813 protein-coding genes, 3 tRNA genes, 1 other RNA gene, 8 pseudogenes and 1 riboswitch (1 of these 826 cut by a window edge) are annotated in these 922,746 nt (G+C 62.8%); of the genes and pseudogenes, 380 read left to right on the top strand and 445 right to left on the bottom strand.

The features are described 5' to 3' along the window. The 3 genes in view from AACH55_RS06710 to rsgA are tightly spaced (at most 59 nt apart) and all read left to right on the top strand, a layout consistent with a single transcriptional unit that may run on beyond the window. Positions 1-1,093, top strand: partial view of a M48 family metallopeptidase gene (locus AACH55_RS06710; RefSeq protein WP_338718651.1) — the 3' portion only. Its footprint begins 200 nt before the window's first position; only the last 1,093 of its 1,293 coding nucleotides appear in the window; its start codon lies beyond the left edge, outside the window; its stop codon occupies positions 1,091-1,093. 59 nt (positions 1,094-1,152) lie between these two features. Continuing rightward, positions 1,153-1,509, top strand: coding sequence for a 4a-hydroxytetrahydrobiopterin dehydratase (locus AACH55_RS06705; protein ID WP_338718650.1), 357 nt, complete (start codon positions 1,153-1,155; stop codon positions 1,507-1,509). Beyond that, positions 1,509-2,456, top strand: coding sequence for a ribosome small subunit-dependent GTPase A (gene rsgA / locus AACH55_RS06700; protein WP_338718649.1), 948 nt, complete (start codon positions 1,509-1,511; stop codon positions 2,454-2,456). Before AACH55_RS06705 ends, rsgA begins: the two co-directional genes overlap by 1 nt. A gap of 36 nt (positions 2,457-2,492) precedes the next feature. On the opposite strand, the gene AACH55_RS06695 is transcribed toward rsgA, so the two are convergent. Beyond that, on the bottom strand, positions 2,493-4,697 hold the full coding sequence (locus AACH55_RS06695; protein WP_338718648.1) for a TonB-dependent siderophore receptor: 2,205 nt from the start codon (positions 4,695-4,697) through the stop codon (positions 2,493-2,495). Positions 4,698-5,037: 340 nt separating this feature from the next. Between AACH55_RS06695 and argF the strand changes: the two genes are divergently transcribed. The 3 genes from argF to AACH55_RS06680 all read left to right on the top strand — a co-directional run bounded on the left by argF (position 5,038) and on the right by AACH55_RS06680 (position 7,720). Further along, a complete protein-coding gene (gene argF / locus AACH55_RS06690) occupies positions 5,038-5,952 on the top strand; it encodes an ornithine carbamoyltransferase (RefSeq protein ID WP_338718647.1) in 915 nt (304 codons plus the stop codon). Between the two features lie 69 nt (positions 5,953-6,021). After that, on the top strand, positions 6,022-7,356 hold the full coding sequence (argG, locus tag AACH55_RS06685) for an argininosuccinate synthase (RefSeq protein ID WP_338718646.1): 1,335 nt from the start codon (positions 6,022-6,024) through the stop codon (positions 7,354-7,356). A gap of 49 nt (positions 7,357-7,405) precedes the next feature. Beyond that, positions 7,406-7,720 (top strand): pyrimidine/purine nucleoside phosphorylase, encoded by a 315-nt coding sequence (locus AACH55_RS06680; RefSeq protein ID WP_145606412.1) that lies wholly within the window; start codon positions 7,406-7,408, stop codon positions 7,718-7,720. Between the two features lie 84 nt (positions 7,721-7,804). Here the strand turns inward: AACH55_RS06680 and murB are convergent, their stop codons facing one another. Then, positions 7,805-8,836 carry a UDP-N-acetylmuramate dehydrogenase gene (gene murB, locus AACH55_RS06675; RefSeq protein WP_338718645.1) on the bottom strand — a complete coding sequence of 344 codons (1,032 nt, stop codon included), beginning with the start codon at positions 8,834-8,836 and terminating at the stop codon, positions 7,805-7,807. 135 nt (positions 8,837-8,971) lie between these two features. Here murB and AACH55_RS06670 point away from each other — a divergent pair, with 135 nt between their 5' ends. Beyond that, positions 8,972-9,457 (top strand): YajQ family cyclic di-GMP-binding protein, encoded by a 486-nt coding sequence (locus AACH55_RS06670; RefSeq protein ID WP_338718644.1) that lies wholly within the window; start codon positions 8,972-8,974, stop codon positions 9,455-9,457. 82 nt (positions 9,458-9,539) lie between these two features. Here the strand turns inward: AACH55_RS06670 and aroG are convergent, their stop codons facing one another. From aroG to AACH55_RS06650, 4 genes are all read right to left on the bottom strand, one after another. Then, positions 9,540-10,613, bottom strand: a complete 1,074-nt coding sequence (gene aroG / locus AACH55_RS06665) for a 3-deoxy-7-phosphoheptulonate synthase AroG (RefSeq protein WP_338718642.1) — start codon at positions 10,611-10,613, stop codon at positions 9,540-9,542. A gap of 552 nt (positions 10,614-11,165) precedes the next feature. Then, entirely contained in the window at positions 11,166-12,626 is a 1,461-nt protein-coding gene (gene tldD, locus AACH55_RS06660) for a metalloprotease TldD (RefSeq protein WP_338718641.1), read from the bottom strand. Between the two features lie 25 nt (positions 12,627-12,651). Further along, the gene (locus tag AACH55_RS06655; protein WP_338718640.1) at positions 12,652-13,458 is read right to left on the bottom strand and encodes a carbon-nitrogen hydrolase family protein; all 807 of its coding nucleotides are present in this window, start codon (positions 13,456-13,458) and stop codon (positions 12,652-12,654) included. An 88-nt stretch (positions 13,459-13,546) separates the two neighbouring features. Next, positions 13,547-17,845 carry a YhdP family protein gene (locus AACH55_RS06650; RefSeq protein ID WP_338718638.1) on the bottom strand — a complete coding sequence of 1,433 codons (4,299 nt, stop codon included), beginning with the start codon at positions 17,843-17,845 and terminating at the stop codon, positions 13,547-13,549. Between the two features lie 299 nt (positions 17,846-18,144). On the opposite strand from AACH55_RS06650, the gene glnE reads away from it, so the two are divergent. Beyond that, on the top strand, positions 18,145-20,859 hold the full coding sequence (gene glnE, locus AACH55_RS06645; RefSeq protein ID WP_338718636.1) for a bifunctional [glutamate--ammonia ligase]-adenylyl-L-tyrosine phosphorylase/[glutamate--ammonia-ligase] adenylyltransferase: 2,715 nt from the start codon (positions 18,145-18,147) through the stop codon (positions 20,857-20,859). Positions 20,860-20,988: 129 nt separating this feature from the next. Here glnE and AACH55_RS06640 read toward each other — a convergent pair whose 3' ends face one another. From AACH55_RS06640 to tkt, 4 genes are all read right to left on the bottom strand, one after another. Beyond that, positions 20,989-21,498, bottom strand: coding sequence for a hypothetical protein (locus AACH55_RS06640; RefSeq protein WP_338718635.1), 510 nt, complete (start codon positions 21,496-21,498; stop codon positions 20,989-20,991). Between the two features lie 225 nt (positions 21,499-21,723). Further along, entirely contained in the window at positions 21,724-22,737 is a 1,014-nt protein-coding gene (gene gap, locus AACH55_RS06635; protein ID WP_338718633.1) for a type I glyceraldehyde-3-phosphate dehydrogenase, read from the bottom strand. A 191-nt stretch (positions 22,738-22,928) separates the two neighbouring features. Continuing rightward, entirely contained in the window at positions 22,929-23,456 is a 528-nt protein-coding gene (locus tag AACH55_RS06630; RefSeq protein WP_175343114.1) for a GNAT family N-acetyltransferase, read from the bottom strand. A gap of 14 nt (positions 23,457-23,470) precedes the next feature. After that, complete coding sequence (gene tkt / locus AACH55_RS06625; RefSeq protein WP_338720207.1) at positions 23,471-25,513, bottom strand: transketolase; 2,043 nt, start codon at positions 25,511-25,513, stop codon at positions 23,471-23,473. A gap of 161 nt (positions 25,514-25,674) precedes the next feature. Between tkt and AACH55_RS06620 the strand changes: the two genes are divergently transcribed. From AACH55_RS06620 to AACH55_RS06520, 21 genes and pseudogenes are all read left to right on the top strand, one after another. After that, positions 25,675-26,400, top strand: coding sequence for a 16S rRNA (uracil(1498)-N(3))-methyltransferase (locus AACH55_RS06620; RefSeq protein ID WP_338718631.1), 726 nt, complete (start codon positions 25,675-25,677; stop codon positions 26,398-26,400). Positions 26,401-26,444: 44 nt separating this feature from the next. Next, positions 26,445-26,582, top strand: a pseudogene (locus AACH55_RS06615) (type II toxin-antitoxin system RelE/ParE family toxin); the annotation flags it as partial. Further along, entirely contained in the window at positions 26,579-26,860 is a 282-nt protein-coding gene (locus tag AACH55_RS06610) for a helix-turn-helix domain-containing protein (protein ID WP_088755968.1), read from the top strand. The pseudogene AACH55_RS06615 and the gene AACH55_RS06610, both read left to right, overlap by 4 nt. 326 nt (positions 26,861-27,186) lie before the next feature. Further along, positions 27,187-29,004 carry an allophanate hydrolase gene (gene atzF, locus AACH55_RS06605; protein WP_338718629.1) on the top strand — a complete coding sequence of 606 codons (1,818 nt, stop codon included), beginning with the start codon at positions 27,187-27,189 and terminating at the stop codon, positions 29,002-29,004. Positions 29,005-29,029: 25 nt separating this feature from the next. Continuing rightward, positions 29,030-30,046, top strand: a complete 1,017-nt coding sequence (locus tag AACH55_RS06600) for an ABC transporter substrate-binding protein (RefSeq protein ID WP_338720206.1) — start codon at positions 29,030-29,032, stop codon at positions 30,044-30,046. A gap of 7 nt (positions 30,047-30,053) precedes the next feature. Then, positions 30,054-30,905 carry an ABC transporter permease gene (locus AACH55_RS06595; RefSeq protein ID WP_338718628.1) on the top strand — a complete coding sequence of 284 codons (852 nt, stop codon included), beginning with the start codon at positions 30,054-30,056 and terminating at the stop codon, positions 30,903-30,905. Further along, entirely contained in the window at positions 30,902-31,759 is an 858-nt protein-coding gene (locus AACH55_RS06590) for an ABC transporter ATP-binding protein (protein WP_338718627.1), read from the top strand. The genes AACH55_RS06595 and AACH55_RS06590 overlap by 4 nt, the downstream gene beginning before the upstream one ends. A gap of 62 nt (positions 31,760-31,821) precedes the next feature. Next, on the top strand, positions 31,822-32,919 hold the full coding sequence (locus AACH55_RS06585; protein WP_338718626.1) for a BMP family ABC transporter substrate-binding protein: 1,098 nt from the start codon (positions 31,822-31,824) through the stop codon (positions 32,917-32,919). A gap of 21 nt (positions 32,920-32,940) precedes the next feature. Then, the gene (locus AACH55_RS06580) at positions 32,941-34,089 is read left to right on the top strand and encodes an ABC transporter permease (RefSeq protein ID WP_338718625.1); all 1,149 of its coding nucleotides are present in this window, start codon (positions 32,941-32,943) and stop codon (positions 34,087-34,089) included. Beyond that, positions 34,082-35,002: an ABC transporter permease gene (locus tag AACH55_RS06575; RefSeq protein WP_338718624.1), complete on the top strand. Its 921-nt coding sequence runs from the start codon at positions 34,082-34,084 to the stop codon at positions 35,000-35,002. Before AACH55_RS06580 ends, AACH55_RS06575 begins: the two co-directional genes overlap by 8 nt. A 24-nt stretch (positions 35,003-35,026) precedes the next feature. Then, the gene (locus AACH55_RS06570; RefSeq protein WP_338718623.1) at positions 35,027-35,722 is read left to right on the top strand and encodes an isochorismatase family cysteine hydrolase; all 696 of its coding nucleotides are present in this window, start codon (positions 35,027-35,029) and stop codon (positions 35,720-35,722) included. Between the two features lie 2 nt (positions 35,723-35,724). Then, positions 35,725-37,293: an ABC transporter ATP-binding protein gene (locus AACH55_RS06565; RefSeq protein WP_338718622.1), complete on the top strand. Its 1,569-nt coding sequence runs from the start codon at positions 35,725-35,727 to the stop codon at positions 37,291-37,293. After that, entirely contained in the window at positions 37,290-37,973 is a 684-nt protein-coding gene (locus AACH55_RS06560) for an isochorismatase family cysteine hydrolase (RefSeq protein WP_338718621.1), read from the top strand. The genes AACH55_RS06565 and AACH55_RS06560 overlap by 4 nt, the downstream gene beginning before the upstream one ends. Continuing rightward, the gene (gene hpxZ, locus AACH55_RS06555) at positions 37,970-38,347 is read left to right on the top strand and encodes an oxalurate catabolism protein HpxZ (protein WP_338718620.1); all 378 of its coding nucleotides are present in this window, start codon (positions 37,970-37,972) and stop codon (positions 38,345-38,347) included. Before AACH55_RS06560 ends, hpxZ begins: the two co-directional genes overlap by 4 nt. Before the next feature lie 32 nt (positions 38,348-38,379). Continuing rightward, positions 38,380-39,081, top strand: coding sequence for a GntR family transcriptional regulator (locus AACH55_RS06550; RefSeq protein WP_338720204.1), 702 nt, complete (start codon positions 38,380-38,382; stop codon positions 39,079-39,081). A 184-nt stretch (positions 39,082-39,265) separates the two neighbouring features. Next, positions 39,266-40,243: a bifunctional riboflavin kinase/FAD synthetase gene (locus AACH55_RS06545; RefSeq protein WP_338718619.1), complete on the top strand. Its 978-nt coding sequence runs from the start codon at positions 39,266-39,268 to the stop codon at positions 40,241-40,243. A gap of 121 nt (positions 40,244-40,364) precedes the next feature. Then, positions 40,365-43,259 (top strand): isoleucine--tRNA ligase, encoded by a 2,895-nt coding sequence (ileS, locus tag AACH55_RS06540; RefSeq protein WP_338718618.1) that lies wholly within the window; start codon positions 40,365-40,367, stop codon positions 43,257-43,259. 74 nt (positions 43,260-43,333) lie between these two features. Then, positions 43,334-43,849, top strand: a complete 516-nt coding sequence (gene lspA, locus AACH55_RS06535; protein ID WP_338718617.1) for a signal peptidase II — start codon at positions 43,334-43,336, stop codon at positions 43,847-43,849. Positions 43,850-43,896: 47 nt separating this feature from the next. Next, a complete protein-coding gene (gene coaBC / locus AACH55_RS06530; protein ID WP_338718616.1) occupies positions 43,897-45,093 on the top strand; it encodes a bifunctional phosphopantothenoylcysteine decarboxylase/phosphopantothenate--cysteine ligase CoaBC in 1,197 nt (398 codons plus the stop codon). A gap of 83 nt (positions 45,094-45,176) precedes the next feature. Further along, positions 45,177-45,626 carry a dUTP diphosphatase gene (dut, locus tag AACH55_RS06525; RefSeq protein WP_034330145.1) on the top strand — a complete coding sequence of 150 codons (450 nt, stop codon included), beginning with the start codon at positions 45,177-45,179 and terminating at the stop codon, positions 45,624-45,626. A gap of 11 nt (positions 45,627-45,637) precedes the next feature. Next, positions 45,638-46,729 (top strand): M48 family metallopeptidase, encoded by a 1,092-nt coding sequence (locus tag AACH55_RS06520; RefSeq protein WP_338718615.1) that lies wholly within the window; start codon positions 45,638-45,640, stop codon positions 46,727-46,729. A gap of 294 nt (positions 46,730-47,023) precedes the next feature. Here the strand turns inward: AACH55_RS06520 and clpA are convergent, their stop codons facing one another. Together clpA and clpS are read right to left on the bottom strand one after the other, a co-directional pair. After that, the gene (clpA, locus tag AACH55_RS06515; RefSeq protein WP_338718614.1) at positions 47,024-49,327 is read right to left on the bottom strand and encodes an ATP-dependent Clp protease ATP-binding subunit ClpA; all 2,304 of its coding nucleotides are present in this window, start codon (positions 49,325-49,327) and stop codon (positions 47,024-47,026) included. Next, positions 49,324-49,638 (bottom strand): ATP-dependent Clp protease adapter ClpS, encoded by a 315-nt coding sequence (gene clpS / locus AACH55_RS06510; protein ID WP_034330154.1) that lies wholly within the window; start codon positions 49,636-49,638, stop codon positions 49,324-49,326. Before clpS ends, clpA begins: the two co-directional genes overlap by 4 nt. Positions 49,639-49,976: 338 nt before the next feature. On the opposite strand from clpS, the gene AACH55_RS06505 reads away from it, so the two are divergent. Continuing rightward, entirely contained in the window at positions 49,977-50,183 is a 207-nt protein-coding gene (locus tag AACH55_RS06505) for a cold-shock protein (protein WP_006463169.1), read from the top strand. Between the two features lie 176 nt (positions 50,184-50,359). Here AACH55_RS06505 and icd read toward each other — a convergent pair whose 3' ends face one another. Next, a complete protein-coding gene (gene icd, locus AACH55_RS06500) occupies positions 50,360-51,616 on the bottom strand; it encodes an NADP-dependent isocitrate dehydrogenase (protein WP_338718613.1) in 1,257 nt (418 codons plus the stop codon). A 237-nt stretch (positions 51,617-51,853) separates the two neighbouring features. Here icd and AACH55_RS06495 point away from each other — a divergent pair, with 237 nt between their 5' ends. The 3 genes from AACH55_RS06495 to AACH55_RS06485 all read left to right on the top strand — a co-directional run bounded on the left by AACH55_RS06495 (position 51,854) and on the right by AACH55_RS06485 (position 53,418). After that, entirely contained in the window at positions 51,854-52,414 is a 561-nt protein-coding gene (locus AACH55_RS06495; protein ID WP_338718612.1) for a pseudouridine synthase, read from the top strand. Between the two features lie 187 nt (positions 52,415-52,601). Beyond that, positions 52,602-52,772 (top strand): hypothetical protein, encoded by a 171-nt coding sequence (locus tag AACH55_RS06490; protein ID WP_006463172.1) that lies wholly within the window; start codon positions 52,602-52,604, stop codon positions 52,770-52,772. A 163-nt stretch (positions 52,773-52,935) separates the two neighbouring features. Then, complete coding sequence (locus AACH55_RS06485) at positions 52,936-53,418, top strand: DUF192 domain-containing protein (protein WP_338718611.1); 483 nt, start codon at positions 52,936-52,938, stop codon at positions 53,416-53,418. A gap of 156 nt (positions 53,419-53,574) precedes the next feature. Here the strand turns inward: AACH55_RS06485 and rpsT are convergent, their stop codons facing one another. Beyond that, positions 53,575-53,841 (bottom strand): 30S ribosomal protein S20, encoded by a 267-nt coding sequence (gene rpsT / locus AACH55_RS06480; protein ID WP_006463174.1) that lies wholly within the window; start codon positions 53,839-53,841, stop codon positions 53,575-53,577. Between the two features lie 375 nt (positions 53,842-54,216). On the opposite strand from rpsT, the gene murJ reads away from it, so the two are divergent. Beyond that, positions 54,217-55,770: a murein biosynthesis integral membrane protein MurJ gene (murJ, locus tag AACH55_RS06475; RefSeq protein WP_338718609.1), complete on the top strand. Its 1,554-nt coding sequence runs from the start codon at positions 54,217-54,219 to the stop codon at positions 55,768-55,770. A gap of 117 nt (positions 55,771-55,887) precedes the next feature. After that, positions 55,888-56,736 (top strand): tetratricopeptide repeat protein, encoded by an 849-nt coding sequence (locus AACH55_RS06470; RefSeq protein WP_338718608.1) that lies wholly within the window; start codon positions 55,888-55,890, stop codon positions 56,734-56,736. Positions 56,737-56,751: 15 nt separating this feature from the next. Here AACH55_RS06470 and AACH55_RS06465 read toward each other — a convergent pair whose 3' ends face one another. Continuing rightward, on the bottom strand, positions 56,752-58,674 hold the full coding sequence (locus tag AACH55_RS06465) for an ATP-binding cassette domain-containing protein (RefSeq protein WP_338718607.1): 1,923 nt from the start codon (positions 58,672-58,674) through the stop codon (positions 56,752-56,754). 327 nt (positions 58,675-59,001) lie between these two features. Between AACH55_RS06465 and AACH55_RS06460 the strand changes: the two genes are divergently transcribed. The 3 genes from AACH55_RS06460 to AACH55_RS06450 all read left to right on the top strand — a co-directional run bounded on the left by AACH55_RS06460 (position 59,002) and on the right by AACH55_RS06450 (position 63,998). Beyond that, positions 59,002-61,467: a PBP1A family penicillin-binding protein gene (locus tag AACH55_RS06460; protein WP_338718606.1), complete on the top strand. Its 2,466-nt coding sequence runs from the start codon at positions 59,002-59,004 to the stop codon at positions 61,465-61,467. A gap of 528 nt (positions 61,468-61,995) precedes the next feature. Continuing rightward, on the top strand, positions 61,996-62,700 hold the full coding sequence (locus AACH55_RS06455) for a c-type cytochrome (protein ID WP_338718605.1): 705 nt from the start codon (positions 61,996-61,998) through the stop codon (positions 62,698-62,700). Then, positions 62,697-63,998: a c-type cytochrome gene (locus AACH55_RS06450; RefSeq protein ID WP_338718604.1), complete on the top strand. Its 1,302-nt coding sequence runs from the start codon at positions 62,697-62,699 to the stop codon at positions 63,996-63,998. The genes AACH55_RS06455 and AACH55_RS06450 overlap by 4 nt, the downstream gene beginning before the upstream one ends. 75 nt (positions 63,999-64,073) lie before the next feature. Here the strand turns inward: AACH55_RS06450 and AACH55_RS06445 are convergent, their stop codons facing one another. The 4 genes from AACH55_RS06445 to ftsH all read right to left on the bottom strand — a co-directional run bounded on the left by AACH55_RS06445 (position 64,074) and on the right by ftsH (position 69,233). After that, a complete protein-coding gene (locus tag AACH55_RS06445; protein WP_338718603.1) occupies positions 64,074-64,766 on the bottom strand; it encodes a response regulator in 693 nt (230 codons plus the stop codon). Positions 64,767-64,793: 27 nt separating this feature from the next. Next, positions 64,794-66,128 carry a phosphoglucosamine mutase gene (gene glmM, locus AACH55_RS06440; RefSeq protein WP_338718602.1) on the bottom strand — a complete coding sequence of 445 codons (1,335 nt, stop codon included), beginning with the start codon at positions 66,126-66,128 and terminating at the stop codon, positions 64,794-64,796. 115 nt (positions 66,129-66,243) lie between these two features. Then, on the bottom strand, positions 66,244-67,092 hold the full coding sequence (folP, locus tag AACH55_RS06435; protein ID WP_338718601.1) for a dihydropteroate synthase: 849 nt from the start codon (positions 67,090-67,092) through the stop codon (positions 66,244-66,246). 251 nt (positions 67,093-67,343) lie between these two features. Further along, positions 67,344-69,233: an ATP-dependent zinc metalloprotease FtsH gene (gene ftsH, locus AACH55_RS06430; protein WP_338718600.1), complete on the bottom strand. Its 1,890-nt coding sequence runs from the start codon at positions 69,231-69,233 to the stop codon at positions 67,344-67,346. Between the two features lie 208 nt (positions 69,234-69,441). Here ftsH and AACH55_RS06425 point away from each other — a divergent pair, with 208 nt between their 5' ends. Further along, complete coding sequence (locus tag AACH55_RS06425) at positions 69,442-69,597, top strand: hypothetical protein (RefSeq protein WP_338718599.1); 156 nt, start codon at positions 69,442-69,444, stop codon at positions 69,595-69,597. A 5-nt stretch (positions 69,598-69,602) separates the two neighbouring features. Here AACH55_RS06425 and AACH55_RS06420 read toward each other — a convergent pair whose 3' ends face one another. Beyond that, a complete protein-coding gene (locus AACH55_RS06420) occupies positions 69,603-70,250 on the bottom strand; it encodes an RlmE family RNA methyltransferase (RefSeq protein ID WP_013233403.1) in 648 nt (215 codons plus the stop codon). 76 nt (positions 70,251-70,326) lie between these two features. Between AACH55_RS06420 and yhbY the strand changes: the two genes are divergently transcribed. Further along, entirely contained in the window at positions 70,327-70,785 is a 459-nt protein-coding gene (gene yhbY / locus AACH55_RS06415; RefSeq protein ID WP_338718598.1) for a ribosome assembly RNA-binding protein YhbY, read from the top strand. 137 nt (positions 70,786-70,922) lie between these two features. On the opposite strand, the gene greA is transcribed toward yhbY, so the two are convergent. From greA to AACH55_RS06395, 4 genes are all read right to left on the bottom strand, one after another. Next, positions 70,923-71,399 carry a transcription elongation factor GreA gene (gene greA, locus AACH55_RS06410; protein ID WP_013233401.1) on the bottom strand — a complete coding sequence of 159 codons (477 nt, stop codon included), beginning with the start codon at positions 71,397-71,399 and terminating at the stop codon, positions 70,923-70,925. Positions 71,400-71,801: 402 nt separating this feature from the next. Further along, the gene (carB, locus tag AACH55_RS06405; RefSeq protein WP_338718597.1) at positions 71,802-75,035 is read right to left on the bottom strand and encodes a carbamoyl-phosphate synthase large subunit; all 3,234 of its coding nucleotides are present in this window, start codon (positions 75,033-75,035) and stop codon (positions 71,802-71,804) included. Then, the gene (carA, locus tag AACH55_RS06400) at positions 75,028-76,191 is read right to left on the bottom strand and encodes a glutamine-hydrolyzing carbamoyl-phosphate synthase small subunit (RefSeq protein WP_338718596.1); all 1,164 of its coding nucleotides are present in this window, start codon (positions 76,189-76,191) and stop codon (positions 75,028-75,030) included. Before carA ends, carB begins: the two co-directional genes overlap by 8 nt. Positions 76,192-76,491: 300 nt before the next feature. Continuing rightward, positions 76,492-76,899: a heme-binding protein gene (locus AACH55_RS06395; RefSeq protein WP_008326828.1), complete on the bottom strand. Its 408-nt coding sequence runs from the start codon at positions 76,897-76,899 to the stop codon at positions 76,492-76,494. 352 nt (positions 76,900-77,251) lie between these two features. On the opposite strand from AACH55_RS06395, the gene AACH55_RS06390 reads away from it, so the two are divergent. Continuing rightward, positions 77,252-77,857 carry a C40 family peptidase gene (locus AACH55_RS06390; RefSeq protein WP_338718595.1) on the top strand — a complete coding sequence of 202 codons (606 nt, stop codon included), beginning with the start codon at positions 77,252-77,254 and terminating at the stop codon, positions 77,855-77,857. Between the two features lie 91 nt (positions 77,858-77,948). Here the strand turns inward: AACH55_RS06390 and AACH55_RS06385 are convergent, their stop codons facing one another. Next, entirely contained in the window at positions 77,949-78,965 is a 1,017-nt protein-coding gene (locus tag AACH55_RS06385; protein ID WP_338718594.1) for a patatin-like phospholipase family protein, read from the bottom strand. Positions 78,966-79,099: 134 nt separating this feature from the next. Between AACH55_RS06385 and AACH55_RS06380 the strand changes: the two genes are divergently transcribed. The 3 genes from AACH55_RS06380 to AACH55_RS06370 all read left to right on the top strand — a co-directional run bounded on the left by AACH55_RS06380 (position 79,100) and on the right by AACH55_RS06370 (position 81,568). Continuing rightward, complete coding sequence (locus AACH55_RS06380; RefSeq protein WP_338718593.1) at positions 79,100-79,999, top strand: hypothetical protein; 900 nt, start codon at positions 79,100-79,102, stop codon at positions 79,997-79,999. Positions 80,000-80,010: 11 nt separating this feature from the next. Then, positions 80,011-80,601 (top strand): YigZ family protein, encoded by a 591-nt coding sequence (locus AACH55_RS06375; protein ID WP_338718592.1) that lies wholly within the window; start codon positions 80,011-80,013, stop codon positions 80,599-80,601. A gap of 109 nt (positions 80,602-80,710) precedes the next feature. Next, a complete protein-coding gene (locus tag AACH55_RS06370) occupies positions 80,711-81,568 on the top strand; it encodes a hypothetical protein (protein WP_338718591.1) in 858 nt (285 codons plus the stop codon). A gap of 21 nt (positions 81,569-81,589) precedes the next feature. Here the strand turns inward: AACH55_RS06370 and AACH55_RS06365 are convergent, their stop codons facing one another. Together AACH55_RS06365 and AACH55_RS06360 are read right to left on the bottom strand one after the other, a co-directional pair. Next, complete coding sequence (locus tag AACH55_RS06365; protein ID WP_338718590.1) at positions 81,590-82,297, bottom strand: transcriptional regulator NanR; 708 nt, start codon at positions 82,295-82,297, stop codon at positions 81,590-81,592. Between the two features lie 149 nt (positions 82,298-82,446). Next, positions 82,447-83,397 (bottom strand): LysR family transcriptional regulator, encoded by a 951-nt coding sequence (locus tag AACH55_RS06360; RefSeq protein WP_338718589.1) that lies wholly within the window; start codon positions 83,395-83,397, stop codon positions 82,447-82,449. A gap of 129 nt (positions 83,398-83,526) precedes the next feature. Between AACH55_RS06360 and AACH55_RS06355 the strand changes: the two genes are divergently transcribed. Together AACH55_RS06355 and AACH55_RS06350 are read left to right on the top strand one after the other, a co-directional pair. Continuing rightward, positions 83,527-84,447: a dihydrodipicolinate synthase family protein gene (locus tag AACH55_RS06355; protein WP_338718588.1), complete on the top strand. Its 921-nt coding sequence runs from the start codon at positions 83,527-83,529 to the stop codon at positions 84,445-84,447. A gap of 134 nt (positions 84,448-84,581) precedes the next feature. Beyond that, positions 84,582-85,166, top strand: coding sequence for a flavin reductase family protein (locus tag AACH55_RS06350; RefSeq protein WP_338718587.1), 585 nt, complete (start codon positions 84,582-84,584; stop codon positions 85,164-85,166). Positions 85,167-85,195: 29 nt separating this feature from the next. On the opposite strand, the gene AACH55_RS06345 is transcribed toward AACH55_RS06350, so the two are convergent. The 3 genes from AACH55_RS06345 to AACH55_RS06335 all read right to left on the bottom strand — a co-directional run bounded on the left by AACH55_RS06345 (position 85,196) and on the right by AACH55_RS06335 (position 86,816). Beyond that, entirely contained in the window at positions 85,196-85,840 is a 645-nt protein-coding gene (locus AACH55_RS06345; RefSeq protein ID WP_338718586.1) for a winged helix-turn-helix domain-containing protein, read from the bottom strand. A 326-nt stretch (positions 85,841-86,166) separates the two neighbouring features. After that, positions 86,167-86,499: a hypothetical protein gene (locus AACH55_RS06340; protein ID WP_338718585.1), complete on the bottom strand. Its 333-nt coding sequence runs from the start codon at positions 86,497-86,499 to the stop codon at positions 86,167-86,169. 44 nt (positions 86,500-86,543) lie between these two features. Further along, positions 86,544-86,816: a hypothetical protein gene (locus AACH55_RS06335; protein WP_338718584.1), complete on the bottom strand. Its 273-nt coding sequence runs from the start codon at positions 86,814-86,816 to the stop codon at positions 86,544-86,546. A gap of 573 nt (positions 86,817-87,389) precedes the next feature. On the opposite strand from AACH55_RS06335, the gene AACH55_RS06330 reads away from it, so the two are divergent. From AACH55_RS06330 to AACH55_RS06315, 4 genes are all read left to right on the top strand, one after another. Further along, positions 87,390-88,175, top strand: a complete 786-nt coding sequence (locus AACH55_RS06330) for a response regulator (protein WP_338718583.1) — start codon at positions 87,390-87,392, stop codon at positions 88,173-88,175. Between the two features lie 9 nt (positions 88,176-88,184). Next, a complete protein-coding gene (locus AACH55_RS06325; protein ID WP_338718581.1) occupies positions 88,185-90,890 on the top strand; it encodes a hybrid sensor histidine kinase/response regulator in 2,706 nt (901 codons plus the stop codon). Between the two features lie 83 nt (positions 90,891-90,973). Then, positions 90,974-91,255 carry a type II toxin-antitoxin system HicA family toxin gene (locus AACH55_RS06320; RefSeq protein WP_338718580.1) on the top strand — a complete coding sequence of 94 codons (282 nt, stop codon included), beginning with the start codon at positions 90,974-90,976 and terminating at the stop codon, positions 91,253-91,255. Beyond that, the gene (locus AACH55_RS06315; protein WP_338718579.1) at positions 91,243-91,569 is read left to right on the top strand and encodes a type II toxin-antitoxin system HicB family antitoxin; all 327 of its coding nucleotides are present in this window, start codon (positions 91,243-91,245) and stop codon (positions 91,567-91,569) included. Before AACH55_RS06320 ends, AACH55_RS06315 begins: the two co-directional genes overlap by 13 nt. Positions 91,570-91,587: 18 nt before the next feature. Here the strand turns inward: AACH55_RS06315 and AACH55_RS06310 are convergent, their stop codons facing one another. Both AACH55_RS06310 and AACH55_RS06305 read right to left on the bottom strand, forming a co-directional pair. After that, complete coding sequence (locus AACH55_RS06310; protein WP_338718578.1) at positions 91,588-91,806, bottom strand: hypothetical protein; 219 nt, start codon at positions 91,804-91,806, stop codon at positions 91,588-91,590. Positions 91,807-91,892: 86 nt separating this feature from the next. Then, complete coding sequence (locus AACH55_RS06305) at positions 91,893-92,315, bottom strand: DUF4260 domain-containing protein (RefSeq protein ID WP_338718576.1); 423 nt, start codon at positions 92,313-92,315, stop codon at positions 91,893-91,895. A 108-nt stretch (positions 92,316-92,423) separates the two neighbouring features. Between AACH55_RS06305 and AACH55_RS06300 the strand changes: the two genes are divergently transcribed. Beyond that, positions 92,424-93,329: a LysR family transcriptional regulator gene (locus tag AACH55_RS06300; RefSeq protein ID WP_338718575.1), complete on the top strand. Its 906-nt coding sequence runs from the start codon at positions 92,424-92,426 to the stop codon at positions 93,327-93,329. 7 nt (positions 93,330-93,336) lie between these two features. Here AACH55_RS06300 and AACH55_RS06295 read toward each other — a convergent pair whose 3' ends face one another. Together AACH55_RS06295 and AACH55_RS06290 are read right to left on the bottom strand one after the other, a co-directional pair. Beyond that, complete coding sequence (locus AACH55_RS06295; RefSeq protein WP_338718574.1) at positions 93,337-95,130, bottom strand: GGDEF and EAL domain-containing protein; 1,794 nt, start codon at positions 95,128-95,130, stop codon at positions 93,337-93,339. Positions 95,131-95,143: 13 nt separating this feature from the next. Continuing rightward, on the bottom strand, positions 95,144-96,880 hold the full coding sequence (locus AACH55_RS06290) for a methyl-accepting chemotaxis protein (RefSeq protein WP_338718573.1): 1,737 nt from the start codon (positions 96,878-96,880) through the stop codon (positions 95,144-95,146). Positions 96,881-97,123: 243 nt separating this feature from the next. Here AACH55_RS06290 and AACH55_RS06285 point away from each other — a divergent pair, with 243 nt between their 5' ends. Then, entirely contained in the window at positions 97,124-98,149 is a 1,026-nt protein-coding gene (locus tag AACH55_RS06285; RefSeq protein WP_338718572.1) for a MerR family transcriptional regulator, read from the top strand. Positions 98,150-98,244: 95 nt separating this feature from the next. On the opposite strand, the gene AACH55_RS06280 is transcribed toward AACH55_RS06285, so the two are convergent. After that, positions 98,245-99,966, bottom strand: coding sequence for a methyl-accepting chemotaxis protein (locus tag AACH55_RS06280; RefSeq protein ID WP_338718570.1), 1,722 nt, complete (start codon positions 99,964-99,966; stop codon positions 98,245-98,247). A 431-nt stretch (positions 99,967-100,397) separates the two neighbouring features. Here AACH55_RS06280 and AACH55_RS06275 point away from each other — a divergent pair, with 431 nt between their 5' ends. From AACH55_RS06275 to flgE, 8 genes are all read left to right on the top strand, one after another. Then, complete coding sequence (locus tag AACH55_RS06275; RefSeq protein ID WP_338718568.1) at positions 100,398-101,996, top strand: diguanylate cyclase; 1,599 nt, start codon at positions 100,398-100,400, stop codon at positions 101,994-101,996. 62 nt (positions 101,997-102,058) lie between these two features. After that, a complete protein-coding gene (locus AACH55_RS06270; RefSeq protein WP_338718567.1) occupies positions 102,059-102,916 on the top strand; it encodes a MetQ/NlpA family ABC transporter substrate-binding protein in 858 nt (285 codons plus the stop codon). A gap of 380 nt (positions 102,917-103,296) precedes the next feature. Next, positions 103,297-103,830: a sigma-70 family RNA polymerase sigma factor gene (locus AACH55_RS06265; RefSeq protein WP_338718566.1), complete on the top strand. Its 534-nt coding sequence runs from the start codon at positions 103,297-103,299 to the stop codon at positions 103,828-103,830. 8 nt (positions 103,831-103,838) lie between these two features. Beyond that, positions 103,839-104,792, top strand: a complete 954-nt coding sequence (locus tag AACH55_RS06260; RefSeq protein ID WP_338718565.1) for a FecR domain-containing protein — start codon at positions 103,839-103,841, stop codon at positions 104,790-104,792. A gap of 13 nt (positions 104,793-104,805) precedes the next feature. Beyond that, entirely contained in the window at positions 104,806-107,319 is a 2,514-nt protein-coding gene (locus AACH55_RS06255) for a TonB-dependent receptor (protein WP_338718564.1), read from the top strand. 141 nt (positions 107,320-107,460) lie between these two features. Next, positions 107,461-108,576 carry a VirK/YbjX family protein gene (locus tag AACH55_RS06250; RefSeq protein WP_338718563.1) on the top strand — a complete coding sequence of 372 codons (1,116 nt, stop codon included), beginning with the start codon at positions 107,461-107,463 and terminating at the stop codon, positions 108,574-108,576. A 26-nt stretch (positions 108,577-108,602) separates the two neighbouring features. After that, positions 108,603-110,642 (top strand): flagellar filament capping protein FliD, encoded by a 2,040-nt coding sequence (fliD, locus tag AACH55_RS06245; protein WP_338718562.1) that lies wholly within the window; start codon positions 108,603-108,605, stop codon positions 110,640-110,642. A gap of 35 nt (positions 110,643-110,677) precedes the next feature. Next, positions 110,678-111,940, top strand: coding sequence for a flagellar hook protein FlgE (flgE, locus tag AACH55_RS06240; RefSeq protein ID WP_338718561.1), 1,263 nt, complete (start codon positions 110,678-110,680; stop codon positions 111,938-111,940). Between the two features lie 768 nt (positions 111,941-112,708). Here flgE and AACH55_RS06235 read toward each other — a convergent pair. The 4 genes from AACH55_RS06235 to AACH55_RS06220 form a co-directional block, all read right to left on the bottom strand. Next, the gene (locus tag AACH55_RS06235; RefSeq protein ID WP_338718560.1) at positions 112,709-113,848 is read right to left on the bottom strand and encodes an FAD-dependent oxidoreductase; all 1,140 of its coding nucleotides are present in this window, start codon (positions 113,846-113,848) and stop codon (positions 112,709-112,711) included. Between the two features lie 21 nt (positions 113,849-113,869). Beyond that, the gene (locus tag AACH55_RS06230; RefSeq protein ID WP_338718559.1) at positions 113,870-114,220 is read right to left on the bottom strand and encodes a RidA family protein; all 351 of its coding nucleotides are present in this window, start codon (positions 114,218-114,220) and stop codon (positions 113,870-113,872) included. 65 nt (positions 114,221-114,285) lie between these two features. Next, entirely contained in the window at positions 114,286-115,815 is a 1,530-nt protein-coding gene (locus AACH55_RS06225; RefSeq protein WP_338718557.1) for an amidase family protein, read from the bottom strand. A gap of 19 nt (positions 115,816-115,834) precedes the next feature. Continuing rightward, a complete protein-coding gene (locus tag AACH55_RS06220; RefSeq protein ID WP_338718555.1) occupies positions 115,835-117,049 on the bottom strand; it encodes an MFS transporter in 1,215 nt (404 codons plus the stop codon). A gap of 163 nt (positions 117,050-117,212) precedes the next feature. On the opposite strand from AACH55_RS06220, the gene AACH55_RS06215 reads away from it, so the two are divergent. Continuing rightward, complete coding sequence (locus AACH55_RS06215) at positions 117,213-118,133, top strand: LysR family transcriptional regulator (RefSeq protein ID WP_338718554.1); 921 nt, start codon at positions 117,213-117,215, stop codon at positions 118,131-118,133. Positions 118,134-118,140: 7 nt separating this feature from the next. Here AACH55_RS06215 and AACH55_RS06210 read toward each other — a convergent pair whose 3' ends face one another. From AACH55_RS06210 to AACH55_RS06195, 4 genes are read right to left on the bottom strand one after another with little or no spacing between them, the layout of a single operon-like run. Further along, positions 118,141-118,764 (bottom strand): TetR family transcriptional regulator, encoded by a 624-nt coding sequence (locus tag AACH55_RS06210; protein WP_338718553.1) that lies wholly within the window; start codon positions 118,762-118,764, stop codon positions 118,141-118,143. Next, on the bottom strand, positions 118,761-120,263 hold the full coding sequence (gene adeC / locus AACH55_RS06205) for an AdeC/AdeK/OprM family multidrug efflux complex outer membrane factor (RefSeq protein WP_338718552.1): 1,503 nt from the start codon (positions 120,261-120,263) through the stop codon (positions 118,761-118,763). Before adeC ends, AACH55_RS06210 begins: the two co-directional genes overlap by 4 nt. Before the next feature lies 1 nt (position 120,264). Continuing rightward, on the bottom strand, positions 120,265-123,414 hold the full coding sequence (locus AACH55_RS06200) for an efflux RND transporter permease subunit (RefSeq protein ID WP_338718551.1): 3,150 nt from the start codon (positions 123,412-123,414) through the stop codon (positions 120,265-120,267). 16 nt (positions 123,415-123,430) lie between these two features. Further along, positions 123,431-124,615 (bottom strand): efflux RND transporter periplasmic adaptor subunit, encoded by a 1,185-nt coding sequence (locus AACH55_RS06195; protein WP_338718550.1) that lies wholly within the window; start codon positions 124,613-124,615, stop codon positions 123,431-123,433. Positions 124,616-124,757: 142 nt separating this feature from the next. On the opposite strand from AACH55_RS06195, the gene AACH55_RS06190 reads away from it, so the two are divergent. Then, positions 124,758-125,363: a TetR/AcrR family transcriptional regulator gene (locus tag AACH55_RS06190; protein WP_338718549.1), complete on the top strand. Its 606-nt coding sequence runs from the start codon at positions 124,758-124,760 to the stop codon at positions 125,361-125,363. An 18-nt stretch (positions 125,364-125,381) separates the two neighbouring features. On the opposite strand, the gene AACH55_RS06185 is transcribed toward AACH55_RS06190, so the two are convergent. From AACH55_RS06185 to AACH55_RS06170, 4 genes are all read right to left on the bottom strand, one after another. Further along, entirely contained in the window at positions 125,382-126,503 is a 1,122-nt protein-coding gene (locus tag AACH55_RS06185; RefSeq protein ID WP_338718548.1) for a porin, read from the bottom strand. 136 nt (positions 126,504-126,639) lie between these two features. Next, a complete protein-coding gene (gene ligK, locus AACH55_RS06180) occupies positions 126,640-127,323 on the bottom strand; it encodes a 4-carboxy-4-hydroxy-2-oxoadipate aldolase/oxaloacetate decarboxylase (protein ID WP_338720202.1) in 684 nt (227 codons plus the stop codon). Positions 127,324-127,334: 11 nt separating this feature from the next. Then, on the bottom strand, positions 127,335-128,378 hold the full coding sequence (locus tag AACH55_RS06175; RefSeq protein WP_338718547.1) for an amidohydrolase family protein: 1,044 nt from the start codon (positions 128,376-128,378) through the stop codon (positions 127,335-127,337). Between the two features lie 5 nt (positions 128,379-128,383). Then, positions 128,384-129,544: a 4-oxalomesaconate tautomerase gene (locus AACH55_RS06170; RefSeq protein ID WP_338718546.1), complete on the bottom strand. Its 1,161-nt coding sequence runs from the start codon at positions 129,542-129,544 to the stop codon at positions 128,384-128,386. Between the two features lie 131 nt (positions 129,545-129,675). On the opposite strand from AACH55_RS06170, the gene AACH55_RS06165 reads away from it, so the two are divergent. From AACH55_RS06165 to AACH55_RS06155, 3 genes are all read left to right on the top strand, one after another. Next, on the top strand, positions 129,676-130,881 hold the full coding sequence (locus tag AACH55_RS06165; protein ID WP_338718545.1) for a LysR family transcriptional regulator: 1,206 nt from the start codon (positions 129,676-129,678) through the stop codon (positions 130,879-130,881). 212 nt (positions 130,882-131,093) lie between these two features. Further along, positions 131,094-132,425: an aromatic acid/H+ symport family MFS transporter gene (locus AACH55_RS06160; protein WP_338718544.1), complete on the top strand. Its 1,332-nt coding sequence runs from the start codon at positions 131,094-131,096 to the stop codon at positions 132,423-132,425. Between the two features lie 53 nt (positions 132,426-132,478). Further along, complete coding sequence (locus tag AACH55_RS06155) at positions 132,479-133,786, top strand: gallate dioxygenase (protein WP_338718543.1); 1,308 nt, start codon at positions 132,479-132,481, stop codon at positions 133,784-133,786. A gap of 95 nt (positions 133,787-133,881) precedes the next feature. On the opposite strand, the gene AACH55_RS06150 is transcribed toward AACH55_RS06155, so the two are convergent. The 9 genes from AACH55_RS06150 to AACH55_RS06110 form a co-directional block, all read right to left on the bottom strand. Beyond that, positions 133,882-134,658 (bottom strand): class II aldolase/adducin family protein, encoded by a 777-nt coding sequence (locus AACH55_RS06150; protein ID WP_338718542.1) that lies wholly within the window; start codon positions 134,656-134,658, stop codon positions 133,882-133,884. 39 nt (positions 134,659-134,697) lie between these two features. Then, positions 134,698-135,768 carry a 2-dehydropantoate 2-reductase gene (locus AACH55_RS06145; RefSeq protein WP_338718541.1) on the bottom strand — a complete coding sequence of 357 codons (1,071 nt, stop codon included), beginning with the start codon at positions 135,766-135,768 and terminating at the stop codon, positions 134,698-134,700. Between the two features lie 22 nt (positions 135,769-135,790). After that, a complete protein-coding gene (locus tag AACH55_RS06140; protein WP_338718540.1) occupies positions 135,791-136,540 on the bottom strand; it encodes an ABC transporter ATP-binding protein in 750 nt (249 codons plus the stop codon). Beyond that, on the bottom strand, positions 136,530-138,422 hold the full coding sequence (locus tag AACH55_RS06135) for a branched-chain amino acid ABC transporter ATP-binding protein/permease (protein WP_338718539.1): 1,893 nt from the start codon (positions 138,420-138,422) through the stop codon (positions 136,530-136,532). Before AACH55_RS06135 ends, AACH55_RS06140 begins: the two co-directional genes overlap by 11 nt. After that, positions 138,419-139,453, bottom strand: coding sequence for a branched-chain amino acid ABC transporter permease (locus AACH55_RS06130; protein ID WP_338718538.1), 1,035 nt, complete (start codon positions 139,451-139,453; stop codon positions 138,419-138,421). Before AACH55_RS06130 ends, AACH55_RS06135 begins: the two co-directional genes overlap by 4 nt. 133 nt (positions 139,454-139,586) lie before the next feature. Beyond that, the gene (locus AACH55_RS06125; protein WP_338718537.1) at positions 139,587-140,753 is read right to left on the bottom strand and encodes an ABC transporter substrate-binding protein; all 1,167 of its coding nucleotides are present in this window, start codon (positions 140,751-140,753) and stop codon (positions 139,587-139,589) included. Positions 140,754-140,848: 95 nt separating this feature from the next. After that, complete coding sequence (locus AACH55_RS06120) at positions 140,849-141,592, bottom strand: SDR family NAD(P)-dependent oxidoreductase (protein WP_338718536.1); 744 nt, start codon at positions 141,590-141,592, stop codon at positions 140,849-140,851. 2 nt (positions 141,593-141,594) lie between these two features. Then, a complete protein-coding gene (locus tag AACH55_RS06115) occupies positions 141,595-141,966 on the bottom strand; it encodes a hypothetical protein (RefSeq protein WP_034334415.1) in 372 nt (123 codons plus the stop codon). Between the two features lie 52 nt (positions 141,967-142,018). Next, complete coding sequence (locus AACH55_RS06110; RefSeq protein WP_338718535.1) at positions 142,019-143,179, bottom strand: acyl-CoA dehydrogenase family protein; 1,161 nt, start codon at positions 143,177-143,179, stop codon at positions 142,019-142,021. A 163-nt stretch (positions 143,180-143,342) separates the two neighbouring features. Between AACH55_RS06110 and AACH55_RS06105 the strand changes: the two genes are divergently transcribed. Together AACH55_RS06105 and AACH55_RS06100 are read left to right on the top strand one after the other, a co-directional pair. Further along, positions 143,343-144,920 carry an ATP-binding protein gene (locus tag AACH55_RS06105; protein ID WP_338718534.1) on the top strand — a complete coding sequence of 526 codons (1,578 nt, stop codon included), beginning with the start codon at positions 143,343-143,345 and terminating at the stop codon, positions 144,918-144,920. Positions 144,921-145,258: 338 nt separating this feature from the next. Continuing rightward, entirely contained in the window at positions 145,259-146,317 is a 1,059-nt protein-coding gene (locus AACH55_RS06100; protein ID WP_338718533.1) for a porin, read from the top strand. A gap of 118 nt (positions 146,318-146,435) precedes the next feature. On the opposite strand, the gene AACH55_RS06095 is transcribed toward AACH55_RS06100, so the two are convergent. Next, the gene (locus AACH55_RS06095) at positions 146,436-147,365 is read right to left on the bottom strand and encodes a LysR family transcriptional regulator (RefSeq protein ID WP_338718532.1); all 930 of its coding nucleotides are present in this window, start codon (positions 147,363-147,365) and stop codon (positions 146,436-146,438) included. 210 nt (positions 147,366-147,575) lie between these two features. Here AACH55_RS06095 and AACH55_RS06090 point away from each other — a divergent pair, with 210 nt between their 5' ends. From AACH55_RS06090 to AACH55_RS06070, 5 genes are all read left to right on the top strand, one after another. Beyond that, on the top strand, positions 147,576-147,698 hold the full coding sequence (locus tag AACH55_RS06090; RefSeq protein ID WP_338718531.1) for a hypothetical protein: 123 nt from the start codon (positions 147,576-147,578) through the stop codon (positions 147,696-147,698). After that, positions 147,695-148,858 (top strand): amidase, encoded by a 1,164-nt coding sequence (locus AACH55_RS06085; protein ID WP_338718530.1) that lies wholly within the window; start codon positions 147,695-147,697, stop codon positions 148,856-148,858. Before AACH55_RS06090 ends, AACH55_RS06085 begins: the two co-directional genes overlap by 4 nt. A gap of 71 nt (positions 148,859-148,929) precedes the next feature. Beyond that, positions 148,930-150,216 carry an aromatic ring-hydroxylating dioxygenase subunit alpha gene (locus tag AACH55_RS06080; protein WP_338718529.1) on the top strand — a complete coding sequence of 429 codons (1,287 nt, stop codon included), beginning with the start codon at positions 148,930-148,932 and terminating at the stop codon, positions 150,214-150,216. 4 nt (positions 150,217-150,220) lie between these two features. Continuing rightward, the gene (locus AACH55_RS06075; RefSeq protein ID WP_338718528.1) at positions 150,221-150,721 is read left to right on the top strand and encodes an aromatic-ring-hydroxylating dioxygenase subunit beta; all 501 of its coding nucleotides are present in this window, start codon (positions 150,221-150,223) and stop codon (positions 150,719-150,721) included. A 46-nt stretch (positions 150,722-150,767) separates the two neighbouring features. Next, positions 150,768-151,736 carry a PDR/VanB family oxidoreductase gene (locus tag AACH55_RS06070; RefSeq protein ID WP_338718527.1) on the top strand — a complete coding sequence of 323 codons (969 nt, stop codon included), beginning with the start codon at positions 150,768-150,770 and terminating at the stop codon, positions 151,734-151,736. Between the two features lie 183 nt (positions 151,737-151,919). Here AACH55_RS06070 and hpaC read toward each other — a convergent pair whose 3' ends face one another. Next, complete coding sequence (hpaC, locus tag AACH55_RS06065; protein ID WP_338718526.1) at positions 151,920-152,483, bottom strand: 4-hydroxyphenylacetate 3-monooxygenase, reductase component; 564 nt, start codon at positions 152,481-152,483, stop codon at positions 151,920-151,922. 316 nt (positions 152,484-152,799) lie between these two features. Between hpaC and AACH55_RS06060 the strand changes: the two genes are divergently transcribed. After that, entirely contained in the window at positions 152,800-153,432 is a 633-nt protein-coding gene (locus tag AACH55_RS06060) for a response regulator (protein WP_338718524.1), read from the top strand. 81 nt (positions 153,433-153,513) lie between these two features. On the opposite strand, the gene AACH55_RS06055 is transcribed toward AACH55_RS06060, so the two are convergent. Then, complete coding sequence (locus AACH55_RS06055; protein ID WP_338718523.1) at positions 153,514-155,061, bottom strand: methyl-accepting chemotaxis protein; 1,548 nt, start codon at positions 155,059-155,061, stop codon at positions 153,514-153,516. Positions 155,062-155,481: 420 nt separating this feature from the next. On the opposite strand from AACH55_RS06055, the gene AACH55_RS06050 reads away from it, so the two are divergent. Beyond that, positions 155,482-156,087 carry a nucleotidyltransferase family protein gene (locus AACH55_RS06050; RefSeq protein ID WP_338720200.1) on the top strand — a complete coding sequence of 202 codons (606 nt, stop codon included), beginning with the start codon at positions 155,482-155,484 and terminating at the stop codon, positions 156,085-156,087. A gap of 36 nt (positions 156,088-156,123) precedes the next feature. Here AACH55_RS06050 and AACH55_RS06045 read toward each other — a convergent pair whose 3' ends face one another. The 15 genes from AACH55_RS06045 to AACH55_RS05975 all read right to left on the bottom strand — a co-directional run bounded on the left by AACH55_RS06045 (position 156,124) and on the right by AACH55_RS05975 (position 171,273). Next, positions 156,124-156,900, bottom strand: coding sequence for a molybdopterin-dependent oxidoreductase (locus AACH55_RS06045; protein WP_338718522.1), 777 nt, complete (start codon positions 156,898-156,900; stop codon positions 156,124-156,126). Then, entirely contained in the window at positions 156,897-157,511 is a 615-nt protein-coding gene (locus AACH55_RS06040) for a cytochrome b/b6 domain-containing protein (protein ID WP_338718521.1), read from the bottom strand. Before AACH55_RS06040 ends, AACH55_RS06045 begins: the two co-directional genes overlap by 4 nt. Positions 157,512-157,523: 12 nt before the next feature. Next, positions 157,524-158,156, bottom strand: a complete 633-nt coding sequence (locus AACH55_RS06035; protein WP_338718520.1) for a DUF5666 domain-containing protein — start codon at positions 158,154-158,156, stop codon at positions 157,524-157,526. A 534-nt stretch (positions 158,157-158,690) separates the two neighbouring features. Beyond that, positions 158,691-159,104 (bottom strand): hypothetical protein, encoded by a 414-nt coding sequence (locus AACH55_RS06030; RefSeq protein WP_338718519.1) that lies wholly within the window; start codon positions 159,102-159,104, stop codon positions 158,691-158,693. Positions 159,105-159,283: 179 nt separating this feature from the next. Continuing rightward, positions 159,284-160,834, bottom strand: a complete 1,551-nt coding sequence (locus tag AACH55_RS06025) for a dynamin family protein (protein WP_338718518.1) — start codon at positions 160,832-160,834, stop codon at positions 159,284-159,286. After that, positions 160,831-162,102 (bottom strand): GTPase, encoded by a 1,272-nt coding sequence (locus AACH55_RS06020; protein WP_338718517.1) that lies wholly within the window; start codon positions 162,100-162,102, stop codon positions 160,831-160,833. Before AACH55_RS06020 ends, AACH55_RS06025 begins: the two co-directional genes overlap by 4 nt. An 18-nt stretch (positions 162,103-162,120) precedes the next feature. Continuing rightward, the gene (locus AACH55_RS06015; protein WP_338720198.1) at positions 162,121-163,290 is read right to left on the bottom strand and encodes a benzoate/H(+) symporter BenE family transporter; all 1,170 of its coding nucleotides are present in this window, start codon (positions 163,288-163,290) and stop codon (positions 162,121-162,123) included. A 100-nt stretch (positions 163,291-163,390) separates the two neighbouring features. Next, complete coding sequence (locus tag AACH55_RS06010) at positions 163,391-164,752, bottom strand: aromatic acid/H+ symport family MFS transporter (RefSeq protein ID WP_338718516.1); 1,362 nt, start codon at positions 164,750-164,752, stop codon at positions 163,391-163,393. A 98-nt stretch (positions 164,753-164,850) separates the two neighbouring features. Continuing rightward, complete coding sequence (locus AACH55_RS06005) at positions 164,851-165,267, bottom strand: RidA family protein (protein ID WP_338718515.1); 417 nt, start codon at positions 165,265-165,267, stop codon at positions 164,851-164,853. 27 nt (positions 165,268-165,294) lie between these two features. After that, complete coding sequence (gene benD / locus AACH55_RS06000) at positions 165,295-166,068, bottom strand: benzoate diol dehydrogenase BenD (RefSeq protein WP_338718513.1); 774 nt, start codon at positions 166,066-166,068, stop codon at positions 165,295-165,297. Then, positions 166,065-167,090, bottom strand: coding sequence for a benzoate 1,2-dioxygenase electron transfer component BenC (gene benC, locus AACH55_RS05995; RefSeq protein WP_338718512.1), 1,026 nt, complete (start codon positions 167,088-167,090; stop codon positions 166,065-166,067). Before benC ends, benD begins: the two co-directional genes overlap by 4 nt. 21 nt (positions 167,091-167,111) lie before the next feature. Continuing rightward, positions 167,112-167,606, bottom strand: a complete 495-nt coding sequence (gene benB / locus AACH55_RS05990) for a benzoate 1,2-dioxygenase small subunit (protein ID WP_338718511.1) — start codon at positions 167,604-167,606, stop codon at positions 167,112-167,114. Further along, the gene (locus AACH55_RS05985) at positions 167,603-168,976 is read right to left on the bottom strand and encodes a Rieske 2Fe-2S domain-containing protein (protein WP_338718509.1); all 1,374 of its coding nucleotides are present in this window, start codon (positions 168,974-168,976) and stop codon (positions 167,603-167,605) included. The genes benB and AACH55_RS05985 overlap by 4 nt, the downstream gene beginning before the upstream one ends. A gap of 117 nt (positions 168,977-169,093) precedes the next feature. Then, positions 169,094-170,029: a catechol 1,2-dioxygenase gene (gene catA / locus AACH55_RS05980; RefSeq protein WP_338718507.1), complete on the bottom strand. Its 936-nt coding sequence runs from the start codon at positions 170,027-170,029 to the stop codon at positions 169,094-169,096. 50 nt (positions 170,030-170,079) lie between these two features. Then, positions 170,080-171,273 carry a muconate/chloromuconate family cycloisomerase gene (locus AACH55_RS05975; RefSeq protein WP_338718506.1) on the bottom strand — a complete coding sequence of 398 codons (1,194 nt, stop codon included), beginning with the start codon at positions 171,271-171,273 and terminating at the stop codon, positions 170,080-170,082. A 144-nt stretch (positions 171,274-171,417) separates the two neighbouring features. On the opposite strand from AACH55_RS05975, the gene AACH55_RS05970 reads away from it, so the two are divergent. The 3 genes from AACH55_RS05970 (at position 171,418) to pcaD (ending at position 173,653) form a co-directional block, all read left to right on the top strand. Continuing rightward, a complete protein-coding gene (locus tag AACH55_RS05970; RefSeq protein ID WP_338718505.1) occupies positions 171,418-172,371 on the top strand; it encodes a LysR family transcriptional regulator in 954 nt (317 codons plus the stop codon). A gap of 131 nt (positions 172,372-172,502) precedes the next feature. Continuing rightward, positions 172,503-172,793, top strand: a complete 291-nt coding sequence (catC, locus tag AACH55_RS05965) for a muconolactone Delta-isomerase (protein ID WP_338718504.1) — start codon at positions 172,503-172,505, stop codon at positions 172,791-172,793. Positions 172,794-172,867: 74 nt separating this feature from the next. Further along, the gene (gene pcaD, locus AACH55_RS05960; protein WP_338718503.1) at positions 172,868-173,653 is read left to right on the top strand and encodes a 3-oxoadipate enol-lactonase; all 786 of its coding nucleotides are present in this window, start codon (positions 172,868-172,870) and stop codon (positions 173,651-173,653) included. Positions 173,654-174,638: 985 nt separating this feature from the next. Here the strand turns inward: pcaD and AACH55_RS05955 are convergent. From AACH55_RS05955 to AACH55_RS05880, 16 genes and pseudogenes are all read right to left on the bottom strand, one after another. Further along, complete coding sequence (locus AACH55_RS05955; RefSeq protein ID WP_338718501.1) at positions 174,639-174,794, bottom strand: hypothetical protein; 156 nt, start codon at positions 174,792-174,794, stop codon at positions 174,639-174,641. 11 nt (positions 174,795-174,805) lie between these two features. Continuing rightward, positions 174,806-177,619 (bottom strand): ATP-binding protein, encoded by a 2,814-nt coding sequence (locus AACH55_RS05950; RefSeq protein WP_338718500.1) that lies wholly within the window; start codon positions 177,617-177,619, stop codon positions 174,806-174,808. Next, positions 177,619-178,341 carry a hypothetical protein gene (locus AACH55_RS05945; protein WP_338718498.1) on the bottom strand — a complete coding sequence of 241 codons (723 nt, stop codon included), beginning with the start codon at positions 178,339-178,341 and terminating at the stop codon, positions 177,619-177,621. Before AACH55_RS05945 ends, AACH55_RS05950 begins: the two co-directional genes overlap by 1 nt. After that, on the bottom strand, positions 178,334-179,671 hold the full coding sequence (locus tag AACH55_RS05940) for a hypothetical protein (RefSeq protein WP_338718497.1): 1,338 nt from the start codon (positions 179,669-179,671) through the stop codon (positions 178,334-178,336). The genes AACH55_RS05945 and AACH55_RS05940 overlap by 8 nt, the downstream gene beginning before the upstream one ends. A gap of 201 nt (positions 179,672-179,872) precedes the next feature. Further along, positions 179,873-181,054, bottom strand: coding sequence for a cell division protein FtsQ (locus AACH55_RS05935; RefSeq protein ID WP_338718496.1), 1,182 nt, complete (start codon positions 181,052-181,054; stop codon positions 179,873-179,875). A 7-nt stretch (positions 181,055-181,061) separates the two neighbouring features. Further along, positions 181,062-182,480 (bottom strand): MBOAT family O-acyltransferase, encoded by a 1,419-nt coding sequence (locus AACH55_RS05930; RefSeq protein ID WP_338718495.1) that lies wholly within the window; start codon positions 182,478-182,480, stop codon positions 181,062-181,064. Positions 182,481-182,504: 24 nt separating this feature from the next. Next, the gene (locus AACH55_RS05925) at positions 182,505-183,173 is read right to left on the bottom strand and encodes an alginate O-acetyltransferase AlgF (protein WP_338718494.1); all 669 of its coding nucleotides are present in this window, start codon (positions 183,171-183,173) and stop codon (positions 182,505-182,507) included. Next, positions 183,173-183,841 (bottom strand): SGNH/GDSL hydrolase family protein, encoded by a 669-nt coding sequence (locus AACH55_RS05920; RefSeq protein ID WP_338718493.1) that lies wholly within the window; start codon positions 183,839-183,841, stop codon positions 183,173-183,175. Before AACH55_RS05920 ends, AACH55_RS05925 begins: the two co-directional genes overlap by 1 nt. Before the next feature lie 44 nt (positions 183,842-183,885). After that, positions 183,886-187,908: a cellulose synthase subunit BcsC-related outer membrane protein gene (locus tag AACH55_RS05915; RefSeq protein ID WP_338718492.1), complete on the bottom strand. Its 4,023-nt coding sequence runs from the start codon at positions 187,906-187,908 to the stop codon at positions 183,886-183,888. Continuing rightward, entirely contained in the window at positions 187,884-189,053 is a 1,170-nt protein-coding gene (gene bcsZ / locus AACH55_RS05910; RefSeq protein ID WP_338718491.1) for a cellulose synthase complex periplasmic endoglucanase BcsZ, read from the bottom strand. The genes AACH55_RS05915 and bcsZ overlap by 25 nt, the downstream gene beginning before the upstream one ends. Positions 189,054-189,105: 52 nt before the next feature. Then, on the bottom strand, positions 189,106-191,367 hold the full coding sequence (gene bcsB / locus AACH55_RS05905) for a cellulose biosynthesis cyclic di-GMP-binding regulatory protein BcsB (RefSeq protein ID WP_338718490.1): 2,262 nt from the start codon (positions 191,365-191,367) through the stop codon (positions 189,106-189,108). 5 nt (positions 191,368-191,372) lie between these two features. Next, on the bottom strand, positions 191,373-193,721 hold the full coding sequence (gene bcsA / locus AACH55_RS05900) for a UDP-forming cellulose synthase catalytic subunit (protein ID WP_338718489.1): 2,349 nt from the start codon (positions 193,719-193,721) through the stop codon (positions 191,373-191,375). Positions 193,722-193,735: 14 nt separating this feature from the next. Further along, complete coding sequence (gene bcsQ / locus AACH55_RS05895; protein ID WP_338718488.1) at positions 193,736-195,103, bottom strand: cellulose biosynthesis protein BcsQ; 1,368 nt, start codon at positions 195,101-195,103, stop codon at positions 193,736-193,738. Between the two features lie 560 nt (positions 195,104-195,663). Then, complete coding sequence (locus AACH55_RS05890) at positions 195,664-197,940, bottom strand: ATP-dependent DNA helicase (protein WP_338718487.1); 2,277 nt, start codon at positions 197,938-197,940, stop codon at positions 195,664-195,666. Further along, positions 197,937-199,589 carry a VRR-NUC domain-containing protein gene (locus tag AACH55_RS05885; RefSeq protein ID WP_338718486.1) on the bottom strand — a complete coding sequence of 551 codons (1,653 nt, stop codon included), beginning with the start codon at positions 199,587-199,589 and terminating at the stop codon, positions 197,937-197,939. Before AACH55_RS05885 ends, AACH55_RS05890 begins: the two co-directional genes overlap by 4 nt. A gap of 130 nt (positions 199,590-199,719) precedes the next feature. Beyond that, a pseudogene (locus AACH55_RS05880) lies at positions 199,720-199,929 on the bottom strand (LysR substrate-binding domain-containing protein); the annotation flags it as partial. Between the two features lie 150 nt (positions 199,930-200,079). Between AACH55_RS05880 and AACH55_RS05875 the strand changes: the two are divergent. Next, positions 200,080-201,594: a lyase family protein gene (locus tag AACH55_RS05875; RefSeq protein ID WP_338720196.1), complete on the top strand. Its 1,515-nt coding sequence runs from the start codon at positions 200,080-200,082 to the stop codon at positions 201,592-201,594. Positions 201,595-201,647: 53 nt separating this feature from the next. Here AACH55_RS05875 and AACH55_RS05870 read toward each other — a convergent pair whose 3' ends face one another. Then, complete coding sequence (locus AACH55_RS05870) at positions 201,648-202,658, bottom strand: alpha/beta hydrolase (protein WP_338718485.1); 1,011 nt, start codon at positions 202,656-202,658, stop codon at positions 201,648-201,650. 279 nt (positions 202,659-202,937) lie between these two features. On the opposite strand from AACH55_RS05870, the gene AACH55_RS05865 reads away from it, so the two are divergent. Then, complete coding sequence (locus AACH55_RS05865) at positions 202,938-203,330, top strand: acyl-CoA thioesterase (RefSeq protein WP_338718484.1); 393 nt, start codon at positions 202,938-202,940, stop codon at positions 203,328-203,330. Positions 203,331-203,442: 112 nt separating this feature from the next. Here the strand turns inward: AACH55_RS05865 and AACH55_RS05860 are convergent, their stop codons facing one another. The 3 genes from AACH55_RS05860 to AACH55_RS05850 form a co-directional block, all read right to left on the bottom strand. Then, the gene (locus tag AACH55_RS05860; RefSeq protein WP_338718483.1) at positions 203,443-205,032 is read right to left on the bottom strand and encodes a methyl-accepting chemotaxis protein; all 1,590 of its coding nucleotides are present in this window, start codon (positions 205,030-205,032) and stop codon (positions 203,443-203,445) included. A gap of 69 nt (positions 205,033-205,101) precedes the next feature. After that, positions 205,102-205,299: a hypothetical protein gene (locus tag AACH55_RS05855; RefSeq protein WP_338718482.1), complete on the bottom strand. Its 198-nt coding sequence runs from the start codon at positions 205,297-205,299 to the stop codon at positions 205,102-205,104. A 131-nt stretch (positions 205,300-205,430) separates the two neighbouring features. Further along, positions 205,431-206,984 carry a methyl-accepting chemotaxis protein gene (locus tag AACH55_RS05850; protein ID WP_338718481.1) on the bottom strand — a complete coding sequence of 518 codons (1,554 nt, stop codon included), beginning with the start codon at positions 206,982-206,984 and terminating at the stop codon, positions 205,431-205,433. Positions 206,985-207,668: 684 nt separating this feature from the next. Between AACH55_RS05850 and AACH55_RS05845 the strand changes: the two genes are divergently transcribed. The 9 genes from AACH55_RS05845 to AACH55_RS05805 all read left to right on the top strand — a co-directional run bounded on the left by AACH55_RS05845 (position 207,669) and on the right by AACH55_RS05805 (position 218,373). Next, positions 207,669-208,271 carry a TetR/AcrR family transcriptional regulator gene (locus tag AACH55_RS05845; RefSeq protein WP_338718480.1) on the top strand — a complete coding sequence of 201 codons (603 nt, stop codon included), beginning with the start codon at positions 207,669-207,671 and terminating at the stop codon, positions 208,269-208,271. Between the two features lie 901 nt (positions 208,272-209,172). After that, the gene (locus tag AACH55_RS05840; RefSeq protein ID WP_338718479.1) at positions 209,173-210,210 is read left to right on the top strand and encodes a diguanylate cyclase; all 1,038 of its coding nucleotides are present in this window, start codon (positions 209,173-209,175) and stop codon (positions 210,208-210,210) included. Positions 210,211-210,263: 53 nt separating this feature from the next. Then, positions 210,264-210,908, top strand: a complete 645-nt coding sequence (locus tag AACH55_RS05835; protein ID WP_338718478.1) for a TetR/AcrR family transcriptional regulator — start codon at positions 210,264-210,266, stop codon at positions 210,906-210,908. Positions 210,909-210,932: 24 nt separating this feature from the next. Continuing rightward, complete coding sequence (locus AACH55_RS05830) at positions 210,933-211,163, top strand: EAL domain-containing protein (RefSeq protein ID WP_338718476.1); 231 nt, start codon at positions 210,933-210,935, stop codon at positions 211,161-211,163. A 218-nt stretch (positions 211,164-211,381) separates the two neighbouring features. Beyond that, positions 211,382-212,392 carry a TonB-dependent receptor gene (locus AACH55_RS05825; protein WP_338718474.1) on the top strand — a complete coding sequence of 337 codons (1,011 nt, stop codon included), beginning with the start codon at positions 211,382-211,384 and terminating at the stop codon, positions 212,390-212,392. Positions 212,393-212,538: 146 nt separating this feature from the next. Continuing rightward, positions 212,539-213,042 carry a sigma-70 family RNA polymerase sigma factor gene (locus tag AACH55_RS05820; RefSeq protein WP_338718473.1) on the top strand — a complete coding sequence of 168 codons (504 nt, stop codon included), beginning with the start codon at positions 212,539-212,541 and terminating at the stop codon, positions 213,040-213,042. Further along, complete coding sequence (locus AACH55_RS05815) at positions 213,042-214,040, top strand: FecR family protein (protein ID WP_338718471.1); 999 nt, start codon at positions 213,042-213,044, stop codon at positions 214,038-214,040. The genes AACH55_RS05820 and AACH55_RS05815 overlap by 1 nt, the downstream gene beginning before the upstream one ends. 135 nt (positions 214,041-214,175) lie before the next feature. Beyond that, positions 214,176-216,593, top strand: a complete 2,418-nt coding sequence (locus tag AACH55_RS05810; protein ID WP_338718470.1) for a TonB-dependent siderophore receptor — start codon at positions 214,176-214,178, stop codon at positions 216,591-216,593. An 868-nt stretch (positions 216,594-217,461) separates the two neighbouring features. After that, positions 217,462-218,373, top strand: coding sequence for a LysR family transcriptional regulator (locus AACH55_RS05805; protein WP_338718469.1), 912 nt, complete (start codon positions 217,462-217,464; stop codon positions 218,371-218,373). 19 nt (positions 218,374-218,392) lie between these two features. On the opposite strand, the gene AACH55_RS05800 is transcribed toward AACH55_RS05805, so the two are convergent. The 12 genes from AACH55_RS05800 to AACH55_RS05745 form a co-directional block, all read right to left on the bottom strand. Then, positions 218,393-219,271, bottom strand: coding sequence for an NAD(P)-dependent oxidoreductase (locus tag AACH55_RS05800; RefSeq protein WP_338718468.1), 879 nt, complete (start codon positions 219,269-219,271; stop codon positions 218,393-218,395). 482 nt (positions 219,272-219,753) lie between these two features. Then, positions 219,754-220,014, bottom strand: coding sequence for a hypothetical protein (locus tag AACH55_RS05795; protein ID WP_338718467.1), 261 nt, complete (start codon positions 220,012-220,014; stop codon positions 219,754-219,756). Next, positions 220,011-220,415 carry a hypothetical protein gene (locus AACH55_RS05790; RefSeq protein WP_338718466.1) on the bottom strand — a complete coding sequence of 135 codons (405 nt, stop codon included), beginning with the start codon at positions 220,413-220,415 and terminating at the stop codon, positions 220,011-220,013. Before AACH55_RS05790 ends, AACH55_RS05795 begins: the two co-directional genes overlap by 4 nt. A gap of 73 nt (positions 220,416-220,488) precedes the next feature. Continuing rightward, positions 220,489-221,055, bottom strand: coding sequence for an SRPBCC domain-containing protein (locus AACH55_RS05785; protein ID WP_338720194.1), 567 nt, complete (start codon positions 221,053-221,055; stop codon positions 220,489-220,491). A gap of 65 nt (positions 221,056-221,120) precedes the next feature. Next, entirely contained in the window at positions 221,121-222,134 is a 1,014-nt protein-coding gene (locus AACH55_RS05780; protein ID WP_338718465.1) for an NAD(P)-dependent alcohol dehydrogenase, read from the bottom strand. Next, a complete protein-coding gene (locus AACH55_RS05775; protein WP_338720192.1) occupies positions 222,134-222,655 on the bottom strand; it encodes an SRPBCC domain-containing protein in 522 nt (173 codons plus the stop codon). Before AACH55_RS05775 ends, AACH55_RS05780 begins: the two co-directional genes overlap by 1 nt. Positions 222,656-222,863: 208 nt before the next feature. After that, complete coding sequence (locus AACH55_RS05770) at positions 222,864-223,310, bottom strand: dienelactone hydrolase family protein (RefSeq protein WP_338718464.1); 447 nt, start codon at positions 223,308-223,310, stop codon at positions 222,864-222,866. 307 nt (positions 223,311-223,617) lie between these two features. Beyond that, entirely contained in the window at positions 223,618-224,931 is a 1,314-nt protein-coding gene (locus AACH55_RS05765) for a hypothetical protein (protein ID WP_338718463.1), read from the bottom strand. Further along, positions 224,928-225,245, bottom strand: a complete 318-nt coding sequence (locus AACH55_RS05760) for a hypothetical protein (protein WP_338718462.1) — start codon at positions 225,243-225,245, stop codon at positions 224,928-224,930. The genes AACH55_RS05765 and AACH55_RS05760 overlap by 4 nt, the downstream gene beginning before the upstream one ends. A gap of 84 nt (positions 225,246-225,329) precedes the next feature. Further along, positions 225,330-225,947 carry a class I SAM-dependent methyltransferase gene (locus AACH55_RS05755; protein WP_338718461.1) on the bottom strand — a complete coding sequence of 206 codons (618 nt, stop codon included), beginning with the start codon at positions 225,945-225,947 and terminating at the stop codon, positions 225,330-225,332. 22 nt (positions 225,948-225,969) lie between these two features. After that, positions 225,970-226,974 (bottom strand): zinc-binding dehydrogenase, encoded by a 1,005-nt coding sequence (locus tag AACH55_RS05750; RefSeq protein WP_338718460.1) that lies wholly within the window; start codon positions 226,972-226,974, stop codon positions 225,970-225,972. Between the two features lie 15 nt (positions 226,975-226,989). After that, entirely contained in the window at positions 226,990-227,490 is a 501-nt protein-coding gene (locus tag AACH55_RS05745; RefSeq protein WP_338718459.1) for a lactoylglutathione lyase family protein, read from the bottom strand. 97 nt (positions 227,491-227,587) lie between these two features. Between AACH55_RS05745 and AACH55_RS05740 the strand changes: the two genes are divergently transcribed. Next, the gene (locus AACH55_RS05740; RefSeq protein WP_338718458.1) at positions 227,588-228,496 is read left to right on the top strand and encodes a LysR family transcriptional regulator; all 909 of its coding nucleotides are present in this window, start codon (positions 227,588-227,590) and stop codon (positions 228,494-228,496) included. A 20-nt stretch (positions 228,497-228,516) separates the two neighbouring features. Here AACH55_RS05740 and AACH55_RS05735 read toward each other — a convergent pair whose 3' ends face one another. From AACH55_RS05735 to AACH55_RS05710, 6 genes are all read right to left on the bottom strand, one after another. Further along, complete coding sequence (locus AACH55_RS05735) at positions 228,517-228,711, bottom strand: DUF3363 domain-containing protein (RefSeq protein ID WP_338718457.1); 195 nt, start codon at positions 228,709-228,711, stop codon at positions 228,517-228,519. Positions 228,712-228,973: 262 nt separating this feature from the next. After that, a protein-coding gene (locus AACH55_RS05730; protein ID WP_338718456.1) for an IS5 family transposase occupies positions 228,974-229,731 on the bottom strand; the annotation gives its coding sequence in 2 pieces (ribosomal slippage) (positions 228,974-229,410 and positions 229,410-229,731; 759 coding nt in all). A gap of 242 nt (positions 229,732-229,973) precedes the next feature. After that, positions 229,974-230,330 (bottom strand): RidA family protein, encoded by a 357-nt coding sequence (locus AACH55_RS05725; RefSeq protein ID WP_198984910.1) that lies wholly within the window; start codon positions 230,328-230,330, stop codon positions 229,974-229,976. Between the two features lie 51 nt (positions 230,331-230,381). Then, positions 230,382-231,743, bottom strand: coding sequence for an MFS transporter (locus AACH55_RS05720; RefSeq protein WP_198984911.1), 1,362 nt, complete (start codon positions 231,741-231,743; stop codon positions 230,382-230,384). A 38-nt stretch (positions 231,744-231,781) separates the two neighbouring features. Beyond that, positions 231,782-232,792 (bottom strand): succinylglutamate desuccinylase/aspartoacylase family protein, encoded by a 1,011-nt coding sequence (locus AACH55_RS05715; protein ID WP_338718455.1) that lies wholly within the window; start codon positions 232,790-232,792, stop codon positions 231,782-231,784. Between the two features lie 124 nt (positions 232,793-232,916). Further along, positions 232,917-233,816, bottom strand: a complete 900-nt coding sequence (locus tag AACH55_RS05710) for a LysR family transcriptional regulator (protein WP_338718454.1) — start codon at positions 233,814-233,816, stop codon at positions 232,917-232,919. A gap of 143 nt (positions 233,817-233,959) precedes the next feature. Here AACH55_RS05710 and AACH55_RS05705 point away from each other — a divergent pair, with 143 nt between their 5' ends. From AACH55_RS05705 to AACH55_RS05695, 3 genes are all read left to right on the top strand, one after another. Next, positions 233,960-234,826 carry an MBL fold metallo-hydrolase gene (locus tag AACH55_RS05705; protein WP_198984914.1) on the top strand — a complete coding sequence of 289 codons (867 nt, stop codon included), beginning with the start codon at positions 233,960-233,962 and terminating at the stop codon, positions 234,824-234,826. 432 nt (positions 234,827-235,258) lie between these two features. Then, positions 235,259-235,546 carry a DUF4158 domain-containing protein gene (locus tag AACH55_RS05700; RefSeq protein ID WP_338718453.1) on the top strand — a complete coding sequence of 96 codons (288 nt, stop codon included), beginning with the start codon at positions 235,259-235,261 and terminating at the stop codon, positions 235,544-235,546. A gap of 19 nt (positions 235,547-235,565) precedes the next feature. After that, positions 235,566-235,817 carry a hypothetical protein gene (locus AACH55_RS05695; protein ID WP_338718452.1) on the top strand — a complete coding sequence of 84 codons (252 nt, stop codon included), beginning with the start codon at positions 235,566-235,568 and terminating at the stop codon, positions 235,815-235,817. Here the strand turns inward: AACH55_RS05695 and AACH55_RS05690 are convergent. Further along, positions 235,789-237,023 (bottom strand): IS3 family transposase gene (locus AACH55_RS05690; protein WP_338715475.1). Its coding sequence is split into 2 segments (ribosomal slippage): positions 235,789-236,663 and positions 236,663-237,023, totalling 1,236 coding nucleotides; the frame shifts between segments, so codons are not numbered across the junction. The genes AACH55_RS05695 and AACH55_RS05690 overlap by 29 nt on opposite strands. A 525-nt stretch (positions 237,024-237,548) precedes the next feature. Here AACH55_RS05690 and AACH55_RS05685 point away from each other — a divergent pair. Together AACH55_RS05685 and AACH55_RS05680 are read left to right on the top strand one after the other, a co-directional pair. After that, positions 237,549-238,898 carry a hypothetical protein gene (locus AACH55_RS05685; RefSeq protein WP_338718451.1) on the top strand — a complete coding sequence of 450 codons (1,350 nt, stop codon included), beginning with the start codon at positions 237,549-237,551 and terminating at the stop codon, positions 238,896-238,898. Further along, positions 238,895-239,230: a hypothetical protein gene (locus tag AACH55_RS05680; protein ID WP_338718450.1), complete on the top strand. Its 336-nt coding sequence runs from the start codon at positions 238,895-238,897 to the stop codon at positions 239,228-239,230. The genes AACH55_RS05685 and AACH55_RS05680 overlap by 4 nt, the downstream gene beginning before the upstream one ends. Before the next feature lie 45 nt (positions 239,231-239,275). On the opposite strand, the pseudogene AACH55_RS05675 reads toward AACH55_RS05680, so the two are convergent. The 7 genes and pseudogenes from AACH55_RS05675 to AACH55_RS05645 form a co-directional block, all read right to left on the bottom strand. Next, positions 239,276-239,546: pseudogene (locus AACH55_RS05675) on the bottom strand (IS3 family transposase); the annotation flags it as partial. A gap of 202 nt (positions 239,547-239,748) precedes the next feature. Further along, positions 239,749-240,591 carry a hypothetical protein gene (locus tag AACH55_RS05670; protein WP_338718449.1) on the bottom strand — a complete coding sequence of 281 codons (843 nt, stop codon included), beginning with the start codon at positions 240,589-240,591 and terminating at the stop codon, positions 239,749-239,751. A gap of 456 nt (positions 240,592-241,047) precedes the next feature. Next, positions 241,048-241,947, bottom strand: a complete 900-nt coding sequence (locus AACH55_RS05665; protein WP_338718448.1) for a plasmid partitioning protein RepB C-terminal domain-containing protein — start codon at positions 241,945-241,947, stop codon at positions 241,048-241,050. Beyond that, positions 241,944-242,861: a plasmid partitioning protein RepB C-terminal domain-containing protein gene (locus AACH55_RS05660; protein WP_338718447.1), complete on the bottom strand. Its 918-nt coding sequence runs from the start codon at positions 242,859-242,861 to the stop codon at positions 241,944-241,946. The genes AACH55_RS05665 and AACH55_RS05660 overlap by 4 nt, the downstream gene beginning before the upstream one ends. A gap of 9 nt (positions 242,862-242,870) precedes the next feature. Next, positions 242,871-244,022, bottom strand: a pseudogene (locus AACH55_RS05655) (recombinase family protein); the annotation flags it as partial. Positions 244,023-244,029: 7 nt separating this feature from the next. Beyond that, positions 244,030-244,817, bottom strand: a pseudogene (locus tag AACH55_RS05650) (IS5 family transposase). Between the two features lie 59 nt (positions 244,818-244,876). Further along, a pseudogene (locus AACH55_RS05645) lies at positions 244,877-245,281 on the bottom strand (recombinase family protein); the annotation flags it as partial. Between the two features lie 1,155 nt (positions 245,282-246,436). Here AACH55_RS05645 and AACH55_RS05640 point away from each other — a divergent pair. Then, positions 246,437-246,658, top strand: a pseudogene (locus AACH55_RS05640) (IS3 family transposase); the annotation flags it as partial. Positions 246,659-246,891: 233 nt separating this feature from the next. Continuing rightward, positions 246,892-247,083 (top strand): hypothetical protein, encoded by a 192-nt coding sequence (locus tag AACH55_RS05635; protein ID WP_017455467.1) that lies wholly within the window; start codon positions 246,892-246,894, stop codon positions 247,081-247,083. Positions 247,084-247,413: 330 nt separating this feature from the next. Here the strand turns inward: AACH55_RS05635 and AACH55_RS05630 are convergent, their stop codons facing one another. After that, positions 247,414-248,796, bottom strand: a complete 1,383-nt coding sequence (locus AACH55_RS05630) for a TniQ family protein (RefSeq protein WP_338718446.1) — start codon at positions 248,794-248,796, stop codon at positions 247,414-247,416. A 14-nt stretch (positions 248,797-248,810) separates the two neighbouring features. On the opposite strand from AACH55_RS05630, the gene AACH55_RS05625 reads away from it, so the two are divergent. Then, positions 248,811-250,124, top strand: coding sequence for a TniQ family protein (locus tag AACH55_RS05625; RefSeq protein WP_338718444.1), 1,314 nt, complete (start codon positions 248,811-248,813; stop codon positions 250,122-250,124). A 2-nt stretch (positions 250,125-250,126) separates the two neighbouring features. Here AACH55_RS05625 and AACH55_RS05620 read toward each other — a convergent pair whose 3' ends face one another. From AACH55_RS05620 to AACH55_RS05610, 3 genes are read right to left on the bottom strand one after another with little or no spacing between them, the layout of a single operon-like run. After that, entirely contained in the window at positions 250,127-251,446 is a 1,320-nt protein-coding gene (locus AACH55_RS05620; protein ID WP_112069819.1) for an AAA family ATPase, read from the bottom strand. Next, positions 251,440-253,635, bottom strand: a complete 2,196-nt coding sequence (locus AACH55_RS05615) for a hypothetical protein (RefSeq protein ID WP_338718443.1) — start codon at positions 253,633-253,635, stop codon at positions 251,440-251,442. Before AACH55_RS05615 ends, AACH55_RS05620 begins: the two co-directional genes overlap by 7 nt. 2 nt (positions 253,636-253,637) lie before the next feature. Further along, positions 253,638-254,585 carry a hypothetical protein gene (locus tag AACH55_RS05610; protein WP_338718442.1) on the bottom strand — a complete coding sequence of 316 codons (948 nt, stop codon included), beginning with the start codon at positions 254,583-254,585 and terminating at the stop codon, positions 253,638-253,640. Between the two features lie 1,113 nt (positions 254,586-255,698). Between AACH55_RS05610 and AACH55_RS05605 the strand changes: the two genes are divergently transcribed. Together AACH55_RS05605 and AACH55_RS05600 are read left to right on the top strand one after the other, a co-directional pair. Further along, entirely contained in the window at positions 255,699-256,544 is an 846-nt protein-coding gene (locus tag AACH55_RS05605) for an ureidoglycolate lyase (RefSeq protein WP_338718441.1), read from the top strand. Positions 256,545-256,681: 137 nt separating this feature from the next. Further along, the gene (locus AACH55_RS05600; RefSeq protein ID WP_338718440.1) at positions 256,682-257,434 is read left to right on the top strand and encodes an SDR family NAD(P)-dependent oxidoreductase; all 753 of its coding nucleotides are present in this window, start codon (positions 256,682-256,684) and stop codon (positions 257,432-257,434) included. Between the two features lie 118 nt (positions 257,435-257,552). On the opposite strand, the gene AACH55_RS05595 is transcribed toward AACH55_RS05600, so the two are convergent. From AACH55_RS05595 to pstS, 8 genes are all read right to left on the bottom strand, one after another. Continuing rightward, positions 257,553-259,193, bottom strand: coding sequence for a methyl-accepting chemotaxis protein (locus AACH55_RS05595; protein ID WP_338718439.1), 1,641 nt, complete (start codon positions 259,191-259,193; stop codon positions 257,553-257,555). 278 nt (positions 259,194-259,471) lie between these two features. Further along, positions 259,472-260,782, bottom strand: coding sequence for a phosphate regulon sensor histidine kinase PhoR (gene phoR / locus AACH55_RS05590; RefSeq protein WP_338718438.1), 1,311 nt, complete (start codon positions 260,780-260,782; stop codon positions 259,472-259,474). A 90-nt stretch (positions 260,783-260,872) separates the two neighbouring features. Then, positions 260,873-261,550, bottom strand: a complete 678-nt coding sequence (locus AACH55_RS05585) for a response regulator (protein WP_338718437.1) — start codon at positions 261,548-261,550, stop codon at positions 260,873-260,875. A gap of 89 nt (positions 261,551-261,639) precedes the next feature. After that, positions 261,640-262,347 carry a phosphate signaling complex protein PhoU gene (gene phoU, locus AACH55_RS05580; protein ID WP_338718436.1) on the bottom strand — a complete coding sequence of 236 codons (708 nt, stop codon included), beginning with the start codon at positions 262,345-262,347 and terminating at the stop codon, positions 261,640-261,642. A gap of 180 nt (positions 262,348-262,527) precedes the next feature. Beyond that, positions 262,528-263,328 carry a phosphate ABC transporter ATP-binding protein PstB gene (gene pstB, locus AACH55_RS05575; protein WP_338720190.1) on the bottom strand — a complete coding sequence of 267 codons (801 nt, stop codon included), beginning with the start codon at positions 263,326-263,328 and terminating at the stop codon, positions 262,528-262,530. Positions 263,329-263,363: 35 nt separating this feature from the next. Beyond that, complete coding sequence (gene pstA, locus AACH55_RS05570) at positions 263,364-264,260, bottom strand: phosphate ABC transporter permease PstA (protein WP_338718435.1); 897 nt, start codon at positions 264,258-264,260, stop codon at positions 263,364-263,366. Further along, positions 264,260-265,270: a phosphate ABC transporter permease subunit PstC gene (pstC, locus tag AACH55_RS05565; protein ID WP_338720188.1), complete on the bottom strand. Its 1,011-nt coding sequence runs from the start codon at positions 265,268-265,270 to the stop codon at positions 264,260-264,262. Before pstC ends, pstA begins: the two co-directional genes overlap by 1 nt. 171 nt (positions 265,271-265,441) lie before the next feature. Then, the gene (gene pstS, locus AACH55_RS05560; RefSeq protein WP_338718434.1) at positions 265,442-266,491 is read right to left on the bottom strand and encodes a phosphate ABC transporter substrate-binding protein PstS; all 1,050 of its coding nucleotides are present in this window, start codon (positions 266,489-266,491) and stop codon (positions 265,442-265,444) included. Between the two features lie 419 nt (positions 266,492-266,910). Here pstS and ppk1 point away from each other — a divergent pair, with 419 nt between their 5' ends. Next, the gene (gene ppk1, locus AACH55_RS05555) at positions 266,911-269,031 is read left to right on the top strand and encodes a polyphosphate kinase 1 (RefSeq protein WP_338718433.1); all 2,121 of its coding nucleotides are present in this window, start codon (positions 266,911-266,913) and stop codon (positions 269,029-269,031) included. 40 nt (positions 269,032-269,071) lie between these two features. Then, on the top strand, positions 269,072-269,551 hold the full coding sequence (gene sixA, locus AACH55_RS05550) for a phosphohistidine phosphatase SixA (RefSeq protein ID WP_338718432.1): 480 nt from the start codon (positions 269,072-269,074) through the stop codon (positions 269,549-269,551). A 131-nt stretch (positions 269,552-269,682) separates the two neighbouring features. Here the strand turns inward: sixA and AACH55_RS05545 are convergent, their stop codons facing one another. The 6 genes from AACH55_RS05545 to AACH55_RS05520 all read right to left on the bottom strand — a co-directional run bounded on the left by AACH55_RS05545 (position 269,683) and on the right by AACH55_RS05520 (position 278,787). After that, positions 269,683-271,422, bottom strand: coding sequence for a methyl-accepting chemotaxis protein (locus AACH55_RS05545; protein ID WP_338718431.1), 1,740 nt, complete (start codon positions 271,420-271,422; stop codon positions 269,683-269,685). 316 nt (positions 271,423-271,738) lie between these two features. After that, positions 271,739-273,448: a methyl-accepting chemotaxis protein gene (locus tag AACH55_RS05540; RefSeq protein ID WP_338718430.1), complete on the bottom strand. Its 1,710-nt coding sequence runs from the start codon at positions 273,446-273,448 to the stop codon at positions 271,739-271,741. A gap of 347 nt (positions 273,449-273,795) precedes the next feature. Beyond that, a complete protein-coding gene (locus AACH55_RS05535; protein WP_338718429.1) occupies positions 273,796-275,778 on the bottom strand; it encodes a methyl-accepting chemotaxis protein in 1,983 nt (660 codons plus the stop codon). A gap of 259 nt (positions 275,779-276,037) precedes the next feature. Further along, on the bottom strand, positions 276,038-277,090 hold the full coding sequence (locus AACH55_RS05530; protein ID WP_338718428.1) for a glycosyltransferase family 1 protein: 1,053 nt from the start codon (positions 277,088-277,090) through the stop codon (positions 276,038-276,040). 42 nt (positions 277,091-277,132) lie between these two features. Then, on the bottom strand, positions 277,133-278,023 hold the full coding sequence (locus AACH55_RS05525; protein ID WP_338718426.1) for a UDP-2,3-diacylglucosamine diphosphatase: 891 nt from the start codon (positions 278,021-278,023) through the stop codon (positions 277,133-277,135). Beyond that, positions 278,020-278,787 (bottom strand): GNAT family N-acyltransferase, encoded by a 768-nt coding sequence (locus AACH55_RS05520; protein ID WP_338718425.1) that lies wholly within the window; start codon positions 278,785-278,787, stop codon positions 278,020-278,022. The genes AACH55_RS05525 and AACH55_RS05520 overlap by 4 nt, the downstream gene beginning before the upstream one ends. Positions 278,788-279,285: 498 nt before the next feature. On the opposite strand from AACH55_RS05520, the gene AACH55_RS05515 reads away from it, so the two are divergent. The 3 genes from AACH55_RS05515 to AACH55_RS05505 all read left to right on the top strand — a co-directional run bounded on the left by AACH55_RS05515 (position 279,286) and on the right by AACH55_RS05505 (position 283,127). Then, positions 279,286-280,068: a 3-hydroxybutyrate dehydrogenase gene (locus tag AACH55_RS05515; RefSeq protein WP_338718424.1), complete on the top strand. Its 783-nt coding sequence runs from the start codon at positions 279,286-279,288 to the stop codon at positions 280,066-280,068. Positions 280,069-280,233: 165 nt separating this feature from the next. Further along, the gene (locus tag AACH55_RS05510; RefSeq protein WP_338718423.1) at positions 280,234-282,318 is read left to right on the top strand and encodes a DNA/RNA non-specific endonuclease; all 2,085 of its coding nucleotides are present in this window, start codon (positions 280,234-280,236) and stop codon (positions 282,316-282,318) included. Between the two features lie 41 nt (positions 282,319-282,359). Next, positions 282,360-283,127 (top strand): AraC family transcriptional regulator, encoded by a 768-nt coding sequence (locus AACH55_RS05505; RefSeq protein ID WP_338718422.1) that lies wholly within the window; start codon positions 282,360-282,362, stop codon positions 283,125-283,127. Here AACH55_RS05505 and AACH55_RS05500 read toward each other — a convergent pair. Further along, a complete protein-coding gene (locus AACH55_RS05500) occupies positions 283,115-283,693 on the bottom strand; it encodes a phosphonate degradation HD-domain oxygenase (protein WP_338720186.1) in 579 nt (192 codons plus the stop codon). The two genes, AACH55_RS05505 and AACH55_RS05500, sit on opposite strands and share 13 nt — an antisense overlap. 150 nt (positions 283,694-283,843) lie before the next feature. Beyond that, positions 283,844-286,093, bottom strand: coding sequence for a catalase/peroxidase HPI (katG, locus tag AACH55_RS05495; protein ID WP_338718421.1), 2,250 nt, complete (start codon positions 286,091-286,093; stop codon positions 283,844-283,846). A gap of 558 nt (positions 286,094-286,651) precedes the next feature. Here katG and AACH55_RS05490 point away from each other — a divergent pair. Both AACH55_RS05490 and AACH55_RS05485 read left to right on the top strand, forming a co-directional pair. After that, positions 286,652-287,212, top strand: a complete 561-nt coding sequence (locus tag AACH55_RS05490) for a DUF4337 domain-containing protein (protein ID WP_338718420.1) — start codon at positions 286,652-286,654, stop codon at positions 287,210-287,212. Positions 287,213-287,376: 164 nt separating this feature from the next. Beyond that, positions 287,377-288,315, top strand: a complete 939-nt coding sequence (locus AACH55_RS05485) for a DMT family transporter (RefSeq protein ID WP_338718419.1) — start codon at positions 287,377-287,379, stop codon at positions 288,313-288,315. Positions 288,316-288,325: 10 nt separating this feature from the next. On the opposite strand, the gene tcdA is transcribed toward AACH55_RS05485, so the two are convergent. The 4 genes from tcdA to yajC form a co-directional block, all read right to left on the bottom strand. Next, positions 288,326-289,186: a tRNA cyclic N6-threonylcarbamoyladenosine(37) synthase TcdA gene (tcdA, locus tag AACH55_RS05480; RefSeq protein WP_338718418.1), complete on the bottom strand. Its 861-nt coding sequence runs from the start codon at positions 289,184-289,186 to the stop codon at positions 288,326-288,328. 105 nt (positions 289,187-289,291) lie between these two features. Beyond that, positions 289,292-290,236 carry a protein translocase subunit SecF gene (gene secF / locus AACH55_RS05475; RefSeq protein ID WP_338718416.1) on the bottom strand — a complete coding sequence of 315 codons (945 nt, stop codon included), beginning with the start codon at positions 290,234-290,236 and terminating at the stop codon, positions 289,292-289,294. 84 nt (positions 290,237-290,320) lie between these two features. Then, on the bottom strand, positions 290,321-292,225 hold the full coding sequence (gene secD, locus AACH55_RS05470) for a protein translocase subunit SecD (RefSeq protein WP_338718415.1): 1,905 nt from the start codon (positions 292,223-292,225) through the stop codon (positions 290,321-290,323). A 166-nt stretch (positions 292,226-292,391) separates the two neighbouring features. Then, a complete protein-coding gene (gene yajC, locus AACH55_RS05465) occupies positions 292,392-292,670 on the bottom strand; it encodes a preprotein translocase subunit YajC (protein WP_338720184.1) in 279 nt (92 codons plus the stop codon). 318 nt (positions 292,671-292,988) lie between these two features. Here yajC and chrA point away from each other — a divergent pair, with 318 nt between their 5' ends. From chrA to AACH55_RS05430, 7 genes are all read left to right on the top strand, one after another. Beyond that, entirely contained in the window at positions 292,989-294,203 is a 1,215-nt protein-coding gene (chrA, locus tag AACH55_RS05460; protein WP_338718414.1) for a chromate efflux transporter, read from the top strand. Between the two features lie 288 nt (positions 294,204-294,491). After that, a complete protein-coding gene (locus AACH55_RS05455) occupies positions 294,492-296,678 on the top strand; it encodes an ATP-binding protein (RefSeq protein WP_338718412.1) in 2,187 nt (728 codons plus the stop codon). Beyond that, a complete protein-coding gene (locus AACH55_RS05450; RefSeq protein WP_338718411.1) occupies positions 296,675-297,712 on the top strand; it encodes an HD domain-containing phosphohydrolase in 1,038 nt (345 codons plus the stop codon). The genes AACH55_RS05455 and AACH55_RS05450 overlap by 4 nt, the downstream gene beginning before the upstream one ends. Then, on the top strand, positions 297,709-298,677 hold the full coding sequence (locus AACH55_RS05445) for an HDOD domain-containing protein (RefSeq protein ID WP_338718409.1): 969 nt from the start codon (positions 297,709-297,711) through the stop codon (positions 298,675-298,677). The genes AACH55_RS05450 and AACH55_RS05445 overlap by 4 nt, the downstream gene beginning before the upstream one ends. Further along, the gene (locus AACH55_RS05440) at positions 298,664-300,145 is read left to right on the top strand and encodes a PAS domain S-box protein (protein ID WP_338718408.1); all 1,482 of its coding nucleotides are present in this window, start codon (positions 298,664-298,666) and stop codon (positions 300,143-300,145) included. The genes AACH55_RS05445 and AACH55_RS05440 overlap by 14 nt, the downstream gene beginning before the upstream one ends. Before the next feature lie 127 nt (positions 300,146-300,272). Continuing rightward, the gene (locus tag AACH55_RS05435; RefSeq protein WP_338718407.1) at positions 300,273-300,884 is read left to right on the top strand and encodes a response regulator transcription factor; all 612 of its coding nucleotides are present in this window, start codon (positions 300,273-300,275) and stop codon (positions 300,882-300,884) included. A gap of 1 nt (position 300,885) precedes the next feature. Then, a complete protein-coding gene (locus AACH55_RS05430; protein WP_338718406.1) occupies positions 300,886-302,733 on the top strand; it encodes an ATP-binding protein in 1,848 nt (615 codons plus the stop codon). A 23-nt stretch (positions 302,734-302,756) separates the two neighbouring features. Here the strand turns inward: AACH55_RS05430 and tgt are convergent, their stop codons facing one another. Then, on the bottom strand, positions 302,757-303,887 hold the full coding sequence (gene tgt / locus AACH55_RS05425; protein WP_338718405.1) for a tRNA guanosine(34) transglycosylase Tgt: 1,131 nt from the start codon (positions 303,885-303,887) through the stop codon (positions 302,757-302,759). Positions 303,888-303,916: 29 nt separating this feature from the next. Continuing rightward, complete coding sequence (gene queA / locus AACH55_RS05420) at positions 303,917-304,933, bottom strand: tRNA preQ1(34) S-adenosylmethionine ribosyltransferase-isomerase QueA (protein WP_338718404.1); 1,017 nt, start codon at positions 304,931-304,933, stop codon at positions 303,917-303,919. A gap of 213 nt (positions 304,934-305,146) precedes the next feature. Here queA and recG point away from each other — a divergent pair, with 213 nt between their 5' ends. From recG to ssrS, 5 genes are all read left to right on the top strand, one after another. After that, positions 305,147-307,255 carry an ATP-dependent DNA helicase RecG gene (gene recG, locus AACH55_RS05415; protein ID WP_338720182.1) on the top strand — a complete coding sequence of 703 codons (2,109 nt, stop codon included), beginning with the start codon at positions 305,147-305,149 and terminating at the stop codon, positions 307,253-307,255. Positions 307,256-307,550: 295 nt separating this feature from the next. Beyond that, a complete protein-coding gene (locus AACH55_RS05410) occupies positions 307,551-308,237 on the top strand; it encodes a tRNA-uridine aminocarboxypropyltransferase (RefSeq protein WP_338718403.1) in 687 nt (228 codons plus the stop codon). 196 nt (positions 308,238-308,433) lie between these two features. After that, positions 308,434-308,667, top strand: coding sequence for a DUF904 domain-containing protein (locus tag AACH55_RS05405; RefSeq protein ID WP_338718402.1), 234 nt, complete (start codon positions 308,434-308,436; stop codon positions 308,665-308,667). Beyond that, positions 308,664-308,981 carry a cell division protein ZapA gene (locus tag AACH55_RS05400; protein ID WP_034330349.1) on the top strand — a complete coding sequence of 106 codons (318 nt, stop codon included), beginning with the start codon at positions 308,664-308,666 and terminating at the stop codon, positions 308,979-308,981. Before AACH55_RS05405 ends, AACH55_RS05400 begins: the two co-directional genes overlap by 4 nt. A 184-nt stretch (positions 308,982-309,165) precedes the next feature. Then, a non-coding RNA gene (gene ssrS, locus AACH55_RS05395) (6S RNA) lies at positions 309,166-309,342 on the top strand. Positions 309,343-309,443: 101 nt separating this feature from the next. Here the strand turns inward: ssrS and nrdR are convergent. Next, positions 309,444-309,923, bottom strand: coding sequence for a transcriptional regulator NrdR (nrdR, locus tag AACH55_RS05390; protein ID WP_338718401.1), 480 nt, complete (start codon positions 309,921-309,923; stop codon positions 309,444-309,446). Positions 309,924-310,179: 256 nt separating this feature from the next. Next, positions 310,180-311,424 (bottom strand): serine hydroxymethyltransferase, encoded by a 1,245-nt coding sequence (gene glyA / locus AACH55_RS05385; RefSeq protein ID WP_338718400.1) that lies wholly within the window; start codon positions 311,422-311,424, stop codon positions 310,180-310,182. A gap of 140 nt (positions 311,425-311,564) precedes the next feature. Further along, a riboswitch (ZMP/ZTP riboswitch) is annotated at positions 311,565-311,664 on the bottom strand. 230 nt (positions 311,665-311,894) lie between these two features. Between glyA and AACH55_RS05380 the strand changes: the two genes are divergently transcribed. The 12 genes from AACH55_RS05380 (at position 311,895) to AACH55_RS05325 (ending at position 320,243) form a co-directional block, all read left to right on the top strand. Then, positions 311,895-312,647 carry an SDR family oxidoreductase gene (locus tag AACH55_RS05380; RefSeq protein WP_338718398.1) on the top strand — a complete coding sequence of 251 codons (753 nt, stop codon included), beginning with the start codon at positions 311,895-311,897 and terminating at the stop codon, positions 312,645-312,647. Positions 312,648-312,858: 211 nt separating this feature from the next. Further along, the gene (gene ybgC / locus AACH55_RS05375) at positions 312,859-313,293 is read left to right on the top strand and encodes a tol-pal system-associated acyl-CoA thioesterase (RefSeq protein WP_338718396.1); all 435 of its coding nucleotides are present in this window, start codon (positions 312,859-312,861) and stop codon (positions 313,291-313,293) included. Between the two features lie 213 nt (positions 313,294-313,506). Further along, complete coding sequence (tolQ, locus tag AACH55_RS05370; protein WP_008326550.1) at positions 313,507-314,211, top strand: protein TolQ; 705 nt, start codon at positions 313,507-313,509, stop codon at positions 314,209-314,211. Further along, positions 314,211-314,645 (top strand): ExbD/TolR family protein, encoded by a 435-nt coding sequence (locus tag AACH55_RS05365; RefSeq protein WP_338718395.1) that lies wholly within the window; start codon positions 314,211-314,213, stop codon positions 314,643-314,645. The genes tolQ and AACH55_RS05365 overlap by 1 nt, the downstream gene beginning before the upstream one ends. A 17-nt stretch (positions 314,646-314,662) precedes the next feature. Continuing rightward, positions 314,663-315,625: a cell envelope integrity protein TolA gene (gene tolA / locus AACH55_RS05360; RefSeq protein WP_338718393.1), complete on the top strand. Its 963-nt coding sequence runs from the start codon at positions 314,663-314,665 to the stop codon at positions 315,623-315,625. Positions 315,626-315,628: 3 nt separating this feature from the next. Further along, positions 315,629-316,927 (top strand): Tol-Pal system beta propeller repeat protein TolB, encoded by a 1,299-nt coding sequence (gene tolB / locus AACH55_RS05355; RefSeq protein WP_338718392.1) that lies wholly within the window; start codon positions 315,629-315,631, stop codon positions 316,925-316,927. A 43-nt stretch (positions 316,928-316,970) separates the two neighbouring features. Further along, a complete protein-coding gene (gene pal / locus AACH55_RS05350) occupies positions 316,971-317,489 on the top strand; it encodes a peptidoglycan-associated lipoprotein Pal (protein ID WP_338718391.1) in 519 nt (172 codons plus the stop codon). A 5-nt stretch (positions 317,490-317,494) separates the two neighbouring features. Then, complete coding sequence (gene ybgF / locus AACH55_RS05345; protein WP_338718390.1) at positions 317,495-318,250, top strand: tol-pal system protein YbgF; 756 nt, start codon at positions 317,495-317,497, stop codon at positions 318,248-318,250. Positions 318,251-318,352: 102 nt separating this feature from the next. Further along, positions 318,353-318,428: transfer RNA gene (locus tag AACH55_RS05340), tRNA-Lys, on the top strand. Between the two features lie 160 nt (positions 318,429-318,588). Further along, the gene (locus tag AACH55_RS05335) at positions 318,589-319,614 is read left to right on the top strand and encodes a site-specific integrase (protein WP_338718389.1); all 1,026 of its coding nucleotides are present in this window, start codon (positions 318,589-318,591) and stop codon (positions 319,612-319,614) included. Between the two features lie 42 nt (positions 319,615-319,656). Then, entirely contained in the window at positions 319,657-319,848 is a 192-nt protein-coding gene (locus AACH55_RS05330) for a hypothetical protein (RefSeq protein WP_338718387.1), read from the top strand. 32 nt (positions 319,849-319,880) lie between these two features. Further along, a complete protein-coding gene (locus tag AACH55_RS05325) occupies positions 319,881-320,243 on the top strand; it encodes a hypothetical protein (RefSeq protein WP_338718386.1) in 363 nt (120 codons plus the stop codon). On the opposite strand, the gene AACH55_RS05320 is transcribed toward AACH55_RS05325, so the two are convergent. Then, positions 320,232-321,466, bottom strand: a protein-coding gene (locus AACH55_RS05320; protein WP_338715475.1) for an IS3 family transposase whose coding sequence is annotated in 2 segments (ribosomal slippage) — positions 320,232-321,106 and positions 321,106-321,466 — 1,236 coding nt in all. Because the reading frame shifts where the segments join, the coding sequence is not laid out codon by codon here. The two genes, AACH55_RS05325 and AACH55_RS05320, sit on opposite strands and share 12 nt — an antisense overlap. Positions 321,467-321,987: 521 nt before the next feature. Here AACH55_RS05320 and AACH55_RS05315 point away from each other — a divergent pair. The 4 genes from AACH55_RS05315 (at position 321,988) to AACH55_RS05300 (ending at position 327,732) form a co-directional block, all read left to right on the top strand. Next, entirely contained in the window at positions 321,988-323,298 is a 1,311-nt protein-coding gene (locus AACH55_RS05315) for a hypothetical protein (protein WP_338718385.1), read from the top strand. A 157-nt stretch (positions 323,299-323,455) separates the two neighbouring features. Continuing rightward, positions 323,456-324,243, top strand: a protein-coding gene (locus AACH55_RS05310; protein WP_338716885.1) for an IS5 family transposase whose coding sequence is annotated in 2 segments (ribosomal slippage) — positions 323,456-323,807 and positions 323,807-324,243 — 789 coding nt in all. Because the reading frame shifts where the segments join, the coding sequence is not laid out codon by codon here. Positions 324,244-324,930: 687 nt separating this feature from the next. Then, entirely contained in the window at positions 324,931-327,024 is a 2,094-nt protein-coding gene (locus AACH55_RS05305; RefSeq protein ID WP_338718384.1) for a hypothetical protein, read from the top strand. A 210-nt stretch (positions 327,025-327,234) separates the two neighbouring features. Beyond that, a complete protein-coding gene (locus AACH55_RS05300; protein ID WP_338718383.1) occupies positions 327,235-327,732 on the top strand; it encodes a CesT family type III secretion system chaperone in 498 nt (165 codons plus the stop codon). Here AACH55_RS05300 and AACH55_RS05295 read toward each other — a convergent pair. Further along, positions 327,722-328,069 (bottom strand): hypothetical protein, encoded by a 348-nt coding sequence (locus tag AACH55_RS05295; protein WP_338718382.1) that lies wholly within the window; start codon positions 328,067-328,069, stop codon positions 327,722-327,724. The two genes, AACH55_RS05300 and AACH55_RS05295, sit on opposite strands and share 11 nt — an antisense overlap. Between AACH55_RS05295 and AACH55_RS05290 the strand changes: the two genes are divergently transcribed. After that, positions 328,068-330,203, top strand: coding sequence for a hypothetical protein (locus AACH55_RS05290; RefSeq protein ID WP_338718381.1), 2,136 nt, complete (start codon positions 328,068-328,070; stop codon positions 330,201-330,203). The genes AACH55_RS05295 and AACH55_RS05290 overlap by 2 nt on opposite strands. A 52-nt stretch (positions 330,204-330,255) precedes the next feature. On the opposite strand, the gene AACH55_RS05285 is transcribed toward AACH55_RS05290, so the two are convergent. Next, positions 330,256-331,569, bottom strand: a complete 1,314-nt coding sequence (locus AACH55_RS05285) for an MFS transporter (RefSeq protein WP_338718380.1) — start codon at positions 331,567-331,569, stop codon at positions 330,256-330,258. Positions 331,570-331,668: 99 nt separating this feature from the next. Next, complete coding sequence (lhgO, locus tag AACH55_RS05280; RefSeq protein ID WP_338718379.1) at positions 331,669-332,874, bottom strand: L-2-hydroxyglutarate oxidase; 1,206 nt, start codon at positions 332,872-332,874, stop codon at positions 331,669-331,671. 362 nt (positions 332,875-333,236) lie between these two features. Between lhgO and AACH55_RS05275 the strand changes: the two genes are divergently transcribed. Further along, positions 333,237-334,160 carry a LysR family transcriptional regulator gene (locus AACH55_RS05275; protein ID WP_338718377.1) on the top strand — a complete coding sequence of 308 codons (924 nt, stop codon included), beginning with the start codon at positions 333,237-333,239 and terminating at the stop codon, positions 334,158-334,160. A gap of 140 nt (positions 334,161-334,300) precedes the next feature. Here AACH55_RS05275 and AACH55_RS05270 read toward each other — a convergent pair whose 3' ends face one another. From AACH55_RS05270 to AACH55_RS05255, 4 genes are all read right to left on the bottom strand, one after another. After that, entirely contained in the window at positions 334,301-336,472 is a 2,172-nt protein-coding gene (locus AACH55_RS05270) for a TonB-dependent receptor (protein ID WP_338718376.1), read from the bottom strand. Positions 336,473-336,548: 76 nt separating this feature from the next. After that, positions 336,549-336,890 (bottom strand): hypothetical protein, encoded by a 342-nt coding sequence (locus AACH55_RS05265; RefSeq protein ID WP_338718375.1) that lies wholly within the window; start codon positions 336,888-336,890, stop codon positions 336,549-336,551. Between the two features lie 167 nt (positions 336,891-337,057). Beyond that, on the bottom strand, positions 337,058-338,209 hold the full coding sequence (gene lldD, locus AACH55_RS05260; protein WP_338718373.1) for an FMN-dependent L-lactate dehydrogenase LldD: 1,152 nt from the start codon (positions 338,207-338,209) through the stop codon (positions 337,058-337,060). 26 nt (positions 338,210-338,235) lie between these two features. Further along, positions 338,236-338,973, bottom strand: a complete 738-nt coding sequence (locus AACH55_RS05255) for an FCD domain-containing protein (protein WP_338718372.1) — start codon at positions 338,971-338,973, stop codon at positions 338,236-338,238. Between the two features lie 129 nt (positions 338,974-339,102). Between AACH55_RS05255 and AACH55_RS05250 the strand changes: the two genes are divergently transcribed. Then, positions 339,103-339,642 carry a hypothetical protein gene (locus AACH55_RS05250; protein ID WP_338718371.1) on the top strand — a complete coding sequence of 180 codons (540 nt, stop codon included), beginning with the start codon at positions 339,103-339,105 and terminating at the stop codon, positions 339,640-339,642. 16 nt (positions 339,643-339,658) lie between these two features. Here AACH55_RS05250 and AACH55_RS05245 read toward each other — a convergent pair whose 3' ends face one another. Continuing rightward, positions 339,659-339,916 carry a hypothetical protein gene (locus AACH55_RS05245; RefSeq protein ID WP_338718370.1) on the bottom strand — a complete coding sequence of 86 codons (258 nt, stop codon included), beginning with the start codon at positions 339,914-339,916 and terminating at the stop codon, positions 339,659-339,661. Between AACH55_RS05245 and AACH55_RS05240 the strand changes: the two genes are divergently transcribed. Beyond that, positions 339,915-342,128: a SulP family inorganic anion transporter gene (locus AACH55_RS05240; protein WP_338718369.1), complete on the top strand. Its 2,214-nt coding sequence runs from the start codon at positions 339,915-339,917 to the stop codon at positions 342,126-342,128. The genes AACH55_RS05245 and AACH55_RS05240 overlap by 2 nt on opposite strands. Positions 342,129-342,154: 26 nt before the next feature. Here the strand turns inward: AACH55_RS05240 and AACH55_RS05235 are convergent, their stop codons facing one another. Further along, on the bottom strand, positions 342,155-343,069 hold the full coding sequence (locus AACH55_RS05235) for an alpha/beta fold hydrolase (RefSeq protein WP_338718368.1): 915 nt from the start codon (positions 343,067-343,069) through the stop codon (positions 342,155-342,157). A 150-nt stretch (positions 343,070-343,219) separates the two neighbouring features. Between AACH55_RS05235 and AACH55_RS05230 the strand changes: the two genes are divergently transcribed. Together AACH55_RS05230 and AACH55_RS05225 are read left to right on the top strand one after the other, a co-directional pair. Further along, positions 343,220-343,681 (top strand): hypothetical protein, encoded by a 462-nt coding sequence (locus AACH55_RS05230; protein WP_338718367.1) that lies wholly within the window; start codon positions 343,220-343,222, stop codon positions 343,679-343,681. 27 nt (positions 343,682-343,708) lie between these two features. After that, positions 343,709-344,083, top strand: coding sequence for a DUF423 domain-containing protein (locus tag AACH55_RS05225; protein ID WP_338718366.1), 375 nt, complete (start codon positions 343,709-343,711; stop codon positions 344,081-344,083). 93 nt (positions 344,084-344,176) lie between these two features. Here AACH55_RS05225 and AACH55_RS05220 read toward each other — a convergent pair whose 3' ends face one another. The 4 genes from AACH55_RS05220 to AACH55_RS05205 are packed head-to-tail and all read right to left on the bottom strand — an operon-like array spanning position 344,177 to position 347,913. Continuing rightward, positions 344,177-344,866 (bottom strand): type IV pili methyl-accepting chemotaxis transducer N-terminal domain-containing protein, encoded by a 690-nt coding sequence (locus AACH55_RS05220; RefSeq protein WP_338718365.1) that lies wholly within the window; start codon positions 344,864-344,866, stop codon positions 344,177-344,179. Between the two features lie 33 nt (positions 344,867-344,899). Continuing rightward, positions 344,900-345,712, bottom strand: a complete 813-nt coding sequence (locus tag AACH55_RS05215) for an ABC transporter ATP-binding protein (protein WP_338718364.1) — start codon at positions 345,710-345,712, stop codon at positions 344,900-344,902. Positions 345,713-345,724: 12 nt separating this feature from the next. Then, the gene (gene ntrB, locus AACH55_RS05210) at positions 345,725-346,681 is read right to left on the bottom strand and encodes a nitrate ABC transporter permease (protein ID WP_338718363.1); all 957 of its coding nucleotides are present in this window, start codon (positions 346,679-346,681) and stop codon (positions 345,725-345,727) included. 59 nt (positions 346,682-346,740) lie between these two features. Further along, positions 346,741-347,913, bottom strand: a complete 1,173-nt coding sequence (locus AACH55_RS05205) for a CmpA/NrtA family ABC transporter substrate-binding protein (RefSeq protein WP_338720180.1) — start codon at positions 347,911-347,913, stop codon at positions 346,741-346,743. A gap of 666 nt (positions 347,914-348,579) precedes the next feature. On the opposite strand from AACH55_RS05205, the gene AACH55_RS05200 reads away from it, so the two are divergent. Further along, positions 348,580-348,738, top strand: a complete 159-nt coding sequence (locus AACH55_RS05200; protein ID WP_338718362.1) for a DUF3309 family protein — start codon at positions 348,580-348,582, stop codon at positions 348,736-348,738. A 229-nt stretch (positions 348,739-348,967) separates the two neighbouring features. Further along, positions 348,968-349,345 (top strand): hypothetical protein, encoded by a 378-nt coding sequence (locus tag AACH55_RS05195; protein WP_338718361.1) that lies wholly within the window; start codon positions 348,968-348,970, stop codon positions 349,343-349,345. Positions 349,346-349,494: 149 nt separating this feature from the next. On the opposite strand, the gene osmB is transcribed toward AACH55_RS05195, so the two are convergent. From osmB to AACH55_RS05135, 12 genes are all read right to left on the bottom strand, one after another. Further along, complete coding sequence (gene osmB / locus AACH55_RS05190) at positions 349,495-349,710, bottom strand: osmotically-inducible lipoprotein OsmB (RefSeq protein WP_338718360.1); 216 nt, start codon at positions 349,708-349,710, stop codon at positions 349,495-349,497. 51 nt (positions 349,711-349,761) lie between these two features. Then, positions 349,762-350,223 carry a hypothetical protein gene (locus AACH55_RS05185; protein ID WP_338718359.1) on the bottom strand — a complete coding sequence of 154 codons (462 nt, stop codon included), beginning with the start codon at positions 350,221-350,223 and terminating at the stop codon, positions 349,762-349,764. Positions 350,224-350,356: 133 nt separating this feature from the next. Further along, entirely contained in the window at positions 350,357-350,527 is a 171-nt protein-coding gene (locus AACH55_RS05180; RefSeq protein ID WP_338718358.1) for a CsbD family protein, read from the bottom strand. A gap of 278 nt (positions 350,528-350,805) precedes the next feature. After that, positions 350,806-352,839, bottom strand: a complete 2,034-nt coding sequence (locus tag AACH55_RS05175; protein ID WP_338718357.1) for a PAS domain-containing protein — start codon at positions 352,837-352,839, stop codon at positions 350,806-350,808. Between the two features lie 169 nt (positions 352,840-353,008). Continuing rightward, positions 353,009-353,503: a response regulator gene (locus AACH55_RS05170; protein ID WP_338718356.1), complete on the bottom strand. Its 495-nt coding sequence runs from the start codon at positions 353,501-353,503 to the stop codon at positions 353,009-353,011. Between the two features lie 46 nt (positions 353,504-353,549). Beyond that, a complete protein-coding gene (locus AACH55_RS05165; RefSeq protein ID WP_006464715.1) occupies positions 353,550-354,179 on the bottom strand; it encodes a response regulator transcription factor in 630 nt (209 codons plus the stop codon). A gap of 340 nt (positions 354,180-354,519) precedes the next feature. Further along, complete coding sequence (locus tag AACH55_RS05160; RefSeq protein WP_338718355.1) at positions 354,520-354,849, bottom strand: BON domain-containing protein; 330 nt, start codon at positions 354,847-354,849, stop codon at positions 354,520-354,522. Between the two features lie 145 nt (positions 354,850-354,994). After that, complete coding sequence (locus tag AACH55_RS05155; RefSeq protein WP_338718354.1) at positions 354,995-355,372, bottom strand: cell envelope biogenesis protein TolA; 378 nt, start codon at positions 355,370-355,372, stop codon at positions 354,995-354,997. 177 nt (positions 355,373-355,549) lie between these two features. Next, positions 355,550-355,762: a CsbD family protein gene (locus tag AACH55_RS05150; RefSeq protein WP_338718353.1), complete on the bottom strand. Its 213-nt coding sequence runs from the start codon at positions 355,760-355,762 to the stop codon at positions 355,550-355,552. 45 nt (positions 355,763-355,807) lie between these two features. Continuing rightward, the gene (locus tag AACH55_RS05145; protein WP_338718352.1) at positions 355,808-356,368 is read right to left on the bottom strand and encodes a ferritin-like domain-containing protein; all 561 of its coding nucleotides are present in this window, start codon (positions 356,366-356,368) and stop codon (positions 355,808-355,810) included. 112 nt (positions 356,369-356,480) lie between these two features. Further along, positions 356,481-356,795: a DUF883 family protein gene (locus tag AACH55_RS05140; protein ID WP_338718351.1), complete on the bottom strand. Its 315-nt coding sequence runs from the start codon at positions 356,793-356,795 to the stop codon at positions 356,481-356,483. A gap of 376 nt (positions 356,796-357,171) precedes the next feature. Beyond that, positions 357,172-357,369, bottom strand: coding sequence for a CsbD family protein (locus tag AACH55_RS05135; protein WP_338718350.1), 198 nt, complete (start codon positions 357,367-357,369; stop codon positions 357,172-357,174). Positions 357,370-357,769: 400 nt separating this feature from the next. Between AACH55_RS05135 and AACH55_RS05130 the strand changes: the two genes are divergently transcribed. Beyond that, positions 357,770-358,234, top strand: coding sequence for a PA2169 family four-helix-bundle protein (locus tag AACH55_RS05130; RefSeq protein ID WP_338718349.1), 465 nt, complete (start codon positions 357,770-357,772; stop codon positions 358,232-358,234). Between the two features lie 133 nt (positions 358,235-358,367). Here AACH55_RS05130 and AACH55_RS05125 read toward each other — a convergent pair whose 3' ends face one another. The 6 genes from AACH55_RS05125 to AACH55_RS05100 form a co-directional block, all read right to left on the bottom strand. Next, positions 358,368-359,093: an ABC transporter ATP-binding protein gene (locus AACH55_RS05125; RefSeq protein ID WP_338718348.1), complete on the bottom strand. Its 726-nt coding sequence runs from the start codon at positions 359,091-359,093 to the stop codon at positions 358,368-358,370. A gap of 15 nt (positions 359,094-359,108) precedes the next feature. Next, positions 359,109-359,876: an ABC transporter ATP-binding protein gene (locus AACH55_RS05120; protein ID WP_338717519.1), complete on the bottom strand. Its 768-nt coding sequence runs from the start codon at positions 359,874-359,876 to the stop codon at positions 359,109-359,111. A gap of 21 nt (positions 359,877-359,897) precedes the next feature. Then, entirely contained in the window at positions 359,898-361,112 is a 1,215-nt protein-coding gene (locus tag AACH55_RS05115) for an ABC transporter ATP-binding protein (protein ID WP_338717518.1), read from the bottom strand. A gap of 72 nt (positions 361,113-361,184) precedes the next feature. Then, the gene (locus tag AACH55_RS05110; protein ID WP_338718347.1) at positions 361,185-362,114 is read right to left on the bottom strand and encodes a branched-chain amino acid ABC transporter permease; all 930 of its coding nucleotides are present in this window, start codon (positions 362,112-362,114) and stop codon (positions 361,185-361,187) included. Positions 362,115-362,730: 616 nt separating this feature from the next. Further along, positions 362,731-363,699, bottom strand: a complete 969-nt coding sequence (gene ispH, locus AACH55_RS05105; protein WP_338718346.1) for a 4-hydroxy-3-methylbut-2-enyl diphosphate reductase — start codon at positions 363,697-363,699, stop codon at positions 362,731-362,733. A 59-nt stretch (positions 363,700-363,758) separates the two neighbouring features. Next, complete coding sequence (locus tag AACH55_RS05100) at positions 363,759-364,214, bottom strand: FKBP-type peptidyl-prolyl cis-trans isomerase (RefSeq protein ID WP_338718345.1); 456 nt, start codon at positions 364,212-364,214, stop codon at positions 363,759-363,761. A 233-nt stretch (positions 364,215-364,447) separates the two neighbouring features. On the opposite strand from AACH55_RS05100, the gene radC reads away from it, so the two are divergent. From radC to rpmG, 3 genes are all read left to right on the top strand, one after another. Further along, a complete protein-coding gene (radC, locus tag AACH55_RS05095; RefSeq protein ID WP_338720178.1) occupies positions 364,448-365,122 on the top strand; it encodes a DNA repair protein RadC in 675 nt (224 codons plus the stop codon). 206 nt (positions 365,123-365,328) lie between these two features. Continuing rightward, on the top strand, positions 365,329-365,565 hold the full coding sequence (rpmB, locus tag AACH55_RS05090; RefSeq protein WP_006463730.1) for a 50S ribosomal protein L28: 237 nt from the start codon (positions 365,329-365,331) through the stop codon (positions 365,563-365,565). A 24-nt stretch (positions 365,566-365,589) separates the two neighbouring features. Then, positions 365,590-365,757 carry a 50S ribosomal protein L33 gene (gene rpmG / locus AACH55_RS05085; protein WP_006463731.1) on the top strand — a complete coding sequence of 56 codons (168 nt, stop codon included), beginning with the start codon at positions 365,590-365,592 and terminating at the stop codon, positions 365,755-365,757. Positions 365,758-366,047: 290 nt separating this feature from the next. Here rpmG and AACH55_RS05080 read toward each other — a convergent pair whose 3' ends face one another. The 16 genes from AACH55_RS05080 to AACH55_RS05005 all read right to left on the bottom strand — a co-directional run bounded on the left by AACH55_RS05080 (position 366,048) and on the right by AACH55_RS05005 (position 381,076). After that, complete coding sequence (locus tag AACH55_RS05080; protein ID WP_338718343.1) at positions 366,048-367,244, bottom strand: fatty acid desaturase; 1,197 nt, start codon at positions 367,242-367,244, stop codon at positions 366,048-366,050. A gap of 82 nt (positions 367,245-367,326) precedes the next feature. Then, on the bottom strand, positions 367,327-368,685 hold the full coding sequence (locus AACH55_RS05075) for a mechanosensitive ion channel domain-containing protein (RefSeq protein WP_338718342.1): 1,359 nt from the start codon (positions 368,683-368,685) through the stop codon (positions 367,327-367,329). A 3-nt stretch (positions 368,686-368,688) separates the two neighbouring features. Continuing rightward, a complete protein-coding gene (locus AACH55_RS05070) occupies positions 368,689-369,264 on the bottom strand; it encodes a phospholipase D family protein (RefSeq protein ID WP_338718341.1) in 576 nt (191 codons plus the stop codon). Next, on the bottom strand, positions 369,261-370,523 hold the full coding sequence (locus AACH55_RS05065) for an RsmB/NOP family class I SAM-dependent RNA methyltransferase (RefSeq protein ID WP_338718340.1): 1,263 nt from the start codon (positions 370,521-370,523) through the stop codon (positions 369,261-369,263). The genes AACH55_RS05070 and AACH55_RS05065 overlap by 4 nt, the downstream gene beginning before the upstream one ends. A 70-nt stretch (positions 370,524-370,593) precedes the next feature. Next, a complete protein-coding gene (gene purN, locus AACH55_RS05060; protein WP_338718339.1) occupies positions 370,594-371,205 on the bottom strand; it encodes a phosphoribosylglycinamide formyltransferase in 612 nt (203 codons plus the stop codon). A gap of 100 nt (positions 371,206-371,305) precedes the next feature. After that, positions 371,306-371,860 (bottom strand): barstar family protein, encoded by a 555-nt coding sequence (locus AACH55_RS05055; protein ID WP_338720176.1) that lies wholly within the window; start codon positions 371,858-371,860, stop codon positions 371,306-371,308. Beyond that, positions 371,829-372,224, bottom strand: a complete 396-nt coding sequence (locus AACH55_RS05050) for a ribonuclease (RefSeq protein WP_338720174.1) — start codon at positions 372,222-372,224, stop codon at positions 371,829-371,831. Before AACH55_RS05050 ends, AACH55_RS05055 begins: the two co-directional genes overlap by 32 nt. Positions 372,225-372,349: 125 nt before the next feature. Further along, positions 372,350-373,555, bottom strand: coding sequence for a patatin-like phospholipase family protein (locus AACH55_RS05045; protein WP_338718338.1), 1,206 nt, complete (start codon positions 373,553-373,555; stop codon positions 372,350-372,352). A gap of 60 nt (positions 373,556-373,615) precedes the next feature. After that, positions 373,616-374,374, bottom strand: a complete 759-nt coding sequence (locus tag AACH55_RS05040) for an SDR family NAD(P)-dependent oxidoreductase (protein WP_338718337.1) — start codon at positions 374,372-374,374, stop codon at positions 373,616-373,618. 207 nt (positions 374,375-374,581) lie between these two features. Then, positions 374,582-376,621, bottom strand: a complete 2,040-nt coding sequence (locus AACH55_RS05035; protein WP_338718336.1) for a sodium-translocating pyrophosphatase — start codon at positions 376,619-376,621, stop codon at positions 374,582-374,584. A gap of 272 nt (positions 376,622-376,893) precedes the next feature. Continuing rightward, positions 376,894-377,550 carry an adenylate kinase gene (gene adk / locus AACH55_RS05030; RefSeq protein WP_338718335.1) on the bottom strand — a complete coding sequence of 219 codons (657 nt, stop codon included), beginning with the start codon at positions 377,548-377,550 and terminating at the stop codon, positions 376,894-376,896. Positions 377,551-377,830: 280 nt separating this feature from the next. After that, positions 377,831-378,646, bottom strand: coding sequence for a 3-deoxy-manno-octulosonate cytidylyltransferase (gene kdsB, locus AACH55_RS05025; protein WP_338718334.1), 816 nt, complete (start codon positions 378,644-378,646; stop codon positions 377,831-377,833). Between the two features lie 55 nt (positions 378,647-378,701). Continuing rightward, entirely contained in the window at positions 378,702-378,890 is a 189-nt protein-coding gene (locus AACH55_RS05020; protein WP_338718333.1) for a Trm112 family protein, read from the bottom strand. Beyond that, the gene (gene lpxK, locus AACH55_RS05015) at positions 378,871-379,899 is read right to left on the bottom strand and encodes a tetraacyldisaccharide 4'-kinase (RefSeq protein WP_338718332.1); all 1,029 of its coding nucleotides are present in this window, start codon (positions 379,897-379,899) and stop codon (positions 378,871-378,873) included. Before lpxK ends, AACH55_RS05020 begins: the two co-directional genes overlap by 20 nt. A gap of 121 nt (positions 379,900-380,020) precedes the next feature. Next, entirely contained in the window at positions 380,021-380,449 is a 429-nt protein-coding gene (locus AACH55_RS05010) for a biopolymer transporter ExbD (protein WP_338718331.1), read from the bottom strand. A gap of 21 nt (positions 380,450-380,470) precedes the next feature. Next, positions 380,471-381,076, bottom strand: a complete 606-nt coding sequence (locus AACH55_RS05005) for a MotA/TolQ/ExbB proton channel family protein (RefSeq protein ID WP_338718330.1) — start codon at positions 381,074-381,076, stop codon at positions 380,471-380,473. 205 nt (positions 381,077-381,281) lie between these two features. On the opposite strand from AACH55_RS05005, the gene xseA reads away from it, so the two are divergent. The 3 genes from xseA to AACH55_RS04990 all read left to right on the top strand — a co-directional run bounded on the left by xseA (position 381,282) and on the right by AACH55_RS04990 (position 384,163). Further along, positions 381,282-382,682, top strand: coding sequence for an exodeoxyribonuclease VII large subunit (xseA, locus tag AACH55_RS05000; protein ID WP_338718329.1), 1,401 nt, complete (start codon positions 381,282-381,284; stop codon positions 382,680-382,682). 338 nt (positions 382,683-383,020) lie between these two features. Continuing rightward, positions 383,021-383,599, top strand: a complete 579-nt coding sequence (gene sodB / locus AACH55_RS04995) for a superoxide dismutase [Fe] (protein ID WP_338718328.1) — start codon at positions 383,021-383,023, stop codon at positions 383,597-383,599. Positions 383,600-383,776: 177 nt separating this feature from the next. Further along, a complete protein-coding gene (locus AACH55_RS04990; RefSeq protein WP_008326374.1) occupies positions 383,777-384,163 on the top strand; it encodes an OsmC family protein in 387 nt (128 codons plus the stop codon). Here AACH55_RS04990 and AACH55_RS04985 read toward each other — a convergent pair. The 11 genes from AACH55_RS04985 to AACH55_RS04935 form a co-directional block, all read right to left on the bottom strand. After that, a complete protein-coding gene (locus AACH55_RS04985; RefSeq protein WP_338718327.1) occupies positions 384,145-385,068 on the bottom strand; it encodes a DedA family protein/thiosulfate sulfurtransferase GlpE in 924 nt (307 codons plus the stop codon). The two genes, AACH55_RS04990 and AACH55_RS04985, sit on opposite strands and share 19 nt — an antisense overlap. 212 nt (positions 385,069-385,280) lie before the next feature. Then, positions 385,281-386,636 carry an MFS transporter gene (locus AACH55_RS04980; protein ID WP_338718326.1) on the bottom strand — a complete coding sequence of 452 codons (1,356 nt, stop codon included), beginning with the start codon at positions 386,634-386,636 and terminating at the stop codon, positions 385,281-385,283. 113 nt (positions 386,637-386,749) lie between these two features. After that, the gene (gudD, locus tag AACH55_RS04975) at positions 386,750-388,126 is read right to left on the bottom strand and encodes a glucarate dehydratase (protein WP_338718325.1); all 1,377 of its coding nucleotides are present in this window, start codon (positions 388,124-388,126) and stop codon (positions 386,750-386,752) included. Positions 388,127-388,276: 150 nt separating this feature from the next. Continuing rightward, positions 388,277-389,389 carry a LacI family DNA-binding transcriptional regulator gene (locus AACH55_RS04970; RefSeq protein WP_338718324.1) on the bottom strand — a complete coding sequence of 371 codons (1,113 nt, stop codon included), beginning with the start codon at positions 389,387-389,389 and terminating at the stop codon, positions 388,277-388,279. Between the two features lie 98 nt (positions 389,390-389,487). After that, complete coding sequence (locus AACH55_RS04965; protein WP_338718323.1) at positions 389,488-390,885, bottom strand: serine protease; 1,398 nt, start codon at positions 390,883-390,885, stop codon at positions 389,488-389,490. Positions 390,886-391,061: 176 nt separating this feature from the next. After that, positions 391,062-392,354 carry an MFS transporter gene (locus AACH55_RS04960; RefSeq protein WP_338718322.1) on the bottom strand — a complete coding sequence of 431 codons (1,293 nt, stop codon included), beginning with the start codon at positions 392,352-392,354 and terminating at the stop codon, positions 391,062-391,064. Positions 392,355-392,457: 103 nt separating this feature from the next. After that, complete coding sequence (locus tag AACH55_RS04955; protein ID WP_338718321.1) at positions 392,458-392,895, bottom strand: MarR family transcriptional regulator; 438 nt, start codon at positions 392,893-392,895, stop codon at positions 392,458-392,460. A gap of 267 nt (positions 392,896-393,162) precedes the next feature. Further along, on the bottom strand, positions 393,163-395,265 hold the full coding sequence (locus AACH55_RS04950) for a TonB-dependent siderophore receptor (RefSeq protein ID WP_338718320.1): 2,103 nt from the start codon (positions 395,263-395,265) through the stop codon (positions 393,163-393,165). 96 nt (positions 395,266-395,361) lie between these two features. Beyond that, the gene (locus AACH55_RS04945) at positions 395,362-396,591 is read right to left on the bottom strand and encodes an MFS transporter (RefSeq protein WP_338718319.1); all 1,230 of its coding nucleotides are present in this window, start codon (positions 396,589-396,591) and stop codon (positions 395,362-395,364) included. Further along, positions 396,588-398,420 (bottom strand): IucA/IucC family protein, encoded by a 1,833-nt coding sequence (locus AACH55_RS04940; RefSeq protein WP_338718318.1) that lies wholly within the window; start codon positions 398,418-398,420, stop codon positions 396,588-396,590. Before AACH55_RS04940 ends, AACH55_RS04945 begins: the two co-directional genes overlap by 4 nt. 694 nt (positions 398,421-399,114) lie before the next feature. Beyond that, complete coding sequence (locus AACH55_RS04935; protein ID WP_338718317.1) at positions 399,115-399,876, bottom strand: DUF2076 domain-containing protein; 762 nt, start codon at positions 399,874-399,876, stop codon at positions 399,115-399,117. Between the two features lie 515 nt (positions 399,877-400,391). Between AACH55_RS04935 and AACH55_RS04930 the strand changes: the two genes are divergently transcribed. Next, entirely contained in the window at positions 400,392-402,668 is a 2,277-nt protein-coding gene (locus AACH55_RS04930) for an NADP-dependent malic enzyme (RefSeq protein WP_338718316.1), read from the top strand. A 132-nt stretch (positions 402,669-402,800) separates the two neighbouring features. Here AACH55_RS04930 and AACH55_RS04925 read toward each other — a convergent pair whose 3' ends face one another. The 6 genes from AACH55_RS04925 to AACH55_RS04900 all read right to left on the bottom strand — a co-directional run bounded on the left by AACH55_RS04925 (position 402,801) and on the right by AACH55_RS04900 (position 408,365). Then, positions 402,801-403,502, bottom strand: a complete 702-nt coding sequence (locus tag AACH55_RS04925; RefSeq protein WP_338718315.1) for an ABC transporter ATP-binding protein — start codon at positions 403,500-403,502, stop codon at positions 402,801-402,803. Beyond that, positions 403,503-404,207: an ABC transporter ATP-binding protein gene (locus tag AACH55_RS04920; protein WP_338718314.1), complete on the bottom strand. Its 705-nt coding sequence runs from the start codon at positions 404,205-404,207 to the stop codon at positions 403,503-403,505. After that, positions 404,200-405,174 (bottom strand): branched-chain amino acid ABC transporter permease, encoded by a 975-nt coding sequence (locus tag AACH55_RS04915; RefSeq protein ID WP_338718313.1) that lies wholly within the window; start codon positions 405,172-405,174, stop codon positions 404,200-404,202. The genes AACH55_RS04920 and AACH55_RS04915 overlap by 8 nt, the downstream gene beginning before the upstream one ends. Positions 405,175-405,178: 4 nt before the next feature. Then, on the bottom strand, positions 405,179-406,051 hold the full coding sequence (locus AACH55_RS04910; RefSeq protein ID WP_338718312.1) for a branched-chain amino acid ABC transporter permease: 873 nt from the start codon (positions 406,049-406,051) through the stop codon (positions 405,179-405,181). A 35-nt stretch (positions 406,052-406,086) separates the two neighbouring features. Continuing rightward, entirely contained in the window at positions 406,087-407,271 is a 1,185-nt protein-coding gene (locus tag AACH55_RS04905) for an ABC transporter substrate-binding protein (RefSeq protein ID WP_338718311.1), read from the bottom strand. Positions 407,272-407,564: 293 nt separating this feature from the next. Further along, positions 407,565-408,365, bottom strand: coding sequence for an IclR family transcriptional regulator (locus AACH55_RS04900; protein ID WP_338718310.1), 801 nt, complete (start codon positions 408,363-408,365; stop codon positions 407,565-407,567). A gap of 360 nt (positions 408,366-408,725) precedes the next feature. Between AACH55_RS04900 and AACH55_RS04895 the strand changes: the two genes are divergently transcribed. The 6 genes from AACH55_RS04895 to AACH55_RS04870 all read left to right on the top strand — a co-directional run bounded on the left by AACH55_RS04895 (position 408,726) and on the right by AACH55_RS04870 (position 416,606). Next, on the top strand, positions 408,726-410,867 hold the full coding sequence (locus AACH55_RS04895) for a 3-hydroxyacyl-CoA dehydrogenase NAD-binding domain-containing protein (RefSeq protein ID WP_338718309.1): 2,142 nt from the start codon (positions 408,726-408,728) through the stop codon (positions 410,865-410,867). Positions 410,868-410,944: 77 nt separating this feature from the next. Beyond that, entirely contained in the window at positions 410,945-412,135 is a 1,191-nt protein-coding gene (locus AACH55_RS04890) for an acetyl-CoA C-acyltransferase (protein WP_338720172.1), read from the top strand. A gap of 39 nt (positions 412,136-412,174) precedes the next feature. Continuing rightward, positions 412,175-413,371, top strand: coding sequence for an acyl-CoA dehydrogenase family protein (locus AACH55_RS04885; protein WP_338718308.1), 1,197 nt, complete (start codon positions 412,175-412,177; stop codon positions 413,369-413,371). 10 nt (positions 413,372-413,381) lie between these two features. Beyond that, entirely contained in the window at positions 413,382-414,527 is a 1,146-nt protein-coding gene (locus AACH55_RS04880; RefSeq protein WP_338718307.1) for an acyl-CoA dehydrogenase family protein, read from the top strand. Next, on the top strand, positions 414,524-415,324 hold the full coding sequence (locus AACH55_RS04875; RefSeq protein WP_338718306.1) for an enoyl-CoA hydratase: 801 nt from the start codon (positions 414,524-414,526) through the stop codon (positions 415,322-415,324). Before AACH55_RS04880 ends, AACH55_RS04875 begins: the two co-directional genes overlap by 4 nt. 73 nt (positions 415,325-415,397) lie before the next feature. Further along, positions 415,398-416,606: a CaiB/BaiF CoA-transferase family protein gene (locus AACH55_RS04870; RefSeq protein WP_338718305.1), complete on the top strand. Its 1,209-nt coding sequence runs from the start codon at positions 415,398-415,400 to the stop codon at positions 416,604-416,606. A gap of 71 nt (positions 416,607-416,677) precedes the next feature. Here the strand turns inward: AACH55_RS04870 and AACH55_RS04865 are convergent, their stop codons facing one another. Together AACH55_RS04865 and AACH55_RS04860 are read right to left on the bottom strand one after the other, a co-directional pair. Then, positions 416,678-417,871, bottom strand: coding sequence for an acyl-CoA dehydrogenase (locus AACH55_RS04865; protein ID WP_338718304.1), 1,194 nt, complete (start codon positions 417,869-417,871; stop codon positions 416,678-416,680). A gap of 182 nt (positions 417,872-418,053) precedes the next feature. Further along, entirely contained in the window at positions 418,054-418,965 is a 912-nt protein-coding gene (locus AACH55_RS04860; RefSeq protein WP_338718303.1) for a LysR family transcriptional regulator, read from the bottom strand. Positions 418,966-419,422: 457 nt separating this feature from the next. On the opposite strand from AACH55_RS04860, the gene AACH55_RS04855 reads away from it, so the two are divergent. After that, entirely contained in the window at positions 419,423-420,970 is a 1,548-nt protein-coding gene (locus AACH55_RS04855; protein WP_338718302.1) for a methyl-accepting chemotaxis protein, read from the top strand. A 74-nt stretch (positions 420,971-421,044) separates the two neighbouring features. Here the strand turns inward: AACH55_RS04855 and AACH55_RS04850 are convergent, their stop codons facing one another. Continuing rightward, positions 421,045-421,683, bottom strand: coding sequence for a LysE family translocator (locus tag AACH55_RS04850; RefSeq protein ID WP_338718301.1), 639 nt, complete (start codon positions 421,681-421,683; stop codon positions 421,045-421,047). Beyond that, positions 421,667-421,879 (bottom strand): hypothetical protein, encoded by a 213-nt coding sequence (locus tag AACH55_RS04845; RefSeq protein WP_338718300.1) that lies wholly within the window; start codon positions 421,877-421,879, stop codon positions 421,667-421,669. Before AACH55_RS04845 ends, AACH55_RS04850 begins: the two co-directional genes overlap by 17 nt. A gap of 90 nt (positions 421,880-421,969) precedes the next feature. Between AACH55_RS04845 and AACH55_RS04840 the strand changes: the two genes are divergently transcribed. Together AACH55_RS04840 and AACH55_RS04835 are read left to right on the top strand one after the other, a co-directional pair. Further along, positions 421,970-422,866 carry a LysR family transcriptional regulator gene (locus AACH55_RS04840; protein WP_338718299.1) on the top strand — a complete coding sequence of 299 codons (897 nt, stop codon included), beginning with the start codon at positions 421,970-421,972 and terminating at the stop codon, positions 422,864-422,866. Positions 422,867-422,995: 129 nt separating this feature from the next. Then, positions 422,996-424,126: a DSD1 family PLP-dependent enzyme gene (locus AACH55_RS04835; RefSeq protein WP_338718298.1), complete on the top strand. Its 1,131-nt coding sequence runs from the start codon at positions 422,996-422,998 to the stop codon at positions 424,124-424,126. 13 nt (positions 424,127-424,139) lie between these two features. Here AACH55_RS04835 and AACH55_RS04830 read toward each other — a convergent pair whose 3' ends face one another. From AACH55_RS04830 to AACH55_RS04820, 3 genes are read right to left on the bottom strand one after another with little or no spacing between them, the layout of a single operon-like run. After that, a complete protein-coding gene (locus tag AACH55_RS04830; RefSeq protein WP_338718297.1) occupies positions 424,140-425,333 on the bottom strand; it encodes a M20 aminoacylase family protein in 1,194 nt (397 codons plus the stop codon). Between the two features lie 45 nt (positions 425,334-425,378). Continuing rightward, complete coding sequence (locus AACH55_RS04825; RefSeq protein WP_338718296.1) at positions 425,379-426,872, bottom strand: aldehyde dehydrogenase family protein; 1,494 nt, start codon at positions 426,870-426,872, stop codon at positions 425,379-425,381. Between the two features lie 52 nt (positions 426,873-426,924). After that, positions 426,925-427,341: a RidA family protein gene (locus tag AACH55_RS04820; RefSeq protein WP_338718295.1), complete on the bottom strand. Its 417-nt coding sequence runs from the start codon at positions 427,339-427,341 to the stop codon at positions 426,925-426,927. Between the two features lie 124 nt (positions 427,342-427,465). On the opposite strand from AACH55_RS04820, the gene AACH55_RS04815 reads away from it, so the two are divergent. Beyond that, a complete protein-coding gene (locus tag AACH55_RS04815; protein WP_338718294.1) occupies positions 427,466-428,410 on the top strand; it encodes a LysR substrate-binding domain-containing protein in 945 nt (314 codons plus the stop codon). A gap of 6 nt (positions 428,411-428,416) precedes the next feature. On the opposite strand, the gene AACH55_RS04810 is transcribed toward AACH55_RS04815, so the two are convergent. The 7 genes from AACH55_RS04810 to AACH55_RS04780 all read right to left on the bottom strand — a co-directional run bounded on the left by AACH55_RS04810 (position 428,417) and on the right by AACH55_RS04780 (position 437,250). Further along, positions 428,417-429,742: an FAD-binding oxidoreductase gene (locus AACH55_RS04810; protein WP_338718293.1), complete on the bottom strand. Its 1,326-nt coding sequence runs from the start codon at positions 429,740-429,742 to the stop codon at positions 428,417-428,419. 1 nt (position 429,743) lies between these two features. Further along, positions 429,744-430,478 carry a cupin domain-containing protein gene (locus tag AACH55_RS04805; protein ID WP_338718292.1) on the bottom strand — a complete coding sequence of 245 codons (735 nt, stop codon included), beginning with the start codon at positions 430,476-430,478 and terminating at the stop codon, positions 429,744-429,746. Positions 430,479-430,738: 260 nt separating this feature from the next. Next, positions 430,739-432,679 carry an ABC transporter ATP-binding protein gene (locus AACH55_RS04800; RefSeq protein WP_338718291.1) on the bottom strand — a complete coding sequence of 647 codons (1,941 nt, stop codon included), beginning with the start codon at positions 432,677-432,679 and terminating at the stop codon, positions 430,739-430,741. Between the two features lie 4 nt (positions 432,680-432,683). Next, a complete protein-coding gene (locus AACH55_RS04795) occupies positions 432,684-433,589 on the bottom strand; it encodes an ABC transporter permease (protein WP_338718290.1) in 906 nt (301 codons plus the stop codon). Continuing rightward, positions 433,586-434,542 (bottom strand): ABC transporter permease, encoded by a 957-nt coding sequence (locus AACH55_RS04790; RefSeq protein ID WP_338718289.1) that lies wholly within the window; start codon positions 434,540-434,542, stop codon positions 433,586-433,588. Before AACH55_RS04790 ends, AACH55_RS04795 begins: the two co-directional genes overlap by 4 nt. A 218-nt stretch (positions 434,543-434,760) precedes the next feature. Then, positions 434,761-436,383: an ABC transporter substrate-binding protein gene (locus AACH55_RS04785; protein WP_338718288.1), complete on the bottom strand. Its 1,623-nt coding sequence runs from the start codon at positions 436,381-436,383 to the stop codon at positions 434,761-434,763. Between the two features lie 198 nt (positions 436,384-436,581). Next, positions 436,582-437,250, bottom strand: a complete 669-nt coding sequence (locus AACH55_RS04780; RefSeq protein WP_338718287.1) for a haloacid dehalogenase type II — start codon at positions 437,248-437,250, stop codon at positions 436,582-436,584. 624 nt (positions 437,251-437,874) lie between these two features. Here AACH55_RS04780 and AACH55_RS04775 point away from each other — a divergent pair. The 9 genes from AACH55_RS04775 to AACH55_RS04735 all read left to right on the top strand — a co-directional run bounded on the left by AACH55_RS04775 (position 437,875) and on the right by AACH55_RS04735 (position 448,838). Continuing rightward, the gene (locus AACH55_RS04775; protein WP_338718286.1) at positions 437,875-438,756 is read left to right on the top strand and encodes a GNAT family N-acetyltransferase; all 882 of its coding nucleotides are present in this window, start codon (positions 437,875-437,877) and stop codon (positions 438,754-438,756) included. A 31-nt stretch (positions 438,757-438,787) separates the two neighbouring features. Next, positions 438,788-439,714 (top strand): glyoxylate/hydroxypyruvate reductase A, encoded by a 927-nt coding sequence (locus tag AACH55_RS04770; protein WP_338718285.1) that lies wholly within the window; start codon positions 438,788-438,790, stop codon positions 439,712-439,714. 187 nt (positions 439,715-439,901) lie between these two features. Further along, entirely contained in the window at positions 439,902-441,194 is a 1,293-nt protein-coding gene (locus AACH55_RS04765; RefSeq protein WP_338718284.1) for an FAD-binding oxidoreductase, read from the top strand. A gap of 75 nt (positions 441,195-441,269) precedes the next feature. Continuing rightward, positions 441,270-442,751, top strand: a complete 1,482-nt coding sequence (locus AACH55_RS04760) for an NAD-dependent succinate-semialdehyde dehydrogenase (protein ID WP_338718283.1) — start codon at positions 441,270-441,272, stop codon at positions 442,749-442,751. 48 nt (positions 442,752-442,799) lie between these two features. Beyond that, positions 442,800-443,702 (top strand): GNAT family N-acetyltransferase, encoded by a 903-nt coding sequence (locus tag AACH55_RS04755; protein WP_338718282.1) that lies wholly within the window; start codon positions 442,800-442,802, stop codon positions 443,700-443,702. Positions 443,703-443,887: 185 nt separating this feature from the next. After that, entirely contained in the window at positions 443,888-445,264 is a 1,377-nt protein-coding gene (locus AACH55_RS04750) for an aspartate aminotransferase family protein (RefSeq protein WP_338718281.1), read from the top strand. A 140-nt stretch (positions 445,265-445,404) separates the two neighbouring features. Beyond that, the gene (locus tag AACH55_RS04745) at positions 445,405-445,899 is read left to right on the top strand and encodes an Lrp/AsnC family transcriptional regulator (protein WP_081486017.1); all 495 of its coding nucleotides are present in this window, start codon (positions 445,405-445,407) and stop codon (positions 445,897-445,899) included. A gap of 316 nt (positions 445,900-446,215) precedes the next feature. Further along, positions 446,216-448,237: a flagellar filament capping protein FliD gene (fliD, locus tag AACH55_RS04740; RefSeq protein WP_338718280.1), complete on the top strand. Its 2,022-nt coding sequence runs from the start codon at positions 446,216-446,218 to the stop codon at positions 448,235-448,237. Positions 448,238-448,382: 145 nt separating this feature from the next. Beyond that, complete coding sequence (locus tag AACH55_RS04735) at positions 448,383-448,838, top strand: MaoC family dehydratase (protein ID WP_338718279.1); 456 nt, start codon at positions 448,383-448,385, stop codon at positions 448,836-448,838. A 6-nt stretch (positions 448,839-448,844) separates the two neighbouring features. On the opposite strand, the gene maiA is transcribed toward AACH55_RS04735, so the two are convergent. The 4 genes from maiA to AACH55_RS04715 are packed head-to-tail and all read right to left on the bottom strand — an operon-like array spanning position 448,845 to position 453,552. After that, the gene (gene maiA, locus AACH55_RS04730) at positions 448,845-449,492 is read right to left on the bottom strand and encodes a maleylacetoacetate isomerase (RefSeq protein ID WP_338718278.1); all 648 of its coding nucleotides are present in this window, start codon (positions 449,490-449,492) and stop codon (positions 448,845-448,847) included. 39 nt (positions 449,493-449,531) lie between these two features. Further along, complete coding sequence (gene fahA, locus AACH55_RS04725) at positions 449,532-450,878, bottom strand: fumarylacetoacetase (protein WP_338718277.1); 1,347 nt, start codon at positions 450,876-450,878, stop codon at positions 449,532-449,534. Further along, positions 450,875-452,212, bottom strand: a complete 1,338-nt coding sequence (gene hmgA, locus AACH55_RS04720) for a homogentisate 1,2-dioxygenase (RefSeq protein WP_338718276.1) — start codon at positions 452,210-452,212, stop codon at positions 450,875-450,877. Before hmgA ends, fahA begins: the two co-directional genes overlap by 4 nt. Beyond that, complete coding sequence (locus AACH55_RS04715) at positions 452,209-453,552, bottom strand: MFS transporter (protein WP_338718275.1); 1,344 nt, start codon at positions 453,550-453,552, stop codon at positions 452,209-452,211. The genes hmgA and AACH55_RS04715 overlap by 4 nt, the downstream gene beginning before the upstream one ends. A gap of 235 nt (positions 453,553-453,787) precedes the next feature. Here AACH55_RS04715 and AACH55_RS04710 point away from each other — a divergent pair, with 235 nt between their 5' ends. Then, positions 453,788-454,702, top strand: coding sequence for a LysR family transcriptional regulator (locus AACH55_RS04710; protein WP_338718274.1), 915 nt, complete (start codon positions 453,788-453,790; stop codon positions 454,700-454,702). A gap of 32 nt (positions 454,703-454,734) precedes the next feature. Then, positions 454,735-455,568: an alpha/beta hydrolase gene (locus AACH55_RS04705; RefSeq protein ID WP_338718273.1), complete on the top strand. Its 834-nt coding sequence runs from the start codon at positions 454,735-454,737 to the stop codon at positions 455,566-455,568. Here the strand turns inward: AACH55_RS04705 and AACH55_RS04700 are convergent, their stop codons facing one another. Further along, a complete protein-coding gene (locus AACH55_RS04700; RefSeq protein WP_338718272.1) occupies positions 455,569-455,946 on the bottom strand; it encodes an XRE family transcriptional regulator in 378 nt (125 codons plus the stop codon). Beyond that, on the bottom strand, positions 455,930-456,304 hold the full coding sequence (locus AACH55_RS04695) for a type II toxin-antitoxin system RelE/ParE family toxin (protein WP_338718271.1): 375 nt from the start codon (positions 456,302-456,304) through the stop codon (positions 455,930-455,932). Before AACH55_RS04695 ends, AACH55_RS04700 begins: the two co-directional genes overlap by 17 nt. Positions 456,305-456,617: 313 nt before the next feature. On the opposite strand from AACH55_RS04695, the gene AACH55_RS04690 reads away from it, so the two are divergent. The 3 genes from AACH55_RS04690 (at position 456,618) to AACH55_RS04680 (ending at position 461,782) form a co-directional block, all read left to right on the top strand. After that, positions 456,618-459,167, top strand: a complete 2,550-nt coding sequence (locus AACH55_RS04690; RefSeq protein WP_338718270.1) for a sulfite reductase flavoprotein subunit alpha — start codon at positions 456,618-456,620, stop codon at positions 459,165-459,167. A 219-nt stretch (positions 459,168-459,386) separates the two neighbouring features. Continuing rightward, positions 459,387-460,805, top strand: coding sequence for a cardiolipin synthase (cls, locus tag AACH55_RS04685; protein ID WP_338718269.1), 1,419 nt, complete (start codon positions 459,387-459,389; stop codon positions 460,803-460,805). Positions 460,806-460,918: 113 nt separating this feature from the next. Continuing rightward, a complete protein-coding gene (locus AACH55_RS04680) occupies positions 460,919-461,782 on the top strand; it encodes a hypothetical protein (RefSeq protein WP_338718268.1) in 864 nt (287 codons plus the stop codon). Positions 461,783-461,912: 130 nt separating this feature from the next. Here AACH55_RS04680 and AACH55_RS04675 read toward each other — a convergent pair whose 3' ends face one another. Then, complete coding sequence (locus tag AACH55_RS04675; RefSeq protein ID WP_338718267.1) at positions 461,913-462,227, bottom strand: c-type cytochrome; 315 nt, start codon at positions 462,225-462,227, stop codon at positions 461,913-461,915. Between the two features lie 228 nt (positions 462,228-462,455). Between AACH55_RS04675 and AACH55_RS04670 the strand changes: the two genes are divergently transcribed. The 4 genes from AACH55_RS04670 to AACH55_RS04655 all read left to right on the top strand — a co-directional run bounded on the left by AACH55_RS04670 (position 462,456) and on the right by AACH55_RS04655 (position 465,903). Then, on the top strand, positions 462,456-463,358 hold the full coding sequence (locus AACH55_RS04670) for a LysR family transcriptional regulator (protein WP_338718266.1): 903 nt from the start codon (positions 462,456-462,458) through the stop codon (positions 463,356-463,358). 88 nt (positions 463,359-463,446) lie between these two features. Further along, positions 463,447-464,283 (top strand): prolipoprotein diacylglyceryl transferase, encoded by an 837-nt coding sequence (gene lgt, locus AACH55_RS04665; RefSeq protein WP_338718265.1) that lies wholly within the window; start codon positions 463,447-463,449, stop codon positions 464,281-464,283. Between the two features lie 274 nt (positions 464,284-464,557). Next, positions 464,558-465,127 carry a PAAR domain-containing protein gene (locus AACH55_RS04660; protein ID WP_338718264.1) on the top strand — a complete coding sequence of 190 codons (570 nt, stop codon included), beginning with the start codon at positions 464,558-464,560 and terminating at the stop codon, positions 465,125-465,127. After that, the gene (locus tag AACH55_RS04655) at positions 465,124-465,903 is read left to right on the top strand and encodes a peptidoglycan recognition family protein (RefSeq protein WP_338718263.1); all 780 of its coding nucleotides are present in this window, start codon (positions 465,124-465,126) and stop codon (positions 465,901-465,903) included. Before AACH55_RS04660 ends, AACH55_RS04655 begins: the two co-directional genes overlap by 4 nt. Before the next feature lie 424 nt (positions 465,904-466,327). Here AACH55_RS04655 and AACH55_RS04650 read toward each other — a convergent pair whose 3' ends face one another. Both AACH55_RS04650 and edd read right to left on the bottom strand, forming a co-directional pair. Next, complete coding sequence (locus tag AACH55_RS04650) at positions 466,328-466,957, bottom strand: bifunctional 4-hydroxy-2-oxoglutarate aldolase/2-dehydro-3-deoxy-phosphogluconate aldolase (protein ID WP_338718262.1); 630 nt, start codon at positions 466,955-466,957, stop codon at positions 466,328-466,330. Further along, a complete protein-coding gene (gene edd / locus AACH55_RS04645; protein WP_338718261.1) occupies positions 466,954-468,825 on the bottom strand; it encodes a phosphogluconate dehydratase in 1,872 nt (623 codons plus the stop codon). The genes AACH55_RS04650 and edd overlap by 4 nt, the downstream gene beginning before the upstream one ends. Positions 468,826-469,147: 322 nt before the next feature. On the opposite strand from edd, the gene pgi reads away from it, so the two are divergent. The 4 genes from pgi to tal all read left to right on the top strand — a co-directional run bounded on the left by pgi (position 469,148) and on the right by tal (position 474,269). Continuing rightward, positions 469,148-470,812, top strand: a complete 1,665-nt coding sequence (gene pgi, locus AACH55_RS04640; RefSeq protein ID WP_338718260.1) for a glucose-6-phosphate isomerase — start codon at positions 469,148-469,150, stop codon at positions 470,810-470,812. A 57-nt stretch (positions 470,813-470,869) separates the two neighbouring features. After that, entirely contained in the window at positions 470,870-472,336 is a 1,467-nt protein-coding gene (zwf, locus tag AACH55_RS04635) for a glucose-6-phosphate dehydrogenase (RefSeq protein WP_338718259.1), read from the top strand. 38 nt (positions 472,337-472,374) lie between these two features. Beyond that, positions 472,375-473,229, top strand: coding sequence for an SIS domain-containing protein (locus AACH55_RS04630; RefSeq protein WP_034310514.1), 855 nt, complete (start codon positions 472,375-472,377; stop codon positions 473,227-473,229). A gap of 104 nt (positions 473,230-473,333) precedes the next feature. Then, entirely contained in the window at positions 473,334-474,269 is a 936-nt protein-coding gene (tal, locus tag AACH55_RS04625; RefSeq protein WP_338718258.1) for a transaldolase, read from the top strand. 130 nt (positions 474,270-474,399) lie between these two features. Here tal and AACH55_RS04620 read toward each other — a convergent pair whose 3' ends face one another. Together AACH55_RS04620 and rpiB are read right to left on the bottom strand one after the other, a co-directional pair. Next, the gene (locus tag AACH55_RS04620; protein ID WP_338718257.1) at positions 474,400-475,359 is read right to left on the bottom strand and encodes a sugar-binding transcriptional regulator; all 960 of its coding nucleotides are present in this window, start codon (positions 475,357-475,359) and stop codon (positions 474,400-474,402) included. Positions 475,360-475,424: 65 nt separating this feature from the next. Next, positions 475,425-475,886 (bottom strand): ribose 5-phosphate isomerase B, encoded by a 462-nt coding sequence (rpiB, locus tag AACH55_RS04615; RefSeq protein ID WP_338718256.1) that lies wholly within the window; start codon positions 475,884-475,886, stop codon positions 475,425-475,427. A gap of 297 nt (positions 475,887-476,183) precedes the next feature. Here rpiB and AACH55_RS04610 point away from each other — a divergent pair, with 297 nt between their 5' ends. The 7 genes from AACH55_RS04610 (at position 476,184) to AACH55_RS04580 (ending at position 483,375) form a co-directional block, all read left to right on the top strand. Further along, positions 476,184-477,662: a sugar ABC transporter ATP-binding protein gene (locus AACH55_RS04610; RefSeq protein WP_338718255.1), complete on the top strand. Its 1,479-nt coding sequence runs from the start codon at positions 476,184-476,186 to the stop codon at positions 477,660-477,662. A gap of 107 nt (positions 477,663-477,769) precedes the next feature. Beyond that, positions 477,770-478,756, top strand: a complete 987-nt coding sequence (locus AACH55_RS04605) for an ABC transporter permease (protein ID WP_338718254.1) — start codon at positions 477,770-477,772, stop codon at positions 478,754-478,756. A 31-nt stretch (positions 478,757-478,787) separates the two neighbouring features. Further along, the gene (locus AACH55_RS04600) at positions 478,788-479,780 is read left to right on the top strand and encodes a substrate-binding domain-containing protein (protein ID WP_338718253.1); all 993 of its coding nucleotides are present in this window, start codon (positions 478,788-478,790) and stop codon (positions 479,778-479,780) included. Beyond that, positions 479,777-480,556 carry a GolD/DthD family dehydrogenase gene (locus tag AACH55_RS04595; RefSeq protein ID WP_338718252.1) on the top strand — a complete coding sequence of 260 codons (780 nt, stop codon included), beginning with the start codon at positions 479,777-479,779 and terminating at the stop codon, positions 480,554-480,556. The genes AACH55_RS04600 and AACH55_RS04595 overlap by 4 nt, the downstream gene beginning before the upstream one ends. A 45-nt stretch (positions 480,557-480,601) precedes the next feature. Continuing rightward, positions 480,602-481,615, top strand: a complete 1,014-nt coding sequence (locus AACH55_RS04590) for a dihydroxyacetone kinase subunit DhaK (protein WP_338718251.1) — start codon at positions 480,602-480,604, stop codon at positions 481,613-481,615. Further along, positions 481,612-482,274: a dihydroxyacetone kinase subunit DhaL gene (gene dhaL / locus AACH55_RS04585; protein WP_338718250.1), complete on the top strand. Its 663-nt coding sequence runs from the start codon at positions 481,612-481,614 to the stop codon at positions 482,272-482,274. Before AACH55_RS04590 ends, dhaL begins: the two co-directional genes overlap by 4 nt. Before the next feature lie 12 nt (positions 482,275-482,286). Then, entirely contained in the window at positions 482,287-483,375 is a 1,089-nt protein-coding gene (locus AACH55_RS04580; RefSeq protein ID WP_338718249.1) for an alcohol dehydrogenase catalytic domain-containing protein, read from the top strand. On the opposite strand, the gene AACH55_RS04575 is transcribed toward AACH55_RS04580, so the two are convergent. The 4 genes from AACH55_RS04575 to gntK form a co-directional block, all read right to left on the bottom strand. Next, a complete protein-coding gene (locus AACH55_RS04575) occupies positions 483,372-484,925 on the bottom strand; it encodes a methyl-accepting chemotaxis protein (RefSeq protein WP_338718248.1) in 1,554 nt (517 codons plus the stop codon). The genes AACH55_RS04580 and AACH55_RS04575 overlap by 4 nt on opposite strands. Before the next feature lie 225 nt (positions 484,926-485,150). Further along, positions 485,151-486,188: an L-idonate 5-dehydrogenase gene (locus AACH55_RS04570; RefSeq protein ID WP_338718247.1), complete on the bottom strand. Its 1,038-nt coding sequence runs from the start codon at positions 486,186-486,188 to the stop codon at positions 485,151-485,153. A gap of 21 nt (positions 486,189-486,209) precedes the next feature. Further along, positions 486,210-487,004 carry an SDR family NAD(P)-dependent oxidoreductase gene (locus AACH55_RS04565; RefSeq protein ID WP_338718246.1) on the bottom strand — a complete coding sequence of 265 codons (795 nt, stop codon included), beginning with the start codon at positions 487,002-487,004 and terminating at the stop codon, positions 486,210-486,212. A 73-nt stretch (positions 487,005-487,077) separates the two neighbouring features. After that, complete coding sequence (gntK, locus tag AACH55_RS04560; RefSeq protein WP_338718245.1) at positions 487,078-488,631, bottom strand: gluconokinase; 1,554 nt, start codon at positions 488,629-488,631, stop codon at positions 487,078-487,080. Between the two features lie 570 nt (positions 488,632-489,201). Here gntK and AACH55_RS04555 point away from each other — a divergent pair. From AACH55_RS04555 to AACH55_RS04535, 5 genes are all read left to right on the top strand, one after another. Beyond that, positions 489,202-490,260 (top strand): LacI family DNA-binding transcriptional regulator, encoded by a 1,059-nt coding sequence (locus AACH55_RS04555; RefSeq protein ID WP_338718244.1) that lies wholly within the window; start codon positions 489,202-489,204, stop codon positions 490,258-490,260. 243 nt (positions 490,261-490,503) lie between these two features. Then, positions 490,504-492,264 carry a gamma-glutamyltransferase gene (ggt, locus tag AACH55_RS04550; RefSeq protein WP_338718243.1) on the top strand — a complete coding sequence of 587 codons (1,761 nt, stop codon included), beginning with the start codon at positions 490,504-490,506 and terminating at the stop codon, positions 492,262-492,264. Between the two features lie 627 nt (positions 492,265-492,891). Then, positions 492,892-494,040 (top strand): hypothetical protein, encoded by a 1,149-nt coding sequence (locus AACH55_RS04545; RefSeq protein ID WP_338718242.1) that lies wholly within the window; start codon positions 492,892-492,894, stop codon positions 494,038-494,040. 83 nt (positions 494,041-494,123) lie between these two features. Next, positions 494,124-494,402, top strand: a complete 279-nt coding sequence (locus tag AACH55_RS04540; protein ID WP_338718241.1) for a hypothetical protein — start codon at positions 494,124-494,126, stop codon at positions 494,400-494,402. A 53-nt stretch (positions 494,403-494,455) separates the two neighbouring features. Next, positions 494,456-494,842 carry a helix-turn-helix transcriptional regulator gene (locus AACH55_RS04535; protein ID WP_338718240.1) on the top strand — a complete coding sequence of 129 codons (387 nt, stop codon included), beginning with the start codon at positions 494,456-494,458 and terminating at the stop codon, positions 494,840-494,842. 116 nt (positions 494,843-494,958) lie between these two features. On the opposite strand, the gene AACH55_RS04530 is transcribed toward AACH55_RS04535, so the two are convergent. Next, entirely contained in the window at positions 494,959-496,281 is a 1,323-nt protein-coding gene (locus AACH55_RS04530; RefSeq protein ID WP_338718239.1) for a hemolysin family protein, read from the bottom strand. Between the two features lie 418 nt (positions 496,282-496,699). On the opposite strand from AACH55_RS04530, the gene AACH55_RS04525 reads away from it, so the two are divergent. Both AACH55_RS04525 and AACH55_RS04520 read left to right on the top strand, forming a co-directional pair. Continuing rightward, positions 496,700-497,650 (top strand): reverse transcriptase family protein, encoded by a 951-nt coding sequence (locus AACH55_RS04525; protein WP_338718238.1) that lies wholly within the window; start codon positions 496,700-496,702, stop codon positions 497,648-497,650. Next, on the top strand, positions 497,647-498,726 hold the full coding sequence (locus AACH55_RS04520) for an AAA family ATPase (RefSeq protein ID WP_338718237.1): 1,080 nt from the start codon (positions 497,647-497,649) through the stop codon (positions 498,724-498,726). Before AACH55_RS04525 ends, AACH55_RS04520 begins: the two co-directional genes overlap by 4 nt. Before the next feature lie 52 nt (positions 498,727-498,778). Here the strand turns inward: AACH55_RS04520 and AACH55_RS04515 are convergent, their stop codons facing one another. Then, complete coding sequence (locus tag AACH55_RS04515) at positions 498,779-499,780, bottom strand: zinc-binding alcohol dehydrogenase family protein (protein WP_338718236.1); 1,002 nt, start codon at positions 499,778-499,780, stop codon at positions 498,779-498,781. 15 nt (positions 499,781-499,795) lie between these two features. On the opposite strand from AACH55_RS04515, the gene AACH55_RS04510 reads away from it, so the two are divergent. Then, complete coding sequence (locus AACH55_RS04510; protein WP_338718235.1) at positions 499,796-500,035, top strand: hypothetical protein; 240 nt, start codon at positions 499,796-499,798, stop codon at positions 500,033-500,035. Beyond that, a complete protein-coding gene (locus tag AACH55_RS04505; protein WP_338718234.1) occupies positions 500,032-501,348 on the top strand; it encodes an aspartate carbamoyltransferase in 1,317 nt (438 codons plus the stop codon). Before AACH55_RS04510 ends, AACH55_RS04505 begins: the two co-directional genes overlap by 4 nt. A gap of 12 nt (positions 501,349-501,360) precedes the next feature. Here AACH55_RS04505 and AACH55_RS04500 read toward each other — a convergent pair whose 3' ends face one another. Beyond that, positions 501,361-502,941: a PLP-dependent aminotransferase family protein gene (locus AACH55_RS04500; RefSeq protein WP_338718233.1), complete on the bottom strand. Its 1,581-nt coding sequence runs from the start codon at positions 502,939-502,941 to the stop codon at positions 501,361-501,363. A 135-nt stretch (positions 502,942-503,076) separates the two neighbouring features. Between AACH55_RS04500 and AACH55_RS04495 the strand changes: the two genes are divergently transcribed. The 12 genes from AACH55_RS04495 to AACH55_RS04440 all read left to right on the top strand — a co-directional run bounded on the left by AACH55_RS04495 (position 503,077) and on the right by AACH55_RS04440 (position 517,331). Continuing rightward, positions 503,077-504,357, top strand: coding sequence for a 4-aminobutyrate--2-oxoglutarate transaminase (locus AACH55_RS04495; protein ID WP_338718232.1), 1,281 nt, complete (start codon positions 503,077-503,079; stop codon positions 504,355-504,357). A gap of 347 nt (positions 504,358-504,704) precedes the next feature. After that, positions 504,705-505,847 (top strand): ABC transporter ATP-binding protein, encoded by a 1,143-nt coding sequence (locus AACH55_RS04490; protein ID WP_338718231.1) that lies wholly within the window; start codon positions 504,705-504,707, stop codon positions 505,845-505,847. A 167-nt stretch (positions 505,848-506,014) separates the two neighbouring features. Beyond that, on the top strand, positions 506,015-507,058 hold the full coding sequence (locus AACH55_RS04485; protein ID WP_338718230.1) for an extracellular solute-binding protein: 1,044 nt from the start codon (positions 506,015-506,017) through the stop codon (positions 507,056-507,058). 249 nt (positions 507,059-507,307) lie between these two features. Next, positions 507,308-508,591, top strand: a complete 1,284-nt coding sequence (locus tag AACH55_RS04480) for an ABC transporter permease (RefSeq protein WP_338718229.1) — start codon at positions 507,308-507,310, stop codon at positions 508,589-508,591. Between the two features lie 28 nt (positions 508,592-508,619). After that, the gene (locus AACH55_RS04475) at positions 508,620-509,453 is read left to right on the top strand and encodes an ABC transporter permease (RefSeq protein ID WP_338718228.1); all 834 of its coding nucleotides are present in this window, start codon (positions 508,620-508,622) and stop codon (positions 509,451-509,453) included. 29 nt (positions 509,454-509,482) lie between these two features. Then, positions 509,483-510,940 (top strand): NADP-dependent succinate-semialdehyde dehydrogenase, encoded by a 1,458-nt coding sequence (gene gabD / locus AACH55_RS04470; protein ID WP_338718227.1) that lies wholly within the window; start codon positions 509,483-509,485, stop codon positions 510,938-510,940. Positions 510,941-511,214: 274 nt separating this feature from the next. Further along, complete coding sequence (locus tag AACH55_RS04465; protein WP_338718226.1) at positions 511,215-511,490, top strand: hypothetical protein; 276 nt, start codon at positions 511,215-511,217, stop codon at positions 511,488-511,490. Beyond that, positions 511,487-512,791, top strand: coding sequence for a HipA domain-containing protein (locus AACH55_RS04460; RefSeq protein WP_338718225.1), 1,305 nt, complete (start codon positions 511,487-511,489; stop codon positions 512,789-512,791). The genes AACH55_RS04465 and AACH55_RS04460 overlap by 4 nt, the downstream gene beginning before the upstream one ends. A gap of 271 nt (positions 512,792-513,062) precedes the next feature. Then, the gene (locus AACH55_RS04455; RefSeq protein WP_338718224.1) at positions 513,063-514,397 is read left to right on the top strand and encodes an MFS transporter; all 1,335 of its coding nucleotides are present in this window, start codon (positions 513,063-513,065) and stop codon (positions 514,395-514,397) included. Next, positions 514,394-515,413, top strand: coding sequence for a histone deacetylase family protein (locus tag AACH55_RS04450; protein WP_338718223.1), 1,020 nt, complete (start codon positions 514,394-514,396; stop codon positions 515,411-515,413). The genes AACH55_RS04455 and AACH55_RS04450 overlap by 4 nt, the downstream gene beginning before the upstream one ends. 31 nt (positions 515,414-515,444) lie before the next feature. Continuing rightward, on the top strand, positions 515,445-516,419 hold the full coding sequence (locus tag AACH55_RS04445) for a LysR family transcriptional regulator (RefSeq protein WP_338718222.1): 975 nt from the start codon (positions 515,445-515,447) through the stop codon (positions 516,417-516,419). 174 nt (positions 516,420-516,593) lie between these two features. Further along, on the top strand, positions 516,594-517,331 hold the full coding sequence (locus tag AACH55_RS04440) for a type 1 glutamine amidotransferase (protein WP_338718221.1): 738 nt from the start codon (positions 516,594-516,596) through the stop codon (positions 517,329-517,331). A 20-nt stretch (positions 517,332-517,351) separates the two neighbouring features. Here AACH55_RS04440 and AACH55_RS04435 read toward each other — a convergent pair whose 3' ends face one another. Next, a complete protein-coding gene (locus AACH55_RS04435; RefSeq protein WP_338718220.1) occupies positions 517,352-518,086 on the bottom strand; it encodes a hypothetical protein in 735 nt (244 codons plus the stop codon). A 14-nt stretch (positions 518,087-518,100) separates the two neighbouring features. Next, positions 518,101-519,180, bottom strand: a complete 1,080-nt coding sequence (locus AACH55_RS04430) for an alpha/beta fold hydrolase (RefSeq protein WP_338718219.1) — start codon at positions 519,178-519,180, stop codon at positions 518,101-518,103. Between the two features lie 260 nt (positions 519,181-519,440). Here AACH55_RS04430 and AACH55_RS04425 point away from each other — a divergent pair, with 260 nt between their 5' ends. Then, a complete protein-coding gene (locus tag AACH55_RS04425) occupies positions 519,441-519,656 on the top strand; it encodes a glycine zipper 2TM domain-containing protein (protein WP_338718218.1) in 216 nt (71 codons plus the stop codon). Positions 519,657-519,740: 84 nt separating this feature from the next. On the opposite strand, the gene AACH55_RS04420 is transcribed toward AACH55_RS04425, so the two are convergent. From AACH55_RS04420 to AACH55_RS04385, 8 genes are all read right to left on the bottom strand, one after another. Beyond that, on the bottom strand, positions 519,741-520,466 hold the full coding sequence (locus tag AACH55_RS04420; protein ID WP_338718217.1) for an SDR family oxidoreductase: 726 nt from the start codon (positions 520,464-520,466) through the stop codon (positions 519,741-519,743). Between the two features lie 14 nt (positions 520,467-520,480). Then, positions 520,481-522,127, bottom strand: coding sequence for an FGGY-family carbohydrate kinase (locus AACH55_RS04415; protein ID WP_338718216.1), 1,647 nt, complete (start codon positions 522,125-522,127; stop codon positions 520,481-520,483). Between the two features lie 46 nt (positions 522,128-522,173). Continuing rightward, positions 522,174-522,905, bottom strand: coding sequence for an SDR family oxidoreductase (locus AACH55_RS04410; protein ID WP_338718215.1), 732 nt, complete (start codon positions 522,903-522,905; stop codon positions 522,174-522,176). Positions 522,906-522,957: 52 nt separating this feature from the next. Beyond that, positions 522,958-523,944 (bottom strand): ribose ABC transporter permease, encoded by a 987-nt coding sequence (locus AACH55_RS04405; protein ID WP_338718214.1) that lies wholly within the window; start codon positions 523,942-523,944, stop codon positions 522,958-522,960. Beyond that, positions 523,934-525,436: a sugar ABC transporter ATP-binding protein gene (locus AACH55_RS04400; RefSeq protein WP_338718213.1), complete on the bottom strand. Its 1,503-nt coding sequence runs from the start codon at positions 525,434-525,436 to the stop codon at positions 523,934-523,936. Before AACH55_RS04400 ends, AACH55_RS04405 begins: the two co-directional genes overlap by 11 nt. A 58-nt stretch (positions 525,437-525,494) precedes the next feature. Beyond that, on the bottom strand, positions 525,495-526,418 hold the full coding sequence (locus AACH55_RS04395; RefSeq protein WP_338718212.1) for an ABC transporter substrate-binding protein: 924 nt from the start codon (positions 526,416-526,418) through the stop codon (positions 525,495-525,497). 158 nt (positions 526,419-526,576) lie between these two features. Continuing rightward, positions 526,577-527,461 (bottom strand): AraC family transcriptional regulator, encoded by an 885-nt coding sequence (locus AACH55_RS04390; protein WP_338718211.1) that lies wholly within the window; start codon positions 527,459-527,461, stop codon positions 526,577-526,579. A gap of 237 nt (positions 527,462-527,698) precedes the next feature. Then, a complete protein-coding gene (locus AACH55_RS04385; RefSeq protein WP_338718210.1) occupies positions 527,699-528,400 on the bottom strand; it encodes an SDR family oxidoreductase in 702 nt (233 codons plus the stop codon). Positions 528,401-528,612: 212 nt separating this feature from the next. Between AACH55_RS04385 and AACH55_RS04380 the strand changes: the two genes are divergently transcribed. After that, on the top strand, positions 528,613-529,329 hold the full coding sequence (locus AACH55_RS04380; protein ID WP_338718209.1) for an MgtC/SapB family protein: 717 nt from the start codon (positions 528,613-528,615) through the stop codon (positions 529,327-529,329). A gap of 14 nt (positions 529,330-529,343) precedes the next feature. Here AACH55_RS04380 and AACH55_RS04375 read toward each other — a convergent pair whose 3' ends face one another. The 6 genes from AACH55_RS04375 to AACH55_RS04350 are packed head-to-tail and all read right to left on the bottom strand — an operon-like array spanning position 529,344 to position 534,580. Beyond that, positions 529,344-529,763, bottom strand: a complete 420-nt coding sequence (locus tag AACH55_RS04375) for a nuclear transport factor 2 family protein (protein ID WP_338718208.1) — start codon at positions 529,761-529,763, stop codon at positions 529,344-529,346. 2 nt (positions 529,764-529,765) lie between these two features. After that, positions 529,766-530,635, bottom strand: coding sequence for an SDR family NAD(P)-dependent oxidoreductase (locus AACH55_RS04370; protein ID WP_338718206.1), 870 nt, complete (start codon positions 530,633-530,635; stop codon positions 529,766-529,768). Beyond that, positions 530,632-531,201, bottom strand: coding sequence for a DUF3833 domain-containing protein (locus AACH55_RS04365; RefSeq protein ID WP_338718205.1), 570 nt, complete (start codon positions 531,199-531,201; stop codon positions 530,632-530,634). The genes AACH55_RS04370 and AACH55_RS04365 overlap by 4 nt, the downstream gene beginning before the upstream one ends. Positions 531,202-531,204: 3 nt before the next feature. Further along, positions 531,205-532,416: a cyclopropane-fatty-acyl-phospholipid synthase family protein gene (locus AACH55_RS04360; protein WP_338718204.1), complete on the bottom strand. Its 1,212-nt coding sequence runs from the start codon at positions 532,414-532,416 to the stop codon at positions 531,205-531,207. After that, complete coding sequence (locus AACH55_RS04355) at positions 532,413-533,273, bottom strand: DUF1365 domain-containing protein (protein WP_338718202.1); 861 nt, start codon at positions 533,271-533,273, stop codon at positions 532,413-532,415. Before AACH55_RS04355 ends, AACH55_RS04360 begins: the two co-directional genes overlap by 4 nt. Continuing rightward, entirely contained in the window at positions 533,270-534,580 is a 1,311-nt protein-coding gene (locus AACH55_RS04350; RefSeq protein ID WP_338718201.1) for an FAD-dependent oxidoreductase, read from the bottom strand. The genes AACH55_RS04355 and AACH55_RS04350 overlap by 4 nt, the downstream gene beginning before the upstream one ends. 224 nt (positions 534,581-534,804) lie before the next feature. Between AACH55_RS04350 and AACH55_RS04345 the strand changes: the two genes are divergently transcribed. Beyond that, positions 534,805-535,413, top strand: coding sequence for a TetR/AcrR family transcriptional regulator (locus AACH55_RS04345; RefSeq protein ID WP_338718199.1), 609 nt, complete (start codon positions 534,805-534,807; stop codon positions 535,411-535,413). A 48-nt stretch (positions 535,414-535,461) separates the two neighbouring features. Here the strand turns inward: AACH55_RS04345 and AACH55_RS04340 are convergent, their stop codons facing one another. From AACH55_RS04340 to AACH55_RS04310, 7 genes are all read right to left on the bottom strand, one after another. Beyond that, positions 535,462-536,331 carry an amidohydrolase family protein gene (locus AACH55_RS04340; protein ID WP_338718198.1) on the bottom strand — a complete coding sequence of 290 codons (870 nt, stop codon included), beginning with the start codon at positions 536,329-536,331 and terminating at the stop codon, positions 535,462-535,464. Positions 536,332-536,436: 105 nt separating this feature from the next. Next, complete coding sequence (locus AACH55_RS04335) at positions 536,437-537,375, bottom strand: ABC transporter substrate-binding protein (protein WP_338718197.1); 939 nt, start codon at positions 537,373-537,375, stop codon at positions 536,437-536,439. 98 nt (positions 537,376-537,473) lie between these two features. Then, a complete protein-coding gene (locus AACH55_RS04330; protein ID WP_338720168.1) occupies positions 537,474-538,475 on the bottom strand; it encodes an ABC transporter permease in 1,002 nt (333 codons plus the stop codon). Positions 538,476-538,557: 82 nt separating this feature from the next. After that, positions 538,558-540,126 carry a sugar ABC transporter ATP-binding protein gene (locus AACH55_RS04325; RefSeq protein ID WP_338718196.1) on the bottom strand — a complete coding sequence of 523 codons (1,569 nt, stop codon included), beginning with the start codon at positions 540,124-540,126 and terminating at the stop codon, positions 538,558-538,560. Positions 540,127-540,278: 152 nt separating this feature from the next. Next, positions 540,279-540,623: an L-rhamnose mutarotase gene (locus tag AACH55_RS04320; protein WP_338718195.1), complete on the bottom strand. Its 345-nt coding sequence runs from the start codon at positions 540,621-540,623 to the stop codon at positions 540,279-540,281. Positions 540,624-540,630: 7 nt separating this feature from the next. Next, positions 540,631-541,407: an SDR family oxidoreductase gene (locus AACH55_RS04315; protein ID WP_338718194.1), complete on the bottom strand. Its 777-nt coding sequence runs from the start codon at positions 541,405-541,407 to the stop codon at positions 540,631-540,633. Between the two features lie 43 nt (positions 541,408-541,450). Next, positions 541,451-542,728 carry an L-fuconate dehydratase gene (locus AACH55_RS04310; RefSeq protein ID WP_338718193.1) on the bottom strand — a complete coding sequence of 426 codons (1,278 nt, stop codon included), beginning with the start codon at positions 542,726-542,728 and terminating at the stop codon, positions 541,451-541,453. 360 nt (positions 542,729-543,088) lie between these two features. Here AACH55_RS04310 and AACH55_RS04305 point away from each other — a divergent pair, with 360 nt between their 5' ends. Further along, positions 543,089-543,940, top strand: a complete 852-nt coding sequence (locus AACH55_RS04305; RefSeq protein WP_338718192.1) for an IclR family transcriptional regulator — start codon at positions 543,089-543,091, stop codon at positions 543,938-543,940. A gap of 55 nt (positions 543,941-543,995) precedes the next feature. Here AACH55_RS04305 and AACH55_RS04300 read toward each other — a convergent pair whose 3' ends face one another. Next, positions 543,996-544,877 (bottom strand): SMP-30/gluconolactonase/LRE family protein, encoded by an 882-nt coding sequence (locus AACH55_RS04300; RefSeq protein WP_338718191.1) that lies wholly within the window; start codon positions 544,875-544,877, stop codon positions 543,996-543,998. A gap of 186 nt (positions 544,878-545,063) precedes the next feature. After that, positions 545,064-546,203: a porin gene (locus AACH55_RS04295; protein WP_338718190.1), complete on the bottom strand. Its 1,140-nt coding sequence runs from the start codon at positions 546,201-546,203 to the stop codon at positions 545,064-545,066. Positions 546,204-546,524: 321 nt separating this feature from the next. On the opposite strand from AACH55_RS04295, the gene AACH55_RS04290 reads away from it, so the two are divergent. After that, a complete protein-coding gene (locus tag AACH55_RS04290; RefSeq protein ID WP_338718189.1) occupies positions 546,525-547,466 on the top strand; it encodes a LysR family transcriptional regulator in 942 nt (313 codons plus the stop codon). Between the two features lie 369 nt (positions 547,467-547,835). Here the strand turns inward: AACH55_RS04290 and AACH55_RS04285 are convergent, their stop codons facing one another. The 9 genes from AACH55_RS04285 to AACH55_RS04245 form a co-directional block, all read right to left on the bottom strand. Further along, entirely contained in the window at positions 547,836-548,621 is a 786-nt protein-coding gene (locus tag AACH55_RS04285) for an SDR family oxidoreductase (protein WP_338718188.1), read from the bottom strand. 66 nt (positions 548,622-548,687) lie between these two features. After that, entirely contained in the window at positions 548,688-550,445 is a 1,758-nt protein-coding gene (locus tag AACH55_RS04280; RefSeq protein ID WP_338718187.1) for an IlvD/Edd family dehydratase, read from the bottom strand. Positions 550,446-550,530: 85 nt separating this feature from the next. After that, positions 550,531-551,742 carry a multiple monosaccharide ABC transporter permease gene (mmsB, locus tag AACH55_RS04275; protein WP_338718186.1) on the bottom strand — a complete coding sequence of 404 codons (1,212 nt, stop codon included), beginning with the start codon at positions 551,740-551,742 and terminating at the stop codon, positions 550,531-550,533. Positions 551,743-551,824: 82 nt separating this feature from the next. Then, positions 551,825-553,381: a multiple monosaccharide ABC transporter ATP-binding protein gene (gene mmsA / locus AACH55_RS04270; protein ID WP_338718185.1), complete on the bottom strand. Its 1,557-nt coding sequence runs from the start codon at positions 553,379-553,381 to the stop codon at positions 551,825-551,827. A gap of 288 nt (positions 553,382-553,669) precedes the next feature. Next, complete coding sequence (gene chvE / locus AACH55_RS04265) at positions 553,670-554,743, bottom strand: multiple monosaccharide ABC transporter substrate-binding protein (RefSeq protein WP_338718184.1); 1,074 nt, start codon at positions 554,741-554,743, stop codon at positions 553,670-553,672. A gap of 218 nt (positions 554,744-554,961) precedes the next feature. After that, complete coding sequence (yjfF, locus tag AACH55_RS04260; protein ID WP_338718183.1) at positions 554,962-555,984, bottom strand: galactofuranose ABC transporter, permease protein YjfF; 1,023 nt, start codon at positions 555,982-555,984, stop codon at positions 554,962-554,964. After that, the gene (locus AACH55_RS04255) at positions 555,981-557,060 is read right to left on the bottom strand and encodes an ABC transporter permease (protein WP_338718182.1); all 1,080 of its coding nucleotides are present in this window, start codon (positions 557,058-557,060) and stop codon (positions 555,981-555,983) included. Before AACH55_RS04255 ends, yjfF begins: the two co-directional genes overlap by 4 nt. Then, complete coding sequence (locus AACH55_RS04250; protein WP_338718181.1) at positions 557,057-558,607, bottom strand: sugar ABC transporter ATP-binding protein; 1,551 nt, start codon at positions 558,605-558,607, stop codon at positions 557,057-557,059. Before AACH55_RS04250 ends, AACH55_RS04255 begins: the two co-directional genes overlap by 4 nt. 138 nt (positions 558,608-558,745) lie before the next feature. Further along, complete coding sequence (locus AACH55_RS04245; RefSeq protein WP_338718180.1) at positions 558,746-559,720, bottom strand: ABC transporter substrate-binding protein; 975 nt, start codon at positions 559,718-559,720, stop codon at positions 558,746-558,748. A 195-nt stretch (positions 559,721-559,915) separates the two neighbouring features. Between AACH55_RS04245 and AACH55_RS04240 the strand changes: the two genes are divergently transcribed. The 8 genes from AACH55_RS04240 to map all read left to right on the top strand — a co-directional run bounded on the left by AACH55_RS04240 (position 559,916) and on the right by map (position 566,593). Beyond that, positions 559,916-560,089 (top strand): hypothetical protein, encoded by a 174-nt coding sequence (locus tag AACH55_RS04240; protein WP_338718179.1) that lies wholly within the window; start codon positions 559,916-559,918, stop codon positions 560,087-560,089. Between the two features lie 151 nt (positions 560,090-560,240). After that, positions 560,241-561,215 (top strand): aldose 1-epimerase, encoded by a 975-nt coding sequence (locus AACH55_RS04235; RefSeq protein ID WP_338718178.1) that lies wholly within the window; start codon positions 560,241-560,243, stop codon positions 561,213-561,215. 18 nt (positions 561,216-561,233) lie between these two features. Further along, positions 561,234-562,196 carry a 2-dehydro-3-deoxygalactonokinase gene (locus AACH55_RS04230; protein WP_338718177.1) on the top strand — a complete coding sequence of 321 codons (963 nt, stop codon included), beginning with the start codon at positions 561,234-561,236 and terminating at the stop codon, positions 562,194-562,196. A gap of 37 nt (positions 562,197-562,233) precedes the next feature. Further along, positions 562,234-562,872 (top strand): 2-dehydro-3-deoxy-6-phosphogalactonate aldolase, encoded by a 639-nt coding sequence (locus AACH55_RS04225; protein WP_088755357.1) that lies wholly within the window; start codon positions 562,234-562,236, stop codon positions 562,870-562,872. A gap of 98 nt (positions 562,873-562,970) precedes the next feature. Next, complete coding sequence (gene dgoD, locus AACH55_RS04220; RefSeq protein ID WP_088755358.1) at positions 562,971-564,119, top strand: galactonate dehydratase; 1,149 nt, start codon at positions 562,971-562,973, stop codon at positions 564,117-564,119. Between the two features lie 123 nt (positions 564,120-564,242). Then, a complete protein-coding gene (locus AACH55_RS04215; protein ID WP_338718176.1) occupies positions 564,243-564,422 on the top strand; it encodes a hypothetical protein in 180 nt (59 codons plus the stop codon). Between the two features lie 19 nt (positions 564,423-564,441). Continuing rightward, positions 564,442-565,614: an MFS transporter gene (locus AACH55_RS04210; RefSeq protein WP_338718175.1), complete on the top strand. Its 1,173-nt coding sequence runs from the start codon at positions 564,442-564,444 to the stop codon at positions 565,612-565,614. Between the two features lie 181 nt (positions 565,615-565,795). After that, positions 565,796-566,593 (top strand): type I methionyl aminopeptidase, encoded by a 798-nt coding sequence (map, locus tag AACH55_RS04205; RefSeq protein WP_338718174.1) that lies wholly within the window; start codon positions 565,796-565,798, stop codon positions 566,591-566,593. Positions 566,594-566,623: 30 nt separating this feature from the next. Here the strand turns inward: map and AACH55_RS04200 are convergent, their stop codons facing one another. Together AACH55_RS04200 and AACH55_RS04195 are read right to left on the bottom strand one after the other, a co-directional pair. Then, complete coding sequence (locus tag AACH55_RS04200) at positions 566,624-566,773, bottom strand: hypothetical protein (protein WP_338718173.1); 150 nt, start codon at positions 566,771-566,773, stop codon at positions 566,624-566,626. Between the two features lie 202 nt (positions 566,774-566,975). Next, on the bottom strand, positions 566,976-567,218 hold the full coding sequence (locus AACH55_RS04195) for a hypothetical protein (protein ID WP_338718172.1): 243 nt from the start codon (positions 567,216-567,218) through the stop codon (positions 566,976-566,978). On the opposite strand from AACH55_RS04195, the gene AACH55_RS04190 reads away from it, so the two are divergent. Then, positions 567,217-568,710, top strand: a complete 1,494-nt coding sequence (locus AACH55_RS04190; protein ID WP_338718171.1) for an EAL domain-containing protein — start codon at positions 567,217-567,219, stop codon at positions 568,708-568,710. The genes AACH55_RS04195 and AACH55_RS04190 overlap by 2 nt on opposite strands. Before the next feature lie 51 nt (positions 568,711-568,761). On the opposite strand, the gene AACH55_RS04185 is transcribed toward AACH55_RS04190, so the two are convergent. The 13 genes from AACH55_RS04185 to AACH55_RS04125 all read right to left on the bottom strand — a co-directional run bounded on the left by AACH55_RS04185 (position 568,762) and on the right by AACH55_RS04125 (position 579,534). Continuing rightward, positions 568,762-569,211, bottom strand: a complete 450-nt coding sequence (locus AACH55_RS04185) for a hypothetical protein (protein WP_338718170.1) — start codon at positions 569,209-569,211, stop codon at positions 568,762-568,764. A 58-nt stretch (positions 569,212-569,269) separates the two neighbouring features. Then, a complete protein-coding gene (locus AACH55_RS04180; RefSeq protein ID WP_338718169.1) occupies positions 569,270-569,725 on the bottom strand; it encodes a hypothetical protein in 456 nt (151 codons plus the stop codon). A 46-nt stretch (positions 569,726-569,771) separates the two neighbouring features. After that, positions 569,772-569,981, bottom strand: coding sequence for a hypothetical protein (locus AACH55_RS04175; protein ID WP_338718168.1), 210 nt, complete (start codon positions 569,979-569,981; stop codon positions 569,772-569,774). A 347-nt stretch (positions 569,982-570,328) separates the two neighbouring features. After that, positions 570,329-571,294: an NAD-dependent epimerase/dehydratase family protein gene (locus AACH55_RS04170; RefSeq protein ID WP_338718167.1), complete on the bottom strand. Its 966-nt coding sequence runs from the start codon at positions 571,292-571,294 to the stop codon at positions 570,329-570,331. Then, a complete protein-coding gene (locus AACH55_RS04165) occupies positions 571,291-572,274 on the bottom strand; it encodes a fumarylacetoacetate hydrolase family protein (RefSeq protein WP_338718166.1) in 984 nt (327 codons plus the stop codon). The genes AACH55_RS04170 and AACH55_RS04165 overlap by 4 nt, the downstream gene beginning before the upstream one ends. Beyond that, positions 572,271-572,858, bottom strand: a complete 588-nt coding sequence (locus AACH55_RS04160) for a cupin domain-containing protein (protein WP_338718164.1) — start codon at positions 572,856-572,858, stop codon at positions 572,271-572,273. The genes AACH55_RS04165 and AACH55_RS04160 overlap by 4 nt, the downstream gene beginning before the upstream one ends. Positions 572,859-572,914: 56 nt before the next feature. Further along, complete coding sequence (locus AACH55_RS04155; RefSeq protein WP_338718162.1) at positions 572,915-573,730, bottom strand: cyclase family protein; 816 nt, start codon at positions 573,728-573,730, stop codon at positions 572,915-572,917. After that, positions 573,727-574,881: an MFS transporter gene (locus AACH55_RS04150; RefSeq protein ID WP_338718161.1), complete on the bottom strand. Its 1,155-nt coding sequence runs from the start codon at positions 574,879-574,881 to the stop codon at positions 573,727-573,729. The genes AACH55_RS04155 and AACH55_RS04150 overlap by 4 nt, the downstream gene beginning before the upstream one ends. 68 nt (positions 574,882-574,949) lie before the next feature. Continuing rightward, a complete protein-coding gene (locus tag AACH55_RS04145) occupies positions 574,950-576,080 on the bottom strand; it encodes an FAD-dependent oxidoreductase (RefSeq protein WP_338718160.1) in 1,131 nt (376 codons plus the stop codon). Between the two features lie 43 nt (positions 576,081-576,123). Further along, positions 576,124-576,462 (bottom strand): Rieske (2Fe-2S) protein, encoded by a 339-nt coding sequence (locus AACH55_RS04140; RefSeq protein WP_338718159.1) that lies wholly within the window; start codon positions 576,460-576,462, stop codon positions 576,124-576,126. Between the two features lie 27 nt (positions 576,463-576,489). Beyond that, positions 576,490-577,413: a VOC family protein gene (locus tag AACH55_RS04135; protein ID WP_338718158.1), complete on the bottom strand. Its 924-nt coding sequence runs from the start codon at positions 577,411-577,413 to the stop codon at positions 576,490-576,492. 51 nt (positions 577,414-577,464) lie between these two features. Further along, complete coding sequence (locus AACH55_RS04130; RefSeq protein ID WP_338718157.1) at positions 577,465-578,625, bottom strand: prolyl oligopeptidase family serine peptidase; 1,161 nt, start codon at positions 578,623-578,625, stop codon at positions 577,465-577,467. 54 nt (positions 578,626-578,679) lie between these two features. Next, entirely contained in the window at positions 578,680-579,534 is an 855-nt protein-coding gene (locus AACH55_RS04125) for a transporter (RefSeq protein WP_338718155.1), read from the bottom strand. A 352-nt stretch (positions 579,535-579,886) separates the two neighbouring features. Here AACH55_RS04125 and AACH55_RS04120 point away from each other — a divergent pair, with 352 nt between their 5' ends. After that, a complete protein-coding gene (locus AACH55_RS04120) occupies positions 579,887-580,810 on the top strand; it encodes a LysR family transcriptional regulator (protein WP_338718153.1) in 924 nt (307 codons plus the stop codon). 117 nt (positions 580,811-580,927) lie between these two features. Here AACH55_RS04120 and AACH55_RS04115 read toward each other — a convergent pair. Both AACH55_RS04115 and AACH55_RS04110 read right to left on the bottom strand, forming a co-directional pair. Next, positions 580,928-581,083 (bottom strand): annotated as a pseudogene (locus AACH55_RS04115) (sigma factor-like helix-turn-helix DNA-binding protein); the annotation flags it as partial. A 103-nt stretch (positions 581,084-581,186) separates the two neighbouring features. Next, positions 581,187-582,332: a branched-chain amino acid ABC transporter substrate-binding protein gene (locus AACH55_RS04110; RefSeq protein ID WP_338718151.1), complete on the bottom strand. Its 1,146-nt coding sequence runs from the start codon at positions 582,330-582,332 to the stop codon at positions 581,187-581,189. 702 nt (positions 582,333-583,034) lie between these two features. Here AACH55_RS04110 and AACH55_RS04105 point away from each other — a divergent pair. From AACH55_RS04105 to groL, 3 genes are all read left to right on the top strand, one after another. Further along, complete coding sequence (locus AACH55_RS04105; protein ID WP_338718150.1) at positions 583,035-583,760, top strand: EthD domain-containing protein; 726 nt, start codon at positions 583,035-583,037, stop codon at positions 583,758-583,760. A 324-nt stretch (positions 583,761-584,084) separates the two neighbouring features. After that, on the top strand, positions 584,085-584,375 hold the full coding sequence (gene groES, locus AACH55_RS04100) for a co-chaperone GroES (protein ID WP_008115200.1): 291 nt from the start codon (positions 584,085-584,087) through the stop codon (positions 584,373-584,375). A gap of 142 nt (positions 584,376-584,517) precedes the next feature. Beyond that, on the top strand, positions 584,518-586,167 hold the full coding sequence (gene groL, locus AACH55_RS04095) for a chaperonin GroEL (RefSeq protein ID WP_017451309.1): 1,650 nt from the start codon (positions 584,518-584,520) through the stop codon (positions 586,165-586,167). Between the two features lie 277 nt (positions 586,168-586,444). On the opposite strand, the gene AACH55_RS04090 is transcribed toward groL, so the two are convergent. From AACH55_RS04090 to AACH55_RS04080, 3 genes are all read right to left on the bottom strand, one after another. Further along, positions 586,445-587,698 (bottom strand): porin, encoded by a 1,254-nt coding sequence (locus AACH55_RS04090; RefSeq protein ID WP_338718149.1) that lies wholly within the window; start codon positions 587,696-587,698, stop codon positions 586,445-586,447. A 227-nt stretch (positions 587,699-587,925) separates the two neighbouring features. Further along, entirely contained in the window at positions 587,926-588,183 is a 258-nt protein-coding gene (locus tag AACH55_RS04085; RefSeq protein ID WP_338718148.1) for a type II toxin-antitoxin system YoeB family toxin, read from the bottom strand. Then, positions 588,180-588,422, bottom strand: coding sequence for a type II toxin-antitoxin system Phd/YefM family antitoxin (locus AACH55_RS04080; RefSeq protein WP_338718147.1), 243 nt, complete (start codon positions 588,420-588,422; stop codon positions 588,180-588,182). The genes AACH55_RS04085 and AACH55_RS04080 overlap by 4 nt, the downstream gene beginning before the upstream one ends. A gap of 410 nt (positions 588,423-588,832) precedes the next feature. Here AACH55_RS04080 and AACH55_RS04075 point away from each other — a divergent pair, with 410 nt between their 5' ends. The 3 genes from AACH55_RS04075 to AACH55_RS04065 all read left to right on the top strand — a co-directional run bounded on the left by AACH55_RS04075 (position 588,833) and on the right by AACH55_RS04065 (position 591,373). Further along, the gene (locus AACH55_RS04075) at positions 588,833-589,870 is read left to right on the top strand and encodes a methionine ABC transporter ATP-binding protein (RefSeq protein WP_338718146.1); all 1,038 of its coding nucleotides are present in this window, start codon (positions 588,833-588,835) and stop codon (positions 589,868-589,870) included. Further along, positions 589,860-590,513 carry a methionine ABC transporter permease gene (locus AACH55_RS04070; RefSeq protein ID WP_058894348.1) on the top strand — a complete coding sequence of 218 codons (654 nt, stop codon included), beginning with the start codon at positions 589,860-589,862 and terminating at the stop codon, positions 590,511-590,513. Before AACH55_RS04075 ends, AACH55_RS04070 begins: the two co-directional genes overlap by 11 nt. Before the next feature lie 62 nt (positions 590,514-590,575). Continuing rightward, positions 590,576-591,373 (top strand): MetQ/NlpA family ABC transporter substrate-binding protein, encoded by a 798-nt coding sequence (locus AACH55_RS04065; protein WP_338718144.1) that lies wholly within the window; start codon positions 590,576-590,578, stop codon positions 591,371-591,373. 124 nt (positions 591,374-591,497) lie between these two features. On the opposite strand, the gene ylqF is transcribed toward AACH55_RS04065, so the two are convergent. Next, the gene (ylqF, locus tag AACH55_RS04060; protein WP_338718143.1) at positions 591,498-592,460 is read right to left on the bottom strand and encodes a ribosome biogenesis GTPase YlqF; all 963 of its coding nucleotides are present in this window, start codon (positions 592,458-592,460) and stop codon (positions 591,498-591,500) included. Between the two features lie 137 nt (positions 592,461-592,597). Beyond that, positions 592,598-594,046, bottom strand: coding sequence for an MFS transporter (locus AACH55_RS04055; protein ID WP_338718141.1), 1,449 nt, complete (start codon positions 594,044-594,046; stop codon positions 592,598-592,600). A gap of 198 nt (positions 594,047-594,244) precedes the next feature. Between AACH55_RS04055 and AACH55_RS04050 the strand changes: the two genes are divergently transcribed. Continuing rightward, positions 594,245-595,117 (top strand): LysR family transcriptional regulator, encoded by an 873-nt coding sequence (locus AACH55_RS04050; protein WP_338718140.1) that lies wholly within the window; start codon positions 594,245-594,247, stop codon positions 595,115-595,117. A gap of 59 nt (positions 595,118-595,176) precedes the next feature. Here the strand turns inward: AACH55_RS04050 and AACH55_RS04045 are convergent, their stop codons facing one another. Continuing rightward, positions 595,177-596,118: a histone deacetylase family protein gene (locus tag AACH55_RS04045; protein WP_338718139.1), complete on the bottom strand. Its 942-nt coding sequence runs from the start codon at positions 596,116-596,118 to the stop codon at positions 595,177-595,179. Positions 596,119-596,335: 217 nt separating this feature from the next. Here AACH55_RS04045 and mltB point away from each other — a divergent pair, with 217 nt between their 5' ends. From mltB to AACH55_RS04030, 3 genes are all read left to right on the top strand, one after another. After that, entirely contained in the window at positions 596,336-597,490 is a 1,155-nt protein-coding gene (gene mltB / locus AACH55_RS04040) for a lytic murein transglycosylase B (protein WP_338718138.1), read from the top strand. A 73-nt stretch (positions 597,491-597,563) separates the two neighbouring features. Beyond that, the gene (locus tag AACH55_RS04035) at positions 597,564-599,726 is read left to right on the top strand and encodes a TonB-dependent siderophore receptor (protein WP_338718137.1); all 2,163 of its coding nucleotides are present in this window, start codon (positions 597,564-597,566) and stop codon (positions 599,724-599,726) included. 23 nt (positions 599,727-599,749) lie between these two features. Beyond that, complete coding sequence (locus AACH55_RS04030; protein WP_338718136.1) at positions 599,750-600,922, top strand: phosphotransferase; 1,173 nt, start codon at positions 599,750-599,752, stop codon at positions 600,920-600,922. A gap of 94 nt (positions 600,923-601,016) precedes the next feature. On the opposite strand, the gene AACH55_RS04025 is transcribed toward AACH55_RS04030, so the two are convergent. After that, positions 601,017-601,559: a YaeQ family protein gene (locus AACH55_RS04025; RefSeq protein ID WP_338718135.1), complete on the bottom strand. Its 543-nt coding sequence runs from the start codon at positions 601,557-601,559 to the stop codon at positions 601,017-601,019. 142 nt (positions 601,560-601,701) lie between these two features. Between AACH55_RS04025 and AACH55_RS04020 the strand changes: the two genes are divergently transcribed. Both AACH55_RS04020 and AACH55_RS04015 read left to right on the top strand, forming a co-directional pair. Beyond that, positions 601,702-602,301 (top strand): DUF1415 domain-containing protein, encoded by a 600-nt coding sequence (locus AACH55_RS04020; protein ID WP_338718134.1) that lies wholly within the window; start codon positions 601,702-601,704, stop codon positions 602,299-602,301. A 338-nt stretch (positions 602,302-602,639) separates the two neighbouring features. Beyond that, entirely contained in the window at positions 602,640-602,990 is a 351-nt protein-coding gene (locus AACH55_RS04015; RefSeq protein ID WP_338718133.1) for a hypothetical protein, read from the top strand. Between the two features lie 159 nt (positions 602,991-603,149). Here the strand turns inward: AACH55_RS04015 and cysM are convergent, their stop codons facing one another. Continuing rightward, on the bottom strand, positions 603,150-604,052 hold the full coding sequence (cysM, locus tag AACH55_RS04010) for a cysteine synthase CysM (RefSeq protein WP_088754772.1): 903 nt from the start codon (positions 604,050-604,052) through the stop codon (positions 603,150-603,152). Positions 604,053-604,307: 255 nt separating this feature from the next. On the opposite strand from cysM, the gene AACH55_RS04005 reads away from it, so the two are divergent. Beyond that, complete coding sequence (locus AACH55_RS04005) at positions 604,308-605,960, top strand: isovaleryl-CoA dehydrogenase (RefSeq protein ID WP_338718131.1); 1,653 nt, start codon at positions 604,308-604,310, stop codon at positions 605,958-605,960. A gap of 10 nt (positions 605,961-605,970) precedes the next feature. Here AACH55_RS04005 and AACH55_RS04000 read toward each other — a convergent pair whose 3' ends face one another. From AACH55_RS04000 to AACH55_RS03990, 3 genes are all read right to left on the bottom strand, one after another. Further along, on the bottom strand, positions 605,971-607,827 hold the full coding sequence (locus tag AACH55_RS04000; RefSeq protein ID WP_338718130.1) for a hypothetical protein: 1,857 nt from the start codon (positions 607,825-607,827) through the stop codon (positions 605,971-605,973). A 108-nt stretch (positions 607,828-607,935) separates the two neighbouring features. Then, positions 607,936-608,520: a carboxymuconolactone decarboxylase family protein gene (locus AACH55_RS03995; RefSeq protein ID WP_338718129.1), complete on the bottom strand. Its 585-nt coding sequence runs from the start codon at positions 608,518-608,520 to the stop codon at positions 607,936-607,938. An 85-nt stretch (positions 608,521-608,605) separates the two neighbouring features. After that, positions 608,606-609,427: a helix-turn-helix transcriptional regulator gene (locus AACH55_RS03990; protein ID WP_338718128.1), complete on the bottom strand. Its 822-nt coding sequence runs from the start codon at positions 609,425-609,427 to the stop codon at positions 608,606-608,608. A gap of 88 nt (positions 609,428-609,515) precedes the next feature. Here AACH55_RS03990 and AACH55_RS03985 point away from each other — a divergent pair, with 88 nt between their 5' ends. Then, positions 609,516-610,775, top strand: a complete 1,260-nt coding sequence (locus AACH55_RS03985) for an MFS transporter (RefSeq protein ID WP_338718127.1) — start codon at positions 609,516-609,518, stop codon at positions 610,773-610,775. 140 nt (positions 610,776-610,915) lie between these two features. Here the strand turns inward: AACH55_RS03985 and AACH55_RS03980 are convergent, their stop codons facing one another. After that, positions 610,916-612,736 (bottom strand): methyl-accepting chemotaxis protein, encoded by a 1,821-nt coding sequence (locus AACH55_RS03980; protein WP_338718126.1) that lies wholly within the window; start codon positions 612,734-612,736, stop codon positions 610,916-610,918. A 608-nt stretch (positions 612,737-613,344) separates the two neighbouring features. Between AACH55_RS03980 and AACH55_RS03975 the strand changes: the two genes are divergently transcribed. Continuing rightward, positions 613,345-614,577 carry an HD-GYP domain-containing protein gene (locus AACH55_RS03975; protein ID WP_338718125.1) on the top strand — a complete coding sequence of 411 codons (1,233 nt, stop codon included), beginning with the start codon at positions 613,345-613,347 and terminating at the stop codon, positions 614,575-614,577. A gap of 30 nt (positions 614,578-614,607) precedes the next feature. On the opposite strand, the gene glpK is transcribed toward AACH55_RS03975, so the two are convergent. The 8 genes from glpK to glpD form a co-directional block, all read right to left on the bottom strand. Next, entirely contained in the window at positions 614,608-616,089 is a 1,482-nt protein-coding gene (gene glpK, locus AACH55_RS03970; protein WP_338718124.1) for a glycerol kinase GlpK, read from the bottom strand. 165 nt (positions 616,090-616,254) lie between these two features. Continuing rightward, on the bottom strand, positions 616,255-618,003 hold the full coding sequence (locus AACH55_RS03965; RefSeq protein WP_338718123.1) for an ABC transporter substrate-binding protein: 1,749 nt from the start codon (positions 618,001-618,003) through the stop codon (positions 616,255-616,257). A 263-nt stretch (positions 618,004-618,266) separates the two neighbouring features. Further along, on the bottom strand, positions 618,267-618,551 hold the full coding sequence (locus AACH55_RS03960; protein ID WP_338718122.1) for a DUF2160 domain-containing protein: 285 nt from the start codon (positions 618,549-618,551) through the stop codon (positions 618,267-618,269). A gap of 2 nt (positions 618,552-618,553) precedes the next feature. Next, the gene (locus tag AACH55_RS03955; RefSeq protein WP_338718120.1) at positions 618,554-619,372 is read right to left on the bottom strand and encodes a carbohydrate ABC transporter permease; all 819 of its coding nucleotides are present in this window, start codon (positions 619,370-619,372) and stop codon (positions 618,554-618,556) included. Next, a complete protein-coding gene (locus AACH55_RS03950) occupies positions 619,365-620,255 on the bottom strand; it encodes a sugar ABC transporter permease (RefSeq protein WP_338718119.1) in 891 nt (296 codons plus the stop codon). Before AACH55_RS03950 ends, AACH55_RS03955 begins: the two co-directional genes overlap by 8 nt. A gap of 3 nt (positions 620,256-620,258) precedes the next feature. Beyond that, a complete protein-coding gene (locus AACH55_RS03945; protein WP_338718118.1) occupies positions 620,259-621,347 on the bottom strand; it encodes an ABC transporter ATP-binding protein in 1,089 nt (362 codons plus the stop codon). A gap of 1 nt (position 621,348) precedes the next feature. Beyond that, a complete protein-coding gene (locus AACH55_RS03940) occupies positions 621,349-622,449 on the bottom strand; it encodes an ABC transporter ATP-binding protein (protein WP_338718117.1) in 1,101 nt (366 codons plus the stop codon). 49 nt (positions 622,450-622,498) lie between these two features. After that, positions 622,499-624,040: a glycerol-3-phosphate dehydrogenase gene (gene glpD, locus AACH55_RS03935; protein WP_338718116.1), complete on the bottom strand. Its 1,542-nt coding sequence runs from the start codon at positions 624,038-624,040 to the stop codon at positions 622,499-622,501. A 321-nt stretch (positions 624,041-624,361) separates the two neighbouring features. Between glpD and AACH55_RS03930 the strand changes: the two genes are divergently transcribed. Both AACH55_RS03930 and adhP read left to right on the top strand, forming a co-directional pair. After that, positions 624,362-625,120, top strand: a complete 759-nt coding sequence (locus tag AACH55_RS03930) for a DeoR/GlpR family DNA-binding transcription regulator (RefSeq protein WP_338720166.1) — start codon at positions 624,362-624,364, stop codon at positions 625,118-625,120. Between the two features lie 314 nt (positions 625,121-625,434). Next, positions 625,435-626,460, top strand: coding sequence for an alcohol dehydrogenase AdhP (adhP, locus tag AACH55_RS03925; RefSeq protein ID WP_338718115.1), 1,026 nt, complete (start codon positions 625,435-625,437; stop codon positions 626,458-626,460). An 87-nt stretch (positions 626,461-626,547) separates the two neighbouring features. On the opposite strand, the gene AACH55_RS03920 is transcribed toward adhP, so the two are convergent. The 10 genes from AACH55_RS03920 to msuE form a co-directional block, all read right to left on the bottom strand. Further along, the gene (locus AACH55_RS03920; protein WP_338718114.1) at positions 626,548-626,856 is read right to left on the bottom strand and encodes a HigA family addiction module antitoxin; all 309 of its coding nucleotides are present in this window, start codon (positions 626,854-626,856) and stop codon (positions 626,548-626,550) included. 119 nt (positions 626,857-626,975) lie between these two features. Continuing rightward, on the bottom strand, positions 626,976-628,481 hold the full coding sequence (locus AACH55_RS03915) for a DASS family sodium-coupled anion symporter (protein ID WP_338718113.1): 1,506 nt from the start codon (positions 628,479-628,481) through the stop codon (positions 626,976-626,978). 205 nt (positions 628,482-628,686) lie between these two features. Further along, on the bottom strand, positions 628,687-629,451 hold the full coding sequence (locus tag AACH55_RS03910) for an ABC transporter ATP-binding protein (RefSeq protein ID WP_338718112.1): 765 nt from the start codon (positions 629,449-629,451) through the stop codon (positions 628,687-628,689). A 1-nt stretch (position 629,452) separates the two neighbouring features. After that, the gene (locus AACH55_RS03905) at positions 629,453-630,712 is read right to left on the bottom strand and encodes an SfnB family sulfur acquisition oxidoreductase (protein ID WP_338718111.1); all 1,260 of its coding nucleotides are present in this window, start codon (positions 630,710-630,712) and stop codon (positions 629,453-629,455) included. 80 nt (positions 630,713-630,792) lie between these two features. Continuing rightward, positions 630,793-632,064 (bottom strand): ABC transporter substrate-binding protein, encoded by a 1,272-nt coding sequence (locus tag AACH55_RS03900; RefSeq protein ID WP_338718110.1) that lies wholly within the window; start codon positions 632,062-632,064, stop codon positions 630,793-630,795. 91 nt (positions 632,065-632,155) lie between these two features. Beyond that, positions 632,156-633,229: a branched-chain amino acid ABC transporter permease gene (locus AACH55_RS03895; protein ID WP_338718109.1), complete on the bottom strand. Its 1,074-nt coding sequence runs from the start codon at positions 633,227-633,229 to the stop codon at positions 632,156-632,158. A gap of 1 nt (position 633,230) precedes the next feature. Continuing rightward, positions 633,231-634,127 (bottom strand): branched-chain amino acid ABC transporter permease, encoded by an 897-nt coding sequence (locus AACH55_RS03890; RefSeq protein WP_338718108.1) that lies wholly within the window; start codon positions 634,125-634,127, stop codon positions 633,231-633,233. Further along, positions 634,127-635,020, bottom strand: a complete 894-nt coding sequence (locus AACH55_RS03885) for an ABC transporter ATP-binding protein (protein ID WP_338718107.1) — start codon at positions 635,018-635,020, stop codon at positions 634,127-634,129. The genes AACH55_RS03890 and AACH55_RS03885 overlap by 1 nt, the downstream gene beginning before the upstream one ends. Then, entirely contained in the window at positions 635,017-636,174 is a 1,158-nt protein-coding gene (gene sfnG / locus AACH55_RS03880; RefSeq protein WP_338718106.1) for a dimethylsulfone monooxygenase SfnG, read from the bottom strand. The genes AACH55_RS03885 and sfnG overlap by 4 nt, the downstream gene beginning before the upstream one ends. 216 nt (positions 636,175-636,390) lie before the next feature. Further along, a complete protein-coding gene (msuE, locus tag AACH55_RS03875) occupies positions 636,391-636,951 on the bottom strand; it encodes an FMN reductase (RefSeq protein WP_338718105.1) in 561 nt (186 codons plus the stop codon). A gap of 422 nt (positions 636,952-637,373) precedes the next feature. On the opposite strand from msuE, the gene AACH55_RS03870 reads away from it, so the two are divergent. Together AACH55_RS03870 and nikR are read left to right on the top strand one after the other, a co-directional pair. Next, positions 637,374-638,516 carry a sigma-54 dependent transcriptional regulator gene (locus AACH55_RS03870; RefSeq protein ID WP_338718104.1) on the top strand — a complete coding sequence of 381 codons (1,143 nt, stop codon included), beginning with the start codon at positions 637,374-637,376 and terminating at the stop codon, positions 638,514-638,516. A gap of 76 nt (positions 638,517-638,592) precedes the next feature. Further along, the gene (gene nikR, locus AACH55_RS03865) at positions 638,593-639,060 is read left to right on the top strand and encodes a nickel-responsive transcriptional regulator NikR (RefSeq protein WP_338718103.1); all 468 of its coding nucleotides are present in this window, start codon (positions 638,593-638,595) and stop codon (positions 639,058-639,060) included. 19 nt (positions 639,061-639,079) lie between these two features. On the opposite strand, the gene AACH55_RS03860 is transcribed toward nikR, so the two are convergent. From AACH55_RS03860 to AACH55_RS03825, 8 genes are all read right to left on the bottom strand, one after another. Next, on the bottom strand, positions 639,080-640,150 hold the full coding sequence (locus tag AACH55_RS03860; RefSeq protein WP_338718102.1) for a HoxN/HupN/NixA family nickel/cobalt transporter: 1,071 nt from the start codon (positions 640,148-640,150) through the stop codon (positions 639,080-639,082). A gap of 194 nt (positions 640,151-640,344) precedes the next feature. Then, on the bottom strand, positions 640,345-641,559 hold the full coding sequence (locus AACH55_RS03855; protein ID WP_338718101.1) for a PLP-dependent aminotransferase family protein: 1,215 nt from the start codon (positions 641,557-641,559) through the stop codon (positions 640,345-640,347). Between the two features lie 13 nt (positions 641,560-641,572). Continuing rightward, entirely contained in the window at positions 641,573-642,610 is a 1,038-nt protein-coding gene (locus AACH55_RS03850; RefSeq protein WP_338720164.1) for an ABC transporter substrate-binding protein, read from the bottom strand. A gap of 154 nt (positions 642,611-642,764) precedes the next feature. Further along, entirely contained in the window at positions 642,765-644,279 is a 1,515-nt protein-coding gene (locus tag AACH55_RS03845; protein ID WP_338718100.1) for an aldehyde dehydrogenase family protein, read from the bottom strand. Between the two features lie 360 nt (positions 644,280-644,639). After that, on the bottom strand, positions 644,640-645,524 hold the full coding sequence (gcvA, locus tag AACH55_RS03840; RefSeq protein WP_338718099.1) for a transcriptional regulator GcvA: 885 nt from the start codon (positions 645,522-645,524) through the stop codon (positions 644,640-644,642). A 98-nt stretch (positions 645,525-645,622) separates the two neighbouring features. Beyond that, positions 645,623-647,029 (bottom strand): FAD-binding oxidoreductase, encoded by a 1,407-nt coding sequence (locus AACH55_RS03835; RefSeq protein ID WP_338718098.1) that lies wholly within the window; start codon positions 647,027-647,029, stop codon positions 645,623-645,625. Beyond that, positions 647,019-648,092, bottom strand: a complete 1,074-nt coding sequence (locus tag AACH55_RS03830) for a DUF1338 domain-containing protein (RefSeq protein WP_338718097.1) — start codon at positions 648,090-648,092, stop codon at positions 647,019-647,021. The genes AACH55_RS03835 and AACH55_RS03830 overlap by 11 nt, the downstream gene beginning before the upstream one ends. A gap of 476 nt (positions 648,093-648,568) precedes the next feature. Next, complete coding sequence (locus AACH55_RS03825) at positions 648,569-649,483, bottom strand: LysR family transcriptional regulator (RefSeq protein WP_338718096.1); 915 nt, start codon at positions 649,481-649,483, stop codon at positions 648,569-648,571. 350 nt (positions 649,484-649,833) lie between these two features. Between AACH55_RS03825 and AACH55_RS03820 the strand changes: the two genes are divergently transcribed. Together AACH55_RS03820 and AACH55_RS03815 are read left to right on the top strand one after the other, a co-directional pair. Next, on the top strand, positions 649,834-650,169 hold the full coding sequence (locus tag AACH55_RS03820; RefSeq protein ID WP_338718095.1) for a helix-turn-helix transcriptional regulator: 336 nt from the start codon (positions 649,834-649,836) through the stop codon (positions 650,167-650,169). Further along, entirely contained in the window at positions 650,156-651,415 is a 1,260-nt protein-coding gene (locus AACH55_RS03815; RefSeq protein ID WP_338718094.1) for a HipA domain-containing protein, read from the top strand. The genes AACH55_RS03820 and AACH55_RS03815 overlap by 14 nt, the downstream gene beginning before the upstream one ends. Positions 651,416-651,633: 218 nt before the next feature. Here the strand turns inward: AACH55_RS03815 and AACH55_RS03810 are convergent. Together AACH55_RS03810 and rpoD are read right to left on the bottom strand one after the other, a co-directional pair. Then, positions 651,634-651,712 (bottom strand) — tRNA-Ile (locus tag AACH55_RS03810). Positions 651,713-651,769: 57 nt separating this feature from the next. After that, the gene (gene rpoD / locus AACH55_RS03805) at positions 651,770-653,995 is read right to left on the bottom strand and encodes an RNA polymerase sigma factor RpoD (RefSeq protein ID WP_338718092.1); all 2,226 of its coding nucleotides are present in this window, start codon (positions 653,993-653,995) and stop codon (positions 651,770-651,772) included. Between the two features lie 115 nt (positions 653,996-654,110). Between rpoD and AACH55_RS03800 the strand changes: the two genes are divergently transcribed. After that, a complete protein-coding gene (locus AACH55_RS03800) occupies positions 654,111-654,344 on the top strand; it encodes a hypothetical protein (RefSeq protein WP_338718091.1) in 234 nt (77 codons plus the stop codon). Positions 654,345-654,831: 487 nt separating this feature from the next. On the opposite strand, the gene dnaG is transcribed toward AACH55_RS03800, so the two are convergent. The 8 genes from dnaG to AACH55_RS03760 form a co-directional block, all read right to left on the bottom strand. Next, positions 654,832-656,628 carry a DNA primase gene (gene dnaG / locus AACH55_RS03795; protein WP_338718089.1) on the bottom strand — a complete coding sequence of 599 codons (1,797 nt, stop codon included), beginning with the start codon at positions 656,626-656,628 and terminating at the stop codon, positions 654,832-654,834. Between the two features lie 40 nt (positions 656,629-656,668). Beyond that, positions 656,669-657,115: a GatB/YqeY domain-containing protein gene (locus tag AACH55_RS03790; protein ID WP_338718088.1), complete on the bottom strand. Its 447-nt coding sequence runs from the start codon at positions 657,113-657,115 to the stop codon at positions 656,669-656,671. Between the two features lie 296 nt (positions 657,116-657,411). After that, complete coding sequence (rpsU, locus tag AACH55_RS03785; protein ID WP_006462949.1) at positions 657,412-657,624, bottom strand: 30S ribosomal protein S21; 213 nt, start codon at positions 657,622-657,624, stop codon at positions 657,412-657,414. A gap of 212 nt (positions 657,625-657,836) precedes the next feature. Beyond that, entirely contained in the window at positions 657,837-659,045 is a 1,209-nt protein-coding gene (locus AACH55_RS03780; protein ID WP_338718087.1) for an NAD(P)/FAD-dependent oxidoreductase, read from the bottom strand. A 233-nt stretch (positions 659,046-659,278) separates the two neighbouring features. Continuing rightward, on the bottom strand, positions 659,279-660,508 hold the full coding sequence (locus AACH55_RS03775) for a YbdK family carboxylate-amine ligase (protein WP_338718086.1): 1,230 nt from the start codon (positions 660,506-660,508) through the stop codon (positions 659,279-659,281). Next, entirely contained in the window at positions 660,505-661,713 is a 1,209-nt protein-coding gene (locus AACH55_RS03770; RefSeq protein ID WP_338718084.1) for a cation:proton antiporter, read from the bottom strand. Before AACH55_RS03770 ends, AACH55_RS03775 begins: the two co-directional genes overlap by 4 nt. Positions 661,714-662,037: 324 nt before the next feature. Then, a complete protein-coding gene (locus AACH55_RS03765) occupies positions 662,038-665,511 on the bottom strand; it encodes a UvrD-helicase domain-containing protein (RefSeq protein ID WP_338718083.1) in 3,474 nt (1,157 codons plus the stop codon). Then, a complete protein-coding gene (locus AACH55_RS03760) occupies positions 665,508-668,267 on the bottom strand; it encodes a PD-(D/E)XK nuclease family protein (protein ID WP_338718082.1) in 2,760 nt (919 codons plus the stop codon). The genes AACH55_RS03765 and AACH55_RS03760 overlap by 4 nt, the downstream gene beginning before the upstream one ends. A 498-nt stretch (positions 668,268-668,765) precedes the next feature. Between AACH55_RS03760 and trxA the strand changes: the two genes are divergently transcribed. The 5 genes from trxA to AACH55_RS03735 all read left to right on the top strand — a co-directional run bounded on the left by trxA (position 668,766) and on the right by AACH55_RS03735 (position 674,393). After that, positions 668,766-669,092, top strand: coding sequence for a thioredoxin TrxA (gene trxA, locus AACH55_RS03755; RefSeq protein ID WP_338718081.1), 327 nt, complete (start codon positions 668,766-668,768; stop codon positions 669,090-669,092). 130 nt (positions 669,093-669,222) lie between these two features. After that, a complete protein-coding gene (rho, locus tag AACH55_RS03750) occupies positions 669,223-670,485 on the top strand; it encodes a transcription termination factor Rho (RefSeq protein WP_008325783.1) in 1,263 nt (420 codons plus the stop codon). A 267-nt stretch (positions 670,486-670,752) separates the two neighbouring features. Continuing rightward, entirely contained in the window at positions 670,753-671,022 is a 270-nt protein-coding gene (locus AACH55_RS03745) for a type B 50S ribosomal protein L31 (RefSeq protein ID WP_017451417.1), read from the top strand. A gap of 238 nt (positions 671,023-671,260) precedes the next feature. Next, positions 671,261-672,985, top strand: coding sequence for a glycosyltransferase (locus AACH55_RS03740; RefSeq protein WP_338718079.1), 1,725 nt, complete (start codon positions 671,261-671,263; stop codon positions 672,983-672,985). Between the two features lie 16 nt (positions 672,986-673,001). Continuing rightward, positions 673,002-674,393, top strand: coding sequence for an MATE family efflux transporter (locus AACH55_RS03735; RefSeq protein WP_338718078.1), 1,392 nt, complete (start codon positions 673,002-673,004; stop codon positions 674,391-674,393). Here AACH55_RS03735 and AACH55_RS03730 read toward each other — a convergent pair. Then, complete coding sequence (locus AACH55_RS03730) at positions 674,383-676,485, bottom strand: EAL domain-containing protein (protein WP_338718077.1); 2,103 nt, start codon at positions 676,483-676,485, stop codon at positions 674,383-674,385. The two genes, AACH55_RS03735 and AACH55_RS03730, sit on opposite strands and share 11 nt — an antisense overlap. Before the next feature lie 987 nt (positions 676,486-677,472). Here AACH55_RS03730 and AACH55_RS03725 point away from each other — a divergent pair. Continuing rightward, positions 677,473-677,931, top strand: coding sequence for an XRE family transcriptional regulator (locus AACH55_RS03725; RefSeq protein WP_338718076.1), 459 nt, complete (start codon positions 677,473-677,475; stop codon positions 677,929-677,931). 226 nt (positions 677,932-678,157) lie between these two features. On the opposite strand, the gene ybiB is transcribed toward AACH55_RS03725, so the two are convergent. Then, a complete protein-coding gene (gene ybiB / locus AACH55_RS03720) occupies positions 678,158-679,156 on the bottom strand; it encodes a DNA-binding protein YbiB (RefSeq protein ID WP_338718075.1) in 999 nt (332 codons plus the stop codon). 131 nt (positions 679,157-679,287) lie between these two features. Between ybiB and tsaD the strand changes: the two genes are divergently transcribed. Beyond that, on the top strand, positions 679,288-680,352 hold the full coding sequence (gene tsaD, locus AACH55_RS03715; RefSeq protein ID WP_338718074.1) for a tRNA (adenosine(37)-N6)-threonylcarbamoyltransferase complex transferase subunit TsaD: 1,065 nt from the start codon (positions 679,288-679,290) through the stop codon (positions 680,350-680,352). Positions 680,353-680,425: 73 nt separating this feature from the next. Here tsaD and plsY read toward each other — a convergent pair whose 3' ends face one another. From plsY to AACH55_RS03695, 4 genes are all read right to left on the bottom strand, one after another. Then, positions 680,426-681,043 (bottom strand): glycerol-3-phosphate 1-O-acyltransferase PlsY, encoded by a 618-nt coding sequence (plsY, locus tag AACH55_RS03710; protein WP_338718073.1) that lies wholly within the window; start codon positions 681,041-681,043, stop codon positions 680,426-680,428. 99 nt (positions 681,044-681,142) lie between these two features. Further along, entirely contained in the window at positions 681,143-681,643 is a 501-nt protein-coding gene (locus AACH55_RS03705; protein WP_338718072.1) for an aminoacyl-tRNA deacylase, read from the bottom strand. Between the two features lie 77 nt (positions 681,644-681,720). Then, positions 681,721-682,644 (bottom strand): site-specific tyrosine recombinase XerD, encoded by a 924-nt coding sequence (xerD, locus tag AACH55_RS03700; RefSeq protein WP_338718070.1) that lies wholly within the window; start codon positions 682,642-682,644, stop codon positions 681,721-681,723. 9 nt (positions 682,645-682,653) lie between these two features. Beyond that, positions 682,654-683,157 (bottom strand): methylated-DNA--[protein]-cysteine S-methyltransferase, encoded by a 504-nt coding sequence (locus AACH55_RS03695; RefSeq protein WP_338718069.1) that lies wholly within the window; start codon positions 683,155-683,157, stop codon positions 682,654-682,656. Positions 683,158-683,252: 95 nt separating this feature from the next. Between AACH55_RS03695 and AACH55_RS03690 the strand changes: the two genes are divergently transcribed. Both AACH55_RS03690 and AACH55_RS03685 read left to right on the top strand, forming a co-directional pair. Further along, positions 683,253-683,903: a VOC family protein gene (locus AACH55_RS03690; RefSeq protein WP_338718068.1), complete on the top strand. Its 651-nt coding sequence runs from the start codon at positions 683,253-683,255 to the stop codon at positions 683,901-683,903. A gap of 65 nt (positions 683,904-683,968) precedes the next feature. Then, a complete protein-coding gene (locus AACH55_RS03685; protein WP_338718067.1) occupies positions 683,969-684,331 on the top strand; it encodes a hypothetical protein in 363 nt (120 codons plus the stop codon). An 83-nt stretch (positions 684,332-684,414) separates the two neighbouring features. Here AACH55_RS03685 and AACH55_RS03680 read toward each other — a convergent pair whose 3' ends face one another. The 3 genes from AACH55_RS03680 to AACH55_RS03670 all read right to left on the bottom strand — a co-directional run bounded on the left by AACH55_RS03680 (position 684,415) and on the right by AACH55_RS03670 (position 687,421). After that, entirely contained in the window at positions 684,415-685,695 is a 1,281-nt protein-coding gene (locus AACH55_RS03680; RefSeq protein ID WP_338718066.1) for a TRAP transporter large permease subunit, read from the bottom strand. Next, positions 685,692-686,252 (bottom strand): TRAP transporter small permease, encoded by a 561-nt coding sequence (locus AACH55_RS03675; RefSeq protein WP_338718065.1) that lies wholly within the window; start codon positions 686,250-686,252, stop codon positions 685,692-685,694. Before AACH55_RS03675 ends, AACH55_RS03680 begins: the two co-directional genes overlap by 4 nt. A gap of 152 nt (positions 686,253-686,404) precedes the next feature. Next, positions 686,405-687,421, bottom strand: coding sequence for a TRAP transporter substrate-binding protein (locus tag AACH55_RS03670; protein ID WP_338718064.1), 1,017 nt, complete (start codon positions 687,419-687,421; stop codon positions 686,405-686,407). A gap of 210 nt (positions 687,422-687,631) precedes the next feature. On the opposite strand from AACH55_RS03670, the gene AACH55_RS03665 reads away from it, so the two are divergent. The 3 genes from AACH55_RS03665 to AACH55_RS03655 are packed head-to-tail and all read left to right on the top strand — an operon-like array spanning position 687,632 to position 691,187. Beyond that, positions 687,632-689,659: a PAS domain S-box protein gene (locus AACH55_RS03665; protein WP_338718063.1), complete on the top strand. Its 2,028-nt coding sequence runs from the start codon at positions 687,632-687,634 to the stop codon at positions 689,657-689,659. A 42-nt stretch (positions 689,660-689,701) separates the two neighbouring features. Continuing rightward, on the top strand, positions 689,702-690,292 hold the full coding sequence (locus AACH55_RS03660) for a response regulator (protein ID WP_338718062.1): 591 nt from the start codon (positions 689,702-689,704) through the stop codon (positions 690,290-690,292). Positions 690,293-690,296: 4 nt separating this feature from the next. Then, positions 690,297-691,187: an AEC family transporter gene (locus AACH55_RS03655; protein ID WP_338718061.1), complete on the top strand. Its 891-nt coding sequence runs from the start codon at positions 690,297-690,299 to the stop codon at positions 691,185-691,187. A 25-nt stretch (positions 691,188-691,212) separates the two neighbouring features. On the opposite strand, the gene AACH55_RS03650 is transcribed toward AACH55_RS03655, so the two are convergent. Beyond that, positions 691,213-693,627, bottom strand: coding sequence for a penicillin acylase family protein (locus AACH55_RS03650; RefSeq protein ID WP_338718060.1), 2,415 nt, complete (start codon positions 693,625-693,627; stop codon positions 691,213-691,215). A gap of 26 nt (positions 693,628-693,653) precedes the next feature. Further along, positions 693,654-694,811, bottom strand: coding sequence for a tRNA epoxyqueuosine(34) reductase QueG (queG, locus tag AACH55_RS03645; RefSeq protein WP_338718059.1), 1,158 nt, complete (start codon positions 694,809-694,811; stop codon positions 693,654-693,656). A gap of 46 nt (positions 694,812-694,857) precedes the next feature. Here queG and tsaE point away from each other — a divergent pair, with 46 nt between their 5' ends. Together tsaE and AACH55_RS03635 are read left to right on the top strand one after the other, a co-directional pair. Continuing rightward, positions 694,858-695,364 (top strand): tRNA (adenosine(37)-N6)-threonylcarbamoyltransferase complex ATPase subunit type 1 TsaE, encoded by a 507-nt coding sequence (tsaE, locus tag AACH55_RS03640; RefSeq protein WP_338718058.1) that lies wholly within the window; start codon positions 694,858-694,860, stop codon positions 695,362-695,364. Next, positions 695,328-696,689, top strand: a complete 1,362-nt coding sequence (locus tag AACH55_RS03635; protein ID WP_338718057.1) for an N-acetylmuramoyl-L-alanine amidase — start codon at positions 695,328-695,330, stop codon at positions 696,687-696,689. The genes tsaE and AACH55_RS03635 overlap by 37 nt, the downstream gene beginning before the upstream one ends. A gap of 93 nt (positions 696,690-696,782) precedes the next feature. Here the strand turns inward: AACH55_RS03635 and AACH55_RS03630 are convergent, their stop codons facing one another. Continuing rightward, positions 696,783-697,445, bottom strand: coding sequence for a VTT domain-containing protein (locus AACH55_RS03630; protein WP_338720162.1), 663 nt, complete (start codon positions 697,443-697,445; stop codon positions 696,783-696,785). A gap of 500 nt (positions 697,446-697,945) precedes the next feature. Between AACH55_RS03630 and AACH55_RS03625 the strand changes: the two genes are divergently transcribed. The 6 genes from AACH55_RS03625 to AACH55_RS03600 all read left to right on the top strand — a co-directional run bounded on the left by AACH55_RS03625 (position 697,946) and on the right by AACH55_RS03600 (position 707,737). Beyond that, a complete protein-coding gene (locus AACH55_RS03625) occupies positions 697,946-700,963 on the top strand; it encodes a bifunctional diguanylate cyclase/phosphodiesterase (RefSeq protein WP_338718056.1) in 3,018 nt (1,005 codons plus the stop codon). A gap of 443 nt (positions 700,964-701,406) precedes the next feature. Further along, a complete protein-coding gene (locus tag AACH55_RS03620; RefSeq protein ID WP_338718055.1) occupies positions 701,407-703,380 on the top strand; it encodes a Cache 3/Cache 2 fusion domain-containing protein in 1,974 nt (657 codons plus the stop codon). Positions 703,381-703,512: 132 nt separating this feature from the next. Further along, positions 703,513-705,471 carry a DNA mismatch repair endonuclease MutL gene (gene mutL, locus AACH55_RS03615; protein ID WP_338718054.1) on the top strand — a complete coding sequence of 653 codons (1,959 nt, stop codon included), beginning with the start codon at positions 703,513-703,515 and terminating at the stop codon, positions 705,469-705,471. Positions 705,472-705,481: 10 nt separating this feature from the next. Beyond that, positions 705,482-706,438 (top strand): tRNA (adenosine(37)-N6)-dimethylallyltransferase MiaA, encoded by a 957-nt coding sequence (miaA, locus tag AACH55_RS03610; RefSeq protein ID WP_338718053.1) that lies wholly within the window; start codon positions 705,482-705,484, stop codon positions 706,436-706,438. Between the two features lie 91 nt (positions 706,439-706,529). After that, positions 706,530-706,606 (top strand) — tRNA-Met (locus AACH55_RS03605). Then, positions 706,580-707,737, top strand: coding sequence for an HNH endonuclease (locus AACH55_RS03600; RefSeq protein ID WP_338718052.1), 1,158 nt, complete (start codon positions 706,580-706,582; stop codon positions 707,735-707,737). Before AACH55_RS03605 ends, AACH55_RS03600 begins: the two co-directional genes overlap by 27 nt. 90 nt (positions 707,738-707,827) lie before the next feature. Here AACH55_RS03600 and AACH55_RS03595 read toward each other — a convergent pair whose 3' ends face one another. From AACH55_RS03595 to AACH55_RS03570, 6 genes are all read right to left on the bottom strand, one after another. Beyond that, positions 707,828-709,018 carry an AGE family epimerase/isomerase gene (locus tag AACH55_RS03595; protein ID WP_338720160.1) on the bottom strand — a complete coding sequence of 397 codons (1,191 nt, stop codon included), beginning with the start codon at positions 709,016-709,018 and terminating at the stop codon, positions 707,828-707,830. 26 nt (positions 709,019-709,044) lie between these two features. Next, the gene (locus AACH55_RS03590; protein WP_338718051.1) at positions 709,045-710,061 is read right to left on the bottom strand and encodes a ribose ABC transporter permease; all 1,017 of its coding nucleotides are present in this window, start codon (positions 710,059-710,061) and stop codon (positions 709,045-709,047) included. A 2-nt stretch (positions 710,062-710,063) separates the two neighbouring features. Next, complete coding sequence (locus AACH55_RS03585; RefSeq protein ID WP_338718050.1) at positions 710,064-711,656, bottom strand: sugar ABC transporter ATP-binding protein; 1,593 nt, start codon at positions 711,654-711,656, stop codon at positions 710,064-710,066. Between the two features lie 124 nt (positions 711,657-711,780). Then, on the bottom strand, positions 711,781-712,731 hold the full coding sequence (locus AACH55_RS03580; RefSeq protein ID WP_338718049.1) for an ABC transporter substrate-binding protein: 951 nt from the start codon (positions 712,729-712,731) through the stop codon (positions 711,781-711,783). Between the two features lie 73 nt (positions 712,732-712,804). After that, a complete protein-coding gene (locus AACH55_RS03575; RefSeq protein WP_338718048.1) occupies positions 712,805-713,434 on the bottom strand; it encodes a nucleoside/nucleotide kinase family protein in 630 nt (209 codons plus the stop codon). Positions 713,435-713,831: 397 nt separating this feature from the next. Beyond that, positions 713,832-714,440 carry an isochorismatase family protein gene (locus AACH55_RS03570; protein ID WP_338718047.1) on the bottom strand — a complete coding sequence of 203 codons (609 nt, stop codon included), beginning with the start codon at positions 714,438-714,440 and terminating at the stop codon, positions 713,832-713,834. Between the two features lie 197 nt (positions 714,441-714,637). Here AACH55_RS03570 and AACH55_RS03565 point away from each other — a divergent pair, with 197 nt between their 5' ends. The 4 genes from AACH55_RS03565 to ybeY all read left to right on the top strand — a co-directional run bounded on the left by AACH55_RS03565 (position 714,638) and on the right by ybeY (position 718,612). Further along, positions 714,638-715,489: a LysR family transcriptional regulator gene (locus AACH55_RS03565; protein ID WP_338720158.1), complete on the top strand. Its 852-nt coding sequence runs from the start codon at positions 714,638-714,640 to the stop codon at positions 715,487-715,489. Positions 715,490-715,681: 192 nt separating this feature from the next. Next, a complete protein-coding gene (gene miaB, locus AACH55_RS03560) occupies positions 715,682-717,022 on the top strand; it encodes a tRNA (N6-isopentenyl adenosine(37)-C2)-methylthiotransferase MiaB (protein ID WP_338718046.1) in 1,341 nt (446 codons plus the stop codon). Positions 717,023-717,051: 29 nt separating this feature from the next. Beyond that, positions 717,052-718,170: a PhoH family protein gene (locus AACH55_RS03555; protein WP_338718045.1), complete on the top strand. Its 1,119-nt coding sequence runs from the start codon at positions 717,052-717,054 to the stop codon at positions 718,168-718,170. Further along, positions 718,157-718,612: an rRNA maturation RNase YbeY gene (gene ybeY / locus AACH55_RS03550; protein WP_338718044.1), complete on the top strand. Its 456-nt coding sequence runs from the start codon at positions 718,157-718,159 to the stop codon at positions 718,610-718,612. The genes AACH55_RS03555 and ybeY overlap by 14 nt, the downstream gene beginning before the upstream one ends. On the opposite strand, the gene AACH55_RS03545 is transcribed toward ybeY, so the two are convergent. After that, positions 718,604-718,954: a hypothetical protein gene (locus AACH55_RS03545; RefSeq protein WP_338718043.1), complete on the bottom strand. Its 351-nt coding sequence runs from the start codon at positions 718,952-718,954 to the stop codon at positions 718,604-718,606. The genes ybeY and AACH55_RS03545 overlap by 9 nt on opposite strands. Here AACH55_RS03545 and AACH55_RS03540 point away from each other — a divergent pair. From AACH55_RS03540 to AACH55_RS03505, 8 genes are all read left to right on the top strand, one after another. Beyond that, complete coding sequence (locus AACH55_RS03540; protein WP_338718042.1) at positions 718,931-720,574, top strand: methyl-accepting chemotaxis protein; 1,644 nt, start codon at positions 718,931-718,933, stop codon at positions 720,572-720,574. The genes AACH55_RS03545 and AACH55_RS03540 overlap by 24 nt on opposite strands. Positions 720,575-720,785: 211 nt before the next feature. Further along, the gene (locus AACH55_RS03535; RefSeq protein ID WP_338718041.1) at positions 720,786-721,664 is read left to right on the top strand and encodes a transporter associated domain-containing protein; all 879 of its coding nucleotides are present in this window, start codon (positions 720,786-720,788) and stop codon (positions 721,662-721,664) included. A gap of 27 nt (positions 721,665-721,691) precedes the next feature. Then, the gene (gene lnt / locus AACH55_RS03530; protein ID WP_338718039.1) at positions 721,692-723,317 is read left to right on the top strand and encodes an apolipoprotein N-acyltransferase; all 1,626 of its coding nucleotides are present in this window, start codon (positions 721,692-721,694) and stop codon (positions 723,315-723,317) included. Between the two features lie 121 nt (positions 723,318-723,438). Beyond that, positions 723,439-724,356 (top strand): glycine--tRNA ligase subunit alpha, encoded by a 918-nt coding sequence (gene glyQ / locus AACH55_RS03525; protein WP_338718038.1) that lies wholly within the window; start codon positions 723,439-723,441, stop codon positions 724,354-724,356. Between the two features lie 81 nt (positions 724,357-724,437). Beyond that, the gene (gene glyS / locus AACH55_RS03520) at positions 724,438-726,558 is read left to right on the top strand and encodes a glycine--tRNA ligase subunit beta (RefSeq protein WP_338718037.1); all 2,121 of its coding nucleotides are present in this window, start codon (positions 724,438-724,440) and stop codon (positions 726,556-726,558) included. A 91-nt stretch (positions 726,559-726,649) separates the two neighbouring features. Further along, positions 726,650-727,207: a D-glycero-beta-D-manno-heptose 1,7-bisphosphate 7-phosphatase gene (gene gmhB, locus AACH55_RS03515; RefSeq protein ID WP_088754633.1), complete on the top strand. Its 558-nt coding sequence runs from the start codon at positions 726,650-726,652 to the stop codon at positions 727,205-727,207. A gap of 73 nt (positions 727,208-727,280) precedes the next feature. Then, entirely contained in the window at positions 727,281-728,063 is a 783-nt protein-coding gene (locus AACH55_RS03510; RefSeq protein WP_338718036.1) for a 1-acyl-sn-glycerol-3-phosphate acyltransferase, read from the top strand. A gap of 67 nt (positions 728,064-728,130) precedes the next feature. Beyond that, entirely contained in the window at positions 728,131-729,123 is a 993-nt protein-coding gene (locus AACH55_RS03505) for a SprT family zinc-dependent metalloprotease (protein ID WP_338718035.1), read from the top strand. Positions 729,124-729,150: 27 nt separating this feature from the next. On the opposite strand, the gene AACH55_RS03500 is transcribed toward AACH55_RS03505, so the two are convergent. The 8 genes from AACH55_RS03500 to AACH55_RS03465 all read right to left on the bottom strand — a co-directional run bounded on the left by AACH55_RS03500 (position 729,151) and on the right by AACH55_RS03465 (position 739,811). Then, entirely contained in the window at positions 729,151-731,274 is a 2,124-nt protein-coding gene (locus AACH55_RS03500) for a TonB-dependent receptor (RefSeq protein ID WP_338718034.1), read from the bottom strand. A 204-nt stretch (positions 731,275-731,478) separates the two neighbouring features. Further along, positions 731,479-732,762, bottom strand: coding sequence for a chloride channel protein (locus tag AACH55_RS03495; RefSeq protein ID WP_338718033.1), 1,284 nt, complete (start codon positions 732,760-732,762; stop codon positions 731,479-731,481). Positions 732,763-732,921: 159 nt separating this feature from the next. Then, positions 732,922-733,326 (bottom strand): lactoylglutathione lyase, encoded by a 405-nt coding sequence (gloA, locus tag AACH55_RS03490; protein WP_338718032.1) that lies wholly within the window; start codon positions 733,324-733,326, stop codon positions 732,922-732,924. Between the two features lie 184 nt (positions 733,327-733,510). Next, the gene (locus AACH55_RS03485) at positions 733,511-733,882 is read right to left on the bottom strand and encodes a hypothetical protein (RefSeq protein ID WP_338718031.1); all 372 of its coding nucleotides are present in this window, start codon (positions 733,880-733,882) and stop codon (positions 733,511-733,513) included. Positions 733,883-734,054: 172 nt separating this feature from the next. Further along, a complete protein-coding gene (gene rsmA / locus AACH55_RS03480; RefSeq protein ID WP_338718029.1) occupies positions 734,055-734,837 on the bottom strand; it encodes a 16S rRNA (adenine(1518)-N(6)/adenine(1519)-N(6))-dimethyltransferase RsmA in 783 nt (260 codons plus the stop codon). A gap of 26 nt (positions 734,838-734,863) precedes the next feature. Beyond that, a complete protein-coding gene (gene pdxA / locus AACH55_RS03475) occupies positions 734,864-735,886 on the bottom strand; it encodes a 4-hydroxythreonine-4-phosphate dehydrogenase PdxA (RefSeq protein ID WP_338718028.1) in 1,023 nt (340 codons plus the stop codon). 120 nt (positions 735,887-736,006) lie between these two features. Beyond that, positions 736,007-737,503 (bottom strand): peptidylprolyl isomerase, encoded by a 1,497-nt coding sequence (locus tag AACH55_RS03470; RefSeq protein WP_338718027.1) that lies wholly within the window; start codon positions 737,501-737,503, stop codon positions 736,007-736,009. A 25-nt stretch (positions 737,504-737,528) separates the two neighbouring features. Next, the gene (locus AACH55_RS03465) at positions 737,529-739,811 is read right to left on the bottom strand and encodes an LPS-assembly protein LptD (protein ID WP_338718026.1); all 2,283 of its coding nucleotides are present in this window, start codon (positions 739,809-739,811) and stop codon (positions 737,529-737,531) included. Between the two features lie 97 nt (positions 739,812-739,908). On the opposite strand from AACH55_RS03465, the gene AACH55_RS03460 reads away from it, so the two are divergent. From AACH55_RS03460 to upp, 5 genes are all read left to right on the top strand, one after another. Continuing rightward, positions 739,909-740,940, top strand: a complete 1,032-nt coding sequence (locus AACH55_RS03460) for a phosphotransferase (protein ID WP_338718025.1) — start codon at positions 739,909-739,911, stop codon at positions 740,938-740,940. Positions 740,941-740,950: 10 nt separating this feature from the next. Beyond that, positions 740,951-741,661, top strand: coding sequence for an N-acetylmuramate alpha-1-phosphate uridylyltransferase MurU (gene murU / locus AACH55_RS03455; protein ID WP_338718024.1), 711 nt, complete (start codon positions 740,951-740,953; stop codon positions 741,659-741,661). 2 nt (positions 741,662-741,663) lie between these two features. Further along, a complete protein-coding gene (pepP, locus tag AACH55_RS03450; RefSeq protein WP_338718023.1) occupies positions 741,664-743,010 on the top strand; it encodes a Xaa-Pro aminopeptidase in 1,347 nt (448 codons plus the stop codon). 107 nt (positions 743,011-743,117) lie between these two features. Further along, positions 743,118-744,266, top strand: a complete 1,149-nt coding sequence (locus tag AACH55_RS03445) for an FAD-dependent monooxygenase (RefSeq protein ID WP_338718022.1) — start codon at positions 743,118-743,120, stop codon at positions 744,264-744,266. Between the two features lie 111 nt (positions 744,267-744,377). Beyond that, positions 744,378-745,025: a uracil phosphoribosyltransferase gene (gene upp, locus AACH55_RS03440; RefSeq protein WP_008325656.1), complete on the top strand. Its 648-nt coding sequence runs from the start codon at positions 744,378-744,380 to the stop codon at positions 745,023-745,025. Between the two features lie 90 nt (positions 745,026-745,115). Here upp and AACH55_RS03435 read toward each other — a convergent pair whose 3' ends face one another. The 4 genes from AACH55_RS03435 to AACH55_RS03420 all read right to left on the bottom strand — a co-directional run bounded on the left by AACH55_RS03435 (position 745,116) and on the right by AACH55_RS03420 (position 748,490). Continuing rightward, entirely contained in the window at positions 745,116-746,555 is a 1,440-nt protein-coding gene (locus AACH55_RS03435) for an NAD(P)(+) transhydrogenase (Re/Si-specific) subunit beta (RefSeq protein WP_338718020.1), read from the bottom strand. Next, on the bottom strand, positions 746,552-746,866 hold the full coding sequence (locus AACH55_RS03430) for an NAD(P) transhydrogenase subunit alpha (protein WP_034335569.1): 315 nt from the start codon (positions 746,864-746,866) through the stop codon (positions 746,552-746,554). Before AACH55_RS03430 ends, AACH55_RS03435 begins: the two co-directional genes overlap by 4 nt. 60 nt (positions 746,867-746,926) lie before the next feature. After that, positions 746,927-747,289, bottom strand: a complete 363-nt coding sequence (gene panD, locus AACH55_RS03425) for an aspartate 1-decarboxylase (RefSeq protein ID WP_006461708.1) — start codon at positions 747,287-747,289, stop codon at positions 746,927-746,929. Between the two features lie 85 nt (positions 747,290-747,374). Then, the gene (locus tag AACH55_RS03420; RefSeq protein ID WP_338718019.1) at positions 747,375-748,490 is read right to left on the bottom strand and encodes a Re/Si-specific NAD(P)(+) transhydrogenase subunit alpha; all 1,116 of its coding nucleotides are present in this window, start codon (positions 748,488-748,490) and stop codon (positions 747,375-747,377) included. A gap of 178 nt (positions 748,491-748,668) precedes the next feature. Here AACH55_RS03420 and AACH55_RS03415 point away from each other — a divergent pair, with 178 nt between their 5' ends. The 10 genes from AACH55_RS03415 (at position 748,669) to AACH55_RS03370 (ending at position 755,719) form a co-directional block, all read left to right on the top strand. Beyond that, the gene (locus AACH55_RS03415) at positions 748,669-749,157 is read left to right on the top strand and encodes an NUDIX hydrolase (RefSeq protein WP_338718017.1); all 489 of its coding nucleotides are present in this window, start codon (positions 748,669-748,671) and stop codon (positions 749,155-749,157) included. 57 nt (positions 749,158-749,214) lie between these two features. Continuing rightward, a complete protein-coding gene (gene mnmA / locus AACH55_RS03410) occupies positions 749,215-750,321 on the top strand; it encodes a tRNA 2-thiouridine(34) synthase MnmA (RefSeq protein WP_338718016.1) in 1,107 nt (368 codons plus the stop codon). Positions 750,322-750,541: 220 nt separating this feature from the next. Beyond that, positions 750,542-750,730 (top strand): hemin uptake protein HemP, encoded by a 189-nt coding sequence (locus AACH55_RS03405; protein WP_008325641.1) that lies wholly within the window; start codon positions 750,542-750,544, stop codon positions 750,728-750,730. 97 nt (positions 750,731-750,827) lie between these two features. Beyond that, positions 750,828-751,148: a hypothetical protein gene (locus tag AACH55_RS03400; RefSeq protein WP_338718015.1), complete on the top strand. Its 321-nt coding sequence runs from the start codon at positions 750,828-750,830 to the stop codon at positions 751,146-751,148. Positions 751,149-751,189: 41 nt separating this feature from the next. Then, a complete protein-coding gene (locus AACH55_RS03395) occupies positions 751,190-751,417 on the top strand; it encodes a (2Fe-2S)-binding protein (RefSeq protein ID WP_338718014.1) in 228 nt (75 codons plus the stop codon). Between the two features lie 9 nt (positions 751,418-751,426). Further along, entirely contained in the window at positions 751,427-752,125 is a 699-nt protein-coding gene (locus AACH55_RS03390) for an energy transducer TonB (RefSeq protein ID WP_338718013.1), read from the top strand. A gap of 106 nt (positions 752,126-752,231) precedes the next feature. Continuing rightward, positions 752,232-752,963 carry a MotA/TolQ/ExbB proton channel family protein gene (locus tag AACH55_RS03385; RefSeq protein WP_338718012.1) on the top strand — a complete coding sequence of 244 codons (732 nt, stop codon included), beginning with the start codon at positions 752,232-752,234 and terminating at the stop codon, positions 752,961-752,963. After that, a complete protein-coding gene (locus AACH55_RS03380; RefSeq protein WP_338718011.1) occupies positions 752,963-753,379 on the top strand; it encodes a biopolymer transporter ExbD in 417 nt (138 codons plus the stop codon). The genes AACH55_RS03385 and AACH55_RS03380 overlap by 1 nt, the downstream gene beginning before the upstream one ends. A 275-nt stretch (positions 753,380-753,654) precedes the next feature. Then, complete coding sequence (bfr, locus tag AACH55_RS03375; RefSeq protein WP_338718010.1) at positions 753,655-754,134, top strand: bacterioferritin; 480 nt, start codon at positions 753,655-753,657, stop codon at positions 754,132-754,134. Positions 754,135-754,252: 118 nt separating this feature from the next. Continuing rightward, positions 754,253-755,719: an IS1182 family transposase gene (locus AACH55_RS03370; protein WP_338714814.1), complete on the top strand. Its 1,467-nt coding sequence runs from the start codon at positions 754,253-754,255 to the stop codon at positions 755,717-755,719. 103 nt (positions 755,720-755,822) lie between these two features. Here AACH55_RS03370 and AACH55_RS03365 read toward each other — a convergent pair whose 3' ends face one another. Then, the gene (locus AACH55_RS03365) at positions 755,823-756,437 is read right to left on the bottom strand and encodes a glutathione S-transferase N-terminal domain-containing protein (protein ID WP_338718009.1); all 615 of its coding nucleotides are present in this window, start codon (positions 756,435-756,437) and stop codon (positions 755,823-755,825) included. Positions 756,438-756,743: 306 nt separating this feature from the next. Here AACH55_RS03365 and purB point away from each other — a divergent pair, with 306 nt between their 5' ends. The 6 genes from purB to AACH55_RS03335 all read left to right on the top strand — a co-directional run bounded on the left by purB (position 756,744) and on the right by AACH55_RS03335 (position 762,353). After that, positions 756,744-758,111, top strand: a complete 1,368-nt coding sequence (purB, locus tag AACH55_RS03360) for an adenylosuccinate lyase (RefSeq protein WP_338718008.1) — start codon at positions 756,744-756,746, stop codon at positions 758,109-758,111. Positions 758,112-758,416: 305 nt separating this feature from the next. Beyond that, positions 758,417-758,941, top strand: a complete 525-nt coding sequence (locus AACH55_RS03355; RefSeq protein ID WP_338718007.1) for a cytochrome b — start codon at positions 758,417-758,419, stop codon at positions 758,939-758,941. A gap of 63 nt (positions 758,942-759,004) precedes the next feature. Then, complete coding sequence (locus AACH55_RS03350; protein ID WP_338718006.1) at positions 759,005-759,568, top strand: YceI family protein; 564 nt, start codon at positions 759,005-759,007, stop codon at positions 759,566-759,568. A 98-nt stretch (positions 759,569-759,666) separates the two neighbouring features. Continuing rightward, complete coding sequence (locus AACH55_RS03345) at positions 759,667-760,239, top strand: YceI family protein (RefSeq protein ID WP_338718005.1); 573 nt, start codon at positions 759,667-759,669, stop codon at positions 760,237-760,239. A gap of 220 nt (positions 760,240-760,459) precedes the next feature. Next, the gene (gene pdxH / locus AACH55_RS03340) at positions 760,460-761,095 is read left to right on the top strand and encodes a pyridoxamine 5'-phosphate oxidase (protein ID WP_338718004.1); all 636 of its coding nucleotides are present in this window, start codon (positions 760,460-760,462) and stop codon (positions 761,093-761,095) included. Positions 761,096-761,150: 55 nt separating this feature from the next. Next, complete coding sequence (locus tag AACH55_RS03335; protein WP_338718003.1) at positions 761,151-762,353, top strand: cyclopropane-fatty-acyl-phospholipid synthase family protein; 1,203 nt, start codon at positions 761,151-761,153, stop codon at positions 762,351-762,353. Positions 762,354-762,434: 81 nt separating this feature from the next. Here the strand turns inward: AACH55_RS03335 and msrA are convergent, their stop codons facing one another. Continuing rightward, complete coding sequence (gene msrA / locus AACH55_RS03330; RefSeq protein WP_338718002.1) at positions 762,435-762,968, bottom strand: peptide-methionine (S)-S-oxide reductase MsrA; 534 nt, start codon at positions 762,966-762,968, stop codon at positions 762,435-762,437. A gap of 205 nt (positions 762,969-763,173) precedes the next feature. On the opposite strand from msrA, the gene AACH55_RS03325 reads away from it, so the two are divergent. Further along, positions 763,174-763,683 carry a flavin reductase family protein gene (locus AACH55_RS03325; protein ID WP_338718001.1) on the top strand — a complete coding sequence of 170 codons (510 nt, stop codon included), beginning with the start codon at positions 763,174-763,176 and terminating at the stop codon, positions 763,681-763,683. Positions 763,684-763,759: 76 nt separating this feature from the next. On the opposite strand, the gene AACH55_RS03320 is transcribed toward AACH55_RS03325, so the two are convergent. From AACH55_RS03320 to AACH55_RS03275, 10 genes are all read right to left on the bottom strand, one after another. After that, positions 763,760-764,509 (bottom strand): OmpW family outer membrane protein, encoded by a 750-nt coding sequence (locus tag AACH55_RS03320; protein ID WP_338718000.1) that lies wholly within the window; start codon positions 764,507-764,509, stop codon positions 763,760-763,762. Between the two features lie 365 nt (positions 764,510-764,874). Further along, positions 764,875-765,924, bottom strand: coding sequence for an L-threonylcarbamoyladenylate synthase (locus AACH55_RS03315; protein WP_338717999.1), 1,050 nt, complete (start codon positions 765,922-765,924; stop codon positions 764,875-764,877). 12 nt (positions 765,925-765,936) lie between these two features. Beyond that, the gene (locus tag AACH55_RS03310) at positions 765,937-767,142 is read right to left on the bottom strand and encodes a 5-(carboxyamino)imidazole ribonucleotide synthase (protein ID WP_338717998.1); all 1,206 of its coding nucleotides are present in this window, start codon (positions 767,140-767,142) and stop codon (positions 765,937-765,939) included. After that, entirely contained in the window at positions 767,139-767,636 is a 498-nt protein-coding gene (purE, locus tag AACH55_RS03305) for a 5-(carboxyamino)imidazole ribonucleotide mutase (protein WP_008325593.1), read from the bottom strand. Before purE ends, AACH55_RS03310 begins: the two co-directional genes overlap by 4 nt. A 12-nt stretch (positions 767,637-767,648) precedes the next feature. Beyond that, the gene (locus tag AACH55_RS03300) at positions 767,649-768,545 is read right to left on the bottom strand and encodes a phosphoribosylaminoimidazolesuccinocarboxamide synthase (RefSeq protein ID WP_338717997.1); all 897 of its coding nucleotides are present in this window, start codon (positions 768,543-768,545) and stop codon (positions 767,649-767,651) included. A 102-nt stretch (positions 768,546-768,647) separates the two neighbouring features. Further along, the gene (gene fba / locus AACH55_RS03295; RefSeq protein WP_013232709.1) at positions 768,648-769,712 is read right to left on the bottom strand and encodes a class II fructose-bisphosphate aldolase; all 1,065 of its coding nucleotides are present in this window, start codon (positions 769,710-769,712) and stop codon (positions 768,648-768,650) included. A 26-nt stretch (positions 769,713-769,738) separates the two neighbouring features. Next, a complete protein-coding gene (gene pyk, locus AACH55_RS03290; protein WP_338717996.1) occupies positions 769,739-771,172 on the bottom strand; it encodes a pyruvate kinase in 1,434 nt (477 codons plus the stop codon). 189 nt (positions 771,173-771,361) lie between these two features. Beyond that, the gene (locus tag AACH55_RS03285; protein ID WP_338717995.1) at positions 771,362-772,552 is read right to left on the bottom strand and encodes a phosphoglycerate kinase; all 1,191 of its coding nucleotides are present in this window, start codon (positions 772,550-772,552) and stop codon (positions 771,362-771,364) included. Positions 772,553-772,674: 122 nt separating this feature from the next. Further along, positions 772,675-772,998 (bottom strand): AzlD domain-containing protein, encoded by a 324-nt coding sequence (locus tag AACH55_RS03280; protein WP_338717994.1) that lies wholly within the window; start codon positions 772,996-772,998, stop codon positions 772,675-772,677. Continuing rightward, complete coding sequence (locus AACH55_RS03275) at positions 772,995-773,789, bottom strand: AzlC family ABC transporter permease (RefSeq protein WP_338717993.1); 795 nt, start codon at positions 773,787-773,789, stop codon at positions 772,995-772,997. Before AACH55_RS03275 ends, AACH55_RS03280 begins: the two co-directional genes overlap by 4 nt. Before the next feature lie 217 nt (positions 773,790-774,006). Here AACH55_RS03275 and AACH55_RS03270 point away from each other — a divergent pair, with 217 nt between their 5' ends. The 5 genes from AACH55_RS03270 (at position 774,007) to AACH55_RS03250 (ending at position 777,363) form a co-directional block, all read left to right on the top strand. Next, a complete protein-coding gene (locus AACH55_RS03270; protein WP_338717992.1) occupies positions 774,007-774,927 on the top strand; it encodes a branched-chain amino acid transaminase in 921 nt (306 codons plus the stop codon). A gap of 83 nt (positions 774,928-775,010) precedes the next feature. Then, positions 775,011-775,211, top strand: coding sequence for a zinc-finger domain-containing protein (locus AACH55_RS03265; protein WP_338717991.1), 201 nt, complete (start codon positions 775,011-775,013; stop codon positions 775,209-775,211). Positions 775,212-775,277: 66 nt separating this feature from the next. Then, the gene (locus AACH55_RS03260) at positions 775,278-775,709 is read left to right on the top strand and encodes a nuclear transport factor 2 family protein (RefSeq protein WP_338717990.1); all 432 of its coding nucleotides are present in this window, start codon (positions 775,278-775,280) and stop codon (positions 775,707-775,709) included. A 60-nt stretch (positions 775,710-775,769) separates the two neighbouring features. After that, positions 775,770-776,762: an alpha/beta fold hydrolase gene (locus AACH55_RS03255; protein WP_338717989.1), complete on the top strand. Its 993-nt coding sequence runs from the start codon at positions 775,770-775,772 to the stop codon at positions 776,760-776,762. Beyond that, entirely contained in the window at positions 776,755-777,363 is a 609-nt protein-coding gene (locus AACH55_RS03250; RefSeq protein ID WP_338717988.1) for a DUF2946 family protein, read from the top strand. Before AACH55_RS03255 ends, AACH55_RS03250 begins: the two co-directional genes overlap by 8 nt. A 16-nt stretch (positions 777,364-777,379) precedes the next feature. Here the strand turns inward: AACH55_RS03250 and AACH55_RS03245 are convergent, their stop codons facing one another. Further along, the gene (locus AACH55_RS03245; protein ID WP_338717987.1) at positions 777,380-778,927 is read right to left on the bottom strand and encodes a M48 family metalloprotease; all 1,548 of its coding nucleotides are present in this window, start codon (positions 778,925-778,927) and stop codon (positions 777,380-777,382) included. A 107-nt stretch (positions 778,928-779,034) separates the two neighbouring features. On the opposite strand from AACH55_RS03245, the gene moaC reads away from it, so the two are divergent. Further along, on the top strand, positions 779,035-779,541 hold the full coding sequence (gene moaC / locus AACH55_RS03240) for a cyclic pyranopterin monophosphate synthase MoaC (protein WP_338717986.1): 507 nt from the start codon (positions 779,035-779,037) through the stop codon (positions 779,539-779,541). Positions 779,542-779,633: 92 nt separating this feature from the next. Here the strand turns inward: moaC and AACH55_RS03235 are convergent, their stop codons facing one another. The 6 genes from AACH55_RS03235 to recA form a co-directional block, all read right to left on the bottom strand. Then, entirely contained in the window at positions 779,634-780,140 is a 507-nt protein-coding gene (locus AACH55_RS03235; protein ID WP_338717984.1) for a pilin, read from the bottom strand. A 186-nt stretch (positions 780,141-780,326) separates the two neighbouring features. Next, positions 780,327-781,061 (bottom strand): TerC family protein, encoded by a 735-nt coding sequence (locus tag AACH55_RS03230; RefSeq protein ID WP_338717983.1) that lies wholly within the window; start codon positions 781,059-781,061, stop codon positions 780,327-780,329. Between the two features lie 222 nt (positions 781,062-781,283). Next, positions 781,284-782,165, bottom strand: a complete 882-nt coding sequence (gene sucD / locus AACH55_RS03225; protein WP_013232695.1) for a succinate--CoA ligase subunit alpha — start codon at positions 782,163-782,165, stop codon at positions 781,284-781,286. 101 nt (positions 782,166-782,266) lie between these two features. Next, entirely contained in the window at positions 782,267-783,427 is a 1,161-nt protein-coding gene (gene sucC, locus AACH55_RS03220) for an ADP-forming succinate--CoA ligase subunit beta (RefSeq protein ID WP_338717979.1), read from the bottom strand. Between the two features lie 665 nt (positions 783,428-784,092). Then, entirely contained in the window at positions 784,093-784,557 is a 465-nt protein-coding gene (gene recX, locus AACH55_RS03215; protein ID WP_338717978.1) for a recombination regulator RecX, read from the bottom strand. A gap of 451 nt (positions 784,558-785,008) precedes the next feature. Then, positions 785,009-786,058, bottom strand: coding sequence for a recombinase RecA (gene recA, locus AACH55_RS03210; protein ID WP_008325554.1), 1,050 nt, complete (start codon positions 786,056-786,058; stop codon positions 785,009-785,011). A gap of 443 nt (positions 786,059-786,501) precedes the next feature. Here recA and AACH55_RS03205 point away from each other — a divergent pair, with 443 nt between their 5' ends. From AACH55_RS03205 to AACH55_RS03180, 6 genes are all read left to right on the top strand, one after another. Beyond that, positions 786,502-788,130, top strand: a complete 1,629-nt coding sequence (locus AACH55_RS03205) for a tetratricopeptide repeat protein (RefSeq protein ID WP_338717976.1) — start codon at positions 786,502-786,504, stop codon at positions 788,128-788,130. Positions 788,131-788,132: 2 nt separating this feature from the next. Next, positions 788,133-788,738 (top strand): HAMP domain-containing sensor histidine kinase, encoded by a 606-nt coding sequence (locus tag AACH55_RS03200; protein ID WP_338717975.1) that lies wholly within the window; start codon positions 788,133-788,135, stop codon positions 788,736-788,738. Positions 788,739-789,074: 336 nt separating this feature from the next. Continuing rightward, positions 789,075-790,061, top strand: a complete 987-nt coding sequence (locus tag AACH55_RS03195) for an aliphatic sulfonate ABC transporter substrate-binding protein (RefSeq protein ID WP_338717974.1) — start codon at positions 789,075-789,077, stop codon at positions 790,059-790,061. A 112-nt stretch (positions 790,062-790,173) separates the two neighbouring features. Then, positions 790,174-790,983, top strand: coding sequence for an ABC transporter permease (locus tag AACH55_RS03190; protein WP_338720156.1), 810 nt, complete (start codon positions 790,174-790,176; stop codon positions 790,981-790,983). A 24-nt stretch (positions 790,984-791,007) separates the two neighbouring features. Further along, positions 791,008-791,991, top strand: a complete 984-nt coding sequence (locus tag AACH55_RS03185; protein WP_338717973.1) for an aliphatic sulfonate ABC transporter substrate-binding protein — start codon at positions 791,008-791,010, stop codon at positions 791,989-791,991. Positions 791,992-791,993: 2 nt separating this feature from the next. After that, positions 791,994-792,143, top strand: a complete 150-nt coding sequence (locus AACH55_RS03180) for a hypothetical protein (RefSeq protein WP_338717972.1) — start codon at positions 791,994-791,996, stop codon at positions 792,141-792,143. Between the two features lie 260 nt (positions 792,144-792,403). On the opposite strand, the gene AACH55_RS03175 is transcribed toward AACH55_RS03180, so the two are convergent. Together AACH55_RS03175 and AACH55_RS03170 are read right to left on the bottom strand one after the other, a co-directional pair. Then, positions 792,404-793,366, bottom strand: coding sequence for a Tim44-like domain-containing protein (locus AACH55_RS03175; RefSeq protein ID WP_338717971.1), 963 nt, complete (start codon positions 793,364-793,366; stop codon positions 792,404-792,406). Positions 793,367-793,579: 213 nt separating this feature from the next. Continuing rightward, positions 793,580-793,999, bottom strand: coding sequence for a hypothetical protein (locus tag AACH55_RS03170; RefSeq protein ID WP_338717970.1), 420 nt, complete (start codon positions 793,997-793,999; stop codon positions 793,580-793,582). A 287-nt stretch (positions 794,000-794,286) separates the two neighbouring features. Between AACH55_RS03170 and AACH55_RS03165 the strand changes: the two genes are divergently transcribed. The 5 genes from AACH55_RS03165 (at position 794,287) to AACH55_RS03145 (ending at position 800,589) form a co-directional block, all read left to right on the top strand. Further along, positions 794,287-794,997, top strand: coding sequence for a response regulator transcription factor (locus AACH55_RS03165; protein ID WP_338717968.1), 711 nt, complete (start codon positions 794,287-794,289; stop codon positions 794,995-794,997). A gap of 49 nt (positions 794,998-795,046) precedes the next feature. Beyond that, a complete protein-coding gene (locus tag AACH55_RS03160; RefSeq protein WP_338717967.1) occupies positions 795,047-796,639 on the top strand; it encodes a sensor histidine kinase N-terminal domain-containing protein in 1,593 nt (530 codons plus the stop codon). A gap of 1 nt (position 796,640) precedes the next feature. Beyond that, the gene (locus AACH55_RS03155) at positions 796,641-796,925 is read left to right on the top strand and encodes a DUF4212 domain-containing protein (RefSeq protein ID WP_338717966.1); all 285 of its coding nucleotides are present in this window, start codon (positions 796,641-796,643) and stop codon (positions 796,923-796,925) included. Continuing rightward, entirely contained in the window at positions 796,915-798,966 is a 2,052-nt protein-coding gene (locus AACH55_RS03150; protein ID WP_338717965.1) for a sodium:solute symporter family protein, read from the top strand. The genes AACH55_RS03155 and AACH55_RS03150 overlap by 11 nt, the downstream gene beginning before the upstream one ends. 243 nt (positions 798,967-799,209) lie before the next feature. After that, positions 799,210-800,589 (top strand): aromatic acid/H+ symport family MFS transporter, encoded by a 1,380-nt coding sequence (locus AACH55_RS03145; RefSeq protein WP_338717963.1) that lies wholly within the window; start codon positions 799,210-799,212, stop codon positions 800,587-800,589. 203 nt (positions 800,590-800,792) lie between these two features. On the opposite strand, the gene AACH55_RS03140 is transcribed toward AACH55_RS03145, so the two are convergent. From AACH55_RS03140 to phaZ, 6 genes are all read right to left on the bottom strand, one after another. Then, positions 800,793-803,063, bottom strand: a complete 2,271-nt coding sequence (locus AACH55_RS03140) for a DUF2235 domain-containing protein (protein WP_338717962.1) — start codon at positions 803,061-803,063, stop codon at positions 800,793-800,795. Continuing rightward, the gene (locus AACH55_RS03135) at positions 803,056-803,856 is read right to left on the bottom strand and encodes a hypothetical protein (protein WP_338717961.1); all 801 of its coding nucleotides are present in this window, start codon (positions 803,854-803,856) and stop codon (positions 803,056-803,058) included. Before AACH55_RS03135 ends, AACH55_RS03140 begins: the two co-directional genes overlap by 8 nt. A gap of 277 nt (positions 803,857-804,133) precedes the next feature. Beyond that, positions 804,134-805,069, bottom strand: a complete 936-nt coding sequence (locus AACH55_RS03130; protein ID WP_338717960.1) for a transglutaminase family protein — start codon at positions 805,067-805,069, stop codon at positions 804,134-804,136. Position 805,070: 1 nt separating this feature from the next. After that, the gene (locus AACH55_RS03125; RefSeq protein WP_338717959.1) at positions 805,071-807,572 is read right to left on the bottom strand and encodes a circularly permuted type 2 ATP-grasp protein; all 2,502 of its coding nucleotides are present in this window, start codon (positions 807,570-807,572) and stop codon (positions 805,071-805,073) included. Between the two features lie 55 nt (positions 807,573-807,627). Further along, complete coding sequence (locus AACH55_RS03120; RefSeq protein WP_338717958.1) at positions 807,628-811,017, bottom strand: transglutaminase family protein; 3,390 nt, start codon at positions 811,015-811,017, stop codon at positions 807,628-807,630. A 254-nt stretch (positions 811,018-811,271) separates the two neighbouring features. Further along, a complete protein-coding gene (phaZ, locus tag AACH55_RS03115) occupies positions 811,272-812,498 on the bottom strand; it encodes a polyhydroxyalkanoate depolymerase (RefSeq protein ID WP_338717957.1) in 1,227 nt (408 codons plus the stop codon). A 343-nt stretch (positions 812,499-812,841) separates the two neighbouring features. On the opposite strand from phaZ, the gene AACH55_RS03110 reads away from it, so the two are divergent. From AACH55_RS03110 to AACH55_RS03085, 6 genes are all read left to right on the top strand, one after another. Then, complete coding sequence (locus AACH55_RS03110; protein WP_338717956.1) at positions 812,842-813,498, top strand: glutathione S-transferase family protein; 657 nt, start codon at positions 812,842-812,844, stop codon at positions 813,496-813,498. Between the two features lie 105 nt (positions 813,499-813,603). Then, entirely contained in the window at positions 813,604-814,047 is a 444-nt protein-coding gene (locus AACH55_RS03105) for a cupin domain-containing protein (protein ID WP_338717954.1), read from the top strand. A 258-nt stretch (positions 814,048-814,305) separates the two neighbouring features. After that, complete coding sequence (locus AACH55_RS03100; protein WP_338717953.1) at positions 814,306-815,733, top strand: circularly permuted type 2 ATP-grasp protein; 1,428 nt, start codon at positions 814,306-814,308, stop codon at positions 815,731-815,733. 1 nt (position 815,734) lies between these two features. Beyond that, a complete protein-coding gene (locus tag AACH55_RS03095) occupies positions 815,735-816,733 on the top strand; it encodes an alpha-E domain-containing protein (RefSeq protein ID WP_338717952.1) in 999 nt (332 codons plus the stop codon). Positions 816,734-816,905: 172 nt separating this feature from the next. Next, on the top strand, positions 816,906-817,784 hold the full coding sequence (locus AACH55_RS03090; RefSeq protein WP_338717951.1) for a peptidase: 879 nt from the start codon (positions 816,906-816,908) through the stop codon (positions 817,782-817,784). A 179-nt stretch (positions 817,785-817,963) separates the two neighbouring features. Next, positions 817,964-819,430 (top strand): IS1182 family transposase, encoded by a 1,467-nt coding sequence (locus tag AACH55_RS03085; RefSeq protein ID WP_338715542.1) that lies wholly within the window; start codon positions 817,964-817,966, stop codon positions 819,428-819,430. 106 nt (positions 819,431-819,536) lie between these two features. Here the strand turns inward: AACH55_RS03085 and purM are convergent, their stop codons facing one another. Next, positions 819,537-820,580 carry a phosphoribosylformylglycinamidine cyclo-ligase gene (purM, locus tag AACH55_RS03080; protein ID WP_338717950.1) on the bottom strand — a complete coding sequence of 348 codons (1,044 nt, stop codon included), beginning with the start codon at positions 820,578-820,580 and terminating at the stop codon, positions 819,537-819,539. Between the two features lie 104 nt (positions 820,581-820,684). On the opposite strand from purM, the gene AACH55_RS03075 reads away from it, so the two are divergent. The 5 genes from AACH55_RS03075 to folK all read left to right on the top strand — a co-directional run bounded on the left by AACH55_RS03075 (position 820,685) and on the right by folK (position 825,376). Next, positions 820,685-821,767 (top strand): AI-2E family transporter, encoded by a 1,083-nt coding sequence (locus AACH55_RS03075; protein WP_338717949.1) that lies wholly within the window; start codon positions 820,685-820,687, stop codon positions 821,765-821,767. Positions 821,768-821,890: 123 nt separating this feature from the next. Then, a complete protein-coding gene (gene hda, locus AACH55_RS03070; protein WP_338717948.1) occupies positions 821,891-822,607 on the top strand; it encodes a DnaA regulatory inactivator Hda in 717 nt (238 codons plus the stop codon). Beyond that, positions 822,604-823,287, top strand: coding sequence for an HAD-IB family hydrolase (locus tag AACH55_RS03065; protein ID WP_338717947.1), 684 nt, complete (start codon positions 822,604-822,606; stop codon positions 823,285-823,287). Before hda ends, AACH55_RS03065 begins: the two co-directional genes overlap by 4 nt. Beyond that, on the top strand, positions 823,284-824,885 hold the full coding sequence (pcnB, locus tag AACH55_RS03060; RefSeq protein ID WP_338717946.1) for a polynucleotide adenylyltransferase PcnB: 1,602 nt from the start codon (positions 823,284-823,286) through the stop codon (positions 824,883-824,885). The genes AACH55_RS03065 and pcnB overlap by 4 nt, the downstream gene beginning before the upstream one ends. Before the next feature lie 5 nt (positions 824,886-824,890). Then, a complete protein-coding gene (gene folK / locus AACH55_RS03055) occupies positions 824,891-825,376 on the top strand; it encodes a 2-amino-4-hydroxy-6-hydroxymethyldihydropteridine diphosphokinase (RefSeq protein ID WP_338717945.1) in 486 nt (161 codons plus the stop codon). A gap of 22 nt (positions 825,377-825,398) precedes the next feature. Here folK and AACH55_RS03050 read toward each other — a convergent pair whose 3' ends face one another. The 9 genes from AACH55_RS03050 to AACH55_RS03010 form a co-directional block, all read right to left on the bottom strand. Then, entirely contained in the window at positions 825,399-826,661 is a 1,263-nt protein-coding gene (locus tag AACH55_RS03050; protein WP_338717944.1) for an EAL domain-containing response regulator, read from the bottom strand. Next, positions 826,639-827,805: a chemotaxis response regulator protein-glutamate methylesterase gene (locus AACH55_RS03045; RefSeq protein ID WP_338717943.1), complete on the bottom strand. Its 1,167-nt coding sequence runs from the start codon at positions 827,803-827,805 to the stop codon at positions 826,639-826,641. Before AACH55_RS03045 ends, AACH55_RS03050 begins: the two co-directional genes overlap by 23 nt. Next, positions 827,802-828,584 carry a CheR family methyltransferase gene (locus AACH55_RS03040; protein ID WP_338720154.1) on the bottom strand — a complete coding sequence of 261 codons (783 nt, stop codon included), beginning with the start codon at positions 828,582-828,584 and terminating at the stop codon, positions 827,802-827,804. Before AACH55_RS03040 ends, AACH55_RS03045 begins: the two co-directional genes overlap by 4 nt. 148 nt (positions 828,585-828,732) lie before the next feature. Beyond that, entirely contained in the window at positions 828,733-829,308 is a 576-nt protein-coding gene (locus AACH55_RS03035) for a chemotaxis protein CheW (protein WP_338717942.1), read from the bottom strand. 114 nt (positions 829,309-829,422) lie between these two features. Then, positions 829,423-831,243, bottom strand: coding sequence for a methyl-accepting chemotaxis protein (locus AACH55_RS03030; protein ID WP_338717941.1), 1,821 nt, complete (start codon positions 831,241-831,243; stop codon positions 829,423-829,425). A 41-nt stretch (positions 831,244-831,284) separates the two neighbouring features. Then, entirely contained in the window at positions 831,285-833,492 is a 2,208-nt protein-coding gene (locus AACH55_RS03025) for a chemotaxis protein CheA (RefSeq protein WP_338717940.1), read from the bottom strand. After that, positions 833,489-833,803: an STAS domain-containing protein gene (locus AACH55_RS03020; protein ID WP_338717939.1), complete on the bottom strand. Its 315-nt coding sequence runs from the start codon at positions 833,801-833,803 to the stop codon at positions 833,489-833,491. Before AACH55_RS03020 ends, AACH55_RS03025 begins: the two co-directional genes overlap by 4 nt. Before the next feature lie 45 nt (positions 833,804-833,848). Further along, complete coding sequence (locus AACH55_RS03015; protein WP_338717938.1) at positions 833,849-834,217, bottom strand: response regulator; 369 nt, start codon at positions 834,215-834,217, stop codon at positions 833,849-833,851. 25 nt (positions 834,218-834,242) lie between these two features. Beyond that, complete coding sequence (locus tag AACH55_RS03010) at positions 834,243-835,352, bottom strand: chemotaxis protein (RefSeq protein ID WP_338717937.1); 1,110 nt, start codon at positions 835,350-835,352, stop codon at positions 834,243-834,245. Positions 835,353-835,766: 414 nt separating this feature from the next. Here AACH55_RS03010 and AACH55_RS03005 point away from each other — a divergent pair, with 414 nt between their 5' ends. Both AACH55_RS03005 and panB read left to right on the top strand, forming a co-directional pair. Further along, a complete protein-coding gene (locus AACH55_RS03005; protein WP_338717936.1) occupies positions 835,767-836,408 on the top strand; it encodes a deoxynucleoside kinase in 642 nt (213 codons plus the stop codon). A gap of 7 nt (positions 836,409-836,415) precedes the next feature. Beyond that, on the top strand, positions 836,416-837,243 hold the full coding sequence (panB, locus tag AACH55_RS03000) for a 3-methyl-2-oxobutanoate hydroxymethyltransferase (RefSeq protein WP_338717935.1): 828 nt from the start codon (positions 836,416-836,418) through the stop codon (positions 837,241-837,243). Positions 837,244-837,356: 113 nt separating this feature from the next. Here the strand turns inward: panB and dnaJ are convergent, their stop codons facing one another. The 6 genes from dnaJ to AACH55_RS02970 all read right to left on the bottom strand — a co-directional run bounded on the left by dnaJ (position 837,357) and on the right by AACH55_RS02970 (position 845,803). After that, entirely contained in the window at positions 837,357-838,484 is a 1,128-nt protein-coding gene (gene dnaJ / locus AACH55_RS02995) for a molecular chaperone DnaJ (RefSeq protein WP_338717934.1), read from the bottom strand. A gap of 263 nt (positions 838,485-838,747) precedes the next feature. Then, on the bottom strand, positions 838,748-840,691 hold the full coding sequence (gene dnaK, locus AACH55_RS02990; RefSeq protein ID WP_338717933.1) for a molecular chaperone DnaK: 1,944 nt from the start codon (positions 840,689-840,691) through the stop codon (positions 838,748-838,750). A gap of 155 nt (positions 840,692-840,846) precedes the next feature. Next, positions 840,847-841,428, bottom strand: a complete 582-nt coding sequence (grpE, locus tag AACH55_RS02985) for a nucleotide exchange factor GrpE (RefSeq protein ID WP_338717932.1) — start codon at positions 841,426-841,428, stop codon at positions 840,847-840,849. A 578-nt stretch (positions 841,429-842,006) separates the two neighbouring features. Next, a complete protein-coding gene (gene hemH, locus AACH55_RS02980; protein ID WP_338717930.1) occupies positions 842,007-843,116 on the bottom strand; it encodes a ferrochelatase in 1,110 nt (369 codons plus the stop codon). Positions 843,117-843,157: 41 nt separating this feature from the next. Then, positions 843,158-844,804 carry a DNA repair protein RecN gene (recN, locus tag AACH55_RS02975; RefSeq protein WP_338717929.1) on the bottom strand — a complete coding sequence of 549 codons (1,647 nt, stop codon included), beginning with the start codon at positions 844,802-844,804 and terminating at the stop codon, positions 843,158-843,160. An 81-nt stretch (positions 844,805-844,885) separates the two neighbouring features. Beyond that, the gene (locus AACH55_RS02970; protein WP_338717927.1) at positions 844,886-845,803 is read right to left on the bottom strand and encodes an NAD kinase; all 918 of its coding nucleotides are present in this window, start codon (positions 845,801-845,803) and stop codon (positions 844,886-844,888) included. A 36-nt stretch (positions 845,804-845,839) separates the two neighbouring features. On the opposite strand from AACH55_RS02970, the gene AACH55_RS02965 reads away from it, so the two are divergent. Together AACH55_RS02965 and hrcA are read left to right on the top strand one after the other, a co-directional pair. Beyond that, entirely contained in the window at positions 845,840-846,568 is a 729-nt protein-coding gene (locus AACH55_RS02965; protein WP_338717925.1) for an HAD family hydrolase, read from the top strand. A gap of 71 nt (positions 846,569-846,639) precedes the next feature. Beyond that, entirely contained in the window at positions 846,640-847,668 is a 1,029-nt protein-coding gene (gene hrcA / locus AACH55_RS02960; protein ID WP_338717924.1) for a heat-inducible transcriptional repressor HrcA, read from the top strand. Between the two features lie 99 nt (positions 847,669-847,767). Here the strand turns inward: hrcA and fur are convergent, their stop codons facing one another. Beyond that, the gene (gene fur / locus AACH55_RS02955) at positions 847,768-848,193 is read right to left on the bottom strand and encodes a ferric iron uptake transcriptional regulator (RefSeq protein WP_034341048.1); all 426 of its coding nucleotides are present in this window, start codon (positions 848,191-848,193) and stop codon (positions 847,768-847,770) included. Between the two features lie 211 nt (positions 848,194-848,404). On the opposite strand from fur, the gene AACH55_RS02950 reads away from it, so the two are divergent. The 5 genes from AACH55_RS02950 (at position 848,405) to AACH55_RS02930 (ending at position 851,466) form a co-directional block, all read left to right on the top strand. Further along, positions 848,405-848,953 carry an outer membrane protein assembly factor BamE gene (locus AACH55_RS02950; RefSeq protein WP_338717923.1) on the top strand — a complete coding sequence of 183 codons (549 nt, stop codon included), beginning with the start codon at positions 848,405-848,407 and terminating at the stop codon, positions 848,951-848,953. 36 nt (positions 848,954-848,989) lie between these two features. After that, a complete protein-coding gene (gene dapB / locus AACH55_RS02945) occupies positions 848,990-849,796 on the top strand; it encodes a 4-hydroxy-tetrahydrodipicolinate reductase (protein WP_338717922.1) in 807 nt (268 codons plus the stop codon). A gap of 158 nt (positions 849,797-849,954) precedes the next feature. After that, positions 849,955-850,650: a MotA/TolQ/ExbB proton channel family protein gene (locus AACH55_RS02940; RefSeq protein ID WP_145607086.1), complete on the top strand. Its 696-nt coding sequence runs from the start codon at positions 849,955-849,957 to the stop codon at positions 850,648-850,650. A gap of 33 nt (positions 850,651-850,683) precedes the next feature. Beyond that, entirely contained in the window at positions 850,684-851,118 is a 435-nt protein-coding gene (locus tag AACH55_RS02935) for a biopolymer transporter ExbD (RefSeq protein ID WP_338717921.1), read from the top strand. Between the two features lie 21 nt (positions 851,119-851,139). After that, positions 851,140-851,466, top strand: a complete 327-nt coding sequence (locus tag AACH55_RS02930; RefSeq protein WP_338717920.1) for a barstar family protein — start codon at positions 851,140-851,142, stop codon at positions 851,464-851,466. Positions 851,467-851,529: 63 nt separating this feature from the next. Here the strand turns inward: AACH55_RS02930 and AACH55_RS02925 are convergent, their stop codons facing one another. From AACH55_RS02925 to AACH55_RS02900, 6 genes are all read right to left on the bottom strand, one after another. Then, positions 851,530-852,351, bottom strand: coding sequence for a phosphodiesterase (locus AACH55_RS02925; RefSeq protein ID WP_338717919.1), 822 nt, complete (start codon positions 852,349-852,351; stop codon positions 851,530-851,532). Continuing rightward, the gene (locus AACH55_RS02920) at positions 852,348-853,442 is read right to left on the bottom strand and encodes an ABC transporter ATP-binding protein (RefSeq protein ID WP_338717918.1); all 1,095 of its coding nucleotides are present in this window, start codon (positions 853,440-853,442) and stop codon (positions 852,348-852,350) included. Before AACH55_RS02920 ends, AACH55_RS02925 begins: the two co-directional genes overlap by 4 nt. Then, entirely contained in the window at positions 853,439-854,242 is an 804-nt protein-coding gene (locus tag AACH55_RS02915; protein ID WP_338717917.1) for an ABC transporter permease subunit, read from the bottom strand. Before AACH55_RS02915 ends, AACH55_RS02920 begins: the two co-directional genes overlap by 4 nt. A 10-nt stretch (positions 854,243-854,252) precedes the next feature. Beyond that, entirely contained in the window at positions 854,253-855,143 is an 891-nt protein-coding gene (locus AACH55_RS02910) for an ABC transporter permease (protein WP_338717916.1), read from the bottom strand. 21 nt (positions 855,144-855,164) lie between these two features. Beyond that, positions 855,165-856,172, bottom strand: a complete 1,008-nt coding sequence (locus AACH55_RS02905; RefSeq protein WP_338717915.1) for an ABC transporter substrate-binding protein — start codon at positions 856,170-856,172, stop codon at positions 855,165-855,167. 62 nt (positions 856,173-856,234) lie between these two features. Next, positions 856,235-857,326 carry a LacI family DNA-binding transcriptional regulator gene (locus AACH55_RS02900; RefSeq protein WP_338717914.1) on the bottom strand — a complete coding sequence of 364 codons (1,092 nt, stop codon included), beginning with the start codon at positions 857,324-857,326 and terminating at the stop codon, positions 856,235-856,237. 543 nt (positions 857,327-857,869) lie between these two features. On the opposite strand from AACH55_RS02900, the gene leuS reads away from it, so the two are divergent. The 11 genes from leuS to AACH55_RS02845 all read left to right on the top strand — a co-directional run bounded on the left by leuS (position 857,870) and on the right by AACH55_RS02845 (position 869,188). Continuing rightward, positions 857,870-860,518 carry a leucine--tRNA ligase gene (gene leuS, locus AACH55_RS02895; protein WP_338717913.1) on the top strand — a complete coding sequence of 883 codons (2,649 nt, stop codon included), beginning with the start codon at positions 857,870-857,872 and terminating at the stop codon, positions 860,516-860,518. Between the two features lie 28 nt (positions 860,519-860,546). Then, a complete protein-coding gene (gene lptE / locus AACH55_RS02890) occupies positions 860,547-861,095 on the top strand; it encodes an LPS assembly lipoprotein LptE (RefSeq protein ID WP_338717912.1) in 549 nt (182 codons plus the stop codon). Between the two features lie 18 nt (positions 861,096-861,113). Beyond that, a complete protein-coding gene (holA, locus tag AACH55_RS02885; protein WP_338717911.1) occupies positions 861,114-862,133 on the top strand; it encodes a DNA polymerase III subunit delta in 1,020 nt (339 codons plus the stop codon). A 52-nt stretch (positions 862,134-862,185) separates the two neighbouring features. Continuing rightward, positions 862,186-863,454: a glutamate-5-semialdehyde dehydrogenase gene (locus AACH55_RS02880; protein WP_338717910.1), complete on the top strand. Its 1,269-nt coding sequence runs from the start codon at positions 862,186-862,188 to the stop codon at positions 863,452-863,454. A 35-nt stretch (positions 863,455-863,489) separates the two neighbouring features. Continuing rightward, positions 863,490-863,915 carry a CopD family protein gene (locus AACH55_RS02875; protein ID WP_338717909.1) on the top strand — a complete coding sequence of 142 codons (426 nt, stop codon included), beginning with the start codon at positions 863,490-863,492 and terminating at the stop codon, positions 863,913-863,915. Positions 863,916-863,981: 66 nt separating this feature from the next. Next, the gene (locus tag AACH55_RS02870; RefSeq protein ID WP_338717908.1) at positions 863,982-864,587 is read left to right on the top strand and encodes a 2-hydroxychromene-2-carboxylate isomerase; all 606 of its coding nucleotides are present in this window, start codon (positions 863,982-863,984) and stop codon (positions 864,585-864,587) included. Between the two features lie 92 nt (positions 864,588-864,679). Continuing rightward, on the top strand, positions 864,680-865,936 hold the full coding sequence (locus tag AACH55_RS02865) for a class I SAM-dependent RNA methyltransferase (RefSeq protein WP_338717907.1): 1,257 nt from the start codon (positions 864,680-864,682) through the stop codon (positions 865,934-865,936). Between the two features lie 181 nt (positions 865,937-866,117). Further along, complete coding sequence (locus tag AACH55_RS02860; RefSeq protein WP_338717906.1) at positions 866,118-866,531, top strand: DoxX family protein; 414 nt, start codon at positions 866,118-866,120, stop codon at positions 866,529-866,531. Between the two features lie 130 nt (positions 866,532-866,661). Continuing rightward, positions 866,662-867,510, top strand: coding sequence for a class III extradiol ring-cleavage dioxygenase (locus AACH55_RS02855; protein WP_338717905.1), 849 nt, complete (start codon positions 866,662-866,664; stop codon positions 867,508-867,510). 53 nt (positions 867,511-867,563) lie between these two features. After that, positions 867,564-868,463, top strand: coding sequence for a LysR family transcriptional regulator (locus AACH55_RS02850; RefSeq protein ID WP_338717904.1), 900 nt, complete (start codon positions 867,564-867,566; stop codon positions 868,461-868,463). A gap of 128 nt (positions 868,464-868,591) precedes the next feature. Further along, the gene (locus AACH55_RS02845) at positions 868,592-869,188 is read left to right on the top strand and encodes a hypothetical protein (RefSeq protein WP_338717903.1); all 597 of its coding nucleotides are present in this window, start codon (positions 868,592-868,594) and stop codon (positions 869,186-869,188) included. A gap of 22 nt (positions 869,189-869,210) precedes the next feature. On the opposite strand, the gene AACH55_RS02840 is transcribed toward AACH55_RS02845, so the two are convergent. Next, complete coding sequence (locus AACH55_RS02840; RefSeq protein WP_338717902.1) at positions 869,211-870,845, bottom strand: alkaline phosphatase D family protein; 1,635 nt, start codon at positions 870,843-870,845, stop codon at positions 869,211-869,213. A gap of 361 nt (positions 870,846-871,206) precedes the next feature. Here AACH55_RS02840 and AACH55_RS02835 point away from each other — a divergent pair, with 361 nt between their 5' ends. Continuing rightward, on the top strand, positions 871,207-872,409 hold the full coding sequence (locus AACH55_RS02835; RefSeq protein ID WP_338717901.1) for an ammonium transporter: 1,203 nt from the start codon (positions 871,207-871,209) through the stop codon (positions 872,407-872,409). 143 nt (positions 872,410-872,552) lie between these two features. On the opposite strand, the gene AACH55_RS02830 is transcribed toward AACH55_RS02835, so the two are convergent. From AACH55_RS02830 to AACH55_RS02815, 4 genes are all read right to left on the bottom strand, one after another. Beyond that, complete coding sequence (locus AACH55_RS02830; RefSeq protein WP_338717899.1) at positions 872,553-873,581, bottom strand: methionine synthase; 1,029 nt, start codon at positions 873,579-873,581, stop codon at positions 872,553-872,555. Between the two features lie 25 nt (positions 873,582-873,606). After that, positions 873,607-874,590 carry a DUF1852 domain-containing protein gene (locus AACH55_RS02825; protein WP_338717898.1) on the bottom strand — a complete coding sequence of 328 codons (984 nt, stop codon included), beginning with the start codon at positions 874,588-874,590 and terminating at the stop codon, positions 873,607-873,609. A 228-nt stretch (positions 874,591-874,818) separates the two neighbouring features. Then, the gene (locus AACH55_RS02820; protein ID WP_338717897.1) at positions 874,819-875,979 is read right to left on the bottom strand and encodes a zinc-dependent alcohol dehydrogenase; all 1,161 of its coding nucleotides are present in this window, start codon (positions 875,977-875,979) and stop codon (positions 874,819-874,821) included. 77 nt (positions 875,980-876,056) lie between these two features. Beyond that, on the bottom strand, positions 876,057-876,245 hold the full coding sequence (locus AACH55_RS02815; protein WP_338717896.1) for a hypothetical protein: 189 nt from the start codon (positions 876,243-876,245) through the stop codon (positions 876,057-876,059). Positions 876,246-876,548: 303 nt separating this feature from the next. On the opposite strand from AACH55_RS02815, the gene AACH55_RS02810 reads away from it, so the two are divergent. After that, positions 876,549-876,770, top strand: a complete 222-nt coding sequence (locus tag AACH55_RS02810; protein ID WP_338717895.1) for a hypothetical protein — start codon at positions 876,549-876,551, stop codon at positions 876,768-876,770. Positions 876,771-876,843: 73 nt separating this feature from the next. Here the strand turns inward: AACH55_RS02810 and AACH55_RS02805 are convergent, their stop codons facing one another. After that, positions 876,844-877,074, bottom strand: a complete 231-nt coding sequence (locus AACH55_RS02805) for a hypothetical protein (protein ID WP_338717894.1) — start codon at positions 877,072-877,074, stop codon at positions 876,844-876,846. A 263-nt stretch (positions 877,075-877,337) separates the two neighbouring features. Here AACH55_RS02805 and AACH55_RS02800 point away from each other — a divergent pair, with 263 nt between their 5' ends. Further along, positions 877,338-877,544: a KGG domain-containing protein gene (locus AACH55_RS02800; protein WP_338717893.1), complete on the top strand. Its 207-nt coding sequence runs from the start codon at positions 877,338-877,340 to the stop codon at positions 877,542-877,544. 113 nt (positions 877,545-877,657) lie between these two features. Then, the gene (locus AACH55_RS02795) at positions 877,658-878,149 is read left to right on the top strand and encodes a ferritin-like domain-containing protein (protein WP_338717892.1); all 492 of its coding nucleotides are present in this window, start codon (positions 877,658-877,660) and stop codon (positions 878,147-878,149) included. A gap of 65 nt (positions 878,150-878,214) precedes the next feature. Here the strand turns inward: AACH55_RS02795 and AACH55_RS02790 are convergent, their stop codons facing one another. The 3 genes from AACH55_RS02790 to AACH55_RS02780 form a co-directional block, all read right to left on the bottom strand. Further along, positions 878,215-878,640, bottom strand: coding sequence for a DUF4399 domain-containing protein (locus AACH55_RS02790; protein ID WP_338717891.1), 426 nt, complete (start codon positions 878,638-878,640; stop codon positions 878,215-878,217). An 87-nt stretch (positions 878,641-878,727) separates the two neighbouring features. After that, on the bottom strand, positions 878,728-879,306 hold the full coding sequence (locus AACH55_RS02785) for a hypothetical protein (RefSeq protein WP_338717890.1): 579 nt from the start codon (positions 879,304-879,306) through the stop codon (positions 878,728-878,730). Between the two features lie 14 nt (positions 879,307-879,320). Continuing rightward, positions 879,321-880,268, bottom strand: coding sequence for a ZIP family metal transporter (locus AACH55_RS02780; RefSeq protein ID WP_338717889.1), 948 nt, complete (start codon positions 880,266-880,268; stop codon positions 879,321-879,323). 376 nt (positions 880,269-880,644) lie between these two features. Between AACH55_RS02780 and AACH55_RS02775 the strand changes: the two genes are divergently transcribed. The 3 genes from AACH55_RS02775 to AACH55_RS02765 all read left to right on the top strand — a co-directional run bounded on the left by AACH55_RS02775 (position 880,645) and on the right by AACH55_RS02765 (position 882,617). Then, positions 880,645-881,547, top strand: coding sequence for a manganese catalase family protein (locus AACH55_RS02775; protein WP_338717888.1), 903 nt, complete (start codon positions 880,645-880,647; stop codon positions 881,545-881,547). A gap of 89 nt (positions 881,548-881,636) precedes the next feature. Next, positions 881,637-882,149, top strand: coding sequence for a DUF892 family protein (locus AACH55_RS02770; RefSeq protein ID WP_338717887.1), 513 nt, complete (start codon positions 881,637-881,639; stop codon positions 882,147-882,149). Positions 882,150-882,224: 75 nt separating this feature from the next. Further along, entirely contained in the window at positions 882,225-882,617 is a 393-nt protein-coding gene (locus tag AACH55_RS02765; RefSeq protein ID WP_338717886.1) for a hypothetical protein, read from the top strand. Here AACH55_RS02765 and AACH55_RS02760 read toward each other — a convergent pair. Further along, complete coding sequence (locus tag AACH55_RS02760; RefSeq protein ID WP_338717885.1) at positions 882,590-884,560, bottom strand: EAL domain-containing protein; 1,971 nt, start codon at positions 884,558-884,560, stop codon at positions 882,590-882,592. The two genes, AACH55_RS02765 and AACH55_RS02760, sit on opposite strands and share 28 nt — an antisense overlap. A gap of 331 nt (positions 884,561-884,891) precedes the next feature. Between AACH55_RS02760 and AACH55_RS02755 the strand changes: the two genes are divergently transcribed. After that, on the top strand, positions 884,892-887,456 hold the full coding sequence (locus tag AACH55_RS02755; RefSeq protein WP_338717884.1) for an ATP-binding protein: 2,565 nt from the start codon (positions 884,892-884,894) through the stop codon (positions 887,454-887,456). A 285-nt stretch (positions 887,457-887,741) separates the two neighbouring features. Here AACH55_RS02755 and AACH55_RS02750 read toward each other — a convergent pair whose 3' ends face one another. Beyond that, positions 887,742-888,608 carry an IclR family transcriptional regulator gene (locus tag AACH55_RS02750; protein WP_338717883.1) on the bottom strand — a complete coding sequence of 289 codons (867 nt, stop codon included), beginning with the start codon at positions 888,606-888,608 and terminating at the stop codon, positions 887,742-887,744. After that, on the bottom strand, positions 888,605-889,387 hold the full coding sequence (locus AACH55_RS02745) for a helix-turn-helix domain-containing protein (protein WP_338717881.1): 783 nt from the start codon (positions 889,385-889,387) through the stop codon (positions 888,605-888,607). Before AACH55_RS02745 ends, AACH55_RS02750 begins: the two co-directional genes overlap by 4 nt. Before the next feature lie 348 nt (positions 889,388-889,735). Here AACH55_RS02745 and AACH55_RS02740 point away from each other — a divergent pair, with 348 nt between their 5' ends. The 6 genes from AACH55_RS02740 to AACH55_RS02715 all read left to right on the top strand — a co-directional run bounded on the left by AACH55_RS02740 (position 889,736) and on the right by AACH55_RS02715 (position 897,653). Then, positions 889,736-890,695: an MBL fold metallo-hydrolase gene (locus tag AACH55_RS02740; RefSeq protein ID WP_338720153.1), complete on the top strand. Its 960-nt coding sequence runs from the start codon at positions 889,736-889,738 to the stop codon at positions 890,693-890,695. Between the two features lie 42 nt (positions 890,696-890,737). After that, positions 890,738-892,483 carry an FAD-dependent oxidoreductase gene (locus tag AACH55_RS02735; protein ID WP_338717880.1) on the top strand — a complete coding sequence of 582 codons (1,746 nt, stop codon included), beginning with the start codon at positions 890,738-890,740 and terminating at the stop codon, positions 892,481-892,483. A gap of 37 nt (positions 892,484-892,520) precedes the next feature. Further along, complete coding sequence (locus AACH55_RS02730; protein WP_338717879.1) at positions 892,521-892,745, top strand: DUF2783 domain-containing protein; 225 nt, start codon at positions 892,521-892,523, stop codon at positions 892,743-892,745. Between the two features lie 78 nt (positions 892,746-892,823). Next, positions 892,824-894,191 (top strand): MFS transporter, encoded by a 1,368-nt coding sequence (locus AACH55_RS02725; RefSeq protein WP_338717878.1) that lies wholly within the window; start codon positions 892,824-892,826, stop codon positions 894,189-894,191. Between the two features lie 361 nt (positions 894,192-894,552). Beyond that, positions 894,553-896,301 (top strand): ABC transporter permease subunit, encoded by a 1,749-nt coding sequence (locus AACH55_RS02720; RefSeq protein ID WP_338717877.1) that lies wholly within the window; start codon positions 894,553-894,555, stop codon positions 896,299-896,301. A gap of 14 nt (positions 896,302-896,315) precedes the next feature. Continuing rightward, the gene (locus AACH55_RS02715; RefSeq protein ID WP_338717876.1) at positions 896,316-897,653 is read left to right on the top strand and encodes a nitrate/sulfonate/bicarbonate ABC transporter ATP-binding protein; all 1,338 of its coding nucleotides are present in this window, start codon (positions 896,316-896,318) and stop codon (positions 897,651-897,653) included. Positions 897,654-897,696: 43 nt separating this feature from the next. On the opposite strand, the gene AACH55_RS02710 is transcribed toward AACH55_RS02715, so the two are convergent. Continuing rightward, positions 897,697-899,343, bottom strand: coding sequence for a methyl-accepting chemotaxis protein (locus tag AACH55_RS02710; protein ID WP_338717875.1), 1,647 nt, complete (start codon positions 899,341-899,343; stop codon positions 897,697-897,699). Between the two features lie 82 nt (positions 899,344-899,425). On the opposite strand from AACH55_RS02710, the gene AACH55_RS02705 reads away from it, so the two are divergent. Continuing rightward, positions 899,426-899,593: a hypothetical protein gene (locus tag AACH55_RS02705; protein WP_338717873.1), complete on the top strand. Its 168-nt coding sequence runs from the start codon at positions 899,426-899,428 to the stop codon at positions 899,591-899,593. A gap of 84 nt (positions 899,594-899,677) precedes the next feature. Here the strand turns inward: AACH55_RS02705 and AACH55_RS02700 are convergent, their stop codons facing one another. Continuing rightward, positions 899,678-901,132, bottom strand: coding sequence for an MFS transporter (locus AACH55_RS02700; RefSeq protein ID WP_338717871.1), 1,455 nt, complete (start codon positions 901,130-901,132; stop codon positions 899,678-899,680). 128 nt (positions 901,133-901,260) lie between these two features. On the opposite strand from AACH55_RS02700, the gene AACH55_RS02695 reads away from it, so the two are divergent. The 3 genes from AACH55_RS02695 (at position 901,261) to AACH55_RS02685 (ending at position 904,649) form a co-directional block, all read left to right on the top strand. Beyond that, positions 901,261-902,211, top strand: coding sequence for a LysR family transcriptional regulator (locus AACH55_RS02695; RefSeq protein ID WP_338717870.1), 951 nt, complete (start codon positions 901,261-901,263; stop codon positions 902,209-902,211). A 21-nt stretch (positions 902,212-902,232) separates the two neighbouring features. After that, positions 902,233-902,625, top strand: a complete 393-nt coding sequence (locus tag AACH55_RS02690; RefSeq protein ID WP_338717868.1) for a VOC family protein — start codon at positions 902,233-902,235, stop codon at positions 902,623-902,625. Between the two features lie 140 nt (positions 902,626-902,765). After that, positions 902,766-904,649 carry an AI-2E family transporter gene (locus AACH55_RS02685; protein WP_338717867.1) on the top strand — a complete coding sequence of 628 codons (1,884 nt, stop codon included), beginning with the start codon at positions 902,766-902,768 and terminating at the stop codon, positions 904,647-904,649. Positions 904,650-904,750: 101 nt separating this feature from the next. Here the strand turns inward: AACH55_RS02685 and ilvD are convergent, their stop codons facing one another. Then, complete coding sequence (ilvD, locus tag AACH55_RS02680; RefSeq protein ID WP_338717866.1) at positions 904,751-906,613, bottom strand: dihydroxy-acid dehydratase; 1,863 nt, start codon at positions 906,611-906,613, stop codon at positions 904,751-904,753. Positions 906,614-906,793: 180 nt separating this feature from the next. Further along, the gene (mntP, locus tag AACH55_RS02675) at positions 906,794-907,375 is read right to left on the bottom strand and encodes a manganese efflux pump MntP (protein WP_338717865.1); all 582 of its coding nucleotides are present in this window, start codon (positions 907,373-907,375) and stop codon (positions 906,794-906,796) included. On the opposite strand from mntP, the gene AACH55_RS02670 reads away from it, so the two are divergent. Beyond that, complete coding sequence (locus tag AACH55_RS02670; RefSeq protein ID WP_338717864.1) at positions 907,374-907,526, top strand: hypothetical protein; 153 nt, start codon at positions 907,374-907,376, stop codon at positions 907,524-907,526. The two genes, mntP and AACH55_RS02670, sit on opposite strands and share 2 nt — an antisense overlap. Before the next feature lie 138 nt (positions 907,527-907,664). On the opposite strand, the gene AACH55_RS02665 is transcribed toward AACH55_RS02670, so the two are convergent. Beyond that, entirely contained in the window at positions 907,665-908,603 is a 939-nt protein-coding gene (locus tag AACH55_RS02665; RefSeq protein WP_338717863.1) for a cation diffusion facilitator family transporter, read from the bottom strand. A 267-nt stretch (positions 908,604-908,870) separates the two neighbouring features. On the opposite strand from AACH55_RS02665, the gene AACH55_RS02660 reads away from it, so the two are divergent. Further along, positions 908,871-910,508 (top strand): FapA family protein, encoded by a 1,638-nt coding sequence (locus tag AACH55_RS02660; protein WP_338717862.1) that lies wholly within the window; start codon positions 908,871-908,873, stop codon positions 910,506-910,508. A gap of 106 nt (positions 910,509-910,614) precedes the next feature. After that, positions 910,615-911,013, top strand: a complete 399-nt coding sequence (locus AACH55_RS02655) for a hypothetical protein (protein WP_338717861.1) — start codon at positions 910,615-910,617, stop codon at positions 911,011-911,013. 21 nt (positions 911,014-911,034) lie between these two features. Here the strand turns inward: AACH55_RS02655 and AACH55_RS02650 are convergent, their stop codons facing one another. After that, positions 911,035-911,883, bottom strand: coding sequence for a LysR family transcriptional regulator (locus AACH55_RS02650; protein ID WP_338717860.1), 849 nt, complete (start codon positions 911,881-911,883; stop codon positions 911,035-911,037). A gap of 137 nt (positions 911,884-912,020) precedes the next feature. Here AACH55_RS02650 and AACH55_RS02645 point away from each other — a divergent pair, with 137 nt between their 5' ends. From AACH55_RS02645 to AACH55_RS02625, 5 genes are all read left to right on the top strand, one after another. After that, positions 912,021-913,034 carry a bile acid:sodium symporter family protein gene (locus tag AACH55_RS02645; protein WP_338717859.1) on the top strand — a complete coding sequence of 338 codons (1,014 nt, stop codon included), beginning with the start codon at positions 912,021-912,023 and terminating at the stop codon, positions 913,032-913,034. Between the two features lie 126 nt (positions 913,035-913,160). Then, positions 913,161-913,532, top strand: coding sequence for a VOC family protein (locus tag AACH55_RS02640; RefSeq protein WP_338717858.1), 372 nt, complete (start codon positions 913,161-913,163; stop codon positions 913,530-913,532). Between the two features lie 116 nt (positions 913,533-913,648). Beyond that, a complete protein-coding gene (locus AACH55_RS02635; protein ID WP_338717857.1) occupies positions 913,649-914,383 on the top strand; it encodes a YafY family protein in 735 nt (244 codons plus the stop codon). A gap of 116 nt (positions 914,384-914,499) precedes the next feature. Beyond that, positions 914,500-914,916 (top strand): DUF2325 domain-containing protein, encoded by a 417-nt coding sequence (locus tag AACH55_RS02630; protein WP_338717856.1) that lies wholly within the window; start codon positions 914,500-914,502, stop codon positions 914,914-914,916. Positions 914,917-915,103: 187 nt separating this feature from the next. Further along, positions 915,104-915,565 (top strand): hypothetical protein, encoded by a 462-nt coding sequence (locus tag AACH55_RS02625; protein WP_338720151.1) that lies wholly within the window; start codon positions 915,104-915,106, stop codon positions 915,563-915,565. Between the two features lie 60 nt (positions 915,566-915,625). Here AACH55_RS02625 and AACH55_RS02620 read toward each other — a convergent pair whose 3' ends face one another. Next, the gene (locus tag AACH55_RS02620) at positions 915,626-917,194 is read right to left on the bottom strand and encodes a methyltransferase regulatory domain-containing protein (RefSeq protein ID WP_338717855.1); all 1,569 of its coding nucleotides are present in this window, start codon (positions 917,192-917,194) and stop codon (positions 915,626-915,628) included. 54 nt (positions 917,195-917,248) lie between these two features. Further along, a complete protein-coding gene (locus AACH55_RS02615; RefSeq protein ID WP_338717854.1) occupies positions 917,249-917,722 on the bottom strand; it encodes a nucleotide pyrophosphohydrolase in 474 nt (157 codons plus the stop codon). 203 nt (positions 917,723-917,925) lie between these two features. Between AACH55_RS02615 and AACH55_RS02610 the strand changes: the two genes are divergently transcribed. The 5 genes from AACH55_RS02610 (at position 917,926) to AACH55_RS02590 (ending at position 921,904) form a co-directional block, all read left to right on the top strand. Then, positions 917,926-918,474, top strand: a complete 549-nt coding sequence (locus AACH55_RS02610; RefSeq protein ID WP_338717853.1) for an attG domain containing protein — start codon at positions 917,926-917,928, stop codon at positions 918,472-918,474. A gap of 384 nt (positions 918,475-918,858) precedes the next feature. Then, a complete protein-coding gene (locus tag AACH55_RS02605; protein WP_338717851.1) occupies positions 918,859-920,511 on the top strand; it encodes a methyl-accepting chemotaxis protein in 1,653 nt (550 codons plus the stop codon). A gap of 196 nt (positions 920,512-920,707) precedes the next feature. Further along, complete coding sequence (locus AACH55_RS02600; protein WP_338717849.1) at positions 920,708-920,920, top strand: hypothetical protein; 213 nt, start codon at positions 920,708-920,710, stop codon at positions 920,918-920,920. An 83-nt stretch (positions 920,921-921,003) separates the two neighbouring features. After that, positions 921,004-921,630, top strand: a complete 627-nt coding sequence (locus tag AACH55_RS02595) for a trimeric intracellular cation channel family protein (RefSeq protein ID WP_338717848.1) — start codon at positions 921,004-921,006, stop codon at positions 921,628-921,630. 112 nt (positions 921,631-921,742) lie between these two features. Continuing rightward, positions 921,743-921,904, top strand: coding sequence for a hypothetical protein (locus AACH55_RS02590; RefSeq protein WP_338717847.1), 162 nt, complete (start codon positions 921,743-921,745; stop codon positions 921,902-921,904). Positions 921,905-922,746 lie beyond the last annotated feature (842 nt).

Below are 922,746 nucleotides of genomic sequence, written 5' to 3'. Positions count from 1 at the left end.
GGTGACGCTGCTGATCAACGCCGTGGTCCTGATCGGCTTTACCCTGCTGGGCGGACTGCACTGGCTCTCCAGTGTGCTGCTGGGCTGGACCGGCGGCCCGGGCATGCTTTACCAGATCGCGCTGGTGGCGGGCTTCGGGATCATCTCGGGGGCGGTCGATCTGCCTCTGGACTATTACCGCCAGTTCAGGCTGGAAGCCGGTTTCGGCTTCAACAAGATGAGCCGCGCGCTGTTCTTCACCGACATGATCAAGCAAACCCTGCTGGGTGCGGTGATCGGCCTGCCGCTGCTGTGGGTGGTGCTGACGCTGATGGAAAAGGCCGGCGCACTCTGGTGGTTCTATACCTGGATCGTGCTGTGCGCCTTCCAGCTGCTGATGCTGGTGATCTATCCCAGCTTCATCGCGCCGCTGTTCAACAAGTTCACCGCGCTGGAGGATGACAGCCTGCGCAGCCGCATCGAGGGTCTGATGCAGCGCGTCGGCTTCGCTTCCAAGGGCTTGTTCGTGATGGATGGGTCCAAGCGCAGCGCGCATGGCAATGCCTATTTCTCGGGCTTCGGCGCGGGCAAGCGCATCGTCTTCTTCGATACCCTGCTGGCGCGCCTGGCACCGCATGAGATCGAAGCCGTGCTGGCCCATGAGCTGGGCCACTTCAAGCTCAAGCACATCGTCAAGCGGGTGGTGGTGATGTTCGGTCTGTCGCTGGCTTTCCTGGCGCTGCTGGGCTATCTGAAGGGCCAGACGTGGTTCTATACCGGGCTGGGCGTGGAGCCGCTGCTCATGGGCAGCAACGATGCGATGGCGCTGATCCTGTTCATGCTGGTGCTGCCGATCTTCACCTTCCTGTTCTCGCCGCTGTCCTCGCTGTCTTCGCGCAAGCACGAGTTCGAGGCCGACGCCTTCGCTGCCCAGCACACCCGTGCCCAGGATCTGGTCTCGGCGCTGGTCAAGCTGTATGAAGACAATGCCTCCACCCTGACGCCCGATCCGCTGCACTCGGCCTTCTACGATTCGCACCCGCCGGCGTCGCTGCGCATCCAGCACCTGCAGGGTGCGATGGCCGCTACGCCCGCAGCGGTCGGCACTCACTGATATTTTTCATCGCATTCAGGGCGGGATACATGAACTATCCCGCCTCTCAGGAGAACCCCATGAGCATCACCGCAAGCACTCTCGCCGCTGCCCGCTGCATCCAGCCCATCGAAGCCTTGGATGAGGCCGCCATCGCCGGCCACCTGGCCGCCCTGCCCGACTGGAAGATCGACGGCGGCAAGCTGGCACGCACGTTTGCCTTCGCCGATTATTACCAGACCCTGGCCTTCGTCAACGCAATCGCCTGGATCATCCACGCCGAAGACCATCACCCGGAACTGACCGTCACCTACAACCGCTGCAGCGTGAAGTTCGACACCCACAGCGTCAATGCAGGCCGTGGCGGGTTGTCGGCCAATGACTTCATCTGCGCGGCCAAGGTCGACGCCATTTTCGCCCAGCGCGCCCCGGCCTGATGGGAGTCCGCAAGCAAGGCGCGCGCGGCGCGGCGGCAGGACCGGCGGCCAGCAAGGCCGCGCTGGAACCAGGCCTGGTGATTGCCGCCCACGGGCGTCACTATCTGGTGCAGGCAGCTGAACAAAAACTCAATTGCGTCACCCGTGGCAAGAAGAGCGACGTGGCCGTGGGCGACCAGATCCGTCTGGCGCGCACCTCGGCCGACCAGGGCGTGATCGAATCCATCGATGAGCGCCGCACCCTGCTCTATCGCTCGGACCAGTACAAGTCCAAGCTGCTGGCGGCCAATGTGGATCAACTCTTCATCGTGGTGGCGACCGAACCGAGCTTTTCGGATGATCTGGTCTCGCGCTCGCTGGTGGCAGCCGAGTCGGCCGGCGTGGCGGCGCACCTGATCCTGAACAAGACCGACATCACCGAAGCCCTGCCGAAGACGCGCGAACGCCTGCAGGTCTATGCGCGCCTGGGGTATCCGGTCCACGAAGTCTCGGCCAAGGCCCAGCCGGACGAAACGCGCGCCGCTTTCATGCCGCTGTTGGCCGGCAAGAGCACCATCCTGATCGGCCAGTCGGGCATGGGCAAGTCGTCCATCATCAACCTGATCGTGCCGGACGCCGACATCGCCACCCGCGAAATCTCGGCCGCGCTCGATACCGGCAAGCACACCACCACCTTCACCCGGCTGTACCAGATGGAGCAGCAGGCCAGCATCATCGATTCGCCGGGCTTCCAGGAGTTCGGCCTGTACCAGCTCTCCGAAGGCATGCTGGAACGCGCCTTCCGCGACTTCACGCCGTATCTGGGCAAATGCCGCTTCTACAACTGCCACCATCTCAACGAGCCGGGCTGCGCGGTGCTGGAGGCGGTGCAGGCCGGCCAGATCGCGGCCATGCGGCACCAGCTGTATGCGCAGCTGGTGCATGAATCTTCGCAGACCTTGTACTGAACCGGAAGGCCGTTTCCTGCCGGCCACCGCGCCCGGTCAGAATTTGTAGGCCGCCGTCAACACCAGCGCACGCGGCGCACCCGGCACGATCTGCGAGACACCGGTGGCGCTGACATAGTAGCGGCGGTTGGCCAGGTTGGTGGCCGCCAGCGTATATTCGGCGCGCGCCAGGCGATAGCCCAGCAAAGCGTCCCAGCGGGCATAGCCGGGCAGTTCGAGCAGGTTTTCGCGATCGGCAAAGCGCGCGCCTTCATAGACCACGCCGGTCTGGCCGAACCAGCCTTGCGGTTGCGCATAGGAGATGAACAAGCTGCCGTTACGCGCCGAAACACCCGAGGGGCGCTTGCCCGCCAGTTGTGCCTCGGCCCGCACGACCCGGGAATTCTGCTGGGTCCAGCCGCCGCGCACGAACCAGTGGCGCGCCAGTTCCCCTGCCACGCTCAACTCGATGCCGCGATTGCGCTCCAGCCCGGTCTGGCTGAATACCTCCTGCTGCACCGGATCGCGCACGAGGCGGTTGTAGAGTTCCAGTTCGAACCAGGCCAGGGTGGTGCTGATCCGGTGCTGGAACCAGTCGCTCTTGACCCCGGCTTCCAGCTGACGGCTGAATTGCGGACCCAGGTCGTTGACGTTGCCCTTTGCCGCTGGCGTGATACCGATCACATCGCCGCCGACCGGCGCGTAGTTCTTGCTCCATGACGCATAGAGGTGATGATCCGGCAGCGCTTCCCACACCGCGCCGATGCGCGGACTCAGCGCATTGATGGAGCGCTCGCTGTGCAGCCTGAGCAGGCCGTTGCGCGAGTCCACCTCGAAGTGATCCCAGCGCAATCCCACCAGGCCCTTTACACGCCCGCCCAGGTCGATCTGGTCTTGCGCATACAAACCGGTGGTCTTGACCTTGTGATAGTTCATCTGCCAGGGCTCGGGACGGGAGCCTGCATTGTCGTGCTGGTCAGGATCAGTCAGGGATACCGTGCGCGCCGAACCCATCCACAGGCGCGGCTCGCGCTTTTGCCAGCCGTATTCGGCACCGGCCAGCAGCTGGTGCCCTATCCCGCCCGTGGCGAGCTTGCCCAGCACTTCCAGGTTGGCCTGCACGTTGCGCTGCTGCAGGTTCTGCTGGAAGCGGCTGCGCTGCACGCGGCGCAGATCGCGCCCGGCGCTCACGAAGGGCTGGCCGACGAAGGTATTGTCGAAGTCGCTGTTGAGGTCGAACACGCTGACCATCTGACGGATGCTCCAGTCCGGCCCGATGGTGCGCGTGAAGGTGGAGCGCAGGCTGAGGCTGGTATCGCGGATGAAGTCCCGTCCGGCTGCGCCGAAGAACGTGCGATCCGAGGCCACCGGCAAGGCATAGCCGCTGGCCGCCCCGTTGCGCGTGAGGGCCGTCACCCGCGCCGGTACGCCGCGATCGGGCACGCGGTCGAATTCATCGTAATCGGCTTGCAGCAACCAGCTGTCGCGGCCCGATTCCCACTTCAGCGCAGGCGCGAAATATTGGCGCGTGCCCCGCACCTCTTCTCGGAAGTGCGGTTCATGTTCACGTCCGGCATTCATGCGCAGGGCCCATTGCTCGCCCAATGGCCGGTTCCAGTCCAGCGCCGCGCCCTGCTGACCCCGGCTGCCCCAGGTGGCCGACGCCTGGCCGAAGACTTCCCGCGTGGGTTGCTTGCTGATGCGGTTGATCACGCCGCCGCCACTGCCGCGTCCATACAGCACGGCGGCCGGTCCCTTGAGGATCTCGATGCGCTCGATGTTGCCCAGGCTGCGCACGTATTGGGCATCATCGCGCATGCCATCCAGCAAGGTGTCGCCGGCATTGGAGAAGCCGCGAATCCGGAACGCATCGAAGCGCGTATCGGAAACATTGGAAATGCCCGGCACCCCCGAGAGCGCCGCCGCCAGGCCACGTCCGCCATATGCCCTGACCTGTTCGGCATCGACTGCCTGCACCGTCTGCGGCACCTCGCGCACATCGGTGGCAGTGCGGGTGGCGCTGCCCAGCGGACCGGGACGGGGATCGTGCGTGCTGCGCTGGCTGCGCACTTCGATCACTGGCAGACGCGCGGATTCATTTTCCTCGCGCTCGCCGGCAGCATCGGCGGCTGACGCGGGCACCGGCAGCGAGAACAAGGCGGCGATCAGCGCCGCCGGCAGTGTGCGCAGCCTGGGAGAGGCAGCGACGGTTTGAGTACGCCAACCGTGCGGCTGGCGCGAAAATGAGGATGAATACGACATGACGAGCATTCCTTTCAGGCAACAGAAAGGCGCCGATTCTAGTCGCGCAAATGACAATAATTCTCATTTATATCGTGACATTGGCTGACCTGCCCAAATCAGTCAGCGTTTCTCGATAAAGATCGAGCCGAGTTTCGAAATATTTCTTCACGTGATTCGAATGAATTCGAAACGAACACTTGGTCACTCGCGCAGTTCTTCCTATTTGGCCCAAAGCCACGCCTGTCGAGGGGTTTCTTTTGAGCAAGTACTGCGGGTATCTTTTTAAGCCGAATCCCTTATAATCTAAGGAGTTAACGACTATCGGCGGCAGGCGCCACACTGGCCGCCGTTTTTATTTATGGCAATCAAACACTACCTTCAGTTTTCCGACTTTACGCTTGATGAATACGAGTACGTGATCGAACGTTCCCGTGTGATCAAACGTAAGTTCAAGAATTACGAGCCCCATCACACGCTGGCCGATCGTACCCTGGTGATGGTGTTCGAAAAGAACTCGACCCGTACCCGCCTCTCCTTCGAGGCCGGCATGCACCAGATGGGCGGTGCGGCGATCTACCTCAACACCCGCGACAGCCAGCTTGGCCGTGGCGAACCGGTAGAGGATGCGGCGCAGGTGATGTCGCGCATGTGCGATGTCATCATGATCCGCACCTACGGTCAGGAGATCATCGAGCGCTTTGCCAAGCATTCGCGCGTGCCGGTCATCAACGGCCTGACCAACGAGCAGCATCCCTGCCAGGTGCTGGCCGATGTGTTCACCTACATCGAGCATCGCGGCAGCATCCGGGGCAAGATCGTGGCCTGGGTCGGTGACGCCAATAACATGCTCTATTCGTGGCTGCAGGCAGCCGAGGTGTTCGGCTTCCATGTCAACGTCTCCACCCCCAAGGGTTACGACATCGACCCGGCACAGGTCTCGCCGGGCAACAAGAACTACACCTTCTTCGCCGATCCGGCCGATGCCTGCCAGGATGCCGATCTGGTCACCACCGACGTGTGGACCAGCATGGGCTACGAGGCCGAGAACAATGCCCGTCTGAAAGCCTTCGATGGCTGGATCGTGGACCAGGCCAAGATGGCGCGTGCCAAGAAGGATGCACTCTTCATGCACTGCCTGCCCGCCCATCGCGGCGAGGAAGTGGCCGCCGAAGTGATCGACGGCCCGCAATCGGTGGTCTGGGACGAGGCGGAAAACCGCCTGCACGTGCAGAAGGCCCTGCTCGAATACCTGGTGCACGGCCGCTTCGATTAAGCCACGCCGCCGCCCTGCTCTACTGCAAGAATCACGCTCAACACTTCACTTCATCGCAACGTCAAGATCATGTCCAACATCCTGCAATCCGTCCCGGTCAATCAAAAAGTCGGCATCGCCTTCTCCGGCGGCCTCGATACCAGCGCCGCGCTGACCTGGATGCGCCAGAAGGGCGCCATTCCCTACGCCTACACCGCCAACCTGGGCCAGCCGGATGAGCCGGACTATGACGCCATCCCCAAGAAGGCCATGCAATACGGTGCCGAACTGGCGCGCCTGATCGACTGCCGCGAACAGCTGGCCAACGAAGGCATCGCCGCCCTGCAAAGCGGCGCCTTCCACATCTCCACCGCCGGCATCACCTACTTCAACACCACCCCGCTGGGCCGCGCCGTGACCGGTACCATGCTGGTGGCTGCCATGCGTGAAGACAACGTGGACATCTGGGGCGACGGCAGCACCTACAAGGGCAACGACATCGAGCGCTTCTATCGCTACGGCCTGCTGGTGAACCCCAACCTGAAGATCTACAAGCCCTGGCTGGACAGCACCTTCATCAACGAACTGGGCGGCCGCAAGGAAATGTCCGAGTTCATGATCAAGTCCGGCTTCGACTACAAGATGTCGGTGGAAAAGGCCTACTCGACCGACTCCAACATGCTGGGCGCAACCCACGAAGCCAAGGATCTGGAATACCTCAACAGCGGCATCAAGATCGTGCAGCCCATCATGGGCGTGGCGTTCTGGCGCGATGACGTGGAAGTGAAGGCCGAGACCGTCACCGTGCGTTTCGAAGAAGGCCGTCCGGTCGCCATCAACGGCAAGACCTTCGCCAGCATGACCGAGCTGATCCTGGAAGCCAACCGCATCGGTGGCCGCCACGGCCTGGGCATGAGCGACCAGATCGAGAACCGCATCATCGAAGCCAAGAGCCGCGGCATCTACGAAGCCCCGGGCCTGGCCCTGCTGTTCATCGCCTACGAGCGCCTGGTTACCGGTATCCACAACGAAGACACCATCGAACAGTACCGCGACAACGGCCGCAAGCTGGGCCGCCTGCTGTACCAGGGCCGCTGGTTCGATTCGCAGGCCATCATGCTGCGCGAAACCGCCCAGCGCTGGGTGGCGCGTGCCATCACCGGCGAAGTGACCGTGGAACTGCGTCGCGGCAATGACTACTCGATCCTCAACACCGAGTCGCCCAACCTGACCTACCACCCGGAACGCCTGACCATGGAAAAGGGCGAAGGCAGCTTCTCGGCCATCGACCGTATCGGCCAGCTGACCATGCGCAACCTGGACATCGCCGATACCCGCCAGAAGCTGTCCATCTACCAGAACACCGGCCTGCTGGACACCAGCACTGCGGTGTCGCTGCCGCTCTTGGGCAAGGACGAGAAGTAATCTCCGCTGGATTCCTATTCACTGTTCACTGTTTAATGGAAGCGATTCGATGAGCACCCAATTCGACAACGTTACCGTCCTGAAAAAGGGCAACGTCTACTTCGACGGCAAGTGTGTCTCGCACACCGTGCTGCTGGCCGATGGCAGCAAGAAGACCCTGGGCGTGATCCTGCCCTCGACGCTGAACTTCAGCACCGGCGCGCCGGAGATCATGGAAATCAACGGCGGCAGCTGCCGCGTGCGCTTGAAGGGCGAAGAAGCCTGGAACACCTATGCTGCAGGCACCACCTTCAGCGTGCCGGGCAATTCCAGCTTCGACATCGAAGTGACCGAGACCCTGGATTACGTCTGCCACTTCGGCTGATCTGACCAGCGCCAGCGCCTCAACGAAAAAGCCGTCCGGTAGCGATACTGGACGGCTTTTTTACCTCTTCATACGGGAGCTTGGCTAGATGAAGACCGGTTCCGGCTCCAGCTGCACGCCGAATTTTTCCTTCACATCCTCCTGGATCGCCCTGGCCAGCCTGGCGACTTCCGCCCCCGTGGCACCGCCCCGGTTGACCAGCACCAGGGCCTGTTGTTCATATACGCCTGCACGCCCCATGCTCTTGCCCTTCCAGCCGCAGCGGTCGATCAGCCAGCCGGCGGCGAGCTTGTAGTGATCGTCATCCACACGATAGCTGACCAGGTTGTTGTATTGCGCCAGCAAGGTATCGCGCAGGCGGGCCGGCACGATGGGGTTCTTGAAGAAGCTGCCGGCGTTGCCGATCTTCGCGGGATCGGGCAGCTTGCGGGTGCGGATGGCGATGACGGCCTCGGCGATTTCAGCGGGCGTCGGCTGGTTAATGCCGCGCTCCTGCAGGGCCTGGGCCACATCGGCGTAGTTGACACTGGCTTGCCAGCGCCTGGGCAGGGCGAAGCTGACGTCCAGCACCACGGCGCGGTCGCGCAAGTCCTGCTTGAAGATGCTGTCGCGGTAGCCGAACCGGCAGGCCTCGCGGTCCAGCGTCAGCAGTTCGCCGCTGATCAGGTCGAAGGCACGCAGACTGTGGAAACGGTCCTTGATCTCGATGCCGTAGGCGCCGATGTTCTGAATCGGCGCGGCACCGACGCTGCCGGGGATGAGTGAAAGATTCTCCAGTCCGCCCAGGCCCTGTTGCAGCGTCCACTGGACGAAGGCGTGCCAGTTCTCCCCGGCGGCGGCGCGCACGTAGATGAAGTTATCGTCCTCGCCGGTGATGTCTATTCCCCGGTTCTGCATATGCAGCACCAGTCCGCTGAAGTCTTGCGTCAAGAGCAGGTTGCTGCCGCCGCCCAGCACCAGGCGCGGCAGGGCCATCAGCGTGGCATCCTGACGCAGCGCGTGGAGGGAGTCGATGCCCTCGACGGGCAGGTAGGCATGGGCCAGCGCCTCGATACCGAAGGTATTGAGGGTGCGCAGGGAAACGTCGTACTGGACGGGAAGTGAAGAAGTGCTCATAGGGCTGGGATTATAGCGCCCGCGCGCGGCCGGTCCGCTGTCAGTGCAGCGGCGATGGCGGCGGGCACGCCACTCCGTTAGAATCACGGCTTGGACGCCGGCCTTCGCCGGCTGCAAGAACATAAGGAACAAGCCATGCCCTCATTCGATACCGTCTGCGAAGCCAATCTGGTGGAAGTCAAGAACGCCGTGGACCAGGCCAACAAGGAAATCTCCACCCGCTTCGACTTCAAGGGCACTGACGCCCGCGTCGAGCAAAAAGAGCGCGAGCTGACCGCCTATGCCGACTCCGATTTCCAGTTGAGCCAGGTGCGCGACGTGCTGACCAACAAGATGACCAAGCGCAACGTCGATGTGCGTTTCCTGGACGAAGGCAAGATCGAGAAGATCGGCGGCGACAAGGTGAAGCAGGTCATCAAGGTGAAGAATGGCATCGAAAGCGATGATGCCAAGAAGATCGTGCGTGTCATCAAGGACAGCAAGATGAAGGTACAAGCCAGCATCCAGGGCGACGCCGTGCGCGTGACCGGCGCCAAGCGCGACGACCTGCAGGCGGCCATTGCGCTGCTGCGCAAGGAGATCAAGGATATTCCGCTGGAGTTCAACAACTTCCGCGACTGATAGCCTGATCCCTGCTACGGAGCCCACAAAAAACGCCGGCAATCGCCGGCGTTTTTCATGGTCGTTCGTGATCTACTGAACTTCAGGCGGCATCGCGCTCATCGCCCACCAGACGCCGCTGCTTGACCGAATCGGCCAGACCCTGCAGCACTTGCAGGCTTTCTTCCCAGTTGATGCAACCATCGGTGATGGACTGGCCATAGGTCAGTTCCTTGCCCGGCACCAGGTCCTGGCGGCCAGCGACCAGGTGCGACTCCACCATCACGCCGACGATGCGGGTGTCGCCACCGGCAACCTGGCGGCCGATGTCGGCGCAGACCGGGATCTGGTTTTCCGGTTTCTTGGAACTGTTGGCATGCGACGCGTCGATCATCAGGCGCGCGGCCAGGCCGCTCTTGGCGATGTCCTGGCAGGCGGCTTCCACGCTGGCGGCATCATAGTTGGGCTGCTTGCCGCCGCGCAGGATGATGTGGCAATCCTCGTTGCCTGCGGTGGAGACGATGGCCGAGTGGCCGCCCTTGGTCACCGACAGGAAATGGTGCGGCTGCGAAGCGGCCTTGATGGCGTCCACGGCGATCTTGACGTTGCCGTCGGTGCCGTTCTTGAAGCCCACCGGGCAGGACAGGCCAGAGGCCAGCTCGCGGTGCACCTGCGACTCGGTGGTGCGGGCGCCGATGGCGCCCCAGCTGATCAGGTCGGCGATGTATTGCGGGCTGATCACGTCCAGGAATTCGGTACCGGCCGGCAGGCCCAGCTCGTTGATGTTCAACAGCAGCTCACGGGCCGCGCGCAGGCCGTCGTTGATGCGGAAGCTGTTGTCCATATAGGGGTCGTTGATCAAGCCCTTCCAGCCGACCGTGGTGCGCGGCTTCTCGAAGTAGACGCGCATGACGATTTCCAGTTCGTTCTTGTGGCGCTCGCGCTCCACCACCAGGCGGCGTGCATATTCCATAGCGGCCTTGGTATCGTGGATGGAGCAAGGGCCGATGACGACCATCAGGCGGTCATCCTGGCCGTGCAGGATGCGATGCAGCGCGGTGCGGGCTTCGGCGGTGGTGCGCTCGACCTTTTCGGTGCAGGCGAATTCGCGGATGAGATGCGAGGGGGGGACCAGTTCTTTCATTTCTCGGATGCGAAGATCGTCAGTGCGCGGCATTTTTTTCTCCTGGAGTGCTGCAATTATTCAGCTGGGAACTTGACCAAAAAAAAAACCGCCATCACTGGCGGTTTTTTAGGAAATCGGTTTTGTCTTTTTACGAACGCTTACCGCTTTTCACCGCCGTGGGGCTGGAATAGCTAAAGTAAAAATAAAAGTAAGCGCGGGCGAAAGACATATCTGGCGTCATGGGTTAAGTGAAGCAGGCATTCATAGTGCTACAAATCAGGGGCTTTGGCAAGCAACAAGACGAAATCGACATGCTGCGCTGCAAATGCAAATTTTATTCATCAAAGAACAGTTTGATGAATAATTATTTCTAAAATTGCAGAACAATAACGCCGAAACACAATAAAAAATCTACCCCCACGCAAGCCTTGCCCGCCCTGCATCCCCCTTCCACCTGTAGCATTCCTGCAAAAAAAGTGAATATTTGATCTGACCGCGTTGTTTCACCCCGCCTCCGGACGTCATATTCCCGCCCCCTAAATGAAAAAACCGCCGGTCAATGAGACCGGCGGTTTTCACAAGAAACGATACAGAGATGAACGATCAGGCAGTACCGCCCACCGTCACCCCATCCAGGCGCAAGGTCGGTTGCCCCACCCCCACCGGCACGCTCTGGCCTTCCTTGCCGCACACGCCGACACCGGAATCCAGGCGCATGTCATTGCCGATCATGGAGACGCGGTTGAGCACATCCGGACCGTTGCCGATCAAGGTCGCGCCCTTGACCGGATAGGTGATCTTGCCATCCTCGATCATGTAGGCCTCGCTGGCCGAGAAGACGAACTTGCCATTGGTGATATCCACCTGGCCACCGCCGAAGTTGACGGCATACAGGCCATTCTTGACCGAGGCCAGGATCTCGCCCGGGTCCTTGTCACCGCCCAGCATGTAGGTATTGGTCATGCGCGGCATGGGCAGGTGGGCGAAGGATTCGCGGCGGGCGTTGCCGGTGACGTCCATCTTCATCAGGCGGGCATTCATGGTGTCCTGGATGTAGCCCTTCAAGATGCCGTCTTCGATCAGCGTGGTGCACTGGGTCGGGTTGCCTTCATCATCGATGTTGAGCGAACCGCGGCGGTCAGCGATGGTGCCGTCATCGACCACCGTCACGCCCTTGGCGGCGACGCGCTCGCCGATGCGGCCCGAGAAGGTGGACGAGCCCTTGCGGTTGAAGTCGCCTTCCAGGCCGTGGCCGATGGCTTCGTGCAGCAGGATGCCGGGCCAGCCGGGGCCGAGCACCACGGTCATGGGGCCAGCCGGGGCCGGGCGCGAATCCAGGTTGACCAGCGCGGTGGCGACCGCTTCGGAGGCATACTTTTCCAGCAGGGTCTCGGAGAAATAACCGTAGTCATAACGTCCACCGCCACCGCTGCTGCCCATCTCGCGACGGCCGTTCTGTTCGGCGATCACGGTCACCGACACCCGCACCAGCGGACGGATGTCAGCCGCCAGCACGCCATCGGCGCGTGCCACCAGCACCACGTCATATTCACCGGAAAGGCTGGCCATGACCTGCTTGACGCGCGGGTCCTTGGCGCGGGCGATGCGTTCGATGCGTTCCAGCAGCTGCACCTTGGCCGTGGCATCCAGCGAAGTCAGCGGATCATGCGGCAGGTACAGCGCACGACCGCCGGCCGGGGTCATGGCGCCGGCCACCTTGATCTTGCCACTGCCCTGGCGGGCGATGGTGCGGGTAGCGGCAGCGGCGTCCAGCAGGGCCGATTCGGAAATCTCGTCCGAATAGGAGAATGCCGTCTTGTCGCCCGACACGGCGCGCACGCCCACGCCCTGGTCGATGGAGAAGCTGCCGGTCTTGACGATGCCCTCTTCCAGGCTCCAGCCTTCGCTCTTGGTGAACTGGAAGTAAAGGTCGGCGTAATCCACCTTGTGCGTGAACATGCTGCCCAGAGCCTTGAGCAGCTTGGATTCGTCCAGGCCGAAGGGAGTCAGCAGCACGTCGCGCGCCACTTGCAGGGCGCCCATGTTGGGTTCAAATAATTTCATAGCGTCTTGTCGGAAGGCAAAAAGGTCAAAGCTTGCGATGGCGTAGCGCCGGCAAACTTTCTCGAACGTATTGTAGACGATGGGGATCAATGTCGCCGATCACAAGCCCTTCTCCCTCGGGCAGCACCGAGACGATCTCGCCCCAGGGATCGACCAGCATGCTGTGGCCCCAGGTACGGCGGCCATTGACGTGCTGTCCGCCCTGGGCCGAGGCCAGCACGTAGCACTGGTTTTCGACGGCGCGGGCGCGCAGCAGCAGCTCCCAGTGGGCGCGGCCGGTGGTATAGGTGAAGGCGGCGGGCATGACGATCAGGGCGCACTCGCCCAGGGCGCGGTAAAGCTCCGGGAAGCGCAGGTCGTAGCACACCGACAGCCCGACCCGTCCGAACGGCGCCTCGAAGCTGCGAACCTCGCTGCCGTATTCGATGGTGCGGGCTTCGTCGTAATTTTCTTCACCTCGCACGAAATTGAACAAGTGAATCTTGTCGTAACGCGCCACCCGCTGGCCATCCGGTCCATAGACCAGTGAAGTATTGAGCACCTTGCCGGAAACCGCCGACTGTAGCGGCAGTGTGCCCCCCACCAGCCAAAGCCGGTGCTCGCGCGCCAGGGCGCTCATGTGTTCCTGAATCGGGCCGCTGCCATCGGCTTCGGCATGGGCCAGCTTGTCGCGCTCGTGGCGGCCGAGGATGGGCCAGTATTCGGGCAGTAGGGCCAGTTGCGCGCCCTGCCGGGCCGCCTGCGCGACCAGGCGCGCGGCCGCATCGAAGTTCTCCTGCAGTTCGGGGGTGGAGACCATCTGGATCGCCGCCACCTTGAATGAATCGCTCATATCTGCCTCTGGCAAGGGTCGGGAAGAAGGAAACAATGCCGCCAGTATGGCCCATCCGGGCCAGGCGCGCAGGACGCGCAGAACACCATCAGGCGCCCGAATTGACGGCCGGTCCCGGTTCGGGCACGCGGCGCCGCTGCATCGGGGCTGCGGCCGGGGGCGGAGCCAGCTCATCGCCCGGCTTGTTGTCACCCTTGCCGCCATTGTCGCCCTTGCCCTTTTGCAGCACTTCCTTGGCGCGCTCGGCATCCACCGGCGAGACCTGGCCCTGCTTGACCACGATAGGATCGCTCCAGGGGCCGGTCACCTTGTATTCGAAGCTGAGCGACTTCATCACCGGATTGCGCAGGAACAGCTGTGCCAGCAAGGTGCTCACCCCCACCACCGGATTGACCGCCATGGCCACCACCGAGGCCGTCCCCAGGTTGATCTCGGGGATCACCACCACATGCAGATCCTGCGTCTCGCGCGCAATGTCGGCCGAACCGCTCATGAGCACCGAGGCCGTCACCCCGGTCATCTTGAGATTGTCGGTACTGGCGATGCCCTTGGCGATGCTGGCCGTGCCGGCCACGGTGTCGAAGGCAAAGCCTTCCGAGAACACGTCGCGGAAGTCCAGCGTCAGCCGCCGCGGCAGCGCCTGCAGATTGAGCACGCCCAGCAGCTTGGCCGCCCCCGGATCGACCTTCAGGAACTGTCCCGAATGCACGTCCATGTGCACCTGCCCGGCCAGGCTGGCCATGTCCATGGCATAGGGCGGCGCCTTCCAGCTGAGATCGCCATCGAGCTTGCCGCGCCCGCCCCGGATGGTCCCCGGATAGCCGAAGCGCTCCAGCAGCTTGCCGGCATCCTCGATATCGAGGGCGTAGGTGAAGTTGGAGGTGTGATTGCGGCCAAAGGCCAGCCAGTTGCCGGCAGCCCGGAACTGCGCATCGGGATTGGCCAGCAGCAGGCGGCTGATGCGCCATTCCCGGCCCACCGAGGTGAGCATGTTGTTGGCATCCAGTTCCAGTCGGCCCAGCTTCTTGCCACCCAGTTCGAAGTCCTCGGCGCGGATGTCCAGGGCCGGCATCTGCACGTCGTCCTCCCCCTTGTCGGCGCCGGCCGGCTGGGCATTGTCCGCCCCCGGACTGGTCTTGGGGATGACCAGCGAGGACAGGCGCGCCGTCACCTTGCCTGCGCCCCGCCCGCTGCCGGGTTCGTCCCAGGTCACAGTACCGGCCGCTTGCTGCGACTCCAGGTTGATCTGCCAGGCATTGCGGCGATGACTCGCTTCCAGGATCAGCTTGTTGAGCGTCTTGCCCATCAGGGTCAGCTCGCCCACGCGGGCCGATACGCTGTCCGGCTCCAGGTACTGGGTCACGTCACTGCTGCCCAGCCGGTTGCCGGCAGGCGCTGCGCCGGTGTCGGTGCCGGTGTTCTTGCCGGCCAGCTCCTTCTTCAGTGCCAGCCAGGCATCCGCATCCAGGCTATCGGTGGCCAGGGCCAGCTTGAGACCGTTGGCCGGGGTCGGCGCCGGCTGGTTCCAGCCGATGCCGCCGCTGATGACCCGCCACTCGTTGCCCTTGGCCGCCACCCGCTCGCGCAGGTAGCGCGAAGCCACATTGGCGCCCAGCGACAGGCGCATTTCCTCGCGTTCGATCAGCGGGTCCGACGAGGCCACCGGCAGCACGTCGAAGCGCATCGGCAGGCTGTCCTGCACGCCCTTGCGCAGCGGCACAGGCAGGTCCACGCCCAGGCCGGCCAGGCTGGATTCGACGCTGATCTCGGGCTGGCGCTGGCGTACCAGCACATTGGCGGTGTAGCGGGTGCCGCCGGAGAAGCGCGCCAGCAGGCGCTGCAGCGACGGATCCGGATATTGCTTGCGCAGGTTCTCGATGTTGATGGCGCCGTCCAGGCGCACCTGGCTGCTGCCGTCCTTCTGAGTGCCGCCGCTGATGGCCAGGGTGTCGCCCAGGAACTGGCCGCGCACGCCGTCGAGCGTAAATCCGCGCTCGTTGAATTCGACCTTGCCACTGGTGCGATAGAGCGGCGGCAGCTCCGGCAGCAGGTCCACGTCATTGTTGGCGAAGTGGAAGGCGCCCTGCGCGCGGGTATCGATGGCGTGATGCAAGGGCATCTGGAACTTCAGGTCCAGGCGCGCTTCACCGGTGGCCGTGCTGTGTTCCATGATGTTGCCGGTCCAGCGCGCCACCGGGCTCTGGTTCACGTATTGCAGGAACACCGGCATGGGACCGCTGGCCGCACCATCGATTTCCAGCACGGCATCATGGGAATCGACATCGGCCACCCGCGCCGTCACCGGACCCAGCCGGGCGCCCAGCGTACGGGCGCTGTCGGCCCTGATCTCCAGCCGGGTGCGGTCCATGCTGATGCGTCCACGACCCTCTTCCAGCAAGGGCCACTCGGGTTCCTTGCCGTCGCGGCCAACGTGGCCTGGCGTGTAGTTCAGCTTGAGGCCCTCGAAGTCACCGGCGAACTGGAATTGTCCCTTGGGCGGCTCGCCCGGCCTGGTCGTATGGAAGGGGAAATCGGCCAACGCGCCCTTGAGCTTGAAATGCACGTCCTTGAGATTGCCTGCCAACAGGCCCTCGGTGAGCCAGCGGTGCAACGGTTCACTCAAGTGCTGCGGCAGATAGCGGTGGATCGCCTTCACATCGAAGCTGGTCAGCTCGCCGTGCACGTCCAGACTGCCGGCCGAGCCGCCCTGCAGCGGCATGAGATGACGGCCACTCAGGCTGCCGGCCACGCCGGGCTGGGCAAATTCCATCTGGTCCAGGTCCACCTGCAGGGTCTGGTCCTTCATATATTGCCAGCGCGCCTGCAGCTTGAGGCTGTCAAAGGGCAGGCTGGGCTCGCGCAACAGATGGGCCGGCAACTCCACCGCCAGTTGCCGGGCATCCACCTTGAGCGCCCCGCCCTTCTCGGTCGCATCGATCTCGCCGGAAAGGTTGGTAAAGCCCGGGAAGGCGGCCCACTGGGCGCCGTTCTTGCGCGCTTCCACATGGGCCGGCAAGCCCTTCAGTCCCAAACCGGTGAACTGACCGCTGACCCGATAGGAACTCAGTTCCGGATAGGTGCCCTGCCATTGCACGGTGAAGTCACGCAGTTCCCCGCGCGGCGCCAGGTCTTCCAGCAGCTTGCGCTGCGAGGGCGCCAGCGGCAGCCGGGCCGCCAGTTGCGACAAGGTTTCCAGGTTCAGGTAGGTGGCCTTGACGCTGGTGCGCTCAGCCTTCAGCGGCGTGGCCGGTTCATAGCTCTCGGCCACCGAGGTCGGCGGCAGCACGAATCCGTCCGGGGTCTCGATGGAGAAATCCGTCAGGGTCACCTGATGACCATTGGTACCAAAGGTGGGCACACCATCCTCGGGATTGGCGCCCAGGGCTTCGCTGGCGGCGATGCGGCCATTGACGCGTTTGAGCGAAAGCGGCTCGAGCTGGCGCGACAGGCGGGCATTGAAATCGGTCAGGCTGAGATCGGCGGTGAAATTGGCGACCTTGGCATGGTCCAGTGTCAGCCAGGCCCGCACCGAGCCGCGGCCGCTGTTGATGGCGATGGGGTAGTCGAACCAGGCGCGCCAGACCGACAGGTCGGTATTGCGCAGGTCGGTGTAGAGCACGCCTTTCCAGCGGGTGATGTCGGAACTGCGCGAGAAGGCCGGATGACTGAAGTCGGCCCGTACATCCAGGGGTGCGGCCATGTCCTGCGGCGGGATCGCACGCAGCGACACACGATGGTGCAGCCAGCGGTTGTACAGCACCAGGTTGACGTCTTCCAGCACCAGTTCAGGCGCACGGCGCAATTCGTCATCCCAGCGCAGCTTGCTATGACGGATCACGATCTCGCGCTGCGACAGCAGCCAGTCCAGGCTGCTGCCATCGCCGCCGGACGGCACCGGAATGCCGGCCACGAAGAACTTGCCGGCGGCATCGCGCCGGATCGCCAGATCGGCGCCTTCGATGCTGAGGTTTTGCATCTGCAAGCCGGCCACCAGCACGCTGCTCCAGGACAAGGTGGCAGAGACGCGCGGCAGGCTCAGGGCCGGCTCGCCTTGCTGGTCGTGGACGGTGAGATTGGTCAGGGAGAGCTGCGGACGCAGGCCGCTCCAGGACGCATCGATGGCCTCGATGCTGACGGCGCGCCCGATCTGGTGCGACACCAGGGCTTCGATACGCGGCTTGTAGTGGCCGATTTCGGGCAGCACCGCATAGCGCAGCACCAGGAACAGCGCGCAAAAGACGAAATAAGCTGCCAGCAGCAGCTTCAGCGTAAAGCCCAGTACGTGGTGGGTGGCCCGGTTCAGGCGCCGATAGCTGCCCCGTGCAAGTCGCCAGCACAGCGCCCAACGGCCAGGCTTGGGTGCGGCGTTATGTTGTTCTTGGGACATCAGGTTGCAAGGCGGCTCGGCGGAAAAATGGAATCGGGCAGGTAACATGATCGCATGGAAAACCAGCCCATGCCATCTTGGCAAAGGGGCTATGAGGGGCAAAACCGGCGATAAGTTTAAAAAGGGAGGCTAGAATCCTCGGATTCGCTTCTCTTCAGGCAGATCGTCAGTTCAACGTCAGCTGCCATTGCGGTGGATGGCAGCCTTGCCTCGTTTGTCGGCATCGCCCGGGCCGCCCTGAAGCAGGGGCAGCCGTGGTTTTCTTCCTTTTACATTGTCGTGGAGCATTGCGGTTTCTTATGCCTGTTCATCATCCTTCCCTGGTCGGCGCCGCCACCTCCCGCTATTACACCCGCTGGACCCAGGCCGATCCGGCCCGTCCGGCACTGGTGGCCGAAGCCGCTGCGCAGCCGATGGACCGCGCCGCCATGCAACATTACCTGGCGCGCAGCCTGGAGGCCGGTCTGCCCTTGCCGGCGGCGATGCGGCGCCTGCGCAACCTCATCATCTGCAGCCTCATCACGCGCGACCTGGATGGCCGTGCCGACCTGGACGAAGTGGTCGCCACCATGACCCGTTTTGCCGACTTCGCCGTGCAAACCCATCTGGCTGCCCTGATGCAGGAGCAGGTCGCCCTGTATGGCATGCCGATCGGAGAAGAATCCGCACGCCCGCAAGAAATGATCGTGCTGGGCATGGGCAAGCTGGGCGGGGGCGAACTGAACGTTTCTTCCGACATCGACCTCATCTTCGTCTACCCGGAAGATGGCGATACCCGGGCCGAGGCCGGCCAGAAGTCCTTGTCCAACCATGAATTCTTCGTGCGCCTGGGCAAGAAGCTCATCGGCGCGCTGGCCGAGATCACCGAAGACGGCTTCACCTTCCGGGTCGACATGGCGCTGCGCCCCAATGGCAACTCCGGCCCGCTGGTGGCCAGCTTCAACATGGTCGAGGAATACCTGGTGCGCCAGGGCCGTGAATGGGAGCGCTATGCCTGGACCAAGGCACGCGCCCTGACCGGCACGGCCGAGGACATCGCCACGCTGGAAGCGATCAGCCGGCCCTTCATCTTCCGCCGCTATCTGGACTTCGGCTCCATCGATGCGCTGCGCTCGATGCACGGCCAGATTCGCGCCGAGGTCAAGCGCCAGGAAGCCCTGCACCCGGACCGCAGCAACAACGTCAAGCTGGGACGCGGCGGCATCCGCGAGATCGAATTCACCAGCCAGGTATTCCAGCTCATTCGCGGCGGCCGCGATCCCGACCTGCGCGACCGTTCCACCCGCACCACCCTGCGCACCCTGGCCGCCAAGGACCTGCTGGCAGCCGAAGTGGTGGACCAGTTGCTGGAGGCCTATACCTTCCTGCGCGACCTGGAGCACCGCCTGCAATATCTGGAAGACGCGCAGACCCACACCCTGCCCGTCAATCCCGACGACCTGATGCTGGTGGCCAACATGATGGGCTATGCCGACAGCGCCGCCCTGCTGCATGAACTGGAACGCCAGCGCGCCATCGTGGCCACGCAATTCGACGCCATCTTTGCCGACAAGCAGTCCGAGGGCGACGGCGATGGCCCCACGGTGATGGTCAGCGACAACGACAGCCTCGAAGGCCTGGCCGATGCCCTGCGCCTGGTCGGTTTCCCCGAGGAAGACATCGAGGATGGCGCACGCCGCCTGCACCTGACCTGGCAGTCGCCGCGCATGCAAAGCCTGCCCGAGGCCAGCCGCAACCGCCTCAATACCGTCATCAACAACGGCCTGCCGCTACTGGCGGCACTGCATTACGACCAGTTGCCGGCGCTGGGCCGGCTGCTCGACTTCCTCGAAGCGATCGCCCGGCGCGCGGCCTATCTGGCCCTGCTCACCGAATATCCCTATGCCCTGCAGCGCCTGGTGCGCATGATCGGGGCCAGCGGCTGGGCCGCCACCTACCTCACGCGCCATCCGCTGCTGCTGGACGAACTGCTGGACGACCGCAACCTCAAGGTCGCCTCCGACTGGAACGCCTTTGCCGACACCTGCCGCCGCCAGCTGGCCACGGCCGAAGGCGATACCGAACGCCAGCTCGACATCCTGCGCGAACTGCACCATGCCGAACTGTTCCGCCTGCTGGCCCAGGATCTGGAGGGCGACCTGTCGGTGGAAAAGCTGGCCGACGAACTCTCGGCCCTGGCTGACGTGCTGGTGCAGGTCACCGTCGAGGCGGTCTGGCAGACCATCGCCCAGCGCCACCGCGAGGTGCCACGCTTTGCCGTGATCGCCTACGGCAAGCTGGGCGGCAAGGAACTGGGCTATGCCTCGGACCTGGATGTGGTCTTCCTCTACGATGACGACGACCAGGAAGCCCCCGCCCTCTACGCCAAGCTGGCGCAGCGCTTCATCACCTGGATGACCAGCCATACCCCGGCCGGCACCCTGTTCGACATCGACGTCGCCCTGCGCCCGGATGGCGCCAGCGGCTTGCTGGTCTCGCCGGTCTCGTCGTTTGAAAAATACCAGTTGAATGCCGCCTGGATCTGGGAACACCAGGCGCTCACCCGTGCCCGCTTCTGCGCCGGCGACACCGCCATCGGCGAGCGCTTCGAGGCGCTGCGCGAACGGGTGCTGCGCCAGCCGCGCGATGTGAACAAGCTGGAAGAAGAGGTCATGTCCATGCGCCGCCGCATGCGCGACGCTCACCCCAACCGCAGCCAGATGTTCGACCTCAAGCACGATGAAGGCGGCATGATCGACATCGAGTTCATGGTGCAATACCTGGTGCTGCGCCACGCCTGCGACCATCCGCAACTGACCGGCGACATCGGCAACATCGCCCTGCTCAAGCTGGCTGGCCAGCTCGGGCTGATTGACGCGCTGCTGGCGGCCGAAGCGGCCAATGCCTACCGCATCTTCCGCAAGCTGCAGCACCAGATCCGCCTGCAGGGCTCGGAACGTGCCCATATCGATGCGATCCGGGTGGAACATGAACGGGCTTGCGTGATCCGGCTGTGGCAGCAGGTATTCGACTGACACACCGGCTGGAGCATGAATGAAAAAGCGGGATGGACCTCATTGGGGTCCATCCCGCTTTCGTTTGCGGGCTTGCCTGCGAGCGCGCTGGGGGGAGGGGAGCGCAAAGCTTGCGCCTTGCGTCCCGGCTCAATACTTGGGCGGGGTCTTCTCTTCGCGGCTGGCACGGCGGTCGCTGGTGCTGCTGTCGCGCGTGGAGGACGAACTCTCGCGGTCGCGCGAACGGGCGTTGTCGCGAGTGGAATCGCGGTCGCGGTCACGGGCACGGCTGCTGCGGTCGCTGTCCTTGTCCTTGCCATCCTTGGCCTTGGCGTCATCCTTGGGCGCGTCGGCGGCCGGCGCAGGCGGCGTCACGGTCTGGATGCCCTTGGCGGCCATGTATTCGTGCATATCCTTCCAGCCGGCGAAAATGCCCGCCTTCAGGGCATCGGGATTGCGCTGGTAGCAGTCTTCCAGGCTCTGGCCGGCCTGGCGGCAGCCGGCGCCCAGGGCGATGCCTTCGGCCTTGGCCTCTTCCGGGGTCTGCTTGGGCTTGGAGAAGCTGCTGATGTAGTCGCACGCGGACAGCGAGAAGCTGACGGCGGAAATCAGGGCCAGGTTGGCCAACAGGCGGCGGGCCTGGGAGGAGCTTGCTGACATGCGTTCCCTCATTGGGTCGGTTGCTCTTGTTGTGGACAGGCCATGCGCAAATGGACAAAAGGCCATTGCAAGCAGCGCTCGCAACAGCCTTCTGATCCTTTTGCAGGCTGATCCGTGTATTTTCACCGCGGCAAGCAGGCTTGCATACGATGAAAAGAAGCCGAAACAGCCCTGAAATTGACGCTCCCGGCCGGGAACTCCGGCCGGTGCGCCAGTTCACGCGTCTTACTTGGCGTTGGCCAGGGCGACGGTGGTGTCGAGCATGCGGTTGGAGAAGCCCCACTCGTTGTCATACCAGGACGACACCTTCACCAGACGGCCGGACACCTTGGTCAGGGTAGCGTCGAAGTTGGACGATGCCGGGTTGTGGTTGAAGTCCACCGAAACCAGCGGGTCGGTGTTGTAGGTCAGGATGCCCTTCAACGGAGCGGATTCGGAAGCGGCCTTCAGGATGGCGTTGACTTCATCCACGGTGGTGTCGCGCGAAGCCACGAAGGACAGGTCGACGATGGACACGTTGATCGTCGGCACGCGGATGGCGTAGCCGTCCAGCTTGCCGTTCAGTTCCGGCAGCACCAGGCCGACCGCGGCAGCGGCGCCGGTCTTGGTCGGGATCATGGACTGGGTGGCCGAACGGGCACGGCGCAAGTCTTCGTGATAGACGTCGGTGAGCACCTGATCGTTGGTGTAGGCGTGGACGGTGGTCATCAGGCCGTTTTCCAGACCGATCTTGTCGTTCAGCGGCTGCACCAGCGGGGCCAGGCAGTTGGTGGTGCAAGAGGCGTTGGAGATCACGGTGTCCGAAGCCTTCAGCACGCCGTGGTTGACGCCGAAGACGACGGTGGCATCCACATCCTTGCCGCCCGGCGCGGAGATGATGACCTTCTTGGCGCCGCCCTTGATGTGGGCGCTGGCCTTTTCCTTGGTGGTGAAGAAGCCGGTGCATTCCAGCACCACGTCCACACCCAGCTCGCCCCAGGGCAGCTCGGCGGGGTTGCGCTGGGCCAGCACCTTGATGCGGTCGCCGTTGACGACGATGGAGTCGCCATCCACGGCCACGGTGCCGGGGAACTTGCCGTGGGCGGTGTCGTACTGGGTCAGGTGGGCATTGGTCTTCGGATCGCCCAGGTCGTTGATGGCGACGATCTCGATGTCGTGCTTCTTGCCGCCTTCGTAGTGAGCGCGCAGGATATTGCGGCCGATGCGGCCATAACCGTTGATTGCTACGCGAATTGCCATGCTCTTCTCCTCAAGTAGTAAAAATCAATGCAAACCGGTAGTCGGGAAAGCGACCTGCCCGACAGCTTGCACCCGCTGGGCGCCGCTGGTCGGACATGAATCCTTCTTTTCCGGCCTTTTTGTTCAGTTGTTCTTGCCGTCCCTCTTTGCCTGCTGATCCTGCCGATCAATCCGGCACCGCCCTCACCCGCTCAGGAGTGGAGCTTGCGCCAGACGAAACCGATCTCGTCGAGTTCACTGCCATCATCCCAGGTGAACGTTTGTTCATAAAGCCTTTCGGCCCCGAGCGACTCGAAAAATTCCCCGGCGCCTTCGTTCTTGCTCAGCACCCATGCCATCAGGCCGGTCGCGCCGGCACTGATGAGGGTGGCCGCCACATTGGCCAAGAGGCGTTTGCCCAGTCCCTTGCGCTGCTCATCGGGCAGCACGCAGATGGCGGTCAGCTCGGCATCGCAGCCGAAGCGCGATTCGGCCAGGGTCATGCCGGAGGCGAAGCCGATGATCTCGCCGCCGCTCTCGGCCACGAAGGTGCAGGCGGCGTCAGAGGACGCTTCCAGCACCTGCTCCCACAGCTTGACGCTTTCCTCGGGCTTGAGGTGATCGAGATAGCTGTCGGGCACCAGGCCGCGATAGGCGGCGCGCCAGGCATCGATGCGCACCCCGGCGATGGAGGCCGCATCGCCCTTTCTGGCGCGACGGAACAGGACTTCTTCAGTCATGGACGACACACTGCTCAAGCCAGCACTGCCTTGGCCTTGGCCACCACGTTCTCGACGGTAAAGCCGAAGTGCTTGAACAGCACGCCAGCCGGGGCCGATTCACCGAAGGTGTCGATACCGACCACGGCGCCTTCCAGACCCACGTACTTGTGCCAGAAGGCGGTCACGCCGGCTTCGATGGCCACGCGCGGGATGCCGCGCGGCAACACCGAGGCCTTGTAGGCCGAATCCTGGCGGTCGAACACGTCGGTGCAGGGCATCGACACCACGCGTACGGCGATGCCTTCGGCAGTCAGCGCATCAGCGGCCTTGGTGGCCAGTTCGATTTCGGAGCCGGTAGCGATCAGCACCACCTTGGCATCGGCCGCATCGCGCAGCACGTAGCCGCCACGGGCGATGTCCTTGACCTGGGCGTCGGTACGCTCCTGGAACGGCAGGTTCTGGCGCGAGAAGATCAGGGTGCTCGGACCATCGTGGCGCTTGATCGCTTCAGCCCAGGCCACGGCGGTCTCGGTGGTGTCGCACGGACGCCAGTTGTCCAGGTTGGGGATCAGGCGCAGGCTGGAGACGTGTTCCACCGACTGGTGGGTCGGGCCGTCTTCGCCCAGGCCGATGGAGTCGTGGGTGAACACGAACAGCGAACGGATCTTCATCAGCGCAGCCATGCGCAGGGCATTGCGGCTGTAGTCGGAGAAGGTCAGGAAGGTCGCGCCGAAGGGCAGATAGCCGCCATGCAGGGCGATGCCGTTCATGATGGCGCTCATGCCGAATTCGCGCACACCGTAGTTGATGTGGTTGCCGCGCTGGTCGGCGCGCACGGCCACCGATTCCTTCCAGTTGGTCAGGTTCGAGCCGGTCAGGTCGGCCGAGCCGCCCAGGAATTCCGGCAGCGCCTGCGCATAAGCCTGGATGGCGTTCTGGCTGGCCTTGCGGGTGGCGATGGTTTCCTTCTTTTCCAGCGTGGAATTGATGTAGGCGGTCACGGTCGATGCGAACGCAGCCGGCAGCTCGCCCTTGAGGCGACGCAGCAGTTCGGCGGCTTCGGCCGGGTATTGGGCGGCGTAGGTGTCGAAGGTCTGCTTCCAGCTGGCTTCGAAGTCGGCGCCGGTGGCCTTGGCATCCCAGGCGGCGTAGACGTCAGCGGGAATCTCGAAGGGCGCGGAAGTCCAGCCCAGCGCTTCGCGCACGGCGGCGATTTCCTTGTCGCCCAGGGCGGCGCCGTGCACCTTGTCGGTGCCGGCCAGGTTGGGCGAACCCTTGCCGATGACGGTACGGCAGCAGATCAGGGTCGGCTTGTCGGCCAGCTTGGCTTGGTGGATGGCGGCGCTCACCGCCTCGACGTTGTGGCCGTCGACGGCCGGGATGACGTTCCAGCCGTAGGCTTCGAAGCGCTTCGGGGTGTCGTCCTTGAACCAGCCTTCGACGTGGCCGTCAATCGAGATGCCATTGTCGTCATACAGCACGATCAGCTTGGACAGGTTCAAGACGCCCGCCAGCGAGCAGGCTTCGTGCGAGATGCCTTCCATCAGGCAGCCGTCGCCGACGAAGGCGTAGGTGTAGTGATCGACCACGGACAGGCCGGGCTTGTTGAATTCGGCGGCCAGCAGCTTTTCAGCCAGCGCCATGCCCACCGCATTGGTGATGCCCTGGCCCAGCGGACCGGTGGTGGTTTCCACGCCCGGGGTGATGTGCACTTCCGGGTGGCCGGCGGTCTTGGAATGCAGCTGGCGGAAGGACTTGATGTCTTCCATCGACAGGTCGTAGCCGGTCAGGTGCAGCAGCGCGTACTGCAGCATCGAGCCGTGGCCGTTGGAGAGCACAAAGCGGTCACGGTTGGCCCAGTGCGGGTTGGACGGATTGTGGCGATAGTGCTTGGCCCACAGGGCCACTGCGATTTCGGCCATCCCCATCGGCATGCCCGGGTGTCCGGAATTGGCTTTTTGAACTGCATCCATCGCCAGCGCGCGGATCGCGTTGGCCATCTTGTCGGTGGGGAGAGTGGAAATCATGTCGAGGTCTGAGTTTGCTGTGCGGGAGGCGCTGTCAGGCGCACCAATCGGGTTTTGTAGCCAAAGCGCCGCCCCGGAAGGCCAAGTGCAGCGCGGGGCCGTATTTTACCAGAGTGCGCCGGGGGGATTAAAATTCGGGACCAGTGCCTGACCGGACTGATAACATTTTTTCATGCTTTTTTTGATCTCAATCGCCCAGGATCCGCCTCATGCCCCGCTTTTACTTCCCGCAACCCCTCGGCATCGGTTCGGCCCTGGTCCTGCCCGAGCAGATTGCCCATCACATCCAGGTACTGCGCCTGCAGCCGGGCGATACCGTGACCCTGTTCAACGGTGAAGGGGGCGAATATACCGCCAGCCTGACGGCCATTGAAAAGAAGCGCGCCCACGCCGAAGTGAAGACTTTTTCACCCCGCGAGGCCGAACTGCCCTATGCGCTGACCCTGGCCCAGGCCCTGCCTGAAGGATCGAAGATGGACTGGATCGTCGAGAAGGCCGTGGAGCTGGGCGCCACCGCCCTGCAGCCGCTGGCCGCGCAGCGCTGCGTGGTGCGCCTGTCGGGCGAACGGGCCGAGAAGAAGCAGGCGCACTGGCAAGGCATCGTGCATGCTGCGGCCGAGCAATGCGGCCGCAACCGCCTGCCGCACCTGGGCGAGGTGACCGACTTCAAGCGCTGGATCGCCCAGAGCGACCTGCACCGCCGCATCCTGCTCTCCCCGCGCGGCACCGAGCCGCTGTCGGGCTGGGCGCGCCATCATCCGCCCCAGGCCGTGACCGTCATGGTCGGTCCCGAAGGCGGCTTCAGCGAGGAAGAAGAAGACCTGGCCTGCGCCCAGGGGGCGCTGATGCTGTCCATGGGCAGCCGCGTGCTGCGCACCGAGACTGCGGGGCTGGCGGCTCTGGCCGCATTGAATGCGGTGTGGGGCGAGCTTTGAAGAAAGCTTCATACCGCTGATTTCCGGGCAGCTTGGCCGATTTCCTGTATTACGTTGCCAAGTTCGCCGATGCCGTCTATGTACTTCACTGCTTCCAGAAGAAGACAGCGAAGACCAGCAGGACCGATCTGGACCTGGCCGCGAAACGTTACCGCGATTTGTTGAAGGAGTTAGGGCCATGAGCAAGCAACGATTTTCCAGCATCTGGGATGCCATCGAAGACACCCCGGAAGAAGCGGAAAACATGAAGCTGCGTTCCGTCCTCATGACGGCACTTAAGAACCACCTCACCCGCACGGAAATGAGCCAGGCACAAGCCGCCAAGCTCTTCGGGGTGACTCAGCCGCGTGTCTCCGACCTGATGCGAGGCAAGATCAACCTGTTCGGGCTCGATGCGCTGGTGAACATGGCCACCGCCGCCGGCCTGCACATTGAAATGCGTGTGATCGAATCTGCTTGAGGTTCTCTACCCTCGTCGCTTGAAAAAAGAACAGGCAACTGTCCGTGTCTCGGACTGGTTGCCACGGCGGACGCATGGGCAGCGACGAGAAACTGCCTGATTCCCGTGCATCCCCGTCCCTGCTGACGTCCAAGTTCGGCGCACGGCTCCCCATTTTGTCTCACTGACAAAACCTTCATTTCCCCTCGCGCAACTTGCCTTGCAGCACTTCACCTCGCAAACCCGCTTGGTGAAGCCTTTTGCTATTTTCCAGCGGCTTGACCGGCGAGCTGGCACGCCTCCTGCTTAAAGATATTCAATCTTGTATTCAAGTTTGAATATCCAAAATGACTGCCACCCACGCCCTGCAGCAAACCGCCCCCACCACCATTGCCGCCACCCTGGCGGCCTACCGCGAAGGCCGCAGCACGCCCGGCAAGGTGGTGGCCGAGCTGTTGGCGCGCATCGACGGCGCTGGGCGCGATGAAGTCTGGATCAGCCGCGTCCCGGCCAGGCAACTGAAGCAGCAGGCGGCGGCGCTGGACCTGATGTTGCAGATCAAGGGAGAAGCCGTGCTGGAGAGCATGCCGCTGTTCGGCATCCCCTTCGCCGTGAAGGACAACATCGACGTGGCCGAGATGTCCACCACCGGTGCCTGCCCGGAGTTCGGCCGGCTGGCCAGCGAGAGCGCCACCGTGGTGCAGCGCCTGCAGGCGGCGGGCGCGCTGCTGGTGGGCAAGACCAATCTGGACCAGTTCGCCACCGGGCTGGTGGGCGTGCGCTCACCTTATGGGGCGGTGCGCAATGCGATCAAGCCGGAATATGTCTCAGGGGGCTCCAGTTCGGGGTCGGCGGTTGCGGTCGCACTGGGTCAAGTCCTGTTCTCGCTGGGAACGGATACCGCCGGCTCGGGCCGCGTCCCCGCTGCCTTCAATCATCTGGTCGGTCTGAAACCGACCAGGGGCTTGATCAGCGCACGCGGCCTGGTACCGGCCTGCCGCACCCTGGATTGCATCTCCATCTTCGCCCATGACGTGGCCGATGCCTGGCGCGTGCTGCACAGCGCGGCCGGCTTCGATGCCGAGGATGGCTATTCGCGCCGTCCCGCCATGCTGGGCGTGAAGCGCCGTGGTTATCGCATCGCCATTCCCGAGCAATGTGAATTTTTTGGCGACAGCATCGCCCAGGAAGCCTGGGAACGCAGCCTGGCGCAGATCGCCGCCCTGCCCGGCGTGAGCCTGGCGAAGATTCCTTTCGCGCCGTTCAGCGATGCGGCCCGCATGCTCTACCAGGGGCCCTGGGTGGCCGAACGCCGCGCCGCGCTGGGCGATTTCTTCCTGGAGAACCCGGAAGCCATCCATCCGGTCGTGCGCCAGATCACCGCGCAAGCCGATGACTACGATGCGGTCGACAGCTTCAACGCCCAGTATCGCCTGGCCGACCTGCGCCGCCAGGCCGAAAACCTGCTCGAAGGCAGCGACCTGATGCTGGTGCCCACCACTACCACCTTCCCCACCATCGCCGAAGTCGAGGCCGATCCGGTGGTGCGCAATGCGCAGTTGGGCCATTACACCAACTTCGTCAATCTGATGGACATGTCGGCCCTGGCCATCCCCGGCGTGTGGCGCCGCGATGGCTTGCCTGCCGGCGTCACCCTGATCGGCCCGGCCGGTGCGGACCATCTGCTGGCCGAAGCCGGAGCGCGCCTGATGCAGCAACTGGGCGGCCCGCCGCAAGCCGATGCGATTGCCGCCGCGCCGCTGCCCTTCAACGAAAGCACCATCAAGGTCTGCGTGGTCGGCGCCCATCTGGCTGGCCAGCCCCTGAACTGGCAATTGCTGGAAGCCGGCGCACGCCGCGTGGCCGTCACCCGCACCGCCGCGCACTACCGCCTGTATGCGCTGGCCGGCACCACGCCGCCCAAGCCCGGTCTGGCGCGCACCGATGGCGACGGCGCGGCCATCGCGGTGGAAGTGTGGGAAATGCCGCTGCGCCAGTTCGGCGGCTTCGTCGCCGCCATCCCGGCACCGCTGGGCATCGGCACGGTGGAGCTGGCCGATGGCAGCAGCGTCAAGGGCTTCATCTGCGAGCCGGCCGGCATTGCCGGCGCTACCGACATCACCCACCACGGCGGCTGGGTCAATTATCTGAATTCGTTGAACTGACACCCTCACCACGGAGCTGCTCATGATGAAGAAAAAGACCACCTTATCCGCCGCGCACGATGCTTCCCGCCGCCGCTTCATGGCCAAGGCCGGAGCGCTCGCCACCACCGCCGCCATCACGGGCGCGCCTGCCATCCTGCGCGCGCAGAGCCTGCCCATCCGCATCGGCTACTGGCCGGTGGCAGCCGGCCTGCCCTTCTATGCCGCCGTGGAAGCGGGCTATTTCAAGCAGGCCGGGCTGGAGGTGCAAGCCATCAAGTTTGCCGGCGCCCAGCAGGTGATGGAAGCCATGCTCTCCGGCCGTGCCGATGGTTCGGCCAATGGCACCGGAGCGGGCAACCTGGCCATCGGCGAGATCGCCCAGCCGGGTCTGTTCAAGATCTTTGCCACCAATCCCAGCAATGCCAAGTACGTGCTCGATGAATTCCTGGTGCCCAAGGACAGTCCGGTCAAATCGATTGCCGATCTCAAGGGCAAGAAGGTCGCCTCCGGCCCCGGCATCCAGAACGTGACCCTGGCCAAGACCGTGCTGGAACGCGCCGGCGCCACCAGTGCCACGGTAGTGGAATTGCCCATCGGCCAGCACGTCGCTTCGCTGGCCGCCGGTCAGGTGGATGCGGCCTACACGCTGGAACCCACCGGCACCGTGGGCCGTATGAACAACAGCACCCGCGTGCTGGAAGCCGGCGTGATCGCCAAGTACATCCTGGGCGATCCGATGGCCCCATGGCACGGCGGCGCTGCCGCTCTGACCACCGAGTTCATCAAGAAGAATCCGGAACTGGCGCGCAAGTACATCGCCGCCTATGCGCGCGGCATCGAGCTGGTGCGTAGCCATCCGGACCAGGCCCGCACCTATCTGAAGGGCTATACCGCCATCGAAGGTTCGCTCACCAGTGAAGTGCCGCTGGCGGCCTACATGCTCTACAACGAATTCAAGCCCAGCGATATCGCCTACTTCCAGAAGTTCTACGACCTGTTCGTCGAGAAGGGTGTGTTCTCGCAACGCATCGTGGTCGACAACCTGATCTACAAGGGCTGAGGCCATCATGAACGAGACCATCGCGCCTGTCGTGTCCGTGGCGCCCAAGCCCGCGACTACAGCGGCTTCTGCAGCCACTGCGGCCACCGTTGCACGGCGCAAGCGTCCCACGCTGGGCCGCCTGCTGCCCATCGTCGGCCCCGTCGCGCTGTTCGTGATCTGGGACCTGGTGGTGCGCGCCGGCTGGATCAAGGCGATCCTGCTGCCACCTCCGGAAGCCACGCTCATGGCCATGTTCAAGGGCCTGGCAGGAGGACCGCTGCTGCTGGATTTCACGGTGACCGTGATCCGCACGCTTGAGGCCTTTGCCATTGCCGCCGTGCTGGGGCTGCCCATCGGCGTGCTTCTGGGCAGCAACGAGCGCGCCTATCGCAGCGTGGAATTCCTGATCGATTTCTTCCGCTCGACGCCATCTTCGGCACTGATCCCGCTGTTCCTGCTGATCTTCGGTGTCTCCGACATCAACAAGGTGGCCATCGCGGCTTTCGGTGCCTTCCTGATCGTGCTCTTCAACAGCGCTTACGGCGTGCTCAACGCACGCAAGCAGCGGGTGATGGCGGCCAAGGTGATGGGCGCGTCGCGTTGGCGCATCTTCTGCGACGTGCTGATCTGGGAAAGCCTGCAAGCCAGTTTCGTCGGCCTGCGCAGCGCGGTCTCGATGGCGCTGGTGATCGTGATCGTCGCCGAGATGTTCATCGGTTCCGAAAACGGCCTGGGCCACCGCATCATCGATACCCAGCAGGTCTTGAACGTACGCGAGATGTATGCCGCCATCCTCTCGGCGGGCGCGCTGGGCTATGCCCTGAACGTGGTCTTCATCGTCATTGAAAAACGCATCGTGCACTGGAGCGGAAGATGAGCGTCGTGATCAGCCCAAGAGTGGACCTGCCCCCGGAAACGCCCTTCGTTCCCGGGCCGCCAGGCACCCATATCACCATTCGCGGTCTGACGAAGTATTTCGCCGGCTGGCCGTTGTATGAAAACTTCGACCTGGACATCCCCAAGCAGCAGATCGTCTCGGTCTTCGGCCCCAATGGCTGCGGCAAGTCCACGCTGATCAACATGATCGCGGGCCTGATCCCGATCGATGCCGGACAGATCCTGTTCGACGGAAAATCGCTGGCCCAGACCAAGATCGGCTACGTCTTCCAGAACTACCGCGATGCCATGTTCCCGTGGCTGCGCACCATCGACAACATCGCCTATCCCCTGAAGCTGGAAGGCAAGTCCAAGGCCGAGATCAAGCGCCGCGTCGATGAACTGGTGGCGTCCTTCGACGTGAAGTTCGACCTGATGCGCTATCCCTACGAACTCTCGGGCGGCCAGCAGCAGACCGCCTCCATCATGCGCGCCCTGGCGCCGGGGCCGGAAGTGCTGTTCCTGGATGAACCCTTCTCGGCGCTGGACTTCGAGATGACGCTCTTCATCCGCGAGAAGCTGCAACAGGTCTTCCTGCAGACCGGCACCACCATGGTGCTGGTCTCGCACGATCTGGAGGAAGCGGTCTACCTGGCCGACCAGATCCTGCTCCTGACCAAGCGCCCGACAGCGGTGGCAGACATCTTGCATTACCAGGATCCGCGGCCACGCACGGTGGAAACGCTGTCGCAGGCGGGCTTCATCGCGGCCAAGAAACTGTCCATGGAAATCTTCCAGCGCGAAGTGCGCAAGCCGGCGCGCATGCAGGCGCCGGGCTCGCTGGCGCTGTCCTGACCCGTAACGAATCATTGAGCTGATCACCCCCACCACCCACGTTCTCATTGGAGCGCAACAACATGAAAAACCGCCGCGATTTTCTGAAACTGTCCGGAGCCGCCGCCCTGGGTGCCGCCTTCCCGCTGGAGCTGCTGGCTGCCGGTCCCTTGACCGTGGGCTTCATCTACGTCGGCGCGCGCGATGACTTCGGCTACAACCAGTCGCATGCGCAAGCTGCCGCCATCATCAAGAAGATGCCCGGCGTGAAGGTGATCGAGGAAGAAAAAGTGCCCGAGACCGTGGCCGTGCAAAAGACCATGGAAGCCATGATCCAGCAGGATGGCGCCACCCTGCTCTTCCCCACCTCCTTCGGCTACTTCGATCCGCATGTGCTCAAGATCGCCGAGAAATATCCCAAGGTACGCATCGCCCACTGTGGCGGCCTGTGGACGGCCGGCAAGCATCCCATGAACGTGGGCAGCTTCTTCGGCTACATCGAAGAGTGCGAATACCTCTCCGGCGTCGTCGCCGGCTACATGAGCAAGAGCAAGAAGCTGGCCTTCATCGCCGCCAAGCCGATTCCGCAGGTGCTGCGCAACATCAACGCCTTCACCCTGGGCGCGCAGTCGGTCGATCCGTCCATCACCTGCCACGTCATCTTCACCGGCGACTGGTCGCTGCCGGTCAAGGAAGCCGAAGCCGCCAACAGCCTGATCGACCAGGGCTGCGACGTCATCACCTGCCACGTCGATGGCCCCAAGGTGATCGTCGAGACCGCAGAAAAACGCGGCATCATGACCACCGGCTACCACGCCAGCCAGGCCTCGCTGGCCCCCAAGGGCTACCTCACCGGCGCCGAGTGGAACTGGGCCACGCCCTATACCGAGATCGTCAAGGCCACGCTGGAAGGCAAGCCGATGATCAACTTCCTGCGCGGCGGCCTGAAGGATGATTTCGTCAAGATGTCGCCCTATGGCGCAGCCGTCAGCGCAGCGGCCAAGAAGAAGGCCGACGAGATCAAGGCGCAGATGCTGGCCGGCAAGTTCCAGATCTTCAAGGGCCCCATCAAGGACAACAAGGGCAATACCGTGATCCCGGCCGGCACCACCCAGGTCCAGACCGACGTGGTGCTGGAGAAGATGAATTACCTGGTGGCCGGCGTGGTCGGCCAGGTCTGATCCACGCTGCAGGATGGCCTCATGACTTCCCTCCCCGCTCCCGGCGTGGCCGCTGCCGCCAGCCCGCCCTTGCTGCGCGTACGTGCGGCCCTGCTCAATGGCGCCGCACCGGCCTTGCCCACGCTGTGCGCACTGGCCGGCACGCTGCTCTTGTTCGTGCTGTTCCTGCTGGTGCAGGGCAAGCCGGCGGGTGAGGCTTGCCTGCTGATCTTCCAGGGGGCGTTCGGCACGCTCTTCGCGTGGCAGAACACCCTGCAGCGCGCCGCGCCCCTGCTGTTGACGGCGCTGTGCGTGGCATTGCCGGCGCGCGTGGGGCTCATCGTCATCGGCGGGGAAGGTGCGCTGGCGCTGGGTGGACTGGCTGCGGCGGTGATGCCGCAAATGCTGCCGGCCTTGCCCTCGCTGGTGATGCTGGTGGTCATGGCGCTGGCCGCGATGCTGGCCGGCGGGCTGTGGATCGCGCTGTGCGGCGGTCTGCGCCAATGGCGCGGGGTCAACGAGACCATCTCCAGCCTGCTGCTGTCCTATCTCGCCGTGGCCGTCTTCAAGCATCTGGTGGAAGGGCCCTTGCGTGACCCGGCCAGTCTCAACAAGCCGTCTACCTTGCCCCTGCCCGATCCTTATCTGGTGGGTTCGCTGCCAGGCATGGAAGTGCATTGGGGACTGGTATGGGGAGCCGTGTCCTGTGTGGCGGCGTGGGTCTTCCTGCGCCACAGCGTTTCCGGTTTCGCCATGGGCGTGGTCGGCGGCAATGTCCGTACGGCGCGGCTGGTGGGCTTGCCGGTCAATCGCCTCATCCTGACGGCCTGCGCGCTCGGCGGTGCTGCAGCCGGACTGGCGGGCATGTTCGAAGTCAGCGCCGTGCAAGGCAGCGCCACCAGTGCGCTGCTGGCCGGTTACGGTTTCTCCGGCATCCTGGTGGCCTTTGCGGCGCGCCAGAATCCCTTGGCCATCATCGTCTGCGCCATCGTCATCGGTGGCGTGGAAGCCAGCGGCAGCCTGCTGCAACGGCGACTGGACTTGCCGGACGCCACCACGCTGGTGCTGCAGGGTCTGCTGTTCTGCAATCTGCTGGCCTGGGAAGCCATCACCGGCCGCCTGTCCGCGCTCAAGCTGCGCTGGCAGCAACAGGCACAAGTCATCCCCGCCAAGGAGACCGGCCATGCATGACATCGATCTGACCACCCTCTTGCTGGCGCTCTTTGCCGGCGCGATCCGGGTCGGTACGCCCTTTCTCTTCGTCAGCCTGGGCGAGTGCATGACCGAAAAAGGCGGCCGCGTGAACCTGGGGCTGGAAGGCATCCTGGTCTGCGGTGCCATGACGGGCTACGCGGCTTCCTTCCATACCGGCTCGGCCTGGCTGGGCGTGCTCGCGGCCGGTTGCGCGGGCCTCTTGCTGGGCGTGCTGCACGGCGTGGTGTGTTCGCTGCCGCGTGTCAACGACATCGCCTTCGGCATCGCGGTCATGCTGCTGGGCACGGGCCTGGCCTTCTTCCTCGGCAAACCCTTCATCCAGCCGCAGGCGCCGATGCTGCCCTCCATCGATCTGGGTGCGTGGAGCAGCAATGACCGCCTGCACCATGCGCTGCAGATCAATGCGCTCTTCTTCATCGGCGTGGCGCTCGCGCTGGTGCTGCAATGGGGCCTGTCCACCACGCGCTGGGGGCTGGCCTTGCGGCTGGTGGGCGATCATGCCGAAACGGCGCGGGCGCTCGGTTATCGCATCACCGCCACGCGCATCGCCGCCACCGCTGCGGGCGGTTTTTTGGCGGCCATCGGCGGTGCCTATCTGTCGCTGTACTACCCCGGCAGCTGGAACGAAGGACTCTCCAGCGGCCAGGGCCTGATGGCCGTGGCGCTGGTGATCTTCGCGCGCTGGCAGCCGTGGCGCTGCCTGCTGGCCGCGCTCCTGTTCGGTGCTGCCGGAGCGCTCGGGCCGGCCTTGCAGGCGGTGGGCGTCACCTCCGGCTACTACCTCTTCAACGCGGCACCGTATGCGCTGACGCTGTTCATCATGATCCTCACCTGCCGCCCCGACCGCACGCTCTCCAGCGCGCCGGGCGAACTGAGCCTGACCCGATAAACCCTTCGTTCCCAAGGAGACACCATGTCCGAACGCTTCATCCAGGCCGATCCCTATCCCTGGCCCTATGACGGTGCCCTGACCCCGGCCAATACCGCGCTCATCGTCATCGACATGCAGACCGACTTCTGCGGCATCGGCGGCTACGTCGACAAGATGGGCTACGACCTCTCGCTCACGCGCGCGCCCATCGAACCGATCAAGAAAGTGCTGGCCGCCATGCGCGCCGGGGGCTACACCATCATCCATACCCGCGAAGGCCATCGCCCTGACCTGTCGGACCTGCCGGCCAACAAGCGCTGGCGCTCGCGCCAGATCGGCACCAATGGCGTGGGCATCGGGGATGCCGGTCCGTGCGGGCGCATCCTGGTGCGCGGCGAACCGGGCTGGGAAATCATCCCGGAACTGGCGCCCATCGAGGGCGAGATCATCATCGACAAACCCGGCAAGGGTTCCTTCTGCGCTACCGACCTGGAAATGATCTTGCACACGCGCGGCATCCGCAACATCGTGCTGACCGGCATCACCACCGACGTCTGCGTCCACACCACCATGCGCGAGGCCAATGACCGCGGCTTCGAATGCGTGATGCTCGCGGACTGCTGCGGTGCGACCGACTACAACAATCATCTGGCGGCGCTGTCGATGATCAAGATGCAGGGCGGCGTCTTCGGCGCGGTCTCGGATTCGGCGGCGCTGATCGACGTGATCGGGGCCTGATCATGCATGCGCTCGAGCTGGAGATCATCAATGTCGGCAAGTCCTTCGGCAGCTTTCGCGCGCTCGATGAGGTGTCGCTGAAGATCCGCGCCGGCACCATCCACGCACTGCTGGGCGAGAACGGCGCCGGCAAGAGCACGCTGGTCAAGGGCCTGGTCGGCTATAGCCCGCTGGACCAGGGCAGCATCCTGGCCGACCGCCGCGAGGTGGACATCCGCAGTGCGCGCGTACCCAACCAGCTCGGCATCGGCATGGTGTATCAACACTTCACGCTGGCCCCCAGCCTGACGGTGGCCGAGAACCTGCTGCTGGCGCGCGGCGACCTGCCCTGGCGCATCCGCTGGGGCAGCGAACGCGCGGCGCTGGAAGAATTCATGGCGCGCATGCCCTTCAGGCTGGCCACCGAGCGGGCGGTGAGTAGTCTCTCCGCCGGCGAAAAGCAGAAGCTGGAAATCTTGAAGCAGCTTTATCTGCGCCGCCGCTTCCTGATCCTCGACGAACCGACTTCCGTGCTCACACCGCAGGAAGCCGACGAAGTGCTCGGCCTCATGCATGCGCTCACGCGCCAGCAGGAACTGACAGTGCTGATGATCACGCACAAGTTCCACGAAGTGACCGCCTATGCCGACGACGTGACCGTGCTGCGCAAGGGGCGGCTGGTCGGCAGTGCGCAGGTGGCCGCCACCACCCCGGATGAACTGGCGAACTGGATGATGGGCCACGCCCGCGCGGAAAAGACCCAGGTGGCGCGCGCCGCAGTGCCCGGGGAGGCGCGTGTCGGGCTGGAAGTGAAGGATCTGACCGTCAACAACGATCGCGGTGTGGCTGCCGTACGGGCGCTGTCGCTGCAAGTGAAGCGCGGTGAAATCGTGGGCCTGGCCGGCATCTCCGGCAATGGTCAGAAAGAACTGGTGGAAGCGCTGCTGGGCCAGCGCCGCCATTTGCTGGGAGAGATCCGCGTGGAAGGCGCCCCCTATGGCGCCACCCGCGAGGAGATGCGCCGCCTGCGTGTCTTCGCACTGCCCGAAGAACCGCTGCGCAATGCCTGCATCGCCGGCATGAGCGTGGCCGAGAACATGGCCTTGCGGCATTTCGATGTCGCCCCCTTCAGGCGCGGCGGCTGGCGCGTGGACCGCAGCGCCATGAAGCGCCAGGCGCAAGCGCTGATCGCCGCCTTCAACGTCAAGCCACCGGTGCCGGAACGCCCCATCGGCACGCTCTCCGGCGGCAACGTGCAGCGCGCCGTGCTGGCGCGCGAACTGGGCGAAGAGGGCGATACGGGCGCGGCCAACGTGCTCATCGTCGCCAATCCGGTCTTCGGGCTGGACTTCGCCTCGGTGGCCGACATTCACGCCCGCCTGCTGCAAGCGCGCGCACGCGGCGCGGCCGTGCTGCTGGTGAGCGAAGACCTGGATGAACTGCTGGAACTGTCCGACCGCATCCTGGTGATGACCGAGGGCCGCATCGTCCACGTGGCGCAGGACGTGGCCACGCAAGGTGCGGACCGCGCCGCCCTGGGCCGCTGGATGGCGGGCCACCCTGAACAATCCACCCACGCCGAGGCCGCATGATCCGCATCGACGCATTCCCCTATCCCTATCAGTTCCACCCGCGCAGCACGGCGCTGGTGGTCATCGACATGCAGCGCGACTTCGTGGAAGAAGGCGGCTTCGGCAGTGCCCTGGGCAACGATGTGCGGCCGCTGGCTGCCATCGTGCCGACCGTGGCCGCCTTGCTGGCACTGGCGCGCGCGCATCAGATGCTGGTAGTCCATACGCGTGAATCGCACCTGCCGGACCTCTCCGACTGCCCGCGCGCCAAGCGCCTGCGCGGCAACCCGACGCTGGGCATCGGCGATGTCGGACCGATGGGCCGCATCCTGGTGCGTGGCGAACCGGGCAACCAGATCCTGCCGCAACTGGCGCCCATTGAGGGCGAGATCGTCATCGACAAACCCGGCAAGGGCGCCTTCTACGCCACCGACCTGCACGCGCAATTGCAGGAACGCGGCATCACGCACCTGCTGATCGCTGGCGTCACCACGGAAGTCTGCGTGCAGACCTCGATGCGCGAAGCCAATGACCGCGGCTATGAATGCCTGGTGGTGGAAGATGCCTGCGCCAGTTACTTCCCGCAATTCCATCGCGCCACCCTGGAGATGCTGACCGCCCAGGGCGGCATCGTCGGCTGGCGTGCGCCGCTGGCGCAGTTGCAGGGCGCCATGGCCGCCTACGCCGGAGCAAACCCATGATGCACGTGAACCTGCCCCACGTCGTGGCCGAGGTCGAACAAGCCTTTGCCGATTACGAATACGCCCTGCTCATCAATGACATCCCCGCGCTGGACCGCTGGTTCTGGTATGCGCCCGAGACCGTGCGCTACGGCGTGGGTGAAGTACTGCTGGGCGGCGAGGCGATCCGCCAGTACCGCAAGACCTGCACCCCGGTGCCGGCCTCGCGCAGGCTGCATCGTACCGTTGTCACCACCTTTGGCAACGACTATGCTACGGTCTCCACCGAATTCACCGACCATACGTCTGATCGTATCGGCCGCCAGATGCAGACCTGGGTGCGCATGGACGAAGGCTGGCGCATCGTCGCCGCCCATGTCAGCCTGATGGCATGAGTCCGCCCCCCTCGAACACGAATGCCCGCACCATGACCGTCACCGTCGCCAACCCGCTCGCCGAACAGGTCTATCACCGGATCAAGGACGACATCTTCAGCTTCCGCCTGCTGCCGGGCGACAATTTCACCGAGACCGAGATGGCCCAGCGCCAGGGTGTTTCGCGCACGCCCTTGCGCGATGCGCTGTTCCGCCTGCAGCGTGAAGGCTATCTCGAAGTGGGATTCCGGCGCGGCTGGAAGGTCTGCCCGATCGACTTCGACCGGCTCGACAATCTCTACGACCTGCGCATCGTGCTGGAAATGGCCGCGCTGGAAAAACTCTGCAGCCAGCAGGAGCCAACCGCCGAACTGGAGCAGCTGAACGCCATCTGGCTGGCCGAACCCGAGGCGCGCCATACCGATGCGGTCAAGGTGGCGGCCCTGGACGAGGCCTTCCACACCAACCTGGTGGCGGCGGCCGGCAATGTCGAGATGACACGGGTGCATACCGAGGTCACGGAAAAGATCCGCATCGTGCGCCGGCTGGACTTCCTCAAGAAGAAGCGCATCGACGCCACCTACGAGGAACACGGCAAGATCCTGCAGCTGATCGCCAAGCGCAAGGCCACCGAGGCCCAGATCCTGCTGCGTGCCCATATCACGCAGAGCAAGCTGGAGGTCAGGAAGATCACCATCTGGATGCTGGCAGAGGCGCGCCAGCTCCAGGAGCCGGAAGCGGCGCTGGCCCGCTGAAGGGGCATGGAATCATCTTTCACATGAAAGATTACCAACTTTTCCTGCTGGAAATATGAAAATCTGCGCTGAATAGCCGCATCAGGCAGCTTGATCGGCGCCGAGCCGCCACCAAATCAAGGAAAGCCTCCGAAACCATTTATAATGGAAGGCTTTTGCAACAGCGCATCTTTCCAGCGGCTCAATGAAGGTATTTCGCGGACTTCCCACAGCCGAATCGCGCGCCCCGTGCGCGCTGACCATCGGCAATTTCGACGGCGTGCATCTGGGCCACCAGGCCCTCTTGGCGCGCGTGCGCGAGGCCGCCGCCAAGCTGGGGCTGGACGCGGCGGTGATGACCTTCGAGCCGCATCCGCGCGAGTTCTTCGCCCAGCTGGCCGGCACGCCCGAACGCGCCCCGGCGCGCATCGCCAACCTGCGTGACAAGCTCGAAGCACTCTCCAACTCCGGCATCGACCGGGTGGTGGTGGAGCATTTCGGCAGCCATTTCGCGGCCCTCTCGCCGCAGGATTTCATCGAGAAGATCCTGGTGCAGGGCCTGCACGTGCGCTGGCTGATGGTCGGTGACGACTTCTGCTTCGGCGCCCGCCGCGCCGGCACCCTCGACACCCTGATCGCCGCCGGCAAGCAGTATGGCTTCGAGGTACATGCCCTGCCCACGGTCACCAACGCCGGTGTGCGCATCTCCTCGTCGGCCGTGCGCGCTGCGCTGGCCGATGCGGACTTCGCCTTGTCGCAACAGTTGCTGGGTCATCCCTACGCCATCAGCGGCCGGGTCGTGCACGGCAAGAAGCTGGGCCGCACCATCGGATTCCCGACGCTGAACATGCGCGTGGGCCACAAGCGTCCGGCGCTCTCGGGCATCTTCGTGGTGCAGGTGCATGGCCTGGCCGCGCAGCCCTTGCCGGCCGTGGCCAGCCTGGGCGTGCGCCCGACGGTGGACAACAGCGGCCGGGTGCTGCTGGAAACCCATCTGCTGGATTTCCAGGGCGATTGCTACGGCAAGCTGGTGCGGGTGGAATTCCTCAAGAAGCTGCGCGATGAAGAAAAGTATGTGGACCTGCCCACGCTGACCACGGCCATCGCCCGCGACGTCGACCATGCCCGCGCCTGGTTCCGCGAAAACGCCGGCTTCGCCGTCTCGGCCACCGACCGAATTTGAACGCTGGGCGGTTGCCGGAGCCCCGCTCCCGCAGCCGCCCAGCCGCCCCATCCTGCATCTTGCCAGCGTGCATCTTGCCGCGCGGCTCCTGAATCAACCCGCATTCAACGAAAGTCCCGTCATGTCCAACAACGAATCCTCCGCCAAACCCGGCAAACCGGAAAAAGCCGGCAAGGCGCCCTCCAAATACCCGGTCAACATGACCGAGACGGCCTTTCCCATGCGCGGCGACCTCGCCAAGCGCGAGCCGCAGTGGGTCAAGGAATGGCAGGAAAAGAAGATCTACCAGCGCATCCGCAAGGCCTCGGCCGGCCGTCCCAAGTTCATCCTGCATGACGGCCCGCCCTATGCCAATGGCGACATCCACATCGGCCACGCCGTCAACAAGATCCTCAAGGACACCATCGTCAAGGCCCGCAACATGGCCGGCTTCGACGCGCAATACGTGCCGGGCTGGGATTGCCACGGCATGCCCATCGAGATCCAGATCGAGAAGCAGTTCGGCAAGAACCTGCCGGTGGCCGAAGTACAGGCCAAGGCGCGCACCTATGCGGGCGAGCAGATCGAGCGCCAGAAGGCCGACTTCATCCGCCTGGGCGTCCTGGGTGAATGGGACAACCCTTACAAGACCATGAACTTCTCCAACGAAGCCGACGAGCTGCGCGCCCTCGGCAAGATCCTGGAGAAGGGTTACGTCTATCGCGGCCTGAAGCCCGTGAACTGGTGCTTCGACTGCGGCTCCGCCCTGGCCGAAGCCGAGGTGGAATATCAGGACAAGCGCGACCCGGCCATCGACGTCGGCTTCCCCTTTGCCGAACACGACAAGGTGGCCACCGCCTTCGGCCTGACCGAACTGCCGACCCGCAACGGCTACATCGTCATCTGGACCACCACGCCCTGGACCATCCCGGCCAACCAGGCGCTGAACGTGCATCCGGAATTCGAATACGCGCTGGTCGAGACCACCCGCAATGGTGAAGCCACCCTGCTGGTCCTGGCCAAGGATCTGGTGGCCTCCTGCCTGGAACGCTTCGGCCTGGAAGGCCGGGTCATCGCCACCACCACCGGCGAGAAGCTCTCGCTGATCCGCTTCCACCACCCGCTGGCCAAGGCCGATGCCGGTTATGACCGACTCTCGCCGGTCTATCTGGGCGAGTACGTGACGGCCGACAGCGGCACCGGCATCGTGCACTCCTCGCCGGCCTACGGTATCGAAGATTTCATCTCCTGCAAGGCGCACGGGATGAAGGATGACGACATCCTCAACCCGGTCATGGGCGATGGCCGCTATGCCTCCTGGCTGCCGCTGTTTGCCGGACTGACCATCTGGGAAGCCTCCAAGCCCATCTGCGACAAGCTCGATGAAATGGGTTCGCTGTTCAAGCTGGTCATGTTCAGCCACAGCTACATGCACTGCTGGCGCCACAAGAGCCCCATCATCTATCGCGCCACCTCGCAATGGTTCGCCAGCATGGACAACACGCCCAAGGATGGCGGCCCCAGCCTGCGCCAGACCGCGCTGCAAGGCATCGAGGACACCGCCTTCTTCCCCGGCTGGGGCAAGGCGCGCCTGCACGGCATGATCGCCAACCGTCCGGACTGGACCCTCTCGCGCCAGCGCCAGTGGGGCGTGCCGATGGCCTTCTTCGTGCACAAGGAAACGGGCGAACTGCATCCGCGCACGCCGGAACTGATCGAACAGGTTGCCCAGCGCATCGAGAAAAGCGGCATCGAAGCCTGGCAGGCACTGGACCCCAAAGAATTGCTGGGCGAAGACGCCGAGCACTACATCAAGAACCGTGACACGCTGGACGTCTGGTTCGATTCCGGCAGCACCCACCAGACCGTGCTGCGCGGCTCGCACGCACAGCAGTTGCAGTTCCCGGCCGACCTCTACCTGGAAGGTTCGGACCAGCATCGCGGCTGGTTCCACTCGTCGCTGCTGACTTCCTCGATGCTCAATGGCCGCGCGCCCTACAAGGCACTGCTCACGCACGGCTTCGTGGTCGATGGCGAAGGCAAGAAGATGTCCAAGTCCAAGGGCAACGTGGTGGCCCCGCAGAAGGTCTCGGACTCGCTGGGCGCGGAAATCCTGCGCCTGTGGGTGGCCTCGACCGACTACTCGGGCGAGCTGTCGATCTCGGATGAAATCCTCAAGCGCGTGGTGGAAGCCTATCGCCGCATCCGCAATACCCTGCGCTTCCTGCTGGCCAACACCTCCGATTTCGATCCGGCGCAACATGCCGTGCCGGTGGCGCAGATGCTGGAAATCGACCGCTATGCGATCGCCAACATGGCGCGCCTGCAAGCGGAGGTACTGGCGCACTTCGAGACTTACGAATTCCACCCGGTGGTGGCCAAGCTGCAGATGTACTGCTCGGAAGACCTGGGCGGTTTCTACCTGGACATCCTCAAGGACCGCCTCTACACCAGCGGCGTGGAGTCCGCTGCACGCCGCTCGGCCCAGACCGCCGTGTGGCACATCACGCAGTCGCTCTTGCGCCTGATGGCACCGATCCTCTCCTTCACCGCCGAAGAAGCCTGGCGCTACTTCGCCAGCAAGGAAGCCTTCGAGGCCAGCGGCGAAACCATCTTCTCGCAGGTCTATTACACCCTGCCCGAAGTGGCCGATGCCGATGCCCTGCTGTCCAAGTTCGCGGTGCTGCATGAAGTGCGCGCCGCCGTGACCAAGCAGCTGGAAGAAGTGCGTATCGCCGGCAGCATCGGTTCGTCCCTGCAGGCCGAGGTGGAACTGAAGGTGTCGGGCGAGAAGGCGGCCCTGCTGGAGAGCCTGGGCGATGACCTGAAGTTCGTCCTCATCACCTCGGCAGCCCGCGTCACCCCGGTGGCCACGGTGGAAGAGGAAACGGTGGTGGTCACGCCCTCGGCGCACCAGAAATGTGAACGCTGCTGGCACTATCGCGCCGATGTCGGGTCTCATGCCGATCATCCGGGCCTGTGCGGTCGCTGCACCAGCAATCTGTTCGGCCAGGGCGAAAAGCGTCAGTTCGCCTGATCCGGACGGGACGGCCTTGCAAGCGCCCCGCTGCACTTGATCGCAGCCGGGCGCCCACTCCAACAAGAACATCCATGGCAACCAAAAAGCGCTCCTCTTCTTCCGGTTCTTCGTCCTCCACACAAGGGCTCTTGCCCTGGCTGGGCATCGCCACCATCGTGCTGCTGCTGGACCAGCTCAGCAAAATCACCATCCTCAAACTGTTCCACTACGGCGAGTCGCTGCCGGTGACCGGTTTCTTCAATCTGGTGCTGGTCTACAACAAGGGCGCGGCCTTCAGCTTCCTGGCCGCCAGCGGCGGCTGGCAGCGTTACCTGTTCACTGCCATCGGCATCGGTGCGGCGGTCTTCATCATCCATCTGCTGCGCAAGCATCCCGGCCAGCGCATGTTCTGCTGGGCGCTGGCACTGATCCTGGGCGGTGCAATCGGCAACGTGATCGACCGTGTGGTCTATGGTCATGTGATCGACTTTCTGGACGTCTATGTGGGCAACTGGCACTGGCCGGCCTTCAACCTGGCCGATAGTGCGATCTGCCTGGGTGCGGTATTGTTCGTCGTGGACGAACTGCGCCGCGTCTCGAAGAAGTAAGGCAACACCCAACACGCCTGCGGCGCGCCGCATTCCGGGAGCAAACAATGGATCTGGCTGGCAAGAAAATCGTACTGGGCCTGACCGGCGGCGTGGCCTGCTACAAGGCCGCCATGCTGGCGCGCGAACTGGGCCGCGCCGGTGCCTCGGTGCACGTGGTGATGACCGAAGGGGCCACCCACTTCATGACGGCGGTGACCATGCAGGCCCTCACCGGCAACCCGGTCTACACCGACCAGTGGGATGCGCGCATGGACAACAACATGCCGCACATCAACCTCACCCGCGATGCCGATGCGGTGGTGATCGTGCCCTGTTCGACCGACTTCATCGCCAAGCTGGCCCACGGAACCTGCGACGATCTGCTCTCGACCCTGTGCGTAGCCCGTCCGGCACGCGTGCCGCTGCTGGTGGCCCCGGCCATGAACGTGGAGATGTGGCAGAACCCGGCGACCCAGCGCAACGTGCGCCAGATCCGCGAAGACGGCATCCAGCTGCTGGGCCCGGATGCGGGCGCGCAAGCCTGCGGCGAGGTCGGCGAAGGCCGCATGCTGGAGCCGGCGCAACTGCTGGAAGACATCATCGCCGCCTTCCAGCCCAAGCTGCTGGCAGGCCGCCGCGTGCTGCTGACGGCCGGCCCGACCTTCGAGCCTATCGACCCGGTGCGCGGCATCACCAATCTCTCCTCGGGCAAGATGGGCTATGCGATTGCCCGTGCTGCGCGCGAGGCCGGCGCCGAGGTCACCCTGGTCTCCGGCCCGACGGCCCTGCAGACGCCCTATGGCGTGCGCCGGGTGGACGTGCAGACGGCACGGCAGATGTACGAGGCGGTTTTGGCCGATGTGAAGGAAAAAGACCTGTTCGTGGCCGTTGCGGCCGTCGCTGACTGGCGCGTGGCCAATGCCAGTTCACAGAAACTGAAGAAACAGGACGAAAACGATACCCCTCACCTGGAGTTCGTGCAGAACCCCGACATCCTGGCGGCCGTGGCCGCCCTGCCCCAGCGACCGTACTGCGTCGGCTTTGCCGCCGAATCGGAGAACCTGGAGCAATACGGTGCGGCCAAGCGGATCAGGAAGAACATTCCGCTGCTGGTAGGCAATATCGGCCATCAGACCTTTGGCCGTGATGACAATGCCCTCATGCTGTTCGACGCCGACGGCCATACGGCCCTGCCCCGCGCGGACAAGCAGACCCTGGCCCGCCAGCTGATCCGCGAGATCGCGCGCCGCATGGCGGCCTGACGCTGCGCGGCCCGCCTCTGCGGGCCGTGTCTTTTGTACACCTTGTACGCTTTGTAGTTTTTTTCGTATCCGATTACGCATCCATGAAGACCATCGACATCAAGATCCTCGACCCCCGCATGAAAGACCAGCTGCCCGCCTACGCCACCCCCGGCAGCGCCGGCCTGGACCTGCGGGCCTGCATCGATGCGCCGCTGACCCTGGCGCCGGGTTCCACGCATCTGATCCCGACCGGCCTGGCGATCCACCTGGCCGATCCCAACTATGCGGCCGTGATCCTGCCGCGCAGCGGCATGGGCCACAAACACGGTATCGTGCTGGGCAACCTGGTGGGGCTGATCGATTCGGATTACCAGGGCCAGTTGATGATTTCGACGTGGAACCGCGGCAGTACCGAGTTTGTCCTAAACCCCATGGAACGCCTGGCGCAGCTGGTGATCGTGCCGGTGCTGCAGGTCGGGTTCAATGTGGTGGATGAATTCGACAGCAGCGAACGCGGCGCTGGTGGTTTCGGCAGCACAGGCAAACACTGATGGAGAATCGCATGCTCGTATCCCCCCTGCCCGCGTGGCAGAAGCTGAAAACCCTTGCAGTCCTGGCGCCGCTGGCCTTCCTGGCCGCCTGCGCCACCCAGGAACCCGGCCCCGTGCCGGCCACGCCGTCCAAGCCGGTGACGGTCGCGCCCCAGGCACCGCGCCCGGTGACCGCCAATCCCCAGCAGCAGCAATTGCGCGAGCTGATCGACCAGCAAGACCGTCTCTACCGGGTGGCCGCGCCGCTGTTGACCAGCAACGCCCAGCTGTGCCGGGGCAATGCCCGCAACCTGCTTGGCTTTACCGCCAAGAACCGCTATTCCTTCCCCATCGAATTTGCCGATACCGCGCGCAGCCTGGGCTATGACGACCGCCTGCAGGTGACCGGCGTGCTGCCCGGCAGCGGCGCCGAGCAGGCCGGCATCCAGCGTGGCGACATCCTGATGTCGGTAGCAGGCAAGCCCATGCCGCAAGGTACCGATGCCGAACGCCAGGCCGCCGTGCTGCTGAGCCCGCTGGTGATCAAGAAGGCGCCGATTGCACTGGGCGTGCAGCGCAACGGCCAGAACTCCACCGTCAACGTCCCGCTGACCTACGCCTGCGCCTTCAGCATCGAGCTGGGCAATGCCGATAACGTCAACACCTATGCCGATGGACGCCGGGTGCTCATCACCCGGGGCATGCTCAAGTTCACTCAGTCCGACGATGAACTGGCCTACCTGATCGCCAAGGACATGGCGCACAACATCCTCGGTCACGCCATCCGCCAGCGCATGGTCTCGACCATCGCCGAAGTGATCGACAACCTGCTGCTGCCGCATCCGGACCCGACCACCACGGCCGGCACGGCCGGTATCCGCGTCTATCCGCAGGATCTCGATGCGGCTGCCGATACGCTCTCGCTGTACCTGCTGGCGCGCGCCGGCTACAACATCGACAACGTGCCGGCCTTCTGGAAGCGCCTGGCCGACCAGTATCCGGCCAGCGTCCCCAATGGCTATACGGCACTGCATCCCTCCACCGCTTATCGCCTGGCGATGATCGAGAAGGTGACGCAGATCGTGAAGGCCAAGCAGGAGGCGGGCAAGCCGCTGGTGCCGTAAATGCGGTGAGTTGAAGTGTTTGACGTGAAGACGGCGCGGTGAAGACCGCGCCGTTTTTCTTTTGTGGATCGCTTGCTTGGGCCCGCCTTCGATACGCGGCCTTGCCGCTACTCAGGTCGAACGGTAATCAGGTCGCCAATATGCTTCGTTGCCCACCCATTACCGTTCGACCTGAGTAGCCGCGCAGCGGCGTATCGAAGGCGCACCAATCAGCGAATCAGCAAATCAGCAAATCAGCAAAACAAAAGGCCACGCCGGTTTCCCGACGTGGCCTTGATGGCTTGCTTGATGCGCTTACTCGACTTCGAGCTTCTCTTGCGGCTCTTCCGGCGGAGACGAATCGTCGCCTTCGGGGAAGTCCAGCTTGATCTGCTCCTTGTCGTCCATCTCCACCGTCACCCGGCCACCGCTGACCAGCTTGCCGAACAGCAGTTCGTCGGCCAGCGCCTTGCGGATCAGGTCCTGGATCAGGCGCGACATCGGACGGGCACCCATCAACGGATCGAAGCCCTTCTTGCCCAGGAACTTGCGCAGGCTGTCGGAGAAGACGGCTTCCACCTTCTTCTCGTGCAGTTGCTCTTCCAGCTGCATGAGGAACTTGTCGACCACGCGCAGGATGATTTCCTCGTCCAGTGGGCGGAAGCTGATGATGGCATCCAGACGGTTGCGGAACTCCGGGGTGAACATGCGCTTGATGTCCGCCATTTCGTCGCCGGCTTCCTTCTTCTCGGTGAAGCCGATGGTGCGCTTCTGCAGGCTCTCGGCACCCGCGTTGGTGGTCATGATGATGATCACGTTGCGGAAGTCGGTCTTGCGGCCGTTGTTGTCGGTCAGCGTGCCGTGGTCCATCACCTGCAACAGGATGTTGAAGATGTCGGGGTGCGCCTTTTCGATTTCATCCAGCAGCAGCACGGCGTGCGGCTTCTTGTTGACGGCTTCGGTCAACAGGCCACCCTGGTCGAAACCGACATAGCCCGGAGGCGCGCCGATCAGGCGGCTCACCGCGTGGCGCTCCATGTACTCGGACATGTCGAAACGCACCAGCTCGATACCGAGGATGAAGGCCAGCTGCTTGGCCACTTCGGTCTTGCCCACGCCGGTCGGACCGGAGAACAGGAAGGAGCCGATCGGCTTGTCGGTCTTGCCCAGGCCGGCACGGGCCATCTTGATGGCCGAGGCCAGCGCTTCGATGGCCGGATCCTGGCCGAACACCACGTTCTTCAGATCGCGTTCGATGGTCTGCAGCTTGGCGCGATCATCCTGGTTGACGGACTGCGGCGGGATGCGGGCGATCTTGGAGATGATTTCCTCGATTTCCGGCTTGCCGATGGTCTTCTTCTGCTTGGACTTGGGCAGGATGCGCTGGGCCGCACCGGCTTCGTCGATCACGTCGATGGCCTTGTCGGGCAGGTGACGGTCGTTGATGAAGCGGGCAGCCAGTTCTGCCGCCGAAGTCAGCGCCGAAGCAGAATACTTCACACCGTGGTGTTCCTCGAACTTGGACTTCAGGCCACGCAGGATCTGCACGGTCTGCTCGACTGTCGGTTCGTTCACATCGATCTTCTGGAAGCGGCGCGACAGCGCGTGATCCTTCTCGAAGACGCCACGGAATTCGGTGTAGGTGGTCGCGCCGATGCACTTCAACTGTCCGCTCGACAGAGCAGGCTTCAACAGGTTGGACGCATCCAGCGTGCCGCCCGAAGCCGAACCCGCACCGATGATGGTGTGGATTTCATCGATGAAGAGGATGCCGTTGGGGCTGTCCTTCAGTTGCTTCAAGACGGCCTTCAGGCGCTGCTCGAAATCGCCGCGGTACTTGGTACCGGCCAGCAGCGCGCCCATGTCCAGCGAATACACGACGGCATTCTTCAGGATCTCGGGCACGTCGCCCTGCGTCACGCGCCAGGCCAGGCCTTCGGCAATGGCGGTCTTGCCTACGCCGGCTTCGCCCACCAGCAGCGGATTATTCTTGCGGCGGCGGCACAGGGTCTGGATGACGCGCTCGACTTCGGACTCGCGCCCGATCAGCGGATCGATCTTGCCTTCGGCAGCGGCCTTGTTCAGGTTCTGGGTGAACTGGTCCAGCGGGCTTTCCTTCTGCTGGCCTTCGGCTTGCACGTCTTCGGCGCCTTCCGGAGCCTTCTGCGGATCGGTCTGCTGATCCTTGCGTACGCCGTGCGAGATGAAGTTGACCACATCCAGGCGGGTCACGCCCTGCTGGTGCAGGTAGTAGACCGCGTGTGAATCCTTTTCACCAAAGATGGCCACCAGCACGTTGGCGCCGGTGACTTCCTTCTTGCCGTTGGAGGCCGACTGCACGTGCATGATGGCGCGCTGGATCACGCGCTGGAAGCCCAGCGTGGGCTGCGTGTCCACCTCATTGGTGCCGGGCACCGTGGGCGTGTTGTCGGTGATGAAATTGGTCAGCGTCTTGCGCAGATCGTCAATGTTCACCGAGCAGGCGCGCAGCACTTCGGCGGCGGAGGGATTATCCAGCAGCGCCAGCAGCAAGTGTTCCACGGTAATGAATTCATGACGGGATTGTCTGGCTTCGACAAAGGCCATGTGCAAACTGACTTCGAGTTCCTGCGCAATCATGCTTCCTCCATCACGCATTGCAGGGGATGCCCTGCTTTTCGAGCGTGGGTTAAAACGAGTTCCACTTTTGTGGATGCGATATCTTTGGGATACACACCACACATTCCCTTCCCATCGCGGTGAACCTTGAGCATGATCTGCGTCGCGGTTTCACGGTCCTTGTTGAAGTACTGCTGGATGACGGCGACGACGAACTCCATCGGCGTATAGTCATCGTTCAACAATAAAACCTGGTACATCGGGGGCGGCTTGAGTTTGGCCTCTTGCCGTTCCAGGACTGTACCGCCATCATTTTCGTGCTTGGTTGCCATGCGTTTATTGGACCATCAAAAGCTGTGCAACGCACAATGATCTCGTAACCTCTAGATGAGATAGATATTACTTGTTTTCCGGACCTTGCGCAGATGACGATGATTTATCCTAAATCAAGGGTTTCTTTCCCCATCGCTCAAACAGGGCCACAAAGCCAAAGATGAAAACTGCTTGACTTTTGGATTTCGACCGAGAACAATGGAATTCATTGACTAGTAGTTACTAAATGTAACAGCTCGTCGATACGATAGGGGGCACGGTGTAAGGGGGGCTGCGTGACGCGCGATGCTTCTTGCTTTGTCGGCTCGTGTGATACTTAATTTTGAAAGATGCTTTTATGGCAACAGGTACTGTCAAGTGGTTCAATGATTCCAAAGGCTTTGGCTTTATCACTCCGGATGATGGCGGCGAAGATCTGTTCGCTCACTTCTCCGCAATCCAGATGAACGGCTTCAAGACCCTGAAAGAAGGTCAAAAAGTCCAGTTTGACGTTACGCAAGGCCCCAAAGGCAAGCAAGCTTCGAACATCCAGAACGCCGCTTAAACCCCGGTTTCTCTAAAAGCCCCGCTGATGCGGGGCTTTTTTCATTGGCGCACAGCAACTGATGCACCCGAAATCCACGTAACCAAAAATCAAACAGCCGGGTAAAAACCCGGCTGAGTGTTGTTTTTTCGTCATTACTTTTCAGCAATTTCACAGCCCGAAGCAGTCAGTCCGGCTTACATGTTTTCGATCATGACCTCACCGAAGCCGGAGCAGGACACCTGGGTCGCCCCTTCCAGCAAGCGCGCAAAATCATAGGTCACACGCTTGGACGACACCGACTTCTGCATGGCCGTCACGATCAGGTCGGCGGCCTCGATCCAGCCCATGTGGCGCAGCATCATTTCGGCCGAGAGAATGCTGGAACCGGGGTTCACATAATCCTTGCCGGCATACTTGGGCGCGGTACCGTGGGTGGCTTCGAAGACCGCCACCGAGTCGGACATATTGGCCCCCGGCGCGATGCCGATGCCGCCCACCTGCGCAGCCACGGCGTCGGAGATGTAGTCGCCGTTCAGGTTCATGGTGGCGATCACGCTATATTCGGCCGGACGCATCAGCACCTGCTGGAAGAAGGCATCGGTGATGGCATCCTTGATGACGATCGGGCGCCCGGTCTTGGGATTCTTCAGGCGCATCCACGGACCATCATCGATCAGCTCGGCGCCGAACTCGCGGCCGGCCAGGGCATAACCCCAGTCACGGAAGGCGCCTTCGGTGTACTTCATGATGTTGCCCTTGTGGACCAGCGTCACCGACGGCTTGTCATGGTCGATGGCGTACTGAATGGCCTTGCGCACCAGCCGCTCGGTGCCTTCGCGCGACACCGGCTTGATGCCCAGCGCCGAGGTCTCGGGGAAGCGCAGCTTCTTGACGCCCATCTCGCGTGTCAGCAGCTCGATCAGTTTCTTCACTTCGGGCGTACCAGCCTGCCATTCGATGCCGGCATAGATATCTTCGGAGTTCTCGCGGAAGATCACCATGTCGGTCTTCTCCGGCTCCTTCAGCGGCGAGGGCACGCCCTTGAAGTAACGCACCGGGCGCAGGCAGACATACAGGTCCAGCTGCTGGCGCATGGTCACGTTGAGCGAGCGGATGCCGCCGCCTACCGGGGTCGACAGGGGGCCCTTGATCGAGACCAGGTACTCCTTGAGCACAGCCAGAGTTTCCTCGGGCAGCCAGACGTCGGGGCCATAGAGCCTGGTCGCCTTCTCGCCCGCATAGATTTCCATCCAGTGGATCTTGCGCGCACCGCCGTAGGCCTTTTCCACCGCGGCATCGACCACCTTGAGCATCACCGGCGTGACGTCCACGCCCACGCCATCGCCCATGATGAAGGGAATGATGGGGTTGTTGGGGACATTGAGGGTGTCATCGGCATTGGCGGTGATCTTGCGCCCTTCTGCAGGCACTTGGATATGTTGGTACGACATCGTGGTCTCCGACGGTTGAGGCAGTGGCGTTAGGAAGCAATCAGCGGCAATGGGCAAGCAAGACCTGGACGGCCTTGCATGAATTGCCATACAAGCGGGGAATTTTAAGAGATTTCCGGCATTTGAGCCGGGGAAATTCCGAATGGCAATCACCAAGTCTTATATAAGACATAGGACATGTGCAATCGATTATGCATCAGGATTTTACTCAAGGCCATCTTTTTGCGACACTAGCGCATGCCTCTGATCCTATTCAACAAGCCCTTCGGCGTGATGAGCCAGTTCTCGGCCCATCCGCAGCGCCAGACCCTGGCTGATTACCTCGACATCCCCAACATCTACCCCGCCGGCCGTCTCGATGCCGACAGCGAGGGCCTGCTGCTGCTCACCGATGACGGCAAGCTGCAGCACGCTATCGCCCACCCGCGCCGCAAGCAGGCCAAGACCTATCTGGCCCAGGTGGAAGGTCTGGCCTCCCCCGAGGCCTTGCAGCGCCTGCGCAATCCGCTGGACCTGGGCGACTTCGTGACCCAGCCCAGCGATGCCCGGCTGATCCAGGAACCGGCCTGGCTGTGGCCGCGCACGCCGCCGATCCGCCAGCGCGCCCACCAGCCGACCAGTTGGGTGGCGCTCACCATCAGCGAGGGCAAGAACCGCCAGGTGCGCCGCATGACCGCCGCCGTCGGCCTGCCGACCCTGCGCCTGGTGCGCATCGCCATCGGGCCGTATGCGCTGGCGACCCATCCGGTGATGCCGGGGGAATGGCGCGAAGTCGATCCGCAGGAAATGGAGCGCTGAGCCCGGGCCGTCGCCTCTTGATGGCCGGAAACTATTTACTGAAGGCAGTTGCGCGTTTCTTGCAGACTCCCTTTGAAAAAGATCAAAAAAGGTGTCAACCTTCATACGCGCGCGCCGTTATTGGCATTGATTCGCACGAATCATCGTTTGCCTCACATCCCTAACATGTTGAATTGAAGGACGCAAAATGAAAAAATTGATCGCCGCTCTGATCGCTGGTCTGTTCGCAACTGCTGCTTTCGCACAAGCTCCGGCCGCGCCTGAAGCGCCGAAGGCTGAAGCCGCTGCTCCGAAGGCAAAGAAGGCCAAGAAGGCAAAGAAGGCCAAGAAGGCAAAGAAGGCAGCTGAAGCTAAGTAATTAGCGTCCGCACACAGAAAAGGCAGGCTAGTCCTGCCTTTTTTCATGTCCGTACGGTTTGTAGCCGGCGCAAAGGCCACCCACGCCCGCCTGCGCCCCGCTGCTGCTATCCTGCAAGTCTTCCGCAGTCTCCGCCCGATCCGAATCACGATTGATAATGACCATGCGCCAATCTTCACTTTTTTCATTTTCCCCGGTTTCCCGCCTCTTCCTGCGCAGCGCAGCCGCCCTGCTGGCGCTGGGCTGCCTCTCCAGCGCCGGCGCTCAGACGCCCCAGGTGAGCAAGTTTCCGACCATCCAGCTCAATATCGGCATTCACCTGATCAAGGCCGAAGTGGCCCAGACCGAAGCCCAGCGCGAACAAGGGCTGATGTTCCGCGAAAAGATGGCCGACAACGAAGGCATGGTGTTCCTCTTCGGCCAGCCGGCCGGGGTGTGCATGTGGATGAAAAATACCCTGATCCCGCTGTCGGTGGCCTTCATGGATGAAAAAGGCGTCATCATCAACATCGAAGAAATGAAGGAACAGACCCTGGATTCGCACTGTGCCAAGCGCCCGGCGGTCTATGCGCTGGAAATGAACAAGGGCTGGTTCAAGCAGAAGAACATCAAGCCCGGCACCCGGATCGAAGGCTTGCCGCAGTAAGGCAGCCGGGCCGCAGCAGTCGCGGCGGCCTGCCATTGGGAAAACGGCCCCGCAGAAAGGCCGTAGAAACGCAAAAAACCGCTTGGCAACAAGCGGTTTTCTTGTACTGCAGTCTGAAGCGGGCGGTGCCGCGCTTCAACTCAAGCCCGGATGCAATTAAGCAGCCAGAGCCTTCAGGGCAGCAGCCAGGCGGCTCTTGTGGCGAGCGGCCTTGTTCTTGTGGATGATCTTCTTGTCGGCGATGCTGTCGATGGTCGACACGGAAGATTGGAACACGGAGGTTGCTGCAGCCTTGTCGCCGGCCGCGATCGCCTTGCGAACTGCCTTGATTGCGGTGCGCAGGGTCGAGCGCTGGCTCGAGTTGTGAGCGTTTTGCTTGACTGCTTGACGAGCACGCTTACGTGCCTGTGCGGTATTTGCCATGAAAATTATCCTAAATCGAGAGTCGTTTGCGCCGCAAACCCCGAGGACTCGCGATGCCAAATTCTGTAAAGCATCGGATTATAACGAGATTCCCGTGACAAGGCAATCAACTTGTCCGCTTCTACCGTAAACAGGATGCCATCCGTTGCGATGCCACCGCACTCATCCGGATTTCCGCGAAGAAATTCACGCCTGCCGCCGAACCTGCAGCCAGACGGCCGACTCTATTGCGCCTGATGGCCAGGCTTTGTCTTTTCCTTCATATCGGCCCCAGACCACCCAGACCACCCATTCCCGGGCTCCCGGCCTGCCACCGCTGGCCAATCACCACCGTTGCCACAAAAGCACCGCTGCCCACCGCTATAATGCCGCTCCATGAATCTGCATAAAACCCTCGCCGCCATCTCGGGCATGACGATGCTCTCGCGCATCACCGGGCTGGCCCGGGAAATCCTGTTCGCCCGCGCCTTCGGCGCCTCCGCCTACACCGACGCCTTCAACATCGCCTTCCGCATTCCCAACCTGCTGCGCCGGCTCTTTGCCGAGGGCGCCTTCTCGCAGGCCTTCGTGCCCATCCTGGCCGAATACAAGAACCGGCGCGGCGAGGACGAAACCAAACACCTGGTCGATCACGTCGCCACGGCGCTGATGTGGGTCATGCTCATCACCTGCGTGGCGGGCATCGTCGCCACCCCCTTCGTGGTCTATTTCATCGCCACCGGCCTGCAATACAACCCGGAAGCCTTCAACGCCTCGGTGCTGATGACGCGCATCATGTTCCCCTACATCGGCTTCATGGCCTTCGTGGCGCTGGCCGGGGGCATCCTGAACACCTGGAAGGAATTCAAGATCCCGGCGTTCACCTCGGTGCTGCTGAACATCTCCTTCATCGTCGCCTCGCTGTTCGTGGCGCCTTTCATGGCGCAGCCGATCTATGCGATGGCCTTCGCCGTGCTGGTGGGCGGCGTGCTGCAGGTGGCCATCCAGATTCCGGCCCTCATCAAGATCGGCATGCTGCCGCGCCTGTACTGGAACCCCATGCTGGGCCTGCGCGACGAAGGCGTCAAACGGGTGCTCAAGAAGATGGGCCCGGCCGTCTTCGCGGTTTCGGCCGCGCAGATCAGCCTGATGATCAATACCAACATCGCCTCACGCCTGGAACACGGCAGCGTCTCCTGGCTCAGCTATGCGGACCGCCTGATGGAATTCCCGACCGCGCTGCTGGGCGTGGCGCTGGGCACCATCCTGCTGCCCAGCCTGGCCAACGCCCATTCCGCCGACGACATGGAAGAATATTCCGCCCTGCTGGACTGGGGCCTGCGCCTGACCTTCATGCTGGCCATGCCGGCCGCGGTGGGCCTGGCCACGCTCTCTGAGCCGCTGACGGCGACCCTGTTCCACTATGGCCGCTTCGACGCGCTCTCGGTCACCATGGTCGGCCATGCCCTGGTGGCCTACGGGGTCGGCCTGATCGGGCTGATCGTGGTGAAGATCCTGGCCCCCGGCTTCTACGCCAAGCAGGATATCCGTACGCCCGTCATGATCGCCGTGGGCGTGCTGATCGCCACCCAGCTGATGAACAGCGTCTTCGTGCCGCTCTTCGCACACGCCGGCCTGGCGCTGTCCATCGGCCTGGGCGCCTGCCTGAATGCGCTGTGCCTGTTCATCGGTCTGCGCCGCCGCCAGATCTACGTGCCGCGTCCTGGCTGGGGCCTGTTCCTGGTGCGCCTGACCGGCGCGCTGCTGGTGATGGCGGGCGTGGCGCTGTGGATCGCCGACAAGTTCGACTGGGTAGCCCTGCGCGCCCATCCAGTCTTGCGCATCGGTGCACTGCTGCTGGTGCTGGTCGTGTGCGCAGTGGCGTATTTTGGGCCCATGTTTGCCATGGGCTTGCGCCTGCGGGAATTCAAGCGTATCGCACGCCGTTGAGGCTCTTGCAGGCGGCTTCATTGCTTCATTTCCAGCCGGAGCGGCCTGAAACAGGAAATTTCACTCCTTTCCGAGCAGGACTGACGCAGCGCGCAATATTTTGATAGCATGGGTGTCATGACGCTGACCTCCCTCGATTATTTCGCTTCGCTGGTGCGCCAGGACGATTCGATTCCATTGTTCGAATCCGCCTTGACGCTGGGACAGGATTTCTATCCCGAAATGGATTTCGCCGAGGAAGAGATGGCGCTCGATACGCTGGCGCTCAAGCTCAGGCAGCGCCTGCCCTCGGATGCCTCGCAGATCCAGAAGCTGCGCATGCTGAACCATTTCTTCTTCCAGGAAATGGCCTTCGCTGGCAACGTCAACAATTACTACGATCCCGACAACAGCTACATCCACCGCGTCATCTCGACGCGGCGCGGCATTCCCATTTCGCTGGCGGTGGTCTACATCGAACTGGCCCAGCACATCGGGCTGGACATGAAGGGGGTTTCATTCCCCGGCCATTTCCTGATGAAGCTGTCGGTGCAATCGGGCGAGATCGTGCTCGATCCCATGAATGGCGCCAGCCTGTCGCGGCAGGAACTGGAAGAGCGGCTGGAGCCCTATCTGGCGCACCAGCCGGAAGAAGATTTCGGTGATGAGCTGCCATTGGCGGCCTACCTGCGCGCGGCCCATCCGCGCGAGATCCTGGCGCGCATGCTGCGCAACCTCAAGGCCATCTTCATGGAAAGCCAGCGCTGGCAGCAGGTGCTGGATGTGCAGGAGAGACTGGTGATCCTGCTGCCCGAGGAAATCACCGAAAAGCGCGACCGTGGCCTCGCCTACGCCAACCTCGGCCAGGCCCAGGCAGCGCTGGAAGACCTGGAAGCCTACCTGGCCCTGCGCCCACATGCCGAGGATGCGCCTAACCTGCGCGAGATGCTGCCCGACCTGCGCGAAGCGCTGCGCAAGCCGAGCTGATCTGCCCGTGCGGGCTTACTGTTTCCCTTCGATTTCTTCCCAACGCTCCAGGCTCACCAACAGTTCTTCGTCGATCTCGGCGAAGCGCTGGTTCAGCTTGACGGCTTCATCAGCGCCCTTCTTGTACAGGTCCGGATCAGCCAGTTTGGCCGACAGTTCCTTCTGTTCCGCTTCCAGCGCGGCGATGCGCTTGGGCAGTTCTTCCAGCTCACGCTGTTCCTTGTAGCTCAGCTTCTTCTTGGCCGGCGCGGGGGCGGCGGCAGGGGCAGCCATCGTCGATTCAGCCTTGACCTCGTTCTTGTCGGCCGCCTTGGCAGCCGCCTTCGAGGACGCGGCGGACTGGACCGGACGCTGGCGCTCCCAGTCGGAATAGCCGCCCACGTATTCACGCCAGACGCCATTGCCTTCGGAAGCGATCACCTGCGTGACCACATTGTCCAGGAACATGCGATCGTGGCTGACCAGGAAGACCGTACCTTCGTACTCTTCCAGCAGTTCTTCCAGCAGTTCGAGCGTATCGATGTCGAGGTCGTTGGTAGGTTCGTCCAGCACCAGCACGTTGGCCGGCTTGGCGAACAGGCGCGCCAGCAGCAGGCGGTTGCGCTCGCCGCCGGAGAGCGTGCGCACCGGCGAGCGGGCGCGTTCGGGCGCGAACAGGAAGTCCGACAGATAGGTCATCACGTGCTTGCGCTGGCCGTTGACTTCCACCCAGTCGCTGCCCGGGGCGATGGTATCGGCCAGGGTCGTTTCTTCATTCAACTGCGCGCGCATCTGATCGAAATATGCGACCTGCATCTTGGTACCCTGCTTGACGGTGCCGCTGTCGGGGGTTTCCTCGCCGAGGATGAGCTTGAGCAAGGTGGTCTTGCCGGCACCGTTCTGGCCGATCAGGCCCACCTTGTCGCCGCGCATGAGGATGGTGCTGAAGTCGCGCACGATGGTCTTGGGGCCATAAGCCTTGTTGACGTTTTCCAGTTCCGCCACGATCTTGCCGGAACGCTCGCCGGTGCCCACTTCCAGCTTGACCTGCCCCTGCCGCTCGCGGCGCTCGCTGCGCTGCACGCGCAGGGCTTCCAGACGGCGCACGCGGCCTTCGTCGCGGGTGCGGCGGGCTTGCACGCCCTTGCGGATCCAGACTTCTTCCTGGGCCAGGAATTTGTCGAACTTGGCGTTTTCCACTTCTTCATTGGCCAGCAGCTCGGCCTTGCGGGTCTGGTAGGTCGTGAAGTTGCCGGGGAAGGAGAGGATCTTGCCGCGATCCAGTTCGATGATGCGGGTGGAGACGTTATCGAGGAAGCTGCGATCATGGGTGATGAAGAGGATGCTGCCCTTGAAGTCGCGCAGCAGCCCTTCCAGCCACAGGATGGAGCCGAAATCGAGGTGGTTGGTCGGTTCGTCCAGCAGCAGCACGTCGGGGTTGCCCACCAGCCCGCAGGCCAGGGCCACACGCTTCTTCATGCCGCCGGAAAGCTCGCCGATGCGCGCCTCGCGGTTCAGGTTCAGCTTGTCCAGCGTGGTCTCGACCTTGTTGCCGATGGACCAGGCATCGGCCGCATCCAGCACGGTCTGGATCTGGTGCATGCGTTCCAGCAGGGCGTCGTCATTGTCGCCGCCGAACTGGCCGGTGATGGCTTCATATTCGGCCAGGAGCGCCGGCAGCTCGCCCAGGCCCGAGGCCACGGCGTCGAAGACGGTCATCTCTTCCGGGAAATGCGGTTCCTGGTCGACGTAGGCGATCTTGAGGTTCTGCTGCATCACCAGCAAGCCATCATCCAGCTTGGAACGCCCGGCGATGATCTTCAGCAGCGAGGACTTGCCGGTGCCGTTGCGGCCGATCAGGCCGATGCGTTCGCCGGTCTCCAGCGAGAATTCGGCGTGATCCAGGAGGGCAACGTGGCCGAAGGCCAGTTGTGCGTCGGAAAGGGAAATGACTGCCATAGCGTGCGTGATCTGCGTGAATGCGACGGCCAGGGCCGCGCAGGATGAATGCGAAAGGCGCCTGATGCGGGAAAAAGCGCAAGAGCGGCATTGTACCGACTGCGCCGCCGAAATGCTGATTTAAGCGCAGTCCCGCCTCGTCGCGGCGGCCATGCACTGCGCCAGCTTGCACTTTGGCAACGGGATTGATGAAAAATAACGACAAATCCTCGAATTTCCTCGTCGTCCGGGAGCGATGTTACAACTCGTTAACCATTGCCCGCGCCCGGCGCGCCGGCCCGGCAGCGCGATGCGGTAAGATAGCGCATTCCGATTCGCGCTCATCCCATGCCTTTTCCCTCCTTGCCGAACCTGCGCCGCCAGCGCGGCTTCCTCACTTTTAACGTTGCCAAGTTCATCGGTCTGTCCATCCTCGGTCTTGGCGTTGCCGCCGGACTGCTGGTGGTATATGCCCTGATCTTCATCAACCCGCGCCTGCCCTCGCTGGACCTGATCACCGACTACCGTCCCAAGGTGCCACTGCGCATCTGGTCCGCCGACAAGGTGCTGCTGGGCGAGTTCGGTGAAGAAAAACGCAGCCTGGTCAAGCTCGACGACATCCCGGCCGACATGAAGAACGCCGTGCTGGCCATCGAAGACTATCGCTTCTATGAACACGGCGGCATCGACTGGATCGGCATCGCCCGCGCGCTGGTGACCGACGTGCTGCGCGGCACCGCCTCGCAGGGCGCCAGTACCATCACCATGCAGGTGGCCCGCAACGTCTTCCTGACCAAGGAAAAGACCTTCTCGCGCAAGCTCTACGAAGTGCTGCTGGCCAACAAGATCGAACATGCCCTGACCAAGGACCAGATCCTGGAGGTCTACATGAACCAGATCTACCTGGGCCAGCGCGCCTTCGGCTTCGCCGCCGCCGCGCGCACCTACTTCGGCAAGGACCTCAAGGACATCACCCTGGCCGAAGCCGCCATGCTGGCCGGCCTGCCCAAGGCACCGTCGGCCTACAACCCCATCGTCAATCCCAAGCGCGCCCACATCCGTCAGCAATACATCCTGCAGCGCATGCTGGACGTGGGCTTCATCACCCAGGCGCAGTACGACAAGGCTTCCAAGGAAGAACTGAAGGTGCGCGCACCGGGCAGCCAGTACAGCATCCACGCTGAATACGTGAATGAAATGGTGCGCCAGATGGTGTATGCGCAGTACAAGGAAGATACCTACACCCAGGGCTTCAACGTCTACACCACCGTCAATGCAGCCGACCAGCAGGCCGCCTACGACGCCGTGCGCAAGGGCGTGATGGATTACGACCGCCGCCACGGCTATCGCGGCCCGGAAGAAACCATCGAGCTGCCCGCCAACGCCGAAGACCGCGCCGCCGCCATCGACGACGTGATGGACGACCATCCCGACAACGACGACATCCTGGCCGCCGTGGTGGTGGCCGCCAGCCCCAAACAGATCGATGCGGTATTGCGCAGCGGCGACAAGATCAGCATCAAGGGCGAAGCCCTGCGCTTCGTGGCGTCGGCCCTGTCGGAGAAGGCCAGGAAGGACATTCGCATCGCCCCCGGCGCCCTGATCCGCGTGATGCAGGACGCCAAGCAGAACTGGCAGGTGGTGCAGCTGCCGCAGGTGGAAGCGGCGCTGGTCTCGGTGGTGCCGCAGGATGGCGCCATCCGCGCCCTGGTGGGTGGTTTCGACTTCACCCAGAACAATTTCAACCACGTCACGCAAGCCTGGCGCCAGCCCGGCTCGACCTTCAAACCCTTCATCTATTCGGCTGCATTGGAGAAGGGTTTTGCACCGGCTTCCATCGTCAACGACGCCCCGGTCTCCTATCCGGCCGGCCCCGGCCAGCCGAACTGGGAACCCAAGGATGACGAAACCCCGGCCGGTCCCATCACCGTGCGCACTGCCCTGCAGAAGTCGGTGAACCTGGTGGCCATCCGCACGCTGGATTACATCGGCGTGCCCTATGCGCGCGACTTCATCACCGGCACCTATGGCTTCGATGCCGACAAGGTACCGCCCTACCTGCCCATGGCGCTGGGGGCGGGCCAGACCAATCCGCTGCAGCTCTCGGCGGCGTATTCGGTGTTTGCCAACGGCGGCTACAAGATCCAGCCCTACCTGATCTCGCAGATCACCGACGCGCGCGGCAAGGTGCTCTCCAAGGCGGACCCGCTGATCGTGGGCAATGGCGCGCCGCGCGTGGTGGCCGAGCGCAACAGCTACATGATGACCAACATGCTCAAGTCGGTGGCCCAGGCCGGTACCGGCGCACGCAGCAACAGCATCGGCCGCACCGACCTGGCCGGCAAGACCGGTACCACCAATGATGCCGTCGATGGCTGGTTCGCCGGCTACCAGCGCACCCTGGCCACCGTCGCCTGGATGGGTTACGACCAGCCCAAGAGCCTGGGCAGCAAGGAATTCGGTGCACAGCTGGCGCTGCCGATCTGGGTCGATTACATGGCCAAGGCCTTGAAGGGCGTGCCGCAGTTCGACCTTCCGGTGCCGGACGGCATCCGCTTCATCGATGGCGAGCCGTATTACGACAACTTCACACCCAACAACGGTCTGGTGACCAATGTGGGCGTGACGGCGGGCGATGCGCTGGCGAACTTCTTCGGCTGGACGCCCAGCCAGACCCCGGCGGCGCCGGGCAATCCACAGCCGGCACCGAACGTGCCGGGTACGTCCCAGGGCGCGGCGCCTGCTGCTTCCGGGACGCGCCCCCAGAGTGAGAGCGCAAGACGCTTCATGGACAATACCAATCAAGGTCACTGAGGCAGGGCTTGAAGGCCGGGCGCAATGCGCCACGGCCGGCACGAAAAAAAACGGGCACTTCCGAAGAAGTGCCCGTTTCCTTTTGTCTGGCGCCCCCGACACGGATCGAACGTGTGACCTATCCCTTCATACCACTATGGCTTTCGCCACCATCAGATACGTGTGACCGGATGTTTGTAGTCTGGACTATACCTTGGCCGTGGACCCTGCCCGGGAGGGCGGATCGGAAGGCCGGAGCCGTCTAGTCTCTACACCTTCCGGCTTCCGAGGAAGCCGGCTTGGCTCGGTATTGCCAGCAGCCGCTTTGCATGAATGCATGCAGGCGCTGTCAGGGTTCACCGACTTTGACTCCATTCAGGCGGCGCCTTTCGGCATCCGCTGCCCAATTTGACTTAGGAGGGGATCGCTCTATCCACTGAGCTACGGGGGCAACAAGGCCGCTATTGTATCCGCTGCGCCCGCCCTTGCAAAGCCGCCCTGGGCAGGCGCATGGACTACAATAGGCCGATGCGCTTGCCAACAACAACGATGAAGAAGCTTGCAGCCGCCGCCCTGGGGAGCCTGATGGCAGGCGGCATGGTCATGGCCCAGCAGACCGTGCCGGGCATGGCCGACCGCTTGGCCGCATGCATCGCCTGCCACGGCAAGGAGGGCCGCGCCACCGCCGATGGTTACTATCCGCGTATTGCCGGCAAGCCGGCAGGCTATCTGCTGAACCAGCTGCAGAGCTTTCGCGATGGCCGGCGCCGCTATCCGATGATGAATTACCTGCTGGCCAATCTCTCGGATGATTATCTCCAGCAGATCGCCACCTTCTTCGCCGCCCAGCATCCGCCCTACCCGCCTGCGGTCCCCTCGGACGCCGGCGCGGCGGTGCTGGAACGCGGCCGCCTGCTGGTCAGCCAGGGCAAGCCGGCGCAGGCCATCCCGGCCTGTGCCAGTTGCCACGGCGCCGGACTGGCCGGTGTGCAACCCGGCATCCCGGGATTGCTGGGCCTGCCTCGCGACTATCTCAATGCGCAGCTGGGTGCCTGGCGCAATGGCGAGCGCACGGCCAGGGCGCCGGATTGCATGGGCGAGATCGCCAGGGCGCTCAGTCCAGAAGAAATCAATGCCGCCAGCAGCTGGCTCTCCGCCCAGCCGGTGCCGGCCGATTATGCGCCGGCGAGCGCCCCGTCCACACCGCTGCCGGTGGCGTGCGGCAGCATGCCGGGCACGGGAGCGGCGCGATGAACAAGACCGTGCGCCTGGGCATGGTGATTCTGCTGGGCGCGCTGCTGGCCGTGGCGGCGCTGGCCGGCGGCATCATCGCCTGGCAGAGCCTGCGCCGCGAAGATCCCGGCGTATCCGTCCCGGTCACCGATGCCCGGGCCCAGCGCATCAAGGGTGAATACCTGGCCCGCGCCGGCAACTGCATGGCCTGCCACACGGCACGCGGCGGCGCGGCCTACGCCGGTGGACGCCCCATCGCCACGCCCTTCGGCACGCTCTACACCACCAACATCACGCCCGACAAGGCCAGCGGCATCGGCGACTGGAGCGCCGACGACTTCTGGCGCGCCCTGCATCACGGACGCGGACGCGATGGCCGCTTCCTCTACCCGGCCTTCCCCTATCCCAGCTACACCCTGCTACAGCGCGAGGACAGCGATGCGCTGTGGGCCTACCTGCGCAGCCTGCCTCCTGTTTTTCAGCAAAATCGTTCACACGATTTGCGCTTTCCCTATGACCAGCGCCCGTTGCTGGGACTATGGCGCGCATTTTTCTTCACACCGGCCGTATACCAGCCAGAATCGGGCCGCTCCGCGCAATGGAACCGGGGCGCCTACCTGGTCCGGGGAGCCGGGCATTGCAGCGCCTGCCACAGCGCGCGCAACCGCCTGGGCAGCAGCATGGCGCCGCTGGCGCTGGAAGGCGGCATGATCGCCGGACTGGACTGGTATGCGCCGCCCCTGCACAGCGGCGAACACGGACTGGGCAGCTGGAGCGAAGCCGAGATCGCCAGCCTGCTCAAGACCGGCGTCTCGCCGCGCGGCGCCTCGCTGGGACCGATGTCGGAAGTGGTCGGACGCAGCCTGCAATATCTCGACGATGACGACATCAGCGCCATGGCGGCCTATCTGAAATCGCTGCCGGCGCAGCCTCTTGCCGACACTGCCCCGGTCGCACGACCTGAGCCTGCCGACGCTGAGCGCATCCTCAAGCAGGGCAAGAAACTCTACGGAGAACTGTGCGTGGACTGCCACGGCAGCAAAGGCCAGGGCAGCGCGCCGGATTATCCGCCGCTGGCGGACAACCATGCCATTGCCGGGCCGCAGGCGGTCAATGCCATCCGCGCCGTGCTCAATGGCGGCTTCCCGCCGTCCACGGCGGGCAACCCCTACCCCTTCGGCATGCCGCCCTTCGGGCCGCAACTGAGCGATCAGGAAGTGGCGGCGCTGGTCTCCTACGTGCGCAACAGCTGGGGCAACCAGGGCGGCTTCGTTTCGGCCTCGGAGGTGAACCGCTATCGCAGCGTGCCGCTGGATTGATCCTGCGCGGCAGCGATCAGGAAAAAAGGCGATCCGCGGATCGCCTTTTTCATTCCTATCACGAATGGGGGAACGTCACTGCTCGGTACTGAGCTTGTAGCCCATGCCGCGCACCGTCTGCACGTAGTGCGCCAGATCGCCCAGCGACTTGCGCAGCCGCATGATGTGGACATCCACGGTGCGCTCTTCGATGAAGGTGTGGTCACCCCACACCTTGTCGAGCAGCTGGGCGCGCGAAAAGATGCGTTCGGGATGCGCCACCAGGTAGCGCAAGAGCTTGAACTCGGCCTGGTCCAGCGTCACCGACCGGCCCGCCACGGCCACCTGGCGGCGTTCGACGTCGATGCTGATGTCACCGTAGCGCAGTGCCTGGCTGCCGATCTCCGGGGCCTTGCGGCGCAGCAGGGCCTGCACCCGCGCCACCAGTTCCTTGGGGGAGAACGGCTTGGTCACGTAGTCGTCCGCACCCTCGTTGAGCCCTTTTACCTTGTCTTCTTCCATGCCCTTGGCGGTCAGCATGATGACCGGCAGCGCGGCAGTACGCTGGTCGCGCCGCAGTTCCGACAGCAACACCAGGCCGGAGCTGTCGGGCAGCATCCAGTCCAGCAGTACCACGTGGGGCAGCGATTCGGCGATCAGCTTGCGGGCCTGGGCCACGTCGGTGGCGATCGTGGTGGCAAAGCCGGCTCCTTGCATCGTGAAGCGCAACAGCTCCGCGATGCTGGGTTCGTCTTCGACCATCAGGATGTGGGCTAGCTCTTTTGACATTGTGCTGGGATCCGCAACAGGCTGAACTCAGAGCACCCTGGCCGCGATGCGCTGGGCCATGGTGCGCGCCAGTTCGGCGTCTTCGGCCTCCACCATCACGCGGATCAGCGGTTCGGTACCGGACGGGCGCAGCAATACGCGGCCACGTTCGCCCAGCTCTTCTTCCACGGCAGCCTGTTCGGCTTGCAGGGCGGTGTTGGATTTCCAGTCGTAACCGGCAGGAATCTTCACATTGATGAGCGACTGCGGATACAGCGTGATGTCGCCGGTCATCTGCGCCAGGGTCTGGCCGGCGCGCTTCAGGGCGCACAGCACCTGCAGCGCCGAGACGATGCCGTCGCCGGTAGTGTGCTTGTCCAGCGCCAGCAGGTGGCCGGAGCCTTCGCCGCCGAGCAGCCAGCCCTTTTCCAGCAGCACTTCCAGCACGTAGCGGTCGCCCACCTTGGCGCGCGCAAAGGGCACGCCCATTTTCTTGAAGGCCACTTCCAGGGCCATGTTGGTCATGAGGGTGCCGACTGCGCCGTCGACCGGGCCGGTGGCCAGGCGATCCTTGACCATCAGGTAGAGCAGTTCATCGCCGTTGTAGATGCGGCCGCTGCCATCGACCATGATGAGGCGGTCGGCATCGCCGTCCAGCGCAATGCCCAGGTCGGCACGGTATTCGCGCACCGACGCCACCAGCGACTTGGGGGCGGTGGCGCCGCAATCCTCGTTGATGTTCAGGCCATCGGGCTGGTTGCCGATGGTGATGACTTCCGCGCCCAGCTCGTGGAACACGTGCGGGGCGATGTTGTAGGCCGCACCGTTGGCACAGTCCACCACCAGGCGCATTCCGCGCAGGTCCATGGCGCTGGGGAAGGTGCTCTTGCAGAATTCGATATAGCGGCCGGCGGCATCGGACAGGCGGCGGGCCTTGCCCAGCTTTTCGGAGGGCACGCACTCCATGGGCTGTTCCAGCGCGGCTTCGATGTCGGCCTCGACCTGATCCGGCAGCTTGTTGCCCTTGGCCGAGAAGAACTTGATGCCATTGTCCTGGTAGGGATTGTGCGAGGCCGAGATCACCACGCCCGCCGACAGGCGCTGCGCCCGCGTCAGGTAGGCCACGGCCGGGGTCGGCAGCGGGCCGGCCAGCCAGACATCCACGCCGGCAGCGGCGAAACCGGCTTCCAGCGCGGCTTCCAGCATGTAGCCGGAAATACGGGTGTCCTTGCCGATCAGCACCGTCGGACGGGCTACGCCATCCTTGGACTTGGCCAGCACCTTGCCGGCCGCATAGCCCAGACGCATGACGAAATCAGGCGTAATCGGCGCCACGCCGACGCGACCGCGCACGCCATCGGTGCCGAAGTATTTTCCTGCCATGTTGATCCTTTATTGATGTCGTGCAGGCCGGGGCGAGCGCGCCAGCCTGTCTCCCATGAAATGATGTGTTGATGCCTGATGTTCTGTCACGTCCCTGCGTTCATCGCCGCGTCCGTCAGATGTCGCCGCGCCCGGCCTGCCACATGGACAGCGCATCGACCGTTTCGGCCACATCGTGCACCCGGATGATCATCGCGCCCTGCTGTGCTGCCGCCAGCGCCGCGCCGATGCTGCCTGCCATGCGGCGCTCCAGCGGCTTGCCGGTGACTGCGCCGATCATGGACTTGCGCGACATGCCGGCCAGCAGCGGCAGGTCCAGTGTGTCGATCAGGCGACGCGTGCTTTTGAGCAAAGCCAGATTATGCTCCACAGTCTTGCCAAAACCAAAACCTGGATCAATGCAGATGCGTTCACGTCCGATCCCGGCCGCGCGCATCAGCTCGACCTGGGTCTGCAGGAACCGGGCGACCTCGGTGACCACATCTTCATAGACCGGATCTTGCTGCATGGTCTGCGGCTGGCCTTGCATGTGCATCACGCACAGGCCGGCCTCGCTGTCCTTGACGGCATCGATGGCGCCCTCGGCGCGAAAACCGTTGATGTCATTGATCATGTCCACCTCGGCCGCCAGGGCTTCGCGCATGACGGCCGGCTTGTAGGTGTCCAGCGAGAGCGGCTTGCCGCAGTCGCGCAGGGCGTAGATCACCGGCATGACGCGCTCCAGCTCTTCCTGCAGGGACAGCGGGGCAATGCCGGGACGGGTGGATTCGCCACCGATGTCGATGATGTCCACGCCATCGGCGATCATCTGTTCAGCATGGGTCAGGGCCAGGTCCAGCGAGTGATGGCGGCCGCCATCGGAGAAGGAATCGGGCGTCACGTTGAGGATGCCCATGACCAGCGGCCGACGGCCAGGCTGGACCGGCAGGCGGAACCTGCCGCATTTGAGAAAAGCTTGCGTCATCTTGCTTCTGTGGGTGAGATGGCTGCGGCGGTCACGGCAAGCGCACCGCCGGGTGGCGGCAGCATGATACACCGCCGATTGACGGTCTTTACACTTTTGTCCGGCAAGAACGCCCTTCCCTGCAAGGTTTTTCACATTCCGCGTGATTCTGCGGCATTTTCGCCGCACCAAAAGAAAAAGGTGAGGATCGCTCCTCACCTTCATCGGGACTGCTGCCTCAGGCGTTCGCCTCGCGTCTGGCTCTGGTGCCCTCAGGCAGGAGCCGTGGCGTTGGGCGAGACGTCGCCGGAACGGTTGCCATCCGAGGGCGACTTCTTGACCGGCGTACCGTTGCGCGGGGGACGCGGTTCGTCGCCATTCATGATGTCGTTGACCTGATCGGCGTCCAGGGTTTCCCATTCCAGCAGGGCCTTGGCCATGACGTCGACCTTCTCGCGGTTTTCTTCCAGCAGGCGGCGCGCCAGGGCGTATTGCTCGTCCAGGATGCTGCGGATTTCAGCATCCACCTTTTGCTGGGTGGCCTCGGAGACGGTCTTGGAGGACATGCGGCCGAAGTAGGCGTCCTGTTCCGAATCTTCATACACCATGGTGCCCAGGGTCACGGACATGCCGTAGCGGGTGACCATGGCGCGGGCCAGCTTGGTGGCACGCTCGAAGTCGTTGGACGCGCCGGTGGACATCTGGTGCATGAAGATTTCTTCAGCGATACGGCCACCGAAGAGGATCGAGATCTCTTCCAGCATCTTGTCCTTGTACATGTTCACGCGGTCATGTTCCGGCAACTGCCAGGTCAGGCCCAGGGCATAGCCACGCGGCATGATGGTGACCTTGTGGACCGGATCGGCCTTGGGCAGCAGCTTGGCGACCACGGCGTGGCCGGACTCGTGGTAGGCGGTGTTGCGGCGTTCTTCTTCGCGCATCACGGCCGACTTGCGTTCCGGGCCCATGACGATCTTGTCCTTGGCATCTTCGAAGTCCTGCATTTCCACCAGGCGCTTGTTGCGGCGCGCAGCGAACAGGGCAGCTTCGTTGACCAGGTTGGCCAGGTCGGCACCGGAGAAACCGGGGGTGCCACGGGCCAGGATGTCGGCCTTGACGTCAGGCGCGATGGGCACCTTGCGCATGTGGACGTAGAGGATCTGTTCGCGGCCACGGATGTCGGGCAGGCCGACCATCACCTGGCGGTCGAAGCGGCCCGGACGCAGCAGCGCCTTGTCCAGCACGTCGGCGCGGTTGGTGGCGGCGATGACGATGACGCCGGAGTTGGCTTCGAAGCCGTCCATCTCCACCAGCATCTGGTTCAGGGTCTGTTCACGTTCGTCGTTGCCGCCGCCCATGCCGGCGCCACGATGGCGGCCAACGGCGTCGATTTCGTCGATGAAGATGATGCAGGGAGCGTGCTTCTTGGCGTTCTCGAACATGTCGCGCACACGGGAGGCGCCAACACCGACGAACATTTCCACGAAGTCCGAACCCGAAATGGTGAAGAACGGTACCTTGGCTTCACCAGCAATCGCGCGGGCCAGCAGCGTCTTGCCGGTACCCGGGGGGCCGACCATCAGCACGCCGTGGGGAATGCGGCCGCCCAGCTTCTGGAACTTGGTCGGATCGCGCAGGAACTCGACCAGTTCCTGCACTTCTTCCTTGGCTTCGTCGCAACCGGCGACGTCGGCGAAGGTGACCGAATTGCTGTTTTCATCCAGCATGCGCGCCTTGGACTTGCCGAAGGAGAACGCGCCGCCCTTGCCGCCGCCCTGCATCTGGCGCATGAAGAAGATCCAGACGCCGATCAGCAGCAGCATCGGGAACCAGGAAATGAAGATTTGCGACAGGAAGGATTGCTCTTCCGGCTGGCGCACGTCGAACTTCACGCCATTGTTGAGCAGATCGCCCACCAGGCCACGGTCCAGAATGGTGGTCGCGGTCTTGACCTTGGTGCCGTCCTGGGTGGTGGCGACGATGTTGCGATCCTCGATGGTCGCATCCTTGATGTGTCCGGCCTTGACCTCGGAGATGAAGTCCGAATACGCGATCGGCTTGGCGTTGGTCGCCAGGCTGCGGTTGTCGAACTGTTTAAAGACCATAAACAGCACGAGCGCGATGACCACCCAGATGGCAGCCTTGGAAAACATATTGTTCACTGGAACTCCTCCGACGCCTGGGCGCCACGTTGCCTTTGTATTGCCCGATTTTACCCGGATTCAACCACCCTTACACGGAAAACCGCCGTCCGCCCCGCCTCGCCCTGCCGTACTGTGCCGCGACGCAACGCACAACAACGCGTCACGTCGGCTGCAACCGGACTTGCTTGCCAATCCGACATCAGCATTGTGACGGGCGGAGACGACATTGGCGTTTGCCGATTCAGGCAATCTACCGATTTTCAAAAATCGATATAAGGCTGAAATCAGGCAAAACAAGGCAGGAAAATTCACTAAATTGCCGGGTTTCCAGCAGATTTTGCGCCTGATTGCGGAGAAAGGAACGGCTCTGCGTCAACTTTAACCGAATTAACTGCGAGGATTTTTCAGGATTTTCCCTAGCAGAAAGATTTCGGAGGACTTGTCACGGCTGGCCTTGGGCTTCTTGGACATCACCGTCTTGAATTCCGCCCGGAATTTGTGCACCAGTTCGTTGTAGCCGGTCCCGTTGAAACACTTGACCAGCAAAGAGCCGCCAGGTTTCATGTGCAGTTGCGCAAAATCGATGGCAAGGTCGATCAAATACTCCACCCGCGCGGCATCGGCGATGGCCACGCCCGACAGGTTGGGCGCCATGTCCGACAGCACCAGGTCGGCCTTGCGGCCGTCCAGCACGGCTTCGAGCTGGCGCACCGGCTCGTCTTCGCGGAAGTCGCCCTGGATGTAGTGGACGTCCGCAATCGGGTCCATGGGCAGGATGTCCAGCCCGATGATGGTGCCGTGAATGCCACCGCCCTCGGCGCCGGCCAGCTTATTGCGCACGTACTGGCACCAGCTGCCGGGGGTGCAGCCGAGGTCGACGATCACCTGGCCGGGCTTGATGAGACGCTCTTCCTCGTCGATTTCCTTGAGCTTGTAGGCGGCGCGCGCACGATAGCCCTCCTTCTGTGCCAGCTTCACATAAGGGTCATTGATATGGTCATGCAACCAGTTTTTGTTCAGTTTGTTCTTTGCCATTCGCGTAGAATATTGGTTTTATCTCATTGAGGGACAACTTGGCGCCGCCGAGAACATCGTCCCGAACCGCACTCCCATGTTGAATTTGACTCCCGCCGAGCGCAGCGAACTGCGCGCCCAGGCCCATGCCTTGAACCCTGTCGTGATGGTTGGCGAAAGTGGCCTGTCCGAATCCGTGATGAAGGAAATCGACAAGAGCCTCAACGCCCACGGCCTGATCAAGGTCCGCGTCTTCGGCGACGACCGCGAAGCCCGCATCGCGATCTACGAAACCATCTGCGCCGAGCTCAAGGCCGCGCCGGTACAACACATCGGCAAGCTGCTGGTGCTATATCGCCCGCAAAAGGAAGAAGGCAAGAAAGCCGCTGCCGGCGCCAAGGGCGGCCTGCGCGAAGTGACCATCGTCAAGTCGCATGCCACCAAGCGTCCTTCGGTGAGCAAGGTCATGCTCAAGGGCAACGAACGCATCACCGCCGGCGGCCTGGTCAAGAAGGCCAAGCCACGCCAGCGCAGCACCAAGAAGAGCGCTGGCTGATCACCGCCCGGGGCCGACGGCCCATAAAACAGAATGCCCGCTGATGCGGGCATTTTCATTTCCGGCTCGTCGGTGTTGCAGCTGGATCACCGCAGCGGCCGCCCAACATCCTGCCCGGGCGGCCACGGCAGGCCACGTCAGACGTAGCGCACTTCCAGGATTTCGTATTCCTTCAGGCCCGAGGGGGCTTCCACGGCCACCACGTCACCGGCGCTCTTGCCGATCAGGGCACGGGCGATGGGCGAGGTCACGGAGACCTTGGATTCCTTGATGTCGGCTTCGTCCAGGCCGACGATCTGGTAGGTCACCTTCTCGCCGCTGTCCAGGTTTTCCAGGTCCACGGTGGAGGCGAAAACTACGCGGCCTTCGGCGTTCAGTTCGGCCGGATCGACGATCTGGGCCGCGCCCAGCTTGCCTTCCAGGTCGGCGATACGGCCTTCGATGAAGGCCTGGCGCTCCTTGGCGGACTCGTATTCAGCGTTTTCGGACAAGTCGCCCTGCGCGCGCGCTTCAGCGATCGCATTGATGACTTCCGGGCGGTCTTTGGTTTTCAAACGGTGCAATTCTTCCTTCAGAAGTTCGGCGCCACGCTTGGTAAGGGGAACTGTGCTCATAAGTCTCTTGCTCAAGGTTAGGGTTACACGGAAGACGCATCCAAAGTCCGCCGGCCGCTGAACACGCAAAAGGAGAACCTCGCCGCCAACCTGGCGGACAAGCATCGTCATTACGGGAACAGTCTGGCTGGTGAACGGACCGTTGCTGCAGGTTTCCGTCAGCTCTTCAACAACACGCGCTCTGACCCAGAGCCGCTAAGGACATGACACCACGCCAGACTGCACGATGGCGTGGCATGGCGGCGTCATGTCCTTAGCGTCCCCGGACGCATCTGCCCTGCAACATTGGAGATGTTGTGGCCGCAGGGTGTCGTCCAAAAGTCAGAGAGGGCATCGATTGCTCAGATGCCCTCTTTGCCTGCCGGCGTCAACTAAAGCCGACAAAAATCACGTGTTGTGGGTTTAGTGTATAGCTTTATGCAGGCCTTGTAAATCGTAGACGTCCAGGGCGTCAAGATGGCGCATGCCTTCCACTGCGGCTTCGGCACCGGCGATGGTGGTGAAGGTGGTCACGCGGGCGGCCAGAGCCGAGGTACGGATCGCTCCGGAGTCGGCAATGGCGTTGCGCTTTTCTTCAACGGTGTTCACCACCAGGGCGATCTCGTTGTTCTTGACCATATCCACGATGTGCGGACGGCCTTCCACGACCTTGTTGACGGTGGCCACGGGGATGCCGGCAGCGCTGATGGCGGCAGCCGTACCCTTGGTGGCGACGATGGAGAAGCCCAGGGCGACCAGGTCGCGCGCCACTTGCACGGCACGCGGCTTGTCGCTGTTCTTCACCGACAGGAAGACCTTGCCCGACTTCGGCAGCTTCACGCCGGCGCCCATCTGCGACTTCACGAAGGCTTCGCCGAAGGTCTTGCCCACGCCCATGACTTCGCCGGTGGACTTCATTTCAGGGCCGAGGATGGTATCCACGCCCGGGAACTTCACGAACGGGAACACGGCTTCCTTGACGCTGTAGTAAGGCGGCACGACTTCGTTCCTGATGCCCTGGCTGTCCAGCGACTGGCCGACCATGCAGCGTGCGGCGATCTTGGCCAGCTGCAGACCGGTGGCCTTGGAGACGAAGGGCACGGTGCGCGATGCACGCGGGTTCACTTCCAGCACGAAGACGGTATCGACGGTCTTGCCATCGACTTCATTTTGCTGGATGGCGAACTGCACGTTCATCAGGCCGACCACGTTCAGGCCCTTGGCCATCAGCGCGGTCTGGCGCTTCAGTTCTTCGATGGTGTCCTTGGACAGCGAATACGGCGGCAGCGAGCAGGCCGAGTCGCCCGAGTGCACGCCAGCCTGTTCGATGTGCTCCATCACGCCGCCGATGAAGGTACGTTCACCGTCGGAGAGGCAATCCACGTCCACTTCGATGGCGTCGTTCAGGAAGCGGTCCAGCAGCACCGGCGAATCATGCGAGACCTTGACGGCTTCGCGCATGTAGCGCTCCAGGTCACGCTGCTCGTGGACGATTTCCATGGCGCGGCCACCCAGCACGTAGGACGGGCGCACCACCAGCGGGTAACCGATTTCCTGCGCCAGTTGCAGCGCGTCGGCTTCGGTACGGGCGGTACGGTTGGGCGGCTGGCGCAGGCCCAAGTCCTGCAGCAGCTTCTGGAAACGCTCGCGGTCTTCGGCGGCGTCGATCATGTCGGGCGAGGTGCCGACGATGGGCACACCATTGGCTTCCAGATCCAGCGCCAGCTTCAGCGGGGTCTGGCCGCCGTACTGGACGATCACGCCGACCGGCTTTTCCTTGTCGACGATTTCCAGCACGTCTTCCAGCGTCACCGGCTCGAAGTACAGGCGGTCGGAGGTGTCGTAATCGGTCGAGACGGTTTCCGGGTTGCAGTTGACCATGATGGTTTCGTAACCGTCATCGCGCATCGCCAGTGCCGCGTGCACGCAGCAGTAGTCGAACTCGATGCCTTGGCCGATACGGTTCGGGCCACCGCCCAGCACCATGATCTTCTTCTTGTCGGTCGGGTTGGATTCGCACTCTTCGTCGTAGGTCGAATACATGTAGGCGGTATCGGTAGAGAACTCGCCCGCACAGGTATCGACACGCTTGAAGACCGGACGCACACCCAACTTCTTGCGCTGTTCGCGCACGGCGGTGTCGGTGGTCTTCAACAACTTGGCCAGGCGGCGATCCGAGAAGCCCTTCTGCTTCAGCTGGAACAGGGTCGCCTTGTCCAGCGACTCCAGCGCCACATCCTTTTCCAGCCACAGTTCGATGTCGACGATCTCCTTGATCTGCGACAGGAACCACGGATCGATGTGGGTCAGATTGTGCACTTCTTCCAGCGAGAAGCCCTGGGCGAAGGCATCGCCCACGTACCAGATGCGGTCCGGACCGGGTTCGCCCAGTTCCTTCTCGATGATTTCGCGGTCGGTGGTCTTTTCGTTCATACCGTCCACACCCACCTCCAGGCCGCGCAGGGCCTTCTGGAAGGATTCCTGGAAGGTACGGCCGATGGCCATCACTTCACCCACGGACTTCATCTGGGTGGTCAGGTGCTTGTCGGCCTGCGGGAATTTCTCGAAGGTGAAACGCGGGATCTTGGTCACCACGTAGTCGATGGACGGCTCGAAGGAGGCCGGGGTCGCACCACCCGTGATCTCGTTGCGCAGTTCGTCGAGCGTGAAGCCCACGGCCAGCTTGGCGGCGATCTTGGCGATCGGGAAGCCCGTGGCCTTGGAGGCCAGTGCCGAGGAACGCGAGACGCGCGGATTCATCTCGATGACGATCATGCGGCCATCAGCCGGATTGACCGAGAACTGCACGTTGGAGCCACCGGTATCCACGCCGATTTCACGCAGCACCGCCAGCGAGGCGTTACGCATGATCTGGTATTCCTTGTCGGTCAGCGTCTGTGCCGGGGCCACGGTGATGGAGTCGCCGGTGTGCACGCCCATCGGGTCCAGGTTTTCGATGGAGCAGACGATGATGCAGTTGTCCGCCTTGTCGCGGACCACTTCCATTTCGTATTCCTTCCAGCCGATCAGGGATTCTTCGATCAGCAGTTCGGAGGTCGGCGAAGCCTCCAGGCCGCGCTTGCAGATGGTCTCGAATTCTTCGGCGTTGTAGGCGATGCCGCCACCGGTGCCGCCCATGGTGAAGGACGGACGGATGATGACCGGGAAGCCGATGGTCTTCTGCACCGCCCACGATTCTTCCATCGTGTGCGACACGCCGGAGCGGGCCGAACCCAGGCCGATCTTGGTCATCGCTTCCTTGAACTTGGAGCGGTCCTCGGCCTTGTCGATGGCTTCCGGGGTGGCGCCGATCAGTTCTACCTTGTACTTCTCCAGCACGCCGTTGCGGTGCAGGTCCAGCGCGCAGTTCAGCGCGGTCTGGCCGCCCATGGTCGGCAGGATGGCGTCCGGCTTTTCCTTGGCGATGATGCGTTCCACCGCTTGCCAGGTGATCGGCTCGATGTAGGTGGCATCGGCCATTTCCGGGTCGGTCATGATGGTGGCCGGATTGCTGTTGACCAGGATGACCTTGAAACCTTCTTCACGCAGGGCCTTGCAGGCCTGGGCGCCGGAATAGTCGAATTCGCAGGCCTGGCCGATGATGATCGGGCCAGCGCCAATGATCAGGATGCTTTTGATGTCAGTACGCTTAGGCATTTTGTTTCTTCTCCATCATCGCCACGAACTTGTCGAACAGGGGAGCGATGTCATGCGGTCCAGGGGATGCTTCGGGGTGGCCCTGGAAGCAGAAAGCAGGTTTGTCGGTACGCTCGAAGCCTTGCAGCGAACCGTCGAAGAGCGACACGTGGGTCACGCGGCAGTTAGCCGGCAGGGTCGCCTGGTCCACGGCGAAACCGTGGTTCTGGGAGGTGATCATCACCTGCCTGGAATCCAGGTCCTGCACCGGGTGGTTGGCGCCGTGGTGGCCGAACTTCATCTTCAGGGTCTTGGCGCCGGAGGCCAGGGCCATGATCTGGTGACCCAGGCAGATGCCGAAGGTCGGGATGCCGCGCTCGATCAGTTCCTTGGACGCGGCGATGGCGTAATCACAGGGCTCCGGATCGCCAGGACCGTTGGAGAGGAAGATGCCGTCCGGATTCAGGGCCAGCGCTTCGGCCGCAGTGGCTTGCGCCGGCAGCACGGTGACCTTGCAGCCGCGCTCGGCCAGCATGCGCAGGATGTTGTACTTCACGCCGTAGTCGAAGGCGACCACGTGGAATTTCGGGGTGATCTGCTGGCCATAGCCGCGGCCCAGGCGCCATTCGGTCTCGGTCCAGTTGTAGGCCTTCTTGGTGGAGACCACCTTGGCCAGGTCCATGCCGGCCAGGCCCGGGAAGGCGCGCGCCAGCTCCAGTGCCTTGGCGGTAGCGGCCGCGATGTCGGCCTCACCGGCCACGATGGCGCCGTTCTGCGCGCCCTTTTCGCGCAGGATGCGGGTCAGCTTGCGGGTATCGATGCCGGCGATGGCGACGATATTGCCTTCCTTCAGGTAATCCGACAGGGATTGCTGGCTGCGGAAGTTCGACAGCAGGCGCGGCAGGTCCTTGATGATGAGGCCGGCGGCGTGGATCTGCGAAGCTTCGACGTCTTCACGGTTCACGCCCGTGTTGCCGATGTGCGGATAGGTAAGAGTGACGATCTGGCGGCTGTAGCTGGGGTCGGTCAGGATTTCCTGGTAGCCGGTCATCGCGGTATTGAAGACCACCTCACCGGTGGTATTGCCTGCGGCGCCGATGGAAAAACCTTGGAAGACAGACCCGTCTGCGAGCGCGAGGACGGCCGGAATCGCGGGACCGGAAAGAAGAGGCAGCAAGGGTAACTCCTGAGATTGTTACCGCCGCGGCTGGATGACCGGAAGACCTTTGCGCGCCAAACCGACCGGCGCGAACACCCCGACTCATTCAGTACGGAAGCGTGGCAGGGCCTGTTGGGAACGAGGAAGAGGAATGGGTATGCGCTACGGCGGATAAAATTGGCTAAACCGCTCGATTATAGCGCAAAAGCCACCCTCCGGCAAATCGCAGATTGCCGAAAGTTGACGTAAAGATGCACCGAAATGGGGTGCAACAAGGAGGGGAAACGCCGGCAGGCAAGGCTGCCGGCGTAGAAGGAATTACAGACCCAGGGCAGCGATACCGGCCTTGGCGATCTGCACGTCTTCCGAGGATTTCACGCCGGAAACGCCCACGGCGCCCACGTAATGGCCATCGACCACCACCGGCACGCCGCCTTCGAGCAGGCCATCCAGGCCGGGGGCGCTCAGGAAGGAAACGCGACCGTTATTGATCATGTCTTCATAGATCTTGCTTTCGCGGCGGCCCAGCGCGGCGGTGCGGGCCTTGGCCGGAGCGATCTGGGACGAGATCGGAGCGGCGCCGTCCATGCGCTGCAGCCACAGCAGGTGACCGCCGTCATCGACCACCGAGATGGCCACGTTCCAGTTGTTGGCACGGGCTTCGGCTTCAGCGCCGGCAGCGATCTTCTTGACGTCATCCAGCGACAGGAACGGTTTGGTTTGCATGTTTGCTCCGATAGGCAGAAAAAAATGAACGCTGATTGTACGGCCAGAAAGTCTTTTTTGACATCCTGCCCGCCAAACTCATCTTTAGGCCAAATGTGAAGTTTCTTGCATGAAACCTGCCCTGCCCGCCCACTTTCCCCTATAGCAAGGAAACTTTTTTCCAAAACGCCGATCTTTTCCCCGAATTATTTTTCCGGTCCTGCGTAGGAGGAACCCCTACGGGGAGAAGCCGTCGAAAACGCCGCTTTTGCCCCGGAAATGAGCCCGGCCAGCCAGGCTGGCATGAATGCAGCTTTTGACAAGCCGTAAGATTTACCTTACAGTCCCGCAATCCTATTTTGAGAGGATCCCGATGACCCTACGCCGATCTGACCGAATCCGACGACAAACCGCTCGCGCGTGCGCGCTGGCGGCCGGCCTCTGGATCAGTGCATCGGCCTATTCCGCTGACCTTTCCCTGGCAGCGCAGGATCTTCCCCCTCCCCAGGCAACATCGCCGCAAGCCCAGCAGCTGATCAGCAAGACCAATCTGGCCATTGCCCGCCTGCAAGACATCACCAACCGCGCATCCGAACTGGCCACCCAGGCCCTGGCCATGCTGGGCATCAATTACCGCTACGGCGGCAATTCGCCCGATACCGGCCTCGATTGCAGCGGACTGGTGCGTTACGTCTTCAAGGAAGCGTGGGGCACCGACCTGCCGCGCACTTCGCTGGAAATCAGCCGCGTCGGCGAAAAGATCGGCAGTGACAACCTGCAGCCGGGCGACCTGGTGTTCTACAACACCCTGCGCCGTGGCTTCTCCCACGTAGGCATCTACCTGGGCGACGGCAAGTTCATCCACTCCCCCTCGGCCGGCGGCCAGGTGCGCATCGAGAGCATGGACGAGTCCTACTGGAAGAAGCGCTTCAATGGTGCACGCCGCATCATCGCCGGTGACGACGATCAGCAGAAATGATCACCATCACGGTGCATACCCCATAGCAAAAGGCCGCTGGATCAGCGGCCTTTTCGTTTCCTTCATATCTCCTTGAAAAACGGCTGAACCATCAGTTTCCGGTGGCCATCAGCTTGAGCTTGCGCCTGATCTCCGGCATGGCGGCCATCGCTGCCTGTTCACCGGCCAGGATAGCCACGTTGCGGTTGGCGAAGTCACTGCCCTTCATCGCGCCCAGGCCCGGCTGCAGCACGATGTCGGCATTCTTCAACTCATACTGGTTGATGGTCTGGCCCATGATGGCGAAGGTCTGCAGCAAGACGTCGATGGAGCTGCTGGAGGCCGCCTGCGCCTCCGGATTGGACGAGATGTTGACCGCAATCACGAAGTCCGCCCCCATCTGCCGGGCAAAGCGCACCGGCACCGGCGACACCAGCCCGCCATCCACATAGGTGTGGTCACCGATCCTGACCGGCTGGAACACCCCCGGCACCGCCGACGAAGCCCGCACCGCGATGCCGGCATTGCCGCGCTGGAACAGGATGGGCTGGCCGGTGCGCAGGTCGGTCGCCACGGCGCCGAAGGGAATCTTGAATTTCTCGATGGGAACGTTATGCACCGCCTTGTTGACGTAGTTCTGCACGCCCTCCCCCTTGATGACGCCACTGACCTTGGCAAACAGCGGCACCGACCAGTCCGAGATGGCCGCCTCATCCATGGCCAGCGCCAGCTTCTGCAAGGCGAAGCCATCGTTGCCGGCCGCATAGAGTGCGCCCACGAGGCTGCCGGCACTGGTCCCGGCCACCACGTCCACGGTGATGCCCTGGGCTTCCAGCGCCTTGATCACGCCGATATGCGCAAAGCCACGCGCCGCGCCGCCGCCCAAGGCCAGGCCGATCTTGATCTTGCGCGGGGTGGGCGCGGCCGCAGCGCTGGGTGCAACCGGGACCACGGGAGCCACCGCGCCATTAGTAACATTTGTTACGTTCGTACCGGCCGTGACCGTCGCGCCGCTGGTCTCGGATGGCCTGGAGGCTACACCGGCCGGCAACAAGGACGAGGTACCGCAGGCAGAAAGAAGCAAGGAAGAAGCGATGGCCGCAGCCATCAGACGGAAGGAGAAGCGCATGACACGAAGAGTCAGTGACGAAGCCCGACATTGTACTGCAAGCGCCATTGCCGCCCGCAGAGCGCGGCAGGCGGTGGTGTAGAATGCGACCCCGGCTTTTCGATTCAGTCCAGGCGCCGCGGCGTCACAGTCCCATGAATATCGTCATCAACGAAGAACTGAAACAGTACATCGATCCCCTCACCCCCAACGAATACGCCGCGCTGGAGCGCAGCCTGCTGGCCGAAGGCTGCCGCGATGCGCTGGTGCTGTGGGGGGATGTGCTCATCGATGGTCACAACCGTTACGAAATCTGCAGCAAATACGACCTGCCCTTCAAGACCATCCAGAACGACAGTTTCCAATCGCTGGAAGATGTGCTGCTGTGGATGATCGATAACCAGCTCGGCCGCCGCAGCGTCTCCGACTTCCAGCGCGGCATGCTGGCCCTGCGCAAGCGCGACATCATCGCCGCGCGCACCAAGGCCGAGGCCAAACCGGCCAGGTCCGCGGCCGACGAGACCGCCCCCACCGAAGGCGCGGCCGCAAGCGAACCCGCTGAGGCCGGCGACGATCCCTGGCACGCCGACGACAACACCGGCCGCATCAAGACCCGCGAAGACATCGCCCGCGCCGCCGGCATCAGCAGCGCCACCATCGGCCAGATCGACCGCATCCGCAAGACCGCCGCACCTGAACTGGTGGAGGCCGTGCGCAGCGGTGCCATTTCCATCAATGCCGCTGCCGCCGTGGCGACCCTGCCCAGCGAAGTGCAGGTCAGCGCCGTGGCGGGCGGCAAGAAGGAATTGCGCGAAGCCGCCAAGAAGGTACGCGAACAGAAAGCCGCCACCCGCACCCCGCGCGCGCCCAAGGTCGACGATGGTGCAAGCGAAACAGCCATCCCGCTGGTGGAAGGTCAGGAAAACGAACTGACGGCCACCCTGCGCCGCGAGATCGCTACGCTACAGGCCCGCGTGGCGCGCCTGTCCGAAGAAAACCAGGGCCTGCGCGCCGAGCTGGCGCTGCTCAAGAGCGCCGCTGCGCAGCAGGACTGAGGCCGCACCGCATGGCCACCTTCACCCTCGCCCAGCGCGCCGAGATCGAACTGGAGATCCGCAAGAGCCGCTTCATCGGCATCGTCATGCCGGTGCCCGGCCGCGAGGCGGCCATGCAGGAGATCGCCAGGATGCGTGAGGCCCATCGCAGCGCCACGCACGTCTGCTGGGCGCTGATGGCCGGTGGCCAGTCGGGCATGTCCGACGATGGCGAACCGTCCGGCACGGCCGGACGCCCGATGCTGGAAGTGTTGCGCCATCACGAACTCGATGGTGTGCTGGCCATGGTGGTGCGCTATTACGGTGGCGTGAAACTGGGCGCGGGCGGCCTGGTACGGGCCTATACCGATGCCATCGCCACCGCCCTCAAGAGTACGGAACGCACCGAACGCGTGGCCCAGGCCGAGATCGAAATCGGCGTGGTCTATTCCGCCGAACCACAGCTGCGCCACTGGCTGGCCCAGCAGAAATACGAACTGCTGGCCAGCCGCCACGACACCCTGGCCCACCTTCATCTGCGCCTGCCCGAAGCGGCGCTGGGGCAGGCGGAAGAAGCCATCCGCCGGCTCTCGTCGAACGCAGAGATCAAGCGCCTGCTCTGATTGCGCGGCAGGGCTGCTACGCGCAGCCGAACTGTGCGAAGATCGCGTGCGCCGCGCAGCCTCGGGGAAGGCCTGGCGGCCATCACCACGCCACCAATCAGGGGAAGCCATGCCACCAGACCAGAGTGATTTCGATCCCGTTCTCTTCATCAAGGACGGCCCGTCAACGCCTTTGCTCGACACCACCCGGTATCCGTACATGCTCAACGAGGACGGCAAAGGCCGTCAGAGCGCCACCGTCGTCGGCGAACTCATCGCGCTGGCACCGGAAGCACCGGCGCTGGAACGCGGCGTGACCTATCGTGACATTGCGCACTGGCAACGCACGGTTACGCCCAAGGACTGGCCCGCCTACGAGATTACCGAATTTGATTTTCGCGTCCCCGAGGTACGCTACGAGCCGCTGCCTGCCACGCCGGAGAACGCCCAGGCATTCGGCGCCACCCTGCTGCGCAGCGGCCAGTGCCTGCGCTTTGCCTATGACGGCCTGGTCATGGCCGAGTACACCTATGGCAAATGGGCCGGCTATGAATCGCCCTACCTGGGCGATGGCCGCAGTCGCGAGCTGCTGACCTGGAATGCCACCGACCTCGAGTATCACGACTTCGCCCACATCTTCTTTTCACGCGGGCCGGAACCGCTGGTGATCACGGTGGCGCGCTGGCGGCCCTACGTCAATGAAATCAGCCTGGCCGACCTGTGGGTCGAACCGGGTGATGCCCTGGTCATCCCACCCAAGCGCATGGCGCCGCCGCCCACGCCGGGTATGAGCGAAGAAGAGAAGCGCCTGCTGGTGGTGGACATGCACAACAACCGCAATTCAGCCCAGGCCTGCCGCCGCTATGACGGCCCGCCCGGCCTGTTGACGGTCACGGTGCTGGGTGATGAACAGGTGATGTCGGCGCCCCTGACCCGTCCTTACTATCACGAAGAAAAACAGCCTACCTGGCACGGCATGTTGCGCTAAGGCCGAGCGGCGCGGGCCGGCTTACTGCTGGCCCAGCTCCCGATACAGATCATTGGCGCGCATCAAATGCGCACGCATCGCTTCGGCTGCGGCGTCGCCATCATGGGCGGCAATCGCATCGACGATGCGCTGGTGTTCGGTCAGGGTAAGTTCCTCCGCGCCCGGGGCGCGCACCAGCGTGATGTAGAACTCGCTGGCCCAGCGGAACATCGATTCGACGATGGAAGGAAAGATGGGATTGCCGCTGATGTCGGCAATCTCGCGATGGAAGGCCATATCCCGCTCGATGAAGTCGTCCAGGTTGACCATCGAAGCCCGGTGCGCGGCGATGGCCTCGCGCAGGCGCGCGATCTGCTCTTCGGTGGCACGCTCGGCAGCCATGCGGGCGGTACTGGTTTCCAGGAAAACGCGCGCTTGCTTCATATGTTTCAGCATGTCCGGCTTGGTACGCAGCAGGTGCTGCGCACCGGCGGTGATCTGCGCGATCAGCCGGTCGGCCGTCAGATCGACCACGCGCGCCCGTTCACCGTGGGCAATTTCCACGAAGCCGGAGCGCTCCATGGCCTGCAACGCTTCGCGCACGGCCGGACGGCCCACACCGTACTGCTCCATCAGGTCACGTTCGGAGGGCAACTGCGAACCGGGCGGAAATTCTCCCTGATGGATGCGCGCCATCAGGCGCTCAAGTACTTCCTGGTATAGCTTGCGTCGCTGTATCGGTTCCCGCATGGCTGGCTGGTCTCAGAGGCTAGGTTTCGTTGGAGGCGCACTCTACCACAATCCCGCGCCAGCACTGTGATTGCGGCCGTTGAGCGCAGGTAGCGCCGCAGTGGTACGTACCACTGAATGGCGCCCAACAATGCCGCCCACTCCACACCTCAGCAGCGCACCGGCCGCTCCCGCAACAGGCGCACGAATGCCTCGCCCGCGCGCGACAACTGACCTCCCTTGCGCGTGACGATGCCGATGGTCTGCGACATCGAGCGCAGCTTCACCGGCAGGATGCGCAGCATACCGCGCTTAACGAACATCTCCGCCACCGCCGTGGGCAGGATAGCCACCATGTCGGTGCCCTGCTGCAACAGTGCCACCGTCACGAAGGTCGAGGCGGTGGAAATCGCATTGCCCGGCATGCTCACCCCGGCCAGGTCCATCTCCCGTTCCAGCACCGCGTGCAGCGGCATGTGGCTGGGATAGGTGACCCAGCGATAGCCCGCCAGCGCGGCCAGACTCATCTGCCGGCCGCGCACACGCGCATGGTCGGCCGACACCACCACCGACAGCGGCTCTTCGGAGAGCGGCTGGTAGTGGTACTTGCCGGGATTGTCCGAGACACTGGCGCGCGCCACCAGCAGATCCAGATGGCCTTCGTCCAGCAGGCTCAGCAATTGCACACTGGTCTCTTCGACGATCTCGATGGACAGCTCCGGATGACGCCGCTGCATCGCATCCACCGCCGGCACCACCAGCGCTGGCAGCGCCCCCATGACCGCGCCGATGGCCAGCCGTCCGCCGCGTCCGGAGCGGATCTGCGCCATCTCCTCACACAGCGAACCGAGGTCGGTTGCCATCAGCCGCGCATAGCGGATCACGCAATGGCCGAACTGATTGGGGATCAGGCCGGACCTGGTGCGTTCGAACAATTGCGCATCCAGCATCGATTCCAGCTCGGCCAGCGACTTGCTGGCCGCCGATTGCGTCATGGCCAGGGCGCTGGAGGCCTTGTGCAGGGACTGATGATCGTCCAGGGCGATGAGCAATTGCAGCTGCTTCATGCGCAGGCGGGACAGGAGACTGTTCAGGCTTTGCTGACTGGGCGCGGGTTTCATGGGCGATTCCAAAAAGCGATCACATGATGGAAAGTCTTCACTATACAGCCCATCGGCCCGCACGTATATTGAGCTCCATTGCAAGCCGCCATCCCTTGATGGCCCACGACAACCACGACGGAGACTCCCATGAGCACCCCCATCTACCGCGGCGTATTCCCGGTCGCCCCGACCATCTTTGACGAAAACGGCAAGCTGGACCTGGAAGGCCAGAAGCGCGCCATCGACTTCATGATCGATGCCGGCTCCAACGGCATCTGCATCCTGGCCAACTTCTCCGAACAGTTCGTGCTCTCCGACGAAGAGCGCGTGCTGGTGCAGGACACCGTGCTCAAGCACGTGGCCGGCCGCGTGCCGGTGATCGTCACCACCACCCACTTCGGCAGCCAGATCTGTGCCGAGCGCAGCCGCGCTGCGCAGGATGCCGGTGCGGCCATGGTGATGGTGATGCCGCCGTATCATGGCGCCACCTTCCGCGTCTCGGAAAAACAGATCTACGAATTCTATGGCCGCGTCTCCGACGCCATCGACATCCCCATCATGATCCAGGATGCGCCGGTGGCCGGCACGCCCCTGTCGGCCCCCTTCCTGGCGCGCATGGCCAAGGAAATCGAGAACGTCTCCTACTTCAAGATCGAGACTGCCGGTGCCGCTTCCAAGCTGCGTGAGCTGATCGAACTGGGCGGCGACGCCGTGGTCGGCCCGTGGGATGGCGAAGAAGCCATCACCCTGATCCCCGACCTGGACGGCGGTGCGACCGGCGCCATGACCGGCGGCGGTTATCCGGACGGTATCCGCAAGATCGTCGATGCCTATTTCGCCGGCGACACCGAAAAGGCCGCCGAGCTTTACATGCAATGGCTGCCGCTGATCAACTATGAAAACCGCCAGTGCGGTCTGTCCGCATGCAAGGCGCTCATGCTCGAAGGCGGCGTGATCAAGTCCGACATGCTGCGTCATCCGCAGGCACCGCTGCACCCCAAGGTGCGCGAAGGCCTGCTGCGCGTGGCACGCCGCCTGGACCCGATGGTCCTGAGCTGGGGCAAATAAGCCTGCCGACAGTACAGGATGCCATCCACAACGGGAGCTTCGGCTCCCGTTTTTCATTGCGCAGGTGTGGCTGTCCCAACGACGGCACGCGGCGTTCTGTGTCATCCTTGGCTCTTTTTCCGCAGGAGCCCCTCATGCACCAATCCAGCCATTTCCGTCCTGTCGCACTGGAACACGCCAGCCGCCTCATCAACCACGGACCGACGGTGCTTGTGAGCAGCGCCCACGGCGCACACCGCAACATCATGGCGGCGGCCTGGTCGATGCCGGTGGAATTCACGCCACCGCGCATTGCCGTGGTGATCGACAAGAGCACCTACACGCGCGAGCTGATCACGCAATCGGGCAGCTTCGGCATCATCGTTCCCGGTGCGGCACAGATGGACCTGACCTATGCGGTAGGCAGCGCGAGCGGACGCGATGAGGACAAGTTCGCCCGCCACCGGATCGCCGCGCTGGCCGGTCCGGTGCTGGGCATGCCGGTCCTGCAGCAAGGCTGTGCGGCGTGGATGGAATGCCGCTGGCTGCCGCAGGGCCAGACCGAAGACGCCTATGACACCTTGTTCGGCGAAGTCGTCAGCGCGGCGGCCGATGTGCGCATCTTCGAGAATGGCCACTGGAACTTCACCGCTGACAATGCCGACCTGCACACCCTGCATCATCTGGGCGCGGGCAAGTTCGTGGTGGCCGGCAACCAGGTCCAGGCGCGCCTGGACTGAGGCGGCCAGCCACGCAGGCCGCGCCGGTCTCAGCAGGTCTGGATCGATTCCGTGAAGCAGTAACCCACGCCGTGCAGGGTTCGCAGTGGCAGCTCGTACATGGTGCTGTCGCGCCATTTGCGGCGCAGGCGACTGACGGTCTTCTCCAGCACGCGCTCGTCGAAGCCGACCCAATCCGCGCCAAACGCACGGGCGATGGCCATGCGGTCGGCCGCGTGACGCGTATTCTCGGCCAGCAGCTTGAGCAAGGCGGCTTCGCGGGAATTGATTTCTACCGCATCGTGCTGGGGCGCGCGCAAGGTACGGGCGGCCAGGTCGAGCGACCAGGCTTGCGGCGCCATCCGGCGCAGCATGACTTCGATGTAGGCATTGAGCAATTCCAGCCGGTGCGGCATGGCTTCGCAGAAATCGGCACCGCGCTCCAGACCGGCGATGCGCACGACCTTGCTCTCATGCTCTGCGGCCATCAGCAGGATACCCATGCGCGCATTGGCCGCGCGCAACTGCCTGGTCAGCGCATAACCGGCTGCGCTGGCCTGCCCCACATGGACGATGGCGATCTCGCCCAACTGGGCTGGCATCAACAACTCCTCGCCATCGGCCACCACGCGGCTGACCTCATGACCCTGGTCTTTCAAAAATCTGCACAAGCTGCTGTTGCGATAGTTTTTCAAGACATCTTCTATCAACAAAATGCTGGCCATACGGACTGACCTCCCCTGATCTTGTAGCGGTTCTTGTTCCCTGGTGGACCGTCCCTGACAGTCCGTTCTGGTTGTGTCGTGGCAGCATCACGCTGGCGGAGCGGCGGGCGATGGCCTGGTGACGAAGAGGAAATTTAGCGCAAGAATTCCGGCGCTGGTCCGGTCGGGTTTTGCAACTCGGATGCATGTTTCTGGAACAGCGAAAAATATTTCGCAGTGCCAAGATCGGGCAGGACAGCAGGTCCGACGCGCGTCGGAAATATAAGGTTCACCGATAAAAACCGGGAGGCCGATGGTTATGAGTCCGGGCGACCCACATCCGTGCAAGCCTTTAGGCATGCGGATTTTCCAGCCCTCTTCCGCTTGTTGATCCACAGTTCCAGCAGCAGGCAAAGATAGATCGCCGCTGTCAGCGCCAGGCATATCCGTGCGAGCCCGCCCGCAACTTCGCTGACCGGGCGCGGCCCCGGAAAAATGTATTCACATGCGATCAGTACAAGGCAGGTCATTACCCCGCACCCGATCGAGAGCAAAAGACGTCTTGTGTGGGAGAACGGAGAACCGGCTTGCGGACGAGTGGAGAGGGCCCCTTCCCACAGGAACTGGAGCAATAACCAGATGAGTTCCATACCTCACATTCCTTCATCCACTGAAAAAAAGAAGATGATCTCCATCACGCTGTCGCAAATACTGAGATGGTGAGCACGATGGCGAGCAAAGAGACGTTAGAGATCCCTGAATAGGCAGACCATGGGATTCTGCTTTTCACGGCATCACGATCAATTTCCCGCGACCACTGAACATTTCCTCTGACCCAAATCTGAAACGAGGCATGAAATACAAGCAGTCCTCCGACAATTAAAAGGTGCAAGGCTGAGACACCGCCCGCCCAAAGCGCACTGATCAAGCCAACCGCACTCATAGAATAGAGGTACAACAATCTCATCCATTTCTCCACCAACTAGCCGGAAAAATCCCCGGCCGATATCCATCGGCTTACCAGTCCAGACGTACTGCTGCAACACCACCAAAGAACGCCACACAAGGAACGGGCAGATCGCTGAAAAAATCATCTCCAGCTCAAGCGATAACTGAGTGAGCAAGACCACTCCTTCATCGCCAACCACAACCGGGCGCATGCTGCCACAGGCACTCTCATCAGCTATCGTTCGAGACGGAATCCCCTCGTAATCTCGAAATTATTCGCACTTTGTCTAGTTTTACTTTTCCTGAATTGACAAATTGTTTTTACAGATAACCTGAGCTTCGTCTCAAGAGGAAAAGCGGCGAGTCCGTCTCCACGCCTGGCTCATCCGGAAACTCCATGACAGACACATCCACTGCACTCAGACAGCCCTTCGCATAGGGATATAGAAATTTTTCGACGATTTACTCATCAATGTTTTGCCTCTCCATCGCATAGTTTTGATGGCCGGAAAAATATTTTCCACCCGGCCCTTTTCGCTTCGTCTCATCCCCATTTCGCGGTAACGTCGCACAGATTTCTGATGAGGCAAACATGGTCTACAAATCGTTCCACCCGGCCTACGCCGGGCCTTTGGCGGGGCAGCGCATCCTGGTCGTCGACGACGCCGAGGACGACCGCACGCTGCTGTCGGATTTCCTGCTGCGCCACGGCGCGCGGCTGTATGTGGCAAGGGATGGGCAAGACGGTTATCGCAAGGCGCAGACCGTGCGGCCGGACCTGATCCTGATGGACATCCGCATGCCGGTCTATGACGGGCTCACCAGCTGCCGGCTGCTCAAGGCCAATTCCACCACGCGCAACATTCCGCTGATCTTCCTCTCGGCGGCCGCGTCCACCGAAGAAAAAGTCAACGGCCTCACCGTGGGCGCCGTCGATTACATCACCAAGCCCTTCGATTTCGAGGAAGTACGGCTGCGCCTGTGCGTGCATCTGCGCTCGCCCGTGCATGCGGATCTGCCGCCGATCAACCAGTCGCCCGGCGTACACGGTGGTTCCAGCACCTTCGACATGGTGCTGTTCCAGGCGGCGCGCCGGCTCATGCTGGACAAGCTGGACCAGCCGCTGGGCCTCAATGCCCTGGCCGCCGCCGTGGGCACCAATGCGCGCCGCCTGTCGAGCGCCTTCAAGCATTGCGCCGGGGTGACCGTGTTCGATTTCCTGCGCGAGGAACGGATGAAGGAAGCGCGCCGCCTGCTCTCCGAAAGCACCCTCGAGATTGGCGCCATCGCGCTGGCCCTGGGTTACAGCAATACGGCCAATTTTTCCACGGCCTTCCGCGATCGCTTCGGGATGCCGCCCAGTCAGTTCCGCCGCTGATCCGTTGCGATGGGATGTCTGCGCGCAGCACTGCTGTTTCCCTGGCTGTTGCTGTGTGCTCTGCTGAGCGCGCCGGCCCTGGCCGTGCCGCTGCCCCCGACCATCGAACTGGCGGGCATCCCGACGCGCCTGGTCATCACGCCACAAGTGCACATCCTGCGCGACCAAACCGGTAGCGAGCAACTGGCCACCGCACTGCACAGCACACAGTGGCAGGACATCGACGTCCCCATGCTGCAGGAGGGCTACAGCACCGGCGCCTTCTGGCTGCGCGGCCAGGTCCGCAATGACAGCGACGAGCATGTCACCCGCTGGCTGGCGCTGGGCTCGGCGCGGCTGCAGGATGTGCGGCTGTACTGGCTGCCACCCGAAGAGTCCTCCGGCCAAGGCAGCCAGGTCACGCCGCGCTACGCCGGCACCCTGCATCCGCTCTCCGAACGCGAGATCGTCAGCCGCACTCCGATGTTCCCGCTGACGCTGGCACCGGGCGAGCAACGCCAGTGGGTGCTGCGCATCGCCGGTGACTCGGCCATCGATCTCAACGTCACCCTCTGGGAACCGGCCGCATTCCGCCAGGAAGAAGGACGCGAACTGGCGATCCAGGCCTTCGTGCTGGGCGTGTCGCTGTTGCTGGTGGCCTATGCGCTGATCCAGGGCATTGCCTGGCGTGACCGCGGCTTCGTGCTGATGGCCGCGTGGATCGTCACGGCGCTGGCCTACATCTGCGCCTTCCAGGGCTATCTCCAGCTGTACCTGTTTGCGCAGGGCGCTGCATGGATCGTGCGCGCGCCGGCCACCCTCGGCTGCCTGGCCACCCTGCTCTACGTGCGCATGAGTTACGTGCTGGTCGGGCTGCACCGGCTGCACGTCTGGAAAATCGTTTATACGGCGATGCAGGCGCTGCTGCTGGCTGTGATCGCCTGGACGGCGCTGGGCGATTACCGCATCACCGCACCGCTGGCCAATGCCGCAGGTGGACTGGCCTATCTGATCTGGCTGGCATCGATGCTGCATGGCTGGCGCCGTGGACTGGCGCATGCGCGGCTGCTGACGCTATCGTTTGCGCTGGCCTGGCTGGGCATGTCGCTCAAGCTGTTGGAACTCAACGGGCTGGTGGATCGCAGCCTGCTGCCGGACTGGCATTTTGCGGCGCTGTTCCAGATGGGTCTGCTGTGCCTGACCACGGTGGTCGTCATCGGCCGCGCGCTGGAACTGCACCGCAAGCATGACCAGATGCAATGGGCCATGCTCTATATGCGGGTGCGCGAGCAGCTGAAGCTGGAACAAGCCGTGGCGACCCGCACCCGCGAACTGCGCGAAGCGCTGGAAGCGGCCGATCAGGCCAACCGTGCCAAGACCGGTTTCCTGACCCGCATCAGCCATGACCTGCGTACCCCGTTGACGTCCATCCTCGGCTTTGCCGACATGCTGCAGACCGGTGGCGACGAACGCGCGCGGCATGGCCGCATCATCGTGCGCAGTGCGCGCCACATGCTGGCCATGGTCAACGACCTGATCGACTACGCACGCGGTGATCGTCCCGATCTGCCGCAACCGGCACCGGTCTATGTCCACGCGCTGTTGCAGGAGATCAGCCAGGAAGCCGCGCTGCTGGCGCAACGCCAGCACAATGCCTTCGGCCTGCAGGTCGCGCCCACGCTGCCGCCGGTGCTCACGCTGGATGCCCGGCGCGTGCGGCGCATCCTCGGCAATCTGCTCGACAACGCTGCCAAGTACACCCGTGACGGCCGCATCGTGTTGCAGGTGCTGTGGCACCCGGCCTCGGCGCAGTCCGGTATGGGTGTGATGGAAATGCAGGTGCGCGATACCGGCTGCGGCATCCCGCTGCATTTCCAGAGGCGCGTGTTCGAGCCCTTCGAACGCGCCCATGCGGATCGCTCGCAGCCGGGCATCGGGATGGGCCTGACCATCGTGCGCCAGTGGATCCAGCAGATGGGCGGCCAGGTGGCCCTGTCCAGCCAGCCCGGCCAGGGCACCACGATGACGCTGCGGCTGCCGGCGGCCATTGGCAGCGAACACGACATCGCCCGCCATGACGCCCCGGAAGACGCCGGCGGGCGCCTCCTGATCGACGGCGAGGGACGTCTGGTGCTGGTGGTGGAAGACCACGCCGACATCGCCCATCTGCTGGGCGACCAGCTCGGCAGCGTCGGCTTCGCGGTGGAACTCTATGCCGATGGCGAGAGTGCCATCGCCCGCATCGCCGCGCAGGATGCCCCCGTGGTGGCGCTGGTGCTGACCGATTACCAGTTGCCGGGTCTGCATGGCGACGCCGTGCTGCAGGCTGCGCGCCAGCATCTGCCGGGCGTGCCGGTACTGCTGTTGTCGGCCACGCTGCAACCGGAACGGGGCGAGGATGAAGGAGAACAATTCGATGCCTGCCTGCTCAAGCCGGTCAATTTCCTGGAACTGCAGGAGACCATCGGCCGGCTGCTGGCGCTGGAAAAACAGCCGGTCCCAGGCAGCGATGATGCCGCCGCACCACCGCTGCAGCGCCCGCCGCCAGACGATCTGCGGCAAGCGCTGGCGCTCATCGAGATCGGCGCGGTGTCGGATTTGCTGGACTGGTGCGAGCGCCTGTTGCAGCGGCACCCGCAATGTGCAGGCTTTGAGGCAATCGCCAGGCAACTGGTGCTCAGAGCCGACCTGTCGGCACTGGAAGCCTTGTGCCAGCCGCCTCATCGAAAAAATTGAAAACCGGATGATGAGTTGCGGTGCCTGCCTTGTTTGGAAACACTACGCAGGCATGATATCATTTTTTGATATCAACACGCGCCATGAAAAGCATTCACCGGAGAACTCTTCTGGCCATCTTCAGCGACCCGCTGCCGCGCTCGCTCGAGTGGCGCCAGATCGAAGCGCTTTTCATGGCAATTGGTGCGCAGCTTATCGAGGGTCGCGGATCCCGTGTCCGCTTCATGATTGGAGAGGTCGTGGGAACATTTCACCGACCGCACCCCGCCAAAGATGCAAAGCCGTATCAGATCCGCGATGCACGTACCTTCCTGCTCAATGCAGGATACGGCCCCGAGAAAGGAATGAGCGAATGGGAACAATGACCTACAAGGGCTATGCAGCCCGTATCGAATACAGCGACGAAGACGAAAGCTTCATCGGTCGCATCGCCGGCATCCAGGATGTCGTCGGATTCCACGGCGATTCCGTGGCTGCGCTGAGGGCCGCTTTCGAAGAGGCGGTCGATGATTATCTGGAGGCCTGCGCCAAGGTAGGCCGGGCACCGCAAAAGCCGTTTTCAGGCAAGTTCATGCTGCGCGTCTCACCCGAAATCCATGCCCATGCAGCGACGATGGCCGAGGCACGCGGCATGAGCCTGAACGCATGGGCCGCGCAAGCCCTCGCGCTCTATCGCTGATGAACTTGCTGTTCGGGATCAGTACCGCTCCCGGCTACGTCCATCGTCCCGCGCCGCCTCACCTTCAGGCCGGCTGCGTTCCAGTTCGGCATGGCGCTGGTTGATCTGGTACTGCTCCTCGGCATGCTGGAACGCCAGTTGCTCCTTGGGCGAGCGGCTGCACGCACCCAGAGTCAGGGGAAGCAAGACCAGCATGGCGATCGAAGCCAACGGGAGGGGGGCCGGTCGGATTGTCACGGATAATCTCCAAAATTATATTTCTGCCCGGCAATATACCCCTCGCCAATTCGCAGTGCAAGCCTCTCCGCCAGTCCGCAGGCGGCTCAGCGGGGCTTGCCGGGTCGGCCGATGCGGCCCAGATGGGTCGCACCAAAACCTTCGCTGCGCTTGAGGCCGTACCCCAGGGAACGGTCAAATCCGATATGCGCCAGCCAGATCAAGGCCAGCGGCAGCAGCACAGGCGGACCGCCTGCCCCTGCCAGCAACAGGCACCCCAACGGGCCCAGCGTGCTGTGCGAAGCGTTGTAGGCCAGCGCCCCGGCACGCGGTCCGGCCAGGTAGCCGAGCAGGGCGAGGTCCGGCAGCAGGAAAGTGGCGCAAAACCAGGACCATCCCTCGCCCCAGCGGGCATAGGCGAGCACCGCCACCACCAGCAGCAGCGCGCCCTCCGCCCGCAGTACCCGGCGCACGCCGCCATTGACGGCGCCAACGTCGGCGTTGTGGGTGATTGAATCTGCTTTCAGCATGTCCGTGCTCCGATGCGATTGACGAGCCGTCATCATCGGTTAATATCCCGGAAAACAAAATTGCATGGAGTTGCCTGGCAGCCATGCAAAAATGCATAGGCGGACCATATGGAAAATCTCGACTGGACGCTCCTGCGCTCCTTCCTCCACGTGATGAACGAAGGCTCGCTCTCGGCGGCGGCGCGGGTGCTGGATCTGGCCCAACCGACGCTGGGACGGCAAATCCAGGCGCTGGAAGCCGCGCTGGGAACTCGCCTGTTCACCCGCTCGCAGACCGGCCTGCTGCCCACCGATGCCGCGCGCGAGCTGCTGCCGCATGCCCGGGCCATGGCCAGCATCGCCGCAGCGGCACAGCGCAGTGCACAGGATCATGGCAAGGAAATCAGCGGCACCGTCCGGATCACGGCCAGTGAAGTGATGGGCATGGAAGTGCTGCCGGCCATGCTGACCAGCTTGCGGCATCGCCATCCCGAACTGAAGATCGAACTGGTCCTCAGCAACAGCCTGCAGGACCTGCTGCACCGCCAGGCCGACATCGCCGTGCGCATGGTGCAGCCGCGCCAGGAGCGGCTGATCGCGCGCCGCATCGGCTCGGTCGAGTGCGGCCTGCATGCCGCGCGCGACTACATCAAACGTTATGGCCTGCCACGCTCGCTGGAGGATCTACAGCACCATGCCCTGATCGGCCCGGACAGCATGAGCCCGGCACTGCGGTCCCTGGTGCAGCGCTGGCCGCAACTGGACCCGGCGAGGCTATCCCTGCGCACCGACAGCGACCTGGCCCAGCTGAACCTGATCCGCGCAGGGGCCGGCATCGGCATCTGCCAGGCGCCGCTGGCGGCGCGCACCCCGCAGCTCACCCGCCTGCTGCCGCGCCAGTTCAGCGTCCCGCTGGAAACCTGGGTGGTGATGCACGAAGACCTGCGCCATCATCCTCGCTGCAGCAAGGTGTTCGAAGCGCTGGTGCGCGGCCTGTCCGGCTATCTGGGCATACCGCCACGGGCATGTCGATGAACGCGGCTCAGTCGCGTGCCGCGATCCAGTCCCAGGTATCAGCCGCCGACATCGGCCGCGCAATGCCATAACCCTGGCCGTACTCGCAACCGAGGTGATGCAGGATGCGTCGGCACTTCTCGGTTTCCACGCCTTCGGCCACCACCGCAAATCCCAGCTTCTGGCCGAGATGGATCATCGAGGGCACGATCTGCTGGTCGGAATAATTGCTTTCCATGGTGCGGATGAAGGATTGGTCGATCTTGAGGTAATCGGCCGGGATGTTCTTGAGATAGCTGAGATTGCTGAATCCCGCCCCGAAGTCATCGATGGCCACCTTCACACCCAGGCGTTTGATCTCCTGGATCTTGCCGTAGAGTTTCTCGGGATTCTTGCTCATCGCGCTTTCGGTGAACTCGATCTCGATCAGGCTGGCCGGAATGCGATGCCGCCGCAACTGCGCCGCCAGCGTCTGCACCAGATCGTCGTTGTCGAAGTCGCGTGCCGATACGTTGATGGCCACCGGAATGGCCCGCCCCTGGCCTGCCCAGGCGGCCGCCTGTTCGATGCCATGTTGCAGCACCCACAGGCTCACCTGGCGAATCAATGCCGTCTTCTCGGCCAGGGGAATGAAGAGTGCCGGCGAAATCACGCCATGCACCGGATGGCGCCAGCGCAGCAAAGCCTCCACCCCGGCGCACTGGCCCGAGGCCAGCGCCACCTTGGGCTGGTACTCCAGCCACAACTGGTCCACCGATTGCAATGCGGCCGGAATGGCCCAGAGCAGTTCGAAGGAATGCTTCTGCAGACGTCCCAGCGGCTGCTCGTAGCAGCACTGCAGGGAGCCGGACTCACGCGCCATGTCGGCCGCCGTCAGCAGGGACGGCACCAGTTCGTCGAGATCGGCGCATTGCGCCAGCGGCACGATGCCCACGGAGATTTCCAGACGGTGCGGGATGCCCTGATACTCCAGCGTCTCTGCAAAACTGCGCTCGACCTGCTCCGCCTGCTGCTGCCAGAGGTCGCGCCGCTCCAGGTAGGCAAAGGCCGTGGTGCCGATGCGATAGAGCGCGATCTCGCCCAGCGCCTGGCGCAGGCGCTCCTTGGCCTGCAGCAGGAAGCCCTCGGCGTAATCCCATCCCAGTGCCTTGATCATGTCGGCCAGATAGCCCCTGTCACAGACATCGACCACCACCGCCGTGAGCCGCTGCGGCAGGGATTCGGCACCGCACCCCACGGACTGCAAGGCCTGCAGGTCGGCCAGCAGGCGGCTGCGGTTGGGCAAGGAAGTGAGACTGTCGATGTAACTGGAAACACGCAGAATCTCCAGCCGCGCCATCACGATGGCGGCCAGCTGCGCCAGCGTGGCGCGGTCCGCCGCGCTGAACTGCACGCGCGGCGACTTGCCGATCACGCACAGCGTTCCCAGCCGCACGCCATCGGCCGCCTGCAGCGGCGCACCGGCGTAGAAGCGGATGCCCGGTTCACCGGTGACCAGGGGATTGCCGGCGAAGCGCTCGTCCCGGGTGGCATCGAGCACCACCATGACCTGCTCCTGCTCGATCACGTGGCTGCAGAAGGATTGCGAACGGGGCGTGCCGGCCGCCTTCAGCCCGCGCCGGGATTTGAACCACTGGCGGTTCTCGGCCACCAGCGATACCAACGCAATCTCGGTATCGAAAAGCCTGGCGGCAAGTTCGGTCACCAGATCGCACAGCACGTCGGGCTGGGTATCGAGTACGCAATAGGTATCGAGTACGCTCAGGCGCTGGTGCTCCTGTTCGGCCAGCGGGGCGGTCAATGGGAGGAGGTCTGCATGCATGACGTGGTGGCGCTCAGAAAGTAACCCATTCATCGGAGGCGCCCGCCATGGTCCGGCTGGGCAGAGGCGCCACCAGACGCGGTTCGCGAGGCGCCAGGCGCGACTTGACCGAGGCTGGTGCAACGGCAACGGGCGTGATTGGTTCGGCCAGTGGCACCGCAGCGGCGACCTCGATGGCGGCATCCTGCGCGCACTGCCCGTCGAGGCGGAAAACGCTGACCGCCTGCGCCAGCTCCTGCGCCTGTTCCTGCAGCGCCTGGGAGGCCGCAGCGGCTTGTTCCACCAGGGCCGCATTCTGCTGCGTCACCTGGTCCATCTGGCCTACCGCCTGGCTGACCTGCTCGATGCCGGAGCGCTGTTCTTCTCCGGCGGCGCTGATCTCGTTGATCATGCCAGTGACCCGTTGCACGCTCTCGACGATCTCGCGCATGGTGGCGCCGGCTTCGTTGACCAGCACGCTACCGGATTCGACCTTGGCGACCGAATCGCTGATCAAGGCCTTGATTTCCTTGGCGGCGGCCGCCGAGCGCTGTGCCAGGCTGCGCACCTCGGTGGCCACCACTGCAAAGCCGCGTCCCTGCTCACCGGCGCGGGCCGCCTCCACGGCGGCATTCAAGGCCAGGATGTTGGTCTGGAAGGCGATACCGTCGATGACGCTGATGATGTCCACGATCTTGCGCGCGGAGGCATTGATCTCTTCCATCGTGTCGACCACGCGGCTGACCACACCGCCGCCGCTGCTGGCGATGTCGGAGGCCACCTGCGCCATGCGGTTGGCCTCGCGCGCATTGGCGCTGTTCTGCTGCACGGTGGAGGTCAGTTCTTCCATCGAGGAGGCAGTTTCTTCGAGCGAACTGGCCTGCTGCTCGGTGCGCGAGGACAAGTCCAGGTTGCCGCTGGCGATCTGCGAAGAGGCCGTGGCGATCATGTCGGTGCCCCGGCGCACGCCGGCCACGATGCGTACCAGGCTGGCATTCATGTCCTTGAGCGCGCTCAGCAGTTCGCCGGTCTCATCGCGCGAACGCACCTCGATGCGCGCGCTCAGATCGCCCCCGGCCACCTGGCGCGCCAGCTTCACGGCCACCGCCAGCGGACGGGTGATGTTGTTGGCCAGCCACCAGGCCAGCAGCAGGGACAGCAGCACCGAAACCATGCCGCCCAGGATGAGGATCTTGCCGGTCAGCGCTTCGAGCGCATCGGCCTCTTCGTTGCGCTGTTGCAGCAATACGCTTTCGGTGCGATCCATCTCGGCGAAGATGGCCCGCATGTTGTCCATCTCTGCCTTGCCCCGGCCGGCTTGAATGAACGCCACCAGCTTGCCCATGTCTTCGCGGCCATCACGCACAGCGCGGCGCAGGGCCAGGGCCGGTTCGATGGCGCTGCTCACCCAGCGCTGCTCGGCCTCGGCCACCTGCTGCAGGCGCTGCTGCTGGGCGGGATTGTCGCGGGTCAGCTGTCGGGCTTTGTCCAGGTGCTCCTTGAAACTGGTCAGGCCCTGCTGCATGGGTTCAAGCGATGCCTCATTACCGGTCAGGGCGAAGCCGCGTGCCCCGGTCTCCATGTTGACCAGGCTCTCCAGCATGGCCTGCATCTCCGCACGCACCTGGTAGCTGTGGTCACTCATGTCGTTGGCGACACCGAGCCGTGCAAAATTGGAATAGGCCACACTGACCAGGATGACCAGGATGGCAGAGACCAATCCGAAGCCGATATACAGGCGGGTGCCGATTTTCAGGTCCGATATTTTCATGACGATTCTTTCCGGTGGAGCAGCAAGGTTTCTCGGGAGGGCGACGCTTTCCTTCACAGATCGCGCCGATTCTTGTTTTGATAAGGAGTTCTCACTTTGCACAAAAGCGTGACATACTGCCAAAAATCACCAAAACTGCCGGCAATATTTCGCTTAAAGCGTGCAGAAATTTAATTTGCAACGACTCTGAGCGGGTATATTCAAAAAATATCCGTACATTACAAAAAAATTTTCATTGGAAACGTGACAATAACAATCAAGCAAACCTCCTCTTCCACCGTGGCCCCTACCGAGCCAGAGGAACTCTCCGACCTGCCGCTGCTGCGGCCCGGTGCGGTCGCCCGCCAGTTGGGGATGTCGGTCGAGACGCTGCGTGCCTGGGAGCATCGTTATGGCATCACGTCGTCGCAGCACAGCGGCGGCGGCCAGCGCCTGTATTCGCAGGAAGACCTGCAGCGGCTGGTGTGGATCAAGACCCTGGTGGATGCCGGGCACCGTATCGGCAAACTGGCCGCACTCGCTCCGCAGGACTTGCAGGCCCTGGCGCAGGGCCTCTCAGCAGAGGGCGGCGCGGCCGCTGCAGCAGGCGCCGGCGCACTGGAGCGCCATCCCGCACCGCCCGCACGGCTGGCCCTGGCCGGACCGTGGATCGCCACCAAGGCGCTCGGCCAGGCGCTGGCCGAGCGGCAACTGCGCGTCACCACTGCGGTGGAAACGCTGGACGAACTCGATCCCAACCACTTCGAAGGCGACCTGCTGGTGCTGGAGAGCACCGTCTTGAAAAGCGACCTCGATGTCCGGCTGGAGCGCCTGCGCAGCGACCTCATCCAGGTGCCGGTGCTGATCCTGTATCGCTTCGGCGCGCCGGACATGGTGGCGCGCCTGACCGAGGCCGGGCACCGCGTGGTGCGCAAGACGGTGGAGGGAATCGACGTGGAATGGCTGTGCGAACTGGTCAGGCGCATGGAACCCGCAGCCAGCCAGAGCGCCAGCGAGGAAGAGTGGCTACCGGCACCGCGCTTCAGCGACAGTGCCCTGGCTTCGGTGTCGGACCAGTCTGATCGCGTGCAATGCGAATGCCCGCGTCACCTGGCCGAACTGCTGACGGCACTGGCCGGCTTCGAGCGCTACAGTCGCCAGTGCGAGGACGACTCCGAAGAAGAAGCCGCGCTGCACCGCGCATTGCGCATCGCCGCCGGACAAGCGCGCCTGCCGCTGGAAGAGGCCTTGCAAAAGCTGGCGCGCCTCAAAGGGATCACGCTGAGCTGAGCCCGCCATCTTCCTTCGAGGCGCGCAAAAAAAAACAGCGCGCCCGGTGGACGCGCTGTTTGCTCACGCTTGCCCTTGCGGGGAGATCGAGCGGGTCAGAACTGCTCCCAATCTCCATCGGCTACTGCCGGCTTCAGGGCTGGCTGAGCGGGCGGCAAAACCTTGGCCGGCGCGCTGACCTTCGGGGCCGGCTTGCGCGGCAGGGCCGCCGCACGCGGGGTGACGTCCACGGTACGCGGGGCGGCACTGGCCACGGCCGGACGCACTTCATGGCGATGGAGCTTGAAGATGCTGACCGTCTCCACCAGGCGGCCCGACTGGTCCTGCAGTGATCGGGCTGCGGCGGCGGCCTCTTCCACCAGTGCGGCGTTCTGCTGGGTCACTTCATCCATCTGCACGATGGCCTGGTTGATCTGCTCGATGCCATCGCTCTGTTCGCCGCTGGCCGCAGTGATCTCTGCTACCACATCGGTCACGCGCTTGACGCTGGCCACCACTTCATCCATGGTGGTGCCGGCCTGCGCCACCAAACGGCTGCCGCTATCCACACGCTCCACCGAGGCGTCGATCAGGGTCTTGATTTCCTTGGCGGCAGCGGCACTGCGCTGCGCCAGGGTGCGCACCTCGGAAGCCACCACCGCAAAGCCGCGGCCCTGTTCGCCAGCCCGTGCCGCTTCCACGGCAGCGTTCAACGCCAGGATGTTGGTCTGGAAGGCGATGCCATCGATGACGCTGATGATGTCGACGATCTTGCGGGAAGCATCGTTGATCTGACTCATGGTCTGTACCACTTCACCGACCACGCTGCCACCCTGGAGCGCTACCTGCGAGGCGCTGGCGGCGAGGGTATTGGCCTGGCGGGCATTGTCGGCATTCTGCCTGACGGTGGAGGTCAGTTCCTCCATGGCCGAAGCGGTTTCTTCCAGTGCACCGGCCTGCTGCTCGGTGCGCGAGGACAGATCCAGGTTGCCGGTGGCGATCTCAGCGGACGCGGTATTGATGGTGTCGCTACCCTGGCGCACTTCGCTGACGATGCGATGCAGGTTGGCATTCATGGCCTTGAGCGATGCCAGCAGCGCGCCGGTTTCATCCTTGGAGGAATCGTCGATCTGTACCGTCAGGTCGCCCTCTGCCACGGCCGAAGCCACGTTCACGGCCTGGTTGAGCGGACGGGTGATGGAGCGCGTGATCAACACGGCGGCCAGCACCGAGAGCAGCACGGCGACACCGGAAAGCACGATCACGGTGTTGACAGCGTTAGAAGAAACTTCATTGCCCTTGACAACGCTTTGATCCATTAGCGAGACCTGGTAGCCGACAAACTCCTTGAGCGCAGCAAGATACTTGTCCTGAGCCGGAATCGCTTCCTTGAAGAGCAAATCTGCTGCTTCTGTTTTTTTCTGCTGGCGCAGCAGTTCGAGTATCTTGTTACGCGGCTTGGCATATTCGGCGCGCGCCTCCTTGAGTTTCTCAAACAGTTCCCGGGCGCGCGGCATATTGAGGCGCTTCTCCAGGTCGGCCATCTGCTCGGTGACATCACGTGTGCTATTGGCTGCGCGCTCCAGGTACTTTTCAGTGGTCGCCTGGTCGGGGGCGATGATCGCATTGCGCAACGCCCGCGCAGCCGTATTGACCTTATCGGTGATCTGATTGCCCAGCGCCACCTTGGCATAGCGATCATTGACGATTTCATCCGTGACGGCGCTGACCGTCCCCAGATTCTTGACCGCAACCATCGCGATCACACACATGACTGCAATGAGTGCCGCGAAGCACGCGCCGAGCCGAACGCTGATTTTGATATCCGTGATTTTCATACTGCCCCCCTTGATCGTTTTATACCTGAGTCATCCCCAGAACCCGTCGTCCTGCACCCGCCCTCCAGCACCGGAACCAACTGACTATAAACGATTTATTTAATGCATTCGACAAAAATGATTTTTTAATCGCTTTGCCGTTGCATTTCCGCGCCACAGTTAGCAAAGTCATCATCCAGCGGGGAGCAATGGTGAGCATTGATGCCCGGAAACAGCCATTCCACGAGGAAAAAGCTCTGTGCAGCAACTGTTCCCGACTCACGCAAAAGCAACAGCGGGCTTAACCCATATCAAACATCACGCGCTTTCACCCGGAGATTTACCTTGCAAAAAAGGAAATCAAAAGCGATTTGCATTAAAATACAAATGGTGAATCTGATTAATTTGATTTCAGGTTAACACGACTCGCCAGAAGTCACCCGGAGTAGGCCATGCCCCTCAAACGTCTCAACAACAAGGTCAGGATCACCTCGCTGGTTCTGGTCATCCTCGGTAGCGCGCTGTTCGGCTATGCGCTGCTCAGTGGCAGTCTCAGCAGCCGTGAAGCGGCGCTCAAAAGCGGCGAGACCGCCACCCTCAACATTGCCACCGGTCTGGCGACACAGGTCAATCTGAGCTTTCGCGCCGCCGACCTGCTGCTCCAGGGCATCGCCGAACTCGACGGCAATTCGGCCCTGCCGGCCGCCGAGCAGCAGCGCCTGGTGCAGGACATGCTCACGCGGCAGAGCCAGCTCCTCCCCGAACTGGACAGCCTGTTGATCATCGATGATCAGGGTCGCACGCTGCAGCGCTGGCCGGACAAGCCTGAACCGTCCGGCGTACCGGGCACCGAGGCGGTGACGGCCATGGCACGCATGCAACCGCGCAGCGCGGGCAAGGCCACCGGTCTGCAGATCGGCTCGCCCGTCATCAGCAACGTCACCGGCCGCTGGATCATTCCGCTCACGTACCAGCGCCTGCATAGGGGCCAGCCGGCCGGCGTCATCCGCGTGGGGGTGAGCCTGGACCATTTCATGCGCCTGTTCAACGAAATCAACATCGGCAAGCAAGGCTCGCTGGTGCTGGCCAGCACCGACGGCACCATGCTGCTGCGCCGTCCCTACAACCCGGACACCCTGGGCCAGAGCATGGCCGCGCTGCCGCTCTACCGCGACCACGCCCAGCAGCGCCAGTCCGGCTGGGCCATGATCCAGTCGGCCCAGGATGGCGTGCTGCGCCTGAACTACTTCACGCGCGTGCCCGACTATCCGCTCTTCGTGACGGCCGCCCTGGCGCACGAGGAGATACTGGCCGACTGGCACGAGGCGCAGCGTGCGCAATTGCTGCTGATCGTCTCGGCGGTGCTGCTGGTGAGTCTGTTGACGGCCTACCTGCTGCGCGCCGTGCGCATGCGTGACCGCGCCGAGGAAGAAATCGAAAAGAAGAACCTGTCCCTGAAACTGCTCACCGAGAACCTGCGGGCGCAAGCCATGCTCGATGGCATGACCGGCATCCCCAACCGGCGCTATCTGGATGAGCAGCTGCAACTGGCCATGCAAAACGCCAGCCGCAGCAAGAGTCCGCTATCGCTGGTGATGTTCGATGTCGATTACTTCAAGAAGTACAACGATCTGTATGGCCATATCCAGGGCGACTACTGCCTGCAGGACATCGCCCGCGTCCTGCGCGGCGCGCAGCGCCGCCACGGCGATCTGGCAGCGCGTTACGGCGGCGAGGAATTCGCGCTGCTGCTCCCCGACACCGACCTGGACAACGCCCATCGCATCGCGCAGAAGGTGCTCGATGGCGTACGCGCCCTGGCCATCCCGCACCAGGGCAATGCCGCCGGCGTGGTCACCATCAGTGCCGGTGTGATGAGCTGTGTGCCGCGCAACGGCATGCGCATCGACGATCTCTTCGGCGGGGCCGACCGCGCCCTGTATCGCGCCAAGGAGAGGGGCCGCGACCGGGTGGAAGATTGCCAGCTGCCGCGCGCGGTGAGGACATCGACAGAGCACGCACCCGATGCCTCCGCCGGAAATCAGCGCTGAGGCTGCGCCGCGCATAAGCAAATCGCCAAAAGATGGTTGGCACGGCGCGCAGGATGACTATCATGGCGGCTTTGCCCTCGTCGCTCACCATGCATTCCCCTTCGCGCTTACGCAACACGCTGTGCCAGTTCGCCCTCGCCTTGTCCACATGGTCGCTGCTGCACAGCGGCGCCCTGGCCGCCGATCCCGCCCACACCACCCTGCGCCTGGGCGCCACCTCCGGCCCCTACAGCGATCAGCTGCGCTACGGCGTCGTGCCGGTGTTGGAAAAGCAGGGCTACAAGGTCAAGATCGTGGAATTTTCCGATTACGTACGACCCAACATGGCGCTGGCCGATGGTGATATCGATGCCAACCTGTTCCAGCACGAGATCTACCTCAAACGTTTCGCGCAGGATCATCAACTGAAGTTATCGGAAGTGATCAAGGTACCGACCGCCCCCATCGGCATCTACAGCAAGCGTCATCGCTCGCTGGCCGAGGTCAGGCCGGGTGCCACGGTGGCCCTGCCCAATGACGCCACCAACATGGCGCGCGCGCTGGGGGTGTTGCAGGAGATCGGCTGGATCAAACTCAATGAACAAGCCAATCCGACCCGCGTCTCGGAACGGGATATCGTCAGCAACATCAAGCAGGTCAAGCTCATCGCCCTGGAAGCCGCGCAAATGCCGCGCGCGCTGGAGGATGTGGATTTTGCTTTTGTGAATGGCGCCTTCGCCATTGCCTCCGGCCTGAAACTGACCCAGGCGCTGCATCTGGCCAGCGTGCCGGACTCCTTCCTGATGGTGGTGGCGGTACGCAGCGCCGATCTGGACAAGCCCTTCGTCAAGGATCTGCGCGACGCCTTCCGCTCACCCACCTATCGCAAGGCGCTGGATGAGCGATTTGAAGGTTACGTGCGACCGGACTACCTGAAATAGACAGGGACAGCAGGTCTGAAAAAAATTTACTCGCAATAAAATGAGCACCCTGGAGGCCTCTGCGGCACCTCCAGGGGAGGCCGGGAAACTGACAAATCGCTGAATAACCAGCATCAACCCGAGCCCAAGCTCCATCGAAACTTTACAGTTTATCCATACTTCCTCCACACTCCACCGGCCGCAAATCCAAACCCAGACTGGACAAAAAGGCCCACCCATCCCGCTTTTGGCGCAGCGGCGTGGAGTTTTTTTTCACCAATGTGAATTTCTCTTATAATCTGCCGCACATCCGGCGATTCCTGGATATCGTACTGACAACGAGACCAGCACGGCCGATGCAGCCTCCCCATCAATATTGACTCGCATTTTTACAGCCATCCATGAGTTCAAACTTCATGTCCGATCCGCACGGCACCATGAACAAGATCGAAGCCATGTTCATCGAACATCATGGCTGGCTGCGCATGCGCCTGCGGCGCAGCGTGGGTGATGTCTTTGCCGCCGAGGACGTGGCTGCCGAAACCTTTACCCAGTTACTCAGTGCGCCGCCACAGGAAGTGCGCGAGCCACGTGCGCTGCTGACCACGATTTCGCGCCGCATCGTCTACGAACTGTGGCGCCGCCGCGATCTCGAGCAAGCCTGCCTGCAGGCGCTGGAACATGCCAAGGGCGAGGCGCAGGCCGTCTCCCCCGAAGACCAGATGCAACTGCTGCAGGCCCTGCGCGCGATAGACCAGGCGCTGGCCGGGCTGACCGCCACGGAATGCGCGGCCTTCCTGCTCTACAAGCTCGATGGTCTGACCTACCAGGCCATCGGCGACCAGTTGCGCATCACGCCCAGCGTGGCGCGCCGCTATGTCGCCAAGGGTCTGCTGCAGTGCTACAAGGCTGCGGGCTTCGCGCCGCTGGGGTAACTCCGTCCATGAAGAACGAGGACAAGATCGTGGCGCAGGCCATCGAATGGATGCTGCAGATCGAACAGGGAGAACTGAGTGCAAGCGACCAGGCCGCCTTCGAACGCTGGAAAGCGTCCGATGTACGGCACGCCACCGCGTATGCCAACCTGACCCAATCGGTGCAGCAGTTCGATATCCCACGCCAGGTCGGCGCCGCCCCGCACATCCTGCGCACCACCCTGCAGCAAAAGAGCCGACGCCGCAAAGCCCTCAAGCAGATCGCCGTGCTGGCCGGCCTGACCGCAGGCGCCGGCCTGCTGCTGGACCGCGTGACACCGCTGCAGGGACTGCGCGCCGACCTGCACACCGGCACCGGCCAGCGGCGGCGCGCGACGCTGGCCGATGGCAGCATCGTCATCCTCAACGCGCGCAGTGCCATCGACCATCAGATCCTGCCCGGCTTGCGGCAGATCAGCCTGCTGTCCGGCGAGATGCAGATTGAAGTGGCCGCGCGCGCCGATCTGCCCTTTGCCATCGATACCGTCCATGGCAGTGTCAAGCTGCTGGCGGGCACGCTGATGATGGCCTTGCAACCGCTGCGTACCGACGTGGTGGCCATGCAGACCGCGCAGGTGGCCGTGATCACCCGCAACAACACCCGTGGAGCGCTTGCCGGCGGCCAGCACGTCTGGTTCGACACGGACAGCATCGGCAGCGCGCGTGCCAACGTTGGCGGAGAGGCTTCGTGGATCGAGGGTTACTACACCGCCTCCAACAGCACGCTGGCCGAGGTGGTGGCGGCACTGCGCCCATACCGCAAGGGCGTCCTGCGGCTCGACCCGGCCGTGGCCGATCTGCGCATCAGCGGCGCCTTCCCGCTGGACGATACCGAGCGTGCATTGTCGGCCCTGGCCAGCGCCCTGCCCATCTCGGTCACCCGGGTCAGTCCCTTCTGGGTCACCATCAGCGCCAGCGCCTGACCCTGCCCGCTTCATGTCGCCGCGACGCCTCACCCTCCTGCTGGCGCACTGCCTGGCTGCCACCGCCCTGGGGACGCTGACGTCCTCCTCGGCAGCCCAGGCGGTCTCTGCTGCGCCCCCGCTACCTCAGCCTGCTCAGCCTGCGCAGTTGGCCCAGTTCGACTTCCACTTGCCTGCCAACAGCATGGATGCCACCCTGGCCGCCATCGCCCGCGTTGCCGGCGGCATCGTACTGTTCGATCCGGCCGTGACGGCCGGGCTTGGCAGTGCCGGCGTGCAGGGCAGGTATACCCTGCCCCAGGCGCTGCAAGTGGCGCTGGCCGACAGCCCGCTGCAACTGGTCACGCACGCCGACGGGTCCTTCGGCGTACGCCGCATACCGGTTCTGCAGCCCCACTACAATCCGCCGCTGCCGCCGGTCATGCAGACCGGTACCGGCCAGGAGCGCGACACCGGCCACGGTTATCAGGACAGCGGATTCCTGGCCAGCACCAGCCGGCTGGCCTCGCGACAGGAAGAAAAGCTGTCGGCTTTGCCGGCCTCACTGCAAGAGATCACCAGCTCCGTGCTCGAAAGCCAGCAATCGCGCTCGGTCGTGGACAGCCTGCAAAACATCAGTGCCGTGGTCCATGGCCGTGGCGATGGCATCGACCAGGCCGGCACGCTCTATGTGCGCAGCTTCATTGCCCCGGTGATGCGTGACGGCTGGGGCGACCTGATCTCGCTGTCCAACGTGACCAATGGCCGGGTCGCGGGCTCGCGCAGCATCACTTCGCTGGACGTGCCGATAGCCGCCATCGAGCGCGTAGAGGTACTGGGCGGCGCCGACTCCATCGTCGTGGGCGGACCGATGGAACCAGGAGGATCCGTCAACATCGTCACCAAGCAGCCGGTGGCCGACACGCTGCGCGAATGGACCGTGGAGATCGACAACCGCGGCCATCGCCGCACAGCCCTCGACCTCGGCGGCAGCCTCACGCAAGACCGCGCCTGGACCTATCGCACCATCCTCTCGGCCACGCACGACAAACGCACGCTGGACGGCTACGACGGCGCCCGCGAGTTCTACCTGGCCTCCTCCGTCGGCTACAAGGATAGTGATACCGCCGTGGTAGCGGGCCTGAGTCATCAGGTCATGCGTTCGCCGTTTGGCGGCTACCAGAGCGCCATGCTCACCGACAGCGGCCCCGGACCGAACCTGCGCACCGCGCCCTGGGGTCGCGCCGACGACCACAGCCAGGCGACCAAGAGCGAACTGTTCTACCGCTGGGAACAAACGCTCGGAGAGGGCTGGCGCCTCAACAGCAAAGCCCGCTTCACGCGCCTGCGCTACAGCGCCGCCGGTTACACCAAATGCGCTGCGGTAGACGAGGATGCCGGCACCGGCGTCTGCGTGAGCGACCAGTCGTTATTGCATTCGGACGGCATCGGGTTCGACAACAGTCTGTCCCGCCAGATCGTCAGCGGCGAGTGGAATCATACGGTGATGGCCGGCGGCAGCTTCACCCGCACGCGCCTGCTCAGCTACAGCGATGGCAACAACAGCAATCTCGTCGGCGTGCGCTGGCCACCTTCGTCGGCCGACTTCGCCCCCATCACCGGGCCGCGCAGCGTCATCAGCGAAGGCCATGCCATCTACACCTCCAACGTCTATCTGCAGGATCAGGTCCGCTGGCGGCGCTGGTATCTGCTGGCCAACCTCGGCTACGAACAGGAACGCAACAACTTCTCTCGGGATATCGACATGAACGGGGTGGAGCATGACACCTCTCCTCCGCGTCACGGACCGGTCTACAACCTGGGCATCGCCTATCGGCTCAGCAAGTCGGCCACGCTCTACGCCAACGCCTTCCGCAGTTTCACACCCGGCCAGCTGCTGCTGGACTCCAGCCTCAATGGCGGCAAGCCCGGCATCAACAGCGCCCCGGCCACCACCGGAAAATCGGCTGAAGTAGGTCTCAAGCTCGAATTGCTGGAGCGCCGCGCCATCTTCACCGCCGCGCTCTACCGCGCCAGTCATACCAATGTGGTGCAGTTCGTCTTTCCCGCAAACAATTCTCTAGTCAACAACTACGTGTTGCTGCCCTCTGCCGTCAGCCAAGGAGTGGAGCTGAACCTGTCGGGCCGCCTGGCGCGCGGCTGGAACATCATCGCCAGCTACAGCTACAGCCTGTTCCGTCCGGCTGCCGATAGCGACGAGAACCGCCGGACTGCGCAATTTGCCCATCACCGGGCCAGTCTCTGGAGTACCTACGACTTGCCCTGGGAAGCCTGGCGTGGCTGGGGCATCGGCCTTGGACTGACGGCGCGCAGCAGCTACATGGCCTCCAGCGATGCCGACTCGCAGGCCCGCATTCCCGGCCAGACCCGCGTGGACGGCAGCCTCTACTATCGGGTTAATGGCAGCCGCACCACCCTGGGTATCCGCAATCTGTTCGACCGGCGCCTCTACAGCGACTTCGCCACCTCCACCATCGGCGTGGAGCCATCCCGCACCCTTACCCTGACCCATATCGTGGAGTTCTGAGCAGGCCGCTGACGGCGCCGCCATGCCGATACGGCATCGCTGAAAAAAAATTTGTAACAGACCGTCATTTTTGCGCAGCTCGTTGCACATGCAAGACAGAGAGATCCCCTTCTCTGTGTTCACCGTGCAAGGAGTTGTGCCATGTCATTGCCTGTCGTTTCGAATTACCCGGGCCCTTACGGTCTGTCGCCGGATATCCATGAGCCCCTGCTGGCCGGCCTGTGCCTGTTGCTGATGGCCCTGGGCCTTTACCTGGTCTTGCCCGGCGTATCGCGCTGCTACCATCTGGTACGTACCAGAGCCGGCGCGGGCGGTCGCGCCGGTCGCAGGCCCCAGCGCGCGCCGGTGCGCTCGCCGGCGCGCTCGCCCGCCCCGCTTAACCTGCTGAGCGCGCCGGACCAGACGCGCCCGCTGCTCTCGCGCCTGGCACGCCAGTGCAAACTGCGCGCCCGGGCACTGCTGTATCCGCGCCAGACCCGCCGTTGGCTGGCCTTCTGGAACAAGACCTCGACCCATGCGGCGCTGGCCCTGGCCACGCCGCGCCTGCTGCACAAGATCTACCGTCCCTACCAGTCACTGCGTCTGCGCCAGCCGCAGCGGCTGGACATCCTGACCAGTCACTACGACTTCATCATCGGCCACAGCCTGGCGCCGCTGGTGCTGCAAGCTTCGCGCCGACCGATTCCCCTGGGCCGGTTCCAGGGCAAGTCAGGTCAGGACTACGAAGTCCGCCTCGCGGCCATCAGCAGCCTGGACCACGAAGGCGAACTGGCCCTGCACCTCTATTGCGGTCAGGAGCATCTGTTCTCGACGGCCTTCACCCTCTGTCGCCAGGGCGCTGGCTGGATCGTGCGTATCGGCTGTCTGCAAGGTGCGGGGAGCGCCAACAGCCGTGAACAGATCCGCCGCGCCACGCGCGACCTGTTTGGCCTGCGTCCCAAGGCACTGATGGTCCGGCTGGTGCGGGCCATCGGCGCCGGCTTCGGCTGCGCGCGCGTGGTTCTGGTCAGCAATGGCAATCGTGTATCCAACCGGCGCAGCAAGAAGGGACGGGTCCACGCCGACTATGACGCTTTCTGGCAAGAGCTGGGCGCAGCGCGGCGTAGCGATGGGGACTACGAACTGCCCTGTGAAGAAGCGGCCCCGAATCTTCAGGACCTGCCCTCGCGCAAACGTGCGGAAGGCCGGCAACGTCAGGCGCTCACGCAGGCGGTCACGCAACAGGTGCGCGGCGCGCTGGCACACGCTGGCGCCTGAACAACGATTGCTCGGACGAAGACACCATGGCAAGCTCTACCGGATCCATCTCTACCTCAGCCGGCCCGCTGGACGTGGCCAAGATTGTCACCCAGATGATCGCGGTGGAAAGCGAATCGCGTCTGACACCGCTGGCCAACAGGGCCGACGGCTTGAAAGCGGTGCTGGCTGCCTATGCCAACCTGAACACCGCGCTCGGTACGTACCAGAGCGCGCTGGCCGGACTGACGGCGGCCAAATTCAGCGCCCAGAAAGCCGTGGTCAGCAACAGCGCCAGCGGCAGCCAGAACAAGACCGGGGCCGACGCCATCAGCGCCGAGATCAACGTCGACGAATCGACCCGGGCAGTGGCCCAGAAAATCCAGTCGACCGGCTTTGCCAGCGGCCATTTGTTTCGCGCCGGCGATTCGCTGGCCATCAAGACCGGGAGCAAGCCGCCGACCTTCATCACCCTCAAGGCCGACGCTACCGTGACCGGCCTGCGCGATACCATCAACGCCGCCAACGCCGGTGTGACCGCCAGCGTGGTGCGCGACGACGCCGGTGAACACCTGGTATTGGAATCCAATACCGGCGGCGTCGCCAATACGCTCACCGTCCACTCCAACAACAGCCTGTCGCCGATCAGTTTCGATCCACAGCGACAGCGCAGCGGCATGACCCAGACCCAGGCTGCACGCGACGCCACCAGCGCAGCGGCCGGCAGCTATGTCGTCAGCGTCGAGCAACTGGCCCAGGCGCACAAGCTGAGTTCGGCCGGCATCAACCCGGGCAGCACCTTCGACGTGGGCGTACTGGCGATCAAGACCGGGCAGGGATCGACCGCGCTCATCAAGCCGGCCAACCATACCCTCTCCGGCGTGCGCGATGCCATCAACGCCGCTGATGCCGGTGTGAATGCCTCCATCGTCAGCGATGGCAAACAGGAACATCTGGTCCTGACCGCCAAGGAAAGCGGTGCGCAAAACACGATCCGGGTCTCGGGCACGGGGGACTTTGCGGTCTTTGCCTCGGACCCTTCCGGCAATCTCAGTACGGCCACCGTGGCACCGGAGAAGCGCTTCACTACCGGCACCGTGACGCTGGCGGTCGGCGCCCGCAACATCAGCCTGAATCCCGGCGCCAGCGGTGGCGCAGCGGCACCGGGCCTGGCCGACGTGGCACGCGCCATCAACGAGGCCAAAGCCGGCGTGACGGCCACCGTGCAGCGCGAAGCCCAAGGCACCGGGACCGTCGAACGGCTGGTGTTGAGCAATGGCGGCAGCGACCCCGTGAGCCTGCGTGGCAGCGGCGATTACGCCCTCCTGAGCGCCAGTAGCATGGGACAGCTGCAACGCCCGCAGGATGCGCGACTGAGCATCGATGGCGTAGCCATTACCGCCACCAGCAACAAGATCCGCGACGCCATCTCCGGCGTGACGCTGAACCTGAACCGCACCACCAGCGCCGGCGACCGCTTCACGCTGGCCGTCAGCAATGACAACAGCGGTGCCAGCAGCGCGGTCAACAGCTTCGTCGATGCCTTCAATGCTCTCTCGAAATCGCTGGCAGGTCTGACCCGGCAAGCCCCCTCCAAGGTACGCGGCCAGGCCGGCGAACATGGTCCGCTGGCCAGCGAGACGATGGTGCTGGCACTGATGGGCCAGTTGCGTCATGCCGTGCTGGGCGAAGTGAGCGGCAATGCGCATGGCTCGCTGGCGGCCATCGGCGTGAGCTTCAAGAAGGATGGCACGCTGGCACTGGACAGCGCACGCCTGACCAAGGCCGGCAACAGCAGTTTCGATGCACTGGCGCGCCTGTTCACCGACAAGGGCGGCGTAGTCACCCGCAGCCAGGCACTGCTGGACAAGGTGCTGGGTGAGAACGGCCTGCTGGCCGGCAAGATCCGCGGACTGCAGAACAGTCTGAAGACCGTCTCCGACCAGCAGGCGGCGGCCCGCGAACGCCTTGCCAATCTGCGCGACAGCTACACCAACCAGTTCAATCGCCTCAACGTCACGCTGGCGAAGATGCAAACCTCGCAAAACTACCTGCTGCAGCAACTGGCGCGTCTGCGCAAGAGCTGACGCGCCCCTCCACCTCACTGAACGGATACACCACCATGAGCTTTCAACAGGGACTCAGCGGCCTGCAGGGCGCGAGCAAACATCTGGAAGTCGTCGGCAACAACGTCGCCAATGCCAGCACCGTCGGCTTCAAGCAGGGCCAGGTCCAGTTCGCCGATGCCTATGCCAACTCCATGAACCGCTCCGGCAACTCTGCGGTGGGTATCGGCACGACGGTGGCCAACGTCAGCCAGGCCTTCACCCAGGGCAACATCGCCACCACCAATAACGCACTCGATGTGGCCATCAATGGCGACGGCTTCTTCCGCATGACTCCCAGCCTGAGCGATCAGTCTGCCCGTTACGGACGCAATGGCCAGTTCCAGCTGAACAAGGACGGCTATCTGATCAACCCCAGCATGAACGGCGCCTACCTGACCGGCTACCCCGCCGGCGCCACCGGCGGTGATCCGGTGCCGCTGAAGATCGATACGGCTACCCTGCCGGCCACACCGACTTCGCGCGTCAGCAGCAAGATCAACCTCGATTCGCGCAAGAGCGTGCCCACGGTCACCCCCTTTGCACCGACCAACCCCAACAGCTACAACAACGCCACCGGCGCCACCGTCTATGACAGTCTGGGCAATCCGTATTCGCTGCAGACCTACTACGTCAAGACACCGCCCAGCGGCAGCCCGCCCGGCACCACCTGGTCGGTCTATGGCACCCTGGACGGCAAGCTGATCAGCGCCGCGCCACCGGCGACAGGCCCGCAGTTGCTGGGCACGCTGCGCTTCGATGCCAGCGGCACGCTCACTGCCAGCACCGGCATGTCGCTGGACCTGAGCAGCATGGTCAAAGGCGGCGCCAGTTTCCCCACACCGATCGCCTTGAGCTACACCGGTTCAACCCAGACCGGCTCGGCCTTTGCCAATCTCGCACAGTCCCAGGACGGTGCACCGCCCGGCACGCTCTCCAGTTTTTCCATCGGCAAGGATGGCAGCCTGGTGGGCAGCTACAGCAACCAGCAGACCAGGGTGCTGGGGCAGATCGTGCTGGTCAACTTTGCCAACCCGAACGGCTTGCAACCCGTGGGCAACAATCTGTACCAGGCCAGTGCGGCGGCAGGCAGCCCGCTGGTCGGCACGCCCACCAGCGCGACCTTCGGTAGCCTGCAAGGGCGCGCCGTCGAACAATCCAATGTCGATCTGACCGCCGAACTGGTCAACATGATCGTGGCGCAGCGCATCTATCAGGCCAACTCGCAATCCATCAAGGTGCAGGATACGGTGTTGCAGTCGCTCATCAGCCTGCGTTGAGGGAGCGTCGATGTCCACCGCTGCACCGCTTTCCTGCGTTCCAGCCGGCCAGGGCGCCGTACTGGGCTTTCCGGTCGAGCCGGCCATGCGCCACCTGATCGATGCCGCACTCAATGCAGTCATGGAAGACGCCGCCGCCCAGGCACGCCTGACCATGGGCACGCTGGGCCGCTGCGCCGATTACGCCCTGGTCGGCGCCCGCGTGCTGCGCCTGCTGCTCAATCGCCCCTACACCGCCCTGTCGGGCGGCGAGATCATCGACTGTGGCGGCGGTCTCTACGTCGCCCTGCATCCGGGGCGCAAGGCGCGGCGCAGCGCACGCAAGCTGTCCGAACTCAAGGATTACCATTGCTGGATCGAAGCCCTGCATCCCATGCCCGACGGTACGGTGCGGCGCGAGGTGATCGATTTCACTGCGCGCCACGATCCGCTGGTGGCCAGCGTCTGTGGCCTGCCCTTCGCGCGGGAGCACGTGAGCAACTACCTGTGGGCCTGGCATGAAGATATTGCGCCGCTGCCGCTGGCGGCGCGCGCGCAGCTCCCGCCACAGAGCCGCAGCGGAGACTGGATGTGGACAGACCGGGATTGTCTGCGCCTGCTGAAGAGGTACGAGCAGGATCACGATGGCCTGCTCGATCACCTGACCGGGCAAGTGCTGCACAAGCTGGTCGAGGCCATGCAGGCGCATGAGGATGCTGCCTCGGGACACCGCACGAGCCCGCCGGAAAGCAGCCTGGGCACGCCCGACAGCGTGCCCCTCGCAGTCGCTCAGCCCAGTCGCGCCGGACTCAAGGCTGCCGCATCAACGCCAAAGCGCGCGATATGCGAAGGCACCGCTTCACCGCGGATCAGGGCAGCATATGTTTCCCCTGCAGCCGGCGCGGATTGGATGCCATAACCGCCCTGCCCGGCGGCCCAGAAGAAGGCCGGCAACCGGGTATCGTAACCACCGACGAAACTGCCATCCTCTACGAAGGAACGCAGCCCGGCCCAGACGTGCGCGGGGCGGCGGATCTCCAGCGTGGTGCCGTTCTGGATGTGGTCGATGGCAATGGCGATATCCAGTTCCTCGGCCTGCACGTCGTGCGGTACAACCGCGTCGGCATTGGCGGGCGAGCCCAGCAGCAGACCGGCATCCGGCTTGATGTAGAAAGATTCATCGACCGGCATGAACATGGGCCAGTGCGCGCTGTCGGGCGGCGCGGCAAAGGTGAAGGCCGAGCGCCGCTTCGGCACCAGCCCGATGGGCGCGGCCCCGGCCAGCCGGCCGATCTCGTCGGCCCAGGCACCGGCGGCGTTGATGACCACGCCCGCCAGCATCTCACCCTGCGTGGTCTGCACGCGCCAGGTACCCTGCCCTGGCTCATCCGCATACTGCAGAGACTGCACCTCGGCGCCACACACCACGCGCGCGCCAGCGGCCCGTGCGCCGCGCAGGAAGCCCTGGTGCAAGGCATGCACATCGATGTCGGCGGCATCTTCCTCGTAGACCGCACCGATCAGATCGTCCTCCCGCAGCACCGGCACCATGGCGCGGGTCTGCGCGGCGTCCAGCCGCTGCACCTGGTCGGACACGGAACGCACCAGCGCTTCGTGGGCATCGAGTTCCGCGCGCAACGCAGAGGTCGCGTAGAACAAGGCGCCGCGCGGCGTGAGCAAGGCATGTTCGGCGAAACCTTCAGGCGGATGATCGAAGAAGGCGCGGCTGGCACAGGTCAGCGCCCGCACCTGCGGCGGACCGTAGCTTGCCATGTAGAGCGCGGCCGAACGGCCGGTGCTGTGATAGCCCGGCTGCGATTCGCGCTCGGCCAGCATGACGCTGCCATGGCGCGCCAGCCAGTAGGCGATGGAAGCGCCGGCAATGCCGGCACCGATGATGAGATAGTCGACGCGGCCGTGCTGGCTCATGGGCATGCTCCTGACGCGATTTCAGAGAGCGGCGATGACGGCCACTTCCACATCCAGCCCCGGCGCCATCAGCAAGGCCTGCACGCAGGCCCGCGTGGGCGCATGACCCGCCGGCACCCAGGCATCCCAGACGGCATTGAACTCGGCGAAATGCGCCGGGCTGGAGAGCCAGACATTGGCGCTGACGATGCGTTCGCGGCCGATGCCCTGCGCCTGCAACTGCGCATCGATCTTGGCCAGTACCTCGCTGGCCTGCTGTGCGATGGGCGCACCCGCCTGATTAGGCACCTGACCGGCGACGAAGGCGAAACCATTGGCGAGCACCAGCTGGCTCATGCGGGCGTTGGTATTGAAACGTTGGATAGGGCTCATGAGTTTGACAATCAGTGAATCAGTGAATCGGTTTATCGATGCATCGATGAACTGAACTAAATAATTTATACCGCAGCTTGCGCAGCCGCCGCCGTTGCCACGCCATCGAGGATGGGCGGATGGGTGACGATGGAGGTCAGCGGTGCATGAACAGTCTTCAACTGCGCCAGGTCCGGACGCGGCCGGCGCAATGCCGCGTCGCCCGCGAACGCCGCTTCCAGCGCGCCAGCCCAGGCCAGCAGGCGGGCATCGTCGCGGAAGGCGCCGGTGATCTGCAGGCCGAACGGCATGCCGCGATGATCGCGTCCGCACGGCAGCGAGATGGAGGGATTGGTGGCCAGCGTGACCACATAGGTCAGGGCCAGCCAGCGATAATAATTTTCCAGCGCCACGCCGTTGACTTCCTTCAGGTACAGCTCGCTCCAGGGGAAGGGCGAGACCGGCGTGGTCGGCGAAATGATCAGGTCATAGCGCGCATAGAGCTGCTGGAAGCGGCGGAACAGCCGGGTCTGCTCGCCCTGCGCCCAGGCGCAGTCGGACAGGCTCATGGCCGCACCCATCTCGTAGTTGGCGCGGGTATTGGGCCCCAGCGAAGCGGGATCGCGCCGGTAGGCCGCTTCGAAACCGGCCACGAAGGCCTCGGCGCGGATCACGTCGAAGGCGCGATGGGCCTCGCCCATGTCCACCCCGACCGGTTCGCAGACCTGCACGAAGCTGCCGATGGCGGCCATCTTCTGGCGGAATACCTCACGGATGCCGTTATCCACCTCGCACACGCCAAAGTCTTCGGTATAGCCGATGCGCAGGCGCGACAGGTCCACCGGTGGCAAGGCCGCAAAGGCAGCGTCATCGACGGCGTAGCTCAGGGGATCGCTGGCATGCAGGCCCAGGGTGGCGCGCAATTGCAGCACGGTATCGGCCACGTCGCGGCCCATCGGGCCGACCACCGAGATGGGCGTCCAGCCCAGCAGCTTGCGCTCGCTCGGCACCAGGCCCGGCGACGGGCGAAAGCCGACCACGCCGCACTTGGCCGCCGGAATGCGCAACGAGCCACCGGTATCGGACCCCGAGCACATCGGCAGCAGGTCCACCGCCAGCGCCGCGGCCGATCCGCCGGAAGAACCGCCGGCGTTCAACCAGGGATTGAAGGGATTGCCGGTGGCACCCCATACGGTATTGCGACTGTTGGCGCCCGCGCCCATCTCGGGCACGTTGGTCTTGCCGGCGACAATCGCACCGGCCGCACGCAGCCGCGCCACCAGTGCGTTGTCACGCGCGGGGACATTGCCGCGATAGATCGGCGAACCGTAGGTGGTGAGCAGCCCCTCGGTCTCCTCAAGATCCTTGATCCCGATGGGCAGGCCGTGCAGCAGGCCCAGCGGGCCACCGGCCATGACCGCCTGCTCGGCTGCGCGCGCCTCCTGACGGGCGCGCTCGAAGCAGGTGGCGGTCACGGCATTGATGTGGGGATTGATCTCTTCGATGCGGGTGATGCAGGCCTCCAGCAATTCCACCGGGGAGAGCTGTTTGCTGCCGATCAGCTGGCGCAGTTCGACGGCACTTTTTTCGACGAGTGTGTCGGAGGTGACGGACATGAAATTCCTTTTGGTTGAATCAGACGGGCTGCATCCGGCCGGTGGTCTTGCTGGTGTGGATGAACAGGCTCACCAGCACCGAGAACAAGGCCGCCCCGATCAGGAAGGCAAAGGCGTAATCGTAATTGGCGAAGGCGCTGACCAGGAAACCGATCACCAGCGGCGAAATGAAACCGGCCAGTTGTCCGCCCAGGTTGACCATGCCCACGCCGCTGCCCACCAGTTGCGCCTGCAGCAGCTTGGTCGGCAGCGCGATGCAGGTGGCCAGCACGAAGGACTTGAAGAAGTAGGCCAGGCATTGCCAGGCGATCACCCCCTCGACGGTGTGGGCAGTGTACATGCAGTAGACGAAGACGGCGGTCAGCAGCGAGGAGACGATCAGCAGCAGCTTTTCGCGGCCATCGAAGAAGCGCACCATGATCCAGCCGCCGATGGCGGTGGACAGGCCGGCCATGATGTAGGGCAGCGGCAGCAACAGGCCGACGGCTTTCAAGTTCAGGCCGCGCACGGTCATCAGATAGGTCGGCATCCAGGAGTCCAGGCCCTTGTTGATGATGGAGAGACCAAACCACACCGCCACGATCTTCCACATCAGCGGCATCTTCAGCAGCGCCGCGAACGCCTCCTTGTTGATGGCCTTGGGACCGTCCTTGCCCGGCATCACCGGCCGCACGCAGAACCAGTACACCAGCGCGAACACCAGTCCGGCAATGCCGATGGTATGGAACACCGCACGCCAGCCGAAGTGCACGATCAGCGGCGCAATCAGCAGGGGAGCCAGCATGCTGCCGATGTAGTTGGAGGACATCAGCAAAGACGACATCTTGGGGCGGTCGGCGCGGCTGAAGTTTTCCGCCACGCCCTTGACGCTGGCGGCCGGAAACGCGCCCTCGCCCAGCCCGAAGATGAAGCGGATCACCACCAGGCTGGTGATCGACCAGGCCATGCCGGTCACGCCCGTGAAGACCGACCACAGCAGGATGGAAATGACGATCACCGGCCGCGAGCCGTAGCGGTCGGCCAGCCAGCCGCCCGGCAGTTGCAGCAGCGAATAGCCGAGGAAGAAGCTGGACAGCAGGATGCCCAGGTCCGAGGGTTTCAGGTGGAATTCGCTGGCGATCTGGGTTGCCGCAAAGGTGATGGCGGCACGGTCGATGTAGGACACGCACCAGCCCAGATAAAGCAGGACCAGGACCAGGTATTGGTAGCGGCTCCCGCCCTTCGCGTTCGTCATTGCAGCCTTTGCAGCATCCATGAAGCATCCCTCGCGGCGCGACGGCGGGCACCTTGCCGCCGGTTCGTGAAGCCATCCTAAGCCGCGCAGTGGTTTGCCACAAGTACAAGTTTTCGAATTAGTGATTGCCGAATCGGCAAACCATTCCTAGAATACCTGCATCATGTCCATCATCCATACCCGCGTCCTGCAAGAGACGGCCGTGCGTTACTTCCTCGAAGTCGTGCGGCGCGGTTCCATTACCGAAGCGGCCAATACGCTCAACGTGGCGTCCTCGGCCATCAGCCGCCAGATCGCCCGGCTCGAGGCCGAGCTTGACACGCCCTTGTTCGAGCGCGTCTCGCGCGGCATGCGGCCCAATGCCGCCGGCGAGCTGCTGGCTGCGCATGCGCTGCGCCAGCAACTGGAAGCCGAACGCATCGGCAATGAACTGGCGGCCCTGAAGGGCTTGCGCCGTGGCGAGGTGAAACTGGCCACCACCGAGGGCTTCGCGCTGGAATTCGTACCGGCTGCCATCGAACAGTTCTGCCGCCAGCACAAGGGCATCCGCTTCCAGCTTTCCGTAGGCAATGCCGTGCATGTGGCGCAGCAGATCCGCGAAGGTGCGGTAGACCTGGGCCTGACCTTCACGATGGCGCCCGATCCTGACATCAAGGTTGAATTCGCCCAGCGCGCGCCCATCATGGCGGTGATGCGGCCGGACCATGCGCTGGCCCATCGCAGGCAGGTCAGTCTGTCGGAACTGGCGCCCTTTCCGCTGGCCATGCCGCAGAAGAACATCACCATGCGGCGCTTGATCGACGCCTGCTGCAGCCGCCGCAACGTGCTGCTGGAGCCGACCCTGGCGGCCGACTCCATCAGCGCCTTGCTGTGCTTCGTGATGGCCGGCGACGGCATCGGCTTCTCGGCCGCCCTGCCGATCCGCAAGCTGGTGCGCGAAGGACAGCTGGCGGCGCTGCCCATCCGCGACAAGGACATGAATACCCTGCAGCTGGAAATCCAGTCCCTGGCCGGCCGCACCTTGCCCAACGCCGCGCGCGCCTTCCTCAATACCCTGATTGCGCGCGCCGGCGCACGTCAGTAGGGGTTGTTCAGACTTCTTCCGGTTCAGCTTCGCGCGCGCTGGCGCCTTGCAGCACCAGCAGCGGCGTCAGGTGGAAGGAGTTTTCCAGACGCGCCTGCGGATCTTCCATGTGTTCGGCAATCACCCCCATGCAGGCCGCCACCAGGCAGCGCGCCACGTCGATGGGCGTGAGGCCGCGCCGCAGCTCGCCGCGCTCGTAGGCGATGTTGAGCGCGGCGGTGAGATGCTTCAGGGCGCGCAGGCTGAGCGACCCGATGCGCTCGCCCAGTTCCTCGGGCAGCTCGGGCGTGCCGCGATAACGCAGCACCACTTCCATGCGGCGGCGCTGCTGCACGTTGCGCAGGAAATCGAGCATCTTCAGCCACAGCACCTCGCGCAACAGCAGCAGCGGCTGCTCGCTCTGGCGGTACACCGCCAGTTCGGGACCGATGTCGAAGGGCCAGACCAGATCATCGAAGACCGCATTGACCAGCGCCACCTTGTCCGGAAAGTGCCAGTACACCGCACCGCGCGTGAAGGCGGCGCTGGCCGCCACGTGCTCCAGCGTGGTGGCCCGCACGCCGCGCCTGGCAAAGGCGGCCAGCGCGGCGTCGAGCAGCACGGCGCGGGTCTTGTCGGCGCGCGCGCTCATGGTTCGGCAGTGGCCATGTCATCGGCCACGGGAGTACCGGTGCGCTCGACCCAGCCGCCACCCAGCGTCTTGTAGAAGGTCACCAGATTGGTCCAGCGCGACAGGCGCGTACCGATCAGGGTCTTTTGCGCCGAGTAGAGCGTGCGCTGCGAATCGAGCACCGTCAGGTAACTGTCCACGCCACTGTTGAAGCGCGCCTGCGAGAGCCGGTATGAAGCGTCGCTGGCTTCCACCAGGTCTTCCTGCGCCTTCAACTGGCGGCCCAGGGTATTGCGCTGGGCCAGCGCATCCGAGACTTCCTGGAAGGCGGTCTGGATGGCCTTCTCGTACTGGGCCACATTGATGTCGCGACTGATGGTGGCGATATCCAGATTGGCCTGGTTGGCCCCGCCATCAAAGATCGGCAGCGAGATCTGCGGTACGAAGCTCCACGAACCCGAACCGCCCTTGAACAATCCCGCCAGCCGCGAGCTGGCCGTCCCGGCATCGGCAGTCAGGCTGATGCTGGGATAGAAGGCCGCGCGTGCTGCGCCGATGTTGGCATTGGCCGCGCGCAGGTTGCGTTCGGCCTCGACGATATCGGGACGACGCTGCAGCAGTTCCGAGGGCAGGCCCGGCGGAATGGTCGCCAGCGGACTGGCCGCGGCCAGCGCGGTATCGGGCAGTCCATGGGGCAGCAGCTCGTCGGGCAGATCCTTGCCCACCAGCAGCACCAGGGCATTGCGGTCCTGGTCGACCTGGGCGGTATAGCTCTCCACATCCACGCGCGCGCTTTCCACGCTGGTCTGCGCCTGACGCAGGGTCAGCGCCGACGACGAACCGAGTTCAAAGCTGCGTCTGGTGAGTTCATAGCTGCTGCTCTGGCTGGCCAGGGTATCCCTGGCCAGGCGCAGGCGGTCCTGGTCCGAGGCCAGCGTCAGCCACGCCGTGGCCACTTCGGCGATCAGGCTGATCTGGCTGCTGCGACGGGCCTCGGCGGTGGAGAGGAAGGATTGCAGGGCCTGCTCCTTGAGACTGCGGACCTTGCCGAACATATCCAGTTCATAGGCGCTGAAGCCCAGCGTGGCCGTGTAGCTGCGCGAAGTCAGCGCACGGCCGGTGGTGGACAGATCGGCTGGCGTACGGCTGGCGGACTCGCTGGTGGAGGCATTGACGGTCGGGAACAGCGCCGCACGCTGCACCCCATACTGGGCGCGCGCCTTCTCGATATTGAGCACGGCCACGCGCAGGTCACGGTTGTTGGCCAGACTCAGAGCGATCACTTTTTGCAATACCGGATCGGTGAAGACATCACGCCAGCCGATATCTGCCACCGCCTGGGCGGGCGTGCCGGCCGGCGGCGCTGCGCTGTGGTCGCCCGCGAAGTGCGCCGCCACCGGCGCTTCCGGACGATGGTAATCCGGCATCAGGGTGCAGCCACCCAGCAGCATGGCCAGCAGCAGCGGCGTCATCAGCGCCCGCGGGCGAAGCGCGGCGCGCTTGGTCAGGGAAGGATTCATGTCAGTGCTCCGGGGTAATCGCGGGTTGGCCTTGCGGCGCGGAATGGGGCTTGCGGGCGAACAGCTTCATGATGATCACGAAGAACAGCGGCACGAAGAAGATCGCCAGGATCGTGCCCGAGAACATGCCGCCGATCACCGCCGTACCCAGCGCGTGCTGCGCACCGGCGCCGGCACCACTGCCCAGCACCATCGGCAGCACCCCGAGGATGAAGGCCATCGAGGTCATCAGGATCGGACGCAGACGCATGCGCACCGCTTCCATGGTGGCTTCCACCAGGCTGTTGCCGTGCTCGTAGAGCTCCTTGGCGAATTCCACGATCAGGATGGCGTTCTTGCTGGCCAGGCCGATGGTGGTCAACAGGCCCACCTGGAAGTACACGTCATTCATCTTCCAGGTCAGGATCGCGCCCAGCAGTGCACCGAACACGCCCAGCGGCACCACCATGATCACCGAGAACGGAACCGCCCAGCTTTCATAGAGCGCGGCCAGCGCCAGGAACACGATCAGGATCGAGATCGAATACAGCAGACCGGTCTGGCCGCTGGAGGCCTTTTCCTGCATCGACAGGCCGGTCCATTCATAGCCGATGCCAGGCGGCATCTTGGCCATGGCGGCTTCGACGATGGCCATGGCCTCGCCGCTGGAGGCAGCGCCCGGCAGGGCCATCCCGAGGATTTCCATCGAGGGCACGCCGTTGTAGCGCTCCAGGCGCGGCGAACCGGAGGCCCACACAGCCGAGGAGAAGGCGCTGAACGGAACCATGGTGCCGGCCGTATTGCGCACGTACCAGCGCTCGAGGTCGGAAGGCAGCATGCGATATTGCGCATCGCCCTGCAGCATCACCTTCTTGACCCGGCCCTTGTCGATGAAGTCGTTGACGTAGCTGCTGCCCCAGGCGGTGGCGATGGTGTCATTGATGTCGGACATGGACACGCCCAGCGCACCGGCCTTTTCGGTATCGACCAGCAGGCGGAACTCCGGCGTATCTTCCAGACCGTTGGGACGCACCGCCACCAGACGCTTGTCCTGCGACAGGATGCCCAGCAACTGGTTGCGCGCCTGCATCAGGGCAGCGTGGCCGAGGTTGGCTTCATCCTTGATCATCAGGTCGAAGCCGGTCGCATTGCCCAGTTCGGACACGGCCGGCGGGGCAAAGGCAAACACCCGGGCATCGCGGATCTTGGCGAAGGCCGCACTGGCGCGGTTGGCCACGTCGGTCACCGTCATCCCCGCACCCTTGCGCTCATCCCAGGGCTTGAGCTTGATGAAGGCAAAGCCCATGTTCTGGCCGCTACCGGCGAAGCTGTAGCCCGAGACCGAGAAGATCCCCGAGACCGTATCCTTCTCGTCCACCAGGAAGTGGTGTTCGACCTGCTCGATCACCTGGTCGGTACGTACCTTGGTGGCGCCCGAGGGCAGCTGGATGATGCCAAACAGCGTGCCCTGGTCTTCGTCCGGCAGGAAGCCCACCGGCAGCTTCATGAAGCCCACCACCACCAGCGCCAGCAGCACCGCATAGGCGGCCATGTAGCGCCAGCCGCGGCCCAGCATGTGGCGCACGATGCCCTGGTAGCGCAGGTTGCTGCGATCGAACTGGCGGTTGAACCAGCCGAAGAAACCGGTGGTGGCCAGCGCGTGGCCCTTGGCGGCCGGCTTGAGCAGGGTCGCGCACAGGGCCGGGGTCAGGATCATCGCCACCAGCACCGAGAGGGTCATGGCCGAGACGATGGTGATGGAGAACTGGCGATAGATCACGCCGGTAGAACCACTGAAGAAAGCCATCGGCACGAACACCGCCGCCAGCACCAGGGCCACGCCGACCAGCGCGCCGCTGATCTGCCCCATGGACTTGCGGGTGGCTTCCTTGGGCGGCAAGCCCTCTTCGGACATCACCCGCTCGACGTTTTCCACCACCACGATGGCATCGTCCACCAGCAGGCCGATGGCCAGCACCATCGCAAACATGGTCAGCGTGTTGATGGTGAAGCCGAACACCGCCAGCACGCCGAAGGTTCCCAGCAGCACCACCGGCACGGCGATGGTCGGGATCAGAGTGGCACGGAAATTCTGCAGGAACAGGTACATCACCAGGAACACCAGCACCACCGCTTCGACCAAGGTACGTACCACTTCTTCGATGGAGATGCGCACGAAGGGCGTGGTGTCATACGGCTTCTGCACCTTCATGCCGGCCGGGAAGAGTTTCTCCAGCTGGGCCATGCGGGCATCGATGGCCTTGACGGTATCGAGCGCATTGGCACCGGTGGCCAGCTTGATGGCCAGACCTGCTGCGGGCTTGCCGTTGTAGCGGCCCACCGAGTTGTAGCTCTCGCTGCCCAGTTCGATGCGGGCGACGTCGCGCAGCTTGACGCGGGCACCGCCCTGCAGGGTGCGCAGCACGATGTTCTGGAACTGCTCGGCCGTGCGCAGGCGCGTCTGCGCCGTGATGGTGGCGTTGATCTGCTGGTTCTCGGCCGCCGGCAAGCCACCCAGCTGGCCCGAAGACACCTGGACGTTCTGCGCCTGGATGGCGTTCTTCACGTCCAGCGGGGTCAGGGAGTAGCTGTTGAGTTTGTCGGGATCGAGCCAGATCCGCATCGCATACTGCGAACCAAAGAGCGTGGTGTCACCCACGCCGGGGACGCGGCTGATGGCATCCTGAACGTTGGCGGCCACGTAGTCCGACAGGTCGGAGCCGTTCATGCTGCCATCTTCCGAAGTAAAGGCCAGCACGTTGAGGAAGTTGGTGGCCGACTTGGTGACCGTGATGCCCTGCTGCTGCACTTCGCTGGGCAGCAGGGGCGTGGCCAGCGAGAGCTTGTTCTGCACCTGCACCTGGGCGGTGTCAGGATTGGTCCCGTTCTCGAAGGTCAGCGTGATGGTCACCGAACCGGAAGATTCGCTGGTGGAGGCCATGTAGCTGAGGCGATCCAGACCCTTCATCTTCTGTTCGATGATCTGGGTCACGGTGTCTTCCAGGGTCTTGGCCGAGGCTCCCGGATAGTTGGCGGTGATGGCGATGGCCGGTGGCGCGATGGCCGGGTATTGCGCGATCGGCAGGGTCAGCACCGAGATGGCGCCGGCCAGCATGACGATGATGGCAATCACCCAGGCGAAGATGGGGCGGTCAATGAAGAAGCGAGCCATGATCTGTTCCCGCCTTTCAGTTGGTGCCGGCGCCGTTGCCGGCAGCTGCGCTGGTGGCGGCCGTCTTGGGCGTCCACGGCACCACCTTCACCCTGGCACCGGGCCGGGCGGACTGCTGGCCGTCGACCACCAGCTGGTCGCCTTCCTTGAGGCCACTGCTGACCAGCCACTTGTCACCGATGGCGCGATCGGTCACCAGGGCGCGCTGCTCCACCACACCCTGCGCATTGACCACGAAGGCCACCGGCTTGCCGGCGCCGTCACGGCTGACCGCCTGCTGCGGCACCAGCAGACCCTGCTGGCGCACGCCTTCTTCCAGGACGGCACGCACATACATGCCGGGCAGCAGGTCAGTCTTGGGATTGGGGAAGACGGCCCGCAGCGTGATGGCGCCGGTGTCCTGATTGACCGTGACATCGGAGAACTGCAGCGTGCCTTCCTGCGCATAGGTGCGGCCGTTTTCCAGAATCAGCCTGACCTTGGCGCCATTGCCCGCCTTCTGCAACTCGCCATTGGCCAGCGCTTCCTTCAGAGAGAGCCAGGTGCTGCTGGACTGGGTGACGTCGACGTAGATCGGATCGAGCTGCTGGATGGTGGTCATCGCGGTGGTCTGGTTGGCCGTCACCAGGGCACCCGGCGTCACGCTGGACTTGCTGATGCGGCCGGAGATGGGCGCGTCCACCTTGGCGTAATCGAGGTTGATGCGGCTGGTCTGCAGATTGGCGCGCGCCGTACCGACATCGGCCTCAGCCTCGCCCAGCGAGGCCACCGCATCGTCGTAATCCTGCTGGCTGACCGCCTTGATGGCCACCAGCTCCTTGTAGCGGCTGGCCTTCAGGCGCGCCGTCTTCACACTCGCCTCGGCCTTGGCCAGGGCCGCCACGCTGCTGTCATAGGCGGCCTGATAGCTGGCCGGGTTGATCTGGTACAGCACCTGGCCGACCTTGACATCACTACCCTCGCGGAAATTGCGCGACTTGATGATGCCACTGACCTGCGGACGCACCTCGGCGATCTGGAACGGCGAGGTGCGGCCCGGCAGTTCGGTGTGCAGTTCCACCGGCTGCTGATGCACCGTGATCACTCCCAGCAAGGGCGTGCCGGCGGCCGGTGGCGGACCGCCCGGCGGCTTGCCGCAGGCGCTGAGAACACTGAGGATGGCCAGTGCAGCGACGGGCCGTAGAAGGGGTGTGGTGCGCATGAAGGACTCTCCGGAAAGGAAGAAGATTTATAACAATACCGAACTGTACGGTATTATTCATTGACATTCGTTTCCCGGTCAAGCAATACTGAACACATCTGTACGAAAATGACACGTGCAAAAAAACCACGGAGACTTGCAAATGAGAGTAAAGACCCCGGCCCGGCGCGAGGCGATCCTGGCCGCAGCGGCGGAGGTATTCAAGGAAATGGGCTTCGAAGGTGCGTCCATGGCCGAGATATCGGCCCGCATCGGTGGCTCCAAGGCCACGCTGTACAGCTATTTCAAATCGAAGGAGGAGCTGTTCGTGGAGGTCACCCACGGCGAAGCGAAGAAGCAGATGGAGCCCGCACTGGCCGCGCTGGACCAGGAGGTGGACGATCTGGAACTGACCCTGCGGGTGTTTGGTGAAAAGGCCGCCGCCTTCCTGTGCCAGGAGAGCACGCTGCAGACGCACCGCATGATCGTGGCCGAATCCGGACGCAGTGACATCGGCCGCCGCTTCCATGAGCAAGGGCCGAAGATGGGGCTGGAGCGCGTCGCCGCCTTCCTGCAAAAACAGATGGCGGCAGGACGCCTGCGGCCAGCCGACCCCATGCTGGCGACGCTGCAACTATGCGCCCTGCTGGACTGCGAGACGGTCAAGCCGATGATGCTGGGACTGGAGAAATCCATCTCCCGCCCGCGCCTCAAGCGCATGGTAGCCCGCGCAGTGGAGACCTTCCTGGCGGCCTACGCAGTGCGCTGAGGCGGCTTGCCGCCGTGCTCAGAAGGTGTGGCGGATGCCCAGTTGGACACCGGTCTCGCTGGCCCCGGCATCCGGGCTCAGGGCCTGGCTGGCGGTGAAGCTGGCACCGGTCATGCGATAGGCGGCGGTGTTCTGGTTGATCAGCCGTGAGGCCACCGCATACAGCCGTGTGCGCCTGGACAAGTCATAGTTCACGATCAGGCTGAACTGGCGCGCATTGTTGTTGTAGCGCGAGCTGTCCTTGACGTAGCCGCCACCGGCACCCACGGTGGTCTGCGCATTGATGCGGTAGTCCGCCGAGAGGCTGTAGGTGTTGTGATAATTGCCCGGCGTATTGCCCACCACAGCACCGCTCGGATCGTATTTGCCGGCCGGGTTGGTAAAGACGTTGCCGGTGGTGGCCGAGATCACTTCATTGGTACGGAAGAAGGCCAGGTAGACCTTGCCGCTGCCATAGTCATAATTCCCGCCCAGCATGAACTGCTTCACGCTGTTGGTGTTGGTGGTGTTGTTGGCGTTGAGGTAGGCACTACCCACATAGAGCGGCCCCTGCTGGGTCTGCATGCCGATCTGGTAGACCGCATTGCCGGCCGTGCTGCCGGCGCGCTCGCCGACGGAGTAATGCAATTCCAGCGTGGTATTGGAAAACCTGGGCGAGATGTAGCTGATGTCGTTGTCCACCCGTGCCAGCCAGTTGGCGAAGTTGTTGTAGGCCGAGCCATACGTGGCCGCGCCAAAGGCATCCATGTTGCCCGAGTAGAGGAACATGACGCTGTTCTGCCGCCCCACCCTCACCTCACCGAAGCCACCGCCCAGGCCCACCCAGGACTGACGGTCAAACAGGCGATAGCTGTTCTGCAGCGCGCCGGTGCTGGGGTCGAAGCCGCTCTCCAGGTTGAAGGTGGCGCGATAGCCTCCGCCCAGATCTTCCACGCCCTTGAAGCCGAGCCGGCTGGTCATCTGGCCATTGTTGCCCATGGCCCAGAGCGAGGTGTCCTTGCCGCTGACGGTGCTCTTCTGGTAGGCGGTATAGACGTCGAGCACGCCATAAATGGTGACCGAGCCCTGCGCGAAAGCAGCAGGGGCGGCGGCCAGCAGCACGGCGGCCGGCAGTGAACGGATAGTGTGACGCAACTGCATGGGCAATCTCCTCCTCTTGATAAATCGGTCTGGCTGAACCAGTGTTGTTCTCAGTGGCGCGCGATGACGGCAACAAGGCGGGTGCGCCTCTTATGGATGGACGCTCTGTTCTTCCCCCTCACTGCTCCCACCGGGTTCAGTCGATGTATTTCAGTCCGGCTGCTTCCAGCGGACCGCGCATCTTGTACATGTCCAGCCCCAGCACGCCGGCAGCCAGTTGCGCGCGCTTCTCGCCTTCGAGGTCTTCGCGCTGTTGCGCCACCCCGGCCACGCGTAACGCATCGGCTGCGGGCACGGCGACCACGCCGTCATCGTCGGCCACGATCACGTCGCCCGGATGGACCAGCGCACCGGCACAGACCACCGGTACGTTGACCGAGCCCAGCGTGGCCTTGATGGTGCCCTTGGCACTGATGGCGCGGCTCCATACCGGGAAGCCCATTTCCTTCAAGACCTTCACGTCGCGCACGCCGGCATCGATGATGAGTCCCCGCGCGCCGCGTGCCATGAAGCTGGTGGCCAGCAGATCACCAAAATAGCCATCGGTGCATTCGGCCGTGATGGCCGCCACCACGATGTCGCCGGGCTGGATCTGCTCGGCCGCCACGTGCATCATCCAGTTGTCGCCGGGGTGCAGCAGCACGGTCACGGCCGTGCCCGACACTGCGGCGCCGGGATAGATGGGACGCAGATAGGGTTTCAGCAGGCCGGTACGACCCTGCGCCTCATGCACGGTGGCCACGCCCAGTTTGCCCAGATGCGCCACGGCAGCGGCGTCGGCGCGCTCGATATGGCGCTTGACCACGCCAAGCTGGTTGATCAGGGGAGTGCTCATGCTGTCAGTCCTTTCGCGTTCAGGGCGGCATCCAGTCGCGGATAGACGCGGCGGGCATTGCCTTCGTAAATCTGGTGGCGCTCTGCGGGGCTCAGTGCGGCGGCCTCGATGTAGCGTTTGGTGTCGTCGTAGTAATGGCCGGTCTCGGGGTCGATGCCGCGCACCGCCCCGATCATCTCGGAGGCGAACAGCACGTTGTCCACGGGAATGACGCGGGTGAGCAGGTCGATGCCCGGCTGGTGATAGACGCAGGTATCGAAGAAGATGTTGTTGAGCAGGTGATCCTCGAGCAGCGGCTTCTTCATCTCCTGGGCCAGGCCACGGAAGCGACCCCAGTGGTAGGGCACGGCACCGCCGCCGTGCGGGATCAGGAACTTCAGCGTGGGGAAGTCCTTGAACAGGTCCGAGGTCAGGCACTGCATGAAGGCGGTGGTATCGGCGTTCAGGTAGTGCGAACCGGTCGTGTGGAAGCAGGCATTGCAGCTGGTGCTCACGTGGATCATGGCCGGCACTTCCAGCTCCACCATCTTTTCGTAGAGCGGATACCAGGACCGGTCGGACAGCGGCGGCGAAGTCCAATGGCCGCCCGAGGGATCCGGATTGAGGTTGATGCCGACGAAACCATATTCCTTGACGCACTTTTCCATCTCGGCAATCGAGGTGCGGATGTCTGCGCCCGGCGACTGCGGCAGCATGGCCGCACCGATGAAGTGATCGGGGAACAGCTGCGCTACGCGATGGCACAGTTCGTTGCAGATGGCCGCCCAGGTCTGGCTGGTGTTGAGATCACCGATGTGATGCGCCATGAAGGAGGCGCGCGGCGAGAAGATGGTGAGATCGGCACCGCGCTCCTTCATCAGGCGCAACTGGTTGCTCTCGATGGACTCGCGCAGTTCGTCGTCGCTGATCTTCAGCTCGGCCACCCTGGGGCCCAGTTCGGGGGTATTCAGGTTGGCGATCTGCCGGTTGCGCCAGTCTTCCAGCGCCTTGGGCGCCGTGGTGTAGTGACCATGACAGTCGATGATGAGAGAGTCTCGCATGGGATTTACGGATGAGGGTTCAAGAGTTCGGCAGGGATCAGGACTTCCCCGCGCAGGATGGGACGCGCCGTGCGCAGCAGCGCCGCGCGCCGGATCTGTTGCGCATCGCGCGGGTCCAGCTCCAGCGCGACGCTGAATTCCCCGGTGGGATGCTCCACCGAGACGGTGCGCAGCAAGCCGCTGCCAGCCACCGCCAGCCCTTGCGCCACCGAGCCTTCCAGCACGCAGGCGGTAGCCACCGTGACGGCGGCCAGCACACCGATGGCTTCGTGGCAGACGTGCGGGATGAAGCAGCGGGTCGAGACCGTGCCGCCTGCCGTGGGGGCCGACAGCAGGCACATCTTGGGATAGTTCTTGCCGGCCACGTCGCCCAGGCCCATCAACGGTCCGCAGGCCAGGCGCAGGGCTTCCAGCCTTTCCTTCAAGACGGTATCGGCATTGAGGTCGGCCACACTTTCATCACCGGCCAAGCCAAAGTCTGCCGCCCGCACCAGCACCATGGGCATGCCATTGTCGATGAGGGTGGCGGCGATCTCGCGCTGCCCGCCATCGGCCGTGGCATGGCGCACCCGGTCCAGCACGCGGCCCGTGGGCAACATCGCCGGGCACACTGAACCGGCTGTATCGAGGAAGTTGATGCGCACCGGTGCGGCCGTGCCCGGCACGCCATCAATGCGGGTATCGCCCCGGTAGCGCAGGCGGCCGCCCGGGGTCTCTACCGTTACCTCGCATTGCATGCCGGTGTTGAGCGTGAGAATGCGCGCCGTGGTGGTCTCAGGGCCGGTTGCGATGAGACCGCGTTCAATGGCAAAGGGCAGCACGGCGGCCAGCATGTTGCCGCAATTGGGCGTGGTATCGACGCGATCCGATTCGGGCTGCAACTGCGCGAACAGGAACTCCAGGTCCACCCCGGCCACCTGGCTGCGGCGGACGATGCCGGCCTTGCTGGTCAGCGGATGGGCGCCGCCCAGGCCATCGATCTGGCGCCGGTCGGGCGAGCCGAGCGCGGCCAGCAGCACGCGGTCGCGCGCGGCCGTCTCCTGCGGCAGGTCATCGGCCAGGAAGAACGGGCCGCGCGAGGTACCGCCGCGCATCAGAGTGCAGGGGATGGCCAGCAGGTCGGCACCATCAGGATCGGCAGGAGAATGGAGGTCGAGGTCGGACACCGGTCTTTACCTTTGAAAACAATGGCGCCGAGTATGCGTGAGCCCCCTGCCCGCTTGGTTGCGTTGTGGGCCTTCCTCTGTTCTAATTTTCTAATCGCCCTCAGAATCCGGAATCCCTCCGCCGACCCGCCATGTCTCTGCTCAACCTGCGCCATCTCCACGTCTTCAACGTCGTCGCCACCACCGGCGGGGTGCGCCGCTCTTCCGACACGCTGCTGCGCGCCTCCTCGGCCGTGGCCCGCTCGGTGGCCGCGTTGGAGCAGAGCCTGCAGACGCAGCTGTTCGAGCGCAAGGGTCGCGGCATGCTGCTCACCACGGCCGGGGAAGCGGTCAGGCTGCGGGTCGAGCGCATCGAGGCGGAACTGCGCGAAGTGCGCGACGACGCGCTGCGCCTGCGCGAGCGCAGCGGCAAGCCGGTCGCCAGTCTGGATGCGCTGTTCAACGAACGCCGCCTGCAGGCCGCTGCACTGCTGGCCGAAACGCATCACATGCCCAGCGTGGCGCGGCTGATGGAGGTCTCGCCCTCGGCAGTGAGCCAGGCACTGTCGCTGCTGGAGGGCATCCTCGGCCAGGCGCTGTTCTTCCGCACCGCGCACGGCATGCTGCCCACCGATGCCGGACGGCGCTGGACCGAACGCTTCGGCCGCGCCCTCGCCGAACTGCGCCATATTCCTGAAGACCTTGCCGCGCTCGATGGCGTGGTGCAAGGGACGGTGACGGTCGGCGCGCTGCCGCTGGCGCGCTCGCAGCTGCTGCCCACGGCCATGACGCGGGTGCTGGCGCGCCATCCGCGTCTGCAGATCCGCTCGCTGGAAAGCCCCTATGAAGAGCTGGCGGCGGGCCTCATGAGCGGGCGCATCGACTTCATCGTCGGCGCCCTGCGCGCCTTTTCCGGCGACACCTTCGACATGCGCGCGCTGGTGGAGGACGGTGCCGCCCTGATCGCGCGCGCCGGCCATCCGCTGGCAGGCCGCCGGAGGCTGGCCCTGCGCGACCTCGACGGCTACCCCTGGGTACTCTCGCGGGCGGGCACGCCGCTGCGCGATTCCATCGATCAGTTCTTCCGCGAGAGCGGCTGGCCGGCGCCGCGTCCGGCCGTGGAAACGGGCGACCTGGCGCTGCTGCGCGGCCTGCTGGTGGGCAGCGACATGCTCACCGTGATCTCGGCCCATCAGTTGCAGCATGAGATTGCCACCGGCCAGCTCACCACCCTGCCGTTCGTCCTGCGCGGCACGGAGCGCCGCATCGGCCTCATGCAGCGCAAGGGCGCCCACCTCTCGCCGGGCGCGCGCGCCCTGCAGGAAGAGATCGAGGCGGCTGCGGCGCACTGGCACTGAGCGGCGGCCAGCCCTTCTCCCGGCCCTCCGTAAATCCACTCCAATTAGCAAATGGCAACACTCAGGTAGCCGAAAGCAATACTCGCCCGCCCGCCCCGCCCTACACTTTGTGCCAAGTCAAGGCGCGCTGGCCGCGCCATGACCAGCCAACCTCAAGCCGCGTGCAGACAAGCCGGCAGATTCCGACAAATCGATACCATCACGGAGACTTAATGAATACAGCACAATCGCTGGACGTGCGTTCGTACATCAACGGGCGCAAGATGTCCGGCTATCAATGGTTACTGCTGATCCTGTGCTTCCTCATCGTGGCCACCGACGGCATGGACGTGGCCATCATGGGCTTCCTCGCCCCCGCCATCACCAGGGAATGGGGCATTTCGCGCGCCGCCTTCGGCGTGGTCATGAGCGCCGCGCCCATCGGCCTGGCCATCGGCGCGCTGCTGGTCGGTCCGCTGTCGGACCGCTACGGCCGCAAGAAACTGCTGATGACGGCAGTGGCCTGGTTCGGCCTGTGCAGCCTGGCCTGTGCCGCCGCGCAGGACGTGGTGATGCTCTCGGGCCTGCGCTTCCTGACCGGTCTGGGGCTGGGTGCGGCCATGCCCAATGCCACCACGCTGCTCTCGGAGTATGTACCCGAGCGTTCGCGCAGCACCTTGCTGGCCATCATGTTCACCGGCTTCAACCTGGGTTCGGCGCTGGTGGGCTTTCTCGCAGCGGCCCTGCTGCCGGATTACGGCTGGCGTACGGTCCTGATGGTGGGCGGCGCCATTCCGCTGGTCTGCCTGCCCTTCTACCTGTGGCTGGTGCCGGAGTCGGCGCGCTTCATGGTGGTGCGCAACTATCCCGTGCAACGCATTGCCCGCACCCTGGCGCGCGTGTGTGGCGGCAGCTTCGCCGAGGGCCAGCGCTTTGGCGTCAGCGAACCGCCGGTCAAGGGCAGCCAGCCGGCCAGGGTGCTGCTCTCGGACAGCTATCGCAAGACCACGCTGTCGCTGTGGGGCACTTACTTCATGGGCCTGCTGGTGATCTACCTGCTCTCGGGCTGGCTGCCCACGCTCATCAAGGATGCCGGCCTGCCCATCGAGAAGGCGGCCAGCATCACTGCCCTGTTCCAGCTCGGCGGCACGGTCGGCGCGCTGGTGGTGGGCTTCCTGATGGACCGCTGGTCGCCCAGCCGCGCCATCGCCGCCGCCTACGTCGCGGGGGCCGTCTTCATCCTGCTGCTGGCCTCCGGCAGCGTGCAGTCGGGCATGTTCGCGGCCTACGTGCTGCTGGCGGGTTTCTGCATGAGCGGTGCGCAGACCGGGCTGAACGCCTTTGCCCCCTCCTGCTACCCGACCGTGGTGCGCGCCACAGGCGTATCGTGGATGCTGGGCGTGGGCCGCTTCGGCAGCATCCTCGGCTCCTTCGCTGGCGGCCTGCTGCTGTCGATGGGCTGGGGCTTTGGTGCTGTCATCGCCATTCTCGCGGTCCCGGCTACGCTGGCGGCGCTGATCATCGTCTTCATCCAGATGGGGCAGCGTCCGGCCGCTGCGGTCTGATCAAGCCGCTGCATCAATCACATCGGATTCATCTGTTACAGGAATAAATCGTCATGGCCAACATCGTCGGCGCCATCGCCACTTCGCATACACCCACCATCGGCTTCGCGCTGGATGCCAACAAGCAGCACGATGCCGTCTGGGCACCCATCTTCAAGGCTTACGAACCGGTGCAGCAATGGCTGCAACAGAAGCAGCCGGACGTGCTGCTGGTGGTCTACAACGACCACGTGACCTCCTTCTTCTTCGACCATTACTCCGCCTTTGCGCTGGGCGTGGGCAGCGAGTACCAGGTTGCCGACGAGGGCGGCGGCGCCCGCAAGCTGCCCGCCGTGGGCGGACATGCGGCGCTGGCGCGCCATATCGGCAGCTCGCTCATGGCTGACGAATTCGACATGGCCTTCTTCCAGAACAAGCCGCTGGACCACGGCTGCTTCTCGCCCTTGTCGATGCTGTGGGAACACCAGCATGGCTGGCCCGGCCAGATCATCCCGCTGCAGGTGGGCGTGCTGCAGTTCCCGATCCCCACGGCGCGGCGCTGCTACAAGCTGGGCCAGGGCCTGCGCCGCGCCATCGAAAGCTATCCCGAAGACCTCGATGTGGTCATCGTCGCCACCGGTGGCCTGTCGCATCAGGTGCATGGCGAACGCGCCGGCTTCAACAATACGCCGTGGGACCACCAGTTCCTGAACCTGCTGCAGGATGATCCGGAAGCCCTGACCCGCCTGACCCATGCCGAACTGGCGACGCTGGGCGGGCTGGAAAGCGCCGAGGTCGTCATGTGGCTCATCATGCGCGGCGCCATGCCGGCCGGCGTGAACTGCCTGCACCGCGAGTATTACCTGCCTTCCATGACCGGCATCGCGGTGGCGCTCTATGAACCGGCCGTGGCGGCCGATGCGACCTTGCAGGCGGCCGAGGCGGCGCGTCATCGCGAGCACGTGGCGCAGCAGCTCAAGGGCATCGAGCAGCTGGAAGGCACATATCCTTTCACGCTGGAAACCGCCAATACGCGCTACCGCATCAACCGCTACCTGTACCAGCTGATCCAGCCGGCGTTCCGCGAGCGCTTCCTGGCCGATCCGCAGGCGACCTATGAAGAAGCCGGCCTCTCCGCGGAGGAACGCGAGATGATCAGCCGGCGCGACTGGCAGGGCATGATCCGTTATGGCGTGATCTTCTTCCTGCTGGAAAAACTGGGAGCGGTGGTGGGCGTATCGAACCTGCACATCTACGCGGCCATGCGCGGCCAGTCACTGGAAGAATTCCAGAAGACGCGCAATGCGCCGGGCGCGCTGTATTCGGTGGCCGGCGCGGCGGCGGACAAGGCAGCGGAGTGGGGCAAGACGAGGGCAAACTGAGTCCGGGCGTCCCTGTCTGAAGAAAAAATCGCGCCGTCCTGCGGGACTGGCGCGATGTACTTATCTGTTTGAGTGATCGATGCAGGCTTCGGCAATCAGCTCGCCTGATAACTCGCCTTCAACATCTTGCGCACAATCGCCTCAAAAAAAATCACCGCAAACCCGTCATTACGAATGAGCTGCTGCGTCAGATCCGCGCACTTCTGCCGCACTTCATCCGGCAGGAGCTGATCCTCGCCCGCCATCGACCGTCCCGCCACCTGGATCTCGGCGGCCCGCTGCACCGTCCACAGCAAGAAGAAGGCGCGCTGGATATCACTCTCGCACACCGCCACCCCGTGATTGCGCAAGACCAGAATGTGCTTGTCACCGAGGCTCTGCAGCATGCGCTCCTTCTCCTCCGCAAACAGGGTGATCCCCTCGAACTCGTGATAGCCGATGCGCCCGAACAATTGCGCACCATAGAAATCGTTGTGCTCGAAACCGCTCTTCTTCATGGTCACCGCCGAGATCGGCGTGGTGTGCGTGTGGATCACGCAGCGCAGATCGTCGCGCGCGCCGTGGATGGCGCTGTGCAGCGCAAAACCGGCCGGGTTGGCCTTGTAATCCGAGGGCTCGGCCAGTTGCCCGTCCAGGCCCACCTTGAGCAGGTTGGCCGGGGTGACTTCGTTGTAGTTCAGCGCAAACGGATTAACCAGGTAATGATGCTCCGGCCCCGGCACGCGCACCGAGATGTGATTGAAGATCATCTCGGTCCAGCCCAGGTAATCGACCAGGCGATAACAATGGGCCAGCTGGATGCGCAGCGCCCATTCTTGGTCGCTGCAGTGGGATGGCTTCTCTGCGCCATAGCTGAATTGCATGATGTTCATGGATGGGGCTCCTGATCGTGTAGGGTGAGTGGATCGCGCTCAGGCGGCCTGTGCCGCCGGCTGCGGTGCTTGTGGGTGCGACTCTCTCTGTTGTTCTCTCTGTTGCCGTGCCGCCTCGCCACGAAAGCGGGCCAGCGAGACCACGGCGCGCGTGATCGGCATCGGAATGGCATAGTGATCGGCCATCTCCAGCACCGCATCGCCGATGGCCGCCAGCTCCAGCGGCCGGCCACGTTCCAGGTCTTGCAGCATGGAGGTGCGGAAAGCCCCCATGGCCTCGCCCAGCTGCACGAACGTCAGCGGATCGATATCCACCCGCGCACCATGGCTGGAGGCCACCAGCAAGGTTTCGCGCATGATCTGGGTGACCACCTCGCGTAGTTCGGGCAAGCCGTACAGCTGCTGCAGCGTGCCCTGCGTGATGACCGACAAGGGATTGGTGCTGATGTTGGCGATGATCTTGGTCCACAGCTTGTCGCGGATGCGGTCGGTGGCGCGGGCTTCGATGCCGGCTGCTTCCACCGCTGCACGCACGCGCAAAAGGCGCTCGCTCATCTCGCCCGAAGGCTCGCCCAATACCATCAGGTGCGGATTGACCGAGCGGATCACGCCAGGGCTCTCCACCTCGGCCGTGATGAACAGCACGCTGCCGATCAGCTGCGCCAGCGGCACGGCGCGCGTCAGGGTGCCATCGGGATCGACGGCCTTGACGGTCTGGCCATCGAAGCGCCCGCCCTCGCGATGGAAATACCACCAGGGCACGCCATTGCTGGTCGGGATCACCACCGTGTCCTCCCCGACCATGGGGGCGACCTGGGGCAACAAGGCTGACATGTCCTGACTTTTTGCACACAGAAAAATCACGTCCTGGATACCGAACTCGGGCGACTGGCTGGCAACCGGACGCGCATGAGTGGTGCCGTGCAGATCATGCAGAGTAAGGCCGCGTTCGCGGATGGCCTGCAGGGTCTGGCCGCGCGCCAGGACGCTGACCTGATGGCCGGCCGCCGTCAGGCGCACCGCCAGGGTGCCGCCGATGGCACCGGCTCCGGCGATGCAGATGCGCAGCGGCGCAACGGCTGAGGTGGTGCTAGATGCTGGCTGACTCATGGCAATCACTCAAAAGGGAAATTCAACCGGCCAGCTTGTCCTGATGCTTGCCGGACAAACCCAGATAGGCTTCGATCACGCGGCGGTCATGGGCCAGCTGGCTGGCCGGTCCGTGCATGCGGATCTCGCCGTTTTCCAGCACGTAGCCGTAGTCGGCCACCTGCAGCGCGGCGCGTGCGTTCTGCTCCACCAGCAGGATGGAGACGCCACGGCGGCGCAGCTCGGCGATGATGCGGAAGATCTCGCGCACGATCAGCGGCGCCAGGCCCAGGCTCGGCTCATCCAGCATCAGGAGGCGCGGTTTGGCCATCAGCGCACGGCCCACCGCCAGCATCTGACGCTCGCCGCCGGAGAGCGTGCCGGCCTGCTGCGTGCGGCGCTCGCGCAGACGCGGAAAGAGCGTATAGACCTCTTCCAGTGTGGCGGCGTGATCGCGCTGGCCGGTGCGATAGCGCTGGAAGGCGCCCAGCATCAGGTTGTCCTCGATGTTCATCTCGGCGAACAACTCGCGCTTCTCCGGCACCAGGGTCATGCCGGCGGCGACCATCTCTTCCACTTCGGGCGAGTGGCGGATGGTGCCATCGAAGGCCATCGCCCCGCGCGAGGGCAGCACGCCCATGATGGCCGAGAGCAGCGTGGTCTTGCCCGCGCCATTGGGGCCGATGACGGTGACGATCTTGCCCTGCTCCACCGACAGGTCGATGCCCGAGAGCACCTGCACGCGGCCATAGGCTGCCGACAGGTCGCGCACTTCCAATACCTTATTGCCCATGATGTGCTCCTGCTGCGATGGCATTGCCCGCGGATTCTTCTACCGCTGCGCCCTCTTCCTCGTCGGCCACGCCCAGATAGGCTTCCAGCACGGCGCGATTGTTCTGGATCTCTTCGGGCAAGCCCTCGGCGATCTTCTGGCCGAAGTCCATCACCACGATACGGTCCACCAGTTCCATGACGAAATCCATGTCGTGTTCCACCAGCAGGATGGCCATACCCTCGCCGCGCAGCTTGCGCAACAGGTCGCCCAGCGCCTGCTTCTCGCCCAGACGCAGACCGGCAGCAGGTTCATCGAGCAACAGCAGGCAGGGATCGGCAGCCAGCGCGCGGGCGATTTCCAGGATGCGCTGCTGGCCCAGCGAGAGTGCGCCGGCCTGCTCGAACATCTGCGCCTTCAGGCCGACGCGTTCGATCTGGCGCGCAGCTTCGGCCAGAATTCGGGCTTCTTCCTGCCGGTCCAGACGCAGCATCGAGGCCAGCACGCCACGCTGTCCGCGCAGGTAGGCACCGATGGCGACGTTCTCCAGCACCGTCATGCGCGGCATCAGGCGCACATGCTGGAAGCTGCGGCTCATGCCCAGCCCGGCGATATGACGCGAACCACGGCCGGTCACTTCATAGCCACGGAATTGCACGCTGCCCGAGGTCGGCGTATCGACACCGGAAATCTGGTTGAAGAGCGTGGACTTGCCCGCCCCATTGGGACCGATCAGGGCCAGCACTTCACCGGCCATCACCTTCAGGTTCATGTCGTTGTTGGCCACCAGCCCGCCGAACTTGCGCGTGACGTTACGCACATCCAGCACCACTTCGTGCGGAGCCGGCATGGGACGGCGCGGTAGCGCCTGGGCCTGCGGATCGATCTGCAGCCGGCGGCTGCGCACCGGCATCAGGCGCGCCAGATAAGGCCAGAGGCCATCGCGCGAACGCTGCAGCAGCACCACGATCAGGAGCCCGAAGACGATGGTCTCGAAATTGCCCGAGCGTCCCAGCACCACCGGCAGGATGCCCTGCAGCCATTCCTTGAGCACCACGATCAAGGTGGAACCCAGCACCGCCCCCCACACATGGCTGGCCCCGCCCAGCACCGCCATGAACAGGTAGTCGATGCCGAAACCCAAACCGAAGGGCGAGGGATTGACGAAGCGCTGCATGTGGACATACAACCAGCCCGACAGCGCAGCCAGCACGGCGGCGATGACGAACACCACGATGCGCATGCGCGCGGTATTGATGCCCATGGCCTCGGCCATCACGATGCCGCCCTTGAGGGCACGGATGGCGCGGCCTTCGCGCGAATCCAGCAGGTTGCTCAGGGCCGCCACGCCCAGCAGCACAGCGATCCAGATCAGGCCGAACATGGCACGGTCGGAACTGAGCGCCACCCCGAAGAACGTGATGGAGGGAATGCCCGACATGCCGGTCTGCCCGCCCATGCTCTCCAACGTGCCGAAGATGAAATACAGGCTGATGCCCCAGGCGATGGTGCCCAGCGGCAGGTAATGCCCGGAGAGCTTGAGCGTGACGCTGCCCACGGCATAGGCCAGCAAGGCGGTGAGGAGCAGTGCCGCCACCAGCGCAGGCCAGGGTGACTGCAGCCACAACAGGGCCTCCGGCAGCGGCAATACCTTGGCCGAGAGCGCTGCCGAGAAATAGGCACCCAGGCCCACGAAGGCCGCCTGTCCGAAACTGGTCAGGCCGGCCACGCCGGTCAGCAGCACCAGCCCCAGCACCACCAGCGAGGCCAGGCCGATGTTGTTGAGCAGGGTCATGTAGAACGGCGGCAGGACCAGCGGTGCGGCCGCGAGCAACACGACGAAGATGGCCAGCGCCGTGCGCGCCGGGAGACGTGAAGGCCGGGGGGAGGAAGCGGGTTTCATTCTTCTTCCTCCACGTGACGGGTCGAGAGGGAACGCCATAGCAGGATGGGAATGATCAGTACGAAGACGATGATTTCCTTGTAGGCACTGGCCCAGAAGGTGGAGAAGGATTCGATCAGGCCAATGGTGAGCGCACCGATGGCCGCCACCGGATAGCTGACCAGCCCGCCGATGATGGAACCGACGAAGCCCTTCAGGCTGATCAGGAAACCCGAGTCATAGTAGATCGTGGTGATGGGCGCGATCAGCACACCGGACATCACCCCGATCAATGAAGCCAGCAGGAACATGGCCTTGCCCGCAAACACCGGCGAGATGCCCATCAGACGCGCGCCCATGCGGTTCAACGCAGCAGCGCGCAAGGCCTTGCCATACAGCGTGCGCTCGAACATCAGGAACAGGCCCACGATCAGCAACAGCGATACGCAGATCACCCATAGCGCCTGGCTGGAAAAGCGCAGGCTGCCCAGTTCCAGACTGGCATCGGTGAACGGTGCGGTACGCGCGCCTTCCGGGCCGAACACCAGCAGCGCCACACCGACCAGGGCCACGTGCACGGCAATGGAGACGATCAGCAGCACCAGTGGCGAGGCCGAGGCGATAGGCTGGAAGGCCATGCGGTACATCAGTGGTCCCATCGGCACCAGCAGCAGCAGGGTCATGACGATCTGCGCCAGCATCGGCATGGTGGAGAAGTTGAGGTTCAGGGCCACGCCCGCCACCACCGCCGCATAGACCAGCTTGGCCGGCAGCCACAGGCTGGGCCGGCGCCGGCTGGTGCGCCACATGTCGTAGAGGTCGAAGGCACAGGCGCCCAGGCACAGGGCCACCAGCAGCCAGGCGACCGTGAGCGGCTGGCCGTTCTGCATCATGCCCATGGTCAGCGCGCCGAAGGAGACGAACTCGCCCTGCGGGATCAGGAGGATACGGGTGACGGTGAAGACCAGGACGATGGACAGCGCCAGCAGCGCATAGATGGCGCCGTTGGTGATGCCGTCCTGTCCCAGGAGCGCCACGATTTGGAGATTCATTGCGACTTCCTTGTGGAGCCGGCGCGCGCTGCCATCCAGCCGGGAACGACGCGCCAGGTTCGGGATGCGTGTGGAGGTAGAGCACTGCGCCGGCCCGGCGTGGAGGCCATGACCGGCGCAGCAGACCAGCGCCTTACGGTTTGAGCAGGGCCCAGTTGCCACCCTTGACGGTGATGAGTTCGCGTCCGCGTTCATCGAAGCCGCTGTGGTCGGCTGCGCTCATGTTGTAGACGCCCTGGGTGCCCACCACTTCCTTGGTGTTCTCCAGTGCATCGCGCAGGGCCGCGCGGAATTCCTTGCTGCCCGGCTTGGCCTTCTTCGCCGCCACCGGAATGGCTTTCTCCAGCAGCAGACCGGCGTCATAGACGTTGGCGCCGAAGGTGGCGGGCACGGCGTTGTAGAGCTTCTTGTAGGCTTCGATGTAGTCGATGGCGACCTTCTTGGAAGGATTGCTGTCGGGGATTTCAGGCAGCACCAGCATCAGGCTGGCCGCCAGGATGGTGCCCTCCACCTTGTTCTTGCCCAGTTGCAGGAAGGCCGGCAAGGCGGCGCCGTGGGTCTGGTACATCTTGCCCTTGTAGCCCTGGTCATACAGCGTAGTCTGCGGCAGCACGGGGGCGGCGCCGGGCGCGGCCACCAGTACCGCATCCGGATTGGCGGCGAGGATCTTCAGGGTCTGCGCGGTGACCGAGGTATCGGTGCGCTGGTAGCGCTCGTTGGCGACGATCTTGATGTTGTTCCTGGCGGCCAGCTCGCCAAAGACCTTGGCCCAGTTCTCGCCGAAGGGATCGTTGATGGTGATGAAGCCGACCGTCTTGACCTTGGTCTTGACCATCTGCGCCACCAGCGCGCCGGCAATGAGGTCATCGTTCTGGGTGGTCTTGAAGACCCACTTCTTCTGCTCCGTCATCGGCAGCACCACCGCGGCGGTGCCCACCGGTGCCAGCATCGGCACGCCGGCTTCGGCAACGAAGGAGATCACGCCCATGGCATTGGGCGAACCGCTGGGGCCGATGATGGCATCGACGTTATATTCGGAGATCAGCTTCTTGACTTCGGTGACCGACTTGGTGGGATCGCTGGCATCGTCCAGCGAGATGTATTCGATCTTCAGGTCACCGGCCTTGGCCGGCAGCAGCGGCACGGTGTTCTTTTGCGGAATGCCCACCAGCGAGACGGGGCCCGTGGAAGAGGTCACGACCCCGATCTTGACCTGGGCGAAGGCGGGATTGCCGGCGAGGGTGGCGATGGTACCGAGAGCGGCCAGCGCGGCGGTGGCAATCAGGCGTTTGTGCAGCATGTATTTCTCCCTTGTTGGTTGAGATGATGGCGGGCTTCCCCACGCCGCCACCGATCCGGGACAGCAATCTCGCATCGGCGCAGAACCGGTCCCGGTCAACGCACGTAGAGCCCGCCATTGATGTCGAGGCAGGCGCCGGTCGCCGAACCCGCCTCGGGCGAAGCCAGCAGCAGCACGGCATCGGCGATGAAATCGGGATCGCCCAGCGTCTTGACCGGAATGGTGGCAATGGTCGCGGCCAGCTTGTCGGCCGGCACGATCTCGCGCACGATGGGCAAATCCAGCGGGCCCGGCGAAATCGCATTGACGGTCACCCCTGCGCCTGCCAGCTCGCGGGCGAAGACCTTGGTCAGCGTCAGCACCGCGCCCTTGGCCGCAGCATAGTGGGCACCGGTGGCGGTGCCGCCGTTCTGCCCGGCCAGCGAAGCGATGTTGATGATGCGGCCGTAACCGCGATCGGCGAAGCGTTTGCCGAACACCTGGCATGCAAGAAATGTGCCCTTCATGTTGATGGCGGTGACCTCATCCCACTCCTCGGGCGTGATCTCCATCAGCGCGGCCACACGCGAACGGCCGGCATTGTTGACCAGCACCGCAGCACCGCCCCAGCGCAATTCGATGGCGTCGCAGGCAGCGATGAAGTCGGGCTTGCGGCGCACGTCCAGCGCCAGCGGCATGGCCGTGGCGCCGCTGGCGTCGAGGCTGGCGGCCACGGCCGACACCTGTTCCAGATCGATGTCAGAGAGCGCTACCTTGTAGCCGGCCGCATGCATCTTGCGCGCGATGCTTTCACCGAGGCCGCGTGCGGCGCCGGTGACCAGGGCAATTTTCTTGTCCATGATCAGCCGCCCTGGATGATGAGGGCGCGGCCCACACGGGCTTCGATCTTGCCGTACTTCCACAGGCGGTGTTCACCCACCATGGTGGTGCGGAACAGGTTGCAGGCCGCCACCACCGTATCGAGGTCGGCCACATCGGCCATGATGTAGAAGGTCCAGGGGGCATCGTCGGACTTGCCCACCATCAGGCGGTCATCATCCATGGTGCCCAGTACCTTGATGCCGTCCATGGTGGCCAACGCCGTCATCATCTGACCATAGGCCTGCCACACCGGGCCGGTCTCGGTGGCGGGCAGGTCGAAGAAGTTTTGCGTCACGCCGACGCAGAAGAGGACGCGCAGCGGTTCTTTATCGTTGCTTGGGACTTGGCTCATGAGGGCTCCGGACTGAAAACTTGGAAATCAAAAATGGAAAGAACGCGACGGCTTACAGGAAACCCGGCATCGGCGGCACGCCCAGCGTGACCGCACCGGCACCGTCGTAGATGCCCTCACCCAGGAAGGCGTGCTGCTTGACCACGGCGGCGTCCCGCAGGTAACGCTGCAAGGGATGGTTGCTGTAGATGGCCGTGGTACCGGCCAGGCCGAACATGGCCTGCGTGACTTCATTGCCGACCCTGGCGATCTCGACTGCCGTCAGGCGCAACAGGCTGACCTGTTCGGGCGTGACAGGATTGCCAGCGAGAATGGACTCCCACACTTCGCTGGTCGCGTCATAAAGGAAGGCGCGTGCCGAGCGCAGTTTCGCTTCGGCCTTGGCCACCTCGATGCGCACGTAGGAACGATCAGCCAGCTTGGGCGCGCCGGTGATGGCCACGCGGCCGCCGGACATCTGGTTGATCTCGTCGATGGCGGCGCGTCCCACGCCCAGGTTCACCACCGCCAGCACCTGTGCGGCATAGGCAATGGTGGGATAGCGGTACAGCGGTTCATCGATGGTGGAGGCGCCGCCACGGATGAAGGTCCACTCATCCGGAACGAATTGCTGGCTCACCTTGAGGTCATGGCTGCCGGTGCCGACCAGTCCCATCACCTCCCAGTTGTCGATGATCTCGACCTGCTCCGGCGGCAACACGGCGGTGCGCGGCTTGGAACCGGCCTGGCCGGGCACGGCTGCGCCGATGCCCACGCCCAGCACATCGGCGCCCTTGCAGCCGCTGGCGAATTTCCAGGTGCCGTTGACCATCCAGCCGCCTTCGACCTGGGTCGCCGGCTGCAGCGGGAACAGACCACCGGCGAAGGTCAGGTCGGGGCCGTTGGCGTAGAGCCTGGCTTGCGTTTGCCTGGGCAGAGCGGCCAGATAGACCGAGGCCGAACCGAAACTGGCAACCCAGCCGACCGAGGCATCGGCCACGGAAATCTTTTCGATCAACTGCAGGAAGGCCATGGGCGACATGCCGCTGCCGCCGAAGCACTGCGGCGTGGCGGCGCGATAGACACCGACCTTCTTCAACTGCGCGATGAAATCCCTGGGCACGAAACGCTGCGCGGCGAATTCTTCGCGCCGTGCACGGATCTCGGCCAGCAGCGGGACCAGGGCGTCTTCTTCACGGACCGCCAGCGCGGCCGGGTTCTCCATCACGGACATTGCATTCTCCAGGTGGCTTGCATCAGAATGAAGTCGAGTGTAGGGAGCGGCCCTTCCCGGTTCAATCGGGAGCGCTGCAGCTTTTTTAGGGGAATACGCGAAGTCTTCTAAAGAAAACCCCTAGGGCCAGCCTTGAAGCGACCAGCCATCACAGAGACCAGCGATGCCAGAACAATCTGCCGCACCTTCTTCCCCTGCCCTGCCGGATGACGCCATCCGCTTTGGCTTCGATGATTTCCGCCGCATGATGGATGCGCTGCCCATGTGCATCATCCTGCATGACGCCCACACCAAGTCCATTCTCTGGGCCAACCCTTCGGCCTGCCAGGTGCTCGGTTTTACGCTGGAAGAACTGCTGCCGCTCAAAGCCCCGGACATGAGCCGGCAGTCGCACGAATACCGCCGCGAGATCGGCCGCAAGTGGCTGCACGATGCCGTGCTCCACGGCAGCAACATGGTGGAGTGGTGCTACCGCGCCAAGAACGGCGACGAAATTCTTTCGGAGGCGATTGCCACGCTGGTGCCGCTGAGCGAGCGCGACATCATCATGGTGCAGTTCCGCGATATTGCCCGCGAGGAACAGATACGGCGCGAGATGAAGAAGCTGGAGAGCCGCCTCAAGGAATTCATGCAGGATTCCGACGAAGGCGTAGCGGTACTGCGTCCCGATGGCGGCATCGACTACCTCAGCGACGCCGGCCGCAAATTGCTGGGTGTGCGGCCGGGCCAGAACCCGCCCAAGAATTTCGTCGAGCAATGCCTGCCCGAGGCGCGCGACGAGTTGCTGGAACTGCTCACGCTGGCGCTGCCGGATGCGATCAGCTTCCCGCTGCGCTACCAGATCCTGCGCAAGGATGGCGTGGTGCGCTGGCACCATGGGGTGTGCCGCTATATCGAAATCGAGAACGACCTCAAGGGCCATCTGCTGCACTTCCACGACATCACCGATCAGGTCGAGGCCGAAGAAGCCCGCCGCCGCGACCAGGCCGCGCTGGAATACCTGGCGCGCCACAATGCCATGGGCGAGATGGCCACCGCCATTGCGCATGAACTGTCGCAACCGCTGGCGGCGATCCGCAATTTCCTCGAAGGCTCGATCCTGCGCATCCGCCACAGCGAGGCCCTGCGCGAGCAGGCCGGGCAGATCGTATGGGGACTGGAAAGCGCCGGGCGCCAGGTCGATCATGCTGCCAGCATCATCAAGAGCGTGCGCGAATATGTCGTGCGGCTGGAGCAGAGCGAAGCCCTCATCGACCTCAACGCGGTGCTGGAAGAGGTGCGCTGGTTCGTCGAGATGAAGGCCGCCGAGGGCAAGGTACATCTGCATATCGAGGCCGGTGCGCAGCCGCTGGTGGTGAGCTGCGAGAAGGTGCTGATCGGTCAGGTGATCCTAAACCTCGCCTTCAATGCCATCGAGGAGATGATGGAGTTTCCCGAAGGCGCCCGGCACGTGCGCATCAGCACCGCAAGGAGCGGCAGCCATGCACTGCTGACGGTGGCTGACGAAGGACGTGGCATCGATGCCGGTCACCGCGAACGGCTCTTCGATGGATTCTTTTCCTCCAAGGTCAGCGGCAATGGCATCGGACTGGCGCTGTGCAAGAACATCATTGCGCGCCATCGCGGCGATATCTGGGCCCAGCCCGGCGAAGCCGAGGGCAGGCACGAGCGCGAGGGCCAGAAAGAACAGCGCGGCACCCGCTTCTGCTTCACGCTGCCGTTGGTCGAACACCACAACTAAAGATTCCTTTACCACCGCCGCGCAACGCGCCGCCTTGGTGATGGCGCGCACCCGCGTGGTGAGGTTCTGCATCTTTCTTCTGCCAAGCCGTCGATTCATGCACCGGATCCGAGAGACCATACCCGATCTGATGCGCGCATGAATCAGGCTTATTCCATTCATCCGCTGCATCAATTTGATCTGGCGCAAATGCGCTTCCTATGATGGGCACACATGACGACTCGTCATGCACGCCACGCAGACCACTGCATTGACGGCTGCGTCAGCCGGTTCGCCATTGGCCTGGGCCGATGCGGGCCGCGCCCATCACATCGCAACACCACAGGGAGCCTTGTCACATGAAGAAGAAATTACTGGTCGCCGCCATGCTCGCGGCCGGCACGGGGATGGCACATGCACAGAGCAGCGTTTCCATCTATGGCCTGATCGACCTGGGCCTCACTTATTACTCCAATGCCGCCAAGACCGGCGGCGGCGGTGCCTCCTTGCTGCGCATGGACAGCGGCATTGCCCAGGGCAGCCGCATCGGCTTCAAGGGGACCGAAGACCTGGGGGGTGGCCTGAACGCCTTCTTCACGCTGGAGACCGGCTTCGGTGCGGATGATGGCAGCCTCGGCCAGGGTGGCCTGCTGTTCGGCCGCCAGTCCTTCGTCGGCCTGGGCAGCAAGGACTGGGGATCGATCAGCGCAGGTCGCCAGTATGACTTCATGTCCAACATCGGTGCCCAGTACGCCATGGGCGCACTGTCGCCGGCCGGCTCCTTCGCCTGGGGCCTCCATGCCGATGCGGCGCACAGCACGGCGCTCAACGATCACATCTATGGCGGCGACCGCACCAACAACTCGGTGAAATACAACAGTGCCAAGTTCGGCGGTTTCAGCTTCGGAGCGATGTACGGTCTGGGCGAAGTGGCGGGCAACAACAATGCCGGTCGCACCCTCAGCGCCCTCGGCCAGTACGACGCCGGCGCCTTCAGTGGTGCGCTGGCCTACACCGACATCAAGGACAGCACCGGCAGCTACTCGACCCGCATCTACGGTGGCGGCGCGCGCTACCAGATCGGCGCCTTCACCCCCTTCGGCGTACTCACCCAGGTCAAGAACACCAACACCAATGCCAAGGCCACCACCTATGAACTGGGCACCGTCTATGCGTTGACGCCGCTGTGGGATCTGGCCGCAGCCTACCAGTTCCAGAAGCGCAACCAGGGTGTGGGCAATGCCCAGGCGCTGGTAGCGACGGTGGACTACAAGATTTCCAAGCGCACCGACCTGTACGTGGATGCGGTGTATGACCGCGACAATGGCTACAACGCCTATCCGGTCTTCGGTGGCGGTATCCAGTCGTCGACGGGCAACCAGAGCGCCTTGCGCTTTGGCATCCGTCATCGCTTCTGAGGACGGGCTTCTTGTCTTGAGGAGGGAAGGCTACTGCCGACATCCGGTGGCCTTCCCGCAGGCAGGGGAGAACGGCCCGCCGCGCTGGCGGGCCTTCTGCGTTGAAGCCATCAATGCATCAGCTGCTGCGGCCGTAACTCTGCAACAGGTCGATGACGATCTGGCGCAGCCAGCTGTTGCCGGGGTCAGCATCGAAGGCCTGATGCCAGTGCAGGGTGATGTCCACCACCGGCAACTTGACCGGCAGTTCATACGAGAGGAAGACGTCCGGATGTTCGCTGTGGAAGAGCTTGGCGATGCGCGCCGGCACCGTGGCCACCAGGTCGGACTTGCCGAGGATGCGCGGCAGCACCGTGAAGTGCGGGATCGACAGGCTGATCTTGCGCTGCACGCCCAGGTTGCGGAAGGCGTTCTCGACCTGATGATGGCTGCTCTCGGCCGACTCCACCAGTACGTGCGACAGCGCCAGGAATTCATCAAGCTCCAGATGCGGGCGGGCCGGCAGTGCGGGACGCTTGCGCATCATGCAGACATAGCTTTCGCGGAACAGCAGTTCGTGGCAGGTCACCGGTTTCAAGGCCGGCAGGTTGCCGAAGGCAAAGTCGAGCTGACCGGTGCGCAGGGCTTCTTCCAGATGGGCCGGCGGCACCTGCTCCACCTGCAGGCGCGTATGCGGTGCCTGCCCGGTCAGCAGTTCGCACAGCTGCGGCAGGAACATCATCTCGGCCACATCCGTCATCGAGGCGCGGAACACCCGCGTGCTGGCGGCCGGGTCGAAGCGCTCGGTATAGCGCAGCGCATCCTGCACGGCCTGCAATGCACGGTTGATGGGCTTGGCCAGTTCCAGTGCGGCCGGGGTGGGCTGCATGCCCTCCTTGGTGCGGATGAAGAGCGGGTCATCGAAGATCTGCCGCAGCCGTCCCAGGGCATAGCTCACGGCCGGTTGCGACAGGTGCAGGCGGTTGCCGGCCAGGGTCAGGCTGCGCTCGTCGGCGATGGCCTGAAAGACCCGCAGCAGGTTCAGGTCCATGTTGTTGAAGGTCGCCATAGCAGTCTCCGGATGGGGTCGCGCTGGGCCAGGCCCAATAAGAAGAAGCGGCAGGTACTATCCATGCCGCTTATGTGAAAAATATTTTACATCAATTTGATCTATTTAAAGGCGACTTTTAGAATGCTTCACATCAGCCAAGGAAACCGCCTGCATCCCGCGCCCGACCTGGATCGTCAGCCTGCACGGCACCATTTGAACGGATGCACCATGAACCCTCAGCCAGCTTCTTCGCATGTCTTGCCGGCGGCTGCCCGCAAGCGCAACGGCCAGGCCGCCCGCAGCGCGCTGGAACAACAGGCGCGCCTGGCCTGCCTGGGAGCCGCAGGATGAATACCGCGAACGCACGGACCGTACCAGGCACGGGCAACGCCCTGCTCTCGCGTTTTCATCTCGGTGGCAGCGGCCCGACGGTGGCCATCAAGGATTGCATCGACATCGCCGGCCAGCCCACCTGTGGCGGCAGTGCCGCGCTGGCCGATGCCGCACCGGCCAGCGCCCATGCCGATGTGGTGCGAAGGCTCATAGACGACGGCTGGCAAATCACTGCCCGCGCCAACATGCACGAACTGGCCTATGGCATGACCGGCATCAATGACTGGAACGGCACCGCCGTCAATCCGCAAGACCCGACGCGCATGACCGGCGGCTCTTCCAGCGGATCGGCCTCGGCCGTGGGTGCCGCACTGGTGGACATGTCCATCGGCAGCGATACCGGTGGCTCGATCCGCCTGCCCGCTGCCTGTTGCGGCGTGATCGGATTCAAGCCGACCTATGGCCGCGTCAGCCGCGCCGGGGCCTATCCCGCAGTGAGCAGTCTGGATTGCGTGGGCCCGTTTGCGCGCAGCATGGATCTCATCATCAGCGCCATGACCAGCATCGCGCCCGGTTTCGACCGCGCCTGTGCTACCACAGCGGTAGCACAGGCGCGCGTGAAACTGGTGACGGTGCAGGCCGATCCCGAGATCGCCGGGGCAGTCGCCGCCGCCTTCGCCGTCAGCGGCTGGCAAGGCCATGCCTGGACCCCGCACCACATGCACGCCGCCTTCGAAGCCGGCATGACCCTCATCAACCGCGAGACGCATGATGCCTTCGGTCATCTGCTGGGCCTGGGCAAACTGGGCGCGGATATCGAGAAGCGTCTCTCGGCCGCAGCCACCACCACCGATGAAGCCGTGGCCCATGCCGAGGCTGTGCGTGTGGCCTTCAGCGCCGAAGTCGATGCCGCACTCGCCGAGGCCGACGCCCTGCTGCTGCCCACCCTGCCGGCACTGCCGCCGACGCTGGAGGCCATCAGCCAGGGTGCATCGGTGCTGATGCTCTCCTCGCTGGTACGGCCCTTCAACCTGTCCGGCCATCCGGCCCTGAGCATTCCGGTGACTATGGCCGGCCGTCCGCTCAAGGCCGCTCTGCAACTGGTCGGGCGCAAGGGCGAGGATGAGCGCATCTGCGCGTTGGGCCTGCATCTGGAACAGGCGCTCAGACATGTCTGAGCACGCACGAATACGGTATCAAGCTCGCCAAGATCCACACTGACAACGACAGCAAGCCACTGGAGAAAGCCATGAACGCACCCCTACGCTTCCACCCGCGCAAGACCGATTCTTCCTATGCCGACCTGGTGCAGGATGCGGTGGTGGACCCTTCGCTCTACACCGATCCGGCCATCTTCGAAGCCGAGATGGACAAGATTTTTTACAAGACCTGGATCTGGGTCGCGCATGAAAGCGAGATCAGGAACCCGGGCGACTTCAAGACCGCGCAGATCGGCCGCCAGCCGGTGATCGTGGTGCGCGACAAGACCGGCAAGATCAACGTGCTGGAAAACCGCTGCCGCCATCGCGGGGCCACCGTCTGCGAAAAACACAAGGGCAATGCCACCGGTTTCACCTGCCCTTACCACAGCTGGTCCTACGGCCTGGATGGCAAGCTGCGTGGCCTGCCCTATCCGGAAGGCTATGAAGACGTGATCGAGAAGGCCGACCTGCCGCTGCAGAGCCTGCGCACGGAGAGCTACCACGGCATGATCTTCGCCTCCTTCAATCAGGAGATCGAACCGCTGTCGGATTTCCTCGGCCATGCCAAGAAATGGATCGACCTCTTCATGAAGCAGGGTGCGGGCTTCCCCATCAAGGTCCAGGGCGAGCACAAGTTCAGCTTCAAGGGCAACTGGAAGATCCAGCTGGAGAACACCACCGATGGCTATCACTTCCCGGTGGTGCACAAGACCTTCCTGTCGTCGGTCGATGAAGAGACTTCCGAGATGCTCTCCTTCATGACCGATGACCAGTCGATCACCCGCTCGCTGGGCAATGGCCACAGCGTCATGATCATGGTGCCCGAGCACGTCGACCTGGATGTGGACGACGGCAGCGAGCAATTGCAGGAACGCTTCGCTCACGTGACCGAAGAACTCTCCAAGACCATGCCGCCCGAACAGGTGCGCCGCATCGTGCGCTCGCTGCATGGTGCCGGCTTCAACCTGAATCTGTTCCCCAACGTGGCCATGTCGATGTCCTTCTTCCGGGTGCTGCATCCGGTGTCGGTGGGCGAGACCCAGATCCGGCACGTGGCGCTGGGCATGGATGGCGGTCCCGAGATCGCCAACCGTGAACGCCTGCGCATCCACGAACACTTCCAGGGCCCGTTCGGCTTTGGCAGCCCCGATGATGCCGAAGCCTGGGAACGCGTACAGACCGGCTCCTATGCCGGCCGCAATGCGCCCATCCTGGTCAACCGTGGCCTGAACCGGGAATGGGTGGACGACAACGGCGACAAGGTGTCGCACTCGACCGATGAAACCGGCATGCGCGAAGCCTATGCCATGTGGAAAAAGATGATGGAGAAATGACGATATGAACCAACAAGACACTCTGCAAGGCATCCCCGCTCCCATGGCGCGTGCCATCGCCTTCATCTGGAAAGAAGCTGAACTGTTGGACCGAAAGGACTATGCCGCCTGGCAAGACCTGTGGACCGACGACGGTTATTACGTGGTGCCCATCGATCCCCACACCACCGACTATGCCGCCTCGCTGAACTATGCCTACGACAACGCCCACATGCGCAAGATCCGCATCGAGCGCCTGACTTCGGGCCACGCCATGTCGGCCGTCGATGCGGCCGCCACGGTGCGCACGGTCTCGCGTTTCGTGCCGGTACATCTGTCGGAGGAACTGGTGGAAATCAGCTCGGCCCAGGTGCTGGTGGGCTACAAGCGCCAGCAGCACACGATGTTCGTGGCCAACGTCACGCATCGCCTGCGCTTTACGCCCCAGGGGCCGAAGATCGAGCAGAAGGTGATCCGCCTGATCAACTCGATGGACAGCCTCAACGCCCTGGGCTTCCTGCTCTGAGCGGCCGCACCGCCCCTGCGCAATCGAACCGACGAGTATTGGCCTCATGAAACTGATCGTAGACACCATCACCGACGAAACCGGCGACATCCGTTCCTTCCGCCTGGTGCGCGCCGATGGCGCCCCGCTGCCGGCCTATGAGCCGGGCGCCCACATCGACGTCACCGGGCCGACCGGGATCATGCGCCAATACTCGCTGTGCGGCCCGCTGGAAGACCGCTGCGGCTACACCATCGCCGTCAAGCGCGAGAGCGCCTCGCGGGGCGGTTCAGCGGCCTTGCACGATGCGGTCAGCGCGGGCATGGAGCTGGAGGTGGGGATGCCGCGCAACCTCTTCGCGCTTGATGCCAGCGCACCGGAGCACCTGCTCTTTGGCGCGGGGATCGGCGTGACACCGCTCCTGGCGATGGCCTATCGCCTGTGGGCCGACCAGAAGCCCTTCACGCTGCACTACTTCGTGCGCGCGCGCGAGCATGCGGCCTTTGCGGATCTGCTGGAGAATGCGCCCTTTGCCGCACACGTGCGATTCCATTACGCGGTGATGCCGGCACAGATGGCGCATTACCTCACGGCCTGTCTGGAAGCGGGCAGCAGAGAAGCCCACGTCTACACCTGCGGCCCCGCCCCCTTCATGGATGCGGTGGTCAAGTGTGCAGCGGCCAGCCGCAGCGAGGATGCGATCCACCTCGAGCACTTCGCCGCACCGGCAGCCCCTGCGGCTTCTGCCGATGGCGCTGCCGGCGGCGATGGCGCCTTCGAAGTGAAGCTGGCCAGTTCGGGCAAGGTAGTGCAGATTCCGGTGGGCATTCCCATCGTCGATGTCCTCGCGCGCGAGGGCATCGTCATCGATACCTCCTGTCGCGAAGGGATCTGCGGGACTTGCGTGGTGCCGCTGCTGGAGGGGGAGCCGGATCACCGGGACAATTGCCTGTCGAAAAAAGAGAAGGCGGCCAATGATCAGATTTGTACCTGCGTTTCACGGGCGAGGTCGGGGATGCTGGTGTTGGATATCTGACGCTCTCGCTCACGTCAAACTACCCCCGTTCGGACTGAGTAGCCGCGCAGCGGCGTATCGAAGCCTGCCCTGAGCCTGTCGAAGGGGCGCTCCCGTCTGTGCGCCTTCGATACGCGGCGAAGCCGCTACTCAGTCCGAACGGTATTTATTTACTCAGGCAGGTTTTACAAATGATGAAGACGCTTACAGCGCCGTCCGCTTGACCTTATGAAACAGCCGGTTGAAATAAATCAGGCTGTCCTTCTTCTCATTGACCTTGACCTCGGCCAGCTCCACGAACATCACCGAGTGCGTCCCCACTTCCTTGAATTCGCGGATGCTTCCCTGCAGCTTGACCAGGGCATCGGCCAGCACCGGCTGGCCCAGTTCACCCGGCGCTTCCCAGATATCCCAGGCAAAGCGCTCTTCCATGGGCACCTTGGTGGCACCGGAGAAGTGCATGGCCAGTTGTTCCAGCTCATCGGAGAGCACGTTCACACAGAGCCGGCCATTCTTCTTGAACACGTCATGCATGGCGCTGCCACGATTGATGCAGACCAGGATCGTGGGCGGCGTATCCGTGACGGAACAGACAGCACTGGCGGTGATGCCGCAGCGGCCGCCTTCGCCATCGGTGGTGATGATGGAGACCGCCGCAGGCAGATGTGCCATGGCGTTGCGAAACTCCAGTTGCTCTGCAGCAAGCGGTGCACGCGCAGCGGCGGCGGGTGCGGTGGTGTTGTGGTGTTGGATGGTGCTGGTGCTCATGAGGACTCCCTGTTATGCACGCCGATGAAGCACGGCGACCAATCACAGCAGGTTAAGGCATGCCCCTGGTGCAGACAATGCGTGCCACACGCCCACCCCACAGGGGATTGCGACAGACGATCTAGGTAAAAATACCTAGACCATCCGCAGAATCGCGGTGTTACAGTGGCGCTGATCCCAAGAATTTCAGGCCTGTTTTTTGCATAAGTCAAAGCGCGATATATTGATTTGTGCCGACCAGCGCACCAAGGAATCGAGAGGGTCGGAAATTGTGCCGGTGCAAGCCGGCTCCATTTTGACGAGACGAGGAGTAGAGATGGAAACCAACCCGCCGGTGGTCTACATCGTCGATGATGACGAGGCCGTTCGAACCTCACTGGCCTGGCTGCTGAGCTCGGTCAATATACGGACCGAATGCTTCGATGGTCCCGAGGCCTTTCTCAAGGCCTATGACGCCAACAGCCTGTCCTGCCTGATCCTGGATGTACGCATGCCCGAAATCAGCGGTTTCCAGCTGCAGGATCGCCTGAAGGAAATCGGTGCCGACATCCCCGTGATCTTCGTCTCGGGACATGGCGACATCCCCATGTCGGTGCGCGCCCTGCACAACGGTGCCGTCGACTTCCTGGAAAAACCCTACAACTCCCAGCAGATGCTCGAGCGCATCCAGATGACGCTCAAGAACGTGGCCGGCAACCTGCAGGCCCGCGAGCGCCGCCAGCAACTGAAGGCACGCCTGAAGACGCTCACGGCACGCGAGCGCGAGATTCTGGAGAAGGTCATCATGGGCCAGTCCAGCAAGCTCATCGCGCGCGACCTCAACATCAGCGTCAAGACGGTGGATGTGCATCGCGCCAGCGTCAAGGACAAGCTGGGCTGTCAGAGTACCGCCACGCTGGTGCGCGACGTGCTGATGGATTTCGGACCGGAATTTCTCAAGGCGGCCTGAGCCCCCTGAGCCCCACTGACCTCATCTGAGTATGGTTGAGCGGGCCGCCGCTACTGGCGCGGCCCGTTTTTCTGTGACCGCTTACGCTGCCTGCAGGGCGAAGAAGGCCACGGCGCGCTTGAGTTGTGCCGCCTGGTCTTCCAGCGACTTGGCCGCCGCGGCGGCTTGTTCCACCAGTGCTGCATTCTGCTGGGTCACGCCATCCATCTGGGTCACCGCCTGATTGACCTGGTGGATGCCTTCGGCCTGTTCGCGGCTGGCGGTGCTGATCTCGCCCACCAGGGTGTGCGCACCGTCCACGCTGCCCACCACTTCCTGCATGGTCTTGCCGGCGCGCTCCACCAGCGCACTGCCGGCATCGACCTTGCTCACCGAATCATCGATGAGCTGCTTGATCTCCTTGGCCGCCGACGCCGAGCGCTGCGCCAGCGCACGCACTTCGGACGCCACCACCGCGAAGCCGCGCCCCTGCTCGCCGGCACGCGCCGCTTCCACCGCCGCATTCAGGGCCAGGATGTTGGTCTGGAAGGCAATGCCATCGATCACGCCGATGATGTCCACGATCTTGCGCGAGGACTCATTGATGTTGCCCATGGTATCGATCAGCTCCTGCATCACCTGGCCGCCCTGACCGGCGATGGAGGCCGCCGACTTCACCAGCTCATTGGCCTGGTGCGCATTCTCGGAATTGGTGCGCACGCTGGAGGTGAGCTGCTCGATGGAGGCGGCAGTCTCTTCCAGCGCCCCGGCCTGCTCCTCGGTGCGTGCCGACAGGTCGAGGTTGCCATTGGCGATTTCGCCGGAGGCCACGGCAATGCTGTCGGCGCCCAGGCGCACGGTCGAGACCACGCCATGCAGGCGCTCGCTCATGCCTTGCAGCGAGGCCACCAGCTGGCCCAGTTCGTCACGGCCCATGGGCTCGGCGCGCGAGGTCAGGTCGCCGGCCGCGACCCGCTGCGAGATCGCCAGGGCAACGTTCACCGGCCGCGTGATGCTGCGCGTAAGCAGCAGCGCGAAGGCGATGCCGCAGGCCAGGATCACGGCTTCCAGCGCGAAGATCTGCCATTGGCTGCTGGCGGCGTCTTTCTGGATGTCTGCGGAAATCTCATCGATGCGGGCGCGTTCGAAATCCAGCAAGGCTTTCATGGCAGCCTGGGTATTGTTGGCAATGCCCACGTACTGCTTCTGGTAGAGCTCCTCGACCTTGGCCGCGTCGCCCTGCTTCTTGGCCGCATAGATCTGGTCGCGGATGGCAAGGAACTGCTTGCGGGCCGCGTTGATGGTAGCGAAGAGCTTCTGTTCCTCCTCACTGGCGAGCAGCTGCTCCACGTCCTTCAAGGTTTGCGCCGACTCCTTGCTGGAGGCGGCGGCCTCCTTGGCGAGGAAGGCTTCCAGTTCGGGATCGTGGCTCTTGACCACGGTGGTGGTGCGCTGGATGGCGATGAGCAACAGGGTGTTCCACTGCCCCACCAGCCGTTCGGTCTTCAGCGGCACGTCCATCATCTGCTGGGTCTGATGCGCCACCGTCTTGAGGCGCCAGATCCCCACGGCGGCCACCACCATGGAAAACACCAGCACCACGGCAAAGCCTGCCCCCAGGCGCGAACCGATACGTATGTCCTTGATCATTGTTCTTTCCATCCCTACCACGTTATACATGGCGCCCCGAAAGACGGACTTTCCCGGTCCGCCCGGCTTGCCCCCCTGCTGCCACCAGCAAGACCGGTGCCAACCCCTTGCAATCCGGCAATGGCGCCCGGGCATGAACTCGATTCTAGGAGTCCAAGACCGTGGCGACCATATCAAAATGAACAAGCATGCTATGCCAAAACGGCAACGCAGGCGTGCAAAGCCTTGCCCGGCAAGGATAGCGCAAACTAGCCGGATGGAAACAGTTTGAAATGCAAACATCTGTCTGTGTTGTAAGGACGTGATTGCGCCGCGGCTTTATCGGCTCACCGTCGAGCTTGCGCGCAGCGCGGCGCTCGTGCGGGGCCAAACTTGGGCACAATGGAGTCCCTCTTTCCGTATCCGCAATCCTGCCGCGCCATGCCCACGCCGACCTCCCCCATCGCCCTGCTGCTGGCCGCCGGCCGGGGCAGCCGCTTCGATGCCCACGCACACAAGCTGCTGCAACCCTTCGTCCATCATGATGGACGTGCCGGCATCGTCGCTACCGCTACGGCGGCAGCCTTGCTGGAGGTGATGCCGGTGGTGGCGGTGGTCCATGAGGCCGGCCCGCTGGCCGATGCCCTGCGCCAGCTTGGCTGCACGGTCTGCATGCCTGGGGCCGGTGAACCCCGAGAGATGAGCGCCTCCCTGCGTTGCGGCTTGCAACAGGCGGCCGATGCCTCGGGGTGGCTGGTGGCCTTGGCCGACATGCCGCGCGTGCAGCCGTCCACGCTGCGCCGCTTGCGCGATGCGCTGGCGGGAGGGGCATCGATGGTGGTACCGGTGATGCAAGGACGCCGCGGCAACCCGGCCGGATTTTCACGGGAGCATTGGCCAGAGCTGCTGGCTCTGCAGGGCGACCGTGGCGCGCGGGCTTTACTGCAGGGACCGGCGCTGGTGGAGGTGGCAGTGGAGGATGAGGGGATATTTGCCGACGTCGATACCCCGGCTGATCTGCAGCGTTTGCGGGAGACACTGCGCTGATACGCGGTGCAGTGTCTCCCTCGCGGATTCTGTAATTCAGATGCCGCTGAACCAGTTGTAACCCTGGTCTTCCCAATAGCCACCCGGATTCTGATTGCTCACGAAGATGGCCACCACATGCTTGGGATTCTTGAAGCCCAGCTTGGTCGGCACGCGCACCTTGAGCGGATAGCCGTACTGTGTGGGTAAAGCTTCCTTGCCGAAGTCGAGCGCCAGGATGGTCTGCGGATGCAGCGCGGTGGGCATGTCCAGACTGGAGTAATAGCGGTCCGCACATTTGAAACCGACATACTTTGCGCTCAGGTCCGCCCCCACCGCCTGCAGGAAGAGGCGCAGCGGCACGCCCGACCACTGGCCGATGGCGCTCCAGCCTTCGATGCAGATGTGGCGCGTGATCTGGGCCGCCTGGGGCAAGGCACGCAGCCGTTCGAGCGTCCAGCTGCGCTTGTCGCTGACCAGCCCCGAGACTTCCAGCTGCCAGTCGCTGCCATCGATCTCCGGCGCGTTGAATTCTTCGTAGAAGGCATTGAACGGGAAGGGATTCGTGATCTGACTGGCCGCATAGGTCGGCGCCAGTTTCTGGCCCCGGAACAGCAGCGCCTGCACGCGGTCATTCCAGCGCGACATGGCCCACAGCAGCTTGTCCACGCTGTCGTTGTCCTGCAGGTCGCAGCCCGAGAGCATGGACAGCGCGCCCAGCGACAGCGCCGAGCGCAGCATGAGGCGCCGCTGCACCTTCACCAGCGCCGGGCGATGGTCGCTCAGCAGGATCTTCTGCGTGGCCGGCGCCTTGATGTCGTCCTGGTCTTTCATGATGAGCTGGCCTCCTTGTGACGGCCCCCGGTCAGCATGGGGATCAGTGTCTTGGGAACGAGCACCACCAGCGCCAGATGCACCACCACGAAAGCGACAATGCCGGCCATCGCGGCGAAGTGCACCTTGCGGGCGAAGTCGAAGCCGCCGAAGACATTCGCCAGCCAGTCCAGCTGCACCGGTTTCCACAGGGCCAGTCCCGACAACACCACCAGGATGCCAGACAGGATCACGGCGCAATACAGCAGCCTCTGCACGGCGTTGTAGACGCCCGGCTGGTGCGGCAGGCGAAAGCGCATCGCCTGCATCGCATCGCGCCAGACTTCAGATGGACGCAGCGGCAGCAGATGGCGGCGGAAGTGCCCGCTCAGGCTGCCATAGAGCAGATAGAACAAGCCATTGGCGACCAGCAGCCACATCGCCGCGAAGTGCCAGGCGATGGCGCCGCCGAGCCAGCCGCCCAGGGTCAGCCCGACCGGGAATTTGAAACCGAAGAGGGGCGAGGCGTTGTAGATGCCCCAGCCACTGGGGACCATGCAGGCGATGGCCACGGCATTGAGCCAATGCGCGATGCGCACGGCCAGCGGGTGAAGAACGGGTGGGCGGGGCATCCTGGCTCCTGCTTACATCGGCGGGGTGATGCCGTTCTTGCCGGCGCTGATGCTGTTGGCGGTCAGACTGCCATCGGCATTCTTGCGCGCACGCACCACCACCTTGACGCCCGCGGCCAGCAGCGAGCGGTCACCGGGTTCGATGTTGACCACGGGGACATCCTCGGGCACTACGATCTTCTTCTCGCCGTCCTTGTACTTCAGCGTCAGGGTGCGGCCATGGCTGGCGACCACATCGCCCACGGTGCCGTTGGTCATGGTGCTGTTGGGCGCCAGATCGAAGGGACGATGGCCATCGCCGGTGCCGGCCATGGCAGGCGGGAAGACGTGGACCTCCAGCGCCTTCTGGGAGCCATCCGGCTGGGGAATGCCGGCCGCGCCGATGTAGCTGCCGGGCTTGATGTCATTGATGTTGGCAATCGAGATGGCGGCCACGCGGGTGTCCTTGTCCAGCGCCACGTTTTGCTCGCCGCCCTTGTTGCTCTTGACGACCAGCTGGTCCTTGCCGACCGAGACGATGGCGCCGCGAATGCCGATCTGCTGCGCGGGTGTCTGGGCCGACGCCACCGAGGCAAGCAGCTGGCTGACCAGCAGCGCCGGAACCAGCGCGCCACGGACGAATTGGGACAAAGTTGTTTTCATCATGGGGAGGGGATCCTGAAAGACGTTTTTGATGGGGGAGCCTGATTCTAGGCAATGCAAAACGTCATTCGAATGACATTTGAATGACAAAAATGTCATTCTTCGCGCGCTGCGGGTGGGCGGTGTAAAGAGGTAAGAGTTAAGAGGTAGAGGTCGTCAGCAAAAAATCGCCGCTCCTGAATGACCCAGGAACGGCGGTCTTGTTGAATCTGTGCTGCTGGGCTCAGCAGACGTTCGGACTGGGCAGGCCCTTCAGGGCCGTATCGAAGCCTGTCCTGATCCGGCCGAAGGGCTGCCCTTGAGCTTGATGCACAGGCGCGCCTTCGATACGCGGCTGCGCCGCTACTCAGGGCGAACGGTGGTAGCGGCGCGGCTAAGACTCAATTTGCACAGGCGCGCCTTCGATACGCGGCTGCGCCGCTACTCAGGACGAACGGTAGTAGCGGCGCGGCTAAGACTCAATTTGCACAGGCGCGCCTTCGATACGCGGCTGCGCCGCTACTCAGGGCGAACGGTAGTAGCGGCGCGGCTAAAGACTCAGTTATCCTGATGCGCCCAATTGAAGCTCAGCGCAACCGGCTTCTCTGCCACGCTGACCTTGGTGGTCTTCTTGACGCCGTTGTAGACGGCCGTGATTTCATACTCGCCGGAAGGCAGCTTGAGGTTGGTCATCGGTCCCGCGCTCGGCAGGCTGAACACGCTCTTGCCGTGATGATCGGCCACGTTGAGCTTGACGTTGCTGACGTAGGCCCCATCCTTGGCTTCGGAAAACAGCAGGCGCAGGTTGTAATCCTTGGCCGCCTCGCGCAGCTTGGCCTGCTCGCCCGCGCCGATGCCGCCGTTCATGTAGGCGACCGTGCCCTGCATGTCCTGGGCGTGAGTCAGTGGTGCAGCCATTCCGGCGAGGCCGAAGACGATGGCACTGATGGCGGTGATCTTGGTGATGTCCATGATGGCTCCTTGTCGTGGTTCAGGATGAAAGCGCTGCCGCTCCATGGCGGGGCGTCGGGGCCGGCTCAATGCTGAGCTGACCGCCGATGTAGCTACTCTAGGTCCGCAAAATTAAGGGATCCTTAACACGAGAAAAGATTCCGGTTGCCGCCACCAGCCACCAGCCGCAGGCTATCGCCTCAGCGCCCCGCCACATCTTCCGGCACGCGCCGCAGTTCGTCTTCCATCTGTTCCAGGCGCCGGGCATGGGACTGGATGACCTCGCGCTGCCCGGACACTGCAGCAGACAGTGCCGTGAGACGGCCAGTACAGTACTCGGCCACTTCATCGGACAGTTGCTCCAGGGCGGCCAGTACACTTTGCCCCAGCGCTTCGTACAGTTTTTCGTAGGACGGCGGCAAGTCGTCGGCGATGTGTTCATAGCCGCTGCCTCCCGGCAGCACCAGCGCCACCGGCGCTGGCACCGGCAAAACGTGGCTGTCCAGCAGCGCACGCGCATGGCGCTCGAAGGCGTGCATCAGTTGTGGCTGCACAGTGGCCACCACGGCGCTCACGCCCCTGCCGGCCGCATGCTGCTCCAGCAAGGCCGGCAGGCCCGGCATGAGCTCGCGCCAGGCCAGTTGCACGATGCGCGCGCACTGCGCCGGCAGCGCTGCCTGTTCGCTCTCCAGCAGCTGCTGCAAGCCCTGCAATGCCGGCAGGGTCTGGCCCTGCAAGGGGGCCAGTACGTCTTCCTGCAGATGGTGCAGCAGCACTTCGGCCGGCTTGCGGTCGCGGTAGGCCAGGGCCGGTGCCAGCAGGTCGGAGAGCGCCGCGTACAGGCGCTCGAAACCGGCTGCCTTCATCGCCTGCGCATCCGCACCGGCACTGCGGGCGACGTGCGCGGAGACCGAGACCGGCTCCTTCAGCTGACGCACCGCCACACCCAGTGTCTGCAGTTTTTCGGCAGCACGCGCGCGCACATCGGCTTCCTGCTCGGCGCGGTTGGCGTCGGATTTGTTGCGCAGGCATTTGACGATCTGGCCGTCCACTTCATCCTCGTCGATGACGTCGCTGCGCGTGAGCACCGGCAGCAGCGGCTTGCCCCGACGCAGTTCGCGCGCCAGTTCGTCAAGCTCCTGGACCTGGCCCGGCGAGGTCGAACTGGTCAGCCACAGCACCGCATCGGCGCTGTCGAGAAAGCGCTGGGTCAGGGCGGCATTGTCATCGGTGGCCGAGTGCAGGCCGGGCGTATCGAGCAAGACCAGGCCATCACCCAGGCAGACGCCTTGCAGGCGCGCGGTGGTCTCGGTGGCGCCTTCATGGAAAGGATCGTCACTCTCTGCCAGTTGCCCGCCCTGCAGGTGGAAATACTGCACCGCCTGGTGGCGCTCGCCGAAGCGCTGTGCGAGAAAATTGCATAAGGAGCTTTTACCGGCATTGAACTTGCCGAACACCAGCACCATCAGCTTGCCCTCGAAGCGCTGCGCCAGCGCGCGCGCGGGCGCCAGAGCGATCCATTGTTCTTCGCGGCGCCGGGTCTGGCGCGCCAGGTCTTCCTGCAACGTGGCGATACGGCGGGCGATCGGGCTGCTGCCCTGCCATCCGCCGGCCTGCAGGCGCGCGCCCTGCATGGCCTGGCCCAGTGAAGCCAGCCAGTCGCGCAGCGCCGCCAGCACCGGCTGCAGGTCGGTCTCATTCTGGCCGGTGCGGCCGATGGCTTCGATGAAGCGCTGTTCTTCGGGGTTCATGCGCCGGCTCCTTCGCGCAAGCGCGCCAATGCCCGCAGGGCACGCTCATGGGCATGCCGCTCGGCCTCGCTGCGCAGGATCTGCTGCTGCAAGGCCTGGCGGTCTTCCGACAATTCGTAGTAATGCAGGAAGGACGCCATCAGTTGCGCCTGTCCGGCCGGCTCGCAGAACTGGCGACGCAGGTCGGCGCGGTATTTGATCGAGACCCCCAGCACCGCCACCATCACGGTATCGAGGCTCGCCACCGAAGTGCGCTGGCTGGCCGGCAGCCCTTCCACGCCATGCTGGATCAGATGCGCGCGGATGGCGATGCAGGCCCGCGAATAGGCGACGTGGATGCGTGCCCGTTCGCGCTTGCCGGCCGTCAGCCTGAACTCGTCGGAGGCGCTATCGGGCAGCAGGGCCGGGTCGTCGCCCTGCAGTTCGACGATGGGCAGCAGGTCTTGATGCACCTTTTTCAGCACGGCCTGCAAGCCTTGCTCAAAATCGTGGCGCTGCTGTTGCTGGCGTTGCCGCAAGGCCAGCAAGGTGGCCTCCACGGCGGCCTGCTGGTGCTGCAATTGCTGGCCGATCTCGGTGAAGAGCAGGCCGCGTTCGTGCTCACGCGCTGCCGGCACCTGCTCCACCACCTCGCGCAGCAAGGCCTGCAGCGCGGGAATGCCGCTTCGCTGCAGCAGCAGCGACTTGCCGCCTTCCACGCCACTGCGGTGGCGCGTGGACGACACCGGATGCAGCCTCAGGCCCGGTGCCTGCGTCTGAATGGCGGCGCTGACCTTGGCCAGTTGCTCGTCGTCGCTCATCTGGTCCACCTGCGTCAGCACGAAGAGCGTCTGCCGCCGCGTGCGCTGCTGGTCCTGACGCAGCGCCTGCAACAGATGAGTTTCGGCGGCGTCCAGTTCACCCTCCTTGGCGGCATGCACGAACAGGCGCACGTCGGCCTGCAACCAGGTGGCTTCCTGAGCATGACTATCATCCTGCAGGGCGACGTCGGCATCCAGTCCCGGTGCATCCAGCCAGCGCAGTTCGGCGTGGTGATGTTCGGATAGCGTGACCGTCTCGCGCCGGTCGGCGACCGCAAACACGTCGCGCCCCATCAGTTCGTTGAGCAGCCGGCTCTTGCCGTGGTTGTACTTGCCGACCACGGTGATGGTCGGCGCGGCCTGCGTCCGTGCCAGCACGCGCAGACGCGCCAGGTCATGCGCGCGGCCGGGGGCCACGGCCAGCACCTCGCGGGCCAGTGGGTCGAAGAGGTCTTGCTGCGGGTTCATTGTGGTCTCCATGCGTTTTCATTTTTTCTGGACGGGGCGGCCGATCAGCCAGTAGGCGGCCATGCCGATGACCACGCCCCAGAATGCCGCGCCCAGTCCGAACAGCGTCATGCCGGAGGCAGTGGCGAGAAAGGTGATGACGGCCGGTTCGGCATAGCTGCCGTCTTCGCTCATCAGGCGGATGTTGGACACGATGGCGCCGATCAGCGCCAGCCCGGCCAGGGCCGCGATCAGTTCCTTGGGAAAGGCCGCAAAGAGCGTCACGATGGACGCCGCAAACGTGCCGCCGATGAGATAGAAGACGCCGTTGGCAATACCGGCGATGTAGCGCCGGCGCGGCTCGGGATGCGCATCCTTGCCGGTACAGAGCGCCGCCGTGATGGCCGCCAGCACGATGGTGATGCCGCCGAAGCAGGCCGTCACCAGCGACGCCAGGCCGGTGCCGGTGACCACGGCGCGCGTGGGCGGATGGTAGCCCGCCAGTTGCAGCACCGCCATGCCCGGCAGGAACTGCCCGGTCAGGCTCACCAGCACGAGCGGCACGGTCAGGCTGAAGAACACGCCGACGCTGAACTGCGGTGCGACGAAGACCGGCTGCGCCAGTTGCAGATGCAGCGCCCCCATGTCGGTGCGGCCGCTGGCGAAGGCCACCGCAAACCCGGTCAGCGCCACCACCACGATGCCGTAACGCGGCCACCAGCGGCGCCCGGCGAGATAAGCCGCGAGCATGGCGAACACCATCAGCGGTGCGCCCACACTGGAGCGGAAGGCTTGCACGCCGAACTGGAACAGGATGCCCGCCATCATCCCGGCAGCAATGCCCTTGGGGATGAAGGCGAGGATTTTTTCGAAGTAGCCGGTCACGCCGATGGCGATCAGGATCAGGGCCGCCATCACATAAGCGCCCACCACATCGGCCATGCCGATGCCGGGAAAGAGACTCAGCAGCAGCGCCGTCCCCGGCGCCGACCAGGCCGTGATGATGGGCATCCTGAACCACCAGCTCAAGAGCAGCCCGCTCACCCCCGCACCCATGGAGATGCCCCAGACCCAGGACACCAGTTGCGCCTCGGGCACCTGCCCGGCATGCGCCGCCTGCACGAAGATCACCAGCGGGCCGGCATAGGAAATCAGGACTGCCAGAAAACCGGCCACCCACGCCGTGAGCGAACCTTGTCGTTGCACCATCGAAGCTTCCTTGCTCATGCCACCTCACCTCTGCACAAAAGACCCGGCGCCTGGCGGATTGCTCCCCCAGGCGCCCCACTGGCCTGACCCGACCGCGATGTCAGACGCTGCGCGAGACCGGTGCGGCCGTCACGCTGACCGTCTCAGGTGCGCTGCGCTGAGCATGGCGATAGCGTAGCAGGAAGATGCCGAAGGCCAGCGCCGCCACCAGACCCGGAATGGCGAAGACCAGGAAATTCATCGTCAGTGGCAAGGCCGCCGCCATCAGCGCGCCGCCCAGCAGCGGACCCACGATGGCCCCCGAGCGCCCCACTCCCGAGGCCCAGCCCAGGCCGGTGGAACGGATCGCCAGCGGATAGAACTGGGCGGTGTTGGCATACAGCAGGATCTGCGTGCCGATGGTGGTGGCGCCGGCCACGATGATGAGCAGGTACAGCACCGGCGTAGGACTGTTGTAGCCCAGCAGGGCGATGGCCACCGTGCCGACGGCGAAGAAGCTGACCACCACCTTGGGCAAGCTGAAACGGTCTCCCAGCCAGCCACCGCCGATGGCACCGACCACGCCGCCGAAGTTGAGCGCCAGCAGGAAGGACAGCGAGGAGCCCAGGCTGTAGCCGGCGCTGGCCATGAGTTTGGGCAGCCAGGAGCCGAGCGCATAGACCATCAGGAGGCAGCAGAAGAAGGCGATCCAGATCATCAGCGTGCCCACCGTGCGGTCCTGCTTGAACAGTTCCAGCATGGGTGCACCGGACGGCTTGGCGTCGCCCTGCACCAGTTGCACATCGGCGCCGGGGACAGCTTGCGGAGCGACCTGTGCCAGCATGGCGCGGGCCTGCTCTTGTTTGCCGGCGCGTAGCAGGAAGCCGACCGATTCCGGCAGCTTCCACAGGATCACCGGCAGCAGCACCAGCGGCACGGCAGCAGCGAAGAACATCGATTGCCAGCCGAAGTTGGGCAGCATCCAGATGCCCAGCCCCGCGCACAGCACGCCGCCCAGCGAGTAACCGCTGAACATGATGGCCACCAGAGTGCTGCGCAGACGTTTCGGTGCGTATTCATTCATCAGCGCCACCGCATTGGGCATGAGGCCGCCGCAGCCCAGGCCAGCGGCGAAGCGGAAGATGCCAAACTCCGTGGGCGACGTGGCAAAGCCGCTCAGGAAAGTGGAAACGCTGAAGAGCACGAAGCTGATCGCCACGCCCTTCTTGCGGCCGATGCGGTCAGCCAGCGGACCGAAGACGAAGGCACCGAACATCATGCCGAAGAGCGCATAGCTGCCCAGGGCGCCGGCCTGCACCGGCGAGAGCGTCCACTCCTTCATCAGCACCGGCAGCACGGCACCGTAGATGAACAGGTCATAGCCGTCGAACACCAGCAGCAATGCGCACAGGCACATCACCATCCAGTGGAATTGCGTAAAACGCGCGCCATCGATGAGTTGGCTCACTTCCTGGGTTTTCATGGGGTCTCCTCCTCCTTGGTGTGGGTAGTCTTCCGTCGACTGCGCTGTTATGGTCTGCTTGCTGTTTGCGCGGACGGATCATTGGTCCTGCTTGCGTGTCAGGCTGGTGTGGTTCCCTTCTTGCGCAGATGCGCCACCGCCTTGATTTCGATGATGTAACCCGGTCCGCCCCCGAGCATGTGGGCGCCGGTGGCGGTCCAGGCCGGCAGCGGGTAACTGGTCAGATAGCGTTGGCGCACCTTGATGAACAGCGGCAGGTCGCGCATGTCGGTGTGGAAGGTGGAGAGATCGACGATATCGTCCAGCGTGCCACCTGCGGTCTCCAGCACATGCTTGAGGTTCTCGAAGGCTTGCACGATCTGGGCTTCGCGCGGCTCGACCAGTTTCATGTCGGGACCGCGCCCGATCTGGCCGGACACGTACAGCACATCACCCACCAGCACACCGGGGGCATAGCCGATTTTTTCGTAGACCTCTTCCATTCCCTTGGGAATGATGGCCTGGCGTTCAGACATGGTGTCTCCGTTCGATGAAATGGGGCCTCAGCCGTTGTCGCCGCCGGCCACCGGCAACACGGCGCCGGTGATGTAGCTGGCTTCATCGGAGGCGATAAAGAGAATCGGCGCGATCTGCTCTTCCAGCGTGCCGTAGCGTTTGAAGAAGTTGGACCCGGTGACCTGCTGCACGGCCTCCTGCATCCATGCCTGCTCCTGTGCGCTGTCGCCCTCGGCGTTGCGCGGCACGCGGCGCGGTGGCGCCTGGGTGCCGCCGGGCGCGGTGGCCACCACGCGGATGCCCTGCTCGCCGTACTCCATCGCCAGTGCGGTGGTCAGGGCATTGACCCCGCCCTTGGCCGCCGAGTACGGCACGCGACGAATACCGCGCGTGGCATTGGAAGAGACGTTGACGATGGTGCCCCGGCCTTGCTGCAGCATGTGCGGCAACACGGCATGACAGCCATAGAGCGTGGGCATGAGCGAGCGGCGGATTTCGGCATCAATCTGCGCGGCTTCGAATTCGGCAAAGGGTCGCATGCGGATGGCGCCACCCACGCCATTGATCAGCAGGTCGATGCGGCCATGCAGCTGCATCGCCCGCGCCATCGCGGCGTGCGCACCGGCGTAGGTTTCGAGATCGGCGATGAAGCCGGTCCCGCGCCCTTGCGGCAGTTCCGCCGCCACTTCATGGATGAATTCGGCGCGGTCCACCAGCAGCACCTGCCCGCCTTCTTGCGCAATGCCCAAGGCCACGCCACGCAGGATGCCCTGGGCCGCGCCTGTGACCACGGCGACCTTGCCGCTGAAGCGAGTGCTCATGCCGCCACCGCCACCGGCTGGCTGGTGACGAACTTCTCGTAATGGAAGCTGGCCGGCACGATGCCTTGTGACTGGAAGTGCTTCTGCACCGCCTCCACCATCGGCGGCGGACCGCACAGGTAGACATCGACCGCGCCATCGTGCAACACCTCGGCCGGCATGTGCTGGGTCACGTAGCCCTGGCGAGGATGGGTGGTCGCGGCATCGGCCACACAGGTGGTGAAGCTGAAACCGGGCAAGCGCTTCGCCAGATCTTCAAGACGATCCACCAAGACCAGATCCTGATCGCGCGTCACGCCATAGATCAGGTGGACCGGTTGCTGCACATCCTGTTGCACCATCTCCTCCAACATCGCCAGGAAAGGCGCCAACCCGGTACCACCGGCCAGCATCAGCACGGGCTTGTTGACCGGGCGCAGGTAAAAACTGCCCAGCGGACCGGTCATCTCCAGCGCGTCGCCGTTGCCGGCCTTGCGCAGCCAGCCGCTCATCAGGCCACCCGGCACGTTCTTGATGAGAAAGCGCATGCGCGTGGCACCCGAGGGCGAGCTGAACGAATACGAGCGATGCTGGCCGCTGCCCGGCACGGTGATGTTGACGTATTGCCCCGGCAGGAAAGCCGGGGCGTCGGCCGCCACCTCCAGCACCAGTTCGAAGGCCGCCTCACCGAAGGCGGTGACCCCGGCCACCTTGCCGTTGAACCTGGCGCTGCCGGTCTTGCAGGCGGTGGAGGCCACCGGCACGGCGACCACGCAATCGGATTGCGGGATCATCTGGCAGGTCAGCACCATCCCTTGTCCGGCTTCATCGCTGCTCAGTGCATCATCGATGTAGTCGTCGCCCAGGTCGTACTCTCCGCTCTCGGCGCGGCACTTGCAGGTACCGCACACGCCATCGGAACAATCCATGGGCAGGTTGATGCGCTGGCGGAAGGCGGCGTCCAGGACTTTTTCCCGGGCGCCGCACTCGATGATGCGGGTCACCCCGTCTTCAAAATTGAGGGCGATGCGATAGCTGCTCATGTCATGTCTCCTGCGGGCCGGTCAGACGTGATAGACGTCGATGACCTGGCGGATGTAGTCGTTCTTCAGCATGATTTTCTTACGGGCGATCTGGAAACCGCCCTCTACCTTGCGCAAGCTCACCAGCGCGGTGCCGAAGAACTGGTCGGTGATCCTGTAGCGGTGCGACAGGGTGTGGAAGTTGTAGCGCACCTCCACCACGTCATCGGACTCATCCAGTATCTCCACGTTGGCGATCATGTGACTGGTGCGCGGCTCCGGCATGGAGGCGCTGGAGCGTTCGGTCTTGATGCGAAATACGCGGTCTTCCAGTCCATCGCGATTGGCGTAATACATCAGCGAAATCTCGCGCTGCGGGTCTTCGGTGAGCTGGTCATCGTCGTCCCAGGCCGGCATCCAGTATTCGACGTCCGGGGCGTATAGTTCCAGCCAGGATTCCCACTGGCGTTCGTCGAGGTAACGCGCCTCGCGGTAGAGAAAGGCGCAGACGGTATCGGTTGCAATGGGCTGGCTCATGCTGCGGCTCCTTCCTGTGCGGCGGCGCGTTCCTTGCTGACGGCCTTGCGCATCTGCTCGGTCCAGTAGTGGTGCTGGCAGACGAAGAGGCCTTCGTCTTCGCTGCGCTCACCGCTCAGTTTGGGATTCATGCCCATCTTCTTCGCATTCTCGTCCGGGCCCTGCTTCCACAGCGGCGCGCCCCGGCTCATGTCGTTGTAGCGCACCGTTGAACCGGCATAGCCGGCCTGGCAGGCGCGGAATTCTTCCAGATCGTCGGCGGTGCCCATGCCGGAGACGTTGAAGAAATCCTCGTACTGACGGATGCGCACGCGGCGGTCTTCATCGCTCTCGCCCTTGGGGCCGAAGCAGAAGATGCTGATCTCGGTCTGGTCCACGCTGATGGGACGGGCCACGCGGATCTGCGTGCCGAACTGGTCCATCAGGAACACGTTGGGGTAGAGGCACAGGTTGCGCGTCTGCGCCACGATGGTATCGGCGCGCGCCTGGCCCACGCGGGCGGCCAGTTCTTCGCGCTGGTTCCAGATCGGGCGCACTTCCGGATTGAGCGTGTTGGTCCACAGGAGGATGTGGCCATTCTCGAAACCGTAGACGCCGGCCACCGCCTTGCTCCAGTTGTTGGCGTCGGTGGCCTTGGTGCCGCCTTCCTTGCGGCGGCTCATGGTGGCCGCGTAGTTCCAGTGCACGGAACTGACATGGTAACCATCGCAACCATTTTCCATCTGCATCTTCCAGTTGCCGTCATAGAGGTAGCTGGAATTGCCACGCAGGACTTCCAGACCATTGGGCGCCTGGTCGACGATCTGGTCGATGATGATGCGGGTCTCGCCCAGATACTCTTCCAGCGGCAGCACGTCTTCCGACAGGCTGCCGAAGAGGAAGCCGCGATAGTTCTGGAAGCGCGCCACGCGGGTCAGATCGTGCGAGCCATTCTTGTTGAAGGAGACCGGATATTCGGTGGTCTTCTCGTCCTTGACCTTCAACAGCTTGCCCGTGTTGGAAAAGGTCCAGCCATGGAAGGGGCAGGTGAAGCTGCTCTTGTTGCCATGCTTGCGACGGCACAGCATGGCGCCCTTGTGGGCGCAGGCATTGATGACCGCGTGCAGCTCACCGTTCTTGTCGCGGGTGACCACGACCGGCTGGCGGCCGATCCAGGTGCTGTAGTAATCGTTGATCTCGGGGACCTGGCTCTCATGGGCCAGGTAGACCCAGTTCGATTCGAACAGGTGCTTCATCTCCAGTTCGAACAGGTCGGGGTTGGTGAAGATGTCGCGGCGGCAGCGGAAGATGCCGTTGGTGGCGTCCTCGTCCAGGGCGGTGTCGAGCAGACGTTCAAGCGCGTCGTACTTGTCGGCGGCGAGAGTGTTCATGTGAGGTTTCTCCAGGGTGCAGCCCACCGGCCGCGATGGCGGCCATCGCGGCAGTGCATGCGGCAGGGATGGGGCAGACCAGTGCGCCAGCAGCGCTGGCGCTGGACCATCAGGGGATCAGGCGGCCAGGCGCGGGCGGTCGACCACCTGGTTGTCGGCACCATTGACCAGTGCGGTCAGGGCGATGTCGAAGACGATCTCGGCAAACGGAGCTTCGAGGCCTTCGGCCTTGATGCTGGCCGCATCGGTGCGCTCGACCAGCGGCGGCACCAGACCTTCGCGGGTGGCGTAGGCGAAGTCGTCATAGATCAGCGGATCGCCTTCGATGTTGATCTGGGTGGTCAGCTTGCGATGGCCGTCGGCAGTGACGAAGAAGTGGATGTGCGCCGGACGGTTGCCGTGGCGGCCCAGCTGGTTCAGCAGTGCCTGGGTGGGACCGGCCGGCGGGCAGCCATAGGCGGCCGGCATGATGCTGCGGAATTTGTAGCGGCCCTGGGCATCGGTGATGATGGTGCGACGCATGTTGAAGGGCTTTTGCTCGCCGGTCGGATCGAAGTGCGAATAGAAGCCCTTGGTGTTGGCGTGCCAGACTTCCACCTGCGCGCCCGGCACGGGCTTGCCATCGGCGCCGTAGACGGTGCCGTGCATGATGATGGTCTTGCCGGATTTTTCGCTGCCGTCATCCAGTCGCGCAAAGCCCTGCTCCACCGGCGCACCGGCCACATACAGCGGACCTTCGATGGTGCGCGGGGTGCCGCCGGTGATGCCCAGCGCGGCGTCTTCGGCATCCATGCGCATGTCCAGGAAGCGGTCCAGACCCAGGCCCGGCGAGAGCAGACCGGCTTCGCTGGCGGTGCCCAGGCGGTTGATGTAGGCCACGCCGGCCCAGTATTCGTCGGAGGTGATCTCCAGGTCTTCGATGGTCTTGAACAGGTCCGAGAGGATGCGATGGACGATCTGCTTGGTGCGCGGGCTGCCGCCTTCGGTATCGAGGCCGCTGGCCAGACGCAGGAAATCCTGGACTTCGGGGGTGCTGAAAATCTTGGCTGCCATGTCATGTCTCCTAATGGGATGTTGTTGATCGGGGAAGTGCGTTTCTTGTTTTATCCGGCCAGGGTGGCCGGCCTCGCTGCTGTCACTGTCGCCCCTTGCTTGCGGTCGCGCCGGAAGTATTGCACACGCTCTTCATCCAGCACGATGCCCAGGCCGGGGCGATTGGGAATGGCCAGTTCGAAATCCTGATAGCGCAAAGGCTCGGCCAGGATTTCCTCGGTCAGCAGCAGCGGTCCGAACAGTTCGGTGCCCCACTGCAACTCACGGAAAGTGGCGAAGGCATGGGCCGAGGCAATGGTACCGATGGCGCCTTCCAGCATGGTGCCGCCATACAGTTCGATGCCGGCCGCATCACCGATGGCGGCCACCTGCTGGGCCGCACGCAGGCCGCCCGATTGTTCGATCTTGATGGCGAACACATCAGCGCCACCGATGCGTGCCAGTGCAAAGGCCGAGGCAGGACCGGTCAGGGATTCATCGGCCATGACCGCAATGGGATGCCTGCCCTTGAGCCGTGCCAGCGCCTGGGGCGAGGCCACGGGCTGCTCCACCAGTTCGCAGCCGGCATCGACCAGACCGGCCAGACCGCGCTGGGCTTCCAGTTCGCTCCAGGCCATGTTCACATCCACCCGCACCGAACCACGGTCACCCAGCGCCTTCTTGATGGCGGCCACGTGGGCGACGTCGGCATCAACCTCGCGGCGGCCGATCTTGAGCTTGAAGATCTTGTGGCGGCGCGCGGCCAGCATGCGCTCGGCTTCGTCGATGTCCTTGGCGGTATCGCCCGAAGCGAGGGTCCAGGCAACCGGCAGGCTTTCGCGGGCGCGCCCGCCCAGCAGCTGCGACACCGGCAGGCCGGTGCGCTGGCCCAGGGCATCGAAGAGCGCCGTCTCGATGGCGCACTTGGCGAAGCGATTGTCTTGAATGGCCTTGTTCAGGCGCGCCATGATGGCCGGGATCAGGCTGGCGTCGGCGCCCAGCAGCAGCGGCGCGAAATAGGTATCGATGGCCAGCTTCATGCCCTCGGGCGACTCGGCGCCGTAGGCCAGACCACCGATGGTGGTGCCCTCGCCCACGCCGATGGTGCCGTCCGAACAGTACAGACGCACCAGCATCAGCGTCTGCCCATTCATCGTCGCCATGGACAACTGATGGGGCCGGATCGTCGGCAGATCGACCAGAAAGGTCTCCACCCGGTCGATCAGCGCCGGGGCCGCAGTGTGAAGGTGTGCTTGAGGTTCCATGGACTGCATTGAACACCGGGAAGCCCTGCCATTGCCAACACCAAATACGTCTAGTTTCATACCTTTTTTATATAGTTGCAGTGCAACACCATAAAAATCAAAGCATTAGACATCCTTATTTCCCTTGCGATATGATTTTTGGCCATGGACATCAGACAACTGAAATACTTCGTGGCCGTCGCCAATACGCGCAACTTCACGCGCGCCTCCGAGCAACTGCACATTGCGCAACCGCCGCTGTCGCGCCAGATCCAGTTGCTGGAAGAAGAGCTGGGCGTGCAACTGATCCTGCGCAATAGCCGTCCGCTGCGCCTGACGGAGGCCGGCCGGGTGTTCTACGAGCAGGCCCTGCAAATCCTCAATCGCCTGGAGCAACTCAAGAACGCCACCCAGCAGATCGGGCTGAATCAGCGCCAGACGCTCTCCATCGGCTTCGTCGCCTCGACGCTCTATGGCGGCCTGCCGATGCTGGTGCGCAAGCTGCGCCAGCATTACCCGGAGGTGGACATCCAGTTGCTGGAACTGACCTCGATGCAGCAGTTTGCCGCGCTCAAGTCGGGCCGCATCGACATCGGCTTCGGTCGTATCCGCAGCAACGACGCCACCGTGGCGCGCACCGTGCTGCGTGAGGAAAGACTGGTGCTGGCGATCCCGCCGGCCTTCCCGCTGGCGGCCAGCCAAAAGCGCGTGAGCCTGAAGGAAGTGCATGGGCAGAAGCTGATCGTCTATCCCAAGGAACCGCGTCCCAGCTTTGCCGACCACATCCTGAGCCTGCTCAACGATCAGGACATCCACCCGGCCGAAGTGCATGAGGTGCGCGAGATCCAGACCGCGCTGGGCCTGGTGGCGGCCGAATCGGGGCTGTGCCTGATCCCGGCCTCGGCGCGGCTGCGCAATGACCTGCACTACCGCCTGATCGACGATGCGCGCGCCACCTCGCCCATCATCCTGACCCATCGCATCAACGACAATGCCTGGTACATCGCGGCCATCAAGCAACTGGTGGCCGACATGTACGCCGAGCATCCGGCCTGGCTGGACATCGAGACCAGTTCCTTCCCGGCGACCGGTTTCCCGATGCCTGAACGGCGTGACTGAAGCGCCGGATCGTCTGCCCAAGTTGACAGTGCGTTGCGCACGCGCCTAAACTCGGCTGTGCGAATAAAGGATTTATGTTCGTTTATCGAACAACACAAGACCCCACCCATTACGACAACGGAGATCACATCATGCTGTTCATGGTTCAAATGCAGGTCAACATTCCCGCCACGCTGGACAAGGCCGTGGCCGACCAGTTGAAGAAGGATGAGAAGGAGATGTCGCAAAAACTGCAGCGCGAAGGCAAGTGGCGCGATCTGTGGCGCGTGGTGGGGCAGTATGCCAACGTGAGCATCTTCAACGTCTCGGGCAACGACGAACTGCACAACATCCTGTCGGCGCTGCCGCTCTACCCCTTCATGACCATTTCGGTCACTCCGCTGACCCAGCATCCCTCGGCCATCGCGCAGATTGGCGGATGAGCGGCGTAGCTGAAGCTTTTTGATTCACACATGCCCGCACCCACCGTCGCGTGGGGCGCGCCAAGGATTTCTCCATGCCATTTGCAACACTGAACGGAATCAAATTGCATTACCAGCTCGACGGCGATGCGGCCTTGCCGGTGCTGGTGCTGTCCAATTCGCTGGGCACCTCGCTGGCAATGTGGGAGCCGCAGATTGCCGAACTGAGCAAGCACTTCCGCGTGCTGCGCTACGACACGCGCGGCCACGGCCAGTCCGGGGTCACGCCCGGTCCCTACACCATCGCCCAGCTGGGCAGCGACGTGATCGCCCTGCTCGACCACCTGGAGATTGCACGAGCGCACTTCTGCGGTCTTTCCATGGGCGGCAGCACCTTCATGTGGCTGGCGGTGCATCACCCCGAGCGCGTGAACAAACTCATCCTCTGCAACACGGGCGCCAAGATCGGCACGGCCGAGGCCTGGAACAGCCGCATCGAGACCGTGCAGCGCGATGGTCTCCCTGCCATCGCGGCCGCCGTGGTCTCGCGCTGGCTCACGCCCGAGTATGCCGGGCAGCATCCGCAGCAGGTCCAGGCATTGACCGCCATGCTACTGGCCACGCCCGCCGAAGGCTATGCCGGGGCGTGCGCCGCCGTGCGCGACAATGATCTGCGCGACGCCATTGCCGGCATCCGCGCGCCTACGCTGATCATCGCCGGCAGTGGCGACATCCCGACGCCACCGGCCGATGCGCAGTTCATGCGTGCCACCATTCCCGGTGCGCTGTATGTGGAGTTTGATGCGGCTCACATCTCCAGCCAGCAGCAGCCGCGCGCTTTTACGCAGGCGGTGGTGCAGTTCCTGACCGAAGTGGTCTGATGGCGGGAGCTGCGGGGCCTGATACGCCGGCGCGCCTTCGATACGCGGCTACGCCGCTACTCAGGACGAACGGGGAGTGGCAGTGCCAGCAAAGTGCTACAGGCTCGCTGGCGCCCTTGTGGTCTGAGGATCGCTCCGCATAAAACTCAACAACCGTTCGGACTGAGTAGGCCCGTCAGGGCCGTATCGAAGGCGCTCCGAGGCTGATGCGCCATAGCGCCTTCGATACGCGGCGATGCCGCTACTCAGGAAGAACGGGAGGTGGCAGTGCCAGCAAAGTGCTCCTGCCTCGATGGCGCCCTTGTGGTTTGAGGATCGCATCCCACAACACTCGACAACCGTTCGGACTGAGTAGGCCCGTCAGGGCCGTATCGAAGGCGCTCCGAAGCTGATACGCCATAGCGCCTTCGATACGCGGCTGCGCCGCTACTCAGGACGAACGGTGGGTGGCAGTGCAGGCAAAGTGCTACAGCCTCGATGGCGCCCTTGTGGTCTGAGGATCGCTCCGCATAAAACTCAACAACCGTTCGGACTGAGTAGGCCCGTCAGGGCCGTATCGAAGGCGCTCCGAAGCTGATACGCCATAGCGCCTTCGATACGCGGCGATGCCGCTACTCAGGACGAACGGGAGGTGGCAGTGCCAGCAAAGTGCTACAGGCTCGCTAGCGCCCTTGTGGTCTGAGGATCGCTCCGCATAAAACTCAACAACCGTTCGGACTGAGTAGGCCCGTCAGGGCCGTATCGAAGGCGCTCCGAGGCTGATGCGCCATAGCGCCTTCGATACGCGGCGATGCCGCTACTCAGGAAGAACGGGAGGTGGCAGTGCCAGCAAAGTGCTCCTGCCTCGATGGCGCCCTTGTGGTTTGAGGATTGCTTCCCACAACACTCAATAACCGTTCGGACTGAGTAGGCCCGTCAGGGCCGTATCGAAGGCGCTCCGAGGCTGATACGCCACAGCGCCTTCGATACGCGGCTGCGCCGCTACTCAGGACGAACGGAGAGTGGCAGCCTCGCCGCACAGCCAGCGCAAGAGGACCGTGCGCTCGTCGGCATCCAGCAGGGGCAGCACCGACGGCACCTTGACCGCCGCCTGCAACTCACGGCTGTTGCGGCCGCGCGGGGTGTCGGTCAAGGTGTTCACGGACTGCCGCCTCAGGCATCCAGCCGCAAGCGCCGCTGCAGCACGCCGATGGGCGGTGCCCAGCGGGCCTCACGCGGTTTCTTGGAGGTCACCAGGGTGACGTCGGCCGGCTCGAAGACTTCGACGTTGTGCGTGATCGGCGTGGTCAGCACGTACTGTGCGCGGGTCGATTTGAGGAAGTTGCCGACCAGCTGGATGTTGCGCACGTCCAGGTGGGCGAAGGGTTCGTCGATGAAGACGAAACCGCCCGGCATGTCGTCGTCTTTCAACAAGCCCACCAGCAGGATCAGCGACTTGATGACCTGCTGGCCACCGGAGGCCTCGCCGTCATTGAGCCCGATCTCGCCCTTGCCGTCGAAGTTGAAGCTGACCTTCAGTTCGGCCTGGCGCAGGATGGCGTCGTCATTGTCCAGATGCGGCAGGTCGGCACTGACCACCACCCCGGCCAAGGCGCCGAGGTCGACGATGTTCTTGCGATAGCGGCGCACCGTGGCGCGCAGCACGTCGATGTAGCGCTCGCGCGCATTGCCCACGGCTTCCTCGGCCTGGGCATTGCTGATCTTGCGCGAGTCCAGCTCGTTGCGCTGGTTGCCCACCGTGCCCTGCATGATGAGGTGCTTGTCTTCGACCGTGCCGTCCTTTTCCCACTGGCCGGTTTCCAGTTCGTTTTCCACCGAGGCCATGCGCAGCTCGGCCTGCTTGGCGTTGCTGTATTTCTCGTAGAGCGCCTGCACCGCATCGTTGGCGATCCAGCGCGCCGGGAAGCGGCTCTTCTGGGCGCGCGAGGCCAGGGCACGGGCCCGCTGTTCATCGTGACGAGCGCGCCAGTCGCGCTCCTGCCCGGCCAGGTCGCCTTCGCTGTCGCGCAGGCGGCGTTGCAGCGCATCGTGCTTGCCGTCGAGGATGGTGCGCTGTTCGATGGCGTCGGCATGTTGGGCGTCCAACTGGCTCCAGCGTTCACTTGCAGCGGCGCGCGCCTCGCGCAGCGCCGGCAACTGTCGCCGCGCCTGCTCGAACTCTTCACTTCGCCTCGCCAGCGCCTCTGCGGCGAGGTGGCCTTCGGTGGCTTTCTTGGCGGCGTCGAGCTGGCGCTTGATGTCGCTCTGCTTGAGCACGACATCGGTCAGTTGCTCATCCAAAGCGGCCAGACGTTTTTGGATCGACGCCTGACGCGCCGCCAGTGCGGCCGCACCGAACTGGTAATCGCCCGGATCGCGCCACACACTGCGCCCGCCCCGGCCATCGCGCCAGTAGGCTTGCGGGGTGATCCATTCGCCGCCGCTGCGCGCGCCTTCGGCGGTATCGGCCACGCAGCGGATCTGCGCCAGCTGGCGCAGCAGCCAGGACGGCGCCTTGGCCGAGAAACGCAGCACCGCCAAGAGACTGTCTGCCGGTGGCTGCGTGGTGGCGGTGGCGGCATCGGCCACCACGTAATGGCGATAGCGCTCGCGCTCGGCCAGGGCCATGGCGGCGGCTTCATCCTTGGGATCGTCCAGCACCACCACCCAGCAGGAAGCGCGCAGCACGCCTTCGGCGGCGGCACGCCACTGGTCGTCGGCAATCTCGATCACATCGGCCAGCAGATGATGGGCGATGCCCGCCTGACGCAGCGCCCGCGTGAACTGCTGCACGTCGCCCGGACGCGGTGCCTGGTGCTGACCGGTCAGGCGCTCCAGCGCGCCGCTGGCGTCCTTGCGTTGTTGTTCCAGATCGCGCCAGCGGTCGTGCAGGGTGTTCTTCTGCTGTTCCAGTTCGTCCACACGCGCCAGCAATTGGGTGGCGTCGCCTTCCACGGCCGACAGCGCCAGCAGTTCATCGGCCTGCTTGACCAGTTCTTCCACCGGCTTTTCGGCGTCGCGCGCCTTTTGCTGGGCTTGCTGAGCCTCGGCCTTGTCGCGCTCCAGCGCGGCCACCTTGTCGCGCGCGGCTTGCTGCTGTGTCAGCAGGGCCGACAACTGCAGGGTGTCGCTGCTGCGCTGGCGGCGCAGATGATTGTGATGCAGGCGCTGGCGATGCAGTTCGCGCAGGCGCGTGGCGGTGGTTTGGCGCTCTTCATGCCAGCGCAGCACCGGGATCACTTCGGTGGCCAGGGTTTCACGTTCGCGCAACTTGCCCTGGTATTGACGATAGAGCGTCACACGGCTGTCGAGCTGGGCCAGTTGCGCTTCGCTGTAGGCCAGTTCCTGTTCGGCCAGCGTCACCTCGGCGGCCAGATCACGCTGATGGCGGCGGGCCTCCTCGTAGCGGTCCAGCACTTCCTGATCGCCGAAGACTTCGAACACCAGACGCAGCAATTCCTTGGGCGAGAATTCGCACAGGCGGTCGGTCTGCCCCTGCTCCAGCGCCAGCACGCGGGCGATTGCGCGCGAGAGGCCGGCGCCTTCCAGACGCTTGCGCCAGTGGTCCAGGCCCAGCCAATCCTTCTCGGGCAGTTGCGCCAGGGTTTCGATGGCGACATCGCCATCGCTCATGCAATAGCGGCGCTGCCAGTCGCCGCCGTTGCGCTCGATGCGGCAGGCCAGCGTGACCTGATCCGCATACAGCAGATTGCGGGCGAAGGGACGGGTCGAGGTCTGGCGGCCATGCGGGCGGTTGTCCACGGTGGCGCGCAGCCAGGTGGTGTCGGCATTGGCGTGACGGGCGTAAGTCTTGTAGCTGCGCCCGCCCGAGCAATCCAGACCGAGCAGGGTGCGCATGGCATCCAGCAGCGTGGTCTTGCCCGAACCGTTGGGGCCGGCGATGGTGATGATGGACCCGTCCAGGGGCAGCGTGAGGCGCTGGCAGTAGTCCCACTGCAACAGTTCCAGTGATTGCAGGTGGAACATCAGGCGTCTCCCTCGTCGGTTTCGGAAGGGGCTTCGGCGTCGGCCTCGGCCGGTTCCTCTTGCGCTGCGCTTTCGTCACGCGCGCTGGCACGGGAGAGCACGTCGCCCAGCGCACCATCGAGGATGCGCGGGGCCAGGGCGTCGTAGTCCAGCAGCAGGTCCAGCAAAGGGCCTTCGGCGATGTCATCGCCCCGGCGCACGATGAAGCCGTGGGCTTCCAGTCGGCGCAGGTTGCCATCCATGCGCATCTTCTTGCCGAGCTGGTTGCCGAAGTCGGCCAGCAGTGCACGGTAAGACACCACCGGGCTGACCTCGGCGGCAGTGGGCATGGGCTTTTCGGTCTGGAACATTTCGTCCTGCTGTTGGCCCTCGTCACCGGCGGCACGGGCTGACTGGCGTTCGCGCTTGGGCAGCACGATCAGCGCCCACAGCACCACCAGCAGCGAAATCGCATCGCGCGGCAAATCGAGGTTGTTGTTGGCATTCATGCCGGCCTCGCCGAAGACGGCGGACTCGGCCGGACGCACCAGGGCCACGCTGATGTGATCGGCGTGGATGTTGTCGACCAGGCGCAGGCCGACCTGGGTCAGGCGGTCCTGCAGGGCTTGCCACAGGTCGGCATCGACCAGGGCGCGGCGCACGCGCGGGTGCTTGCGGGGCAGCCAGCGGCGCGCCAGCAGTTCGGCGGCCAACAGGCCGGCCTCGTCTAGGGTCTCACTCATGCGGTCTTTCCGGAGATGGATCAGGATGGACGGCCCCGGCGCTCATGGCGGCGACCACGGGGTCATCGATGGGGTCGACACGCGGCAGGAAGCCGGCCTGCCACGGCAGGCGCGCCAGGTCGCCGGTCTGTCCCTGCAGGGTGCGGGCCTGCGGGTCGCCCAAGAGCGGCAGCAATTGCAGGCGATAGGCGGCCTTGCCGAAGCTGCCGCCCAGCACCACCGAGGACAGCGGCTGGGCTTGTGGCGCGGTGGCCTCCTCCCCTTGCGGCAGGGCGCCCAGGCGCGTCAGTTGTTCGATCAGTTCGCCCAGTTCAGCGGGCATGCGCAAGGCTTCGATCTTGCCTTCCACCGCCTGCGCCGGGGGCGGCAATCCTTGCGAACGCTGCACATCGGGACGGTCGCGCTCGAATTCGCCTTCGGCCACGTCCAGCAATTCGTGGCCGCTGACGAAGACCGGCTTCACGCCGATGGACAGCGCCTCGCCCATCAAGGCCGACAAATCCGGATGCGCCTGCAGCCAGCGCCGCACGTCCGAGCTGGTCACACCGGTACTGCCGAGGGTGACGCGCTGGCGGTCGGCCTGTTGCAGGGCGCGGGTGAACTGGCTGGCCATGGTCAGGAGACGCGCCTGACCATTACCGAGAGCGCGGGCTTCGCGTTCCAGGCGGGCGTCGGCGTGCTCGCTGCGGATCAGCGCGGTCAGCGCTTCACCGGCGCGGTTGACCAGTTTCAGGGCGCGTTCGAAACGCGGCTGGGCCTGGCGCAGCAATGCTTCAGAACCGCTGGCGATGGCATCGGCGAACTGGTCGTGCAGGCGCGCCAGCTGCGCATGCAGGTGGCGGATCTGGCTGGCGTCGGACAGGCCCAGCGCCTGCGCGCCGGCCACCTGGGACAGCAACGCGGCCATCTCGTCATCCTCGCCCACGGCGCGCGTGAGCGGCGCCAGCAGGGCTTGCACCTGCTGGGCGATGGGCGAGAGCTGGTAATCCTGGCCGGTGGCGTCCCAGACCAAGAGGCCCAGGTCGCGCAGGCGCTTCAGGGCAGCTTCCATGGCCTCGGGCTTCAAGGCATAGAAGAGCTGGTTCAGGTCTTCGCGCTGCAGGCGGCCCTGCGGCTGGGCCGCCAGTTCGAGGAACATCCAGATGCGCAGGCGCGCCGCGGCCTGGCCACCGGAGACCAGGCCGCGCAGCGCGTCCAGCACATCCAGCCGCTGGCCCAGGCCCCAGGCCAGGGGCGCTTCGGCGGCTTGCGAGGGATCGCGGAAGTAGCTCTCGAAGGAGCCGGATTCATGCTCGTCCGCAAGGGGAGCGGGGTCGAATTCTTCTGTCAATTTGTCGTGGAGGTTGTCCAGGCACTGGCCTGGGTCCTGCCCGGTCGGTGGGCGGACCGGCAAGTTTAGCAGGCCCGGGGGACGGCCTCCAGCAAAGCGGACACCGGCGCACAGGAAAATGGGCCGGAAAGGAAATAATTTATTGCATTAATGCAACGTTAATGCCCTTAAAACCAGCATTAAGTTTGGATTAATGATGTCTCAACGCGCCAGTGCGATGGGTTCGTAGGGTGTCTGCAGGTCGCGCTCGGGGATTTCCCAGATCACCAGCCTGGGCGGGGTCTGGGTGAAGGCGGGATTGGCGAAGTACTCGCGGGCGCTGCCGGAGAACTTGCCGCCGTCCCTGGCAAAGCTGCCGATCTTTGCGCCCAGCGCCTGCTGCAGGAAGCCGACGAAGTTGGAATTGCGCGAGAAGGAGGTCCCGATCAGGGCCACGTTGGGCAACTGGCTGTCGCCCAGCAGGTCATCCAGATCATCGCCGCCCTTGGCTGCCCCGCCCTGCCCTGCGGCCGGCAGCTCCGTGAAGACCGTGGCAGCCACGTTCTCCGGGGCCGGTTGCCAGCGCAGCGGCAGCCAGTCCAGTCCGGCCAGGTGTACCAGATCGCCGGGACGGCGCGCCAGCGCACCGGCCTGGGCGGCATAGGCCTGCCGGGGCGTGGGCTGGAAGCCGGACGCGGCGATGCGCCCGGCAATCAGCTGGGCCGCCGCGCGCGCGCCGGTCTCGTTCCAGTGGGTATCGGTCCGCAGGTAGGCGCCCGCGCCCAGCGGTGCCAGCGTGGGAGCCAGGTCGATGGCAGTCACGCCGGCCTGCTGCAGACCGGCCACCCACTGCGCGGCACGGGTATTCAATTCGGCCGGACGCGTGAGGCCACACAAGGCGCTGGCGGCAATGCGGCTCTTGTCCGGCACCACCGCCACCAGCAGCGCGATGCCGCGCCGGGCCAGCGCGGCACGGATGGACAGCACCGCCGCGCGCTTGGCCAGGGCATTGTCCTGTGCGTGCGGGTTGACCTGCAGTTCCTCGGCGAGGAACAGCCAGCCGGGGCAGCCGCTGCGCACGCGCGGACCGGTGTCGCCCAGCAGCAGCCAGCTGCCGGCACGTTCCAGCTTGGCGGCCTGATCGGGCAGCCAGGCATTGGAAAGCTGCCGGGCCAGTTGATGGGTCAGCTCGCCGTGCAGGGCGTCCTCGCGAGTGCAGCTGGCGGGCAGCCACGCGATCTTGCCGTCTTGCACCAGCCAGACGCAGGACAGCAATCCCGCGCACAGCACGGCGGCCAGCGCCAGGCCGGACCAGCGGCTGGCACGGCGCGCCAGCGCGCTGGGTTCAGCGGGTGCAGCGGGTGCAGCGTGTGTGTGGGGAGCGGCAACGGGAGGCGTGCTCATCGTGGACTCAGAACTGGAAGTAAAGGAAAGGCACGGTCTCGCGGCTGGCGATCAGTGCGAAGGAGAGCAGGAAGGCGGCAATGGGCCAGACCCGCACGAAGCAGAGATACAGGGCGCGTTCGCCCCAGCGCGCTTGCAGCGCCGACTGCCACAGCGGCACGACGATCCAGAACAGGCCCAGCAACACGGCCAGCGCCTGCACCGGGCGCAGCATCACGGCCAGCGCATCGCTCAGGCCCAGCCCGTGCCGGCCGAACTGCCCCGCATACATGGCCGCCGCCGCGGCGAAATCGGGCGCGCGGAACAAGGTCCAGGCCAGGCACACGAACAGCAGTGTCATGGCATGGGCCAGCCACGGCGCAATGGCGGGCAGCGACGAGCGCGACCAGGCACGGTCCACGCACAGCGCCACGCCGTGGGCCGAACCCCACAGCAGGTAATTCCAGCTGTCGCCGCCATGCCAGAGACCGGCAATGGCCATGGTCAGGAACAGGTTGCGATAGGTCTTCCACACGCCATGACGGTTGCCGCCCAGACCGATGTAGAGATAGTCGCGCAGCCAGCTGGACAGCGAGATGTGCCAGCGCCGCCAGAAATCCTGGATGCTGCCGGCCAGGTAGGGATGGTTGAAGTTCTCCGGGAAGTGGAAGCCCAGCATCAGACCCAGGCCGATGGCCATGGCGCTGTAGCCGGAGAAATCGAAGAACAGCTGCATCGAATAGGCCAGGCAGCCGATCCAGGCATCCACGAAAGTCGGCTCTCCGAGATGGAAGGCGGCATCCACCAGCGGCGAGAGCGTGTCGGCCACCAGCACCTTCATGGCCATGCCGACCATGAAGCGGCGCGCGCCCAGCGAGAAGTTCTCGCGGTTGAACCAGCGCTGCGTCAGTTCGCGCTGCACCCAGTCATAGCGGATGATGGGGCCCGCAATCGAATGGCCGAACATGGAAATGTAGGTGGCGTAGTTGATGAAGCTGCGCTCCACCGCCACCGTGCGCCGATGCACGTCCACCAGATAGGAGATCGCCTGCAGCACGATGAAGGACAGCCCCGCCGGCAGCGCCACCTTCTGCCAGGCCAGCGGCAGAGCCCCGTAATGCTGCATCACCTCGCTGACGGTGGCGGCGACAATGTTGGCGTACTTGTACCAGACCAGCACCGCCGTGTTGAAGACCACCAGCGCGATCAGCAGCACCGGGCGGCGCTGGCCGCCCTGCTCGCGCGCACGGTCGACGAACAGCCCGCCGACCCAGGCCACGATGGTCAGCACCACGTGCAGCGAGAGGAACAGCGGGCTCAACCAGCCATAGAAAAGCCAGCTACCCGCCAGCAGCACGCCATTGCGCCGGCGTTGCGGCACCAGGGCATAGACCAGCAGGAAGAGCGGCAGAAACAGCGTCAGGAATTCAAGCGAGGCAAAGACCATGGCGGGGTGCAGTCAGGCAGTCGATCAGTTGGCCAGCTTGTCGGTGGCCGCAAGGAGGCGCGGGCCGCTGGCCGAGGGCAGCAGCAGGACGCTGTAGCGTTCGCCGGCCTTGAGTTCACCCAGGTCCAGCACCGGGCCGGTATTGGCACCGCCGCAGACCAGTTGCACCGCCAGCTTGACCGGATTGATCGAACGACGCTGCAGGCCGCCTTGCGCCACGCCCTTGAACAGGTCGGCAGTGCGCCCGGCCGGACGCAATGCCGCCGCTGCGCAGGAGGCATCGAGATTGAAGAAGGCCAGCGAGGCCTTCAGGCCATTGAAGTCATCCGGATTGTCCTGCACGGTGACCTGGCGGATTCCCTTGGCGTCGGGCAGCACCACCACCGTGGCGAACTCGCCCGGCTTGGCCTGCACGCCCAGTTCCAGACTCTTGCCGGCCACCGTCAGAGTGCCCTTGATGGTGGACTTGGCCTGTACCGGGAAGAAGGACGAGACCGGTTTGGCCGCCTCCAGCTTCAGCGGCGGCTGGCCCTTCTGGGCCACCACCTGCAGCGGCTCGCTGGTGCCATTGATGAAGCGGATGAAGGCGGCATCCTCGGCCGGTCCGGTCGGATAGAGCGGAATGTCGCCCGCCATCGCGCCGGCGCTGCCCAGCAGGACGGCGGTGGCGGCCAGTGCACGCAACAGGCTCATTACTTGCCTCCCTTGGCGCTCACGGCGGAGGCCGGCAGCTTGCCCAGCGCATCGCCGATGGCGCTGCCCCAGGACTTGTAGCCGGCCACGGTGAAGTGCTGGCCATCGGTGGTGATCCACTGGCCGGGCTTGGACATGGCCAGCGAATCGATGTAGGTGCAGGGCGCCACATTGGCGGCCAGGAAGCGCGACATCAGTTCGGTGCGGGCATCGTTCTTGTGGTACATACCACCGGCCTTGCCCCAGGCCGGGCCGACCCAGGCGCACTTGGTGCCGGTGGCGGCAATCGCCTTGGTCAGGCTGGTCACGCTTTGCCAGGCCCAGGCCTTGGGGAAGTCCGGCTTGTCGTAGGAGGCCATGGTGTCGCCGATGACCAGCACCACCAGGTCCGGCTTGTCCCTGGCGATCAGCTCGGCCACCGGCGTGGTGGTGGCATCGCGGCCCTTGATCTGCAGCTTGCCGTTGTTGATCTGCTCGGCGCCGCAGTCGACCTTCTTGGTGGTCAGCCAGTCGCCGGCGCTGGCACCGCAGGCGCCAATGGAATGGACCTTGGCGCCCATCTGGACCAGCTTGGCGTTCAGGGGTTCGGTGAGGTGGTCGGCCAGGCTCATGTGGCTTTCGCCCAGAACCAGGATACTCAGACCAGCGAGAATGGATGCAGCGGCCATGGCAATCTCTCTATCAAAAAAATAAGGATCAGGTCAGTTGGAGGTCAGTTGGAGTAAGGCGAGCGGTAAGGGCTCACCGGCAGGGTCAGGAAGCTGCCCTGCATGTCCTCCAGGGTGTAACGCAAGTACATGGCGACGTTGAGTTCGCGGAAGTCGCTCGAATTGTTCAGGCGCAGCGTGCCACCCACGAACAGGCGCGGGGCGAAGCGGTACTCGCCGCTGCCTTCCAGGCTGTAACCCAGGCCGGTCTTGGTCTGTCCGGCATAGGTATTGCCGCTGGAGCTCTGCAGGGTGGAATCGGTAGGGAAGTAATTCGCACCATCCTGGCGGAAGTACTGCACCCCGGCCGAGCCCTTGAGCTGGAAGGTGTAGCGGTCGCTGCGTCTGGACCAGGTGACCGGCACGCCCAGTCCAAGATAGGCCTGCGGACTGAAGTAGCCGCCGTGGCCGTAGGTATAGAAGTTCTGGTTGTTGGCGTAGCTCAGGACGGTGGCCGACACCCCGGCGGTCATCTTCTCGTCCTTGCTGTTGGCCAGATACTGGTACGCACCACCGCCGACTTCCATGCGCGTGTTGGATTCCACGTTGTGGCCCATCAGGCTGTGCAGGGAGCCATAGGCATACACACCGGTCTGTCCATCATCCGAACTCATCTCGGCGCGCGCACCATTGGCGGTCACGCCGCCCCAGGAGCGGCCCACGCGCGGATCGGTGCTGCCGGCAAAGGAGGTGATGCTGTCGTTGACGGCGCGGCGCGAGACCGTCACGCCGAAGCGGTTGGTGCTGCTGCCGGCGATGGGCTGCTCCACACTGACGCCGCCCACTACGTTGGCATAGCGGAAGCCCGTCGGCGTCGTGCCGATGTCGGCCTTGACGCCATCGTCCGGCCTTTCATAGGCCACCGCCACGCCCACACCGCTGGCGCTTTGCTTGCCCACGCCGCTGGCGCTGGAACCGCCGCCGCCAAAGCGGCTGGCGGCGTTGTCGCTGAGGGTACCGCCATCCAGCGAGACGGGCGTGACGCGCACGGCCACGCGGTCATTGCCGACCGGCATGTTCACTTCCAGCGGGGCTTCGATATCGTTGATGCGGCTCAGGCCAGATTCGCCGGAATTGGTACGTACCACAACACCCTGGGTGACGTAGGCGCTGCGGGCCTGCAGGATGTCGTTGAGGGCGCGCTGGGCCGGGCTCAGGTTGTCGGCCGGCAGCGCCCCCTGCCCTTGCAGCGCCAGCAAGGCGCGCTGGGCTGCCGTGGCTGTGGCTGGCAGCGCTGTGGGCGCGGTTGCGGAGGTGGCCGCCTGCAACGGCTGCACGGCCTGTGCATTGGCAGCCGGTGCGGGCGTGGCCGTGCTGAACACCGGACCGAGCGCCTGACCGTAGGCCACCGCAGGTGCTGCCGGCGTGGCGGCTGCACGGGACGTGGCCGGGGCGGGCAATACATCGGCCGCAGCCGGTGCTGCCGCCAGCGCCACCGGACGCAGCAGGGTCTCGGCCGGTGGCGGAATGGCGGCCAGGTCGTCGTTGCCCGGCAGGCGGCGCTGGGTACGGAAGGGATTGATGGCCGGATCGAAGCCATTGCCCTGTGCGGCCAGGCTGCGCTGGCGCGCGGTATTTTCGATGGCCACCGCCTTGCGCAGCAGGGCCGTGGCTTCACCCACCTTGCCCAGGGCACGATAGATGCGCGCGGCTTCGGTCAGGGTGGTGGGGTCGCTGCTGTCGAGCTGGCCGAACTGCTCCAGCAGGGTGACGGCGTAGGCGTTGTCGTGCGCCTGCATGGCGGTATCGGCCGCGCCCAGCAAGACGTTGACGTCGCGCGGATTGCGCTCGACCAGCGGCTTGTAGAGCGCCAGTGCGCGGGCATTGTCACCCGCCGCATTGAACATGCGCGCCAGCGCCGAGATGGCACCGACGTCGGTGGGCCGCTGCGACAACGCAGGGGCGAGCGTATCGTAGGCGGCCGCCAGGTCGCCGCCTTCGCGCAGACGTTCGGCCTGACGCACGCGGTACTGGAAGCGCAGATCGTCATATTGCTTGCGGGTGGTCACGTCCATGTTCTGCTTCTGCAAGGCCGTGAGCACGCTGTAGACCTGTGCATCTTCACCGGCCTTGAGCAGGATGCCGGCATATTGCAGGCGGGTACCGACGCCGGGCTGGGCCGGCGGCGCGATCAGCGGCTGCATCAGCGCCAAGGCGCGCGGCGTGTCACCGGCATCCACATAGGCCGAGGCCAGCGTGCCGGTGCGCTCGGCGCTACCGGCGGCCTCGGGTTGCACGCGGTCCAGCAGGGCCAGCGCTTGCTGGCGCTGGCCGGTCTTGGTCAGTTCGAGCGCATGGCCGACCTGGATGGTCAGCGTGACCTGCCGCGTCAGCTCGGTCATGGCCGCGGTGCGGCGTGCGTCGGGGATGCGGCGCAGGGTGTCGAGCGCATCCTGCCATTGCTCCATCTCCACCGACAGCAAGGCGCTGGCGTAGAGCGCATCGACGTCATCGCGATGCTCGCGGGTGAAGTCGTCGATGGTCACGCGCGCCTGGCGCGCCTGGCCGGCCTTGACGTACAGGCGTGCCAGATCGAAGGTGGTCCATACGTTGTCGGGGTCGTTGCGCACGGCTTGTCGCATGGCGTCCAGCGCGGCATTGAGGTCGCCGCGCTGCTCGGCCAGGTTGGCCTGCTGGGTCGCACGCAGCGCGCGCAGGCGGCCCTGATCGCCGAATCCGGCCTGCTGCTGCGGGGTGAGCTGGTCGAGCAGGCGCAGCGCTTCTTCGGCGTGGCCGGTTTGCGAGAGCACGTTGATCAGGCCGCGCAAGGCGCCCAGCTGTCCCGGCTGTAGCGCCAGCACCTGACGGTAATGCGCGGTGGCGGCGTCAAAGCGGCCGGCCGTGGCTTCGATGTCGGCGATGGCGACCAGGCCGTCGGTACTCTTGGGGTCCAGACGCAGCGCCTGGGCCAGCGCCTCTTGCGCCGGCGCGCTTTGGCCGCGCGCCTGCAGCTCGCGGGCACGCTGGATCAGCAGCCAGTAGCGCACGCTGTCGAGGGCCTTCTTCCAGCCGTTGCCGCCTTTGGCTACGGCGCGCGCCAGCAGAGGTTCAGCTTCGGCCAGACGGTTCTGCTGCTGGCGCACCACGCCCATGCCGCCCAGGGCGTCGGTCTCATCGGGATGGCTCTGCAGCTCTTCCTGGAAAGCCTTCTCGGCTTCCTGCAGGTCGCCCTTTTCCAGCGCCTGCAGACCGCGCGATAGCACCGTGGGCGGCTGTGCGCCAGGCACCTGGGCACGGCCCCTGGCCAGCAGGTCGCGGATGTCCTTGTCGTCCGGATGGGTCTTGAGGAATTCTTCGAACAGCGGGAACTGCGCCGGTTTCGGCGGGCCCAGCCAGGTCAGCGCGAGGCGCCAGCTTTCATCGGCGTCGCCGGCGATGTCGGTCTGTCTGGTCAGGCGCGAGAGCACGCGGATGCCTTCGACGCGGCTGTCTTCGTGGCGTGCCAGCTGCTTGCCGTAGAACAGCGCCAGGATGTTGTCGCCGGGGGTTTCGCGCAGCAGGCGTTCCATGCCCTTGCGCGCTTCCGGCCAGCCGGCGTCGCTGAAGGCGAGGTTGTTGTAGTACTCGCGGCCGATGGTGCCGGAGGGCGTGAGGCCGTTGAACATCTTGCGGAAGGTCTCGGTGGCGCGGTCGCGCTCGCCGGCATCGGCCAGGCGCCGCGCTTCAGCCAGCAGGGCCTGGTTTTCCGGACGCGCCAGCGCGATGTCCTGCATCAGCTGGCGGGCTTGCCAGGGCTCCGGCGAGATCGCCTGCAGGCGTTGCAGATACGCATTGGCCTGCTGCGGCTTGTTCTGCTTCACGCTGATCAGGCCCATGCCATAGAGCGCATTGACCTGGGCCTGATCCAGTTGCAGCACTTTTTGCCAGACCTCGGCGGCGCGCTGGTTGTTGTTGCGTGCCTGCCAGTACTGGCCCTGCTCCACCAGTTGAGCCTGGATGTCCTCGGGGGCGGCCAGGGCCGGGGTGGCAGGTGCACCCAGCAGCGCGGCCAGCACTCCGAGGGCTAACGTGGTACGGCGCGTGCGCATGGCTTCTCCCAAGACAGATTGAGTGTTCCGTCATTGCGGAACTGGTATCGCTTCTCGGCCCATCCGGTTCCGAACAGGCCCAGCATGACGTTGTAGTAAAGGATTTCGGGTTGCGTGCTGGGCTGGGCCAGTGCGCTTTCCAGTTGTTGGGTGGCGCGGGCCTGCCATTGCGCGGCCAGCACGCTTTCGCCCTTAGCCTGCAGATAAGGCAGCAGCGCCGCGCCAAAGCCGAAAGGCGCCTGGCCTTCGGTGGCGCCGGTGGTGACTTTCACCTTCTCCGGAGCGGCACCCGTGGCCGCGATCGCCTGGCGCATGCCATCCAGGGCCGCCAGCAGCGGTGCCGCCTCAGGGTCGCCTGCGGGCGTCATGCCGGCCCACAGGTAGACGCGGATGGCGTCATAGCTGCCCAGCTCCCCCTTGGCCGGATCGACCATGAACTGGCCGGCCTGCACGGCCGTCATCTTGTAGCCGACCCAATCGGCCACATAGCCCATGGGGCTGGTGGCCTGGATCATGCGCACGGTGTTGGTGGCGATCTGCTGCCACGGGCCGTTGGGCCGTTCCTTCTGCAGGCGGCGCAGCAGCGGCAGCGGCAGGTAACTCGGATTGAGCGTCCAGGCCTGGTTGCTCTGGTTGAAGCCCAGCGGCCCCGGCAACACCATCTTGCCCAGGCCCGGCAGCGCTACCACCAGGCGTGCTTCGATGCTGTCGAGCAGGTTCAGGGCATCGCTGCGATAAGTCGGGCGATGCCACAGGCGGCCCGCTTCCAGCAATGCATAGGCGATCCACAGATCGGCATCGGAGGCCGAATTGGCATCCTGCAATTGCCACTTGCCATCGGCACCCTGCCCCCACAGCCAGCCGGGCAGGCGGTTGACGGCATCGGCGCCCATCATGTTGCTGCGGGTCCAGTTCCACACCTGGTCGAAGCGCTCGGGATCATTGGCAATGAGCGCCAGCAGCAGGTTGTAGGACTGCCCTTCGGAAGTGGTGTGGTTGGCTTGCAGGCTCGAATACAGCACCCGCCCGTCCGGCTGGATGTAGCGTGCAGCCCAGGATTGCCAGGCCGGCCAGTCGGCCGGCGCGCACCTGGGCGCAGCCGCTGGCGCGCCCAGCGCCGGCAGTGCCGTCGTAGCGCATGCCATCGTCATGACCAGGGCTGCCAGTAGCCGGCGCCGTCCACAGAAGATGCCGCGATCAAGCATTGAGCCGCTTTCTCGCCTTGGCGCGCAAAGTCAGATAGGCCAGGCCGCCCAGCATGAGGATGCCGGCGGCGATCAGCACGAACATGCCCCAGACGTGGCGCGAGAGCCACCAGCGCAGGTAGCGCAAGGGATTCATGCTGCCCACGAAATAATCTTCCTCGCCCAGCAGCGGCTCGATGGTGGTGCCATGCACGGCCACCAGGCTGCCCTGCACGGTAGCGGCCTCGGCATCCTTGCTGGCCAGGGCATCGAGGATCTGCGACAGCCCGGCGCCGTCGGCACCGGCCATCACCACCACGCTGCGCCCGGACCGCAGGGGCGACTCGAAGCCGCTCAGGTAGGAGGTGGTGCTGCTGCCGCTATAGCTCATGGACAGGCGGGCGCGGCGCAGGGCCTCGGGGGCATCGGCATTGAACCAGGTGCGCACGCGCAGCGCCAGGTCGGCCAGATCGAAGCGCTGCTTGTCGCCGGATATCTGGCTGGGCAAGCGGTCGGCCCATTGTTTGAGCAGCGGCTGGTCCTGACCCGAGGCCAGCACCAGCAGGTCCTTGTCAGCGAACTTGTCAACCTGGGCGGCCTGGATCACCGAGACACCGGTGGCAGGATAGCCGGTGGCGCTGCCGAAGCGGCCCAGTACCGACAGATAAGCCGAGGCATCGGCTGCGCTGGCGCCATCGGGCATGACCACCGCCGTTTCCGACAGATCCGCCATGCGCGTAAAGGGGAAGCCCGCATCCTTGAACACGCCCAGGTTGGGCATGGCCATGAAATGGTCGTAGTCGCGCAGGTCGATGGTGGACTCCGGATCGATGCTGCCGCGCACGTTGTCGATGATCACGTCCTGGCACTGGCCCTCCTTCACGTAGTCGTACATGAAGCGCAGTTGCAGACGCGATTGCACGCCCGCCGTATTGAGGGGCAGGCGCAGCTCCATCTGACGGGACAGGTTTTCATCCTTGATGGCGGCCAGCAGGCCCTTGTCCAGCTTGTCCTTGGGCAGCAGCACGTCAGACTTGATCAGGCTGTCATTGAAACTGACGATAAATGAAGAATTGCGCGAAACCGGCTGCGGCGTATAGCGATACGTCAGATTGAGCTTGACGCCATCCTGGCGCCAGTTCGACAGGGCTGGCGGGAAATTGAGCGGGATGCTGATTTCGCCCGGATTGTAGCCGGCCACGTTCAGGCGTTTGGGATCGATCAGCTCGGCCAGTTTGACGGGGCGGTCGGTGGGCAGCCAGTTGGGCGCATCGTAGGGCTTGCGCGGTGCCAGCGGCTGCAGGTTGTCGATGACCGCACTGGCGCCCGAGAGGCTCTTGCTGCCCAGCGCGATGGCGGCCGCTGCGCGCTTGAGCTCGGTCGTATTGCGGCCCGACACCACCAGCAGCTTGCCGTTGGGATCATTGGGATTGGCCATCACGGTCAGGGTCGGTCCCTTGGCCGCTGCCACCTGCAGCTCACCGACCTGCAGCGGACCTTCGCCACTGGCCAGCACGATGCCATTGCCTTTGGCCGGCAAGGCATTGATCTGCACCGGGAAACGCGCGCCACGGTAGGCCGCCAGGGCGCCGAACCAGGACGACAGCGTACCCGCCGCTTCCAGCGTGCCATTGTCAGGCGCGCCGGCAAACACGAAGGGCAGGCTCAGCATGCGCGTATCGCGGCGATCGAAGAAGGGGATCGGCATCAGGGCCAGGTCATCCTTCATCGGCAGTTGCGTGGTCTGCAGGCTCAGCGTGGAGTCATTGCTCACCCGCGCCCACAGGCTGGAATGCAGCGGGTCTTCGCAATTCATCGTGTAATGGCCGATGAACTGCAGGCTGAGCCGGTTGAACTCGGTGATGAGCTTGGGCGGAATATCGACCTTGGCACTCTGCAGGGAGCCGGCACCCTCCTTGGGCAGCGGGATGCTGCCGGCCACCACGTCATTGACCATGACGTTGATCTGCGACAGGTCGGGCAACAGTGCCGGCGAATAGGTGTATTGCAGATTGACCTGGGCACCGGTGGCCACCAGGTTGACCGGGACGTCGAAGCTCACGTTGTCGCTGGCATCGGTGCCGTGCAGATTGATCGGATAGCCGCGACCGAGCTGCTTGAGGGTGAACACATACGGATCCCCGGCGACCGGGACGGCACTGGCCGCAGGGGCTGCCAGCGCCGGCAGCGGCAGGCTGCTCACGCCGAACACGCCGAGCATGGTCAGGCAGATGGCACGCCGACGCAAAGGCGTGGCCAGAAATTGAGAGGGCATATCGCTCATTGTTGTTCTTCCATAGTGTTGTCCAAACCCGCTGCCGAGGGTGCTCCCGTGGCGGCCACCCCTGCCGCGCCAGAGGCCGCCAGTTCTGCGGCCTCGCGCCGCCTGGCGCGCCATTTGCGCACTTCAATCAATGTTGCCTTGATCAATTCCCTGACCCCGTTCATGCCGATACCGGCCACTTCGCGCAAGGACTTCAGGGGCGTGTCGTGACGCGTCTTGCCCCAGTTGTTGGCCCAGATGTCGGCGCGCGAGAAGGTCAGTCGCACCAGCTCGCTTTGCTGGCGCAGCGTCAGTTCGTTGAACTGCGCGCCCACCATGTCGTTGCGGCTGAACACCACCAGCGCCGGGAACATCTTTTCCTGCTCGTTGCGGAACAGCGTCACCTGGATGTGCGCATTGCGTGCGATGTTGACGCCCTCCGGCAGACGCAGGCCGATACCCTTCTGCGAGAAGTCCAGCGTGGTGGCCTCGATGACGCGGCCATCCTCGAGCTGGATGCGTGCCGGCAGCTCGGCCGCCACCCGCGGCTCGCTGCGGACCTGCCGGGTTTCCGCCGCCACGGCCATGGCGGCGCTGCTGATGATGACGTTGTAGAGCGTCCAGGCCAGGTTGATGAGGATGGTGGTAAAGGCATCCGGATCGCCCAGCACCAGCTGCCACACGCCAAAGACCAGACCGAGCACGTTGAGCAGCAGCAGCAGGATGTAGGGCCGCGCCAGCTTCCAGTCGAAATGGTCCTCGGCGATGATGCCGCCCTTGTCGGTGACGTTGAAGCCGCCCAGCTTGGGATTGACCAGCGCCAGCAGCACCGGCCCCAGGATGTACCAGGCCAGCACGGTCTCGTAGACCTCGTTCCAGAAGGAGTGGCGGAAGCGTCCCTGGATGCTGGAGTTGGTCAGGTTGGCGTGTAGCACGTGGGGCAGCACATAGGCCGTGATCAGCAGGGCCGAGGCGTGGAAAATATGGGCGCCGAAGAACAGGTAGGTCAGCGGTGCGGTCAGGAAGATCAGGCGCGGCAAGCCATAGAAGAAGTGCAGCATGGCATTGAGATAGCACAGCCGCTGGCCCAGGCGCAGCCCACGGCCCTTCAGGGGATTGTCGACCCGGAAGATCTGCGCCATGCCGCGTGCCCAGCGGATGCGCTGGCGGATGTGGCGCGCCAGGTTCTCGGTGGCCAGGCCGGCGGCCTGGGGAATGGCGAGATAGGCGGTGTTGTAGCCGGCACGGTTCATCTTCAGCGCCGTGTGGGCATCTTCGGTCAGAGTCTCGACGGCGATGCCGCCGATCTCCATCAAGGCCGTGCGACGCATGATGGCGCAGGAGCCGCAGAAGAAGGCGGCATTCCACAGGTCATTGCCATCCTGCACCAGACCATAGAAAAGCTCGCCTTCGTTGGGGACCGAGCGGAAGGTATTCAAGTTCTTCTCGAAGGGATCGGGCGAGAAGAAGAAGTGCGGCGTCTGCAGCATGGCCAGCTTGGCGTCGCGGTAGAACCAGCCCACGCAGATCTGCAGGAAGGACCGCGTGGGCACGTGGTCGGCATCGAAGATGGCCACGAATTCGCCATCGGTGACCTTGAGCGCTTCGTTGAGGTTGCCGGCCTTGGCGTGATGGTTGTTCGAACGCACCAGGTAGTTCACGCCGATGTTGTCGCAGAACTCGCGGAATTCCTCGCGGCGACCATCATCCAGCACGTGCACGCGCAGCTTGTCCTGCGGCCAGTCGATGGCTTGCGCGGCGAAGATGGTGAGCGAAACGATGTCCAGCGATTCGTTGTAGGAGGGAATGAAGACATCCACCGTCGGCCATTGCGAGGGCGGGATGGTCAGCATCTGCGGCGTGCGGCGCAGTGGCCAGGCGGTCTGCAGATAGCCCAGCACCAACACCAGCAGCGAATACAGTTCGGCCATCAGCAGCGCATAGCCGAACAGGACGTCCAGCCAGCTTTCAAAACCGAGGGTGGAGTCGATGCGCCAGTACATGTAGCGCATCGAAACGATCAGCGACAAGGTGATCAGCACCAGCACCGGGAACCGCCCCGACTGCTTGCGCAGCACCAGCGCGGCGATGAAGCAGCCGACGGCAAACACGCACTGGGAATTGAAGTCCAGCGGAATGGAGATGAGCAGCAGCGCCAGCAGCGTGGCAAAGAGCAACACCGACCATTGCACCACGCGGCGCGGGCCGCGCGGCAGGCCTTCGAGGCGCTCGCCGACGCGCTGAATCCATTGCTGCAGGCGGTTGGCCGAGGGGCGTGAGGAGGGCTCCTGGCCCGGTGGATCAGCCGATATGGTGGGAGGCGTATCCATCTGGATCGGGTCTTGCTGAGGCTGTTGTGATGGCATGTGCGGTCCTGTCCTCATGCGCGGCCACCTGCAGCACGGGGCTTGGCCGCCGCGACACGCAAGGCTTCGCTCACGCGCTGGAGCTGGTCATAGACGGGGGATTCGTTGGGCTTGATGAGGGGATTGAAGCCATAGGCAAGCCCTTCGCTGATGGCGTGATCGAGCGCGATCACCCCGGCCAGGCGCGGGCCCATCCAGCGCTTGAGGACTTCCAGCATGTCCTGACAGAAGCTGCGGCTGGCGTCGTATTTGTTGACCACATAGCGGCAGTTGTTGCGACCATGCAGAGCCTGGCGCATGTGTTCGAGCGCCAGGAAGGAACCGGCGTCCGGCGTGACCACCGCCAGCACCTGATCGGCGGCCTGTAATGCCTGGTCGAGGTAGGGCGTCTGGCCGGCCGGCAGGTCCAGCAGGACCACATCGCCCGGCTGCAGCTGCATGGCCTGCAGCTGGCGCATGAGCCACTGGTCATCCTGCGCCATCTGCTGGGCCAGCACGGCTTCTCCGGCGCTGGCCACCAGCGCATGGTTGACCACCTGGGTGCCGGCCATGCCGCTGGCCAGGCCGCCGCTCCAGTCGGTCACGAAGGGGAGATGTGTCACCGGGGCGGCCGCTTCAGTGCTCACGCCCAGGTGGTATTGCAAGGCATTCTGTGGATCGAGATCGACCGCAATGACGCGGCCGTGCCGCGCCAGGCTACAGGCCAGTGCCGAGCACAAGGTGGTCTTGCCGACACCGCCCTTGGGCGACACCACGGCGATGACCTGGGCGGGCGTAGACGGGGGCGGGCTCACAGCCGCCTGGCCAGACCCGTCGCTGGCGCTGCGTTGCTGAGCCTGGCGCTCGCGCGCGGCTTCACCCAGCATCGAGCGCAACAAGGTCGGCACGGCGGGATCGCCGACATCAACAGGACTGCGCGGGGCCGCCGGAGCCAGTGCCTGCGGCGCGGCAGGCGCCTGCCGGGACTCGGCGGCGGCAGGCTTGAGCACTGGGGCTGCGGGGGCTGCGGGGGCTGCGGGGGCTGCTGGGACTACTGGTGCGGCTGGTGCAGTCTGGATGACCGGAGCAACCTGGAGCACCGGAGCAACCGGAGCAGCCTGAGCCGGCACCGACTCGCTCGACGGTGCGATCACCGGCTCAATGACGGGTTCGATACCTTGCAGCGGGGAAACCGGTTGGCTTGCCAGCCCGGGGGCCGGTGTGGCGTGCCCGCTGCCCTTGGCCGGCGCGGCTGCCGTGACGGCGGACTCTTTCTGCACTACCACCGGGGACACCCTTGCCTTGCGCGCCGGTTCCTTGTAGTTGATGGCGGCCTCCACTTCGAGGTATCCGTCCACCGTTGCCCCGAACTTGCTCAGCAAGTTGGAGATATCGTTTCCCATTCTTTGACTCCCTGCCCAGGTCCGCGGGCTACAGCGCCGGCCACCCCACCGGACCTGCCTGCCACCTTGTTAAAACGCAATAAACGTTCCCATATGTCGACATCCCCTTGCTATTTTCGATATTCCGCTCTATTGGCGGTCCTTTTCCCCTCTGGATACGAAGCGGACTTCGTGCGAACCAGGCGCAGAAATATTGTCATTACGACCACATTTCATGTTGCCATTAAAGCAAACAACATTCAGCGACGCAAGTTAAATTGTTGTCAGGAATGCAAATTTTCACGCGACGAGAAAATCTTGCCGATGAGAATCCATCACAACAAGGCGCGCATCTTACCTGTCAGACAGAGATTTTGTCGCCCATCAGCGACAATTTGTCTCCAATAACGTCGCGGTTTTGGAACACTATTGCCGAAGGGTATTTTTAATTTCCACCCAGCAATGAAATGAGCACTTTTAGCTCTCAAAAGGCAGGATATAGGCGCAATTTCCGCGGTGTTGCCTGACGAGCACACATCTTATGCAATCAGCAAAACTTGTCACTCGGGAAAAACCTGACATCAGGTTGCGGCAGCGTGGGCATCCAGTTGCCACCACGCCGGCAACAAGGCCTGCACCTCCGGCCGGCCGAAGCGCTGGTCGATCAGCCAGACGGTGCCCTGGTCGGTTTCGGTGCGGATCACCCGACCGGCCGCCTGCACCACTTTCTGCAGGCCGGGGAAAAGATAGGTGTAGTCGTAGCCACAGCCGAACAGCTGCTCCATGCGCAGGCGCAACTGTTCGTTCACCGGATTGAACTGCGGCAGCCCCAGCGTGGCGACGAACGCGCCGATGAGACGTTCACCCGGCAAGTCCACCCCTTCGCCGAAGGAGCCTCCCAGCACCGCAAAACCGATGCCCTGCCCGCCGTGTTCGAAGCGCGCGAGGAAGGCATCGCGGTCACTTTCGGACATCCCGCGCGACTGCTGCCACGTGGCGATCTGCGGATGCGCGCGCGTGAAGGCATCGCGCGCCTGCTGCAAATACGCAAAGCTGGAAAAGAATGCCAGGTAATTGCCCGGCCGTTGCTCGAACTGACGCGCCATCAAACCGCAGATCGGTGCGATGGACGCGGCGCGGCGCTGCCAGGTGGTGGAAATCCGGTGCGCCACCTTGACCTGCAACTGGCTGGCGTGGAAAGGTGATTCGACATCCACCCAGGCCGTCGAGGCCGGCATGCCCAGCAGATCGGCAAAGTAATTCCACGGCGCCAGCGTGGCCGAGAACAACGTAGTGGCATGGGCAAAGGCAAAGCGCGGGCCCAGGAAGGGGGCGGGCACCACGTTGCGGATGCACAGGACGGTGTTGCGCTCATCCTCGCGGGTAAGATCGAACAACGAGTGCGGACCGAAGGATTCGGCCAGCCGCACGAAGGCCATGGCGTCGAAGTAGAAATCGCGCAACGGCGGCTCCAGGGGCAGCGCCACCTGGGCCAGGTAATCGCTGATGGCGCCCACGCTGCTGCTCAAGGCGTCGACGAATCTGGGCGGCGGCGCCTCCAGAACCTGGTAGGGCAAGTCGGCTTTTTTTCCGGCGGCAGTCCAGGCGCGGCCCAGCCGTTCCAGCGCCTTGGCCACCGCTGGCGGGGCCACGGCACGTGCGGCGCGCAGGCATGCGCGGCTCAGTTGCGCGCTGTACATGCTGCGGGCGCGCGCGACCAGGTTGTGCGCCTCGTCGGCCAGCACGCTCACGCGCCAGTCATGCGCCTGTGCCATGCCGTAGAGCATGGCGCCGCCATCAAACCAGTAGTTGTAGTCGCCGACGATGACGTCGCTCCAGCGCGTCATCTCGCTGCCCAGGTAGTAGGGACAGACCTGATGCTGCAGGGCCACGCTGCGCAGGTGTTCGCGGTCCAGCAAGGGCTGCGTCAGGCAGGCTGCGCGGGCCGCAGGCAGGCGGTCGTAGAAACCCTGCGCCAGCGGGCAGGCGTCCCCGCGGCACAACCGGTCCGGGTATTCGCAGGCCTTGTCGCGTGCGCACAGTTCCAGCACGCGCAGGGGCAGATCGCCCTGCGACTTCAGCGTCATTGCCGCATCCAGCGCCAGTTGCCGGCCGGGGGTCTTGGCAGCGAGGAAGATGATCTTGTCCAGTTGCTGTGCAGGCGCTGCCTTGAGTGCCGGAAAGAGCGTGCCCAAGGTCTTGCCGATACCGGTGGGCGCTTGCGCCAGCAAACTGCGCCGGCCGCTGTGGGCGCGGAACACGGCCTCGGCCAGTTGTCGCTGGCCGGGACGGAAGTCGCCATGCGGAAAGCGCAGCCCCTGCAAAGCGGCATCGCGCGCGGCACGATGGGCCAGCTCCTGTTCGGCCCAGCGCATGAAGCGCTCGCACTGCCCGGCAAAGAGTGCCGCCAGTTCCTCGCGGCTGCGGGTTTCTTCCAGCACCGTTTCCTGCTGGCTGCCGATGTCGAAATACACCAGCGCCAGGTGGATGCGCTCCAGCCCCAGCTTCTCGCACATCAGGTGGCCATACACGCGCAGTTGCGCCCAGTGCAGGTGACGGTGATTGTCCGGCAGGCTGGAGAGCTGGCCGCGATAAGTCTTCACTTCTTCCAGCCGCTGGCGGGCGGGATCATAGCCATCGGCGCGTCCCCGGACATGCAGCGCGCCATGGTCTGCAGAAAGCGTCACTTCGCTCTGGTAGCCCTCCCCCCTGCGCCCGGCCACGACGGCATGGCCGGCGATGCCTTCCTGGGCGGTCGGCGTGGGCGTAAACCGCAGGTCGAGATCGCCCTGCTTGGCCGTGAATTCGCAGAGCGCGCGCACCGATATGGTGTAACGCGGGACGGTGACGGCACTCATGCGACAGCCTGTTCCCATTGCAGATAGCACACCGAAACCGGCATGGCGTGACGCGCACAATAGTCCAGCCAGCGGCGCTGGTTGTCCTGCAGGCGGTCGCCCGGCCCTTTCACCTCGATCATGCGATAGCGTTTTTCCTGCGGCCAGAACTGGATCAGGTCGGGAAAGCCATTGCGGTTCTCGCGCACATCCTCAAGGATGCGCAGGCACCACAACTTCAGGTGCGCGGCCGGAATGCAGTCCAGCGCCAGCACGATCATCTCGCGGGTGATGGCACCCCAGGCCACGAAGGACGATTGCAGACCATGCTTGGCCTCATGGGTAGCAAGGACGTATTCACGATAGCTGCCATCATCGAGCCGCCCCAGGCAGCACGCCAGCAAGTCACGCCGCCGCGCAGCGAAATCAGCGCTCAACAGATCGGCCGGCTCGCGCTGGAAGGGATGGAAGAAAGCGCCTGGAATGGCCGCAAACAGGGCTTCCCAGCACAGCAGGCCAAAGAGCGTATTGACCAGCGCGTTCTCGACATAGAACACCGGTGCCTGCGCCTGCTGCAGATGGCGCTGGACCACCACCTCGACGCGACTGCCATCGGCGGGCAGCACCAGCGCGATCTGATCGACCACCGCCGGACGAGCACGCAGCGCCGGCGGCAAGCCCAGCTGACGTGCCAGGCGCGGCGCGATGCGCAGCAACTGCTGGCGCTCGGCCTCGCTCTCGGGCGCCTGCGAGGCGGCTTTCAGCAGGGCGTGGGCGGGACCGAAGCGGCCCTGTTTTTCCAGCACGCGGATGGCCCGCACGCGCGCCCCGGGATAGGCGCAAGTGGCATAGACCTGTTGCGCCTGGGCCCAGTCGCCCGCTTTCTCAAACAGCTGGCCGAGCTGGAACAGCAAACGCTCGCGGCGGCTCTCCAGCCAGGGATTGTCGAAGCGCCCCGCGGGCAGCGCCGCCAGGATCGCCGCCGCGTCCTCTGCGGCGTGGTAGCGGTCCTTGCAGGCCTGCAGTTGCAGGTAGAGGTCGATATCGGCGCGGCTGCGAAAACCGCGCGCCTGCGGCGACAGGGCAATCTGTTCATAGCGCAGCCTGCCCAGGTCGGCGAGGACGAACTCGCTCCAGTCCTGGCGCAGATTGCCGAAGAACATCAGGCGCAACCGTTCACACAGGCCGCCAAGCCGCATGCGCAGGACCTGTTCGCCGCCCTGCCCCGGCGCCATCCATTGCGCAAAAGGACGGGCGACGGCATGGTCCGGATGCGCCGCCAGTGCGGCCAGCAGATCCTCCTTGCGCGCGCTCTTGAGCGGACCGCGCAAGCCCAACCCGCGCACCAGCTCCGGCTTGGTTGCCAGCGCGAACAGCTCAGGCAATGACAGCGCCGGGTCCAGCGTGATCCACTCCTGCGGCAAGCCCTGTGCGGCCTGCAGCGCACAGCCGATTTCCGGATAAGCCAGGCGGCTCACCCGGAAGTGCTCCCCCTTGCGCATCATCAGGCGCACGAAGAGCGCGCGGGAAACCAGCGGCAATTGCGCAAAACGCCGCATGAAAGCGCACTCCTCTGCACTGAGCAGGTCGGCATAGCGCTGCGCCAGCCACTCCAGCGCCTGCTGGAAATTGCTCAGGTAGTAGAAGCGGTGATCGGCAACGGCGGGCATCGGGGAACAAGCGCGAAAAAGAAGCGGGCAACAACTGTATGGATGCACAGTATAGCCTTTTCAGCCTGACCAGCCATATTTACCCCACAAAAAGTGAAGCCCCGGTAAGCCCCCCTGCCCGCTCAGCCGCTCACAGCCTGCGTGCCAGCTCGGCAGCAAAAAAATCGGTCACCACCCGCACCCGCGCCGGGATGAAGCGGCGGCGTGGCCAGACCAGGCTGATGTCACGCGTCTCGGCCACATAGGCATCGAGGACGGTGACGATATCCGGACGGCACAACTCGCCCACCAGCGAGGCCCGGTTGAACATGCCGATGCCCACACCGGCCTGCGCCGCCGCGAGAAGTGAGCGGCGGTGAGAACCTGGTCAATGCCATCGGCTGATCTCCCGACCGAACGCCAGCGTGCAAAACGAAAACCCGATTGCCCGCTAAGATAGGCCCCTGCTCTGATGAGCACCCTCAACACAACATCGCCCCGGGAGACCACCTTGCCCAAGCTTTCCAGCCAAGCCCTTGTCCTGTCCGCCGCCCTGCTGTGCACTGCGCCGTTGCACGCGCAGCAGCCCCCGCGCCATGATGAATTTTTCTGGCTCGGCGAAATCAACAAGGCCACCGCCGTCATCAATACCGACGAAGGCTTGCTGGACAAGTCGATGACGCCGCTCATCGTCAAGGGCATCCGCAAGGTGCTGGCCGATGGCGAACTGCCGGGCGCCAGACGGCCGACGCTGGTGATCACCTTCGAGCCGCTGCTGATCCAGGCCGCCGGTCCGCAGATCACGCTGCTGCATGCGGGGCGGTCCAGCCAGGACATGCTCTCCACGCTGCGCGCGGCCATCCTGCGCGAAGACCTGCTGACCCTGGCCGCCCAGCTCAACGCCACCACCGCCGCACTGGTGAAGCTGGCGTCCAGCCAGCGCGACACCATCGTGCCCAACTACACCAATGGCGTGGCCGCCCAGCCCAACAGCTATGGCCACTACCTGCTGGGCTTTGCGGCGGCGCTGGACCGGGATGCGCAGCGCCTGCGCCAGGCCTATGTGCGACTGGACCGCTCGGCCATGGGCACCACCGTCCTCAACGGCACCAGCTGGCCGCTGAACCGCCAGCGCATGGCCGACTATCTGGGCTTTGCGGCCATCGTCGACAATGCCTATGACGCCGCGCAACTGTCGGCCGTGGACGGTCCGGTGGAAGCCGGTGCGCTGGTGTCCTCCATTGCCCTGCATGCCGGCACCTTCATCCAGGACGTGATGACGCAATATGCGCAACCGCGTCCGTGGATCCTGCTGCAGGAAGGCGGTGCCAATACCTATGTCTCCTCGGCCATGCCGCAGAAGCGCAATCCGGGCCTGCTCAACAGCACCCGGCGCGATGCGTCCACGGTACTCGCCGAAGGCATGGGCACGGCCATCGTGGCGCACAACCTGCCGCCCGGCATGAGCGATGCCAAGGATGTGAAGCCCACCAAGGAGATGGTGATGAACACGGTCAAGGTGCTCAAGAACTGGGAGAGCATCCTGGGTGCGCTGGTCATCGATCCGCAACGCGCGCTGGAAGAACTCAACAGCGACTGGACCGCTTCCCAGGAACTGGCCGACGTCCTGATGCGCAAGTACAAGCTGCCCTTCCGCGTGGGACATCACTTCGCCTCGGAGGTCGTGGAATACGCCAAGGCCAACAATATCCGTCCGCTCGATTTTCCCTATGCACAGGCGCAGCGCATCTATCACGAAGCGGTGCTGAATTCGGAATTCCCGCAGGCGCTGCCGATGTCGGAACAGGAGTTCCGCAGCACCCTCGACCCGGTGGCCATCGTGCGCAACCGCGCCACCGTGGGCGGACCGCAACCGGCCGAGATGGACCGCATGCTGCGCGAAGCCACCGCGCGCGTGGCACAGCAGGATGCGTGGATCAAGGACAGGCGGCAGTACATTGCCGGATCGCTGCAGAAACTGGATGCGGATTTTGACCGGCTGGCGGCGTCGGCGGGGGGGAAGTAATACCCGGCGCGACACGCAGCCTTAAAGGAAAACCGCAGCGATCCGAGCGGCCCTCATGGCGTGCGCTGCGCCTGGCCTGGCTCAGGATCCAGACTCTTGAGCAACTGCGCATGAAACAGTTCAGGCATCTGCATCTGCGGCGCATGGCCGGCGCCGGTGAACACCACCAGCCGGGCATGCGGAATCAATGCTGCGGCCTCGCGTCCGAGGACCGCATAATTGCCCAGCGCGGCGCGCAATTCAGGCGGGGCGAATTCCTTGCCGATGGCGGTACGGTCCTGGTCGCCGATCATCAGTACCGTCGGCGTCTTCAGGCTCTTCAGTTCGTAATACACCGGCTGCGTGAGGATCATGTCGTAGAGCAAGGCGGAATTCCATGCCACCACTTCCTTGCCAGGGCCGCGGTACATCCCGGCCAGCATCTGCACCCATCGCTCATAGGCGGCGCTCCACTGGCCGGCAAAATACGTGGCGCGCTCATAGTTGCGGATGCGCTCGGCGGTGGTGCCCAGTTCACGTGCATACCACTGGTCCACCGACACCGGCGGCACGCCCTTGGCGCGCCAGTCCTCCAGGCCGATGGGATCGACCAGCACCAGCTGGCGGGTCTGGTCCGGATAGGACAGCGCATAGCGGATGGCCAGCATGCCGCCCGTGGAATGACCGATCAGGATGGGATCATCGATGCCCAGCGAGGTCAGCAAGGCATGCGTGTTGGCGGCCAGTTGCGCAAAGCTGAACTGGTAGTTCTCGACCTTGCTGGATTTGCAGAAACCGATCTGGTCCGGTGCGATCACCCGATAGCCGGCATGGCTGAGCACATCGATGCTGGCTTCCCAGGTGCCGGCACAGAAGTTCTTCCCATGCAGCAGTACCACGGTGCCACGATGCGTACTGCCGGGCGCTGCGGCCACATCCAGATAGGCCATCTCGACGTCCTGCCGCTGGGAGTGGAAACGAAAGCGCGAGACCGGCCAGCGATAGGCGAAGCCCTCCAGTTGCGCTCCATAGGCCGGCGCTTCGACAGCGGGGCCGCTCTGGGCAGAGGCGTCAGGCGCGAGCATGAGCAGACCACCAAGCAGGCTGAAGAGGCCGGCAGCAAGGGCTGTCCTGGCACGGGAGAGGGAGAGGATGGGCAGCATGAGCAGAGGGCGACAGGAAGACGTCAGAACAGAAGCGCGTGAATGCAATAACGCGCAATGGTAACGGGATTTGCGAAACCATATATGTCTTCACACCGCTTTACGGGCAAGTCACATGGCGGTCTGAAGCGTGGACGGTGGACGTCCGGTCTTGTTGCGGTTATCGTGTTGGCAGTTTGACTGACCCGATGGAGCAAAGCCGTGTTCACAAAACAATTTGACGTAGACCCCAGGCATATCGATTTTCAAGGCGTGGTCGATGGCCTCTATTACCCGTTTTATATGGAATGGACGCGCCATGCCTTTTTGAAAGAGGCACTGGGCATCGATATCGAAGAGGCGTTCAAACAGGGCCAGGTGTTCATGGTGCTGGAGTACTCGTTACGCTTTCGCAAGAGCCTGCAGAAAGGCGACACCATGGAAGTCACCTGCTCACTGCAAAAGCATGAGAAGCGCAGCCGGGTCAACTTCGTCCAGCAGATCAAGGTGGGCGAGGTCGTTTATGCAGAGGCTGTCTTCGTGGGCGCCTGCTTCATGAACAACCGCCCGTTCGTGCCTGATGCCATCGCGGCGGCGCTGGAGCAGGCCGCCTGAGGATCGCACAGCGCACAGGTTCTACCGCTGGACGGTACTGTTCCCGGACGCTGCGGTCGGGGCGGGCCACCCGGTGAAGGTGAGCGCCGCCTCGACAATCTTGACGCTTCAGTTATTGATATTGCTCCGGAAGCTTGAAGTCACTGATGACCTCGGCCAGTACGCTGGCCTGCTGATTCAGTTGCGTGGTAGCGGAATTGGTTTCCTCGACCAGCGCCGCATTGCGCTGCGTGGCCTGTTCCAGCTGGGAAATCGCCTCATTGATCTCGCCCACGCCCCGGCTCTGCTCTTGCGCTGCCACGGCAATCTCGGCAATGGTCTGACGCACCAGGTCAACATTCTGCACGACATCCTGGATGATCTTGCCGGCATTGTTGACCAGGCTGGAACCGCCCTCCACGGCGGCCAGCGAGGCAGAAATGAGATCCTTGATCTCTCTGGCGGCGGTGGCGCTGCGCTGGGCCAGGCTTCTCACCTCCGAGGCGACCACGGCAAAACCGCGTCCCTGCTCACCCGCACGCGCCGCTTCCACTGCGGCATTGAGCGCCAGGATATTGGTCTGGAAGGCGATACCGTCAATCACGCCGATGATGTCAGCAATCTTGCGGCTGGCCTCATCGATACGGTCCATCGTCTGGACCACATCGCTCATCACCTGGCCGCCATGCTGCGCGACCTCGGATGCCTGGGACACCTGTGCACTGGCCGCGCGCGCGAAGTCCGCCGATTGCTGGACGGTCGCGGCGATCTGTTCCATGGCGCTGGCGGTTTCTTCAAGACTGGACGCGGCCTGCTCCGTTCTTCCGCTCAGATCGCTATTGCCGGCCGCTGCTTCAGTGCTGGCCTGACTGACCGCGAGCGCAGCACGGCGGGACTTGCTGACCAGCGAGCGCAGGGACTCTTGCATGCTGCCGACGTTTCTCGAGAAACTGGCAATCTCCGACTTCCCGTGCAGGACGGGGACCGTGCTGCTGAGATCGCCTTCTGCAATTTTCAGGGTGATGCGTTCCATCTCGCGCAAAGGCGACGCAATGCTTCGCGTCAGCAACCACGCCAGGAGTATCGAAAAGACGATGCTTGCCGTCGTAATGCTCAGCAGAACCATCTTCGATTTTTGAATGGCGTCTTCGATTTTCCCGCCGAATTCAGCCGTGCGCCGCTCCTGATAACGGACCAGTTCGCTGCCTGCATTCACGTAGGCCGTTGAGATGGACTTCATGTCGTACACCAGCTTTTGCCGGGTCTGGGCATCGGCGCCCACCTCTTCCAGCTGTTGACGCACCACCAGATAGCGTTTGCGCTCCTCCGCCATGCGCGCCAGGATCGCCTTGCCTTCGTCGCTCACGTCGAGTTCAGCGTAGCGCTTCTGGATCTCGGTGGTGCGCTTGACCAGATAAGCCATGTCGTCCGAGAAGAACTTCAGCAAGGTCTCATTGGCGGTGACCCCAAGCGCCAGTGCGCGGGCCACGTTCACGATGATGTTTTCACGCCATTCCTTGGCCAGCGCAAGCCGCTCGGCCTGCTCCTGCTGAAGAATCGTGTTGGCTCGCTGCACTTCCTTCAACTGCGCCTGCATCGCCAGCAACATCACGATGATCAGCGCGATGATCAAGGCGAAACCCAATGCCAGACGCCTTCCTACCGACAACCTGTTCAAGAACGACATACCTTCCCATCCATTTATTATCAATTGTTGATTCACATCGACGAACCCGGGAATGCAACGCTGCCTCACCCCCAGGGCCGTCATCCCATCAAAGACGACGCTTGCCTAGTCGCGTCTATTGGCTTTTTCCAACGCCGCAGCGGCAGAGGATCTGATGCCCCGAATATCCTTCTCCTGAAACTGGAGAACGAGATCATCAGCGATCTCTTGCAACGCCTGGGCGATTTCATTGAGCCTGGCCAGCTGGGAGAGCAACATGCGTTGCTCATCTTCCTCTGACATATCATCGGCAGGATTGATCAAACGGAACTCCTTCGCGCCCCTCGCGAGGGACATTCTGCGGTGCAGCCCTTCTTCAGTTCGTCGTGGACTGGCACCGGACATGCGTGGCATGGCTTGTCATTTCGCAGCACGACCGCAATTCCGTTGGCCGGTCAGACATCGATCACATCATCATGATGCGGCCGGTTCCGTATCTCGAAGAAGGCAATGGTTTTCTGCAGAAGCATGGCCTGCTCCTTCAGAAGCGCGGAAGTAGCGGCAATCTGCTCGACCAGGGAGGCATTCTGCTGAGTGGTCTGATCGATCTGCACGATGGCATCGTTGATCTGGGCGATTCCCGAGCTTTGCTCGCCCGATGCATTGGCGATCTCGTGCATCAACTCCCTGGTGGTGCGGGAAGCGGACGTGATTTCCGAGATCGTGCCCACGGTCCCTTCAACGATGTGCTTTCCCTCTTCGATCTGAGCCACCGAGGCGACGATCAGATCCTTGATTTCCTTGGCGGCACTGGAGCTGCGCTGTGCCAGGGCACGCACTTCGGTGGCCACCACCGCAAAGCCCCGGCCATTTTCTCCGGCACGGGCAGCCTCCACGGCCGCATTGAGCGCCAGGATATTGGTCTGGAAAGAGATCCCTTCGATGACGCTGATGATCTCCGACATGCGACCGGAGCTGCTGGCAATCTCATGCATGGTCTGGACCGCATGGCTGATTTCCTTGCTGCTACGCTCAGCCACTTGCGATCCGTTGACCGCCAGTTCACTGGCCGACCTGGCATTGGTGGAATTCATCTGCACGGCGCTGAGCAATTCCTCCACGCTGGAGGCAGTCTCTTCCAGGGAAGCGGCCTGCTTTTCAGTCCGGTGGGACAGATCGCTGTTGCCCTCGGCGATCTCGGCCGCGGCCAGCGAGACTGCATCCGTGCTGCGCTGGATTTCTTCAATCACGCGTTCGAGGTTGCCGCGCATTTTTGCGATGGCCTGCATCAGTCGGGAAATTTCGTCTTTGCCCGTATCGTTCACATCGACCGTGAGACGTCCGGCTCCGATGCTTTCGGCCACCTGGCCGGCGTACTGCAGGCGCCGCGAAATCTGGCGTGCCAGCCAGAGACTGATGATCAAAATCAGCGCAGTGCTGGCAACGAATGCGATCAGGTTGATGACGGTCGATGCCGAAATGGTCGCATCAATATTATCGGTATATTGCCTGGCCAGCTCGCGGTTATAGGCCTTGTCGGCATCGATGCTTTGCATCAGTGCCGCAATCAGGTCCGTACCCTGCATCAGCATCGCTGCGGCTTTGGCGGGATCGGATTGCTGCAGCAGGCTGAGCCTCATGTTGTTATAGGCTGCGAAGTCTTTCTGGACCTGTGCAAACAGTGCCCGATCCTTGTCATCCGAGATGTCCTGCGTCTCATAACGGGCCAGGGCTTGCTGCACCAGTTGATAGGCTTGCTCGATATCTTTTCTGGCACGCGCCTTGACGCCTTCGTCACTGATGAAGGTGTAGCTGAGGACGGCGATACGCAGCTTGAATACCGACGCAGTGATCTGATCCAGGTCCGTCACACTGGGGACCGTATCGTTGACGATCTTGGAAACGGAGGCGTTGACTTTGTGTATCTGGTGATAATTGACGCCGCACAAGGTGGCCAGGGCCAGCACAATCAGAAACGAGAGAAGGTAGAGTTTTTTGGCGATGCTCATGACAGGGTAAATCCATTCGTGGCTACGGAAGAATCGTCTCCTTCTCTTGTGCAGACTCGGAAGGATTTTTTCTGGCTCAGATCAAGGTTAGGGTGGAGTGAAAGCACAATGCATCGCGAACTGCAAAAGCAGCCCGCGGGTCGCGAGGACGAGTGGAATTTGTCTTCAGGCTAGGCATTGCGGACTACGTAAGAGAAGGCGACGCATTCGGTCACTATCTCGGCGCTCGGGAAGAACGACGCGCAAACGGTGCAGGACGGAGGGACATGGTGTTCGTTCCTCCGTGCAGAATTTGCGAAAAAGCGCTTGGAATATCCTGAACCGCGCCACCATGCCCCCGACATGATGACGCCTAACAGAGACATCCGCGTCAAACTATAATTCATCGCGTATCTGAATACAATCCGTATTTATGATCGGGCTGATCTCTGTTGTTTATTGGTTTGGGGCGCTGCCCTGTGGGCCAGATGACAGATGAACAAGCCAATATCCCAGAGGATGCGGCGTCGTTTCCACACCACGCTCCTGTGATTTTTAGTGTGAAATCTTTACTCGCTTTCACTCAGCAATGGAGGGAAGCAGCCTCTTATCAGAAATGCAAATGACATTCCAATTCACTCTGTACCGAAATTCATCAAGAATCACCTGGATGCCGATGCTAAACTACGCCCCATGAAGCAACGAATGACCCGCCAGCAAAGCAAAGACGAAACCAGAGAACGCCTTCTTGAGGCGGCCAGGAAACTGTTTTTGCAAAAAGGACTGGCTGGCGCCACCATTGAAGAGATCACCGCCGAAGCCGGTTACACCCGGGGAGCGTTCTACTCGAACTTCGAGGGCAAGGAGTCCGTGCTGCTTGAGCTGCTCCTGCACAACATCAAGCAGATGACGACGGAGGCCGCGCGGATAGCCTCTTCCGGGACGACCCCGATGGAAATGCGCACCTCACTGCTGAAGTACTACCGGACACTGTTCTATCAGAACGACGCGTTCATCCTGTGGGCAGAGGCTCGCATCCTGGCGTTTCGGAATGAGCAGTTCCGGGCCGCCTTCAACGAACTGATCAAAGACGCCCTCTCCCACATCGTCGACATTCTCAACAAGTTCGCTACGGCCACGGGCATCAGGCTCGAGGTGCCACCGTCTTATATTGCATTCGGACTGGCGGCCCTGTTCGAAGGAATTCAGGCCAACAAAATCTCCAATCCTCAACACATCAGCGATGAGATGGTGGAAACGGTCATGGCCTATTTCCTGTCCAGCGCGCTGTTGGGAAAACCCGCCTGACCGGTCCGGGCTGCCAGCCGGTCTTTGAGCACGGCTGTGCGCGCGATGTGGGGTGATCGGGAATCATGATTTGAAATCCACACCAGCAGCATCGATGGAATCGCTAACGATTTATATCGAATTCCCTGCACTGGTGGATCAGTGCATTGTGCTTGATTCAACGGCGACCGGCATCGCTGCAGCGGGTAATCAACGCTCACACTAAACACTTGAAAATAGTTAACTTAGTCGTTAGCATTTGCCTGACGTATTGCTGACATCAGGCATGACCAATACGTTGCGAATCGCATCTTTTGTTAGCTCACCATCCCACGTTGAATCCGCAACCCTCCAGGGTCTACGACAAGATGAAAACTAAGCGGGGATGATGATGTTGTTGGGAATCCCGGCAAAACTCACCAATCATGCCGGCTCACTGTTTTACCAGAAAATGCGCGCGCTAAATTGTTGCGCAAACAACGGCGTGTCGTTCAGGTTGATGATCACGAATTACTTGCCCTGAGCCCTGAGGCAATGCTGGTCGGCACTGAATTCCGGTCACCACCATCAAGAAAAAAATTAGCGATATCGCTAGACCAGTTGCGTCATGGGGGGGAAGGAAATGCGTAACGTCGTCACGGCTCATCCGGTGCTGCCCACGCGAGATGAGCATGCCTGCCAGTCAGAGACAGCAGAACACCTCAACCATTACTGCGGGCAGCCTCGCCGCACTTCGTCAATCACATTGCGTATCGTCCCCTTTCAACTTCTGGAGACTGACCAGCAGTCCCGCTAGCAGTGCAAAGTAATCGGCCCGGCCCATGAGAGCTGGCGTGTTGTGTCGTGCGCGCTTCTGAAGACGCAGACAACTGTGCGCATATTCATCCTGATCTGTTTAATCAACTTGGAGGATTGGAGGGGCATGAAGACGGACCTTGAAGAACGTCATCGTCGTTCGCAGTCTGACAAATCTGCGGCCAGCCATTTCCCCAGGCTGCTCCAGGCAGCGCTGGATTCTCTGGACAGTCAGATCGCCGTGATCGATTGCACTGGCGTGATCCATTACGTGAACAAGACCTGGTGTGACTTCGGCAAGGAGAATGGCATCCCCTCCGGATACCGGTGGATCGGCGCCAACTATCTTGCCGTATGCCATACGGCGGGAAGCCGTGGCGATGGCGATGGACAACAGGTGTATGCCGGCATCAGAGCCGTTATCGAATCGGGTGCACCCTGTTTTCAGTACGAGTATCCATGCCATAGCCCCAATGAACAGCGTTGGTTCATGATGCGCATCGCCCCGATGCTGGAGGCAGAAAATTTTTTCGTCGTTTCTCACAACGTCATCACAGGACGCAAGCTGGCTGAACAGCGCATAGAACGGCTGAATGAAAAACTTGCGCTGCTGGCCGTCACGGATAAATTGACGGGCCTGGCCAACAGAATGAAGCTGGACGAAGCACTTGAGAGCGAAATCACGCGTGCCCGTCGATACGAAAAAAAGTTATCGCTGATACTGCTCGACGTGGATCACTTCAAGGAAGTCAATGACAAATTCGGACATTCGGCTGGCGATGCTGTTCTCGTGCGGATTGCCGAGATTCTGCGGGCCAACGTCCGGGCCACGGACATCGTGGGTCGTTGGGGCGGAGAAGAGTTTCTGCTGATCTTGCCGGAGTGCGACGTCGAGGCTGCTTCGTGCATGGCCGAGAAACTAAGGCTGATTGTCGAGCGACATCGCTTCGCCTTTGTCGACACGCGCACATGCAGCTTCGGGGTGGCGGCCTATCAATCCGGACAGGATGGCACTACGCTTCTTTCCCTGGCCGATTCGGCACTCTATCGCGCCAAGAACAGCGGACGCAACCGTGTCGAGATCGCCATGAACATCAAGCAGTACGTCAACACAAGAGCGCGCACAAACAGGTTGGCGCGCCTGAATCAGCCTGTCGATTCATAACATAAAGAGCATCTTCAATTCACCTGGACAATCGATGATGGGGGGCCTTCACGATGCAAGTTCATTCCGAGTTGGGCGCGACAAGGAGAGGTCGTGGGCGGCCGCGCAATCCTGAAAGCAGAGTCCGGCTTCTGGACGCCGGACGCATGCTGATATTGGAGCAAGGGCTGGACTTCAATATCGAGTCGATTGCGACGAATGCCGGTGTCGCCCGGCGCACTTTCTACAGCTATTTCGAAGACAAGGAAGCCTTCGTCGCGGAGCTGTTGCGCGATGCCGAGACAGCGCCTGATACGCCAGGGGACAAGTTTGCAGACATCCTGGACAAACCGCTGTCCGATGCACTCTACGAACTCGGCATCGGCTATCTGAACGGCATCAGCCAGCGCAGGGAATTCAAATGGGCGCGGCTCCTGGCCTCGGCAAACAAGACATATCCCAGCTTGGTTGACCGTATATTCATGGAAGCCCGGAGCCGGGACTATGCATTGCTGACCCAGATTGTCGAGCAAGCGATGACCGACGGCAGGCTCATCTCCTGTGATCCCTCTGAAGCCGTCGGAGATATCGTCGGCTTATGGCATGGCACCGCCGTCTGGCAAATGGTGATGGGCCTGCTGCCTCCCCCAAGTCATGAAGAAATCAGCCGGCGCGTTCGCAGAGGTGTAGACCTGTTCCTGTGCCTCTATGAGCCGTGAACCCAGTCGGCCAGGCACGGTAGCTTGGCTGATCTGCCCGATGGCGTATGTATCCTGAAGAGCTTCCTGCAGCAGGTGCTGGAGGAAGCTGTGGATGTCCGGCTATTCAGAGCCATCGTCACACTGACCAAGAGTCTGGACCTGGAAGTCATCGTCGAAGGCGTGGAAGACCCGGCGCAAATTCAGAATGCCTGGCGCTCTATTGTGCTTGAGAATTATAATTGGAAATTAAGCCTATATAAATCAATGAGATAGCTAATGCTCCCAGACCAATTTCTCTCGCTAAAGAATGGAAAAGGTCTCCACTTATAATTCACAAATATATTTACCAAGGAGCAACGGTAATTCCCCCCATTTCTAACGTTTGCCAGAAGTAGAAACGTCAAGCAGCCATGGCCAGCCGCTGTTTCGGGGTAAATCCGCCCAAGGCCGTGTAAGGGCGCTCATGGATAGGCGATGTAACGCTGGCAGGCTTGAAACACAAGTTGCTCGCAGGCGCCGACTACGGCTATCTGGAAGTGGGTAGTCGCGGCTCGACGGTGAGTACCATGACACTGGATCTGTTCAATTCCAGCTATGTGTCGGGGCTGACCGCGAGTGATCCTCTGCAGTCCCACCAGGGACGTGGCAAGGATTACGGCTTGTATGTAATGGATCAGGTTACCCTCACTCCGGAAATCAAGGCCATGCTTGCGTTGCGGGCCGATCGCTTCGTCAATGAGTCTCTGCAGAGTGATGTTGTCGTGGGGCGTGGCGAGCAATCTGCGTTGTCACCCAGGCTGGGTCTGGTTTGGCAGCCCTGGAACAAGACTTCGCTGTTCGCGGACTGGAGTCGCAGCCATGCTCCCAACGTGGGGCATAGCGGCAGCAACGTCACTTATGATGCCGAAGTGGCAGAACAAATCGAAGTAGGCGTGAAACAGGATCTGATCAAGGACCGACTTACCGGTTCGGTGGCATTGTTCAACCTGAAGCGCAAGAACATCCTCACTACCGATCCGGTCAACCCATTGCTGCAGGTCCTGAGTGGAGAGCAGCGTAGCCGTGGCCTGGAGGTCGATCTCACGGGAGCCATCGCCGCAGGCTGGCAAGTCATCGCCAGCTATGCTTATACCCAGGCGACCGTGCGGGCAGATACCAGCACTCCGGTGGGTGACACGCTGACCAATGTGCCTCGCCATAGCGGTAGCGTTTGGACTACGTATGAGTTCAAATCGCTGCCGGGCCTGAAGGCCGGCGCCGGCGTTTACGCCATGGGTGCACGCGAAGCGAGCTTGCCCAATACGTTCAAGCTGGCTGGCTACGCTCGCACCGATCTCATGCTCGCGTATCAGACTGGTCCATGGAAGACGCAGTTCAACGTCTTCAACGTGTTTAATCGACGTTACTACACTGGTGGATCCGCATCGAACTTCAACTACACGTTGAGTCCGAGTCGCCCCTTGGCAGCACAGGTTTCGGTATCGTATCGGTTCGGATCGTAGAAGCGCGTCTAATGATTTGAAATACCGATCAGGCGGCTGAGAACAATTGCTGCTGAGTATGCGCTTGTGTGGCCCAACAGCCACTTGCACTATTTTCCTTTAATAGCAATAATTCTCATTATTAAAAACAGAATTCTGGCTCACCTATGCCGTCCGGCACTCAAGATGCTTCTCTGGCGCAGTTTTACGATGCCCACCATAGCTGGCTTCAGGGCTGGCTACGGCAACGGCTCGGGTGTCAGCATGATGCGGCCGATCTGAGCCAGGACACGTTCATCCAGGTCGTGGCGGCACGCAATGTGCAAGATATCCAGGAACCGCGTGCCTTTCTGGTCACCCTGGCCAAGCGCGTCATGTTCAACTTCTGGCGCCGCCGCGACATTGAACAAGCTTATCTTGAGGAGCTCGCCGGACTACCAACCGGTTGCGTCCCGTCTGAAGAAGATCGCGCTTTGGTGTTGGAGGCGCTCCAGCAGATCGATGCCATTCTCGGCGCATTGAAACCCAACGTACGTGAAGTGTTTTTGCTGAGCCAGCTGCATGAGCTGACCTACCGTGACATCGGGGAACGTCTGAACATGCCTGTCATCACAGTGCGCCGTTACATGACCCAAGCCATGCGCGCATGCTGGCTGGCCAGCATCCATTAATGGCAGCGGCCGACAAACCTTGCATCGACAGCGCGCTGGAAGATGCCCCTGCGGAGCGAGCCATCGAATGGATTGTGCTGCTTCGCTCCGGGGAGGCCACGCCCGACGATTACCGCCGTTTTTCAACCTGGCGCGATGCGAATCCGCTGCATGCCCAAGCCTGGGAACGTCTGCAAGGCATGCTGCAACGCGCATTTACCCCTATTCGCAACGCGGAAAGCGAAGCACCCGGCCACATCGGCGCCATGGAGCGCATCCTGCTGCGCCCGCCGGCTTCCGCCAGTCGTCGCAAACTGCTCCGCCGTACGCTGGGCATCGCTGCAACGGGCCTGGCGACGGGTTTCATGTTGAACCGATCGTGGCCATTGGGCACATTGAGCGCCGATTTGCGCACCGGCACCGGCCAGCGCAAAAGCTTTTCACTGCCGGATGGCAGTACCGTTGTGTTGAATGCGCGTTCGGCGGCCAATGTCGTTTTTCGCGATGGCATACGCCGCATCGACTTGCGCCAGGGTGAATTGATCGCCACGGTGGCGGCAGACCCTGCCCGGCCATTCGTTGTCCAGACCGATCACGGTACGGCGCGGGCATTGGGCACGAAATTCCTGGTGCGGCGCGATGAAGATCGTACGATGGCACTCGTGCTTGAGCACAGCATCCGCGTGAGCAACGGTATCGACGAAACACAGCTCCGCAAAGGCCAGGCAGCCTGGTATCACGCTGCCGGCGTGGAGCGGATCAATGACAATCTGAGCGGGCGTGCAGCCTGGGCTGACGGCATGCTGGTCGCCAATGAAGAAAGTCTGGCCGACGTAATTGCCGCCTTGCGCCCCTACCGCAAAGGCTTTATTCGCATCTCGCCCGAGGCCGCACGTTTGCAGGTGTTGGGCGCATTTCCGCTAGACGACACCGACAACGTGCTGCGCTCGCTGGAGCAAACGATGTCGCTGCGCGTGCGCAATTACGGCAGCATGCTGGTCACTATTGACCTGAAATAAGCATCAACCATCAACGCCCGAAAAAACATCCGACAATATTTACACTTGTAAGCCGGACAGGATGATCACTTTTCAGCGCCTCGCGTTACCCCTTTCTTAGAACAACCCCACATTCTAAAAAAGGGAACACGCCTGATGAAACACCCTCTCTCACTACAACCCCGTCCGCTCGCCCTTGCCCTCGCCGTCTCTGCGGCGTGCATCACCTTCACATCGCCTCACGTGCTGGCGCAAGCCGTCATCTCCGGTAACGCCACAGCCGCGCAAGCGCGCGCCTATCACCTTCCGGCCGGCCCACTTGGCACCACGCTGATGCAGATTGCCCAGCAAAGCGGTCAGGCGATCGCGGTGGATCCGGAACTGGTGCGCGGGCGCCAGGCGCCTGCCATCAATGGCCAATTCACCACCGCCGAGGCCGTACAACAGGCCATCGGCAACAGCGACTTGCAGTTGCAGCAGACGGCCAACGGCACCTTCATGTTAAAGCGTCGTGAAGCAGGCACCGGTGATGCTGCCAGCCTGCCGGTAGTCACCGTGTCGGCCGGCGCACCGTTGCGCCAGATGTCGACCCAGGGCTCCGATACCTACACGATTCGCGAAAGCAGCACCGCCGCCCGCATTGCCTTGTCGCCACGAGAAACGCCGCAGACCATCACGGTGACCACGCGTGCCAAGATGGACGACTTCAAGCTCAATACGGTCAATGACGTGCTGGCCAATACCGCCGACGTGACGGTTGAAAAGGCGGAAACCGAACGTACCTATTTCACGGCGCGCGGCTTCGATGTGACCAACTTCATGTTCGATGGTGTCGGTGTGCCGTTGACCTATGGTGCCCAGGCCGGTGATCTCGACACCGCCATGTTCGACCGCATCGAAGTACTGCAAGGCGCCAACGGCCTGGCGGTGTCGACCGGCAATCCGTCCGCGACGGTCAATTTCGTGCGCAAGCGCCCCACGACTGACTTCCAGGCATCGGTCGGCATCACGTTGAGCTCATGGAATACCAAGCGGCTCGACGCCGATATTTCCGGTGCGCTGAATGAAGCCGGCACCGTTTCCGGACGCATCGTGGCAGCCCACCAGGAAGGCAATTCCTATCTTGACCGCTACCAGCCGACGAAAGACCTGGTCTATGGCGTCGTCCAGGCTGATCTCAGCAATTCGACGACCGCCACCTTGGGTTACAGCTACCAGAAGGTGCACGCGCGCGGCGCAATGTGGGGAGCCCTGCCCCTGACTAATGCCGACGGCAGCCAGGCGCAATACGGCGTCGGCACCAACACCTCGGCCGACTGGTCGTATTACGACTCCACCGAACAGCGCGCCTTTGCAGAATTGAACCAGCAACTCGGGAATGGCTGGCAGTGGAAGACCTCGCTGAACTATGACGTCATCGACAGCGACAGCTCTCTTTTCTACGTGGCCGGCGCCTATGACGCATCCACCGGTACAGGTTTGCAGGGCTTTCCTTCGGCGACTACCAGCAGTAACAAACGTACCTTCATCGACAGCAACATCACCGGCCAATACAGCCTGTTCGGACGTGAGCACGACCTCAACGTCGGGGTGAGCTGGTCTCGCTCCAAACAGACGCAGATGAGCCGCAATACCGATTCGGGCTTTGGCGGCTATTACTACGACATTCCCCTGTCGCAGGCTTTCGGCGGCGCGTTCCCGTCCCCGGTTTACGACGGCGATATGACCACAGAAGGCTATACCGATACCCGCAAGACCCTCTATGCGGCCACCCGGTTAAACCTGCATGATCGCGTCAAATTGCTGTTGGGCGCCAATTACACCCAGGCTGAATCGTCCGGCTATGCAGAAAAAAGCGCGCACGTATTGAGTCAATCCGCCGTGTCGCCGTACGCTGGGTTGGTGGTCGATCTCAATGACAATATCTCGGCTTTCGGCAGCTACACCAAAATCTTCAGCCCGCAATACCAGGTCGACGTCAACCACGCCACGCTGGCGGCGGCAAAAGGCAATAGCTACGAGTTGGGGCTGAAAGGTGAATTCTTCGAACGTCGCCTGAATGCGTCCGCGTCGGTGTTCCGTGCCAAGCAAACCGGCTTGGCCAATTACGCCGGCGCCTTTGCTGATTTCACTTACTACTACGAAGGCATCAACGCCAAATCGGAAGGTGTTGAACTTAACCTGAACGGTCAACTGGCTAAAAACTGGCAAGCCGGCATCGGTCTGGTGACATTGCGCATGACGGACGACAGCGGCGCTTCGGTTCGCACCTATGTGCCGCGCAAACAAGTGCGTTTGTCGACCACCTATCGCGTGCCGCAACTGGAACAACTCAAGGTCGGCGCCAGCTTGCTGTATCAAAGCAAGACCAGCTACGACACGACCAATGCGGCCTACCAGGGTGGTTATTCCGTGTTTAACCTGATGTCCAGCTACGAGATCAACAAGCACTTGTGCGTCTCGTTGAACCTGAACAACGTCTTCAACAAGAAATATCTCTACAGCGTGTCGCAGGGATCGGGCTATTACGCGCCGCCGATCAATGGCAGCCTGGCGATCAACTGGAAGTATTGATGCTGGCGTGGCGTTGGGCGCCCTGCTCCGCCGCCGACCTTAAAGCTCTTGTGGGACGGGCATTGACGCTCAATGAAGGCAAGAAATATTGACTCATAATCCGTTGGTGCCGTGTTCGACTCACGGGGGGGGCACCATATAAAACAAGAGTGGACATCCAGGAAGTCGGCTGACACCGACTTCAGTAGCCCCCCGTTCGCTTGGGGTCAATCTCTCGTGTGCAGGCAATAGCTCCTGCAACCTACCAGCGCCCGCCAACATAGATGGTGGGCGCTGGTAGGCAGTGACCGACGTGTTAGCCTTCACAAGGTTGATTTGGGCATTGAGCTTATCTCGTTCAAATACGATTGATTACATAAGTGGCCTGATAGCGGGATCATCAAGCCGGGGCAAGTATTCTGCACTCGCTAGCGGCTTCGGTGGTTTCGGAAGCGATGCCAGACCTGCATATCGCCCCGCGACTGTGACGAGCTCCCTACAATCGAATGACTGGCGGTTATATAGCGCGCGTCCCCCCATCAGATTGCCCACTTCCATTTCATATTCACCAGATACTGTTCCCGAGTTCCTTTGACACTCATGCCGCGTGCATCCCCCCCCCAATCGAATGATGTATGGGGTGTTGGCAGGTGCATCACTGACCAGCTTGCGCGCCTGCGCATCCGTCCCGTGCAAGACCTGCGCAATGCGCCCCTGACGGCCAACGAAGATGACGAAGCTCCATAAATGTCTTCCATGTCAATGCGACAACCGAGCCATGACGCTCAAGTACGCGAATCCATCGGGAGTACTTTCAAATTGCCTCTTGAAATGATGGACAAATTAAAGATATAAGTTACCATAACCTTTCTTTGTAACTTGCATAAGAATGAAAGATATCAAGACGCTTGATCTCAACCTGCTCAAGGCTTTGGACGCATTGCTCGACGAATGCAATGTAACTCGCGCTGCCAACCGACTCGGGGTGACCCAGCCGGCAATGAGCGGCATGCTGACGCGACTGCGCGACAACTTCGCAGACCCATTGTTCGTGCGCGCTCAACGCGGCATCGTGCCGACACAGCGCGCTCTGGAGTTGAGCGCTCCGCTCAAGCAGATCCTCGGCGAAATTGGTACCTTGCTGCAGCCGACCGTGTTCGACCCCGCAACCGCGCGGATGACGTTCACCATCGCAGCGACCGATTACGCGCTGCGCGCTGTCGCGTTGCCACTTCTGTCAGCGCTCAAACTGCAAGCACCTCACATGCAAGTGGCGTTGGTGCCGGTCGATGACAAGCAAGTGCAGGCACAGCTTGAACGCGGCGATATCGATCTGGCGCTGGTAACGCCCCAAAGCACTCCTCTCGACCTGCATGCCCGGAACCTGTTCGAGGAGCACTACGTATGCGTGCTGCGTGACGGACACCCCGCCATAAAGGGGCGCAAGCAACTGACCATCAATCAGTTTTGTGCCTTGGATCACGCGCTTGTGTCGTACACAGGAGGTGGGTTCCGCGGTGTGACCGACGAGGCGCTTGAGAAACTCGGCAAACAGCGTCAGGTCACCTTGTCGGTCAAGAGCTTTCTCATCCTTCCCGAAATCCTACAAGCCAGCGATATGGTCGCCATCCTGCCGAGCCGACTGGTGACTGGCATGCCAGGGCTGGCAGTATTCGATCCGCCCATTGACGTTCCAGGTTTTACCAAGGTTGCTGCCTGGCACGAGCGCACGCATCACGACGTCGCGCACAGGTGGCTGCGCGAATTGATGTTCCAGTCGTGCGCAAGGCCCAGCGCTTGAGTGGCCGTGTGTCCCCGGCTCAGCGGGCCGGCGACGGCTCGGCGGACAGCTTGACCACAGCGGTCATGTTCTCGTCGCCCAGGCCGCGTTCGATCGCAGCGCGAAACACGCTGCGCGCGGCGGCAATGGTCGGCGCGACTACGTCTGAACCTGCCGCCTGCAAGGTGTAGCCAAAGTCCTTCTCGATCAGCTCGATCGGGAACTGCGGCGCGAAGTTGCCTGCCAGCATCGAGCCAGAGATGCGCCCGGCTACGGGACTCCACACCGGCGTTATGGCGACGGCATCGAGCACGCGCGCCACGTCGGCTCCCGAATGCTGGAGCATGCCGACCAGTTCGCCCAGTACCGCGACCTGGATACCCAACAAGGTGTTGGTGGTCAGCTTGGCCAATGCGCCCGAACCCAACGGGCCAACGTGCCGGATGGCCGAGCCCATCGCCGTGAGGATTGGCGCGGCATGCGTCAGCGTATCAACTTCGCCGCCCACCAGATAGACCAGTTGCGCCGCCTCAGCCTGTGGCGTGCTGCCGGAGACAGGCGCTTCGAGCAGATCAATGCGGCGCGCGGCTGCCTGCGCGCCCAGTTCCCGGATCCATTTGACGGTCAGCGTCGAGCTTTCGAGCGCGATCGCGCCGGCGGCCATGCCCGCCAGCGCGCCGGTATCCGGATCGAGCCAGACCTGGCGTGAGGCCTGGTCGTCGCGTACCATCGCCATCACGAAGTCGGCTCCGGCAGCGGCTTGCTTTGGCGTGGCGGCCAGCGCTGCGCCGGCGGCGACCAGCTCCTCGGCGGCGGCCGCGCTGCGATTCCAGACGGTCACGGCGTGACCGGCCTTGATGAGGTTGGCGGCCATGCGCGATCCCATCGCGCCCAGGCCCAGTACGGCAATCTTGCTCATGCTGCAATTCCTTGAATTAGATTGGGGGAATCAGCGAAGGCATTCCCGCCAGTGGATCAACACCCGCCGAAGCAGAGCTCCGAGACGGTTTCTCGCTTGCCGCCAGGCACAGGCCTCGGCGACAGAAGGATGATCCAACCGCAAGAGAAATAAGTCCAATCCAAGATAATTATTCAATTCATCAGAAAAAGACATATCAGAGATTCGTGCCGCCAACGGACTGGTTGCGATGCTTGTGCGTGTTTCCAAATGCCAACCGGCGATGTCGGAACGTTGTATGGGCCTGGTACTAGCACATCGGCGGGATCGCGATGCGGTTGCGAAGGGTAACGTCCTTCAGTTTGAACGGCGTGAACAGTGCAGACATGACGTGCCTCGAAGATGATGGATGGATAAAACAGGCCAGCCCGCGAACCGTCAGGCGGATGCGGGCGATGGCTTAGCGCCGCCAAGGGCGATGCCGGCCATGACGATGGGCGGGGCTAGCGCACCTCGTGAACAACTTGTAGCACCAGGCGCGCGACGCCCTCGGAGGAGGCCGGGTTCTGCCCTGTGACGAGCTTGCCGTCACGCACCGCGAAGGGCTGGAAGTCCGGGCCGCTCTCGTACTTGGCGCCCAGCCCGCGGATGCGGGACTCCAGCAGGAAAGGCACCTTGTCGGTCAAGCCGGCGGCCGCTTCCTCGCTATCGGTGAAGGCGGCCACGCGGCGGCCGGCGACCAGTGACTGGCCGTTGGGGTTCATGACGTTGACCAGCCCGGCCGGGCCGTGGACAGCAGGGACGCCAGCTCGGTGCTCCTGGGCAGATCCCACATGGTGCCGTGCCCGCCGGGCAGGAACACCGCCGAGTAGCCTTCAGTAGCCAGGCCGGAAATCTTCATCGAGACCTCGATCTTGTGCATCGCCGCGGCATCCTTGAGGAAGCGCTCGACGCTGGGCGGATTCTTGCCTTCGGCTTGCAGCGAGTGTGGGGCGATCGGGATCTTGCCGCCGGTGATGGAGGCGATGTCCACCTGGGCGCCCGCATCGGAGAAGGCGTAGTAGGGCGTGGACAATTCCTCGAACCATACCCCGGTCGGGCGCGGCTCGTCGCCCATGGTGGCCTGGGAGGTGAGGATCATCAGGATCTTGATGCTGGAGCTCATCGAAAGGATCTCCTGCATGCGGGGGGAGGAAGAAGCCGCCGCCCGCGCCTGTATGCGGACGGCGGTGGGATCGTCACTGCGCCTGGTTCTTGCGCGCGGCCTCGACCAGACCCGTCAGCCAGTCCTGATGGCCGTTGATCATGATGTTCGGCTTGCTGCTGGCCAATGCCTGCGCGGGCTTGCCTTTCTGACTTTCCTGGGTGAGCACGCGCACCCGCCCGCCAGGCAGATCCTCGACCAGCCAGGCATGGATCACGTCCAGTCGCTCGGCGCTGCCCTCCTCGCCCGCCCAGCCGTGCCAGGCCACCCGGCCCGGCTGGCCATTGGCGGGAGGCACGTACTCGGTGACCTGGGCCTCGACCGGGAAGCCAAAGGTCTTGAAGAAGAAGCGGTCGCCGTCGGCCAGCAGCGGCCCCTTGCCGTCATGGAAGCGCACGTCGGCCGAGTTCGCGTAGTAGCTCGGCCAGCGGGTCGCATCGGCAAGGAGCGGCCACACGTCGGCCGCAGTGAGCCCGGCGACGATAACCTCGTTGGAGACGAAGTTGTCGGTGGTACCGGGCAGATAGCCTTCGGGCCAGACGATGGCGTGTTGCGTGTCGGCCGCCGCGCTGGTGTCATGCGATGGCGCGCAACCGACCATGAGCACCATGACCAGGGCGGTGAACAGCGCGGCCAGCCGCGCGTGGGGACGGTTCATGTCGAGCCTCACCATTCGACCACCACCTTGCTGAAGTGAGCGCCGCTTTCCTGGAAGCGGAACGCCTCGGCCAGTTGCTCCAGCGGGAAGCTGCGGTCGATCACCGGGCGGATGCCACTCTGCTCCAGCGCCGCCACGTAGTCTTGCTGGTCACGGCGGCTGCCGACGATCAGCCCCTGCAGGCGTGCCTGCTTGGCCATCAGCACCGAGGTGGGCAAGGCGCCCTCGCGTCCGGTCAGCACACCGATCAGGGCGATATGGCCGCCCACGCGCACGGCCTTGATCGACTGTGTCAGGGTGCCCGGCCCACCAACCTCAATCACGTGGTCGACGCCACGGCCGCCAGTCAGTTCCAGCACGCACTGGCCCCAGTCGGGCACCTGCCGGTAGTTGATCACCTCGTCGGCGCCGAGCGCGCGGGCGCGCTTCAGCTTGTCATCGGAGGACGAGGTGACGAGGACCCGTGCGCCCATCGCCTTGGCGATCTGCAGTGCGGCGATCGACACGCCGCCGGTGCCCAGCACTAGTACGCTGGCGCCGGCCTTGAGCTGGCCATCGACCACCAGCGCGCGCCAGGCGGTCAGCCCGGCGGTGGTGATGGTGGCTGCCTCGGCATGGCTCCAGCCGCGCGGGGCCAGGGTAAAGTCGCTGGCCGCGCGCACCACGTACTCACAGGCATAACCGTCGATGCCATCGCCCGGAGTCTTGCGGAAATGGCCGACGTCATCGAACGGCAGTCCGTCGGGCCACTGCGGGAAGAAGCCGGAGACCACCTGGTCGCCAGGCTTGAACTCGCTCACACCGGCGCCCACGGCCTCGACCACACCGCCGGCATCGGCCATCGGCACCCGGCCATCGTCGGCGGGAATGCCGCCGTTGGCGACCAGCAGGTCGTGGAAGTTCAGCGATGTGGCATGCACGGCCACACGGATCTGCCCGGGTCCCGGCTGGCCGGGATCGGGCAACTCAATGACTTCGAGACGCTCCAGTCCACCCGGTGCACGAACGATAACGCCCCTCATCACTTTGCATCCTTAGCAGCGCGGGCAGCGGCCACCAGGCCGTCCAGCCAGTCCTGATGCCCGTTGATCATCGGGTTGGGCTTGGCGGCGTGCAGTTCGGCAGCCGGTTTGCCCTTCTGGGTTTCCTGGGTGAGGATGCGTACGCGGCCGCCGTCGAGATCCTCGACCAGCCAGGCATGGTGTACGTCCAGGCGGTCGTCGGCACCGACTTCGCCCGACCAGCCATGCCAGGCCACGCGACCGGGCTGACCTGCCGCCGGGGCCACGTATTCGTTGCACTGCGCCTCGACCGGGAAGCCGAAGGTCTCGAAATAGAAGCGGTCGCCGTCGGCCAGGAACGGCCCCTTGCCGTCGTAGAAGCGCACGCTGGCCGAGTTGCCGTAGTAGGTCGGCCAACGGGCCGGTTCGGCCAGCAGTGGCCACACCTCCGCGGCGCTCAGGCCGGCGACGATGACCTCGTTGGAGGCGAAGTTTTCGGTGAAGCCCGGGACATAGCCTTCGGGCCAGATGATTGCGTTCATGGTCATGTAAACACTCCTGGAATCGTTGAGTAGGGCCGGTGCGGCTCGGTGCCGCCTTGCCGGCAGCACAGCAGGCACTCGGGCCTGCAACGTTTTTCGGCACAACCGCTATGTTCGTGCGCATCAAGAAATAAATCCAATCCTATATTTCTATTTTCAATATAACTCCATCTGATATCAGGGGGATTCCTTGCCCCACTTAGCTCAGCTAGCACTGGAACCCGGCCAGGGTGCGATCCCAGGCGAGCTGGGTGGCTGCCTCGTCGTAGCGCGGCGTGGGGTCGTTGTGGAAACCGTGGTTGGTGCCGGGATAGACATGGTCCCGTTGGTCTTGCCGGCCGCCGCAGCAACAGCCGATAAAGCCGATCTTGTCGGTGGTCAGCTCGCTGGCCTGAAGGTACTCGATGGGGTCGAAGAAATGGTTCATCAGCTTCTGCGGATCGCCCCGCTGCTGCAGCCGCCGGCCTTCATCGTCGTTGCCCGGATAGCCATCGACCGAACTTAGGGTGTCGGGCGCCAGTGCGACGAAGCCGGCCTTGGCCACGTGCCGCGCCACGTCCTCAATGCAGAGATTCAGGTCGCGGTTGTCGTCTACCACGACAACGCCGGGCATCCGGCCGGAGGCCTTGGCCGGGCGAAGCAGATAGCCGCGCACTTCGCCGTGACCGTTGGGCGAGGGATAGCGGATGTAATGGGCATGGATGTCAGGATCGGTGAAGGTGATTTGTTACGCCAGCGCGTAGCCCGGTCTCGGTGAGGCCAGGATCGCGGTAATGGTGCGACCGCCGATGGCGAACATCGCCGTGCGGTGGAGGAAATCGCGCCGGCTCAGGCGTGCATGCACGTAGCCGTCGTACAGTTCCAGCAGTTCGGAGTGGAAGTCGTTGGCGGTTAGTCGAGTCAGATAGGTCGCCTTGTAATGGTCGAGTTCTGACGGGCACCACGATTCGCGTGCTTCCTTGCTACGGAGCCCGAGTTCCAGTCAGGATGGCGTGGTCGAAACCCGCATAGCGGTAGCCGCCGAAGCGGGCGCCTATGTCGCCATCGCTGCCATTGAGCGTCAAATAGAGCAGGTAGATTTGGTAGTCGAGCAGCGCGGGCGAACTCGCCGCCGACGCCAAGGCCCCCTCCGCGCGGGCGATCGCGTCGCTCAACTGACGGTATGCGTCTTGGTGCACCCACTTCGCAGTGCTCGGAACGTCCTTGCCATCAACGCTCACCACGACATCGCCCAGCTTCTGCCTGGCGATCGCTACGGCTCTTGCCAACAGACGCCGCGCGCTTGCGCCGCTGGTGATACCGACCGGCGCGCCATGCGCCTCCAGGTCGCGGGTCGGCACCAGCCACAGGCTGACTTTCAGGCCCTCATGGTTGTCGTTGAGCCCAAAGTATTTCTGCGCGTTCGCATATTCCCCCGGTCGGTTGGAGATCAACAGGTTGTTCCGGGAAAAACGCATTGCATCGGCGTAGGCGGTGCCGTCGATATCGTAGCGGCGGTGATCCATTCCATCGACGAAGACTCCATGCACTTCCCTGGCCCGCTGCAGGATCCAGCCATCCGGGCCATGCCAGAACAGCGCGATGTCACCCGGCGCGAGAGTGGTGTCGAAGTCTCTGGCGGCGATGCGTTCGCCAGATGTCGCGGTGAAGCGCGTGCCGTCGAAGGTCCGCCCTTCGACGGCTGTGGTGTTGGCCGTGTCGATATCCCCGCGCGTGACACTGTAGGTGCCGTCATCGTTGCGGATGATCCGGCCGACCTGAACCCCTTCCTTGAAATCGGCCTCAATCAGATCGGCATGGCCGTCGCGATCAGTGTCGTACAGCCTCACTTCCAGCCCTGGCACGATCCCGGTCGCGACGGCCAGCGCGGCTGCGGCATACGAACCGGCGACCTTCTCACCTTGGTAGCCGCCTCTCCAGGCCGAGACCTTGTCATCGTAGCGCAACCAGGGCGTCTGGTTCACCGGATAGCCATCCGGGAACCGCCTGGCACAGTCCGTCTCAGTGGCCGGGATGGCCAGGCCGTTGACCAGGAAGCGGCCTGCTGCAATCACAGCCGCTACGCCGGCAGCAGCGCTGCCTTGGCCGAAGTACCGGTCGTAGCGTGCGTCGGTGACCGACGCGCCCTCGCTGCCCATGCCCAGCACGATGGCCTTGAGCAGCGTCCTGTCGGTATGCGCGCGCGCCACCTGCGTCGCATCCGTGGCGCTGCAGCCGATAATGGCCATCGAAACGAACAGCTGTATCAGCCGGGCGGCCAGGCGCGTGCCGGTCATTGCGCAACCGCCTCATACGGCGCGAAGAAATCGCTGTCGGCCCAGTCGGGCGTGGCGAAGTCGATTGCTGGACCACCCACGAAGCTCGCCGCCTGGTTCTGCTCGCCCTTGCCGTTCCAGGCGGCGATGTAGGGCCACGGATAGACCGGGCGGCTGCGCTCGACCGCGGCTGTCGAGGCGGCTGTCAGGCCGCGCTGGGGTCTGGCAGTGCTGGCTGCAGGCGCATCGGTGTTGGCCAGTGGACGGTCGCAGCCTTGCAGCCCGAACGCCGGTGCCGCGAGCGAAGAACGATGGCGTTGCGCGAGACTGAACATGGAGAGCAATCCTTGTGGCGTGCGTGCGACTGAGCGGTACGAAGTGGAAAACGAGAACCCCGAAGAAAATGAAAAGCCGGCACGTCAGCCGGGTTCGTAGCGGCTGACCTCGATACCGGTGCCGACTGGCAGCAGCACGCTGGTGATGCCGGGCTTGGCACGGACCGCGCGGGCATAGGCGCGCACGTCCTCGCTGCCGGGACGGAGCATGTTGTCGGCAACAATGATCGCGCCAGGACTGAGTCTGGGATAGAACGCATCCAGGCACGGCACGTACAGATCCTTCCACAGGTCGACGAATACGAAATCGATCTTGCCGGGCAGCTCGCCGATCATCTGCACCGCATCGCCGACCTGGAAGTCCACGTAATCGGCCAGCCCTGCCTGCTCGGACATCACCCTTGCATGGGCCGACTTGTAGCCGTGCAGTTCCATCGTCACCAGCCGCCCGCCGCTGGCGCGCGCCGCCTCGGCCAGCCAGATGCCTGAGTAGCCGAAGGAGGTGCCCAGTTCGAGGATGTTCGGTACCTCGAGGCTTCGGGCCAGGATGTTGAGCAACTGGCCGGTCTGCGGCCCGATGGCGCGCATGCGCTGATCCTGTCCACCGTCGCGTCCGCCTGGCGCTTCAGTACGCGGCGCGCTGCGTTCGGCGCGCGTGCGGGCGTGGTACAGCTCCAGCACTTCCAAGATCCGTGCATCCATGGGTGTGTCCTTTCTTATGGCATTAGCGAATCCGCACCAGGGCTTTGCCGGAGAAGTTCCGGTGGCGCAGGTCTTCCAGCAACTGCGCCAGTTCATCGAAGCCGCGCACCAGACACGCCTCCGCCCGCAGGCGCCCCTCGGCAATCTCGGCCAGCATCCGCTCCCCAGCGGCGGTCAGGTGCTGCCAGGCAGTGTCGTCGCCGAGCACATGCAACGCACCGAGGGCCACCTCGTGCATCGACAGGGTCAGGCCGAACGGCGGGCACGGCCATCCGGGCACACGATCCTGAATGCAGATCAAATGGCCGTTGGCGCGCAGCGCCTCTGCCATGCGTTCCGCGTGGCTGCCGCTGACAGTGTCGATCAATGCATGGAAACGCCGGCCGCCGGCCCAGGCGTGCCCATCGGCCAGCGGCCCGGCGAGGCATTCGCCCGCCCCCAGCGCGCGCAGCCTTCCATGGTGACGGGCATGGGCCATTGCGCTGACGGCAAAACCACGGGACGAGGCCAGTTGCACAAGGTACTGCCCGACTGCGCCGCCGGCGCCGCTAACAAGTAGCGGTTGTCCGGGCTGCACCGGCACCTTCTCGATCGCCAGCCAAGCGGTGAGCGCCGGGCACGGAATGCTGGCGCCCACCTCGAAGTTCAGCCTGTCGGGCAGCCGTAGCAGCGCGCGCGCGGCCACCGGCGCGTACTCGGCGAAACTGCCATGGCCATGCAGGCTGGTATGGTAGGCCACGCGGTGGCCCAACCATTCGGCGGGCACGCCTTCGCCGACAGCCAGCACCTCGCCGGCGCCATCGACGCCGGGGATATGGCCCGGCTGCCAATCGGCCAGCCCGCCGCCGAGCACCTTCCAATCTACCGGGTTCAGTCCGATCACAGCATTGCGCACCAGCACCTCACCGGCCGCCGGCGGTTGCAGAGGCACCTGCTCCAGCGCCAGTTCCAGCGGTTCGGCGCTACCCTGCCAGCGCCAAGCGTGGTAGTGGGTGGGCAGCGAGGACGGCGGCGATCCGTTGTACATGCGAGCGTCCTCCACTTACTGGTAGGCGCCGGCCGAATAGGTCAGCTCGTAGCTGTGGCTGTAAATTTCCAGGATGTTGCCGAAGGGGTCTTCCATATAGACCATGCGGTACGGCTTCTCGCCAGGGAAATACTCGCGTACCGGCATGCGCTGCTTGCCGCCGGCGGCTACGATCTTCGCGGCCAGTCCCTCGACGTCCGGATCCTGCACACAGAAGTGGAACACCCCGGTCTTCCAGTATTCAAAGTTGTCGGCTGGTTTTTCGGCATTGGGGAACTGGAAGATTTCCACGCCGATACGGTCGCCAGTGGACAGATGGGCGATGCGGAATGAGCCCCAGCCAGCACCGAACACGTCTGTGCACATCACCCCGATGGGGCTGTCGTCCTCGCTGATAGTGGTCGGCGGCATGACCAGATACCAGCCCATGACCTCGGTATAGAACTTGACAGCGGCGTCCAGGTCGGTCACCGACAGGCCGATGTGCGAAAAACTGCGGGGGTATGTCAGGGACATGGTGATGGCCTCTTGGCAAAAATAATATTCATAAGCGTAGGCGGATATCACCAATGTTTGGTCTAATGAATCCTTATTGATTGAATAAAAATTCGTTATGAACAACTCACACTGGCTGCGCTCCTTCGCTGCCCTGGTCGAAACCGGGGGCTTCACGCGTGCGGCGTCCCGGCTGGGCTTGACCCAGGCCGCGGTCAGTCAGCATGTGCGTCATCTGGAGAACGAACTCGGCCCGTTGTTGATCCGCCGTCCCAGACAAATCGAACTAACGCCCGCAGGCATGGCGTTGCTGGACTACTGCAACGAGATCGAGTTGGCCGACAAACGCCTGAAGCTGCGCCTGTCCGACGCAAATTCGCGCAGCGGGGATATCAGCCTGATCACGCCCGGCAGCGTGGGGCTCGCCCTCTACCCCCTGCTGCTGGGCTTGCAGCAGTCCCATCCGGGCTTGGTCATCCGTCATCGCTTCGCGCCCGATCCTGAAACCCGTGATGCGGTGCTGAGCAAGCAGTACGAACTCGGCTTGGTTACCCTCAAGCCGGACGACTCGCGCCTGGTCGCCACGTCGTTCATCGAGGAGCCGCTGGAACTCGTCGTGCCGGCTGGTGCAGCCGTGGCGGGCTGGGAGGATCTGGTACGGCTGGGCTTTATCGATCATCCCGACGGCCAGGCGATGTCCACCCGCCTGCTGGCACGCCACTTTCCGGGCAACCCTGGGATCCGCAACGTGCCCTGCCACGGCTTCAGCAATCAGATCGCGCTAATCCTCGAACCGGTCGCCCGCGGCCTGGGTTTCACCGTGATTCCCCGGCACGCGCGCCAGGCCTTCGCACAGGCCGATGCCATCCGGGTGATCGAGGGTGGCGAGCTGGTGGTCGATACGCTGTGGCTGATTCGCCGGGCGGAATGGCCGCTATCCGCCCGCGCGGCCTGGGTACTGGAGCAACTCAGAAAGATGCTGCCTTTCAATCAGCGACGGGGAGGGCAGCGTCGCGAGGTGGCCTGAACGATCAATCCGGCTTTCCATCATAAGAACGGCCCAGGTTGCCGCCCGATCTCACACGACACTCCGCCACCGCGCACCGTCGCGGCAAGCTGCTGTACTAATCGTTGTTCGATCACCGGCCGCCACGGTACCAGGCTCAATCCCATGCCGTCATCAACCATCGCGCAGCACCTGCTGGTGAGTATGACGGAGCGCCGGTATATGCCATAGCACATGGCGACATCGGAGAATACACGGTTGAACGCAAAAGTACCAACGGCAGTTCATCCTGATGATACGTCAGCAATAGAGATTGGCACACGTGCTGGATATTTAAGTTCTCGACGTGCTTTCATGATCGCCGCCCAAAGATCGAATCCATTACGAATTGAAGCGAGTAAGAGTCTGGGATATAGACCTGATATGAATAGCTGAAAGGACTGAAATGGACAAGTCGGATGATGAACACGGACGGAACCGCAGGATACTAGGGCCTGTTCACATTTTCACGAATGGCCCGAATGCGCAGGCAAGCGAGGCGAACACAAGGTAGCTGTCAGCGAGCTTGTCGTATCGAGTTGAGACGCGACGAAATTGCTTGATGCGATTGAAGAAGCGCTCGACAAGATTGCGTGTACGGTAAAGCGCGCCGCTGTAGCGGCGCTTGGTCTTTCGGTTCGAGCGTGGCGGGATGACGACCTTGGCGCCGGTGGTGCGAACGACTTGCACAAAGGCATCAGAGTCATAACCCTTATCAGCAATGACGGCCTTGGCGCGCAGGTGTTCGACAAGTTCATTTGCACACGAGATGTCATGTACCTGTCCTTCGGTCACGATCAGCCGCAGAGGCCTGCCCGTCGAGTCTACGGCCAGATGCAACTTGGTGCTCAACCCACCTCTGGAACGTCCGAGCGCTTGCGGTCCACTTTTTTTGACGCGCCGGCCGAATGTTGGTGTGCTCGGACAATGGTTGAGTCAAACAGGATGTGTTCGATTTCCGTTTCACCAGCCGTTGCAAGTGCGATTCGCTGCCAGACACCTTTGCGCCTCCAGCGCGAGAAACGCATGTACACGGTATGCCACCGACCAAACTCGACTGGCAGATCGCGCCAAGGGCTACCTGTGCGACCAATCCACAGCACCGCTTCGAGAAACCATCGGTTGTCGAGCGCTGTTCGTCCTCGGTCGCCTTCCTTGCCCGGCAAGATTGCTTCGACCTTCTTCCATACATCGTCACTTAGCAGTGTTCTGACCATCCCGTTTCGCTCGCGCAAAAAACAAGATGTAAACACATTTCAGCAAATGTAAACAGACCCTAGTATGCGGCCTGGAGTTGTCGCTCAGGACAGATGGTACGATAGCCCGCTTTGGCCGAGGTGCAGGCGTCCGACCCGGCTGACTGCCTGGCGGACAGTTCCTCGGCCAAACTTGCTGACTACAGATGGGAAGCAGACCAAGCCCTGTGTTCTGGGCAAGGGTCTGCATTCATCGTTTTACTTCAGCCGCACATTGCTGCGGTGACTTGTACCTCGACGCGATAATGAGGTTTGGCCAAGTCAGCCGCGACGCAAGCGCGTACAGGTGTGCCGTGGCCGGCCAGCCAGGCATCCCACTCCTGATTCAGTTGGTCGTAATCCTGCATGTCTACCAACCAGATCGTCGCCGACAGTAAGCGGCCCTTGTTGCTGTCCGCCTTGGCCAACAAGCTGTCGATCTTGGTGAAAACGTCTTTCGCCTGTTCCCGGATGTCGGCTCCTGTCAATTGCGAGACTTGCCCGGCCAGATAGACGGTACCGTTGTGCACCACGATCTGGCTGAAGCGGGCCGAGCCACCTTTACGCTGAATATCACTCATTGATTACTGTCCTGAAAAAAAGAGGGAGGAAAAAGGTGGTATCGGAATCTGTCATGCGCTCTGGCGTGCTGCAGCCACTCGGCGGCTGGCCATGCCATAGAGCAATGAACTTGCGATTGCGGCGGTGGCGCCGACAATCGTGAGTGCCACACCAAGGCTGTTATCCAGCGTATGAAAGCTCTGATTGAGATAGCCGACGGCAAACGGTCCGAGCCCACCGCTGATGGCGTTGGTGAGGAATACCAGGAGCGCGATCGAGCGGCCGCGCATGCGGTTGGGAATGGCTACCTGAAGAGGGATCGGCGCCAGCGCCATCACGATGCTCGCCGCGTAGGCACACGCACCATAGAGCAGCACAGCCATGGTAAAACTCGGTACCAGCGGTGCAGCCAGAGCCAGCGGCACTAGTAAGCAGGCCGCTTTGGAGGCGGTGCTCAGTGACTTGCTCAATGCGTGCTGATCGCTTGCCTTACGCACCAGGAATCCAGCGCTGATGACCCCGGCTATGCCGCCGACCATATACGCCGGGCCGGCATATCGACCTACGGTGCTGGCGGTCAGGCCGAAGTGACGGATCAGCAGCGTGGGAAACCAGGCCGAGTGGGCGTAGAACAACAGGATCAGGGCAACGTAAGCGGCAAAGTAAGGCAGGCAGAAGGCATTGCGCACGAACAGCTCGCGCAGCACCTCGGCCAGCGTCGGAGCGTCAGTCGTGGCGGCTGCCGGGGTATCGCCGTCTGGATGGTGGTGCGACTCGATCCGCCTTGGTTCACGCACCGTCAGCAAAACGACTGCCGCCAGCAGAATGCCCGGCAAGCCGACGATGAAGAATGCCACCTGCCACGGCTGCAGGGCCATCTGGATCTGCCATATCCGGTTGGAAGGTTGACCGAGCCAGTCAAGCAGCAGGCCACCGCCGAGCAAGGCCACGCCGCCGCCAGCGTATGGCCCCAGCATGAAAATGCTGCTTGCACGCGATACCTTACGTGGCGGGAACAGGTCGCTGAAGATCGACAAGGCCGCAGGGCTCAAGGCGGCTTCGGCGATAGCCGTACCGGCCCGCCAGAACAGCAGCTCGCCGAAACTATGCGCAGTACCGCACATCGCGGTTGAGATAGCCCAGAGTGCCACGCAGGCCGCGCTGAGCCTAACCCGATTTGAACGATCCACCATCCGCGCCACGAACACGCCGGTGGTGGCGTAGCAGATCGTGAATGCAAAGCCTTGCAACAGCCCGATCTGTGCATCACTGAGCACTAGCGTCTGTTTAAGCGGCTGCACCAGGATGCTAACGATCTGGCGGTCGATGTATGAAAACATGAAGCAGATGAAAAACACCCCGATGGTATAGCCGTGAGAGGCCTGCCCCGTAGTTTGGCCATGCGTATCCAGGGTTGATTTGGCAGCAAACATCTTTGTCTCCTTCTCTCGATTCAAGACCAACGCAGCGGCTATTGCCATTGCGTGTCCGCCGCCAGCAATGCGATGCAGTCGCCTGGTTCGACCGCCGCGAAGGAACGGATGCAGACCACCAGTCCAGCTCTTTCGAAATGCAGTTCACATGCCGGTTCCCACGGGGCATGTGGGTTGAAGAGGCGTCCCGCCAATTGACCGGCGGCCACTTGCTGCCCTAACTCGAAGCAGGGTTCGAACACGCCACGGCTGGGGGCGAACAGGTAATGCTGAGCGCCCTCGACTTTGAGCAGACGGGTAGCCGGGGCTCGATCAGGGACTGCCACCGGGGCGATGCCGAGCGTATGCATCAAACGGCGCAAGCCATCCTCGACGATGGCCAGACCGTCGACGCTGCACGAAGCGTAGCCGCCGAACTCCCCGCACAGGAACAACTTGCCCTGTCGTTCTGCTGCCGCGCCGTAGGTCCTGTCCTCTCCCAGCAGGTCCATGACCATGGTATGCGGTGCCGCGAAGGCCTCGACCAGGGTTTGGTAGTTATCGTGGAGAGTGGTGTCGCGCGGTAAGGCAGCCAGCAGCGCGGGCAGATGGTTAAACGAGGCGCCTCCGGCATGCAGGTCGAAAATGATGTCGGCCCGTGGGAACAGTTCGGTATCGACGTAGTGGGCGATCATTTCCGTCACCGAGCCGTTGCGAGAACCGGGAAACACGCGATTCAGGTTGGCGCTATCGATTGGAGAGGTGCGCGACCCATTCAGGAAGGCTGGGAAGTTCAGCGCCGGAATGACGATCAGGCGGCCATTGATCTGCATCTTCGGCATCTCTTGCATCAGCTTCATCAGCGCGACCGGGCCTTCGTATTCGTCTCCGTGGTTGCCACCGGTCAGCAGCAGAGTTGGGCCATGGCCTTGCTTCAATACGGCAATCGGAATCGGGATGTGGCCGTAGGCGGAGCGGTTATGCGAATAGGGCAGCCGCAGCACGCTGGTCTGGAATCCCTCGCGTTCGTAGTCGATGTCCGTCTGGATCAGCGATTGGGTGGCATTCATGCATTTCTCCTTCGTAGTTGTGCGATGTTGTCCGCCAGGGAGAGAGCGGGGCGAACAGTCATACGAACTATCGAGCAAGCAAGAAATGCCGGCAAATGCCGTTTTTTGTAGTTAGCGATGCCTTTCAGGCATCATCAAAAGTGGAACGCAAGGTGGTGATGAAACGTGACAGGATGGGATTGGCGGAATCGGCGCGATAAGCGAACGCCAGCGGCATTGGCACTGACAGATCGGTCAGCTTGAAGAATCGCACCTGGGCTGGAGGGCGGCCGAGATTAGCTGAATTGACGATGGCAGCACCGATGCCCGAGCAGACCAGCGACAGTATGGCCGCCTCCGTGGTTTCCTCCTGCACTACGTTCAGGATGAGACCGCTTTGCTCGCAGGCACCGATCAGACAGTCGTAATAACTCGGGTAAACCGCTCGTGGGAACATGACGAACGGCCGACCAGCCATGTTGCGGAGCGCGATCGTCTCGCCTTCTTGCTGCGCGATCGTCCACGCGCGTGGAATGGCCAGTACCACGTCATAGTCGAACAGCGGGACCGTTGTGAACTCGTCGGGCAGTGAACCGTACTGGTGGATAAAGCCACCATCCAGGGTACCGTCGGCAATTTTCTGTAATTGCTCTGGGCTATTGAGCGCCGTCAGTTCGATCTTGACCTCTGGCACATCGTTTTGGAACCGACTGAACGTCTTGGGCACAAGACCGTCCCAGCCCGCATTTTCGACAAAGCCAAGCCTAAGCTGGCCTTGCAGCCCCGCCGCAAGGCGCTTGGCTGTTCGAGCCGCGCTCTCCAGCGCCGCCATCGCTTGGAGCACGTCGCGCAAATAACTTTGGCCGGCCAGCGTCAACTTCAGCCCGCGTGGGGAACGCTCGAACAGCAGAAACCCGAGCTCGTCTTCCAGATCCTGAATTTGCCGTGAAACGGCCGGCTGGGTGATGTGTAGGTGCTCGGAGGCCAAGCGTACACTCTCGTACTCGGCCACCGCCATGAAATAGCGAAGATGACGTAGTTCCATACTGTTCCCTTTGCCGTTGGCAAGGCATTAGTGATGCCTGAAAGGTATCACATCACAGGAATTCTGCATTGGTAAGTAGGAACGGTTTCCGCGATAATAAAGCACAACCAGACCCCAACAGTTACGGCAAAGCGAGGCAACACATGGACGTGCATACCTACCAGATTGGCGACGCGCGCATCACTAAAGTCACCGAAACCCTGCTGCAAGGCCTGACCCCATCGTTCCTCTACGCAGACTGGAGCGACGAGGTATTGCATGAGCAGCCGCAGCTACGCAGCCTGCTGGACGATACGGGGACGTCGGTCGTGCTCAGTGTGCATACCTGGGTGGTCGAATGGGCGGACCAAGTGTTCCTGATCGACACCGGCATCGGCAATGGCAAGGAGCGGCCTTTCAGCAAGCTCTTCCATCAACTGGAAACGCCCTTCCTTGAGCGCCTCGCCGCAATCGGTATCGCACCGGAGGGCGTGGATCACGTGTTGCTGACGCATCTACACGCCGACCACGTGGGTTGGAATACTCGTCTTGTTGACGGCAGTTGGCTGCCGACCTTTGGCAATGCACGCTATGTGATGCCGCAAGGTGATCTCGACTTCTTCGCCACGCCTGCCGGAGACAGCCGGCGCATGGTGTACGACGACAGCGTCGCGCCGATCATCGCCGCCGGCCAGGCGGTCGCCATGGCGACCGAAGGTGGTAGCTATCTCGACGCATTTCGCTTCCACCCGACACCTGGGCACTGCCGTGGCCATATGTCGATCTCGTTCAGGTCGCAAGGTGAAACCGCACTGTTTACCGGGGATGTGATGCATACCCCGATCCAACTCTACCGCCCCGAATGGAACTCGGCGTTTTGCCATGAACAGGTGCAGGCGCGACAGGCGCGCCAGTGGCTGCTCGACTATGCAGCGGACCACGATGCGATGCTGTTTACGGCGCACTTTCCCGATACATCAGCTGGCCGGGTTTCGCGCGGCGACCAGGGGTTCGAGTGGCAGTTTGCTTGATCGGACTATTGCCGCGCCGTTGCTGACTCGTCGAAATATTGAGCCGTTAGACTTGTCTGGCATGAATGTCCGAAATGGGCCAGAAGCGGATGTTTTCGACCAAATGAGCCAACGTCCGCTCTGGCCGATGACCTGCCGCTACTCACGACTCTCAGGCAGCAGGTCGGCCATCTCAGCTTTATACCCGCAGTGCCTTGAGCCTACGCCACCCCATTCTCCCCAGTTTTGAGGTTCTCAGTGTGGCGTGGCGAAGCAGGCATCCGATCATGGGGTCCCTTTGATTTACCTGCAGTGAACGACGATAGACGCGCCCAGTGTTTATGCGGGTTTCAGCGGTGTGCGTTGCAACATTTCCTTTAAAATCAACCACTTGCTGTTTGCCATTTCATCCGCGTATGATGGTGCGCATTGTTTTACTCCGAGAGTCAAACAATGGACCACTGGCACGCTCCCTACCTCGGCTTGCGCCATATTCCGCCCGAACTCACCGAGTTTGAGCTGAACACGTTCTTCACATACTCGTCCAAAGAGCGCGCTCTCATTGAGGCGCGGCGTAACTCGCTCTACCGACTCGCCCTTGCCCTTCATCTTGGCTTCATCAGGATGACAGGCCGCACGCTTGATGCCTACAAGCAAGTTCCGAAGATTCTTTGGACCCACCTCGGCAATCAATTATCCATCGACCCTACATGGAGCATCTTTAAATGCGGCCAGCATTGATTATTTGTGCGGCGACGCAGTGAAAAGCGAAGGTTATCCAGGCTATGAAGAATTCCCACAAATTCCCGATATCAGCAGTAAAAATCCAAAGTACAAGGCGAAATTTGATATTTCATTCGACTGTATCAATGGTGAGTACTACTGCAATCAGGGGCAACAACGTTCAATCATCGCTCGCTATGCGATTTATCAACGCTTTGGTATTTGTAGTTGCCCCCGCAATTCAGGACACTCAGACATCGTTAAGTTACTGATGCTGCAGCCCGTCTGAACTCGCGAGGCGAGCGGTATTTCAGGGCCTTGTGCGGATGGCGCTCATTGTATTGCTCGAAGGCAGAGGCCAGATGCGTGAGCGCCGTAGGCACATCGGGCTTGTCCATGAAGGCGATGTAATCATGCTTCATCGTTTTTACGAACCGCTCCGCCATGCCGTTACTCTGTGGCGAGCGCACGGGCGTGGTCAAGGGCTCCAATCCCAGCTCGCGAGCGAAGCTGCGTGTGCGATGGTCGATGTAGGCCGAGCCGTTGTCGCTGAGCCATTCAATCACCTGTGGAGTCTGCGTGCTTCCAAACCTCTGCTCCACGGCGGCCAGCATCACGTCGCGCACGACATCCCCGCTATGCCCACCGGTAGTGGCCGCCCAGCTGATGGCTTCACGGTCACAACAATCCAGTGCAAACGTCACTCTCAATGCAGCCCCGTCATCACAACGGAATTCGAAGCCGTCCGAACACCAGCGCGCATTACTTTGCTTGACCGCTACGCGACCATCGTGGCGTCGATTGTCGCGTCTCACACCAGGTCGGCGCAGCAGCAACGCGTGCTCTCGCATGACGCGATAGACCCGCTTATGGTTCACGCACGCTTGCCCCAGAGATTCCCGGCTACGTCGCAGCAAAGCCCAGATGCGGCGATAGCCATAGCTCGGCAAGCTCGCGACATACAGCTCAATCTCTTCGAGCAAGCCGCTGTCGCCGACTTTGCGAGCACTACGGCCATCTCGCCATTCCGGGCTCCGGGCTCGTTTTACTGCCACTGCAGAGCGCGCCACACCGAGAACGTCACAGACCACTTTCATTGGTCGTCCTCCGGCAGCAAGGGCGAGCGCGCAATCAGGTTTTTTGACCGGCCCCATTCGACGGCCTCGCGCAGAATCTCGTTCTCCATGGTCTTCTTGCCCAACAGCCGCTGCAGTTCTTTGATTTCCTTGATGGCCGCGGCCAGCTCCGAGGCCGGGACTACCGTCTCGCCAGCCTTGACGGCGGTCAGACTGCCTTCCTGGTACTGCTTGCGCCAACCAAACACCTGGTTCGCGTTCACCCCGTGTCGCCTGGCAACGGCTGATACGGAAGCTCCAGGAGCCAAGGTCTCCTGGACGATGGCTATTTTTTCTTGGGGCGTGCGTCTTCTGCGACGCTCCGGCTCGGTCAGAATCTCGATGTGCTCCACGGTTTGCCTAGTCGTAAAACTGGTCATAAGACTATCCTCTATTTTAAGAGAGTCTTCGTGTCCTGAGATTCAAGGGGCTATTCCACCCGCCCACAAGTAACCGGTTTCGTCCATGATTTACTATTGAGATATATTCAAGGGTACTATCGATTCAGATGCACAGAAAAATACCGGGATGATGCGAGTGCATTTTTGGATTTTTTAGAAGAAGAAAGAGTGCATGCGGAGAATAGCGAGCGCGATAAACCAGAGTGAAAGAAGTTGTCAAGCAATGTAAGACTACAAGAACGGTTGGCTTGTTAAAAACATTCTTTCTTATCTCAGTTCCGACCTAGGGGAATACTCTATGGCATCGATTGATCTAACCTAATTCCAGGGACATAAAACTGCAGTCCAGCAGGTATTCATTGAAAATCTAGTTTGCTACCACCGCTGCTAGCGGGGGCGACACACGCCGTTCACTCCAACGTAGCATACTCAGATATTTACGCTGACCTTACATGAAGTAGCGTCATCCCAAATACGCTAGCGGAAAATTATCAAAAAAAAACGATGACAAAAATAATTATAAAAATTACTACGGCATTGGCTGCAGTTCTTATTGTGATGCTGGTTGGTGCTCTGCTCGGTTTCGTTATTGCCTATCTATGCCAAATTTTTTCCCCTGGCCTCACTGAAGCGATTCTTGAGTCTCTCCATGTAACCATCCCTCACCAAGGAAAAGCGGCAGTTTCCATTGCCTATGCAATTTTCTTTGGACCCGCGGCAGCTTTTTCATTTTCAATCGTGGCAATTGCATCTCTTCTTCTTCCTACGGCGATAGAGATGAGGCGTCAGATGCTAACGGCCACGAAGATAATTTCTCTCGCCCTAGTCATCACGATGGTGGGTACCGTTGCTTATGCATCGCTCTCAACTGGAAGGATTCTGGGACTTGAGATCATGATGCGGGTCATTACGTCGGGTGATTTGAAAGAGCAATTTCGTCTTGGCGTCTACATGGCCCACTCGGCCTTTGCCGGATTGTTTATAGGAATTCTTCTGGCCGTCGTCAACCTAATAAGATTCATGCGCACGAACAGAACACTTGACGATTACCTGCTTAATGGCGACTCTACGTTGGCAAAAGTAGTTTCACTGGCTTATCCGTTCAACGGACTTAAAACAGTTCTGATCACCGTGACCGTTATCACTCTTGGATGGCAATTGCTTTTGAGCACGGACGGTTCCTATCTACGGTTAATCATCTTCACATACGCCAGCCCCATGTGGGCGATTGCTGCAGGCTATCTTTATGAATTCGCTGTTACTAAGGCTGGGAGAAACTCTCCCTATATGAGTGAATTTTACGAAGAGATTTCCGATGACATTTATGTCCTTGTGGTCTTTTCTCTAAGTGTCCTCGTGTTCTACTGGCGTCTTCCAACTCCATACGCTTGGACTAACCTCGATCTTGGACTTTTGGCGCCCCCTTATTTCTTGTACGTTCTTTTGACCCTCTATCGATGTGGGAAAGCAAAAGTCGCTGGACATCGACTTTCACAGTCATTTGTAAATACCTTAATTGGAGGTATTGCCGTCATCTACTTCAGTGCTTTCTATGCTTTCTACCGCATTCAGACAGAAAAAATCTCTGCGATCGAGTCCTTGTGGTGGCAGACAACAATGTTCACTACTTCCGTCGCCACATTTATTGGGGCAAGGCTTCTTCTCTTTTATCTGAGAAAGGGAAGACTCGAAGGATCGCCTATTTGGCTAGAAGCCATTAGAACTGTGAAAATCTCTTCCGGCATCTACGAAAAGTTGGTTGCATCTACACCAGAGTGGAATATGCGCGTGGAGAAAGAGAACGCCCGCCTGAGAAAAGAAAAACGCGAACAAATAAAGAGGAAAAGAAAATGAAGAAAAACACGTACCCCAGCATACGGTTCTCGTTCCGGAGAGCAATGTCAGTTTTATCAGGTATAGCTGGGGTTGCTTCGTCTTTGCTTTGGCATCACTCATCTAGCAATCAACTGAAAGCTGCTGTGATAAGTCACGGGCTTTCGCTCAACCCTGATGCCCTCAGACAGAGCCTTTCAGCATATCCGGAGTTGATTCATCAGTCCTCGGCAACACTAGCGGAGACTATGAATGACCTGAACAATCTGGCCCTGATTCAAAATAATCTCGCTGCGGTCTTTGCTATGGCAGCCTCATTATGTGTTGCTGCTGCTCTTTTTACTGAGGGATAGATTCGACCAGAAGGAGACATTATGCTATTCAAATTTAGGATGGCTCATGCGCTCGGATGGAAGAGAGAAATCTGCTTCAATATCCAGGCCCGTCGATCACGTTGAACAGCCGGATGCTGCGGCCGTCCGCCAGTTGATCATGCATGAAGTTCCATTGAGCACACCTAGTTGAGTGCCGTCGGTTCGGATGGCGGCTCAGGTTGCTCGCGCACCAGCCACTTCTTCGGCTTGATGCACAGGTTCATTTCCAGCGCCCGGCAAATCCGGCAGACAAGCTTGTGGATCCAGCCGTAGACTTCACATTGCGCAGGTGAACCAAAAGTAAAGGGTGTTGGGATCGCTCCGCAAACTGCCGAAGCTCATTCGTCCCTGCGCCAAGCGTTTTCTCTAGGCATCCCGCAGCCAGCGCATGACCTTGGCCGCTGTAAACTCGGCACCGTTGGGGCAAATCTGCGAGCAAATCAACAGTCGCGTCAAAATAAAAAATCGATGGTCCCCACCCAAGTTTTTGCTGCTCCCTATCTTCGAGGTTGTCGGAGCCGCTTGTATGCATCGCCATCTCCAATTGCTCGAATCTCCTCAAGTTCTCTTTCCGCTCGTGACTCCCCGTATTTATGAGCGATTACAAGTGTTGGCGACTTAAAGCCCACACAGAGTCGTAAGAATCCGTCACTCAATTGTGTGTGACGAGCCAAATAGATGTTGGTCACCAATCCGTCGAAATAGAATCGCACATAAGATATGGATGAAGTCAGCTCACCCTCTGGCAACGTCTGGTTCTCCATTATTGGCGTACGGTTATGATGTTCCCCGCGAGTAAATATCTGATGAAACTGCAGCGGGTAGTCTTCTGGTTTTCCAGGCTTAGCTTCCACGACTCGCAACCTCAAGTCCTCTAAATCCTCCTCACTCAACTTAATATCGGAAAATTCCGCACGAGTAGAAGCTGCTGCGCGCCACAAAAGACTGAGAAAGAAAACCCGAAGTACATCTGGCGCCTCAATATCTAGCTCCCGTAAATGAAATTGATCTTCCCAAGAAATGACCTCGTCGGAACGAAGGCTATGCTCGTGGGATTCCCAGCCACTCCAAATAAGCCGTAATTTACGAAGCTCTTTAATCCCCGCTGAATCTATCTTTGCCAGGATATCTTCCCCGAGGCGAGTGGTTAGGTTCTGGTCGTACCAACTGCTGGAAACTTTTCGTCGCCCATGGCCATGGCCAGCTTCAAAAAACTTCTCGCCACTGAGTGAAAGCCGCGTTAAGGCCAAAGGAAGCAAATGAGACTTCACGTATACACCCGATGTCCGAGTCAGGCGGCAGACGCTATTTATCTTTTGCGCTGATTTTTTTGTGGACATCGGTTCGTTTCCTGTCTGGAAATACTAGCCTTTGATGAACAAGGCGGCGTCTACATGCTGCCCCTGATTGGAATGGCGCCTGAGGCCGCGATCCGAATAGCAGATGACTGTCAAGCGTTTGCCAGTAGATTCGTCCGCTAGCGGCCAGAAGCTGACATCGTCCGTTCCCCCAAAAGCGCCCGAACGGGCCTTTTATTCATCCAGATAGTCTCATCTGCAGACCGCGCCCGTATCCGTACCAACCTCTAGCAGTAACGCTTTCTTGGCCGAAGGTGCGTCGAGCGATTTGCCGATGGCCGTAGGATCGTTTAAAGGCATCCGAGCGGAATCAAGCGGGATTGCTATTAGAGTTGCCTTCTTCTATGCGCGCAGACGTCGAGGGTAAGTCTGATGCCGAAAGCGGCGACGGGCCCGCTATTTATACCCCTGTATATTCCGACTATCGCCCTGTATCGTCTACTCCTGACTGATACCACGACCATCTGCTGCTATAGCATCAAGTGTCGCGGTAACGCTGGAGAGCAAATCTGGATGATGCCGGTGAAGATGCAGACGGATATTTTCGTTGCGAAGAAGACGATTGATAAAACCTTTGGCCACGACAAGGGAAAGCATCGTGTCGCCAATCGTATCTTCTACAGCAAGACTGTCATGTTGCAGCCGTTCCATCTCGGCTTCCATACGAGTGATGTCCTCGGGCGAAATGTCCTTACCAACCTGGCTTTTCGCCTTTTCTATCAGCCCTTCTGGCCGCGTAGTCACGAGTATCATGTCCGCATAACTTTTCGCGAACTTATTTGCCGCTATCATCATTTCTGCAGCTTCGATTTGCCGTATGGGTTTCATTTTTCTGAGTACCCTGAAGACTTCAGGTGAGACTTGTCTATCCCTAAGAAGTCTGGCAGCTTCTGGTGCAATTCCATCGAGTAAATGTGCCTTCTCCCGTACTTTTTTGACGTCTATAGCCAAAACCCTTGCGATTCTTTCCTCGGAGGCACCCTTCGCTAGCGCGGCTCGAATCATCCGGTATTCCTGAACTGAGGCAATCCGATTTATTTGCTTGTTGTAAGTAAAGCTCTCGTCATCCAGCGCAACCATACAGCGGACGGTGCTTTGGCCAAGTGATTTCACCGCTTCCAGCCTGAGTCTTCCATCTAGAAGATCAAAATAGTCTGGCTGTCCTTGGGAAGGATGTACCGCTAGTGGTTCGATGATGCCAAGCTCTTTCACTGAACTTAAAATGCTTCTAAATTTAGGAGTCACAAGAACTTGCTTCTTAAGTGGCACCAACACCCGAATTTTTTTAACTTCCAAATCTAATATAGCGCGGTCGAAGCAGTGTCTGATATGGCTCATGGCAGCAGATCTCCTGGTAGACGCCTAGCAATGACTTCTGGAATGTCGTTTACCTGTTCAGCACGAAGAAGAGTTCGGAAGTGTTCGTCAGATAAAAAATGTCGTATTGCTGAAATGATGAGTAGAAGGCGTTCTTCTTGAACACGAGCCTTTTGAATGTTCAGTTGCTGCCTACGGACTTCGGTTTTATATATCCTCAGCAGCTTCTGTGGTGTCGGGCTATCTTGGTCTCTCTTGCGCTTGGGATACGCCGATTTTCCTAGCGCTTCTCGCTTACTGATTATTTTTCTAACGACAAGAAGCTCGTCACCTTTTAGCGTGCCTTCTTCATATGCATCCATCAGAGCCCTCTGCACGCCGTCGCTAGACGCACGCGAGATTTCGACGGCAAGCCAGACCGGTACTTGTGACTTTTCAACTGCGCGCAGAAGCCTTTGTTCGCCGTTATCGAGGAGATGGAGAATACTGCGAACATAGCTTGTCTCCAGATTTGTTTTGATGGCAATCTGCTCTGTACTGTATCCTTTTTGTCGTAGCACCAGAATGCCGCTGAGCAGTTCCTCGGTAGTGTGCCTTCGCCTAGCGATATTTTCGGTGAGTGAGATTAGGAAACGGTCTATTTCAGGTGCGGCCACGATGCAGCAAGGTATCTCGGTCTCGCCAAGGTGTCTCAGTGCCTCAAATCTGCCCTGCCCGCACAGGACTTCGTACCACTCACCTGTTGCGTCTTTTCCCCCTATAGCGACCGTAACAGGGCGTTTTAATCCTAGTACCGAAATGTTCTCAACAAGTCGAGAAAAAATGAGTGGATTTCTGCTGCGCGGATTCAAAATCCGGATGCGGTCGGCGGGGATAAGCGAAATGTGTTTGGACGCATCTAGATGCTCCGAAAGAAGCTCTCGAGGATTTGCCATATTTCTCTCTCAAAGCGCTATTCGGCGCGCTAAATAGGTGAGCATGGAGAGGTCATCGTAGCGGTATGCATCGAACCCATTTTCATTCGCCTCCCCAAGTTGGAGCTTTTGAGAAAAGAGGTCTATATGGGGAAGGAGATAATAGTCGCGGATCGCGCATGCATCTTCGCTCATCCGGACTGCAATAGTGATTTCAGCTCGTACTAAATTGTCGAATCTTAAGATCCATCTATTGACACCGTTAGTCAGACTGCGGCAACGGCATAGCACAAGGGCTGCACTAAACTCCTTGTTGATCCACAGTAGATCGGATTTCTGGTCTTGTTCAGCCGTTGCCCCGACCGCATTTATCGCGGCAATCGCCGCGGAGACGATTTTTGGATGAGCTTCCCGGAGCTTTTTGTTGATATCAAGATAGCGATAGTCCCGTCCAGGATCGTAACCAATGAGAGTATATGTTCTAATGAGACTACCGAAACGGCTGGCGAATGCGCTGCTAGACGGGCATCCAATTGATTCGTCAATGATTATTCCTGAGAGCCGTCCGTGTTCATGCAATAGTCGTTTCAGCGCATCCAGCATTTCATCATCAGTAAGCCGATAAGAGCGGGCCAAAATGATCTGACGTGCTGCATTGAAAATAAGGCGGTCTACAATAGCTGAAAAGGCACCCTCAGCGCGGGCCCAAGCAGCGGGTGGATTGTGAACACGCTCTAACTTGAGCTTGAATGATGTACGGTTCCAGACGTTATCTCCTACATATTTCTCATTAATCAAAATCTGATGAACCGTACCACGAGTCCATGATGTTCCGCGGTCTGTGAGCTTTCCCTGACCGTTGAGGTTGGCAGCAATTTCGGCCTCGCTCAAACCGTCTTCGACAAATGCGTTGTAAATCCATCGAACTATTTCTGTCTCTTCTTCCGGTCCTGGCACTAAGATCACCCGGTCTGTCTGAATAGATTTATGTTGACCGGCCTGCAGTATTCCTTTGTGGTTCCCAGTGTGATCAATCAGCATCCTTCTGAGGCCGTATCCGGCAGCACCGCCTTGACGAACACCGAGCTGGATCAGCCGTAGCTGCCCTGCATGAACCTTTACACTTAATTCGCGGCTGTACTCCCCTGCCATTGTTCGTTTGACATTCTTAATGATGCTAGAACCCATTTCATAAATAGCGCCGCATGAGGATGATGGAGAAAGCGAGATGAACGAAGCCTGTGTAATGATCGGCGCAACGCTCCCATCGGGTAAGTACACGCTTGAAGGCATTAAGCCAGGCAAACAGTCGTTCGATCTTCCATCGGCGCCGGTATCGGCGCAGCGCCCGGCCGTCTTGAGTGACCGCTCTTTTTCGATTGCTCTTGTGTGGTGCGATCAGTTCAATGCCTTTGGCAGCAAGTCTTTGATCGAGCGGATCACTATCGTAGGCGCGATCCCCAATAATTCGTTCGGGTCGTCCCACTGTGACAATCTCATCGAGGGTAGCCTCGACAAGGGTGACTTCATGTGGGCTAGCAGAAGACGTGTGCACGCCGAGTGGAAGACCAGTAGCGTCTGCAATAACCATGAGCTTCGTACCCTTGCCCCGCTTGGTCTTTCCGACCTTTGGGCCCCTTTTTTTGCCAACACAAACGTGCCGTCAATAAAGCATTCGGAAAGATTGATTTGGCCAACCTCTTCGAGGTGTTGCGCCAGTGCTTCGAGTATGTGCCGTAGCACGCCACTCTTGACCCAGCGCGAAAATCTTCGGAAGCATGTCGTGCCAGAGGGGAACCGATCTGGCAAATCACACCAGGCCGCACCGGTGCGTAGCACCCAGAGAATCCCGTTCATGACGGCGCGGTTGCTGTGCAATTCCGGGCGTCCACGCCCATCATCACGTCTAGGTGTTTCTGGTATCAGCGGCTCCAGAATCGCCCATTGTTCGTCTGTTAGTTCTTCTCTTCGTGCCATACGAAGAAGTTAACACGCACGATAAAAAGTTAACAGACCCTATTTATGAAATGAGTTCTAGAAACTGCACTGCCGTCATTTTCAAATTGTTCTGCACAATACAGAACTCGAACACCGGCTTGTTTACAACGAATCTCGTAGCTAGCACTCTCATCTGGATCCTGAAAACGCCCCCATCGGCTCACGTCGTAGACTAAAATAACTCCGAATTCAGCGAATCCAGACTCTACGTCAGTCAAAAGTGACTTTAACTGGTCACGACCTTCTAGTCGTAATCCACTTTTACCCGCATCCGTGTAGACCTTAGTAATTTCGAGATTTCGCGACAGAGCGAACGCTGTTATTACATCGAGTTGATTTTCGGTCGAATATTGCTGGTGCTCAGTGGACATGCGTACATACGCAGCAGCACGCTGCTGAGTTGATTTGTCCAGGGTGCGTTTTGCGGGCCTATTTGTAGACATCGCCTTCACCTCATCTGAAGCATCTGCGCTACGACCTAACCTCCTATGGCTTGGGATCAATATACTTTCGCTGAGGTGAAATATGTTGCGAGAAGCACGCAAAAAATTGCGGAATGAAACTCCCAAAAATTTAACAGCTCATGAGTATGCGATAGCGATCGAGGTCGCGCTCAAGCAAGAGATTGGAGCATCTCGGCATGCTGTGAAGACGCTTTGCAAGCTTACAAACGCAAGCGAGAGGACTGTGCAGAATTGGTTGGCCGGTGTGAGAGGGCCGAGCGCTGTGCATCTGATCTTGTTAGCGCAAAATTTTTCTTCCGTCCGATCTACGATCATGTTTCTTTCTGGACAGGAAGGACGATATTCCGTTGGATCAGAAATAATCGTTGACCTCCTATTCGAGGCCATCGCGCTCCTGACACAGCAGTAGAGTTTAGACTCTCACAAATGAGCCAGGTTTAAAGTGAACCCCTCGAGCTGGATAAGGGTTGAGCGAGAACTAAGCCGCTTTGCACTACCGGGCGTATCATATCAAAAACAAAAGGATCTTAATTGTCCAGACGGGACCTTACTTGTTTTCGGCGCTGGCGCAATTGCGTTGCTCTCCGACGAATGGTTCTCCAGCACCATTTCGGCCGAGATTTTCGTGGCGTTTCTGTTGAAGCAAGCTTTACCTTCGGATGTATAGTGGCGAGTTGCGAGGGGCATATGATGTCTGAAATCGGCCAATAGCTGCCATGCCAAATCAAAAGCCCCGGAAATTCCGGGGCTTTACTTTTCTGAACTGCTAAGAGGTTCATTCCACTGCGCTCAGGTGTCGTTCCCAACCAATTCCACAATGGCAGGTTCTTGACGTGCTGGAGCATCTTGCAGTTCGGCAATCCGCCTTTTTCTTTCCTTCAACGGTGGATGAGAGTCAAAGATACCATGCCCGTCCCTCTCATCGTCCGGAAGAAAATTCAAAGCCCGCATCATCATTTCTGGTGACGTAAGGTGCGCCCCATCCGCGTCGGCGACGTATTCACGACCTCTGCTATACGCTAAAAAAGGCCTGATGCAGAATGTGCTTAACAGCCCAAGCACTGACGATCGCCGTGGGTACTGGCCACTCCACCTTCATAAGTGCCCAAAGAAAAGCCTCGCGCTGTCCCAACCGGCAACTGCCACGACAATGCTGTGGCAGAAGAGAGCTTCTTCCAGCTCTTGAAACGTGAGCGCATTAAGCGCCGTATCTATGCTGACCGTAACGAAGCACGGTCGGATGTGTTCGATTACATCGAGATGTTCTACAACCCGAAACGTCGCCATTCCTATAGCGGCAACGTTTCTCCGGTACAGTTCGAACAGCAGTATTTCCACAGGCTGGAAAGTGTCTAGTGCAGCCGGGGCGATTCAGAATAGCATCCGGCTATATCTACCTGGCCGTTGTTTTGGACGCTTGCAGCCGCAAGGTAATCGGCTACGCTTTATCTAAGCGGATCCCTTTGAATTTCATCAAGTTCAGGCAATACCGCTGATAAACTTTTTGCGTAGTACGATGATGCTGTCTGTCGCGGGTGCCGAAAAGGGCACAAAATATTATGCGGCGCACTTGATACAGGAGAAGACAAATGGACATGCACGAAAATATCGACCTCTCCATTGCCCTACGGAAATTACACCGATTACAACTCGAGGAGGGCGATCTGGGAGCCGCCTATTGGCTGTCAATCGCGGACCTACTAAAAGCCTCAGGCGAATACCGCGACCGCGCAATTGCGGCGGAAAAAAAACTTCGGGAAATTCGTCTCATTTGCGGCTAAGCGAGAAAAATGATTACAAACACACACACCCAGAGAAGCGGCTCATAAGCGCCACTAGGAATTCAAACGCTTACTCGTAAAGACCTTGCTTAGATGAGTCTCAAAACCGTAGATCGCGGGTTCGGCTGCTGAGTTTCTGACCGATTAGCGACTCCAGACAATTAGTTGGCGAAACGACTGAGAGGCTGTTGCAAATTCAATTTCGGCTGTTAAATCTCCCGACTTGATGTTACCCACGATGTCTTCCTGTAATTGGCGTGTGCCTTGTTTTGCTAGCCGCAGTTAAATCAACGTTCAAATTAATTTCGCAACAGCCTCTGAACCGGCTGCTCAGCAACTGAGTTGTTGCACCCGCTCTAAGATGAGACTAACCGTTGCTGAAAATTTCCCGGTTCCATTCTGCGTAGCGAGTCGATCAATGAATGTAAAGTTATCTAGGCTCAATGGAATCGAAACAGCTACATCTCTCGCCATGTCTTTCGTAGGTGAAACATCCACAGCAAGCAATCCTGTCCGTGCCACGTGATCCCGGTATTGATTGCAGACCATCTCCATTGCGCCCCCCAATCCGGGCTTGAGATGTTTGTCTACCTTTCTGATATTTTCGTCCACCTTTCTCAGAAAATTCGCAGCCTCCCAGGTTACCGCAGTCGGGCAAAGAATGACCCCGTGCTCACGGCGCGCTTGCGAAAATGGGAAGAACGTTGCTAATTTATTCAACGACACCTCGTCGACCTTCTTGAAAAATTCTTCAACGCCCCCCGCAAATCTACGAATTCTCATCAGATGCTCGATCGGCGACAAAACTTTACCCGTTCTCATTTTCCCCAATCTTTTGTAATTTCCCCGCCAGGGCGTTCCGTACGCTTCGCGCAGCTCATCGGACATACTGTTGATCTCAGTCTCAAATGCGACGTCCAAAGACTTCGGCCAACTAACATTCCAGAGACTTTTTCCTTTGTCGCTACTTTTCTTACGTTTTTCGCATTCTCTCAGCGAAAAATCAGGCTTCCCATCACATTCAAAATTCCACTGCTCAAAAGAGTACATAGCGTGAATCTTCTCGACCGGGCTGGTAAACCCACGATTGAGATGAAGCAAATTTCTCGACTCAGCAGCCAACCAAAGAAGCTCTTCTGAGACCCTCTGTACGCATTTCTCGCGCGGCAACTGAAAATCCGGGATAACCAGGTTATCGGTATCAATGTCCACCGTACGTAATGGTGTCCGATGTTCCCAGCACACAAAGACGCAAGGTAGCTGATGAGATCTCAGCAGCACCGCTCTTCCGTACGCTTTAAATGCCGCATTCATACAAGTAACGCAATATCGAAAGCTCGTTCCGCTAAATTGCGGCAGACACTGTCTTCGATCAGAATTGGAGCCGTAAGTGAAAGCTGCTTCCTTAAACAGATTTTGCTGCTGAATTTGCACTAGAAACGGCCGATAGTATGGCAACAAAGTAAGAATATTGAGAGTGTCAGGTCTAAACTGATCTAGGTCGATCACCGTCCCAATTAACGCACGCAGTACGTTAGGAAAAAGCTGCGTCGAGAACCCAGAATAGCTACGTGAATCCGCGCACAATCCGGCGCTAGTCACTGTAGCTTTCAAGAAATCCTGTGGCTCATTCCAACCTGATTTCTGATACAACCCGGCGATATAAGAATAATAGTGCTCGTCTGGAGCGATCTGTTGATGAAACGTAATCACGTGGCCCTACGAATATGGTTACTTCTAAAAATCTGACCTTTCTTGCCGAAAGGGCTTCCGACGAGACGCTGTACAGCCAATGCGCGAGATTTCACTCGCGATCCGGCTACGAAACGCCAAATTTGACAGGTCAGCTACTATTTAATGATTCTCAAGCTGGGAGATACGCGCAGCTTCCATTCGGATTGAGTCACTTTATTACTTGCAATTTTTCATCGCTCTCTCCTCTTCAACTACTTCGGCAACAAACCATCTCCAATCTCTACCTCGCTTTCATGCCAGAAAGAGAAATTGTCGAATTTACGAGTGGCCGGGTGGCTCATCGAATATCTGTATTAGATACAAAGCGCGGACTATTTGGCCATAAAGATTTTCTCTGTCATCCCCTTAAATTCTGTCCAGATTGCATAGCGCTGGACATTCGCGAAAAAGGATTCTCCTATTGGCACCTGGCCCACCAGATTCCTGGCATATGGATTTGCGCACGCCATGGCACTCTCCTAGTGAAACGTATCCGAACTTCCGCAGAGCGTGACAATTGGCTTAGGCCACCGACTTCCTATCCACCGCAAAGTCGTGATCATCCGTTACTCGCCAAAGAAACTAAATCTCTACTTCTGCGGCTGGCAGAAGCTATTCAATGGATTTCCGAGCAGCATGGTCTCACCGCTGACCGGCTAAGAATGATGCTGATGCAAAACCACGAAACTTCTGATGATCTGCGCTTCCAACAACTACTTTCCTCAGCTCACACCTATTTTTATGACCGCCTAAAAATCCTAGGCATAGACGAACTAGATGCGCTCGGTCTCTTTACTCGACGGTGGTATTCTCAGCATGAACCGCCCGTTCTTCATCCGGTTCAGTGGGCGGCCGCGATTGCATACTGCGTACCTCGCGACACCTGGGACGAGGCGCTGATACACACCTACGAAGATTCTTCGGGAGAACTCTTCAATAGCGCCGAAGTGAGCCCCTCGAAAGAACTTAATGCCGACGATCAACTTAATATTGCGATTTTGGCGATGACACTCAACATTTCACAAACTTCGCCGATGTTGCGTGAGTCATATCAGCGCAATTTATTCATGCTTTCTGGATCGCCTGGCGCAATGGCATTACACGCAAATGCAGTGAGAGAGGGCAAACGTCTTCGCTACCGCTATTTGGCAATGCAAGCCCTTTTCACCGATACTCCAACCCTCTCCCTCAGAGAAACCAAAGAAGCCATCGCTTGGATAGTGGAGCACGATGGTGAGTGGCTTGCTTTGAGTAAATCGGATGTGCACAAAGTCATGCGGCAACTCACGTTCTTTCCCTCACCCTAGTTCTAAGGCCCCAAAGCACCGGAGAAGAAGTTCCTATTGATCTGGTCAAGTGATGCGATATCCTCAAAGTCCCTAATGGCATCTGCATCCTTCCTTCTCAACGCACTTAGGGCTGAGTGAAGTGGCTTTATCCGGGCATATGCATGATCTATTAGTTCCTTCGTCATGAAATCAGCCTCCTCACGCAGGCCCCACATTTGAGCTTGCAAAAATAAGTTCACAGCCACAGCCGTTATCCCTTGAGATCGATCGAAAAGATATAGCTTCATATCTTCCAATGCGTCCTCACTTACCGGCAGCAGCGAGAATTTGAAGAGTGCATTTGCCAGGTTAGCGAACCCATCTCCCTTAACATATTCGGGAGGCAGTTCAAATTCGACCGATCCGGCAGCGATAACGCGTCTAGAAACCTCGAACGAGCCACGCAACATCTTCATCAATTTCCCGGTCCCTGACAGAATCATCGGCACACCAACCACGTCCGATAATTGCATGATGAAGCTTATCAACGCGGCCTTATTGGCCCCCGTTCCATCGGCAATACGGTGCAAATCATCAATATGCAATATCCCCAAATGATGTGTGGCCAAGACTTGGGCTACTCGACTAATCAGAACATCATTTGTCCTATGCTTTTTGTCGTATTGCTTTGCATAACCGGTGTCTACAGGCAGACCCAATGCCTCATCGACCGCTGCAAAAATGCTATGACACAAGCCGCTAATTGACGCATTGAGGGGAGCAAATACCGAAAGCCAGACCAACTGCTTTTGATGGTAAGGCTGCCCCATATAGTTGCTGTGCTCGATCACTTGGTCATTCAGAGCCAAGACACGATTAATTGCAGATGACTTCCCCATTCCACTAGCACCAGTAACCAAGATAGATCTGATATCGGGAAGACGCTTACCAAGCGCACTAAGCGGTTCTTTTCCTTCTTTCACTGCCTTGGCGATCCGTCTTTGATCATCAGAAACTGCTGCCAACACCTTGGCTTGCACAGAATCAAGATAGCGCTGCCCCTCTGCCGAAAAGGGATTGTGCCGCTCCAAGGATCGCTTCATCTGCATATCAACCATCGCGTAGAGTTCTAGAGTTTTTATGTCTGGAACATACATATCTGAGATTGCGGCAACACTGTGAACACGGATGTGTGGAGGCAACAATCGCTCCTTATCCAGCGATATTGCAGGCCTCCTTGCAAGGACCCCTGCCGCATCCTTGTTAGTCAGGGTTGGTCTAAGCGCTTCGATTAGGGGATTCCCGAGTTGGTCCGGATGTACATCTTTCGATTGATAACAGGCTATGCTCATGATCACCATGTCTCCAGAACATCAGCCACGTCATGATTAACGTCGTGCTTTTCAGCCTTCTCACCTGAAGTAGCTACGGCGTCCCCAACGCCAGCGTTGACTGCTGGCGTATCAACGGCATGGGCTCCATCTCCATCAGGTGCTTGACCGGTTTTTTCGTATTCGGCTTCAGCCGCACGCGTCTTATGAATGTCCTTCTTGCGAGCTGCCTTGGACGTAGATTTTTCACTGACGCAGGAATAAGTAGCCGCCTTCGCAGAACCCTCCAATTCAACTTGTAGCGCTTTCACCTCGTCAATTAATCCAGTATTTTTGAAGGCGGCCATGTCATCAGAAAATCGCTTCTCTGCATTCAAATCTTCAACATCCTCTTTGGTTATTGGATAAGCGCTTCTTGGAGCGTTACGCAAGTGCACTTCGCGGAACGTCTCTTCGCCTTGCATACGACAATAGGCGAGAGAAGGATCTTCCGGTGACTGGATCAAAATTGCTTCGCAACGCTGAATTTTTGCGCGTTTGACTCCATCATGGTCTTTCATCCATTCTGCTGTCCACTTCAGCTTGTTTTTAGAAACAAGACCCTCAGTCGTTACCGAAACATACTCAGCATCCAAAGAGGTAATGAGAAGTTGACTGTGCTCGTAATAGCTTGCCGACCCGTGTTCGTTTGCCAAACTCCAATCCCAAATACTCAAGGGAGTGGCCTCAACGCCAGCTCTTAGCATCTGGGGTGAAAGGCACTTTCCCATTGCCTTCGATGCATTCCATCTAATTTGTTCCAGCGCCATCAACCGACGAAACTCCCACAAAGTAAAGACGGCCTCGTAACGATAATCGGCATCCCCACGAGCATGCTCAGGAGGAACCGTACCAGGCAGATAGTGAATAACCATCTCATTAAGTCTTTTGAAAGACCGCTCAACAAGAGCCTTCCAAACAGGTTGGTAGGCCGCCGTGATCATCAAACCATTTTCGTGCTTTCGTGCGAGATTCTTGCCATTCTCCGAGAGAAGCTCAGCTCGATCAGCTAGTACATCAAGAGGACGCGGTCCTGCACGGAAAAAATCCTGGAAATGCTCTAGCCGGAGATACCTCAGGTATGCCTTCTTATCTGAATATGCGAGGAAGAGTGCGTTTCTAGCCTCGGCGAAGCTTGGTCCCCATAAAGTGACATACACCGATAGCAGCAACGACGTTCGAGCATCGATCACCAAGTAAATGACAGGCCGGCCCAATATCTTGTTTCTGTCATACGACGACACCAAATAAACATCAGCGATGGTGGAATCGATGATGTAGGTGTTTCCAGCAAATGTCGTCATGTATCTAGCGTCACTGATGTGCACATCAGTGATCAGCCTTCCTCTGTGCTTAGAATACGAACGTAGCAAATACGCGTTGAGATCGTGCGCTTTGACTATCGTCCGAAACTGGGCTAGTGTCATCCTCTTTTCCGGCGAAATTCTTTCTGCGCCAATAGCTTTACCGTGGGAAGACATCACCTTCTCCACAGCAAACGTCGCATAGAAATCCTCGTACATCCGCGGGATAGAGCTGTTGCTGGCGTCTTTCCCTCTGCTTGCCAAGTAAGAGATGACTAGGCCCTCATGCTCCTCTCGGTTAACTCCTTCCTCGGTGGATCTCCCCGTTTTGACTATGTCCCGCTTTCGACCGAGCTTTTTCTTAATGACACGCGGCAGCCCCTTGGGTCTGCGCTTATCCCTTACGGTCTCCTCAAGATTTCTACCTGTGTAGAAGTATTTCAGTATCAGTCGCTTAATCGTATTCGTGCAGCCCCCATACTTCTTGGATAGACGTGTCATTTCCGCTTCCCAACGCTTACCGAAAATCAAGGTGTGCGTCGCATGCATGTCGAAATCTTTTAGGATCGCTGCCCGCAACTTCTCCTTTGGGCTAAGAACGGCGTTGAGAACTGGTTCCTTTTTTCTCAGTTCCGGTGATGCCTCTGCTAGAAGAACATTGCCGTTTAAAATCCCCTTTTCTATCACTTTCTTATTCGCTATTAGTGGGCGTTTGTAATGGATTTTCAGCTTCGCCTGATGCTCCACATCCTCATAAGTTGGGATCTCAACGAGAACAAGATCCGGCTCCCGATCCGTCATCCAGACAACCCGATAGAAACCAGCTGGCAGCCCGGATGAAGCAGCCCTCACGTAGAAGTCGGTATGGACTTTCATGCTCATGATTCTCCCCCGGCAACGATAAAGGAGAAACAGTTCGCGCTAGCCAGCTTTCTCGACCTGGATGCCAGCTCGATGGTCCATGGATCTGCGAGACACGGCCAATCCCAGCGCTGAAAATCTACCCAAATGTATCCCACCCAAATGGCATACTTCAGCGCGTGAATCACTCGATCGGCGGGAACATCCAGGCAGGCGATGCGCTCATTCATAGGCGCGTGGGAGTCGGTTTTTAAAATGAGCAAATCCACAACCGAAAGCAGAAATTCATCAGAACCAGGGGCGTAGCTCCCCCGAATTGAAGAAGCCCAGTTCAACCAACGCATGGTTGCCGAGTCCTTAGCCTCGACCTCAGTGATGATAAGCAGATCAACGTTCCGGAGGCGCCAGTATTCTCGTGTAATCTGGAGTAGTTGGTCTTGGCGAGAACCTGGGCGCGGCACATCCTTGCAATACTTGACATACACTGCCCAAGTACCCTTGCCCGGGATCTTGAGCAGCAAGTCCAGCGTTAGTACGATGTCTTGGCCGCGCGTGCGCGGCGGCTTGACGCCCAGCTCATTAGCGACACGAACAGTGCCCAAGTCTAGAGACTCGCCGTCGAACACACACTCCGCAAATTCGGGCTCGACTCCCACCCGCCACATAGGGTATTGAGTCCGTACTATGGCCCCCTTAAGCGACGAAGCATGAATTAACACACATCGCTCTAGGTCGCTAAGCACATGACCAACGATCGATGTATTCAACGGATCTGACCAGACATGGGAACGACCGTGGCTGGAGAAACCATGCCGTTCAATCTGTATAAACGGCTCGTAGTCGCTACCTACGCCAAGGCCACGTGCTTGTTCCAGCGCTCGCTGCTGAATCCGAATAGGATCGCGCGGGTTCGCCCGCTTTGTCAGAGGATTGCTATTTCCATAATGATTCTTTTCGTTGGACATACGATTCCCCTAAAACTAGGCCTAACAGCCAGTTTCAAAAATGTATAGACGTGGGAAACCAAAAGCGGCTTGACGAAAAGCGGCAGAGAGGGCAGAATACGACTGTGTATTTGTATCTGCTATGGCAAGTTCAGCTGCAACGCCAATTGCTACTGAACCAGTCTTGCTGTGCTTTTCGAGAAGCCGACCTCCGGGTCGGTTTTTCGTTTTCTGGAGCAGCTGTAAATTTTATATTCAATCTGGCAATGTTTCAGATTGACAATTCTTACAGGTAGTTGCTCAACAGAAAATTTGTATTCTCAAATTTTCAACACCTCCTTATCTTGATCAACGACAACATTTCTTGCGTTTAATATTTCTCGCTGAATTTGGCGAGGCACTTTAGCGCAACTGATCTGCTTGTGCAACAAATAAAATTTACCCCTAACTGGAATTAAGTGTCAATAGGGCGAATTTAGCTCGTTTTTTGCCGACGTTAGCGACAAAAAATAAAACAAACCATTGGAAATCTATACAATTTGTATTAAGCCCAATAATGTGCCGCAAAGCCTTTACCTATCTGGGTTGCATGCAATACGGGAAGATAAAATTTCGCTTTGATCGCTCACAAATAAGCTCAAATTGCGCGAAATTCTATGAATTAGGTAGACCCTCATGTATGCACAAAAAATACGCAACATGAACGAGCCGAGAAAGATGGAATTTGGACGTCGACATAGGGTGATTGGGCCGTACTTTTACCAAAAATTTACTACTTGCCGCACTCTCTGAATTTTAATTCCAAGGCTAAAGAGGCACTCTCTCGAAATATTCTTGCTCTCGACGAAGAGATGTTTTCAACTTATAAATCTTGGCCGGCATTCGCGTTTCGTACGTAACCTATTGATTTTATTGAGGCGAAATTCAACTCATAATTAAACCTGTCAACTTATAATTCTCAAGCACATCTATGCCGATATCCAGCAAGGAGATCAGCCCCACCCTATTGGTCTTACCAATAAACTGGTAATATCCCACCTTGCAAAACCCCAGCAGCCCGCGTCCGCCCGCCCTCACAGGCGACCAGTACGCCAAGCATCTTCTAGAGACGATAACTTTCCCAAAGGAACCACGATGAAATTACTGCGTTACGGCCCGGCAGGGCAGGAAAAGCCCGGCATCCTCGACCAATCCGGCAAGATCCGCGACCTGTCGGCCTACATCAAGGACGTCAACGGTGCCGTGCTGGATGACGCATCGCTGGACAAACTGCGCAAGCTGGACCTGGAAAGCCTGCCGGCCGTCGAAGGTTCGCCCCGCATCGGCGCCTGCGTCGGCAATATCGGCAAGTTCATCTGCATCGGCCTGAACTACGCCGACCACGCCGCCGAATCCAACCTGCCCATCCCGGCCGAACCGGTGGTGTTCAACAAGTGGACGTCGGCCGTGGTCGGACCCAACGACGACGTGAAGATCCCGCGCGGCTCCAAGAAGACCGACTGGGAAGTCGAACTGGGCGTGATCATCGGCAAGGGCGGCAGCTACATCGACGAGAAGGATGCGATGTCGCACGTGGCCGGCTATTGCGTGGTCAACGACGTCTCCGAACGCGAATACCAGATCGAACGCGGCGGCACCTGGGACAAGGGCAAGGGCTGCGATACCTTCGGTCCCATCGGCCCCTGGCTGGTGACCCGCGACGAAATCGCCGATCCGCAAAAGCTGGGCATGTGGCTGGAAGTGGATGGCAAGCGCTACCAGAACGGTAACACCAGCACCATGATCTTCGGCGTGGCGCATATCGTTTCCTACCTCTCGCGCTTCATGAGCCTGCAGCCGGGCGACGTCATCTCCACCGGCACGCCCCCGGGCGTGGGCATGGGCGTCAAGCCGGAAGCGGTCTACCTGCGCGCCGGTCAGACCATGCGCCTGGGCATCGACGGCCTGGGCGAACAGCAGCAGAAGACCTTCGACGCCTGATCCACTCAGGTCTGCGCGTCACCACCGCGCTGCACTCACGGCAGCGCGGCAGCATTCCCCCAAACAAAAGAACGACGAAGCGCGCACGCTGGCCGTGCGCGCCATCCAATGACCGACACCGGGAAGGAGAAGACACGATGAATCACTACGATTTCCAGGGCCGCAGCGCCATCATCACCGGCGGTGCGCAAGGCTTCGGCTACGCCGTGGCCGAACGCCTGCTGCAGGGCAAGGCCAAGGTGGTGCTGTGGGACATGGACGAACAGGCGCTGGCGCAAGCGCGCACCAGACTGGAAGCGCTGGGCAACGTTGAGACCATCAAGGTCGACATCGCCAGCCAGGCCGACGTGCAGCACGCCATCGAGGCCACCGAGAAGCTGACCCAATCCATCGACATCCTGGTGCACAGCGCCGGTATCGCCGGGCAGAACAATCCGGTGGCGGACTATTCGCCGGAAGAATGGCGCCGCGTGATCGACATCGACCTGAACGGCGCCTTCTACGTCAACCAGGTGGTGGTCCGGCGCATGATCGCGCAGAACTACGGGCGCATCGTCAACATCGCTTCCATCGCGGGCAAGGAAGGCAATCCGACCGCATCGGCCTACAGCGCCGCCAAGGCCGGCATGATTGCCCTCACCAAGAGCCTGGGCAAGGAAACCGCAACCCGCAACATCGCCGTCAACGCCATCACCCCGGCAGCGGCGCAAACCCGCATCCTGGAACAATGCACCCAGGCGCACATCGACTACATGCTCTCCAAGATTCCGCGGGCGCGCTTCGTGAAGGTGGAAGAGCTGGCGGCGATGGTGGCGTGGCTGGTCTCGGAGGAAAATTCCTTCACGACCGCTTCCGTGTTCGATCTGTCGGGTGGGCGCGCAACGTACTGAGAGAACGGGGTGAAGCAGATTGTTTCATCTGCGCCGCAAGCCCCCGTGGGGGCGGCCTGCCCAACACAAGGAACCCGCCAGGAAATGAATGGCGGGTTCTTTTTTTGCGGCGTCAGATTCAGCGCAAGGCGGGGCGTGGCGGTGTGATGTCCACCGGCGCGCGGCTGGCGGCATCGACACTGGCATAGGCCATCTGGTCCTGGGCCAGTACCTTGAACTGGCTGACCACCTCGGACAGGCGGGCGGCCTGATCCTGCATGGATTCGGCAGCGGCAGCGGCCTGTTCGACCAGGGCGGCGTTCTGCTGGGTGGTCTGGTCCATGTCGGTGATGGCCAGGTTGACCTGGCTGATGCCGTCGCTCTGCTCGCTACTGGCGGCAGTGATCTCGGCCACGATGTCGGCGACGTGGCGTACGCTGGACACCACTTCATCCATGGTCGTGCCGGCGCGGCCGACCAGTTCGCTGCCGGAGCCGACCTTGGCCACCGAATCATCGATCAGGATCTTGATTTCCTTGGCGGCCGAGGCCGAACGCTGGGCCAGCGAACGCACTTCCGACGCCACCACCGCAAAGCCCCGCCCCTGCTCACCGGCACGGGCCGCTTCCACGGCGGCGTTCAAGGCCAGGATGTTGGTCTGGAAGGCGATGCCGTCGATGACGCTGATGATGTCGACGATCTTGCGCGAAGACTCATTGATCGAGCCCATGGTGGAAATGACCTGTGCCACCACTTCCCCGCCCTGCTGCGCCACCGACGAGGCGGAAGCGGCCAGCTGGTTGGCCTGGCGGGCGTTGTCGGCGTTCTGGGCCACGGTGGAGGTCAGTTCTTCCATGGCCGAGGCGGTTTCTTCCAGGGCACCGGCCTGGCGTTCAGTGCGGGCCGAGAGATCGAGGTTGCCGGTGGCGATTTCGCGCGAGGCGGTGGTGATGGCATCGGTGCCGCTGCGCACCTGGCCGACGATGCGCGCCAGGTTCAGGGTCATGGCATGCAGGGCGTGCATGAGCTTGCCGGTTTCGTCAGCGCGTGCGGCCAGACGCTCGTCGACGCGGGTAGTCAGGTCACCGGCGGCGACCGCCTCGGCCACCGTGACCGCCTGTTCGAGCGGACGCGTGATGCCCAATGCCAGGCTGCGGGCAAACAGCCAGCCCAGCAACACCTGCAGCACGGCCAGGCCGATCATCAGGTTGCGGCTTTCGCGATAGACGGTCTGGATATGGGCGGCCACCTGGTCGATGTTGGCGCGCTGCAGGTTGAGCAACTGCTGCAGCAGATCGAGATAGCCCTTGGCGGCCACGTCAAAGGGCCCCGCCAGGATCTTGGCAGCTTCCTCGGGCTGGCCATCGGCCTTGGCCTTGGAGATGGCATCGCGGTACTTGATGTAATCCTTGCGCACCTCACCCAGCCTGGCGAAGACGGCCTTCTCTTCAGGGGATTCGATCAGAGCCTCGATGGCTTTCTGCTGCTCGGTGGACATGCGGCTGGCATCGGCGGCATCGGCGGCAAAGAACGTCGCCAGGCTGGGATCGGCGCTCTTGGCAATGGCGGTGGTGCGGCGCACGCTGGTGTGGATGGTGCGGTACCAGTCCGAGACCAGGCGCTCCTTGGTCAGCGGCTCGTGCATCATTTCATCGGTGGCTTCGGCGATGCCGTGCAGGCGCCAGATCGAAAGTGCCACCACGACGCTGGCCGCAGCCAGGATGACGGCAAAACCCAGGCCCAGGCGGCGGCCTATCTTCATGTCGGCGAAATAGCTCATCGTTTTCTCTTTGCGCGGTAGGTTGAGGGGCAAACCGGGCCGTGGTGCAGACCGCAAACCGGTATAGGGCGCCTGGCTTCATGATGCGGCCAATACCGCTGCGGCGCGATAAGGATTTTCCTGACGAAGGGCTGTCACCAACAAAACGGTGGGCTTGCCCGACAGCGCAACAATAGGCAATGACGGCCCCATGGTACGCCCTCGCAGCCGATTCAAAGAGAAAAAAAGGATGCCGAAGCATCCTCTTCATTTCATTTCATTGGATGAGCTGACCGCGTTTATTGCTGCGCAGCATAATCGGCGATGGTCTGGGTCGCCGGGAAGTTGACGGTAAAGGTGCTGCCGTGGTCGGGGACCGAGGCGATGTCCAGCGTGGCATGGTGGCGCAGCAACACGTGGCGCACGATGGCCAGGCCCAGGCCGGTGCCCTGGGTCTCGCGCGAACGGCTCTTGTCGACGCGGTAGAAGCGTTCGGTCAGACGCGAGATGTGCTCGGGGCTGATGCCGATGCCGGTATCCTGCACCGAAAAATGCGCGCCCTGCTCGTCGCTCTCCCAGCGCAGGGTGATGGTGCCGCCTTCCGGGGTGTAGCGCACCGCATTGGTGACGAGGTTGGTGAAGGCGCTGCGCAGTTCGTCGGCGTTGCCCTTCAGATCGGGCCCGTCGACGATGAGGCGGATGTCGTGCTTGCCCGCCGACAGGGCGCGCCCTTCCTCGGCGATGCGTTCCAGCAAGGGACGCACGCGCAGCACTTCGGAGCGCAAGGGATAGTCGATCGATTCGAGGCGGGTCAGCGTGAGCATGTCGTCGATCAGGTTCTGCATGCGCTGGCCCTGCTCGGTCATGAGCTTGAGGTGGGCCATGCGGGTGGCCTCATCCAGGTTCGGCTGAGCCAGCGCGATTTCCAGGAAACCGTTGATGACGGTCAGGGGCGTGCGCAATTCGTGCGAGGCATTGGCCACGAAATCACGACGCATCATGTCGATACGCTGCGATTCGGTGACGTCGTGGGTGACCAGGATCTGCCTGCGATTCTCGAAGGGAATGATCTGGATGATCAGCTTGCGCTCGTGCAGGGCCAGCGTGAGCGGCTGCTCGTAGCGGCCCAGGATGATGTAGTCGATGAAGGCCGGGTTGCGGATCAGGTTGGTGACCCGCATGCCCTTGTCGCGGTCCAGCTTCAGGCCGAGGTGCGCCTGCGCGGCCGGGTTGCACCACTCCAGGAACAGCACGTCATCCATGATCACCACGCCATCGGGCAAGAGGCTCATGGCCTGGCGGAAGCGCGCCAGCCACTCGGCCAGTTCGGCCTGGTTCTTTTCGTCGTCGCGGCGCATGCGGTACAGACGCGCATAGACGTCGGTCCAGGCGCCCCAGCCATCGGGCAGGCGCGACTGGCCGGAATCATCCAGCCAGGTCGACAGGCGCAGCAGGTAATGCAGGTGCGTGATCATCATCGCGCCCACCCCCAGTACTGCGGTGACCAGGCCGACGATGGGACCAAAGAAGAAACCGACGACTCCCGCTCCGGCCAGGCACAACACCAGGCGCAATACAGCAGGAATCCAGAACAGAAGTTGTGGACTCATTGATTTGACAGATAACTCTGGGAAGCGCCCGCGCGCCGGATTTGTAATTGTCCTGATTATGACTGACGCGGGCTGGTTTGGTCTTTGATCTTACTTGGTCGAGAGCATATAACCGACGCTGCGTACGGTCTTGATGAGGTACTCGGCATCGCGCAGGGCCTTGCGCAGGCGCAGCACGTGGACGTCCACGGTGCGCTCTTCGATCACCACATGGTCGCCCCACACGCGGTCGAGCAACTGGCTGCGCGAAAACACGCGGTCGGGATGGGCAAGGAAGAACTTCAGGAGTTTGTATTCGGCATGGCCGATATCGATGCGCGTGCCTGCCAGGCTCACCGAGCAACTGGCCGGATCGAGCGTGACGGGTCCGGCCGACATCACTTCCTGCGCGTGTTCGGGGCTCTTGCGGCGCAGCAGCGCCTTGATGCGCGCGGTCAGTTCGCGCGGCGAGAAGGGCTTGGTGATGTAGTCGTCGGCGCCGTTGTCGAGACCGGCGATCTTGTCTTCTTCCATGCTCTTGGCGGTGAGCATGATGACCGAGAGCTGCTGCAACTGGCGGTCGGCGCGAATGCGTGAGAGCAGGTGCAGGCCGCTGCGGTCCGGCAGCATCCAGTCCAGCAGCACCAGTTGCGGCGCGCGATGCTGAACGAAATCCCAGGCGGCGGCCGCATTGGAAACGACGAAGCTGGACCAGCCGGCCTCTTTCAAGGTGAAGGCAATCAGTTCGGCGATGGAGGGTTCGTCTTCGACGATGAGGATAGTGGTCATGGTAGTGATGCTTCTGAGCTGTATCGCGGGTCTCCCCTCCGCAATCCGGTGGTGGCGGTGCTTGCCCGCCGCCACCGGCGCCGTCGTGCTTAGTCTTCTTCCTGGGTGGTCTTGGCCGAACCGAAGTCGCTATGGCGGATATCCTTGCCACCGACCACGTAGACCACGTATTCGGCGATGTTCTTGGCATGGTCGCCGATGCGTTCGATGGCCTTGGCCACCCACAGGGTATCGATGGAACCGGAGATGGTGCGCGGGTCTTCCATCATGAAGGTGATGAGGCTGCGGGTAATGGAACGGAAACCGTGGTCGATGCGTTCATCGGCCTTGATCAGTTCCAGCGCCTGCTGGTCATCCAGGCGGGCGAACGCATCGAGGGCGCTGCGCAGCTGGTCCATGGCCTGTTCGGCGATCAGGCTCACGGTTTCGTAATGCGAGACCAGGCCGATACCGCGCTTGTGCAGGTGGATGGCGGTACGCGCGATCTTGGTCGCCTCATCGCCCACACGTTCCAGGTCGGTGATGATCTTGATGGTCGCCATGACGGTACGCAGGTCATTGGCGGTCGGCTGGCGGCGCACGATGAGGTGGCTGCAGGCGTCATCGAGTTCGACTTCCAGGCGATTGACGGCCTCATCGTCCTTCATCACGCGGTGGGCGATATCGAGGTTACCGTTACGGAAGGCCGCAATCGCGTCCTGGAACTGGTGTTCCACCATGCCGCCCATGGCAAGCACCTTGGAGCGGATCTGCTCCAGATCCTGGTCATACTGTTTGGAGGAATGATCGCCGGTCATGTGACGTCCCTAAAAAGAATTTCTATAAATAATTTACACGGTGCAATGACTACGGTTCGGGGTGCGGCATGGGCGTAGCGAGCAATCCCGAGGTCTGCGGGAGAAGCGCAGCCGTACTGAGGTACGGCGAGCATCGCAGCGCAGAGATCGGGATGCGCAGTAGCCCAGGCCGTACCCTTTTTAGCCGAAACGGCCGGTTATGTAGTCTTGGGTTTCCTTGCGCACCGGATTCATGAAGATCTGGTCAGTCTCGCCAAACTCCACCAGCTCGCCCAGATACATGTAGGCGGTGTAGTCCGAGCAGCGGGCCGCCTGTTGCATGTTGTGGGTCACGATGGCGATGGTGTAATCGTTCTTCAGCTCACCGATCAGTTCTTCCACCTTGGCCGTCGAGATCGGGTCCAGCGCCGAGGTCGGTTCATCCAGCAGCAGCACTTCCGGCTTCACCGCCACGCCGCGTGCGATACACAGACGCTGTTGCTGGCCGCCGGAGAGCGACAGGCCGCTCTTGTTCAGCTTGTCCTTGACTTCACCCCACAGGGCTGCCTTGTTGAGCGCCCATTCGACGCGCTCGTCCATCTCGCCCTTGGGCAGGTTTTCATACAGACGGATGCCGAAGGCGATGTTGTCGTACACCGACATGGGGAACGGCGTCGGCTTCTGGAACACCATGCCGACCTTGGCGCGCAGCATGTTCAGATCCTGGCCGGGTTCGAGGATGTTGTTGCCGGCATAGATGATCTTGCCCTCGGCGCGCTGGCCGGGGTACAGGTCATACATGCGGTTGAAGGTACGCAGCAGCGTGGACTTGCCGCAGCCCGAGGGACCGATGAAGGCGGTGACCTTGCCTTCGTAGATGTTCAGGTTGATGTTCTTGAGCCCCTGGAATCCACCGTAGTAGAAGTTCAGTTGCGAAACTTCCAGCGTGGCCTTCCGGGTCGCAGCGGCGTGATGGGGTGCGGTCGAAGCGTGGCTTGCCATTTGATGAGCAGTAGTCATGTCGGTCACTTGGAGAATTAGCCGGGGATTTGTTGTTTGAACAGGGTGCGCGAGAGCACGTTGAGCAGCAACACGCTGAAGGTGATCAGCAGGGCGCCGCCCCATGCCAGCGAGACCCAGTTGTCATACGGGCTCATGGCGAACTGGTTGATCACCACCGGCAGGTTGGCGATCGGACGGTTCATGTTGGTGCTGAAGAACTGGTTGTTAAGCGCGGTGAACAGCAGCGGTGCGGTCTCACCCGAAATACGGGCCACGGCCAGCAGCACACCGGTCACCACTCCGGCCTTGACGGCACGCAGGCGCACGATGATGGCCACCTTCCAGCGCGGTGCGCCCAGGGCGAACGCCGCTTCGCGCAGGCCACTCGGGACCAGCTTCAGCATATTGTCGGTGGTACGTACCACCACCGGGATGGCGATCAGCGAGATGGCGAAGGTACCGGCCCAGCCCGAGAAGTGGTTCACGTTGGCCACGTAGATCGCGTAGATGAACAGACCGATCACGATCGACGGTGCAGACAGCATGATGTCGGTGACGAAGCGGGTCACTTGAGCCAGCTTGCTCTCCTCGCCGTATTCGGCCAGATAGACGCCGGCCAGGATGCCGATCGGCGTGCTGATGAGGGTGCTGATGCCGACCATCATCAAGGAACCGACGATGGGGTTCAGGAGGCCGCCGCCTGCATCACCCGGACCGGGCGTGTTTTCGGTCAGCAGGCCCAGGTTCAGCGCAGCCACGCCCTTGAAGACCAGGGTCAGCAGAATCCAGGCCAGCACGAACAGGCCCAGGCCCATGGCCAGGAAGGAGAACAGCATGCCCATGCGATGCTGCATGAGGCGCTTGCGGTAGACGGGGTTCATGGCTTGCGCCTGGTCGGTGCTTTTGACACCGGCTTGTACGGTCTGGCTCATTATTTGGCTCCTTCCCTGCGGGTCATGCCCATGAGCATGATCTTGGCGGCGGACAGAACGATGAAGGTGATGACGAAGAGGATCAGGCCCAGGGCAAACAGCGAAGACACGTGCAGCTTGCTGGAGGCTTCGGCGATTTCATTGGCCAGGGTCGAGGCAATCGAGTTGCCGGCCGAGAACAGCGACCAGGACAGGCGATGCGAGTTGCCGATCACGAAGGTGACGGCCATGGTCTCGCCCAGCGCACGGCCCAGGCCCAGCATGACGCCGCCGACCACACCGGTCTTGGTGTAGGGCAGCACCACCTTGCGCACCACTTCCCAGCGGGTGCAGCCGAGACCGTAAGCCGATTCCTTCAGGACCGCCGGCACGACTTCGAACACATCGCGCATCACCGAGGAGATGAAGGGGATGATCATCACCGACAGGATCAGGCCGGCGGTCAGAATGCCGATACCCATGGTCGGGCCCGAGAACAGTACGCCGATGCCGGGGATCTGGCCCAGCGTGGACTTCAGGAAAGGCTGGCCGTATTCGGAGAAGAGCGGTGCAAAGACGAACAGGCCCCACATGCCGTAGATGATGGAGGGCACGCCGGCCAGCAGTTCCACGCAGGTGCCCAGCGGACGGCGCAGCTTGGCGGGACAGATTTCCGTCAGGAAGAGCGCGATGCCGAAGCTGACCGGGAAGGCGATCAGCAAGGCGATGATCGAGGTCGACAGCGTGCCGACGATGGCGATCATGGCGCCGAATTCGTTATTGGTCGGATCCCATTCGACGCGCGTGATGAAGCCGGGGCCGAAGGCCTGGAAGGCGGGCGCTGAACCGATGATCAGGGAAACGATGATCCCGCCCAGCATCAGCAGCACGGACAGGGCGAAGATCAGGGTGATCTTGTGGAAGAAGAAATCTTGCAGTCGCTGGCGGCGCATGACGGCCATCAACTTCTCGCGCGCTAGCTGCGCACTTTCAGTCTCTGTCGGGGATTTTCTGATTTCGGTATTCGACATTGCCGTGGTGGAATAATTAGCGCTCATTTGAATTCACCATTAAAACGGGCCATCGCCGCGAATGCTCTGTGCTCCAGAGTTGCTCGTTCTCGCTGCGATGACCCGAATGCTCCGTAGGGGAGAGGCTGCTGTGGCCGGATGTTGATGGCATCCGGCCGGACTGCGCTTGGCTTACCAGAGAGCCTTGCCGCTGCTGTCCTTGACGTTGCTCTTCCAGGAATCTTCCACCAGCTTGGTGACCGAATCCGGCAGCGGCACGTAGTCCAGTTCAGCAGCAACCTTGCCGCCGTTCTTGTAGGCCCAGTCGAAGAACTTCAGGACTTCCTTGCCCTTGGCGCCATCGCCAGCCTGTTCCTTGTGCAGCAGGATGAAGGTGGCGCTGGAGATCGGCCAGGATTCCTTACCGGCGGCATCGGTGAAGTCAACTGCGAAACCAGGGGTCTTGGCCCAGTCGCCAGCGGCGGTAGCGGCCTTGAAGGTGGCGTCGTCCGGGGAGACGAAGTTGCCATCCTTGTTCTTCAGCTGGGTGTAGTTCAGCTTGTTCTTCTTGACGTAGGCGTACTCGACGTAGCCGATGGCGCCCTTGACCTTCTGCACGTTGGCGGCCACGCCTTCGTTACCCTTGCCACCCACGCCGGTGGGCCACTTGACGGCAGTGCCGGCACCGATCTTGGCCTTGAAGTCGGCGTTGGCCTTGGACAGGTAGGAGGTGAACACGTAGGAAGTGCCCGATGCATCCGAACGGTAGACCACGGTGATGTCTTCGTTAGGCAGCTTCACGCCCGGGTTCAGGGCGGTGATTTCCGGTGCGTTCCACTTGGTGATCTTGCCGGCGTAGATGTCGCCCAGGACCTGGCCAGACAGCTTGATCTGGCCGGGGGTCACGCCGTCCAGGTTGACCACGGGGACCACGCCACCGACCACGGCCGGGAACTGGGTCAGACCGGCTTCAGCCAGTTCGCTTTGCGGCAGCGGGGCGTCGGAGGCGCCGAAATCGACGGTCTTGGCCTTGATCTGCTTGATGCCACCACCCGAACCGATGGATTGGTAGTTCAGGCTGTTGCCGGTGGCGGCCTTGTACAGCTCAGCCCACTTGGCGTAGACCGGGTACGGGAAGGAGGCGCCAGCGCCGGTGATTTCTGCTGCATGCGCGGCACCGCTGAAGGCAAAAGCGCCAGCCACTGCGATTGCAACAGACTTGATCAGATGGTTAAACCCCATTTCTGCTACTCCTATGATTTTGAAGAGAGGATCGTCACCGAGAAACATCACATCGGGAGGGATGACTTTCGAGACAGGGCGAACTTTAACCAGCTAATGTGACGAGTTTATGACCCAAACTTGTCATCCATGCCAGAGCACAAGCGGGCTGGCGGCCGGCTCCCGCCCTTGCGCAAACGCCTCGACGGACCGCGCAAAAAAAGCCCTCCACCAGGCGCCGCGCGGCTTTCCTGACAATTTGATGTCACGATGGCGGCGTCAGCAACAGGCAGGGTTGCCGGCAGACAAATATGATTTTGTCATCATATAAACTTGCATTTATACTGGACAAATGTGACAAACCTTCACCGGTGTTGTCATAACTTCGTCATACCTCCTAAATACACTGCCCGCTCAAAGTGGATGGACAGGAATCATTGATGACCAGAAAAGCAAAGCCGGAAAGCAGTACCCAACCTGAACTTCCTGCCAACACGATTTACCTCAACCGTGAACTGTCGCAACTGGCCTTCAACCGCCGCGTGCTGGCCCAGGCCGAAGACGACAGCGTGCCCCTGCTGGAGCGGCTGCGTTATCTGTGCATTTGCAGCAGCAATCTCGACGAGTTCTTTGAAGTGCGCATCGCCAGCCTCTTGGCCAACCGCATCGAGGGCGAGAACATCGATCCGCCCGAACTGCGCGCTGCACTGGAGCGCACCAGTGCCGAATGCCACCGCATCGTCACGCGGCAATATGAACTCCTGAACGAAGAGATCCTGCCGCAACTGGCCGCCAACGGCATCCACCTGCTGCGTCACGATGACCGCAACGACGCCCAGCGCGCCTGGGTGAAGCAATATTTCGAACAGCACGTGCGGCCGCTCCTGACACCCATCGGTCTGGATCCGGCCCACCCCTTCCCGCAGGTCCACAACAAGAGTCTCAATTTCATCATCGAGCTCTCCGGCAAGGATGCCTTCGGACGCGGCACGGCGGTGGTCATCATCAAGGCGCCACGGGTGCTGCCGCGCGTGATCAAGCTGCCGGACCATCTCTCGGCCAAGGGCCAGTCGTCGTTCTGCCTGCTTTCCTCGGTGATCCATGCGCACATCGCGGACCTGTTCCCCGGCCGCGAGATCACCGCCTATTCGCAATTCCGCGTCACCCGCAACAGCGACCTGTGGGTCGATGAAGAAGAGGTCAAGAACCTGCGTCAGGCGCTGGAGACCGAACTGCAAAGCCGCCAGTTCGGCGTGGCGGTGCGCCTGGAAGTGGCGGCCAATTGCCCGGAACATCTGGCGCAGTTCCTGCTGAACCAGTTCAACATCGAGCGCAACCGCCTGTATGCGGTACAAGGGCCGGTGAACATGGTGCGCCTGGGCGAGATCGTCAACCTGGTCAACCAGCCTGAATTACGCTTCCCGCCCTTCTCGCCCACCCTGCCGCCGCAGCTGGCCAGCGAAAACATCTTCGACGCCCTCGACAAAAAGGACGTGCTGCTGCACCACCCCTTCCAGTCCTTCCAGCCGGTGGTCGATTTCATCCGCACCGCGGCCCACGATCCGCGCGTGCTGGCCATCAAGCAGACCATCTATCGCACCGGCATGAACTCGGACCTGATGGAGGCCCTGATCTACGCCGCCCAGCATGGCAAGGAAGTGACGGTGATCGTGGAGCTGATGGCGCGCTTCGATGAGGAAGCCAACATCAACTGGGCCGTCAAGCTGGAGCAGGCCGGTGCGCAAGTGGTCTACGGCGTGGTCGGCCTGAAGACGCACGCCAAGCTGGCGCTGGTAATCCGCCGCGACGACGAGCAGAACCTGCGCTTCTATGCGCACCTGGGCACGGGCAATTACCATCCCAATACCACCAAGTTCTATACCGACTTCGGTCTCTTGACCTCCAATCAGGAACTCACCGCCGAAGTCAACGAAGTCTTCATCCACCTCACCAGCCTGACCAAGCCGCGTAATCTGACGCACCTGTGGCTGGCGCCCTTCTCGCTGCAGAAGGAAATCATCCGCGCCATCCGCAACGAGGGCCAGATCGCCCGCGAGGGACGGCCGGCGCGCATCATCGCCAAGATGAATGCGCTCCTGGATGAATCGGTGATCCGCGCGCTCTATGCGGCCTCGGCCGATGGCGTCAAGATCGACCTGATCGTGCGCGGCGCCTGCGCGCTGCGGCCGGGCGTGCCCGGCCTGTCGGAAAACATCAGGGTGCGTTCCATCATCGGCCGCTATCTGGAGCACTCGCGCATCTATTACTTCCGCAACGACTTGAAGCACGACGTCTACCTGGCCAGCGCCGACTGGATGAACCGCAACCTGTTCCGCCGCATCGAGGTGGCCTTCCCGGTGCTGGACAGGACGCTCAAGAAGCGCGTGATGAACGAAGGGCTCAATCCCTACCTGAAGGACAACACCAACGCCTGGCACCTCGACGTCAACGGTGTCTATACCCTCAAGAAAGCGCGCAACAAGCAGCAGAGCTTCAACGCCCAGCAGCACCTGATGACCACGCTGGGCATTCCGGCCACGCCACCGGAAGAGCAAGGATGATGCTGCCCATGGCGGCCTGCTGATTTCCCAAGGAGCTGAGATGGACCTGATTCTGTGGCGTCATGCCGAGGCCGAACTGGGCGAACCCGATGAGGGTCGCGCACTGACCCCCAAGGGTCACAAGCAGGCCGCCAAGATGGCCGAATGGCTGGACCGCAACCTGCCCGAAAGCTGCCGCATCCTGGTCAGTCCGGCCACGCGCACCCTGCAGACGGTGGAAGCCTTGAAGCGCAAGTACAAGGTGGTGGCCGACCTGGCCCCGAGCATGAGCGCCGACGACCTGCTGCGCGCGGCCAACTGGCCCGACAGCCGCGAACCGGTGCTGATCGTGGGCCACCAGCCGACGCTGGGACAGGTCGCCGCGCGGCTGATCTCGGGGCAGCCGCAGGAGTGGTCGCTGCGCAAGGGCAATGTCTGGTGGATCGCCCAGCGTGAGCGTGGCGACATCACGACCAACTATCTCAAGGCCGTGGTCGCGCCGGAATTCCTGGCCAGTTCGGGCAAGCATGCGCCGCGCTGAAAGCCGCACCGGAGGGGTGGATCGGCCCTCCAACAGCACCATGTGAATAAAAAAATCGCCGCGCCCCGTACACACGGGTCGCGGCGATGCTTCATGAAGACAGGTGAAGTTTCCTGTCAAAAATCAGACGATCAGAAGGTCTCCCAGTCGCCTTCATCGGCCGCAGGAGTGACCCGTGCCGCCGGCCTGGCGCTGCCGGCAGCCGCTGGCAAGGCCGGGCGCTTCAGGACCGGCGCCGCCTTGGGCGCAGCCGGCTTCGGTGGCGTCGCCACCACCTTGGCGGCGGGCGGGGGCACCTGGACCTGCGCCCGCGCCGCCACCGCATCCGCCGGCCCCACACGGAAGATCGCCACTTCCTGCATCAGCGCCTGGGCCTGCTGCTCCAGCGATTTGGCAGCGGCACTGGCTTGTTCCACCAGGGCGGCGTTCTGCTGGGTGGCTTCATCCATCTGCGTGACTGCGCGCGAGACCTGATCGATACCGGCGCTCTGTTCGTTGGAGGCCGCCGAGATCTCGCTCATGATGTCGGTCACGCGCTGCACGGCCTGGATGACGTCATTCATGGTGTCACCGGCCTGGCCCACCAGTTCGGAGCCGGCCTGCACGCGGTCCACCGAATGCATGATCAGTTCCTTGATTTCCTTGGCGGCGCTGGAGGAACGCTGCGCCAGTGCGCGCACTTCGGTGGCCACCACGGCAAAGCCGCGTCCCTGCTCGCCGGCGCGGGCTGCTTCGACGGCGGCATTCAAGGCCAGGATGTTGGTCTGGAAGGCGATGCCATCGATGATGCTGACGATATCGGTAATGCGCGCCGAACTCTCGCGGATCTCTTCCATGGTCTGCACCACGCGGCCCACCACCGCATTGCCATCGGCCGCAATGGTGGAGGCATTGACGGCCAGCGTGGTGGCCTGGCGGGCGTTGTCGGCGTTGTGCTTCACGGTGCCGGTCAGCTCTTCCATGCTGGAAGCCGTTTCTTCCAGCGAAGCCGCCTGTTGCTCGGTGCGGTGAGACAGATCGAGGTTGCCCGAAGCGATCTCGCGGGTGGCCGTGGCAATCGCATCACTGCCGCCACGCACCGCACGCACGGTGCGCGACAGGCTCTCCTGCATGCGCGCCAGGCCTTGCAGCAACTGGCCCATTTCATTTTTTGAATGCACGTGCACCGGCTGGGTCAGGTCACCGCTGGCAATGGCGTCGAAGTGGCGCAGTGCACGCTGCATCGGCTCGCCGATGGCGCGGCGCAGCGACCACCAGCTGAAGGCGGCCAGCAGCAGGCCGGCGATGACGGCCACGATGGAAAACATGCGCGAGGCTTCAAAGCGGGCCATCGACGCCCCCACGCTTTGCGCGGCCTGCTCGGTTTCATACTTGCTCAAGGCCTGGCCATCGAGCTGCATGACGGTGTAGATGGTGCCGACCTTGCGCGCCTGGTCGGCGATGGCCTGGCGGTCGCCCGCCTTGATGACCTCGGCGAAGCGCACCAGCTCCTGCTCGGTCTTGTCGATACCGTCGGAGACCTTCTTCACCAGCGCGCGGCCGTCTTCGGTCTGCGGCAAGGCGGTGTACTTGGCCCACCACTGCAGCGCTTCCTTGCGGGCATTGGCATCCATGCCCATCATGCGCTCGGCCCAGGCAGGATCATTGGTCATGGCGGCCTGATCCAGCGAGGTACGCTGGCGGCCGATCCAGATCAGCGTGTTGTCGGCGGCAACCGTCTTGGGAATGCGTTCTTCGGAGAGCTGGCGGTTGATGCTCACGGCGGCGGACATGCCCAGCAAGCCCGACAGGCCGAGCGCCAGCAACAGGATGGAAAGCACAAGGACGGCAATGGCGAGTTGCGCCTTGATGGAAAGGTTCTTGAGTGACATGGACTGGTTCCGGTGGATGGAGAGGAAGTGGCCGAACTGATTTCCAGAAGTCGCGTGCTGATCCGCGGTGGCGTTGCGCTCTTGCCCCTGGCCGCGCAGGCAGGTCGGCCCTCCCCTTTGCGGGACGATCTGCTTGCAGCGTGTGTTATAGCTTTACGGCAACTTCGCAATTATCTTCAATTCTCACAAATCGTGCTTGCCGCAGGGAAATGAAAAAAGCGCCGCCACCCTGACGGGCAGCGGCGCTTGCGCGGCGTCTTGATTTTTACGTAACTACTGATTCACAAGAATTACACTCCAGATGCAGTACACGCACTCAGAATTCCTCGAAATCATCTTCGCGTGCCACCGCGGCAGGCTTGCGTTTGGCCGGGATGCCAGCGCTCGGCAGGCTGGCCACCTGCGATGTCTTCGCAGCCGGCAGCACCGGCGACGAACTGCTCATCACGGGCGCCGTACGCGCGGCAGGCTGCGCCGGGTGCGCGGTCTTGAGCCGGAACACCGCCACCGCACGGGCCAGCACGTCGGATTGTTCCTGCAGGCTTTCTGCCGCCGCGGCGGCCTGTTCGACCAGGGCGGCATTCTGCTGGGTGATCTCGTCGATCTGGGCGATGGCATTGTTGACCTCGGCGATGCCGGCGCTCTGTTCCTGACTGGCGGCGGTGATCTCGCCCATGATGTCGGCGACGTGCCTGACCGAGGCCACGATCTCGCTCATGGTGGCGCCGGCCTCGTCGACCAGCTTGCCGCCGTTGTCGACCTTTTCCACCGAGTCACTGATGAGCTCCTTGATTTCCTTGGCGGCCGCCGCGCTGCGCTGGGCCAGTGCCCGCACTTCGGAGGCCACCACCGCAAACCCGCGCCCCTGCTCGCCGGCGCGGGCCGCTTCCACGGCAGCGTTCAGGGCCAGGATGTTGGTCTGGAAAGCGATGCCATCGATGACACCGATGATGTCGACGATCTTGCCCGAGCTTTCCTTGATGGACCCCATGGTGGCCACCACGTCGCCCACCACGCGTCCGCCCTTGGTGGCGTAGTCGGAGGCCGACAGCACCAGCTGGTTGGCCTGCTGCGCATTGGCCGCGTTCTGCTGCACCGTGGAGGTGAGCTGCTCCATGGAGCTGGCGGTCTCTTCCAGGCTGGACGCCTGCGATTCGGTGCGGTTGGAAAGGTCGACGTTGCCGCGCGCGATCTCGTGCGAGGCCACGGCGATGACGGCGGCACTTTCCTTGACCTCGTTGAGCGTGCTGGCCAGATTGGCCTGCATGGCATCGAGCGCATTGACCAGGTGCGCGGCTTCATCGCGGCCCTGGTCGTGGAAGTCCTGGGTCAGGTCGCCCTGGGAAATCGTTTGCGCAATCTGACCGGCGCGCTTGAGCGGACGAACGATGGACCGCGTGATCACGAAGGTGAAGAAGACGCCCAGCCCGAGTGTCAACAGGCCCATGGCCAGCATGCCGATCTGTGCCTTGCGATAACTGTCCCTGGCATCGGCATGGGCTTGCTTCATGTCGTCCTGCTGGAAGGTGGCCAGCGCAGCCACGCTGGCCATCCACTTCTCATGCGCGGGCAGGAAGTCGCTCTTCAACTGCTGGGCGGCATCAAAGTAATTGTTGCTGGCCACTTGCTGGCGGATCTGTTCGACCAGCGGAAACAGTTTCTTGCCCTCGCCGCTGGTGGCCGCCAGCAGCTCCTTGCCACGGCCCTCGGCACTCAGTCCGGTGATCTGCTTTTCGAAGCCGGCGTAGGCTTGCAGGATCTTGCCCAGGTGCGCGTCTTCGGCCTTGCCTTCGGCGGCATCGGTGGGCGTGACCACCTTGCGCAGCGCCAGTGCCAGTTCAATGCCGGACTCGCGCATGTTCATGGCGGCGGTCATGGCGGTGACCTTTTTCTCGATCAGGTATTCACTGCTGGCTTCCAGCTCGGCCATGCGCCACAAACCGATCAGCAGGATGGCCGTTGCCAGCAGCAGGACCAGGCAAAAACCAAAGGCCAGGCGGCTGCCGATCTTCAGATGTTGAATCATGGGTCTTCTCTTCCTTGTAACGCAAACGTCGACTGTGATACGGAGGGCCAGACCGGCGCGTGGCCGGCGGGGGGAGCCGGTTTTGCTTTCGCAGTTCCTGGACTTGTAGCTGAGCATGATTCATGCCCGCGTCCACGCCGTCCCCCGGCAGCGTTCGTTTCCCCTTGGCTTTTTGGTATGGAATGCGGTGCGGCGGTGCGCGCACGCAGGCGTGGCGCATCTTAGAAGGAGCGCTGGCGGGCATGCCAATGCTTTGTGGGCATGCCTGCATGTTTGTTTTGCATAGTTAAAAAAAAGACCAGAAGAGCACAGCTCTTCTGGTCGTCTCCCGGCAGTCTGCGCTTTCTTCAGCGGGGCAATGCTGCAACGGGCACAGCAGGTGGGGTCGATACGGCGCGCTCCTCAATGCGAAATACCGCAACCGCCTCGCGCAGCACCTCGGCCTGTTGCTGCAGGCTTTCCGATGCGGCTGCAGCCTCTTCCACCAGGGCCGCATTCTGCTGGGTGATGGATTCCATCTGGGCGATGGCGTCCGATATCTGGGTGATGCCGTTGCTCTGCTCCTGGCTGGCCTGGGTGATGTCGCTCATGATGCCGGCCACCTGACGCACCGAGCCCACGATCTCGCCCATGGTGGCACCGGCCTGGTCGACCAGCTTGCCGCCGGTATCGACCTTCTCCACCGAGTCGCTGATAAGCTCCTTGATCTCCTTGGCCGCTGCCGCGCTGCGTTGCGCCAGCGAGCGCACTTCCGAGGCCACCACCGCGAACCCACGCCCCTGTTCGCCGGCACGGGCCGCTTCCACTGCGGCGTTGAGGGCCAGGATGTTGGTCTGGAAGGCAATCCCGTCGATCACGCCGATGATGTCCACGATGCGGCGCGAACTCTCCCTGATCTGCGCCATGGTCGCCACCACGCTGTCGACCACCACCCCGCCCTGCTCGGCCAGGCGCGAGGCGGAGCCGGCCAGCTGGTCGGCCTGACGGGCGTTCTCGGCATTGTTCTGCACGGTGGAGGTGAGCTGCTCCATGGCGCTGGCCGTCTCCTCCAGGTTGGAGGCCTGGGATTCGGTGCGCCGCGAGAGGTCGGCATTGCCCAGCGCGATCTCGCCGCTGGCGTGCTGCATCAGCTCCACGCTGCTGCGTACCTGCGCCACGATGCCGGCCAGGCTGGTGGTCATGGCATTGAGCGAACCCAGCAGTTGCGCCGATTCATCCCGTCCCAGCACGGCCGCGCGTGCGGTCAGGTCGTAGTTCGCCACGCGACCGGCCAGGTCCACCGAGGCCAGCACCGGCCCGGTCACCGAGCGGGTGATCAGTACCCCCAGCCAGGCAGCCAATACCGCCAGCAACAGGACCGCACCCAGCACGCTGAACTGCTGGCGTCGCAGCGCGGCGTTCTGGGCATCCAGTTGTCCTGCCAGGGCCTCGGTGACCGCACCGATCGCCTTGAACTGCTCGTCGATGGCCAGCGTGAATTGCTGGAAATAGTCCTGCGGGGAAAAACTCATCTGCTCCGGCAAGAGGACTTTTTCGCGGGTGAGCTCAATGACTTCATTGCCCATGCGATCGGCCTTCTGGAAGCGCTCCGCCAGCAGATTGCCCAGCTGCGCATTGACGGCCACGGCCTTGCTGAAGGACTTCCTGGCGCTGCTCAGGCGCGCCTGGGCGCGTTCCAGCATGGACACCAGTTCCAGCCGCTCTTCCAGCTTGAGCTCCTTCTTGAGCAACAGGCTGGCCCCGCGGGCGCGGGCGCGGCCGAGGTCTTCGGTCAGCGCCGGCATGGCGATGAAGGCGGCATTGATGAGCTGGGTGCTGTCAAAGTCCGGGTCGACGGTGTAATGGTAATGGTCGAGCATGCGCTCGTTGAGCTCGAAGAGCGCCGCGATGACCGCACTGTGGGCCGCGAAACTATCCGGCGGGCTGATCGTCTTGGCAGCCACGGCATCGCGCACCTTGCCCCAGTCCGCTGCCAGCGTGTTGAGACTGCCCGGCGCGGCAGGCTCTTCCCGCCCCCATTGCGCCACGCTTTCGCCAAGCGACTTGAGCGCCTGGTCGACCTCAGCGGCCTTGGCCTGACGCGCAGCGGCCATGTCGGCCGCGCCATTGAGCAGCACCGCCGACAAGCCGCGATGCTGCTGCATCAGCTGCACAGTGCGCAGCAGCCGGCGCACCGGCTCCACCCCCGCGATCTCTTCCTGCTTGAAACGAATGATACGTTCGGTGCTGCCATAGTAGAGCGCAGTGGGCACCCCGAACAACAACAGGCCCAGCACGCCGAGCAAAGCGAATTTCTGCCACAACCTCAGGTTGGCCAGCAGTGTTGCCATGGTTGATTTCCCCCTTTGTATGCGGTGGGCCGGCCGGTCAGCACGAGCCCGCGCCGTGGCGGCGCTTGTCGCAGATTGTGATATATCAGGGAGTATGATGCCACGGGCCGCGCCTGCATCCGTGCAAATGAGAGAGGCGATCCTGATCCTGATCAGCAATTACGCCCGGCCTCAACCAGTGGTACTGATCAGTCACGCCGCGCCAGGCGCATCATTGGCGCGGCGACGCGCGTATGGGCGTATGGGCGCATGGGCGCGCTTATCTGAGCGTTTCTTGCACCGGCTTGATGGCCGCAGCCTTGCCGGGGACGTTGCGATGGGCCAGGTGCAGATGCTGCAGGAACTGCTGGGTGGCCGATTCCCATGAGCGTTTGGCGGCATGCGCACGCACGGCCTCATGGTCCAGCTTCAGGGCTTGCAGGCAGGCTTGCCGGAGATCGTGACGCAGCACGCCGGAGACGCCATTGTCGACCACATCGATGGGGCCCTCGACCGGATAGGCTGCCACCGGGATGCCACAGGCCATGGCTTCCAGCAGCACCAGGCCGAAGGTATCGGTCTTGCTGGGGAAGACGAAGACATCGGCGCAATTGTAGTAAGCCGGCAATTCATCATGCCCCTTGCCGCCCAGGAAGCGCACCTCGGGATGGCGCGCAGTCAGCTCTTCCAGTTGCGGGCCATCGCCGACCACCCACTTGGTGCCGGGCAGGTCGAGCTTGAGGAAGGCTTCGATATTCTTTTCCACTGCCACGCGACCCACGTAGAGGAACAGCGGACGCTCGATGCAGGCGTGGTCTTCCACCGCAGGACGGAAGTGATTGGTATCCACGCCACGGCCCCACAGGACGACGTTGCGGAAGCCCTCTTGTTCCAGCGCCGTCTTCATCGCCGGGGTGGGCACCATGATGGCTGCGGAGCGGCCGTGGAACCAGCGCAGCAGGCGATAGGTAATGGCCTTGGGCAGCAGCTTGCGCGCAGCCAGGTATTCCGGGAAGCGGGTATGGTACGCGGTCGTGAAACTGAGTTTGTGGCGCACGCAATAACGGCGCGCAGCCAGTCCCATCGGGCCTTCGGTAGCGATGTGGATGCAGTCGGGCTGGAAGGATTCGAGCGCGGCAACGATGCGGGCGTAGGGCTTGTAGGCCAGCCGGATTTCCGGATAGGTCGGGCAGGCGAAGGTGCGGAAGTCGCGCGGCGAGAGCAGCAGCACTTCGTGCCCGAGCCCGCGCAGGCAACGCACGGTGGAGCGCAAGGTGTTGACGACGCCGTTAACTTGCGGCTCTCCGGCGTCGCTGATGATGGCAATGCGCATAAACTATATAAACAATATATAACGTAATGGACCCGCCACCCGTCAGGCGGTGGCGAATTCGCGTGCGGCCTGGCGGGCTTCCTTGCTGGCGCGCTTCAATTGCATGATTTCCTGCCAGCTGACCAGGCGCAGTTCGCCGCTGGGTTCTTCCACCAGCGCCGACAGGCTTTCCACCCAGTCGCCATCGTTGCAGTAGACCACACCGCCGATGTCGCGGATCTCGGGCTTGTGGATGTGGCCGCAGATGACGCCATCCAGACCCTTCTTCTTGGCCTCTTCAGCCAGCGCATCTTCAAAGGAGGTGATGTAGTTCACCGCATTCTTGACCTTCGATTTCAGGTATTGCGAGAGCGACCAGTAAGGCAGGCCGGCGCGTGCACGCCAGCTGTTGAACCACTGGTTGAACTTGAGGATCATGGTGTAGAGCGTATCGCCCACGTAGGCGAGCCACTTGGCGCAGGCAATCACGCCATCGAAACGGTCACCGTGCAGCACCAGCATGCGTTTGCCCTCGGCGGTGACGTGCACCAGCTCGTCGCGGATCTTGATGCCGCCGAAATCGAGGTCGATGAACTGGCGGATCACTTCGTCGTGGTTGCCGGGCACGAAGATGACGTTGGTCCCCTTCTTGGCCTTCTTCAACACGGTCTGCACCACGTTGTTGTGGGACTGGTCCCAGTACCAGCGGCGCTTGAGCTGCCAGCCGTCGATGATGTCGCCGACGAGATAGAGCGTCTCGGATTCGGTGGCGCGCAAAAATTCCAGCAGGCGCTCGGCCTGACAGCCGGTGGTGCCCAGGTGGATGTCGGAAATCCAGATGGTGCGGAAGCGCAGCGGATCACGCTTGGCTTCGTCGTCACCGGCGTCTTGGTCGGGGCCCAGGTCGGCGAACAGCCCCTGGGCTTTTTCCATGAACTGTTCGCGTGGCTTCATGCGGTCCTCGAGTCCTTGAGGTAGTGGCGGGCATAGCGGCTGTCGAGCTTGGAAAGCGGCAGCAGCAGGAAGAAATCGGCCGAGTGGAAATCAGGATCCCAGGCCGGTTCGCCGCATACCCAGGCACCGCTGCGCAGGTAGCCGCGCAGCAGCGGCGGGATCTGCGGCTCGATGCCGGCCTGGCGGTCTTCCAGCGGGAAGGGCAGGAGCGGCGTGACGCGATAGTCCGGCGGGGCCAGGTTCTTTTCGCGGAAGGCGTGGTACAGCGCGGCGGCGTTGTGGCCGCCATCAGCCAGGCTCACGCTGGCGCAACCCATCAGGTATTCGCAGCGTTCCTTGCGCATGTAGGCAGCCAGGCCCGCCCACAGCATCATGATCACGCCGCCGCTGCGGTAGTCCGGGTGGATGCAGGCGCGGCCGGCTTCGGCGATGACACCGCGAATGTTGTCCAGGCGCGAGAGATCGAATTCCTGTTCCGAGTAGAACTTGCCCATGCGGCGCGCGCCGTGCGGGCTCAACACGCGATAGGTGCCGACCACCGAGAGGGTCTTGCTGTCGCGCACGATCAGGTGGTCGCAGTAGTCGTCGAACTCATCCTTGTCCAGGCCTTCCGGGTTGGCCAGGGCCGACAGGTTCATCGCTTCGATGAAGACCTTGTAACGCAGGCGCTGTACTTCGCGCACTTCTTCCGCAGTGCTGGCCAGGCTCAGGTTGAGCTTGGCGAAACTCGGATTGGCATCGGCAGGAATGGTAAGCAGTCTCATGCATTGTCCTTTGTGGTGATGTTTGAAGAGGACCGTGGAAGACATCCTCCAGGTCAACCGAGCAACATAAGCGAGCTGGCCTGACCTGCTTCCGGTACCCCCTCAGAATTGCGGCTGTCTCAAATGAAATCGAAGAATTGGTTGATGAATTTCGAGAAACAGCCGATGTCCCCGGGATAACGCTGCACAGACTAACCAGCGAATGTTTCACGCACATGACCTTTGCAGGCGTTTTGGCGGTGCAGCAACAAGAAGCTGCCCAGCGTTACAATGGCATGACAAAGCGGCGCCCGGAGACCTCCGATCCAGGAGCAGGCGCACGCGCGAGGGCAAGGAAAACAGGTGAGCCGCTCATGCCGGCGCCTGCGGAATCTTTCGATGGGCGATTCATCGAAACCAGGGATTGATGGCCGTCATCCATGACCGTGCGCAGCAGCGCCGGCGCCGATGGCGGCCTTGCTTTGCAATGTCCGTCAACTCGAAACATAAAGGAAGATCATGCTACTCAAGGATAAAGTCGCTCTCATCACCGGTTCGGCCAGCGGCATCGGCAAGGAAATCGCGGTCGAATACGCCAGACAGGGCGCCAAGGTCGTCATCGCCGATCTGGCCCTGGAAGCCGCCAAGGCCACGGCCGAAGAAATCGTCAGGAATGGCGGGACCGCCATGGCGGTGGCCATGAACGTCACCGATGAAACCCAGGTCGACAAGGGCGTGGCCGATGCCGTCAACACCTATGGCGGACTGGACATCATGATCAGCAATGCCGGCATCCAGATCATCAGCCCGGTAGCCGAACTGTCGCTGGAGAACTGGCGCAAGATGCTGGCGATCCACCTGGACGGCGCCTTCCTGACCACGCGCGCGGCCATGAAGGCGATGATCAAGCAGGGTCGCGGCGGCTCCATCATCTACATGGGATCGGTGCACTCGCACCTGGCCTCGCCCCTGAAGGCGCCCTATGTCACCGCCAAGCATGGCTTGCTGGGCCTGGCCAAGACGGTGGCCAAGGAAGGCGCCAAGGACCACATCCGCACCAACGTCATCTGTCCCGGCTTCGTGCGTACGCCGCTGGTGGAAAAGCAGATCCCGGAGCAGGCCAAGGAATTCGGCATCAGCGAAGAGGACGTCATCAAGAAGATCATGTTGAAGGACACCGTGGACGGTGAATTCACCACCACCCAGGACGTGGCGCAGACTGCGGTCTTCCTGGCGGCCTTCCCGACCAATGCCCTGACCGGTCAGTCCGTGGTAGTCAGCCACGGCTGGCATATGCAGTAAGCTTCACCTGCATCAAGCCCCCCTCACGAGCCGCCGTGGCGCCAGCCCGGCGGCTTTTGCTTGGCCGCCGGAAACACGGATGTTTTGCAATATGTTTCAGGTCATGCCGATGTCATATGAAGGTAATACCGTCTCCAGACCCTCCCCCGAGAATCTGGAGATGCCATGGATACACAAGCCGTCACGGATTTCCGCGCCTGCGTGGCCGACACCGCCAGCGAGCGCCAGCGGGTGCGCGAACTGGTTGCCTGCGGCCAATGGCGCCAGGCCGAACCCGACCGTGAACGCGCCCGTGCCTATGTCCTGCGCCAGCGCAACCTGGGCCATCCCGGAGGCCCGGAATCCATCATCGGCGACACCGAAGATTTCCTGCAGGCGAGCTTCCTGGAGCAAGGGGCGGCGGTGGCGCGGGCGGTGGCCTATGTGGAAGTCAACAACGGCCAGACCAGCGAGGTGGCCACGGGCTTCCTGATCAGCCCGCGCCTGTTCCTGACCAACCAGCACGTCATCGCCGACGCGGCTGCGGCCCGTGGCACGCGGATCACCTTCCTGCGCGAACTGGATGCGCGGGGTGTGCCGCGCGCCACCACCAGCTATCTGCTGGCCCCCGAGCGCCTGGCCCTGTTCTCACCGGCCGACCAGCTCGACTATGCCGTCATCGCGCTGGGCGAGCGCCAGTCCGGCACGGCCGAGGTGCAGGCGCTGGGCTTCTGCCCCCTCTCGGACCAGCCCGACAAGCACGTCATCGGCATGGCCGCCAACATCATCCAGCATCCGTCGGGCTGGATGAAGATGGTCAGCCTGCGCAACAACACCGTCACCGCGCGCACCGAACACACGCTGCTCTACGAAACCGATACCGAACAGGGCTCTTCCGGCTCGCCCGTCTTCAATGACGACTGGCAGCTGGTGGCCCTGCATCACTGGGGCGAACATTATCGCGATGCCGCTGGAGCCGGGCAGACGCAACGCAAGGTCAATGAAGGCATCCGCATCAGCGCCCTCTACAGCGATCTGCTGGCGCGCCTGCCGACGCTATCGGACGAGGCACGGCCGCTGCTGCAGGAAGCCTTGAGCTACCAGGGCGGTGCCGTACCCGCCGCCGCCAGAAACGACATCACACAGGAGACCGGCATGAACAGCAGCGGCAAGGACAACGGCACCCAGGCCGCCACCTTCACCATTCCACTGGAGATCACGGTCAAGGTGGCAGGCAGCGCAGCGGCCGCCAGCGCCACGACCGCACCCGCAGCGAACACCGCAGCCACGCTTGAACCGCCGCGTCGCCTCTCGCCGCCTCGCCCTTCCTCCGGCGCCGAAGCCTTGCGCATCGATCCGGATTACAGCAATCGCAGCGGCTACGATGCGGCCTTCATCCCCGGCGTGGAGTTGCCCTTACCCCAGCCGGACGCCAGGCTGGCTGCGCAGATCGTCCCCCTGCTGTCAGGCACCGGCGGTGCTGCCGCTGACGGGGAACTGAGATACGAACACTTCAGCATCAAGCTGCTCAAGCCCCGCCGCATGGCGGCCTTCACCGCCACCAACATCGATGGTGCGCAGTACCTTGCGGTCGATCGTGGCAGCGGCCAGGCCAATGCCGCCGAGGGCGATGCCTGGTTCCGCGATCCGCGCGTGGCCGCGGCAAGCGTGCTGGAGCAGGACTTCTATTCGGCATGGTCGAACTACTTCGACCGTGGTCACCTGACACGCCGCTCGGACCCCAGCTGGGGCACGCCCGAGCAGGCCGAGCGCGCCAATGCCGACACCTTTCACTTCACCAATTGCTCGCCCCAGCATTTCCGCTTCAACCAGAGCGCCACCTACTGGCAGGGCCTGGAGCGCTATGTGCTGGAAAACGGCGTGCTGGCCAGCAGCAGCAAGGGCCGGCTGTGCGTCTTCCAGGGACCGGTGTTCAATGACCAGATCGACCTGTGGGCCGACCAGGTGCAGATTCCCTCCTCCTTCTTCAAGATCGTGGTGTGGAAGGGCAAGCAAGGCCTCAAGGCGGTGGGCCTGCTGGCCGACCAGTCCGCCCTGCTCTCGGAGAGCCGGCACAGCCTGGGTGCCCCGCACGATCTGCCTTCGGTGGACGTGAACCACTGGCGCGTGGCCATCCCCGAACTGGAAAGGATGACCGGCCTGGACTTCGGCGCCAAGGTCCGCGCGGCCGACACCATCGCCCAGGGCAAGCAGCCGCAGGTGGGCGAAGCGCGCCTGCGCATCACCGGCTTCGAACAGATCCAGTTGTAGAAGTCCGCTATCATGGCGGGATCGCCCCGAGCCGCCCTGCCATGATTGTTCCGCCATCTCCGCATCCCGCCCCTGCCCTGCCCGTGGCGCAGTTGCACCTGCGCAGCTACGGCGAGGAGTCGCTGACGCACCGGCATGATTTTGCGCAGCTGGTGCTGCCCTTGGCGGGCCATCTGGCCATGGACATCGCTGGCCGCGAAGGCCTGGCCGACACTGCCACGGCGGCCTTCGTCGAACCGGGTGCACGGCATGCCACCCGCGCCGGTGGCGAGAACCGCTCACTGGTGCTCGACCTGGCGCCGGCCACGGTGAGCAGTCTGCAGTTGGAAGCGCTGGCGCAACGGCCCTTCCTGCCCTTGTCGCGGGCGACCGGCAAGCTGGTGGAATTCATGGCGGTAGCGCTGGCCGACACGCACGCGGGCGCTGCCACGCTACAGCATTGGGTACCGCTGCTGCTGGACACGCTCACGCAACAGGCCCCGCAGGCCCGGTCGCGGCTGCGCCTGATGCTGGCGCGGGTGGAAGCGCGTGCAGCCCATCCCTGGACGGTGGCGCAGATGGCCGATCTGGCCGCGATCTCGCCAAGCCGCCTGCATGAATGGTTCCGCGCCGAACTGGACACCTCACCCCGTGCCTGGCTGGCCGAAGTACGCGTGGCCCAGGCTTGCCAGCTCTTGCGTACCAGCCGCCTGCCGCTGGCGCAGATTGCCCAGCGCTGCGGCTATGGCGACCAGAGCGCGATGACGCACGCCCTGCGCAAGCTGCGCGGTACGACGCCATCGGCTTATCGCAAGAGCTATCTGGCCTGAGAACGGCTCGGCTTGCCGGGCTGATGCAGGCACTGGCTGAAGTAGCCGGCAAAGTGCGCGTAGTCGGGCGTGGGCAGTCCGGCCGTCTTGGCGCGGTCGTCCCAGCGCCGCAGGCGTACGGCGTCTGCAGCATAGGGGCGGTCGATGAAAGCGGCGGCCTGTTCCACATCGAATATCCCGCCCTGCAGTTGCAGGCTGCGCACGGAATCCGCCGAGAGCTGGGAGAAATAGCCCGGATCGGTCGCGCACAGGTAGCGCTTGGCATCGACGTGCAGCGCAATGGGCGCCAGTACCGACTCGTCGAACACCCCGCGCAGGAAAGGCAGCACGCGGTACTGGTGCAGATCGTCGATACCGGACAGCGTGGGCGTGTCGCCCAGGTCTTCCAGCAGGTGCCCGAGGTCGTGCAAGAGACTGGCCACGATCAGGCCGGGCGCGGCGCCCTCCTGCTCGGCCAGCAACGCCGATTGCAGGGCATGCTCCAGTTGCGTGACGGGTTCACCGGTGTATTGGGTGTGGCCGTGCCGTGTGAACAGCTGGGCAATGTCATCCAGACTCAGGGCCATCATGCGCCTCGCAGGTGAAGAAAAAGACTGAACGCCACTATAGCGGCTGCACCGGCGCACTCGGTGACATCTCCATGACATGCACACCCGCAAAGAAAAAACGGCGAGCCTCGCGGCCCGCCGTCCTTCATCGCTTCACTGCTTGATGGCTTACTTCTTCAGGTCATAGCGATCCAGATCCATCACCTTGACCCACGCTGCCACGAAGTCCCTGACGAACTTTTCCTTGGCGTCTGCGCTGGCATAGACTTCGGCCAGGGCGCGCAGCACGGCGTTGGAGCCGAACACCAGATCCACGCGTGTGCCGGTCCACTTGACGGCGCCGCTCTTGCGGTCGCGGCCTTCGAACTCTTCCTGGGCGGGCGAGGTGGACTTCCACTCGGTCCCCATGTCCAGCAGATTGACGAAGAAGTCATTGGTCAGCACGCCGACCTGCGCGGTGAACACACCCTTGGTGCTGCCGCCGACCGTATTGCCCAGCACGCGCAACCCACCGATGAGGACCGTCATTTCCGGCGCCGTCAGGGTCAGCTGCTGTGCCTTGTCGATCAGCATGTCTTCGGCGCGCACGGCATAGCGCTGCTTCTGGAAGTTGCGGAAGCCATCGACGACAGGTTCCAGCGGTGCGAACGAGTCCACGTCGGTCTGTTCCTGCGAGGCATCGACACGGCCAGCGCTGAAAGGCACCGTGACCGCCACGCCGGCATCCTTGGCCGCCTTTTCAACGGCAGCGCTACCGGCCAGCACGATCAGGTCAGCCAGCGAAACCTTCTTGGCACCCTGGTTGAAACCAGCCTGGATGCCTTCCAGCACCTTGAGCACCTTGGCCAGCTGGGCCGGCTGGTTGGCCGCCCAGTCCTTTTGCGGGGCCAGGCGGATGCGGGCACCGTTGGCACCACCGCGCATGTCGCCGCCACGGAAGGTGGAGGCCGAAGCCCAGGCGGTGGAGACCAGTTCGGACACCGACAGGCCCGAGGCCAGGACCTTGGCCTTCAAGGCCGCCACATCAGCCGCGTCGATAGGCGCACCTTCTGCCTTGGGCAGCGGGTCTTGCCAGATCAGTTCTTCGGCCGGCACTTCCGGACCGAGGTAGCGCGAACGCGGGCCCAGATCGCGGTGGGTCAGCTTGAACCAGGCGCGGGCGAAGGCGTCGGCGAACTGGTCGGGGTGCTCCAGGAAGCGGCGCGAGATCTTTTCATAAGCCGGATCGAAGCGCAGCGACAAGTCCGTCGTCAGCATGGTCGGAAGCAGCGGTGCGCCGCCGTGGGCGTGCGGGATCACCGCATCGGCGCCCTTGGCCACCCACTGATGGGCACCGGCCGGGCTCTTGGTCAGTTCCCATTCGTACTTGAACAGGTTCTCGAAGAAATAATTGCTCCACTGGGCCGGGGTCTGGGTCCAGGTCACTTCGAGGCCGGAGCTGATGGTGTCGCCACCGACGCCGCTGCCGAAGCTGCTCTTCCAGCCCAGGCCCTGGCTTTCCAGGTCGTTGCCTTCCGGCTCACGGCCCACGTGCTTGGCATCGCCTGCACCGTGGGTCTTGCCGAAGGTGTGGCCGCCGGCGATCAGGGCCACGGTTTCTTCATCGTTCATCGCCATGCGGGCGAAGGTTTCGCGGATGTCATGGGCGGCGGCGACCGGATCGGGGTTGCCTTCCGGACCTTCCGGGTTCACGTAGATCAGGCCCATCTGCACGGCCGCCAGCGGGTTTTCCAGGTTGCGGCCGGTGGGCGCGGTGCGGCTCTGCTCATTGCCGTGACGGTCCGCGTCGGCGGTGATCTCGCCGTGGCTGGCGCCGGTCTTGCCCTTGCCGTAGCGGTCGTCGCCGCCCAGCCAGGTGGTTTCCGTGCCCCAGTACACGTCCAGGTCCGGTTCCCATACGTCTTCACGGCCACCAGCGAAGCCGAAGGTCTTGAAGCCCATGGTTTCCAGCGCGACGTTGCCGGTCAGGATCAGCAGGTCGGCCCAGGAAATCTTGTTGCCGTATTTCTGTTTGACCGGCCACAGCAGGCGGCGCGCCTTGTCCAGGTTCACGTTGTCGGGCCAGCTGTTCAAGGGCGCAAAGCGCTGCTGGCCGCGGCCGGCACCGCCACGGCCATCGCCGATGCGATAGGTGCCGGCACTGTGCCAGGCCATGCGGACGAACAGCGGGCCATAGTGCCCGAAGTCGGCCGGCCACCAGTCCTGCGAATCGGTCATCACCTTGGCCAGGTCGGCCTTCACGGCCGCCAGGTCCAGGCTCTTGAAGGCCTCGGCGTAATTGAACTCCTCGCCCATGGGATTGGACTTGGAAGAATGCTGGGCCAGCAGGTCCAGACGGAGCTGCTTGGGCCACCAGTCGCGGTTGCTGGTGCCGCCGCCGGCGGTATGGTTGAAGGGGCACTTGGCTTCATTCGACATTGCGTTCTCTCCTGTTGATCGACCCGATGGTCATGACACCCGGACCGGGGGACGGGCATCCTGTTGGCCACACCCAGCCTGATGGTCAGCGTGCGTGGCGGCTTGTTTCGGCGACATCCTGGCTGCGTTCTGCTACGGCATCGTGACGCCGTACTGCGGGGCCAGCTTCGCCTTGTCCCGGTCGTGCTTGCGAAGAACCATTAATGTAATTGATCGAAAACAATTACGTGATTGTCTTTATGTATAACGTCAGTCAATAAATCCAATCCCGCTCCTTCAGAATTTGTGGCTCAACAGTGTAGCCAAATGCGGAAACGGCTGTCCGGCTTGCTGCGGACCTGCCCCGCCTGGGCCTTGTTGCGCGCCGTGAGAAAACGCGAATATTGAACGTCGATCGTGGTCCGATGGGCAGATGTAGCAGAGTAAGCCGCCAGCTCTACACTACGCTAGAATACGAGCCTCAAAATGATTCAGGTCAACCGATATGGATGTGAATCGTTGTTGAAACGCTGCCCGCCCGCCGGGCGGCCCTCACTTCCTCCCATTACAAAAAAGATCATGACGGAAACCACCGAAAACCTGGAACACGCCGAACACGCCCACGCCTCCGGCAACAAGAAGCTGGCCCTGCTCATCGCCATCCTGGCGCTGGTGCTGGCCATTACTGAAACCCTGTCCAAGTCTTATCAGACCGAAGTCATCCTCAAGACGCAGGAGGCCGCCAACCTGTGGTCCTTCTTCCAGGCCAAGTCGGTGCGTGGCAATGCGGCGCAGCTGTCCAAGCAGCAGCTGATCCTGCTGGGCAATCCCAAGGATGAGCGCGTCAATGCCGCCATCGCCAAGCTGGATGACGCCATCGCCCACTACGACAGCGATGAAAAGACCGGCGAAGGCAAGAAGGAGCTGTCGCACAAGGCGCGCGAAGCCGAGCATGAAGCCCATGCCTACATGGAGAAATACGAAAAGATGGAAATGGCGGCCGGCATGCTGCAAGTGGCCATCGTGCTGGCCTCGGCCACCATCATCACGGGCGTGGCCGTGCTGGCCTATCTGTCGATGGGCATCGGCGTGGTGGCGCTGGCCTTCGTGGGTGCAGGATTGTTTGGCTCGATGATCTGAAGCGCTTGCTGCTTGTCCGTGACAACGCCGGCCCTGTGCCGGCGTTGTCGTTTCTGTCTGCCTGGCTGCGCTGTCCGGCACAAGAAAACCGTAGCCTGCAACAATCCTTCCCCGCGCATCTCGGGCATACTGCCACCCTTTGCAACCTGGCTGGCTTTCTCCTGATGCGTTCCAACACGATCCTGCAAGGCATCTTCTATGGCGCGCTGGCCGGCGCCGCCTGGGGCCTGGTGTTCCTGGCGCCTGAACTGACCCGCGCCTTCTCGCCCTGGCAACTGACGGCCGGGCGCTATCTCGCCTATGGCCTCTTCGCCGCCCTCCTGATTGCGCCGCGCATCGGCAAACTGCTGCCGCACCTGGGCCGCGCCGAATGGCGTGAGCTGGTGTGGCTGAGCCTGCTGGGCAATGTGGTCTATTACGTGTTCCTGGCCAGTGCCGTGCAACTGGGCGGCATGGCCATGACCTCGCTGGTGATCGGCTTCCTGCCGGTGGCGGTGAGCATCATCGGCAGCCGCGGCCATGGTGCGGTCCCGCTGCGCAAGCTGGCGCCTTCGCTGGTCCTGGGCCTGGCCGGGATCGCCTGCGTGGCGTGGCAGTCGCTGGCAGGGGCGGCTGGGGGAGATATGAAGGAAAGTGTCATCGGCTTCTTCTGCGCCCTGGCCGCATTGATCTCCTGGACCACCTATGCGGTCGGCAACAGCCGCTGGCTGGCGCGCCTGCATGAAGTTTCTGCGCATGACTGGAACCTGCTGATCGGCGTGGTCACGGGGCTGCTGTCGCTGTTCATTGCAGTGCCCGCCTTCACGGTGATGCTGCAGCCGCATCCGGGCAGCGAGTGGATGCATTTCGTGGCGGTGTCGGCGGGGGTGGCGATCTTTGCTTCGCTCTTCGGCAATGCCTGCTGGAACAAGGCCAGCCGCTTGCTGCCGCTGACCATGATCGGGCAGATGATCCTGTTCGAGACCCTCTTCGCCCTGCTCTACGGCTTCCTTTGGGAACAGCGCTGGCCGACGCTGCTGGAGATCGCGGCCATGCTGCTGGTGACCGTGAGCGTATTGCTGTGCGTGTCGGCGCACCGGGTCGATGAGGGCGGCGGGCACTGAGGCCCAGCGCTCACTGTGGCTGGGCGCCGGCCTGCTCGGCCAGTTTCTTCAACACATGCGCAGCGGCCACCAGCCCGAAGGTGGCCGTGACCACCATGGCCGAGCCGAAGCCGGCGCAGTTCAGGCCGGTGACGCCGGCTTGCGTGTTGTCGGCGGCATCCTCGCCCACGTCCATGTCCTCAGCCGGAACGACTTCACATGCTTCGCCTTCGGCCAGTTCAGGAAAGCGCAGCGGCTCGGTGGAAAACACCGCATCAATGTGGAATTTGTTCTTGGTCCCGCGCGGAAAACCATGCTGTGAACGCAAGCGCTTGCGCACCTTGGCCAGCAGCGGTTCCTGCTCGGTGCGGCAGAGGTCGCGGATTTCAATCCGGGTCGGATCGATCTGCCCGCCCGCACTGCCGATGGTGACCATGGGCATACCGTTCTTGCGGCACCAGGCGATCATGGCCACCTTGGCGGGCGCATTGTCGATGGCGTCGATGACGTAATCGAAACGGCCACCGCCCAGCATCTGTTCCACATTCTCCGGATCGACGAAATCCTCCACCTCGGTGACCACGCAGGTCGGGTTGATCTGGCGGATGCGCTCATGCAGCGCCGTCACCTTGGCCTGGCCCAGCGTGGTCGTCAAGGCATGGATCTGGCGGTTGACGTTGGATTCGGCCAGGTTGTCCAGGTCGATCAGGGTGAGGTGGCCGATGGCGCTGCGCGCCAGCGCTTCGACGATCCACGAGCCCACGCCCCCGACCCCGACCACGCAAACCCGCGCCTGGCGGAAGCGTTGCAGGGCGGCGGCACCATACAGGCGGGCGACGCCGCCGAAGCGGCGCTCATAGTCGATATCGTTCAGATCGATGGATGTGTTCATGATGAAAAAGGGAATGCAATTTGATCCGGCCTGGAACAGCCTTTCATGAAAAAGGGCCGCAGCATGAACGCGGCGGCCCTTTGGCGTCGTGCGGGAATCCTGAAATCAGACCACCGCGCCGCCGTTCTCGTCCTTGACCTTGACGGGCTTGATCAGGTCTTCGCGCTTCACGCCCAGCCACATGGCCAGGGCTGCCGCCACGAACACCGAGGAATAGATACCGAACAGGATGCCGATGGTCAGCGCCAGTGCGAAGTAGTGCAGCGTGGGGCCACCGAAGAAGAACATCGCCAGCACCATCATTTCGGTACTGCCGTGGGTGATGACGGTACGCGACATGGTGCTGGTGATGGCGTGGTTCAGCACTTCGGGCGCGGAGAGCTTGCCGAAGCGGCGGTCACGGAAGGCTTCGCGCACACGGTCGAACACCACCACCGATTCGTTGACCGAGTAACCCAGCACGGCCAGGATGGCGGCCAGCACGGTCAGCGAAAACTCCCACTGGAAGAAGGCGAAGAAGCCCAGGATGATGATGATGTCGTGCAGGTTGGCGATCACCGCCGCCACCGCGAACTTCCATTCGAAGCGGAAGGCCAGGTAGATCACGATGCCCACCACCACCATGCCCAGCGCCAGCAGGCCGTCGTGGGCCAGCTCGTCGCCGACCTGGGGACCGACGAATTCCACGCGCTGCAGGCGCACGTCCGGATCATCGGCACGCAGGGCGGCGTTGACCTTTTCGCTCTGCTGGCTGGCGTTCACGCCGGCTTGCGCGGGCAGGCGGATCATCACGTCCTGGGCAGTGCCGAAGCTTTGCACCAGGGTGTCGCGGTAACCCAGTCCTTCAATGGACTTGCGGATCTTTTCCAGGTCGGCCGGCTTGTTGTAGGCCACTTCCATGACCGTGCCGCCGGTGAATTCGATGGAGAAGTGCAATCCCTTGGAGAACAGGAAGAACACCGCGGCCACGAAGGTCAGTGCCGAGATCGCATTGAAGATCAGGGCATGACGCATGAAGGGAATGTCTTTTTTGATGCGGAAAAATTCCATCACTATCCTTTCGGTGCCGGCGCCGCCTTCAGCGGGGCGCCCGGCTCAAATCTGGCTGTGCTGCTATGTCTGGTATTGCCGTGCTTACTTGGCGTCGCGCTTGGCCGAGGCCTTGCCGGAGGTGGAAAGCACCTCGCCCTCGGGCTTCCAGATCTGCCCGATGGCCAGGCCCGACAGACGCTTCTTGCGGCCGTACCAGAGGTTGACCACGCCGCGCGAGAAGAACACGGCCGAGAACATCGAGGTCAGGATGCCCAGGCAGTGCACCACGGCAAAGCCGCGAATGGCGCCGGAACCGAAGATCAGCAGCGCCAGGCCGGCGATCAGGGTGGTCACGTTGGAGTCCAGAATCGTCGCCCAGGCGCGGTCGAAACCGGCCGCAATGGCGGCCTGCGGCGAATTGCCGGCGCGCAGTTCTTCACGGATGCGCTCGTTGATCAGCACGTTGGAGTCGATCGCCATACCGAGTGCCAGCGCAATGGCGGCGATACCCGGCAGGGTCAGCGTGACCTGCAGCGTGGACAGCAGCGCCACCAGCAGCAGCACGTTCACCGACAGGGCCAGTGCACTGAAGAAACCGAACAGCTGGTAGTAGATCACCATGAAGATGGCCATGGCCAGGAAGCCATACAGCACCGAGTCAAAACCCTTCTTGATGTTGTCGGCACCCAGTTGCGGGCCGATGGTGCGTTCTTCGATGATGTCCATCGGCGCGGCCAGCGAACCGGCACGCAGCAGCAGGGCCAGGTCGCTGGCGGCTTCGGGCGAACCCATGCCGGTGATCTGGAAGCGCGAACCCAGTTCGGAGCGGATGGTGGCCACGGTCAGGACTTCGCCCTTGCCCTTTTCAAACAGGACGATGGCCATGGCCTTGCCCACCTTGTCGCGGGTGGCTTCGCGCATCTTGCGGCCGCCATCGCCGTTCAGGTCGATGCTCACCGCCGGCTGGTGGTTTTCATCGAAGCTGGCCGAGGCGTTGGAGATGTAGTCGCCGGTGAGCACCGGTTCCTTGTTCAGGACCACGGGCGCACCCTTGCCGATCTTGAACAGTTCGGAGCCGAACGGAATGGCCGAGGTTTCTTCGGTGCCGCGCACCACGCTCTCATCGACCATGCGCACTTCCAGGGTGGCGGTACGGCCGATGATGTCCTTGGCGCGCGAAACGTCCTGCACGCCCGGCAGCTCGACCACGATGCGGTCGGCGCCCTGGCGCTGGATCAGCGGCTCGGCCACGCCCAGCTCGTTGACGCGCTTGGACAGGGTGCTGATGTTCTGCTTGACGCCATCTTCCTGGGTCTGCTTCAGGGCTTCCGGGCGCAGGGTGGCGACCAGCTTCAGGTCATCGCCGCTGCCGGCGTCGGTCAGCAGCATTTCCTGCAGTTCGCCCAGGGCGGCGCGGGCCTTGTTGCGGGTATCGGCATCGCGGAAGGAAATCTCGATGCTGTCGCCCACGCGGTTGATGCCGCTGTGGCGGATGTTCTTGTCACGCAGCAGGCTGCGTACGCTGGCTTGCAGGCCTTGCAGGCGCTTGTTCAGGACCGCCTTGATGTCGACCTGCATCAGGAAGTGCACGCCACCGCGCAGGTCCAGGCCCAGGTACATGGGGAAGGCATGCAGGCTTTGCAGCCATTGCGGCGTGTTGGGCAGCAGGTTGAAGGCGACGATGTAGGTCGGGTCGCTGGGGTCGGTATTGAGTTCCTTTTCCAGCAGGGCCTTGGCCTTGAACTGGATGTCGGTGCTGGCAAAGCGGGCGCGCACCGAGGGTTGCGAGCCGCTGTTGTCGAACGCCACACTCTCTGCGCCGAGATTGCCTTGTTTCAGGATCTGATCGACACGGCCGGCCACGGCAGGCTCGACCTTCAGGGTCGACTTGGCACTGCTGATCTGCACCGCGGGGGATTCGCCGAAGAAGTTCGGGACGGTATAGATCACGCCGAACAGCAGGGCCAGGACGATCAGTGCGTATTTCCAGAGAGAGTAACGATTCATGGTCTTGTGCTTCTTGCTTGCGGGAGAGGAAGGCAGGAACCTGCCGCCCTGTTCAGAACCGGCGCGCCCAACCGGAAGATTTCTGCGCGCCGTTCTAACGACATGGGCGCATCAGCGATGCGCCCATGGGTTCGCCGGTTCAAGCCGGCCGAACCGGTGAGGCCGATTACAGGCCCTTGATGGTGCCCTTGGGCAGCAGGGTGGTCACGGCGCCCTTCTGCACGATGACTTCGGTGCCTTCGGCCACTTCGATGGTGATGTAGCCATCGGCCACCTTGGTGATGCGGCCCAGGAGACCACCGGAGGTGACGACTTCGTCGCCCTTGCCCAGTGCATCCATCATGGCTTTCTGTTCTTTCTGACGCTTCATCTGCGGGCGGATCATCAGGAAGTACAGGACCACGAACATCAGGATGATCGGCAGGAAGCTGGCCAGGTTGCCCATCGCGCCACCAGGGGCTGCTGCGGCCGTTTGCGCGTATGCGTCGGAAATAAACACGTGAGGCTCCAATGTTGATTGAAAAATAGCCCTGCATTCTAGCACTGCGCAGGCGCCAAACCGCCAAATCGGGACGCATTGCCGCAGATCAAGGGGAAACCCGCCCAAATCGGGCTTTTTTATCACCAGCCCGGTCCGGCAACACGGCGTAGGCCGCATGAAATGGCTCAGCGCGTGAAAAAAACTTCATTTCGCCTCCAAGCCGCCTGGCGGCGCCACTAAGATAGCGCCACCGATCCACCGATCCACCGACCTGACCATCGCATGTCCGCTTCTGCTGCTCCCGATACGCTCCCGCGCCCGCCGGCCTGGCACATCTTCCTGGTCTTCCTGCGGCTGGGCCTGACTTCCTTTGGCGGGCCGGCTGCCCATCTCGGTTATTTCCGCCAGGAATTCGTGGCGCGCCGGCGCTGGCTTGCCGAACAGACCTATGCCGACCTGGTGGCCATGTGCCAGTTCCTGCCCGGCCCCTCCAGCAGCCAGGTCGGGCTGGCCATCGGCCTGATCCGGGGCGGCTATGGCGGCGCGGCGGCCGCCTGGCTGGGCTTTACCCTGCCCTCGGCGTTGCTGCTGATGGCGGTGGCGCTGTCGGTGCTGGAGGATGCGCACTGGCTCTCCGGCGAGGTGGTGCACGGCCTGAAGATCGTGGCCGTGGCCATCGTGGCGCAGGCGGTGTGGGGCATGGCGCGCACCCTGTGCCGGGGGCCGCTGCGCCTGCTCATCATGCTGCTGGCGGCGCTGGCGGCCTGGCAGGTGCAGGGCAGCCTGGTGCAGCTGGGCGTGATCGCGCTGGCCGGCGTGGCCGGGCGCCTGCTGCTGCACGGTCCACAGATCGCCCTGCAGGAGCGCTTGCCGCTGGTGGTCAGCCGCCGCACCGGACGGTTCTGCCTGGCGCTGTTCTTCGTGCTGCTGGCGGGCATTCCGCTGCTGGCGGCGTTTCATCCGGCCGCCTGGCTGCAGCAGGTCAACATCTTCTACCGCGTCGGCTCGCTGGTGTTCGGTGGCGGCCATGTGGTGCTGCCGCTGCTGCAGACCGAACTGGTGCCCACCGGCTGGGTGGACAAGGATGTCTTCCTGGCCGGCTATGGCGCGGCACAGGCGGTGCCCGGCCCGCTCTTCACGCTGGCAGCGTATCTGGGCGTGGTCATGCCGGCCTGGCCCAATGGCGTGGCCGGCGGCCTGCTGTGCCTGCTGGCGATCTTCGCCCCCTCGTTCCTGCTGGTGACCGGGCTGCTGCCGTTCTGGGATGGCGTGCGCCGCCGGGGCGCCATGCAGGCGGTGCTGGCGGGCGTCAATGCGGCCGTGGTCGGCTTGTTGCTGGCCGCGCTCTACCAGCCGGTGTGGACCAGCGCCATCTTCGACGCGCGCGACCTGCTCATCGCCCTGACCGCCTTCGTCGCGCTGGTCTGGCGCAAGTGGCCGTCCTGGGCGGTAGTGCTGCTGGGCGTGCTGGCGGCCAGCCTGCCCTGGCCTTTTTAAACAATTAAATCAATATAATTAATTAAATAACCACAAACGATAATATTGTTTATTTCGCCATCTTCCAGCGAACGTCTGCCCCGGCTGACCGGAGTATTATCACAAAGATTAACGCGAAACCCTGCCGTATTTTGACCACATACGCATCAGCCATCAGGAACAAATAAAACAAATTCGGCAATTTATTAGTCTATTCGTTATAATTGATTCCATGTATGGCGGGTCAGGTGCACCCGGCACCTCCCCCGCAGAATCGAACGGAGCCGGAACGATGGAGACAAGCACGTGATGCCAGACAGCACCACAACCGATGCGCAGCGCGCCCCGGCCGCCCCGCGCGACGGGCGCCTGCTGCTGGGCCTGGCCGAGGCCGGCTTTGCCGTGCTGACGGTGACCGCCCTGTGGCATACCGACTGCCCCCCCTGGCTGATCCTGATCCTGCTGGCCCTGTGGCTGGTGCGTGCACTGATCCTGCTGCGCCTGCTGCGCGAACATCAGCGCGCCGCCCGCAATCTGGTGCTGGCCAAGGAAGCGGCCGACCAGGCCATGCTCACGCGGGGGGCCTTCCTGTCTACCATGAGCCATGAAATCCGCACGCCCATGAATGCGGTGCTGGGCATGGCCGGCCTCTTGCGCAGCACGCGCCTGGATACCCAGCAGGCCGAGTTCGCCAAGGCCATCGAGGATTCGGCCAATGCCTTGCTGGGCATCGTCAATGATGTATTGGACTTCTCCAAGATCGATGTCGGCAAGATGGATATCGCGGTGGTCGAATTCGACCTGCTGGAGGTGGTGGAAGCCAGTGCCGAAGCCCTCTCCTTCAAGGCCCACGAAAAGCACGTGCGGCTGCTGGCGCACGTCGATCCGCGCCTGCCGGAACGCCTGCTGGGCGACCCTGGACGGATCCGTCAGATCCTCCTGAACCTGCTGGGCAATGCGCTCAAGTTCACCCACGTGGGCGAAGTGCTGCTGCGGGTGCAGGCGCTGCATGTCTCGGGCGACCATTGCCGGGTGCGCTTGGAGGTGCGCGACAGCGGCATCGGCATGGATGACGATACGCTGCGCCGCCTGTTCTCGCCCTTCTCGCAAGCCGACAATTCGGTCACGCGCCAATATGGCGGCACCGGCCTGGGCCTGTCGATCTGCAAGCGCCTGGTGGAACTGATGGGTGGCAAGATCGGAGTGGAGAGCACACCGGGGACCGGCTCTTGCTTCTGGTTCGAGCTGGGCATTCCCGTGGCGCAACCTCCCCGGCTCCCGGGCCGTCCGCTTGCAGCCAAAAAACGACAGGTGGCCCTGCTCGAAACCCATGACGCCAGCGCTGCCATGCTGCACGAATACCTGCGCGCAGCCGGACTGGAAACAATCCGCTACAGCAGCGCCAGCGACGCCCTGGCGGCCCTGACCGGCCCGGCCGCCAGCGCCAGCGGCATCGATACCCTCATCGTCAGCAGCGAGATCCGCGATGTGCCACCGACGGCAGTACTGGCACGCCTGCGTGCCGAACGGCCCACCATCACATGCGTGCTGCTTGACCATGGCCTCCACGGCCTTAATATAGACGGACATGCAACGTCGGCGGCATTGCAGTTACCCCTGCGCAAGCAACAACTGCTGCGCGCGGTCGGTGCGTTGCAGGACAGCAAGGAACAAACGGACGCCGGCATAGCTACCGCAGGCCGTCTGATGAGGGTGCAGCCCCAGCCGGGGCAGCAAGGGCAGCAGGAGGCGCATGAACTCCTGCTGGTGGAAGACAACGCGATGAACCAGAAAGTGGCGGTGTACCAGCTCAATGCCATGGGCTACGCGGTCGACATCGCCGCCAATGGCGCGCAGGCGCTGGAGAAGCTGGCGCAGCGCAAGTACGCGCTGATCCTGATGGATTGCCAGATGCCGGTGTTGGATGGCTACGAAACCACGCGCCGTATCCGGCGCCTGGAGGGCGAGCTGGCCAACACCCCGATCATCGCGATGACCGCCAATGCCATGGCGGGAGACCGGGAACAATGCCTGGAGGCAGGGATGGACGACTATCTCACCAAGCCCCTGCTGCGCTCGCAACTGGCGGCGATGCTGGAGCATTACCTGCCGGCCGCGCCGGAAGAGTCCGCGACCGCGACTGCGCCGACGGTACTGGACGAAAGTCGCCTGCAGGAACTCTTCGGCGAAGACACCGCCCTGGCAGGGGAGATGCTGGACATGTTCATCGAACACACCACGCCGGTGATGGACGAGCTGGCCCGCCATTGCCAGGCCAGCAATCCGCTGCTGGGGGATATCCAGGCACTGGGCCATCGGCTGGCAGGCAGTTGCCTTAATCTGGGGATCCAGGCGCTGGGCCAGTTGGGACGACAGATGGAGACGGCGGCGCGCCAGGGCGACCTGGCGCAGGTCCGTACGCTGGCTGAGGAGTGCGCGCGCGCCTTCGCGGTCTTGCGGGAACACCTACAAGAGAGGGGCCGGGGGAACACATGAAGATTCTGATCGTCGACGACGACAAGACCAATCTGTCGCTATTCACGCACATGCTCGCGCAATTGCCCGACACCAGCATCAGCACCTGCCCGGATGCCTATGAAGCGCTGGACTGGTGCGGCACCCACGAGCCCGACCTGATCCTGCTGGACTACATGATGCCGGGCATGGACGGACTGGATTTCCTCTCGCGCTTTCGCGCCATGCCGGGCCAGGAGATGACGCCGGTCATCATGATCACCGCCGACATGGGCCTGCAGGTGCGCCACAAGGCGCTGCAGATGACGGCCAATGACTTCCTCTCCAAACCGGTGAACCGGGTGGAGCTGCTGGCGCGCGTCAAGAACATGCTGGCCATGCGCAAGTCGCAGCTGGCCATGAGCCGGAAGATCGAACACCTGTCCGAGGAAGTGCAACAGAAGGCGCATCACAGCAATACCCTGGCGCTCAATTCGGTGGACCTGCTGGCGCGCGCGGCCGGCTATCGCGATCCGGAAACGGGCGAACACCTGGTGCGCATGTCCAACTACACCCGTATCATCGCCGCCCGCCTGGGCTTGCCCAAGGAAGAACAGGACCTGCTGCAGAGCGCGGCCCCCATGCACGATATCGGCAAGATGGGCATTCCCGATCACATCCTGCTCAAACCCGGAAGGCTGGATGAAGAAGAACTGAAGGTCATGCGCATGCATGCGCAGATCGGCGCCGACATCCTGCGTGACAGTCCCTCGGCACTTCTGCAGACCGCCTCCGAGATCGCCGCCAGCCACCATGAGAAATGGGATGGCAGCGGCTATCCCAATGGCCTCAAGGGTGAGGATATCCCCTTGTATGGCCGCATCGTGGCGGTGGCCGATGTGTTCGACGCGCTGACCTCCTCGCGCCCGTACAAAAAAGGCTGGAGCCTGGAAGACGCCGGCGCGTTTCTGCGCAAGAATGCCGGCAGCCACTTCGATCCGCGCTGCGTGGAGGCCTTCTTTGCCGGCTGGGAGGAGGTGGTCGAAATCTACAACCGCAACCAGGACCGCCAATGATGCTCACCTTCATCGAACCGACGTTGTTCGAGCAGCTCAGGAACGCGCAGGCCCTGCCCTCGCCGGGCGGGGTGCGCCTGACCATCATGCGCATGTGTGCGCAGGATGATCCCGACATGCATGAACTGATCCATCTGGTCCAGGGCGATCCGGCCCTGTCCGGGCGCATCATCCGTATCGTCAACGTGCTCAATGCCGACCGCGTGCGTCCGATCGCCTCGGTCAGCATGGACAGCCTGCTGCTGGTCGGACTGCAAGCCGTGCGCCAGCTCGCCCTGGCACTATCCCTGGCAGAAACCACGGCACCGGCCTCGTGCGTGAACTTCAAGCTGCCGGCCTTCTGGGCACACAGCTTTGCGATGGCCTGCAGCGCCCAGGCCATCAGCAGCCACACCCGCGTGGCACCGCTGGGAGAAATGTTCACCACGGGCCTGTTGGCCAACATCGGCAGGCTGACCCTGGCCTCGGCCCACCCGACGGGCTATTCGGCGCTGCTCGCGCGGCCCCTGGAGCCCTCCGCGCAACAGGCGATGGAACAGTCGCTGTTCGGCTTCAACCACCTCAACATCGCCGCTGCCCTGATGCAGGACTGGAAGATTCCCGACCTCTTCTGCGATGCCGTCCTGCACTACGAAACCCCGGCGCTGCCTCAGGAGTGGCCGGTGCCGCGCCCGCTGGAAATCATCTGGACCCTGTACCTGTCTGCGGCCATGGCCGAGCTGGGCTGCGGCACGGCGCAGGTGGCCGAGGCCGCCCTGCCCAAGGTGGCGCGGGCACTGCCGCAACTGCAGCTGGCGCCGCATGACTTCCCCGAGCTGTACCAGGCCGCCGGCGAAGACTGGCAGGACTGGACGCAAAGCATGCACCTGACCGCCAGGACCCTGTGGCAAGGCCTGCCCGCCCAGATCCACGACCAACTGCTGCGCCTGCAAGAGGCCGGCGACAGCAGTGATGCAACCGCTTGAACAACTGCTCTTGAGCGAAGCCCCCGACGCCTACGTCCTCATGGACATGGCCGGCGGGGTGGTCTACTGGAACCGCTGCGCCGAGCAGCTTTTCGGGTATGCCGGCCAGGAGATACTGGGCCAGCAGCTCTCGGACTTCATCGTGCCGCCGGAGCGGCGCGGCGAAGAGGAACGCGTGTTCGCCGATACGGTCACCCTGGGCCACGCCGAATGCCAGTCCATCCGCCGGCGCAAGGACGGCGCGCTGCTGCACCTGTCGGTCTCCAACAAGCTGCTGCGCGATGAACGCGGGCAGCCACAATACGTGCTCTCCTGCAAGCGCGACATCAGTGAGGCCACCGTACAGCGCGATATCAGCCTGATTGCCGCCAGTGTCCACGGACTCTACGATTGGCTGCCTGACGGCATCATCGTGGTCAATGCACTGGACCGCGTGGTACTGGCCAATCGCCGGGCAGGCGAGCTGTTCGGCTGGGAAGTGGGCGAGCTGACCGGACGCGCCATCGACGTGCTGGTCCCGGCGCGCTTCCTGGCCATGCATGCGCAGAACCTGGTCGACTACCTCTGCGGCACGGCGGCGCCGGCCAGCAATACCACGCCCGAGCTGTGCGGCAAGAAGCGCAATGGCAGCGAATTCCCGGTCGATGTCAGCCTGAGTCCGCTGGTCATCGAAGGCGAGACCTTCCTCATGATTGCCGTGCGCGACATCAGCGACCGCAAGCGCATCGAAGAAGACCTGGCCGAGAAGAATCGCGCCCTGCTGGACGCGGTGGAGTCGCGCAACCGCTTCCTGGCCAATACCTCGCATGAACTGCGCACGCCCCTCAATGCCATCCTCGGTTTCACCGAAATCCTGCTCACGCGCATGGGCGGGCCGCTGACGGCCGAGCAGGAGCAACAGTTGCAGACCGTGCATGAGAGTGCCCAGCACCTGCTGGAACTGATCACGAGTCTGCTGGACGTCTCCCGCATGGAAGCCGAGGAAGCCGACCTGATCCCCGAGGCCCTGCTCTGTTCCGAGCTGATCGAGGAAGCGGTGGCGGTCTTGCGTCCGGCTGCGATCAAAAAGGGCTTGCAGCTCAATCTCGCTGCCTACACGGGAGAGGTCCGCATCCACGCCAACCGCCGCGCACTGACGCAGATCCTGCTGAACCTGGTGAGCAACGCCATCAAGTTCACCGAGCGCGGCCAGGTGCAGGTCAAGCTGCGCCAGCAACGCCATGCGGCGGGCCTCACCAGCTGGATCGAGGTGCGCGACAGCGGCTGCGGCATCAGCGAAGAGGATCAGCGAAAACTGTTTCGCGCCTTTACCCAGCTCGACGCCACGGCCTCACGCAGGCATGACGGCATGGGCCAGGGCCTGTACCTGAGCCAGAAGCTGGCCAATCTGATGGGGGGCACCATCAGCGTGCAAAGCCAGGCCGGCGCCGGCAGCCTGTTCACCCTCTGCCTCGAAGAGGCGGCTTGAGCCAGCGCAACGGGCGGCGCCATGCTCCGGCTCAATCCTTCACAACAGCGTAGAATCACGGCACAACAAAAACAGTTTCCAAAGGCCGGTACGGATTGCGATAGCGGCTGCGGGAGGGTTTCCAAACATGCCGACTTCACGTCTTCTGATCATCGACGATCACGCACTCTTTCGTTCCGGCCTGCGGCTGGTCCTGCAGGCCGCCTTGCCGCACGCCAACATTGCCGAGGCCGCCTCGCTGGAGGATGCCATGCGCCTGGAGGACAGCCAGATGCCGGACCTGGTGCTGCTCGACATCCAGCTGGGCGGGCTCAATGGCATCGACGGCATGTCGGTGCTGGCGCGCAAGTGGCCGCAGGTACCGGTGATCATCCTGTCGGCCGACGATACCGACGAGACCGTGCGCGAAGCCACGCGGCGCGGCGCGGCGGCCTTCGTCTCCAAGGCGGCCACCGCCGAACACATCCTGCAGGTCTTGCTGGAAGTGGCCACCGGGCGTCATCCCCTGCCCCCGGACAGCGCGAGCGCCGATGGCGCCGGCAAACCGCAGTTCACGCCGCGCCAGTATGAGGTGCTGGGACTGCTCAGCCAGGGGCTGACCAACAAGGCCATCGGGCGCCGCCTCAATCTGTCGGAAAACACCATTCGTGGCCATGTCCAGGCGATCCTGCTGGCGCTGGACGTGGACAACCGCGCCGAGGCCGCCTTCGCAGCGCGCCGACGCGGGTTGGTGAGCTGAGATGGCGCGCCAGGGCTGGCTGGCCTCGTCGGGCTCATCGTCTTCTTCGGCCTCTTCCTCCGAAGAAGCGGCGCTGGGAGAAGACACCCTGCACCGCGTGCGGGTCGAACAGATCCGGCTCTTGTGCGGCAACCTCGGCAGTTCAGTCCTGCCCGGCATCCTGGTCGCGCTGCTGGTGGCGTACGCACTGCGCGACAATGCCGGGCTCTTGCCGCTGCTGGCCTGGGCCGGTGGTGTCATCGCCTCCAAGCTGTTCGACTATGCCGATGCGCGGCGTTTGCTGGCGACCGAGATTACGCCGGGCAACATCGCCCGGATCAAGCGCCGCCTGATCCTTTTGCATGGCATCGATGGCGCCGCCTGGGGCTGGCTGGCCCCGCTGGCGCTCGATACCGCCAGCCCGGGTGGCAGCATCCTGGTCATCGGCGTGCTGGCCGGGGTGGCGGGCAACTCCATGTCCATCCTCTCGCCGGTGATGCCGGCCTTCGTCTCGTTCTGCCTGGTGGAGCTGGGCATGCTGGCCACCAGCGCCTGGCATACCCGCGAAGCCTCGCTGCAGGTCCTGGCCATCGCTGCCCTGCTCTACGTGGCTTCGCTGCTGGTGCAGGCGCGCAACAGCGGGCGCGCGGCCAGGGCGGCCATCATGCTGCGTTTCGAAAACAATGCGCTGATCGAGCGTCTGCAACGCCAGTCCGAGAAAACCCGGCAAGCCCTGCAGCAGGCCGAACAGGCCAATGCCGCCAAGTCGCGCTTCCTGGCCGGTGCCAGCCACGACCTGCGCCAGCCTATCCATGCCCAGGGATTGTTCCTGGAAGTACTGGCCAATACGCCGCTGGACCCCATGCAGCGCGACGTGGTGAGCCGCCTGCGCAATGCCGCCGACAACTGCGCCGAGATGCTGCATACCCTGCTGGATTATTCCCGCATCGAAGCCGGCGTGGTCACGCCGCAGCCCGCGCCCTTCCGCCCGCAGGCGCTGATCCATCGCATCAGCCGCGAGATGGCTACGCAAGCCGAAGCCAAGGGCCTGGTGTTCCGTCTGCGCGAGAGTGAAGCAGTGGCCTATGCCGATGCTGCGCTGACCGAACTGATCCTGCGCAACCTGGTTTCCAATGCGATCCGCTACACCGAGCGCGGCGGCGTGCTGGTGGCTTGCCGCCGGCGCGGTCCGCAAGTGTGGCTGGAGGTGTGGGATACCGGCATCGGCATTGCCCCGGCACAGCAGCAGGAAATCTTCCGCGAGTTCCACCAGCTGGGCAATCCCGAACGCGATCACAACAAGGGCATGGGACTGGGCCTGGCCATCGCCGAGGGTCTGGCCCGGCGGCAGGGGCTGGAACTGACGGTGCAGTCGCGGCCCGGACGGGGCAGCGTGTTCAAGCTCAAACTGCCCTTAGCCACCACACCGCTGCCGGCACAAGCACCGGCACCGACGCCGGCAGGCCTGATGGAACGCGATCTGCAAGGCTTGCGCATCCTGCTGGTGGACGACGACCGGCGCGTGCGCGACAGCATGGCCCACTTGCTGGCGCAGTGGGGCTGTCACAGCATCGAGGTAGACAGCCTGGAAGAAGCCGAAGCGCTGGCGCGCTCCCACGCCTTCGATGTGGTCATCAGCGACTATCGCCTGCGCGCGTACCGCAACGGCACCGAGGCCATTGCGGCCGTGCGGCGGGCCAGCGGAAGAGACATCGGCGCGCTCCTGATCACCGGCGATACGGCCCCGGCGCGGCTGCGCGAAGCCAGCCAGAGCGGCATTCCGGTGCTGCACAAGCCGGTGGCACCGGCGCAGTTGTGGGAAGCACTGCTGCGGCTGGCGGCGACGGCGCAGCGGGTGCGCCATCGCTGATGGACTGATGTCCTGCGAGGAGATCAGTCCACGCCGCGGGCGCGGTCTTCCTTGAATGTCTTCACGAAATGTTGGAAGGTGCCGGCATCGATGGCGTCGCGCATCTCCTGCATCAGTTGCAGGTAGTAGTGCAGGTTATGGACCGTATTCATGCGCGCGCCCAGGATTTCACCGGCGCGATGCAGGTGGTGCAGGTAGGCGCGCGAGAAGTTCTTGCAGGCGTAGCAGTCGCAGCTTTCGTCGAAGGGCCGGTCATCGTTCTTGTACTTGGCGTTCTTGATCTTGACGTCGCCATAGCGCGTGAAGATCCAGCCGTTGCGCGCATTGCGGGTGGGCATGACGCAATCGAACATGTCCACGCCGTTGGCGACGCCTTCCACCAGGTCTTCCGGCGTACCCACGCCCATCAGGTAGTGCGGCTTGTCGGCCGGCAGGCGCGGGCCGACGTGCTCCAGCACGCGCATCATGTCTTCCTTGGGCTCACCCACCGAGAGGCCGCCGATGGCAAAGCCATCGAAGCCCAGTTCTTCCAGGCCGGCCAGCGATTCATCGCGCAGTCCTTCGAACATGCCGCCCTGGACGATGCCGAAGAGCGCATTGGGATTCTCGCCGCGATCGAATTCATCCTTGGAACGCTTGGCCCAGCGCAGCGACATGCGCATGGACTTGCCGGCTTCTTCGCGGGTGGCGGGACGGCCGTCGATCTCGTAGGGCGTGCATTCGTCGAACTGCATGACGATATCCGAATTGAGCACGCGCTGGATCTGCATGGAGATTTCCGGCGAGAGGAACAGGCGGTCGCCATTGATGGGTGAAGCAAAGTGCACGCCCTCTTCCGTGATCTTGCGCATCTCGCCCAGCGAAAACACCTGGAAGCCGCCGGAGTCGGTCAGGATGGGCTTGTCCCAGCCGATGAACTTGTGCAGGCCACCGAACTTGCTGACCACTTCCAACCCCGGGCGCAGCCACAGGTGAAAGGTATTGCCGAGGATGATCTGGGCGTTGATTTCCTTCAGCTCCAGCGGCGACATGGCCTTGACCGAACCATAGGTGCCGACCGGCATGAAGATGGGCGTCTCGACGGTGCCGTGGTTCAGTTTGACGCGGCCGCGGCGGGCCTTTCCGTCAGTTTTCAGCAGGGTGAATTCCAGCATGGTGCTCTCGGGTTTCTTGTTCAGGTTTCTCAGGTACGGGTCAGCAGCATGGCATCGCCATAGCTGAAGAAACGATACTTCTGTGCGATGGCGTGCGCATAGGCCGCGCGGATGTGTTCATAGCCGGCGAAGGCCGACACCAGCATCAGCAGAGTCGACTTGGGCAGGTGGAAGTTGGTGACCAGCTGATCCACGGTCTTGAAGGTGTAGCCGGGCGTGATGAAGAGCTGCGTGTCATCGCTGCCGGCCTTGAGCTGGCCACTCTGCGAGCCCGACTCCAGCGCGCGCATGCTGGTGGTACCCACCGCGATCACGCGGCGGCCCGCCGCCTTGGTGGCGCGTACGGCCTCCACCGTTTCGGGCGAGATGGTGTACCACTCGCTGTGCATCTTGTGCTGGGACAGATCTTCCACCCGCACCGGCTGGAAGGTGCCGGCGCCCACGTGCAGAGTCACGAAGGCTTGCCTGACGCCACGCGCGGTCAGTTGCTGCAGCAGGGCTTCATCGAAGTGCAGGCCGGCCGTCGGTGCAGCCACGGCGCCGGGCTCCCTGGCGTAGACGGTCTGGTAGCGCGTCTCGTCATAGGCATCGGCCTCGTGGTCGATGTAGGGCGGCAGCGGCAGGCTGCCGTATTGCTCCAGCAGCTCGAAGGCATCCTCAGGGAAGTGCAATGTGTAGAATTCGCCGAAACGTTCACCTACGGTCACATCGAAGGCATCAGCCAGGCGGATGCGGGTGCCCGGTGGGGGCGACTTGGAGGCGCGCACCTGGGCGTGGACGGTGCGCGGATCAAGGATGCGCTCGACCAGCGCCTCGATCTTGCCGCCGGTTTCCTTCACCCCGAACAGGCGCGCCTTGATGACGCGGGTATCGTTGAAGACCAGCAGGTCGCCGGGTTGCAGCAACTCCACGATATCGGAGAAACGGCGGTCGGTCAGTTGCGCGCCCTGTACCTGCAGCAGGCGCGAGGCGCTGCGCTCGGGCAGCGGGGTCTGGGCGATCAGCTCGGGCGGGAGCTCGAAATCGAAATCGGAAAGAGAGTACATGCTTGCAAAATAATGATGGAGGCAGTGCGTGCAGCGGCGCTCAGGGCGCCTGAGCGGCGGCGCGTCCCGGGCAAGAAGTGTTGCCGGCGGGATTGATACTGTAAATAATCACAGTAAAATAGCGTAACCCGCTATTTTACGCTGTCTGCGCGTTTTTCCCATATGCGCGTGCGACTAGCCTGAATGGCCCTCCGTCCCTATCACGCCGACCGCATGCCCGCTACCGCGAAGAAAACCAGCCCGCCGGCCACGAAGAAGAAAGCCGCATCCACCGCCAAGCCGGCCGCCAAGCCCGAAAACAAGCTGGCCAGGCTGGGCCTGCACAATGACATGGACCTGGTATTGCACCTGCCGCTGCGCTACGAGGATGAAACCACCCTCATGAGCATTGCCGAAGCCTCCATGCGCGGCTTGCAGACGGTGCAGGTGGAAGGCGTGGTGACCTCCTGCGAGGTGCAGTTCCGCCCGCGTCGGCAATTGATCGTGACCATGGGCGACGACAGCGGCCAGCTGACCCTGCGTTTTCTCAATTTCTACGGCAGCCAGACCAAGCAACTGGCCGAAGGCACGCGTGTGCGGGTGCGCGGCGAATTGCGGCACGGCTTTTTCGGCGCCGAGATGGTCCACCCTTCCTACAAGGTGGTCAATGAAGGCGCGCCCTTGCCGGACGTGCTCACGCCGGTCTATCCGGCCGGTGAAGGGCTCTCCCAGGCCTATCTGCGCAAGGCCATCGCCAATGCCATGAGCCGCCTGGACTGGAGCGACACGCTGCCGCCCTCGATGCTGCAAACGCTGAATCTGGCCGCCTTCGAGCCCTCGGTGCGGCTGCTGCACAATCCGCCGCCGGACGTGGATGAACATGCATTGATCGAACGTTCCCACCCCGCCTGGATCCGCATGAAGTTCGATGAACTGCTGGCCCAGCAACTGTCGTTGAAGCGCGCCCAGGCCGCGCGCCGTGCCAAGACCTCGCGCGCCCTGCCGGTGAGCGGACGCATCACCGAGGAACTGACGAAGATCCTGCCCTTCCAGCTGACCGGCGCGCAACAGCGGGTGCTGGAAGAAATTCGCGCCGACCTGCGCCAGTCCTTCCCCATGCAGCGCCTGCTGCAGGGCGACGTCGGCAGCGGCAAGACGGTGGTAGCCGCACTGGCCGCCGCCCAGGCCATCGACAGCGGCTGCCAGGCGGTGCTGATGGCGCCCACCGAAATCCTGGCCGAACAGCATTTCCGCAAGATCGCCGCCTGGATGGAACCGCTCAACGTCGGCGTGGCCTGGCTCTCCGGCAGCCAGAAGAAAAAGGAAAAGACCGAAGCCCTGGCCCACATCGAATCCGGCACTGCGCGCCTGGTCATCGGCACCCATGCGCTGATCCAGGACACGGTGCAGTTCGAGAACCTGGGGCTGGTGATCGTAGATGAACAGCATCGCTTCGGCGTAGGCCAACGCCTGGCCCTGCGCAACAAGAGCTTCAACGCCGCCGACCGCGATGCACCGGCCGTGCCGCACCAGCTGATGATGTCGGCCACCCCGATTCCACGCACCCTGGCCATGACCTATTACGCCGACCTCGAAGTGTCGGTGATCGATGAATTGCCGCCAGGACGCTCGCCCATCGTCACCCGCGTGATCGACCAGAACCGCCGTGATGAAGTCATCGAACGGGTCCATGCCGCGGCGCTGGAAGGCAAGCAGATTTATTGGGTCTGCCCGCTGATCGAGGAATCCGAAGCCCTGCAATTGCAGACCGCCACCGATACCCATGCCGCCCTCTCGGCCGCGCTGCCGGACCTGCAGATCGGCCTGGTACACGGCCGCATGAAGCCGGTGGAAAAGCAGATCGTCATGGAAGGCTTCAGCCGGGGCGCGATCCACCTGCTGGTGGCCACCACCGTCATCGAAGTCGGTGTGGACGTGCCCAATGCCTCGCTGATGGTGATCGAGCATGCCGAGCGTTTCGGCCTGTCGCAGCTGCACCAGCTGCGCGGACGCGTGGGACGGGGATCAGCGGCCAGCGTGTGCCTGCTGCTGTACCAGGGACCGCTGGGGGGCACCGCCAAGCAACGCCTGGCGACCATGCGCGAGACCACCGATGGCTTCGAGATTGCGCGGCGCGACCTGGATATCCGCGGACCGGGGGAATTCCTCGGGGCAAGGCAATCGGGCGAGGCCATGCTGCGCTTTGCCGATCTGGCAACCGACCAGTGGCTGGTGGAAAAGGCCCGCGATACCGCCCAGGCCCTGCTGCAGCACGCACCTGACATTGTGGATCGCCATCTGGCACGCTGGCTCGGGGGACGGGAAGATTTCCTGAAGGTATGAGACGGATCGACTGGTCGTCGCAGGCTGGGAGACGCCTGCAGCAAAGCTTTCCAGCATGTCTCATGACATGGGCCAGCGCAAGGGCTGCAAACCCGAATCAGCAAAATGCCAACCACATTTCCGCAAAAATCGAGAATTTCTTCGCTTTATGTCGATTGACGTATGGCAGTACTGAGTCCAATCTACGGCCCACGAAGAACGGGTTCATCACCTGGTAGCGGAGCGCGCAAACTTGTGCCCCGCCGCCCCGCCGTTCTGCCAGGTGACAATCGCTAAACTACAGAAGGCTGACATTTTGGTTTCCCACCACGATCAACAACTGGCCCGCAGATTGCTCTGTCCCATCTGCCAGAGGGCACTGACGGCATGCATTTGCCACTGGACCTCTCCCATCGACCACGCCATCGATGTGCTGATCCTGCAGCATCCGCTCGAAGTGAGCAACGCCAAGAACAGCGTGCGCCTGCTGCACCTGAGCCTGCCCTACAGCAAGCTGGTGGTGGGCTCGGTGTTCGATCCCGAAGAACTGCATGCGATGCTGCACGCGCCGTCCCGCCTGCGTGGCGTTCCCCCCAGCGAAACCGTGCATCCCGTCCTGCTCTACACGGATGACGCCTGCACCGCCGAGACCCGCTATTTCGATGCGCGCACCATGACGGTGGACAAGCAGGAACCCCTCAAGCGCATCCGCCTGGTGATCCTCGACGGCACCTGGCGCAAGAGCCGCAAGATGCTGTTCGAAAATCCGATGCTGCAAAGCCTGCCGCGCATGATGCTGATCGACACCCCGACCTCGCGCTACACCATCCGCAAGTCGCACAAGCCCGAGCAACTGGCCACCCTCGAAGCCACCGGCTACGCGCTGATGCAACTGGAGCGCAACAGCGAGAAATATCATCCTCTGATGACCGCCTTCGACAACTTCGTACTGCAACAGGGCTACATGCGCATGCACGGCCAGGCCACGCGGCGCAGCGAATAGCCCCCGGCGAGCGGCGCCGGGGAACCAAACCCGGGCCGCGCGGACCAACCCATCCGGCCGCTGCGTGCGGCCGTTCTTGTTCAGGTGGCGCGGCAATACGCTTATAATTGAACGATTGAGCACTGGTCATCCTGAACATCTCTGACAAATGCTGGTGCCCGCCAGCGTCACCCCACTCCTGCGAACAAATCAACACATGAGTTCCGAATTCCTGCAACTGGCTGAAAAAGTCACACAGCTCGCCCAGCTGGCCCAAGGCCTGCGCGAAGAAAATGCCGAGCTGCGCCGGAAAGTCAAACTGCTCTCCGAAGACAACACCACCCTCGCCACCCGCGTGGATCAAGCCTACGAGCGCGTGGCCGCCGTCCTGGCGCAACTGCCGGTAGCCGCCGAGGAAGAGACGGCTGCGGCCGATGAGGAGGCTGCATGAGCACCATCCAGATCAACGCCATGATCATGGGCCAGTCCTACACGCTGGCCTGCCAGGAAGGCGAACAGGCTGCGCTGCATCACGCAGTGGCCTATCTCGACCAGAAGATGCGCGCCATCCGCGACGCCGGTCGCATCAAGGGCACCGACCGTATCGCCGTGATGGCAGGCCTGGGCATCGCCGCCGAGTTGCTGAGCATGCAACGCGCCGAAGGCCCGTTTGCCGGCCTCACCATTGCCCAGTGGCAGCAGCAGATCGCCGCCATCACCGAGGTGGTGGACCAGGCGCTGGCACCGCAGGAAAAACTGTTCTGAGCATGTCGTCAGCATGATGCTGACAGCGGACATGCTCTACACGCTGCAAAGAAAAATGGCTGCCTTGCGCAGCCATTTTTGCTTCCTTGCCCGGCTCCACTGATGCATCGAAAATCCGGTTACAAAATCGTGGACTTATTTTCGGCGAAGGTCTTGGAGGAGAACCCTGAATGGGTTAGACTTCGTACTCCTGCCGTGTTCGCGATTGCCATATATTCCTTGAACCATTTACGAGCATAGGCTGTGGGATCGTTCGATGGGCGTGAGCGTCGCTAGTCCGATGAACCCGAAATTGAACTACTGCAGCCAACTTGAACCGTCAGGTTCAGGATGCCGGCACAGCGGCACAGGCGGGACTTGATTCAAGGAAAACGGCTGCATCTGCAGCCGTTTTTTTATGCCTGTTTACCTTGTGAGTGGATCAGAAAAGTGCATGCATTCATGCACCCGGCCACGCTGGCGTCAGCTCTCCCGCTTCTTGGCCGCCTTGCGCTCCAGCCCCACTTCATCGATGGCATCCTGGAATTCGGTCACATCCTCGAAGCTCTTGTAGACCGAGGCAAATCGGATGTAGGCGATCTTGTCCAGGCGCTTCAGTTCGCGCATCACCAGCTCCCCCACCTGTCCCGACATGACCTCGCGCTCGCCGCTTTGCAGCAACTTGTCCTGGATGCTCTGGATGGCCATGTCCACCGCCTCGGCCGACACCGGGCGCTTGCGCAGGGCCAGCATGAGACTGCCGCGCAGCTTGGCCGGATCGAAGTCGGTGCGGCTGCCATTCTTCTTCACGATCACCGGCATGGTCAGCTCGATACGTTCATAGGTCGTGAAGCGCTTGTCGCAATTGCCGCAGCGGCGGCGGCGTCGGATCGAATGGCCGTCCTCGGACAGGCGCGTATCCAGCACCGGGGTGTCTTCGTGATTGCAGAATGGGCACTTCATGGTGGCAGTGATGTGATTGAGCTGGATGAGCTGGACAATGAGGGCAAGCCCCTCGTGACTTCGATGCCGCAGATCGGCGCGGCCAGGGCGAAGCCCGGAGTATTGCATCGCCGTCCCGCCAGGACCATCGTATGGTAGTGCAGATAAGCGACGGCGCCCGCAGGAACGGGCGCCGTCAGGACCAACTTTTCAATTTTCCCGATTTTGGCAGGAAACTTCATGCCGGCCCGCAACGGGCCGGCCCTGCCAACACCAATCAGCCGTAGACCGGGAAGGCGTCGGTCAGCTTCTTCACTTCGGCCTTGACGCGCTCGATGGTGGCGGCGTCGTGCGGGTTGTCCAGCACGTCGGCGATCAGGTTGCCGACCTTCTCGGCTTCGGCTTCCTTGAAACCACGGGTGGTCATGGCCGGGCTGCCCAGGCGGATGCCGGAGGTCACGAATGGCTTTTCCGGATCGTTGGGGATGCCGTTCTTGTTGCAGGTCATGTGGGCCGAACCCAGGATGGCTTCGGCTTCCTTGCCGGTCAGGCCCTTCGGACGCAGGTCCACCAGCATCACGTGCGACTCGGTGCCGCCTGAGACGATGCGCAGGCCGCGCTTGATCAGGGTCTTGGCCAGCACGTCGGCATTCTTCACCACTTGCTGCTGGTAGGCCTTGAATTCGGGCGAAGCCGCTTCCTTGAAGGCCACGGCCTTGGCCGCGATCACGTGCATCAGCGGACCACCCTGGATGCCGGGGAAGATGGCCGAGTTGATGGCCTTCTCATGCTCGGCCTTCATCAGGATCACGCCACCGCGCGGACCGCGCAGGGACTTGTGGGTGGTCGAGGTCACGAAGTCGGCGAAGGGCACCGGGTTGGGGTACACGCCAGCGGCGATCAGGCCGGCGTAGTGGGCCATGTCGACCATGAAGTAGGCGCCGACTTCCTTGGCGATCTTGGCGAAGCGCTCGAAGTCGATGCGCAGCGAGTAAGCCGAGGCGCCAGCGATGATCAGCCTGGGCTTCTTCTCACGGGCCAGGCGTTCCATGGCCTCGTAGTCGATTTCTTCCTTTTCGTTCAGGCCGTAGGAGACCACGTTGAACCACTTGCCCGACATGTTCAGCGCCATGCCGTGGGTCAGGTGACCGCCTTCTGCCAGCGACATGCCCATGATGGTGTCGCCCGGCTTCAACATGGCGAAGAACACGCCCTGGTTGGCCTGGGAACCGGAGTTCGGTTGCACGTTGGCGGCTTCGGCGCCGAACAGGGCCTTCAGACGGTCGATGGCCAGCTGTTCGGCCACGTCCACGTATTCGCAGCCACCGTAGTAGCGCTTGCCCGGATAGCCTTCGGCGTACTTGTTGGTCAGCTGCGAACCTTGCGCCTCCATCACGGCCGGCGAGGTGTAGTTTTCGGACGCGATCAGCTCGATGTGATCCTGCTGGCGGGTGTTTTCCTTCTGGATGGCAGACCACAGGTCGGGATCGACTTTTGAGAGAGTCTGGTTCTTGTCAAACATGGTGTTTCTCCAAATTGATGAGCTGCGGCCGAAGATCGTGTCACCGGCAGGATGCGGACATGCCGGTAGCTCGACTTCCGAAATCGAATGAGGGCCAGAAAATGGTGTGGGAGTGCGGGCAGCCTCAGTCGTACTGTCCATTCGGCTGCCCAGGCGCACGGCTGTTGAAATCTCACGCTTCCCGATGGATCCCCATCTTGGCCGGTTTTACGCGGCGTTTCGCCAGTCACGTGAGACGAAATGGTGAGCGCATTGTAGTGAAACGGGGCGATTTGGGCAAGAACCATGGCGGCTTCGCAACAGCGCCGCTCCAGGGCGAAATGAAGGAAAAAGCGAGCCCTCCCTCGTAAAAAGCGGCTTTCGGCTACAATTTCGTTTTATTCCCGGCACTGGCATGAAGGCTTGCGCAACTTGCGATGCCACTGCCCGCCCAGCCCCCCCCAACTGCCACATAACAGGAGAATCAAAAGATGGTCGTCTTGATTACCGGAGCAACTGCAGGCTTCGGCGCCGCCATGGCGCGCAAATTTGCCGGCAACGGTCACAAGGTGATCGCCGCCGGTCGCCGCAAGGAGCGCCTGGATGATCTGGTCAAGGAGCTGGGTGCCGACAAGATCCTGCCCCTCGTGCTGGACGTGACCAGCAAGGAATCGATCAACGCCGGCCTGGCCAGCCTCTCGGGTGAATGGAAGCAGGTCGACGTGCTCATCAACAACGCCGGCCTGGCACTGGGCCTGGGCCCGGCCCATGAAGTGGCGCTGTCGGACTGGGAAACCATGATCGACACCAACGTCAAGGGCCTGGTCACCATCACCCACGCCCTGCTGCCGGAAATGGTCAAGCGCGGCAGCGGCACCATCATCAACCTGGGCTCGGTGGCCGGTGCCTACCCCTACCCGGGCGGCAACGTCTACGGCGCCACCAAGGCCTTCGTCGACCAGTTCACCCTGAACCTGCGCGCCGACCTGGTGGGCACCGGCGTGCGCGCCACCAACCTGGCCCCCGGCCTGTGCGGCGGCACCGAGTTCTCCAACGTGCGCTTCAAGGGCGACGATAGCGCCGCGGCCAAGGTATATGAAGGAACCACCCCGCTGACGGCCGAAGACATCGCAGAAGCCGCCTTCTGGGTCGCCACCATGCCCGCCCATGTGAACATCAATTACATGGAACTGATGCCGACCTGCCAGGGCTTCAGCCCCTTCAACATCAAGCGCAAACAGTAAGGGATGGGGTAGAATGGCGTTTTTGCCGACGGCGCCCTGGCGCAGCAAGAACGCCTCCCGTAGCTGTTTGCTTGGCTGACTGGCAAGTTCTTCAGGCAGCGGCCGGTAGCCAACCGGCCGGCTTGCTGACCGGCATCATCCTGAGTCCTTGATTCATTTTTTCTGATTCTTTCTCCGCTGCCACAGCAGATTTCCCAATAACAAGAAGCATATGAGTGCCGCCAGTAGTCCATTCGACTGGAACATCCGGGTCTATTACGAAGATACCGACACCGGAGGCGTGGTCTTCTACGCCAACTACCTGAAGTTCTTCGAGCGCGCGCGGACGGAATGGCTGCGCTCCTTCGGTTTCCAGCAACAGCACCTGGCCGAGACCACCGGCGCCCTCTTCGTGGTCAGGAACACCAGCGTCGACTATCTCTCGCCGGCCCGCCTGGACGATGAACTCCGCCTGACCGTCGTGGTCGAAAAACTTCGAAATGCTTCCATGCAATTCATCCAGGAGGCTTGGCGCCTGCCGTCGGGGGACGGCGAACCCAGGCTGCTGGCCCGCGGCAGCATCACCGTCGTCTGCGTGGACCAGGCCACTTTCCGGCCCCGCCCGATTCCTGACGAAGTGCTGACTTGCATCAAGAAGGCCGCATGATGTCAACGGAAAAGCTCATCCGCGCCTTTATGGCACAGGGATCCGCGCCTGCCTGCAGGCCGCTCTCGCCGGCTGGGACGATCTGCCGCAGGGAAAACTTCTGTCCGTATTTGCCGTCTTTTGTTTCGTATTGCCTGCACGCCAACTGAACAAAACAAAAGATTTTTAACTCTCGACTATCCAAACGCCGCCTCCAAGCCGCCACACTTTCCCATGAATGTCACACAAGACCTGTCCTTCATTTCACTGATCGCAAACGCGTCCGTCCTGGTGCAACTGGTGATGTTGCTGCTGTTGTCGGCCTCGGTCACCAGCTGGACCTACATCTTCCGCAAGATGTTCACCATCCGCTCGGCCCGCGTGCAGACCGAGGAATTCGAGCGCGTCTTCTGGTCCGGCGGCAACCTCTCGGCGCTGTACCAGGACGCCCTGTCCAACCGCCGCAAGGCCGGTGGCGCCGGTGGCGCGCTGGAACGCATCTTCCAGGCCGGCATGGGTGAATTCACCAAGGCCAAGGCCTCGGTGGCAGCCCGTGGCGGTGCGGTCGATCCCGGCCTGCTGCTGGACGGCGCCCGCCGCGCCATGCGCGCAGCCTATCAGCGCGAGATGGATGCACTGGAATCGCACCTGGCCTTCCTGGCCTCGGTGGGTTCGGTCTCCCCCTACGTGGGCCTGTTCGGCACCGTCTGGGGCATCATGAACGCCTTCCGCGGCCTGGCCAACGTGCAGCAGGCGACCCTGGCGGCTGTGGCCCCGGGCATTGCCGAAGCCCTCATCGCCACCGCCATCGGCCTGTTCGCGGCGATCCCGGCGGTGGTCGCTTACAACCGCTATTCGCATGACATCGACCGTCTGGCGATCCGCTTCGAAAGCTTCATCGAAGAGTTCTCCAACATCTTGCAACGTCAGGCACGCTAATGGCTGGCTCATCGATGCGCGGGGGCCGTCCCCGCAAGTTCAAGTCCGAGATCAACGTCGTGCCCTACATCGACGTGATGCTGGTGCTGCTCATCATCTTCATGGTGGCCACGCCGATCACCAATCCCAGCGTGATCAACCTGCCCACGGCGGGCAAGTCCACGCAGCCTCCGTCGGACTACATCGAGATTGCCTTGAAGCCCAACGCCCAGGCCACCATCCGCATCAATGGCCCCAAGAGCGGCGGCAAGAAAGCCGAGACCGTGACCGGCAAGACCGACCTGGCCGAGCGCCTGCGCCATCTGCATGAAGACAATCCCGACCTGGCGGTGATGATTTCGGCCGACAAGGACATCAAGTACGACGACGTGGTGCAGGTCATCTCGGAAGCCAAGAAACAAGGAATCGCGCGGGTCGGCCTGGCCACCAAGTAAGCGCACAGCCGAGTGATATGAGCGATAACGCACACTACACCATCCCCAAGCCGCCCGGCCGCTGGCGCGCCATCACGCTGGCGCTGGTGATGCACGTGGCCTTGTTCCTGTTCTTCTGGATCGGGATCCGCTGGCAGAGCGAAACGCCGCTGACGGTGGAAGCCGAGATCTGGGATCCGCAATACAAGGAAGCCGCGCCGCTGCCTACGCCGCCGCAGCCGGAACCTGATCCGGTGGTGGAGCCGCCCAAGCCGCAACCCCAGCCGCAACCTGAACCCAAGCCCGTTCCGCCCAAGGTGATCGACGAACCCAAGGTCGAGAAACCCGATATCGCCTTGCAGAAGGAGAAGGAAAAGAAGCGCAAGGAAGAGCAGGAAAAGGCCGACAAGCTCAAGGCCGAGAAGGAAAAGGCCGAGCGCGAAAAGAAGGAACAGGCCGAAAAGGACAAGGCTGAACGCGAGAAGAAGGAAAAGCTGGAAGCCGACAAGCAGAAGAAGTTGAAGGAAGAAAAGCAGAAGGAAGAAGAAGCCAAGAAGAAGGCCGACGCCGAGAAGCAGGCTGCCGACAAGAAGAAACAGCAGCAAGCTGCGGCCGACGCCAAGGCCGCTGAACAGCGTCGCCAGGAAGACTTGAAGCGCATGATGGGCCAGGCCACCAGTGCCACCGGTGGCACCGGCACGGCCGAGAAGTCGCAGGGTCCGAAGGGCAGCCCCAACTACGCCAACAAGTTGCGCGCCAAGATCAAGAGCAACACGGTCTTCGACAACAGCGACGTCAGCGGAAACCCTGCCGGGGAGTACACTGTCGAATTGTTCCCGGACGGGACAGTACGCAGCGTGCGTGTGAACAAGCCTTCAGGCGTCCCGGGCTTCGACGAAGCCGTGCGTACTGCCGTCATGAAGTCGCAGCCCTTCCCGGCCGACACGGATGGCAAGGTACCGTCCAGCTTCACATTCACCCATTATCCGAAAGATCAGTAAACGATGATTAAAACCCGTTACCTGACCCTGAGTCTGACGCGCATCGCCGCTGCCACCGTGGCGGTGGCCGGCCTGTCCTTCGCTCCGGCCTCGCAGGCGCAGCTGCGCTTCGAGATCACCGGCGTGGGTGCCTCGCAGATTCCGGTGGCCATCACCGCCTTCCCCGGCGAAGAATCCGCGCCGCAGCAGATCACCTCGGTGGTCAAGGCCGACCTGGCCAGAAGCGGCGTCTTCAAGCTGATCGACAATGGCGATGCGCTGTCGGATTCCTCGCCCATCAACTATGCCGACTGGCAGAAGCGCGGTGCGAATGCACTGGCCGTGGGCAGCGTCACGCGCCTGGCCGACGGCCGCTTCGATGTGCGTTATCGCCTCTTCGATACGGTGCAGTCTAGCCAGCTCTCGGCCCTGTCCATCGGTGCCCAGCCGCAACTGCTGCGCCTGACCGCGCACAAGATCGCCGACGACATCTACCAGAAGTTGACCGGCATCCCCGGCATCTTCTCCACCCGTATTTCCTATGTCACCAAGTCCGGCAATGAATACCGCCTGGAAGTGGCCGATGCCGATGGTGAAGGCACGCAGGTGGCGCTGCGCTCCAACGAGCCCATCATCTCCCCGGCCTGGTCGCCTGATGGCACCAAGGTCGCCTACGTCTCCTTCGAGATGAAGAAGCCGGTGGTCTACATCCAGAACCTGGTCACGCGCCAGCGCTCCATCGTGGCCAACTTCAAGGGCAGCAACTCGGCCCCGGCCTGGTCGCCGGACGGCTCGCGCCTGGCCGTGGCGCTGACGCGCGATGGCCTGACCCAGGTCTACGTCATCAATGCAGATGGTTCGGGCCTGCGCCGCCTGACCAACAGTGCCGGCATCGATACCGAGCCGCAGTTTTCGCCCGATGGCGGCAGCATCTACTTCACCAGCGACCGCAGCGGCGGCCCGCAGGTGTACAAGGTGGGCCTGGATGGCGGCTCACCCCAGCGCGTCACCTTCAATGGCAGCTACAACATCAGCCCCCGCATTTCGCCTGACGGCAAGACGCTGGCCTTCATCTCGCGTCGCGACGGCCTGTTCCAGCTGTATGCACTGGACCTGACCAATGGCCAGGAGATTCGCCTCTCCGACGGCAGCCGCGACCAGTCGCCCAGCTTTGCGCCCAACGGCAAATACATCATGTACGCGACGGAATCTGGTCGTCGCGGATCCCTGGCCGTCGTTTCCACCGACGGTCGAATCAAACAGCGTCTGACGACGCAGGCCGGTGATATCAGGGAACCGACCTGGGGTCCGTTCATGAAATAAAGAAATCCAATATTGCTTTCATCACGACAAGGAGAAATCCAAAATGCGCACTATCAGTACCTTCGCCCTCATCGTTTCCAGCGCAGTTCTGCTGGCTGCCTGCTCGTCCACCAAGCTGGACGACAAGGCCAACGCCCCCGTGCAGACCGGCGCCAGCAACGGCGCTGACACCCGCACCGTGGGCACCGTCAACGCCGGTTCGGTCGATCCGCTGAACGACCCGCAAGGCGTGCTGGCCAAGCGTAGCGTGTACTTCGACTACGACAGCTACACCGTCAAGCCGGAATACCGTACCGTCATCGAAAACCACGCCAAGTACCTGGTGGCCCACAAGGACCGCAAGGTGATCATCCAGGGCAACACCGATGATCGCGGCGGCGCCGAATACAACCTGGCTCTGGGCCAGAAGCGTGCTGAAGCCGTCCGCAAGGCCCTGGTCCTGCTGGGCGTGTCCGACGCACAAGTGGAAGCGGTTTCCTTCGGCAAGGAAAAGCCGAAGGCACTGGGCCAGGATGAAGCGGCCTACGCTGAAAACCGTCGCGCTGACATCGCTTACCAATAATTGTCATGCATACCGCTTTCAAACTGAAATCGGTAACCGTGGCGGCCTTGCTGGCCGCCACGGCTTTCTTACCGCTTACCGCCCGAGCCGGCCTGTTTGATGATGACGAGGCGCGCAAGGCCATCCTGGACATCCGCTCCAAGATCGAAGCCCTGCAGCGTGACGTCGCCAACAAGGCTGACAAGAACAGTGTCCTGACGCTCTCGGACCGCAACGACAACCTGCAATCCCAGATTGCGGCGCTGCGCGGCCAGATCGAGGTGCTGACCAACGAGATTACCAACGCCCAGCAACGTCAGAAGGATTTCTACGTCGACCTGGACGCGCGCCTGCGCAAGCTGGAGCCGCAACAGGTGCAAGTGGATGGCCAGACCGTGGCTGTGGGCGTATCCGAACAGCAGGCCTATGATGCGGCCCTGTCGCAATTCAAGGGTGGCGACTACAAGGGCGCGGCCAATGCCTTTGCCGACTTCCTGAAGCGCTATCCGCAATCCGGCTATGCCGCCTCGGCGCAATACTGGCAAGGCAATGCCCTGTACGCCCAGCGCGACTACAAGGGCGCCATCGCTGCGCAGCAGGTGGTAGTGAAGAATTATCCCGACAACCCCAAGGCGGCCGACGCCCTGCTCAACATCGCCAGTTCGCAAGCTGAACTGAAAGACAAGGCAGCGGCCAAGAAAACGTTGGAACAGTTGATCGCCAAGTACCCGAACACCCCGGCCGCACAGACCGGCAAGGAACGGATGGCCTCGCTCAAGTAAGCGAAGCGGGCGGATGCTGTGGTGTTACATGCGATGGCCGATGGTTTGTGAGGCCGGAGTGTTGACACCGCCGATAGAGTTTGCCTATAATAGCGGTCTTTCGGGTCGTTAGCTCAGTTGGTAGAGCAGCGGACTTTTAATCCGTTGGTCGCAGGTTCGAGTCCCGCACGGCCTACCACGAATTTGCAGCAAGAAAATCAAGCACTTACGAGAAATCGTGGTGCTTTTTTTTCGTCCATAGCTATGGGCTGCCTATTCAAAAACTGGCCTTTGCCGGAATTCTGCCGGAACCGGAAAATCCAGACCAAGCGTTCAATCAACGTACTTGGGAACTGGAAATGGCATACATACAGCAGCGCGGGGAGTTCTGGCGCGTCGAAATTCGACGGCGCGGACACAAACCTGTCTATCACACCTTCGACACCCTCAAAAAAGCCCAACAGGAAGCACGGCGCATCGAGGCGGCCATGGATGCCGGCTCCTTCGTCGATCAATCTGAAGCTGAGAAGACCACCCTTCGCCAGGCTCTAGAACGCTATCGCAAAGAGGTAGTACCGAATAAGCGCCATCCATACCAGGAAGAGCGGCGCATTGATCGATGGCTTGAAACTGACTTGGCCTACAAGACACTAGCCGGACTTAGGGGAGCAGATTTTGCTCAATATCGAGACCAGCGCAGAGCATTAGGACGCGCCGAGAATACGATTCGCCTAGAGCTCCAGTTAGTGAGCCATTTATTCGAAATCGCGCGCAAAGAATGGGGACTGGAGGGACTCCCCAATCCGCTGAAGAATATCCGCAAGCCAGGAGGTAGCAGAGCGAGAGAACGACGACTGCTTCCAGGCGAATATGAACAAATTTTGGCTCACCTGCAGGCAAGCGCCAACTCGTTCGCCGCTGCGGCATTCACGCTTGCAATAGAAACAAGCCTACGTCAGGGCACACTGTTCAAGCTTCAGTGGGAATGGGTCAACCTAGAAAAACGCCTTATTCACATTCCCAAGATTGAGCGCGAGAGCGGAAACAAAGGCGTGCCGGCAACCCTCCCCCTATCGACGAGAGCAGTCACAGTACTACGAGCCCTTCATGATGCCTACCAGATAGCACACCCGGATTGCGCCCTTACCGGCCAAGTTCTGGCCACATCCGCGAATTCCGTCACCTGCGTTTGGAAGCGTGCCATGAAGAAACTGAATATTTCGGATCTCCGCTGGCATGACCTCCGCCATGAGGCCGTATCTCGTCTCTTCGAAAGAGGCCTCAACCCATTAGAGGCGGCAAGTATCTCGGGGCACAAAACTCTGCAAATGCTCGCTAGATACACACACTTACGTCCAGAGTCACTCCTAGACCGGCTCGGTTAGGCACGCGAGTAAACCCAGAGAAACAGAACTTGGAGTATCAACATGCAAAACACCCATTTCATCGTCGGAACGCTAGTCGTCGAAGATCTCTTATGCGAGATGTCTCAGGAACTTGAAGAAAATGCTGATGCCCTCAACCGTCTGGTGGCTTGTCTGCATCCGATGCTTGATCGCGCCGCAGAGGCTTGGTGGTCCTTATTACCGATCACTCAGAAATTACGAATGATGGCCTAGGTAGTGTGATTGTTGGCGCGCCTGACCGCAGCATGAATCTGCGCGACCATGATGACGCCTACTTCCAGCTGGGTTATGAGGATGAGTGGCCTACCTATAGGCGCCTGAAATACGGAATCACAATTAATGGAATACGAACAATAGATCTATATCGCTGGCAATGGGGCTGCCTATGGGATAAGGGCATTCTTCAAGAACCTTGGACTCGAGCTTATCAAGGGCTTGACGCACACACACCGATTGAAGACTTTTTGGAAGAGATGGTCTCAGTGTGGAAGGAACGCAGAAAAGCTGATGAGCTCATCGTAATGACCGGTAATAGGATTTTTGCAGACTCAAGCAATGCTGTAGTTGCCCCCGCAATTCAGGACACTCAGACATCGTTAAGTTACTGATGCTGCAGCCCGTCTGAACTCGCGAGGCGAGCGGTATTTCAGGGCCTTGTGCGGATGGCGCTCATTGTATTGCTCGAAGGCAGAGGCCAGATGCGTGAGCGCCGTAGGCACATCGGGCTTGTCCATGAAGGCGATGTAATCATGCTTCATCGTTTTTACGAACCGCTCCGCCATGCCGTTACTCTGTGGCGAGCGCACGGGCGTGGTCAAGGGCTCCAATCCCAGCTCGCGAGCGAAGCTGCGTGTGCGATGGTCGATGTAGGCCGAGCCGTTGTCGCTGAGCCATTCAATCACCTGTGGAGTCTGCGTGCTTCCAAACCTCTGCTCCACGGCGGCCAGCATCACGTCGCGCACGACATCCCCGCTATGCCCACCGGTAGTGGCCGCCCAGCTGATGGCTTCACGGTCACAACAATCCAGTGCAAACGTCACTCTCAATGCAGCCCCGTCATCACAACGGAATTCGAAGCCGTCCGAACACCAGCGCGCATTACTTTGCTTGACCGCTACGCGACCATCGTGGCGTCGATTGTCGCGTCTCACACCAGGTCGGCGCAGCAGCAACGCGTGCTCTCGCATGACGCGATAGACCCGCTTATGGTTCACGCACGCTTGCCCCAGAGATTCCCGGCTACGTCGCAGCAAAGCCCAGATGCGGCGATAGCCATAGCTCGGCAAGCTCGCGACATACAGCTCAATCTCTTCGAGCAAGCCGCTGTCGCCGACTTTGCGAGCACTACGGCCATCTCGCCATTCCGGGCTCCGGGCTCGTTTTACTGCCACTGCAGAGCGCGCCACACCGAGAACGTCACAGACCACTTTCATTGGTCGTCCTCCGGCAGCAAGGGCGAGCGCGCAATCAGGTTTTTTGACCGGCCCCATTCGACGGCCTCGCGCAGAATCTCGTTCTCCATGGTCTTCTTGCCCAACAGCCGCTGCAGTTCTTTGATTTCCTTGATGGCCGCGGCCAGCTCCGAGGCCGGGACTACCGTCTCGCCAGCCTTGACGGCGGTCAGACTGCCTTCCTGGTACTGCTTGCGCCAACCAAACACCTGGTTCGCGTTCACCCCGTGTCGCCTGGCAACGGCTGATACGGAAGCTCCAGGAGCCAAGGTCTCCTGGACGATGGCTATTTTTTCTTGGGGCGTGCGTCTTCTGCGACGCTCCGGCTCGGTCAGAATCTCGATGTGCTCCACGGTTTGCCTAGTCGTAAAACTGGTCATAAGACTATCCTCTATTTTAAGAGAGTCTTCGTGTCCTGAGATTCAAGGGGCTATTCCAAATGCCCTATTTAAAAATGTATTTTCCGGGCTTAATGAAGACATCATGGAGAAACTTCGAAAGCTGAATAAGCGAGATCTCGAACTATTTTTCCTTCATCTAAAAAATGGTGCCGAGATGGCGTTTGCCAGGGGAGAAATTTCCAGTTAGACAACAACATCATTTTTAATCTGCAAACCGGCCGCCAGAGGCCTTTCACCTTCAGCCCCTCCTTGCCCATTCTAATGATCGCTCGATGACGGGGCAGCCAACGCTTTAATTATGCTTTCCCGCAGTGTCCCCTTTTTTAGAGGCTTCTAGGCTCAGCTCGCGCTTTCGGCGGATATTTGCGTCGAAGCCATCTCCTCGCAAAGCATATTGCTTTGGACAAAAAAATATCATAAGAAACTTTTATTATGGAAACTTTATATGTATATTTATACAGTATTCCGTACGATCGTTTACTGGAGAAAAGCGAGAAAACATGTCTTCAAAAAAAGCTCATACAAAAGGTAAATCTGGCATTCTGCAAACTCTTCATGGTTGGCTAAAGAGAACGAAAAATCCAAAGGCACCGGAGTTAAAACTTCAATCAGAATTGATTTATCTGGAAGGCTCTCCAAGCAAAGAAAAGGAAAAGCCGACTGCTCCAAACTTTAAAGCGCTCTATTGCGAATATCTCGCTATCGCAAAAGACACATTGGATGTCGCTTGGAAATTAGCTCCCATAGCGCTTCTTCCGCCAGGGCTACTCATATGGGTCTATCTGCGTTCCATTCATTGGGAAGGTCTTTTCTTAGACTCAGCAATGACAGTAGCCGGATTAGCGTTTCTGTTCCTCGCTGCTCTACTCCTTGCTTTTGCAATTCTTCTACAATTTGCGATCCCATCCCTGGCTCTGATAGGAATCGTTTCACTCCACGACGCAAAAAAAGTTATCTCACAAGAAATCGCATCAAGCTTTCGATGGTCAATGCTCGGTTGGATCGTCGCGTTCTTCGTTTCTATGTTTTACGACAAAGGGCTAGCCATCACCTTGTTGATCGCACTATCAGTTCCCATGAGTGTCTTTTTCATTCGCATCCTTCTCAAGCACAAAGAACTAAAAAAAGATCCGAAGAAGATTGGGCCGCATATGACAAATTTGGTGTGGATGGCCGGTGCCATGCTTCCGATGTTAGCGACCAGCTTTCCTTTGCTAATTGGCTTTGAAGTCGCGAGGAAGATTCCTGATATTGAGCGCTGGGAATCTCTAGGCATCGTTGTCATTTGCATCATAATTATTAGTTTGCTGCCCGGATTCGTGTATTTGAATCTTCGCACCATCACAACTGATAGAAAAAGTGCGACAAAGGGAGCTGTGATTGCAGGTTTCGGGATGTCATATGTGATTCTGATGGCGGCTGCCTTTTTTGCGCCGGTATCATCCAAGGTTTTAGGCTTTTCTGGAATTTACAGTAACGAATTATGGACATTTCAGGTTCGCGAACCCTCTCTTTCCTCCGCTCTGAAGACCGCCGGCTTCACACTACAAACTTCAAGTGAAAAAGACGTATCTTTAGATCCACAAAGGCCATCGGAGCTAACTTTTGTGGAGGCCTACGTAAGATATGGTTTTGGAGGAATTAAGCTTCTGTGTACCAAGCCATTTGATCCTGCTACCGCGACAGCAGAACTCGTAAAAGAAGCACGAAAGGCAAATAAGCCAGATCCCGGAATGTTGGGAGGGCAAGGCTGCACTAGCGCGACCAATGCGGAGGTGCGAGAAGTAAAGAAAGAGGAGACCACTTCCTGAGACAACTTGCACTCAGGGTGCCGGAATTTTGCCGGAACGACTGCGTCATATTCAGTACACGTAAGTAATCACCAGTGATAAAAAACGTTGTAACCACTAGAATTCATTTCATAAATAGGGTCTGTTAACTTTTTATCGTGCGTGTTAACTTCTTCGTATGGCACGAAGAGAAGAACTAACAGACGAACAATGGGCGATTCTGGAGCCGCTGATACCAGAAACACCTAGACGTGATGATGGGCGTGGACGCCCGGAATTGCACAGCAACCGCGCCGTCATGAACGGGATTCTCTGGGTGCTACGCACCGGTGCGGCCTGGTGTGATTTGCCAGATCGGTTCCCCTCTGGCACGACATGCTTCCGAAGATTTTCGCGCTGGGTCAAGAGTGGCGTGCTACGGCACATACTCGAAGCACTGGCGCAACACCTCGAAGAGGTTGGCCAAATCAATCTTTCCGAATGCTTTATTGACGGCACGTTTGTGTTGGCAAAAAAAGGGGCCCAAAGGTCGGAAAGACCAAGCGGGGCAAGGGTACGAAGCTCATGGTTATTGCAGACGCTACTGGTCTTCCACTCGGCGTGCACACGTCTTCTGCTAGCCCACATGAAGTCACCCTTGTCGAGGCTACCCTCGATGAGATTGTCACAGTGGGACGACCCGAACGAATTATTGGGGATCGCGCCTACGATAGTGATCCGCTCGATCAAAGACTTGCTGCCAAAGGCATTGAACTGATCGCACCACACAAGAGCAATCGAAAAAGAGCGGTCACTCAAGACGGCCGGGCGCTGCGCCGATACCGGCGCCGATGGAAGATCGAACGACTGTTTGCCTGGCTTAATGCCTTCAAGCGTGTACTTACCCGATGGGAGCGTTGCGCCGATCATTACACAGGCTTCGTTCATCTCGCTTTCTCCATAATCCTCATGCGGCGCTATTTATGAAATGGGTTCTAGTAATTCTGTGTGATGATATACATGCTTGATCTGGCTTTTAATCCGTTGGTCGCAGGTTCGAGTCCCGCACGGCCTACCAGAAATACGAAGGGCTCCAGTTCGCTGGAGCCCTTTTTGTTTTTCTGGCACCACAAAACTTCGCAGTGAGTTTTATCCTTCGCGCGCTCCCGGCTGGCGATCCTTACGCTGCAATGGCCAGATGCGCGTACCTTTTGCATAGCGCCTCCCCCATCGGCGCGACTTCCCCCAAGTGCCTTAACTTCATCACGGCACGCACTATTCCCAAGCGATCCGACGGTAATCATGCATCAAGCAATTCCGCGAATCCTCACCTGCCTGCCCGAGCAACAGCGCCATCACCTTTGAGCAGATCTCTGCCGATCACCGTGTTGCGGGAGATGTTCCACCCTGCTCCAGATGCGCGTTGCGATACCCCTGCATCAAATCACCACAGGCCCGGGCCGCCTCAGTCACTCCCTCCCCCCGCTTGCCCTCGCGAGCAGGACGGTAGTCGATGCATGGATAAATTCCGGAGGGAAATTTCCTTAAAAACTTTAGTTTTGGAACAAAACAAAAACGGGGAATTACATATGAATACCGAAACGCGATATTCACCCGCGTCCGGTAACACAAGTCGATTTTCGACAATTCAACTACAACTAACAAGAGACCATCATGTTCTCCCCATCCTCTATCGCATCTACATCTCAGGCCGCGCTTCCCGAAATCGAGGAAATCACCCCGGCCGCACCGGAGACAAGGACTCCGCCATCCCAGTCAGCAAGGCCGTCACCAGTACCGACGAGCGAGCACAGAGCCCATGTCTTCGGCACCAAACGCTTCCTGAAATTCGCCAGCCCTACCAAGCCACAACCTGCCGGCGACATGAAATTAGCTAAATTATTTGGCAAAAACGTCATCGTCTATAGCAGCCCCAGTGCCAACGTAAAAAAATCCCCCAATCCGAACGCGCTACCCGAACCTGGGGGAGATGCCATGGCGCTGGCCTACAAGTTTTGCGGCGCCGGAAAAATTTCCCTGATCAGTTCACACAAATCGCCGCATTTGCTGGAATACCATCCCCGCTCCATCGTCAATATCGAACACTCGGACAGCCTGAAGGAGAATATGGAAGCCGATTCCGCATTCTTCCTGAATACGAGCAGCGAGGAACTGCAGCAGAACGCCGCCAATATTCCGCGAGGCAGTTGTGTCACGATTTCAAACAACGCCAGTGAAAAAGTTGCCGAACAGGTCGCCCTGCTGGCGCATATCAGGCCCGATCTGCAGGTGTACGGCCATGCCTCCACGCTCAACGATCCCAAGAACAACAAAGGGGCCATCGAGGCTTTCCGCCGGGTGGGTGCCATCCTCGGCGGCGAAAAGTCCGTCGTCATGCGTCCCCTGAAAAAGGAAGACAGCCTCTGGATTCAGAAGAAAACCGGCGTGGATATCTCTCCCGGTGCTGCCATCCCGGCCCTGTTCGATCAAGCTGGCAGGCTCGATCGCAAGTCATTCCTCGACAACTTCAAGGCGAACCCTCACGACCCTGCGCAGGAAGAGATTGCGCGCACCACGCTACAACAGTTTGCTGACATCCATAAGAAGCTGAATCTACCTGAAGCAACGCAAGCCAAAAAGAGCAAAGACAACGCCTTCGGTACCCAGGTCGCCAACAAGATTCTGAACAGTTCCATCCGTCAGAAAAAAACGGAGCAGCAGCAAGATCAACTGGAAAAACTGGGCAAGGTGCTGATCCTGGGATCGACCGGCAACGTCGGCGACGGCATCCTGCGGGCGCTATCCGGCCGGGTCGAGATCGACGCTCCTGTACGAAATCCGGCGCGTGTCTCTCCGGCGGATCATCTGGGGAATGTCAAATACCCCGTGCGACAGCTTCCGCTGAGCGCCTATACCCAACATGATTTCAGTGCAGATACGGCCTTCATCGCCGCCTCCGCTCCGCGCGACAAAACCCGCACGGACCGGGCCGGGCAATTGATCCCCAATCTGGCCCAGGTCATGATCCCCTTGATGGCGAAAATCCCGTCCAACGTGAAACTCGTCCAGGTCATCACCAATCCCTGCGCCGACATGACCTATGCCGCATGGTTGTTGCGGCCGGATCTCGCCGGAAGGATTTCATCGCACTCGGGCACCGACCTCGTACGCCAAAAGGAACATGTAAGGGAGGGCGACAATCCGGACACGTACTTTACGTTCGGACCGCATTCGCCGACGCAAGTCAATGTTGATCTCTCGGACAACCGGATCGACCGCAGCATTGCGACCAAAGCCAGCGACATCAACGCGCGCTCCGGCGGCCAGGCCACAACGGACCCCACCTCGCTCTCCAGTATCTACGAAGCCTTGAATATCCTCAGCGGCGATCAGTCAAGTTACGCCATCCCGCTCACCGCAAACGAAGCGGCCAGGTTGCAGGAGTTTCTCCGTAGTTCCGACACCGCGGAACTGGCCAACGTGGTCGTATCCGAAGGCCTCGCGTTCACCCTCCCGCGCAAGAATGGCGAGGTCAACTGGCAGATGCTGGAACAGGCACGCGATCAGATTCCCGACTTCATGCGCAATACGCTCCCGGCAATTGAAGAGCTGACGTTGGGACGACAGACGATTCTGGATCATGTCGTATCGATGATCCAGACCAGGCGCCCTGAACTCGCCGGACAGGTAAATCATGAATGGGTCCTCGCAAACCGGGATGGGCTGCTGGAGATGCTCAACGAAACAGCGTCCAACGCCACCCGTTGACAGGGCGACGTATCAAGAGAATTGACCAGGCATAGCCAGACCAGAATACATGCCGGAGAAGGCCATGGAGCCTGGGGCCATGCCTGAATCTGCCCGCAGCACTTTCGCGCATGGCAAATTCTCTGCACGGGAAGGGCCGGTTCTGGCCGGCCTTACCGTGTTCTCCCGAACTGCATTGCGGAATACACAAGAAAGCAAAAAGGCCACATCATGGAAAAAGACAATCCATATCGGCGCTTGCTGGACGATCTGTGCCAGCGGGTCAATATCAGCACCTCAGATCATCGGGAAGATTTTTACTACGTCGCCGACATCAAGGTAGACGATGTTGATTTCTCGTTGATGCCCGGCAGCGATGACAACGCCGGTGCGCTCCTGTTTTTCAGCGACTTCGGACTCATTCCCGTTGAATTCGAGACCATTGCGATGCGCCGCCTGCTGGAGGCCAACCTCGTCATGATGGGCGTGGGAAGGCCCAATTTCGGCATCAACTTCAGTACCGGACATGTCCTGCTCTCCGGGGCCGTACAAATTGCCGGCATGGATGGCGAAAAATTGCTGGCAATGCTCCGGCACTACGCCAGCAAGGCGAACACATGGCGGCAAAGCTATTTCATGCTGGACGAAGAACGTCAAAAAACGGCGTCGTCCAGCCCCGAGCGCAACCGTATGCTGAAGCAGTTCGAACGCGCGTCGACTAATTTTTAAAATAATTTTCAGTAATCGGCCGGTGGATTGCAGGTGGAATGCCTCGTCGGAGCTTCGTCACCGAGCGCGCCTCATCCAGGGTGCCTTGCGCTGGCTTCGCGCGCTTGCCCGCCCACGACAAACACTTGCTGAAAAAATCCAACATAGTGAAGGCAATCATGCGCACTTTTTCATTACCGTGCTTTTCCGGCTCCACGCCAGCACACACCCACACCGAGGCCACCGCGTCGACGACACAAACTGATCGGCCTGTGCCAGCGCAAGGCGGGTCAGTCGAGCTTGCCAGTACCAGCGCGATAGAGGGACTCCCCGCTCCCGGCGCGACGGAGCAGATCATGACCGCAAGCCATCCGACCGCCCCCCATGTGCAGATCGTTTCGTCTGCAGCCGGACATGAATCCAGAGCCGAATTCCTCGCGCGGATGCAGACTCTTTATGTCGACGAGTTGCATCAGTTCGATGAGATTCCTGCTGACAAAATGGAGGAAGCCGGCCAGCTGTATGAGGCGTTTCGCACCTTGACGGCAGACCTGGAGCGGGATTCGGCCAAGGTCACGCTGGCCCAGATCAACGACGTCATGACACTGGCCGAAAGCTATTTCGGCGTGAACTGGAAAAAAGATACCCGCCTCTCAGGCTATGCCTACCAGTTCGTGAGCCACCCTTCGGCGGTATTGGGCATCATTCCATCCACCATTTCCGCCCATTCGAAAAAGGTATCGACGGAACTGGTTGCCACTGGTTTCTCTACCCAACTGCTGTACGCGCTCACGGCATTCATGCCCATGACGTTCATGCATAGCATGGTCTTCCAGGGGCAGTTTCGTCTGGCCGCACGCTCGACCAAAATCGCTTCCGACAGCGTGAAGACGCCGACACTTGCAGCCTCACTCAAAGAACTGCAAGAAGCCGCCGCCGAGTTCGAAAGAACGGCGCTGGCGATGCAGGAACCTGATGCGCAGCATGGCGACCTGCAGGATGTCATCCGCAATTTCTCGGATGCCTACAACAGGCTGCTGGACGCCCGTGCGAACTGCGCAAAAGTCGAAGCGAAATTCAATATCGAACAGAATGCCTTGTATAACACCACGCTGGTACGCGGCGCGCGCGCCATCGTCAGCATGGCGGCATCCGTGACCTCGCTCTCGACCCGCAATGCGCCCTTGGGTCTGATCATCCTCAGCACAGGCACGTTAATGACGATGCTGGCGCAAATCTGTGCGGGTCTCGCGGACACTTCGCAGAAAGCCTCGGCCCAGAATCGCCTGATGCCACGGGCCGTGAACGTATTGCAGAAAGCTGAACAGGAACTGATGAGAAGTACCGCTTCCCCTGCGGAGGTTCAGACGGTCGATCAACCCGAACATCCACGGCCGGCGGAAATTGAACAGATCGCCGCGATCGCGCGGAGCCCTGAGGACATTACGCCTGCCACTACCAACAGCGAGCTGTCCACCTTCATCAAGACACTGGGAACGATGTCGCTGACCGGTCCTTTTGAAATGCGGGTCAGCCTGCTGGAACGACGTTTCGATCTGGACAAGAGAATGGCGATGCAAGACCTGGCCGAACTCTATGACATGCCGGATTGCGACAGCTACATGCGCCTGCAGTACCTGACCAACAAGATCGACCAGCTAAGCGAAGAAGAACGTGCAGAACATGATGTGCTGGCAGGTCAGTATGCCGTTTCTCTGCCGCAGGCCAGGCAGCAAAAGGCCGATGCGTGCCGCGCCCTGATTGAACGGGTGGATGCCGATGTGGCCGCACTGAAACAGCCCGACTGGAACGCTCTTTCAGACATCGGCAAGGACGCGCTGACCAAAGAGCTGGAGGCTTACATCGAACTGCAGCAATACAAGGATCTGCGGGACATCAGACATTTGCTTCCCACTGTGTTCCGTGCGGTGCACGACGGGATCCTGGATTTGACGAAGCCGGAACAACTGACGCCATTGGCCATCAACAAATGCGTGCAGGTGTTCACCATGTTGCTCGGTGGTCCCGCCATTCCCCAATTGGTCAGCGCCAGTCTGTCGCTGTTCAAAAAGCTGTATTCGAACGATCACCCGGGCTTTCAGTTTCCCCGGGCGATCGTCGCAGCGCCGCTGGTGGTGGCGCTCTTCAGCATCTACGGATCCCGCTTCGGTCCCTACGCCTCGACCCATACCGTGCAACTCAGAAGCGACCTCAAGAACAAACTGGCCCAGGGGCTATTGAATATTCCGGCAGGGGCAAGGATGTACCGGAGCAAACAGTTCTGGAAGCTCTTCATGAACGAACTGCCGGGTTCCGTCGTGGCGCAGGGAATGATCGCCTGGGGATTGCGCAAGATTTCCGGGGAATACAAAAAGTCTGATCAGTTGCTGGAGACATACGGCGCATCCGTTCAAGAGCACCTGCAGGCACAAGATGTGGAATCCGGCGCAAGGCAGGCCATGCAGATCGGTGCTTCAGCATCGCCCGCCTAGACGGGCGCTCCGCAGTCGTCGCCTGTCGACCGGAGACCGACAGGCGCAAGGGTCAGTTCTTGTGACGATTGAATCGATACCCCTGGTCGAAGCATGCTGCGAATGCGACCAGAATGCCCGAGCACGTCAGGATCAGCGCCACGCCTTTGGTGTCGTGCGACGCTGACCTGGCGACCATGGACAGCGCCCACAGGGGCGCGATACCACCGGCGATGGCGGTGCCGATTTCGCGCGCCGAACCGACCCCCGTCGAGCGGCTCTGCACGGCAAACTGGCGACTGAGGAAAGAGCCCTGCGGCGCAAACATCATCGGTGCCAGCAACCCCGTGCCGATGATCAAGGCCATATAGATCGGGACGCTCTGGCCGGTGCCCAGCAACTGCATGAAGGGATAGGCGAACAAGGCCGACAGCACGCCGCCGACGATGAGCACCTTCTTGCTGCTGAACCGGTCACACAGATAGCCAAAGAGCGGCACGCTGAAGATGGCAACCAGGCTGGCCAGGGTCACCGACAGGGAGGTCACGCTGGCGGAGACGCCCTTGAACTGCGTCAGATAGGCCAGTGAAAAGGTCTTGAAGATATAGCTCAGCGCGTTGTAACCGATGGCGACGAAGAACACGACGGCTAGCCCCTTGGTATTGGTCTTCCACAATTCGCGGAAGGGGCGCTTATGTTGATGGTGTTCCTCGAACTGCTGATACTCCGGCGTTTCCGGCAAACTCCTGCGCACCCACAGACCAACGATGACCAGCAGGAAGCTCAGCAGAAAAGGAATGCGCCAGCCACCGGCAAGCATGAACTGCTCGCCATTGACGGTCAGCAGATACACCGTCAGCGACGATAGCAACAGGCCCAGGTTCAGCCCCAGAGCCGGCCACGCACCCTGTCGGCCCTTCTTGTTGTCGGCCGCGTGTTCGTACGAGGTCACTGCCGCGCCGGCCAGTTCGGCGCCGGCCCCCAGCCCCTGTACGATGCGGATGATCACCAGACACAAGGGTGACCAGACACCGGCGGTGGCGTAGGACGGCAGCAGACCGATGGCTGTCGTGCACAAGCCCATCATGCAAAACGTCACGAACAGCATGCGCTTGCGCCCATAGCGGTCACCGAAGTAACCGAAGAACAACCCGCCTATCGGTCGCGCCACAAAGCCGATGGCAAAGGTCGCAAAGGCTTGTAGCGAGGCCGTCGTCGGATCAGCGGCATTGAAGAATATCTTGCTGAAGACGATGGAGGCCATCGTCGCATACAGATAAAAGTCGTACCACTCCAGCATCGAGCCGACGATGGTGGCGGCGGCCACTTTGCGCAGACGGCGTTTGCTCTGCGTGGGGGTTTCCTGTTCGTTCTTTTGAATATTCACAATGTCTCCATCAATGAGTTCTTATTGGATTTTTTTCCTACCGGTCGCCCAGGTTGAGTGGCTCAGGAAGCGACCGACAACCATGCGGCCTTTCTTGCATTAGTGCTTCATGACTTCGCGGACGATGTATTCCGCAATGGCCAGCGAGGAGGTAGCGCCCGGAGAGGGGGCGTTGCGGATGTGCGTGATATTGCCGTGTTGACGGATCACGAAATCGTCCACCAGTGCCCCATTGGACTCCATGGCTTGCGCGCGAATCCCCCGCACCGCCGGAACAATGCCGACCTCGGCCAGCGACGGAACATACCGGGCCGCCTCGCGGACAAAGCTGGCTTCGCTGACCACGGTCTTCAACTCACGAAAGGTCGCCGCCCAGTTGCGGGCGGCAAACTTCCAGAAACCGGGGTAACCGGCAAAACTGAGGATGTCGCTCAGGTTGATGCTGCGTCCGTCATAGTTTTCGCGGCCCAGGGAGATGAAGGCGTTCGGACCGATGGTCATCTGACCATCGATGCGCTTGGTGAAATGAACCCCCAGGAAGGGAAAGCGCGGGTCCGGCACCGGATAGATCAGGCCCTTCACATGCGACTTGAATGCCTCATCGATCACGTAATACTGACCAAAGAAAGGCACGATGCGCGGCGTCGCCTCGTCGCCGGAGCGGCGGGCCAAACGATCCGACTGCAAGCCTGCACAGGCAATGACCTGATCGAATCCCGAATCGAACACTTCGCCGTTGGAAAATTCGACCCGCACTTCGGCGTTGCGCTCGATCAATCGTCCAACGGATGAATTGAGGCAAATGCGACCGCCACGCGCCTTGATTTCCGCGGCGATGGTGGTGGCGATCTGCCCGTAACTGACGATGGCCGTTCTGGGCGAATGCAGGGCACTCAAGCCGATGCAGTTCGGCTCGATCTCGCGCAGCTCATCTGCGCCGACCAGTCGTACATCAGGAACACCGTTGGCCTGCGCTTTTCGATAAATGGCGTGCAGGCGCGGAATCTCTTCCTCTTGCAGCGCCACCACCACTTTGCCGCACTCGTCATAGGGCAGCCCGTTCTGCTGGCAATACTCGCGAATCAGTGCGACGCCGCGTCGGCAAAGCCGCGCCTTGAGTCCGCCAGGTTCATAGTACAAACCGGCGTGGACCACTCCCGAGTTGTGGCTGGACTGATGACTGGCGACACTGGATTCCTTCTCGAATACCGTCACTGCGGCGTCGGGAAAATCCAGCATCAGTTGACGCGCGACGGCCAGACCATTGATTCCCCCACCAATCACCGCATAACGCTTTTTGTTCATGATTCCTCTCAAATAAGTTGCAGACACTGGTCCCGCGCCCATGCGCCGCCCAGGGCGGATGCACAGCCGGAAACAAGTGTCTCTGAAGCGGGACGAGCTGCGACGCGAGTGGGCCGTCATGCCAACGCATGAATTCATCGCCCGATGGCACCGGCTCGGCGCGCCAGACGCGACAACGCGCCGGGACTCTGACCCGGGCTCGCTGAAATTCCCTGGTAAGCGACGCTCAGTGCGCCACGGAAAGCGGCCCCTTCCCCGCAATGACGTTGCCGGAGATTCTTGGGCAATCACAACTTAAATAAAAGCGAAAAAATATGTAGAATCTATTTTCACAAAATCGAACAAGAGAGTGAGTGGGCGGGATGACCTTGAAGCAACTCGAAGCGTTCTACTGGGCAGCCACCTGCGCCAACTTTGCGATCGCCGCCGAACGCCTGCATTTATCGGTCTCTTCTCTGTCCAAGCGGATTTCCGAGCTGGAGGTATCGCTGGGCATGCCTCTGTTCGACCGCAGTGCTCATCGCGCCTTGCTCAACGAAGCCGGGCAGGCTCTGCTGCCGCGGGCGCAGGCGCTGCTTGACAACGCCGCGACCGTTCGCGCCACCTTCGCCCCCTCTGCCGGACTGGTGGGGCGTTGCGCCTTTGGTGTTGGTGAACTCAGCGCGCTGACCTGGCTACCGCAGTTCATCGCCCAGGTCCGCAGAGAGCATCCCCAACTGACGCTTGAGCCTTACGTCGATGTCGGTTCCGTTCTGGAAAGCCGCGTCGCCAGAGGCGAACTCGATTTCGCGATCATTGCGGGACGCTCATCGCACTACGACATCTTGTCGCAGCCGCTGAGCCAGGCGCAATTCATCTGGGTTGCGGCACCTGCGCTGGCGGCATCGAGCAAGCCGCCGTCATTGCGCAGTGCGGTCGATCTGCTGCATGCCGGCCAGCCGATGATTGTTCTGCCACCGTCCGCGGGAACCACACGGCTGATCGATGACTGGCTCCTGCAGCATGGCATCACTGCCGTTGAGCGCATCAATTGCAATAACTGGGGGGCCATTGCCGGCATGCTCATTGCGTCGGTCGGCATCGGCATCCTTCCGGCAGGCTGGAGTCAAAAGCTGATTGACCAGTCCCTGCTCGAGCCGCTCATCGACTCGGAACTGCCGGCATCACTCAGCTATTCTTTCCAGTGGCGGCGTGGCGACAACCGTCCATTGCTCGACCAGCTCCGCCGGCTTTGCACGCAATGTGTCGATTTCACCGTCGATATGTCACGGCCCCTGTCGGCCTGATACGCGGACGGGGACCAGCCTGAGGCACAAGAAATTCATCGCGCGCAGATATCGCCAGCGGCTGCTGGCGAGCGCAATAGCAGATACCGACCTTCCACAACCAACAGGCGGGCGAACGTTCGCCCGCCTGCGTGGCGCCATCAGAAGTGCTTGGTCATGGCCAGATACAATCCACGCCGCTGCCCATACTGCGGTGCCCCCACGCCGATACCACTGCCATCGCGGATTTCATACACCGAATCCAGCACGTTGATGGCACTCAGGCGTACCGTCGCATGACCAATCGGCGAATCCCTGAACTCATGCGCTACCGACAGATTGACGCTGGTGTAATACGGCAGATGGTCGGTATTGGCAAAGCCGCTGCGCAGGCCGCTACCCGATACCACGCTGCCGCTATAGGTGGTGTCATGGTCCACATAGGAGGCGCCGGCCGATATCGTGATCGCCTGATCGTGATCCAGGTGAACCCAGTGATTGGCAATGTAGTCGAGTTCATCCTGGCCGAAATTGTATTGGCTCGATGCGATGTTCTTGCCCAATGCGGTCGCGCGCGCGAGGTTGAAATACGCCGCCAGATCATCCTTGCGATAGTTCAGCGTCAGCTCAACACCATAGATCTTGCCCTGTGAATAATTGAACGGCGTATAGAGCAAGGCCGAACCGAACTGCCCTTCATCGAGCAGGTTGGTGATCTGCTTGTAATAGCCATCCACACCCAGCGTGAAGTGATTGCTCAGCTTGTGGCTCACGCCCACGTCATAGGTATTGGAACGCTCCGGCTGCACCGCATCGTTGCCGTTGGTGGGCGGTGCGCCGGTGGTATTGGCGAAGCTGTTGATGGTGCTGGCCGCGATCAGTTCGCTGGTGGGTGGCGTGAAGTAGCGGGCATAGCCGGCATGCAAGGTGGTGCGCTCATTGAGCTGATACACCACGCCGATACGCGGACTCAACTGGCTGCCGGTGACGTAGGCATTCAACTGGTCGAAGCGGGCGCCGTAATTGAGCGTCAACGCGTCAGTGATCTTCCATTCGTCCTGCAGATACACACCCACTTCGGTGGTGATCTTGCGGTTGCCGTCGCTGATGGCGATGGGGGTGTCACTGCTCTGGTTGCCGTTGGCGTCGGTCGGCAAGGTCAGAGACTGATTGCTGTTGGTCAGGGTTTCATGGGTATAGGAAATGCCGCTGCGCAAAGTGTGACGGTCGTTGAGACGATAACTGCCATCGGCCTGCAGGCCATTGGCCAGGCCCGCGCGCGCGACCTGGGTCGACACGCCCGTGTACATCAGGTCACCCAGCGTGTCGGGCTGGAACTTCACGCTCGTATAGCGGCTGAAGGCGGCGATCTGGTAATCGATGTCCTCGCCGATCACGCCCTGCAACGACAGGATGCCGTAGCGGGTGATTTCATTCTGGGTTTCGTTCAGGTTCTCTGAGGCGACGTTGCCGCCAGCGACATTGAAGCTCGGCGTCTGCCCCGCCGTGTTGGGAATCTGGAAGTGACTGTTGGTGTTGGCCAGGATCAGGCTCAGGCGCGTATCAGGATTGATCAGGTAGGAGAAATAGCCGAACGCCTTGCTCTGCGTGGTGCGGTCATGCAATGCCGAGGAAGAACCGGTGGGATTCTCGATGCCCAGATTATTGGCATCCAGCGAACCGGTGACGTAATAGCTGATGCCGTTGACGATGCCATTGGCCTGGCCATTGACCTGGCGCGTGTTGTTGCTGCCCATGACCACGCCGATATCCCCGCCCGGTGTCAGGCCTGCAGTCTTGGTACGGATATCGACGATGCCGGCGGTGCGATAGCCGTATTGCGCAGGCAGAGCACCGGTGAGCAGGTTGACGCTATCGACGAAGCGGGTATCCAGCGTTTGTCCAAAACCGGAAATGCTTTCCGGCAGCAGGATGCCGTTGAGACGATATTGCAGGTTGGCGTGGTCGCCACGCACGTGCAACTGACCATACGAATCCTGGGCCACGCCGGGTGCTTGCAGCAGCAACTCATTGAAGGGCGTGTTTTCGCCCTGCGGCAAGGCCTGGATATCCTTGGGGCCGATGTGATAGGCGCTGCTTCCGGTTTCAACCAGGATGCCATTGCGCGCGCGGTCGAGGCGTTCGGAAGAAACCGAAATGGTGGGCAAAGCAGCGGTACTGGCCGGGGAATCAGCGCTGTCCTGCACGCCGGTACTGCTTGATGGCGTAGCCGCAACGGATTGGGATTGCGCGCAGGCAGGCAGCGAAAGGGTGCCGTAGGCAAGGGCGATCAGCGTGCTCAGGGTGCTGAGCCGCAAGAAATTGAAATGCATGAGGGTTTCCCAGGAATGAACGAAGCCGGACTGCGCTCCTTGCGAGGCAGTCTTCAGAATCAATTGAAAGAGTGAGTCAGTGCCGAGATGACAGCACGGGTGGCGCCTGGGAATAAGGGGCGAGATAAGGGCTGATGGGCTGCCGGAAGAAATACGCGGGCGCCACCACGGTGCCGCCCGCCAGGAAATACTGCACGGCCGACAGATCCGGTTGCGGCGCCTCAAGGGGCGGCGGCAGGTCTTGTTCGGCCAGCTGGCAGGCGACGCAATCGTCGCTCTTGTCGCTCAATGCATGATGATGAACGCCACTGCACCATAGCTGCAGCACCACGATCACGATGGCCAGCAACACCGTGACGTGGTGACGCCCAAGCGTGCGCCCGGGCGATGAACGATGGGATTTGCAATAGTGTTGCATTTGCCGGAATCTTATAGGGACCGGTAAATATATGCAACATTGTTGCAATTTATTGTGACGCCGGCGCACCATCCCGGCCGGAGCCTGTGTCGGAAAAAATTGTCGAGAAGCCGAAGACGCCTGTTTCTTGGAAGACCTGACTACCGGCCCGTGCTCCCCCTGCTCTCTTACGCTCCTTCCGCACCGGCCCGCACCAGACTATCGGCGCTGATGTCCGCAATCCTGCGCGCGCCCGTCAGCGTCATGGCCACCTGCATTTCCTTGGCGAAGAGACTCAGCACATTCTCCACGCCAGCCTGCCCCTGGGCAGCCAGTGCGTAGATGAAGGCGCGGCCCAGCATCACGGTATCGGCCCCCAGGGCCAGCAGGCGCACCACGTCCAGCCCCGAACGCACGCCCGAATCCACCAGGATGGCCAGATCGCCCTTCACGGCACTGGCGATCCCGGGCAAGGCACGCGCGGTCGACAGCACGCCGTCAAGCTGGCGTCCGCCATGGTTGGAGACCACGATGCCATCGGCACCGAAACTGACGGCATGACGCGCATCCTCGGGATCGAGAATGCCCTTGAGCAGCATCTTGCCCTTCCACGAGTCACGTATCCATTGCAGGTCATGCCAGCCGATACCCGGATCGAAATTGGCGCCCAGCCAGCCTACGTAATCTTCCAGCCCGGTCTTCTTCTTGAGGTAGGCCGAGACATTGCCCAGATCATGCGGACGGCCCAGCAAACCCACGTCCCAGGCCCAGCGCGGATGCGTGACTGCTTGCAGATAGCGACGCAGTGCCGCATACGGACCGGACATGCCCGAATGACGATCACGATAGCGTGCCCCCGGCACCGGCATGTCCACCGTAAACACCAGCGTGCGCACCCCGGCCGCCCAGGCGCGCTCCAGCACGTTCTTCATGAAACCGCGATCCTTCAACACATACAGCTGGAACCAGATCGGCTGCGCCACCGCCTGCTGCACTTCTTCGATCGGGCAGACCGACACCGTGGACAAGGTGAAGGGAATGCCCGCATTGGTCGCCGCCCGTGCCGCCTGCACTTCGCCGCGCCGCGCATACATCCCGGTCAGTCCGACCGGGGACAAGGCCAGCGGCATGGCCAGCGACTGCCCCAAGAGCGTAGTGGACAAATCGACCTCGCCGACTTCCTTCAAGACCCGCTGGCGCAAAGCCAGCTGGCGCAGGTCCAGCGAATTGCGCGCCAGCGTGTGTTCATCGTAGGCGCCTCCGTCGATGTAATCGAACAGGAAACGCGGCAGGCGGCGGCGGGCGGCTTCGCGGTAATCGTGGGTGGAAGAGATGATCATGGGAGTCCTTGTGAAGGTAAAGGGAATCAAACCGCAGCGGCCCGCCGCGCACGGGCGGGGGTTTCTTCGATGTCGAGCAGGCGCTGCTGCACGAAGTCGAGATGGGCATTGGCATGCCGGCGTGCGTCCTCGGCCCGGCCGGCGAGGATGGCATCGAGGATCTGGCGGTGCTGGCAATCAAGCTGGGCCACGATGTCGGGCAGGCGATACAACTGCCGCAAGGTGTCGGCAATGCTGATCTCCAGCAGCCGCAAGAGGCCCGACATGACCTGCCGCAACACCACATTGCGCGAGGCCTGGGCGATGGCCAGGTGGAAGGCGGCATCGGTGCGGGCCTGCGCGGCCAGGTCATCGAGGGGCGCGGTGGAGACGGCCAGATACGCCTGCTGCAAATGCCGCCTGTCGGCCTCGCTGGCGCGCAGGGCGGCGAAATACGCGGCATCGCCTTCCAGCGAAAAACGGATCTCGGCCACGTCTTTCCAATAGCCGGCATCGCTGCGGGCCAGCGGGGCGAGGGGCTGCAAGGCGTCGGCAATCGGGTCGGTCAGGGCCGCATGCTCGTCGTCGGCCAGGAAAGTGCCACCGCCGTGGCGCGCCACCAGCACACCCCGGCTGGTGAGCACACCGATGGCCTCGCGCAGGGACGAGCGCGACACACCGAACTCCGAGGCCAGGGCACGTTCAGACGGCAGCTTCTGGCCCGGTGCCAGCGCACGTTGGGCAATCAGGTCGGCCAGGCGGTCAACCAGGGGAGAGGCAGTCATCGGCGGCTCCTTTCAATGTGGTCGGACCACTTTATGGGATTCTTAGGAAGACAGTGCAATCGATTGTAGTATCGGCTCAACAGAGGCCCAAATTCATCGAGAAAGTGGTCCGGCCACTTAGTTTTTACCATGCGCACCTTCCTCCCCCTGCCCGCCCTCCGCTCCCTCGCAGCCGATGCGCGCCGCATCGCACGGCGGCTGGAATTGCGCTCCTTCCCTTTGCTGCAGGAACAGTTCAGCGCCCAGGAAGGCTTGCGCGCCGGTGTCATCTGCGTGACCGACATGCTGCAGCCCGGTGCCGGCATCGCCTCGGCCCGTGCGCTGGACAACCTGATCGGCAGCGGCGCCGCCCTGCTGGCCGCGCTGGCGCTGTGGCCCGACCTGGGAGCCTCGCCGCGCCAGCGCATCGCCGCCGCACTGCAGGCCAACCGTGCCTATCTGGATGCCGTCCTGCAGCGCCAGCCAGCCCCTGTTCTGCGCCAACTGCAGCGCCAGGCCGGACTGGCCAGCATCGACGCCGAAACCGCCCTGCACGAACTGGGCGGTCTGCGCCGCCAGCGCGACGGACTGACCGAGGAAGAGGTCGCCTCCCTGCGCAGCCTGCGTGAACTGGCCGGGCAAGCTTCGGTGCAATGGCACCGACAGCATGCCGACGGCAAATTTTCCTGAAAAACGGTGTAAACGTTCACTTTTTTCCTGCATGCAACGGCTGCGAGGCCGTCGCAGCGGGAATCTCTTCCCTTTCCTTCATCTGGCCCAGAAAGCGCAGCATTGTTGCCGTTCTGTCATTTTCGTGTGATAGATTGGCATTCATCATTGGCAATACCGGGACACCAGAGCCCGGTACGGTGCGCGGGGGCGTGCCGGGGACCTGCGGGACCACGCCACACAACAAGAACGGCCGGCGCCAGCGCTCGGCCATATCGATGGGGAGTACAGGCATGCCGCACAAACGCGCAGCCTTCGGGGAAGGTCATCTGATGTCGCAATCCGGTTTGTTCATGCGCGCGCGCCACTGGCTGGGCAGCCTGCCGGCGGCCTGCGTGGTGGCCCTGGTGTCGGTGAGCTATGCGGTCAGCTATGCCGTCATGATCTTCGGCGGCAGCGGCGACGGCCTTCTGCAGGCGGGCTTGCCGCTCATGTTCATCACAAGCGTGCTGTGCCTGCTGGTGATCTGCTTCACCAGTTCCTTGCCCTTCATGCTGGGCGGCGCGGACTCCAATTCAGTCGGCCTGCTCTCGCTGATGGTCGGCGGCATCAGCGCCAGCATGCAGCGCGCCGGGCTGTCGCCGGCCGAGATCCTGGCCACGGTCACCACTGCCATCACCTTGAGCAGCCTGCTGGTCGGACTGGCGCTGATGCTCTTGGGCGTGCTGCGCCGGGGCAATCTGGTGCAGTTCGTGCCCTTCCCCGTCATTGGCGGCTTCCTGGCCGGGACCGGCTATCTGCTGTGGGCCGGCGCCTTCACGGTGCTGACCGGTCACCCCCTCGGGCTGGAGGCGCTCAACGCCGGCATCCGCCTGCACTGGCAGGAACTGCTGCCGGTAGCCATCGTGGTGATCGGCATGCTGGGCCTGCCCGGACGCAAGTTCGAGCATCCGCTGGCGCTGCCCGTGGCGCTGGGCCTGGCCAGTGCCACCTTCTATGCGGCCCTGGCCGCCAGCGGCATTTCCCTGGAGCAGGCGCGCACGCTGGGCTGGATGTTCGCGCCCCTGAGCCTGGGTCACGTGCAGCTGCCGGTGCAGGTGTCCTGGTCGCTGGTGCATTGGGACATCCTGTGGCGCCACTACGGCGAATTGCTGGCCCTCATCGCCGTCACCACGCTGGCCATCCTGCTCAATGCCACCGGCGTGAGCCTGGCCACCCGGCGTGAAGTCGATTTCAACCGCGAGCTGCGCAGCGCCGGCCTGGCCAATGTGCTCAGCGGACTGTTCGGCGGCGTGATCGGCTGCCATTCGCTCTCGCGCACCCTGCTCAACTACCGCTTCGGCTCGCGCGACCGCATCGCTACGCTGGTGGCGGCCGTGCTCTGCCTGGCCTTTGCGCTGTTCTTCATTCCGCTGCTGGGCTATTTCCCCAAGCCGGTGCTGGCCGGCCTCCTGATCGGCCTGGGCGGCGGACTGCTCAATGAATGGCTGGTACGCAGCCGGCGTCTGGCGCGCGGGGATTATTTCCTGATCGTGCTGATCGTGGCGGTGGTGGCCTGCTATGGCTTCGTCACCGGCGTGGCGCTGGGCGTGGTGGTGGCCTGCGTGCTGTTCGTGCTGGACTATGGGCGGGTGTCCTGCGTGAAGATGGAATTCACCGGGGCCACCCTGCAATCCAAGCTGGAACGCAGCGCCGCCGCCCATGCCGAACTCAAGCAGCTGGGCCAGCGTGTCTTCGGCATGCGCCTGCAGGGTTTCCTCTTCTTCGGCAGCGCCAACCAGATCGTGCATCGCGTGCGCGAGCAATTGCAGTCACCGCGCCAGTTCATCATCATCGACTTTCGCCACGTGCAGGGACTGGATGCCTCGACCTCGCAGAGCTTCGTCAAGCTGGCGCAGGTGTGCGAACAATACAAGGTAAGCCTGATCCTGACCGGCATCAGCGAGCCCATCCGCCGCCCCATCGCGCGCGCCGCCTTCCCCGGCGACGCACCGCGCGAGTTCGGCGATCTCGACCTGGCGCTGGAATGGGTGGAAGACCGCCTGCTGGAACACGCCGCGCGCGACGAATCGCGCGATACCCTGCACACCAGCCTGGCCGAACATTTCAAGCCGCGCGAACTGGCTTCGCTGCTGGCGCGCATGGAGCGGGTGGACCTGGCGGCCGGCACCCTCCTGTTTCGCAAGGGCGATGCGGGTGACTCGATGTATTTCATCGAGCAAGGCATGGTCAGCATCTCGCTGCCGCTGGAGGGCGGCGGCCGCATGCGCCTGCGTTCCTTCGGCAGCGCCACCATCGTGGGTGAGATGGCGCTCTATCGCGGCCAGCGGCGGACCGCCGATGTCGTCACCGACCGTCCCACCCGCGCCTACCAGTTGAGCCGCGCCAGCCTGCACCAACTGGAACAGGACGACCCGGCCACGGCGCTGCAGCTGCATGCCTATGTGGTCAAGGTCATCGCCAGCCGGCTGGAATCGACCAATGAGGCGTACCGGCTGGCTTATTGAGTCCTTATTGATCCCTTATTGATCTCTTATGGAGCCGGACGCGGCGCCGGCAGGCCGATCTTGTCGAGGAATTCGCCGACGATGGGTTCCCAGATCTCCGGTCCGCGCGCAAAGAGCGTGTGCCCGTTCTGGGCGAACGGCGGCAGGAGCCGGTACTCGGCCGTGCCACCCGCCTTCACGAAAGCCGCATGCCAGGCCTTGGTATAGGTCGGGCCGAAGTAGAGATCGTTCTCGGTATAGATCCACAGCATCGGCATCCTGGCGGCCTGGCCAAAGCGCGCATACATCTCTTCGAGCCGCTGGGGCGCGCAGGGATTGGCCGGACGCTTTTCCGGATCGCCACCGGAACCACCGGCAAAATTGATCGCGGCGATCACGCCCTCGGGATTGCGCGCCGATGTCGCCACGGTCAGGTAGCCGCCCACCGACTGCCCCACCAGCAACACCCGCTTGGGATCGACATAGGGCTGCTGGCGCGCGTAGTCCAGCACGGCCAGGATCTCGGTACTGCCAGCCTCGGCCATGGGCGCGTAATCCTTGCTGTTGCAGCCGCCGCTGTCTTCCGGATCGAACTGGGTCATGTAAGCGCCGTAGCCGATGCGGGTCGGTTCAAAGACGGCAAAGCCGCGCGAGAGGAAGTAGCGCACCTGCCGGGTGAAACGGAAGCGCGGCGGATCCTGGCGATTGGTGGGGCTGCGTCCGTGATTGAGGATCAGGATGGGAAAGGGTCCGGGGCCGGCCGGCTTGAACTGGGTGATGACGACCTTGCCGCTCTCCTGGCGACCGTACATGTCCTTGACGCTGACCTCGATGCTGCTGACGGATTCATTGATGTCCAGGGCCAGCTGCTGGGCGCGCACGGCCGACGGGATGAGTACCAGGCCGCACAGGCCCAGTGCCAGAGACTGCCTGACGAAGGAGAAGAAAGAGTGTTGGCGCATGGAGTTATTGTGATGAAAGGCCCAGCAGGCCGGGGCTCATAAGCTACCGCCATTGCCGAGCTGCAGGCAAGCGTTTTTGCAATGCCCCTGCCGACGCCGCTGCGGCAGCGATCCTATATACTGCTGCCTTCCCCGTACCCCGCATCAGCCATGTCCGAGCAAGCCCCCGAACCGATCTTCCCCGATGACGCCGTAGCCGGCGCCGAGACCATCCCTGCCCCGCGCCGCTGGATCGTGCTGCAGAACGTGCAGGAAGTCGAGACCTGGATCGACACCTACAACCGCGAACTGCAAGCCGTGGTCTACCGCCACAAGATGAATACCGTCAACGCCGGCCAGGGCATCTGCTTCACGCTGGAACTGGGTGGCGAAATCTATCTGCACACCACGCCGGAGGGCCAGATCCTGCTGGACGTGAGCGAAGAAGCCGCCTGGGCCGCCCCGGTCATCAGCGCCGCCGCCAATGTGGCCGCGCCCGCAGGCAGCGTGTGGGTGCTGCCGCCGGATACGCTCACGCAGCTGATCCTGGGACTGTCGGGATTGATTGCCACATCGCAGTTCGTATTGCGACATGAATACCGGCTCGGCAAGAGCATGCGCACCGGCTACTGAATGCCCACCTGACTGAAAGCAAGCACGATGAAAGAACGTCCCCTGATCGCCGCCGGCGCGCTGAACATGTTCGTGGCCGTGGGCTGTGGCGCCTTCGGCGCGCATGGCTTGAAGAAAATGATTTCCGAAGAGATGCTGACCATCTGGCATACCGCCGTGACCTACCAGGTCATGCATGCCCTGGGCATGATCGCCATCGCGCTGCTCATGCCGCGCATGGCCGGTGCCGCCCTGGCGTGGGCCGGCAGGCTGATGCTGGCGGGCATCGTCATCTTCAGCGGCAGCCTCTACCTGCTGGCCCTGACCGGCACGCACATCCTCGGGGCCATCACGCCCTTGGGCGGCGTGGCCTTCCTCGCAGCCTGGCTGCTGGTGGCGTGGGCGGCGCTGAAAAGCCGCTGAGCCAAGCTGAGCGGCCCTCCCGCAGCATTAAGCAAAATTCAATGCTCAACCAAAGAGCATTAAACGGAGATTAACGGCACCAAGGAAGCGCGTTCAGGCCGCAGCGCCGCTCAAGGCTTCCTTGACCAGTTCATCGATCTCGCCAGTGATGTTGGAAAGCACCCCGGCCACCACCGAGAATTCCTTGCCGGCCTGGCCCGAACGGGCCGCCACGATGCGGGCGTTGAAGGCCACCATCTTGGCTTCGCGCGCGATGGTTTCGATGTCGGTCATGATGCCGCGCAACTGCTCGCGCATGCGCCGCGCATGTTTCTTGGACTGCGCCTCATAGACCGTCGTGATCTCGTTCAACACCGCCAGCAAGGGCGTGGTTTCCTGCACCAGTTGTTCCAGCAGGGCCGGTGCGGTCTTCAGTTTGTCTTCGATGGCATTGAGCGCGCGCTGCGCCAGTTCGGCGAAACCGGTGATGCGCGCATCGCCCCGGCTGCGTCCGAAATACACCTCCTCCAGCTCCGGGCAGAATACGCCGGGCAAGTCGGCCGAGCGCCGGATCAGGGCAGCATGGGCGCTGCGAAACAGCGCCAGCGCTTCACGCGCCGTGGCGCACGCACCCGGTTGCCCCTGCGCGGCCAGCACCGCGTAGAGCACCAGGCGCTGCGAGGTGAAACGGCGGCGGCCCGAGAGATTGATCAAGGCGCCGAACACCTCGCCCGACAGCGGCGCGGATTCGGGCGGTTCAGCCCCTGCGACAGGGCTCTGCCCGATGACAGCCAGGCTGCTCATGCACATCTCCTTCCCATGCCATTGATCGCCGGCTCAAGCGGCATCGCGCGCCGGGTGCGCCTGCTTGCGATAGAGGAATTCCAGCACCGCCGTGCGATAGGCACCATACTGCGCATCCTGCGCCAGCGTGACGCGATCACGCGGGCGCGGCAGTTTCACTTCGACGACTTCACCGATGGTGGCGGCCGGTCCATTGGTCATCATCACGATACGGTCCGACAGCAGCACGGCCTCGTCCACGTCGTGGGTCACCATCACCACGGTGGAGTCGGTCTTGGCGACGATCTTCAGGAGTTCATCCTGCAGGTGCGCACGCGTCAACGCATCGAGTGCACCGAAGGGTTCATCCATCAGCAAGACCTTGGGCTCCATCGCCAGCGCACGGGCGATGCCCACGCGCTGCTTCATGCCACCGGAGATTTCATTGGGCCGCTTGCTCTCGGCGGCGGTCAGCCCCACCAGTGCCAGCGCGGCGCGCGTGCGGTCACGCAGCTGGGTGCGATTTTCGGTCGCGCCGAAGACGCGCTCGACACCGAGATAGATGTTTTCGTAGCAGGTCAGCCAGGGCAGCAGCGAGTGGTTTTGAAACACCACCGCACGCTCCGGTGCCGGGCCACCGATCTCGCGGTTGGCACAGAGCAGCACGCCGTCGCTGGGTTTCAACAAACCGGCGATCAGGTTCAGCAAGGTCGATTTGCCGCAGCCGGAGTGACCGATCAGGGTGACGAACTCGCCCTTGGCCACCGTCAGGTTGATCTCACGCAGGGCATGGAAGACGCCCTTCTTCGTGTGGAACACCATCTCCACACCGTGGATGTCGATGAATTTGCCGTTGAGGTTGTCCATGATCCGCGCCCCTTAGTGGTTGACCTGCTCGTAGGTAAACGCCTTGGCCAGCGCCACCAGCAATTGTTCCAGCACCAGCCCGACCACGCCGATGACGACGATGGCGATGATGATGTGCGGCACGTTCAGATTGTTCCATTCATCCCAGACCCAGAAGCCGATACCGACGCCACCGGTGAGCATCTCGGCGGCCACGATCACCAGCCAGGCAGTGCCGATGGACAGGCGCACGCCCGTCAGCATGTAGGGCAAGACCGAGGGGAACAGGATCTTGGTCAGCACCTTCCATTCGGACAGATTCAAGACCCGCGCCACGTTCATGTAATCCTGCGGCACGCGCTGCACACCGACGGCGGTATTGATGATCATCGGCCAGATCGAGCAGATGAAGATCGACCAGATCGCCGCCGGGTTGGCCGACTTGAAGACCAGCAGGCCGATGGGCAACCAGGCCAGCGGTGACACCGGGCGCAACAGACTGATGATGGGGCCGAACATGCGCGAGAGGAATTCCACCCGGCCAATCGCAAAGCCCAGCGGAATACCCACCAGCGCCGCCAGCCCGAAGCCCATGCCGACCCGCTGCAGCGAGGCCAGCACGTTCCAGCCTATGCCCTGGTCATTGGGACTGTTGCGGTAGAAGGGATCGGAAAACATCACGCCCGCTTCCTTCAAGGTCAGCCACGGGGTGGGGAAGCTGCTGGTCTTCAACGCGATGATCTGCCACACCAGCACCAGCAGCGCCACACCCAGCAGCGGCGGCACCACGCGCATGAAGAGGCTGCCGACGACGATCTTCTTGCGCAGGCTGCGTGTCTTCACGCTGGCGGCAGCGCTGGCCGCAGGCGCCACCTGCGCTTCGTTGGCGGCCGCTGCGCGCAGCGGTTCGCTGGCCGCAGACACGCCTGCGTGGCTGTTGCCGGCGGGCTTGGCGTTGTCGCCCATGATGCTTTCCACGACTGCACTCATCGTTTTCCCCTTGCTCGATACACTTCACCGTAATGGCCCTGAGATGCGGCCGGCGCTGCTTACACCTTGATCTTGAAGGACTGCGCGTAGGCCGCCGGATTCTTGCCGTCCCACACCGTGCCATCCATCAGTTTGGAACTGCGCATGACATCCTTGGGCAGCGGCGTCTTGGTCATGGCGGCGGCCTCCTTGTAGAGATCGATCTGGTTGACCGACCTGGCCACGGCCAGGTAATCCGGATCGCTCTTCAACAGGCCCCAGCGGCGATGCTGGGTCATGAACCACATGCCGTCGGAGAGGAAGGGGAAGTTGACCTGGCCTTCCTCATAGAACTTCATGTAGTTGGGATCGTCCCAGGTCTTGCCCAGGCCGTTCTGGTAGCGCCCGAGGATGCGCTGGTCGATCACGTCCTTGCTGGTGTTCACGTAGGACTTGTCGGCGATCACTTCGGCCATCTTGTTCTTGTTGACCAGCGAGGCATCGATCCACTTGCTGGCTTCGAGGATGGCGGCCATCATCGCGCGACAGGTGTTGGGATACTTCTGCACGAACTCCAGCGAGGTGCCCAGCACCTTTTCGGGATGGTCCTTCCAGATGTCCTGCGTGGTGATGGCGGTGATGCCAACGCCATCGACGATGGCGCGATGGCCCCAGGGTTCGCCCACGCAGAAGCCATCCATATTGCCCACCCGCATGTTGGCCACCATCTGCGGCGGCGGCACGGTGATGACCTTGGCATCCTTCATCGGGTTGATGCCATTGGCGGCCAGCCAGTAATACAGCCACATGGCGTGGGTGCCGGTGGGGAAAGTCTGGGCGAAGGTGTATTCGCGCTTGTCGGTCTGCATCAGCTTGTAGAGCGAGGCACCATCGACGGCACCCTTGTCGGCCAGCTTTTTGGAGAGTGTGATGGCCTGGCCATTGTGGTTCAGGCCCATCAGCACGGCCATGTCCTTCTTCTGCCCGCCGATGCCCAGCTGCACGCCGTAGATCAGGCCATACAGAACATGGGCCGCGTCCAGCTCGCCATTGGTCAGCTTGTCGCGCACGCCGGCCCAGGAGGCTTCCTTGCTGGGGACGATCCTGATGCCGTATTTCTTGTCGAAACCCAGCACCGAGGCCATCACCACCGAGGCGCAATCGGTCAGGGGAATGAAGCCGATCTTCACTTCTTCCTTTTCCGGTTTGTCGGAACCGGCCGCCCAGGCGCCGCCCGGGGCCAGGCCCAGCATGCCGCCACCGGCCGCCAGCGCCGCGCCCTGCATCAGCTTGCGACGCTTGCCGTCCACCGCCGGTACCGGTCCGAGCTGTGCATCGTGTGCGTTGTGTGCGCCGTCCGTGCTCCCCTGCACGCCTGCCTTGACCGCCTGACCCTTGGATTCCATAGCACTGTTCCCCTTGCGTTGCGATTTGTCGAAAGCTCAAACAAAAAAGGCGTGTCCCGACATGGATGAGCCATATCGGAAGACGCCTTTGTCCCGGACGGCGCGACCGCCATTGGCCACACCTTCACATTGCTTGCGCACTGCTGCGCTGTGAGCTTCGTTCAGCAAAGAGCGTGCCAGAACCAGGGCACCGGCCGCAAAACCGCATCCAGACTGAGCTTGCGGCACATGGTGCGGTCTGGCGGCCACACCCCGACAGCGCGGACGGCGCGATCAAATCGGGCGTGCCCCGCACTTCCGTTGTGCCTTGCACCAAGTTGGCAGCGATCGGTAAGCCCGGCCCGCGCCGGGCGCGCCCACCTACCCGCGCTTGCAGGATTTTCCTACAGCACATTGCGAGGGGCGCTGATCGTGTCGCGATGAGGGCCGCCCTAAGATGGGCCCAGCTTCACGTATCACACGGCGCTTGCACCCTGGCGGGCAAAAGCGAACTCAATAAGAAAGGAGAAATCCATGACCCTCGGCACCATCCTGCTCATCGTCCTGATCCTGATCCTCATCGGCGTCATCCCGGCCTGGCCGCACAGCCGTGGCTGGGGCTACGGTCCCAGCGGCATCGCTGGCACCATCGTCATCATCCTGCTGATCCTGCTGCTACTGGGCAAGATATAAGGCGGGGCGGCAGCCTGCGGATGGCTCCCGCGGCGGCCACGCGCCCCCGCCTTGGCCCGCTCCCCTCCCTTGCGCAAGCCTGATACCATCCGCTGGCGGACGGGAAAACGGCGCGGCCGGTGCCTGTCACCGGCCGCGCCGTTTGCTTGCGGGCACTCTCGCTGCTAGTCAGGGCAGCCTCTCGCGGACGGTTCTTCCTATCTCCGTAACGTGATGAGGCTCAACCCCGATGAACAATAAATTCCTCACTCCATTCCTGCCGGGCATCCTGGCTGCCGTCTCCCTGCTCGCTGCCGCTACCGCACACGCGGCCGAAGAGGACGTCAACAAGGCCGATCCGCAACGCTGGTACCAGGAAGACACCAGCCCCCAGGCGCGTCTGCGCAACCTCAATCAGGAAACGGCGGCCGCCTATGCCGAGGCGCTGAAGGCCTGCCGCAGCCTGCGCGGCAAGGAGGCCGCGGCCTGCCGCAAGGAAGCCGCACAGGCGCGTGCGCAAGACAATGCACGCGCCGCGCGCATCTACAAGGACTACCAGGCCGCACAGCCGGCAGCGGCTGCCCCTGCATCCCCCTCCGGTCACGCGCACAGGCACGCGAAAAAATAAGTCGGCGCATGCATGCGCCGCAAGTGACAACGCCGCGACGAGATGACTCGTCGCGGCGTTCTTGATGGTACTGCGATGGTCCTGCGATGGTTCTGCTTCGGACCAGGCCAGCAGTTCATCAACCGGCCTGCAGCGGACTTATGGTCGGCTTACTTGCCGACCTGATTGCCGATGATGCCACCCACGGCGGCACCACCTACCGTACCGAGGCCACTGCCTCCGGTCAGCACGGCACCACCTACTGCGCCGGCGCCGGCGCCGATGGCGGTGTTCTTGTCGCGCTGGCTCATGTTGCTGCAGCCGGTCAGGGTGGTGAAGGCGCAGATGGCTAGCGAGGTCACTGCCAGGGTCTTGATGCTCTTCATGATGACTCCTTCCTCTTTTTACTCTTCGTCAGATGGGGGAGCGTCCGGCGTTCAGGTCGACGGGCGCATGATCACGCGCGGTGCCTGAGCAGGCGCGTGATTGCGATAGACCGGCGCGCGCGGTGCGGCCTCATGAGCACGCTCGTCTTGCGCATCCTTGCCCTTCGCGCCGCGTTCGCCATACAGCAGCACGGCGTTCTGCAAGGACTTCGAACGCCTGGTCTCGGCCATGTCCATGTAGCGGAATTTCTTCTGCCCTGCTGTGTGCAGACGGGCTGCATCCACCGGCATGTGACGGTCCATCGTGGAAGCCGACCAGCGCGCGGCGCTGTCGACGGCTTGCGGGGTTGCTGCGAAAGCGTGGGAGGCGAAAGCCGAAGCGGCTGCCAGCATGCAAATACCGACTGTTTTTTTCATGGTCTGCCCTTTCAGGGATCCCTTCTGGCGGTGAGCTGAGAATTTCATGCGGCAAACCGAGAACTCTTTTTGATTCCCCGGCTCTACCAGCACCATGCCGTCATGGTCGCGGAAATTGCCGTATCACAAAATCAGCCTTTTCCGATTCTCGCGTAGGTGCTTTCCTACACGGCTGAGCTTGGGGCCCCGCAACGGCGCCGGCCCGGCCCAGCCGGAGATGCACACGGCATCAGTCCTTGGTGGCTTCCTTGGCGTCGCCATAGGTCTTCTGGACATTGCCTTCCACCTGCTTGGCCGCACCCTTGACCTGCTGGCTGGTGTTGCCGGTCAGCTCGCCCGTCTTCTCCTGCACCTTGCCTGCGGCTTCCTTCAGGCTGCCCTTGATCTGGTCCTTGTTCATGATGGCTCCTTTGCGTTGTTGGCTGAGGGTTACCCGGCCTGCGGGCCGGCTCCGTCACGCTGCTGCGCCCCTTGGGCGGTGAGTGACGATGAGTTCATGGTAACGATGAGCCAGTGGCGCCGACATAAGAGAGGCGCCCTTTCCTGCGTAGGAAAAACAGAAAAGCCGTGCCGGAAAAACGCCCCCTGCAAAGCAGCGCACCAGAACGCAGAAAGCCGCTCTGCGAGCGGCTTTCGGAGGGATGGAAGCGACCATGAAGCAGGCCGCGCGAGTGTTCTTCAGGATTCGCTGGCCGCCAGCTCAGGACGAATCGGCAGGCTGATGCTGATCAACGCGCCCTTGCCCGGCGTAGAGCGGATATCGACCTCGCCGCCAAAGAAGGTGGCACGCTCGCGCAGGCCGCGCAGGCCATAGGTCTTGTGATTGTCGCGCCGCTCCTCGGGGATGCCCACGCCGTCATCACGCACGGTCAGGGCCACGTGGTCTTCGTCGATGTCGAGGATGACGTCGACCTTGCTGGCCTTGGCATGCTTGGTGACGTTGTTGAGCATTTCCTGCAGCATGCGATAGATGGCGATTTCCATTTCATGTCCGACTTCGACGTCCTCATCCGGCAGGCTGGCACGGCAGGTGATGCCGGTGCGCTCATGCAATTCATCGAGCTGCTCGGAGATCGCCGCCTTCAGCCCGAACAGATCCAGCGTATTGGGCCGCAGCTCGGTCTGGATGCGCCGCGTGGTGGCCACCAGCGACTTCATCAGGCCCTGCATGCGGGACTTGCGGTCGGCCCATTTCTCGTCCGGGGGCAGGATCTGGTAGACCCCTTCCAGGTGCATCGACAAGGCGGTCAGCGAGGCGCCCATGTTGTCGTGCAGCTCGCGGGCAATCGCGCGTTTTTCTTCTTCGCGCACGGTCTCCAGGTGGTTGGTCAGTTCGCGCAGCAAGGCGGTCCGCTGGATCACGGTCTTTTCCAGCTGGCTCTCGCGCTGGCGCAATTCATCCTCGGCCTGCTTGCGCTCGGTGATGTCGGTACTGATGCCGATCACTCCCTGCACGCTGCCATCCTTGCCGAACCAGGGCACCTTGGCGGTCTGGAAGGTGACCACGCCTTCGGGCAGGTGCAGCGTCTGCTCCAGCTTCTCGGGCTTGCCCGAGGCCATCACGCGGCGGTCGTCGCGGTCGATGGTGTCGGCCTCTTCCTCGACCAGGAACAACTCGCGACTGGAGCGGTACATGGTCTCTTCCCAGGTCTTGCCCAGCTTGTGCAGCGTGGCCGGGTTGGCAAAGATCATCAGACCCTGGCGGTTCTTGACGAAGATCGGATCGCTGGTACTTTCGCTGACCGCGTTGAGCAAGGCACTGGTTTCGGCCAGCTTCTGCGCATTGCGGGTGCGCTCGCCGTATTCGCTGTCGAGCCGGCTGGCCGAACCCCAGAAGATGAAGAGCACGATCACGCCGTTGATCAGCGTCAGCGTGGGCAGCACCAGTTCCGGCAGGATCCAGCCATGGGTCATGCCCCAGTTCAGCAAGAGGCTGAAGGCCAGCAGCAGGAACAGGGTCTGCGGCAACAGATGACGCAGCATCTGACCGCCTGGCGCCATGCGCAGAATCACCGCCATCAGCGGATGAGAGGGCCGCGCCATCAACAGCGCCGCCCCCAGCAAGGCAAAGACCAGCGAAGACAGCAGCGAGATCGGCAGCGGGAAGTCGAGATAGATGAACTGGCTCACGTCATACAGATAGCCCACCAGCGGAATGGCCGACAGGCCCATGATGGTGAAGGCCAGGTATTCGGCCGGATAGTAGCCGCCCAGCAGGCGCCAGTCATGCAGCAGCAGGGCCAGGGCCATCAGCACGAAGCCCAGCGCGAGCAACGGCGGAATGGCCAGCGGCGAGACCGGATGCGCGGCATCCAGCGGCAGCCAGCCCAGCGTGTACATCACGCCCAGCACCAGCGAGACCACACCCAGCGCCAGCAGCAGCACGGCCAGCCCCACGGCCAGCTTGCGCAGCGCGGCACGGCGTGTGCCCGAGTGCATGCAGCGCAGGTAGAGGGCCGAGGCGCCCAGGATGAAACCGATCGCGGTGACTTCCCGCACGGCCAACAGGCCCGAGAGCAGGCGCCGGTATTCTTCGCCCAGCGCGCCCGTCACCAGCACCACCACCGCCAGCAGGATCACCGCCATGGCCAGGCCCATGGCCAGCGTCACCATGCTGCTGTAATGCGCATGTGACGCCGCAAAATACTCGACCGATGCGCTGTTCTGGAGATCGGCGGAGGACGGACGAAGGCCGTCATTGTTCTTCTGCATCGTCGGAAATCCCTTGGTCTGGTGCCCTGCCTGCCGCGACGGTCCTGGCGGGCGGCACACTGGCAATGATCGGTTCTGGTCGTATCGTCTGTTCAGTCCATCGTGGCCGCGCCGAAATGCATTGGCGGCACGATGGTTGGCTGCGCGAATTATGCAGCAAAAAAATGTGTCAGAGTCCGCCCGCCTGGGCCGGGCCCTGCGGCGAATTGTTGCTCGATGAAGTCCGGCCGGACCGGCCCGCCTTCTGCCCCGCCAGCTCTTCCAGCAGGTCGCACAGCAGCGGCAGTTCGGACGATTTGTCGAAGAAGTGCTGCACCCCGCACTGGACCCCCACGCGGCGATAGGTCGGGCTGACGTGATTGCTGAAGACCACCTTGACCTCGCTCTGGCGCCGCGTATTGGAGCGGGCCAGCGATTGCAGCAGGCTCATGCCATTGCCCTGCTTCAACTGGATGTCCAGGATCAGCACGTCATAGCTGTTCTGCTGAAGATGGCGCAAGGCCTCCAGTTCGCTTTCAGCATGGCCCACCAGACGCACCCCGCCGATTTCCGACAGGCTCTCCACGATCAGGTCCCGCACGTCCTCGGAATCCTCCACCAGGAAGATCCGCAAGGGTGTCCCGTCGCTGTCGCGCTGGGGCCTGCTGTTGAGTTTGTCGTCCATGATGCGCCCTACCGCTCTTGCTTGCCTGCCACCCGGGGTACCAGGCTCAGTCGATCAGGTTGTTCTTGATCGCGTAATAAATGATGTCCGCATTGTTGGTCATGCTCATCTTCTGCAGCACCCGCGAACGATAGGTACTGACGGTCTTGACCGACAGGCACAGCTCGTCGGCGATCTGCGTCACGCCCTGGCCCTGGCCCAGCTTGTAGAAGATCTCGTACTCGCGCTGCGAGAGGGTCTCGTGCAGCGGCTTCTCGGAGTCCACCGGCTCGCTGGTGAGCAGCTCGGCCACGCCGTAGCTGATGTACTTGTGCCCGCGCAGGATGGTGTTGATGGCGTTGACCAGCTCGGTGGCCAACGCTTCCTTCTGCACATAGCCGGAAGCGCCGCTGCGCAGCACCTGCACCGCATAGCGGCTCTCGGGGTGCATCGACAGCATCAGCACCGGCAACTCCGGTTTTTCACGCTTGATCTGCTTCAACACTTCCACGCCACTCTTGTCGGGCATGGCGATATCGAGCAGCACGATATCCCAATCCTGGGTACGCACCAGACGGATAGCCTCTTCCGCCGTGCTGGCCTCGCCGCCGATTTCCATCGACGGAATTTCCGAAATGAAGTGGTGCACACCTGCGCGTACGACCGCGTGGTCATCGACTACAAGTATTTTTGTCATGGCATGTTTGAGCAGTGAATTGAAACGTCAGCGCCGTGGGCGCTGCTTGGAGCTGTTTTATGTTTGTACTCTGTATCTGCCTGCCCCGTGGCGATCCCGTACCGCAATCGATCCACCGGGCAGGCGTGGCCTCGGCCTGCGCTGCCGCCTCCCTATCCTGACAGACCGGCGGCCTGCCCTGCCCGGCAGCAACGGATTCCAACTATACCTGACAGACCCTGACCTGTCTTCTGGCGAAACGCACCGGATCGTTCCGATGCGCTTTGCCAGCGGCACGTCCACATGCAAGCAAAGCGCGGACCGGTCAAGAGACCGGTCACGCGCTTGCAAGTTCCCGCGCTTACTGCTTCAGGCGCAGGTCATTACGCACCGAGACCACACCCTTGACGCCACGGGCCAGCTCGGTGGCGCGGGCAGCAGAGGTCGAGCTGGAGACGAAGCCGGAGAGCTGGACCACGCCCTTGTAGGTTTCCACGTTGATTTCGGAGGACTTCAGGTTCGGCTCGTTGAAGATGGCAGCCTTCACCTTGGTGGTGATGACGGCATCATCGACGTATTCGCCGGTGCCTTCCTTGCCCGGGCCGGACGCGCAGCCCACCAGGGAGACCATGAACAGGGCCAGGAAGAAACCGAGGAAACGCTTGGTCAGGGACATTTTGGTCAGCGACATGATGAAACTCCTTTGAGGTTGTGTCCGGCAATCAGGTGATCGCATCGGTAATGAAATGGTCTTGCAGGTTGCCGGTCCGCCCGCGCACCCTGCCCGGTGCGGACCGACCGCGCCATCAGGCGGCGCAGGGGCTTACTTGCGGGAATTATTTGCCGTACTTGGACTTGGCGTTGGCCACGCACTTGTCCTTGGCATCGCCGCTCATGGCGTCGCACTTTTCCTTGGCGGCGTCATAGTTGGCATCGTTCTTGTCCTTTTGCGCGTCCTTGTCGGCTTCGGCGCCCTTGCGCTTGGCCTTGGCGTCAGCGATGGCCGATTCATGAGCGGCCTTGGCTTCCTTTTCGCAGACGTCCTTGTCGTTGCCCTTCATGGGACTGCACTTCTTCTTGGCCGCCTTGTAATCGGCATCGGCACGGGTCTTGTCGGCCTTGTACTGGGAGGCCGCCGGATCGGCAGCCAATGCTGCGCCTTGCAGGCCGATAGCGGCTGCACCGAAGATCATGGTTGCGATGATTTTTTTCATTGTGTCCTTCCTCATGGTTTGCCTGGTTTGCGGCCGGGGGCCGTATTCTCATGCAGACCGGTCACGAAGACCGGCCTGCGTCCTGCACGTTCACTCACTTGCTCACTCACACTCACTCCAACTGCCTGCCGCCGCCACGATGCCTGCGCGCACCGCAGCAGCGCTACGAATGACGGCTTATTGACGCCAGTCCTTGTTACGTTCTTCCCAGTCGCGGATCTGCTTTTCGGCTTCGTCCTTGCTCACGCCATAGGCTTCCTGCACACGGCCGGCCAGCTGGTCGCGCTTGCCAGCGATGACGTCGAGGTCGTCGTCGGTCAGCTTGCCCCATTGTTCCTTGGCCTTGCCCTTGAATTGCTTCCAGTTGCCTTCCACGATGTCCCAGTTCATGTCGCTCTCCTTGTAGTGGTTGGGGAATGGTCCGGTGCTGCCGGTTTACAGGCCCAGCAGATCGCTCATGTCGTCGGCGTGTTCCTCTTCCTGCGCCATGATCCGGATCAGCAGGTGCTTGGTGGTGGGGTCGTCATCGCCGATGCGTTCGATCATCTGGCGATAGGCTTCGATGGCCACGCGCTCTTCCACCAGGTTGGCGCGGATCATGTCCTTGATGTCCCCGGATTCGTCGTATTGCGCATGGCTGCGCTCGGCGATGGTCCTGGGGTTGAAATCGGGCTCGCCATTCAGTTGCACGATGCGCTCGGCAATCTGGTCGGCGTGGCTTTGTTCTTCCTGAGCGTGCTGCAGGAACTCGCCCTTGATGGCTTCGACATCAAGCCCCTTGGCGGTGTAGTAATGGCGCTTGTAACGCATCACGCACAGCAGTTCGGTCGCCAGGGCATCGTTCAACATCGCCACCACTTCTTCGCGGTTGCCGCGATAGCCTTCGGTGACGGCACCGTCATCGATCTTGCTGGCAGCGGCGCGGATGGCCTCCTTGTCGAGGTGGAAGGCCGTGCGCTTGACATCGGCCTTGGGGGGATTCTGGGTCATGGTCATTCCTTCTCTCCGGTTTCTTGACTGATGCGCTGCACGCTGCATGGGCCGTGCGCGCCTGGCTGGATCCGGCACGTGCGCGGGCAGCGCCGGGTTCCGGGAAAAATGTCCGGGCTCAGTAGCGATCTGCGCAGCGGCCCACCGCCAGACCGACCAACAGGCCGATGCCGGTACCGATGGCAATCGCGCGCCACGGGTTGGACTGCACGTAATCATCGGTGGTGGTGACCATCTGGCGACCGGTTTCGATCACGGCGGCCTGTGCATCCTGGGCGGTATTGAGTGCCTGCTCCAGCAGCGCCTGGGCGCCGGCGCGCAGGTCATCGGCTTTCTTGCCGGTGGCGTTGGCGGCTTCGGCAAACATGTCCTGTGCCTGCTGCAACAGCGACTGCACATCGGTACGGACGGTCTTGAACTTGTTGGCTTGCATGCTTGCCCTCCTTGAATTCGTTACGGGTTGATCGGGTCGGCGGGGCTGGCCCGGCCACCCGGCGTGCGGCGCACTCCGCGCCGCTCACATCAGGTACTGCAGCACGATCAGCATCAGCACCGGCACACCCAGAAGCCATCCGAGTACGAGCTTGTCCATGGTCATCTCCCTTGTTCTTGGTCTGCACTGATGTGGCCTGCCTGCCCTGGCGAGTCAGGTGCAAGATACCGATGCCTTGTTGCGCTTTGTATCGGCGCCAGACCCATTGCCGTGTAGGACAAAGGCCCCATCACCACCTGTTGCGCTGCGTCAGTGCTGTGCATCCATGCACAGCTGGCTGAACGAAAATGTTCAATGCCCGGATCAATCAGAGCGATCAGAGCGAACCTGCGCGCTGGCGCAGGGAACGCTTGATCAGGTCCTGTGCTTCGCCGACGGCGTGCAGGATGCGGCCATCCATCTGGCGGCGTTGTGCGGCGCGCTGCAGCTGCACGTTGCCCAATACGGAACCCACGCTTTCCTGGAACTTGCCCAGGGCAAAGTTGAACTGGCCGGTGATCGTCTTCTTGTTCATGATGCGTTTCCTCCTGCTCAAGGGTTCAACATGGATTTCAATCAAGCGCAACACAGGTCTTGCGTGGGGATGTGCAGGTCAGCGGTGGCGGGTTGCAGCTGCGCCGGTGTACCTCGACATCATGGGAAAAATGATAGCGAGCGCCTACTGCCCTGCTCTATAGGACGGCGGCCGATTGTCCTGTAGGACAAAGCGGAAAGCCTCGTGGGTATTGGCGTTGCGGCGAGTCAGGCTGTCTGCACCGTAGCGCTTGCGGCAGGCAAAAGCACGGCCGTTTCCTACAGGGGCTTGCGCCGCCGTCCGATGGAATTCGGCCTGCCAGGGTTCTAGGATGGAGTCGTGCAATTGACCCACATGAACCAATCCCCGCCCCGGCCGGGCGGCAAAAAAGGAGGGCAACATGAACAATGACCACCTCATCTCCACCCTGAACGACCTGATCCAGATTTCCATCGATGGCGAAAAGGGTTTCCGCGCCTGCGCCGACGATGCACAGGAACGCTACATCCCCTACAAGGAGACCTTCATGCTGCGCGCCACCGAATGCGCGCAGGCCGCGCTGGATCTGCAGGATCTGGTGCAGCGCCTGGGCGGCGAGCCGGCCAGCCACAGCACCCTGGGCGGCACCTTGCATCGCCAGTGGGTCAACCTGAAGAGCGCCATCACGGGACGCGATGACGAGAGCATCCTGGAAGAATGCGAACGCGGCGAGGATGCCGCCGTGAACGCCTATCGAAAAGCCTTGAGCGAGGATTTGCCGACCGATATACGGCTCATCGTCGAACGCCAGTACCAGGGCGTACTGGCCAATCACGACAAGGTGCGCAGCCTGCGCAATGAGGTGCGGGCGCGCAAGACGGCTTGAGGGTGAGGATTCTTCCTCTGGCGGAGGACGAAAAAAAACGCAGCCTTGGCTGCGTTTTTTCATTGCCGGCCTGATTTTCTTAAAATGATTTATATCATTTACGCAAATCCTGCCAGCGCACTACCCTGGCATCTTAGCCTTCGCCGAGATAAGCCGCCTTCACCCGCGGATCATCCAGCATCTGCTGCGCCTGCCCTTCCATGGTGATCAGGCCCGACTCCATCACGTAACCGCGATGCGCCGCCTGCAGCGCCAGCTTGGCGTTCTGTTCCACCAGCAGGATGGTGATGCCCTGTGCCGACACATTGCGGATCACTTCAAAGATCTTCTCCACCATGATCGGCGACAGGCCCATCGACGGTTCATCCAGCAGCAGCAGCTTGGGATGGCTCATCAGCGCGCGCGCCATCGCCAGCATCTGCTGCTCGCCGCCCGACAAGGTGCCCGCCATCTGCGCCGCACGTTCCTTCAGGCGCGGGAAGACCTCGAACCAGCGGTCGATGTCGGCCTGGATCTGGCCCTTGTCATTGCTCGTGTAGGCGCCCATCAACAGGTTTTCCTGGATGCTCATGCGGGTGAAGACGCCACGGCCTTCCGGCACCATCGCCAGCTTGTCCTTGACCAGCTCGAAGGACTTCTTGCCCTTCAAGGGATGGCCGAGATAGTAGATGTGACCATCCACCTTGCTGCTGGGCAGCGTGCCGGTGATGGCCTTCAAGGTGGTGGTCTTGCCCGCGCCGTTGGCGCCGATCAGGGTGACCAGTTCACCGTCGTTGACTTCCAGGCTGATGCCCTTGACGGCCTGGATGCCGCCATAGGCCACGCTCAGTTGTTCGACTTTGAGGATGTTGGTTGTCATGTTCTGTGGTCTCGCTTAATGTCCTGCACCGAGGTAGGCCTCGATCACCGCCGGGTTCTTCTGCACGTCGGCCGGCACGCCCTCGGCAATCGGCTTGCCGTAGTCCAGCACCGTGATGCGGTTGCACAGGCCCATCATCAGCTTCACGTCGTGTTCGATCAGCAGGATGGTCTTGCCCTCGGCCTGGATCTTCACCAGCAGTTCGCGCAGGCCGAGCTTCTCGGTGGCGTTCATGCCGGCCGCCGGTTCGTCCAGCGCCAGCAGTTGCGGATCGGTCGCCAGGGCGCGGGCGATTTCCAGACGGCGCTGGTCGCCATACGAGAGGTGGCGCGCCGTGCGCTTGGCGAACTGGCCGATGCCCACGAAGTCCAGCAGCTGCTGCGACTTGGCGCGGATCGCCTCTTCCTCATCGCGTGCCGCCTTGTGGCGGAACACCGCACCGAAGACATTTTGTTTGGTGCGCACGTGGCAACCGACCATCACGTTTTCCAGCACGGTCATTTCACCGAAGAGGCGAATGTTCTGGAAGGTGCGCGCGATGCCGGCCTTGGCCACTTCGTGCGGAGCGCTCGGCGAATAGGGCTTGCCGTCCAGTTCGAAGGTGCCGGTATCGGGTTGATACAGGCCCGTGATGACGTTGAAGAAGGTGGTCTTGCCGGCACCGTTGGGGCCGATCAGGCCATAGATCTGGCCGCGCTCGATGGTGATGCCCACGCCGTTCAAGGCTTGCAGGCCGCCGAAACGCTTGCTGACGTCGCGGATCTTGAGCAGTGTCTGTGTCATGTTCTGTGCTCCTGATAGGGCTTAGGCTTTGACTTCGCCGGTCGTGCCGATTTTGGTATGGTCCACTTCGGGACGGTCTTCATGGCGCGGCGAGGGCCACAGGCCAGCCGGACGGGTCAGCATGATGATCACCATCGCCAGCCCGTAGAGCAGCTGGCGCAGCACTTCAGCATCGATCCACACCTTCCCGAAGATGGCCATCTGCAGCGGCTCCACCACGTGGCGCAGCACTTCCGGCAGCGCCGCCAGGATCACGCCTCCCAGCACCACGCCGGGGATGTGGCCAATGCCGCCCAGCACCACCATGGCCAGCACGGCGATGGATTCGGTCAGCGAGAAAGATTCCGGCGAAACGAAGCCCTGGAAGGCGCCGAACATGGCACCAGCCACGCCACCAAACGAAGCGCCCATGGCGAAGGCCAGCAGCTTGACGTTGCGGGTGTTGATGCCCATCGCCTTGGCCGCGATCTCATCTTCACGAATGGCCACCCACGCACGGCCCAGGCGCGAATCCTGCAGGCGGGACGAGAAGAAGATCACGAAGATGCACAGCACCAGGAACAGGTAGTAATACGCGTTGACCGAAGGCAGGCTCATGCCGAACACCTTGACCATCGAACCCGACCCCGGCTCGCCGGCCAGCGAGACGCCGAACACGCGGATCGGATCGATCAGGTTGATGCCCTGCGGACCGTTGGTGATGTTCACCGGGGCGTTGAGGTTGTTCATGAAGATGCGGATGATCTCGCCGAAGCCCAGCGTCACGATGGCCAGGTAGTCACCGCGCAGCTTCAGGGTGGGCGCGCCCAGCAGCGCACCGAAGAGCGCCGCCAGCACGCCCGAGATCGGCACGATCAGCCACAGCGAGAGGTGGATGCCGTTCTGCACGATCTGCGGACCGCACAGCCACACCAGGAAATTGCCGATGGCAGGATAGGTGTTGACGAAGGATTCGATCACCTGCGCGAACTGGGGCGAGGCCAGCAGACCGGCGCTGTAGGCGCCGATGGCATAGAAGGCGATGTAGCCCAGGTCCAAGAGGCCTGCGAAACCCACCACCACGTTCAGGCCCAGGGCCAGCATGATGTAGAGCAGCGCCATATCCATGATGCGCACCCACGAATTGCCGAAATGCTGGGCGATCATGGGGAAGATGATCATCAGCGCCAACAGCGCCAGCAGGCTGAACCGCGCCTGCTGGGGGTTGCGCTTCATGTCGAAGGTCATGAGAGCCATAGTGTTCTCTTCCGATTTCTTAAGTTTCTAAGTTTCTGTTTTTAAGTTTTTAAGGTTTTAAATCTTAAAAACTCAGGCACGGTCCGCCACACGCTCACCCATGATCCCGGAGGGGCGCAGGGTCAGCACGATGATCAGCACGATGAAGGCGAAGATGTCCTGATAGTTGCTGCCCAGGAAGTTGCCGGTCAGGTCGCCGATGTAACCGGCACCGAGACTCTCGATCAGGCCCAGCAGGATGCCGCCCAGCATGGCGCCGTAGATGTTGCCGATGCCGCCCAGCACCGCCGCCGAGAAGGCCTTCAGGCCCGGCACGAAGCCCATGGCGAATTGCGCGGTGGAATAGTTGGCGGCCCACATCACGCCGGCAATCGCCGCCAGTGCGGCGCCGATGCCGAAGGTGACGATGATGACGCGGTTGGCGTCCACGCCCATCAGGCCGGCGATGCGCGGGTTCTCGGCGGTGGCGCGCATGGCGCGGCCCATCTTGGTTTTTTCCACGATGAGCACCAGGCCGATCATCGCGGCCAGCGCCAGGATGAGCAGCATGATCTGGGTCGGCGAGATCAGCGCACCGGCGATGTTGACCGGGGTCGAGGGCATGATCTGCGGGAACGGCAGGGGGCTGCGGCCCCAGATCATCATGGCGAAGGTCTGCAGCAGGATCGACACGCCGATGGCGGTGATCAGCGGCGCCAGACGCGGCGCATTGCGCAGCGGACGATAGGCGATGCGTTCGATGAGCAAGCTCACGATCACGCACACCGGAATCGCACCGACGATGGCGATGATCAGCTTGACGATGCCCGGCAGGTCAGGCGCCACCTGCTGCACCAATTTGAGGATCGACAGGCCGACCATGGCCCCGACCATCAGGATGTCGCCGTGGGCAAAGTTGATCAGGTTCAGCACCCCGTACACCATGGTGTAGCCCAGGGCGATCAGTGCGTACATGCTGCCTAGCACCAATCCGTTGATGATCTGCTGGATGAAAATGTCCATGAATAACTCTTCGATCTAAATGGAAACAAGAAAAACACGTGGGTCTGCACCAAAGCGGACACCGCGCGAAAGCATGTCGATTAGCAAAATCCGTTCCCGGCTGTCGGGATCGCGTTATCACTCTTCATAAAAAGGGCAATAAGCTCCCGTTCAAGCAGGCTTGAGGGCGGGGTCGGGTCGATGGGGGATCAGCCGCTGTTGCCGAAGCAGCAGCCTGGGCTGTGGGCGGAGCGCCAGCCGGGCGCCCGCCCGGGAGGTCTTCGCCGGAGGCACCGGGCGGGGCCGGTGGGCAGATACTCGTGCATAGGAATGTCTCCCGTCTCTGAATGACGCCGCCTTGACGGCGCCCTGCCCTCTTTGGTGAGGGCTAGCGCTCGGCCGCCTTTTGGGCGGTCCGTCGATAATGGTGCGGAATTATACGCAGAAGATTCCAACAATCGAGCACAAACAATCGCCTGTTACAGAAGAAAGTGCGGTAAGACCAATGAATCGTCATACATATTCACAACAGCCCTCGCGGAAATGAAACAGGCCCGCATCAGCAGGCCTGTTTGCGCAAACGCCGGGCGGCTTTTCTGCCCGGACGTTCACATTGCATCACATCATTTCACGGGGCTTACGCCGACTCGGCCGAAGGAGAGCGCGTTCCCAGCCCCTTGGGCAAGGGGAAGGTGACGTTTTCTTCAATACCGTCCAGGACGCGCACGCTGCGGGCACCGATTTCCTTGATGCGGTCGATCACGGCCTGCACCAGCACCTCCGGTGCCGATGCGCCGGCCGTCACGCCGATGCGCTGGCGGCCCACGACCCACTGCGGATCGATCAGGGCGGCGTTATCGACCATGAAGGCCGGGACACCCTTCTTCTCGGCCAGTTCGCGCAGGCGGTTCGAGTTGGAGCTGTTGGGGCTGCCCACCACGATCACCACATCCACCTGCGGGGCCATGAATTTGACGGCTTCCTGGCGGTTGGTGGTGGCGTAGCAGATGTCGCCCTTCTTGGGTTCGGCAATGGCCGGGAAGCGGGCGCGCAGGGCCGCGATGATGTCGGCCGTGTCGTCCACCGACAGCGTGGTCTGGGAAACATAGGCCAGCAGGTCGGGATTGGCTACCTGCAGGCGCTCTACGTCTTCCACCGTTTCCACCAGGTGCATGCCGGCCTCGGTCTGGCCCATCGTGCCTTCGACCTCCGGGTGGCCTGCGTGGCCGATCATGATGATTTCACGGCCTTCGCGACGCATCTTGGCCACTTCCATATGCACTTTCGTGACCAGCGGGCAGGTGGCATCAAATACCGTCAGCCCGCGCTCGGCCGCCTCCGCCTGGATCGCCTTGGACACGCCGTGCGCCGAGAAGATGACCGTATTGCCGGCCGGCACGTCGGCCAGTTCCTCGATGAAGACCGCACCCTTGGCCCGCAGGTCGTTGACCACATAGGCGTTGTGCACGATTTCGTGGCGCACGTAGATGGGCGCGCCGAACTGCATCAGCGCGCGCTCGACGATCTCGATGGCGCGATCCACGCCCGCACAGAAACCACGGGGCTGGGCCAGCAGGATTTCAGAGTCGGCTTGTTCCATGGTCATGGTAATTCCCTTGATTCTTCAAAACATTGCGAGGGTCATCTCGCCAAATGACGAGGCGATTACAGGATTCCTATGATTTTTACTTCGAACTTCAGCGTTTGCCCGGCCAGCGGGTGATTGAAGTCGAAAATTGCGCCATCATTATCGATCGCGCGCAGGATGCCAGCAAAGCGGCCACCACCGGGAGCCGCGAAATCGACCAGATCACCGACGCGGTACTGCTCGTCCATGGACGAGTTTTCTTCGAGTGTCGCGCGCGAGATGCGCTGGATCAGCTCATCGCTGCGCTCGCCGAAAGCCTGGGCGGGGCTCAGTTCGAACGTCTGGTGCGTACCCTCGGGCAGGCCCAGCAGGCAGTTTTCCAGGAAAGGCGCCAGCTGGCCCTGGCCGAACTGCAGGGTGGCCGGGTTTTCGTTGAAGGTGCTGACGATATCTTCGCCATCCAGCGAGGCCAGGCGGTAATGCAGGGTGAGGTAGGCGTTTTCGGTGACGACGGGGACGGTTGGGCTGGACATGACTGATAAGCAGGCTGAAAAACGGGAACGTGCGCAAGAGCCCGCTATTGTAAGCCACGTTGGACCGATACGCCGCTGGCGGCTTCATCCCGGTGCAGTCATGGAGGCGGCATCAGGCGCTTCCTTGCGGCGGCGCAAGCGCACTGCAGCGATGTTCATATTCTTTTGGCGCGGTCCTTGCGGGTCGTGCGCAGTATCCCCTCTCAAGTGCTAAGGAGATTCATATCATGACCATGACCATCATCGATTGGCCCAAGGAACAGCGGCCACGCGAACGCCTGCTGGAATGGGGCCCCGCCGCCCTCTCGGACGCGGAATTGCTGGCGATCTTCCTGCGGGTGGGCACGCCGGGCAAGAGTGTGATGGAGGTGGCCATGGACCTGCTGCAGCGTTTCGGCTCGCTGGGCGCACTGTGCAATGCGGCTCAACGGGATCCCACCCTGGGCGGCGGTCTTGGCCCGGCCAAATGTGCGCAGATATCGGCCTCGCTGGAACTGGCCAAGCGCGCCATCAACGGCAATCTGAAGGAACAGTCGGCCCTCAATTCCACCCGGGCCGTGGGGGAATATCTCAAACTGATCTTCGCCGGCAAGGAACATGAATGTTTCGTCGCCCTCTTCCTGAACATGCGCAACCAGCTGCTCGCTACTGAAGAAATGTTCAGGGGCACGCTGAACCATACGGTGGTCTATCCGCGTGAAGTGGTCAAGGCAGCACTGCGGCATAACGCCGCCTCGGTCATCGTCGCGCACAATCACCCCTCCGGCTGCCCGCAACCCAGCGCCGCAGACCTGCGCCTGACGGGTACGCTCAAGCAGGCGCTGGAGCTCATTGATGTGGAGTTGCTGGATCATGTCGTGGTGGCCGGGACACGCCTGTACTCCATCGCCCATCACGTCCAAAGCTGATACCAGGCCCCGCCCGTCGGCCGCAAACCCTTGCCAGCACTGGGATTGCGTCGTCGGAGTCAGCACCCGAAAAACAATGTTTCCGCAATTGTTAAATCAATACCCCGCATCAAGACACAATTGTTTTTCGCAAGTCATTGAAAAACCTGAGTTTTTTCCATATACTCTCGTTTTTCCCAAATTCGGAAATTTTTAAGGAGTCTCACATGGCACGTGTCTGCCAAGTCACCGGGAAGGGGCCGATGGTCGGCAACAACGTTTCCCATGCAAACAACAAGACCAAGCGTCGTTTCCTGCCCAACCTGCAGAACCGCCGCATTTTCGTTGAATCCGAGAACCGCTGGGTTTCGCTGCGTTTGTCCAACGCCGGCCTGCGCGTGATCGACAAGATCGGCATCGATGCCGTTCTGGCCGATCTGCGTGCTCGTGGCGAAAAAGTCTAATTAGCAGAGTAAAGGAAATCTATCATGGCGAAATCCGGCCGCGACAAAATCAAACTGGAGTCGACCGCAGGTACTGGTCACTTCTACACCACCACCAAGAACAAGCGTACTACGCCCGAAAAGATCAGCATCATGAAGTTCGATCCCAAGGCACGCAAGCACGTGGAATACAAGGAAACCAAGATCAAGTAATTGATCCCGGTATCCCGATGAAAAACCCGCAGAGCACTCTGCGGGTTTTTTGTTGCCTGCTGCCGGCGGCATGGCCGGGCCCGGCGCAATGCCTGACAGCACTGCAGGGTCAGGGGAGCGCCTGAACCTGCCGGCCGGGCTCTCCTCCGGTTTCCCTGTTTTGACAAGAAGCTTCATCACCAGCAGGCGCAGGCTCAAAAAAATCCCCGCAGAGTGCTCTGCGGGGATTTTTCATTTCTTTTCCTTCATCTCCGGTTTTTACCCCGGAGAAACGGACTCACCAGCACCGGTCAGGCGTAGCTGCGCAGGCGCAGGGCGAAGTCACGCAAGGCCTTCACGCCGGAAGCTTCGGCGCGGGTGCACCAGTCTTGCAGTTGCTGCAGCAGCTGTTCGCGGGTGGAGTGCGAACGCTCCCAGATGGCGCCCAGTTCGATGCGCATCTCATGCATGGTCTGCAGCGCCTTGCTGTGGGCGAACAGTTCCGACAGTTGCTGCTTCTGGCCATCTTCCAGGCGGCCCGGCTCACGCTGCAGCAGCTTCTTGGAAGACTTCAGGAAGCGCGATTCCAGCTTGGCCTTCTCGATCAGGTGATCCAGTTCGTCCTTCCAGGCGCTCTTCAGGGAACGCGCGTACTTGGCGGTCACGTCGTAGCGGTTGGCGATGACCGACTGCAGGGTGTCGAAGTCGATGACGGCCTTCTGGCGATCGAACTTGGGCACCGGCAAGACCTTCTTGACCTTGGCCAGGCCGAAGGTTTCGAGGATGCGGATATACATCCAGCCGATGTCGAATTCATACCACTTGGCCGAGAACTTGGCCGAGGTGCCGAAAGTGTGGTGGTTGTTGTGCATCTCTTCACCACCGATCAGGATGCCGATCGGGAAGAGGTTGGTCGATGCATCCACGCAGTCATAGTTGCGATAGCCCCAGAAGTGGCCCAGGCCATTGACCACGCCAGCGGCCCAGAAGGGGATCCACGCCATCTGCACGGCCCAGACGGTCAGGCCGATGGCGCCGAAGAGCAGCACGTCGATGATCAGCATGATGCCAACGCCCTGCCAGCCGTACTTGCTGTAGATGTTGTGTTCGATCCAGTCATCCGGCGTGCCGTGACCGAACTTTTCCATGGTCTCGGCGTTCTTGGACTCGGAACGGTACAGCTCGGCACCCTGCCACATCACCTTCTGGATGCCGCGGGTCTGGGGGCTGTGCGGATCTTCTTCGGTCTCGCACTTGGCGTGGTGCTTGCGGTGGATGGCGGCCCATTCCTTGGTCACCATGCCGGTGGTCATCCACAGCCACAGACGGAAGAAGTGGCTGGGGATCGCGTGCAGTTCGAGCGCGCGATGCGCCTGGCAACGATGCAGGTAGAGAGTCACGCCCACGATGGTGATGTGGGTCATCACCAGTGTGTAAATGACAATCTGCCAACCGGACGCATGCAGCAGGCCGTTGGCAACAAAGTCGAGGATCGCATCAAGGGTCATCAGTACAACTCCAAATAGAAAACAACTATCGGACTACAAAACAGGATTATTACTTGTTCCGTGAAAATGGTTTTATTTTCTTTTAATTGCCGGGCATTGTACGCGAATTCTGCCTCTCTGGGCCATCAGGATTTTCCTGGCGCGTACTTTGGCGGAAGCTGCGCTCATCCATGATGCGGATGTCGCGCTTGGGATGGGCCACCTGGATACCGTGTTGCTTGAAGGCAGCCCAGATGGCCCGGTTGACGTCCGACAACACATTGAGCCGCCCGTTTTCCGGGTCGGTGATCCAGAACCCCAGTTCCAGATCCAGTCCGTCGGCGCCGATCTTGATCAGCAAGGCTTGCGGCGCGGTCTGCTGAGAGACCCGCTGTACCCCAAGTGCGGCCTGTTCCATGATACCCAAGACCGTTTCCACATCATCCTGGTACAGAATTGTAAGCTGTGTGGACAAACGTACAATGCGATGGGTCAAGGAATAGTTTTGTACCGGATTGGAGACGAATAGTTCATTCGGCAGGACCGATTCAATCCCATCCAAGCCTTCCAGAATGGTGTAGCGGGTGTTGATCTGGGTGACTTTGCCGAAATATTTATCCACAGCAACCATGTCGCCGATGACCATGCTGCGCTCCAGCAGGATCACGAAGCCGGACACATAGCTGCTGGCAATCTTCTGCAGGCCCAGACCGATACCCACGCCCAGCGCGCCACCGAAGACCGACAGTACCGTGAGGTCGATCCCCACCAGCGACAGGCTGACCAGGAAGGCGATCAGGATCAGCAAGGCCCGCACCATGCGCGCCACCACCGTACGCAGCGAGGAATGCATGCCGCTGAACTTCATCAGGCGGTTTTCCACCACCGTGCCTATCCACAGGGCGATGATGAGGGTGACCAGCACCGAAGCTGCGCCTTGCAACATCGTCAACAACGACACCTTGTGGCGCCCCAGCGGCAAGGTGGTGCCATCCAGATAATCGATGAAATCGGGCCACAGGCCGGTAATCCACAGCACCACGCACAGCCAGACCACCAGCGCGATGACCTTTTCCGACAGGTGCAGCAGCGCACCAACGGTAGCATCCTTCACAAAGATGCCGCGCAGTACGTAGAACACGAAACGCATCGCCACCTGGGCAATGGTCAGGGGAAACATGATCTCCCAGAGGGTGACGGCATGGTGGCCGCGCTTCAGGATGGTATAAGCCGCCGTCAACAGGCCCAGCGCCAGCAAGGGGGAGAGCACCCGGGCAAAGCTCTTCACCCCGATCTGCATCACCAGCGACTGCTCCTCGCCATCGGCCGGCAGCACGAAGCGCGCGCGCAGCCAGCGCGACAGGCCGATGCCGCCCAGCAGGCAAAGCGCAATCACCACCAGCTGGCGCAGCAGGTCGACGGTGCTGATATCAGTGAAGAGGGAAAAGAAATGATCGGTCATGGATCAGGGAGCAGCTTGCGCATCCTGGCGGTGACGCTGCCAGTTGCTGGCGTAGCGCGCGGCCAGTGGGGGGTTCTTGCCCAGGATGAGCACGTTCTCGGCGTTCTTGTGCTGGGCCGACCAGGTGAAGTTGTAGCTGCCCGTAATGACGGTCGCCGTGGGCAAGGCGGCATCGATGATGAGGACCTTGTTGTGGGCGTTGCGGTAATCGGTTTCCAGCCAGACCGGAATACCGGCCGCACGCAGCTGGCGCAGCCGGTATTCGGAATTCTTGTCGAGCTGGCCCGCGTCCATCAATACGCGCACGTCGATGCCGCGCCTGCGGGCGGCCACCAGGGCATCGGTGATGGGACGGCTGGTCAGCAGATAGGCTTGCATCAGGATCTGGCGCTGCGCCGCATTGAGCTGGTCGACGATCAGGGCTTCGATGTCATCCCAGGGTGCAAAGGCGGACTGGATCGTCCCCTGCGCCGCCACGACCGGTGGCGGCGGCAGGGCTTCCCTGGCCTGCAGGCCGGGGACGGCGAGCACGGCCAGCAGGCCGGTGGCCAGTGAAGACATCCAGACCCGGCGCATCATGATGCGGCGCGACGCTCCAGGACGGCAGCGAAGAAACCGTCAGTCTGATGCTGGTGCGGCAGCAGCTTCAGGTAGTCGCCGGTATCCAGTGCAATCTTCTGCTCGGCCAGCACTTCGCTCATCGGGCGCAGCGTGAAGTCGGGATGTGATTGCAGGAATTCGGCAATGACTTCATCGTTTTCTTCGTCGAGGAAGCTGCAGGTGCCATACACCAGGCGGCCACCCGGGCGTACCAGGCGCGCGGCACTGGCCAGGATGGAACCTTGCTTGGCACGCATCTCGGTGAGCGTTTCCACGGTCTGGCGCCACTTCATGTCGGGATTGCGGCGCAGGGTGCCCAGACCGCTGCAGGGGGCATCGACCAGCACGCGATCGAGCTTGCCGGCCAGGCGCTTGACCTTGGCGTCGTTCTCGTGGGCAATCACCACCGGATGCACGTTGGACAAGCCGCTACGCGCCAGACGCGGCTTGAGCTTGGCCAGGCGCTTTTCGGAGACGTCAAAGGCATACAGGCGGCCGGTATTGCGCATCAGTGCACCCAGCGCCAGGGTCTTGCCACCGGCACCGGCACAGAAATCGACCACCATCTCGCCGCGCTTGGCACCGACGATCTGGGCCAGCAACTGGCTGCCTTCATCCTGCACTTCGATGGCACCCTCCTTGAACAGCGGCAGGTTCTGCAGGGCCGGCTTCTTGAACACGCGCAGGCCCAGCGGCGAATACGGGGTCGGCTCGCAGGCCACCGGGGCCTTGGCCAGTTCGGCCATGACCGTCTCGCGGTCGGCCTTGAGGGCATTGACGCGCAGATCCAGCGGCGCCGGGCGGTTCATGGCATCGGCCAGTTGCAGGGTGGCTTCTTCTCCCATGCGGGCGACCAGCTTTTCCCACAACCAGGGCGGCAGGTTGCTGCGCATCTGCGGGGCCAACCGGGTGCGGTCGATCTGGGCCACACGCTCCAGCCATTCGGCTTCGCCTTCCTGCAAACCGGCAATGGATTCGGCACCGACCGCATCGGCCAGTCCCAGCAGGGCCAGGCGGCGCATCATCGGGCCGCTGCCGGATTCGGCGAAGTTGGTCAGCACCGTCTTGTTGCGCAGCAGGCCGTAGACCGCTTCAGCGATCACGCCGCGCTCGCGGCTGCCCAGGCGCGGATTGTCGCGGAAGTAGCGCGACAGGGTAACGTCGGCCGGGCCGGTGAAACGCAGCACTTCGCGCAGCAGTTCTTCGGTATGGGGAATGATCGCGGGAGGCAATCTCATGCTAGGTCCTTCAGATTCAATTCAAGATAAGTGTTGCGCGGCGGCGTTGGCTCGTTTGCTCGTCTGCGCCTCAGGCTTCGGCGGCCAGGCGCACGCGGGTGCCGTCCAGCGCCAGGCGGCCTTGCACGAACCAGCGCACGGCGCGCGGATAGATCACATGTTCCTGCTCCAGGACGCGCTCGGCGAGCGTCTCCTCGCTGTCCTCTTCCAGCACCGGCACCGCCGCCTGGGCCACGATGGGACCGTGGTCGAGGTCGGGCGTGACGAAGTGCACGGTAGCGCCATGCAGCTTCACGCCAGCCGCCAGTGCCTGGCGGTGCGTCGCCAGGCCCGGGAAACTGGGCAGCAGCGACGGATGGATGTTGAGCATGCGGCCCTGGTAATGATTGACGAACGGTGCCGTCAGGATCCGCATGAAACCGGCCAGCACCACCAGGTCCGGCGCAAACGCATCGATCTGCTCGCGCAACGCGGCATCGAACTGGTCGCGCGTGGGATAGTCGCGGTTGGCAATGACGGCCGTGGCAATGCCGTGGCGGGCGGCGAATTCGAGGCCGCTGGCATCGGCGCGGTTGCTGATGACGGCGGCGATTCTGGCAGGCCACCGCTCGGCCTGTGCGGCACGGACGATGGCTTCCATATTGCTGCCTCGTCCGGAAATCAGGATGACAATGCTTCTCATGGTGTGCGCATTGTACCTGCTGACGACCTGTCCGCCGCCGTTTTTCACAATGTGAAAGGAGCGGCGTGGCGTAAAAGATTTATCAAATAGTTACTGCTATTTACTGGAAGGAATAGAAAACCCGGAACGGCACCTTCTTTTCTGCCCAATAATCGGCGGCATCGCGGAAGACATCCAACAGCGTCTCGCGCGCTTCCTTGTCGAATTTCTGGGTATTGGGCAGCTGTTCCAGCACCACGACGAAACCGATCTGCTTGCCGGCCTTGTGAGTCAGGTCGGTGAGGCAATCATGCAGGGCGTCGAAATTCTTGCCGAAGTGACGGGGAAAGTGAAAAGCGGTGGCGATGGTGGTCAGCACCTGTTGCTTGGTCACGGCCTCGGCGCAATAGGCATAGAGAAAATGCTGCTGCAGGTGCGCGGCCTCCTGCTGCAGCTCGTTCACGCGGAAGGCACGGATCGATTGCACGATATTGGGCGGCACCGTTTTGAACAAACTCATTTTCCCTTCAGTATCCATAGGCGGGGCAGTGTGGCTGTCTTGGTTGTAGTGGCTGGCTGGGCTGACCTGTTGGGTGACGCTGGCTGCAGCAGCGCCTGCGCGCCCTGCCCTGCTCCCGGCCGAATCACTCGCGTATCCGGCGGAAGGTCTTGTAATGATCGCTGGTGTAATAGTATTCACCGGAAGAAGCCGGCTCTCCCCCGCTGATGATGCGGCGGGCACCACGATTGCGGGCGCGCGGCGTCTTGACGGTGTATTCGCGATAATACCCGCGCTTCTGCTTGGGCAAAACCCCTTCATAGTTGCCGAAGACGCTGCCATCCTTTTCATACGGGAAGGGGCCACCCTGACGGATCAGCGCCAGGGTCTGCTGCGCCTCGCGCGGCAGCTGCGCCACGCTGATCTCCGGCAAGTCGCCCGCTGCAGGGCCACGCGCCTGCACCGGCGTGGCCAGCATCAGGGCCGTCAGCAAGACCAGCCAGTAGCGGGCGAAGAAGGAAGAAATGAAGCGGGCTCGCATCTGCATCATCTGCATTTATTCTGTTAATTGCAATTTTGTCAATTGATAGCAACATCACCCGGTAGAGTAACGTGTTGCTTTCGGCTAGGCAACCACGGCCGGTGAGGAATTTGACCGGCAGCAAATCAGGCAGAGGCTTGGAGCAGCCGGGCGGTATCCGGTTCAAAAAAGGCCCGTACCTCATCGCGCTTTGCGTAGGTATCGCTTTCACCCAGCGCGATCAGCTCGCGTGTGAAGCTTTGTTCAAACAGCAGATAGGAGGCCAGCGCCGAGCCGCGCGCCTCGGTGGCGCCAATGCCGCCCAGCATGGTGCGGATCGGACGCGGCAGGTCACCCACATGGCGGCTGGCGATGCTGTCGATGCGTTGCGAAGGTGAAATCACCAGGGTGCGGATGGGTTTCAAGGGGGTGTGGCGACGCTGCTCTTCGTTCAGGACCGACAAGGTTTGATTGACCCGGTTGATGCGTTCGATGTCCGCCGAGAGCCCATCGAGGAAGATGCCCGACATCGCATGCCCGGCCACCTGGGCCAGGCTGGGGTAATGCGGCGTATTGGTGGGCGCCTGCTCGCCCTTCTCGCCCATGCGGCCGGCACCGATGATGAGCACCTTGGTGGCGCCCAGGTGGATGGCCGGGGAAATCGGCGCGATCTGGCGCATGGAGCCATCCCCGCAATACTCGCAACGGCCCTCGATGTACACAGGAATGGCCGGAAAGATGAAGGGAATCGCCGAAGAGGCCAGCAAATGGTCAATGCCGATCTGGTCGCGCAGGGCCAGCCGCTGGGTGCGGCGCCAGGGCTCGATCTCCTCGGCGCATTGGTAGAAGGTAAGGTGCTGGCCGCTGGTATAGGAAGAGGCAGTGACCGCCAGTGCATGCAACTGTCCCTCGGCCAGCGCGGCATCCAGGCGCGGCAGGTCCAGCAGGCGGTGCAGCATGCTCACCAGCGGGGTGTTGTCCAGCAGGGAATTGGGCGGATTGGCGCGCCACTTGCGCAGCAACCAGCCGAAGGAAAACAGCGACAGCCAGCGCGCCCCCGAGCGGATCACGCCCAGCGAATCGGCGCGATAGACCTGCTCCACCTGGAAATTGCTCCACACCGCCATCAGCTCGCGCACGGCCTCGCCGAAATCATCGGCGCGGCAGGCCAGCGCGGTGCCGTTGATGGCCCCGGCCGAGGTGCCGCAGATGATGGGGAAGGGATTGCTGTGCACCGGCCAGCCCGCTTCGAGCAGGATCATCGAGATGGCGTTGAGCACGCCCACCTGGTATGCCGCCCGCGCACCGCCACCGGTCAGGATCAAGCCTGTTTTATGTTCCATTGTCTCCATGAGGGGAGCTTATCAGCAGCTCCCCCGCTGCGGACAAAAGAATTGGCAGGCAAATGCCGCTTATTTGGGCTGCATGCGGATGGCGCCGTCCAGGCGGATGGTCTCGCCATTCAACATCACGTTCTCGATGATGCCCTTGGCCAGCTGCGCATACTCGGCCGCACGGCCAAGACGCGGCGGGAACGGCACGGCCTGGCCTAGCGAATCGCGCACTTCCTGGGGCATGGCCTGCATCATGGGCGTTTCAAAGATGCCGGGCGCGATGGTCATGACACGAATGCCGCTGCGCGCCAGGTCACGCGCCATCGGCAGGGTCATGGCGACGACCGCGCCCTTGGAGGCGGCATAGGCGACCTGACCGATCTGGCCATCATAGGCGGCCACCGAAGCGGTGTTGATGATGATGCCGCGCTCGCCGTCTTCCTGCGCCTCGCAATGGGCCATCGCCTCGGCGGCGAAGCGCGCCATGTTGAAGCTGCCGACCAGATTGATGTTGAGGGTCTTCATGAACAGGGCCATGCCGTGCACGCCGTTCTTGCCCACCAGTTTCTCGGCCGGCGCGATGCCGGCGCAATTGACCAGTCCGCGCAGGCTGCCCAGCGACTGCGCGGCACGTACCACGGCCTGGGCATCCTCTTCCGAACTGACGTCGCAGCGCACGAACATGCCGCCCAGTTCCCTTGCCAACTGACCGCCCGCCTCTTCGTTGAGGTCGGCCAGCACCGGCTTGCCACCGCCTGCGGCGATCATGCGGGCGGTCGCGGCGCCCAGGCCGGACGCGGCGCCGGTGACGATGAAAACATTTCCTTCGATACGCATGGAGTCTCCTGTTTTTTATCGGCGCTCAACGGGCGGATAGCCTGGCTGGCGGGCCGATGATGACGATGGGATGCATCGGGGCATTATTTGACGGATCGGCCAGCCTGGCAATGCAGGCCGGCCTATCGCGGTGCGGGAGATTATGCGCATGCCGCCGCAGGACTGACTATCCGCACGGCGACAATCCTCAGATAACGACCGCTTCCGTCAGGACACCGCCGGCAACAGCGGTACCAGCAGCAAGGCCACGATGTTGATGATCTTGATGAGCGGATTGACCGCAGGCCCGGCCGTATCCTTATAAGGATCGCCCACGGTATCGCCGGTGACGGCGGCCTTGTGGGCATCCGACCCCTTGCCGCCGTGATGGCCGTCCTCGATGTATTTCTTGGCGTTGTCCCAGGCGCCGCCACCGGTGGTCATCGAGATCGCCACGAAGAGCCCCGTAACGATCGTCCCCATCAACAGCCCGCCCAGCGCCGACGGCCCCAGCAGCAGGCCGACCAGGATCGGCACGATCACCGGCAGCAGCGAGGGCAGGATCATCTCGCGGATGGCCGAGGAGGTCAGCATGTCCACCGCGCGGTCGTACTCGGGCCGCCCGCTGCCATCCATGATGCCGGTGATGTCGCGGAACTGGCGCCGCACCTCCACCACCACCGCACCGGCTGCGCGCCCTACCGCTTCCATCGCCATCGCGCCGAACAAGTAGGGAATCAGCCCGCCGATGAAGAGGCCAATGATGACGGCAGGACTGGAGAGGTCGAAGCTGGCGGTCTTGCCGACGGACTCCAGCGCATGCGTGTAATCGGCAAACAGCACCAGCGCCGCCAGTCCTGCCGAGCCAATGGCATAGCCCTTGGTGACGGCCTTGGTGGTATTGCCCACGGCATCAAGCGGGTCGGTGATGGCCCGTACCGAATCGGGCAAGCCCGACATCTCGGCGATGCCGCCCGCGTTGTCGGTGATGGGGCCATAGGCATCGAGCGCCACCACGATGCCGGCCATGGAGAGCATGGAGGTGGCCGCAATCGCAATCCCGTACAGCCCTGCCAGCCAGTAGGACGCGAGGATCGCCACACACACCGCCAGCACCGGATAGGCAGTGGACTTCATCGACACCACCAGCCCGGCGATGATGTTGGTGCCATGCCCGGTCGTGGAGGCCTCGGCGATATGGCGCACCGGCTTGAAGTCGGTGCCGGTGTAATACTCGGTGATGTAGACCATCAGGCCGGTGAGCACGATGCCCACCACCGCCGCCCCCATCAGCGGCACGCGCAGTTCGGGCGGCAGCAGCAGCCAGGTCACCACCGCAAAGCCCACCAGCGACAGCCCGGCCGACCACCACAGGCCGGTGTAGAGGGCCGACATGATCTTCTTGCCCGGCTGTGCTTTGACCATCGCGCAGCCGACGATGGAAGCGAGGATCGAGACGCCACCCAATGCCAGCGGATAGAGCACCGCCAGGGTTTCCAGGCCCTTCAACATCAGGCTGCCCAACAGCATGGTGGCCACCAGCGTGACCACGTAGGTTTCGAACAGGTCGGCGGCCATGCCGGCGCAATCGCCCACGTTGTCGCCTACGTTGTCGGCGATCACGGCGGGGTTGCGCGGGTCATCCTCGGGAATGCCGGCCTCGACCTTGCCCACCAGATCGGCTCCCACATCCGCGCCCTTGGTGAAGATGCCGCCGCCCAGCCGCGCAAAAATCGAAATGAGGGATGCCCCGAAGGCCAGCCCGATCAGCGGCTGGATGGCATCGTGCAGACTGACCGCACGGCCCTGCCCATAGACGTACAGCGCCCAGAAGAACAGCGACACGCCCAGCAATCCCAGCCCCACCACCAGCATCCCGGTGATCGCCCCGCCCCGGAAAGCCACGCCCAGCGCCTCATTCATGCCGCGCGTGGCAGCCTGGGCGGTGCGCACATTGGCGCGCACCGAGACGTTCATACCGATGAAACCGCAAGCGCCGGACAACACCGCACCGAGCAGGAAGCCGATGGCCGTCAGCCAGCCCAGGCCGGGAATGAGGGCAATCACGATCAGCAGCACCACCCCCACCATGGCGATGGTGCGGTACTGGCGCGCCAGGTAGGCCGCCGCGCCCTGCTGGATGGCCAGGGCGATTTCCTGCATGCGGGGGTTGCCGGGATCCTGCTTGAGAATCCACCTACGAGAAACCAGGCCATAGATCACCGCGACCAAGCCGCAGGCAATGGCAAACCACAGGGCAAGTGCCATCTTCGTCTCCTTTATTATCACGACTCATCAACAATCACGAACATCCGCCGCGCTGTCAGGGCCGTGCTGCTGCCCGTTCATCGCCGCCGATACTGCGCCTGCAAATTGCGTCGCCCTCGTTATTGGAGTTGTTCTGTCTTGCCGGGCCGCCGGTGCCGCGCCCTCGGGCGGGCGTGACTACCGGTGATCGGTTTACTTAGTTTTCCGGGTCGGCCGCGCTGGATGCATGAAGCGCGGCAGCATAAAAAAAGCGGACCGAAGTCCGCTTCACTTTACTCCGCCAGGGCGGCAAATGCACGATCCCTGATTTCTTCCACCGGACCCACGCCGGCGATCTTGCGATACTTCGGCGCACCCGGCTGGCCGGATTCGGCCCACTTGCCGTAGTAGCCCAGCAGCACTTCGGTCTGGTCGTGATACACGGCCAGGCGCTTCTTGACGGTTTCTTCCTTGTCGTCGTCGCGCTGGATCAGCGGTTCGCCGGTCAGGTCATCCTTACCCTCGACCTTGGGCGGGTTGAACTTGACGTGATAGGTACGGCCCGAACCCGGGTGCACGCGACGGCCGCTCATGCGCTCCACGATGGCGCTGTCGGGCACGTCGATTTCCAGCACGTAGTCGATGGCTACGCCCGCTTCCTTCATGGCGTCGGCCTGGCGCGTGGTGCGCGGGAAGCCGTCGAAGAGGTAGCCATTGGCACAGTCAGCCTGTTGCAGGCGGTCCTTGACCAGGCCAATGATGATGTCATCGGAAACCAGACCGCCTGCATCCATCACCTTCTTGGCAGCGATGCCAAGCTCGGTGCCCGCTGCCACGGCCGCGCGCAGCATGTCACCGGTGGAGATTTGCGGAATGTTGAATTTTTCCTTGATAAAAGTGGCTTGCGTGCCTTTACCGGCACCAGGCGCTCCTAAAAGGATGAGGCGCATGACGTTTCCTAAATTGAGGGTTTCTGAAATATGAATGCTTGAATTCTTTTGTGACGTGATGACAGAGGATCGCTGCCATCTGGACGGTTATGCAGCTTGTTTGCGCGCCGTTTGCATCAGCTCCGGGACGAAACTTACCACAAAATCTTACCGAACCATGACAAACGCCTGATTTTTAAGCAGTCTCCAGCCGCTGATTGTGTCGTGTCAGCTTGACATGGAACTTACAGCAAGCCGGTCCGGCCAGTCTTGCGCCGGATCATGCCTGCCGCGCAGAAATTCAGAGGGCCGAGATGGTCTGGACCAGCGGGCTGTCAGGCGGCGCCTCGAAATGCTTGCGCACGCGCAACAGATCCTCGGGCGTATCCACGCCAGCCTCGGGCACCAGCGACGTCACGTGGACGGCGATGGCATGGCCGTGCCAGAGCACGCGAAGTTGCTCCAGCGCCTCGATGCGTTCCAGCGGGGCCGGGGCCAGCGTCGGATAGAGTTGCAGGAAGCGGTTGCTGTAGGCGTACAGCCCGATATGGCGCAGCGGCACGTATTCATTGGCATGATCCGGTCCGCTGGCGTCGGGCAGCGACTCACGCGACCTGGCGAAGGCGTCCCGATGCCAGGGAATGGTGGCGCGCGAGAAATACATGGCGCAGCCTTCCTTGTTCAGCACCACCTTGACCACGTTGGGATTGAAGGCATCCCCGGCAGTGTCGATGGCGTGTGCGGCCGTGGCCATGGGCACGCCGGCCTTGATGTGGGCGGCGGTGGCGGCGATCAGGCCCGGATCGATCAGCGGCTCGTCGCCCTGCACGTTGACCACCACCTCGTCTTCGCCCAGGCCCAGGGCCGCGGCCACTTCGGCAATGCGGTCGGTGCCGGAGGGATGGTCGGCGCGGGTCATGGCCACCTCGATGCCATGCTGCTGGCAGGCGGCGTGGATGTCATGATGGTCGGTGGCCACGATGATGCGGGCCGCGCCCGAGAGCGCCGCGCGCTCGGCCACGCGCACGATCATGGGCTTGCCGCCGAGGTCGGCCAGGGGCTTGTTGGGCAGGCGCGTGGAAGCCAGGCGCGCCGGGATGATGACGGTAAAGGTCATGGAATCAACCGCAGCAGGAAGGCAGAAATCGGGAATCAAGGGACAGGGGCCGGGCTCAGGCTGCCGGCGCTGCCGGGGTCGCCGTCAGTTCGCGGGCTTCATCGGCCCACATGATGGGGATGCCATCGCGGATGGGGTAAGCCAGCTTGTCTGCCTTGCAGATCAGTTCCTGGGCTTTTTTGTCGTAGTCCAGCGGACCCTTGCAGATCGGGCAAACCAGGATATCAAGCAGTCGGGCGTTCACGGAGTTTCTCCACTATGTGTTCAGCCAGCGCGCCGTCGATGCGCGCCGAGACAGGCACGACCCAGATGCGCGGGTCGTTTCGGATGGCCTCAATAGCCCTGCATTTTACTGCATCCTTTTCCGTGATCAGGATGACATCGGCAGCAAGACCGGCAAAGGGATTGTGGGCGAAGTCGAAATGGTCAGGCAAGGGATGGCGTGCAAAAGACAAACCCGCGCCCTCCAGCGTGGCAAAAAACCGCTGCGGATTGCCGATTCCCGCCACCGCCGCCAGCCGCGCGCCGCCTTCGCCCATCTGCGCCAGCGGCTTGTGCGCACCGGGCGGGGCCAGTTGTAGCGCCAGATCAGTCTGCAGACGCATGGCATGCACGCCCGCGGGCGCACTTCCCTGGCTGCCGACATTGAGCACCGAGAAATCGCGCCGTCGCGAAGCCGGCTCGCGCAGCGGCCCGGCCGGCAGCAGCCAGCCATTGCCCACGCCGCGCGCGTCCGAGAGCACGATCTCGATGTCACGCGCCAGCGCGTAATGCTGCAGGCCATCGTCGGAAATGATCACATCCACCTCGGGATGCGCAGCCAGCAAGGCGCGCCCGGCCTCCACCCGGCGCCGTCCGACCACCAGCGGCACGCCGGTGCGCTGGACGATCAGCAGGGGTTCGTCGCCCACCTGCGCGGCCGCCGAGGCGGCAGTGACCGCCAGCGTCTGCGCCGCGCCGCCGCCATAGCCGCGCGAAATCACGCCCGGCCGCCAACCCGCCGCGCGCAACGCTTCAATGAGCCAGATCGCAAACGGCGTCTTGCCGGTGCCACCGACAAAGACGTTGCCCACCACGATCACCGGCACCGGCAGCCGTTCGGCGCGCTTGATGCCCAGCGCAAAGAGCGCGCGGCGCAGCGCCGCCAGCGCGCCAAAGAGCAGCGACAGCGGCCACAGCAGGCAGGCCAGCGGACCGCGCCCTTGCCAGGCGCGGCTGAGGATGGCTTCGGCAGTGGGCCTGGATTCGGCCATTTTTTTGTTCCAGTGAATGAAAAAAACGCGGGCCAGGCGGGGCTTGGCCGGGGCGCCATCGCTTTTGGATGACGTGAAGCTATTTGTCAATTTTCAGGAAAACCGGCGGCGCACTACTTGCTCACTTGCTGCTCGACTGCGCCGCAAAGGTCACCTTGGGATACCCGGCCATACGCGCGGCCTCCAGCACGTTGACCACGGTCTGGTGCGTGGCCAGCGCATCGGCATTGATGATGATGACCGGATCGACCTTGCTGCCGCTGTCCTTGACCGCCGCCTGCATCTCGTCGGACAGCCCCTGCGCATCGCGCGCGGCGATGCGCTTGTTGTTGACCGCATAGCGGCCATTGGCATCGACGGCGATGTTGATCTCGAAGGGCTGTTCCAGCGCCTTCTGCGCATCGGCGGTCGGCAGCGTGATCTGCAAGGCGGTGAACTTGCTGTAGGTGGTGGTGACCATGAGGAAGATCACGATCACCAGCAGCACGTCGATGAAGGGGATCAGGTTGATCTCAAGATCTTCGCGGGGGCGGCCCTTGCGGAAGTTCATGCGGTTCTCCAGCCTGCGGAATCAGCGGCGCACATCGTGGACGATATCCACGAACTTGACGGCCTGCTGCTCCATATCGACCACGAAACCATCGACCAGCGCGCGGAAGTGGCGATAGAACACCAGCGCCGGCATGGCAATGGCCAGCCCGAAGCCGGTGTTGTAGAGCGCAATCGAAATACCGTGTGCCAGCTGCGCCGGGTTGGTCCCGGCCGCATTTTGCGAGGCGAAGATCTCGATCATCCCGACCACCGTGCCGAAGAGGCCCATCAGCGGCGCCAGCGAGGCAATCGTGCCCAGCGTGGTGAGGAAGCGTTCCAGCCGGTGCGCGGCAGCCTGGCCGGCTTCCTCGATGGCTTCCTTCATGACCTCGCGCGGGGCATCGACGTTGCGCAGGCCGGCGGCCAGCACCTGGCCCAGCGGGGAGTTCTGCTCCAGCTTGTCGATCACGTCCTCGGTGACGCGTCCGCTCTGGTAGACCCGGACCACATCGCCCAGCAGGTCCGGTGGCAGGATGCGCGCACGGCGCAGGTAGGCCAGTCGTTCGATGACCAGCGCCAGGCCGATGATGGAAGCAATCAGCAAGGGCCAGATCGGCCAGCCGGCGGCGAGGATGATGGCGAGCAAAACGTACTCCTAATGAAATGCGGGTGAGTCAGACAACAACAGATGAAAACGGCTGAAAGCGGATGAATCCGGGGCAACACGGCCGGCCGCAACTGGCCCACCGTTTCTGCGGTGCAGAATGTAGCCGCTTGCGGGCGCCTGGGCAAGCGATGCCGGCTTGGCTTTACAATGCGGCATTGTATCGCCCTTGGATTGCCTACGTCCCATGCCCGCCGACAAGTTCCCGCCCTTCCCCACTGCCCGCCCGCGTCCAGACGCGCTTGCAGCCACCACCGAGGGCGGTCCGCCCATGCTGACGGTCTCCGCCCTGAACCAGGCCGTGGCGCGCATGCTGGAACGCAATTTTCCGCTGATCTGGGTCAAGGGCGAGATTTCCAATTTCACCCGCGCGGCCTCCGGCCACTGGTATTTCAACCTCAAGGATGAGGGCGCCCAGGTGCGTGCGGTGATGTTCAAGGGCCGCGCGCAATACGCCGGCTTCATGCCCCGCGAGGGTGACAAGGTAGAGGTGCGCACCCTGGTCACGCTCTACGCGCCGCGCGGCGACTACCAGTTGAACGTGGAAGCCATCCGGCGCTCCGGCGTGGGCGACCTCTACGCCGCCTTCGTGCAACTGAAGGAAAGGCTGGAACGCGAAGGCCTCTTCGACCGTGAGCGCAAGCGCGCCCTGCCGGGCTTCCCGCGCCGCATCGGCATCGTCACCAGCCCGCAGGCAGCGGCCTTGCGGGACGTGTTGACCACGCTGCGCCGCCGCGCCCCGCATGTGGAAGTGGTGCTCTACCCCACGCCGGTGCAGGGCGAAGGCGCGGCCCAGCGCATTGCCAACGCCATCCAGACCGCTTCCGATCGTGCCGAATGCGATGTGCTGCTGGTCTGCCGGGGTGGCGGCAGCATCGAGGATCTGTGGTCCTTCAATGAAGAGGTGGTGGCGCGCGCCATCGTGGCGGCCAGCATGCCGGTGATTTCCGGGGTCGGCCACGAGACCGATTTCACCATCGCCGACTTTGCCGCCGACCTGCGCGCGCCCACGCCCACGGCCGCTGCCGAGCTGGCCGCCACCGCCCGCGAGGACTGGCTGGCCCAACTGCGCGGCCACGCCGACGACCTGACCCGCGCCCTGCGCCGCACGCTGACCGAAAAAGCGCAGACCGTGGACTGGCTCTCGCGCCGGCTGGTCAATCCGAGTGCGTATATACAGCATGAGCGCGTCAAGCTGGCGGCGCTGCAAACCCGCCTCTCGCACGCCACCCGCGTGCCGCTGACACGCATGCGCCATCGCCTGCAGCAGCTCTCCACTCATCTGGCCCACCAGATTCCCGACACCGCCCACGCCCGGCGCGACCTGCTGGACCTGGCGCGGCGCCTGCAAGCTGCGCAGGCCGCGCAGCAATTGCGTCAGCGGCAGGCCCTGGCAGGCTGGCAGACCCAGCTCGAACTGCTGAACCCGCAACGCACGCTGGAGCGCGGCTATGCCATCGTCAGCGACCGCCAGGGCCGGGTATTACACGCCCCGGCCGAGCTGGCCGCGCGCAGCGAAGTCACGATCCGACTGGCCCAGGGCAGTGCCGAGGTCGGCATCGCCAGCGTGCAGCCGCGACTGGATTGATGCGCGTGAATCAGCGCTGCTTGACAGCTGTGGCAGACTTTTTTTGCATAAGCTTTTTACGATGCTGAGCAGGTGCGGGCGCGGCCCTGGCGCGATCGAGAGCCGGCCGCGTCTGCCCCGATGAGCTGGAACGTCTTGCCGGTGCTGGTATCTACGGTTTTCCTTGCAGCGGGGCCGCGCCCTGCCAACGGGAACCATTCGCATTACCGCGCTGGTGGCGGACCAGCGGCTGGCGAGTGCAAGATTTGATCGAGTGCAAAGAATCGTCTTCCGCTTTAGAATCTCAGGTTCGGAAAAGACCCCTTCGTAGCAAACCAACAAGACTGAAAGGATTCATCATGGCACATACCCTTCCGGCACTGCCTTACGATCTGGACGCGCTGGCGCCCACGATTTCCAAGGAAACCCTGGAGTATCACTATGGCAAGCACCATCAGACCTATGTGACCAACCTGAACAACCTGATCCCGGGTACCGAATTCGAACACCTGTCCCTGGAAGAGATCATCAAGAAATCTTCCGGCGGCATCTTCAACAACGCTGCCCAGGTGTGGAACCACACCTTCTACTGGAACGGCCTGACCCCGAAGGGTCAAGGCGCTCCGAGCGGCGCGCTGGCTGACGCCATCAATGCCAAGTGGGGTTCCTTCGACGCCTTCAAGGCCGAGTTCACCAAGCAGGGCCTGGCCAACTTCGGTTCCGGCTGGACCTGGCTGGTCAAGAAGGCTGACGGCACTCTGGACATCGTCAACACCACCGGCGCCGGCACCCCGCTGACCACCGACAGCAAGCCGCTGTTGACCGTGGACGTTTGGGAACACGCCTACTACATCGACTACCGCAATGCACGCGCCAAGTACGTCGAAAACTACTGGGGCATCATCAACTGGGACTTCGTGGCCAAGAACTTCGCTTGATCCACACGCCTCCCGGCAAGAAAAAACCACGCACGCGCGTGGTTTTTTTTCGACCGTATTTCGTTCGTACTCCGGCCGCATTCTTTGGAGGGACGCCTCCGGCAGGAAAATACAAGATCGCGCAGCACGCCTGTGCCACAATCGCCCATCCCCTCACCTCACCGAATGGAGACCCTCATGGCCCACGTCACCCTGCACAACGCCGCCGGCTACGCCCAGGACATCAAGGCGCGCATCCACCAGCTCAAGTCCGATGAACCCGAAAGCAATGGTGGCAAGGACACCGGCCCGGCTCCGTATGAACTGCTGCTGGCCGCGCTGGCTTCCTGCACCTCGCTGACGCTGCGCATGTACGCCGACCGCAAGGGCTGGGACCTGGGCAGCATTTCGGTGGACGCGCATTTCGGCCGCGATGACAGCGGACTGGAAACCATCACCCGCAAGATCAGCTTCGGCAATACGCTCACTCAAGAACAGTTGACCCGCCTGGCTGAAATCTGCGAAAAGACCCCGGTCACCAAGACCATCCGCCAGGGCACCGCGATTCAGACGTCGATGGCGTAACCGGCCGCGCGCCAGGCATCGATGCCGCCGGTCAGCGGACGCACCCGCGTATAGCCGCGCCGCATCAGCTGGCGCGCCACCATGGCCGCCGAGGCTTCATTGGGACAGGCGCAATACACCACCACCTCACCCTCGATGGGGCCATCGAAGACGAAGGTCTGGATTTCCTGGTTGGAGATCGTCACGGCACCGGGAATGCGTCCATCCTGCTGCGACAGCGGCGAGCGCACATCGATGATGGTCGGTGCGTTGCCGTTTTCGAGCATGGTGTTCAACTCATCGACCGAAATACGCGCCATCTCCAGCGACTTGCGGAAGCGACGGCGCTGCCACCACTTGTTGGCCACGAACGCCGCCAGCGCTACCGCAATGAGCAGCATGCCGTAATGGCCCAACTCGGCCAGCACGTTGAGCAGGTCATCGACGGCCGAGCTGAACAGCGAGCCGAGAAAAATCCCCAGCCCCGCCCACAGCGCACTGCCGGCCGCATCCCACAGCACGAAGCTGATCCGGCGCGTGCCCATGGTGCCGGAGAGCGCACTGGCAATCGAGGCGAAGCCCGGAATGAACTTGGCCAGCAGCAGCGAACGCGCGCCCCAGCGCAGGTAGATCGATTCGGTCTGACGCACGCAGGAATCCGGCGAGAGCGAAATACGGCACAGCCGTGACATGATCTGTCGCCCGTAGCGGCGCCCGGCGAGATACCAGCAGTAGTCGGCAATGAGCGCCGCGCTCACTGCCAGCAACAGCAGGAGCGCCGGCGAATAGCGGCCAGTCGCGGAGAGCGCGCCGGTGATGATCAGTGTGGGATACGCTGGCACCGGCGCGCCCAGCTGCTCGACCAGCACATTGACAAAAACGAGGATCAGACCGTATTGCTCGATCAGGTGGTAGAGGGTGTCCATGCCAGGCTGCCTTGATGTCTCGCCGCGCGGTAGGCGACGACTGTTCCGCCGTGATGGCAGATTGCAGGGTGCCATTATAGGCCGGGGCACCACCGTCCCGCTTGGATGAAACCGGCTCGCTGAGAGGATAAAAATGCGCCCGGCGCACCGTGAGATCACGGGCGAGCGGGCGCAAACGAGGAAAGACCTCGGAGAAACCTGATCCGGCCTGCTCAGGCCGCGTGCTTGACCACCGCCTCAGCCCTGCCTTCGGCCGAGCCGCCACCATCCTTCACCGACGGCCGGGTGCGCGCCAGGAACACCAGGACTGCCGCCACCAGCGAGGCCGCCGACAAGGCGTACAGGCCGCCCTGGATGGAACCGGTCTTCTGCTCCAGGTAGCCGAAGGTGGCCGGCGCGAAGAAACCGCCGAGGTTGCCCAGGGAATTGATCAGCGCCAATACCGCCGCCGCAATGCGCGCATCCAGATAGGCTTGCGGAATCGGCCAGAACAGGGAAGAAGCCGCCTTGAAACCGATGCCGGCAAAACACACCGCCACGAACCCGATGACCGGCCCGGACGAGGCCGAGACCGCCATGCCGATGGCCGAGATCACCAGGGTGGTAGCGACCCAGAATTGCTGCTTCTTGTAGCGCGCCGCCAGCACGGCAAAGAGATACATCGCGACGATGGCCACGATCCACGGAATCGTGTTGAACAGCCCGACCTGGAAGTCATTGAAATGGCCCATCTTCTTGATGATGGTGGGCAGCCAGAAAGTCGCGCCGTAAATGGTCAGCTGGATGGCGAAGTAGATCAGGCAGAACAGGACGATCTGCGGATCGCGCAGCAGTGTCAGTGCCGAGACGTGCGCCGGACGGTTGGCCGCGCGCTGCTCCTGCTCTGCGGCGATCACCGCCACCAGCGCCTCGCGCTGCTCCGGCGAGAGCCACCTGGCATCGCGGGGCGAGGAATCCAGCACCATCCACACCACCACGCAGAACACCATCGATGCCCCGCCCTCGATCAGGAACATCCATTGCCAGCCATGCAGTCCACCGCCTTCGATCAACAGCAGCGCGCCGGTGACCGGACCGGAGAGAATGGAGGCAATCGCCGAGCCCGACAGGAACACCGCCATCGCGCGGCCGCGCTCATGGTTGGGCAGCCATTGCGTGAAGTAATACACCACACCGGGGAAGAACCCCGCCTCGGTGACGCCCAGCAGGAAGCGCATGAAGTAGAAGCTGGTCTCGTTGTGCACGAAGGCCATGCAGGCCGCCACCAGCCCCCAGGTGAACATGATGCGGGTGAGCCAGGCGCGTGCGCCGTAGCGCTGCAACAGGATGTTGGACGGCACTTCGAAGATCGCATAGCCAACGAAGAACAGCCCGGCCCCCAGGCCGAAGGCCGCCGCGCCGATGCCCAGATCAGTCGACAGATGGCTGCGCACGAAACCGATGTTGACGCGATCGATGTAGTTGATGATGAACATGGCCACGAACAGCGGCAGGATGCGCCACTTGATCTTGCTCACCGCCGAGGTGAGGGCCAGGCTTGCTGCGGGGGAGGACTGGGAAGGATTCACGGGTTGTCTCCTCGATTGAGCCCGTACTACCGGTGGATGAAAGTAAGTTCGGGCCACCGGCGCGTTCAGCGCGCTCTTCTCGCGGCCCTGCTGAAAAATATGTCGTTTCGTGCTCAGCGCACCAGGCAAGGTTTCTTGTGATCGAACTTCCAGCCCGGGATGAGGTATTGCATGGCCACCGCATCATCGCGCGCGCCCAGCCCCATGTTGCGGTAGGTCTGGTGCGCGGCTTCGACCTGCGCCATGTCCAGCTCCACACCCAGGCCCGGCTTGCTCGGCACCTGCACCTTGCCACCGACGATCTGCAGCGGTTCGCGCGTGAGGCGCTGGCCGTCCTGCCAGATCCAGTGGGTATCGATGGCCGTGATCCTGCCCGGCGCGGCTGCGGCCACGTGGGTGAACATGGCCAGCGAAATGTCGAAGTGGTTGTTGGAGTGCGAACCCCAGGTCAGTCCCCACTCATTGCACATCTGCGCCACCCGCACCGAACCCTGCATGGTCCAGAAATGCGGATCGGCCAGCGGAATGTCCACCGATTGCAGCGAGATCGCATGCCCCATCTGGCGCCAGTCGGTCGCTACCATGTTGGTAGCAGTCTGCAGGCCGGTGGCGCGGCGGAACTCGGCCATCACCTCGCGACCCGAATAACCATCCTCGGCACCGCACGGGTCTTCCGCATAGGCCAGCACGTCATGCTGGTCACGGCACAGACGGATCGCATCCTTGAGCAGCCAGCCGCCGTTCGGATCGAGCGTGATACGCGCCTTGGGGAAGCGCTCGGCCAGTGCGGTCACGGCGGCGATTTCTTCCTCGCCGCGCATCACGCCGCCCTTGAGCTTGAAGTCATTGAAGCCATAGCGCGCATAGGCCGCCTCGGCCAGGCGCACGATCGCTTCCGGCGTGAGCGCGGCCTCGTGGCGCAGGCGCAGCCAGTCGTCGCTGGCATCTGCGGCAGACTGGTAAGGCAGGTCGGTCTTGTTGCGGTCGGCCACGTAAAAGAGATAACCCAGCATCTCCACCTCGTCGCGCTGCTGGCCCTCGCCCAGCAGGGCGGCGACCGGCACTTCGAGGAACTTGCCCAGCAGATCCAGCAAGGCCGCTTCCAGGGCGGTCACCGCGTGGATGGCGATGCGCAGGTCAAAGGTCTGCAGGCCGCGTCCGCCGGCGTCACGGTCGGCAAAGGCGCTGCGGGCGCGATTGAGGATGCCTTGCACATTGCCGATGGACTGGCCCACCACCAGGGAGCGCGCATCCTCCAGCGTCTGGCGGATGCCCTCCCCGCCCGGCACTTCACCCACGCCTGTGTTGCCGGCGCTGTCGGTGAGGATGACGATGTTGCGCGTGAAATAGGGCCCGTGCGCGCCCGAGAGGTTGAGCAACATGCTGTCATGCCCGGCCACCGGGATGACGCGCATGTCGGTCACGCGCGGCGCGCCCTTGTGCAGGGCCGACGAGGAAGTCGAGGACAAAGCGGAAGCGGTCTGGGTCATGGCGGGCTTTCTCTGTTGCGGAAAAGATCTCGAGCTGATTTGGTAGCGGTACCAAATTGAATGAACCAATGGTAGCGGTACCAATTTTGACTGTCAATGGGCAAATGAATGTTGCTTCAGGGCACCAACACGGGAATTCAGGAAGCCATCTCAGGCGCTGTCACGCGGAATGATGGAAAAGCCCACGTCGACGACGCGCTCGCTCACCTCGATGCCCGAGGCGCGCTCGATGATGAAACGCGCGGCACGCTGACCGATACCGGTGCCATCGATGCGCACGGTGGTCAGGCGCGGCTGCAGGTCACGCGAGAATTCCAGGTCGCCGAAGCCGACCACGGCCAGTTGCTGCGGAATGGCGATACTACGGCTCTGCGCCTCGATCATCACGCCCAGCGCCAGCAGGTCGGAACTGCAGAAAATGGCATCCAGATCCGGCTGCGCCTGCAGCAATTCGGCCAGGCCCTGGCGGCCTTGCCCCAGCGTGGTCGGCGCGGTGACGTGGTGCATGGGCAGCGTCGCCCTTCCCTGCTGCATGCCCAGCGCCACACACTCTTGCGCAAACGCGTTCATGCGCCGCTGGCTGCGCTCGTCGCGGCCACCCACGACGGCGACTTTCCTGCGTCCGCGTGCATGCAGGTAGCGCGCCACTTCGCGCCCGATGGCTTCGTGCGAGAACCCCACCAGCATGTCGATGGGTGCGGGCGTCAGGTCCCAGGTCTCCACCACCGGAATGCCGCTGGCCAGGAGACGCTTGCGCGCCTCGGCCGAACGCATGATGCCGGTCAGTACCACGCCATCGGGACGGCGGCCGATGATGGCTTCGAGCAGCGCATCTTCGCGCGAATTCTCATAGCCGCTCTGGCCCAGCATGACTTGGTAGCCGGCCGCAGCGAGCGTCTCGGTGAGGGTATGGACGATTTCCTGGAACACCGGCCCGATCACGGTAGGCACCACCACCGCCACCAGGCGGCTCTTGTTGGAGGCCAGTCCGCCGGCCAGCAGATTGGGGACGTAGCCGGTCTTCTCGACCGCTTCGCGCACCTTCTGCAAGACCTTGGGCGAGACTGCCGAAGGCGTGTTCAGCGCCCGCGAGGCGGTAATCGGCGCCACCCCGGCCAGCTTTGCCACGTCGCGCAGGGTGATACCGCCGGCGCTCTTGCGCGGACCACGGCGGCGCGGTTCGGCGCTGTCGTCGTCGCCCTTGCTGCGGCTGGAATCAGGGGAATCGGCGGAAAAATGGCTGTGTTCTGGCATGGCCGGCATTCTAGCATTGGCGCTGGTAGCGATACCAATGCAGGCGGGGCCAAGCGGGCCTGTGCAGCATCTTTAACTTGGGTTCAACAATGCCCGAACGGAAAAAATCAGGGCTTGCGCGGCTCGCGGTTCTGCAATTGCAGCTGCAGGCGCTCCAGCGCGCTCCCCACCGGGATGAAGAAATTCATTCCCGCCAGCCCCTTGGCGCCGAGCCCGGCCACGGTGATGCCGATCACCTGTCCGGACTTGTCCAGCAAAGGACCGCCGCTGCTACCGGGCAGGATGGCGACGTCGCTTTGCAGGAAATCGAGATCACGCACCGTGCGCACGCCGCTGAGAATGCCGCGCGTGAGCGTGCTGTTGAAGGCATCGCCCAGCGGCGAGCCCAGCGCATAAACATCCTCACCGATGCCCGGCGCGCCGGTGCGCAGCGGCATCGGCCGCACGCCCGGTGGCTCGGTCTTGAGCAAGGCGATGTCACGCGCCGCATCCACCCGCAACACCTCGGCCAGCAGTTCACGTCCGGTCGGCAGGCGCACGCGCACCACGCGCGACTGTCCGATCACGTGCTGGTTGGTCAGCAGCCACCCTGAGCTGCCGATGTAAAAGCCAGTGCCCGAACTGCGCTCGGCCAGCACCGTCACCACGGCCGAGCGCAGTTCGGGCATGCGCTTGGCGATCTCGATGCCAGCGCCGTCGGCAGGCTGGTTGTCGATCAGCACCGCATTGCCGGGCACTTGCGTTGGCGCTGTGCGCGCGCCACTGCCGTTGGCGGCGGCCGCCGCGCTGTCGTAGGGCGATTGCAGGGCCAGCGCAAACTGCGGATCGGCCAGCAGATTGCGAACCGCCACGGCGAAGGCCTCCACCGGGATCGGCGGCAATGCGCCTTCCAGGGTCTTGTCCCGCACCCGATAGAGGCCTTCGCTACGGCTGCGGTAGATCACCTTGCGCTGCTCGGGTGCGAACACCTGCCATTCCAGCCGCACATAAGCTTCGCCGCTCCAGGCATTGCCGCCCTTGATGCAAAGATTGGTCTGCAGCTGCGTCACGATCACGCCCACCTGCAGATTGAAATCCGCTGGACGGGCCTGGGCGGGAGTGAGGCCGTCATCCGGCTTTTCCTGGAACAGCGGTTCGGCGGGCGCCATCGGCACCGGATAACCATGCTGCTGCAGTTCACTGCGAAAGCGCAGGAACAGGGTATCGATGGGTAGCATGAGGTCGGCACTCTTCGCGTTCCACACGATGTCGTTCTTGCGGGAACAGAACAGGCCACCCTGCAACTCGCCCACAGGCTGCCCCTCCGGTTCGAAGCGGCGCTGCGCACGGGCCAGGAAAACCGGTCGCGCCACCGCCTGCGCGTTGAACTGCAGCGGCGTCTTGATCTCCACCGCAGGCAGGATGGCCTCCCCCGCAAGCGCGGGCAGAGGCTGGCCGAATGCGCAGGCCAGCAACGCGGCCATGAGGGGCAGCACCGGCACGCGGCGCTGGATCGTCTGGTTCATCATCGGGCGGGAAAAGGTTGAGCAGCCTCGCGGGCCGGGCGGCATACCGACTGCAGCAGCGGTGCATTCTCGCACGCACGCCCGGCCTGCGCGATTGCCCCAAATGCCCGATAGATGAAAAAATGCCAGCCTTCAAAAGAAAGCTGGCGTTCTCCACAACACCGAAAGGAAATAATTTACGCGACGGCCGGTTGCGGGTGATTGCGCTGTCCCTTGATGCGCAACACCAGCACCGCCCCGACCAGACAGGCCACGCCCATCATGATCGAGGACAGCGTGTAGTTGCCCAGCGTGGCGCGCAGATAGCCGGCCACCGTGGTCGCCGTGGCGGCACCGAGCTGGTGCCCGGCCACGATCCAGCCAAACACGATGGGAGCGGCCAGGCGGCCGAAGACGTCATTGGCAAGGCGCACGGTGGGCGGCACCGTGGCGATCCAGTCCAGCCCGTAGAACACCGCAAAGATGGCCAGGCCGTAGTACTGCAGGCCGAAGGCATAAGGCAGGAAGATCAGCGCCAGTCCGCGCAGCCCGTAGTACCAGAACAGCAGCACGCGCGGGTTGTAGCGGTCCGAGAGCCAGCCCGAGAGCGTGGTACCGACCAGATCCAGCATGCCCATGGCCGCCAGAATGGAAGCGCCGCGCACTTCATTGATGCCGTAGTCATTGCACATGGCGATGAACTGCGTGCCGATATAACCATTGGTGGAAAGCCCGCACACGAAGAAGCTCATGAACAGCAACCAGAAGTCCGGCATGCGTACCGAGGTGCGCAGTGCATCCAAGGCGATGGCCAGGGGATTGCGTTTGGAGCGTGCGTCATCGGCGCTCTCGCTGGTCTGGCCGACCATTTTCTGGCCGATGGCCGCCGGCCCTTCCGGCAGCAGCAGCCACACCAGCGGAATGGCCAGGAGCGCCACCGCCGAGACCAGCAAAGCCACCGAGCGCCAGCCGTAGCTGCCCACCATGGTCGCCATCAGCGGCAGGAACACCATCTGCCCGGTGGCCGCACTGGCGGTGAGCAAACCCATGGCCAGTCCGCGCCGGGTTTCGAACCAGCGGCTGACGATGGTGGCGCCCAGGGTATTGGCGGCCACGCCGGTGCCGGCGCCGACCAGCAAACCCCACGACAGCAGCATGTGCCAGGGCATCTGCATGAGGGTGGAGAGCGCCGTGCCACTGGCCAGCAGCATCAGTGCGCCCAATACCACGCGGCGGATACCAAAGCGCTGCATGGCGGCCGCCGAGAAGGGGCCGATCAGACCATAGAGCGCGATGTTGACCGAGATCACCACCGAGATGGTGGAGCGGTTCCAGCCGAATTCCTGTTCCAGCGGCAGGATCATCACTGACGGCGTAGCGCGGATACCGGCCGAACACAGCAGCACGAGGAAGATCACGCCCACCACCACCCAGGCATAGTGGAAACGGGGTGTGACGGCATCGGCCAGGGATTGGGTCAGTTTGTTCATTGCGATCCTGTGTGGAGACAGACGCGAGGTTGATGGGAGGGCGGGACGGAAATAGCGGATGAATTTAGCTTCATTGGACGCTCAAGCCGGGCAAGCCACGGCCTCAGTCGTCCTGCAGCCGGGCGTAGGCATCTTCGATGAGGTCATTGAACTGGTGCGCGAGCCTGGGGCCGAGCCGGCGGTCGATCTCATCCTGAGCACGGCGCCAGCGCGGGCGGGCCTGCTCCAGCTTGGCGCGGCCCGGGCGGGAGAGCTGCAGCGCGAAGGAGCGCTTGTCCAGCAGTTCTTCCTCGGGCAGATCGACGGTCTGGACCCAGCCTGCTGTCATCAGCGGCTTCAAGGCACGGCTCAAGGTGCTGCGGTCCATGCCCATTTCCTGGGCCAGCGTGATGTTGGCAATGGGCCCCTCACGGCCGATACGGCTCAACAGCGAATACTGGGTGATGCTCAGTTCGCTGTCCTGCAGGTGATGGTCGTAGATGAGGGTGATCCGGCGCGTGAGGCGACGCAGGGGGGCGCAGGTGCAGATGTCCTTGCTCATGGGGGAATCCGATTGTCTGAGGATGACAGCAAATCTATGCATATACATAGATGCGTATGCATCATAAAAACTATCCGGCGCAAAGTCAAGCTGGCCGGCAAGCAGCGTCATGCACAGTGAGGCCGTGACTGGAAAATATAAATCGCCACCCTGAAGTCACTCAGAGGTGGCGATTTTCCTGGCGGGCTGCCTGCCGCCGCATCGGCCCTTGTCCGCGAGGGGACAGCAAGCGATGCGGCGCAGGGCCTCCAGTCGAGGGTGCCAGTGTCAGAACCGGTAACGCGTGCTCACCAGCAGGCTGCGCGGCTCGCCGGGCATGTTGTAGTCATTGGCGGCACTGTGGGCGGAGATGAAGTATCTGCGATCCAGCAGGTTCTTCAGCGACAGGGTGACGTCAAACTTCTCGGCCACATAACCCGCGCCCAGATTGATCACTGCATAGCCGGGCAATACCGTGAGGTTATCCGAGGAGGCGAAGCGCGCCGATTCGGCACGCGCCCCCGCCGCCACCCAGTAACCATCGGGCAGATCGCGCTTGAGCCACAGATTGAAGGTATGACGCGGCGTGAGCGAGGACGTGTTTCCCTGGAAGGGCGTGCCCGCCGAGGTCAGTCCGCTCGATTGCACGATGAGGCCATTCATGTAGGCGTAACCGGCGATCAGATTCCAGTGCGGAGCAAGCTCGCCGCTGGCGGACAATTCCACACCGCGTGTGCGCTGTTGGCCGACATTGAGGGCAAAGCCCGGGCGGTTCGGGTCGGCGACCTGGATATTGTTCTGGGTCATCTCGAACAGCGCGGCCGTCAGGCTGGTCTTGTCGTTGAGCTCGTACTTGATGCCGACCTCCTTGCTCTCGGTCTTGGTCGGTTCCAGCTGGGCGCTGTTGCCGTAGAACACGAAGGAGTCCGCCAGCGGCTGGAAGGAACGGCTGTAACCGGCATACAGCGAGGTGCGCTCATCGGGCTGATAGACCAGTCCGACACGAGGCGACAGCGGAGTGTCGACGCGGTTGAGGTTGGATCTGGCTACATTGTCATCGCGATCCTGGGACAGGCGCTCATAGCGCAGACCGGCCAGCAATTTCCATTGCGGCGTCAGGCTGATCAGATCCTGGACATAGGTGGCCAGCGTGTTGATCCGGGTCTGCGCATTGATGTTCGGCGCGGCATTGGCCGCAATGGGCGACAGATTGGCCAGCACTGGATTGAACAGCGAGTAGGTCGCCGCATTGTTGCGCGTGACCTGCCAGTCAGTCTTGTTTTGCCAGCTGTATTCCACGCCATACAGCAACTCATGGTGCATGCCCGCCAGTTGCAGTTTCTGGGTCAGTTCGTTTTGCCAGAACAAGCCACGCTCGGCGCGCTGGCGATGCGCCTGGGCGATCGTGACGGTCGGGTTGGCGGTTTGGGTGACGCGGCTGATGGTGGTGTAGTTGCGGTCGAGATCGAAATCGTAGGTGCGCAGCACCGAGCGCCAGGCCAGGTTTTCGCTGAACTTGTGGTCCAGGGTGAAGGTGGCGTCCTTCACCTCGGATTGCACGAAGGCCCGGTCACGTCCGTTGGCCGCGCCGTAGTAGGTGGCAATCGGCACATCGGCGGGACGGCCCCGATAACTGGGGATGCCCTGGTCGGCCAGTCGCCGGTCGTGCAGATAATTGAATTGCGCAGTGAAACTGGTCTGCGCATCAGGCTTGTAGGTCAGGGAAGGCGAGAGTGCCTGGCGTTCCAGGAAATACTGGTTGCGGAAACTGCTGGAGTCTTCCGCCGCACCGGTCAGGCGAAACAGCAGCGTGCCATCTCCGCTGTTGCGGCCGACGTCGAATTCGGTCCGCTTTTGCCCCTCGCTGCCGAGCGTGAGGCCGATCTCGCTGACCGGATCTTCGCTGGGCTTCTTGGTGACGCGGTTGACGATGCCGCCCGCCGATCCACGCCCGTAGAGCACGGAGGCCGGTCCCTTGAGCACTTCCACGCGTTCCACATTGGACAGGTCGCGGAAGTACAGCGCATCATCGCGCACGCCATCGACGAACTGATCGGTGATGGCGCTGAAGCCACGGATGATCACCTGGTCGCGCTGGGCATCGCCGAGACTGAAACTGAGACCGGCCACGTTCTGCAGGGCGTCTTGCAACGACAGGGCATTCTGGTCGCGCATGACTTGTTTGGTGACGGTGTTGACGGTCTGCGGTACGTCGCGCAGAGGCACGTCGATCTTGGTGGCCGCCGAGGAGTTCTTGGGACGATAGCCGCTGTTGTCATCTGCGGTGGCTTTGACGGTCACTTCCGGCAGTGCATTGGTCTGGACTTGTTGTGCGTAACTATCGAAGGCCAAGGCCAGCAAGGCACTGAGGGTACACAGTTTGGTGTTCATAGCAATATTGTTTTACGTTGTGAATGGACGAACTTCTGTTGCTGAGGCTGGCGAAAGGCTGGCGGAGGAAAGGCTTGGGAATGCAAGGGACGTGCTTCAGCTGGCGACCTCCCGGAGGGCGGAGCGTCGCTGCACGACATGCAAGGCAGCGGCCACGATCAGATAGACGGCAGCGTTGGGCCAGAACACTTCACTGATGGGTAGCCAGCCCAAGGCCAGCGCACCGGCGGCCGTGCCGAGCAGGGCACCGGCCTTGGCGGCGCTGTTGCCTGCCCCCAGTACCCAACCTTGCCGGTGACCATCGGCCTGACGCGATAGCAGGGTGTAGAACACCGGCAGCAAGGCCCCCAGGAATACGCCCCACAACAACCGTGCCGCAACGAACCATACCGGCACATGACTCATGGACTGCAAGGCCAGGGTGGCAGCGCAGGCCAGTGTGATCCACTTGACCCGCTGCAGGACCTGCTCCGGTGCCAGTGCAGCGAAGGCGCGCGCCCACAGGGGCGCGGCAATGCACAGGCCCAGCGCGGTAGCGCCATAGCAAAGACCAGTGAAGCTGGCACTGGCATGCAGAACCTGATCGGCATAGACCGCAAAAAAGGCTTGCGGCATGATCTTGCCGGCCTGCACCAGCAAGATGCCCAGCAACAATCCCTGAAACGCCTGCAATGCAGGGCGTTGCGCTGCCGTTGAAGTGGCCGGCTTTGCTGATGCAGGCGGGCGCTCAGCCGCCGCAGCAGGCTTGACGAAGGGCAGCGCCACTGCTGCCAGCAAGGCACACAGCACACACACCAGTGCGGTGGCCAGATTGACGATCCAAAAACCCCAGAGGTCAAACAGGACGCCACCCAGCCACGGCCCCAGCGCCGAGCCCATGGCGGTGGCCACCTGCAATCGCGCCATGAGGGAGCTGCGCTGTGCCGGAGTGGCCAGCCCCGCGCCATAAGCTTGCGCCGTCGCGATGAAACCGCCCAGCGCACCCTGGAGCAGACGCGCCAGCAGTACCACGGTGACGCTCTCGGTATAGGCCGCCATCAGCTGGCTGACGGCCAGGGCCAGCAAAGCACGCACCACCATCGGCTTGTGGCCGGTCTGGTCCCCCAGGCGGCCCCACCAGGGGGCCGTGAGCATGGTCATCAGCAAAGGGCCGGCATACACCGCCATGCTGACCCAGGCCAGGGTGGCAGCCGACATGGGAGCCATCTCCCGCAGATGCAGTGGCCAGAAGGGGCCACTCATTTCCATCGCGCCCATCGAGAGCAACTGGATCGCCATCAGATAGCGCAGCGCCACAGCCGGGCTGCGCCCTGACAACCAGCTCATGCCGCGCTCAGCAGGGGATTGGGCATGCGCAGTACGACGTCCTCGGATGTGTCGCTCAGGCGCATGCGCACGAATGACTTGGCAGGCCAGTCATCCTGCAGCAGTGCCCGATATTCAGTCTGCCAGCGCTGCGTCTGGCATGCTGGCTTCAGTGCCGCGAAGCGGGCTTGGAGACGCTCGCGCAGTACCGCCATGAATGCCGCTTCCGGCCGCTGGTAGGTACGCGACAGCAGCAAAGCCAGTTCGATGATGTGGCAGAGCATGAAGGCGTGCAGGAATTTGTCGCGCACGGAATCGTCGCCTTCGAACAGGGTGTGCTTGTCGCTGTAGGTCTCCAGCGTCTGTCCGCTGTGACGCAAGGTGGGCGCATGAATGCGCAGGTCCCCAAAGTCGCGCAGCAGCATCTGCACCGGCCGCAGCCGCGCATCCACCATCACGAAGCTGTTCTGCTGATGGGCTTCAAAGGCAATGCCATAGAGGAGATAAGGTCCGAGCACAGCCGGCAGGGCAACGTCCAGATAGCTGCCGAAGAATTGTTCGGCAGCAGTGGCATCCTCACCCCACGCCGCGCTGACCAGATCGCACACCAGCGCACGTCCGGTCAGCGGCGAGTCCGCAAACAAGGCGCCCACCGGTACCGGCATGCGCTCCTTGCTACGTTGCGTCGAGGGGTTGGTGCGATAGAGCACGGCCAGATGGCGGGCGACATCATCATCGCCCTGCGGATCGCGGTAATACAGGCCGACCTCTTCACCGAGGATGGCGAGCCGCCCCCCGAACCCTTCCTCCCTGGCGATGATGTCGCGCAACAAGGTCGTCAGGCGCGGACCCATGACGGCGGACTTGGGCGAGACGGTACGCTCCACGCTGGTCAGACGCAGGGACACGGGCAGCTTCATGTGCGGCTGCGTGGGCGAGCCGTAGGGCACGACGGTGCGGAAGGACATGGTAGGTTGCGCCGGCAGGCCCGATTCGGGCAACAGCAGCAGCTGGCGGTCCGCCAAGGCTTGCGCAAAGCGCTCAGGGATGGCGCGGTCGAGCTGGTAGGGGTGCAGGGGTAGCGGAAGCCATTGTGCGATTTCTTCGTGGCGTTCCAGCAGCGCAGTTTTCCACGTCTGCCAGGCTTGGGGATAGTGGCTGGCGAACCACTGCTGATAATCGGTGGGCGTCAGGTGTCCGGTGAGGGCGGCGGCATCGACGTGAAGCGCTGCCAGGGAGAGCTGGATCGTGGCTTCAAATTCCGGAGAGAGTGCCATGACCTCGGCACTGCTCAAGCCGAGCTTGGTTTTGTAGTTGGGGTGCCAGGGATGCCCCAGTGTGCCCCATTGTTCCAGCAGCAGGCTGGGATTGGGGAGCGTTGATTGAAAGAGCGCCGCAATGAAATTCCCTTGTTCCTGGCCCCACTGTTTGCGCAAGCGCAGTGCCCAATCCTGGCGGTAATTGAGGCACAAGGCGTCGTTCTCGACGCTGTTGGAAATCTCCGTCATGAGCCGTTGCAGGCTGGCCTCCGAGATGTCCTCTCGCGTGCGTGCCACCTGGGCCAGCAGCATGGAGGACGTCAGCAGCGCCTGGGGCGTGGGATTACCGACGCTGTAGTGAGCAATGGCACCGTGCAACTGGCAGTTTCCGGCGATGCCCAAATGCAGGCCCTCCAGACGCAGCATGCTTTGCGCTTTCCACAACGGCAACCAGGCATAGTGTCCGTCAAAGATCAGGTGCTCCTGATCCAGCAGCTTTTCGCGAAACAGCGCCTGCAAGGTGCGCTGGAGGCTGCGCTGCCTGGCCTGGTACCAGGCCCGGTCGTGATGAACATCATGTCGTTGAGCCAAATCCTGCTGGAGATTCCGTGGTCGCATATGTTGCCTCATGTAACAAAGTGTTGCTTGATTGTAGCAAATAAGAATCAATATTATTCGCATTTAGGAAAAAAGATGTGAATTTTCTTGAGTTTTTGTCGCTTGAGCTTGTCAGCCCGGACTGGACGCAGGTCTGCCTGCTGACTTGCATTTCCGAAACTTGTGTCGCTATCCGCAACGAGGGCGGCAGTGCTGCGACGGCGCGCGAATGCGTCGATATCGTTATCGGCGCTTGCCAGTGTTGGTGCTACAGGAAGGCCCTCTGCTCAATTGCAAGAGGCGGTTCGGGGGATAGCGACCGACCGGCCTGGGTTGGCCGATGGACGTTGCATCCGATGAAGTGAGTTCGAGTTTTCTTGCCAAGGCTGCGCAGTCATCTTGCGCGCTTGTTCAGGGGATGGGTGGTTCTTGTTCTTTTCCACAATCCGGAGGAATTGTTGTCCTGGATTGCATTGAGCACCTGCAGGTCCGTCAGGCTGACGTTGCCACGCTGTCGTGGCAAGCAGTGCCCGATACGTTGATATCGATTGGGCTTCGGTGATTTTCATCACCGAAGCAGACGGTCAAACAAAATGAGTGTGGTGTGAACAGGCCCTGGCAAGGGTCAGGCTGCATTACTGCTCACATCGGCTTGGGGAGAGGGCTGCACTGCATCAACACGTCAGGATCACGCCAGCGAATCATCATAACCACCGCTGTCATCCAGATCGAAATTACTCAGATCGGCCAGGTCGCTGCTGGAGTCGAAGTTGTCGCTGGTGCCGCTGTTATCGCTGAAGCGACTGTTGCTGGCCAGGTCAGACTTGCTGTCGCGCTCGCCATCACTGCCGTAGTAATTGTTGACCGTCGTGTTCTCGATATTTTCCACCGGCGCACTCAGGCCGTTCTGGTGCGCGAAGCCGGAGCCGCTGTTGCCGTTGAACAAGTGTTCGATCCCCTGATACAGGAACGCGCCACCGGCCACACCCGCTGCAGTGGCCGCGACGGTGCCGAGCATGCTGCCCATGCCCCCGCCGAAGAAACCCGAGGACTGCGCCGGCGCAGCCTGATAAGCCGGCGCAGCAGGTGCAGGTGCGGCGTAAGCCGGTGCAGCCGCCGGCATATAAGCGGACGCCGCCGCTTGCGGACGACCCGCAGCAGGCGCATGGCCCCACGCATTGCCATCCAGAAAGCCCGGCTCGCGCCCACTACCCGCCGCACCGGCCTGCAAGGACTGCACCTGGCTTTGCAGCGCAGCCACTTGCGCCTTGGTGGCGTTCAAGGCCTGCTCCATCAGCAAGGCGCGTTGTACCAGCAGATAGGCCGCATCCGGCTGCTGCGCCACCGCCGCCCGGATCATGGCGTCGGCCTGGGCATCCTTGCTGATGCCGCGCACCTGGGTCAGTTGCTGGAGAAAATCCTGGAGGGCTTGTGTTTCTTGCGGACTCATGATGCCTGGCTCCCAACGAAGGAAAAAACAATCAACCGCCTGAATCGCGATTGAAACGAATGAAACGAAGACTGTAGACACAAGCGTCCAGCCTGTTGCCGTGGATGAGCTGGAGCACTGTCATCCGGATTATGCGCGCGATCAGCTTGCAAATTTGTGTCAACAATCGTCGACTTGGAAACAGGTTGTAACAGCAAAAAGAAGCCTGCCTGCCGCTCCGCCAGATCAAACAGCCAGCGGGCAAAAAACCCGAAATGTGAAATTTTAGGTAATATCCCCCTCCCCGCACCCGCTCCGGCGGCCACAAGCCCGGAGCAGGCGGAGGCAGGCGCGGGCCACGGCCACCGATATCGGCGGCCGGACCGGCACCCTACTCCGGACCGACGAGAATCCACCATCCTTCCCGACCGGCCCGCCGCATTCAAGACCAGGAAACCAGAACAGTGCAAGCTGGCCGCCGACGCCCGTCGTTGCGCAGACCGCTTGTCCAGGACCGTTTAACCCTCAAGAAGACCATGACCCAACAAATTTCCGCCGCCGAGCAACTCCTGCGTGACGCCGCCCGCGAATACCATCGCACCCCGACACGCGGCAAGATCGAAGTCCGTGCCACCAAGCCGCTGTCCAACCAGCGCGACCTGTCGCTGGCCTACTCCCCGGGCGTGGCCTATCCCTGCCTGGACATCGAAGCCGATCCGCTGAAGGCCTTCGACTACACCTCGCGCGGCAACCTGGTGGCCGTCATCAGCAACGGCACCGCCGTGCTGGGTCTGGGCAACATCGGTCCGCTGGCGTCCAAGCCGGTGATGGAAGGCAAGGGCTGCCTGTTCAAGAAATTTGCCGGCGTGGATGTCTTCGACATCGAACTGGCCGAGAACGACCCCGACAAGCTGGTCGAAATCATCGCCGCGCTGGAACCGACCCTGGGCGGCATCAACCTGGAAGACATCAAGGCGCCGGAATGCTTCTACATCGAACAGAAGCTCTCGGCCCGCATGAACATCCCGGTCTTCCACGATGACCAGCACGGTACCGCCATCATCTCTTCGGCCGCTCTGCTGAACGGACTGGAACTGGTCGGCAAGGACATCGGCGCGGTCAAGATCGCCGTCTCCGGCGCGGGTGCGGCCGCGATTGCCTGCGTGGAAGTGATGATCGGCCTGGGCGTGAAGCGCCAGAACGTCTACATGGTCGACAGCAAGGGCGTCATCTATGAAGGCCGCCCCGGTGGACTGGATGCCTCCAAGCAGCGCTACGCCATCAAGACCGAAGCGCGCACCCTGGCCGATGTGGTCAATGGCGCCGACGTGTTCCTGGGCTGCTCCGCGCCGGGCGTGCTGACCGCCGAGATGGTCAAGACCATGGCCGACAAGCCCATCATCCTGGCCCTGGCCAACCCGGAACCGGAAATCCGCCCCGAGCTGGCCAAGTCGGTCCGTCCGGACTGCATCATCGCCACCGGCCGTTCGGATTATCCGAACCAGGTCAACAACGTCCTGTGCTTCCCCTACATCTTCCGCGGTGCGCTCGATTGCGGCGCCACCAAGATCACCGAAGCCATGAAGCTGGCCTGCGTGCGCGAGATCGCCGACCTGGCCAAGGCCGAGACCAGCGCCGAAGTCAGCGCCGCCTATCCGGGCAAGGAACTGGTGTTCGGCCCCGACTACCTGATCCCGACTCCGTTCGATTCGCGCCTGATCCTCAAGATCGCCCCGGCCGTGGCCAAGGCCGCCGCCGAGTCCGGCGTAGCGACCCGTCCCATCCAGGACTACGCCGCCTACCGCCAGGAACTGACCCGCTTCATCTACCAGACCGGCATGTTCATGCAGCCGGTGTTCCAGACCGCCAAGGTCGCGCCGCAGCGCGTGGTCTATGCAGACGGCCAGGATGAGCGCGTGCTGCGCGCGGTCCAGTTCGTCGCCGACGAAGGCCTGGCGGCACCGATCCTGGTCGGTGCGCCCGGTGCCATCGAAGCCGGCATCAAGAAAGCCGGCCTGCGCCTCAAGATCGGCCAGAACGTGCAAGTGATCGACCCGGCTACGGACTCCCGCGTGGCGCAATACGCCGCTCATTACAAGGATGGCAGCGAAGCCGACGTGCGCGCCAGCGGCAGCCTGCTGGCGGCCCTGATGGTCAAGGCCGGTGACGCCGACGCCATGCTGTGCGGCCTGGACGGCAACTACGATGGCCACCTGGCTCACGTGGAAAAGGTCATTGGCCTGAAAGACGGCGCACAGGAATTCGCCGCCCTGAACGCCGTGCTGCTGCCGGAACAGACGCTCTTCATCACCGACACCTACGTCAATGACACCCCGGACGCCGAGCAACTGGCCCGCATCGCCAAGGCTGCTGCGGAAGAAGTGGCGCGTTTCGGTGTGCCGCCGAAGGTGGCCTTCCTGTCGCACTCCAACCAGGGCAGCTCCTCGCGTCCCTCGGCCCGCAAGATGGCCGCAGCGCATGAAGCCTTCAAGAAGCTGGCCCCGCAAGTCGAGTCCGCCGGCGAACTGCATGGCGACGCCGCCCTGTCGGAAAAGATCCGCCACAACGCCGGCCTGGCCGACAGCGGTCTGACGGGTGCCGCCAACGTGCTGGTCTGCCCCAACCTGGATGCCGCCAACATCCTCTTCAACGTCTTGAAGACCAGCAGCGGCCAGGGCACCACCATCGGCCCCATCCTGCTGGGTGCGGCCGCACCGGTGCACGTGCTGACCCCATCGAGCACGGTCCGCCGCGTCATCAACATGACCGCGCTGGCCGCAGCCATGGCGCAGGACGGCAAGTCCAAGGCCTGAGCCGGTAACGCCGTTTCGGCTGCCTCATGAACAACGCCCCGCCATCGCAAGATGGCGGGGCGTTGTTCATGGGAGCGTCGCAAGGCAGCGCGTTTAATCGTGCGCGGCGTGGTGGCGGCGATGGCGCCGGCCTCATCGTGCGAAGTAAAGATCATGCAGGTGATCCAGCGCCACCTCGCTGGCCTTCTGCGACAGGATCACGCGGCCGCCCTGCATCAGGTAAACATGATCGGCCACGCCCACGGCACGCTCGGTGTTCTGTTCCACCAGGATGATGGTGCGGCCCTCTTCCTTCAGGCGCGCCAGAATCTCGAAGAGTTCGTTGACCACCACCGGGGCCAGTCCCAATGAGGGTTCATCGATGATGAGCAGCTTCGGCTCGGACATCAGTCCGCGCGCCATCGCCAGCATCTGCGCCTCCCCGCCCGAGAGCGATCCGGCCAGCTGGCGGCGCCGTTCGCGCAGGCGCGGGAACATGGTGTAGGCACGTTCCAGGTTGTCCTTCACGCGCGCGCGGTGCTGCGGGGCGAAGGCGCCGACGATGAGGTTTTCCTCGATGCTCATGGCGCGAAAGATCATGCGCCCTTCCGGAATCATCGCCATCGAGACCTTCGACATTTCCCAGGTCGGCATGCCGTTGAGCACCCGTCCATCCAGGCTGACCTGCCCCTGCCCGATCGGGATCAAGCCCATGATGGCGCGCAGCAGCGTGGTCTTGCCCGCGCCGTTGGGACCGATGATGGTGGTCAGCTGTCCCTGCCCCACCGTCAGCGAGACATCCCACAGCACGTTGATGGCGCCATAGCCGGCGCGCAGATTGGTGACTTCCAGCATTCACGCTCCTGTGTAACTCTTGATGACCGCCGGATCATTGAACACCTGCGCCGGCGCGCCCTCGGCGATGAGCTGGCCGAAGTTGAGCACGGCCACGCGCGGGCACAGCTTGCTGATGGTTTCGATGTCGTGTTCGATGATGACGATGCCCACCGCAAAGGCATCATGCAGCCCCTTGAGCATCTGCATGAAACGGCGCTTGCCATTGGTCTCCAGCCCGGCCAGTACTTCATCGAGCAGCAGCAGCCGGGGCTGCGTGGCCAGCGCCTTGGCCACTTCCAGCGCCTTCAACTCGGTCAGCGCCAGTCCGGTGGCGGCATCGCGCCCGGCCTTCTCCGTCAGGCCGGTGAAGGCAAGCACTTCATCGATCTTGCGCGTATCGACCTTGCCGGTAGCAAAGCGCTGGGCCACGATCAGGTTCTCGCGCACGGTCAGTTCATGCATGGGCTGCGGAATCTGGAAGGTACGCCCGATGCCCAGCCGCGCGCGCCGATGCAGCGGTGCATGCAGGACGTCCTGACCATTGAAGCGGATGGCGCCACTGGTGGGCCGTACCAGTCCGGAGATGGCATTGAAGAGCGTGGTCTTGCCCGCGCCATTGGCGCCGACCAGTCCGACCACATCGCCCGTGCCCACCTTCAGCGAGACTTCATCGACCGCCGTGAGGCCGCCGAAACGCACCGAGACTTTTTCCAGTTCAAGCATGCTGTTCTCCCGATTCGCGCTTGCCCAGCTTGCCTGCCCTACGAAGGAGCGGCAGCAGGCCATCGGGACTGAAGACGATCATCGCCACCAGCAAGACCCCCAGCACCAGCTGGTGGCCGGAGGGAATGAGGTTCTTGAACACCAGCTGGTCCAGCAGATACACCACCACCGCACCGATCACGGGCCCGGTGATGCTGCGATAGCCGCCGAAGATGGCGGCCACGATGGGAATCGTGACCCACAGGGCGCTGAAGGCATAGTCCGGTTCGAGGAAGCTGATGTAATGCGCATTGAAGGCAGCGACCACGCCGCACATGAAGGCCGACAGCAGCAGCATCATGCCCTTGAGCACGGTGCTGTTGACACCCACCACACGGGTGGCATCCTCGCTCTCGTGCATCGCGCGCAAGGCCAATCCGTAGTGGCTCTCGCGCACGCGGGCATAGACCAGCGCGAAGACGGCCACGATCAGCAGGATCACGAAGTACGCGCCGATCTTGCTCGACAGGTCCAGCCCCAGCACGGTGGGCAGGCGCGCAATGTTGGACAGTCCACCCGAGCCGCCCGTCATCGAGGTCCATTCGGTGGCGAGGATGCGGAAGATGTGCGCATACGCCAGAATCGCCAGCGCGAAATACGGACCGCGCAGGCGCAACACCGGCAGCATCGCCAGCGCCGCCACCAGCGCACCGACGCCGCCCAGCAGCAGCGCGGCCAGTACCGGCACGCCGTATTTCATGCTCAACACCGCCGAGGTATAGGCACCTACGCCGAAGAAGGCCGCATGACCAAAGCTGATCATCCCGCCCAGGTTGCCCAGCAGCGCCCACGACAGCGCGATGCCACCGATCACCATCGAGGCGACCAGGAGGCTCATCACGTAATGGTTCTGCGCCAGCAGCAGCGGTGCGCCGATCAGCAGCAAGGGCAGCAGCAATGCGGGCAGCTTGTTCCTGTTCATCGTCATGATCTCATCCCCTTCTTGCGCGCAGGCCGAACAAGCCATTGGGCATGATGAACAGCACCAGCAGGAACAGTCCCATGCCCGCCAGTTCCTGCAGCGCCGAGCTGGCCAGGGTCACGGTCAGCGCTTCGGCCACGCCCAGCAGCACTGCGCCGATCAGCACGCCGGGAATGGAGCCCACACCGGCCAGCACAGTAATAATGAAAGCCTTGACCGTGAGCACCCCGCCATAAGCTGGGCTGATAACACCATAACTGAACAGCGCCACCCCCGCGAAGGAGGCGAGGATGCCGGCCACGATGAAGGACACCAGTTCGGTATAGCCGGGGTTGATGCCCATGAGCTTGGCCGCATCGCGATTGCTGGACACGGCCCGCACGGCGCGGCCATACCAGCTGCGTGAGAGCCACCACCAGAGCGCGGCCATCATCAACAGGCTCACGCCGAAGAACAGCACTTCGCTGCGCATGCTGTAGAAGGGACCGAGCACGAAGGCTTCCTGCAGCCATTCCGAACTGGTGGAGCGGATGTCGGCCTTCCAGATCAGCAGCATGCCGTTGGTGAGGATCACGCCGATGCCATAGGTGAGGATGAGCGAATTGATTTCGCGGTCCTTCTTGATGCGACTGACCACGGCATACACGATGGCCGAGGTCAGGCACACCACCACCAGCGCAATCGGAATGGCCAGCACGGGATTCAAACCCAGGCCGGACTCCACCGAATAAGCGATGTAGGCGGCCAGCAGCACCAGCTCGCCCTGCGCCAGGTTGATGACCCGCATGGCGCCGAACACCAGCGCCAGGCCCAGGGCTATGAGGGCGTAGGAGCCCCCCTGCAGCAGCCCCGAGTAGAGGGCTTGCAGTATCAGTTCAGTCATGTCTGCATTCCGTTGGAGTGGGCGCCGGCCGGGCGTTACCAGGGTACTGCCGGATAGTTCATCTTGTTGGTGGCGGCCGCCTTGGGCCAGACGATGGCCACCTTGTCGCCCTGATGCTGACCCATATGGTGGGTGAAGTTCAGGTTGTCGCCATTGGCACCGAACTGCACGCGGCCGATCAGGGTGTCGCGGTCGGTCTTGCGCATTTCCTCGGCCACGCCGTCTTTCTTGAGCGTCCCCTTGTCGGCGGCGCGGGCGATGGCTTCAAACAGCAGCATCGATTGCACGTAGCCGAACTGGCCCAGGTAGTCCGGGTCTTTCTTGTAGAGACGGCGGTAGGTCTCTTCGAAGAGCTTGCCATCGGCCGTGGTGAACTGCGCCGGGAACGGCAGCAGCGCCGTGCCATACACATTGGGCACCAGGTCCGGGAAGTCCTGCGCCATCTTGGGCGTGGCCAGCGACCACACGCCCACCATCGCCTTGACCGCTGGCTTCAACACCCGTGCGGCGCGCAGGATGCCCACGTAGTCGTTCTCGTAGCCGATCATGGCGATGACTTCCGGCTTGTCCTGCAGCTTGATCTTGTTGATGATGGGCTTGAAGTCGCTGATGGCCGGATCGAAGGCGTGCGAACTCACCTTCAGTCCCTTGGCACCCCAGGCTTTTTCCAGGTCTTTGGCCAGCGCGGCGGTGGCTTCCTTGGTGGAATAGACGATGGCCACCGAGCGCGCATTCATGTCTTCCAGCAGGCCCACCATGGCCTTCTGATAACCGGCCACGTTGTTGATGCGGAAGAAGTTCTTGCGGCCGCTGCCCACCAGATTGTCATCCACCCCGCCCGAGGTCACGTAGACCAGGCCAGCCTTGCCGGCCGCATCGGCGGCCGGGGCGATGTTGTTGGAACCGTAGCCGCCGGTGATGGCCAGCACGCCCTCCCCGGCCAGTTTCTCGACGGCGGCAATGGCCTTGGCCGGGGCCGATTCGTCATCGATGGTGACCAGCTTGATCTTGTGCTTGCCATTGGTCTTGTTGAAGACGTCGGCCGCCACGTTGATGCCCTCCTGCATGCCCGAGCCGACCCGCGCGAGGCTCCCGGTCAGCGGGATTTCCACGCCGACCTTGAGTTCATCGGCAGCCGCGCTGCTCATGCCGGCGGCCAGCGCCGTGGTCATCGTGGCCAGCAGGGCCAGCCGCCGCAGACCTTGGTACTTGTTCGTCATTGTCTCCACCTCTTTCATCTGGATGATGTTGATGTGATGTCCTGCCCGCCTGTGCGGACGCGCTCCGGTTCAGCGATGGAGGTGGCATAGCCTGCGCGCCCGAGGCGCAACATCCCCATTGCTGAAACGGATCGGCATGATCCGCACGGCCTGATCTTCTTCTGTCTTGTTTTGATGGACTTGCGGTACTGCGCTGCTACTGAAACCGGTCATGCCTGCACTGCCGGTTTTCTGTCTCCGTACTGGTTGTTACTTGTTCTTGCTGGTTCTTGCTGGTTCTTGCTGATGGCCGCTCAGCGGCGGCCCATGCTGGCTTCCACCGTGCGCACGACGTTCACCAGACGCGGGCCGAGGTCTTCCATCAGCATCTCGCGCGTCAGCATGAAGGCCGGGCCGCCACAGTTGAAGGCCATGATCTTTTCTTCGTTGGCATCGATCATGGGCACACCGACGGCGCTGATGGTCTTTTCCCATTCACCGACCGAAATGCAGAAACCATGATCCTGGTAATCCTTGAAGGCCTGTTCGATACCGGCCTTGACCTTGGGCCATTGCTCTTCGTTGCGCAGGCGGATGTGGTCCATCAGGAAATCGCGTTCGTTCTGTGGCAATGCGCACAAGAGCGCGCGGCCCATCGACGTGGTGGCCAGCGGGATGCGCGAACCCACATCGCGCCGCAAGGTCACGGCCGACTGGCCGCGCGCGGCCTCGATGTAGACCATGCTGAGGCGATCGCGGATGCCCAGCGCCACATTGCATTGCGAATAGTCGGCCAGCTCCTGCATCGCAGGACGCGCCAGCTTGCGCACGTCCATGCCCGAGAGCAACGAATAGCCCAGTGCCAGCACGCCCGAGCCGAGCTGGTAGCGGCCCTGGTCTTCGGAATATTCGAGATAGCCCAGCCGGGTCAGGGTATGCGTGAGACGCGAGATGGTCGGCTTGGGCAGGCCGGTGCGCCTGGCCAGTTCGGTATTGGTGAGATAGATCTCGCCGGGGCGGAAGCACCGCAGGATCTCCAGTCCGCGCGCCAGGGCATTGACGAACTGCCGGTCGTGGCTCTCCTCCTCACCCTTGAACGACACAATCTCATCCATCCGTCTCATCTCCGCGTGGCCGGGCCGTGCCGCATGGTCACGTCGCCCCTCATTGGCTGTGGAATGTACACACCTGAATTCGCAGTGTCAATTATTTGCGAACGTGTATTCCGCTCTGCAAAACACCTTCCCCGAATATCGCTTTTTGAAACCGCCCGTAGCGCCCCCTGGCGCATAAGGCGATCTGGCCAGTCGGCCGCAAACGCCCGTCCCATCTGACCCTTGCTGACAATTGTGCAGATCGGGCCGCTGCGGTATGCACGGTTTACACATCCGACGCAAATGCGGTATCGTTGCCGACAAAAGTCATTTGCGAACCATAATTTCGCTCTGCGGAACAACCACAACAGGAGACCTCTGATGTCCACCCAAGCACCGGCGCCGGCCGAGTCGGCCCCCGTCCATCTGGCGCGCGAGGGCGCCATGCTGGTCGTGACCATTGCCAACCCACCGGTGAACGCCCTGGGCGTGGCCGTGCGCCGGGGCCTGATGGCCGCCATCGAGGAAGGCGAGGCCGATGCCAACGTGGCCGCCATCCTGATCACCGGCGCCGGCCGCAACTTCATCGGCGGGGCCGACATCCGCGAATTCGGCAAGCCGCCGCAAGCGCCGCTGCTGACCGACCTGTGCAATCGCATCGAAGCCTGCAACAAGCCCGTGCTGGCCGCCATCCACGGCGCCGCGCTGGGGGGTGGTCTGGAAGTGGCGCTGGCAGCGCATTACCGGCTGGTGCTCGGCAACGCCCGCCTGGGCCTGCCGGAAGTACAGCTGGGACTGCTGCCCGGTGCCGGTGGCACGCAGCGTACGCCGCGCCTCATCGGTGCCCAGGCAGCGCTGGACATGATGCTGAGCGGCCGCCACCTGAGTGGGAAAGAAGCCCTGGCCCTGGGCCTGGTGGACCGCCTGGCCGAAGGCGACAGCGCCGAACAGGCGCGCGCGGCCGGCCTGCGTGAATTGCAGGCGCTGGTGGAGATGGGCCTGCCGGTACGCCGCAGCCGCGAAGGCAGCGCCCTCTCCGACACGGCCGCCACGCAGGCTGCCATTGCAGCGGCGCGTACCGAGGCCGGCAAGAAATCACGCGGCCTGTTCTCCCCGCACAAGATCATCGATGCGGTGGAAGCCGCCACCACCCTGCCCTTCGACGAAGGACTCGCACTGGAGCGCCGGTTCTTCCTGCAATGCCTGGACAGCCCGCAGCGCGCCGGCCTGATCCACGCCTTCTTCGCCGAACGCGAAGTGCAGAAAGCCCCCGAGACCCGCAACGCCCAGCCACGTCGCATCGAACGCATCGGCGTGGTCGGTGGCGGCACCATGGGTGCGGGCATCGCCGTGGCGGTGCTCGATGCCGGTTTGCCGGTGACCATGATCGAACGCGACGACCAAGCCCTCGCACGCGGACGCGGCCATGTCGAAAAAATCTATGACGCCCAGGTGGTCAAGGGCCGCCTTACAGCAGAGGCCCGCGATGCCGTGCTGGCACGACTGCAGGGCAGCACCCGTTATGAAGACTTGTCCGATGCGGATGTGGTGATCGAAGCCGTCTTCGAGGATCTGACTGTCAAGCAGGCCGTCTTCGCCGAACTGGATCGCGTCTGCAAACCCGGCGCGGTGCTGGCGACCAACACCTCCTACCTCGATATCGATGCGATTGCCGCCAGCATCTCGCGGCCTGCGGATGTGATCGGCCTGCATTTCTTCTCACCGGCCAATGTGATGAAGCTGCTGGAAATCGTGGTGCCGCGCCAGGTCGCAGGCGATGTGGTGGCGACCGCTTTCGAACTGGCCAAACGCCTGCGCAAGGTACCGGTGCGCGCGGGGGTATGCGATGGTTTCATCGGCAATCGCATCCTGGCGGTATATCGTCAGGCCGCCGATGCCCTGATGGAGGATGGCGCCTCGCCCTATGAGATCGATGCGGCCGTGCGCGACTTCGGTTTTGCCATGGGACCGTATCAGGTGGTGGACCTGGCCGGTGGCGACATCGGCTGGGCCACCCGCAAGCGCCGCGCCGCCACGCGCGATCCGCGTGCGCGCTACGTGCACATCGCCGACCGCCTGTGCGAGCGCGGCTGGTTCGGCCAGAAGAGCGGACGCGGTTTCTATCGCTATGCCGAGGGTGCACGCAACGGCACGCCCGACCCGGAAGTGCTGGCGCTCATCGACGAGGAACGCGCACGCGCCGGCATCACCCCGCGCCACTTCAGCCAGGAAGATATCCAGCGCCGCTACCTGGCGGCCATGATCAACGAGGGAGCCAACGTGGTGCACCAGCGCATTGCGCTGCGTCCGCTGGATGTGGATGTCACCTTCCTCTACGGCTACGGTTTCCCGCGTCATCGCGGTGGTCCGATGAAATACGCCGACATGATCGGCCTGCCCAATGTGCTGGCCGACATCCGCGCCTTTGCTGCAGAAGACCCGCTGTTCTGGACACCCTCGCCGCTGCTGGTGGAGCTGGTCGAACGCGGCGCCAATTTTGATTCGCTGAACCAGGCCGGCTGAGCACCAGCCCTGCATCGCCGGGGGCCGCGCTCAGCGCCGGTCTCCGCCTTGACACACCATTTCGGGAGAATTCCATGATGCGGGAAGCCGTCATCGTATCCACTGCGCGTACCCCCTTGACCAAGGCCCATCGCGGCGAATTCAACGTCACGCCCGGCCCGACCCTGGCCGCCTTCGCCGTGCGCGCTGCGGTCGAGCGTGCGCGCATCGATCCGGGCCAAATCGAGGATGCCATCCTCGGCTGCGGTTATCCGGAAGGCACGACCGGCCGCAACATCGCGCGCCAGGCCATCGTGCGCGCGGGGCTGCCTATCAGCATCGCCGGCACCACCGTCAATCGTTTCTGTGCCTCGGGCCTGCAAGCCATTGCGATGGCAGCCGGGCGCATCGTGGTCGATGGCGCCGATGCGATGATCGCAGGCGGGGTGGAAAGCATCTCGCAGATCCGCAGCCGCAGCGCCACCGACAGCGGTGACAGCGGCATGGACCCGTGGATCGTCGGGCACAAGCCCGAGCTTTACCTGCCCATGATCGAGACCGCCGACATCGTGGCCGCGCGCTACGGTATCTCGCGCGAAGACCAGGACCGCTTCTCCGAAGCCAGCCAGCGCAAGACCGCCGAGGCACAGGAAGCAGGACGCTACCGCGACGAGATCATCGCCTGCACCACCACCATGCAAGTCACCGACAAGGCCAGCGGCCAGACCAGCCTGCGCGAAGTGACGGTGGATGCCGACAACTGCAACCGGCCCGGCACCACTTACGAGGCGCTGGCCAAACTGGCTCCGGTGATGGGCGCCGACAAGTTCATCACGGCCGGCAATTCCTCGCAGCTCTCCGATGGCGCATCGGCCTGCGTGATGATGGAAGCGCGCGCAGCAGAACGTGCGGGATTGCCGGTACTGGGCGCTTTCCGCGGACTGGCCGTGGCCGGCTGCGAGCCCGATGAAATGGGTATCGGCCCGGTCTTTGCGGTGCCGCGCCTGCTGCAACGTCACGGCCTGCGCGTAGAAGACATCGGCCTGTGGGAACTCAACGAAGCCTTCGCTTCGCAAGCCCTGTACTGCCAGCGCCGCCTGGGCATTCCCGATGAACGGCTCAACGTCAACGGCGGCGCCATCGCCATCGGCCATCCCTTCGGCATGACCGGTGCGCGCCTGGCCGGACACGTGCTGATCGAAGGCAAGCGGCGCGGCGTGCGCTATGCCGTGGTCACCATGTGCATCGCTGGCGGCATGGGTGCGGCCGGCCTGTTTGAAATCTATTGAAGCAACACCACGCCTCACCGCATCCTCAAGGAGACTGCAATGGATCTGAATTTCACCCCGGCCGAAGAAGCCTTCCGCGACAGCGTACGCGCCTTCCTCGCCGAGAAGCTGCCCAAGGCCTTGTCGGACAAGGTGGCCAGCGGCAAGCACCTGAGCCGCGACGAGATGGCGCAGTGGCACGCCATCCTCAACGAGCGCGGCTGGCTGGCCAACCACTGGCCCAAGGAATATGGCGGCACCGGCTGGAGCGTGATCGAGCGCTTCATCTTCGAACACGAATGCTGCCTGGCGCATGCCCCGCGCGTGGTCCCCTTCGGCGTGAACATGCTGGGCCCGGTCCTGATCAAGTACGGCAACGAGGCGCAGAAGCGATACTGGCTGCCGCGCATCCTCAATGGCGAAGACTGGTGGTGCCAGGGTTACTCGGAGCCGGGTGCGGGCTCCGACCTGGCCGCCGTGAAGACGCATGCGGTACGCGAAGGCGACCATTACATCGTCAACGGTCAGAAGACCTGGACCACGCTGGGCCACTACGCCAACATGATCTTCTGTCTGGTACGTACCAACCGCGAGGCCAAGAAGCAGGAAGGCATCAGCTTCCTGCTGATCGACATGAACACGCCCGGCGTCGAGATACGTCCCATCATCACGCTCGATGGCGAACACGAGGTCAACGAGGTCTTCTTCACCGATGTGCGCGTGCCGGTACAAAATCTGGTCGGCGAGGAAGATCGCGGCTGGAGTTGCGCCAAGTACCTGCTGACCTATGAGCGCACCAACATCGCCGGCATCGGTTTCTCGGTGGCCGCGTTGCAACGCCTGAAGAAGATCGCCGCCACGCAGCGGCGCAACGGCCGCCCGCTGGCCGACGACCCCTTGTTTGCCGCCCGCATGGCCCGCGTGGAAATCGATCTGGAGAACATGAAGACCACCAACCTGCGCGTGATCTCGGCCGTGGCCGGGGGCGGCGCGCCCGGTGCGGAAAGCTCCATGCTCAAAATTCGCGGCACCGAAATCCGCCAGGAAATCACCTCCCTCACCCGCCGCGCCATGGGGCCATATGCCCGCCCCTATCAATGGCAGGCACAGGACGAAGGCGATGAGGGACACACCCTCGGCCCGGAAGCCGCAGCCGGGGCGGCCGCGCATTACTTCAACAATCGCAAGCTGTCGATCTTCGGCGGCTCCAATGAAATCCAGAAGAACATCATCTCCAAGATGATCCTTGGCCTGTGAGGAAACGCCCATGAATTTCGAGCACACCGAAGAACGGCGCATGCTGGCCGACAGCCTGCGTCGCCTCATTACCGAACAGTATGGTTTTGAGGCGCGCAAGCAACTGCTGCAGACATCGCCCGGCATGAGCCGCGACATGTGGAATCAGCTGGCCGGGATGGGCGTGATCGGCGCCCTCTTCCGCGAAGAGGACGGCGGCTACGGCGGTGGCGGTTTCGACATCGCCGTGGTGTTTGAAGAAATCGGCCGCGGCCTGCTGCTGGAGCCGCTGCTGGGTAGCGCCATCCTCGTGGGCGAGGCCATCGCAGCGGCCGGCACAGCCGCGCAAAAAGCGCTGCTGGAGCAGATCATCGCCGGCCAGATGCTGGCCGCGCTGGCCCATGAGGAAGCAGACAGCCACTATGCGCACACGCACGTTACCACCCGCGCCACGCAAGAGGCCGATGGCCGCTGGCGTCTGCAGGGTTGCAAAGCCGTCGTGGTGCACGGCGAATCGGCGCAACTGTTCCTGGTCTCGGCGCGCAGCAGCGGTGAGACCGATGATGCAGACGGCATCTCGCTCTTCCTGATCCCGGCCGATACGGCCGGCCTGCAACTGCAAGGCAGCGACACCATCGACGGTGGCCGCGTGGCCGACCTGCTGTTGCAGGATGTGCTGCTGCCGGCCGACGCTTTGCTGGGCAGCGCAGGCCAAGGCGTGGCGCTGCTCGAACGCATCCTCGGACGCGGCGTGCTGGCCCTGTGTGCCGAAGCACTCGGCGCGATGGAAGTGGCCAAGGAAGCCACGCTCGATTACCTGCGCACGCGCAAGCAATTCGGCCTGCCCATCGGCAGCTTCCAGGCCCTGCAGCACCGCATGGCCGACCTGCTGCTGGAAGTGGAACAGGCACGCTCGGCCGTCATCAACGCAGCCGCCGCGCTGGACGCCGACCGGCTCACACGCGAGCGCGCGCTGTCGGCCGCCAAGTTCAGCATCGGCCGCATCGGCACGCTGGTGGCCGAAGAATCGATCCAGCTGCATGGCGGCATCGGCATGACCTGGGAACTGCCGTTGTCGCACTATGCCAAGCGACTGGTGATGATCGACCATCAGCTCGGCGATGAAGACCACCACCTGCAACGCTACATCGCGCTGGGGCGCGAAGCCGTGGCATGAGTACCGTGCTGTGCGAGCAGCGCGGCGCGGTGCGCGTGCTCATCAACCATGATCCGGCCACCCGCAATGCGCTCAGTGCCGACCTGTATGAGGCGCTGAGCGCCGCGCTGGATGCAGCCCAGGCCGATCCTGAGGTGGCCGCCATCGTGCTGACCGGCGCCAACAACTTCTTCTGCTCGGGCGGCGACCTGCGCCTGCTGGCCCAGCGCCGCAGCATGGCGCCCCAGCAACGGCGGGCAAAACTGGAAGGCTTGCACGACCTGATCCGCCACATCGGCCGCTGCAGCAAGCCGGTCATCGCTGCGGTGGAAGGTGGCGCGGCCGGCGCCGGGCTGTCGCTGGCGCTGGCTTGCGATCTGCTGGTGACCACGCGCGAGGCGCAATTCTCGGTGGCCTACGTCAAGGTCGGGCTCACGCCCGATGGTGGCGTGACCGCCTTCCTCGCACAATTCCTGTCGCGCCAGATGCTGACCCAGCTGTGCCTGTCGGGCGAGCGCTTCAATGGCGAACGCCTGCATGCCCTGGGCGCAGTCAATCAGCTGGCCGACGCGGGACAGGCGCTGGAGGCGGCCGTACAGCTGGCCTCCTCGCTGGCCGACGGACCGGCCCAGGCCATGGCCCGCATCAAGCATCTGTGCCAGCATGCCTACGGTGCCACGCTGGAAGAACAACTGGAACTGGAAGCGCAGCACATGGTGCTCTCGCAGGGCGAAGACAAGGCGGCCGAGGGCATTCACGCCTTCCTCGAAAAACGGCCGGCCGATTTCCGGCGGCTGCGGCAGACACCAAAACCATAGCGGTACCGGGATGCGCCAGCACGCAATACAGAACAACAAGGCGCAGTACGCATCCCGTCCATGAGGAGACAACATGACTGAAGAGACTGCATCCCTGCCGCTGGCCGGCGTCCGCGTACTGGACCTCTCACGCGTATTGGCCGGCCCGTGGTGTGCGATGGTACTGGGCGACCTGGGTGCCGAAGTGATCAAGGTCGAACACCCCGAACGCGGCGACGATACGCGCGACTGGGGTACCCGCATCGGCTCGACCGAGACCGCGTATTTCAACAGCGTGAACCGCAACAAGCGCTCCGTCAGCGTCGATCTGCAAACCGAAGAAGGCCGGGACATCGTGCGCCAGCTGGCGCGCAAGAGCGATGTGGTGATCCAGAATTTCAAGTTCGGCGGCGTGCAGAAATTTGGCCTCGATTACGAGACCCTGCGCCGCGACAATCCCGGGCTGGTGTATTGCTCCATCACCGGCTATGACAGCAGCGGCCCGGAAGCCACACGACCCGGCTATGACCTGGTGATCCAGGGCGAATCAGGATTGATGTCGCTCAATGGCGAGGCCAGCCAGCCTCCGCTGAAACTGGGCGTGGCGGCCGTGGACCTGTTCACCGGCATGTATTGCGCACAGGCTGTGCTGGCCGCGCTCTACCAGCGCCAGCAGACCGGACAGGGGCGGCATGTGGAGATGGCGCTGTTCGATTGCGGCGTCATGATCACCTCGTATTACGGGCTGGAAGCGCTGATCCTGGGTGATGATCCGCCGCGCTATGGCAATGCCCATCCCTCCATCATTCCCTATGGCGTTTTCGATGCGGCCGATGGCCGGCTGGTCATCACCGTGGGCACCAACAGCCAGTACCAGCGCTTCTGCCACAGCGTCATCGAGCGGCCCGACCTGGCCGAGGATGCGCGCTTCAAGACCAACGTCAGCCGGGGCCAGCACCGCGACGTGCTGGTCCCGGAAATCAACCGCGAACTCAAGGCGCGCAAGCGCGCCGACCTGCTGGCCAGGCTGCATCAGGCCGGCATTCCCTGCGGCGAAGTGCTGGGCCTGCATGAAGCGCTGACCAGTCCGCGTGCGACCTCGGCCGGTCTGGTCAGCACGCATCCGCATGCAGAAGCGGGCAGCGTGCAGGTACTGGCCCCGCCCTATCGTTTCGACGGCCAACGCCTGCCGGTGCGCAAAGCACCGCCCTCCCTGGGTGAAGGCACGGGAGAAGTCTTGCAGTCACTGCTGGGGATGGAAGAAGCGCAGATCGCCGCATTGCGCGAACGCGGCGTGCTGTAGCCAGAGAGGAGCGGGAGAGGAAACAATTCGCCTGCAAGCCACCGTACAGGCGGCTTGCAGGCGATGTCGCTTCAGTTGGAGAAAGCCGCCAGCCCGGTGATGGCCCGGCCGAGGATCAGCGCATGCACATCGTGGGTGCCCTCGTAGGTATTGACCACTTCCAGATTGACCAGATGGCGCGCCACGCCGAACTCGTCGGAGATGCCATTGCCGCCCATCATGTCGCGCGCCATGCGGGCGATGTCCAGCGCCTTGCCGCAGCTGTTGCGCTTCATGATCGAGGTCTGCTCGATGCCGGCATATCCCTCGTCCTTCAGGCGTCCCAGGCGCAGGCAGCCTTGCAGGCCCAGCGCGATGTCGGTGAGCATGTCGGCCAGCTTCTTCTGCACCAGCTGGTTGGCCGCCAGCGGACGGCCGAACTGCTGGCGCTCCATGGTGTAGCGACGTGCGCGTTCATAACAATCCTCGGCCGCACCCAGCGCGCCCCAGGCGATACCGTAACGGGCACTGTTGAGACAGGTGAACGGGCCCTTCAGTCCACGCACATCGGGGAAGGCGTTTTCTTCGGGACAGAACACGTTGTCCATCACGATCTCGCCCGTGACCGATGAACGCAGACCGACCTTGCCATGAATGGCCGGTGCCGAAAGTCCCTTGGCGCCCTTGTCGAGGATGAAGCCACGGATATCGCCTGCTTCATCCTTGGCCCACACCACGAAGACATCGGCCACCGGACTGTTGGTGATCCACATCTTGCTGCCCGTGACGCTGTAGCCGCCCGCCACCTTGCGCGCACGCGTGATCATGCTGCCGGGGTCGGAGCCGTGATTGGGTTCGGTCAGGCCGAAGCAGCCTATCCATTCGCCGCTGGCCAGCTTGGGCAGGTACTTCTGCTTTTGCGCTTCGGTACCGAAGGCGTTGATGGGTGTCATCACCAGCGAGGACTGCACGCTCATCATGGAGCGATAGCCGGAATCGACACGCTCGACTTCGCGCGCGATCAGGCCATAGCAGACGTAGTTCAGACCGGCGCCACCATACTGCTCATCGATGGTGGCCCCCAGCAGGCCGAGTTCGCCCATCTCGCGGAAGATGCTCACGTCCATCTTCTCGTGGCGGAAAGCCTCCAGCACGCGCGGCGCCAGGCGGTCCTGGCAATAGGCCTGGGCGGCATCGCGCACCTGGCGTTCGTCCTCGCTCAGTTGCTGCTCCAGCATCAGGGGGTCGGCGTAATCGAAGGAATGTCGTTGTGGCGTTGCGCTCATGGAGGCCTCTTCTTGGGATCAACGGGTGCGGCACCAGCCCTGTCCTGCGGACAGCGGCACGGCTGCGGCGATGGGCAAAAATATACGTGCCGGTCGGCACCGGCGCAAACGAATTGTTTGCATCGACATGTGCGCAGGACGCACTCCGATTCCGCCTGTCGAGACAGGCGTAGCGCCCCTCTTCAGCCGAGTCCGCTGGGCAGTCGGTACGCCCTGGCCTGTTCTTCCAGCCACTCCTGGAACAGCCGCAGCAAGGGCCGCTCGGAGGTGCGCTCGGGATAGATCAGGTAGTAGGAGTAGGGGCTCAGGTAATCATGCTCCACGGCCACCACCAGCAGGCCGCGCCGCAATTCGTCCTCGATCAGAAAGCGCGGGATCAGCGCCACGCCCATGCCGACGATGGCCGCCTGGGTCAGCATGGAAAACAGTTCCAGTTGCGTACCCACCAGATCGTTCTGCACCTGCATGCCGAAGGAGGCGAACCATTGCCGCCACACGTAAGGCCGCGTGCTCTGCTGCAACAGCGGATAAGCAAGCAGCCCGTTGGGCGTGAGCGTGCGGTTGCTGCCGATCAGTTCGGGACTGGCCACCGCCACCATGTTCTCGCGCATCAGGAACACGCCTTCGGTACCGGGCCAGCTGGCCTGGCCGGCGTAGAGCGTGGCATCGAGATTGGTCTCCTCGAAGAGGAAGGGCCGGGTGCGCGGGCGCAGGTTGACCGTCACGCCCGGATGCGCTTCCAGAAAGGAGCGCAGGCGCGGCAGCAACCATCTGGTGGCGAAGGTCGGCATCACGCCCAGCTCCAGCACATCGCCATGACCATCGCGCGACATCAGGTGCAGCGCATCGCGTTCGATCTCGTCCAGACGCTGGCCGACCTGATGGCTGTAGCTCACGCCGGCCTCGGTCAAACGCACGCCGCGCTTGGTGCGGCGAAACAGCTTCAGACCCAGAAATTCTTCCAGCGCGGCCACCTGACGGCAGACCGCACTCTGCGTCACCGCCATTTCCTGCGCCGCCTTGGTAAAGCTCTGGTGCCGCGCGGCGGACTCGAAGACGGCCATGGCCTGGGTAGAGGGAATCTTTCGGCGCATAGGGCAAGACAGGCTCTGAAGTGAATTTTATGCACATCTTATTACAGCGACGCTCTCTCCCCAAAGTAGCCAGATAAACAATCTTGTCTGACATCATGACAACAATCGATATCAATTAGCACATTGCCTGCATGATTAATTTCATTGGCCGGAAATCTTGCCGGTGATTAATATCGACTCCGATCCAGCCATGCGACCATCGAACCAGCAAGCGCCGGCGGCAGAGGGATGCCGTTGGCTACAAGAGAGACAGGATGGGCAGGAAGCCAAGGCTTCGTGACGGCATGACCGCATGACATCACCAGCACTTCATTGCTCCCGCGACCACACCCCCGTGCGGTCCGCACTCTTGACGCCCGCACGCCAAACGGGCGGCCTCGCCAGTGACGTTTCGACACATCGACCGCATGAACCGGATCGGACACTGAAAACGATATAAATCGAATGCGAGGAAGACATGATCTGGTTCTACAACCTCAACATCGCCAAAAAGCTGGCGCTGTCCTTTGCGGTGGTGATTGCACTGACCCTGTTGCAGGGGCTGTTCGCCATCAGGGAACTCAAGCAGGTCAACAATGCTTCCGGCGAAATCGTCAGCAAGTGGATGCCGACCATGGATGCCGCGCGCGAACTGCAAGGTTCGCTGCCGCCGCTGCGCCTGACCGAATTGCAGCTGGTCACGGCGGTCACGCCGCAGGAGCGCAGCGCCGCCAACCAGTCCATCAAGGCGCGCCTGGACGCGCTGGCCAAGCAGCGCGCGGTCTTCGAAGAGCGCATGTCCGAGCCCGAAGAAAAGGAACAATACGCCCAGTTCGGCAAGAACCTCGCGGCCTATCTGAAGGTGGATGAACAGCTGGCCGAGATGGCCGCCAATCAGCAGTATGACGAGACGCGCGCCCTCTTCAACGGCGAATCGGCCAGGCTCTACAACGCCATGGTGGGCAATCTCAACGCTATCGTGAAGCTCAATGCCAGCGGCAGTGCGCGCGCCGATGAAGAAGCCTCGGGCGTGTTCCGCGCAGCGCAGCGCTGGATCGTGGGCCTGCTGGCGGCCACCGTGATCATCGGCTCGCTGCTGGCCTTCGTGGTGGCGGCCAATGTGGCGCGGCCGCTCAAGGAAGCCGTGGAGATCGCCCAGCGCGTGGCGCGTGGCGACCTGACCCTGCGCATCCGCCCGGCCGGCCGTGACGAAACCGGACGCCTCATGGAAGCCCTGCGCGCCATGAACGAAAGCCTGCGCGACATCGTGAGCGAAGTGCGCCAGGGCACCGACACCATCGCCACGGCCTCCAACGAAATCGCGCGCGGCAACCTGGATTTGTCCAACCGCACCGAACAGCAGGCCGGCTCGCTGGAAGAGACCGCCTCGGCGATGGAGCAGCTCACCTCCACCGTCACGCAGAACGCCGACAACGCACGCCAGGCCAACCAGCTGGCGGCCACCGCCTCCGACATCGCCAGCCAGGGCGGCGAGGTGGTCAGCCAGGTGGTACGGACCATGGAAGGCATCACCGAGAGTTCGCGCCGCATTGCCGACATCATCAGCGTGATCGACGGCATTGCCTTCCAGACCAACATCCTGGCACTCAATGCGGCCGTGGAAGCGGCCCGCGCAGGTGAGCAGGGACGTGGCTTTGCGGTGGTGGCCTCCGAAGTGCGTTCACTGGCCCAGCGCTCGGCGGGCGCGGCCAAGGAGATCAAGGAACTGATCGATGACTCGGTGCAGAAGGTCAGCGCCGGCAGCGAGCTGGTGGAACGTGCCGGCAGCACCATGAATGAAGTGGTCGCCAGCGTGCGCCGCGTGACCGACGTGGTGGCCGAGATCAGCGCGGCCACGCAGGAACAGAGTGGCGGCATCAACGAAGTCAATCTCGCCATCACGCAGATGGATGAGACCACGCAGCAGAATGCCGCACTGGTGGAGCAGGCAGCCGCGGCAGCGGATTCGTTGAAGGGGCAGGCGGGGAATCTGGCCGCAGTGGTGGGGAAATTCAAGCTGGATTGAAGCGATATTGCCGACGCCAGAGCGCCTGACGTCGGCCATGTGCACTGACCTCGCGTACAGTCAATCGCGCCCTTTCACGGCCCCGCGCGCGAGATCAGCAGCTTGAACCCGAGGGTCATCATGACGCCGCCCGCTATGCGGTCGAACCAGTGCTTGCCCTGTACGTACCAGCGGCGCGGACGCGATGAAGAGAGCGCCACGGCCACCAGCCCATACCATCCCGCTTCGATCAGGAAGACCAGCAACAGCGTCAGCCCCTTGAAGGGCAGCGAGGTCTCGGCCGGCAAAAAGGCGGCAAACACGCTGGTGTAGGCGATGGCGGTCTTCGGATTGCTGAGCTGGGTGACCAGGCCCAGCCACAGGGATCGCCGGGACACGGACGGTGATGCGTCGCACTGTGCGATGTCGTCGGCCATCAAGGGCGTACGCGCCCCGCGCCAGATGCGCCAGCCCATGTAGGCCAGATAAACACCGCCCCCGAACTTCAACAGCAGATACAGCGAAGGCACCGCCAGCAGCACCGCATGCAGCCCCAGCAAGGCCGCCCCGGCAAAGACCACGCCGCCGATGCCCATGCCCAGTGCCGCCAGCAGGCCATTGGATCGTCCGCCGCCCACCGAGGTGCGCGCCACCATCACGAAGCTGGGTCCGGGGCTCATGGTGGCCAGGCTCAGCGTGGCGGCCAGTCCGATCACTTCAGCAAGATGTTGCATGGATATCCTCCTTGTGGCGATGAGGACGCACCTCATCCGGTTGCTTCTGCAGGAAGAAAGGCATCTCGCTCGCACCGATGCCCAGGTCATTGAACTCGCGCGGCCCCATCTCCCGCATTTCCAGCGCGGCGCCCCCGTGTGAAGCGTGATGGTCCCCGAGGACGCGGGCAAGGACCTGGCTGACGATGTGCCACATGGACTTCTCCCTGGATGAATGCGCAGATCATCCGCCAATCGCAGTCATTGGTAAAATTGAGTTTGATGACAGCCACTATCAGGAAACCTGATGAGAGAACTCAGCCTCGACCAGTTGCGCACGCTGGTCACCATCGTCGACCTCGGCACCTTCTCGGCTGCGGCCAATGCGCTGCACCTGGCGCAGCCCACCATCAGCCTGCATGTCAGCGACCTCGAAGAGCGCCTGGGCAGCGCCCTGCTCATGCGCGGCAGCCGCCGCGTACAGGCCACGGCGCTGGGCGCGCTGGTGATCGACCGGGCCAGACGCCTGTTGCGCGATGCCGACGATCTGCTCGATGTCGCCAGGAAGCACGTGGAAGGCAAGGTCGGCCGGGTAAGGCTGGGGACGTCGACCGGCGTGGTGGTGAACCTGCTGCCCCGCGTACTGCGCCAGCTGGAAAGCAGCTACCCGGGCATCGATGTGGAGGTCAACATCATGGGCTCGAACGAAACCATGGCGCGCCTGCAGGAAGGGACGCTCGACATCGGCCTGGTCGCCACACCCATCCCGACTCCCAAGGAAATCCAGATCACCCACTGGCGCAGCGACCGCATGATGGCCTTCCTGCCCGCCACCTGGAAATCGCCCGCGGCCATCAAGCCGGGCTGGCTGGTGGACAAGCCGATGATCTTCAACGATGCCACCACGCAGATGTACCGGCTCACCATGGCCTGGTTTGCCGAGGCCGGGGAAAACCCGCGCGCACGCATCGAGCTGAACTACAACGAAGCCATGAAGAGCCTGGTCTCCGCCGGCTACGGCGCGGCCATCCTGCCGCTGGAGCAGCCCCTGGCGGCCGAACTGGAACGTCACAAGGATGTGCGCATCCTGCCGCTCTCGCCGGTGCTCAAACGCCACATCGGCGTGGCCCATCGCACCCTGCCCAATCTGGACAAGGCCACCGTGCACGTGCTGGAGACGATACGGCAGTTCCGGCAGGGCTGACGGGGGGGGTGGAATGCCGGTTCCTGCATTAAACGCAGCTTAATGCCCGATTCAGCGAGCATTAAGCACGGCGCAAGCCCGATCTCCTATAGTCCATGCTCATCGACCTACCCTCTTCAGGAGTTCCCCATGAGCCTGGCCACCCTGCCCACGCCCGCCGCCTTGATCGACATCCCCCGCATGGAGCGCAACATCGCCCGCATGCAGCAACGCATGGATGCGCTGGGCGTGCGTTTCCGTCCGCACGTCAAGACCACCAAGTGCCACGAAGTGGTGCAGGCACAGGTGCAGGCGGGCGCACGCGGCATCACCGTCTCCACCTTGAAGGAGGCCGAACAGTTCTTTGCCGCAGGCATCAGCGATATCGTCTACGCCGTGGGCATGGCGCCCACCAAACTGGGCCAGGCGCTGGCGCTGCGGCGCCGGGGCTGTGATCTGAAGATCGTGGCCGACAGCGTGGTGTGTGCCGAGGCCATCGTGGCCTTCGGCCAGGCCAACGATGAATGCTTCGAGGTCTGGATCGAGATCGACGTGGATGGCCACCGCTCCGGCATCGCCCCGGAAGACGACAGCCTGCTGGCCGTGGGCACCGCGCTGCACGAAGGCGGCATGCGCCTGGGCGGGGTGATCGCGCATGCCGGCTCCAGCTATGACTACGACAACGACGCGGCCCTGATCCGCGTGGCCGAACAGGAGCGCGCCGGCTGCGTCCACGCTGCCGGGCGCCTGCGCGCGGCGGGCTTGCCGTGCGCAGCGGTCAGCATCGGCTCGACCCCCACTGCCCTGCGCGCCGAACAGTTGCACGGCGTGACCGAGGTGCGCGCCGGTGTCTATGCGATGTTCGATCTGGTGATGCACAACGTGGGCGTCAATACGCTCGATGAAATCGCCCTGAGCGTACTGACCACCGTGATCGGCCACCAGTCCGAGAAAGGCTGGGCCATTGTCGATGCAGGCTGGATGGCCATGAGCCGCGACCGGGGCACGCAAGGGCGCAGGCAGGATTTCGGCTATGGCCAGGTCTGTACCGAAGACGGCAAGGTGCTGGCAGGCTACCTGATGAGCGGGGCCAATCAGGAGCACGGCATCCTGTCACGCCAGGGCCAACCCGACACCCGCATCGCCGAGCGCCTGCCCATCGGCACGCGCCTGCGCATCCTGCCCAACCACGCCTGCGCCACCGGTGCGCAGTATCAGGAGTATCACGCCATCGCCGCCGATGGCAGCGTGGCGATCTGGCCGCGTTTCAACGGCTGGTGATGATGCGGCGCTTTCAGCGCTGCGGCCCGTTGCCGAAATAAGACTGCGCCAGCGCCACCCAGTAACGCACGCCTTCTTCGATGATGTCGTCGTTGAAGTCGTAGTGCGGGTGGTGCAGCGAGTGCGAGGCCCGGTCTGGCGGCGCGTTGCCGATCAGCACATAGGTGCCGGGCCGCTCTTCCAGCATGAAGCCGAAATCTTCCGAGGTCATGTTGGCCGGGATGCCGGTGCGAATGCGTGCATCGCCAAAGGTCTGGCGAATGACGCGTTCGCAGAAATCGGTCTCGGCCGGTGTATTGATGGTGGCCGGGTAATACTGGAAGAACTCCACCTCGACCTGCGCGCCATAGGCCTCGGCCAGAGCGTGGCACATGCGGCGGATGTCTTCCTGCAGCTTCTGCTGCAAGGTGGACGACAGCGTGCGGATGGTGCCGCGCAGTTCGGCCCGGTCGGGAATCACGTTGTCGGTATCGCCTGCATGGAACATGCACACCGAGATCACGGCCGGGTCCACCGGGTCCTTGTGGCGCGCGGCGATGGTCTGGCACTGCAAGACCATGGAACAGGCCAGCGGGATCGGGTCCAGCCCCAGGTGCGGCTGGGCCGCATGGGCGCCCTTGCCGGTGATGGTGATTCTCAGGCGCGAACCGGCCGCCATGATGGGACCGGTGCGCAAGCCGAACTGCCCGGCCGGCAGGCCCGGCCAGTTGTGCATGCCGAACACGGCCTCGGTGGGAAACTGTTCGAACAGTCCGTCATCGATCATCTTGCGCGCCCCTGCCCCGCCTTCTTCTCCCGGCTGGAACACGAAGTGCACGCTGCCCGGCAAGGTCGGCTGCTGCTTGAGCACGCGCGCCGCCCCCAGCAGCATGACGGTGTGGCCGTCATGACCGCAGGCGTGCATGACGCCATGACTGCTGGAGGCGTGCGCGAAATCGTTGGCCTCGACGATGGGCAAGGCATCCAGATCGGCGCGCAGTACGATGCCGCGCTGCGGGTCGCTGCCCGGCAGGCTGGCGACCACGCCGGTGCCGCCCAGGCCGCGTGTGACCGTGTAGCCCAGGGATTGCAGTTCCCGCACCACCACGTCGGCGGTGCGGTGTTCCTCGAAGCGCAGCTCGGGATGCGCATGCAGGTCGCGGCGCAGGCCGGCCCAGTGGGCGCGGTGCTGGTGCAGGCTGTCGTGCTGATGTTCAGTGTGTTCCATGATGCTCAATGTTGCTCAGTGATGGGGTGCAGGCGCTGCGCGCAATCAGGCGTAATAGCCCAGGATAGATTTGACTTCCATGTATTCTTCCATCCCTTCGACGCCATACTCGCGCCCGTTGCCGGACTGCTTGTAGCCACCGAAGGGCGCCTGCGGATCCCAGGCCGGATAGTTCAGGTGGACCTGGCCGGACTGGATGCGCGCCGCCACTGCGCGCACCTGGTCCTTGTCGCTGCCCTGTACGTGCGCGCCCAGACCGTAGACCGTATCGTTGGCGATGGCGATGGCTTCTTCCACGGTGTCATAGGGCAGGATGGCCAGCACCGGACCGAAGATTTCTTCCTGGGCGATCACCATGTCGGTGTGGACCTCCGAGAAAATCGTGGGCCGTGCATAGTAGCCCTGCTCCAGCCCGTCCGGGCGGCCGGGGCCACCGGCCAGCAGGCGTGCGCCGTCCTGCAGGCCGGCCTCGATCATCTGCTGCACGCGCAGGAATTGTGTGCGGTTGGCCAGCGGACCATGCGTGGTGGCAGCATCCGTGGGATCGCCCACCTTCATCTGCGCAATTGTCGCCAGCGCCAGTTCATGCACACGATCCAGCGCGACGCGCGGCACGATCAGACGCGTCGGCGCGCTGCAGGACTGGCCCATGTTGCGGAAGGCCGCCGCCACGCCCGGCGGGATGGCACGTTCCAGATCGGCATCCGGCAACACCACATTGGGCGACTTGCCGCCCAGCTCCTGGGCCACGCGCTTGACGGTGACGGCGGCGGCCTGCGCCACCAGCACGCCGGCGCGGGTGGAGCCGGTAATCGAAATCATGTCCACCTGTGGATGCGAGGACATGGCCGCACCGACCTCGGCGCCACTGCCGTTGACCAGATTGAATACACCGGCCGGGACACCGGCTTCATGCACGATCTCGGCAAACAGCAGCGCCGACAGCGGCGACAGTTCGCTCGGCTTCAATACCACGGTGCAACCGGCCGCCAGTGCCGGGCCGACCTTGGCGGTGATCTGGTAGATCGGCCAGTTCCAGGGCGTGATGAGGGCGCACACGCCGATGGGTTCGCGCACGATGGCGGTGGTGCCGCGCGGACGAATGAAGGGGTAGTCAGCCAGGTTGTCGCGCGCCACGCGCAGGTGTTCAGCGGCCAGCGGCACGTGGGCCGTGCGTGCATAGGTGATGGGGGCTCCCATCTCCAGCGTCAGTGCCTGCGCAAACAGTTCGGTGCGCTCCACCAGCAAGGCATGCACACGGCCCAGCAGCGCGGCGCGCTCCAGCGGCGAGGTCGCGGCCCAGGCGGGGAAAGCACGACGGGCTGCCTGCACCGCCAGATCGACATCAGCCGCACTGCCCAGCGCGATCTCGCAGACGCGCTCTTCGGTGGCAGGCGAGATCACGGCGACGCGGTCGCTGCCTTGCGGGCGCTGCCACTGGCCGTCGATGTAGAAATGGTCCAGGCGCTCATGGCGGGTGAGGTGGGCCAGCGGAGAAAGAGCGGAGGCGGAGGCGGCGGAAACTGCGGAAGTGCTCATGTCGGATGTCCTTGGATGCGTTACATGTACTGCGTGGAAGGAGGACCGGCGCTCACAGCAGCGCCGTGGCCTCCACCTCGATCTGCAGGCCGAAGTGCAGTGCCGGCACCGGCACCACGGCACGCGCCGGGCGGGCATCGCCGGCCCAGCGCGCATAGATGTCGTTGAAAGCCGGCCAGTGCGCCACGTCGGTCACGTAGATGCGCACCTGCAAGAGCCTGCCGATGCTGCTGCCGGCACCGCAGAGCGCCGCCTCGACGTTGGCCAGCACCTGCTGCGCCTGCACCTCGAAGGAGGCCTCGGTGAGCTTGCGTCCGCTCGCGTCGATGGGCAACTGGCCGGAGACGAAGACCATGCCGTTGCCGATGGCCACGTGGCTGTAGTGACCGCCCGGCGTGGCCAGGCCAGCGGGGTTGATGGTGCGGAGGACGGCGGAGGCGGCATCGGTGCTGCGGGAATCTTGGGTCATGATGTGTCGGGGCTGAAAACGGCAGGCCGGCCAGGATAGCCGACGCTATTACCGAGATGGACTGTAGCCAAAAAGCGTTTAGCGATGTTTAATGTTCGTTCAATTCACCATTAAGAGGTTTTTAATGCTGCAACTGGATGACATGCAACTGCTGCGCGCCCTGGGCTCGGCCAATTCGCTGGCCGCCGCCGCCCGCCTGCTCGATCTCACGCCCCCGGCGGTGACGGTGCGCCTGCAGCGCATCGAGGACCGCATCGGCGTGCGCCTGGCCAACCGGGCTGCGCGCGGTTTCGCGCTCACCGATGAAGGACAGCGCCTGGTGCAGGAAGCCATGGACATCCTGGAGCGCATCGAATCCATCACGGCCAGTGTCTCGCGCGAATCGGACCGCGGGGAACGCGGATCGCTGGCCAACATCAGCGGCTCGCTGCGGGTGGTGGCCCCCTTCGGTTTCGGGCGGCGCTACGTGGCCCCGCTGGTGCGCGACCTGCACCGCAGCCATCCCCTGCTGAACATCTCGCTGCTGCTGGCCGAGAGTCCGCTGGCCGCTGCCAGTGGCGCCGACGCCATCATTTCCATCGGCCGCGTCAAGAGTTCCTCCTGGGTCGGCCACTTCCTCGCGCCCAATGAGCGCTTCCTGTGCGCCTCCACGGCGCTGGCGCGGCGCATGCAGCGGGTCAGGCATCCTTCCGAGCTGGCCGACTACCCTTACCTGAGCCTGCGCGAGAACGACGATGATCTCAGCCGCCTGCGCTTCACGCCCATCGACAGTGCCGGGCGCCGCAGCGGCAAGGCGCTGACCGTCAAGCTCAACGGCGCACTCTCGTCCAACGACGGCACCATCACGCGCGACTGGGCGCTCGATGGCGAAGGTTTCGTGGCGCGCTCGGAATGGGACTGCGCCCACCTGCTGGCCGACGGCTCCCTCAAACGGGTGCTGCCCGGCTGGCAGCTCGACCCGGCGCCCATCATGGCACTGCTGCCCGGTCGCCAGGGCCTGACGCTACGCCAGCGGGTGTTTCTGGAGGCCGCCAGGCGGGCTTTCCAGCCCACGCCCTGGCGGCGCTGAGCGCCCTCAGAAGTCCGCCACCTTGCCCCAGGACGAATCGGAGAAACGATTGGGGTGATAAGGACGCGGATCGACGATAGGCTCGACACCGCTGGCCAGATCGGCGATCAGGTGACCGGCACCCGGACCGATACCGAAGCCGTGACCGGAGAAACCCGCCGCCAGAATCAGGCCCGGGGTCTGCGGCAATTCACCGATACCCGGCACGCCATCGGGCGTGCTGTCCACATAACCGGCCCAGGTGTGGGTGACCCTGGCCTGTGCCAGTTGCGGCAGCAGTTCCACGGCGCGGCGATGGGTCGCGCGGATCGAGACCGGATCGGGCGAGGCATCGAGGATGCGCATGCGTTCCATCGGTGTGGGCGCATCCAGGCGCCAGCGGGTCAGGGTCTCGTGACCGCTGCGCCAGGCTTCCAGACCGCCCGGTGACAGGCTGCGCCAGCGCTTGGCGAACATGGGCAGGAACTGCGGCGAGAAGCGCAGGAACTGCATGGTCGGATCGACACGGGCACGGCCGCTGATGGCCAGCGCATACGAACCATCGCTGCGGCGCGTGACGGCTACGCCCGAGGTGTACAGCGCGCCCGGCAGGGGCTGGTCCATGGGCGCCACGCTCATGATGGATTGCCGCACCGAGGCCTGCGGGAAGCGGATCCCCAGCTGATGGCAGAACGACGAGGCCCACGCGCCACCGGCCATGACGGCCACCTTGGTCTTGATGACGCCGGCTTCGGTGATCACGCCCGACACACGACCACCTTCGGTTTCGATGCCGCGTGCGGCGCATTGCTGGATCACGTGGCCGCCCAGCTTCATGATGGCGCGTGCCACGGCCGGCGCTGCCTTGACCGGATCGGCGGTACCGTCGGTGGGCGAGAACACCCCGCCCTTCCAGGCCCGGCCGGTGGCGTGGCCGCGTTCGGCTGCCTGCTTCGAATCGAGCATGTAGGTGGTCACGCCGGCGGTCTTGGCGAACTCGCCCCAGGCGGCCCAGCGGTTGATTTCTTCATCGTCGTTGGACAGGTACAGCAGGCCGCAGCGGTTGAAGCCCGTATCTTCGCCAGTCTCGGCGGAGAACTGTTCCCACAGGTCGATGCTCTTGGTGGCCATCGGCAGTTCGCGGGCGTCGCGGTTCTGCTGGCGGCACCAGCCCCAGTTGCGGCTGGATTGTTCGGCGCCGATGCGGCCCTTCTCGACCACCGCCACCGAGATGCCACGCTTGGCCAGGTAGTAGGCAGTGAAAATACCGACGATGCCGCCGCCGATGACAACCACATCGGCCTGTGCCGGCGGCGTGGTCGGAGACTGGACGTGGACAAGTGGAGGCGACATCTTACTTTCCTCCTTCGGCCGGTACGCTTTGCACGACGTAGAACTTGGCCACGCGCGTGCTGCTCTCCCAGCCGATGGCGGCACCCAGCGGCACGAAGACGGCATCGCCGCGTTCCACCGACACCACGCTGCCATCGGGCTCGGCAAAGCGCACGCCGCCATCGAGGATATGCATGAACTCGTTGACCGGGTGGGGGCGCACGATGCGGTGATAGGGCGTGGAATCCCAGGTGCCGATCTTGCAGTGGATGGAGCTTTCGTCGACCACGTTGTCGCTGCGGCAGGTGGGCACGTCGCCCAGCAGGATTTCCTTGGGCAGCGAGTTCATCGAGGGCTTGAAGTTGGCCTCGGCCACCAGCGGGAACACGCCCGGCTGCACCGGCTGCGGGCACTCGGCGGCGCAGAACACGACCAGGGTGGGTTCGGTGGCGGTGATGCGCACGGCCGCGCCGGTGGCGATGACCACGCCGCTATCAGGCTTGAGCACCAGCGGCGCTGCGCCTTCGGCATCGATGCGCAGTTCGCCCTGCACCACCACCAGGGTTTCCTGATGGGGGAAGCGGGCGATGTCGAGGGCGCCTTCGAAGCGCAGACGGCCTGCGCTCATGCCGCCAACGCCCTGCCAGGCAATCTCGCGCGAGGACGCAAAGGGATCGGCCGCACCCAGCGCGGCGGCACGGAATTGAGTGGACAAGGGCGCGCCAGAGGCACGGTACAACACCAACGCTGCAGTCATTTTTTCTCCTGTTTCCTTGAGGGTGGGCGGGACCGTCCGGCCAGCACGGCTGGTCTCTTGCGGTCCTGCCCGAATCTTTTCTTCATGGCCCGGCACCCTGGCCGGTGGCATGTGATGTACGACGATGCTACGGCGCCGGCATGTGGCTGTGATTAATGCTCTTCGAATCCAGCATTAAATTTCGCTTAATGCTCTGGTGCGGCCTCGGCAGCCCGTCATGAACGGCCACCCTGCACACAGAGCGCTGGCCGCGCCGGGGATCAGACCGTGATGCCCTCCACCGGTACCAGCGGCATCTGCGACTGCTGCAGATCGGCGTCCGAGCGATGGCAGAGGATCTCGCCGCCGTGCTCCATGTTGCGGCGACGCGGCGGCACCACGTTGCACACGCCATCGACGCGCAGTGCACAGCGCGGCAGGAAGGCGCAGATTTCCGGCGAGGGATCGACCGCGCCGATGGGTGGCAGCTTGTGCTGGCCGGCGCCGGCCACCTGCTCCAGCCAGCCTTGCTGCATGGCCGGCACCGACGACAGCAGCAGGTGCGAATAGGGGTGATAGGGCGGCGCCATCATGGCCTCGCGCGGACGGCTGGCCACCATGCGGCCGGCATAGAGCACCACGATGTCGTCGCAGATGGCGCGCACGGTGCTGATGTCATGGCTGATGAACATGTAGGACACCTGCAGCTCGCGCCGCAGTTCGGCCAGCAGTTCGAGGATGGCGGCGGCCACCACGGTATCCAGCGCCGAGGTCACTTCGTCGCACAGGATCAGGTCGGGCTTGGCCGCCAGTGCCCGGGCCAGGTTCACGCGCTGCTTCTGTCCACCCGAGAGTTCTGCCGGCAGGCGGTCGATCACGCTGGAAGGCAGCTTGACCAGATCCAGCAGTTCGGCCGTGCGGCGGCGCATGGCCTCACCCTTCAGGCCGTGATAGAAGGACAGCGGACGATTGAGGATGCGGCCGATGGTGTGCGCCGGGTTGAGCGCGGTGTCGGCGTTCTGGAACACGATCTGCACGCGGCGGAATTGTTCGCGGGTGCGGCCTTCGAGCGTGGGCGAGAGGTTCTGCCCATCGAGCTGGATGGTGCCGCGCGCCGGCGCGATCATGCCGGCCACGGCGCGCGCCAGGGTGGTCTTGCCGGAACCGGATTCGCCGATGATGCCCACGGTGCTGCCGCGCTGGATGGTGAGGTTGATGTCGTCCAGGATGCGCACGCCCGGCAGGCCCAGCCGGTCCGGCGCACCATATCCGGCCACCAGACCGCTGATGCGCAGCAGCGGTGCACTGGCCTCGGCGGGCAGCGTCTCGGGCAGGATCTCGCGCAGCTGCACCACGCGGGCCGCAGGCGAGGCGGCGGCGATCAGGCTTTGCGTGTAACTATCGGCCGGGGCATGCAGCACCTGACCGGTGGCACCGACTTCGCGCACGGCGCCGTCGCGCAGCACGATGATGCGGTCGGCCATCTGTGCCACCACGGCCAGGTCGTGCGAGACATAGACGGCGGTGGTACCGATGTCCTTGACCACCTTCTTGAAGGCGCGCAGCACCTCGATCTGGGTAGTTACGTCCAGGGCGGTGGTGGGTTCGTCCAGGATCACCAGTTCCGGATCGGTGATCAGGGCCATGGCCGCCATCACGCGCTGCAGCTGGCCGCCCGAGACCTGGTGCGGATAACGTTCGCCGATCTTGTCCGGGTTCGGCAGGGCCAGTGCGCGGAACAGTTCGACGGCCTTGCGCATGGCGCTGGCCTTGTCCATCACGCCGTGCTGCAGGGCGCTCTCGATCACCTGATCCATCAGCGTGCGTGCCGGGTTGAAGGCCGATGCCGCACTTTGCGCGATATAGGCCACGTGGTGGCCGCGCATGGCCAACAGCGCCTTTTCATCCATCTGGTCGATCTGGCGATGGCCGATGCGCACCTGGCCACCGGCAATGTGGCAGCCCGAACGCGCATAGCCCAGCAGCGACAGCGCAATGGTGGTCTTGCCGGAACCGGATTCACCGATCAGGGCCAGCACCTCGCCGCGCGCCACGGTGAAGTTGACGTTCTTGACGATCTCGATCTGGCTGCCGTCGTCTTTGCGCGCATTCACGCGCAGGCCCTGGACCTCGACCAGGGGACGCGCGGCGGCACTTTTTCCTGCGCCCCCGTGACTGCCGGCGCCGCTTTCCTTGCCGAGGAAGATATCGAATTGCTTCACAGGCTTACTCCTTGGCAGCGCGCTTGCTGCGCAGGTTGTCGATCAAGAGGTTCACGCCGATGGTCAGCGAGGCAATCGCCAGCGCCGGCATGATCACCGCCAGGGCCCCCTCGCCCAGGCCGGAAATGTTTTCGCGCACCAGCGAGCCCCAGTCGGCGTCGGGCGGCTGCACGCCCAGCGAGAGGAAACTCAGTCCCGACAGCAGCAGCACCACGTAGACGAAGCGCAGACCGAAATCGGCCAGCACCGGGCGGATCATGTTGGGCAGCATTTCCACGGTCATGATGTACCACACGCCTTCGCCGCGGGCACGCGCGGCCTGCACGTATTCCATGGCCTGCACGTTGACCGCCACCGAACGGGCGATGCGGTAGGCACCGGGCATGTAGGTGATGGCGGCGGTGATGACCAGCAGTGGCATGGAGGAGCCGAAGGTGGCCACCATCATCAGCGCGAACATCTTGCTGGGAATGGAGATCAGGGCATCGAGCGCACGGCTGATGACGGCATCGCGCCAGCCGCCCGAGAAGGCCGCAAAGAGCGCCAGCGCCGTACCGCTGACGCTGGCCAGCACGGTGGAGAGCAGGGCCAGGCCGATGGTGGCACGGGTGCCGAAGAGAATGCGGCTCAACATGTCGCGGCCCAGGTAGTCGCTACCCAGCAGGAACTGGCGGCTCATGCCGGTGAACACGTCGGTATCGACGATGGCGGTGGCGTCGTAGGGCGAGATGCTGGGGCCGATGATGGCCATCAGGATCCAGAAGCCGACGATGCCCATGCCGATCCAGGCCATGGTCGAATGACGGCGCACGCGCTTCGCAGGTACGGCCACTGCCGCAGCGCAAGCAGGTGCAGAGGCGGCGGCCGGGGCGCCCGCCTCGGCGCCGGTGGAGTCGTGGAGGGTTTTCATCGGGTCTTCAACCTTGGATTGGAGAGAATCGCAACGACATCGGCGGTGAGCACCAGCAGCAGGTAGCCGGCGCAGAAGATCATGGAACAGGCTTGCACCAGCGGCATGTCGCGCGTGGTCACGGCATCGATCATCAAGGTGGCGATGCCGGGATAATTGAAGATGCTTTCGACGATGACGACCCCGCCCAGCAGGTAGGACAGGCTCAGGGCCACCGCATTGGCAATCGGGCCGATGGCGTTGGGCAAGGCGTGGCGCAGCACGATGCGGGTGCGCCTGACGCCCTTCAACAAGGCCATCTCGGCATAGGAGGAGCGCAGCTGGTCGATCACGGCGGCGCGGGTCATACGCGTCATCTGGGCCACGATCACGCAGCACAGGGTCATCACCGGCATGGCATAGGCCTTGATGAAGGCCCCCAGGGTCGCGGCATCGCCGGCGTGCGACAGCGCGGAGAGCCAGCGCAGCTTGACCGCGAAGATGATCACTGCCACCGTCGCCACCAGAAATTCCGGCACCGACACCATCGACACGGCACTGACGTTGACGACACGATCAAACAGGGAACCGCGATACATGGCCGAGAAGATGCCCAGGAACAGCGCCAGCGGCACCGATACCAGCGCGGTCACGGCGGCCAGCGTGAGCGAGGCCGGCAGGCGGCCGCCGATCATCTGCGACACCGGCACATGGTTGACCAGCGACATGCCGGGATTGCCCGACAGCAGATTGCCCAGCCAGTGGGCATAACGCACCGGCGCTGGCAGGTCCAGTCCGTATTGCAGGCGCAGCGCGGCCACCGTTTCGGGCGTGGCAGCCTGGCCCAGGGCGGTCTGGGCGGCGTCGCCCGGCAGCAGGTTGGTGATGAAGAACACGCCGGCCGAGACCAGCAATAGCGTCAGCACCGCCTGCAGCAGGCAGCGCACGATCAGACGCAGGACCATTCCATTCATAGCTTTCCTCGGTAACTAACCACAGGGATTTACCCGTGCACTGAGCCAGACATCAGGATGTACCCGGACTGCCTGCTCTCAACATCTCATACCATTGGCACTGAGCAGGTCTGCAAAGGCCATATCGAAGGCGCTCCGTCGGTGCGCCTTCGATACGCGGCCATGCCGTTATTCAGTCCGGACCGACATCGCTCAGGTCACACAAAGCGATATCCCCCTCACGCGTCCAGCCAGACGTACTCGGCACAGGTGTAGTTCATGAACGCACCCAGCGGCACCGGATCGATGCCCTTGACCTTGGTGCTGACACCTTCCAGGTTGATGATGAAGACCGGGATGCCCAGGCCGCACTTCTCGTGGATCAGGGTCTGCATGTCGGCATACATCGCCTTGCGCTTGTTGAAGTCGGTCTCGCCGCGTGCGGCCACCACCAGCTGGTCGAACTGGGGATTCTTCCAGCCCGATTCGTTCCACTGGGCGTCAGACTTGAAGAACTGGGTCAGCAGGATATCGGCGCTGGGGCGCGGGTTGATGTTGCCGAAGCCCACCGGCACCTTCATCCACTGGTTGGACCAGTAGCCGTCGGCCGGTACGCGCTTCACATCCAGCTTCAGCCCGATCTTGGCGGCGCTCTGCTGCATCAGCACGGCCATGTCGACCGAGCCGGTCGCGGCCACCGAGGCGACCACCGGGATGGTGCTGCCCAGCACACCGGCCTTCTGCAGGTGGAACTTGGCCTTGTCCGGATCGTAGGGACGTTGCGGCAGACCGGCGAAGTAGAAGCGGTTGGTCGGGTCGATCGGCTGGTCGTTGGCGGTGACGGCATAGCCACGGAAGGCGGCCATCTTGATCTGCTCGCGGTCCAGCAGATACTTCATGCCCAGCGTGAAATCCATGCTGCTGCCGGGGGCCACGTCCTGGCGCATGACCAGATCGGTGTACTGCCCCGACTTGGTTTCCATGACGGTATAGCCGGGCGTGCTCTTGACGCGGCCGGTGGAGCGGGCGTTGACGTCGTTGATCCAGTGCACGTCGCCGGAGAGCAGCGCATTGACACGTGCGGCTTCATCGGGAATGCCGAACAGTTCGACTTCATCCAGATAGGGCAGGCCCGGCTTCCAGTAGTTTTCGTTGCGCACGCCGATGGTGCGCACGCCGGGGGTGAATTCCTTGACCTTGAAGGCGCCGGTGCCGTTGGGGGTGCTGAAGTCGGTGGTGCCATCACGGATGATGAGGAACTGCGCGGTCGCCAGGATCACCGGCAGGTCGGCGTTGGCGCTGGTGAGCTTGATCTGGACTTCGTTAGGGCCGGTGGCCTTGACCGATTCGAACTGGTCGGCCACCACCTTGACCTTGGAGGCGGTCGCCGGGTCCTTGTGGCGCATGATCGAATACACCACGTCGGCCGGGGTCAGGGGCTTGCCATCGTGGAACACGACGCCCTTCCTGAGCTTGACGGTCCAGGTGATGGCGTCGTTGGTCAGCATTTCCTCGGCCAGCACCATTTGCGGGGCCAGCTTGCCATCGAGCTTGGTCAGGCCGTTGTAGAACATGTGCACCCGGGTGTAATCGGTGGAGTGCGCTGTCTTGGCCGGGTCCAGAGTATCGGCGGTGGAGCTGGTCTGGGTGGCGATGCGCATCTTGCCGCCGCGCTTGCCGGTCTGCGCCATGACGCTGCCGCTGGCGGTCAACAGACCCGTGCCGCCCATGGTCATGATGCTGCCGGCCAGCAGGGTGCGCATCATGTCGCGGCGGGTGAAGCCGCCGTGGGCGTGTTCCAGCGTATCGCCGGTGATGAGGGTTCCCTCACTTGGGTGACGTCCGTTTTCCTGCTTGCTCATGAAATGCCTCACGATAAAAGTTCAACCACGAAGACCACCGGCCTGCCCTGCCGTCTGCATTTTGCAGATCCCTCGGGAGGGCAGGCCGCCTGTTGGGTCCGGCCCACTCCTCGCAACTTTGATACCAGCGCGGGAGCACACCGGGAAATACGGAAACTGCACGGGAGGCATGCAGCTCCCTCACTGCTGACAAGCGCCTTACAGACCCAGCACACCCGGCAGGCCGGAGATGTCCTTGATTTCGGTATAGCCGTAGTACGGCGTCGAGGGCTCATGACCGCGTGCCACGAAGACCTTGTTCTTGATGCCCATGTCGGCGGCCGGCATGAGGTCGTAGCGCAGGCTGGAGGAAACGTGCAGCACGTCTTCCGGATTGCAGTTCAGGTTGTCGAGCATGTATTCGAAGGCGCGCAGGCGCGGCTTGTAGGCCTGGGCCTGCTGGGCGGTGAAGACCTTGTGGAAGGGCGCGCCCAGTTTCTCGACGTTGTGCATGATCTGGCTGTCGTCGGCATTGGAGAAGATCACCAGCGGGAATTCCTTGGCGACCTTGGACAGGCCCTCCGGCACGTCGGCGTGCGGCCCCCAGGTCGGCACGGCCTTGTAGAAGGCGCCGGTTTCCTCGTCATTGGTCTTGATGCCCCAGCGTTCACAGGTGCGGGTGATGGCGTTCTTGCAGACCTGTTCGTAGGGCTTCCACTGGTCCAGCACTTCATCCAGGCGGTAAGCGGCGAACTGACGCAGGAAGAACGGCATGTCTTCGGCGGAGACGCGATCGGCGTAGATCTTCTGTGCGGTTTCCGACATCTGGAAGCGGGTCAGGGTGCCGTAGCAATCGAAGGTAATGAATTTGGGCTTGAAAATGCTCATGGAAAATCGTCCTGTCAAAAAAGGGGGCGCATCACCTGTCGGCCCTGCGCTGGATGCTGCTCATCTGCGGGATTGCGGTTCACTGCATGGGGAGGATTACAACATAGCGAAACTTGCGATTTATTCCTTTTTGACCGGGCCGCGAAACAGAAATATGTGTTTTCGACGGCCCAATCAGCATAGCTTGCCGAGCAGTGCAGCAATACGGTCCGGCTGCGCTGCTTTGGGGCGTTTTCACCAGGCTGGTGCAGATTGTGTCCGCAGGCCGGGCCATTTCCGGGGCCGCTTTACGCCGCCCATGACACATCGGTATCCTCTTGCGCCACCGGCGGCACTGCCCGGGCAGAGCCTGTGTCGGCTGCACCATGCTACTGCCGGTGCCGCCCAATTTTGTGCCGAGAAGAGGGGGCAGATCGCCATAAGATTGCGAATTGGCGTGCCGGAAAACTGCCGTTCTATGCCGTCCCCGGTGCATCATCGCTGGGGTAGCGTTGCGGACCTGGCGTGCGCAGCGCAGGCAGGATCAATGATCCAAACGATTTATATGATTTGACCGATGCAGGTCTTTCTTTCCAGCTGTTTGCATTCATCGACATCTTCACCGTACTGACAAGGACACGCTTCATGCATACCGAAAGCACGGCCGCGCAGGCCACCCACACCATGCTGCGCCCCATGCGCGCCGAGGATCTGGCCACTTGCCACGCCATGAGTCTTCACCTGTCCTGGCCGCATCGCCTGGTCGACTGGCAGTTTCATCATCAGGTCAGCTCCGGCTGGGTGGTCGAACTGGAAGAAGCGGATGGCACCCGCAGCGTGGCCGGCAGCGGCATGCTGTGCCCGGTGGGCGACGACTACGCCTCGCTGGGTCTGGTCATCATCAGGGATGACCTGCAAGGCCGGGGCCTGGGCCGCGCCATGATGCAGCGCCTGCTGCAGGATGCCGGATCGCGCAACGTCATCCTCAACGCCACCGACGCCGGGCGTCCGCTCTATGAAAAGCTGGGCTTCGTGGTCACCGATACCCTGAGTCAGCACCAGAGCACCACTGCCCGTGCCACCCCGGTACTGGCCGCCGGTGCGCGTATCCGCCCGCTGCGCCAGGATGAAGTGCCGGCGCTGCTGGCACTGGACCGCCACGCCAGCGGCATGGACCGCAGCCACCTGCTGGTGCCACTGCTGGACCGCTCCGAAGTGGCGGTGCTGGAACAGGACGGCCAGGTCAAGGGTGTGGCCTACCTGCGCGAGTTCGGCCGGGGCCGCGTGATCGGTCCGGTGATTGCCAGCGAGGTGGAAGACGCCAAGACCCTCATCGCCCATTGGGTCCACGCTTATCCCGGTGCCTATCTGCGCATCGACGTACCGGGCCGCACCGGCCTCAAACCCTGGCTGGAGGAAATCGGCCTGACCTGCGTGGACAACGTGGTCAGCATGTGCCGTGGCACGCCGCCCGCCATCGGCAAGACGTGGCGCACCTATTCCATGATCAACCAGGCGCTGGGCTGATTGCCCGCCACAACCAACACCACACACCACCATGACTTTTCTCTACAAGGCCGACCCGGTGCGCGGCGCTGAATGGGCGCAACTGTTTGCGCAGAAGGCCCCCGAACTGCCCTTCCATATCTGGCCGCATGAAGGCGACGGCACCAGCGTGCGCTATCTGGCGGCATGGACGCCGCCCGAGGATATCGCCCAGCGCTTCCCCAATCTGGAGATCCTCTTCTCGGTCGGTGCCGGCATCGACCAGTTCGACATGTCCACGCTGCCGCCGGACTTGCCGGTGGTGCGCATGACCGAGCCCGGCATTGCCGCCGGTATGGTGCAGTACGTGACCCACGCGGTGCTGGGCCTGCACCGTGACAGTCGCCTCTATGCCCGCCAGCAGCGCGAACAGGTCTGGCGCGCCCACCGCGTGCGGCCGGCTTCGGCCTGCCGGGTGGGCGTGCTGGGACTGGGCATGCTGGGCCGCGCGGTGCTGCAGCAGTTGCACGGGCTGGGCTTTCCCTGCGCGGGCTGGAGCCGCTCGGCGCACCAGATGGAGGGGATCGACTGCTACAGCGGCAGCGATGGCCTGCGTGATTTCCTGGCACGCACCGATGTGCTGATCTGCCTGGTGCCGCTCACCGACGATACCCGCGGCCTGCTCAACGGCGCGCTGTTTGCGCAATTGCCGCGCGGTGCGGCGCTGGTCAACGTCGGGCGCGGTGGTCATCTGGTGGAAGACGATCTGCTGGCCGCGCTCAACGATGGCCAGTTGAGCGCGGCCGTGCTGGATGTGTGCGAGGTCGAACCGCTGCCGCAAGGGCATCCGTTCTGGAGCCATCCCGATATCGTGCTCACGCCCCACATCGCCAGCATGACCCAGCCTGATGGCGCGGTCGACGCCGTGCTGGAGAACCTGCGCCGCCATCGCGAGGGCCTGCCGCTGCTGGGCCTGATCGACCGTCAGCGCGGCTACTGAGCCCGACTCGCCAGGGGATGCCGCATGGCAAACAAAATGTCGAACGCCCCTGCAAGAACGGCATGCCGTGCCGCTCGCGCAGGCCAGTTCGCGTCACCCCGCTGGCCCATGCGTTCTATCCTTGATGACGTGGCGTGGTGCGTCAGCACTACCGCCCTGCCCCATTCACCTGCCTGAAGCCACCACCATGAAGCTGGAATCCTACTGGACCGATTCTGCCCCGCTGTACATTTCTTCCACCCGCGATCTGCCTGCGCAGGTCGACGTGGCCATTGTCGGCGGCGGCTTCACGGGCCTGTCGGCGGCCCTGGCGCTGGCCAGGCGCGGCGCTTCCGTGGTGGTGCTGGAAGCCGGCCCGCACGTGGCGGCTGAAGCCTCGGGACGCAACGGCGGGCATGTCAACAATGGCCTGGCGGTGGACTATGCCGAGGTCGCCGCCAAGGTGGGCGTGGACCGCGCACGGGCCTGGTATCACGCCTATGACGATGCGGTCGATACGGTGGCGCGGCTGGTTGAAGAAGAGCAGATCGCCTGCGATTTCCTGCGCCACGGCAAGCTCAAGATGGCCACCCGGCCTTATCAGATGGAAGCCCTGCAGCGCAGCGCCGACCGGCTCATCGCCGATGGCGTGGACAGCGACGTGGAAATCCTCGATGCCGCGCGCGTGCGCGCCGAGGTGCAAAGCGAGCGCTTCCACGGCGGTCTGCTCTACAAGCGCAGCGGCCAGATGCACATGGGCCGCTTCGCCTACGGCCTGGCCACTGCCGCCGAACGTCATGGCGCGGCCATCCACACCGGCACCGAAGTGCGGCGCCTGGAACGCATCGGCCAGAGCCACGGCCACCGCGTGCATACCGCGCGCGGTACCGTGCTGGCCAAACAGGTGCTGCTGGCCACCGGCGCCAGCCGCCACGGCGCCTATGGCAGCTTCGGCTGGCTGCGCCGCCGCATCGTGCCGGTGGGCAGCTTCATCGTGGTGACCGAACCGCTGGGCGCAGAACGCGCTGCGGCGCTGCTGGCCAGACAGCGCACCTACACCACGGTGGCCAACATCCACCATTATTTCCGCATGACGCCCGATACCCGCCTGGTCTTCGGCGGCCGTGCGCGCTTTGCGATTTCCAGTCCGCAATCCGATGCGGCCAGCGGCGAGATCCTGCGCCGGGGGCTGCACGAGACCTTCCCGCAACTGGGCCAGGTGCGCCTGGACTACTGCTGGGGCGGGCTGGTGGACATGACCCGCGACCGCCTGCCGCAGGCCGGCGAGCGCGACGGCCTGTATTACTCGATGGGCTACAGCGGCCACGGCACCCAGATGTCGGTCCACATGGGCCAGTGCATGGCCCGCGTGATGGCCGGCGATGCGCTGGCCAACCCCTGGCGCGACCGCGCGTGGCCGGCCATCCCCGGTCACTTCGGGCCGCCCTGGTTCCTGCCGCTGATCGGCCTGTACTACCAGCTCAAGGACAAGCTGGCGTGAACACCTCCGGCTTGCTGCATTAACTTTTCGTGAATGCTCTTAGTTCGTTGCATTAACTTTTACTGAATGCTCACCATGACCTCTCTGACACTGCAACGCCCGGACCTGATGCCCGGCACCCAACTGATCGGCGCCGACTGGCGCGATGCGGCCGATGGCCGTCGTCTGGACGTGACCGACCCGGCCACCGGCCAGGTCTTTGCGAGCGTGCCCGATGGCACCGCCGCCGATGCCCGTGCGGCGGTCGATGCAGCCGTGGCGGCCTTCCCGGCCTGGCGCGCGACGCCAGCCAAGCAGCGCGCCACCATCATCAAGCGCTGGAACGACCTGCTGCTGGCACACCAGGAAGACCTGGGCCGCCTGATCTCGCGCGAACAGGGCAAGCCCCTGGCCGAAGCCAAGGGCGAGGTGGCCTATGCCGCCAGCTACGTGGAATGGTTCGGTGAAGAAGCCACGCGCGCCAATGGCGACATCATCCCGGCCCCGGTCACTGGTCGCCGCATGATGGCCCTGAAGGAGCCGGTGGGCGTGGTGGCTGCCATCACGCCGTGGAATTTCCCGGCCGCGATGATCGCCCGCAAGATCGCCCCGGCCCTGGCCGCCGGTTGCACGGTGGTGTGCAAGCCGGCCGAAGATACCCCGCTGACCTCGCTGGCGCTGATCCGTCTGGCGCTCGAAGCGGGCGTGCCGGCTGGCGTCATCAATATCGTCACCGCCTCGCGCGAACGCACACCCGAAGTGGTGGATGTGTGGCTGGCCGATTCCCGCGTACGCAAGATCAGCTTCACCGGTTCCACCGCAGTGGGCAAGCATCTGGCGCGCCATTCGGCCGACACGCTCAAGAAGCTGTCGCTGGAGCTGGGCGGCAATGCGCCCTTCATCGTCTTTGACGACGCCGAGCTGGATGCCGCCATCGATGGCGTGATGGCCGCCAAGTTCCGCAACGGTGGCCAGACCTGCGTGAGCCCCAATCGCATCTATGTGCAAGAGAAGGTGTACGACGCCTTCGTGGCCAAGCTGGGCGCGCGCGTGGCTGCGCTCAAGGTCGGCCCGGCCACCGATCCGGCCTCGCAGATCGGTCCCATGATCAATGCCCGTGCGATTGCCAAGATCGACCAGCACGTGCGCGATGCCATCGGACGCGGTGCGCAGGTGATCACCGGCGGCAAACGCCTGCAGGGCGCAGGCTTCGAGAGCGACAATTACTATGCCCCTACCGTGCTGGCCAACGTCACCGGCGACATGCAATGCAGCTGCGAAGAGACCTTCGGCCCGGTGGCGCCGGTCACCCGTTTTGCCACGGAAGAAGAAGTCATCGCCGCAGCCAATGCCACCCCCTTCGGCCTGGCCGCGTACTTCTACTCGACTGACGTGCGCCGCATCCATCGCGTTACCGATGCCCTGGAAAGCGGCATCGTGGGCGTCAACGAAGGTGCGCTGGCTGCGGAAGCGGCGCCTTTCGGCGGCGTGAAGGAATCCGGTTACGGCCGCGAAGGTTCGGTCCATGGGCTGGACGACTACCTGCACACCAAGTACGTCTGCCAGGGCCAGCTCTGAGTCGTTCCGCCCGTGCCAACCCTCTCATTGAAACGAACAGGAGACAACATGCCAGCGCTGCCCACCCAAGATCTCCAGAGCGCCCGCGAGCCTTTGCCCGAGCTGCGCCTGCGGTCCATCGAAGAGGATGACCTGGACAACTGCCACCGGCTTTCGCTGCGCTTCAAGTGGCCGCACCGGCTGGATGACTGGAGTTTCCTGATCCAGATGGGACAAGGCTATCTGCTGGAAAATACCGCGCCGGATGCATCGCTGCCCGTCGTGGGCAGCGTGGTATGTACCACTTATGGCCAGCAATATGCCGTCATCGGCATGCTGCTGGTGCAGGCCGAATTGCAGCGGCGCGGTCTGGGACGGCGACTGATGCAGCATGCCGCCAGCCAGGTCAATGGCCGCAGCCTGATCGTCAACGCCACCGCAGCGGGCATGCCGCTGTACAAGCAGCTGGGCTTCGTGCAATACGATGTGCTGCACCAGTTCCAGGGCGCTTCAGCCCAGCCGGTGCTGGTATCGCTGCCGCCCGGCGAGCGCGTACGGCCGATGGGCAAGAATGACGTGACCCGGCTTCTGGAACTGGATGCGCAGGCCACCGGCATGGACCGCTCCAGGCTGCTGCTGGCGCTGCTGGACATCTCCGAAGGTGTGGCGCTGGACCACGATGGCGAGATGCTGGGCTTCGCACTGGTACGCCGCTTCGGCCATGGCCGCGTGATCGGCCCGGTGGTGGCGCCCGATGCCGAGCGTGCCAAGGGCCTGATCGCGCACTGGATCAATACCTATTCGGATTCCTTCATCCGCATCGACGTGTTCGAATCCACCGGCCTGCCGGCCTGGTTCGACAAGCTGGGCCTGACTTGCGTGGATCACGTCACGCGCATGTGCAAGGGCGAGCCGCCGGTGCGCGATCCTGGCATGCAGCTGTTCTCCATCGTCAATCAGGCGCTGGGCTGAGCTGAGCGCGACGATGCGGGCGCCGCAGAAAATGCCAAAGCCGCCCGCAAAACCCATGAAGATGCTATTTCAGCCCCGCATCTTGCGCATCGACTGCGAGGCGGGCGCACTAGCATAGAAGCCATGCCGGTTGTGCCTTTTGCCCGCACGGCCTTGTTCAACGCATCTCCAGCGAGTCCACCTCTATGCAAACTTCCGCCCTGGCTGCCCTCGACCGCAGTCACCTGATCCATCCCGTTGCCAGCTTCCGCGAGCATGAAGAGCTGGGCCCTATCATCCTCAAGTCCGGCCAGGGTGCCTACCTGACCGATCATCAGGACAAGCAGCTGCTGGATGCCTTCTCGGGCCTGTGGTGCGTCAATACCGGCTATGGCCAGCAAAGCGTGATTCGCGCGGCCACCGAACAGATGGAGCGTCTGCCGTATGCCACCGGTTACTTCCACTTCGCTTCGGAACCGGCCATCCTGCTGGCCAAGAAACTGGTGGACATCAGCCCCGCCTCGCTCAAGCACGTCTACTTCACCCTGGGCGGCTCGGATGCGGTCGATGCCGCCATCCGCTACATCACCCACTACACCAACTCCATCGGCAAGCCGGGCAAGAAGCATTTCATCTCGCTGCAGCGCGGCTATCACGGTTCGTCCTCGGTGGGTGCCGGCCTGACGGCACTGCCCAACTTCCATTTCAATTTCAACCTGCCGCTGCCGACCCAGCATTATCTGCCGTCCCCCTACCCCTATCGCAGCGACGTGCAGGGCGATGAAGCCATCATCGCCGCTTCGGTGCAGTCGCTGCGCGACAAGGTGGCCGAACTGGGCGCGGACAATGTGGCCGCCTTCTTCTGCGAACCGATCCAGGGTTCCGGTGGCGTGGTGGTGCCGCCCAAGGGCTGGTTGAAAGCCATGCAGCTGGCCTGCAACGAGCTCGATATCCTGTTCGTGGTCGATGAGGTCATCACCGGCTTCGGCCGTACCGGTCCCATGTTCGCCTGCCTGGACGAAGACGTGCAGCCTGACCTGATGACCATGGCCAAGGGCCTGACGGCCGGCTATGCACCGATGGGCGCGGTGATGATGTCGGACCGCGTGTACAACGCCATTGCCGATGGCGCGCCGATGTCCACCGTGGTCGGTCACGGCCAGACCTACTCGGCCCATCCGGTCAGTGCGGCGGTGGCGCTGGAAGTCCTGCGTCTCTACGAAGAAGGCGGCCTGCTGGAAAACGGCCGCCGTCTGGAACCGGTCTTCGCCGGTGGCCTGCGCGCCCTGCTGGATCATCCGCTGGTGGGCGATGCGCGCAGCCGTGGCTTGCTGGGCGCGCTGGAACTGGTGGCCGACAAGAACACCAAGGCACGCTTCGCCCCTGAACTGAAGCTGCATGATCGTATCTTCCAGGTGGCTTATCGCCACGGCCTGATCTTCCGCGCCTTCGGCGACAACATCCTGGGCTTTGCGCCGGCGCTGTGCTACACCGAAGCGGACTTCGCGCTGATGTTTGCGCGTCTGCGGGCCATTCTGGACGAAGTGCTGGCCCAGCCCGAAGTGCGCCAGGCGGTGCGCTGAGCGGCCAATGCGAGCAACCCTCCGGCCCATTGGGGAAAATGCGGCCGGAGCGGTTAAAATGCCCTGCTACATCCCGCCACCCTTCCTGCTGCTGCCATGCGGGCAAGGCCGGCGGGCTGAGTCGAATAACCCGAGGCAACATGATGACTAACGGCGCGTTGAAACTGGACCGGATCGATCTGAGGATTTTGTGTCACCTGCAGCAAAATAGCCGCATTACCAATGTGATCCTGGCCGATGCCGTCGGCCTGTCTCCCAGCCCCTGCCTGATCCGCGTCAAGCGTCTGGAAAAGGCTGGCTACATCAGCGGCTACGGCGCCTACATCCGCCTGGAAAAGCTGGCCGACGTGCAGATCGTCTTCACCGAAGTGACGCTCTCGGACCATCGCCGCGAAGACTTCGCCAAGTTCGAAGCGACCATCCGCAACGTCGACGAGATCATCGAATGCCACCTGGTCAGCGGCGGCTACGATTACCTGCTCAAGTTCATGACCCGTAGCGTGGTGCATTACCAGAGCGTGATCGAATCGCTGCTGGAGCAAAACCTGCGCATCGAGAAGTACTTCAGCTACATCGTCATCAAGTCGCCTTTCATCAAGCATCACTATCCGCTCGAGAAGTTCATACAGACCTGAGCCACCCGGCAGGGCCTGCCCTGCCGGTGCGGGGTGCAGTCCGCTCTCCCCTCGCCCCTTCACTTCGCCTCCCAAGCGCCGTCCCGCCTGGCTTTGCGGCCGCCAGCCCGTCCCCCGTTTCTTTACATTGATGCAGCGCGTTTGCGCCGCGTTGCCACCTTCGCCTGGCAATTCTCACAAAAATTCCGGAAAAGCATCACGTTTTGTCAGCAAATCGCCCTTTACTTTTGTAAAGATGTGCCGTTAATCTCTACGGTCACTGACGCCTCGTCAGTTTCCCGAAAGATAAGAAAATCATCATTGCATAGGGGTCAAGATGGCAACTTCCACGGGCACAATCTCGACATCGGCCGGTCCGCTGGACGTATCGACGCTGGTCAGCCAGCTCATCTCAGTCGAAAGCAAGTCCAAGCTCACACCGCTGAAGACCAAGGAAAGTGCATTCAACACGCTCATTTCCGCCTATGGCTCGCTCAAGAATGCGCTGTCGAGCTACCAGAGCGCCTTGAAAGTCATGACGGCGGCCAGCTTCAGCGCGCAGAAGACCACCGTGTCCAACGCCGGTACCGGGAGCAACCTGACCACCGATCCCTTCACGGCCGAGGCCAACAGCGACGATTCCACCAAAATCCTGTCGCAGAAGCTCAAGTCCGGCGGCTACGCCAGCGGCACCACCTTCAATGCCGGCGATTCCATCGCCATCAAGGTCGGCACCAACCAGCCCACCTTCATCACGCTGCAAGCCAATGCCACGCTCTCGGGCGTGCGTGATGCCATCAATGCCGGCAAGACCGGGGTGACGGCTTCCATCGTCACCGATGGCAGCGGTGACCATCTGGTGCTCGAATCCAATACCGGGGGCACGGCCAACACCATCAAGGTGTCGGCCAACAACACGCTCGCGGGGCTGAGCTATGACCCCAGCGTATCGGGCTCGGTCACCCAGATCCAGGCGCCGCGCGACGCCACCAAGGCCGCTGCCGGCAAATACAGCATCGGCGTGAGCCAGCTGGCCCAGGCCGTGAAGGTCAGCTCGGCCAGCATTGCGCCGGGCAGCACCTTCGACAATGGCGTGCTGGCGATCAAGACCGGCACCGGCTCGACCGTATTGATCCAGCCCAAGAGCAACTCTCTGGCCGGCGTGCGGGACGCCATCAATGCCAGCGACGCCGGTGTGAATGCGGCCATCGTCAGCGATGGCACCAATGACCACCTGGTGCTCACCGCCAAGGACAGCGGCGCAGCCAATTCCCTGCGGGTGAGCGGCACGGGCAATTTCGCCGTCTTCAACTTCGACCCCAGCGGCACCGTCACCACCACCGGCGTGGCGACCAACCAGACCTACAGCACGGGCAGCCTGGCGCTGCAGGTGGGCAGCAAATCCTTCACCATCACCCCGACCGATCTCGATGGCAGCGGCGCCATTGGCCTCAACGATGTGATGAAGGCCATCAACAACGCCAGCACGGGCGTGACCGCCAGCATCAGCAACGATGGCAGCCAGGACCACCTGGTGCTGACCCCGACCGGCACCGATGCCATCCAGCTGACCGGCAGCAACGATTATGCCGCCCTGTCCGGCAGCAGCATGGGACAACTGGCCAAGGCGCAGGATGCCAAACTCACCATCGACGGCGTGGCCGTGACCAGCACCAGCAACAAGGTCAGCAATGCGATTTCGGGCGTGACGCTGAACCTGGCCAAGGTCACCACCTCGGCTGACAATTTCACGCTGTCCATTGCCAATGACACCAGCGGGCTATCGACGGCCGCCAACAGTTTCGTCACCGCTTACAACAACCTGGCCAAGACCGTGGCCAACCTGACCAAGCAGACGCCCTCCACCACCAAGGGCCAGGCCAGCACCGGCTCGCCGCTGGCGGCCGAATCGTCGGTGCTGAACATGATGGCGCAGATCCGCAGCACCATGCTGGGCGCGCTGGGTGACGATGGCAGCATGAATCTCTCGCAGGTCGGCATTGCCTTCCAGAAGGATGGCACGCTGGCACTGGACGCCACCAAGCTGACGGCGGCGGGCAACAAGGATTTCGAGGCGGTCAGCAAACTCTTCACCGGTACCGGCGGGGTGGTGACCAAGCTGCAGAAGGTGATGGACGGCATCCTCGCTGACAGTGGCACGCTGGCGGCCAAGACCAAGGGCCTGCAGGACAGCCTCAAGATCGTGACCGACCAGCAGACGGCGGCCAATACGCGCCTGCAGAACCTGAAGGACAACTACACCAACCAGTTCAACCGGCTCAACCTCACGCTGGCCACCATGCAGACGCGGCAGAGTTATCTGACGCAGCAGTTGAGCAAGTTGTCCAAATCATCCTGAGCCATCTGCCGCACCCCTGACGAGCCAAAGGCCGCAGCCGCAACACCGCTGCGGCCTTGGTGTTTCGATCTGTCGTTATACTGTCTTGGCGTCCGGCCCGGCTGGTCCGGAGCCCGATATCGATAACAAGCAACAGGGAGACTCCGTGCCCCCCCTCAAGACTCTGGAAGATTTCCACCCCGGCCAGGTTTTTCGCTCGCCCGGCACCCTCAGCGTCACTGCCGAGGACGTCAAGCAATTCGCCCGCCAGTACGATCCGCAGCCTTTCCATCTCGACGAGGCGGCGGCGCAGCAAAGCTTCTTCCGTGGGCTGGCCGCCAGCGGCTGGCATACCGCCGCGCTGACCATGCGTCTGCTGGTCGATACCCTGCACATCCAGGGCGGCATCATCGGTGCCGGCTTCGATGAATTCCGCTGGCCGCGTCCGACCCGGCCCGGTGACGTGCTGCGCCTGGAGGCCGAAGTGCTGGGCATCAAGACCTCGCAATCCAAGCCGCAACAGGGCTTCCTGAACCATCGCGTGACGACCTACAACCAGCACGACGAAGCCGTGCTCATCATGACCGGCAACCTGCTGGTACCGCGCCGCAGCCCGGGCTGAGCTTGCTCAGGCGGCGTCGGGCTGCTGCGCCGGATGCGCCTGCTGGAAGGCCGGCAAGGCATTGCAGGCAGCCTCGATGGCACACAGCGTCGGATACGGCGCCATGTCGACCTCGAAGCGGCGCGCATTGAAGATCTGCGGAATCAGGAAGCAATCGGCCATGGTCGGTGCATCGCCCACGCAGAAGTGGCCGCGCGTGGTGTCGGCAGCGAGCTGCCGTTCCAGCGCGGTAAAGCCGAGCTTGATCCAGTGCTGGATCCAGGCGGTCTTTTGTTCTTCGTCCACCTCCAGCGTGTGCTTGAGATAACGCAGCACGCGCAGGTTGTTCAACGGATGGATCTCGCAGGCGATGGCCAGCGACAACTCGCGGATGTGCGCGCGCGCGAAGGCATCGCCCGGCAACAGCGACGGCGTGGGATAGCGTTCTTCCAGATACTCCAGCATCGCCATCGATTGTGTGAGCAGCCGGCCCTGGTCGGCCAGCACCGGCACCAGCGCATGCGGATTCAGTTGCGTGAAGGCGGGCAGCAATTGCTCGCCGCCCTGGTTCAACAGATGCACGGCCGCCGTCTCGTAGGCCACGCCCTTGAGGTTCAGGGCGATGCGCACGCGATAAGAGGCCGAGCTGCGGAAATAGCTGTAGAGGGTAGTCATGCGCTTCTTTCTTTCAAGACGGGGAACTGAAAGACCGAATCAGGCCAGGCTGCGCGCCGGCAGCACGGTACCGGCCGCTTCGCCGAAGCCGATGTCGGGCAGACCGTCGCGCCGTGCCACGGCACGCAGGATGATGGTATCGCCATCCTCCAGGAACACACGCTTCTCGCCATTGGCCAGCGTCAGCGGCGTCTTGCCGCCGAAGCTCAGTTCCAGCAGCGAACCGGCCTGATCCGGCGTCGGACCGGACAGGGTACCCGAACCGAAAAAGTCACCCGGACGCAGGTTGCAGCCATTGACCGTGTGGTGCGTGACCAGCTGCGCCACGGTCCAGTAGGCATCACGATAGTTGCCCCGCGAGAGCCGCTGCGGTGCGCTGCCGGCTTGGCGCATGGCGGCGGTCTGGATCAGCACTTCCAGTTCGATATCGAAGGCGCCGCTCTCGCGCAGGGTCGGCGCATCCAGGTAAGGCAGCGGTTGCGGGTCGTCGGCCGGGCGCGTCCATGCGCAGCGGTACGGCGCCAGTGCTTCCAGCGTGACGATCCAGGGCGAGATGGTGGACGCAAAGCTCTTCGAGAGGAAGGGGCCGAGCGGCTGGTATTCCCACGCCTGCACATCGCGCGCGGACCAGTCGTTCAACAGGCACAGGCCGAACACCTTGTCCTCGGCCTGCTGCATCGGTACCGGCTCGCCCAATGCATTGCCGCCGCCGATGAAGATGCCCAGCTCCAGTTCGTAATCCAGTCGCTTGCAGGGACCGAAGGTGGGGAGATCCGCATCGGGTGCCTTGGTCTGGCCCACCGGACGACGGAACTGCTGGCCCGAGATCGCGATGGAAGACGCACGGCCGTGATAGCCGATCGGCACCCACTTGTAGTTGGGCAGCAGCGGATTGTCCGGACGGAACAGCTTGCCTACGGTAGTGGCGTGGTGGATGGAGGTGTAGAAGTCGGTGTAGTCGCCGATGGCGGCCGGCACCTCGTACTGGGCCTGGGCCTGCGGCACCAGGCAGGCGGCCAGTTCGGTCTGGTGCGCCGAAGCACTGCGCAGCAGACGCGAGAGCGCCAGGCGCAGCGCCGACCACGCGGCCGGGTCCAGCGCCATCAGGGCATTGAGGGTGCTGCCGCTGCAGGCTGCGTGAGCCGCTGCGCGCGTGGCCTCGTCGAAGCCCGAGAAGGCGCCCGCCGCCTGGGCGGCCGGCAGGTCCAGAATCTGGTCGCCGATGGCTACGCCTGCGCGGTATGCCTCTTCACTGCCGGCGCGGCGAAACACGCCGTAAGGCAGGTTCTGGATGGGGAAGCTGCAGTTTTCTGCATTGGCACTGTCAACCCAGCTACGCAGGGCGGGATCGTGGGTTTCGTTCAGTTTCAGACTAGGCAGGCTCATGCGCGCTCCGGGTTGAAGTTCTTCTGGATGCCCAGCCAGCAATCCTGATAGTCGCGCTGCAAGGTCGGCGCAGCCAGGGCGTGGCGGGTCGGGCAAAGGATGTTGCGGGTCTCGAACATGAAGGCCATGGTGTGATCGACCTTGTTCGGCTTGCTGGTATCGATGCGGCTGGCCTTCTCGAAGGTGGCCGCGTCCGGTCCGTGGCCGCTCATGCAATTATGCAGGCTGCCACCGCCGGGCACAAAGCCGCCGCCTTCCTTGGCATCGTACTGGCCGGTGATCAGGCCCATGTATTCGCTGGCCACGTTGCGGTGGAACCAGGGTGGACGGAAAGTGTGTTCAGCGGCCAGCCAGCGCGGCGGGAAGATAACGAAGTCGATGGTGTCCACGCCCGGTGTATCGCTTTGCGACTGCAGCACCAGGAAGATCGACGGATCGGGATGGTCGTAGCTGATCGAGCCGATGGTATTGAAGTGGCGCAGGTCGTACTTGTAGGGCGCGTAGTTGCCATGCCAGGCCACCACGTCCAGCGGCGAGTGGCCGATCCTGGCCTGCCACAGGTTGCCGCCGAACTTGGCGATGAGCTGGAAGTCGCCCTCGCGGTCTTCGTACCAGGCGTGCGGCGTGGCGAAATCGCGCGGGTTGGCCAGGCCGTTGGAACCCAGCGGCCCGAGATCAGGCAGGCGCAGCAGCGCGCCGAAATTTTCGCAGATATAGCCGCGCGCCTCGCCATCCGGCAAGCGCACCTGGAAGCGCACGCCGCGCGGGATGACGGCGATCTCCTGCGGTTCGATATCCATCACGCCCAGCTCGGTACGCAATTGCAGACGGCCCAGCTGCGGCACGATCAGCAGTTCGCCATCGGCCGAATAGAAAAAGCGATCAGTCATCGAGCAATTGGCCGCATACAAATGGATGGCGCAACCACTCTGCGCCTGCGGCGAACCATTGCCGGCCATGGTGACCAGCCCTTCGATGAAATCGGTGGGCACCGTCGGCATGGGCAGCGGGTCCCAGCGCAACTGATTGGGCGGCGCGGCCACCTCGTCGAAGTGGCTCACCAGCAGGCCGCGCTCCATCGGTTCGAAGGGATGATGCACCGCCGCCGGACGGATGCGATACAGCCAGGACCGGCGGTTGTGACTACGCGGCGCGGTGAAGGCGGTACCGGAAATCTGTTCGGCATACAGCCCATAGGCCACCTGCTGCGGCGAATTCTGGTGCGCCGGCAAGGCACCCGGCAGCGCCTCGGTGGCGAACTCGTTGCCGAAGCCGGACTGGTAGCCGCGCGTATGCACGTGATGGCTGACGGAAGAATCGGTGATGGCATTCATGCGGACACTCCTCGGGAAGTACGATGCAAACGGGCAATGGTCAGTGCCGAGACCAGCGCCGGCACGGACGCAGCGATGAACAGCGACGCATTGCTCCACTGCAGTGCGATCAGTTGGCCACCGATGACCGGGCCGACCACCGAGCCGATGCGGCCGATGCCCAGCGCCCAGCCGATGCCGGTGGAACGCAGCGTGGTCGGATAGAACGTGCCGGCCAGCGCATTGACGGCCGGCTGGCCACCCACGATACAAAAGCCCGCCACGATCACCGCCACGAACAGCAGGACCGGCATGGCGGCCACCTTGCCGATCAGCGCAATGGACACGCAGGCCAGCAGGAAGCAGGTGCCCAGCACGCGGGTGAAACCAAAGCGGTTGATGAAGCGGCCCAGGCTGAGCGTGCCAACCACACCACCCACTTGCAGCGAAGTACCGATCAGCACGGCCATGCTGGTGGAATAACCGGCATCGCGGATCAGCGTGGGCAACCAGTTGGAGAGGAAATACAGATTGATCAGGTTCATGAAGCTGATCAGCCACAGCAGCACCGTGACGCCCGCGCGGCCATCGCGGAACAGGGCCGCCACCGGCATGCCCTCGGCCTTGGTTTCCTTGACCACGACCTCGGTCTTGTCATCGATGTGGATGGCAGGGTCGAGCTTGCGCAGCCAGCGCGCTACCTGTGAACGCGGCCGACGATGCAGCACCAGGAACTGGATCGATTCTGGCAGCCACACCAGCATCGCCAGGCCCAGCACCAGCGGCACCGCGCCGCCGACCCAGAAGACTGCATGCCAGCCGTGCGCCGGGATCAGCGCGGCGCTGACGAAACCACCGGCGGCAGCACCGACGGTGAAGCCGCAGGACACCAGCATCATGCGCGTGACGCGAGAGGATTGCGGGCTGAATTCACCGACCAGCGCCATCGCGTTGGGCATGATGCTGCCCAGGCCGAAGCCGGTGATGAAGCGCACGATCAGCAGCTGATCAATGGTGGTGACCAGCGGCGTAGCCAGCATGCAGGCCGCAAAGAAAAGCGTGGAGGCGATCAGCACCGGGCGGCGGCCATAACGGTCACCCACCGGGGTCAGCACCAGCGAGCCCAACAGCATGCCGAACAGGCCGGCGCCGAACACCGGCCCCAGGCTGGCCTTGCTCACGCCCCAATCGGCGATGATGGCCGGGGCCACGTAGCCCATGGCCTGCACATCAAAACCATCGATGATCAGGCACAGGCCGCACAGCAGCAGCAGGCTGAACTGGAAAGGACCGAACCGGCCCTGCTCCACCACCTGGTCCACATGGACCGTGGGGAGCGCGCCACTTGCGTGGGTACTCATCATTTTCTCCTCGTCTGTCTTTACGTTTTTTTAGTTATGTTGGCTGCTATCCCTGCGCCCATGAGGCTGACAATACGGGGATGGCAGGTCTCCCGGCCGTCTGCGCGGTCAGGTCTTGTCGCGACGTCACTGTAGTGCAATCGACAGTCTTTTACGATATAAATACGAAAATACGATCCATTCATTTCATGAATATTGCAGCGCACGCACACCGGCTGAGCTGCTGACCCCGACCATGGCCCTCATCGAACCGCGCGACATCGACCTCAATCTGCTGGTGGTCTTCCAGGAGGTTTTCCAGGAACGCCAGATCTCCTCGGTGGCCCGCCGGCTGGGGCTGTCGCAGCCGGCGGTGTCCAATGCGCTGGCGCGGCTGCGGCGCAGCTTCGGCGATGAACTGTTCGTGCGCACGGCACAAGGCATGCAGCCCACACCCTTTGCCGAGCAGGTGGCCGAGCCGGTGGCTGCGGCGCTGCAGCAGGTGGCGCGTGCTCTCAACCTGCAGGAAGGCTTTGTTCCGCAAAGCAGCGAGCGCGTCTTTACCATCGCCATGACCGATGTGGGTGAGGTGTATTTCATGCCGCGCCTGATCGAGGCCTGTGCCGAGGTGGCGCCGGGTGTGCGTATTTCGACCGTGCGCGCTGGCGCCATCGATCTCAAGAGCGAGATGGAAGCCGGCCGGGTGGACCTGGCCATCGGTGCCTTCGACAACCTCTCCGAGGCGCTCTATCAGCGGCGCCTGTTCCGTCAGGAATACGTGAGCATGTTCCGCATCGGCCATGCGCTGGACAAGCGCGGCGAGGTCAGCCTGAAAGAATTCCTGGCGGCCGAGCATCTGATGGTGTCCTCGCAGGAAAGTCCTTACGACCGCATCAACCAGAACCTGGAAAAAGCCGGCATCCTGCCCAGCGTGCGCTTCAGGGTGCCGCATTTCACGGCCGTGCCCTACATCGTCAGCACCACGGCGCTGGTGGTGACGGTGCCGCGCAAGCTGGCCGAGAGTGCCGCCGCGCCGTTCGGCTTACGGTGCATCAAGCCGCCGCTGCGCCTGCCGGCGCTGCAGACCAACATGTTCTGGCATCGCCGCTACAATCAGGACGAGGGCAATGTCTGGCTGCGCAACCTGATCTCGACGCATTTCGCCGAATGACTACTAGCCCCGCAAGGCAAGGGAGAAGAGAGATGAACATCTACCGCGACTATGACCGCGAAGCCCTCGACCAGCAGTACAACGTACGGCTGCGCATCAGCGATTTCCAGACCTGGTTCGACCGCTTCGCGCGCGCAGGAGAAGCTGCACGGCAAGCGCATCCCCATCTGGCCGACCTGCCCTATGGCGAAGAGGCGCTGCAGACCCTGGACTTCTTCCCCGGACGCAGCAATGGGCGGCCGTTACTGGTGTTCATCCATGGCGGCTACTGGCGTTCGCTGGACAAGCACCAGTTCAGCCAGATCGCCCTGCCCTACCTGGCCCAGGACATCAACGTGGCCCTGCTCAATTACCGCCTGGCACCGCAGGTGCGCATGGGTGACATCGCTGCCGATTGTGGACGTGCATTGCGCATGCTCTACGGCAAGGCAGCCGCGCTGCGCTTCGATCCGGATGCCATCTGGCTCATGGGCCATTCCGCCGGTGCGCATCTGGCGGCGCTGATCGCCTCGCTGGGCGCGGCCCCGGTGCGCGGCGTGTGCGGCATCAGCGGCATCTATGACCTGGAACCGGTACGCCTGTCCTATCTCAACGAGGTACTGCACCTGTCGCCCTCGGACGCCCAGCAGGCCAGCCCGCAGCTGCTGGCCATGCCCAATGGCGTGCAGGCGCTGCTGTGCGCGGGGGAACTGGAGTCGGCCGAATTCCTGCGCCAGCGCGACCTCTACGCCGCCACGCTGCGCCAGTCAGGCCATGCCGTGGAAGTGGTGCCGCTGCCGCAGCAGCATCACCTGAGCGTGGTGGATGTGGCTGCGGATGCGCACAGTGTGCTGACGCGGACGATGATCAAGATGATGCTGGCCTGATCAGGCCTTGCGTGCCCGGCGCAGACTGGCACGCGGCTTTTCTGATACGGCAATGGGGCTGCGTCGTACTTTTACCGGTTCAGGCGTCAGGTCGAAGGTCTTGTTGCCCGGGAAAGTGGCGGTCAACACCAGCTGTCCACCCAGGCCGCGTACGAAATCCATGACGGAGCTCACCAGCAGATCATCCCGGTTTTCCATTTTCGAGATGGCAGCTTGTTGCACCTGCAGGCTGGATGCGAGGTCGGCCTGCGTCACTTTCAGACTCTTGCGCAGCGCCTGCAACTTGATGCTGGTCTGCAGGGACTCCGTTCTGGCCTGAGCCTGCATGCGCGCTTGCGGCCGCATGCCGGCGCGCAGTTCGCTAAATTTCCTTGCCATGATGGATCGCCTCCTTCGTCAATGTCTCGAGATGAATGTCGTAGAGCTTGTCCGCAAGCGGGACATACTGCTCGTACCACCGCTGGTTTCCCGTCTTGTCGCCGCCGATCAGAAGAATGGCATGTCTGAACGGATCAAATGCATAGAGCACCCGATAGGGCCTTCCTGCATGCTGGACCCGCAGCTCTCTCATATGTGCGTGCCGGGAACCAAGAATTCCGGAACAGTATGGGTATCGAAGAGCAGTACCGTTTTTCTCCAGCAGGCCAACGTAGGCGTCGACCGATATCTGCTCTGCTTCGTCAAGCTGTTCCCACCAGTGTCCGAATTCATCGGTGTATTCTACCTCGCATTGCATGCGATATTCCTCCAAAGGCATATTCCGTTAAAAGAATTTTTAAAGGATCGCAGGAGCGTTTTCAGACCAATACAGCTCCTGGCGTGGCTGGCCAGAGTAGCCAGTCCCGCCGGAAAATCTTTTGCCGTTGGAAAATTCGCAGGAAAACTCGAAGGCTTTTGTGTACCGGTAGTTACAACGCCCCACCCGAGACAACAATAAGAATCATTTTCATCTGAACTATAATAGCGGCCTGACCCGCCAGCCGCCCCATCGCAGCCCGGCAAACAAAACCAACGAGGCGCACGCGCGCCCACCGCCGCCCTACTGACACATGTTCAAGAAGATCTGGTTCCAGTTGCACTGGTTCATCGGCATCACTGCCGGCACCCTGTTGATGACCATCGGCGTGACCGGCGCCATCCTGTCTTTCCGCGAGGAAATCATGGACGCGCTCAGCCCCGGCGTGATGCACGTCCAGGTGCGCCAGCAAGCCACGCTCACGCCTCAGCAACTGCTGGACAAGCTGCATGAGGCCGAACCCGCGCGGCGCGTCACCGTCCTGACCCTCAACAACGAAGCGGGTACCTCGGCGCGCGTGGTGTTTGCGCCGCCTGCGGGGATGCGACGCGGTGAAGCGCGCTACGTCGATCCCTATACCGGCACACTGCTGCCGCCGGTGACGGGCGCGGCCTTTTTTGAATTCATCGAACACTTCCACCGCTGGCTGCTGCTGCCCACCGAGATCGGCAAGATCACCCTGGGCACTCTGGCGCTGGCCCTGCTGATGCTGGCGCTGTCGGGCCTGTACCTGCGCTGGCCGCGCCGCCCGCTGTCGCTGCGAGCCTGGCTACGACTGGACTTCCAGTTGCAGGGGCGCTCCTTCCTGTGGAACCTGCATTCGGTCATCGGCACCTGGTCGCTGGTGATCTACGTCATCTTCTCCATCACCGGCGCCTACTGGGCGCTGGACTGGTTCAAGGACGGCGTGAACACGCTGGCCGGCGAGAGCCGCCGCCCGCCCATGCAACGCAGCGAAGGCAAGAAGAAGCCGGCGGCAGACGAGGCCGTGCCGCTGGACCTGACCCTGGCCTGGAACACCTTCCTCGCCAAGGCACCGGATTACCAGAGCGCCCAGCTGCGCCTGCCGGAACAGGGAACGCAGCCGCTGCAGATTTTCTTCCTCGATCACGACGCGCCCCATGAGCGCGCACGCGGCCGCATGGTGGTGCTGCCGCAAAGCGGCGATATCCGCCAGCTGGAACGCTACGAAGACAAGAGCAACGGCGGCAAGCTCATCGCCGCCATCTACCCGCTGCACATGGGCACTTACTTCGGCCTGCCGGGCCGCATCATCATGGCCATCGCCAGCCTGATGATGCCGCTCTTCGGCATCACCGGCTGGATGCTCTACCTCGACCGCCGCCGCAAGAAAGCCGCGCTGCGCGCCCAACGCGCCCACCTGGACGGAACGGCCACGGCCACCGGGGGCGAGCCGGTGCTGGTAGCCTACGCCTCGCAGACCGGTCAGGCCGAACGCATCGCCCTGCATACCGCCGCCGCCCTGCGCCGCAGCGGCGTGGCCGTGCATCTGCAATCGTTGGCGCAGAGCACGCCGGAAAGTCTGCGCCATCATCGCCGCATCCTCTTCATCGCCAGTACCTTCGGCGAAGGTGATGCGCCCGACAGCGCGCGCGGCTTCGAAAAACGCCTGCGCCGCGCGGCCGGACAATCGCTGGCCCACCTGCACTACGCCATCCTGGCCCTGGGCGACCGCCATTACGCGCAATTCTGTGGCTTCGGCCATACGCTCGACCACGGCCTGCGCCAGTGCGGCGCCAAACCGCTGTTCCCGCTGGTGGAGGTAGACCGCATGGCCGGCAGCGCCCTGCGCAAATGGGAAAGCGAACTGGCAGCCCACGGCCTGCAGGCCAGCGTGAGCGACATCCTGCCCACCACTGCCCCCGCGTGGCAGTCATGGACGCTGACACGCCGCGTGCTCATGAATCCCGGCAGCCAGGGTGGACCGCTGTATCACCTGGAATTGCAGGCGGCCGACGGCAGCAGTCCCGTCTGGCAGGCCGGCGCATTGGTGGAAATCCTGCCGCGCCACGCCCCGGACCGCATCGCCCTGTTGCTGCAGCGCCTGCAACTGGATGGCAGCGTCATCGTGAAACACCAGGGCCGCGAACGCACGCTGGCCGAAGTGCTGGCCGGCAGCATCCTGCCGCCGCATCCCGAGCGCCAGGCACAGGCCCTGGCCGACCAGTTGCAGCCGCTGGCGCCGCGTTCGTATTCGGTGGCCTCGGTGCCGCAGGATGGCGCCGTGCATCTGCTGGTGCGTCAGGTCCAGCATGAAGATGGACTCGGCCTGGCCTCGGGCTGGCTGACCGAATTCGCCCCCATCGATACCACCGTGCAATTGCGCCTGATCGACAATGCCAGCTTCGCACCGGTGCCTGCCACGACCCCGGCCATCTTCATCGGCAATGGCTCGGGCCTGGCCGGACTGCGCGGCCATCTGCGTGCGCGCATGCAGGATGCACAGACGCCCTCACGCAACTGGCTGCTCTTCGGAGAACGTAACGGATGTTACGATTTTCTCTATCGCGAAGAATTGCAGGTCTGGCTGGAACAAGGCCGGCTCACGCGTCTGGACCTGGCCTTCTCGCGCGATCAGGCCCAGCGCATCTATGTGCAGGACCGCCTGCGCGAGGCCGCGGATGAATTGCGCCAATGGCTGGACCAGGGCGCCGTCCTCTACGTCTGCGGCAGTCTCGATGGCATGGCCGCTGGGGTGGATGCGGTCCTGACGGACCTGCTGGGCGAGTCCGGCCTGCAGGCTCTGATCGAACAGAACCGCTACCGCCGCGATGTCTATTGACCCGCTCTGCCGCAGGGGCAGCGGTCCCCTCCGGCAAGGAGGCAACACCCTCTTGCCCCGCCTGTAGGCAGCTCCCGCTTTCCTCTGTAGGACAGTTCCGATTCGTGCCTGCGGCTGCGCAATGACCGTGCGGCCGGGCATATACTCGACCGCACAGCGTTGCCTGCCGACGCCGGACACAGGCACAGGTCCATGGCAGCGCCCAACCGGAACCCTTCCATGACCGACAAGACAACGCACCTGAAGAGCTGGTCCGCCGCCTGGCTCCTGTTGTTGCTGAGCTCCCTGCTGCTGGCGGCCTGCAGCTCGCTGCCCACCATCGTGCCCGACATGGACACGCAATCGGCCCGCACCATCCAGATGAAGGGCGGACGCGGCGTGCTCTCGGAAGCGCAGGCCAAGGCCGTGCTCGACAAGCTGCGCGCCCGCAACGCCGACAACACCCTGCTGGACCGCCACGTGGCCATCGAAAGCGCCATCACCGGCTCGCCCCTGGTGACCGGCAACAAGGTCACGCTGCTCATCGACGGTCCGGCCACCTATGCCTCTATGCAGCAGGCCATCCAGGCAGCGCGCTATCACATCAACATGGAAACCTACATCATGGAAGACGATGAGGTCGGGCACCAGTTTGCCGACCTGCTCATCGCCATGCAGAAGAAGGGCGTCCAGGTCAACCTGATGTACGACAGCGTGGGCGCCCTCAATACCCCGCGGGAATTCTTCCAGCCCATGATCGATGCCGGCATCCACGTGCTGGAATACAACCCCATCAATCCGACCCAGGTGCGCAAGGATTGGGAAGTCAACCAGCGCGATCACCGCAAGCTGCTGGTAGTCGACGGCAAGACCGCCTTCGTGGGCGGCATCAACATCAGCAGCGTCTATTCCAGCGGCTCCTTCAGCACCCGCAAGAAAAAACCGCGCGTGAACAAGGAGGGTGAGCAGATCCCCTGGCGCGATACGCAGGTGCGCATCGATGGTCCGGTGGCGCTGGAATTCCAGAAGCTCTTCATCGACACCTGGACCAAACAGCGCGGGCCTGAGCTAGGCGACCACCGCTACTTCCCGCCCGTGGCCGCAGCGGGCAACGAGATCGTGCGCGCCATCGGCAGTTCGCCCGACGATCCCTACAGCGTCATCTATGCCACCTTCATCTCGGCCATCCAGCATGCGGAAAGCTCGATCTACCTGACCAACGCCTATTTCGTGCCCGACCCGCAACTGCGTGATTCGCTCAAGAATGCGGCCAGGCGCGGCGTGGACGTGCGCCTGATCCTGCCTTCGCACAGCGATTCCTCGCTGGTGCTGTATGCCTCGCGTTCCTTCTACAGCGAACTGCTGGAGGCCGGCATCCGCATCTACGAACGCCAGGATGCGCTGCTGCATTCCAAGACCGCCTTGATCGATGGCGTCTGGTCCACCATCGGCTCGACCAACCTCGACTGGCGCAGCTTCGTCTACAACCAGGAAATCAATGCCGTCATCCTGAGCCCGCAATTCGGCGTGCAGATGAAAAGCATGTTCGACCGGGATCTTGGCGCCTCCAGGGAGATCACAAAGGAACAATGGGACCAGCGGCCGGTTAGCGAGCGCATGAAGGAATTTGGCGCCAGCGTGTGGTCCCGCCTGCTGTGAGCGGGATGGAATGATGAAACAAGTGAACGATAGAGCTGATTTTTGAAGAGGAGTCCGGCGTGCGATCCACCTTGTCCCGCTTGTGCTTGTACTTGTGCCTGTGCCTGCGTCTCATGCCTGCCGCCCTGGCGCTGGTGGCCTGCAGCTGGGCGCAGGCGCAAACCCAGACCGGCGCAGCGGCCATGAAGAGCCGCCATGAGGAGCTGCAGGGCGAACTCGGCAGCAACGCCTACCACCGCCCGCTCTACCTGAATTCACGCGAGGACGGCAGCACCGTCAAGGGCGACATCTACGCCGTGCTCGACTATCCCTTCGCCCGGGTGCGCAGCTCGCTGGACGGTCCCGAACACTGGTGCGACATCCTGATCCTGCACCTCAACACCAAGTACTGCCGGCTGCTGCGCGAAGGCGACAAGACCACGCTGCGCATGCAGGTCGGCAAGAAGAGCGAGCAGGAACTCGACGATACCTATCGCGTGGACCTGCGCTACCACGGCGGTATCAGCGCAGCGGACTATTTCTCGTCCTCGATGCTGGCCGACAAGGGGCCGCTGGACACCTCCAACTACCGCATCGAGATCGAAGCCATCCCGCTGGACGGCGAGCGCTCCTTCCTGCATTTCAGCTATGCCTATTCCTATGGCATGGCCAGCAGGCTGGCGCTGCGCGCCTACCTCATGACGGTGGGCCGCGACAAGGTGGGCTTCAGCATCGTCAGGCGCGAAGCCAACGGACAGCCGCAATACGTCTCGGGCAGCCGCGCCACGGTGGAGCGCAATACCATGCGTTACTACCTGGCCATCGATGCCTATCTCGCCGCTCTGGACGCCCCGCCTGCAGAGCGCCTGGAGAAGCGGCTGACGACCTGGTATGGTGCGACCGAACAGTATCCTCGCCAGTTGCATGAGGTCAGCCGCGAGGAATATCTCTCCATGAAGCGCAAGGAAGTGGCGCGGCAGCAGAGAACCAGCAATTGAATGAGTGGGCCAGCATAGCTTGAGCAGGAGACCTCACCACCCGTTCGGCCTGAGTAGCGGCATCGCCGCGTGGGGAAGAAAAAGAAAAAGGAGACCTCGGCCTCCTTTTTTCATTGCGTATGATTCACGCTCACTTCAGGCTCAACACCCACTTCACCAGCTGATGCGCTTCAGCCTCGGTCACCTGGCCCTTGTTGGCCGGCATGGCCACCGCGCCCCATGCGCCGCTACCGCCTTCGAGCACTTTCTTGACCAGCTTGGCTTCGGCATCCTTCTGGCCGGCATATCTCTTGGCCACTTCCTTGTAGGCGGGGCCGACGATCTTGGCATCCACCGAGTGGCAGGCCATGCAATTCTTGGATTTGGCCAACTGCTCACTGGCCATGGCTTGGGCCGACAGGGCCGATCCGGCCATCAGGGTGGCGATCAACAACAGGGTTTTCATTAGGGCTCCTCAGCAAGCGGTGAACGGACTGGCCTGCGGCAGCATTCTCCAGGCGCTTCACAGGCGGGGCTATTCTACCCGCCTTCGCAGCGCGCCCTCTATGGGGCTTGGCCTATATCTGTCATAGATCAAATTCCATGACAGAAATATCACCTCTTCACCGCCTTGTCGCTCCTGCGGGCCGGGGATATCATGGACGCCCGACTCATTCGGATCCGCTATCAGTCCATGTCCGACCACCCCCGCCTGGAATTGCGCCAACTGCGCTACTTTGCCGCCGTCGCCGAAGAAAAGCACTTCGGCCGCGCCGCTGCGCGCCTGCACATGACCCAGCCGCCGCTGTCGCAGACCATCGCCGCGCTGGAAGAACAACTGGGCACGCCCCTGTTCCAGCGCACCAAGCGCAGCGTGGCGCTCACACCGGCCGGCCAGGCCCTGCTGCCGGAGGTGCAGCGCATCCTGCAACAGGCGGCCGCCCTGCCCGATCTGGCCCGGCGCGCGGCCAGCGGGGCGTCGGGACTTTTATCGCTTTCCTTCATTTCCAGCGCCGACTACAGCATCCTGCCTCCGCTGCTGCAGCGCTTCCGGGCGCGTTATCCGCAAGTGCAGATCGAATTGCGCGAGGCCACCACCGATATCCAGCTGGAAGACCTGATGCAGGGCAAGATCGACGCCGGCCTGCTGCTGCCGCCGCTGCCGGAGAAAGCCGCTGCCGTGCTGGACGTACGGCCGGTGCTGTCGGAGCCGCTGATCGCAGCGCTCCCCGAAGGCGCGGTCCGTAAGCGTGGAGCGGTCTCGTTGAAGAGCCTGCGCGAGCTGCCCCTGATCATCTTCCCGCGCCGCATTGCGCCGGCCTTTCATGACACCATCCTGTCGTGCTTTCGCGATGCTGGCGTGACGCCCCACATCGGCCAGGAGGCGATCCAGATGCAGACCATCGTCGGCCTGGTCTCGGCTGGCATGGGAATGGCGCTTGTGCCACAATCCGTGTCGAATCTGAAACGCCCGGGCGTGGACTACCGCCGGCTTTCGGATGCGGCACCGGAGATCCAGACCGGCCTGGCCTGGCGCCGCGACAACCCTTCAGGCGTCTTGCGCGCATTGCTGGACCAGCTGGAGACGCCCACCTGATCCCATCTTGCGGGAATCATTCTGGCGAACTTGCGCAGGCCGCCGCGCTCCAACCGCCGTTCCGCCCAACAACAGAAAGATCAAACTCATGCTCGTCCACCCCATGCCCGACCCGATCGCCATCCACATCGGGCCGCTGGCCGTCCACTGGTACGGCCTCATGTACCTGCTGGCCTTTGCCCAATTCATCGCGCTGGGACGCCTGCGCATCAAGCAGCCGCACATCGCCGCCGTCGGCTGGAAGAAGGAAGACCTCGACGACATGCTCTTCTATGGCGTGCTCGGGGTGGTGCTCGGGGGGCGGCTGGGCGAGATCCTGTTCTACAACCCGGCGTATTACTTTGCGCATCCGGCCGACATGATCGCGGTGTGGAAGGGCGGCATGTCCTTCCACGGCGGCTTCCTCGGGGTGCTGCTGGCGATGTACCTGTGGGGCCGCAAGCGCGGGCGCAACCTGATGGACATCATGGACTTCATCGCGCCCATGGTGCCGCTGGGTTATGCCGCCGGCCGCCTGGGCAACTTCATCAATGCCGAACTGCCGGGCCGACCGGCCGATCCCTCCTTGCCCTGGGCCATGATCTGGCCCAACGTGGACAACATCCCGCGCCATCCTTCGCCGATCTATCAGATGCTGGTCGATGGCATCCTGCTGTTCATCATCCTGTGGATCTTCGCGCGCCATGCCCGTCCGCGCATGGCGGTGGCGGCGATGTTCTCGCTGCTGTATGGCTGCGCGCGCTTCTTCACCGAGTATTTCCGTGTGCCGGATTACGAGGTGCATTTTGGCGGCATCACCATTTCAGCGGGGCAGATGCTGTCGGTGCCGATGATCGTGCTGGGCATTATCCTGCTGGTGCTGGCTTACAAGCTGAAGCAGCAGGCGCAGGGGCCGGTGGAGCAGGGGATGGTGACCAAGGAATAAAGAAGTAAAAGCAGGCAAAGGAAAAGGGCGGGTAGCGAATCAATCGCTCCCGCCCTTTTTCTTGAACTCGAACTTGATGTCACATCCGATGTTTTTCGAAAGTGCTGCCTTTGTTCTCAAGTTGAAGGTCTTTTTCTGGTTGGCGAACCGTACACTCGCGCCTCTGTTCGCATGCTGAAGATCACATGCTGTCCTGAGATTTTGTGATAGCTGCGTTCGCTGATAACCGGAAGGAGCAAGATGAAATACGAGGCATTGGCGGGAGGGCTGCAAATTGGCTAAGCGCCCTATCATTCGCTACGGCGACCGGACCACGCACGGTGGGACCGTCATCAGCGCCGATCATACTTTCGCCATATATGGCAAGTCCGTAGCGCGCAAAGGTGACTTGGTGTCTTGCCCACGCTGCAAAGGAGCATTTCCCATCATCACAGGAGCTCCATCCATGTGGAGCAGCCAGAACATCGCCAGACAGGATGACATCACCTCATGCGGCGCAAAACTGATTGCCAGCCAGAATACCGCGACCATCGACGATGATTCTGAACCTTCCGCGTCGGTTACCGCTGGCCCTGCACCTGCATCCCAAGTCATAGCCCTATCTCCTGATCAGAATCAGGTCTACACAATCAGGTTTCAGGCTCTTGACCCCGAGACTGGACAGCCGGTGCCAAGATGCATTTACATTCTCACGCGTGAAAACGCCACGCAGCATGGCGGGATAACCGACCGTGAGGGCTACACCGAAATTGTCGAGGCCCCGCATCCGGAGCAGATCGGAGTCCACTTCATGTTCAAGTCGCCCAAGGGAGACAACATTGATCGGGAGGACTTGACAGTATGAGCAGCAACTCTCCCGACGATCTCAAGACAGGTACCTTCGACACCTGGACTGCTATGGAAGCCAAGTCGGGAACCGCAACCAAAACGGTACAAGTCAATGTCGATTCCAAAGCTGCGACCAGACAGGCCATCATTGTCGAAATTCGGCGTAAAAAAATTCAATTCAAAACACGGTCCGATTGGAAAGCGAAGGAACCAACGACAAATCCCAAAGCAGACTGGGACTATAAGGCGATTGCAATACACCATGCAGGAAACAGCTATAGTTGTGCGGCCGATGGGGCGACCGAAATGCAAAAGGCGGAAGCCACCGATATCCAATCGTTCGGCAACCTCAGTTACCACTACGCAATCGACTGCCAGGGCGTGATTTACGAAGCGCTTGATCTTCGCTGCCGAGGGGCACACATCGAAGGCGGCAATACCGGCGTGATTGGCATCGTGTTTTTGAGCGATCTGACGGTCCGTGGCGAAGCTGAAAGACATGGACCAGGTGCATGGAACGTCACCAAGAAGCGCGGCGTCATAGCGGGTATCAAAGAATGGTTAGGCGAACAGAAAGATAAGGCAGACGTTACACATGACGAACCAACCGAACAGCAGGTCGAAGCGGCATTCGCATTGATCAAAACCCTACTCCATTTCTTCGAAATCAAGACACTGGGCGGCCACCGAGAGTTTGCGATTACCCATGGCACCAGCCGAGCATGCCCTGGCGTCTACGGGATGATCCTCGTGGAAATGATGCGCCGGGATTTCAATTTGACACCACCATGAGAAGACTACTGTTCAAACTAGTGTTCACCATAGCGACTACGGTCGCGCTATGGCCTTTTATTGGTTTCGAAAAAATCGTCGGGGATCATGAGATGGGGGTTTCTTGGGAGCCGTTCATCAAGCATCGACCTTCTCTACAACTCTACTTTTCCAACCCAGCGTGGAAGGGCCTTGACTTCGTTCCTATTGATGAGCTTTCGCGTTCGGAGCGTTCTGCGTTCAGACTTTTTTGTGAAGTGCGTTTTGGCGAAGCCGACCCCGCAAAGTGCTACACAAGACTAAGAGAGCGGCTAGTCTGACACGGGGCAAATTGATCCGATTCCCTGATGCAAAAACAAAAAGCCCCGGCTGCAAACCGAGGCTTTCCGAATCGATCAGACGGTACGAAAATCCGCCACCGTCTTCTCTCAAGGCTGTGGAAAACTCAAACCTTCTTCAACGCAGCCGCTGCCTTGGCGATCTCGGTGATCTTGTCCCAGTCACCGGCCTCGATGGCCGCCTTCGGGGTCAGCCAGGAACCGCCCACGCAGACCACGTTCTTGCAGGCCAGGAACTGCGGTGCCGTCTCTTGCGTGATGCCGCCTGTCGGGCAGAACGACACGTCCGCCAGCGGACCGGCGATACCGTTGAGCATGCCCACGCCACCGGCCGGTACGGCCGGGAACAGCTTGAGCTGACGGAAGCCCGCTTCGCGTGCGGCCATCACTTCCGAAGGCGTCATCACGCCCGGCAACAGCGGCAGGCCGCTGCGCTTGGCCGCTTCGATCAGCGCCGGGGTCAGGCCGGGCGAGACGCCAAAGACCGCGCCCGCATCACGCGATGCCGTGAACTCTTCGGGCGAGGTCAGCGTACCGACCCCGACGATGGCGTCCGGCACCGACTCGGCAATGGCACGGATGGCCGGCAGGCCATGCTCGGTGCGCAGGGTGATTTCCAGCACGCGGATTCCGCCTGCCACCAACGCGCGCGCCAGCGGCACGGCGTGTTCGAACTTGTCGATGGCGATCACCGGAATGACCGGCGAGGCGCGCATGATTTCCAGTGTGGTCTTCATACCGTGACTTTCTCTTTCTCAAAAATCGGCGGCAGGCCGAAGGTGGCGCCGCCCTCTTCTGCGGTTCCCACCGCGTTGCGGAACATGCTGAACAATTCGCGGCCCATGCCGTGCTGATTGCCCGAGAGGTCGCTGCTGTCCTGGGCACGCGCATCCCACTCGGCCGCATCCACCTTGGCTTGCAGCGTACCCGCATCGGCGTCCAGGCGGATGATGTCGCCAGTGCGCACGCGCCCCAGCGGACCACCGCCCAGCACCTCCGGCGTGACGTGGATCGCGGCAGGTACTTTACCCGATGCGCCCGACATGCGGCCATCGGTGACCAGCGCCACATGACGCCCCTTGTCCTGCAGGATGCCCAGCGCCGGGGTCAGCGAGTGCAGCTCCGGCATGCCGTTGGCGCGCGGACCCTGGAAGGTGATCACGGCCACGAAATCGCGGTCCAGCTCGCCGGCCTTGAAGGCGGCCATGAAGGCTTCCTGCGAATGGAACACGATGGCCGGCGCTTCCACCACCCGATGCTCGGGCTTGACGGCGGAGATCTTGATGACGGCACGGCCGAGGTTGCCCTGCAGCAGCTTCAAGCCACCATCGGCCGCAAAGGGCTTGGCCACCGTGCCCAGCACGCCTTCGTCGCCGCTTTGGGCTGGCGCGTCATGCCAGGTGACGATGCCGGGACGACCGTTCTCGCCTTCGGCGGCCAGCATCGGCTCCTTGCAGTGCTGGCGCAGGCCCTGACCGAGGATGGTGGTCACGTCGTCATGCATCAGGCCGGCATCGATCAGCTCGCGCAGCACGAAGCCGGTACCGCCCGCCGCATGGAAGTGGTTCACATCGGCCGTGCCGTTCGGATAAATCTTGGTGATCAGCGGCACCACGGCCGAGAGCTTGTCGAAGTCATCCCAGTCGATCACGATGCCGGCCGCCTTGGCGATGGCCACCAGATGCAGGGTGTGATTGGTGGAGCCGCCGGTGGCGTGCAGCGCGACGATGGCATTGACGATGGCCTTTTCGTCGATCATGCGGCCCACTGGCGTGTATTGCGAACCGAGGTCGGTGATCTTGGCAGCCTGCTTGGCCGCAGCCGCCGTGAGCGCATCGCGCAGCGGCGTGTTGGGGGTGATGAAGGCGGCGCCTGGCAGGTGCAGGCCCATGGCTTCCATCAGCATCTGGTTGCTGTTGGCGGTGCCATAGAAGGTGCAGGTGCCGGCGCCGTGGTAGGACTTGGATTCGGCTTCCAGCAGTTCGGCGCGACCGATCTTGCCGGCCGTGTAGAGCTGGCGGATCTTTACCTTGTCACTGTTGCTCATGCCGCTGGTCATCGGCCCGGCCGGAACGAACACGGCAGGAAGATGGCCGAAGTGCAGCGCACCGATCAACAGGCCCGGCACGATCTTGTCGCACACGCCCAGGTACAGCGCCGCATCGAACATGTTGTGCGACAGCGCGATGGCGGTCGCCATGGCGATGGCGTCGCGCGAGAACAGCGACATCTCCATGCCGCTCTGGCCTTGCGTGACGCCATCGCACATGGCCGGGGTGCCGCCGGCGAACTGCGCCACGGCACCGGCTTCACGTGCGGCTTCTTTGATGATCTGGGGAAAACGCTCGAAGGGCTGGTGCGCCGAGAGCATGTCGTTGTAGGCCGAGACGATGGCCAGCGACGGTGCCTTGTCTTCCTTCAGCTTCAGCTTGTCATTGGCGGGAAAGGCGGCGAAGCCGTGGGCCAGGTTCGTGCAGGCCAGCGCGCCGCGCTGCGCGCCCTTGCGGCGCGCCGCTTCCAGGCGTTCGAGATAAGCGGTCCGGTAAGGACGGCTACGTTCGGCGATGCGTTGGGTGACGCTGGCTAAGGTAGCGTTGAGAGGCATTGTCGGTTTCCTGTTAGCGTTAACACTGTAATTTTACTACACAATTTTGGCCGAATGAAATCATACACTTAGAGCGCTGCAGCAGGCCAGTCCTGCATGCCTTTTCATTGGTAACGAACATTCTGCTTCAAAACCCTTATCACTTCGTACCGGGAAGCTCATCATGACGATGCCGCGCAGCAATGTAACGGGGGCGTCATAAACTGTAGTGAAACTACCACTTTGACGCCATTTGATGTATAGTCGTCTGCGTTGTCCCGAGAACCTGCCCACGGCCGGCGTTGCTCCTGCCGGGCCACGACAGCCAACCGACATCCAACTCATGCATACCACCGCCCTGACCGACACGGCCGCCTTCAAGGCATTGCAAGCACATCACGCCACGGCAGTTCAATGGCACCTGCGCGACCTGTTCGCCCAACAGCCCGACCGTTTCGAGCGCATGCACGTGCGTGCGGCCGGGCTGCTGCTGGATTATTCCAAGAACCGCCTCAACGCCGACACCCTGGAGCTGCTGCTGAGCCTGGCCCGTGAGCGCGGTGTGGAAGCGCTGCGCGAAGCCATGTTCCGCGGCGAGAAGATCAACTTTACCGAACAACGCGCCGTCCTGCACACCGCCCTGCGCGCGCCGGCCGATGCCTGCGACGCCCAAGTGGACGGACAGCCGGTGATCCAGGAGGTTCACGCCGTCCTGCAGCACATCCGCGCCTTCTCCGAGCGCGTGCGCAGCGGCGCCTGGCGCGGCTATACCGGGCGCGAGATCACCGATATCGTCAACATCGGGATCGGCGGCTCCTTCCTCGGTCCGCAGATGGTCTGTACGGCGCTGCGCGACTATCGCCACGCACGGCTGACCGCACACTTCGTCTCCAACGTCGACGGGCACGATCTCGATGAGGTGCTCTCGCGCATCAATCCCGAGACCACGCTTTTCATCGTCGCCTCCAAGACCTTCACCACCCAGGAGACCATGCTCAACGCCAAGTCGGCGCGTGCCTGGTTCTTGCAGCATGGCAAGTCCGAGGACCTGGCCAGGCATTTCGTGGCCGTCTCGACCAATGCCAGTGAGGTAGCCGCCTTCGGCATCGATACCGAGAACATGTTCCCCTTCTGGGACTGGGTGGGCGGCCGCTATTCGGTATGGTCGGCCATCGGCCTGCCGGTGGCACTGCTGATCGGCTATGAGAACTTCGCGCAGTTCCTGGCCGGCGCCCACGCCATGGACCGCCATTTCCGCGAAGCACCGCTTGCCGTGAACATGCCGGTGATCCAGGCCCTGGTGGGCATCTGGAACCGCAACTTCCTCGACAGCGCCTCGCTCACCATTGCGCCCTATCACCAATGGCTGCGCTTCTTCCCGGCCTATCTGCAACAGCTGGACATGGAGAGCAACGGCAAGCGCATCACCCGCGACGGCACGCCCGTTGCCGTGCAGACCTGCCCGGCCATCTGGGGCGACGTCGGCACCAATGGCCAGCACGCCTATTTCCAGTTGCTGCATCAGGGTACCGACATTACCCCCATCGATTTCATCGCGGTACTGAAACCTTCGCACGGCATTGCCGGGCACCAGGAAGCACTGCTGGCCAACTGCTTCGCGCAGTCCGAAGCCTTCATGCGCGGCAAGGATGCCGACGAAGTACGCGCCGATCTGCAGGCCCAGGGCCTGCCCGAAGCGGAACTCGCGGCACTGATCCCGCACAAAACCTTCGACGGCAACCGTCCCAGCAATACCCTGCTGCTGCCCGAACTGAGCCCGCATGCGCTGGGCGCGATGATTGCGCTCTACGAGCACAAGACTTTCGTGCAAGGCGCGATCTGGGGCATCAACAGTTTCGACCAGTGGGGCGTGGAACTGGGCAAGGTCCTGGCCAAGACCATCCTGGCCGAACTGAAGTCCGACACCGCACCGGAGGCCGCACGGCACGATGCCTCCACCAGCGCACTGATCGCCCTGGCCCGCCAGGCGAGCGGCGCGGCGCAGTAAGGCTGGCAACCACGTAGCGCTCCAATCCGCTACTTCACGCACAAGAGACAACACACCATGGCTACTTCTGATTTCGATCTGGTTTTATTCGGCGGCACCGGCGACCTGTCGATGCGCAAGCTGCTGCCGGCGCTGTACGCCCGCGAACGCGCGCGCGACCTGCCGGCCGACGCACGCATCATCTGCCTGGGCCGCGATGAAAAGTCGCGCGAGGATTTCCTCAAGCTGGTGGAAAAGGATTCCAAGCCCCACGTGTCCGCTTCCAACATGGACGCCACCGTCTGGGAGCGCTTCACCAACCGTCTGCAATACGCCTCCGTCAATGCCAAGGATGCGGACAGCTTCAGCCACCTGAAGGAAGCCCTGCGCAATGTCGATGGCCTGCCCCGCGTGTTCTACCTGGCCACGCCGCCCAGCCTGTTCGCCTCCATCTGCGAGAATCTGTCCAAAGCCGGACTGGTCACGCCGACCTCGCGCGTGGTGCTGGAAAAGCCGCTGGGCCGCGACCTGGAGAGCGCCCGCAACATCAATGCGCAGGTGGGCCGCTTCTTCCAGGAATCGCAGATCTTCCGTATCGACCACTACCTCGGCAAGGAGGCCGTGCAGAACCTGCTGGCGCTGCGCTTCGGCAATGTGCTGTTCGAACCGCTGTGGCGCCGCGAATGGATTTCCGATGTGCAGATCACCATCGCCGAAGAGCTTGGCGTGGGCGGCCGCTTCGATTACTACGACACCTCCGGCGCACTGCGCGACATGCTGCAGAACCATCTGCTGCAACTGCTGTGTATCGTGGCCATGGAGCCACCCGTGTCCAACTCGGCCGATGCCGTGCGTGACGAAAAACTGAAGGTGCTGCGCTCGCTCAAGCGCTTTACCCCAACCACGCTGGCCATGAACGTGGTGCGCGGCCAGTACCGCGCCGGTCACGTCGATGGCGTGGCCGTGCCGGGCTACCGCAAGGAAGCCGATGCCAACCCCGATTCGCGCACCGAGACCTATGTGGCCGTGAAGGCCGAGATCGATACGTGGCGCTGGGCCGGCGTGCCCTTCTATCTACGTACCGGCAAGCGCATGGCCGATTCGCTGGCCGAGATCGTGGTGCGCTTCAAGAGCGTGCCGCATTCCATCTTCGCGCATCAGAACGACACGCCCAACTGCCTGGTGATCCGCCTGCAGCCCGACGAAGGCCTGCACATGAACCTGATGGCCAAGCAGCCCGGTGACGGCATGCGCCTGCGCCCGGTGGAACTGGAACTGGACTTCCGCGAGAAATTCAAGACCCCGCGCATGGACGCCTACGAGCGCCTGCTGCTGGATGTGCTGCGCGGCCACCTCACGCTCTTCATGCGCAGCGACGAACTGGAAGCCGCCTGGGAATGGGTGGAACCGATCCTGACCTACTGGGACCAGCAGGAAGCCGACCCCGTGCCCTACAACGCCGGCACCTGGGGACCGGCGGCCGCCAGCGCCCTCATCGGCCGCGATGGTCTGCAGTGGCGCGAAGAAGCGCTGCCCGAGGTCTGAGGCAGCGCGCTCAGCATCACCAGGTCCACCTCATGTCCATGCTGCTCGACTCCATCCGCACCCACATCAACTCCCTCTCCAAATCGGAGAAGAAGGTGGCGGCCACCATCCTCGCCAATCCGCAACTGGCGCTGGCGGAGAACCTGACGGCGCTGGCCAAGAATGCGGAAGTGTCGGAACCGACCGTGATCCGCTTCTGCCGCGCCATCGGTTACGAGGGCTGGCATGACTTCAAACTGAAACTCGCGCAGAGCCTGGCACTGGCACTGCCCGGCGCCGACGAGACACTGGCCCAGGATGACCTGGCCGCCGATCTGGTCAACAAGATCTGCAGCCGCTCCATCAATACCCTGCTGGACTTGCGCAACCACCTGAACCCGGATGCCATCCAGCTGGCGCTGGACGTGCTGGCGCGTGCCAACAAGATCGAGTTCTACGGCCAGGGAACCTCCGGCATCGTGGCCAACGACGCGCAGCACAAGTTCTTCCGCTCCGGTGTGCCCACGGTGGCCTATTCCGACCCGCACATTCACAGCATCGCGGCCTCGCTGCTGAAAGCGGGGGACTGCGTGGTGGCGATCTCGCAGCGTGGCGGCAACGCGGCCCTGCTGCGCTCGATCCAGCTGGCGCGCAAGGGCGGCGCCGACATCATCGTGCTGGGTCCGTCCGGCACCCCCCTGGCCGAACTGGCCACGGTGCTGGTGCCCATCGACCTGTCCTTCAACATCGATCCCTATACGCCCATCTCGGCGCGCCTGGCGCACCTGGTGGTGATCGACATCCTCGCCGTGGGCCTGGCCCTGCGGCGCGGACCGGAATTCCGCAAGAAAATGCAGAACGCCCAGAAGTCGCTGCAGAAATTCGACATGCAATTCGACTCCTTCTTCCGTTGAGAGGACTGCGACGGATCAAGGATCAGCCATTGACCGACAGACAGCGCAGCATCCATGCGTACAATGCCGCGGTCCCTTTCATTCTTTTAGCAACAGGACTTTCCATGAGCCAGCTTGACCAGTTGAAGCAGTACACCACCATCGTGGCCGATACCGGCGACTTCCAGGCGATGAAGGCCTTCGCCCCGCAGGACGCCACCACCAATCCCTCGCTGATCCTCAAGGCCGTGCAGAAGGCCGAGTACAAGCCGCTGCTGGAGTCGGTGGTCAAGGCGCATGCCGGCAAGAGCACCGATGAGATCATCGATCGCCTGCTGATCGCCTTCGGGCTGGAAATCCTCAAGCTCATCCCGGGCCGCGTCTCCACCGAGACCGATGCGCGCCTGTCCTTCGATACCGCAGGCACGGTCGCCAAGGGCCGCGAGCTGATCCGTCTGTATGAAGAAGCCGGCATCGCCCGCGAGCGCGTGCTGATCAAGATCGCCTCCACCTGGGAAGGCATCCGTGCCGCCGAGATTCTGGAAAAGGATGGCATCCGCTGCAACCTGACCCTGCTGTTCTCGCTGCCGCAAGCCATCGCCTGCGCCGAGGCCAGGGTCCAGCTGATCTCGCCCTTCGTCGGCCGCATCTATGACTGGTACAAGAAATCCACCGGCCAGGAATACACCGGCAGCGATGATCCGGGCGTGCAATCGGTCAAGTCGGTCTACAACTACTACCGCAAGTTCGGCTACACCACCGAAGTGATGGGTGCGAGCTTCCGCAATACCTCGCAGATCGTCGAGCTGGCCGGTTGCGACCTGCTGACCATCAGCCCGGACCTGCTGCAAAAGCTGGCCGACACCGATGCACCGGTCGAACGCAAGCTGAGCAAGGAAGCGGCCGATGCCGCCGATATCGAGCGCATCTCGCTGGATGAAAAGGCCTTCCGCCTGGCCTTGAACGGTGATGCGATGGCCACCGAAAAACTTGCCGAAGGCATCCGCCAGTTCGCCGCCGATGCGGTGAAGCTGGAGCAGATCGTCGACGCATTGCGTTAAGGAGAGCGGCGCAGCTGCGCCTTTTTCCACAACGTGCTCAACAAAAAGAAGGCCGCATCGTCTGCGCGATGCGGCCTTCTTCATTGCGCAGGGGTCAGCAGGAACAAGCTCGCCGGCCCTTCGATTCAGCTCACGCGGTGTTCTTCCTGGTCGCCTCTTCCAAGGTAAGCAGCGTATGCGCAATGCTGTCGGTCGTGGCCAGCGTCTTGATGGTGCCGGTGCGCAGTGCGCCCAGCATGGCGCTGGCCTTGCCGCTTTCGCTGGCGACTGCGATGACGTCGGGAATGCGCCGCAAGTCATCCACCGTCAGGCCGATGACACGCGAGTGCGTTTCCGTACGGACGGGTTCGCCCTGAATGTTGATGAAGTCATAGCCCATCATGTCGCCTACCGCGCCATGGCGCTTGAGCTCCAGGATTTCCTGAGGCGAGAACCAGCCCATGCGCACCATCGGACTGTCTTCATTGATATCGCCCACACCAATGAGTGCCACATGGGCGCGGCGCGCCTTGTCCAGCGTCGGACGGACCGCATCGTTGGCCAGCAGGGCATCGCGCATGGCTGCATTGTTGACCAGTGCCGGGGCATACAGCGTCTCGCTGTCGCCACCGAACCGCGAGGCCAGGCGACGGCAGATGTGATCGGAGTTCATCGCTTCGCCACCGCGATAGTAACCGCCGATACCACAGACGAAGGTGGCGCTGCGCCGCGTATTGGACACCGCGTGTTCGGACACCGCATTGATGTTGCGCCCGATACCGACGGCCACGATGCTGTCATCGGTCAGGCTGCGGTCGAGATGATTGGCCACCAGCCCGGCCAGCATGGCGCGCTGGCGGTTCTGGTCGTTGTGGCTGACCGAGATGAGCGCGCGCTCGATACCGAAACGCTGAATCAGCGCATGTTCCAGCTCAATGGTCTGGCCCGGATGATGGCGCACGCGGATCTCCACGATGCCCTCATCCTGGGCACGCTTGAGCATGCGCGCAATCGAAGCGCGTGAAATCGAAAAACGCTCCGACAGCTCCTGCTGCGTCAGACCATCGACGTAATACAGCGTGGCCAGACGCGTCAATTCATCCATGGACATGGATTCCCCCCTTAGCTTGCGTGTGCCTCTGCATGGCTGCCGGCTTGCACCCGGCAGCGCTGCGCCTATGGGCGCTTGGTATTGTGCAAATGATGTTCATACTCTTTGATGCGCTCCAGCTTTTCGGTCGAGCGCCCACCTGAAAACTCCGCCGCCAGCCAGGTATCGACGATGGCCTTGGCCAGTTCGGTCCCGACCACGCGTGCGCCCAGGGTGATGATCTGGGCGTCATTGCTCTTGCTGGCCCGTTCGGCGGAATAGGTGTCGTGGCATTGCGCCGCGCGCACCCCCGGCACCTTGTTGGCCGAGATCGCCATGCCGATGCCCGTACCGCACAACAGGACGGCGCGGCCAATCACCCCTTGCCTGATCTGTTCGGCCACCGCGAAGGCGATGTCGGGGTAAATCACGGGCTCCGTATCATGGGTGCCGTAGTCCACCACGTCAAGGCCCTTGGCTGCCAGATGGCCCTTGATGACCTCCTTGAGCGCATACGCCGCTTCGTCGCATCCGATGCCTATTTTCATCCTTGTCTCCTGGTGACGATGAACTGCTTTGCTCATGCCCCGCCAGAATATTTATTCATGCAAGAGCATTTGTTCACCGAGAGACTAATGCAAAAGTGATCGTTACGCCACAAAAACCGCATAAATTCACCTTTTATGCCTCTGAATTGCATTATTGCGGCGCAAAACAGAAGGAAAAGTTATTTAAAACGATGAGCAAATGAGCATTGACAGCAAAAAAATTCTTTGCAATGATGGGCTCACAACAAACATTTACCCATCGCTGGACATTTGACCAGCGCATGTATGGAGACAGCCATGGCAGAGCTTTTGCTGGAAGCACATGGAGTGAGCAAGTCCTTCCACGAGGTCGTGGCACTGGCAGACGGACGTCTGCAGTTGAAGCGGGGCAGCGTGCATGCGCTGTGCGGCGGCAACGGTGCCGGCAAGTCGACCTTCCTGGCCATCATCATGGGCCTGCTGCGACGGGACGGCGGCGAGATTCGCCTCAAGGGTCAGCCGGTGGATTTCCATTCGCCTGCCGAAGCCCTGCAGCACCACATTGCCATCATCACGCAGGAACTCTCGCCCATCCCCGGCATGAGCGTGGCGGAAAATCTGTTCCTCGGCCGTGAGCCGCGCGTGGCCGGGGTCTGTGTCAACACCCGCGCCATGGAGCGGCAGGCGCAGGCGCTGCTGGATCGTCTGCAATTCCAGGTCGATGCGCGCGCCCGCATGCAGGACCTGAGCCTGGCCCAGGTGCAGCTGGTGGAAATCGCCAAGGCCTTCAGCCACGACTGCGATGTCATGATCATGGACGAACCCACCTCGGCCATCGGCGAAAAGGAGACCGAAGTCCTGTTCCGCGCCATCCGCAGCGTGGCCGCGCAAGGCACCGGCATCATCTATGTGTCGCACCGTCTTTCCGAAATCTTCCAGATCGCCGACAGCTACACCGTCTTTCGCGATGGCCGCTTCGTCGAGACCGGCCTGATCCGCGATATCGACCGTGCCAGCCTGGTCAAGGCCATCGTCGGCCGCACGCTGCAGGTGCAGGAACGCCGCCGTCGCCAGGGTGGGGAGGCGATCCTGTCGACCGAAGCGCTGGGTCGCCAAGGGGAATTCCACCAGGTCTCGCTGCAGGTCCATGCAGGCGAAGTGGTCGGCATCTATGGCCTGATGGGCTCGGGCCGCAGCGAATACCTCAATTGCATCTACGGCCTGACCCGGCCCGACCAGGGTGCCGTCACGCTGCGGCAGCAGTCCTTGCCCGCCGGCCGGCCCGCGGCCAGCATCGCCGCCGGCCTGGCGCTGGTGACCGAAGACCGCAAGGACAGCGGTCTGGTGCTGTGCGCCTCGATCCAGGACAACATCGTGCTGGCCGCCTACCGACGCATGTCGCGCCTGCCGCTGATCCGGCGCAGCCGCGTCGATACGCTGGTGCGGCAGATGATCCAGCGCCTGCAGATCAAGGTCAGTTCACCGCATCTGCCGGTCTCCTCCATGAGCGGCGGCAACCAGCAGAAGGTGGTGCTGGCGCGCTGTCTCTCGACCCAGCCACGGTGCCTGCTGTGCGACGAACCCACGCGCGGCATTGATGAAGGTGCCAAGCGCGAGGTGTACCAGCTGATCGACCGTTTCGTGCAGGACGGCGGTGCCGCCCTGGTGGTGTCTTCCGAAGCGCAGGAGATCCTCGACCTGTGCGACCGCATCGCCATCTTCAAACGCGGTCGCGTGGTGGAAGTGGTCGATGCGCATGCCACCACTCAGGAAGAACTGCTGCACCTGGCCTCATGAGCAGGGAGCGCAGTGCGTGCCTGCCATGACGCACCCGTCTGCGATGCCGGCCTGATGTATCCCGATGACGATCCACCGACGATCTACTGACGATCCACGACGAACCCATGATGACCAAACCCACTTCCCTCTCCGTCGGCCGGCTGGCCTCGCCCTCCTTCACCAGCCTGCGCCAGACCTATGCGCGCTACGGTGTGCTGGCGGCCCTGATCGTGCTGTGCATCGCGCTCTCACTGGCCACGCCGTATTTCATGACGCTGGAAAACTGGACTGACATCCTGCGCCAGACCTCCATCAACGGCATCCTCGCCATCGGCATGACCTATGTGGTGCTCACTGGCGGCATCGACCTGTCGGTCGGTGCGCTGCTGGCCTTCTCCGGCATGGTCACGGCATGGCTGGCCACCGGCGGCGGCTATCCGCCTGCGGTAGCGGTACTGGCCGGACTGGGCGCGGGTGCCGCGCTGGGTGCCATCAGCGGCCTGCTGGTGGCGCGCATGGCCGTGCCTTCCTTCGTCGCCACGCTGGGCATGTTGAGCGCCGCACGCGGTGCCACCTACATCTACAACGACGGCATGCCGGTCTCGGACCTGCCGCCCGGCCTGCTTTCCATCGGTGGCGGGCAGATCCTGCACGTGCCGGTGCCCATCGTCATCTTCGGCGTGGTCATCGCGGTGTCGTGGTTCGTGCTGCGCTTCACCGTCTATGGTCGCTACATCTATGCCGTCGGCGGTAATGCGCGCAGCGCCAAGACCAGCGGCATCGATACCCGCAAGGTCTATTTCGCGGTGTACGTCATCAGTGGCCTGCTGGCCGGGCTGGCCGGCGTCTTGCTGGCCGCACGCACCACGGCGGCACTGCCGCAGGCCGGCGTGTCCTATGAACTGGATGCGATTGCTGCGGTCGTCATCGGCGGCACCTCGCTTTCGGGCGGCACCGGCACCCTGGGCGGGACCGTCGTGGGTGCGCTGCTGATCGGCGTCATCAACAACGGGCTCAACCTGCTCGGCGTGTCTTCCTATTACCAGCAAGTCATCAAGGGCGTGATCATCGTCGGCGCTGTCCTGCTGGATTCCTCGCGCAAGAAAAACTGAAGTCCCACAACAACTCACACGGAGACGATTCATGATCAAGAAAACCCTCGCCAGCCTGCTGCTGATGGCCGTAGCCACCGGTGTCAGCGCCCAGAACAAACCCCTGCGCATCGGCGCGGCCGTCTACGGCCTCAAGGGCGAATTCATGCAGATGTGGAGCAACCAGCTCAAGGCACATCCGGCGGTACAGGATGGCAGCGTGCAGGTCACCATCTTCGACGGCAACTACGACGCCCTCACCCAGAGCAACCAGTTCGACACGATGATCCTGCAAAAGTACGACGCCATCATCTTCGTGCCCATCGACCTCAAGGCGGGCGCGGCACCGGTGCAGAAGGCGGTCAAGGCAGGCATCCCGGTGATCGGCTCCAATACCCGCGTGCAAGGCGACGTGCTGACGTCCTACGTCGGCAACGATGACGTGGTGGCCGGTCGCCTCGAAGCGGAGGCGCTGATGAAGGCCATCGGCGGCAAGGGCAACATCGTCATGATCGAAGGGCCCATCGGCCAGTCCGCGCAGATCGAGCGTGCGCGTGGCAATGATGAAGTGCTGGCGCGCAACAAGGACGTCAAGGTGCTGGCCCGCAAAACCGGTAACTGGTCGCGCGCGGAATCGATGGCGCTGATGGAAAACTGGCTCACCGCCCATCCCGGCCAGATCAAGGGCGTGCTGGCGCAGAACGATGATGAGGCGCTGGGGGCACTGCAGGCCATCAAGGCCAAGGGTATCGATCCCAAGACCATCCCGGTGGTCGGCATCGATGGCATTGCCGATGCCATCGCCGCAGTCAAGCGCGGCGAAATGGTGACCCAGTTCCAGGATGCCCAGGCGCAGGCGCAAGGCGCACTGGATGTGGCCTTGCGGGCCATCAAGGGGCCATCCTACCAGCCACGCTCGACGATCTGGACCGACTACGGCGACAAGCTTCCCTGGAAGGGCGGCACCGAGAAATCCTATACCGTGCCCTGGACCACCATCACCCCGGAGAACGCCGATGCCTTCCTGAAGAAGGTCAAGAAATGAGCGCAGCGCTGTCAGCCGACGCCATGACGCGGCCGCATGATTTTTCCGGACGCGTCGCCCTGGTCACCGGAGCTGCCGCCGGCATCGGGCTGGCCACCAGCCAGCTGCTGGCGCGCTGCGGTGCCCGGCTGGTGCTGGTGGACCGCAGCGACGCCGTGCTGCAGCTGGCCCAACAGCTCGGGCCGGACCACACCCACCTCGGCCTGGTGCTCGATGTCTGCGACGAAGCCGCCATCGGCCGCGCCATCGTCCAGGTCGAACAGCAATGCGGACGCATCGACGTGCTGGTCAACAATGCCGGCGTGGCCTTGTTGCAGGAGGCCGAGTCGGCCACCTGCGCCGACTGGGACCGCACCATGGCCATCAATCTGAAGGCTCCCTTCCTGCTGGCGCAGGCGGTGTTTCCACTGATGCAGCGCCAGCAGGGCGGACGCATCATCAACCTCGCCTCGCAAGCCAGCGTAGTCGCACTGGAGCGCCATGCCGCCTACTGCGCCAGCAAGGCCGCACTGGTGGCGTTGACGCGCGTGCTGGCGCTGGAATGGGCGCGCCACGGCATCACTGCCAATGCCATTTCACCGACGGTGGTGGAAACCGAACTGGGCAAACAGGCCTGGGCGGGTGCGGTGGGGCTGGCCATGCGGGCGCGCATTCCCGTGGGCCGCTTCGCCCAGCCCGAGGAAGTGGCGCATCTGGTGGCCTATCTCGCCAGCCCGCAGGCGGCCATGATCACGGGCGAGAACATCCTCATCGATGGCGGCTACACCGTGACCTGACACTTTGTTTTTGCAGTGGACCGACGTTTTTCCAAGGACTGATTCATGACTCTCAATCGCATCGTCAACAACCCCGACCTGGTCGTCGAAGACATGCTGCGCGGCGTGCTGGCCGCGCACCCCGGACTGTCCGCCCACCCGGACAATCCGCGCGTGCTACGCCATCGCGGCGCCGGCACGCCGGGCCGCGTGGGCATCGTCACTGGTGGCGGCTCCGGGCACGAACCGGCCTTTCTCGGCTACCTCGGCCAGGGCCTGGTCGATGCCGTGGCCGTGGGCGAAGTATTTTCCTCACCCACCGCAAAATCCTTCATGGACGCCTTCCAGCTCGCCCATGGCGGCCAGGGCATCGCCTGCCTGTATGGCAACTACGCGGGCGACAACATGAACGTGAAGATGGCCATCAAATTGGCCGAACGCGCCGACATCGAGGTGCGCACCGTGGTGGCCAATGACGACGCCGCCTCGGCTCCGCCCGAGCAGCCCGACAAGCGGCGCGGCGTGGCCGGTGAAATTTTGATGTGGAAGGTCGCAGGTGCGGTCGCAGCGCAGGGCGGCACGCTGGACGAAGTAATCCAGGCCGCGCAAAAGGCCATCGACAACACGCGCTCCATCGGCATCGGCCTGTCGGCCTGCACTATCCCCGCAGTCGGCAAGGCCAACTTCACGATCAGGCATGGTGAGATGGAAGTGGGCATCGGCCATCACGGCGAGCCGGGGGTATCGGTGCAGGCCGTGGTCCCGGCGCGCGACATGGCCCGCCTGATGCTGGACAGGCTGCTGCCCGACCTGCCCTTCGCACGCGGCGACAAGGTCGCCGTGCTGCTCTCGGGCCTGGGGGCCACGCCGCTCATGGAGCAATACATCCTCTATGCCGATGTGGCCGATGGCCTGCGCGATGCCGGTCTGCAGGTGGCGCACAGCTTCGTGGGCAATCTCTTCACCTCGCTGGAAATGATGGGCGTAACGCTCACCCTGATGCGCCTGGACGCGCAGCTGGACCAGTCCCTGGCCGCCCCCTGCGACAGTATCGGACTGCGCCAGGGAGGGCGGCCATGAACACCGGATTCGATATGCGCCAGGCCGCCTGGGTGGTCCAGGACCTGGTCTCGACTATCAATCAGCACCGCGATTGGCTGAGCGAAGTCGATGGTGCCATCGGAGATGGCGATCACGGCATCAACATGAGCAAGGGCTTCAGCCTGTGTGGTGAACGTCTCAGACAAACGCCCGAAGCATCGCTGGCCGCGGCCCTTGATACGCTCTCGCTCAATCTGATGGAAGGCATTGGTGGTTCCATGGGCCCGCTCTACGGCAGCTTCTTCATGGCCATGAGCACGGTACTGGAAGGCCAGCCCACACTGGATCGCCAGCTCTTCCTGAAGGCCCTGGACGAGGGCATTGCCGCCGTGCAGGCCATCGGCGAAGCCAGGGTCGGCGACAAGACCCTGATGGACAGCCTGATCCCGGCACGCGATGCCTTCCGCCTCGCAGTGGGCCGCGACCTGTCCTTCGCCGCCTGCCTGCAAGCCATGCAGCGCGGTGCCGACACCGGCCGCGATTCGACCCGCGCCCTGCAGGCCCGCATCGGCCGGGCCAGCCGGCTGGGCGAGCGCTCCATCGGCGTGCTCGATGCCGGTGCCTGTTCCTGCGCGCTGATCCTCGGCAGCCTGGCCAAGTCGCTACAGACCGGCCTGCTCCACCAATCTCCCGAATAAGGACATCCCATCATGCATTTCCATGACGACGACATGCTGGCCGTGGTCTGCCACGCGCCACGCGACTATCGCCTGCAACGGGTCAAGCGGCCGGCGGCCGGTCCCAATGAGGTCATCATCAAGATCGCCTCGTGCGGCATCTGTGCCGGTGACTGCAAGTGCTTCGCCGGTGCCGCGCGCTTCTGGGGCGATGAGGTCAAGAACAAACCCTCCTACGTCAAGCCACCGGTAATTCCCGGCCATGAATTCTGGGGCCATGTGGTGGAGATGGGGCCGGGCGCAGCCGAGCACCACGGCGTAGCAGTGGGAGACCGGGTGATCGCCGAACAGATCGTCCCTTGCGGCAAGTGCCGCTACTGCAAGACCGGCTATCGCTGGATGTGCGAGGTGCATGATGTCTACGGCTTCCAGCGCCAGGTGGCCGAGGGCGGCATGGCCGACTACATGCGCCTGTCGGCGCGGGCAGTGATCCACAAGATTCCGGAGCACATCTCCTTTGAGGATGCGGCGGTGACCGAACCACTGTCCTGCGCCATCCACGCCGTCAACCGGGGGGACATCCAGCTCGATGACGTGGTGGTGATCGCCGGTGCGGGCACGCTGGGCTTGCTGATGGTGCAGGTGGCGCACCTGAAGACACCGAAGAAGCTGATCGTCATCGACCTCTCCGACCAGCGCCTGCAACTGGCGCGGGAATACGGGGCCGATATCGTCATCAACCCCGGCCGCGAGGATGCGCAGAAGATCGTGCGAGAGGCCACCGGGCAATATGGTTGCGACGTCTACATCGAAACCACCGGCGCACCCGCCGGCGTGACGCAAGGGCTGGACATGATTCGCAAGCTGGGCCGCTTCGTGGAGTTCAGCGTCTTTGGCCGCGACACCACGGTGGACTGGTCCATCATCGGTGAAGAAAAGGAACTGGATCTGCGCGGCGCGCACCTCAGCGGCGATTGCTACCCCATCGCCATCGACCTGCTGGCACGCGACCTGGTGACCTCACGCGGCATCGTGACGCACAACTATGCCCTGTCGGACTGGGAAGCCGCCATCAAGATGGCCGACTCGATGGACTCGATCAAGGTGTTGCTCAGGCCCTAAGCCTGGCTGGCTTGCGTGCCGCGCGCCTGCTGGCACTGGAAGAAACTCACCGTCGTCTGCAACTGGACCGCGCGGCGGTTGAGATCTTCCGAAGTCACGGCCAGTTCTTCCGAACTCAGTGAATTCTGCTGGATCACCTGGGCCAGTTCCCTGGCGGCAGTGCTGATCTGGCTGACGGCGGCTGTCTGCTGGTCGGCCGATTGCACGATATCCTGCACCAGCGCCGAGGTACGGGCGATGGTCGGTACCATGTCGTTGAGCTGTCGTTCGGCTGCGCAGGCCAGGGCCACATTGTCGCGCGCCACCTGATCGATCTCCTGGGCCGCCGACTGGCTGCGCTCGGCCAGCCGCCGCACTTCGGCGGCGACCACGGCAAACCCGGTGCCGTGCTCACCCGCATGCGCCGCCTCGATGGTGGCATTCAAGGCCAGCAGGTTGGTCTGGTAAGCGATGTCATCGATCACCTCGATCTTGCTGGCAATCTGCTGGATGGCCGCCACCATCTGCTTGACCGTCTCGGCACACTGGCGCGCCTCCAGCGCAGCGGCCGAGGCGATCTGGTCGGTCTGCCGGGCATTCTGCGCAGCGCTCATGATGCCGCCGTGAATCATCGCCAGCGCTTCACTGGCCTGCTCCACCCCCGCCGCCTGCTCGCTGGAGGCGCGCGAGAGCGATTGCGCCGTCGCGCTGACTTCCTCGGCGGTGCTGACGAAGGCTTCGGCATTGTCGCGTACCTCGGTCACCACCTGGGCCAGCCGCGCCATCATCTTCTGGATCGCGTGCATCATGCTGTTGCGGTAGCCGGACCTGGGCGTGATCGTCTGCACCAGGTCACCCTCGCAAAGGCGCTGCATCACCGTCACCACGTCGCCCGGCTCGCCCCCCATCTGGCGCAGCAGCGTGCGGGTGAGCAGCCATCCGGCCACCAGTAGCAACAACAGCACACCACCGGCCACCTGGGTCACGGTCTCCAGGGCATCGCTGATGATCTCGCGCGCACTGATGCCTCCAGCCTCGCCCTGCGCGATCTTGTAGGAACGATGGCGCGCAAAGGTGGCCTGCACGGTATCGATCGCGGCGCGAAACTCCAGGATCGACAGGCCCAGGCTGTCCTCGATCCGGTCCTGTTCGGCCACCGCCAGCAAGCGCTGCACCACTTCCTCGAAGGCGACGATGCGTGCCTTGTCATCGGCCAGCATGGCACCATCAGCCTCGTCGGTGACGTAGGCATCGGCATAGGTCTTGAGATGCCGGTGCATGTGCTTGCGCTGCACTTCCATTTCGTGCAGCAGACGACTGCGGTCATGCGGGTCGCGGTTGACCAGATACTGATAGATGCGCCCCTGGATGGCGTTGAACGCGGCCTGCGTATCATCCAGCGTGGTCACGCTGGGCACGGTGTTGACCTGTGCGTAACTGGCCGCGTGATAGACACTCTCGATCTGGCGCAAGCTGACGGCGGCCGTGGCGATCAGCCCCAACAAGGCCAACAGGACCAGCACCGACAGGCGCTGGCCGACGGTGAGCGTGCGAAGTCCGGGCCTGGACATGATTTCCTCTCCCCAGAGGTGTTGCGATGGCTGCATGACATGGCGCGCCCCCTCCCCTGCTGCGCCATACAGACTTGGCAACGAACTTATAGCGCACGACAAGGCTTGTCAATCGATGTCCGTATCGTCTCCCGACGGATAAAAACAAAAATGCCGCCCAGCAACACTGCGGACGGCATCCTCACGAATCCTTGCAGTGGCGCGCCATCAGGCCACCGCGCAGATTCAGTCAAAACGGATCTGCACCTTCATCATGCGCGAGCGGTCGCCGGCAACCTCGAAGGCTTCTATTGCCTGGGCGATGGGATAGGTGGCGGTAATGAGCGGCTTCACATCCACCAGCCTGCGGTTCATCAGTTCCACCGCCATGGCGAACTCTTCATGGAAACGGAAAGCGCCGCGCCACTCCAGTTCCTTGCCCACCAGCAGATTGGCCGGGAACTGGATATCCCCGCCCAGACCGACCTGCACGATGACGGCCTGCGGACGCAAGGCTTCCAGCGCACCCACCAGCGCACGTTCATTGCCGCTGGCTTCGAAGAGCACATCGAAGCTGCCCTTGTCGGCGGCATAAGCCTTGAGGGCATCGGGCGTCTCGGCCATGTTGATGGCGCGGTCGGCGCCCACCTGCAAGGCGGCTTGCAGCGGCATGGCGGCCACGTCGGTGACCACCACTTCCAGCGCGCCGGCGCGGCGTGCGGCCACCACCACCAGGGCACCGATGGGACCACAGCCGGTCACCAGCACGCGCTTGCCCACCAGCGGGCCGGCGCGGCGCACCGCGTGCAGCGCCACCGACAGCGGTTCTGCCATGGCGGCCTCGCCATCGCTGACGTGATCGGCCACGATGTGGGCCTGCGCACGCTCGATGATGATTTCCTGGCGGAACGCACCCTGCACGTGCGGCGTGCGCATGGCGCTGCCGTAGAAGCGCATGTCCAGGCAGTGGTTCTGCTTGCCTTCCTGGCAGTACTTGCAGAGACCGCAGGGGCGGCTGGGCGAGATGGCGATGCGCGTGCCGGGCGCGATGTCGGTGACGGCCGACCCGACTTCGGCGATCTGGCCCGAGACTTCATGGCCCAGCACCATCGGTTCCTTGATGCGTACCACCCCGAAACCGCCGTGGTGGTAGTAGTGCAGGTCCGAGCCGCAGATGCCGCCGGCCTTGACCTTGACCTTCAGTTGCTGCGGCTGCAGGGGGCCGGTCTCCAGAGTCTGGATGCGCAGGTCGTGCGGCGCGTGAATGACGAGTCCTTCTTGCATGGTCTTCTCCGAAATCAAATATTACAAGGTGGCAGTCACGCCGCCATCCACGTAGAGGATGTGACCGTTGACGAAACGCGAGGCATCGCTGGCCAGAAACACCGCCGCGCCCACCAGGTCTTCGACGTCGCCCCAGCGGCGCGAGGGGGTGCGGCCCACCAGCCATTCGCTGAATTTGGCATCGTTGACCAGGGCCATGTTCAACTCGGTCTTGAAATAGCCCGGCCCCAGACCGTTGACCTGCAACCCGTACTTGCCCCAGTCGATGGCCATGCCCTTGGTGAACATCTTCACCGCGCCCTTGGTGGCGGTATAGGGCGCAATGCCCGGACGGCCCAGCTCGCTCTGCACCGAGCAGATGTTGATGATCTTGCCGGCACCGCGCGGGATCATGTGGCGCGCCACCGCTTGCGCGGCATAGAAGACGCTGTTGAGGTTGGTGTTGATCAGGTCATGCCAGTCCGATTCCTTGAAATCTTCCAGCGGATTGCGGCGCTGGATGCCGGCATTGTTGACCAGGATGCCGATGGCGCCGATCTCGCTTTCGATCTTCTGCACCGCGGCCTTCACGTCCTCGGCTGAGGTCGCATCGAAACTGGCTTCATGGATGGTGTGGCCCTCGGCACGCAATTGCGCAGCGACGCTAGCCAGCTTGCCGGCATCACGCCCGTTGAGCACGATGGCCGCGCCCGCTTCGGCCATGCCGCGCGCCAGCGCCAGGCCGATGCCACCGGAGGAACCGGTGATGAGGGCCAGCTTGCCTTCAAGGGAAAAGCCCTGCAAACCTGCGGGCAAAGAGGTGGTCTTGATGGTCATGAGGTGTCTTTCTTCTTGTCGGAAATTTCATTGTCAACATATCTGCTTTGGCCGATATGGCGCAAAACAGGTCTCAGTGCGCTTTTCCGGTCTCGCGCTGGAAGGCGGCAATGGCGTGATACTCCGCCTCCAGCCTGGCCGGAATGGCGGCAAAGATCGGTTGCAGGCGGCCGTAGACGGCCACCGCTTCAGCCTGCGGAGCGTGATGATTGGTCGAACCGACCATGCCCGAGATGACCGACAGCGACGGCACCAGCCCCAGCGCCCACGCGCCCAGCACGGCGGCGCCGAGGCAGGATGATTCGACGCTCTCCGGCACCACCACTTCGCGGTTGAAGATGTCGGCCATCATCTGGCGCCACAGCGCCGAGCGGGCGAAGCCGCCGGTGGCCATCATGCGTCTGGTCGGCCCGACCAGTTCTTCCAGCGCCGGCAGGATGCTGTAGAGATTGAAGATCACTCCTTCCAGCGCCGCACGGATCATGTGGTGCTTGCCGTGATGCAGCGCCAGGCCGAAGAAGGAACCGCGCAGGTCGGCATTCCACAGCGGCGCGCGCTCGCCGGCCATGAAGGGATGGAACAGCAGCCCTTCGGCACCGGGACGCACCTGCTCGGCGATGCGGGTCAGTGCCTCATAGGGATCGACACCTTCTTCACGCGCCGCAGCCGCTTCTGCAGTAGCCAGTTCATCGCGCACCCAGCGGAAGATGTTGCCGCCGTTGTTGACGGGGCCACCGACGACCCAGTGTTTTTCGGTCAGTGCATAGCAGAACAGGCGGCCATGCGGATCGGTGAGCGGTTCATCGATCACGGTGCGCATGGCGCCGGAAGTGCCGATGGTCACGGCCACGTGACCGATCTCGATGGCGTTCACGCCCAGGTTGGAGAGCACGCCGTCATTGGCGCCGATGATGAAGGGCGTCTCCACCGACAGACCCAGGCGCTGCGCCATCCCGGGCGAGAGCGCCGGCAGGCGGTGCGTGGTCGGCACCGGCGTGGGCAATTGTTCGGGACGGACACCCAGCAGTTCCAGCGCGCCCTTGTCCCAGGCCAGTTCGCGCAGATTGAACATGCCGGTGGCCGAGGCGATGGAATGGTCCACCACCCACTGGCCGAAGAGTTGGTACAGCAGATATTCCTTGATGCCGACGAAGCGCGCCGCCTGCGCGAAAATCTCCGGCTTCTCATGGCGCAGCCACATCAGCTTGCACAGCGGCGACATCGGGTGGATCGGCGTGCCGGTGCGGCGATAGATGGCATTGCCATCGTGCTCGTGCTTGATGCGTTCGGCCCAGACCGAGGCGCGGATGTCGCCCCAGGTGATGCTGTTGGAAAGCAGGCGATTCTCGGCATCGACCGCAATGACGCTGTGCATGGCCGCGCTGAAGGACAGCAGTGCGATCTCCTGCGGTGCGGCCCCGGCGGCCTTGACGGCGCCGGCGATGGAGGCCAGCGCAGCGGCCACGATCTGGTCCGGGTCCTGTTCCGCCATGCCCGGTTCGGTACAGAGGACCGGATATTCCTCTGCATGCTGGGCCACCACCTTGCCATCGAGCGTGAAGACGACGGACTTGGTGCTGGTGGTGCCGATGTCGACGCCGAGCATGTAGGGTGCGGAAGAGGCCATACGAATTTTCCTTACGGGACAAAGCAGGACGCCCGAACCTGCCGGGCGTTGCAGGCGGTCTTAAACGACCAGGTTGAGGAACATGATGAAGATGATAGCAACAACCGGGATCAGCGTTTCCATCACCGTCCAGGTCTTGCCAGCCCCGCCGCCGTGTTCCCGGAGATTTCGATGTTAGCGTTAACATGCGGCGCGATGATAACGCTAACATTTTGAGACGGTCAAACACTTGTTGTGCTGCGGCGCAGTAGAAATGCGGGGAAGTATGCTGTGGCCGGGGTTTCCTTGGGATGGCGATTGCGTGGCTTTCTCGTTCTATGCGTTCTTCCACTTCCCCCCCGTTCGGACTGAGTAGCCGCGTAGCGGCGTATCGAAGGCGCTCCCTCCTGTGCGCCTTCGATACGCGGCAAAGCCGCTACTCAGTCCGAACGGTTACTGTTACTTTGAGCGCAGCCAGCCACGCTAATCAGTCCGGACGGCAAATTTTGATCCCCCCGCCCATTCCCCCCGCTCCGCCCCCGCAAGCAGGTATCATGTCGCCACTCCGAACGACCGCCCTTGCCTGCATCCATGACCCAGCGCGCAGCACCCAAGTCCAAGCCCAAGTCTCCTTCTGCCGTGCGTGGCAGCCGCGCCACCGGGCGCGTCACCATCATCGATGTGGCGGCCGAAGCCGGGGTCAGCCCGATGACGGTATCGCGCGCCCTGAAAAACCCCGGTCTGGTGCAGGAACAATCGCGCCAGCGCATCCTGGAAGCCATCGACCGGCTGGGCTACGTGCCCAACCAGGCCGCCTCCACGCTGGCCTCGGCGCGCTCGCAGGTGATTGCGGTGCTGGTGCCTTCGCTGACCAATGCGGTCTTCATCGAAACGCTCTCGGGCATCCGCGATTACCTGGCCATTGCCGGCTATCAGTTCCTGATCGGTGAGACCGGCTACGACCGGGCCAAGGAAGAACAGCTCATCGCCACCTACCTGGCCCACGCGCCGGCGGGATTCCTGCTCTCCAGCAGCGAGCAGCACGACATCCTGCAGGCCCGTCCCGGCAGTCGCGACATTGCTGCGGTGCGCATGTTCGATCTGGGCCGCAGCCACCATGACTATTCGGTCGGTTTCTCGCAGAGCCGCGCCGGGCATGCAGTGGCGCAACATTTGGTCGCACGCGGCTACCGGCGCCCGGCCTTCCTGGCGGCCCAGCTCGATCCGCGCATGATGAAGCGCCGCGAGGGCTTCCGCAAAGGCTTGCTGGAAGCCGGTATCGCACCCGACATCGAAGTGCTGCTGCCCGAACCCACCACCGTGGACATGGGCGCGCAACTGCTGCGCCGGGTGCTGCAAGAACATCCGGACTGCGATTCGGTGTTCTGCTGCAATGATGACCTGGCCCTGGGCGCGCTCTTCGAATGCCAGCGCCAGGGCATCTGCGTGCCGCGCGAGATGGCCATTGCCGGCTTCAACGATCTCTCCTGGGCAGCCTGCGCCACGCCCTCCATCACCACCGTGGTCACGCCGCGCTACGACATCGGCTACAAGTCGGCCGAGATGCTGGTGCGCCAGCTGAAGGGCGAAGACATTCCCAAGGGCCGGCTGGACCTCGGCTTTGAGCTGGCGGTGCGCGAGAGTACCTGAAGCACGGCGGTTCCCGCCCCAGGGCATCCCCCACATCCGTGGACGAATCCGCGCCAATAATCCACCCATCGCCGTCTCGCGGCTCTGGACAGGAAACGGCCATTCTCTACAATCTCCCCGTGTCGTTCTTCCCTGCAGGAATGCAGCACCACAGCAGTACGGTGATGCAAAGATGCAGCGGCGGGCGGCATTCTTATAAATAATATGCAGATTCCCAAGTCCCGATCATCAGGAGCATCTCTCATGCAGACATTTACCGGTCTTTGCAAACCCGCCGCACTGGCGCTGCTGCCGCTGTGCGGCGCGCTGGCCTTCCTGCCGGCCTCGGCGCAGACCGCGCCGCCCTCGGCCCCCGTGGTCAAGTACGACCTGACCTATGACATCATCAGCCCGGTCCACAGCCAGCACGGCATGGTGGCCACCGAACAGGAACTCGCGACCAAGGTCGGCGTGGACATCCTCAAGAAAGGCGGCAACGCGGTGGACGCCGGCGTGGCCGTGGGCTTCGCGCTGGCCGTGGTGCTGCCCAATGCGGGCAACATCGGCGGTGGCGGTTTCATGATGATTCACGATGCCAAAACCGGCAAGAACGTCGCCCTGGACTTCCGCGAGATGGCCCCGCAGCGCGCCACCCGCAACATGTATCTGGACGACAAGGGCAACGTGGTGCCGGGCCGCTCGCTCTACACCCACCTGGCCGTGGGCGTGCCGGGCACGGTGGCGGGGCTGTCGCATGCGCTCTCCAAGTACGGCACGATGAAGCTCTCGCAGGTGATCCAGCCGGCCATCGAACTGGCCGAAAAGGGTTATCCGGTCAGCCGCAGCCTGGCGCTGATCCTCTCGGCCGAGCGCGAACACCTGGGCCAGTGGGATTCTTCCAAGGCGATCTTCTTCAAGGAAGGCCGCCCGCTCAAGGAAGGCGAACTGCTGGTCCAGAAAGACCTGGCCAAGTCGCTGCGACTGATCGCCAAGGAAGGGCCGAAGGCTTTCTATGACGGTGCCATCGCCAAGAAGATCGTGGCCGAGATGGACAAGCACGGCGGCCTCATCACCGCCGACGACCTGAAGAACTACAAGGTGGTCGAGCGCGAGCCGGTGTCGGGCAACTATCGCGGCTACCAGGTCATGTCGATGCCGCCGCCAAGCTCGGGCGGGGTGCACATCATCCAGATGATGAACATCCTCGAACGCTATCCCCTGAAGCAGTACGGAGCCGACAGCGCCCAGACCATCCACCTGATGGCCGAAGCCATGAAGCTGGCCTATGCCGACCGCTCCGAATACCTGGGCGACCCGGACTTTACCAAGGTGCCGGTCAAGGGCCTGACCTCGCGCGCCTATGCCGATGAACTGGCCAGGAAGATCAACCCGGACCGCGCCACGCCCTCCACCGACATCAAGCCGGGCCAGCCGCAGCCCTATGAAAGCGACCAGACCACCCACTTCTCGGTGGCCGACAAGGACGGCAATCTGGTCGCCACGACCTACACGCTGAACCTGAACTTCGGCAGCGGTATCGTCGCCACCGGTACCGGCATCACCTTGAACAACGAGATGGATGACTTCGCCGCCAAGCCGGGCGTGCCCAATGCGTTCGGCCTCATCGGTGGGGATGCCAATGCGGTCGGTCCTTACAAGCGTCCGCTGTCGTCGATGTCGCCCACCTTCGTGCTCAAGGATGGCAAGCCCTTCCTGGTCACCGGCAGCCCCGGCGGCAGCCGCATCATCACCACCACGCTGCAGACCATCCTCAACGTGATCGACCACGACATGAACGTGGCCGAAGCCACCATCACGCCGCGTATCCACCACCAGTGGGCACCGGACCAGCTGCGCGTGGAAAAGGGCCTGTCGGCCGACACCCTCAAAATCCTGCAGGACAAGGGCCAGAAGATCAGCGTGCAGCCCTCCATGGGCCGCACCCAGACCATCCAGATCAGGCAGGATGGTTTCGATGGCTTCTCGGACCCGCGCAATCCGGATGGCCGCACCCTCGGCTTCTGATGGACTGAACCGTCGCCCTGAATGACGGGCACTCAAGGATGGCTCCCGGCTGACTGGCCGGGAGCCATTTTTTTATCAGGAGGCCGTCTCTCTTTCTTCCCGCAGGGCTTGCGCCTGCCAATAAAAATTCATCTGCGGAATCGGCTATCTGAATTCGGAATTCGCCTATAAAAACTTATTTTCATTCCGCCACAATAAATTTCTTCGAAATCCGGTGAATTTTCGCTGCTGCGTTCCTGTTTCATTTCTCCTGATCGCCACACCACGATGAAATCCGCTCCCGGTGCGGTTTTTCGGACCACACCGGGTCTTTCTTCGCCGTTTTTTGAACAAATTCAAAAGCAAAAAAGAAAATTTTCGAGAAAAAAGTCGAAATCCGTAGAGACACTTTTCGTTAAATTTTTGTTTTTCTGCTTTATTCCTTTGATCCTCTTATCAGGACAAATCCACGCCATCACTATGGCAGACATTTGTCACTGAGCACGATCCTCATCCCGTTTCGATTGCACGCAGCGCCGACCTGGCGTCCTGATGGCTGGCACCTCCGCGTCCTGCCAGAGGCCTGCGTTATCCGACGAGACCGTGCGTGACCCGATTCCGACCTGTCACTTTCAAGGGAGTACTACCATGACCATCACCGTCCTGAAGCTGTCCGACGCCGACGCTTACCCTCGACAGCAGCCGCTCCGTGAGCGCCCGGGTGACCGTCACCGATGGCAGCAACAGCCGCACCAACCACGCCCTGTGGAGCAGTGGCGGCAACGACGTGCGGGTGCAGGCACAAGCGGTAACGCTACGCTGAACCTCAAGGTCAACACCAGCCTGTCCAAGGGGGACCATGTGATCGTGAGCAAGTACATCTCGACCACGGGTGCCACGTCAGAGTCCGCAGCGGTGAAGGTCAACGTCGGCGCAGAGATGAAAGCACCGCTCCTGACCGACCTCAAGGTCAAGGCCTCCTATGATGCGGACGCCAATGCCAAGGCCGTTCTGCTGGGGGCGGACAACTACGCCTCCATTACCGATCCCGGTCTGGGTCCGACATCAGGGGTCTATGACAAGGGCCTGATCTTCACCGGCCGCATCAACACGCCTGAGCTTGCCGGCAAGCAGAAGTATCTGGTGTCCATCAGTCTGGGCGGCAAGACCTTGGGCTTCGACGTCTTCGAACTCGACAGCACGGGTGACGCAAGCGCCAGCAGTTTCACCTTGCAGACTGCGCCCAACCTGCTCGCACCGGGCCTGTATCGCGACCTCACAGTCACGGTCACCAACGTGACCGAGGGCAGTATCCACAACGGCCAGACCTCGGTCATCAAGGATGCGACGCTGGGCTGGTACTGGGCTGCGCAATCGATGGGCGACATCCGCGGTGGCAATGGCAACGACGGCATCATCCTGAGCCCGACGCCAACCGGCCCGTCGGCCACGATACCCACGGTGACCACGGGTGCCGGTGCCGACACGCTGATCTTGGGGGCTTTCCAAAAGGCCGGCGCGAAGACGTCTACCAAGCCCGTAGTGGCCTGGCTCAACTTCAACGCCACGGTGACGGACTTCCAGCTGGGTCTGGACAAGGTGCAGGTGGCCGGGCAGACCCTCACGGCGGCCAACCTGGACAGCTTCGTCAAGAGCGCCGCCGCCAGCTCCGATGGGGGCGGCACTACCTTGCGCGTGGATCTGGACGGGGCTGGTGCAAATGAAAACATCTATACGTTGACGCTGCAAAACCTGTTCTACAACCCGGCCAATACGGCCACCATCTTCGGCATCTGATCAACAGGTGCCGTAGTCCCTCACGGGCCGGCCCGAGCGGCCGGCCCATTCATCGAAATTCAGAAAGGAAGGAGAGCCGGTATATGTCCCGAAAAATAGGCGATGGCCGCGACTTCTGGCGGCCTGGTAACGAGGATCTGCCCATGCTGGCCGAACGTCTCTATGCCCAACAGGAAGACCGGGCCTGGCTGAGCGACCCGGAGCATCCTGATGCAGGCGCCGACGAGGCACTGCCCGACTGCGACGAGAACGGCATCGCCCTGCCCCAGCTGACCGACGCCGATTACTGGAACAGCGCCTTGCTACTGCCGCCCGACTGGTTCAACGCTTATACCGCCGCGACATCGTTACGGCATCGATGACTTCGCTGCCCCGATTGCTTTGCGCCACATGACCATCAACCCACCGCCCCCTCATGGATACCAACAAAATCGCCATCGGCCAACGCCTGCGCATGATTCGCCTGAAAATGGGCATCAGCCAGAATCTCTTCGCCCGTGCACTGGAAACCGCGCCCAATCACATCTGCCAGATCGAGCACGGGCGCTGCGTGCCCGGTAGCAAACTGCTGCGCGGCATGCGCGAGCAGTTCGGCATCGATATCACCTGGTTGCTCAGCGGCCAGAGCACATCGACCACGACCAGCCATTTCAGGAAAGAGGTCGCCACACTGGTGGCCGACTACCGGCGCGCCAATGCCAGTGGCAAGGCCTTGCTGAGTTATACGGCGAGCTTTCTGGTGGAGGAGATGCCCAAGGAAGAACAGGCGCCCGTCTTTCCAGATAAGACAGGCAGGCGATGAGCTTGCGCCAGCGCCTGCCTGCATTGCTTCACCTGGATTTCAAGGGGCCGGATGAAGGCGGCTTGTATCGCCTCATCCGCTGCCACCAGCACTTAGGGAGAGGGCGGCTGTAACGCTTACTCGCGCACTTCCCCGCTCTTCGGATAGACCTTCACCAGCACGATCTTCGGCCCCGACATGCGTTTGATGACCACATCAAAGGCGGCGAACTCGATCTTCTGGCCTTCCTTGGGCAGGTCGCCGAGTTTTTCCATGACCAGGCCGCCGACGGAATCGATGCTGTCGTCATACTCGATGTCGATGCCCAGCATGTGTTCCAGCGTGACGATGGGCAGGCTGCCCTTGCCCAGCAGGGTGCCGTCATCCTGGCGGCTCCATTCGCCGGTGTTGTGGCGGAATTCGTCGCGGATCTCGCCCACCAGAAAACTCAGCATGTTGTCCAGCGTGATGAAACCCAGCGGCATCTGGCCCTTCTTGCCGATGATGGCGAAGTGCGGCATGCCGGTGCGAAAGCGCCTCAGCAGGTCCAGCGCCGGCAAGGCCGGAGAAATGAACTGCACCGGACGCAGGTAATCCTTGAGGTTGCTGATGGCGTGGCCATCCTGCTGCGCCAGGAACACATCCTTCAAATGCACCAGGCCCAGCACCTGCTGGCGCTCGGCGTCGAAGTAGGGATAGCGCGAATAGCGGTTGCGGTAAATGATGTCGAGGTTTTCTTCCAGGCTCTTGTCATCGCCCAGGGCCACGATCTCGCTGGCCGGGCGCATGATGTCGGCCACGTCCAGTTCGGCGAAGTTCAGGCTTTGCGCCAGCACGTTCCATTCGTCGCGGGTGAACTTGCCGCTCTTGCCGCTCTTGCTGCCGGCGCGCAGGATGAGCTTGAGTTCATCCGAGGAATAATGCGCATCGTGACCATGATGAGCCGCCAGCCCGGCCACGCGCAGCAGCCAGTTGGAGCTGGCATTGAGCACCCAGATCAGCGGATACATGCCCCAGTAGAAACCATACAGCGGCACGGCGCACCACAGGCCCAGCTTCTCGGGGCTGCGGATGGCCAGCGACTTGGGCGCCAGTTCACCGGCCACGATGTGCAGGAAGGAGATGACGAAGAAGGCGAACACGAAGGAGACGCCATGGATCAGCTCCTGATTGGTCACGCCGGCCAGCGAGAAGAGCGGCTCCAGCAGGCGCGCGAAGGCGGGTTCACCGATCCAGCCCAGACCCAGAGAGGCCAGGGTGATACCCAGCTGGCAGGCGGAGAGATAGGCATCCAGCTGATTGTGGACCACGGCCAGGATACGGCCGCGCATGCCTTGTGTTTTTGCGATGGCCCGGATGCGCGTTTGACGCAACTTGACCAGACTGAATTCTGCTGCAACGAAAAAACCGTTCAACGCAACCAGGAAGACGGCTGCGACGATCAGTAATATGTTTTCCAACGAGGGTTCCTATCGGGGTTGTCAATGGGCCCGGACGCCGCGGGCGGGTCCGGACTGCGTAATTTAACACGGGTGGGGGCTTTTACCGGACTAATTACAATAAGGCAACCCCAACACGAGTCAATTGGAATTGAATTTATCCCGAAGGAAGAAACCGATGTGAGAAAGCATTGCAACCACACACTGACTGCAAGAGACAGCAATGGGAAAGCTTTAAATGAGGGTGAGTCGGCGGTCTACTATTGCGGGGCTTGAAATCGATTCAAGCCCCGCAACCAAATTGGTAGAATCAGACGGCCTAGAGGTCAGCAGAATGACTGGAGCTACTCCTAGTCACTGACATGCGGGGATTATATCCCGGCACAGAAAAACAATGCAAGATTGCGCCGTTCTTTATGAACATCAACACAGAATGACCATGACTAAACAACCTTTGCAGAAGCTCTTTGACGCGATGTATCACGGCAAATATAGCTTCGATGACTTTTTGCAAAGCCCGGTCGAAAAGAATTACGAAATCTTGCCTCCCAGAGAATCAGGGGGACGAAAATTATTCAAACCCAAAGAAAATCTCAAGATCTATCATCGGTTTTTGAATTTGTTCTTGTTTGAGTTCTTGCCCGTCAACGAGAGGGTCGTTTTCTCCTATCGTAAGGGCTTTAGCGCGTTAAATGCTGTGCAATCGCATACTCAAAGCAAGTACTTCTTCCAAACAGACATCCAGTCATTCTTTGACTCCATTGATCGCGCCCTGACAAAGAAAACCATTCTGTCCGGGGAGGCTAACTGCCCTATCTCAGATCTGGATATTCACATTGACCGAATTGTGGACCTGGTTTGCATTGACGGTTCTCTGCCCGTCGGTCTACCAGCATCAGCTCCGCTCAGCAATGCCGTCCTCCTGGATTTCGACAATGAACTGGAACGTGCCTGCCTCGAAAGGGAACTTCACTATTCGAGGTACGCTGACGACATTATCATTTCTGGACAACGGCATACTGACGTTCAAGAGATAGGGCATTCAGTACAAGAAAAATTGCATCAATTCGTGTCGAAGAATTTCTCGATTCACGAAGGAAAGACTCGCTATTTCCAAGTCGGAGGGAAGATCAAAATCCTTGGCATGATGATCCTTCCCAATGGAAAAATCAGCATCGACTCGAAGAAGAAGAAAGACCTTGAGGTACTGCTTTTCTTCTACCTGAATGACAGAGAGCGATTCAAGAAGATAGTGGAACAGGCGAAGAGGCGGACTGAATTTGGTAAAGAATTGAGCGATGACGATTACGTTGCATACCTGAGTGGGAACATCAATTATGTGGACTCGATCGACCCCGACTATACGGATACACGCGTCCGAAGGAATTGATCAGCTTCCTGAAAGCCATCTACAACACTGGAAAATTTGACCATCTGGTGGAGATCAGCGTGAAGGACGTTCCCTATTACGTCATCCCCCACGATGGGGACTACTACTTAAGGGAGGACTATTTCAGCTCAGGCGAATATTTCTTGATCAGTCTATATCGCCGAATCAGATCGCGATATATGGCCATCTTTATCGACGAAATCGACATTTCTTTGGATGCTGCCGCGCAAGTTCGTCTGGTCGAATGGCTGAGAAAATTCAAAGAAAGGTACCAGACCAAATTCATCTTCACAACCCATTCACTCGCGATGATGCGAACCGTTTCTGACGAACTTTTTTATATGGAAGAACAGCCAGACGGGACTACTACCATTGAAAGACGATCCTATGGATTTGTGAAGAGCACCTTGTTCGGCTTCAACGGTTGGGAGAAATACATCCTGACCGAGGATGAGATGCTTAAAGCTTTTCTTGAATATCTGATTAGCCAGCACTGCGTTCGGCCGTTCTACCAGTTCAAAATTATTTACGTCGGTGGGAGCCAGAATACGACTGACCTGATGCAACGTAACAAGACAGACAAATTCTTAACGGATGAATATAAAAACGTCATCGTTGTATTGGATGGAGATCAGAAAAAGAAAGCCTTTTCCAAGAAGGAAAACGTCTTTTTCATCCCCATGGAGAGCGTCGAAAAAGAGCTGCTAACAAGATGTCTCAAAGGAGAATTTTGGGACACAAAAAAACTCCAGGCGCTGATTCCAGACCACAAAAGGCTGTCTGCGTTCATGCGCGGAGATGACTACGAAAAAGAAGGACGACTCAAGAGGACCTATTACTCGCTCCTTTTACGTTTCAGAAAGAATACTGAGCTGCGCCGAAAACTTGACGCAGCAAAAGGAGAGCCGATCAAGGAGCGAGATTTTTCAAATGCTGGAAAAAAGCTGTTCGCTCATTTGACCCGGCATGAATACACTCAGCAGCAAATCTTTGAGTTTCTCATCGAGAAAAATCCAGACGCAATTTCCTCGCTTCGACAAGCAATTGACCAATTTCTTTCCTCGCACCACGGATAGGTCGAAAAGTAAGCTACTGAGATGATCGGAAGTGCTCACACCACCGGCGCAATTAAAACCCCTCAAGGACAATCTTCCCCTTCGCCTTGCCCGACTCCAGCAAGGCATGCGCGCGCCGCAGATTCTCCGCGCTGATGCGTCCGTAATGCTCGCCGGTCGTGCTACGCAACACGCCCTCATCCAGCAGTTGCGACACCCGTTGCAGCAGCTCATGTTGACGGATCATGTCGGCGGTCTGGAACATCGAGCGCGTAAACATCAGCTCCCAATGCAATGAAATGCTCTTGCGCTTGAGCGGCACCGCATCCAGCGTAGCCGGATCATCGATCAGCGCGAACTGACCTTGCGGCGCGAGCACGTCGATGATCTGCGCATAGTGCTGGTCGGTGTGGGTCAGGCTGATGACGATATCGACTGCGGGGATGCCCAGCTGCTCCAGCTGCGGCCTGAAAGGCTGGCTGTGGTCGATCACGTGGTGCGCGCCCCGCTCGCTCACCCATTGCGCGGTGTCCTTGCGCGAAGCGGTGCCGATCACGGTCAGTTGCGTGAGCTTGCGCGCCAGCTGGGTCAGGATCGACCCCACGCCACCGGCAGCCCCGATGATGAGCAGGCGACGTCCCTGCCCCGCGCCTTCGGCCACGCCCACGCGGTCGAACAACAGTTCCCACGCGGTAATGGCGGTCAGCGGGATCGCTGCGGCGTCAGCATGACCGAGGCTGGCCGGCTTGCGGCCGACGATGCGTTCATCGACCACATGCAATTCGCTGTTGGCGCCGGGACGGGTGATGTCGCCGGCATAGAAGACCTCATCGCCCGGCGCAAAAAGCCTGACCTGCGCACCGACTGCGCGCACCACGCCGCTGACGTCCCAGCCCAGCACGCGGGACTGGCTGGCACTGGCGCGGATCTTGGTATCGACCGGATTGACGGAGATGGCCTTCACTTCGACCAGCAGATCGCGCTCGCCCGGGACGGGATCAGGCAGGGTGGCCTCGGAGAGGGAAGCAGGATCGTTGATGGCCTGGGACCGCGGGTTGGTGATGATGGCTTGCATGGAAAATCCTCTTAGATGAACCTAAAAAATGGGCACTGGCTGCGTACGCTGCTTTCAGCCCTTGCCATGACAGGGCGATATGAAGCAAAAAGCCGTTTCACCGATATTAGGGACGAGGATGCCCGCCAACCAGCCCTGGTCGGCAGAAAGAGTTTCATCGTGGAGGCGAAAATGCAGCTGCGAGCGGCGAGAAATATACGCATTGCGCAATTCATATTGAATAAAAATCGCTTTGCGTATACCATCTGCGCATGAACCTCCCCCAACAAGTCTTCCTGCGCGACGCAATGCGCACGCTCAACCTGACCCGGGAAAGCCTGTCCCAGCGCATCGGCTGCACCAAGCGCGCGCTGGATACCTGGCTGCTGCCGGATGAATCAGGAGAATTCCGCGCCATGCCCGAAATGGCCCGGCGCTTCATCTCCGAAATCCTGGCGGCAAGCGCCTCCGGCGGGCCTGCCAGCGCCCAGGCCACCCCGGCGGCCACGACGACCACAAGCATTCCCACCGCCTTCGGCCGTCTCAGCCACCTGCTCTCGGTGGACCAGTTCAGCCGCGACACGGCCGAACGGCTCTTCATGCTGGCCGATGTCATGCAACCCATCGCCCGTCGCCGCAAGGTGTCGCGCGTTCTCGAAGGCGCGGTGCTGGCCAACCTGTTCTTCGAGGCCAGTACCCGCACCCGTTTGAGCTTTGCCTCGGCCTTCATGCGCCTGGGTGGCTCGGTGAGCGATACCACCGGGTTCACCTATTCGTCCATGGCCAAGGGGGAATCCATCGCCGATACCAGCCGCACCGTGAGCGGCTATGCCGATGTGATCGTGGTGCGTCACCCCGAACAGGGATCGGTGGCGCAATTCGCTGCGGCCACCCATGTGCCGCTGATCAATGGCGGCGACGGCGCGGGCGAGCATCCCACCCAGGCATTGATTGATCTCTACACCGTGCAGCGCGAATTTTCGCGGCTGGGCAAGCTGGTCGATGGCGCTCACATCGTCATCACCGGCGACCTGAAATACGGGCGGACTGCGCACTCGCTGATCAAGCTGCTGTCGCTGTACCGGCACATGCGTTTCACGCTGGTCTCGCCGCCCTCGCTGGAGATGCCATCCGAGATCGTCGAACTCATCGCCGCACGCGGCCACATCGTCACGCCCACCGACTCGCTGGCCCATGCGCTGCCCGACGCCGACGTCATCTACACCACGCGCATCCAGCGCGAACGCCTCACCGGAGAGAAGATCGATGATTTCCTGGCGGCCTTCGAGATCAACAAAAAAGCCATCGACCAGCATTGCCGGCCCGATGTCATCGTGATGCATCCCCTGCCGCGCGACAGCCGGCCCGGTGCTCACGATCTGCATACCGATCTGGATGGCGATGCGCGCCTGGCGATCTTCCGGCAAACCGATAATGGCGTGCCGGTGCGCATGGCCATCTTTGCGACCCTGCTCGGGGTCGAGGGACTGATACAGCGCTCGCTGCGCGATGCCTTATGGGCGGTCCCCGCCACGCTCGGGCCGAACGACTTTCCCGTTGACGACCTGGACCTGCCCAGCGGGCGATAGCCTCTGCCGCGTTCAGGCAGCGCCCGCCAGATGGGGCTTGATCACCGCCGCCAGCTTGTCGAAGGCGCGTGCGATCTCGTCATTGGGTACGCTCGCATAGCCCAGCAGCAGGCCGCGCCGTGCGCCGCGCGCATGCATGTAGTAACGCGACAGCGGGCGCACCACGATGCCTGCCGCCAGCGCCTGTTCGCAGATGAGCACGTCATCGCATTCCTGCGGCAGGCCCAGCACCAGATGCAATCCGGCCTCGCCGCCGGTGATGGTCATCTTCTCGCCGAAGTGGCGGTTGATGGCCCGCTGCAGCAACTGCAGCCGTTCGGCATAGAGCACGCGCATCTTGCGGATGTGCGAGGCGAAGTGGCCCTCGGCCATGAAGTCGGCCAGCGTAGCCTGCAGGAACACCTGACCATTGCGATACAGCTCGGCAATACCGGTGGAAAAAGCCTGGGCCAATGACTCCGGCACCACCAGAAAACCGATGCGCAATCCCGGAAACATGATCTTGCTGAAGGTGCCCATGTACAGCACCCGGTCCTGCGTATCCATGCCCTGCAGCGAGGCCAGCGGACGGCCGCCGTAACGGAACTCGCTGTCGTAGTCATCCTCGATGATCCACACCTTGTGGGTAGCTGCATACTCCAGCAGCATGCGCCGCCGCGACAGGCTCATCACCATGCCCAGCGGATACTGATGCGATGGCGTGGTGCAGATGAAGCGCGGTGGCCGGCGCAGGTTGGCCAGGCGCATGCGCATGCCTTCCTGATCCACCGCAATGGGTACCGACTGGATGCCCAGTGAATTGAGCACGCTGCGCGTCCCCCAGTAGCACGGGTCTTCCACCCAGGCCGTGTCCCCATGTTCGCCCAGCAGCTTGACCACGATGTCGATGGACTGGTGGATGCCGGTGGTGATGAGTACCTGCGAGGGCGTGCAATTGACCGAGCGCGCCACGCGCAGATATTCCGCGATCTGCTCGCGCAGGCCGGCATAGCCGGCACCGGGACCATAGGTCAGCAGATCCGAATTGGAACGGCGCCAGTGCTTGTTCTGCAGGCGTCCCCAGATCTTGTGCGGTACGCAGGTCACGTCGGGCACGCCCGGCATGAAGGCTCCCCATTGCCGCTCACCCACGCCGGCCTGGCGTGTGAGCAAGGCGCCGCGCGCCGAAAGTTCGGATTTGCCGGAAGGATCGGTCAGTGGCTCCTTGCGTTGCACCGCTTCAGGGATCTGGTCGGGCGCGGTATCGGCCACGAAGGTGCCGGACCCGGTGCGACTCTCCAGATAGCCTTCGGCCAGCAACTGTTCATAGGCATAGGTCACCGTATTGCGCGAGGTGCCCAGCTCCAGCGCCAGGTCGCGCGAGGAGGGCAACTGCATGCCGGCCGGCAGCGTGTGGGCCAGGATGGCTTCGCGGATCAACTGGTAAATCTGCCGGTTCACGGGCATGCGTTCGCTGCCGGACTTTACATTTTTGGTGGTCTTCGCTGCGCTGCTTTCGCGGCCGCTGGCAGCCTTGCCCTTGCCGGACGCGGCCTTGACGGGGGTGCGATTGATGCGCAGCAGCAGATAGTCGGACAAGGAGGCGAGTTTCAAGTGGCACCATCAAATATTTGAAATTGGCTCTATATTACAGTGCCACTGCGGTTTTATATTGTTTCCCGACTCAGCAATTTCCTGCCCATTTCCGCACCCTGGGCGCTACTTAACGAAGCAAGAACGGAGCAAGCCATGACCAGCAAGGCCACCAATCAAGAGCTGCAACAACGCAAGAACGCCGCCACCCCGCGCGGCGTGGGCGTGATGTGCGACTTCTACGCCGAACGGGCGTCCAATTCCGAGCTGTGGGATGTGGAAGGCCGCCGCTTCATCGACTTCGCCGCCGGCATTGCGGTCCTCAACACCGGCCACCGCCATCCCAAGCTGATCGACGCCATGCGCGCACAGCTGGACAAGTTCACCCACACCGCCTACCAGATCGTGCCCTACGCCGGCTACGTGGAACTGGCCGAACGCATCAACGCGGTGACGCCGGGCAACTATCCCAAGAAGACCGCCTTCTTCTCCACCGGCGCCGAAGCCGTGGAAAACGCCATCAAGATCGCCCGTGCCCATACCGGCCGTCCGGGCGTGATCGCCTTCGGCGGTGCCTTCCATGGCCGGACCATGATGGGCATGGCGCTGACCGGCAAGGTCGCGCCCTACAAGCTGGGCTTCGGTCCCTTCCCCGGTGAAGTGTTCCATGCCCCCTACCCCAGCGCCTTGCACGGCATCAGCACCGAGCACGCGCTGGATGCGGTGAAGGCTCTCTTCAAGAACGACATCGAAGCCAGGCGCGTGGCCGCCATCATCCTGGAACCGGTGCAGGGCGAAGGCGGTTTCTATGCCGCCCCGGCCGACTTCATGCGCGGCCTGCGCGCCATCTGTGACGAGCACGGCATCCTCCTGATCGCCGACGAAGTGCAGTCCGGTTTTGGACGTACCGGCAAATTGTTTGCGATGGAACATTACGATGTCCTGCCCGACCTGATTACCATGGCAAAGAGTCTGGCAGGCGGCATGCCGCTGTCGGCCGTCAACGGCCGCGCCGAGATCATGGATGCGCCCGCCCCCGGTGGCCTGGGTGGCACCTATGCCGGCAACCCGCTGGCCATCGCCTCCGCGCTGGCCGTGCTGGACGTGATGGAAGAAGAAAAGCTGGCCGCTCGTGGTCAGCGCCTGGGTGACAAGCTGCAGGAACATCTGAACGAATGGCGTTCGGCCGTGCCGCAGATCGCCGAAGTGCGCGGCGTGGGCGCGATGGTGGCAGTGGAGTTTGCCGATCCCGCCACCGGCAAGCCGGATGCGGACTACACCAGGAAGGTCCAGCAGCATGCACTGAACAACGGCTTGCTGCTGCTGACCTGCGGCAGCTACGGCAACGTGATCCGCTTCTTGTTCCCGCTGACGATTCCCGATACCGTCATGGATGAGGCGCTGGGCATTCTGGCCAAGGCGATCAAGCTGGCCTGAGTCTTGCATTGTGAGGGCCTGTTCACACTTAATCTGCGAGTGCGAGAGGTCGCCAAGCGTTGACTGCCTAGGCGCAGCGACGCGCCGTGGTGGTGCCACGGCAAGGAGCTGCAACAACGGCAGGCGACGCTTGGCGGCCTCTCCCGGAGGGTTGCCCCCAGAAGGCGCGCTGGCTGCGTTGCACGTCAGGGCTGGTGGCACCACCACCAGCCCTGACGCGCGCCTTGCCAACACGCCTTCTGGGGGCAACGCATCTCGCAGATTAAGTGTGAACAGGCCCTAAGCAGCTTTCAGAATAGGGTAGACGGGCCGGACCAAGACTCCGGCCTGCGTATAAGAGAGGATCGATGATGGCAGCTTATGCAATGAAGCAAGCGGCACCCGCACAGGCACCGGCCGCCGGCAGCAGCAACGACGTGCTGGTGCAGTTCTGCGGCGTGAAGAAAACCTACGACGGCGAAAACCTGATCGTCAAAAATCTGGATCTCGATATCCGTCGCGGTGAATTTCTGACCCTGCTGGGTCCGTCCGGCTCCGGCAAGACCACCTGCCTGATGATGCTGGCCGGTTTCGAATTCCCGACCGGCGGCGAGATCCGCCTCGATGGCCAGTTGCTCAACCGCGTACCGCCGCACAAGCGCAACATCGGCATGGTGTTCCAGAACTATGCGCTGTTCCCGCACATGACCATCGCGCAGAACGTGGCCTATCCGCTGTCGGTGCGCAAGATGGATCGCGCCACCCGCGAAGCCAAGGTCAAGCAGGCGCTGGACATGGTGCAGATGGGCAAATTCGGCGACCGCTATCCGACCCAGCTCTCCGGTGGACAGCAGCAGCGCGTGGCGCTGGCACGCACGCTGGTGTTCGATCCGCAGCTGGTGCTGATGGATGAACCGTTGGGCGCGCTGGACAAGCAACTGCGCGAACACATGCAGCTCGAACTGAAGGCGCTGCACAAGCGTCTGGGCGTGACCTTCGTCTACGTCACCCACGACCAGAGCGAAGCACTCACCATGTCGGACCGCGTGGCCGTGTTCGACCAGGGCGTGATCCAGCAACTGGCACCGGTGACCGAGCTGTACGAATATCCCGACAATCAATTCGTCGCCAACTTCATCGGCGACAACAACCGCTTCAAGGGCAATGTGGAATCGGTGCAGGGCGAACACTGTACGGTGCGCCTGGCCGATGGCACGGTGGTCACCGGACTGAACGTGCATCGCGCCCATGCCGGCCAGACCATCACCGCCTGCGTGCGTCCGGAACGCATCCGCCTGGCTGCCGGTGGTAGCGCCGAACCCAACAGCATTCGCGCCACCATCGCCGGTCTGATCTATTTTGGGGACCACGTGCGCGTGCGCTGCACAGTGACGGGGCAGGAAGACTGCTTCGTCAAACTCTCGCTGGCCGACCCGGCACTGGCCGGCTTGAGCGAAGGCAGCAGCGTGGTGCTGCACGTGGCGCAGGATCGCCTGCGCTGCTTCCTCTGAATTCCTGAACCTCCCGTTTACTTAGTTTTTGAGTTATTCCGTTTTTGTTCTTTTGTCGCACCTGATGGTCTGCAGTACCGCTCGATGAGTGAGGCAACTTAGATTGCCGCTCGGCTCTACCTTAGTTCAACACAGTCAACACGCACGATAACCAACGAGGAACAACAATGAAACGCCTGTCACCCGCTCTGCTGTCCCCGCTCGCTCTGGGCCTGCTCTTTTCCGGCGCGGCTTCTGCCGCGGAACTGACCCTGGTCAACTTCGGCGGTGCCAATGGCAACGCCCAGAAGGTCGCTTACGTGGAGCCCTTCCAGAAGAGCACCGGCACCAAGGTTGTGACTGCCGAGTTCAACGGCGAACTGGCCAAGGTCAAGGCCATGGTCGAGGCCAAGAAGGTCAGCTGGGACGTGGTGGAAATCGATGGCGGCGACCTGAACCGCGCCTGTGATGATGGCCTGATCGAAAAACTGGATCTGGCCAAGACCATCAAGAAGGATGACTACATCCCCGAAGCCACCGTCAGCGAATGCGGCATGGGCGCCTTCGTCTGGTCCACCGTGCTGGCCTACAACGCCGACAAGCTCAAGACCGCACCGAAGGGCTGGGCCGATTTCTGGGATACCAAGAAATTCCCCGGCAAGCGCGGCATGAAGAAGAGCGCCCAGTACAACCTGGAGTTCGCCCTGATGGCCGACGGCGTGCCCACCAAGGACGTCTACAAGGTGCTGGCCACCAAGGAAGGCGTGGATCGCGCCTTCAAGAAGCTGGACCAGTTGAAGCCCAACATCCAGTGGTGGGATGCAGGCGCCCTGCCGGCGCAGTTCCTCGCCTCGGGTGACGTGGTGATGGCCAACGCCTACAACGGCCGCATCGATGCCGCCCAGCGCGAAGGCAAGAACCTCAAGGTGGTGTGGGCCGGCAGCGTCTACACCCTGGATTACTGGGTGATCCCGAAGGGTTCGCCGAACAAGGCCCTGGCCGAGAAGTTCATCAGCTTTGCCAGCCAGCCGGAAAACCAGAAGGTCTATGCCAACAACATCGCCTACGGCCCCGTCAACAAGGGCGCGTTGAAGCTGCTGGATGCCAAGACCCTGGCCGACCTGCCGACCTCCCCGGCCAATGCCAAGGATGCGGTGCAGCTGAGCCTGCAGTTCTGGACCGACCACGGCGAAGAGCTGGAACAACGCTTCGCGGCCTGGATCGCGAAGTAACAGGTCTGATGCAACCGCTGCGCACCCTGGCTCCCGTTCGTCCTGAGTAGCGGCGCAGCCGCGTATCGAAGCCTGTGCTGAGCCTGTCGAAGGGGCGCATCGTCATAGCGCCTTCGATACGGCCCTTGCAGGGCCTACTCAGTCCGAACGGTAGGGGGAGCGCAGCGGCTTTGCATTTGCCCCGCATCGGCGCGCAAGATTTTTCCAGCGCCGATGCACTGAACACCGCTGCTACCGGATACCCGAGACATGACCACCATCGCCACCCGCTCCGCCGCCGCCATGCCCCTGGCCGAACCTGATCCGCAGCAACTCAAGCGCGACCTGCGCGCCGCCCAGACCCGCAAGCGCCTGGGGGCGCTGGCCTTGATCGCGCCGCTGGCGATCTTTCTGCTGCTGACCTTCGTGGCGCCCATCGTGGCCCTCCTGCAACGCGCCATCGAAAACCCCGAAGTCGCCACCACCCTGCCGCAGACCGTGGCCGTGCTGGCCAGATGGGATCGCAAGTCGGCCCTGCCCGACCAGGCTTATGCGGCGCTGGCAGAAGACCTGGCCCGTGCCAAGGAAGACACCACCGCCGGCAACCTGGCACGGCGTCTGAATATCGAGATGGCCGGCTCGCGCTCGCTGGTGATGGGCACCGCACGCGCCATGCCGCTGCGCGATGCCGAGGGCAAACCCTTGAGCCCGGCTGCCGCGCGCGAGGCCATCATCGCCCTCAATGCGCAGTGGGGCCAGCCTGACGTGTGGCGCGTGATCGCCCAGAACGGCTCGGTCTACTCCCCCTATTACCTGCTGGCTTCGCTGGACCTGCGCCAGAACGTCTTCGGCGACATCGAAGCCGCACCGCCCGAATCCTCGATCTACCGCACCATCTTCGGCCGCACGCTGTGGATGAGTGCGGTGGTCACCTTCTTCACCCTGCTCCTGGCCTATCCGCTGGCCTACTGGCTCTCCACCATGCCGGAGCGCCGCGCCAACCTGTTGATGATCCTGGTGCTGATTCCCTTCTGGACCTCCATCCTGGTGCGCGTGGCGGCCTGGATCGTGCTGCTGCAGTCCGAAGGCCTGGTCAACAAGGCGCTGATGCTGGCAGGTCTCACGCAATCGCCCCTGGAGCTGGTCTTCAACCGCGTCGGCGTGTATATATCGATGACCCACATCCTGCTGCCCTTCATGATCCTGCCGCTCTACAGCGTCATGAAATCGGTGCCCCCCACTTACCTGAAAGCAGCCGTGTCGCTGGGCAGCCATCCCTTCGCCGCCTTCTGGCGCGTGTACGTGCCGCAGACCTATCCGGGTGTGGGTGCGGGCGTGCTGCTGGTCTTCATCATGGCCGGCGGCTACTACATCACCCCGGCGCTGCTGGGTGGTCCGAACGAACAGATGGTGAGCTACTTCATCGCCTACTTCATCAACACCACCATCAACTGGGGCATGGCCTGCGCGCTGGGTGCCCTGCTGCTGGCGGCGACCCTGGTGCTGTACGGCGTCTATCGCCGCTTCGCCAAGGTCGATGTGGGCATCAGCTGATGCCATTGAAGAATCCAAGGAATACGCCATGAACAAACCGCCTCTCTTTCCGCCCTACACCTCGCTGATCGAACGCGCCTGGTTCTTTGCTTCGCGCGGCTTCAATCTGCTGGTGCTGCTGTTTCTGGTCTCGCCGATCCTGGTGATGATCCCGCTGTCGTTCTCTGACAGCAGTTTCCTCATGTATCCCATCAAGGGCTTCTCGCTGCGTTGGTACGAGAACCTGTTCAGCTCGGATGACTGGATCCGCGCCGCACAGAACAGCTTCATCGTGGCCCCGGCCGCGACCGTCATTGCTACCGTATTGGGTACACTGGCTGCGGTCGGACTGAACAAGGCCGATTTCCGTGGCAAGGGCATCCTGATGGCGATCCTGATCTCGCCCATGATCGTGCCGGTGGTGGTGGTGGGCGTGGGCGTGTATCTGTTCTTTGCGCGCATCGGGCTGTCCGACAGCTATCTCGGCCTGATCCTGGCACACGCCGCGCTGGGTGCGCCCTTCGTCGTCACCACCGTGCTGGCCACGCTGCAGGGCTTCAACCACAACCTGGTGCGCGCCAGCCTGAGCCTGGGAGCGAGCCCCTTGCGCACCTTCTTCCGCATCACCTTGCCGGTCATTGCGCCCGGCCTGATCTCGGGTGCGCTGTTCGCGTTTGCAACTTCTTTCGATGAAGTGGTTCTGACCTTGTTCGTGGCCGGACCAGAGCAAGCCACCTTGCCGCGTCAGATGTTTGCCGGCATCAAGGACAACATCAGCCCGACCATCGCCGCCCTGGCGACGATCCTGATTCTGTTTTCGACCTGCCTGCTGCTGGCCCTGGAATGGCTGCGCGGGCGCAACAAAGCCGCAGCGCGCTTTTAAGCCCTGCGTCCTCTTTCACGGAGACCGACATGCTGCAACAACTCAAAGATCCTTCCCTGCTGCGCCAGCAGGCTTATCTCGACGGCCAGTGGTGCGATGCCGACCAGGGCGGCAAGCTTGAAGTACACAACCCCGCCAATGGCACCCTGCTGGGCAGCGTGCCCATGATGGGCGCAGCCGAGACGCGCCGCGCCATCGATGCCGCCAACGCCGCCTGGCCGGCCTGGAAAAAAAAGACCGCCAAGGAACGCAGCGCCATCCTGCGCCGCTGGTATGAGCTGATGATGGCCAATGCCGACGACCTGGCCCTGATCATGACCGCCGAGCAGGGCAAGCCGCTGGCGGAAGCCCGTGGCGAGATCGGCTATGCCGCCTCCTTCATCGAATGGTTTGCCGAAGAAGGCAAGCGCACCTATGGCGATACCATTCCCTCGCCTTCGCCGTCCAACCGCATCGTGGTCATCAAGGAAGCCATCGGTGTGTGTGCCGCCATCACGCCGTGGAATTTCCCGGCAGCGATGATTACCCGCAAGGCCGGTCCGGCCCTGGCCGCTGGCTGCCCGATGGTCTTGAAGCCGGCCGAAGCCACGCCCTTCTCGGCCCTGGCCCTGGCCGTGCTGGCCGAGCGCGCGGGCGTGCCTGCAGGCATCTTCAGTGTGGTCACCGGCAGCGCCAAGGACATCGGCGGCGAGATGACTTCCAACCCCATCGTGCGCAAGATCAGCTTCACCGGTTCCACCGGCGTGGGCAAGCTGCTGATGCAGCAGAGTGCATCGAGCATCAAGAAACTCTCGCTGGAACTGGGCGGCAACGCGCCCTTCATCGTGTTCGACGATGCCGATCTGGATGCCGCCGTCGAAGGTGCCATCGCCTCCAAGTACCGCAACGCCGGCCAGACCTGCGTGTGTGCCAACCGCATCTACGTGCAGGATGGCGTGTATGAGGCCTTCGCGGCCAAGCTGGTGGAAGCGGTCAAGAAACTGAAGGTTGGCGACGGCATGGAAAGCGGCGTGACCCAAGGTCCGCTGATCAACGAGCAGGCCGTCAAGAAAGTCGAGCAGCACATCGCCGATGCCGTGGGCAAGGGTGCGCGCGTGCTGCTGGGTGGCAAGCGTCACGCGCTGGGCCACAGCTTCTTCGAACCCACCGTGCTGGCGGACGTGACCCCGGCCATGCAGGTGGCGCGCGAAGAAACCTTTGGCCCGATGGCGCCGCTGTTCCGCTTCAAGACCGATGAAGAAGCCCTGGCCCTGGCCAACGATACCGAATTCGGCCTGGCCAGCTATTTCTATTCACGCGACATCGGCCGCATCTGGCGCGTGGCCGAAGGACTGGAGTCGGGCATGGTGGGCATCAACACCGGGCTCATCTCCAATGAGGTTGCGCCGTTTGGCGGCGTGAAGCAGTCGGGACTGGGGCGCGAAGGGTCGCACTTCGGGATCGATGATTATCTGGTCGTGAAGTATTTGTGCATGGGGGGGATCTGAGCACCGAGTTAGCTCACCCCTCCACTGATCCACGCCGGTAGTGCTGCATCACCGGCCGTAAGCCGCCGCGCCGCTGTGACTGCAGCCGCGCGGCGTTATTGTTTCTGATCTGCGCGTGGATGATCGCGAAACTTGGACGGCATTAAAGAGCAATATCGCTTTTTTAGTAAAAGCGCACCCTCTTCTGCATATAAAAGAGCGATTTCACACTTTTATCTTGACCGTAGCGTGTAAATCGCAATAATAGAGCAATATCACACGCTTAGGATGCCCCATGAAAGTCACCTCGCCGCAAGAACTGGGCAGCGTATTGCGCGCTGTGCGGGTAGGTCTCAACGTGCCACTGGCCGACCTGGCGGAGACCTTGAACACCTCACAAACCTTGTTGCGACGGCAGGAGCAGGGCGAGACGACGATAGCCGTAGAAAAGCTGTTTTCGGCCATGCGTGAACTGGGCATTGAACTGCACCTCTCGCTGCCTCCTGCCATCGACGAACAAGCCATTGCTGCCTCAGCGCAGGATAGCAAGCGCAGGCGAGCACGCCCATGAACCGGCAGCTCAATGTCTTCATCGATGACAAACCGGTGGGCCAGCTTTTCGAGAACACGGGCGTGTGGTCCTTCCGATATGCGCAGGACTGGATCAGCACCGGACACGAACTCTCTCCCGCACTCCCGCTGACAGCCGCGCTGCATCAGGACGAAGGCACGACGCGTCCGGTGCAATGGTTCTTCGACAATCTGCTGCCCGAAGAAGGTGCGCGCCTGGATTTGATGGCGTTCATGAGGAAGGACGCCACGCAGACGGTCGATGCCTGGTCCATGCTGGAACACTTCGGTGCCGAATCTGCCGGCGCAATCACCTTGCTGGCACCAGGCGCGACACTGCCGCCATCGACACGGGTGCCGCTATCGGACGAGGAGCTGGAAAGGCGCATCCGTGCCATGCCGCGACAACCGCTCTGGGCGACTGCACCGAAGAAAATGTCACTGGCCGGTGCCCAGCAGAAGATCGCGGTGGTGCTGCAGGATGGCAAACTGTTCGAACCGACCGGCAGCCTGGCATCGACCCATATCCTCAAGCCCGATGTGCTGAGCGCACACTATCCGAGCAGCGCCGTCAACGAATGGTTCTGTGCCAGGCTGGCGCAGCAGCTGGGCTTGATGGTGCCCAAGGTCGAGCTGCGCTACGTACCTTCGCCGGTGTACATCGTAGAGCGCTTCGACCGCAAGATCGAGGCCGACCGGGTACGCCGCCTGCACACACTGGATGCGGCCCAGGTCCTGTCGCTCTCTGCCGCAGCCAAATACGCGCATTCCGGTATAAGGGCCTTGCTGGATATCCTGGAGAAATGCCGCACCCCGGCGACTGCTCGTACCGCATTGTTTCGCTGGACGCTCTTCAACATCCTGATCGGCAACAGCGATGCGCACCTGAAGAATCTCTCGCTGTATGCCGGCACCGACGGCTACGAACTGGCACCGCATTACGATCTGCTCAGTATCGGCGCATGGGCGCGTCCGGAACTGCTGGGGCCGGGGGAAGCATGCTGGCCAGCCATTCCGATGTCTTTCCCCGTGGGCGAAGCGCGCCATTACAACGAGCTCACGCTTGCACACTTGCAGACGTTCGCGCGGCAACTGGGCGTGGGCAACATCAGCTTCCAGCGCGAAGTCTCGCGAATGACCGATCAGGTCGAAGCTGCCTCGCTGGCATTGCAGGACGAATTCGCCGCCCGCAGCGATGTTCCCGCACATCTTCGGGCGTCTCAGTTGCGCATGCTCGGCAGCATTCATCATCTGGCCGTCAAGACCATGGCCAGGCAACTGGGCGCTGCGCCGCGCGGGTAATTGCGGCTTGTGGTTTGACGTTCATTCTGGTCGTGCAGCATCTTCACAGGGGCGGGATCGAGGAAGGCTCGCTATACGCAACACCTGTCGAAGGCTGCCGTCACAGCGACTTGCACTCAACGTCAACAGCTCCGACGGTTCGATAAAAGGACTGCTTGCATGATAAGAATTCCTAATGTAAGGAATTCAAAAAGCTAATTTTTCTTATGAACCCGCCGGCCGTATAACTTCAGTTCCCCTCACCTCGCCAACCACATCGGGAGACTGAACCATGCACACCGCAGCATCACGTCACCAGCCCGTACGCGCCTCGCTGGCGGCATTCGTCGGCACCATGATCGAATGGTACGACTTCTACATCTATGCCACGGCATCGGCCCTGGTGTTCGGCAAACTGTTCTTTCCCACTACCAGCGGCTTCTACGGCACGCTGGCCTCCTTCGGCACTTTCGCCGTGGGTTTCCTGGCGCGGCCGCTGGGCGGCGCGGTGTTCGGCTATATCGGCGACCGCGTAGGCCGCAAGAAATCGCTGGTCATCACGCTCCTGATGATGGGCACGGTCACAGTCCTCATCGGACTGCTGCCGACCTATGCCAGCATCGGTATCTGGGCGCCCATTGCGCTGGTGGCGCTGCGCTTCGTCCAGGGCATCGCCGTGGGTGGCGAATGGGGCGGTGCCGTGCTCATGGCCAGTGAGCACTCGCCGGACCAGAGCCGCCGCACCTTTCTGGCCTCCTTCGCGCAGCTGGGCAGTCCGGCCGGGCTGATCCTGGCCACGCTCATGTTCAAACTGGTCAGCAGCATCGACAATGCCGCCTTCCTCGGCTGGGGCTGGCGCATTCCCTTCCTGATGAGCGCCCTGCTGCTGGCGGTCGGTTTTGCGATCCGGCTCTCGGTGCAGGAGTCGCCGGATTTCCTGGATGAGCAGCAGCGCCGCGCCAGCGCACCTGCTGCCGCCACAGCAGAAATTGCGCCTCTGGCCGAAGTGCTGCGCGGTGCGCCCGGCCTGTTGATGCTGGCCATCGGCGCCAACGTGCTCGGTATCGCGGGCTTCTACTTTACCAATACCTTCATGTTGGTCTACACCACGCAATACCTGCATCTGGAGCGGGCCCTGGTATTGAACGGCTTGCTGCTGGTATCGGTGATGCAATTCTTCATCACGCCTGTAGCGGCCCATCTGGCGCGGCTGTGGGGCAATCACCGTTTCCTGGTGACGATGGCGGCGCTCTCGGTCGTCTCGCCCTATGCCATGTTTTCGCTGGTCGATCTCGGTTCGCTGGTCAGTGTCACGGCCGGGGTCGCCATCGCCATCCTCTTCATCGGCGCGTATTACGCGGTCATCGCCGGCTTCGTCAGCGAAGCCTTCCCGACGCGTATCCGCTATACCGGCATCTCCATGGCCTACCAGGTCTCGGGGGCCATCTTCGGTGGTCTCACGCCGCTCTTGGGCACGGTCCTGGCCGAACAGTTCCGGGGCCAGTGGTGGCCGCTGGCGCTGCTGTTCTCGTGTCTCTCGCTGCTGTCGATGCTGTGCGTGGCGCGGCTAGGGCGGGAGCGCGCCATGTCCATGTCTCATCGTCTGCACATGCAGGAGAGCCGATGAAAACTTTTTACCATCCCGCACAAAAGCTGCACCACCCCCAGAGCTACTACTCGCGCGGCAAGATGCGCATACCGCAGGAAGTGCCGCAACGGCTGGACGAACTGGCCGCGCAGGCCAAGCGTCTGGGCTTTGCGGTACAGCCACCAGCGGATGCCGGAGCGGCCGCCATCAGCGCCGTGCACGCGCTGGACTATCTGCAATTCCTGCAGGAGGCCCATGCGCAGTGGATGGCCTTGCCTGATGACTGGGGTCAGGAAGTGGTCTCCAACGTCTTCATGCGCGAACCCAATCCGCTGCGTGGCGTGCTGGCCAAGGCGGCACGCTACCTCGCCGACGGCAGCTGTCCGGTGGGGCCGCATACGTGGCAATCGGCTTACTGGTCGGCGCAGTGCGCCGTGGCCGGCGCGCAGGCGCTGCTGCAGGGCGAACGGCGTGCCTATGCGCTGTGCCGCCCGCCCGGCCATCATGCGCGGCGCGATGCGGCGGGCGGGTTCTGCTATCTGAACAATGCCGCCATCGCCGCGCAGATGCTGAGTGAAAAACATCGCCGCGTCCTGATCCTCGATACCGACATGCATCACGGCCAGGGTATCCAGGAAATCTTTTACGCGCGGCGTGACGTGATGTACATCTCCATCCACGGCGACCCGGAGAATTTCTATCCCGCAGTGGCGGGTTTCGAAGAAGAGCGTGGCAGCGGCGAGGGCCTGGGCTACAACCTCAATCTGCCCATGCCGCACGGCGCGTCCGAAGCGGTGTTCTTCGCGCGGCTGACGCAGGCTTGCCGCGCCATTGCGCTGTATCAGCCGGAGGTACTGGTGCTGGCGCTGGGCTTCGATATCTTCGAGAAAGACCCGCAGGCCGTGGTGGGCGTGAGCAGTGCCGGCTTCGAGCGGCTGGGACGCGAGATCGGCGCATTGGGCTTGCCCACGCTGGTGGTGCAGGAAGGGGGTTACTATCTGGCCGGATTGCAGGATAACGCGGCGCGCTTCTTTGCCGGACTGGAGTCCATCTGAATCTCTCCGATCTTCCTTCGCCGAGCCCCTCATGCGCCACGATCACGCCAGCCTGCGCCCGCCCCTGCCCGCGTTCTCCTCCGAGCGCATGGACTGGAACCTGTTGCGGACCTTCATGTTCGTCGTGCAGGAACGCGGCGTCGGGCGCGCCGCCGGTGCGCTGTGCCTGAGCCAGCCTGCGGTCAGTCAGGCATTGCGCCGGCTGGAGGACAATCTCGGAGGCGTGCTGCTGCACCGGCGTCATGGCGAATTCCGCCTGACCCCGCTGGGCGAGGAAATCTATGCCGTGGCACGCGAGATGTATGGCATGGTGGCGCGCATCGAGGTCGCGGCCGGACATGCGGGCGAGGATGTGGCGGGTACGCTGCGCCTGCTGCTGATGAGCCGGGTTCAGAGCGCGGCGTATGACGATTTCCTGGCGCGATTCCATCGCCGCTATCCGCGCGTGGAATTCCGCATCGATGTCATGCAGAGTGCCGCCATTCTCGACACCCTGGCCAAGGGCAGCAGCGGCCTGGGCTTGTGTCTGTGCCGCAAGCCGGTGGAAAAACTGGAACGGCGGCTGTTCCTGCGGCATCGCTACGTGCTGGTATGCGGACGGCATCATCCGTTGTTTGCCCGACGCAGTGTCAGCATGACCGAACTGCTGGTTCAGAATTTTGTCTGTTTCGCCAGCGACCAGCTGGGCGATACGCTCTCGCCGCTGACGGTCTTCCGCGATCAGCAGGGCTTCACCGGCCATATCGCGGCGACCTCGCCGCACGTGGAAGAAATCCGCCGCCTGGTGGTGGCCGGCGTCGGACTGAGTTTCCTGCCCGAGCACCTGATCGGAGCGGACGTGGCCGATGGCCAGTTGAAGGTGCTGCCGCTGGGCGCACCGGTGGCCGAGATCGACGTGTTCCTGACCTGGCATGGAGGGCGCAGGCTGTCTGCGCCTGAACAGGCCTTTTTGGGCTCGTTCGAACGCTTTTTGCAGCGGGTGCCGCTGGAGGTGAGGACGGCTTGAGAAGGCCTATCCGATAAGCGACAGAAAATCTGCCCCGTGCCCGTTCTCTTGTGAGATGCAATCGCTTTACGCGCCGTTTACACATTCCCCCAAAAATACAACCCGATTTTTACGCGCCCGATCCTACATTGAGGTCTCCTCCACTACGGACCGGCTCGCGCCCGTCCCCCTTGTATGAGACCGATCGCCATCTTCCAGCATGAAAGTACGCAGGGCCCCGGCGTCCTGCTGGAACATCTGGAACAGCATGCCCTGCCCTATCGCCTGTACCACCCCGCCGAAGAAGGCGATGCCCCTCGCGATGCCAGCCAGTTCTCCGGCATCATCTCGCTGGGCAGCGACCACAGCGTCAATGAAGACCTGCCCTGGATTCGCGCCGAACAGGCTCTCCTGCAAAATGCCCTGGCCCGTAACGTCCCCGTGCTGGGCCACTGCTTCGGTGCGCAATTGCTGGCCCGTGCCATGGGTGCGCAGGTCAGCCGCAACCTCTGTCCCAACATCGGCTGGAGCCCGGTCTGGGTCACCCCTCCCGCGCAGCAGCGCATGGGTCTGGCGCGCCAGGTGACGCTGTTCAACTGGCATTACGACACCTTCGAAATTCCCACCGGCGCGGTGCGCACCATGTATGGCAGCCATTGCCTGAACAAGGGATTCATGCGCGGCCGGCAGTGGGGTTTCCAGGGCCATCTGGAAGTGACCGAAGAAAGCGTGCGCAACTGGTGTGCCGCCGGACGCAACGAACTGCTGTGCGCGCACGGCCCGGCCGCGCAGAGCCTGGCACAGATCCTCGACCATCTGCCCGAACGCATCGCCGCCCTGCGCATCGTCGCCGACCAGACCTACGGCGCCTGGACGCGCCAGCTGGACCGTCCTCTGCGCGTGTCGGTCCGCGCGCCCTCGTACTACGGCTGATGCCAGGTGGGCAGCGCCCTTCAGAATCCCAATTGCAGGCGCATGGTGAAAGTGCGGGCACTGATGGTGGAATTGGTACCGAACAGGTAGGCCGCTTCGTACTTGAGAAACTGATGCCCCATGCGCAGGGTGCCGAAGATGGCCGGCCCGGCGCGATGCGACTGCTCATCGCGCCCGGCCCAGTGATCCCAGCGCCCCAGCTCGCCAAAGCCTTGCAGCCCGAAGTTGAACAGGGGCCGCCAGTGCTGCCGCACCTGCCATTGGTAAACCAACTGGGTCGGCCCGCCCTGCACGGTCCGGTAGTCGCGCTGGAAGAACAGGTTGGCATTGAACTGCGTGCGCCACCATTCGGTCTGCAAGGCCGGTCCCCACTCCAGTGCATAACCCTGGCGCTGGCTGTTGCGGTACTGGCCGATATCGGTGTGGATGGCCAGATCGACGGGATACTGGCCCTGGGTCAGCAAGACATCGTTCTGCCAGTTCATGCTCATCATCTGCGTGCCCTGCACGGCGTCCTGCTGGGTCACACCATACAGCTCGGTGTACCAGCGCGAATTGACGCCATAGCCCACGCCCAGTTCGGGAGAGCCGACCGGTGGAGCGACATCGGACTTGGCGTTCCAGTACTTGTAATCCAGCGTCCACTGCCCGGGGTCGGAATAGACGTTGACCAGGTAGTAGCCGGTGGCCGCACTGGCCGGCTGGGCCAGCACGGCCAGCAGCGCCAGGGCATAGCGCCGTTGCCGCGTGTGCATGAGCGCCTCCGGCCTCAGCGCTGCGGCAGCGACTGCAGGAACTGCGCCAGCTCACGCACGTAGAAGCGCGCCATGGCGGTGGTGCCATGGCCGCGCGTCTCGGCGCTGGCCGGGATCAGCAGCAACTGCGCACCCGGCACGTCCTTCAGGGCGGCCTGCATGATGCCGGTCTCGGGCGGATTGCGTTCATCGTCGGCGGAATTGATGGCCAGCACCGGCACCCTGATCTTCGACAGACCCGGTGCCGCGTTGTAGTCGGCCGAGGAACCCCACTGGTAGATGAAGTCATTGGCGTCCGCGGTCACGGGCGCGGCCAGGCGTTCATCGACCAGCTTGTCGGCCTGTGCATGCGTGCCGGCAATGGCCTGGTAGGCCAGCGTGCCGCCATTGGTGGCGAAGACGAACATGTTGTTGGCCAGCCGCAGCGACGGCGGCTGGGTGGTGTAGTTGCCGTTGTTCCAGGCCGGGTCCTGCTTGATCGATTCGACCAGCATGCGCCGCATCATCCAGTTGCGGCCGGCCATCTCGGTGGGCTGCGAGGCCATCGGTACCAGGCCATCGGCAAAGCCGGGATAGGTGCCACCCCAGATCCACGTCTGCATGCCTCCCATGGAATTGCCGATGATCAGGCGCAGATGCGTAATGCCCATGCCTTCGGTGAGCATGCGGTATTGCGCCAGCACCATGTCGTCATAGTTGTACTGCGGGAAGGCCGCGCGCAGGCCGTCGGAGGGCTTGGTGGACTTGCCCACGCCGATGCCGTCGGGAATGATGATGAAGTACCTGCTGGCATCCAGCGGCTGGCCGGGCCCGAACAACTGGCCGGCGAAGTCCCTGGACAGCATCGCCCCGGCGCTCTGGTAGGTGCCGTGCAGTACCAGCACCGCCGGGTTGCTGCGCTCGCCCAGGGTGATGTAGTGCAGGCGCAGGTTCTCCAGGGTCTGGCCGGTATGGAACTGGAAGCGCGGTGCCACCCAGCTGCCTTCGACCGGTTTGGGCGGCTCGGCGGCGTGCAGCGGGGCGGCTCCCAGCAGCAGACAGGCGGAAGTGAACAAAAGGCGCGCGGCCCGGCGCAGGCGGGAGGTCAGGATCATGAGGCTCTCTGGTCTGTTTGTCGTGGAAGAAACAACTGCAAGCACGTCGGATCGCCCTCTTCCCAAGGGCCGATACGGCGCAGGCCAGAGTATGTAACAACTGTAAGAGAACGTGTTGCATCTCGAATTTTTTCGAGAAAGGGCCGGTCTATTGCCATACCCGCTCCCGTGTGCCGGCTCCCTTGGGGCAGCATGCGCCAGCCGGACCCTCATTCAAGAACATCCGGAACACGTTTGAACCTTACGATCAGGAAAAAATCATGAAAACACTGCACAAGATCGCTGCCATTTCCTTCACCGCCATCGCGCTGACCGCCATGACCGGCTGCAGCAACATGAGCACCCGCGACAAGAACACCGCCATCGGCGCCACCATCGGTGCCGTGGGCGGCGCCATCCTGACCGGTGGCAGCGGCATTGGTACGGCGGGCGGCGCGGCCGTGGGCGGCGTGATCGGACACCAGATCGGTCGCTGAAGCAGACCGGTTACCACAAGCTGGCGCGGCTGCGTCAACTTCATCAGGGCGGCTCTCGGGCCGCCCTGATGACGTCTGGACCGGCTAGACCGCCAGGAAGCCTCCATCCACCGGCACCACCGCCCCGGTCAGCATGGCGGCATCCGCAGAAAGCAGCATGGCAATGCTGCGGGCCACGTCTTCGGCCAAGGCGAAGCGTTGCAGCGGATGGCGCACCATCATCGGAGCCGATTTGGCCGGATCGCTCCAGGCGGCCTCGGCCAGTTCGGTCAGGGTGATGGTCGGCGCCACCGCATTGACGCGGATGCCATGCGCGCCCAGCTCCTTGGCCAGTACCCGTGTCGCCCCTTCCAGACCGGCCTTGGAGGCGGCATAGCAGAGATGCTCGGCAAAGCCGCGATGGCCGGCAATCGACGTGATGTTGACGATGGCCCCGCCCCCACCGGCGGCGATGCGGGCCAGGGCGAAGGCCTGGCAGGTGATGAGGGCCGCCCGCAGGTTCACTCCCAGCACCGCCTCATAGCCGGCATCGGTCATCCCGGTACTGGTTTGCAGTACGTTGATGCCGGCGCTGTTGATCAGAAAGTCGGCCGTGCCGGCCTCTTCCATGGCACGCCGCGCGGCCACCGGGTCGGCCAGGTCGACCTGCACCGATCGCCCGCCGATTTCCTCGCGCAGGCTCTCCAGATCCGCCGCCGTACGCGACAGCGCAATCACCTGCGCCCCGCGTTGCGCCATCAGCCGCGCGCAGGCGCGGCCGATGCCCTTTCCGGCGCCGGTGATGATGACCGATGTTCCGGCAAATTCCATGTTCATTTCCTTTTTCAGTGAGTGCCTGCGGCCTGCGCGGCCAGCAGCGGGGCCAGGCTGTCGCGCACCTCGCGCGCCAGTTGCTGGCTCTTGAGAAAGGCCTGATAACGGGCTTCATGCAGGCGGCCGATGGCCTCACCCGTCGGGGTATTGCGCCCGGCCACGCTGGACATGGCGGTCATGGCGGTCCTGAGGTCCGCATAACTGCCCGTCGCTACCGCCGCCAGCATGGCCGAGCCCAGCAGCACCGGTTCAGGGCAGGCAGTGACTTCCACCGGCAAGCCGGTAGCATCGGCCAGCAACTGGCGCGTCAGCGGATGGGTGCCGGCGCCGCCCGAGACCGAGATACTGGCGACGCGCACCCCGCATGTCGCCTGCGCCTCGATGATCTGGCGCAGGCCGTAGCCCAGGCTGCACAGTCCGGCCACGTAGAGCGCGACCAGGCTGTCGATGTCATGCTCCATGCCCAGCCCCAGCAGCACTGCGCGTGTCTGCGGATCGGCCAGCGGTGAACGGTTGCCCAGGAATTCCGGCACCACGTTGACCTGTCCGGCCAGCCAGACCGCATCGGCCGGCTGTTGCACGCCGGCCAGCGCACGCGCAGCCAGCCATTGCGGCAAGTCCATGCCCTCGGCAGCGGCCAGCCGGCGCGCCTCGGGCGCGGCCGGGTGCAGGGTCAGCAGATGATCGATGGCCGCGCCAGCGGCGGACTGCCCGCCTTCGTTCAACCACATGCCGGGTGCCATCGCGTTGTAATACGGTCCCCACACGCCCGGCACGAAGACCGCTTCGGCATTGCTGGTCATGGTGCAGGAAGACGTGCCGAACACGTAGGCCATGCAAGCCGCCGCATCCCCCGCACCGCCGCGTGCGGCCACCGTGCCCACACCGCCTGCATGGGCGTCGATCAGCCCGGCGGCCACCGCGATGCCGGGGCGCAATTGCAGTTCCTGCGCAGCCTGTACCGACAATCCCCCCTCCAGCGCCGTACCGGGCCACACCACCTGCTGACCGATGCGCGCAAAGCCCTGGTCGGCCAGGTCGCCCAGGCCGATGCGGTGGAAGTAGTCGGCGTCCCAGCGTCCTTCATGGGCCAGATAGGTCCATTTGCAGGTCACGGTGCAGGAAGAGCGCTGCAGCGAACCGGTCGCCTTCCAGGTCAGGAAATCGGTGAGATCGAAGAACTGCGCCGCCCCGTGATACACCTCCGGCAGGTTTTCCTTCAACCACAGCAGCTTGGGCGTTTCCATCTCCGGCGAAATCACGCCGCCCACATAGGACAGCACCGCATGCCCGCCTGCATTGATGCGCTGCGCCTGCTCCAGCGCCCGGTGATCCATCCACACGATGACGTCGCGCTCCGGATGTGCGGCATCACCCACGCCGCCCGGCGCGCCCTGCACCACCAGCGAACAGGTGGCATCCACGCCGATGCCGGCGACGGCGGCCGCATCGATGCCGGCCTTGGTGACCGCTGCGCGCACTGCATGGCAGACGGCCGCCCAGATTTGCGTACTGGATTGTTCGACGCGCGCACGGCGCTCGTCGCGGAAGAGATCGATGTCATGCCGGGCGCTGGCGTACAGCTTGCCGTTGCGGTCGAACACACCGGCCCGGGCCGAGCCGGTGCCTACATCGATGCCGATCAGATAGGTCTCCATCTTTCCTCGCTGGTTTGGAAAAGGGCCACCTGCCGCGTTGACGCACTCACACGCGATCGAAATTGGTGGGGAGCACGAGCATATCGCGGATGGTCACATTGCGGTTGCGGGTCAGCATGTACTCGACCGCATCGGCCACTTCCGAGGGCTCGATGAGGCTGCCCGATTCCTTGGCCTTGCGCAGGTTCTCTTCCGGCCAGTCGGCCAGCAGCGCCGAGATCACCGGGCCGGGCGAGACCTGGCCGACGCGCACGCCATGGGGAATCATCTGGCGCCGCATGGTCTGCACGAAGCAGGTGATGGCCCATTTGGAACCGGCATAGACCGGCTCCCAGTAAGTGGGGAAATGACCGGCCACCGAGCAGGTGACGATGATGTCGCCGCTCTTGCGTGCCATCATGTGCGGTGCCACCGCATGCACGTTCTTCATCACGGCGTTGACGTTGAGGTTGAGCATCTTGTCGATGGCCTCGGGGGTAGTGTCCACCAGATCGCCGCCGATGTAGGTGCCGGCATTGCAGTAGAGGATGTCGATGTGATCGACCTTCTTGAGGATCTCCGGCACCATCGCTGCGCAACTGTCGGCGTCCAGCAGATTGGTCACCTGCGGGATGGCCTGCGGACCCAGGCGCGTTGCCAGTTCCTGCAGCGCCTTGGCATTCCAGTCCACCATCACCACCGTCACGCCATTGGCCAGCAGTTTTTCGGTGGTGGCCAGGCCGATGCCCGAGGCGGCCCCGGTGATGACGGCGATCTTGCCAGCGAGGGATTGGCTCATGTTCTGTCTCCTTGTGAATGAAATTAAGTATGAAAAAAAGGAATGGAAATGCTCAGCGCCATTCCCTGGCGATATAGATGGCCAGCAGGATGATCACGCCACGAATGATGTCCTGCAGGTAGGGATTGATGCCCATCAGGTTCAGGCCGTTGTTGAGAATGCCCAGCAGCACCGCGCCGATCAGCGTGCCCACCACCAGCCCGCGACCACCGGCGATGGCGGTGCCGCCCAGCACCACGGCGGCAATCGCATCCAGCTCGAAGCCCATGCCCGCATTGGGCTGGCCCGACATCAGCCGGCCCGTCAGGATGATCGCCGCCACGCCCGAGGTAAAACCGGAAATCGCATACACGGCCAGCTTGATGCGCGTGGTCTTCACGCCCGACAGACGCGCCGCCATCTCATTGCCGCCGATGGCATAGACATGGCGACCGAAGGGCGTGCGCTGCAGCAGCACCCAGGCCAGTGCATAGACCACCAGCATCAGGATCACCGGCACCGGGATCATGCCGATGCGGCCGACGCCGAACCACGATATCCAGCCGGGCAGACCCGAGATCGGATAGCCGCCCGAATAGATCAGCCCGACCCCGCGTGCCACGCCCATGGTGGCCAGCGTGACGATGATGGCCGGCATGCGCCCCCATGCCACCAGCGCGCCGTTGAGCAGGCCGATGCCCACCGCCAGCGCTACCCCGGCCAGCAGTGCCAGCGGTGCGGGCAGGCCGCTGTTGACGATGAGCCCGGCCGACAAGGTGCCGGCCAGCGCCATGGCCGCACCGACCGACAGATCGATGCCGCCGGTGAGGATGACGAAGGTCATGCCCACGGCGAGGATGCCGACGATGGACACCTGGCGCAGCACGTTGAGCCAGTTGGAGACGGTGAAGAAATTGTCCGAGGCCAGCCCCATCAGGAGCGAGACCACGACCAGCCCGGCCAGCGGCAGTGCCAGCGGTGAATGAATGAAAGCGCGCCAGCGCGCCTGCGAGGCGGCGCGCGCAGGGGCGCTGCCGAGGGTATTTGCGTCATGCTGCATGGTGGAGTCTCCCGGTGGTGGCATGGGTCATGATTTCTTCGGCGGTGACGGCATCGCCTTCGACGGTGGCCACGATGCCGCCGCCCTTGAAGACGCACACCCGGTCGGACATGCCGACCACCTCCGGCAACTCGGAAGAAATCATGATGATGGAATAGCCCTGCGCGGTGAATTCGCGCATGAGCTGATAGATCTCGGCCTTGGCGCCCACATCGATGCCGCGCGTGGGTTCATCGAAGATCAGCACCTGCATGTTGTGATTGATCCAGCGCGCAATCACCACCTTCTGCTGGTTGCCGCCGGAGAGCGTATCGACACGCGCATGTGCATCCGGCGCCTTCACGCGCACGCGCTGCATGGCCATGCGGGTCGATTCGGCCTCGCGACGGCGGTCCAGGAAAAAACCGCCCGCGCGATACTTGCCGTAGTTGTTCAGCGAGATGTTGTGCAGGATGGGGAAGCTGGTGATGAGCCCTTGTTCCTTGCGGCTTTCCGGCAGCAGGCCGATTCCCGCCTGCAGGGCTTGTGCCGGATCGGCAAAGCGCAGCGGCACGCCACGCATGGTGAGCTTGCACTGCACCGACGGATGCGCGCCCAGCATGGCCAGCACGGTTTCGGTACGACCCGAGCCGACCAGTCCGGCAAAGCCCAGTATCTCGCCGCGTCGTAACCGGAAGCGCGACACCGGGCCATTGCGCTTGAGCTGCAAGGCCTCCACTTCCAGCACCACATCGCCCTCGGGCGCGACGGCGGGCTTGGGCGGGAAGCAGTTCTCGATGCGCCGCCCCACCATCATCTCCACCAGGCGCGCCTGATCCACTTCGCTCACGGCACAGGTGCCGATGTACGTGCCGTCGCGCAGCACGGTGATGCGGTCGCAGATCTCGAAGATTTCTTCCAGATGATGCGAGATGAAGATGATCGCCACACCCTGCTCGCGCAGGCCGCGCATGACCTTGAAGAGATGCTCGACTTCGCCCGGTGTAAGCGTTGCGGTCGGTTCATCCAGCACCAGGATGCGGGCCTCGAGTGCCAGCGCCTTGGCGATCTCGACGAACTGCTGCTGCGCCACCGAGAGCTTGCAGACCGGCACGTCCAGGGGAATCTCCACGCCCAGCTGGGCGATGATCTGCGCCGCACGACGCCGCATGGCAGCGCGCTGGAGCAGGCCGAAGGAACTGCGCAGCTCGCGTGCCAGGAACATGTTGTCCACCGCATCCAGATAAGGGATCAGCGAAAACTCCTGGAACACCACACCGACACCGGCGGCGATGGCCTCGTGATAGCTGTCGAAGCGACAGGCCTGTCCATCGATGCGGATCTCGCCGGCATCGGGGGTGACGATGCCGCACAGGATTTTCATCAGCGTGGACTTACCCGCGCCGTTCTCGCCCAGCAGCGCGTGGACCTCACCGGCGCGCACCTCCAGATCGACACCGCGCAGCACCGTCACCGGGCCGAAGTTCTTCTTGATACCAGTCAGTTGGAGCATGGCTGCCTCCATCGAGGGAAAGGAAGGCGCGACGGATCATGACCGGCGCGCCCGCGACTTACCAGCTGAAGCCGGCCGCGTTCTTCTTGGTCACCGGCATGACGTCGATGGGCACTTCCTTGGGCACCACGCGCGCGCCCCACTTCTTGGCCAGCGCCATCGCCAGACCCACGCGCACCTGGTCACGCGGGAACTGCGCGGTGGTTTCGATGAACGGGCCACCATCGGCAATGGCCTTGACGGCTTCGGGCGCACCGTCCACCGAGGTCAGCTTGATGTCCTTGCCGCTGCCCTGGATGGCCGCCAGCGCACCCATCGCACCGCCGTCATTGACCGAGAAGATGCCCTTGAGGTTGGGGCGCGACTGGATCATGTTTTCCACCACGCCCAAGGCCACCGAGCGGTCCTGGCGGCCGTTCTGGGTGGCCACGAGTTTGATGTCCTTGTATTCGCCCAGGGCCTGCTTGCAGCCCTCCACGCGCTGCAGGATGGGTACCACGGGAATGCCGTCGAGGATGGCCACCTCGCCCTTGCCGCCGATGGCATCGGCCAGCGCACGGCAGGATTGGTAACCGGCGTCCTTGTTCTTGGAACCGACGAACATGTCCACCGGACCGGAGGCATTGGCATCGACCGCCACCACGATGACGTTACGCGCCTTGGCTGCCTTGACGGCCGCTTCCACGCCGGCCGAGTCGGTCGGATTGATGAGCAGGATGTCGATGTTCTGCTGCAGCATGTCTTCGATGTCGGCAATCTGCTTGGCCACGTTGTGGGCGGCATCGGTGACGATGACCTTGGCACCGAAGGACTTGGCCGCATCATCGAGGGCCTTTTTCATCGAGACGAAATAGGGATTGTTCATTTCCTGGAAGCTCATGCCGATCTTGAGCCTGGACAGTTCCTGGGCGCTTGCCGGGGAAGCGGCCAGCGTGGCTACGGTGGCGGCCGACAGGGCCAGTGCGGTCAGTGCTTTCTTCATTGCAGTCTCCATTGTTGTTGGTCGTGTAGCTGATGATGAAATTGCTCGTTGCGAGATGACAGGCAACACCTGTCCTGTTCGGGAAAGCGGGGGCTTTCCTGAATGCGTTTTCCCCGAATGGGGAAATGATTTAAATAATTTCTCCGGGGTGGCCGCGACTATCCGGTGGCGGCAAAGACGCCATTGCTGGCAAAGGTATTGCGGAACTCCGAGGGCGACATGCCCTTGATCTTGTGAAAGTGCCGGTTGAAATTGGAGAGATTGGAAAAACCCGTCTCGTAGCAGATGTCGGTAATGCGCGCCTGCGGCTTGTTGAGCAGGGCCAGGCAGGCCAGGTCCACGCGCAGCTGATTCTTGTAGCGCACCAGGGTGGTCCCGGTATGGCGCTTGAAGGCACGCGAGAAAGTACTCAGGTTTTGGCCCACCATGTCGGCCAGGTCCTGCTCGCCGATGTCATCGGTGAGGTGTTCGCGCAGGTAGGCGATGGCGCGGTTGAGCCCGCTGCTGTTCACGCCCGACAGGTCGAGCTTGTAGGAGAGGCTGGCCAGCACTTCCGGTTCGGGCGAATTGGCCAGTACGTCGAGGATTTCCCAGAACAGGGCCAGGCGCTTCAGGCCACGCTGGTCGATCAGGCGCTGCATCAGCGGCCGTACCGTGTCGCTGGTGGCGGCATCGAACAGCAGGCCGCGATGGCTGCGTTCGAGCAGCGGCATGATGGCTTCCATCTCGGGGATGCTGGCGGCGCACTGGTCCACCAGTTGCTCGGGGAACTGGATCACCAGCGAACGCACCGGCACCACTTCATCGCGGCCGATGTCGGAAATCCAGTTCTGCGGCAGATTGGGGCCGGTCATCACCAGCTGGCCGGGAGCGAAGTCGCCGATATGGTCGCCGACGTAGAAACGTCCCGAGGTCGCCACGACGAGGTGGATCTCGTATTCCGGATGGTAGTGCCAGCGCACGGTACGGAAGGGGTAGCCGTGCATCCATGCCGCGAAGGATTCACCCTTGCGGATATGGACCAGTTCCAGGTCGGGCTGCATCGTGTCTCCTCTCAGCCGAGAGCATTTTCCTTGTTGAATCTGCCCATTCGTTGTGGGCAGTTTTCGTCATGTGCTGCATCTTAGTGCCCGTCTGGTTGCGGCTTCTACATCACCAGCGAAGAAGGACTGATACTTTTTTGCGCGCCAGAGCGATGAGAATGAAATACGGTGCACAGCAGCAAAACGGCCCTGCCGTGCAGAGCCGTCTTCACTGCAGCGCTTCGCGTATTTCAGGTATCACAGCGAACGCATCAGCCCGCCATCGACCCGGATGTTTTGTCCGGTGATGTAGCCGGCACCGCTGGAGGCCAGGAAGGCGATGGTCGCGGCCACTTCCTCGCTGGTGCCGTAGCGCTGCATGGGCACGCCGGCGCGGCGTTCCTCGCGCTGCGGCAGGCTGTCGATCCAGCCCGGCAGGACGTTGTTGATGCGGATGTTCTCGGGCGCGTACTTGTCGGCGAAGAGCTTGGTGAACGCGGCCAGTCCGGCGCGAAATACCGCCGAGGTCGGGAACATGTCGGAGGGTTCGAAGGCCCAGGCCGAGGAAATGTTGATGATGGCCCCGCCGCCTTGCGCCTGCATCAGCGGCGTGACCAGGCGCGTGGGACGGATCACGTTGAGCAGATAGGTATCCATGCCGCGATGCCAGTCTTCATCGGTGATGTCGAGGATGGGGGCACGCGGACCGTGGCCGGCGCTGTTGACCAGCACATCCACGCGGCCCCAGCGGGCCACGGCCTGGTCGACCAGTTTCTGCAGGTCTGCCACCGACTGGTTCGATCCGGTCACGCCGACACCGCCCAGCTCGGCGGCCAGCGCCTCGCCACGGCCGGAGGAAGACAGGATGCCGACCTGGAAGCCATCGGCGGCCAGGCGACGCGCGGCAGCGGCGCCCATGCCGCTGCCGGCGGCGGTGATCAGGGCTACTTTGGTGCTCATGGAAACTCCTTGTGGATAAGTGATCTTGCCTTGCGGGAATTCAGCATCCCCGGCGCAGACCGCGATTTTAGGCCGAGCCGGCGGTGCTTGCAGCGGGCAAGCGCGCAGCGGGGCGGGGCGTTTGTCATTTCCCTGTTGCATTCCTGGGGCATCATCGCGCACCATTGCGCAGCCTGCTCTTTGCGTTGTCCCCTGACCGTACCGGAAGTCCCATGCAAATCATCGCCAACATCAATCTCGAATCCCTGCTCGACACCGCCATCAGCCTGACCGCCGCCTTTGTGCTGGGCGGCCTGATCGGCCTGGAACGCCAGTACCGCCAACGTACCGCCGGCCTGCGCACCAATGTGCTGGTGGCGCTGGGCGCCGCCGTCTTCGTCGACATGGCCAACCGTATTGGCGGGCATGACGGCGCGGTGCATGTAGTGGCCTACGTGGTATCGGGGGTCGGCTTCCTGGGGGCGGGCGTGATCATGCGCGAGGAAGGCAACGTGCGCGGCATCAATACGGCGGCCACGCTGTGGGGGTCGGCTGCGGTGGGTGCGGCGGCGGGTGCGGATCTGATCCTGGAAGCGATCCTGGCCACCATCTTCGTACTGGCCGCCAATACGCTGCTGCGCCCGGTGGTCAATACCATCAACCGCAAGCCGCTGGATGTGCCGTCGGTGGAAGTGACCAACACCATCCACCTGATCGTGGAGAGCGCACACCAGAAGAGCGTGCTCAGCGCCGTCACCGACATGCTGGAGCAGAGTCGTCATCCCACGCATGGGCTGGACGTGCGACCCTTTACGGAAGATGAAGTGGAAATCGAAGCCACGCTGGCGGCGACCTCGGTGGATGGCGATGAACTCGATGGCCTGGTAGAACGGCTGCTGGCCTTGCCGGCGGTGAAGCAGGCGTTCTGGAGTCCGAGTACGACGGACTGATTGCGGCCGGATCACTAGGCCGTCGCCCTGAACTTCCCCCGCAACCACTTCACCGGCCCGCCAATGACCGGCAGCTTCTGCCACAGCTCTTCAGCCGCATCCCAGTAATCGCGATGTTCGGTGACCAGGCCCGCTGCATCGAAGCGGAAATGCGTGGCCCCCAGCACCGTGTAGAACCGGCCCTTGAGCCGAAACTCGAAACGCCAGGTGGCAAAGGCCTGTCCGCCCTGCCCCATGCGTTCCAGGATCACGAAGCGCGGATCTTCCGTCGCCTCGAACATGTGCGCAAAGATGGCGCGAATGGAACGCAGGCCCTTGATGTCGTTGAAGGGGTCTTTGAACAGGGCCTCTTGTGAATAAAATTCACTAATCCGTTCCAGGCTGCCGGGGTCCAGCGCGCCATACCAGTCCAGCAATCGGTCAAGGTGCTGCATGATCAGTTCAGCAAAAAGCGCTGGAACAGCATGAAGCGCAGCCGGAACGGCAGCAGCCGCAGGATCTTCAGCCAGGCCGTGAAGCGCAGCGGGAAGTGGATCTCGAAGCGGCCCTCGGCGATTCCGCGCCAGATGGCGGTCGCTGCCTGCTGCGGGGTCTGGATGGCGGGCATGGCGAAGTCGTTCTTGTCGGTCAGCTCGGTCTTCACGAAGCCGGGATTGACCAGGTAGACATTCAAGCCCTTCGGGCGCAAATCGCTATAAAGAATTTCCGCCAGATTGATCAGCGCCGCCTTGCCGGGTCCATACACGGTCGCACCCGGCAGGCCGACATAGCCGGCCACGCTGGCCACCAGCGCGATGCCGCCACTGCCGCGCGCCAGCATGTCGGGCAGCGCCGCACCCAGCGCGGAATAGACACTGGCAAGGTTGGTGCGGATGGTGTGTTCGGCCTCGTCTTCCTGAACCTCCCAGCTGCGTTCAGGCCGGTACCTGGCCGCGCAGAACACCAGCAGGTCGATACCGCCAAAGACTTCCACGATGCGCGCATGCTGGTCGCGCCAGGCATCATGGCAAAGCACGTCCAGCGGCGCGATGAAGGCATTCTTGTGGGCTGCCGCCACCTCCTGCAACACATCGGCGCGGCGCGCCGAGAGTGCCACGCGGGCACCGGCCTGCAGCGCCTGACGCGCCAGCTCGGCACCGATGCCGCTGGATGCACCGACCAGCCAGATGCGCAGGCCGCGCAGGTCGCTGACCGGCTGGTTCATGGGGCCGAACAGCACGGCCGGACGCGATATCGGCGCGCGCTTGCCATCGCCGCCGGTGGCCTCGCCAGCCTCCTTGGGCAGCAGTCTGGTATGGGTGTTCATGCACCCTCCTTGCGGAAGAACAGCGTGACCTGGCCCACTTCCACACCGAACTTGCTCATGCTGGTGCGATTGATGAGGGTGCGCTCGTCCATCTGGTACATCCAGTCATCCATCTGGACTTCGTATTGCTTGTCATTGACCGGCAGCAGCAGCGTGTAATTCCAGTGCAGCGCATTGCCGGCCGTCTGGCCGATGGCCTCGCCGATGACGTCACCGGCACGTCCACGCCAGCTGTTGTCGCTCTGGCGCACCAGGGTCCAGACACGCGTCTGTGTCTGGCCATCGTCATAGCGGAAACGCTCGTCCAGGGTCAGCGTATTGCCCTCCACGGTGCCGGTCACGACCACGTGGAAGCGCCGCGCCACCTCGCCACCGCGCTTCTGGAACATGCCCCAGGCTTCGGTGCGGCCCTTGAAGAACACGGCCGGATCGAACACCGGCGTCCTGGCCGCATAGTCCGACAATTGCTGCGAGGCGCAGCCGCCCAGCACCAGCGCCAGCAGCGCCAGTCCCATCCAGTGCCACAGGCGCGCGGGCAGGCCCGGTCGCTTCAGCTTGGCATCCATGACTCACTCCTTGTGCAAGAGGAATTGCACGACGTCGATCTGGCCTTCATCGAAGCCGACTTCGCAGAACACGTAATACAGCTGCCACAAGCGGCGGAAGCGTTCATCAAAGCCCTGTGCGGCAATGATCTCGCGCTGGGCCTGGAAGGCATCGTTCCAGCGGCGCAGCGTCTCGGCATAGTCGCGGCCGAAGTGGAAGCGGTCGCGCGTGGACAAGCCGGCCCGCTGGGCGCCGCGTGAGAAGCGTTCGTGGCTGGGCAGCATGCCGCCGGGGAAGATGAATTCGCGGATGAAGTCGGCACTGTCGCGATAGCGTTCGAACACGGCTTCGTCAATCGTGATCGACTGGATCAGGGCGCGGCCACCGGCTTTCAGACGTGCCGAGACGGTATCGAAATAGGTCTGCCAGAAGCGCTCGCCCACCGCCTCGAACATCTCGATGGAGACGATGGCGTCGTATTGGCCCTCCAGGTCGCGGTAGTCGCACAGTTCCAGATGCGCCAGGTGATCGAGCTGCTGGTGGCGCAAGCGTTCCTGGCCGAATGCCAGTTGCGATGGCGAGATCGTCACGCCATGCACGCGGATGCCCAGGCGCGCCGCATGTTCGGCAAAGCCGCCCCAGCCGCAGCCGATCTCCAGCACGCGGTCACCGGCGCGCAGGCCAAGCTGGTCGACGATGCGCTGATACTTGGCGGCCTGCGCCGAGGCCAGGCTCTGGCCGGGTTCGCTGAAGATGGCCGAGGAATAGGTCATCGTCGGGTCCAGCCACAGGCGATAGAAATCATTGCCCAGGTCGTAATGCGCGTGGATGTTGCGACGACTGCCGCTGCGCGTATTGGCGCGCAGCAGATGGCGCAGGCGATACCACCACGAGGCCAGGCGCCCCCCTTCGACGGCGCCCGACAGCGTGGCACGATTGCGCATGGCCAGGCGCAGCAGCGCGGCCAGGTCCGGGGTATCGACCCAGCCGTTGCCGTAGGCTTCACCGAAACCGATGTCACCGGCGCGCAGGATGGCAGCGCAGGCGCGCCAGTCATGGATGCGCAGTTGCGCGCTGGGCGGCTGGCGCAGATCACCGAAGGTCAGCGTGGTGCCATGCGGCGTGATCAGTTCCAGATGGCCGTGGTTGAGGCGCTCCAGCAACGCCAGGAAAAGGCGCGCCGAAATCGGTCCGGCGCGGCGGCCGGTAGTCTGCAATGCGGGGCTGCGGTTCACGATAGGGTTTCCTTTCCAGAAGTAGTTCCTGCGGCGGCGCTGCGCTCGGGCTTGCTGAACCAGGGCACACGCTTGCGCCACAACAGCAAGGCTTGCCAGTGGATACGGGCGACCACACCCAGCGTGAGCAGCGGCTGCGCACATAGCGCGGCCAAGGCCGAGGCCGCCGTCAGCGGATACAGATGGCCACCGATGGAGGTGCGCATGAGCGGCTGCAAGCCCTGCGTCACCTCGGCCGGGTGGCCGTGGTCGTAGTAGTCGATGCCGACGAAGGCGGTGTCAGTGGCTGCATCGGTATCGCCGCGCCGGGCATGGTCGCGGAAACGGAAGCGATAGAAACCGCGCACTTCGCAGAAGGGCGAAACGTGCATCAGCTTGTTGCAGACCAGCCGCGTGTGCTCATCAATGACGGCCTGTGCGGGGGCGCAGAGCAGGTAGTGCTGGGTCTCGCCAAAGGTGTTGTTGACCTCGGCCAGCACGGCACGCAGATGGCCTTCACGGTCGTGGCAGAGGAAGAAACTCACCGGATTGAAAACGAAGCCGAACAGGCGCGGAAAGGTCTGCAGCCAGATCGCGCCATCGTGCGGCAACCCGGCCTGTTGCAGATGCCCGCGCACCCAGTGCGCCAGATCGCTGCCGTCACGCGGGCCATAGTCGCGCGTGCGCACGCACATCAGGCGGCGACGGTCCACGCCGAACCAGGCATTGCGGGCCTGGTCCAGTCGCGCCAGATCCAGCCGCACGCAGAACACCGGATAGACGAACTTGTGCAGCACCGGACGCAGGCGCTGGTGCATCACCTGTCCGCGCAAGAGCAGCGCGGGGGCATCGGTGCGCGATGGTAGCGAGGTGTTCATAAGGTGGCCCAATGCGGCGTCACGCCGAAGTCCTTGATCACGCGCAGGGCCGATTTCAGGCCGTCTTCATGGAAACCGTAGCCGGTCCAGGCGCCGGCGAACCAGGCGCGATGCTGACCCTGGATCTCGGGCAGGCGGCGCTGGGCATCGATGGCCGGCTGGTCGAAGACCGGATGTTCGTAATCGAAACGGCCCATCACGGTGGCCGGATTGGGCGGCTGCGGCGGATTCAGTGTCAGCACGATGTCGGTCTTGCAGGGCAGGTCCTGCAGACGATTGAGCCAGTAGCTCACGCACACGGCGCGGCTGCCGTCGCTGTGGCGCGAGCCGAGGTAATTCCATGCCGACCATACTTTATCCAGACGCGGCATGAGCGATACGTCGCTGTGCAGCCAGGCGGTATTGGCCTGGTAGCGCACGGCCGAAAGCACCTGATGTTCTGCGATGGTGGCGTCCTGCAACAGGGCCAGGGTCTGCGGTGCGTGCGTGGCGAAGACCACGGCATCGAACTGTTCCTCGCGTGGTGCGGTGCCGCCGCTGCGCACCAGTACGCCGCGCTCGTTACGGGTGACGCTGACCAGTCGGCTGCCCAGCCGCACATCGTCGAGCGTGGCCGCGATGCGGCGCACGTACTCGCGCGAACCGCCGCGCACGGTGCGCCAGCGCGGACGGTTGTTGACCTGCAGCAGGCCGTGGTTGATGCAAAAGCGCAGGAAGGTCGCCGCCGGGAAGTCGAGGATGTCGGAAGGCGAACTTGACCAGATGGCCGCTGCCATGGGAATCAGATAGGCATCGCTGAACATCGCGCCATAACCGCCTTGCTTCAACAACTGGCGCAGGCTGACCGGACGCCCTTCGCACGCGGCCAGGTTGGCGTGCGCCGCGCCGTTGAAGCGCAGGATGTCGCGCAGCATGCCCAGGAACGAGGGCTGCAGCAGGCGCTTGCGCTGGGCGAAGACGGTATCGAGACTGGTGCCGGCCCATTCGAAGGCGCCTTCATCCATGGAGACGCCGAAGGACATGTCGGTGTCATAGGTCTGCACCTTCAGCTCTTCGAATAGCGCAATCAGATTGGGATAGGTCCAGTCGTTGAAGACCAGGAAGCCGGTATCGACCGGGAAGGGCAGGCCCTCCGGTGCGATCTCCACGGTATTGGCGTGACCGCCCAGCGTTGGCGCGGATTCAAACAGCACCACCTGATGCCTGCGCGCCAGCAGATAAGCGCTGGCCAGGCCGGAAATACCGGCGCCGATGACCGCGATGCGCTGACCTGCGCCCTGCCCGATGGCTGCTTCGCTTGGATTCATGAAAACTTGCCCGCCTATGTCTTTGTTATTGAAGTTCCGCCGTTGCCAGCCCGTGGGAATCAGTCCCTGCCCTGCTGGCCCGTGCCGCTTTGGTGACCGGGGCGGCGCCTGCTGCGGGGCTGTAGAGCCTGCGGCGCCGCTTATTTGCTACTCATCCTTGATTTAGGTGCTAAGATTACTACCAAAGAAAAATAAAATCTACTAATTAGTAACTTTAACTACCAATGAGTATTTTCGGCAAACTGAGCTTCAAGGACCAAGCCTTCAAATTACGGGAGAACGCCATCCTGGATGCGGCCACGTCGGTACTGGGCAGCAAGGGCTATGACCTGATGACCATGGACGACGTGGCCGGTGCGGTGGGGATTTCCAAACCCAGCCTGTACAAGCATTTCAAGTCCAAGGAAGAGCTGATCGGCGAGACCATGCTGCGCCTCATCGATGGCGCCATCGACCAGCTGGCGCAGCTCGATCACATCGACAGCCCGCGCGGCAAGCTCGAAGCCATGCTGGAATGGGCGCTGCGGGTGCGACTGGAAGGCGGCCTGCCCTTCCTGCCCTCCACCAGCGCGCACGTGCGCGAGATGCTCATGCGCAACGTCAAATACGTCATGCGCGTGTTGAAGCTCAACGGTCAGCTGGAAAAACTGGTGAAGGAAGCGCAGAAGAATGGCGAGCTAGATGCCGCTCTGCCCAGTGATGTGATCTTGTACAGCTACTACGCACGCACCTGTGACCCGGCGGTGGATTACCTGCAGAAATTCAGCAAGATGGACACGGAAGAGATCGTGAAGTACATGCTGCACGTGTCCTTCAACGGCTTCACGCGCTGAGGGGCAAGGCCGCCGCGCTCAACGGCGGCGCCTGCCCGCCCCCATGACTCAGGCCAGATCGTAGCAGCGGGCCGCCGTTGCGCCCCAGAGCTGCTCCTGCTCCGATGCGGACAGGCGCGTTTCGGCCCACTCGCGCACCACCGCCGCCACCGTTGCATAGGAAGTGGCCAGCAGGCACACCGGCCAGTCCGAGCCGAACATCAGGCGTTGCGGGCCGAAGGCTTCCAGAGCGGTGTCCAGGCACAGGGCAATATTGTCGTAATCCTTCTGTCGCAGTCCGCGCAGCCAGTCCGCCTCGGTCACCAGCCCCGACAACTTGCAGGCCACATGCGGCATGGCGGCCAGTGCACGCAGCTGGCGCTTCCAGTTGCTGAAGACACTTTCATTTCGCCCGAAATCGGCCAGGGCTGGCTTGCCCAGGTGATCCAGCACCAGCCAGTGGCGGTCATGACGGGCGCAGAAGGCCTGCACTTCCGGCATCTGCTTCGCGTAGATCAGCACGTCATAGACCAGTCCCTGCTGCTGCAGCCACTTGATACCGGCATTGAAGGCCGGAGCCTCGACGAAGGCCGTGACATCGGCTTCATCCTGGATCTGATGACGAAAGCCCAGCAGCTTGTCACGCCCCCACTGCGCCACATTGGCCGCCAGGTGCGGCGAGGACAGGTCTTCCCAGCCCACCACGCCGGCGATGCGGCGGTCACCGCGCGCCAGCTCCAGCAGGAAACCGGTCTCTTCACGTCCGGCGCGGGCCTGCACGGCAATGGAAGCCTGCAGCCCTTCGGCGGCCAGCACCGGATGCAGCTGACCCGGCAGGCGATCACAGGCCAGCAGTTCCATGCCGGTGCTGATCCACGGGTAGTCTTCAGCGCGATAGCGCCAGAAATGCTGATGGGCGTCGATACGCAGAGGCTTCATGGCGGATTCTGAGGAGGGAGATGGAGAAAGAAGAAGAGAAAGAGATGCGCATGCATCTCTTAGTTTTTTTTGAGAAAAAACTTATAAACCGAAACCTGACACCGATCAGTCGTACAGAACGGCTGCGATCTTGGGATCGTCGATGTTGCTCTTGTCGTACCAGTAGAAGCCGGTATCGATGACCTTCGGCAACTTCTCGCCCTTGATCGCCTTGACCGCCGCTTCCACGGTCTTGTAGCCGATGCCCACCGGGTTCTGGGTGATGGCGCCGGACATCACGCCTTCACGGATGGCATCCTTCTGCTGCTTGCCGGAGTCATAGCCGATGATGATGATCTTGCGCTTCATTTCCTTGACGCCATTGACCACACCGATGGCCGAGCCTTCGTTGGTGCCGAAGATGCCCTTGATCTTGGGATAGGCCTGCAGGATGGACTTGGTGACTTCGGTGGACTTCAACTGGTCGCCCGCACCATATTGCACGCTGACCACCTTGATCTTGGGATAGCTGGCCTTGATGCGTTCCAGGAAGCCATCACGGCGGTCCACACCGGTGCGGCTGGTCTGGTCGTGGGCGACCACGGCGACTTCACCTTCCTTGCCGATCAGCTCGGCCATCTTGTCGGCGGCCAGGGCTGCAGCGGCGCGGTTGTCGGTGGTGGCGGTGGTGACGGGGATGTCGCTGTCCACGCCCGAGTCAAAGGCCACCACCGGAATCTTGGCGGCCTGTGCCTTCTTCAGCAGCGGAATGGCGGCCTTGCTGTCCAGGGCGGCAAAGCCGATGGCTTGCGGCTTCTTGGCCAGGGCGGCGGAGAGCATGTCGATCTGCTTGTCGACCATGGCTTCGGTTTCCGGGCCTTCGAAGGTGACCTTCACCTTGAGATCCTTGCCGGCCTGGTCGGCACCGGCTTTGACAGCCTGCCAGAACTGGTGCTGGAAGCCCTTGGAAATGAGCGGCACATACACTTCCTGCGCGTGCGCGACCGAAGTGCCGACGGCGAAGGCCAGACCCAGGGCAGCGGCCAGTAACTTGTTCTTGAACACGGTACGTCTCCTTTTGTTATCGATGATGGAGTGCCGGAAATGGCGCTTCCGGCGGGGCTTGCATTGCTACTTCTAAATCGTCTCTTGCTGCGCGTCGCTCAGGCACGGCGGCGACGGCGCAGGATGTCGAGATACACGGCCAGGATGATGATCACCCCGGTGACCACCGTCTGCCATTCCTGCGCCACCGACATGATGCGCAGGCCGTTGACCAGCACGCTCATGATGAACGCGCCGATGATGGTGCCCAGGATGGTGCCGGTCCCGCCCGAGAGCGAGGTACCGCCGATCACCACGGCGGCAATCGCATCGAGTTCATAGCCCTGGCCCAGCGCCGGCTGCGCCGAGTTCAGGCGGGAGGCGATGATGAGGCCGGCGATGCCGCAGATGGCGCCAGAGAAGGTGTAGACCGCCACCTTCCAGAAATCCACCTTCACGCCGGACAGGCGCAGCGCTTCTTCATTGCTGCCAAGGGCAAAGGTATAGCGGCCGAACACGGTCTTGTTGAGGATGACCGAAGCGCAGATGGCCACGATGAACAGGATCAGCACCGCATTGGGAATGGGCAGCGAAGGAATCAGATCGCCGATCAGCGAATCCTGCGCGATGGACGAGAAGCCCTCGGTATCGTTGAAGTAGATCGGACGGGTGCCGGAGATCACCAGCGACAGGCCCTTCAGGAGCATCATCATGCCCAGCGTGGCGATGAAGGGCGGCACCTTCAGCTTGGCGATCACCATGCCGGAGATCCAGCCCGAGAGCGCACCGAAGAAAATCGCGGCGGCGATGCCCAGCGGCAAGGGCATGCCCCAGTTGGTCAGCACCACGCCGGCCATGACGGCGCAGAAGGTCATCATGGTGCCCACCGACAGGTCGATGCCGGAAGTGATGATGACGTAGGTACACGCAATGGCCAGCACGCCGTTGACGGCGGTGGACTGCAGGATGCTGACCAGGTTGTCCACCTCCATGAAGTTGGGCGAGGCGAAGCTGAAGAACAGGATCATCAGCAACAGACTGGCGAAGGCCAGCAGCTTCTGGCGCGCCGCCGGATTGAACAGGCGGGCGCGCAGGCCCGTGGGGGAAGCGTTGTTGGCCATGGTGGATGAGGGGGTGGCGGAGTGGATATTGTTTGCCATGATCGGTCTGTCTCTCTTGTAAGGTCTGGGTGCGCGGTGATCGTTATTGCGCCACGGCCGATTCGCGCTGCGTGGCCAGCTGCATGATGTTTTCCTGGGTGGCTTCGGCGCGCGAGAGTTCGCCTGTCACGCGGCCCTCGCACATCACCAGGATGCGGTGGCTCATGCGCAGCACTTCGGGCAGCTCGGAGGAAATCATCACGATGGCCTTGCCCTGCCCGGCCAGGGTATCGAGGAGCTTGTAGATCTCGCTCTTGGCACCGATGTCGATGCCGCGCGTGGGCTCGTCGAAGAAGAGGATGTCGCAGTCGCGCAGCAGCCATTTGGCGATCACGATCTTTTGCTGGTTGCCGCCCGAGAGCAGGCGCACCTGCTGCTCCACCGAAGGGGTCTTGATGGCCAGCTGGCGCACATAGCCCTGCGCCACTTCACGCATGGCGCGCTGGTCCATGAAGCCCACCCTGGTGAAGCGGCCCATGCTGGAGAGCGCGATGTTGGCCTGCACGTCCATGCCCACGGCCAGCCCGAAATGCTTGCGGTCTTCAGACAGATAGCCGATGCCATGCGCCACCGCATCGGCCGGCTGGCCGATCACGGCCTTGCCGCCGTGGATGAAGATCTCGCCCGAGTCCAGCGGATCGGCACCGAAGATGGCGCGCGCCACTTCGGTACGGCCCGCGCCCATGAGGCCGGCGAAACCGAGAATCTCGCCCCGGCGCAATGTGAAGCTGACGTCACGGATGGCGCGGCCACGGTTCAGGCCGCGCACTTCCAGCACCACCTCGTTGCCGGAGGTATCGGGCGGCACGCGCTGCTCGCCATCGAGGGCGCGGCCCACCATCATGGAAATGATGGTATCCATGGAGGTGCCCTGCATGGGCAGCGTGGCGATGTACTTGCCATCGCGCATGACGCTGACGCGATCGGCGATCTGGCGCAGCTCATCCATCTTGTGCGAGATGTAGACGATGCCCACGCCCTGGGCCTGCAGGTCACGGATGATGCGGAACAGCTCGGCGATCTCGGCATTGTTCAGGGCGGCAGTCGGCTCATCCATGATGAGCACGCGCGAATCGAAGGACAGGGCCTTGGCGATTTCCACCATCTGCTGGCGTGCCACGGTCAGCTCGCCCACCGGGGTGCGCGGGTCCATGTCCAGCCGCATGCGGGCGAAGATGGCAGCGGCCTGGCGGTTCAACTGGTCTTCGTCGATGATGAGGCCGAAGCCCTTGCGCGGCTCGCGGCCGATGAAGATGTTCTGGGCCGCCGAAAGATGGTTCATCAGGTTCAGTTCCTGATGGATGATGCCGATGCCCAGCGCCTGCGCCTGGCGCGGCTCGGCGATCTCGACCGGCTTGCCGTCGAGCAGGATGTCGCCGCTGTCGCGCTGGTAGACGCCGGAGAGGATTTTCATCAGCGTGGATTTGCCGGCGCCGTTCTCGCCCATGAGGGCGTGGACCTCGCCGGCCACCAGTTCGAACTGGCAATTGTCCAGCGCCAGCACGCCGGGAAAGCGCTTGCTGACGTTGCGCAGCTGAATCAACGGCACGGCCGCTGAGGATGCCGCGGCCGTGTCTGCGGCGCGAACTTGTGTCTCGTGTTGTTGTTGCATGCTCACCTCGGATGTGGATGCATTGCCGACCCGGAATGCTCCGTGGCCATCGTTTGCGCGACTCTGCGGCCGCTGCTTTTTTCGGTGCTACCTTGTTGCGTGCTGCCTACTGTACCGCCTTGCGAAAAACTTAGAAAGCCATTTGCAAAAACTTAGTCCTGTTGCGCGGCGAGATCGAAGATGCGCGTCATCGGCACCCACTTCTGCCCCGCCGGGGTCCAGGGTGTGGGGGCCTGGAAACGCCACATCAGTTCTTCCCATGCCCGCACCTTCGGATCACTCTGGCTGGCCGCGGCCATGGCAGCGGCGTCAAAGCGGGTGTCATCGGTTTCCATGACCATCACCATGCGCGTGCCCAGGCGATAGATTTCCATCCCGGTCACGCCCTGCTGACGCAGGTGCGCGGCGATCTCGGGCCAGATGCGCTGGTGGTGCTGCTCATAGTCGGCGATGAGCGCGGCATCGTCCTTGAGGTCGAGGGCCAGTACGGTACGCATGGCGGGCTCAGGTCAGGGCGCGGTCGAGATGGGTATAGCCCCCATCGACGAAAACCCATTGCCCGGTGGTATGCGAGGACCGACCCGAGAGCAGGAACACCGCCATGTCGGCCATTTCCCCGGAGGTCGTAAAACGCTTGCCCAGCGGGATCTTGCTGGTGATGGCGTCCAGTTTCTCTTGCGGATTCTCGAAGGTGGCGATCCATTTCTCGTAGAGCGGGGTCATCACTTCGGCCGGAATCAGGGCATTGACGCGCACGCCGTCATCGCGCAGGGAAGCCGCCCATTCGCGCGTGAGCGACAGTTGCGCGCCCTTGGAGGCGCAATAGCCGCTGGTATTGCCCTGCCCGGTCAGCGCGGTCTTGGAGGAGACATTGAGGATGGCGCCGCGCGTGGCCTTCAGGTGCGGCACGCAGTAATGCGCCATCACGTAGTAATGAATGAGATTGCGTTCCAGCGAGGCGACGAATGCATCGCGTCCGGCCTCCAGGCCCACGCTGTCGTTGACGCCGGCGTTGTTGACCAGCCCGTCCAGGCGGCCGAAGCGGCGCACCGTCTCGGCCACCGCTTCGCCGCAGCGCGCCTCATCCTGCAGCTCCAATTGGAAAAAGGCCGCGCGCGGCTGCAATCCGGTCAGCCGCGTCCAGAACTGCGGCTCCGGTTCGCTACGCGCAAACACCACCGGAATGGCGCCCTCGGCGGCCAGTTGCAGGCTGATCGCGCCGCCGATGCCGGAGGCGCCACCGGTCACGATGACCACCTTCTCTTGCAGATTCAAATCCACGTCAGTCTCCGTTATCGTTCATCTTTTCGTGGGGGAATGCAGCTCAGCCCCGGAATCTGTACTGCTCCAGCGAAGCCGGCTTCATTTCGATAGAAAACCCCGGCAAAGCGGGCGGCATGTAGGCCGCGTTGCGGATCACGCAGGGATCGACGAAGTGCTCATGCAGGTGATCCACGTATTCGGTCACGCGCCCTTCCTTGCTGCCGGAAATGCACAGGTAATCGATCATCGACAGGTGCTGCACATATTCGCACAGGCCCACGCCGCCGGCATGCGGGCACACCACCTTGCCGTACTTGGCGGCCATGAGCATGACCGCCAGGATTTCATTGACGCCGCCCAGGCGGCAGGAATCGATCTGCACCACGTCGATGGCATCGCGCATGATGAACTGCTTGAACAGCACCCGGTTCTGGCACATCTCGCCGGTGGCGACCTTGACTGCGCCGATACCGGCGCGGATCTTGCGATGGCCTTCCACGTCGTCCGGGCTGGTCGGCTCCTCGATGAACCAGGGCTTGGCGAAGGCCAGCTGGTTGACCCAATCGATGGCCTGGTCCACTTCCCACACCTGGTTGGCATCGATCATCAGATTGCGCTGCGGTCCCAGCACCTCGCGGGCGATGCGCACGCGGCGCTTGTCGTCTTCCAGGTCGCGCCCGACCTTGAGCTTGACGTAGTTGAAGCCCTGGTCGATGGCTTCCTGGCACAGGCGCCGCAGCTTGGCATCGTCATAGCCCAGCCAGCCGGCCGAGGTGGTGTAGCAGGGATAGCCTTCCTGCTCCAGGATGCGCAGGCGCTCGGCCTTGCCGGCCGCCTTCTCGCGCAGCAGCGCCAGTGCTTCGTCCGGGGTGATGCAATCGGTGATGTAGCGGAAATCGATGGTGCGTACCAGTTCCTCGGGCGACATGTCGGCCACCAGTTTCCAGACCGGCTTACCGACGGCCTTGGCCCACAAATCCCACGCGGCATTGACCACGGCACCGGTGGCCAGGTGGATGGCGCCCTTGTCCGGACCGATCCAGCGCAACTGGCTGTCGGAAGTGACATGGCGCCAGAAACGCCCCATGTCGGCGGCGATCCAGTCCAGCTCCAGCCCCACCACCAGATGCTCCATCGCACGGATGGCGGCGCAGCAGATCTCGTTGCCGCGGCCGATGGTGAAGGTCAGGCCGTGGCCCTTGAGTTGTTCATTGTCGGTATCGAGGATGACGTAGGCGGCGGAGTAATCCGGATCCGGATTCATCGCATCGGACCCATCCAGCGATTGCGAAGTGGGGAAGCGCACGTCCAGCACGCGCAGGGCGGTAATCTTGGTCATCGGTCTCTAGCGTGGATGCCGCTGCGGCATGGTGCCGCGGTCGGCAGGACAGTCGTGGCGAACTGTCCGGGGTGATCGTCTCCGGGGCCGGGCCCCTTTTCTGTTTTTTCTCACAAATAAAATTTCTTTTTATCTGTGAGCGACAGAGCATAACCTTGATTATCCTCTCATTGCAGTGCTGATCCGATGAAGTTTCCGACCGTATTGATATCGGTTTTGAAATGACAGTGCATCGTCAAGGCATCTATTCATGAAAAATAATTTTACGAATAAAATTATTTTTCATCGAAATCCCCTACAATCCGGCCCCAGAAACCCGTCCATCCTTAGCAACCTTCGACCACTGCGCCCCATAACGCCATGCCCAGAACCCGCAAAATCCATCCCGCCGAGGCCCCTGCCGTGCAGACGGCCGCCGGCCATGAAGAGGACCAGGCCGGCAGCAAGACGCGCTATGCCGCGCCGGCGCTGGACAAGGGACTGGACATCCTGGAACTGCTGAGCCGCTCGGAACAGATGCTGACCCTGAACCAGATCTCCAAACAGTTGGGGCGCAGCGTCAATGAAATCTTCCGCATGGTGGTCACGCTGGAACAGCGCGGCTACCTGGTGGCCGACAACGATCACTACCGGCTCTCGCTGAAACTGTTCGAGCTGGCCCATCATCATCAGCCGATCCGTTCGCTCGTCAGTACCGCCTTGCCCCACATGCGCGAACTGGCCAATCGCTCGATGCAGTCGACCCACCTCACCGTCTATGAAGCCGGCCGCGTCATCGTGGTGGCGCAGGTGGACAGCCCCGAACGCTGGGCGTTTGGTCTCAAGGTCGGCGCGCTGGTGAGTCTCACCGATACGGCCTCGGGGCATGTGCTGCTGGCCTTCCGCGACGAAGCCGAACGCGCCAGCATGCTGGCAGCCCACGTGCGCATGGATGGCGAACAGGAAATCGGGACGACGCAACTGATGCGCCAGATCGAGAACACGCGCAAACGCGGTCACTCGCGCATGGAAAGCCGGCAGATCCGGGGCGTGATCAACCTGTCCTATCCGGTCATGGGCGCCAACAACCGCATGCTGGCGGCCTTGAACGTGCCCTACATCGAACGCATCGACAAGAAGGTCAACCCCAGCCTGGACGAGGTGCAAGGCATCGTCCAGGAAATCTCGGCGCGGCTGTCGCGGCTGATGGGGGATTCGAGTTTCGGGTCCTGAAGCCGGACCCGACCGGAAGAAAGCGCATGCCGGTCAAGGCAGGCGCCGGAGGGGATCAACCGGCGAAACGCACTTCGGGCAAGCCGCGCACATCCGCCTGCGGCACGCTGAACAAGGCGCCGGCCAGCTTGTCTTCTGCCCGCTGCGCGGCGCTCATGCCTTCGTGTGCCGTGGTCACGAACAGGGTGTCGAAGGCAGCGCCACCGAAAGCCACGCAGGACGGCTGCGCCGTGGGGACTTCGATGATGCGGTCGATGCTGCCGTCCGGCGCGAAACGCACCACACGCGCACCGCCCCACTGGGCATTCCACAGGTAGCCATCAGCATCGATGGTGGAACCATCCGGACCACCCGGTTGCTGCGCCAGGTCGGCGAAGACACGTTGATTCGTGACGGCACCGCTACCGGTGTCGTAGTCGCACACCATGATCTTGCCGGCCATGGAGTCGCAGTGATACATCAGCTTGCCATCGAGGCTGAAACAGATGCTGTTGGAAATGGCGATGCCGGGCAGCGCCAGGCGCTCCAGGCTCAGGTCGGCATTCAAGCGATAGAAGCTGGCGATGGGCGCGCGGCCGGCATCTTCATTAAGCGTACCGAAGACGAAACGGCCCTGGCGGTCGCAGCGGCCGTCGTTCAGGCGCGTGGTCGGCAGGTCATCTTCGATGCGGCAGATCGGGCTGATGTTGCCCGTGTCCAGGTCGAGAAAAGCCAGGCGCGATTCCAGTCCGATCAGCAGACGCCGGGTATCGGCCGTGAAGGCGAAGCAGCACAGCCGTTCCGGCATGCCCCAGCTGCGCGTGGCACCGCTGGCCGGATCGTGGTTCCACAGGCGGGAGGCGTGGATGTCGGTCCAGAAGACCGTCTGCGAGCGCTCGCACCACAGCACGCCTTCACCCAGTTCATGATGTCCGTCCACCAGCAATTGCGCATTCATCTTGGTTTCGCCTGCCAATCAAGTTCAAGTCAATGAGATAAACAATATAAATCGTTTGCAAGGCACGCGATGCAGCACCCAACAACAACAAAGGACAGCAAACGACAAAAAAGGGTGGGCTTGCGCCCACCCTCAACTACATCAAGACCACCTCAGGAAGGATTACAGATACTGCTGTTCGTTACATCAGAACGAGTGGGCGATACCGAAGTAACCGCCGGTCTGCTTCAGGCCGGACACGCCCAGGTTGCCGCCGTTTTCCAGCTGGTGGCTGGCGCCGGTGCCGTTGCGGACGGTACCGACGTCAACGTACAGCAGGGTACGCTTGGACAGGAAGTAGTTCACACCAGCCATGTACATGTTGGCAGTACCACCGCCGTTACCCACGCCGGCCGCATTGACCGAAGCGTTGTTGGCGTTGACGTGGAACCAGCCGCCGACCAGCTGGAATTGCGGGGTCACGTCATAGTTCGCACCGATCCAGTACTGGTTGGCACGATCCGGTGCGCCCGAGACTGCATCGGCAGCACGCAGGTTTTCCCAGCCGGCGAACATCTTCAGCTTGTCGAACTTGTAGGTACCGCCGACGATCAGCTCCTTGGAGTGGCTCCAGATGTCGCTGTAGTTGCCGTTGGCGTCGCGCACGGTGTCATAGATCACGCGCAGTTCCAGGCCGTTCTTCTGGTAGGCCAGCGAGATGCCGTCCTTGCGACCGTCGCTGGAACCAGCGTTGGCCACACCGCCATTGAACGAACCCGGCTTTTCGCCCAGGCTGGTCTGCAGGCCGACGGTGAAACCGCCCATGTCAGGGCTGTTGTACTCGATGATGTTGGATGCGCCCGGCCAGTTGCGGCCGTTGACCAGACTGGCGGTACCGATGGCCTGTTGGCCGGTCGGATCCAGATACCAGATGTCATTGTTGATGAACAGGTTCTTGCCGAGCTTGACCGAACCGGCCGATGCCGAGGACAGGCCGACGTAGGAACGGCGGTTGAACAGTGCAGTACCGTTGCTGGTATCAGAACCGTTGAAGCTGCCCTTGGTCGAGTTGAAACCGGATTCCAGCAGGAAGAAGGCATTGGTACCGCCGCCCAGGTCTTCCGTGCCCTTGAAGCCGATCATGCTGGTGCCCCATTGGTTATTGGCAGCGCTCCAGCGGGTGCCGGTGCCATTGGTACCGGCATTGGTCAGGAAGTCGACGCCGGCCACGACGCGGCCGTAGATGGTGACACTGCTTTGCGCCTGCGCCTGTGCCGAGAACGCACCCATCAGCGCGAGCGCGCACAGGGTCTTTGCTCCAATAAAGGATGGCTTCACTTGCTTCATGAATAGTCTCCGTGGATATTGCCGTTTAAAATTTTTTTCGTCGGTGGGCTTGGCCGTGCAGCGTTGCACTTCAGACCCCTGGAGCCTGACGGGCTCCTGACAGTCTCCCAACTTGTTGTTTTGATGCTGCCCGACCTTCTCTTCTTTCATTCCGGTTCTGCGCTGGTTGTCCCCTGTACAGCCCGGAATGTGGCTAGATACTAAGTATTCAGTTCATGTCTTTCCAATGAAATCTTTAGCAATTCCGATATGCGATTTGATATCATCAATTCCTAATAAAAAAATGATTGAAAAAATTTAGAAAACCGTCCCCGGAGACTTATGAAAAACAGTGACCCGAACTGGTTTCTGCGGGCCCGATTGAAGACTCGCCAGCTTCTTCTGCTCATCGCCCTAGACGACACCCGCAACATCCACCGCGCTGCCAGCGAGCTCAACATGACGCAGCCGGCTGCTTCCAAGCAACTCAAGGACCTCGAGGACATGCTGGGCGTGTCCCTGTTCGAGCGCCTGCCGCGCGGCATGCGGCCCACCATCTATGGCGAGGCCATGATCCGCCATGCGCGCATGGCCCTGACCAGCCTGTCCAAGGCGCATGAGGATATCGTTGCCCTGAAGTCCGGCCTGTCCGGCCAGGTCGACGTGGGCGGGATCCTCTCGCCCGGCATGGCCCTGTTGCCGCCGGCCATTGCCCGGGCCAAGGAGCAGGCCCCGATGCTGCGCATCGGCGTCGAAGTGGAAAGCAGCAACATCCTGCTCTCGCGCCTCTTGCACGGGGAACTGGACTTCATCATCGGCCGCATCCTCGACGAGGAAGCCCGTGGCGGGCTGCTCTATGAAGAGCTGGCCGACGAGCCGGTCTGTGCCGTGGCGCGCGTGGGCCATCCCTTCCACACCCGCACCGATCTGACCCTGGCCGACCTGGCCAGCGAGGCCTGGATCATGGCCCCCAAGGGCAGCATCCTGCGCGCACGCTGCGACCAGATGTTCCGCGAGCAAGGCCTGGCGCCGCCTTCCAACGTGGTCGACACCACCGCCATCCTGTTCATTACCAGCCTGCTGCAGCAGACCGATTTCATCTATGCCATGCCCACCGAGGTGGCGCGCTACTACACCCAGGCGCGCCTGATGGACATCCTGCCCATCGAGTTGCCCTGCCGCATGGCCGGTTTCGGCATCATCACGCGCCAGGACAACCTGCTCTCGCCGGGCGCCAACCTGGTCCTGCAGGCGATCCGCGAAGTGGCAAAAATGATTTATTGAACGCGGCAGATGCCCGGCATGCCCATGCCGGGCATCTGCCCGGTGCGCCGAGTTTTATTAAGTAATGTAAGGAAGCGTAAGTCTGTCTGAAAACGCCAAAAATCGTCCGCCACAAATTCTCGTCACGGCCTCAAAACTTAAAAAAATCGCTGCAAAAAAACAACACTTCAAAGGCGAAAAAAACTAAGTTTTTAAAAGCTGTCATACAGCTTTTAAACACATTCCCAAGCAGTCTTGTCGAGACTTCCCTGCTCACCCGCGTTTGCGCAAATCTTTGCGCAAAAAAAAAAGAGTCGCCGTTTGGCGACTCCCTTGAACGGCACGACGTTGTATCGCATCGCTGCGGCTACACCATCGCCGCTGTCATGCTCACACCCAGCCGGCGTCGACGATGAATTCCTGCGCGGTGCACATCGCGCTGTCGTCGGCGGCCAAAAACAGGACCATGCGCGCCAGGTGCCAGGGCAGCAGATCGCCCTGCAGGCACTGGTTGCGGGCAATCGCCTTCTTGCCTTCTTCATCCAGCCACAACTTGATCTGGCGTTCGGTCATGACCCAGCCCGGTGTCACGGTATTGACGCGGATCTTGTGCGGACCGAGGTCGCGTGCCAGGCCGCGCGTGAGACCCAGGGTCGAGGCCTTGGCCGTGGTGTAGACCGGGAAGCCGCCACCGGACTGGTGCCAGCTGATCGAGCTGAAGTTGATGATGGAACCGCCACCGCGCCGCTTCATGCCTTCCACCACCGACTGCACGGCGAAGAAGGACGGGCGCTGGTTGATGGCGATGCGGTCGTTCCAGTATTCCAGCGTCACTTCTTCGAGCTTGTGGCGCTGGTCGTTGGCGGCATTGTTGACCAGCACGTCGAAGTCGCCCAGTTGAGCTTGCAGCTCGGCAATGGTGGACTGGAAAGCCGGAATATCACGCAGATCGCAATGGCGGAACAGCGGCTTGGGATGACCGGCCGCCGCCACTTCATTGCACAGCGCTTCGCTGGCTTCGGTGGCGATATCGACGAAGGCGACATGCGCACCTTGTTGCGCAAACGCTTCGACGATGGCCGCACCGATGCCGGTGCCACCGCCGGTGATGAAGACGCGCTTGCCCTTGAGGCTGGGGAAGCTCGCCAGTTGTACATTCTGGGGAGTGTTGCTCATGGAGTTTCCTTGCTCTCCGATGCCGGCGCGGGGCGTCGGCATCGGTCGGATGGAGGGACGTGAAGATCAGTGCGAGTGCTTGGGCACGGCGGCGCCACGGCAGCCGACCAGGAAGTCGAAGTCACAGCCTTCGTCCGCCTGCAGCACGCGGTCCACGTACAGGGACTGGTAACCACCGGCCATTTCCGGCTTGCGCTCGGCCAGCACCTTGGCGCGTTCAGCCAGGCGGCGTTGCATCTCTTCTTCGCTGATGTCCAGCTGCAGCTTGCCGGCGTAGGCATCCAGTTCGATGAAGTCGCCATCCTGGACGATGCCCAGCGGACCGCCGGCAGCGGCTTCCGGCGCCACGTGCAGGATCACGGTGCCATAAGCGGTACCGCTCATGCGCGCATCCGAAATGCGGACCATGTCCTTCACGCCGGTGGCCAGGATCTTGGGCGGCAAGCCCATGTTGCCCACTTCGGCCATGCCCGGATAACCCTTGGGACCGACGTTCTTCATCACCAGCACGCAGCTGGCATCGACATCCAGATCGGGATCGTTGATGCGTTCCTTGTAGTGGTTGAAGTCTTCGAAGACCACCGCGCGGCCGCGATGCTTCATCAGTTCGGGCGTAGCGGCCGAGGGCTTCAAGACCGCACCGCGCGGCGCCAGGTTGCCGCGCAGGATGCAGATGCCGCCATCTTCGATGAGCGGCTTGGCCAGCGGGCGCACCACTTCATCGTTGTAGATCGGCGCATCCTTGACGTTATCCCACATGGTCTGGCCGTTGACGGTCAGGGCATCCTTGTGCGGCAGCAGGTCGGCTTCGCCCAGGCGGCGCAGCACGGCCGGCAGGCCACCGGCGTAATAGAACTCTTCCATCAGGAAGCGGCCCGAAGGCTGCAGGTCGACGATGGTCGGGGTGCCGCGGCCGATGCGGGTCCAGTCTTCCAGTTCCAGGTCCACGCCGATGCGACCGGCGATGGCCTTGAGGTGGATCACGGCGTTGGTGGAACCGCCGATGGCCGCATTGGTGCGAATGGCGTTTTCGAACGCCTTGCGGGTCAGGATCTTGGAGAGGGTCAGGCCTTCCCACACCATGTCGACGATACGCATGCCGGACAGGTGCGCGAGAACATAGCGGCGCGCATCAACGGCGGGGATCGCCGCATTGTGCGGCAGCGACACGCCCAGCGACTCGGCCATGCAGGCCATGGTGGAGGCGGTGCCCATGGTGTTGCAGGTACCGGCCGAACGCGACATGCCGGCTTCGGCGGCCATGAAGTCATGGATGGTGATTTCACCGGCCTTGACCTGTTCCGACAATTGCCACACCACGGTACCGGAACCGATGTCGCGGCCCTGGTGCTTGCCGTTCAACATCGGACCACCGGTCACGACGATGGCCGGCACGTCACAGCTGGCCGCGCCCATCAGCAGGGCCGGCGTGGTCTTGTCGCAGCCGGTCAGCAGGACCACGGCGTCGATGGGATTGCCGCGAATGGATTCTTCCACGTCCATGCTGGCCAGGTTGCGGGTCAGCATGGCGGTGGGGCGCAGGTTGGATTCGCCGTTGGAGAACACCGGGAACTCCACCGGGAAGCCACCGGCTTCGATGATGCCGCGGCGCACGTGTTCGGCGACCTTGCGGAAGTGGGCGTTGCAGGGAGTCAGTTCCGACCAGGTATTGCAGATGCCGATGACCGGCTTGCCCTGGAACTCGTGGTCGGGGATGCCCTGGTTCTTCATCCAGCTGCGGTACATGAAACCGTTCTTGTCGGCGGTCCCGAACCAGCCGGCCGAGCGCAGGGTACGGCTCTTGTCTTTTTTGTCGTTACTCATTGTTGAATTCCCGAATGGCAGAAAACGAAGGATCTGGGGGCCGAATGCAAAAGGCGGGCACTGCGCCCGCCTTGGCTCATCCGGCTTACTTGTTCTTGTTGTAGACGTCGAAGCACACGGCCATCAGCAGCACGAAGCCCTTGATCATCTGCTGGTAATCGATGCCGATGCCCATGATGGACATGCCGTTGTTCATCACGCCCATGATGAAGGCGCCGATGACCGCGCCCATCACCTTGCCCACGCCGCCCGAGGCGGAGGCACCACCGATGAAGCAGGCGGCGATCACGTCCAGCTCGAAGCCCAGGCCGGCCTTGGGGGTGGCGGTGTTCAGACGGGCCGCGAAGATCAGGCCGGCCAGCGCGGCCAGCACACCCATGTTGACGAAGGTGAAGAAGGACACGCGCTCGGTCTTGATGCCCGACAGCTTGGCCGCTTTTTCATTGCCGCCCACGGCATAGACACGGCGGCCCAGGGTGGTACGGCTGGTGATGAAGGTATAGAGCACCATCAGCGCGAACATGATGATGAGCACGTTGGGCATGCCGCGATAGGTCGACAGCAGGTAGCTGAAGGCGATGATGGCGGCAGCGAAGATGGCGTTCTTGAGCAGGAAGAACATGACCGGCTCGTCTTCCATGCCATGCTTGGTCTGCTTGCGACGGCCATGCAGCTTGACCAGGATCAGCACCGCAGCTGCGATCACGCCCACGATCAGGGAGGTGGTACGGAAGGTGGCGTTGCCGGTCAGTTCAGGAATGAAACCCGAAGACAGCATCTGGAAGGTCTGCGGGAACGGGCCCAGGGACTGGCCTTGCAGCAGGGCCAGTGCCATGCCCTTGAAGACCAGCATGCCGGCCAGGGTGACGATGAAGGACGGGATCTTGAAGTAGGCGATCCAGTAACCCTGCGCCGCACCGATCAGGCCACCGGCGATCAGGCAGACGAGCGAGGCCGGCACGAAGCCCCAGCCGTAGTCCACCATCAGCACGGCCGCCAGTGCGCCGATCAGGCCCACCACCGAACCCACCGACAGGTCGATGTGACCGGCCACGATCACCATCAGCATGCCCAGGGCCATGATGACGATGTAGCTGTTCTGCAGGACCAGGTTGGTCAGGTTCAACGGACGCATCAGCGTGCCGTCGGTCATGATCTGGAAGAAGGCCATGATGGCCACCAGCGACATCAGCATGCCGTATTCGCGCATGTTGTTCTTCAGGAAGCTGCCGTAGTCCTTCTTCTCGACGGCGCCGCTGGCGACGACCGGTTTCTTGCTCATGTCAATGCTCTCCATTGTCTTGCTCCTCGGTACTCTCTGGTCTTGATGGACTTTATGGGTGTTGCCGCCGGTTTGGCTCCGGCTTGATGTCTTGCGTTCAGGCGGCCTGGGACAGGCCGGGCTCATCGATGCGCTTGTTGCGCATGATGGCGCGCATGATATTTTCCTGCGTGGCCTCGGCCTTGGGCAGGTGGCCCACGAACTGGCCTTCGTTCATCACGTAGATGCGGTCGCACATGCCCAGCAGTTCCGGCATTTCCGACGAGATCATGATGATGCACTTGCCCTCGGCGGCCAGCTTGCTGATGATGTTGTAGATCTCGAACTTGGCGCCCACGTCGATGCCGCGCGTGGGTTCGTCCAGGATCAGCACCTCGGGCTGCGAGAACAGCCACTTCGACAGCACCACCTTCTGCTGATTGCCGCCGGAGAGGTTGACCACCTTCTGCAACACGCTGGAACAACGGATGCGCATCTGCTGCTTGAAATCTGCGGCGATCTTGTACTCGCGCGCCTCATCGATGACCGTGTGTTCGGAAACGCCGCCCAGGTTGGCCAGCGAGATGTTCTTCTTGATGTCGTCTTCCAGCACCAGGCCATCGCCCTTGCGGTCTTCGGTGACGTAGGCAATGCCCTTGTCGATGGCTTTCTCGATGGTGGACAGGTCCACCGGCTTGCCGTGCAGGAAGGCCTGGCCGCTGATCTTCTTGCCGTAGGCACGACCGAAGATGCTCTTGGCCAGTTCGGTACGGCCCGCGCCCATGAGGCCTGCGATGCCGACGATTTCACCAGCGCGCACCGTCATGTTGACGTCCTTGATGGCCAGGCGGTCCGTGTGCAGCGGGTGGTGCACGCGCCAGTCGCGCACTTCAAAGATGACATCGCCAATCTTCGGATCGCGCTGCGGATAGCGGTCGGCCATTTCGCGGCCCACCATGTGCTGGATGATGCGGTCTTCGCTGATCGGTTCAGCGCGGCAGTCGAAGGTATCGACCGTGGTGCCGTCGCGCAGCACGGTGATGGAATCGGCCACCTTGGAAATTTCGTTGAGCTTGTGCGAAATCAGGATCGAGGCAATGCCCTGGCGCTTCAGTTCCAGCAGCAGTTCGAGCAGGGCATCGGAGTCGCTTTCATTGAGGCTGGCGGTCGGCTCATCCAGGATCAGCAGTTTGACTTCCTTGGAGAGCGCCTTGGCGATCTCGATCAACTGCTGCTTGCCCACACCCAGGTCACCGACCTTGGCCAGCGGCGATTCCTTCAAACCGACCTTGGCCAGCAGTTCCTTGGCGCGCACGTAGGACTGTTCCCAGTCGATCACGCCGCCACGGGCCTGCTCATTGCCCAGGAACAGGTTTTCCATCACCGACAGCAGCGGCACCAAAGCCAGCTCCTGGTGGATGATGATGATGCCCAGGTGTTCGCTGTCGCGGATATCCTTGAAGGCACGCACCTCACCCTTGTAGACGATATCGCCGGAATAGCTGCCATGCGGGTAGACCCCGGAGAGCACCTTCATCAGCGTGGACTTGCCGGCACCGTTCTCGCCGACAATCGCATGGATCTCGCCTTCGCGCACCGCCAGGTTGACGTTGTTCAACGCCTTCACACCCGGGAAGCTTTTCTCGATGCCGCGCATTTCCAGAATGTTGCTCATGATGCTGACCTCTCTTTTGCCGGTCTTGCGTGGATGACGTAACCGGACTTGTTTGTCTCTTGCGCGTTGCGGTTGGGCAAGCGCGACTTCCTGAAAGAAGGGCCTGTTCCCCTTCAATCTGTGAGATGCGTTGCTCACAGATTGAAGGGGAACAGGCCCCGGTCCCGCACAGAGCGGGACCATGCTGTTCTTCTTACGGTGATTTTTGTTCTTGTTGGGTCTTGCGGTACTGCCGCAGGCGAGGCCGACATCGAGGATGCCGGCTGCCCGCGTATTACAGAATGATGCTTACTTCAGTTGTGCTTCGGTGTAGTAGCCGCTGCCAACCAGGACTTCCTTCCAGTTCGACTTGTCGACCACGACCGGCTTCAACAGGTAGGACGGCACGACCTTCACGCCATTGTTGTAGGTCTTGGTGTCGTTGATCTGGGGTTCCTTGCCACCCAGCACGGCATCAACCATACCGACGGTGACCTTGGCCAGTTCGCGGGTGTCCTTGAAGATGGTGGAGTACTGCTCGCCACGGATGATGGACTTGACCGAAGGCACTTCCGCATCCTGACCCGAGACATACGGGAACGGCTGTTGCGGGGTGCCGTAGCCGACGCCGCGCAGCGAGGACAGGATACCGATGGACAGGCCGTCATACGGGGACAGCACGGCGTTGACCTTGGCGTTGGTATAGAAGGCCGACAGCAGGTTGTCCATACGGGCTTGTGCGGTCGCCGGATCCCAGCGCAGGGTCGCTACCTTGTCCATGCCCATCTGCTTGGAACGCACCACCAGCTTGCCGCTGTCGATGTAGGGCTTGAGGACCGACATGGCGCCGTTGTAGAAGAAGAAGGCGTTGTTGTCGTCCGAGGAGCCACCGAAGAGTTCGATGTTGAACGGACCCTTGCCTTCCTTCAGGCCCAGGGCCTTTTCCAGCGATTGCGCCTGCAGCACGCCGACCTGGAAGTTGTCGAAGGTGGCGTAGTAGTCGACGTTCTTGGAACCACGGATCAGGCGGTCATAGGCGATGACCTTGACGCCCTTGTCGGCGGCCTTCTGCAGCACGTCGGTCAGGGTGGTGCCGTCGATGGCGGCGATCACCAGCACCTTGGCGCCCTTGGTCAGCATGTTCTCGATCTGGGACAGCTGGTTGGGGATGTCGTCTTCGGCGTATTGCAGGTCGGTCTGGTAGCCCTTCTCTTTCAGGACCTTGACCATGTTGTTGCCGTCGGCGATCCAGCGGGCCGAGGACTTGGTGGGCATGGCCACGCCGACCAGTGCCTTGCTCTGTGCGCTCACCTGTGCGCTGATGGACATCAGGGTGACGCCCAGGCCGAGGGCAATACCGCTCAATACGGATTTGATTTTCATGCTTCGAGTCTCCAGTCTCATTGTTGGAATGGCGTGTTGTAGTTATCTAAAACAGCGCCGCTAGTTCTGATGAATGTCATGCAGAGCAACTGTTTTGCGGGCTCTACATTAATTGCTTTACCAATACATTTCTAATGATTTTTTGAGCGTAATGGATATGTTTTTCGGTATAACTCCCTCTATGTAAAGTTATCTTAATTAAGCTTAAAAAATCCCGCCTAAGCCACGGCTGGCGCGGCTTTCGCCGATCCTGCCGGTTGGCCGCGCAGGGCGCCCAGTGAAATGACACGCTGCGCGACGCAAAAGACGAACAGCAGCCCGCCAATGAAGATCTTGGTCCACCAGGAACTGAGGGTGCCATCGAAGGCAATGAGGGTCTGGATCACGCCAAGGATGAGCACGCCCGTGAGCGTGCCGGCCACGTACCCGTATCCGCCGGTGAGCAGGGTGCCTCCGATGACCACGGCCGCAATCGCATCCAGCTCCACGCCTTGCGCGTGCAGCCCGTAGCCCGAGAGCATGTAGAAGGAAAACAGCACGCCGGCCACCGATGCGCAAAATCCGCTGAAGGCATACACCAGAACCTTGGTCCGCCCCACCGGCAAGCCCATCAGCAGCGCCGAATGCTCGCTGCCGCCGATGGCGTAGACGGCACGGCCGAAGCGCGTACCGTGTGCCATCCAGATCGCCGCGGCCAGCACCAGCACAGCGATGACCACGCTGGGAGAAATGAACAGGCCGGCGAACTCCAGGCGCGTCTGCGACAGCTCCACGAACAGCGGCTCATCGATGGTGATGGAATTGATGCTGATGAGGTAGCACAACCCGCGCGCCAGGAACATCCCGGCCAGCGTGACGATGAAGGCCTGCAGCTTGAAGTAATGGATCATGGCGCCCATGGCCGCACCAAAGCCCGCCCCCATCAGCAACACGGTAGCGATCACCAGCAGCGGCGGCCAGTGCCAGTTCTGCAGCAGGAAGGCCGCCACCATGGTGGTCAGCGCCAGCACCGATCCGACCGACAGGTCGATGCCACCGGAGAGGATGACGAAAGTCATGCCGACGGCCACCACCAGCAGGAAGGCATTGTCGATCAGGAGATTCAACATCACCTGGGGCGACAGGAAGCCATCGTAGCCAAGCGCGCCGACCACCAGCATCAGCACCAGCAACACCACGGTGACCATGGACGTGAACCACGGCGCGTGCGAAGCGCGCCGCAAGGAAGAAACGAGCATCATGATTTGGACATCCTCAACATGCGGCGGAATTGCGGCGACTGCGACAGGCAGACCAGGAACACCACGATGGACTTGACCACCATATTGACTTCAGGCGGCACGCCCAGCGAATAGATCGTATACGTCAGGGTCTGGATGATGAGCGCGCCGATGACGCTGCCCACCAGGCTGAACTTGCCCCCGGCCAGCGAGGTGCCGCCCAGGGTCACGGCCAGGATCGCGTCCAGTTCCAGCAAGAGACCGGCGTTGTTGGCGTCGGCGCTCTTGATGTTGGAGGCGATCATCAGCCCGGCCAGGCCGGCACAGGCACTGCAGAACATGTAGACGAAGAAGATCAGCGCGGCGGTGCGGATCCCGGCCAGGCGCGAGGCCACCGGATTGATGCCCACCGATTCGATGAACAGGCCCAGCGCGGTCTTCTTCATCAACAACGCCAGCAGCACGAACATGGCCCCGGCGATGGTCAGCGAGAACGGCAATCCGAACAGATAGCCGCCGCCCAGGAAGAAGAAGGGCTTGTAGTAAACCGTCACGATCTGACCATCCGTGAGCAACTGCGCCAGCCCGCGCCCGGCCACCATAAGGATCAGCGTGGCGATGATGGGCTGCAGCCCGAGACCGGCCACCAGCAAGCCGTTCCAGGCACCGCACAGCAGCGCCGCGCCCATGGCCGCACACAAGGCCCACACCATCGGCACATTGCTGACGTATTCGGAAACGCCATTGACCACCACCATCTTGCCGCCGATGAGAACGGCCGCCACCGCACCGGAGATAGCCACCACTGCGCCCACCGAAATATCGACGCCGCGCGTGGCAATCACCAGGGTCATGCCCAGTGCAGCCAGCATCAGCGGTGCGGCGCGGTTGATGATGTCGATCAGCGCGCCATACAGGTGACCATCCTTGATCTCCAGCCTGAAGAAGCCCGGCACCAGCAGGAAGTCGATCAGCAACAGCAAGGCCAGTGCTGCCAGCGGGCGTACCAGCGGGTGACGCAGCAGTGCTGCAAAAGCCGGCGTGCCGCCTGCGGCGGCGCTGTCGGGAATCAGTTTGGAATCCATGGATGCACTCATGCGGCGTCTCCTGCAATGACCTGCAAGACCGATTGCTCATCAAGCTCGCCGCGCCGGTACTGGCCGCAGGCACGGCGGTCACGCAGCACCAGCATGCGATCACTGCAGCGCAGAACCTCGGGAATTTCCGAGGAAATGAAAAGAATGGACATGCCCTTGCGGCACATGGCGATGACGAAATCCATGATCTCCTGCTTGGCGCGCACATCGATGCCGCGCGTGGGTTCATCCAGGATCAGCATGCCCGGATCGGTGGCCAGCCAGCGCGCCAGCAAGGCCTTTTGCTGGTTGCCGCCGGAGAGCAGGCCGATGGGGGTTTCCAGATCGGCGGTCTTGATGCCGAGCCACTTGACGTAATCGGCGGCGATCTGGTTCTGGCGCTTGCGCGGCAGCACGCGGAACAATCCTTGTCGCGCCTGCAGGGCGAGGATGATGTTCTCGCGCACGGACAGTTCGAGGATGGCGCCTTCCTTCTTGCGATCCTCCGAACAGAAACCGATGCCCGCCGCAATCGCATCGCGCGGCACATTGAGCTTCACGCTGCGGCCTTCAATACGCAGCTCACCGCAATCGGCGCGGTCGGCACCGAACAGCAGGCGCGCCATCTCGGTCCGTCCGGAGCCGAGCAGACCGCACAGGCCGAACACTTCACCGCGCCGCAATTCCAGATCCTGCGGCGCCAGTACGCCGCGCCGGCCGAAGCCATCGGCTTGCAGGAAGACTTCGCCGACACCGGCTTCATCGGCCGACAGCCCCGAGGCCAGCGCCTCGGCACCGGCCTCGACCTTGCGGTGATCGACCGCCGTCACGCCCACCATCTTGTTGACCAGATCCAGCCGCGACAGGTCGCCCACCAGATACTCACCCTCGCGTACGCCATTGCGCAGCACGGTGATGCGGTCCGAAATTTCGTAGGTCTGGTCCAGGAAGTGGGTCACGAACAGAATCGCCATGCCCTGCTCGCGCAGGCGGCGCAACACCTTGAAGAGTTGTTGCACCTCGGCTTCGTCCAGACTGGACGTGGGTTCGTCGAGGATCAGTACCTTCGCCGACACCGACAGCGCACGCGAGATCGCCACCATCTGCTGGATCGCCAGCGGATAGGACGACAATTGCGCACGCACATCGATATCGATCTGCAACTGCTGCAGCAGCTGCTGCGATTGCGCGTGTACGCTCTTCCAGTCGATGCGACCGAAACGGCGCGGATAGCGGCCCACGAAGATGTTCTCCGCCACCGACAGATTGGGGCACAGGTTCACCTCCTGGTAGACCGTGCTGATGCCCAGCGACTGCGCCTCCAGGGTGGAGGCCGGCGCAATGGCGCGGCCGTCCAGTTCTATCTTGCCTTGATCGGGTTCATGCACGCCGGTCAGCACCTTGATCAGCGTGGACTTGCCTGCGCCATTCTGTCCCATGAGGGTATGCACTTCCCCCGGGAACAGCCGCAGGCCGACATCGGTGAGCGCCTTCACGCCCGCGAATGCCTTGTGGATACCGCTCAGTTCCAGCATGGGACGCGCCTGCGTCCCGACAGACATCGTCATCGCAACTCCATCAGAACCATCGAAAACCTGATGCACGCCACGCCCTGACTGTGTGCACATCAGGCCAAACCGGCAGCGCGCGCACGCTGAACGATTCAGTGTGCGCGCGCTGCCGTCATGCCGGCGTCAAACCCAATCTCAATACTTGCGGTTCGGGAATTCCTTGGCCGCCACCTCCGCCGGGAAGATGCCTTCCTCGGTGGTGATGCGCTTGGGCACTTCCTTGCCGGCCTTGATGTCCTTGGCGATCTGCATCAGTTGCGGGCCCAGCAGCGGGCTGCATTCGACGGTCACATTGAGCTTGCCGGCCATCATGGCTTCGAAGGCCCCCTTGACGCCATCGATGGAGATGATGGTGATGTCCTTGCCTGGCTTGAGGCCCGCTTCTTCGATGGCCTGGATGGCGCCGATGGCCATGTCGTCATTGTGCGCATAGAGCACGTTGATCTTCTTGCCCTCGGCCTTGAGGAAGGCTTCCATCACTTCCTTGCCCTTGGCGCGGGTGAAGTCGCCGGTCTGCGAGCGGATGATCTTCAGGCGCGGTTCGCTCTTGATGATTTCCTCGAAGCCGGCCTTGCGGTCGATCGCTGGCGCCGAACCGACGGTGCCTTGCAGTTCGACGATGTTGATGTCACCGGCCGGCATGCTCTTGGCCTTGTCCAGCAGCCAGCGACCGGCACGGCGGCCTTCTTCCACGAAGTCCGAACCGATGAAGGTCACATAGAGCGACTTGTCGCTGACGTTGACGGCGCGGTCGGTCAGGATGACCGGGATCTTGGCGGCCTTGGCTTCACGCAGCACCGTTTCCCAGCCCGACTCCACCACCGGGGAGAAGGCGATCACGTCGACCTTTTGCGCGATGAAGGAGCGGATTGCCTTGACCTGGTTTTCCTGTTTCTGCTGGGCATCGGCGAATTTCAGATTGACGCCGGCCTGCTTGGCCGCCTCCTTGATCGATACGGTATTGGCGGTACGCCATTCGCTCTCGGCGCCCACCTGCGAGAAGCCCATGGTCAGTGGTTTGTCGGCGGCAAAGGCCGAAAGGCTCATGGCGCTGCTACCCAGGCTCATGCAAATGGCTGCGCCCAGAAGCGCTCTTCTCTTCGAGTTCATTGTCAGTCTCCGTTGGCAGGGAATTGTGGACTTCCCTTTGTTCTATGCGTTGGGGTGCGCTGCGCCAGATTGCGTTTGACTTGTAGGTATGGATTGGAAGCGGCGCGGTGCGGTTGGAATCGCGGACAGCCCTGATCGTCCTTGATTCGCGCTCCATATTAGGCAAGCGACCAATTCGCATCCAATGAATTTTTAATGTTTTTCGATACCGTTTCGCACATCGTTGGGGCATCCTGCCCGGCGGATGCGCCGCGCTGGCGCATGCCCGGCAGTCGTTCCCGCCGCCGGCAGGGAACGCGCAATTTTGATATCGTTTGCGATCTTTTTTTCATTATTCCCTATCGGAGGGCGGTGATAGCATCGGCCTGATTTTTTTGAAGCGCACCGCCTGAAGACCGAGCGCAAACCCACCGTGAGCCCACTCCTTCTTCCTGCTAACGACTTCACTGTCCCCACGATGGGACGCCGCACTTCAACGCCGATGCTGCGCGCTGCACTCCATAACAAGACAAGAGACACCATGCCATCCCGAGCAAGCGATGCCCGCCGCACCAGTCCTCCGGGGCTGCCGGAAATCCATACCCTGCAATCAGGGCGCCAGCGCCTGCACGTGCTGCCCACGCTGGGCGGCGCACTGGCCGGATGGGAGTGGCAGCGTGAACGCAAGTGGCTGCCGCTGCTGCGCCCGTGGAGCGCCGATCCGGCTGCACTCTATGCGACCTCGTGTTTCCCGCTGCTGCCCTGGTCCAATCGCATCACCGGCGGCGGCTTCGATTTCAACGGCAAGCATTATCCGCTGGCGCCCAACCGTCCTGGCGAACCCTATCCCATCCACGGCGACAGCTGGCGCCAGGCATGGTCCATCGCGGCCCAGGCCGAGGATCGCATGACGCTGGAACTGGAGTCGGACCGCTGCGACGGCAATCCCTACGTCTATCGTGCACGCCAGCTGCTGACCCTGCGCGAGAACGCGCTGGAGATCGAACTGCGCGTGACCAACACCGGCGAAGAGACCCTGCCCTACGGTCTGGGCCTGCATCCCTACTTCCTGCATGATGCGCAGACGCGCCTGCAATTCCGTTCGCGCGGCGTCTGGCTGTCCGGACCTGACCGCATTCCCACCGGTTTCACGCGCCAACTGCCGGCAGGCTGGGATTACAACCGCGCCGCCTCACTGGAGGGCGGCCTGATCGACAACTGCTTCGAGGGCTGGGATGGTCTGGCCATGATCGAAGACCCGACGCGCGGCCTGCGCCTGCAGATGCAGACCACCGACCGCAGCGGCTACGTGCTGATGTTCCGGCCCAATGGCTTGCCGTATTTCTGCCTGGAACCGGTCACGCATCCCATCGATGCCTTCCACCAGCCCAACCAACCCGGCCTGATCGCCCTGGCACCCGGCGAAGACATGGTGCTGCTGACCCGCTTCACGGTCTGCGACATCGCCCAGGAGCCGTTCCAGGCCCATACCCAACACACCAGCCTGGCGCGCTGACGCCGGCGCGCAATGACGATGAACCAAGAGCTTAACCAAGACTGCGCCCTGATCGCCCTCGACTGGGGCACCTCCTCGCTGCGCTGCTATCGCTTCGATGGCAACGGCCAGGTGCTGGAGCGCCGCGCCCATCCCTGGGGCATCATGAACCTGCCGGCCGTGGGTCACGGCGAGGATGCCCATGCGCCTTACCGTGCCGCACTGGAAGCAGCCTGCGGCGACTGGCTCAAGGCCGCACCGCGCGCACCGCTGATCGCCGCCGGCATGGTCGGCAGCAAGCAGGGCTGGCGCGAGGCCGCCTACCTGAACGTACCGCTGGCACCCGCACTGATCGCCCGCCAGTTGACCGAGGTCGATACCGGCCTGGGCCGTCCGCTATGGATCGTGCCCGGCCTCTTGGAGCAGGGCGCTCTGCCCAACGTCATGCGCGGCGAAGAGACCCAGGTCATCGGCGCCCTGCAAACCCGCCAGGAGCGTGAGCTGCTGATCGGCCTGCCCGGTACGCACTCCAAGTGGGTGCGCGTGGTCGACGGCCGCATCGAGCATTTCGATACCTTCATGACCGGCGAGGTGTATGGCGCCCTGTGCGGCCACACCATCCTGGGCCGCACCATGCACAAGCCCGAGGTCGCCGATGATGCCGCCTTCCTGCGCGGTGCCGGTGTGGCGCAGGGTCCGCAGGGCAAGACCGGTGTGCTCTCCAACATCTTCAGCAGCCGCACCCTGGGCCTGACCGGCGAGCTGGCGGCCGAGGCGCAACCGGACTATCTCTCCGGCTTGCTGATCGGCCACGAAATCGCCGCGCTGAAGAATCTTTACCCGGCAGCAGCACCGGCCATCGTCCTCATCGGCGATCCTGGCCTGTGCCGCCGCTACCAGCTGGCGCTGGATCTCTATGGACTGGGCCCGGCCAGCCAGGCCGATGGCGCTACCGAATCGGGCTTGTGGGTACTGGCGCAGCACGCCGGCCTGCTGGCCTGATCCGCTCCCACCCGCACAACGCAACACGGAAGAAACCATGACCACCCAAGCCCAACGATTCCACGACGCCCTGCGCAGCACCGGCATGATCGCCATCCTGCGCGGCGTGCGCAACGACGAGGCCCAAGCCATCGGCGCGGCCCTGTATGAAAGCGGTTTTCGCATCATCGAAGTGCCGCTCAATTCGCCCGAACCGCTGGCCAGCATCAGCATCCTGCGCAAGAGCCTGCCGGCCGACTGCATCGTCGGTGCCGGCACGGTCCTGAAACCCGCCTTGGTGCAGGACGTCAAGAATGCCGGTGGCGAGCTGATCGTCATGCCCCACAGCGATGGCGCCGTGATTCGCGCCGCGCGTGATGCCGGCCTCTACAGCGCTCCGGGCGTGGCCACCGTGACCGAAGCTTTCGCCGCGCTGGAGAACGGCGCCGACGTGCTCAAGATGTTCCCGGCCGAACAGTTGGGCCCGCAGGTGGTCAAGGCCTGGCGTGCCGTGATCGCCCGCGACATCGCGCTCTTGCCGGTGGGTGGCATCACGCCCGAGGGCATGGCCGTGTTCCGCGCAGCGGGTGCTTCGGGCTTCGGCCTGGGCTCGGCCCTGTACACACCGGGCCTCTCCGCCGATGCGGTGCGCCAGCGTGCAGACGCCTTCGTAGCGGCCTGGAAGGCGCTGGGCTGATTTTTCGCCACCGACATTCATCGTTTCAACAGATCGAATCACGATCATTTATCTGCAGAACAGATCAAACGCACTTAAACGCATAACCGGACAGAACAATGAAAATCACCAAGATCTCTACCTTCATCGTGCCCCCGCGCTGGTGCTTCCTCAAGATCGAAACCGACGAAGGCATCGTCGGCTGGGGTGAGCCCATCGTGGAAGGCCGCGCGCACAGCGTCGCGGCGGCCGTGGATGAACTGGCCGACTACCTGGTCGGCAAAGATCCGCGCAACATCGAAGACCACTGGACCGTGCTCTATCGCGGCGGCTTCTATCGCGGCGGCGCCATCCACATGAGCGCCCTGGCCGGCATCGACCAGGCGCTGTGGGACATCAAGGGCAAGGCCCTGGGCGTGCCCGTGCACCAGCTGCTGGGTGGCGCGGTGCGCAACTCGATTCGCGTCTATTCGTGGATCGGCGGCGACCGCCCGGCCGATACGGCAGCCGCCGCCAAGAATGCCGTGGCCCGTGGCTTCACCGCCGTGAAGATGAACGGCACCGAAGAACTGCAATTCATCGACAGCCACGACAAGATCGAACTGACCCTGGCCAACGTGCAAGCCGTGCGTGAAGCCGTGGGCCCGAACGTGGGCATCGGCGTGGACTTCCACGGCCGCGTGCACAAGCCCATGGCCAAGGTGCTGATCAAGGAACTGGAGCCGTACAAGCTGATGTTCATCGAAGAACCGGTGCTGTCGGAGAACTCGGAAGCCCTGAAGGAAATCGCCCACCTGACCTCGACCCCGATCGCGCTGGGCGAGCGCCTGTATTCGCGCTGGGACTTCAAGCGCATCCTGTCGGAAGGCTACGTGGACATCATCCAGCCGGACGTCTCGCACGCCGGCGGCATCACCGAGACCCGCAAGATCGCCATGATGGCCGAAGCCTACGACGTGGCGCTGGCGCTGCACTGCCCGCTGGGCCCGATCGCGCTGGCCTCCTGCCTGCAGGTCGATGCCGGCAGCTACAACGCCTTCATCCAGGAGCAGAGCCTGGGCATCCACTACAACGAAAGCAATGACCTGCTGGACTACATCCGCGACAAGAACGTGTTCGCGTATGAAGACGGCTACGTCAAGATCCCTCAAGGCCCTGGCCTGGGCATCGAGATCAACGAAGAGTATGTCCGTCAGCGCGCCGAAGTCGGCCACCGCTGGCGCAACCCGATCTGGCGCCACAAGGATGGCAGCTTTGCCGAGTGGTAAAGCGATCAGCCGAAACTCCTCCTCGGTAGTCCCTCAGCCCGGTCCGGCGCAAGCTGGCCGGGCTTTTTTGCGGGCCGTTGTCCTTGAACAAGGGATCGGTACAGCAACACGGAAGAAAGCGCCATGTCACTGAAAATCCGTGTTTCAGCACAGGCTGAAATACTCTCTTTCAGTGAAATCCGGGTTCGGATTTCTCGATACGCTGGCGCCAACCTATCCTCATCCGCCGTCACCGCCGGGCAAGCTCATCCGCAGATTCCATTTAACGAATGCATCAAAAACTGGCACAGTCACGCTCTTTGATTCATTGCGCAGGTTTTCCATGCATTCAGGCAGCTCATCCGTATCCACCTCCGGGCAACATCGCATCCGCAACGCCACCCGCGCCACCATGGCGCAATTCTTCGTCAATGGCGCCACCTTCGCCACCTGGGGCGTGCTCATCCCTTCGGTGAAGGAACGCTTCGCCCTGTCCGATGCCGTGCTGTCGCTGGCCATGCTGGCCGTGGCCGGCGGCGCGCTGCTGACCATGGGCCAGTCCGGCAAGTGGATCGCGCGCGTAGGCAGCGCGCGCGCCCTGCGCCAGGCGGGCATCCTCTATGCCGCCACGCTGCTGCTCATTCCGCTGGCACCTCAGTTCTGGATGCTGGTGGCGCTGCTGCTGGTATTCGGCAGCGCCATGGCCGCTTTCGACGTGGCCATGTCGGTGCAGGCTGCACTCGTGGAAGGCGGGCGCAGCCGGCCCATCATGTCCACCCTGCATGCCATGTTCAGCATCGGTGGCATTGCCGGCTCGGCCCTGGGCGCCCTGCCCGGCCTGTCGCCCTTGGCGCACGCCACGCTGGTGGCGGCGGTGACGCTGGCGGTGGCGTTGTCCATCGGATCCTTTGCACTGCCCGATGAAGTCCACGATGAAACGGCAGCCACTGCGGGCGGCGGCAAGTCGGCACGGCGCATGGTGCTGGTACTGGGCGTGATCGCATTCCTCGCGCTCATGTGCGAGGGCGGCATGTATGACTGGGCGGCGGTGTACATGCGCGACGTGGCGCAGTCTCCGGCGGCCTGGGTCAGCTACAGCTATGCCGCCTTCTCCACCGGCATGGCCGCCGGACGCCTGACGGGCGACCGCATCCGTGCCCGCATCGGCGGCCTGCGCACGCTGCTCTGGAGCGGGGTGGCGGGTGCTGCCGGCATCGCATTGGCCGCGGCCTTGCCCACACCCCTGGCGACCATGACCGGCCTGCTGCTGGCCGGACTGGGCATTGCCAACCTGATGCCGATCTTTTTCCTGGCCGCTGCGCGCGTACCAGGCATGCCGGCCGCCGAGAGCATCGCCGCCGTGGCGCGCTTCGCCTACGTCGGCATGCTGCTGGGACCGGTGTGCATCGGCGGCGTGGCCGAGCATCTGGATCTGCGGGCGAGTTTCGTGGGCGTGTCGCTGGTGATGATGGCGGTGGCCTTGCTGGGTCCGCGGGCGGTCCGGCGGTTCATATGATCCGGCACGGGAACACCGCAAAAGGCCTCTCCCGGGTGGCGCCGTGAAGCAATGAACACCTCGCCCGAAACCCGCGCAACACGGGCAAACGCAGGCAATGCGGCAGCCGGGCGCCACCCCGGCTAAAATAGTCGCCCGAACGACCGCTGCGCACCCCGCGGCACCCACCGAACAGACAAGCATGAGAAAAGTAAAGCTGCGCAACGCCGCAGAAATCGCCCAGGCCCGCGTGGCCGGGCAACTGGCGGCCGAAGTGCTGCACATCGTGGCCGAGCACGTCAAGGCTGGCGTCACCACCGACGAACTGGATCGCATCTGCCACGACCACATCGTCAAGGTGCAGCAGGCCATCCCGGCCAACGTTGGCTACCACGGCTTTCCCAAGACCATCTGCAGTTCCGTCAATGACGTGATCTGCCACGGCATTCCCGGCGGCCAGGTGCTCAAGGATGGCGACATCATCAACATCGATGTGGCCGTCATCAAGGATGGCTGGTATGGCGACTGCAGCCGCATGTACTTCGTCGGTTCTCCCAACGCCACCGCGCGCAAGCTGGTCAACACCACCTATGAGGCGATGTGCGCAGGCATTCGGGCAGTGCGGCCCGGTGCCACGCTGGGCGACGTCGGCCACGCCATCCAGACCGTGGCCCAGCGCGACGGCTTCTCGGTGGTGCGCGAATACTGCGGCCACGGCATCGGCACCATCTATCACGATGAGCCGCAGGTGCTGCACTACGGCCAGCGCAACAGCGGCCTGCCGCTCAAGGAAGGCATGATCTTCACCATCGAACCGATGTTGAACGCCGGCAAGCGCCACACCCGCCAGCTCGACGATGGCTGGACCGTGCTGACCGCCGACGGCTCGCTGTCGGCGCAGTGGGAACACATGGTGGTGGTGACGGCCAAGGGCTATGAAATCCTCACGCCCTGGCCGGAAGGCTTCGGCGACTATCCCTCCATCGCCACCCGCAACTGACCTGCCTGAGCAGCACGCCGGTGGCGGGTCTCAGCCCGCCACCACCTCGATGGGAAAGTCCGAGAACAGGTCCAGTTGATCCTGTTCCGGTGTTCCGCCCACCACGATCCCCGAAAACACTTCCAGCGTGCTGTAGAAGGCCGGACGGAAACGGCCCAGCTTGCTCTGGTCGATCACCACGTAGCACTGCGCCGCGCGCGCTGCGTCGGGAGAAGTGAATATTTTCCGAGGGAAATCATCATGTATCCCTGCGTAAATATTTTAAAAAATATGTTCAGATCAGCGCATCCGGCTCGGCTCCTCGTGGTTAGCAGCTCCATCGGTGGCGCGGTCAAGGTCACTTCCTGATCCCGACGCAATAGCACATGCCGTGAGCCATCCCTCATGAAAGCGAGGACTGGCCAGATTCGTGGACTGCACGCATCACTTGCACAGGACGGATTGACTGCACGTTGGGAAAACGCTGCAAAACGCGATGCAAAACAAGCGGCGACGAAAAAAACCAGATAGGGAGACGCGGTTTTAAATTAAGCTTGCCCGAAATAATTTCTTTTTGAGCAATGAACCGCAAAGTCCTCCGGCGCGTTTCCCTGTGGAAAATTCTTCTCTGGGCCTGCAGCAGCATGGCGGGAGGAATCATCCTGGCCCAGCTTGCGCTGACCCTTTCCGAGATCCGCCACATCGATGCTTCGTCGATACAGGCGCTGCAACGCGCGGAAGATGCCAGCCGTGCCACCGTGGATGCACTGCGGCGCGCCGAGGCCAGTCCGTTCGAAGCCTGCTCCGAGGGCGACCTGGCCATCCTGCGCAATATCGCGTATGCCAACAACTACGTGGCCGACCTGGGCCGCATCGAGCAAGGCGCGGTGCGCTGCACGGCGCTGTGGGGCAGGCTGGAACAGGCCACCGGCCTGCCCGAGCCGCACTATCAGGCCAGGGGCGGCTTCAAGGTATGGAGCAACCAGGCGATATGGCGGACGCGTTACATGAGCAACCTGGTGGCCCTCAATCACAGCCTGGCCATCTCTTCGCCCTCGACCTTTGACCTGAACCGCTTTTATCAGGACGTGTCGCTGCGCATTACCAATGGCGACGGCACGCATACCTATGCCCAGCGCGAGGGCCTGCGTTACAACCCTTCCGGGGCGATCGAGCTGCTACCCGGCATCGACATCACCGAATGCAGCCCTGACATGGCCATCTGCGCACAGGCTTCGGCCCACCTGCACTGGTTTGCGCTGGCCCAGCCACTGAGTTTCCTCGCGGTGCTGGCCGGCAGTGGCCTGCTGGGTGCGCTGGCCTATCTGGTCTATCTGCGCCTGCGCCGCCACCAGGGCGTGCTGCAGAAACTGCGCGAAGGCATCGCCAGCGATGAGATCGTGCTGCTGTATCAACCCATCGTCTGCGTGCGCGACCTGAGCCTGAAGGGTTACGAAGCGCTGGCGCGCTGGCGGCCTGCCGATGAACCTGAAATCGGTCCCGACATCTTCGTGCCGCTGGCGGCGCAGAACCGGCTCAGCACGGCGCTGGCCAAGGTGGTGCTGGCACGGGCGCTGCGCGAGATGCACGACCTGCTGCAGGCCGATCCGTCGCTGGTGCTGGCGGTCAATACCGAGGTGGCCGACATCGAGGATACGGACTTCATCGACTTCGCCCTCGAACTCACCACGCCCGCACCCGGGCTACGCCCGCAACTGCATCTGGAAGTGACCGAGCGCGCCGACATCCGCTCGCCCCTCTTCACGCGCAACATCGAAGTGCTGCGTCAGGCGGGCTTTGCGATCTGGATCGATGACTTCGGCACCGGCAGCGCCAATCTCTCGCACCTGTCGTATGCGCAGTTTGACGGCATCAAGATCGACCGGCTGTTCACCAGTGCCTTGAGCACCGGCTCGCCACTGCGCTCGGTGGTCCCCAACCTGCTGCGTCTGGCCACCGAGCTGGAACTGAAGGTGGTCATCGAGGGTATCGAGACCGAAGAACAGTTGCGCCTGATTCGCGGTATCGCACCGCAGATCCATGCGCAGGGCTGGCTGTTCAGCAAGGCCATGGAACTGGCCGAGGTGCTGCAGCAGCGGCAGCCTTATACGCTGGAAGCATTCGGCCTGGCGGCCTGAGGCGGATGGCCGCAGTGCTGCGCGTGCCATCCTCCGGTCACGACGGCGTACTTATTTTTTGATGATGATGGCCTGAACACCGCCGTCTTCGGTGACGGTGAACTGAATGTAAGCACTGTCGTCAAGCGCATACAAGAAGAAACGATTGGTACCGAAGGTCCAGGGTTCCTTGATCGGCTTGCCCATGACGGCACGGATCTTGGCTTCGTTGTCACCCAGTTTGATACCGGCGACCGATCCTGCGAACGGCGAGTCGAGCAGGATCTGTTCTGCCACCTGCTTCCGGCCGAACGTGACGGTGATGCCCTTGGTGCGCAGGTGCAAGACTTGTTTCATCTGCACTTGCATCGGCACCTGGACAGGGAAAGGCGACTCCGGTTGCTCGGGATCCTGATTGGTATGCAACGCTGCCTTGACCGTGGCCACGTCGTCGCCCAGTTTGAAATTGAGGCCGTTGGCCGGGGTCATCTGCGCCACGGCGAGATTGGCGGCAAGCAGCATGCTCGCAATGATCGTGGTTTTGAAACAATTCAATCGTGACTCCTCATCAGTGGGTGAACTATTTTTTTCTGGCGGGAAGGATGTAAATGATTTGTACACCGTCCTCATCGAGATCGAACCGGATATACGAACTGCCATCCAGCGGATAGGTGAATGCCTGCAAATTACCAAATGGAAAGGCGAACTTGGGTTGCCCCATGGTGGACATGAGCTTGCCGTAGCCATCGCCGATCCTGATCCCGTTCACGGCTGCGGCATAAGGCGCATCCAGGCGGATCGTCGCCACCTTTCCTGCGGTCAGGAAGACCCATATGCCGCGCGTTCTCAGATGAATGACCGATGAGCCCATGGCGGGCGACATCTCCGTCTCTTCTGGCATCTCGGTCTGCAGCGCCTGCCTGACGCTGCTCACGTCGTCGCCCAACTCGATGCCCAATCCGGTGGCGGCCCGCGCAGCACAACAGAGCAGCAGTGCCCCGAAGAAGACCGGCAACGCGGTCAAGATCCTGTTCATTGTTTTCCCCGAGCCCGGCAGCCATTGCGGCCAGGCTCCCATCCCGTCATGTCAGTTTCAAGAAATCCGGATCGTCGAACAGCTTGCGCTGCAGCCGCTGGAACATCGCGCCGTATTGCGTGATCGCATCGCGAACAGCCACGGCACCGACAAACGATGACTCCCATTTCCTCTGTATGCTCAACACCTTGTCATACACGGTGGCATCGCCTTGTCGCACCACAAATCTGGCTGCATTGAAAATACGTTGAAGCATTGCAGTCCTTAATATTAGATTTTTGATGGATCAGGCTACTGTGGATGCGCCAGCCACGCGCCCGGTTGCATTCGCCGATGGGTCCCCGCGCAGCCCTGCCTGCACGGCATTGCTGCGCCTGGCGATGACGCCCCTTCCCTCACGTTTTCCAATCCTGGCTGGCGGGAACTATTCTAGAGCAGCATTGATTTTTATAGCTGACGCAAGGCTGACGTAGCGTCGAAGTCACTGCAAAAAATTTGGAGCCGGAGGAAAGGTGTCGCAAGTCCCCTTACCGCGAGACCGGACCAGAATGTCGCTGCAGCACGGACACCGGAACACGCAGCAACGCAGCGGCTCCGGGGTGCTCAGGAAAAAGGAGACAAGGCGCGACGCACCAGCTCCTCGGGGGAACCGTCATCACGCAGCCCGAGGCGGCGTGCAATGCCATCATCGAGGACGGGATAACGGCCAAAGACCGCCTCCACCTGTTCTTGCGGGGCATAGCGCACCAGCGCGCGTCCATCCACGCCATACAATGCAGAGAGGGTATCGACCACTTCCTGCATCGACAGCCTCAGCACCGGCAGCGCCCAGGTACGTTCACTATGGCCCTCGGTATCGAGCGTCGGATCCATGATCGCCGCATGCAGCAGATTCTCGGCGCAGCGCTGTGCCGACATCCACCAGGCCGTGGCCTGCGGACTGACCGGCAGGCTCACCGGTTCACCGGCGGCCAGCGCATGCAGCAGTTCGCTCATGAAGGCCGAGACAAGGCCCGACGCCACCCGTGGACGTGCCACGATACCCGGCAGGCGCAGCGAGCGGCCATCGAGCCGGCCACGGCGCGTGGCATCGGCCAGCAGGACTTCGCAGGCGCGCTTGTGGGCGCCATAGATCAGCGCCGGCCGCGTGGGCGTGGCCGGGGTCACCGGGTTCGGCAAGGGGGTGCCATAGACCGCGATGCTGCTGGCATAGACCACCACAGGAGGCGCTTCCCCTGCCGCGCGGCCGGAGGCCAGCAAGTCAAACAGGTCCAGCGTGGCATCGAGATTGACGCGGCGACTCAGCACCGGATCGGCTTCGGCGGCGCCCCCCGGCACCGCCGCCAGATGAAAGCAAACATCGGCACCGAACTGCGCCAGACGCGCCTGCACCCGCGCATCCTGCAATTCGCCTTCGATACGTTCGACCTCGCCGGACAACGCCGGCAACTGCCGGTCCATGGCGGCCAGCCGCGTGATGCGCCGGTGGCCGACCTGCCCGGCCTGCTGCAGCAACTGCAACAGCGTCGCGCCGATGAAGCCACCGGCCCCCGTGACCAGAACCTTCATGGCGCCTGCACCACGCGTTGCTGCACCACGCCGAACGGACCTTCGCGGCCATCCTCGTAGCAGGCCTGCATGCGCACCGTATCGCCGAAATGCATGAAGCCGGTGCGGATTTCACCCTGGTCGATCTTTTCAATCACGCGCCGCTCGGCGATGCAGGCCGAGCCGGCAGCACGCGCCACGTTGGACACCGTGCCCGAGCCGATGATGCAACCGGCCGTGAGGCGGCGGCTGTGGGCGGCGTGCGCGATCAGCTGGCCGAAGGAGAAATTCATCTCGCCACCGTGCGGCTGACCGAAACGTGTGCCATTCCATTGCACGTGCAGATGCATCTGCACGCGACCATCGCGCCAGGCATCGCCCAGTTCATCGGGAGTGACGGCAATGGGTGCAAAGGCGGTGGAGGGCTTGGCCTGCAGGAAGCCAAAGCCGGTCTTCATCTCATGCGGACCGAGCGCGCGCAGGCTCCAGTCGTTGAGCTGGACCACCAGACGCACGGCGCGCAGCGCTTCTTCCGGTGTAGCCCCCATGGCCACCGGGCCGACCACCACACCGAACTCGCCTTCGAAATCGATGCCCTCCTGTTCCGAGCGCAGCGGCACATCCTGATACGGACCGAGGAAATCATCGCTGGCGCCCTGGTACATCACGGGCACCGTATCGAAGTTGGGGATGGGCGCCGTCTTGAACGCTTCCTCCATCAGCCGGCCATGATTGAGGAAGGCCGAGGCATCCAGCCATTGCGGCGCACGCGGCAGCGGCGCCATGCACTGCTGCGCATCGAAGGGGATGACACCTTCGGCGCGGCCTTCATTGAGCGCCTGATAATGCGCGGCCAATGCGGGATATACCTCGTCCCAGCGGGCCATGGCATCGATCAGGGTGGTGGCGATCCGTGGCACCGGCAAGGCACTGCGGGCGTCGCGGGCGACCAGCACCAGCGCGCCATCGGGCGTGCCGTCACGCAGGGTGGCGAACTTCATGATGCGTGCTCCTTGCCCAGTTGTGCGGCGATGGCCGGATCATATTCGCCATCGATCAGGATGAAGAGCATGCGGCAAGGCTTGCCCGAACGATTGGCCCAGGCATGGTTGGTGCCGCGCTGCACGACCACGCTGCCGGGCTTGAGGGCGACTTCGCCACGCTCCAGAACCAGGGTCATCTCGCCTTCGATGACGATGCCGTAATCCACCGATTCGGTCCGGTGCATCAGCGGATGCGGCGAATCCGCCTGCACGGTGGAGGCCTGGGCTTCGCCGATCTGGCTGAAGGCTTCGTGCATCTTGCTCTTGGCGCTGGCGAGGAATTCCTCGGTATCGGGCGGGATGTCGACGAAGCGCATGCGCGTGCCGCGCTCGGGGGGCGACAGTACCAGTGGTCCCACGCTGGGATCGGCGCCATTGTCCACGCGCACGGGCGTGGTGCTGGTGTTCCAGACCTCATGGAAGAGCGTGCCGGGGATGGCGGCCACCTCGACCACGGTGGGCAGCGGACCGTCGCTGGTGATGATGGATCGGCCTTGCGCATCGTGGCCGGTGACGACGCGGTGAATGGGGGGGAAGGACATCATGGACTCCTATGCATCGTAAATCCGCTGGTCGCTGCCGGTGCAGCAGACCGGCGTCAGGGTTCGTCGAAGATCGCCACCGCCCGCGTCCAGCCGGCGCTTGCGCCACGGATCTTGTGCGGGAAGCAGCTGATGGTGAAGCCGTGTGCCGGCAAGGCCTCGAGGTTGTGGAGTTTTTCCAGATGGCAGTAGCCGATGTCGCGGCCGGCCTTGTGGCCCTCCCAGATCAAAGCCTTGTTGCCGGTCTCGGCCACGCGCTGGGCGGTATAGGAAAACGGCGCATCCCAGCTCCAGGCATCGGTGCCGGTCAGGCGCACGCCGCGTTCGAGCAGGTACATGGTGGCTTCGTAGCCCATGCCGCAGCCGGCCCCCAGATAGTCGCGGTGACCATAGCGCGAGCCTGCGCGGGTATTGACCACCACGATATCGAGCGGCTGCAGGACGTGACCGATGCGTTTGAGTTCGGCTTCCACATCCGCCGCCGTGGCGACGTAGCCGTCAGGGAAGTGCCGGAAGTCCAGCTTCACGCCGGCCTGGAAGCACCATTCCAGCGGCACTTCATCGATGGTGATGGAGGGACGGGCACCGCCGTTCTTGGCGTCCTGCGTAGAGTGGAAATGCCAGGGTGCATCCAGGTGCGTGCCATTGTGCGTGGTCAGGGTGACCCACTCGGCGGCTGCGGCCTCGCCGTCGGGATAATCCTCGGGTCGGGTGCCGGGCAGCATGGCCATGAATTCCGGCAAGGTGTCAGCGTGCTTCTGATAAGTGATCTTCGGTGCCAGCGGTGGCGGATCGGAGAGCACGTCGTTTTCAAGATAGATGGACAAGTCGACGAAACGATGACGTCGACCTGCGTGCAAGGGTGCGGTCATGCCAATGCCTCCTGAGATTGAACAGCGGCGCCACGCGGCAGCCGGGAAAAACAAAACGATGCCGTCAGCCCCAGTGCGATCGCCACCGAGCCCAGGCAGGTATAGCCCCAGTCCTGCACCAGCGTGCCGCCGAGGATGGGGCCGATGGCGGCCCCCGTCATCAGCATGGCGGGAGTGGCGGCCAGGGCGCGGCCGCTGCGATCGAGCCGGGCCATCAGGCCGAAGCCGAAGGTGTGGGAGAAGATCATCACGGCGGCAAATACTGCGGCGGCGACGGCATAGGGCGCAAAGTGCGTCGAGGACATCATCACGGCGGCCAGCATGGCCTGGACCAGCGGCCCCACCATCAGCACGCCACGGGCTGGCAGGCGCTTTTCGAACAGGGCCGCCAGCGGTGCCGGCAGCAGATTGACGAAACCCAGGGCGATGAGCACGCCGGTCAACGCTTCGTGACCGAAACCGCGATCCATGCCGACCCGTTCCAGGAAACTGAAGATCATCGATTGCACCAACCCCATGCAGGCAACCCCGGCAATGCCGAACCACAACACCCGTGGCATCGGCTCGCGCGGGCCACCACGAGGCAGGATGCCATCGGTCTCGGGAAGAGGAAACGCGAGCGCGCACGCCAGTGCGCCTACGGCCATGACACCCCCGAAGATGTAGAACAGGGCCTGGCCACCCTGAGCGGCAATGATGACCGGCGAGCCGCCTAAAAACACAATGGCGAACACGCCCAGTGCCATGCCCACCACAGCGAAGCCGCGATGCGGATTGACGCCCCGGGCGATGGTGCCGTGGGTGACGCTCAGCGCCAGCCCCGTCGTCATGCCGCAGCCGGCATGCAGCAACGCCAGCAGCAGCAGGCTATGAGTCTGCGCTGCCAGTACGAACAGGATCGCCGACATGCTGAAGCCCAGGGTCGCTCGCAGGCGTGAGGTGGGCGGGTCGAAGCGCGGCGCCACCAGGGCGCTGGCCAGCACCGCCCCGCCCAGAAACAGCGACACCAGCAGGCCGGCCTGCTGGGGATTGAAGCTGTAGTGGGCCACCAGCGCGCCGACCCATACCGGTAGCGCCACCATATCGATCATGCCGGCACAGTGCGCCAGCATCAGCGCAGCCAGGGCGCGCTTGGAATAGGTCGTGATCATCGTGTCTCCTTGTTGCGCGCAGATTGAAATCCGTGGATCGTTTATTTTTTATATTGTTTATCGTGCGATCAGATCGGCTGGACCAGCGCGGCGTGCGACTCGCGCATGATGCGGGCATGTTCGTCCTTGTCGCCGCCGTCGACCTCGATCTCGCCCAGTCGCGCCGAGTTCTCCACCACCATGCGGCAGCGTTCCCAGCGGCGTTCTTCGAAGGCCGACAGGGCCAGCGGCACGGTGCCATTGCGCGCCAGTTCGTCCGCCAGCACCAGCGCATCCTCGATACCGATGCAGGCCCCCGAGGCCAGGTGCGGCGTGGTGGCATGCACGGCGTCGCCGATGAGGACCACACGGCCCGAATACCACGGGCGCGGCAGCAGCATGCCTTCCAGCGGACGGAAGATGATGCGGGCGTTGTCATCGAGCTGGTCGCGGATGGTTTTGAGGACCGGCGCGCCGAATTCCTCCAGCAGGCCGCGCAGGCGCTCGACGAAGGTGGCCGGATCGACGTGATCGTTGACCGGACGCGGCTCGGTGACGAAGAGATACATTTCATCCCTGGAGACCGGGTTGACGCCGGGCTTGATGCGCGGCCCCATCCACATGGTGCAGGTGGTGATCTCCGCCGGACGCGGCAGCACCGCACGCCACACCGCCTGGCCGCTGTAACGCGGCTTGGGCGCGTTGGGGAAGATGTGGGCGCGCAATTTGGAATAGAGACCATCGGCACCGATCACCAGGTCATAGCGGCGGGTCTGGCCGTCGGTGAAATCGACTTCGACTTCATCGCCGACCTCGCGCAAAGCGGTAAAGGTGCAGCCCAGACGCACGTCCGTGCCAGCGGCGCGGGTAGCATCGGCGAGGATGCGCGCCAGCACCGGGCGCAGGATCGCACCGCCACCCGGCACGTCCGGCGAGGCCAGGCGTGGCGTGGGCAGCACGGCGACCTGCGGGCCATGCGGCAGGCACAGGTGCACGCCATCACCGGCAGCGCCTTCACGCAGGAAGGCATCGAGCACGCCCAGCTGCTTCAAGGCGCGCAGGGTGGCCGGGCCCAGGCTGATGCCGGCGCCATAGTTGCGCCACTGCGCATCGAGTTCCACCAGATCGACCTGGGCGCCAAGGCGGCGCAGTTCGATGGCGGCCGACGTGCCGGAAAAACCGCCGCCGATGATGAGGATGCGTTGGGCTGCGAGTGTCATGGTGTGTCTCCTGAATTTTTTACTGAATTTTTTCTTGCACAAATCAAAGCTGATCGTCATCGGCCACATGCAGGCCACCGTCGCCATCGATGCGCAGTGGCACCGGGGTGAGCGTATCCCCCAGGCAAGGGCCGAGCGTACAGACGCCGGTGAGCGGATCGAACAAGGCGCCATGGGCGGCACAGACCACGTGCTCGCCGCTGGCGTCGAGATAGGCATCGCGGCGCCACGGCAGCGGCGTGCCGTGGTGCGGGCAGATGTCGCGCCAGGCCCGGACCTGATCACCCCGGCGCAGCAGGAAGATGGTGGCCTGCCCCGCGCCTTCGGTATCGAAACCGCGCGCGCCATCCGCAGGCAATTGGGTCACATGGCACAGGTACATGGCCGTCTCCGCCTGTCCGATCAGCGCTCAGCGCCCAGCGCCGGGCGGCGGGCCGCTCGGTGCCCACTTCTCGCGGTACTGGAACAGGAACAGCTGCGAGGCATCGGCGCCCATCGGCGCTTCGCGCGCGGCCCACTGATCGTCGTGCAGGTCCATGTCGGCGTCGTATTCGACGTGGCAGCCCAGCGGCGAATTGAAGTACCAGAACCAGTTGCTGCCAAAGCGATGACGACCCGGGCCCCAGAAGCTCTGGTAACCCTTCTCGACGAAACGGGTGCCGGCCAGCAGCACTTCGGTGGGGCCACCCATGTGGAAGGTGAAGTGTTCGCAGCCTTTCATGAAGGGCGGGGTCTGGATCATGAACAGGGTGTGGTGATCCTGTGTACCGGCCGGGCGCAGGAAGGGGCCCACGCCGGTGAAACGGTCGGTGCAGACAAAGCCCAGACGTTGATAGAAAGCCTCGGCCCTGGCCGTGTCGGGCACGAAATACACCACGTGCGAGAGCGTGCGCGGCAGGGCTTGCAGGTCAGGCGGCAAACCCAGTTCGTTGGGCGCACGCTGGGCATCGCCGGGACCGTTGACGCGCTCGGAGGACAGCGCCAGGTCGCGGCGCACGGTCAGCTGGAAGGCCAGCGCAAAGCCCATGTCGTCGACGCTGCGCACCACGCCATCGCGGCGAGTGACTTCGCGGTCGCGGCGCAGTTCGGCTTCGATGGCGTCCAGGGTGGCGACGTCGGCCACGCCATAGACGGTCTCGCGCAACAGGCTGGCGGTGCCCATGGCCGGCGGCAGTGCGGCGTCGTCCTTGGCGCGCAGCACGATGGCGGTGCCATCCAGGGCTTCGAAGCGATCGTTGCCGGCATCCTTCAGGCCATAGTCGATCAGGTACTGGCGGCAGGCGGGCAGATCGTCCACGCCAAAGACCAGGGCATCAGGTCCAATGATGTTCATGCGGATTTCCTTGTGATTGACTCGGTGTTTTTTCTCGTTGCGCCGTGGGCATCAGCCCTTGGTGCGGCCGCCGAGGGTCTCGGCCACCCAGTCGGCGATGACGTGGCCGGCATTGATGGAGTTGTCGAAACTGGCGTGCTGCGCACCGCCTTCGCGGTCGGTGAAGATCTTCAATTCGCGCTTGGGACTGTTGACCAGTTGTTCGTAGGTGCGATGCGCCCACTTGAGCGGAATCTGGCTGTCCTTCTCGCCATGGGTGACCAGGAAGGGCACGCGGATCTTCTCGACCACGCCGTCCAGATGCACGTCTTCGGCAATGCGCATGAAGTCCTCGATGTCCTTGGCACCCCAGACCCAGCACACGTGCTGCCAGTAATGCGGCACCGGGAAGTCGCCCTCCTTTTCCAGACGACGCTTCTGCACGTCGCGCCAGTCGTGATTGGCGCCCCACACCACGCCACAGGCAAAGCGCGGTTCCATGGCGACCACGCGCGGGCAGTAGTAACCGCCGAGGGAGACGCCTTCGCAGCCGATGCGGGTGGGGTCCACGTCGTCACGCTGCTCCAGCCAGTCCACCACGTGGCGCGCCCAATGCTCGGCATCGAAGCGTGCCGTGAGACCGTGCAGGCGCAGGGCTTCGCCGGTACCGGGCTGGTCGATCACCAGCGAGGAGACGCCGCGCTCGGCCAGCCAGCCGGGCAGGCCGACCAGGTATTTCATTTCCTTGGTCGAATCCAGGCCATTGAGCTGCACCAGGATCGGCGCCGGACCCTGCACATTGTGGGCACGCGTATACAGCCCCGAGATGACCTTGCCCTCATAAGGAATTTCCACGCGCTCGCAGTTGTCGCCGGCCAGGGTGATGCCACGCTGGAACACTTCCAGGAAGCGCCGGTACAGCTCCAGCCGGCCCGGCGCACCGTGGCCCTGCAGGCGTTCGCAGGTCAGCAGGTAGCTGGCCGCGCGCTTGTACTTGGTACCGGCCGACAGCAGCCGGCCACGCACTTCATCCTCGGCGGCCAGGCTGCACAGCTTCTCTGCCATGTCCGCCCAGGTGGCGCGAAAGGCCGCGGTGCCTTCGGCGTCAGGCTGCCTGGCCGCGTCCTGCAAGGGCGCGCACATGGCTTCGATTTCGCCGATGCGTGCGCCCATCTCGATGGCGAGATCGACGGAAAGATTCCAGACATAGTTCGTCGGGAAATAACGGAACATGGTGTAACTCCTTAGGTGATGAGTAATGCTCGGGGATGCCGCGTTGCTGCTGCCTCAGTGCGGTCCGCCCAGCCACAGCGGCATGGCGAAGTTGATCCAGATCGCATCGCTCTTGGCCGTGTTGGCGGCATACAGGCCGCGCTGGTAGTTCATGTTGATGCTGTAGGTGCCGGCGTTGTAATTGACGATCGGACCCATCGCGAAGCTGCGCGCGCGATTGCCGGTGATGGTGTTGCCGTTCTGGCTGTCGTCGGTGAACTGGTTCATGTAGGCGCCGGTCACGCCAACCTTCCACTTGCCGAAGTTCCAGCCGCCGATGAAATCGGCCACATAGGCCGAGCCGGAGCGGTAGTTGGTATCACTGTTCTTGTCGTTGAAGAGCAGGCGGTTGGAGATGCCCAGATCCAGACCCTGCGGATCGTTGTGGCGGATGGCCAGCACCGGCTGGTAGGAGGTGTAGCCGACCGCCACGCTGGTGCGGGCGGGATTGTAGGAGCCGGTCTTGAGCGCGAAGTCAAAACCCCAGGTGACGTTGGTGTTCGCGGCCACGTCCCAGCGCAGCAGCAAGGGCGTGACGGTGACGTTGGAAAGGCCATTGTGGTTCTCGCCGTGGCCGAACACTTCGGTATGCAGCGAGACGACCGGCAGCACCAGTTGCGAATACACCTTGGCACCCAGGAATTCCGCGCCATAGGAAGCCAAGATGCGCGTGGTCGCCGAGTAGGCATCAGACTTGAAAGGGATCGGCAGCTTGTTGCCCTTGTTGTCGTACAGGCCGCTGGACGAGCTGTAGTTGAACTGCTCCACCGCAAACAGGCCCGGGATCGGCGGCAACGCCGCGATGTATTCACTGGTTGATCCGGTGGGGAATGGCGAAACTCCACTTTCGAAGGCTAGCGCGGACTGCATGCTGGCAGCACCCCAAACGGTCACGACGGCACAAGCTGCCAGCCGACGGGCTGGTACGTATCCTCTCTTCACTTCTGTCTCCTTGTCTCCTACCCTGCCTGGCTTGTTGTGTCGCCGTCTCGGCGTGTTCTCGGGGCCAGGCCAAAAGCGGCGCAGCGCGCCACCGGCTTGCCGTGCCGGCCTTTTCTCATGCTTGTCTGCGAGGCCGTGCAGCGGTTGTGTGAAGATTAAGGTTGAGGTTGATATTGATCAAATGGATTGTTTTGATTCATGATATCGGCGGCATCAATACCTCAACCGCGCCCAGCGAAACGCACAAGAAGGCCGGCACCCTGACCACGGAGACCTATCCATGCGCTTCAACAAGCTCGACCTCAATCTGCTGGTCGCCCTCGATGCGCTGCTGACCGAACGCAACATCAGCCGCGCCGCCGAGAAGACTCACCTGAGCCAGTCCGCCATGAGCAATGCACTGGCCCGCCTGCGCGATTATTTCGATGACGCCCTGCTGATCCAGGTAGGACGCCGCATGGAGCCGACACCGCGCGCCGAGGTTCTGCGCGATGCGGTCAACGATGTGCTCAGGCGCATCGAAGGTTCGATCGCGGCCAAGCCGGCCTTTGTGCCGGCCGAGTCTCAGCGGGAATTCCGCATCTCGGTCTCGGACTTCAGCCTGAGCGTACTGATCCCGCACGTGATCGCACGCGCCCATGCCGAGGGACCGCGCATCCGCTTTGCGCTGATACCGCAGGTGCAAGACCCGCCCCGTTCGCTGGACCGCGCGGAAGTCGATCTGCTGGTGCTGCCACAGGAATTCTGTACGCCCGACCACCCCGCCGAAGAAGTCTTCCGCGAGCGCTACGTGTGCGTGGTGTGGCGCGACAGCGCGCTGGCGCAGGGCGAGTTGACGCTGGAGCGCTACATGGCCGCAGGCCACGTGGTGATGGTGCCGCCCGGCGCCAATTCGGCGTCGGTGGAAGCTTGGAGACTCCACAAGCTAGGTCTGGAGCGGCGGGTGGAGGTGACCAGTTTCAGCTTTGCCTCTTGCATGGCACTGCTGCCGGGAACCGACCGCATCGCCACCGTGCATAGCCGGCTGGCACGCAAGCTGGCTCCGCATTTTCCGGTGGTGTTGAAGGAAAGCCCGCTGCCCCTGGCGGAAATGCACCAGATGCTGCAGTGGCACCGCTATCGCACCAATGATCCGGGGATCGAATGGCTGCGGCGGGTCTTCATGGACAGTGCGCGGGAGATGGATGCGGATGCGGGAGCCTGAAGCCGCATGACGATATCGGAAGGCAGCGGCAGGCAAAATCAATAAACGATATAAATCATTTATATTGAATAAATATTTTCTCTGAAAAATGCCCTGCCACCTTTCGGTGGCGTGAGTGCCATATTGCAGACGGCAACAGGCGGTGAAGGCGCGCTTCATGTATTGCTGCACCGGGCTCGGCGATACCTCCGGACGCTCCGCAATTTCGGCACAGGCCAGGCCATCTGGCTGGGAGCGCAGGAAGGCACTCCGCAGCTTGGCCGGCAGATTGGCCCGGTTTTGGTCGATATGAATGAAAAAGCCCCGGCAAAAATGCCGGGGCTTTCAAATCGACTTCCTCCGGCACCATAACGGCACCGGAGATGAAGCTTCGTGCTTATTTCACCACGTTCAGCAGAGTACGCTTGCCACCCTTGTAGGTGTACAGGGTCAGGCTGCCGTTGAGGATGTCGCCCTTCGGGTCGAAGGCGATTTCACCGGTCACACCCTTGTGGTGGATCTTGGCCAGCACCGGCAGGTAAGCCTTCGGATCGGACGAACCAGCCTGTTGCATTGCATCAGCCAGGGTCATCAGCGAGTCGTAGGTGTACGGTGCGTAGATCACGACGTCCTGGTTGAACTTCTTCTTGTAGGCGGCCTTGAAGTCGTCCAGCGGCTTCTTGCCGGCTTCGGTCACGCCACCAGCTTCGGCGCAGACCACCTGGTCGTCCTTCAGACCGGCGCCAGCCAGGCCCGGCAGTTCGGTGGTGCAGATACCGTCACCGCCCATGAACTTGGCAACGATACCCAGTTGATCCATCTGGCGCAGCATCGGGCCGGCCACGGCATCCATACCGCCGAAGAAGATCAGATCCGGCTTCTTGGCCTTGACCGAGGTCAGGATGGCGTTGAAGTCGGTCGCCTTGTCGGTGGTGTACTGGGTAGCCACGATGGTGGCGCCAGCAGCCTGGGCGCTCTTGCGGAATTCTTCAGCCACGCCTTGACCGTAAGCGGTGCGGTCGTCGATGACGGCCACGTTCTTGGCCTTGAGTTCATTGACGGCATAGCGACCCAGGACGCCACCGAGCTGGCCATCGTTGGCCACCACGCGGAAGGCGGTGTTGAAGCCTTGCTGGGTGTACTTGGGGTTGGTTGCCGAGGGCGAGATTTGCGGGATGCCGGCGTCAAAGTAGATCTTGGAGGCCGGGATGGTGGTGCCGGAGTTCATGTGGCCGACCACGCCCTTGACCTTGGCATCGACCAGAGCCTGTGCCACGGTGGTGGCTTGCTTCGGGTCGGAGGCGTCATCCTGGGCGACCAGCTGGAAGGTCACCTTCTTGCCGCCGATCGTGATGCCCTTGGCATTGAGTTCGTCCACGGCCATGCGGGCGCCGTTTTCATTGTCCTTGCCGATGTGTGCATTGGGACCAGTCAGGGGAGCGACGTGACCGATCTTGATGACTTCTTGTGCTTGTGCAGCCCCTGCGAATGCGAACGCTGCCACCAGTGCTGTAGCGACAGGAATCATTTTGATTTTTTGCATGAATTGCTCCTATTACTTCCAATGAATGATTGAAAACGCAGTGCGTTGTGCCATTTGTTTTAGGTACGCTGACCGGCCCTGCTCCCCCCTTGTGGACGGTGGCAAGACCGGACAACGCCGCAGCGCCTCCCAGTTTCTGACCGGTTCTTGCTTGCGGACTCTGCTACTGCAAAAAACGAGCCATGCCTGAGAGCATCCCGACTCGGGCGCTTTACCGCCGGCCATCCCCGCTTAAAAAGGGACGGAGCCACAGCAGCCAAGCGGCCCGGCCGCAGCGCCAGGCCAGGCGGGGCAGTGCCTCCAATACACCGCCCCGCCGGGCAGAATACACCGTAATGGTGCGGCTGGGAGAGCCAGTTCCGTGCCAACGCGGTACTTCGTTGATATCGCACGTTTTATGCACTTTTTTAAATCGAAATGCGAAGGGATGCACCATTAAGGGCCATGTAACAGAAGAAAGCTGCACCCGGCCACAAACTGCAGCAGAAAATGCCTCTTATTATTCGCATATAAATTCCCGCAAATTGAGAATATCTCACGAATAGGACGGCCAGAGCCATCACGCGGGTGGATAGCTCACATCAGCACAATCCATTTGTTCTGCAGCAAAGGGGACCTTGGAGTGATGCGGGGTCTGCACCAGGGTGCCGCCCCCTCCTATGAAAACAGCATCACCACGACGAGAAAAGAAAAGAGACATTCATGATCAAATTGATGATCATCGGCCGACGCCGAGCCGGCATGACCCGCCGCGACATGCAGCACCACATGCTCAACATCCACGCCCCTCTTGTACTGGAGTTCATCGCCGCGCATCCGGCCGAGGCGCCCAAACGCTATGCGCAGAACCATTTCATCGACGCTACCCATGCCCTGGGCACGCCTGCGGAGTCTGACTGGGCACTGGACCGCGACTTCGTGACGCAGGTCTGGGCCACCTCCCCCGCCGAGGCGATGGCCGGCCTGGCCCTGCCCTTCTACCAGGAAAAGCTGCGCCCGGATGAAGAGAACTTCGTGGAGCAGTCCACCGTCTGCAAATTCATGGTGCAGGAGGAGCTGGTCTTTTGTGACCAGCGGCGCACTGCGCGCCACAAGCTGTTCTTCGTCCTGCCTGCGGCCCCGGAAGCCGCCACGGAGGACGGACCGCGTGCCGAGCAGTTCGCCGAGGTGGTTGCCCGCGTGGTGGCGGACCGGCGCACGCCGTATATCTCGCGCCATGTCCGCAACCGGGTGATGAATCCGCCGGGCGGCACCGCCAGCGTCGATCTGATCGAGGAATTCTGGCTCGATGATGCAGACAGTGCCGAACGTCTGCTGGCGCTGCTCAAGGAAGGTCTGGCGAGCGAGGCGACTGCACCCGGCTTGTGGCAGGTCTGGCAGCGTGGCATGGCCAGCATTGCGCTGGAGCACGCGCTCTATCCGGGATGATGTAGTGCCGTCACATCGGGGCGCCCTGAGGGGCGCCCGGTTGTATTGCCCCCCCTGAAAACCTGCTCATTAGCTAATCCCAAAGCAAATCAAAATGAGCAAGGTCATCGCAAAAAATTCAAGCGTTGGACAATCGTGCACAGCAATTGACGCCTTGAAAATTCCCCAACCCATCCCTATACTTAGCACTCGTCACGGCAGAGTGCTAACAGCCCGCCGGGCGCAATCCCCTTTTTCTTGCGGTGAGGTTTGCTGCATTTGGAAGACAACCGTTGCAGGCTTCGCCGCAATCAATGCTAACTTATTGAAAATTAAGGAGTTCTCATGAATCTTCGCCCTTTGCACGATCGCGTTATCGTCAAGCGCCTCGACCAGGAAACCAAGACTGCTTCCGGTATCGTTCTGCCTGACGCAGCGACCGAAAAGCCGGACCAAGGCGAAGTCCTGGCCGTCGGCAACGGCAAGATCCTGGAAGATGGCAAGGTCCGCCAACTGGCCGTGAAGGTCGGCGACCGCGTTCTGTTCGGCAAGTACTCCGGCCAGGCCGTGAAGATCGATGGCCAGGAACTGCTGGTCATGCGCGAAGAAGACCTGTTCGCCGTCGTCGAGAAGTAATTCGGCATCGGGCCTTCCTTTTCCTTCTCTATATAGAAAGAAAACCTGAAGGCCAGCGGCAGCAAGACAGCAGCCGGCATGCCTGAAGCTTAATGCTCAAGCCCGGCTACATGAACTGAACCGAATTTCTGGAGAATCCAACATGGCAGCAAAGCAAGTTATTTTCGGCGATGAAGCACGCGCCAAGGTCGTCAACGGCGTCAACATCCTGGCCAACGCAGTCAAGGTCACCCTGGGTCCGAAGGGCCGCAACGTCGTACTGGAGCGCAGCTTCGGCGCCCCGACCGTGACCAAGGACGGCGTTTCCGTCGCCAAGGAAATCGAACTGAAGGACAAGCTGGAAAACATGGGTGCCCAGCTGGTCAAGGAAGTCGCTTCCAAGACCTCCGACAATGCCGGTGACGGTACCACCACCGCTACCGTGCTGGCCCAGGCCATCGTGCGCGAAGGCTTCAAGTACGTCGCCGCCGGCTTCAACCCGACCGACCTGAAGCGCGGTATCGACAAGGCCGTCACCGCCATCGTCGGCGAAGTGAAGAACCTGGCCAAGCCCACCACCACCTCCAAGGAAATCGCTCAAGTCGGCTCGATCTCGGCCAACTCCGATGCGGACATCGGCGACATCATCGCCAAGGCCATGGAAAAGGTCGGCAAGGAAGGCGTCATCACCGTGGAAGACGGCAAGTCGCTGGAAAACGAACTGGATATCGTCGAAGGTATGCAATTCGACCGCGGCTACCTGTCGCCGTACTTCATCAACAACCAAGAGAAGCAGATCGTCGCTCTGGACAATCCCTTCATCCTGCTGTTCGACAAGAAGATCTCCAACATCCGTGACCTGCTGCCGGTGCTGGAACAAGTCGCCAAGGCTGGCCGTCCGCTGCTGATCGTGGCCGAAGACGTCGAAGGCGAAGCCCTGGCTACCCTGGTGGTCAACAACATCCGTGGCATCCTGAAGACTGCTGCCGTCAAGGCTCCTGGCTTCGGCGACCGCCGCAAGGCCATGCTGGAAGACATCGCCATCCTGACCGGTGGCCAGGTGATCGCCGAAGAAGTCGGCCTGACCCTGGAAAAGGCTACCCTGGCTGAACTGGGCCAAGCCAAGCGCGTTGAAATCGGCAAGGAAAACACCACCATCATCGACGGCAACGGCGAAGCCGCTGGCATCGAAGCGCGCGTGGCGATGATCCGCACCCAGATCGGCGAAGCCACCTCCGACTACGACCGTGAAAAACTGCAAGAGCGCGTGGCCAAGCTGGCCGGCGGTGTTGCACTGATCAAGGTTGGCGCTGCCACCGAAGTCGAAATGAAGGAAAAGAAGGCCCGCGTCGAAGACGCCCTGCACGCTACCCGCGCTGCTGTTGAAGAAGGCGTCGTGCCCGGCGGTGGCGTTGCCCTGCTGCGCGCTCGCGCCAACGTCAAGGATCTGAAGGGCGACAACGCCGACCAGGAAGCCGGTATCAAGATCGTGCTGCGCGCCATCGAAGAGCCGCTGCGCCAGATCGTCTTCAACGCCGGCGACGAGCCGTCGGTGGTGGTGAACAAGGTGCTGGAAGGTTCGGGCAACTTCGGCTACAACGCTTCCAACGGCACCTACGGTGACCTGGTGGAACTGGGCGTGCTGGATCCGGCCAAGGTGACCCGTTCGGCCCTGCAAAACGCTGCCTCCGTGGCCAGCCTGATCCTGACCACCGACGCCCTGGTGGCCGAAGTGGCAGAAGACAAGCCGGCCGGCATGCCTGGCGGCATGGGTGGTATGGGCGGCATGGGTGGCATGGACGGCATGATGTAATTTGCCTTCCGGCCCAGGGCCATGCATCGCATGGCCTGTGCTGCAAGAAGAACCCGCATCAGCGATGATGCGGGTTTTTTGTTGGGCAGCGATCTGATCAGGCTCGCTGCGCCACGCTAAAGGCATTGGCCTTTCGCCCTCGTCGCGCCCTGCAAGGTGCAGACCGCAGCACGCTCTCCATCATCGCTGCACAGCCAAGCCATGAAAAAAGACCCGCATCCTTGCGGATGCGGGCCAAAACATCGGGCTCCCACGAGCCCGGATGCAGTGCCAGTGATCAGAAGCTGTGGATCACGCCAGCATTGATGCCGGTCTGGCTGCGGTCGCTACCCGGCACACGGTCGCTGGCCAGGCCAACGCTGTACATGTCGGACGAACGCAGGTTGCGCACGACGGCGTAGGTGGAAGTGCGCTTGGACAGCTGGTACTTGGCGCCCAGGTTGACCTGCAGCAGACGGCCGTCGGCGCTGCGTGCGAACTTGGCGCGGGTGTACTGCAGGCTGCTGATCAGCGACAGGGCCGGCGAGAGCTGGTAATGCACGCCGAAGTCCAGCGTGCTGCTGGACTCGTTGTTGTAGCCGCCAATGACGAAGTCGCCGTCGCCTTCCATGTTGTAGAGAGGCGTGTCATGACGGTCCTTGGGATGTGCCAGCGAAGCGAAACTGTAGTCGTGCTTCGGATTGTCGGCGATTTCCGACGGCACCTTGGCCAACGGCAGCTTCACGCGCGAGTAGGAGCCATAGACTCGGGCCGGTCCGAACTGGTACGCGGCCGCCAGCGTCCAGGTCTTCAGGCAAGTGTCGCCCGCCTTGTCGCCGATCTTGTCCTTGCCCATGGCCATCACTGCGCCATTGCAAGCTGCCGCGCCGTTGACGTCGCTGGCGGACTTGCCGCCCATCTTGCTCTGGAAGTAGCCCAGGCCGATGTTCAGCGGACCGTTGGCGTAGGTGCCGCCCAGACCGAAGGACTGGCCAGCGCCGGTGTTGCCGGCCTGCTCGCCGAAGCCATAGATGACGCTACCGGTGAAGCCGTTGAAGTTAGGGGTGTTGTAGCGGATGGAGTTGTTGACGCGCTCGCCGTTGGTGCGATCCAGGTTCAGCGAGTGAACGCGGCTGACCACGCCACCGAAGTCACCCGGGGAGGTGATGCTGCCCACGTCGTCCAGCACGTCTTTCTGGCGGCCCGCCAGGATGGTACCGAAGTTGCCGGACAGGCCAACGGTTGCCTGGCGGCCCCACAGCGTGCCCTTCTGGCCGGCTTCGCCGGTATCGACATTGAAACCGTTCTCGATGGTGAACACGGCCTTCAGACCGCCGCCCAGATCTTCACTGCCCTTGATGCCCAGGCGCGAACCCTTCATCAGGCCGGAATCGAGGGCCATCTGGCTGCCCGTATTTTTGCCGCCGGTGGAGATCGTGTTGACGTAGGACAGGCTGGCATCGACTGCACCGTAGATGGTCACGCCGCTTTGCGCGTGCGCCGTGCCGGCGAAAGCGCCCAGCACGGCCAGGGCCAGGATGGTCTTTTTCATAGAGTACTCCGTAGTGGTTTGATTGCTGTTGATTGGCGGGTGGGCGCTGCCGCACGGCGGGGGTGCCACCCAGGCTTCCGGAAGAAACATCAAGAAGTCAGCGCAAATCTAAACCGACTTTATTTTTTCAAATGACTCATTTTTTGACTTTCACTTATTAATAAGACTTTTCTGTAGCTTTATCACAACTACTGTCGCGCATAGTGCGCAGACCAATTTTGTTGACTTCAGTAATGAAAGCGGCATTGATGAATCACCACGCGGCCCGCCACGCGCTCGATGACCAGCCGATGTTCGGCATGCAGGCGCAAGGCGAACAGTCCGGGCAGACGCAGGGGCAAGGCCACCTGGCGTGCCGCAGGAATGCAGGCGCCGTCACGCAGACGCCGCAACAAATGAAGCAATTGGCGCGCGACGCGACGGTCATGGCGGCGCCACCAGGCCAGATCTTCGCGGGCCAGCGGGGTCATCCAGAGGGGAGTCACGGAGAATTCTTCACGGGCAGCAGATCGGCGCGCAGTTGCAAGAGGCTGCACAGCAGGCGCTCCGCGTTAAGATCGTTGCCCAGCAGGTGCAGCGCTTCCTGCACGCCGCGCCAGACGGGTTCGCGCACCAGCACCAGGTTGTCGGCACCCGCTCGGGTGAGGATGACTTCATCAATATCGGCCAGCTCCAGCAGCGCGTCCAGACGCACGGCCAGGTCAGTGACAGGAAAGGCATACATGGGAAGGATTCCGGCGCTTGGCCCGGCGCGCTGCAGCACGCCGGGCAAAAAAATCCAGCAAGATAAGCCCCGGCACCGCCTGCGGCAGCATTCCGCTCAAAAATGAAGTGAACGGCAGAACTTATTCGAATACTTTCTCGTTCAAGATCGAGACAAGCGCGCCTTGCCAGATCCGCACAGCGGCCCGCAAACGCCATCTGCATGCGGGTTCCCGCCGCATGCTAAGACGCAGTGGTTATATGCATAGGCGAAAATTTATTTTCCCTATATAACCTTGCAGCCTTAAAATAGCGGCTTCTTATAAAAATATTGATGGCAGTGGAGACCTGAGGTCCTGAGCCGCCTGCAGCGTCCCACGATGCCGCGCTGGCGCAGGAACCCGGGGCCCGCTGCCATTCTTCTTTTCCACCATGATCGAAATACAAGCTGTCACCCAGCGATTCGGCAATGTCGAAGCGGTGCGCAATGTCGATTTGTCGATCCGCAAGGGCGAGATCTTTGGCATCATCGGCCGCAGCGGCGCCGGCAAGAGCACCCTGGTGCGCACCCTGAACCTGCTGAACCGTCCCACTTCCGGCCGCATCGTCCTCGATGGCCAGGACCTGACCGCGCTGTCGTCCTCGCAACTGCGCGAAGCGCGCCGCAGCATCGGCATGATCTTCCAGCACTTCAACCTGCTGTCCTCGCGCAGCGTCTACGACAACATCGCCCTGCCGCTGGAACTGGCCGGCAAGAGCAAGTCGGAGATCGCCGCCAAGGTCGAGCCGCTGCTGGAACTGGTCGGTCTGACTGCCCTGCGCGATCGCTATCCGGCGCAGATCTCCGGCGGCCAGAAGCAGCGCGTGGGCATCGCCCGGGCGCTGGCCAACGATCCCAAGGTTTTGCTGTCGGACGAAGCCACCTCGGCGCTGGACCCCGAAACCACCCGCTCCATCCTCGACCTGCTGCGCAAGATCAACAAGGAACTGGGCCTGACCATCGTCCTGATCACGCACCAGATGGAAGTCATCAAGCAGATCTGCGACCGCGTGGCCGTGATGGAAGCCGGCCAGGTGATCGAACAGGGTGAAGTGCTGGAGGTATTCCGCCAGCCGCGCCATGAAGTCACCCGCGCGCTGATCGGCGACGTCATTGCCCACGAGCTGCCCAAGGGCGTGCTGGCACGCCTGCGCGAACGCCTGGCGCGCGCCGATGCCGGCCAGGGCACGGACCACCTGTTCCGCTTCGCCTTCACCGGCAACGATGTGGACCAGCCGCACCTGTCGGAAGCGGTGCGCCGCTTCAACCTGAACTTCAACATCCTGCACGGCCAGATCGACGAAATCCAGGGCCAGGCATTCGGTTCGCTGGCGATCCTCGCCAACGGCACCCAGGACAACATCAACCAGGCCATGCAATACCTGCGCGAGCAGGGCGTGGTCGTCGAGGAGCTTAACCATGTCATCTGAACTGATCGATCTGTTCGTCAGCTCCTTCGGTGAGACGCTGATGATGGTGGTGATTTCGGGCGTGGTCGGATCGCTTCTGGGCATTCCGCTCGGTATCGCCCTGCACATCACCGAATCCAAGGGCGTGCTGCCCAATGTGGTGTTCAATCGCGTGGCCGGCCTGCTGGTCAACGCCGTGCGCTCCACGCCCTTCATCATCCTGCTGGTGGCGGTGATTCCGATGACGCGCTTCTTCGTCGGCACCTCCATCGGTACGGCCGCGGCCATCGTGCCGCTGACGATTGCCGCCGCGCCCTTCATCGCGCGTCTGGTCGAGACCGCCCTGCGCGAAGTCGACCACGGCCTGGTGGAAGCGGCGCAAGCCATGGGCGCCACCACCTGGCAAATCATTTACAAGGTCTTGGTGCCCGAGGCATTTGCTGGTATCGTCGCCGGTCTCACGATCACCTTCGTCAGCCTGGTCGGCTATTCGGCCATGGCCGGTGCCATCGGCGGCGGCGGCCTGGGTGACCTGGGCATCCGTTATGGCTATCAGCGCTTCCTGCCGGAAGTGATGCTGGCCGTGGTGCTGATCCTGATCGTGTTCGTCCAGCTGGTGCAATCCCTGGGAGACCTGCTGGTCCGCAAGCTCAGCCACCGCTGAGCGCATTCACTACAAAAAACGGCAGCTACCCGCTGCCCACCTCAATGCTCGAAAGGAAAGTCATGAAGCGTCGTCAGTTGATTCAATTCATCGCAGGCCTGGGCCTGGCCGCCGGCCTGATCTCCGCCCCTGCCATGGCCGAAGATCAGATCAAGATGGGCGTGACCGCCGGTCCCCATGCCGAGATCATGGAACAGGTCAAGAAGCTGCTCGAAAAAGACGGCGTGCAGATGAAGGTCATCGAATTCACCGACTACATCCAGCCCAATGCCGCCCTGGCCGCCGGTGACCTGGATGCCAACTCCTACCAGCACCAGCCCTATCTGGATGCGCAGATCAAGGACCGCGGCTACAAGTTCGTGAGCGTGGGCAGCACCATCACCTTCCCGATGGGTGTGTACTCCAAGAAGATCAAGTCGCTCAACGACCTGAAACAAGGTGCGCGCGTGGGCGTGCCCAACGATCCGACCAACGGTGGCCGCGCCCTGCTGGTGCTGCAAGCCAAGGGCGTGATCAAGCTCAAGGCCGATGCCGGCCTGAAGGCAACCCCGCTGGATATCGTCGAAAACCCCAAGAAGATCAAGATCGTCGAACTGGACGCCGCACAATTGCCGCGTTCTCTGGATGATTTCGATGCGGCTGTCATCAACGGCAACTACGCTGAATCGGCCGGCCTCTCGCCGACCAAGGATGCGATTGCCGTGGAAGCCTCCACCGGTCCTTACGCCAACGTGATCGCCGTGCGCATCGCCGACAAGGACAAGCCCTGGGTCGCCAAGCTGGTCAAGGCTTACCACAGCCCGGAAGTGAAGAAGTTCGTGCTGGAAAAGTACAAGGGTTCCGTGATCACCTCCTGGTAATCCGCAACTTCACTCGCATCAACGAAAAGGCCAGCTCATCGAGCTGGCCTTTTTTGCATGGCGCCGAAGATCCTGAAAACTTAGTTTTACAACGCCATTTTCTAAGTTTTAGGGACCGTCAAACTTAGTCTTTGCGCCCGCGATGATCCGGTGCGTCTCGCCAGTCGAAGTCTTCCTCTTCATCTTCGTCGTCCTCGGCCGGCAGCGCATCGGGATTGTCGGTGGAGCGATAGGTCGCCAGCAGCTCGGCACGCGACTGCGGCGTCTCCAGCGAGATGCGGCCCAGTGCGCCGCTGCGGTAATCCTGCAGGAAGGTATGCGCGGCCTTCTCGAAATCGTACTCGCCGCCCTTGAGGCGGAACCCGCGCCTGGCCGCCACCCCCTCCACCACCGCCACGCCATCCATGCCTTCGGTATTGAAGCCATAGCGCGCCTTGAGCAGTTGCGGATAACGCTGCAGCAGCAGGTCGGCCAGGAAGGTCGCCACTTCCTCTTCGATGAGCGCATTGCTGCCCACGGCATGGCTGGCCGCGAGCATCAGGCCATCGCTGGGATGCTCGATCTTGGGCCAGAGCATGCCGGGGGTGTCGGTGAGCACCATGTTGTTGCCCAGGTAGAGACGCTGCTGGGTCTTGGTCACGGCCGGCTCATCACCCACGGCGGCCACGCGTTTTTTGAGCAGCGCATTCATCAGGGTCGACTTGCCCACGTTGGGGATGCCCATGATCATCATGCGCAGCGGCTTCAAGGCGGTGCCGCGATGCGGTGCCACCTGCATGGCCAGCTTGGGCACGCGCGCCACGTCCGAGGGCTTCTTGCAGGACAGCGCCACCGCGGTCACGCCCTTCTGGCTGTTGTAGTAGTCGATCCAGGCTTGCGTGGCCACCGGGTCGGCCATGTCGGTCTTGTTGAGGATCTTCAGGCAGGGCCGCTGGCGTGCATTGCGCAGCTGCTCGATCATGGGATTGCAGCTGGCCTGGGGCAGGCGGGCATCGACCACTTCGATGACCATATCGACTTTTTCCATGCTCTCGGCCGCCTTGCGGCGGGCGGAGTTCATGTGACCGGGGAACCATTGGATGGACATGCGGAGCTTCTTTCTGATGCGTATTTCGTTGAAGGCGCTATTTTACGGCCCTGCCCCGCCAATCCCTAACAAATCCCCAAGAAAACGGCCTGCCGCGCACAAGTCGGGGCAGGCCGTTGGACAGGGAACAACACCGCTCAGCTGCCGCGCACCGTCCATTGCTCCCTGACAACACCCACGAAGCGCCACACCAGCCACAGCGCCAGCCCATAGCCCAGCGCCATCACCCCGAAGGCCAGCGCATTGCGCAGGCCCCAGCCGCTTACGCTGTGCAGGAGGGCGCCCATCAAGGCCACCCCCACCAGCGCACCGATCTGGCGATTGGCATTCAGCGCGGCGGCAGCACTGTTGGCGTGGGCCTTGCCCGCCACCTGCATGACCACCGTGGTCATGGCCGGAATGGCGATGCTGATGCCCAGGTTGGCAGCCGCGCAGACCAGGGCCAGCATCCAGTAGGGCGTCTCGGGACGGAAACTGGTTGCCACGGCGGTGAAGACCGTGCCCGCCGACAAGCCCAGCAGCAGCGGCACGCGCGGCCCCCAGTGGGCGGCCATGCGGCCCGACATCAGGTTGCCGAAGAAGACCACCGCCATCATCGGCAGCAGTTGCAGGCCGGTCTGCAGGGCATCGGCCCCGCGCCCCTGCTGCAGGAACAGCGCCAGATAGAACAGGTTGCCATAGACCCCGAAGTTGATGAGGAAGCCAATGCCATTGGCCGCCGCAAACTGCGGCGTGGCAAACAGCGCCTTGGGCAGCAGCGGCGCAATGCCGCGCAGCTCATGGCGCACCAGCGCCACGGCGGCCAGCACCGTCACCGCCAGCGCAGTCAGGATGCGCGGCGAAGTCCAGCCATACACCGGTCCCTGGATCAGCACGAAGGAAAGCCCCGCCAGCATCACCACCCCGGCCAGGTGACTGTACAGGTGCAGGGCGCGGGCATGTCCGGCCACCTGCGGGATGAGCTTGCGCGCCATCAGCAAACCCAGCAGGCCGACCGGCACGTTGATGAGGAACACGCTGCGCCAGCCCAGCCAGTGGATCAGCACGCCACCCAGCAGCGGCCCGGCGGCCGCGGCCAGCCCCACGGTGGCCGACCACACGCCCAGCATGCGGGCCCGCACGCGGTCATCCTCATAGACATGGGTGAGCAGACTCAGGGAACTGGGCATGAAGAAGGCCGCACCCAATCCCTGCAACAGGCGTGCCGCGATCAGGAAGGGACCGCTAGGCGCGGCCCCGCACAGCAGCGAGGCCAGCACGAACAGGAACAGCCCGGTCAGATAAAGCCGGCGCGCCCCGAAGCGATCGGCCAGCGCGCCGCCCACCAGCAGCATGGCGGCGAAGGTCAGCGTGTAGCCATCGACGATCCACACCAGCATCGCCAGCGGCGCATCGAGGCTGGCGGAAATGTTGGACAGTCCGACGTTGACCACCGTCACATCCAGCATCGCCATGACGAAACCGATGGCCAGCGCCACCAGCGGCAGCATGCCGGCCTGCGGCGCAGCGGTGGACGTGGGGGCCGCAGCAACAAGGGGAGGCACCAGCGCCGCAACCGGCGCATGAGGGCATGGGGTGGAAGACATGGCAAGACAACTTTCTGCACGTGCGGTGCGAGGGAGAACGGCAAACCTGCCGCCGGCAAGGCCGGGACAAGCAAGAAACCACTGTGGACGGGCCAGATTCTATGCCGCAGCGGTGATGCAATAAAGAGGTATAAAATCGGCGCGCTGATGCAAATTTGCATCAGCAACTCCCCCCTCAGACCGCAGCAAAGGCACATCATGGATTGGGACAATGCCCGCGTCTTCCTGGCCATCTACCGCGTCGGCACCTTGCGCGGGGCGGCCGAACATCTCGACATCGACCAGGCCACCGTCGGCCGCCGCCTGGCCGCGCTGGAAACCTCGCTGGGTGCGCGCCTGTTCCTGCGCACGCCCAGCGGCTACGTGCCCACACCCGCCGGCGAACTGGCCGCCACCGCAGCCAGCCAGATGGAACAGGGGGCCGAACAATTGCAGCGGCAGATGCAGGGCATGGATGAACGCCTGTGCGGCGTGGTCCGGCTGGCTGCCACCGACATCAGCGCGCGCCACTTCCTGCTGCCGGCATTGCACCGGCTGCGCCAGCAACATCCCACCATCCGCGTGGTGCTCTCGACCTCCACGCAACTGACCAACCTGACCAAGCGCGAGGCCGACATCGCCGTGCGCACCGTACGCCCGGATGCGCCGGACCTGATCGCGCGCCACCTCAAGCGCCTGTACACCGGCTTGTATGCCTCGAAGGCTTACGTGAAGAAGCGCGGCCTGCCCGAACCCGGCACCGGCCTCAAGGGACAGGACGTGGTGATCTATCCGCGCAGCGTCTCGCCCGCCAAATCCGAGCAGATTTGCGGCGAATCCATCGCCCAGGCCAATGTGGCCATGGAAGTAAGTACCGGACTGGTGATGTATGACAGTCTTCTGGCGGGCATGGGCATCGGCGAGCTTCCCACCCACGTGGGCGACAAGGCCAGCGGCCTGGTCCGCATCTGGCCGCAGCGCGCCGCACCTTACGACATGTGGCTGGTGCTGCACAGCGACCTGAACCGCACCGCGCGGGTGCGGGCAGTGGCTGATGCGATCATTGCCGCCTATGAAGCCCATGAGGGCTGATGAACCAAAAACTTAGTTTTTACCGGCCTGAATTTAACAAACGCCTGTGGAAAACCTAACTATTCCAGGTCGGCCAGTACCTTGAGGTGGGCCACCACGCTGCGTCCCAGCGCCGAGAGGTTGTAACCGCCTTCGAGGCAACTGACGATGCGGCCCTTGGCATACTGGTCGGCGATCTTCATGATCTGTCGCGTCATCCAGGCGTAATCGGCCTCCACCAGCCCCATCTGGCCCATGTCGTCTTCGCGGTGGGCATCGAAGCCGGCCGAGATGAAGATCATCTGCGGCTGGTGCGCATGCAAGGCCGGCAGCCATTTCTCGTTGACCACCTGGCGCACCGCGCTGCCATCGGAATAGGCCGGCACCGGCACGTTGACGATGTGCGCCTCGGTGGGCGCATCGCCCGAGAAAGGATAGAAGGGATGCTGGAAGAAGCTCACCATCAGCACCCGGGGATCATGGGCAAAGATGTCTTCGGTGCCATTGCCGTGATGCACGTCGAAGTCGATCACCGCCACCCGCTCCAGCCCGTGTACATCGATGGCATGGCGCGCCGCCACCGCCACATTGTTGAACAGGCAAAAACCCATCGCCTGCCCCGGCATGGCGTGGTGGCCGGGCGGACGTACCGCGCAGAAGGCATTGTCCAGTTCACCCGCGATTACCGCATCGGTCGCCGCCACGGCCGCGCCGGCCGCGCGCAGGGCGGCTCGCCAGCTGTGCTTGTTGAGCAGGGTATCGCCGTCGATGGAGTAGTAATGCTGGCCCGACAGGCTCAGCGCATGGCAGTGCTCGCGCACGTAATCGACGGCGCCCGATGTATGCACGCGCTCCAGTTCGGCCGGATCGGCCAGGGGCGCTTCGCGGCGGTCGAGGAATTGATCGATGCGGCTCAGGATCAGCTGGTCTTCGATGGCTTCCAGCCGAGCCGGAGCCTCGGGGTGCCAGTCACCCATTTCATGGCGCTGGCAATCGGCGTGCGTATAGATGGCGGTGGTCATTATTGCTCTTGTTGCTATCTGGCAAGCCTGAGGCCAGCCGGGTTGTCTCGTGGGGCTAGTGTACATCTGCTGACATCGGCTGTCGCTTATCGTGGTCAATGCCGCGTCGTCCACCCTGCACCAGCACGGGGCAAGACCCTCGATGGGGTATACTTGCGCGCTTGTTGTCCTCCCCTGCCGAACAGATCGCCTGCCTCGTTTGCTGCCCATCCCGCTCATGCCCATCTCCCTGCCCCGCCTGACCTCCCTGACCTTGATCCTGATGTTGGCCGGCCTGTGTGCCTTGGCTCCTGCCGTGCAAGCGCAAGAGGGCAAGCCTGTGGACAAGAAAACCCAGAACAAGGCGGCGAACAAGAAGACGGCAGACAAGAAGGCCAAACCGCAGGCGAAGAAGAAAGCAGCGGCCGCCGACCAGGGCGAGTTCGTCAACTTCAACGAGTGGAAGGACGTCGGCCGCTTCATGGACGAGATGGTGGAACGCAACCACTTCCAGCGCAGCGACCTCAATGCGCTCTTCGCCCAGACCCGCTACGTGGACAGTGCCATCCAGCTCATCAAGCCCGCGCCCGGCACCAAGCCCAAGAACTGGACGGCCTATCGCGCGCGCTTCGTGGAACCGGTGCGCATCAATGCCGGCGTCGATTTCTGGAACACCTATGGCGTGGCACTGGCCCGCGCCGAAGCGCAGTATGGCGTGCCCATGGAAATCATCGTCGGCATCATCGGCGTGGAGACGGTCTATGGTCGCAATACCGGCAACTTCCGCGTCATGGATGTGCTGACCACGCTGGCCTTCGATTACCCCAACACGCCCAATCGTGACGCACGCATGGCCTTCTTCCGCGGCGAACTGGAAAACACCCTGCTGTGGGCGCGCGAAGCCGGCATCGATCCGATGTCGCTGCGCGGCTCCTATGCCGGCGCAATTGGCTGGCCGCAGTTCATGCCGGGCAGCATCCGCGAGTATGCGGTGGACTTCGATGGCGACGGCAAGATCGACCTGCGCAATTCGCCGGTGGATGCCATCGGCAGCGTGGCCCACTACCTGGCCGTGCATGGCTGGCAGCGCGGCGAGCCGGTGGCTTTCCCGGTGCAGGTCTCCAGCGAGAACCGCCAGTGGGAAGCCATGCTCAACCAAGGCCTGGAAGCCAGATACACCGCCGACGAACTGCACGCCGCCGGCATCTCCACCCCGGACCTGCCGGCCGGCATGCGCTTCGGCCTGGTCGACCTGCAGAACGGCACCGGCCCCACCGAGTACTGGATCGCCACCAACAACTTCTACGCCATCACGCAGTACAATCGCAGCTACTTCTACGCGATGTCGGTGGCCGACCTCGGCCGTGCCGTCGCCACGGCGCGCAATCCCTGACTGACCAGCCCCTGTTGAATGACGGAGCGTGCCCGGCGTGCTCCCGCTTGCCCTCTTCCACGATCAGAACACGATGAAACGCATTGCACCCCTGGCCTCCACGCTCATGCTGACGCTGGCCGGCACCTCGCTTGGCCTCTCGGCCGCCCGTGCTGCCGACAGCGCCGACGACAAGGGCGAGTCCCTGCCCACCGTCAACGTCACCGCCAGCGGCAGCAAGGACGCCAGCCATGCGCGCTCGGCCTCGGTGGCCGGCTTCGAGGACGCGCCGCTGCTCGATACCCCGGCCTCGGTGGCGGTCGTCACCGCGGCGCAGATGCGCGACCAGCAATCGCGCCTGCTCTCGGATGTGGTCAAGAACGACGCCTCCATCAACGAGAACTATGCCCCCGTCGGCTATTACGAAAACTTCGCCATTCGCGGCATCACGCTGGACCCGGCCAGCGCCTATCGCATCGATGGACTGACCGTCGTCGGCGAGCAGACCGTGGCGCTGGAGAACAAGGAGCGCGTCGAATTTCTCAAGGGCGTGGCCGGTCTGCAGGCCGGCGTGAGCAGCGCCGGCGGCATCGTCAACTATGTGACCAAGCGCCCGGCCAACGTGCGTTCGCTCACGCTGGGCACGGATTCGAACGGCTCGCGCTACCTGGCCACCGACCTCGGTGCCATCTTCGGTGAGCAAAAGCAGTTCGGCCTGCGCATCAATGCCGCGCATGAAGACATCCATTCCTACGTCAACAATGGCGATGGCTGGCGCGACTTCGCCTCGCTGTCGGCGACCTGGGCGCTGTCGTCCAAGACGCTGGTGCAGTTCGATACCGAATACCAGCAGAAGGCGCAGCACTCGGTGGCCGGCTATCAGTTGCTGGGCGGGACCACGCTGCCCTCTGGCGTGTCGCCCACCACCATGCTGACGCCGCAATCGTGGGCGCAGCCGGTGCGGGACAGCTCGCTGAACTATCGCCTGCGGGTGGATACCGAAGTCAATGCGAACTGGCGTGCTTATGTGCAGGCCGGGCGCAGCCGCGCCGTCATCGATGATTATCTGGCCTTCCCCTATGGCAGCGGTGGCGGGGCATCCTCCACCTTTGCCGCCAATGGCGACTTCGATGTCTATGACTATCGCGTGCCCGATGACGAGCGCCGCAACGACGAAGCGCAGGCGGTCATGACCGGCAAATTCGCCACCGGTTGGCTCCAGCATGAGCTGACGATGGGCGTGGCCATGTCGCGCCGGGTGGTGGACAAATCCGATGGCATCAGCGTGCTGGTGGGCAGCGGCAACATCTACACGGGCACGCCGGCACTCACACCTTCAGATGCGCCCATTCCACCAGCCTACCGCAACCTGGACAGTCGCCAGAAGGCGCTCTTCTTCAGCGACCGCCTGCAATTTTCGGAGCGCTGGCAAGCCATTGCCGGAGGACGTCAGGTGTGGCTGAACGAGCAGGCTTTCGGCGCCGATGGCAGCGTCACGCGCGCCACCTCGCGCAATCTCTTCCTGCCGCAACTGGCGTTGATCTTCAAGCCGGTGCAGAACGTCTCGCTCTACGGCAGCTATGCCGAAACCCTGACAATGGGCAGCTCGGCACCGTTCTGGGTCAGCAACTTCCCGACCACGTTGCCGCCGTCGGTCGCACGTCAACTGGAGGCCGGTGCCAAATATGAGGTGTCGCCCGATCTGGCGTTGAGCGCCGCCGTCTTCCGCATCCGCAAGGCCTACGAGTACCAGAAGCCGGACGACAGCGGCAGTTTCACCTACGTCCAGCAAGGCCGCCAGACCAACACCGGCCTCGAACTCGGCGCCAACGGCAGGCTCACCCCGCGCCTGGCCGTCGGTGCCAGCGTGACGGCCATCCGCGCGCGCGCCAGCGATACCGGCACGCCCGCCTATGATGGCCAGCAGGTAGTCAACGTGCCGCGCCTGCGCAGCAGCGTCTATGCCGACTATGCGTTGCCGGGGGTGGAAGGCGTCAACCTCATGGGCAGCTGGCTCTACAGCGGGCGCAAACCTGCCACGCGCGATGGCAGCGTGAGCCTGCCGGCGGTGCACGTGTTCAATGCCGGGCTGCGCTACAGGCTGCGCATCAACGGCCACACCGCCACCCTGCGCGCCAACGTCGACAACGTGTTCGACAAGCGTTACTGGAAGGATGCCGGCCAGTACCTGGGCGACAGCTATGTGCACCTCGGTGCGCCGCGTACGGCGCGACTGTCGCTGCAATATGATTTCTGATCTGCCGGTTTGCTGACGACTTCATGGACGCCGCTTCCCATCACCTCACCCGCGTCATCAGCCACGGCATGGGCGTGGAGCCGGTCATTTCCGACTGGCCCGCACTGACCTCGGCCGAAGTGGCCCGCGTGCTGCGCCACTATCCCGGCGTGGGCCAGCCGTTGCGGCTGGAATGGCACAGCCCGCGCCCGTTCTCGGCGGCCTGCGTGATGCAGACCGAGAGCGGGCCCATCATCGTCAAGCGCCATCACGCACGCGTGCGCGACGTCGCCGCACTGGCCGAGGAACACCGCTTCGTGGCGCATCTGCAGGCACGCGGCCTGCCGGTCATCAGCGCCCTGAGCACGGCCGATGGCGCCACGGCGCTGGCCGATGACTACTGGACCTATGAAGTCTTCCCGCTGGCGCCGGGCGTGGATCTGTATCGGGAAGCGATGTCGTGGACACCCTTCAGCAGCTGCACCCATGCCCGTTCAGCGGGACAGATGCTGGCGCGCCTGCATCAGGCCGCAGCCGGCTACGATGCCCCGGCACGCCCGGCGCGACCGCTGGTATCGAGCTTCACGATCTTCTCGCAGGAAGACCCGGTGCGGCCGCTGCAGTACTACATCGAACAGCGCCCGGCCATTGCCGAATATCTCGAAGGCCGTCCGTGGCGCGGCGAAGTGGCGCAGCACCTGCTGCCCTGGCATGCCGGGCTCAAGCCCTATCTGGATGAATTCACGCCACTGTGGACGCACAACGACTGGCATGCCTCCAACCTGCTGTGGACCGATGGCACGCGCGAAGCGCGCGTGCAGACGGTGCTCGATTTCGGCCTGTGCGACCGCACCTGCGCGCTGCATGACCTGGCCACCGCCATCGAGCGCAACATCGTCGAATGGCTGGCCATTGCGCAGCGGGACGTGCAGTTGGTCCATCTGGACCTGCTCGATGCGATGCTCGATGGCTATGCCGCGCAGCAGCCGCTGAATGCGCGCCAGATGCGCGCGCTGGCTGCACTGCTGCCGCTGGTGCATGCCGAATTCGCGCTGGCGGAACTGGACTATTTCCACGGCGTCACGCAGTCGCCGCAGAATGCTTCGCTGGCCTATGACACCTATTTCCTGGGGCATGCCGACTGGTTCCATTCCAGTGAAGGGCAGCGGCTGCTGGGGCATCTGGAAGGGCGGGCGCAGGCGCTGGAGAAAAACTAAGTTTTTGCTTCCTGGATTTTAAGAAAACGCGTCTGAAAAACTAAGTTTTCCAGACGCGTTGCACTACCCGCATTGACCCGCCTGATGCACGGACTCAGGCAACATCCTTGATCGTTTCCGGCTCGATCAACACCATGTTTTCATTGGCGCCCAGCCAGATCTGCCCGTCCTGGATGGTGCATTGCAGCTGCATGGTGCGCTCGGCCAGCGCGGCCAGGGCCTGGCTGGCCTCGGCCGGGATATTGATGACCTTGAGGTTCTTGGCGCGGTCCACGCGGCTGCCGGTCTGGTTCCACCAGATGTTGGAGGTGCTGCTGTAGCTGTAGACCAGCACCTGTTCAGCGCGGCCGCAGGCCTTGAGGATGGCGCGGTCGTCCGGCTGGCCGACTTCGATCCACAGGTCGATGGCCCCGGTCAGGTCTTTCTGCCACAGGTCGGGCTCATCGGTGTCCGACAAGCCCTTGCCGAAGGCCAGCGCCTCGCTGGCGTTGAGGGCGAAGGCAAGCACGCGGATCATCATGCGCTCGTCGGTCTCGGACGGATGGCGGGCGATGGTCAGTGCATGCTGTTGGTAGTAATGCCGATCCATGTCGGAAATCTGCAGGTCGGCCTTGAAGATGGTGGATTTGAGCGCCATGGGAATCTGTTCGTGCAAGGAAAGGGCAGCCGCGCAATACCGCAATACCGGCCGCGCCGCCAAAGGTTGGCAAGCATAGCCGATCTGGCGCGGCAGCGGGCAATTGTGACCAGGCGCCGGTGGTGCGTGCGACAATGCCGGTATGAGTACTTCTTCACCTTCTCCCGCATCCTCCCTGCCCTCTCCCGCTGACGCCGAGGTCGTGGCGCTCACGCGCGCCTGGCTGGAACAGGCCGTGATCGGCCTGAATCTCTGTCCTTTTGCCAAGTCGGTCCATGTGAAGGATCAGGTCCGCTACCACGTCAGCCGGCAGCAGGATTGGAACAATCTTTCAGTTGATCTGGAACAAGAACTGAGCTTTTTGGCAAAAGCCGACCCGGAGCAGGTCGACACCACCCTCTTCATCATCCCGCTCGCATTAGGCGATTTTCTCGAATACAACGATTTCCTGGACTGGGCCGACCGCTTGCTGGAAAGAATGGAGCTGGACGGGGTGTTGCAGATTGCCAGCTTCCACCCGGATTATCAATTTGCCGATGCCGAGCCCGGCGATATTGAGAATTACAGCAATCGCTCGCCTTTTCCCATCCTCCATCTGTTGCGAGAAAGCAGCATCGACCGGGCCGTCGCCACCTACCCCGATGCGGCCGCCATCTTTGAAAAAAACATGGCTACCATGCGCAATCTGGGGCTAAGCGGCTGGAATATGCTGCCATTTGTCGTATCAAAAGAACAACGCTAGCAAATGCACAAAAAATCCTGTTAATATCTGTTACAAATTTGAAAATGAGTTTCTGCAACTATTGAGAAATAGAATTTTCTGACTGCATGAAAAATGTGCAATTATTTCTATATAGACATAGAATTATTGTTGCGCTGCTTCAAGCGCATTAGGTCAGAGAACAGAGAACTTGATAAGAAGTATTGTTTTGAAGCCGTTCTTTGATAGGGCTTTCGGTATCTTGCAGAAAAAGGCAACGCCTTCGCGGATAACGTCAGTCGCGTTTTGCAGTTTTACAAACAATTAATGCATAGGCGCAAAGCCTTCCACAAACATCTGCATAATGGAACGTCCCGATCATGACTACCCACGATACTGCTGAATCCAACTCGATTACCGATCAAGTCAACTACGATCCCAACCATCTGCTCGATGCGCTGATCGAAAAGCTGCATCTGAAGAATGATGCCGCCCTCTCGCGTGCGCTGGAAGTGGCACCGCCGGTGATCAGCAAGATCCGTCACCGCCGCCTGCCGGTCGGTGCATCGCTGCTGATCCGCATGCACGAGGTGAGCGAACTGTCGATCCGCGAACTGCGCGAACTGATGGGCGACCGCCGCGAAAAATTCCGCATCAGCGACAAGCAGTTCAAACCCAAGCCAGGTGCAGCCCCGGGCGCACCGGCACCGACTGGCGGCACGACGGAGTAATCCGCAGCCGGCCGCGTGCCAGCGCTGCAGTCGTCGTGGTGGCTGGCATCGGACGGTTTACTTAGTTTTTGGGTGATAAAAACTAAGTCTTCGCGCAGCCTGGTCATATAAAAAAACGGAGCCATCGGCTCCGTTTTTCATTGCACGCCGCTGATCGCCTCAGGCCGGGAACACGCCCGTAGACAGATAGCGGTCACCCCGGTCGCAGACGATGAAGACGATGGTCGCATTCTCCAGCTGATGCGACAGGCGCACCGCCACCTCACAGGCGCCCGCTGCCGAGATGCCGCAGAACAGGCCTTCGGTCACGGCCAGCTTGCGGGCCATGTTTTCGGCATCGGCCTGGCTGACCGACTCCACCTGGTCCACGCGGGAGCGGTCGAAGATCTTGGGCAGGTAGGCTTCCGGCCACTTGCGGATGCCGGGAATGGAAGAGCCCTCTTCCGGCTGCGCACCGACGATCTGCACCTGGGCATTCTGCTCCTTGAGATATTGCGACACGCCCATGATGGTGCCGGTGGTGCCCATGGCGCTGACGAAGTGCGTGATGCTGCCCTTGGTATCGCGCCAGATCTCGGGGCCGGTGGTCTCGTAGTGGGCCAGCGGATTGTCGGGATTGGCGAACTGGTCGAGGATCAGGCCTTCGCCATTCTTCTGCATCTGCTCGGCCAGGTCGCGCGCGTATTCCATGCCGCCGCTCTTGGGCGTGAGCACGATCTTCGCGCCATAGGCAGCCATGCTCTGGCGACGTTCTTCGGAAAGATTTTCCGGCATCAGCAGGACCATCTTGTAACCGCGCATGGCCGCCACCATCGCCAGGGCGATGCCGGTATTGCCGCTGGTGGCTTCGATGAGGGTATCGCCCGGCTTGATCTGGCCGCGTGCCTCGGCACGGGTAATCATGGAATAGGCCGCACGGTCCTTGACGGAGCCGGCCGGATTGTTGCCCTCCAGCTTGCCGAGGATGAGGTTGTTGCGCCGCTTGGCTTCTTCGCCGCCAATGCGCGGCAACTGGATCAGCGGGGTGTTGCCGATGGTGGATTCGATGGTCGGATAAGACATCTGCTTGGCTTCCTTGCGCAGCCGTGCCGGGGCACGGGGCGATCTTTGGTCGAAAGGGGCATTCTAATATGACTGCTGCGCATCTGTTGGCAGGCCGACCTAACAAGATGCTTATAACGATATAGCCAAATCATTTAAAGCAATCTTGCCCTGTCCCTCCAGCAGCGATGCCCTACACTGTACCAGGCACGGCCCCCACTAAAACTCCAACAGGGCGTACTCATCGGCAAGCGGCTGCGCAACCATGGAGACGACATGCACACCCACGACATCACCAACCAGGTCCCCGACCTGTGCGACTACAACCTCTACCACAGCGACCTTGCCCTGACCGAGGCAGTGCAGCGCGAAGGCGCACACTGGCACGACAGCCCGCTCGCCAGCCAGGGCGAACTGCTGGGCAAGGCCGAGATGAGCGAACTGGCGATGCTGGCCAATACCCATGCACCGGTGCTGCACACGCATGACCGCACCGGCCATCGCATTGATGTCGTCGAGTTCCACCCGGCCTGGCATACGTTGCTCGAACAGTTGCGCCGCGCCGGGCTGCACGCGCTGCCGTGGATGCAGCCGGGCGACGGCGCACACGCTGCGCGGGCTGCCGGCTATTTCCTGCATGCCCAGGTGGAGGCCGGCTCGCTCTGCCCGACCACCATGACCTTCGCCGCCATTCCGGTATTGCAGCAGGAACCGGCGCTGTTCGAACAACTGCGCAGCCGTCTCTATTCGCGCGAGCACGACGGGCGCGACCTGCCGATGACGCAGAAGCGCTCCATCCTGATCGGCATGGGCATGACCGAGAAACAGGGCGGCTCGGATGTGCGCAGCAATGCCTCCATTGCCATGCCGGCCGATCCCCTCAATGAAGGGCGCGGCAAGGCTTATCTGCTGTCCGGTCACAAGTGGTTCTTCTCGGCGCCGATGTGCGATGCGCACCTGATGCTGGCGCGTACCGAGAATGGCCTGTCCTGTTTCTTCGTGCCGCGCTGGCTGCCCGATGGCACGCGCAATCCGGTGCTGATACAGCGGCTCAAGGACAAGCTCGGCAACCGCTCCAACAGCAGCAGCGAGGTGGAGTTCGAAGAAGCCATGGGCATCATGGTCGGCGAGGACGGACGCGGCATTCCCACCATCATCGAGATGGCCAACCACACGCGCCTGGATTGCGTCATCGGCAGTGCCGCGCTGATGCGCCAGGCGCTGGTGCAAGCCATCCACCACGCGCGCCACCGCAGCGCCTTCGGCCGCCTGCTGGCCGAGCAGCCCATCATGCGCGCCGTGCTGGCCGACCTGGCATTGGAGAGCGAGGCCGCCACCATGCTCATGCTGCGCCTGGCACATGCCTTCGACGCCCCCGATGATCCGCTGCAGCGCGCCTGGAAACGCATCGTCACGCCCGCCGCCAAATTCTGGATCTGCAAGCGTGCACTCGAATTCACCGGCGAATGCATGGAAGTCTGGGGCGGCAACGGCTATGTGGAAACCGGTCCGATGGCGCGGCTTTATCGGGAAGCGCCGGTCAATTCGATCTGGGAAGGCTCAGGCAACGTGATGTGCCTGGACGTGCTGCGCGCGATGAGCCGCGAGACCGAGGGCTTTGCACAGTTGCTGCTGGAACTGGATGACGCCGCCACCGCGCATCCCGCACTGGCGCTGCGGGTACGCGCGCTCAAGCAGATGCTCGCAGCGCCCGAGCACGAGCGCGAAGCCTGTGCCCGCCGCCTGGTGCAGCAACTGGTGCTGGCCCTGCAAGCCATGCTGATGCTGCGCCACGCACCGCAAGGCTCGGCCGACGCCTTCCTCGCCAGCCGCAGCGACTGCGATGGCGGCCGCGTCTACGGCACCCTCGATGGCACCAGCCTTGCCGCGCAGCAAGCGATTCTGCAGCGTGCCTGGCCTCAGCGCTGAGCAGCCGCTGTCACCCAGGCAAGGACGGCATGAGCGGACTGCGCTCGGCCCAGGCCACGAAGAGCTTGCCACGGCGTGCCCGCACACGGCGCTTCTTCATGGCCGCATAGACCAGTTCGGAAAGCGTGCGCTGCTCGGCCGGGCTCATGGTCAACGACAGGCGATACATGCGCAGCAGCATCAGCGCATTGTTCATGAAGGCATTGTCGGCCGCATCGCTGCGCGCCAGCGCGGCCATCTGCGCTGCAAGGGTCAGCGTCTGCGCCCCTTCGGCAGCGGCTTGCGATGGCGGGCGCAGCAGTGGCGGCTCTTGCAGGGCGATGCGTTCCAGTGTCATGCGGTAGGAAGCCTCGACCTCGCTGGCCTCACCGACGGACTCTCCCACGCTCACACCGGCCAGACCGGCCAGCAATTTTTCCAGCGCGCTGAAACTGACGGCGTGGCCGCTCAGCTCACCATCGCGCCAGCCCGCGCCGGCAGGGTCCAGCAGCCAGGCCAGGAAGCCATGATCGAAATGCGTCATGCTGGCCGCGCGACTGGTCAGCAGACGCCGCGCGATCACGGCCTCTTCGCTGCTCATGCGCGCGGCGTGGGACAGCACTGCATCCACCGCCTGCGTGCCAGCCGCCGCCACTTTCGCATCGCTCTGACCGGCGGCCCGCAGGCTGGCCGCACCGGCACGGGCGCGGCGATAGGCGGCCAGGTCATGGGCCAGCGCATCGACGTCTTCCAGCGCCATCTCATGCAGTTGCGCATAGGCATAGGCCTCGGCCAGCAGGCGGCGGTCGCCGAAGGCGAGGAAGTCACGCGGACTCGCACCGGCGGCCGCACGGCGCAGCGGCACGGGCTCGTCCTCCCGACGCGTCACCCCGAAGACCCGTTGCAGCAACACCAGATAAGCGCTGTCCTGGGCCGCGCGGGCGCTGTTGTTGACCTGGACCAGATCGGCCAGACGCGGCGCATCGGCAATGAGCTGAGCCAGTGAGGGTTCCAGGCGCGGCAGCATCAGTCCGCGAATCACGCCACCGGCTAAGGCCAGCGGGCCCAGCGGCAGCACCAGGGTTTCCAGCATGCGCGCCAGATCGGCCTGCTGCTGCGGCGGCAAGCTGCCCGGCGCGGACGGTGACTGCCACTGATAAAGGTCGAGGTACTGCTGCAGCAGTTGCGCGTAGTTGTCCGGATACGCGGTCTGCTCCAATGCAGACAAGCTGGTATAGAACACCAGCGCCGCCGTGATGACGGGCTTCCAGTCACCACTCTCCAGCGCGCGCCGGAACACCGGCGCCCAGAACTTCTGGTCCAGTTCGGTGCGCTGGTTGGCGGCTGCATAGCGTTCATTGACGGTATAGGCGCCGCTCTCGTCATAGACGATGGCCGAAAGCTCGGCGCGCGTCTTGTCTGCAAACGGATTGTCCGCACGTCCATACAAGGACTCGGTGGCCTGGCGTGCCTGGCGCAGCCGCTGGGGGTCGTCCGAAGGCGGCAGCTCGGCATCGACGGCCGCAATGGCGTCGGCGCCCCGGCGTGCGGCCACCAGGCGGGCTTCGATGGCGAAGAGGGTGTTGCGCGTGATGGGAGTGGCGGCATCGAGGAGCGTCCTGGTGACCGCTTGCACGCCGGGAGCCTGAGCCGCTTCGGTGGAATCGACGGCCGCCGCCGTGACATGATCGACCGCACTGGCCAGCGCCGCCATCAGCTTGCCCTGTGCCGACAACGAGAGGGTCACGCCTTCTTCGGGCAAGGCAGCCACTTCGGGTAGGGATGCAGTCGTCGGCGCAGAGGCTGCGTCATTGCGCGGCAGGTTTTGCTGGGCCAGTTGCGTGAGCGCGTCGCGCGCCGAGATGGCCAGATCGGTTTCCATTGCCATGTTCACTCTCCTGATGCGGAGTTCTCATGACCTGGTTACGGTAAAAGATCGACAATCTTTACACTTGCAAACCGGCATCATCCAGGCGGGACGCGGCGTCTCGACGCATCATGCGGACCGTACCGGCGGCTCCGCGAAGGGCAGTTGGTCCTCGCCCTGCCCTTCGGCGCGCATGCCGAAGGTGTTGAGGGTCATGGCCACCAGCGCGTAATAACCCAGCAGGCCGACCAGGTTCACCACCACCTGCAGACCGAACATCTCGCAGGCTTGCGCATAGGTGGCATCGGTGACCCGCTTGTCGCGGTACAGCTCGGTGGTGAAACGCCAGATCAGCGCTTCATCCTCGGCCACGAAACGGGGCGTCCGGCCCAGGCGAATCTGTTCGGCCAGCTCCGGCGCGATGCCGGCCTCGATGGCGATGGGCAGGTGGATGAACCACTCCGCTTGCGATTGCCAGCACGCCGCCGTGGTGAGGATGGCCAGCTCCGACAGGCGCAGCGGCAAGCCGGTATCGTAGCGGCAGAAAGCCCCCAGACGCTGGGCCAGCTCGCCCAGGGGCGGACTGTGGATCCAGGCCACGAAGGGGCCGTTGAGATTCTTGCGCGGGCCGGCCAGGATGGCATCGAGCATCGCGGTCTGGTCGGGACGCATCGCCTCGCGGGTGATGGCGGGCAGGCGCTGGGGGTGAACCATGCAGACTCCATTGAGAACGAACGAGTCCGCCAGTGTGCCTGCATTTGCCAGCATTTGCCTGCACTTGCTGGGCTGATCCGCGCAGCTATTGCGCCAGCGTGATGCGGCGCCGGTCCTGACGCGGCAAATAATGATTGGGCGTGGTGCGCAAGGCCTTGCGGAACATGTTGGAAAACGCGCTCTGGCTGCGGTAGCCCAGCGCCTGCGCCACCACGCCCACCGCATCGCCGCGTGCCAGACGCACCAGGGCTTCGCTCAGGTGCACCTGCTGCACCCAGTGGCGGAACTGCAAACCGGTTTCCTTGGGAAAGAGCCGGATCACCGTGCGCACGCTGGCCCCGCCCATGCCGGCCCAGTCGGCCAGCGAAAACTGCCGCCCCGGATCGGCCAGGATGGCTTCGCAGATCGCCTGCAGGCGGCGGTCGCGCGGCCACGGGATGGCCACCGGAATGGCTGGCGCACGGGCCAGTTCCGACAGGATCAGCTCGGCCACATGGCCGGCACGGCTGTGCGGCGCATAATCGCGCGGCTCGGCCAGCATGGCCAGGATCAGTTCGCGCAGCAGCACCGACACCTCCAGCAGACGACACTGCTCACCGATCTCGCGCCCGTGGGCCTGATCGATGTAGAGGGTGCGCATGCTGACCTTGCTGAGCATCAGAATTTCATGCTCCACCCAGGGCGGCAGCCACAGCGCCCGCTGCGGCGGCACCAGCCACACGCCTTGCGGGGTGCGCACCTGCATCACGCCCTCCACCGCATAGAGCAACTGGCCGCGGCGATGGGAGTGCGCCGTGAGCAGGTCGCGGCAGGACAGTTCACGGGCAAAGGCCACCACGCTGCTGGGCAGGTGCTGGAAGGTATCCACTTCGGCGCTGGGGCACACGGAGGTCAGGTTGGCACGCATGGCATTTAATCGCTAACAAGTGTCATCAGCATGAATAGGTGCCAATGATACGCTTCGAGTCCTCCTCCTGCTTGCCTGACCAGACACCATGACCAGTGCCACCGACTCCAACACCTCCAACGCCTCCGCGCCCTCCAGCGCTTCGGGCGCCTCCACCGCGGCCAATGCCTCTGCCGCCATCGCCGCCCAGCCGCTGGTGATGAGCATCATCCTGGCCTGCGGCGGCGCGCACCTGATCAACGACATGATCCAGGCGCTGCTGCCCTCGATCTACCCGATGCTCAAGAGCGGCTATGGCCTGACCTTCACCCAGGTCGGGCTGATCACGCTGACCTTCCAGGTCACCGCTTCGCTGCTGCAACCGTGGATCGGCATGTATACCGACCGCCATCCGCAGCCCTGGCTGCTGCCCACCGGTGCCGTGGCCACCCTGATGGGTATCGTGCTGCTGGCGCTGGCGGGCAGCTTCGGCGCCTTCCTGCTGGCGGCCGCCCTGATCGGCGTGGGCTCCTCCACCTTCCACCCGGAAGCCTCGCGCATCGCCCGCATGGCCTCGGGCGGACGCTTCGGCCTGGCGCAATCGACCTTCCAGGTGGGCGGCAACGCCGGCTCGGCCTTTGGGCCGCTGCTGGCTGCGGCCATCGTGGTGCCGTATGGCCAGGGCAACGTGGCCTGGTTCGTGCTGCTGTCAGCGCTGGCCATCGTAGTGCTCTCGCGGGTGTCGCGCTGGTATCGCGGCCACCTGGCGGCCAACAAGGGCCGGGGCAAACCCCGCGCCGCCCATACGCTGCCGCCGGCCACCGTGCGTCGCGCGCTGGTGGTGCTGGCGCTGCTGGTGTTCTCCAAGTACTTCTACATGGCCAGCTTCACCAGCTACTTCACCTTCTACCTGATCGAACGCTTCCAGATGTCGGTGGCTTCGTCCCAGCTGTACCTGTTCCTGTTCCTGGGTGCGGTGGCGGTGGGCACCTTCGTCGGCGGCCCGATCGGCGACCGCATCGGCCGCAAGCTGGTGATCTGGATCTCCATCCTGGGCGCCGCCCCCTTCGCCCTGCTGCTGCCGCATGCCAACCTGTTCTGGACGGCCATCCTGTCCGTGGTGATCGGGCTGGTCATCTCATCGGCCTTCTCCGCCATCGTGGTCTATGCGCAAGAGCTGGTGCCGGGCAAGGTCGGCATGATCGCCGGCGTGTTCTTCGGGCTGATGTTCGGCTTTGGCGGCATCGGTGCGGCCCTGCTGGGCCACCTGGCCGACCTGTATGGAATCGCCTGGGTCTATGGCCTGTGTGCCTTCCTGCCGCTGGCGGGGGTGCTGACGGTACTGCTGCCGGATGTCCGCGAGCGCTGAACTTCACTGATGAAGTCGACCGCATGAATGAAAAAACGCGCTGACCTGCACGCCAGCGCGTTTTTCTTCATATACCCGCCTGAGCGTGAATGCCCTGGCAGCCTACATACCGCCACCAGCGGCCCCCGGCCAGCAAGCCGTCATTGCCGCTCGGCATCCCGCAAGCGGAACAGCGCCACCACCTCGGCCAGCCGTGCCGCCTGCTCCTGCAATTGCTGTGCGCCGGCGGCGGCTTCTTCCACCAGTGCCGCGTTTTGCTGGGTGGCCTGGTCCATGTGCGCCACGGCGTCGTTGGTCTGCTGGATGCCCTGGCTTTGCTCGCGGCTGGCCGAGGTGATCTCGGCGACCACCTCGCTGACCTTGCGCACGCTCTCCACGACACTGCGGATGGTGCTGCCGGCCTGGCCGACGGTTTGCTCGCCGGCCCGCACCTGCTCCACCGAATCGCTGATCAAGACCTTGATTTCCTTGGCCGCCGTGGCCGAGCGCTGGGCCAGCGAACGCACCTCCGAGGCCACCACCGCGAAGCCGCGCCCCTGCTCGCCGGCGCGCGCCGCTTCCACCGCTGCATTGAGGGCCAGGATATTGGTCTGGAAGGCGATGCCATCGATCACGCTGATGATGTCCACGATCTTTTGCGAGGAGGCATTGATGGCGCTCATGGTCTGCACCACCTGCTCCACCATCGCGCCGCCCCGCCCGGCGATCTCGGAAGCCGATTGCGAGAGTGCATTGGCCTGCTGGGCGTTGTCGGCATTCTGGCGCACGCTGGAGGTCAGCTCCTCCATGGCGGCGGCGGTCTGCTCCAGCGAGCTGGCCTGGGATTCGGTGCGCTGCGACAGGTCCATGTTGCCGCTGGCGATATCGCGCGTGGCCGCGTGGATGGTGTGGCTGGCCTCGCGGATATCGAGCATGACGTGCTCCACCTTGTCCACGAAGCGGTTGAACGCGGCGCTGATGCGCCCCAGTTCATCGGTGCTGCCCTGGGTATCGAGACGGCGGGTGAGGTCGCCATCGCCATCGGCGATCTCCTCCAGGGCCCGCTGCACCACTGACAACCGGCGCAGCACGCGAGAAATCAGTGCGCCCAGCACCAGCGCCGCCAATATCGTCACCAGCACGGCCATCACGCCCGAGCTGGCCAGCATGGCGGTCAGCGAAGCCAGTGCATCGGCACGGTCCAGCGCCACTACCAGCAGCCAGTCGGTGCCGGCCACGCGGGCGGCATAGAGCATCTGCCGGCGCCCGTCCAGCGACAGTTCCTGATGGCCGCTGGCCGCCATGGCCGCCGCCAGCGATTGCGCACTGATGCCGGCATCGAGGTCGGACAAGGGTTTCAGGCGCAGCTTGTCATTCGGATGGGCGATGATCTTGCCGCCCAGGTCGACCAGGAAGGCATAGCTGTCGGGGGTCGGCTTGATGGCCACCACGTCGGCTACCACGCTGTCGAGCAGCACGTCGGCCGCCGCCACGGCGGTCACCTGACCATCCTTGGTGATGGCTTCGGCAAAGGTCACCAGCAGCTTGCCGGTACTGGCGCTGGTGTAAGGGGCCGTCAGTACCGGCCCCTTGCTGGAAGCGGCCAGCTGGTACCAGGGGCGCTTGGTCGGGTCGTAATCGGGCGCGCGGCTGCGCTGCTGCGAGAACACCGCGTGCTTGTCGGCATAGCCCACATAGGCCAGGTCGAAGCCGCCGGCAGTCTCGGCCGCCTTCACGAAGGGTAGCGGATCGGCCGCGTCGGCGGCCTGCTTGATGGACGTCACCACCAGCTTCCTGGCGTCGGCCCATTCGGCAATGGCCGAGGCGTGGCTCTGCGCCAGCTGGGCCATCTGCCCGTCCAGCGCGCTCATGGTGCGCGAGCGCGCCGTGAGGAAGTTGGTCAGCACGATGGCCAGCATGGCCAGCACGACAATGCCGGCACAGAGAGCGATGAGCCGGGTACGCAGGGAAGTCGATGTCATGATGTCCTGATCAGAAGAAACCGCGGATGGCCGCATGGCCCGGCACCGGCGCGCAGCGGCGCCGGCATCCGGGGGCAGGATGGGGTGTGGTCTGGCCCGGCTGACTCTCCCGGATATCCCCGTGGTCTTGATGCCATCCGGGTGTGCTCAAGCGTACCAGCGGGCGCTCCGGAATTTTACAAATTCATGCACTTCCCGCAAAAGAGGGATGAAGTGATGCGCGCATGCCACGTTACCCGCCGGAAAGTGCCGTCCCCTTTGCCTGCGGGGGCTGGTCCAAGCTTTTCTGCGCATTTAAGTCTGGCTTAATTTTCGGGGCCTACAGTGAGCACATCGGGACTCCTCTTCCCCTTGTCCGCTGCGACGACATCCAGCGGATCTTTCAGCCCGTCCATCCCCCGGACGGGCTTTTTTTCGTCTTGGCCCGTCGGTGAACACCGACAAACGCGCTTGTGGGTAAAATCACAACAAACAGAAGCTTTCACATATGCACATGCATATGAGATGATTAACGACCGGCAATCCCGCCCCGCGACCCTCGGCGCTCCACCGCCAGTGGCCCGGGATGCCAAGTCCCCCTCCCGGCTCGCCGGAAAGATGTACGAGAAATGTTGAAAAAAATTAAAACGGAGGACCTGGTCCTCGGTATGTATTTTTCCGGCTTTGAAGCAGCCTGGCTGGACCACCCGTTCTGGAAGAACAAGTTCCTGCTCAAGAGCGACAGCGAGCTCAGGCAGGCGCACGCCAGCGGCATCCCGTATTGCTGGATCGATACCGAACGCGGCCTGGACGTGGACGAAGCCGATGATGGCGGCGATGGCGGCGATGAACTGCCGGCGCAAGATGAGGCCAGCGTCGTCCCCGAATTACCTGACCTGCCTCCCGGCCCGGACATCGATACCACGCTGATGGACGCCGTGGCCCTGCGCGAGACTGCCAAGAAAGCCACCAAGGCCATGTTCAGCGAAGCCCGTCTGGGCAAGGCGCTGGACATGGAGCGCTGCGTCACGGTGGTGGAAGAGATTGCCGGCGCGGTGCTGCAAAGCCCCAACGGCACCCTCAGCGTGCTGCGCCTGAAGATGGCCGATGAATATACCTACCTGCACTCGGTGGCGGTCTGTGCCCTGATGGTGGCGCTGGGCCGCACCCTGGGACTGGACGAGAACGCCTGCCGCGAAGCCGGCCTGGGCGGCTTCCTGCACGATGTGGGCAAGGCCTTCCTGTCGCATGAATTGCTCAACAAGCCCGGCAAGCTGACCGACGAGGAATTTTCCCAGGTCAAGAAGCATCCCGAGCTGGGTTACAAATACCTGAGCCTGGACCCCAACGTGCCCGACTATGCGCGCGACGTCTGCCTGCACCACCACGAAAAGATGGATGGCAACGGCTATCCGGATGCGCTGCGCAGTGGCCAGATCAGCCTGTATGCGCGCATGGCCGCCATTTGCGACGTGTATGACGCGCTGACTTCGGACCGTCCCTACAAGCGCGCCTGGGATCCGGCCGAGGCCATTTCCAGCATGGCTTCCTGGAACGGCCACTTCGACCGCGCCATGTTCCTGGCCTTCGTCAAGACCCTGGGCATCTATCCGGTGGGCTCCATCGTCAAGCTGGAATCGGGCCGCACCGGCTTCGTGATCCGCCAGAATGCGCAAGACCTGACGCGCCCGGTGTTGAAGGTGTTCCGCTACAACGACAACATGGAAATGAGCGACACCGAGATCCTCGACCTCATGGCCACGCCCGAAGCCGACACCATCGTCGCGCGCGGCGGCGAGGAGTGGGCCCGTCTGAGCCACCTCGATACCATGCAGCTGCTCAGCACCGGCACCCCTGCCTGAGGTCCGGCGCCAGCTTGCGTCTGCGCCGGCTCAGCCAGCGCTGACCTGGCCAATCGCCGACTCCCACGCGTGGATGCGTTCCTGCGCCTGCTCGCGCGTGAAGTGCGGCTCGAAGGTACGCTCCATGCGCCATTGCGAGGACAACTCCGACAGATCGCGATAGACGCCCGTGGCCACGCCGGCCAGGTAGGCTGCGCCCAGCGCCGTGGTCTCGGTGACTTGCGGACGGATTACCGGAATGCCCAGCAGGTCGGCCTGGAATTGCAGCAACAGGTTGTTGGCCGCCGCGCCGCCATCCACGCGCAGTTCAGTAATGGGCGAGACCGCATCGCGCACCATCGCATTGAGCAAGGCCGTGCTCTGGAAGGCAATCGATTCCAGCGCGGCACGCGCGATGTGCGCCACCGTGCTGCCACGGCTCAGGCCAACGATGGCCCCCTTGGCCGCAGGGTTCCAGTACGGTGCGCCCAGCCCCGTGAAGGACGGCACGAACACCACCCCGCCTGAATCTTCCACCGTGCAGGCCAGGCCTTCGACGTCGGTGGAGGTCTTGATCGCCTTCAAGCCATCGCGCAGCCACTGCACCACGGCACCGCCGATGAAGACACTGCCTTCAAGCGCATATTGTTTGCGTTCATCGACCTGGCAGGCGGCCGTGCTGATGAGGCCGTTGTGCGAGGTCGCGCACTGGTCACCGGTATGCAGCAGCATGAAGCAGCCGGTGCCATAGGTATTCTTGGCCATGCCGGGACGCACGCAGGCCTGGCCGAACAGGGCCGACTGCTGGTCGCCGGCGATGCCGCCGATCTTCACCGCTGCGCCCAGGTGCTGTGCATCGATCTCGCCATAGATGTGCGCCGAGGCATGTACCTCGGGCAACATGCATGCAGGAATGCCCAGCCATTGCAGCAGCTCTTCATCCCAGGCACCGGTATGGATATTCCACAGCATGGTGCGCGAGGCATTGGAGACATCGCTCACATGCAGGCGACCACCGGTGAGGTTCCAGACCAGCCAGGAATCGACCGTGCCAAACAGCAGCTCGCCGCGCTCGGCACGCGCACGCAGGCCCTCGACGTTATCGAGGATCCAGCGCAGCTTGGTGCCGGAAAAATAAGGATCGAGCACCAGCCCGGTCTTCTTCTGGATGGCCTCGCCCAGGCCGCGTTCACGCAAGGAAGCGCACACCACTTCGGCGCGGCGGTCCTGCCAGACCACGGCGTTGTAGACCGGCTTGCCGGTGGCGCGCTCCCACACCACGGTGGTCTCGCGCTGGTTGGTGATGCCCAGGGCCGTCAGTTCTTCGGCCTTGATACCGCTTTGTGCCAGCACCTTCTGCGCGGTCTGCAACTGGCTGTGCCAGAGATCCAGGGGATCGTGCTCGACCCAGCCCGGCTGCGGGAATATCTGCGGGAATTCCTGCTGGGCGGTGGCGACGATGGCGCCGCTCTGGTCGAAGATGATGCTGCGCGAGCTGGAGGTACCCTGGTCGAGGGCGAGCAGATAAGCCATGACTGTTCCTTGCAGACGTACTGAAAAACTAAGGTTTGAAAACGGAAAGACTAAATTTTTACTACCGAAAAACTAACAAAAAAAACGTACACATAAAAACACGAAAACGCCATCCCGACACCGCCGGAATGGCGTCTTCTCAAGCATGATGCCAGTCAGTACGCATCAGCGTACGCGGCCATCCTTCCAGGCCTGCAACAGCTTGTCGTAGGGGATGGTCTCGCCCTTGGGCTTTTCATTGGCCAGCTTGGCCCACGGTGCGCCCTTGTCGGACAGCCAGGTGGCCGGGTCCTTCTTCGGGTTCAGCTTGGGTGCGCACTGCTTCATGCCGGCGCGCTGCAGGCGGGCCATGATACCGTCCATCTCTTCGGCCAGGTTGTCCATCGCACCTTGCGGAGTCTTCTCGCCGGAGATGGCCGAGGAGATGTTCTTCCACCACAGCTGGGCCATCTTCGGATAGTCAGGCACGTTGGTCCCGGTCGGGGTCCACGCCACCCGTGCCGGGCTGCGGTAGAACTCGATCAGGCCGCCGTACTTGGCGGCGTTCTTGGTGAAGTAGTCGGAACGGATATCGGAGTCACGAATGAAGGTCACGCCGACGATGGACTTCTTCAGCGAGACGGTCTTGGAGGTCGTGAACTGCGCATACAGCCAGGCGGCGGCCATCTGGTCCGGCGGGGTGCTCTTCAGGAAGGTCCACGAACCGACGTCCTGGTAGCCGTTCTGCATGCCATCCTTCCAGTACGGGCCATGCGGGCCGGGCGCCATGCGCCACTTGGGCGAGCCGTCGGCATTGACCACCGGCAGACCCTGCTTGGTCATGCTGGCGGTGAAGGCGCTGTACCAGAAGATCTGCTGCGCGATGTGGCCTTGCGAGGGCACCGGACCGGCCTCGGAGAAGGTCATGCCCAGCGCTTCAGGCGGGGCGTACTTCTTCATCCAGTCCAGATACTTGGTCAGGGCGTAGACCGCGGCCGGCGAGTTGGTGGCACCACCGCGCGAGACCGAAGCGCCCACCGGGGTGCACTTGTCGTCAGCCACGCGGATACCCCATTCATCGACCGGCAAGCCGTTGGGCAAGCCCTTGTCGGCGGCACCGGCCATGGACAGCCAGGCATCGGTGAAACGCCAGCCCAGCGAGGGGTCCTTCTTGCCGTAGTCCATGTGACCGTAGATCTTCTTGCCATCGAGTTCCTTCACGTCATTGGTGAAGAAGGCCGCGATGTCTTCGTAGGCCGACCAGTTCTGCGGCACGCCCAGTTCATAGCCGTACTTGGCCTTGAACTTGTCCTGCAGGTCCTTGCGCGCGAACCAGTCGGCGCGGAACCAGTACAGGTTGGCGAACTGCTGGTCGGGCAGCTGGTAGAGCTTGCCATCGGGCGCGGTGGTGAAGCTGGTGCCGATGAAGTCCTTCAGGTCCAGACCGGGGTTGGTGTATTCCTTGCCGGGACCGGCCATGTAATCGGTCAGCACCACGGTCTGGCCATTGCGGTAGTGGGTACCGATCAGGTCGGAGTCATTGACCCAGCCGTCATAGATGGACTTGCCCGATTGCAGCGAGGTCTGCATCTTTTCCACCACGTCGCCTTCCTGGATCACGTCGTGGATCACCTTGATGCCGGTGATTTCCTCGAAGGCCTTGGCCAGGGTCTTGGACTCGTAGGCGTGCGTATCCAGGGTCTCCGAGACCACGTGGATTTCCTTGACGCCCTTGGCCTTGAGCTTGGCGGCGGCGTCGATGAACCATTGCATCTCGCTGACCTGTTGCGGACGCGAGAGCGTGCTGGGCTGGAACTCCGAATCCACCCATTTTTCGGCGGCCTTGATGTCGGCCCAGGCATTACCGGCCACCCCGGCCATAGCCATGGCGGCGACCAGCACGGTCAGTTTGATTTTCCGCATGTTCTGCATCATGTCTCCTCGTCACCTTCCCCTGAATTGGCGTGCCGGGTAGGGAAGGAGAATCCCCGGACGTCCATTGTGATTACAGATCTGTTGCCTGCTGCCATCCACTGAAACTCAGTCGTACCACCATCACACACCGTTCGGACTGAGCAGGCCCGCCAGGGCCGTGTCGAAGGCGCTCATGCGCCTGTCGAAGGGACGCTCAGAATCCAGAGCGCCTTCGATACGCGGCCACGCCGCTACTCAGGACGAACGGTAGTCATGCCATCCGATCAGCCCTTGCGCATGATCAGCACCAGCGCCAGCAAACCCAGCACGGCGGCATACCACTGATCCATATCGGTCAGTCCCACCCAGGCCAGGTTGATGTAGGCCGCACTCAACAGACCGATGAACAGTCGATCACCCCTGGTGGTGCGCATGGGCAAAAATCCCTTGCGTTCGATGGTCGGCGAGCGGATTTCCCACACCGTCATGCCGATCAGCATCAGCACCACGCACACGAAAAAGATCGCTACCGGTGGCGTCCACGACATCCACGACAATGCATTTCCCATGATCACACTCTCCCCATCGCGAAGCCCTTGGCGATGTGGTTGCGCACGAACCAGATCACCAACGCTCCCGGAACAATCGTCAACACGCCGGCCGCTGCCAGGATGCCCCAGTCCATGCCCGCCGCCGAGGCGGTGCGGGTCATGATGGCACTGATCGGCTTGGCATTGACCGAGGTGAGCGTACGGGCCAGCAGCAGCTCCACCCAGCTGAACATGAAGCAGAAGAAGGCCGTCACGCCCACGCCCGACTTGATCAGCGGCAGGAAGATGCGCAGGAAGAAACGCGGGAAGGAGAAGCCATCGATGTAGGCCGTCTCGTCGATCTCGCGCGGCACGCCCGACATGAAGCCTTCCAGGATCCACACCGCCAGCGGCACGTTGAAGAGCATGTGTGCCAGCGCCACCGCGATATGCGTATCCGACAGGCCGATGGTGGAATACAGCTGGAAGAACGGCAGCAAAAACACCGCCGGCGGCGTCATGCGGTTGGTCAGCAGCCAGAAGAACATGTGCTTGTCGCCCAGAAAGCGATAGCGCGAGAAGGCATAGGCTGCAGGCAGGGCTACCAGCAGCGACATGACCGTGTTCATGGCCACGTAGATGATGGAGTTGATGTAGCCCGAATACCACGAGGGATCGGTGAAGATCACCTTGTAGTTATCCAGCGTGGGCGCGTTGGGCCAGAGCGTGAAGACCGACAGGGTTTCCTCGTTGGTCTTCAGCGACGTGTTCAGCAGCCAGTACAGCGGCACCAGCGTGAAGGCGATGTAGACCAGCATCACCAGCATGCGCGTGAAGGTCTTGTCCTGGTTCTTATTCATGTTGGCCACCCGAAGCATTGGCGTTGTTGCCGGCGCTCTGCATCCAGTTGTAGAGCACGAAGGACAACAGCAGGATGATGAGGAAGTAGATCAGCGAGAAGGCGGCCGCCGGTCCGAGGTCGAACTGGCCCACGGCTTTCTGCGTGAGGTACTGGCTCAGGAAGGTAGTCGAGTTGCCGGGACCGCCACCGGTGAGCACGAAGGGCTCGGTGTAGATCATGAAGCTGTCCATGAAACGCAGCAGCACCGCGATCACCAGCACGCCGCGCATCTTGGGCAGCTGGATGAAACGGAACACCGCCCAACGGCTGGCGCCATCGATCTGCGCGGCCTGGTAGTAGGCATCCGGAATCGAGCGCAGCCCGGCAAAAGCCAGCAGCGCCACCAGCGGCGTCCAGTGCCAGACGTCCATCACCAGCACGGTCAGCCAGGCGTCCAGCGAATTGGAGGCGTAGTTGTAGTCGATGCCCAGCAGGTTGAGCAGGTAGCCACCCAGGCCGATGTCGGCACGGCCGAAGATCTGCCAGATGGTGCCGACCACGTTCCAGGGAATCAGCAGCGGCATGGCCAGGATCACCAGCGTGGCCGAGGACTTCCAGCCCTTGTGCGGCATCGCCAGCGCCAGGCCGATGCCCAGCGGGATCTGCACCAGCAGCACGCAGAAGGAAAAGATCAGCTGACGCAGCAGCGCCGCATGCAGCTCGCCGTCGCGCATGACCTCGCGGAACCAGTCCAGACCCACGAAGACTTTCTGCTCGGGACTGATGATGTCCTGCACCGAATAGTTGACCACCGTCATCAGCGGAATGATGGCCGAGAAGGCCACCGTCAGAAAGACCGGGAGGATGAAGAACCAGGCCTTGTTGTTGTAGGGCTTGTTCATGGCTTAGCGTCCTATTCTCTGGTCGTTGCTGAAGTAGATCGTCTCGGGCTTGGCCAGCCGCAGCCAGTGCGGGCCGGTGGCGATCTTCATCTCGGGCGCAACGCGGGCCTTCACGCTCATGCCCTCGCACTGTGCCGTCACCAGCTGACTGGTGCCCAGGTGCTGCACCTGGGTGATCTCGGCACTGACCGCACCGGCCGTGCCGGGCGCGGCCAGTTCGACGAACTCGGGACGGATGCCCAGCTTCAGGTCTCCATTGCTGTTCTTCAAGGCCTGCAATTGCGCGGCCTCGACCTGCACGCGCTGGTGACCCAGCAGGACCGCATCGCCTTCCACGCGCACCGGGCAGAAGTTCATGCCGGGGCTGCCGATGAAATAGCCGACGAAGGTGTGATCGGGACGCAGGAACAAGGCCTCCGGCTTGCCCTGCTGCACCACCTTGCCCTCGGTCATCACCACCACTTCATCGGCGAAGGTCAGTGCTTCCACCTGGTCGTGGGTGACGTAGATGAGGGTGAGCTTGAGCTGATGGTGGATTTCCTTCAACTTCTGGCGCAGTTCCCACTTCATGTGGGGATCGATCACCGTCAACGGTTCATCGAACAGGATCGCCGCCACGTCCTTGCGCACCAGGCCACGGCCCAGCGAAATCTTTTGCTTGGCATCGGCCGACAGACCGGCGGCGCGCTGCTTGAGGTCGCGGGTGAGATCGAGCATCTCGGCGATCTCGCGCACGCGCGCCTGCACTTCGCGCTCGGGCATCTTGCGGTTGCGCAGGGGGAAGGCCAGGTTGTCGAACACGCTCATGGTGTCGTACAGCACCGGGAACTGGAACACCTGGGCGATGTTGCGCTCGCGCGTGGCCATGCGGGTCATGTCGCGGCCATCGAAGAGCACCTGCCCTTCGGAGGGCTGCAGCAGACCGGAAATGATATTGAGCAGCGTGGACTTGCCGCAGCCCGAGGGACCGAGCAAGGCGTAGGCGCCACCGTCTTCCCACACCATGTTCATGGGTTGCAGGGCGTAATCCTTGAGGCTGGCCGGGTTGCTGCCGTAGGCGTGGCCGAGGTTCTTGAATTCGATGCGGGCCATGTCAGCGAGTCTCCAGCGGAGCGCTCAACAGGCGCCCTTGTGTATCGAACAGGAAAGCCTTGGCGGCGGCGATGCTCACTTGCACCGTGCTGCCGATGGCCACTTCATGCACGCCCGACAGCTGCGCCACCAGCGGCACATCGCCATGGCGCAGGTGCAGGTAAGTTTCGGAACCGGAGAGTTCGGCCAGCGACACGCTGCATCCCAGGCTCACGCCCGGTGCGCTGAGCGCTTCCAGGCGCACGTCGTTGCAGCGGATGCCCAGCTTGCAGGGCTGGCCTTCGGACAAGGCCAGCTGGCGGCCGGCGATTTCCAGCACGCTACCGTCGTTCATGCGGATCGCCGCCACGCCATGCGCAGAGGAGATGGCCGTGGCCTCCAGCAGGTTCATCGGCGGATCATTGAAGATCGCGGCCACCTGCGTGGAGGCCGGACTGTTGAACAGTTCCAGCGTCGGCGCGAACTGCAGCAGGCGGCCCTCGTGCATCACGGCGGTGTGCCCGCCCAGCAGCAGTGCTTCCTGCGGCTCGGTGGTGGCATAGACCACGGTGGTGTCGCCGGTGGCAAAGAGAGAAATCAGTTCGCTGCGCAATTCCTCGCGCAGCTTGTAGTCGAGGTTGACCAGCGGTTCATCCAGCAGCACCAGCGGCGCGCGCTTGATGAGCGCACGTGCCAGTGCGCAGCGCTGCTGCTGGCCGCCGGAGAGTTCCAGCGGCAGACGTTGCAGCAGATGGGCGATGTGCAGCTTCTCGGCGATCTCGTTGACGCGCTGGGTGATGGTCTGTGCCGGCTGCTTCTGCAGACGCAGCGGCGCGGCGATGTTCTCGAACACCGTCAGGCCGGGATAGTTGATGAATTGCTGGTACACCATCGCCAGGTTGCGCTCGCGCACGCCCACGCCGGTCACGTCCTGGCCATCGACCAGCACGCGTCCTGCGGTGGGCTTGTCGAGCCCGGCGATGATGCGCATGAGCGACGTCTTGCCCGCCTGGGTCGGCCCCAGCAGGACATTGATGCCGCCTTTGGCAAGGTTCAGGTCAAGCGGATAGAGGTGCGTTTCGGCACCGACCGTCTTGGCCACTTGTTTCAGTTCCAGGGTCACGCTGTCTCCTCGCTACATTTTTTTGATTGATGGTGTGCGACGACCTGGCTCAGTGGGGGACTGGGGCGGCGGGGTCCGGCACACTGGCCAGCCACGCCTCCAGTCGTCCTCTGTGCTGCGGCCCGCAATGCAGGCCCAGCTTGCTCCTGCGCCACAGGATGTCGTCCGCGCCGCGCGCCCATTCGTGTTGCACCAGATAGCGCGCTTCGGCCTCGTAGAGGCCCGGTGTCAGTTCTTCGCCCAGCGCGGCCAGGCTGTCGGCCTGGCCGATGATCTGCTCCACGCGCGAACCATAGCTGCGTGCATAGCGATGGGCAAGCTCAACCGGCAGCCACGGATGGCGCGCCTGGAACTTGCGCAGCCAGGCATCGAAGTCATAGCGCGCCACCATCTTGCCGGGCTGTTCCAGGTCGCCGCCGGGCAGCGGCGCACCGGCCGTCCACGGCTTGCTCGATGCGCCCAGATGCGGGGCCAGCATGGACAGCGCTTCTTCGGCCAGCTTGCGATAGGTGGTGATCTTGCCGCCCCAGACGTTGAGCATGGGGGCGCCGGCATCGTCACATTCGAGCAGGTAGTCGCGCGTGATGGCCGAGGCATTCTCGGCGCTGTCGTCCAGCAGCGGACGCACGCCCGAGTAGGTCCACACCACGTCGGCCTGGCTGATCTGGCGCTTGAAATAGCGGTTGGCCATCTCGCAGAGATACTCGATCTCCTGCGCATCGATCTCGACCTTGCCGGCATCGCCGTGGTATTCGAGATCGGTGGTGCCGATCAAGGTGAATTCTTCCTGGTAGGGGATGGCGAAGATGATGCGCTTGTCCGGATTCTGGAAGATGTAGGCGTAAGGGTGATCGAACAGGCGCTTGACCACGATGTGGCTGCCCTTGATCAGGCGCAGGCTGCGCCCGGTCCTGGCCTGCGGCACCGACTGCGCAAAGCGCGCAGCCCAGGGGCCGGCGGCGTTGACGATGGCGCGGGCACGCACTTCTTCCTGCTGCACGCCGCCGGCATGCTGTTGTTCCAGCACGGCGTGCCAGAGGTTGCCTTCACGGCGGGCGCTGATGCATTTGGTGCGGGTGAGGATGCGGGCACCGTGTTCTTGCGCGTCCATCGCATTCAACACCACCAGGCGGGCATCATCGACCCAGCCATCGGAATAGACGAAGCCCTTGCGGTAGTCGCCCTTGAGCGGCTGACCAGCGGCGTGGCGGCTCAGGTTGGCGCCTTCGGAGGGCGGCAGGATCTCGCGCCTGGCGAGGTGGTCGTACATGAACAGGCCGGCGCGGATCATCCAGGCCGGGCGCTGGCTGGCGTCGTGCGGCATGACGAAGCGCAGCGGCCAGATGATGTGCGGTGCCGAGCGCAGCAGCACTTCGCGTTCCTGCAGTGCCTTGCGCACCAGCTTGAATTCGTAGTACTCGAGGTAGCGCAGGCCGCCGTGGATGAGCTTGGTGCTGGCCGAGGAAGTATGCTGGGCCAGGTCATGCTGTTCGCACAGCAGCACCCGCAGGCCGCGGCCGGCCGCATCGCGCGCGATGCCCGCGCCGTTGATGCCGCCGCCGACCACCAAGAGATCATATTCGAGCGTCATTCGCCGCTTCTCCGTATTGGTTCCGTATTGAAACTGTGTTGAAACTGTATTGCTGACTGTATTGCCGACTGTATTGCTGCCGGTTTGAAACCGTATTGCCAGAGGGAAAGAACCGTATTGCCCGCCGCGATGCCGGTGTACTGCTACGCAACAGCGAGCGTGCCGCGCGGACTTTCCCTAGAGTTGTCAGTGCACCGTAAGATAAGCGACATCCCGAAAGTAAATCAACAATTATTTGTTGTTTTATGTTCGTTTATGTTTTTTAATGTTCATATAGCGCCCAAAGTGTTTTCCAAAAATCAACGAATTCCCACCACCTCCATGCTCAATCCCAGGCAACAGACGCTGCTGGAATGCGTGCGCAAGCACGGCACCATTTCCGTGGAAGAGCTGGCCCAGCAACTGAACGTGACGACCCAGACCGTACGCCGCGACGTCAAGGCCATGGTCGATGCGAGTCTGCTGGCGCGCTATCACGGCGGGGTCAGCCTGCTGTCCTCGACCGAGAACATCGCCTATCCCGAGCGCCAGGTCATGCATGCGGAGGCCAAGCGCCGCATCGGCCGCACGGTGGCGGCGCGGGTGCCGGACGGCTGTTCGCTGATCCTCAACCTGGGCACCACCACCGAAGAAGTGGCGCGCGCCCTGCAGCAGCACAAGAACCTGCACGTGGTGACCAACAACCTGAACGTGGCGACCTCGCTGGCCAGCAATCCGGCGCTGGAGGTCATCATCGCCGGGGGCGTGGTGCGCGCGCGCGACCGCGGCATCGTGGGCGAGGCCACCATCGATTTCATCCGGCAGTTCAAGGTGGACATCGGCATCATCGGCATCTCCAGCATCGAGATGGATGGCGTGCTGCGCGACTTCGATGCACGCGAGGTCAAGGTGGCCCAGACCATCATCGAACAATCGCGCCAGGTCTGGCTGGTGGCCGACGCCAGCAAGTTCGGCCGGCAGGCGCTGGTGAAGATGGCGCACCTCTCGCAGATCGACGTGCTCTTCACCGATGCTCCGCCCCCGCCTGAACTGGCGGCGTTGCTGGCGGAGACCGATGTGGAAGTGGTGATCGCAAAGTAAGAAGCGCAGACTGACCGGACGTGACACCAGCGCAAGAGAAGTCATCTGCGCCCCTGCCCCCGTTCGGACTGAGCAGGCCCGTCAGGGCCGTATCGAAGGCGCTGCGAAGTGTAATCAACGGACGGCAACAGCGCGATCGCGCCCTGCAGTTTTTCAACGATGGGCGACATGGATCAATCCATGCGCAATCATCGATTGTCGTCATCGCGGGTGCGGAGGATAGTGGCATTTGCAGGCAGGAACAACAGGCCGCCAATTCAGCACAAGCAGGCCGCCCTGCCCTTGCATCCCGTTGATCCCCCCGAGGAGCGCATATGACGCAAATGATGAAAGCGGCCGTCGTCCGCGAATTCGGCAAGCCCCTGTCCATCGAACAAGTGCCCGTCCCGACGCCGGGTCCGGGCCAGATCCTGGTCAAGTTCGAAGCCAGCGGCGTGTGCCATACCGACCTGCACGCGGCCCATGGTGACTGGCCCGTCAAACCCACGCCCCCGTTCATTCCCGGCCACGAAGGCACCGGCTACGTCGCCGCGCTGGGTGCGGGCGTGAAGCACGTCAAGGAAGGTGACCGCGTGGGCGTGCCCTGGCTGCACACGGCCTGCGGCTGCTGCTCGCCCTGCCGCACCGGCTGGGAAACCCTGTGCGCCGAACAACAGAACACCGGCTATTCCGTCAACGGCAGCTTTGCCCAATACGGCCTGGCCGATCCCAACTTCGTCGGCCGCCTGCCCGACGCGCTGGAATTCGGCCCGGCTGCCCCGGTGCTGTGCGCCGGCGTGACCGTCTACAAGGGCTTGAAGGAAACCGAGGTACGCCCCGGTGAATGGGTGGTCATCTCCGGCATCGGCGGCCTGGGCCACATGGCCGTGCAGTATGCCAAGGCCATGGGCATGCACGTGGTCGCCGCCGACATCCACGAAGACAAGCTGGCCCTGGCCAGGAAGCTGGGCGCGGACCTCACCGTCGATGGCCGCGACCACAATGCGGTGGCCGAGGTCCAGCGCATCATCGGTGGCGCGCATGGTGCGCTGGTGACGGCGGTCTCGCCCAAGGCGATGGAACAGGCCTTCGGCTTCCTGCGCGCACGCGGCACCATGGCCCTGGTCGGCCTGCCGCCGGGCGACATCAGCCTGCCGGTATTCAATACGGTCTTGAAGCGCATCACCGTGCGGGGCTCCATCGTCGGCACCCGCCAGGATCTGGAAGAGTCGCTGGTCTTCGCCGCCGAAGGCAAGGTCGCGGCGCACTTCACCTGGGACAAGCTGGACAACATCAACGCCATCTTTGCGCGCATGGAAGAGGGCAAGATTGATGGGCGGATTGTGCTGGACCTGAAGTAAGAGATTCCGGCGTACGCAGAACCTTGACGCAATAAAAAATGACGGCTCCCTCGGGAAGCCGTCATTTTCATTGAAGCCGCTGCCTCCTCAGACCGGGCTCGGCTCCTTGGGTTGCCACTGCTTGATACCAGCCAGCACATCGCGCATCTTTTCACGCGCGATTTCAGTGTCATACGCGACTTGCGCGCGCAGCCAGTATCCATCGGAGAGTCCGAAGAAGCGTGCGAGCCGCAAATCAGTATCGGCTGTTACGGCACGCTTGCCATTGACGATCTCGCTGATGCGCAATTGAGAGACGCCGATTTCCTTGGCCAGACGGTATTGGGTGATGCCCATGGGCTTCAGGAACTCCCGTTTAAGCAACTCGCCTGGCGATATAGAACCAACTTCTCGCATGATGCAGACCTCGCTGATGTGACGATGGAAGGTGCATTCTGGCCCAGCCCGATCACGAAGCTAAGCCGCACCACCAACAACAGCCGGCAATGTTGCTCCGCTTCGAGAGCATCACCTTTCTACCAATATCCCAACACCTTCCACCACACCATCCCCACCGTCGCAAACACCAGCAGTTCCACCATCGCCATCACGAAGCCCACGCCCCACCACTTGCCCATGGAAACATAGCCGCTGCCGAAGATGATCGGCGAGGTACCGGTGGCGTAATGGGTCAGCGTCATCATCACGCCCGAGCCGGCGGTCATCATCAGCATGAAGGGGACCACGTACTGCGGCGGCAGCAGTTGCGCGCCCACCGTGAGGAAGGCCAGCATCATCGCGCTGACGTGCGCCGTGGTACTGGCGAAGAAGTAATGCGACAGCACGAACACCATCAGCAGCACCGCGGCCGCAGCCGTCCATCCCATGCCGCTGGCAACGATGGCGGCCTTCATGCCTTCGGAGAACCAGGCGATGACGCCCGTCTTGTTCAACTGCTCGGCCAGCATCACCAGCGCACCGAACCAGACCAGCGTATCCCAGGCGCTCTTTTCCGAGAGCACGTCATCCCAGTCGATGGTGCCGGTGATGATGAGCACGAACAGTCCCACGAACGCTACCACAGTGGGATCGAGCGTAAAGGCCGCCCCCAGCAGCATGGCCGGGACATTGGCCCACAGCAGCAGCAACAAGGCGAAAGTGCCCAGCATGACCTTTTCGCTGGCGCCGAGCTTGCCCATCTTGTCCAGTTCACTGTGGGCGTAATCGACCGCATTGGGGGTGGACTTCAGCTCCGGCGGCGAGATCAGGTAGATCACCAGCGGCATGATCAGCAGGCACACCAGACCGGGCAGCAGCATGCACAGCGCCCAGGTGGTCCAGGTCAGCTGCAGTGCGTGACCGGTGGCCTTGGCCACGTAGTTGACCACCAGCGGATTGGGCGCCGTGGCAGTCAGGAACATGGCCGAGGTGATCGGGTTGGCGTGATAGTTGACCAGCGCCAGATAGGTGCCGACCTTGTTCTGCGTGCCCTTGGCCGGATCGGAATCGAAGGCGTTGGCAATCGACTTCATGATGGGGTGCACGATGCCACCGCCGCGCGCCGTATTGCTGGGCGTGAACGGCGCCAGCACCAGTTCGCAGATCGCCAGACCGTAGCCGATGCCCACCGTACGCTTGCCCAGCAGGGCGATGAACATCAGCCCGACACGCCGCCCCAGCCCGGTCTTCTTCAGACCGCGCGAAATCAGGATGGCCACCACGATGAGCCAGATCAGCGGATTGGAAAAACTGGCCAGCGCATCGGCGATGGCCCCCTTGGACGAGTTGGACGTCACCTGCGAGAGCGAGACGATGACGATGGCCATCATCGCCATCACGCCGATGGGCATGACTTTGAGGATGATGGCCACGATGGTGGTGAGGAAGATCGCCACCAGCGCCCAGGCCTTGGGCTCCAGCCCCGCCGGGCAGGGCGTGAGCAGCAGCAGGATCAGGACCGCCGTGGCGAAGAGGGCCGGTACCAGCTTGAAGGGTACGGCGTCGTTGAAATACTTGAAGGTGGCTTTGAGTTGATTGAACATCGCATCATCCTGAAGACTATGAAAGCAAGATGGCCGCACAGCCTGTTGCCGTACGGCCATCCTTGCGCCCAGTATAGTCAGCCGGGTCGATGCGCTGGCGCGCTCATTGCCGTTGTTTTGATCTGCGCCAGCATTAAGGTAACTTTAATGCTCTTTCACATCAGCATTAAGCAGCCGCCTTAAGCAGCCTCATCAAGCAGCCGCATCAAGCAGCCGCCTGCCACGCCCGGCCCTCACCAAAATAGAAAGACCGGATATCGTCACGCTGCCGCAGCGCCCGGGCCTCATCGCCGAGAACGCTACGCCCATGCTCCAGCACCGTGGCGCGATGCGCGTATTGCAGCGCCACCGCCGAATTCTGTTCGGCCACCAGCAGAGCCACACCCTCCTCGCGATTGAGCCGGCTCAGCTGCGCAAAGATGTCCGCCACCACCTTCGGGGCCAACCCCATCGAGGGTTCGTCCAGCACCAGCAGGCGCGGCCGCGAGATCAGCGCGCGGCCGATGGCCAGCATCTGCTGCTCGCCGCCCGAACACAGACCGGCCAGACTGCCGCGCCGCTGCTGCAATTGCGGGAAGAAGGCATAGATGCGCTCCAGCGCCTCGCGCAGCACCGCTGGCCGCGTGAAATGACCCGGCCATCCGGTCAGCAGGTTTTCTTCCACGGTCAGGGTGCTGAAGCAGTGCCGTCCTTCCAGCACCTGCGCCAGCCCCAGCCGCACCAGTTGCGCCGGACTGCTGCGGGCCACATCATGTCCATCGAAGAGAATGCGGCCGGCGCGCACCTGCCCGCGCTGCGCCGGCAGCAGATGCGAGACCGCCTTGAGCGTGGTCGACTTGCCCGCGCCATTGGCCCCCAGAAGCGCATGGATTTCACCGGGCCGCACCTCCAGGCTGACCTCCTCCAGGGCCAGCAGCGCGCCCTGGTAGACCACCTCGATGGACTCGATCTGCAACAGCGGCGCACTCATCTCAGCTCCATGCGTGGAAGGGCGGCTTGATGCCATTGAGGTAGTAATTGCCGACGATGGCATATTTCCAGCGCACCGGATCATGCAACGTGTGGGTGCGCGCATTGCGCCAATGGCGGTCCAGGTTGTACTGGCCCAGGGTGGAGCGCGTGCCGGCCAGTTCGAAGAGCTTGTTGGTGGCGTGGATGGCGATCTCGGTGGAGAGCACCTTGGCTTCGGCCGTCAGAATCTGCGCACGCGCCACGCTCTCGGCATCAGGCGCGGCCACGGCAACATCGATGGCGCGGCCGGCGCGTTCCAGCAGCGCTTCGCTGGCGTGCAGGCGGATCTGCAGGTCACCCACGGCCTGGATGGAATACGGATCTTCCCAGGCATGATCGCGCTGGCTGTCGATCCAGGGCCGCGACTTGGTACGCACGAAGTCCTGGGTATCGGCAATGGCGGCGCGGGCGATGCCCACATCCACCGCAGCCTGGATGATCTGGAAGATGGCGCCATCGGCCGAGGGTTCGAGATAGCCCTTGTAGGCCGGGATCAGATGCGTCTTGGGCACCTTCACCTGATCGATGATGACGGTGCCGCTCAGGGTGGTGCGCTGGCCGAAGGCTGACCAGTCGTCGATCACGGTCAGGCCCGGCGCATTGCGCTCGGCCACCACGTACCAGGTGCGGTTCTCTTCGTCATTGGCGACGATGGGCACGTAATGCGCCAGCAGTGCGCCGGTGGAATAGAACTTCTTGCCGGTCACGATCACGTGGTCGCCCGCATCGACGAAGCGCGTCTCGAAGTCCGCCGCGCGCTTGGAACCCGATTCGGAAAACGCATTTCCCCAGCGCACGCCGCGCAGGAAATCGGCAAAGAAGCGCTTCTGCTGCTCGGGATCGGAGACCGTGCGCACCGCCGCCACGAAGCCCAGATGGTTCTGCGTGATCTGGCCCAGCGAGGGGTCGGCCGCCGAGATGATGGCGATCACTTCGGCCAGCGTGGCATAGGAGACTTCGGCCCCGCCGAAGGCACGCGGCACGTTGATGGCCCACAGGCCGCTTTGCGAATAGGCTTCGATTTCCTCCACCGGCCAGCGGCGCAGGCGGTCGCGTTCAGAAGCGCCTTCGGCCAGGCGTTTGGCCAGCGCATGGGCCACGGCGATGGCTTCGGCATCGTCACGGATCACATGCGCCGGCTGTTCAGCAAGCGGCAGACCCGGCACCGGACCAGAGGCAGGCGAAGCGGAATGGAAAGAGGGAGCGAGCACGGCAGACATGGTTGGGCCTTTCAAAAAAATGCAGAGGTAGAGGAACAGGCAGGCGGCCCGGCAAGTCCCGGGCCGGCCATCAGTGATCATCAGTCATCGATGCTCTTGCGCACCTTGATGTTCTTTTCCTTGGCATAGGCCAGGGCGGATTTTTCGATGATGGGACGCAGCAGCTTCCAGTCCGGCGCGATCCAGTCCGAGACCACGTGCCACTGCTTGCCATCCCATTGCTGGAAGGCCACCAGGCCATCGCCTTCGTGGTTGTCCCAGGTCACGTGGATGGAATGGAACAAGCCCTTGGCACCGAGGGCGGCAGCCCGCGCCTGATCGATGGTGAGGTTTTCCAGGCCCCAGCGGATTTCATCGCCGGTCAGCGTGCGCTTGCCGAACTTCGCCTGGGCGATGCGGATCGCTTCCACGTTGAGGATGCCGTTGAGTACGCCGAGGTTGTGATAGACGCTGCCGATGCGCTTGGGATCCTGCAGGTTACCCTTGCCGGCGCCATAGACGATCTTCTGGATATCCTGCAGCACCGGGTACTGCGCCCCGGCGGCCACGGTGGTGATGGCCACGTAACCCTTGGCGGCATCGCCTGCGGGAATCACGTCCTCTTCCGAATTGGACCAGACGTTGCCGATGATGTGATCGGCCGGGAAGCCCGACTTCTGTGCCGTCTTCAAGGCCACCGGATTCATCACGCCCCAGCCACGCAGCACCACGTAATCCGGCTTGGCACGGCGGATCGCCAGCCACTGCGCCTGCTGGTCATTGCCCGGATGCGGCACTTCGATCTGCTGCAGCGAGAAACCATATTTTTCCGACAGCAGCTGGTAGATGGGAATGGTCTCCTTGCCGTAGGGCGAACCGTGATAGAGCACCACGATCTTCTTGCCCTTGAGCTTGTCGGTCCCGCCTTCCTTGCTGGCGATGTAGTTGACGATGCCCGAGGTCTCGCTATAGGGATTCAACAGCAGCGGGAAGATGTACTTGAACACGCGCCCGTCGGTGGTATCGGTGCGGCCGTGGTTGATGGTCAACAGCGGCACCTTGTCGGCCGTCACGCGGTCCAGCAGCGCATAGGCGATGCCCACCGAGAGCGGATTCCAGGTGGCGATGTTGGGACGCTGCTTGAGGCGCTCGTAGACTTCCACGCCGCGCTCCACTTCGTATTGGGTCTCGCCCTCTTCCCAGGTCAGCTTGACGCCGCCCACGCCGCCATCGCGCAGGTTGACCAGGTTCAGGTAATCGATGAAACCGCCAAAGAAGCCGGTCCCGCCAGCGGCGTAAGGACCGACCCGGTAACTCTGCAGGGGGAAGAATTGTTCGTCGGCACGGGCATTTTGCAGGCCTGCAGAGAGCATGGCTGCCGCCAGAATGAAGGTTTTTAATAATTTTGAGTGCAGCATGGTGAGAGAGCTTCTCCGTGGTGAGTGTGGAAGTGAAGGTAAAAAGTTATGGGGAAGATGCGCGCGCATGAAGGGCATGAAGGGCCTGAAGGCGACGGCGCGCCCTTTCCCACAGCGCCGCCAGCCCCTGCGGTTCGACGATGAGGAAGAAGATGATCAGCGCCCCCAGCACGATGCGCTGGCTCATCTCCAGCACGCCCGAATCGAACCACTGCCCCAGCAGCAGGCTCCCCAGGCGCGACAGCAGCAGCGGGAACACCACGATCAGCGCCGCCCCCAGGAAGGCCCCGCGTATCGTCGCCAGGCCGCCGATGATGACGATGAAGAGAATCTGCAGCGAGCGATCCAGATTGAAGCCGGCCGGCTCCACCGTGCGCAGGTAGACGAAGCCCCACAGCACGCCGGCCACGCCGATGATGAAAGACGAGACCGCAAAGGCCAGCAGCTTGGTGCGCAGCACCGGCACGCCGATCACGCGGGCGGCCTGTTCGTTGTCGCGCACGGCGATGAAGTGATGGCCGGTCTGGCTCTGCACCAGCCGCCAGCACAGCAGGGTCAGCACGGTGACGATACCCAGCGCGAACAGATAGCGCCCGGCCGGCGTATCGAAGGCGAGGCCGCCCACCACCAGCACCGGCGCATCGATCACGCCGGAGGGATTGTCATTGCTGAACCAGCTGAACTTGACCAGCACCCACTGCACGAAGAACTGCGCCGCCAGCGTCGAGACGGCCAGGTAGAAGCCGCGCAAACGCAGGCTGGGCAAGCCGAAGACCAGACCGATGGCAGTTGCCGCCAGCCCTGCCAGGGCGATGGAGACCAGCAGCGGCAAGCCCTCCACGCGCAGATTGAGGTTGTAGGCGGCGAAGGCCCCCACCGCCATGAAGGCCGAACTGCCCAGCGAGAGCTGGCCGGCATAGCCGGTCAACAGGTTCAGCCCGACCGCCGCCAGCGAGAGCGCCAGAAAAGGAATCAGCAAGGCATCGATGACATAGGCCGAGGCCGCCCACGGCAGCACGCCATAGGCCACCAGCAGCAGGAGCAGCCAGGGCCATGCGCCGCGCAGGGAGGCGCTGCGATGGGACAGCGTGCGGGAAGGTGTAGCAATGGAAGTGGTCATGTCATGCCCTTTGCAATGCACGCTGGCCGAACAGGCCACTGGGTCTGACCAGCAGGAAGGCCAGCGCCGCGACATAAGCGAACCAGCCCTCGATGCCGCTGCCGACCAGCGGGCCGAGATAGACTTCCGCCAGTTTTTCCAGCGCACCGATCAAGAGTCCGCCGACGATGGCGCCCAGCACCGAATCGAATCCGCCCAGCACCAGCACCGGCAGAGCCTTCAACACCACCAGCGAGAGCGAGAACTGCACCCCGAGGCGCGCGCCCCACAACAATCCGGCGATCAGTGCAATCAGACCGGCCGTCGCCCACACCGCCGCGAGGATGCGCGGCAGGCGCAAACCCACGGCCAGCGCGGCAAAGCCGTCATCGGCCAGGGCCCGGAACTCCAGCCCCAGGCGCGTGTAGCGGAAGAAGACCGACAGCAGCGCCACCATCAGTGCAGCGGTGACGGCTGCGAAAAGATCGAAGGAAGAGATCATCATCCCGCCCAGTTGCAGCGGCGTATCGGCGATGCCCAGTTCCAGCGCATGCACCTGCGTACCCCACAGCAATTGCGCCGCGCCCTCGATGACGTAGGACAGGCCGAGCGTGGCCATGAACAGGGTCATCGGCGACTGGTTCTGCAGCGGCCGCAACACCACCCGTTCGATCGACAAGCCCAGCAGGATCATCGCCGCCAGCGTCAGCAGCAAGGCCAGTGCAAAGGGAATGCCGTGCTCCACCAGACTCGCGAAGGTGAGTGCCGCAAACAGCAGCTGCGCACCCTGGGCAAAGTTGAGCACGCCCGAGGTCTTGTAGATCAGCACGAAGCCGATGGCCACCAGCGAATACATGACCCCCGAGAGCAGGCCGCCGGTCAGCACTTCGGCAAAGAAGACCCAATCGAAGTCAGCCATCACGCGGCCTCCTCTTGAGGCTGGGGGTCGGCGTGCGCCACGCCCAGATAGGCATCGATCACGGCGGCATCCTGACGCACCGCAACCGGCGCGCCATCGGCGATCTTGCTGCCATGCTGGAGCACCACCACGCGGTCGGAGATGCCGAAGACCACACCGATATCGTGTTCGATCAGCAGGATGGCCGTCTCGAACTGCGTGCGCGCGGCGCGCACGAAATGCGCCATCTCGCTTTTTTCGGTGACGGTCATGCCGGCCATCGGTTCATCCAGCAACAGCAGGCGCGGTCGCGCCACCAGCGCGCGCGCCAGCTCCACGCGCTTCTGCAGGCCATAAGGCAGGCCGCTGACGGGACGATGTGCATCGCTGCGCAGGTCGAGAAAATCCATCATCTGGTCCGCCAGCGCGCGTGCCTCATTGCGCTCGCGGCGGGCGCGCCCGAGGCCGGCGATCTGCTCCACGAAGCTGGAACGCATCGCATTGACGCGGCCCAGCACGATGTTGTCGCGCACGCTCAGGCCCTTGAACAGCGCCAGATTCTGGAAGGTGCGTGCCACACCCAGCCGCCCCAGCCGCGCCGTGGGCACCTGCCGGAAACGCCGCGCGCCGAGCCGGACCGTGCCTTGCGTGGGGCGGTACAGCCCGCTCATGACGTTGACCAGCGAACTCTTGCCGGCCCCATTGGGACCGATGACGGCCAGGATTTCACGTTCATGCAGGGTCAGGTCGACGTGACGCAAGGCCTGCACGCCACCGAAGGACAGGCTGATGCCTTCCAGCTGCAGCACCGGCGCAGCGCCGGCCTGTGCCGCTGCCGACGGCCCGGACTGCGCACTGAGCGCTGACCCGGCCAGGCCGGGCAGCGCCGAAGCGAGCGCGTTGCCGACGCTCATGCCACCGCTTCCAGCGCATTGGCCTGCGCAGTGCTGGCCGCAGCGCCTGCGGCGGGCTGGCGTGCTTCCAGTTCGCGCACCAGCGGCAAGACCTTCTGGCCGAAGTATTCGACTTCCTCGATGAAGTGCAGGAAGCCCGTCAGCACCAGGTCCACACCGACGGCCTTGAGCGCGACGATGCGCTCGGCGATCTGTTGCGGGGTACCGATCAGGTTGGTCTTGAAGCCATCGTTGTATTGCACCAGATCCTCGAAGGTGGACTTGGCCCAGTTGCCCTCCCCTTCCGGCGAAGCACTGCCGGCCTGCTTGACCGCATCGCCGAAGGCATGCACGGCTTCGACGTGGGCGTGCTTGATGATGTCCTGCAGGACGGCTTGTGCTTCTTCTTCGGTGTCGCGCACGATCACGAAGGCGTTCACGCCGATGCGCACCTTGTGGCCGTTCTGCGCGGCCTTGGCCTGGATATCGTCGATCTGGGCCTTGAGACCTTCGACCGTATTGCCGTTGGTGAAGTACCAGTCCGAGACGCTGGCCGCGTTGTCGCGTGCGGCGCGGGAGCTGCCGCCCTGGAAGATTTCCGGATGCGGTTTTTGCACCGGCTTGGGACTGAGGGTGTAATTGTTGAAGCGATAGAAATCGCCCTTGAAGGTAAAGTCATCCTGCGTCCAGATGCCCTTGAGCGCGCGGATGAATTCATTGGAGCGGCGATAGCGTTCGTCGTGTTCCAGCCAGGGTTCGCCGATGGCCTGGAACTCGCCCTTGAACCAGCCGCTGACCACGTTGATGGCGATGCGGCCATTGGAGATGTGATCGATGGTGGCGATCTGCTTGGCCACCACGGCCGGATGCCACGGACCCGGCAGGATCGCCGCCAGCACCTTGAGTCTGGTGGTGGCATGCAGCAGCGCCTGGCTGAAGGAAACCGACTCATGCTGGTATTCGGCGCCATAGCCGGCGGTAAAGCGGATCTGGCTCAGGGCGTATTCGAAGCCGGCCTTTTCGGCGGCCACGGCCAGGCGCTGGTTGTACTCCAGGCTCCAGTCGGTACGCTGCGGGATCTTGCTCACCACCAGGCCGCCGCTGACGTTGGGAACCCAATAGGCGAACTTGACGGCATCGGTGCGGGGGACGGTGGTGGACGGTGCTTGGCTCATGAAAAATCTCCTGTGGACCTTGCGGTCATCAAAAACAATGGATGTAAGGGCAATGCAATGGACAGAATCAAGGGATGCAAATCAATCTGAAACCGTTCGGACCGGGCGGCCCCGCCAGAGCCGTATCGACGACGCGCATCGGTCGGAGCGTCCTTCGATACGCGGCAAGGCCGCTACTCAGGATGAACGGTGTCGGGCGCGCAAGCGGTTCCTCCGCTATCCCGGGGCTGTGCTTGTTGCCAGCGTCTGCAGCACCGGCAGCGCACGCTGCACGGTCAGTGCGATGCGTTCCCGCAAGGACTGGCTGGTAATGGTTTCGTTGTCGAATTCGTGGGCATTGGCATACACGCCCAGAGGCAGGGTCAGTGTCTGGAAGAAGGCGAACAGCGGACGCAACTGGTGGTCGATGACCAGCGCGTGCCGGTCGCTGCCACCGGTAGCGGCCAGCAGCACGGGCTTGCCGAAGAGCGACTCCTGCGGCACCAGGTCGAACAGGTGCTTGAACAAACCCGAATAGGAACCGCGATAGACGGGACTGCCGGCCAGCAGCAGGTCGGCGGCGCCGATGGCGGCGATCTTCTGGCGCACCGCGTCGGGCAACTGCTCCAGTTCCGTCGCGCCGAGCAACTGGCCGCTCAGGTCGGACAGCGCCACCACCTCGGTCCGGATGGCCAGGTGCTGGCCCAGCTGCGCCGCGATGGCATGCAGCAGGCCCAGGGTACGTGAAGGACGGCGGCCGCTTCCGGCGACGATGACGACTTGCAGGGGACGGCTCATGAAGAAGGCTCTCCTTGGATGGCTAGAGGGGGACGCGATCGATTGCGCCCTACCTCTTCAGCGAAGAACGTGCCACCTCGTGAAGCCTTTTAAATCAATGACTTGCAAAAATATGCGCTACTGCTGCAGCAGCAGGATGCTCAGGGACTGCTGCTACAGCAGCAGTTTTTCCATCCCTGAATTACTAAGTTTTCAAAGCTGTATGACAGCTTCTTGCATCCCCGGGCTGCTTGTCGCCGCAACACGACGCCCTCTCGTCAGCCCCTTGTCAGACAAGTGTTTTCGCCCGGTGACCCAACGGATACCGAGCATGCTTATGCTGAATTGATCGTTAATTCGTTCCATGCATATTGTTAGAATCAGGTCGCTGTCTTCCTGCGCCTCCCCCCGATGCAGGAGACTCATTCAGTCCGGAGCCTGACATGCACGCCAGCCATCGCTCTGCCCATCTCTATGCGCTGCCCTCTTCGCCAGAGGGTGACGGCGAGCTTGCAGCGCGCACTAGCTCGCCGCTGCTGACCCTGCCGCATGCGCGCAAGCTGGGCACTTCCATTCGCGCTACCGCGCAGGTGTTCCATGATCCGGCCTCGCTGGCCTTGCTGGAACGCGTGCAGCGCGTGGCGCCCAGCGACGCCAATGTGGTCATCATCGGCGCCACCGGTACCGGCAAGGAACTGATCGCGCGCCATGTCCATGCATTGAGCGCACGGCGCGATGCGCCTTTCGTGGCGGTGAACTGCGGGGCGTTTTCGGAGAGCCTGGCCGAGAGCGAATTGTTCGGCCACGAGAAGGGCGCCTTCACCGGCGCCATCGCTCACAAGGCCGGATGGTTCGAGGCCGCCAATGGCGGCACCCTGTTCCTCGACGAGATCGGCGACCTGCCGCTGGCCATCCAGGTCAAACTGTTGCGGGTGCTGCAGGAACGCGAAGTGGTGCGACTCGGTTCACGCCGCAGCATCCCCATCGACGTGCGCATCATTGCCGCCACCAACGTGCGCCTGCAGGATGCGGTGGCCGCCGGGCATTTCCGCCAGGACCTGTATTACCGGCTGCAGGTGGTGCAGCTGGCCATCCCGCGCCTGCGCGAACGGCCGGCCGACATCCTGCCGCTGGCGTATCACTTCCTGCATGAATATCGCCAGCGGCTGGGCTACGGCGCCACCCGCATCGATGCCGAGGGTGAACGCAAGCTGCGCCAGCACGACTGGCCGGGCAACATCCGCGAACTGGAAAACGCCATCCACCATGCGCTGCTGATCTGCCAGGATGACGCCCTGCGGCCCGAACACTTCCATCTCTCGCATGTGGAACGCCGCGCCGATCATGCCGCCGCGACGGTCTCATACGGTAGCGGCGATCCGCTACATGGACTTGAGCTGGCCTTGCAGACGCTGTTCAACCAGTCCCAGGACGGCCTGTTCGAAAAAATCGAGGACACCATCTTCCGCACTGCCTTCGAATTTTGCGAACGCAACCAGGTGCAGGCGGCGCGCCTGCTGGACATCAGTCGCAACGTGCTGCGTGCGCGACTGATCCGCAACGGGCAGATTTCGGCATTGAAATGAAGCGCGAGGTCGGCGCGTTTTGACCGCGGCGGCGCCGCATTGTTATGATCCCGCCTATCACTCTAGGGGAATGGCAATGCAGCGCTGGACAATTTCGGTCGATGACGACCTGGCGGCAGAGTTCGACAAGTTCGTCGACAGCAAGGGTTACTCGAACCGCTCCGAAGCCTTCCGCGACCTGGTGCGCAAGGAACTGGGACAGACGGAACTGGACGAGGGCAAGTCGCGCTGGTGCGTGGCCACGGTCAGCTACATCTACGATCACCATGAACGCATGCTGGCCAATCGGCTGACCCAGCTGCAGCATGAGCATCATGATGTCGCCATCGCTTCCCAGCATGTCCATCTGGATCACGACAATTGTCTGGAGACGGTGATTCTGAAGGGGCGCGTGGACGAAGTGCGCGCCTGCGCCGACGGCATCATTGCACAGACCGGCGTGCGGCATGGGAACGTGCACATCGTCCCGGTCGAGATGAAGAAGGAAAAATACGTACGCGCCACCCACGGGCATGGCCACGTTCATTTCCATCCCAAGTCTTGAAGCGCGGCCAGGCAGCGTCTCAGCTGATATCGGAGGCGGGCGGCAGATCCAGCTCGTCATAGCGCCGCCACTTGTAGATCAGCAACGACAGCAGCCAGCCGCCCATGAAGACGCCGATGATGACGTAACCGATCACGCCAAAGCTGTCGCTGAGCCCACCGATGAAGTCCCAGAACGCGCCGGACAATTCCAGCTTGTCCGCCAGCAGCCCCAGCACTTCGATACTGCCCACCACCACCGCCACCAGCACCGACACGAAGGTAATGCTCATGTTGTAGTAGAGCTTGCGCACCGGCTTGACGAAGGCCCAGCCATACGCACCCAGCATGAGAATGCCGTCCGTGGTGTCGATCAGCGACATGGCGGCAGTAAAGAGCAGCGGGAACAGCAGGATGGTCCAGATCGGCAAGCCGTTGGCCGTCTGGGTCGCCGAGATGCCGAGCAGGGAAATTTCGGTGGCGGTATCGAAGCCCAGGCCAAACAGGAAGCCCAGCGGATACATGTGCCAGCTGCGCGTGATGAGATTGAACATCGGCCGGAAGATGCGTGCCATGAAGCCGCGATTGCCCAACAGCAGGTCCACATCCTCTTCAACGTAAGGCTTGCCATTGCGCAGGTCGCGGAACTTGCGCCAGACCGACCTGAGCACGATCAGGTTCAGCACCGCGATGAGCAACAGGAAAAAGGCCGAGACCAGCGTCCCGATGATGCCGCCGATTTCGTGGAAGGCGTCCAGGTGCGTCTTGAGCGCCATCGCACTCAAGGCCAGCAGCAGGCAGGCCAGAATCACCACCGTCGAGTGGCCCAGCGAAAACATCAGGCCCACCGCCACCGGCTTCTTGCCATCCTGCATCAGCTTGCGGGTCACGTTGTCGATGGCGGCGATGTGATCGGCATCGACCGCGTGCCGCAGACCAAAGCCATAGGCCAGGAACGCCGTGCCCAGCAACAGGGGCGTCTGCCTGAAGGCCAGATAGGCGGCGATCCAGACGGCAACGTTGAAGAAAATCAGGAAGGCGTAGATAGCGATGACCTTGTTCCGCAGTTCGGGAGCGGCGTCATTGAGCAGGGTGCGCAAGGATTGAAACATGGCAGGTTGGCGACGGGACGGCTCGCTCCGAGGAGATCGCCGACCTTCATATGATTAAAAAATAAATCATCATACTCTTTATCGCTGACCTTGGGCTGACTGCACAGCTTGTCCGGGGGCAACGCCGGCAGAAAAGACAACGCCCCGATGCACGAGCGGCGCAACGGGGCGTTTTTTTCAAGCATGCAAAAAATTCATGCTTGCATGCGCATCCATTCCTCCCGTGCCTGCTTCAGACGGGCCACGCCTTCGATGATCTCGGCGGGCCGGGCATTGGCGAAGGACAGCCGCCAGTGGCCCTCGTCGGCCTGCGTCGCGTAGAAGGCGCTGCCGGGCACGTACATCACGTTGTGGCGCACGGCGGCCTGCAACAGCGCGGTGGCGTCCGTGCCATCCTGCCAGCTGGCCCAGATGAACATGCCGCCTTCCGGTGCGATCAGCGAGAGCCGATCGCCGAAGGCCTCGCGCAAAGACGACAGCATGATCGCGCAGCGCTCGCGGTAGGTGGCGATGATGTGCGGCAGATGTGCATCGAGATGGCCGGCCTGCAGATACTGCGCCGCCACCATCTGCATCCACGGCGCGGTGCACAGGTCGCCGGTCTGCTTGGCGATGACGGCACGGCGCAGGATTTCCGACGGGCCGCACATCCAGCCGATACGCAAACCCGGTGCCACGATCTTGGAAAGACTGGACAGGTAGACCAGCCAGTCGCGCGCGCCCTCGATCTCTTGCGCGACCTGCAACAGCGGCGGTTCGGCCTGTCCGGTAAAACGCAGCTGGCCGTAGGGATCATCCTCGATCACGATGAACCGGTAACGCACCGCCAGCGCAAGCAAATGACGGCGCCGCGCCAGCGGCAAGGTGGCACCGGTCGGATTGGCAAAGCTCGGCACCAGGTATAGCAGCTTGGGTCGGGCACCCGCCTGCAGCATGGCTTCCAGGGCATCGGTATCCATGCCCTGTTCGTCACCGGGGATTTCCATCAGATCGGCACCGGCCAGGCGCAAGGCCTGGATCGCCGCCGGATAGCAAGGCCGCTCGATGACCACGCCATCGCCCGGTTCCAGCAGGATGCGCAACAGCAGTTCAAAGCCCTGCTGTGAACCGGTGGTGACGATCAGCTCGCCCGGATCGGCGCCACCGAGGCGCGCACACGTGACCTCCCTGAGCACCTGCGAAAGTTGCGCTGCGCCTTCGGTGGCGCCGTATTGCAGGCAGGCCGCCGCCGCACTGTCGAGCAGGGTAGCGGCGCTGCGTGCCAGCCCTTGCGTATCGAACAGCGACGGCGCCGGATAACCGCCGGCAAAGGAGATCATGCCGGGCTGCTGCGTATATTTGAACAGCTCCCGGATGGGCGATCCCTGGGGCGACTGGAAAGCCGGATTGAAACGATAGGCTGCGGTCATGATCGATAACAGCTTATTGCTCGATCATGCGGTTCCAGCGGTTGTTCCACTCGGAGCGCTTTTCGTTGATGGTGTCCCAGTCCACGGTGTTGAGGTTCTTGGTCAGCACCTCGCTCTTGCCCAGCTTGGCTTGCGCCGCCTCGGACAGGGGCACGTTGCGGTTGACCGGAATCGAGTTGGTCAGCGCCATGCTCTTGGTCTGCACGGCCGGGGTCAGCAGGTATTCCACCAGCTTCTGGGCCAGTTCGGGTTCACTGTTGCCCTTGATGGGGCAGGCACCGGTCATGAGCAGCACGCCGCCTTCCTTGGGGGTGGCGAATTCGGCGGGGATACCTTTGTCCTTCAGGTTGGCGATGCCGGTCACGGTCAGCGGGAAGATGGCCGCTTCATTGGTCTGCACCATCTCGGAAATCTTGGCCGAGCTGGAGAGATACTCCACCACGTTGGGGCCGACGGTGCTGCCCCACTTCTTGAAGCCGGGGTCGACGTTCTTGTCGGTACCGCCCACCAGGCGATTGAACATCATGAAGCCATACAGGCCGAAGGTACTGGCCGAGATCGACTGGAAGACGACCTTCTGCTTGTACCTGGGATCGGCAAAATCCATCCACGAGGTCGGTGCCGGCCAGCCCTTCTCGGCGAACAGCTTCTTGTTGTAGCCGATGCCGAGCACGCCCATCTCGATGGCCACGGCCTGGTCATTGGCCAGGCGCGCGAAGGGATAGACATCCTTGAGCACGGCGGCGTCCTTGACCTTTTCGCACAGGCTCATGTTGATGGCGCGGTACATGATGCCGTCATCGAGGAAGGCCACGTGCATCTGCGGCTTGTCGCGCTGGGCCTGCATCTTGGCGATGATGTCGGAGGAGGTGCCGGGCACCACCACCACCTTGACGTTGTTGGCCTTCTCGAAGTCGGGGAAGATCGAGGCGGTGTAGTTCTTCTCCATCGTGCCGCCGTTCATGCCGACGTAAATGGTCTTGGTCTGCGCCTGCGCGCCAGTGGCGATCAGGGTCGCAGCGATTGCACAGGTCACTGCCAGGGTCTTCATCTTCATTACTGCACTCCTTGCCGGTTTGCCGTTGTGGATCCCGCTTGCGCGGGCGTGGGTCGTGGGATGCCATGCCAGATCCCTTGTGGTGGAGCAGGGATCTGGCAGCGGTGCTGCATTTTTCTTGGGATGTGCCGGTGGACTACGCGGGCACTTAGTCGATATCGAACTTCACACCCTGCGCCAGTGGCAGGGTCTTGCTGTAGTTGATGGTGTTGGTGGCGCGGCGCATGTAGTTCTTCCAGGCGTCCGATCCGGATTCGCGGCCCCCGCCGGTTTCCTTTTCGCCGCCGAAGGCGCCGCCGATTTCCGCACCGCTGGTGCCGATGTTGACGTTGGCCAGTCCGCAGTCGCTGCCCACGGCCGAAACGAACAGCTCGGCCTCGCGCATGTCATTGGTGAAGATGGCCGAGGACAAGCCCTGCGGCACGGCGTTGTTCATGGCGATGGCGTCGCTCAGTTCATCGTACCTGACGATGTAGAGGATGGGCGCGAAGGTCTCGTGGTGCATGATCGCGGTCTGGCCGGGCATGGTGACCAGTGCCGGACGCACGTACCAGGACTGCTGGCCCATCACATCCACGCGTTCACCGCCGGTGACTTCACCGCCCTGCTCGCGGGCCTGCGCCAGCGCGGCCTGCATCGCATCGAAGGCAGCCTGATCGATCAGCGGGCCGACCAGGGTATCGCCCTGCAGCGGATCACCGACCTTCACGCTGGCATAGATGCGCTTGATCTGCGCCACCACCTGATCATGGATGCTGCTGTGGACGAACAGGCGGCGCAGGCTGGTGCAGCGCTGACCGGCGGTGCCCACGGCCGAGAAGGTGATGGCGCGCAATGCCAGGTTCAGGTCGGCCGAGGGCGCGACGATCATGGCATTGTTGCCGCCCAGTTCCAGGAGGCTGCGGCCCAGGCGTTCGGCCACGACGGTGGCGACCTTGCGGCCCATGCGCACGCTGCCGGTGGCGCTCACCAGCGGCACGGCGGCCGAGCGCGAGAGGGTCTCGCCGAGATCGGCGCCGCCGATCAGCAGGCCGCACAGTTGTGCCGGCACCAGGTTCGGACGCTGTGCCGAAAAACGCGCCACGGCCTTGGCGAACAGGGCTTGCACGGCCAGTGCGGTGACCGGTGTTTTTTCGGAAGGCTTCCATACCACGGCATTGCCGCACACCAGCGCCAGCGCGGCATTCCACGCCCACACCGCGACCGGGAAATTGAAGGCGGTGATCACGCCCACCACGCCCAGCGGATGCCAGGTTTCCATCATGCGGTGGCCGGGACGCTCGGAGGCGATGGTCAGGCCATGCAACTGGCGCGACAGGCCCACGGCGAAGTCGCAGATATCGATCATTTCCTGCACCTCGCCCAAACCTTCGGAGAGGATCTTGCCGGCTTCCTGAGTGACCAGGGCACCGAGTTCGTCGCGATGCTCACGCAGCACTTCACCCAGCACGCGCACCAGTTCGCCGCGCACCGGCGCCGGTACTTCGCGCCAGGCCAGGAAGGCTTGCTGCGCACCGGCGATGGCCGCTTCGGCGTCGGCCGGCGTCTGCGCCTTGAGTTGCGCGATGACCTCGCCATCGCGCGGCGAACGGATCACCAGATCGTTGCCGGCGTAGGCCGAGAAGTCGGCACCCAGGGTGGAGAAGATGCGTGGAGAAGACATGGGATTCCCTTGAAAAGTGGAGTGGGATGGGTCTGGAACGATGGAGTATAAGGACAGCCGGCCCACTTGTTAAAACCAAAAAATTTCACCACATCATGAGTTTTTGGAATGCACTACCCTGGCGCGCGGGAATGGGAGCGGATGCGCGAGGATGGTGCGGCGCATCACTTCACATCGCCCGGAAGCGCCGATGGAGCGGGCGTTTCCGAGCAGATGCCGGAGCCGCGCCGCAAGCCGCTCGCGGGGCGGTCATGGCCTGCCCGGCCGATCATGTGAGCGCGCATGCAAAGCGCAACGCCATGAGTTTTAGTCAGCCTGGGAAAATGCGCGCACCGAATCGATGCGCTCGGACGAAGGGCCTCAGCCGCCTTGCGCTTCGTTCAGAATCCACTCGCGGAACTTGAGGATGGCGGCCTTGCCGGCATTCTTTTCGGGATAGACGAGGTAATAGGATTGCGGACTCTTCACCGCCAGCGGGAAAGGTACGTGCAATTGCCCCAGGCCAATCTCGGTCTCGACCATGAACTTGGGCATGAGCGCCACGCCCATGCCGGCCACGGCGGCCTGGATGACCATGGCCAGTTGCTCGAAACGCGGCCCCGACAAGGCATTGGGACAATCCACGCCAACGTGGCGGAACCAGTCCTGCCAGGCTTGCGGACGCGTGGTGTGCTGCAGCAGCGTGAGGTTGGCCAGATCGTCCACGCTGCCCAGGCGTTCGGCCAGTGCCTTGCTGCAGACCGGCACCACTTCCTCGCCCATCAGACGCACCATCACCGTATCGGGCCAGTCGGGTTCGCCGAAGTGGATGGCGGCATCCACCTGGCGCGTATTGAAATCGAAGGGCAGCACTTCGGTGCTCAGGTTCAGCAGCACGTCCGGATGGGCGGCGGCGAACTTGGCCAGGCGCGGGATCAGCCACTTCACGCCGAAGGTCGGCAGGATCGCCAGATTGAGCACGCTGGCCAGGCTGTTGTAGGTCATGACCTGGAAGGTCGCCATCTCGATCTGCTTCAGGATGGTGGAGACCTGGGCCGCATAGTCGCGCCCGGCTTCGGTGAGGATCAGGCGCCGGTTGATGCGCTCGAACAGCTTGACGTTGAGGTATTCCTCCAGAATCGCCACCTGACGGCTCACCGCACCCTGCGTCATGTGCAATTCATTGGCCGCCTTGGTGAACGACATGTGCCGGGCCGAGGTATCGAAGGCGATCAGGCAGGACGTTGACGGGATGAAACGGCGCATGGGACGGGTTCCGCTGGCTGAAGGCAGAGTGGCTGAAGGAGCCCGCACTATAGCAAATGCGGAGCCCTTCTCTCCAGCGTGGCCAAGGGCCGTCCTGGTCATGTGAAGCGCGTATTGCCCAGCAGGCAGTGCGGATCGAATACCGTCTGCATGCGACCCGCCAGCGCGCGCTGGGCGTGCTGCGTATAACGCTGGTAGTAATGCTGGTTGAAGGGACCGATGCCGTGCTCGGCGCTGAAGCTGCCCTGATAGCCTTGCACCACCAGGTCATAGAGCGCGGTGCGCAGGGCGTCGATGCGTTCGGGCGGGAACTGCGGCTGCTGCGACGGTGCGATGGCCAGGTTGAAATGCACGCCGCCATCGCCCCAGTGGCCGAAGTCGAATACCTCGGCACCGGCGAAGTCGCGTGCCACCAGGGCCAGTGCCTCGGTACGGAAGGACGGCATGCGCGAGCGCGAGACCGAGATGTCGAAGGCGACGACCTTGCCTTCCTGCTTGACGCTATCGCTGATGGCATGGCGCAGGCGCCACAGGGTCTCGGGCTTGTCGACCACGGCATCGAGGATGGCATCATCGAAATGGCGTTCCAGCCAGGCCATGAAGAGCTTGTCGAGATCGAAGTGTTCGCTGGCCTGGGCCGACGAACTCACTTCCACCAGCAACGCATACTCGGGCAGCGGATCAAACGGCGCGCTCACTTGCGGCAAATGGCGCAGCACCGAGGCCAGGGCATTGCGCGAGATACCTTCGAAGGCCGAGAGGAAATCGGCGAACTGCGCCTGGGCATCCTGCAGCAGGCGCAGACCTGCTTCGAGCGAAGATGGCACGATCAAGGCAGTGGCGCGCTGGCGCGGCAATGGGTGCGCGCGCAGCACCGCTTGCGTGACGATGCCGTAACTGCCGGCAGTGCCGATGAAGAGCTGCTTCCAGTCCGGGCCGGTATTGTTCTTGTGCAGGCGGTTGCCCATCTCCAGCAGTTCGCCGGGCGGATGCATCAGGAGGGCTTGCAGACCCAGCGTGTTGTGGCGCACGTCGCCATAGCGGATCAGGCGCGCACCGCCGGTATTGGCCGCCAGCATGCCACCCACCGAGGGATCGGCACCCAGGTCGATGGGAAAGCACAGCCCGTGCGGCGCCAGTGCCTGGTTCAGGTCCGACAGGCGCGTGCCGGCCCAGGCCTGCACCACGCCATCGACCGGATCGATATCGATCACGCCCTTGATGCGCTCCATGCTCAGGATCACTTGCAGGCCGGAACTGTCGGGCGAGGCCGCGCCGACCAGGCCGGTGTTGGCGCCCTGCGGCACCAGGCGGATTCGCTCGGCAGCACACAGGCGCATCAGCTCGGCGGCCTGCGCCACATCGGCCGGGCGCGCCACGCACAGCGCCTGTCCGGCGCCATAGCGCGGACCGTGTTCATAGGGCTGGCGTTCGGATGCCGCAGTGATCAGCCCAGCGCTGCCCAGCAGGTCTTGCAGGCGCGCCAGCGTGGCTTCAGCAGACACTGGCCGCCTCGCCGCTGGCCGCGCCGGGGGCCACCGCCTCGGTCATCTTGAAGATGCCCTGGGCGTTGCCGCTGTCGAAGCTCAGGTCCAGCTTGCGCTGGCCGGCCTCGTCAGCGAAATAGTCGCGCGAGATGAATTCGTAGAAGGAACCCGGCACGGTGACGGCCACCGGCTGGCCATCCTCGCCCTGCAACTGGTAATCCACCTTGACGGCACGGAAGGCTGTCTGGCGCACGCGGCCATTGCGCGAGACTTCCACCTGCTCCTTGATGGGACGACCCAATTGGCGCTGGCGCTCGGCGGTGGCCACCACGTCGGCCACGCGGTCGGTGGCGTGATTGAAGGCGTTGCCTTCGGTGGAGATCCAGGCCATCTCGGCGGATTCGGCCTTGAGCGTTTCGTATTGCGCCAGGGTCGGCAGGTCGTGATGACGGGCGAAGCACTTGAGCATCGCCGGCAGCAGGCGCTGGGCCTCGGCCATGCCCAGCCTGCCTTGTGCGGACAGCTTGGCCAGCAGGGCCAGCACCTCATCGGACAGCGGATTGCGCGACGTCGCCAGCACCGCATCCACGGTCTGCTGGAATTGGGGCGAGAACTGTTCCGGATGCAGTTCGCTGACGAAGAACTGGGCGATGTGCTCGGCATCATCAATGTGGGTATAGACGCGGCCGGTCATCTTGATGCGGGCCAGCGGATAGGTACCGGTCTGCTGGTAGCCCAGCGGCAGCAGCACCTGAGTGAACAGCGCCTCGCCATCGGGAAAGCCGGCCGCGCGGCCCAGGCGCACGGTACGCACGGCACCGTGGTCGAAGCAGATCTTTACACCGTCGCGCTCGGCATCGGCAACGTAATCGCGGCCGGTGGAGACCTGCTCCAGCAAGCCTTCGAAGAGCAGCATGTTCAAGGCCTGTGCCAGTTCCAAGCGTGAGACCTCTTGCGCAGCCGGGCGCAGGGTCGACGCGGGAACCTCCAGGCGGGCGAACTGGCGCCGTACCCGGGCCTCATCGCCGTAATGGGAAAGCAGAAGTTGATGGAGATTGCTGTGCTGCGCGGAGATCGTCATTTGCGTGCCTTTGACCGGGTGACTATGAGATAGCCTCATGGTAAGGGCAGCGATGGGGGCAAATAAAACGATTATTTCTGAGGGTTCGATGCCTTTTACTCATGCAAGGCAGCAGTTTTTCCGGAAAGCACGATGCGCCTGCAACGCACTTGCATGCCAATGTTGATCACGATGCCGAGCAGATGCTTGATCTATCCATTGACGTCCATTCCCAGGAGAGAAAGCGGGTGCACCCTGCGATTGTCGGCATCGCCCCCTTTCCTCTCCAGTCTGACGCCATCCAACCTCCCCCTCCGGGACAGCGCCATGCCAGCGCAAGCGCGTGGCTCGCAGTGCCCCCCGACACGTATCCGGCAGGGAATGGCAGGCGCCACTGTATTACAAGCGGAGCCATTTGATTAGCCGTCGTTTCGCGAACAAACTCGTTAATCCTGCTTAAGAATCGGGGCCGGTTCACGCGTGACAGGCAACAGGCCCTAGGATGCTGCGCCCCCGCCTGGATGACGGCGTTGGAAGTACGCCTTGATGTGCTCGATGCAGGCCACGATCTTGGCCGGCATGGCGTCGCGATGCCGGGTCGTGATGAACGCCCAATAGCCATCCAGCGACCAGTCGGGCAGCACTTCGACCAGCCGCCCGGCATCCAGGTCGGCCTGCACCTTGCTGCGCAGGAAGCGGCCTACGCCATGCCCCTGCAGGGCCAGTTGCCGCAACGAGCGTGCATGATTGGCCGTGATGCGGGGAAGTACCCGCAGCTGCGTACAGTGCCCGGCGCGGTCGCGCAGGCTCAGTTCAACGGCCGCACCCGGGCCGTGCGGGGTGAAGAAGAGCCAGTGCTGATGCAGCATATCCTCGGGACGGCGGATGGGCGGATGGGCCTGCAGATAGGACGGTGCGGCGCACAGCACCGCCTCCATCAGCGCCAGCGGTATATCGCCGGGGCCCGGGGTGCGACCTACCCGCAGAGCCAGATCGACACTGTGGTCCATGAGGTCGACATTTTGATCGGACACGTCGATGCTGATCCTCAACTGGGGATGGTCGCGGATGAAATCCTCCAGCGCCGGCACCAGGTATTCGGGTGCCATGAAGCAGGAGGAGGCGATGCGCAGTTCTCCGACCAGTTCCTTGTGCAGGCTCTCGGTGGCATCCCGCGCGTCGTTGGCCAGCGCAACGATGCGCGCGCAATGCGCGTAAAAACCCTGCCCGGCTTCGGTCAGACTCAGCTTGCGGGTGGTCCGGTGCAGCAGCGTGGTCCCCAGGATGCCTTCCAGAGCACTGATGTGCTGGCTCACTGAAGAGGAGGTCAGCCCCAGCTCGCGAGCCGCCTTGGAAAAGGCACCCAGCTCGACGACGCGGGAAAAGATCACCATGCGGGGCAGGTAATCCATGGCATTGTTTTTCATCGTTGCGCGGCAGGAAGTCGAATGGTCAGGGGCGACTATAGCGCGAGAACTGGGATGATGAGCAGATGAGCTGGACAGGAGATCGGGGCTTTTTTCCCGTTTGTCGGGATGCCGTAAGGAATTGTTTCGGTTGCGTCCTGCCGGGCGAGAGCTTACTGGTCGGCGGGAAGCGCTTCGGCTGTGCTTCTTCCCGGCGTTACGTTTCTGCCACACGCTGGAATATAGATGTTACGTTAAGCATGATAATGACACATCTATAAATCATCACATAAATTCTTTATGCTCATAGAAATTACATTAAACCCTATAATGTCACCTCTATAAACGGAGGAATCATGCCCAAGAAGCTCTCCACGGCCCAGGACTGGCCAACGCTGGTACAGGAGCGCCTGACGACCTGGGGCAAATGTATTGCCACCCAGCGCCTGCGCCAGCGCATCACTGCCATTGATCTGTCTGCCCGGCTGGGAATCTCACGCGTGACGCTGGCGAGGATGGAAAAAGGCGATCCTGGTGCCGGCGTAGGCGCCTATCTGACAGCACTTCTTGCGCTGGGCCTGTTCGACCAGGCCGTACCGCCATTGCCTGTCGAGCTTTGGCAAGGTGACTACGGTCAGCGTGTCAGAGTCAGCCAAGAGAAAAAGGGAGCGCAAGACGATGACTATTTCTAAACCGGTCTATGTCTATCTGCAGCGTCCGGACAACGGCGAGTGGCTCACGGTTGGCAGGTACAAGACAGGTGATCCCGGTGAGGGATTTTTCAGATATGCCCCCTCTTACATCGAGGCCGGGCATACCTGGGCCATTGACCCGCAGAACTTGCGGTTTTTACCTGACAGGGATTTCCGGGCACAACGGTATCAAGGTCTGCACGACGTATTACGCGATGCCTGCCCGGATGCGTGGGGTCAAGCACTGCTGCGCCGGGAACACAATCTTTCGGAAGAGGCTCCGCCGCTGCAATACCTGCTCAAGGCCAGCAACCTGGACCGCTGGGGTGCGCTTGCCGTGGGCACAAGTGCCAAGCCGCCTGGTGCGCAAATCAACACCCCTGGCCTGCCTCAACTCAATGCGGTGATTGAAGAACTGGCCGCGCTCGCGGAGTACCGTCCTGCTATCCGCGCAAGCATTCGCAAACGGCTGGTCCAGACCGCCAGCGTCGGCGGTGCGCGCCCGAAAGCGACGGTACGCGGCGACAACGGAGAGTTTTGGCTGATCAAGCCGGAGATTGCCACGGACGCCGGTCCTGTTCCTCTGCTTGAACACGTCGGGCAGCAATGGGGCATGGCCAGTGAACTGAATTTTGCTCAAACCGTTTATCACGCCGAAGCCGGCGGCAGAAAAGCGGTACGGGTTCTCAGGTTTGACCGCACAGATCAGCAACGCCACATGTGTGTGAGCGCCGCCTCCTTGCTGCAGGCCGAATATCCGGGGCGCCATGAGACGGACCGCTGGAGCTATCCGCGCCTGGCCGAAGAACTCAGGTTGGCGGGTGCGCCAAATGAAGACCGTATCGAACTGTTCGGGCGCATGGTGTTCAATGCCGTCTGCGGCAACGATGATGACCATGTGCGCAATCATGCGATCGTCTATCAAGCGGACCAACACCGCTGGCGTCTCGCACCAGCCTTTGACGTAGTTCCGAACCCGGTGGAAACGCCGGCGCGTCTGCACATGCAGCTCTCGCAAGGACGCTTCGATATCTCGCGGCAGGCGGTGCTGGCTGACGCACATCGTTTCGGATTTGGCGATAAGGAAGAGGCCGCTGCCTGGCTCGACAAGCTGCTCGCACGTATCACGGCCAGCTTTGACGAGGTTGCCGACTACCTCGATCAGGAATGGCAAACCATGCTGCGCGAACGCTTGTCTCACAACGTCGCAATCCTGAGCGGCAAAGAAGCGCACCACGAGAGTTAGCTTGCCGCCCCTTCCATCGTTTCTCTGATCAGCCACTGCATCAGGAACCGGATCCAGTGGCCTGATGAATGCCGCAAAGTCCGGTGCCACCATGATCGTGCGCAACTGATGCCTGCCGACATTCAACAGCGATAAAAAGAGGATTTGCTGCGTCGGAAGTCTGTCGGAAGCCTTAAAAGAAAAAGGGACTCCGATTTCTCGGAATCCCTTTCTGGTACTGGTGGCCCCCCCGTGAGTCGAACACGGCACCAACGGATTATGAGTCCGCTGCTCTAACCAAGCATGAGCTAGGGGGCCAAAAAATCAGCCGGCGATTTTAACATCTCGCCGGCCAATCCTGACTCACCCTTACGATCAATTCCCTTCCAGGAAGCTCTTGAGCTTGTCGGAACGGGAAGGATGGCGCAGCTTGCGCAATGCCTTGGCTTCGATCTGGCGGATACGCTCACGGGTCACGTCGAACTGCTTGCCCACTTCTTCCAGCGTATGGTCGGTCGACATCTCGATACCGAAACGCATGCGCAGCACCTTCGCTTCGCGTGGGGTCAGGGAATCCAGGATGTCCTTGACCACGTTGCGCATCGACGCGTGCAAAGCCGCATCGGCCGGAGCCAGCGTGTTGTTGTCTTCGATGAAGTCGCCCAGATGCGAATCGTCGTCGTCACCGATCGGCGTTTCCATGGAGATCGGTTCCTTGGCGATCTTCATGATCTTGCGGATCTTGTCTTCCGGCATTTCCATCTTGATCGCCAAGGTCGCGGGATCGGGCTCGGCACCGGTTTCCTGCAGGATCTGACGCGAGATGCGGTTCATCTTGTTGATCGTTTCGATCATGTGCACCGGAATACGGATGGTGCGCGCCTGGTCCGCAATCGAGCGGGTGATCGCCTGGCGAATCCACCAGGTCGCATAGGTCGAGAACTTGTAGCCGCGACGATATTCGAACTTGTCCACCGCCTTCATCAGACCGATGTTGCCTTCCTGGATCAGGTCCAAGAACTGCAGGCCACGGTTGGTGTACTTCTTGGCGATCGAGATCACCAGACGCAGGTTGGCCTCGGTCATTTCACGCTTGGCCATGCGCGCCTTCTTCTCGCCGGCGCCCATCTTCTTGTTGATCGCACGCAGGTCCGGCAGCGGCAGTACCACGCGCGCCTGGAGGTCGATCAGCTTCTGCTGCAATTCCTTGATGGCCGGCACGTTGCGGCTCAGCACGGCGCTGTAGTCATGGTTGGCGGCGACTTCGCCATCCACCCAGTCCAGGTTCACTTCATTGCCAGGGAACACCTTGATGAAGTGCGCGCGCGGCATGTTGCACTTGTTGACGGCCACATCCAGGATCTGGCGTTCCACGGTGCGCACTTCGTCCACCTGGGCACGCAGGGTGTCGCACAGCTTCTCGACGATCTTGGCGGTGAAGCGGATGCCCAGCAACTCGTTGGAAATGATTTCCTGCGCCTTGACGTAAGGCTTGGAGTTGTAGCCTTCCTTCTCGAAGGCCTTGCGCATGTTCTCGAACTGGGTGCCGATGACGGCGAACTTGGAGAGCGCATCGCGCTTCAACTGTTCCAGCTGTTCGGCGGAGAAGCCGGCAGCGCCCGAGCCGCTGCTCTCGCTTTCCTCTTCTTCTTCGTCTTCTTCCTCTTCTTCCTCTTCCTCGTCGTCCTCATCGGAGTCGGAAGCGGCGGCTTCGACCTGCTGTTCGCTCTCGTTGGGATCGACCAGGCCATCGACGATTTCGTCGACCTTGATCTCATCCTTGGAGATGCGCTCAGCCGCGGCCAGGATCTCGGCGATCGTGGTCGGGCAGGCGGAGATGGCCTGGATCATGTCCTTCAGGCCATCTTCGATGCGCTTGGCGATTTCGATTTCGCCTTCGCGGGTCAGCAGTTCGACCGAACCCATTTCACGCATGTACATGCGCACGGGGTCGGTGGTACGGCCGAAGTCGGAGTCCACGGTCGACAGGGCGGCTTCGGCGGCGGCTTCGGCATCGTCATCGCTGGCGACGTTGGCCACGTTGTCCGACAGCAGCAGGGTTTCCGCATCAGGGGCGTGCTCGTAGACCGAGATGCCCATGTCGCTGAAGGTGCCGATGATGCCTTCAATGGCTTCCGGGTCGACGATGTTTTCCGGGAGGTGGTCATTGATTTCCGAGAAGGTCAGGAAACCACGTTCCTTGCCCAGCTTGATCAGGGTCTTGAGCTTCTGGCGTCGGCGCTCCAGCTCTTCTTCGCTGGCTTCGGTGTCGGAAGAGAAGGCGTCCTTCAGCAGGGCCTTTTCCTTGGCCTTGCGATCCTTGGCCTTGGCCTTGTCGGCGGCCTTCAGTTCGGTGCGCTCGATGGTGTTCAGTGCGGCGACTTCATCACTCTCGGGCTGGAATTCCTTGGGCTTGCGGCCACGGCGGCCCGGCACCTTGACGCTCGGCAGCACATAGCCGGACGTGTCGATGGCTGCCAGGGCAGCGGCATCAGTGGTTTGGCTTACGCTCGACGCGGCGGTCGCGCTGACGTCTTTGCCTTCGACCTTTGCAGCTTTGGTGGTCTTGGCGGTCTTGGTTTCGGGTTTCTTGGTGGTCACGGAAGTCTTCGTCGCTTTCACAGAAACCGCTTGTTCGGCGGCTTGAGGTAACTTGTTGGCTGGCGTTGCAGTCGCCTTGGGCGCTGCGGCGCGGGCCGGCTTGGAGGCAGCTGTCTTGACTGCCGTCGTTTTCGGCGTCGCTGCTGCTGCAGTCTTTGCCGCGGGTTTTACGGTGGTGACCGCTGCCTTCGCCGTCCCCTTGACGGGCGATCTGGCGGCTACCGCCTTGGAGGTCTTGGCCGCGGCGGTCGATTTTACCGCCGTTGCCGTCTTGCTGCTCTTTGCCGACGCTGCTGGAGTTTTCGCGGGTTTCTTCATTGCATTTGCCATAGAATCAACTGCCAATTGAGAATTCACTCATTGCGCCAATCAAGTCATGCTAATGATGCAACTCCGGTACCGATTTCCCGGTAGACTCCGGCTGCACGCGCAACGTTCCTTTTTACCGGCGGGCCATCGATCGCGTGCAGCAGGCAGTCATGCCGCTTGCAATCCGGCAGCCATACCACTGACTGCCGTCCTCCATCCCGATGCGCCGGGGTGAAGGCATGTCGCCGCAGGGTGGGGATGCAAGAGCCATCCGGCGGAACTAAAGCCCTATAGTATAGCACAGATGGGGCTCTTTTCTCCGGGATCAAGCCGGGATATTCGGCCATCCCCCAGCGATCCGGTGCGTAAATCACGACAATTTGCAGAGCTTTACGAACTGTTCCACCGCCGGATGCGAACTGCTCCTGCACACTCATCAGACCTGGCCCCGCCAAACGTTGCGGGAATCCCTGCCTGCCCATCTCGCTCTTTCCACCTACCTCCTGCTGCCGCCATCCAAGCTGCATTCAACCCGCTGCGACTGCGCCGCCGGTCTGGCGCTTGAGCCATTCCTTGCGCTGCATCAGCTCGCGATAGCGGTTGCGCTCTTCCTCGGTGCGCAGATTGGAGGCCACCAGCATCTGCATCTCCTCATCGAGGGCGCGGATCCTGGCCTGGCGGATGGCACCGGCCATCTCGGCCCGCACCACATCGAATTCGGATTCCGACTCGGCCGCGATTTCCGCGATCATCGAGTCGAACTCGGGACCACCCTCGCGCAGGTGCTCGACCAGCGCAGCAAAGTTGGCCTGCTCACCCATGCCCCGGGCCACGCCGACCAGGTGCGTGAGCATCTCGGCCTGGTCCGGCGCGATGCGGGCGATGGCTTCCAGCGCCGCTGCATCGAGGTCGGCAGACAGTTGCGGATGCGCCACAAGCAGCCGCATGATCTGGCGCTCCAGCCCGAGCGGGGCGCTGCGCTTGGTGCGCGGCGGGGCGCTGCGTACGCGAGCCACGGGCTTTTCCAGCTCGAATAGCACTTCCAGCTCGGCCGGCGTGGTTTGCGTTGCCTGGGCCACGCTGCGCACGATCTGCAAACGCAAACCGGAAGCCGGCAAGGCCTGCAGCAACGGCTTGGCAGCAAACTGCGCATGGGCGCGGCCTTCAGGCGTGCGCAGATCGTTCTCGCCGATGATTTCCTTCAACAGAAACTGCGACAGCGGCATGGCTTCGCGGATCTGCTCCTCAAAGGCCGGCGCGCCCATTTCGCGCACGTAACTGTCGGGATCATGCTCCTTGGGCAGGAACAGGAACTTGATGGTCTTGTTGTCCGAGGCATGCGGCAGGCAAGCCTCCAGCGCGCGGCGCGCGGCGCGGCGGCCGGCGTTGTCGCCGTCGAAGCTGAAGATCACTTCATCGGTCTGGCGCACCAGCTTCTGCACGTGTATCGGCGTACAAGCCGTACCGAGCGTAGCCACCGCCTGCGGGAAACCCAGCTGGGCCAGCGCCACCACATCCATATAGCCTTCGGTGACCAGCACGTAACCGGCTTCGCGGATCGCCTGGCGCGCCTCGAACAGGCCGTAGAGTTCGCTGCCCTTCTGGAACAGCGGTGTTTCGGGCGAGTTCAGGTACTTGGGCTCACCGCCATCCATCACGCGACCGCCAAAGCCGATCACCTGGCCCTTGGTATTGCGGATGGGGAACATGATGCGTCCACGGAAGCGGTCATAGCGCTTGCGATGGCCACCACCCTCTTCGCTCTTGTCGATCACGAGGCCGGACTCGACCAGCACCTCGTTCTCGTAATCGGGGAACACCTGGCGCAGGCTATCCCACTCGTCAGGCGAATAGCCGAGGCCGAAGCGCGCGGCAATCTCGCCGGTCAGCCCGCGTCCCTTCAGGTAGGCAATGGCCGGCTGGGCACCGCGCAGCTGATGACGATAGAAATCGTTGGCGCGCGACATCACGTCGGACAAGGCCATGCTCCTGGCCTGCTTTTCCTGGCGCTGCGCCAGGGGAATGCTGTCCTCGCGCTCGGGCACCACCATGCCCACGTTCTGGGCCAGGTCCTTAACCGCTTCCACGAAACCCATGCCGGAATACTCGATCAGGAAACTGATCGCCGTCCCGTGCGCCCCGCAGCCGAAGCAGTGATAGAACTGCTTGGTCGGACTGACGGTGAAGCTGGGCGATTTCTCGTTGTGGAAGGGGCACAGGCCCATGAAATTGGCGCCACCCTTCTTCAGTTGCACATAGCGGCCTACCACGTCGACGATATCGACGCGGTTGAGCAGGTCCTGAATGAACGACTGAGGAATCACCTGGGCAGCGGGGTTGGCGGCAACGCGACGAAGACGCGGCTTACGAAGCCAGCGCGGCCTTGACCAGCGCGGACACGGCCGTCATGTCGGCACGTCCGGCCAGCTTGGGCTTCAACACGCCCATGACCTTGCCCATGTCCTGCGGACCGGCAGCGCCCGTGGCAGCCACGGCGGCCTGAACTTCGGCCTTGATCTCGTCATCCGACAGGCTGGCCGGCATGTAGGTGGACAAGACAGCCAGTTCCGCCTTCTCGACGTCAGCCAGGTCCTGGCGACCGCCGGCTTCGAACTGTGCAATCGAATCCTTGCGCTGCTTGACCATCTTGTCGATGATGGCCAGCACGTGAGCGTCGGTCAGTTCGACGCGTTCATCGACTTCCTTCTGCTTCATCGCGGCGGTCAAGAGGCGGATCGTGCCCAGCTTGCCCATGTCCTTGGCGCGCATGGCGGCCTTCATGTCTTCCGTGATCTGCTCTTTCAAACCCATGGGGTACTCCGAAGATAAGGTGGATGAGTATTCTGCGATCTGGCGCCATCCCGCATCCAGTATTCCGGGCGGCAACAGGGCGGCCCGGTCTTAGGATCGTAGAACATGGATGGGCTTATCGCCAGTCCGATTTGGTGCTTTTCCTTCTTATTTGGGGGTGCCGACAGGAAAAACCAGGCCAGCCAGCCGCCCGGAGAAAACACCACAACAAATCGGGAATAAATGCGAAAACCCGCTGCGGACCAACACCGGAGCGGGTTTACACATCGGCCGCACGAATGCGCGGCGAGAAATTCTTAGTACAGCTTCTTCGGCAGCTGTTGGCTGCGGATACGCTTGTAGTGACGCTTCACGGCAGCAGCCAGCTTGCGCTTGCGCTCAGCGGTCGGCTTTTCGTAGAACTCGCGTGCGCGCAGTTCGGTCAGCAGACCGGTCTTCTCGATGGTGCGCTTGAAGCGACGCATTGCAACTTCGAACGGCTCGTTCTCTTTAACGCGAATAGTGGTCATGTAAATTCAAACCAAAAAGGTTAGGTTGGATTAGCAAAGAAAGCGATTGTAGCAGCACTAGCCTCCGATTGGAAGGCCAAACGTGGCATTTTTTCCACCCTCGTGGTAAAAAAGGGCTAAGAATCAGTCACTTACCTCAGTCAAGATGATCCTTCACCTGAAGTCAAGGGCAAATGAAGGAATAAGTCAGACATCGGCCTTCCAGGGCGGCCTCATACCGCCGAACCCGCCGCCACACCTGAGGCCCAGGCCCACTGGAAATTGTAGCCACCGAGCCAGCCGGTGACGTCCATGGCCTCGCCGATGAAATGCAGGCCCGGCACCTTGCCGGCCATCATGGTCTGCTGCGACAGCTCGCGCGTATCCACCCCGCCCAGCGTGACCTCGGCCTTGCGGTAGCCCTCCGAGCCGCTGGGCAGGATGACCCAGCGATTGAGCGAATCGCCCAGCTTCTTCAGGGATTTGTCGGGCATGTCGGCAATGCGCGCACCGGCATCGAAGCCATTGATCTTGAGCCAGCCTTCGGCCAGGCGGTTGGGCAGCCACTGCGCCAGCAGATTGCCAAGATTCTTCTTCAACCTGCCCTTGCCCTCGATGAGCGTGTCGGCCACATCCAGTTGCGGCAACAGGTTCAGCGTCAGCGGCGTGCCCGGTTTCCAGAAACTGGAAATCTGCAGGATGGCCGGCCCCGACAAGCCACGATGGGTGAACAGCAGGTCTTCGAGGAAATGTCCGCGCTCCTTCTTGACGCCCGTCTCCACCTCCACTTCCAGCGCAATACCGGCCAGTTCGGTGAGCGACTGCCAGGCCTTGCCATCGAAGGTCAGCGGCACCAGGCCGGGACGCGTCTCCACCAGCTTCAAGTCGAACTGGCGGGCGATGCGATAGGCGAAATCGGTAGCCCCGATCTTGGGGATGGACAAGCCGCCCGTCGCAATCACCAGGCTCGCGGCTTCAATCTCGCCGGCACTGGTGGCCACGCGGAACAGCTCGCCGCTCTTGCCCACCTCGTGCACCGTGCAGGGCATGCGCCAGCTGACCTTGCCCGCCTCGCACTCGGCCTTGAGCATGGCGATGATGTCCTCGGCGGAGTCATCGCAGAAGAGCTGCCCCTTGTGCTTTTCATGGAAACCAATGCGATGCCGCTTGACCAGCCCGATGAAATCCTGCGGTGTATACCGCGACAAGGCGCTGCGGCAGAAATGCGGATTTTGCGAGAGATAGTGCTGCGGACCCGCGCCCACATTGGTGAAATTGCAGCGACCACCGCCGGAGATGCGGATCTTCTCGGCCAGCTTGCCGGCGTGGTCGATCAGCACCACTCGCCGGCCGCGCTGGCCGGCCACGGCGGCACACATCATGCCAGCCGCGCCGGCGCCGATGATGGCGACATCAAAATGATCGGGATTATTCTTGCTCATGCTTCCTCCGGCACGTATCTCGGTGCAGCCCGAGGTCGCTTCAAAGCCGTGATTGTCGGCGATCCCGGCCCCGTAAGACAAGAGCCACGAAACAACGCACCAAAGACAAAAGGCCGGCATCTCCCGACACCGGCCTCTCGCCTTCTTCCTCCCATCATCCGCTGCGCTCTGCAAACACAGCGAATGCCAGGTGCCTCAACTTTACTACAAAAACCGTAAATGATTTATATCATTTATTGAAAATAAGGCGGCGGCTCCACACCCATCCACAATTCCGACGACAGCCGCATCATGTCATTGAGCGAACCACGCTGCGCAAACATCTGCCGCAACCAGCCCGCATCGGACAAGCGATCATGCGCAATGCGCCGCAGGCGCGTGATGGTCTGCTGTTCCGCTTCATTGGCCACGTAAGGCTCCAGCAACTGCAACTGCTGCAGCAGATGCTCATAGATGGGCAGCTTGCGCGATTGCGACGGCGTGGCACCATGCAGCGCCAGCTGACCATTGAGCCCGAAGCGGCTGGCCTCGAAACGATTGAACTGATACAGCAGATAGAAATCGTCGCCCACCACGAAGGGCCGCTCGGTCAGTATCCAGCGCGCCAGCAGTTGTGCATAGGCACCCAGGTGCGCGGCATGCTCGATGGTCAGCGGCGTATCGCAGACGCGGATTTCGACGGTGCCATACTCGGGCTTGGGGCGGATATCCCAATAGAAATCCTTCATGCTGGCGATGATGCCCATCTGATGCAATTCATCGTAATACGTCTCGAACTCGGCCCAGGTGGTATGCACCGGTGCCGTGCCCGAGAGCGGAAAAGCGCGTACCACATTGCTGCGCGAGGACTCGAATCGGGTATCGGCGCCCTGATAGAACGGCGACGCCGCCGACAGCGCAATGAAGTGCGGCACGTAGCGCGAGAAGCCGTGCGTGAGATACAGCGCATCATCGCCATTCTCCACGCCGATGTGGATGTGCTGACCGAAGACGGTGAAGGTCTTGGCCAGGTAGCCGTATTTCTCGTGCAGGTAATGGAAGCGCTCGCTGGGCGTGATGCGCTGCTCGTTCCAGTGCTGGAAGGGATGCGCACCGCCGCCGGAGACGTCGATGTTGAGATACTGCGCGCCCTTGTTCAGGGCCGCGCGCAAGCCCTTCAGTTCCTCGATCAGTTCATCGACGCGGGTATGGATGCCGGAGTTCAGCTCGATCATGCCCTGCGTCATTTCCAGCTTGATCTGCTTTTTCAGGTCGCGCGGCTCGATCCAGTTCAGCAGGTCCACCGCATCACTGGCCAGGTTGTAGTTGCGGCGATTGACCAGTTGCAGTTCCAGCTCGATGCCCATGGTAAAGGGCGTGGAAGAACCGAACGGCAAAATGCCGGCGCTGCCCTGCGGGCCGGCCACGTGGGCCTGGCTGGCGGGGGCGTCATGTTCGTTGCGGATCAGTGTCTCGGTAGTCATTCGCGTCCACTCTCTCCAGATTTGATCAAGGCAAACTGGGTTGCCACCGGCCCCAGGAATTCCAGGACCACCATGCTGCCCGCCAGCAGCGGCAAGACATTGGCCGTGGTGTGCGGGTACAGCGACGAAACCGTTTGCATCAGCCCCACGCCGACCTCGGTCATGGGCAGGGTGCCCAGCGTAAGCAGGCCGGCCTGACGCCAGTTCATGCGCGCAAAGCGGGCAAACAGGAAGATGCCCAGCCCCATGGCCAGAAAGCGCGCCGCGATCAGGATCAAGACCGAGAAACCGAGCAGGCTCAGGTCCGACAGCTTCATCGACGCACCCACCGTGACGAAGAGCATCACGATGAACAATTCATTGGCCACGCCGAACTCCAGCTCCATCAGATCGAACTGGCGATCCAGGTTCTTGGAGAGAATGGCGAAGATCAGCATGGACAGCATCACCGGCAGATGCAGCGCATGCGCCACGCCGATGGCCAGTGCGATCACCGAGATCACCAGCACGAATTGCGAACTGCTCTCACGGCCCAGCAGGCGCGCCAGCGGCATCATCAGCCAATAGGTCAGATAGGCCAGAATGGCCGAGCCGACCAGCGAATACAGCGTGTGCTGGATCAGCGTCCAGACGGGCGTACCTGCCTCATGCGCGATGACCGGCAAGAGTGCATAAGCGGCCAGCACGGCGACGAAATTGTTGAGTGCCGTCATGGCAGCCAGACGGCGCGTGACCTGGCCTTCGGCCTTGAGGTCGCGCAGCACCACCAGCACCACGGCCGGGGCGGTCGCGATGGCCATCACGCCACCCAGCAGCGCCATCACCGAATCGGTACCGAACCAGCTCAATGCGACACTGACGAAACCGAAACACAGCACGGCCGACACGCCCACGGTGATCATCAGCCATTTTTCGCGGCGCAGCCAGCCGATGTCCACATAGCGGCCCAACTGATAGACCACCAGCGCTACGGCAATGTCAGCGAAGATGTTGGTGACCTTGAGGACTTCACCGGAAAGCAGATTGAAGCCACCCGTGCCCAGCAGGAAACCGACCAGCAGATACCCCGTGATGCGTGGCACCCAAGGGGACTTGGAAACAACGTAGCCCGCGATCAGCCCGAAGAGCAGCAGGCCGCCGAATACCAGCAGGGCATTCCATTGCAGCGTCTGTGCGAGGGTGAACGACGGAAGAGCCCACTCCATATCTCCTCCTGTAACGATTAGGTGTTGAACCGCAATCGCATGGCGTAATACGGCATGCGCGGTGCGGATCGCGTGAGTGCGGGCAGCCTAACGCACATGGGGTGCACGGATTGCCCGACCAGAACAGGCCCGGTTTTCTGGTGAAGATTTTCTAAGGAAAAATCTGCCATCAAGAAACTCGGAGCACAGAAGATATCACTCTTGCTCTACGCGATGATCTTTTTTTTACTTACAACGGAAATGTTAACTTCCTGATTTGATGTTTATTGAATTTCTGGAATCTGTCCGAAGCGCATGGAGAAGACGATGGTAGTTGGGGGAGCCTCAATGCTCCGTCAGGATGCCGTCAGCCGTAATCAGCGCAGACCTGATTCGTTTGTCAGAAAAGACCGACACGAGCGCACTGCGATAGCGCGCCAGCTGGGCCGCGTAATCGGCGCGTTCGCTGTCGAGCAGGCGGCGCTTGTAATCGAGCACCCAGACTTCATCGTCGAACATGACCACACGGTCCAGCCGCAACACTCCCGAGGGCGCGACGATTTCCATCTCGTTGCGCGCCCAGCGATGCAGTGCCGGATTGAAGAAGCGTTCCAGCTGCGGCTGGGCCAGCACCTCGCGGGCCTGCGCATGCACCACCTGCGCCATCTCCGCGGAAATGCCCAGCCAGCGCACCAGTGCAGAGGGTGACGGCAAGTGCAGCGGCCATGCGTTGCCATGCGTGAGACGTTCCAGCAACGCATGCAGGGCCACGCCTTCATCAATGGCTTCGGTGCTGACCAGGGTGCCATCGACATCGACCTCGGGCAGCGCATCCTCATCGTCCTGCGTTGGACCGAACAGAGACATCGGCACCGGCCTGGGATCGAACAGTGCCAGCGGGAACTGTTCCTCGACCAGCGCCGCATCCGCGCCGTGGACCGCTTCCTCGCTGATCTCGCGGACCGGCGCATCGCTGGCGAAGAGGCGCTGGTACCAGCTGCCCTCCACCACCCCATCCGCGTCCGCACCGCGCGTGCCGGCTACGCCCGACACCAGCAGCAATTGCTTGGCACGTGTGATGGCGACATAGAGCAGGTTCCAGTCCTCCTGCGCCTTCAGGATCTCCTCTTCCTCGAACAGCGCGTCGCGCGCGCAGCCGCGTTCGCTGCGGCGGCCGAAGGCGGAGAAATGGGTCGGCGCATCCTGGTCCTGCGGCCAGGCGCAGAGGATGCCGAGGTTGTCTTCGACCGAATCGCTGTGATTGGCATCGAGGATCGCCACCACCGGCGCCTCCAGCCCCTTGGCGCTGTGCACGGTGAGGATGCGCACGGCGTCGGCGCTGGCGTCCACGCTGGCTTCATCGGGCGCATCGCCGCCGGAGCTACGCTGCAGCACGCGCAGCGCATCGATGAACTTGGGCAGGCTGGGATAGCGGCCCGCATCCATGTTCAGGGACAGCTCGACGAAGGCCGCGATATTGCCCAGGGTCTGGCTGCGCGTGAGCGGCGAGGCATGCTGGGCATAGCGCGCCACCAGTTCGCCCTGATGCAGGATCATGTCCAGCAGGTCATGCACCGGCAGGTGCGGCGCGGCCGCCAGCCAGCGCTGCAACAGCGTGACTGCGCGCACCAGCGCGGCCGAACCCGCGCCCTCCTGCTGCATGGCCTGCAGGTGTTGCCACCAGTGGCCGCCCTCGGCCTGTGCCACGCGGCGCGCGATCTGCACCAGGTCATCATCGGCGGCCCCGATGATGGGACTCTTGAGGACGTGGGCCAGCGCACGCGTATCGTTGGGCGTGATGAGAAAAGTCAGCAGCGCGATCAGGTCGGCAATCTCCAGCGATTCGAGCAGGCCGCCGCGCTTGTCGGAAATGAAGGGAATGCCGGCCGCGCGCAAGGCGCTCTCATAGGCGGCCAGATGGGTGCGCTTGCGCACCAGCAGCATGATGTCGCCCCAGCGCATGGCGCGCGTGCCCCGGCCCTCGATGACCGGCACTTCCCGATACGCCTTCAACAGCGCCTGCGCCAGCGCCTGCCCTTCCAGCAGGCGGCGCGCATCGTCTTCCTCGCCGCGCGGCGTGGTCAGCGGATTGCGCCAGGGGATGACGTCCTGCTGGTCGTCGGCGGCCTCGGCAGAGGCCGGTTCTTCGGTGGTTTCAGGCGGGGTGACGTTTTCTGCACCATCATCTTGCCGCGCCAGCGGCAGGCGCCAGACCTCGCCCCCAGCAAGGCCGAGCGTGGTCTGTTCGGCGAACAGCGGATTGCCTCCCTTGACGAATGAACGATTGAGCACCGTGACCACCGCCGTCGCATTGCGGCGGGTCTGGTTGGCGCGCAGGATGGCCGCGCCTTGCGCCCGCAGCATCTCGCGCGCCGCTACGAACACGCGCGGTTCGGCGCGACGGAAACGATAGATCGACTGCTTGGGATCGCCCACCACGAACACGCTGGGCTGGGCCGCATCGCCACCATAGGCATCGAGCCAGCAGCGCACGATGCACCATTGCAGCGGATTGGTGTCCTGGAATTCATCCAGCAGGATGTGCTTGTAGCGCGCATCCAGACGGGTCTGCAGGTAGGCGGCACTGGCTTCGTTGCTCAGCAGGCGGTAGGCCTGCCATTCGAGGTCGGCGAAGTCCAGCACGCGCTGTTCGGCTTTCACTTCCTGATAGCTGGCGAGGTAGGCGCGGCCGGCGGTGAAGAGGGCGCGGTTGAGTTGCAGCACGGCCTTTTCCTTGCTGCGGCCCTGCAGCTTGCGCAGTGCGTTGCCGATGGCATTGAACTCTTCCTCAAAGGCCGTCAACGCAGCTTCCTCGCCGCTGCCGAAGTGCTGCACCAGTGCGGCCAGCAGCGACTTGACCTTGCCGTTCTTGCGCGGCTTGTCCTTGTCATCGAAGAACTGGTTGTAGAGCGCATCGAAATTGTCCAGCGCGGGGCCGGCCGTCAAGGCGGATTCGATGGCCACCGCGCGCGTCTTGTTAGCGCTACCACCCTGCCCCAGCAGGATCGCGATCTGGCTCGTGCGCGCTACCAGCGTGGGATTGTCCCACAGCGACAGGCGCGCATCGCGCTGCGCATCGGCGCCGCACAGGTCTTCCAGCCAGCGCAAGGGGGATGAGATGACGCTTTGCTGATCGCCCTCCTCTTCATCATCCTGCGTGGCCGCCCACCATTCAGCGCGCTTGTCGATGAAGGCATCCAGCAACTGGCGTGCATTGAAGTCGCCCGCCAGTTCGTAGAGTTCCAGCAAGGCCGCCTTGATGGGCGCGCCATCGGGATCGGCCAGTTTCTGCATGAAGCGGCGATAGGCTTCATCGAGCAGCTCGCCGTTTTTTTCCGTCAGGGTATAACCGTGCGGCACGCCCGAGGCCAGCGGCGCGATCTGCAGCAGGCGTGCGAACCAGCTGTGGAAGGTATCGATGGACAGGCTCTGCTCGGAGGAGAGGATGCGTTCATACAGCCCGCGCGCCAGTGGCAACAGCCGGGGCAGGTCAGCCTCGGCCACGCCGCGTTCGCGCAACAGCGTGGCGGCGTCGGCATCATTGGCCAGGGCCAGTTCGTGCAGCAATTCGAGCAGGCGTTCGCGCATTTCCTGCGCGGCCTTGCGGGTGAAGGTGATGGCCAGCAGTTCCGGGGCCTGCGCGCCCGCCAGCAACAGGCGCAACATGCGCGCCACCAGCAGCCAGGTCTTGCCGCTGCCGGCGCAGGCTTCGACCACCACCGAATGGCGCGGGTCGCAGGCTGCGCGCGTGAAGACGGCGGCCTCGACCGCCTCGCCATTGACCTCGTAGGCCGCCGGTTGCTTGTCGGCGGCGCTCACAGCCAGGCTCCCTTGCGGCACAGGCCGCGCATCTCGCAATACTGGCAGACCGATTCGATGCCATTGGCCGGCAGGGCTGCGCCGTGGGCCACGGCCTGCATGGTGGTGGTGATCTGTTGCTGGAGCATCTTCTGTCTGCGTACGAAATCGGGAGCGGCGACGTCGCCGGTTTTCTTGTCGGCGCCCAGTTCGAGGGCGACGTAGTGGGCGTGGTCCACGCTGCCACCGGCCAACAGGCCGTAGAAGGCCAGCTGATGGTCGTCGTCTTCCTTGACCTTTTGCCTGAGGCTGGCGGCCGTGCGGGTCTTGTAGTCCAGTACGGCGCGCTCGCCCTGGTCATTGCGATCGACACGATCGAGTCGCCCATACAGCTCGATGCCGCCATCTTCCCAGCGCAATGCATGGGACTGCGATTGTTCACCGAAGGCAAATTGCCAGCCCTCGGCTTCGCGTTCATTGGCCCACAACAGGTAGGCCGGCATCACCTTCTGCCAGCGCGCATGGAAGGCCAGCGCGGCGGGATGGCGCTGCATCTCGCGCTCGAACACCTCGTCGGAAAGCCGCGCCAGCAGCGGCGCGCGGGCCGGCAGCGGGGTCTCGTTGTCGCGCAGGTGGGCGTGATATCTGTAAAGAATTTCGTGCAGCCAGCTGCCGTAGTCGCGTTTCTCGGGCATGTCCGAAAGCTCGTCCATGACGGCCACGCGCAGCATGCGCTGGGCAAAGAACTGATACGGGCACGCGAGGAAGCTGCCGAAACCGCTGGCCGACAACGTGGGCGGCAACAGCTCCGGCGCACTGGGCGCAGGCATGAACGAGGGCAGCGCGCGCAACTGCTTCACCGGCGGCGGCAGTTCGATGCGACGCAGGGGCGCTGCGCCCTGCTGCGCCAGTTTCAGTTCCAGACGTTCGATCCAGGGGCTGAGCGGATTGGGTTCGCCGTCCTGATGGGTCTGCCAGCACAGCACCACTTCCGGATTCACGCACAGCAATTCGGTGAGGTCGCGCAACTGCTGGCGCTGGCGCGTGGCGCGCGTGGCCAGGTTCAGTTCGCGACGCACGGCATTGGAGAAGAACAGGGTTTCCTGCGGAGGTGAAGGCAGATGCGCCGCATCGGCACCGATCACCAGCACCGCCTCGAAACGCCGCAGGCGCGCGCCGTTCAGGGGCAACATCACGACGCGCCTGTCCTTGATGGGCGGCATGAAGGAAGTGGCGTCCAGACGCAGATTGAGCAGCGCGCGCCATTCGGCGAAGGAAAACGTATCGGCCAGTCCATCCTGTTCGGCGGCGATCTCATCGAGCATCAACAGGCACTGGGTGCCCGCGCCATCGGCGCGCAGCGCGGCTTCCATGCCCAGGGCCTGGCACAGGCCGCGTTGGGTCTCGCACCATTGCGCCAGGGTCTTGCGTCCGCCGAAGCGGGCCGCCTGCTTGGCCAGGGTGATGATGCAGGCCAGATCGTCGGCCTGCCCGGCTTCGGCGAAAGCCGACTGCAGCGCCTGCCAGTCGCCGGCGATATTGGTACGGCGCAGGCGCGCTTCGATGCGCATGACGCGATCGATGCGATGCGCGTCATCAGGGAAGACGAAGGGCGACTTCAGCAGATCCAGCAATGCATTGGTTTCGCCACGGGCCGACACCAGATCGTTCCAGGCCGCCAGTGCAGCGGCGGCGCGGGTGGTGGACAGCTTCCAGCCGGTCTCGTCGGCCACGGCCACTTCGGCGCGTTCCAGCAGGGCGCGCAGGCGGCGCGCGGTGACGCGATCCTGGGCCACGATGGCGATGTCGGTCTTGCCCTGCTGCAGCCAGCGCAGCACGATCTGCGCGCTTTGCACGGCGGCGTTTTCCAGGTCGCCGGCCGGGCACAGCAGCGGGAGGGCGATGGCTTCCCCGGCTGCTGAGGCGAGCTCCTCAGGGGTGGGCGCAATACCGTCGTCCTCGCGTACCAGTTCTTCCCACGCCGACAGATAGAGCGGATGCAGCGGCGCGATGGCGGCACGGCTCCAGTCCAGCGTAACGATACGCACCGGCTGGCGCTGTGCGTAGGCGGCCAGAAAAGCCGCATCCAGCGGTTCCGGTTCGGTCGGGCTGACCCACACCAGCGGCAGGCTGGCCTGGTCTGCCAGGGCCAGCATGGCGTCGAAGCGCTGCACGATGCGGTCATGCGCATCGAGCTGGGTCTTCCAGACCTGCCATACCAGCGCCGCTTCATCGGACAGCATGCCGTGCGCCGAGGGGGCGAGTGGTTCCAGCAGTTGCGCCAGGGCCTGGGTCCAGCGGCCGACCGCGGCCTCATCGCCATTCGCATTGGCGCGGATCTCGGGCAGCAATGCCAGCGTCAGTTCATCGGACAGCGCCAGCAGCGTCTGCGCCAGCGGCAGCAGGTCAGCATTGCGGCGGGCGGAAAACATTTTCTTGAGCCAGCCATGCTCGCGCAATTGCGCATAGAGCTGCATGAGCCGTTCACTCTCGGAGGGCGGCGCGCTCTGGCCCGGTGGCTGCATCGCCAACAGGCCCGAGAGCGTATTGATGCGCGGTGCGATGTAGGGACGGCGCAGCTCGCGCGACAGCGCGGCCTTGAAGTTCTGCGCGTGCGAAAACGCCGGCACCATCAATTGCACGCCCGAGAAATCCAGCGCGCCGTCCTGTTGTGCCTGCAGGGCCTGGCCCAGCGGCTGGCCCTCGCGCAGCAGCGCGCGCACGGCCTGTTGCCAGAAATCAGGACTGGGCGGGATGGGGACGGTAGCAAGCAGCATGCGTTCTCAGGGTTCAATGATGGCGGTTGAATGGCGGTTGAGGATAGCGCGGATGGCGCGAAGAGGTCAGAAAACTGACGGGCCGGCGCCGGCCGCGATTGTATTTTTCTCTTGCCTGGAAAGATTTTTTCAATCATGCAGCGGCCGCAACTGCTGCGCATTGTAAGCCAGCCGGCCCCTGCCGCGCCCTGCTGCGGACCTCTGCCGCAGCGGGCAAAGCCGCGCCGGTGCTTGGCTGCAGCCGGACCGGCGGCGATGATGACAGCCGACAACAAGCCCCGGTCCGCGCGTCTACACTTTCCTTCAAAATGGGTTATGATTGCCCCTGTACCCCGCCGCTTACCTCTGCCGCGCTTCAAAACAACTTGAATCGGCGCGCAACGACTCCACGTAGACCTAGCAACTCCGGAAGCGTTGATGGCTCACGCCAGGCCTGATGGTATGTGTCACCGGCGCTGATTGACTAATTACACCACTGCCTCATACCGAGGAAATGCCATGAGCGAACATATCAAACATATTACCGACGCCTCCTTCGACGCCGATGTGCTGAAGTCCGACAAGCCAGTGCTGGTTGATTTCTGGGCCGAATGGTGCGGTCCCTGCAAGGCCATCGCCCCGATCCTGGAAGAAGTCGCCAAGGAATACGACGGCAAGCTGCAGATCGCCAAGCTGGACGTGGATTCCAACCAGGCCATCCCGGCCAAGTTCGGCATCCGCGGCATCCCCACCCTGATCCTGTTCAAGAACGGCGCAGCCGCTGCCCAGAAGGTCGGCGCACTGGCCAAGGGCCAGCTGGTCTCGTTCATCGACAGCAACATCTGATTCTGATGTAACATCCGACGGCGGCGCGCTCGCGCTGCCGTCCGCCCGGTACACGATGCCGGGTTTATCCTAGATCCACACCACGCAATTCCCTCCCCCACCTTTACTTATCCCGTCCCGGGACACTCATATGCACTTATCAGAACTAAAAGCGATGCACGTCTCTGCCTTGCTGGAAATGGCAATCAGCCTGGACATCGAGAATGCTGCGCGCCTGCGCAAACAGGAGCTGATGTTTGCCATCCTGAAGAAGCGCGCAAAATCAGGAGAACAGATTTTTGGCGATGGCGCCCTCGAAGTGTTGCCTGACGGCTTCGGCTTCCTGCGCTCGCCCGACGCCAGCTACATGGCGTCCACCGACGACATTTACATCTCGCCTTCGCAGATCCGCCGTTTCAACCTGCACACCGGCGACTCCATCGAAGGTGAAGTGCGCACGCCCAAGGATGGCGAGCGCTATTTCGCCCTGGTCAAGGTCGACAAGGTCAACGGCGAACCGCCGGAAGCCTCCAAGCACCGCATCCTGTTTGAAAACCTCACGCCGCTGCATCCCAACAAGCTCTTGCAGCTTGAGCGCGACATGCGCGGCGAGGAAAACATCACCGGCCGCATCATCGACCTGATCGCCCCGGTCGGTCGCGGCCAGCGCGGCCTGCTGGTGGCCTCGCCCAAGTCGGGCAAGTCGGTGATGCTGCAACACATCGCCCACGCCATCACCACCAATCATCCGGATACCGTGATGATCGTGCTGCTCATCGACGAACGTCCGGAAGAAGTGACCGAAATGCAGCGCTCGGTGCGCGGCGAAGTGGTCGCCTCCACTTTCGACGAGCCGGCTACGCGTCACGTGCAGGTCGCCGAAATGGTGCTGGAAAAGGCCAAGCGCCTGGTGGAAATGAAGAAGGATGTGGTCATCCTGCTGGACTCGATCACCCGCCTGGCACGCGCCTACAACACCGTGATCCCGGCCTCGGGCAAGGTGCTGACCGGCGGTGTGGATGCCAACGCGCTGCAACGTCCGAAGCGTTTCTTCGGCGCGGCACGTAACGTCGAAGAAGGCGGCTCGCTGACCATCATCGCCACCGCCCTGATCGAAACCGGTTCGCGCATGGATGACGTGATCTACGAAGAATTCAAGGGCACCGGCAACATGGAAGTGCACCTGGAACGCCGCCTGGCCGAGAAGCGCGTCTACCCCGCCATCAACCTCTCCAAGTCCGGCACCCGCCGCGAAGAGCTGTTGATCAAGCCGGACCAGCTGCAAAAGATCTGGGTGCTGCGCAAGCTCATGTACGACATGGATGAAATCGAAGCGATGGAATTCATCCTCGACAAGATGAAGTCCACCAAGAACAACGCCGAATTCTTCGACATGATGCGTCGCGGCAACTAAGCACCAGGCACCGTTCGGTGGTCCAAAGACGGCATGCCCCTTCCCGGGCATGCCGTTTTTTATTGACCGTGCAGCAACAATAAGCACGTATTTTCAACTGAAAAACCACGTCGCCAGGGGAAGCCGGCGGGGCCGCCTTGACCCAAGCCCCTGATATCACTGTATAATTTCGGACTTTTCCAAACCGGCAAGTGATCATCAATCGGGTCAAGAAGCAAGGCGACCGACGAAGTGGCGATTGGCTACCAAACTACTCTTGAGGCAATCATGAAAGAAGGCATCCACCCGGATTACCGCGAAGTCCTGTTCCACGACATGTCGAACGACTTCAAGTTCGTCACCCGCTCGACCATCGGCACCCGCGAAACCGCCGAGTTCGAAGGCAAGCAATATCCCCTGGTGAAGATCGAAGTGTCCTCCGAATCGCACCCGTTCTACACCGGCAAGCACAAGATCGTCGACACCGCTGGCCGCGTCGAGAAGTTCCGCCAGAAGTTCGGTTCCGTCGGTTCGAAGACTGCTGTCTCGAAGGCGTAATCCTTACTTCCCTCAAAAAAGGCAGCTCCGGCTGCCTTTTTTGTTTTGATCTTCGGTGGCGATCAGGCCGCGCCTGCACCACGATGTAGCAGACTGAAACAACTTTTTACCGGGTTTTCCTGCACAATAGGGCCTGCAAAAAAAGTCCAAAGCCGAATACAACGGCAAGCATCGCGCAGACCAGTCCGGCTGGCGTACCACTCACCACGCAGCACAGAACAAGAGCAACAAGATCTTGATGAAGCCAGTCCGTCTTCCCGCCGCAGCGACCAATGTGCTTCCGCGCATGGTCCTCTTTGCGCTCGCCCTCCTCTACATCCTGCCCGGCCTGATCGGCCGCGATCCCTGGAAGAACGAGGACGCCACCAGCTTCGGCATCATGTGGACCATGGCGCACGGCCATCTGGCCGACTGGCTCACGCCCAACGTGGCCGGCCTGCCGCTGCCGGCCGAGAGCCCGCTGGCCTACTGGTTCGGGGCGATCTGCATCAAGCTCTTCGGCTGGCTGCTGGGCGACCCGCTGGCCGCGCGCATCTCGGTCGTGGGCTGCTTCCTGGTCGGCTCAATGTCGATCTGGTACACCACCTATCTGCTGGGCCGCCGTGGCGAGGCGCAGCCGTTGAAGCTGGCCTTCGGTGGCCAGCCCGAACCCAAGGATTTCGGCCGCACCCTGGCCGATGGCGCCTTCCTGATCTATCTCGGTTTCCTCGGCCTGCTGCTGCACAGCCACGAGACCAGCCCCAAGACCCTGCAAATCGCCCTGGTGGCCTACGCCATGTTCGGCGCGGCGCGCGTGTTCGATGGCGGCAAGCGGCGCCACGGTATCTGGCTGGGCCTGGCCCTGGGCATGCTGGTGCTGACCTATGGCTGGCTGCTGCCGGTGGGCGTGCTGATCGCGCTGCTGCTGCTGGCGGCACTGCGCAAGGATCTCCGTGCACTGGGCCTGTTGCTGTTGCTGACCCTGCCCCTGGCCCTGCTCATCAGCGCCGCCTGGGTGGTCGCGCTGCACCAGCTGATTCCAGCCGAGGCCGCCAGCCAGTTCGAGCTGTGGATGAGCTGGAACATCTACCAGTTGAACCGCCCCACCTTCGCCACGCTGGCCTTCCTCGGCAAGTACGGCGTCTGGTTCGCCTGGCCGGCCTGGCCGTTTGCGGGCTGGGCACTGTACGCCTGGCGGCGCCAGCTGGGCTCGCTGCATATCGCGCTGCCGCTGGCCTTCCTGATCCCCATCACGCTGCTGCTGCTGATCAACGTCCATCGCGAAGAGGGCATGCTGCTGCCGCTGCTGCCGGCGCTGGCGATCCTGGCTGCCTTCGGCCTGCCGACCATGAAGCGCGGTGCCATCAATGCGGTGGACTGGTTCTCGGTGATGACCCTGACCACCTCGGCCGCCTTCATCTGGATCGGCTGGATCGCCAAGGAAACCGGCTGGCCTGCCCAGATCGCACGCAATGCCTACAAGCTCGCGCCCGGCTTCAAACCAGGCTTCGCCTGGATCTCGCTGGCCATCGCCGTCGCTGCTACCATCGCCTGGATCGTGGTCGTGCACTGGCGCATCTCGCGTCGTCCCTCGGTGCTGTGGCGTGCCGTGGTGCTGTCTTCGGGCGGCGTGATCCTGTGCTGGGTCCTGCTGATGACGCTGTGGCTGCCCTGGGTCAACTACGGCAAGAGCTACGCGGGCGTAGCCGAACAGATCGAATCGAAACTGGGCTCGGTCAAGCAGTGCGTGCAGACCAACGTCGGTCCGGCCCAGCGCGCGTCCTTCGCCTACTTCGGCAACGTGCGCTTTGCCGACGAACGCGACCAGAGCTGCGACTACCTGCTGCTGCAGGATGACATCAGCAATCAGGATGCCTCGCTCATGCTGCGTCAATACCCCGGCAACTGGCGCATGGTCTGGGAAGGTCGCCGCCCCTCGGACCGCGATGAACGATTCCGGCTGTATCGCCGTGCCGACCGCTGATCCGAGGCCTGCGCGCGTGAGGACAGAACTGCCCGTCCACAGCTCCCGCCATCACGTCGGCCGCATTGCGCGGCTGGCCTGGCCGATGCTGATCGGCCAGCTGGCCATCATCGCCAACGGCGTGATCGATACTGCCATGGTCTCACGTTTTTCTGCGCTGGACCTGGGCGCACTGGCGCTGGGGGTGTCGATCTACGTGAGCGTGTTCGTCGGCTTGTCGGGCGTGCTGCAAGCCCTGCAACCGACCATCGGGCAACTCTTCGGTGCCGGCCGGGTGGACGAGATCGGCCATGAGGTCAAGCAGGGCATGTGGCTGGCCGTGCTGCTCTCGCTGGTCGGTTCGCTGGTGCTGATGTTTTCTCCGCTGATCCTGGCCTTGGCCAAGGCCTCGCCGGAGCTGGTGGAAAAAGCCACCCTGTATCTGCGCATCGAAGCGCTGGCGCTGCCGGCCACGCTGCTCTTCCGCGTCTACTCCTCGCTCAACACGGCACTGGCCCGGCCCAAGATGGTCATGGCCCTGCAGCTGGGCGGCCTGTTGCTGAAGCTCCCCCTGAACGCGCTGCTCATCTTCGGCGGCCTGGGACTACCGGCCTTTGGCGGCCCCGGCTGCGCCATTGCCACCACCCTGATCGCCTGGCTGATGATGATCGCCGCGTGGCTGCTGGTTGCGCGCCTGCCGCTGTATCGCCCGCTGAAGCTCTTTGGCAGCGGCTTCGTCGCGCCCTCCTGGCGCAGCCAGCGCACGCTGCTGCGGCTGGGCATTCCGATTGGCATGTCCTATTTCATCGAAGTCACCGCATTTACGCTGATGGCCGTCTTCATCGCGCGCCTGGGAGCGGTGCCGGTGGCGGGCCACCAGATCACGGCCAACGTCGGCACGGTGCTCTACATGCTGCCGCTGTCCATTGCCGGCGCCACCAGTACCCTGGTGGCACAAGCCATCGGTGGCGGCAACATGGCGCAGGCCAAGAAGATCGGCCGGGCCGGTATCCGCCTGGCGGTATTGCTCTCGATGGTGATCGGCGTGATGGTCTGGTTCCTGCGCGAGCACATCATTCGCGCCTACACGCCCGACCCGGTGATCATCGCTGCGGCGCTGCCGCTGTTCCTCTACATCGCCTTCTACCAGCTCTTCGATTCCCTGCAGGTCACCACCGCCTTCGTGCTGCGTGCCTACAAGGTGGCGGTAGTGCCCACCGTGATCTACGCAGTGACCCTGTGGGGCGTCGGCGTGGGCGGGGGTTATCTGCTGGGACTGGACCCGCTGGGCATGACCCCGCCTGCCTTGCGCGGCCCGTCCGGCTTCTGGCTGGCCAACAGCCTCAGCCTGGGTCTGGTGGCCGTGGGCCTGCTGGTCTATCTGCGCGTGATCCAGCGCCGCGCACAGCGCGGCGAGCTCAGCGTTTGATCACGTTGCCGGCGGCAAACAGGTCGTCATTGCTGGCATCGACCAGACCGGGCACGCTCAGCGCCTCGTCCGGCCGTCCCAGCAGGAAGCCCTGCACCTGATCACAATGCAGCTGCTGCAGTTCGCGCAGCTGACCTTCGGTCTCCACACCTTCGGCCACCACTTCCATCTGCAGCGCGTGCGCCAGCGCGATGATGGCGGCCACGATGGCGCGTCCCGAGTGATCGTCCAGGTCCAGGCGCGAGGTGAAGAAGCGGTCGATCTTGACCTGCCGGCAGTGGAATTGCGCCAGATAGGCCAGGCTGGAATAGCCGGTACCGAAATCGTCGATGGCGATGTCGAAGCCCAGTGACTGCAGTTCACGCACCACCCGCGTGGTGCGCTCCACATCCTTCATGGCCGCCGTTTCGGTGATCTCGAACATCAGCCGCTGCGGCGCGATGCCGGCCGCGCTGACCACCTTCAGGATGCGCTCCACCAGGTCAGTGCGCATCTGCAGCGGCGACAGGTTCAGCGCTACCTTGACCGGCTTCATGCCGACCGCATCCCAACGCCCGATCTGTGCGCAGACAGCCTGCAATACCCAGTCGCCGATGTAAAGAATCTGCCCCGAGCGCTCGGCAATGGGGATGAATTCTGCGGGCGCCATCTCGCCCAGCTCAGGATGATGCCAGCGCAGCAGCGCTTCCAGGCCGGTCAGTTCCTTGCCGCCACCGCGATACTTGGGCTGGAAGTGCAGGCGGAACTGCTCTTGGTCGATGGCTTGCTGCAGCGCCTGCCGCACCTGCAGATGGCGCATCGCGCTGGCATGCATGGCCGGTTCGAAGAAGCGATAGGTATTGCGCCCGCTCTGCTTGGCTTCATACATGGCGGCATCGGCGTTTTTCATCAGGGTGTCGACCGACTCGCCGCTGTTGGGATAGACCGCGATGCCGATGCTGGAAGTCACCCGCAAGGGCGAATCCTCGACCTGGAAATCCTGGCGCAGCGCAGCCAGGATGTTTTCGGCGAGCTGTTCCACCACCTCGGGCGAAGACAGGTTGCTCATCACCACCACGAACTCGTCGCCACCGATGCGCGCCACCATGTCCTCGCCACGGATGCAGGCACGGATGCGTTGCGCCACTGCTACCAACAGACCGTCCCCCACGGCGTGGCCGAGTGAATCGTTGATGGCCTTGAATCCATCGAGGTCCATGAACAGGACCGCGAACGGCTTGCCATTGCGGCGTGCCACCTCCACCGCATGCTGGATGCGGTCCGACAGCAAGGCGCGATTGGGCAGGCCGGTCAGCACATCATGGGTGGCAAAGTGCAGGAGCTTGTCATTGGTGCGACCGACGATCTTCTTGAGGACTTCGTTGCGCTGCACGCCGCTGACCACCAGCGCCAGCGCCATGGCAAGGAAGGCCAGGAACACCAGGCCATTGACCAGGTGCTCGCGGGTGATGCCCCCGGCGCTCATGCTTTGTGCCTGCGGGTCGATCAGCAGCGCACGCAGCCCGGCCACCGTCGCCGAGACCAGTCCGGCGCCCACCAGCAGGGCGGCCAGCACGCGCCGCGCCTGCTGCGAGTTGAGGGAGCCGGCCATGGGCTTGCGCCCGTTGCTGGCAGAAAAAAGCGTGACGATGAACACCGCCACCACTTCCGACACCACCAGCGCCACGGCCAGCGAAGGCGCGTGATACAGCAGGGGCGGCACCAGCGTCATGGACTTGAGCGCGATGTAGAAAGCCGCACTGAAGGCCGCCCCCACGGTCAGTCCGCCAATGACCAGGCGGGCCGGATGGGGACGCCGCATGCCGGTCAGATACATCAGATAAAAGGCGCTGGTCAGGCACAGCAGCAGCGCCAACACCACCAGGCGCGCATCGAAGCCGATGGTCATCGGCGCATCCACCGAGGCCACCGTCAGCAGCATGGCCCCCCACACGCCCACGCCAAACACGGCCGCCCCCACCGAGAGCCAGATCCGCCGATGCTGGGCTTCCTGCAGCACGATGCGCTCGGAGACCTCCAGCGCCGCGTAGGCCGAAAGGCTGGCAACCAGCAAGGCAAAGGCCAACAGCAGGAAATGAAAGGAAGCTGACATTGTAGAACCTGGCTCGGGTGCGCACCCTCCACGCGGGCGATCGCTGGGAGCCCGCAGGAAAGAACGCCTGCTCGGTATCGCGGCCGGTCCGTCCTGGCGGCGCCCGTGCTGGCAACATGGCGCAGCGGGCCGCAGGACGTCAGTCGATCGCCGTTGCACACCAACGGGTCGCCGCGTTCCATCCAGGAACGAATCGGCCCGCTTCGTCAGTGGCAAAAGACATGCCGCTACCACGACGCGCGCCGGAGACGTTCCGGGAACCTCAAAAAGTTACGTAACAAAAACGTACTACAGAAATGCTGCTGACTTCTTTGAGTTGTTCGATTTGATTCAACCAGCGTGATGCTTGTGTGACTGCCCGGCAAGTTCCGGTTCGTTGATGCCCCTGAAGAGGATGGCGCCGATTATCTAATAAACACATCCTCACGGGACGGGAAAGATATCGGCTGTTTATCCACCGGATGACCGGTGCCCCTTTTCGATATGCCGCTATTCTAGCGCGCTTCGGACCAGAAATACCGCGCTGCGTCACTGCCGCAAGCGCAGATCTCATTGTCTCGCTGCGGACACAAGCCTTAAATAATTGCCCGGCACCGTCGCACAGAAAAGACTTCTGGGCCGACAATGCAGACATTACAAACTGACATTGCCTGACCCGCTGCGCACACGCCATCTCGGAACCGCGCTATCAGTATCACGCCGGATGACGTACTTGTACTGGCCTGATGACCTGATGTCTGCCTACGTGCCAGGGTGCAAAATGCGGCAGCGCCATCGACCAGGCAGTGCACCGGAGACTTGTGCATGACAACTTTCCCACCGGCCGGAAATGCTTGCCGGCATTGCCTCAGCGGGCTGGCCCACGGGCTGCTGCTGCACCGATGGCGCGCCATTTTCGACCAGTGAGTATAAATCACGCTTGCTGCGTAACTCACCCCAAAGGCAAACGTACCCCGGAAAGTGCTACGTCAAAGTACCTTCGAAATCATGGAAACCGCCAATCAAAAATTCGCAAAGCGCCTGCGCGCAGCGATGGAAAAAGCTGGATACGAACCCAAGCCCGCCGTTCTGGAACGGGAATTCAATCTGCGTTACTGGGGCAAGCCGATGACCTTGCATGGCGTGCGTCGCTGGCTGCTGGGCGAGTCCATGCCCAAGCAGGACAAGCTGGAAACGCTGGCCGAATGGCTCATCGTCACCCCCCAGCATCTGCGCTTCGGCGAAGAGATCGGCAAGCGCATCGACAAGCGCCGCGCGCGTTGGGAAGAAGCCATCGGCTACCGCGAGCGCGAAGCCTTCGAAGCCTTCATCAACCTGCCCGCGCCGCAACGCAAGATCGTCAAGGAAGTCATCTTCGCCTTTGCCCAGGTCGCCCTGCAGGCCAGCGAAAAAGCCAGTACGCCGACCAAGACCACCAGCACCGCGCGCCGCCGTCCGCGCAACTGAAAACGCCCTCACCCGGTCACTCCCCCGAGCTTTGCGCCTCTGACCAATCACGATCCCGCTACCCCTGGGATCTTGCCTGCACCACTGCATTTTCCCGCTTGCTCCGGCCCTGCACCACGCGTGCCACGGCCGCAAGCCGCACTCCGGTCACACGCTGCTGCCTGCCAGGGCGTCAGCATCTCGCCGCGCAGGATGGCGTGTGGCAAAACGCCCACGCCGCCTTCACTCACCGGCCTATGCGCGCGGCCACATCCACGCAGTGCTCCACCTGCTCGACGATGGCTTCGGGCACCGGCCGGCGACCATCCAGCACTTCGCGAATCCAGTCGGCCGTAGTGGCCGCATCACGTCCCTCGGGAAGATCGGGCAGGTCTTCGGCCACCGTCTGCTTTTCCACCAGCACGGTGCGCGTGCCACGGCTGAACCAGTCGATGCGCTGCGCGCGCCGCGCATTGGCCACGGTCTCGCCTTCGGTGCCGCGCATCAGGAAGGCATCGCCGCGATCATGCGGGGCGGCGTGACTGAAGTAGTCGGTCAGCATCTCCAGGTATTCGGGATGGGTGTAGGACGTCAGACGCAGCGCCGGTTGCGCGAACGGCTGCATGATCTTGACCAGCGTATGGGTGGAGTTGCGCACGCCCAATATCGTGCGCATGCCCAGCAGACGGGCGATGGCCGGTGCCAGGGCCGCGATGGGAATGAAGGCCGGCTGGCCGGCGGCCATCAGCGCTTCGGCCTCGGCAGCCGATTGCGCATGGGCCAGGCCCAATGCGCTGAATATCTCGGCGCTGGTCACGCGCTGCGGGTCGTGTGTCACGCCATGCATCAGCACCGGCACACCCCGGCGCACCAGCAGCATGCACAACAGCGGGGTCAGGTTGGCCATCTTGCGCGAGCCGTTGTAGCTGGGCAGCACCACCGGGGCATAACTGCCCGTCGGCGCGCGCAGCGGCGTGAAGGATGCCTCGGCGGCGGCCAGGAAGCCGGCAATCTCTTCGACCGATTCGCCCTTGATGCGCATGGCCAGGAGGATGGCGCCCAGTTCGAGGTCACTCACGCGGCCGTCGAGCATGGCCGCATACATCAATTGCGCATCCTCGCGCGAGAGACTGCGTGCACCATCCTTGCCACGTCCGATTTCCTTGATGAAACGGGCGGCAGCGAAGGGGGCGGGCTCGACGGCCGCAGCCGGAGCAGAAACAGGAATGGGGGCATCGTTTTGCATGGCCGAAGGGTACACCAAAACCGCCGCCTGCCGCAGCCGGGGCGCTTGCGCGGCGGCTTTCCATTACAATAGCGCCTTTGCCGCGCAGCCCATACGGGCGCGGGTGCGGCGGCTTCATTGAGTCCATCCCCATGTTAGTTCTCGGCGTCGAATCTTCCTGTGACGAAACCGGTCTCGCTCTGTACGACACCGAGCGCGGCCTCCTGGCCCATGCCCTGCATTCGCAGGTTGCCATGCATCAGGAATATGGCGGCGTGGTCCCCGAGCTGGCCTCGCGCGACCACATCCGCCGCGCCATTCCCCTGCTCACGCAAACCCTGACCGATGCCCGGGTGCAAGCCGGCGACATCGATGCCATCGCCTATACGCAGGGACCGGGCCTGGCCGGCGCGCTGCTGGTGGGTGCCTCGGTGGCCTGCGGTCTGGGCCTGGCGCTGGACAAGCCCGTGCTGGGCATCCATCACCTGGAGGGCCACCTGCTCTCGCCCCTGCTGGCGAGCAAGCCGCCGCGCTTTCCCTTCATCGCCCTGCTGGTCTCGGGCGGGCATACGCAGTTGATGCGCGTGGATGGCGTGGGCCGTTATGAACTGCTCGGAGAAACCCTGGATGATGCGGCCGGCGAAGCCTTTGACAAGTCGGCCAAACTGCTGGGCCTGGGCTACCCGGGCGGTCCGGCGATCTCGCGTCTGGCCGAGTTCGGCGACCCGAATGCTTATCAATTGCCGCGACCGATGCTGCATTCCAAGAATCTCGATTTCAGTTTCTCGGGATTGAAGACGGCAGTGCTCACCGTGGTCAAGCAGCACAGCGCCAACATCTGCGAACAGGACAAGGCCAACATCGCGCGCGGTTTCGTCGATGCCATCGTGGAAGTGCTGGTGGCCAAGTGCATGACGGCCCTGAAACAGACCAACCTGAAGCGTCTGGTCATCGCCGGCGGCGTGGGTGCCAATGCACAGCTGCGTGCAGCCCTGAATGCAGCGGCGGCCAAGCGGCGTTATGAAGTGTTCTATCCGGAATTGCAGTTCTGCACCGACAACGGTGCCATGATCGCCTTCGCCGGTGCCATGCGTCTGCGCGAAGAACCGGGTGCGGCGCGCAAGGAATACGGCTTCGGTGTGCGTCCGCGCTGGCCGCTGGATGAGTTGCGGCCGCCACAGCGACAGGAAGACACTACCAACGCCTCAATCGCGTAAATCATTTAAACGATATAAACAAAAAGGGCCGCAATACAGATTGCGGCCCTTCTTTTCATTCCGGTCGACAGGCTTACTTGGCTGCCTTCTTCTTGTCACCAATCCGACTTTCCTTGCCTGCCAGCAGGTTGCCGATGTTCTTGCGGTGGCGATAGATCAGCAGCGCCGCCATCGCCACCACGGCCAGCAGGATGCCGTCGGTGGTGCCGAACAGCAGGCCGTAATAGAACGGTGCAAACAGCGCCGCCACCAGCGCGGCCAGCGAAGAGTAGCGGAAGGCGAAGGCCACCGCCAGCCAGGTGGCCAGCGTAGCCAGGCCCAGCCAGGGGTCCAGCGCCAGCAGGATACCCAGCGCGGTGGCTACGCCCTTACCGCCGACGAAGCGGAAGAACACCGGCCACAGGTGGCCCAGGAAAACGGCCAGCGTCACCAGCGCGATGCCGGTATCGTCCACGCCAAACTGCGGGCCGAACTTCTGCGCCAGCCACACTGCCAGCCAGCCCTTGAAGCCATCACCCAGCAGGGTCAGCGCGGCGGCCTTCTTGTTGCCGCTGCGCAGGACATTGGTGGCGCCGGGATTCCTGGAACCATAGGTGCGTGGATCGGACAGGCCAAAGAGCTTCGACACCAGCACCGCGAAGGAGAGCGAACCGATCAGGTAGGCGGCGATGGCAAAGAGGAGGTTGTACATGAAGAGGGGCTTTCTGTTGTCTCTGTTATCTGAAGGAGCTCAGGCGCGCTCAGGTTGGGTCAAGTTTTGTCAGGTTTTATCGAATCAGATCCGGCCGGCTCACGCGGCATCAGCCAGCGCACACTGCACCGCCTTGGCCGGCAAGACCTTCAGGATCACGGCCGGATCGATGCCGATCAGGAAGCCGCGCCGTCCGCCGTTGATGTAGATCTTGTCCAGTTCGAGGATGCTGGATTCGACATAGACCGGCATGGCCTTGCGCGTGCCGAAGGGCGAGGTGCCGCCGATCAGGAAGCCCGAGTGGCGGTTGGCCACCTCCGGCTTGCACGGCTCGACCGACTTGCAGCCGATCTGGCGCGCCAGGTTCTTGGTGGAGACCTTGCAGTCGCCATGCATGAGCACCAGCAGTGGCTTGGCGGCTTCATCCTGCATCACCAGGGTCTTGATGACCACGTGCTCATCCACCCCCAGCTCGCGCGAGGACACCGAGGTGCCGCCGTGCTCCTCGTAGTCATAGGGATGCTCGGTGAAGCTCACGCCCTGCTTGCGCAGGAATTGCGTGGCGGGAGTTTCGGAGATGTGTTCTTTCTTGGCGCTCATCGATGATCTTCCTGACTGCAGGCTGACCGGCCATGCAGGCCGGCCGGGCCGTCATGGGCGCACATTATGCCGCAAGATCAGCCACGGGGGTGATGTGCGGCGTGCAGTTGCTTGAGGCGTTCGCGCGCCACGTGGGTGTAGATCTGGGTGGTGGAGATATCGGCATGGCCCAGCAGCAGCTGCACCACGCGCAGGTCAGCGCCATGGTTGAGCAGGTGCGTGGCGAAGGCATGACGCAGCGTATGCGGCGACAGGCGCTGGGTGACGCCGGCCAGCAGCGCGTATTTCTTGATAAGGGTCCAGAACATCTGGCGCGTCATCGGCCCACCGCGCGCAGTGACGAACAGGGCATCATCGACCTGTCCCTGCAGGATCTGGCCGCGCGCCTCGGCCAGGTAGCGCGCCATCCAGTGCCCGGCTTGTTCGCCGAAGGGGACCAGCCGCGTCTTGCTACCCTTGCCGGTCACGCGCAGCACGCCCTCGTTCATGCCGACCTCGATGCTCTTCAACAACACCAGTTCCGAGACCCGCAAACCGCTGGCATACATCAGTTCGATCATGGCGCGATCACGCAAGCCCAGCGGGGTGGACACGTCGGGGGCAGCCAGCAAGGCTTCGACCTGCCCTTCCGACATGGTTTTGGGCAAGCGCTGCGGCTGGCGTGCCGAGCGCATCTTCAGGCAGGGATCGACCGTCACGCGGTTCTGGCGCAGCGCCAGCTGGAAAAAGCGCTTCAAGACGGCCAGGCGGCGATTGGAAGAGCTGGGCTTGGTCTTATCATGGCGCGCGGCGAAGTAGGCATTGAGGTCTTCGGCTCGCGTCTCGTAGAGCGCCTTGGCGCGCTCCTGGTGCAGCCAGTGGGCGTACAGGGTCATGTCGCGGCGGTAGGCGTCCAGCGTATTTTTCGACAGGCCATCTTCCAGCCACAGGCTGTCGCAGAATTCATCGATGGCCTCGCGGCTCACGGCCGGGGCTTCGATCTTTGGTGTGGTGCGTCCCATGCGTCGCCTTCAGTATCCGGCCACGCCTTCGTGGCGCAGCAGCCAGCGCTTGACCTCCAGGTGGAAGCCATCCTCGTCGTCATGATGCGAGAAGCCGCCCAGCCCGCCCGCCGCCGTCACGCGATGGCAGGGAATCACCAGCGGATACCAGTTGGCGCCGCACGCCTGCCCCACCGCACGCGGCGCAGACTGGATGCGTTTGGCGACCTGGCCATAGGTCTGCACCTGACCGCAGGGAATGCTGGCAATGGCTTGCCAGACGCGCTGCTGGAACGCACTGCCAACAGCCATGAGCGGCAGTTCGAAGCGATAAGCGGGATCGGCCAGATAGTGGATGATCTGCTGCGCCGCCTCGGCAGCGACCGCATCGGTGGCGTCCTTCGCGGCATAATGCGGCGGCAGATAGACCATCTCCACCAGCGCCCCCGCCTGGGTACGGATGCCCATGGCACCGAAGGGCGCAGGCACCACGGCGGAGAACAAGGCGGTCAAGGGAGAGTCGGCTGGGGTCATCGGGAGCCAGAAAAACGCGGCATGGGCCGGGGCGCCTATTGTAAGCAATTCATGGCGCGGCTTGATACCATCGGGCCAAACTTCCTGGAGACCGCATGACCACCATCGCCTTGCACACCGCGCCCGACCACCTGGTCATCACCGCCGCTACGCTGGAGGCCGGCATGGCCTGGGTGGAACAATCCCTCGGGGTCTCGATGGCGCCGCGCATCGGCGGCCAGCATGCGCGCCTGGGCACGCACAATGCGCTGCTGTCGCTGGGCGAAGGTTTTTATCTGGAAGTGATCGCCATCGATCCCGAGGCCGCCATCCCGGCGCGCCCGCGCTGGTTCGGCATGGACCAGCTGACGGCCAGTGCCGCGCCGCGTCTGGCCCACTGGGTCGCGCGCACCAGCGATATCGCAGCCGCCGTGGCAGCCAGCCCCATCGCGCCCGGGCGGATCGAGCCCATGAGCCGGGGTACGCTGGACTGGCTCATCACCATCGCGCCCGATGGTGCGCTGGCCTGCGAGGGTGTCATGCCTTCGCTGATCCAGTGGCTGAGCCAGCCGCATCCGGCCAGTGCCCTGCCCGAGCGCGGATGCCGTTTGCAGCAGCTGATCCTGACGCATCCTGACATGCACAAACTGCGGGCAGCATGGCAAGCCATCGGACTGAACGATGAGCGCATCGTCTTGCTGGAAGGAAAGGAAGCGCATCTGCGCGCTGTGGTATCCACACCACAGGGAGAGCGTGTACTCGGATGATGCACAGCCACATTGCGGAAAAAATATAAACCGTATAAACGATTTACACCGTCCGCAGCCAGGGCGTGATCCAAAGAAAAAAGGCGCATCCGCAGATGCGCCTCCAAAATACTCCTGATGCATTCCCGACCGCTTCAGCGGTTTCAATCGAATGCACGTCTCCTCAGTTTCCCGGTATGGATACCGTTTGTTATGCACCACCCGCTTCGTATTCGGTGCTGCCCCGCCACGCCCGTTCCGATGTGTCGGAGGGGTCGCCGATGAGGCAAGTACATCAACAACTCACTAGAAAAACTTCATTGCAAAACTCGATTGCCGGTGCGGCAAATGCAGGGTGCCGGTTCAGCGAAGCCCGCACTTTAGCAGCACTCGGCGCGGTTTCAAAGCACTTTTTCAGGGCAAAACCAACATACTTTTTAGCAACTTGACAGACATCTGACGAAATCGGCACCGGCCTGGTGCAAGCATGCCTGCCCGCACCGATTTCATCGTCTCATCGACTGATTCCTGCTCAGTTGTAAATCAGGTTGGGCAGCCACAGCGACAGCGCAGGCCAGTAGGTCACCAGCGCCAGGAAACCGAGCATGGTCAACAGCCACGGCATGACCGCAATGGTCAGCTCGGTGATGCCCATCTTGGTAATACCCGAGGCCACGTAGAGATTCAGGCCCACCGGCGGATGGCACATGCCCACCTCCATGTTGACCACGATGAGAATGCCGAAGTGCACCGGATCGATGCCCAGCTTCATGGCCACCGGGAACAGGATGGGCGCGAGGATCAGCACGATGGACGACGGCTCCATGACGTTGCCGGCCAACAGCAGAAGGATGTTGACCACCAGCAGAAAGGTGATCGGGCCCAGGCCGGAATCGGTGATCCAGGCGGCCATCGTCTGCGGGATGTTTTCGCTGGTCACCAGGAAGGAGAACAGCACCGCATTGGTGATGATGTAGAGCAGCATGGCCGACATCGAGGCCGAGTCCAGCAGCACCTTGGGCACCTGCTTCAGGCTCAGGTCCTTGTAGACGAAGACCGCGATGAAGAAGGCATACACCGCCGCCATGGCCGCCGCTTCCGTGGGTGTGAAGACGCCGGTGTAGATGCCGCCCATGACGATGACGATCAGGAACAGACCCCAGCCGCTCTTGCGGAAGGCGGCAAGACGCTCGGCCCAGGTCGCCTTCTTCAAACGCGGGTAGTTGTTCTTGCGCGCCAGATACCAGGTGGTCAGGCCCAGCAGGAAGGCCAGCAGCAAACCCGGCACCACGCCCGCCATGAACAGTTTGCCCACCGAGGTATTGGTGGAGACCGAATACATCACCATCACGATGGAAGGCGGGATCAGAATGCCCAATGCACCTGAGGTGGTGATCACCCCCGCGCCGAAGCGATTCGGGAAACCCTGCCTGACCATCGCCGGCAGGATGATGGAACCGATCGCCACCACGGTGGCCGGCGACGAACCCGATACCGCCGCAAACAACGCGCAGGCCAGCACGCCCGCCAGCGCCAGGCCGCCATGCCAGTGGCCGACCATCGAGGTGGCGAAGTTGATCATGCGCCGCGCCACACCACCGTGGGTGAGGAAATTGCCGGCCAGGATGAAGAACGGGATCGCCATGATCTCGAACTTCTCGATCCCCGTGAAGAGCTTCAGCGCCACCGACTGGATCGGCACATCGGTCATGGTGAAGAGGAAGGTCAGTACCGTCAGGCCCAGCGAGATCGAGATCGGCATCCCGGTCAGCATCAGGGCGAACAGCAGGACGAAAATAATCAGTGCATTCATGCTTTGCCTCCGCTGGTTTCTTCGTCGAGACCTTCAACATGGGCATGGTCATGCCTGGGCAATTCGCCGGTCCGATAAAAATTCCACGCGACCTGGAGGAAGCGGAAACACATCAGGTACGACCCCAGCGGCACGGCCAGGTAGACGATCCACATCGGCAGCTCCAGTACTTCGGAGGTGCTGTCGTGTTGCGCGATGTCGTAGACGAATTCGGCACCGAAGGTTCCGACGATGCCGGTGAAGAGCGCGCCAGCAAAGAGACCGAAGAGCACGAACTTGTTGCGCCACGGTGTGTTCATGCGGTTGATGAGCACGTCGACGCCCACGTGGATGCCGGTGCGCACGCCATAGGCGGCGCCGAACTTGGCCATCCACACGAACATGAAGATGCACAGCTCCTGGGCCCAGCTCATGTTGATCTGGATAAGCTGGTCCTGCAGCCAGGGGATGTCCAGACCCGAGGCATAGCGGTGTACCACCGCCAGGAAAATGATGAAGGTGGCCGCGGCCATGAGGAACGCGATCAGCCACTCTTCCAGATGGTCGAGTAACTTCATGAGGTCTCCTTGCGCCGGCAGGCCGATACCGTCGTGGTATCAGCCCAGGGCACTGATTGTCAGGATGATTGTCGGGGTGAATCGATGCCCGCTGCATCGTGCAGCGGGCAGCATGCAGCGGATCAGCGGATCAGCGGCAACGCCGGCCGGCCTTACTTCTGGCCCAGCGCCGCCGCTTCCTTGTTGACGGCATCGATCAGGTCCTTGCCGATGCGGCTGGCCATCTGCTGCTGCACCGGCAGCAGTGCCTTGCGCCATTCGGTCTTCTCGGCGTCGGTCAGGCGATAGACGGTGGTCTTGCCGGTCTTCTCGACGGCGGCCAGGGCGGCGTCATTTTCCTGCTGGGCAATCGCGTTGGCATACTTGGTGGCGTCCTTCATGGCGCCTTCGAGCTGGGTGCGCACGTCCGAAGGCAGGCCATCCCAGAACTTCTTGTTGACGATCACCGCGTAGCCCAGATAGCCGTGATTGGAGACGGTGACGTGCTTCTGCACTTCATGCATCTTCTGGGTATAGAGGTTCGAGGGCGGGTTCTCGGTGCCATCGACCACGCCGGTCTGCAGCGCCTGATACACCTCCGAGAAGGCCAGCACCTGCGGGTTGGCGCCCAGTGCGCGCATCTGGGCATCGAGTACCTTGGAGGACTGGATGCGCATCTTCAGGCCACGGAAATCGGCCGGACGGTGCAGCGGCTTGTTGGCCGACATCACCTTGAAACCATTGTCCCAATAGGCCAGGCCGGTAATGCCCTTGGGCTCCAGCTTCTTGAACAGGTCACGGCCGATCGGACCTTCGGTCACGCGGTACAGCACTTCCTTGGTGGGGAAGATATAAGGCAGGTCGAAGACCTCGAATTCCTTTACACCCAGCGGGCCGAACTTGGCCAGCGACGGCGCCAGCATCTGCACCGCGCCCAGTTGCAGGGCTTCCAGTTCTTCCTTGTCCTTGTACAGCGTGCTGTTGGGATAGACCTCGACCTTGACGCGGCCCTTGGTAGCCTTCTCGGCCAGTTCCTTGAAGCGTTCGGCAGCCTTGCCCTTGGGCGTGTCGTTGGCGACCACGTGACTGAACTTGATGATGATGGGTTGCTGCGCAAAGGCGCTGGCAGCCAGGCTGGCGTTGACCACGGTGGCCGTGGCCAGCGCCACGACGATGGACTTCAGTTTCATGCTTGTCTCCCCACTGAGGTGGAAATCGTTTGGATTTTTTATTGGTATCGGATAGGACCGGCCTTGGCGTGGACCGGTTTGTGCCCGCGAATTTTGCTCTGCCTCTCCAACACGGGGCAAGTGTGGAAAACCACAATGTCCCGGCGGCCCGTCTCCCCGCGCCGCGCAAGGCTGGCGCGACGGCGGGGGCGCGGCTACACTGGCGGCGTCATGAAAACCGTCCCGCCGCCGCCGATCGCACCCCAGCCCGATGCCGCCTCGCAGTTGCAGGCATCCGGCCGCAAGACCACCATGCGCTGGCTGATCCCCTTCCTGCTGGTGTGCCTGTTCCTGGCCACGCTGATCTGGCTGCCGCGCCAGGCCCAGCAGATGGAAGCCAGCGAGCGCCTGGAACAGTTGATCGCCGATTCGCTCTGGGTAGAACAGGCGATCCGTTTCCAGTTGAGCCGCGACGATGAAAGCATGCGCATCATCGGGCGCGAGATCATCAACGGCCGCCTGCATCAGGATCATTTTCGCAGCCGCTTGACTGCCCTGCTGCGCAACAACCGCGAGTTCTATCGCGTCACCTGGTTCAATGCCGAGGGCCGCGCGGTGGCGTCCACCGATGATTTTCCGATCAGCCGCAAGGACCTCTCGCAACCCTCGCTGATGACGGCCGAGCGCGCACGCCAGTTGCGCCATCCGCTCTACAGCCCGCCGGCCATTCCGCCGGGCATCGCCGAGCCGATGCTGATGGACTATCACGTGCCACTGTTCCACGACAATCACTACATCGGCAGCCTGGTGGCCAGTTACGCGGTGGCGCGCATTCTCAACGAGATGGTGCCGTGGTGGTTCGCGCAGGACAACGAAATTTCGCTGACCGATACTGACGACAATGTGGTCGCACGCCGCACCTCGGGCGGACCGGGCCTGAACGTCTATACGCACCGGCGCGAACTGGAGCTGCCGGGGCTGATCCTGGTGCTGCATACCAACAGCACCAAGAGTGCGCCCAAGCTGCTGCCCAACCTGCTGGTGGGCTCGGTGATCGTGCTCTCGCTGGGCCTGCTGTGGAGCCTGTGGGCGCTGTGGCGCGACATCAACCGCCGCACCAAGGCCGAGAAAGCCCTGCTCAATGAAGCCGCGTTTCGCGCCGCGATGGAGAACTCGCTGGTCACCGGCATGCGGGCACGCGACCTGCAGGGCCGCATCACCTACGTCAATCCGGCCTTCTGCAAGATGGTCGGTTTCCCGGCTGAAGAACTGGTGGGCCAGATCCCGCCCATGCCTTATTGGGCGCCGGAAGCCATGGATGAATACCAGGAGCGCTTCTCCAACGTGCTGGCCGGGCGTGCCACGCCGCAATTCGAAACCATCTTCCAGCGCCGCGACGGCGAGCGCTTTCCGGTGCTGATCTTCGAATCGCCGCTGGTGGATAAGGATGGCAGGCAGACCGGATGGATGGGCTCCATCCTCGACATCTCCGAACGCAAGCGCGCCGAAGACCTCAACCGCACCCAGGAAGAAAAACTGCAGGCCAGCGCCCGCCTGGCCAGCATGGGCGAGATCGCCTCGACCCTGGCGCACGAGCTGAACCAGCCGCTGGCGGCCATCTCCAGCTATACCACCGGGGCGCTGAACATGATGCAGCAAGGCCAGGTCGAGCCCACGGCGCTGCAGCCCGCACTGGAAAAGATCCACGCCCAGGCCCAGCGCGCCGGCCACGTGATCCGCAGCGTGCACCAGTTCGTCAAGAAGCGCGAACCGGCACGCCAGCGGCTGCAGATACGGCAACTGGTGGACAACGTGGCGCCGCTCATCGAATTGCAGGCCCAGCAGTTCTTCGTGGTGCTGCAATGGCAGGTGCCCAGGTCGCTGCCGCCGGTGCTGGGTGACCAGGTGCTGCTGGAACAGGTGATCCTGAACCTGACCCGCAACGGCATCCAGGCCATGGCCGCGGTGCCGTCAGAGCGGCGCATCCTGCGCGTGACTGCCGAGCTGACCCGCAACGACGATGGTGCAGAATCGGTCACGGTCTCGGTGATCGACCAGGGTCACGGGATTGCCGAGGAAGTCGCCGCGCGCCTGTTCTCGCCCTTCTTCTCGACCAAGGCCGAGGGCATGGGCATGGGCCTGAACATCTGCCGCACCACCATCGAATTCCACGGCGGCACGCTCACTTACACCGATAACCCGGCAGGCGGTACAATCTTCCGGTTTTCGCTGCCCGCCCAAGCCGGGCAGCCACAATAACGAGACGCCTCCTCCCATTCTGGAATCCCGCCCTGCACACCGATGCTGCACATAGTCGACGACGAAGAAATCATCCGCGATTCGCTGACCTGGCTGGCGCGCTCGCGCAACATCGCCGCCACCGCCTATGAAAGCGGCGCCGCCGTGCTGGGCGCGCTGGCCCAGGCCAACGGCATCGATGCCGAGGGCGAATGCCTGCTGCTGGACGTGCGCATGCCCGGCACCAGTGGCGTGGCGCTGTTCAATGAACTGAAGACGCGCGGCCTGTTGCACCGGCGTCCGGTGATCTTCCTCACCGGCCACGGCGATGTGCCCATGGCGGTGGACATGCTGAAAAACGGCGCCTTCGATTTCTTCGAAAAACCCTTCAACGACAACCAGTTGATGGACCGCGTACTGGAAGCGCTGGAAAATTCGCGCGCAGGCGGTGCCGAAGATGCCGTGCAAAGCCGCCTGACGGCGCTCTCCGCACGCGAGCGCGAGGTGCTGGACCTGATCCTGGCCGGCAAGATGAACAAGGTCATCGCCGATGAGCTGGGCATCAGCATGCGTACCGTCGAAGTCCATCGCGCCCATATCTTCGACAAGATGAACGTCAAGACCGCCGTCGAGCTGGCGCGTCTGCTGAAGTAAGCACGTGGAAATCCTCAACCTCCTGCTGCCGGACTTCAGCCTCATCGCGCTGGGCCTGCTGATCTATCGCGTCTCGGGATGGGGCGACGAATTCTGGGCCGGCATGGAAAAACTGGTCTATTTCATCCTCTTTCCGGCACTTCTTTTCTATTCCACCGCGCGCCTGAAGGTCGACCTGTCCGTCACGGGCGGCATGGTCGGCACGGGCGTGGCCGCCCTGGTGACGGGCATCGCGCTGACCTGGCTGGGCAAGCCGCTGCTGCGTGCCACGCCCATGACCTATGAGTCGGGCATGCAATGCGCTTATCGATTCAATTCGTATATCGCGCTGGCGCTGGCTACCCGCATGGCCGGCGAAGAAGGCGCGGGCCTGATGGCCATCCTGCTGGGCTTTGGCGTGCCCCTGTGCAATATCGCGGCAGTCCACGCGCTGGCCGCGAAAAACGGCAACCTGCTGCGCGAGCTGGCCCGCAATCCCTTGCTGGTGGCGACCGCTGGCGGGTTGACGTTTTCTGCACTAGGGCTGCACTTGCCTGAAGTGGCCAGCGTGGTGCTCTCGCGTCTGGGCGCGGCCTCCATTGCGCTGGGCCTGCTGATGGTCGGGGCCGGACTGCGGCTGTCGGGCCTGAAAGAGAGCAAGCCGGTGGTGGGCTGGTTCCTCTTCATCAAGCTCTGCGCGGTGCCGCTGGCGGCTTACCTGATCGGCATGCAACTGCAGCTGCCACCGCTGCAATGGCGCATCGTGGTGCTGTTCTGCAGCCTGCCCACGGCCTCCAGCGCCTACATCCTGGCCGCGCGCATGGGCGGCAATGGTCCCTTCACGGCCTTCCTCATTTCCATCGGCACGCTGTTCTCGGCGCTGACCATTCCGGTCTGGCTGGCGCTGGTGCACTGATCCCGCCTCGCGGCCGCCGTGCGCCTTAGCGCGCGGGCTGCGCCACGATGCGCTGCTCGGTGACCTTCTCGATGGCCGCGCGTGAATACAGCAGCGGGAAATATTCGCCCTTGAGCCACTTGTCGGCCAGGTCGCGGTAATGCGGACTGTCCGGATCGCCTGACTGTCCCGGCGCATTGACGGCCCAGGAATTGTCCCAGCGGCCCACGTCCACCACCACGCGGAAGGACGGTCCATTGGTCTGGCGAAAATCATTGACGCGATAGGTCGACTGGTTGGGCGAATAAGCGCCGCCATGCTTGGGCATGGGGCCGACGTTAAGTTTCTTGCGCGTGGCTTCATCGACTACCTCGGCCAGCGGATGCGCCATCAGCGCGTGATGCAGCTTGCCCCATTGCCATTGCGACGCATCAGCGCCTTGCAGTTTGACCAGTTCGGCCCAGGCACCACCAAGACTTGCGAGCAGCAGCTGATCGCGCCGCGCGCGTGCCTGTTGCGCATCAGCGCCGAAGGCGGGTACCGGGTTTTCCAGCGTATCGAGCAGCACGGCGGTATCGGGTGCTCCCATGGCATCGGCCGCTGCCTTGGAGAGCAAGGCCTCCTTGAAGGCCTTGCCAAGATGGCGCGAGAGCCAGACTTCGTAGAGCGCCGGCGGTGCAGAGTCGCTGCGTTCCACATAATCCCACTGGCCCAACATGGCCAGCGCAGCGCGGGTGTCGGCGTCATCGGAGGACAAGGGCTTGAGCAAGGCGGCCAGGCGGCGTGCGGGAATGGCCAGATCATCATTCTGCAGACGCATCGAATCCTGCAGCGAGACCTTGGGCAGGCTGGCCAGCACTTCGCTGATGCGGGTGAAGCGCGAATTGTTGGTCCACTCGAAACCCAGCTTGCGCTCGCGGTAGGGAAAATCGGCAGGAAGATTCATCTGATTGGCCGAGGCAAACCAGCCCTGCGCCGGATTGTAGGACGAGGGCAGCTGGTCGCCACGCCAGAAACCGGACCATTCATATCGCCCGTCACCCGGCACCGGCAACAGCCCGTCCCAGTTGGGCCGCTTCGGTGCCAGCCCGCCCGGCACCCAGCCAATGTTGCCCTTGGTATCGGCATAGACCTGGTTCTCGGTGGGCGCGCCCCAGTTCAGCATGGATTGCTTGAAATCCCTGAAATTGCGCGTGCGCATGTAGGCGATGCTGCCGAAGTAAGGCGACATGCCCGGCTCCAGCCAGCCCGACCGCACCGCATAGGCCAGGTGTCTGGCCTGATCGACGTAGATCACCGGACCATGGCGCGTGAAACTCAGGTCGGCCACGGCGGGCGCGCCGTTCTTGATGCGCACCGGTTCATGCAGCACGCGCATCGATTCCCACCGGCCCTGATAGCGGTATTGCTGTGGATTGTCGGGATTGAGCTGGTAGACGTAGAGGTCTTCCTGATCGATGTTGAAGATGGTCAGGCCGAAGGCGATGCTGCCGTTGTGGCCGATGGAGATGCCCGGCAAGGCCGGCTCACCCGCGCCGATGACGTTCAGGCCCGGCGCGCTCAGGTGCGCGATGTAGCGCAGCGACGGGGCCGAATAGGCGCGATGCGGATCGTTGGCCATGATGGCGCGGCCGGTGGCCGACTTCGCGGGGGCGATGACCCAGTTGTTGCTGCCCTCCATGGTCTCTTCCGGATTGACGGCCGGCTCGATGCGCACCAGCTGGCTGTCGCCTGCAGTGGTGGCGGCGTTCAGACTCTCCCTGGTGATCCGCACGCCTTGCGTGGCCAGCGTAAAGACCTGCAGCAGGTCTTTGGGCAGGCACGGGTCCAGGCCCTCGGGCATCTGCGCGGTCCAGGGCGGGGTCAGGCCGGAGCGGATTTCATCGGATTTCAGATCGGCCGCGCAGGCCACCTTGGCGCGCGCCACTTCGCTTTGCAGGTTGCGCGTGAGGCCGTGACTGCGGATGCGCACCACATCCTCGGCCTGCCATTTGGCGGGCAGATAGCCCAACTGGCGGAATTCGTAGGGCAGTTTTTCCTGATGCAGGGAGAGGTAATCGATATAGGCATTGATACCTTCCACGAAGGCCTCCGCCACGGTTTGCGCATCGGGACCATAGGCAGCCCATTCGCGCCGCATGTCGCCACGGTAGAGGAACAGGCGGGTCGCGCGATCCTGCGCCAGATAGGCCGGACCGAATACTTCGGAGAGCTGGCCCAGCCCGCGCCGACGCCACAGGTCGATCTGGAACAGCCGGTCACGGGCGGCATTGAAGCCCTGCATGAAGAAGGTATCGCGCTCGCTGGCGGCGTAGATGTGAGGCACGCCCCAGCGGTCGACGAGAATTTCTGCACGCTGCTTGAGGCCGGGGATGGCGATGGTTTGCGTCGGTGCGGCCTGCACGCTGGATGCCAGCAGCAGGCTCACGGCCAGCAGGACTGCGCGATTCGATCTGGGCATGACATTCTCCTACCTGGTTGGAAGGTTCACGATACTCCATGACGGGCCAGCGCCCAAGCCACATGCTCGGTCACCAGCGCTGAAGGATGGGACAAGCGCGCACGCAGCGCGGCCACGATGGCGGCATCGCCCCGGTGTGACGCTGAATCGGCGGCATTGCCCAAACCCACGGCCAGGTTGCGCAGCCAGCGTTCGTGGCCAATGCGGCGGATGGCGCTGCCTTCGGTGTTTTTCAGGAATTCTTCTTCGCTCCAGCCGAACAGATCGACCAGGCTGGCGCTATCGAGCCCATGGCGCGGATCGAAGTCCGGCAGGCTGGCGCGCTGGGCAAACTTGTTCCAGGGGCAGTAGAGCTGGCAGTCGTCGCAACCGTAGATGCGGTTGCCGATCAGCGGCCGCAGGTCGTCGGGGATGCTGCCCTTGAGTTCGATGGTGAGATAGGAAATGCAGCGCCGCGCATCCAGTTCGTAAGGCGCGACGATGGCGCCGGTCGGGCAGGCCGTGATGCAGGCGCTGCACTGGCCGCAGTGCGAGGTGACCGGTTCATCCACCGGCAGCGGCAGGTCGGTCAGCATCTCGCCCAGGAAGAACATCGAGCCGGCCTCGCGATGCAGCAGCAGCGTATGCTTGCCGCGCCAGCCCAGTCCGGCCTTCTCGGCCAGCGCCACTTCCATGACCGGGGCCGAATCGGTGAAGACGCGGTAGCCGAAGGGGCCGATCTGGCCTTCGATGCGGGTGGCCAGTTGCTGCAGGCGGGCGCGCAAGACCTTGTGGTAATCGCGTCCACGCGCATAGATCGAGACCTGGGCGGCGGTCGGATCGGCGCTGCGCGCTTCTTCGCGGGCGCGCCAGTCGGGCTGATCGGGCTGGTCCGGATCGGCGGCGGCCGGCAGGTAAGGCATGCGCACGCTGACCACGCGCACCGTGCCCGGCACCAGTTCGGCCGGGCGTGCCCGTTTCAGGCCGTGGCTTGCCATATAATCCATCTCGCCGTGGTAACCCTTGTCCAGCCAGGCCTGGAAGCCCGCCTCGCGGTGCGCCAGGTCGACATCGGCGATGCGCACTTCGGCAAACCCCAGCTCCCTGCCCCAGGCCTTGATGGCGACGGCCAGCGCCGCCAGACCGGCGGGATCGGCGAGGGCAGTGCGCGCGGCCGGATCGGCTGGCATGGGGTGAATGGACATGAGCGCTTGAACCTTCAGACTAGAACCTTGTAACGAACCATCCCGGATGACCCAGAACAGCATGAACCTGCAGCGACTCCACCTCCACCTGCCCGACGAAGCCGCCACCGCGCGCCTGGGCGCCGACCTGGCGCAGGTGCTGGCGCCGGGCCTGGCGATCTACCTGCATGGCGACCTCGGGGCGGGCAAGACCGCGCTCACACGCGCCCTGCTGCATGCGGCGGGCTATCAGGGTCGGGTCAAGAGCCCGACCTACACGTTGGCGGAGCCTTATGAAGTTTCCTTCGCAGGCCGCATGGTAACAGTCATCCACTTCGATCTGTACCGCATGGCCAGCCCGGAAGAATTCCTCGATGCCGGTTTTCGTGAACATTTCAACGAAAACTCCGTCTGTATCGTCGAATGGCCCGAAAAGGGCGATCCGGTGTTGCCGCCACCGGACATACACGTCAACCTGTCGCTTGCAGGAGACGGTCGTGATGTAGAATTGCGTGCGTTGTCCGACAAGGGTCATCAATGCCTCGCTCGCCTGAAATTCGCTCCCAATCTGTGAAGTCCAAAACCCGCCGCACCATCCTCAAAGCCGGCGGCGCGCTGTTCGTCTCCGTCATCACACCGCTGCCCGCCATGGCCTCGCAGATCCTGGCCGTGCGCGTCTGGCCGTCCGACGACTACACCCGCGTCACGCTGGAAAACGACAGCGACCTGAAGGTCACGCACTTCGTGGTCAAGAACCCGGATCGCCTGGTGGTCGATATCGAGGGTATCGACCTGAATAGCACCCTGAAGGACCTGGTGGCCAAGATCCAGCCCAACGACCCGTACATCAAGCAGGTGCGCGTGGGCCAGAACCGGCCCGGCGTGGTGCGCCTGGTGTTCGACCTGAAGGACGAGATCAAGCCGCAGGTCTTCACCCTGGCGCCGGTGGGCGAGTACAAGTACCGCTTCGTCATCGACCTCTATCCGACCAATCCGCAAGACCCGATCGCCGCCCTGATCCAGAAGGGCGACTGGAACAAGGAAACCCCCGCCAGCCCGCCGCTGGCGCAGGCCCCGGCGAGCCCGCCCAAACCCGATCCGGCCCCGCTGGCCGAGATCAAGCCGCAGCCGGAAGACAAGACCGAGCGCAATCCCAAGGCGGTGCCGGACGATCCGCGCATGCAGATGACCCGCATGATCACCATCGCGCTGGACCCCGGCCACGGCGGCGAAGATCCCGGCGCCACGGGTGCGCGCGGCAACCGCGAGAAGGACGTGGTGCTGTCCATCGCGCGGCGCCTGAAACGCAAGATCGAGCAACACCCCAACATGCGCGTCATGCTCACCCGTGACGCCGACTTTTTCGTGCCCCTGGGCCAGCGCGTGGTCAAGGCGCGCAAGGTGCAGGCCGACCTGTTCGTCTCCATCCATGCGGATGCCTTCGTGCAACCGACCGCACGCGGCTCCTCGGTGTTCGCCCTGTCGGAGAAGGGCGCCAGCTCCACGGCCGCGCGCTGGCTGGCCAACAAGGAAAACTCGGCCGACCTGATCGGCGGGGTCAACATCAAGACCCATGACCGCCAGTTGGCCAGCGTCCTGCTGGACCTCTCCACCACGGCGCAGATCAATGACAGCCTGCGCGTGGGCAATGCGGTCCTCAAGGAAATCGGCGGCATCAACAAGCTGCACAAGGGCGCAGTGGAACAGGCCGGCTTTGCCGTGCTGAAGGCACCGGACATCCCCAGCATCCTGATCGAGACGGCCTTCATCTCCAACCCGGAAGAAGAAGCCAAGCTCACCGACGAGCACTACCAGGAACAGATGGCCGATGCCATCCTGACCGGCATCCGCAATTACTTCGCCAAGAATCCGCCGCTGGCCAAGAATCGCCTGACCTGAATCCCGGTCCTGGCCGACACACAACAAAAAACCCGGTACTGCTTTTTGCAGGCCGGGTTTTTTGTCGGGTGCGCCCTGCCAGGGACGCGGACATCAGGCGTTGCTGACCTTGCGCTTGCCGCGCAGCTTGCGCCACAGCTGCCACAGCACGCCCAGCACGATGGGGATGATGGCGCCGATGAGGCCGACGAGGACCAGCGTATTGAGGTTCTGCTGCACCACCGGGATATTGCCGAACAGGTAGCCCAGCACCACCAGCCCCACCACCCACAGGAAGGCGCCCAGCACGTTGAAGAGCTGGAAGCGGGCAAAGCTCATGGCCGAGACCCCGGCGATGAAGGGCGCAAAGCTGCGCACGATGGGCGTGAAGCGGGCGATCACGATGGTCTTGCCGCCGTGTTTTTCGTAGAAGGCGTGGGTCTTGCGCAGGGCCTCCGGATTGAGCCAGCGGTAATGGTGGGTATAGACACGCTGCCCCACCCATCCGCCGATCCAGTAGTTGAGCGTATTGCCCCCCACCGCCGCCGCCACCAGCAGCCCCGTCAGCAGCCAGATGTCCATGGCCCCCGTGGCACAGAAGGTACCGGCGATGAAAAGCAGCGAATCGCCCGGCAGGAAGGGCAGGACCACCAGCCCGGTTTCCAGGAACACGATCAGGAACAGCACTGCATAAATCAGCGTGCCGTACTGCTCGATGAGAACCCCCAGGTATTTGTCCACGTGCACCAGCACGTCCAGCAACTGCAGATAATCCATAAAGCCCAATCGTTGGTGGTTCATCAAGGCCCGGGCTCCCCGTCGCCGCGTGGCCGGATGTTACCCCTCTGCAACGCAGCCGGAGAAACATCGCGCAAGCCAGGCGCGCTCCCGAACCTGCGCCGGCATCATACAACACTCCCTCCGGCCCGACTCAAGAAGCCCGGCCAGCCGTCGATAAAAAGCCAGAGGAGCAGCAGAAGACGATCCTCACGCAAACTCGCAATCCTGTTGCATCTCACCGCAAACCAGCCCGCGCCATAAGCACAACCGGAAGGATTTGGCATATGATCAACGTCAGGTTCCTTCAGTTTTCCAGGCCCAAATATGCAGGGCAGCGCATGAATTGCGCTCTCCGGCGTAGCGGGTCGCCGCGCCGGGGCAGGTCATACGCGGCTGAAGGGACAGGGTAAAAAGTCACGGGGAGCCGGGCGTTTATCACGCCGCACTGCATGAGGCAAGACGCGCCAGGCGTCATTACCGGCCAGAGGGGGCGCTGTATGGGGAGCCAGGAGTCATTCGTGGGCCAGTTCGATCATCCATCGCAGCAATGTGATCAGCTGCGCCCGCACGAGGCAGAACGCGAGGCGCTGATGGGCGCCTTGTGGCGCTCCATGGCCATTCTCGAATTCGCCGCCGATGGCACGATCCTCGATGCCAACGACAATTTCCTCTCCATGCTGGGTTATCAGCGCCATGAAGTGGTGGGCCAGCATCACCGCATGCTGTGCGATCCCTTCTATGCCGAGACCGAGGATTACCAGCGCTTCTGGCAGCACCTGTACCAGGGCGAGGTGATCTCCGGCACCCTGCAGCGATGTCGTATCGATGGCACCACGGTCTGGCTGGAAGCGCTGTGCAGTCCGGTCCTGGACGCCAGCGGCCAGTTGCTGAAGGTGATCTCGGTGGCCGCCGACATCAGTGCCCACCTCGATGATTCGCGCCACAGCAACAATGTGCTGACCGCTCTGAACCGCTCGCTGGGCGTGGTGGAACTCTCACCGCAAGGGCTGATCCTGGCGGCCAACCGCAACTACCTCAAGACCATGGAATACCTGGCCGAAGACCTGATCGGCCAGCCCCACAGCGTATTGTGTTCTGCCGATTACGCCGCCAGCGAGGAGTACGCAGCCTTCTGGCGCGATGTCTGCAATGGCCGTTTCTTCTCCGGCCGCTTCCCGCGCCGCACCCGCAGCGGTCGCACGATCTGGTGGGAAGCCACCTACTCGCCCCTGCTCAACCCGCATGGCCAGGCCGAGCGGGTGATCTGCATCGGCAATGACGTGACCTACCGGGTCACCCGCGAGAAGAGCGACCGCGAGCACCTGCATCTGCTCTCACTGGGCATCAACGAGACCGACAATGCGGTGCTCATCACCGACGAGCAGAACCGCATCGTCTTTCACAACACCGGTTTTACCCGCATGCTGGGCTTCCAGAGCCAGCAGGTGATCGGCAAGCAGCCAGGTGACCTGTTCTCCAGCCATCCTAGCTTCGTCAAGTCCATCGAGCGCTGTCACGGCGAGCTGCTGCAAGGCCACAGCTTCCATACCGAAGAACTGATCCACGATATGCAGGAGCAGCCGGTCTGGATCTCGGCGGTGGTCAATCCCATCCTCGATGGGGAAGGCAAGCTCATCAATGCCGTCTGCGTGATGACCGACATCACCAATACCAAGGTCCACGAAGTCTTGCAGTACCGCGTGCTCAATGCCATGGCCCGTGACTCTTCGCTGCCCGAGCAGATGAACCTGCTGTGCGAGGAAATCGAGCGGGTCGCCCCCGAGGTGATCGCCTCGGTGCTGCGCGTGGACGAACAGGGGCGCCTGCACACCCTGGCCGGCCCCAGTCTGCCGGAGGCCTACTCGCGCGCCATCGAGGGCCTCCAGATCGGCCCGCTGGTGGGCTCCTGCGGCAGTGCCGCCTATACCGGCCAGAGCGTGATCGTCGAAGAGATCGCCACCGATCCGCGTTGGGCCGAGTACAAGGAACTGGCCCTGAGCCACGATCTGCAGGCCTGCTGGTCGACCCCGATCAAGTCGGCCGATGGCAAGGTCATCGGTACCTTCGCCTTCTACTATCGGCGGCCGCGCCAGCCCAGCACCTTCCACCACTTGCTGGTGGATGCCGGCCTGCACCTGTGTGCGCTGGCCATCGAGCGCGAAGCCTCACGTGCACGCATCCATCAACTGGCCTTTTATGATTCGCTCACCGGCCTGCCCAACCGCAGCCTCTTGCTGGTACAGGCGGGCCAGGCCATCGCCTCGGCCGACCGCAATGGCAGCACGGTGGCGGTGATGTTCATCGACCTGGACCGCTTCAAGCAGGTCAACGATTCGCTGGGCCACCAGGCCGGCGACGAACTGCTGCGCACGGTGGCCACCCGCCTGCAGTCACAGGCGCGGCGCTCGGACATCGTGGGGCGGCTCTCGGGCGACGAATTCGTGGTGGTGCTGACCCACTACCACACCGAACACCTGACCGAAGTGGTCAAGCGCATCCAGGAGCGCCTGGCCATGCCCTGCCACATCAACGGCACGCCCCTGAATCCCTCGGCCAGCATCGGCGTGGCGATCTTCCCCGACAACGGCCACGATATCGAGACCCTGCTGCATCGCGCCGACATCGCCATGTACCAGGCCAAGGCCGTCAACCGCGGCCGTTTCAGCTTCTTCAGCGAAGAGATGAACAGCCTCGCCCAGGAACGCCTGGCCCTGGAAAGCGCCCTGCGCAATGCCCTGCGGGGCGGCCTTTTCGAGCTGCACTTCCAGCCGCAGATCAGGCTGCGCGACCACAGCCTGCATGGCGTGGAAGCGCTGGCCCGCTGGCATGACCCGCAACTGGGCCAGATCGCGCCGGGCCGCTTCATCCCGATTGCCGAGGAGTGCGGTCTGATCGGCGAGCTGGGCAAGTGGGCGCTGGAGGAAGCCTGCTTCCAGCTGTCGGACTGGCGGCGGCGCGGCATCCAGGTGCCATCGATCTCGGTGAACCTGTCGGCCACCAACTTCCACGATCTCGAACTGCCGCAGTTCGTCACCGGCCTGCTGCGGCGCTACAGCCTGGCGCCGACCGACCTCACCCTGGAAATCACCGAGACCGTGCTCATGGACACCAACCCCAGCACCAGCCAGACCATCGCCGCCGTGCATGCGCTGGGCATCCCGCTGGCCATGGATGACTTCGGCACCGGTTATTCCAGTCTCGGCTACCTGCGCAAGCTGCCGGTCTCCGAACTCAAGCTGGACCAGAGCTTCGTGCGCGACATGGCCAAGGATGAGGCGGTCAGCGCCTTGACCAATGCCGTCATCCGCATCGGCGAAAGCCTCAGGCTGGTCGTGGTGGCCGAGGGCGTCGAGGATGCCGACCAGTACCAGCTGCTCAAGAACCAGGGCTGCGATGTGGCACAGGGCTATTATTTTTCGCGGCCGATGTCGGCCGATCAACTGGAAAAGTGGGTACGCAATTACCGCGGCGATCCGCCCCCACAAGCAGGAACGCAGCAAGCACAGGAAAGTTGAAGCGCAGGGAAAACCGCAATGACGAGACGACGAGGAATCTCATGCCGAAAAAGCACTTTCCCGCTGGAAAAACAACAGCACAGTTGAATGTGAGCGCAAACATTCGAAGTATTTTGATGTAGCGCAAATTCCTGACGATATACTGACGTTCTCCCCCGCAGGTACCGTGATTTCAGCACTGACGTTGGACCTCCCTTGAGGCGGCCCACGACGTTTGCGACCACGTTGCATTGCCGTTTCGGCAATCCGATGCAGCACGCCACCCTCTGGCCCGCCTGTCATCGGTTCGCAGGCGCAGTACTGCAGGACTTTCCGGATGCTGGAAACACAGAGGGAAACGATGGCGCGCGAAATGCGCAAGCAGCAGGTGCCATCACTCCCGGATGGTCTTTGGTACGGTATTTGCACTTCCACACCTTTTATTTTCAAGAACAAGAATAGCCATGGCTAATGAATTGTCCGGTGCGCGCGGCGCATCCATTTTTCATCGTTCGGTCGGTGCAAAACTGACTGCCATGACGGTCGCCCTGGTGGGTATCGTCTTCGTGATCGCGCTGATGCTGATCACCTACTCCGCCTCGCGCATGGTAGAAAACCGCTCCATCGAACAGATGGGCAACGATGCGCGCGGCGTGGCCAACATGGTCGGCATCTTCGACCGTTCCGTGAACAGCCAGGTGGACCGCTTCTCCACCATGTTCGACAAGGAATTCGGCAAGCTGGCGCTGGACGAGGGCCGCACCGTGCAGATCGGCGACCGCGCTACGCCGGTGCTGTCCAACGACGGCCGCGAGCTGAACATGGACTTCACCATTCCCGACCGTTTCACCGCCCGCACCGGCGTGACCGCCACCATCTTCGCCAAGACCGGCGATGACTTCGTGCGCGTGTCCACTTCCGTCAAGAAAGAAAACGGCGAACGCGCCGTCGGCACCCTGCTCGACCGCGCCCATCCCGGCTATGCGGCGCTGAAGTCCGACAAGGCCTATAGCGGCCTGGCCACGCTGTTCGGCAAGCAGTACATCACCAAGTACGTCCCCATCAAGAACGACGCCGGCCAGCTCATCGCCGCGCTCTACGTGGGCATCGACATCTCGGCCGACGTCAAGGCGCTGAAGGACCAGATCAAGTCGCTCAAGATCGGCGAGACCGGCAACTTCTACGCGCTCAACGGGCGCGAGGGCAAGGACCAGGGCGTGATGATCGCCGGCGCCCCGCGCGAGGGCAAGGAAGAAGGCGGCAACCTGATCGAGGCCAAGGATGCCGGCGGCGACACCTACATCAAGACCCTGGTGCAGCAGAAGGAAGGCCAGCTGCGCTACACCGGCAGCGATGGCCGTCAGAAGATCGCAGTCTTCACCCACTATGCACCGTGGAACTGGGTCATCGTGGGCGAAGCGGCGGTCGATGAGATCACCCGCGAAGTCAACTCGATGCGCAATCTCTACATCGGCCTGGGGCTGCTGTTCCTGGCGGTGCTGGGCGCGCTGCTGACGGTGATGATCAACCGCATGGTCACGCGTCCGCTGGATGCGGTGTGCGAGGCGGCCGACCGCATTGCCGGTGGCGACCTCACCACCCGCCTGCACGTGCACAGCAGTGATGAAATCGGCCGCCTGATGGGCGCCTTCAACGGCATCAGCATGGGCCTGTCGGAAGTGGTTTCCAGCGTGCGCGCAGGTACCGAAGAAATCAACACCGCCGCCAGCGAGATCGCAGCCGGCAACCTCAATCTGTCCTCGCGCACCGAGCAGCAGGCCGGCGCACTGGAAGAAACCGCCTCGGCCATGGAAGAGCTGACCTCGACCGTGAAGCAGAATGCCGCCAACGCGATTCAAGCCGATGAGCTGGCCGGTTCCGCCTCGGAAGTCGCCAGCCACGGCGGCGAAGTGGTCGGCCAGGTGGTACAGACCATGGACGCCATCAACAGCTCCTCGCAACGCATCGTCGACATCATCAGCGTGATCGACGGCATCGCCTTCCAGACCAACATCCTGGCACTGAACGCGGCCGTGGAAGCAGCGCGCGCCGGCGAGCAGGGACGCGGCTTTGCGGTGGTGGCCACCGAAGTGCGCACGCTGGCCCAGCGCAGCGCCTCGGCCGCCAAGGAAATCAAGGAACTGATCGACGCCTCGGTGCAGACCGTGGCCGGTGGCGGCCAGCTGGTGGCCCAGGCCGGCAACACCATGAATGACGTGGTGGCCAGCGTGCAGCGCGTTTCCACCGTCATCAGCGAAATCACCACTGCCAGCCGCGAGCAGAGCGAAGGCATCGACCAGATCAACCGCGCCATCGCCCAGATGGATGAGAGCACTCAGCAGAACGCGGCCCTGGTGGAACAGGCAGCGGCAGCCGCACAATCGCTGCAGCAGCAGGCCGAGCGTCTGGCGGCGGCGGTCAGCACCTTCCGCCTGTAAATCATTTATATCGTTTTCAGGAAGGCAATCTCCTGATTGCCCGACCGAAAACTGATCCGGCAACCTGACCAGAAGCCGCCTGCGGGCGGCTTCGTCACATCCGGCTCCAGGCGGCGGCGGTATAATCCCGCCATGAACGCACCGCACTCGTCCCCCGCTTCCGACCCGACCGTCACACCGACTCATCGCCCCATCCAAGCCCTGCCCGATCAGCTGATCTCGCAGATTGCCGCGGGCGAGGTGATCGAACGTCCCTCTGCGGTCGTCAAGGAATTGCTGGAGAACGCACTCGATGCCGGCTCTACCCAGATCACCGTGCGTCTGGAGCAAGGCGGCGTCAAGCGCATCGCCATCACCGACAACGGACGCGGCATTCCACCGGAACAATTGCCGCTGGCGCTGGCCCGCCATGCCACCTCCAAGATCGCCTCGCTGACCGACCTGGAGAATGTCTCCACGCTGGGCTTTCGTGGCGAAGCGCTGGCCTCCATCGCCTCGGTGGCCCAGCTGACGGTCACCAGCCGCACTGCCGATGCGCCCCATGCGTGGGCAATCACCGGCTCCCAATTTGGTACCGTGGCCCCGGCCTCGGGAGCGCAAGGCACCACCATCGACGTGCAGGATTTGTATTTCAACACGCCCGCGCGGCGCAAATTCCTCAAGTCCGAACAGACCGAATACGGCCACTGCGCCGAGGTCGTGCGCCGCATTGCACTGGCGCGTCCGGACGTGAGCTTCTCGCTCTCGCACAACGGCAAGACAGTCGATCACTGGAACGTCGGCGAATTCGCCAAGCGTAGCGCCCACATCCTCGGCGACGAATTCGCCAATGCCCGCCTGCCCCTCGACGAAAGCGCCGGCCCCCTGCGCCTGCACGGCTTCGTCGGCCTGCCCACGGCATCGAAGGCGCGCGCCGATGGCCAGTACTTCTACGTCAACGGCCGCTTCGTGCGCGACAAGCTGCTCACCCACGCCGTGCGCGCAGCCTATCAGGACGTGCTGCACGGAGATCGCTATCCGGCCTATGCGCTTTCGCTCACGCTGGACCCCGCACTGGTGGACGTGAACGTGCATCCTTCCAAAATCGAAGTGCGTTTCCGGGATAGCCGCGCGGTGCACCAGTTCGTCTTCCATGCGGTCTCGCGCACGCTGGCACAGACCTCCGCCGTCTCCTTCGGCAATCTGCCGCAGCAGCAGGCCGAGACCGCCGGGGACACACCCGCATCCGCGAGCGGACCCAATGCCCCGCTGCCGTGGATGCGCGAACAGAAACAGCAGAGCTTCTCCGCCCAGTTCGCCGAACAGCCGCGTCCCTTCTCCTTTGCCGGCCATAGCGGACAAGGCAGCGGTGGTTTCGGCATCCGCCAGGACCGTGCGGCCTACGGCAACATGTTCCGCAGCGAACCGGCCGCCCAGACGGATGGCGGCAGCTCTGCCAGCGACAACCGCATGACGGGCAACTTCAGCGCGGAGGCATCGCCATCGGCAGCGCCCTTGCCCGAGGGCGACTTCCCGCTCGGCTTCGCGCTGGCGCAACTGCATGGCATCTACGTGCTGGCGCAGAACCAGGCCGGCCTGGTGGTGGTGGACATGCATGCCGCCCATGAACGCATCCTCTACGAGCAGCTCAAGAATGCGCTGGATGGCAACGAGATGTTCGTGCAGCCGCTGTTGATTCCCGTCACTTTCTATGCCGATCCGGTCGAGGTGGGCACGGTGGAAGAGCATCAGGAAACGCTGTCGGCCCTGGGCTTCGACATTGCCGTGATGTCGCCCACCACGCTGGCCGTGCGTGCCGTTCCCGCGCTGTTGAAGAATGCCGATGCCCAGACCCTGGCCCGCGACGTGCTGCGCGATGTGCGCGAATACGGCGGCTCGCGCGTGCTGCTGGAGCGCCGCAACGAGCTGCTCGGCACCCTGGCCTGCCACACTGCCGTGCGGGCCAACCGCAGCCTGACGCTGCCCGAGATGAATGCGCTGCTGCGCCAGATGGAAGCCACCGAGCGGTCCGACCAGTGCAACCATGGCCGCCCGACCTGGACCCAGATGGGCCTGTCGGATCTGGACAAGCTCTTCCTGCGTGGCCAGTAAGGATAGTGCGATGACCCAGCGCCTGCCCCTGGCCGTGGCCATCATGGGCCCCACCGCGTCCGGCAAGACGGCCGCCGCGCTGGAGATTGCCCGCCACCTGCCCTGCGAAATCATTTCCGTCGATTCGGCCCTGGTCTATCGCGGGATGGACATCGGCACCGCCAAGCCCAGCCCGCAAGAGCTGGCCGCCGTACCGCACCACCTGATCGACATCATCGATCCCACCGAGGCGTACTCGGCCATGCAATTCCGCCAGGATGCGCTGCGCCTCACGCTGGAGATTGCCGGGCGCGGCAAGCTGCCCTTGCTGGTGGGCGGCACCATGCTCTACTTCAAGGTATTGCGTGATGGCCTGGACGAGTTGCCGCAAGCCGACCCGGCCCTGCGCGCGCAGCTGGACGAAGAAGCCGCCCGCCTCGGCGTGCCCGCCCTGCACGCGCGCCTGGCCACGCTGGACCCGGTGACGGCGGCGCGCCTGAAGCCAACCGACAGCCAGCGCATCCAGCGTGCGCTGGAGATCACGCTGCTGACCGGTCAGCCCATGTCCTCGCTGCTGTCGCAGAAGGCGCCGGAGACGCTGCCCTTCGAGATGCTGCCCTTGGCGCTGGAACCTGCTGATCGTGCGGTCCTGCACGAGCGTATCGCGTTGCGCTTTGACCTGATGCTGCGCGGTGGCGCGCTGGAGCGCGAGGTGACCGCCCTGCGCGCCAGGGGTGACCTGCATCTGGGCTTGCCTTCGATGCGTTGCGTGGGCTATCGCCAGATGTGGGAATACCTGGACGGCAGCATCGACGCCACCGCCCTGCGCGAAAAGGGCATCGCCGCCACCCGCCAGCTGGCCAAGCGCCAGCTGACCTGGCTGCGCTCCATGCCCGAGCGCATCATCATCGACTGCAACCGCCCGGAGGCGACGGCAGAAGTACTGGCGCGGGTGCAGCAGGCGCTGCAGGAACGGCGCAGCGGATGAGCTGGCGCGCCTGTGGATAAAAATAAAGTGAAATGCAGAAAAAGTATTGACAGACACCTCGCAGACCTCTATAGTCTCGGGCTTGCCTCCTGGTGATATAGCTCAGCTGGTTAGAGCACAGCACTCATAATGCTGGGGTCGGTGGTTCAAGTCCACCTATCACCACCAGATACCCGTCGCTGCATGTGCAATCATGCGTATGCGGCGCCGTCCGAAAAACCCGCCTCTTCGAAAGAAGGGCGGGTTTTTTGTTTTGTTCTCGCCGCCGATTTCCTCAACTTCTCGTCCTATTTACAGCAGGATTTCTCTCCCCTAAAAACCCAAAACTCGAATATTCTCGAGAAAAAGGGAGAAGAAATGGGGAAAGAGTTGAAGTTTTTCTGGGTCAATATTGGCAAATCGCATACAGAAGCTATCGAAGGACAGTTTCTCTGGGCACCCCTACACAGCGAGAAGCTAACTGCTAAGGGAGTAGTCCGTACGAAACGGTTTAGCCATTGGGATTCGGTAGCAACCGTGAACGCAGGCGACGTGATCTTCTGTAATGTGGACCGCAAAATTGCCTATATCGCTGTAGCAAAACAAGATGCCTATGAGGCAGCACAACCATCCACCGGCACGTTTACAGAATGGGATGCTAAAGGGCGGCAAGTTGATGTTGAGTTTTTCAAACTAGAACCTCCTATTAGCATAGAAGGCGATATCCTCGAGTCATTCAAGGAACGATATAACGAACGCTGTAAGCCTCGCGTCGTGACAAAAACTGGGAGTATCTTTCAGGGCTATATGGCTTCGCTGCCGCTCGACGCGGGCATTGATTTACTACGCCTAGCGGGAGATCAAGAAGAAGCAATTTGCACCACATCACTACACCTTAGCTCGCCACCGTCGCAACAAAGAAGAGCGTCGTCGCAAACTACTAAACAAGCACTGCGAGAAGCACGTATAGGCCAAGGGCGCTTCAGGAAAGATTTACTCAATCTCTGGCGCAACTGTCCTATAACAGATATTCAAAATTCGGATCTCCTCATTGCAAGTCACATCAAACCGTGGGCGGTTTCTTCCGATGAAGAAAAGCTAGATCCTTACAACGGATTCCTCTTTGCAGTTCATATTGATCGACTGTTCGACAAAGGTTTAATCAGTTTTGATACAACCGGAAAAATATTAATTAGCCCTCACCTCTCCGAGCAAGACGCACGTGCATTAAATATTCATAGAGAGATCGTTCTTCCTCTTAGGGCAGAGAATCAGAAGTACCTCGCGGTGCATCGGCAGATCTTTGGATTAGAAGAATAGCGCCACAAGATTGATCGCTCCATTTAGCGCTAAACCATATATCCAGAACAGCCTGCCTAGCTCGACCTGGCATATCCGGGAGTGAATTAGTCACTCCCGCAACCCACCCACCTCCATCACATCCCAACAAGCCCCCATGGTGTGATAGTCCACCTTCCCAGCCGGCGACTTGGTATCTTCCATCTTGCTGCCATCGGCAGCCAGAATACGGAACCAGGCTCCATGATGGTGATCCACCATGTGCGCCCAGCTCCACGCCCAGATGGCGTGATACTGCTGCCGGAAAATGTCATCTCCCGTCACGCGCCACAACCGCCACGCACTGGCGAATGACTCGGCCTGGACCCAGAAATACTTGTCCGTGTCATAGGGCTGCATGTCCGGATCGAATCCATAGATCAGCCCGCCATGCTGCGCATCCCATCCATATCGCCAGGCCGCATTCTGCAATTCGGCGGCGCGGCTTACATAGGCCGGGCGCGGTTCCTGTGCATGAGCGATCAGCAAGAGCTTGGCCCACTCGGTCTGGTGCCCGGTCTGGAAACCCCAGGGCTTGAAGATGTTGTCGCGGTTGCCGCGGTTGTAGTCGTGGTCCGGCGACCAGTCCTGGCGGTAATGCTCCCACACCAGATCCTGCGATTGCCGTGCCAGCCCGAAGACAAAACGCTCGATCAGCAACTGCGCCCGTTCCAGATAGACCGCGCGTCCTGTCGCCGCATGGGCGGCCAGGCAGGCTTCGCACATGTGCATGTTGGCGTTCTGGCCGCGATAGGTGATCAGCTCGCCGTCCGGCGTGATCTCGTCGGCATACGCCTGATGGGCAGGCTCGAAGAAGGCCGTCTCCATGCGCTCATAGGCCAGCGCCACCTGCTGCGCATCGCACAGGCCGATGCGATGCGCATGCGCCATCGCCAACAGCACGAAAGCCTGACCATAAGCCATCACCGTGCCATCCTCGATCTGGCCATCACGCAGCGTCCACGCATAGAGACCGGCCAGCGGACCCTGCACATGGCGGAAGCGCTCCAGATGCGCCAGTGCATGGCGCGCCTGCTCCAGATAACGCGCCTGCCCGGTATGCAGATAAGCCATGGACTGCGTGAACACCAGCCGCGTGGCGCTGACCAGGTGGCGATGGCTGCGCTCATAGACGCTGCCATCGTCCTTCAGGTAATGGAAGAAACCACCCTGCGGATCGATGGCATGGCGGTCGTAGAAGGCCAGCGTATCGGCCACGTGCGCCTGCAGGAAGCGGCAGCTTTCGACGTCGGGAAGGGTCATGGTGGTTCCGGTCTGCGAAGAGGAAGTCATTGGGTCGCATCCTTCTGGCGCCATTTATCGAGGATCACGGCCAGCACGATCACCGCGCCCTTGGCCACGTATTGCCAGAACGAGGACAACCCAAGAATGGTCAGCCCGTTGTTCATCACACCGATGATGAGCGCACCGACCACCGTGCCCCAGATCGTGCCCACGCCGCCCATGAGGCTGGTGCCACCCAGCACCACGGCGGCAATCGCATCGAGTTCGTAGCCGCTGCCCCAGTTGCCGTTGGCGCCATACAACCGGCTGGCCGACATGGCGCCGGCCAGGCCCGAGAACAAGCCGCTGATCGAATACACGAACAGCAGCACCAGCCCAACGCGAATGCCGGTCAGGCGCGCCGCCTGCAGGTTGCCGCCAATGGCATAGATATGCATGCCCAGCACGGTCTTGCGCAGGATCACCCACGACAGCAGCACCACCGCCACGGCCACCCAGATCAGCCAGGGCACGTGCAGGAAGTCGCCATTGCCGATCCACTCGAAGCTGGGGATGTCATTGTTCAAGACCGTGGTGCCATCGGCCAGCAGATAGGCTGCACCCCGGAAGGCGGTCATGGTGCCCAGCGTCACGACGAAGGCGTTGATGTTGAGGAAGGCCACCATCGCGCCATTGACCATGCCCATCAGCAAGCCCGAGACGATGAACATGGGGATCGACCAACCGGGCGCGGCGCTCAGCGATACCTGCATGCCCAGCACCGCCGAGACCGCCAGCACCGAGCCGACCGACAGGTCGATGCCGGCAGTGAGGATGACGAAGGTCATGCCAGCCGCCAGCACCAGATTGATGGCGACCTGGCGCAGGATGTTCATGGTGTTTTCGGCGGTGGCGAAGTTGGAGCTGCCGTCGCCGCTGAGATAGATCGTCAGCGCATAGAACAGCAGGTACAGCACCACCAGCACCGGCAGCATGCCCAGCCGGTGCAGCAGCCATTGCGAAGCCGTCGAAGAGGAACGCGCAGGTGCGTCGTTGTTGTGCAGAGAAGTTGGGTGAGCCATGACTAGAAGGAATGGGAAGAAGGAGAAGGATGCATCGCCGTATGCGCCATAGCAGGCGCAGTTGCGCCACCTGCATGCGCGGCATGCATGCCGGCCGTATCGGTGGCCAGATGCATGATGGCTTCCTGGGTGATGGCCGCGCCCGCGAGTTCACCGGTGATGGCGCCCTCGCGCATGACCAGCACGCGATCGCAGATGCCGATCACTTCCGGCAGTTCGCTGGAGATGACCACCACGGCCACGCCCTGTTCGGCCAGCTTGTGGACAAGTTGATAGATCTCGCTCTTGGCATAGATATCCACACCGCGCGTGGGCTCGTCCAGGATCAATACCTTGGGTGCGATTTCCAGCCAGCGCGCCAGCAGGACCTTCTGCTGGTTGCCTCCGGAGAGTTTGCCCACGGCCACTTCGGGATGCGCGACCTTGACGTTCAGGCGCTGGATAGCCCCGCGCGCCACACCATCGAGCGCGCGCCTGCGCATCAGGCCCATGCGGCTGTGGCGGCCCGCCACGTTCATGGTGGCGTTGGCGCCCACGGCCATCTGTAGGAACAGGCCCTGGCCCTTGCGGTCTTCCGGCACGTAGGCAATGCCGGCGCGCATGGCCGCGCGCGGCTCGTCGATCTTTACGGCCTTGCCCTCCAGAAGGAGATGGCCGCCACTGCGCGGATCGGCACCGAACAGCAATCGCGCCAGCTCGGTACGTCCGGCGCCGACCAGTCCGGCAAAGCCCAGCACCTCGCCCGCGCGGACCGCGAAGCTGGAGGGCTTGACCTTGCCTCCCGCCAGGTCCTTCACCTGCAGCACCGTGGGCAGCGCGGCCGCCTGTTCGGGAGTCAGGCGGCTGTGCTGGTAGAACTCGCCCAGCGAGCGCCCCACCATCATCTGCACGATGCGCTCGGAATCGATCTCCTCGCGTGACAGCTCGCCGACGAAACTGCCATCGCGCAATACCGTTACGCGGTCAGCGAGGGCATACACCTCGGCCATGCGATGGCTGATGTAGATGATGGCCAGGCCTTCATCGCGCAGGCGCCGCACCACGCCGAAGAGATGTTCGGTTTCACGTTCGGAGAGCGCTGCCGTCGGTTCATCCATGATGACGATGCGGCTGCGATGCACCAGCGCGCGGGCGATCTCGACCTGCTGCTGTTCCGCAATGGAGAGGCGTCCGGCGCGGTCCGAAGCGCGGAAGCTCGCACCCAGTTGTGCCAGCACGGCATCGGTGCGCTTGCGCATGGCGGCGTGGTCGATCAGCCCCCAGCGGGTGCGCAGTTCGCTGCCCATGAAGATATTGGCCGCCACGCTGATGTTGGGCGCCACCGCCAGTTCCTGATAGATCAGGTTGATGCCGGCGGCGCGGCTGGCACCGGGATCACGCAGCGAGACAGGGTGGCCGTCCAGCAGGATCTGCCCGCTGTCGGGCGCGTGTACGCCGGAGAGCACTTTCATGAGCGTGCTCTTGCCGGCACCGTTCTCGCCCATGAGGGCGTGGATCTCGCCGGGGCGGATGGTCAGATGCATGTCCGACAGCGCACGTGTAGCCCCGAAGGACTTGCTGATGCCGGTCATCTGGAGAAGAGGAGTGGAAGTCATGGCAATCGAAGAAAGCAGCCACCTTGCGGCAAGCTCGTCCCGCAGCAGGGGCAGGCCCTGGACGGCGGGGACTCTTGCACCGGCGCGCTGATGTTCAGGGCGCGCCGGTGTGCGTGCAGCGGCCTCAGTTGGCCGGCACCCAGCCCTTGTAGTCGGCCACGTTGTCGCGCGTGATCAGCTTGACGGGCAGCAGCTTGACCGGCTTCTCGGGGGCGCGGCCATTCATCACCTGATAGCCGATGGCCACGCTCTCGGCGGCCATGCCATACGGGTCCTGCGCGGGGGAGGCGGCGAAGAGCGACTTGCTGTCCTTGAGCGCGCGTTCGGCGTCAGGGGCGCCATCCACGCCGGTGATGACCTTGATGTCGCTGCGCCTGGCCTGGCGGATGGCCAGCTCGGCACCGATGGCGGTGGGGTCATTGATGGCAAAGACACCATCGATCTTGCCTTGCGCGGCCAGCAGGTTGGACATGGTGGTCATGCCGCCATCGCGGCTGCCACCGGCGTTCTGGTTGTCGGAGAGGATCTTGATGCCGGGCGACTTCTTGAACTCGGCCTTGCAGCCGGTGACGCGATCCATCACTGCCGACACCGGCGGGCCGTTGACGATGACCACGTTGCCCTTGCCCTGCAGCTTGTCGGCGATGAACTTGCAGGACTCGGCACCGGCCATGGTGTTGTCCGACATGACGGTCACGTCCGCGCCTTCAGCGGCCACGTCCACGGCCACCACGACGATGCCGGCCTTCTTGGCTTTCTTGACGGCCGGGCCGATGCCTTTGGAGTCGGCCGCATTGAGGACGATCATGTCGACCTTGTTGGCGATGAAGTTCTCGATCTGTCCGACCTGGGTGTTGAGGTCGTACTTGGAAGAGACCACGGTGACCTTGGCGTCGGGATTGATCTTGTGCGCACCGCTCTCGGCTCCCTTGGCGATGGCCACGAAGAAGGGATTGGCGAGGTCGCCCAAGGTGACGCCGACCGATTTCAGGGGCTTGTCGGCAGCGTGCGAGGGGGCGGTGACGGCAGCCAGCGACAGGGTGGCGCAGGCGATGGCGAGGGATTTCTGGATCATGCTTGTCTCCGTTCTTGTTGGAAGTTTGAGGGGGATGGTGACTGCTTTTTTTGATGCATTCACGCCGGGGTCCTCAGCCCCAGCGAAAAATCTTGTCGGCGCGAGCGCGCGTGGTCCCGATCAGGGCAGCGTTGACCTCATCACTGCCCATCACCCAGGCCTCGGCCTCGGCAGGGCTGCGGCCGAACTGCACGTGGCGTGCGATCAGCCGCTGCAGCCGCAGCGCCGGATCGACATCGACATACCACACCTCATCGAGCAGCGGCCGCACGCGCGACCAGTGGCCCCGGTCCAGCAGCAGGTAGTTGCCTTCGGTGATGATGAGCTGTGTCTCGGGCGGGATGGCGATGCTGCCGGCAATGGCTTCTTCGATCTCACGCAGGAACTGCGGAGCATAGATGACTTCCTCGGCGCTCTGCTGGCGCAAGCGTGACAGCAGGTGGACATAACCGGCGCTGTCGAAAGTGTCCTCGGCGCCCTTGCGGGTAGCGCGCCCCAGCCGTGCCAGCTCGGCATTGGCGAGGTGATAGCCATCCATGGGCAACATCACGGCCCGGGTCTGCCCCCGGGTGTGGACATGCTCAAGCAATGCCTGGGCCAGCGTGGACTTGCCGCTGCCGGGCGGGCCGGCAATGCCGAGTATCGTGCGCCGGCCGCTGGCCAGCATGGACGTGAGCCTGTCGCTGAAGACGGCGGGAATCATGGTCGACTCATTCCTTTTTCTAAGGATCGCCCGCTGGGCCATCCGCACGCAGCATGCGCGCTCTTTATTGAAATGCAGCACAACAGCAAGGTCTGCTGTTGCGCTCGTCCCGCCCATCGGCCGCACTGCAGGCGGCTGGCGTGCCGGTCGCAGGAGGCTATGAGCGAATTTCGGAAAGCCGACAAACTAAGCGATTCTGTCTCCTGAATTTCAGTGCTCCTGAATATTCATGGCTAATTTCTAATTATTGCTAGATCCTTGCGATTAACGTGATGAAATTTTCTTGGAGTTTTCCCGAAACCGATCTGCTTATGAATAAGTCAACGCCATGAAAAAAGGATGCTAGCGATCAGGTAGCATCCTTGCGCTGCACGATGTAAAGAGCCGCTGACGACGATCAGACTGCCGCCAGCGCCGCCGCGTCCGCCACCACGGTGGCATAGCGGTCGGCCAGCTCGGTCAGCGCCACGCGCTGGATGTCGGCGGCCTTGACCGGTGCGCCACCCAGCGGGTCCGGCAGGTCACGGGTAGCGCAGGCGGCAGCGACCACGGTGCAGGCATAACCGTGGTCCAGCGCCGAGCGCACGGTCGCGCTCACGCACATGTGGGTGGCGAAGCCGGCCACGATCAGGGACTTGCGGCCGGTCTTCTTCAGGGCTTCATCCAGCGTGGTACCGGCAAATGAGTTCGGCAGGCTCTTGGGCAGCACCAGTTCGCCCGGCTCGGGCTGCACGCCCTCGATGATGGCCACATGCGGACCCTGCGGATCGAACATGGCACCGCCCGGCTTGCCGTGATGCACCACGTGGATCACCGGAGCGCCGGCGGCACGGGCCTGGCGCAGCAGCGCGGCGATCTGGGCCACCGCTGCATCGATGCCGGCCAGCGGGGCGCGGCCGGTAGTGTATTCGGTCTGGTGGTCAATGATGAGCAGGACGGCTTCTTGCCAGGTGGCGGCGCGCGCGCTGCCACCGGCAATCTGGATCAGTGTCTGGGGGGAGGACATGGGGAGGCTCCTTGTTAAAAAAAGATCGAGGAAAGTCAGAAAAATGGCTGCGCTGATCAGAAACGCACAGAGACGAGCCATCTTAGTCCGATAAAATTTGCACCACCATTCATCAAAATCGCCATGCTCCTGTGAAAAAATTAACAGCGCCCACCAGTAACCAGCGTCCGGCCTCCCCCCAGTCCCTGCGCGCCGCCCTGGATGCCGACTGGGAAAGCCTGCGCAGCTTCGCCGCCTTTATCGACGCCGGCAGCCTGTCCGGCGCGGCGCGTGCGCTCGGGGTGACGCACGCCACCATCGGCCGCCGCCTGCAGCAGCTCGAAGCATCCTTGCAGGCGCCCCTGTTCCTCCGCCGCGCCGAGGATGTGGAACTGACCCGGCTGGGCGAAAGCGTCCTCAGTGCCGCGCGCGCCATGCAGGACCAGACCCGGCAACTGGCACGCACTCTGGCCGGTGGCGATCTGCGGCTGGAAGGCAAGCTGCGCCTGGCCTGCACCGATGCCATCGGCACCCTGTTCCTGGCACCGCGCCTGCCCGCTCTGCTGCAGCAATGGCCGGCGCTGGACGTGGAATTTGCGATGGGCCACCAGACCTTGAGCCTGGCCCGGCGCGAAGCCGATCTCGCGCTGCGCTTCGGCAAGCCGCAGGATGGCGAACTGATCGCGCGGCCACTGGGCGCGGTGCGTTTTTATCTGTGCGGAACGGCCGACCATGTGGCGCGATGGCGGTGTGCCCCCAGATCGACGCCCTTCGTGGCCTATGACGATGGCGTGCCGGACATCCCCGAGACGCGCTGGATCGCCGACCATGCCGCCGGCAACCCGGTGCGCTTTCGCAGCACCAGCCTGGTGGCGCAGTGCATGGCCGCGCGCGCCGGGGTGGGGCTGGCATTGCTGCCGAGCTATCTGCTGGCGCCGGAGTTGCAGACTGTGGAGTCCGCGCCACAGCTGCAGCGCGAGTTGTGGGCGGTGTTCCACCGCGATCTGAAGGCACTGCCCCGGCTGCGTGCGGTGCTGGCGTGGCTGCAGGACTGCTGCGCAGAGCTGTGAGACTTGCCGCCAGGACAGCACCGGCGCGCTCCGGGCGCGGCCGGACGGGCCTCGCGGTGCTATAATCGCGAACCTTCGGGGATGGGCTCCTCCCCCGCTGCAGCAGCACCTCCAGCGGCCCGCCGCCCTCCTCCTCGCCGGCGCGCGCATGTTCCATGCGTCCTTCCTGCGCACTTCGCCTGATAAAGATTTATGCAGAAAAAAGTATTCATCAAAACCTTCGGCTGCCAGATGAACGAGTACGACTCGGACAAGATGGCCGACGTGCTCCATGCTGCCGAAGGCCTGGTCAAGACCGACCGTCCGGAAGAGGCCGACGTGATCCTGCTGAACACCTGTTCGATCCGCGAGAAGGCGCAGGAGAAGGTGTTTTCCGACCTCGGCCGTCTGCGCGCGCTGAAAAAGGACAATCCCGATCTGCTCATCGGCGTGGGTGGCTGCGTAGCCTCGCAGGAAGGCGATGCCATCATCAGGCGCGCGCCCTTCGTGGACATGGTGTTTGGCCCGCAGACGCTGCATCGCCTGCCGCAGATGATTTCCGAGCGCCGCTACAGCGGCCGTCCGCAGGTGGACATCAGCTTCCCCGAAATCGAGAAGTTCGACCACCTGCCCCCGGCCCGCGTCGAAGGCGCGACGGCCTATGTCTCCATCATGGAAGGCTGCAGCAAGTATTGCAGCTACTGCGTGGTGCCTTATACGCGCGGCGAGGAAGTCTCGCGCCGCTTCGAGGACGTGCTCACCGAAGTGGCCGGACTGGCCGACCAGGGCGTGAAGGAAATCATGCTGCTGGGCCAGAACGTGAACGCCTATCGCGGCGTGATGGAAGATGGCGAGATCGCCGACTTCGCGCTCTTGATCGAATACATCGCCGAGCTGCCGGGCATCGAGCGCATCCGCTTCGTGACCAGCCATCCCAAGGAATTCTCGCAGCGCCTGATCGACACCTATGCCAAGGTGCCCAAGCTGTGCAATCACCTCTACCTGCCCGCGCAGCACGGCTCGGACCGCACCCTGGCGGCCATGAAGCGCGGCTATACGGCGCTGGAATACAAGTCGGTGATCCGCCGCATGCGCAAGGTGCGCCCGGACATCACGGTGCAGTCAGACTTCATCGTCGGCTTCCCCGGCGAGACCGAGGAAGATTTCGAAGCGCTCATGAAGCTGGTGGCCGACGTCGGTTTCGACAACAGTTTTTCCTTCATCTTCAGCCCGCGCCCCGGTACGCCGGCCGCCAACCTGACCGACGACACCCCGCAGGAAGTCAAGCTGGCCCGCCTGCAGCGCCTGCAGGCGGCGCTCAACGAGAATGCGGCAAAGATCAGTGCAGCGCAGGTCGGCACGGTCCAGCGCGTGCTGGTGGAAGGCGTCTCCAAGCGCCGCGAGCATGAATTGCAAGGCCGCACCGAGAGCAACCGCGTGGTCAACTTCGACGGTGGTCCGAACGGCCAACGCCTGATCGGCCAGATCATCGAGGTCCGCATCACCGAAGCCTTCCCGTTCTCGCTGCGTGGCGAGATCGTGGTCCAGCATTGAGTGTCCATCCCCCTAACCGGAATCGTGCATTGAAAAAAATTCCCAATCAGCCGCATCACTTCACGCCCCAGCCGCTGGACAACAAGCGCCTGGCCAACCTGTGCGGCGCCCTCGATGAAAACCTGCGCCAGATTTCGGCAGCGCTGGATGTGACCATCTTCCGTCGCGGTGACCGCTTCGTGGTCACCGGCACCAATGCCGAGCGCGCCGTGGAAGTGCTGGAGCGCTTCTACCAGAAGGCCGACCGCCCGGTGGCGGTGGACGATATCCAGTTGGCCCTGGTCGAGCAGCGCGCCAATGCCGCGGCCGATGAAGAAGCCGGCCTGCCGCCCTTGCCGGCGCGCCGTGGCAAGGCCGCCGCTGCGGTGGCTGAAGCAGAACAGGACAGCCAGGACCCGCTGCCCGAGAGTCCCATCCTCAAGACCCGCAAGCACGACCTGCGCGGACGTACGCCGCACCAGAGCCAGTACCTCAACGCCATCCTGGAACACGACATCACCTTCGGCGTCGGTCCGGCCGGTACCGGCAAGACCTACCTGGCAGTGGCCTGCGCGGTCGATGCACTGGAACGCGATGCCGTGCAACGCATCGTGCTCACGCGCCCGGCCGTGGAAGCCGGCGAGCGCCTGGGCTTCCTGCCCGGTGACCTGGCGCAGAAGGTCGATCCCTACCTGCGCCCGCTGTATGACGCGCTGTACGACCTGCTGGGATTTGACCGCACGCAGAAGCTCTTCGAGAAGCAGGCCATCGAGATCGCCCCGCTGGCCTACATGCGCGGCCGTACGCTGAACCACGCCTTCATCATCCTCGACGAAGCGCAGAACACCACGCCGGAACAGATGAAGATGTTCCTGACCCGCATCGGTTTCGGCAGCAAGGCCGTCATCACCGGCGACGTCACCCAGGTCGACCTGCATCACGGCCAGAAGAGTGGCCTGGTCGATGCGCTGTCGGTGCTGCACGATGTGCGCGGCATCGCCTTCTCGCGCTTCACCAGTGCCGACGTGGTGCGCCATCCGCTGGTGGCGCGCATCGTCGATGCCTACGACGCCGCCGGCAACCCGCGCCCCGATACGGCACGCGCCACTGCCCGCACTGCGACCAACCTCCTGACCAAATCCGCCAAGCCGCGCCATGCCAAAACATAAACTCACGCTGTCGGTGCAATATGCCGACGACCGTCTCAAGGACAGCATCACCCGCCCACTCCTGCGCCGCTGGGTACAGGCCGCACTGTTTGCGCCGGCCGAGCTGACGCTGCGTTTCGTCGGTTCCGAAGAAGGCCGTGACCTGAACCGCGACTATCGCGGCAAGGACTACGCCACCAACGTGCTGACCTTCGCCTACACCGAAGATGAAGACAGCGAAGTCACCGAAGCCGACATCATCTTCTGTACCGACGTGCTGGAGAAGGAAGCGGCCGAGCAGAAGAAGAGCGTGGAAGAACACACCGCTCATCTGGTGGTGCATGGCGTGCTGCATGCGCAGGGCTATGACCATGAGGATGACGAGGAAGCCAACGAGATGGAAGCGCTGGAAACCGAGATCCTGGCCGGCCTGGGCTACGACAATCCCTACAAGTCACGCTGAATCGGGGCACTGTCTCGCCGCGGCGGCGAGACAGCCTGATGGTGCACACAACGGTCTGCTGCGGCAGGCCGTTTTTGTTTGCGGCGAGATTTCATTTTTGTGCTTGCCCTCAAGTCGTTGCCGGTCTGTCACACCAAAAAATTTAATCGTTTTTTCCGATGGCATCATCGATTTTTCCGCTTTCGTGATGGAGGGCAACTTATCCGCCGTTTTTTCCTGAGTTTTAACCCGGCAATTCAGGAAAAGCCCGATGGGAAGCAAATTCCAGCTGAATGAGAATGCTTCCACACCAATTAAACCCATCGGGGGGAGGAAGTCATGAAGAATCTGAAGATCGGCCATCGTCTTGGCCTTGGCTTTGCCGCAATACTGGTTCTGCTGGTGGCCGTTGCCACCTTCGGCCTGCAGCAAGTGTCGCGTTTGAATGATCGCATCATCTTCCTGACCTCCGTCGATGAGGGCAAGCTCGAAGCGCTTTCCAAAGTGCAATTCGCCGTGGGCCTGCGTGCCATTGCGGCCCGCAACCTGACGGTGGTCACCGGGGCCGCCGAACAGAAAGGCGATGTCGATCTGGTCGGCAGTGCCCAGAAAGATATCGAATCCGGCATGGCCGAACTGGCCCGCCTGATGCAGGATCCGGCGACCACGCCGCAAGAGCGCGAGATGCTGGAGCAACTGCGCAAGCTGGAAGCGCAATACCTGCCGGTGGCCGTCAATATCGTCAAGCTGGCGACGTCACAACAGACTGATGCGGCGCGCGCCTCGCTGGTCAAGGATTGCATGCCCATTCTCAAGCAGGTGATTGCCCACGTGGAGCAATTCAACAAGCTGCTGCGCAAGAATTCCGAAGCCAATGTGGACGCAGCCGAGGCCGCCTATGCCCTGGCCAAGTGGACCATGATGGTAGCCAGCCTCGCGGCCCTGGCGCTGGGCGGACTGATCGCCTGGCTGCTGACCCGCTCGATCTCCCGTCCCCTGGCGCAGGCCGTGAGCGTGGCGCAGAGCGTCCAATCGGGCAACCTGGGCAGCCACATCGAAGTCACCAGCAAGGATGAGCTGGGCCAGCTGATGGCTGCGCTCAAGGGCATGAACGACAGCCTGGTGGCCATCGTCAGTGAAGTTCGCCAGGGTACCGATACCATCGCCGTGGCCTCCGATGAAATCAAGCGCGGCAATATGGATCTGTCCCACCGCACCGAACAGCAGGCAGGCTCGCTGCAGCAAACCGCCTCGGCGATGGAGCAGATGACCGCCACCGTCAAGCAGACCTCCGACAATGCTCGCGAAGCTAGGCGCCTGGCCGACAATGCATCCGACATCGCCAGCAAGGGCGGCGCTGCGGTCGGCCGCGTGGTGCAGACCATGCACGCCATCAGCACCTCGTCGCACAAGATCGTGGACATCATCAGCGTGATCGACGGCATCGCCTTCCAGACCAACATCCTGGCCCTGAACGCTGCGGTGGAAGCGGCCCGTGCCGGTGAGCAAGGACGCGGCTTCGCGGTGGTCGCCTCGGAAGTGCGCTCGCTGGCCCAGCGTTCGGCCGTTGCCGCCAAGGAAATCGAGGCGCTCATCAATGACTCGGTGGCCAAGGTCGCTACCGGCGAAAAGCAGGTCGGCGAAGCCGGCTCGACCATGGACGAAGTGGTCAGGAGCATCCAGAGCGTGACCCACATCGTGCAGGACATCAGCGCCGCCAGCGCCGAACAGACCGCCGGCCTGGAACAGATCAACAATGCCGTGGCCCAGATCGACGAGACCACCCAACAGAACGCCGCCCTGGTGGAACAGGCTGCAGCGGCCGCTGCGTCCATGCAGCAACAGAGCGTGGCGCTGACCGATGTGGTGAGCATCTTCAAGCTCACGTCCGAGCAGGCCGCCCCGAGCGCAGCGCGCGCCCGGCAGCAGGCCGCTGTGCCCTGTTCCGACGATGCGGCGATGCCGTCCCTGAGCTACGCCTGAGCATCAGACAGAAGATTTTTCCTGAGGGTGTATTTGCCGGCATCGCGAATGCCGGCTTTTTTTTTGCCCGCCGCAATGGCGTAAAAACATCAGGATTTCCAAAAGGCAAGCGGGACGGCGGGCCGCTGTGGCGGGGGCCTTTAGTGGACTTGTCACATAATTGTTGTATCCTATGGCTCTTCGAAACTACGTCGGGCTCGCGCCTAACGCCATGCAAGATCACCCTAGTAGCGTCAAATCTGACGCTAAACCTCATCGTTCCCTGTTTGAACGACTCACCGCACTGATTTCCCCCGAGCCCGAGAACCGGGCAGAACTGCTCGAAGTGTTGCACGACGCCCACGAGCGCAATCTCATCGATGCCGATGCGCTGTCGATGATCGAAGGCGTGTTCCAGGTTTCCGACCTAGCCGTGCGCGACATCATGGTGCCGCGCTCGCAGATGGACACCATCGATATTTCCAAGCCGATCGAAACCTGGATGCCGGAAGTGCTGGCAACCTCGCACTCGCGCTTCCCCGCCGTGGATGGCGAGCGCGACAAGGTGATCGGCATCCTGCTGGCCAAGGACCTGCTGCGCTACTACGCCGAGGAATCCTTCGACGTGCGCGACATGCTGCGCCCGGCCATCTTCATTCCCGAATCCAAGCGCCTGAACGTGCTGCTGCGCGACTTCCGCGCCAACCGCAATCACATGGCCGTGGTGGTGGACGAATATGGTGGCGTGGCCGGTCTCATCACCATCGAGGACGTGCTGGAGCAGATCGTCGGCGACATCGAGGACGAATACGATTTCGACGAAGCCGAAGACAATGTGCTGGCCTTGAAGGATGGCCCGCACGGTGCGCGCTGGCGCGTCAAGGCCCTGACCGAGATCGAACAATTCAATGAAGAAGTGGGCAGCCGCTTCTCCGACGAAGACGCCGACACCATCGGCGGACTGGTCGCCAATCACGTGGGCCGCGTGCCGCGCAAGGGCGACGAATTCGACATCGATGGCCTGCACTTCGAAGTGCTGCGTGCCGATGCACGCCAGGTGCATGTGCTGCTGGTATCCAAGCTGCCACCGGCACCGCTGGACGACGAGTGATCGCCTGATCTCGCGGCCGTTGCCATCGTGACTTCCCCCTCTTCTCAAGACTTGCCCCTGCCGCGCAGCGCGAGCGCTGCGCGCGGCGGCCTCGGTGCGGCGCTCGGCTGGCTGCTGCCGGTGGCCGTCGGTGCCATCAACGTCTTCGCCTTCGCCCCTTTCAAGCTGTGGCCCTTGCAGATCCTGGCACTGGCCTGGCTGTTCCATGGCGTGCTGGCGCAACCACAGGCTTCCACCGGCCGTCATTTCCTGCGCGGCTGGCTGTACGGCTTTGGCTGGGCAGCTGCTGGCGTGCACTGGCTCTACATCAGCATGCACGACTATGGCGGCATGCCGGGCTGGATGGCGGCGCTGGCGGTCGGTTTGCTGGCCCTCTACCTGGGCCTGTATGCGGGTGCGGCCACCGCGCTGGCGGGCTGGCTGCGCCATCGCTGGTCGTCTTCGCCGCTGCTGCTGGCGCTGTGCATGCTGCCTGCACTGTGGGCCTTGTCGGAATGGGCGCGCGGCTGGGTCTTTACCGGTTTCCCCTGGCTGGTCTCAGGATATGCCCACACGACCGGGCCACTGGCCGGCTTCGCGCCCGTTGGCGGCGTCTACTTCGTCGGTGCAATCTCGGCCTTGATCGCGGGCAGCCTGGCGCTACTGTGGATGGGCCTGTCGCGCAAGGGCGTGGCGGGTACCGGCCAGCGCATCGTGCTGCCGCTGTGCACCGCCGCCCTGTTGTGCGCCGGGGGCGTGGCATTGCGGCTGGTGCAGTGGACCACACCGCAAGGCCAGCCGATCACGGTGCGCCTGCTGCAGGGGAATATCCCGCAGGAAATGAAGTTCTCCAACGATGCGCTGGTGGCCACGCTGGGCATGTACGAGCAGATGATCAGCGCCGCGCCGGCCGACCTGATCGCCACCCCGGAGACCGCCATTCCGCTGCTGCCGCAGCAACTGCCACCGGACTATCTCGAACGCATCGCGCGCTTTGCACAGAACAGCGGCAGCCACCTGGCACTGGGCATTCCACTGTCCGACGGCCCGCAGCTGTATGCCAATTCGGTGCTGGGCTTTGGTCCGGGACTGGGCTCGGCGCTGATGCCCTATCGCTATGACAAGCACCACCTGGTGCCCTTCGGCGAATTCATCCCGCCGGGCTTCCGCTGGTTCGTCGACCTGATGCACATCCCGCTGGGCGACATGACGCGCGGCGCGCCGGTGCAGTCGCCCTTCGGCGTGAAGGACCAGTGGGTGCTGCCCAACATCTGCTACGAAGACCTGTTCGGCGAAGAAATCGCCGGGCAGTTGCGCGATGCCTATCGTGCCGGCCAGCCGCAGGCCAGCCTGTTGCTGAACCTCTCCAACATCGCCTGGTTCGGCAACTCGATTGCCCTGCCCCAGCACCTGCAGATTTCGCAGATGCGCACGCTGGAAACCGGCCGTCCCATGCTGCGCGCTACCAACACGGGAGCAACGGCCGTGATCCTGCCGGGCGGGGCCGTGAGCGAACTGCCACCCTACACGCGCGGCGTGCTCTCCGGCCAGGTGCAGGGTTATGCCGGCCAGACCCCCTACATTCTGCTGGGCAACAAGCTCGTCGTCGGACTGGCCCTGCTGATGCTGCTGCTGGCGTGGGGGCGCAACAAGGCTGCGCGCATTCGCCACTGATCTCCAATGCCAGGGGCCGGCAGCACCGCGCCCCTGGCAAAACCGGGTCAAACGCCCCAAAAGGCGCTAAAATTCACGGTTTTCGCAATTCCTCCGCCGGTTCGCCAGGCAACCACACACGATGCTGACATTTCAACAAATCATCCTCAAGTTGCAAGAATATTGGGACGCCCAGGGCTGCGCACTGCTGCAGCCCTACGACATGGAAGTCGGCGCGGGGACCTCGCACACCGCGACCTTCCTGCGCGCCATCGGCCCGGAACCCTGGCGTGCCGCCTATGTCCAGCCCTCGCGCCGTCCCAAGGATGGCCGCTATGGCGAGAATCCCAACCGCATGCAGCACTACTACCAGTACCAGGTGGTGTTGAAGCCGGCCCCGGAAAACATCCTGGACCTGTACCTGGGCTCGCTGGAGGCGCTGGGACTGGATCTGAAGCAAAATGACGTGCGTTTCGTCGAGGATGACTGGGAAAACCCCACCCTGGGCGCCTGGGGCCTGGGCTGGGAAGTCTGGCTCAACGGCATGGAAGTGACGCAATTCACCTATTTCCAGCAGGTCGGCGGCCTCGACTGCAAGCCGGTGCTGGGCGAGATCACCTACGGCATCGAGCGTCTGGCGATGTACCTGCAGGGCGTGGAAAACGTCTACGACCTGGTCTGGACCGAATGGACCGAGAACGGCGTCAAGAAGCGCCTCACCTATGGCGACGTGTTCCACCAGAACGAAGTGGAGCAATCCACCTTCAACTTCGAATACTCGAACACCGAGTTCCTGTTCTCGCTGTTCACCAATTACGAAGCCGAGGCCAAGCGCCTCATGGAAGTGCCGCTGGCGCTGCCGGCCTACGAGCAGGTATTGAAGGCCGCCCACACTTTCAACATGCTCGATGCCCGTGGTGCCATCTCGGTCACCGAGCGCGCCGCCTACATCGGCCGCATCCGCAATCTCTCGCGGGCGGTGGCGCAGGCCTATTTCGAATCGCGCGAGCGCCTGGGCTTCCCGATGCTGGGCGCAGGCCCGGCCAAGGCTGCGGCCTGAAGCACCACGCCATGACATGATGCGGCGCCGGTCCGGTTTCCTCCTGACCGGCGTCCCGAGCAAGACAGCAAGACAGACAACATGAACCAGACACTCCTCGTAGAACTCGTCACCGAAGAACTGCCGCCCAAGGCGCTGGCCAAGCTGGGCGATGCCTTCGCCAATGGCATCTTCAACGGCCTGCAAAGCCGCGGCTATCTCGACGCCGGCGCCACCGCCACCGCTTACGCGACCCCGCGCCGGCTGGCCGTTTCCATCACCCAGGTGCGTGCGGCTTCGCCGGACAAATCGATCCGCGAAAAGGTGCTGCCGGTGAGCGTCGCGCTGGACGCCGAAGGCCGTCCCGCCGCGCCGTTGGTCAAGAAGCTGGCCGCACTGGCCGCCGCCACCGGTGCCACCGTCATCACCCCGGACCAGCTCGAACGCGCCCAGGATGGCAAGGCCGAAAGCTTCTTCTATACCTACACCGCCAAGGGTTCGGCCCTGGCCGTGGGCCTGCAGGCGGCGCTCGACGAGAGCCTGTCCAGACTGCCCATCCCCAAGGTCATGAGCTACCAGCGCCAGTTCGGCCGCGCCGCCGGCGAGACGGTGCACTTCGTGCGTCCGGCCCACTACCTGGTGGCGCTGCTGGGCAACGACGTGGTGCCGATCAATACGCTGGGCCTGGATGCCGGCCGCACCACGCTGGGCCATCGCTTCCTCTCCTCGGGCGCGTTGCAGATCGCCTCGCCCGATGCCTACGTCGAGGCCCTGGCCACGCAAGGCAAGGTCATCGCCAGCTTCACCGAACGCCGTGAAAAAATTCGCACCGCGCTGCTGGCCAAGGCCGGTGCCGACCAGGTGCTGATGCCGGAATCGCTGCTCGATGAAGTCACCGCGCTGGTCGAATGGCCGGTGGTCTACGAATGCAAGTTCGAGGATGAATTCCTGGCCGTGCCGCAGGAATGCCTGATCCTGACCATGCAGACCAACCAGAAATATTTTGCGCTGACCGACGCCAATGGCCGTCTGCGTTCGCGCTTCCTGATCGTCTCCAACCTGGAGACCGATCGCCCCGAACACATCATCGGTGGCAACGAGCGCGTGGTGCGTCCGCGCCTGTCGGATGCCAAGTTCTTCTTCGAGCAGGACAAGAAGAAGACCCTGGCCGAGCGCGTGCCGCAACTGGCCAACGTGGTCTATCACAACAAACTGGGCAACCAGTTGCAACGCACCGAGCGCGTGCAGGCACTGGCCGGCAAGATCGCCGCACTCCTGGGCGGCGACGTCGCCCAGGCCGAGCGCGGCGCGCTGCTGGCCAAGGCCGACCTGCTCACCGACATGGTGGGTGAATTCCCCGAGCTGCAAGGCATCATGGGCACGTACTACGCGCGCCATGACGGTGAATCCGACGAGGTAGCGCTGGCCGCCTCCGAACACTACCAGCCGCGCTTCGCCGGCGACGCCCTGCCGACCACCGCCACCGGCACCGCCGTGGCCCTGGCCGACAAGCTGGAAACCCTGGTCGGCATCTGGGGCATCGGCCTGCAGCCGACCGGCGACAAGGACCCGTTCGCCCTGCGCCGCCATGCCCTGGGCGTGCTGCGCATGCTGGTCGAAAAGCGCCTGCCGCTGTCGCTGTCGGCCTTGCTGGACGCGGCTGTGGCGCTCTTCGCCGGCAACGCCAACTTCAAGGATCCGCGCGCCGAGGTACAGGCCTTCATCCATGACCGCCTGCGTGGCCTGCTGCGCGAGCGCGGCTTTGCACAGAACGAAGTGGAAGCCGTGGTGGCCCAGCAGCCCGACGTGCTCGACAACGTGGTGGAACGCCTGCAAGCCGTGCAAGCCTTTGCCGCCTTGCCGGAAGCCGAGGCCCTGGCCGCCGCCAACAAGCGCATCACCAACATCCTGAAGAAGATCGAAGGCGTGGCCATCGACGCGCACGGTGCCGTGCAGGAAAGTCTGCTCAAGGAAGCCGCCGAGCAGGGCCTGTTTGCCGCCATGCAGACCACGCGTCCGCAGGTGCAGGCAGCCTATGCTGCGGGCGACTTCGCCGGCGCGCTCAAGGCCCTGGCGCAGCTGCGCCAGAACGTCGACGCCTTCTTCAACGACGTGATGGTCAATGCCGAGGATGAGCAACTGCGCAAGAATCGCCAGGCACTGCTGGCATCGCTGCACGGCATGCTCAACCAGGTGGCCGACATTTCCAAGCTGGCGGCGTAACCGATCACGCTGCCGGCTGTCGCACACGCAACACCGATCCGCCGCGCACGGGCTTGTCCCGGCGCGGCGGTGTTCATGAAGGAAAGCAGGAATGAAACTGATCATTCTCGACCGCGATGGCGTCATCAACCATGATTCCGATGCCTTCATCAAATCGCCCGACGAGTGGATCCCCATCAAGGGTTCGCTAGAAGCGATCGCCCGCCTGAACCAGGCCGGCTATCGCGTCGTGGTGGCCACCAACCAGTCCGGTGTGGCGCGCGGCTTGTTCGACATCAAGACCCTCAACGCCATCCACCAGAAGATGCACAACGCGGCCCAGCAAGCCGGTGCCGATATCGATGCGGTGTTCTTCTGCCCGCACTCGGCCGATGACAATTGCGATTGCCGCAAACCCAAGCCGGGCATGTTCCACGAGATCGCCAAGCGCTTCAACATCAGTCTGCGCGGCGGCGTGGCCACCGTGGGCGACTCGCTGCGCGACCTGCAGGCCGGCTACGTGGCCGGTTGCGCCCCCTATCTGGTACTGACCGGCAAGGGCGAGAAGACCCAGGCCAAGGGCGGCTTGCCACCGGGCACGCTGGTTTTCCCGGATTTATCGGCAGTGGTTGATTTCATTCTCAAGTCGCCGGTCGGGGTATCGGTATAGTGCTGCCACCTGGGCTGCGACCAAGACTGCAACCGCGCAGCCTGCCCCATTCATTACAACAACATGCCTCGGCATGGGAGAAACGATTTTGCGCCTTGTCCTGATCCTGCGTTCGGTGGTCTTCATGGTCCTCATGTCCGTGGCCACCATCATCTGGTCCTTCGCCTGCCTGCTGTCGGCGCCCTTCCCTTACGCACAACGCTACTGGTGGACGTCGCGCTGGAACGTCTTCGTGATCTGGAGCGCGCGCGTGATCTGCGGCATCCGCCATGAGGTGCGCGGCATGGAAAACCTGCCGGATGCCCCGGTGATCCTGCTCTCCAAGCACCAGTCGGCCTGGGAAACCATCTTCTACGTCATCAGCATGCCGCGTCCGCTGGTCTACGTGTTCAAGAAGGAGCTGACCTACATCCCCTTCTTCGGCTGGGGCATCGGCCTGTTGCGCATGATCCCGATCGACCGCAAGAAAGGCCGTGACGCCTTCGCCCAGGTACTGGAACATGGCACCCGCCGCCTGCGCGACGGACAGTGGATCGTGATGTTCCCGGAAGGTACGCGCACTGCAGTCGGTTCGCAGGGCAAATACAAGGCCGGCGGTTCGCGCCTGGCGGTGGAGACCAACACGCTGGTGGTGCCGATTGCGATGAACTCGGGCCAGTGCTGGCCCAAGGGCAGTTTCATCAAGAAGCCGGGCGTGATCACGGTCTCGATTGGCAAGCCGATTGCGCCGGAAGGCATGACTCCCCAGGAGTTGAACGAGCGCGTCGAAAATTGGATAGAATCCGAGATGCGCGTGATTTCGCCGGACGTCTACAACAACAGCGCGCCCCGGCCGGCCGCCCAGGCATCCCGCTAATGCCGCGCGGCCGCACTCCTTGGTAGCCAACGAACTAACGACCGCAACACAGGACGCCGCGACCGCCTTGATACTGCTCCGCAAACCCAAGACCAATCCCGACCAGCTCTCGCTGCAACTGGATTTGTTTGGCACGCCTGCCGCGGCACCGGCATCGCCGCCGGTGGACCCCGGCCCGGCGCTGCCTTCGCCGACGGTGCAGCCGCCGTTGATCGTGACCCCACATCCGGTGGTACATGCAGCGCCGCTGCCACCACCGCTGATTCCCGAGCCTGCCGCCGCCCCCGCTCCCCCCAGCCCCTTGCTGGCACCGCCGACCACGGCCCGTCCGGCCGACGGCAAGCGCCGCATCCAGCTCGGCGAGCACACCATCGACTTTGCCCTGTTGCGTTCCAAGCGCCGCACCATCGGATTTCTGGTCAGTGACGAAGGCTTGCGCGTGACCGCGCCCAAGTGGGTCACGCTGGCCGAGATCGACAACGCCATCCGTGAAAAGCAGCGCTGGATCCTGACCAAGCTCAACGAGCGCCGCGAACGTTCGGCGCGGCGCCTGCAACCGCAGATGCAATGGCGCGATGGCGCCACCCTGCCCTACCTGGGCAGCGACATCACGCTGCGCATCCGCACCGGACAGCGCCAGGCGGTGTTCCTCGACGAAGAAACACGTGAACTCAACATCAGCCTGCCCGCCGACGCCGGCGAGCAGCAACTGAAGGATCGCGTCCAAGGCTGGCTGCAGGCACGTGCGGAAGAGCTGTTCGGCAAGCGCCTGATGATCTACGCCGAGAAGCTGGGCGTGCGCTACCGCTCCTATGCCTTGTCCTCGGCCACCACGCAGTGGGGTTCCTGCACCTCGGATGCGCGCATCCGGCTGAACTGGCGGCTGATGCATTTCGCCCTGCCGCTGATCGACTACGTGATCGCCCACGAACTGGCCCACCTGCGCGAGATGAACCACAGCCCGCGCTTCTGGGCCACGGTGCAATCGATCTTCCCCGAATTCGAGACCGCCAAGAAAGCCCTGCGCGACAGCGCCCCGGAAACCCTGCCGATCTTCTGACCGGTGCGCCGCGCTGCGCGATCCTGGTCAGAAGCTCACGTTCACCCCCACATCCAGCGAACGTCCATAGCCTGGCAAGGCTTGCAGGCTGCCGCTCCTGGTCTGGGCCAATCCGGACAGATAGACGCCGCCCAACGCATCGGCATAGTTGCGATTGAACAGGTTGCTGATACCTGCACTCACGCTGATGGCTGCATTGAAACGATAGCTGCTGCGCAGGTTGAAGACGGTATAGCTGGCAGTGACGGGCTCCAGGCGGTTGCTGTCCACCAGGGTCTTGCGGGCGACGTAACTGACTTCGGCGCGGTTGCTCCAGGCGCCCTGCTTCTGCTCCAGCGCCGCCAGCACATTGAAGGGCATCATGTGATACAGGTTGCCGCCATCGACGCGCTTGCCGCGCGTCACGCCGGCCTTGCCGGTGAAGGCGATATCCCCGAGGGCGGCAGCGCGCCACAGCGGCCATTTCCATGAGGCGTTGATGCCATACAAACGGGCATCGTGATTGGCGAACTGCAGCAGCGCACCCGAGGCCGTGCTGACGCCATAGGGATGGAAACTGCCGATGACGTCGGCATCGATGTAGTTCTCGACGTAGCTGAAGTAGGGGGTCAGTTTGAAGAACCAGTTCGGCTCGTTTCCTTCCTTCTCCTGGCCATGCCAGTCGGCCGTGGCCGAGAGCGTGTGCGCCACTTCGGGCTTGAGGTCGATGTTGCCGACGTAGCCGTTGCCATCGCCGAACCAGTTGGTCATGGTCATGGCCATGGTGCCCCGGCCCCAGGTGTAGCGCTCGTAGAGATTGGGCGAACGGGTCTTGCGGGCGTAGCCGAATTCCCAGCTCTGGCCGGCATCGGGCGTGAAGCGGGCCAGCGCGGTGAGGTCGACGTTGTTGTCGGTCTGCGCATGGCCGCGTGCATTGAAGGCATTGGCGGCCACCAGGTCGGCCATGTTCATCATGTTGGTGCCATAGGATTGCACGTCGCCGGCATCGGTCTTGACCAGTTCGTCGCGCACACCCACGATCGTGCTCCAACGTTCATTCCATCGGCGTTCCCATTCGGCGAAGAGGGCGAAGCGATCGCGTTTTCCGTCATTGATGTTCACATAGGTGCGCGGGCCCATCATCATCGAGCCCGGCACGGCGGGCCACTCGTCATCGAGATGGAAGCTGTGGTATTCGTTGCCCACGCGCACCACGCTACTACCCTCCGGAGCCAGATCGATATCGGCGCGCAGCGTGTAGCCGAGGTCGCGCCCGCGCGTCTGCATGGGCATGGTGCCGGTGCGTTCGGCGCTGAAGAATCCCATCTCATGCTCGGTGCGCTGCCAGTACACGCGGCCCAGCAGCTGACCCCAGTCGAAGCGACGCTCGTAGCCCAGGTTGGCGAAGGTGGAGCGGTTGCCGGTCATGTCCATGTACTGGTTTGGAAAGCCCTGGTAGGGGATGAACTGCTGGCCGGCCTTGAACACCACTTGCTGTGCGTCACCGCGCGCCGCCACCGTGATCGCGTGATTGTTGCTCTCGAACTGGCTGCCCTGCACCTTCTGCCCTGCGCCGTTGACGTAGCTCTCGGCGCGCGACTGGCTCCCCACGTAGTGCACCGACAGGCTGTCGCTGGCCACCGTGGCCTGGACCGAGGCTGACACTTCCGAATTGACGCTGCGCGCCGACACCGAAAAACCACCCTCGGTCAGCAAGGCGCCCGGCTGCGTGGCAAAGCGCGGAGCGGGCGAACTCAGGTCGATGCTGCCGCCGATGCTGTCGCCTCCCACGCTGACCGGCGTGAGACCGGCGATCACGCGGGTCATGCCGACCTGGGCAGGCGGCATGTAGGACATGGGTGCATTCATCTGGTTGCCACAGGCGGCGGTGACCTCCATGCCATCCAGACGGATCTTGAGGCGGTCAGCGGCAAAACCATTCAAGACCGGCAGTGCCGAGACCCCACCGGCAGCGGCGCTGGCATAACCGGGCTGGTCATTGAGCAGCACCGCGCTGTCGGCGTTGAGCGGGCTGGCGGGAGCGGCTTTATCGCCGTGCACGGTGACCGTCGGCAATGCGGAGCTGTCTGGCGCGGTCGTGGTCTGGGCCAATGCAGGGCCGCAAGGAATGAAGGCCAGCGCGAGGGCGCAGGCGCAAGGTGTGAGTTGCATGGAATTCCCCTGGGATTGTCGTTATCGGGTTGCCCGTCATGGGATGCAGGCAGTGCGAGCGATTATGGACAAGCAGAACGTCAGGGGAGTGCGACATATTGTCGCGTGCGACACGACAATATGACGAAGACGGCGCGCATGCGCCAGGGGAGCGGATGTCGGCGGCTGCGTCAAATTGACGCAGACCACCGACGTTTTGCAGTATCAGTGCTTGAGGTAGCGCTCAGCCAGGGTTTCGTACAAGGGCGGTGCGAACACCTTCGAGACGGCCGAGGCGATCACGGCCGTGGCCATCAGCGAAATCACCAGCGCATGGCCATCGACCATTTCCATCACGATCACGAAGGCGGTGATGGGTGACTGCGTGACTGCGGCCAGGTAGCCCACCATCGCCAGCGCCACCAGCATGGGCAGCGAGGTACCGCCGAAGAGCAGGTGCAGCAGGTTGCCGAAGCCGGCGCCAATGGACAGCGAGGGCGCGAAGATGCCGCCCGGCAGGCCCGGCAGGTAGGAGCCGATCATGGAGGCGAACTTGAGGAAGGGATAGAACACCGACAATCCCTGACCATCATTGAGCAAGCCATGAGCCTGCTCGTAGCCGCTGCCGAAGGTGGCGCCACCGGCCGCCACGCCGATGACCGCGACGATGAAGCCGCACAGGGCCGCAAACGCCACCGGACGTTCGGCACGCAAGCTCAGGATGTTGGCAGGAATCCAGCGCGTGGGATTGAGGATGAGCCAGCAGAAGAGTCCGCCTGCCACGCCCATGAGCACGGCGGTGACGACCACGGCCAGGATCAGGCGGCCGCTGGTTTCTCCGGGGAAGCTGATCGAGCCGAAATAGGTGTAGTTGCCGTTGATCGACAAGGCCACCAGGCCGGCAAAGATGATGGTGGTGATGACCACGCCGCTGGCCCGCTGCTCGAAGCTGCGCGAGAGTTCTTCGATGGCGAACACGATGCCCGCAAGAGGCGTGTTGAAGGCTGCCGACAGACCGGCGGCAGCGCCGGCCAGGATCAGGCGGCGCTCCATGTGCTCGTATCCGGATGGATACAGCCGGCGCAGGTTGTACATGATGGCCGCACCGATCTGCACCGTCGGTCCTTCACGGCCGATGGTCATGCCGCCCGCGATGGCCACCACCGACAGCACGATCTTGCCCACCAGCACGCGCATGGAAAGCAGTACGCTGCCCCGCTCGGCCGTGTCGCCATGCAGGGTGGCGATGGCCTGCGGAATGCCGCTGCCTTCCGAACCGGGGAAATAGCGGCGCGTGATCCACACGCAGGCGGCGCAGACGGCGGGAGTCAGCAGCAGAGGCAGCCAGGGCGCCTTGTGCTCGATGTTGCGAAAGACGCCGAAGCCGATTTCGATGGCCTGGGCATAGAGCACCGCGACCAGGCCGACGATGATGGCACCGCTCCAGAGAATGCCGTATTCAACCCACAGGCGGCGCAGATGACTTTTGGAAAGTTGGTAGAGACTCAATTGGCGTTCCTGTTGTTGTTCTGTTGATGCGAGGTTAATGCAGGTGGAGATGCTGTTGCGTATCCGCTGGACATGGCGGTCGCGGCATCCATCCCGCAGCGCACCGGCACCATGAAAAAAGCCCGCACGAGCGGGCTGGCAGGCTGACGGCAACGCGCCTCAGTCGGCGGCGTTGTACTGTTCCTTCTTCTGGATGAACTCGATCTTGTAGCCATCCGGGTCGGTGACGAAGGCAATCACGGTCTTGCCGTGCTTCATCGGACCGGCTTCGCGGGTCACCGTGCCGCCCTTGGCCTTGACCGCCTCGCAGGCAGCGTAGGCATCCTCGACCTCGATGGCGATGTGGCCGTAGCCATTGCCCAGGTCATAGGACCCGGTATCCCAGTTGTGGGTCAGTTCCAGCACGGTGTGATCGCGTTCATCGCCGTAGCCGACGAAGGCCAGGGTGAACTTGCCCTCGGGGTAGTCATTCCTGCGCAACAGTGTCATGCCCAGCACCTGGGTATAGAAATCGATGGACCGGTCCAGATTTCCCACGCGCAGCATCGTATGCAACATTCTCACTTGGCGACTCCTTTTCTTGGCTAACGTGAAGCAAGCCGCCATTATCGCTGATTTGCCCGCCGCTCGCCGAGCGCCAGCCGATGGCTCCTGGCCGGCTCACCCAAAAAAACGGGCGACCTGCTGGTTGCCCGTTTCCCTCAAGATGGCTTGTGCCGTGGATGTCCTGCCTGCAGCACCGCGGGCATCAACGACTGTAGTAATAATAATCAGGACGGTCGTCGTAGCGATAGGTACGCACTTCCGTGCGCTCCACATAGCGCACCGGACGCGGCGGCGGGGCGTAGTAATGCGGCTGCTCATAGACCACCTGCTGGGGCGGCTGGTAATACACGGGCTGGGGGGCCTGGTAATAAACCTGCTGCGGCGGGGCCTGGTAGACCGGGGCAGGCGTGGAGTTGGCGATCAGCGATCCGATGGCGACGGCGCCGATGATGCCGGCAGCGATGGCCACTCCGTCACCGCCCCGGTCATGTGCCATCGCAGGCGTGCTGACGACGGCGGCCGAAGCCAGAAGAGTAGTGGCGATCAATACCGATGCGATTTTTTTGCTGGCCATGATTGGCTCCTGTCAAAGAAGTCCGCGATCTGTCGCGGCACGATTCCAATATAAGACAGGTTCAGCTTTAAACGACTGAATATGAAACTTCGTTACAGTTCTTACGGCTCGCGGCGCGGCTGTAATAAAGTGCAACAGCCGTCGTGCGCCTGGCCAGCGGGGCCAGCCCGGCTCACGCCTGGCGTGCCGCCAGCAGATTGGCCAGGGCCACGAACTGCTCGACCGGCACCGCTTCCGGACGTGCCTGGGGATCCACGCCGGCCTGACGCAATTCCTCCTCGGTAAACAGGCCGGCGACGCAATTGCGGATGACCTTGCGGCGCTGGGAGAAGGCCTTGGTGACGACCTGTTCCAGCAGGGCTTGTTGGCAAGCCATGGGCTGCGCCAGCGGGATCATGCGCACGATGGCCGAATCGACCTGGGGCGGCGGGTCGAAGGCGGTGGGCGGCACCACAAACAGCAATTCCATGTGATAGCGCCACTGCAGCATCACCGACAGGCGGCCATAGGCTTTGCCGCCCGGCTCGGCCACCATGCGCTCGACTACTTCCTTTTGCAGCATGAAGTGCTGGTCCTGGACGTGCGGGGCGATCTCGGCCAGGTGGAACAACAAGGGGCTGGAAATGTTGTAAGGCAGGTTGCCGACCACGCGCAGCTTGCGCCCTGCCGGCACAGGAATGCTGGCGAAATCGAACTTGAGGGCATCGGCCGAATGGACGGTCAGGCGGGCAGCGTCGAAGCGCTTCTTGAGGCGTTCGACCAGATCGCGATCCAGCTCCACCACATGCAGGTGGCGCAGTTCTTCCAGCAGCAGCGCGGTCATTGCCGCCAGGCCGGGGCCGATCTCGACCATGGCGTCATCGGCGGCGGGCGCGATGGCGCGGATGATGTCGTGCAGCACCACGTCGTCGGTGAGGAAGTTCTGGCCGAAGCGTTTGCGCGGGATGTGTTTCATGGTGGTTCCAGTGGGTTCTTGCAAGTTCAGGCAGCGGCCTGGCGGCGTGCCATGTCGGCAGCGGCGCGGATGGCCGCGCACATGCTGCCATGGTCGGCCTGGCCCAGGCCGGCGGCGGCCAGGTCCAGTGCCGTGCCGTGGTCAACCGACGTGCGGATCAGGGGCAGGCCCAGGGTGATGTTGATGCCGTGGCCGAAGCTGGCGAATTTGAGGACCGGCAAGCCCTGGTCGTGATACATCGCCAGTACGCAGTCGGCCTCTTCCAGGTATTTGGGCTGGAACAGGGTGTCGGCCGGATACGGACCGCGCGCATCGATGCCGCGCGCACGGGCGGCTTCGAGGGCGGGCGTGATGACCTCGATTTCTTCCCGGCCGAGATAGCCGTTCTCACCGGCATGGGGATTGAGGCCGGTCACGAGGATGCGCGGATGGGCGATGCCGAACTTGCCGCGCAGGTCGGCTTGCAGGATGTCGAGCGTGCGCGCCAGGCTTTCGGCCGTGATGGCAGCCGGGACATCCTTCAAGGCCAGGTGCGTGGTCGCCAGGGCTACGCGCAGGTGCGGTGCCTGGCCGCCAGCCAGCATCATCACCACTTGCGGGGTGCCGGTGACCTCGGCCAGGTATTCGGTATGACCGGTGAAGGCCACGCCGGCATCGTTGATGGTGCTCTTCTGCAGGGGCGCGGTGACGATGGCGGCGAAGGCCCCGGAGCGCGCGCCCTGTACCGCCAGGTCCAGCGTCTGCAGTACGGCGCGTCCATTGCGGGCATCCAGCACACCCGGGCGCACCGGTTCTGCTACCGGGCAATCGATGACGGTGAGGCAATCGACCGGAAAATGCGGCAGGCCACTGTTGCGCCAGGCCTGGATGGACAGGGCCGCGACGCGCATCTGCGGATCGATCTCGTAGGCCGTCTGCGCCAGCAGGGCGGCGTCGCCCAGCAGGATGCAGCGCGCTTCGTGACGCAGCTCCCAGGCGGCACGCAGGGAGATTTCAGGGCCGATGCCTGCCGGTTCGCCACAGGTCAGCGCGAGGATGGGTCGGTTCATGGCGTCTTCAGTCATGGCCCATGCGGGCCGGTACGGGCTTCAAAAATGCAAGAGCCGGCGACAAGGCCGGCCTCTTGCGCACAACGGGGAGCCACGCTGGCCTCCCCTGCGGATCGGCGCTCAATCGTCGTTGCGGTACTCGACGTAGGCGCGGTCACGGATCTGGCGCATCCAGTCTTCGGTGGCTTCCTCGATCTTGCGCTCGCGGATGGCCTGACGCGCGGCCTGGCGGGTGCGCTCCTTGGAAGCATCGTCGGTCTTGCGCTCGACCACCTGGATCAGGTGGTAGCCGAACGGGGTCTCGATGGGCTGGCTGACTTCACCCGGCTTCAACTGGTCCATGGCACGCTCGAACTCCGGCACGGTATCGCCCGGATAGATCCAGCCGAGATCGCCGCCCTTGGACGCCGACAGGTCATTGGAATACAGCTTGGCCAGCTCTTCGAAGGTGGCCGAACCGTGATCCAGACGCTCCTTCAGTTCGGTCAGCTTGCGCTTGGCTTCGGCAGCGGTGACCACCTGGTTGACCTTGATGAGGATGTGGCGCACGTGGGTCTGCTGCACGGCCGGCGCGGCGGCCTGGCTGCCACCGGCGGCACGACGGCCGACCAGCTTGAGGATGTGGAAGCCATTTCCGCTCTTGAGCAGGCCGCTGACCTGGCCCTCCTGCAGCTTGGCCACGCCATCCAGGAACAGTTGCGGCAGGCGGTCGGCCGCACGCCAGCCGAGGTCGCCGCCGGACAGCGCATCGGAAGAATCGGAGTAAGCCGCGGCCGTCTTGGCGAAGTCGGCCCCGGTCTTCAACTGCCGCAGCACGTCCTCGGCGCGTTCACGGCGTGCCGCCAGCTGTTCGGGGCTGGCGTTCTCGGGCACGCGGATCAGGATCTGGGCGATGTCCAGTTCCTGGCGCTGGCCACCGGCGTTGGCTTCGGCGGCGAGATAGTTGTCGATTTCGGATTCGGTGACCACCACCTTGTTGTCCACCTCACGCTCGCGCAGGCGCTGGCTCAGGATTTCGCGGCGGATCTCTTCGCGGAAGCTGGCGTAGTTCATGCCTTCTGCTTCCAGGCGGGTGCGGAATTCAGGAACGGACAGCTTGTTCTGCTCGGCGATACGCTGCATGGCGCGATCCAGCATGGCGTCATCGACGACGATACCGTTTTCCTTGGCCATCTGCGCCTGGGCGCGTTCGACGATCATGCGCTCGACCAGCTGGCGCACCAGCTGCGCGCGCGGCGGCAATTGCACGTTTTGCGCGGCCATGCGCTTTTCCACGCTGGCCAGACGCTCGGCCACTTCCTGGCGGGTGATGACTTCGTTGTTGACCACGACCAGGATGGAATCCACCGGCTGCGGCTCGATACGGGCGCTGGCCCTGGCCGGCGCAGCGGGCGCGGCCACCGGCGCGGCAGGCTTGCTGGCGGCGGCCGGCTTGGCGGCAGCTTTGGAGGCGCCCTTGGCCGGTGCCGGCTGGGTGCTGCCAGCGCTCTCCGGCGGCGTCACCGGAATGATGGTGGTGGCGAACTGCGCATGCGCATTGCTGATCACGCCCAGCATGCACAGCAGCGCGGTCACTGTTTTGGTTGTTGCGAGGAGTGGAGTACGCATATTACGCATGGACTAGTCGTTGGTTCGAAAAAAGTTAGAAGTTATTGCCGGGCATGGTATCCGGCAGGTTCACGTTCTGGTAACCGGGCACGCTGCTCTTGATGGCATCCATCGGGTTGGAACCGATCTTGGACAGACCATTGAGTTCGAGCTGGATGAAGAAGCCCGTCGAGGCCTTGGTCGAGGAGGTCGGGATGCGCTGCGCCACCACCCGGAAGACCCAGCAGTCAGCCTTGTATTCGAAGCCGGCCAGGCCTTCGGCCACGGTGCGGTCGGGGAGCGAGTAGTTCACGCGGCCCACGGCGTAGATGCGCTGGGTAATCGGCCACTGGCCCGAGACGTCGACCTGCTTGAGCGGATCGAGCAAGCCGGTATAGGGATTGATGTAAGTACGGTCCAGACGGTATTGCAGGTTCAGCACGCGCTTGGGCGCGGGCTGCCAGCGGATGCCGAAGGTGGAGCGCACCATCTGGCGCAGCGTCTCGCTGTACTGCACCGTGTTGTCGGTGGAAAACTGCTGGGTGAACTGGCCGCCCAGCGCCAGCAGCAGATCGGACTTGCTGCCCAGGGTGGTAGTCGTGGTGCCGCTGATGCCGACCTTGGGATCGGCGAAGTAGTAGCGCTGACCGATGGCCGCGCGCAGGCGTTCCAGGCCGTTTTCCTCGATCAGGCGCGAGGTCACGGCAGCAGTCAGCTGGTTGGCGTCGCTGATGCGGTCATGGCCGGAAAAGCGGTTTTCCGTGAAGATCTGTGCAAAGTTGAAGTCGGCCAGGCCGGAATCGAAGACCGGATACTGCGACTGGTCGCGATAAGGCGTGCGCACGTAGAACAGGCGCGGCTCCAGCGTCTGGGTCATATTGCGGCCGAGCAGGTTGGAGTCGCGCTCGAAGATCAGGCCGGAATCCAGCGACAAGGTCGGCAAAGTCCGCGTCAGATTGGTCGGCTGGCCGGCCGAGACGTTGTTCAGGTTGTAGCTGGTGGCATCCAGGATCACCTTGGGCGTGAAGAAATAGCCCGGGCGAATGATGGGATACGAGACCGTCTGCGTGATGTAGGCGCGGTCGCCGCCGACCAGGTCGCCGCTGGAGAAGCGGGTGAAGTCGGCGACGGTGCTGAAGTCGAAGCCGCCTACGTCATAGCGGTTGCCGTTGAAGGTAATCTGCGGCACACGGTCATAGGGCTTGCCAATGGGGGCATTGACATCCTGCAGCAGCTGATACTTGGACACCAGTCCGGTCACGCTCCAGTAGGTGCTGCTGTAGCTGAGGCTGACCTCACGCGGCAGCAGGCGTTGCGTACTGCTGACGACCGAATGCGAGAAGTCCGCCGGATAGTCGTTGTCGGAAGCCTTGTTCAGGTTCCACTTCAGCATCAGGCCGGGGGCCAGGGACTGCGTATGGTTCGAGGACAGCGAATAACGGCCGGTGCCGGTCACCCGGTCCTGAATGCCTTCAACGGTGGTGGTCCCGCTGTAGCTATCACCCATGTAACGGGTTTCGGCGCCCAGTTGCAGGCCACGGCGCGCGATGTACTTGGGCGCCAGGGTCAGGTCATAGTTGGGTGCCAGATTGAAGTAATACGGTACCGAAAGCTCGACACCGCCGGTACTGGTCATGCCGATGGTGGGCGGCAGCACACCCGATTTGCGCTCCCCCGACAGCGGGAAGGACATCCAGGGCGATCCCAGAATGGGGACGTCCTTGAAATAGAGCAGGCCATCATGCATGGTGCCGACGTCACGGCCGCTATCGAGGTCCATGGTGTTGGCGCGCAGGTACCAGTCGGGATCGGGCGCTTCGCAGGTACTGTAGGTGCCCTGGATCACCTTGGCCTGGTCGTCGGAAAGAAAATCGATGCGCTCGGCCTTGCCGCGGCCGCCGTTCTTGCCCAGCAGATAAGTCGGGCTGGTCACGTAGCCGGCGCCGGTCCCCATGTTCATCTCGGCGTGGTCGCCGGTGTACTGGTCCTGCAGCCGCTGCATCCAGACGTGGCCGGTGGCCTCGACTTCATCCTGGATGATGCGGTATTCGGCCTTGTCGGACTTGACGGTGGTGGCGCCCTTGACCAGTTCCACATCGCGGTCCAGGTTGACCTGGCGGTCGGGACGGCCGGTCATCTGCTCGGCACTGACGTTGACCGGGGCGTCCTGGTCCTGTACGGGGGGCGCGGCCGGCGTGGCGGCCGGCATGCTCATCTGGGCGTGCACCGAGAGCGGCAACAAGGCCGAAGCCGATGCCACCACCATGGCCGAAGAAAACAGACGCGCCAGCCGCCAGTTGACAGTACGTTCAGTTAAAGACTTGGAAAACCGGATCATGAAAAGGGAGGCTAGATACCGTGCAGGCGGATTTTTTGGGTTGAATCCCTTATTATATGGGAACTCAACCACGTCCAACGATTTCCTCAGATAGTTCATGTCTTCACCTGGTTCCACCCCCGATCTCCGCCTGTCCGAACTGCAAGCCTGGCTGGCCACCCTGGCCGATACGCCGGTGCTGTCCGCCACCCTGCGCCCGGCCTCGGCCGACGCCAGCTTCCGCCGCTATTTCCGGGTGGACACACCCGATGGCGGCAGCGCCATCGTGATGGACGCCCCGCCCCCGCAGGAAGACGTGCGCCCCTTCGTCAAGGTGGCCGGCCTCTTCGGCGAGACCGGGGTGACCGTGCCGAAGGTATTGGCGCAGGATACCGAGCGCGGCTTCCTGCTGCTCTCCGACCTGGGTTCGACCACCTACCTGTCGCAACTGTCAGCTGACAGCGCGCACGCACTATACATGGATGCGATCGAGGCCCTGGTACTTTTACAAGCGCAAAGCAAGCCCGAGGCTCTGCCCGAATACGACCGCGCCCTGCTGTTGCGCGAGCTGGAGCTGTTCCGCGAGTGGTACATCGGCAAGCACCTGGGCGTGACGCTGAGCGCCGAACAGAACGCGGTGCTGGACAAGACCTTCGATGCCATCCTGGCCAACAACCTGGCCCAGCCGCAAGTCTACGTGCACCGCGACTTCCATTCGCGCAACCTGATGGTGCTGCCCAAGGGCAATCCCGGCATTCTCGACTTCCAGGATGCGGTCTACGGCCCCATCACCTACGATCTGGTCTCGCTGCTGCGCGACGCCTACATCCAGTGGGACGAGGAAATGGTGCTGGACTGGGCCATCCGCTACTGGGAAAAGGCGCGCCGCGCCGGTCTGCCGGTCACGCCCGACATCGATACCTTCTACCGCGACTTCGAATGGATGGGCCTGCAGCGCCACCTGAAGGTGCTGGGCATCTTCGCCCGCCTGTGGCACCGCGACGGCAAGGATGGCTACCTGAAGGACATGCCGCTGGTGATGGAATACACCCTCAAGACCGCGCGCCGCTACGTGGCCTTCACGCCCCTGGTGCGCCTGATCGAAAAGCTGGAACAGGAACACGCGCCCAAGTTCGGCTACACCTTCTGAGGCGCCGACCATGAAAGCCATGATCTTCGCAGCCGGGCGCGGCGAGCGCATGCGTCCGCTGACCGATACCTGCCCCAAGCCGCTCCTGAAGGTCCGTGGCCGGGCGCTGATCGTCTGGCAGATCCTGTCACTGGTACGCGCCGGCATCACCGAGATCGTCATCAACCACGCCCACCTGGGCCAGATGATCGAAGACACCCTCGGCGACGGCAGCCGCTTCGGCGCCAGGCTCTTTTATTCACCCGAAACCACGGCACTGGAAACGGCAGGCGGTATCGCCCAGGCGCGCCACCTGCTGGGTGAAGAACCTTTCATAGCGGTCTCCGGCGACATCTGGTGCCCGCATTTCGACTACAGCGAACTGCTGACCGTGCTGGAAGACGAAGACCCCTGGGGCAATCCGCTGCCGCATGACAAGCGCGACCTGGCCTGGCTGTACCTGGTCAAGAATCCGCCCTTCCATCCCGAGGGTGATTTCGCGTTGAACAACTTCGCCATCGCCAACGAGGGCCAGCCCAAGCTGACCTTCGCCAACATCGGCGTGTATCGCCCCGAGATGTTCGATGGCATCGCGCCCGGCAGCCATGCCAAACTGGGGCCGCTGCTGCGCCATTACGCCGACCAGGGCCGCATCGGCGGCGATGTGTATCGGGGTGACTGGCACAACGTCGGTACCGTCGCCCAACTGGAAGCACTGAACCTGCCACCGCAAGGAACCTGACCATGAGCTTCGACGCCCCCCCCTTCGCCGCCCGCCGCGCGCGCCTGTTGGCCAGCCTGCAACAAGCCGGGGGCGGCGTGGCCATCATCCCGACCGCACCCGAGGTGATGCGCAACCGCGATGCCGATTATCCGTATCGCCATGACAGCTATTTCTACTACCTGACCGGCTTCACCGAACCCGAAGCGGTGCTGGTGCTGGTGGCCGGCAAGGAAAACCGCAGCATCCTGTTCTGCCGCGACAAGAACCTGGAACGCGAGATCTGGGACGGCTACCGCCACGGCCCGCAAGCCGCGCAGCAACTCTTTGCGCTCGATGCCGCCCACCCCATCGAGGAACTGGACAAGAACATGCCCGCCCTGCTCTCCGACGCCCGTGCCGTTTATTACGCGCTGGGCCAGGATGAGAAGCGCGATGCCCAGCTGCAGCGCTGGCTGCAGGGCGTGCGTGCCCTTGCCCGCAGCGGCGTGTCCGCGCCCGGCGCGGTGGTCGATGTGAGCGTGCTGCTGGATGACATGCGCCTCTTCAAGGACGCCTACGAGATCGATGTGATGAAGCGCGCCGGCATCATCTCCGCCGAAGCCCATTGCCGCGCCATGCGCATCTGCCGTCCCGGCCTGCGTGAATATCATCTGGAAGCCGAACTGCTGCACGAATTCCGCCGCAACGGGTCGCAATATCCGGCCTATGGCTCCATCGTCGCCACCGGTGCCAACAGCTGCGTGCTGCACTATCGCGCGGGCGATGCCGAGATCAAGGATGGCGACCTGGTCTTGATCGATGCCGGCTGCGAACTGGACAGCTACGCCTCCGACATCACCCGCACCTTCCCCGCCAATGGCAGGTTCAGCGGCCCGCAGAAGGCGCTCTACGAAATCGTGCTGGCCGCACAAGCCGCCGCCGTCGCCGAAACCGCGCCCGGCAAGCGCTTCATGGATGGCCATGACGCCGCCGTACGGGTGCTGGCGCAGGGCATGCTCGACACCGGCCTCTTGGACAAATCCAAGGTCGGCTCGCTGGAAGACGTCATCGAGAAAGGCGACTACCGCCAGTTCTACATGCACCGCACGGGCCACTGGCTGGGCATGGACGTGCACGATGTGGGCGACTACCGCGATCCGGCCACGGCCGACGGCAGCAAACCCTGGCGCACGCTGCAGCCGGGCATGGTGCTGACCATCGAGCCGGGCATCTACGTGCGTCCGGGCGAAGGCGTGCCGGAGCAGTTCTGGAACATCGGCATCCGCATCGAGGACGACGCCCACGTCACCCCGTCGGGCTGCGAACTCCTGACCACGGGCGTGCCCAGCAAGGTCGAAGACATCGAAGCGCTGATGCGCCAGGGCTGAAGCGCTCACCTCTGCAGGCCGCGCATGCGCCGGATCAAGCCCGGCCGGCGCGGCTCCGCTACAATGATGCCTTACTGAATCTTCTGTAGAAGGCATCTCCCGGCATCATGGAATCCGTCGATTTCGACCTGATCATCTGCGGCGGCGGCCCGGTCGGCCAGAGTGTGGCCGGCCTGCTGGCCCGGCGCCAATTGCCCGCCGCCCGCATCGCCCTGGTCGACATGAAGTCGCCCGAGCAAGCCGCCGCCGACCCGCGCACCATCGCCCTGTCCTACGGCAGCCGCCAGATCCTCGACGAACTGGGCGCCTGGGACGACATCGGCCGCAGCGCCACCGCCATCGAACAGATTCACGTCTCGCGCCGTGGCCACTTCGGCCGCACTCTGCTGGACCGCAAGGATTACCAGTTGCCCGCGCTGGGCTACGTGGCGCGCTATGGCGAGGTCAACCGCGCCCTGGCCTCGGTCATCGCACCGCTGGGACTGAACCTGATGCGCCCGGCCGAAGCGCAAGACATCGCGGAAGAAGACGATCACGTCGCTGTCACCCTCAAGGATGGACGTGTGCTGCGCGCACAACTGGTGATCCAGGCCGAGGGCGGTGTCTTCGGCGAGCAGCAGCAAAAGACTTTGCAGCGCGATTACCGGCAGCTGGGCATCATCGCCCACGTGCAGGCCGATGGCGTCATCGCCCATCGCGCCTTCGAACGCTTCACCGATGAAGGTCCGCTGGCTCTGCTGCCTCAAGACGACGGTTATGCGCTGGTGTGGTGCGTACGTCCGGCCACAGGCGAAGAATTGCTGGCGCTGGACGATGCGGCTTTTCTTGCAGCCCTGCAGCGCACTTTCGGCCAACGGGTCGACCGCTTCACCCGCATCAGCGCGCGCCACGCCTTCCCGCTGGGCCTGAACGCCCGTCCCGGCCAGAGCCGGCGCGTGGTGGCCATCGGCAACGCCGCGCAAACCCTGCACCCGGTGGCCGGCCAGGGCCTGAACCTGGGCCTGCGCGATGCCCGCGTGCTGGCCGATGTGCTGGCGCGCGTAGTTTCTCCCGAAGCCTTGCAGACCTTCGAGCGCCAGCGCGGCCAGGATCGCGGCCTGACCATCCGGCTGACCGACCTGATGGCACGCATCTTTGCCGGCTCGCCCCAGGGTTCGCCCTTGCAAGCCGCCTTGGGACTGTCGTTGGGCGCCATCGACCTGCTGCCCGCTGCACGCGGCTTGCTGGCCGAACAGATGATGTTCGGCCGCCGGTGATGTGAACATTCCTGTCATTTCGCAGGCGGGCACCGTCGCGCAGGCCGTCAGGAAATGCGACAATGCGGGCTTGCGGCGCTCGCCGCTCCACCCCGCAGATACGCATTTGCCATGAAACAAGACCCGCGCTTCAAGAATCTCTTCATCCTCGACCACCCGCTGATCCAGCACAAGCTCTCGCACATGCGCGACAAGCGCACCTCCACGCGCACCTTCCGCGACCTGCTGCGCGAGATCACGCTGCTGATGGGGTATGAAATCACGCGCGACCTGCCTCTGACCACCGAGACCATCGAAACCCCGCTGGTGACCTATGAAGCCCCGGTGATCGCCGGCAAGAAGCTGGCCGTGGTGCCGGTGCTGCGCGCGGGCGTGGGCATGAGCGATGGCCTGCTGGAACTGATCCCCTCGGCGCGCGTAGGCCATATCGGCGTCTACCGCGACGAGAACCACAAGCCGGTGGAATACCTGGTGCGCCTGCCGGACCTGCAGGACCGCATCATGATCCTGTGCGATCCGATGGTGGCGACCGGCAATTCGGCCGTCTATGCCGTGGATGCGCTCAAGAAGCGTGGTGTGCCGGCTTCGCACATCGTCTTCGTGGCGCTGGTGGCGGCCCCGGAAGGCGTGCAGGTGTTCGCTGATGCGCATCCGGATGTGAAGCTTTATGTCGCTTCCCTGGATTCCCATCTGGATGAGGATGCCTACATCGTGCCTGGGCTGGGCGATGCGGGGGATCGTATTTTCGGGACCAAGTAAGCGGCGCGCTCCGCTTGCGCGCAAGCAAAGAAAAACGGGCTGCGCAATCACAGCGCAGCCCGTTTTCATTTGTGCCGGAGCAGACCAAACTCAGTCCACCGCCTTGACCATATCCTCGATGACCTTCTTGGCATCGCCAAAGACCATCATGGTCTTGTCCATGTAGAACAGTTCATTGTCCAGACCTGCATAACCGGCCGCCATGGAGCGCTTGTTCACGATCACGGTCTTGGCCTTGTAGGCTTCCAGGATCGGCATGCCCGCAATGGGCGACTTGGGATCCTTGGCCGCCGGGTTGACCACATCATTGGCGCCCAGCACCAGCACCACATCGGCCTGGGCGAATTCGCTGTTGATGTCTTCCATCTCGAACACCTGGTCATAGGGCACTTCGGCCTCGGCCAGCAACACGTTCATGTGGCCGGGCATGCGGCCGGCCACCGGGTGGATCGCGTATTTCACGGTCACGCCGTTGTGGGTCAGCTTTTCGGTCAATTCCTTCAGTGCGTGCTGCGCACGTGCCACGGCAAGCCCGTAGCCCGGCACGATGATGACGGTTTCTGCATTTCCCATCAGGAACGCCGCATCATCGGCCGATCCCGACTTGACGCTGCGCTGCTGCTGCGCCCCGCCCCCTGCAGCCGCCGCCTCGCCACCAAACCCGCCCAGGATCACGTTGAAGAAGGAGCGGTTCATCGCCTTGCACATGATGTATGAGAGAATCGCGCCGGATGAACCGACCAGCGAACCGGCGATGATGAGCATGGAGTTGTTCAGCGAGAAGCCGATACCCGCCGCCGCCCAGCCGGAATAGCTGTTCAGCATCGAGACCACCACCGGCATGTCGGCCCCGCCGATGGGGATGATGATCAGCACGCCCAGCGCAAAGGCGATGGCGGCCATGATGATGAAGGGCAGCCAGTTTTGCGTGAGCACGAAAATGACGCCGAAGCCGATCATGGCTACCGCCAGCAGCAGATTCAGGAAATGCTGGCCGGCGAAGTTGACCGGCGCACCCTGGAACAGGCGGAACTTGTACTTGCCCGAGAGCTTGCCGAAGGCGATCACCGAACCCGAGAAGGTGATGGCGCCCACGAAGGTGCCGATGAACAGTTCCACCCGGTTGCCCACGGGGATGAGTTGTCCGTGCGCCGAAATGCCCAGCGCCCATGGTTCGGCCACCGCCGCCACCGCGATACAGACCGCCGCCAGACCGATGAGCGAGTGCATCGCCGCCACCAGTTCGGGCATCTTGGTCATCTCGACGCTGCGCGCCAGATAAGCGCCGATGCCGCCACCGACGATCACACCGCCAGCCACCAGCAGATAGCCGATGTCACCGGAAGGATTGGCGCCCTCCCCCTTGATCTTGACGATCAGCGCCAGCGTGGTCAGCACCGCGATGACCATGCCGGCGATGCCGAAGCTGTTGCCGCGGCGCGCCGTGGCCGGGTGCGAGAGGCCTTTCAGGGCCTGGATGAAGCAGATCGATGCGATCAGATACAGCAGGGTCACCAGATTCATGCTCATGCTCGCTCTCCCGACTTGGCCTTGGGCTCTTTCTTCTTGAACATTTCCAGCATGCGCTGGGTCACCATGAAGCCACCGAACACATTCACCGCCGCCAGCGCCACGGCCAGCGTGCCGGCGATGCGACCGACCGTGCCTTCGGTGAGGCCCGCCGCCAGCATCGCGCCGATGATGATGATGGCCGAGATGGCATTGGTCACCGCCATCAGGGGCGTGTGCAAGGCCGGGGTCACCGTCCAGACCACGTGGTAGCCAACGTAGATGGCCAGCACGAAGATGATCAGGTTGATGATGGTGTGGCTGACTTCCATGGTGTTCCTCCTTGTGATGCAGCCCGCCGGTGGAACGGGCCGCATGGTTCTTGTCGAGGGTCAGATTGCCTTGAGGCTGGTGATGCGGTTCTTGTCGTCCACGAAGACTACCTTGGGCTTGTAAGTGGCGACTTCTTCATCGCTCATCGGCGCATAGGTACAGATGATGAGCAAATCGCCCAGGTGCGCCAGGCGGGCCGCTGCACCGTTCAACGAGATCTCGCCGCTGCCGCGCTTGCCGCGAATGGCGTAGGTGGAGAAACGTTCACCGTTGTTGACGTTGTAGAGTTCGATCTTCTCGAACTCACGGATGTCGGCGGCTTCCAGCAGGTCTTCGTCGATTCCGCAGGAACCTTCATAGTTCAGGTCGCACTGGGTGACCGAGGCGCGATGGATCTTCGCGCGCAGCATGATGCGTTGCATGGACTTCTTCCTTCTTGTTTCAAAAGTGATGGGCGTGAGGGGGACTGAAAACGCCCGGGTTGTCTGCCGACCCGGGCCGGCAGATTCATTTGCGCAGGATCTCGCCGCCCTGGCAGAGCAGCGTGGCCGCGACGATATCGTCTTCCTTGTTGATGACCAGCTTGCCTTCGGCATCGATGATCAGTTTGAGGAAGTCCAGCACGTTGCGCGCATACAGCGCCGAGGCATCGGCCGCTACCAGCGCCGCCAGATTGCCTTCGCCGATGATGTGCACGCCGTGCTTGATGACGGTCTTGCCGGGTTCCGACAAGGGGCAGTTGCCGCCCTGGTCGACCGCCATGTCCAGGATCACTGAACCGGGCTTCATGGCCTTGACCGTTTCTTCGCTGATCAGCACCGGCGCCTTGCGGCCGGGGATCAGGGCGGTGGTGATGATGATGTCGGCCTGTTTGGCGCGTTCGTGGACCAGCTCGGCCTGACGCTTCATCCAGTCCGGCGGCATCGGGCGGGCATAGCCGCCCACGCCTTGGGCGATCTCTTTTTCTTCCTCGGTCAGGAAGGGTACGTCCAGGAATTTGGCGCCCAACGACTCGATCTGCTCCTTGACCGCCGGACGCACGTCGGAGGCCTCGATCACCGCTCCGAGCCGCTTGGCCGTGGCAATGGCCTGCAGACCCGCCACCCCGGCGCCCATGATCAACATGCGCGCGGCCTTCACGGTACCCGCTGCCGTCATCAACATGGGCATGAAGCGCTGATAAGTATTGGCGGCCATCAGCACGGCCTTGTAGCCGGCGATGTTGGCCTGCGACGAGAGCACGTCCAGCGACTGCGCGCGCGTGGTGCGGGGCGCAGCTTCGAGGGCGAAGGCGGTGAGACCGGCGGCAGCCATGGCGGCGGTGTTGTCGGCGTCGAAGGGATTGAGCATGCCGATGACCACGGTGCCGGGCCGGATGCGGGCGCGCTCGGCCGCATTGGGCGCGCGCACCTTGAGCAGGATCTCGGCAGTGTAGACGGCTTCGGCACTGCCGATACTGGCGCCGACGGCCACGTAGGCTTCGTCGGGAATGCTGGACCTGCCCCCGGCGCCGGACTCGACCATCACTTCGTGCCTGGCAGCCACCAGTTTCTTAACCGTTTCGGGGGTGGCGGCGACACGGGTTTCTCCGTCCCGGCTTTCGGCGGGGATCGCTATCCTCATTCCTGACTCCTTTTATTGTGGATTCTTGGCCCAATCTCGGCCCAATCTTACACGACTCGCCTTGCCGGGCGAGAAATTGTCCAGCCTGCAAGAAAGCCGCGCGATCCCGCGCCACGGCGGCACCGGCGCTGAAGAATGGGCCTCGACAGGGTAAAATGGCGGATTCACGAGGTCATCAATGTCTGAAGTCTGGAAACCCTCTGTCACCGTGGCCGCCATCATCGAGCGCGACGGCCGCTTCCTGATGGTGGAAGAGCACAGCGCAGGCGGGCTGCGCATCAACCAGCCGGCCGGCCACCTGGAGCCGGGCGAGTCCCTGATCGAGGCAGCCGTACGCGAGGCGCTGGAAGAATCGGCGCATGTCTTCACCCCAACGGCCCTGCTAGGCACTTATCTTTCACGCAACGTGTCGTCCTCGCGCGGCGGGCTGTCGGTGACCTATCTGCGCTTCGCCTTTGCCGGCACCGTCGGCGAGGTGCTGGACCGACCGCTGGACGAGGGCATCGTGCGCGCCGTCTGGATGACACGCGACGAACTGGCCGCCTGCGCCGAACGGCATCGCAGCCCGTTGGTATTGCGTTGCGTGGATGATTACCTGGCCGGCCAGCGCGCACCGTTGGAACTGGTCCATACCGATCCCAGCGCCATTGGCGCCCTGCCCGGCTGACGCGGGCGCATCACCTGGCGGCCCTCTTTACGGATGGCCGCATTGAACGGATACAACATGAGCAAGAAAAGAGTAGTCATCGGCATGTCGGGCGGCGTGGATTCGTCGGTGTCGGCATGGCTGTTGAAGGAGCAGGGCTATGAGGTCATCGGGCTCTTTATGAAGAATTGGGAAGATGACGACGATTCCGAATACTGTTCCACCCGCGAAGACTGGATTGATGCGGTCAGCGTGGCCGATGTGGTCGGAGTGGATATCGAGGCAGTGAATTTTGCTTCCGAATACAAGGATCGCGTCTTCGCCGAATTCCTGCGCGAATACCAGGCCGGCCGCACGCCCAACCCGGACGTGCTGTGCAATGCCGAGATCAAATTCAAGGCCTTCCTCGACCACGCCATGAAGCTGGGCGCCGACCTGATCGCCACCGGCCACTACGCGCGCGTGCGCCAGGGGCCGCAGGGCGACTACCAATTGCTCAAGGCGCTCGACGCCAGCAAGGACCAGAGCTATTTCCTGCATCGGCTGAACCAGGAGCAGCTCTCGCGCACGGTCTTCCCGCTGGGGGAGATCCACAAGACCGAAGTGCGCAAGATCGCCGAGCAGCTGCAGCTGCCCAATGCGAAGAAAAAGGACTCGACCGGCATCTGCTTCATCGGCGAGCGACCTTTCCGTGAATTCCTGAACCGTTATCTTTCCTACAAGCCCGGCCCGATCAAGACCGCCGATGGTCAGACCGTGGGCGAGCACGTTGGGCTGTCCTTCTATACGCTGGGCCAGCGCAAGGGTATCGGCATCGGCGGCCTGAAGGCGCACCAGAATGCCGATGGCCATGGCGATGCCTGGTACGTGGCGCGCAAGGATGTGGAAAACAACACGCTTTATATCGTCCAGGGGCATGACCATCCCTGGCTGCTCTCGCCTACCCTCTCGGCCGGCCAGGTCAGCTGGGTGGCCGGCCATGCGCCGCAACTGAGCGCGCTGTCGGCCAAGACGCGCTATCGCCAGGCCGACGTACCGTGCGGCTTTGCCGATGCCGGCAGCACCTTCTCGCTGGCCTTCGACACCCCGCAATGGGCGGTCACGCCGGGGCAATCGGCGGTGCTCTATGACGGCGACGTCTGCCTGGGCGGCGGCATCATCGAAAGCGGTGCGCTACCGGATTAAATTTTCATCGAGGCAACTTTTGAACGCCCCGTGCGCGAATTTCGCGGCGGGGCGTTTGCTTTTGGGCAAGCTTGACAGCCTTGATAGCCTTGAAGTGTTTCCGCCAGGCCTCCTGAATGATAAAAATTATCAATCACACCGATAAAAGGGCTTGCAATCCCGCCGCAAATCGCAAATAATCTAAATAAGAATTGTTCGCATTTAATAGGAGGTGATTGTAATGAGCCAACTGAACGACAACAGCATGGACCGTCGCAACAAGCCGGGCACGACCGCCAACGGAACGCCGATCACCCGCATCAAGAGCACGGACCTGTTCCGTCAGATGCGAGAACTGGAGATCGATCACGGTGGTCGCATCTACAAGCTGCGACTGACGCAGTTGAACAAGCTGATCCTGACGGCCTGAGCCGGCAGTCTCAGTCCGGGTGGATCCCTAAACAGGCCAGCCAGTGTCGTCCGTCATGACGCACCGCCAGCCAAGCTAGCCCAGCGAGGAGAGTTTGATGGTCAACGAGAACATGACGTCCACGTTCGTGGAACCGAGCAGCGCACCGGCACAGCCTGAACTTCTGGTGTCCGCCGTGCTGCATCTGATGTCGCACTACACCGCCAACAACAGCCAGGAAACGCAGAGTTGCGTAAAGCTGGCTTCGGTGATCGAAAGACACCTGAAGGCCCTGGCGGATTTGCCCAACCTGGCACCGGTCCTGCGGGCCACCTGCCAGCAGTTGTCGGAACAGTGGGCAAATGTGGTGGAACGGACGATGCCGCCGCAGGAAAAATTCAATTTCTTCTCGCGCATGGTTGCTGGAGCGAGATCCTAGCCATCGTTAAGAGCCTGATAGAGCAGGCAGCAAGGCGTACAATGATCGTATGTGTTTGTAACAACATCTCCGAAGGCAAGATCCATCAGGCGGTCAACGCAGGCATGACGTCCATGGCCGAGCTGCGCAAGCAGCTTGGCGTGGGTACCTGCTGCGGCAAGTGCCATTCCTGCGCCAAGAACGTCCTGCGCGAGTGCCTCAGCAGTTCCCGTCAAACACAGCAAGGCGTGCGTCCGGTGGTGTTCCATCCCTCGCTGGCCGCCGCCTGAATCAGATCAATGAACGCCATTTCACCGTCCCTCATGAGTGTCAGCCCACCCAGCGCCCTGATGCGCCAGGCACGCAAGATCGGCCCGCTGGGCCTGATCATCCTGTTGCATATCGCCTTTTTCTGGGCGCTTCAGAGCGGCCTGGTCCACCAGGTCGCCAGCGCCGTTCCCAAGGAAGTGATCGCCACCTTCATCGTTCCCGAGAAGGCCCCCGAGCCCGCACCGCCCAAGGCCGAGCCGGCCCCGCCCAAGCAGGTGAAAATCGTCAAGAAAGTAGTGGCGCCGCCCAAGCCCATTCCGGTAACCGAAACCCCGGCTCCGACCGCCATCACTGCGCCGCCCCAGCCGCCGCAACCTGCCGCGCCGGCCCCGCAGGTAGCGGCCGAGCCGACCCCGGCACCGGCTGCACCACCCGGACCGGTCCTGCCCAAGCAGATCACCTCGGGCATCGAATATATCCAGCAGCCCAACCCGACCTATCCCAGCGTCTCGCGCCGCATGGGTGAAGAGGGCGTGGTGGAATTCCGCGTGACCGTCAACACCAGCGGCCACGCCGAAAAGGTCGAGATCATCAAGTCGTCCGGTTATTCGCGCCTGGACGATGCGGCCCGCAGTGCCGTGATGCGCGCCGTCTTCAAGCCCTATATCGAAAACGGCAAGGCCATCACCGTCAGCACGGTCGGCAGCCTGGCGTTCCGTCTCAATTGAAGTGAGCTGAGCCAAAAAACTTGAATGGCCGGGCCTAGCCCGGCCATGTAGTCATTTCGTTTCGTCATTCCCCCTCATCTGAACCATAAAATCGAAGGAAAACATCATGGAAGTTAGTCCCTACGGATTGGAAAGCCTCTGGGCCCAAGGCGATTTCGTCACCAAGGGTGTCGCCGTCCTGCTGCTGGCCATGTCGATCGCGTCCTGGTACGTGATCTTCACCAAGGCCTTCCAGCTGCTGCGTTTCCGCAAGGCCTCGGCCGCTGCTGGTCACAAGTTCTGGGATACCACTAGCCTGCCCGAAGGCCTGGCTACCCTGGGCCAGGACAATCCCTTCGCCGAAGTGGCCAAGGCCGGCGTCACCGCCATGAGCCACCACACCGCCCACAAGGGCCACCTGCATGACCAGCTCTCGGTGAGCGACTGGGTGACCCTCTCGCTACGCCAGGCCATCGACGAAGCCTCCGGCAAGCTGCAGACCGGCATGGCCGTGCTGGCTTCGGTCGGCTCCACCGCACCGTTCGTGGGCCTGTTCGGCACCGTCTGGGGCATCTATCACGCGCTGGTGTCCATCGGCACCACCGGCCAGGCCAGCATCGACAAGGTGGCCGGCCCGGTCGGCGAAGCCCTGATCATGACTGCCCTGGGCCTGGCCGTGGCCATCCCCGCCACCTTCGGTTACAACGCCCTGGTGCGCGGCAACAAGACCACCATCGCCAAGCTCAACAAGTTCGGCTTCGACCTGCACGCCCTGTTCGTCACCGGTGCCCGCGCGGCCGGTGAAGATGGCCAGCCCAATGGCGGCAAGGCCAAGCTGACCGCAGTCGGGAGGGCATGATGGCCATGGGTTCCCTGTCCGATTCGGACGATGATTTCAATCCCGAAATCAACACCACCCCGCTGGTGGACGTGATGCTGGTCTTGCTGATCATCTTCATCATCACCATCCCGGTGATGAACCATGCGGTCAAGATCGACCTGCCCAAGGCCAGCAGCCAGCCGGATCAGGTCAAGCCGGAAAGCATCAACCTGTCCATCGACGCGGCCGGCAACGTGTTCTGGAATGAAGAAAAGATCGACAGCAGCGAACTGAGCGCCCGCATCGCCGTGGCCGCCCAGAAGCAGCCGCAACCGGAAATGCATCTGCGCGCCGAGCGCACCACCCAGTATGAAAAGGTGGCGCAGGTGATGTCGGCGGCGCAGTCGGGTGGACTGACCAAGATCGGTTTCGTGACCGATCCTGACAAGAAGTAATTACCGGCAGCACTGCAGCAAGGGGAAGTGCCGCGCACTGCCCCGCCCCGCAAGCCCCGATGCAGCGGGCCTGCCCTGAAAACCTCCCTCGCCTGGCGACGGAGGTTTTTGTTTTTTCCTTCATACGCCAACCAAAGTAAGAATGATTACCGCTAATTCTTGCTGAACAATGGAGGCATCTGGACTATGATCCGTCCGTCCGCGGTCAGGCAGCTAGTCAGTCACCCATAATTAACGCGGTTTTCCTCCTACATCAATTTTTAAAGGTAATCCCCATGAAAGGCGATCCCGCAGTCATCAAGTTGCTCAATGCGCAACTAACCAATGAGCTTACCGCCATCAACCAGTACTTCCTGCATGCCCGCATGTACAAGCACTGGGGCCTGGACAAGATCGGCGCCAAGGAATACGCCGAATCCATCGGCGAGATGAAGCACGCTGACAAGCTGATCGACCGCATCCTGATGCTCGACGGTCTGCCCAACCTGCAGGCGCTGCACAAGCTGATGATCGGCGAGAACACCCAGGAAATGCTGCAATGTGACCTGAAGCTGGAACAAGGCGCCCAGAAGACCGTCAAGGAAGGTATCGCCACCTGTGAACAGGTGGGCGACTACGTATCCCGTGAACTGTTCCAGATGATCCTGGATGACACCGAAGAACACATCGACTGGCTGGAAACCCAGCTGGACCTGATCGACAAGGTGGGCATCCAGAATTACCTGCAAAGCCAGATGTCCCCGGCCAGCGAGTAACCCCGCCCCGCCCTGCGGTTACCGCTCGGGCAAATAAAAAAAAAGCGCGCTCCACGGAGCGCGCTCAGATTGATGACAAAGCCCTGGCGAGAGCCAAGGCTTTGTTGTTTAATCGGTCATGCTCAAAAAACCGACAGCCGCCCAGCACGAGTTAGAGATGGTGACCATCGAGATGCTCGTGCCCAAGGACCACCTGCTGCGCAAGATCGACGCGGCGGTGGATTTCGAGTTCATCCGCGAGAAGGTGGCGCATCTGTATTGCGCCGACAATGGCCGCCCGGCACTGGACCCGGTGGTACTCTTCAAGCTCTTGTTCATCGGCTACCTCTTCGGTATCCGCAGCGAGCGCCAGCTCATCCGCGAGGTCCAGGTCAACGTGGCCTATCGCTGGTTTGCCGGATTCCGTCTGACCGACAAGGTGCCGGACTCCTCCACCTTCTCCCAGAACCGGCGCCGCCGCTTCATTGATACCACCGTCTATCAAGACATCTTCGACGAGATCGTGCGCCAGGCCATTGGACGCGGCATGGTCGATGGCCGTGTGCTCTACAGCGACAGCACCCACCTCAAGGCCAACGCCAACAAGAACAAGTTCGACTACGTTCAAGTTGCCCAGACACCCTCGGCCTATCTGGCCGAACTGGATGCGGCTGTGGATATCGACCGTGCCGAGCATGGCAAGAAGCCGCTCAAACGTGACGATGATGATGAGCCGCCCACCAAAGAGATCAAGGTTAGTCGCACCGATCCCGAGAGCGGCTACATGGTGCGCGACGACAAGCCCAAGGGCTTCTTCTACCTGGATCACCGCACCGTCGATGCCAAGCATTGCATCATTACCGATACCCATGTCACGCCCGCCTCAGTCCATGACAGTCAACCTTATCTGGCACGCCTGGATCGTCAGCGCCAGACGTTCGGATTTGATGTACAGGCCGTTGGCCTGGATGCTGGCTATTTCACACCGGCCGTCTGCCAGGGACTGGAGAATCGCGAGATCAGCGGCGTGATGGGCTACCGCACACCCAACCACAAGCCGGGGACATTCTTTAAACGGGCGTATGAGTACGATGCCTACCGTGACGAATACATCTGCCCGCAGGGCCAGTCCTTGCACTACAGCACCACCAATCGGCAGGGGTATCGGGAATACAAATCCAAGCCTGAACAATGCCGGGGCTGCAAGGTACGCGAGCAATGCACCAATAGCGCCAATGCGGTCAAGGTGGTGACGCGCCATGTGTGGGAGCGTTCCAAGGAGAAGGTGGATGATCGGCGTCGTACCGAATGGGGCAAGCGCATCTATGCCCGACGCAAGGAAACGGTAGAACGCAGCTTCGCCGACGCCAAGCAATTGCACGGACATCGCTATGCCCGCATGCGCGGCTTGCGCAAGGTCGCCGAGCAGTGCTTGTTGGCGGCGGCGGCCCAGAACATGAAGAAGATTGCCCTGCTGGTGGCGCGCTTGCGCGCGCTTTTACCGGGCTTGAACGCCTATGCCAGCGTACAAAAGTGGCTACAGAGAAAAATGAGCGCATTGCTTGGCTTCTGCGCCATCGACCATCTGCAAATTACCTGCGCCTGAAAAACAAAACCCCGTGTTCGAAAACACGGGGTTCGTCATCAACCTGAGCGCGCTCCACGGAGCGCGCTTTTTGTTTGTCGGCCTGCCGTATGGCCACCATGCCTCACAGATGCGGCACGGTCTCCTTGAAGCTGGCCCGCTCCGACACCTTGTCGAACAGCCGCGCCAGTTGCGGATAATCCTCGCGCCAGGCCAGGTCCGGGAAGCGGAACGCCAGCCAGCCCAGCGCACAGCCCACTGCCACATCGGCCAGGCTGTAATGGTTGCCCACGCAGAAAGGCTTCTCGCCCAGGCCCTCGGCCATGGCCTTCAGCGAGGCTTCGACCTTGCTCCACTGGCGCTTGATCCATTCCGGGCTCTGCTGCTTGGTCGGACGCAGGGTCTTTTCCAGGCGCACCAGCACGGCCGCATCCAGGGCACCGTCGGCCAGCGCTTCCCAGCACTTGATCTCGGCGCGCTCGCGGCCGTTGGGCGGCAGCAGCTTGCCGACCGGCGTCAAGGTGTCCAGGTATTCGACAATGACCCGCGAATCGAACATCGCACCCCCATCATCCATCAACAGGCAAGGCACCTTGCCCAGCGGATTGCTCTCTTGGATGGTGGTCGATGCGCTCCAGACATCTTCCAGGATGAATTCGTAATCGATCTTTTTTTCGGCCATCACGACGCGCACCTTGCGCACGAACGGGCTGGCATTGGAGCCGATGAGTTTTAGCATAGCGTGTGGTGTATTTATGTACATTGATTATAACATTCGCATTTCCTGACAAATTTGTGAAGCTTAGAGCCTGTTCACATTCAATCGGCGAGATGCGCAGATTGAATCTGAACAGGCCCTGGTGATGAATTGCGTCAGGAACGGAAAGCCACGGTCCGCCAGGACCACGCCGGACCGGAAAATTGGGCCGGCCGGCGTGCCGATGGTAAAATGCCGGGCTCGGGCGATTCGGGTTTTGGAGCAAATGCCGGCCAAAACTCGCCAATCTTCAGTCAACGCATCTCATCCGTTTCCATCGTTTCCATCATGTCCCTCTCTGCTCTCTCGGCCCTGTCCCCGCTGGACGGCCGCTACGCCTCCAAGACCGATCAACTGCGTCCGCTGCTCTCTGAAGCGGGCTTCATGCACCACCGCGTGAAGGTCGAGATTGCCTGGCTGCAAGCGCTGTCCGAAGCCGGTTTTGCCGAGATCAAGCCGTTCTCGGCCAGCGCCCGCGCGCTGCTGGACAAGCTGGCCGCCGACTTCACCGAAGCCGACGCCGCCCGCATCAAGGAAATCGAAGCCGTCACCAACCACGACGTCAAGGCGGTGGAATACTGGCTCAAGGAAAAAGTGAAGGATGTGCCCGAACTGGTAGCCGCCTCCGAATTCATTCACTTCGCCTGCACCTCCGAAGACATCAACAATACCTCGCACGGCATGATGCTCAAGGCCGCGCGCGACACCGTGCTGCTGCCCTCGCTGCAAGCCGTCATCGCCAAACTGACCGACCTGGCCCACGAACACGCCGCCGTGCCGATGCTCTCGCGCACCCACGGCCAGCCGGCCAGCCCGACCACCCTGGGCAAGGAAGTGGCCAACGTCGTGGCGCGCCTGCAACGCGCGGCCAAGCGCATCGCCAGCGTCGAAATCCTGGGTAAGATGAACGGCGCCGTGGGCAACTACAATGCCCACCTGTCGGCCTACCCGCAGACCGACTGGGCGGCCTTCTCCAAGGACGTGGTGGAAAAGCGCCTGGGCCTCACCTTCAATCCCTACACCATCCAGATCGAACCGCACGACTACATGGCCGAACTGTTCGATGCCGTGGCCCGCACCAATACCATCCTGCTGGACCTGAACCGCGACATCTGGGGCTACATCTCCCTGGGCTACTTCAAGCAACGCACCAAGGCCGGCGAAATCGGTTCTTCGACCATGCCGCACAAGGTCAACCCGATCGACTTCGAGAATTCCGAAGGCAATCTGGGCATGGCCAATGCCGTCCTGAAGCACCTGGCCGAGAAGCTGCCGGTCTCGCGCTGGCAGCGTGACCTGACCGACTCCACCGTGCTGCGCAACATCGGCGTGGGCTTCGGCTACACCCTGCTGGCCTACGACAGCTGCCTGCGCGGCCTGAACAAGCTGGAAGTGAACCCGCAACGCCTGGCCGACGATCTCGACGCCACCTGGGAAGTGCTGGCCGAGCCGGTGCAGACCGTCATGCGCCGCTATGGCATCGAGAATCCGTATGAGCAACTGAAGGAACTGACCCGCGGCAAGGGCATCTCCAAGGACGCCCTGCGCGACTTCATCAATGGCCTGGCCATCCCGCAGGAGGCCAAGGATCACCTGCTGGCCATGACCCCGGCCAACTACATCGGCACCGCCGTGGAACTGGCCAAGCAAATCTGATTCTTCATCCCTGAATCTAACAAAATGAATGATGGCGCACAGCAATGTGCGCCATTTTTCATTTGCGCAGCCGTGATAGTGAAGCTTCGCAAAGATTACTCGCAAAAACGGACGGCTGAAGTCCGATTTCGGCGAGTAATGCGTGCAGCCAAAGCTCTTTATACTCGTCTGGTCAAAAAGAGTGGCATCATCGCTTGCCGCCCGGAATCTTCAGGAGTCCGCGACGCCAGCCCGGCCTGCCCGCCCTGCAGAAGCATTGCAGAGCCAGCCGCTCCAAACGCCACCTACGCCCGCCCCGACATCCTATGGAACGCTATACCAAACCCGCCGTGCTGCTGCACTGGCTGATTGCGCTGTTGATCATCTCCGCCTTCGGCCTGGGCCTGACCATGGTCGACATTCCCGGCCTGACCCCGACCAAGCTGAAGTATTTTTCCTGGCACAAGTGGCTGGGCGTGACCGTGCTGGCCCTGGCCTGCGTGCGCCTGCTGTGGCGCCTCACGCACAAGGCGCCGGCCTATCCCGCCAACATGCCGGGCTGGCAGCAATCGGCCGCGCACGGCCTGCATCTGGGCCTGTATGCACTGATGTTCGCCATTCCGGTGTCGGGCTATTTCTATAGCCTGTCTGCCGGCGTGCCGGTGGTGTATCTCGGCGTGGTACCGCTGCCGGTGCTGATGGCCCCCAATCCGGAACTCAAACCGCTGCTCAAGGAAGTGCACTACTGGCTCAACATGACCCTGCTGGCCGCCTTCGCCCTGCACGTGCTGGCTGCCCTCAAGCACCAGTTCGTTGATCGTGACAATATCTTCAAGCGCATGCTGCCCTGAACCCCTGCAAGGCAGGCACTACGCAAGATCATTCATATTGCTCGTTTTTTTACGGAATCCGACATGACTTTCTCCCGTTTCTTCCAACCCTCCCTGCTGGCCCTGGCTGCCGCTTCCTTTGCCCTCTCCGCCCAGGCTGCACCGCTCAAGGTGGATGCCGCCAAGAGCACCGTGGTCGCCACCTTCAAGCAACTGAACGTGCCGGTGGATGCCAAGTTCAACAAGATCAGCGCGGCCATCGACTTCGACGCTGCCAAGCCGGAACAAGGCAAGGCGACGGTCGACATCGAGGTGGCCAGCTTCGACCTGGGTGACGCCGAGTACAACAAGGAAGTGCAGAAGAAGGAGTGGTTCAACGCCGCCCAATTCCCCAAGGCCAGCTTCGTGACCAGCAGCATCAAGGCGGCAGGTGCGGGCAAGTTCACCGTGGCCGGCAAGCTGACCATCAAGGGCAAGAGCAGCGATGTCTCCTTCCCGCTCACGCTGAAGAAGGAAGGCAGCGCCCAGGTCTTCGACGGCGTGCTGCCCATCAAGCGCCTGACCTACAACATCGGTGAAGGTGAATGGAAAGACACCAGCATGGTGGCCGATGACGTGACGATCAAGTTCCACATCGTGGCCCAGTAATCCGCACCAACAATACCAAAGCAGTCGTTCCGCGCCATTGACGCACCGCCTTCGGGCGGACTCCCCAGCGTTTTTTCTCACTCAAGGAATTGAAACACATGAAACTGAACCACCTCCTGCTGGCCCTGGTTGCGGCTGGCGCCGCTTTCTCCGCCAACGCTGCCGACACCTACAGCATCGATCCCAGCCACACCTATCCCAGCTTCGAAGCTGACCACATGGGCGTGTCCATCTGGCGCGGCAAGTTCGACAAGACCAGCGGCAGCGTGACCCTGGACCGCGCCGCCAAGACCGGTACCGTCGACATCACCATCGATACCGCCTCCATCGACTTCGGCATGGCCAAGATGAACGACCACGCCAAGAGCGCCGAGATGTTCGACGTCGCCAAGTACCCGACTGCCCAATACAAGGGCAACATCAAGTTCAACGGCGACAAGCCGGCCACCGTCGAAGGCGAACTGACCCTGCACGGCGTGACCAAGCCGGTCACCCTGACCATCAACAAGTTCACCTGCATCCAGCACCCGATGCTCAAGCGTGAAGTCTGCGGCGGCGATGCCTCGGCATCCTTCAACCGCGCCGACTTCGGTATCGACTACGGCGCCAAGTATGGCTTCTCGATGGACACCAAGCTGGCCATCCAGGTCGAAGCCGTCAAGACCAACTGATCTTGTCCGGGCTTGCCTGAGGCGACCGGACCTGCTCCGCCCCCGGCAAACCGAGAAAGCCGATGCGATAATGCATCGGCTTTTTTATTGGCGCGCCTTGTTTGCGATCATGGAGTGACCGGCCGCCAAGCCGCACAATGGCTCGCATTCGCCGTTTTGCTGCTCTGCAAAACATTTTGAAACGCGCTAATCTAGCGCCACTCCCCAAGGAGCAAGAAGCATGTCGTTAGCTGACCTACGTAAAGACTACAGCCGCGCCAGCCTGTCCGAAGTCGACACGGCCGCCGATCCGATCGAGCAGTTTGCCATCTGGTTCGATGAGGCGACCAAGGCCCAGATCCCCGAGCCCAACGCCATGAGCGTGGCCACCGTCGGGGCAGATGGACGGCCGTCCTCGCGCATCGTGCTGATCAAGCAGTTCGATCAGCAGGGCTTTACCTGGTTTACCAACTACGACAGCCGCAAGGGTGTCGAGGTGGCCGACAATCCTTATGTGGCGCTTCTGTTCCACTGGGTCGAACTTGAACGGCAGGTCCGCATCGAAGGGAAGATCGAACGCGTAAGCAAGCAAGAGAGCGACGCGTACTTCTATAGTCGCCCCCTGGCCAGCCAGCTCGGCGCGATTGCCTCGCAGCAGAGCCGGACCGTGGACAGCCGCGAGACGCTGGAACAGCAATACGCAGCAACCAAGCAGCAATTCGGGGAACATCCAACCCGTCCGGAACATTGGGGCGGTTATCGTGTCATTCCCGATCGCATCGAATTCTGGCAAGGCCGCCCCTCCCGCCTGCATGACCGCGTTCTCTACACACGCGCCGCAGATGGCCAGTGGCAACGGCAGCGCCTGCAGCCCTGACGACATTGCATGCCTGGCAGGGCCGACAGCATTCATCACTGACGCGGAGGACATCGTGTTTTGGGAAAAGAAGCTAGACGCCTGGGTAGAAAACATTCGCAACGGTTCGGCCCTGCCCCTGCGGCTGGAGCTATGGAACGGACGGCATTACGACTTCAGCAGCGGTACGCCCGAAGTCACGCTCAAGGTTCCGCACGCCTCGGCCATCACATCACTGCTCACCCCGTCCCTGGCCAACCTGGGTGAGGCCTATGTCGAAGGCAAGATCGAAGTCGAAGGCAAGGTCAAGAGCATCATCCAGGTCGCCAACGGCCTGGCCTCCAAGACGCTCAAGGCCGAAGGCCGGCTGGGCCGCATGGTGCGCAGCGTGACCCACACCAAGAAGCGCGACGCCGAGGCCATCCAGTACCACTACGACGTTTCCAACGATTTCTACAAGCTGTTCCTGGACGAGAACATGGTCTATTCCTGCGCCTACTTCGAGAATGGCGACGAGGACCTGGCCACGGCCCAGCTCAAGAAAATCGACCACATCCTGGAAAAGATCCAGTTGAAGCCCGGCCAGACCCTGCTCGACATTGGCTGCGGTTGGGGTGCGCTGGTGCTGCGGGCGGCGCAGAAGTACGGTGCGCGCTGCGTCGGCGTGACGCTCTCCAAGAACCAGTACGCACTGGCGCGGGAGCGGGTGGAAGCAGCCGGGCTGGCCGACCGCATCGATATCCGCCTGCAGGATTACCGTGACGTGACCGGCACCTTCGACCGCATCACCTCGGTGGGCATGTTCGAGCACGTGGGCATCAGGAATCTGCCCAGCTATTTTGCCCAGATCAGGAAGCTGCTGGCCGATGGCGGGCTGGCCATGAACCACGGCATCACCAGCACCGACGTCGAGAACGGCGAATCGCCCTACGGCGCCGGGGAATTCATCGACAAGTATGTCTTCCCTGCCGGTGAACTGCCGCACATCAGCACGGTGCTCAGGACCATGCAGGAAGGGGGCCTGGAAGCCTTCGACGTGGAAAACCTGCGACGCCACTACGCCCGCACCTGCAGCATCTGGGCCGACAATTTCGAAGCCAATGCCGATGCCATCCACGGCGTCACCGATGAGAAGCACTACCGTATCTGGCGCGTCTACCTGGCCGGCAGTGCTTACGGTTTCGAACGTGACTGGATTTCGCTGTACCAGGTCGTCTGCTCCAAGGCCGGCCGCAGTGCGCAGCAGTTGCCGTGGTCGCGCCGCTACATCTATCGATAACGAAAAAAGATCGCCAGCCCCATCCGCACAACGGGCATGCCCTGGCATGCCCGTTGTACTTTGGGAGGGTCCGCTGAACGATTATTCGGGCTTGCTCTTCTCGGCAAAGACCTCGCGCAGCTTGGCCACCTTGGGCGCCACCACGAAGGCGCAGTAGCCCTGGAAGGGATGCTGCACGAAATAGTTCTGGTGATAATCCTCGGCCCGGTAATAGGGCTGGGGCGGCGACAACTCGGTCACGATGGGGGCATCCCATACCAGGGCCATCTCGGCGATGATGTGCCGGGCTGTGTCGTGCTGGGTTTCGTCCTGATAGTAGATCACTGAACGATATTGCGTGCCGACGTCATTGCCCTGGCGGTTAAGCGTGGTCGGGTCATGGATGGTGAAGAAAATTTCCAGAATCTCGCGGAAGCTGATCTGCTGCGGATCGAAGGCCAGCTTGACCACTTCCGCATGCCCGGTCTGGCCGCCGCAGACCTGTTCATAACTGGGATTGACCACGCCGCCACCGGTATAGCCGGACTCCACCGACTGCACGCCCTTGACCTGCTGGTAGACCGCTTCCAGGCACCAGAAGCAGCCGCCGCCCAATACTGCGATTTCCGTGGCCATGATGTTCTCCCGTCAAGTTGCTTGTTATAAAACTTTACTCCAATTCAGCACTTCAAGTGCGGCCGATGTGAAGCATTCTCAAGTCGTCCGTACCCCACCCGCGCGGCAAGACTGCGCGCGATCCGCTATCATGTGCATCTCTGCGCATTGACCGGCTGGCCGCCACGCGGCAGCCGGGGCGCTTCGACCTCCGACCAGACTCCCGATGCACACACGTTTTCCCCGCGCCGAAGCGCGTCAGTTCGACGCGGCGCATTTCCGCCAGGCCCTGTCGCAGTTCGCCACAGGCGTCACCGTCATCACCACGCGGCTGGCCGATGGCACCCTGCTGGGGCTGACCGCCAGCTCCTTCAACTCGGTCTCGCTGGACCCGCCGCTGGTGTTGTGGAGCCTGGGGACGCGCGCCAACAGCCTGCCGGTCTTCTCCGGCAACTCGCATTACGTCATCAACATTCTCAGCGCCGACCAGGCGCATCTGGCGCAGCAATTCGCCAGCAAGATGGAGAACCGCTTCGAAGGCGTCTCCTACACCCTCTCGCGCACCGGTCAGCCGGTGCTGGATGGCGCCTCGGCCTGGTTCGAATGCCACAACCGCAGCCAGTATCCGGAAGGCGATCACGTCATCTTCGTGGGCGAGGTGGAACATTGCGAAGTCGATCCCCAGGCCGCGCTGGTCTTCCATAACGGCCGCTTCATCAAGACCGAGACGTTCTGACGCACTCTGAACATCGCCCAAATGAAAATGGCGCCCGGATTGCTCCGGGCGCCATTTTTGCAGCAGGTTTCCGGTCTTAGAACTTGTAGCCCACCGACAGGAAGGTCACGACCGGGTTGATCGTCAGGCTGGTGCTGGAGTGCGTCGTGCCACCCAATGCCGCCGGCAACTCGGTGGTGATGTCAGCATTGGTCTTCAAGGGGATGTAGGACACGGACAGGCCCACGGACCAGGCCTTGTCGAAATTGTAGTTGGCACCCACGGTCAGCACCGGCGCCCAAGAGGAGCTGAGGTTGGCGCTGGACTTGGCAGTCGACAAGCGACCACCGCTGTAGGAGCTGGAGATCGTGCGCTGGAAGTTGTCGGTCAGTTCAACATTGTCGTACCAGACGTAAGTCACGCCGGCACCGACGAAGGGGCGGAAGGTACTGTTGGCATCGCCGAAATGGTACTTCGCCACGATGGCCGGGCTCCACTGCTTGGCCTGGCCGATTTTGCCCACGCCCGCCAGGGTGCCGGTGCCGTCGAGCTTGAAGGTCGGCGGGATGCCCAGATCGGCAGTCAGCGAGATGTTGTCGGTGAAGAAGTGGGTGAAGGCGATGCCCAGTGTATCGGCGTTGCCGACGGTGGCGCCCGAACCATTGACCGGGCCAGCGCGGGGACCATCGTTCTTGCGCAGGGTCTCGCTGGAATCCTGCGGCGCCAGGTGGAACCAGCCCACGTTGACGATATTGCTGCCCGCAGTCTGCGCCATGGCCGGTGCAGCGCAAGCTGCCATCACGGACAAGGCGGCGATGTGGGGCAGGAAGGAAAATTGTTTTTGCATTGCTGTCTCCAAGAGTTGCGGGCAGTGCCCGGATTTTTTATTCCCGACGTCTGGCGCCTGACGGGATTGGTGCCACGGCTGGTTACCGTTTTTCATTATTCAGCGTAAGTCCGCGTAACTGATGAGTACGCATTTAATACGCCGATGAAACAAAAAGAACGCGCGTGCTATTTCGTGGAGATACTATGCCAGCTTTGTCACAATTTGTATAGAAGATGTGAAGAGCACGATCGTGCTTGTCGGCTTTTGGCAACCACGTACTGACCCGGAAGTCAGTACGAGCGCGGCTGAGCGGTGAGAGCAAGAAAGCAGAAGGGCCGGGCAACGACACAACGGCAGCCGCAACAGCAGCTGCAGCGTCAGCCTCAAGCGCCCAGGAGGCGCGCCAGCAAACCCTGCGAATCGAAGGCGGCGCGGCGCAGGCGGTCATTGACGCCCTGCCACTCAGCTGCAACCGGGAGGGATTCCACCACGATGAGATCAGCACCCACATGGTCCATGTCGCGCAACGCGGCATAGAGGTCATGGGCATAGGCGTCGGCGGTAAGCGGCATGGGACGGCTCACCGCCACCTCGCCCTCGCCCGCGAATTCACGCCGGATCAGGGCCACCTTCTGGCCGATGCCGGCCAGCTTGCCCAGCACGGCCGGCAACTCGGCAACGGCAACCTGCACCACCGGCGTATGCGGCGCGTAATGCGCATCGAGCGTGCCTGAGGCGCGCGGCGCGGTGGCGTCGGGCGTAGCCAGCGGCACGCCCAGCACGGCGGCAATCCGATCCGCACTGATCTGGCCCGGACGCAGCAAGACCGGGCCATGCGTCTGGATGCGGGACAGATCGACGATGGTGGATTCGATACCGACTTCGCTCTGGCCGCCATCGAGCACAAAATCGACCAGGCTGTCGGCATCGCTGCCAAATTCTTCCCGCACGTGCTCGGCGGTGGTCGGGCTGACATGCCCGAACTTGTTGGCCGAGGGCGCGGCGATGCCCCCCTTGCCGCCACGGAATTCGCGCAGCAGCGCTTGCGCCACCGGATGCGAGGGACAGCGCACGCCCACCGAATCCTGGCCACCGGCCACGGCATCGGGAATGTGCGCGGCGCGCTTCAAGATCAGCGTGAGCGGACCGGGCCAGAACGAGGCGATCAGTCGACGCGCTTCCACCGGCACCGACGCTGCCCAGTAGCCGATATCGGCTTCCGGCGAAACGTGCACGATCACCGGATGATTGGCAGGTCGCCCCTTGGCCGCATAAATGGCCGCAATCGCGGCCGGATTCTCGGCATCGCCGCCCAGGCCGTAGACGGTCTCGGTCGGGAAGGCCACCAGACCGCCCTGCTCCAGCTTGCGCGCGGCATGCATGATGGCCGCCGCATCGATGGCGACAGGGGAAGAAGCGCGCTTGTCGTTCATCACCCGCCTCGCTTACAGCGCGATGCCGAGGATGGCGCAGGCCGCCGCCAGCTGGCGCTGGGCATCGGCCAGCGTGGCACCGGTGAAGGTGACGTGGCCCATCTTGCGGCCACGGCGTGCTTCAGCCTTGCCGTACAGGTGCAGGTGCGCGCCGGGCAGCGCCAGCACCTGATCCCAGGCCGGTTCGCGCTGCGCGTCCGTGTCACCCTCGTACCAGACATCGCCGAGAATGTTCAACATCACCGACGGCGAATGCTGGCGCGTATCGCCCAGCGGCAGGCGCGCCATGGCGCGGGCCTGTTGCTCGAACTGGCTGGTGACGCAGGCATCGATGGTGTAGTGGCCGCTGTTGTGCGGACGCGGGGCCATCTCGTTGACCACCAGCGCGCCATCCTCCAGCACGAAGAATTCGATACACAGCACACCCACGTACTGCATCGCGCCGATGATCTGCAAGGCCGCCTGCTGCGCACGTTCGGCGGCATCGGCCTTGATGTTGGGACCGGGCACGGTGGTAGTGAAGAGGATGCCGTCGCGATGCACGTTCTCGGCAATCGGATAGACCACGGCCTGGCCATCATGGCCGCGCGCCACCAGCACCGAGACTTCATAGGCCAGCGGCAGCATCTTTTCCAGTACGCAGGTCACGCCCTTCATGGCGGCGAAAGCGGCACGCACTTCGTCGACGGTGCGCACGCGCACCTGGCCCTTGCCGTCATAACCCATGCGCGCCGTCTTGAGGATGCCCGGCAGCAGGTTGGCATCGAGGCCATCGATATCGGCCTCGCTGTTGATCACCAGATGCGGTGCCGGCAGCACGCCGGATTGCGATCCGCATTCGGTGAAGAAGGCTTTCTCGGCAGTACGGTCCTGCGCGATCGAGACACCGGAAGCTGCCGGTGCCACGAAGGTCTGCGCTGCCAGCGTGGCCAGGCTCTTGGCTGAGACGTTTTCGAACTCGGTGGTGATGGCCGCACACAGCGCACCCAGCTCGGCCAGCGCCGCCCCATCGTCGTAGGCTGCATGGATGAGGCGGTCCGCCACCTGCCCGGCCGGGCAGTCGGCATCGGCTTCCAGCACGGCGACCTTGAAGCCCATGCTCTGCGCCGCGTGGGCGAACATGCGGCCGAGCTGGCCGCCGCCCATCACGCCCAGCCAGGTGGCGGGCGTGGTCGAGGGAACGGCGGGACGAAGGGTGGAGGCGGACTGCTGGGTCATACAGGCAACTTCATGTCGAGGGCGACTTGCGTCTGGGTCTTGCGGAAGGCTTCCAGCTTCTCAGCCAGAGCCGCGTCGGTGGTGGCCAGCATGGCGATGGCGGACAGCGCCGCATTGGCGGCACCGGCTTCACCGATGGCATAGGTGGCCACCGGAATGCCCTTGGGCATCTGCACGATGGACAGCAGCGAATCCTCGCCGCGCAGGTACTTGGACGGCACCGGCACACCCAGCACCGGCACGATGGTCTTGGCCGCGATCATGCCCGGCAGGTGCGCGGCACCGCCGGCACCGGCGATGATGGCGCGCAGGCCGCGCGCGCGGGCGCTTTCGGCGTAGGCGAACATCTGGTCCGGCATGCGGTGGGCGGAAATCACCTGGGCTTCGAAGGGCACGCCGAAGTCCTTCAGGATGGCGACCGCATTCTGCATCACCTCCCAGTCGGAGGACGAACCCATGACCACGCCGATCAACGGTTTGACAGTATCGTTCATGTCCGCTCCTCGTCAGTCCTTGAGCTTCTCGCCGGTCAGGCGTTCCAGCGCCTCGCGGTATTTGGCGCCGGTCTTTTCGATCACATCGGCCGGAAGCGCCGGTGCAGGCGGGGTCTTCTGCCAGCCTTCGACGGTTTCCAGGTAATCGCGCACGAACTGCTTGTCGAAGGACGGCGGCGAGATGCCGACCTGGTAGCTGTCAGCCGGCCAGAAGCGCGAGGAGTCGGCAGTCAGCACTTCATCCATCAGGTGCAGCACGCCGTTGTCGTCCAGGCCGAATTCGAACTTGGTGTCGGCGATGATGATGCCGCGCGTGGCCGCATAGTCAGCGGCTTCCTTGTAGAGCTGGATGGCCACATCACGGATCTTGTGCGCCAGTTCCGACCCGATGCGCTTTTCGGTTTCTTCAAAGCTGATGTTTTCGTCGTGTTCGCCCAGGTCGGCCTTGGCGGCCGGGGTGAAGATCGGCTGTTCCAGCTTGGAAGCCTGTTGCAAACCCGCCGGCAGCTTGATGCCGCAGATCGCGCCGGTGGCCTGGTAATCCTTCCAGCCGGAACCGATGATGTAGCCGCGCACCACGGCTTCCACCAGGATCGGCTTCAAACGCTTGGCCACCACGGCGCGTCCGCGCACCTGCTCGATTTCGGCCGGGCTCACCACCGACTCGGGATCGATACCGGTCAGATGGTTGGGCACGATATGGCCGAGTTTGTCGAACCAGAAATCGCTCATCTGGTTCAAGACCTTGCCCTTGCCGGGGATCGGTTCGTTCATGATGACGTCGAAGGCCGAGAGGCGATCGGTGGTCACAATCAACAGCTTGTCGTCGCCGACGGCATAGTTTTCGCGGACCTTGCCTGTGCCCAGCAGCGGCAGGGAAGTGATCGAGGATTTGTAGAGACTGCTCATGGTGGTCTTCTCGTAAAGTCAAAAACCGGAATCGCCATTTTCAGGGCGATTCCGGTCGGTGGGGCCTTGCGTCCGGCGTAAGCCGTTCAGCGGCTTGCGTGCTTACTGGACGATCTGTGCCAGTTCGCCGCTCTTGTACTTCTCGGCGATCTTTTCCAGCGAGATCGGCTTGATCTTGCCGGCCTGGCCTTCGCAACCGAAGGACAGGAAACGTGCCTTGCAGACCAGCTTGGCGGCTTCGCGGGCCGGCTTGAGGTAGTCGCGCGGGTCGAACTTGGACGGGTTCTCGAACAGGTAGCGGCGGATCGCACCGGTCATGGCCAGACGGATGTCGGTGTCGATGTTGATCTTGCGCACGCCGTGCTTGATGCCTTCCTGGATTTCCTCGACGGGCACGCCGTAGGTTTCCTTCATGTCACCGCCGAATTCGCGGATCTCGGCCAGCAGTTCCTGCGGCACCGAAGAAGAACCGTGCATCACCAGGTGGGTGTTGGGGATACGGGCGTGGATTTCCTTGATGCGGTCGATGGCCAGGATGTCGCCGGTGGGCTTGCGCGAGAACTTGTAGGCGCCGTGCGAGGTACCGATGGCAATGGCCAGTGCGTCGCACTGGGTGGCCTTCACGAAATCGGCGGCCTGGTTCACGTCGGTGAGCAGCTGTTCGCGGGTCATGGTGCCATCGGCGCCGTGGCCGTCTTCCTTGTCGCCCTTCATGGTTTCCAGCGAACCCAGCACGCCCAGTTCGGCTTCCACGGTCACGCCGATGGCGTGCGAGAACTCGACCACCTTGCGCGAGACTTCGACGTTGTACTCGTAGCTGGCCACGGTCTTGCCGTCGGCTTCCAGCGAGCCATCCATCATCACGGAAGAGAAACCGGACTTGATGGCGGCCATGCAGACCGCCGGCGACTGGCCGTGATCCTGGTGCATCACCACGGGGATGTGCGGATAGGCTTCCACGGCCGCCGAGATCAGGTGGCGCAGGAAGGCTTCGCCGGCGTATTTGCGGGCACCGGCGGAGGCTTGCATGATCACGGGCGCGCCGACTTCATTGGCCGCTTCCATGATGGCGGTGACCTGCTCCAGGTTGTTGACGTTGAACGCCGGCAGGCCGTAGCCGTTTTCGGCGGCATGGTCCAGCAGTTGACGCATGGATACGAGAGGCATGATGAAAACTCCAGAACGATGAAAAATCAGTACTCGCCAACGCGCAGGATCTTCAGCGCATTGGTGCCGCCGACCTGGCCGATGGGCTCGCCCCAGGTCACGACGATCAGATCACCCTTCTGCACCACGCCTTGCGCCAGCAGCAGGTCCTGGGCGCCCTTCAACATGGCTTCGGTGTCGGGCGCCTGGGCCAGTTCCAGCGTATGCACGTTGCGGAACAGCGAAGCCTTGCGGCGCGTGGCGACATTGGGAGTGATCGCAAAGATCGGGATATCGATGTTGTGACGGCTCATCCACAGCGCCGTCGAACCGGATTCGGTGAGCGCGGCGATGGCCTTCACACGCAGGTGGTGCGCGGTGAACAGCGCGCCATAGGCGATGGACTGATCCACGCGGGTAAAGCGCAGGTTCAGGAAATCCGCATCCAGTTGCACGTTTTCGGAGCGCTCGGCTTCCAGGCAGATGGCCGACATGGCTTCCACGGTTTCCACCGGATACTTGCCGGAGGCGGTCTCGGCCGAGGTCATGACGGCATCGGTACCATCGAGCACGGCGTTGGCCACGTCCGAGACTTCGGCGCGGGTCGGCACGGCGTTGACGATCATGGACTCCATCATCTGGGTCGCGGTGATGGTCAGCTTGTTGGAGGCGCGCGCCATCTTGATCATGCGCTTTTGCAGGCCCGGCACGGCGGCATTGCCCACTTCCACGGCCAGGTCGCCACGGGCCACCATGATGCCGTCGGAGGCGTCCAGGATTTCCTGCAGCAGCGGGATGGCTTCGGCGCGCTCGATCTTGGCGATCATCATCGGCTTGTGGCCGAAGGGCTCACCGGCCACGTTGGAGAGCTGGCGCGCCATTTCCATGTCGGTGGCGTTCTTGGGGAAGGACACGGCCACGTAGTCGGCCTGGAAGCTCATGGCGGTCTTGATGTCGTCCATGTCCTTGGCCGTCAGCGCCGGTGCGGACAGGCCGCCGCCCTGGCGGTTGATGCCCTTGTTGTTGGACAGCTCGCCGCCGATCTTGACCACCGTATGGATCTCGTTGCCCATCACGCGCTCGACCTTGAGCACGATCAGGCCATCGTTCAACAGCAGGATGTCGTTACCCTTGAGGTCACGCGGCAATGCCTTGTAGTCCAGGCCCACGCGTTCCTGGTTGCCCATCTGGCAATCGGAATCAAGGATGAACTTGTCGCCGTTGGCCAGCATGATCTTGCCGTTCTCGAACTTGCCCACGCGGATCTTGGGGCCTTGCAGGTCGGCCATGATGGCGACCTTCTTGCCGCATTCGTCGGCCACTTCGCGCACCAGGGTAGCGCGGTCGATGTGGTCCTGCGGCTTGCCATGCGAGAAATTGAGGCGCACGACGTCAACGCCGGCGCGGATCATGCGGGTCAGGGTCTCACGGTCGCTGGAAGCGGGACCGATGGTGGCGACGATTTTTGTTGCTCTGGACATGAATACCTTCTGGTTGCGACTTGGTGATAGAAGCCCGCTGCCCGGCCCGATGCAGGGCCGATCAGGCGGAGAGCTTCCGCCCCGAACGCGCGTCTCGGACGCGTTCATCATTGGTGGTGCTACAGACTCAGAATTCGGATGAAACGGCAAGGCGCCGCGCCCGGCAACAGGGCGCAGCGCCGGTCAGGCTTACTGCGCGCGCTGCAGCAGGATCTCGACGGCCGGCAGGGTCTTGCCTTCGAGGAATTCCAGGAAGGCACCGCCGCCGGTGGAGATGTAGCCCACCTTGTCGGCAATGTTGTACTTGGCGATGGCGGCCAGCGTGTCACCGCCACCGGCAATCGAGAAGCCCGGGGACGCCGCGATGGCGCGCGCCAGGGTCTCGGTGCCACGGCCGAACTGATCGAACTCGAACACGCCCACCGGACCATTCCAGACGATGGTGCCGGCACGGCCCAGCTGTTCAGCCAGGGCGGCAGCGGTCTGGGGACCGATGTCGAAGATCATGTCGTCGTCGGCCACGTCAGCGGCGGCCTTCACGGTGGCCGCTGCGGTCGGCGAGAATTCCTTGCCCACCACCACGTCGGTGGGAATGGGCACCGAGGCGCCGCGCTTGGCCATCAGGTCGATGATGGCCTTGGCGTCTTCCACCAGGTCCGGCTCGGCCAGGGACTTGCCGATCTTCAGGCCGGCAGCCAGCATGAAGGTATTGGCGATGCCGCCACCGACGATGAGGTTGTCGACCTTCTCGGCCAGGGTCTTCAGGATGGTCAGCTTGGTCGACACCTTGGAACCGGCCACGATGGCCACCAGCGGCCGGGCCGGCTGGTTCAGGGCCTTGCCCAATGCATCCAGCTCGGCGGCCAGCAGCGGGCCGGCACAGGCGACGGGGGCAAACTTGGCCACGCCGTAGGTGGTGGCTTCGGCGCGGTGGGCGGTACCGAAGGCGTCGTTGACGTAGATATCGCAGAGCTTGGCGATCTTTTGCGCCAGCTCGTCGCTGTTCTTCTTTTCGCCCTTGTTCAGGCGGCAATTTTCCAGCAGCACGACCTGGCCGGGCTGCACCTCTACGCCATCCACCCAGTTGGCAACCAGCTTGACCTCGCTGCCCAGCAGCTCGGAGAGGCGCTTGGCCACCGGTGCCAGTGAATCCTCGGGCTTGAACTCGCCTTCGGTGGGGCGGCCCAGGTGGGAAGTCACCATCACTGCAGCGCCTGCCTGCTGGGCATCGCGAATGGCCGGGACCGAAGCGCGGATGCGGGTATCTTCGGTGATATTGCCGGCATCATCCTGCGGGACGTTCAGATCGGCACGGATGAAGACGCGTTTGCCTTGCAATTGCTTGGCAGAAATCAGATCGCTCAGTCGGTTGAATTTCATAGGTAGGAATTCGAAGAAGGGGGCGAAAAACGCCGTATTTTACTCCAGCCTGACCTGCTCCTGACGCCTTTTTGGCAGCTTGAACAACATCCGGAGCGCATCCGGCCGCTCTGCACGAAACTTCACAACCACCAGCGCAGCAGTGTAAAGAGTGACATTCCTGCCACAATAGTTCCCAAAAGATGCCGCGTTGCCGCAAAGAACACGCCGGCACCGATACCGGAGAGCAACTTTGGATTGCCCAGGCTCATTTCGATGACCCCGTGCGAGGTCACCAGGTCCGGGAAGATGATAGCCGCCATGGCCGCCGCAGGGGCATAGCTGAGCGCATGCTTGACGCGCGGCGGCAGCTTGACCGCATGGCCGAAGAGAAAGAAGCCGCTGCGGGTGATGACCGTGGAAAGTGTCATCAGCGCGATGGCGCCCCAGACGTACCAATCGTTCATGCCGGCGCCTGCGCATCGGCCTCATTGCCGGGCAAGAGCTTGTCGGCCAGCATGGCGGCGCACATGCCCAGCACCATGGCCAGCAGCAGACCGAGCCGGTAGGGCAGCTCCAGCGCCAGCACCGCCACCGTGCCCGACACCACCACCCCGGCCAGGGCCGGGAGGCTGCTGGTCATGGGGATCATCACGGCGATCAGGGCCAGGGTGCCGGCGAAGCCGATGTTCCAGCTTTCCGGGATCTGGCTGCCCAGCAGGATGCCCAGGGTGGCGCCGAGTTGCCATGCAAGCCAGCCCGGATAGCAGATCGCCGCAAAATAGCCGACTTTGCCAGCGGGTTGACCGAAAGTAGAGGGCGGATAGCGCTGGGGAAAGAACGCCATCGAGATATCGCCATTGAAGAAGCCGTACCAGACCCGCCGGTACCAGGGCAGATGCTCGAAGTGCGGAGCCACAGCCGCCGAGAAGATCACGAAGCGCAGATTGACGATCATGGCCGTGAAGAACACCACCAGCAGCGGCACCCCGGCCGCCAGCAAGGGCAGCGCGGCGAACTGGGCCGAGCCGGCATAGACCAGCAGGCTCATGCCCAGCGACTGGTAGATCGACAGGCCCGACTTGACCATGGCCATGCCCGAGACCATGCCCCAGGCCAGCACGGCGGGAATGGTCGAGGCACTGGCGCGCCAGCCTTCCTGGAAGGCGTCCTTCTCGATGCGGCGGGCGCTGGCGGGGTCGTGCGGGAAGCCATCGCTTGCGGACCGTGCGCCGTCCTCGCCTGTCTCCTTCTGCATTGTTCGTCCGTGGGGGGATTGAAGACGCGGCCGGCGGTGACTGGCGCGCGGGGTGTTGTGCAGCATTTTTGCTCAGGGCCTTCATTCTACAGATGAAAGTTTTTGCTCGCGTGAATCCGCTAAAATGGAGCCCTTTGCCCGGTTCTTCAGTTCCATTCAGCAGAACCGGGCAGTCATTTCAGGAAGTTTTGCATTCAACGCACACAGGGAGACCACCATGTCCATGGCTGACCGCGACGGCAAGATCTGGAAGGACGGCGCGCTGATCGACTGGCGTGACGCCACCATCCACGTACTGACCCACACCCTGCACTACGGCATGGGTGTCTTCGAAGGCGTGCGCGCCTACAAGACGCCGGAAGGCACGGCCATTTTCCGCCTGAAGGAACATACCCAACGCCTGTTCAACTCGGCCAAGATCTTCCAGATGGAAGTGCCGTTCGACCAGGCCACCCTGGCCGAGGCGCAGCGCCAGGTGGTACGCGAGAACAAGCTGGAATCCTGCTACATCCGCCCGCTGATCTGGATCGGCTCGGAAAAACTGGGCGTGTCCGCCAAGGGCAACCAGATCCACGTGGCCATCGCGGCCTGGCCGTGGGGCGCCTACCTGGGCGAGGATGGCATCAACAAGGGCATCCGCGTGAAGACCTCTTCCTTCACCCGTCACCACGTCAATGTGTCGCTGGTGCGCGCCAAGGCCTGCGGTTACTACATCAACTCTATCCTCGCCAACCAGGAAGCGCTGGCCGATGGCTACGATGAAGCCCTGCTGCTGGATACCGAGGGTTATGTCTCGGAAGGCTCCGGTGAAAATGTCTTCATCGTCAAGAACGGCAAGATCTATACTCCCGACCTGGCCTCCTGCCTGGATGGCATCACCCGCGACGCCGTGCTGACCATGGCGCGCGACCTGGGCATCGAAGTCATCGAGAAACGCATCACCCGCGATGAAATGTATTGCGCCGATGAAGCCTTCTTCACCGGCACCGCCGCCGAGGTCACGCCGATCCGCGAGCTGGATCGCCGCGTCATCGGCAATGGCGGCCGTGGCCCCATCACCGAGAAGCTGCAGACCCTGTTCTTCGACGTGGTGTCGGGCCGGGCGCCGCAGTACAAGCACTGGCTCACGCTGGTGTAAGGCGTCGCCACTGCCGTCAGACAGTCACTCAGCCATTCAGTCAGTCTTTAGTCGTTAGTCAATTGCAAGCAACGGAGAACAAGATGAGCCAAGCTCAAGCATCGCAGGGCGTGGTCCTGCTCGAAGGCAAGGACCTGCCGGCCCACTGCCCCAACCCCAGCATGTCGGCCTGGAACTCGCACCCGCGCGTGTTCCTGGAACTGGACGCGCATGGCGCGGCCAAATGTCCGTACTGCGGCACCCAGTATCAGCTCAAACCCGGCACCGTGGTCAAAGGCCACTGAATCCAGGTTCGCACCAGACACGAGAGGGCCCACAAGGCCCTCTTTTCATCTGATCCGGAGATTGTCATGCCTCGCAACAAACTGATCCATGGCTCGCCCGATGAAATCGAAGCTGCCTACTACGACGCCCTGGCTCGTGCCGACCTGGAAGCGCTGATGGACCTGTGGGCCGATGACGAGGAAATCGTCTGCATCCACCCCGGCGCGCCGCGCCTGGTCGGCCATGCGGAAATCCGTGCGGTGTGGGAAGACATCCTCTCCAACGGCGGCCTGCACATCCGTCCGCGCCAGCTGCACGTGACGCAGAACCTGATGACCTCCGTGCACAGCGTGATAGAAGACATCGATCAGGGTGGCGAGCCGTCCGATGTCCATGTCATCGCCACCAACGTCTACCAGAAAACCGCCATGGGCTGGCGCCTGGTGCTGCATCACGCCTCGGTGGCGCCGGGCCCGGCACCGGCCGAAGCGGTGGTCGGCGGCGCCATGCTGCATTGAACGCGGCCGCCTGATTTATCCACAGGCGCTTGCGCCATCCGAATCCGAGAGCGCTGCACCATGCTTTACATCCCGCCCCGCTGGCTTCCCGGCGGCCATCTCCAGACCATCTATCCGTCGACCTTCCTGCCCAAGCCGCCGGTGGCCTACCGGCGCGAGCGCTGGGAAGCGCCCGATGGCGACTTCATCGACATCGATTTCGTCGATGGCCAGCCCGGACGGCCGCTGCTGGTGCTGTTCCACGGGCTGGAAGGCTCGTCCGACAGCCACTACAGCCGCGCCCTGATGGCCGAGGTGCAGCGGCGCGGCTGGCATGGGGCGATTCCGCATTTCCGTGGCTGTTCGGGCGAGATCAACCTGGCACCGCGCTTCTATCACTCCGGCGACTCCGCCGAGCTGGACTGGATCATCCGCCGCCTGAAGCTGCGCCAGCAGGACCTGGCCGCCACGCACCTGTACGCCTGCGGCGTCTCGCTGGGGGCCAATGCGCTGCTGCGCTGGCTGGGTGAATCGCAGCACGAGGCCGAGATCGTCGATGCCGCCTGCGCGGTGTCGGCACCGCTGGACCTGGCCGGGGGCGGTGCGGCCCTGGCCAGCGGCTTCAACCGGCTCTACACCTGGGTCTTCCTGCGCACCATGCGGCCCAAATGCCTGGCCAAGCTGGAGCAGTTCCCGGGCCTGTTCGACCGCGAAGCCCTGCTGTCGGCGCGCGACCTGTACGCCTTCGACAACGTGGTCACCGCGCCCCTGCATGGCTATCGCAACACCGACGATTACTGGGACCGCGCCAGCGCCAAGCACATCCTGCACGACATCAGCGTGCCCACGCTGGTACTCAATGCGCAGAACGATCCCTTCCTGCCGGCGCGCCACCTGCCGCGCTCGGCGGCGCCGGAGGTGGTGCTGGAGTATCCCGAACAAGGCGGGCATGTCGGCTTTGCCGCCGGCGGGCCGCCGGGCAGGCTCGACTGGCTGCCGCAGCGGCTGCTGCACTTCCTGGAAGGCAAGACGGAAAGCAGCTTCGTCGCCCGCACGGAGCTGGCCCATGGATGAGATCGTCCGCCAGGCCATGGCCCGCTGGCCCAACGTACCGCACTGCTTCGGCTGGCTGCGCCTGGATGCGCGCGGCCAGTGGCGCATGCGCGACGAACGCGCGCAACAGCTGGACTTGCCCGGAGACCCCATCCGCCACCCTGCCCTGTTGGCCTTCATCGAACGCAACTATGCCTGCGACGAGGCCGGGCGCTGGTATTTCCAGAACGGGCCGCAGCGCGTGTATGTGGAGCTGGAGTGGATGCCGCATATCCTGCGCACCCAGCCGTCGGTGCAGGATGCGGCCAGGCTGTCGCTGGTGCTGCATACAGGGGTCGTGTGGGAGCACATCGATTCGGCGTGGATGGATGAGACCGGGCGTCTCTACCTGCGCAGCGGCCCGTGCATCGCCGGAGTCGATGACCGCGATCTGGCGCAGTTGCTGCCGTACCTGCATCATGAAGGCCGGGCTGACGAAGAAGCCCTGCTGCGCTGGCTGGAAAATGACCAGAATCTGACACTGCACTTCACCTGGAACGGACACAAGCTGCCGCTACAGCGCATGGCCAGCGAGCAACTGGAACAATCCTTCAGGTTCGCCGCTCACCCCCGTCCCGCCTGACTTTCCGGGCGGTGGCTCAGCTGCGGTCTTTGAGTTCCTTCTGCTCATCTTTCCAGCGCGCCTTCCATTCGCGCTCGCGCGCATCGATCTGCGACTGGTCGTAGAAGGTCGCGTCGGGCGCCTTGCGTGCAATCCCCAACTGATCGATGGCCGCCAGCAGGCTGCCGTTGAGCGCATAAGATTCGGCCAGCGCCAGATGCTGCAGGGCCTGCTTGCCCTGCGCCGCATAGGCCTTGGCCAGCAGCTGCTGCACCTGGGCGTCGGAGCGGTACAGCTGCGCCTGGTCGCGCAGATAAGCCACCGCCTGGTCATAGCGGCTGGCGGCGATCAGGGCGTCCGCATACTGACGCGCCACGCTGCGCGAGATGGGAAACTGCAGGCGCATGGCCTCGGCCACCTGCAGCGCCTGCTGGGTCTGCTTGCGGGCGATCTTGATGTCGATGTCGAGGCTGCCGAAGAAGATGCCGGTCTTCATCGGGATCGCTGCTTCCTGCGCCTCCTTCAGGGCCGCCTCGGCTTGCTCGAAACGGTTCTGGCGATAGTAGGCATAGGCCAGGCCATATCGGGCGGCGGCCGTCATGAGCTTGGTGTTCTGCCTGGCCTGGTCGGTGAATTTGGCCACGTTCTCGCGCAGCCCCTGCACGCTGTCGTTCTGCAAGACCTGGGTGCGGGCGCGCGCCAGCTGGAATTCCGGATTGTCCACGCGCTGCTTGTAGCGCTGGTCGCGGATGCGGGCCTGGATGTCGGCGATACGCTCGGTGGTCAGCGGGTGCGTCATCAAATAGGGCGGCACGGCATCGCTGTAATTGCGCGACGCGGTTTGCAGGCGACCGAAGAAGGTGACCATGCCGGAGGGATCGAAGCCGCCATCACGCATGATCTGCAGGCCGATGCGGTCGGCTTCGCGCTCGGCATCGCGGCTGAAGTTGAGCTGGCGTTGCACCGCCAGCCCGGTGCCGCCCATCATGGTGGCCATGGCGGCATCGCCCCCGGCCTTGGACACCCCCGCCAGCGCGCCCAGCACGATGGCGGCCAGCTGGATCATCGAGTTCTGTTTTTGCTGGCCCAGCATGCGCGCAATGTGGCGCTGGGCCACGTGACCGATTTCGTGCGACATCACGCCGGCCAGTTCGGACTCCGACTGCGCCGCCAGCACCAGCCCGCTATTGACCCCAATGAAACCACCCGGCAGCGCAAAGGCGTTGAGCATGGGGTCGCGCACCATGAAGAACTGGAAATCGAAACCGGCCTCGCCGCGCACTTCAGGGTGGATCGAGACCAGGTTCTGGCCGAAATTGTTGAGGTATTCCGAGATCGGACCATCGTCGACGTAATCGCGGTCGGTGCGGATGTCGCGCATGATCTCTTCGCCCAGCTTGCGCTCCATCAGCGGCGAGAGCCCTTCCCGTTCGGTATCGCCCAGCGTCGGCAAACCCTGGGCCACGCCGGGATGCGGCAGCAGCGTCAGCGGGGCAGCGGGCAACAACAGACAGGCGGCGCTCACCGCACGCATCAGCAGGCGACGCCAGGGATGGCGGGAAAGATCAGTCACGGTTGGTTGCATGGACCAGTCATCAAGGGCGGACAGGAAGGAGGAGAGGCAGCGTGCGCTGCAGGCTGCCTGCTATGATACCCGCTCCCTTCCCTTCATTTCATCATCAGCAAATCATCATGAGCACATCCGGCGATCACGCGCCCAACGGCGGCCTCACCCATTTCGACCAGGGCGGACAGGCGCACATGGTCGATGTCGGCGGCAAGAACGAGACCCATCGCGTGGCCCTGGCCACGGGCGTGATCCGCATGCAGCCGGCCACGCTGGCCATCATCGAATCAGGCACCGCCAAGAAGGGCGACGTCCTCGGCATCGCCCGCATCGCCGCCATCATGGCGGCCAAGCGCACGGGTGAGCTGATCCCTTTGTGCCATCCGCTGGCACTGACGCACGTATCAGTGGAGTTCGACACCGATGCCGCCAGCTCTTGCGTGCGCTGTACCGCGCGCGTGGAAACCTTCGGCAAGACCGGGGTGGAGATGGAAGCGCTGACCGCGGTGCAGCTCGGCTTGCTGACGGTCTATGACATGTGCAAGGCGGTCGACAAGAGCATGGTCATGACCGATATCTGCGTGACCGAAAAGCGCGGCGGCAAGAGCGACATCACGATGGCGCGGCCCTGAACCGGCGAGCACTGCGAATTCCCCTGTGGATAAGACAAACGCGCCCTTGGGCGCGTTTTTTCATGCTGCCATGACGCCGCTGAATGCGTGGATCAGCCGCGGCAGTTGGCTGGTGCGAACTTGGCCGGCAGGGTGCCGGCGACGAAACCGGTGTTGGGCGTAGCGCCTTCGGGCGTGGCCGCCTGCTTCACATCCTTGGCCGCACATTGCCACTGGATGGTGCCGGAGGCGATGGTGGGCGTCAGCGTCAGCGTGCCGCCGTCCCCTACGCGCGGGCTGTAGGTGATGGTGATGACACCACCCACGCCGCGCTTTTCCATCGGCGAGACCTCGATCTTGCTGACGTTATCGGTCGGGGTGAAAGCCGGCAGGCCCAGTTGTGGCACGGTGAAGACACCATTGTTGGAGCTGATCTGCTCGGTCACGGCCAGCTTGTAGGGCTCGGCCAGGTTGAAGCCTTCGGAAACGCGTGCCCGGGCGATGTAGTCCTGGTATTGCGACGCGCCCAGCATGGCGAGGATGCCGATGATGGCCAGCGTGACCATGAGTTCGAGCAGGGTAAAGCCTTGTTGGGGGCGACGGAAGACGACGGGTTTCATGGGATCCTCGTAAAAATGAAAAGGGCGTTGCCAGTATCGGCGGCGCCAGTCCTGCATACCAGCGAAAAAATTGCAAAGCTATCAGGTTTGTGCGGCCGTGGCGCTGACCTGGCTCAAGCATGGCCTGGCGGCGCGGTTGCGGCACGCTTGCGTTCGGGACATTGCACCGGCCATCCCCATGGCCGGCTAGGCTGCCGGTGTATTGCGCTCCTGCTTCTTGCGTTTGAGCGTCAGGCCGGTCAGCACCACGCCCAGCGCGCCGACCAGGCCCGGCATGCTCAGGTGCACGGCGGCGCCCGGCAGCATGAATTCGGTCTCGGCAATGAAGCCCTGGAGCCAGCCCTGCACGGCCGCATCGCTGAAGATCATGCCACCGGCAATGTAGCCCAGCAAGGCCGCACCCAGGGTGACGATGACCGGAAATTTCTCCATCAGTTTCAACACCAGCGTGCTGCCCCAGACGATGATGGGAATGCTCACCACGATGCCAAACACCACCAGCAGCAACTGATGCTCTCCCGCCGCCTGCTCGGCCGCACTGGCGATGGCGATCACATTGTCCAGGCTCATCACCAGGTCGGCCACGATCACGGTCTTGACGGCGCCCCAGAGGCGGTCGCTGCCGTCGATGTCGGTGTGCTGGTCATCTTCGTTGAGCAGCTTGATGCCGATCCACAGCAACAAGATGCCGCCGACCAGCTTCAGGAAAGGCAACTGCAGCATCGTCACGGCAAAGGCGATCAGGGCGATGCGAATGGCGATCGCACCCACGGTGCCCCAGACGATGCCCTTCATGCGCAGCTTGTCGGGCAGGTTGCGGCAGGCCAGCGCAATGACGATGGCGTTGTCGCCACCGAGCAGGATGTCGATCAGGATGATCTGCGCGACCGCCACCCAGTTCAGGTTGGCCAGGAATTCCATGCATGTCCTTTTGGGAAAACAGCGCCTCTGGTCGGGCGCATGGCGGGATGACCGCGTTGTGCGCGATTAGTGCCATTTCCCTCTTGGAATGGCTCGCCAAAAAATGACATGGGGAGCCGGAGCTCCCCATGCTGGTCTTGCTGATCTTGCGGGTATTGCGATGGCTGGTACGGCTTGGCTTCCGGACACCTCGGCCGAGGCATCCGGAAAACGCGGCCGAAATTACAGCACCGACTTCAGCAGGCGACCCATTTCGGACGGGTTGCGGGTGACCTTGATGCCGCACTCTTCCATGATGGCCAGCTTGGCTTCAGCGGTATCGGCACCACCGGAGATCAGGGCACCTGCGTGGCCCATGCGCTTGCCCGGGGGCGCGGTCACGCCGGCGATGAAACCGACCACCGGCTTCTTCATGTTGTCCTTGATCCAACGGGCAGCGTTGGCTTCGTCAGGACCGCCGATTTCACCGATCATGATGACGGCATCGGTGTCCGGATCGTCGTTGAAGGCCTTCATGACGTCGATGTGCTTCAGACCGTTGATCGGGTCGCCACCGATACCGACGGCGGAGGACTGGCCCAGGCCCAGGGCGGTCAGCTGACCCACGGCTTCATAGGTCAGGGTGCCGGAGCGGGAGACCACGCCGATGCGGCCCTTCTTGTGGATGTGGCCGGGCATGATGCCGATCTTGATTTCGTCCGGGGTGATCAGGCCGGGGCAGTTCGGGCCCAGCAGCAGGGTCTTGGAACCGGCCTTGGCCATGCGGTCCTTCAGGGCCAGCATGTCGCGCACGGGGATGCCTTCGGTGATGCAGATGGCCAGGTCCAGCTCGGCTTCGACGGCTTCCCAGATGGCAGCGGCAGCGCCGGCGGGCGGCACGTAGATCACGGAAACGGTGGCGCCGGTGGCGTTCTTGGCTTCGGTGACGTTGGCATAGATGGGGATGCCTTCGAAGTCTTCACCGGCCTTCTTCGGGTTCACGCCCGCGACGAAGGCATTCTTGCCGTTCGCGTAGTCGCGGCACATGCGGGTGTGGAACTGGCCGGTCTTGCCGGTGATACCTTGGGTGATGACCTTGGTGTCTTTGTTGATGAGGATCGACATTTCTCTTCCTTGACTGTGATGCCTGCGCCGCGGGCGGCGCCTGGGCTGCAATGGCTTGCAGCCGGCGGCTCATGCCGCGCAGGCTGGCGTATTGGGTTGACTTACTTGGCGGCTGCCACGACCTTCTGGGCGGCTTCTTCCATGGAATCGGCCGAGATGATCGGCAGACCGGAATCGGCCAACAGCTTCTTGCCCAGGTCTTCGTTGGTGCCCTTCATGCGCACCACCAGGGGCACCTTCAGGGAAACCGCCTTGGAAGCAGCGATCACGCCTTCGGCGATCACGTCACAGCGCATGATGCCGCCGAAGATGTTGACCAGGATGGCCTTCAGTCCGGGGTTCTTCAGCATGATCTTGAAGGCTTCGGTGACCTTCTCGGTGGTGGCACCGCCGCCCACGTCCAGGAAGTTGGCCGGCTCGCCGCCGAACAGCTTGATGGTGTCCATGGTGGCCATGGCCAGGCCGGCGCCGTTGACCAGGCAGCCGATGTTGCCGTCCAGGGAGATGTAGGCCAGGTCGAACTTGGAGGCTTCGACTTCAGCCGGATCTTCTTCGTCCAGATCGCGGTAGGCGACGATTTCCGGGTGACGGAACAGGGCGTTGGAGTCGAAGTTGAACTTGGCGTCCAGGGCGATGACCTTGCCGTCGCCGGTCAGGATCAGGGGGTTGATTTCAGCCAGGGAGGCGTCGGTTTCCCAGTAAGCCTTGTACAGGCCTTGCAGGTTCTGACGGGCGGCGGGGATGGAAGCGGCGGGCACGCCGATCTTGGCGGCCACGTCATCGGCTTGCGCGTCGGTCAGACCGGCGACCGGATCGATGATGACGTTGTGGATCTTTTCGGGGTGGCTGTGGGCGACTTCTTCAATGTCCATGCCGCCTTCGCTGGAGGCCATCAGCACGACCTTCTGCGAAACACGGTCGGTCACCAGGGAAACGTACAGTTCCTTCTTGATGTCGGCGCCTTCTTCGATCAGCAGGCGACGCACCTTCTGGCCTTCGGGACCGGTCTGGTGGGTGACCAGTTGCATGCCCATGATCTGGTTGGCGTATTCCTTGACCTGCTCGATGGACTTGGCCACCTTCACGCCACCGCCCTTGCCGCGGCCGCCTGCATGGATCTGGGCCTTGACGACCCACACCGGGCCGCCGAGCTTCTGGGCAGCCGCTTCGACCTCATCGACCGACATGCAAGGAATGCCGCGCGGCACGGTTACGCCGAACTGGCGCAGGATTTCTTTACCCTGATACTCATGGATTTTCATGGGAGCTTCCCTTTAGACACTGAATGAATGAAACTTGCCGGATTGAAATTCGGTAGCCGGCATCGAGCCGGCCGACCAGAAAGCAGACTGCAACCCGCAGGCGGGGGGCGCATCCGTTGCCGGATGGAGTCGGGCGCAGGCGTGAGCTGCGCGGGTTGCGAGTGAATTCGTCGAATTGGGCATATGCATGCCGTCTGCTCTAGTTGGTCTGATAGTCGAAACGCGCCAGCTTGCGCCGAAGCGTCCGCATTATCCATTTCTGCTCCAGACGCGGACCTATCCCCGTTACGCCGTTTTAACAAACCGGCAACACGCGGTATCTCCTCAGGCTTGCGCGCCGCAGCAAAAACTTCCGAATTTTAGCACAGGCCACGCGGGCTGTTGGCTGGTAGCGCTATCGGACGGTGCAAAGCGGGATGATTACCATCGGACGAGACGCACGGTTGCGTTTTTGGCGTTATTTCGGGATGGGGCGGTAGAAGAAAGGCCGGATTGAGCGCTGCCGCGCGGTGATCAGGCCGGCTCATGGCAGCAGGGATCACAGGGCACCACAATAGCCACGATAGCCACGATAGCCGCAAGAATCACAGGAGCCGCAGCAGTCGCGGAAGACAGGCGGACGCGAAAAGCACCTGCAAACAGCCAGATGCAGCCTGCAGCCAGGCTCAGGAAGCCTCGTCCTCGTCTGCCCAGGCGGTCTGGAAGGCTTCGCGGATGCTGCGATGGGAAAAGCCGCGCTGCTGCAAGAAGCGCATCTGCTTCGCGCGGGTTTCTGCGTCCTCGGGCGGCGCGCTGTACTTGCGGCGCAGCACATGGGCGGCGCGTTCCCCTTCTCCTGCGGCCAGATCGGCCTTCAGTTCGGCAATGGCTTCACCTTCGATGCCGTGACCATGCAGTTCGGAGAAGATGCGCTGGTTGCCATAGCGCGCCGAGCGGCGATGCACCAGCGATTCGGAAAAACGTTCCTGGGAAAGAAAACGGGACTGCTCCAGCCATTGCAGGAGCGCATCGATGTCATCGCCCTCTTGCGCGTAAGGGGCAAGCTTACGCGCAAGTTCCTGGCGACTATGCTCACGTGAAGAGAGATACTTGAGCGCCCGTGCTTTCAGGCTGATCGGCGGTCTTGGCATGACGTTCGACTACACGGACGATGAAACGAAAAAAACATGAGACACCATGATGGCTGACGCCTTATGACCTTGCAGCACCCAGCGCGAGAAGCCAGGCCACCGTGATGCATTGATGCAGTGAAGTTTGATGCAATGAAGCCAGGATTCACCGACGCTGTGATTCAGCGACGCTCTGACTCAGTGAATCGGTGATGCTCTGACTCACTAGGTCGGTGATGCTTTGATTCACTGAGCCGGTAGTGCTTGGATTCAGTGATGCTTCGATGCATTGAAACGATAAAACAGTAATGCGGTGCTGCAGTACAAATACAACTCAAGTACAACGTCCCACGCATGCACCCTATCAGCGTACACAGGCAGGAATAACAGGCATCATCGCGACGTCAAAGGCTCAGGCAAACCCTGCCGCCGCGATGATGCTTGAATCGGAATCGGACTCAGCTGCGCAGGCTCAGGAGGCCTTGGCTTCGGCTTCACCGCCGGCCAGTTCCGGCACACCCAGGGCGACACGGACCTTGTTCTCGATCTCGCGGGCCAGTTCCGGATGTTCCTTCAGGTAGTTGCGGGCATTGTCCTTGCCCTGGCCGATGCGCTCGCCGTTGTAGCTGTACCAAGCGCCGGACTTCTCGACCACCTTGTGTTCCGAACCCAGGTCCAGGATTTCGCCTTCGCGGGAAGTGCCTTCGCCATACAGGATGTCGAAGTGCGCTTCGCGGAACGGGGGCGCGACCTTGTTCTTGACGACCTTGACCTTGGTTTCGCTACCGATGACTTCATCACCCGACTTGATCGAACCGGTACGGCGGATGTCGAGGCGCACGGAAGCATAGAACTTCAGCGCGTTGCCGCCGGTCGTGGTTTCCGGGTTGCCGAACATGACGCCGATCTTCATACGGATCTGGTTGATGAAGATGACGGTGGTATTGGTGCGGTTGATGCTGCCGGTCAGCTTGCGCAGCGCTTGCGACATCAGGCGGGCTTGCAGGCCGGGCAGGGAGTCGCCCATATCGCCTTCGATTTCGGCCTTGGGGGTCAGCGCGGCCACGGAGTCGACTACGATCAGGTCCACGGCACCCGAGCGCACCAGGGCATCGCAGATTTCCAGGGCCTGTTCGCCAGTGTCGGGCTGCGAGATCAGCAGGTCGTTCAGATTCACGCCCAGCTTCTGGGCATAGGTGACGTCCAGCGCGTGCTCGGCGTCGATGAAGGCGCAGGTGCCGCCCAGCTTCTGCATTTCGGCAATCGATTGCAGGGTCAGGGTGGTCTTGCCCGAGGATTCCGGACCGTAGATCTCGATCACGCGGCCACGCGGCAGGCCGCCGATGCCCAGGGCGATGTCCAGCCCCAGGGAGCCGGTGGAAACGGCCTGGATTTCCTCGGCGATGACGCCGTCTTCCATGCGCATCACCGAGCCCTTGCCAAACTGCTTTTCAATCTGTGCCAACGCGGCGGCCAGCGCCTTGCTCTTTTCAGAGTTGTTCGCAGCTTTTTTGTCGTCCATAAATCTCTCTCGGCAAAATGTCGTGAAGAAGGGGTGTCAGGGGAGGTCTTGCTGATGTTGCACTATATGGCTTGCGTGCTGCTGTGTTGCCCGGCGGCAGTGGATGACCGCCCCGATAGAGCGATACTGTATAAAAAAACAGTGCTTCGTGCAAGCGTTTTTGTCGGCCCTTGCATCATCGTGGGCGAAAAACCCAATTATACGAGAGCCAGTCCTTCCGAAAACTTCATAAAACGCAGAGGAATGATGCATGGAAGGAAAAAAAACGGCACACTCGCGAGTTGGTAGGAATAATTCGTCAGCTTTGGGTCATCTGGCGCGCAATAGTCGTCATCTCACGCGATATTGCATTGCGGAAATTATTATCATCCCAAGCGTTCCGGGGGCCCGGCAGACCGCTTGCTTTACAGATCAATTTACAGATCGCATTACACACCGTTCTCATGAGTTTAGTGCCCTTCAGCCATATCAGCGCCCTGCGCTGCCTGGTCATCGACGACATGCCGACGATGCGCCAGAACATTCGCATGCACCTCGGGCAACTTGGCGTGACCAAGGTCGACCAGGCTGCCACGCCCGATGAAGCCATCCGCTTCGTGCAATCTGGCAACTATGATCTGATCATCTGCGACTACAACCTCAACAAGGAAAGCAACGGCCAGCAGTTGCTGGAGTTCTTCCGCACCCAGAACATGCTCTCGCCCACCTGCATGTTCATCATGGTGACGGCCGAGAGCGGCTACAACCTGGTGGCCAGCGCGGCCGAGTTCCAGCCGGATGCCTACATGTTGAAGCCGCTGACGGCCAGCCGCATTGCCGAGCGCGTCGACCGCCTGCTGGAAAAGCAGCACGCCATGCTGCCGGTGACCGAGAAGATGAAGCGCAAGGACTTCGCCGGCGCCATCATCGAATGCGACAACGTGTTGAAGGCCGCGCCCAAGTGGATCGTGGAAATCATGAAGACCAAGGGCACGCTGCTGATCGACCAGCGCCGCATCGACGAGGCGCGCGAGGTCTACAAGCAGGCCCTGTCCATGCGCGACGACCTGGTGTGGGCCAAGATCGGTCTGGCCCGCTGCAACATCGTGGCCGGTCAGATGGATGATGCGCGCGCGATCGTGCAGGACGTGCTGGCGCAGAACAAGCAGTTCATCGCCGCTTACGACCTGCTGGCCCAGATCGACGAAGCCCAGGGCAACCAGGAAGGGGCGCTGGAGGCGCTCACCAAATCTTCCGAGATCATTCCCTCGGCCCGTCGCAGCCGCCTGGTGGGCGACGTGGCCTACCGCAGCGGCCACCTCGAACAGGCGCGCGAAGCCTACGACAAGGTACTCAAGCACACCAAGGGCTCGCTCACCGCGCAGCCCACCGACCTGCTTTCGCTGGCCCAGGTCCACATCGACAGCGGCGACCCTGACGCCGCGCTGCGCCTCCTGGAAAGCGCACCGCGCCGCTACGAGGAATCCAACATCTTCGTCTCTGCACAAGCCGCCGTGCAAGCCCAGGCCTACGTGCAACTGGGGGACACCATCTCGGCCCAGCAGGCCTTCGAGACCGCCCGGCAGGCCGCCGGCAAGGAAAGCTCGGACACGGCCACCCTGGCCCTGGCCAAGGCGGCCTTCTCGATGGGCAAGGACGAGGAAGGCGCCCGGCTGATCGCCGATGCGGTCAAGTCCGACCACGAGAACAAGACCCTGCAGATGCTGGCGCGCAAGGTGCTGGCCGATACCGGCCGCGCCAACCTGGCCGAGGAACTCATCGACGGTGCCGTCAAGCACTGCATGAGCATCATCGCCGAAGCCAATGCCTTGATGCGCAGCGCCAAGCCCGACGAGTCGCTGGCCCGACTGGAAGAGGCGCTGACCAGCATGCCGGAGAACACCGGCGTGCTGCTGGCCGCAGCCCAGCTGCACCTGCTGTGGATGAGCCAGCGCGGCTGGAACGAAGAGTACGTCAAGCGCGTGCGCCGCTACCTGGCCACCCTGGACCGACTGATTCCCGGCAACGATAGAGTCGCGAAGATGCACAAGTTCCTGCGCGACACCCTGAGCAAAGTAGCCCCGAAGAGCTGACCATGGATCCCAAGCTTGCCGCGATCATCATTCATGACATCAAAAACTCCCTGGGCGTGCTGGAGGGGGAATTGCGCCGCCTGTCCGACGATGAGCCGCGTGTCCAGCAGGCCCATGTCACCTGTCTGGCCCTGCAGGAAAAACTGATCGCCTTCCTGACCCTCTACAAGGCCGATTCACAAGGCCTGCGCGCGCAGGTCGAAGCGGTCTCGCCACTGGATTTCCTCGATGCACTGGTGCGCGAACACGCCGTCTCACGCAGCACGGAGATCGCGCTGTCGGTGGACGAAACCGAGATGCCGGTCATCGGTTTCTTCGATGAACACCTGGTGGCGCTGGCGCTGGAAGCGGCCTTGCAGAACGCCAGCCGCTTTGCCCGCACGCAGATTGCGCTGGGCTGCCACAAGGACCCTGCGGGCGGCCTGATCTTCACCGTGCGTGACGACGGCCCCGGTATCGGCACGCAGGAAAAGAAGCCCTCCACCGGGCTGGGCATGGACCTGTGCAATGCGATTGCCACCGCCCACAACAAGGACACCCGCTCGGGGGAAGCGCGGCTGTCCAATCATCCCGACGGGGGCGCGCTGTTCGAGCTGTGCCTGCCCTGAGCGTGCTGGGCTGGCACGATGGTCTGCCGGCCATCGCCGGGTCTCTCATCTCAGTTGGTCTGCATCACCTTCCCGCAAGTCCTCTATACAACTGTAGGACTGCAGGACTGGAGAACTGCAGCAGTGCACCACCACTCCTCCGCAAGACTGCATGATTTCCCGCGCGGCCAGCCACATGCGCCGGCCGCATATGCAAGCGCGAAAATAGTCGTTCTGCTGCCTGCGCTTGCTCCTTAGAGTGTCGGTTTGTCCCACCTTTACCGCCCGTGCAACCGGGGCGGAAGGCTGCGCAACGCCAGGTCGCGCGGGACGATCCAATACCGGGAGAACCCATTCATGCAACGCAGAGACTTCCTTCGCCAGGCCGGCGCCGCGCTGGGCGCTACCATGCTGGGCAACGCACCCTTGCTGGCACGCGCGGAACAGCCACCCAAGACCATCCGCCTGGACTACGCCTATTACTCGCCACCCAGCCTGGTGCTGCGCAAATTCGGCTGGCTGGAGGAAGACCTCAAGGCCCAAGGCACCGAAGTCAAATGGGTGCTGAGTCAGGGCAGCAACCGTGCGCTCGAATATCTGAACAGCGACAGCGTGGATTTCGGCAGCACGGCCGGGTTGGCTGCCTTGCTGGCGCGCGCCAATGGCAATCCGGTCAAGGCGGTCTACATCTATTCGCGTCCGGAATGGACGGCGCTGGCGGTGGGCAAGGACTCGCCGGTCAAGTCGATCACCGAACTCAAGGGCAAGAAGATCGCCGCCACCAAGGGTACCGATCCCTATCTCTTCCTGCTGCGAGCACTGCATGAGAACGGCCTCAAGAAAAGCGACGTCGAGATCGTGCACCTGCAGCATGCCGATGGCCGTGCCGCGCTGGAACAGGGCCGCGTGGCCGCCTGGGCCGGCCTCGATCCGCATCTGGCGGCCAGCGAGCTGGAAGCGGGATCGCGCCTGATCTACCGCAACGTCAACTTCAATACCTACGGTTTCCTCAACGTCAGCGACAGCTTTGCGGCGCGCCATCCGGAGCAGGTCCGGCGCGTGATTGCCGCCTATGAGCGGGCGCGCACCTGGATCATTGCGCATCCGGAAGAGACCGTGGCACTGCTGTCGGAACAGTCCAGACTGTCGGCGCCGGTAGCCCGCCTGCAACTCAAGCGCAACGATTTCTCGCAGCCGCAGATCGGCCGCGAGCACATCGAGGCCCTGCGCGCGGCCTCGCCCATCCTGCTGGAAGAGGATCTGGTCAAGAGCGGCACCGACCTGCCGCGCACCATCAATGCGCTGATCGACCCCAGCTACGCGCAGGGCGTGGTGAAGGCCTGAGGCCATGTCCGACCCCATCCCTCTGCCGGCCACGCTGCAAGCCGCGTCCACCACCGGCGCCGGCGAGCCGACCGCTGCGCCCGCCAGGCAGACCAGGCACGCCAGGCAAGCCATGCGCCGCCGCGGCTGGCCGCATGATGACGGCTACCGCCCCGGACGCTTCACCGGCTGGATCGTGCCGCTGGCCTTGCTGCTGCTGGTGGAGGCCGGCGCCCGGCTGGACCTGATTCCGGCGCGCCTGCTGCCGCCCCCGAGCGAGCTGGCCCATACCTTGTGGTCGCTGGCGATGCGCGGTGAACTGCTGTCGCATATCGGTGCGAGCCTGGGGCGGGTCGCGGCCGGCTTTACCATCGGCAGCGCACTGGCAGTGGTACTGGGCCTGCTGGTCGGCATCAGCCGCCGCGCCGAAGCCCTGCTGGAACCCAGCTTCCAGGCCCTGCGCGCAATCCCCAGCCTGGCCTGGATTCCGCTCTTGCTGCTGTGGTTGGGCATCGATGAGACACCGAAGGTGGTCTTGATTGCCATCGGCGCCTTCTTCCCGGTCTATCTGAATCTGGTAGCAGGCATCCGCGACATCGACCACAAGCTCATCGAAGTCGGCACCAGTTCGGGACTGAGCACTTCGGAGCTGATCCGCCACATCCTGCTGCCGGCATCCCTGCCCTATCTTTTTGCCGGCCTGCGCGGCGGCTTGAGCCTGGCGTGGATGTTCCTGGTGGCAGCCGAACTGATCGCCGCGACCCGGGGCGTGGGCTATCTGCTCTCGGACGGACGCGAAAGCAGCCGGCCGGACCTGGTATTGGCCGCCATCCTGATCCTGGCCTTGCTGGGCAAGCTCAGCGACAGCCTGCTACGCGCCATCGAGCAGAAGAGCCTGGGCTGGCGCGACGCGCGACGCCAGTCCAGCCAGCAGAAAACCTGACTATCCATTTTCCTGAGCGTATCCATGTCCACGCACTGCACCGACCTTACCCGCCGCCGCCTGCTGCAGGCCAGCGCCGCACTCGGCCTCGCCGCACTGGCGCCGGCCTGCGCACTGGCGCAAGGCAGCAAGGCCATCCGCATCGGCTATCAGAAATCGTCCACCCTGCTGACCATCCTCAAGGCCAACGCAACGCTGGAAAAGCTGCTCGCCCCCACCGGCGCAAAAATCAGCTGGCACGAATTCGCCAGCGGGCTGCCGCTGCTGGAAGCGCTCAACGTCGGTGGCGTCGACCTCAGCGCTGACGTGGCCGACACCGTGCCGGTGTTCGCCCAGGCGGCCGGTGCCAGGCTGGCCTACGTGGCACAGGAGTCGCCCTCGCCGGCCGCGCAAGCCATCGTGGTGCGGGCCGATTCGCCGCTGCGCAAACCTGCTGACCTCAAGGGCCGCAAGATCGCCGTGACCAAGGCGGCCGGCGTGCACTACCTGCTCATTGCCACGCTGGAAAAGGCCGGGCTGAAGTTCAGCGATGTCGATGCCGCCTACCTGTCTCCCGCCGATGGTCGCGCCGCCTTCGAGCGGGGCAGCGTCGATGCCTGGGTGACCTGGGATCCCTTCCTGGCGGGTGTGCAGCGGCAATCCCAGGTGCGCATCCTGTCGGACGGACAGGGCGCGGCCGATTACCAGCGCTACTACCTTGCCTCGGCCAGCTTCGCGCAGGCCAACCCCGAGGTCTTGCGCGTGGTCTTCGATGAACTGAAGAAGACTGGCCTGTGGGTAAAACAGCATCCCCGCGAAGCCGCCACCTTCCTGGCCCCGCTCTGGGGGCTGGACGCGGACACCATCGAACTGGCCAACAGCCGCCGCAGCTACGAGGTGCGTGCCGTCAGGCGGGAGGCGCTGGGCGAGCAGCAACGCATCGCCGACACCTTCTTCGCCGCCGGCCTGCTGCCCAGGAAGGTCGATACCGCTGATGTGGCGATCTGGGCGCCGGAAAAGATCGCCTGAGCATGGACGCGCTGGACCAGATCACGCTGCTGTTGCTGCTCATCCTCGTGCTGGTGGCGCTGCTGTTTCCGCTGACGGCGGGCCGCAGCAAGCAGCGCGACAGGGACGCTACCGGTCAAGAGCCGGACGCGCAGGATCACAAGCGCCGCTGATGCGGTGCTTTTTTTTATCGTACTAGGGAGCTGAGAGAGGCCCAACGGCAGTACGCCGAAGATGCCCGCCACACGGGCGGTTCAGGGCCGATATGAAGAAAAATGCAAGCGTGGAATGGACAGGGAACGGACATAAAAAAACCGCCGGCAAAAGCCGGCGGTAAAACGGACTGGCGACGCTCATCCACTAACCGCCGCCTTCCGCGCCAAACTGATACTTACATCATGAACGTTCTTGCCAGTTTGTCCGGGCCGATGGCTCAGCCGTGGACCGGGTCGAGCTGCTGGATACCCGCCAGCACCCAGCCACCCTGGCCGGTAACCGGCTTGGACAGGTTCCAGATCTCGGCGAACTGGGCCGGCGAGGCGGTCGGATCTTCCTTGATGAAGCCGAAGAACTTCACGCTGGCGATGTAATCATTGCCCACGGTTTCCACGCCCAGCACCTCGGCATCCAGCGAGACCACATCGGTCTGGTTGGCGGCAGCGCCACGCTCCTGGATCTGCAGACGCAGCTCGGCAAACATCTCGGGGGTGGTGAATTCGCGGATGTCGTTGATGTCAGCCTTGTCCCATGCCGCCTGCAGGCGGATGAAATAGGTCTTGGCATTGCGCACGAAGCCCACGGTGTCGAAACCGGCCGGGATGCCATAGGCAGGCGCTGCCTCGGCGTTGCCGAAACCACCACCGAAACCATTCTGGGTGGTCGAGGCTGCGGACTGGTCGGTCTTGAGCATGGAGCCGATCTGCGGCGTGGCCGACACAGTGTCAGAAGCTTGCGGTGCGGCGCTGGCCCAGGCCGGCGCCGGTTGCGCGGACTGCGAGGCTTCCGACTTGCGGCGGAACAAGCGGATCACGAACATGATCGCCAGCGCGATCAGGGCCACGGTCAGGATGGTGCTGATCATGCTGGCCAGCGCGCCACCCAGGCCGAAGTGCGACAACAGCGCGCCCAGGCCCAGGCCCAGCAATGCGCCACCCAGCAGGCCCTTCCACATGCTCGGCTTGGCAGCAGCCGGGGCCGGTGCGGCAGCAGGCGCGGCCGGCTTGGCAGCGGCGGCCTGGTTCTGTTGCATCGGGGCAGGGCTTTGCGCCTGACGGCTGGCGCTGGAAGACTGTTTGCCGATCGAACCGCCACCGCCAAGACGCTTGGCTTCGACGGCCGACATGCCAACAGAGAGCGTCATCACCGCCACTATCAGCGCGACAAATGCTTTTTTCATGCTTTCTCCTAGAGGATTCTGATGATGTGATGCGGTCACATCGGCCGTAATTCATGCATACCGGATCGGGTGTGCCCTGGAGCATCGGCGCCGCGCAGGCAGGCGGACGCCGGCCGCGCACGCGCAAGGTCCTGCTGTCGCACGGCGCGAAGCCTCAGAAAATCAGGGGCGGTTCAGCGGGCGCAGCAACACCTGTCGCGCGTGGCGACGGGATCAGGCCCGGGGAGGACGTCCTGCGCGCGGCAGGAACGGGGGTTGCAGGGCGGCATCGCTACGCAGAGCGGGCGCCAGGCGGGAAGTTTGCGGCACCATGGCCAGGGATTGCATCAGCAGCGGCTCGTCACCGATGCCAGCGTGCGTGGAGAAGTCTTCTCCGCTGTCGGCATAACCGGTACCGTCGTCATCGCCGGGGCCTGCATCAGCGGAGACGGCATGCGACTTGTCATCGCTGGCGGCGGGGGCCGGATCGGACAGGGAGACGGTCTTGGCAGCCAGATGCTGGGTCGCCACGGCGTGGGCCGCAGCCGGAACCGGGAAGTCGGTCGCGGCCATCGAGCTGGCGTACGTCAGCACCGCTGCAAATACTTGCACCGGCAACAGACAGATCAGCAGGAGGACCCACAAACGTTTCATCGGATTTTTCCAGCAATGGATGCGAGAAATTATATCAACAAAAATTGCGCTGCCAGCAAGTAAATCTCGCTGGTGTCTCCTACTATAAGGCCGAAGCTTCAGACTTCAATGGCCCTGACTGAATTGTTACACTTAAGGCCACCATGTGACTTCCCTCAAGGACAGGTCACGTCAGGATATCCCCGATTTGCATTGCGCTTGCAATTAGTGGAATATGAACAAAAAGGTAGCACAATAATTCAACCATCCGAGACAAGCAGCCAGGCCCGCCTCGCTGACCGATTCCTATGCGCATCCTCCTTGCTGAAGACGACAGCGTGCTGGCCGACGGCTTGACCCGTTCCCTGCGCCATTCCGGCTATGCCGCCGATTGCGTCAAGAACGGGGTGGAGGCCGATTCGGCCCTGTCCACCCAGGACTTCGACCTGCTGATCCTGGACCTGGGCCTGCCCAAGATGTCCGGCCTGGAAGTGCTGCGCCGCCTGCGGGCGCGCAATTCGCGCCTGCCGGTGCTGATCCTGACGGCGGCGGACTCGGTGGAACAGCGCGTGCAAGGACTCGATCTCGGTGCGGACGACTACATGGCCAAGCCCTTCGCGCTCTCCGAACTGGAAGCACGGGTGCGGGCGTTGACCCGGCGCGGTGCCGGCGGGGGTCCGACCGTGATCAGGCATGGTCCGCTCTCTTTCGACCAGGTGGGCCGCATCGCCTACATCGGCGAACAGATGCTGGAACTGTCAGCGCGGGAACTGGGCCTGCTCGAAGTATTATTGCAACGCACCGGCCGCCTGGTCTCCAAGGAACAGCTGGTGGATCACCTGTGCGAATGGGGAGAGGAAGTCAGCAACAATGCCATCGAGGTCTATGTCCATCGTCTGCGCAAGAAAATCGAGGTCGGCGGTGTGCGCATCGCCACCGTGCGCGGACTCGGCTATTGCCTGGAAAAGCTGCCCGAGACCGGTGCCGTACCGCTGGCAGCCTCCAACGGCGCGGCTTGAAGGCGCGCACTTCGCTGCACGCATCGGAGCAGCCGCGCGCTGACAGATCATGACCGCGCGCGATCCCTCCCCCGCCGCTCCTTCGCCCTCGCCTGTCGAGCCGTCCCAGGACGCCCCTGCCGCATCCGCCCCGCGCAAAAAACGCCGTGCCGCGCTGGCCACCCAACCGGTGGAACGCATACAGCGTTCGCTCTTCGGTGAAATCCTCGACTGGATGCTGGCGCCGCTGCTGCTGCTGTGGCCGATGAGCATCGCCATCACCTACCTGATCGCGCAGTCGATCGCCAACCAGCCCTTCGACCGCGCCCTCGAAGACAGCGTGACCGTGCTGGCCCAGCAGGTTTCCGAAGTCAACGGCAAGGTCGTCGCGCGCCTGCCAGTCTCGGCGCGCGACCTGCTGCGCGCCGACGACATCGACAACATCTACTACAAGGTCACCGGCCCCAGTGGTGAATATGTGGAAGGCGACGTCGACATGCCCCAGCCGCCCGGCGAGGATGACCGCACCACGCTGGGCACGGTGCAGTTCCGCAATGACATCCTGCACGGCAGCGACGTGCGCATCGCCACCCTGCAGGTGGACCTGCGCCGCAGTGCCGCCCAGCGCGCCGCCCAGCGTGATCCGCGCATCGCCACGGTGCAGGTCGGCGAGACCCTGGAAAAACGCGCCCAGCTCGCCAACGAAATCATCAAGGGCGTGATCCTGCCGCAGTTCGTGATCCTGCCGGTGGCGCTGGCGCTGGTGTGGTTCGCGCTCTCGCGCGGACTTTCACCGCTGTCGGAATTGCAGCAGCGCATCCGCGCACGCCGCCCCGATGATCTCTCCCCCATCGACTCCGGTCAGGTGCCCGAAGAAATCTCGCCTCTGGTACGTTCGCTCAACGACATGCTGGCGCGGCTGTCGCAAACCATCGCCATCCAGAAGCGCTTCATCGCCGACGCCGCACACCAGATGAAGACGCCGCTGGCAGGCATGCGCATGCAGTCCGAACTGGCACTACGTCAGGATGACCAGGACGACGTGCGCCGCTCACTGGAACAACTGGCCAAGAGTTCGGAAACCGCCACCCGCCTGGTCAATCAATTACTCTCGCTGGCCCGCGCAGAGAACCAGCAATCGCAAGCGGGCGGCATGGTGCCGCTGGAACTCAATGAGCTGGCACGCGGCGTGGTGCAGGACTGGGTGCCGATGTCCTTCACGCAGCGCATCGACCTGGGGTTCGAGCAACCTGACCATCCCATCCTCATCACCGGCAACCCGGTGATGCTGCGCGAATTGCTGTCCAACCTGCTGGACAATGCCCTGCATTACACACCGCACGATGGCAATGGCCGCGTCACCGTACGCGCGCGTACCGATGAAGGCGGCGGGCTCGCCATCCTGGAAGTGGAGGACAACGGCCCCGGCATTCCGGTGGCCGAGCGCGCCAATGTCTTCGAGCGCTTCTATCGCATCCTCGGTACGCCCAGCACCGGCAGCGGCCTGGGCCTGGCCATCGTGCGCGAGATCGCCCAGCAGCACGAGGCCGTGGTGGAGATCACCCACAATCCGCGCTGTACCGATCCCAAATATCCGGGCAGCCTGTTCCGCGTGAGCTTTCGGATGATGCCGCGCACGCCCTTCTTCGACGACATCACCTGACATGGACCAAGGCGCTCCTCCCACCGACCCCGGCAACCAATGGCACCGCACCCGCCGCATCACGGCATGGCTGCTGGTGCTATGGTTCGCAGCCACGTTCTTCTTCATCTACTTCGCGCGCGAGCTGGACCGGGTGCACCTGTTCGGCTGGCCGGTCTCCTTCTACATGGCCGCGCAAGGCATGATGCTGATCTACCTGGCCATCGTGGTGATCTACGTGCGCCGCATGCGGCGTATCGAACAACTGGTCCGACGTGAACAAGGCGAGAGCGGGCATGGAGAGTAACAAGGACTTCTTCCGGCGCCTATGCCGCTATTACGGACTTTATACGCTGGGCTTCATCGTCTTCCTGTGCGTGCTGGCCATCCTGGAACGCGAAGGCATGCCGCGCTCGTGGATCGGCTACCTGTTCCTGTTCGTCACCATCGGCCTGTACGCCGGCATCGGCGTGGTCTGCCGCACCTCCGACGTGCCCGAATACTATGTCGCCGGAAGGCGCGTTCCACCGCTCTTCAACGGCATGGCCACCGCCGCCGACTGGATCTCGGCCGCGACCTTCATCAGCCTGGCCGGTGGCCTCTATCTGCAGGGCTTCGACGGCCTGGCCTACATCCTCGGCTGGACCGGGGGCTACTGCCTGGTGGCGTTGCTGATCGCACCCTACCTGCGCAAGTTCGGGCAATACACCATCGCCGATTTCCTCGCCGCGCGCTATCCGGGCAAGCCTGGCACGCAAGGCGCCAACGTCATCCGCATCCTGGCGGTGGCGGCCACCATCCTGATCTCCTTCACCTACGTGGTGGCGCAGATCTATGGCGTGGGCCTGATCACCTCGCGCTTTACCGGCATCGATTTTTCCATCGGCATCTTCCTCGGACTGGCCAGCATCCTGGTGTGCTCCTTCCTTGGCGGCATGCGCGCCATCACCTGGACCCAGGTGGCGCAATACATCATCATCCTGTTCGCCTACCTGATCCCGGTCGTCTGGCTCTCGGCCAAGCACGCCACCGTCCCGGTGCCACCGGTGGCCTATGGCGCCGTGCTGCCCAAGCTCTCGGCGATGGAACACAAGCTGGAAGACGATCCGAAGGAAAAGGAAGTGCGCCAGATCTTCCAGGCGCGCGCCGATGACTATGACCGTCGCCTGAAGAACCTGCCGCAATCCTGGCTCGATGGCCGGGTGGAGGCGCAGAACCAGGCCGACCAGGTGCGCCGCGATGCCAGCGCCTCGCTGGCCGAGATTAAAGCGGCCAGCCGGGCGCTGTCGTCCTATCCCAAGTCGCAGGAAGAAGCCGAACGCAAATGGACCGAAGCGCGCGCCGCCAACCTGGCGCGGGCGCAGCCGCCGGTGTCGCAGACCGACCCCTTCCCCGGCCGCGATGCGCAAAGTTCGGACATCAAGCGCAACAACTTCCTGGCGCTGGTGTTCTGCCTGATGCTGGGCACGGCCGCCTTGCCGCATATCCTGATGCGCTACTACACCACGCCCACCGTGGCCGGGGCGCGCAGCTCGGTGTTCTGGACGCTGTTCTTCATCATGCTGATCTACCTCACCGTGCCGGCGCTCACCGTGCTGGTGAAATACGACATCTACACCTCGCTGGTGGGCAGCAGCTACAGCCACCTGCCGGACTGGGTGTATTACTGGGCCAACATGGACAAGCTCAATCCGCTGGTGTCCATCAATGACCTCAACCGCGACGGCGTGGTGCAGTTGGGCGAGATCTCGATGGATGGCGACATCATCGTGCTGGCCATGCCGGAGATCGCCGGACTGCCGTATTTCGTTTCCGGGCTGGTGGCCGCCGGCGGGCTGGCAGCGGCGCTTTCCACCGCCGACGGGCTGTTGCTGACGATCTCCAATGCACTCTCGCACGACGTGTATTACAAGGTGGTCGATCCCACGGCCTCCACGCAAAAGCGCGTCACCATCTCCAAATTGCTGTTGCTGGTGGTGGCCCTGCTGGCGGCCTATGCGGCCTCGCTGAAACCGGGCGACATCCTGTCGATGGTCGGCGCGGCCTTTTCGCTGGCGGCCTCCACGCTCTTCCCGGCGCTGGTGCTGGGCGTGTTCTGGAAACGCGCCAACCAGGCCGGGGCGATCGCCGGCATCGTCTGTGGTTTCCTGATGTGCGTGTACTACATGCTGCACACCAATCCCTCCTTCGGCGGCAGCGCAGCCGGACAGTGGTTCCACATCGCACCGATCTCGGCCGGTATCTTCGGCGTACCGGTGGGCATGGCCGCCATGGTCATCGTCAGCCTGCTCACGCCGCCACCGGACGAAGCCACCATCGCGTTGATCGATCACATCCGCACGCCCTGAGCAGGCTGCCCGGCCGGGAACGCAGCGCGTTTTCCGCTTTTTTACATTTTCCTTCACGCCTCTTCCCCTGCCCTGCCGCCCCTGCCCACGGGGCGGGGGGCTGCGCGCATTTCTTCATCAAGTACGTTTGTGTTCGATTGCCGCACATATGAGCATTTATCGAACAACTCGGCGGCACATTGTTTTATACTTTTCGCACAAAAAAGAAAAACCGTCGTCGCAACCATTTCTGAAGAGAGAGACATGAGACCAGAAACCCCCGCCCTGGACGTCCAGGCTTTCATCAACCGCGAGCCCTTCTCGCGCTATCAGTGGCTGATCTTTGCCCTGTGCTTCTTCGTCGTTCTGCTGGACGGCTTCGATACCGCCGCCATCGGCTTCATCGCCCCTTCGCTGCTCAAGGACTGGGGCATCGCCAAGCCCGACCTGGCGCCGGTCCTGAGCGCGGCCCTGTTCGGCCTGGCCGCTGGCGCGCTGACCTCCGGCCCGCTGGCCGACCGCTATGGCCGCCGCAAGATCCTGCTGCTGTCGGTGCTGGTGATGGGTGCGGCCTGCATGGGCTCGGCCTTTGCCAGCAACCTGCAGGAGCTGACCATCCTGCGCTTCCTGACAGGCCTTGGCCTGGGCGCGGCCATGCCCAACGCGGTCACGCTGACCAGTGAATACAGCCCGGCCGCACGCCGCGCCATGCTGACCAATGCCATGTTCTGCGGCTTTCCGCTGGGAGCGGCGCTGGGCGGCTTCCTCGCGGCCTGGATGATTCCGCTGTGGGGCTGGCGCAGCGTGCTCATGCTGGGCGGTGCCGCCCCGCTGCTGCTGTTGCTGGTGATGCTGCCGGGCCTGCCCGAGTCGGTGCGCCACATGGTGGCCAAGGGCTATGCAGCCGAGCGCATCGGTGCCGTCCTGCGCCGCATCTCGGCCTCGGCCGCCGGCTTCAACCGCTTCACCCTCGCCGAGACCGGCCCGCAAGGTGAATCCGCCACCGGCAAGAGCGGCATCGCCCTGCTGTTCGAACCGCGTTACGTGGTGGGTACCTGCATGCTGTGGCTGGCTTACTTCATGGGGCTGGTGATCTTCTATGCGCTGGTGAACTGGATGCCGGTGCTGTTCAAGGATGCCGGCCTGGCGCCCAGAACCGCCACGCTCATTTCGGCGCTGTTCCCGCTGGGCGGCGTGGGTGCCATCCTGTTCGGCTGGCTGATGGACCGCTACAACGCCAACCGCGTCATCGCCATCGGCTTTGCCGCCACGGCCGTGGCGGTCTTCGGTATCGGTCAGGCGGTCGGCAACGTGGGTGCGCTGACGGTGGTGGTGTTTGTGGCAGGCACCCTGATGAATACTGCGCAATCGTCATTGCCGGCGCTGGCGGCTGCTTACTACCCGACCCGGGGCCGTGCCACCGGCGTGGCCTGGATGCTGGGCGTGGGGCGCTTCGGCGGCATCGCCGGTTCCTTCCTGGTGGCCGAACTGACGCGCAGCCAGTTGGGCTTTGGCGAAGTATTCGCGGTAGTGGCCACGGCCGCGCTGGTCTCGACCGTAGCGCTGCTGGTCAAGCAGGCCTCGGACCGCAACCGTCCTGACGGCGGCAAGCCGCTGATGGTGGCCGATGCCGGAGCGCACTGACGCGCCAGCCTGAACTGAAATGACATGGCCACTGATCTTGCGATCAGTGGCCATTCTTTTTGCGTACTCATGTGACACGATGACCGTTCTGCGGTGGGCTGGCGCCAAGAGAGGAAGCCATCTTGGCGACGAATATCGCAATGATGCCGGGCTGGAAGAAGAATATTTCTGCGTGCCAAGCATAGCCCCGCACAACTTGCCTGCTATGGACTTGCCTGGCTCATGCGCGGCATTTGCATCGATTCCTGCATCTGTTTGATGCGGGCAGCATTGGCATCGTCTTGCTTGCGGGTTTCATCTTCTTCCTTGGCATCGGTCACGCCGAAGGCATCGACCGCACGCGTCTGGAAATAAAGCGTCGAAGACAGCAGGTGATCGTGCCAACTGGTCAACATCGTGTCGTGCACCAGCAGATCGAACAGCGCCATGACCTCGTCGGGCAGTGTTGTCTTGCCGCTCAAGGCTGCGATCCAGGCGTCGGCCAATATGGACTCTTCGGGGCTCATTAGGGGGCGTGCGGGCTGGTAAGTTGGCGGCATTCCCGGCGGACTCATTCCCTTTGCCCGCCAGGGGGCTTCACGTTCATCCATCAATTTTTTCCATTGGCTCTTGCGGCGTGGCTCATCATCGATCCGCTTCTGCTCTTGTGCGCGTGTCTCGGTGATTTTTTTGGACTCTGAATCAAGCCGTTCCCACACGCTGACGAAAGGCCGATGCACTTCATAAATCGTCTTTTGCATCGTACTCTGATCGTCCTGTTGCGCCTTGAATAACGCGCCTGTGGCTCGCCCGTAGCGCTCCTGATCGAATGGCTTTGCGGCTCGCGCTGCCTCGAACTCCGCCTGCGCGATCTCGACGCGTTTCTGTTTTGCGCGTTGCGCTGCCTTCACTTCGTCTGCGTGACTGGTCACCGACGCGCGAAACTCCGGCGATTGATATCGCACCGCCAGCCATTGAATAAACACCTTCATGTGCGCGATAAAATCAAGACCTTGCGTACGCGGAACGATCTTCCGGTAAGCGGCTATCAGGTCCATCATCTGGTAATTGGATTTGCCGTCCCTGATGGGGGCTGCCAACGAGAATTTCTTGAAACTTTCTGGTTTGAATCTGGCAAGATCTTCCATCCTATCGAGCATCGCGCCTGCCATCAGTGCTTCGTTGAGCATGTCGCGCAAAGCCACCCGCTGCAGTTCTGCGCGAAATCCCATTGAGCCATCAGGCGCGCCACCCGTGATGTCTTCGCTGGTGCCCGGATAGAGAAACTGCTCGCCACGGGTTTTCTCTAGACTATCGAGCCGCTGGTAAAAACGCAGTTCATGGGCGGCAGCAAAATGCACGCATTTCTTGACGGCCGGCGGCACGCCTAGCGGACGGTCGCCGAAGTTTTGCTTGACCATGCCCACTAAGGGCAGAAAACCGATCAGCTTGTTTTCTTCGATCAATGACGATACTGCATCGAACATGCCGAGAAACTTGATGTCGATGGCGTCGCCCTCGATGGCCAGATCTTCTGCATTGGCGCGCTTGTATTTGCGCGCCAGTTCATTGACGAACGCACGAGCGATGACTGCGCCGCGATCCGCACCAAATACGGAGACCTGAATCCGTTGCACCTTTGGAATCTGCGCCTTGGCATCCTTATAGGCAGCCTCGAACTGATCAAGTGCGGCGGTCAGCCTGGCATCCACCCCTGTTCCAAACACGGTTGAGGCGGCTCTGCTGTCTCTCACCAAGGGAATGGAGTCCACGATCAGATCGGAAAAAACCGTTTTTGCCGCCGCCCAGCCTGCCTTCAACGGATTTTTCTTGGCGTCATACAACAGGTCGCGCACCGATGCCTTGCCGCGCGTCACCCACTCGTTTCCCTCGGCCAGGCGCAAGACATTGCGAATGTTTTCCGGTGCCTCCTTGATATCCTTGATGATGTCCTTGTAGGCTTTTACCACAGGCCTGAACGACATTTCCGACAATGAATCCTTCAGGGCCTTGGTTCCGATCTTGGTCGGAGAAGCCAGCTTTGCGACACCATCCAGCTTGTCCACGCCTGTTGCCTCCTTGGCGGTCGACTTTGCTTTGTCCATCACCGCCTTGCCGGCGTTTGTCGCGACCTTCAATGCGCCGGAGATGATGGCGTTACTTGCTGCATCATCATTCAGGGGCGTACCTAGTCCGGAATAGTAAAAGGGGTACCAGAATTCATTCGGCGTATTTCTTCTTCGTCTATCGTTGTTATCACGATAAGCCTCCCACAAGCGGCAAATGTTCGAGTAGCGGGAGCTGGCCGGATCATCCAAATCTCTGGAGCGTCCAAAACCGTCAAAAAAGAAGCCCATGTGAATATCGCACTGGCAAGTGAGCTTGTGAGCCTTTCGCGTCGCTGCAATATGCGCCGCCATTCCAAGAACGACCTTGGGCGGAGTCTTATCCGCAGGGCTGATAGCGCCATCATCCGAGGTCTGGACTTCAGCCATTGCTTTCCCCAGTTTTGACATGTTTAAATTTATTAGCTTTTATTTCACGTCGCGTTTCCTCTGAAAGCGCCTCTAGCTCACGCCCGAATTCGCCAGGCTTTCCTTTTGTGGAATTAATGATTTGTTGCACCACCGGATGCTGATCAAAATCCTTATTAACAAAGAGGGTGTAATAAACATACTGCTCCAAATCGTCATTATCAGTCAGACGATACTTTTTCCATCCTTCGGCAGCAACGCGAGCCGTGCGGCGAAAGACAGCGAACTCATCAAGTTTCCCCTGAGGATTCATGAGATCTTTATGCTTCTGCATGAGGCGATAATCGACCTCTGAAAAATCAATACGAGAACCTCTCAAATCCGTTCGAAACTCAAATTCGATATGATCATCCGGATAAAAATGCAGACCTAATATTCTGGTGCCGGCCCCTCCTTCGACTTTGGTGGGAGGTAGATGCACCTCCGTTTTTTTCTCTATGTATTTAATCGGAGCGTATAAGTCCTTAATTGCTTCATCAGCGTCATACACTCGCCAGTCAACCGTAAACTCTGTTCCTTTTAACGAGTAACAACAGCTAAGCCGGCCCTCTCCGGAACCGGGCGGTAAATCTCCACCGCCACTGGCCCTATTGCCATATTTATCGGTGACGACAAAACGGCTCAAGTTATATGGCGTGTAATTAAACCCCTCAACACTCAAGCCACCATATGTCGGCTCCGATGAAATGGCGTCACAGCCGGCCAATGAGACCAGCAGCACGAGACACAGCGAAACGAGACCTGCTTTTTTCATGCTTTTCCCTTGAAAACAAGTGGGCGTGCCACTGAACGGGCGTCGCCGACGGTGACGCATGGACGACGTATATTTTTTCTAATGTTGCCCGTGATTCAACATGTCGATGCGCCTTGACGGGCATTTGGACGATGCGCGATGCCGATTGTTCCTGCAGTGCGGGAATTCATGGTGCGCGGCATGAAGGCTGCGCGAGGCACGCAAGGCCGGCTCTGGAGCAGGAACGCGAGAGAAATGATTAGAACCCATTTCATGGGTTCGAAAAGAACGACGCCGCTCAGATCGACAACTGCAAACCCTGCGCCTCTTCCCCCGGCAACACCGTCACGGCCACGTGCATGCTCTGCTGGCCGCCGCCGATGAGCACGCCGCGCAAGGGCGAGATATCCAGGAAATCGCGCCCCCAGCCCAGCGTGATGTGGCCGGTATCGGGGAAGATGCCATTGGTCGGATCAGCATCGATCCACGTACCTTCGACCCCATCCGCCCCCGGGCAATACACCGACACCCACGCATGCGAGGCATCGGCACCGATCAGGCGCGGCTGCCCGGGCGGCGGTTCGGTCAGCAGATAGCCGCTGACGTAGCGCGCGGCCAGTCCGATGGAACGCAGGCAGGACAGCATCAGGTGCGCAAAGTCCTGGCACACGCCACGGCGGTTGACGAAGACCTCGGTCACCGGTGTGGAGACGGTGGTCGCTGCCGGATCGAAAGCGAATTCCTCATGGATGCGCATCATCAATGCACGCACCCCCTCCACTACCGACAGGCCGGGACTGAAGCACTCGGCCGCATAGCGGATGAATTCGCGCTTGATGCGTACGTGCGAGGATTCGAACAGGAAGTTGGACGCCTCCAGCATGCCCGGTGCCATCAGGCGACCGCCGTGGTAAGCCATCAGCGTGGCCGCTTCCTCCCACTGCATGCCCGGCTGCTGCGCCGGACGCGGCGTGAGCGCAACCCAGGAGTCAGCCTGCACGTCCAGGCTGGTGTGGTCGGTGTCCAGCGAAAAGGCCTTGATGACGTTGCCGAAATTGTCTTCGTAGCTGCGCACCAGATGCGGCCCCGGCAATACGTTCACCGTATGCGAGAGGCATTGCTGCCAGGGCAGTTCGCGCGGAGTCAGGTGCAGCACCTGATGCGACAGGCGCACCGGCAGCGAGTACTGGTAGGTGGTCTGGTGATGGATGCGATAGACGTGGCGCTCGCTCATGTCATACCCCCTGACTGACCGGTGCGGTCAGCGGCGTGAAGTAATGGCGCGAGAGATCATCCGAGAGCATGTAGCCGCCACTGACCGCATCGCGCATCAGTTGCGTCAGGCGCGCGTTGGCCTCCTCGACGTTGGGATGGTCGTGGGCAAACTCGCTCAGGGTCATCGACTCAAGCTGGCCAGACAAGTGCGTGGGGATGCTCATGCTCAGCAAGCCCAGCTGCTGCGCGATCTCGCTCATGTATTGCTGCAGCATGCGGAACTGGAAGGCCATGCCGTGGGGATTGCTCACGTCGAACACCAGCAGGTGCAGTACCGGCAGCCATTCGGGCGTACGACGATAGCGCACGCGATAGGTGACGATGCTGCTGGCCGCCTCCAGCAGCCAGGACAGCGCAGCGGTCTGGCGCTTTGGCGGCAGGCGCAGGAAGTTGTCGAACAGCGCCGCCATGTTGGCCATGCGCTCGATATGGCGACCCATCATCAGGAACTGCCAGCCGGCATCGCGCGTCATGTCGTCCAGCGCATGGCCGGCCAGGCCCGAACAGGCATCGATCACGTTGCCCAGCACGTGCTGGGCGGCAGCCGGTGTATTGATGCGTTCCTGCACCATCGCCGGCATCTTGGTCAGGGCGTGCCAGTTGTCCAGCGACAGATGCTCGCGCACCTGGTAGGCGGCATTGGCCAGCTGACGCAACTGCGTGGCCACGCTCACCGGTGCGGACGGATCGACCACCGCCGCCTGCAGGCTCTGCTGCAGACCGGTGATGGTCGGACGCGGTTCCGACTTGGGCATCTGCACACCCAGCTGGCTGCAGATCCACGACACGCTGCCCAGCATGCCACGGCTCTCGCTCTGGCCATCCATGGTGTATTGCAAGGTGGTGCGCAAGAGGCGCGAGAGATTCTTCACGCGCTCCGAATAGCGTCCCATCCAGAACAGGTTCTCGCCCGAATGCGAGGACACATCCACCGTGCCCTTGATGACCGTGACGTTTTCTGCACCATGATGCTCATCGGCCGCAACGGCGTCGGGGCGCTCCTGCTCGCGCAGCACCCACACATCCTTGCTGGTGCCGCCCTGCTGCATCGAGACCACATCGCGTCGCTGACGCGGGGCCACACGCGTCAACCCGCCCGGCATGACCTGGTAGCCGCCTTCGCCATCGGCCACCGCAAACACGCGCAGGCTGATGGTCCGGTTCATCAGGCGATAGTCGCCACTGCGCGCCATCACCGGGGCCTGCGACAGGCGCACCCACTCCTGCGCGGCATAGGCGTGCGGCTGCAATTGCAGGCTTTCGATCAGGCGGCGACGCGCCGCGCCCGTGACGGTATGGCCGAACACCGGCTGCATGCGCATGGAGGAAAACGCCGGCACGATCACCAGCTCATCGAAATGCGCCAGTGTGTAATCGAGTGCCGGCTTCTCGCCGCACCACCACGAAGCCACCGACGGCAGCAGCAGCGACTCCCCATAGAGCCGCTCGTTGATGGCCGGCAGGAAGCCGTGCAGCGCCGTCGATTCCAGCACGCCGCTGCCCAGCGAATTGGCGATGACCACATTGCCCAGCCGTGCGGCCTGCGTCAGGCCCGGCACACCGAGGGCGGAATCGGCACGCAACTCCAGCGGATCGCAATAGTCGTCATCCATGCGACGCAGGATGGCATGCACGCGGCGCAAACCATTCAACGTCTTCAGGAACACCTGGTCGCTGCGCACCGTCAGGTCCACCCCTTCCACCAGCGGGAAGCCCAGCGTATGCGCCAGGAAGGCGTGTTCGGAATAGGTTTCGTTGTAGGGGCCGGGCGTGAGCAGCACGATCAGCGGGACTTCACCCTGGGCCGGGGCCAGGCGCGTCAACATCGCGCGCAGGGTATGGAAGTAGCGATGCGGCGACTCCACGTGCATGTCGCGCAACGCCTCGGGCATGGCGCGCGCCATGATCTGGCGGTTCTGCAAGGCATAGCCGGTGCCGGACGGGCCCTGCGTGCGGTCCGACACCACCCACCAGGTGCCATCGGCCGAACGGGCCAGGTCGATCGCATAGGCATGCAGATGCACGCCGCCCGGCGGCTGCCAGCCGTGGCAGGGCATCAGGTAGCCATGCTGGCCGAACACCAGCGCCGGCGGCAACAGGCCTTCGGCGATCAGGGTCTGGGAACCGTAGATGTCGGCGAGCAGGCCATTCATCAGGCGCGCCCGCTGGGCCACGGCGCGCTCCAGGAAATCCCATTCCTCGGACGACACCAGATGCGGCAGCAGATCCAGTTCCCAGGGCCGGTTGGCGCCCTTGGGGTCGGCATAGACGTTGTAGGTCACGCCGTCGGAGGCGATGGCGTCGCGCACCTCGTTGGCGCGCCGGCGCAGCATCTCCGGCGAGAGGTTTTCAAGCTGGTCGATCAGCGTTCGCCAGTGCGGGCGCAGGCGGCCGTCGGCGGCCAGCATCTCGTCATAACGATCGCTGGCTACCGGATAGCTTTCCAGTAGACGCTGGGGCATAAGTCAGTGGGTGGCCGGGCTGCGCACCGCTCCAGCAGCGGCGCCCGGCTCAGTTTTAGAAGTAGCGTAAGTCTAACGTAAAAGGAAACTCGACAGACGCCCGCGCCGGGGTGACCTGCCATTTTCCCGGCGTATGGTTCATGCGGAAGTAGCGCGCCAGACGACGGCTTTCCGCCTCGAAGGCATTGACCGGGAAGGTTTCGTAATTGCGGCCGCCCGGATGCACCACGTGATATTGGCAACCGCCGAGACTGCGGCCATTCCAGGTATCGATCAGGTCGAAGGTCAGCGGCGAATCCACCGGGATGGTCGGATGCAGCGCCGAAGGCGGCTGCCAGGCCCGATAACGCACACCGGAGACGAACTGCCCGACGGTACCGGTCGGCTGCAGCGGCACCGCAACACCGTTGCAGGTCAGCACGTAACGGTCGGAGGCCATGCCGGTGATCTTGACCTGCAAGCGTTCCAGCGAGGAATCCACATAGCGCGCCGTGCCGCCACCGCTGTTTTCCTCGCCCAGCACGTGCCAGGGTTCGAGCGCGGTGCGCAATTCGACCTGCATGCCCTTGACCGCATAGTCACCGATCTTGGGGCAGCGGAATTCCATGTGCGGCGCGAACCATTCCGCCCGCATGGGATAGCCGGCCTCGTTCATGTCGGCGATCACGTCGGCAAAATCCTGCTCGATGAAATGCGGCAGCAGGAAGCGGTCATGCAATTCCGTTCCCCAGCGCACCAGGCGCGCAGGCTTGTAGGGCTCCTTCCAGAAGCGCGCCACCAGGCCGCGCAGCAACAGTTGCTGGGTCAGGCTCATGCGCGCATGCGGCGGCATCTCGAAGGCGCGCAACTCCAGCAGACCAAGACGGCCGGTGGCACTGTCGGGCGAATACATCTTGTCGATGCAGAACTCGGCGCGGTGGGTGTTGCCCGTCACGTCGATCAACAGGTTGCGCAGCAGCCGGTCCACCAGCCAGGGCGGGCAATCGCCCTTGGCGACCTGCTTGTCCATTTCGCTGAAGGCCAGTTCGATTTCCACCGTCGAATCATTGCGCGCCTCATCGATGCGCGGCGCCTGCGAGGTCGGGCCGATGAACATGCCCGAGAACAGATAGGACAGCGAAGGATGGTTGTGCCAGTACGAGATGAGGCTGCGCAGCAGATCGGGCCGGCGCAGGAAAGGGGAATCACTGGTCGTGATGCCGCCCAGCACCATGTGATTGCCGCCGCCGGTGCCGGAGTGATGACCATCGAGCATGAACTTTTCGGTGGTCAGACGCGAGGCGCGTGCGGCGTCGTACAAGTGCGTGGTCTGCTCGACCAGTTCGCTCCAGTTGTTGGCCGGCTGGATGTTGACCTCGATCACGCCGGGGTCCGGCGTGACGCTGAACTTGCGCAGGCGCGGATCGTGCGGCGGCTCGTAGCCTTCCAGCAGCACCGGCTGTTTCAGTTCCTCGGCCACCGCTTCGATGGCAGCGACCAGTTCGAGGTAATGCTCCAGTTGCGACAAGGGCGGCATGAACAGGTAGAACACGCCATTGCGCACCTCGGCGCACAGGGCCGTGCGGGTCAGCCAGTTGGCCGATTCGAAAGGCGCGGGCACACGCTGGCTGGCGGTGTGCGTTGCTGCCGCTGCACTGGCTGCCGTGGCGGCACTGCTGCGACCATCACCGGCGATGGCAGCGGCGATGCTGGCGGCCTTGTCCACACGCGCGGCCGGTTCCTGCGGGCTGCCCAGCTGACGGCGGATCTCGGCGCTGCCGGGCAGCGCACGGAAGGCCTGCGTAGGATCGGCCGGGTAGACGGCGGGATACTCGCCCTCCCTGACCCACGGCAGCGAATCCAGCGGCAGACGATAACCCAGCGGCGAATCGCCCGGATACAGGTAGCAGCGCTCGCTGCGCAGGAACCATGCGCCGCTCTGCCAGCCGCGCCCATCATTGCGGCGCGCCAGCGGCAACACATGACCGACCGCACTTTGCAGGCCCTGCGTGAAGACCTTCATGAGACGCTCGCGCTCCTGCTTGTCATCCACGCGCGAATCGAAGGGATCGACGTTGCCCGGCAGACGACGCTCGCGCCACATGTAGTAGAACACGTCTTCGTAGGCCGGGAAGACGTTCTTGCCATCCACCTGCAAACGCTGCGCCACGCGGTGCAGGAAATGGCTGGTGACGATCTTGTCGCTCACGTTCGGCCTGGTTTCGTCGCCGATCAGGGCTGGATTCAACCAGATCGGTTCGCCGTCGCGGCGCCAGTAGCAATTGAGCGCCCAGCGCGGCAGCTGCTCGCCCGGATACCACTTGCCCTGACCGAAATGCGGCAGGCCCCGCGCAGCGTACTTGTTGCGCATGCGGTGATACAGCTCGGCAGCCAGCGGCTTCTTGGTCGGCCCCATCGCGGCGGTGTTCCACTCCGGCTCGTCCGGGTGATCCAGCGAGACGAAGGTCGGCTCGCCGCCCATGGTCAGGCGCACGTCATTGGCCTGCAGGTCGGCGTCGATGGCATGACCCAGTTTCTCGATGTCGGCCCATTGTTCTTCGGTATAGGGCTTGGTCACGCGCGGCGCTTCCCAGATGCGCCTGACCGACATCAGGTGTTCGAACTCGACCTCGCAGGGATCGACCAGACCGCTGACCGGTGCGGCCGAGGCTGGCTCCGGCGTGCAGGACAAGGGGATATGACCTTCGCCGGCGAACAGGCCCGAGGTCGGGTCCAGCCCGACCCAGCCGGCACCGGGCAGATAGACCTCGCACCAGGCGTGCAGGTCGGTGAAGTCGGCCTCGGGGCCGGAGGGGCCATCGAGCGACTTCTGGTCGGCGGTCAACTGGATCAGGTAGCCGGAGACGAAACGCGCCGCCAGCCCCAGATGGCGCAGCAACTGCACCAGCAGCCAGGACGAATCGCGGCACGAGCCGGACTTCAGTTCCAGCGTTTCTTCCGGCGTCTGCACGCCCGGCTCCATGCGGATGGTGTAGCCGATGTGGTTGGCCAGCTTCTGGTTCAGCGCCACCAGGAAGTTGGCACTGCCGACCTTCTCGCGCGGGATGCTCTTGAGGAATTCTTCGAACAGCGGCGACAGCGGCAGCTTCTGCCGGTAGGGCAGCAGTTCGTTCTGCAGATCCTCGGCGTACTCGAAGGGAAATTGCTCGGCATACGGTTCGAGGAAGAAATCGAAGGGATTGATGACCGACATCTCGGCCACCAGATCGACCTCGATCTTGAATTCGGTGGTCTTCTCCGGGAATACCAGGCGCGCCAGGTAGTTCGATTCCGGGTCCTGCTGCCAGTTGATGAAGTGCGGCTCGGGCAGCACGCGCAGTGAATAACTCAGGATACGGGTACGGCTGTGCGGGGCGGGACGCAAGCGGATGACTTGCGGACCCAGGTTGATGGCACGGTCGTACTTGTAAGAGGTGACATGGTTCAGGGCCACGTGGATCGACATGGAATTCCTTTACGACAAGCAAATGGTCAAGCGCGGGGCTTGGTTGTTGTTGGCGACATGCAGGGAAAAGCTACTGCATACCTTGTTTTTCTTACCGCCTGATTACTTCCGGACTGACTTTCCTGATGACATTCTTGATGGAAGGCACCTCGTTGTGAGTGTAAGCCAGAGTGTTAGGGCCGGGGACTGAAAAACTTAATCTTGCGATCCGGAAAACTAAGTTTTTACACCTCCCTCGGCAGCACGCCCTGAGGTCATCGGTGATGCATGGAAATGAAATCGCGCAGGCGCGGATAGATTTCGTTCTCCCAGCGCCGTCCATTGAAGACGCCGTAATGGCCCACCGCCGTCTGAACATGGTGCAGGCGCATGTAGGGGCGGATGCTGCTGCACATTTCCTGTGCGGCCACGGTCTGGCCGACGGCGCAGATGTCGTCCTTCTCGCCCTCGATGGTGAAGAGCGCGGTGCGGCGGATGGCGGCCGGATTAACCACGCGCTCGCGGTAGGTCAGCCTGCCCAGCGGCAGCGCATGCTCCTGGAAGACGGTGCGCACCGTTTCCAGGTAGAACTCGGCCGGCAGGTCGGCCATGGCGAAATACTCCTCGTAGAAATCCTTGATCTGCGCCGCCTGCGCCTGCTCGCCCTCGACCAGGTGCTGATAGAGCTTGCGGAAGGCGTCGATGTGGCGGTTCAGGTTCATGTTCATGAAGGCGCCCAGCTGCACGAAGCCCGGATAGACGCGCCGCCCTGCACCTGCGTGGCGGGCCGGGACGGTGCTGATCATGTTCTTCTCGAACCAGCTGATCGGCTTGCTCTTGGCCAGGGCATTGACGGCGGTCGGATTGACGCGGGTATCGAGCGGTCCGGCCATCAGGGTCATGGTGCGCGGCTGCGCCGGATGATCGTCCTCGGCCATCACCGAAGCGGCCGTCAGCGCGGCCACGGTGGGCTGGCACACCGCCAGCAGATGCGTGCCCGGCCCCAGCACGGCGAGGAAATCGATGACGTGGGAAACGTATTCATCCAGGCCGAAACGACCATGCCCGGTGGCAACGTCGCGCGCATTGCGCCAGTCGGTGATGTAGACGTCGTGGTCGCGCAGCAGCGTCTTGACGGTGCCGCGCAGGAGCGTGGCGAAGTGCCCCGACATGGGCGCCACCACCAGGATCTTGGGCTGCACCGCCGCAGTTTCCTTGCGGAAATGCAGCAGACCACAGAAGGGGGTGGCGCTGATTTCCTCTTCATGCACCGCAATTGTGCATCCGCCATCGACCACCTCGCCGATCTCGAAGGGCGGGCGCACATGGGTGAGCTGGGTGCGCGCAAAGACCTCACAGGCCGAGGCCATCTTGCGCAGGGCCGGATGCGCCGGCACGCCGGGCCAGGTCGCGCCCAGCACGGGCGCCATCATGCGGGCACAGGCCCGCAGCGGATCGGTGGCGTCGGCGTAGTTCTGGTAGAGCTGATAGGTGTTGATCATGAAGCGCCGCCCTCGGGTTGTCTCTTATTGGTGTCCGCTCGCCGAGGCAAAGATGCAATTGTCATGCCATTGATGGGCCGTCAGGCCATGCAAGAGCGCCTTCTGGCGGGCCGGTGGCGCTTTCGTAAGCGGGCAGCAAGGCTCCCGGCGCGCGCCCTGCACTTTCCCGCGAGCTGGCACAAGCTTTGCAAGCAAAAGACGTACGGACCGGTTCAGTGGTCCGTGCCTTCCCTGAAGCGCAGACAGGGCGGGCAAGATGATGACGAAGATGATGAACAAGACACCGCCGCTCACGCGGCAGCGTGCCCAAAGTCAACCTGCACAAAACAGATAAAGGACTGACATGCCTAAGACGACTTTGCGCATCACCAGCAAGAACTACTCCTCGTGGTCCCTGCGCGGCTGGCTCATGGCCAGGTTCGCCGGGCTCTCTTTCGAGGAAGACATCGTGCCGCCGGACGACCCGTCGGCGCGGGCAGAGATCCTGCTGCTGTCTTCCTCCATCCTGGTACCCAGCCTCCATCATGGCGACGTACTGGTATGGGATACGCTGGCCATTGCCGAATATCTCAACGAAATCCGCCCCGGCGCCAGGCTGCTGCCGGCCGATCTCGCTGCCCGTGCGCATTGCCGCTCGGTATGCGGCGAAATGCATTCGGGTTTCTCGGCCCTGCGCGCGGCGCTGCCGATGAACCTCAAGGGCCACTTCCCCAACTTCAAGGTGTGGTCGCGTGCGGAAGCCGACATCGTGCGCATCACCACCATCTGGAAGGAATGCCTGGCCAAGTACGGCGGGCCCTTCCTGTTCGGCGAACAGCGCACCATGGCCGATGCCATGTATGCGCCGGTGGTCACGCGCTTCATGACCTATGACGTCAAGCTCGATCCCATCTGCACCGCTTATGCCAAGCGCATCATGGCCATGCCGGAGATGCAGGAGTGGATCATGGCGGCCAAGAAGGAACCGGAGGATATCGACGAACTGGATGTGGAATTCTAGGGCGCAGAAGCATCAGTAGCATCAGCACCGGCAGCAATGGCAGGAGAGTCGCGCCCGTTTTTTGTCGCAGGCCCATGGCGGGAGACCGCAGAAAGGATGGATGTGATGAATACCGTAGCTGATCCAAGCGTACTGGCGCAAAACACTTTCTCGCATGTGAGCGAGGGCGACACGCCCTATCAAACAGGCGGACTGCGCGACTTCTTCCTGTACCGCGATCTGGGCATTGCCGCCGCCACCGGCGGCCAGGTGGTGGCGCAACTGGTCAAGGCCAACATGGCACCGCAGACCGGCACCGGATGGCACCGGCATGAGGCCAACTTTCACATCGTCATCATGTTGAAAGGCTGGGCGCGCTTCATGTATGAAACCGAGGTCACGCTGGTCAAGGCGGGCGACTGCGTACACCAGCGGCCGGGCATCGTGCACTTCCTGTTCGACTATTCGCCCGACATGGAGTATCTGGAAATCGTTAGTCCGGCCGACTTCAAGACCATCGATATGCCAGCCCCCTGCGAGGTTCCTGCACCGACGCCATGGACTAACTGAAGCCGCTGCGGGTCTGCGTTTGATGGCAGCAGACCCGTTCGGGCGAGGAGCAAAAGCATGCAATTTTCCTCTGTCAAAAAATTCAAGCCTCTGTTAGTCTTTCTTCATGCACGCTGGCGCTGGCGTGCAGCGGCAGTCCCCTAGCGCCATCGCATTACGCTGTAACCACGCTGTAGTTTTGCCGTACCCACCGCCTCTGTTTTCGTTACAACCTACTTAGAAAGATTCCCGCTTCCCACGGGAACGCGAAGCAAATCTATGGCACATTTTTTTGATGAGATGTATTCAGGAGGCGCAAGCAGCGAAGCAGGTCAAGTGCGTCAGCACTATGCAGAATTCGCCAGCTGGCTTTCGGCGCAGTCGCCGGAAATCATCGCCCGCAAACGTGCCGAATCCGACCTGATCTTCCGCCGTGTCGGCATTACCTTCGCCGTCTATGGCAACGATGCCGGCACCGAGCGCCTGATCCCCTTCGACATCATCCCGCGCATCATCCACAAGGCCGAATGGGCCAAGCTGGAAGCGGGACTGGTCCAGCGCGTCAAGGCGCTCAACATGTTCATCCACGACATCTATCACGAGCAGAAGATCGTCAAGGCCGGCATCATCCCGCCCGAGCAGATCTTCCAGAACGCGCAGTACCGGCGCGAGATGCAGGATGTGAACGTGGTCAACGACATCTACGCACACATCGCCGGTGTGGATATCGTGCGTGCGGGCGAGGGTGAATTCTACGTACTGGAAGACAACCTGCGCGTACCGTCCGGTGTGTCTTACATGCTGGAGAACCGCAAGATGATGATGCGGCTCTTCCCCGATCTCTTCACGCGTCACAAGATCGCACCGGTCGATCACTACCCCGACCTGCTGCTGGACAACCTGCGTTCGGTGGCACCGGCCGGCGTGACCGATCCGACGGTGGTGGTGATGACCCCGGGCATGTACAACTCGGCCTACTTCGAACATGCCTTCCTGGCCCAGCAGATGGGCGTCGAACTGGTCGAGGGACAGGACCTCTTCGTCAAGGACAACGTGGTCTACATGCGCACCACGCGCGGCCCCAAGCGGGTCGACGTGATCTATCGCCGCATCGACGACGACTTCCTCGATCCGCTGGCTTTCCGTCCCGATTCGGCGCTGGGCGTACCGGGCCTGTTGCAGGCCTATCGCGCCGGCAAGGTGACGCTCACCAATGCCATCGGCACCGGTGTGGCCGACGACAAGTCGATCTATCCGTATGTGCCGGACATGGTGCGCTTCTATCTGTCCGAAGACCCGATCCTCAACAACGTGCCGACCTACCAGTGCCGCAAGAAGGAGGATCTCTCTTACACCCTGGCCAACCTGGAAAAGCTGGTGGTCAAGGAAGTGCACGGCGCCGGCGGTTACGGCATGCTGGTCGGTCCGGCGTCGACCAAACAGGAGATCGAAGACTTCCGCGCGCGCATCATCGCCAAGCCCGATGGCTATATCGCCCAGCCCACGCTGGCACTCTCGGTGTGCCCGACCTATGTGGAATCGGGCATCGCGCCGCGCCACCTCGATCTGCGTCCCTTCGTTTTGTCGGGCAAGCAGATCACCATGGTCAAGGGCGGACTCACGCGCGTGGCACTGAAGGAAGGCTCGCTGGTGGTGAACTCGTCGCAAGGCGGCGGCACCAAGGACACCTGGATTCTGGAGAAATAAGATGCTGAGCCGTACCGCCGATCACCTCTTCTGGATGGCCCGCTACACCGAGCGCGCCGAGAACACCGCCCGCATGCTCGATGTGCATGTGCAGACCGCCCTGCTGCCACAATCCACCGACGACGCCGAGCAGGGCTGGCGCGCCGTGCTGGGTATCTCGGAGCTGCTCTATGGCTACAACCAGAAATACGACAAGCTCACGCAGAAGGACGTCATCGACTTCATGGTGCGCGACCCCAACAACCCGTCCTCGATTGCCTCCTGCCTGCGGCAGGCGCGCGAGAACGCGCGTGCGGTGCGCGGCGCCCTGACCACCGAAGCCTGGGAAATCCAGAACGCCACCTGGATCAAGATGCAGTCCTATCTGCAGACCAATGCGCTGGAGCAGAACCCGAGCGATTTCTTCGAATGGGTCAAGCACCGCTCGCACCTCTCGCGGGGCGTGACCATCGGCACCATGCTGGAGGACGAGGCTTTCCACTTCATCCGCCTGGGCACTTTCCTGGAACGTGCGGACAACACGGCGCGCATCATCGACGTCAAGTTCCACGGCGCCAAGGAAGCGCAGTCGCAAAAGCTCAACGGGCAGTCGCAATCGCAGTCGCAAAGCCAGGCCGCCCATGATGAAGCGGGGCAGCTGGACTTCTACTACTGGGCCGCGATCCTGCGTTCGGTGTCGGGCTTCGAGATCTATCGCAAGGTCTACCGCGATGTCATCACGCCCGAGCGTGTGGCCGAGCTGCTGATCCTGCGTGCGGACATGCCGCGTTCGCTGCTGGCCTGCATGGGCAACGTGATCTCCAACCTGCACCACGTGCGCAACGATGTCTCGGCCGATACCGAACGCTTTGCCGGCAAGCTGCATGCCGATCTCAAGTTCGCCCGCATCGAGGAAATCCTGGACGCCGGCCTGCACGATACGCTCACCGAATTTTTGGAGCGCATCTTCGAGCTGGGCAATCGCATCAGCCGCGATTTTCTTGTTCCTTTGGCAGCGTAAGCCGTCCCTGGCTGTGCTTCGGATGAAATAAAGAAGCACAGCCACTGTCATCTTTTCCGGAAACAGGCCGTTACTGTAGGTACGTCACGACAGATGTCCCCGGCGCACGCGCTCTGGCGCCGGGCCTTACGGTAAAATCCGGCTTTCCGTTTCCACGTATCACGATTCCATCATGACCTACTGCGTAGCCATGCGCCTCAACAGCGGCCTGGTGTTCCTGTCCGATTCGCGCACCAACGCGGGCGTGGACCATATCGGCACCTTCCGCAAGATGAGTGTTTACGAGAATCCGGGCGACCGCGTGATGGTCCTGATGACCGCCGGCAACCTGTCGATTTCGCAATCCATCCGCCAGATGCTGACCGACCGCACCAATGCCGAGGGGCGCAGCATCTGGACCGCGACCACCATGTACGAAGCCGCGCAGATCCTGGGTGATGCCATCCGCGCCGTGCATGACCGCGAAGCCGCCGAGCTGAGCAAGTTCGGTATCGATTTCAACGTCAGCATCATCTTCGGTGGCCAGATTCGTGGCGAGCGCTGCAGGCTGTTCCAGATGTACTCGGCCGGCAACTTCATCGAATCGCACGATGAGAATACCTACTTCCAGATCGGCGAATCCAAGTACGGCAAGCCCATCATCGACCGCGTGGTCACGCCGCATACCTCGCTGGACGAAGCGGCCAAGTGTGCGCTGATCTCCATGGATTCCACGCTCAAGTCCAACATCTCGGTGGGCCTGCCGCTGGACCTGCTGGTCTATGAAAACGAAGACCTGGCCGTGACCCGCTTCGTCACCATCGATGAGCAGAACCAGTATTTCCAGATGATCCGCCGCAGCTGGGGTTCGCAATTGAAGCGCGTCTTCGAGGCCATCGACGATCCGGTCTGGGATGCCCCGCCGGAAGATACCCTGAACGTGCTCTCGACGGCCACCGACATCAGCGAGCCGGTGCGCGTGCCGCCGCCCAATGGCGTGGCGCGCGGGCTGCAGGCGGTGCCGCGGCAGATCCTGGCGGAGCAGGATGGGGATGTCGGGCAGGCCAGCTGAAGGCTGGTCCGGAAATCTTAGATTTTTCTTGGAGGAAACTTAGTTTTCGTTTTATCAAAACTAAGTTTTCATTTGACGGGAAAATCCTGAGGGAAATAAAAAAGGCTGCATTCAGAATGCAGCCTTCAGATTGATGACAAAGCCTTGGCGAGAGCCAAGGCTTTGTTGTTTAATCGGTCATGCTCAAAAAACCGACAGCCGCCCAGCACGAGTTAGAGATGGTGACCATCGAGATGCTCGTGCCCAAGGACCATCTGCTGCGCAAGATCGACGCGGCGGTGCATTTCGAGTTCATCCGCGAGAAGGTGGCGCATCTGTATTGCGCCGACAATGGCCGCCCGGCACTGGACCCGGTGGTACTCTTCAAGCTCTTGTTCATCGGCTACCTCTTCGGTATCCGCAGCGAGCGCCAGCTCATCCGCGAGGTCCAGGTCAACGTGGCCTATCGCTGGTTTGCCGGATTCCGTCTGACCGACAAGGTGCCGGACTCCTCCACCTTCTCCCAGAACCGGCGCCGCCGCTTCATTGATACCACCGTCTATCAAGAGATCTTCGACGAGATCGTGCGCCAGGCCATTGGACGCGGCATGGTCGATGGCCGCGTGCTCTACAGCGACAGCACCCACCTCAAGGCCAACGCCAACAAGAACAAGTTCGACTACGTTCAAGTTACCCAGACACCCTCGGCCTATCTGGCCGAACTGGATGCGGCTGTGGATATCGACCGTGCCGAGCATGGCAAGAAGCCGCTCAAGCGCGACGATGATGATGAGCCGCCCACCAAAGAGATCAAGGTTAGTCGCACCGATCCCGAGAGCGGCTACATGGTGCGCGACGACAAGCCCAAGGGCTTCTTCTACCTGGATCACCGCACCGTCGATGCCAAGCATTGCATCATTACCGATACCCATGTCACGCCCGCCTCAGTCCATGACAGTCAACCTTATCTGGCACGCCTGGATCGTCAGCGCCAGACGTTCGGATTTGATGTACAGGCCGTTGGCCTGGATGCTGGCTATTTCACACCGGCCGTCTGCCAGGGACTGGAGAATCGCGAGATCAGCGGCGTGATGGGCTACCGCACACCCAACCACAAGCCGGGGACATTCTTTAAACGGGCGTATGAGTACGATGCTTATCGGGACGAATACATCTGCCCGCAGGGTCAGCCCTTGCACTACAGCACCACCAATCGGCAGGGGTATCGGGAATACAAATCCAAGCCTGAACAATGCCGGGGCTGCAAGGTACGCGAGCAATGCACCAATAGCGCCAATGCGGTCAAGGTGGTGACGCGCCATGTGTGGGAGCGCTCCAAGGAGAAGGTGGATGATCGGCGTCGTACCGAATGGGGCAAGCGCATCTATGCCAGACGCAAGGAAACGGTAGAACGCAGTTTCGCCGACGCCAAGCAATTGCACGGACATCGCTATGCCCGCATGCGCGGCTTGCGCAAGGTCGCCGAGCAGTGCTTGTTGGCGGCGGCGGCCCAGAACATGAAGAAGATTGCCCTGCTGGTGGCGCGCTTGCGCGCGCTTTTACCGGGCTTGAACGCCTATGCCAGCGTACAAAAGTGGCTACAGAGAAAAATGAGCGCCTTGCTTAGCTTCTGCGCCATTGACCATCTGCAAATTACCTGCGCCTGAAAAACAAAACCCCGTGTTCGAAAACACGGGGTTCGTCATCAACCTGAAGGCTGCATTCAGAATGCAGCCTTTTTACTTTATAAAACTTTAAAACGATTTACATCGATCAGCGCACGATGGTCTGGGCTTCGCCTTCAGCGCGGGCGCGGATGGCGCCGATGCGGTAGACGGTTTCACCAGCGGCCTTCAGATGGGCTTCGGCGGCGTCGGCGTTTTCCTTGGAGACGATCACGGTCATGCCGATGCCGCAGTTGAAGACGCGATGCATTTCCGCATCGGCCACGCCGCCATGCTGCTGCAGCCAGGTGAAGAGCGGGGGCATGGTCCAGGACTTGGCGTCCAGCTCAGCGGTCAGGTGATCCTGCAGCACGCGCGGGATGTTCTCGACCAGGCCGCCACCGGTGATGTGGACCATGCCCTTGACTTCCAGCTTCTCCATCAGCGACAGCAGCGGCTTGACGTAGATGCGGGTCGGGGCCATCAGCACATCAGCCAGCTTGCGGCCGTGGAAGTCGGCTTCCAGGTCGGGCTTGGCCACGTCCAGGATCTTGCGCACCAGCGAGTAACCGTTGGAGTGGGCACCCGAGGAGGCCAGGCCCAGCACCACGTCGCCCGGGGCGATCTTGGTGCCGTCGATGATCCTGGACTTTTCCACCGCGCCGACCGCGAAGCCGGCCAGGTCGTATTCACCGTCCGGGTACATGCTGGGCATTTCCGCGGTTTCACCGCCGATCAGGGCGCAGCCGGCCTGTTCGCAACCGGCGGCGATGCCCTTGATGACATCGGTGGCCGAGGGCACGTCCAGCTTGCCGCAGGCAAAGTAATCGAGGAAGAACAGCGGCTCGGCGCCTTGCACCAGGATGTCGTTGACGCTCATGGCCACCAGGTCGATACCGACCGTATCGTGACGGTTCAGGTGGAAGGCCAGCTTCAACTTGGTGCCCACGCCGTCGGTGCCGGAGACCAGCACCGGTTCCTTGTACTTCTTGCTGATCTCGAACAGGGCACCGAAACCGCCAATGCCGCCCAGCACGCCTTCGCGGGTGGTGCGCTTGGCGAACGGCTTGATCGCTTCGACCAGGGCATCACCGGCATCGATATCGACGCCAGCGTCACGGTAGGAGAGGGAGACATTGGAAGGTGAAGTCATGATGAAATATTGCCAGTGAAGACGGTAAAATAGGGGATTCAGGGCTGAAGTGCCCCTGCCAAGCCGTGATTTTAACAAAACCGCCACCTGCGAACTCCGAATCCATGCCTTTTTCTTTGTCCGAAGAGCAAAAACAGAACCTGGCGTGGCTGATTGTCGGCATTTTGCTGTTGTCACTACTGGTGGCGCTGGGGCCGATGCTCTCGCCCTTCGTTGCCGCCGGCATCATCGGTTATGCGCTCAACCCCGGCGTGGACTGGATCGCCAGCCGCCGTCTCGGCCCGCTGCGCATCCCGCGCTTCGTGGGCGTGACCATCATGGTGCTGCTGCTGATCCTGGCCGGTCTGGCGCTGGTGCTGATCGTGGTGCCATTGGTACTGCGCCAGATCCCGCTGTTGCAGGCCCAGGTGCCGCCGCTGCTGGACAAGCTGAACGCCTTCCTCTCGCCGCGCCTGCATCAGCTGGGCATCGACGTGCGGCTGGACCTGGCCGGCATCAAGGCCTTGCTCACGCAACAGATCAGCACCAGCGGCGACGAGCTGTGGAGTTCCGTGCTGGCCTCGGCCAAGGTCGGTGGCACGGCGCTCTTGGCCTGGCTGGCCAATCTGCTGTTCGTGCCGATGGTGTTGTTCTACCTGCTGCAGGACTGGCATCCTTTCATCAAGCGCGTGCAGATTCTCATCCCGCGCCGCTGGGCCGCCCGCGTCAATACCATGGCGGCCGAGGTCGATGGCCTGCTGGGCCAGTATCTGCGAGGACAATTGCTGGTGATGCTGGTGCTGGCGGTCTATTATTCGGTTGCGCTCACCGTGGCCGGATTTGACAGCGCCCTTCCCGTGGGTGTGCTCACCGGCTTGCTGGTGTTCATCCCCTACGTGGGCTTCGGCCTGGGGCTGGTGCTGGCGATCCTGGCGGCCATCTTGCAATTCGATGGCGCCATGGGATTGTTGTGGGTGGCCCTGATTTATGGCGTGGGGCAGGTGCTGGAAAGCTTCATCCTCACGCCAAAGCTGGTGGGCGAGCGTATCGGCCTGCATCCGCTGGTGGTGATTTTCGCCTTGCTGGCCTTTGGCCAGTTGTTCGGATTCGTCGGCGTGCTACTGGCGCTGCCGGCCTCGGCCATTGTCTCGGTGATCGCCATGCATGTGCGACGCGAGTATCTGGCCAGCAATTTTTACAACCGTTGAAGAGTTTATGATCGATCACAGCCTCCCTGCCCTTGCAGGACGCTGCGCAGGCTCGGGCGCTTGGCGCCGTCCTGCATTAACTGGCCGCAAGCAGCTTGCGGCCTTCGTAGCTGATAGCCACCGATGAAACAGATTCCGCTCGATTTGAGCGCGGACCAGCCACAAAGCTTCGACAGCTTCGTGACCGGCCGCAACGCAGAACTGCTGGAGCGCTTGAAGCTGCTGGCCACGGCCGGCGTGGACAAAACCATCCAGACCGGCAGTGCCAGCACCGACCGCTTCATCTACCTCTGGGCCGAAGCCGGTGCCGGCAAGACCCACCTGCTGCACGCACTGGCCACCAAGGCCGGCCAGGAAGGCAACCGCGCGCGCCTGATCGGCGCCGATTCTCCCGAGTCCGCCTTCGACTACAGCCCGCAGACCAGCCATTACCTGCTCGATGACGTCGATCAACTGTTCGAGGAACAGCAGATCGCCGCCTTCAACCTGTTCAACCAGATCCGCGAACAGGGCGGCTGCATGGTCTGCACCGGCACCCTGCCACCGACCCGCCTGGAACTGCGCGAAGACCTGCGCACACGGCTCGGCTGGGGCCTGATCTATCAGGTGCATGACCTCTCGGATGACGAGAAGATCGCCGCCCTGCTGCAGATCACCCTGGACCGCGGCCTGGAGATTCCGCCGGCCGTGATGATGTACATGCTCACCCACTATCGCCGCGACATGCCTTCGCTGTCGCGCATGCTCGACGCGCTGGACCGCTACTCGCTGGCCACCAAGCGCGCCATCACCCTGCCCTTGCTACGCGAACTGTTACAACAGGAATCCGGAGAACAATGAACCTCGCCCTTTTCGATCTCGACCATACCCTGCTGCCGCTCGACTCCGACCACGAATGGGGAGAATTCATGGCGCGCATCGGCGCCGTGGATGCCGACAGCTTCCGCAAGGCCAATGACGAATGGTTCGCCCATTACCAGAACGGTACGCTGGACCCGGTGGCCTATCTCGAATTCGCGCTGGGCAACCTGTCGCGCTTCCCGCGCACGCAGCTCGACGAGATGCACCTGCAGTTCATGGAAGAAGTGGTCAAGCCCGCCATCCTGCCGCAAGCCGTGGCCCTGGTGAAGAAGCACCTGGACGCCGGTGACCTGGTGGCCATCGTCACCGCCACCAATCACTTCGTCACCAAGCCGATTGCCTCGCACTTCGGCGTCGAACACCTGATCGCCGCACTGCCCGCACTGGATGCGCAAGGCAACCTCACCGGCAAGCTCGACGGCACACCCACCTTCGGCCCCGGCAAGATCGTGCACACCGAAGCCTGGCTGGAGCGTCTGGGCTTCAGGCTGGATCAGTTCGAGCGCAGCTACTTCTACAGCGATTCGCAGAACGACATTCCGCTTCTGGAACGCGTGACCGATCCGATCGCCACCAACCCCAACGACAAGCTGCTGGCGCATGCCCAGGCGCGCGGCTGGCCGGTGCTGAACCTCTTCGCCGACGGCCACGCGCAATGATCAAGAAACTGATTCGCTCCATCCTCGGTCGCGGCAAGGCGGCTGCAGCCGAGAGTGCCGAGCCCGCAAAAAAGTCGCGCGCCAAGGCCGTCGCCGCAGGGGGCAAGATCGATCCCGACGTGCTCGGTCCCAAGCAGCATGGCATCGATCCGGCCCTGGTTTCACCCAACGCGGTGCGCGTGACGCAGACCCTGCAGGAAGCCGGCTACAAGGCCTTCATCGTCGGCGGTGCGGTGCGCGACCTGCTGCTGGGCATCAAGCCCAAGGACTTCGACGTCGCCACCAATGCCACGCCGGAACAGGTCAAGCAATTGTTCCGCCGCGCCTTCATCATCGGCCGCCGCTTCCAGATCGTGCACGTGATGTTCGGCCAGGAGCTGATCGAGGTCACCACTTTCCGTGGCGCCTCGGCCGAAGCCGCGCCCAAGGATGAACATGGCCGCGTGCTGCGCGACAACACCTTCGGCGAGCAGCATGAAGATGCCACCCGGCGCGACTTCACCATCAACGCGATGTATTACGATCCGGCCAGCCAGACCGTGCTCGATTACCACGGCGGCATCGCCGACATCCGCGACAAGAAACTGCGCATCATCGGCGAACCCGAAGCACGCTACCGCGAAGATCCGGTACGCATGCTGCGCGTGGTGCGCTTCGCGGCCAAGCTCAAGTTCACCATCGACCCGGCCAGCAGCGCACCGATCCGAGTGATGGCGCCGCTCATCGACAACGTACCGGCCGCACGCGTATTCGACGAGATGTTGAAGCTCCTCATGAGCGGCCATGCGCTGGCCTGCCTGCAGCAACTGCGCAAGGAAGGCCTGCATCATGGCTTGCTGCCGCTGCTGGACGTGGTGCTGGAACAACCCTTGGGCGAGAAGTTCGTCAGCCTGGCATTGGCCAACACGGATGCGCGCGTCAAGGAAGGCAAGGGCGTCTCGCCGGGCTTCCTGTTCGCCTCGCTGCTGTGGCACCAGGTGCTGGAAAAGTGGCGCGCGTACCAGGCGGCCGGCGAGTACCCGATCCCGGCGTTGCACCTTGCGGCCGATGACGTGCTCGACGCCCAGACTGAGAAGCTCGCCCTGCAACGCAAGATCGCCTCCGACATGCGCGACATCTGGGCCATGCAGCCACGCTTCGAACGCCGCGTCGGCAAGGCTCCGTACAAGCTGCTGGAACACCTGCGCCTGCGCGCCGGTTTCGACTTCCTGCTGCTGCGTTGCCAGTCCGGTGAACTCGATGCCGAACTGGGCGAATGGTGGGAAGCCTTCATCGCCGGCAATGGCGCCGAGCGCGAAGAACTGATCGCCCGCAAGCCGGCCGATCCTGCCGGCAGCAATGCTGGTCCGAAGAAACGCAAGCGCCGTGGCGGACGCAGCCGCAGCAAGTCGCCGGTCGATAGCGGCAGCAGCGACGGCAGCATCGAACAGGAGGCAGCGCCTGCCTCTGTCAAGACGCGCGCACCTGCCATTCAAGAGACTGGCGAGGCTGCTGGCGAGCCCGCAGACAGCGGCACCGGCGAGGCCCCCAAGCGCCGTCGCCGTCGTCGCGGCAGTAGCGCTGCCGGTGCTGACAGCGCGCCTGCGGGCGACGACTGAGCCACGTGGATCCATCCTTCACGCTGGCCTGGATAGGCATCGGCGGCAATCTCGGCGACGCCCGGGCCACCGTCAACGAAGCCATTGCGCACCTGGCCCGGCTGCCGCAGTCGCAACTGCTGCGCAGCTCCTCGCTGTACCGCACCGCGCCGATCGATTCGAGTGGCGATGATTACGTCAACGCCGTGGCGCTGGTGTCGACCTCGCTTACGGCCCTCGATCTGCTGCACGCCCTGCAGGCCATCGAGCTGCAACACGGACGCGAGCGCCCCTACCGCAATGCCCCGCGTACGCTGGATCTGGATGTGTTGATGTATGGAGATGCGCACCTGGACAGCACGGAGCTGACCGTTCCCCATCCCCGCATGGCGCAGCGCGCCTTCGTGCTGGCGCCCATGCTGGAGATCGATGAGAAGGTGGTGATACCGGGACTGGGAGCGGCGCGCGATTTTCTGGATGCGATCAAGGATCAGCCGGTCCGCCGACTCTGAACACTGAGACCAGCGATGCCGTTCAGACCGTGCCCCCGGTCGCAGTCCCCTTCCCCAGCGGCCGCAATTCGCTGAGCCGGCGATGATGTCCCTTCAGCCATAGCGGCAATTCATTGGCCGGCATGGGCTTGCCGATCAGATAGCCCTGCCCCAGGCTGCAACCGAAGTCTTGCAGCAGGCGCCAGTCTTCCATCGTCTCCACGCCTTCTGCCACCGTCACCAGCTCCAGCCGCTGCGCCATGTCCAGCGCCGATTGCAGGATCACGCGCAGGTTCTTGCGATCATGCGCGCCATGGACGAAGGAACGGTCGATCTTCAGTTCGGTAAACGGGATGCGCGCCAGCTGCTGCATCGAGGAAAAACCGGTGCCGTAATCGTCAATGGACAGGCCAAAGCCCTTCAGGCGCAACCGTGCCAGCATGCCCAGCGAATTGCCCTTGTGCGCGACCACCGAGCTTTCGGTGATTTCCAGCACGACGTTTTCAGCCGGCAATGCATGCTTGTCGACCAGCTCCAGAATGCGGTGCAGGAAGTCCGGCTGCTCCAGCGACAGCGGCGAAAGGTTCACCGCCACCTTGATCGCCAGGCCCCGGCTGTGCCAGGTGGCGGCCTGTGCCATGGCCTGATCCATCATGCTGATGGTCAGGTCGTGGACCAGGCCGGACTGCTCGGCCAGCGGAATGAAGCGGTCCGGCGGCACCATGCCGCGCTCGGGATGAATCCACCGCGCCAGTGCTTCCACCCCCTTGAGGATACCGGTCTGCACATCCACCTTGGGCTGGAAATACGGCAGCACCTGACCCCCGCCAATGGCCGCTCCGAGGTCGCTCTCACACATCGAAGGCAGCGGATCATCGTGCGCGTGCGCATCGCTGCCGTGCGGTCGGAAGGATTGCAGCGCCGCGCGCAACTGGCCCTGGTTGAGCGGCTTCTGCAGCACGCCGATCAGGTTCATGCCGAGGGCATGGATCATGGTTTCCACCGACAGCAGCAGCGAAGTCTCGCGACTGGAGGCCACGATCAGGGGAATGTCGATGCCCTTCTGCTGGAGGTGCTGGATCAGTTCGATGCCGTCCATGCCCGGCATCTCCAGATCGATCACCACCAGGCTCGGCGGGAGCTTGAGCAAGGCCAGCAGATCCAGCGCCTCGTTGCCGTTGCCGGCCTCGTAGATCAGATCGACGCCCAGCTCCTGCAGCAGTGCCACGCTGTGCTGGCGCTGCAGGGCACTGTCGTCGACGACCAGCGCGGATTCGATCAGCTCATTGAGATTCGCTAGCGGCATATTGTTCTATCACGGCGGAGATATGATCGAGCGGGAGGACGTCACCGACGCCGCCCATGTGTATCGCTTCTTTCGGCATGCCGAAGACCACGCTGGTGGCTTCGTCCTGGGCGTAGGTCGCGGCGCCGCAATCGGCCATCTCCCGCATCCCCCTTGCGCCATCGTCCCCCATGCCGGTCATGATGATGCCCACTGCATTGCTGCCGGCGGCCTTGGCCAGCGAGCGGAACAGCACGTCCACCGAAGGCTTGTGCCGGCTCACCAGCGGGCCTTCCAATGTTTCCACATAGTACTGAAGGCCATCGCGCTTCACTACCAGATGTTTCCCGCCAGGCGCAATCAACACCCGTCCCGGCAGTACCACGTCGTGATGTTCCGCTTCCTTGACATCGGCGCCGGAAATGCGGTGCAACCGTTCGGCAAAACTGCGGGTGAAGCGCTGCGGCATGTGCTGCACCACCACGATGCCGGGACAGCGCCGGTCCAATGGCCGCAGCACCCGCTCCAGCGCCTGCGGTCCCCCTGTCGAAGCGCCGATGGCAATGATGCGCGCAGTGCGGGGGCGATAACCATCTTCCAGTCCCGGCGCTGCCAGCACCGCATCGGCGGTGTGGCGCTGCAGCACCGCAGCGCAGCCGTCATCATGCAGCATTTCTCGCGATGCTGCTTTGACCGTGCGCAGCTTGAGAGCCGATGAGACGGGCCGTGCCGACATGCTCCCTGCGCCCCTCGCCCCCACCAAGGCAGCTGCCCGGATGGCACGGGCCAGTTCGGCCAGGGCATCCTGCAAAAAATCACGTACGCCCATTTGCGGCCGGGCAATCACCGACACTGCGCCGGCCGCCAGCGCTTCGGCCGTGATATCCCCTTCGCCGCCGGCGCGCACCGTGCAGATGACGACCGGGGTGGGCCGCGTAGCCATGATCTGGCGCAGGAAGGTCATGCCATCCATGCGCGGCATTTCAATGTCGAGCAGGATCACGTCGGGCCATTCCTGCTGCATCTTGCGCATGGCAAATACCGGATCGGGTGCGGTGCCGATGACACGGATATCGGCCGTCTGCGCCAGCAACTGCAGCAGCAGCTGGCGCACCACCGACGAGTCGTCGATGACCATCACGCGGATGGCTGCGCCGGGGTTCATTGCGGCCTCCGGTAAATGGACGGTGAGTGCATCTGCAGGTCCAGCGCCATGCCGTGCAGCGATTCCGAATGGCCCACCACCAGGTAGCCACCGGGACGCAGACGGGCGATCACGTCCTTCAACACCTGCAGCTTGATGTCGCAATCAAAATAGATGATGACGTTACGCAGGAAGATCAGGTCATACAGCCCATCCTCATGTTCGTGCAGCGCGGTCAGGTTGCGCTGGGCGAACTCGACCTTGGCACGCAGCTCCGCCTGCACCAGGAAATGGCCTTCGTATTCCCCCGTGCCGAGCAGGCAATACCGGCGCAGATACGGGCGCGAAATATTCTGCCCGCGTGCCATCGGATAAAGCGCCCGGCGCGCGAAGCGCAGCACGCGCTTGCTGATATCCGAACCGAATACGGACCAGCCACCGGCAGGCCGGTGATGATCCAGCACCATCGCCAGGGAGTATGCCTCTTCACCGGTGGCGCAGGCGGCGCTCCAGACGCGCAGGCTTTTCCGGTCGCGCCACTGCGGCAGCAGCTCCTGGGCCAGAAAATCGAAGTGGCTCTGTTCGCGAAAGAAATAGGTTTCGTTGGTGGTGATAAGGTCGATGGCGCGCTGGCATTCCTCGGCGCCGTCCGCGCTGCTGATGAGGCGATGATACTGTGCCAGTCCCTGCAGGCCGAGTTCCTGCAGGCGATGGTTGAGGCGGCTGTGCAGCAAGGCTTTTTTGGACAGCGGCAAATGCAGTCCGATCTGCTGCCTGAACAATTGCTGGAACAGCAGCATGTCCTGATCGCTGACGTCGGCGTCCGAGGATACGCTGGCCGGCCTGGCTGGCGCAGTGACACCGGCGGAAGTACCCGCACCGGCACCGGCATCGGCGCCATTGGCTCTGCCCGCCCTGCCTGTCAGCTTGCCGATGCCCGCCATGGCGCTACTCCTTTTCCGCTTGCGCCGACAGTACCGGCACGCCGCCCAGCGCGTCCTCGGCACTCATGCCCAGCAGGCTCGCCAGTTCGTCCACCGACAGCACGCGCTGCACGTCCAGCACCACGACGAAACGCTCGTTGACGTTGATCATCCCTTCGATGAAATCGGCGCGGATGCCGGCGCCAAAAGACGGGCGCGGCTCGATGTGATCGACTCCGATGCTCAGCACCGCACTGACCGCATCGACCATCACGCCCAGCAGCAGCAACTGCTCCTCCTGGATCAGTTCCATGATGATGATGCAGGTGCGTTTGGTTTCTACCGTGGGTGCGCGGCCAAAGCGCACCGACAGGTCGATGACCGGCACCACCGAGCCGCGCAGGTTGATCACGCCGCGCAGGAAATCGGGCATCAGCGGCACTTCGGTCAAGCCACCGAATTTGATGATCTCGCGGATACTGGCAATGGGCATGGCGAAGCTCTCGCTGCCCACCAGGAAGGTCAGGAACTGGCGGCTTTCGATGACTTCTTCCTGCTGCCGCTTGCGGATGGATTCGCCATTCAACGATACGCTGGGCATGGCTTGCTCTCCTTGCTGCCACCAAGGTCGGGTGGCGGATTGATGCGTGCGCGACCCGCAGGCGGCGAGTGTAACGAGATGCGCGACAAGAACGTAAAGGACATGGCAGCCACCTCAGAATCGCTTGAACGAGGATTCATCCACGCCCGCTGCATCCTCGTCCACATCCAGCATAGACAGCCGGCGCGAATGTTCGCGCTTGCTCTGCGCATCGTGGCGGGCGCGCTTGTCCTGCTTTGCGCCCGCGCCCGGCAGTTCGCCCGCGCTGGCGCCGGAGGCAGTCTTCTGCAACTCTTCCACGCGGAAGAAGCGCATCAGATCCTGCAGATGGATGGCCTGGGCGCTCATCTCTTCGGAGGTCGCCGACAGCTCTTCCGAGGCCGCCGCAGTCATCTGGGTAGTCTGCGCCATCTGGTGCACGGCATTGTTGATCTGTTCCAAACCGGTCGATTGTTCCGCCGAGGCGGCTGCGATCTCCTGCACCAGGTCGGCGGTCTTGCGAATCGACGGCACCATCTGGTTGAGCAGGCCACCGGCCTTTTCCGCCAGACCCACGCTGTTCTCGGCCACCGCAATGATTTCCTGGGCAGCAGTTTGCGAGCGTTCGGCCAGCTTGCGCACTTCGGCGGCGACCACTGCAAACCCCTTGCCATGCTCACCGGCGCGCGCCGCTTCGATGGCCGCGTTCAGCGCCAGCAGGTTGGTCTGATAGGCGATGTCATCGATGATGCCGATCTTGCTGGCGATCTGCTTCATCGCCGCTACGGTCTCCCGCACTGCCTCACCGCCTTCGGCGGCGGCGCTGGCCGACAGGCTGGCGATGCCGTCGGTGGTGCGCGCGTTGTCGGCGTTCTGGGCGATGGTGGAGGTGATCTCTTCCACCGAGGCACTGGTCTCCTCGACATTGGCCGCCTGCTGCGATGCATTGTGCGACAGGGCCTGCGAGGAGGAGGAAATCTGTTCCGATGCCGAGGCCAGGGCGCTGGCCGTGCCGCTGACGTCGCCGATGACGTCGGTCCATTTGTTGACCATCTGCTGGGTACTGTAGAGCACGCTCACCTTGTCGTTCTTGCGCAGCGGCACGATCACGGTGAGATCACCCTCGGCCACGCGGCGCAAGACGGTCATGGCATCGCGCGGCTCGCCCCCGATCTGCGAGCGGATGGTGCGATAAGCAAATCCGAGGCAGGCGAACAACACCACCACCGAGGCCGAGAGCAGCCACAGGATCTTCTGTTGCAGCTCGGCATAGTCATTACCGGCCCTGATGACGCGCGCCTGGGTGCGTTCGTCGACCTGGCGCAGGAAGTCGTTGATCGGTGTCATCACGCGGCCGAACAGGGCGCGGTAGGTCTGATCGAACACCAGTTCCTGCGCCATCGCCTGATTGGGCGCACCGACCACGGTGAACTTGCCCTCGCCATCATCGAACTCGCCCTTGACTGCATGAAAGGCGGTGATCTCGATGCGCGAGAGCTGGTCACCCAGCTTCAGGGCTTCCTGCATCTTGGCCAGTTCCTGTTCGGTGAAACCGGCGCGCTTCATCAGTTCGCTCAGCGGCACCGCCTGGGCACCCGCCTCCACCGGCAGTTTGCGGGCGCTCACCAGATCCCAGTTGAAACGGTCGTAGTTGGAGGGGCGCGCACGCTTGCCATTACGAATGTCGAGGATCATGTAATAGCGATCCTCATCATTGGGGTCGCCCGTGGTCACGTAGGCGCGGGCGAACTTGGTCATGTCCTCGGTCGTGCGGCGCAGTTCATTGGCCAGCGCGGCCGAGTCGTAGCGTGACTGGTGCGCGTGCTCCAGCGCGGCATTGGCGTGCTGCAAGGCGTCGGTGAGGCCGATCACTATCGCCACCAGGATGGACAACACTACCCCGAGCCAGATGAAGATCTGCTTGATGCTCATCCTGTTGGTCATCGATTCTTGCATGCTCGCTTCCCCTCGTGATGCGCGCGCATCGGCGGTGCCCCTCATGGCGCCGACGCCGCGCTGCGTTCGGCGTAGGCCGCCGTGTTGCCTTGTTCCTGCTGCTGGGTATGCTGGACCAGGTGCGGAATATCCAGGATCAGCGCCACCCGGCCATCACCCAGGATGGTCGATCCCGACAGACCCTTGACCTTGCCGAACAGGCGCCCCAGCGGCTTGATCACCGCCTGGCACTCGCCCAGCAGACCGTCGACCAGCAGGCCGGCGCGCAATTGTCCGTACTGCACGATCACCAGGCTCTTGCGCGCCCTGGCCTGCTCGCGTGCCGGCAAGTCGAACAGATCGCGCAACGGGACGAAGGGCAAGGGCTCGCCGCGAACCGCGACGATGTGGCTGGTGCTTTGCCGGGGCGGCATGTCGATGCATTCCACCACCATGTCCAGCGGAATGACGAACACGGCATTACCTACCACCACCTGGAAACCTGAAATGATGGCCAGCGTCAGCGGCAGGCGGATGCGCACCACGGTGCCGCGGCCGGCCTCGGTATCGATGGCCACCTCGCCGTGCAAGGCGTCGATGTTGCGCTTGACCACATCCATGCCCACGCCGCGACCGGAAAGTTCGGTGATCTGCTCGGCAGTGGAAAAGCCGGGTTCGAAGACGAAACGATAGATCTCGGCATCGCTCAATTCGGCATCCGGCGCCGCCAGTCCTTGTGCGATGGCCTTGTCCAGGATGCGTGCGCGATCCATGCCACGGCCATCGTCCATCACCTCCACCAGCACGCTGCCGGATTCATGCATGGCATTGAGCCGCAGCGAGGCCTTGGGCGGCTTGCCGGCGGCGATGCGCTCGGCGGCCGGTTCGATGCCGTGGTCGATGGCATTGCGCACGATGTGCATCAAGGGATCGGCCAGGCGTTCCACCATGGATTTGTCCAGCTCGGTGTCGGAGCCGGTCATCGTCAATTCGATATCCTTGTCCAGGTCGCGCGCAATGTCGCGCACGATACGCGGGAAACGCTGGAACACTTCATTGATCTGCACCATGCGCAAGGTCAGCGCGGCATCGCGGATCTGTTCCATCAGGCTGTCGATGGCCTGGGTGGCTTCCTCGAACTGGCTATCCTTGCGGCGGCGCGCGATCAGGCGCGCACTGGCCCCGGCAATCACCAGCTCGCCCACCAGGTCGATCAACTGATCCAGCTTGGAGACTTCGATCTTGATGAACTTCTGCTCCTGCGCGCGGCGCTCGTCCAGCGGGCGCGGACGTGCTCCCGCACTGGTAGCTGCCACCGGCACCACCGCCGCTGCGGCGTCCGCCAGCGAGGCGGCGCCCAGGCTGCGCCACTGGACTTCATTGAACAATCCCAGGCTGCGCCATTGACCGATCAGGCGCGCGGCATCCTCGCTGGCCAGGCGCTGCAGCACCGTGGCATAGTCAGCCAGTGGGCTGTGCGGCGGCAGGATGTCGATGCGGCTGTCATCGCGCACGAATTCGAAGACGTCTTCCAGCGTCTGCCGGGTCGAATCGGAGGCCAGGCAGATTTCCACACCGAGGTAGCAGCTCTCGGCATCCATGGTGGCGGCCTCGGGAATATTGGCCTCCACCGGCAGGATGGCGACGATGCGGCCCAGCGAGCGCAAGTAATACAGGAAGGACAGCGGATCGAGTCCATCGCGCAATACGTTCTCGTTGAACTGCAGCGACAGGTGCCAGTAAGGAAAATTGGCCGGTACCTGCCGAGCCGCGTCTGCGGGCGCCTCCTCTGCGGCGCCGTGGTCGGCCGGCGCGCTGACGGCGGGCCGCCTCCCCATAGGTGTCGACTCGCCGGCCGCGCCTTCACCGGGGGCGGTGGCCGACTGCGCCACGTGTTCCAGTTCGGTCAGCAGCGCGGCGCGGCGCTGGGCATTGGGTTCCTCGGTTTCCTGGTTGCGCTCGATGGCATCGACCAGTTCGCCGATGTAATCGCCACATTGCAACAGCAGTGACATCAGGTGCCCATTCAAGGGCAGGCGTTCTTCGCGGACCAGATCCAGCACGTGCTCCACCTGGTGGGTGAACTGCACGATGCTGTCGAACGCAAACAGCCCCGCCGAGCCCTTGATGGTGTGGGCGGCGCGGAAGATGGCATGGATACTCTCGCGCGTCGGGCCTTCCATCTCGATCTGCAGCAAGGCCGCTTCCATGGCCACCAGCAACTCGCGGGCTTCCTGGACCACGGCATCGCGGGCGGAGTCCTTCTTCATGCGGCCTCCACGGCGGGATGGAAACGCTCATGCAATTGCAGCAGGTCCAGCACGGCCAGGACCGCCGGACTGTAGACGCCGATTTCCAGATGACGGCCGCTGCTGGCCAGCTCGCGCCGCAACAGCAGCAGCAACTGCAGACCCGCGGTATCGAGTTCATCCACGCCGGCCAGATCGAGCACCACGTGCGTATGTGGCAGCGCCAATGCGTGCAGCAGTTCGGGCTTGCGCTCGGCCGCCTGGAAAATGGTCAGCGCACCGCTCAGGGTGAGCAGCAACCGGTCCTCTTGCACGGAATACGTCAGCGGCATCGTCGGGGTCTCGCCTTTCTTTTCAATGTCCCATGGCGCGCAGGTTCACGGCTGCACCAGCTTGGCCACCGCATCGAGCAGCACCGGTGGCAGAAAGGGCTTGTGTACCCACGCGCGGATGCCGGCGGCCTTGCCTTCCTGCTTGCGCGCTTCGCTGCTTTCGGTGGTCAGCATGATGACGGGGGTAAATCTGTAGGCGGGCATCTGTTTCATCTCGCGCACCAGGGACAAGCCATCCAGATTGGGCATATTGAGGTCGGAAATGACCAGGTTGAACTTGCGGCCATCCAGTTTCTTCAGGGCTTCCAGACCGTCGGCGGCTTCTTCGACCTGGTAGCCGGCGCTCTTCAGGGCGGCCGTAATGGTCTGCCGCAGGCTGAAGGAATCGTCGACGATCAATATGCACTTTTCCATCTCGGGTCCTTGCTGCCTCAGAAACTCAGAAAAAATCCACCTGCGAGGGCGGCGCGGGGTGGCCTTGCTGGCCGGCATGCATCTGGCGCTGCTCCTGGGTGGTATAGGTCTTTTCAAGATCGGCCAGCCACTGCTGCGGCGCGGGCAGCGCCTGCGCCGGCCATTGCTCGGTCGCCCCGCGCAGGCGCAGGATGTCTTGTTGCACGTGATCCAGGATCTGGCTGATGCGGTCCTGGAATTGCAGATGGACCAGGATGTCGCAGACCTCGCGGTCCACTTCGCGGCCTTCGTCTTCCAGCTCTTCCACGGTGGTGGTCAGCTTCATGGCCGAATGGCGGAAGTCGGCGATGATCTGGTCGATCACCGCGCGCGAGTTTTCGGCGATGCCACCGGCACTGGCGGTGGCCTCACCCGTGGCACCGATGGCCGCCATGATCTGCTGCCGCGCGCTCTTGGCGCGGGCGGCAATCTGGCGGCTGTTCTCGGCCGAGCGCTCAGCCAGTTCCTGCCAGCTTTGCTCGTCGCTAAGCAGATCGGTCACGCCGGTCTGTCCGGCCAGTTGCTCGTTCTGCTGGGCCAGGCGGCGAATCTCGTCATTGGCCGCCATGAGACTGTCGAACCTGGTCACCAGAACCTGGCGCGAGGCCAACATGCCTTCCAGCGCCGTTGCAATCGCGCCTAATTGTTCAGCTGCATTCTGTACGATATGAAGAATTTCACCATTTGTGCCGTGACTGGCCGGGTCCAGCGTGCTGCCGAGGCGCTCGTGGATGCCGACGAAGCGTGCGGTCAGGCTGTCGATGGCCGATTGCGTCTGCGCGCGGGCCAGTTGCACGTTGCCTTGCCACACCGGCAGCACTTCGCGCAGCAGCTCGGCCAGCGGCTCGCTGCCCTCCGTGGAACTGACCGGCGCGGGCGACGCCGGCAGCTCGGCGGCAGCCACAGCCGGCTGTGGCATTGGGACAGGCTGCGCCGCCGCCAGCGGCAGCGCCGGAGCGGGCAGGCAAGTCAGGTAGAAGGCGCCGCCGATCAGCAGGCCGACCAGCGCGCCCAGCCACCAGTGCTGGGCCAGCATCATGAACAGCAGCAGGTTCACCAGACACAGCACAGGCAAGATATTGCGAAGCGATTTCACAGCCACGTTTCCTGTTCGTTGTTGTCAGCTCGGAGCATCAAGGCAGGGTTACGGTACACGCAGCCAGCCCTGACGGTGTTTACGGCAAGAACTGGCGCTTCTTGGGGCAGTTGGGCCGGGTTTTACCAGATTTGACAGCCTTTACCGGCGCCGACTGCGGCATAACGCATGGATCCGGCACTAATGCGCCGCCAGGCCGGTCTATCCAGCGCGCACCAAGCCACAGTCTATTGTGCTGGCTGCCCGGGCCTTGCCTTGCGTGGAATAAAGGCCGAATTCCGGCTGAGTTGTCTGCACCGCCTGGCAATGGCCCACATATTGCTGCAAATCAATCAAAACCGCTGCGGCCGGTCAGCACCGGCCGGGGTGAAATCAACTACAATGCCGCACCCGGCGCGCCGGGGGAAAGACGCCATGGAACTGGAAAGCTACCGCTACATCGCAATCGACGGCCCGATCGGGGCCGGCAAGACTTCGCTGGCCACGCGCCTGGCCACGCTCTGGGGCGCGCAGGCCTTGCTGGAACAGCCGGAGGGCAATCCCTTCCTGGCCGAGTTCTATCGGGATGCCGCACGGCATGCCTTCCAGACCCAGGTGTTCTTCCTGCTGCAGCGCATGGGGCAGTTGCAGGCGCCGCTGGATCCGGAGCAGCTGGAAGGACGCTTCATCGCCGACTTCATGCTGGAAAAGAACATCCTGTTCGCTCAGCTGACCCTGGCCGGAGATGAACTGGCGCTCTATGACGCCCTGTATCGCCAGTTGCAGCCGCGGGCGCGCGTACCGGACCTGGTGATCCATCTGCAGGCGCCGCCCGAGGTCTTGCAGGCCCGCATCGCCGCACGCGGCATCGCCATGGAGGAAGCCATCTCCCTGGATTACCTGCAACGGCTGTCGGAGTGCTACAGTCAATTTTTCTATCACTACCAAGACGCGCCGGTACTGACCGTCAACACCGAGCATCTGGATCCGGCCCACAATGACGCCGATCTGGCCATCCTGCTGCAGCACATCCAGGAGATGCACGGACCGCGCGCCTTTCTCAATCACGGAGGTTGAATCTTTCATGGCAGGTTATCTTCAGGAATCGGGCGCCGCGCGCATCAAGCCGGTGACCACCCACACCCTGCAGGCGATGCGCGCCAAAGGCGACAAGATCAGCATGCTGACCTGTTATGACGCCAGCTTCGCTACGCTCATGGAGCGCGCCGGACTGGAAACGGTGCTGATCGGCGACTCCCTGGGCATGGTCTGCCAGGGCCACGATTCAACCCTGCCGGTGACGATCCAGGACATGGCCTACCACACGGCGGCGGTGGCACGCGGCACTCGCACCATGCTGATCATCGCCGACCTGCCCTTCGGCACCTACCCGACCCGCGAAGAAGCCTTCCGCAATGCCGCCGTGCTGATGCAGGCCGGCGCGCAGATGATCAAGATCGAAGGCGGCGTGTGGCTGGCCGATACCATCAGGTTCCTCACCGAGCGCGGCATTCCGGTGTGTGCCCACATCGGCCTGACGCCGCAGTCGGTGCACCAGCTGGGCGGCTTCAAGGTGCAGGGCAAGACCAGCGATGGTGCCACCCAGTTGCATGCCGATGCGCTGGCCGTGCAGCAGGCGGGGGCGTCCCTGGTGGTGATCGAGGCAGTGCCGGCCACGCTGGGCAAGGAAGTGACCGATCGTCTGAGCATTCCTACCATCGGCATCGGCGCCGGCCCTGATTGCTCGGGACAGGTACTGGTGATGCATGACATGCTGGGCGTCTTCCCCGGCCACAAGAGCCGCTTCGTGCGCAACTTCATGGAAGGGACCAGCAGCATCGAAGAGGCGGTGCGCCATTACGTGGCGGCGGTCAAGGACGGCAGCTTCCCGGCGCAGGAACATTGCTTCTGATTGCACGCCGCTTGCGCGGGACTGTGGACAAGAAAAAGGCCAGCGATATCGCTGGCCTTTGACTTTGCTGCAGATACTGATGCTGATACTGATGCGGATACCGATGCCGCAGCTTACTCGAAGAACTCCTTGACCTTATCCTTCCAGGTCTTGGTCTGCGGGCTGTGCTTGGCACCGCCTTCGGTGGTGAGCTGTTCGAACTCGCGCAACAGTTCCTTCTGGCGTTCGGTCAGCTTGACCGGGGTTTCCACCACGACGTGGCAGAACAGGTCGCCCGGATAACCGGAACGCACACCCTTGATGCCCTTGCCGCGCAGGCGGAAGGTCTTGCCGCTCTGGGTGCCTTCGGGAATGGAGAAGGATGCCTTGCCGTTCAAGGTCGGGGCTTCGATCTCGCCGCCCAGTGCCGCCTTGGCGAAGGAAATCGGCATCTCGCAATGCAGGTCGTCGCCATCGCGCTGGAATACGTCATGCGGCTTGATGTGGATTTCCACATACAGGTCGCCCGGAGGACCGCCGTTGACGCCCGGCTCGCCATTGCCCGAGGAACGGATGCGCATGCCATCGTCGATCCCTTCGGGAATCTTCACCTCCAGCGTCTTGTTGCGCTTGATGCGGCCGGCACCGGCGCAGGTGGTGCAGGGTTCCGGAATGATCTTGCCGCTGCCGTGGCACTTCGGGCAGGTCTGCTGGATGCTGAAGAAGCCTTGTTGCATGCGCACCTGGCCATGACCGCCGCAGGTGGTGCAAGTGACCGGCGAAGTGCCGGGCTTGGCGCCACTGCCGTGGCAGGTATCGCACTGGTCCCAGGACGGCACGCGGATGGTGGTGTCGAAGCCGTGGGCGGCCTGCTCCAGGGTGATCTCCAGGTTGTAGCGCAGGTCGGCGCCGCGATAGACCTGCGGACCGGAATTGCGGCCGCGGCCACCGCCGCCACCGAAGATGTCACCGAAGATGTCGCCGAAGGCATCGGCAAAGCCACCCGCGCCGGCACCGCCGCCTGCTCCCATGTTGGGATCGACGCCGGCATGGCCGTAGCGGTCGTAGGCCTCGCGCTTCTGCGGGTCCGACAGCATCTCGTAGGCTTCCTTGACCTCCTTGAACTTGTCTTCCGCACCCTTGCTGTCAGGGTTGCGGTCAGGATGGTACTTCATCGCCAGCTTGCGATAAGCCTTCTTGATTTCGTCGTCGCTGGCGTTCTTCGCCAGTCCGAGCACTTCGTAAAAATCGCGTTTTGCCATGTTGTATAACCCACCTTGTTATTGTGTTCCGTCGCTGCTGCGATGGCTTGCATCTGCGGCCGCGCAAGCACGACCGGAAACCAACAATGTGAAAAAGCCGAGTTCAGCTTTTGACTGCGGACTCGGCGTACCGGCCTGGCCGAAAGACAACCCGGCCGGGTGGATGCTGCGGAAGCTCAATTCCTAAAAATCCGCCCGGGCTGCGGTAAACCGCACCCGGGCGCGAGCGCTGACGTCAGGTGAAACGACGCGTCAGTCCCGGATTACTTCACTTCCTTGAAGTCGGCGTCGACCACATTGTCGTCCTTCGGTGCAGCACCACCGGCTGCGCCCGCCTGGGCACCGGCAGCACCAGCTGCACCACCGGCGGCAGCGGCTTGCGCCTGCTGGTCGGCATACATCTTCTCGCCCAGCTTTTGCGCGGCGGTCGACAGGGCGGCGGTCTTGGCATCGATGGTGGCCTTGTCGTCACCCTTCAGTGCTTCTTCCAGGTTCTTGATGGCAGCTTCGATGACTTCCTTCTCGCCGGCTTCCAGCTTGTCGCCGTATTCGCCCAGGGCCTTCTTGGTCGAGTGCACCAGGGCATCGCCCTGATTGCGGGTTTCGGCCAGTTCCTTCAGGCGCTTGTCTTCCTCGGCGTTGGCCTCGGCGTCGCGCACCATCTTTTCGATCTCTTCTTCATTCAGGCCGGAGTTGGCCTTGATGGTGATCTTGTTTTCCTTGCCGGTGGCCTTGTCCTTGGCGCCCACGTGCAGGATACCGTTGGCGTCGATGTCGAAGGTCACTTCGATCTGCGGGGTGCCGCGCGGTGCCGGCGGGATGCCTTCCAGGTTGAACTCGCCCAGAGCCTTGTTGCCCACGGCCATTTCGCGTTCGCCCTGGTAGACCTTGATGGTCACGGCCGGCTGGTTGTCGTCGGCAGTGGAGAACACCTGGCTGAACTTGGTCGGGATGGTGGTGTTCTTCTTGATCATCTTGGTCATGACGCCGCCCATGGTTTCGATACCCAGCGACAGCGGGGTCACGTCCAGCAGCAGCACGTCCTTGCGGTCGCCCGAGAGGACCGAACCCTGGATGGCAGCGCCAACGGCCACGGCTTCGTCGGGGTTCACGTCACGGCGCGGATCCTTGCCGAAGAATTCCTTCACCTTCTCGATGACCTTGGGCATGCGGGTCATGCCGCCGACCAGGATCACGTCGTCGATGTCAGAAACCTTCACACCGGCATCCTTGATGGCGGTACGGCAGGGTTCGATGGTCTTGGAGATCAGCTCCTCGACCAGAGACTCCAGCTTGGCGCGGGTGATCTTCAGGTTCAGGTGGACCGGCGCGCCATTGGCCATGGCGATGTAGGGCTCGTTGATCTCGGTCTGTTGCGAGGACGACAGCTCGATCTTGGCGCGTTCGGCCGAGGCCTTGATGCGCTGCAGGGCAATCGCGTCCTTGGACAGGTCCAGGCCGTTGATCTTCTTGAATTCGTCGATGATGTAGTCGATCAGGCGCTGGTCGAAGTCTTCGCCGCCCAGGAAGGTGTCACCGTTGGTGGACAGCACTTCGAACTGCTTTTCGCCATCGACGTCAGCGATTTCAATGATGGACACGTCGAAAGTACCGCCGCCCAGGTCATACACGGCGATCTTGCGGTCACCCTTTTCAGCCTTGTCCAGGCCAAAGGCCAGTGCGGCTGCGGTCGGCTCGTTGATGATGCGCTTGACGTCCAGACCGGCGATGCGGCCGGCGTCCTTGGTGGCCTGGCGCTGGGCGTCGTTGAAGTAGGCCGGGACGGTGATGACGGCTTCGGTGACTTCTTCGCCCAGGTAGTCTTCGGCGGTCTTCTTCATCTTGCGCAGCACTTCAGCCGAGATCTGCGGGGGTGCCAGCTTCTTGTCGCGCACGCCGATCCAGGCGTCGCCGTTGTCGGCGGCCACGATCTGGTAGGGCATCAGGTTGATGTCCTTCTGCACTTCCTTCTCGGTGAACTTGCGGCCGATCAGGCGCTTGGCGGCGTAGATGGTGTTCTTGGGGTTGGTGACGGCCTGGCGCTTGGCGGGTGCGCCGACCAGGATTTCGCCGTCGTCCTGATATGCAATGATGGAAGGCGTGGTACGTGCGCCTTCGGAGTTCTCGATCACCTTGGGCTGGTTGCCTTCCATGACGGAAACGCAAGAGTTGGTGGTGCCCAGGTCAATACCAATGATTTTTCCCATGATTTTTCCTTCGTTCTTTCAGCCCTGGATGTCGGGCTACAGGTGTTTTGAATGGTTTGAATATGTGGAGGAAAGATGGACTTTCAAGCGCCGAAACCACCGAAACAAGCAAAAATGATGCCTTTTGCGCGTTTCCCCTTCCGGCGCCGGTCCGCTTACTTTCCCTGGGCCACCGTCACCAGCGCCGGGCGCAGCAGACGGTCGGAAATCATATAGCCTTTTTGCAGCACGGCCACGACCGTGTTGGCTTCCTGCTCGGCCGGCACCGCCGAGACGGCCTGGTGCTTCATCGGGTCGAGCTTCTCGCCGGTCTGCGGGCTGACTTCCTGCAGCTTGTTCTTCTCGAAAGCCGAGGAGAGTTGTTTCAGGGTCATGTCCACGCCTTCCTTGAGCGACTCCAGCGAGGCGTTTTCGATCTTCAGGGCCATTTCCAGGCTGTCCTTGACCGCCAGCAGCGACTCGGCGAAGCCTTCGATGGCGAACTTGTGGGCCTTGGCGATGTCTTCCTGGGCACGGCGGCGGATGTTCTCGCCTTCGGCACGGGCACGCAGGAAGGCATCCTGCATTTCGGCAACCTTGGCTTCGGCGGCGGCCAGCTTGTCTTCCAGCGTGGGTTCGGCAGCAGCCGCCGGGGCAGCCTGCTCGGCGGTCGCGGTGGCTGCAGCAGCGGCAGCGGCGTCAGCAGCCTGGTTGTCTTGCTGGACGGATGGGGATTCCTGTTTTTCCATGTCTTGCATTCCTGAATTACCTCCAACAAATCAATAAGTTACGTGCGTTCGGCGAGAAGTGCAGTGCGCCGTCCAAACGGGATGCGGCTCAAGTAGGGCATGTCCCTGCTTTTTCAAGGGCTTTTTGGCACTTTCCGGCGACTTTTTGCCTATTTCTGCGATTCAAGAAGAAAAAATGTTACGCGCACTTACAGAAATTACTAAGGCTGGCTTCAAGTTAATTCGAGCCCGACCTAAACTGAAGTTGAATTCCCGCCCGCTGAGGCTGACTTGCCTCCGGCTTCCCCTCGTCTCTTGTCGCGCCAACAAGGTGTCATCATGAAACTGCCACTGATTGCGGCCACCATCCTCGTTGCCTTGTATAGCCTGCTGGCCACGGCCTGGATCAGCTATACGCATCTGGTGAGCGAATACACGCTCTGAACGCCTGACAGGCCCGGTTTTGGCTTGTATGAAAGTTTGTGACCGGCCTGGTCAGGGCCATCTCGTTGCCGGGCAGCCAGCAAAAGGCGTTCAGCCCGCTATTTTAGCAGGCTGAATACAGGCAGCCGCCGTGGCGTGGCGGCGATATGAAGGTTTGGGCAAAATTACCGATCTGCCCCGAGCGCTCTGGCGCGCTCGGCAGCAATGGCCTGCTGGCGCGACGTCTCCTCGCGGGCGGCGGCATTGCTCATGGTCGGCCAGCCGGCCAGATGCTGTTCCACCAGCTCGACCATGCCCTGAATCCAGGCTGGCGATTCATTTAAGCAAGGGATGAAGTGAAACTCCTTGCCGCCGGCGTGGAGGAAGTCTTCCTTGACCTCCATGGCGATTTCTTCCAGCGTTTCCAGGCAATCGCTGGTGAAACCGGGACACATCACATCGATGCGGCGCACGCCCTGGCGGCCCAGCTCCTGGGCGGTCGGGGCGGTGTAAGGCTGCAGCCATTCGGCCTTGCCGAAGCGCGACTGGAAGGTGACCTGGTACTGGTCCTCGGTCAGGCCCAGCGATTGGGCCAGGAGGCGCGCGGTCTTGTAGCACTCGCAGTGATAGGGATCGCCCAGCATCAGCGTGCGCTTGGGCACACCGTGGAAGCTCATCAGCAACTTGTCCGGACGGCCGTGCAGTTCCCAGTGGTCCAGCACCGACTGGCGCAGCGCCTGTATATACGCTTCCTGGTCGTGATAATTGCGGATCAGCCGCAGCTCGGGGATGTTGCGGACCTGGCGATAGTGATCGAAGACCGCATCGAAGATGGAGGCCGTGGTCGTGCCCGAGTATTGCGGATAGGCCGGCAACACCAGGATGCGCGTGCAACCCTGTTCCTTGAGCTGGTCCAGCACCTCGGGCAGCGAGGGCGTGCCATAACGCATCGCATACACCACCTGCACCTGATGATGGCCGCGTGCGGCCAGCTGCGTGCCCAATGCCGCCGCCTGGCGCTGCGTATGCACGCGCAGCGGGGAGCCGTCCTCGGTCCAGATGCTGGCGTATTTCTCGGCCGACTTGGAAGAACGGAAGGGCAAGATGATGCCGTTGAGAATGAACCACCACACCGCCCGCGGGATTTCCACCACACGCGGGTCGGACAGGAACTGCTTCAGGTAGCGCCGCAGGGCGCCCGCGTTGGGGGCATCGGGCGTGCCCAGGTTGACCAGCACGACTGCGGTCGAGGACGGGCTGCCGTGGGTGTAGGGAGGTTCTTTGCGGAAGGCCATAGTGGATTGGGTCGATGTTCTTGGTGTTCTTGATGTTCTTGTCAGGAGGCCAGCAGTTCGCGCGCATGCTTGCGCGTGGTCGCGGTGATTTCCAGTCCGCCCAGCATGCGGGCGATTTCTTCCACGCGCGCCTTGGCGTCCAGCCCGTCGATATCGGAAAGGGTCTTGCCGCCTTCGCTGCGCTTCTTGACCTGATAGTGCTGGTTGGCCTGGCTGGCCACCTGCGGCAAATGGGTCACGCAGAGCACCTGGCGTTCCTGGCCCAGGCGCTTCAAGAGCCGCCCGACCACTTCGGCCACGGCCCCGCCGATGCCGCTGTCGACTTCATCGAAGATCAGCGTAGGCACAGTGGTCGCGGCCGAGGCGATCACCGAGATGGCCAGCGAGATACGCGCCAGTTCACCGCCAGAAGCCACCTTGGCCAGCGCGCGCGGCGCCACGCCGGCGTGGCCGGCCACCAGGAATTCGACCTGCTCCAGACCGTAGGCCGCCGGTTCCACTTCGTTGAGGGCGATTTCGAAGCGACCTCCTGCCATCGACAGATCCTGCATCGCCGCCGTCACCGCCTCGCCCAGTGCGGCAGCGGCCTTGGCACGCGCCTTGGAGAGCTTCTGCGCAAGGGCGAGGTAGGCGTCCTTGAGCTTTTCTTCCTGCGCACGCAGGGCGTCCAGATCGCTGGCGTCGGCCAGTTGCTTCAGTTGTTCGGAGAGCTTGCGATACTCATCGGGCAGCTCATCGGGTTGCACGTGAAATTTGCGGGCCGTGGAGTGGATGGCTTCCAGGCGCTCTTCCACTTCCTGCAGCCGCGCCGGATCGAGTTCGACCCGGCCCAGGTAATCATTCAAGGCATAGACCGCTTCCTGCAACTGGATCTGCGCCGGCTCCAGCGCATCGAGCACGGGCTTCAGGGCCGTATCGACATCGACCAGCTTGGTCAGCTTCTGCGTGATCGAAGACAGCTGCGAGAGGATCGGCGACTCCGATTCCGAGATCACGCCCAGCGCTTCCTGCGCGCCGCCGATGAGCGCCGCGGCATGCGAGAGACGGCTGTGCTCGGTGCTGATGTCGGCCCATTCGCCGGGCTTGACGGCCAGCTTGTGCAGCTCGGCCACCTGCCACTCCAGGCGTTCGCGTTCGAGCAGCACATTGCGCGCATCCTGCTCGAACTGTTCGCGCTGGCGGGCCAGGGCGCGCCAGGTCTTGTAGGCGGCGGCCACTTCGCGCGCCGGCTCCAGCAGGCCGGCCTGGCTGTCCAGCAGTTGACGCTGAGCATCGGCCTTCATCAGCGATTGATGCGCATGCTGGCCGTGAATATCCACCAGCATCTCGCCCACTTCGCGCAATTGCGCGGCGGTGGCGGCGCTGCCATTGATATAGGCCTTGCTGCGGCCGGCATTGTCGATCACCCGGCGCAGCAGTACGCCGTCGTGCTCGCCGCTGAATTCGTGCTCCTCCAGCCAGGCCAGTACTTCCGGCGTGGCGGTGAAATCGGCGCTCACGTCCGCCTTGGCCGCCCCCTCGCGCACTACGCTGGGATCGCCACGGCCGCCCATGGCCAGGGCCAGGGCATCGATGAGGATGGATTTGCCGGCGCCGGTTTCGCCGGTGAAGACGGAAAATCCACGCGCAAATTCGAGCTCGATGGCATCGACAATCACGAAGTCGCGGATCGTTAAGGTACGCAGCATGGTGGTCTCGCAGCGGGTTGGACGGACAGGCCAGTGTTCGCAAGCAAGCCGGCATGCAGATGGGGCCGGCTTGCTGCGGGCTTATTGTAATCGGCCTTCTATCGACGGGTATTCATTCCAGTGCAGCTTCTCGCGCAGGGTATCGAAATAGCTCCAGCCCTCGGGATGCAGGAAGGTGATCTTGTGCGCCGAACGGCGGATCACGATACGGTCGCCATGCAGCACGCTGGTCAAGGATTGCATGTCGAAGTTGGCGCTGACCTCGCGCCCGGCCACCACCTGGATGACGATCTCGCAGGAATCCGACAGCGTGATGGGACGGTTGGACAGCGAATGCGGCGAGATCGGCACCATCACGATGCCATGCAGGCTGGGATGCAGGATGGGCCCGCCCGCCGACAGCGCATAGGCCGTGGAACCGGTGGGGGTGGCCACGATGAGGCCATCGGAGCGCTGGTTGTACATGAAGCGGCCATCGACTTCCACCCGCAGCTCGACCATGCCGGAGGTGGAACCGCGCGCCACCACCACGTCGTTCAAGGCCAGCGCACGGAAGATCTCGCCGCCTTCGCGGTAGACCCGCGCTTCCAGCAGCGAGCGCGACTCGGCTTCCACCTTGCCTTCCAGCATTTCGCCCAGAGCCGGTATCATGCGGTCTTGCGCGATATCGGTGATGAAGCCCAGGCGCCCCTGGTTGATGCCGATCAGCGGCACGTTGTAAGGCGCCAGCTGGCGCGCGATGCCCAGCATGGTGCCATCGCCACCGACCACGATGGCCACGTCCGCATGCTGGCCGATCTGCTCGGGGGTCATGCTGTCATAGCCTTGCAGGGCGATGTTCTCGGCGGTCTCGGTCTCGAAGACCACGGTGTGGCCGTGCGATTCCAGGAACACAGCGATGTCCGACAAGATCTGCGCGATGCCGACGGCCTGGAACTTGCCGACGATGGCGACGGTTTTGGGTACAGCTGCCTGAACGGGTAATTTGATGGGCCACATGCTGCGGATTAGACCATAATTTGAGATGACATTGTAATGAAACCAAGCACCTCCCCCCTGCCGCACTCAGTTGCTCAAGCACCGATCCAGGCCGTGCTGTTCGACCTCGACGACACCCTCTGGGCCATCGAACCGGTGCTGGTGCGCGCTGAAGGGCTGCTCTACGACTGGCTGCGCGAGCATGCTCCTGCAGTGGCAGCGGCCCATACCATCACCAGCCTGCGCGAGCGCCGCATGGCCCTGATGCAGACTGACCCGATGTATCGCATCGATCTCTGGAAGCTGCGCCACACGGCGCTCTCCGAGGTCTTCCGCGAGCATGACGTGGACCTGGCGCTGGTTGATCCGGCCATGGCGCTGTTCTCCGAAGCGCGCAGCACGGTGGCGCTGTTCGATGACGTCGAACCGGCGCTGCTGCGCATGAAGGGGCGGCTGACCCTGGGCTCGGTCTCCAACGGTTTTGCCGATCTGGAACGCATCGGGCTGGCCGGCCACTTCGGCGTCTCGATTGCCGCCCACCGCTTCGGCCGCGCCAAACCTGATCCGGCCATCTTCCACGCTGCCTGCGATGCACTGCAGGTCGCCCCGGCAGCCACCGTGTATGTGGGCGACGATCCGCTACTGGACGTGCAAGGCGCGCAGCAGGCCGGTCTGCGGGCGGTGTGGATGAACCGTTTCGGCCGCATCCTGCCCGAAGGCATCCACCCCGACGCCATCTGCCGCGACCTGCATGAGCTGCACGACTGGCTGCAAACGCAAGCCTGATCCTTCGCTCAAATCGCGCCCAGGCTGACGTGCGCGTCACATTTGCCTGATATGCCGCTAGAATATGTCCCATGCAACTCGATAACCGCGCCCGCACTCTCCTGAAAGCCCTGGTCGAACGGTACATCGCCGACGGCCAGCCGGTGGGTTCTCGCGCCCTGTCGAAACTGTCGGGCCTGGAACTGTCGCCGGCGACCATCCGCAACATCATGGCCGATCTCGAAGAGATGGGCTTCGTCGCCAGCCCGCACACCTCGGCCGGCCGCGTGCCCACGCCGCGCGGCTATCGCATGTTCGTCGATACCCTCCTGACCGTCGAGGCCATCGACGAAAGCGCCCTCGAAGGCCGTCTGCAGGCGCGTTTGCAACACAGCGGTTCGCCCCAGAAGATCATCACCAATGCAGCCCAGGTGCTGTCCTCGCTGTCACAGTTCGCGGGCGTGGTGATGACGCCCAAGCGCGAATCGGTGTTCCAGCAGATCGAGTTCCTGCGGCTGTCGGAAAAGCGCATCCTCCTGGTCATCGTCGACCAGGGCGGCGACGTGCAGAACCGCATGCTGCTCACCGAGGTCGACTACACCCCGAGTCAGTTGACCCAGGCCGCCAATTACATCAACCAGCATTACGCCGGCCAGTCCTTCGACCAGGTGCGCGTGCACCTGCAGGGCGAACTGCGCCAGCTGCGCGACGACATGACCGCGCTCATGCAAGCTGCGGTCGAAGCCGGCAGCGACGCCATGAACGAGGAAGCCGACAACAACGTGGTCATCTCCGGCGAGCGCAACCTGCTGTCGGTGACCGACCTGTCCTCCAACATGAATTCGCTGCGCCGCCTGTTCGACATGTTCGAGCAGAAGACCGGGCTGTTGCAGCTGCTGGACGTCTCCAGCAAGGCCACCGGGGTGCAGATCTTCATCGGCGGCGAATCCCAGCTGGTACCCATGGATGACATGAGCATCGTCACCGCGCCCTACGAAGTCAACGGCCGCATCGTCGGCACCCTGGGCGTGATCGGGCCGACCCGCATGGCCTACGAACGCGTCATCCCCATCGTCGACATCACCGCCAAGCTGCTCTCCAGCGCATTGAGCCAGCACTGATCCGGCAGGACGAAAAAAGCCACGGGATCAATCCGTGGCTTTTTTGCTGTTTCCTTCACACTGCCTTGCCAAAGTAAAACCAGGCAATCGATCGCAAACTTACTTCTTCACTTTCTTGCAGTTCTTGCAATGACCATAGAGGGCCAGGGCATGGTCGGCAATCTCGAACCCGTGCTCCTGGGCAATCTTCAACTGGCGCTTTTCGATTTCGGCGTCGAAGAATTCCTCGACCTTGCCGCAATCCAGGCAGACCAGGTGATCGTGGTGCGAGCCTTCGTTGAGTTCGAAGACGGCCTTGCCGGTCTCGAAGTGATTGCGCTGGAGCAGTCCGGCCTGCTCGAACTGGGTCAGCACGCGATAGACAGTGGCCAGGCCCACGTCGAGATTGTCGGAAAGCAATTGTTTGTAGACGTCTTCGGCGCTCAAGTGGCGCACGGAGGTGTTCTGGAAGATTTCAAGGATCTTCAGGCGCGGCAGGGTCGCCTTCAGGCCGCTGGCCTTCAGTTCGGATGGATTGTTCGGCATGGTAGAGTGGGTTCCCGGGTTTACTGGTCTCGAACAGGCGCGGCGGTCCACTGGGAAGACCTGGCGGACCGTTCCGGCGGGGCGGTGGGGAACACCCTTTTACACCCGGAACGCACTCATGCCTATTTAAGAAGTAAGTTCTAGCTTATCATATAGCGCTTTAGGCTCATGGCTCAACCCGGTTGAAATCTTTATGCGCATGCTTTCCCGAATGAAGTCCCGTCATCACACCGCCGCCCTTGGCGTCCTTGCAGCACTGGCCGTATCGCTGGCCGGCTGTTCCTCGACCAAGGCGCCGGACCAGGCAGCGCCCACCGATACCTCGGGCGTGAAAGTGACCGGCAAGAGCGATAGCCTGTTCGGCTTCCTGCGACCCTATCGCATCGACATCCAGCAAGGCAACTTCGTCTCCAAGGAAATGGTGGCGCAGCTGCGTCCGGGCCTGACCCGCGACCAGGTGCGCTTCGTGCTGGGCACGCCGCTGCTGTCGGACATGTTCCACGCCAACCGCTGGGATTACGACTTCCGCCTGGCCAAGGGCAATGGCGAGGTCATGACCAGCCGCGTCTCGGTGTTCTTCAAGGATGACCTGCTGGATCACGTCGAGGGCGGCCAGAACCTGCCCACCGAAAGCGAATACCTGACCCTGATCACCGACGCCAAGGTCGGCGCCAAGGCCAGCTTCGGCGACAAACCCAAGGAAGAGAGCGAGATCAAACCGGCCTCCCCGGTCGCGCCCTCCTCGGCCACCGGCAAATAAGACCTGCCTTCCGCACCTGTTTACTCCGAGTTTCACATGACTGCATTGAATATCGCCGTGGCCGGCGCCTCCGGGCGCATGGGCCGCATGCTGATCGAAGCCATCCTCAATGCCGATGGCCTCAAGCTCTCCGGCGCCCTGGATACGCCCACCTCGCCCGTCCTCGGCACCGATGCCGGCCTGTTCCTGGGCAAGACCACCGGTGTGGTCATCGAATCGGACCTGGCGCGCGGCCTGGCCGGCGCTGACGTGCTGATCGACTTCACCCGCCCTGAAGGCACGTTGAAGCACCTGGAATACTGCGCCGCCCATGGCGTGAAGGTGGTCATCGGCACCACCGGCTTCGAGGCCGAAGGCAAAGCGGCCATCGCCGAATTCGCCAAGCGCACCGCCATCATGGCCGCGCCCAACATGAGCGTGGGCGTCAACGTCACCTTGAAGCTGCTGGAGATGGCGGCCAAGAATTTCTCGCACGGCTACGACATCGAGATCATCGAAGCCCATCACCGCCACAAGGTCGACGCTCCTTCGGGCACGGCGCTGAAGATGGGTGAAGTCATCGCCGATGCGCTGGGCAGGAAGCTCGACGACGTGGCCGTCTACGCCCGCGAAGGCGTCACCGGTGAACGCGATCCCTCCTCCATCGGTTTTGCCACCGTGCGCGGCGGCGACATCATCGGCGACCACACGGTGTTGTTCGCCGGCATCGGCGAGCGCATCGAGATTTCGCACAAGTCTTCCAGCCGCGTCTCGTACGCCATGGGCAGCCTGCGCGCCGCACGCTTCCTGGCCGACAAGGACACCGGCCTGTACGACATGCAGGATGTGCTGGGCTTCAAGTAAGCCGAGCCCGGAACCACAGGAAATGCCCGACGCTGCCGCACCCCACCAGGTCCGGCAGCGAATTTTTTTGGGGCCGGTCGCTCCAAGCGATTGCCCCGCAACTGACCGTCATTGACTTCCTGCCGCCCCGTGCGGCGTCTTTCCCGAAAGCACGTACCATGGAACAGAACGTTGGATTTGCCCACTACTGGGCGCAAGGCGATGCCGTTTCCCACTCGGTGGCCTATCTGTTGCTGCTGATGTCGATCGCCAGCTGGTTCTACATCCTCTCCAAGGCCTGGGCCGCCTGGCGCATCCGGCGCGGCAGCAATGCGCTGGAACAATTCTGGCAGGCGCCGACGCTGGCCGATGCCACTGCCGCCATGCAGCGTCTGGACAGCGAGCAGATCTACACCCCCATGGCCGAACGCGCCGCCGAGGCGGCCGACATCGGCACCCGCCAGCAGGGCGCGCCCTCGCTCAACGCCGCCACCGATCCGGGCGAACTGATCACGCGCACCCTGCGTCGCGAAATCAACCGCGTCTCGGCGCGCCTGGAACGCGGACTGACATTGCTGGCCTCGGTCGGCTCGACCGCGCCCTTCGTGGGCCTGTTCGGTACCGTCTGGGGCATCTATCACGCGCTGGTGGCGGTCTCGGCCAGCGGCACGGTGCAGATCGACAAGGTGGCCGGTCCCGTGGGCGAGGCGCTGATCATGACCGCGCTGGGCCTCCTGGTGGCCATTCCCGCCGTGCTGGCCTACAACGCCTTCACCCGCATCAACCGCGTGGTGCTGGCCGAACTGGATGGCTTCGCACACGACCTGCATGCGTATCTGACCACCGGCGAGCGCGTCGGCGGCATGCGCAAATAATTTTTTCGACACCCGATCCGAGAGGAGTCCCACATGAGTTTCGGCGGATTCAACGACAACCAGAACTCGGCCCCGATGGCCGACATCAACGTCACCCCGATGGTGGACGTGATGCTGGTCCTGCTGGTGATCTTCATCATCACCGCCCCCATGTTCACCCACGCCCTGAAGCTGGACCTGCCTACCGCACAGTCCAACCCGGCCCCGGAAAAACCGGAGACCGTCACGCTGGGCATCGATGCGGCAGGCAAGCTGTACTGGAACGACCAGCAGGTCAGCGAACAGGAAATGGATACGCGCCTGGCGGCAGCAGCAGCCAGGAAGCCGCAGCCCGATCTGCAATTGCGGGCAGACAAGTCCACCCGCTATGAAACCATCGCCGAGGTGATGTCGGCCGCGCAGGGTGCGGGCCTGACCAAGCTGGGCTTCGTCACCGATCCCAAGGCCGACGGCAAGAGCGGCAGATAAGCACACTGAAAGAGAGCAGGCATGGCCACCGTAACACTGGCGGGCGACCGCATCACCGACTGGGACAGTTTTCATACCGAGAGCGCACAGGCTTTCGGCTTCCCGGATTTCTATGGCCGCAACATGGATGCCTGGGTCGATTGCCTGTCCTATCTGCGCGATGACGATGGTATGTGCAAGTTCAGGCTCAAGCCCAAGGAAGTGCTGACCATCGAGATCAGCCACAGCGCCGACCTGCACAAGCGCCTGCCGGACCTGGTGGAAGATGTGGAATTCTGCTGCACGGCCATCAATGACCGCTGCGAGGATTACGGCGAGCCGCCGGTAATTGCGCTGGTGTGGAAGTGATATAGCCGTTTTCCATTCATCTCTTCCAGAGCTGCAGCGGCCCTGATTGATCTCTCAAACAGATCAATCAATCAACTCATCCCCATCGTAAAACGGATACGGCCCATCGAATTCCCCGATGAACGCCGTATGGCTGACCAGGCTCCTTCCAGCCGCATCCCACCAGTGCAGCTGGAATCCCGGCGGTTCCATCACGAAGCAGGACGGCGCCTGCGGATCCAGGTCCAGTTGCACCTGATGCGACACGCCCGGACAAGTCGTGGCCAGCGTCCCGCCGAAGCGGCGCTGGATCGAACGATGCAGGTGTCCGCACAGGATGCGCTCGACCTGCGGATGCTTGCGCACCACCGCTTCCAGCGCCTGCGGATTGGCCAGGCCCATGTCATCCATGTGGCCGATGCCAGTGGTAAAGGGCGGGTGATGCATGGCGATCACGGTCGGACGCCCGGGCTGCTGCGCCAGCACTTCATCGACCCACTGCAGGCTGGCAGGCGCCAGTTCACCGCCGCTGGCGCGCGGGATGACGGTATCGAGCGCGATGATGCGCACGGCATGCTCCTCGATCACGTACTCGATGCGCTCACCGCCCTGCTGCAGATAGGCGTGCTCCGGGAAGGCCGCACGCAGCGCATTGCGCTCGTCATGGTTGCCCGGCAACAGGTAATACGGCATGGTCAGCGGTGCCAGCAAGTCGCGCAGGCAGGCATATTCGGACGGCTTGCCGAAGTCCACCAGGTCGCCGGTGATGAGCAGCACATCGGGGCGCTGCTTCAACCCGTTGACCTGCTGCACGCAGCGCCGGAGGGCTTCGGCGGTATCGACGACGCGATAGGATTTCTTGCCATCGGTCTTGATGTGCAAATCGGAAATCTGTCCCAGGATCATGCGGTCTCCTTCTCGGCGCGCAGCGCCAGCTTCACCAGCGCCTCGGCCGGTACACGGATGGCGATCGGCTGTCCGGCTTCCCACCAGCCGCGGCGGCTGGTCTCGGCGATGACCGGACGCTCCACGCCAATGTCGATTTCAAAACGGGTACGGTCACCCAGGAAAAAGGTATTGAGCACCTTGCCGCGCACGCAGTGCCCGTCGGCTTCGGTGAGGTCCACCACCTGCACATCCTCGGGGCGGAACATGGCGCAGGCCGGCTGTCCCTGCCGGGCGGCATCGAGCTTGTCGAGCAGTGGCAGGCTGCCGTGGGGCAGCAGCAGGCGGTCTCCGGACAAGACACCTTCCACGCGGTTCATCGCGCCGATGAAATCGGCCACGAAGTCATTGGCGGGATGATAGTAGATCTCGCGGGGCGTGCCGATCTGCGAGATCTTGCCGCGTTCCATGACGACGATGCGGTCCCCCAGCGCCATGGCCTCGCCCTGATCGTGGGTGACGTAGATGGCGGTGATGCCGAGGCTGCGCAGCAGCTTGTTGAGATCACTGCGCACGGCTTCGCGCAGCTTGGCATCCAGTGCTGTCAGCGGTTCGTCCAGCAGCAGCACGCGCGGCTCCATGGCCAGTGCGCGCGCCAGCGCCACGCGCTGCTTCTGGCCACCCGAGAGCTGGTCCACGCGGCGATGCGACAGGCCTTGCAGATGCACCATCTCAAGCAGCTGCTCGACGCGCTCGGCCCGCTCGCCGGCCGGGATCTTGCGGATCTTCATGCCATAGGCGATGTTCTCGCCCACGCTCATGTTGGGGAACAGCGCATAGTTCTGGAACACCATGCCCACACCGCGTTTCTCGATGGGCAGCGCGGTCACGTCTTCGTCGCCGAAGAGCACGCGCCCACCTTCATCGGGAAACTCCAGTCCCGCGATCATGCGCAGCGTGGTGGTCTTGCCGCAACCCGAGGGGCCCAGCAGGACCAGGGTTTCACCGGGATGGATGTCGAGGTCCAGGGGCTGCAGCGCGCGCGTGCCATTGGCGAAGGACTTGGCGCATTGCTGCAGGCGGATGGAAACGGCTTCTTGCTTGGGCTTCATAGACTGACTTTCTTGCGTGTTGCCTGGGTCGCCCACTGCATGCCGATCAGGAGCGGAATGATCATGAAAAAGAAGATCAGCGTATAGGCCGATCCCACCTCCAGCCGCATCGATGCATAGGCATCGGCCAGGCCCACCGGCAGGGTCTGGGTCAGCGGCGTGTGCAGCATCCAGGTGATGTTGAATTCGCCGATGGAGAGCGTGACCACCATCAACGCGCCGGCCAGGATGCCAGAGGCCGCATTGGGAATGACGATGCCGAAGAAGCGGCGCAGGCGTCCGGCGCCCAGGCTGGCAGCGGCTTCTTCCAGCTGCGCCAGCTGCGAGGACTGCATCACCGCCAGTACCGGGCGCACCATGAAAGGCAGCGTGAAGATCACGTGGCCGACCAGGATGAAGAGGATGCTGGCGCGGAACCCGCGCAGCTGCCCATAGGCCATGATCAGCGCCAGTGCGGTGGCCAGGCCCGGCACGGCCACCGGCATCATGAGCAACTCTTCGATCACGCGCGCCAGGCGGCTATGGCCGCCACGGTAGCGCGCCAGCATGTAGGCCAGCGGCACCCCGGCTGCCAGCGTCACCGCCAGGCAAGCCAGGGCGATGATGAGCGAACGCCAGATGGTGGGCTGGTACATCTCCCACACCTGCGCCACCCAGCGCAGCGTGAGCCCGCTGGACAAGCCGACGAAGAAATTCTCGGTCACACCGGCCAGCATCGACAACACCACCGGCACCACCAGGAAGGCGCATACCAGCAGCGTGAAGGCCAGTTGAAGATAAAAACGGAAACGATTCTGCATGACCTCTTCCTTATGCCGCCGCCGCAACGCCGCTGCCGGTCAGTGAACGCGCCAGCGCCAGCACGGCCCAGGTGAAGAGCCCCAGCACGATGGACAGCGAAGCCGCGGTGGCGAAATTGGCGTAGCCGGTGAATTCGTTATAGATGGTCATGGGCAGCACATCGATGTTGGCGGCCAGCGTGAAGGCCGTCCCGAAGGCGCCGACACTGGTGGCAAAGCAGATCGCCCCCGACGAGATCAGCGCCGGCAGCAGCGCCGGCAGCACCACGTGCAGCAGCACCTGCCAGGGCCTGGCCCCCAGCGAGCGCGCGGCTTCTTCCAGCGACGGATCGAGCTTTTCGGCAGCGGCCACCACGGTCAGGATCACACGCGGAATCGAGAAATACAGATACCCCAGAAACAGCCCCGCCAGCGAATACGCAAACACCAGCGATTCACCGAAGAGCCAGTTGGTCAGGGAACCGATCAGGCCCTGGCGCCCGGCCAGCATGATGACCATGAAGCCGACCACCACGCCGGGAAAGGCCAGCGGGAAAGTCAGCATGGCCAGCAACAGCGACTGGCCGGGGAAGCGATTGCGTTGCAGGAACAAGCCCACGAACACCGAGATGGCCAGGGTCGCGGCCGTGACCACCGCCGACAGCAGCAGCGTGGAAACCAGGCTGGTGAAGTAATGGCGGTTGGTCAGCACCGACAGATAGGCCATCGCCCCTTCCGGCCCCGAGGCACCCACGCCGACCAGCCGCACCATCGGCAGCAGCCAGAAGGCGCAGAAGATCGTCAGGCCGGGCAGGGCGAACCACAGCCACACGCCGTTGCCCGCTGCGCGGGGACGCGCACCCGGCGACTTGCCGGCCACCGGCGCGGGCGCACCGGAGACGGAGGGGGTCAGGCTTTTCATGCTTGCTCCTGCGCTCTGCATTTAACGCACTTCGACCAGGTAACGCTCGCCGAACTTGCGCTGCGCTTCGGCCATCTTGCCGTAGTCCACCGACTTGGCACGGGCGTATTCAGAAGCCGGCAGGAAGCGTGCTTCCGCTTCCCTGGACATGGCCGAGGCACGCACCGGACGCAGGTAGGCATTGGCCCAGATGGCCTGGCCCTGGTCGGACAGCAGGAAGTCCAGCACCTTCTTGGCATCGGCCTGGTGCGGGCCGTTCTTCACCAGCGAGACCACGTAGGGCACGGTGACGGTCCCTTCGGTGGGGATCACGAAGGCGACGTTGGCGTGGTCCTTGTACTTGGCGCGATAGGCGTCGAAGTCATAGCCCAGCAGGATGGGAATCTCACCCGAGATCAGACGCGCGTAGGAGGTCTGCTTGGGGACGATGGGCTGGTTCTTCTGCAGGTTCTTGAAGTAGGTGATGGCCGGCGAGAAATCGTCCAGCGTGCCGCCCATGGCCTGGTTGATGGCCACGGCACCGACGTAGCCGACGAAGGCCGAGGCGGGGTCGAGGTAGCCGATCAGGCCCTTGTATTCCGGCTTTTGCAGGTCGGCCCAGGACTTGGGCACCGGCTTGCCCTTCAAGGCGTCGACGTTGACCATGATGCCCATGGTGCCGGAGTGGATGGTGACCCAGTAACCGTCAGGATCCTTCAGTCCGTTGGGGATGTCGTTCCAGTGCGCCGGCTTGTAGGCGGCCACCAGGTCCTTGTTCTTCGCTTCGATGCCGAAGGACACGCCCAGGTAGGTGAAATCGGCCACCGGACTGGCCTTCTCGGCCGTCAGCTGGGCCAGGGCCTGGCCGCTGTTCTTGTTGTCGGGCGGCACGGTGATGCCGGTCTTGTCCTTGATGGCCTTGATCTGCGCGGCCCAGTCCGCCCACTCGGGCGGGCAGTTGTAGCAGATCGCGGTCTGGGCCGATGCGGCCAGGGAAGCCGACAGCAACAGCGCGCCGGCGGCAGTTTGAATAACACGTTTCAGGAACATGTCAGATCCTTTCCTATGGGTTGAACAACGAAGGCACAGCGAACTTCAAGAAACCGGGTGCATCAGGATGCGTGTTGCGAACGCTGCGCAGGCGGCGCCACCGATCCCCCCTCGCGCAGCACATGCGGGAGGATGTGGCGCACACCAGCGATAGCGGTAGCGTGAACGGAGGCATCGTCCCCAGCCGCCACGGCAGCAGCCGGCAGCGCGCGCTCGATGGCCGCGACCAGGGTGCGCAGGGCGACGTCGCCGATCTGTTCCGAGGGCTGCACCACGCTGGCCAGCACCGGCTCGATGAGCGCACCCACGGGGATGCCGTCGAAGCCCATCACCGAGATATCGCCCGGCACCTGCAAGCCCAGCGCGCGCAGGTCGCGCATGGCGCTCAGGGCCAGCAGGTCGTTGGAACAGAACAGCGCCGTGGGACGGTGCAGCGGATCGGCCATCATCTGCTGATAGTCGGTGGCGGCGGTCAGTGTGTGGCGCTCGACCTCGATGGCCGGCAGCGGCGCCAGACCGGCGGCGTGCATGGCATCGAGATAACCGCAGTAGCGCTGCATGGCGCGGTCGGACGCATTGAAGCGCCCCGAGAGCATCTGGATGCGGCGGTGCCCCAGCGCGATCAGGTGGCTGACGGCATCGCAGGCGGCGACGCGGTTGTCCACCGAGACCGAGGTCCGGTGCGCCGCCGCTTCGGCCGCAGCCAGCTGGTTGTAGGCCAGCACGAAGGGGATGCGCTCGCGTTCCAGCAGGTCCAGCGTGGCATTGGCACCGGCATCGGCCACCGTCAGGATCACACCGTCGACACGATGGCCCAGCAGCAGCTCGACGGCCGCCGATTCGTCTTGCGGCAGGTATTCGGTGGTGGTGAACATGACCGAGTAGTCCAGCTCCCGGGCAGCCAGCTCGATGCCCTGCAGGCATTGCGCAAAGACCGTGTTGGAGAGCGTCGGCACGACCACCCCGACCGTGCGCGAATTGCCGGCGCGCAAGTTGCGCCCGGTGAAATTGGGACGAAAGCCCAGTTCGGCGATGCTGCGGTGGATCTTCTCGGCCGTTTCCGCGCTCACCGAGCCGGGCTTGTTGAGCAGGCGGGACACAGTGGCAATGGAGACACCAGCCAGGTGGGCAACTTGTTTGATGGACGGGCGCACGGGGGTTTCGAGGCAAATGAAAACGATTTCATGATGCCGGCCGATTGTTACGTCCTCATGACGATGCGCGCTGGAGGATATGAAGGAAAACGCGAAAAACCACCTGCCCCCGGTGTCTCACTCTCTCAAGCAGAGGTTCCGTCAAATTCACCTATAACGCAATAAAAAATTGCTTTTTCACAATTTTTCGAGAATTAACAAGAATACTTTCGAGAAACCTCCGTGCCAGCGCAGACGATGGTTTCATACGCCCTGTCAGCCGCCCAAGCTGACCAGCCTCACCATTCCAGCCCGTCGCCCCCTCGTTGGCGGAACCGTGTAGCTGCTATCCCTGTTGCCGCCTGCTCTGGCACAGGGGTCTTGGCCCGCCTCTTTACGGAGGCGGGCTTTTTTTCGTCCGGCGCGCTCGCTGCGGCTGGCGACGGCGGCCGGAATGCCGCGCCGGGGTGGCGAGCCGGTATAATGCAGGGTTTCGAATTGCAATCGAAGTGCAATCCGAGGTGCAATCTCTTCCCAACCGAATTCCATCCGTATCAGCCCGTCATGCAAGATAAATACAGCCCCGCCGAAGTCGAACAGTCCGCGCAGCAGCATTGGAACGCCATCGACGCCTACAAGACCGTCGAAAACGCCCGCGACAAGGAAGGCCGCGACAAGAAGAAGTTCTACGCCTGCTCGATGCTGCCCTATCCCTCCGGCAAGCTGCACATGGGCCACGTGCGCAACTACACCATCAACGACGTGATGTACCGCTACCTGCGCATGAACGGCTACAACGTCCTGATGCCCATGGGCTGGGACGCCTTCGGCATGCCCGCTGAAAACGCCGCCATGGCCAATGGCGTGCCGCCGGCGCAATGGACTTATTCCAATATCGAATATATGAAATCGCAGATGCAGTCCATGGGCCTGGCCATCGACTGGTCGCGCGAGATGACCGCCTGCCGTCCCGAGTACTACAAGTGGAACCAGTGGATGTTCCTGAAGATGCTGGAGAAGGGCATCATCTACAAGAAGACCGGGACCGTGAACTGGGACCCGATCGACCAGACCGTGCTGGCCAACGAGCAGGTCATCGACGGCCGTGGCTGGCGCTCCGGCGCCGTGATCGAAAAGCGCGAGATCCCGATGTACTACGCCAAGATCACCGACTACGCCGACGAGCTGCTCGAACACGTCGAGACCAAACTGCCCGGCTGGCCCGAGCGCGTGCGCCTGATGCAGGCCAACTGGATCGGCAAGTCCACCGGCGTGCGCTTTGCCTTCCCGCACCAGATCAAGGGCGCGGACGGCCAGCTGATCAACGATGGCAAGCTGTTCGTCTTCACCACCCGCGCCGACACCATCATGGGGGTGACCTTCTGCGCCGTGGCCCCGGAACATCCGCTGGCCACGCTCGCCGCAGAAAACAACCCGGCCCTGCAAGCCTTCATCGCCGAATGCAAGCAGGGCAGCGTGATCGAAGCCGACATGGCGACGATGGAAAAGAAAGGCATGCCCACCGGTCTGTACGTGACCCATCCGCTGACCGGCGATCAGGTCGAGGTGTGGATCGGCAACTATGTGCTCATCACCTACGGCGACGGCGCCGTGATGGGCGTGCCGGCGCATGACGAGCGCGACTTCGCCTTCGCCCGCAAATACAATCTGCCGATCAAGCAGGTCATCGGCGTGGAAGGCAAGACCTACTCCACCGAGGCCTGGGAAGAATGGTACGGCGACAAGGAAGCCGGCAAGACCATCCACTCCGGCAAGTACGATGGCCTGGGCTATCAGGCGGCCGTGGATGCAGTGGCCGCCGATCTGGCCGCGCAGGGCCTGGGTGAGAAGAAGGTGACCTTCCGCCTGCGCGACTGGGGCATCTCGCGCCAGCGCTACTGGGGTACGCCTATCCCCATCATCCACTGCCCCGACTGCGGCGACGTGCCCGTGCCCGAGAAAGACCTGCCGGTGGTGCTGCCGGAAGACTGCGTACCGGACGGCAGCGGCAATCCGTTGAACAAGCATGAGCAATTCCTCAAGGTCGACTGCCCCTGCTGCGGCAAGCCGGCCCGCCGTGAGACCGACACCATGGACACCTTCGTGGATTCGTCCTGGTACTACATGCGCTATACCTCGCCGGGCAGCAACGAGGCGATGGTGGACTCCCGCAACGATTACTGGATGCCCATGGACCAGTACATCGGCGGCATCGAACACGCCGTGCTGCACCTGCTGTACGCACGCTTCTGGACCAAGGTCATGCGCGACTTCGGCCTGGTCAAGTTCGACGAGCCGTTCACCAATCTGTTGACGCAAGGCATGGTCTTGAACGAGACCTACTATCGCGAAGACGCTGCCGGCAAGAAGACCTGGTACAACCCGGCCGACGTGGACCTGTCCTTCGACGACAAGGGCCGCCCGGTCTCGGCCGTATTGAAGGAAGACGGCCAGCCGGTGATGATCGGCGGCACCGAGAAGATGTCCAAGTCCAAGAACAACGGCATCGACCCGCAAGCGCAGATCGACCAGTACGGCGCCGACACGGCGCGCCTGTTCACCATGTTCGCCTCGCCCCCGGAACAGACCCTGGAATGGTCCGGTGCCGGTGTCGAAGGCGCCAACCGCTTCCTGCGCCGCGTCTGGGCCTTCGGCTACAACAACGCCACGCGCATTACCGCGGCGGGCGCAGTCGATGCGGCCCAGCTCGACGATGGCCTGAAGACCCTGCGCCGCGAAGTGCACAAGATCCTGCAGCAGGCCGACAACGACTTCAAACGCATCCAGTACAACACCGTGGTCTCGGCCTGCATGAAGATGCTCAACACGCTGGAAGCCGCCAAGCCGGCAGCGGGCGCAGCAGGTGATGCGGTCATCGCCGAGTGCTTCTCGATCTTCCTGCGCGTGCTGAACCCGGTGGCCCCGCACATCACCCACGTGCTGTGGCAGGAACTGGGCTATGCCGGCACGCACGGTGACATCCTCGATGCCGCCTGGCCGCAGGTCGATGCCGCCGCGCTGGAGCAGAGCGAGATCAAGCTGGTGGTGCAGGTCAACGGCAAGCTGCGCGGTGAAGTCACCGTGTCCAAGGACGCCGACAAGGCCGCCATCGAAGCCGCTGCCCTGGCCAATGAAGACGTCAAGAAATTCCTGACCGGCGCCCCGAAGAAGGTGATCGTGGTGCCGGGCAAGCTGGTCAACATCGTTGCCTGATCCGGCCCAACCCAACCGACGGAAATCCATGCACGCTCAAGTCCAAATCAAGCGTTTCCCGCAATGGCTGCTGATGGTGGCCGCAGCCGTGTTGCTCACGGCCTGCGGCTTCCATCTGCGCGGCGCGGCCGACCTGCCCTTCAAGACCATCTACCTGGGCTTCGCGCCCAACTCGGCGGTGGGCGTGGAGCTCAAGCGCAACATCGAGGCCAGCGGCGCCAAGGTGGTCTCCGATGCCAAGGAAGCCGAAGCCAACCTGAAGGTGCTGGCCGACTCGCGCGACCGCCAGGTGCTGACCCTGAACACCAACGGCCGCGTGCGTGAATACGCGCTGTTCCAGCGCTTCACCTTCTCGGTTACCGATGCCAAGGGTGTCATCCTGATTCCGCCCACGGCCATCACCCTGCGCCGCGTCATCACCTATGACGAGAACCAGGAACTGGCCAAGCAGGCCGAAGAAGTGCTGCTCTATCGCGACATGCAGTCCGATCTGGTGCAGCAGATCCTGCGTCGCCTGTCGGCCTCCAGGACGGCCATCAAGAACGAGAAGGCTGCCGCAGCCGGTTCGGACTCCTGAGCGCTCTGCAGGATCGCCATGCAACTGCGCCACGACTCCCTGGACGCCCATCTCGGCAAATCGCTGGCACCGCTCTATGTGATCGCCAGCGACGAGCACCTGCTGGCGCTGGAGGCGGCCGACAAGATCCGCCGCAGCGCCCGTGCCCACGGTTATACCGAGCGCGAGGTGCTGGTGGTCGAACGCAGTTTCAAGTGGGGCGAACTGCTGGCGGCGAACCAGTCGCAATCGCTGTTCGGCGACAAGAAGCTGATCGAACTGCGCATCCCCACCGGCAAGCCCGGCAAGGATGGCGGTCAGGCGCTGCAGGATTACGCGGCCAATCTTTCGCCCGACAATCTCACCATCATCAGCCTGCCCAAGCTGGACTGGGCCACGCAGAAGGCGGCCTGGGTAGGCGCCCTGCAGCAGGCGGCCGTCTACATCGACATCCCGCTGGTGGAGCGCGCCCAGTTGCCGGGCTGGATCGGCAACCGCCTGGCGGCCCAGCAGCAGAGTGCCGACCGGCCCTGCCTGGATTTCATTGCCGATCGCGTGGAAGGCAATCTGCTGGCCGCGCACCAGGAAATCCAGAAACTGGCCCTGCTCTACCCGGCCGGCCAGCTCAGTTTTGAACAGGTGCAGGACGCGGTGCTGAACGTGGCGCGTTACGATGTCTTCAAGCTCAATGAAGCCATGCTCTCCGGCGACATCGCGCGCCTGACGCGCATGATGGAAGGCTTGAAAGGCGAAGGCGAAGCGTTGCCGCTGGTGCTGTGGGCCGTCACCGAGGAAATCCGCACCCTGCTCAAACTGAAGTCCGGCATGGCCCAGGGCAAACCCGTGGGCGCGCTGTTGAAGGAATACCGCATCTGGGGCCCGCGCGAGCGGCTGATGGAACCGGCGCTGCGCCGTATCAGCCTGGCTGCGCTGGAACAGGCGCTGCAGGAAGCGGCCCTGGTGGACCGCATGGTCAAGGGCCTGCGCGCCCGCAGCTTTGCCGGCGACCCGTGGGACGCGCTGCTGCAGCTGGGCCTGAAGCTGGCACGCGGACGCTGAACCTCTTACCTCTATCGAACCCGACGCGCTCATGCGCCCCGGAGGAACCCGAATGGAAAACATCGAACTCTACATGAACCGCATCGGCCAGCAGGCCCGTGCCGCCTCGCGCGCCATGGCGCGCGCCGATACCGCTGCCAAGAACCAGGCACTGCTGCTGATCGCCGCCGCCATCCGCCGCGACGCAGACCTCCTGCGCGCGGCCAATGCACTGGACCTGGAAGCGGCCCGCGCCAACGGCCTGGCCGAGGCCATGCTGGACCGTCTCACTTTGTCCGACAAGGCCATCGCCACCATGGCCGAAGGCCTGGAGCAGATCGCCTCCCTGCCCGATCCGATTGGCGAGATCAGCAACATGAAGTACCGCCCCACCGGTATCCAGGTCGGCCAGATGCGCGTGCCGCTGGGCGTGATCGGCATCATCTACGAAGCCCGTCCCAACGTGACCGTCGACGCTGCGGGCCTGTGCATCAAGAGTGGTAACGCTACCATCCTGCGCGGTGGTTCCGAAGCCATCCATTGCAACCAGGCCCTGGCCAAGCTGGTCAAGGAAGGCCTGGCCGGCGCCGGTCTGCCGGAAGAGGCGGTGCAGGTGGTCGAGACCACCGACCGCGCCGCCGTGGGTGCGCTCATCACCATGCAGGAGTACGTGGACGTGATCGTCCCGCGCGGCGGCAAGGGCCTGATCGAGCGCCTGATGAAGGAAGCCAAGGTGCCGATGATCAAGCACCTGGATGGCATCTGCCACGTCTACATCGACGACCGCGCCGACACCCGCAAGGCGCTGGATGTGGCCTTCAACGCCAAGTGCCATCGCTACGGCACCTGCAACACCATGGAAACCCTGCTGGTCTCGCGCAACATTGCCGCGGCCATCCTGCCGCCGCTCTCCGAGCTGTATCGCGTCAAGGAAGTGGAACTGCGCTGCGATGCCGAAGCCGCCGAGATTCTGGCCGACTATCCGCTGCTCAAGGCGGCCACCGAAGAAGACTGGGACACTGAATACCTGGCGCCCATCCTGGCCGTCAAAGTGGTGGCCGACATGGACGAGGCCATCGAGCACATCAACCGCCACTCGTCCCAGCACACCGACAGCATCATCACCGAGGACTACACGCGCGCCATGCGCTTCCTGCGCGAAGTCGATTCGGCCTCCGTCATGGTCAATGCCTCCACGCGCTTTGCCGATGGTTTCGAATATGGTCTGGGCGCGGAAATCGGCATCTCCAACGACAAGCTGCATGCGCGCGGCCCGGTCGGGCTGGAGGGCCTGACCTCGCTCAAGTACGTGGTACTGGGCCAGGGCCAGGTGCGCCAGTAATCCGGTAATCTCTTACGCCAACCACAAGGACCGTCATGCTCTGGATCAAAGCCCTGCACATCGTCTTCATCGCTTCCTGGTTCGCCGGCCTGTTCTACCTGCCGCGCATCTTCGTGAACCTGGCGCAGGAGACCGATCTGGTGGCGCGCGAACGCCTCCTGGGCATGGCGCGCCGCCTGTACCGCTTCACCGGCATGATCTCGCTGGTCGCGCTGGCGCTGGGCATCTGGCTGCTGGTCATCACCTGGTCCTTCTGGAAAGGCCCGGGCAATGGCTGGCTGCATGCCAAGCTGTTCCTGGTGGTGCTGGTGATCGGCTACCAGCACGCCTGCGGCGCGCTGCTCAAGAAATTCGAACACGGCAAGAACGTGCGCAGCCACCTCTGGTACCGCTGGTTCAACGAAGTGCCGGTACTGCTGATGCTGGCCATCGTGATCCTGGTCGTGGTCAAGCCGTTCTGATCGTTCTGCAGTTTTCCAGCAGTCTTCGTACGCGTCATCCACACCCTCATCCTTCCGGAGCCGGTCATGAGCAAAGTCTGTGAGTACTTCTTCGCGCCGCATTCTCCCTTCGCCTACCTGGGCCACGCGCATTTCGTCGCCCTCGCCGAACGATACCAGGTGCAGATCCTGCCCAAGCCCTTTGATCTGTCCAAGATCTTCGGCGTCTCCGGCGGCCTGCCGCTGGCCAAGCGCGCACCGCAGCGCCAGGCCTATCGCCTGAAGGAACTGGCGCGCTGGAGCGAATTCCGGGGCAAGCCCATGATCCTGCAGCCGACCTATTTCCCGGTCAACAGCGACAATGCCTCGCGCCTGATCATTGCCACCCAGCTGGCCCACGGCACCGCCGCCGCGCTGCGCCTGACCGATGCCATCATGCGCGCGGTGTGGGAAGAACAAAGAAACATCGCCGACCCCGACACCCTGGTGGCCATCGCCAATGCCCAGGAACACGACGGTGCTGCCTTGCTGAAATCGGCAGAGACCGCCAGCGTGCAGGCCGAATTCGACCGCTTCACCGATGAAGCCAATGCCGCCAGCATCTTCGGCGCGCCGTGGTACATCTACGAGGGCGAAGGTTATTGGGGCCAGGACCGCCTGGACTTCATCGAGCGCGCCTTCGCGAAAGCCTGAGCGGCCAGCGTACAATGACGCCGGACTGCTCCCGTGCAGTCCGGCGTTTTCATTTCTGAACCCCTGTTTTCCAACGGATAAAAGGTACTCCCATGCACTCTCCCGACACCCAATACTCTTATTTCTGCCCCTGCCCGCGCGGCCTGGAAGCGGCCCTGGCCGAGGAACTCAACGAGATCGCCCAGCACGCCGGCCCCGCCGCCAATCTCAAGGTGCACAACCAGGTGCCCGGTGGCGTGCACTGCTCCGGCACCCTGCTGGCGGCCTACCAGATGAACCTGCACTCGCGCATCGCCAGTCGCGTGCTGCTGCGCATGGGCCACGGTTCCTACAAGAACGAGAACGACATCTACGACCTCACCCTGGCCCAAGCCTGGGAAGACTGGTTCAAGGTCTCGCACACCATCCGCGTGGACCTGACCGCGGTGAAGTCGCCCCTGCGCAGCCTGGAATTCACCACGCTCAAGATCAAGGACGCCATCTGCGACCGCTTCCTCGACCAGTTCAAGCTGCGTCCCTCGGTCAACACCCGTACGCCTGACATGCGCATCGCCGGTTTCGTCGATGCCCACAATTTCACGGTCTATCTCGATACCTCGGGCGAGGCGCTCTTCAAGCGCGGCTGGCGCGAAGAGACCGGTGACGCACCGCTGCGCGAGAACCTCGCTGCGGGCCTCTTGCGCACCGCCGGCTGGAAGCCGGGCGTGCCGCTGTTCGATCCCATGTGCGGTTCCGGCACCATCCTGGCCGAGGCCGCGCAGATCATCGCCGGTGTACCGCCCGGTGCACGCCGTCGCTTTGCCTTCGAGAAGTTCAGCAACTTCGATGCCGACGCCTGGTTCGGCATCAAGGGCGATTTCAAACCCAATCCGATTCCGACCACACCGACGCTCTTCGGCAGCGACATCTCCGGTGACATGGTGGAACTGACGCGCAAGAATCTGGTGCGTGCCGGCGTGCATTTCGAGGTGCCGTTGAAGCAGATCGAGGCGCAGGAAATCAAGCCGCCCGTCGACGCCGAGGGCAAGCCGCTGGTCGGCATCATCCTCTCCAACCCGCCCTACGGTGAGCGTATCGGCGTGCGCGGCGACCGTGCCCTGCCGACCGAGGAACTGTTCGCGCAATTCTTCAGCGCCTTCTCCAGCACCTTGAAGCAACGCTTTGCGGGCTGGAGCGTGTTCCTGTTCTCGGCCGACCTCGGCTTGCCCAAGCTGATGCGCCTGAAGGAATCCCGCAAGACCCCGTTCTTCAACGGCGCCCTGGAATGCCGCCTGTTCCGCTTCGACATGGTGGCCGGCTACAACCGCCGCGAGGAAGCCAAGCCGGTCTCGCGCGACAGCGAAGACTGATCCGCCAGGCCAGGCCGGGATGGATTGTCAACTTCCGCAAGACGATCCATCCCGCTGCAGCCGGTTTATCCGGTGCGCATTCTTCCCTACAGTGTGGACGTGGCCAGTGCCGATTGCGCATGCAAAAAAATCGCGCAACGCTGGCCCTCCTTCATCCACTCCACACTTTTCCGGGATCATCATGACCACCGTTACCGTCAACACCCGCGCCGACTACGCCGCCTTCCTGCTGCGCGTCACCATGGGCATTTTCTTTCTGGTCCACGCCGGCCTGAAAATCTTCGTCTTCACTCCGGCAGGCACGGCCGGCTTCTTTGCCTCCCTGGGCGTGCCCGGCTGGTTCGCCTATCCGGTCATGGCGCTGGAAGTGGTGGGCGGCATTGCCCTGGTGCTGGGCTACTATGGCCGCTGGCTGGCCCTGCCGCTGGCAGCGGACCTGCTGGGCGCGGTCGTGCTGGTGCATGGCAAGGCCGGTTTCTTCTTCACCAATCCCAAGGGCGGCTGGGAATACCTGGCACTCTGGATCGTCGGCCTGATCGCTGTGTTCCTGCTGGGCGACGGCGCCTTTGCCATGAAGCGCGAAGCGCAGCGCTGATCCGGCATCGATGGCAACATCGGCATCATGCATCGCCGGGCTCGCGCCCGGCGTAACGCATTGAGGCACCGACCGGCATCAATGTTATAAATGTTTTATATCGTTTATAGAGATTCACAAGGAACCCACCATGTCCACTGCGACCACCCTCACCGATAGCCTCCCCCTGTCCTCGCTGTTCGTCTCGCATGGTTCGCCCATGCTGGCCATCGAACCTGGCCGCACGGGTCCGCTGCTGGCGGGTATCGGGGCGGCACTGCCGCGTCCGCGCGGTATCGTGATGGTGTCGCCGCACTGGGAAACCTTCACCCCGCGCGTGGGCAACCAGAGCCAGCCGCGCGTGATCCATGACTTCGGTGGATTCCCGCCGGCACTGTATGAACTGGACTATCCGGCTCCGGGCGCGCCAGCCCTGGCCGAGCACGTGGCGCAGCGCCTGCGTGACGGCGGCCTGCCGGCCCATACCGACGGCGGCTGGGGCCTGGATCACGGTGCCTGGGTGCCGCTGCGCTACCTGTATCCGCAGGCCGATGTGCCGGTGATCCAGCTGTCGCTGCAATCGCAGCAGCCGCCTGCCTATCACTATCAGGTGGGGCGGCTGCTGGCGCCATTGGCCAAGGAAGGTATCCTGCTGATCGGCTCCGGCAGCTTCACGCACAACCTGCGCGAACTGCGCCGTGACCAGACCGACGGTAGCGATGCACCGCATACGCTGGAATTCCTGCGATGGTTCCTCGACCGCATGCACGCTGGCGACCTGCAGGGCCTCTTCGGCTACCGGACCACCGCCCCGCATGCCGTACGCACCCATCCCAGCGATGAACACCTGCTGAGCCTGTTCTTCGCCATGGGCGCGGCCGATGACTGGACCCAGCTGGTACACCTGGACAGCGGTTCGACGTATCATAGCCTGCGCATGGACGCCTTCGCCTTCGGCACCGGCTCCCGCCTGCTGGCACAACTTCCGGCAGCTGCCTGAGCCGCCGTCTTTCCCGATGGCACCAGGGCAGCGCCATCTCGGGGACAGACGATTTGAACAAACTGCGCGAAATCGAGTGCTTCATCGCCGTGGCCGACCTCGGCAGCTTCGTCAAGGCGGCCGATGCGCTGGGCATCTCCAAGGCCGCCGTCTCACGCACCGTACTGGAACTGGAAGCCCGCCTGGGGTCGCGCCTGATGCAGCGGACCACGCGCCGGCTTTCCCTCACCGAAGCCGGCACCCTCTATCTCGAACGCTGCAAGCAGATCGTGGCCGCGCTGGAAGAAGCCGACGACCTGCTGCTGGCCGGCAGTGCCAAACCAGCGGGCCTGTTGCGCATCAATGCTCCGGTCACCTTCGGCATCCTGCATCTGGCGCCGCTCTGGCCGATGTTCCTGGAGCGCCACCCGGAGGTGGAGCTGGACATCACTTTGTCGGATCGCATCGTCGATATCATCGATGAGGGCTACGATCTGGCGATCCGCATCGCCAGATTGGCGGATTCGACGCTGGTGCATCGCAAGCTCACCAGCACCAGTCTGCCGATCTGTGCCTCCCCCGCCTATCTGGACAAACATGGCACGCCCCGGCATCCGCACGATCTGGCACAACACCAGATCATCAGCTACAGCTACAACCAAGGCCGGGACGAATGGCAGTTCAGCGGGCCCGAAGGGCCGGTCAGCGTGCGGGTCAATGCGCGCATGCACGTCAACAATGGTGACAGCTGCGTGCAGGCCGCGTTGGGCGGCGTGGGCATCACGCGCCAGCCGACCTTCATGATCGATCAGTACCTGCGCAGCGGACAGCTGGTTCCCCTGCTCACGGACTTCACCGTGCCCGACCTGGGCATCTACGCCGTCTATCCCAGCCGTGCGCATCTGCCGGCCAAGGTCAGGGCCATGCTGGATTTCCTCTCCGAGGCTTTCGCCCAGGTGCACTGGAACGAGTGATCCGATTGACCTGCGGGCGCACGTCGGGTCATGCTGCCACAGATCAATGAAGTGTTACCGGATGCTTCGCTTTGCCACAGGCGCGGGTGCGCCTGCTTAAATCTGGGCTTTCTCTTGCGGAGTAGTTCATGCCCGGCTTTGCCCTGCCCTCCTTTTCCAAGTCGCTGCTGTACGCTGCTGCGTCGGTCCTGATGCTGGCCAAGGCGGTGCCGGCCATGGCCACACCGCTGGTCGATCTGATCGCAAGCGACATCCTGCCCATGACCGAGCAGCTCAAGAGCGACCTCAAGCTCACCCCCAACCAGCAGATCCTGTGGCGCCAGACCGAGCAAAAGACCCGCGCCATCCTGGCACAGCGCCAGCAACGGCGCGCGCACCTGCAAGAACATACGGAGCAGGTCTTGCATGCACCCGGCGGCGACTTCCGCGAGCTGGCCGCCGACTATGACAACGATGGCCGTGCCGCCGAAGAGGAAGGACGCCAGTTGCGCGAGATCTGGTTTGCGATGGCCGATGCCCTCGATGACGGCCAGCGCAAGCAAGTCCAGGATTACATCGTGGACCGCATGCAGCGCGTGGCCGATGGTCCCGCGCACGGTGACGGCGGACGCAGCCGCTCCGGCGGTGGCATGGGCGGCCGTGGCGGGATGGGTGGCGGCAGTATGGGTGGCGGAGGAATGGGCGGCATGGGCGGCGGCAGCTTCAGCACCGACAACGGCTTCTGAGGCCGCGCCGCCCGGGCCCCGGTCAAGCCTGCTCGGGCGGCAGCTCGACCTTGTAGATTTCCCGGCCGTCGGTGTTGTGCAGGGTGACGGTCAGGGTCCTGGTCTTCGCATCGATCTTGCCGATGCCAAAGAACTGCAGCAAGTCGGCCGGTGAGCGGTTCTGTTTCATGTCGGCCGGGATGCTAACGAAACGCACGTCCGGACCGAAGGTGCGATCGATCTCGCCCGGCCCGAAGGTCCCGGCATTGATGGGGCCGCCGACGAATTCCCAGAAGGGCTTGAAGTCGGTGAACTGCGCGCGCTCGGGCGCATAGTGCGTCGCCGAGGCGTAGTGCACGTCGGCCGTCACCCACACCACATTCTTGATGTCGTGCTGCTTGATGAAGCGCAGCAGTTCAGCCACCTCCAGCTCGCGCCCGGACGGCTTGCCGTTGTCGGCATTGGCCCAGGCTTCGAAGGTCCCCTTGGGTACATCGGGGTTCAGGTCCGGCACCACGATGGACAGCGGCATGTCGCTGGCGATCAGCTTCCAGGTCGCGCGCGACCGCAGCAACGCCTGCTTGATCCAGCGCATCTGCCCGGGGCCGAGGAAATCGGCGTCGTGCCCACCCTTCTGGCGATTGGGCGAATTGCGGCCGCGATAGCTGCGTTCGTCCAGCATGAACACATCAAGTAGCGGGCCGTGCTGGAAGGCGCGATAGATACGGAAGGGATCAGCGCTATCGATGCGGAAAGGGTTGTGCTCGAACATGGCCTGGCGCGCACGCGCGGCCAGCACGTCGATATTGCGTTCGTCATAGCGCTTCTCGGCCGCACCGATCTGCTGGCCCGGATACCAGTTGTTGCGCACCTCGTGGTCATCCCACTGCACCAGGAACGGCACCTCGGCGGCGAAGCGGCGCTTGCTGGCGTCCAGCATGTTGTAGGCGAAGTTGCCGCGATAGTCATCCAGCGTCTGCGCCACCTTGGACTTGGCTTCGGTCACCACGTTGCGCCACAGCGTTCCGTCGTCCAGCTTCACTTCCGCCTGGATCGGCCCATCGGCATAGATCTGGTCGCCCGAGTGGATGAAGAAATCCGGGCGGAAGCGGCGCATGCTTTCATACACCCGATAACCACCCCACTGCTCGTTGATCCCCCAGCCCTGACCCGCTTCATCGCCCGAAAAGGCAAAGGTGACGTCACGCGCCTGGCCCTGCATCGAGGCCGGCACCATGAGGCTGCCGGTCAGCGGCTCGCTCAGGGCCGACTCATGCACCAGATTCTGGAAGCGCACGCGATAGTAGACGCGCTGCCCCGCCGGCAGGCCGCGCAGATCCACGCGGGCGGTGTAGTCCTCGCGCGCCAGCGCGGTGGGGCCGGCGATGCGGATGGGGTTGGAGAAATTCTCGCTGGTGGAGTACTCGACCAGCATGCGCGCATTGCGGTCGGCGCGGGCCCAGACCATGGCGCTGTCGCGGGTGACGTCGCCGCTCATGATGCCGCCCGGGAATTGCGGACGCAGGCGTTCGGAAGTGACGATGGCCGGCGCAGCGGGCTCTGTCGCGGACAATGCGGCGGGGCTGGCGATCACGGCGGCGCTGCCCACGGCAGTAACGGCGGTGTCGCGCAGGAAGCGGCGGCGGCTGTGGTCGGCGGGCGGATTCTGATCGGGCATGGCAACTCCTGTGAGGGTGAGGTAAAGCGAAGTAAAGGGGGAGTTGCAATTTAGCAATCGAGTATGACCGGTCCATGAAAGGAGGATGACCAAGGCTGACCAGACACACGGAGAGCAAAAAATTGATGGGATTTACAGCAAAAATTCGAGATCGACCCCATTGCACCAAAATGCAGCCATCCTGTCGGCCTCACCTCACCGATGCACATCATTCGTGCAAACACTATACTGACATCCATCTGACGCACCGATAAAGTCCTTTTGAATCAAGCTTCTGCAGAATAATCACCAAATTGGAACGAAAATTGCTTAAGTCCGTGCTTCCGATTCTTTTATTGCACACTTTTTGGGAGATTTTCTGGTGGACGATCACAAAAACGGCGCAGACGCCCTCTTCATCCTGCTGGGGGCGATCATGATCCTGGCCATGCATGCCGGCTTCGCCTTCCTGGAACTGGGAACGGTGCGCAGGAAGAACCAGGTCAATGCCCTGGTGAAGATCCTGGCGGACTTTGCGGTGTCGACCATCGTCTATTTCTTCATCGGCTATTACGTGGCCTATGGGGTGAGCTTCTTCGCGGGTGCCGAGACGCTGGCCGAGCGCAGCGGTTTCGAGCTGGTGAAGTTCTTCTTCCTGCTGACCTTTGCGGCGGCCATCCCGGCCATCATTTCGGGCGGCATTGCCGAGCGCTCCAAGTTCAATCCGCAACTGGTGGCCACTGCCGTGCTGGTGGGCCTGGTCTATCCCTTCTTCGAGGGCATTGCATGGAACCAGCACCTGGGCGTGCAGGCCTGGCTGGCTGCGACCTTTGGCGCCGAGTTCCATGACTTCGCCGGTTCCATCGTGGTCCACGCCGTGGGCGGCTGGATCGCCCTGCCTGCCGTGCTGCTGCTGGGTGCGCGCCGTGGCCGCTACAGCAAGGAAGGCGCGGTGGCGGCACATCCGCCCTCCAACATTCCCTTCCTGGCGCTGGGTGCGTGGATCCTGACCGTGGGCTGGTTCGGCTTCAACGTCATGAGCGCGCAGACGCTGGACAAGATGAATGGCCTGGTAGCGATGAATTCACTCATGGCCATGGCCGGTGGCACGCTGGTGGCACTGCTGATGGGACGCAACGATCCCGGCTTCGCCTACAACGGCCCGCTGGCGGGCCTGGTGGCGGTGTGCGCCGGCTCGGACCTGATGCACCCGCTGGGCGCGCTGGTCACCGGTGGCATTGCCGGCGCGATTTTCGTGTGGATGTTCACCCGCACCCAGAACAAGTGGAAGATCGACGATGTGCTGGGCGTGTGGCCGCTGCACGGGCTGTGCGGTTTGTGGGGCGGACTGGCGGCGGGCATCTTCGGCCTGCAGGCGCTGGGCGGACGGGGTGGCGTGTCCTTCATGGCGCAGTTGATCGGCAGCCTCATGGGCATTGCCATTGCGGCGGTGGGCGGCTGGATTGTGTATGGCTTGCTGAAGAAGACGGTCGGGATTCGCCTGGATCCGGAACAGGAATTCGAAGGGGCCGATCTGGCGATTCACAAGATCTCTTCTACGGCGGAGAGGGAGACCAGTTGGTAAGGCGGGGGGGGGGGGGATAAATAGAATAAAGTCTGGCATCCGCCCCATGCAGTCGATACCCATCCCGCCGACCAGACGGGATGGGATACAAGCAAGGCACCCCTTGTGTTGAGTGCGAAGGGGCTCGCCCCTTCAGACACAAATCAAACTCCCAATTCCCTCCGCACGATCTCGGCCCCCGCGCTCAGCGCACCAAGCTTGCCCCGCGCAAGCTCTCGCGGCAACGGCGCCATCCCGCAGTTGGTACAAGGATAGAGCTTGTCCGCATCGACGAACTGCAATGCCTTGCGCAAGGTCGCCGCAACTTCCTCGGGCGTCTCCACCTTGTGACTGGCCACATCGATGGCCCCCACCATCACCTTCTTGCCGCGAATGAGTTCGATCAGCTCCATGGGCACACGTGCGTTGTGGCATTCGAGTGAAACGATATCGATGTTCGATGCCTGCAACCTGGGGAAGGTCTGCTCATACTGCCGCCATTGCGAACCCAATGTCTGCTTCCAGTCCGTGTTGGCCTTGATGCCGTAGCCATAGCAGATGTGCACGGCAGTCTCGCACCTGAGCCCCTCGATGGCGCGCTCCAGCGTGGCCACGCCCCAGTCATTGACTTCATCGAAGAAGACATTGAAGGCCGGCTCATCGAACTGGATGATGTCCACGCCCGCGGCCTCCAGCTCGCGCGCTTCCTGGTTGAGGATCACGGCGAACTCCCAGGCCAGTTTTTCGCGGCTCTTGTAGTGGGCATCGTAGAGCGTGTCGATCATCGTCATCGGCCCCGGCAGCGCCCACTTGATCGGCTGATCGGTCTGACCGCGCAGGAATCTCGCATCCTCCACGAACACCGGCTTCTGGCGCGACACCGCACCCACTACCGTGGGCACGCTGGCGTCATAACGATTGCGAATGCGCACGGTCTCGCGCCTGGCAAAATCCACGCCGTCGAGATGCTCGATGAACGTGGTCACGAAATGCTGGCGCGTCTGCTCGCCGTCACTGACGATATCGATTCCGGCGTGCTGCTGCTCTTGCAGCGACAGGCGCAAGGCATCGCGCTTGGCCTCAAGCAATTCATCCCCCTGCAGCCTCCAGGGCGACCACAGTTTCTCGGGCTCGGCCAGCCAGGCGGGTTTCGGCAGGCTGCCGGCGGTGGAGGTGGGCAATATTTTTTTCATGGTGAAGACCTTGTGGGTGGAGCGATCAATGAGCGTAACTGGCCGACCACTGCTCGAGCACGGCGCGGTAGGGCTTGATGAAATGTTCCTCGGCAAAGCGTCCCTGCTGGATCGCCAGGCGGCTGCGCTCTTCGCGGTCATAGACGATGCGCGTGACCGAATAGTCCTGATGCTGCAGGCTGGGCTGATAGGTTTTGCCGGCCGCCGAATTGGCGTTGTAGATTTCAGGGCGATAGATTTTCTGGAAGGTCTCCATCGTGCTGATGGTGCTGATCAGTTCCAGGTTCGTGTAGTCGCGCAGCAGGTCGCCGCTGAAGTAGAAGGCCAGCGGCGCGGCGCTGTCGGGCGGCATGAAGTAGCGCACCTGCAGACCCATCTTGGCGAAATAGGCGTCCGTCAGTGATGACTCGTTCTGCAGATACTCCACGCCCAGCACCGGATGGAAGTTCTCCGTGCGGTGATAGGTCTTGCTGCTGGCCACGCTCAGGCAGATGACCGGCGGCTTGCTGAAGTGCGCCCGGTAAGCATCCGACTCCACGAAACGCCTGAACAGCTTGCCGTGCAACTCACCGAAGTTCTCGGGCACGCTGAACACCGGCTGATCCTTGGTGTGTTCCAGCAGCACGACGCTGAAGTCATAGTCGCGCACGTAAGAAGAAAAATTGTTGCCGACGATACCGGCGATGCGCTCGCCGCTGAGGTGATCGATGATATTGGTCTTCAACACTTCAATCAGCGGCAGGGCCGCAGCAAGCTCTTCACCCTCGATGCCCATCTCTACTGAAATGATCTCCAGCTCCACCGCATAGCGGTCGGCCTTGGGGTTGTCCCAATGCGCCAGCGCATTGAAGCGGTTGTTGATCATGCGGAAGGTGTTGCGCAGGTTTTCCCGGCGCTGCGCTCCCCTGGCGAGGTTGGCGAAATTGGTGGTGATGCGCGTGTTCTCGGCAGGACGATAGTCCTCGTCGAAACAGATGCTCTTGATGGCGAATGACAAGTCTTGGTTCATGGTGCTCCTGCGCCCCTTTGCTGAAATCACGCCGGTGGGCTTGCCGCCGACCTGATGCGGTCAATGTACAGGCGCATTCTATGCCGCGACATCCATGAATAAAAATGATTTTATCTCATTATTCAATGAATCTTGCTCATTCACAAAACAGCAGTCTCCAATGGCTGGACCATAAAAAAAGCGACCGGAATAACCCGGTCGCCTCTCGCGTTGCGCGCCATGTCGGCATCAGGCCGTCAGCACAACCTTGCGGCATTCCTCGCGTTTCTCATTGAAGATGCGATACCCCTCGGCGGCCTGTTCCAGGGGCAGGCGATGGGTGATGATCGCCTCCGGACGCAGCCAGCCATCCTCGATGCTGGCCAGCAGCTCGGGCATGTAATGCTGCACGTGGGTCTGACCGGTCTTGATGGTCAGGCCTTTCTCGAAGATGTCGCCGAACAGGAAGCCATGAATGAAGCCCGCATAAACGCCCGGCACGCTCACGGTACCGCCGCGCCGCACCGAGGCGATGCAATGGCGCAGTGCCTGACCGCTGCTGCCTTCGAGTTTGAGGTTGGTCATGGCGGTTTCCAGCACGCTGCCCTTGGCTTCGAAGCCCACTGCATCAATCACTGCATCCACGCCACGCCCGGCGGTATTGGCGATGATGGTCTCGCCGGGGTCCACCTGGTCGAAGTTGATGGGGATGGCTCCGTACTGCTCGGTGGCGAAACGCAAGCGGTAATCGTGATGATCGACGATGAAGATCTTTTCCGCACCCAGCATGCGCGCGCAGGCGGCCGCCATCTGTCCGACCGGGCCGGCGCCGTAGATGGCCACGCTGGAGCCCTCGCGCACGCCGGCGTTCTTGACGGCCTGATAGCCGGTGGGAAGGATATCGCTCAGGAACAGCACCTGCTCATCGGCCAGCGCTGAGTCGATGCGGATGGGACCGACGTCGGCCTTGGGCACCCGCACGTACTGTGCCTGCCCGCCCGGCATGCCGCCATACAAGTGGCTGTAACCGAACATGGCCGCGCCGGAGCGTATGCCCTTGCCATTCATGATGGCGCCGCGGTCAGGGTTGGTGGTTTCACACGCGGCGTACAGATGCTGGTCACAGAAGAAGCACTGGCCGCAGGCGATGACGAAGGGCACCACCACGCGATCCCCTTTCTTGAGGCGCTTCACGCCCGGGCCGGTCTCGACCACCACGCCCATGAATTCATGGCCGAGGATGTCGCCCGCCTTGGTGGCGGGAATCTTGCCGCGATACAGGTGCAGGTCGGAGCCGCAGATGGCGGTGGCCGTGACTTTGAGGATGATGTCGTCAGCCTCTTGAATGATGGGATCGGGTACGGTCTCGACCCGCACATCGTGGGCGGAATGGTAGAGCAATGCGCGCATGGTTTCTCCTTGGATGAGCTGGCCGCAGACAAGAGGACAGCGCTGGCGGCGCCTTCCTCGCGAAAATCGACAAGCGCTCAGCGCGGTGCGCGGGCGACGTCCTGCACGATGTCGAATTCGGGCTTGGCGATTTCCTTGTTGGCGTTGTCGGTGCTGGTTTCCCGGGCTTCCACATGATCGCTGCGGGCCGGCTGGCTGGTGGCTTCGCCGCTGGACTGTGCAGGGCTGGAATTGGCGCGGGTGGGCAACTTGGATTCGATGGACATGCTGGGCTCCTTGACCGGACAGTGGAGGGAAAAACAGGAGCCTCCAGACTAAACAGCGCCCCGCGCCGCAACCATCAGCGAGCCACGCCTAGCCTTGTGGGCAGCGGCTGTCGGACGGGTCGGCGCTACTTGATGAGCGCAGCAGCCAGGGCAATGCAGGAAGCGGCGACGTGCGCATTTGGACCCCACGCACGCGGCACCCGCCGACATACACCGCGCGCCGCGCGCAGTAGCATCGCGAGGATCATCTGCACCGCGCCCTGTGGCCGTGTAGTTCATTCACCTGAACACAAGGAGAGCATCATGACCGACGCCCTGAACAAGCATACCCACGCTGCCGACACATCCGGCCCGCAAGATCTGCAGACAAAAGGCAATCCGCCCAGTGGCACCAATGAACGAGACATGCTCGACCGTGGCCAGCGCCACGCACCGGGCGACAGCGACAAACCCGGCTCCGGCAACAAACCGGAAGGCGGCAATTATTCGGAGCAGGACATGCGGGAAAACAGCCCGCAGCTCTAGGGCCTGTTCACATTAAATCTGCGAGATGCGTTGCCCCGGCAGATCAGTTTCTTCCGATGCCCGACGGTAGAGCTCACTCCTCGCGGTCGAATTCGGCCAGCACCATTTCCACCTGCAGGCATTGCAATTTCAATTCCTTGATGGCGCGGCGATAGCGGCGAAAGTCGCGACGCCCGGGCAGGTCACCGCTTCCTTTGCTGAACCTCACCGCGTCATGCACGATAGCCTGCAGGATGCCGGCCGCCTGTTCGTGTGAGGCCCTGAGCCGGTTCACTCCCTCAATCAGCGCTTGTTTCTTCTTCATTGTGGTATCCCGGTATCGGCAGACATCGGCTGCCATGAACATGGCATGGAGTCCGTTGCACGGCGTTGGTTCCTGATCACCTGCGGCACGCCAGAGCGCGGGCTCTTCTTCACGGATGCTGGCATCACTGACAGCTTACGCCACCCTCTCATCGGGCAACACGCTGATATCGCGACCAACGCCACCTGCCTAAGATGAGGACTCGTAGGGAAGACAAAGCCCTGCGGAATTTTCCACCCCTCATGACACAAAGGAGATACATCATGGCAAACCAAAACCAAGGCTCGACCAGCAACCGCGGCTTCGCTTCGATGGATGAAGACAAGCAGCGCGAGATCGCCAGCCAGGGCGGCAAGGCCGCCCACGAAAAGGGGACCGCGCACGAGTTCAGCTCCGAAGAAGCCCGTGAGGCCGGCCGCAAGGGCGGTCAGAACAGCCACGGCGGCGGCAACCAGGGCAACAACCGCTAATGGCGGTGGATTGCTGAAGGCAGAGGGCCCTGCGGGGCCCTTTTTGCTGCGCATCGCTTTACTTCCATTACTCCCATCATCCCGATCACGCCCTACCGTCCAAGGAGATCAGCATGACCGTCAAGACCCTCAAAGACCTGTTTATCCACAGCCTCTCCGACGTCTATAGCGCCGAGAAGCAACTCACCCGCGCCCTGCCCCGTCTGGCCCGTGCCGCCACCACGCCCGAGCTGCGCCAGGCGTTTGAAAAGCACCTGGAAGAAACCCAGGGACAGATCGAGCGCATCGACCGACTGGTGGACAATGCCGAGCTGCGCCTCAAGCGCATCAAGTGCGTGGCCATGGAAGGTCTGGTCGAAGAAGGCCGCGAGCAGATCGACGAAATCGAGAAGGGCCCGGTGCTCGATGCCGCCCTGATCGGCGCTGCGCAAAAGGTGGAACACTACGAAATCGCCACCTACGGCACCCTGTGCGCGCTGGCCAGGCAACTGGGGCTGGACGATGCCGCCCGGCTGCTCGACGAAACCCTGCAGGAAGAAAAAGCCACGGACGAAAAGCTCAGCCAGCTGGCACTGCAAAAGGTCAACCAGCAACAGGCTGCCTGAGCCCGCAATCCCACTCGCGCAGCAGGCCGGCCCCCTACACGGGCGCCGGCCTGTTTGCCTCTGCGCTACTTGACGGTGATATTGATCCCATGCGCCATCATGTGTCCGTACGAACGGTGCTCGCCATCGGCGAACTGCGCCGTGAGTTTGTACTTGCCGGGCGGTAGCGAAACCGTGGTCTCGGTCTGGCCGTCGTCCAGATGCAGATGGGTATCGTCATGCGGGATGATCTCGCCCTTGCCTACAGGCGCGTGATTGATGAGGATATGGTGATGTCCCGTACCCTCCACCAGCTTGCCCGCCGGTCGGGTGCTCATGGAGTGCGCCGCCAGGCGCACGCGGAAGGGACTGGTGACGGTCTGGCCGCTCTTGGGTTCGAGGATACTCAAGGTGGGCTCGTCCGCCATGGCGGGCAGGGCGTGCATCGCCAGCAGCAGCGTGCCTGCACAGGTAACGGCCTGCAGCTTGCGTCGGAAAAAAGAATGGAACATGAGGACTCCTGTCGGGATGAAAAAGGAAGAGCCGGCGCCTGACGCGGCCATCGCCGGGATAGAACCCTGGCCGCGTCCCGACGGGACTCAGATCGATAGCGGGCCACGCGCCTGCCGGGGCAAGCGCGCATGCAGCTTGGCCAGCAAGCTGCGCAACTGGACGCGGTAATCGAGCACTACGCTACGTTCACAATAAGGCGCCCAGGCGGGGTCGAAGGCAAGCTCGGCCGGATCCAGCGCGCTCTCGGAAGGCACCGCGCGCCGGGCCGAAGATGTGCCGGGCACCTGCAAGCGCACCTGGGTCGCCTGACCCAGGCTGGCGCGCAGTTCCAGCAGCGTGAGCGCCACGGTGCGGTACTTGTGTGGCGCCTCCAGTTCCACTCCGCACGCGGCACAGACCAGCCGCAGCCTGGCCTTCACGTCCTTGCTGCCGTGCGCCTCCCGGCCTTCGTTCCAGGCTGTGCCGAACAACAAGGGACCGGCATGGCTGAGATAGGCTTCCAGACAAAACGACAGCATCATCAAGGCCGACAGGAATACCCAGCGCGAACCGGACTGCTCTTGCCCCGCCTTGCGGATGAGCAGCTCGGCGCCGCGCCAGAGTTCGACATAGGTCAGCGTCGGCGCCACGAGGGCGGGATCGCCTGCAGAGGCGGAGCTGGCCATGATGTTGTTCTCCTTCATGAGAGCGCCGTGTCCATCACCATCATCAGCACGAAGCCGGCGATGAGGCAGCAGGTCGCCGCCAGCGCATCGCGGCGGCGATGCGGATCGGGAATCACCTCATGGGCCAGCACGAATAGCATCGCTCCCGCCGCGCCGCCCAGTGCCCAGGGCAACATCGCGGCCGACAGCGAGACCAGGGCTGCGCCTGCCACTGCGGCCAGCGGCTCCACCAGTCCCGAGAGAATGCCGCAGCCGATGGCGTCAGCGCGCGAGTAACCGATGCCACGCAAGGCCGTGGCGACGATCATGCCCTCCGGGATGTCCTGCAAGGCGATGCCGAAGGTCAGTACCGAGGCCTGCTCCGGTGCCACGCCGCCATAGGCCACGCCCACGGCCAGACCTTCGGGGAGATTGTGCAGCCCGACGGTAAGTACGAACAGCCACACCCGTCGCAATGCCGCCTGACGCGCCAGCTCGTCATGGCCCTGCCCGGCGCGTTGCAGCGCCAGCACCAGCAGCGCACCGCAGAGCACGCTGGCACCGGTGACGAGACTGGCCATCTGCTTGCCGGCCCCGCTCTCCTCCAGACTGTGCAGGGCAGGAAGGATCAGCGAGAACACCGACGCCGCCAGCATCACGCCCGCACCAAAGCCGGTACAGCAATCGGCCATGCGCGGCGAGAAACGGCGCGACAAGAACAGAGGCAAGGTGCCTGCCGCCGTCGCTGCGGCGGCGGCCATCCCGCCGCAATAGGCGCGCCAGATGCGTTCATCCTGCGCACTCCACCAGCCGATGACCGCGGCCAGCATCACCACCCCCAGGGCGACCAGCGGCCAGCGCAGTCGAATGGCATCGGGGTCAGCAGGGGTGGCAGATGCCGCAGCGGTCTCGGCGGAGACCGGCGCCGGTTCCGCCTCCAAGAGCGTGAAGCTGGTCACGGAGGGCTCGACTTTCTTGAGCATGTTGTCCTTGCCTGAGCGGAGTGGGCGTGCCTGCAATCAGCGCATGGCCAGTGCAGACACACAAGATGATGGAAGTCTCCGAGTCTAGCGGCGCGCCGTCATGGGCTCCATCGGACTAACACTGAATGTCGGACCTGTGGTCGTCCGACGGCCAGCTGCTGCCGCGCTAAGGATCTCCGACACGCGTCATCGTCAACGATCACCGCCTGTTTTCCGCTCGCGCCGATGGTATGGCTGAGCGCTCGCCTCCTAGCATGAAGCCTCTGTTGAACGCACCGCTGTGCCGGACCTGCGGCGAGTCGGTCGCGTTCAGCTTCTGCCCGGCTTCTGCCCCGCTTCTGCCCATTAATCCCCCGACCTCGACAAGGAGTCCGATATGTTCGCTCACAACAAGCGCCTGCAATACACGGTACGCGTCGCCGGCCCCAATCCAGGGCTGGCCAATCTGATGCTGGAACAATTCGGCGGCCCGCAAGGCGAACTCGCCGCTGCCTGCCGCTACTTCACGCAGGCCATCGCCGAGGACGATCCCGGCCGCAAGGACATGCTCTTCGATATCGCCACCGAAGAACTGAGCCACCTCGAAGTGATCGGCAACATCGTCGTCATGCTCAACAAGGGCGCCAAGGGCAAACTGGCCGAGGGTGTGGAAGAAGAAGGCCTGCTCTACAAGGAAATCACCGGCGCGGGCAACGACAGCCACATCACCCAGCTGCTCTATGGTGCCGGGGCGCCGCTGGTCAATTCGGCCGGCGTGCCGTGGAGTGCCGCCTACATCGATACCATCGGCGAACCGACCGCCGACCTGCGCTCCAACATCGCCGCCGAGGCGCGCGCCAAGATCGTCTATGAACGGCTGATCAACCTGACCGATGATCCGGGCGTGAAGGAAGCCCTGGGCTTCCTGATGACACGCGAGATTGCGCACCAGAAGTCGTTTGAAAAAGCGCTCTATTCGATCCGCCCCAACTTCCCTCCCGGCAAGATGCCTGGCGATCCGCGCTTCTCCAAGGTCTACGTCAATCTCTCGCAAGGCCTGGGCGAGCAGACCGGTCCGTGGAATGACGGCAGGCAGTGGGAGCGTCTGGATGGCGCCGAAGCGCTGACCCCGGTCGATGGCGGCGATGGCCAGGCCACGGTCGAACTGGGCGCGGAAGAACAGGCGATGCTGGACCAGATGGCAGCGCGTACCGCCTCGGCTCAGGATGGCGAGTCCCTCACGGGCGCCGAGATCGGTTCGGCCGATCCCGAAATGAACCTCAAGGCCAAGAAGCCCTGAGCATCAGCCCGCACCGCTGAGTGCGCCTTGCCGCCGGCAAGGCGCCACCGCCGCTGACACGCGACGGCCACACCGACAAGGAGAATGTCATGACCACCGACGTCAACGAAAACCTGCTGGCCTGGCTCAAGGATGCCCACGCCATGGAACAGCAAGCCGAACAGATGCTCAAGGCCCAGGCCAGCCGCATCGATCATTACCCCGAACTCAAAGCGCGGCTGGAGTCGCACCTGCAGGAAACCCTGGGGCAGCAGGAACTGGTGGAGGGCTGCATCAGGCGGCTCAACGGCAGCGCCTCCCTGTTCAAGGACATGGCCGGTCGCATGACCGCATTCGCACAAGCCGCCGGCGGCATGACCCAGCACGATGAAGTGGTCAAGGGCGCCATTGCCGGCTATGTCTTCGAGAACCTGGAGATCGCCTGCTATACCTCGCTGATCGCCGCCGCCCGCGAAGCCGGCGACAGCGAAACCGAGCGCATCTGCACACAGATTCTGGAACAGGAAAAAGCCATGAGCACCTGGATGCTCAACAACCTGCCCACGGTGACGCGCGACTTCCTGGTGCGATCAGCCACGCCGGGCGAGAAGGCCAAGGTCTAGCCCACGCCAAGGCTGCGGCAGTGCGACCAGAGGGTCGATGCCGCCGCCTGCCAGCATCTGAACAAGGAGATTTCGATGAGCACGCAGGAACCCACGGTGGCGGTCTTTCCCTTCCCCACACTGGCCAGCGCCGAGCGTGCCTATGACGCTTTGCGCGAACGCGGCCTTACGGCGGAGCAACTGGAGTTGCGCGTCATGGATGACGAAGCCGGTCCTTCCAGCGGCAACTTCATCCTCGAGTACAAGGAAACCGACGTCCACTTCGACAGCAGCTGGATGGACATGCTCGGCAGCCGCGATGATCCCAACGTGGGAGCAGGAAGGCAGGAGGTGTTCTGGTCCTGCGAAGCGTTGCTGCTGGTGAGCACGCGCGACCCGCACATCCTCAACGCGCTGCAGGAAGTCTATCGCGCCAGCGGCATGGATTTCGACGCGGCACGTCAGTTGCGCGGCGCTGCCTCGCGTTGAAGCGGTGCGGCGCGCTGCGCCTGTAGCCAGGCATGCGCCTGCTCCGCCGCCAGCGGAACGGAAAACAGATAGCCCTGTCCGTACAAGGCCCCCAGCTCGCGCAGACTTTCCAGGTGCGCGAGCGTTTCCACCCCTTCCACCACACAGGCCAGTTGCATGTCATGCGTCAGGGCCAGCAGCGACTTGACGATCTTGCGGCTGACCGCATTGTGGTCGATATCGGCCACGAAGCTCTTGTCGACCTTGATGCGCGTGAGTGGCAGGGCATGCAGGTGGCTCAGGCTGGCATAGCCGGTACCGAAATCATCGAGCGTGATCCCGCATCCCAGCTGGCGCAAATTGCTCACCAGCTGCCGCGACTTCTGCAGATCCTGCAGCACTGCCGTCTCGGTGATTTCCAGATCCACGCGCGAAGCGCAGACGCCGGAACGGGTGATGACCTCCACGATCTGCTCCATCCCTTCGCGGGTATTGATGTCATTGGCCGAGAGATTGAAGGACAGGCGAATCTCCGGCGGCCACGTGGCGGCGGCCTGCAGGGCTTTCCTGAGCAGGATCACGCTCAACTGATTGATGATGCCCATGCGTTCGGCCGCCGGGATGAATTCCATCGGTGCCACCGTTCCCTTGACCGCACTATGCCAGCGCGCCAGGGCTTCGAAGGCGATCGGCTGGCAATCATCCAGGCGCACGATGGGCTGGAAGTACACCGACAGTTCGCGGTCAAAATCGGCCAGTCGCAAGGCTTGTTCGATATTGGCATTGCGCTGGATCTGCGCCTTGTCCTGTTCCGAAAAGAGCGTCACGGTACCGCGCCGTTCGCGCTTGCCCTGGTACAGGGCATAGTCGGCGTGCTCGTAGAGCGAGCTGGCATCGACGGCCATGTCCGGGAAAGTGGCCACACCCACCGATGCGGCAATCTGCACCGTGGCCTTGTACAGCACGAAGGGCTGGCGCAGCGCATCGCAGATGCGGCCACCAAACTGTTGCAGGGCCTCGTCGCTCAGGTCGGCATCGATGATGATGGCGAACTCGTCTCCCCCCAGTCGCGCCAGATGGAAGCGCTCGTCATGGCAGACCGCCGACAGGCGCTGGCCCACTTCCACCAAGAGCTGGTCACCATGGGTGTGGCCATACAGGTCATTGACGGCCTTGAAACCATCGAGATCGAGAATGGCGACGGCGAAGCGCTGACCACTGCCGGTGGCACGGGTGCATATCTCATCGAGCCGGGCGAAGAACTTGCGCCGGTTGGGGATGCCCGTCAACGAATCGATGTTGGCCAGGCGCAGGTTCTCGTCGCTCAGCAACCCGGTCTTGACCTGGGCATCGATCAGACGGGTGAAATCAGAGTAGTGGCTGTTGACGATGGCCAACATGCCAATGGTCACCAGCACCACGTTCAGGGCGGCGGCCACGAAGGTCGGGATGTTGGTGGACAGGAAGAACAGCGTAAAGATGCCATTGACGATCAGCGCCACCGACAGCGCCGCCGAGCGCAGGTACATCAGGCAGAAGATGCAGCAGACGACGGTGATGCCCATATAGAAGGCCACGTGGGCCTGGGCATAACTGTCGCCGTAGGGAAACAGCATCACCGACCACAGCGAGAAGCTGAACGCAATCGGTGCCGCCAGGAAATTGGTCCGTTTGAGAGCCCTGGCCGCCATCCCCGGCGTGGGATCGACATGTCGGCCACGCCACCAGTACGTCAGCCGCATGGCGCACAGCACCGTCAGCAGCGCCGGGTAATACAAGCTCAGCCATTGAGGTGCCAGTGGAAAGTAGGTCTGTGCCAGCGCCCAGCTGTTGATCAGCAGGATCAGGTACATCATCGGCATATTGCCGGAGAACGCACGATACTGCGCGATGAGCAGCTCAGGCTGATCGTAGTCGACGCGCCAGTAGCGGCGCACCCTGTGCATCAATGAGGAAGCAGACATCCTGTGCTCAGTGCCTTTTCATTTTTTACGCCGCCGCAGTACGCCATCAACAGCGCGGCACGCAGGCATTTGTCATCCGCAAGCTCATTATAGGAGGCTCAACGGCACGGCAAACTCAGGAAAAGCCTGAAGTATGCCCGCTTTCCGCCCGATCAGGAGTTGCCCGAAGGCGTGTCGGAACGCTGCGTTCAGCCTGCCGCACGGCAAGCGTTTCCGTGAAGCAGCTTTTGCTCCGTTTTCCCGGACATGGTTCGCAAGTCAGGCGCTTGTCCTACAGCATACTCACCAAGGCTCATCTACAATCGGGCGTAACCAGAAATCAAGGTACGTCATGTCCGAGCTTTCCTCTCGTGCCGATCCCCTGCAGCTTGCTGCCGGATCAGCCGTTGCTGCCCCGCTTGCTGCCCCGCTTGCTGCCCCGCTCGCGGCCGCGTATTTCGCGGTCGATGCGCACTGGCGCCTGGTCTATCTGGACGAGGCCGCCCTGGCATTGCTGGGCCAGCCTCAGGGCAGCGCACCCTCGCTGACCGGTGAAGTTCTGTGGCAGGCTTGTCCGGCCCTGGCCGGCGGCGCACTGGAGACCCCGCTGCGCGCGACCCTGGCCGATGGTCAGAGCCGTCAATGCCTCTACACACCACCCGGCCAGACGCACGTCTACGAGGTGATCTGCTATGCGCAGGCGCAAGGGGTGGCGGTCAGCCTGAGGGCGGCCCCGCCCTCGTCCGCGCAAGCCCGGCACCGGGACGGCATTGCCGAGGTGGCGCGCCTGACGCAGCAATCCGAGCGCCGACGACGTTTCTACGAAACCTTCCTCTCCACCACCCCTGACCTGGCCTATGCCTGGGATCTGAACCATCGTTTCACCTACGCCAACCGCGTGCTGCTGCAGATGTGGGGCAAGACCTGGGACGAGGCCATCGGCAATAATTGCCTGGAACTGGGCTACGAGCCCTGGCACGCCGAAATGCACAGCCGCGAGATCGAGCAGGTGCGCGCCACCAAGCGTCCGGTGCGCGGCGATGTGCCGTTCAACGGCACCTTCGGCCGCCGCATCTACGACTACATCATCTTCCCGGTGCTGGGCCCGGACGGCGAAGTCGAGGCCGTGGCCGGCACCACCCGCGACGTCACCGAACGCAAGAACAGCGAGGCCCGCCAGCATGCCCTGTTCCGCCTGGCTGAAGCGATCCGCGCGGCCGACTCCTTGCAGGACATTGCCAGTGCCGCCGCCCACATCATCGGCGATGCACTCACGGCGCGCTGGGTCAGCTACAAGACGCTGGGGCCGCAACAGCAGGTCGAGCAGCTGGGCCAATGGTCGTTCCACTCCGATGAGAGCGGCGCGGCGGCCCTGGCCCTGCATGACCAACGCCGTCTGAAGCAGGCCCTGCGCAGCCGCAGCGTGGTGCTGGTCGGCGACGTCGGCCGCGATGCCCGAACCGCCGACCTGAAACAGCAACACCTGGCGTGCGGCGTGGTCTCCTTCATGGACGTGCCGCTGATCGACGAGGGCCAGGTGACCGGTATCGTGTACGTCAGCAGCAATGTGCCCCGTACCTGGACCGACAATGAGCTGGCCATCGTGCGCGACATCAGTCAGCAGACGCAGGCGGCCTTTGAACGCATCCGCAACCAGCAGGCGCTGGCCGCCAGCGAAGCGCGCCTGCGCGAGATCAACGAGTCACTGGAAGCCGAAGTCAGCGCCCGCACCCGCGAACTGATGGCCACCGAAGAAGCGCTACGCCATTCGCAGAAGATCGAGGCCATCGGCCAGTTGACCGGTGGCCTGGCGCATGACTTCAACAATCTCCTGGGCGGCATCACCGGCAGCCTGGACCTGATGCGGGTGCGCCTGGTGCAAGGGCGCAGCGAAGAACTCTTACGCTACATCGATCTGGCCGCGCGCAGTGCGCAACGGGCGGCCTCGCTCACGCAACGCCTGCTGGCCTTTGCGCGCCGCCAGCCGCTGGCACCCCGTCCCACCAACGTCAACGCACTCATTGGCGACATGGAAGAGCTGATCCGCCGCACCATCGGTCCGGCCATCACGCTGGAGGTGGTCACGGCCGTCGCCCTGTGGCCGACCTTCGTGGACGGACCGCAACTGGAAAGCGCCCTGCTGAACCTGTGCATCAATGCACGCGATGCCATGCCCGATGGCGGACGCCTGACCATCGAAACCGCCAACAAGTGGCTCGATGACAAATGGGCGCAGGAACGTGATCTGCCGGCCGGACAATATGTCTGCATCGCCGTCACCGACAATGGCACCGGCATGCCACCGGACGTGCTGGCGCGCGCCTTCGACCCGTTCTTCACCACCAAGCCTATCGGTGAAGGCACCGGGCTGGGGCTGTCCATGGTGTACGGTTTCGCGCGGCAGTCCGGCGGGCAGGTGCGGCTGTATTCGGAAGTCGGCCAGGGCAGCACGGCGACGCTGTATCTGCCGCGCCATCTGGAAGACGCGCCAGCCGAGCAAGCCGAACCCGCCAGTGCCCCGGGGAGGGCCGGCAATGGCGAAGTGGTGCTGGTGGTGGATGACGAAGCGCCGATCCGCCTGCTGGTCGCCGAAGTACTCAACGACGCCGGCTATGCCGTGCTGCAGGCCGAGGACGGACCGGCCGCCCTGCGCATCCTGCACTCGGCAGCCCGCATCGACCTGCTCATCACCGACGTCGGTTTGCCGGGCGGACTCAATGGCCGCCAGGTGGCCGATGCCGCGCGGGCGGCGCGACCGCAACTGCAGGTGCTCTTCATCACCGGCTATGCGGAGAATGCCGCCTTCGGCCACGGCCATCTGCCTGCCGGCATGCAGCTGCTGACCAAACCGTTCAAGATGGAAACGCTGACACAACGCGTGCAGTCCATCCTGGAAAGCCGCAGCACCACTGGCTGAAAACGATATAAATAGAACCCATTTCATAAATAGGCGTGAGATGCGTTCTGTCCAGAAAGGGCGCTGGCAAGGCGCGCGACGCGTCGTGTGGCGGTGCCACACGCAAGGAGTGCAACGCGGCCAGCGCCCTTTCTGGACAGAACCCGGAGGGAGCGGCCCGTTTGGGCGAATTGCTGCGTTACGAATTTGGGTCAAGACGCCCAGTCTTGACCCAAATTCGCGCCTTGCACTTCATCCCAAACGGGACTCGCTCGCACTCACGCCTATTTATGAAATGGGTTCTAATTATTCCGAAACGGCCGGCGCGACTTGTTCGACCGCGCCCAGGCGCCACGATACGGCGTGCGCCGCCGCCCGCAGCAGCTGGGCCACATCGCCCCCGATGGCGGTATCGAAACTGCCGCTGCTGCCCATGACGGCCATCACCAGTGCCAGTTGTCCGGCGTGGTTGAAGACCGGCGCGGCCAGGGTATGGATGCCCGGCACCGGACGTCCCAGCGCCTGGTCCATGACCTGCCAGCGAATCTGGCGCAGCCGTTCGGCATAGTCGTGACGCAGGCTGCCATCGGGGTGGATCACGCTGTCGGCCTGGGTGCCTTCCATGCGGATCGCATCCATGGCCAGAGCACCGGCCAGCATATCGGGCGGCAGATAGGCCGCGCAGACACGGCCGATGGCGGTATGCACCATCGACAGCACCGTGCCGATGCGCAGGCTCACGTGCTGCGGCCGCGAAGATTCCTCCAGCCGCACCACCGTCGGTCCCAGCGGGCCGACCAGCGCGAGCGCCACCGACAAACCGGTCGCCTGCGCCAGTGTAGCCACTTCCGTCTCGGCTTCACGCAGCGGTGAGAGCCGCTGCAAGGCCGCCAGTCCCAGATCGAGACCGAGCGCACCGGGGAAGAAATTGCCCTGGGCATCGCGCGCCAGCAAGCCGATCTTCTGCAAGCTCACCAGATGCGGGAAGGCCTTGGCCGCAGGCATACCCGCCAGTCTGGCCAGGTCGCCCAGCGGCAGCGGCCGTCCGGCCTCCAGCAGGGCATCCAGCAGCGCCCCGGTACTGTCGAGCGACTGGATGCCGCGCTGGCTGCGCACGCTGTCTTCGTCATCTTCATCGGGCATCGGCACGGGCAGATGGGTGGTCTTTTTCATGCGGCGTCCTCTTCGCCAGCGGCGAGCGTGGCGGCAATGACATCGATGCAGCCGCGCAACTGGCGTGCCACCGTACCACGCCATCCCGCATCGATCACGCCGCTGCTGCCAATCACCGTCACCAGCAGCAGCAACTGTTGCTGCGCATCCAGGAGCGGCATGCACAGGCTGGTCACGCCCGGACTGGGCAGGTCGACGGCGCGCTCCATGCCGCGTTTGCGAATGGCATCGAGTGCTTCATGGAAACGGTTGAGTTGGCTCCTGGGCTGGCCCGGATGCTGTGCCTCCCACAAGGCCTGCCACGCGGAGAACGGGGTATAGGCGCAATAGGTGCGCCCGGTCGCGGTTTCCGACAGGGCCATGACGGTGCCCACGTGCAGGTTCACGTGCAGCGGCCGGCCGGCGTGGGCGTAATGCACGATGGTCGGACCAGCCGGGGTGGGCAAGGTGACGGCCACGCTCAGGGCCGTGTCCTGGCTCAGCTGCTGTACCTGGGGCAGGGCCGCGCGATAGGCCGGCTCCTGTGCCAGGCGCGCCATGCCCAGGCGCAGGGCCAGCGGGCCGGCCTCGTAATGGCCATCGCCGGGCGTGCGCTTGATCAGTCCCAGCCGCACCAGGCTCACCAGATAGGTGTGGGCCTGCGCCGAGGACAGCCCGGCCGCCGCCGCCAGCGCCACCAGCGGCAAGGGCTGGCGCGCCTGGGCCAGCGCCTGCAGCAGGCGCCCGGCCACTTCCACACTCTGGATGCCACGTTGTGTCTTGACGGGGGATGCGCTCATCCGATGATTCCAAGGTTGCAGGGTTGCCAGAACCCATTTCATCCATAGGCGTGAGATGCGTTCTACTCACGTGCCACCCGGCACGGAGCCTGGATTCTAAACCAACTCGCGTGCAGTGCAGCACGAACAAGCCCTCGATGCAGAAAACGTCAATTAATCGTTAACAAGCATATTTGATATTGACTAATCAAATCGCGCTGACTAAGATGCGATCAACCTGCTCATTGCAGGCGACAACAACACGATTTGACCCGCATTGATTCACGACGGGTTGGACGGAGACCTCCCCCGATGGCACACGCCATGTCCAGCCGCGTCCCCACCCATCTGACATTGAACGAGGCAGACATGGCCAAGGCTTTTGCATCCCAGGCGGATCTCGACGCCAAGAAAATCACCTTTGAACGCATCTCGGAAAACGCCTATGCGTACACCGCCGAGGGCGATCCCAATTCCGGCGTGATCATCGGCGACGACAGCGTGATGGTCATCGACACCACCGCCACCCCGGCGATGGCGCAGGACCTGATCGCGCGCATCCGCAGCGTCACCGACCTGCCCATCAAGTACGTGGTGCTGACGCACTACCACGCCGTGCGCGTGCTGGGCGCCTCGGCGTATTTCAAGGAAGGCGGCGAGCAGATCATCGCCAGCCAGGGCACCTACGAAATGATCGTCGAGCGTGGCGAAGCCGACATGAAATCCGAGATCGAGCGTTTCCCGCGCCTCTTTGCCGGGGTGGATACGGTGCCCGGCCTGACCTGGCCGACCATGGTGTTCGAGAAGGAAATGACGCTCTTCATGGGCAAGCTGGAAGTGAAGATCGCCCATCTCGGCGCCGGCCACACCAAGGGCGATACGGTGGTGTGGATCCCTGAGCAGAAGGTGCTGTTCTCGGGCGACCTGGTGGAATACGACGCCGCCTGCTACTGCGGCGACGCCCAGCTGGAATCCTGGCCGGCCACGCTCGATGCCCTGGCCGCGCTGCAACCGGAAGCGCTGGTACCCGGCCGTGGACCTGCGCTGCAAGGGCGCGCGCAAGTCGAGCAGGGCATCGCCTATACCAAGGATTTCGTCTCCACCCTGCTGCGTGCCGGCCGCGAAGCGGTGGCCGCCAGGATGGGCCTGAAGGAAGCCATGGCCCACACGCGCAAGCTGATGGACCCCAGGTTCGGCCAGGTCTTCATCTACGAACATTGCCTGCCCTTCGACGTCACGCGGGCCTATGACGAAGCCTCCGGCATCGTCCACCCGCGCATCTGGACGGCCGAGCGCGACAAGGAAATGTGGGCGGCGCTGCAAGCCTGACCCGCCACCACAAGAACGACGAAGAGAGCGAGGAGACTACAGATGAACAACAACCCAGCCATCGATTACCAGCAGCACCGTTTCGCCTACCAGGCCTGCCTGGAACAAACCCGTCCCGAGGAAGCGGCCGTGCATCCGGTGGTGGTCATCGGCGCCGGCCCGGTCGGTCTGGTGACGGCCATCGACCTGGCCCGCCAGGGCATCCGCGTCGTGGTCGTGGACGATGACGACGCCCTTTCCGTGGGCTCGCGTGCGATCTGCTTTGCCAAGCGCACGCTGGACATCTTCGACCGCATCGGCTGCGGCCAGCGCATGGTGGACAAGGGCGTGGGCTGGAACCGCGGCAAGGTGTTCCTGCGCGACCAAGCCATCTACGAATTCGACCTGCTGCCCGAGAGCGGCCACGCCCGGCCCGCCTTCATCAACCTGCAGCAGTACTATCTGGAAGGCTATCTGCTGGAGCAGGCGCAGCAGCACGAACTGATCGAAGTACGCTGGAAGAACAAGGTCAGCGCCATCATCCATCACGGTGAACATGAGGTGCTGACGATCGACACGCCCGAGGGCAGCTATCCCCTCAAGGCAAGCTACGTGGTAGCCGCCGATGGTTCGCGCAGCCCCTTGCGCAAGATGATGGGACTGGAAAGCGTAGGCCATACCTTCCGCGACCGCTTCCTCATTGCCGACGTCAAGATGGAAGCGCCCTTCCCGGCCGAGCGCTGGTTCTGGTTCGATCCGCCTTTCCACCCCAACCAGTCGGTGCTGCTGCACCGCCAGCCCGATGATGTGTGGCGCATCGATTTCCAGCTCGGCTGGGACGCCGATCCGGTCCTGGAAAAGACGCCCGAACGCGTGATCCCGCGCGTGCAGGCACTGCTGGGCAAGGATGCGAAGTTCACGCTGGAGTGGGTCAGCGTCTACACCTTCTCCTGCGTGCGCATGGATCGCTTCCGTCATGGCCGGGTGCTGTTCGTGGGCGATGCCGCGCATTGCGTCTCGCCCTTCGGTGCGCGCGGCGCCAACAGCGGCGTGCAGGATGCCGAGAACCTGGCCTGGAAGCTGGCCTACGTCCTGCAGGGCAAGGCCCCGGAGAGCCTGCTGGATACCTACGGCAGCGAGCGCGAATACGCAGCCGACGAGAACCTGCTCAATTCCACCCGTTCCACCGACTTCATCACACCCAAGAGTGCCGTCAGCAAATGCTTCCGCGATGCCGTGCTGGGTCTGGCCCGCGAATATACCTTCGCACGCAGACTGGTCAACAGCGGCCGCCTGTCGCTGCCGGCAACGCTGCACGGCTCGCCCCTGAACACCGCCTACGACGGTCCCTTCAGCGGTGCCATGCAGGCAGGTGCGCCCTGCACCGATGCGCCGGTACAAGGCGACGCCGGCCGAGGCTGGCTGCTGCAGCACCTGGGCGACCAGTTCGTGTTCATGATCTTCGCCGCCCCCGCCGCGTTGCCCGCCGTCCAACTGCAGGCACTGCAATCAATGGCAAAGGGCAGCGTGCCGCTGCGCCTGCTGTTCGTCAGCAGTACCGCGAGCACGGCACAGGACCGCGACGTACTGGCGACCTTGGGCCATGACGCGCGCCAGCTGCAGGACATCGAGGGCCTGGCCGCGCAGCGCTACGACGGGCAGCCCTTCACCTGCTATCTGGTCCGGCCCGACCAGCACCTCTGCGCAGGCTGGCGTGCGGTCAACCCGACAGCGCTGGCCGCCGCCCTGCAGCGCGCAACCGGTCACGCGCAAGGCGAACTGGCCACGCCCGTGCCCCACGCTGCCTGAGCAGAACACCCACCAGCCCTTTCTCCGAGGAGACACCATGAGCCTGAACACCGCCCCCAATCTGGCGCACCCGGATGACTTCTATGAAGCCCTGATCGACATGCATCGCGGCCTGGACGATGCCGCCAGCCAGGACGTCAATGCGCGCCTGATCCTGCTGCTGTGCAATCACATCGGTGACCACGAGGTGCTGATCGAGGCCATGCAGCGCGCGCGCGCCGGGCTTGCCCCGGCCTGCGCGGCGCTGGCCGAAGCGGCCTGAACCTGCCCGATCCTTCATCGACATCCACCCGACATCCACAAGAGCGCCGCCACAGGCGCCTACCCAACGGAGACATTCATGCAGACCCCATCCCCGGGCGCCGGTACGCTGGCCGCCCCTTCTGCGCTCGACCTGAGCGAAGCAGCCGAAGACGCGATCTATCGCAAGGTCTGGCTGCGCATCATTCCCTTCCTCTTCATCTGCTACGTGGTCTCCTTCCTGGACCGCATCAACATCGGCTTCGCCCAGTTGCAGATGAAGCACGACCTCGGCTTCAGCGACGCCATGTATGGCCTGGGCGCGGCCGTCTTCTATGTCGGCTACGTGCTCTGTGAAGTACCCAGCAACATGCTGCTGGCACGCTTTGGCGCACGTCGCACCTTCTCGCGCATCATGGTGCTGTGGGGCCTGGCCTCGGTGGGCATGATGGCCGTCACCGATGCCACGCACTTCTACGTCCTGCGCTTCCTGCTGGGGGTGTTCGAGGCCGGCTTCTTCCCCGGCATCGTGCTCTATCTCAGCTACTGGTTCCCGGCGCGGCGGCGTGCGGCCGTCATGGCGATCTTCTTTGCCGGCGTGGCGGTGGCCGGTGTGCTGGGCGGACTGGTCTCGGGCTGGATCATGCGCGACATGGCCGGGGTCATGGGACTGTATGGCTGGCAGTGGATGTTCGCCATCGAAGGCGCACCGGCGGTGGTGCTGGGCGTGCTGGTGATCTTCCTGCTGGACGATGGCCCGGCCCAGGCCAGGTGGCTCACTGCGCAGGAGCGCCGCTTCCTGCTGGCGCGCCAGAGCGAGGAAGCACAGCGTACCCACCAGGTAAGCGCCCATTCGCTGGCGGCGCTGCGGCAGGCGCTGTCGCATCGGCCGACTTACCTGTTCGCCTTCATCTACTTTGCGCTGACCTGCGGTTCGCTGACGCTGAACTTCTGGATGCCGTTGATGATTCGTGACTTTGGCATCAAGGACGTGGTGCAGGTCTCGCTCTATACGGTGATCCCCAATGCCATCGGCGCCATCGGCCTGATTCTCATTGCCCGCCGTTCGGACCGCCGCAACGAGCGCCACGGCCACTTCCTGGCCTGCACCACCGGTGGCGCCCTGGCGCTGGCGGCGCTGACCCTGCATCCTTCCAGCCTGGCCGTCTCGCTGGGGCTGCTGTCGATTGCGGCAGTGCTGATCTTTGCCGCCCTGCCGATCTTCTGGTCACTGCCGCCCGGGCTGCTGCCGGCCCAGACCATCGCGCCGGGCATCGCCTTCATCTCCAGCGTGGGCATCACCAGCGGCATCGTCAGCCCGTGGTTGATCGGCCTGGTCAAGACGCGGACCGGCAACATCGATATCGCGCTCTATATCCTGGCCGGCTTGCTGCTGCTCAGTGGCCTGACGATGTGGGCGCTGATTCCGCGCAAGGCTGCGCCAGCAGGAATGCCCCCTCCGGCCTGAACACGCGCGCTCTGCCGTGTGCGCCAAGCCGCCCTGTCTTTGCAGGGCGGCTTTTTTCATGCCTGCGCGTCCCGCTGTCGATACGATGCGGATCGTCTTGATGGCGCGTCAGCCAGAATTCACTGCCGCGCGTTAAGCGCCCAGCTTGATTGCTTCAGATAAAGAAGCCAATGTCGCGCTACGGCAAGCAGGTCAACAAACTGTCAGAATTCCTTGTTACAGTTGCGCCGCCGGTCTTGGGGCGCCGGATCCGACGATCTGAGGGATCGCGCATGACCGGTCCGCGCCAGCCTGACCACTGCTTGCCCAGCCAATACCGCCACTACCGCCGCTACTGCCATTCTGCCTCGCCGACATGAAAATGAAGACCACCTCGCCGCAACTGACGGCCTATGAAGAAGTCAAGCCTGGCTTCGGCTGGATCGATGCGCTGGTGCTGGCGGTGCTGTTCGGCCTGCTGTGGAGCGCCCTGCACTTCGGCAAGGGCATGCTGGTCCACTTCGACCCGTCCGACCAGCTGGAGGTCGACAGCTCGCCGGCCATGATCCCCTATTACGCCGGACGCACGCTCTTGCGCATGTGGATCGCCTTCGCCTTCTCCCTGTTCTTTGCCATCGGCACCGGCTACCTGGCCGCCAAGAGCCGCCGCGCCCGCGCCCTGATCCTGCCCGCGCTGGACATCCTGCAATCGGTGCCGGTGCTGGGCTTCCTCTCGGCCACCGTGACCGGCTTCATGGCGCTGTTCCCGGGGAGTCTGATGGGCGTGGAATGTGCGGCCATCTTTGCCATCTTCACTGGTCAGGTGTGGAACATGGCCTTCGGTTTCTATCACTCCATGGTCACCATCCCGACCGACATGCAGGAAGCCGCCACCACCTATCGCCTGACCGCCTGGCAGCGCTTTCGCACGGTGGAGTTGCCGGCCTCGGCGCACAGCCTGATCTGGAACTCGATGATGTCCTTTGGCGGCGGCTGGTTCTTCGTGGCCCAGAGCGAAGCCATCAGCGTCATGAACAAGGATCTGAAGCTGCCCGGCCTGGGCTCCTACATGGCGCAGGCCATCGACCAGGGCGACCACACGGCGGCGCTGTGGGCGGTCATCGCCATGCTGGCGCTGATCCTGGTGAGTGACCAGCTGGTCTGGCGGCCGCTGCTGGCCTGGGCCGACAAGTTCAAGATCGAACTGACCGAATCGACCTCGCCGCCGACCTCCTGGGTCTATGACCTGCTGCGCGGCTCCTACGTCTTCACCTGGCTCGATGAAAAAGTCTGGCTGCCGCTGGGCGACTGGCTGGCGCGCCGCCGCCCGGCCGGCACCCCGGCCGCACCGACACCGGCCCGCATCACCCGCGAACGCTGGACCAGGCGCCTGCTCACCGGCGCCCTCTGCGCCCTGCTGATCTTCGAAGCCCTGCGCGGACTGGTGGCGGCCATCGATGCACTGCACGGGGCCATGAGCTGGAGCCTGTTCGGCCACATCGTCTGGCTGGGTTTCCTGACGCTGCTGCGGGTGCTGGCCATGACGGTGGTGGCCACCCTGATCTGGACGCCGGTGGGCGTGTGGATCGGCTCCAAGCCGCACATCGCCCGCTTCGCCCAGCCGCTGGCGCAGATCGGCGCTTCCTTCCCGGTCAACATGACCTTCCCGCTGGTGGTGGGCTGGTTCGTGGCGGCCAATGTCAGCATGAACTGGGGCAGCATCCTGTTGATCGCCATGGGCACGCAGTGGTACATCCTCTTCAACGTGATCGCCGGTGCCATGGCCATTCCCAATGATTTGAAGGAAGCCGCCCGCATGTATGGCCTGTCGCGCTGGAACCTGTGGAAGACGCTGATCCTGCCGGCCATCTTCCCGTTCTGGGTGACCGGTGCATGTACTGCTGCGGGCGGTGCCTGGAACGCCTCCATCGTGGCCGAACTGGCCAGCTGGGGCGACGTCTCGCTCAAGGCCGATGGCCTGGGTGCCTATATTTCGGCGGTCACCAAGTCCGGTGACACGCCGCTCATCATCGCCAGCATCGGCGTGATGTCGATGTTCGTCGTGCTGATGAACAAGTTTGTCTGGCGTCGCCTGTATGCCTTCGCCGAACGCCGTTTCCGCCTCGATTGACCGTGAGCCAAGCCATGACTACCTCGCAACAACGCCCTGCCGTCGCCGAACTGTGCGCGGTCAGCAAATCCTACAATACCGCCGGCGGCCACGAGCTCAAGGTGCTGGACAACATCGACCTGGCCGTGCATGAAGGCGAACTGCTGGCCCTGCTGGGCCAGTCCGGTTCGGGCAAGTCGACCATCCTGCGCTGCCTGACCGGGCTGGTGGAACCCAGCTCGGGCCACACCATGGCCGGCGGCAAACAGCTCAACGGCGTCAACCGCGATGCCTCGGTGGTGTTCCAGACCTTTGCGCTCTATCCGTGGCTGACGGTGGAACAGAATGTGGCGGTGGGTCTGATGTCGCACAACCCGACCCGCGAAGAACGCGATGCGGCCGTGGACCGCGCCATCGAACTGATCGGCCTGGGCAACTACCACAGCGCCTATCCGCGCGAGCTATCGGGCGGCATGCGCCAGCGCGTGGGCATTGCGCGGGCGCTGGTGTCCAAGCCCAAACTCTTGTGTCTGGACGAAGCCTTCAGCGCCCTGGACGTGCTGACCGCAGAGAACCTGCGTCAGGAACTCATCAGCCTGTGGCGCGCGCCGGACAGCGGCCTGACCTCGATCTTCATGGTCACCCACAACATCGAGGAAGCGGTGGAGATGGCCACCCGCATCGTCGTGGTGTTCCCTCGTCCGGGCCGGCTGGGGCTGGTGCTGGAGAATCCGCTGCCCTATCCGCGCGATTCCAAGAGCCCGGAATTCCAGCGCCTGGTCAACATCATCCACGAAGCCATCACCACGCTCTCGCTGCCCGACCTGCCGCCGGAAACGCACGTCCCCGGCGAGCCGATCTCGCGCGGGCGCAAGCGCATGGAATCCATCCCGCTGATCCCGGTGGGCCAGATCCTGGGCCTGATGAGTCTGCTGCAGGACGAGCCGGAACTGAACAACATCTACGATATCTCCGACGAGATCGGCAAGGAATTCGGCGAGACCATCGCCACCGTCAAGGCCGCCGAAATCCTGGAGCTGGTGGATACCCCCAAGCAGGAGGTCTACCTGACCGACCTGGGCCGCCGCTTCGTGGCCGCCGACCGCAAGGGCCAGCGCGCCATCTTCGCCGAGCAGGTCTACAAGCTGCGCATCTTCCACATCATCCTGGCGGTGCTGGGCGAGGCCGAGGAGATCGAGGCCGAGCGTGTGTTGAAAGACATCGGCAGCGCCCTGCCCTATGACAATCCGGAAAAGACCTTCGAGACCATGATCGCCTGGGGCCGCTATGCCGGTCTCATGGACTACAACGCCAAGAGCGGCATGGTGTTCGTACCCAAGGACGAAGACGACGAAGACGGCGCCCAGGGCTGAGCGCCCCGGCACTGGAGCGGCTGAGGCTGAGGCTGAGGCTGATTCAGTGCAGGGCCGCCAGGGGCGCGCCCTGCAAGCCCGGCGGGGCCGTCATCGCATGGCTGGCGTTGACCACGGTCGAGGCATCCTGGCGGATCTTGAAGACCGAGACCACCTTCAGCAACCCCAGGGCCTGCTGCGACAGCGACTGTGCTGCCGCACTGGCTTGTTCCACCAGCGCCGCATTCTGCTGGGTCACCTGATCCATCTGCACGATGGCGGTGTTGATCTGTTCGATGCCGCTGCCCTGCTCCTGGGTGGCCGAGGCGATATTGTTCATGATCTCGCCGAAGCGCTGCACCGAGGCCACGATCTCGGTCATCTGGTGGCCCGCATTGGCGACCAGTTCCGAGCCCGCGCTGACGTGCGACATCGATTCACCGATCAGGTCCTTGATCTCCTTGGAGGCCACCGCGCTGCGCTGCGCCAGTGAACGCACTTCCGACGCCACCACCGCAAAACCACGCCCCTGCTCCCCGGCGCGCGCCGCTTCCACCGCCGCGTTCAAGGCCAGGATATTGGTCTGGAAGGCGATGCCTTCGATCACGCCGATGATGTCGGCCATCTTGCCCGAGCTGGCCGAGATTTTATCCATCGTCGAGACCACCCGGTCGAAGGCGGCACTGCCGCTGCTGGCGGTCTGTGCGGCGCCGCCCGACAGGCGCAGCGCTTCGGCGGCGTGCTCGGTGTTCTGGCGCACGGTGGTGGTCAGCTCTTCCATGCTGGCGGCGGTTTCTTCCAGCGAAGCGGCCTGTTCTTCGGTGCGTTGCGAGAGATCGAAGTTGCCCTGCGCGATCTGCCCGCTGGCCACGGAAATGGTCTCGGCCGCCGACTTGATGCCGTGCGCGATCACGTTCAACTGGTAACGCATCTGCTCGATGGAAGCCATCAGGCTGGAGCCGTCACCGTCACGCAGGCGCACGGTGGCGGTGAGGTCGCCCGCCGCAATCTCGCGCGCGATGGCCTGGGCTTCGGAAGGTTCGGCACCGAGCTGGCTCAGGATACTGCGCGCAATCATCGCCGAGGCTGCCACGCCCACCAGCAGCGCCAATGCGGCGGCGCTGAGCATGATGGTACGCAGCCATGCATAGGTGCTGCGGGCACTGGCAGCGGCTTCATCGTTGAGCTGGTCTTCGAAGTCGGCCAGCTCGGTGAGCGACTTGATCCAGGCCTGCTGCTTGGGTCGTACCTCGGTGAGGAGCACCTTGACGGCATCGAGCGGCTTGTTGTCCAGTCCCAACTGCAAGGCCTTGGCCATCAGCGGTACGGTCGCAGCTTCATCGTTCTTGATCTGGGCCAGCAACTGCTTCTCGCGCTCGGTGGTAGCGGCCTCGGTGGTGAACATCTTGTCCAGCGCCACCAGGGCGTCGGCGTAGATTTTTTCCTGGCGCGCCAGCGTCTGCGATTCCACGCGCATGCCTTCCTGATCGTCCAGCAGAGCGATGTTGCGAATGGCGATGGCACGCTGGCTCAGCGCCACCCGCAAGGTGGTGACCAGCTTGGTTTCAGCATTGTTGACGGCACTGATGTCGGTGAGTGCATCGTTGACGCGCGACATGCCCATCATGCCCAACACGGAAATGCCCAGCAGAAACACCAGAATCAGGCCGAAGCCCAACGCCAGTCTGGTCACGACTTTCAGCTTGCCCATAGTACTGACCCCTTAGCGTATCCCCCGGCCGATGGAAGGTGAAGCCGGAGAGAGTTGGTCGAAACCTGCGCGGGCGGACTGCATGACCCGCCTGCTTGTTGAGCCAGGCGAGGAAAATGAGATCGAAAGGGGCGCTATTGTGATTGTGATGTCCCTTTGCGGCAGTCGACACGCCGGCAAGGAAGCAGCAGTGTATGCTCCCGCCGGCCTTGACAAAGCGACGATCAGCGAGGATTTACCACTTCACTAAAAAGTTACCATTCTGCGTACATTCACGTTAATGATGAGCTCAGGCCAAGTTGACGTTTTCTGCACCATGGCCGGCAAACACTGATCAGGCGGCCGGTTGCGCCTGACGCCGCAACCGGCTGGCGCTGACCGCCGTGGCCAGTGCCGTTGCCACTACCGCAACCCACAGTGCGATACGGATCGCCTCGCCATCCTGGGTCGGGCTCATCTGCACTTCGCCTTGCGCCACCGCAGCGGCGGTGCAGATCGCCAGGACCGTCCCCAGCAGTGCTGCGCCCAGGCACTGGCCGAAGGTCCGCATGATGGCCAGCACGCCCGAGGCATTGCCGCTGCGTTCACGCGTCACGTTGGAGAGCATCTCGCGGTTGTTGGGACTCTGGAAGAAACCGAAGCCCATGCCGCACACCAACGCGCGCCAGCCGATGTCCCAGGCCTGGGCGTGATCGGGCAGCAAGGCCAGCAAGCCCAGCCCGACGGTAAAGAGCGCCAGACCCAGGCTCGAGAGCAGCGCCGCAGAATGGCGGTCGGCCAGGCGGCCGGCATGCGGGGCCACCAGCACGATGCCCAGCGGCCACGGGGTAAAGAGCGCCGCCGATTCGAAGGCGGTATAGCCATACGCATTCTGGAACAGGAAGGGCAAGGCCACGAAAGCGATACCCTGGCCCACGAAGGAAACCAGCGAAGTCAGTGCGGCCAGCGAGAAACGGGCATTGGCAAAGATATCCAGCGGCAACAGGGGCTCGGACACGCGGCGCTGTCCGCGCACGAAGGCCAGTGCGGCCAGCACGGCCACGGCCGCGTAGCCCGACGCCAGCAGCGCGGCATGCGCGCTCTGGCCGGGTTCGGCAAAGCGCGCACAGGTATCGGCCGCCATGATGAGCGCGCCCATGGCCAGCGCCGACCACAGCGCACCGGCCACGTCGAAGGGTGCGCGCGCCGGTTGGCGCGTTTGCGGAATGGCGCTCCAGGACAGCAGTACCGCGATCACGCCCAGCGGCACGTTGATGAGGAAGATCCACTCCCAACCGAGGGCCGCCAGCAAGGTGCCGCCCAGCACCGGGCCGATGGCCGTGCTGGCCGCCACCAGCACGGCATTGAGGCCGAGGATGCGGCCCAGCAGGCGGTTGGGAAAGACGGTGCGATGGATCGCCGGCGCAATGCTGAGCATGGCCGCCCCGCCCAGTCCCTGCAGGACGCGCATGGCGATGAGCACATCCACCGAGCGCGACAGCGCACAGCCCAGCGAGGCCAGCGTGAACACCGCCAGCCCGGCCGTGAACTGGGTGCGGAAACCCAGCCGCGCAGACAGGGCGGCAAAGGCGGCCAGCGTCATGGCGGTCGCCAGCAGGTAGGCATTGGCCACCCACACCGAGGCGGCGGCCGAGGTCTGCAGGGCCAGGCTGATCTGGGGCAGGGCCACGTTGATGATGGTGCCGTCGAACACGGCCATGGTGGTGGCCATCATCACGGCCAGCATGGCGCGGCGGCGCTGCACGCCCGGCAGGCCTTCGTCGCCGGGCAGGTCGGAAAAGAGTTCCATGGGAATCGCTTGGGAAGATCGGATCAGGTCTTCACTATAGCCAGCCATGAGACGAGGCGGAAGACGCACGGCTTGCATTGGATAATTGCATCAGACGCCATGTCTGAAAACACATGCTAGGATGCGCCATGCCCGATACCGACCTCAACCTGTTGATCGCCCTCGATGCCCTCATCGCCGAAGCCAGCGTGGCGGGCGCCGCGCGCCGGCTGGGCCTGAGCGCCTCGGCCATGAGCCGCACGCTCACGCGGCTGCGCCTGGCCACCGGCGATCCTTTGCTGGTGCGTGCGGGGCGGCAGATGGTGCTCACTCCTTGCGCCGAGGCGCTGCGCGAGCGCGTGCGCAACGTCGTGCACGAAGCGCGTTCGGTCTTGCGTCCCTCGGTGCCGGAACTGGACCTGGCGCGGCTGGAGCGCGACTTCACCCTGCGCGCCAACGAAGGTTTCATCGAAGCCTGCGGCGCCGCGCTCATCGGCGCCGTCACCGCCGAGGCCCCACTGGTGCGGCTGCGCTTCGCCCCCAAGATGGAACGCAGTCCCCTGCCGCTGCGCGAAGGCAGTGCCGACCTGGAAATCGGCGTGGCCAGCGAGATGGGACCGGAGGTGAGACTGCAGACGCTGTTCCGCGACCGCTTCGTGGGCGCGGTGCGCATCGGGCATCCGCTGGCGGCCTTGCGGCGGGTGAGCGCGGAGCGCTATTGCGCCTACGAACACGTGAGTGCCTCGCCGCGCGGCGACCGCAACAGTCCGCTCGATGCGGCGTTGGCCGCACGTGGCCTCACACGCAAGGTGGTGGCGGTGGTGCCGAGTTTCCCCGGCGCGCTGGCGGTGGTGCGCACTTCTGACCTGGTGACCATGGTGCCCTATTCCTTCCTGACCACGGCCGGCGCACCGCGCAAGGATGGCAGCGCCTCCGGCATCCATCTGTTCGAACTGCCGGTGCCCACCGATCCCATCATCGTCGCGCTGATGTGGCATCCCCGGGTGGAGATGGACCCGGCCCATCGCTGGCTGCGCAGCAAGGTGCGTGCCGTGTGTGCCGGACTGACCAGGCTCGGGCCCAAGGGCCGTCCCGGCTGAACCTTTTTCTGAAAGACTTCCATGCAACTGCAAGGCATCCATCACGTGGCCGTCATCTGTTCCGACTATGCCGTCTCCAAAGCTTTCTACGTCGACCTGCTGGGACTGCGCGTGATCGCCGAGCATTACCGCCAGGCGCGCGACTCCTGGAAGCTGGACCTGGGCCTGCCCGACGGCAGCCAGATCGAACTGTTCTCCTTCCCGGCGCCACCGGTGCGGCCATCGCGCCCGGAAGCCTGCGGCCTGCGCCACCTGTCCCTGGCGGTAGCCGACGTCGCCGCCAGCAAGGCCGAACTGGAAGCCCGGGGCGTGGCCGTGGAAGATATCCGCGTGGACGAATACACCGGCCGGCGCTTCACCTTCTTCGCCGACCCGGATGGGCTGCCTCTGGAGTTATATGAAGTGATCCGCTGAGCCTGCCGCGCGCTGGCCGCCGCCCGCCTGCCCGACAGGCGATGCTGAAGTAAAACGTCAAAACGCGGCGAGCGCAGCGCACGGGCAACGGCTATACTCGCGCTGCATTCCCGCCCTGCTGCGCCATCCCCATCCTCACCATGCAAAACCTCAAGACTTCCGCTTTTTCGCGCCTGAGCTCAGCCACCCTGCTCGGTGCGGCCGTCGTGCTGGGCATGTTCTACTTCGGCCGTGACATCCTGGCACCGCTGGCGGTAGCCGGCATTGCCAGCCTCATCATCCTGCCGCTGGTCCGCAAACTCGAAGTCCTGGGCCTGAACCGCGCCGCGGCCGCGATGGTCTCGGTATTGCTCGTCGGGGGCTGCCTGGTGGCGCTGGCGGTGGTGCTGACCTTCCAGCTGGTCAGCGTGACCAGCGACCTGCCGCAGTATCGTGACGCCATCCAGGACAAGATCGAGAGCGTACGCACCCTGACCGAACGTCCCTTCGCCCGGCTGGAAGCCGAACTGACGGCGGTGATCCCGCAGCCGCTGCCGGAGACCGCGCGCAGCGGCAAGAAGAACAGTCACACCGCGACCGCCGCCAGCACCGCAGCATCCAGCCCCGAAGCCGATACCCGCATGTCGGTGCGCGGTGCGCTGCGACGCCTGTTTGCACTGGCCTGGGGGCCCATCGGCCAGGCCGGCATCGTGCTGGTGCTGCTGGTGTTCATCCTGCTGGAACAGGAATCGCTGCGCGAACGCCTGATCCGCCTGGCCGGACTGACCGAGATGAGCCGCACCATGCAGGCCCTGGGCGATGCAGCCGAAGGGGTCTCGCGTTTCTTCTTTTCGCAGTTCGTGGTCAACCTGGTGTTCGGCCTGACCATGGGGATCGTGCTGGCCGTCGGCGGAGTACCGCACGCGGTGCTGTGGGGCACGCTGGCCGGAGTGCTGCGCTTCGTACCCTACCTGGGCGCGCTGGCCTCGGGGCTGATGATCTCGGTATTCATTGCCGCCATCGATCCGGGCTGGTGGCTGGCGCTGTCCTTCCTGGCCTTCTACGTGGGGCTGGAAGTGATCGTCTCCAACTTCATCGAGCCGCGCGTCTATGGCCACAGCTCGGGGTTGTCGCCGCTGGCGGTGATCGTCTCGGCGCTGTTCTGGGGCTCGCTGTGGGGCCCGATCGGCCTGCTGCTGTCCACGCCGCTGACGCTGTGCCTGGTCGTGGCCGGACGCCACGTGGCCGCCCTGGAGCCGATCACGGTCCTGCTGGGCGAAGCGCCGGATATGAGCCATGCCGAGCGTTTCTACCAGCGCGCGCTGGCCGGTGAATCCGAAGCCATCATCCGCGCCGCCCGCGCCCATCTGCAAAAGCAGAGCTTTGCCAAGTACTGCGACCAGATCCTGCTGCCCGGCCTGGCCCTGGCCGCACTGGACCTGCGCAATGGCCGCATCGAAGCTGCCCAGCAAGACCGCTTGCTGCGCTCGATCTCACAACTGACCGAAGTGCTCACGCAAAGCCCCGGCGCCCCGCGCAGCCTGCGCCGCCGCCGCGAAGTGCCGCTGCTCAACAGCGGCGTGGGCGCACATCTGCGCGAACTGCGCCTGGCCCGCCTGGGTCGCTGGCAGGGCTCGCTGGACGTGCCGCAAGGCTCAGTGGTGCTGTGCGGCGGCCTGCGCCGGGAGCGCGACGACCTGCTCTCCGAACTGCTGGTGCATGCGCTGCGCGTGAGCGGCATCGATGCCCGCAGCATGACCTTCGACCAGCTCGAAGAAACGCCCCCCGACAGCAGCAAGGGCCAGCTGGTCTCCATCGTGTTTCTGGTCTATCCGGAACGCGACAAGCTGGAGACCTGGCTGGACGTGGTACGCAACCTGCGCACCGACCTGCCGCATGCACTGCTGGTGACGATCCGCCCTTCCTTCTTCAATGAAGAAGTGGATGCTGCGACCGTGAAGGAGCAGGTGGACATGGTGCTGTCGTCCTTCGAGGAAGGACTGGCGTTCGCGTCCACCCATATGCGGCCGGCCATCAAGACCTGAGCCGACACAGCCGGCGCCAACGCAGGACAATAAAAAAACCGCCCGGCTTGCACCGGGCGGTTTTGCTTTTTGCGGCGAGGGCCGGGAATGGCCGGCAGCGATCAGCGCTTCAGTTGCGACAGGTCACGCACGGCGCCACGATCGGCCGAAGTGGTCAGCGCAGCATAAGCCTGCAATGCCTGCGACACCACGCGCTGGCGGTTGCCCGGCTGCCAGGCAGCATCACCACGGGCTTCCATGTCGGCGCGGCGCTTGGCCAGTTCCTCACCGGAGATGCGCAGATTGATGGTGCGGTTGGGGATGTCGATGTCGATCATGTCGCCCTCCTCCACCAGGCCGATGGCGCCGCCTTCAGCCGCTTCCGGCGAGGCGTGGCCGATCACCAGGCCCGAGGAACCGCCGGAGAAGCGGCCATCGGTGAACAATGCGCAGGCCTTGCCCAGACCCTTGGACTTGATGTACGAAGTCGGGTACAGCATTTCCTGCATGCCGGGGCCGCCCTTGGGGCCTTCGTAGCGCACGATGACCACATCGCCGGCTTTCACCTTGTCGCCCAGGATGCCTTCGACGGCGGCGTCCTGGCTCTCGAAGACACGCGCGGTGCCGGAGAATTTCAGGATGCTTTCATCCACGCCTGCGGTCTTGACGATGCAACCCTTCTCGGCGATGTTGCCGTACAGGACCGCCAGGCCGCCATCTTGCGAATAGGCGTGTTCACGGTCGCGGATACAGCCGTTGGCGCGGTCCAGATCGCTTTCCTCGTAACGCTCTTCCTGCGAGAAGGCCACTTGCGTGGGCACGCCACCGGGCGCGGCGCGGAACAGCTTGTGCACGGCCGGATCGCTGGTGACGCGGATGTCGAATTTCTCGATGGCCTCACCCAGGGTCTTGCTGTGCACGGTCGGACGCGAGGTATCCAGCAGGCCGGCGCGCGCCAGCTCACCCAGGATGGAGATGATGCCGCCGGCGCGGTGCACGTCTTCGATGTGGTACTTGTTGGTCATCGGTGCGACCTTGCACAGGCAGGGAACCTTGCGCGAGATGCGGTCGATGTCGGCCATGGTGAATTCCACCTTGGCTTCGTGGGCTGCGGCCAGCAAGTGCAGCACGGTGTTGGTGGAGCCGCCCATGGAGACGTCCAGGGTCATGGCGTTTTCCCAGGTTTCCTTGGTGCAGATGTTGCGCGGCAGGATGCTGTAGTCGTCCTGTTCGTAGTGGCGCCTGGCCAGTTCGACGATCAGGCGGCCGGCGCGCAGGAACAGTTCCTTGCGGTCGGCATGGGTGGCGACGATGGTGCCATTGCCGGGCAGCGACAGGCCCAGCACTTCGGTCAGGCAGTTCATCGAGTTGGCGGTGAACATGCCCGAGCAGGAACCGCAGGTCGGACAGGCCGAGCGTTCCACTTCGGCCACGTCGGCGTCCGAGATGTTCTTGTCGCCTGCCTGGATCATGGCGTCCACCAGATCCAGTTTGATGACCTTCTTGTCGGTGTTGACGGTCTTGATGACCTTGCCGGCTTCCATCGGACCGCCGGAGACGAAGACCACGGGGATGTTCAGGCGCATGGCGGCCATCAACATGCCCGGGGTGATCTTGTCGCAGTTGGAGATGCAGACCATGGCGTCGGCGCAGTGGGCGTTGACCATGTATTCCACCGAGTCGGCGATCAGGTCGCGCGAGGGCAGCGAGTAGAGCATGCCGTCGTGGCCCATGGCGATGCCGTCATCCACGGCGATGGTGTTGAATTCCTTGGCCACGCCGCCGGCCGCCTCGATCTCGCGCGCCACCAGCTGGCCCAGGTCCTTCAGGTGGACGTGGCCGGGCACGAACTGGGTGAAGGAGTTCACCACCGCAATGATGGGCTTGCTGAAATCGCCATCCTTCATGCCGGTGGCACGCCACAGCGCACGCGCGCCGGCCATGTTGCGGCCTTGGGTGGTGGTATAGGAACGGTAGGTCGGCATGATGGGTGTCTCCTCAGGGCTGCTTAGGGAAAAAGGGAGCACAAGAGTGCCCGCAGGAGGACTGTTTGTCCAATATATAATTCGATGGGTATTAATACACCATCGATATGAATCAACCGCAAGAGGTGCTGCCAGCCACACAAGATAGTGCGCGGCGCTGGCAGCGCACTTCTCCTGGCTTCAGCCACCCACGCGGCTCAGGTGTTCATAGAGGATCGCCGCCCCCACGCCGATCAACACCACGCCACCGATGATCTCGGCACGCTTGCCGATCAGATGCCCCAGCACGCGGCCGACCATGATGCCGATGGTGACCATGGTGGTGGTGGCCAGGCCGATGAGCAGGGAGGCTTCGAGGATGTTGACGTCGATGAAGGCCAGGCCCACGCCCACGGCCATGGCGTCGATGCTGGTGGCCACGGCGGTGAGGGCCAGCATGACCACGGATTGCTTTTGGGGGGTGACGTCGGCGGCGTCTTCCTCATCGTCGTCGCTGAGACCTTCGCGAATCATGCGCGCGCCCAGCACCAGCAGCAGCACGAAGGCGATCCAGTGATCCCATTGCGAGACCCACTTGGTCGCGACAGAACCGGCGAACCACCCGATCAGGGGCGTGATGGCTTCGATCACGCCGAACAGCAGACCGATGCGCAATGCCTGCAGGAAGCGTGGCTTCTGCATGGCGGCGCCCTTGCCGATGGCTGCCGCAAAGGCGTCAGTGGACATCGCAAGCGCGAGGAGAACGAGAGCGGGGAAATTCATGAACGGGGTTCCTTGGCCGGGCGAAGTCCATGGACGTGCCTGCGCGCCCAGCCTGGCCGCAGGATACGTCTATGGTCTCGCCTACCTGGATGGCTACCCGCGCCACGGCAGCGATGCTGCCGAGAATGTTGACACGGGCTCTTCCGGATGACCCGGAAGCTGGCTACTCCCCAAAGAGAAGCCACGATTTTAAACGAAGACGGACGGGCTAGACAAGTTGTCGTGCCGCGTTCGTCAGAATGATGCGGCGTGCGCTACACAATGGTTTGCCAGGCATACATTGTGACGATCAGTGCGCATTACCCTGCCCCACCGGATCCACATGCGTCATCACATCCAGCACATGATGCGCCGCCAGCACCCGCCTGCGTGCGTCGATGGCAATGGCATGCCCTTCGGTGACGGTGAGGCCACCATCGATTTCCAGATGCACATCCACCAGCGTGAGGTCGCCCATGCGCCGCGTGCGCAGGTCGTGCAGGCCCTGCACGCCGGGCGTGGCAAGGATGGTGGCGCGGATGGCCTGCGCTTCTTCGGCTGAGACGGCGCGATCCATCAGGTCGTGCAAGGCGCTCCAGAAAAATCCCCAGCCGGTGCGCACCACCATCAAGCCCACCACGGCCGCCGCTACCGGATCAAGCAAGGTGAAACCGGCCAGGCTACCGACAATGCCCAGCGCCACCACCAATGAGGATGCGGCGTCCGAGCGTGCATGCCAGGCATTGGCGACCAGCATGCTGGAGCGCACCCGCTCGGCGATGCGCAGCATGTAGCGAAACAGCAGCTCCTTGGCCAGCAGCGCCGTCAACGCAACCCACAAGGCAGCAACGTGCACCGGCGGCGTGTGGCCATAGTGCTGGATCTTCTGTGCGGCCGAGACCAGCATGCCCAGGCCCACCGCCAGCAGCAGCGCACCCAGCGCGAGCGAGGCCGCCGTTTCGTAACGCTGGTGACCATATTGATGATCGTCGTCGGCCTGCTTGCGGCTGTGATGGCCGGCCAGCAGCACCACGAAATCGGAAATGAGATCCGACAGCGAATGAATGCCGTCGGCAATGAGCGCCTGCGAACCAGAGAACACGCCGGCGGTGACCTGCAGCATCACCAGCGCGATATTGACCACGATGCTGACCAGCGTACTGGTACGGCCTGCCCGATAGCGGGCCGCACTCAAGGCATCTTCACGAGGATCTTCTCCCTTGAAGTCTTCTATTTGGGTACTTAACATAAAACCAACGATAAGAGCCTAATCTAGAGCCAAAATTGGCAAAACTTGTGCTACCGACCAAATTACTGGATCATCTTGCCACATTACAATGTCATCCGTATTGCGTCAGGGGGACTGCCGCCGCCTTTTTGCCGGTGCGGTCAGCAACGCGCCGGATCAGGGCCCGCACCTCCATGGCAGGACCAGACATCCCCGCGTCACTGGCTTGTGTCACGACACGCGAGCGATCCGAAACAGACCCGGTGCAGCCTTACATCGAGGAACAGAATGAACCAAGCAACTCCGCAACCGCTGTCGTTTGCGTTCGACAGGGCCAGCGGCGAACTGAGCGCCACCTGGCAGCCCGTACAGGGCTTTCCGCCGCTCACGCTGGCCTTCCTGAAACAGGCCATGGCCGACCAAGGACTGACGAAACTTTTTTTCCAGGATTCGGTGCTCAACGCCTTCGTGCGCAAGGCCGAAGATGCCAAGGAGCCGATCACGCAAGTCATCGCCGAGCGCCGCGACGGCGAGTTCTCGCTGGAAGTGGACGATGACCTGATGACGGCCTCGCTGACCCTGGTGCCGCCCTACGGCGGCCGCGCCAAGAGCGTGGAAGTGGTCAATGCCATCCGCGCCGCCGGCATCACCTACGGCATCCTGCATGAGCAGTTGCGCGCGGCGCTGTCGGCCGGCTTCTGCAACAAGCTGGTGGTGGCGCAGGGGCTCATGCCCACGCCTGCCGAGCCGGCCCGTTTCGAGAGCCTGCTGGAAGAAAAGGAAGAAGAGCTGGCCGACATCGACGAAGATGCCGTGGTCTCCTACGCCGACATGGGTCACATCTTGCTGGTGAAAGTGGGCGATCCGCTGATGCGGCGCATTCCCCCGGTGCCGGGCCAGGATGGCATCGACATCCGTGGCGGCAAGGTGCCGGCGCGGCCGATTGCCGATGTGCCCTTTTCCAAGGAATGCATCGGTGCCGAACCGAGCGAAGAAGACCCCGACCTGCTGGTGGCCATCGTACCGGGCCAGCCCACGGTCATCAAGAATGGCGTGAAGGTCAATCCGGTGCTGGATGTGGAAAACGTCGACCTGTCCACCGGCAACCTCAGCTTCGAAGGCACGGTGCGCGTCTCGGGCGACGTGCTCACCGGCATGAAGATGAACGTGGGCGGCGACGTGGTGGTCAACGGCACCGTGGAAGCGGCCGAGATCGTGGCCGGCGGCAGCGTCACGGTCAAGGGTGGCGTGATCGGCCACACCGAAGGCGTGACCGCGCAGGCCGGCACCACGTCCATTGCCTCGCGCATCAGTTCGCAGAAATCGGTGCAGGTGATGTTTGCCGAAAGCGCCCATATCGAAGCGGCCGAAGACATCCTGGTGCTGGGCAACGCCCGCCACTGTGAACTGCTGGCAGGCAACGAGATCACGGTAGGCAAGGGCAATCCGCGCACCGGCCACATCATCGGCGGACGCGTGGAAGCCACCAACATCATCCGCGCCAACGTCATCGGCGCACCCACCACCACGCACACGCGCGTGCAGGTGGGGCTGGACCCGTATCTGGAAGAGAAGATCGCCATCAAGGAACAGGAATACACCCGCAAGGTGGCCGAGCTGGACCGCACCATCAAGCAACAGAGCTACTACAAGCTCAACCCCGAGAAGGCCACGCCGGAACTGCTGCACGAAACCAGCGACAAGCGCAAGGCGCTGGCCTACGAGGTCAAGGTGCTGCTGGAGGAAGTGAGCCAGATGAAGGAAGGCATGGTCGCCGCCGAAGACGCGCGCATCATCGTGGCCAAGGCCGTGCATGAAGGCACCGAGCTGCGCATCGGGCATGAGGTGTGGCCGGTGCAGTCCGACCTGGGTGGCGGTACCGCGCAACTGTTCGAAGGCGATATCCGCTACAACCCGAAGAAGTAAACCTGCCCGCATCTCGTCGGGCGGCCTGTGGATAAATCATTTATATCGTTTACGCGCCACTTGTCCACAGGCCGCCGCAGATCCACGCACTGAATTCTCCCCTGCCATGCAAGATCTGCTTCCCCATCCGGACCTGGCGCAATTGCGCGCCCTTGCCACCCAGAGCGCGGCCGTCACGCAGGACTGCAACTGCCGTGCGGCCGACAGCGGTGGCTGGATCAGCCTGCCGCTGTCGCTGCCGGAAACGCAACTGGTGGACATCGCGACTCTCATCGCCGATCCCTACGACGAACCGACCTTCACCGAATACCATCCGCAAGGCACGCGCTATGCCTCCCCTGAGGCTCCGATCGCGCCGGCCTGGTATCCCTACAACCGCTGCAACATCGCGCGCTGCACGCAATGCGGGCGCCACTACCTGCGCTACATGGAGGCCGGTGGTTACTTCGTGGACCGGCGCATCCGTTCACTGGAGCAGCCGGCGCTGATCGTCGAGGCCAGCTGAGAAGCGCTGCAAGTGCAGCGTTCAGCGCTGGCTCAAGCGGCTGGCCATGAGGATCTGGTACAGCGTATCGGCCGGGCGTGACAGCCGTCGGGCAGTCAGGGCCACATATTCCACATCCGGCAGGCGCGGCAGCGCTGCGTGATTCAACGGCACCACCAAGTCTCGTGAGGACAGGTGCTGCGGCAAGGCCGCCAGCCCCAGGCCGCCGCGCGCGGCCGCCATGCAGCCGGCGTGGCTGCCGCTGGTGCAGACGATGCGCCAGTGATACCCGGACTTGCCCAGCGCCTGCAGGGTAGCCGCGCGCGTGATGCTGGGTTCGGGCAAGAGGATCAGCGGCAGCGGTTCGGTCAGGTCGACCAGGGTGTCCGGGCGCGTGAGCCACTGCATCGGCGTGGAAAACATGCTGTGCCCGCGCGACTCGCCCGCGCGGCGCTTGCCAACCAGCAGATCCAGCTTGCCCTGGTCGAGCGAGGCATAGAGGTCGCTGGTCAGGCCGATGGTGATTTCCAGTTCGACTTCAGGATGCTGGCTGCGAAAGGCCGCCAGCATATCCGGCAACGGCCCCATGGCCAGGTCGTCGGAGGTGCCGAAGCGCACCCGGCCGCGCAGGCGCGGGGCGCTGAACTGGGCTTCGGCGCGGGCATGCGCCTGCAGGATCAGGCGGGCGTGCACCAGCAGGCTCTCGCCATCGGCGGTCAGCGCCAGGGAATGCGTATCACGGACGAACAGGCGCCGGCCCAGGCTGTCTTCCAGGCGCCGGATGTGGTCGCTGACGGTGGATTGGGTCAGCCCAAGTTGCCGCCCGGCCTCGGTGAAACTGACCGAGGCAGCGGCGGTGGCAAAGGTCTGGAGCCAGGTGGGATTGAGCATCTGGACATTATCATCGGCATTTCCGATGACAGTCAACGCGATCAGAGGGGTTCCCGATGGCCGGGCGTTTTCCTATCATGAGGGCAAACCCGCACAGTCCATTCACTCCATTCATTCCCGTTACCTCCGAGAGCGCCATGAACCGCTTCCTCCCCGATCGTTTCACCCAGTTGCTCGTCGGCACCGTGTTGCTGGCGACCTTCTTCCCGGCCACCGGCAGCTTCGAGCACTTCATGCACATCGCCAGCAATGCGGCCATCTCGCTGCTGTTCTTCCTGCACGGTGCCAAGCTCTCGCGCGAGGCCGCGCTGTCGGGGCTGAAGCAGCCGCGCCTGCACCTGGTCACGCTGGCCTCGACCTTCATCCTGTTCCCGCTGCTGGGCCTGGCCCTCAAGAGCGCCGTCCCCGACCTGCTGACCCCGCAACTGTGGATGGGCGTGCTGTTCGTCTGTACGCTCTCTTCCACCGTGCAGTCGTCCATCGGTTTCACCTCGATTGCGCGCGGCAACGTGCCCGCTGCGATCTGCGGAGCGACTGCTTCGAACCTGCTGGGCATCGTCATCACCCCGCTCTTGGTGACACTGCTGCTGCATCGCCATCACGAAGCCAACGGCGTGTCGGAAGTGCTGAGCATCCTGCTGCAGTTGCTGCTGCCCTTCGTGCTGGGCAACCTGATGCGTCCGTGGATCGGTGACTGGATCAATCGCCACAAGGTCATCGTCAACGTGGTGGATCGCGGCGGCATCCTGCTGTCGGTCTATTCCGCCTTCAGCGTGGCCGTGGCGCAAGGCGTGTGGCATCTGTTCCCGCCGCGACAGCTGGCCTTGCTGGTGCTGGTCAATGCGGTGCTGCTGGGCACCGTGCTGCTGGTGACCACCTTCGGCGCACGCGCCCTGAAGATGCCGCGCGGCGATGAAATCGTGCTGGTCTTCTGCGGTTCCAAGAAGTCGCTGGCCTCTGGCATTCCCATCGCTTCGGTGCTCTTTGCCGGTAGCGGCGCGGCGGTGGTGTTGCTGCCCATCATGCTGTTCCACCAGATGCAGCTGATGCTGTGTGCGGTGCTGGCTCGGCGCTATGCCGCACGCCATGACAGCGAGGAAGCGCCCGCAAGCAGTGCCCAGGAAGGTGTGCCGGCTGCGGCCGCCCGCTGAAATCTTCCCTGTTATTGCCGAGGTGCGGGGGCTACTGACAGAACGTTGTCAGTAGCCCTCGCGCATGATGCGTTCCATGCCACACGGCATAGACAACGCTTCACTCACAAGACAAGGAAGAACACCATGCAAACCCAAGTCAACTGGTTCGAGATCGCCACCAAGGATCTGCAGCGCGCCACGCGCTTCTACGAAACCGTCTTTGCTACCAAGCTGCGCCAGGAACAGATGTCCGAGGAGGGCCCGATGGCCATCTTCGTGCGCAACGACGGCCAGTCCATCGGCTGCCTGACCGGCCCGGGGTGGCTGGAACCCACGCGCCAGGGCACGCTGATCTACCTCGATGCCGGCCCTTCGATCCAGGCCGTGCTGGACCGCGTGAAGGCAGCCGGCGGCGAAGTCACCATGGAACGCTTCCAGCTGCCCAACGATATCGGCTACATCGCCCAGTTCATCGACAGCGAGGGCAATCGCCTGGCCCTGCACGCGATGCACTGAGCGCCGGGCCGCCTGGTGAGCGCTCTGCGCGCATCTTGCACAGCAGCATCGAAGTCTGTGGCGGGCGGGGATGTTGCGTGCCAGAATGGCGCGCATCATTTTTTCGTCTGCCTGCCATGCGCCGAGCCGATCGCCTGTTCCAGATCACCCAGTACCTGCGCGGCCGCCGTCTCACCACGGCGCGCCAGCTGGCGCAATGGCTGTCGGTCTCGGAGCGCACGGTCTACCGCGACATCCGCGACCTGTCGCTCTCGGGCGTGCCGGTGGATGGCGAGGCCGGGGTTGGTTACCGCATCAAGCCGGGCTATGACCTGCCGCCGCTGATGTTCAACGCCGATGAAATCGACGCGCTGGTGATCGGCATGCGCATGGTGCAGGCCTGGGGCGGCCCGCAGCTGGGCGCCTCGGCCGCCTCGGCGCTGGCCAAGGTGGTGCTGGCCCTGCCCAAGGAAAAACGCGATTTCGTCGAGGCCACGCCGCTCTTTGCGCCGGCCATGCAGGATGACTGCGGCCAGGGCGAACGGCTCGAAGCAATCCGCCAGGCCATCGGCAGCCGCCACAAGCTGCTGCTGCATTACACCGATGCCCAACAGCGCAGCAGCCAGCGCGTGGTGTGGCCGCTGGCGCTGGCCTTCTTCGGGGGTACCTGGCTGCTGGCCGCGTGGTGCGAGACGCGCGAGGACTTCCGTTCCTTCCGGCTGGACCGGGTGCAACAGATGAGCGCGCAAGGACATTACCCGGACCGCAACGGCCGCCGCCTGCCGGACTTCGTGCGCGCCATGCAGCGCCAGGCGCGTACGCAGCCCTCCACCACCCCCGCCACACCACCTGCGCAACCGACCAACGCCTGACCAGCTGGCCGGCCAGCGCCAACGCAAACCGCATATGCTGCTGCGGATTGATTCGTTCGCAAGCCTCGAGCAAGCGTTTAGTCTGGGACCGTCACTCACTTCCCGCGAGTCCCGTCATGCGTCCTGCTGCTGCTTCTGCTGCTTCTGCTGCCACCCCCATCGCCTTGTCCCTCGGTGACCGCTGTGTGCTCTGCGTCGGCGGGCTGACCGGCGCCCGCAATCACTACCGCACCGAGATCGAGACCCGCGCGGGACGCTTCCTGCATCACGACGGCGGGCGTGAAGACAATCTGCATCGGCTCACGCCAATGCTGGCCGCGGCTGACATCGTGATCTGCGCTTCGGGCAACATCAGCCACAACGCCTATCACCTGGTCAAGAGCACCTGCAAAAAGCTGGGCAAGCCCTGCGTGCTGGTCAAGGGCACCGGCATTGCCTCCTTCCTCGATGGCCTGGGCCATCTGGCGGCCAGCGAAGCACCGCAGGAGGGCCGCTCGGCACGTGGCGACCGGGTGCTGCGAGGCAGGCGCTAGCCTGCCAAAAAACGGTCTCAGCGGTCTCGCTTGGAAAAAATCGCAAAAGCCCCCTACAATCGACTCCCCGGCGCGCCTTGCGTGCCGTACCGACCACATGCCGACACGGCAATTTCCGGGAGTCCGTTTGAAGATCGCATCTCGCCTCTGCACCTGCCTGCGCCCGCGCCTGTCTGCGCTGCTGCTGATGCTGGCCAGTGCCGTGGCCGCCGCACCGTCGGCACAGGCGGCGCCGCAACCCAGCTTTGGCATCGAGATCGGCAATGCCCTGCTCTGCCTGAACCAGCTCAACAGCAAGTATTTCTACGATTACCTGGTGGCCGCCTTCGGGCCGCCCTACAAGACCGAAGGCGGAGCCTACTGGTTCAGGGCCACCAACGTCTCGCTGTGGGGCGTGCAGGCCACCGACTTTCTGGTCAATGACAGCAGCAGCCAGGCCGACTTCATCGGGGCCTACTTCAACACCACGCCGGTCAAGCTGACCGATGCCATCAAGTCGGCGCTGGGCATCCGCTTCACGCCCGAGGACGACTCCGCCTATCCGGTGCGGCAGTCGCAGGCCGGCAGCAAGATCGTCTACAACGATACCAACGCCAAGATGTATTGCGCCAAATCCAAGTTCCTGGTGCCAGGCCCCGAGCAGCCCTGAACCCTGATCTCGCGCGCCGGCCCGTCCCCGTGAGCAGGGCAGCGCCGGTGAGCATGCAGCTCAGGCCACCTGCAAGGCCCGCAGCAAGGGCAGCCGGTTGCGCGCGAAGAGCCGCGCCTGATGTGCCAGTTCGTCCAGGTTGTCGTTCTCGTCTTCCAGACGCACGCCATCGCGCACCAGCCGCTTTCCCTGCGCCGCGATATGCCGCCAGACCTCGGCTGGCCAGGCTTGCACATCATCACCGCAGACCTCGCGCGCCAGCAGGAACAACTGCTCGACCGGATCCACCTTCACGCCACCGCCGGTCAGCGGACTGACCAGATGGCCGATGTCCCCTTCCTGACCATCAGGCAGCACCAGCGCCGCCCGTTGCAGGAGATAGGCATTCAGGTCGGCGCTACGGCGCGCGATCTGCGCCTGGGTGACGGCATCGGGTTCGGGGGGCAGCGGTGCCGCATGGCCGGTGCCGATCAGCATCAGGGCCGAATCGATCACCTGCGACAGGTTCAGATTGCGATGGGCCAGCGAGGCCGCCAGGTCGACCAGGGTATGCGGCCGGTAATCCGAAAGCGCCTGCAGGATGGGCTCATAGATGAGGCGGTTGAGCGTGATCTCGGAAGCCACGTTCTGGATCGTCAGCGGTACCTTGTCGGGCTCGGTCAACAGCACCAGGCTTTGCAGCGCCAGCGCCTGCACGCGCTGGCGTTCGTCGAGCACCTGGCCGCCGCGCACCCAGTAATCACGGCGGAAAGTCTGGTTGACCATGAAGTCGCGCGTGCTCTGGTACAGCACCGGATCCTCGATCCCGGCCAGGCACTGGCGCTGCGCCGGCGTGAGGTTGGCCATGTCGAGATGGTCGATGTAGTGCGCCGGGCAGGCGAACTCCAATCCCACCTGTGAAAAGCAGCGATGCAGCTCGGCAAAGGGTTCGGCATGCCAGTCGCGATTGAAATATTCGTGCGCGAGGTAACTGCGCGACTGCTGCTGCAGGATCTTGAGACGGTCGCGCATGAAGGGATTGGCCTGGGCATACACCGGGTCGGTCTCGAACAGGCGCGTGGCGAATGCCAGGGCCGCCTCGATACGGGCCGCGGTCGGCAGGCCGCGCTCTTCATTGCCGGCCAGTTGCGTGTGCTGCACCAGCAGGTCACGCAGCGGCATGAAGGCCGACCAGCCCGGCTGGGTGTTGTAGCTCACGTACAGCACACCGCCCGGTTTGAGCTTGCGGTCGATGAAATCCAGGATGAGGTCGCGGTTGTCCTGCGAGACCCAGCTCCAGATGCCGTGCAGGGCGATGAAATCGAAGTCCGGCAGATCGTCGCGCCGGCAGAAATGCGAAAAGCTTGAGTCCTCCAGCTGCGCACGACTGCCACTGGCCCTGGCCAGCTCCTGGGCAAAGGCCGCCTGGCGCGGATTGAAATCATTGCCCCACCATTGCGTAGCGGACGCTGCGGCATGGAAGTTGGTCGACAGCCCCTGGCCGAAACCCAGCTCGCAAGCAGTGTGCACGGGCGGCGCCTGCAGGCCGTGGAAGGCGAAGGCCAGCGGCAGGCGCGCCGGATTCATGCCGGGGTAGTAGCCGTAGGTGTAGGGGATGTCGACGACGTAACCGTCATTCCAGTTGGTCAAGGCAGGCTCCGGGCAGCAAACATGAGGGAAGGACAAGCAAGGACAGGGCCAGGGTCAGCGCTGACGGCCTTCGTCGCTGATGCCGCTGCCGGCCTGGTCCTGGTGCTGGCCCTGATCCGCAGATGACGGGGCGGCGGACAGGACGTCGTATTTGCGCGCGTTGCCGCGCGCCAGCCCGACCGGATACTTGCGCCGGTTCAGTTCCATCTTTTCCAGCACGGCGCTGCGCAGGTCCACGCCCGTGTGGTCGGCCAGCTGGATGAGGTAGACCAGCACGTCGGCCATCTCATGACGGATGCCCTCGCGCGCCGCATCGTCCAGTTCATGGTCCGCGCCCGTTGGCAGCCACTGGAAATGTTCCACCAGCTCGGCCACTTCCACCGACAGGGCCATGGCCAGATTCTTGGGCGTATGAAAGCGCAACCAGTCGCGCTCGCTGGAAAAACGACGGATCAGATCACGCAGTTCGTGCAGATCGGACGTCGCGGGGACGGCGGCCGGGACATGGCCGGAGGGGGAAGCTGTCATGGGCTTTGGCGTCGGTTCGGTTGTTATGATGTGGCCTGTTGTCAGCCGGTTACTTTATCACCAACCCGCACAAACGCGGCGCCACGCTTGATCTGCGACAGTTTGTGTCCACAGAGAATGATGCACAATGTAGCGAAACACGCGACATTCTGACGAACATGCTGACACTTTTACGTTCCCCGCTGCGTTTTATGTCCTGCGCCATGTTGGCCACGGTCTTCCTGGTCGCCGGCTGCGACCGCCACATCGACAACGAGCTGGCCGCCCACGAAGCGGCGCAGACCACGCTGGGCGTGACCCCCACGCAATTCGCAGACCGCTTCAACAAGCGCCTGGCCGAGGTGCTCAAGGACATGCAGGTGGAAGAGCCGGAGCACATGGCCCGTCTTTACATGCTGGACCCGTCGCGCCTGCATCCGGGCAAGTACGAATACGTGCTCGACACCGAGGTCGGCCCGGCCCAGACCACGCTCATCGGCACCCTCAACAAGAAGGGTGAACTGCGCAACGTCGGCGTGATGATGACCAGAAAGGTCCCCGGCGCGCGCGACGAATTCCTGATCTGTGCGGCCAGTGCCGCGCGCAGCTTCATCTCCGGCGGAGAAGACAAGCTGCTGCCCCTGATTACCCGCCTCACCACGGTCGCCCTGGACAACCCCGGCCAGCGCATGACCGAGGTCGTGGCCGACCAATTGCTCTCGGTAGAACTGGTACCGCAAGGCGTGCTGTTCCAGGTACAACCCCGCCAGTAAGCGCCAGCCCTGCCGATGCTGGTGACGTGCGGAAACAATTTCCGTACGTCACGTCCTGTGCTGCCTGCAGGCATGTTGCCCCCCTCTTTTTTTCGCTTCATTCATATAAATGCCTGCCTTTTTAAAGATTTGAAAGCGCAGGCCAGCGTTTAGATTCATGACATCGTGGTTTGCGTGTCGTGCCGGTCAGCCCGACCACAGGCTGGCGGCGCGGGGCCATCGCGAACCGGTCTTGGATTGCCTTTAGCGAATTGGAATGGCACGCCGGGCCTGACCGGGCCTGGTTTGAAAACGGGGCTGTGGCGCTTGGGGAAAAGCACTGCGGTTTTCTGAAACAGCGGCACGGCCGGGGCCTTGGTACCGGCTTGGGACACGGGGACAATCATGCGCACGAACCTACCGATCACTACCACCGAAAGGTTGCTGGAGGATGGCAAGTCCATCGTTTCCAAGACCGACCTGCAGGGCAACATCACCTACGTCAATCCTTACTTCGTGGAAATCAGCGGCTTCGAGGAGATCGAACTGATCGGCGCCCCGCAGAACATCGTGCGCCATCCCGAGATGCCGCGCGAAGCCTTCGCCGACATGTGGGCCACGCTCAAGGAAGGCCTGCCCTGGAACGGGCTGGTCAAGAACCGTTGCAAGAATGGCGATTACTACTGGGTCCAGGCCAACGTCACGCCGGTACGCGAGAACGGTCGTGCCGTCGGTTACATGTCGGTGCGCACACGCCCCACGCGTGAACAGGTGCAGGCTGCCGATACTGCCTACCGGCGCTTCGTCGCCGGCCAGGCGCGCGGCCTGCGCATTCATCGCGGAGCGGTGGCCCGCACCGGTCTGGCCGGATGGCTGCAAGGCCTGCGCGATCTGCCGATAGCCAAGCGGCTGGCCTGGATGATGAGCATCCTCACGTTGATGTTCATCCTCGGCGGCGTGGTCGCGGGCAACGCCGTGCAAACGGCGGGCGGCAGTCCTTACCCGGTGTGGCTGGGTACCTTCGGTGGCACGGCCTTGCTGCTGGCATCCTGGGCGCTGCTGCACGCGAGCATCGTGGCGCCGCTGCAGCGGGCCATCAAGGCGGTACATGGTCTGGCAGGCGGCGACCTGGACCTGCATATCGATACCAACGCCCGGGGCGACATGGGCCTGCTGCTGCAAGCCCTGCAGCAACTGAACGTCAACCTGCGCGCCATCATCGGCGACGTACGCCGCAACGTGGAATCGATGACCATCTCCACCGGCGAAATCGCCAGCGGCAACATGGATCTGTCCAGCCGTACCGAATCGCAGGCCTCGGCCCTGGAAGAAACCGCTTCCAGCGTCGAGCAGTTCGCCGCCACCGTGCGTCAGAACGCCGACTCGGCCGCCAATGCCGATCGCCAGGCACAGGCTGCCTCGGCCATCGCCCAGCGCGGCAGCCAGTCGGTGCAGCGCATGGGCAAGACGATGGAAGAAATCGACGCCGCCTCGCACAAGATCGTGGACATCATCGGCCTCATCGACGGCATTTCCTTCCAGACCAACATCCTGGCCCTGAACGCTGCCGTGGAAGCGGCCCGTGCGGGCGAGCAGGGGCGCGGCTTTGCGGTGGTCGCCGCAGAAGTGCGCACCCTGGCGCAACGCTCGGCGTCCGCAGCCAAGGACATCAAGGGCCTGATCGACGACTCGCGCGCCAAGGTCGAGAGCGGCAACCATCTGGTGCGCGAGACCGCGCAAGCCATGGGCGACCTGGGTGGCGCGGTGGAAAACATGGCGGTGACCATGGCCGAGATCACGGTGGCCAGCAACGAACAAAGCGGCGGCATCGAACAGCTGAACCAGGCCGTCAACGCCATCGATGAGACCACCCAGCAGAATGCCGCGCTGGTGGAACAGGCGGCCGCTGCGGCCGAGAACCTGCGCGACCAGTCCATCAAGCTCAGCCAGGCGATGTCGGTGTTCAAGATCAGCCACACCACTACCCGCACAGCCGCGCCCGCCACGGCCGCACCAGTGTCACGCCAGAAGGACAGGACACTGGCTCTGGCGCAGTGACACCCCTGGCGCTTCGAGGCCTTGAGGCCATGTCGACGATGCGCGCCAACATCGCTTTACATGGCCTTGCGCTTCTTTACCCGCAGAGACGGCGGCAGTACCTTTGCACCTTCGTTTGAACTCCCTATGATGCAGTCCTGCGGGCATCTCCGCACAGAAGAGATGCCACCTGCCTAGAACCCAAAGGGAGCTTCAAATGAATATGTCCATCTCCTCCAACAGCCTTTACCCCACCAACAACCTCCACCTGAACAACGGCAGCTCCTCCAACAAGAGCACCGCCGCCGGCAACATCGCCTCCGCCAACAACAATGCCTCCGGCGGCGTGGCCGACAGCGTTTCTCCGGCTACCCGCTCAGGCTCACAGGGCGTCAACTCCGTAGGCGGCATCATCAATACCTCGGCCTGATCCGGCGTAGCGCAGCATGGCAGCGCTGGCGCGCCATGCAATAATCCGGGATCCGCGACTCACCGGCCAGCCCGGACCCTGCCATGCTGCTGCACACCATCTATCTCATCGCCATCTGCGCCGAAGCCATCTCGGGCGCCCTCATGGGCATCCGCAAGGACATGGACATCTTCGGTATCTGCCTCATCGGTACGGTGGCAGCACTGGGTGGCGGGACCGTGCGCGACGTCCTGATCGGCCACTATCCGCTGGGTTGGGTGGCCCATCCCGAGTACCTCGCTTTCACCGTCTGCGCGGCTATCGTCGCGGCCGTGGCGGCACGCGCCCTGCATCATTTCAAATCCGCCTTCCTGGTGGTCGATGCGCTGGGGCTGGTGGCCTTCACCATCATCGGCTGCGACATCGCGCGCGGCTTCGACGACTTCCATCCTGCCATCGTGGTCATGCTGGGCATGGTCACCGGTGTATTCGGCGGCCTGTTGCGCGACGTGCTGTGCAATGAAATTCCGCTGGTCCTGCGGCGCGAGATCTATGCCAGCGTATCGCTGCTGACCGGCACGCTCTACGTGTTGCTCCTGCACTGGCACATCGATGGCCGCATCGCCACGTTGAGTTCGCTGCTGCTGGGCTTTGCGGTGCGCCTGCTGGCCATCCGCTTCCACTGGGAATTGCCGCGCATGGACAAGGAGCGTGTGCGCGGCTTCGACTGAACCGGCGCGTGATGTGCCGACATCCTTTGTTGCAATTGCCTGACTGCACTTAGCAAGCTGTCGTTGTCCAATGCGACCTCACTGCAAGTCTTTAATTTTTTGAGGTTCGAACATGAAACGATTGACGACGCTGCTCACGGCAGTGCTTTTGCTGACCACGCTCGGTGGCTGTGTCTGCGCCCCCTGGTTCTGCGGACCGGGCCCCGGTGGCGGTGGTGGTGGCGGGCCGCGCGGCGGCTGGGAAGACGGCGGCCATGGCGGCGGACCGCGCTGATGTGCAAACGAAGGGCCGGACAGCGATGCCCGGCCTTTCCGGTATCCGGCATTGCCTCTTTAGTCTGCGGTCTTCATCGCAGCGCACCGGTGCAAAAACTCCATATTGTTTATATTGTTTATACGGTTTCCAGAACGCAAAAAGCCCACCTGAAAAAAGGTGGGCCGTTCATTGATTAACGCTGGATCACCTCATCACCCTGGCGATCTGCCAGGTGCTGCAAGGCTGCCCTGCCCGGCCTATCTGGCCGGTGCGGGCGCAATCCAGGTGTTCGTGTTGTGGTCCGGGAGCCGCCGTTGGTGCGGTCCGGTGTCACGCTGCTACGAGCGATTAATTAGAACCCATTTCATAAATAGGCGTGAGATGCGTTCTGTCCAGAAAGGGCGCTGGCAAGGCGCGCGACGCGTCGTGTGGCGGTGCCACACGACGCGTCGCGCGCCTTGCCAGCGCCCTTTCTGGACAGAACCCGGAGGGAGCGGCCCGTTTGGGCGAATTGCTGCGTTACGAATTTGGGTCAAGACGCCCAGTCTTGACCCAAATTCGCGCCTTGCACTTCATCCCAAACGGGACTCGCTCGCACTCACGCCTATTTATGAAATGGGTTCTAACTATTTGCTACACGGCTTGCGCCGTGACCGACGCGCCCCTGCCGTCAAAGTTCACCTGCCCGCGCTATCTGCACGGCCACAGGTGAGTCTCTGGCAGGGGCTGCGCCCTGCGCATTCCCTTCTTTCGGAACCGGCCCTCCCTGACTATCTGCCAGGTGAGAGTCTGCGAAAAAAAATCGCGCCGAAAAGAAGAGACTGCGGGGTCTGCCGGCCTGGCTCCCGGAGCGTATGGAA

The organism is Herbaspirillum sp. DW155 (genome assembly GCF_037076565.1).
GTDB lineage: Bacteria > Pseudomonadota > Gammaproteobacteria > Burkholderiales > Burkholderiaceae_D > Herbaspirillum.
This window is presented reverse-complemented; position numbering and strand designations above follow the sequence as displayed.

Coding starts and splice junctions, on each gene's coding strand:
- AACH55_RS06705 (WP_338718650.1), top strand. CDS start 1,153: ATGAGCATCACCGCAAGCACTCTCGCCGCTGCCCGCTGCATCCAGCCC.
- rsgA (WP_338718649.1), top strand. CDS start 1,509: ATGGGAGTCCGCAAGCAAGGCGCGCGCGGCGCGGCGGCAGGACCGGCG.
- AACH55_RS06695 (WP_338718648.1), bottom strand. CDS start 4,697: ATGTCGTATTCATCCTCATTTTCGCGCCAGCCGCACGGTTGGCGTACT.
- argF (WP_338718647.1), top strand. CDS start 5,038: ATGGCAATCAAACACTACCTTCAGTTTTCCGACTTTACGCTTGATGAA.
- argG (WP_338718646.1), top strand. CDS start 6,022: ATGTCCAACATCCTGCAATCCGTCCCGGTCAATCAAAAAGTCGGCATC.
- AACH55_RS06680 (WP_145606412.1), top strand. CDS start 7,406: ATGAGCACCCAATTCGACAACGTTACCGTCCTGAAAAAGGGCAACGTC.
- murB (WP_338718645.1), bottom strand. CDS start 8,836: ATGAGCACTTCTTCACTTCCCGTCCAGTACGACGTTTCCCTGCGCACC.
- AACH55_RS06670 (WP_338718644.1), top strand. CDS start 8,972: ATGCCCTCATTCGATACCGTCTGCGAAGCCAATCTGGTGGAAGTCAAG.
- aroG (WP_338718642.1), bottom strand. CDS start 10,613: ATGCCGCGCACTGACGATCTTCGCATCCGAGAAATGAAAGAACTGGTC.
- tldD (WP_338718641.1), bottom strand. CDS start 12,626: ATGAAATTATTTGAACCCAACATGGGCGCCCTGCAAGTGGCGCGCGAC.
- AACH55_RS06655 (WP_338718640.1), bottom strand. CDS start 13,458: ATGAGCGATTCATTCAAGGTGGCGGCGATCCAGATGGTCTCCACCCCC.
- AACH55_RS06650 (WP_338718638.1), bottom strand. CDS start 17,845: ATGTCCCAAGAACAACATAACGCCGCACCCAAGCCTGGCCGTTGGGCG.
- glnE (WP_338718636.1), top strand. CDS start 18,145: ATGCCTGTTCATCATCCTTCCCTGGTCGGCGCCGCCACCTCCCGCTAT.
- AACH55_RS06640 (WP_338718635.1), bottom strand. CDS start 21,498: ATGTCAGCAAGCTCCTCCCAGGCCCGCCGCCTGTTGGCCAACCTGGCC.
- gap (WP_338718633.1), bottom strand. CDS start 22,737: ATGGCAATTCGCGTAGCAATCAACGGTTATGGCCGCATCGGCCGCAAT.
- AACH55_RS06630 (WP_175343114.1), bottom strand. CDS start 23,456: ATGACTGAAGAAGTCCTGTTCCGTCGCGCCAGAAAGGGCGATGCGGCC.
- AACH55_RS06620 (WP_338718631.1), top strand. CDS start 25,675: ATGCCCCGCTTTTACTTCCCGCAACCCCTCGGCATCGGTTCGGCCCTG.
- AACH55_RS06610 (WP_088755968.1), top strand. CDS start 26,579: ATGAGCAAGCAACGATTTTCCAGCATCTGGGATGCCATCGAAGACACC.
- atzF (WP_338718629.1), top strand. CDS start 27,187: ATGACTGCCACCCACGCCCTGCAGCAAACCGCCCCCACCACCATTGCC.
- AACH55_RS06600 (WP_338720206.1), top strand. CDS start 29,030: ATGAAGAAAAAGACCACCTTATCCGCCGCGCACGATGCTTCCCGCCGC.
- AACH55_RS06595 (WP_338718628.1), top strand. CDS start 30,054: ATGAACGAGACCATCGCGCCTGTCGTGTCCGTGGCGCCCAAGCCCGCG.
- AACH55_RS06590 (WP_338718627.1), top strand. CDS start 30,902: ATGAGCGTCGTGATCAGCCCAAGAGTGGACCTGCCCCCGGAAACGCCC.
- AACH55_RS06585 (WP_338718626.1), top strand. CDS start 31,822: ATGAAAAACCGCCGCGATTTTCTGAAACTGTCCGGAGCCGCCGCCCTG.
- AACH55_RS06580 (WP_338718625.1), top strand. CDS start 32,941: ATGACTTCCCTCCCCGCTCCCGGCGTGGCCGCTGCCGCCAGCCCGCCC.
- AACH55_RS06575 (WP_338718624.1), top strand. CDS start 34,082: ATGCATGACATCGATCTGACCACCCTCTTGCTGGCGCTCTTTGCCGGC.
- AACH55_RS06570 (WP_338718623.1), top strand. CDS start 35,027: ATGTCCGAACGCTTCATCCAGGCCGATCCCTATCCCTGGCCCTATGAC.
- AACH55_RS06565 (WP_338718622.1), top strand. CDS start 35,725: ATGCATGCGCTCGAGCTGGAGATCATCAATGTCGGCAAGTCCTTCGGC.
- AACH55_RS06560 (WP_338718621.1), top strand. CDS start 37,290: ATGATCCGCATCGACGCATTCCCCTATCCCTATCAGTTCCACCCGCGC.
- hpxZ (WP_338718620.1), top strand. CDS start 37,970: ATGATGCACGTGAACCTGCCCCACGTCGTGGCCGAGGTCGAACAAGCC.
- AACH55_RS06550 (WP_338720204.1), top strand. CDS start 38,380: ATGACCGTCACCGTCGCCAACCCGCTCGCCGAACAGGTCTATCACCGG.
- AACH55_RS06545 (WP_338718619.1), top strand. CDS start 39,266: ATGAAGGTATTTCGCGGACTTCCCACAGCCGAATCGCGCGCCCCGTGC.
- ileS (WP_338718618.1), top strand. CDS start 40,365: ATGTCCAACAACGAATCCTCCGCCAAACCCGGCAAACCGGAAAAAGCC.
- lspA (WP_338718617.1), top strand. CDS start 43,334: ATGGCAACCAAAAAGCGCTCCTCTTCTTCCGGTTCTTCGTCCTCCACA.
- coaBC (WP_338718616.1), top strand. CDS start 43,897: ATGGATCTGGCTGGCAAGAAAATCGTACTGGGCCTGACCGGCGGCGTG.
- dut (WP_034330145.1), top strand. CDS start 45,177: ATGAAGACCATCGACATCAAGATCCTCGACCCCCGCATGAAAGACCAG.
- AACH55_RS06520 (WP_338718615.1), top strand. CDS start 45,638: ATGCTCGTATCCCCCCTGCCCGCGTGGCAGAAGCTGAAAACCCTTGCA.
- clpA (WP_338718614.1), bottom strand. CDS start 49,327: ATGATTGCGCAGGAACTCGAAGTCAGTTTGCACATGGCCTTTGTCGAA.
- clpS (WP_034330154.1), bottom strand. CDS start 49,638: ATGGCAACCAAGCACGAAAATGATGGCGGTACAGTCCTGGAACGGCAA.
- AACH55_RS06505 (WP_006463169.1), top strand. CDS start 49,977: ATGGCAACAGGTACTGTCAAGTGGTTCAATGATTCCAAAGGCTTTGGC.
- icd (WP_338718613.1), bottom strand. CDS start 51,616: ATGTCGTACCAACATATCCAAGTGCCTGCAGAAGGGCGCAAGATCACC.
- AACH55_RS06495 (WP_338718612.1), top strand. CDS start 51,854: ATGCCTCTGATCCTATTCAACAAGCCCTTCGGCGTGATGAGCCAGTTC.
- AACH55_RS06490 (WP_006463172.1), top strand. CDS start 52,602: ATGAAAAAATTGATCGCCGCTCTGATCGCTGGTCTGTTCGCAACTGCT.
- AACH55_RS06485 (WP_338718611.1), top strand. CDS start 52,936: ATGCGCCAATCTTCACTTTTTTCATTTTCCCCGGTTTCCCGCCTCTTC.
- rpsT (WP_006463174.1), bottom strand. CDS start 53,841: ATGGCAAATACCGCACAGGCACGTAAGCGTGCTCGTCAAGCAGTCAAG.
- murJ (WP_338718609.1), top strand. CDS start 54,217: ATGAATCTGCATAAAACCCTCGCCGCCATCTCGGGCATGACGATGCTC.
- AACH55_RS06470 (WP_338718608.1), top strand. CDS start 55,888: ATGACGCTGACCTCCCTCGATTATTTCGCTTCGCTGGTGCGCCAGGAC.
- AACH55_RS06465 (WP_338718607.1), bottom strand. CDS start 58,674: ATGGCAGTCATTTCCCTTTCCGACGCACAACTGGCCTTCGGCCACGTT.
- AACH55_RS06460 (WP_338718606.1), top strand. CDS start 59,002: ATGCCTTTTCCCTCCTTGCCGAACCTGCGCCGCCAGCGCGGCTTCCTC.
- AACH55_RS06455 (WP_338718605.1), top strand. CDS start 61,996: ATGAAGAAGCTTGCAGCCGCCGCCCTGGGGAGCCTGATGGCAGGCGGC.
- AACH55_RS06450 (WP_338718604.1), top strand. CDS start 62,697: ATGAACAAGACCGTGCGCCTGGGCATGGTGATTCTGCTGGGCGCGCTG.
- AACH55_RS06445 (WP_338718603.1), bottom strand. CDS start 64,766: ATGTCAAAAGAGCTAGCCCACATCCTGATGGTCGAAGACGAACCCAGC.
- glmM (WP_338718602.1), bottom strand. CDS start 66,128: ATGGCAGGAAAATACTTCGGCACCGATGGCGTGCGCGGTCGCGTCGGC.
- folP (WP_338718601.1), bottom strand. CDS start 67,092: ATGACGCAAGCTTTTCTCAAATGCGGCAGGTTCCGCCTGCCGGTCCAG.
- AACH55_RS06420 (WP_013233403.1), bottom strand. CDS start 70,250: ATGGCAAAGAACAAACTGAACAAAAACTGGTTGCATGACCATATCAAT.
- yhbY (WP_338718598.1), top strand. CDS start 70,327: ATGTTGAATTTGACTCCCGCCGAGCGCAGCGAACTGCGCGCCCAGGCC.
- greA (WP_013233401.1), bottom strand. CDS start 71,399: ATGAGCACAGTTCCCCTTACCAAGCGTGGCGCCGAACTTCTGAAGGAA.
- carB (WP_338718597.1), bottom strand. CDS start 75,035: ATGCCTAAGCGTACTGACATCAAAAGCATCCTGATCATTGGCGCTGGC.
- AACH55_RS06395 (WP_008326828.1), bottom strand. CDS start 76,899: ATGCAAACCAAACCGTTCCTGTCGCTGGATGACGTCAAGAAGATCGCT.
- AACH55_RS06390 (WP_338718595.1), top strand. CDS start 77,252: ATGACCCTACGCCGATCTGACCGAATCCGACGACAAACCGCTCGCGCG.
- AACH55_RS06385 (WP_338718594.1), bottom strand. CDS start 78,965: ATGCGCTTCTCCTTCCGTCTGATGGCTGCGGCCATCGCTTCTTCCTTG.
- AACH55_RS06380 (WP_338718593.1), top strand. CDS start 79,100: ATGAATATCGTCATCAACGAAGAACTGAAACAGTACATCGATCCCCTC.
- AACH55_RS06375 (WP_338718592.1), top strand. CDS start 80,011: ATGGCCACCTTCACCCTCGCCCAGCGCGCCGAGATCGAACTGGAGATC.
- AACH55_RS06370 (WP_338718591.1), top strand. CDS start 80,711: ATGCCACCAGACCAGAGTGATTTCGATCCCGTTCTCTTCATCAAGGAC.
- AACH55_RS06365 (WP_338718590.1), bottom strand. CDS start 82,297: ATGCGGGAACCGATACAGCGACGCAAGCTATACCAGGAAGTACTTGAG.
- AACH55_RS06360 (WP_338718589.1), bottom strand. CDS start 83,397: ATGAAACCCGCGCCCAGTCAGCAAAGCCTGAACAGTCTCCTGTCCCGC.
- AACH55_RS06355 (WP_338718588.1), top strand. CDS start 83,527: ATGAGCACCCCCATCTACCGCGGCGTATTCCCGGTCGCCCCGACCATC.
- AACH55_RS06350 (WP_338718587.1), top strand. CDS start 84,582: ATGCACCAATCCAGCCATTTCCGTCCTGTCGCACTGGAACACGCCAGC.
- AACH55_RS06340 (WP_338718585.1), bottom strand. CDS start 86,499: ATGGAACTCATCTGGTTATTGCTCCAGTTCCTGTGGGAAGGGGCCCTC.
- AACH55_RS06335 (WP_338718584.1), bottom strand. CDS start 86,816: ATGAGATTGTTGTACCTCTATTCTATGAGTGCGGTTGGCTTGATCAGT.
- AACH55_RS06330 (WP_338718583.1), top strand. CDS start 87,390: ATGGTCTACAAATCGTTCCACCCGGCCTACGCCGGGCCTTTGGCGGGG.
- AACH55_RS06325 (WP_338718581.1), top strand. CDS start 88,185: ATGGGATGTCTGCGCGCAGCACTGCTGTTTCCCTGGCTGTTGCTGTGT.
- AACH55_RS06320 (WP_338718580.1), top strand. CDS start 90,974: ATGAAAAGCATTCACCGGAGAACTCTTCTGGCCATCTTCAGCGACCCG.
- AACH55_RS06315 (WP_338718579.1), top strand. CDS start 91,243: ATGGGAACAATGACCTACAAGGGCTATGCAGCCCGTATCGAATACAGC.
- AACH55_RS06305 (WP_338718576.1), bottom strand. CDS start 92,315: ATGCTGAAAGCAGATTCAATCACCCACAACGCCGACGTTGGCGCCGTC.
- AACH55_RS06300 (WP_338718575.1), top strand. CDS start 92,424: ATGGAAAATCTCGACTGGACGCTCCTGCGCTCCTTCCTCCACGTGATG.
- AACH55_RS06295 (WP_338718574.1), bottom strand. CDS start 95,130: ATGCATGCAGACCTCCTCCCATTGACCGCCCCGCTGGCCGAACAGGAG.
- AACH55_RS06290 (WP_338718573.1), bottom strand. CDS start 96,880: ATGAAAATATCGGACCTGAAAATCGGCACCCGCCTGTATATCGGCTTC.
- AACH55_RS06280 (WP_338718570.1), bottom strand. CDS start 99,966: ATGAAAATCACGGATATCAAAATCAGCGTTCGGCTCGGCGCGTGCTTC.
- AACH55_RS06275 (WP_338718568.1), top strand. CDS start 100,398: ATGCCCCTCAAACGTCTCAACAACAAGGTCAGGATCACCTCGCTGGTT.
- AACH55_RS06270 (WP_338718567.1), top strand. CDS start 102,059: ATGGCGGCTTTGCCCTCGTCGCTCACCATGCATTCCCCTTCGCGCTTA.
- AACH55_RS06265 (WP_338718566.1), top strand. CDS start 103,297: ATGAGTTCAAACTTCATGTCCGATCCGCACGGCACCATGAACAAGATC.
- AACH55_RS06260 (WP_338718565.1), top strand. CDS start 103,839: ATGAAGAACGAGGACAAGATCGTGGCGCAGGCCATCGAATGGATGCTG.
- AACH55_RS06255 (WP_338718564.1), top strand. CDS start 104,806: ATGTCGCCGCGACGCCTCACCCTCCTGCTGGCGCACTGCCTGGCTGCC.
- AACH55_RS06250 (WP_338718563.1), top strand. CDS start 107,461: ATGTCATTGCCTGTCGTTTCGAATTACCCGGGCCCTTACGGTCTGTCG.
- fliD (WP_338718562.1), top strand. CDS start 108,603: ATGGCAAGCTCTACCGGATCCATCTCTACCTCAGCCGGCCCGCTGGAC.
- flgE (WP_338718561.1), top strand. CDS start 110,678: ATGAGCTTTCAACAGGGACTCAGCGGCCTGCAGGGCGCGAGCAAACAT.
- AACH55_RS06235 (WP_338718560.1), bottom strand. CDS start 113,848: ATGAGCCAGCACGGCCGCGTCGACTATCTCATCATCGGTGCCGGCATT.
- AACH55_RS06230 (WP_338718559.1), bottom strand. CDS start 114,220: ATGAGCCCTATCCAACGTTTCAATACCAACGCCCGCATGAGCCAGCTG.
- AACH55_RS06225 (WP_338718557.1), bottom strand. CDS start 115,815: ATGTCCGTCACCTCCGACACACTCGTCGAAAAAAGTGCCGTCGAACTG.
- AACH55_RS06220 (WP_338718555.1), bottom strand. CDS start 117,049: ATGACGAACGCGAAGGGCGGGAGCCGCTACCAATACCTGGTCCTGGTC.
- AACH55_RS06215 (WP_338718554.1), top strand. CDS start 117,213: ATGTCCATCATCCATACCCGCGTCCTGCAAGAGACGGCCGTGCGTTAC.
- AACH55_RS06210 (WP_338718553.1), bottom strand. CDS start 118,764: ATGAGCGCGCGCGCCGACAAGACCCGCGCCGTGCTGCTCGACGCCGCG.
- adeC (WP_338718552.1), bottom strand. CDS start 120,263: ATGAATCCTTCCCTGACCAAGCGCGCCGCGCTTCGCCCGCGGGCGCTG.
- AACH55_RS06200 (WP_338718551.1), bottom strand. CDS start 123,414: ATGGCTCGCTTCTTCATTGACCGCCCCATCTTCGCCTGGGTGATTGCC.
- AACH55_RS06195 (WP_338718550.1), bottom strand. CDS start 124,615: ATGCGCACCACACCCCTTCTACGGCCCGTCGCTGCACTGGCCATCCTC.
- AACH55_RS06190 (WP_338718549.1), top strand. CDS start 124,758: ATGAGAGTAAAGACCCCGGCCCGGCGCGAGGCGATCCTGGCCGCAGCG.
- AACH55_RS06185 (WP_338718548.1), bottom strand. CDS start 126,503: ATGCAGTTGCGTCACACTATCCGTTCACTGCCGGCCGCCGTGCTGCTG.
- AACH55_RS06175 (WP_338718547.1), bottom strand. CDS start 128,378: ATGCGAGACTCTCTCATCATCGACTGTCATGGTCACTACACCACGGCG.
- AACH55_RS06165 (WP_338718545.1), top strand. CDS start 129,676: ATGTCTCTGCTCAACCTGCGCCATCTCCACGTCTTCAACGTCGTCGCC.
- AACH55_RS06160 (WP_338718544.1), top strand. CDS start 131,094: ATGAATACAGCACAATCGCTGGACGTGCGTTCGTACATCAACGGGCGC.
- AACH55_RS06155 (WP_338718543.1), top strand. CDS start 132,479: ATGGCCAACATCGTCGGCGCCATCGCCACTTCGCATACACCCACCATC.
- AACH55_RS06150 (WP_338718542.1), bottom strand. CDS start 134,658: ATGAACATCATGCAATTCAGCTATGGCGCAGAGAAGCCATCCCACTGC.
- AACH55_RS06145 (WP_338718541.1), bottom strand. CDS start 135,768: ATGAGTCAGCCAGCATCTAGCACCACCTCAGCCGTTGCGCCGCTGCGC.
- AACH55_RS06140 (WP_338718540.1), bottom strand. CDS start 136,540: ATGGGCAATAAGGTATTGGAAGTGCGCGACCTGTCGGCAGCCTATGGC.
- AACH55_RS06135 (WP_338718539.1), bottom strand. CDS start 138,422: ATGAAACCCGCTTCCTCCCCCCGGCCTTCACGTCTCCCGGCGCGCACG.
- AACH55_RS06130 (WP_338718538.1), bottom strand. CDS start 139,453: ATGAATCTCCAAATCGTGGCGCTCCTGGGACAGGACGGCATCACCAAC.
- AACH55_RS06125 (WP_338718537.1), bottom strand. CDS start 140,753: ATGCTGCACAAACGCCTGATTGCCACCGCCGCGCTGGCCGCTCTCGGT.
- AACH55_RS06120 (WP_338718536.1), bottom strand. CDS start 141,592: ATGGACAAGAAAATTGCCCTGGTCACCGGCGCCGCACGCGGCCTCGGT.
- AACH55_RS06115 (WP_034334415.1), bottom strand. CDS start 141,966: ATGAGCCAAGTCCCAAGCAACGATAAAGAACCGCTGCGCGTCCTCTTC.
- AACH55_RS06110 (WP_338718535.1), bottom strand. CDS start 143,179: ATGTCCGTGATGGAGAACCCGGCCGCGCTGGCGGTCCGTGAAGAAGAC.
- AACH55_RS06105 (WP_338718534.1), top strand. CDS start 143,343: ATGCCAGAACAATCTGCCGCACCTTCTTCCCCTGCCCTGCCGGATGAC.
- AACH55_RS06100 (WP_338718533.1), top strand. CDS start 145,259: ATGAAGAAGAAATTACTGGTCGCCGCCATGCTCGCGGCCGGCACGGGG.
- AACH55_RS06095 (WP_338718532.1), bottom strand. CDS start 147,365: ATGGCGACCTTCAACAACATGGACCTGAACCTGCTGCGGGTCTTTCAG.
- AACH55_RS06090 (WP_338718531.1), top strand. CDS start 147,576: ATGAACCCTCAGCCAGCTTCTTCGCATGTCTTGCCGGCGGCTGCCCGC.
- AACH55_RS06085 (WP_338718530.1), top strand. CDS start 147,695: ATGAATACCGCGAACGCACGGACCGTACCAGGCACGGGCAACGCCCTG.
- AACH55_RS06080 (WP_338718529.1), top strand. CDS start 148,930: ATGAACGCACCCCTACGCTTCCACCCGCGCAAGACCGATTCTTCCTAT.
- AACH55_RS06075 (WP_338718528.1), top strand. CDS start 150,221: ATGAACCAACAAGACACTCTGCAAGGCATCCCCGCTCCCATGGCGCGT.
- AACH55_RS06070 (WP_338718527.1), top strand. CDS start 150,768: ATGAAACTGATCGTAGACACCATCACCGACGAAACCGGCGACATCCGT.
- hpaC (WP_338718526.1), bottom strand. CDS start 152,483: ATGAGCACCAGCACCATCCAACACCACAACACCACCGCACCCGCCGCC.
- AACH55_RS06060 (WP_338718524.1), top strand. CDS start 152,800: ATGGAAACCAACCCGCCGGTGGTCTACATCGTCGATGATGACGAGGCC.
- AACH55_RS06055 (WP_338718523.1), bottom strand. CDS start 155,061: ATGATCAAGGACATACGTATCGGTTCGCGCCTGGGGGCAGGCTTTGCC.
- AACH55_RS06050 (WP_338720200.1), top strand. CDS start 155,482: ATGCCCACGCCGACCTCCCCCATCGCCCTGCTGCTGGCCGCCGGCCGG.
- AACH55_RS06045 (WP_338718522.1), bottom strand. CDS start 156,900: ATGAAAGACCAGGACGACATCAAGGCGCCGGCCACGCAGAAGATCCTG.
- AACH55_RS06040 (WP_338718521.1), bottom strand. CDS start 157,511: ATGCCCCGCCCACCCGTTCTTCACCCGCTGGCCGTGCGCATCGCGCAT.
- AACH55_RS06035 (WP_338718520.1), bottom strand. CDS start 158,156: ATGATGAAAACAACTTTGTCCCAATTCGTCCGTGGCGCGCTGGTTCCG.
- AACH55_RS06030 (WP_338718519.1), bottom strand. CDS start 159,104: ATGGACATCACCAAGATCACCGCCATCAGTGCCATCGTCTTCGGCCTC.
- AACH55_RS06025 (WP_338718518.1), bottom strand. CDS start 160,834: ATGAACCCCGAAGAACAGCGCTTCATCGAAGCCATCGGCCGCACCGGC.
- AACH55_RS06020 (WP_338718517.1), bottom strand. CDS start 162,102: ATGAACCCGCAGCAAGACCTCTTCGACCCACTGGCCCGCGAGGTGCTG.
- AACH55_RS06015 (WP_338720198.1), bottom strand. CDS start 163,290: ATGGTGCAACGACAAGGTTCGCTCACGGCGTGGGTGGCCGGTTTTCTG.
- AACH55_RS06010 (WP_338718516.1), bottom strand. CDS start 164,752: ATGAAAACCCAGGAAGTGAGCCAACTCATCGATGGCGCGCGTTTTACG.
- AACH55_RS06005 (WP_338718515.1), bottom strand. CDS start 165,267: ATGTCTGAACGCCAGGCCATCATTCCCAAGGGAATGGAAGAGGTCTAC.
- benD (WP_338718513.1), bottom strand. CDS start 166,068: ATGAGCACTCGCTTCAGCGGCAAGGTCGCCGTGGTCACAGGCGCGGCC.
- benC (WP_338718512.1), bottom strand. CDS start 167,090: ATGAGCAGCTATCGCATCGCCCTCAATTTTGAAGACGGGGTGACCCGC.
- benB (WP_338718511.1), bottom strand. CDS start 167,606: ATGAGCCAGCCCATTGCAACCGATACCGTCTGCGCCTTTCTCTACCGC.
- AACH55_RS05985 (WP_338718509.1), bottom strand. CDS start 168,976: ATGAACACTCTCGCCGCCGACAAGTACGACGCGCTTGAACGTCTGCTC.
- catA (WP_338718507.1), bottom strand. CDS start 170,029: ATGGCAGCCAAGATTTTCAGCACCCCCGAAGTCCAGGATTTCCTGCGT.
- AACH55_RS05975 (WP_338718506.1), bottom strand. CDS start 171,273: ATGGAACCTCAAGCACACCTTCACACTGCGGCCCCGGCGCTGATCGAC.
- AACH55_RS05970 (WP_338718505.1), top strand. CDS start 171,418: ATGGACATCAGACAACTGAAATACTTCGTGGCCGTCGCCAATACGCGC.
- catC (WP_338718504.1), top strand. CDS start 172,503: ATGCTGTTCATGGTTCAAATGCAGGTCAACATTCCCGCCACGCTGGAC.
- pcaD (WP_338718503.1), top strand. CDS start 172,868: ATGCCATTTGCAACACTGAACGGAATCAAATTGCATTACCAGCTCGAC.
- AACH55_RS05950 (WP_338718500.1), bottom strand. CDS start 177,619: ATGTTCCACCTGCAATCACTGGAACTGTTGCAGTGGGACTACTGCCAG.
- AACH55_RS05945 (WP_338718498.1), bottom strand. CDS start 178,341: ATGAGTGAGACCCTAGACGAGGCCGGCCTGTTGGCCGCCGAACTGCTG.
- AACH55_RS05935 (WP_338718496.1), bottom strand. CDS start 181,054: ATGAGCACGCCTCCCGTTGCCGCTCCCCACACACACGCTGCACCCGCT.
- AACH55_RS05930 (WP_338718495.1), bottom strand. CDS start 182,480: ATGGTCTTTGCCTCGCTTGAATTCCTGACGCTGTTTCTGCCGCTCTTC.
- AACH55_RS05925 (WP_338718494.1), bottom strand. CDS start 183,173: ATGAGCCTGTTGCGTGCACTGGCCGCCACCGCCGTCCTGCTGGGCAGC.
- AACH55_RS05920 (WP_338718493.1), bottom strand. CDS start 183,841: ATGGCCGCTGCATCCATTCTCGCTGGTCTGAGTATCCTGGTTCTGGGC.
- AACH55_RS05915 (WP_338718492.1), bottom strand. CDS start 187,908: ATGCGCACGCGCCGTACCACGTTAGCCCTCGGAGTGCTGGCCGCGCTG.
- bcsZ (WP_338718491.1), bottom strand. CDS start 189,053: ATGGCATGCGCTACGACGGCACTGCCGGCGCTGGGCGCGCCAGCGGCT.
- bcsB (WP_338718490.1), bottom strand. CDS start 191,367: ATGCCCTCTCAATTTCTGGCCACGCCTTTGCGTCGGCGTGCCATCTGC.
- bcsA (WP_338718489.1), bottom strand. CDS start 193,721: ATGCCATCACAACAGCCTCAGCAAGACCCGATCCAGATGGATACGCCT.
- bcsQ (WP_338718488.1), bottom strand. CDS start 195,103: ATGGGAAACGATATCTCCAACTTGCTGAGCAAGTTCGGGGCAACGGTG.
- AACH55_RS05890 (WP_338718487.1), bottom strand. CDS start 197,940: ATGAGTGCCGTCACCGTCCCGCGTTACACCATATCGGTGCGCGCGCTC.
- AACH55_RS05885 (WP_338718486.1), bottom strand. CDS start 199,589: ATGCCCGCCGTTGCCGATCACCGCTTCTACTACCTGAGCAATTTCCAG.
- AACH55_RS05870 (WP_338718485.1), bottom strand. CDS start 202,658: ATGCTCGCGCCTGACGCCTCTGCCCAGAGCGGCCCCGCTGTCGAAGCG.
- AACH55_RS05850 (WP_338718481.1), bottom strand. CDS start 206,984: ATGAGCATCGCCAAAAAACTCTACCTTCTCTCGTTTCTGATTGTGCTG.
- AACH55_RS05845 (WP_338718480.1), top strand. CDS start 207,669: ATGACCCGCCAGCAAAGCAAAGACGAAACCAGAGAACGCCTTCTTGAG.
- AACH55_RS05840 (WP_338718479.1), top strand. CDS start 209,173: ATGAAGACGGACCTTGAAGAACGTCATCGTCGTTCGCAGTCTGACAAA.
- AACH55_RS05835 (WP_338718478.1), top strand. CDS start 210,264: ATGCAAGTTCATTCCGAGTTGGGCGCGACAAGGAGAGGTCGTGGGCGG.
- AACH55_RS05820 (WP_338718473.1), top strand. CDS start 212,539: ATGCCGTCCGGCACTCAAGATGCTTCTCTGGCGCAGTTTTACGATGCC.
- AACH55_RS05815 (WP_338718471.1), top strand. CDS start 213,042: ATGGCAGCGGCCGACAAACCTTGCATCGACAGCGCGCTGGAAGATGCC.
- AACH55_RS05810 (WP_338718470.1), top strand. CDS start 214,176: ATGAAACACCCTCTCTCACTACAACCCCGTCCGCTCGCCCTTGCCCTC.
- AACH55_RS05805 (WP_338718469.1), top strand. CDS start 217,462: ATGAAAGATATCAAGACGCTTGATCTCAACCTGCTCAAGGCTTTGGAC.
- AACH55_RS05800 (WP_338718468.1), bottom strand. CDS start 219,271: ATGAGCAAGATTGCCGTACTGGGCCTGGGCGCGATGGGATCGCGCATG.
- AACH55_RS05795 (WP_338718467.1), bottom strand. CDS start 220,014: ATGAACCCCAACGGCCAGTCACTGGTCGCCGGCCGCCGCGTGGCCGCC.
- AACH55_RS05790 (WP_338718466.1), bottom strand. CDS start 220,415: ATGAGCTCCAGCATCAAGATCCTGATGATCCTCACCTCCCAGGCCACC.
- AACH55_RS05785 (WP_338720194.1), bottom strand. CDS start 221,055: ATGGTCGGTTGCGCGCCATCGCATGACACCAGCGCGGCGGCCGACACG.
- AACH55_RS05780 (WP_338718465.1), bottom strand. CDS start 222,134: ATGAGGGGCGTTATCGTTCGTGCACCGGGTGGACTGGAGCGTCTCGAA.
- AACH55_RS05775 (WP_338720192.1), bottom strand. CDS start 222,655: ATGAACGCAATCATCTGGCCCGAAGGCTATGTCCCGGGCTTCACCGAA.
- AACH55_RS05765 (WP_338718463.1), bottom strand. CDS start 224,931: ATGACCGGCACGCGCCTGGCCGCCCGGCTGATACAGCTGTTCGTTTCG.
- AACH55_RS05760 (WP_338718462.1), bottom strand. CDS start 225,245: ATGTTCAGTCTCGCGCAACGCCATCGTTCTTCGCTCGCGGCACCGGCG.
- AACH55_RS05755 (WP_338718461.1), bottom strand. CDS start 225,947: ATGGATGCACGGATCTTGGAAGTGCTGGAGCTGTACCACGCCCGCACG.
- AACH55_RS05750 (WP_338718460.1), bottom strand. CDS start 226,974: ATGTACAACGGATCGCCGCCGTCCTCGCTGCCCACCCACTACCACGCT.
- AACH55_RS05745 (WP_338718459.1), bottom strand. CDS start 227,490: ATGTCCCTGACATACCCCCGCAGTTTTTCGCACATCGGCCTGTCGGTG.
- AACH55_RS05740 (WP_338718458.1), top strand. CDS start 227,588: ATGAACAACTCACACTGGCTGCGCTCCTTCGCTGCCCTGGTCGAAACC.
- AACH55_RS05735 (WP_338718457.1), bottom strand. CDS start 228,711: ATGTGCTATGGCATATACCGGCGCTCCGTCATACTCACCAGCAGGTGC.
- AACH55_RS05725 (WP_198984910.1), bottom strand. CDS start 230,330: ATGAGTGATATTCAGCGTAAAGGTGGCTCGGCCCGCTTCAGCCAGATC.
- AACH55_RS05720 (WP_198984911.1), bottom strand. CDS start 231,743: ATGTTTGCTGCCAAATCAACCCTGGATACGCATGGCCAAACTACGGGG.
- AACH55_RS05715 (WP_338718455.1), bottom strand. CDS start 232,792: ATGAATGCCACCCAATCGCTGATCCAGACGGACATCGACTACGAACGC.
- AACH55_RS05710 (WP_338718454.1), bottom strand. CDS start 233,816: ATGGAACTACGTCATCTTCGCTATTTCATGGCGGTGGCCGAGTACGAG.
- AACH55_RS05705 (WP_198984914.1), top strand. CDS start 233,960: ATGGACGTGCATACCTACCAGATTGGCGACGCGCGCATCACTAAAGTC.
- AACH55_RS05700 (WP_338718453.1), top strand. CDS start 235,259: ATGGACCACTGGCACGCTCCCTACCTCGGCTTGCGCCATATTCCGCCC.
- AACH55_RS05685 (WP_338718451.1), top strand. CDS start 237,549: ATGACAAAAATAATTATAAAAATTACTACGGCATTGGCTGCAGTTCTT.
- AACH55_RS05680 (WP_338718450.1), top strand. CDS start 238,895: ATGAAGAAAAACACGTACCCCAGCATACGGTTCTCGTTCCGGAGAGCA.
- AACH55_RS05670 (WP_338718449.1), bottom strand. CDS start 240,591: ATGTCCACAAAAAAATCAGCGCAAAAGATAAATAGCGTCTGCCGCCTG.
- AACH55_RS05665 (WP_338718448.1), bottom strand. CDS start 241,947: ATGAGCCATATCAGACACTGCTTCGACCGCGCTATATTAGATTTGGAA.
- AACH55_RS05660 (WP_338718447.1), bottom strand. CDS start 242,861: ATGGCAAATCCTCGAGAGCTTCTTTCGGAGCATCTAGATGCGTCCAAA.
- AACH55_RS05635 (WP_017455467.1), top strand. CDS start 246,892: ATGGACATGCACGAAAATATCGACCTCTCCATTGCCCTACGGAAATTA.
- AACH55_RS05625 (WP_338718444.1), top strand. CDS start 248,811: ATGGTTACTTCTAAAAATCTGACCTTTCTTGCCGAAAGGGCTTCCGAC.
- AACH55_RS05620 (WP_112069819.1), bottom strand. CDS start 251,446: ATGGTGATCATGAGCATAGCCTGTTATCAATCGAAAGATGTACATCCG.
- AACH55_RS05615 (WP_338718443.1), bottom strand. CDS start 253,635: ATGAAAGTCCATACCGACTTCTACGTGAGGGCTGCTTCATCCGGGCTG.
- AACH55_RS05610 (WP_338718442.1), bottom strand. CDS start 254,585: ATGTCCAACGAAAAGAATCATTATGGAAATAGCAATCCTCTGACAAAG.
- AACH55_RS05605 (WP_338718441.1), top strand. CDS start 255,699: ATGAAATTACTGCGTTACGGCCCGGCAGGGCAGGAAAAGCCCGGCATC.
- AACH55_RS05600 (WP_338718440.1), top strand. CDS start 256,682: ATGAATCACTACGATTTCCAGGGCCGCAGCGCCATCATCACCGGCGGT.
- AACH55_RS05595 (WP_338718439.1), bottom strand. CDS start 259,193: ATGAGCTATTTCGCCGACATGAAGATAGGCCGCCGCCTGGGCCTGGGT.
- phoR (WP_338718438.1), bottom strand. CDS start 260,782: ATGAGTCCACAACTTCTGTTCTGGATTCCTGCTGTATTGCGCCTGGTG.
- AACH55_RS05585 (WP_338718437.1), bottom strand. CDS start 261,550: ATGACCACTATCCTCATCGTCGAAGACGAACCCTCCATCGCCGAACTG.
- phoU (WP_338718436.1), bottom strand. CDS start 262,347: ATGACCGGCGATCATTCCTCCAAACAGTATGACCAGGATCTGGAGCAG.
- pstB (WP_338720190.1), bottom strand. CDS start 263,328: ATGGCAAGCCACGCTTCGACCGCACCCCATCACGCCGCTGCGACCCGG.
- pstA (WP_338718435.1), bottom strand. CDS start 264,260: ATGAGCCAGACCGTACAAGCCGGTGTCAAAAGCACCGACCAGGCGCAA.
- pstC (WP_338720188.1), bottom strand. CDS start 265,270: ATGTCGAATACCGAAATCAGAAAATCCCCGACAGAGACTGAAAGTGCG.
- pstS (WP_338718434.1), bottom strand. CDS start 266,491: ATGGGGTTTAACCATCTGATCAAGTCTGTTGCAATCGCAGTGGCTGGC.
- ppk1 (WP_338718433.1), top strand. CDS start 266,911: ATGACCAGAAAAGCAAAGCCGGAAAGCAGTACCCAACCTGAACTTCCT.
- sixA (WP_338718432.1), top strand. CDS start 269,072: ATGGACCTGATTCTGTGGCGTCATGCCGAGGCCGAACTGGGCGAACCC.
- AACH55_RS05545 (WP_338718431.1), bottom strand. CDS start 271,422: ATGTCACTCAAGAACCTTTCCATCAAGGCGCAACTCGCCATTGCCGTC.
- AACH55_RS05540 (WP_338718430.1), bottom strand. CDS start 273,448: ATGATTCAACATCTGAAGATCGGCAGCCGCCTGGCCTTTGGTTTTTGC.
- AACH55_RS05535 (WP_338718429.1), bottom strand. CDS start 275,778: ATGGCAACACTGCTGGCCAACCTGAGGTTGTGGCAGAAATTCGCTTTG.
- AACH55_RS05530 (WP_338718428.1), bottom strand. CDS start 277,090: ATGCGCATTGCCATCATCAGCGACGCCGGAGAGCCGCAAGTTAACGGC.
- AACH55_RS05525 (WP_338718426.1), bottom strand. CDS start 278,023: ATGAAGCCACGCGAACAGTTCATGGAAAAAGCCCAGGGGCTGTTCGCC.
- AACH55_RS05520 (WP_338718425.1), bottom strand. CDS start 278,787: ATGAGACTGCTTACCATTCCTGCCGATGCCAATCCGAGTTTCGCCAAG.
- AACH55_RS05515 (WP_338718424.1), top strand. CDS start 279,286: ATGCTACTCAAGGATAAAGTCGCTCTCATCACCGGTTCGGCCAGCGGC.
- AACH55_RS05510 (WP_338718423.1), top strand. CDS start 280,234: ATGGATACACAAGCCGTCACGGATTTCCGCGCCTGCGTGGCCGACACC.
- AACH55_RS05505 (WP_338718422.1), top strand. CDS start 282,360: ATGATTGTTCCGCCATCTCCGCATCCCGCCCCTGCCCTGCCCGTGGCG.
- AACH55_RS05500 (WP_338720186.1), bottom strand. CDS start 283,693: ATGGCCCTGAGTCTGGATGACATTGCCCAGCTGTTCACACGGCACGGC.
- katG (WP_338718421.1), bottom strand. CDS start 286,093: ATGTCGAATGAAGCCAAGTGCCCCTTCAACCATACCGCCGGCGGCGGC.
- AACH55_RS05490 (WP_338718420.1), top strand. CDS start 286,652: ATGACGGAAACCACCGAAAACCTGGAACACGCCGAACACGCCCACGCC.
- AACH55_RS05485 (WP_338718419.1), top strand. CDS start 287,377: ATGCGTTCCAACACGATCCTGCAAGGCATCTTCTATGGCGCGCTGGCC.
- tcdA (WP_338718418.1), bottom strand. CDS start 289,186: ATGAACACATCCATCGATCTGAACGATATCGACTATGAGCGCCGCTTC.
- secF (WP_338718416.1), bottom strand. CDS start 290,236: ATGGAATTTTTCCGCATCAAAAAAGACATTCCCTTCATGCGTCATGCC.
- secD (WP_338718415.1), bottom strand. CDS start 292,225: ATGAATCGTTACTCTCTCTGGAAATACGCACTGATCGTCCTGGCCCTG.
- yajC (WP_338720184.1), bottom strand. CDS start 292,670: ATGGGCAACCTGGCCAGCTTCCTGCCGATCATCCTGATGTTCGTGGTC.
- chrA (WP_338718414.1), top strand. CDS start 292,989: ATGTCCGCTTCTGCTGCTCCCGATACGCTCCCGCGCCCGCCGGCCTGG.
- AACH55_RS05455 (WP_338718412.1), top strand. CDS start 294,492: ATGCCAGACAGCACCACAACCGATGCGCAGCGCGCCCCGGCCGCCCCG.
- AACH55_RS05450 (WP_338718411.1), top strand. CDS start 296,675: ATGAAGATTCTGATCGTCGACGACGACAAGACCAATCTGTCGCTATTC.
- AACH55_RS05445 (WP_338718409.1), top strand. CDS start 297,709: ATGATGCTCACCTTCATCGAACCGACGTTGTTCGAGCAGCTCAGGAAC.
- AACH55_RS05440 (WP_338718408.1), top strand. CDS start 298,664: ATGCAACCGCTTGAACAACTGCTCTTGAGCGAAGCCCCCGACGCCTAC.
- AACH55_RS05435 (WP_338718407.1), top strand. CDS start 300,273: ATGCCGACTTCACGTCTTCTGATCATCGACGATCACGCACTCTTTCGT.
- AACH55_RS05430 (WP_338718406.1), top strand. CDS start 300,886: ATGGCGCGCCAGGGCTGGCTGGCCTCGTCGGGCTCATCGTCTTCTTCG.
- tgt (WP_338718405.1), bottom strand. CDS start 303,887: ATGCTGGAATTCACCCTGCTGAAAACTGACGGAAAGGCCCGCCGCGGC.
- queA (WP_338718404.1), bottom strand. CDS start 304,933: ATGTACTCTCTTTCCGATTTCGATTTCGAGCTCCCGCCCGAGCTGATC.
- recG (WP_338720182.1), top strand. CDS start 305,147: ATGCCCGCTACCGCGAAGAAAACCAGCCCGCCGGCCACGAAGAAGAAA.
- AACH55_RS05405 (WP_338718402.1), top strand. CDS start 308,434: ATGAGTTCCGAATTCCTGCAACTGGCTGAAAAAGTCACACAGCTCGCC.
- AACH55_RS05400 (WP_034330349.1), top strand. CDS start 308,664: ATGAGCACCATCCAGATCAACGCCATGATCATGGGCCAGTCCTACACG.
- nrdR (WP_338718401.1), bottom strand. CDS start 309,923: ATGAAGTGCCCATTCTGCAATCACGAAGACACCCCGGTGCTGGATACG.
- glyA (WP_338718400.1), bottom strand. CDS start 311,424: ATGTTTGACAAGAACCAGACTCTCTCAAAAGTCGATCCCGACCTGTGG.
- AACH55_RS05380 (WP_338718398.1), top strand. CDS start 311,895: ATGGTCGTCTTGATTACCGGAGCAACTGCAGGCTTCGGCGCCGCCATG.
- ybgC (WP_338718396.1), top strand. CDS start 312,859: ATGAGTGCCGCCAGTAGTCCATTCGACTGGAACATCCGGGTCTATTAC.
- tolQ (WP_008326550.1), top strand. CDS start 313,507: ATGAATGTCACACAAGACCTGTCCTTCATTTCACTGATCGCAAACGCG.
- AACH55_RS05365 (WP_338718395.1), top strand. CDS start 314,211: ATGGCTGGCTCATCGATGCGCGGGGGCCGTCCCCGCAAGTTCAAGTCC.
- tolA (WP_338718393.1), top strand. CDS start 314,663: ATGAGCGATAACGCACACTACACCATCCCCAAGCCGCCCGGCCGCTGG.
- tolB (WP_338718392.1), top strand. CDS start 315,629: ATGATTAAAACCCGTTACCTGACCCTGAGTCTGACGCGCATCGCCGCT.
- pal (WP_338718391.1), top strand. CDS start 316,971: ATGCGCACTATCAGTACCTTCGCCCTCATCGTTTCCAGCGCAGTTCTG.
- ybgF (WP_338718390.1), top strand. CDS start 317,495: ATGCATACCGCTTTCAAACTGAAATCGGTAACCGTGGCGGCCTTGCTG.
- AACH55_RS05335 (WP_338718389.1), top strand. CDS start 318,589: ATGGCATACATACAGCAGCGCGGGGAGTTCTGGCGCGTCGAAATTCGA.
- AACH55_RS05330 (WP_338718387.1), top strand. CDS start 319,657: ATGCAAAACACCCATTTCATCGTCGGAACGCTAGTCGTCGAAGATCTC.
- AACH55_RS05325 (WP_338718386.1), top strand. CDS start 319,881: ATGAATCTGCGCGACCATGATGACGCCTACTTCCAGCTGGGTTATGAG.
- AACH55_RS05315 (WP_338718385.1), top strand. CDS start 321,988: ATGTCTTCAAAAAAAGCTCATACAAAAGGTAAATCTGGCATTCTGCAA.
- AACH55_RS05305 (WP_338718384.1), top strand. CDS start 324,931: ATGTTCTCCCCATCCTCTATCGCATCTACATCTCAGGCCGCGCTTCCC.
- AACH55_RS05300 (WP_338718383.1), top strand. CDS start 327,235: ATGGAAAAAGACAATCCATATCGGCGCTTGCTGGACGATCTGTGCCAG.
- AACH55_RS05290 (WP_338718381.1), top strand. CDS start 328,068: ATGACCGCAAGCCATCCGACCGCCCCCCATGTGCAGATCGTTTCGTCT.
- AACH55_RS05295 (WP_338718382.1), bottom strand. CDS start 328,069: ATGATCTGCTCCGTCGCGCCGGGAGCGGGGAGTCCCTCTATCGCGCTG.
- lhgO (WP_338718379.1), bottom strand. CDS start 332,874: ATGAACAAAAAGCGTTATGCGGTGATTGGTGGGGGAATCAATGGTCTG.
- AACH55_RS05275 (WP_338718377.1), top strand. CDS start 333,237: ATGACCTTGAAGCAACTCGAAGCGTTCTACTGGGCAGCCACCTGCGCC.
- AACH55_RS05270 (WP_338718376.1), bottom strand. CDS start 336,472: ATGCATTTCAATTTCTTGCGGCTCAGCACCCTGAGCACGCTGATCGCC.
- AACH55_RS05265 (WP_338718375.1), bottom strand. CDS start 336,890: ATGCAACACTATTGCAAATCCCATCGTTCATCGCCCGGGCGCACGCTT.
- lldD (WP_338718373.1), bottom strand. CDS start 338,209: ATGATCATCTCTTCCACCCACGATTACCGCGAAGCCGCCCGCCGCCGC.
- AACH55_RS05255 (WP_338718372.1), bottom strand. CDS start 338,973: ATGACTGCCTCTCCCCTGGTTGACCGCCTGGCCGACCTGATTGCCCAA.
- AACH55_RS05250 (WP_338718371.1), top strand. CDS start 339,103: ATGCGCACCTTCCTCCCCCTGCCCGCCCTCCGCTCCCTCGCAGCCGAT.
- AACH55_RS05240 (WP_338718369.1), top strand. CDS start 339,915: ATGCCGCACAAACGCGCAGCCTTCGGGGAAGGTCATCTGATGTCGCAA.
- AACH55_RS05245 (WP_338718370.1), bottom strand. CDS start 339,916: ATGCCTGTACTCCCCATCGATATGGCCGAGCGCTGGCGCCGGCCGTTC.
- AACH55_RS05235 (WP_338718368.1), bottom strand. CDS start 343,069: ATGCGCCAACACTCTTTCTTCTCCTTCGTCAGGCAGTCTCTGGCACTG.
- AACH55_RS05230 (WP_338718367.1), top strand. CDS start 343,220: ATGTCCGAGCAAGCCCCCGAACCGATCTTCCCCGATGACGCCGTAGCC.
- AACH55_RS05225 (WP_338718366.1), top strand. CDS start 343,709: ATGAAAGAACGTCCCCTGATCGCCGCCGGCGCGCTGAACATGTTCGTG.
- AACH55_RS05220 (WP_338718365.1), bottom strand. CDS start 344,866: ATGAGCAGCCTGGCTGTCATCGGGCAGAGCCCTGTCGCAGGGGCTGAA.
- AACH55_RS05215 (WP_338718364.1), bottom strand. CDS start 345,712: ATGGACAACCTCAACGGCAAATTCATCGACATCCACGGTGTGGAGATG.
- ntrB (WP_338718363.1), bottom strand. CDS start 346,681: ATGAGTGCAGTCGTGGAAAGCATCATGGGCGACAACGCCAAGCCCGCC.
- AACH55_RS05205 (WP_338720180.1), bottom strand. CDS start 347,913: ATGCTGGGCCTGGCCCCGGGCGGCGCCTGGGCGGCCGGTTCCGACAAA.
- AACH55_RS05200 (WP_338718362.1), top strand. CDS start 348,580: ATGACCCTCGGCACCATCCTGCTCATCGTCCTGATCCTGATCCTCATC.
- AACH55_RS05195 (WP_338718361.1), top strand. CDS start 348,968: ATGAACAATAAATTCCTCACTCCATTCCTGCCGGGCATCCTGGCTGCC.
- osmB (WP_338718360.1), bottom strand. CDS start 349,710: ATGAAGAGCATCAAGACCCTGGCAGTGACCTCGCTAGCCATCTGCGCC.
- AACH55_RS05185 (WP_338718359.1), bottom strand. CDS start 350,223: ATGGTGCTGGTAGAGCCGGGGAATCAAAAAGAGTTCTCGGTTTGCCGC.
- AACH55_RS05180 (WP_338718358.1), bottom strand. CDS start 350,527: ATGAACAAGGACCAGATCAAGGGCAGCCTGAAGGAAGCCGCAGGCAAG.
- AACH55_RS05175 (WP_338718357.1), bottom strand. CDS start 352,839: ATGCAGAAGAACAATGACGGCCTTCGTCCGTCCTCCGCCGATCTCCAG.
- AACH55_RS05170 (WP_338718356.1), bottom strand. CDS start 353,503: ATGGACGACAAACTCAACAGCAGGCCCCAGCGCGACAGCGACGGGACA.
- AACH55_RS05165 (WP_006464715.1), bottom strand. CDS start 354,179: ATGACAAAAATACTTGTAGTCGATGACCACGCGGTCGTACGCGCAGGT.
- AACH55_RS05160 (WP_338718355.1), bottom strand. CDS start 354,849: ATGTCGCTGACCAAAATGTCCCTGACCAAGCGTTTCCTCGGTTTCTTC.
- AACH55_RS05155 (WP_338718354.1), bottom strand. CDS start 355,372: ATGAAAAAAATCATCGCAACCATGATCTTCGGTGCAGCCGCTATCGGC.
- AACH55_RS05150 (WP_338718353.1), bottom strand. CDS start 355,762: ATGAACTGGGACATCGTGGAAGGCAACTGGAAGCAATTCAAGGGCAAG.
- AACH55_RS05145 (WP_338718352.1), bottom strand. CDS start 356,368: ATGACCATGACCCAGAATCCCCCCAAGGCCGATGTCAAGCGCACGGCC.
- AACH55_RS05140 (WP_338718351.1), bottom strand. CDS start 356,795: ATGCAAGCCAACAAGTTCAAGACCGTCCGTACCGATGTGCAGTCGCTG.
- AACH55_RS05135 (WP_338718350.1), bottom strand. CDS start 357,369: ATGAACAAGAAGACGATCACCGGCCAGTTCAACTTTGCCCTGGGCAAG.
- AACH55_RS05130 (WP_338718349.1), top strand. CDS start 357,770: ATGAACAATGACCACCTCATCTCCACCCTGAACGACCTGATCCAGATT.
- AACH55_RS05125 (WP_338718348.1), bottom strand. CDS start 359,093: ATGACAACCAACATCCTCAAAGTCGAACAACTGAGCGTGGCCTATGGC.
- AACH55_RS05120 (WP_338717519.1), bottom strand. CDS start 359,876: ATGACACAGACACTGCTCAAGATCCGCGACGTCAGCAAGCGTTTCGGC.
- AACH55_RS05115 (WP_338717518.1), bottom strand. CDS start 361,112: ATGGCTCTCATGACCTTCGACATGAAGCGCAACCCCCAGCAGGCGCGG.
- AACH55_RS05110 (WP_338718347.1), bottom strand. CDS start 362,114: ATGGACATTTTCATCCAGCAGATCATCAACGGATTGGTGCTAGGCAGC.
- ispH (WP_338718346.1), bottom strand. CDS start 363,699: ATGACCATGGAACAAGCCGACTCTGAAATCCTGCTGGCCCAGCCCCGT.
- AACH55_RS05100 (WP_338718345.1), bottom strand. CDS start 364,214: ATGTCCAGCCCAACCGTCCCCGTCGTCACCGAAAACGCCTACCTCACC.
- radC (WP_338720178.1), top strand. CDS start 364,448: ATGACCATCATCGATTGGCCCAAGGAACAGCGGCCACGCGAACGCCTG.
- rpmB (WP_006463730.1), top strand. CDS start 365,329: ATGGCACGTGTCTGCCAAGTCACCGGGAAGGGGCCGATGGTCGGCAAC.
- rpmG (WP_006463731.1), top strand. CDS start 365,590: ATGGCGAAATCCGGCCGCGACAAAATCAAACTGGAGTCGACCGCAGGT.
- AACH55_RS05080 (WP_338718343.1), bottom strand. CDS start 367,244: ATGACCCTTGATGCGATCCTCGACTTTGTTGCCAACGGCCTGCTGCAT.
- AACH55_RS05075 (WP_338718342.1), bottom strand. CDS start 368,685: ATGACCGATCATTTCTTTTCCCTCTTCACTGATATCAGCACCGTCGAC.
- AACH55_RS05070 (WP_338718341.1), bottom strand. CDS start 369,264: ATGATGCGCCGGGTCTGGATGTCTTCACTGGCCACCGGCCTGCTGGCC.
- AACH55_RS05065 (WP_338718340.1), bottom strand. CDS start 370,523: ATGAGATTGCCTCCCGCGATCATTCCCCATACCGAAGAACTGCTGCGC.
- purN (WP_338718339.1), bottom strand. CDS start 371,205: ATGAGAAGCATTGTCATCCTGATTTCCGGACGAGGCAGCAATATGGAA.
- AACH55_RS05050 (WP_338720174.1), bottom strand. CDS start 372,224: ATGCGAGCCCGCTTCATTTCTTCCTTCTTCGCCCGCTACTGGCTGGTC.
- AACH55_RS05045 (WP_338718338.1), bottom strand. CDS start 373,555: ATGGAGACAATGGAACATAAAACAGGCTTGATCCTGACCGGTGGCGGT.
- AACH55_RS05040 (WP_338718337.1), bottom strand. CDS start 374,374: ATGCGTATCGAAGGAAATGTTTTCATCGTCACCGGCGCCGCGTCCGGC.
- AACH55_RS05035 (WP_338718336.1), bottom strand. CDS start 376,621: ATGGCACTTGCCCTGTGGTTTGCCATTGCCTGCGGCTTGGTCGCGGTG.
- adk (WP_338718335.1), bottom strand. CDS start 377,550: ATGCGCCTCATCCTTTTAGGAGCGCCTGGTGCCGGTAAAGGCACGCAA.
- kdsB (WP_338718334.1), bottom strand. CDS start 378,646: ATGACCTTTACCGTCATCATCCCGGCGCGCCTGGCTTCCACGCGCCTG.
- lpxK (WP_338718332.1), bottom strand. CDS start 379,899: ATGGCCGAATCCAGGCCCACTGCCGAAGCCATCCTCAGCCGCGCCTGG.
- AACH55_RS05010 (WP_338718331.1), bottom strand. CDS start 380,449: ATGAACTTCCGCAAGGGCCGCCCCCGCGAAGATCTTGAGATCAACCTG.
- xseA (WP_338718329.1), top strand. CDS start 381,282: ATGCCCGCCGACAAGTTCCCGCCCTTCCCCACTGCCCGCCCGCGTCCA.
- sodB (WP_338718328.1), top strand. CDS start 383,021: ATGGCACATACCCTTCCGGCACTGCCTTACGATCTGGACGCGCTGGCG.
- AACH55_RS04990 (WP_008326374.1), top strand. CDS start 383,777: ATGGCCCACGTCACCCTGCACAACGCCGCCGGCTACGCCCAGGACATC.
- AACH55_RS04985 (WP_338718327.1), bottom strand. CDS start 385,068: ATGGACACCCTCTACCACCTGATCGAGCAATACGGTCTGATCCTCGTT.
- gudD (WP_338718325.1), bottom strand. CDS start 388,126: ATGACCCAGACCGCTTCCGCTTTGTCCTCGACTTCCTCGTCGGCCCTG.
- AACH55_RS04970 (WP_338718324.1), bottom strand. CDS start 389,389: ATGCCGGCCATGCCAGAACACAGCCATTTTTCCGCCGATTCCCCTGAT.
- AACH55_RS04965 (WP_338718323.1), bottom strand. CDS start 390,885: ATGAACCAGACGATCCAGCGCCGCGTGCCGGTGCTGCCCCTCATGGCC.
- AACH55_RS04960 (WP_338718322.1), bottom strand. CDS start 392,354: ATGAACAAACTGACCCAATCCCTGGCCGATGCCGTCACACCCCGTTTC.
- AACH55_RS04955 (WP_338718321.1), bottom strand. CDS start 392,895: ATGAGCAAGGACATCTGCACCTGCGCCCCCCTGCGTCGCCTCACGCGC.
- AACH55_RS04950 (WP_338718320.1), bottom strand. CDS start 395,265: ATGAACACCAAACTGTGTACCCTCAGTGCCTTGCTGGCCTTGGCCTTC.
- AACH55_RS04945 (WP_338718319.1), bottom strand. CDS start 396,591: ATGAGCTGGTTGTCAGGGCGCAGCCCGGCTGTGGCGCTGCGCTATCTG.
- AACH55_RS04935 (WP_338718317.1), bottom strand. CDS start 399,876: ATGAGTCCGCAAGAAACACAAGCCCTCCAGGATTTTCTCCAGCAACTG.
- AACH55_RS04930 (WP_338718316.1), top strand. CDS start 400,392: ATGACCCAACAAATTTCCGCCGCCGAGCAACTCCTGCGTGACGCCGCC.
- AACH55_RS04925 (WP_338718315.1), bottom strand. CDS start 403,502: ATGCTGGAAGTCACCAATCTGCGCGCCGGCTATGGCGCCATCAACGTG.
- AACH55_RS04920 (WP_338718314.1), bottom strand. CDS start 404,207: ATGCTTGAACTGGAAAAAGTCTCGGTGCGTTTCGGCGGCCTCACGGCG.
- AACH55_RS04915 (WP_338718313.1), bottom strand. CDS start 405,174: ATGACGATGAACAGGAACAAGCTGCCCGCATTGCTGCTGCCCTTGCTG.
- AACH55_RS04910 (WP_338718312.1), bottom strand. CDS start 406,051: ATGACTGAACTGATACTGCAAGCCCTCTACTCGGGGCTGCTGCAGGGG.
- AACH55_RS04905 (WP_338718311.1), bottom strand. CDS start 407,271: ATGACGAACAAGTACCAAGGTCTGCGGCGGCTGGCCCTGCTGGCCACG.
- AACH55_RS04900 (WP_338718310.1), bottom strand. CDS start 408,365: ATGGATGAGATTGTGTCGTTCAAGGGTGAGGAGGAGAGCCACGACCGG.
- AACH55_RS04895 (WP_338718309.1), top strand. CDS start 408,726: ATGTCCACCCAAGCACCGGCGCCGGCCGAGTCGGCCCCCGTCCATCTG.
- AACH55_RS04890 (WP_338720172.1), top strand. CDS start 410,945: ATGCGGGAAGCCGTCATCGTATCCACTGCGCGTACCCCCTTGACCAAG.
- AACH55_RS04885 (WP_338718308.1), top strand. CDS start 412,175: ATGGATCTGAATTTCACCCCGGCCGAAGAAGCCTTCCGCGACAGCGTA.
- AACH55_RS04880 (WP_338718307.1), top strand. CDS start 413,382: ATGAATTTCGAGCACACCGAAGAACGGCGCATGCTGGCCGACAGCCTG.
- AACH55_RS04875 (WP_338718306.1), top strand. CDS start 414,524: ATGAGTACCGTGCTGTGCGAGCAGCGCGGCGCGGTGCGCGTGCTCATC.
- AACH55_RS04870 (WP_338718305.1), top strand. CDS start 415,398: ATGACTGAAGAGACTGCATCCCTGCCGCTGGCCGGCGTCCGCGTACTG.
- AACH55_RS04865 (WP_338718304.1), bottom strand. CDS start 417,871: ATGAGCGCAACGCCACAACGACATTCCTTCGATTACGCCGACCCCCTG.
- AACH55_RS04860 (WP_338718303.1), bottom strand. CDS start 418,965: ATGCGCCGAAAGATTCCCTCTACCCAGGCCATGGCCGTCTTCGAGTCC.
- AACH55_RS04855 (WP_338718302.1), top strand. CDS start 419,423: ATGATCTGGTTCTACAACCTCAACATCGCCAAAAAGCTGGCGCTGTCC.
- AACH55_RS04850 (WP_338718301.1), bottom strand. CDS start 421,683: ATGCAACATCTTGCTGAAGTGATCGGACTGGCCGCCACGCTGAGCCTG.
- AACH55_RS04845 (WP_338718300.1), bottom strand. CDS start 421,879: ATGTGGCACATCGTCAGCCAGGTCCTTGCCCGCGTCCTCGGGGACCAT.
- AACH55_RS04840 (WP_338718299.1), top strand. CDS start 421,970: ATGAGAGAACTCAGCCTCGACCAGTTGCGCACGCTGGTCACCATCGTC.
- AACH55_RS04835 (WP_338718298.1), top strand. CDS start 422,996: ATGAGCCTGGCCACCCTGCCCACGCCCGCCGCCTTGATCGACATCCCC.
- AACH55_RS04830 (WP_338718297.1), bottom strand. CDS start 425,333: ATGGAACACACTGAACATCAGCACGACAGCCTGCACCAGCACCGCGCC.
- AACH55_RS04825 (WP_338718296.1), bottom strand. CDS start 426,872: ATGAGCACTTCCGCAGTTTCCGCCGCCTCCGCCTCCGCTCTTTCTCCG.
- AACH55_RS04820 (WP_338718295.1), bottom strand. CDS start 427,341: ATGACCCAAGATTCCCGCAGCACCGATGCCGCCTCCGCCGTCCTCCGC.
- AACH55_RS04815 (WP_338718294.1), top strand. CDS start 427,466: ATGCTGCAACTGGATGACATGCAACTGCTGCGCGCCCTGGGCTCGGCC.
- AACH55_RS04810 (WP_338718293.1), bottom strand. CDS start 429,742: ATGTCGCCTCCACTTGTCCACGTCCAGTCTCCGACCACGCCGCCGGCA.
- AACH55_RS04805 (WP_338718292.1), bottom strand. CDS start 430,478: ATGACTGCAGCGTTGGTGTTGTACCGTGCCTCTGGCGCGCCCTTGTCC.
- AACH55_RS04795 (WP_338718290.1), bottom strand. CDS start 433,589: ATGAAAACCCTCCACGACTCCACCGGCGCCGAGGCGGGCGCCCCGGCC.
- AACH55_RS04790 (WP_338718289.1), bottom strand. CDS start 434,542: ATGAATGGAATGGTCCTGCGTCTGATCGTGCGCTGCCTGCTGCAGGCG.
- AACH55_RS04785 (WP_338718288.1), bottom strand. CDS start 436,383: ATGAGCAAGCAGGAAAACGGACGTCACCCAAGTGAGGGAACCCTCATC.
- AACH55_RS04780 (WP_338718287.1), bottom strand. CDS start 437,250: ATGAGCATTTTCAAGCCCAAATTCATTACCTTCGATTGCTACGGCACC.
- AACH55_RS04775 (WP_338718286.1), top strand. CDS start 437,875: ATGCATACCGAAAGCACGGCCGCGCAGGCCACCCACACCATGCTGCGC.
- AACH55_RS04770 (WP_338718285.1), top strand. CDS start 438,788: ATGACTTTTCTCTACAAGGCCGACCCGGTGCGCGGCGCTGAATGGGCG.
- AACH55_RS04765 (WP_338718284.1), top strand. CDS start 439,902: ATGAAGCTGGAATCCTACTGGACCGATTCTGCCCCGCTGTACATTTCT.
- AACH55_RS04760 (WP_338718283.1), top strand. CDS start 441,270: ATGACCTCTCTGACACTGCAACGCCCGGACCTGATGCCCGGCACCCAA.
- AACH55_RS04755 (WP_338718282.1), top strand. CDS start 442,800: ATGCCAGCGCTGCCCACCCAAGATCTCCAGAGCGCCCGCGAGCCTTTG.
- AACH55_RS04750 (WP_338718281.1), top strand. CDS start 443,888: ATGCAAACTTCCGCCCTGGCTGCCCTCGACCGCAGTCACCTGATCCAT.
- AACH55_RS04745 (WP_081486017.1), top strand. CDS start 445,405: ATGATGACTAACGGCGCGTTGAAACTGGACCGGATCGATCTGAGGATT.
- fliD (WP_338718280.1), top strand. CDS start 446,216: ATGGCAACTTCCACGGGCACAATCTCGACATCGGCCGGTCCGCTGGAC.
- maiA (WP_338718278.1), bottom strand. CDS start 449,492: ATGACTACCCTCTACAGCTATTTCCGCAGCTCGGCCTCTTATCGCGTG.
- fahA (WP_338718277.1), bottom strand. CDS start 450,878: ATGAGCCTGCCTAGTCTGAAACTGAACGAAACCCACGATCCCGCCCTG.
- hmgA (WP_338718276.1), bottom strand. CDS start 452,212: ATGAATGCCATCACCGATTCTTCCGTCAGCCATCACGTGCATACGCGC.
- AACH55_RS04715 (WP_338718275.1), bottom strand. CDS start 453,552: ATGAGTACCCACGCAAGTGGCGCGCTCCCCACGGTCCATGTGGACCAG.
- AACH55_RS04710 (WP_338718274.1), top strand. CDS start 453,788: ATGGCCCTCATCGAACCGCGCGACATCGACCTCAATCTGCTGGTGGTC.
- AACH55_RS04705 (WP_338718273.1), top strand. CDS start 454,735: ATGAACATCTACCGCGACTATGACCGCGAAGCCCTCGACCAGCAGTAC.
- AACH55_RS04700 (WP_338718272.1), bottom strand. CDS start 455,946: ATGGCAAGGAAATTTAGCGAACTGCGCGCCGGCATGCGGCCGCAAGCG.
- AACH55_RS04695 (WP_338718271.1), bottom strand. CDS start 456,304: ATGCAATGCGAGGTAGAATACACCGATGAATTCGGACACTGGTGGGAA.
- AACH55_RS04690 (WP_338718270.1), top strand. CDS start 456,618: ATGTTCAAGAAGATCTGGTTCCAGTTGCACTGGTTCATCGGCATCACT.
- cls (WP_338718269.1), top strand. CDS start 459,387: ATGACCGACAAGACAACGCACCTGAAGAGCTGGTCCGCCGCCTGGCTC.
- AACH55_RS04680 (WP_338718268.1), top strand. CDS start 460,919: ATGCCTGCCGCCCTGGCGCTGGTGGCCTGCAGCTGGGCGCAGGCGCAA.
- AACH55_RS04675 (WP_338718267.1), bottom strand. CDS start 462,227: ATGAAAACCCTGTTGTTGATCGCCACCCTGATGGCCGGATCGGCCCTG.
- AACH55_RS04670 (WP_338718266.1), top strand. CDS start 462,456: ATGTCCGACCACCCCCGCCTGGAATTGCGCCAACTGCGCTACTTTGCC.
- lgt (WP_338718265.1), top strand. CDS start 463,447: ATGCTCGTCCACCCCATGCCCGACCCGATCGCCATCCACATCGGGCCG.
- AACH55_RS04655 (WP_338718263.1), top strand. CDS start 465,124: ATGAGCAGCAACTCTCCCGACGATCTCAAGACAGGTACCTTCGACACC.
- AACH55_RS04650 (WP_338718262.1), bottom strand. CDS start 466,957: ATGAAGACCACACTGGAAATCATGCGCGCCTCGCCGGTCATTCCGGTG.
- edd (WP_338718261.1), bottom strand. CDS start 468,825: ATGCCTCTCAACGCTACCTTAGCCAGCGTCACCCAACGCATCGCCGAA.
- pgi (WP_338718260.1), top strand. CDS start 469,148: ATGCATACCACCGCCCTGACCGACACGGCCGCCTTCAAGGCATTGCAA.
- zwf (WP_338718259.1), top strand. CDS start 470,870: ATGGCTACTTCTGATTTCGATCTGGTTTTATTCGGCGGCACCGGCGAC.
- AACH55_RS04630 (WP_034310514.1), top strand. CDS start 472,375: ATGCTGCTCGACTCCATCCGCACCCACATCAACTCCCTCTCCAAATCG.
- tal (WP_338718258.1), top strand. CDS start 473,334: ATGAGCCAGCTTGACCAGTTGAAGCAGTACACCACCATCGTGGCCGAT.
- AACH55_RS04620 (WP_338718257.1), bottom strand. CDS start 475,359: ATGTCCATGGATGAATTGACGCGTCTGGCCACGCTGTATTACGTCGAT.
- rpiB (WP_338718256.1), bottom strand. CDS start 475,886: ATGAAAATAGGCATCGGATGCGACGAAGCGGCGTATGCGCTCAAGGAG.
- AACH55_RS04610 (WP_338718255.1), top strand. CDS start 476,184: ATGGCAGAGCTTTTGCTGGAAGCACATGGAGTGAGCAAGTCCTTCCAC.
- AACH55_RS04605 (WP_338718254.1), top strand. CDS start 477,770: ATGATGACCAAACCCACTTCCCTCTCCGTCGGCCGGCTGGCCTCGCCC.
- AACH55_RS04600 (WP_338718253.1), top strand. CDS start 478,788: ATGATCAAGAAAACCCTCGCCAGCCTGCTGCTGATGGCCGTAGCCACC.
- AACH55_RS04595 (WP_338718252.1), top strand. CDS start 479,777: ATGAGCGCAGCGCTGTCAGCCGACGCCATGACGCGGCCGCATGATTTT.
- AACH55_RS04590 (WP_338718251.1), top strand. CDS start 480,602: ATGACTCTCAATCGCATCGTCAACAACCCCGACCTGGTCGTCGAAGAC.
- dhaL (WP_338718250.1), top strand. CDS start 481,612: ATGAACACCGGATTCGATATGCGCCAGGCCGCCTGGGTGGTCCAGGAC.
- AACH55_RS04580 (WP_338718249.1), top strand. CDS start 482,287: ATGCATTTCCATGACGACGACATGCTGGCCGTGGTCTGCCACGCGCCA.
- AACH55_RS04575 (WP_338718248.1), bottom strand. CDS start 484,925: ATGTCCAGGCCCGGACTTCGCACGCTCACCGTCGGCCAGCGCCTGTCG.
- AACH55_RS04570 (WP_338718247.1), bottom strand. CDS start 486,188: ATGCAAGAAGGACTCGTCATTCACGCGCCGCACGACCTGCGCATCCAG.
- AACH55_RS04565 (WP_338718246.1), bottom strand. CDS start 487,004: ATGACCATCAAGACCACCTCTTTGCCCGCAGGTTTGCAGGGCTTTTCC.
- gntK (WP_338718245.1), bottom strand. CDS start 488,631: ATGGCCTCTTCCGCACCCTACATGCTCGGCGTCGACATCGGCACCACC.
- AACH55_RS04555 (WP_338718244.1), top strand. CDS start 489,202: ATGACCCAGCGCGCAGCACCCAAGTCCAAGCCCAAGTCTCCTTCTGCC.
- ggt (WP_338718243.1), top strand. CDS start 490,504: ATGCAGACATTTACCGGTCTTTGCAAACCCGCCGCACTGGCGCTGCTG.
- AACH55_RS04545 (WP_338718242.1), top strand. CDS start 492,892: ATGACCATCACCGTCCTGAAGCTGTCCGACGCCGACGCTTACCCTCGA.
- AACH55_RS04540 (WP_338718241.1), top strand. CDS start 494,124: ATGTCCCGAAAAATAGGCGATGGCCGCGACTTCTGGCGGCCTGGTAAC.
- AACH55_RS04535 (WP_338718240.1), top strand. CDS start 494,456: ATGGATACCAACAAAATCGCCATCGGCCAACGCCTGCGCATGATTCGC.
- AACH55_RS04525 (WP_338718238.1), top strand. CDS start 496,700: ATGACTAAACAACCTTTGCAGAAGCTCTTTGACGCGATGTATCACGGC.
- AACH55_RS04515 (WP_338718236.1), bottom strand. CDS start 499,780: ATGCAAGCCATCATCACCAACCCGCGGTCCCAGGCCATCAACGATCCT.
- AACH55_RS04510 (WP_338718235.1), top strand. CDS start 499,796: ATGAACCTAAAAAATGGGCACTGGCTGCGTACGCTGCTTTCAGCCCTT.
- AACH55_RS04505 (WP_338718234.1), top strand. CDS start 500,032: ATGAACCTCCCCCAACAAGTCTTCCTGCGCGACGCAATGCGCACGCTC.
- AACH55_RS04495 (WP_338718232.1), top strand. CDS start 503,077: ATGACCAGCAAGGCCACCAATCAAGAGCTGCAACAACGCAAGAACGCC.
- AACH55_RS04490 (WP_338718231.1), top strand. CDS start 504,705: ATGATGGCAGCTTATGCAATGAAGCAAGCGGCACCCGCACAGGCACCG.
- AACH55_RS04485 (WP_338718230.1), top strand. CDS start 506,015: ATGAAACGCCTGTCACCCGCTCTGCTGTCCCCGCTCGCTCTGGGCCTG.
- AACH55_RS04480 (WP_338718229.1), top strand. CDS start 507,308: ATGACCACCATCGCCACCCGCTCCGCCGCCGCCATGCCCCTGGCCGAA.
- AACH55_RS04475 (WP_338718228.1), top strand. CDS start 508,620: ATGAACAAACCGCCTCTCTTTCCGCCCTACACCTCGCTGATCGAACGC.
- gabD (WP_338718227.1), top strand. CDS start 509,483: ATGCTGCAACAACTCAAAGATCCTTCCCTGCTGCGCCAGCAGGCTTAT.
- AACH55_RS04465 (WP_338718226.1), top strand. CDS start 511,215: ATGAAAGTCACCTCGCCGCAAGAACTGGGCAGCGTATTGCGCGCTGTG.
- AACH55_RS04460 (WP_338718225.1), top strand. CDS start 511,487: ATGAACCGGCAGCTCAATGTCTTCATCGATGACAAACCGGTGGGCCAG.
- AACH55_RS04455 (WP_338718224.1), top strand. CDS start 513,063: ATGCACACCGCAGCATCACGTCACCAGCCCGTACGCGCCTCGCTGGCG.
- AACH55_RS04450 (WP_338718223.1), top strand. CDS start 514,394: ATGAAAACTTTTTACCATCCCGCACAAAAGCTGCACCACCCCCAGAGC.
- AACH55_RS04445 (WP_338718222.1), top strand. CDS start 515,445: ATGCGCCACGATCACGCCAGCCTGCGCCCGCCCCTGCCCGCGTTCTCC.
- AACH55_RS04440 (WP_338718221.1), top strand. CDS start 516,594: ATGAGACCGATCGCCATCTTCCAGCATGAAAGTACGCAGGGCCCCGGC.
- AACH55_RS04435 (WP_338718220.1), bottom strand. CDS start 518,086: ATGCACACGCGGCAACGGCGCTATGCCCTGGCGCTGCTGGCCGTGCTG.
- AACH55_RS04430 (WP_338718219.1), bottom strand. CDS start 519,180: ATGATCCTGACCTCCCGCCTGCGCCGGGCCGCGCGCCTTTTGTTCACT.
- AACH55_RS04425 (WP_338718218.1), top strand. CDS start 519,441: ATGAAAACACTGCACAAGATCGCTGCCATTTCCTTCACCGCCATCGCG.
- AACH55_RS04420 (WP_338718217.1), bottom strand. CDS start 520,466: ATGGAATTTGCCGGAACATCGGTCATCATCACCGGCGCCGGAAAGGGC.
- AACH55_RS04415 (WP_338718216.1), bottom strand. CDS start 522,127: ATGGAGACCTATCTGATCGGCATCGATGTAGGCACCGGCTCGGCCCGG.
- AACH55_RS04410 (WP_338718215.1), bottom strand. CDS start 522,905: ATGAGCCAATCCCTCGCTGGCAAGATCGCCGTCATCACCGGGGCCGCC.
- AACH55_RS04405 (WP_338718214.1), bottom strand. CDS start 523,944: ATGCAGCATGACGCAAATACCCTCGGCAGCGCCCCTGCGCGCGCCGCC.
- AACH55_RS04400 (WP_338718213.1), bottom strand. CDS start 525,436: ATGCTCCAACTGACTGGTATCAAGAAGAACTTCGGCCCGGTGACGGTG.
- AACH55_RS04395 (WP_338718212.1), bottom strand. CDS start 526,418: ATGAAGAAAGCACTGACCGCACTGGCCCTGTCGGCCGCCACCGTAGCC.
- AACH55_RS04390 (WP_338718211.1), bottom strand. CDS start 527,461: ATGCAGCCCGACCTGGAACTGGTCCATATCCGCAAGGGTGAATCCTTC.
- AACH55_RS04385 (WP_338718210.1), bottom strand. CDS start 528,400: ATGAGCACCAAAGTAGCCCTGATCACCGCCGCCGGCAGCGGCATGGGC.
- AACH55_RS04380 (WP_338718209.1), top strand. CDS start 528,613: ATGCAAATCATCGCCAACATCAATCTCGAATCCCTGCTCGACACCGCC.
- AACH55_RS04375 (WP_338718208.1), bottom strand. CDS start 529,763: ATGCAGCACCTTGACCGATTGCTGGACTGGTATGGCGCGCTGGACCCC.
- AACH55_RS04370 (WP_338718206.1), bottom strand. CDS start 530,635: ATGAACACCCATACCAGACTGCTGCCCAAGGAGGCTGGCGAGGCCACC.
- AACH55_RS04365 (WP_338718205.1), bottom strand. CDS start 531,201: ATGGATGCCAAGCTGAAGCGACCGGGCCTGCCCGCGCGCCTGTGGCAC.
- AACH55_RS04355 (WP_338718202.1), bottom strand. CDS start 533,273: ATGAACACCTCGCTACCATCGCGCACCGATGCCCCCGCGCTGCTCTTG.
- AACH55_RS04350 (WP_338718201.1), bottom strand. CDS start 534,580: ATGAATCCAAGCGAAGCAGCCATCGGGCAGGGCGCAGGTCAGCGCATC.
- AACH55_RS04345 (WP_338718199.1), top strand. CDS start 534,805: ATGAGTATTTTCGGCAAACTGAGCTTCAAGGACCAAGCCTTCAAATTA.
- AACH55_RS04340 (WP_338718198.1), bottom strand. CDS start 536,331: ATGAAGCCTCTGCGTATCGACGCCCATCAGCATTTCTGGCGCTATCGC.
- AACH55_RS04330 (WP_338720168.1), bottom strand. CDS start 538,475: ATGGCCAACAACGCTTCCCCCACGGGCCTGCGCGCCCGCCTGTTCAAT.
- AACH55_RS04325 (WP_338718196.1), bottom strand. CDS start 540,126: ATGCAACAACAACACGAGACACAAGTTCGCGCCGCAGACACGGCCGCG.
- AACH55_RS04320 (WP_338718195.1), bottom strand. CDS start 540,623: ATGCGTACCGTACTGGCCCTCGACCTCAAGGACGATGCCGCGCTCATC.
- AACH55_RS04310 (WP_338718193.1), bottom strand. CDS start 542,728: ATGACCAAGATTACCGCCCTGCGCGTGCTGGACGTGCGCTTCCCCACT.
- AACH55_RS04305 (WP_338718192.1), top strand. CDS start 543,089: ATGCCCAGAACCCGCAAAATCCATCCCGCCGAGGCCCCTGCCGTGCAG.
- AACH55_RS04300 (WP_338718191.1), bottom strand. CDS start 544,877: ATGAATGCGCAATTGCTGGTGGACGGACATCATGAACTGGGTGAAGGC.
- AACH55_RS04295 (WP_338718190.1), bottom strand. CDS start 546,203: ATGAAGCAAGTGAAGCCATCCTTTATTGGAGCAAAGACCCTGTGCGCG.
- AACH55_RS04290 (WP_338718189.1), top strand. CDS start 546,525: ATGAAAAACAGTGACCCGAACTGGTTTCTGCGGGCCCGATTGAAGACT.
- AACH55_RS04285 (WP_338718188.1), bottom strand. CDS start 548,621: ATGAGCAACACTCCCCAGAATGTACAACTGGCGAGCTTCCCCAGCCTC.
- AACH55_RS04280 (WP_338718187.1), bottom strand. CDS start 550,445: ATGAGTAACGACAAAAAAGACAAGAGCCGTACCCTGCGCTCGGCCGGC.
- mmsB (WP_338718186.1), bottom strand. CDS start 551,742: ATGGAGAGCATTGACATGAGCAAGAAACCGGTCGTCGCCAGCGGCGCC.
- mmsA (WP_338718185.1), bottom strand. CDS start 553,381: ATGAGCAACATTCTGGAAATGCGCGGCATCGAGAAAAGCTTCCCGGGT.
- chvE (WP_338718184.1), bottom strand. CDS start 554,743: ATGAAAATCAAATCCGTATTGAGCGGTATTGCCCTCGGCCTGGGCGTC.
- yjfF (WP_338718183.1), bottom strand. CDS start 555,984: ATGATGCTCGTTTCTTCCTTGCGGCGCGCTTCGCACGCGCCGTGGTTC.
- AACH55_RS04255 (WP_338718182.1), bottom strand. CDS start 557,060: ATGAGTGCATCCATGGATTCCAAACTGATTCCCGACAGCGCCGCCGCA.
- AACH55_RS04250 (WP_338718181.1), bottom strand. CDS start 558,607: ATGACGATGTCTGTCGGGACGCAGGCGCGTCCCATGCTGGAACTGAGC.
- AACH55_RS04245 (WP_338718180.1), bottom strand. CDS start 559,720: ATGAACTCGAAGAGAAGAGCGCTTCTGGGCGCAGCCATTTGCATGAGC.
- AACH55_RS04240 (WP_338718179.1), top strand. CDS start 559,916: ATGTTTTTCGATACCGTTTCGCACATCGTTGGGGCATCCTGCCCGGCG.
- AACH55_RS04235 (WP_338718178.1), top strand. CDS start 560,241: ATGCCATCCCGAGCAAGCGATGCCCGCCGCACCAGTCCTCCGGGGCTG.
- AACH55_RS04230 (WP_338718177.1), top strand. CDS start 561,234: ATGAACCAAGAGCTTAACCAAGACTGCGCCCTGATCGCCCTCGACTGG.
- AACH55_RS04225 (WP_088755357.1), top strand. CDS start 562,234: ATGACCACCCAAGCCCAACGATTCCACGACGCCCTGCGCAGCACCGGC.
- dgoD (WP_088755358.1), top strand. CDS start 562,971: ATGAAAATCACCAAGATCTCTACCTTCATCGTGCCCCCGCGCTGGTGC.
- AACH55_RS04215 (WP_338718176.1), top strand. CDS start 564,243: ATGTCACTGAAAATCCGTGTTTCAGCACAGGCTGAAATACTCTCTTTC.
- AACH55_RS04210 (WP_338718175.1), top strand. CDS start 564,442: ATGCATTCAGGCAGCTCATCCGTATCCACCTCCGGGCAACATCGCATC.
- map (WP_338718174.1), top strand. CDS start 565,796: ATGAGAAAAGTAAAGCTGCGCAACGCCGCAGAAATCGCCCAGGCCCGC.
- AACH55_RS04190 (WP_338718171.1), top strand. CDS start 567,217: ATGGCGGGAGGAATCATCCTGGCCCAGCTTGCGCTGACCCTTTCCGAG.
- AACH55_RS04195 (WP_338718172.1), bottom strand. CDS start 567,218: ATGCTGCTGCAGGCCCAGAGAAGAATTTTCCACAGGGAAACGCGCCGG.
- AACH55_RS04185 (WP_338718170.1), bottom strand. CDS start 569,211: ATGCTGCTTGCCGCCAATCTCGCCGTGGCGCAGATGACCCCGGCCAAC.
- AACH55_RS04180 (WP_338718169.1), bottom strand. CDS start 569,725: ATGAACAGGATCTTGACCGCGTTGCCGGTCTTCTTCGGGGCACTGCTG.
- AACH55_RS04175 (WP_338718168.1), bottom strand. CDS start 569,981: ATGCTTCAACGTATTTTCAATGCAGCCAGATTTGTGGTGCGACAAGGC.
- AACH55_RS04170 (WP_338718167.1), bottom strand. CDS start 571,294: ATGAAGGTTCTGGTCACGGGGGCCGGTGGCTTCATCGGCGCGACGCTG.
- AACH55_RS04165 (WP_338718166.1), bottom strand. CDS start 572,274: ATGAAGTTCGCCACCCTGCGTGACGGCACGCCCGATGGCGCGCTGGTG.
- AACH55_RS04160 (WP_338718164.1), bottom strand. CDS start 572,858: ATGTCCTTCCCCCCCATTCACCGCGTCGTCACCGGCCACGATGCGCAA.
- AACH55_RS04155 (WP_338718162.1), bottom strand. CDS start 573,730: ATGACCGCACCCTTGCACGCAGGTCGACGTCATCGTTTCGTCGACTTG.
- AACH55_RS04150 (WP_338718161.1), bottom strand. CDS start 574,881: ATGATCACGACCTATTCCAAGCGCGCCCTGGCTGCGCTGATGCTGGCG.
- AACH55_RS04145 (WP_338718160.1), bottom strand. CDS start 576,080: ATGACACTCGCAGCCCAACGCATCCTCATCATCGGCGGCGGTTTTTCC.
- AACH55_RS04140 (WP_338718159.1), bottom strand. CDS start 576,462: ATGTACCTGTGCCATGTGACCCAATTGCCTGCGGATGGCGCGCGCGGT.
- AACH55_RS04135 (WP_338718158.1), bottom strand. CDS start 577,413: ATGAACATCATTGGACCTGATGCCCTGGTCTTTGGCGTGGACGATCTG.
- AACH55_RS04130 (WP_338718157.1), bottom strand. CDS start 578,625: ATGTTCCGTTATTTCCCGACGAACTATGTCTGGAATCTTTCCGTCGAT.
- AACH55_RS04125 (WP_338718155.1), bottom strand. CDS start 579,534: ATGCAGTCCGCGCTAGCCTTCGAAAGTGGAGTTTCGCCATTCCCCACC.
- AACH55_RS04120 (WP_338718153.1), top strand. CDS start 579,887: ATGCGCTTCAACAAGCTCGACCTCAATCTGCTGGTCGCCCTCGATGCG.
- AACH55_RS04110 (WP_338718151.1), bottom strand. CDS start 582,332: ATGCAAAAAATCAAAATGATTCCTGTCGCTACAGCACTGGTGGCAGCG.
- AACH55_RS04105 (WP_338718150.1), top strand. CDS start 583,035: ATGATCAAATTGATGATCATCGGCCGACGCCGAGCCGGCATGACCCGC.
- groES (WP_008115200.1), top strand. CDS start 584,085: ATGAATCTTCGCCCTTTGCACGATCGCGTTATCGTCAAGCGCCTCGAC.
- groL (WP_017451309.1), top strand. CDS start 584,518: ATGGCAGCAAAGCAAGTTATTTTCGGCGATGAAGCACGCGCCAAGGTC.
- AACH55_RS04090 (WP_338718149.1), bottom strand. CDS start 587,698: ATGAAAAAGACCATCCTGGCCCTGGCCGTGCTGGGCGCTTTCGCCGGC.
- AACH55_RS04080 (WP_338718147.1), bottom strand. CDS start 588,422: ATGTATGCCTTTCCTGTCACTGACCTGGCCGTGCGTCTGGACGCGCTG.
- AACH55_RS04075 (WP_338718146.1), top strand. CDS start 588,833: ATGATCGAAATACAAGCTGTCACCCAGCGATTCGGCAATGTCGAAGCG.
- AACH55_RS04070 (WP_058894348.1), top strand. CDS start 589,860: ATGTCATCTGAACTGATCGATCTGTTCGTCAGCTCCTTCGGTGAGACG.
- AACH55_RS04065 (WP_338718144.1), top strand. CDS start 590,576: ATGAAGCGTCGTCAGTTGATTCAATTCATCGCAGGCCTGGGCCTGGCC.
- ylqF (WP_338718143.1), bottom strand. CDS start 592,460: ATGTCCATCCAATGGTTCCCCGGTCACATGAACTCCGCCCGCCGCAAG.
- AACH55_RS04055 (WP_338718141.1), bottom strand. CDS start 594,046: ATGTCTTCCACCCCATGCCCTCATGCGCCGGTTGCGGCGCTGGTGCCT.
- AACH55_RS04050 (WP_338718140.1), top strand. CDS start 594,245: ATGGATTGGGACAATGCCCGCGTCTTCCTGGCCATCTACCGCGTCGGC.
- AACH55_RS04045 (WP_338718139.1), bottom strand. CDS start 596,118: ATGACCACCGCCATCTATACGCACGCCGATTGCCAGCGCCATGAAATG.
- mltB (WP_338718138.1), top strand. CDS start 596,336: ATGCCCATCTCCCTGCCCCGCCTGACCTCCCTGACCTTGATCCTGATG.
- AACH55_RS04035 (WP_338718137.1), top strand. CDS start 597,564: ATGAAACGCATTGCACCCCTGGCCTCCACGCTCATGCTGACGCTGGCC.
- AACH55_RS04030 (WP_338718136.1), top strand. CDS start 599,750: ATGGACGCCGCTTCCCATCACCTCACCCGCGTCATCAGCCACGGCATG.
- AACH55_RS04025 (WP_338718135.1), bottom strand. CDS start 601,559: ATGGCGCTCAAATCCACCATCTTCAAGGCCGACCTGCAGATTTCCGAC.
- AACH55_RS04020 (WP_338718134.1), top strand. CDS start 601,702: ATGAGTACTTCTTCACCTTCTCCCGCATCCTCCCTGCCCTCTCCCGCT.
- AACH55_RS04015 (WP_338718133.1), top strand. CDS start 602,640: ATGACTACCCACGATACTGCTGAATCCAACTCGATTACCGATCAAGTC.
- cysM (WP_088754772.1), bottom strand. CDS start 604,052: ATGTCTTATCCGACCATCGAATCCACCATCGGCAACACCCCGCTGATC.
- AACH55_RS04005 (WP_338718131.1), top strand. CDS start 604,308: ATGCACACCCACGACATCACCAACCAGGTCCCCGACCTGTGCGACTAC.
- AACH55_RS04000 (WP_338718130.1), bottom strand. CDS start 607,827: ATGGCAATGGAAACCGATCTGGCCATCTCGGCGCGCGACGCGCTCACG.
- AACH55_RS03995 (WP_338718129.1), bottom strand. CDS start 608,520: ATGGTTCACCCCCAGCGCCTGCCCGCCATCACCCGCGAGGCGATGCGT.
- AACH55_RS03990 (WP_338718128.1), bottom strand. CDS start 609,427: ATGCGTGCCAACCTGACCTCCGTGTGCCCCAGCGCCGAAGTGGATACC.
- AACH55_RS03985 (WP_338718127.1), top strand. CDS start 609,516: ATGACCAGTGCCACCGACTCCAACACCTCCAACGCCTCCGCGCCCTCC.
- AACH55_RS03980 (WP_338718126.1), bottom strand. CDS start 612,736: ATGACATCGACTTCCCTGCGTACCCGGCTCATCGCTCTCTGTGCCGGC.
- AACH55_RS03975 (WP_338718125.1), top strand. CDS start 613,345: ATGTTGAAAAAAATTAAAACGGAGGACCTGGTCCTCGGTATGTATTTT.
- glpK (WP_338718124.1), bottom strand. CDS start 616,089: ATGGCTTATCTGCTCGCCCTCGACCAGGGTACCTCCAGCTCGCGCAGC.
- AACH55_RS03965 (WP_338718123.1), bottom strand. CDS start 618,003: ATGATGCAGAACATGCGGAAAATCAAACTGACCGTGCTGGTCGCCGCC.
- AACH55_RS03960 (WP_338718122.1), bottom strand. CDS start 618,551: ATGGGAAATGCATTGTCGTGGATGTCGTGGACGCCACCGGTAGCGATC.
- AACH55_RS03955 (WP_338718120.1), bottom strand. CDS start 619,372: ATGAATAAGAACCAGGACAAGACCTTCACGCGCATGCTGGTGATGCTG.
- AACH55_RS03950 (WP_338718119.1), bottom strand. CDS start 620,255: ATGAACAAGCCCTACAACAACAAGGCCTGGTTCTTCATCCTCCCGGTC.
- AACH55_RS03945 (WP_338718118.1), bottom strand. CDS start 621,347: ATGGCCCGCATCGAATTCAAGAACCTCGGCCACGCCTACGGCAGCAAC.
- glpD (WP_338718116.1), bottom strand. CDS start 624,040: ATGACGCTCGAATATGATCTCTTGGTGGTCGGCGGCGGCATCAACGGC.
- AACH55_RS03930 (WP_338720166.1), top strand. CDS start 624,362: ATGCTCAATCCCAGGCAACAGACGCTGCTGGAATGCGTGCGCAAGCAC.
- adhP (WP_338718115.1), top strand. CDS start 625,435: ATGACGCAAATGATGAAAGCGGCCGTCGTCCGCGAATTCGGCAAGCCC.
- AACH55_RS03920 (WP_338718114.1), bottom strand. CDS start 626,856: ATGCGAGAAGTTGGTTCTATATCGCCAGGCGAGTTGCTTAAACGGGAG.
- AACH55_RS03915 (WP_338718113.1), bottom strand. CDS start 628,481: ATGTTCAATCAACTCAAAGCCACCTTCAAGTATTTCAACGACGCCGTA.
- AACH55_RS03910 (WP_338718112.1), bottom strand. CDS start 629,451: ATGAGTGCGCCGCTGTTGCAGATCGAGTCCATCGAGGTGGTCTACCAG.
- AACH55_RS03905 (WP_338718111.1), bottom strand. CDS start 630,712: ATGTCTGCCGTGCTCGCTCCCTCTTTCCATTCCGCTTCGCCTGCCTCT.
- AACH55_RS03900 (WP_338718110.1), bottom strand. CDS start 632,064: ATGCTCTCTGCAGGCCTGCAAAATGCCCGTGCCGACGAACAATTCTTC.
- AACH55_RS03895 (WP_338718109.1), bottom strand. CDS start 633,229: ATGACCACTTCCATTGCTACACCTTCCCGCACGCTGTCCCATCGCAGC.
- AACH55_RS03890 (WP_338718108.1), bottom strand. CDS start 634,127: ATGGCTGACTTCGATTGGGTCTTCTTTGCCGAAGTGCTGACCGGCGGC.
- AACH55_RS03885 (WP_338718107.1), bottom strand. CDS start 635,020: ATGAGCGTCGGCAACGCGCTCGCTTCGGCGCTGCCCGGCCTGGCCGGG.
- sfnG (WP_338718106.1), bottom strand. CDS start 636,174: ATGAGCCAAGCACCGTCCACCACCGTCCCCCGCACCGATGCCGTCAAG.
- msuE (WP_338718105.1), bottom strand. CDS start 636,951: ATGAGCCGTCCCCTGCAAGTCGTCATCGTCGCCGGAAGCGGCCGCCGT.
- AACH55_RS03870 (WP_338718104.1), top strand. CDS start 637,374: ATGCACGCCAGCCATCGCTCTGCCCATCTCTATGCGCTGCCCTCTTCG.
- nikR (WP_338718103.1), top strand. CDS start 638,593: ATGCAGCGCTGGACAATTTCGGTCGATGACGACCTGGCGGCAGAGTTC.
- AACH55_RS03860 (WP_338718102.1), bottom strand. CDS start 640,150: ATGTTTCAATCCTTGCGCACCCTGCTCAATGACGCCGCTCCCGAACTG.
- AACH55_RS03855 (WP_338718101.1), bottom strand. CDS start 641,559: ATGACCGCAGCCTATCGTTTCAATCCGGCTTTCCAGTCGCCCCAGGGA.
- AACH55_RS03850 (WP_338720164.1), bottom strand. CDS start 642,610: ATGAAGACCCTGGCAGTGACCTGTGCAATCGCTGCGACCCTGATCGCC.
- AACH55_RS03845 (WP_338718100.1), bottom strand. CDS start 644,279: ATGTCTTCTCCACGCATCTTCTCCACCCTGGGTGCCGACTTCTCGGCC.
- gcvA (WP_338718099.1), bottom strand. CDS start 645,524: ATGCGCCGTTTCATCCCGTCAACGTCCTGCCTGATCGCCTTCGATACC.
- AACH55_RS03830 (WP_338718097.1), bottom strand. CDS start 648,092: ATGACGATCTCCGCGCAGCACAGCAATCTCCATCAACTTCTGCTTTCC.
- AACH55_RS03825 (WP_338718096.1), bottom strand. CDS start 649,483: ATGGATTACCTGCCCCGCATGGTGATCTTTTCCCGCGTCGTCGAGCTG.
- AACH55_RS03820 (WP_338718095.1), top strand. CDS start 649,834: ATGCCCAAGAAGCTCTCCACGGCCCAGGACTGGCCAACGCTGGTACAG.
- AACH55_RS03815 (WP_338718094.1), top strand. CDS start 650,156: ATGACTATTTCTAAACCGGTCTATGTCTATCTGCAGCGTCCGGACAAC.
- AACH55_RS03790 (WP_338718088.1), bottom strand. CDS start 657,115: ATGGGTTTGAAAGAGCAGATCACGGAAGACATGAAGGCCGCCATGCGC.
- rpsU (WP_006462949.1), bottom strand. CDS start 657,624: ATGACCACTATTCGCGTTAAAGAGAACGAGCCGTTCGAAGTTGCAATG.
- AACH55_RS03780 (WP_338718087.1), bottom strand. CDS start 659,045: ATGAGCAAGAATAATCCCGATCATTTTGATGTCGCCATCATCGGCGCC.
- AACH55_RS03775 (WP_338718086.1), bottom strand. CDS start 660,508: ATGACTACCGAGACACTGATCCGCAACGAACATGACGCCCCCGCCAGC.
- AACH55_RS03770 (WP_338718084.1), bottom strand. CDS start 661,713: ATGGAGTGGGCTCTTCCGTCGTTCACCCTCGCACAGACGCTGCAATGG.
- AACH55_RS03760 (WP_338718082.1), bottom strand. CDS start 668,267: ATGCTGCTTGCTACCGTCCCCATCCCGCCCAGTCCTGATTTCTGGCAA.
- trxA (WP_338718081.1), top strand. CDS start 668,766: ATGAGCGAACATATCAAACATATTACCGACGCCTCCTTCGACGCCGAT.
- rho (WP_008325783.1), top strand. CDS start 669,223: ATGCACTTATCAGAACTAAAAGCGATGCACGTCTCTGCCTTGCTGGAA.
- AACH55_RS03745 (WP_017451417.1), top strand. CDS start 670,753: ATGAAAGAAGGCATCCACCCGGATTACCGCGAAGTCCTGTTCCACGAC.
- AACH55_RS03740 (WP_338718079.1), top strand. CDS start 671,261: ATGAAGCCAGTCCGTCTTCCCGCCGCAGCGACCAATGTGCTTCCGCGC.
- AACH55_RS03730 (WP_338718077.1), bottom strand. CDS start 676,485: ATGTCAGCTTCCTTTCATTTCCTGCTGTTGGCCTTTGCCTTGCTGGTT.
- AACH55_RS03725 (WP_338718076.1), top strand. CDS start 677,473: ATGGAAACCGCCAATCAAAAATTCGCAAAGCGCCTGCGCGCAGCGATG.
- ybiB (WP_338718075.1), bottom strand. CDS start 679,156: ATGCAAAACGATGCCCCCATTCCTGTTTCTGCTCCGGCTGCGGCCGTC.
- tsaD (WP_338718074.1), top strand. CDS start 679,288: ATGTTAGTTCTCGGCGTCGAATCTTCCTGTGACGAAACCGGTCTCGCT.
- plsY (WP_338718073.1), bottom strand. CDS start 681,043: ATGTACAACCTCCTCTTTGCCATCGCCGCCTACCTGATCGGTTCGCTC.
- AACH55_RS03705 (WP_338718072.1), bottom strand. CDS start 681,643: ATGAGCGCCAAGAAAGAACACATCTCCGAAACTCCCGCCACGCAATTC.
- xerD (WP_338718070.1), bottom strand. CDS start 682,644: ATGGGACGCACCACACCAAAGATCGAAGCCCCGGCCGTGAGCCGCGAG.
- AACH55_RS03695 (WP_338718069.1), bottom strand. CDS start 683,157: ATGACCCCAGCCGACTCTCCCTTGACCGCCTTGTTCTCCGCCGTGGTG.
- AACH55_RS03690 (WP_338718068.1), top strand. CDS start 683,253: ATGACCACCATCGCCTTGCACACCGCGCCCGACCACCTGGTCATCACC.
- AACH55_RS03680 (WP_338718066.1), bottom strand. CDS start 685,695: ATGAATGCACTGATTATTTTCGTCCTGCTGTTCGCCCTGATGCTGACC.
- AACH55_RS03675 (WP_338718065.1), bottom strand. CDS start 686,252: ATGAAGTTACTCGACCATCTGGAAGAGTGGCTGATCGCGTTCCTCATG.
- AACH55_RS03670 (WP_338718064.1), bottom strand. CDS start 687,421: ATGAAACTGAAGTCCATCGTCGTGGCGCTGGCCACGGCCACCGTGGTC.
- AACH55_RS03665 (WP_338718063.1), top strand. CDS start 687,632: ATGAAAACCGTCCCGCCGCCGCCGATCGCACCCCAGCCCGATGCCGCC.
- AACH55_RS03660 (WP_338718062.1), top strand. CDS start 689,702: ATGCTGCACATAGTCGACGACGAAGAAATCATCCGCGATTCGCTGACC.
- AACH55_RS03650 (WP_338718060.1), bottom strand. CDS start 693,627: ATGCCCAGATCGAATCGCGCAGTCCTGCTGGCCGTGAGCCTGCTGCTG.
- queG (WP_338718059.1), bottom strand. CDS start 694,811: ATGTCCATTCACCCCATGCCAGCCGATCCGGCCGCGCGCACTGCCCTC.
- tsaE (WP_338718058.1), top strand. CDS start 694,858: ATGACCCAGAACAGCATGAACCTGCAGCGACTCCACCTCCACCTGCCC.
- AACH55_RS03635 (WP_338718057.1), top strand. CDS start 695,328: ATGCCTCGCTCGCCTGAAATTCGCTCCCAATCTGTGAAGTCCAAAACC.
- AACH55_RS03630 (WP_338720162.1), bottom strand. CDS start 697,445: ATGGATTATCTGCAGTTGCTGGACGTGCTGGTGCACGTGGACAAATAC.
- AACH55_RS03625 (WP_338718056.1), top strand. CDS start 697,946: ATGGGGAGCCAGGAGTCATTCGTGGGCCAGTTCGATCATCCATCGCAG.
- AACH55_RS03620 (WP_338718055.1), top strand. CDS start 701,407: ATGGCTAATGAATTGTCCGGTGCGCGCGGCGCATCCATTTTTCATCGT.
- mutL (WP_338718054.1), top strand. CDS start 703,513: ATGAACGCACCGCACTCGTCCCCCGCTTCCGACCCGACCGTCACACCG.
- miaA (WP_338718053.1), top strand. CDS start 705,482: ATGACCCAGCGCCTGCCCCTGGCCGTGGCCATCATGGGCCCCACCGCG.
- AACH55_RS03595 (WP_338720160.1), bottom strand. CDS start 709,018: ATGACCCTTCCCGACGTCGAAAGCTGCCGCTTCCTGCAGGCGCACGTG.
- AACH55_RS03590 (WP_338718051.1), bottom strand. CDS start 710,061: ATGGCTCACCCAACTTCTCTGCACAACAACGACGCACCTGCGCGTTCC.
- AACH55_RS03585 (WP_338718050.1), bottom strand. CDS start 711,656: ATGACTTCCACTCCTCTTCTCCAGATGACCGGCATCAGCAAGTCCTTC.
- AACH55_RS03580 (WP_338718049.1), bottom strand. CDS start 712,731: ATGATCCAGAAATCCCTCGCCATCGCCTGCGCCACCCTGTCGCTGGCT.
- AACH55_RS03575 (WP_338718048.1), bottom strand. CDS start 713,434: ATGATTCCCGCCGTCTTCAGCGACAGGCTCACGTCCATGCTGGCCAGC.
- AACH55_RS03570 (WP_338718047.1), bottom strand. CDS start 714,440: ATGTCCTCCCCCCAGACACTGATCCAGATTGCCGGTGGCAGCGCGCGC.
- miaB (WP_338718046.1), top strand. CDS start 715,682: ATGCAGAAAAAAGTATTCATCAAAACCTTCGGCTGCCAGATGAACGAG.
- ybeY (WP_338718044.1), top strand. CDS start 718,157: ATGCCAAAACATAAACTCACGCTGTCGGTGCAATATGCCGACGACCGT.
- AACH55_RS03540 (WP_338718042.1), top strand. CDS start 718,931: ATGAAGAATCTGAAGATCGGCCATCGTCTTGGCCTTGGCTTTGCCGCA.
- AACH55_RS03545 (WP_338718043.1), bottom strand. CDS start 718,954: ATGGCCGATCTTCAGATTCTTCATGACTTCCTCCCCCCGATGGGTTTA.
- AACH55_RS03535 (WP_338718041.1), top strand. CDS start 720,786: ATGCAAGATCACCCTAGTAGCGTCAAATCTGACGCTAAACCTCATCGT.
- glyQ (WP_338718038.1), top strand. CDS start 723,439: ATGCTGACATTTCAACAAATCATCCTCAAGTTGCAAGAATATTGGGAC.
- glyS (WP_338718037.1), top strand. CDS start 724,438: ATGAACCAGACACTCCTCGTAGAACTCGTCACCGAAGAACTGCCGCCC.
- gmhB (WP_088754633.1), top strand. CDS start 726,650: ATGAAACTGATCATTCTCGACCGCGATGGCGTCATCAACCATGATTCC.
- AACH55_RS03510 (WP_338718036.1), top strand. CDS start 727,281: ATGGGAGAAACGATTTTGCGCCTTGTCCTGATCCTGCGTTCGGTGGTC.
- AACH55_RS03500 (WP_338718034.1), bottom strand. CDS start 731,274: ATGCAACTCACACCTTGCGCCTGCGCCCTCGCGCTGGCCTTCATTCCT.
- AACH55_RS03485 (WP_338718031.1), bottom strand. CDS start 733,882: ATGGCCAGCAAAAAAATCGCATCGGTATTGATCGCCACTACTCTTCTG.
- rsmA (WP_338718029.1), bottom strand. CDS start 734,837: ATGAAACACATCCCGCGCAAACGCTTCGGCCAGAACTTCCTCACCGAC.
- pdxA (WP_338718028.1), bottom strand. CDS start 735,886: ATGAACCGACCCATCCTCGCGCTGACCTGTGGCGAACCGGCAGGCATC.
- AACH55_RS03470 (WP_338718027.1), bottom strand. CDS start 737,503: ATGCGTAATATGCGTACTCCACTCCTCGCAACAACCAAAACAGTGACC.
- AACH55_RS03465 (WP_338718026.1), bottom strand. CDS start 739,811: ATGATCCGGTTTTCCAAGTCTTTAACTGAACGTACTGTCAACTGGCGG.
- AACH55_RS03460 (WP_338718025.1), top strand. CDS start 739,909: ATGTCTTCACCTGGTTCCACCCCCGATCTCCGCCTGTCCGAACTGCAA.
- murU (WP_338718024.1), top strand. CDS start 740,951: ATGAAAGCCATGATCTTCGCAGCCGGGCGCGGCGAGCGCATGCGTCCG.
- pepP (WP_338718023.1), top strand. CDS start 741,664: ATGAGCTTCGACGCCCCCCCCTTCGCCGCCCGCCGCGCGCGCCTGTTG.
- AACH55_RS03445 (WP_338718022.1), top strand. CDS start 743,118: ATGGAATCCGTCGATTTCGACCTGATCATCTGCGGCGGCGGCCCGGTC.
- upp (WP_008325656.1), top strand. CDS start 744,378: ATGAAACAAGACCCGCGCTTCAAGAATCTCTTCATCCTCGACCACCCG.
- AACH55_RS03435 (WP_338718020.1), bottom strand. CDS start 746,555: ATGAGCATGAATCTGGTGACCCTGCTGTATCTGATCGCATCGATCTGC.
- AACH55_RS03430 (WP_034335569.1), bottom strand. CDS start 746,866: ATGGAAGTCAGCCACACCATCATCAACCTGATCATCTTCGTGCTGGCC.
- panD (WP_006461708.1), bottom strand. CDS start 747,289: ATGCAACGCATCATGCTGCGCGCGAAGATCCATCGCGCCTCGGTCACC.
- AACH55_RS03420 (WP_338718019.1), bottom strand. CDS start 748,490: ATGAGGATAGCGATCCCCGCCGAAAGCCGGGACGGAGAAACCCGTGTC.
- AACH55_RS03415 (WP_338718017.1), top strand. CDS start 748,669: ATGTCTGAAGTCTGGAAACCCTCTGTCACCGTGGCCGCCATCATCGAG.
- mnmA (WP_338718016.1), top strand. CDS start 749,215: ATGAGCAAGAAAAGAGTAGTCATCGGCATGTCGGGCGGCGTGGATTCG.
- AACH55_RS03405 (WP_008325641.1), top strand. CDS start 750,542: ATGAGCCAACTGAACGACAACAGCATGGACCGTCGCAACAAGCCGGGC.
- AACH55_RS03400 (WP_338718015.1), top strand. CDS start 750,828: ATGGTCAACGAGAACATGACGTCCACGTTCGTGGAACCGAGCAGCGCA.
- AACH55_RS03395 (WP_338718014.1), top strand. CDS start 751,190: ATGATCGTATGTGTTTGTAACAACATCTCCGAAGGCAAGATCCATCAG.
- AACH55_RS03390 (WP_338718013.1), top strand. CDS start 751,427: ATGAACGCCATTTCACCGTCCCTCATGAGTGTCAGCCCACCCAGCGCC.
- AACH55_RS03385 (WP_338718012.1), top strand. CDS start 752,232: ATGGAAGTTAGTCCCTACGGATTGGAAAGCCTCTGGGCCCAAGGCGAT.
- AACH55_RS03380 (WP_338718011.1), top strand. CDS start 752,963: ATGGCCATGGGTTCCCTGTCCGATTCGGACGATGATTTCAATCCCGAA.
- bfr (WP_338718010.1), top strand. CDS start 753,655: ATGAAAGGCGATCCCGCAGTCATCAAGTTGCTCAATGCGCAACTAACC.
- AACH55_RS03370 (WP_338714814.1), top strand. CDS start 754,253: ATGCTCAAAAAACCGACAGCCGCCCAGCACGAGTTAGAGATGGTGACC.
- AACH55_RS03365 (WP_338718009.1), bottom strand. CDS start 756,437: ATGCTAAAACTCATCGGCTCCAATGCCAGCCCGTTCGTGCGCAAGGTG.
- purB (WP_338718008.1), top strand. CDS start 756,744: ATGTCCCTCTCTGCTCTCTCGGCCCTGTCCCCGCTGGACGGCCGCTAC.
- AACH55_RS03355 (WP_338718007.1), top strand. CDS start 758,417: ATGGAACGCTATACCAAACCCGCCGTGCTGCTGCACTGGCTGATTGCG.
- AACH55_RS03350 (WP_338718006.1), top strand. CDS start 759,005: ATGACTTTCTCCCGTTTCTTCCAACCCTCCCTGCTGGCCCTGGCTGCC.
- AACH55_RS03345 (WP_338718005.1), top strand. CDS start 759,667: ATGAAACTGAACCACCTCCTGCTGGCCCTGGTTGCGGCTGGCGCCGCT.
- pdxH (WP_338718004.1), top strand. CDS start 760,460: ATGTCGTTAGCTGACCTACGTAAAGACTACAGCCGCGCCAGCCTGTCC.
- msrA (WP_338718002.1), bottom strand. CDS start 762,968: ATGGCCACGGAAATCGCAGTATTGGGCGGCGGCTGCTTCTGGTGCCTG.
- AACH55_RS03325 (WP_338718001.1), top strand. CDS start 763,174: ATGCACACACGTTTTCCCCGCGCCGAAGCGCGTCAGTTCGACGCGGCG.
- AACH55_RS03320 (WP_338718000.1), bottom strand. CDS start 764,509: ATGCAAAAACAATTTTCCTTCCTGCCCCACATCGCCGCCTTGTCCGTG.
- AACH55_RS03315 (WP_338717999.1), bottom strand. CDS start 765,924: ATGAACGACAAGCGCGCTTCTTCCCCTGTCGCCATCGATGCGGCGGCC.
- AACH55_RS03310 (WP_338717998.1), bottom strand. CDS start 767,142: ATGACCCAGCAGTCCGCCTCCACCCTTCGTCCCGCCGTTCCCTCGACC.
- purE (WP_008325593.1), bottom strand. CDS start 767,636: ATGAACGATACTGTCAAACCGTTGATCGGCGTGGTCATGGGTTCGTCC.
- AACH55_RS03300 (WP_338717997.1), bottom strand. CDS start 768,545: ATGAGCAGTCTCTACAAATCCTCGATCACTTCCCTGCCGCTGCTGGGC.
- fba (WP_013232709.1), bottom strand. CDS start 769,712: ATGCCTCTCGTATCCATGCGTCAACTGCTGGACCATGCCGCCGAAAAC.
- pyk (WP_338717996.1), bottom strand. CDS start 771,172: ATGTCCAGAGCAACAAAAATCGTCGCCACCATCGGTCCCGCTTCCAGC.
- AACH55_RS03285 (WP_338717995.1), bottom strand. CDS start 772,552: ATGAAATTCAACCGACTGAGCGATCTGATTTCTGCCAAGCAATTGCAA.
- AACH55_RS03280 (WP_338717994.1), bottom strand. CDS start 772,998: ATGAACGATTGGTACGTCTGGGGCGCCATCGCGCTGATGACACTTTCC.
- AACH55_RS03275 (WP_338717993.1), bottom strand. CDS start 773,789: ATGCAGAAGGAGACAGGCGAGGACGGCGCACGGTCCGCAAGCGATGGC.
- AACH55_RS03270 (WP_338717992.1), top strand. CDS start 774,007: ATGTCCATGGCTGACCGCGACGGCAAGATCTGGAAGGACGGCGCGCTG.
- AACH55_RS03265 (WP_338717991.1), top strand. CDS start 775,011: ATGAGCCAAGCTCAAGCATCGCAGGGCGTGGTCCTGCTCGAAGGCAAG.
- AACH55_RS03260 (WP_338717990.1), top strand. CDS start 775,278: ATGCCTCGCAACAAACTGATCCATGGCTCGCCCGATGAAATCGAAGCT.
- AACH55_RS03255 (WP_338717989.1), top strand. CDS start 775,770: ATGCTTTACATCCCGCCCCGCTGGCTTCCCGGCGGCCATCTCCAGACC.
- AACH55_RS03250 (WP_338717988.1), top strand. CDS start 776,755: ATGGATGAGATCGTCCGCCAGGCCATGGCCCGCTGGCCCAACGTACCG.
- AACH55_RS03245 (WP_338717987.1), bottom strand. CDS start 778,927: ATGCAACCAACCGTGACTGATCTTTCCCGCCATCCCTGGCGTCGCCTG.
- moaC (WP_338717986.1), top strand. CDS start 779,035: ATGAGCACATCCGGCGATCACGCGCCCAACGGCGGCCTCACCCATTTC.
- AACH55_RS03235 (WP_338717984.1), bottom strand. CDS start 780,140: ATGAAACCCGTCGTCTTCCGTCGCCCCCAACAAGGCTTTACCCTGCTC.
- AACH55_RS03230 (WP_338717983.1), bottom strand. CDS start 781,061: ATGGAATTCCTGGCCAACCTGAACTGGGTGGCGGTCGCGCAGATCATC.
- sucD (WP_013232695.1), bottom strand. CDS start 782,165: ATGTCGATCCTCATCAACAAAGACACCAAGGTCATCACCCAAGGTATC.
- sucC (WP_338717979.1), bottom strand. CDS start 783,427: ATGAAAATCCATGAGTATCAGGGTAAAGAAATCCTGCGCCAGTTCGGC.
- recX (WP_338717978.1), bottom strand. CDS start 784,557: ATGCCAAGACCGCCGATCAGCCTGAAAGCACGGGCGCTCAAGTATCTC.
- recA (WP_008325554.1), bottom strand. CDS start 786,058: ATGGACGACAAAAAAGCTGCGAACAACTCTGAAAAGAGCAAGGCGCTG.
- AACH55_RS03205 (WP_338717976.1), top strand. CDS start 786,502: ATGAGTTTAGTGCCCTTCAGCCATATCAGCGCCCTGCGCTGCCTGGTC.
- AACH55_RS03200 (WP_338717975.1), top strand. CDS start 788,133: ATGGATCCCAAGCTTGCCGCGATCATCATTCATGACATCAAAAACTCC.
- AACH55_RS03195 (WP_338717974.1), top strand. CDS start 789,075: ATGCAACGCAGAGACTTCCTTCGCCAGGCCGGCGCCGCGCTGGGCGCT.
- AACH55_RS03190 (WP_338720156.1), top strand. CDS start 790,174: ATGCGCCGCCGCGGCTGGCCGCATGATGACGGCTACCGCCCCGGACGC.
- AACH55_RS03185 (WP_338717973.1), top strand. CDS start 791,008: ATGTCCACGCACTGCACCGACCTTACCCGCCGCCGCCTGCTGCAGGCC.
- AACH55_RS03180 (WP_338717972.1), top strand. CDS start 791,994: ATGGACGCGCTGGACCAGATCACGCTGCTGTTGCTGCTCATCCTCGTG.
- AACH55_RS03175 (WP_338717971.1), bottom strand. CDS start 793,366: ATGAAAAAAGCATTTGTCGCGCTGATAGTGGCGGTGATGACGCTCTCT.
- AACH55_RS03170 (WP_338717970.1), bottom strand. CDS start 793,999: ATGAAACGTTTGTGGGTCCTCCTGCTGATCTGTCTGTTGCCGGTGCAA.
- AACH55_RS03165 (WP_338717968.1), top strand. CDS start 794,287: ATGCGCATCCTCCTTGCTGAAGACGACAGCGTGCTGGCCGACGGCTTG.
- AACH55_RS03160 (WP_338717967.1), top strand. CDS start 795,047: ATGACCGCGCGCGATCCCTCCCCCGCCGCTCCTTCGCCCTCGCCTGTC.
- AACH55_RS03155 (WP_338717966.1), top strand. CDS start 796,641: ATGGACCAAGGCGCTCCTCCCACCGACCCCGGCAACCAATGGCACCGC.
- AACH55_RS03150 (WP_338717965.1), top strand. CDS start 796,915: ATGGAGAGTAACAAGGACTTCTTCCGGCGCCTATGCCGCTATTACGGA.
- AACH55_RS03145 (WP_338717963.1), top strand. CDS start 799,210: ATGAGACCAGAAACCCCCGCCCTGGACGTCCAGGCTTTCATCAACCGC.
- AACH55_RS03140 (WP_338717962.1), bottom strand. CDS start 803,063: ATGGCTGAAGTCCAGACCTCGGATGATGGCGCTATCAGCCCTGCGGAT.
- AACH55_RS03135 (WP_338717961.1), bottom strand. CDS start 803,856: ATGAAAAAAGCAGGTCTCGTTTCGCTGTGTCTCGTGCTGCTGGTCTCA.
- AACH55_RS03130 (WP_338717960.1), bottom strand. CDS start 805,069: ATGAGCGAGCGCCACGTCTATCGCATCCATCACCAGACCACCTACCAG.
- AACH55_RS03125 (WP_338717959.1), bottom strand. CDS start 807,572: ATGCCCCAGCGTCTACTGGAAAGCTATCCGGTAGCCAGCGATCGTTAT.
- AACH55_RS03120 (WP_338717958.1), bottom strand. CDS start 811,017: ATGTCGATCCACGTGGCCCTGAACCATGTCACCTCTTACAAGTACGAC.
- phaZ (WP_338717957.1), bottom strand. CDS start 812,498: ATGATCAACACCTATCAGCTCTACCAGAACTACGCCGACGCCACCGAT.
- AACH55_RS03110 (WP_338717956.1), top strand. CDS start 812,842: ATGCCTAAGACGACTTTGCGCATCACCAGCAAGAACTACTCCTCGTGG.
- AACH55_RS03105 (WP_338717954.1), top strand. CDS start 813,604: ATGAATACCGTAGCTGATCCAAGCGTACTGGCGCAAAACACTTTCTCG.
- AACH55_RS03100 (WP_338717953.1), top strand. CDS start 814,306: ATGGCACATTTTTTTGATGAGATGTATTCAGGAGGCGCAAGCAGCGAA.
- AACH55_RS03095 (WP_338717952.1), top strand. CDS start 815,735: ATGCTGAGCCGTACCGCCGATCACCTCTTCTGGATGGCCCGCTACACC.
- AACH55_RS03090 (WP_338717951.1), top strand. CDS start 816,906: ATGACCTACTGCGTAGCCATGCGCCTCAACAGCGGCCTGGTGTTCCTG.
- AACH55_RS03085 (WP_338715542.1), top strand. CDS start 817,964: ATGCTCAAAAAACCGACAGCCGCCCAGCACGAGTTAGAGATGGTGACC.
- purM (WP_338717950.1), bottom strand. CDS start 820,580: ATGACTTCACCTTCCAATGTCTCCCTCTCCTACCGTGACGCTGGCGTC.
- AACH55_RS03075 (WP_338717949.1), top strand. CDS start 820,685: ATGCCTTTTTCTTTGTCCGAAGAGCAAAAACAGAACCTGGCGTGGCTG.
- hda (WP_338717948.1), top strand. CDS start 821,891: ATGAAACAGATTCCGCTCGATTTGAGCGCGGACCAGCCACAAAGCTTC.
- AACH55_RS03065 (WP_338717947.1), top strand. CDS start 822,604: ATGAACCTCGCCCTTTTCGATCTCGACCATACCCTGCTGCCGCTCGAC.
- pcnB (WP_338717946.1), top strand. CDS start 823,284: ATGATCAAGAAACTGATTCGCTCCATCCTCGGTCGCGGCAAGGCGGCT.
- AACH55_RS03050 (WP_338717944.1), bottom strand. CDS start 826,661: ATGCCGCTAGCGAATCTCAATGAGCTGATCGAATCCGCGCTGGTCGTC.
- AACH55_RS03045 (WP_338717943.1), bottom strand. CDS start 827,805: ATGAACCCCGGCGCAGCCATCCGCGTGATGGTCATCGACGACTCGTCG.
- AACH55_RS03040 (WP_338720154.1), bottom strand. CDS start 828,584: ATGCTGCTGTTCCAGCAATTGTTCAGGCAGCAGATCGGACTGCATTTG.
- AACH55_RS03035 (WP_338717942.1), bottom strand. CDS start 829,308: ATGCCCAGCGTATCGTTGAATGGCGAATCCATCCGCAAGCGGCAGCAG.
- AACH55_RS03030 (WP_338717941.1), bottom strand. CDS start 831,243: ATGCAAGAATCGATGACCAACAGGATGAGCATCAAGCAGATCTTCATC.
- AACH55_RS03025 (WP_338717940.1), bottom strand. CDS start 833,492: ATGAAGAAGGACTCCGCCCGCGATGCCGTGGTCCAGGAAGCCCGCGAG.
- AACH55_RS03020 (WP_338717939.1), bottom strand. CDS start 833,803: ATGCCGCTGACGTATTCCGTGCAAGAGGACCGGTTGCTGCTCACCCTG.
- AACH55_RS03015 (WP_338717938.1), bottom strand. CDS start 834,217: ATGGAAAAGTGCATATTGATCGTCGACGATTCCTTCAGCCTGCGGCAG.
- AACH55_RS03005 (WP_338717936.1), top strand. CDS start 835,767: ATGGAACTGGAAAGCTACCGCTACATCGCAATCGACGGCCCGATCGGG.
- panB (WP_338717935.1), top strand. CDS start 836,416: ATGGCAGGTTATCTTCAGGAATCGGGCGCCGCGCGCATCAAGCCGGTG.
- dnaJ (WP_338717934.1), bottom strand. CDS start 838,484: ATGGCAAAACGCGATTTTTACGAAGTGCTCGGACTGGCGAAGAACGCC.
- dnaK (WP_338717933.1), bottom strand. CDS start 840,691: ATGGGAAAAATCATTGGTATTGACCTGGGCACCACCAACTCTTGCGTT.
- grpE (WP_338717932.1), bottom strand. CDS start 841,428: ATGCAAGACATGGAAAAACAGGAATCCCCATCCGTCCAGCAAGACAAC.
- hemH (WP_338717930.1), bottom strand. CDS start 843,116: ATGGCCTTCCGCAAAGAACCTCCCTACACCCACGGCAGCCCGTCCTCG.
- recN (WP_338717929.1), bottom strand. CDS start 844,804: ATGCTGCGTACCTTAACGATCCGCGACTTCGTGATTGTCGATGCCATC.
- AACH55_RS02970 (WP_338717927.1), bottom strand. CDS start 845,803: ATGTGGCCCATCAAATTACCCGTTCAGGCAGCTGTACCCAAAACCGTC.
- AACH55_RS02965 (WP_338717925.1), top strand. CDS start 845,840: ATGAAACCAAGCACCTCCCCCCTGCCGCACTCAGTTGCTCAAGCACCG.
- hrcA (WP_338717924.1), top strand. CDS start 846,640: ATGCAACTCGATAACCGCGCCCGCACTCTCCTGAAAGCCCTGGTCGAA.
- fur (WP_034341048.1), bottom strand. CDS start 848,193: ATGCCGAACAATCCATCCGAACTGAAGGCCAGCGGCCTGAAGGCGACC.
- AACH55_RS02950 (WP_338717923.1), top strand. CDS start 848,405: ATGAAGTCCCGTCATCACACCGCCGCCCTTGGCGTCCTTGCAGCACTG.
- dapB (WP_338717922.1), top strand. CDS start 848,990: ATGACTGCATTGAATATCGCCGTGGCCGGCGCCTCCGGGCGCATGGGC.
- AACH55_RS02940 (WP_145607086.1), top strand. CDS start 849,955: ATGGAACAGAACGTTGGATTTGCCCACTACTGGGCGCAAGGCGATGCC.
- AACH55_RS02935 (WP_338717921.1), top strand. CDS start 850,684: ATGAGTTTCGGCGGATTCAACGACAACCAGAACTCGGCCCCGATGGCC.
- AACH55_RS02930 (WP_338717920.1), top strand. CDS start 851,140: ATGGCCACCGTAACACTGGCGGGCGACCGCATCACCGACTGGGACAGT.
- AACH55_RS02925 (WP_338717919.1), bottom strand. CDS start 852,351: ATGATCCTGGGACAGATTTCCGATTTGCACATCAAGACCGATGGCAAG.
- AACH55_RS02920 (WP_338717918.1), bottom strand. CDS start 853,442: ATGAAGCCCAAGCAAGAAGCCGTTTCCATCCGCCTGCAGCAATGCGCC.
- AACH55_RS02915 (WP_338717917.1), bottom strand. CDS start 854,242: ATGCAGAATCGTTTCCGTTTTTATCTTCAACTGGCCTTCACGCTGCTG.
- AACH55_RS02910 (WP_338717916.1), bottom strand. CDS start 855,143: ATGAAAAGCCTGACCCCCTCCGTCTCCGGTGCGCCCGCGCCGGTGGCC.
- AACH55_RS02905 (WP_338717915.1), bottom strand. CDS start 856,172: ATGTTCCTGAAACGTGTTATTCAAACTGCCGCCGGCGCGCTGTTGCTG.
- leuS (WP_338717913.1), top strand. CDS start 857,870: ATGCAAGATAAATACAGCCCCGCCGAAGTCGAACAGTCCGCGCAGCAG.
- lptE (WP_338717912.1), top strand. CDS start 860,547: ATGCACGCTCAAGTCCAAATCAAGCGTTTCCCGCAATGGCTGCTGATG.
- holA (WP_338717911.1), top strand. CDS start 861,114: ATGCAACTGCGCCACGACTCCCTGGACGCCCATCTCGGCAAATCGCTG.
- AACH55_RS02880 (WP_338717910.1), top strand. CDS start 862,186: ATGGAAAACATCGAACTCTACATGAACCGCATCGGCCAGCAGGCCCGT.
- AACH55_RS02875 (WP_338717909.1), top strand. CDS start 863,490: ATGCTCTGGATCAAAGCCCTGCACATCGTCTTCATCGCTTCCTGGTTC.
- AACH55_RS02870 (WP_338717908.1), top strand. CDS start 863,982: ATGAGCAAAGTCTGTGAGTACTTCTTCGCGCCGCATTCTCCCTTCGCC.
- AACH55_RS02865 (WP_338717907.1), top strand. CDS start 864,680: ATGCACTCTCCCGACACCCAATACTCTTATTTCTGCCCCTGCCCGCGC.
- AACH55_RS02860 (WP_338717906.1), top strand. CDS start 866,118: ATGACCACCGTTACCGTCAACACCCGCGCCGACTACGCCGCCTTCCTG.
- AACH55_RS02855 (WP_338717905.1), top strand. CDS start 866,662: ATGTCCACTGCGACCACCCTCACCGATAGCCTCCCCCTGTCCTCGCTG.
- AACH55_RS02845 (WP_338717903.1), top strand. CDS start 868,592: ATGCCCGGCTTTGCCCTGCCCTCCTTTTCCAAGTCGCTGCTGTACGCT.
- AACH55_RS02840 (WP_338717902.1), bottom strand. CDS start 870,845: ATGCCCGATCAGAATCCGCCCGCCGACCACAGCCGCCGCCGCTTCCTG.
- AACH55_RS02830 (WP_338717899.1), bottom strand. CDS start 873,581: ATGAAAAAAATATTGCCCACCTCCACCGCCGGCAGCCTGCCGAAACCC.
- AACH55_RS02825 (WP_338717898.1), bottom strand. CDS start 874,590: ATGAACCAAGACTTGTCATTCGCCATCAAGAGCATCTGTTTCGACGAG.
- AACH55_RS02820 (WP_338717897.1), bottom strand. CDS start 875,979: ATGCGCGCATTGCTCTACCATTCCGCCCACGATGTGCGGGTCGAGACC.
- AACH55_RS02815 (WP_338717896.1), bottom strand. CDS start 876,245: ATGTCCATCGAATCCAAGTTGCCCACCCGCGCCAATTCCAGCCCTGCA.
- AACH55_RS02810 (WP_338717895.1), top strand. CDS start 876,549: ATGACCGACGCCCTGAACAAGCATACCCACGCTGCCGACACATCCGGC.
- AACH55_RS02805 (WP_338717894.1), bottom strand. CDS start 877,074: ATGAAGAAGAAACAAGCGCTGATTGAGGGAGTGAACCGGCTCAGGGCC.
- AACH55_RS02800 (WP_338717893.1), top strand. CDS start 877,338: ATGGCAAACCAAAACCAAGGCTCGACCAGCAACCGCGGCTTCGCTTCG.
- AACH55_RS02795 (WP_338717892.1), top strand. CDS start 877,658: ATGACCGTCAAGACCCTCAAAGACCTGTTTATCCACAGCCTCTCCGAC.
- AACH55_RS02790 (WP_338717891.1), bottom strand. CDS start 878,640: ATGTTCCATTCTTTTTTCCGACGCAAGCTGCAGGCCGTTACCTGTGCA.
- AACH55_RS02785 (WP_338717890.1), bottom strand. CDS start 879,306: ATGGCCAGCTCCGCCTCTGCAGGCGATCCCGCCCTCGTGGCGCCGACG.
- AACH55_RS02780 (WP_338717889.1), bottom strand. CDS start 880,268: ATGCTCAAGAAAGTCGAGCCCTCCGTGACCAGCTTCACGCTCTTGGAG.
- AACH55_RS02775 (WP_338717888.1), top strand. CDS start 880,645: ATGTTCGCTCACAACAAGCGCCTGCAATACACGGTACGCGTCGCCGGC.
- AACH55_RS02770 (WP_338717887.1), top strand. CDS start 881,637: ATGACCACCGACGTCAACGAAAACCTGCTGGCCTGGCTCAAGGATGCC.
- AACH55_RS02765 (WP_338717886.1), top strand. CDS start 882,225: ATGAGCACGCAGGAACCCACGGTGGCGGTCTTTCCCTTCCCCACACTG.
- AACH55_RS02760 (WP_338717885.1), bottom strand. CDS start 884,560: ATGTCTGCTTCCTCATTGATGCACAGGGTGCGCCGCTACTGGCGCGTC.
- AACH55_RS02755 (WP_338717884.1), top strand. CDS start 884,892: ATGTCCGAGCTTTCCTCTCGTGCCGATCCCCTGCAGCTTGCTGCCGGA.
- AACH55_RS02750 (WP_338717883.1), bottom strand. CDS start 888,608: ATGAAAAAGACCACCCATCTGCCCGTGCCGATGCCCGATGAAGATGAC.
- AACH55_RS02745 (WP_338717881.1), bottom strand. CDS start 889,387: ATGAGCGCATCCCCCGTCAAGACACAACGTGGCATCCAGAGTGTGGAA.
- AACH55_RS02740 (WP_338720153.1), top strand. CDS start 889,736: ATGGCCAAGGCTTTTGCATCCCAGGCGGATCTCGACGCCAAGAAAATC.
- AACH55_RS02735 (WP_338717880.1), top strand. CDS start 890,738: ATGAACAACAACCCAGCCATCGATTACCAGCAGCACCGTTTCGCCTAC.
- AACH55_RS02730 (WP_338717879.1), top strand. CDS start 892,521: ATGAGCCTGAACACCGCCCCCAATCTGGCGCACCCGGATGACTTCTAT.
- AACH55_RS02725 (WP_338717878.1), top strand. CDS start 892,824: ATGCAGACCCCATCCCCGGGCGCCGGTACGCTGGCCGCCCCTTCTGCG.
- AACH55_RS02720 (WP_338717877.1), top strand. CDS start 894,553: ATGAAGACCACCTCGCCGCAACTGACGGCCTATGAAGAAGTCAAGCCT.
- AACH55_RS02715 (WP_338717876.1), top strand. CDS start 896,316: ATGACTACCTCGCAACAACGCCCTGCCGTCGCCGAACTGTGCGCGGTC.
- AACH55_RS02710 (WP_338717875.1), bottom strand. CDS start 899,343: ATGGGCAAGCTGAAAGTCGTGACCAGACTGGCGTTGGGCTTCGGCCTG.
- AACH55_RS02705 (WP_338717873.1), top strand. CDS start 899,426: ATGACCCGCCTGCTTGTTGAGCCAGGCGAGGAAAATGAGATCGAAAGG.
- AACH55_RS02700 (WP_338717871.1), bottom strand. CDS start 901,132: ATGGAACTCTTTTCCGACCTGCCCGGCGACGAAGGCCTGCCGGGCGTG.
- AACH55_RS02695 (WP_338717870.1), top strand. CDS start 901,261: ATGCCCGATACCGACCTCAACCTGTTGATCGCCCTCGATGCCCTCATC.
- AACH55_RS02690 (WP_338717868.1), top strand. CDS start 902,233: ATGCAACTGCAAGGCATCCATCACGTGGCCGTCATCTGTTCCGACTAT.
- AACH55_RS02685 (WP_338717867.1), top strand. CDS start 902,766: ATGCAAAACCTCAAGACTTCCGCTTTTTCGCGCCTGAGCTCAGCCACC.
- ilvD (WP_338717866.1), bottom strand. CDS start 906,613: ATGCCGACCTACCGTTCCTATACCACCACCCAAGGCCGCAACATGGCC.
- AACH55_RS02670 (WP_338717864.1), top strand. CDS start 907,374: ATGAACGGGGTTCCTTGGCCGGGCGAAGTCCATGGACGTGCCTGCGCG.
- mntP (WP_338717865.1), bottom strand. CDS start 907,375: ATGAATTTCCCCGCTCTCGTTCTCCTCGCGCTTGCGATGTCCACTGAC.
- AACH55_RS02665 (WP_338717863.1), bottom strand. CDS start 908,603: ATGTTAAGTACCCAAATAGAAGACTTCAAGGGAGAAGATCCTCGTGAA.
- AACH55_RS02660 (WP_338717862.1), top strand. CDS start 908,871: ATGAACCAAGCAACTCCGCAACCGCTGTCGTTTGCGTTCGACAGGGCC.
- AACH55_RS02655 (WP_338717861.1), top strand. CDS start 910,615: ATGCAAGATCTGCTTCCCCATCCGGACCTGGCGCAATTGCGCGCCCTT.
- AACH55_RS02650 (WP_338717860.1), bottom strand. CDS start 911,883: ATGCTCAATCCCACCTGGCTCCAGACCTTTGCCACCGCCGCTGCCTCG.
- AACH55_RS02645 (WP_338717859.1), top strand. CDS start 912,021: ATGAACCGCTTCCTCCCCGATCGTTTCACCCAGTTGCTCGTCGGCACC.
- AACH55_RS02640 (WP_338717858.1), top strand. CDS start 913,161: ATGCAAACCCAAGTCAACTGGTTCGAGATCGCCACCAAGGATCTGCAG.
- AACH55_RS02635 (WP_338717857.1), top strand. CDS start 913,649: ATGCGCCGAGCCGATCGCCTGTTCCAGATCACCCAGTACCTGCGCGGC.
- AACH55_RS02630 (WP_338717856.1), top strand. CDS start 914,500: ATGCGTCCTGCTGCTGCTTCTGCTGCTTCTGCTGCCACCCCCATCGCC.
- AACH55_RS02625 (WP_338720151.1), top strand. CDS start 915,104: ATGCTGGCCAGTGCCGTGGCCGCCGCACCGTCGGCACAGGCGGCGCCG.
- AACH55_RS02615 (WP_338717854.1), bottom strand. CDS start 917,722: ATGACAGCTTCCCCCTCCGGCCATGTCCCGGCCGCCGTCCCCGCGACG.
- AACH55_RS02610 (WP_338717853.1), top strand. CDS start 917,926: ATGTTGGCCACGGTCTTCCTGGTCGCCGGCTGCGACCGCCACATCGAC.
- AACH55_RS02605 (WP_338717851.1), top strand. CDS start 918,859: ATGCGCACGAACCTACCGATCACTACCACCGAAAGGTTGCTGGAGGAT.
- AACH55_RS02600 (WP_338717849.1), top strand. CDS start 920,708: ATGAATATGTCCATCTCCTCCAACAGCCTTTACCCCACCAACAACCTC.
- AACH55_RS02595 (WP_338717848.1), top strand. CDS start 921,004: ATGCTGCTGCACACCATCTATCTCATCGCCATCTGCGCCGAAGCCATC.
- AACH55_RS02590 (WP_338717847.1), top strand. CDS start 921,743: ATGAAACGATTGACGACGCTGCTCACGGCAGTGCTTTTGCTGACCACG.